This window comes from Nonomuraea fuscirosea (assembly GCF_035917475.1).
In the GTDB taxonomy this organism is placed as follows: Bacteria; Actinomycetota; Actinomycetes; order Streptosporangiales; family Streptosporangiaceae; genus Nonomuraea; species Nonomuraea fuscirosea.
The window spans coordinates 7794670-8717415 of sequence record NZ_CP109074.1 but is presented as its reverse complement, the minus strand read 5'-3'; the positions used below and the strand labels follow the sequence as shown (position 1 = coordinate 8717415).

Sequence of the window (922746 nt, the reverse complement as noted above, 5' to 3'; positions counted from 1 at the left end):
GGCGGGAGCCGGGCTGGGTGCGCTGGCGGTCTCCGGAGCGGGCGCCGGCTGGGTCGGCGTGATCAGGGGCGGGATGTCGGTGCTGCTGGCGTTCGGCCCGGTGCCCTGGTTCCTGGCCGGGCCGCTCAGGCGGCTGACGGCGCGGCGGCGGGTCCTGCCCATGGTGGGCGCGCTGAGCATCACGGCGGTGCTGCTGCTGGTGTTCGGGCTGCTGTTCGCCTCGGCGGACGCGATCTTCGCCTCGTATGTGGAGCGGCTGACCACCACCCCCGAATGGGCGGAGTCGATCCCGGGCCGGATCTTCCTGTTCCTGCTGTTCGCGGTGCTGCTGGTCGCCGTGGTCCTGGTCGCGCTGCGGCCGGTCGTGGACCCGGTGGGGCCGGGGACGAGGTTCCGCGTGAGCCGGAGCATCTGGGCGCTCCCGCTCACGGCGGTGAACATGCTGTTCGCCTCGTTCGTGGCGGTGCAGATCACGGCGCTGTTCGGCGGCGACACGCTGGTGCTGAGGACGGCGGGCCTGACCTACGCCGAGTACGCCAGGCAGGGGTTCTTCCAGCTCGTGGTGGTCAGCGTGTTCGTGCTGGGCATCGTGGCGGTGGCCGCGGGGCTGCTCAGGGTCGAGCGGGCCGAGCGCTGGCTGCTGGCCGCGCTGCTCGGCGTGCTCTGCGGGCTCACCATGGTGGTGCTGGCCTCGGCCCTGCACCGGATGAACCTCTACACCGACGCCTACGGCCTGTCCCGGCTGCGCCTGTCCGTGGAGGCCACCGTGTGGTGGCTGGGCGCGCTGTTCGCCCTGGTGCTGCTGGCGGGCGCGGCCCGGCTCACCGGCCGTCGGTCCGGCTGGCTGCCCAGGACGATCGTGCTGGTCACCGGGCTGGGGCTGGTGGCGTTCTCGATGGTCAACCCCGATCTGCGGGTGGCGGAGTCGCAGGTGCAGGTGCGCGGCGTCACCAAGCTGGACTCCGACTACCTCGGCGATCTCGGCGCGGAGGCCGTGCCGGCCCTGGACCGGCTGCCGGAGCCGCAGCGCAGCTGCGTGCTGGCGGACGTGATCGCGGCCAACCGGCTGGACCGGCCCGACCCGTGGAACGGCTGGAACCTGGCCCGTTCCAGGGCCCGGGACCTGCTGGCCGAGCGGCCCGTGGTGAAGGGGGTGGGATGTACTCCGGCGTACTTGCAGCGCTCTGATTGAATCTTGGGGTGAGCTTCGACGTAGTCATCAGCGGCGGGCGGGTGCTCGACGGCACGGGCGCCCCGCCGTACCGGGCGGACGTGGCGATCGCGGGCGATCGGGTCGCGGCGGTCGGCAGGCTCGACGGCGCGACGGCGGGCAGCGTGATCGACGCGACCGGGCGGTTCGTCGCGCCCGGGTTCGTCGACTGCCATGCCCACGGTGACGCGGTCGTGTTCGACCCCGGCGTGCAACTGGCGGCGTTGCGGCAGGGGGTGACGACGTTCGTGCTGGGCCAGGACGGGCTGTCGTTCGCGCCGGGATCCGCCGCCACCGTCGCCTACGCCTCCCGCTACTTCGCCGCCGTCAACGGCGAGCCGGGGTCCGCCTTCGGGCCGGGGCCGTTGAGCGTGGCCGAGCTGCTCGGCGCCTATGACCGCGCCGTGGCGCTCAACACCGCCTACCTGCTGCCCCACGGCACCATCCGCTACGACGTCATGGGCCCGTCGGCCGAGCCCGCCTCGCCCGGCGACCTGGCCGCGATGCTGCGGCACGTCGAGCGGGGGCTGTCGGAGGGCGCGGCGGGGCTGTCGAGCGGGCTCGAATACCTGCCCGGCGGCTACGCCACCGCCGAGGAGCTGGCCGCCCTGTGCGCCCCGCTCGGCGGGCTCCCGTACGTCACCCACATGCGCGCCTACGGCGAGCGCGCCGGGGTCGGCATGGCCGAGGTGGTGGACATCGCCGGGCGTTCCGGCGCCGCCGTGCACGTCTCGCACCTGCACGGGCCCGCCGACGTGCTGCTGCCGCTGGTCGACGAGGCGCTCGGCAAGGGCGTCGACCTCACCTTCGACACCTACCCCTACCTGCGCGGCAACACGATCCTGGCGATGATCGTGCTGCCGCCGTCCGTGCCGGGGGCCGAGCCCGCCCGGGCCCTGGAGATGATCGGCTCCGGCGCGCTCGACGACTGGTGGCCGACGCTGGCCACGACCTGGTCCCGGCTGACCGTCTCCCACGCGCCCGGCCTGGAGTGGGCCGAGGGGCTGACCATCGTCGCGGCGGCCGGGCGGGCGGGGGTGGAGCCGGCCGAGTTCTGCCGCCGTCTCCTGACGGAGACGAACCTGGAGGCCGGCGTGGTCTCCGCCCGGCCCGACGAGGGCCCGCTGGGCGAGGAGTCCGTACGCCGGGTGTTGCGGCATCCGTCCCAGACCGGCGGCTCCGACGCCATCTACGTGGGCGGGCACCCGCATCCGCGCGGGTTCGGGGCGTTCGCCAGGTTCCTCGGCCGGCACGTCAGGGAGCTGGGCGACTGGACCTGGGAGCAGGCCGCGACGCACCTTTCGTCCCATCCGGCCCGGCGCTTCGGGCTGACCGACCGGGGGCTGCTGCGCCGCGGGTTCGCCGCCGACGTGGTGGTGTTCGACCCGGCCGTGGTGGGCGACCTGGCCACGTACCAGGAGCCGCGCAGGCCGGCGGAAGGCGTGGACGACGTGCTCGTCTCCGGGGTGCGCGTGCTGGCCGGAGGCGAGCTCACCGGGGCCACCCCCGGGCGGGCGCTCCGGCCCTGAACGCCGGAACGGTTGGGATAGGGTCGGACGCGGACGAAGGGGGTGTTGTGCCGGCGAACCTCGGCCAGTCGGTCTTCGACGGCGGGCTCGAATTTCCCGCGATGCTGGTGCACAGGGGCGCGCTGGCGCACAACGTGACCACGATGGCGGCGTTCGTCCGCGACCACGGCATGGAGCTGGCGCCCCACGCCAAGACGCACATGTCGCCCGAGATCGCCGCGATGCAACTCGCCGCGGGAGCCTGGGGGCTCACCGTGGCGACGCCCCGGCAGGCCGAGACGGTCAGGGGGTTCGGGGTTCGGCGGATCATGGTGGCCAACCAGGTGGTCGATCCCGCGGGGCTCACCTGGGCCGCGCACGAGCTGGAGCGCGACCCCTCGTTCGAGTTCCTGAGCTTCGCCGACTCCACGGCCGGGGTCGACATCCTGGCCGGCCACGCCGGGCCGCGGCCGTTCCGGGTGCTGGTCGAGCTGGGCCACGAGGGCGGCAGGGCCGGCTGCAGGTCGGTCAAGGAGCTGCTGGAGCTGGCCTCCTACGTGCAGGTGACCCCCGGCGTGGAGCTGGCCGGGGTGGCCGGATACGAGGGCGGGCTCAAGAGCGCCGACGAGGTCCGCGACTATCTTGGCTCGCTCCAAGAGGCCGTCGAACACCTCCGCGTCCGCAATCCCATCCTCAGCGTGGGCGGCAGCCAGTGGTTCGACGTGATCGGCCGCGAGCTCGTCGCCACCCAGGCCAGGATCCTGCTGCGCAGCGGCGCCTACGTCACCCACGACGACGGCTTCTACCGGGAGCGCACCCCGTTCAACCGGATGGAGGGCGAGCTGCGCCCGGCGCTGGAGGTGTGGGCGCACGTGCTGTCCACGCCCGAGCCGGGGCTGGCCATCGTGGGCATGGGCAAGCGGGACGCGCCCTACGACGAGGGCCTGCCGATCCCGCGCCGCGGCGGCGTCACGATCGTGAAGATGCAGGACCAGCACACCGTGGTCCGCGCCACCGGGCTCAAGCCCGGTGACCTGCTGGCCTTCGGCATCTCCCATCCGTGCACGGCCTTCGACAAGTGGCGGCTGCTGCCGCTGGTGGACCGGGACTACCGTGTCGTAGGCACGATAAGCACCAACTTCTAGGGAGATCTCGTGAAAAAGGAGCTCAGGACCACCGAAGGCGCCGCCCCGGTCGGCGCCTACTCGCAGGGACTCGTGGTGGGCGACTTCGTCTACACCTCCGGCATGGGGCCGCTCGACCCCAAGGCCGGCGAGGTCGTCGGCACCGACGTCGCCACCCAGACGCACCAGGTCATGCGCAACCTCGGCGCCATCCTCGCCGCGCACGGCCTCGGCTTCGACGACGTCGTCAAGTCCACCGTGCACCTGCAGCACCTCAAGCGCGACTTCGCCGCCTACAACGAGGTCTACAAGTCGTACTTCAACCAGCCCTACCCGGTCCGCACGACCGTCGGGTCCGAGCTGATGGACATCCTCGTGGAGATCGACTTCGTCGCGCACAAGAGCGCTTAAGGTCGTGGTGTGGACAGTTCGGTGTACGTCTTCGTCGAGGACCTGCGCGGCGAGGGCGTCGAGCGGGTGCTCGACAGGATCAGCGGGTACGGCGTCCGCGGCGTCACCGTCGGCGCCGTGCACCACGCCTCCCGCGACGTCACCCCGCACGGGCTGTCCAGGCTGACCCTGCGCCACGACGGGGCCCATTTCGTCCCGCCGCCGGAGCTGTTCGACGGGCTGAGGCTGACCCCCGTGCCCGGCCACCTCGACGCGCTCGACGGGCTGCGCGAGGCGTGCGCGAAACGGTCCATGAAGCTGCACGGGTGGACGGTCTTCCTGCGCAACGCCACGCTCGGCGAGCGCCATCCCGACGTGACCGTACGCGACTGCTTCGGCGACCGCGGCTCGCTCACCGACCTGTGCCCCGCCCACCCCGACGTGCGCGAATACGCCGTCGCGCTGGCCAGGGCGGTGGCCAGGCTCGGCGTCGACAGCGTGGTGGCCGAGTCGCTGCACTTCAGGCCGCTCAAGCCGCAGCGCTCGTTCGTGCCGCTGGGGCCGATGGACACCTACCTGTTCGGGCTCTGCTTCTGCGACTACTGCATGCGCCGGGCCACCGACCTGGGCGTCAACGCCGAAGTGGCCCGCGACGAGTGCGCCAGGATCGTCGGCGGCGTCTTCGACGGCGACCCGCCCGCCCAGGGCGAGGTGACCAGGGCGGCGCTGACCGCGTACGCGGGGCCCGACGTCGTCGCCTACGCCCGCGCGCGCTCCGAGACCGTCACCACGCTGGTGTCCGAGGTGGCCTCCGCGGTGGCCGGCGAGGGCTCGAAACTGGTCTTCATCGACTCGACCGGCGCGGTCAAGGGCTACACCGATGGGCTGCCGACGCCGGGTCTGGCCGCCCACGACGCCTGGCAGCTCGGCGTCGACCTGGTGGCGCTCGGCGACCTGGTGCCCGCGTTCGGGGTGCTGGCGTACGCGCGTGACGCGGCGCGGGTGGCCGACGACGTGGGCGCCTACCTGCGCTCGGTGGGCAAGGACCGGGAGGTGCGGGCGGTGCTGCGGCCGGGCTACCCCGACAGCGACTCCGCCGACCGGCTGGTGGCCAAGGCCCGTGGGGCCAAGGCGGCGGGGGCGCTGGCGGTCGACTTCTACGCGTACGGGCTGGCGCCGCACCCGGTGCTCGACCGCATCCCGGCGGCGCTGTCGGAGTCGCTCTGACCGGACGCCGTTCTCCGCGTGACCTGTGCGACCCGTCCTCCGGACCGGTGGGCCGTGGTCAGCGGGTGCGGACGCCGTCCAGGACCGCCGAGACGGCCTCGGTGGCGAAGTCGTCGCCCACGTCCAGGTCCCTGAGGACCGCCCGCATCCACACGGCCCCCGCCAGCAGATCCACGATCAGCATGGGGTCGGCCGACTCCTTCAGCTCACCTCTGACGGCCGCCCGTTCGAAGATCTCCCGTTCCCTGGCGAACCTGTCGGCGAAGAAGCGGTGCCCGTCCAGCTCAGGATGGCGGACGGCGGCGGCCAGCGCGGCCACCGCGATGTCGGCGGCGGGCCGCTCGGTCAGCAGCCGCCTGACGCCCTCCACCAGCGCGACCAGGTCGCCGCGCAGGCTGCCGGTGTCGGGCGCCGCGAAGCCCAGCACGTCGGACTCCACCAGGGCCGCGCCGAGCAGCGCGGCCTTCGACGGCCACCAGCGGTAGATCGTGGTCTTGTTGACGCCGGAGCGCTCGGCGACCCCCTCGACGGTCAGGCCGTCGTAGCCCTTCTCGGCCACCAGCCGCACCGTCGCGTCGAAGATCTCCTGCTGCTTCCTGGGCGCCATGCGGTTCATTTTCTCCCGGCGAAGGCGGTGGCCACGCCCAGGGCCAGGTAGACGACGCCGCTGACGTACCGGAGCGTTCTGGCCGCACGGTCGAGGCGGCGGCCGAGCGCGCCGGCGGCGACGGCGTACACGAGATCGGAGATCAGGCCGAGGAGCAGCAGCGTGAGGCCGAACACGGCCATCTGCAGCGCGGGAGAGCCCGCGCCGGGGTCCACGAAGTGAGGCAGGAACGCCAGGAAGAACAGCGCCACCTTGGGGTTGAGCACGTTGACCAGCATGCCTTCGAGGAACACTCTCCGCAGCGGCTGCGGCTCGGGCCGCCCGGCGCGCGCGTCCTTGCCGGTGAACGCCCGGACGCCCAGGTAGACGAGGTACGCGACGCCGGCCCACTTGATGACCGCGAAGAGCGCGGCGGATCGGGAGATCACGTACGACAGGCCCGCGGCGGCGGCCGCGATGTGCACGAGCGTGCCCGCCTCCACGCCGAACGCGCTGGCCAGGCCCGCCGCCCGGCCCTGGGCGAGCCCTCTGGCGGTGATGTAGAGGTGGTTGGGGCCGGGGATGAGCACCAGGGCGAGGGAGGCCGTCACGAAGAGGGCGAAAGTCGCGGGAGGTATCACGAACGGCAGCGTAGGACGGCATTGGTCCGCCGGTCAGGGCCAATGCCGGACCGGCTGACTGGACCAATCGGCTGTCGGTGCGGCATGGCATAGTTTCAAGGCGTGAACGGTCTTCTCGTCGGGCGCTCCTCTGAGTTGGCCGGGCTCGTGCAGGTGCTCGACTCCGCCGCCGAAGGCGTGGCCGGGGTGGCGCTCGTCGGCGGAGACGCCGGCATCGGCAAGACCCGGCTGGTCACCGAGCTGGCCGCCCGGGCCAAGGAGCGCGGCTTCAACGTGCTGGTCGGCCAGTGCGCCGAGCTCGGCGACTCGCTGCCCTATCTGCCGCTGGCCGACGCGCTGCGCGGCGCGGAGCCCGCCGTGCGCGCCGCCGCCACCGCCCATCCGCTGCTGGGCCAGCTGCTGCCGGGCGCCGAGAGCCAGCCGTCCGCCGGGCTCACCCAGCAGCGGCTGTTCGGCTCGCTGCTCGGGCTGCTGGCCGAGCTCCAGCCCGTGCTGTTCGTGATCGAGGACCTCCACTGGGCCGACCGCTCCACCCGCGACCTGCTGGTCTTCCTCAGCCGCATGGTGCAGAGCGAGCGGGTCTGCGTCGTCGGCACCTACCGCACCGACGACCTGCACCGCCGCCATCCGCTGCGATCCGTGCTGGCCGAGCTGAAGCGCCTGCCCACGGTGATGAACGTGGAGCTCGGCCCGCTGGGCACCGGCGAGATGTCCGACTATGTCACCACCCTGGGCGAGGTGGACGCCCAGGGGCTCGGCCTCATCGTCACCCGCGCCGACGGCAACCCGTTCTACGCCGAGGAGCTGTTCGCGGCCATGGCCGAGGGCGACGCGCTCCCCGACGGGCTGGCGAGCCTGCTGATGTCCAGGGTCGAGGTGCTGTCCGAGGCCGGGCAGCGGGTGCTGCGCGCCGCCGCCGTGGCCGGGCGCCGGGTCGAGGACGACCTGCTGCGCGAGGTGTCGGGGCTGCCGCTGGCCGAGTTCGAGGAGGCGGTCCGCGAGATCGTCTCGCGCGGCCTGCTCAGGGTCAAGGGCCACGGCTACGCCTTCCGCCACGCCCTGCTGCAGGAGGCCGTCTACACCGACCTGCTGCCGGGCGAGCGCACCCGCCTGCACACCGCCTTCGCCCGCCTGCTCACCTCGCCGGCCGAGCTGGCGCACCACTATCTCGCCGGCCACGACCTGGCGGGAGCGCTGCGGGCCTCCATCGAGGCGGGGCGGGCGGCCGAGCGGATCGGCGCGCCCGCCGAGGCGCACAGCCACTACGACCGGGCGCTGGGCCTCTGGGAGCGGGTCGACGACGCCGAGCGGCTGGCCGGGGAGAGCCGGGCCGGGCTGGCCTTCCGCAGCGCGGTCATGGCCTCCGACAGCGGCGACAACCACCGGGCCGTCGTCCAGCTGCGCGCGCTGCCGCCGACGTCCGAGGTGAGCGAGCGGCTGGCGTACTACCTCTATGAGACCAAGGACCAGGAAGGCGCGATCGCCGCGGCCGAGCGGGCCGTCGAGAGCGCCGAGGACCAGGTCGCGCTCGCCCGCGCGCTGGCCACCCACGCCCGCACCCTGCTGTGGTCGTCGCGGCACCAGGAGGTCGAGCCGCTGGCCGAGCGGGCCCTCGCGACCGCCCGCGCGGCCGGGGTCAGAGACGCCGAGGTGGGCGCGCTGGTGTCGCTGGCCAGCTTCGTCGAGCTCCGCGGCGACATCGACCGGGCGCACGCGCTGCTCGACGCGGCCTGCGCGGGGCGCACCGGCGACCTGGCGATGGACCTGCGGGCCCGCTTCAACCACGCCCGCATCCACTACGAGCAGGGCCTGCTGACCCGCGCCGCCGAGGTGGCCGACGACGGCATCGTGATGGCGTTCGAGACCGGGCTCAAGTGGAGCACCTACGGCACCGACCTGCGTTTCCTGCGCTTCCTCATCCACTACGCGGCCGGCGAGTGGGACCAGGCCGAGTCGATGGCAGCCGGCTTCGGCGCGCGGGTCGGCACCGTGCCGGAGGCGATCCTGTCGTCGTTCGCGCTGTTCATCGAGGTCGGCCGCGACCTGCCGGCGGTGGAGGGGCGGCTCGCCCTGTTGCGGCCGTTCTGGTCCGACCCGCTGGCCGTCTACATGTCCAGAGCGCTGGCGGCCGAGCACGCGCTGTGGCACGGCGACCCGGCGACGGCGCTCGACCACGTGCGCGCGGTCCTCGCGATGGTGGACGAGGACGACGTGGGCATGCTGCGGCCGATCGCCATCGGGCTGTGGGCGCTGGCCGAGCTGGGCACCACCGAGGGGGCCGACGACCTGCGCGCCCTCGCCCACGCCACCCTCAAGGCCGGGCCCGCCGGCGAGGGCGGCTACGTGGGGCCCGAGGGCCGGGCCTGGGAGCTGCGGGTCGAGGCCGAGTGGCATCGCGTGCACGGGCGGCTCGACGTGCCGCTGTGGCGGCGGGTGGTGGAAACGTTCGACGTCGCGTCCGTCTACGAGGCGGCGCGGGGCAGGTGGCGGCTGGCCGAGGCGCTGCTGGCGGCCGGCGACCGGGAGGCCGCGCAGGCGGAGTGGGAGCTGGCCAGGGAGACGGCGGGCAAGCTGCGGGCCGTGCCGCTGGAGAACGCGCTGCTGGAGTTCGGGCGACGGGCCCGGTTCGGGGGCGGCGGAGGCGCCGGCACGGGTGACGCCGGGCTGACGGCGCGGGAGGTCGAGGTGCTGCGGCTGGTGGCCGAGGGGCTGACCAACCGGGAGATCGCGCAGCGGCTGTTCATCGCGCAGAAGACGGTGAGCGTCCACGTGTCCAACATCCTGGGCAAACTCACCGTCTCCACCCGCACCCAGGCCGCGGCGGCAGCCCGGCGACGAGGACTGCTGGAGTGACCGCCCTCGGCCTCGGGTGGAGGGGTCGGCGCGTCTGATCCCAGGGCGGTGGGTCCGTGGACGCCCGAGTCTCGGCCCTGTGCGGGCGATTCCGGGTGCCCGGTCGGGTGGGTTGTCGTTGGACGGGTGCAGGAGTCCTGGTCAGGTCGGGGCGGGCCTGACCAGGGGATGAGTCGTGATCATCAAGGGGTGGGGTCAGGAGCCGGGGGCCGCGGCGATGAGCGGGGTGGCGTCGAACTTCTGCTTCAGGTAGCCGAATTCGAGCATGAGGTCCGCCACGCGTTGCACCTTCGCCGGATCGACGGAGGTGGCGAAGCCGCCGAGCTTCATCGTGGCGGCCGTGGCGCGGTCGATCTTGGTGTACTTCTCCAGGGCGGGAGCCACCTCGGCCGGGTTGGACAGGGCCAGCTCGGCGCCCTTGCTCAGGGCCCGCTGGAAGGCCGCGACGGTCTTCGGGTTCTGCGCGGCGAAGGTCTCCGTGGTGAGATAGCCGGCGATCGGGAAGTCGGCCATCGGCCCGGCGAACGGCTCGGCCAGCTCGACCGCCCCCGACTGTGCGGCCGCCGCCTGGCTGAACGGCTCGGGCAGGAACGCCACCTCGACCTGGCCGCTGTCCAGCGCCCCGGCCATCTCGGGGAAGGGCCGCTCGATGAACTTGACGTCCTGCGGCGCCAGCCCGGCGGGCTTGAGCAGGGCGCTCATGGTGAGGGTGGCGATGTTGTTCAGCGTGTTGACGCCGATGGTGTGCCCCTTGAGCTGGGACAACTCGGTGATCGGCGAGCCCTTCTTGGTCATGAGCGTGAAATTGCCGGGCTTGGCATCGTACGCGGCTCCGACGATCTTGAGCTTGACCGTGCCGCTGGCGGCGGCGAGCAGGGCGGAGACGTAGTTGCTGTGCATGATGTCGAGCTTGCCGGAGACCAGGTCGGGCATCGCGGCGGCGCCGCCCGTGATCTGCTCGGTGGTGACCTTGAGCCCTTCGGCGGCGAAATAGCCTTTGTCGATGGCGATCTGGATGGGGGCGACCTCGGGCAACGGCAACATGCCGATCCTGATTTCGGCCTTTTCCAAACCATTGGCATGTTGGCCCGAATCACCTCCGCCGCCGCAGGCGGTGATCAGTAATGCGAGAAGTCCGAGGACGGTGGCGCGCCGGAAACCTGACATGAACGCTCCTGAGAAGAAATGCGTCCGGTAAAGGCGATCATCGAGCTTAACCGCGTTCGCTGGAATATTCATCGGCTTTTCGCCGCGGTATGCCAGGCGAGCAACCGGCTCTCCATGAGCAGAAACCCCTGGTTCAGCAGATAACCGAGGATGCCGAGCAGCGCGATCGCCCCCCACACGCCCGGCAGGTCGAACGCCCGCTGCGCCGCGCGTAACTGGAAGCCGATGCCCTCGGTGCTGAAGAACTCCGCGATGACCATGAGGATCAGCGCCAGCGAGAGGCTCAGCCGCAGCCCGGCGAAGATCTTAGGCGCGGCGGACGGCAGGATGATCCGCAGCAGCCGCTGGCCCTGGCTGAACCCGAACACCCGGGCCGTGTCCAGGTGCGTCGGCTCGACGGAGCGCGCCCCGTCGGCCGCGTTGAACAGCACCGGCCACACGATCCCGAACGTGATCGTGGCGACCTGCATGCGCGTGCCCACCGAGAACAGGGCCAGGAACATGGGCAGCAACGCGGGCGGCGGCAGTGCCCGGCCGAACTGGATGACCGGGTCCAGGAAGCGGTAGAGGAGCGGCGAGCGGCCCAGCGCCACGCCGAGGGCCACCCCGGCGATCCCGGCCAGCGCCCAGCCGGCCAGCAACCGGCCCAGGCTCTGCGGGAAGTTGGCCAGGGCGGTGTCGTTCAGCCAGAGGTGGGACGGGGGGCCGGTGAACCAGAGCTCGCGCATCCGGACGGCGATCGCGGACGGCGGCGGGAAGAAGGGATGCGCCATCGCTCTGGTGGCGAACTCCCACCCCATCAGCACCACCGGCACCACCCAAAGACCGGCCGGCCGTCCCGCTGGAGATCGTCTCCCTCCACGCTGGGGGGCGGTCATCGGCGGGTTCCCGGGTGCCAGTGGAAGAGGCGGCGTTCCGCCCAGACGAAGGCGCCGTTGATGGCGATGCCCAGCAGGCCGGCCCAGACCGTGGCGGCCACGGTGAGCGTGAGGCCGTCGGGGCTGCTGCCGGCCAGGATGATGAAGGCGCCGATCCCGTCGGAGCCGCCCGCGAGCAACTCCGTGCTGATGGCCAGGATGAGCGCGATCGTGGCGGCCACCCGGATCCCGGTCGCGATGAACGGCGCCGTGCTCGGCAGCGAGACCCGCAGCAGCACCGCCAGGCGGCCGAAGCCGAAGGCCCGCAAGGTGTCCTTGGCCAGGGGGTCGACCTCCTTGAGGCCGTACATGGTGTTGATCAGGATCGGCCACGTGGAGGCGTACACGATGATGGCGATCTTCATGTCCAGCCGCTCGGTGAACACGAACGCCGCCAGCGGGATCAGCGCCACCGACGGGATGGGCCGCAGGAACTCGATCAGCGGCCGCAGCGCCCGCTCGATCGCCGGCACGCTGCCGAGCAGCAGCCCGGCCGGTACGGCGAACGCGACCGTGAGCAGCAGCCCCAGCGCCCACCCGGCGAAGGTCAGGCCCACGTCCAGCAGGAACTCGGGATCGGCCGCCAGCCCGGCGGCGGTGCGCAGCACGGTCGAGGCGAGCGGGAACTGCACGGTGGAGACGAACCCGAGCCGGCCCGCCGCCTCGGCGAGACAGAGCAGACCGGCCACGCCGAGAAAGCCGCAGATGAACACGTTGTCGAAGGGACGCGAGAGCCGGGGACGCCGGAGTAAAGGACGCGGGAATGTCAGCCGGGGGATCAACGGATCGCCTCGGTGAGGAGAACAACCATGAAGGTCTCCGAATTCGACCGGGGACGGGCGAATATGAAGACAGGGTAACGATCAGCAATTCATCGCGGCGACTTGATAGTTTTCCTTACCACTCAGCCGTTCTTCACTTACCGTGTCGCGCCAGTGCCCGCACCTGCTCGGGCGTGAGCGGGCGCGTGGGCAGGCCGCGCAGCAGCAGGAAGAGCTTGGCCGTCTCCTCCAGCTCCTCGATCGCGTCGAGCGCCGCGCCCAGGCTCGTCCCGGCGACGATGGGGCCGTGGTTGCTCAGCAGCATGGCCGCGTGCGTGCGCGCCGCCTTCTCGGCGGCCGGCTCCAACGCCTGGTCGCCGGGCGCGAAGTAGGGCAGCAGCGGCAGCCGGCCCACGCGCATCGCGAAGTAGGCGGTCAGCGGGGGCAGCGCGTCGTCCGGATCGAGGCCGTCCAGGCAGGAGACGGCGGCGGCGTACGTGGAGTGGGTGTGCACGACGGCGTTCGCCTCGGGCCTGGCCCGCAGCATGGCGGCGTGCAGGAACGCCTCCTTCGACGGCCGGGGGCCGCTCACGTGGGCTCCGGCCGCCGTGTCGATCAGCGACAGCTCGCCCGCTTCGACGGCGCCGAGGCTTGATCCGGTCGGGGTGACCAGGAGGTGTTCGCCGACGCGTACGGAGAGATTGCCCGTGCTGCCGTGGGTCAGGCCGCGCTGGAACAGCGATCGCGCGGCGGCGATGATCTCCGCGCGCTGCTCGTCCGTTGCCCGGTTCGTCGCTCGGCTCATCGTGTGGCCTCCAGCAGTAGGTCCGGCTCGCCGAAATTGCCGGACTTGAGCAGTAGCGTGAGGCCGGACGGGGTGAAGATCCACGGCACCCCGCGTGCCGCCTCCGCACCGATCTCGCCGCCCGGCACGCCGAGCGCGCTCACGACGGCGCCCGACGTCTCGCCGCCGGCCGACACGACGCGGGTGACACCCCGCTCGACCAGCCCCCGGGCGACCCGGCCGATGGCCTCCTCCAGGATCGCGGCCGAGCGGTCGGTTCCGAGCTGTCGCTGTACGTGGCGCAGGGCGGCCGGCTCCAGGGAGGAGTAGATCAGGGGTGCCTCCGTGTCCTTGCCGAGGGTGTCGTACCAGGCGAGCGCGCCGTTCGCGAGGGAGCCCGGGTCCTGGTCGGCAAGGGCGTCGAGGCGGTAGGCCGGCCGGCCCGCTTCGATCATGGCGGCGATCTGCTGGAGCGTACGGGCCGAGCAGCTTCCGGCCAGCACCGCGGCGGGCTCGCCGGAGGCGGGAACGGGCGCCTCACCGTGGTCGGCGCGTGCCCTGCTCGCTGTCGGACTTTCCGCCTGGCCTACCGCCGGACCTTCGGCCGAATCTCCCGCTCGACCTTCCGCTCGACCTTTTGCCAGTCCGGCTGCCAGGCCGGCCGCGCCTGCGACCAGCGGGGCTCCGGACAGTGCCCGGCCCGCCGTCGTCAGGTCGCTGTCGTCCAGGGCGTCCACGAGGGCGTAACGGACGCCGTCCGCTCGCAACTCGGACAGCCGCGCCTCGATGGCCTGCCCACGGACCTGGGGGAGTGTCACGACGCCCGCCCGGTAGTCGCTCTGGGCTTCCAGTACGCGTGGCAGGTAGGAGTCGGTCATGGGGGTGAGCGGGTGATGGCGCATGGGGGACTCGCCGAGCAGGACGTCGCCGACGAACAGGTAGCCGTTGTACTGCGTGCGGCCGTGCTCGGGGGAGCTCGGGGTCATCGCCACGACCGGCACGTCCATGGCGTCGGCCAGCGCGTCGAGGACCGGGCCGATGTTGCCGTCGGGGGTGGAGTCGAAGGTGGAGCAGTACTTGAAGTAGACCTGGTCCGGGTTGACGTGCGTACGCAGCCAGTCCAGGGCGGCGAGCGAGCGGGCCACCGCGTCGGCCTTGGGGATCGTCCGGGTCTTCAGCCCGATCACGGCGGCGTCGTAATCGGGCGTGTCGGTGCCGCGCGCGGGCCTGTCGGTGTCGTGCTCGGGTGTGTCGGTGTCGCTCTGGGACGGGTCAGCGCCGTGCTTGGACGGGGCGACGTCGTCCGGTGGGAGGCCGAAGTAGAGGACGGTGCGGAGGCCGTGACGGCGCAGGGCCACGGCGACGTCTGTGGCGCCGGTGAAGTCGTCGGCGATGGCGCCGATCATCGATCCCCCTTCGGGTGGTGCTCGCGGCGGGCGGTGACGGGGAGGGCTGCTCGTCGCACAGGCATGGCGCGCCCGGTCGCGGCCGGGGTGGTGTCGACCGGCGTGATTCTCGGCCTGCTCATCGGGGCGGCTCCGTCGGGTTCGTCACGGGAGCGCGTTCGTCGATCCGGGCACGGTGGCGGGCGACCATGTGACCGACGTTATCGGCGTCCCGCCACGAGGCGACCGCGGCCCGTGCTCAGCTGGTGATTGTTTTGTCGCGCAAGAGGAAGTAGCTCGCCTGGTCGGTCTGGAGGTAGGCGTGGAAGTTCGGGGCCAGGGAGCGGGCTGATCTGTCGGCGGTGACGATCGTGACGACCACGTAGTTCTTGGACGACCCCGAGAGGATCTTGCCGTACGAGTACTTGGCGAGGGTCTCGTCCTGACGCCACCTGACCGCGTTCGACGAGAGCTTGGCCAGGCGGGAGGCGGCGGTCTTGGCGGACTGCTCGCTCGGGAAGGACATCAGGAGCTGCACCGCCTTGATGTGGCCGCTGTAGGCGGAGTAGGCGAGCTGGACGGCGCTCTCGCACTTGTTCTTGGCCAGTACGCTGCCCTCGCCGTCCACCGGGGTGCACGACGGGTACGTCCAGCCGCCGACCTTGTCGGCCCGGAACTTGACGCCGCCCAGGGCGAAGTTCCAGTCCTTGAACTCGCTGTGGGTGAGCGGCGAGCCGGGCTGCACCTGCTTCGAGGCGGACGCGGTGCTGGTCGGGGAGCCGCTGGGCGTGGCCGAGGGGGTGGGGGACTCGGAGGTGGGGGCGGGGCTCGTGGTCGCGGGCGGGTCCGACGACTCGGGGCTCTGCGACGGCGGGGACGTGGTGGGGGCCTCGCTGGGCAGGGCGACGGTGGTGGTGGGGCCGGGCGCGTTCAGGTAGAGGTACGCACCCACGGCGCCACCGCCGAGAATGAGCACGGCCAGGCCGACGGCCAGCCCGATGATCAGGGCGCCGTTGCTCTTCCTGGCCGGCCCAGGCGCATAGCCCTGCTGCGGGAACTGCCCACCGCCCGGCTGCCCGGCGTACGGCCCACCGCCCGGTTGCCCGTTGTACGGCGGGCTGCCGTAGCCCTGGTGAGCCGGCGCCGTCTGACCCGGCAACGGGGCGTAGGCCGGCTGGGCGGCGGCGGTCTGAGTCGGCATTTGACCGTAACCGGGTTGGGGCGCGCCGTAACCGTGTTGGTTGGCGGCGGTTCGGCCCGGCTGTGGGTCCCAGCTGGGTTGGGGAGTGGTGGGCCGGCTCGGTGGTGGGCCCCAGCCGTGTTCCGGGGGCGTGGGCTGACTCGGTTGGGGAGCGTGGCCGGGGCCGGTGGGCTGACCTGGCGGTGGGCCGTAGGTGGGCTGGGGCGGGCCGTTGCCGGGTGGAGGAGAGGGTGGCCATCCCTGGCTCGGGTCCTGCTGGGAGGAGTAGGCCGGGTGTTGTGGCGGGCCCCAGGACGGTGGTTGCGGGGTGCCGTAGGGCGGGTGCTGCGCGGCCGGGTTCTGGGGTGGGTCGTACCCTTGCGGCGCAGCCTGGCCCTGTGCGTCGCCCCAGGGTTCTGGCTGGTGCGGCTGGGGTTGGGGTGGCTGCGGAGGGTATGCCATCCCCCCATTGTGGGGCAGGCCATTACCTTCTGCCTCAACTACCCCACCAATTGTCATACTGGGTCAGCGTCCCGACGGGGATGCTTTGGTCGGCTCGGCGGAGACCAAGGTCTGATGTCGCGGCGTGAGCGCCGATCGTAGCTTCGGCCCATGACGGAACTACGCACGCCTCCCGCCACCCGGGTCCACGAGGTGGACGCCGTGCGGGGGTTCGCCCTGGCCGGCATCCTGGTCGCGAACATCGGATTCTTCGCCGACCCCGGCTACGCCATGGCGGACGGCAGCATGCCCATCACGGAAGGCCCCGTCGCCTGGGCCATCACGGCTCTCGTGCTGACGAAGTTCTACATCGTCTTCTCGTTCCTGTTCGGCTACTCGTTCACGCTGCAGATGCGCGCGGCGGAACGGGCGGGCGCGAGCGTGAAGGCCAGGACCCTGCGCAGGTGCCTGGGACTGTTCGTGATCGGGGCGCTGCACGGGATCCTGCTGTGGATCGGCGACATCCTGACCCTGTACGCCGTGCTCGGCCTGGCCCTGCTCGCCTTGCGTAACCTCAGGCCGAAGACCGCCGTCGTCACCGGCTCCGTCATCGTCGGCGTGATCACCCTGCTGCTGGGGGCGCTGGCGTGGCTGTCCACCCTCGACCCGGCGGCCGGTCAGACCCCGGCGGCCGACCCGGCGCAGGCAGCCAGGGCGCTGAGCCTGGCCACCGGCGGGCCGCTCGACTTCCTGACCCTGCAACTGGAGCTCTATCCGCCCATCGCGGTGCTGGTCTGGCTGGGCCAGGGGCCGATGGCGCTGGCCATGTTCCTGTTCGGGCTGGCGGCGGGCAAGCGCAGGTTGCTGGAGGACACCGGGCGGTGGGAGCGGCTGCTGCCCGGGATCCAGTGGATCGGGTTCGGGATCGGCCTGCCCGGCGGGATCCTGCTCGCGTGGACGTCCGGCGAGGCGGGCCCGTGGGAGCTGGCCGGCATGGCGCTCAACACCGTCACCTCGATCCTGCTGGCCGCCGCCTACGTCGCGACGCTGCTGCGGGTGATCAGGCGCTTCCCCGCCGCCGGGCGCGTGCTCGCCCCCGCCGGCCGGGTGGCGGCCTCCAACTACGTGGGCCAGTCGCTGCTGGCGTGCCTGATCTTCACCGGGTACGGGCTCGGCCTGGCGGGCAGCCTGTCGCCGCTCGCCGTGATGGGCGTGGCCGCGCTGATCTACACGCTGCTGCTCTGGCTGAGCGCGATGTGGCTGCGTTCGCACCGGTACGGGCCGATCGAGTACGTGCTCCGCCGTGTCACGAACGGGGCCTGAACAGTGCCCGCCGGAATTCGATGGAAAGTTTGCGGCGAACCGGTATTTCTCCCTATACGCCCGCTCTCTACGAGTGCAGCATCCTTTGGCAGGAGGTCGGACAGGAAGCCGTGCCGGCGGCCTGTGGCGCAGCACGAGGGCCTGCGCGACAGGCCGATCTCCGGCACAGAGCCGACCGACCGCCGAGGACGGATCAGTTGGGCAGGCCCGTGCCGCGGGTCACCACGATCCCCGCCGAGCAGAGCGCGGTCTTGCTGCGGGACGGCGCTTTGCTCGGCGGGCATTTCCGGCCACCGGTCAGCGGTTTGCTCGGCGGGCATTTCCCCGGCCAGCCGGTCAGCGGGTTTCGGCGCGGCGGACGAGACGGGTGATGCGGGCGGCGATGTCGGACCACAGCTGCCTGGGCAGGTTGTGCCCCATGCCGTCGATGATCACGAGCTCCGCCCCGGGGATCGCCGCCGCGGTCGCCTCGCCGCCGCTGACGTCGCACATCGCGTCGTCGGCGCCGTGCAGCACCAGCGTCGATACGCCGACCGTACGGAGCCCGGCGGTGCGATCGCCCGACGCGAGGACCGCCACGGCCTGGCGAAGCGTCCCGACAGGATCGTGGGACCGGTCGTACGCCATCCCGGCGCGCTCGCGCAGCTCGGCCTCGTCGGCGGGGAAGCCGGGCGAGCCGATGACGCGGAAGGCCGCGACCCAGCGCTCGATGACGGCCGCGCGCCCCTCCGGCGCCGGCCCCGCCAGCGCGGCCAGCGCCTCCGGCCTGGGCCCGCCCACTCCGGGCGCGCCCGTGGTGGACATGATCGACGTCAGGGAACGGATGCGGGCGGGATGCTCGACGGCCACCGTCTGGGCGATCATCCCGCCCAGTGAGGCGCCGACGAGATGGGCGCTGTCCAGCCCCAGCGCGTCGAGCAGGCCGACGGTGTCGGCCGCCAGGTCGGACAGCGTGTAGGAGGCCGAGGACAGGTCACCGGCCAGCGCGGCCGGCAGGTCGGGCGGCGGCGCGTCGTGGAAGTGGGTGGACAGGCCGGCGTCGCGGTTGTCGAAGCGGATGACGTGGTGGCCGAGGCCCGCGAGCTCGGCGCAGAAGCCTTCGTGCCAGTGGACGAGCTGGCCCCCGGCGCCCATGATCAGCAGGATCGGCGGCGCTTGGGGGTCGCCGAAGCGTTCGTAGGTCATCTCGATCCGGGACGGACCGACATTCTTCGCCTTTTCCTCGCTCATCATCACGCTGACTCCCGATTTCGACGGGCGGAAGGATGGAAATAACGCTATCGCTCTTCGGTCGGGTTGCCGAACGCATATTCGGCCGGTGGTCAAGGTGGCTTTCTTGTTGTATGTCGCGAGAATGATGGAGATGTGGTGAAGGTCGCAGAGCGGAGACCGTCCCGCTCAGGACGCTGTTCAGGGGGCAGAAGGCGCAAAAGGCGTTGCGGTAAGGAAGCGCGGCTCGCGATTCCGCCGATAGATGAAGAGCGGGCGCTACCCGGTTACCCGGGTTTCTTCGCCGATGTGGAAAATGGTGGTGATATAGGTAGGTCTTCGGTGGTCAACTGGGAGGTACACAGAACATGTCGAACGCGCTGCCGGTCACCCTCGGTGACGTTCACGACGCCGCCGCCCGGATCAAGGGCGTCGCCCACCGGACCCCCGTCCTGCGCTCGCGTACGCTCGACGCCCTGGTGGGAGCCGAGGTCTTTCTCAAGTGCGAGAACCTGCAGCGCATCGGGGCGTTCAAGTTCCGCGGAGCCTACAACGCCGTCTCCCGCCTGACCCCGGCTCAGTTGGAGCGGGGCGTGGCCACGTACTCGTCCGGCAACCACGCCCAGGCCGTCGCCCTGGCCGCGCGTGAGCTGGGGAGCACGGCGGTGATCGTCATGCCCGAGGACGCCCCGCGGTCCAAGAGGGAGGCCGCCGTCGGCTACGGCGCGGAGATCGTCACCTACGACCGCTACAGCGGCGACCGGGTCGCCATCGGCGAGGCGCTGGCCGCCGAGCGCGGGCTGGCCCTGATCCCCCCGTACGAGCACCCGCACGTCATCGCCGGCCAGGGCACCGCGACCCTGGAGCTGATCGAGGAGGTCGGCGACCTGGACGCGCTGCTCGTGCCGATCGGCGGCGGCGGCCTGATCGCGGGCAGCGCCACGGCGGCCAAGGGCCTGCTGCCCCGGATCCGGGTGATCGGCGTGGAGCCTGAGGCCGGCGACGACACCAAGCGGTCGCTCAGCGCGGGCCGGCGGGTGTCCATCCCCATTCCGCGGACGATCGCCGACGGCCAGGCCGCCGAGATCCCCGGCGAGCTGACGTTCTCGATCAACCGGCACCTGGTCGACGACGTCGCCCTCGTGAGCGAGGACGACATCCGCGTGGCCATGCGGATGGCGTTCGAACGCATGAAGATCGTCATGGAGCCCAGCGGCGCCACCCCGCTGGCCGCGCTGCTGGCGGGGCGGGCCGGGAACCTGCCGCGCCGGGTCGGGATCATCGTCTCCGGCGGCAACATCGACACCCGCCGCTTCGCCGAGATCTGCGCCGCCCCAGCCGGCTGATCGTCCCGCCGACGGCTGATCGGCCGATGGCCGACCGGCTGGTGGCCGGTTGAGGTCAGCTGAGGTCGGCTGATCGTCCTGTTTTGGGATTGCGGCAGAATAGGCGGGATGTCCTCCCCCCGCCCGGCGTCCGATCGGGACTTCCGGCGCCTCTGGGCGGGGACGGCGGTCAGCCAGCTCGGGTCGGCGGTCGGCATGGTGGCGCTGCCCGTCGTGGCCGTCACCGTCGTCGGGGCGTCGGCGTTCGAGGTGGCGCTGCTGGCCGCGTTCACCGCCGTCACGACCGCGCTGCTGGCCTTCCCGCTCGGCGCCTACGTCGAGTTCAGGCGCAAGCGGCCGATCATGATCGTGACGGACGTGGTCAGGTTCGCCGCGATCGGGAGCGTTCCGGTCGCGGCGGTTCTGCACGTGCTGACGTTCGCCCAGCTGTGCGTGATCGCGGTCGTGAACGCCTCGTGCCAGATCGCGTTCTCCGCCGCCTCGCAGGCGCATCTCAAGGCGCTGGTGTCGGGGCCGGGCCTGGTCGCGGCCAACAGCCGGCTGGAGTCGACCCGCTGGCTCAGCGTCTCGGCGGGTCCGTCCGCGGGCGGCGCGCTCATCGGGCTGTTCGGCGCGGCCGGGTCGCTGGTGATCGACGCGCTGTCGTTCCTGGTCAGTGCGCAGGCGATCAGGACCCTGCGCACGCCGGAGCCGGCCCCGCCGGTACGGGAGCGGCGCGCGTCGCGGCGGGAGGAGCTGTTCGCGGGATGGCGCTTCGCCTGGCGGCATCCGGCGCTGCGGCCGATGCTGGTCAGCTGGGTGACCTTCGCCGGGGCCAGCTCGATGGGGGCGTCGGTGTCGGCCGTCTTCTACCTGCGCGACCTGGGGTTCGAGCCCTGGCAGTACGGGCTGATCATGGGCGTGCCGTCGCTGGGCGGCTTCGTCGGCGCACGGGCCGCGCCCCGGCTGGTGGCCAGGCTGGGTGACGTGCGGGCTCTGTGGTGGGCGAGCATGGTGCGCGGGCCCTGGTACTTCCTCATCCCGGCCGCCGTGCCCGGCGTTCCCGGGCTGCTGATGTGCGGCTTCGGGTTCGGCCTGGTGCTGCTGTTCGCCGGCGCCGCCAACTCCACCATGACGAGCTACCGGCAGCGGCAGACGCCCGACGAGCTGATGGCGAGGGTGGCGGCGCTGTGGTCGTTCGCGACGACGGTCACGCAGCCGCTGTTCATCCTGCTCGGCGGCCTCGTGGCGACGTGGGCGGACACCAGGTCGGCGCTGTACGCGGCGGCCGCGGTGATGTGCGGGGCGGCGCTGCTGCTGCCGCGGACATCACCACGTGAGCAGCCGGGTTCATGATCGTTCGGTGGCCGTCCACGCGGCCTTCTGTGACGGGATAGACAGTCAAGGCTGTTCAGTTCAGGTTGTGCAGTCCAGGCTGTCATTCTAGCGTGGACGTGTGAACGAGGTGCAGCAGGTCTCCGAGCAGGCCGCGCACGCCGCGGCCGAGGTGTGGGTGGTCTTCAGCCGGCTGCGCCGCAGGCTCCAGGCGCTGGAGGGGGAGGGCGGCAGCTCGCCCGCGCAGGCGTCGGTGCTGGCCCGGCTCAGCAAACAGGGCCCGGCCTCGGCCAGCGAACTGGCCGCCGCCGAGCGGGTCAGGCCGCAGTCGATGGCGAAGATCGTGGCCGCGCTGGAGCAGGCGGGGCTGGTCGAGCGGCATCCCGATCCGGAGGACGGGCGCCGTCTGCTGGTCACGCTGACCGAGGCGGGGCGTACCCGGCGGCAGGGCGACCGTCAGGCGCGCGAGGCGTGGTTGGCCAGGACCTTGCACGAGCGGGGGGACGAGGAGCAGTTGCGCGCGGTGATCACCGCGATGGCGCTGCTCGACGAGGTCGCGCACTCGTGACGGACTGCCGGAGCGCGTCCGGGCCGGACCGCCAGGGCGCTTCCGGCGCGTCCCGTCGGAGCGCGTCCGGGACGCCTCACCGGAGAGCGCTCGGGACGGCCCGTCAGGGCATCGGGCGCGTCGCCGGGCGGATGCGGCGCGGGCGGCCGCCCGATGCGGGCGGGTTCGACCGCAAGCTGGTCGCGCCCATGATCCTCGGCTCCATCCTCAACCCGGTCAACTCCTCCATGCTGGCGGTGGCGCTGATCCCCATCGGGGCCGCGTTCGGGGCGCCGCCGGCCGAGACGGCGTGGCTGGTGACCGCCCTCTACCTGGCCACGGCGGTCGCGCAGCCGGTCATCGGCCGGCTCGTCGACGCGTACGGGCCGCGCCCGCTCTACCTGACCGGCACCGCGCTGGTGGGCCTCGCGGGGCTGATGGCCGTGTTCGCCCCCGGTCTCGGCCTGCTGATCGCCTCCCGGGTGCTGCTCGGCATCGGCACGTCGGCGGCCTATCCGGCGTCGATGTACCTGCTGCGCAGCGAGGCCGAGCGCACCGGCCTGCGCAACCCGAGCGGCATCCTGGCCGCCCTGTCCGTCTCCAACCAGGTCATCGCGGTGATCGGCCCGACGCTCGGCGGCCTGCTGATCGGCCTCGGCGGCTGGCACCTGATCTTCACCATCAACGTCCCGCTGTCGGCCGCCTGCCTGGTCCTGGGCGGGCTGCGGCTGCCGCGACGCGCCGACCTGCGCCTCGCGCCCGGGCAGCGGATCGACGTCGTGGGCATCGGGTTGTTCGCCGGCACGATCGTCGCGTTCATGCTGTTCCTGATGGAGCCGGGCCTCGACCACGCCTACCTGCCCGCCGTCGCCCTCGTGACCGGCGCGGGCTTCGCGTGGTGGGAGCTGCGGCGGACGCAGCCGTTCATCGACCTGCGGGTCCTGCGCGGCAACGCGCCGCTGCTGGCCACGTACGCGCGCCAGCTGCTGGCCTTCACCACCATCTACGCCTTCTTGTACGGCTTCACCCAGTGGCTGGAAGAGAGCCGGTCGCTGAGCCCGTCGCAGGCGGGGCTGATCCTGCTGCCCATGTCGGGAGCGGCCATCGTGGCCACGGTCCTGGTCGGGCGGCGGCCCCAGGTGCGCGGCAAGCTCCTGGTCGGCGCCGTGATCCAGGTCGCGGGCTGCGCGGGCCTGCTGCTGCTCGACGTGTCCATCCCCGTCTGGGTCCCGGTGGCCATCGCCACCGCTGTCGGCATCCCGCAGGGCCTGATCGGCCTGGCCAACCAGAACGCCCTCTACGCCCAGGCGGACCCGGCGCGCATGGGGTCGTCGGCCGGGCTGCTGCGTACCTTCGCCTACCTCGGCGCGCTGCTCGCCTCGGCCGCCAACGCCGCCTTCTACCGGTACGGCGCGACCACCGGCGGGCTGCACGACCTCGCGCTGCTCCTGCTGGTCGTCTCGGCGCTGCTGCTCACGGTCACGGTCGCGGACCGCTCCTTGCGCCGCGTCGGCCGCGACCGCCCCTGACGGACGCCACGTTCACCGACGTCACCCTGATGGACGCTTCCCGCACGGAAGTCACCCGCACGGACGCCGGTTGGAGGCGCGGAATCTTGCCCTGATGCGCGGACGGCCGTGGGGCTCGCTTGGGACGTCACCGGGAACCCTTCACCGCGGCGGAAACCCGGGGGTGGCGTTGGAACAGGCGAGTGAACAGGTCAGGTCCGTGGACGCCGGGCCGGTGCGCGTGCTCGGTGTGGCGTTCCTGCTGGCCATGACGGCCTGCCAGGTGGTGTCGGGGCTGGACGCGAGGCCCGAACGCTTCACCGGGGCGATCGTGGCGCTGCTCGCGGCCGGCGCGCTCGCCTTCGCCGCCGCCGTCTGGGGGCCGGCCAGGGCGGCGGGCGCGTTCGGCGGCGCGGTGCTGACCGGGTACGCGGCCGAGGTCGCCGGGGTGCTGACCGGGTTCCCGTTCGGTGACTACGCCTACGGCGACGTTTTGTGGCCGCAGGCCGGCGGGGTGCCGGTGGCGGTGGCGGTGGCGTGGGGCGGCATGGGGCTGGCCGCGTACGCGGTGGCCGCCGCCGTCGTGCCCGTACCCGGCTGGCGGCGGATCGCGGTGGGCGCGGGCGCGCTGACCGCGTGGGACCTGTTCCTCGATCCGCAGATGGTGCGGATGGGGCTGTGGACGTGGGCGCAGGACGGGCCGTACCGAGGCGTGCCGCTGAGCAACTACGCGGGCTGGCTGCTGGTGTCGGCGCTGGTCATGCTGGTCGTGCAGCGCTTCGCCGGCGACCGGGAGCCCGGATACGGGCTGCCCGCCCTCTACACGGTCATGGCGGTCATGGAGACGGTCGGCTTCCTGGCGGTGTTCCAGCCGCCCGATCCGCTGGTCGCCGCCGCCGGAGGCATCACGATGGGCGCGTTCGCCGCGCCCGCCTGGAGGCGGCTGTGGCAGCGGTGACGGTGATCGGCGGCGGCGTCGGCGGCATGACGAGCGCGCTGCTGCTGGCCAGACAGGGCCACGACGTGCGGCTGTACGAACGCTCGCCGCGGCTGGGCGGGAAGCTGGCCGAGCACCACCGCGACGGCTTCACCTTCTCGCTCGGACCCTCACTGCTGACCATGCCCGAGCTGTTCAGGGAGCTGGGGCTGCGCCGCGAGCTGATCGAACCCGAGCCGCTGTGCCGCTACCGGTTCGCCGACGGCACGGAGCTGGACGCCCGGCGCGACCCGGCCGAGATGGCCGCCGCGGTGGACCGGCTGGCCCCCGGCGAGGGCGCCGCCTGGCACGCCTTCCACGACTGGGCCCGCGGCTGCCTGCGCGCGGCCGGCCGGACCGCCTTCGCCGGCCCCCTGCTCGGCCCGCCCGGTCAGGCCCGGCTCTCGGACCTGCTTGCTGTGGCGCCCGCCCGTACCCTCGACGGGCTGGCCCGCCGCTTCTTCCGCGACCCGCGCCTGCGCCAGTACGTCGGCCGCTACGCCACCTACGCCGGCTCCGACCCGTACCGGGCGCCGGCCGCGCTCGGCTGCGTCCCGGCCCTGGAGCACGGGCAGGGCGTCTGGTACGCGCCGGGCGGCCTGCCGCGGCTGGCCGAGGACCTGACGCTGCTGCTGAGGGCGGCCGGCGTGCGGCTCCATCTGTCCACCCCGATCGCCGCCGTCATCTGCGACGGCTCCCGCGTCACCGGTGTCCGGCCGGCGGGCGGGCGCGCCGTGCCCTGCGACGTCGTGGTGGCCAACACCGACGCCGCCGCTTTGTACGGCCACCTCCTGCCCGACCGGCGGCGGCTGCGCAGGATCGCCCGGCTCGGCCCCTCGTCGTCGGCGTTCCTGCTGATGGCCGGGGTCGAGGGCAGGACGCCCGGCCTGGCGCACCATTCCGTGCTGTTCTCCGGCGACTACGAGCGCGAGTTCGCCGACCTCTTCGAGCACCGGCGGCCGCCCGCCGACCCGACGATCTACCTCGGCTGCTCGGCAGTGGACGACGCCACACAGGCGCCCGAAGGGGCCGAGAACTGGACGATGCTGGTCAACGTGCCGGCCCGCGACCCGGTGCGGTGGCCGATGGGGGTGGCCGCGTACCGGGATCTGGTGCTGGAACGGCTGGCCGAGCGCGGGCACGACCTGTCGGGACGGCTGCGCTTCGTGGACGTCCTCACCCCCGCCGACCTGCGCGACCGCTACGGCGCCTGGGGCGGCGCGATCTACGGCAGCGCCTACCGGGGCAGGCTCTCGTCGTTCCTGCGCCCGGGAAACAGGGGGCCTCGACGCGGGCTGTACGTGGTGGGCGGCTCGGCCCACCCGGGCGGCGGCCTGCCGATGGTGGTCCTGGGCGCCCGCATCGTCGCGCGCCTCATCGCCCACGACTTCCCACCCACCGCTTCTGACCGGACCTCGTCAAGAGGTTCGGGCGACACTGCGCCGCGCCGGCTTTCCGCGCGGAGTTCGGGCGACGCCGCGCCGGATTTGCCGTCTTCGCGTGGTGTTTCCGACGTCGTGGCAGCCTCGCCGCCATCGGACGTCGAGCGGGGTGGCCGGTGAGGGCGCTCAGTGTGGCTCAGGCCGTGGCCGGTGTTGTCGTGGTCGCGCGGCTGGCGCGCGGGCGACGGAGGCTGCCGCCGCTCCGAGCGTGCCCGCCGACCGGCGATGAGGTGTCCGTGGTGATCCCGGCTCGTGACGAGGCCGCCAGGATCGGGCCGTGCCTTCGGGCCGTGCTGGCCGACCCCGGGGTCAGCGAGGTGATCGTGGTCGACGACGGCTCCAGCGACGGTACGGCGGATGTGGCGGCGCGGCTCGGAGCCAAGGTCGTCACGTCGGCACCGCTGCCGCCCGGATGGATCGGCAAGCAGTGGGCCCTGCGCCAGGGCGTGGCGGCCGCGCGTGGCGCGGTGGTGGTCACACTCGACGCCGACACCCGACCCGGGCCCGGCCTGTTCGGGGCGCTGACGCGGGCCCTGGACCAGTACGACCTGGTGAGCGCCGGCCCCCGCTTCCGCTGCGACGGCCGCTTCGAACGAGCGCTGCACGCCTCCATGCTGGCCGGCCTGGTCTACCGGTTCGGTCCGATCGGCCCGCCGACGGCGCCCTCGCCCCACCGCACGATCGCCAACGGCCAGTGCCTCGCCTTCCGGCGGGCGCGGATGGTGGAGGCGGACGGGTTCGCACGGGTGCGCGACCGGATGACCGATGACGTCGCGCTGGCCCGCCACCTGGCCGGGCGAGGCTGGAAGGTGGGCTTCCTGGACGCGGCGGACCTGCTGCAGGTCGACATGCACGACTCGGCGGGCGAACTGTGGCGCGAGTGGGGCCGCTCACTGTCACTGGGCGACGTGACCGGCCCTGGATGTCAGGCGGGCGATCTGGCCGTGATCTGGCTGACGGGCGCCCTGCCGGTGCTGCGGCTGGCGTCCGGGCGGCCGTCGGGGCTGGACCTGGCGCTGCTGGCCGTGCGTCTACTGGTGGCCGGCGCGCTGCGCGGCAGCTATCGGGGGCCGGGGGCCGAACTGCTGCTGTCACCGCTCCTCGACCCCGCGGTCGCCGCCCGCCTGACCCACGCCACCCTCCGCCCCGCACGAACTTGGCGCGGCCGCACGTACCCCCGATCCGGCCCTGTCGGGTCGCTTGGGGATCGTATGGACCCGCGTTCCGGTCTTGTGGGGTCAACCGGAGACCGTACGTACCCGCGATCTGGGCCCGTCCAGTCGCCTGGGGATCGTGCGGACGTAGCGGTCAGTGGCGGCGGGTGGCGAGGACGAAGCGTAGTCCGATGAGGCACATCAGGCCGCCGGTGGCCGCGACCAGTTCCGCTGGGGCGAACGGCCACTGCAGCACGGGGATGGCGAACACCGCCACCCGGGCCCCCACCGCGAACGAGCGCGTCGCCAGCGCCGTCACCACCAGCGCCGCCACCGCCAGGCCGAACGCGGGCGGGCAGATGACCGCGATCCCGCCGGCGAACGTGAGCACCGACCGCCCGCCCCTGAACCCGGCGAACACCGGCCAGGCGTGCCCGGCCATCGCCGCCGCCACCGCCAGGTACACAGGCGCCGCGCTCGCACCCGAGACCGTGCCGGACACGGAGGTGTGCGCGCCGCTGACCAGCAACGCCAGCAGGGCGGCCAGCGTGCCCTTGAGCATGTCGCCGGCGAACACCGGCACCGCCGCCCGCCGGCCGAGCCGCTCCTTGACGTTCCAGTACCCGGGGTTGCGATCTCCGACGTCCCGAGGGTCGACGCCGTGGACGCGGCCCACCAGCACCGCGACCGGCACCGACCCGAGCAGGTAGCCGGCGATGACCGCCACCGCCCACTCAAGCGCCGCCCCGGCTCCCGCCTCAACCATCGCGTCGTTCCACCTCGTCCGGTACGACACCGCGAGCGCGATGCGCCACATGGCCTTCGACCGGCCGCTGCTGCGTGACTGCGGGGGGCTGCTGTTCTGGCGGCTGCTCGGCACGGGGAGAGGACGCTCGATGTCGCTCGGGGCCGACCTGCGCCGCTGGGCGCTGTTCGCGGTCTGGCGCTCGGCCGGCGACCTGGAGGCGTTCCTGCACTCGTCGCCGATCGCGGCCCGCTGGCGCACCGAGGCGTCGGAGATCTGGCAGGTACGACTGGCTCCGCTGTCCTCGCGCGGCACCTGGACAGGCCGAACCCCCTTCGCCGACCCGCCCGGCCCTCCGGCGGGCCCGTCCGGTGACTCGCGTGGTGCCCAGGTGGCCGCGGGCGGCGGTGTGGTGGGTGCACGGGGCGGGCCGGTGGCGGTGCTCACCCGGGCGTCGATTCGGGTGCGGCGGCTGGTCGCGTTCTATCGGTCGGTGCCGCCTGTGGACGAGTCGCTGCGGCGGCAGGACGGGTGTCTGGCCTCGATCGGGATGGGGGAGTGGCCGCTGGCCCGGCAGGCCACGTTCTCGTTGTGGCGCGACCAGGACGCGATGCGCCGCTTCGCCTACCGGGGCGCGGCGCACCAACGGGTCGTCGAGCGCGTACGCTCCCACGACTGGTACGCCGAAGAGCTGTTCGCCCGCTTCGTCCCGTACGCCAGCGAAGGCACCTGGAACGGCACCGACCCTCTGCGCACGCCGCCGCACCACGGCACCGACTCCCCACGTGACCGGCACGGCGGCCCCGGCCCCTCGTGCTGAGCGGGTGGTCATGGGGTCGGTGCCTTGATGTCGGGTGCTGCTCCGGAGAGGGTGTGGGCCACCACGCAGGCCCTGGCGATGGTGGCCGCGCGGGATGAGCCGTGGGCGACGACGACCGTGCCGCGTAGCCCGAGCAGGGCCGCGCCGCCGTGGGTCTCCGGGTCGTAGCGGCGGGCCACTCCGGCGAGTTGCTCGGGTGCGGCGACGCCCTCGCGGGCGACCATCGCGAGCACCGTACGCACGCATCCCTCGACGTTCTTGAGCACCACGTTGCCGGTGAAGCCGTCGGTGACGATCACGTCCACCCGGCCGGACAGCACGTCGTGCCCCTCGACGTTGCCCGCGAAGCGCAGCGGCAGGGCGGCCAGCAGTTCCTCGGCCTGGCAGGTGAGCCGGTTGCCCTTGCCCGGCTCCGACCCGATGGACAGCAGCCCCACGGCCGGGTCGGGCCGGCCGAGCACGGAACGCGCGTACCCGGCCCCCAGCTGTGCGAACTGCGCCATCATGGCGGGGCTGGGATCGGCCGTCGCCCCCGCGTCCACCAGCACCGTGGCGCCGCCCCGCAGCGACGGCAGCGCCACGGCCAGCGCGGGCCGCAGCACGCCGGCGGCCCGGCCGAGGCCGCGTACGGCGCAGGTGACCACCGCCCCGGTGGACCCGGCGGACACGAACGAGCCGCCCACGCCCTGGTGTACCAGGTCACAGCCCACCGCGAGGCTGGAGCCGGCCAGGGCGGCCGCGGCGGCGCCCCGTTCGGACATCGGCACGGTGTGCAGGGCGTGCACCACGGCGATCTCGCTCTCCGCGCCGTGCCGCCACAGCTCCCTGCTCAGCTGCGCCTCCGCGCCGACCAGGATGACCGGCACGCCGTGCGCCCGCCGCGCCTCGACCGCCCCCGCCACCGCCTCGGCCGGCCCGTGGTCGCCGCCCATCGCGTCCAGCACCACAGGCCCGGCAGACCTCCCGGCCGAACCCCAGGCGGCACTCACGGGAGTTCCACCCGGACGCGGCGCTCGGCTCGGCCCGCTGCGGTGGCGGCCAGGAGGTGGCGGGTGAAGACGGCGGCTCTGCGGTGGTGCGGTAGTCGTACCCGGGCGGCCAGGACCTCGAAGTCGCGGCGCTCGATCTCGGTGAGGATGCCGCCGTACAGCTGAAGGGCGGCGCTCACGCACGGCCGCGACGACGCGACGAGCAGCTCGACGCCCTCGGCGGCGGCGCGGTAGTGGGCGTGGGCGCGGTCGGCCTCGAAGGCGAGCAGGTCCCGCAGGGCCCGGCCGGTACGCCGCGCTCCCAGGTGCTCCGGCTCGACGCCGAACTTGGCCAGGTCCTCCAGCGGCAGGTAGATCCGGCCCCTCGCGTAGTCCTCGGCCACGTCGCGCAGGAAGTTGGTGAGCTGGAAGGCCAGGCCGAGCTGCCGGGCGGGCTCGCCGGCCCGTTCCTCGCACCCGGGCACCGGCTCCAGCAGCGGCAGCATCATCGTGCCGATGGCGGCGGCGGAGCCGGCCATGTAGCCGAGCAGGTCGTCGTACGTGGCGTACCGGGTGACCGACAGGTCGGCGCGCATCGAGGTCAGGAACGAGCGCACGTCGTCGCGGTCGACGCCGAACGAGCGCACGGTGTGCAGGAACGCCGGTAGCACCGGATCCCGGACCTCGGCTCCCGACAGCCCGGCCTCGACCCCGGCCCACAGGCGGTCGAGCGCGCGGGTCCGGTCGCCGGTCATGGTGAAGGAGTCGACGATCTCGTCGGCGTAGCGGGCGAAACCGTACAGGGCGTGCACGTGGCGGCGTTTCCAGCCGGGCAGCAGCCGGGTGGCCAGGTAGTAGGAGCGGCCGTATCGGGCGTGCAGCCGCCGGCAGCGCTCGTAGCCGGAGGTCAGCGTCATCGGAGCTCCCCTAGCGCCGGTTCCGTGGTGCGCGGCCTGAGCGCCGGTTCGGTGGTGCGCGTCATGACGACTCTCCGAGGATGCGTTCCGCGGCGAGGCGGCCGGAGATCAGGACCGGTGGCACGCCCACGCCCGGCGCGGTGTACATGCCGGCGAAGTGCAGGCCGGGAACGCGCCGGGCGACCCCGGACGGCCGCAGCCACGCCGTCTGGGTGAAGCGGTGGTCCAGCGCGAACGGCGTCCCGGCGCTGTGGCCGCGGGCCGCCCACGCGGGCGGGTCCAGCACCAGCCTGGGCGCACCCGACAGATCGCCGTAACCGAGGTCGGCGAGACGGGCGAGCAGCCGTTCCTCCAGTTCGGGGCGCAGGCGGCTCCAGTCGGCGGTGCGCAGGTTGGGCGCCGGTTCCAGGACGCTGAGCGTGGCGGGCCCGCCGGAGTCCGTGCAGGTGACCAGCAGGCTCGGGTCGGGCTGCGGCCGGCCCCGGTCCAGCGCGGCGAACGTCTCCCGCCAGGTCCGGCCGAAGTGCACGGTGTGGTGGGCCTGGCCGGGCGGCTCGCGTTCGAGGCCGAGGTGGAGCACCAGGCAGGAGGGGGAGTGGCGGGGACGGCGCAGCCGCCAGTCGTCGGCCCGGCCGGGCAGCAGCCGCCGCGCCGCCATCCGGTCGCAGGCCACCACCACGTGGGCGGCCGGCAGCCGTTCGCCGTCCTCCAGCAGCACGCCGGTGACGCCGTCGCCGTCGGCCTCGACGCGGTGGGCGCGCACGCCGTACCGGATGGCCGCGCCCAGTTTCTCCAGCAGTGCCGCCATCGCGACCGGGACGGCGTGCATGCCGCCGTGCTCGGGGAAGTACACGCCGCCGACGGTGTCCATGTGCGCGACGACGGCGTAGATGCCCAGCGCGCGATGCGGCGACAGCCCCACGTACAGGGACTGGAAGGTGTGCGCCCTGATCAGCCGGGGGTCGGTCAGGTGGCGCGCGGCCAGGCGGTCGAGCCGGCGGAAGCCGCCCAGCGCGGCCAGCCGCAGCAGCGCCGCCGGCCTGGCCAGGGCGCGCAGCCTGGTCATGTCGGCGTCGATGAACGCCGGCCACTCCACCGCGAACAGCTCGTCGAGCAGCCGCCGGTAGTGCTCGTAGCGGGCCGCCTCGGCGGGCCCGCACAGCGCGCGCACCTGCTCGGTCATCTCCGCGCGCCCGGCCCGCACGTCCAGCCGCGAGCCGTCGTGGAAGATCAGCCGGTACGAGGGGTCGAGGCGGCGCAGCGGCACCCAGTCCCGTAGCTCCTCCCCGGCCGCGCCGAAGACGTCGGCGAGCACGCCGGGCATCGTCAGCACGGACGGCCCGACGTCGAACCGGTACGCCCCTGCGCGCCCGGTGCCGCAGCAGCCCCCGGGCTCCTGCCCGGCCTCGACCACGACCACCTCGCGCCCGGCGGCGGCCAGGCGCACGGCCGCGGCCAGCCCGCCCAGGCCGGCCCCGACGACCACCACAGGACCTCGTCGCACGGGGCTCCCCTCCGTCGCTCGGTGACAAGCTGCGGAGGGAGAGTCGGGTCCCGGGCGCGTCAGTCAGTCCGGAACCACACCATCACGGTATCCACCGGACGCGGGCCGGGCAGCGGGGACACGCCCGCGCCCCGCCCATGTCCCCTAGGGAACCTGGAGGCGGGTGGCCCCAGCCGGCGGCGGGGTCGCCCCGAGCCTCAGATGGCCAGTTGCTTGCCGATGGCGGTCAGTTCCTCGGTCTGGTTGGTCACGATCTGGTCGGCCAGTTGCTTCGTCCCCGTGTGCTGACCAGTGCCCTGGATCTCCTTGGCCATGTGCACGCCGTGTTCGAGGTGCCCCTTGAGCAGCGTCAGCCAGCCCCGGTCGAACCCGTCGCCCGCCTTCAGCTCGGCGCCCTCGTCCGTCTTCTCCTCGGCCGGGACCGCCTCCGACCAGGACGTGAGCCAGCCGGACATCTTCTGGATGTCGGCCTGCTCCTTGGGGATGATCTCCTTGGCCAGCTTGCGCACGTAGTCGCCGCCGCCCCGCTCGGACGCCAGCTCGGCCAGCTGGATCGTCTGCCGGTGGTGGGTGATCATCTGCTGGTTGAACTGAACGTCCGCCTGGTTGTACCCGGCCTGGGTGTCCGCCGAGGCGGAGCACGCGCCCGCCGCCACCAGTGCCAGCAGGGCGATCAAGGCCATTCTCCAACGCATGTACGAAGGTACGCGCGCCGCCGGGAAAGGGTTCAGTAGCTCGGCGGGGTCGCGGTGATGAGGAAGTCGACCGGCTCCGCGCCCGGGTTGAGGTAGCGGTGCGGCAGCGCGGAGTCGAAGTAGCAGCTGTCGCCCTCCTCCAGCGCGTGCTCGACCCCCGACACCTCCACGACGAGCCGCCCCCGCAGCACCAGCACGCACTCCTCGGACGGGTGCGACCACGGCTCGGCGGCCGACGACCCGCCGGGCTCCAGCCGGCCCTCCAGGACCTCCAGCCGTCCGTGCCCGGGAGAGACGCGGGTGTAGGTGACCCCGCCGGTGGGGGATCTGACCAGCATGCGCTTGTCCTGCCGGACCACGGCGACGACGGCCGCGTCCGGCTCCTGGAACAGGCTGAACAGCGGCAGGTCCAGCACCTTGGCGATCTTCCTGAGCGTCTCCAGGCTCGGATCGGCCAGATCGCGCTCGACCTGGCTGATCAGCCCGCTCGACACGCCCGCCGCCGCGGCGAGCTGCGCGAGGGTCAGCCCCCGTTCGGTACGGAGCTTCCGGATCCTGGCGCCCATCACGGGGGGATCATATCCGGCGTTAACCTCATCGCCCGTGTTAACACCATTTAACAACCATTGACCTGGTTAAATGCCGCCCGATAGTGTGCCCGAAATGTCGCGCATGTTGAACGCCTCCCAGTTCCGGGCCGAGTTCCCCTCCTTGGCCGACTCCGTGCACCTGGCCAGCTGCAGCCAGGCCGCGCTGTCGTCGCGGCTGACCTACGCGCTCCAGGAGATCGGCCACTCGCTGCGCGCCGAGGGCGCTCCGTGGGAGACCTGGATGGGGCAGGTCGGCCAGGCCAGGGAACGCTTCGCCCGGCTCATCGGCGCGGAACCCGGCGAGGTGGCCGTGCTGTCGTGCGCGTCCGAGGCCGCCTTCCAGGCCGCCGCCTCGCTCGACTGGTCCCGCCGCCCCGGCATCGTCACCAACGACCTGGAGTTCCCCTCGATCGCGCACGTGTGGCTGGCCCAGCGCCAGCGCGGCGCCGAGGTGCGGGTGGCCGCCGACACCGGCGAGAGCGTCGCGGCCGAGGCGTACGAGCAGGTCATCGACGAGCGGGTCAACCTCGTCTCCGTGCCGCTGCACACCTACCGCAACGGCGCCCGCCTGCCCGTCGAGGACGTCGTACGGGTGGCGCACGACCGGGGCGCGCGCGTCTTCGTGGACGCCTACCAGGCCACCGGCGTCGTCGCGATCGACGTCAAGCGGCTGGGCTGCGACTACCTGGCGTCCGGGTCGCTCAAATACCTCCTCGGCCTGCCCGGCATCGCCTTCCTGTACGTCAGGGGCGGCATGGAGCAGCAGCGCGAGCCCGAGCTGACCGGCTGGTTCGGCCGGACGCAGCCGTTCGCCTTCGACCCCCGGCTGCTCGACTTCCCCGCCGACGCCCGCCGCTTCGAGACCGGCACCCCGCCCATCCCGTCCGCGTACGCGGCCAACGCCGGGTTCGACCTGATCGAACGGGTCGACCCGCACGCCGTACAGGAGCACGTGTCGGCCCTGGTCGAGGAGCTGGCACAGCGGCTGACCGCGGACGGCGAGCGGGTGGCCAGCCCGGCGGGGGCGCGCGGCCCGCAGGTCGCCATCGCCGACGCCGACCCGAACGCGCTGGCCGCCAGGCTGGCCGAGCGCCGCATCTGGACCGCGCCGCGCGGCGACCTGCTGCGGCTGTCGTTCCACTACTACAACGACCGCTCCGACGTGGACGCGGCCGTCGAAGCCATCAGGGCCTGCCGCAGGACCTGATCACCCCCCGAGAGGTCTTCCGTGGACAACGAAACCGGGCTGCGCCGCCGGCTGACCGGCCGCCAGCTCACCATGATCGGGCTGGGCGGCGCCATCGGCACCGGGCTGTTCCTCGGCTCCAGCCTGGCCATCTCGCAGGCGGGGTCGGCCACCATCGTCGCCTACGTGATCTGCGCCGGCGTGGCGCTGGTGATCGGCTGGGCGCTGGCCGAGATGGTCGTGGTGCATCCGGAGGCGGGCGCGTTCGGGGTCATCGCGCACCGGTACCTGGGGCCGTGGGCCGGGTTCGTGGTCCGCTGGACGTACTGGACGATCCAGGTCATCGCGATCGGCGGCGAGGTCATCGCGGCCGGGATCTACGTGCAGTTCTGGTGGCCGTCGCTGCCGCTGTGGCTGCCGGTCACCGTCTTCTCCGCCGTCGTGCTGATCACGAACGCCGCCGCGGTCAAGCTGTTCGGCGAGGTCGAGTACTGGTTCGCCATGATCAAGGTGGTGGCCATCGTCGTGTTCATCCTGCTCGGCGTGGTCCTGATCACCGTCGGGCTGCCCGGCGCGCAGGCCACCGGCGTGTCCAACCTGACCGCGCACGACGGCTTCCTGCCCAACGGGATCAACGGCCTGTTCCTGGCCATGGTGTTCGTGCTGTTCAGCTACATCGGCACCGAGGTCGTCTCGGTCACCGCCGCCGAGTCGGAGAACCCCGCCCGCGACATCCCGCGCGCCGCCCGCCGCATGGTCACCCGCCTGGCGCTGTTCTACGTGCTGGCCATCGCGGTCGTGCTGACCGTGGTGCCGTGGACCACCACCGCGCAGGGCGGCGACGTCACCCAGAGCCCGTTCGTCCGCGTCTTCTCGGCGGCCGGCGTCCCGGCGGCGGCCACGATCATGAACTTCGTGGTCCTGACCGCCGCGCTCTCCAGTGCCAACACGAACCTGTACCTGACCACCAGGATGATGCACTCGCTGGCCTCCCACCGGTACGCCCCCGCCTGGACGGGACGCCTCAGCGCCTCCGGCGTGCCGCGCAACGCGCTCGCGCTGTCGGCGCTCGGCCTGGCGCTGGCCGCGATCGTCTCGGCGGCCAGCGAGAGCGAGGCGTACCTGGCGCTGTTCGGGGTGTCGGTGTTCGGGGCGCTGGTCGTGTGGCTGCTCATCCTGGTGACCCACCACGCCTTCCGCCGCACCCGCGCCGCCCAGGGGCTGGCGCCGTCACCGGTCCGGCTCTGGGGCGCGCCCGTCACCTCGGTGGTGGTGATGCTCTTCCTGGCCGCCGTGCTCGTCTCGACGCTGTTCATCGAGCCGCTGCGCCCGGCGTGGTGGGCGGGCGTCCCGTTCTTCGTGATCGTCAGCGTGGTGTACGCCGTCGTCTCCCGCCGGAGCGTCGTACGTGAAGGATCGGGGCCGGGTGAGTGATGATGATCGGGAAGTAGCACGCGCCCGACGGGAGTCCTCGCCATGCGGATCGGTGTCGTCCTGCCCCAGACAGAGCTCGGCGGCGACGCGGGCGCCGTGCGCGCCTACGGGCAGCGGGTCCAGGAGCTCGGCTACCGGCACGTGATGGCCTTCGACCACGTCGTGGGCGCCGACCCGGCGGTGCACGAGGGCTGGGACGGGCCCTACGACGTGCGCACGACGTTCCACGAGCCGATGGTCCTGTTCGGCTACCTCGCCGCGCTGACCTCGCTCGAACTCGTCACCAGCATCGTCATCCTGCCCCAGCGGCAGACCGTGCTCGCGGCCAAGCAGGCGGCCGAGGTCGACCTGCTGACCGGCGGCCGGTTCCGGCTGGGCGTCGGGATCGGCTGGAACCCGGTCGAGTACGAAGCGCTCGGCGAGGACTTCGGCAACCGGGGCCGGCGCGTCGAGGAGCAGATCGAGCTCATGCGCCGGCTGTGGACCGAGCAGTCGGTCACGTTCGAGGGCGAGTTCCACCGGGTGACCGGGGCCGGGATCGCGCCGCTGCCCGTCCGGCGGCCGATCCCCGTGTGGATCGGCGGCCAGTCGCCGGCCGCCTACCGCAGGGCCGGGCGCCTGGCCGACGGCTGGTTCCCGCAGATGTCACCGGGCCAGGAGCTCGACGAGGCCAAGGCCATGGTCGAGCAGGCCGCCGCGCGGGCCGGCCGCGACCCCGCCACGCTCGGCATGGAGGGGCGCGTGAGCTGGCGCGGCGACCCGGACGAGCTGGCCGAGACGGCCCGCCGGTGGGAGGCGTCCGGGGCCACGCACCTGGCCGTCAACACCATGCGGGCGGGGCTGCGCTCGGTGGACGAGCACCTCGCCGCCCTGGAGACCGCCGCCGACGCCCTCGGCCTGCGCCAGCAGCCCTAGGACTGGTCGCCTGCGGCCGCGCGGGGCCGGGACGCGTTCACCGGCCGTCCAGGCTGCCCTCGACGGTGACGAAGGAGCGGGCGGGCAGGTGCACCCGCAGGCCGGACGCCGTGGCCGTGACCTGATCGTGCGGGCGCGGCGCGACCGTGGCCGGGGCCTCGGGGGTGTTGTGGTCCTGGAGCCGGTCCGCGGTGAGGATCCGGGCGCGGACGTCGGTCACGGAGCCGCCGCGCAGGTCCAGTTCCACGTCCGCCGCCTCGTCCGCGTCCAGGTTCGACAGCGACACGAGGATCCGGCCGTCCTTGCGGCTGGCCGACAGCGAGACGGTCGCCAGCCGGTCCTCCCCGACCTCGCGCGAGGGCAGCCCCGAGGGGAGGTCCACCCGCAGCGAGGCCGCGTCCTGGTGCCCCTTGTTCATCTCGAACACGTGGTACGTGGGCGTGAGCACCAGCGCGCCCGACTCAGGATCGGTCAGGATCATGGCCTGGAGCACGTTCACCGTCTGGGCGATGTTGGCCATGACCAGGCGGTCGGCGTGGCGGTGGAAGACGTCGAAGTGCAGCCCGGCCACGAGGGCGTCGCGCAGCGTGTTCTGCTGGTAGAGGAAGCCGGGGTTGGTGCCCGGCTCGACGTTCCACCAGGTGCCCCACTCGTCCAGCACCAGGCCCACGTTCCGGCCCGGGTCGTAGCAGTCCATCACGTTGGAGTGGCCGGTGAGCAGCTCGTCCACCCGGGCCGCCTGCACCATCGTGCGGTAGTGGTCGTCGGTGCCGAAGTCCGTGGCCTGGCCCTTGTCCTGCCAGGTGCCCGTGAGCGTGTAGTAGTGCACCGACAGCGCCTGCATGAACGGCGCCGGGCGGTAGGCGCAGCCCAGCTCGCCGAGCTGCTTCATCAGCGTCTCGGTCCAGGCGTAGTCGAAGGAGTTGGCCCCCGCCGCGATCCGGTACAGCTGGTTGTCGCCGTGGTCGCGGCAGTAGGTGCCGAACTTGCGCGCCTCGGCGGCGTACTGCGCGGCGCTCATGTGGCCGCCGCAGCCCCACGCCTCGTTGCCGAGCCCCCAGAAGCGCACCCGCCACGGCTCCTCGCGCCCGTTCTCCTTGCGCAGCCGCACCATCGGCGAGTCGCCCTCGCGGGTGAGGTATTCGACCCAGTCGCTCATCTCCCTGACCGTGCCCGAGCCGACGTTTCCGCTGATGTACGGCTCCGCCCCCAGCAGCTCGCACAGGGCCATGAACTCGTGCGTGCCGAAGTGGTTGTTCTCCTCGACGTTGCCCCAGTGGGTGTTGACCATGATCGGGCGCCGCTCCTTGGGCCCGACGCCGTCCATCCAGTGGTATTCGTCGGCGAAGCAGCCGCCGGGCCAGCGCAGGTTGGGGATGTTCAGGGCGCGCAGCGCGTCGACCACGTCCAGCCGCAGGCCGCCCTCGTTCGGCAGGTCACTGTCCTCGCCCACGTAGAACCCGCCGTAGACGCACCGGCCCAGGTGCTCGGCGAAGTGCCCGTACAGGTGCCGGTTGATCACGGGACCGGGGACGTCGACGTTGATGACGGCGGGGACGGCGTTCATCCAGGACTACCTCGCGTGCTTCGTGCGTCGATGCGGGCGACGCAAGTTTGTATCGATACATGAACGGCTGTCAAGGCGCCGGCACCCGGCGGGCAAAGAGCAGGACAGGATCGCGCGGGGCGGGCTACGGCCCTCGGCGTCACGGGTAGGTCCCAGCCCGGGACCCGCCGCCGACCAGCGGGAACGTGCCCGCTCGACGGGGGAGTGGCCTTGTGAGAGTCATCGTCGACCTGACGCGCTGCCAGGGATACGGCCAGTGCGCCTACCTCGCGCCCGACGTCTTCACCGTGGGCGACGAGGCGCTCCTCTACGACCTGGATCCCGCCGACGAGCAGCGCGAGCACATCCTGCGGGCGGCCGCCGCCTGCCCCGTCCAGGCCATCCACCTCGACTGGACACAGACGCGCCGGGTCGGCCAGTCGTCGGCGGAGCGGCCGTCGTACGAGGAGGCGCCGGCCGCGAAGATGACCGATGGTCACATCGTGATCGTGGGAGCCTCGCTGGCCGGCGCGCGCGCCGCGGGCGTGCTGCGGCGGGAGGGCTTCGCCGGCACCCTGACGGTGATCGGTGACGAGAGTCACGAGCCCTACGACCGGCCGCCGCTGTCCAAGCAGGTGCTCACCGGGCAGGTGCCGTCCGGCCACACCATGCTGCCCAGGCTGCGTGAGGTCGAGGCCGAGTGGATCGCGGGCACCCCGGCGACGGGGCTGGACGTGGCGAGCAAGCGTGTCCACCTGGCCGACGGCCGCGAGATCGGCTTCGACCGGGTCCTGCTGGCCACCGGCACCCGCGCCCGCCCCTGGCCGAACGAGGCCGAGGCGGCGCTGGAGGGCGTGCACACGCTGCGCACGCTGGAGGACGCCGCCCGCCTGAGACAGGCCCTGGCCGCCCGGCCGCGCCGGGTGCTCGTCCTCGGCGCGGGCTTCACCGGCAGCGAGATCGCCTCCGTCTGCCGCGAGCTGGACCTGCCCGTGACGGTCGTCGAACGCGGCCCCGCCCCGCTCGTCAGTGCGCTCGGCGCGGTCATCGGCGGCGTGGCGGCCCAGATGCACCGCGACCACGGGGTCGACCTGCGCTGCGACACCACCGTCACCGCGCTGGAAGGCGACGCGGGCGGCCGGCTGCGCGGGGCCCGATTGTCCGACGGAAGCACGGTGGAGGCCGACGTGGCGGTCGTCGCGCTCGGCTCGATCCGCAACGTCGAGTGGCTGCACGGCTCGGGGCTGGCCGCCGGCGTGTGGGGTGTGGCCTGCGACGCGGGCTGCCGCGCCGTCGACACCAACGGGCTGGTCACGGACGACATCTTCGTGGCCGGCGACATCGCCCGCTTCCCGCACCCGCTCTACCAGTACCAGTTCATGACGCTGGAGCACTGGGGCAACGCGGTCGCCCAGGCCGAGATCGCCGCGCACAACATGGTCAGCGACCAGGCGCACCGCTGGCCGCACCTGTCGGTGCCGGTCTTCTGGTCCACCCAGTTCGGGGTCAACATCAAGTCGGTCGGCGTGCCCACTCTCGCCGACGAGCTCGTGGTCGCGCAGGGCTCGACTGACGAGCGCCGCTTCGTGGCCGTCTACGGCTACCGGGGCCGGATCACCGCGGCGGTCACCTTCGACCAGGGCATGTGGCTGGAGTACTACCAGGGGCTGATCGAGCGGGCCGCGCCGTTCCCGCCCGTGACCCGCCACGTCGACCGGCGCGAGGCTCCCCGGCCGGTGCCGGCCCAGGTCCCGGACAGGATGGTCGCCACGGCGGGGGCGACCGTCGTGGTGACCGGCCACGACCCGGCCGAACGCCGCGCCACGCTGGTGCACCCGCCACAGCGCTGAACGGATCAGGAGTGCAGAGCATGTCATCGCAGAGCCTCTTCGAGCGGATCCTCGACCCTTCCGGCCGCGCCGACCCCTATCCGCTCTACGAGCGGCTGCGCGAGACGCCGGTGGTGCGCCAGGAGGACGGCACGTACGTCGTGAGCACGTACCGCGAGATCGTCGCGCTGCTGCACGACCCGCGGATCAGCTCCGACCGCCGCAACCTCGCCGTCGCGGCCGAGGCGCTCGATCAGAATCCCTCGTTCATCGGGCTCGACCCGCCCGAGCACGACCGGCTGCGCCGCCTCGCCGTGCGTCACTTCGGGCCGCCGCACTCGCCCCGTGTGGTGGAGGAGCTGCGGCCGGCGATGCTGGAGATCACGACCGGGCTGATCGACGCCATCGCCGACCGAGGCCGGGTCGATCTCGTGGACGAGGTCGCCTATCCGCTGCCGGTCGCGATGATCTGCCGGCTGCTCGGCGTGCCCGAGGAGGACGAGCCGCGCTTCCACGCCTGGACGGAGAAACTCGTCGAGACGCTGATACCAGGCGAGGAGGGCCGCGCCGAGCGGGAGCGGGAACGCCAGGCCGTCGCGAACGAGCTGCGCGGCTACCTCGCCGGTCTGGCCGAGGAGCACGGGCGGCAGCCGGGGCAGGACCTGCTGTCCGGGTTCGTCACCTACCGGGGCCCGGAGGGCGGGATGACGCCGCAGGAGGTGGTGTCCACCGCCGTGCTGCTGCTCATCGCCGGGCACGAGACCACGATCAACCTCATCGCCAACGGCATGCTCACCTTCCTGCGCCGGCCCGACCTGCTCGAACGCCTGCGCGCCGACCCCGGCCTCATCGTCCCCGCCGTCGAGGAGCTGCTGCGTTACGAGCCGCCGGTGCACTTCCTGTCCTCGCGGGTCGCCCTCGACGACATCACGATCGCCGGCGTCACCATCCCGGCCGGCGCGCCCGTCGTGCTCGCGCTGGCGGCGGGCAGCCGCGACCCGGCCCACGTGAGCGACCCCGGCCGCTTCGACCCGTGCCGGCTCCCCAATGAGCACCTGGGCTTCGGCGGCGGCGTCCACTACTGCTTCGGCGCGCCGCTGGCCCGGCTGGAGGGGCAGATCATGCTGGCGGAGCTCGTCCGCAGGCTGCGCGCCCCCAGGCTCGTCACCGACCCGCCGCCCTACCGGCCGAGCCCCGTCCTGCGCGGGCCGCGCCACCTCCTGATCGAGTACGACGGCGTGGAGCCGTACTTGCCAACTTAGTCTCGCATAGAGACAATGTTTCCCCGGCGCTCGCTGAGCAGGGCGCCGTCCGTGGTAGTAGTGGAGATCCGCGAAGGAGGCCGGACAGACGAGCAGGTGCACCCATGACCGAGCGCTACCTCGGCATCCTCGGCCTGGCCGAGGCCCTGGGGGTGACCCGGCACGCGGTGCACAAGTGGCGCACCCGCTTCCCCGGCGACTCCGATCACCCGTTCCCCGCGCCCGACGTCGAGGTGGACGGCGCCCCCGGCTGGCGGGCCGATCGGCTGGCGGAGATCACCCGCTGGCGTGAGGGGCTGCCCGGGCGCGGCGCGGGCGGAGGACGTCCGACGGCCGCCCGGCAGGACTATCTCAAGGCCGCGCTGGCCCGCGGTCTCGACCGGGACGAGGCGATGCGCGCGCTGTCCACGTTCGCGGCGGAATTTCCTGAGATGACCGAGCCGGAGCTGTGCGCCTGGCTGGTCGAGAAGTTCCGCCGCTGACCGCTCCTTCTCCGCGGACCGACGAGAGGAGACGAGGCATGACCGAGATCGGCGGGGACATCGCACCGGGATTCGAGGCGGTGCGCGCGGCGTTCGCCGCGAACCTGGACTCCGGCCAGGACGTCGGCGCGGCGGTGAGCGTCTACGTGCACGGCCGCGAGGTCGTCGACCTGTGGGGCGGGATCGCCGATCCCGAGACCGGGCGCCCGTGGGAGCGCGACACCCTCCAGGTCGTCTACAGCACCACCAAGGCCGTCACCGCGGCCTGCGCCCTGCTGCTGGCCCAGCGGGGCGAGCTCGACCTCGACGCGCCGGTGGCCCGCTACTGGCCCGAGTTCGCGGCCCAGGGCAAGGAGCGGCTGCCGGTGCGGTGGCTGCTCACCCACCAGGCCGGGTTGCCCGCGATCGACCGGCCGATCACCCCGGCCGAGGCCATCGCCTGGGAGCCCATGGTGGACGCGCTCGCCGCGCAGCGGCCGTACTGGGAGCCGGGGACCGAGCACGGCTACCACGGGCAGACGTACGGCTGGCTCGTCGGCGAGGTCGTGCGCCGGGTCAGCGGCAGGAGCGTCGGCACGTTCCTCGCCGAGGAGATCGCGGGGCCGTTCGGCATCGACTTCTGGATCGGCCTGCCCAAGTCGGAGCACCACCGGGTCAGCCGCATCCTCACCGAGGCCGCCGCCTTCGACCCCAGCGCCATCGACCTCGACGCCGTCCCCGGGCCCATGCGCGAGATCCTGGCCGTCTACGCCGATCCCACCTCGCTCACCTCGCGCGCGATGGGCGTCGTCAAGCCGGCCCTGGACCACAACGACCCCGCCGAGCAGGCCGCCGAGCTGCCCGCGACCAACGGCATCTGCACGGCCCGCGGCCTGGCCCGCTTCTACGCGGCGCTCATCGGCGAGGTGGACGGCCACCGCATCCTCACCTCCGGCAGCCTGGCCGCCGCGGTCGAGGAGCGGGCCGCCGGGATCGACCGGATCCTGCGGGTGCCCGTGCGGATCGGCACCGGGTTCGGCCTGCCTACGCCGGACGCGTACTGGTACTCGCCCTCCGCCTTCGGGTTCGGGGGTCTGGGCGGCTCCATCGGGTTCGCCGACCAGGAGAGCGGGATCGCGTTCGGCTACGTGATGAACCGCCTCAGAGAGGGCGTTCCCGACGACCGGGCCGCGAGCCTGTACCGCGCCGTGCGCGCGGCCGTCGCGCCCTGAACGGACGCCGGGCGCGCGGCCGTCGGCGCCCTGACGGGCACGGGCGCGACGCGCCGCCGGTTACCCATCCGGGCCCCAGACTTGGAGGATTCATTATCTTGTACAGTTCGTGTTTGTGGCGGTAGGTTTGACCGCATGACCGCATCCAGCACTCCGACCACCGCCGAGGAGTTGCGCGGCGCGGGCCTGCGGATCACGGCCGCCCGCGTGGCACTGCTCGACACCGTCAGAGAAGGCGATCATCTCGGCGTCGAGGCGATCGCCGACGGAGTGCGCGAACGCGTCGGCCATGTCTCCCTGCAGGCCGTCTACGAGGCCCTGCACGCCCTCACGGCGGCTGGCCTCGTCCGCCGCATCGAACCGGCCGGCAGCCCGGCCCGCTACGAAGGCCGGGTCGGGGACAACCACCACCACATCGTCTGCCGCTCCTGCGGGGCCGTGGCCGACGTCGACTGCGCCGTCGGCCACGCGCCCTGCCTGAGCGCGTCCGACGAGCACGGCTTCGTCATCGACGAGGCCGAGGTCATCTACTGGGGCCTGTGCCCCGCCTGTTCCACCGACATCAGTTCCTGAGCAATCGTGATCTCCACAGTCCGGAAGGATGCCCATGTCCGAGAACCATGACGCGATCGTCACAGACCCGCAGCCGGAGGGCGAAGGCGGCTGCCCGGTCGCGCACGTGCGCGCCCCGCACCCGACGCAGGGTGGTGGCAACCGTCAGTGGTGGCCGGAGCGGCTCAACCTCAAGATCCTGGCCAAGAACCCCGCCGTGGCCAACCCCTTCGGCGAGGACTTCGACTACGCCGCGGCGTTCAAGAGCCTGGACCTCGCGGCCGTGAAGCGGGACATCGCCGAGGTGCTCACCACCTCGCAGGACTGGTGGCCGGCCGACTTCGGCCACTACGGCCCGTTCATCATCCGGATGGCCTGGCACAGCGCGGGCACGTACCGCATCAGCGACGGCCGCGGCGGCGCCGGCGCCGGCCAGCAGCGCTTCGCCCCGCTCAACAGCTGGCCGGACAACGCCAACCTGGACAAGGCCCGCCGCCTGCTGTGGCCGATCAAGAAGAAGTACGGCAAGAAGCTCTCCTGGGCCGACCTGCTCGTGCTGTCCGGCAACGTGGCCCTGGAGACGATGGGCTTCCAGACCTTCGGCTTCGCCGGCGGCCGCGAGGACGTCTGGGAGGCCGAGGAGGACGTCTACTGGGGTCCCGAGACCACCTGGCTCGGCGACGAGCGCTACACCGGTGACCGCGAGCTGGAAAACCCGCTCGGGGCGGTCCAGATGGGCCTCATCTACGTCAACCCCGAGGGCCCCAACGGCAACCCCGACCCGATCGCCGCCGCCCGCGACATCCGCGAGACGTTCCGCCGGATGGCGATGAACGACGAGGAGACGGCCGCCCTGATCGTCGGCGGTCACACCTTCGGCAAGACCCACGGCGCGGGCCCGTCCGACAACGTCGGCGACGACCCCGAGGCCGCCTCCATCGAGCAGCAGGGCCTGGGCTGGAAGAACAGCTTCGGCACCGGCAAGGGCGGCGACACGATCACCAGCGGCCTTGAGGGCATCTGGACCAACACCCCGATCACCTGGGACAACAGCTTCCTCGAGATCCTGTACGGCTACGAGTGGGAGCTTTTCCAGAGCCCCGCGGGCGCCAACCAGTGGCGGCCGAAGGACGGCGCTGGCGCCGGCACCGTGCCCGACGCGCACGACCCGGCGAAGACGCACGCGCCGACGATGCTGACCACCGACCTGTCGATGCGCTACGACCCGATCTACGAGCAGATCACCCGGCGCTGGCTGGAGCACCCCGACGAGCTCGCGGACGCCTTCGCCAAGGCGTGGTACAAGCTGACCCACCGCGACATGGGCCCGATCGAGCGTTACCTCGGCCCCGAGGTCCCGGCCGAGGTGCTGCTGTGGCAGGACCCGCTGCCCAAGGTGACGCACGAGCTCATCGACGCCGCCGACGTCGCCGCGCTCAAGGGCCAGATCCTGGCCTCGGGCCTGACGGTGTCGCAGCTCGTCTCCACGGCGTGGGCGTCGGCCTCCTCCTTCCGCGGCAGCGACAAGCGCGGCGGCGCCAACGGCGCCCGCATCCGCCTGCAGCCGCAGAGCGCGTGGGAGGTCAACGAGCCCGACCGCCTCGCGACGGTGCTCGGCACGCTCGAAGGCGTCCAGAAGTCCTTCAACGGCGCGCAGACCGGCGGCAAGCAGGTCTCGCTGGCCGACGTGATCGTGCTGGCCGGTGTCGCGGGCGTCGAGAAGGCCGCCAAGGACGCCGGTTACCAGATCGAGGTGCCCTTCCGGCCGGGCCGCGTGGACGCCTCGCAGGAGCAGACGGACGTCGAGTCGTTCGCCGCGCTCGAGCCGGTCGCCGACGGCTTCCGCAACTACCTGGGCAAGGGCAACCGGCTGCCGGCCGAGTACCTGCTGCTCGACCGGGCCAACCTGCTGACCCTCAGCGCTCCCGAGCTGACCGTCCTCATCGGCGGCCTGCGCGTCCTGGGCGCCAACTACCAGGGCTCGCAGCACGGCGTCCTCACCGAGACCCCGGGCGTGCTGACGAACGACTTCTTCGTCAACCTGCTCGACCTGGGCACGGAGTGGTCGGGCGTCGGCGGCGACGAGAACATGTTCGAGGGCCGCGACGCCGCCACCGGCCAGGTCAAGTGGACCGGCACCCGGGCCGACCTCGTCTTCGGGTCCAACTCGGAGCTGCGCGCGCTGGCCGAGGTGTACGCGAGCGACGACGCCAAGGAGAAGTTCGTCACGGACTTCGTCGTGGCGTGGGACAAGGTCATGAACCTCGACCGGTTCGACCTCGCCTGATCGTCCCCGCTCCCTGACTCCGGGCCGGCCCTGCATGGGGCCGGCCCGTTGTCACGGACGGGCCCGTTCTGTGTGGCTCGGCGTCACAGGCCGGCTTGTTCGGAACGGCCCGTTGTCACAGACAGGGTCACAGGTCGGCGAGGAAGTCCAGGGCGATGGCCCAGGCGCGCTCGGCGGCCTCGGGGTCGTGGTCCGGCAGGTCGGGGTCGGTGAACAGGTGGCCGGCGCCCGGGTAGCGGAAGACCTCCACGTCGGCCCGCGCCTGACGCATCCGCAGGTACCAGGCGTTCAGCCAGTCGACCGGCTCGTAGGTGTCGGGGTCGGCGACGTGCAGCTGCACGGGCAGGTCGTCGGCGGAGACCCCTTCGGCCATGTCGGACGTGCCGTGCATGAGCAGCAGGCCGCGCGACTGCTCGTCGCCCAGGGCCAGGTTCTGCGCGATCGCCGCGCCGAGCGAGAAGCCCGCGTAGACCAGCCCGCCGGCCGACAGCGGGGCCGCCGCGGCGACCGCCCGCTTGAGCAGCTCGTCCCGGCCGATCTCGTCCTTGATCGCGATGCCCTCCTCGGGCGTGTCGACGACCCGGCCGTCGTACAGGTCGGGGACGTGCACGGTGTGACCGGCCGCCCGCAGCCGGTCGGCCGCTTGGTGGACGGCGGGCCGCAGGCCGTACATCGAGTGCAAGAGGAGAATCCGCGCCATGCGCGCAGCTTAGCCAGCCCGCGCGCCTTCCCGGTCGCCCGCCCCGCGCGAGCCGCCGTAGGCCGCGATGGACGTGAACACCGCGCAGTCGTTCTTCGCCCTGATCCAGTCGTCGGCCACTCTGACGCTGATCTCCCTGATGCAGATCTCGGAGAACGAGCGGGAGAGGCCCTGTTCGTCCCCTTGGTGACGTGCCGGATGATTTTCGTGGTGCTCAGGGGGACAGGTTCATCGCCGTCAGGCGAGTGGCGTCGGTCAGGGCCGTGATGGCGGTGATCCGGTCGCCGGTGACGGTGAAGTACAGGATCGACAGCGGGGTGCCGTCGGCACGCCACGACATGAAGCCCGGCAGGCCGCCCACCAGCACCTCCCGCTCCCGCGCCGCCGCGCCGGAGAACAGCCGCGCCCGACCCGCGATCTCGGTGGCCCCGAGCACCACGACCTCGCCGCCGGGTGTGTCCACGGTCAGCTTCACCTCGGGGTCGAGCACGCGCAGCAGCTCCTCGAAGTCGCCGTCCCGCACGGCCGCGCGGAAGGCCCGTACCACCTGCCGCTGCTCCCGTCCCGAGACCGGCTCCCGCTCGGTCGCCCGCACCTTCCCGCGGGCCCGGCTGGCCAGCATCTTGGCGGCGTCGGCCGACTTGCCGAGGATCCGGCCGATCTCGTCGAACGGCACCGCGAACAGGTCGTGCAACACGAACGCCAGCCGCTCGCCCGGCTTGAGCGACTGCAGGACGACGAGCAGCGCCAGCCCGACCGAGTCCGCCAGCACCGCCTCCTCCTCGGGCTCCGCCTCCTCGTCGAGGACGACGATGCCGGGCAGCCGGTCACCGTACGACGCCTCGGGGCGCCTCTGGCGCGAGCGCAGGACGTCCAGGCTGATCCGGCCGACCACCGTGGTCAGCCAGCCGCCCAGGTTGTGGATGGCCGCCGCGTCCTGCCGGGACAGCCGCAGCCAGGCCTCCTGGACCACGTCCTCGGCGTCGGCGTGCGAGCCCAGCATGCGGAAGGCGACCGCGCGCAGCCGCTCACGCTGCGCCTCGAACGCCTCGGTCACCAGGTCTGCCTGGCCGTGGTCGGACATGTCGTTACCTTTCTCCGTACCGCTCCGTCATGGGTGATGACGGGCCAGGACCGGCCCGGGTAACCGGAACCGAGGAGCGACACCATGCAAGCACGGATGCAGAGCCCGGCCGACGCCGACGTCATGGCGGCCATCAAGGGCCTGTACAAGGCGATGTATTCGGGCGGGGTGGACCCGCGCGTGCTGGAGCTGGTCCACCTGCGGGCCAGCCAGATCAACGGCTGCTCCCCCTGCGTCCACGCCGGGATCGCCGCGGCCAGGAAGCAGGGGGAGAGCGACGAACGGCTGCACAGCGTGGTCGCCTGGCGCGAGACGCCCTTCTTCACCGAGGCGGAACGGGCCGCGCTCGCCCTGGCCGAGGCGGCCACCCGGATCCAGGACGGGGCGCCGGGGGTGACCGACGAGATCTGGGCCGCGGCCGCCGAGCACTTCGACGAGCGGCAGCTGTCGGCTATCGTCCTGGACATCGCGCTGACCAACTTCTTCAACCGGATCAACCACACGCTCCGGGAGCAGGCCGGCAAGACCTGGTAACCCGACCGGGGCCCGCCATCGGTCGGCCTGTGATCGGTCGGGCCGCGCCGTCGGTCGGCGGCGGTCTCGTAGATGCGATGGCTGTTGCCGACGCGGTGCCGCTGTTGCGGGCATGATGGTGATTCCTGGCTGGCATGTGCGGCGGGTACTGTGTGGGGTTGTGACGACGTTCAGGATCAGTGAGGCCGCGGCGTTGCTCGGCGTCAGCTCCGACACGGTCCGCCGCTGGGTCGACGCGGGCCGTCTCGGGGCCGAGCGGGACGAGCACGGTCACCGGCGGGTGAAGGGCGCCGACCTGGCCGCCTTCGCCCGCGCGCAGGTCGGGGCCGACGACGACGGCGGCCGTTCCTCGGCGCGTAACCGCTTCCGCGGGATCGTCACCGAGGTGATCCGCGACGCGGTGATGGCCCAGGTGGAGATCGCCGCGGGGCCGTTCCGGGTGGTGTCGCTGATGAGCCGGCAGGCCGCCGACGAGCTGGGCCTGGAGCCCGGCGTGGTGGCGGTCGCCGTGATCAAGTCCACCAACGTCGTCGTGGAGGTCCCCGGCCGCGACCGCATGGCCGGCCAGCTGTGAGGGGGCGCGGGTTCGTGGGCGGGGAGCCGGCGCGGGGGAGCGCGCCCGCCGAGGTGAGCTGCGAAGCCCGCTGATGAACAGTTCCCCACCGGAACCAGAGGCCGGGCCTCCTGACGATCCCCGTGACGGGCTCCGGGACGGACCTGGTGGTGGAGCCGATGACGGGCGTCGGCCACCCGTCCATGACCGGCCTCGTGGTGGGCTTCGTGGCGGGTCGGGGCGGCGTTCGATCTCCGGGCGGTTGCCGTGGGTGCTGGTGGTGCCTGCCGTGCTGGGGCTGGTCTTTCTGGTGCTGCCGCTGGTGGGGCTGCTGGTCCGGGCGCCGTGGTCCACACTGCCGGCACGGCTGACCGAGCCGCAGGTGCTGGAGGCGTTGCGGCTGTCGCTGATCACCGCGACCGTCGCCACCGTCCTGTGCCTGTTGCTGGGGGTGCCGCTGGCGTGGCTGCTGGCCCGGGTGGAGTTTCCCGGACGGCGGGTGGTGCGGGCTCTGGTGACCGTGCCGCTGGTGCTGCCGCCGGTGGTCGGGGGTGTCGCGTTGCTGCTGGTGCTGGGGCGGCGCGGGCTGGTCGGGGAGTGGCTTGAGGCCGGTTTCGGGGTCACGCTGCCGTTCACCACGGCGGGGGTGGTCGTGGCGGAGGCGTTCGTGGCGATGCCGTTCCTGGTGATCAGCGTGGAGGGTGCGCTGCGTGCCGCCGACCGGCGGTTCGAGGAGGCCGCCGCGACGCTGGGGGCCTCGCGGTGGACGGTGTTCCGGCGGGTGACGCTGCCCATGGTCATGCCGGGGGTCGTCGCGGGGGCGGTGTTGTGCTGGGCGCGGGCGCTGGGCGAGTTCGGGGCGACGATCACGTTCGCCGGCAACTTCCCCGGTACGACCCGGACGATGCCGCTGGCCGTCTACCTGGCCCTGGAGACCGATCCGGAGGCGGCGATCGTGCTCAGCCTCGTGCTGCTGGCCGTCTCCGTCACCATCCTGGCCAGCCTGCGCGACCGATGGGTGAGCGCGCCGTGACCAGCCTGAGCGATCGAGGAGGTGAGCGCGCCGTGAGCCTTGAGGCGCGGCTCGTGGTCGAGCGGGCCGCTTTCACTCTCGACCTGGCGCTCGACGTACGGGCGGGTGAGGTGGTGGCGCTGCTCGGCCCCAACGGGGCGGGCAAGACCACCGCTCTGCGCGCCCTGGCCGGGCTGACCCGGTTGTCCGGTGGGCATGTCACCCTGCGCGGCAGGCCGTTGCACACCCTGCCCGCCGAGAGCCGTCCGATCGGCATGGTCTTCCAGGACTACCTGCTTTTCCCGCACCTGTCCGCGCTGGACAACGTCGCCTTCGGCCTGCGCTGCCAGGGGATGTCCAAGGCCGACGCCCGGGCCGCCGCCACCGGGCTGCTGGAGCGGGTCGGGCTGTCCGAGCGCGCGGCGGCCAGGCCGCGGCAGTTGTCCGGCGGGCAGGCCCAGCGGGTCGCGCTCGCCCGCGCGCTCGCCGTACGGCCAGAACTGCTGTTGCTGGACGAGCCACTGGCGGCCCTCGACGCGCACACCCGGCTGGAGATCCGGTCCCAGTTGCGGCGTCATCTGGCCGACTTCGACGGCGTCACCGTCCTGGTCACCCACGATCCGCTGGACGCGATGGTGCTGGCCGACCGGCTGATCGTCATCGAGCACGGCGCCGTCGTCCAGCAGGGCGCCCCGGCCGAGGTCGCCCGGCGGCCCCGTACCGACTACGTGGCCCGGCTCGTCGGGCTCAATCTGTATCGCGGCGTGGCCGGCGAGGGCCGGGTCGAGGTGGGGGAGTTGCTGCTGCACACCTCCGAACCCGCGACCGACGGGGCGGCGTTCGTCGCCTTCCCGCCCGCCGCCGTGGCGCTGTACCGGACCCGCCCGGACGGCAGCCCGCGCAACCTGTGGCAGGCTCGCATCGGGGGGATCGAACGGCACGGCGACAACGTCCGCGTCCACCTCGACGGCCCCGTCACCGCCTTCGCCGACATCACCCCCGCCGCGCTCGCCGACCTCGACCTGACCGCCGGCCAGCAGATCTGGGCCTCGGTCAAGGCCACGGAAACCCACGCCTACCCCGCCTGAGCCGAGAGCCCCGGGGACCGAGGCGGTGTGACGGATGCGACCCTCTCGGGAGGGCCGGTGCCGGGGCTTCGTGCTGATGGATGCGGTCCTCTTGGAAGAGCCGCCGCTGGAGGATCTGTGCCGACGGATGTGATGCTTGAGGAAGGATCACTACCGGAGGATTCGCGCCTTTCAGGAGGTTTCATGGCCAGCCCCGCTCCCGCCGGTGACTTCGACTACGACCGGCACGGGCACGGCTACGCCCGGCAGCGGCGTACCGATCCGCGCATCGCCGCCCACGTCCAGGCCGCGCTCGGACCGGCCCGTACCGTCGTCAACGTCGGCGCGGGCGCCGGGTCCTACGAGCCGGAGGATCGTCACGTCGTGGCGGTCGAGCCGTCGGCGGCGATGCGCGCCCAGCGCCCGCGTCACCTGGCCCCAGCCGTGAACGCGATCGCCGAACGGCTGCCCTTCGACGACGACGCCTTCGACGCCGCCATGGCGACCGTCACCGTCCACCAGTGGAGCGACACCGAGCGGGGGCTGCGCGAGCTGCGCCGGGTCAGCCGTGGGCCCGTCGTCCTGCTGACCTTCGACGGCGACGCGCTCGACCTGCTCTGGCTGGCCGAGTACGCCCCCGAGCTGATCGCCGCGGAACGCCGCCGCTACCTGCCGATCGATCTGATCGCCTCCCTCGTCGGCGGGCGGGCCGACGTGGTGCCGGTCGCGATCCCGATCGACTGCGTGGACGGGTTCACCGAGGCGTACTACGCCCGCCCCGAGCGCTTCCTCGACCCGGGAGTGCGCGCCTCGCAGTCGGCCTGGGGCTTCGTCGACGACGCGGCCGAGGCCCACGCGGTCGAAGAGCTGCGGCGCGACCTGGAAAGCGGCGCCTGGGACCACCGCCACGGCCGGCTGCGCGACCAGCCCGAGTTCCTCGGCTCGCTCCGCCTGATCATCGGCCACCCCTGACCGGAGGGCGGCGCCGTCGGACGGCCTGGAGGGTGGTCAGGCGGCGACGGCGGCGCGGAAGGTGGCCAGGGCTTCGGGGCCGAAGTAGGCGCCGTAGCTGGTCGTGGTGTTGCGCAGGGCGTGGGCGGAGATCACGTAGCCGGTGCCGGTGGTCCGGTTGAACTCCTGGAACCAGGGCCCGCCGCTGGAGCCGCCGCCCATGTCGCAGAGCATCGCGTACTTCATGCCGTAGGAGGGGTCGACGGACTCGCCGCTGCAGTACTGCAGGGTCTTGCCGCCGTTGCCGTTGCTCGGGTAGCCGAACAGGAAGTTGGACGTCCCCTCGGTGGTCACGTTGAACCTGAGGCCCTGCCCGCCCACGGTCTGCACGGGGGTCTTGCTCTTCACCTTGTTGACGACCAGCATGCCGAAGTCGAGCGGCGGCTGGTGGGCGTTGTCCTTGTAGTAGCCGGACCAGATGTACATGGTGCGCGCGGTGAACTTCCCGTACGGCGCCGCCCCGTCCTTATAGGCGGGCACGAAGACCAGGTTGGTGCTCCAGCGCCCGTCACCGTCGATCATGGCGTGCGCGACGGTCACGATCACGTCCCCGTCGGTGCTGTTCACCACGGTGCCGGAGGCCACGAAGTCCTTGCCGTTGCCGCCCGTGCCGAACACCTTGCCGGCCGTCTTGGCGATGAGGCCGCCGGACTTCCACGTCTGCTGGGCGGCCGCCATGGGGGCGAGGGACGGGCCCTTCGCGCGCTTGGGTCCCGGGCCGGGCGCGGGCGCGATCTCCACGGGGTCGCCGGCCGCCAGTGTCGTCGCGCGGCCGGTCGCCGCCTTGGCCGAGCCGGCGGGGGCGGTCAGCGGCCGGGCGGCGCGCATGCGTTCGGGCGTCCAGTAGCCGTCACCGGCGGCGTAGGTGGCCGCGATCCGGTGCTCGACGGGTCCGTCCTTCTCGGGCGCGGCGACGGCGCCGGACCCGAGCAGCAAGGTGGTCAACCCGGCAACGGCCAGGGTACGCATGGGGCCTCCGTGACAAATGGGGTTACGGAGATTTACCACACATGTCGTCTATGGCGGGAATCGGAGGTTTGGCCGGGTCGACCGCCCAGGTCGGGAGATGCCGGGTCAGGGGCGGTCGGCGCAGAGGGTGAGGGGCGGGTGGCGGTAGACGATGGCGCGTGGCAGCACGTCAGGGGTCTTGGTCCAGTTGGGTACGTCCTTGCCGCAGACCGAGGCGTCGGCGGTGCCGTCCGACACTTTGGTGACCCGATAGGTCGCGGCGGGGCCGCAGCTCACCTTGGACGCGCGGCCGGTGGGGAAGCCGATCTCCTGATAGAAGCAGTCGCCCTCGCTCGCGTTCAGCGTCAGGCACAGGCGGGTGCGCGACCGGCGGGTGCCGACCTCCACGTAACCGTTGGTGACGTCGCCGCAGCGGTCGTCCTTCTCGATCATCTTGTACGCGGCCCGCGGGCTGGTGCACGGAACGAGGCGGAAGTCGTCCCGGACGGTCTTGCCGCCCTTGCCCTGAGCTTCGAGGCAGGAGCCGACCTTGGCCCGGCTCGGATCGTCCTCGGCGGCACAACCCGCCGTCACGGCGATCATCAGCACACAGGCGAGTCCCATGGCGAGGCGGGCGAGGGGGCGGTGGCGGGTGGTGCCGGTCATGGCAAGGCAGCCTAGTGAGCTCCCCGGACACTTCCCCTCATTTACCGAATAGCCGAAATGTCAGCCTTCACTCCGGCCAGGGTGAGTCAAGGATCGTGTCGGCGAAGTTCCCCCGCTGGAAGCCGGGCACATAGCGTTCGAGCACATCGGCCTTCACGTTCCCGAACGTGGTCTCCGGTTTGGGCGCGATGCCCTCCGTGAACGCCCGCAGGATCGCCTGCTTGAAGCCCGGTCGCGGATGCAGGGCGGTGACCTCGGCCCGCTGCTCGTCGGTGAGGTCGTAGTAGCCGAGGCCGAGCACGTCGTACTCGACTCCGGCGGTGACCAGGGCGACCTCGGGCTCCATGTACTCGGGGATGCCGGGGGTCGTGTGCAGTGCGATCGCGGTCCACACCCGCCGGACGCTGTCCTCGGGCACGCCGCGTTCGCGCAGGAAGCCGCGGGCGGCGTCGGCGCCGTCCACCTCGAAGCGCCGCCCGCTGCCGCGGTGCTCCTCGTTCAGCCCCAGGTCGTGGAACATGGCGGCGATGTACAGCAGTTCGGGGTCGAAGCTCAGGTCGCGCTCGCGGCCCTGGAGGACGCCCCAGAAGTAGACCCGGCGCGAATGGTGATAGATCAGGTCACTCGTGGCCTGCCGCACGAAATCGGTGGCCTCGGCCGCCAGTCTGGTGTCCGGAACACTCTTCTTGATCCCCATGCCGACCCCCTCCCGCGCCTTCCCGGCGTCCCACGGAACCCTTCCCGCCGCCGCGACCTCGCCGAATGCACGAGTCGGTGAAGATCTGACAAAGCCCCTTTGTACGCCCGCAGCCACCCCCAGAGCCCCGCCGACTTCTAGGGATATATTCAGATATAGAGGACAAAACGCCCATCGTTGTCTTCGTCCCCTGCCGGGGAGGAGGTGGTCCGCGAGCCTGTGCCGCGAACGCATGCCCCATCACGAGCGCATGCCCCACCACTTCCGACGCGAGGGAGAGAGCACCATGCCTGGTAACAAGGGAGTCATCTACGAAGGCCCAGGCAAGGTCGAGGTTCACGAGATCGACTATCCCGGATTCGAGCTGAAGGACGGCCCCGGCGTGAATCCGGCCAACATCGGCCGCAAACTGCCGCACGCCGCGATACTCAAGGCGGTCGCCACCAACATCTGCGGTAGCGACCAGCACATGGTACGCGGGCGCACCACCGCCCCCCAGGGCCTCGTCCTCGGTCATGAGATCACCGGGGAGGTCGTGGAGACGGGCCCGGGCGTGGAGTTCATCAAGAAGGGCGACCTCGTGTCGGTCCCGTTCAACATCGCCTGCGGACGCTGCCGCAACTGCAAGGAGGGCAACACCGGCATCTGCGAGAACGTCAACCCCGACCGGCCCGGCTCGGCGTACGGCTACGTCGACATGGGCGGCTGGGTCGGCGGGCAGGCCGAGTACGTCCTCGTCCCGTACGCCGACTGGAACCTGCTCAAGTTCCCCGACCGGGACCAGGCGATGGAGAAGATCCTCGATCTGGCCATGCTCGCGGACATCTTCCCGACCGGCTTCCACGGCTGCGTGACGGCGGGAGTGGGCCCCGGATCCACGGTCTACATCGCCGGCGCCGGACCGGTCGGCCTGGCCGCCGCCGCGTCCGCGCACCTGCTCGGGGCCGCCGTCGTCATCGTCGGCGACCTGAACAAGGAACGCCTGGACCAGGCCCGCAGCTTCGGCTGCGAGACCGTCAACGTCGCCACGGGCGAACCGAGGGACCAGATCGAGCAGATCCTCGGCGAGCCGGAGGTGGACTGCGCCGTGGACGCGGTCGGCTTCGAGGCGCGCGGCCACGGCCGCGAGGCGGAGGTGGAGCGTCCCGCCACCGTGCTCAACACGCTCATGGACGTCACCAGGGCGGGCGGCGCGCTCGGCATCCCCGGCCTGTACGTGACGGGCGACCCGGGCGCCTCCGACGAGGCCGCCAAGCACGGCTCGCTGTCCATCCGCATCGGTCTGGGCTGGGCCAAGTCGCACAGCTTCGCCACCGGCCAGTGCCCGGTCATGCGTTACAACCGCCGGCTCATGCAGGCGATCCTGCACGACAAGGTACAGATCGCCAAGGCGGTCAACGCCACGGCGATCGGGCTGGACGAGGCGCCGCGCGGGTATCACGAGTTCGACGAGGGCGCGGCCAAGAAGTACGTCCTCGACCCGAACGGCATGCTGCCCAAGGCGGCCTGACCGGCGCAGCCGCCGGAGGCCGCCGCCATCCCCGCGGCCTCCGGCGGCTCGCCCCTTTCCGCTCCCCTACGGGCTACGCCGTGGCGGCCCTGACGCCGAGGGCGACGAGCACCACGGCGCTCACCCTGCCGACCACCCGCCGGAACCGCGCCTCGCGCACGAGGTGCGCTCCTCGGTGCAGCAGCGCCGTCCAGGTGAGCAACCACACCGCCATCAGCGCGGCGTGGACGGTGGCCAGGCCGAGGATCTGCCCGGCGACGGAAGAGCCGGGCACGACGAACTGCGGCACCAGGGTGAGGTAGATGGAGGCGGCCTTGGGGTTGAGCACATTCGCGAGCACGGCCTGAACGTAGACGGACCGGGCCCGTCCGGGCCGGTCGGCGGACGCGGGAGGCGGAGGGCCGGCGGACTCGGGAGGCGCGGGCCGGCCGGCGGGCTGGTGAGGCCGGGGGCGGGCGGCGGTGTGCCAGGTCCACACGCCGAGCCCCACGAGGTAGGCCGCGCCGGCGAGCTTGACCACGGTGAACGCCTGCGCCGAGTGCATGATCAGCGCCGACAGACCGGCCACGGCCAGGGTCGCGTGGGCGTACAGGCCGGTCGCGGTCCCGAGGATCACGGGCACGGCCTGCCGCCGGCCGCCGGTCGTGACGTGCTGGACGAGCAGGGTCATGCTGGCGCCGGGCGTGGCGATGACGGGCAGGATCGCCAGGAGAAACCCGGCGGCCGCGTACAGACGGATCATGCCTGGAGCACGACGCGGAAGTGCGTGGTGAGACGGCGTTCGTCGTCCAGGACGTGGAAGGCGAGGCCGGGCGGCTGCTCGCGGTCGTCGGGCCGGTCGCCCTCCCACGGCATCCGCAGGGTCCAGGTGACGGCCGGGCCGACGATCAGGGGCCGGCCGGCGAACGTGGAGGCGGCGGCGGTGTGGGCGTGGCCGGTGAGCACGGCGGCGACCTGGGGATGCTCGTCGAGCAGCGCGGCCAGCTCGGCGGCCGACTCCATCCGGCAGCCGTCGGGCAGCGGGTGGTGCAGCACGACGGGCGGTTGGTGGAAGGCGATCAGAGCGGGCGTGCCCGGGGCGAGGCCGTCGAGGGTGGCGCGCATCCAGGCGAGCGTCTCCTGGTCGAGGCGGCCCTCGTCGCGGCCGGGGATCGTGGTGTCGCACATCAGGACGGCGGTCCCGGCCAGGTGGTGCACCTCGTTGACGGGGCCCGTGCCGGGCGGCCGGCCCAGCAGTGCCTTGCGGTAGGCCGGACGGGCGTCGTGGTTGCCGGGGCAGGTCAGCACAGGGAAGGGGGCGGCGAGGAGCTCGGCGGCCTCCTCGTACTCGGACTCCGCGCCGTGATCGGCGATGTCGCCGGTGACCAGCAGGGCGTCCACCGGGCGGGGGAGCGCGCGCAGGTAGTCCATGACCAGGCGGGCGCGCCGGGACGCCCGTTCGGTGCCGTCGAGGTGCAGGTCGCTGATCTGGGCCAGGAGCAACGTCATCGGGCGGGCCTCCTACGAGGGCGTCTAATGGTTAATTCTGTTTTGGCGTTAGTGACGATAAGGTACGGGGAGGATGCGGGCAACAGGAGGAGGCGAGATGGGGAGCTGGCCGGCGCTGGAGCTGGCGAGCACGATCCGCCACGACGGCGACGGCGGTGTCGCCGACGACCTGGACACCCCGGTGGGCGCGACCCGCTGGGTCCGGCAGCAGGGCGAGTCGCTGGGCGACCAGGTGGACGTGGCGCGGTTCGTGGTGGACGACGGGCTCTGGAACGAGATCATCGAGCTGCGCCGGGCGGTACGCGCGTTGTTCGCGCACGCGGTCAGCCCGGCGCCGCCGAGCCGGGCCGACGCCCACCGGCTGATGCCGGTCGAGCAGGCGCTGGCTCGCCTCAACGCGGCCGCCGCCCGCGAGGCCGTGGTCCCGCGCCTCGACTGGCCCAAGGGTGCGCCGCCCAGGACGGTGGTGTTCTCGGCCGAGCCCGACGCCGGCGTCCGCCTGGTCGCGGCCCTGGCCCGGGCCACCATCGACTTCCTCAGCGGTCCTGAACGCGAGCGGCTGCGCGCCTGCAACGCGCCCCGATGCGTGCGTTACTTCGTGAAGAGCCACGGGCGGCAGGAATGGTGCAAACCATCCTGCGGCAACCGGGCCCGGGTCGCCCGCCACTACGAACGCCACACCGCCGCCACCCCCACGGACCCGACCGGCTAGCCCATCTCCGGTCGCGCGGCCCCCACCATCTCCGCACCCGGGCCTGCGGCGCGGAGGGTGAGTAGGGGTTACTCATGCCGGACGCCCCCGCGCGGAGGAGCGTGACTGTCGCAACGTCCCGACAGCACACCTTTCGCGCAGGGGGAACCACATGTGGACAAGAGCGCTGACCGCCTGTCTCTTAGCCGTGGCCGGCCTGTTCGCGCTGCCGGTCACCCCCGCACGGAGCGCACCGGCCACGCAGCCGGTGACCGTGCGGATCATGTCCGTGGAGTGCGAACACTGCACGGATGAAGGACTCGAGGACGCCGGCAAAGGCGCCCCCGACTTCTACGCCAAGATCAGCATCGGCTCCCAGACCTTCACCACGCCCAGGGCGCCCGACGACCGGACGAAGGTCTTCGTCCCCGAGGGATGGACGATGACGCAGCAGGTGTCCACCTCGCTGCCCTCGGTGGACATCTCGGTGCAGATCTGGGACGCGGACGTCTTCCCCGACCTCAACGGCGACGACCTGGCCGACAGCACGCCCCGCCCCGATGACGCCACCAGCCGGTTCAAGCTGGACCTGGTGGACGGCAGCCTGTCCGGCGACCTGACCTCATCCAACCAGTGCCTGCTCGGCAACGGCGAGGAGGACCAGCCGCCGGTGCAGGTCTGTTTCGACGTCCGGCCGTACTCGTTCGAGGACGGCGACGGCGACGGCTTCACCGACTACGCCGAGCACCGCGGCCTCGACTTCAACGGCGACGGCAGCATCGACCTGCACCTTGAGCAGTTCGCCGACCCGACACGGCGTGACCTGTTCGTCGAGATCGACTGGATGAAGGACGAGGGTCCTGGCCGGGCCGACCTGGACGCGGTGGAGGGCGCGTTCGACGCCGCGCGGGTCGAGAACCCGATCACCGAGGCCCGGGGTCTGGCCCTGCACCTGATCCCTGACGAGGAGCTGACCTGGGCGGAGACGCTGCGGTTCGATGGCCGCGACGCGGGCGCGTACGACGACTTCGACGACCTGAAATGGGGTGATCCGGCGAAGTCGTGCACCCATGGCGGAGAGGACGGCCACTTCGGCACCCCCGCCGACCGCGCGAGCCCGTTGTGTGAGCAGATCCTGCTGTTCAAGCGGCTGCACTTCCGGTACGGGATCTTCATCCACGGCCTGAGCCCGGCGACCGTGACAGGACGCGACGGGAAGCAGCACCCCAACACCACGTCAGGCATGGCGGAGCTGGACGACAGGGGCGGCAACGACTTCGTCGTGTCGGTCGGCCGCTTCGCGCGCAACATCGACGTCTCCCGCTACAACGGCATCGGCGCCGTCCGCCAGGCCACACTGCTGCACGAGCTCGGCCACACCTTCGGCCTGGGCCACGGCGGGCGCACCGACGACGGCCGGCCCGACCCGGTCAACTGCAAGCCCAACTACTTCAGCATCATGAACTACTCGCGCCAGTTCGCCACCGCCAAGAGCCTGCCCGCCGACCAGCAGCTCGATCCCGACCGGCCGCTCGACCTCCAGCCCGTCGACGTCAAGCCGGAAACGCTGGCGGAGAGCAACCTGAGCGAGACGAAGGATCCCGGCGTGGACGGCGCGGGCAGCCGCCGGGTCATCTGGGGCGGCGGCACCGACAGCCAGTGGTTCCACGACCCGGCCGACGAGCCGATCAACTGGCTGGTCGACTCCAAGCGGGAAAGCTCGGTGAACGTCAACGTCAACCGCATCCCCGTCTTCGACGGCTGCCATGAGTCGCCCGGCGGGGAAACGCTGCGCAGCAGCCCCGACTGGGACCGGCTGGTCTACGACTTCACCTCCAGCCGCTACTTCTCCGAAGGCTCGCACGGCCCGTACCTGCCCGAGCTGACCGCCCACGACCTGCAACGCCAGCAGGCCGCCGACCTGAACGTGACCAAGACCGTCGACCGGGCCGAGGCCGTGCCCGGCGACCGGCTCACGTACACGGTCGAGGTCGGCAACAGGGGCCCCAGCACCGCGACCGCCGTCTCGCTGACCGACACGCCGCCCGGGGGCGCCGTCGTGACCCGCGACCTGCCCGACCTGCCGGCCGGCCGGACCGACGAGCAGACCTTCACCTACGAGGTGCCCTGCACGGTCACCGACGGCGGCGTGCTCACCAACACCGCCACGGTCACCGGCAAGGACGCCTCCGGCGGGGCCGAGCCCGCGCAACTGCTGGGCGACGACACCGCCACCGCGAAGACGACCGTGCACGTGCCGGTGCTGACGCTGACCAGGACGGCCACGCCCGGCGCGCACGCGGGCGACCCCGTCACCCACACCCTCACGTACCGCAACACCGGCTCGGCGCCGGCCACGGACGTCGTCGTGACCGACACGCTGCCGCGCGAGGTCTACTACAGCGCCGCGCTCGACCAGGGCGCGGGACCCAGACCGGCTGAGGTGGTCAAGGACGGCGACGGCCGTACCACCCTGCGCTGGAAGCCCGGCACGGTCGCGCCCGGCGCGTCCGCGACGGTCACCTACACCGCCCGCACGAGCCTGCTGACCACCGGCGGCACCGTCGTCACCACCCGGGCCACGCTCCGGTACGGCGGCGCCGGCGGCTGCGCGTACCCGGACGTGACCGCCACGGCGGACTCGACGGTCACCGAACGCCCGCCCGGCCGCGACCCCCGCGCGAAGCTCGTCTGGCAGTTGCGCGAGAGCGACTGGACGCCTGACCTGCTGGCCCGCACGCAGGCCACGGACCAGCGTTACGACGGCGCCGACGGCTCGGCCCCCGACGGCGCGCTGTCCAAGGCCGAGGTCAGGGCCGCGCTCCTGCTGCCGCTGCTGCGCGGTGAACTGCTGGCGACCTACCTCAACCTGGCCGACCGGCGGATCAACGCGGCCACCAGGATCGTCTCGGTCCCGGCCGCGCTGCTCGACCTGACGAGCGTGGGCCAGGCCGCCGGGTACGCCCAGTCGGCGCTCCAGGACGGCGACCTGCTACGGCAGACGAAGGCGACCGTGGTGCTGAACGAGATCAACCTCAACCTCAGCGAACGCTACTGAGCGGCACACATCGGGGGGCTGAGCACGTTCCACGGGCTCAGCCCCTGCCGATCAGCCCCTGCCGATCAGTCCCTACCGGTCAGCCCTCTGCCGGTCAGCCCTCTGCCGGTCAGCCCTCTGCCGGTCAGCCCTCTGCCGGTCAGCCCTCTGCCGGTCAGCCCTCTGCCGGTCAGCCCGGCGAGCCACAGTCCGCCTCAGACGCCGGGGCGTCAGGCGAGTGTCACCGTGGCGAGGTGGTCGATGACCTCGCGGGCGTCGGACTCGATGCCGTGGATGAACGTGGACCTGCGCCGCCGCAGCACCGGCAGCCCCAGCGCGTACAGCCCCGGGCTGTCCACCACGCCGCCCTCGTGCCGCAGCCGGCCCTTCTCGTCCACCACGGGCACGTCCAGCCATCCGTAGTCGGGCCGGAACCCGGTCGCCCACACGATCGTGCGGATCTCGCCGCCGCGCAGGTCGAGCTGGAGCCGCGCCCGCTCAGGCGCCCGCGTCGGGGCGAAGCGCTCGGGCGGCCCGACCTCACCGTCCCGGCCGTGCTCCCGCGCCCACGCGTCGAACGTGTCCAGCAGGCGCTCCATCTTCAGGTCCGCGAGGGAGAACACGTTGCGCAGCCCGCCGGAGAACAGCGCGCGGCCGTCCCGCACGGCGGCCAGGCGGCCCACCAGCTCGACCCCCATCGAGGTGAGCGCGTTGAGGTCGAGCGTGGTCCGCTCGTCCGTGCCGATCAGCTGGGGCGAGGGCAGCCGCCTGGCCCTGGTGAGGTCGTCGATCTCGTCGAAGCGCTGGTCCCACACGCCGGAGGCGTCCATCCACCACAGCACGTCGCGCCCCCGGTAGGTGCGCGGCAGCCGTACGTGCTCGCCCACCGAGAGCGTCACCGGACGGCCGGAGCGGCGCAGCTCGGCCGCCAGTTGCACGCCGGTCGCGGACGCCCCGACGACGAGCACGCCGCCGTCGCGGAGCTGCGCGGGACCGCGATAGTCGAACGGCGTCAGCTGCTCGACGGAGCCGGGCACCGCGCCGGCGAACGGCGGCACCACGGGCACGTTGCAGGCGCCGCTGGTGATGACCACCGACCGGCAGCGGAACTCGCCGCCGCCCGTCGTCACCTGGTAGCCGTCGCCGGCCCGCCGCACGGAGGTGACGTCGGCGCCGGTCCTGACGGGCGCGCCCGAGCGGGCGGCGAAGCCCTCGATGAACGCGGTCACCTCCGCCATCGTCATGTACCCGTCGGGGTCAGAGCCTTCGTAGCGGTGGCCGGGCAGGCGGCTCTGCCAGTTGGGCGTGAGCAGCCGGAAGGAGTCCCAGCGCTCACGCCGCCACGAGTTCGCCACCTCGCCGCGTTCGAGCACGACGTGGTCGATCGAGCGCCGGGTGAGGAAGTGGCTCGCGGCCAGTCCCGCGTGCCCGGCGCCGATGACGACGGTGGTGACGGACTCGATGACTCTGCTCCCTCAGGACGACTCGGACAAATCAGCCCGACTCGGACGGTCAGGCGACTCGGACGTTTCAGGCAGCTCAGGCCACTTCGACGGTGACGTCCGTCGGGTTCGTGAGCGCGTCGAACACGGCCGAGCGCTTCTGCGACTGGGCCACCAGCGCCTCGATGTCCTGCCTGGACGCGTCCGCGTCGATGGTGAAGGTCACCTTGATGTCGTTGAAGCCGTTGCGCACGTCGCTGTCGACGCCCAGGATGCCGCGGATGTCGTGTTTGCCTTCGAGCGCCGCCTCGACCGAGCGGAGCTGGATGCCGCGGTTCTGCGCGACGGAGGCCACGCCCGCCGTCAGGCAGCTGGCCAGGCCGATGAGGAGGTACTCGATCGGCGTGATGCCGTTGTCCTGGGCCGCGAAGACCTCGGGGTGGTCGGCGTCGAAGACCGCCTCGCTCTTGTGCTCCTGCTCCTGCCCGAGCCCGAAGAACTCCTTGACCCGCGTCGTGCTGTGGACGCCGTCCTGCCATTTCGAGGAGGCCCGCCAGACGAACTGGGCGGCCTCGGGCGCGCCCTTCAGCGCCTCGCGCGCGTCCAGCAGTGCCTGTACGTTGACTCCGTTGGCGACCGTGGTCATGTCCCGCCCCTTCGCCTGCGTTCCCACTTTCCCGGTAGGTATTTGACCATATACTGCCCGTGGCGGGCTACCATAGCCCCATGTCGCAGCCAGCCACAACGCTCGCGGCCGGCTCCGTCGGCACGGTGGAGACGCGCCATCTCGATCTGCCCGAGCCGGTCCGCCTCGACTGCGGCCGGGAGCTGCATCCGGTCCGCGTCGCGTACGAGACCTACGGCGTTCTCTCCCCGCAGCGCGACAACGTGATCCTGGTGTGCCACGCGCTCAGCGGTGACGCCCACGCGGCCGGCTTCGCGAAGGCGCCGCCCGTGGAGAGCACGCGCGACGGCTTCGGCGCCGAGGAGCGCGACGGCGCGGCCGGCAAGGGGCTCGGCTGGTGGGACGGCATGATCGGTCCCGGCAAGGCGTTCGACACCGACCGCTACTTCGTCGTCTCCACCAACCTGCTCGGCGGCTGCCGCGGCACCACGGGGCCGTCGTCGACCGACCCGGCGACGGGCCGGCCGTACGGCGCGGACTTCCCCGTGATCACGGTCGCGGACATGGTCCGCACCGAGCGCGCGTTCCTGGACGCCCTCGGCATCGACCGGCTCGCGGCGGTGGCCGGCGGCTCGCTCGGCGGGATGCAGGCGCTGGAATGGGCGGTGCGGTACCCCGACCAGGTCGACGCGATCATCCCGATCGCCAGCACCCACGCGCTCCATCCGCAGGGAGTGGCCTGGAACGCGATCGCCCGCGACGCCATCATGCGCGACCCGGCCTGGCAGGGCGGGAGCTACCACGGCACCGGCAGCGCGCCCGACGCCGGCATGGGCCTGGCGCGGATGGTCGGCCACATCACCTATCTGTCCGCGCCCGGGCTGGAGGAGAAGTTCGGCCGGCGGCTGCAGTTCGCCGACGACGTCCGCTACACGATCACCGAGCCGGAGTTCGAGGTGGAGAGCTACCTGCGCCACCAGGCCGACTCGTTCGTCAAGCGCTTCGACGCCAACACCTACCTCTACACCTCGCGCGCGCTGACCTACTTCGACCTGGCCCGGCAGCACGGCGGCGGATCGCTCGTGCGGGCGCTCGAAGGCGTCAAGGCGCGGACGCTGCTGATCGCGTTCAGCTCCGACTGGCTCTATCCGCCGGCCGCGTCGAGCGAGATCGCCGAGGCGCTCGGCGGCCTCGGCAAGCCGGTCGAGTTCCAGGTGATCGAGGCGCCGTACGGGCACGACTGCTTCCTGCTGGAAGAGGCGCGGCAGACGCCCATCATCAAGGAGTTCCTGGCCCAGGGCGGGCCCAGGTGAGATCGAGGAAGAGACGTTCGTGACCGACAAGCCCTCCCGTCAGGAACAGGCCCGCGCGTTCGGGTTCGAGACCCGCCAGCTGCACGCCGGGCAGCGACCCGACCCCAACACCGGCGCCCGCGCGGTGCCGATCTTCCAGACGACCAGCTACGTGTTCGAGGACCCCGAGTCCGCGGCGGCCTACTTCAACCTCCAGGAATACGGCAACACCTACTCGCGGATCATGAACCCGACCGTCGCGGTGTTCGAGGAGCGGGTGGCCAACCTCGAAGGCGGCGCGGGCGCGGTGGCCTTCGCCAGCGGCATCGCCGCGCAGGCGGCCGCGCTCTTCACGCTGCTGGAGCCGGGCGACCACGTCGTCTCCTCCTCGGCCCTGTACGGCGGCACGGTCAACCAGCTCAAGCACCTGCTGCGCAAGATGAACGTGGAGCTGACCTGGGTCGATCCCGACGACCCCGGGGCGTGGCGGCAGGCGGTGCGCCCTAGCACCAAGGCGTTCTTCGGCGAGACGATCGGCAACCCGGGCGGCAACGTGCTCGACATCGAGACGGTGGCGGCCATCGCGCACGAGCACGAGCTGCCGCTGATCGTGGACAACACGTTCGCCACGCCCTACCTGTGCCGCCCGATCGAGTGGGGCGCCGACATCGTGATCCACTCGGCGACCAAGTTCATCGGCGGCCACGGCACCAGCATCGGCGGCGTCGTGGTCGAGGCGGGCACGTTCGACTGGTCCAACGGGCGCTTCCCCGTGGTCGCGGATCCGTCGCCCGCCTACCACGGCCTGCGCTTCCATGAGACGTTCGGCACGTACGGCTACCTGATGAAGCTGCGCGCCGAGACCCTGCGCGACCTGGGCGCGGCGCTCTCGCCGTTCAACGCCTTCCTGTTCCTGCAGGGGCTGGAGACGCTGTCGCTGCGGATGGACCGGCACGTCGCGAACGCGCGCGCGGTGGCGGCGTTCCTGGAGGAGCACGAGCTGGCCGCGAACGTGACCTATCCCGGGCTGCCGGGCAGCAGGCACCGGGCACTGGTGGAGAAGTACCTGCCGCTCGGCGCGGGCGCGGTGTTCTCCTTCGACTGCGCCGGCGGCCGGGCCGGCGGCCAGGGCCTCATCGGCGGACTGACCATCTGGTCGCACCTGGCGAACGTCGGCGACGCCAAGAGCCTGGTCATCCATCCCGCCAGCACCACGCACCGCCAGCTCGGCGACGACGAGCTGCGCGCGGCCGGCGTCGGGCCCGGTACGGTACGGCTGTCGGTGGGCACCGAGTCCGTCGAGGACCTCATCTGGGATCTCGACCAGGGTTTCGCCCGCGTCGCCGCGACGATCGAGGAGAAGGTGGAGACGGTATGACCGATCTCGCTCGCTACCAGGACCCGCTGACGATCCAGCGGGTGCTCCACTCCACCCGGACGATCGCGATCGTCGGCCTGTCGGGCAACGAGCTGCGGGCCAGCTATTTCGTCGGCTACTACCTCAAACGGCACGGCTACCGGGTGATCCCGGTGAACCCCCGCGAGAAGGAGATCCTCGGCGAGACCAGCTATCCGAGCCTGCTCGACGTGCCCGAGCCGGTGGACCTGGTGAACGTCTTCCGCGCGCCGGACGCGCTGCCCGGGATCGCCCGAGACGCCGTGGCGATCAAGGCAGGCGCTCTGTGGTGCCAGTTCGGCGTGATCAACGAGGAGGGCGCGCGGATCGCCGTGGAAGGCGGCGTGACGGTGGTCATGGACCGCTGCATCAAGGTCGAGCACGCCCGTTACGTGGGCCGGATGCACTGGCTCGGCTTCAACACCCAGCGCATCACGTCTGTCCGGGCGGGGCTGCAGTAACCGGCGCGACGGCCAGGGGCAGGCGCAGGACGAACCGGGCGCCGGCGGTGCTGTCCTCGACCTGGAGGGTCCCGCCGTGCGCCTGGGCGATCTTGCGGGCCATCACCAGCCCGAGCCCGGTGCCGCCGGTGTTCCTGTCGCGGGCGGTGTCCAGGCGGGCGAAGCGCTGGAAGACGAGCTCGCGCTTGTCCGGTTCGATGCCGGGACCGTCGTCGATCACCTCCAGCAGCGCCACGCCCAGCGGGAAGTGCGCGGTGTCCCGCCCGGTCGCCGGCTCGTGCGAGACGCGCACGGTGACGATGCCGGCGGCGTGCCGCTCGGCGTTGTCGATCAGGTTGGTGAGCAGCCGGGTCAGGTGCGCCGGATCACCGGTCACCACCACGCCGGGCTCCAGCGCGCAGTCGAACGCCGTGCGCCGGCCGGGTACCTCCCGGCACTTCGCGCTCACCAGCGTGGCCAGGTCGACCGGCTCGCCGTCGACGGACTGCGCCGCCTCCAGCCGGGCGATGGCCAGCAGGTCGCCGACGATCGTCTCGATCCGGTTCACGCTGCCCAGCACGGCCTCGCCCAGATTCCGCACCGTGGTCTCCTCGGGCGCGAGCAGGGCGTCCTCGACCTCGGCGCGGATCGCCGTGATGGGGGTGCGCAGCTCGTGCGAGGCATTGGAGGTGAAGTTGCGCTGCTGGGCCATCGCGGCGTGCAGGCGGACCAGGGTCCGGTTCACGCTCTCGGCCAGGTCGTGGATCTCGTCGTGGGTCGGCGGCAGCGGCACCCGGCGCTGCGGGCAGCTCTCGCTGATCGTGTCGAGCTCCGCGCGGATGGTGTTCACCGGTCTGAGCGCGGCGGTGACGATCCGGTGGCCGAGGCCCGTGATCGCCGCGGCCATCAGCGCGGCGGCGCCGAACACGGTGGTGGCCAGCCACGGGGCGACGTAGACCGGGACCACGTGGCCGGAGCTGTAGACGACCCAGTCCTGTCCCGCGTGGTAGGCCGACTGCGCGACCACGAGCATGCAGTCGCCGTGGGGGAACACGCCGCCGCAGACGACGCGGCTGGCCATGGCCTTGGGCAGGGGGTTGAAGTCGGCCATCGCCGGTTCGCCGCGCAGCCGCGGGGTCGAGGCGACGACCTTGCCCGTGGCGTCGACCACCTGCAGCTCGCGGCCCTCCTCTTCGGTCATCTGCGGGCGGATGCCGTCGTGCTCGATCTCGTGAGCCACCCGGCCGCCGTCCACGGCTATCTCGCCGATGTGGTCCTGCGTCACGTACCTGTGGATGGCGAGCATGACCGAGACGGCCAGCAGTGCCGACAGCAGCGTCGCGACCACGCCCGCGAACGCCGTGATGCGCGTGGTGATCGACCAGTCTCGCCCAGCCCTCATGCGCCCAGTCGAGCACACGGGCCGTAGCGGGAGATGAAGGCCGGGCCCCGGCGACGGCATGAGACGAGTTAATACCTCACCAAAAAGGTTGAACCGATGCCATCTCGGTGCAAATCCGGCTCGCGCGGCCGGGTTTCCGGCCGATCCGGGCGTGCGTCAGCCGGGGCATTCGTCCGCGGGGGCCGGCACCGGCAGGCGCAGGACGAACCGCGTTCCGTCCGGATCGTCCGCCACGATGAGCGACCCGCCGTGGGCGTGGCACGTCTCCCTGCTGATGGCCAGGCCGAGCCCGGTGCCCCCGGGATCCAGGCGCTGCGCCTCCCTCAGCCGGACGAAGGCGTCGAAGACCCGCTCCCGATCCTCGGGGGCGATGCCCGCGCCGTCGTCGCGCACGCTCACCACGGCATGCCCGCCGTCCTGCTCGACGGTGACGTCGATGCGGGACCTGGCGTGCCGCCGCGCGTTCGCCAGCAGGTTGGTCAGTACCCGGCCGAGCTGGACCCGCGAGCCCAGCACGATCGGGCGGTCCACCACCCGCAGCAGGACCTCGGCGCCGTCGCGAGGCAGGGCCGCGATCTCGAACTCCACCAGGTCGGCGAGGTCGAGCGGCTCGTACGCGGCCGGCAGGGCGCCTTTGATCCGGGTGTAGGCGAGCAGGTCGTCGATGATCGCCTCCAGGCGTTCCGTGCTGCGCAACGTGCGCTGCAGGGCCACCCGGGCGTCGGTGTCCTCCGGATACAGCAGCGCCTCCTCCAGCTGGGTGCGCAGGGCGGCGACCGGGGACCTCAGCTCATGAGAGGCCATCGACGCGAACCGGCGCTGCGCCTTCACCGCCTTCTCCAGCCGGTCGAGGTAGATGTTGGAGGTGCGGGCGAATTCGGCGATCTCGTCGTCGCCCGGCGGCTCGGGGACGCGCAGGTGCAGGTCGCCTTCCGCGGCGGCGCGCATCTTCGTGCTGATCGCCTGTACGGGTTGCAGCGTCCGGCCCACCACCACCCAGGTGCTCCACGCGGCCGTCGCGGAGGCGAAGAGGACGGCCGCCACGATGCCGGCCTCCAGGTAACGCATCGCCAGGGCGGGCGGCTCCGTCGTGCCCGCGTAGACGAAGTGCGGCTCGCCGCCGAAGAGGGTGCTGGCCGCGCCGTCGTCCATCCGCAGCACCGTGATCAGCAGGCACCTGCCGGACTCCCACGGTGGGCACGCCTTGCCGTCCAGGAGGCGGTCGCCGGGGGACGGGCGGGCCGTGCTCAGTGGCGGCTTGCCCGCCGCCGCGGCGTTGGAGGCCACCACCCGGCCCTTGGAGTCGACGAGCTGGAGGTACTTCGCGCGGGCTGTCGGCTTGGGCGGCGAGATGTGGCCCGGCCGCATCTCGGTGACCCAGTCGACGATGGTCAGGCGCATGTCCTCGGTGAGGTCGGACGCGACGGTGTTGCGGATGCCGAATGAGATCAGAGCGCCGACCCCCGAAAGGATCACTGTGAACAGCACGCCCACCACGATGGTGTAGCGCACCCGGATGGAGTTCACGAACGGGCGGCGCCGCCGTCGGAGAGGAGAGCGTAGCCCGGCCATACGCTGACGGTATCCAGGACTTCTGCTCCCTATGCGAATGCTTGTCCTAATATGACCAGCTACGCAGGCGGGGATTGACGTTTCCGTACGGCGTCATGGCATGACGTACGGATCCTGCATACCTCCGGCATACCGCCCCTTCCGAGAATGACCGTCACGACCTACGGGAGGGCAACCTTGAAGATCCTGCGCGCCGCGGCCGTCATCGCCGCCATGGGCCTGGCCACGACGATCACCGCGGCGGCCGCCACGGGGCCCGCCATGGCCTCCGCCGACCAGTACCTCATCGCCCGCTGCTCCAAGGGCGACCACGGCATCGAGATCCGCGCCCGCTATATCACCACGAGCACGCGGCACGTCTTCAACCAGGTGTCCTGGCGGACCACCGCCAATACCGGGAGCAACAACACCGTCCGCTTCTACTTCGTCCAGGACGCCCAGCCGGACATCGTCTTCAAGGCCTTCAGCTACCAGGGCGGCAGGACGGGCACCAGGAACATCTCGGTGAACCGGCCTAAGGCACACAAGGTATACGTGCGGTTCAAGGTCCTCTTCGACACGAGCGCCTCCTCCGACCCGACCTGCACCTACCACACCCGCGGCATCTGACGATCAGCGGAAGGGCCGGTCACCGCCGACCGGCCCTTCGTGCTGCCATGCGAGGGTTTCAGCAGCCGAGCGCGTCGGCGAGGCCGTCGAAGCCGGTGACGGACAGGTCGCTGGTGGTGTCGGCGGCGCGGTCGGGGGTCCCGTGCGGCCCCTTCTCCAGCGGTCGCTCCACGAACGCGGTACGCAGCCCCGCCGCGCGCGCCCCGTCGAGGTCCCAGGCGTGGGCCGCGGTCATGAGGACCTGGCCCGGCTGCACGTCGAGCAGGCCGGCGGCGGTCAGATAGGGGGCGGGCAACGGCTTGTACGCGCGGGCGAGCTCGGCCGACACGACGCAGTCGAACGGCAGCCCCGAGTGGTTGACCAGGTGGGTCAGCAGCGCGAATCCACCGTTCGACAGCGCCGCCAGCACGTACCGCCGGCGCAGGCGGGCCAGCCCCGTGGCCGCGTCCGGCCAGGCGGGCAGCCGGTGCCACACGTGCACCAGGCGGCGGCGGGCGGCCTCGTCGAACGCCCCGGCCACGCCGTAGATCTCCAGCAGGTCGTCCAGCGACTCGCGGTGCAGCGTGTCGAGGTAGGCCCAGTCGCGCTCGCCGCGGTTGACGGTCTGCAGGGAGGGGACGTAGCGGCTCCTCCATTCGTCGGCGAACCGGCCGCCGTCAATCGTGACGCCCTGCTCGGCGGCGATCCGGGCGACCTGGTCGGCGACGCCGGTGTACCAGTCGAAGGTGGTGCCGAAGATGTCGAAGGCGATCACGCGGAGGCCGGCGGGGTCGAAATCGCTCATAGAGCCCATCATGCGTCGCCACCCCGGCCGAGTCGATCACCTTCAGGCGCGTCGTCTCCCTCTCGCCCGCCCTGCGCCTCGCCCGCCCTGCGCGCGTCCTCCTGGAGGCCGGGCTAGCGGCGCGCGAGGGCCGGGCTAGCGGGGTCGTGAAATATCCCGATCTGTGTCCGGCGGGTTCGCCGGGTGGTCGATGGACGGATCGGGGAGGGTGAGATGCAGTACCTGGTCGCCGCGGTCGTGCTGGTCGCTCTGCTGTGCGGGCTGAACCTGCTGCTGACCGTCGGCGTGATCCGCCGGCTGCGCCGGCAGGGCGCGGCGCCGGCGATGACGACGGAGAGCCTGCCGCCCGGCACGCGGATCCCGGCGTTCGCCGCCACGACCACGAGCGGTGAGCCGATCTCCGACGAGCTGCTCGGCGCACCCGCGCTGATCGGCTTCTTCTCGCACGGCTGCCGGCCCTGCGAGGACCTGCTCCCGCTCTTCGCGGAGCGGGCGCGCGACACGTCGGACGACGTGCTCGCGGTGGTCGTCGCCGCTCCGGGCGAGGACACCGCCGCCGAGATCGGCCTGCTCGCGGAGGTGGCGCGCGTCGTCACCGAGCTGCCGCAGGGGCCGCTCCAGACGGCGTTCAAGGTCGACGCCTTCCCGACCGTCCTCACGATCGGTGCCGGCGACACGGTCGTCACCAGCGGGCACACCCTGCCCGCCGGGGCGGGGGCATCGTGAGGCGGGCCTGGCTGATGGCCGCGGGCGGGGTCGCGGGGCTGGCCCTCCTGGCCGTACGGCTGCGCAGGACGTACCTGGTGATCAGGGTCCACGGCGACAGCATGGCCCCGACGCTCACCGACGGGGACCGGCTCCTGTCCCGGCGCACGGACCTGGCGGAGCTGCGTAACGGGCAGATCGCGGTCGTCGTGAGCCCGCGCCCGACCGGCAGCCACTACCTGATCAAACGCGTCGCCGCCGTCCCCGGCGATCCGGTGCCCGCGCAGGTGCGGTGGGTGGTCGGCGACGACGTCGTCCCTGACGGCAGGTTCGTGCTGATCGGTGACAACACCGAGGCCAGCTTCGACTCCCGCGAGCACGGCTACTTCCACGCCGCCGACCTGCACGCCGTCACCGTCAGGAAGCTGAAGGAAGCGGCGGCATGACCGCTGACGGGGTACGCCTGACCGCCGCCGCGCGCGAGGCCCTCGCCACCGGCTGGAGCGCCGCCGCCGCTCCCATGATCGGGTACGGGTTCACCCTGCTGGGCACGGCCGTGGCGCCCGTCGCGGTGGCCTGGCTGACCAAGCTGGTCATCGACGGCCTCACCGGCTCGGCCACCATGGCCGGGCTGCTCGGCCTCGCCGCGGGGCTGGCCGGCACCGGCGTCGTCGCCGCGATCCTGCCGCACTGCTCGCGCTACCTCGGCGGCCAGATCGGCCGCGCCATGGCGGCCACCACGACCGACCGGCTGTTCGCGGCCACGGCCCGCTTCCCCGGGCTGCGGCCGTTCGAGGACCCGCGCTTCCTCGACCGGCTGCGCCTGGCGCAGGAGGGCACGGCGCGGGCGGAGGGCATCGTCACCGAGACCTTCGGCCTGATCCGGTCCGCCGTGACCGTGATCGGCTTCGTCGGCTCGCTGCTGGTGATCAGCCCGGTCATGACGATGGTCGTGCTGTGCGCGGCCGGGCCGGCCCTCGTCGCGCAGCTGAAGCTGTCGCGCCGGCGTACGGCGATGATGTGGCAGATCGGCCCGGCCGAGCGGCGGCAGCTCTTCTACAGCACCCTGCTGAGCACGATCGAGGCGGCCAAGGAGATCAGGCTCTTCAACGCGGGCGGATTCCTGCGCGGCCGGCTCATGGCCGAGCTGGCCACGGCACACGCGGGCCGGCGGCGGATGGACCGGAAGGAGCTGTCGGCCGAGGGGGCGCTCGCCCTGCTGTCCGCCGTGGTGGCCGGGGGCGGGCTCGTCTGGGCCATCGCCGCGGCCCGTACCGGCACGCTCACCGTCGGGGACGTCTCGATGTTCACCGTCGCCGTCGTCGCGGTCCAGGGCGGGCTCGACGCGCTGGTGAACGGCATCGCGACGACCGACCACAACCTGCGGCTCTTCGGCCACTACGTGGCGGTGATCAGGGCCGAGCCCGATCTGCCCGCGCCGGCCGACCCCGCGCCGCTGCCGCCGCTGCGCCGGGGGATCGAGCTGCGCGACGTCTGGTTCCGCTACAGCGACGAGCACCCCTGGATCCTGCGCGGCGTCGACCTGTACCTCCCGTACGGCGCCTCCGTCGCGCTCGTCGGCCTCAACGGCGCGGGCAAGAGCACGCTCGTCAAGCTGCTCTGCCGCTTCTACGACCCGACCAGGGGAGCGATCCTCTGGGACGGCACGGACCTGCGCGACGTCCGGCCGGAGGACCTGCGCGAACGGATCAGCGGCGTCTTCCAGGACCACATGGCCTACGACTTCTCCGCCCGCGACAACATCGGCGTCGGCGACGCCGGCGCCCGCGAGGACCTCGGCCGGATCCGCGCCGCCGCGCGCAGGGCGGGGGTGGACGAACTGCTGGCGGGCCTGCCGCGCGGCTACGACACGCTGCTCACCCGGATGTTCACCAGCGAAGAGGATCGAGCGGACTCCGCCACCGGCGTCGTGCTCTCCGGCGGCCAGTGGCAGCGGACCGCCCTGGCCCGGGCCTTCCTGCGCGACGGACGGGACCTGATGATCCTCGACGAGCCGAGCTCCGGCCTCGACCCCGAGGCCGAGGCCGACGTGCACGCCAGGATGCGGCGGCACCGCGCGGGCCAGACCAGCCTGCTTATCTCCCACAGGCTGAACACCGTGCGCGACGCCGGCCTGATCGTCGTGCTGAAGGACGGGGTCGTCGCCGAGCGGGGCGGTCACGACGACCTGATGGCGGTGGACGGTGTCTACGCCCGTCTCTTCCGCCTCCAAGCCCGCGGCTATCACGAGGTGCCTGACCGTGATGCCGCGTCCACCGGACCTGGAACGGGAGAGGAGGTGAAGAAGGAATGCTGGACAAGCTCATCGACCGGTTGATCCCCACGGTCAAGGCCGACGCCGCGTGCACCCCGAGGTGCGTGCAGATCAGCTACGACCCGAACACCGGTTGCTACAAGATGCGGTGCTACAACGCGGACTGCACCTACCGGACGGTCACTCTGTGCGAGTAGATCGTTGGAGAAAGGGGGAAAGGTGAAACTCATCACCGACCTGGCGGACCGGATCGTCGCCTTCGTCGTGCCGTCCGGCGACGCGCAGGCCGCCTGCACCGCGCGGTGCGTCGTGGTCAACACGACCTGTACCGGCAGCATCTGTTGCACCGTCTTCAAGTGCTGGCGAACGGACTGTTCCGTCTACACCAGGAAGCAGTGCGCCTGAGTGAGTAAAGGGAGCTGAGGGGAGTGCCTTCTGGCAGGCGCCGGCCAGAAGCGCTCCCTTCGGAACCTCGGGACTTCGGGACAGACCCCCTAGAACGACGCGCCTTCGAGGATGGCCTGGTGCCGCCGGCGGAGCCGGTCGGCGGGTTCGATGCCGAGCTCCGTGCTGAGGATGTCCCGCACGCGCCGGTAGGCGGCGAGCGCTTCGGCGCGGCGGCCACGCCCGGCCAGGGCGCGCAGCAGCAGCTCCCACAGGGACTCGCGGAACGGGTGGGCCTCGACGAGGCGCTCCAGTTCCGGGATGACGGAGTTGTGCAGGCCGAGCCGTAGTTCGGCCTCCACCCAGAGCTCGGACGCGGTCAGGTGCACCGCGTCCAGGCGGCGGCGTTCGCACAGGACGGTCTCGACCTCGATCCCCGGCGCCAGCGGCCCGCGCCACAGGTCCAGCGCCTCCCGCAGCAGCCCGGCCGCCTCCGCCGCTTCGCCCGCGGCCAGCGCCTGCGACCCGCGGGCGAAGCGCCGCTCGAACGCCCGCACGTCCACCGCCCGGTCGGGGACGGTCAGGGTGTAGCCGTTCCCGAGCGTGGCCAGCTCGACGCCGTGCGCGGCCAGCGGCGCCAGGGTGCGGCGCAGGCGGTAGACGTAGGTCTGCAGGCTCGCCCGCGCCGTGGCGGGCAGCTCGTCCGGCCAGAGCTCGGTCATCAGCCGGTCCACGCTGACCACCCCGCCCGGCCGCAGCAGCAGAACGGCGAGGATCGCCTGCTGCTTCGCGGCCCGTACGTTGATCGCCCGGCCCCCGCCGTCGACGATCGCCATGCGTCCTGAGAGTTGGAACGTCGTGTGGAACATCGTGCACCTCCGATCGGCATTCTGTTCGGGGCGAGTATGTTCCAGGTATGGCGGGCGCCCGGCGCCCGTACCAGCCGGTCCCAAGTGATCCACAAGACGGGCCCGGTTGCATGAGGTCCATGAGAAATCGTGTTCGCCGCGCCGCGGCCCTGGCCCTCGTCGTCGCCTCCGCTGCCCTCACCGTCGGTATCACCAGCGCCCCCGCGCAGGCGATGCCGCCCGAGGGCTGGTACCGCTGCTACGTGCCGGGCTACGGGACCATGTGGTGCCTTGACGTGTAGTCGTGACCGGCAGGCCGCCGCCCTCTCCGCACGGGGAGGGCGGCTCTTTTCGTGTGTGCGGCTTTTGTGTATGGCTCAGCGGGCCACGGCCTGGCGGTAGCCGGCGTCCGTGCCGAGCAGGCCGCGGTGGGTGTCGTCGGCGGTGATGACGCCGCCGTCCAGGACGAGGACGCGGTCGGCGGCGTCGAGGAAGGCGGGACTGCTGGTGATCACGACGGTGGTGCGGTTCGCGCGGAGCCGGGCGAGGTTGCGCGCGATGAGCTGCTCGGTGACCGCGTCGACGGCCGTCGTCGGGTCGTGCAGGACCAGGATGCCGGCGTCGGCGGCCAGGGCGCGGGCCAGCGACAGCCGCTGGCGCTGCCCGCCCGACAGGTTCGCGCCGCGGTCGCGGACGCCGTGGTCGAGCCCCTCGGGGTGGAGGGCGACGACGTCGGTCAGCATGGACGCCTCCACCGCCTCTGGCAGCAGGCGCGCGGTGCCGGACGGGTCGATGTTCGTGCGCAGCGTGCCCGCGAAGATCTCTCCGTCGTACGGGTTGACCAGCAGGTGCTCCCTGATCCCTTCGACCGGGAGGTCGGCGAGCTCCTGCCCGCCGACCCGTACCACGCCCTCGTAGGCACCGGGCGGGACGCGCACGGCCAGGACCGCCGCGAGGTCGGCCGCCGCCTGCGCCTGGTAGGCGGCGATCGCCACGAACTCGCCGGCGGCCACGTGGAACTTCAGCTCGCGCAGGGACCCGTACCGGACGCCGTCCACCTCCAGGTCGCCGCCGGCGGACGGGCGCCCCGTGCCCGGGGTCATCACCGGCCGCGCGGCCAGCACGAGCGCCATCCGCTCGGCCGACGCGCGCGCGATCATCACGTATTTCGGCATCTCCGAGAAGAGCCGGAGCGGCTCCATGATGAACTGCGCCAGCCCGACGGCCATGACCAGCTCGCCGATGCCGATCCGGCCCTCGAACGCGAGCCAGCCGGCCGTCAGGGTCACCGCGGCGGCGAGGGCCGCGTTGAGCGCCAGCGCGACGCCGGCGTACGCGCCGTTCACCCTGGCCACGGTGATCGCCTGGCTCTTCGCCTCCGTGCTGACCCTCCGGTACGACCGGAACGCCGCGTAGTTGCCGCCGAAACCGTGCAACGGGCGCAGGCCGCTGATCAGGTCGGCGACCTTCGCGCCCGCCCGCGCCACCCTGGCCTGCTGCTCGCGGGTGCTCGCGCCGATGCGTTTCGACATCACGCTCAGGATCGACAGGATCGCGATCGTGCCCGCGATCACCAGCAGGCCGAGCCGGACGTCGGCCAGGCCCAGCGCGACCGCCGTGATCAGCACCGCGACCAGGGAGCTGATCAGCAGCGGCACCACCTCGATGATGTCGGCGGTCTGGTCGGCGTCCTCGGTCGCGATGGTCAGCACCTCGCCGGACTTCAGGCCGGTGTCCCTGGCCACCGGCTGGAGCGCGCCGGCCGCTACCCGTACCCGCCAGCGGTGGGCCTCGGTCGTGTTCGCCTTCTGCAGGACGCGCATCCCGAACCGCCACGACAGCGACACCGTGGTGATGATCACGGCCAGCGCCGCGATCGACAGGCCGAGCCGGCCGAGGTCGCGCTCGCGCATCGTGTGCTCGACGATCAGGCCGAGCGCGATCGGGAAGGCGGTCTCGCCGGCCTGGTAGAGGCCCATGAGCAGGGTGCCGCCCGCCATGGCGCCGACGTTGCGCCGCAGCGTGGTCCGCAGGATGCCCGCGCGCGGGGCCGGCGCGTCAGGAGCGGCCGTCCCGTCCGGTGCGGTCGTCTCGTCCGGTGCGGTCGTCTCGTCGGCAGGGGCCATCTCGTCCGGTGCGGTCATCTCGTCGGGAGTGGTCATCTCGTCAGGAGTGGTCATCGAGGTGCCGGGCGATCGCTTCCGGGGTACGCAGGGCGTACAGGTCACGGATGGTGATCCTGGGGCCGTACTCACGGCGGAGCAGCCCGACCAGCCGCACCGCCAGCATGGAGTGTCCCCCGAGGGGCAGGAAGTCGCTCACCGCGCTCACCTCGTCATCATCCAGGTCCAGGGCCTCGGCGAAGAACTCGCACACCAGGATCTCGTTCTCGGTCGCCGGCCGCCGCTCGCCCGCCGTGGTCAGCGCGCCCAGCGGCTTGGCCTCCGGCAGGGCCTTGACGTCGGCCTTGCCGTTCACGGTCAGGGGGATCGCGGCCACCTCGGCGTAGTGGGTGGGCCGCAGGAAGTCCGGCAGCCCCGCCCCCACCTCGGCGGCCACCCGCGCCAGGTCGGCGCCGTCCAGCACGAGGTAGGCGGCCAGCCGGTACGCGCCGTCCACCTGTGGGTCCGGCTGGGCGACCGCGGCGGCGAACCGTACCGCGGGATGCGCGGCGAAGGCGGCCTCGACCTCGCCCGGCTCGACCCGATGGCCGCGGATCTTGACCTGCTGGTCGGTGCGGCCCAGGTAGGCGAGGTTCCCGTCCGGCCGCCGCAGCACGAGGTCGCCGGTGCGGTACATGCGCTCGCCCGGCTCCCCGTACGGGCACGCGACGAACCGGTGCGCCGTCTGACCCGGCTGCCCGAGGTAACCGCGGGCGATGCCGACGCCCGACACGTACAGCTCGCCGGGCACGCCGTCCGGCACGGGGCGCAGCCACGGGTCCAGCACGTACACGTCGGTGTTGTCGATCGGCACGCCCACCACCGGGTCCTGGCACTCGAACGTGCCGACGCCGAGGGTGTTGATCGTGTACTCGGTCGGGCCGTACAGGTTGTAGCCGACCGTGCCCTCCGTCTCGTCGAGACGCCGCCACAGCCCCGGGGTGACCGCCTCGCCGCCCAGCAGCACCAGCGGCGGCCGTCGTCCCGGGTCGTCGAGCAGCCCCTCGGCCACCAGCTGCTGCGCGTAGGTGGGGGTCACGTTGACGACGTCGATCGTGTGCCGCAGGCAGTACTCGACCAGCCGGGGCGCGTCGCGGCGCAGCTCCTCGTCGCAGATGTGCACCTCGTGGCCGTCGGCGAGCCACAGGAGCTCCTCCCACGACATGTCGAACGCGAACGACACGGTGTGCGCGATCCGGAAGATCCGGTGCCCGTGCTCGGCCAGCACCGGCTCGAAGATGCGGCGCTGGTGGTTGATCAGCATGTTCGTCAGCCCGGCGTACTCGGTGACGACGCCCTTGGGCCTGCCGGTCGAGCCCGAGGTGTAGATGACGTACGCCGGGTGGCGCAGCCGGTCGGGGTCGTCCGGCGCGAACGTCGCCACCGGCTCGGCCTCCGGCAGCGGCCGGTCCAGCTCGATAAGTTCGGCCCGCGGCAGCGGCCGGTCCGGCTCGATCAGGTCGGCTCGCGGCTGGGGCCGGTCCGGCTCGATCGGCTCGCCGCCGCCCGCCGCGCCGGTGAGGCGGCGGGAGACGGCGCTCACGGTGAGGATCACGTCCGGGCGGGCGTCGGCGACGATCGCGGCGATCCGTTCGTCCGGATGGTCCAGCTCCAGCGGCACGTACGCGGCCCCGACGCGCAGCACCGCGAACAGCGCCACGATCGAGTCGAGCGAGCGCGGGATCGCCAGGCCCACGGTCCTGTCCGGGCCGAGCCCGCGCGCGGCGAGCACCCCCGCCACGGCCCGGCTGCGCTCCTGGAGCTGCCCGAACGTCATCGTCCTGCCGTCGGCGACGAGTGCGACCCGCCCTGGGCTGCGCTCCGCCGCCCGGTCGAACCGGTCGACCACGGTGTCGGTGCCGACGTCCGTCCGCGGGGCCCGCTCAGGCTCCGGTCCGAACCCGGGCAGACCGCCCACGGGCCCGGTCGCGCGGGCCACCTCGCCGAGCACGCGCAGATAGTCGTCGAGCAGGGCGCGGGCGCGTTCCGTGTCGTCGTCGCGGTACTCCAGCTTGATCGTGAACCGCTCGCCCGGCGTGATCACCCAGGTGAACGGGTAATGCGTGGAGTCGTCCGCCTTGACCGAGGTGATGCCGTGGCGGGCGTTCATCGCGGCCAGCGCGTCCAGGTCCAGGAAGTTCTGCAGCACGAACAGGTTGTCGAACAGGGTGTCGTGCCCGCCGGCCCGCTGGATCTCGCCCAGCCCCAGGTGCTCGTGCTCCATCGCGGCGACCCTGGCCGCCTGCACGCCCGACAGGTATTCGCCCACCGCCTCGTACGGGCGGGGCCGCGTCCACATGGGCACGGTGTTGAGCAGCACGCCGACGATGCCGTCCAGCCCCGCGCCCTCGCGGCCGGAGACGGTCACCCCGAACACGGCGTCACCGCGGCTGGTATGCGCGCCGAGCAGCAGGCCGAACGCGCCGGTCAGCAGCGAGTTCAGGGTGACGGCGTGCGTTCTGGCCGCCTCCCTGAGCAGGTCGGACTGCTCGGCGGACAGCGTGTGCACGAGCGCCCGCGGCAGGGCGTCCGAGAGGACCGGCGCCGGCCCGGCCAGGAGCGTCGGGCCCGGCAGCCCGGCCAGATGCTCGGCCCAGAATCGCCGCGACGGGTCAGGATCCCTGGCGTCGAGCGCGCGGGCATACTCCTCGAAACTCGGCGCGGCCGGCACCGGGCCAAGCGACTCGCCCGCCGACCTCGGAGCCGGCACCGGGGCCGGTGGCTCGCCTGCGATGGCCGCCTCATAGGCGTTGAACAGGTCGCGCAGCACGATCTCCCGCGACCAGCCGTCCCACAGCAGCAGGTGGTAGCTCAGCAGCAGGCCGTCCCGGCCGTCCGGCCGGCGTACCACGGTCAGCCGGATCAGCGGTGGCTCGCCCGGGTCGAAGCCGGTGTCGCGGTCCCTCGCGCACAGGGCCTCGACCTCGGCGTCCGTCGTCAGGGCGATCGTCCGCACGCCGACGCGCCGACCGGCCGCGAGCACCTGGACGGGGTTCCCGGCCGCGTGGGTTACGAAGCCGGCGCCCACGACCGGGTGCCGGGCGATCACGTACGCCATCGCCTCGGCCAGGGCGCCGGGGTCGAGCCGCCGGTCGAAGGTGAAGTAGTTCTGCGCGACGTAGTGACCGGCCGAGCCCGCGAGCTGGGCCTGGAAGAACAGGCCACGCTGCAACGGAGTCACCGGGGCCGTCCGCTCGGCCGTCACGGCGGCCTCGGCGACCTGCTCCAGGGCCTGCCGCCAGTACGCGGTGAACTCGTCGGGGATGGTGTCGGCCAGGGTGAAGGCGGCGCGCAGGGTGCCGGTGCCCGCGTCGATCCAGGCGTTGACCTCGACCGCGTACGGGCTGCCCTGGTCGCCGCCGGCGATGTGCAGCGCCTGGGACTCGGTGGCCCGGCCGAGGTAGTTGAACAGCACCTGCGGGCGGGCGGTCAGCAGCGGGGCGGTCTGCGGGTTGAGGTACCTCAGTCGGCCGTAGGCGACATGATCGGCTTCGTCCGGCTGACGTTCGGCGAGCTCCCGCGCCGCGGCGACGGGGTCGGTGTGCGGCGTGAGCCGTACAGGGGCGATGGAGGTGAACCAGCCGACCGTGCGCGTGTAGTCGTGCTGTTCGAGCACCGGGCCGCGGCCATGCCGTTCCAGCTCGATCGCCAGATCGGTGGGGGCGGGCTGGACCCGCGTCAACGCGGCCCGCAGCGCGCCGCACAGCAACTCGGTGAGCCCAAGACCGAGCGCGGCGGGGGCGGTGCGGGCCACGGCGGTGGTCAGCTCGGGCGGGAGCTCCACGGTGGTCTCACACAGAGTTGTTGGCTCATCTGTCGCCTCGGATAGCAGCGGGGGCGCCTGGAGTGCGGTGATCCAGCGGTCGAGGGTGCCGACCGCCTGGGCCTGGGTGGCTCCCGTGGCCAGGGCGTCGGCGTACTCGGCGTACGAGGTGGCCGGCGGGGTGAGCGGCGTGCCGCGCAGGGCGGTGGCCAGGTCGTCCAGCAGGATCAGCCAGGACACCGCGTCCACGGCCAGGTGGTGCACGACGATCACCAGCGTCCGGCTCTCCACCAGCCACGCGAACGCCACCACCTCCCCTGCCTCAGGATCGAGCCGCCCGGCCAGCTCGTCCGCCAGGGCCGCCGGGTCGGTGACTGCCTCCGGGCGGGTGACGGTGATCGGGTGGGGCGGGTCGGTGCGCAGGGTCCACACGCCGTGCTCGGTGCGCAGCCGCAGCCGCAGCATCGGGTGCGCGGCCACGACGGCGTTCGCGGCGCGCTCGACGTCCTCGAATCGGATGCCCTCGGGCGCCACCAGCGTCCTGGCCTGGGCGAACCTGGCCAGCGAGCCGCCCAGCTCCCGCTGACGCAGGATGATCGGCGTGGGCGTCAGCGGGCCGTCCTCGTGACGGACGGGTGCCGTGACCGGCGGGGCGTGGGTGCGCACGTGGGCGGCGAGCGCACGCGGGGTCCTGAGCAGGAACACGTCGCGCGGCGTGATCGGCAGCCCGAGCGCCCTGGCCCGGTTGACCACGGTGATGGCGATGATGCTGTCCCCACCGGCGACGAAGAAATCGGTGTCGGCATCCGCGTCAACGCCAGAAAGCGCCTCCCCGAAGACCTTGGCCAGCGCGGCGAGTGCGCCGTCCCCGGCGGGCACGGGCCGCTCGTGGGCGGAGGAGGTGCGGCCGGGAGTGGATGCGCGCCGGTCATGTGCGAACGCGCGTTCGGTGAGGGCTGTGCGGTCCAGCTTGCCGTTCACCGTCAGGGGGAGGGCGTCCACGTGCAGCACGCGGCCGGGGACCATGTGCGCGGGGAGCTTCGCCGACAGCGGGCCGGTGAGGTCGCCGGACACCTGCCCCACCACATGCGCCACCAGATGGTCGCCGCCGGCCGCCACGGTGACGGCCACGTCCACGACGCCGTCCAGTTCCCTGATCGCCGACTCCACCTCGCCCAGCTCGATGCGGAAGCCCTTGAGCTGCACCTGGTCGTCGGCCCGTCCGACGAACTCCAGCTCGCCGTCGATCGTCCGCCGGGCCAGGTCACCCGTGTGGTACATCCGGGACCCGTCACCCGCGAACGGGTCGGCCACGAACCGGCTCGCGGTCAGCCCCGGCCGGCCCAGGTAACCAAGCGAAACCTGGTCGCCCGCGACGTAGATGCCGCCCACCCCGCCCGGCGGCACCGGGCGGAGCCGGTCGTCGAGCAGGTAGGTGGTCAGGCCGGGGATCGGGCCGCCGATCGGGCTGACGTCCCCCGCGGTGAAGTCGTCGCCGGTCAGGACCCGGTGGGTGACGTGCACCGTGGTCTCGGTGATGCCGTACATGTTGACCAGCTCGGGCGAGGCGGTGCCGTACCGCTCGACCCAGCCGCGCAGCCGTCCCAGATCGAGCGCCTCGCCGCCGAAGATGATCCGGCGCAGCGACGTGACGGGCCGGCCGGCGTGCCGGTCGGCCTCGGCGAACTGGTAGAAGGCGGACGGGGTCTGGTTCAGCACGGTCACCCCGCGCTCGCGGACCAGGCGGTGGAAGTCGAGCGGGGAGCGGGTCAGCGCGTACTCGGGCAGCAGCAGCTCACCGCCGTACGCCAGCGCGCCCCACAGCTCCCACACCGCGAAGTCGAACGAGAAGGAGTGGAACTGCACCCACACGTCGTCCGGGCCGAACCCCATGTCGCCCTGGGTGCCGGCGAGCAGCGCCACCACACTGGAGTGCGGCACCACGACCCCCTTGGGCTGGCCGGTCGATCCCGAGGTGTAGATGACGTATGCCGGGTCGTTCCAGTCGATTTCGGCTATGGCTGCGGCGGTGTCCGACGGCACCCCGTTGTCCCGTAGGTCCGACAGCGACCGCGCGTCCGACGACTCCCCCCGATCCCGGCCGTCCGGCGGCTGCTCGCCCTCCTGCCCGGGCACCGACAGCACGCCGTCCAGCGTGAGCACCCGGGCCGGCACTCCCGCCCTGGTCGTCAGCTCAGTGAGTCGCTCCCGTGCCGCCCCGTCCACGAGGACGACCTTCGGAGCGGCGTCGGCGAGCACGTACGCCAGCCGTTCGTCCGGATAGGCCAGGTCCAGCGGCACGTACGCGCCGCCCGCGCTGACGACAGCGATCAGCGCGACGACCTGATCCAGCGAGCGCGGAACGGCGACCGCGACCCGCTCGCCCGGCCGCACCCCGGCGGCACGCAGCGCCATGGCCAGCTCGTCCTTGGCCGCGGCCAGCTCGCCGTAGGTCATCGAGCGGGTGCCGCCGTCGAGCGCGCACCGGGTGACGGCGGTGGCGACCGGGTCGCGGCGCGCGGCGGCGTCGAACAGACCCCCCAGGGTCACCGGCGTGATCACCCCGTCCGAGCTCACCGGCGTGATCATCCCGACCGAGGCCACCGGCGCGATCCTCCCGCCCGAGCTCGCCGCCGTGATCGCCCCGCCCGAGCTCGCCGCCGCGGTGACCGGTGAGTCCGGTCGGGTGAGCAGGCCGGTCAGGGTGCGGGTGAAGGTCAGCAGGATCGCCCGTGCCTGCGACTCCCGCAGCAGCTCCCCGTCATAGATCAGGTTGAACCGGGCCCGCCCGCCCCCCTCCCGCTCGACCACCAGCGTCAGCGGATAGTGCGGCGCCCCCTCGTTCACCAGGTCGCTGATGACGAACTCGTCGCCGGGCCGGCGCAGGGACACCACGTCCGTCGGCACGTCGAACACCACCAGCGTGTCGAACAGCGTCCCGCTTCCGGCCAGCCGGCCGATCCGGGTCAGGGAGACGTGCTGGTGCTCCAGCACCGCGCTCTGGTGCTCCCGTACCGAGGCGAGCAGGTCACGCGCCGTCGTGTCGCTCGACCACCGGGCCCGTACGGGGATCGTGTTGATGAGCAGCCCCACCATGTCCTTGATGCCCGGAACATCCGCGTCGCGCCCGGACACCGTGGACCCGAACACCACGTCCCGCCCCTGGAGGATCCCGCCCAGCGTCACCGCCCACGCGCTGTGCACGGCGACGCTCAGCGGTACGCCGGCCGCCCGCGCGGCGGCGTCGATGTCGCCGTCCAGCGCCGCGAGGTCCTCCCCGGAGACGCCGGTCTCCGCGAACCTCCCCGACGGGGTGTGTCCCTCGGCGACCAGCGACGGGCCGGGCAGTCCAGCGAGCTGCTCGCGCCACACCCGGTCGCTCTCGTCCCCGTCGCGTGCCGCGAGCGCGCGCACGTGCCCGGCGAAGCCGTCCCGTACGTGCACGCTCCCCGGCGCGTGGTACTCGGCCAGCAGCGCCCGCAGCATCGGCGGCACCGACCAGCCGTCGGCGACGATGTGGTGCACGGTCTGCACCAGAACGCTCCGCCCCGGCCCGGTACGGACGAGCGTGTAGCGCATCAGCGGCCCCGCGGCCAGGTCGAACCCGGCGCGGCGGTCACGTTCGGCCAGGTCGCGCAGCTCGTCACCGGTGATGCCGGGACGATCGAGGGTGCGGAACGGCGCTGTCACGCCGCTCTCCAGCACCGAGACCACGCGGCCGTCGGTGAGGGCGACGAACCGGGCGGCCAGGTTCGGATGAAGGGCGAGCAGCCGGGTGGCCGCGGCCGCGAGCCGGTCGGCGTCCGCCGCACCGTCGAGCGTCAGGATCTGCTGCTCGACGTAGCTGCCGGCCGAGTCGTCGTCGAAGACCGAATGGAAGTACAGGCCCTCCTGCAGCGGCGTCAGCGGCAGGACGTCGAGCAGCGCCGGGCCGTCGAGGGCGTCCACGTCGGCCTGCGTGAGGGTGACCGCGGCGAAGTCGCTGGGGGAGTGACCGCCGGTGTCGAGCGCGGCCAGCCCGGTCAGGGCCCGCAGGAAGTACCCGCCGATGGTGGCGACGTCCTCGTCGGTGAACAGCCCGTCCGGCCACGAGATGCTGGTGACCAGCTCGTACGCCCCCGTCGCCCCGGGTTCGGCGATGGCGTTGAACTCCAGGGCGCGCGGCAGCCGCATCTTCGGATCGCGCTTCTCGCCCAGTTGCCCGGTGGCGCCGGCGAGTTGCCAGTCCCCGGGCGTGCCCGCGTCGTAGCGGCCCAGGTAGTTAAAGAGCACCTGCGGGGCGGGCGCGTCGAACGCGTCGCCGGCCAGGTACCGCAGGGCCCCGTAGGAGATCCCGTTGTCCGGCACCCGGGCGAGGTCCTCCTTGACCGCCTTGAGCGCGGCCGACAGATAGGCGGGGCCGGTGAGGTCGGCCGCCGCACCGGGGTCCACAAGCACCGGGAACAACGTGGTGAACCAGCCCACCGTCCGCGACAGGTCGGGCTCGAAACCGGCGGCGCCGGCCACGAACCGCGCCTCCCGGCCGTGCCCTTCGAGCTCGATGTGCGCGAACGTCTGCTCCTGCCCGAGGTCGCGCCGCCACCGGGCGAGGGCGACGGCGAGCGCGGTCAGCAGGACGTCGCCGACCCCGGCGTGGAACCTGGCGGGCACCTCGCCGAGCAGCGCCGCCGTGACGCCGGGGCCGGCCGTGACGGTACGCACCCGTTCCCTGGCGACGACGTCGGAGGCGGAGAGGGGACGCCGGCCGAGCGGGCGGTCGGGACCGGGCAGGGGGCGCTGGAAGTGGCCGGGGTCCCCCTCGGACGCCGCCCGTTCCAGCAGCTGCGCCCAGCGCCGGAACGACGTGCCCACCGGCGGCGGCTCGACCGGCGCGCCCGAGGTGAGCTGCCGCCACCCCGTGGCCAGGTCGTCCATCAGCACCCGCCACGAGACGCCGTCGATCACCACGTGGTGGGCGACCAGCACGAGCTGCCGGGACGCGCGCCGCCACACGGCCCGCAGCATCACGCCGTCGTCCGGGCTCAGCCCCGCGGTGGCGAGCTCCACACACCCGTCGAGCGGCCGGTCGCTCTCCTCCCAGCTCGCCACGGCCGTGTCAGGCTCGGGGACGTGGAACCCCCACGGCTCGTCGCGGACCAGCCGGGCGCGCAGCATGTCGTGCCGCCTGACCAGGGCGGTGAGCAGCTCGCCGAGGGCGTCGGCGGTGAGCCCGTCCGGCGTGTTGAGCACCACGGACTGCACGAAACCGTCTATCGCGTCCGTGGTCCCGGCGAGCCAGCGCACGATGGGTGTGCCCGCGAAGGGACCGGTCGGGACGTCCTGAAGGTCCGCCGACGCGGCCTCGGCCGGGACGGCCACCGCCGCCAGCGCGCCCACGGTGCGGCTGGTGAAGATCTGCGTCGCGGTGACGTGCAGGCCCGCGTCGCGCAGCGCGCTCAACAGGGAGATCGCCATGAGACTGTCACCGCCGAGCCGGAAGAAGTTCTGGTCCGGGCCGGCCTCCTCCAGCCGCAGCACGGAGGCGACGGCGGCGCACACGACACGCTCGTTCTCGGTGGCGGGCGCGGCGGCCGAGCCGGTACGAAGCTCCGGCTCGGGCAGCGCGGCGCGGTCCAGCTTGCCGTTCGCGGTGAGGGGGAACTCCTTCAGCACGACGACGTGGGCCGGCACCATGTACTCGACCAGGTGCTCGGCGGCCCACGCCCGGACCTCCTCGGGGCTCAGGTCGCCGTCGCCGGAGACGGGGATGACGTACCCGACCAGATAGGTGCCGCCGGCCGCGTTCTTCCTGGCGACGACGCAGGTGTGCCGGACGCGGGGGTGCTCGGCGAGGCCGATCTCGACGTCCTCGATCTCCAGCCGCATGCCGCGGATCTTGACCTGGTTGTCGGCCCGGCCGAGGAAGTCCAGGGACCCGTCGGGGGCGAAACGGGCCAGGTCGCCGGTGCGGTACAGGCGGGAGCCGTCGCCGGCGAACGGGTTCGCCACGAAGCGGGAGGCGGTCAGGCCGGGCGCGTTGACGTAGCCGCGGCCGAGCAGGAAACCGCCGGCGTACAGCTCGCCGCCGACGCCGAAGGGGACCGGGCGCAGCTCGTCGTCCAGTACGTACAGCTGCGTGTTGGGATTGGCCCGGCCGATCGAGGTGGACAGTCGTTCGGCGGCGCCCCGGTAGATCACGTGCGAGACGCCGATCGTCGTCTCGGCCGGGCCGTAGCCGTGGTACATGGGGATGCCGAGCCGGGTGCGGAAGCGTTCGTACAGGTCGGGGGTGAGCACCTCGCCGCCGCACCACACGTGCCGCAAGCTGTCCAGCCGCCCGGAGCCGCCCTCGATCTCCAGCAGCACGTCCAGCATGGACGACACCAGGTAGGTGAAGGTGACGCGCTGCCCGGCGATCACGCTCAGCAGGTGGTGCGGGTCGCGCTCACCGCCGGGCCGCAGGACCACGAGCCGGCCGCCGCACACCAGCGGCAGGAAGATCTCGTTGATGGAGATGTCGAACGACAGCGGCGCCTTGAACAGCGACGCGTCGTCATGGCCGAAGCCCAGGATCTCGCGGCTCTGCCACAGCAGCCGCTCGCTGATCGCCTCGTGCCGGATCATCGCGCCCTTGGGCCGCCCGGTCGAACCGGAGGTGAAGATCACGTACGCCAGCGCGGGTCCGGGAATGTCCACCCCGGTGTCCCCGGTCGGGTACGCGCCGAACCGCCACGCGTCCAGATCGACGGCCACGGCCTCCGGCTCGCCCGCCGCGCCCGCGCCCGAGTCGTCGAGCTGCAGTACCACGCCGGCGTCCGCGATCACGACCGCCCGGCGCGCGGCCGGCCAGCGCGGGTCCAGCGGCACGAACGCGCCCCCGGCCTGCAGCACGGCCAGCAGGCCGAGCACCATCTCGGCGGAGCGGTCCAGCGAGATGCCGACGATCCGCTCGGCGGTGAGACCGCGTTCGATCAGGTGGTGGGCGAGCTGGTTGGACAGCGCGGCCGCCTCGCGGTAGGTCAGCGACCGCCGCTCGTCCACGATGGCGACGGCGTCCGGCCTGATCCTGGCCTGCTCGCGGAACATCTCCACGATGGTGGGGCGCTCCCGGTCGGCCCTGGTGTCGTTCCACCTGGCCAGGGTCTCCAGCCGGGCCGCCACACTGGAGGGGCCGACGGTGCCGACCGGCCGGTCGGGGAAGTCGGCCAGGTCGTCCAGCGCCAGCTGCGCCTCGGCCGGGTCGACGCCGCCTGGCACGACGATGCTCCGGCCGTCCGCACCGACCTCCCACTCCGCGACACGCTCATGGTCTCCCGCCCAGTCGAGAACGTCGGCGAACGGGGTCGCGGGGGTCAGGTCCAGCCGGTCGGGGCTCTGGCCGGTGGCCCAGTAGGCGAGCCCGGCGGCGCAGGCCAGGGTGATGGTCCTGTCGGAACGGTCACCGGTCCGCCGGCGCACGCCGGCCAGTCGCGCGGGAGAGAGCGATACGAGACGAGGGCTCGCTTCCATCAGCCATCCTTCGATAGTCAGGTTCTAGGAGCCTTCCTGCCAGGCCTGCCAGAGCCGCGCGTACCGGCCGCCCCGGGCGACCAGCTCCGCGTGGGTGCCCTGTTCCACGACGCGCCCGGCGTCGAGGACGGCGATGCGGTCGGCCGCCATCGCCTGGCTCAGCCGGTGCGCCACGTAGAGCGTGGTCCGGCCCGCGCACGCGGCCGTCACGGCCCGTTCCAGCTCGGCGGCGCCCTGGCTGCCCGCCTCCGCGGTCGACTCGTCCAGCACCACCACCGGCGACCGGTGCAGGATCAGCCGGGCCAGCGCGAGCTGGGCGACCTTGGTGCCGTCCAGCCGCTCGCCGCCCTCGCCGACCACCGTGTCCAGCCCGTCCGGCAGCGCCTCGACCCACGGGGCCGCGCCGACGGTGCGCAGCGCGTCCATCAGCTCGGCCTCGCCCGCCTCCGGCGCGGCCAGCCGCAGATCGTCGGCGAGCGGCCCGGAGAACACGTGCGTCTCCTGCGTCAGGATGCTGACCAGGGCCCGCGCCCCCGCCTCGTCCAGCCCGGCCAGGTCGGTCGAGCCGATCCGCACCGAGCCGGCCCGCGGAGTGCCGATGCCCGCGATCAGCGCCGCCAGCGTCGTCTTGCCCGCGCCCGTCGCCCCCACCAGGGCGAGCGAACCGCCCGCCGGGATCGACAGGGTCACGTCCACCAGCACCGGCCGCTCCGTGCCCGGATAGGCGAACGTCAGCCCCTCCACCGTCACCGGGTACGGCCCGCCGTCCGCCGGCGCGGCCGGAGCCAGGCCCACCAGCCGCTCCTCGGCAGGCTCGGCCAGCACGCCGACCAGCCGGGTCAGGCTGGCGCCCGACTTCTGCGCCTCGTCGAACGTGAACATGATGGCGCCCAGCGGATTGAACAGCCGGTGGAACAGCAGCGGGGCCACCGACGCCTGGCCCAGGGTGACGGCGCCGGCCTCCAGCAGCACGTACCCGACCACGATGATCAGGCTCAGCCCGATGAACTCGGCCCGGTTCTCCCTGCCGACGAACCGGCCGAAGAACCGGAACACCTCGATGCCGAGGTCGCGGACCCGCCACGACTCGCGGGTGACCCGCGCGCGGAAGTCCGCTTCGAGGTGGTAGGCGCGGACGGTGTCGATCCCGTTCAGGCCGCTGATCAACGCCTGCGCGCGGTCGGCCTGGGCCTCCCGCTGGCGCTGGTAGAGCGGCGCCGACCGGGGCAGATACCAGCGCAGGGCCAGCCAGTACGCGGGCAGCGCCCCCGCCCCCGCCAGCCCGAGCCGCCAGTCCAGCCCGAACATGCCGGCCGTGGCGATGGCGACCAGCACCCCGGAGGAGAACACCGTGGGAACGGCCGTGCGGATGCCCTTGGACACCACGGCCACGTCGTCGCCGACCCTGGACAGCACGTCGCCCCGGCCGACCTGCTCGATCCGCGCGCTCGGCATGCCCAGCACCGCCCGGACGGCGGCCTCGCGCAGCCTGGCGAGCAGGTCCGCGCCCAGCCGCCCGATCAGGTACGTCGAGCCGGCCGTGGCGGCGGCGCCGAGCAGCACGGCGGCCACCAGCAGCGCCCCGATCGTGACGAGCACCGACGGCGGCTCGCCCGCGACGACCCCGTCCACCACCTGGCCGAGGATGAACACCGGCACCACCTGGAGCGCCGCGCCCGCCACGGTGGTCAGCACGGCGGCGGTCGTCAGCCCCGGCACCTCCCGCAGGTGCGCGGTCACCCAGCGGGTGGCCTCGGGCCCGGTCGCGGTGCGCAGGATGACCGGGTCTGCGGTGCTCACGCCTGGATCACGGCGGCTCGGGGGAAGGACACGTCGAGGGGCATCTGCCATCCCTTGCTCTCATGCGCCCGTACTGGGCAGGCAAACCGTAACATGGGTAGCTTAGGTGAGGCTAACCTTACAGCCGTCTGGGGGATCGCATGGACAGCACCTTGGCCGCGTACGGGATGCCGGGAGAGCCGGGGACCGGCGCGTTCTGGGCGGCGGCGAAGGGCCCCGCCGCGGTGCCGTCGCAGGACGGCTGGACCGTGCTCTTCCTGTGGCGCGGCTCTCCGGCGAGCCTGCACTTCGAGAGCTGGTCGGAGCCGGTCGCGTTACGCAGGTGGGAAGCGACGGACTGCTGGTACGCCGAGGTCGCCATGCCCGCGCGGCTGCGGGTGACCTACTGGCTCGTCAGCGACGGCGCGGCGTACGCGGACCCGTTCAACCCGGTGGGCGCGGGCGGCGACCGGTCGATCGCCGCGACCCCCGACGCCCCGGACCAGCCGCACTGGCCCGCCGTCGGCGCCGACGACGTCCTGCCCCTGCCGCGCGCCCGCCTGCGCTGGATCAGCGAGCGGCTCGGCGGGAGGCTGGATGGGCGGCCCGGCGAGCGGTCGGGTGGGCGGCGGCGCACCGTGCGGGTCCATCCGGCGGGCGGCGGCGGGCCGATCGTGCTGCTGCTCGACGGGGACGACTGGCTCCACCTGCACCCGGCCATGACCGCGTTCGATTCGGCCGTCTCCCGTGGCGACCTGCCTCCCGTCACCCTCGTCTTCCTGCCCGTCCTCGACCGGGACGCCGAGTTCGGCTGCCGGCCCGAACTGTGGGAGGCGGTCAGGGACGAACTGCTGCCCCTGGTGGCGGAGAGCGGGGTGCCCGCCGACGCCGGCCGGCTCGTGGTCGCCGGGCAGAGCCTCGGCGGGCTGAGCGCGGTGTACGGGGCGCTGGAGTTCCCCGAGCTCGTGTCCCGCGTCGCCTGCCAGTCGGGCTCGTTCTGGTGGACGCCCGCGGCCTCCGGACTGGCCGACCCGCTGGGTGGTCCCGTCGGAGGCGCCGTCGCCGAACGGTTGCGGCGGCGTCCCGATCTGTCCGGTCTGCGGGTCGCGTTCGACCTGGGGGAGCACGAGCCGCGCATGCTGCCGCACGGCGAGCTGGTCGAGACGCTGGCCGCGGAGGCCGGGGCGACGGTACGGGTCTCGCGCTCGCCCGCCGGCCACGACCGGGCGAGCTGGCGGCACGCCCTGCTCAGGGACGTCGCCTGGGCTCTCGGAGACTCATGCGAGTGAGACGCGCCATGGTGGCGGACCGGCCCGCGCCGGCCGGCCGCCACCACGGCGCGGGCTTATCGCGAGAACGCGTACGAGCCGCGCCCGCTCCTGCTCAGCCGGGAGGCCACCGCGTCGGCGATCTCCCCGGCCCTGACGGCGGTGTTCGACAGCAGCGTCGAGGTCAGGCCGTGGGTGTGCTCGGCGGCGCCCTGCACGTAGATGCCGCAGCGCACGTTCCCGGAGGTGACGATCCGGTAGTCGCGCTCGATGCGCAGCCCGCCGGAGGGCAGCCGTTCGCAGTGCTCGCCGGTGGCGCCCAGCAGGGTCAGCGGGTCGCCGGGCCGGTAGCCGGTGGCGTAGACGATCACGTCGGCCTCCAGCACCGTCCGCTCACCCGTGGGCAGGAACTCGACGGTGGCGTGCACGCCCGCACCGTCCTGGGCCACGTCCACGAGCCGGGAGGCGTTGAGGATGCGCAGTCGTTCCCGCCCGCGCACCTTCTCCTGGTAGTGCCGGCGATACAGCTCGTCGATGAGGTCGAGATCGACCACGGAGTAGTTGGTGGAGGTGTGGTAGGCGAGCAGCCGCTCCTTGACCGCCTCGGGGGCGCCGAAGTAGTGGTCGACCGCGGCGGGGTCGAAGATCCGGTTGGCGAAGGAGCTGTCGTCGGCGGGGGTGTAGCCGTACTTGGCGAACACCGCGCACACCTCGGCGTCGGGGAAACGCCCGTGCAGGTGCTCGGTCACCTCCGCGGCGCTCTGACCGGCCCCGACCACCAGCACCCTGCGCGGATCGGTGAGCGAGGGGAGCTTGTCCAGCAGCTCCTCGCTGTGCCAGATCCGCTCGTCGCTGACGATCCCGTCGGGCAGCACCGGGGTCAGGCCGACGGCGAGGACCAGGTTGCGGGTACGGCGGGTGCTGAGCTCGCCGTCGGCCTGGCGGACCACCACGTCGAGGCACTCCACGGCCTCCTGGCCGTCCCCGGTGACCGGTGTGACCGCGACGACCTCGGAGCCGTACTCGACCTGGTCGGCGAAGGGCGCCGCGGCCCACTCCAGGTAGTCGTGGAACTCCAGGCGCGAGGGGAACATCGTCTTGTGGTTGATGAAGTCGATCATCCGGTCGTGGGCCTTGAGATAGCTGAGGAAGGTGAACTCGCTGGTGGGGTCGCGCATGGTGACCAGGTCTTTGAGGAACGAGACCTGCATCGTGGTGCCTTCGAGAAGCATGCCGCGGTGCCAGCCGAAGGAGGGTTGTCTCTCCAGGAACACCGCGTCGATCCGCTCGCCGGTGCGCGTCCCGCGGTCGCGCAAGGCGATGGCCAGGGCGAGGTTGGAAGGGCCGAAACCGATACCGACAAGGTCGTGCACGGGCTGCTCGGCAGTGGGCATGGAAGGCCTTTCGAGAGGGGTCTCGGAACGGAGTCCGCGCTGGAATCCTGCTCTAACTTAGGTTAGGCTTCCCTAAATAGCGAGACCACCCCTTCCCCCGAAGTCGCCGCGAGGAGAGCTGATGCGGGTCGTGATGTTCGGCTACCAGACGTGGGGGCACCGCACCCTGCGGGCCCTGCTGGAGTCCGCGCACGACGTGGCGCTGGTGGTCACCCACCCTCAGAGCGACCACGCGTACGAGAAGATCTGGAGCGACTCGGTGGCCGGCCTGGCCGAGGAGCACGGAGTCCCGGTCGTGCTGCGCAACCGTCCCGACGACGACCTGCTGCTCACCCTGAAGGAAGTCCAGCCTGACCTCATCGTCGCCAACAACTGGCGCACCTGGATACCGCCGGAGTTCATCACCCTGCCCCGGCACGGCATCCTCAACGTGCACGACTCGCTGCTGCCCGCCTACGCCGGCTTCTCGCCCCTCATCTGGGCGCTCATCAACGGCGAGAAGGAGGTCGGCGTCACCGCCCACATGATGAACGACGAACTCGACGCCGGGGACGTCGTGGTGCAGCGCGCCGTCCCCGTCGGCCCGGCCGACACCGCCACCGACCTGTTCCACCGCACGGTCGACCTCATCGCGCCCATCGTGGCCGAGTCGCTGGACCTCATCGCCTCCGGCCGTACGGACTGGACGCCCCAGGACCGCTCGAAGGCCAGCTTCTTCCACAAGCGCTCGATCGAGGACAGCAACATCGACTGGACCTGGCCGGCCGAGGACATCGAACGCCTCGTCCGGGCCCAGTCCGACCCGTACCCCAACGCCTTCACCCACTACAGGGGCGAGCGGGTCCGCATCCTCAAGGCGTCCGTCTCCGCGGGCGTCTACGGCGGCACGCCGGGACGGGTGTTCATCCGCGAGGGCGACGGCATCGTCATCGTGGCCGGCGCCGAAGCCCGTAAGGGCCGCAGCCACGGCCTGGTCATCGAACGCGTCCGCACCGAGGACGGCACCGACCTGCCGGCCGGCGACCTGTTCAGGACCATGGGCGGCTACCTGACCGCCCGCCCGTAGCCGATCACCGCCCGGCCGGCGCGACACCAGGCGGACGTGCGGCGGCCGGGCTCACCGGGTGGCGTGCTCGGTGAGGTGGAGGGCGCGCAGGGCGCCGCCGGCGGCTCTGAGCGCGCTGGCGACGGAGATCTCACCGCGCATGCCGGGCGCCGCGACCATGTCGCCCGCCAGGAACACGCCGTCGCCCCGGTCGACGGCCGGGCGGTCGCGCCAGGTCAGGCCGGGCAGGTCGAGCGCGCCGCCACGGTGCCTGGCCGAGCCGGAGCGCCGCCAGGTCGTCCGCTCGCGCCAGCCGGGCACCGCCAGGTCGGCCAGCGCCTCCACCCGCCGGGCCGCCCCGGCCCTGCTCTCGTCCTTCTTGATCGGCATCTGGAGCTGGAACAGCGTCTCCCCGTCCGGGGCGGCGGCCGGATCCTGCATCGAGTAGGTCTCGTGGAAGCCGCCGGCGTCCAGGTCCCAGGCGACGAACCGGTCACCGCGCGCCGAGCGTACGGCCAGGTCGAACAGCACGCAGTCGCCGCTCTCCCAGCGCAGGCCCGGGTCGCCGAGCAGCAGCCGGGCCGAGGACAGCTCGGTGGCCACGATCACGGGCCCGTCCGGCAGCTCGTGCACCCGCGCGCCCAGCTCGACGGCGACGCCGAGGTCACGGGCCCTTGCGGCGAGCCGGTCGATCGCCGCCTGCCAGCCGCCGGTCACCCAGCGGACCGACGGCACGCGCAGCGCGAACACCCGGCGCAGCAGGTTCCACACGAACGCCGCCGACAGCCGTCCCGTGTCGGCGTCGTACGTGACCACGCTGATCGCGTTGGCCGCCGCCCTGGCGGTGCGCTCGCCGTACCGGGCCGAGGCCCAGGTGTGGAAGTCCACGTCCACCGGCGCCGTCGCCGGGCCCGTGGCCATCATCCGGACGAATCCGGCCGGCGGCAGCGCCCGCATCCGGCCGTCGCGGACGAACCCCGTCCTGAAGTCCCGCAACGCCGGCCGGCCCAGTGCGCCGATGAGCCCCCGCTCCCGCAACCAGGCCCAGTTCGGGTCGTCGGCGTAGAAGACGTGACCGCCCGTATGAGCCAGGTACGGCCCGCCGATCGCCCGCCCCCGCCCGCCGAGACTCCGGTGCGCCTCGTACAGCGTCACCCGCGCGCCCGCCTCCGCGCAGGCGACGGCCGCCACCAGCCCGGCCACCCCGCCACCGATCACCACGACCTTCTTCGTCACGTCGCTCTCCTTCCTCGTCTACGAAGGACGACGGGAAGGCGGCGAATGTGACAGGACATCCGCGTCCCAGGGGCGATCGGCAGTCAGCGACGGCGGAAGAGGACGATCGACTCGGAGTCGCCGTTCACGATCGAGGCGGCCAGCCACAGCTGCGACGTGCCCGGGATCCGTTCGATCACCGCCCTGGTCACCTCGCCGGGCGACGGCGAGCGCTCGCGCGTCCACGTCCGGCCGTCCCAGTGCAGCAGTACGACGTGCTTCGGCGGGGTCTCGGTACGCAGGCTCGCGATCCACACGTCGTCCGGGCCGAAGGCCGTCACGCTGGTCAGGTTGCCCCGCCAGTCCGCCGGCAGCGCGACCCGCTGCCAGGACGAGCCGTTCCACCGCATGACGAGGGGTCTCTCCCCGGTGGCTCCCACCGCCCACACGTCGGACGGGCTGTTCTGCCAGACGGCGCCCAGCGTGCCGCTCTCCGGCACCTCGGGCAACTCGGCCTCCCGGTAGCCGCCGGCCGTGCCGTGCCAGATCATCGGCCGGTCCATGCGGGTGCCGGCGATCCAGGTGTGCCCGCCGCCCGCGCTCACCGCGCGCAGTTCGGAGCCCGGCCGGCTGACGCCGAGCTTCCTGGTCCAGCGGGCCCCGTCGCCCTCCATCACCTGGAAGGACGACATGAGCACCACTCGGGCGCCGTCCACCGCGACGTCCCGCGTGCTCATCGGCGAGCGATGGCGGCGCCACGAGCTGCCGTTCCAGTGCAGGGCGACGGGCTTGTCGAACGAGCCGCCGCCCACCGCCCAGACGTTGCCCGGCCCGTCGGCGTCGACCGCCGCGAGGCTGCCGGTGTAATCCGCCGGGAGCTTCCGCCAGCCGGAGCCGTCCCAGTGGCGCAGGGTCATCGCGACCTCGTCCTCCCAGCCCTTGTAGCCGACGGCCCAGGCCAGGTCGGGGGAGGCGGCGCTCACGTCGTACAGGCCCCGCTCCCAGACGCCGTCGTCGGGCAGGCCGGGAACGCGCTCCCATCGCGCCGACACCGGGACGTCCGCGTCGCCCGGCGTCTCCGTCTCCGTCGGTGGCGGTGTCGTCAGGGACGTGGGTTCTGGCGGGGACTCGGACCCGGTCGGTGACCCGGACGCGCTCGCCGAAGTCTGCGGAGGCCCGGCGGCGCAGCCCTGCGCGACCAGACACGCCACGACGACCAGCGACCGTGCCCTCATCGGCGCCTCCGCGACAGCTCATGACGGACAACGACGGATCATACCGTCGAAGCGCCTCAAATCCGCCGGGCCGAGCCGGCCTCAGGTCCGCGGCCGCGCCGGACCATGGCGGCTGCCGTGGCGGACCGCGGGTGCGGCCGTCGTCAGCACCAGGTCAGCGTGGAGTTGATCCTGGTCACGTTGCTGATCGTGTTGTTGCTGCCGGTGCACGGACTCCACCTGATGCCGGTGTTGGAGACCGTCAGGTTCTGGAACCGGATCCCCGACGACGGCGCGAACTCCGTACGGGCCGCGATGCGGACCTCGCCACCGCCGCTGATCGTGCCCGACGAGCCGGCGATGACGACGTTGTGGCAGTTCTCCACCAGGACCGCGTTGTTGCCGGTGTTGGCGAGGTCGACCCGGTCGATGGTGGCGCCGCCGCTCTCGGAGACGCAGAAGATCCCCCGGCCGCCGCCGCGCGCCTTCACCGTGCCGACGCGAATGTTGGTCGGGTAGGAGCTGCCGATCCGGCCGTTGCGGTTGGCCATGCGGAAGGCCGCGTACCCGGTGCCCGCGCCGGCGTTGTCGGCGTCGACGGTGCCGACCGTCGCGTTGACGGTCTGGTTGAGCAGCAGCCCGGACTCGCCGACATTCCGCGCCGTGACGGTGCCGACGGTCAGACCGTCCACGCCGTACGTCTCCATCGCGTGCGAACTGGCCCCCTGCACGTACACGCTGTCGACCCGTACGTTGCGGCTCCACTGGCCGGTGTCGCCCCGGTTGTCGACGCGCACGCCGAGGCCCGCGCCGAGCCGCATGTCGATCTGGCCGAGCCAGACGTTCGTGACGTTGCGCAGGAAGACGCCGTAGACGGGGGTGCCGGTGACGTTCAGATACGGGACCTCGATGTTCGTGGTGCCGCGCGAGTAGATCGGCGCGTAGTCGCCGGAGCCCGAGCCGGTCACGTTGACCGTGCCGCAGACCGACAGGGAGGTGTGGCTCGGCAGCGAGATCCGGCTGCCGGCGCTCATCGTGCCGTTGCCGCGCACCACGACGCGCTGGATCGAGGTACGCCCGGTCGTGAGGCTGCCGATGCCGGCTTGGACCGCCGCGCGGAAGTCGGTGCCGGTGTAGACGCTCGCGCCGGCGCTGTTGCGGGCGGTCCAGGTGTTGCCGCTGACCGTCACCTGCGCCTGGAAGGAGCCGTCTCCGCAGGCGGCGGCGGACGCGGGCGCCGCGCCGAGCACCAGGCCGGCCGCGCCGGTGATCAGTCCGGTGATCGCCGCGATCACCTGGGAAAGTCTTCTCGGTCGGGATGGCGCCCCGAAGGTGGCTGTTAGCGCTAACATCGCAAGATCGTCCTTTCCGCGCGGGATGACGGTGATCGCCCCACAGCAAAGAGGACACCCTGACGCCTGTCAATGCCGCTGTCAGCCTTCCGGCTGCCCGCCGGATCACGTATGACGACGTGACAGTGGTCAGGCCCGCGAAAGCACGCGAGCCGCACGGATCGGGCCCGCTGAAAGTTTCAGGTCCTTGTCAGACCGGCGACCGGCGGCGCGACGGCAGCCGTTCCCGAGCGCCAGAGCAGATACCCCGTCAGCGCCGCGAGCAGCCCCGCCAGACCGGCCGTCGCGAAGCCGCCCGCCGAAGTGGACACGTCGATCGCCATCCCCACCACCGGAGCCCCGAGCGCGAACCCCGCGCCCGCCGCCGACGAGTGCAGCCCGGTCGCCTCGCCGCGCACGCCGGCGGGCGTCAACCGGCTCACCGCGTCGGTGACCGTGACCAGGGTCGGCGCGGTCAGCAGCCCGATCCCAACGACGGCCACGCAGAGCCAGGGCCAGGTGGGGGCGAGCCCGGCCGGAATCGTCACCAGCGCGAGCAGCCCGAGCAGCAGCCAGGTCGGCACCGGCCGGGGCAGCGCGCCGTACACCAGACCGCCCACGACGGAGGCCACCCCGCAGACGGCGACGACCAGCGCCGCCCACGAGACCTGACCGGCCTCGCGAAGCGTGGCCACGATGGCCAGGTCGACGCCGCTGAGCAACATCGCGACGCCGAACCCCATGAGCAGCACGGCGACCACCCGCACTCCCAGCCACTCCCTGCGTCGCGGCCGGCCCGCCGCCGCGCCGGACGTCTCGCCCTCGGCCCGCAACGGCGGGTCGAGCAGCATGATCCCGGCCCCGCCGGCCACGATCGCGGCGCCCACGCCCCACGACACCACGCCGGGGGAGAGCGTCGTGGCGCAGAGGATCACCAAGGCCGGGCCCACCAGGTACGACACCTCGCCCGCCACCGACTCCAGCGCGAACGCGGCCCGCCGCTGCTCCGCCGTGGTCATCGCGGTGATCGCCTGCCTGGTGACCGCCTGGACCGGCACCATCAGCAGCCCGGCCACGAAGGAGGCGCCCACCAGCACCACGTACGGCAGCACGGGCACCGCCGACCAGAACAGGAGCTGCGGCACGATCGTGATCGGCAGCACGGTGCGCAGGCCCCGCCGGTCGATCATCCGCCCCAGCACCGGCCCGCCCAGCGCGACCCCGGCGGTGAGCGCCGCCACCACCGCTCCCGCCGCCGCGTAACTGTGGCCGAGCGTGACGACGACGACCATCGTCAGCGCCATCGCGTCCGCCGTGATCGCGGTACGGGCGAGCAGGGAGATGCCCAGCAGCGGCGTCAGCCCCGGCACCGCGAGCACCTGTCGAAATCGGGTCACTGGTTCGACGGTAGTCATCCGGACGGGCCATAGGAAGACGTCATTTCGTAGGGTCGGACATAATGAATTGTTATGCCCCGTGACCTTGAGACCGTCCTGCTGCGGTCGTTCGTCGCCACCGTCCGGGCGGGCAGCATCAGCCGCGCCGCGGCGGCGCTCGGCCGCACCCAGCCCGCGCTCAGCCAGCAGTTGCGCAAGCTCGAACGCACCGTCGGCAGCCCGCTGCTGCTCCGGGCGCCGTCCGGCGTCACGCTGACCCGGGTGGGGGAGGAGCTGCTGCCGTACGCCGAGCGCATCCTCGCCCTGTCCGCGCAGGCGCTGGCCGAGACCGGGCGGGCGCTCACCGGGCACTGCGGCCTCGGGCTGCACGAGGACCTGGCCGCCTCCCGCCTGCACCAGGCCCTGGCCGACCTCGCCCGGCTGCATCCAGGCGCGACGCTGGAGGTGCTCACCCTCACCGTCGCGGCGACGCGGGAGGCGTACGACTCGGGCCGGGTGCAGCTCGTCCTCGACGAGGTCCCCGACCTGCCCAGGCCGCCGAAGTGGACGGTGCGGCTGCCGCTGGTGTGGGCGGTCGGGCAGGGGGTCGCCGTAGACGCCGACCCGCTGCCGGTGGTGCTGTTCGCCAACTCGTGCGCCTGGCGGACGGCGGTGCTGGACGCGATGGAGGGCTCGGGACGTCCGTGGCGGGTGGCGTTCGAGAGCAACAGCCTGGCCGGGGTGCTCGCCGCCCTACGGGCTGGACTCGGTGTCGGGGCGCTCCTGCCCGCCAACCTCGAACCGTCCATGGCCTGTCACGACGCCTCCGCGCTTCCGCCCCTGCCGGACGTCGAACTCGGCCTCGCCCGCCACCCGGGCACCGAGGGCGACGCGCTCGTCGACGCCGTCGAGACCGCCCTGCGACGCATGCTCTGATCGCGGGTGGACACGGCCGCGCGCCACAGCCGGCATGGACGGCTGTGCGCCCGGACGCGGCTCGGCCGGTCCGGGCGCACACCTCGTTCCTAGGCGCAGTTCCAGCGGATGCCCTGGAACTGCCGGCCGTACCGCTGCCACCACAACGTCCGCGTGACGTACGCGGTCAGGATCTGGCAGTCGGAGTCCGGCCCGCGCCGCTTGACCTGGAAGGAGATCGAGTAGTTGCACTTGTTGGAGACCCGTACGTGGTGCTTGAACCTGCTGGTCCAGTGCGTGACCTGACCGCACCCGCCCTGCGCCGTGGCGGCGGCGGCGGCAGGAGCGGGAACCACGGCCGCCGGGACGGCCAGCGAGATCGCGCCGGCGACGGCGGCCGCGCCCAGTGTGGCGGTGAGTTTCATGTGCGTTCCTCCCCGTTGGTGTGATGAGAGGAACGTACGGCGGCGCGGACTGAGATTCTGTTGAGCCTCGGTTGAGCGGCCCGCGTCACCGGGCCTGATGGTCGAGCGGGCGGTTGCCTGCCCAGCCGTCGGGCGGCGGCCCCTCGCGTTCAGTCGTCGTCGGAGAAGACCAGTTCGTCGTGCGTCGCCACGAGTTCGGCGGGAGGTGGCTTGACGTCGATCGAATCGTGCCAGCCGGAGTAGCGCTCATCGGTGATCACCACATGGCGGTCTTCGACGTTCCACGTGCTGTAGGGCTCGTCATAACGCGTCTGGCACCTGCGTACGAGCTGATCCGAGCCGAGCCACAGCCGCCACTTCACCGGCAACTTGCGATAGCTCGCGTGCTGTCCGGTGGGCTTGTTCACGTTGTCCACCCACACGCTCGGATCCAGCTTGTACAGCGCGCCGATCGTGGTGCTGCCCTCGTAGATGGTGGTGCGGGTGCCGTCGTAGACGCCGGCGGGGCGCTTGGCCGTGGTGGTGGCCAGCACGTGCCGGAGGACCGCGGGATCACTCAGCCTGATCTGCCCGCACGATATGAACAGGTCGTTCTTCTTCTTCTTCTTCGACACGATCCAGGACTTGCCCGCCGGCAGGTAGTCAGGGTGTTTGGGCTCCCAGTCGTAGACGCGGTAGAGGAAGGCGATGCTCCGGGAGTCGCCCAGTGAGGACGAGAAGCGGAGGTCGCTGGCCACGATTCCGCCACCACCGAATTCGAACACGGTCTTGGCCCGGGTGGTGAGGCGAACCTTCTTCGGCCCCGAGACGGAGCGAAACACCGCAGTCTCCCGCACCCCGCCATGACCGTTGAGTTTCCGCTTCAGCGCCGCGACCGGATCGGGACGGGCGGCGGCTTCGGCGGGCACGCCGGTGATCGAGACCGAGACCGAGACCGAGATCGAGGCCGTCAGCACAAGAGCCGGCCCAAGCGTCCATCGACCCATGCCCATGCGCTCCCCGCTCGATTCCGTGCCGCCGGGAACCGAAGGCCGGAGGAGATCTTCGCGGATGAAGATCTCGGCGACGTATCAAAGCCGTGCCCGATCGCGACGCCGTCGGTCGGACGCTCCGCCCCCCTCAGCGGGCGCGGGCCAGGACGTCGTGGATGAGGCCGGCCACCTCGTCGGGGGTGAACTCCATGGCGTTCTCGCCGACGCTGACCTCGAACGCGGACCGGCCCGGCTCGGACGCCGAACGTACCCGGCCCCAGAGCTGGATGCCGTGCTCGGCGAGGATCTCCTGACCGGCTCGCTCGACGGCGTGGCGGCCGGCGGGCAGGTGGACGTGGAACATCGGGGTCTGCGGCGGGTCGGGGTGGGCGCGGGCGGCGCCGTCGGCGTTGATCGCGGCCGCGATGGCGATGGCGTGCTCGCGGTAGGCGGGCATCTTCTCCGCCAGGGTGTCGAGGTGGACCAGCGCGGCCAGGGCGAGCGGCCACGCGTCGCGGATGCCGCCGCCGAGCCGTTGCCGCCACACCCGGGCCACCTCCACGGTGGCCGCGTCGGAGGCGAGCACGGCGCCGCGTACCCCCTGCAGGCTCTTGTAGAGGGAGACGTAGACGGTGTCGAACAGGGCGGCGATCTCGTCGAACGGCCGCCGGTAGTAGGTCTGGGCCTCCCACAGCCGGGCGCCGTCCAGGTGCGCGGCGGCGCCGGTGGCGTGGACGAGCGCGACCTGCTCGCCCAGCTCGTCCCAGGTGGGCAGCAGGCCGCCGAGGTCACGCTGCGGCAGCTCCCAGACGGCTGCGGCGAGCGGCTCGCCGACGGCCGCCGCCAGGTCCGCGGCCGTCATCAGCTCGTGCGGGTCGCCGGTGCGGCGCAACCGCAGCCCGTGCACGGCGTTGTAGCCCTGCTCCTCCCACACGTCCAGATGCGACTGCGGATGGGCGGCGAACGTACGGCGGCCGAGCCGGTCGGCGTGCACCCGCAACGCGGTCTGCTGGGCCATCGTGCCACTGGGGAAGAACAGCGCGCTCTCCTTGCCGAGCAGCTCGGCCAGCCGCCGCTCCAGCACCGCGACCGGACCCCGCGGCCCGTCGGCCGGGGTGTCGTCGTCCACCAGGGCCAGCATCTGCTCCAGCATCCGGCGCGGCCCCCGGCGGATGGGCGCGTGCAGGAACAGGGAACGCCGCACGGGCGGGCTGGATTCGGGCATGAACGCGGTCCTTTCCCAGGTCTGTTGCGGTACGTATCCTGCCAGCCAGAGACGGGGTAGAACGTTCGGTATTGACGAATGGTTCGAATACGGTCAAGATGAGACCGAACGTTCTACCTCGGCGTTGCGCCTGCCGAAGGAACGTCGCAGCCGCTTCGTCCGAAACCAACACATGAACCGAAAGGCCCCATCATGCGCAACCGCGTGCTCCGTCGTGTCGCCCTCGCCGTCGGCGCCCTCGCCCTGATCGGCGCCACCGCGCCGAGCGTGGCGCTGGCGGCCGGTGAGACCTCGGCCCGCAAGCCGACCGTCGTGCTCGTCCACGGCGCATGGGCCGACTCCTCAAGCTGGTCGCCGGTGATGGAACGACTGCGCAAGGACGGCTATCCGGTCCGCGCCATCGCCAACCCGCTGCGGGGGCTCACCAGCGACACGGCCTACGTCAACAGCTACCTGGCCGCGATCGACGGCCCCATGGTGCTGGTCGGCCACTCGTACGGCGGCGCGGTGATCACCAACTCCGGCGTCTCCGACCCCGATGTCAAGGCCCTGGTCTACATCGCCGGGTTCATCCCCGCGAAGGGTGAGACGGTGGGCGAGCTGGCCGCCAAGTCCCCGACGCCCATCCCGCTGGTCTCGACCGAGGTCCCGGACGGCACGGAGGTGTCCATCGACCCCGACCACTTCCGCGACGCCTTCGCCGGTGACGTCGACAAGACCACCGCCGCCGACCTGGCCGCCGCCCAGCGGCCCGCCAACACCAGGGCGGTCACCGACGCCGGCGTGGAGGAGGCGTACCGCACCGTTCCCTCCTGGAGCCTGATCACCCGCCAGGACCACGCGATCGCCCCCGACGTGCAGCGCTTCATGTCCAAGCGGGCCGGCGCGCACATCGAGGAGGTCAGCGCCTCCCACGCGGTGATGGTCAGCCGTCCCGACGCCGTCACGCGGGTGATCGAGGACGCGGCCCGCAACGCCCGGTGAAACGCGTCCCTTCCCGAGACGGGGGTCCCATGCCTACGACGACACATCCACGACTCGGCCGGCTGACCGGCACGCTGCGCCAGGCCGTCCGCACGGGCCGGGTGGTCACCACCGGGCCCGACTACGACGCCGGCCGGGCGATCTGGAACGGCGCCGTGACCGCCCGCCCCGGCGTCATCGTCCGGTGCGCCGACCCGGCCGAGGCGCAGGCCGCCGTGCTGGCCGCGCGGGAGAACGGGGTGCCGCTCTCCGTACGCGGCGGCGGCCACGACTGGGGCGGCAGGTCGCTGAGCGACGGCGGCCTGACCATCGACCTCACCGGCCTGCGCCGGGTGACGGTGGACGCCGGGGCGAAGGTCGCCGAGGTGTCCGGCGGGGCCACTGCGGCCGACGTCGTCCGTGCCGCCCAGCCCTTCGGCCTGACCGCCGCGACCGGCTCAGCCGGCTCCGTGGGCATGGCGGGCCTGACGCTCGGCGGCGGCTACGGGCCGCTCAGCGGCCGCTTCGGGCTCGCCCTGGACAACCTGCTCTCCGCCGACGTGGTGCTCGCCGACGGCTCCGTCGTCACCACCGATCATGAACGTGAGCCGGACCTGTTCTGGGCACTGCGCGGCGGCGGCGGGAACTTCGGCCTCGTCACCTCGATGCGGGTACGGCTGCACGAGGTGCCGACGCTGCTGTCCGGCATGGTGCTGTTCCCGTGGGAGCAGGCCGGAACCGTGCTGGCCGGGCTGCCGGACGTCCTGGACGGGAGTCCGGACGAGCTGACCGTGCAGTTCGGCGTCCTGGCAGGACCGGACGGCAAGCCGCTGGTGTTCCTCTCGCCGACCTGGAGCGGCGACGACGCGGCGGCGGGCGAACGCGCGCTGGCCCGGCTGGACACGCTCGGGACGCCCCTCGTCTCCCAGATCGCCCCGGGCACCATGCCCGAGCTGCTCGCGGGCATCGACGCGCAGTTCCCCTTCGGCCGGCACGTCGAGATCCGCCCCCGCTGGGTGCCGTCGCTGACCTCCGGCGTACGTGACGCGCTGAGCCTCGCGGGCTCCACCCTGACCTCGCCCTACTCGGCCGTGTCCGTGCACAGCCTGCACGGGGCCGCGGCCCGCGTACCCGTGACGGAGACGGCGTTCGGCAACCGCGACCCGCACCTGATGATCGAGGTCATCGCCCTCTGGGAGCCCGGCGACCCCCGTGCGGCGGAGCACCGCGCCTGGGCCGCCGGCCTGACCGGCGCCCTCGATCCCGACACGCTGCCCGGCGGTTACCCCAACCTGCTCGGGGAAGACGAGGTCGCACGGATCGCCCACGCCTACGGCCCGAACACCGAGCGGCTGCTGGCGGCCAAACGCCGGTACGACCCGGACCACGTGTTCCGCGCGATCCCGCTGCCGGACCCGTCCTGAGACCGTTAAGCAGCTCATATATCCAAGGGGTGGACAAATGAAGTTGAGAACGAGGCTGACGCGCTACACGATGATCGCCGGGATGTTCGGCGCGGCGACCATGCCGGCCGCCCCTCAGGCCATGGCCGCGGCGACGCCCACGAGCGCCGTCGGCAGCGCGGCCGAGACGGGCACGTCACGGGGCAGGCTCGGCCCGCTGACGGACGTGGTCATCGAGCGGATCCGGGTGAGCGACGACGTGGCGGCGGCCAAGTTCGGCACGGGCTCGCCCATCGAGGATCCCGTACGCGAGGAGCAGGTCCTGGAGCAGGTGCGGAAGCAGGCCGTCGCGGCCGAACTGGACCCGGACGCGGCGGTGGCGTTCTTCCGTGACCAGATCACCGCCAGCAAGGTCGTGCAGAAGGGGCTGTTCGCCCGCTGGACCGCGCATCCGCAGGAGGCGCCCACGACGCGCCCCGACCTCGGCCAGATCCGCGAGCGGCTCGACCGGCTGACCACGGACCTGCTCGCCGAGCTCAAGAACACCGAGCGGGTGCGGGACCAGCCCGTCGCCTGCGCGGTGCAACTGGGCCTGGCCACCGCGTCGGGGGCGGCCCGGGAACGGCTGGACCCGCTCCACCGCCGGGCGCTCAAGGCGGCCACACAGTCCGTGTGCCGCTCCGATGCGCCGGCCGGGCGCCGCTGACCGCCTCCGCCGGGCCTTACGCCCGCTCCGTAGCGTCGTCATGACTGTTTTCGCTGGTCAGGGGAACGTTCCGGAGGGTCGGATTCGCTGGGAGGGCCGGGGCCATGGAACACCTCCACCCGCGGGCCGCCCGCTTCGCACCGTGGGTGGCCGAGCATCTCAGGTGGTCCCATTGGTCCATCCGGGCACGGATGACGATGCTGGCCGCCGTGGTGGCGACGGTGCTGTGTGTGATCACGTCCGTGCTGATCCTCGATCACCGGCACGAGGAGAGGACGGCGCGCCGGCTCGGCCGCCTGTACGCGGCGAACCTGGAGCTGGCGCACCGCTTCGCACACCGGGACGCGCCGGAGGCCATCGACCTCGAGAACGTGCCCGCGATGCAGCTGGCCGCCGTCGCCGGGCAGGTGGTCTCGGCGAGCCCCCGGATGCGGGGCCAGCCGCGGATGGCCACGTTCTTGCCGCCGCGCCGATCCGCGGCCACCGATCGGCTCCAGTGCGACGTGCCCGGGTTCCCCCACCGGTGCGTGCTCGTCGCGGCGATGTGGGTCCCCGCCGCCGGCGGCGACCTGATCGCCTACAGCGCGCTGCCCGCCCCGCCGTGGTACGTCAGTGAGGCGCTGGTCGCGGAACTGGCGGCCGGGTCGGCGATCCTGCTGATCGTCATGATCGTCGGGACCTACTGGATCGTCGGCCGGACCCTGCGTCCGGTCGAGGTGATGGCCGCCGGGGTCGCCGCCGGCGATCCCGGTCACCGGGTGCCCGTGCCCGCCCACCACGACGAGATCCGCTACCTGGCCACCGTCGTCAACGACACCCTCGAACAGCAGGAGTCGGCCCTGCGCCGGGAGCGGCGCTTCGCCGCCGAGGCCTCCCACGACCTGCGCACCCCGATCGCCGGCGCCCGGCTGCGCCTGGAGGAGGCGCTGATGGACCCGGCCGCGGTCGACTGGCCGTCCCTGGCCAAGGACCTGCTCAACGACGTGGAACGGCAGCAGGCGATCGCCGAGGACATCCTCACCCTGGCCCGCCTGGACGCCGAACGGTCGTCGCAGCGCGAGCGCACCGACCTGGCCGACCTGGTCCGCTCGGAGCTCCGGCGCCGCCTGCCCGGCCGGGTGCCCGTGCACACCGACCTGCGGCCGGGGGTCTTCGTCGAGTGCGAACGGGTGCTGCTCGGCCGGCTGCTGACCAACCTGGTGAACAATGCCCAGCGCCACGCCGCCACCGCCGTCACCGTCGCCGTCAGGGCCGAGGACGGCACCGCCGTGCTGGCGGTCATGGACGACGGCACCGGCATCGCCTCAGAGCACCGCGAGATCGTCTTCGAACGCTTCGCCCGGCTCCCGGAATCCCGCGTCCTCGACCCCAAGGGCACCGGCCTGGGCCTGCCCATCTGCCGCGAGATCGCGCACGCTCACCAGGGCTCCCTGACCATCGAAGACTCCGCCCAGGGCGCCTGCCTGGTCCTGCGCATGCCACGAGCCGGCTGAGGACCTGCCGGAATCCGGCTGCGCCCGCCGGAGGGTCCTCGTTACCTACGGAAGAGGCCGAGGCCGAGTACTTCGTCGAGTGCGCGTGCGGCGAGGACCGGTTCGAGACGGCGGTCGGGTTCACGTTCTACGACGACACGCCGGACTCCGACGTCCGCTGGGTCAGCATCGCGGTCCGGTGCACGGACGACGGACTCATCGGCTGCCGCGCGGACTACAAGATCCGCTACGGGCCCTCCCACCACCTCGTCGACGCCGTCTGAAAGGCGGGCACCCGGGAAATTCCGCTGCAATTCACTTGCCCGCGACCGGGCGAGCCGCTGACACTCGTGCAGAGCGGGAGTCGGCGGGGGCCGGTCGGCGCGGACCGGCCGGGGGCGAGTGGAGGCGGCGACGCGACAGATCAGGTTCGTGGGACGTGAGCAGGAGCTCGCGCGGATCGAGGACCGGCTCGGCGCGGCCTCCGGCGGCGCGGGTCAGGTGCTGCTGCTGGCCGGGGAGCCGGGGGTGGGTAAGAGCCGGCTGGCGGAGCAGGCCGCGGCGGTGGCGGCGCGGCTGGGGATGCGGTGCTGCTGGGGGCGGGCCACCGACGAGGAGGGCAATCCGGCGTACTGGCCGTTCCGGCAGGTCCTGCGGGCGCTCGAACAGTCCGAAGGCGCTCAGGACGGGCCCGGAGGCGGTCAGGACCGGCCCGAGAGCGGTCGGGACCGGGCCGAAGGCGGTCGGGACCGGCCTACGGGGCTCGTCGTCCCGGACTTCGGCGCGATGAACGAGGCCGAGTCACGATTCCGGTTGTTCGAGGACGTGAGCGGATTGCTGGCGGCCGGGGCGGAGAAGGACGGGCTGTTGGTCGTCCTCGACGATCTGCACTGGGCGGACGAGGCGTCACTGCGGCTGCTGGTGTACCTGGCCAGGGGAGCGGCGGCGGCGCGGCTGGCGGTGCTGGCGATCTACCGCGACACCGAGATCGGCGAGCCGCTGCGGCGGACGCTGGCCGCGCTCGCCGGGGAGGCGTCGGTGACGCGGGTGCGGCTGACGGGACTGGCCGAGTCCGAGGTCGGTGACCTGCTGGCCGGCGTCACCGGCTGGCCGTCGCCGGAGCCGGTGGTCGGCGCGGTCAGCCGGCGTACGCGGGGCAATCCGTTCTTCGTCACCGAGCTGGCCCGGCTGCTGGGCGGCGAGCAGGGGGACGAGGCGGAGTTGCCGGCCGGGGTGCGCGACGCCGTACGCGGCCGCCTGGACCGGTTGTCGGCGTGGTGCGGTCAGGTGGTGTCGGCCGCGGCGGTGCTCGGGTCGGCGGTCGACCCGCCCGCTCTGGCCGCGGCGGCCGGGTGGGAGGTCGCGGAGGTGCTGGACGCGCTCGACGAAGCGGCGGCGGCCGGCATCCTCACCACCGCGCGGGACGCACGGGCGGGCGGGACGGGGAGCAGGTTCGGGCACGACCTGATCAGGGAGGCGGCCCGGCTGGAGGTGGGCACGGCACAGCGGCTCATCCTGCACCGGCGGATGGCGGAACACCTGATCGGGCGGGTCGACGCGGCCGACAGGACCAGCGAGGTGGCCTTCCACCTGCTGGAGTCGCTGCCCGCCGGCGATGCCGGCCTGGCCGTGGCGTGGGCCGAGCGGGCCGCGGAGCAGGCGATGGCGCAACTGGCGTGGGAGGAGGCGGCGGTCCTGTACGGGCGCGCGGTGGCCGTGGCGGGCGACGCGGCGCTGAGCGGGCCGGACCGGTGCCGGTTGCTGCTGGCCAGGGCCCGGGCGCAGGTCAGGGCGTACGACATGGTCGAGGCGCGCCGGTCACTGCTCGCGGCGGTCGACCTCGCGCGGGAGGCCGGCGACGCGCGGACCGTCGGCGAGGCGGCCATGATCATGGAGGGGGTCAGCGACTTCGTCTGGGACGACGTCGGCGCCGCGCTGTACGCCGAGGCGCTGGCGGGCATCCCCGAGCAGGACAGCGTGCTGCGGGCGCGGCTGCTGGCCCAGTACGCGGTGAGCCATGCGTGGAGCTCGCCCGGCGAAGCCGAGACCCGTTCCGCCGAAGCGCTGGCCATGGCCGAACGGGTCGGCGACCGGCGGGCCGTCAAGGAGGCGCTGCGGGCCAGGCAGCTCGCTCGCAGCGGCCCCGACGGCGTGACCGACCGGCTCGCCCTCGGGGACCGGATGCTCGCGATGGGAGAGGCCGACCGCGACGACGACGCGGTGCTGTGGGGCCGCCTGTGGCGGTTCGACGCGCTGGCCCAGCTGGGCCGCCTCGATCGGGCCGAGGCGGAGCTGGCCCCGATCGACGTGGTCGCCCGGCGGCTGCGCTCGCCGCTGACGCGCTGGCACGCGCTGCGCTGCAGGGCCGCGATGGCCCTGGCTCGCGGCCGGTTCGATGACGCGGTCGTGCTGGGGGAGCAGGCGCTGGAGTTGTCGCGGCGGGCCGGCCACGAGGGCGCCCTGGTGCCTTCGCACGCCTTTGCGATGATCCTGCGCACCCTGACGGGAAGCTCCGGCGAGCCGATCGACGCGCCGGATCCGGTGAACCCGGGCATCGTCGTGGTTCCCGCCGTCTGGGCGTTGTTCCTGGTGGCGGCGGGACGGCGGGAGGAGGCCGGGCGGATCTACCGGAGCCTGCCGCCGTTCACGTCGTCGGTGCCGCCCTTTCTGCTGGTGAGCGTGCTCGCCATGATCACCGAACTCGCCGCGGAGTTCGGCGACCGGGAGGCCGCCGCGCGGACGTACCCGGCGATGATGCCGTACGCCGATCTGTTCGCCTGCGGCGGAGCCGGGGTGATCACGATTAACGGCTCGATGCGGCTGCCGCTCGGCCGGGCCGCCGCCACGCTGGGGCGCCTCGACGACGCCGTACGCCACCTGCGTGCCGCCGCCGAGGTCAACGAACGGGCGGGCATGCCGCCGATGGCCGCCTTCGCCCGCTACGAACTGGCCCGTGCCCTGGCCAGGCGCCGGCGGCCGGGAGACCGGGACGAAGCGGTCGCGCTGGCCGAGTCGGCGGGCGCCACGGCCGGCGAGCTCGGCATGGCCCCGCTGCGGGCGTCCTGCGCGGAGCTGGCGCGATCGTTGTCCGGGCGGGTGGCCGGCCCGCTGACACGGCGCGAGGACGAGATCGCCGCGCTGGTGTCCCAGGGGCTGACCAGCCGGCAGATCGCCGCCGCCGCCCACATCGCCGAGCGGACGGTGGAGAACCACGTCCAGCACATCCTGGTCAAGCTCGGTTTCACCAACCGCGCCCAGATCGCCGCCTGGGTCGCCGCCGGCCGGCCGAGACGACCGGAGGGCGCCGGCTCGGAGTGAGCGCGGCGGCTCGCCGGAGGTGAGTACCGCACATGAGTAGTTGCCCCGACGTGGGCGACCGCCCGCGAGCCGCACCCTGGCGGCATGAACACCAGCTCCCCCCGGTCCGGCCGGCTCACCGTCCTGCGCGCCGCGTGGCTGTACGACGGTGTCTCCCCGGCCCTGACCCCCGATCCCGTCCTCCTGCTCGTCGGCGGCGTCATCGCGGCCGTCGGCCCGCCCGGCGGTGTGCCCGAGGGCGCCGACGTCGTCGACCTCGGCGCCGCCACGCTGCTGCCCGGCCTCATCGACACGCACGTTCACCTGGCCTTCGACGCGAGCGCGGATCCGGTGGGCAACCTCGCGGGCCGGGACGCCGCGGCCGCGCTCGCCGCCATGGCCGCCGCCGCCAGGCGGGCCGCCCGCGGCGGCGTGACGACGGTGCGCGATCTCGGTGACCGCGACTATCTGACCCTCGCGCTGCGCCGCGCCGCCGCGTCCGACCACTCGCTGCCGACGATCGTCGCGGCCGGCCCGCCGATCACCACGCCACGTGGGCACTGCCACTACCTGGGCGGCACGGCCGCCGGCGTGAGCGGGGTGACCGCGGCCGTACGCGAACGCGCCGAGCGCGGCGTCGACCTCGTCAAGATCATGGCCAGCGGGGGTCACCTGACCCCCGGCAGCCGTCCCGAGCTGCCCCAGTTCACCTCCGAGGAGTTGCGGGCCGCCGTGGTCGAGGCACACCGCCACGGCCTGCCGGTCACCGCCCACGCGCACGGCGTCCAAGCCGTCGCCGACGCGGTCGCGGCCGGCGTGGACGGCCTCGAACACGTCAGCTTCATGACCGCGGGCGGTGTCGATCCGGCGCCGGACGACCTGGTCAAGGCCATCGCGAGAAGCGGCATCGCCCTCGGGATCACGCTCGGCGCCGTCCCGGTGGAGGGAGCCGGGCTGCCACCCGCGATCGCCGCCGCGATGCCGGCGCTGATGGCCAACGCCCGCCGGCTGCACCGGGCGGGCGCCAGGATCGTCGCGGGGACCGACGCGGGCATCGCCCCGATCAAGCCGCCCGACGTCCTGCGCTGGGCCGTCGGCGAGCTTCCCGGCATCGGCCTGACCAGCGCCGAGGCGTTGCACGCCGCCACCCGCCTGGCCGCGGAAGTGTGCGGGCTGGGGGAGCGCAAGGGCCGGCTCGCCCCCGGGTACGACGCCGACATCCTGGCCGTCGACGGTGACCCGCTGCGTGACCTCGCGGCGCTGCACCGCATCCGCGCCGTCTACGTCCGGGGCGAACGCCTCGGCGCCTTCCGCGAGAAGAGGTGAGGAATCATGGACATCGTCCTCGGGATATTCGTGCTGGCCGGGATCGTGGCCGCGGTGATGGCGTTCCTGGACTCGGACGTGCCCTGGCGCGGCGGTCCGCCGCCGGGTGAGGCGGGGATCCGGGCGGCCGTCCCGACCTTCCGGGTGGTGGCGCTGGGTCTGCCGGGCTCGGGCAAGACGCTGCTGCTGGCCAGCATGTACAACGAGCTGCAGACGCCGTCGCGGCAGAGCTACTACCTGTCGGCGGCGGAGGGTGACGTGGCCAGGCTGACCGGCTGGTTCGCGCAGATGGCCGACACCACGCGGGCCGATCAGTGGCCGCGGGGCACGTTCACCAGCGAGACCCGGCACTTCTCCTTCGGGGTCAGGGCCAGGGCCGGGGACACGGTGCACGAGGTGCTCCGCCTGGACCTGCTGGAGTACGCCGGCGAGCTGCTCACCGACGCCGCCGAGACCGACTCCGGCCGGCGTACGGAGCTGTTCGACCAGGTCCGTTCGGCGCACGCGCTGCTCGGCATCATCGACGGCGGCCGTATCCGCCAGCACCTGGACGGCGACCCGCAGGGCTGGACCGAGCTGCACCGCACCCTGAACATCCTCGTCCCGCACCTGATCGGCGCGAGCTGCCCGGTCAGCTTCGTGGTCACCAAATGGGACCTGCTGGCACACCTGCACGAGGACGAGAACACCCGGCTGGCCCTCGTGCGCGACCTGCTGATGTCCAACGAGCACTTCCGCACCCTGGTCCGGCTGCACAGCGACCGGCGCGTGGTCCGGCTCATCCCGGTCAGCGCCGTCGGGCCGGGCTTTGCCTCGGTGGACGCCTCCGGGCACGTGGTGAAGAACCGCAGTGCCCAGGCCAGGCCCGCCTACGTCGACGTCCCGCTCTCGGCCGTGGTCCCGGACCTGTTCGACCAGGCCGAGATGGGCCTGGACGCCACACTGCGCGCGGCACTCCGCGAAGAAGCCCGCCACCACCTCTGGCGAGCCCCGCTGGAACGCCTCCGCACAGCGGCCATGCTGACCCTCCAGACCTCGGGACGCGCCCTGCTGCACGCCCTCGGCTCACCTGCGGCGGCCGTCGCCGGGGACGTGCTCATGGGGATGTTCCTGGACTCCCGCGCCATGATCGCCGGACTGGGGCGGCCGGGCGCCGGAGCGCAGGCGGGCGAGGCGGAGCGGCGGATCGATGAGTTCGTCCGCGTCCGGCGGCAGGTGCTGCAGGACATGCGCGCCAAGCCGGCCATGCTGGAAGGCCGGCTGCCCAGCTCCCGCCTGCCGGAGCGCTGACCATGGACGCCCACGGATGGCCGAAGACGACGGACGCCCACGGATGGCCGTTCCTGATCGCCCGCGGGCACCGCGCCGGCTACCGCACCCTCCTGGCGCCCGCGCCGCTCCTCGCCGTCGGCGACCACACCGTGCTCGCCGACCACGTCGAGCCCGGCGCGGTGCCGGACCGGCCCGGCGTCGTCGAGCTGACCACCCCTTCCGGGCGGCCGATCAGCGTCGTCCACGCCACCCACCAGGTATCCGCGGCCGACCTCCGCCAGGCCGACGCCCCCAGAGACGAGCACGGCCGCCCCCTGCACCTCCTCTACGGATTCGTCTGCCCCCACGCCCGCACCGTCACCCCCGCCGAAGCCGACCTCCGCACAGCGTTGACCACCGCCCTGGCCGTCTACCGGACGTTCCTGGCGAACGAGAACGGCTTCGCCACCGAAGCGGCGAAGCCGTTCCTCTTGCGATCCACGGTCGAAACGACCACCCCCGGGCGGCACAGGACCGTGGCCCGCATCGCGGTGGTGGCGGCCCTGCTCGTCGCGCTGCTCGCGGCCCTGCGCTGGGTGGGGGGCCCGGAGGAGCCCTCGCCGCCCGGGCCCGCCCCCACCGTGCCCGCCGACACCAAGCCCTGCCCTTCCGGGCTGGGGCTAACGGGTGATGTCGAGCCGGTCGAGGTTGAGGAAGTTCGACCCCATCTCCAGCTGGATCGTGTTGTACCCCCGCGACAGGTTCACGCCCAGCACGGACGTGTTCCACGTGCCCCAGCCGCCGGTGGAGGCGAACGGCTGGCCGGCGGCGACCTGGGCGCCGTTCACCAGCACCCGGCGGGTGGCGTCGCCCGCGCCGGCGGCGTAGCGGAAGCGCAGCTGGTGCGCCCCGGCGGAGGCCACGTTGACGTGGAACGTGAGCGTCTGTCCTGAGGTGTTCCAGCCGGCGAGGTAGCCGCGGCCGCTGAAGCCGGGCTGGCCGCTCTCGGCGCCGATGCCGGACGGCCGCGCGTTCTCGGCCTCGTAGACGCCGTTCTCCGGCTGGAGCCCGGCGTTGCCGTCCGGCTGGACGATCTGCAGCGTGCTGACGGCGGCGGCCGCGGTCAGGCTCTGCAGGTACGTGCCGGGCGCCGGGGCCGACCAGTCCGGGCCCACGAGGTTGTCGGACGTGCGGCGGTGCTGCCACGCCTGGGTGGCGTTGCGCTGCAGGAACGGCAGGTACTGGCGCTGGCCGTGCTCGGTGACGAGCGTGTTGAGCCCGCGGATCAGCCGCGCCTTGAAGCCGCCGCCGTCATTGACGCCCTCGTGCAGCACCGTGCCGCCGTTGGTCAGGTTGGCGGTCGCCCAGTCGGCCGCCGCGCGGGCGTCGGCCAGGTAGGAGGCCGTCCCGGTGACCTTGTTCAGCGCGGCGGCGGCGCTGATGTAGGTCCCGAAGTTGTAGGTGAAGTCCCATTTGACCAGGGTGCCGGAGCCCTCCAGGTGGTCGTAGACGTGCCCCGACTCCTGGAGGTTCGCCTTGATCCAGTCGAACAGGCTCCGCGCCCGGGTCAGGTAGCTCGCGTCGCCGGTGGCCGTGTAGAGCTTGGTGGCGGTGAGCACGGCCGGGGCGTTGGTGGCCACGTTCTTCTGGTTCCGCGTGTTGTTCTGCCACCAGATGCCGCCGCCGTACGTGGAGTCCTGCTCGGCCCAGATACGGTCGAACAACGACCGCGCCCGGTCCAGGTACGTGGTGTTCCCGGTGATCTCGTACGCTCGCGCACTGGCCAGCGCCCACCAGCCCAGGTCGTCGTTGAAGTCGTTCTCGAACGTCGGGTAGGAGGCGAGGAAGCCGGCGTACACGTCGTCGATCATCCTGCGGTACGTGGCGCTGCCGGTGCGCTGGTAGGCGTCCATCACCAGCTCCCACAGCTGGGCCTCCCACCAGAAGTCGGTGTAGCGGCCGTTCTCGGGGCCGTGCGCGTGCTCGTGGATCTGCCGGTCGCTGTTGGTGTAGAAGTACTTCTTCGCCGGGTCCCAGAAGGTCGCGACGAAGGCCGACATGGCGGCGTCGGCGTCGGCGGGGACGTGGGCCGGGTTGCGGCCCGCGGCGGGAACGGCGGCGTGGGCCGGCTGGATCGGCTGGAGGAAGGCCGCCGACAACAGAACACCGGCGGCCGCGACGCGTAACTTCATCGAGTGCTTCCTTAGTTGAGGTTGTTGTCCTTCAACACCCGGTCACCCTGCTGCTGCGCCTGGGTGAGGGCCTTCTGCGCGTCGGCCTTGCCCTCCAGGAAGAGCTGCAGGTTCGGGATGACGGCCTCCTCCTCCATCGGCGCGTAGCCGGCGCAGGCGGGGCGGGTCTTGGCGAACTTGAGCGTGTCGAGGATCGGCTTCCAGAACGGGTCGCCGGAGAAGAACGGATCCTCCGAGGCCTGGACGTTGCCGGGGATGTTCAAGCTGGTCTTGGCCCACAACATGGCGTTGTCCTTCTCGGCCGTCCACCACTTGGCGAACTCCCAGGCCGCGTCCTTCTGCTTGGCCGCGCGCGGGATCACCAGGCCGAAGCCGCCCATGAGGCTGGCGTTGCCGCCCTGCGGCCCGCTCGGCGGCGGCACGATGCCGAAGTCGAGGTCCTTGCCGTACTTCTTGTACGTGGTGATGTTCCACGGCCCGGTGAGGATCATGGACACCTTGCCGGTGGCGAACGCGTCGGTGCCCTCGCCGAGGCCCTTCTCGAAGCCGCTCTGGTAGACGCCCGCCTTGATCATGCGGTTCCACAGGTCGAGCGTCTGCAGGCCCTGCGGGCTGTTGAAGGCGGTGCGCGAGCAGTCGTCGGTGACCATCTGGCCGCCGGCCTGGGCCAGGTACATGCTGAACAGGCCGGCGTCGTCCATGGACAGGCCGGCGCGGACGAGCTTGCCGCCCTCGCGCTTGGTCAGCTTCACCGCGGCCTGCTCCAGCTCGGCCCAGGTCTTCGGCGGTTCGACGCCGGCCGCCTTGAGGTGGGCCTTGTTGTAGAACAGGGCGCGGGCGTCGACCGTGAGCGGCAGCCCGTACAGCTTGCCGTCGTGGGTGAGCTCGCGCACGGCCTCGCCGTAGAAGCGGTCGGTCGGGATGTCGTCCTTCTTGAGCCGCTCGTCGAGCGGTTCGAGCACGTTCTTGGGCGCGTAGCTCGCGGTCCGCCAGCGGTCCCAGAACATGACGTCGGGGGCCTGACCGGAGGTGGAGGCGGTGAGGAACTTGGTGAGCATGTCCTCCTGGACGACGTACTCGACCTGGATATTGGGGTGGGTCTTGTTGAAGGCCGCGGTCATCGTCCTGAACTGCTGCTCGCCCTCTCCGGACCAGTCGCCCCAGAACTTCAGCCGCACCACCCCGTCCGCGGACGAGGAGGAGGACGAACCGGAGGAGGCGCAACCAGTGGTGATCACCGTGGCGACGGCGAGGGCGGCGGCTGCCAGCCGCCTGGTCAGGGTCGCGTGCATCGGCGGCTCACTTCCTTTCGTGAAGACATGTCATTGGAGGCCGGAGCCGGTGAAGGCCAGCCCCCGGGTGAGGTAGCGCTGCGCGAAGGCGAACAGCAGCAGGGTGGGCGCCATGGCGACGATCGATCCGGCCATGAGCGGCCCGTAGTCGGTCTGCTTGTTGAAGGAGAAGGCGGCCAGGCTCATCTGGATCGTGTTCATGTCGGGGTCGTTCAGCACGATCAGCGGCCAGAGGAAGCCGTTCCAGCCCGCGACGAACGTGAAGACCGCGAGCGTGGCCAGGGCGGGACGGCACAGGGGCAGGTAGATCTTCCAGAAGATGCGGAACTCGGGGCAGCCGTCCACCCGGGCCGCCTCGCCGAGGTCCTTCGGCAGGGCCAGGAAGAACTGCCGCATCATGAACACGGAGAACGCGCCGACCGCGCCGGGCAGGATGACCGCCCAGTACGTGTTCAGCAGCCCGACGCCGCCCTGGCCGGTGAGGTCGTTGCCGCCGACCAGCGGCATGCTGCGGACGATGATGAACGACGGCACCAGCGTCACCACGGCGGGCACCATCATCGAGCCCAGCAGCAGCCGGAACAGCACCCGGCTGCCCCGGAACGGCAGCCGCGCGAAGGCGTACCCGGCCAGCGACCCGAGCATCAGATTGGTGACCACCCCCGCCACGGCCAGCAGCATCGAGTTGGCGAAGTGCCGCGCGAACGGCACGGTGGTGAACGCCGACCAGTAGTGCTCGAAGGTGATCGAGCTCGGCAGCCACTTGATCGGCAGCGCGATGATCTCGTCGTCGGGCTTGAGCGAGGTGCTGAGCGACCACAGGAACGGCAGCAGCATGAACAGTCCGACGACGGTGAGTACGCCATAGAACAGGGCGATCCTGATCCGCCTGGTCATGTCTCGTCACTCCGGTTGATCCGCATGTTGATCACGGTGACGGCCACGATGATGAGGAACAGCGTGAACGCCTGCGCCGAGGCGTAGCCCATCTGCAGCCGGTTGAAGGCGGTCTCGTAGATCTGGTAGACGGGCGTCAGCGTCGAGTTGCCCGGACCGCCCTTGGTCATCACGTACGCCTGGTCGAAGAGCTGGAAGGCGCCGATCAGCGACAGTGTCGTGACGAACAGCGTGGTCAGCCGCAGCTGCGGCCAGGTGACGTGGGCGAACGTCGCCCAGCGCCCGGCCCCGTCCAGGGCGGCGGCCTCGTACAGGTGCGTGGGGATGTTCTGCAGGCCCGCCAGGTAGATCAGCATGTTGGAGCCGACCCCCTGCCACAGCGTGACCAGCACGATCGACACCATGGCCGTGCTGCTGTCGCCCACCCACGCCGGGCCGGGGATGCCGAAGAAGCCGAGGATCTCGTTGATCGGCCCGTAGTGGCTGTTGAGCATCCAGGTCCACACCGTCGCCGCGGCCACCGGCGAGGTCACCACGGGGATGTAGTAGATGGTGCGGAAGACGCTCATCGCCGGCAACTTGCTGTTGAGCGCCACCGCCAGCAGCAGCGAGGCGGCGATCATCACCGGGACGAACATCGCGCAGTACAGCAGGATGTTCTTCAGCGTGGTGAAGAAGGTGGCGTCCTCCAGCAGCCTGGCGTAGTTCTGCAGGCCGGTCCACTGCGGCGGGGTGAAGACGTCGTACGAGGTGAAGCTCAGGCCGAGCGCGCCGGCCACGGGCAGCACGGTGAAGATGAGGAACAGCACCATCGGCGGCGTGGCGAACAGCACCCCGGCCCGCGCCTGGTGCCGCGACATCCGGGACCGCCGCTGTTTCGCGTGGCCGGGTGAGGCCCGGCCGACCGCGGGCGGGCCGGCCAGCATCTGGGTCATGTCAGCGCCACCTCCATGGCGAACTGCGCGTACAGGCTGTTGGCCCAGCCGAACCAGGGGCGGGTGAAGACGCCGGGGTCGTCGGGGTCCAGGCTCTCGTGCATGTATCCGGTGCCGGCCGTGGTGGCGGCCAGCATGTCCAGCAGTTCGGCCCGCTCGGCCGGGTCGGTGCTGGTGAGGCCCTGCATGGCGAGGGACATCGGCCAGATGTGGCCGGGCTCGGTGTGCGGGCTGCCCACGCCCCGGGCGTGCTTGCCCGAGCTGTAGTGCGGGTTGCCCGGGCTGAGCACGAAGGCCCGGGTGCCGCGGTACGTCGGATCCGTGGCCGGCCGGTATCCCAGGTAGGGGATGGACAGCAGGCTCGGGACGTTCGCGTCGTCCATGAGCAGGTGGTTGCCGAGCCCGTCGGTCTCGTACGCGTACACGGGCCCGTGCTCGGGATGGTCGACGACCGCGTACCGCCTGATGCCCTCCTCGATCTCGGCGCGCAGCGCGGCGGCGTCGCCGGCCAGGGCCGTGTCGGCGTAGAAGTCGCGGGCGAACGCGGCCACGTGGCCGAGCACGACGACCGCGAACATGTTGGCCGGGACGAGGAAGCCGTAGGTGCAGGCGTCGTCGCTGGGCCGGAACGCCGAGCGGACCATGCCGGTGTACCCGCATTCAGGCCCGCGCCCCTCGTTGACCAGCGTGTCCGTGGGCTGCTGGGGGTGCGGGCGGACGAAGCTGTACGGCGAGGACTCGGGGCGCTGCTCGGCCCGCATGGTCGCCACGGCCACGGTGAGCATGCGGTGCACGGCCTCGTCGAACACCTCGGCGTCGCCGGTGACCGTCCAGTAGAGGTGCAGCAGCCGCAGCGGATGGCACAGGGAGTCGAGCTCCCACTTGCGCTCCCAGACCCAGGGGGTGAGCCGGGTCCGGTCGTCCTGGTGACCCATGCCGTCGGGGCCCTCGTTGAACGCGTTGGCGTACGGGTCGAGGGCGACGTACCGTGCGTGGCGGCGGATCACACCGCGGATCATGGCGCGCAGGTCGTCGTCGGCGGCGGCGTGGCGGACGTACGGCTCGATCTGGGCCGCGGAGTCGCGCAGCCACATGGCCGGGATGTCGCCGGTCAGCACGAACGTGGTCCCGTCCGGCAGCCGCCTGACCGTGGTCTCCAGCGTGTTGAGGAAGCACTGCTCGAACATGGCGGCGGCCTCGGGGAACCGGGGCTCCAGGTGTGTTCGTACGCGGTCGGCCACGTCGTGCAGCACAGTTGGGACAGCGTTCACGCGTTTCCCTTCATGAGGTGCGCGAGATGTCATCTGAGGGAAACGTAGGAACCAAGTTGTCATAAGTCAATATGTTTCGATGGTTCAATTCATGAGATGATATATACCTAGACGTGCTGACATACCAAGCTATGAAGGGGAAGAGTGGCAGCGAGAGGCCCGCTCCTGTACGAGCGGATCATTGATTACCTCCTGGACGAGGTCCGGCGGGGCGCACTGACCCCCGGTGACCGCGTCCCCTCGGAGATGGAGCTGGCCGAGCGGTTCGAGGTCAGCCGGATCACCTCGAAGAAGGCGCTGGAGATCCTCCGGCAGGCCGGCGTCGTGCACCGGGTCCGCGGCAAGGGCTCGTTCGTGGCCACGGAGCTGCCCGACCTCGACTCCCTGGCGCTCTCCCCGGTCCGCGCGGCGGCGGAGGGCGAGCGGGTGCCCGGCACGATCGCGATGATCTATCCGGACGCGTCCGAGGCGTACGGGCTCGAACTGCTCTGCGCGGTCGAGGAGCGCTGTGCGGAGCGCGGCATCACCCTGGTGATCAAGCGCACCCGGGGCAGCCAGGAAGAGGAGGAGAAGGCCATCGAGTCGATGGTCGACGCCGGGCTGGCCGAGGGCCTGATCGTCTTCCCCGTGCACGGCGAGTACTACAACGCCGGCCTGCTCCGCACCATCCTCGACGGCTATCCGCTCGTCCTCGTGGACCGCTACCTCGCCGGCATCCAGGTGTGCGCCGTGCACACCGACAACGTCGCCGCCGCGCGCGCCCTGACCGAGCGCCTGTTCGACCAGGGGCACCGGCACATCGCGTTCGTGTCCCCGCCGCCGGAGAACACCTCCAGCATCGAGGAGCGGCTGGAGGGCTTCCGCGCCGCCTTCACGGGGCGCGGCCTGTCCCTCGACTTCGCGCACCAGCTGACCGACCTGTCCAGCACGCTGCCGGGCGCCTTCACCCCCGACAACGTACGGGCCGACGTCGAACGCATCCGCGCCTTCCAGGCCCGCGAGCCCGAGGTGACCGCGTTCGTGGTGTGCGAGTACAACCTGGCGCGCGTCATGGGCCGGGCCATCGCCGGGACGGAGCCGCGGCCGCTCATCGCCTGCTTCGACTCACCCCTCGACCCGGTCGCCGGGCCGCACTTCCTGCACGTCCGGCAGGGGCAGCGGGAGATGGGCCGGCAGGCGGTCGACCTGCTGCTCGCCCAGATGCGCGGCGAGCCCGTACCACCACGCTCCATCATCCCGTTCTCGATCGTCGACCCCGAGAAGACCTGACCCCCGGACAAGAGCCGGCCCACGCCCCCGAGACCACCTGAGCACGGAGGACCCACCCTTGTCGCTGCCCGACCTCTGGAACGACCGCGCCGACCTGGCTCAGCGCAGCCTCGACCACTACTTCGCCGCCCCCGGTGACCAGCTCTTCGACAACTGGCACCCGCTGGAGTCCGGCGACAACGACACCTTCAACTACTGGTGGCTCGCGCACGCCATGGACGTGCGCATCGACGCCCACCGCCGGACCGGCGACCCGGCCCGGCTCGACCAGGCCGCGGCGATCCTCGCGGGCATCCGCCGCCGCAACGGCGGGGCGCTGTTCAACGACTACTTCGACGACATGCTCTGGCTCGCGCTCGCGACCCTGCGCCTGGCCGAGGCCACCGGCTCGGCCGACCTGCGCGACCACGCCGTCGTGATCTGGCAGCATGTGCTCGACAACGGCTGGAACGATCACGAGGGCGGCGGCATCGCCTGGCGCGTCCAGCAGCCGTACTACAAGAACACCCCGGCCAACGCGCCCTTCGTCATCCTGTCCGCCCGCCTGCACCGCGTCACCGGCGACCCCCGCCACCTGGAGTGGGCGACCCGGACGATGGACTGGCTGGAGGGCGCCCTGGTGCGTCCGGACGGCTTCGTCGAGGACGGCGTCAACCGCCAGGAGGACCACGCCATCGACCTGCACTGGCGCTTCACCTACAACCAGGGCCTGTACGTCGGGGCGTGCGTCGAGCTGGCCCGGGCCCTCGGCCGCGAGGACTACCTGTCCCGCGCCACCCGCACGGCCCGCACCGCCATCACCGAGCTGACCTCGGACGGCGTCTTCGCCCACGAGGGCGACGGCGGCGACGAGGGCTTGTTCAAGGGCATCTATTACCGGTACGCCCACCGCCTGCTGGAGGTCCAGGACGTGCCGGAGGTCCGCGACTTCCTGCTGGACAGCACAGAACGGCTCTGGAAGTCGTCCGTGCGCGACGGCCTGCTCCTGGCCGGGTCGAACTGGAACCACCCGCCGGGCCCGAAGGTCTCCCTGTCGGCCCAGCTCAGCGCGGTGATGGCCACCGAAGCCTGCGCCGCCCTCACCACCGGCTGACTCACTGCGGCGCCGGCACCGGGAACGTCACCCGGGTGAGGTCCTCCGACACGGTCCACAGGCGCCGCTGGACGGCCTGGTCGTGGGAGCCGGGGCTGGAGGTGACCAGTTTCGGGTAGCCGGTGATCTCCCCGCGGTTGCCGGGGCCGTAGTACTGGCCGCCGGTGACGGCCGGGTCGGTGGCGGCGCGCAGGGTGGGCAGGGCGCCCATGTCGGCGTTCTGGGTGAGCAGCGGCGCGAGCCAGGTGAGGGGCAGGCGGAACGCGGCGGGCGTGTAACGGGCGAGTTCGGTGTTGGACACGCCGGGATGCGCGGCCACCGCGATCGTGGTGCCGTGCGGGGCGAGCCGCCGCTGCAGTTCGTACGTGAACATCAGGTTGGCGAGCTTGGACTGGCCGTAGGCGGCGGTGCGGCTGTACGAGCGCTCCCACTGCAGGTCGTCGAAGTGGATGGCGGCCCTGATGCGGTGGCCGGTGCTGCTGACCGTCACGACGCGCGAGCCGGGCACCGGCAGCAGCCGGTCCAGCAGCAGGCCGGTGAGGGCGAAGTGGCCGAGGTGGTTGGTGCCGAACTGCAGCTCGAACCCGTCGGCGGTGGTCTGCCGCGGGGTGTACATCACGCCCGCGTTGTTGACGAGCAGGTCGATGCGCGGGTGGGCGGCGCGCAGATCGGCCGCCGCGGTCCGGATCGAGTCCAGTGAGGTCAGGTCGAGGGCCTGGACGGCGACGTCGCCGTCGATGCGGCCGGCCGCCTCCTTGCCCTTCTCGACGTCGCGGACGGCCATGACCACCGTGGCCCCGCGTTCGGCCAGCATCCGGGCGGTCTCGAAGCCCAGCCCGGTGTTGGCGCCGGTCACGATCGCCACCCGGCCGCGCTGGTCGGGGATGTGCTGCTCGGTCCACTTCTCGCTCATGAGGCCCTCCTAAGGAACCGTCGGTCTCTTATGGATGAACATAAGAGACCGCTGGTCTCCTGTCAAGAGACCGGCGGTCTTTAAGCTAGGGTGAGGGTTGTGACATTTCAGCGGGCGCGCAGTGAGGAGCAGCGGGAGATCCGCCGCAAGGCGATCCTGGACACGGCGGCGGCGATGCTCGACGAGATGCCGGTGGCCGAGGTGAGCCTCAACGAGCTCAGCCGGCGGGTGGGCCTGGCCAAGTCGAACGTCCTGCGCTACTTCGAGTCACGCGAGGCCGTGCTGCTCGAACTGCTGGACGTCTTCCTGGGAGACTGGCTGGCCGAGCTGACGGACGACCTGCCGGCGGGCATCGACGCCGGGGCGGCACCGGAAGCGCGCGCGGCTCAACTGGCCGAGATCCTCAGCCGCTCCCTGGCGGAACGAAAGGTGCTCTGCGACCTCTTCGGCGCGCAGGGGGGCGTCCTTGAGCACAACGTCTCGGTCGAGGTGGTCAAACGGCACAAACGCGCCTCCCTCGCCCGGCTCACGACCATGACCGACCTGCTCCGCCGGCACCTGCCGGAGCTGGGCGACGACACGCAACTGTTCTGCCTGATGGCCCTGGTCTCGGCGGGCGCCCTGTCGGCCTACGTGCCACCGCCGCCCAGCCTCGTCGCCGCCTACGCGGAGGAACCCTCCCTCGGCGTCCTCCACCTGGACCTCCGCGACGCCCTCCGAAGCTCCTTCACCGCGGCACTCGTCGGCGTGCTGCCACGCGCCTGAACGGCATCGGCGCCGGTCCAAGGGAGCCCGCCGGGACTCACGTGATGTCCCGCCGCAGCGGGGCCGCGACGGCGATGGCAATGGCGACCAGGGCGTAGCACACCAGCACGGCGGCACCCGCCGGCGCGGACAGCAGCGGGGTCGCGGAGGTGCCGGTCTGGTCGGCGATGGCGTCCGCCAGATAGGTGAAGCCGGTCAGCGCGGCAGTGGCGCCACCCGGGAGATAGGGATAGAGCAGCTTGATCCCCGGGATGAGCATCAGTACGGTCTCGATCATGTAGAAGTAGGCGCCGACGGCGATGAGGGCGGTCACCTGGTTGCGCAGGAGAGCGCCCACGGCGAGGCCCAGCAGGGTGTAGACCGCCATGGTCAGGGCGATGCGGGCCAGCAGGGCCGTGACCGTGACGGCCGGCAGGCCGATCGTGATGCCCTTGAGCACGGCCACGCCCCACAGAGCGCCGCCGGCCACCGCCGCGGCCGTCGCGCCGTAGGCGAGCCCGGCCCCGGTGTAGATCGCCAGCTTGGCCGCCAGCCAGGTCCAGCGCCGGGGAGCGAACAACGTCGTGGTGGTGATGGTCCTGTGCCGGTACTCCGCGGACACGGCGATGGTGCCGAGCAGGGCGGGGACGAAGACGGTGAAGCCGAGCAGGCCCAGCAGCGCGTGGATGCCCTGGGCGGTGTCCAGCCCGGGCATCGGAGGGGTGAAGTTCTCCGGCCCGGCCAGGGCGAGCAGGCCGATGAGCGCTCCGCTGGCCAGCGCGGCCAGCAGACCCCACAGCCGGAGTTTGGTGCTGGTCAGGCGGGTCCATTCCGCGGCGAGGAGCGCGGTCATCGGGAACCTCCGGTGAGGTGCAGGAACGCTTGTTCGAGGGTGGGGTGTTCCGGGGTGATCTCGTGCAGCGTGACGCCGTGGGAGCCGGCCGCGGCGGCGACCTGCTCGGTGCTCAGGCCGTGGATGCGCAGCAGGTCCGGTCGCGGATGTTCCACCCGGACCTCGCTCGTCACCAGCTTGGCCGCGAACAGGTCCGCCTGCGGGGAGCGGACCAGCACGGTGGCTGTGCCGTACAGGCCGGCGATGGGACCGGCGGTGACCAGCCGGCCGTCGCGGATCACCACCACGTGGTCGGCCGTGTGCTCGATCTCGCCGAGCACATGGCTGGAGACGAGGATGGTGCGGCCGTCGGCGGCCAGCTCGCGGAGGAACTCCCGCAGCCAGGCGATGCCTTCGGGGTCCAGGCCGTTGCTCGGTTCGTCCAGCAGCAGCACCTGGGGGTCGCCGAGCAGCGCGGTGGCCAGGCTGAGGCGTTGCCGCATGCCGGTGGACAGGGTACGGGTGAGGCGGCCGGCGAAGGCTGACACCCCGGTCAGGTCCGCGACCTGATCGACCCGGGCCGTGCCGTGCCGGCCCATGCGGGCGTAGACCCGCAGGTGGTCGTGGGCGGTGTGGGCGGGGTGGAAGCCCGCGCTGTCCAGCACGGCTCCGACGGCGGCCGACGGGTGGGGCAGGTCGGCGTAGCGGTGACCGCCGAACGTGGCGGTGCCGGAGGTCGGCGTGACCAGGCCCAGCATCATCTGCATGGTGGTGGTCTTGCCGGCGCCGTTCGGCCCCAGGAATCCCGTCACGACGCCCGCCTCGGCCTCGAAGCTGAGGTCGGTGACGGCACTGATCGGCCCGAACGCCTTGGTCAGGCCCCGTACTTCGATGTTCATGCCATCACCGCGATCGGCCGGCGCCGAAGCGCGGAGCGGACGGTCGGCGTTTCCTGGTGGATCTCTACCTGATGCATGATGTGCCCTCCAGGCGTTAGCTGTTCTATTAGTTGTATATCAGATAGAGTGTCGGTGTGCAGCTGACCCTTGACCTCGACAGCGACGTTCCGATCTACCAGCAGATCCGGGACCGGATCGTGGAGGCGATCGCCGGACGGCAGGCGCGCGAAGGCGACCCGCTACCGTCCACGCGGCAACTCGCCGCGGATTTCGGCATCAACTTCCATACCGTGAACAAGGCCTACGACCTGCTGCGACAGCAGGGCGTGATCCGGATCAACCGTAAGAGCGGCGCGGTCGTACGGCGTGATGCCGACACCGGCCCGCCCGAGGCACCCTTCGTCGACGACTGGGAGGAACGCATGCGTGTGCTGCTGGCGGAAGCCACCGTTCACGGCATGGACCGGCAGGATGTGCTGCGCCGGTGCGAGGCGCGGCTGATCGGTTTCGAGGAGGGCGCGTGATCCTGCTCCTCTGCGCCGGCACGATCATCGTCGCGCTGGTCACGTCCCTGATGCTGGCGCTGCCGGTGCTGGCCAGGCCCACCCTGCCGTTCGGCGTGCGCGTGGGCGTCCAGCGGGTCGGCGATCCCGTCATCGTCGCTGCGCGCCGGTCCTACGCCCACCTGACCGTTCTGGTGGCGGTGATCGCCGCGGTGGTCCTGATCCTGGCGCTGCTGGTCACCGGATCCGCCGTCGTGATCGGCGTCACCGCGACGGTGGTGATGGTCGTGGACCTGCTGCTGTTCTACCGCGCTCATCGCATGGTCCGCGCCGCCAAACTCGCCGGCGGGTGGGCGGCCGAGCGTCGTCAGACCGTCACGGTCGACACCACCTTCCGCACCGACCCGGTCCGGGTGCCGTGGTCGTGGGGCCTTCCCGCCCTGGCCGTGCTGCTGCTCACCGCGGGCGTCGGCTGGGCGCGCTACGGCGGACTGCCCGCCACGCTGCCGCTGTCTCTCGGGTTGGGCGGCACCGCCTCCTCCGTACAGCGTACGCCGACGACGGTGCTGAGCGCCTTCCAGCCGGTGATCTACCAGATCGCCGTCACCCTGGTCGTTCTCGTCGCGGCCCTGGCCGTGCTGCGCGCCCGCCCCGACCTCGATGCCGCCAGACCCCAAGGCTCGGCCCGCCGCTACCGCGTCTACCTGCGCGGCGTCGCGACGCTGCTGCTGCTGTCGGCGGCCTGCCTGAACCTCAGCCTGTTCTTCGCGGGTCTGCGGCTGTGGGAGGTCGTCCCTCCTGCGATCGGCTGGGAGGTGGCCGTCTTCGCCCCGTTCATCGTGCTGCTGGGCGGCTGGCTGACATGGGAGATCAAGGTGGGCCAGGCCGGGCACCGGCTGCCCGCTCTGCCGGGCGAGGAACTGGAGGACTCCGGGGCCGGTCAGCGCGAGGACGACCGTCACTGGTTCCTGGCCGGCGCCGTCTACGCCAACCGCCGCGACCCGGCCCTGCTCGTGCACGCCCGTCTCGGCTCCTCCTCATGGACCCTCAACCTCGGCCACCCGATCGCCTGGCTCCTGCTCGGCGTCCTCACCGTCGCCCTGCTCGTGCTCGCGGGCCTGTCCCTGGCCGGCGTCGTCGACCTGCCCCAGAGACACAGCCTCATCTGATGATCGGCCGGTGCCATATGTCCCGCCACCCTCAACCGCCGAGGTCACGGCCCCCCTACTGGTGCCGGCTACCGTGATCCGGCTCGATTGACGCATGAGCCGGCGGGAAGACACCCGTGCGCACGGCCGCGTTCAGATAGGTGATCGCCGCGGCGACCAAGTGCAACGCCGGCGCGGAGACTTGGCGTACTCTCGGTCGTCGCCGGTCAGCGTCAGCCCGGCCTTGCACCTTCTTACCCGGTCAGAGAGCGGCTTGGAGTCGGGGGCGGTGGGTGAGCAGCCAGTCTTCGAGGGGCTGGAGGCGGGGGTTGAGGGTGCGGATCAGGTCGAGGTCGCGGTTGCCGACGAAGGTGTCGGCCGCCTGGGTGAAGAACTGGAACATGTTGCCGAGTTCCTCGGCGTCCGGGATGTCGGCGGCGCGCAGCTGGTCGTGGGTCATCGGGCGGTAGACGACCGGCTCGCCGAGCACCTTGGCGAAGAGGGCGGCCAGTTGGTCGCCGGTGGCGTGCGTGCCGGCCAGGCCGACGGTGCGGCCGACGAAGCGGGCGCCGGAGTGGAAGATGCCGTACGCGGTGCGGCCGATGTCCTCGGCGGCCACGAGCGCCATCACGCTGTCGCCCATCGGCAGGGTCAGCGTCGCCGTGCCGTCCGGACCCCGGTGCGGGCTCAGCCCCGCGTAGATGAACATCTCGTAGAAGAACGAGGTCTCCAGGAAGGTCGCGCGCAGGCCGGCCTCGTCGTCGAGGTCGGCCCGCACCACCTCGACGCCGCGACCGGTGAGTCCGGGTTCCGGGTGAGGGCCCGTGCGGTGAAGGGGCCGTTCCAGTCGTCCAGGATGGCGCGGGCCAGGCCGCCGCCCTGGGAGCCGGTCGCGCCGACCACAGCGATGATCTTCTTCTCGGTCATGTTCCGTTCGCCCTTCTCGAAAAGGAGTTGTCAGACGAGTCCGCCCGCCGCGCGGATCGCCTGCCCGGTGATCCAGCCGCCGGACGGCGAGGCGAGGAAGCTGACGACGTCGGCGATGTCCTCGGGTTCGCCGACCCGGCCCAGCGGGGGGTCTGGGCGGCGATCAGGCCGGGGTCCACGTTCAGCATCTCGGTCCTGGTGGGCCCCGGCAGGACGCTGTTGACCGTGATCCCGCGCGGGCCCAGTTCGCGGGCCGCCGTCTGGACGAGGACGTCCCCGGCGGCCTTGCTCGCCGCGTACGGACCGACTCCGGGAGGCGCCGCCACCACGGCGCCGCTGGAGACGATGACGATGCGGCCGCCGTCCCGTATCCTGCGCGCGGACTCGCGGATGCCGATCAGGGTCGCGCGGGTGTTCGTCCGCCACATGAGGTCGAAGTGCTCGTCGGAGATGTCCGCCACGGCGGCGTACCGGACGGTCGCCGCGTTGCCGACGAAGACGTCGAGGCCGCCGAAGCGTTCCTCGGGCACCTGGAAGAGCCCGCGCAGTTCGCCGGGATCGGCGACGTCCGCCCGGACGTCGCGGACGAGGGAGGTGATCACGTCGGCCACCGCCTCCGGCGTGGCCGCGCGAGCCAGCAGGTGCGCGGGGAGCACCGCCTGGTTGGCGGCGGTGGCGATGAGCTCGGGCAGGATGACGTTGACGCGGATGCCGTGCTGCGCGCCCGGTCACGTAACTGAGGCGATGGCGCGCTACGGTCGGAGCGGCACCGTGATGCCCGGAAGCAACAATCAACGCCGTTTCTCCTCAGAACCACCGTCCAAAAAGCTGGATCCGGAGCGCCTGGGCTACCTGAACAACCTCGCTTTCGTCCGGCGTTCCTGGGGAAGCTGCAGTGTGGGCGCCCCGTACTTCTCCATGGGGTAATCGCAGCCCTCGTCCTACCAGATTCCGGCGGAAGTCCGTTCGAGCCGACCAAACTAGCCCAGGCAGAGCAAGGCCAGGCCCGCCACGGCCTGCCGACCATGAGGCGTGGCTACTCACAGAACATCCCGCCTGCGCGGGGCCGGCATGTGGCCCGGCGGCTGCGGGTGCCGGCTGCACGGCGTTCCACACCGGCATGGATGGGGGCCGGACATCAAGGGATGCCAGCACTGCCTTATATAAGTGAAAACTGGTATTGTCCATGTTCGTGCACGCGCTCGACATCCCTGGCGAGTCGGTGCGGCGGCGCGTTCTGGAGCTGCTCGCCGACGGTGAGCGGACCTCTGGTCCGATTGCGGACGTGATCCGGGCCGAGCCCGGACTCTCCCGGCCGGGTGTCTCACAGCATCTGCGCGTGTTGCGTGACAGCGGGTTCGCGTCGGTGCGGACTGAGGGCGTTCGCCGGTTCTCCGTCGTCGAGCCCGCGCCGCTGACCGAGGTTGACGCGTGGTTGGACAGGTTTCGCCGGTTCTGGGAGCACACCTCGACGCCCTGGAAGCCGAGCCGGCCCGGGCGGGCTTGCGACTCGGAGTCCGGCTGGTGGGGCGCCTACGCAACCGGCCCACCCGGGTGCCGATGCGGACAAGACCGATCGATCAGCGAAGGGAACATGACATGAAAGACATATTGGACGAACTGGCCACCGCGCGCCGAGCGATGGGCAAGGGCAGCCTGCCCGCAGGCGACGCGTACACCATCGAGGTGCGGCGTCGATACGAAGCGCAGATCGACGACGTCTGGGACGCCCTGACCAGCCCCGAGCGGCTGCACCGCTGGTTGAAGCCGGTCGTCGGGGACCTGCGGCAAGGCGGGAAGTTCGAGTTGGACGGTGGTGAGCACGGTGAGATCCTCCGGTGCGAGCCCCCGCGTCTGCTTAGAGTGTCCTGGCTCTACGGGCCGGACGCCGACGCGTGGCCCGGTACGAGCGAGGTGGAAGTGCGCCTGGTCCCAGGCCCGACCGGCGACACCGAATTCGAACTGATCCACGCAGTGGTCGTCGAGGAGCCCCTCTTCCCGACCTACGGCCCCGGTGCCGGCGGCGTTGGCTGGGACCTGCATCTCCTCGCCCTGGCCCGGCTGCTGACCGGTGACGAGAGCGCCGACCACGAGGCGGTCGAGAAGTCGCCCGAAGGGCGCGAGTTCATCCGGCGCAGCGCCGCAGCCTGGGGCGAGGCTCACCTGGCTGCGGGTGGCGAACCGGAGCACGTCGCTGCCGCAGTCGAGGCCACCACCAAGTTCTACGCACCCGAGCCGACCTGAGATCCCCGCTGGGGGTTGACCAGCATTTCTGGGGCCTGCACCGCCGATGAATGGTCAATCGCGAGACGGATGTCAGACCTCTCCGTCGAGCAGCAAGTCGAGCGGCACGACAACACGTTGTCCCACACCTAGAAAGAATGCGCGATGAAGTACACCAATTCGATCGAGATCGCGCTGCCGCGCGAGCGGGTGGCCCAGCTGCTCGCCGATCCGGCACACCTACCGAAGTGGCTGCGGGGCTTGGTGCTGCACGAGCCGGTGCATGGGAGCCACGGCCGGCTCGGTACCAAGTCGCGGGTCGTGATGCGGTCAGGGCAGCGGAAGATCGAGTGCATCGAAACGATCACACGCCGGGATCCGGCAGACCTGCACGGGATCCCGCAGGAGAGCGTCGTTCACTTCGACCGCGAGATCGTCGGCGCGGGCATGTGGAGCGTCGTACGCGATCGGCTGATCGAAGCCGATCCGGAGACGACGCTCTGGGAAAGCGAGAGCGAATACCGGTTCAGCGGCCTGCTGATGCGGCTGGTGGGGCTACTCATGCCCGGCTCCTTCCGCAAGCAGTCGCAACAGCACATGCAGGATTTCAAGGCGTTCGCCGAGCAGGGGAAGGATGTCCGCGAAAGGAGCAACTGATCAGCCGCAAACAGCAACGAGACCGCCGAAGCCGTCGCCTCTCGTCGGGGTCACACCTGGTCGTGGGCGACCCGCATACCGGATTCCACCCAGGCCAGCAGTGTCGTGCCGGGACAGTCGGTGTCGCCCACCTGGCTGTGGCCGCGCTGGCTGAGCGTATGGCCGGCCTTGGCGCAGGCCTCGTCGTACAGGAAGCGGATCGACGCCTTGGCCGCCTCGGTCGGCGCGTTCATGCCGATGTACGCGCAGCCGAGCCCGGTGACGTTGTGGTCGGTGGCATGAGCCCCGCGTACGAGCCAGCCGCGGCCCTCGTACACGGTGCCGTCGTCGCGAACCAGGAAGTTGTAGCCGATGTCGTTCCATCCCCGTTCATCCATGTGCCCGTCCTGGATGGATCTCGGCGAGCGCGTGGTGGGGGTTTCGGTGTGGTGCACGATGAACTCGGTGCGCGCGGACAGCGCGACGTGCTCCACGTCGTCCAGATCTCTCGGCGGGCGGGCGTTCCAGCCGGCGCGGTCGACGATGACGATCCCCATGATGTTCCTCCCGTTCCCGTACTGCTGTTTCCGCAGGTTAGAGGGCGGATGAGCGCTGAGGGCAGGCGACGCGACGGGGATCGCCGGATTTCGGTCCGGCCGGTGCGCGGGCAGATGCCGGGGTGCTCCTCCCGGCGGGCATCAGCCGGGCGACCTCTCCGGTTCGCGATGGGTCCGCGGGCAGGGTCATGGCTCACCGGCATCATCCCCTCGGGTCCGTCCCGTCGATGACCAAGAAGGAGGATCTGGCCTTCTTATCTGGATCTGCTGTTCGGCGGCAATTTCCATCGCGGTGGCCATAGCGTCGGTGAGATCGTGTTCGCCCAGCGTCAAATCGCGACCAGAACGAGCGAGATCCCCGCGTTCACCCCGCTGCTGTCCAGCCCGCACGGACCGTGGGCGCGTTAGAACCGGAAGCGCACGATGCGGGTGGACCGTTTCATGCCCGGCAGTAGGTTCATGAGGCGGTATATGCGGCGCACGTTCGCGGGTGCCTTGGCCATCAGTATCGGTGAGTCGTTCATCGGTGCCTCGTCGACGTATTCGAGTCGCGGGTGCCCATCGGCCAGCACGGCTGGGTCGTTGAAGCCGCAGCGGAACCGGGCGCCGTATCTGCGCAGCGTGGGGTCCCATTTCGAGGTGCGCCACGCCCAGACCGACACCGTGTCGAACTGTATCTGGCCGGTGGGGAAGGCGTCGACGACGCTGGTCAGCAGCCGCCGGACGTCGGTCTCGGTCAGGTAGGGCACCAGTCCCTCGGCGATCACCAGCACCGGCCGGCCGCGGGGGACGCGTTCCAGCCAGGTCAGGTTGGTGACGCTGGAGTCGATCAGGGTGTAGTGCTCGCGCGGCGGCAGGAACCGCTGCCGCAGTTCGGTGACAGCCGGGTAGTCCAAGTCGTACCAGTCGACAGTGGCGGGCGGGTCGATCCGGTACACCCGGGCGTCGAGGCCGCAGCCCAGGTGCAGCACCACCGCGTCGGAGTGATCGGCCAGGAAGCCTCGGGCCCAGTCGTCGTGGGCCTTGGCACGCACCACGGCCGCGAGGCCCAGCTGGCTGGTGCCGAATCTGCGCTTGTCGTAGTCAGGATCGAGGCGGCGCATCGCCTCCTCGGCGTATTCGTCGCCGAGGATCGGGTCCGGCAGCCGGTTGTCCAGCGCCTTGGCCCTGAGGACGGGGCTGAGGGTCTTCTGCGCTCCGACGAGTTCGGTGTCCTTCACAGCAGCGACGATACTACACATATTTCACGAATTTCGTGAAGTTTGTGGATCATCTTAAACTGGTGAGTCCGCGACGATATAGGGAGCTTGGGTGACGCAAGCGAACGAGGGTGCCATCGCCGATTTCCGGGAACGGTTCGCGCAGATCTTGGTCGAATCCGGCATGCCCCGGATGGCGGCGCGCGTGTACGCCGCGTTGCTGGTTACCGACTCCGGCAAGCTGTCCGCCGCCGAACTCGCCGAGCGACTGGGCGTCGGCGCGTCGGCGATCTCGGGGGCGGTCAAATACCTGGTGCAGGTGCGGCTGGTCGAACGCGGACGCGAGCCCGGTACCCGCCACGACTTCTGCCGGATCCACGAGCACACCTGGAGTCACTTCGTCAGCCAGTCCGACCCGGTACTGGTCCGGGTGCAGGCCGGCGCCGCAGAGGGCGTCCCGCTGCTGGGTCTCGACTCCCTCGCCGGGCAGCGGCTGGACGAGACCCGCCGGTTCTTCGCGTTCCTCCGCGAGGAGATCAAGCAGTCGATGGCGAAGTGGCGGCGGCTCCAGGCGGCCGAACGCGAGGCTGGCCAGAGACAGTCGGCAGGATGAGGAAGTCTTGGTCGAGGCGGGGATCGCGGGCGGCATGGCGGCTACCTTGTCCCTGCGGTGTCTCCGGCGCCCACTGTGCTGCCTGACTGCGTTACTCCAGCGCCGACGCCACCAGCTGGGAAGGATCTCTCTCCAGCCGGCGCCCCGAGTGCACGTAGCCCATGGTGGTGTCCATCGATTCGTGATCAAGCGCTTCCTTGATCTCGAATGGGTCCGCGCCCAGCTCCGCGCCCAGCTCCGCAGCCAGCGACGCCCACGTGTGCCGCAGCACGTGCGCGGTGACCTTCGCGAGGATGCCGGCCTGGCCGCCGATGCGCGTCACCAGGGCCGACGCTGACGACCGGTAGAAGCGGCCTCCGGTGCCGGTCACGAAGATCCGCCCGGTGAGTTGCGACACCTCAACGCCTTCGCGGCGCGCTCGATCCTCCAGATACCGGTCGAGCGCATATCCGGTCTCCACCGGAAGGCGGCGCTTCTTGGGCTTGGTGCCCTTGCCGACGATCCGCAGCGTCCGCAGCCCTCGCTCATGTCCGAGCGCGCTCACGTCGGCGGAGATCGCTTCTTCGATCAGGATTCCGGTGTGCGGCAGGACGCGGATGAACGCCGAGGTGCGCAGCCGGGCAGGCCCGTGGTCATTCTCCCTCTCCGGAAACGAGCGGGTGCGTCTTGCGATGCGCGTCTCAGCCATCTGAGTAGGGGCTACTCATGACGAATCTCTCGCCGAGGCTGACGCTAACTGTGTGGACGTGAGCATTCTCGCATCACGTCGCTGACCCGAAGGGAGACGCGATGGCTGACACGACCAAGCAGGACAATTGGCGGCACTGCCGGAAATGCTTCGGCCTCTGGTGGAATGGGGCGCCTACGAACGGGGTCTGTCCGGCTGGCGGCGCGCACGACGGCGGTGGTAGCTGGAACTTCTACCTGCCAGCCAACCCAGGCCAGAGCCTCTGAACCCTGGCCAAGGAAGGTCCCGGCCGTCCCGTCAGGACGGCCGGGGCCTTCTTCGCGTCGCATGCGTGCATGGCCCGGGGTGACTAACACTCGGGCGATCCGCGGACAACAAGATCATCGCTCTGTGTATGAGCGGCCAGGCGATGGTTGCGCCGTTCGCTTCATCAACACCGAGCGGCTACAGCTTCGAGGCCGCGGGGTGGCAATGTACACGCGGTCCTGCCCAGGGACTTGACGCACCAGCAATAGAAGTCACATGCGCCCGTTACACGCACACTTCGGTCGCCAACTGGATCTCGGGGATGTTGCCGCGCTGGCTCGCGTGCTCGACGGACGACGCACCACCGTGCCCGCGGCCGATCAGCGCCGATTGCTCACGGTGTTCGTGGCGGCCACCCGCTCCGGCGAAATTCCTGGTCGAGGGGGCGGTCCGTGTGGCGAAGTTCATGCGTGCGTTCGCCGGTTATTTCTGGACGCCGTGGAAGTGACCTGGGCGGACGTCAACGGCCAGGCCGCCGCGTTGCTGAGCCGCGACGGCATGGTGGTCACGGTCCTCGCACTCAACACCTCCGATCGTGGTATCGACCAGGTGTTGTGGATGGTGAACCCGGCCAAGCTCAGCGCGGCGTCCATCGGCCAGGACCCGCCACCGGATGATCTGTGACGAAGGCTGCTGTCACAGGGCGTAGAAGTCTGCTGTCCTAGCTGGTTGTTCGCCCGCCCATGACCCGCAGCGGAAGGAGTACGAACTGTGACAGCACATCCTGCGCCTCTGTACGACGACGAGGCCGTACGCCCGTCCGGAGCCGGCTCGGCCCTGCCGGCGTTCCGGACGACCGGCGACACGGTCCGCGAACTGAAACGCGAGCTGCGTAAAAGGCGCAGATTCGCCTCCGACGCCTCCCACGAGCTGCGCACGGCGGTCGCGGGGCTGCGCGTTGAGCTGGAGGAGGCCGGCCTGCACCCCGATGAGACCGACCTCGGCGGCCTGCTGGTCCGCGCGCTGCGCGGCATCGACCGGCTGGACGCGATCCTCACCGATCTGCGCGTCCTCGCCGAGATGGAGGGCGGCGCTCCCGTCCGGCCTGAGCAGGTCGACGTCGCCGGCCTGGTTCGTGAGGAGATCGGCCGCAGGACCGATCGCACCGCCGTACGGCTCCGGCTGGAGCCCGGGGTGCACGTCGAGGCAGTCCCGATCCGGATCATCCGGGTGCTCAACAATCTGCTTGACAACGCGCAGCGGCACTGCCGCCAACTGGTCGAGGTCCGGGTGTGCCGCGAGGACGGCCACGCGGTGCTGACGGTCACCGACGACGGTGAGGGGGTCGCGGAGCCGGACCGGGAGCAGATCTTCCAGCGCTTCACCAGGCTCGAAGCGGCACGCCACCGGGACCGTAGCGGCACCGGGCTGGGGCTGGCGATCGCCCGCGACATCGCCCAGGCTCACGGGGGCAGCCTGCACGCCGCGGTGGCCGAGACCGGCGGCGCCAGCTTCGTCCTCCGCCTGCCCCTCGCCGGCCGCGATGAGGGCCACCGCGCGCCGGAGGCGATGAGCCCATGAACCGCGCCGCCGCCTGCGCGGCCCACGGCGCGGCCGACACGGCCCACGGCGCGAGCGACACCGCCGCTGCCGCCGCTGCCGAGGCCCTGATCGCGGCCGTCGCCCTTCCCTGCCTCGCCATGGTCCCGGAGCTGACGATCGTGGCCGTCAACCAGGCATACCTGACCGCGTCCGGACGGCGGCGCGAGGAATTGCTCGGCTGCCGCGTGGTCGCCGACCCGGTCGCGGAGCCGCTGGCGGACCGGCAACGGCAGTTCACCGCCGACGCCTCCCACGAGTTGCGTACCCCGCTCGCCGCGCTCCGCGTCCGGGTCGAGGAAGCACAATTGCACCCCGGCGACATCGACCTGCCCGACCTGCTGGAGCACGTGTCCGGCGATCTGGACCGGCTGGAGACCGTCGTCGACGACCTGCTTCTGCTGAGGTCTCTCGACGCCGGCCAGGGGCTGGAGCTGCTCGACCTGACGAACCTGGCTGCCGAGACGGTGGCCGGCCGACGTGACGTACGCCTCGACCTTGAACGCGGGGTGGCGGTCAGGGCCGCTCCCAGGCACCTCACGAGGCTGCTGGCGGACCTCCTGGACAACGCCCGGCGGCACGCTGCGCGCGAGGTGACCGTGACCCTGCACCGAACGGCCGGCCACGCCGAGCTGGCCGTCGCCGACGACGGGCTCGCCGTCCCGTCAGGAGAGCGCGAACGTGTCTTCCAGCGCGTCGCCCGCCTGGACACCGTCCGCCGCCGCGACCGCGGAGGCGCCGGTCTCGGCCTGGCCACTGCCCGCGAGATCGCCGCGGCCCACCGCGGCACCCTGGAGGTCGAGGTCCCGCCCGGCGGCGGCGCACGCTTCGTGCTCCGTCTCCCGCTCGCCGGTTGAGTCCAGTTCCCCGGCCACCGGACCGCCACCGGCTCTTGGAAGTCCTAACAAAATGATCTAGGAATATTGGTGATCGCCTTCGAGTTGATCACGGCGTGAAGAAGGGCGAGCAGCCGCCGTAGATCGTGCCGGATGAGTTGTGGGCGCGCATTCAGCCGCTGTTACCGGTGGTGCCGCGCCGGGCCGATCGTCCAGGGCGTAAGCGGCTGGACGACCGTAGGGTGCTGTCGGGCATCTTGTTCGTGCTCTACACCGGGATCGCCTGGGAGTTCCTGCCGCAGGAGCTGGGCTTCGGTTCGGGGATGACCTGCTGGCGCCGGTTGCGGGACTGGCATGCCGCCGGTGTGTGGCGGAAGCTGCACGAACTGCTGCTGACGGAGTTGCATGCGGCCGGTCGGCTGGACTGGTCCAAGGCGGTGATGGACAGCTCCCACATCCGGGCGCTGAAGGGCGGCCCAAAACGGGTCCGAGTCCGGTCGATCGAGCAAAGACGGCTCCAAGCACCACGTCATCGCCGACGGCAACGGCGTCCCCCTCGCCTTCACCCTGACCGGCGGCAACCGCAACGACGTCACCCAGGTCATGCCGCTGCTGCGGTCGATCACACCGGTGCGGGGCCGTCGCGGCCGGCCCCGCCGGCGGCCCAAGGTGTTGTACGCCGATCGGGGATACGACCACGACAAGTACCGGCGGATGGTCTGGGCCACCGGGGTCAAGCCGGTCATCGCCCGCCGGGGTACCGAGGACGGCTCCGGCCTGGGCGTGCACCGGTGGGTGATCGAGCAGACGATCGCGCTGCTGCACTGGTTCCGCCGCCTGCGCATCCGCTGGGAGATCCGCGACGACATCCACGAAGCCTTCATGACCCTCGCCGCCGCGATCATCTGCTGGCGACGCCTAAACCGCTGATCATTCTGTTAGGACTTCTTAGCCGTGTCGTCCGGCGGGCGGCGTGCGTCGCGGATCAATGGCGTCAACTCCAGGTCGGTACCGATATGGCGCTTCAACCCCGCAAGCCCATATTCTGACCCACCGTGAAGCCCCTCAAGATCGCGGCACTCGCCTGCGCTCTCCTCACCCCTTGACCGTCACGGCGGCCGCGCACGCCTCGGCGTATCCCGTGAAGAACCCCGTGCTCGTCAAGAACGCGTTGTACCAGGCCGGGCCGCTGCCCACCACGACCTGTAACGACCTGCCGGACGAGCCCATGACGCCCGCTGAGGCTCGTACCTACATCAACGAGGCCCTGCGCTGCCTGGAGAACACGTGGGGACAGCACCTGAAGAAGGCCGGCCTGCCCTATGAGCCGGTCAAGGTGCGGTACGTGACCCGCCTGCCCAAGAACTACTGCGCGTCCGAGGACGGCGAGACGATCCAGTCGTCCACGGTGTGGTACTGCGACTGGGACCGCACGCTGTCCTTCAAGATCGGCAAGTACTGGCTCCTCGGGCCAATGACCGGCCTCGATCTCTTCAACACGATCGCCGTCACGTACGGTTACCACGTGCAGAAGCAGGCCGGTCTCTACGACGCCGGCGAGGACCTCCGAGCCGGCAGCAAGGCCGAGCACCTCGAGCAGGGGCGGCGCATGTACCAGCAGGTCGAATGCCTGGGCGCGGCCTTCACCAAGAGCGTCTGGCCGCTGCCGGGCAAGACCGCGCGGGACTGGGAGAGGGTCGCGTCGTCCTTTTACCGCGGTTCCGCCGAGTACGGCAAGGCCGCCAACCGCAAGCGATGGGTCAAGGCCGGTTTCCGCACCGCCGACCCCGCCTCCTGCAACACCTGGGCGGCAGCCTCGTCCAAGGTCTCCTGACGCTATCGACCCCGGCCTGGCCGGTCAGAACGTCCTGGTCGCCGAAGGGTGGGCGGCATCGGCACGGCGATCAGCCGGGTGCTCGCCACCCATGGCGCCCGCGTGGCGATCCGCCGCATCGAGCGGGACGCCACACCGCCGTCGGACGCCGGTTATGCCCAGGCCTCCCGCGGGCGGAGCCGCCATGCCCGCCCCTGGGTTAGGGGGCCCCGGTAGCAATCGCGGAAAATCAACGAGCCCATCTCTGACCTGTGCTGATGGTCCACGAGGCGTGAGATGGGCCTCAGCGGTTTGTCGTTCGTCAGTGGGTCGATTGGCCGCGCCGCCGCCGGGCGGCGCGGACCTCGGCGTCGGCGACCTTGTCGTCCAGCAACGCGTGAATCTGGGTGGTCTCGGCAGAAGCGTGGCCGAGGCGGCGGCGGACGGCCTCGATGGACACCCCGGCGTTGATGAGCTCGGTGGCGTAGGCGTGGCGGAGCTGGTGGATGTCGATCTCGACGCGTGCGGCGGCGCAGTAGCTCTGCCGGCGGTGGTGGGCGGCGTCGTAGGACAGCGGCCCACCGCGACCGTTGATGGAGGCACGGAACAGCGGCCCGGCGGCGTAGCCGGCACGGGTCAGGTACAGCTTGAGCAGGGTAACGTAGCCGCGGTCGTCGAGCAGAACGGTGCACACGCTGCCGCCCTTACCGTGGATGCGGACGTGTTCGTCGTCCAGGCGCAGGTCCAGGTCTTCCACGTACAGGCCGCAGACTTCGAAGGCGCGGGTGCCGCACACATAGGCGGTCTCGAACAGCGCCCGATCCTGTAGCCGGTCCAGCGGTAGATCCTTGCGCGGCCACCGCGCGCAGATCACCGCCGACACCTTGGCCACGTCGGCGGCCGCAGCCGGGCGGGGAAGCCTTGACGGTGTCGATGCGGTCCATCGGGTTGACGGCCAGGAGGTCGTGCTGGACGCCCGCTTGGTGAAGGAGGCGACGACGGCGCGCGTGCGGCTGGCCGGCGACAGCTCGGTGAATTCGGGGGCCGCCGTCGACGTAGGGGCGAGGAGCCTGGCCCCGCTACTGCGCATCTTCATCCCGATGGTGCTCACTGACACTGGCGCCAAAACTGTCCACATCGCTCATCCGCGACGGCAAGACAGGGTCGCCGCCCGGCACCCATGACTGGACGCTCGACATCACCACCTGGTCTGACGACGTCGACTCCTTCACTGTCAAGCGGGCGCGTTTCAGCAGGTCCAGATGCCTTCAATCCCACGACACGGGAAATACTCGACTGACCTGATACCTTGCCGCACAAGGTATCAGGTCATACTGTGTCCTCATGACTGAGGACACCGAGGCGACGCCAGAATCGGCAACCATCGCCCGTCTGCGTCGCGAGCTCGCACGTGGCACGACCGAGCTGGCTGTGCTGTCCGTCCTCAGCCTCCGCCGCCGATATGGCTACGAACTGCTGAAAGTGCTGCGGCAGACGGGCGAGGGGGTCCTGGAGGTCAAGGAGGGGACGCTCTATCCGCTGTTGCACCGGCTGGAGGATTCCGGCCACATCCTCGCGACTTGGGAGGCGGCAGGGCGTGCCAGGCCGCGCAAGTACTACGTCATCACCCCAGACGGTCGCGCGTACCTCGCCATGCTGCGTACCGAGTGGAGCGGCCTGGTCGACGGGATGCGACAACTACTCGACACACTTGGTGAGGTGCGGGAATGACCGACGAGCGGCAGATCATCGACGATTACACGGAAAGGGTCAGGCGCCATCTGACGGGCCCGGCCCGGGACAGGGCCAAGGCGGAGCTCGGCGAGCACTTGTCCGACGCCGCGGAGGCGGGAGAGTTAGCCCAGGTCCTGAGCCGCCTCGGCACCCCGGAAGAGGCGGCGGCCACCTTCGCCGACCTGCGGTCCGCAACGCCGGCTCCCATGGATGCGCGGCTCGCCGCGGTCGTCATCGACAACCTGCCGCTCGTCGGGGTCACAATCGCGCTGCTCGTTCAGGGTATCGTCCGGACCTTGGAGGCGGGGAGTGGCTTCGCGCTGGCGTTCCCGCCCTTCGTGCACGTCAAGATCGGTGACGGCTGCGTGTCCTTCGCGCCCCTGCAGTGCGGCACCGGTTACGACTACGCCGGGCTGCTCTACAGCCTGGGTGTCCCGCTCGCTCTGCTCTGGTCGATCGTCGGACTGGGGCTGCTCGAGGCATGGACCGGCACGACTCCGGGCAAGCGCCTCATGAAACTACGCGTCGTGACCGAAGCCGGGCTGCGCATTCACCCGGTCGCCGGTGTCGTGCGGCGGCTCAGCCTGCTGGTGGGACCCTTTGCCTGGCTGGACTGGGCGCCGGTCGTGTGGGGCGACCGGCGGCGGGTACTCGACCGCCTGACCGAGACCAAGGTCGTGAGCGCTCGGGAGGCGAAGTGAAGACCGCCGTCCGCGTTCCGCCTCTCGTGGCGCTGGCCGCCGGCGTGGCACTGTGGTTCGTCCCCACGCTCGTGCAGCACGCGGCCTGGATATTGGGCGATGACGATCGCGCGGTGGACTTCGACCTCGTCCTGGTATCGCGCTGGATCGCCGCCGCGCTGCTGCTGGGCTTCGTCCTGGCCGTGGAGCGGCGGCCGCTGTCATCGGTGGGCCTGCACGCCCCCCGTGGGCGGGACGTCCTGATCACCGTAGGGCTGGCCGTCCTGGCGCTGGTGGTCAGTGTCACCTTGTACGGACTTGTCGTTGGTGGAGTTGGCCCAAGGCCAGGTAGTTAAGGCTTCTGTGGTGCCGTCAAGGGCGTGGGTTCTCAGGACATGAGGACGGAGATCCAGTAGAACGGTGATCTTCCACAACCAGCCGTCGAAGAACTGGATCTCCGTTGATTGCCGAGTATGCCAGCTCTGCTGTTTCCCGCGCTGTCGAGACGGACTCTTCGTCCCGCTCGGCAGCCGGGCGATTGTTCGCTCCCGGGCATTTGGGTGAGCTGACCGGGCTCGTGCCGTTCGAGCTCGTCGATGCGGTCCTTGATGAGACACGCAGCGTGCAGCGTCGTCTGCGCGCGCTGCCCTCGCGTGTCGGGGTCTACTTCCTGCTGGCGATGTGCCTGTTCCCCGAGGTCGGCTACCTGCTGGTCTGGCAGAAACTGACGGCCTCGCTGACCGCCCTGCCTGTCGTGACCCCCACCGCCAAAGCCCTGCGAGACCTGCGCCGCAGAGTCGGCGGCGCACCGATGCAGCGCCTGTTCGAAGTGCTGAGCGGACCATTGGCCCAGCGCACGACGCCCGGAGCACGGTTCGGGGCCTACCGCACCGTCTCCTTCGACGGCTGCAGCTCGCTCAAGGCCCCCGACACCATCCGTAACCGGGCCTGGCTGGGCAGCCCCGGCCACGGCGGCTACCCACTGCTGGAACTGATGACGCTCGCAGAGACCGGAACGCGGGCCCTGATCGGCGCGGTCTTCGGCCCCACCAGCGAAGGCGAGACCGGCTATGCCCGGCGCCTGCTGCACCTGCTGACGCCCGACATGCTCGTGTTATGGGACAAGGGCTTCGACAGCAACGCCTTCCTCGCCCAGGTCAGCGCCACCGGCGCCCAGGTGCTCGGCCGGCTGCGCAGCAACCGGCGCACCCCCGTCCTGGCCACCCTCACCGACGGCTCCTACCTCTCGATGCTCGGTAACCTGAAGATCCGCATCATCGAGGCCCGCGTGACCGTGACCTGCACCGACGGCACCACCTTCACCGGCACCTACCGTCTGGCCACCACCTTGACCGACGCCCGCCGCTACCCGGCCGCCGCCCTGATCAAGCTCTACCACCAGCGATGGGAACACGAGTCGGCCTACTACGCACTCCGCCACACCATCATGCAAGGACGGATCCTGCGCTCAGGCGACCCCGCCGGCCTGGAACAGGAGATGTGGTCGGTGCTCACGCTCTACCAGCTCCTACGCACGACGATGGTCGACGCCGCCGAGTCCCGGCCCGGGACCGACCCCGACCGCTGCGGCTTCTCCACCGCCCTGCACGCGGCCCGCGACCTGGTGATCCGGCCCGGCGACAACCCAGGCACCACCACCGGCCTGGTCGGAACCATCGGACGCCGTGTCCTGGCCGCGCTGCTGCCACCCCGCCGCCCGCGTGTCAGCACCCGCAAGGTCAAATCACCCATCTCCCGCTACAACGAACGCCTCGACGACGGCAGACCCGACCACAGCCGCACCATCACCGACCTCGACATCACCCTCCTGCCACCCCCGCCCACGTTGCCCACCGCGTCCCGAGACGAGCGGCCCATCGCCCCGGCCGACCGCCGCAGACAACAACAAGTCCTGGCCCTCCTCCACCAAGACCCCAACCGCTCCTGGAGGGCCCGCGACATCGCCCATCACCTCGGCGATGTCGCCCTGAACACCATGTATCGGCAGCTGTCGCGCTGGGCCGACAGCCAGCTCATCCGCAAAATCCGGCCGGGTGTCTACACTGCCGGGCCGCTCGCCCCGGCGCTCTTGCCAGCAGCCCAGAAACCTTAACTACCTGGCCTTGGGGGAATGTCCGATGACGTCGGTGTGCCGGCCGGGCAGGCCGAGCAGGGGTGGCGGGTGCCCGGCGGTGGCCGCGCAGAAGGTGCGCAGCCGAAGGTCGATGTGTACGAGCAGGCAGCTGGTGAACAGATCGGTGCCCAGCTCGGCCAACAGCCGGTTGGTGTGCCGCAGGACCTGTCCCGGGCTGGCGCCGGTGACGGTGCAGGCGCGGATGGCGGTGCGTACCTGGCCCATGAGCGCCGCCGCGGTCATGTTGTGGCCTTGCACGTCCCCGATGACGGCCGCGATCACCCCGTCCTCGGCGGTGATGAGGTCGTAGAAGTCGCCGCCGATGCCGACTCCGCGGGTGGCGGGTACATACCGGGCAGCGGTCTGCAGGCTGGCGACCTGCGGCAGTTCAGCGGGGAGCAGGGCGCTCTGCAGGCTGTGGGCCAGCCGGTCCTTGATCTCGTACAGCAGCGCTTGGTCCAGCGCCTGGGCGATCAGGCCGGTGAGCGCATGGAGTGTGAGGCGTTCTTCAGGTGTGAACCGATGGGGGTGGGTGAAGGCGAACATGCAGGTGCCGATCCGCCGCTCGGACACCGTGAGCGGCAGGAACGCCCAGGCGGCCGCGCCGCTGGAAGGCACGAGGTCCGGGTAGGCGCGCCGGAGTTCTTCTCGTGAGCTGAAGAAGGCGGGCCGGCCCGTTCGCATGACCTGTTCGGCGGGGGTGGGCGAGGTGAGGGGAAGGCCGTCGAACCGGTCGAGCGTCTCACGGGGGTATCCGTGCGAGCCGACGATGTGCATCCTGCCGCGCTCGGCCACCAGCAGTGCCATGGCGTGCACGCCGTACACGGGGGTGACATGGTCGGCGACCAGATCGACGACTTCGCGCACGTCCAGCGCCCGCGCCAGGGTGGAGGCCATGTGCAGGAAGTTACGGGAGTCGCTCAATAGCGGTACTTCGGCGCCCGCCGGCGGCGTACTCTTCCTGACGGTGCTCGCCCGCCTGCGCGGGGGTGATGTGCAGGCTGATCCCGGACGGCGCCGGATGCAGCCGGATCTTCAGCAGGCGTCCGCCGGGAGGAGCGGCGAGGCAGGAGGTCGGCTGCTGGCCGATCACCGCGGCGCGGTAACAATGCGCGAACGCCGGATCATGTAGCCACGGCACGCGGTCCCACAGCCGGTATCCCCATGCGGGCGGTCCGTGCAGGCCGAAGAGATGGGCCGCGGCGGGGTTGCAGAAGGTGAGGTGGCCTTGGATGTCGATGGCGGCGATGCCGTCGGTGAATCGGTTGAGACAGTCCAGCGCGGCCGGGCCCCACTGCGCGTCCGGCGTGATGGCTGGGGGCGCGGTCAGGGTGCGCGGCTGTCCGAGCGCGCGCAATGGACGTCCCTCGGCTCCGGCGTTCGCCAGGAGCCGCCCGAACCGCTCACTGGTGCGGTTGATGGCGGCGAGTTCGCCCAGGGAGAGGCCGGCCGGGTGCGATTCGGGCCACATCAAGGCCCACGATCCGTGCACGCGTGCGTCGGCGCGGATGGGTGCGGCGGCCAGGGCGACGGGGTAGGGCGCCGATAGCGCCGTGGCCGGGAAGCGGCGGGCCATGTCGCCCGGGCTGGGCACCCAGATCAGTTCGTCGCGGCGGACGGCGGCGGCCACCGGGACGCCCGCGTCGACTCTGACGCGTGTCCACGGTTTGGTGTCCCAGGCCGGCAGCCCGAGTTCGGCCTCCATCAGCAACACGCGGCACGTCTCGTCCAGCAGGTAGAACATGGCGATGTGCGCGCCGGTCGCGGCTGCCGCCTCGATCAGTGCCTCATCGACGGCCGCCGAGACGGGCCCGGCGGTTCCGGGACGAGAAGCGCCCCGCCGACCAGCTCCGTCCGGTGCCGGCCCCCCAGGTGTCCGCCGCTGCGACATACGTCAACGGTACGCAGCCGCGAAGGCGGCATATCACCCTATTTACCCCGTTTAGGCGGGTGGCAGGCCGGACACTTGCGACCGGAATACCCTCTTGCGACCCGCGGCTCCCACGTTTGGCCGCCGATCTCGCCTTCGCCGACATCCGCATCACGCCATGCCCTGTCCACGCCGGGCAAGGCCTCCGCCGCAAAGTCGTTTCAGCTGGTCAAGAGAAGACGGCACCGATGCCCAGCGAGGCGCCGACGATGACGGCGACCTTGCGATGCGAGGTAGCCCCCTGACGACGCCGGACAGCGTGACCACGTTCAGCCTGAACCCACCCGGCATCTCCCAACCCCGCCCAATACTCCAGCCGTAGATCGTGATCTTGTTGCTGTGGTGCGGTGGAGAGGGGGCAGCGGTCAGTCGCCGACGAGATCGAGCTGAGCAGCCAGGCATCCGCTACTCAAGTCCTTCGAGACGGCGGACCTCTTTGATCTCGCTGATCCTGGCAGCCGTCATCGGGGTCGACTCCCTCCTCTGTCCCGCGGCACGCAGGGCTTCTCCAACCTCGCCGAGCTTCACCGAGGACAACACGCCCGCCCGCTCGATCAGGTCGTCCCGGGCCACGGTGGTCAGCCATGGTGCACGGAATAATGAACGGTTGCATCAGCGCCCAAACGGCGCCGCTGCGCACATCCATCGGGCACCCTGCCCAGCACAACTGCCTTCCCAGGCTGCTGGCAGAAGCGCTTCCCGAGCAGTCGGTACGCGGGAGCCGCCGTTCTAGATGTGGGCAAATTCGTCCAGTAGTTCGCCATAAGCGCTGCGGCGTCCGGCGTGTAGGTCGACGAGCGCCGTGGATGTCCCGCATGCTCGGCAATAGACCGGGCTGTGACTGGCTGTAACAGAGTGCTGGCTCGCTTGATGGGCCTACGTGAAAGGGAGCGCATCATGGCCGAGCAGGGACGCGTGCGATGGAAGCGCTTCGGTCTGCTTCTCGTTCCTGTCGCGGCGATGACGTCGCTGCTGATCGGTGCCACGGCTCAGGGAGTGATCGGTGCCACGTTCGTGGTCTCCGGGAACGGCTTCAAGCTTTTCGCCGGCCAGCTGCGCGGTCAGGGCTTCACCCTGGCCACTGACGTGGACCGGACCAAGAAGGGCCGGCTGATCCCCGTCATCGTGGCCGGCGTCCGGCGGGCCGCGGTCAGCGAGTTGTGTTCGAGCGCGCTGGTGAAGACACCCGTGGGCACGGTGACGCTCCGGCTCACCGGCGGCCAGGGCGGCAACGAGGTCAACATCGACGATCTGGTGATCGATGTGTCGGTGGGCCAGACCGCGGCCTCCATCCGCGACCTTGAGCTGGGCCGGGATGCCAGCACCCTGGACGAGGTTCCCGCCGGTAGGGGGCCGGCCGGCACCTTCGGCGGCCAGGCCAGAGTGGTCACCCTGCGCGAGGTCAGGCTAGGCGCCAGAGCTGTCACGGCCGCCACGTTCAGCCTGCCCGACCTCGGCCTCACGATCACGCGGGGCGCGCACGAGTGCTACTGAGGCGCAGCCCGGCCCTGGGCTTGGCGGAGAACGAGCGGGTCGGTGCGAGATGAAGGGCGCAAGATCATGAAGTCGTGGCGGCGTTCCCGGCCGTTCTGGGGCGGGCTGTTCATCGTGGCGGCGGGGCTGGAGCTGCTGTCCATCCCGCTCGCCCTGCAGGCGCTGCCCGTGGCCGTCATGTTCGGCACTGTGGGGGCCGGCTATCTCATCGCCCTCGTCCTGATCATCGCGGGGGCGCTGGTGTGGCTGCAGCCCGGCCAGCGGGTTTTCCTCGGTCTGATCGCGGTGCTGCTGTCTCTGGCGTCCTTCGTCTGCTCCAACCTGGGCGGCTTCCTGCTCGGCATGATCCTGGGCCTGCTGGGCGGCATGCTGGCCGTCGCCTGGACCCCTATCAGCCGGCCCGCCGGCCGCTTGGACACCGTCACCGTGCGGAGCGTCCTGGCCGCGGCCCGGGCCTTCGCCTCGCGTGTGAGCGTGCCGCGCTGGTCGACGGCCATCGCGGTGGGGCGGCGCTGGCGGCGGCTGGTTGTGCCTATGAGGCGAGCCCGTATCGAGGCCGATCGTGTGCCGGCGGACAGGAGTTCCCTCGCGAAGCTGCGAGAGCCGGCAGAGTAGCGGGGTACGGTGGGTTCCCCGAGGCGAAGCGCGCGGCCGGCCGGGAAGGCGGGCAGCACGGGATGACGCGAGCGCGTACGGATGCGACGGCCGCGATGTCGGAGAAGCGCAGCGATCGGGCCGCTCGCGGGTGGCTACAGCGCGACTACCTTCCGGTCGGTCAGGCGTCGCTGGGGCAGCTGCTCGCGCCGCGGCCGGCATGCCTGTACGCGCTGCTCACCTGCCGGCGCATCAGAGGGGTGGGCACCCGCTGCGTGGAGGTCACGCTGGTGAAGGCCTGATCGAAACACCGGCGCTCACACACATCTGGAGGTATTCGTGGCCGAGCAAGGCCCGCGGAGCCGTCTCGGGGCGGTACCGCCGCGCGTCTGGCTGGCGCTCGTGCTGCTGGTGCTGGCGGTCGCGTTTATCCTGCAGAACCGGCAGGACGCGATGATCCGGCTGTTCACGATCGTGGTGACCGCCCCACTGTGGGTCACGCTGGTGGCGTGCACCGTCGTCGGGATCGGCATCGGCGCGCTGGCCGGCCGCGGGAGCCGAAAGAGGCGGTGACGGCGTGCTGAGCCGCCTCCGAGAGCGAATCCTGCCCGCGGCGCAACGCCGCCCGCTGGAGGAACTGGCCGAGATCCTGGACCTGTCTTCGGGGGATGTGCGCTCGAAACGATCGGCGTTCTGGACGATGCGCGCACTGTCGGCCGGCATCCACACTGACTCCACGGCCACCGTGATCGGTGCGATGATCATCGCACCGCTGGGCACGCCGATCATGGGCGTCGCGCTGGCGATCGTGCGGCGCGGCGGGCAGGGCGCGATCGGGTTCGTGGTCCTCGGCAGCCTGTTCGTGGTCGCCATGGGGATGCTCTTCTCGCTGCTGTTGCCCATCTCGTACGCGCTGCTGGCCAACAGCCAGATCGCCGCCCGCACCTCCCCGAAGCCGATGGATCTGGTGGCTGCGCTCGCCACCGGCCTGGCCGGAGCCGTCGCGCACGCCCGCCGCGACGTCGCCGCCGTGCTGCCGGGCGTGGCGATCGCGATCTCCCTGGTCCCGCCGCTGGCCGTGGCTGGCTCTGCCTCGGTCAGGGGGCGGGCTGGCTGACGCTCGGCGCGCTCATGCTTTTCCTGTCCAACCTGCTGGCGCTGGTGCTGGGCGGCATCGCGGTGTTCACGGCGAGCGGGTACGCGGCCGAGTCCGTCACCCGCTCCAGGGCAACCGCCGCCGCACCCGTCTCACCCTGGTGCTGCTGGCCGCCGTGGTGCTGCTGCCGCTGTCGGCCAGCAGCGTGATCAGCTACCTGCTGACCGCCTGGAGCGCGCGGGCCGAGACGGTCGCCGCCGAGTGGATCTCCGTGGTGCCGGGCTCGTCGATCGCCGGCGCCGACGTCATCTCCCGTGAGATCCACATCCGTGTACGGACCCCGGGCGACCTGCCACCGATCTCCGGCCTCCTCGACGCGTTCCGCGGCCGGATCCCGGACGGGATACGATCGTGCTCGAGACCGCGCAAGGAAGCACGATCCACGCCGGCCGGGTCGGCGCACCCTCCTAAAGACCCGCACGACCTTCCCCTGAGACTTACCCGCGCTTGACGATCCCTGAGGCAGCGCATCCGCGTTCCGCCCCGTCGAGCTGATCGGTGTAGAACCTCGCCCGCTACCCGGTGTGTTGATCATGTTGAGGGATGTGGCCGGCGTGCGGCGTACAGCGGGATGCGGGCGACGAAACGAGCGCCCTGTCCGGAGTCTTCGACGGTGAGCGTTCCGCCGTGGTGTTCGGCGATCTGCCGGGCGATCGGCAGGCCGAGCCCGGTGCCGCCGGCGTCCTTGGCGCGGGCGTCCTCCAGCCGGGCGAAGCGCTCGAATATCCGCTCCCGCTGGTCTGCGGGGACACCGGAGCCGTCGTCACTCACCGCCAGCACGGCCTGGCCACCTTCCGTGCTTAGGGAGACGGTCACGGTGGACGCGGCGTGCCGCTCGGCGTTGTCCACCAGGTTGGTGAGCAGGCGGACGAGCTGAAGGCGGTCACCGTGGACCAGAGCCGGCTGAAGATCGCGTGCAATGGTCACCTTGCGGGGGCGGCGGTGATCCAGTTCGCAGGCCACCAGTTCGTTCAGGTCCACCGCCGCTGCGGGGCCACTCGCGCCTGCGTCCAGGCGGGAGAGCGTCAGCAGATCGGTGACGATGGCCTGCAGGCGGTGCAGGCTGTCCAGCATGGCGGCGGTTGTGGCGGGCCAGTCGGCGTCGGCGGGATGCAGGAGCGCCTCTTCCATCTGGGTGCGCATGGCGGTGATGGGGCTGCGCAAGTCGTGTGAGGCGTCAGCAGTGAAGCGGCGTTCTCGCTGCAACGCGGCCTCCAGCATGGTCAGGGTCTGGTTGACCGTGCAGGCCAGGTCATGGATCTCATCGAGCGGCGCAGGAACCGGAACGCGGTGCCCCAGGTCAGTAGAAGTGATCTTGCAGAGCTGGGCCCAGATGGTGGCGACCGGCTTGAGTGATCTGCCGACGATCCGCCACGCGCCGAAGGCGGTGACCCCGATCAGCAGTGCGGATCCGGCCACCACGCCGGCCAGGAACCGTCCGTTGACGTACCACGGGTAGGCAGGGGCGGCGACATAGATGGCCCAGTCGCCGTCCGGCCGTGGGACACGCTGAGCGGAGACGAGCATGCAGGTGTCGGGGAAGTCGGGCATGTGGCACAAGGTCTCCATCCCTCCTACGAGGAGGCTCGGGACGGATGGGGCCATTGGTGGCCGTCCTTGCAGGTTCGCGCTGGCCGACACGACCCGGCCGGCGGGGTCGATCACCTGAAAGGCGGCGATCTGGTAACCCGTGCTCACCGCAGGCACCTGGCCATGGGCCAGCAGACCGGCGGCGCTCGCGATCGCGTCATGATTACGGCGATTGGTTTCGAGCATGCGGTCGTCATGCACGATCGTTATGATCAACGCGGCGATGCCCGTGCACAGGAGGGTCATCACTGTCGCGGCCAGCAGGCTCAGCCGGCTCCGCACCGACCACTCGCGGCATGGCTTCATCACGCTTCCCCCTCACAACCAGGCTAAATGTGTGCTTCGGAAGCGGCCGAAGACGGATCCCCTCAGAGGCTCGACCACCGTGCACGCAAGTCCGACTACCAAGAGTCACCACGATGATGGCCGCGCCGCCGGCAGGTCCGGGCACGGCCCACGCGCGCCGGTATCCGCGCAACTCCGCCCAGCCGGACACGTCGGATCAGCGGGGAAAGCTCAAAAGCCATTGACACCCACAGTCTCCGCCAGCCGACCGCCCCCTGTTTCGTAGCCACGCCGGGATCAGGGGAAGCCTGCGAGATCGCCCAGCATCATCCCTGCTCAACAGGGGTACGCCAGTTGCAGGTGGGGGAGTGGTATGAGTGGGGTTGTAGGGGAAGTACTGCCTTTCGTCCTGGCCGCGGCGATCAGCCTGATCCCGGTCAGGGCGGTGATGGCTGTGCCACCGTCCGCCGGCATGGTGGCAGAGGGCAAGCAACGGGGCGGGCTGCTGCCGTGACCTGGTTCGCCGCAGGCATCCGCGGCCCGCTCAACCTGCCCAGAGAGGTCACCGCGGGGGTCACGCTGGCGGCGCTGGCCATCCCGCTCAACATCGGCTACGCGCAGATCGCCGGGCTGCCGCCGGTCGTCGGATTGTACGCGGCGATCGTGCCGATGCTGGTGTTCGCGGTGCTGTGCTCCTCTCGCCAGCTGGTGGCCAGCCCGGACGCGCCCATCGCCGCGCTGATCGCCTCGCTGCTGGTCTCGATCGCCCCCAAGCCCGGCAGCCCGCAGTATGTCGAGCTGGCCTACGCCCAGGCGCTCGTCTGCGCGGCGGTGTTCCTGCTGTTCTACGCCTTCAAGCTGGGGTTCCTGGCCAACTTCCTGTCCGAACCGGTCCTGGTCGGGTTCATCGCCGGGCTGGCTGTGGAGATCCTCACCAGTCAGGTCGAGAAGATCCTCGGCATCCACGTCACCGCTGAGCGGTTCTTCCCGCAGCTGTGGGAGATCATCACCAAGGTTCCTCAGGCGCACCTGTGGAGCGTTGTCGTCGGGGTCGCAACCATGGCGGTGATCGTCGCACTGCGGAGGTTCCTACCGGCGTTGCCGGGGCCTCTGGTCGCGCTGGTGGCCGCCACCGTAGCCGTCGCCTGGGCCGGACTCGACAAGCAGGGTGTCTCGGTGCTCGGTCAAGTCCCCTCCGGGCTGCCGGTCCCGCACTGGCCCAGGGTCACGCTCGGCCAGTGGGCCGCGCTCATCCCCGGCGCCATCGCCATCTGCGCCGTCACTCTGGCCGACGGGCTGCTCACCGCCCGCCGCTACGCCGAACAACACCACTACCGGCTCGACGCCAACACCGAGCTGCGCGCCTTCGGCCTGGCCAACATCGCCGCCGGGCTCACCCAGTCGATGACCGTCGGCTCCAGCGCTTCGCGCACCGCTGCCATGGACGCCACCGGCTCCCGCTCGCAACTCCCCAGCATGGTCTGCGCGGTCGTGGTCTCCGTCCTGGTCGCGTTCTTCTCCGGCGTACTCGCCTACCTGCCCAACACCGCCCTGGCCGGCATCGTCGCCGTCGCCGTCGTGCGGCTCATCGATGTACGTAAGCTGGCCGAGCTGTGGCGGCTGCGCCGATCGGAGTTCTGGATCGCCGTGGTGTGCCTGCTCGGCGTGCCCGTTCTCGGCTCGCTCACCGCGGTCATCATCGCCTTTCTGCTGTCGGCGGTGGACGTGGTACGGCGCGCCTCCCGGCCCAGCACCTCCACCCTGCGCCCAGGTGAGCACGGCCGCTACGTCCGCGGCCCGGCCGGCGGGCCGCTCGCCGTCTACCGCTTCGAAAGCCAGCTCTTCTTCGCCAACGCCGCCACCTTCAAAGCCGAGGTCGCCCGCCTGGCCGGCCAGGGCGCCCAATGGATCGTCCTGGACGCCGAGGCCATCACCGACGTCGACACCACCGGCGCTCAAGCCCTCCGCGAAACCACAGACATGTTGCGCGAACGCGGCGTCACCTTCGCCGTCGCCCGCGCCACCACCGGCCTGCGCCACCTGCTGACCCACTACGGCCTGACCGGGCTCACCTACTACGACTCCAACGAGGCCGCAGCCGCCGCCTACCAGGAGAGTGACCATGGGTAAGGCGTTCGCCGACATGCTGCCCTACACCCTGGGCCTGATCGTCTCACCGTTCCCGGTCGTGGCCGTCATCGCCCTGCTGATCAGCGCCAACGGTCGCGCCAAGGCGCTGCTGTTCGAAGTCACCTGGCTGCTCATGAGCTGGGTCGTGCTCGTCGTTCTCATCCTGCTGCTGGGCGCCATCGGCGCCACCGGACATGCCAAGCCCGTCTGGGTCGCCTGGCTCGCCCTGATCATCGGCATACTCCTGCTGGCGATGGTCGTCGCCGGCATCCGCAGGGCCGCCCGCCGCAAGGAGAGCAAGGCACCGGAGGTGCCGCGCTGGATCGCCGCCATGGACACCATGACCATCCCGAAGATCGTCGGTGTGGCGGCGCTGCTCATCGTGGCCAACCCGGTCAACCTGGCCTCGCTGGCCGGCGGCGCCATCGCCGCCGCCCATGAGCCCCTGCCCCTCGGCCGGCAGATCGTCCTGGCGGCCGTGTTCGTCGTCATCGGCAGCATCGGCGTGCTCGCCCCCTACGCCACCGCGCTCACCTCGAGCGGCGGGCAGCGGCTCCAGCGCATGCGCGGCTGGCTGATCCGGCACAACGGCGCCCTCACCCTGCTGTTGATCCTGGTGTTCGCCCTGCTGTTCCTCGCCAAGGGACTGCGCGGCCTGCTCGCCTGAGAGGCTACGGGGTGACGATCGCGAACGCGGGATCCGGGTCTTCCAGGACGGCGGTCAGGCGGCGCAGGGCGTTCATGTCGCCTTCGTGCTCGATGTCGTCGGCTGCTCGGCCGGCGAGCAGGCCGAGCAGTTGCTGCTTGGTAAGTGTGAGCGTCAGGTCTGCCGGTTGCCGTGGTGGGTCGGTCTGGTGGATGAGCGCGCCGTTGGACAGCGTCGTGCGATAGCGCTGGTCCAGGTCCGTCAGGTGCCAGTCGATTGCCAGGCTCTCCTTCCACGCCTTGGGCCCGTCGATGCGGATGGCCAGGGAGTCGAAGATCTGCTCGACGGTCAGGGCGTCGAGCATCTCCGGCGAGGTGGCGGTGTCGAGGTCGGCGGGCACGACGTCACCGGTCAGCTCCTGGGCGCCGGCCAGGTAGAAGTTGCGCCAGGTGCCGTTCTCGCAGCCGTGGCCGAGCCGGGTGTAGACCTCGGCGAGCATCGCGCGCGCCTGACCGTCGTGCTCGTCGGCGAAGACCGCGTGATTGAGCAGCGAGGCGGCGAACCGCAGGTCCCCGTCATCGATGTAGCGGCGGGCGAAGGCGAGGACACCGTCGCGTCCGCCCATGCACTCGACGTAGCGGCGTGCCTGCTCCACCGGCGGGTGCTCCCACAGGTGGGCCGGGTTGCCGTCGAACCAGCCCAGATAGTGCTGGTAGATGGCTTTGACGTTGTGGCTGACCGAGCCGTAGTAGCCGTGGGTGTGCCACGCCTGCTCCAGGGCGGGTGGCATCCGCATCGCCTCGGCGATCTCGACGCCGGTCTTGCCCTGGTTCAACATGCGCAGCGTCTGGTCGTGCAGGTAGGTGTACATGTCGCGCTGCTGCGACAGGAAGCGGACGATGTTCTCCTTGCCCCAGGTCGGCCAGTGGTGCGAGGCGAAGACCACATCGGCCTGACCGGCGAACAGCGTGATCGCCTCGGTGAGGTAGCGCGCCCACACCCGGGTGTCGCGGACCACCGCGCCGCGCAGGGTGAGGATGTTGTGCTGGTTGTGGGTGGCGTTCTCGGCCATGCACAACGCCCGGCGGCCGGGGATGAGGAAGTTCATCTCCGCCGGCGCCTCAGTACCGGGAGTGAGCTGGAAGACGATCCGCACGCCGTCGAGCGTCTCCTCCTGCCCAGTGCGGGTGATGTCCTTACTCGGCGGGATGAGGGAGATGGTGCCGGTCGAGGTGGTCATGCCCAGCCCGCAGCCGATCTGCCCTTCCGGCGAGCGGGGCAGGCCGGGGCCGTACATGTAGGTGGCGCGGCGGTTCATCGCGGTGCCGGCGTAGACGTTCTCCGACACCGCATGCTCCATGAACCCTGCCGGCGCCAGGATTGGCACGCCGCCGTCGGTGACGCCGCGCACCCCGCCGAAGTGGTCGGCGTGAGAGTGGGTGTAGATGACCGCGGTGACCGGGCGGTCGCCTCGCTGCTCGCGGTAGAGCCTCAGCCCGGCCGCCGCGCATTCGACCGACAGCAGCGGGTCGATCACGATGACACCCCGCTCGCCCTCGATCAGGGTCATGTTCGACAGGTCCAGGCCACGTATCTGGTAGATGCCGTCGGTCACCTCGTACAGGCCCTGCTTGACGCACAACTGCCCCTGCCGCCACAGGCTGGGATGCGCGGTGTCCGGGCACTCCTGCTCCAGGAACCCGTAAGAGTCGCTGTCCCACACGACACGGCCGTCGGCCTTGACTATCGCGGGACTCAGCGCGGCCACGAACCCGCGCTCGGCGGCCTCGAAGTCCGCCCGATCACCCAAGGGAAGATCTGCCATAAATCTGGCCTTCCCGCTTCAGGCACCGCCCCGCCGCCGCCAGCCGGTAACCTCACCCGCCCGTGACCATCTCTTTGACAGCACCACGCCGCGCTCCGCATCAAACACGACACCGCCTGGCCTACGGCCAGGCCGACGACCGCCACCCGAAGTTGACGTCGTCCCGCCGCTCACCCCGGCCGACATTGGCAGCCATTACTGATCACCGAGATCGGCACCAGCAAATCCGAGCACCAGGGACTTGGCGCCGCCGCCCCGGCATCGAACACCGGGCCTGGCTGCTCCCCTGCTGACCGCGCTCGGCGTCATCACCGACAGCCCCCGCGACAGCAACTGGCCAGCATCCGCCGCACCTACGGCCCCGAGAAGGAACCCCTCGGCGTGCTCACCATCGAGATCGAACTCCTCCAGCCCGCCATCACCTGAGACACCACCGACCCGCCACCACGACAAAAGGGCCCGCGGAACGCCCACCAATCGTGGCCGTGCGGCATTCCTGGATGGGCTGTGTGATCGCCCTGGTCAGCGGCATGACTAACCCCTTCTCTCGTGCTTGGTCTGCCCCCTCGCCTTCACCACATCGAGACCTGGCACCCGCCGCACCATGATCATTCTGAGCGCCAACCGCTGTTCCTGGGTTCCTCGACCCCGAGATCGAGGTAGCGCTCCATCCACGCGGGGAGGCTGTCGTCGGCCGGATCGAGGCGCTCAGACAGCCCGACCACCTTTCGTGAAGTGATTTCGGCGCGATCCGGGTCCGGGCTGAGTGGAGCCGAGCTGGGGGTGGAGGACGGCATGCCGCCAGGTTACTTCACGGAAGGATCATTTCCTGAAGAGAATCGGACCTTGAACAACCCCCGGAACCGCTCTGCTTCCTTGCCGCCCCTAGAGCGACTTCGGCTCGCCACGATGCCCCTGGGACTGGCGGCGGTATGCCTCTGTCAGAGTGTCATCGATGTCCGCGAGGGCCTCGGGAAAGGGGACTTCGTCCATGTCGGGCAGGCCGAGGTCGCGGCGCGCGGAGTTGAGGAAGTCGCGCTCTGCGGTGAACAGGCTCTCATCCAGATCGCTCGGCACCTTGCCGGGCCCATGGACGGCGCGAGCGACCGCGACACGGCGCGCGATACTGGCGAGGAAATGTGCCTTGTTCACGGTCTCCTGGTCTTGGGCCACCATCTGGACCGCGGTGAAGGATGCCTCCATTTTCGTCTGGTAGTCAGCACCCCCTGGGCCTATCGCGGGGATCAGACGTGTCCCATCAGGGTGCATCCACACCTCCACCGCGGCGTCTGGCCCGGACACGAATAACCGGTACTGCCTGACCGCGGCCACGAAATCCCCATACGTAGAGCGGCGCGCGTCTCGCCAGCGTCGTTGTTCCTCGCGTTTCCAGGCCCGATCTTGCGCCCGAGACGACAGCAGACCACCCAACCCGACTCCGGCAAGAGCCATCAGGCCGCTCAGCCAGACCGCAAAATCCATGGACGCCTCCGGATCGGCCGTGGTCGACGATCACGTTCATCGTCGCACCGCCAGGCAGACCCGTCAGCGGCGTGCAGACCACTTCGAGCATCCGTGCACGCGACTTCGAAAAGTGACAACCAGGGCAATGACGTCCTGGGCTACCTCGTCGATCCGGCCCCGCTGACCTTCCCCGGCGGGTACGCCACCCGCACCGACCGGCCCGGGCTCGGCATCGAGATCGATGAGGCCGAGGTGGAGCGGGCGGCGCAGCGGGGGCACCGCTGGCGCAGCCCGCTGTGGCGGCACCCGGACGGCTCCTTCGCCGAGTGGTGATCGTTCCCTGGCCGCCCCCGGACATACCGGCCGCCGTCAGCCGGCGGAGCCCACGCCGATGAGGCCGCTCTCGCAGGCGACCACGTTTCACTCTGAGGCGGCCTGGTGGACCAGCGGGCAGATGCCTGCCGGGCCTGGCCGCACCTCGCGGGTGAACACCTCGGAGTCGAGCCGGGGCTCAAAGCCGAGTTCGTCGCGGGCATTGGTCAGGTCGAAGAGGCGGCGGGTGTTAGCGGAGACTCCGAAGTAGACGCCGTAACGCACGTCGGCCGCCAGCGCGGCCAGCACGAGGCCTTGCAGGTCGGCGGGGGCGAGCCATTCGGCCAGGTTGCCGGTTGTCGTGGGCTGCGGCAGGCACAGGCCCAGCCGCAGGCAGACGACGGAGGTGTCGCTCGTGGCGGCGATCACATGGCCGTACGCCTCGGCGAAGGCCTTGGTCGCGCCGTAGCGGCAACACGGTCTGACAGGCCACGATGGATCGACGACCATCGAGCCAGAGCGCACGTACCCGCCCATGGCGTGCACCGACGAGGCCAGCACGACCTTGGGCACGCCGGCGGCCGCGGCGGCGTCGAGCACGGTGGCGGTCACGTCGACGTTGGGGACGCTCAGGCCGGACCATGGGGCGCCGGCGAGAGGAGAGGCGGCCAGGTGGACGACCGCGTCTACGCCGCCGACGGCCGCCGCCGCGAACTCCGGGTCGGACAGGTCGCCGGTGACGGTCGCCCGGATGCCCCGCCCCTCGACAGCGCGCCTGTCGGTCGCGCGCAGGTCGAACCCCTCCAACCCGGGACGGAGGAGAGTGGCGACGTTACCGGCGGCGCCGGTGATCAGTACGGTGGTCAAGGACACCTCACCAGTTCGTGAACGATCCGTCGTCGCGTCTGAGGCGCGGTGGCGGCCGCAGGTCCACCTGCGCCGCCAGCCTAGCGGCGCGCAGGTCGATCTCCACGCCAAGTCCTGGCAGGTCGGCCGGGACCACCTGGCCGGCGCCGACACGCGGGCCGGCCAGGATCATGTCCTCGCCGTCCCAGCCGCGAGGGCGAGCCTGCTCCTGCAGGCTGACGTTGGGCAGACTCAGGTTGACGTGAGCGGATGCGGCCGTGCACACGGGGCCCAGCGGATTGTGGGTGGCGACCTGGATGTGGTGCGCCTCGCACATCGCGGCGATCTTGCGGCCCTCGGTGACGCCGGTGTTGGCGAGGTCGACGCGCGCGTGCTCGATGAGCTCGCCCTCGATCAGCGGCCGGAACTCCCACTTGCTCGTGAACTGCTCACCCGCGGCCAGCGGCACGCCGGTGCGCTGCCGAAGCGTCCGGTAGGAGTCCACAGCCTCGGCCCGCAGCGGGTCCTCCACGAAGTACGGCCGCGCCGCCTCGACCTCGCGGCAGAACTGCACCGCCTCGGCGGGGTCGAGTCGGGTGTGCACGTCGACCAGGAACTCGACGTCGTCGCCGAGCGCCTCGCGCAGTCCCCAGACCAGGCCGAGCGTGCGGCGGACCGCGCGCCGGGGCTCGAACGCACCGCTCAGCTGATCGCTCAGGTCGATGCGCAGATGGTGCCAGCCCTGCTCGACCAGCTCGCGCGCGTTGTCCACCAGTTCGGGAAGTTCGCGGCCGAGCAGGTGGACGTAGGCGGGCACATAGTCACGCGACCTGCCGCCGAGCAGGTCGTACAGCGGCACCCCGAGGGCCTTGCCGCGCAGGTCCCACAGCGCGATGTCCACCGCCGCGACGGCGGCTCCGACGTCGGAGCCTGCGGGGAAGAAGCCGCCGCGGCGCATCAGCTGCCACAGGTGGTCGATTCGGGTGGCGTTCTGTCCGGTGAGCAGCGCGCCCAGGTCGCGCAGCGCCCCGTGGATCGTCTCAGGACGCGAGCGCATGCCCACCTCGCCCAGGCCGTGCAGCCCTTCGTCGGTGTGCACGACGACGAGGAAGATGGACGAGTCCCCGGTCCTGACCGGTAGTGGCTCGATCTCGGTGATTCTCACAACGCTCCCGCCCAGGTGGCGGCTGGTGGGCCGCCGACCCCCGCGTCGATCGCGTACAGCCGACCGCTGCCCGCGGGCGCCGGATCCAGTCCCAGCCACGCCGTGGTGATCAAGAGCGTGCTGCCCGCGAAGCAGACGGCGGTCGGGCGTGGGACGGGCAGTTCGACGGTGGCCAGCAGGCGCCCGTCCGGCGCGTAGCGGTGTACGGCCGCCCCGTCCCACACCGCGACCCATACGCAACCCTCGTCGTCGACGGCCAGGCCGTCGGGATTGCCGCCGGCCACCTCGGCGACGGGACGCCGGCCCGACAGCTCCCCGCCGACGACGTCGAACGCCTCCAGTCGCCGGTGCGGGAGCGTGTCGACGTAGTACATCGTGGCCCCGTCGGCGGTGAACCCGATGCCGTTGGAGACCGTGACCGACTCCAGCACCCGTTCGACCGAGCCGTCCGCGGCGAGCCGGAACAACGCCGCACGGGGCTCGCGGGGGATCGCCTGCGAGCCCGCCCAGAACCGGCCGGCCGGATCACACACGCCGTCGTTCATCTGGTCCTGACCCGCGACCAGGCCGGTCACGAGCGGCGTGACAAGGCCGTCCTCGGCAAGATGCGCGAAACCGTCCTGCACGGCCATCACCCACCCGGCGCCCGGCTCGCGTAGCGGCGCGAGCGCCCCGACGCGCGAGCCCACCTCGTAGCGGGCGACCACGCGCAGGATGCCGGACTCCAGCCGGGCCCGGTACACGGTGCCCGCCTTGATGTCGACCCACAGCACCTCGCCGGTGCGTGGGTCGACCCTGGGCGCCTCTCCCTGCTCGTACGCGTCCTCGGAGACGGCGTCAGCTCTTGACCGCACCGGCGATCCCCTCGACGAACGTGCGTTGCAGGAACAGGAACACCACGATGATCGGGATGACGGCGATGCACGCACCGGCCGCCAGGCCGGTCCAGTCGTTCGCGTTCTGGCCGAAGAAGTTGTACATGCCCACGCCGAGCGTGCGCAGGTCGGGACGGCCGAGCGTGAAGACCAGCGGGATGAAGAACGCGTTCCATGCGCTGATGAACTGCATCAGCGCCACCGTGCCGATCACCGGCTTGGCCAGCGGAAGCATGATGCGGAAGAACGTGCGCGGGTAGCCGGCGCCGTCGACCCTGGCCGCCTCCTCCAGCTCTTTCGGGATCCCGCCGAAGAACCCCATGAACAGCAGGACCGGCACCACGAGCGCCGGACCGGCCTGCGCGAGGGTGGCGCCGAGCAGGCCGTTGTTCAGGCCCAGGCCGTTCACCAGCAGGAACGTCGGGATGATCGTGTAGCCGTGCGGGATGAACATCGTCACCACGAGGATGCCGACGAGTACCTTCTTGCCCGGCAGATCCTTGCGGGCCAGGGCGTACCCGGCCAGCGAGGAGACGAGCAGGACGAGCACCACGACCGTGACCGAGTAGGTGATGGTGTTCATCGTGTAATCGCCGAACCGCGCGGTCGTCCAGGCGCGCTCGAAGTTCTCCCACGTCCAGTCGTCGGGGAAGATCGAGAGCCCGCCGAGCAGCATCTCGCGCTGCGACTTGACCGACGCCGAGATCATCCAGACGAATGGGTAGACCCAGACCAGGCAGAATGGGATGAGGAGCAGGTGCCAGGCCTTGAGCCGGTGGCGGTGCCAGAGGTTGCGGTTCACGCGGCGCCTGCCTGGTATCTGTGGCGCAGCAGCGGGGCCTGCACCAGCGTGACGACCAGGGTCAGCACGCCGAACACCACGCCCGCCGCGCACGCGAAGCCGTATCTGGGGGCCTGGAGGAACGGGTCGAAGGCGTAGCGGTAGATGTAGGTGGGCACGACGTCGGTCGCGTAGACCGGGCCGCCCTGAGTGGTGGCCTGGACGAGGTCGAAGGTGTTGAGGCTGCGTTGGAAGACCAGCAGCAGGATGACGATCGCGATCGGCGTGAGCATGGGCAGCGTCACGTATCGCAACGTCTGGCCGCTGGTGGCGCCGTCGATGCGGGCGGCCTCGTGGACGTTCTTGGGGACCGTCTGGAGGGCGGCGAGCCAGTAGATGAGGGTGATGCCGAAGCCTTTCCACAGGTCGATGCCCATGAGGGTGGGCAGCGCAGTGGAGGTCGAGCCGAGGAAGTTGATCGGCCGCTCGACCAGCCCGAGCGTCATGAGGATGTCGTTGACGAAGCCGCCGGCCGGGTCGAACAGCACGGCGAAGACGATGCCGACGACCGCTGTCGTGGCCACGACGGGCAGGAAGAGCGAGAGCCGGTAGAGGTTGCGGCCGCGCAGCCTCGGGTTGTTCAGCAGGATCGCGATCAGCAGCGCGAGCGGCATCTCGACGCAGATGGCGACGACCGAGAACAGGAACGAGTGCCAGAAGGCCTGCCAGAACATCTCGTTGCCGAGCACCTCCGCGAAGTTGTCGACGCCGATCCACTTGGTGGGGGCGCCCACGCCGTCCCAGTCGAAGAAGGCGTACCACCAGCTCGCGATCATCGGCCAGACGGTGAAGCCGCCGAAGAGCAGCACCATGGGGACGAGGAACACGTAGCTCCACAGGTGCTTCCTGAGCCTGCCCGGCGGGCGGCGGGCCGGGGGCGGCGCCGACGGCGCGCGTGCGGCGCCGCCCCGGGTCTGCGTTGTCGTCATGGCGCGGTCACTGCTCCGGCTTGTACGGCTTGAGCGGGTCCCAAGCGGGGAACGTGATGTCCTTGCGCGAAGCCGTGCCGCTGCTCGCGGCGACGGTCTCGTCGATCAGCGCCTCGATCTTCGTGTCGATCTCCTTGGCGACGGGGAGGAACGGCTTGTTCCCGACGATGGCGGCCACGGCGGCGTCGACGTGCCGCAACTCTGGCTTGGCCTCGCGGGCCGTCAGGATCGCCAGCCCGCCCTTGGTCGCGAGTTTGGGGTTGGGCGCCGGACGCAGTGTCTCGGCGGCGACGTCCAGGATGGCCTTCTGGTCGGGGTTCTTCGCGGCTTGATCCTTCCAGGCGCTCTCCAGCGCGGTGAAGGTGCCGAACTTCGTGTAGTACGCCTGGTGAAAGCCCTTGGACGCGAGGAAGTCCATCACCTTCCACGCCTCCTGGGGATGCTTCGACTGGGCGGACATGCCCCACAGCGGGCCGAAGGACTGAGGCAGGGCGGTGTAGGCGCCGCGACCCGCGTCCGGCACCGGGATGGCCGACACGCCCATCTCGATCGACGGGTTGAGCTTGCGGATCTCGGCGACGTTCCACGGCGGGCTGGCATACATCGCCAGCCTGCCCGCGGCGAACTCGGTGAACGCGCGATTGCCGTCCCAGCTCTCCCAGCCGGGCATCATGACGCCGTCCGCATGCATTCTGCGGTGCAACTCGACCGACTCGACCAGGCCTGGGCTGGCGGTGGCCGCCCGCCCGGTGCGGAAGTCGATGCCGTTGGCGGTGACGGAGTAGGGGACGGCGGTGTTGGCCAGCATCTCGACCGCGGGTGCCTTCGCGGCCGCGGGGGAGTAGCCGAAGGTTTTACCGCCGCCCTTCTTCGTGATGGCCGCGGCCATCTTCTCCAGCTCCGACCAGGTTTTGGGCGGGTCCGCGAAACCGTTGTCCCTGAGGGTGGCCTTGTTGTAGATGAAGACGCGCAGCGCCGACCAGTTGCCCCACACCAGTGGCAGGCTCATGAGCTTGCCGTCACGGTGCAGGCCCGAGCTGCTCGGCTGCATTGAGCCTTCGGGGAAGCGGCTGAGGAACTCCGGGGTGACGTACTGGTCCAGCGGCGCGACCCAGCCGCGTTCGAGCAGCCGGTCCATGCCGTTGTCCTGGGCGCGGAACACGTCGGGCGCGTTGCCCTGCTGGAACATCAGCTCGATGGCGCTGAGTTGCTGGTCGGAAGGGTTTTCGACGATCTTCACGGCGATGCCGGGGTTTGCGGCCTGGAACTGGTCGAACTGCTGCCGGTAGAACTCGCTGGCTCCTGGCGGGTCCGGCACGAGCGCGATGGTGATGGTGACCTTCGAGCCTGAGGCGGCTTCCTCGCCTCCTGCGCCGACCAGGCTGCAGGAGGTGGTCAACGCGAGCGCCGCCGCCACCCAGGGCAGGGCGCGTCTTGTGCAGGTCATGAGTCGAGCTCCCTTTGACGTGGGGGGTGGGTACGAGGGACGTGCGGAGGGACGAGGTAGCCGAGCCCGACGCTGATCGAGTCGGCGACCTCGATGACGGTGCCGGCCAGCAGGGCCTCCCGCTCGGCGAGGTCGAGAGTGGACAGTGGACCGGAGATCGAGATGGCGGCCACCACGGATCCCGCGCGGTCGAGGATCGGGGCGGCGATGCAGGCGCGCCCCAGCGCGAGTTCCTCGGTCTCGGTGGCGTAACCGCGTATGGCCACCTCGTTGATGGCGTGGTCGAGCTCGTCATGGGTGGTGATGGTGTAGGGCGTGTACCGATGCAGGTGGGGCACGAGGGTGCGGCGCTGCGCGGGGTTCAGCCCGAGCAGCAGGCACTTGCCCAGGCCGGTGGCATGCAGGGGGTTACGCTGGCCCATCAGCGCGAACGACCTGGGCGCGCGGCGCCCCTCGAAGTTGCAGAGGTAGAACAGCGACTCCTGGCGACGCTCGGCGACGTTGACGCCGAGCCCCAGCGCCGCCGCCAGATCCTGGGCGGGCTGGCGCGCCTGCCGGTGCGCCGGATTCTGGTTGACGGCGATGCCGGCCAGCGTGATGAGCGCGGGCCCGAGCCGGTACAGGGCGCTGACCGGGTCGCGCTCGACGTACTCCAGCGACTCCAGCGTGGCCAGCAGCCGGGAGGCCGTGGACTGGCCGAGACCGGCGTGTTTGGCGACGTCGGAGACCCGCAGCAGCCGGCCGCCCGCGAAGGCGGAGAGGATCAGTGCGGCCTTCTCCACGCTCTGGTTGGTTCCTGGATCAGAAGCCAACATGTCTCCGATAATTGAACGTTTCATGCATTATGTGGGAAGATTACGCACATGTTGCATAAGGTCAATCCATTCGTGGATGCATGATGCCGATTTGTGATGCGGAGAGGTCCCACAACGCATGAGCCATACAGTCCAGGGCTTGGTCCCGATCCTGGCCACGCCCTTCCTGCCCGACGGTTCCCTCGACCGCCGGAGCCTGCGCCGGCTCGTGGAGTTCCAGCTGGCCGCCGATGTCGACGGCGTGGCCGTGTTCGGCATGGCCAGCGAGGGGTTCGCACTGACCGCGGCCGAGCGGCGGACCATCCTGGCCGACGTCAGCGACGTGACGGGCGGCCGGGTTCCGGTGGTCGTGGGGGTCAACGGCACGTCGACCGTCACGGCTCTCGAACAGGCCCGCCAGGCGGCCGACGGGGCGGACGCGCTCATGGTGCTGCCGCCCTTCATGGTGAAACCAGGCGCCGACCAGCTCATCGACTTCTACGGACTGCTGGGCGGCGTGGGGCGCGAGGTGATGGTGCAGGACGCGCCAGGGGTCACCGGCGTTGCCATGTCACCCGCACTCGTCGTCGAGCTGAGCAAGCTGCCCCGCGTCACCTCTGTGAAGATCGAGTCGCCACCCACTGTGCCGAAGGTCGGGGCCGTGGCCGCCGCGCTCGGCGATGAGGAGTTCGCCGTCCTCGGTGGGATGAACGCGCAATTCATGCTCGACGAGTACGCGCGCGGAGCTGTCGGGACGATGCCCGCGTGCGAGTTCCCCGACCTGCTCGCGCCGATCCTGGCCGACTGGAACGCCGGCCGGACGGCCGATGCCCGAGAGTCGTTCGCCCGGTTGCTGCCGCTCATCCTGCACGGGCTGCAGCAGGGCATCGCCTGGGCCGTGCACAAGGAAGTGCTGGTACGACGCGGCATCATCGACCACGCCGTCGTGCGCTCGCCCGCCCGGCCGCTGGACGCCGCGGGCGCGGCCCTGCTGGACGAGATCCTGGCCCCCCTGCCGATCGACGTGAGGAAGTCCTGACCATGGCCACCATCAAGCATGTGGACGTCTATCCCCTGTCCCTGCCCCGCGAGGACGGTGTGGCGCGGTCGTACGGCACCCGGCCGCCCTGGCCGAGCATCTACGGCAGCCGTCGCGAGACCCTGGTCGTGCGCATCACCGCCGACGACGGCGCGGAGGGCTGGGGGGAGGCACTGGCCCCTGTCGCGCCTGAGGTGCCCGCGCGGGTCGTGGCGCAGCTCTTCGCCCCGGTCCTGGTCGGCGCCGATCCCCTCGCCGTGCGGCCCAACGTCGACGGGCTGCGCGATCTCATGCGCGAGCGCGGTCATCTCGGCGGCCACCAGGCCGACGCACTGGCGGCGGTCGACATCGCGCTGTGGGACCTGGCCGGCAAGCTGATGGACCAACCTGTCGCGCGGTTGCTGGGCGGCGCCTACCGCGACGTCGTGCCCACCTATGTGTCCGGCCTGCCGGGCAAGAACGACGCCGACCGCGTGGCACAGGCCCGTGACTGGGTGGCGCAGGGGGTCCGGCAGGTGAAGGTCGGCCTCGGTTACGGCGTACGCGCCGACATCGCCAGCGTGGCTGCCCTGCGCAGCGTGCACGACGATCTCCGGGTGGCCGTCGACGTGCACGGCGTGTACGGCCTCGCCGACGCGATCCGGCTGGGCCGCGCGCTGGTGGAGCTGGACGCCTGGTTCTTCGAGATGCCGCTGGCCTTCGAGGACGTCGCGGGGCACGCCGACCTCGCCGCCCGGCTGGACCTCCCGGTGGCCACCGGTGAGAGCATGCGGCACCGCTTCGAGTTCCGCCCCTTCGTCGAGGCGCGTGCCGTCGGCGTACTCCAGCCGGACATCGGACGCACCGGAATCACCGAGGGGCTGGCCATCGCGCAGTACGCCGAGACGCACCATCTCCCGGTGGCGCCGCACCACTCCGTAGGGCTCGGCATCGCGGTGGCCGCGGGCCTGCACGTGAGCGCCGCAGCGGGGAACCTGCTTGCGTTCGAGTACCATCCGACACTGTTCGGCGAGGTCAACCGCATCCTGTCGGAGCCATTGGAGGCGGCGCCGACGGGCATGGCGCTCCCGTCAGGGCCGGGCCTGGGGATCGAGGTGGACGCGGCGGAGGTGGAGAAGCTGATGGCCGCATGAGCGCGCGCAAAGTGGCGCTGGTCGGTGCGTCCACAGCCATCGGGCGGGCGATCGCCGAGCGCTTCGCCGCCGGCGGAGCGCAGGTGGTGGGCGTCTCGTTGGAGAAGTCTGATCACCACGTGCTGGCGGCCGACCTGGCCGCCGACTGCGCCGATCCAGAAGCGGCGGCGGCGGCCATCGCCACGGCCGCCGAGGTGATGGGCGGCCTCGACGTGCTGGTGCCCGCGGCAGGCTCCATGCCCATCGCCCGCGCCGATCGCACCACCGACGCCCAGTGGCGGGCGGCGCTGGCGGGGTGCCTCGACACGTTCTTCTTCACCGCGCGGGCGGCCCTGCCCTACCTGGGAGAAGGCGCCGCGATCGTCGCCGTGTCCTCGGTGAACGCCTTCCTCGCCGCGCCGTGGGTCGCGGCCTATGCCGCCGCCAAGGGCGGGGTCGACGGCCTGGTCCGGCAGCTCGCTCTGGATTTCGCGGGCAGGGGTGTCAGGGTGAACGCCGTCGCGCCGGGGATGGTCGGCGGAGCCGGCCTGCCCGACGCCGCCGGCGGCTATCCGCTCCGCCGCACCATCACTCCCGCCGAAGTGGCCGAGGCCGTCGCCTTCCTCGCCGGACCGGCCGCTTCGGGGATCACCGGCGTGGTACTGCCGGTCGACGGCGGGCTGTCGATCACCTCGCCGGCGGCCTTCGCCCGCGCCGACCTCAGGGCCCGTCTGGACGACGATGCCTGAAGTGGAGATCGGGGGGCGCTTCGGCCGCCTGTACGTGTGGCTCGACTGGCCGGTCCGGCTGATCGGGCTGAACCTTCTGTGGATACTCGGCGTGCTGGCGGGGCTGGTGGTCGGCGGGCTGGCCCCCAGCACGTACGCCCTGTACGCACTCCAGCGCTCCTACCTGCTCGGCCGATCGCCGCGGATGTGGCGGGACTTCTGGTCGCAGTGGCGAACGCACCTCTTGTCCGCGCAGGCGGCGCTCGGCGTGCCGCTGCTGACCGTGTGGGTGCTCGTCTTCTACCTGCTGGCCGCCCGTGGCACGCCGGTCGCCCCCGGCCTCGCCGTCCTGCTGTTCCTCTATCTCGCCACGCTGCTGCAGTTGCCCGCCGTACTGGTGCACCTGGACCTGGGCACGGTCCAAGTCTGGCGGGTCACGGTGGTGCTGGCGTGGAAGCGCCCGGGTGTGACGCTGGTCGCGGCCCTGCTGGTCGCCGTCCTGGTCGCCGGCGCCTGGTACGCGACGCCCGCCGCGCTCCCGTTCCTCGTCCCGGCGCTGCCGGCCCTGCTCGGCACCCTGGCCGCACGCCGTACGCTGCCCGAGTGACTGCCCGAGTGACTGCCCGAGTGACTGCCCGAGTGACCTGGCGATCAGGTCCGCAGGCTGGTCACGGTCGCGTGGTGGCCGAGGCCGGAGGAGATCTGATCGGCGTATTCGATGACCGTCATGGCCAGCTCGTCCTGGCGCTGGGCGAGGTTCATGGCCGACAGCGGCCCGGACACCGACAGCGCGGCCACGATGCGGCCAGTCCTGTCACGGATCGGCGCGGCCAGGCAGGCACGGCCGAACGCCAGCTCTTCCACCTCGGTCGCGTAGCCCCGTCGGCGCACCTCCTCCAGCGCCGCCGTCAGGGCTTCCAGATCGGTGATCGTGCGCGGGGTGTAGCTGGCGTACGAAGAGCCCAGCAGCTCGTTGATTTCGGCCCGTGACAGCTCGCTGATCAGCGCCTTTCCCATTCCGGTGGCGTGCAGTGGCCCGCCGTGGCCGACCAGCGTCGTGGGACGCGGCGCGCCGTGGCCTTCGAAATGGCACAGGTAGAACAGGCTCGGACCGTGCCGCTCGGCCACGTTGGCGCCCAGGCCGAGGGCCCGCGCGAGATTCTGGGCCGGCTGGCGCGATTGCTGGTGGACCGGGGAGTGGTTGAGGGCGACGCCGGCCAGCGTGATCACTCGCGGGCCGATGGAGTACAGGCCGCTGCGCTCGTCGTGCGCCAGGTAGCCAAGCGTGACCAGCGCGCCGACCAGGCGCGACACTGTCGACTGGCCCAATCCGGTGCTGGCGACCAGCTCGGAGATCCGGCGCGCGGGGTATTCCTCGCTGAAAGCGGAGAGCAGCGACAGCGCGCGCTCCACACTCTGGGTTCCACCTGCGGATTCACGCGCCGGCACGCGGGCCACCATGATCTTCACCTGTCCCCATCGCGGAATTGCCATCCACATCGTAGATGACATGCCTCCGCCATGTGGGCACTTATCCGTGGGATACGCCTCTGTAATATGGGCGACACATCTGTTATACAGGTCACTAATCTGATGAAGTCGAGGAGTGCTGATGCCCCCCCTTCGCCGAACATCCCTCACCGTCATCGCCGCGGCGTTGCTCGTAAGCGCTCTGCCCGCCCCCGCTTCAGCCGTCCCTCCTGGCGGGGCCGCCCTTGAACCGTGGACCCTGGTCAAGACCGTCATGGAGCCGGGGTATCAGGAGTCGGGCACCTGGCTGCCAGGCGCCCTGTCCGGGTTCGCCGGCGGCCAGGCCCGCTACAGCAACAAACCCGGCGACACCGCCTCCTGGTCGCTGACCGCTCCGAAGGCCGGCACGTACGAGGTCGACGTGTGGTACCCGCCGTTCCATACCAGCGCTCGCAACGCCGCGTACACCCTCACGCCCGGGGGCGACACGCGGGTCGTTGACCAACGCGAGGGCGGCGGGTACTGGCGCGCGCTCGGATCGGTGACCGCCACTGCGGGACAGAACGTCACGGTGCAGCTCACCGCCGGACCCGACCTCACGCCCGCCGAGCCTCTCGACGAGTACGCCCGCACCTACGCCGTCCGGCTGCGGCAGGGCGGCCCGCTCAACCCGCCGCCCCGCAACGGTCCCGACCTCGCCGCCTATCGCCTCACATTCGCCGACGAGTTCACCGAGCCCATCGACTGGGCGAACGGCCCATGGGATCCGCGCACCGACGTTCGGGGAAACAGCTCGCAGCGCGCCCAGAACGTCCGCTTCGATCCGGACATGGCAGGCACCGACGGCGCCGCCGTCATCGACCTGAAGGCTGAGACAGACCGCGGCAAGCTCTTCACCGGCGGCGGCCTGGTCTCCAAGCGACTCATGCGCTACGGCTACTACGAGACCCGCGTCCGGATCAACGAGGGGCCTGGCTGGCATCCCGCCTTCTGGTCCATGTGCGGCGGCGCCGACGGTGTCCACACGTGTCAGCTCGCCGAGATCGACGGCTTCGAGATCGACTCCATCCACCCGAACCGGGTGATCCACAATGTCTTCGACCACCGCCTCCCGCGCCGGCAGGTGACCAGCGGCTGGTACGACGTGGGCACCGACCTGTCCCAGGGCTGGCATGTCTTCGGCTACGAGTACGACGAGGCTGGTGTGCGGTTCTTCGTCGACGGCAGTCAGCGTGCCTACCTGGCTTACCCCGCTGGTCCTTTCGTGCACGACTGGATGAAGGTCTGGCTGACGGCGGTCGCCTACAACGACTACCCCGACACCGGGCAACTGCCCGCGACTGTCGCCTTCGACTACTTCCGCTTCTACGAGAAGGACTCCTACGGCGACAATGACGGCCCAGCCGCCGTCGGCTATACCGAGAGTGGTCCCGGCTGGGCCAAGTCGTCTCTGCCCGGCTTCGGTGCGCTGACTTCGCGGCAATCGTGCCAGCAGGGGGCCGCCGCCGAGTGGAAGCTGAAGGTGCCGGCCACGGGCCGCTACGAGGCGTTCGTCTACCGCACGGGGGCCGAGGGAGGCAACACTCAGGCGCTCGCGACGCTGAGCCTTGGCTCGGCCCGGCTGGCGGAACGGAGGATCGACTTCAGCGCCGCCGGCGCCGCCTGGATCTCTCTCGGCCAGGTCGACGCGTCGCCCGGCGGCGAATACACCTTCGAGCTGGCGCGGGACGGAGCGGGATGCATCCGTGCCGACTCAGTGAAACTCACACGTCGTTGAACCCGCTGGCTGCCAAGCTGCCGCGCCCGCTCCAGCCGGCCTTGGCGTGATGCGGCGGGCGGGCCGGGGGAGCCAGCCGTGAGCAATCACGGCAGGGCGCCCCGGTCCGACCCAACACGACAGGCCTATTCCTACGGAACTTCTGGGATCCGTTCACTCACGTTCGCTCACACTTTTGGGAACTGCTCAGAACCCTCAAGGATGGAGGCGCCCTACTCGAAGCGCACGGCGTCGTGCCTGGTGGCGTGGTCGATCAGAGGCAGCGCCAGCATCGTCGTGGCCAGGGCGGCCAGCGTGCCGCCGCCGAGGAACGCGGCGAAGTCCCAGCCCGGCGCGGGGTATGGCATCGCCAAGATGATCGAGTACGCCGCGGCGGGCACGGCGCCGAGCGCAGCCGACAGGAGCACCGTGAACACCAGGGGCACGGCTGTCTCCAGCAGCGCGATGCGGCGCAACTCGCCGAGGCTCACCCCGGTTGCGCGGAGCAGCGCGAAGGGACGGCGTCGTTCGGTCAGCCCGCCGATGAGGGAGATCGTCAGGCTGCAGCCTGCCACCAGCAGAACGAAGAGCGTGACCACGCGCATCACTGCCTCGATATCGAACAGGGCGTCGAACTCGACGGTCTGGCGGAAGACGTCGCGGTCGGTGCTAACGATCGCCCGCGGCAGCAGGGACGCGGCCTGGGTGCGGACGCGCTCTTGCCCGGCGACGGTGCCGTCTGTCGGTAGGTAAAGGGAGTGCACGGGCAGGGTGCCGGAGCCGGGCCGCGGCTCGACCAGCTTGCCGCCCGTGGCCCAGATTCCCATGGCGGCGGTGTCGGGCATCTGGACGTGGTCGCCCAGTCCCGGCGGCAGCGGGCAGGTCACCTGAACCATCTTGGCCAGCTCGGCGCAGGACACGGAAACACCGCCACCGGGCACGGTGCGTGCCACGACCACCTGGCCGGACATGAGCGGGGCGAGTGCTGAGGCGGGCTGGCCGCCGGCGTACACCTCCACCACGCCGGGGCGCAGTGCGGCGTCGAACGGCACCTGACGTGTGGCCTCCATCGCACCGGTGCCGAAGAGGCCGGCCAGGAGCGTGGTGACGAACACAGCCAGCGGGACACCACTGACCGCCCGGTAGGCACCTCGGGGATCGGCGGCGATGCGCCGGGCCGCTATGAGGGTGGTGACGCGCCTGCCGTACCGGATCATGGCCCGGCTGATGAGCAGGCACAACCGCGGCCCGATCACCACGGCGCCGACCAGGCTGCAGAGCAGCAGGACGTTGATGGGCCAGCCGGTGTCTGCCCTGAGGTCCGGCTGGTTGCGCAGCACAACGGCGTCGACGGCGAACCCGGCGACGCCGGCCACCACCGGGAGCGTCCGCCATGCGCTGGGTGGCGGCTGGGGTGCGCGTGCGCCGATGCCCTGTGGGGTGATCCGCACCCGGCGCAGCGACAGGACAGTGGCGGCCGTCGCCACCAGCGGCACGCCCACCAGGACGACGACCAGCTGAGCTGCCGGCACGGTGAAGTCGTCAGCGAAGAAGCGGCCGCCCTGATAACCCCCGTATTCCACGATGCCGGCGAGGATCGGGCGCGCCGCCAGGTAGCCGAGCAATCCGCCCGCGGTCCCCACCACGGCGCCGAACCCGGTCTCGGCTGCCGCCATCGCGGCTGTCTGCATCCTGGTCGCACCGGCCATGCGCATCGCGGTCAGGCGCTGCACCCGGCGGGCGGCGGAGATCCTCGCCACCATGATCATGAAGATCAGGATGGGGAAGAGCATGAGGATCGCCGCCACCACCAGGGTGAACCTGAGGAAATCCGTGAGATCCAGCGACTGGGTCTCGATCCCGTTCACCACCTGCGCTCCGCCAAGCCGGCGCAGCTCCTCGGGCGTATGGCCGATGACCGCCACGAGGTGATCCGGATGGCGCAGCCCCGCGTCACCGATGGTCATGGTGACTCGGCCGGGGATGCGATCCCCGAGTTGATCGGCCGGGGTGGCAGCGAGAAGGTCACGCATCGCCGGTGAGACGGCGACCTCTCCCGCTGCGGGAAGCCTGTCCAGCCCTGGCGGGATGGGCGGACGCGCCCCGAGCGCGGCCACGTGGACGCGGTGCAGCGGCCTGCCCGCGTAGTGGTCGCTGACCGCCAGCCACAGCGCCGGGTCAGGTGCCGTCGCCTCGGTCGAGGCCTCCGTGTCCTGCCACGCCGATCTTTCCACCCGCCCCTGCAGCGCGGACTGACCGGACAGCACCAGCAGCAGTAACACGACTCCGGCACCGACGCCCACGGCCGTCAGCACCAGCCGGAGCAGGCTCCCCCGCCCTGCGGCATAGGTCATCCGCAGCCCGAGCAGCACGCTCATCGCACAACCTCCGAGCCTCTGACCGGGTGGACGACCCGTCCGTCTCGCACAGTGACCGTACGATCGGCATAGGCTGCGACCCTCGGCTCGTGGGTCACCATGAGCAGGCAGGTGCCCTGGGCACGGACCTCGTCGATGAGCACCTCCATGACCTGGTCGGCCGCCACGGAGTCGAGCGCTCCGGTCGGCTCGTCGGCGAACAGCACACGGGGACCCGCGATCAGCGCTCTGGCGATCGCCACCCGTTGCCCCTGCCCGCCCGACAGGTCGATGGGCAGTCGGTCGTGGAGCCCGTCCAGGCCTAGCCGCGGCAGCCAATCCCGGGCGGTGGCGAGCGCGGCCCGGCGGCGATGCCCGGCCAGCAGCAGGGGCAGCGCGATGTTCTCCACCACCGGGAGCTCAGGCACCAGCTGCCCGAACTGGAAGACGAAACCGAAGATCATCCGCCGCAGCCGGGAACGCCGGTCGTCACCCAGAGAGTCGATCCGCATCCCGTCGAGGCTCACCTCTCCGGAGTCCGGGGTGAGGATGCCCGCCATGCACTGGAGCAATGTCGATTTGCCCGATCCGCTGGGTCCCATGACCGCCAGCACCTCCCCCGCGTTCACCGAGAGGTTGGCGCCGCGCAGCGCATGCGTCAGGCCGAAGCTCTTGTGCAGGTCGCGGCACGTCAGCAGGTCCATCATTGCCGCACCTCCGCCGCGAGCGAGGCCAGCCGCACGGCGGCGTGGTCGATCCAGCGCAGGTCAGCCTCGATATGGAAGAGCTGATAGTCGGCGAGCAACTCGGTGTGCGTCTCCGTCGCCTCGCGACGGATCTTGGTCAGCTCGCGCATCCTGCTCATGTGCCGCTCCCGCTGAGCGTCAAGGAACTCCTCGGCTGAGCGGCCGGAGATGAGCGCCAGCACGACCTTGGTGAACAGCACGTTTTGGAGCTGGGGCTGCGGATCTTCCGGCTCGGCCAGCCAGCGGTCCAAATCGGCCACCCCTTCCCGGGTGATCGCATAGCGCTTGCGGTCCGGTCCGGCGCCCGGCTCCACGCCCACGATCTCGGCCTGCCCATCGCGCACCAGCTGGGCCAGGGCACGGTAGATCTGGCTGAAGCGGATCGGCTTGGCATCGCCGAACCGGCGATCGTAGGACTGCTTCAGGTCGTAACCGTGGCGCGCGGTCTCCTCGATCAGCCCCAGCAGTGTGTAGGGAACGCTCATGCGCCACACTATACCCGACGGGTATACTCGTTGGGTATAGTTGTGCGCGCATGAGCGCCAGACAGAACTCTCCGCCCAGCTCAGGCAGGGTCAGGCATGGACAACGACCTCATCCGAGTGCGAAGGCTCTCACCCTGCGGGGGCGCTGTCCTTTACCCGAACTTGACGAAGGTCGGGAACGGAGCGCTGAAAGGTTCGAAGTTGCGGGAGCCGACGAATCCGGCGAAGACCTTGCAGCTGCTGTCGGGATACCAGGGGTTGAGCGGGCCGTCGTCCTGCTCGCGCTCGGCGAGCACCCGGTGCTGGGCGAGCACCTGCTGAACAACCGGCTGGGCATCACCCCCACCGCTGAGAGGCGTCTCACCCTGCGCGTCCTGGCCGCGCTCGACGAAAGCTCACCCGGATGACCACGCCTGCCCCGTCCCGCTGGCACAGCACCCACATCGCCTACCACGACGTACGGGGCCAGGACGACCTGCTCGGCGAGCCGGACGGGGGCATGCCGGCCGTCTGGAGGTCCTCGCTGCATACCCTGCGTGACCGGCTGACCGAGCTGAACGCGGCGCCGGCCGACATCGGCACCCCGGCGGCCGCCCTGGCACGGGTGCTGCGGCCCGAGGCCGCCGCTGTGCCGTACATCCTGCTGCGCTGCGCAGCAGGTGAAATGCTCCTCCACGGCGGCGACGCAAGCCTTCTCGCCGAAGGCGCGGTGCTCGGGCACGTAGGCGATGAACTCCACCGCGTCGTTGGGGGTGGCGCGGTGCAATTCGCGCCGCCTGGCGTCGTAGCGGTAGGCCCCCGCCGGCAGCCCTGTCACGCGCAGGGCGATCAGGTGGAGCGTGACCATGAGGTGGTCACCCAGGTCGCCAGGGCAGTTGGTGGAGGCGGCGGCGAGAACCTGGGCGAGCTCCCGGGGACCGATCGGTTCGGGTCGGTACCCGGTATGGGGTGAGACCCGGCGAGGGATGCCGTCGGAGAGCCGCGGCTTCCGGCAAGAAGAACACTTCTCCCGGCGTGCGGTGGGCGTCGACATGGGTGCGGGCGTCGGCTCGGGTCCTATCGTGCGCAAGCGGCAGCGGCGTCTGTCCGGCGTGGACGAGATGGTCATCTCCCTGGCTGCCAAGGGGCTGACCACCGGCGAGATCTCCGCTCACCTGGCCGAGGTGTACGGGGCCGAGGCGCCTCGGGCACTCTGGCCCAATCGGCCGCTGCCGTCCTTGCCCATTCCCGGCACCTCGTCGGTCGATCATCTGGAGCAGAACGTGGCCGCCGCGGGCCTGCAGGTGACCGATGACGACGTCGCCGAGTTGACCTCGGCGATATACCCCCGGTGAGGGCACCTGCTCCCGTTCCTGGCGGCCGGAACGGCGGGCTCGGCGAGCGACGCCCTCATGGGGCCCACGGCACCGGGTCACCTTGGCCGCCGGTCTCCTCGGCGCAGCCGGCCGAGGCAGGATCGGGGGGCGCCGAGGGCTGAGGGAGCGGATGAGCGGCAGGGTCGCCGGTCACGCAGGCCGGCGGCGTGGCGGAGCCGCGCGTCCAGCGATCCTGCGCGTCTGCGGGGCTGCCGGACACCGATGAGAACAGCAGCGTGCCGGCCGTGGCGACCACAGCCGTGCCGGCGGCCACGATCGCGGCGCCGCGACGCCGGCGATCGGCCCTCGATGACGCGGGGGCGGCCGGCGCCGGCGTCGCCGAAGCCGGCGACGCCGCATGCCTGCCCTCCGCCCGGCCCCGCCCAGAATCGCCGGCGGCACGGTGCTCGGGGCGGTCCACAGGACGGTGCAAATTGCGGTGCTGGTGACGCTGCTGACGGTGCCGATGACGGCTGGCAGGCCGAACGTCGCGCGCGGGAGCGGTGTCGCTGACGGCGGATGACGGTCCGCGGTCGCCGCCGACGAGGTCGCACAGCAGGTCCACGGCCGCCGGACGGGACGCCGGATTTTTGGCCAGGCACGCCGCAACCAGGTGGCGCAGCTCATCGGGCAGGCCGGACAGGTCGGGCTCGGCGTGCAGGACGGCGTTGAGCGTCGCCGGTACGGTACCGCCGGCGAAGGCCGGTCGGCCGGTGGCCGCGAAGACGATCGTGCCCGCCCACGAGAACATGTCGGAGGCGGGAGTGAGAGGCTGGTCGTCCAGCTGCTCCGGCGCCATGTACGCCGGCGTGCCCGCCGGCTCGGTCGAGCCGGCGGTCGCGTCCAGCGCGAAGGCGATCCCGAAGTCGATCACCACCGGCCCTTCCTGGCCCATGATCACGTTGCTCGGCTTGAAGTCGCGGTGCACGATCCCGGCCGCGTGGATCGAGGTCAGAGCGGTCAGCGTGGTGACCGCCAGCCGCTCCAGCCCGCCGCCGCTCCGCGGCCCGCCCTCCTTGACCAGTCTCTCCAGCGACGGCCCCGGAACGTATTCGCTGATGATGTACGGACGCTCCTGGGTGAAGCCGGTTTCCAGCACGCGGGCGGTGGAGAAGGTGGCCAGCCGCTGTGCGATCTCCGCTTCCCGGCGGAACCGTTCCCTGACGTGGGAGTCTGCGGCGAAGCAGGAGTGCAGTATTTTGATCGCCACCTGCCGCCCACCGGGGGACTCGCCGAGGAAGACCGCGCCCTGGCCGCCTTCGCCCAGCCGTCTCACCAGGTGGTAGCCGCTGACGTGTGCCGGGCCTTCGGGGTTCGGCACAGGAAGATCCTGCATGGTGTGTCACCTCTCCTGATCGTGCCGTGCCGCTCGGTCCCGGGCGGTCATGGCGGGCTCCTCCGGGAGTTACTTTTGGTTACTGATGTACTCTTCGACAACCGGTAACAGCAACGTGACCTGGTCACTTTCAGGTGGCGGAGGAGCCGATGCGCCCCACCGGCTTCCGCGACGCCTGCCGACCTTGGGTGACCAGGGCGTTTTCCTCTGATCACCCGGGGGCAGACTGCACCAATCCCGTCGTGCCGGCCGGGTGCGAGCGCAGGAGGCGCAGGTCATGGAGATGAAGCTGGAAGCGGTCGTGGTGCCGGTCTCGGATGCCGGGCGGGCCAAGGAGTTCTATGCGGGGCTGGGCCGGCGACTGGACGCCGGCGTCGCCACCGGTCAGGACTTCCGGGTGGTGCGGGTGACCCCTCCCGGCTCGCCGGCCGCGGTCATCTTCGGCACGTCGGTCACGTCCCAGACGCCGGGCTCGGCGCAGGGCCTGCACTTGATCGTGCTGATCGGATGACCACGACCAGGCTGCCCCGGCAGGAATGTGCGATCACCGTCCTGGGCGGGCCGACGGCTGTCATCGACATCGGCGGCCTGCGCATCGTCAGCGACCCGACCTTCGACGATGCCGGGCCGCACGGATACCTGACGAAAACGGCGGGTCCCGCCGTCCCCGAGGACGCCCTGGGCGCGGTCGACCTGGTGCTGGTCAGCCACGACGGCCACCCGGACAACTTCGACGAGCGCGGACGCGTGTTCGCCAGAACCGCCCCGCTGGTCATCACCGGCCCGCTCTCCGCGGCACGACTCGGTCCTCCCGCGATCGGCCTCGCCGGCTGGAGCGGCTATCAGGTGCTCCGCGGCGACGGCGCGGGCCATCTCACCGTCCAGGCGGTGCCCGCCGTCCACGGCCCCGAAGACGGCGATCGCGATGCCGACGGCAACGTCAACTGTGAGGTCACCGGGTTCGTCCTGTCCGGCCCGGGACTCCCCACGATCTACATCAGCGGCGACAACGCCTCCATCCGTACCGTGGCGGAGATCTCCCGCCGCCTGCCGGACATCGACGTAGCCGTGCTCCACGCCGGAGCGGCCCGCGTACCCGCGAAGTTCGGCGGGCGCCCCCTGACGTTCGACAGCCGGCGGGCCGCGGCAGCCGCGGCCGTCCTGGACCTGGATCTCGTGATTCCGGCCCACTATGACGGCTGGGCCCACTTCTCCGAGGGACTGGCCGACCTGGAGCTGGCCTTCGACGAAGCCGGCCTGACCGCGCTATTGCGGACGGCCCCGCACGGCACCTGGACACCTTTGCACCGCTGACGCCCTGACGCGTCACCCGATCACCCGGCAAGGTCGCTGTTTGTTGCGTAGGTGATACCGCATTGGGATGTACAGCGCCTGGTCAAGATCGCTTTCTCTTCCCTAAGGTTTCCTCCGGTTCTATCCCTTCCGTACCATAGAGGCACATTTGTCACTCTCATCCCGGCACAAGCATGTGCTGGCAGCATCGAGCATCGCCCTGGCCGCGTTCGCGGCCGTTCCACCCGCCGGCGCCGCCTCGACCGCCGCCCCGGCGTTATCCCTCTCCACCGCCGCCGCACCCGCGCGGACGGTCACTCTGATCACCGGTGACAAGGTGACCGTCACGACCGCGCCGGACGGTGGCGTGACCCGCACGGTGCTGAGCCCGGACGGGCGCCCCGCGGACGCTGTCACGCACGCGGAAGGCGGCGAGACGTACGTCTACCCCCGGTCTACCCTGAAGTACCTGGCGGCCGGTCTGCTGGACCGGAACCTGTTCAACGTCACCCGGCTGCTGGCGCACGGATACGACGACGCGCGGCGTGACCGCCTGCCGCTCATCGTCTCCTACACCGACGCCTCCGCCCGTGCCAGGACCGCCGCTGTGCCCCAGGGCGCCCGGCAGGTGCGCGCCCTGTCCAGCATTCAGGGCGCCGCCGTGGACGCTGACCGCTCGGCCGGGTTCTGGGCCTCGCTCACGAAGGACGCCCGCGTCCCCGGCGCCTCCGGTCGCGCGGGTGGCGAGGCGGTGCTCTCGGGCGGCATCGCCAAGGTCTGGCTCGACGGTAAGGTGAAGGCGGAGCTCGCCGAGAGTACCGCCCAGGTCGGCGCGCCCCAGGTGTGGGCGGGCGGCAACACCGGCGATGGGGTGGACGTCGCCGTCCTGGACTCGGGCGTCGACACCGCTCACCCCGACCTGGCCGGTCGCGTGGCGCAAGCCGAGACCTTCGTACCCGACCAGACGGTCGAGGACGGCCAGGGGCACGGCACCCACGTCGCTTCCACCATCGCCGGCACGGGCGCCGCCTCCGGAGGCAAGGAGCGTGGTGTCGCCCCCGGCGCCCGCTTGCATGTCGGCAAGGTCCTGGACAACGCCGGCGAGGGCCAGGAGTCCTGGGTGCTGGCCGGCATGGAGTGGGCCGCCCGCACCGAACGAGCCAAGATCATCAGCATGAGTCTCGGCGCGGACGCCACCGACGGCACGGATCCGCTCAGCGCGGCCGTCAACCAGCTCAGCGCCGAAACAGGCGCGCTGTTCGTGATCGCCGCCGGCAACTCCGGCCCCACCGGCTTCACGGTCGGCACGCCGGCCGCGGCCGACGCGGCCCTCGCCGTCGGCGCGGTGGACGGCGCCGACCGCCTGGCCGACTTCTCCAGCCGGGGCCCGCGCGGGGGTGACCGCGGCCTCAAGCCGGAGATCACCGCTCCCGGCGTCGACATCCTCGCGGCCCGCTCGCAGTACGCCGCCGAGGGCGACGGTCACTACCAGACGATGAGCGGCACCTCCATGGCCACGCCGCACGTCGCGGGCGCGGCGGCGCTGCTGGCCGCGCAGCATCCCGACTGGACCGGTGCCCAGCTGAAGGACGCCCTGGTCAGCACCGCCAAGCCCACCCCCGGCTACACCGCCGCCGAGGCCGGCAGCGGACGCCTGGACATCGCCGCCACCAGCGCGGCCACCGTGTTCGCCACGGCGAGCGCGTTCGCGGGCCACCGCTCGTACCCCGTCGAAGCGGGCGCCACGAGCACGAAGGAGGTGACCTACACCAACCTCGGGGACACTCCGGTCACCTTCGATCTGGCCACCCGCGTGAACGGCGCGCCGCAGGGCGCGTTCACGCTGTCGCGGCCGCAGGTCACCGTCCCGGCTCACGGCACGGCCACCGTACGCGTCACGGCGCACTACGACGAGGTGCCGGCCGACACCACGGTCACCGGCACGGTCGAGGCCACGGACGCCTCCGGCACCCCGCGCGCCCGCACCCTCATCGGCGCCGCGGAGGAGGGAGCCCGGCACGTCCTCACCCTCACCGCCAAGGACCGCGCCGGCAAGGCACTGGGCGGCGACCTCATCCTGACGGGCAAGAAATTCTTCGCCCCGCTCATCCTGGACCCCTCCGGCACCGGCAGCGTGCGCATCCCCGAAGGCACCTACACCACCTGGCTGGACGCCGACCTGGAGGGCGCGCACGGCCCCCACTCACGCGGCTTCGGCCTGCTCGCGGTGACCGACATCGCACTCGACCGGGATCGCACCGTCGTCATCGACGCGCGCAAGGCCCGGCGCCTGACCGCGCTCACCCCCAAGCTCAGCTCCCTGGACGGCATGCGGGTCGACGTCTACCGGGGCGTGGCCGACGACGACTACTCCGCCAGCAGCCGGTGGCCGGACGCGTCGTACGACAGCGTCTGGACGCTGCCGACCGGCGGCAAGGTGGGCGTGGGCGAGTTCGAGCTCGGCGGGCACTGGCGGCTGAACCAGCCGGCCCTGACCGTCTCCACCTCCGGCCACGTCTTCGACGACGCGCTGGTGCACCGCGGCGCGGCTCCGCTGCCCAAGGGCCGCCACACGATCGAGGCGATCTTCGCTGGCGACGGCGGGGCCGCCGCCTACCCGTCCAAGGGTGCCGCGGGCAAGGCCGTGGTCGTCCGGAACAACGACACGGTCAGCCGCGAGGACCAGGCCGCCGCCGCGGCGGCGGCGGGCGCGAAACTCCTGCTCGTCGTCAACGACGGCCCCGGCCGCATCACCCCCTGGAACGACCCGATCTACGGAGCGCCGAACCTGGCGCCGCTGACGGTGGCCTCGCTGGGCCTCGACGAGGGCGAGCAGCTGATCGCGCAGATCCAGCGCGGTCGGCGCACACGGCTCGACGTGACGTCGAACCCGACCACCGAGTACGTCTACGACCTGGTCCACCGCTTCAAGGGCGCCGTGCCCGCGGACCCGACCTACCGGCCAGGGAACAAGGACCTGGCCCGGGTGGACGTCTCGTTCCGTAACTACCGGCAGTCCAGGGCCATCGAGTCGCGCGACGACTACTGGCGGTTCGGGTACAGCACCGCGACGCCCATAGGCGCCTCGGAGGCGCTGGCCATGGGCGAGCGCACCGACTACGTCACGGCCGGGGTGTCCTGGCACGAGGCGGCGACGATCGTCCGCGAGGTCGGTCAGGAGAGCATTCGTCCCGTGACGTACCGGGCGGGCACCAGCACGGACCTGCACTGGTTCGGCCCCATCCACCGGCCGCGCTCGGCGCCCGAGACGTCGCCGCTGCGCCTGGACGACCTGCTGCAGGTGGTCCTGCCCAGCTGGGGCGACTCGGGAGCCGGCCACGTCGGCGACACCTTCCTCAACGGCATGGTGTCCAACTCGCTGAAGCTGTACCAGGGTGACACCCTGCTCGGCGAGGCGCCCTACGACCAGCTGCTCGTCACCGGCCTGCGGCCGGAGGCGCTGCCGTACCGCCTGGTGTCGGAGAACTCCCGCGGCACCTGGGCGAACCCCTACTCCACCACCACCCGCACCGAATGGGGCTTCACCTCCCAGGCAGGCGCCACGGGCGCGATCGAGCGGCTGCCGTTCATCCAGCTCGACTACGCCGTGGACACCGACGTCGCCGGCAAGGCGCGCCGCCGTGCCGACCTCACCGTCACCCCGTCCCACCTCGACGGCGTGGCCGGGGCCGGCGACCTGCGCACCCTCACCCTGGAGATCTCCTACGACGACGGGACGACCTGGGACCAGGCCCGCCTCGACCGGGGCAGGGACGGCTGGCGGACCCGCCTCGACGCCCCCGCCGGGGCCTCGTTCGTCACGCTCCGCACCGCCGCCGGCGACACCCAGGGCAACACCGTCACCCAGACCATCACCCGAGCGTTCGGCCTGAAGTGAGGCACACGGTGGGAGGGCCGCCGTCCGGCCCTCCCACCCGTTGAGTGGGCACCCTTGGCCCGGGGACAACGCCCGCAACACCTTCTACGCGCGGCAGGCAGCCGGCCGCCCCCGAGACGGTCCTGGCGTAAGGGGGCGCGTGGCTGTGTGTCCTCGGGCGAGCCGGGGCTCTTTCAGGTGAGGCGCTCCAGTGTCCGCTGTCCTTGGGCGGTGGTGGGCAGGCCGGCGAGCGCGCGCAGTGCGGTGGCTTTCATCAGGTTCTCGTCGGTGCCGCCCCGGGCCATGACGTCGATGCCGCGGGCGAGTGCGAGCAGCATGGCGGCGATCTCCTGTGGGTTCACGGCGGGGTCCAGATCACCATGCCGCTGCGCCGCGGCGCAGCATTTTTGTAATGCGTCACGCTGAGCGGCGAACGCCTGGCCGATGCGCTGGGCGGCTTCGGTGTCGGAGCGGCCCAGCTCGAGTGCGAATCGTCCGGCCATACAGCCGAGCAGATCTGGGTCGTCGAAAGTGTTGCGCAGGTTGCCGATCAGGTAGTCGTGCAGCCGCTGGAGGGCCGTGTCGTCGGGGCCTTCCAGCGAGGCCGCCACGGCGGCCTCCTGGTGGTCGCAGTAGTCGTGCAGTGTGCGCAGGAACAGCTGGTGTTTGTCGCCGAAGGCGGCGTACAGGCTGCCCCGACCTAGTTGCGACGCCGAGGCGATGTCATCCAGGCTGGTGCCTGCGTAACCGCTCTGGCGGAACTGGCGCTCGATGATCGCGAGCACCTTGCGCTTGTCGAAGCTCAAAGGACGCGCCATGGCGGAAACCGTATCCGATCGAAACTCGTTGCTGACAGTTCGGTCCAGAATGGCCGGCTTAGGCGGCTGAGGCCCGGACGGTGAACTGGCCGGCGTCGCCGAAGGTTTGCCGGTTGTTCGCGACGTACTGCTGGACCGTCATCGGAGCGTGATCGGCGATCACCTCGACGAGGTTGTTGGTGCCGGCGAAGATGCCCTGCTGGTAGTCGAGGGCCACGTTGCCGAAGTGCTGGACCAGGTGCTGCGGCAGCCCGCGTGCGAGCAACTCGCTCTGGTAGGTCTCGACGTCGACCGGCTCGTAGCGGACGGGGATACCCAGGACGCGCGCCATGATCTCGGCGATCTGGTAGTGGTTCATCTCCACCGGTCCGTGCAGCGGGTAGACCTGGCGGTCGTGCGAGGCGGGACGCTCGAGGACCGCCGCGATGACGTAGGCCTGGTCCACCCCGGCGATCGGCGCGTGACGGCCGTTGCCGAACGGCAACGCCAGCACGCCGGAGTCGCCGTCGCGGTGCCAGCCCCAGGTCAGCCACTCGGCGAAGAATGTGGGCCGCAGGTGCGTGGTGCGGAAGGGGCCGCGGTCCAGCAGGCGTTCGGCGAGCCAGTGCTGCCGGGCGGCGTTGCTCTTGGCCTCCCGCCGGGCGGAGATCTGCGACATGTTGACGATCGCGTCGACGCCCGCCTCCGCGGCGGCCTGGGCGACGTTCGCGGTGACCTCCACCAGTCCGGGCTCGATCGGGTAGCAGAGGTAGACGCCTTCGGTGCCGCGCATGGCCGTGCTGACGTCCCGGAAGTCGAGCAGGTCCCCGATGAGGACGTCGGCGCCCAGGTCGGCCAGTGCGCGGGCGCGGGCGTCGTCGCCCCGGACCAGGGCGGTGACGGCATGACCACGTTCGCGCAGCAGACGCACGCTGGCGGCGCCGGTCTTGCCCGTGGCGCCGGTGATCAGGAAGCGGCGATCGGTGGAGTTCATGGCTCGGCCCTTTCTGAAGGGGTGGGTGGCGGAGCCCGCTCCCGCTGGTGAGCGGGTGACGGGTCTCCCCGACCCGGTTCTGGACTGTTCTGCCAACAACTCTAGCGCGTTCTGGAACGATTCGCCAAAAATCGCTGCTCAGGCGACCGGCCGCAACCGGTCGAACCGCGCCGACGCGGCGCCCAGCGCGCTGTCGGCGTACGCCTGGATCGTGGTGCTGGGGTAGCCGAGCGGCGGCGCGCTGACCGCGTCGAGGGCGGCGAAGTGCTCGGGGGAGAGCTCAAGTTCGAGTGCGGCCAGGTGGTCCTCCAGCTGCTCGACCGTGCGCGGGCCGATCACCGGCACCACCGCGGTCGACCAGCGGCGCGCCGACTGCCGCAGCCAGGCCACCGCCACCCGCGCCAGCTTGGCCAGTTCATACGGATCTCCCATTTCATGAACGGACCGGACGGTCCGGACCGATCGGTCCGATCAGGATGGCACCGGGGAGAGGATGGGTCAAATGGGGGTCTCAGCCCGTCCGCCGGTACCCTAGGCAGGTCGGACTGATCGGTCCGAGTGTGGTGCGGACAGGAGAGGCGGGTTCAGGTGGCTCGATCACCGGCCTTCGACGTGCGGGCGCGCATCCTCGAGGTGGCGACCAGGCTCTTCGATCGCCATGGCGTCCGCGCGGTCGGGACGAGCTGCATCATCCGCGAGTCCGGCATCGGCAAGAACCTGCTCTACCAGCACTTCCCGGCGAAGGCGGACCTGGTCGCGGCCTACCTTGATGAGTCCTACCGGGACAAGGTCCGCACGACGCTCCGTCCGGCGGAGCCGGGCGATCCGCGCGCCGAGATACTCGCGTTCATCCGGAGCTTCGTGGCCGAACCCCGGACGGCATGGCTGCGGGGATGTCCCGCCCGCAACTACCTGGTGGAGTTCCCAGACGACGGGTCAGATGTCTTGGGCCCGGTGCGGGCCGCGGCCGACCGGCTACGCGAGGGCCGTGCCGTGCTCGACGAGCTGATCGCCCGGCTCGACGTCGAGCGGCCCGGCGAGCTCGCCGAACAGCTGTGGCTGATGATCGACGGGTTGTGCCTGCAGGCGGCGTATCGGTCGAGATTCGACGGCGCCGCAGCCGCGGGGGTGAGGGCCGCCATCCGGACAGCGGAAACCCTGATCGACGTGGCGTGCGCGCCCTCCTGACCGGGGCTGTCAGGAGAGGCCGGCGACCCAGCGGGCGGTCGGCACGAAGGTGCGCCGGGTGGTGTCGCTCTCGCTGAGGTAGGTGCCGATGAGAACCGCGTCGCGCAACATGACGAGGGCGTCCACTTTCGTGCCGACCTCCTCCCGGCCGGCGGCCGCCAGACATTCAGCGTGATCTGGCGTGGAACCCCGGGCGTTTACGCCTGGGAGGAAACAGCAGCGCGGGAGGGCCTCCAGACGTGTACCGCTTCAAATCTCGTGCACGTGGTTTGATCTGGTGTTTCTTCGGGTTGGTCAGGCGGCGCGGTGGTACTCGTTGATGGCGCCGTTGAGCACCTGCCGGCGCTGAATCCGGCCTTCCAGCGGCACCACGACGTCCTCGTCTTGATCAGGTGGGCGTTGCCGGCGGGACTGGTGCGGGCGGTGCACGTTGTAGTGCTCGGCGTACTCGTTCAGAACCGATCGCAGGTGGCGTTGGTCGTAGATCAGCATGCGGTCGGTGCATTCGGCTCGGACGGTTCGGATCCAGCGTTCGGCGTAGCAGTTGGCTCGGGGTGTTCGTGGCGGTGTCCTTATCACCGTGATGCCCTGGCTGGTGAAGATCTCGTCGAAGGCGGCGGTGAACTTGGCGTCTCGGTCACGGATGAGGAACCGAAATGACCTGGCCCAGTGGCCAAGATCCATGAACAGGTTTCTCGCCTGCTGAGTCGTCCAGGCGCCTGTTGGGTGAGCGGTGACGCCCAGGATGTGCACGCGTCGCGTTTCCACCTCCATCACGAACAACACGTACAGGCGCTTCAGGAAGACCGTGTCGACGTGGAAGAAGTCACAGGCGAGCAGTCCCTTCGCTTGCAGCCGTAGAAACGTCCGCCAAGAGGTGTCGAGGGTTCGTGGCGCCGGACTGTGCCGGCGTGAACGCAGGATCCGCCGCACGGTCGCCGCGCTGACCTGCAAACCGAGCCGAACCAGTTCACCGTGGACCCGCCGGTAGCCCCATCTTGGGTTCTCACGGGCCAGGCGGAGGATCAGATCCCGGACCTCTTTGCTGGTTCCGGGACGGCCGGTGCGGCGGGGGTAGGTCCAGGAGCGTTTGATCAAACGACGATGCCAGGCCAAGAGGGTACCTGGGGTGACCAGCCGAGGCGCGCGCAGCACCGACGGCAGGACACGGGCCAAGGCCGCCAAGAACACTCCATCGGCCCAGTCCGGCTTCGGCCGCACAACCTGACGCTTCAACACCGCAACCTCATGGCGGAGCACCATGATCTCGACATCCTTGAACGCCTGGCCACGCCCCAGCAACACCAGCCAGCCGAACACCCGGATCAAGGTCAGATACAACAGACGAACCGACACAGACCGCGATCCTGCCTGTAGGGCCTCTGAACGTCAAAGCCGCAGATCAAGCACCACGCAACGAGTTTTGAAGCGGTACAGGTCTGGAGGGATGCACGTAGTCAGTGCTTGCGCGGGCGTTGGTTGCACGGGCATGCGTCGGGTGAGTGGCGCGGTTCTAAGCGTCGCTTCAGCGATTACCCGTGGGTGACGTGGGGCCTGGGCTGAGGGCTGTGGAGAGTAGGAGCGGGGTGTCGATGTTGTGCTGGTGGATGGCGTGGGTGAGGAGGGTGGCGAGCCAGGCAATGGCGTCCAGTGACCATTCGGCCAGGGTGGCGTTGAGGGTGATGTGGTGGTTGGCGGGGCCGTGCCACAGCGTGTCGGTGATGGCGGGTTGCAGGGTGATGGGACCGTCGTAAGTCAGAGAAAGATCGGTGAGGACGTCCTGTTTCAGGTCCCGTAGCCATGTGAGCAGGTGGGGTGCTGCTGATCGGATGGCTGGATTCTGGCCGCTGTCCAGTGTTAGGCGGATGGTGGTTTTCGCCCGGGGGCTCAGGTCGGTGAACCAGCCTGCCTCTTGTAGCAGTCGTGCTTCCGTGCGTGGTGCTCCTTGGTGAGTGATTGGGGGCAGCAGTATTTGGGCGGCTTTCAAGTGGAGAGTTCCGAGGCGGGTGACGACATCACGTACGCAGGCGAGGAACGGCTGGACCGGTGATGTGCCGCTGGGAGAGGAGGGGTGCGCCGGTAGTGACGCTTGGAACCAGGCCATCCGAGTAGCGGTGGGTTCGTAGGCGGCGTCGTTCATCCCCCAAAGACCGCACCCGTCGTGTGGCGGGTCGCGGAGCCAGCCCATTGCCGAGGATCGTGCGACGAAGAGGCTGTAGGCGTCGGAGGCGGCGGTGGAGGGGTCGCGCCATGAGTGCGGGGTCAGCTTGCCGTGCAGGGCGACGTACAAGGTGGTGTCGGGTGCGCTGGTCATGGGCGCCTCTCGTAGCTAATGCCTGCAGCGGATGTTGCGGCTGCCCGTGGTGAGGGTGCTCGGCGAGTCGAGCACGTTCAGGACGTCGACATCGATGACGCTACGCCACGCGGTGACCGCATTGGTGTTACATGCCGCTCGGCCGGTCGAGCGGCTGCCTGCACCACCGCCGGACCTGACCGTGGCTTTGCCGGCCGAGCCGGCGTCGGTCCATCCGCCGTTGACGTGCTGCTGCAGCTGGACGGTGACGATCGCCGCCGTGGCGTTGCAGTTGACGTTGATCCACCAGCCGTGCCCGGATGCCTCCCATGCGGAGGTTGAGACGTGGATGTAGTCGCCCTTGGTTTCGAACACACACAAGCCCGCGCCGGCCGGTGCTGGAGGCCGTGAATCTCTGGCGTCACTGAGTTCCGGGGAGGCGATGGCGGGGTCGGGTGCCAGCAATGTGAGCACAAGGGCGAGGACGATGCTCGCTCGGATTGCCGGGCCGGGGGCATCCATAGCGGTCTCCTGGTTATGCGGTGCGTGGAGGGGATATCGATACCAAGATGTTCCGATATTGCTTGCTTGTGGCAAGCTTGGATAACGCTACTCGGCGGCCTTGTCTGAGCCTACGTCCTCGATTTTCCCTTGCCATTCCGTCACGAAGTTCTTGATGAAGAGAGCGAGCCCGAGGGCGATTCCGGCGACCACGGCCGTGATGATCACCCATTCGACAGCTGACGCGCCACGAGTTGGAGCATTTCGCGCATGTTGTATGCGTAGGCACATGTGTGCCCGCAGATAAATAATCCAGGGGTGATTCGCTGGATAGTGAGTGATCTGCGTGAATCGGCGGCGATGTCCGAGTCTCCGATAGATTGCCGCACGGAAGATTGCTGGTCTCACTTATCTCCTTGACGTAATCGAGCTGCTACTTAAAGTTAGCATCCTCGATCTACAAGGAGAGGAAGATCGCCATGGTTACACGCGCGAGCAAAGTCATCGCAAGCCTGGGTGCCGGGCTGCTGCTGAACGCCGCCGTACCGGCAGCGGCGCTGGCGTCAGGCTGGCAGGCCAGCTACCAGGATGGGACCGTCGCCGTACCCGCCGATCGGTCCAACATCAAGGTCTGTGACGGTCGAGCAGACAGCCGCGTCTACCAGGCACGGTGGGCTCACGACAACAACAAGATGCCCGTCGGCGGCGTCTTCGAGGTGCGAGCACCGCAGGCCGGTTGCGCCACCGACGACTCGCTCTGGGGCAAGGTCATGGTCTTCAAGCTGTGCTGGGGTCACCTGGGCGGAGGCAGGCGAGTTGTCTGGGAACGTTGTGGGTCGCCTCAGTGGGTGACGGCGAAGCCGGACTGGTGGAAGGGGAAGTAGACAGCGTGGAACATGTCGCCCATCTTGAGGTGACTGCCTGAATGCACTTCGCCGGTCCCCGGTCGCGCGCAAGAGCCGGGGACCGATTGATGCCTCAAGGTGGGCGTCGACATAGTGGAACGAGGTGTCAGGTCTGTGGACGGCCGCTTTCACAATAGGACGACGCCTCCTGCAGCAGGGCGCTGAGCGCCGCTTTGGCGCGGAGCCACACGTAAGGTCGCAACAGGTCAGCTGCTTCCGCGGGGGTGGCGAGGCGGAAGCCGGCGAGTTCGGAATCTGCGGTGTGCAGGCCGGCGAGCTGCCGGGATTCAAGTATTCCGCCGTCGAAGACGAACATCAGGGAGTCGTCCCAAGGGCCGTGCGATGGCACCCAGTCGACGACGAGCACGCGGCCGAGCTCCAGATCGAGCCCGAGTTCCTCCTTGATCTCTCGCCGCGCGGCAGCTGCTGGGGACTCGTTCGCCTCCGCCATGCCCCCGGGAAGATCCCAGTCGGGCTTGTAGGCCGGGTCCACGATCAGGATGCGACCGTTGTGGTCGCGGAGAAGCACGTCGGCGCCCACGCGCTTGCGGGCCTGCCGGGCGTTGCCCTCGGCGAGGTGGGCGTTCCACGCTTCAGGATCACGCTCGTAGAGCGGGGCGTCTTGGCTCACGAGATCAGCCTCCTTCTCACTGGTACAACCAGCATCGCTCGCGATGCGTGCTGTCCAGTACGTCGAGGCAGTCTGTGGCGCCCTGATGGCCCTGATACGCCCGCAACTGGTCTTGAAGGTCAGTGAGTTGCCGGTTGACGACGAGGGAACTCAAGGAACGAGTGCTCTCCACCGCATCCAGGATGAGAGTGCACGCCTCATCAAGCTGATCTTGTTTCAGTAGTGCGCTGGCCAGCACCAGTTGGCCGAAGGCCCGGCTGCGGGTGCGATGAGCTGAACGGATCGCGAGGAAACGCCTGCCTTGGCGCTGGGCTTCGCTTACCTGGCCGAGGCTGAGCATGCACCGGGCGGTATCAAGGGCCAGGGTCGCTTCGTCGTACGGTGCGGCCCACGGCGAGGGTGATTGCTCAGGCTGCCGCCCGAGCATCGCCTCGGCACGAACGAGAAGACGTGCCGCTTCGGCGGATTCATTCTGTGCGGCCAGTCCGCTCGCGGCTTTCGCCAGCAGCCGGACGCCTACCGCAGGTGCCGGTACGCGGGTTCGGGTGAGCGTGTCCAGGCCTCGCCGGGCGTACGTGACCGCCTCGCCCGGACGTCCGAGGTGCAAGGTGAGGTGGCTCATGCTCCCGAGGACGTGCGCTTCGAGTTGCCGGTCGCCGCCCAGCCCGGCGAAGGCGAGCGCTCGATGGAAGTGCTGGTCGGCAAGGAGATCGTTGCCCGCGTCGTGTGCCATCCAACCGGCCATCTCGGTGAAGGCGGCCGCGGTGGCGAACGAGTGGTCACCTTCGGAGCCGCTGAACAGTCGAGGGGCAACGGTGCTCTGCAGGTAGCCGATCACCGTGGCGTACAAGTGGCCTCCGCCTACTTGTCGATCGGCCTGCCGGAGGGAAGCGATCTTGCCCAGGTCCGTTTCCGATCCCGCGGACTCTTGCGGACTGGCGGGTCGATCCTCTTCCCCGAAGAGGACGTCTTCGCCGAGTTGGAGGATGGCGCAGTACAGCAGCCGGTATCGCTCGCTCATCACGGCGATCTTGCCGGACTCCCACCGGCGGATGGAGCGCACCAGATCGGTGTGTTCAGGCAGGTCATGGCGGTCGTCACCAGCGGCCTTGCGGAGTCTCCGCGCCGTGGAATGCGCGTCCCAGCCACGTGCTTTGCGCTCGGCCCGGATTTTTGCCGACCACAAGGGTGGAGCTGCCATGCCCGCCTCCGCATCCGCCCATGTACTGTGCGTGCCCGCTGGCTCTCAGAGGGCGTTTAGGCATGGTTGGTTGGCGTATGCCCAGCTCTGTAGGTGCAGCCTTTTGGGCTCTTTTCCCTGTACGTGTAGCTTTGTGTAGTCCTCATCGCTCATGCGAGCGACCATTTTGATGATGAAATGGCCTCAAATTCCGTCTGGTCTAGAAATGTGGTAGACGCTCCCGACTAGCCGAAGCCCACTATCGATCATATCTTTCGGGTAGAGGCTCCGCCATGAGCGAACGGAAGCCGTACCCCAGCGACATTTCCGACGCCCGCTGGGCCTTAATCGAGCCCACCTTGACCGCCTGGCGGCAGGCCAGACTCGACCGCCGGCCCACCGGCCAGCCAGCCTCGGTCGAACTACGGGACGTCTTCAATGCGATTCTCTATGTCAACCGCACGGGAATTGCCTGGAAATACCTACCGCACGACTTCCCGTCGTACAACACCGTGTACGCCTACTACGCGGCCTGGCGCGACGAAGGGATACTCGCCCAACTCAACTACGACCTGACCGGACTGGCCCGCGTCAAGGCCGGCCGCGAGCCCGAGCCGACTGCCTCCGTGATCGACACCCAGAGCGTCAAGACCTCCACCAACGTACCCCTGACCAGCCAGGGAACGGACGCCGCCAAGAAGATCATCGGCCGGAAGCGAGGCATCGTCACAGACGCGCTCGGCCTCCTACTCGCCGTCACCGTCACCGCCGCAAGCCTCTCCGAAAACGCCATAGGAATACAACTGCTCAACACCGTCAAGGAGACCCACCCAACCATCACCAAAGCCTGGGTCGACACAGGATTCAAGAACGCCGCAGTCGAACACGGAGCCCGCCTCGGAATCGACGTGGAAGTCGTCAACAGAAACCCCGACGTCCGCGGCTTCCAAGTCGTTAAAAGACGCTGGGTAGTGGAACGCAGCCTCGGCTGGCTTATGTTAAGACGACGCCTGACCCGCGATTACGAAACCCTTCCCACCAGCTCCGAAGCCATGATCTACATCGCCTCGATCGACAACCTCACCAAACGCATAACGGACGAAACCACCCCAACCTGGCGAGGCACCTACTAGAACATAAGCCGCAATCTACTCAAATCAAATGCCCTCTCACACGCGACGGCAAACATGCGGCGGCCGACACGACGGCCCGCCGGCGCCGCGGCCTCAACACCGCTCTTGAGTACGCGATCGACCTCGGCGAGCTTGCCGACAACCCGCTCAAGCGCGTCAAGCAGAAGAAGGTGGCAAGGGACAACACCGTTGACCGGCGATGCGTGGTCAACCCCGTCCAAGCCCGCGAACTCCTCATAAGCCTCTCCTACGTCGGTAGCTGGCACCGTGGGCGAGGACGCCGCCTCGTGGCATTCTTCGCCACGCTCTACTTCGCCGGCCTCCGCCCCGCCGAAGCCATCGGGCTCCGAGAAACAGACTGCTTTCTGCCGAACGAGGGATGGGGGCTGCTCACTCTTGAAGTCACCCGCCCGAGTAGCGGCAAGCAGTGGACCGACAGCGGGGCCGTGCATGACCAGCGCGGGCTCAAACAGCGAGAGGAACGCGAAGTCCGGCCCGTGCCGATCCCGCCGGAGCTAGCTCGCATTCTGCGGGCGCACCTCGCAGAGTTCGGCACAGCCCCGGACGGACGGCTGTTCCGCAACGAACGCGGTGGCGTTCTCGGCGCTTCTACTTACTCGCGGGCCTGGGAAGAGGCCCGCCGCTTCGCCTTGACTCCGCAACAGGTCATCTCGCCCCTCGCCGGAAAGCCTTACGACCTCCGCCACGCCGCCCTGTCCACGTGGCTCAACGCAGGCGTCGACGCGACCGTGGTAGCGGAGCGCGCGGGCAACAGCGTAGAGGTCCTCCTCAAGCGATACGCCAAGTGCCTCGACGGGCGCGATGGCCAGATCAATCGCCGAATCGAGGCAGCCCTCGAAATCTGATCAGAGTCACTCGGTAGTAGCCCGACCACGCCCAAGCGGTAAGAGCGACGGTGAACGGCGGGACCTCCGCACGTCCGGAGGCTCGCCGTGAGGGGGTACCTGCTCTTACGCAGCGGCGTTGCTGCACTCCACTGCGGCACAGCACCACCACCGCAAGTGACCAGACGCTCATCCGGTGGCTAGGGAACCCGTACCGCAGGACTGTCGGGCCTGAAGCCCCACGACGGCCTGATTCTCCGCCTTTCAGACGGAGCACTGTCCTGCTCGGTTGATCAGGGCCATGGTCAGGCGCGTGTGAACGGTGGCGCGGGCGCGTCGGTGTGTTGGGACGTTGCTATCACCTTGCAGAACGATCACTGAAAACTGTCGGGGCTTGCCTGTAGCGTCACATCGCAGACAGTCCGAAAGGTTCGAAGGTGATGGACTGCATTCCGTGCGCGATCCACGAAGTGGAAGTCGTAAGGCTGGAGACTGACTTAATCATTGATCACAGCGCTCAGCAATTTATGCAGGTGATGATGGTGCTGGAGAGCTTGATGTGTCGCTGCTGCTCCGCCCTTGCCTGCAGGGGCTGCTCGGTGATCATGAAGCAGGATACGAAAAGGGAGAGGCAAGCTGCCGCCGCAGGGCGGGACATTCATCGTTATCTGATCTACTATCCGAGAATGCCTCCTCGGTCCGCAAGCGGGAGAGTTGCTCGTGCTCATATCGTCGCGCCTGCTCAACCAAGTCTGTTCGATACACCCGCCGAACGACTGCAGCACGCTATGCAATCGGGGACGCGAACTACCTGGTACAGGCGGATGTGGCGGCTGGGTGGAATCGAGGTGACGGATGGATTCTTGCGTGGTCGCCTCGGGTGTGATACGGAAGTGGGAGCGGATAACTGGAGTGAAGAGGAGTTGGACTTCATTCCAACACGGCTTGCCGGTGGCGTAGCATCACCCTTCGTGATCCGCTTATCTGATTTTGCAATGGTGTTCCAGGTTCGCTCTCCTGTCATCAGGGTAACGTCATTCATCGGAGCTCTCAAGTCGATGCTGCGCGAGCAAATGGATCAAAATTGGGACATCGAAACTATCTCCCGAAACCGGTCTTTTCCTGAATGGCGAAGATCGGTGGCTAGAGTAACTCGGCTGCATATTCGCCTTGAACGCCCAAACCCCAATTATGAGGGACGTCCCGATGTCGAGCGCCTGATAGAGCAGATGCGACTATCCTCTGCGACATTGGAGCTTCGGTCAGAGGATGGGATTGAGACAGATACGGATCTTGCTCAACAGCTGTTGGATCATGTGGCTCGCGGGTATGGTCAGGCGTCTGCAGCGGGCACTCGCGGTGCTGGCGATCTTGCTGTGGAGACCGTATGGGAGAGTCAGTTGCACGGAGAGACCTTGATCACCGGGATCAATATTGATCCTGACACAGGTGAAGCAACCTTTGAGGAGCTGTTCGAGGAGGTTGAATCCGTGGAAGTCGGCGAGGAACCCGTGTGACCTAAGGCTGGAGTTATGATGAGCGACGCCAAGATGCGTGTTTCGCTACCAACGCCCAGGCCGGCGCGCTTCGGAAAAGTTGGAAGCATACTGCTGTCTGCGGATTTCATGATTGCGCTTCCCGCTGGTGTCGCAGGTGGCTTGCTCGTTTCGCTCAGCAAGGTCGTTGCTGCACAGGCTTCGACGTTCCTCTTCGGAGCCGCAGCGCTCTTGGGTACGTTGGCCGGAATCGTCATTGCTGCGCACACTATCCTTATCAGTCTGATGAGCCCAGAGTATGTGCTCGTCCTAGAGCGTGCCCAAGGTGGTGTCCGCGCTGTATCGAGGCCATACAAAATCGTCATATGGGCATGCGCCATCGGTGTTCTGCTTGCGCTGTTCGCGGGTCTCGCATGGCCGGCGATTCCCCAGGTCTCCGAGTTGGGATGGCATCTCGTTCGGGGGGTTGTGTTCGGCGCGCCGACCGCTCTGGGCGTTTACGGCTTGATTGGCGCGGCTCAGCTAGCAGGCCTGAGTGCATTCCACCTTGAGCAACGAGCGAAGCTCCTCCACACTCTCCGGGAAGCCCGGGTTGGGCTCGGTCGGGATCGCAAAGGCGCGTGAAGATCCGTCGTCTCCCGAAGGCGCGCCGCGGTACCTGAGGTGGGATGGGCGGCGCACGCTGAAGGCGATTCTGGAGTTGGGCGAACCGGCGGGCACCGATGCGGGGGAACATGACGATGTGACGGCCACCGCCGACGATTCCGAATGACGGATCTCGCTGCCATTTACCTCCGCCCCGAACCTTGCAGCCGGAACCAATCTTCGCCATTTGATCAAGCCCCCACGGTTGGACGGTCGAAGCTACAGTAGTGAGGAAAAGGCGAGTGGCCGGACACAGTGTTCGTACCTCTAGCTCAACCCCTCCAGAGGCCTGTGCGACCAAGGGAATCGGGCTTACTGTGGCGACATGACCCACACGTCGCCGCCAGATGGTCACGAAGGACCATTAGCCGAGTTTGCTGCTCTCAGGCAGGAGATCGAATCGCGAGAAACACGGCGGCAGAACCTCTTCAACTTGCATATCACTGCGTCAGGAGCAGTATTTGGCTTCGTACTAGCGGGAGGTAGAAGCTCACTGCTTCTGCTCATCCTGCCGATCACCACCTATCTCTTCTGTGCGCGTTTTGCCATGCACTCGTATGGCGTCTTCAAGATCGGCAGATATATACGCGACGATCTGACGCATCGTGTGCCAGGCGGCCTTCAATGGGAAGAGTGGCAGGAAAAGCAAGCTGTTCCTCTCCGCATTCCTCGATTGGTCTACCCCAACTTCATCGCCTTTCCCGCCCTCGCGCTCGCCGCGCTGATTTGGACAGCGCCGACTGTCTTCGTCGGCTGGCCACAAGCACTGATTGCGGCAAGGATCGGCGCCCTCACAGCTTGGACGATCGGCGTGGTCGCAACGTTCTTCTGCGTGCTTCTGATCAACTCGACCGCCAGGCGCTGGTACGAAGAAAACGCTGGTTCCAGCGTGCGGCCGCAAGCTGGACCTACCGACTCTGCACCGTGAACCTAACTATTCTTGAGCAGGCTGAAGCGTGCCGCCCCCGAGCGTCGGACGTCAGCTCATACACCAGCGTCTGGCTGGACGCGCTGACCCAGAAGGCGCGCGAGGGTGGCGCATCATTAACATGCACGTGGTCGTCGCGGCCGCTGTTCATGCCGATGGCCAGCGCGAGTTCCTCGGTCTGAAAGTCGCAAGCGCTGAAGACGGCGCAGGCTGGCTCGACCCGGAGATCCGTGGGGAGGAGGACACGAGAAGCCTCCACGCGCCGATGGGTCGGGCTGCTTCAACCCATCGGGGGATGAGGCATGCACGGCATGATCCGAGGACTTGTCGCGTTGCCTGGTAGTTCGGTGAGCAGGCGTTCGCTAGGAGGCGACGCAAGCAACTTTCTGTGCTCTCCTGGCCCCTGGCTACTGCGATAGGAAGGGGACCTACTCATGAGTCGGAGCGTGAAACCGAAGTGCACGGGGTGCCTGCGGGACGATCAGATGATATGGACGAGGTACATCCCGCCGAGCGTCAGGCGGCGTGAGATTCGCAGCGCTAAGGGGCTGTACCCGGCGGGTATGCATCGGTCCACAATCGAGGCGGGCGTGGAGTTTTTCTGCCGGTGTGGGGTGTCCGCCACCACAGTCGCACCAGAGGGCTGGGGACCTGACGATCAGGGCGCCTAGCCCACGGCGACAAGCCGATCATGGTCCACAACTGGTCCACAACCCGTGAGCGTCAACGAGAACGGGCGGGACTCCGTGAGACTGGAGGCCCGCCCGTACCTGCGATGTCTGCCCTGGTCAGCGGTCGGAACCGCTGATCAAGATCGAGTGCCCCCTGTAGGATTCGAACCTACGCACCCGGCTCCGGAGGCCGGTGCTCTATCCCCTGAGCTAAGGGGGCGCGTCGAGTGAAAGGCTATCAGTATCCCGGCACTGCTCGGCACCAGATAAAGGTCCTTGAACACTTCCGGCGAAACCCGGCGTGACGGGGCCGCTACAGGTTAGCTTTGCGCCCGTGGGCGAGGTTCTTGGGAAAGTACTGGTCGTGGATGACGATGAGGTCATCCGGCAGCTCATCGCGGTCAACCTGAACCTGGAGGGGTTCGAGGTGTCTACCGCCACTGATGGGCAGGATTGTCTGGATCGGGTGCTCGACGTGATGCCGGATGTGATCACGCTCGATGTGATGATGCCGTTCCTGGACGGGTGGACGACGGCGCATCGGTTGCGTACGGAGGAGGCCACCAGTCACATCAAGGTCGTGCTCATCACGGCCAGGGCTCAGGATGATGACCGGACCCGGGGGCTGGGGATCGGGGTGGACGCGTACTTGACCAAGCCGTTCGATCCGGCTGAGTTGATCGAGGTCGTGCGGGATCTGGCCTTGAGGGGTAGTCAGGGGCGTAGCTGACCCCAGCTTGCTGATCCCCTGGTAGTCGGTCTTGGCGGTCAGGTGTCGGCTGCCCGTGGCTGGGGGCTGGTCGGGTGGCGCGTGCCGGGGTTGAGGGCGCGCGTTCTTGGTGGATTGTTCGTACGCTGGCCGCATCGCCTCCTCTCCCCGAAAGGCCGGACAACGTGCGTAGCTCCATCTTCAACAACCTCGACTCCCAGCAGCTCCCCCCGGGCTTCGTCCTGGAGAACCACAAGATGTTGCGCGTCCAGCTTCCGCACGAGGTGCTGGCCAAGCAGGGGTCCATGGTGGCCTTCCAAGGGCAGATGGACTTCGACTACGAGGGGTCGGGCGGGCTCGGGAAGTTGTTCAAGAAGGCCATGACGGGGGAGGGCGCCTCGCTCATGCGGGTACGGGGCGACGGGCTGCTGTATCTGGCGGACAATGCCGATGACATTCATCTGTTCTTTCTGGAGAACGAGGGGCTCACGGTCAACGGGCGTAATCTGCTGGCGTTCCAGCCGCAGCTCGGCTGGGACATCAAGCGGGTTCAGGGAGCTGGGGTGGCGGCCGGGGGGCTGTTCAACACGACGGTTACCGGGACCGGGTGGGTGGCGGTGACGACGCATGGGACGCCCGTATTGCTCGACGTGGCGCGGATGCCGACGTTCGCCGACGGGCAGTCGGCCGTGTGCTGGAGCACCGGGCTGGAGGTCGGGATCAACCGGACGATGAAGGTGGGGGCCTTGATCGGGCGGGGGAGCGGGGAGGCCATGCAGTTGGCGTTCAGGGGGCAGGGGTTCGTGTTGGTGCAGGCCAGTGAAGGGGCTCCTGTGCCGGCTCCGTCCGCTTGAGCGCCAGGCCCGCCGAGCCGGTTGGACAGCTAATTAGCTAATTGCCATAATGGCTTAGTGATGGACGTCGACCTGATCAAGGCGCTGGCCAACGACAAGAGGCTGCTGATCCTGGAGTGGTTGCGCGATCCCGTGCGTCACTTCCCGCCGCAGCGCGACGGCGATCTCGTACGGGACGGCGTCTGTTCGCTGTTCATCGCCGAGAAGCTGGGCGTGAGCCAGCCGACCTGCGGCGAGCACCTCAAGGTGCTGGCCAAGGCGGGGCTGGTTCGCGGCACCAAGATCAGGCAGTGGGTGTTCTACCAGCGCGACGAGGAGCGGATCGCCGCGGCGAAGGAGTTGTTGAGCGGTGAATGGTGAGCCGAACGGCGCCTACGAGCGCCTGATCGCCGACATGGACGCCGGCGGGGCGCGCTACCGGGTGATCGAGCACGCGCCCGAGGGCCGGACCGAGCTGGTCAGCGCCCTGCGCGGGCACGATGTGGCGCAGGCCGCCAAGTGCCTGATCGTGATGGTCAAGGTGGGCAAGAAGCAGACGCGCCACGTGCTGGCCGTCGTTCCCGGTGACGCCCGGCTCGATCTGCAGGCCGTCAAGGCGCTGCACGACGGCACGTACGTCTCCTTCGCCGGCAAGGAGAAGGCTGAGGAGCTGGCGGGGAGCGTGAGCGGGACGGTGCTGCCGTTCAGCTACGACCCGAGGCTCGAACTGGTCGCCGATCCGTCGCTGCTGGACCATCCCGAGTTGTACTTCAACGCGGGGCGGCTCGATCGTTCCGTGGCGTTGGCGACCGATGATTATGTGCGGCTGGCGGCCCCGTGGATGGCTAACATCACCGCCACGTAGTTCGGGGTCAGGCTGTGCAGCTGGGCACGGGGGCGGTGTTGGTGCCGGTCCAGGAGGCGAGGAAGCCGAACGCCGTCGACGCCCCCGGCGCGAGCTGCCCGTTCCACCCCGCGTTCCGTACCGTCACCGAGGACCCGTTCGCGCTCAGCGTCCCGCCCCACAGCTGCGTGATCCGCTGACCGTCGGCGAACGTCCACGCCACCGTCCAGGCGCTGACCGGCGCGGTGCCGGTGTTCCTGACGGTGACCTCGGCCTGGAAGCCGCCCTGCCACTGGCCGGTGCCCTGGTACGTGGCAGCGCACCCTCCAGAGGGCGGCGGCGAGACAGAGGTGCCCAGGGCCTCCACCAGAGCGGGGTACCACTTGTCGGACATCTTCTGGTCGCCCGCCGCGTTCGGATGCACCCCGTCGTACGTGTCGCTGCCGGTGCTGAAGCCCGTCCACTGGTCCACCACCGTGATCGGCGACTGCGGGGTGGTCGTGGCGGCGGCCCAGGCGGGGATGGCGTTGTTGAAGGTCACGGCGCGCTGGGCGCAGTCGGCGCAGCTGGAGGGGTTCATGGGGATGATCTTGGCGACGAGGATCTTCATGGCCGGGTTGCTCGCCCGCATCTGGTTCACCATCGTGGTGAACGCGCCGAGGATCGTCGCGGGGGCGATGTTGCTCCACACGTCGTTGGTGCCGAAGTGCATGAGCACCACGTCCGGCCGGGTGGCGGCGAGCCAGCCGGTCAGCAAGCCCTGGTTCGCCACATTGGTGGCCAGGTAGCCGCCGTGCCCCTCGTTGTCGCCGTCGTGCGCCACCCCGCAGCCCTGGGGCGGCAGGGTGCCGACGAAGTCCACGTTCGTGTGGCCGGTGCTCTGGAGGCGGTTCCACAGCAGGGCGCGCCAGCAGCCGGGGGAGCCGGTGATCGAGTCGCCCAGAGGCATGATCCTGATGGGGGCGGCGCTCGCCGTGGCCGTGGTGGCGAACAACACCGCCGCGGCCAGCGTCACCATCGCGGCCAGCACGGAGCCGATCCTGCGCATCGTCCGCTCTCCCGTCGTCAGCCTGCGCAGATCGTAGGACCGCGGGCCGCGCGCCGGGAAGGACGACGATCAGGACAGAAGCCTGACCTGGGGGTACGGATGTAAGTTTCAGCCGCGGACCACCGCGATGGGGCTGGGCGTGTGGTGCAGGAGGGCCTGGCTGATCGAGCCGAGCAACATCCCCGCGAGCTGCCCATGACCACGCGACCCCACCACCAGCAGGTCGGCGCCGGCGGCCGCCTCGCGGAGCACCTCGACCGGATGGCCGTGGACGACCTCCTCCACCACCTCGACGCCGGGATGCCGCTCCCGGTGCTCGGTCAGCGATTCCTTGAGCCGGTGCAGCGTGTCCTGCTCGCTGCCGCGGTCGGCCGGTGGGAAGCCGCCGGCCTGCGGCCAGGCCCACGCCTGGACGGCACGCAGCCTGGCCCCGCGCAGCTCGGCCTCGGTGAAGGCGAACTCCAGGGCCCGCCCGGCGCTGGGCGAGCCGTCGGTGCCGGCGACGATCTCGCCCCGGGTGAGCGAGGGGCGTTCGTGGACGAGGACGACGTTCGTCCGCGTGTGCGCCGCGACGCCGTACGCGACGGATCCGACGAGCAGGCCGCGCACGCCGCCGATGCCGCTGCTGCCCACGACCAGCAGCTCGGCCTCCTCGGAGGCCTTGATCAACGCGGTACGGGGATCGCCCGGCAGCAGCACGGCCTCCACCGGGACCTGCGGTGACTCCCGCAGGGCCCGGTCGCGGGCCGCCGCGAGCACGGTGTCGGCGCCCTCGCGCATCCACCGGGCGACCTCGGCGTAACGTACGGTGTCCTCCTCGCACACCCACTTGGGCACGGCGTGCGCCACGGTCAGCGGCGATCCGCGCAGCGCGGCCTCGGCGGCGGCCCAGCCGGCGGCCTCCAGGCCGGCGCGTGAGCCGTCCACCCCCACGATGATCACTGGTTCAGCTCCTCAGGACAGCGCGTAGCACTCGACCTCGGCGCGGCGGAACGAGATCCCCTTCGCTTGGGAGTCACGGACGCAGGCGCGCTCGGACTTGCTGAGCCGCAGCGTGCCGCAGACGGTCACGCCGGAGTAGGTGCGGCAGTCGAGTCGCCTGTCGGTGGTGCCGACGCGGTACATCTCCCTGACCGCGGCCCGGCACTTGGCCTTGCCCGTGTCGGCGTAGCGGCACTGGGCGATGAGAGTGTCGTACTGTTCCTGGCCGACTTCGTGCTGGTCCATGCCGTCTCCGGCGGCTGCGGTGGCGCCGGACGCGGCCATCACGACGAGTAGTCCTGCGACAGCAGCGAATCTCTTCATGTTCCCCCTGATGGGGACCGTACCGCTCAGGGCGATCGTCAAACCTCTGCGCCAGGTTTCGGGTGGGGGCGGGCGTGGGTACGATCATCGCCGTCCAACGCGGGAGCCCGGTGTGGACCGGGCTGAGAGGACGGCTGACAGCCGCCGACCGCCAGAACCTGCTCCGGGTAATGCCGGCGAAGGGAGTTTGCGCGATGAGCAGCGCGCGCTTTTCCAAGATCTACTCCGGTGACCTCCGTGTGCCGATGCGGCAGGTCCGGCTCTCCGACGGCTCGGCGGTGACGTTGTACGACACCTCGGGCCCCTACACCGACCCGTCCTTCGAGCCCGACCCGCGGCGTGGGCTGCCGCGCCTGCGCGAGTCGTGGATCGAGGCGCGGCGTGCGGCAGGTGAGCCGGTCACGCAGGTCGGCTGCGCCCGGCGCGGGCTGGTGACCAGGGAGATGGAGTTCGTGGCCGTGCGTGAGGGGGTGAGCGCCGAGTTCGTCCGGCAGGAGGTCGCGGCGGGCCGGGCCATCATCCCGGCGAACGTCAACCATCCCGAGTCCGAGCCGATGATCATCGGCCGGGCGTTCCTGGTCAAGATCAACGCGAATATCGGCAACTCCGCCGTCACCTCCTCCATCGAGGAGGAGGTGGAGAAGATGACCTGGGCCACCCGGTGGGGCGCCGACACGATCATGGATCTGTCGACCGGTGACGACATCCACGAGACCCGCGAGTGGATCCTGCGCAATTCGCCGGTTCCGGTCGGCACCGTGCCGATCTACCAGGCGCTGGAGAAGGTCAAGGGCCGGCCGGAGCTGCTGTCGTGGGAGGTCTACCGCGACACGCTGATCGAGCAGTGCGAGCAGGGCGTCGACTACGTGACCGTGCACGCGGGCGTGCGGCTGTCGTACGTGCCGCTCACCGCCACACGCAAGACGGGGATCGTCTCGCGCGGCGGCTCGATCATGGCGGCCTGGTGCCTCGCGCACCACCGCGAGAGCTTCCTGTACGAGAACTTCGCCGAGATGTGCGAGATCCTGGCCGGCTACGACGTGTCGTTCTCGCTCGGTGACGGGTTGCGGCCGGGATCGATCGCCGACGCCAACGACGAGGCCCAGTTTGCCGAACTGCGCACGCTGGGGGAGCTGACCGGCATCGCGCGCGAGCACGACGTCCAGGTGATGATCGAGGGGCCTGGTCACGTGCCCATGCACAAGATCAAGGAGAACGTCGACCTGCAGCGCGAGCTCTGCGACGACGCGCCCTTCTACACTCTGGGCCCGCTGGTGACCGACGTCGCCCCCGGCTACGACCACATCACCTCGGGCATCGGGGCCGCCATGATCGGCTGGTTCGGCACCGCCATGCTCTGCTACGTCACCCCCAAGGAGCACCTCGGCCTGCCCGACAAGGACGACGTCAAGACCGGCGTGATCACGTACAAGATCGCCGCTCATGCCGCCGACCTGGCCAAGGGGCATCCGCGGGCGCAGGAGTGGGACGACGCGCTGTCCGACGCGCGCTTCGAGTTCCGCTGGGAGGACCAGTTCGACCTCTCGCTCGACCCCGACACCGCCCGCGCCTTCCACGACGAGACGCTGCCGGCGGCGCCGGCCAAGACCGCGCACTTCTGCTCGATGTGCGGGCCCAAGTTCTGCTCGATGCGGATAAGTCATGACATCAGGCAGGCGGGTTTCGAGGAGAAGGCAGCCGAGTTCAGGAGGCTCGGCGGCAACCTCTACGTGGAGTGATGATTTGTCCAATGTCCGAAAACCCGGGCCGGCCTGAGGCCTGGACAAAGATCGGCTGAGGGTCCGCTCTTCTGGTGGCAACGTGGCAGTTGTGCCCGGCGCGACATGCGGCCGGGGTTCCCATGACCACCAGAAGAGGGGATTCTCATGTCCTTCAGTGCTCGTATGGCCGGTCTGCGCAACCGTGCGGCGGTCGTCGCCGCGGCCTCCGTCGTCGCCGCCGGTCTGGGAGCGGGGCTCGGCGCCGCTCCGGCCGCGGCGGACGTCCATCGGGGGGTGGCCGGGTGTTTCGCCTGGTCCTGGGGCGACGGGAACACCTCGGTGACCGTCTACTGGCACAACCGGTGCAAGACCCGGCACAAGCTCACCATCAAGTACAGCCTCAGCTGGACGACCAAGACCTACACCGCGAAGGTCGGCGGCGACGGCAAGGGACACAAGAGGTTCCAGACCGCCTCGATCGTGTCCATCAAGGACTCGGGCCGGGTCTAACCCGGCAGGGTCTCCCCGCCGATGGGGGCCAGGACCTCGCCGGTGTAGTACGACGACAGCCGGTTGGAGGCGAAGAACACGTACGAGGGGGCGATCTCGTCGGGATCGGCGGCTCGCCCCATCGGCACCTGTTCGCCGAACGATTCCACCTTCTCCTCGGGGAAGGTGGCCGGGATCAGCGGCGTCCACACCGGCCCCGGTGCGACGGCGTTGATCCTGATGCCGCGATCGACCAGGTTCTGCGCCATGGCGTAGGTGAAGGCGTTGATCGCGCCCTTGGTGGCGGAGTAGTCGATGAGCGTCTTGTTGCCGCGCAGGCCGTTGATCGACGAGGTGTTGACGATCGCGCCGCCCTTGCCCATGTGGGCGAGCGCGGCCTTCGTGACGCGGAAGTAGCTGTGGATGTTGACCGCGAACGTGTGCTCCCACTGCTCGTCCGACAGCTCTTCGAGGCCGTCCACCGGCTCCTGGTAGGCCACGTTGTTCACCAGGACGTCCAGGCCGCCCAGCTCGGAGACGGCCTGCTCGACGACCGAGGCGCAGTGGGCGCGGTCGCCGAGGTCGCCCGGCAGCAGCACGCAGCGCCGCCCGGCCGCCTCGATCAGCGAGGAGGTGTGGGCGGCGTCCTCGTGCTCGCTCAGGTACGCGATCGCGACGTCGGCCCCCTCCTTGGCGAAGGCCACCGCGACCGCCCGGCCGATGCCCGAGTCACCGCCGGTGACGAGGGCCTTCTTGCCGTCCAGCAGGCCGCGGCCTGCGTAGTCGCGCATCTCGTCACGCGGCTGCGGCGACATCTCGCCGCTCCGGCCCGGGTACGGCTGGCTCTGGGGTGGTGGTGTCTGCGACATGCCCTCCGGCCTGCCCTTGATCGGGTATGGGTAACGCCAGGGGCCGGCTATCTGACGAAACCCTCCGACCGCAGCCAGTCGCGGGCGACCAGCACGGGCACGTCGCCGTCCACGTCCACCTGGGCGTTGAGCTTCCTGATCACGTCGTCGGTGAGCTTGGGGCTGATGGGGGCGAAGACGCGGGCGATCTCCGGATGGGCCTTGGCCACCTGGCTGCGGATGGTCACGGCCGCGTTGTACTGCGGGAAGAAGTGCTTGTCGTCCTCCAGCAGCACCAGGTTGAGCGCGTCGATCCGGCCGTCCGTGGTGGTGATCATGCCGAGCGCGCACTGGCCGGCCGCGATCGCGTTGTAGAGCACGCCGGTCGACATGCGGCGCACGTTGCTGCGGGGGACGTCCTTGCCGTACTCGAGGCCGTAGCCCTTGAGCATGCCGAGGAAGCCGTCGTCGCGGCCGAAGGTCTCGTGGTCGACGCAGAAGGTGCGCTGGGCGACGGGGATCTTCGTCATGTCGGAGATCGTCTTCAGGCCGTACTTCTCGGCCGTGGCGCGGGTGGCGCCCATCGAGTAGCTGTTGTTCAGCGGGGCGGGCGGGAGCCAGACGATGCCGTTCTCGCGCAGGTCGAGGTCGCGTACGGCTTCGTACTGCTTCTCGGCGTCGGGGATCGCCTCCGACTGGCCGAGGTAGGTGATCCAGCCGGTGCCGGTGTACTCCCACATCAGGTCGGCGTCGCCGCGGGTCAGCGAGGTGCGGGCGTTGACGCTGCCCTGCACGTTCGTCTGGTCGATCACGTCCGCACCGGCGGCGGTGAGCGCGACCACCGCGATCTTGCCGAGCACGAGCTGCTCGGTGAACTCCTTGGACGTCACCCGCACCTTGACGCCTTCGAGAGAGGGGATCGGGCGGATGCCGCCCGGCTCGATCGGCGGCACGAACGACGACGCGGGGCGCAGCCCGCACGCCGTGACCGCGACGATCACGACCAGCAGGGCCATCGCGACGGCGCGAGCCCTCATGACAGGCCCTTCGGCGCCAGGTAGCGCTGGGCGAGGCCGCCCAGCCAGTCGATGATGAGCGCCAGCACGGCGATCAGCACGCATCCGGTGACGAGGATCAGGTTGCGCTGCGTGCTCACGCCCGTGGTGATCAGGTCGCCGAGCCCGCCGGAGCCGATGAACGCCGCGATGCCCGCCGTGCCCACGTTCAGCACCAGCGTGGTCCGTACGCCCGACAGGATGACCGGCGCCGCCATCGGCAGCTCCACCTTGAACAGCACCCCCGCCGCCGACATGCCGATGCCCCGCCCCGCGTCGGTCAGCCGCGGATCGACCTGGTCGAGGCCGACCATCGTGTTGCGCAGCGTCGGCAGCAGGCTGTAGGCGAACAACGCCGCCACCGCCGTCCAGAAGCCGATCTGGAACACCACCGCCAGCAGCACCACGAGCCCCACCGCCGGGGTCGCCTGCCCCACGTTGACCAGGGCCAGCACGTACGGCGTCGCCCGGCGCAGGCCGCGCCGGGTGAGCAGCACGCCCAGCGGCAGCGCCACCAGGAGCACCAGCACGGTGGAGAAGAAGACGAGCTGGATGTGCTCCCACGTGCGGCGGAGCAGGAACGGCAGGTTGAGCGAGCCGCGTTCGATGCTGTCGAGCGGCGCCAGCTGCGTGTAGACGACCATCGCGACGCCCACGGCCAGGTAGCCCAGCAGGGGCAGGAAGACGTGCCACGACCGGCCGATCTCCGGCTCTGGAGTCGTGGCCTCCCTGGCGGCGGCGCTGTCGACCGTCACTGCGCCTCGACCCTGCGCAGCCGCCGCTCCCGCTCGCGGGCCTTGATCGCGGCGATCGCGTTCTGCACCGTCGCCAGCGAGAGCGAGCCCGCGTACGCCTGCCGCCGGCCCACCACGGGGACGTTGTCGGTGTCGGCGTTGAGCAGCTCTTCCAGGGCGTCCTGCAAGGTCATGCGGTGGCTGATGGTGCCCGTGATCGCGTCGCCGGTGGCGCCGACCGGGCCCTCGCGTCCTTCGAGATGGTCCCGGCCGATCCATCGGAGCGGGCGGCGCATGCCGTCGGTGATCAGCGCGTAGCCGCGTCCGTCGCGTTCGATGTCGGCCCGCAGCTCCTGGGCGTCGGCGTCCTCGGAGGCGTAGAGGACCTGGTCGAGCTCGATGTCGCCCACCTTGGTCAGGCGCAGCAGCCGCATGGAGGAGCCGGCGCCGAGGAACTGCTCGACGTAGTCGTTCGCCGGGTTGGTGAGGATCTCGGCAGGTCTGGCGTACTGCACGATGTGGCCCGGCCGCTGCATGACCGCGATGTGGTCGCCGATCTTGAGCGCCTCGTCCACGTCGTGGGTGACGAAGACGATCGTCTTGGCCAGGTCGTCCTGGAGACGGAGCAGCTCGTCCTGGAGACGTTCGCGGCTGATGGGGTCGAGGGCGCCGAACGGCTCGTCCATGAGCAGCACGGGCGGGTCGGCCGCCAGCGCCCTGGCCACGCCGACGCGCTGCTGCTGGCCGCCGGACAGGCGGCGCGGGTAGGTGTCGCGGTAGGTGCCGGGCTCCAGGCCGACCAGTTCGAGCAGTTCGTCCACGCGCTCGGCGATGCGCTGCTTGTCCCAGCCGAGCATCTTGGGCACCTGCGCGATGTTGGCCGCCACGGTCATGTGGGGGAACAGCCCGGCCTGCTGGATCACGTAGCCGATGTGGCGGCGCAGCCGGTCGGGGTCGATGCCGCGGGAGTTCTGGCCGCCGATGAGGATGTCGCCCGACGTGGGCTCGATCAGGCGGTTGATCATGCGCATGGTCGTGGTCTTGCCGCAGCCAGAGGGGCCGAGCAGGACGACGATCTCGCCGGCCGGGATGTCGAGGTCGAGCTCGCGCACGGCCGGTTCGCCGCCGCCCGGGAACGCCTTGGTCACCTTCCGCAGCTCGATCGGCACGCCGCTGGTGGGCTGGTCAGCCACGAGCGCCTCCCATCGCGGCCCGGCGTTCGCCGGGGGTGGTGAATCGGCCGAGCAGCACGAACGCGGCGTCGAAGAGCAGCGCCAGGATCGCCACCCCGATCGTCCCCGTCAGCGCGGAGTTGACCGCGTTCGCGCCGCCCAGCCGGGCCAGGCCCGAGAAGATCTGCTCACCCAGCCCCGGGCCCGAGACGTAGGCGGCGACCGCGCCGATGCCCATGGCCAGCTGTGTGGAGACCCTGATGCCGGTGAGGATCACCGGCCAGGCCAGCGGCAGCTCGATCCTGGTCAGCAGCCGGCGGCGGCTCATGCCGATGCCGCGGGCCGCGTCCACCAGCAGCGGGTCGACGCCCTGCAGGCCGACGATGGTGTTGCGGATGATGGGCAGCAGCGCGTACACGACGATCGCCGTCACGCTCGGCGCCACGCCCAGGCCGAGCGGCGGGATCAGCAGGCCCAGCAGGGCCAGCGACGGGATCGTGAACAGCACGCCCGCGATGGTCGTGGCGAGCGCCGAAGGTCTGGGACGGCGGTAGGCCGCCACGCCGATGAGCACGCCCAGGACGGCCGCTATCAGGACGCATTGGGCCACCATGCTGGCGTGCTGGACCGTTTCGAAGAGGATGAGGTCCCACCGATCCCCGACGTATTCCCACAGGCTCATCCCTTAGAACTTAACCCGACTTGTCAACCTCAAACGCCACAGACGTCACTTCTGTCACGTTCGGCGGGGTCGTGTCGTTACGGCCTCACCGGGTCAGATCGGCGGTGAAGTGGGCCATGGTGGCCAGCCAGCGGTCCGGGTCCTCGGCCTTGCGGCGGGCCATGTCGGCGACCTCGGGGTGCGGGAAGATGTGGAAGCGCTCGGCGGCCAGGCCGTCGATGACCGCCGTGGCCACGTCGGCCGGATCGAGGATGGCTCCCGCGGCGTGCACCGCCTTCGCGGTCGGGTGATCGGTCTCGATGCCGTGCTCCAGCATCGCCGTGCGTACGCCCTGGGGGCACAGGACGCTGACCTTGACGCCCTGGGTGGCGTAGTGAACGGCCACCCACTCGGCGAACGCGATAGCCGCCGCCTTCGTCACCGCGTACGGGGCGTCGCCGGGGCAGCCGAGCAGACCCGCGGCCGAGCAGGTGTTGAGCAGGTAGCCGCCGCCGCGGGCGACCATGGAGGGGACGGCGGCGCGGGCGGCGTACACGTGGGACATGAGGTTGACCGAGAAGAGGCTGTTCCAGTCCTGGTCGGTGGCGTCCAGGCCGCGGCCGTCGATGATGCCGGCGTTGGAGCAGAACAGGTCCACCGGGCCGAACGGGGTGTCGACCAGGGCGGCCACGTCGGACTCCGTGGAGACGTCCGCGCGTACCGGGACGGCCCTGTCGCCGATCTCCTTGGCCACCGCGGCGGCGCCCGCCTCGTCCAGGTCGGCGATGACCACGCCGGCCGCGCCCTCCTCGGCGAACCTGAGGGCCAGGCTGCGGCCGATGCCGCTTGCTGCTCCTGTGACGACGACGACCTTGTCCCGTACCAGCATGATCGCTCCTCCGTGCCGGGGCCGGCTGCTGCGCGATTAGAACATGATTCTACTGCGGTGGAGCGCTTTCAGATGAGAGGTTTCTCATCTGTGCCTCAGCGTGGTCTCCTCGAAGGACGACAGGGTCATGCTCATGAAACATCGGGGAGCGGTGATCCTGCTCGGTCTCGGGGTGGCGGCGGCGGGGCTCATGTCCATACAACTGGTGCGGGCCGCCGAGGTGGGGCCGGACCTGGGCGGGCCGGTCGTGGTCTCCCCCTCTCCGTCGGTGTCTCCCTCGTCGGGCCGGCGTACGGGGACGCCGTCGCCGTCGTCCTCGCCCTCGTCCTCGTCCTCGGCGGACGGAAGGAGCGCGCGGCCTTCGGGCGGCGCCAGGGCCACAGCTTCGGCGACGGCTTCGGACGATGCGGGCAGGACCGGGCGGTCCACGGTGCGCAGATCGAGAGCCGAGCCGGTCGAGCCGCCCGCGCCCAGACCCGGAGGCGGCGACGATGACGACGGTGGTGGTGGTGACGACGATGACGGCGATGACTGATGGGGCGGGCGCATGCGGGTGAGCGCCCGGGCCCGGATCGTGGGCTGGATGCTCACCGTCGTCGGCCTCGCCCTGTCGGTGGCGATCTTCGCGACCTGGACGATCCTGCTCACCCGGCTCGACGACCGGATCGCGGCCGAGCTGCGCAACGAGGTCGCCAAGCTGCGCATCTACGCCGGCAGCGCGCTCGCCCCCGGGTCCGGAGCGCGGGTGAGCGACGTCGACGACCTGCTCACCGGCTATCTCCGGCTCAACGCCCCCGACCGGTGGGAGACCTTCTTCACCATCATCGACGGCAAGGCCAGCAAGGCCAGCTTCATCGCGCCGCCCGTCCCCATCGACGGCGACGACGCGCTGGTCGCCCGGATGGCCACCGCGACGAGGGTCGCCCGCGCCGAGCTGGAGACCACGCAGGGAACGGTCCAATACGCCGTCGTCCCGGTCACCGTGGCCGGCGATCCCCGCCGCGGGCATCTCGTGGTGGCGATCTTCTACGACCTGCACCGCGCCGAGATCGTCGACGCCGTACGCGTGCTCGGGCTGTCCGCGCTGGCCGCGATGGGGCTGGCGGGGGCGGCCGGATGGTTCGTGGCGGGGCGGGTGCTGGCGCCCGTCCGGCTCGTGCGGATGACGGCGGAGCAGATCAGCGACTCCACCGACCTCACCCGCCGGCTCGACGTGCCCGGCGACGACGACGTGGCGGCGCTCGCGGGGACGTTCAACCACATGATCGACCGGCTCGAACAGGCCTTCGTCGTGCAGCGGCACTTCATGGACGACGCCGGCCACGAGCTGCGCACCCCGATCACCGTCATCCGCGGCCACCTGGAGCTCATGGGCGACGACCCCGACGAACGCGCCGAGACCCTCGCGCTCGTCACCGACGAGCTCGACCGGATGAACCGCATCGTCGACGACCTGCTCATCCTGGCCAAGGCCGAGCAGCCGGGCTTCCTCACGATCGACAACGTCGAGCTGGCCGATCTCACGGTCAGCGTGGTCGCCAAGGCCCGCGCGCTCGGCGCGCGCCGCTGGCGGGTGGACGAGGTGGCCGAGGCCCGTCTGCCCGCCGACCGTCATCGGCTCACGCAGGCGCTCATGCAACTCGTGGCCAACGCCGTGCGCCACACCGGCGACGACGACCTGATCGCCGTCGGCTCCGCCGTCCGCGACGGCCGGGTCGAGCTGTGGGTACGCGACAGCGGCCCCGGCGTCGCCCCCGCCGAGCGCGAACGGATCTTCGGCCGGTTCGTCCGCGGGGCGAGCAGGACCGGCGTCCCCGACGGCGCTCCCGACGGGGCCGGCCTGGGCCTGGCCATCGTCAGATCCATCGCCCAGGCGCACGGAGGCAACGTCGCGGTGACGGACGCTCCCGGCGGCGGCGCCTGCTTCGTCATGTCCCTTCCCATGTGGGAGTTGTGGAGGCTGCATTGAACCGGATCCTGATCGCCGAGGACGAGGCCAGAATCGCCTCCTTCGTGGAGAAGGGGCTGCGCGCCAACGGCTTCGTCACGGCCGTGGTCGGCGACGGGGTGGCGGCCTACGACCTGGCCGGCGCGGGCGGGTTCGATCTGCTCATCCTCGACATCGGGCTGCCGCTGAGCGACGGGTTCACGGTGCTGCGGCGGCTGCGGGGCGCGATGGTGAACATCCCGGTGATCATCCTGACCGCGCGCGACAGCGTGAGCGACACGGTGGCGGGTCTGGAGGGCGGCGCCGACGACTACATCGCCAAGCCCTTCGCCTTCGAGGAGCTCCTGGCCAGGGTGCGGCTGCGGCTGCGGGCCGACCGTACGCCCGAGGTGACCGTGCTGCGCGTCGCCGACCTGTCCCTCGACCTGCGGACCAGGCGGGTCTACGTCGGGGAGCGCGCCGTGGACCTGTCCACCAGGGAGTTCGCGCTGGCGGAGATCTTCTGCCGCCACCCCGACCAGGTGCTGACCCGCGAGCAGCTGCTCAGCCACGTGTGGGGCTTCGACTTCGACCCCGGCTCCAACGTGGTCGACGTCTACGTGCGCTACCTGCGACGCAAGATCGGCGCGGACCGTATCGAGACCGTGCGCGGCACCGGCTACCGGATGAGAGTCTCCTAATCATCACCTCACCGCCGCCTCACCCCGCCCCGCCAAGCTCTTCACCGAGGGCACCACCACTTCGACCGGCAGCTTGCCCAGGGCACCACCCCTCGGCAAGCGTCCGGCCGGGAGCACTACCGAAGGAGCGGCCTTGCTGACCGGACTCGCGATGGACCTCGTGGCGATCATCGCGCTCGCCTACGGTCTCTACTACCGGCGCCACCACCGGCGTGACCTGCTGTTCGCCTACCTGGCGCTCAACGTGGGCATCTTCGCCGTCGTGTCGCTGCTGCTGGTGCAGCGGGTCGACATCGCCGTCGGCTTCGGGCTGTTCGGCGTGCTGTCCATCATCCGGCTCCGATCGAGCGAGATCACCCAGCAGGAGATCGCCTACTACTTCGTCGCGATCGTCCTCGGCCTGGTCAACGGCATCGCCGCCGCCTGGCCCCTGACCGCACTACTGCTCAACGGAGTGCTCCTGGGCGTGATGTACCTCGCCGACCACCCCGGCCTCCTCGGCCGAACCCGCCACCAGGTGGTGACCCTCGACGTGGTGCACACCGACCCGGACGCGCTCCGAGTGGACCTGGAGAGCCGGTTGCGGGGCCGGGTGCTCCACTGCGTGGTCACCCAGATCGACTACGTCCGCGACGTGACCGTGGTGGACGTCCGCTACGCCGCCTCTAACGCCAGGGCGGGGGTCCGCTGAAGGCGGAGGCCGGACGCGACGGCGGGGAGGCCTGATGACTGAGCAGCGCGGACGGAGCGCGGTGATGGGTGAGCTGTATGCCGATGCCCTGCTGGCCGGGGTCGCGGCCGGTATGCCGCCGATCGGGCTGGAGGAGGTGCCGGAGCTGATGAGCCGGGTCGATCGCAAATACCTCGTGACGGCCTCGACCATGGCCCGGCTCGCGGCCGAAGCGGGGGATCGGCTCTGTGTGCTGCGGATCGCCGGGCGGCGGCAGTTCCGCTACACCTCCACCTACTTCGACACCCCCGACCTGCTCACCTACCGCCAGCACCGCCAGGGCCGGCGCCGCAGGTTCAAGCTCCGCACCCGCACCTACCTCGACGGGGGCGGCCGATGGCTGGAGCTCAAGCTCAGCGGCGCACGAGGCAGCACCGACAAACACCGCATCCCCTACGACGGGACGCCGAGCGGCACGCTCACGGAGGAGGCACTCGACTTCGTCCGCGACACGCTCCTCAGCGAGCTGCGCCTCATCATGCCCGAGACGCTGGAGCCGGTGCTGGCCACCGACTACAGACGGGTGACGCTCATCGACCTGTCCGGCGGGGCCCGCCTCACCTGCGACACCAGCCTGCTGTGCCGAGACGGGTCGCGCAGCGCTCCGGCCCGGGGCGACCTGGTCCTGCTGGAGTCGAAGTCGGCGGACGGAAGAGCGATGATCGACACGCTGCTGCGCCGGTTGGGGGTGCGTCCGGTCAACGTGAGCAAATACTGCCTAGCGGTCGCCGCACTCCGCGACCTACCCGCCAACCGCTGGCACCCTGTCCTGCACCGCTACCTACCCCACCGCCCCGCTCCCCGCCAACCGCTCGTTGTCGGTTGAGGGCTGGATTCGCCGTCGTGTTGTTCGCTGATCGTCCGTTCCGGGTCGAGGGCAGGGTCCACTGTGGTGTTGTATGGCGGCCGTCCGTTGCCGGCTGAGTGCGGGCTCGCCGGCCTGTTGCACTCCGGTCGGCCGCCTTCGCTGGCTGCGGTGCGGCTGGCGTGTTCTCCGCTTTCCGCGACTGGTACGTCCCCATTCGGTGCCGATGGCTGTGTCTGTACTGAGATGCCGTTCGTCACGCTTTTGTCTGCCGCCCTGGTCTCCGCTGGTGGCCCGTCGGACGACTCCTGTCCCTGCCCGCCGTAGCACCAAGAAGGGGAGCTGGATTGCTTGATTTCCTTGCGGGGACGGGTGGATTGGCTGGTTGGGGGATTTTGGCGTGAGTTGTCAGGTTTGGTGGGGTGGTTGCTGGTGCTTTGTTGGGGTTGCTTGATGGTGGGGACAGTGGGGCGCGCCGGGCTGAGCCGGGGAAAGTCCGTAAGGGGGATGGCATGGTGATAGGTAGGGAATGACCAGGGATGATGGGTTGCTGTTGCTGCGTCCTGGTCGATGATTATGGGCGTGGTGGGGTGAATTGTGGACGTGCCGGTTTCGGGGGGAAATTTCTGATGCTTGAGCGGATTCATGAGATACCGGGGGTTTTGCTGGGTGCGGATGAGTATCTTGATGATTTCTGGCCTAATTTCCGGAAAATTGATGACGTTTTTTGGAAGCTTGAACGGGTGCAGAGCTTTCGGGAGCCGAACGAGCCCAGTTGGGTCGCGATGCTGGAGGGCGACTGGGATCGGTCGATGAAGCTGGTCGACGGGCGCAGCGGTGTGGCGGGGGAGGGGGAGGGCCGGGTCGAGCGGTTCTCCCGGCGGCGGATCAGGATCGTCGAGCAGCCCGTCACGCCGTACGTGCAGTGGGAGATGCACGTACTCGCGCTGAGAGAGGCGGCTGCTGAGCAGGTGCGGGTGCTCGACGCCGGCGAGGTGGCCGAGCAGGAGGTCGGCCGCCGGCTGCCGGAGCTGGTCGTGCTGGGGCTGGTGGCCATGTACGAGGTGACGTACGACGCGTCGGGCCGGCACAGCGGGGCGCGGCGGATCGACGATCGGGAAGTGATCGCGGCCTGCCGGGGGGAGCTGGACAAGATGTTCGCGGCAGGGGAGGAGTTTCGGGCCTACTACGAGCGTGAGATCGTGCCGTTGCCCGCCCCGGAGATGAGTGTTTGAGGGGGACGGCGTGCTGGGATGGCGTTGGGTGCACTCTTCGCCTTGTGGGGATCGATCGTCCTGCTGGAGGGCATTGGGCCCACTCTTCGCTTTGAGGGGGCCGGCGGGCTGGGGTGGGGCGTTCTTCGCTCCGCAGGGGCCGGTGGGGTGGGGACGCTCATCGCCCAGCGAGGATCGGTCGGAGGGGGCGCCGTCTGCTTCCGGTGAGGAAGCGCAAGGTTGGTGAGCTGCGCTTGAACACGGTCGCGCGATGGCCGCTTGGTGAGACGCGTTCGCTGCCGGCTTCGAGGCCGTGGTCGCCGTCGTGGCGATCGATGAGTGGCTCGGCGTCGCAGGAAAGTCCGCCTGGTCAGGTTTCTGTGTTGTCGGCGAAGCCGGTGCGGTAGGCGAAGACTACGGCTTGGACGCGGTCGCGTAGGTCGAGTTTGGTGAGGATGCGGGAGACGTAGGTGCGGACGGTTTCGAAGCTGATGACCAGTTCTGCGGCTATCTCGGCGTTGGACAGGCCGCGGGCGATCAGGCGCAGCACCTCGCGTTCGCGGGGGGCCAGGACGGCCAAGGGGTCCTCGGTGGGGGCAGGGGTCGAGGGGCGGAGGCGGTCGGCGAAGCGGCCGATGAGGGTGCGGGTCACGGTGGGGGAGAGCAGGGACTCGCCGCGGGCGACGGTGCGGACGCCGTTCACCAGCTCCAGGAGGGGAGCGTCCTTGAGCAGGAAGCCGCTGGCGCCGGCGCGCAGGGCGTCGTAGACGTACTGGTCGACGTTGAACGTGGTCACGACCAGCACCTTCGGCGGTGCGATGATGCCGGGGCCGGCGATGCGTCTCGTCACCTCGATGCCGTCCATCAGGGGCATGTGGATGTCCATGACCACCACGTCGGGCTCCAGGGCGGTGACCGCCTCGACCGCGGCCGGGCCGTCGGCGGCCACGCCGATCACCGTCATGTCCGGCTGTGCGTCGAACGCCGTCTCGTAGCCGGTGCGGACGATCTCCTGGTCCTCGCAGATCATGACGCGGATGGTCATTCGGCACCGCCTGTGGGGGTCGTGGTCATTCGGCACCGACTGCGGGTTCAGTGGTGATTCGGCGACGGGTGCGGGCGTCCTGGTCATTCGGTGTCGCTTAGGGGGATTGACGCGTGGAGTTGGAAACCGCCGTCGGGTTGGTCGCTCGCGGTCAGCTCGCCGCCCAGGGCGTCTATGCGGCTGCGGAGGCCGGGCAGGCCGCGGCCGCCGGACAGGCCGCTTCTCGCGCCGACCGATACCGCGGCGGCGGCGTTCGTCACCTCGACTTCCACGTGGTCGTTCCGGTAGCCGACCCGCACCGTGGTCGGGCTGCCTTCGGCGTATTTGACGGCGTTCGTCAGGCCCTCCTGGACCACGCGGTACACGGCCAGGCTCACGCCGACCGGGAGTGCGGGCTGGTCGCCGTCCTCCACCAGTTCCACCGGCTGGCCGCCGCTCCGGGTCTGTTCGACCAGGTCTCGTACGCTGCCCATGACGGGGGACGCCGACTCTCCGGTCGCCTCCAGTACGTCCAGCAGGTGACGCAGTTCGGCCAGGGCGCGGCGGCCGGAGCCGCCGATCGTGGACAGTGCCGTGACCACGCGGTCCGGCGACGTGGCCACGAACTGGGTGGCGTCGGCCTGCACGACGATGCCGGTGACGTGGTGGGTCACCACGTCGTGCAGCTCGCGCGCGATGCGCGCCCGCTCGGCGGTGGTCGCGGCCACGGCGGCGAGCCGGCGGCGCTCGGCCTCCTGGAGTCGTTGCCCGCGGACGAAGGCGCCGCCCATCCAGCACGCGGCGAACAGCAGGTAGAACACCAGGAACTCGCTCAGCGTCGCCGGTGAGCCGAGCAGGAGCATGGCGACGCACAGGACGGCGTACGCGGCCGACAACACGACGGCGATGGCGCGGCGGAACCGCTCCTGGTGCGCGCCCGCCGAGTACAGCGCGACGTAGATCGTCACGGTGCCGAACTGCATCGGGTAGGCGAGCGTCTCGTGGACCACGAAGGCCGCGCCGTTGATCGCCAGGCACGCGGCGGGCCACCGGGTGCGTACGGCGAGCGGCAGCGTCTGGGCCAGGATGAGCACGAGCGTGAACGCGTCGGCGGGGCGTTCCGGCAGGTCGCCGAACTGGACGCTCATGATCGACAGCGCCGGTACGAACGCCAGCCCGGTGCAGCCGGCGGCCAGCCAGCGATCCCACACCGTGGCGTCGTAGACGCGCCAGACGTTCAGCAACCTGCGGAAGAGGTCGCCGGCCAAGGTCCCCGGCATGGCTCAGAGCCTAGCGATCTCCGATCGCCGATGTTGCCGCGTTTGTCCCTCATATGAGCCACACGGAAATGTCCGCAGCGCGGTGATTCGGGACAGGGCCCTCGACTCCTACTTTTCCTTACCAGCGGCCGGCAAGCACGGTCGGCCGCGAATCCGGATCACGGCACCACGGGAAGCCGGATCGCACCGTCACGGGAATCGGGATCGCGGCACTACAGGGCTTCGGAAGGGCAGCATCATGGAGAGCAACAGCATTCGGGTACGCATCGTCATCGCCGGCAGCCTGGCCGCGGTCGCGGCGGCAGGGGCGGTCATCGGCGGGCAGCCGGCGAGCGCCGAGGTCGAGGTGGGTGCCGGTGACGTACAGAAGTCGATCAAGTGGGGGGAATGTCCGGAGCCTGCGCCGGGCGCCAAGCGGGATCCCCGGCAGACCTGCGGCACCGTCAAGGTGCCTCTCGACTATCGCCGCCCCGGCGGAGAGAGCATCACCGTCGCGGTCTCCAGAATCGCCACCGCCAAGCCGGGTAAGAAGCGCGGCAACCTGCTGTTCAACCCGGGCGGCCCGGGGCTGCAGGGGCTGGACATGCCCGGTCAGATGGCGCTCACACTGCCGAAGAAGGTGCGGGACTCGTACGATCTGATCGGGTTCGACCCGCGCGGCGTCGGCCACAGCACTCCGATGAGCTGCGGTCTGCCCGGCACCGCCGGCCTGCTCACCGTGTTCCCCTATCCCGGCGCCGGCGGCTCGATCAAGGAGAACGTCGCCACCGCGCGTGCCGTCGCCGCGCAGTGCGCCAAGGTCGGGGCCAAGCTCCAGTACTTCACCAGTGCGAACACGGCTCGTGACATGGATCGCATCCGCCGGGCGCTCGGCGTGCGGAAGATCTCCTACTGGGGCCAGTCCTTCGGCACCTACCTCGGCGCGGTCTACACCTCGCTGTTCCCCCGCAACACCGACCGGATGGTGCTGGAGGGCAACGTCGACCCGGACAAGGTGTGGGCGAAGATGCTGAACACCTGGAACCAGGGCATGAACGACCGGTTCCCCGACGCCGCCCGCGTCGCCGCGGCGAACGACGCCGCCCTCGGGCTGGGCGACACCGTCAAGGAGGTCACCGACTCCTTCCTCGCGCTGGCCGACCGCCTGGACCGGAAGCCGGCCACGGTGCCGGGCGCGTCGGTGACGGTCAACGGCGGGTTGCTGCGCGCTGTCACGTACCAGATGCTGCAGCACAACGAGACGCTCGCTCCGCTCACCCGGTTCTGGAAGGCGGTGGACGGTCTGTCCGCCGGCAAGGCCCCGACGGACGCGGACGTCGCCGTGCTCCGGCAGATCTTCGCCGACACCCCGCCCGTGAAGGGCGTGCCGGCCGACAACCAGGTCACCATGGCGCTGGCCATGATCTGCGGGGACACCACCTGGTCGCGCGACGTGGACTCCTACGCCGCCGCCACCGCGGCCGCCCGCGCGAAGTACCCGCTGAGCGGCGGCATGCCGAACAACATCCTGCCGTGCGCGTTCTGGTCGAAGAAGCCGATCGAGCCGCTGGTCAAGGTGACCTCGCACGGTCCGCGTAACGTGCTGATCCTGCAGAACCGCCGTGACAACGCCACGCCGTGGGCGGCGGGCCGGGGGATGCGTAGGGCGCTGGGTGACCGGGCCGGCTTCGTCGGTGTCCAGCACGGCGGGCACTTCGCCTACGGCACCGGCTCCGTCTGCGCCGACCAGGCCACGGTCGCGTTCCTGACCAGGGGGACCCTGCCGGCCAAGGACCTCTCCTGCGCCGGCCTCAAGTCCTGACCGTCACCTCACGGCCCAGCCCTCAGCGTCCAGCCCCCGGTTCTCGGCCCGGGGGCTGAGCCGTGTCCGCAGCGGGGTTCCGGGAGTGCCGCTCTCCGGAATGGCGGGTGGCTTCGGGGCTCGGTGGTTCCACGCGTCGGTCGGGTCAGCGGCTTCGAGGGCTGGTCGGATCCGCGGGTTTCGAGGGTCGGTCTGATCAGGAGATCCGCAGGGTGGCCGGATCAGGAGTTCTGGGGTCGGTCGGGTCAGGGGGGTCGGCGGGCTAAGAGGACCTCCAAGGTGACCGGTTCGGTGAAGCGGCCGGTCGGGACGGCCGTCAGCAGTGCGGTGGTGAGGTCGCGTTCGAAGGCGGGGCGGCGGTCGCCGAGCAGCCGGCGCAGGGGCAGCGAGGTCGAGTACAGGTAACCGATGATCCGGTCCACGGTCCAGATCCGCTCGAACTCGTGGACCACCGGGGTGACGTCCCGGAAGGCGGACCGGGAGCCGGTGCCGCAGCCGAGGTCGAGGGAGCGGCCGGTGCCGTTCAGGGCGAACCGGGTGATCACGTCGGAGAAGAACGCCTGCGGATAGCCGGGACGGAAACGGGCGTAGTAGGGGGCGGTGCCGGAGAAAAGACCCATCCCAGATCAGAGGGGGAGGTCGCCGGTGGCGGCGCTGGTGGAGCCGGTCGCCTGGTAGGCGGCGATCGTGCGTTCCGCGATGCGCATCTGGTGGATCTCGTCGGCCCCGTCGGCGAAGCGAGCCCAGCGGGCGTGCTGGAACATGGAGGCCAGCGGCGTGTCCGTCGAGTAGCCGAGGGCCCCGTGCACCTGGATCGCGCGGTCGATGATGCGGTTGAGGCTGTTCGCCACGAAATGTTTGGCCATCGACACCTCCGTACGGAAGTCCTCGCCCTTGTCGATCTTGGAGGCGGCGTGCAGGACCATGAGCTTGCACTGGTAGAGCTCCATGGCCGAGTCGGCGATCAGCCACTGGATGCCCTGCTTCTCGGCCAGCAGCGAGCCGTGGCTGTACCGCTTGAGCGCGCGGTCGACCATCATGTCCAGGGCCGTCTCCGCCTGCGAGATCCAGCGCATGCAGTGGGCCAGGCGGGCCGGGCCGAGCCGGTACTGGCCCAGGCGGTGCCCGTTGCCCCGACCCCCGAGAATGGCGCTGCCGGGCAGGCGCAGGTCGGTGATGACGATCTCGCTGTGGCCGGTGGAGCCGTGCATGGTCTCGACCTCGCGCACGTCGTTCCAGCCCGGATTGGGCAGGTCGACGAGGAACGCGGTGTTGGCCCCCCGCGACCCCTCCGGCACGTCCTGCTCCGTCCTGGCGATGAGGATGGCGAAGCTGGCCCGGCGGGCGTTGGAGATGAACCATTTGTGGCCGTTGATCACCCACTCGTCGCCGTCCTGGACCGCCTCCGTACGGATCAGAGTGGGATCGGACCCGGCCACCTCGGGCTCGGTCATGGCGAAGCAGGACATCTGGACGCCGTCGAGCAGCGGGCGCAGGTACTTCTCCTTCTGCTCGTCGTCCGCCCAGTGCAGCAGGGTGTGCATGTTGCCCTCGTCCGGCGCCTGACAGTTCAGCACCCACGGGCCGATGCGAGTCTTGGCCGCCTCAGACTGCACCATGGCCAGCTCCACGTGCCCCAGGCCCATGCCGCCCCACTCCTTCGGCATGTGCGGCAGCCAGAGCCCCTCGGCCTTGGCGAGGGAGCGCAGGTGGAAGATCGCGCGGAGGTACGCGTCGCGCTCGCCCTCCCCCACCTCCGCCATCGCGGGGACGACCGTGCCCTGGATGAAGGCGCGGACCCGCTTGCGGATCTCCTCGTGCTCGGGGGAGAGGGTGAAATCGATGGCCATGCTCACTCCTTGTATCAAGCGGGGGCAGGTGGTGTCTCCGGGTAGTGGCAGGCGAGCCAGTGATCCTCGCCGATCCGCCGGATCCTGGGCTCCTCCTCGGCGCACCGCGCCGCAGCCCGCGGGCAGCGGGTACGGAAGCGGCACCCCGTCGGCGGGCTGACCGGCGACGGCGGCTCGCCGCTGATGAGCTGGTCGGCGGGCGGCAGGTCCAGGCCGCCGCCGGGGATGGAGGCGATCAGGGCCCGCGTGTACGGATGCGCCGGCCGGCTGATCAGATCGGCGCTCGGCGCCAGCTCGCACACCTTGCCCAGGTACATCACCATGATCCGGTCACTGACGTTCTTCACCACGGCCAGGTCGTGGGCGATGAAGACGAGCGTGAGCCGGTAGCGGTCCTTGAGGTCCTCCAGCAGGCCGAGGATCTGGGCCTGCACCGAGACGTCCAGTGCCGATACCGGCTCGTCGCAGATCACCACCTCGGGATCGAGGATCAGCGCCCTGGCGATCGAGATGCGCTGGCACTGCCCGCCGGAGAACTCGTGCGGCCGCCGTACCGCCGCCGTCGCCGGATCGAGCCCGACCGCCTCCAGCACCTCGTCCACCCGGTCGCCCGGCAGGTTCCACACGCGCGGGCCCTCGCCGACGATCTCGCGGACGCGGCGGCGGGGGTTGAGCGAGGAGATGGGGTCCTGGAAGATCATCTGCAGGCGGCGGCGGGTCCTGCGCAGGGCTTCGCCGCGCAGTTCGGTCAGTTCGAGGCCGTCCAGCCGGACGGAGCCCGAGCGGGGCGGCGGGAGCTGCACGAGCGCCCGCGCCGCGCTGGACTTGCCGCAGCCCGACTCGCCGACGATGCCCAGCGTCTCGCCGCGCGCCAGGTCGAAGCTCACCCCTGAGACCGCCCTGACGGTACGGCCCCGGCCGGCGGGGAACTCCACGACCAGATCCTCCACCCGCAGCAGCACCTCGTCACGAGGGCGCAGGTGAGCGCTTCCGCTACCGGCCACCGCCGTCAGCTCCTTCCGTAAGGTGAGCGCTTCCGCCGCCGGCCACGGCCGTCAGCTGAGCGCATCCGCTACCGGCCACCGCTCTCAGCCCCTTCCGCGACATCCGTGACGTCGGAGGACGGCGCCGCCGCCGTCTCGTCCTGAGCCTGCGTGCGCGGATGCCAGCAGGCATAACGGCGACGGTCGTGGCCGTCCTCGAACAGCGGCGGCGTCTCCCGCTCGCACCGTTCGTCCGCGTACGCGCACCGCGCCCGGAACGCGCACCCCTCGGGCAGGTCCACCAGGTCGGGCGGCCGGCCGGGGATGACCCGGAGCCGGTGGTGCACGGGGTCGGTCAGCCGGGGCGCCGCCTGGAGCAGAGCCTCGGTGTACGGCATCCGGGGCCGGGCGAACACCTCGGCCGCCGGCCCCCGTTCGACCACCTTGCCGGCGTACATGACGATCACCTCGTCCGCCCACCTGGCCACCACGGACAGGTCGTGGCTGACCAGGACCACGGCCATGTCCCGCTCCTCGCGCTGCCGGTGCAGCAGCCGCAGCACCTGGTCCTGGATGGTCACGTCGAGCGCGGTGGTGGGCTCGTCCGCGAACAGCACGTCGGGCCGGCACGACAGCGCCATCGCGATCGTCACCCGCTGCCGCATCCCGCCGGAGAGCTGGTGCGGGTAGCGGCGCAAGATCCGGACGGGATCGGGGATGCCGACGGAGGCCAGCAGCTTCGCCGCCTCCGCGCGGGCCTGCCTGCGGGTCAGGTTCATGTGCACCCGCAGCGGCTCCATGACCTGGGTGCCGATGGTGCGCACCGGGTTCAGCGCGGTCATCGGGTCCTGGAACACGGTGCCGAGCCGCGGCCCGAGCACCGAGCGCATCTCGGCGGCGGTGCAGGAGGTCAGGTCGTCGCCCGCCAGGTACACGTTCCCGCCCCGGACCGAGGTGCCGGGCAGCAGGCCCAGGATGGAGCGGATCAGCATGGACTTGCCCGATCCCGACTCGCCGACGATGGCCAGCGTCCGGCCGCGCTCCAGGGTGAAGGAGACCCCGTCCACCGCCTTGACCAGGCCGCGCGGCGTGACGAAGTGGGTGCGCAGGTCCTCGACCTGGAGCAGGACGTCGCGGACGGGGTGCGTGGTGGCGGGCAGCGCGGGGGCGGCCTGGCGCACCGGTTCGAGGCCGCTCTCCCGGACGTCAGTCAGCGAGCGCAGCCGGTCGCCCACCAGGTTGAACGACAGCACGGTCAGGAACATGGCGATCGAGGGCGCCAGCACCACGTGCGGCGCGGTCTCCATCAGCGTGCGGCCCTCGTTGATCAGCCCGCCCCAGGTCGGGGTGGGCGCCTGGACGGACAGGCCGAGGAAGGCCAGGCTGCCCTCGGCGACGACGACCACGGCCATGCCGATGAACGCGTACGACGCCGCCGGCACCGCCACGTTCGGCACGATCTCCCGCCACAGGATGCGCCGGTCACGGGTGCCGAGCACGCGGGCGGCCAGGACGAACTCGCGCTCGGCGAAGGTGAGGGTGGCGCCCCTGATGAGGCGGACCCAGGAGGGGACGCCGAGCACGCCGAGCACGATCAGCACGTTACGCAGGTTGGCGCCGGCGAAGGCGACCACGGCCAGCGCGAACACCAGCGCGGGGAACGCCTGCGCCACGTCGTTGACCGCCATGATGACCGCGTCCGCGGTCTTGCGCCGGTAGCCGGCCAGGATGCCGAGCGGGGCGCCGATGCCCAGGCCGAGCAGGACGGCGCCGATGCCGACGCCGAGGGAGACGCGGGCGCCGTACACGACCCTGCTGAGCATGTCGCGGCCGAGGCCGTCGGTGCCGAACGGGTGCGCGGCGCTGGGTCCTGACTGCGGCGGCCCGGCGAGCGTCTCGTCGTAGCGGGCGAACGGCAGCAGGTCGGCCAGCAGCGCGGCGAGCAGGATCAGCCCGATCCAGCCGAGCGCCAGCCAGAAGCCGAGCCCTTGCCGCCTACGCACGCCTGATCCTGGGGTCGACGGCGGCGTACACCAGGTCCACGGTGAAGTTGACGACCACGTAGCCGACCGAGATCAGCACGACGCCTCCCTGAACCGTCAGGTAGTCGCGGGAAAAGATGGAGTCGACGATGAGCCGCCCGACGCCGGGCAGGCCGAAGAGCGTCTCGATGATCACGGTGCCGCCGATGAGGGCGCCCAGGTTGAGGCCGACGGCGGTGATCAGGGTGATCGCGGAGGGGCGCAGCGCGTGCCGCCACAGGATGCGGCGCGGGGACAGGCCGCGGGCGCGTGCCAGCGTGATGTAGTCCTCCTGGAGGGTGGCGATCAGGTCCGTACGCAGCAGCCGCGCGTACACCGCCAGTTGCCCGGCGCCCAGCGTGACGGCGGGCAGGATCACCGAGGTGAGGTTCCAGCCGAGGTCGAGGGAGATGGGCGTCCACCCGGTCGCGGGCACCACCTGCCAGGTGACCGCGAACACGAGGATCAGCAGCACGCCCAGCACGAACACGGGCGTGGACAGCAGCGCGAAGCTGAGCGCGGTGAGCGCCTGGTCCAGCGCGCGGCCCGCGCGGCGGGCGGCGGCCACGCCCACGGGGATCGCCAGCCCGAGCGCGATGACCTGCGCCGCGACCAGCAGCTCCAGCGTGACGGGCAGCCGCTCGGCCAGCTCGGAGCCAACGGGCATCCGGGTGATGTAGGAGGTGCCGAAGTCGCCGGTGGCCAGGCCGCCGAGCCAGTCGAGGTAGCGCACCAGCAGCGGCTGGTCCAGCCCGAGCTCCTGGCGGAGCTGGGCGCGGGCCTCCTCGGTCGCCGACAGGCCCAGGATCTGCGTGACCGGGTCGCCGGGCAGCAGGTTGAGCAGGACGAAGGAGAGGAAGGTCACCACGACCAGCACCACCAGGAGCCGGATCAGCCGGTGGAGGACGATCACCGTTCGCCGACCCAGAGCTGGCCGAACGGGTGGTACGGGATGGGCGACCCGGTCAGCGGCAGGCCCTTGCCGCCGTCGGGCAGCACGTGCTCGCCGATGCCGCGCACCTTCGTCCTGGCCACGATGGCCCCGGTGTTGAGATGGTCGATGAAGACGTAGGGCACCAGCTCGCGCAGCCGTTCCTGCACGGTCTTGTACGCGGCCTTGCGCGCGGCCTCGTCCGGGTTCATCCGGCCGACGTCGAAGGCCTTGCTCAGCTCGTCGTCCTTGAGCCTGGTCATGTTGAGCGAGATGTCGCCGACGGGCTTGGCGTAGCCCTGGTGCATCCAGATGTACTCGCCGTCGGGGTCCTGGGCGGAGAACTGTGTCCACACGGTGGCCGCGAAGTTGCCGGTGATGGCGCGGTTGATCAGGTCGGCCTGGTCGGCCTGCTTGATCGAGACCTCGATGCCGGCCTTGCGCCACATGTCCTGGGCCAGCTCGACGCCCTGCATGGTGTTGGGGTCGGGGGTGGAGATCAGCTCGAACCGGATCGGGCCCTTCTCCGCCTCGACCTCCTTGACCAGCGCGGACGCCTTGGCCAGGTCGTAGTCGGGGTAGCCGCCCGGGGTGTACCACTTGGAGTCCTTCGACCACGGGCCGTCGGCCTGCTCGGTCAGCCCGCCGCGCAGGGTCGAGATGACGGCTTTTCGGTCGGTGGCGTGGGCCATGGCCTTGCGCACCCGTACGTCGTCGAGCGGGGCCACCTCGGTGTTGAGCAGGAACATGTACTCGGCCACCGCCATGCCCTGCGCCCGGTGGATGGTGTAGGCGTCCTTCAGCGCGCCGAACTTGGTCAGGTCCTCGTCGCGGGAGGTGCCGATGGCGTCCACGCCGCCCGCTTCGAGGGTCTGGGCCCTGGTCTGGCTGTCGGGCAGGATCCTGAACTCGACCTCGTCCAGGTACGGCAGGCCCTGACGCCAGTAGCGCGGGTTGCGGGTGACGACCATGCGGTTGTCCGGCACGTACTCCTTGAAGATGAACGGTCCGGTGCCGACCGGCTTGAGGCTGGCCGCCTTGGGGTCGTTCAGCGAGGCCGGCGGGACGATCATGCCGGTCTGCGTGGACAGGTAGTAGGGGAAGGCCACCCACGGCTGGTTCAGCACGACCTTGACCGTCATGGGGTCGGCCAGCTCGAACGACTTGATCGGCACGAAGACGGCCGCGGTCAGCGGCGACTTCTTCTGCGCCTCCAGGTTGGCCTTGACGATGTCACCGGTCAGGGACATGCCGTCGGAGAAGGAGATGCCCGACCTGACCTTGATGGTCCATTCGTCGTACTTGTCGTTCGGGGTGAGCGACTCGGCCAGGTAGGGCTTCCAGTCGCCCTCGGCGTCCACGCTCACCAGCGCTTCGATGATCGTGCCGGCCATGCTGTAGCTCTGTGCCGCGAACTGGTCGGTGATCGGGTTGAACCCGTTGGCGTCCGCGCTGAGCGCGTACACCAGGCGTCCGCCCTGTACGGGCCCCGTCGCGGGCGCGCCCGACTGCGGCGGCCCCGCGACCGGTCGTTGCCCGCTGCAGGCCAGCATCACCGTCGCGGCCAGTAACAACGTGGCCGCCGTCCTCCAGCGTCCCATGCACGCCCTCCTCCCGGCTGATCCCCCGAGAGCAATTTCACCGATAGTACTATCGGTGAAAATCCGCACAAGTGCCGCGGGAGAATCGTTACGAGGGGAGGGGATCGATGACGGACACACCGCTGACCAGAAGCGAGGCTAAGGATCTGACCAGGCGCCGGCTCATCCGCGCCGCGCTGGCGATCCTGGACGAGGAGGGCGAGGCGGGCCTGTCCACGGTCAAGGTCGCCAAGGCCGCCGGGATCGCGCAGTCCAGCTTCTACGTGCACTTCAAGGACATGCAGGAGCTGCTGCGGGTGCTCGCGGACGAGGGCGGCGAGCGGCTGTTCGAGGCCATGCGCGCGGCCCGCCGCAAGGCCCGCGAGGCCCCCGACGACCTCGAACGGCACCGCGACACGTTCCGCATCCCGCTGGTCGCCATCTGCCGTCACCCCGAGCTGCTGCGCATCCAGCTCAGAGCCAGGTACGACCCCTCGTCCTCGCTGCGCGACTTCGCCGTGGCCACGGCGGCGGCCCACCGCGAGCACCACGCCGCCGACCTGGCCGCGCTCGGCTACACCGCCGACGACGAACGCGACCGGCGGCGGCTGGAGATGATCGCGGAGGGGATCAACGCGGCCACCAACGCGCTGGCCATGGGGCACCTGGAGGGGCGCTACCCCGACCTGGACGAGGCCGCCGACATCCTGACGGCCCTGTCCCGCGGCGCCCTCCGGCTGCTGCGCAGCACGTCGGCGAAGACCACCCCCGCGGAGGCGGACGTGATCAGTGAGCCTCCCGCACGATCCTGACCGCCCCGGCCGGCACCGTCAGTGAGCCGTCCACCGGCGTGCCGTCCAGCGTCGTGCCCTTGACCGCCACGGTCGCCTCGGCCGCCGTGTGGTTGACGGCGAACAGGAAGGAGCGGCCGTCGGGGTGCGAGCGCCGTACCAGCTCCAGCCCCGGGTTGGTGTAGCTGGGGGTGAGCCGGGGCGGAGCGCCGGATGGCCGCCGTAGCGCCGGCCGAGCTGCCCGGCTACAGCCGGCGTCCGTCGGCGTCCACGGGCAGCGCCTCGGGGTGGCGCTGCCCGAACCACGGCGGCGGGGCGGCGGTCGGCGTGGACAGGTAGGCCCGGATGCCGGCGTCGCGCCTCAGAGTCTCACATCGGCGGCGAGTACCGACACCTCCTCCGCGCTCAGCCTGCCGTCCGCGACGACCGTGACCACCCGCCGGGTCAGCGTGCCCTCCACGACCAGCGGCGTGTCCCAGGCCAGCGCCTGGCCCACGCCCGGATACTCCTCGACCCGGACGAACCACGGGTCGTCGTCCGCCTGGACGAAGATCAGCGTCCAGTCGCGGCCTTCCGGCGTGCGGCCCGACAGGGCGATCCACGGCTCCCGGCTGCCGTGCACCGCCCGCTCGTCGCCGGGGAGCGTGGTGCGGGCGTGGGAGGTGCCGGGGGCGCGCCAGAAGAAGCCGCCGTAACCGGCGCCCGCCCGGCCCTTGGTGGCCGAGCTCTGGATCGTCAGCGGGGCATCGGTGAGGTTGGTGAGCGTGAACGCGAAGTCCAGCGCCCAGGCGGCTCCCGCAGGTGGTTCCGCGGCGTCCGGCGTCCAGGCCGTCCCGATCGGGCGGGCCGTGACCGTGCGTTCCTCGCGGGCCATCAGGCCGGTGGGCCCGATCCACTCCACCTGCTCGGCGAAGCCGCCGTCCTCCAGCCTGGTGAACGCCACGTGCCGCTGCCGGCCGTGATCCGCCAGCCAGGCCGGCCCCTGGTCCTTGACGTACGTGCGCCCGCCCCAGAAGTTCGCCCCGCCGAGGTCGGAGATCGCCACGCCGACGCCCAGGTGGTGCACGTGGTCCTCAGGGCGGACCTCGCTCACCTCCACGCCGCCGAGCGTGCGCACCCCGTGCAGGTAGGGGCGGGGCGAGTCGGTGGCGGGCAGGTCCGGACTCCAGTCGTAGGCGGCCACCTCCCGGCCCGACACCAGCAGCTCCACCCGCGTCCACGCCGCGCCCAGCTCCGAGTAGAGCGCCAGCTCCCTGGCGCTGAGGTCGGTCAGCCCGACCACGCCGGGCAGCACCCGGCCGGTCACCTCGCCCGTCTCGTCCCGGTGCACGATCTGGTGCCGCTCGGGGATCGGCACCGGTTCAGGGGCCAGCCGGATCGCGTCCAGCACGCGGGTGAACCGTTCGGTGCCGGCCAGCGGCACCAGCAGCTCCGCGCCCGTGCGCGCGTGGTCGATGAGGTTCTCCAGCAGGCCCGTCCGCTCGTACGTGGTCGTCGTGACCGAGCCGTCCGCCCGTTCCACCGTGAGCCGGTCCTGCGTGTAGTGAAGCGTGGCGTGGCCCTCGTCGCCGTGCACGGTCACGTACGGCTCGTGCCGCGGCTGCTCGTCGGGCGCGCACAACGTCACCGCGATCGTGATCGTCAGCCCGTCCTCCAGCCGGACGCGCAGGCAGGAGGTGTCGTCCGACTCGATCGGGTTCGCGTGGTAGAGCTCGGTCTCGATCTCCGCGATCGGAGCGTCGGAGATGGCCAGCGCGGTCGCGACGGCGTGCGCGAACGGGTTCGTCAGCGCGCCGTCCATCACGTCCACGCCGTTCAGCCGGCGCCGGCCCGCCCAGGGGGAGCGGGTGAAGTAGGAGGCGGGACGCGCCCAGGCGCCCGCGCCGCCGATGCCGCGCACCCGGCCGAGCGCGCCGCTCGCGATCAGCTCGCGCAGCGCCTGGACGGCCGTCGAACCGAGCGACTGGAACCCGACCTGGCAGGCCAGCCCGGTCTCCGCGACCGCCGCGGCGATCCTGCGGTGCTCGTCGGGGCTCGGCGCCGGCGGCTTCTCCAGCAGCACGTGCGAGCCGGCCCGCAGCGCGGTCACCGCGAGGTCGGCGTGCGTGTCGATCGGCGTGCAGACGATGGTGAACTCCGCGCCCGTCTTGGCGATCAGCTCGCCCAGGTCGGACGACTGCGGCGGCGCGGCGAAGTCCACCGCCACGGGCCGCAGGTCGCAGATCCCGGCCAGCGTGATCAGCCCGCGCCCGCTCAGCTCGCGCAGGATGCCCAGATGGTGCTGCCCGTGCCCCTGGGCTCCGGCCAGCACGACCTTCGCCGGCGTCATGACGACCACCTCAGCCCGAGCCCGGCCCCGCCGCTCGCCCGCAGCACACCGCCGGAGATCTCCACCGGGTACGGCTCCGCCAGCAGCCCCAGCCGCCCGAACGAGGCGTCCTCCACGTCCTCCACCATCGACGGCAGCGGCAGGGCCAGGGCGAGCTGCCCCGACACCTCGCTCAGCAGGTGCGGATAGACCGGCACGTCGTAGGTCCTGGCCAGCTCCGCGATCCGCAGGAACGGCGTGATGCCGCCGACCCGCACCACGTTCGGCTGGACCACGTCGCACGCGCCCGCCGCCAGCAGGTCGCGGAAGCCGTACGTGGTGTAGACGTTCTCGCCCACCGCGATCGGCACGTCGACGGAGCGGCGCAGCTCCACGTGCCCGGCGACGTCGTCGGCGGGCAGCGGCTCCTCGATCCAGTGCGGGTCGAACTCCCGCAGCGCGGCCAGCGCCCGCCGCGCCCTGTGCAGGTCCCAGCGCTGGTTCGCGTCGATCATCAGCAGCCGGTCGGGGCCGATCACCGCGCGCACCGCGGCCACCCGGGCCATGTCCTCGGCCAGGTCGGGCCGGCCCACCTTGATCTTGACGCCCCGGTAGCCGGCCGCGACCCAGCGCCCGGCCTGCTCGACCAGCTCCTCCAGCGAGTAGTGCAGGTTGACGCCGCTGCCGTACACGGGCAGCTCGTCGCGCCGGCGGCCGAGCACGTCGGGCAGCGCCTCGCCGCCGCAGCGCAGGTCCCACAGCGCCAGGTCGACGCCGGCCAGCGCGACCGTGGTGATCCCGCCGGGGCCCGCCTCGCGCAGGTGCCGCCACAGGCGGTCCCACACCACCTCGGGGTGGGCGGGCAGCCCGATCAGCGCCTCGCGCAGGTCGTGGTCGAGCAGCGCCCGCACCGCGTGCGCGCCGATCTGCGGCGTCCACGAGAACCCGGTGCCAGTCCGCCCGTCGGCGAGCGTGACGTGGGTGACGATCACGTGGTTGGCCGGCACGTCCGCGCCCCACGGGCGCGGCAGCGCCGCGGTGCGCAGCTCGGTACGCAGGTCCGCGATCGTCATGACGCCACCCGTTCCAGCCCGGTCTTGATCAGCGCCTCCAGCTCCTCCAGGTGCTCGCCGCTCACCTCCACCAGGGGCGGGCGTACGGCGCCCACGTCCAGGCCGCGCAGCCGGACGCCGGCCTTGACCAGCGAGACGGGGTAGCCGGGGACCTTGCCACGCAGGCGGACGAGCGGGGCGTAGAACTCGGTGAGCAGCCGCTCCTCGCCGTTCAGGTAGGCCAGGGCGATCTCGGGCGCGAAGGCGAACACCGCGCTGGAGTACAACTCGACCCCGAGGCCCCGGTAGGCGGGCATGGTCAGCTCGGCCGTCGGCAGCCCGTTGAAGAACAGGAAGTCCGGGTACGACTCGCGTACGGCGAGCACGATGCGCTGCATCCGGTCGATGTCGCCCACGCCGTCCTTGAGCCCGATCACCCCGGGCAGACCCGCCAGCGCGACCGCGGCCTCCGGTTCGAGCACCACCGAGCCGCGCTGGTAGATGATCACCGGCAGCACCTCGGCCACCGCCCGCACGTACGCCTCGAAGCCGTGCCCCGGCCCCTGGGCCAGGTACGGCGGCATCAGCAGCAGCCCGTCCGCGCCGGCCTGCCTGGCGGCCCGCGCCTGGTTCAGCGCGGCGCCGAGCGGCCCGCCCGCGCCCGCGAACACCGGCACCCGGCCCGCCACGACCTCGGTGGCCACCCGTACCGCCCGGGCGTGCTCGGACTCCGACAGCGCGGAGAACTCGCCCGTGCCGCAGGCCGCGAACACGCCGCCCGGACCGTGCTCCATCCCGCGCCGCACGTGCTCGGCCAGCACCTCCTCGGCGAGCGCGCCGCCGGCGTCGAAGGGGGTCACGGGAAAGAACAGCACACCGCTGAGATTCACGGAATCTCCTTGAGAATAGAAACCCCGGCCTTGTGGGCGGGACGGAAAGTCGGACATGTGCCGTTGGAACCCTCGCGGGAGGCCGGACAGGTGCCGCCGAATCCCCTCACGGGTGGCTGTGCGGGTCGGCCGCCCCGAGGAGAGGGGAATCGTCCTTCAGCTCGGTCCGCCAGCTGCGCTTGGGCTGCCAGCCGAGCAGGCGCTCCGCCTTGGCGGTCGAGAAGGCGGGCGCGGTGCCGGTGAGCCCGGCCGCGAACGGCTCGGTGCCGGGCACGACCTGGGGGAGCAGGTCGGCCAGCGGCTTCCTGGCCAGCGCGTCGGCGGCGCCGGCGAAGAAGATCTCGCCGTTCGGCAGCTCGGGCAGCGCCTCGCTGAGCACGCCGATCATCTCGGCGGCGTCGCGCGAGTCGATGTAGTTGAACAGCGACACCCCGCCCAGCTCGGGCCGGTCGAGCCGCTCCCGCACCGTGTGGCCGGCCTGCGTCGGCGCGCCCGCCCACTCCTCGGGCGGGATCACGAAGCACGGCCGCACCGCGGCCAGCTTCGTCTTCCCCGCGCGGGCGAAGGCCCGCATCGTCTGCTCGGCGGTCACCTTCGACAAGTTGTACGCGTTCCACGGCAGAACGGGATGTTCCTCGTCGATCGGCAGGTACTGCGGCGCCCAGCCGCCCGGCGCGCCGTACCCCATGACGGTGGGACTGCTGGCCACCACCACGCCGGGCACGCCCAGGGCCACCGACGCCTCGCACACGTTGAACGCGAGCCGGGTGTTGACCTTGAAGATGACCGATTCGGGGTAACTGAACGGGGTGGCGATCGCGGCGAGGTGGATCACCGACTCCGGCCGGAACCTGGCGATCACCTCGAACGTCTCACCCGTGTCGGTGAGATCGGCCGGTAACGTGACGGCCGCCTCCGCCGGAGTGCCCGGGGCGCGGTCCACGCCGATGACCTCGTGCCCGGCCGCCGCGAGCGTGCTGACCACGCTGCGGCCGAGGCGTCCTGCGCTTCCGGTGACGAGGACTCTGCTCACCGTGAGGGGCTCCTTCAAGACTGCAAACAGTTGCACTAAACCTTCGGGTCAGCAAGGGTGAGGCGTCAAGAGGTGATTTCGTCACCGGCCGTCTAGCTGGGGGTTCCCGGCGAGGTCGGGCGGCAAGCGCTTTCACCGACTTCCCAGTGTCTGCAAGCGGTTGCGTTAGGGTGTGCGACGTGACAGTGACGATTCGTGATGTGGCCAGAGCGTCCGGGGTCCATGTGTCGACCGTGTCCCGGACCTTCTCCGCGCCCCACATGGTGAACGCCGCCACCCGCTCCAGGGTGCTCACGGTGGCCGAGGAACTGGGGTACCGGCCCAACCGGGCGGCCAGGGCGCTCACGACCGGGCGCACCCACAATCTCGGCCTGATCGTGGCCGACATCGCCAACCCGTTCTTCCCGCCGCTGATCAAGGCGGCCCACGCGGCGGCCCGCCAGCGCGACTACCACCTGTTCGTGGCCGACACCGACGAGGAGCCGGCCGCGGAGGAGGAGCTGGTGCAGGCGTTCTCCAAGCAGGTGGACGGCGTGGTGCTGTGCAGCCCGCGCTCGTCCAACAAGGCGCTCGAACGGCTGGCCGAGCGGGTGCCGTTCGTGGTGATCAACCGGCGGCTGCGCGGCGCGGCCACCGTGCTGATGGACGTGGGTCACGGCGCCAGGCTGGCGGTCGAGCACCTGGCCGGGCTCGGCCACACCCGGGTCGCGCTGGTGTCGGGGCCGGCCGGCTCCTGGACGAGCGCCGAGATCAGGACGGCCGCCGAGCAGGTGCCGGGCGTCGATCTCGTCGTCGTCGGCCCCAACGCGCCCACCGAGCGCGGCGGGTACGCCGCGGCGGCCCGCCTGCGGGACTCGGGGGTGACCGGCGTGCTGGCCTACAACGACCTGGTGGCGATCGGCCTCATCGAGGGGCTCGGCGACCTCGGGCTGAGCGTGCCGGGGGACGTCAGCGTGGTGGGCATCGACGATATCGTTCCCGGGCGGCTGAACCGGCCGAAGCTCACCACGGTCGCCATGCCCACGGCCGCCGCCGGGCGGCTGGCGGTCGATCTGCTCATCCAGGAGGTGTCGGCCACCACGTCGCTGGAGACCCGCCTCGTCATCAGGGACTCCACCGCGGCTCCACGATAGCGGGCTCTGCAAACGGTTGTACTAAATCGGATCGTAACTCATCTGACTTATTGGCGGGACAGGCGTGCTAGCAGGGGAAACGCGGTCGCGATATATCGGTAACGGCTATGTAACGTCTGCAAAGGGTTGACGGAACTTTCCTGCCAGCTATAGGAAAGCGCTATCCATTCGCTTATTGCCGGAAGGTCCGTGATGACTGAAGTTTCGGTGGCGAGCGGGCCGGCAGGTGGCGGCCACCGATCCACGCAACGGTCCCGCCGTGAGGCACGGGCCGCCTATCTCTTCCTGGCGCCCTGGTTCGTCGGCCTGCTCGTCATCACGATCGGCCCGATCTTCGCCTCGCTCTACCTGTCGTTCACCGACTACAGCCTCCTGGAGGAGGCCAAGTGGGTCGGGCTCGACAACTACACCAAGATGTTCACCGAGGATCCGCGGTTCCTGAACTCGCTCCAGGTGACCACGATCTACGTGATCGTCTCGGTGCCGCTGCAGCTGGCCTTCGCCCTCGCGCTGGCCCTGGTGCTCGACCGCGGGCTGCGCGGACTGCCCATCTACCGCTCGATCTTCTACCTGCCCTCGCTGCTCGGCGGCAGCGTCGCGATCGCGATCCTGTGGCGCAAGGTCTTCGGCGCCGACGGCCTGGTCAACGCGGTGCTGTCGGTCTTCGGCATCCAGGGGACTGGCTGGGTGGGTCACCCGGACTACGCGCTGGGCACGCTGATCCTCCTGCACGTGTGGACGTTCGGCGCGCCGATGATCATCTTCCTGGCCGGGCTGCGGCAGATCCCCAGCAGCTACTACGAGGCCGCCGCCGTGGACGGGGCCGGCGCGCTGCGCCAGTTCCGCTCCATCACGCTGCCGCTGCTGACACCGATCATCTTCTTCAACCTCGTGCTGGAGCTCATCAAGTCGTTCCAGTCGTTCACCCAGGCGTTCATCGTGAGCGGCGGCAGGGGCGGCCCGGCCGACTCCACCCTGTTCTACACGCTCTACCTCTATCTCCAGGGGTTCAAGAACTACGACATGGGCTACGCCGCCGCGATGGCCTGGGTCCTGCTGCTGATCATCGCCGGGCTGACCGGGGTGAACTTCCTCGCTTCCAAGTATTGGGTCTTCTATGGCGACACGAAGTAGGCCGATCCCGGTGCTGTTCCGCCCGCTCAACGGCGGACCCGTGGTCAAGCACATTCTGCTGATCGGCTTCGGCCTGGTCATGCTCTATCCGCTGCTCTGGATGATCTCCAGTTCGCTCAAGCCGGAAGAGCTCATCTTCCGTGAGCCGGGACTGTGGCCGAGCCAGGTCACGACCGAGAACTACACCGAGGGCTGGTACGCGCTCAAGCACCCCTTCGGCTACTACCTGTGGAACTCCGCGGTGATCACCGTGCTGTCGGTGGTGGCGAACCTGGTGGCCTGCTCGCTGGCGGCCTACGCCTTCGCCCGGCTGAACTTCCCGCTGAAGAAGCTCTGGTTCGCGATCATGCTCGGTACGATCATGCTGCCGTACCACGTGACGATCGTGCCGCAGTACATCATGTTCTCGAAGCTCGACCTGATCAACACGATCTGGCCGCTGGTCATGCCCAAGATCCTGGCCACCGACGCGTTCTTCATCTTCCTCATGGTGCAGTTCATCCGCACGCTGCCGCGGGAGCTGGACGAGGCGGCGGAGATCGACGGCGCCGGCTACTGGCGCATCTTCATCAGGGTCGTCATGCCGCTGTGCATGCCGGCGCTGGCCACCACGGCGATCTTCACGTTCATCTGGACGTGGAACGACTTCCTCAGCCAGCTGCTGTATCTCAACAATCCCGATAATTTCACCGTACCGGTAGCGTTGCGCACGTTCCTGGACGCCAGCAGCGACTCGTCGTGGGGCCCGATGTTCGCCATGTCGATCATCGCGCTCGGCCCCATCTTCGGGTTCTTCCTGGCAGGCCAGAAATACCTGATCCGTGGTGTGGCGACCACGGGCCTGAAGTAGTTCGTCCACCCCCCAACAGAGAACATCCCCCTAGGAGGTAGAGCCGTGAGCTCTGGCAAGAAGATGTGGTCGGCGGCCCTGCTCGCCACCGCTGTGCTGGCGGTCACCGCGGCCTGCGGCAGCGGCGGTGGCGGCGGCGGCGAGACCGCCGACGGCAAGATCAAGCTGCGCTTCTCCTACTGGGGCAGCGACGCGCGGCAGAAGATGACCGAGGAGGCCATCAAGAAGTTCGAGGCGAAGAACCCGACGATCGACGTCGAGGGCGAGTTCTCGGACTGGGCCAGCTACTACGAGACGCTGTCCACGAAGGTCGCCGGCAGTGACGCGCCGGACGTCATGAGCCTGGAGATCCGCGGCCTGCGCGAGTACGCCGAGCGCGGCACCCTGGCCGACCTGGCCAGCAAGGTCAACACCGCCGACGTCGACGCGAAGGTGCTGACCACCGGCGCCATCGACGGCAAGCAGTTCGCCATCCCCACCGGCGTCAACGCCTTCTCGCTGCTGGTCAACAAGTCGCTGGTCGAGCAGGCCAAGGCGGAGCTGCCCGACGACAAGCAGTGGACCTGGGACGACTACATCGCCCTGTCCAACAAGGTCACCTCCGGCAGCGGCGGCAAGATCACCGGCACGCAGCTCAGCTGGAACCCGGCCTACCTGCAGATCTACGCCACGCAGAAGGGCGAGCAGTTCTACGCGGGCAACAAGCTCGGCCTGACGCCGGAGACCATCAAGGAATGGTGGTCGATCATGCAGAACCTGATCAAGGGCAAGGGCGCGCCCGACGCGGCCAAGAGCTCCGAGATCGGCGCCACCAGCATCGACCAGTCGCTGCTCGGCACCAACACCGGCGCGATGGGCATGTGGTGGAGCAACCAGCTCGGCGCGGCGGCCAAGGCCTCGGGCTCGGAGCTCGACCTGCTGCGGATGCCGAAGATCAAGGGTGCCACCTCCGGCGGCATGTTCCTGCAGCCGGCCATGTTCTACAGCGCCTCGTCCAAGTCCGAGCACGCCGCCGAGGCGGCCAAGTTCATCGACTACATGATCAACGACCCCGAGGCGGGCGCGATCATCCTGAGCGACCGCGGCCTGCCCGCCAGCTCCAAGGTGCTCGCGGCGGTCAAGGACAAGCTGCCGGACGCCGACAAGAAGACGCTGGCCTTCCTCGACGAGGCCAAGGGCGAGCTCACCGACCCGCCCGCCGCGCCGCCGAAGGGCGCCAGCGCCATGGAGGACATCCTCACGCGCTACTCCGAGGAGGTCATGTTCGGCCGGATGACCCCCGACGACGCCGCGCAGAAGTTCATCACGGAGGCCAACGCCTCCATCGCCGGTTGATAGGAGAAGCATGAGGTACGCGTTCGTCGGGCTCGGGCACCGCGCGCAGATGTACGTCGACGCGCTGCTCGGGGAGTGGCGCGACGCCGGCACCATCGTCGCCCTGTGCGACGTGAACCGAACCCGCATGGACTACTACGCCGAGCGGATCGGTCATGAGGTGCCGCGCTTCGCGCCCGCGGAGTTCGGCAAGGCGCTCGAGCTCGCCGACGCGGTCATCGTCACCACCGTCGACGCCACGCACGCCACGTACGTGTGCGCGGCGCTCGACGCCGGGCGTGATGTCATCGTGGAGAAGCCGCTCACGATCGACGCCGACGGTTGCGCGGCCATCGCCGCGGCCGCCGAGCGCAGCTCCGGCAGGCTGATCGTGACCTTCAACTACCGTTACTCGCCGCGCAACTCCGCCGTGCGCCGTCTGCTGATGGAGGGCGCGATCGGCGAGGTGACCTCGGTGCACTTCGAGTGGATGCTGGACACCATCCACGGCGCCGACTACTTCCGCCGCTGGCACCGCGGCCGGGCCAACTCCGGCGGGCTGCTGGTGCACAAGTCCACCCACCACTTCGACCTGATGAACTGGTGGCTCGGCTCGGCGCCGGAGATGGTCTTCGCGCAGACCGGGCTGCGTTTCTACGGCGCCGACAACGCCAGGAAGCGCGGTCTGGGCGAGCGTCCGGAGCGGGCCCAGGGCGCGCCGGGGCTGGGCACGGACCCGTACCTGCTGGACATCTCCAAGGACGAGCGGCTGCGGCGCCTCTATCTGGAGGCCGAGCACGAGGACGGCTACGTCCGCGACCAGGACGTCTTCGGCGAGGGCATCGACATCGACGACAACATGTCGGTGATGGTCCGCTACGCCAACCGCGCCGTCATGACCTACTCCCTGCACGCCCACTCCCCGTGGGAGGGCTACCGGGTGGCCTTCAACGGCACGGCCGGGCGGCTGGAGCTGGACGTGGTGGAGCGGGAGTGGACGCCCCAGCACGCCGCCATCGACCCGAGCGCGGCCGCCAAGGAGCACGCGACCGGCTCCTCGGAGCGGCTCATGCTGCGCCGGCACTGGAGCGAGCCGGAGGAGGTGCCCATCGAGACCGGGGCCGGCGGGCACGGCGGCGGCGACCGGCTGCTGCTGAACGACGTCTTCCGCGGCCCCGACGGCGACCCGCTGGCCCGGCAGGCCGGCTACCGCGACGGCATCCGCAGCGTGCTGACCGGCCACGCGGCCAACGTCTCCGCCCGGACCGGGGCTCCCGTGCACCTCACGGACGGCGGTACGCGTGTTCGCTGAGCTGGAAGGGGTCGCGCGCACGCAGCTCGGCCTCTATCCCAGCCTGCCGGGGCCGGAGCTGGCCGCGGCGGCGCGCGAGGCCGCCGGGGTGCTCGACCTCGTGGCGGCCGACGTGCGGGTCGAGCGCACCTGGACCGCGGACGGCCTGGACGGCGAGGAGCTCTCGTGGTCGGTGGGCTTCGGGCCGCGCACCCGCGCGTACCTGCTCAAGCCGGCCGGCGCGAGTGGCCCGCTGCCCGGCGTGGTGGCGCTGCACTGCCACGCGGGGATGAAGTGGGCCGGCAAGGAGAAGATCGCGGACGGGCCCGAGGGGCCGTCGCCCGAGGTGCGGCGGCTGCGGGAGGAGATCTACGGCGGGCGCGCCTTCGCCGGCGAGCTGGCCCGGCGCGGATTCGCGGTGCTGGCCCACGACGTGTTCGTGTGGGGCAGCCGCCGCTTCCCGCTGGACGTCCCGGACGGGCCGCTCAGCGAGGCCGACCGCTACGACCGGGCCGCCAGGGAGCACGAGCACGTCGTGGCCAAGCACTGCGCGGCGCTCGGCACCTCGTTCACCGGCGTCGTCGCGGGCGAGGACCTCGCGGCGGCGGCCTACCTGCGCTCGCGGCCCGACGTGAGCGTGGTCGGCTGCGCGGGCCTGTCGGGCGGCGGGCTGAGGGCCGCGCTGCTCGGCGCGTTCGACCCCGGCATCAGAGCGGTCGTGATCGCCGCGATGATGTCCTGCTTCCGGGACATGCTCGGCGGGCACGTCGAGAAGCACACCTGGATGTTGTGGCCGCCCGGCCTGCCGCGGCTCGGCGACTACCCCGACCTGGCTGCCGCGCGCGCCCCCCGGCCGCTCATGGTCCAGTACGCCATCCGCGACGAGCTCTTCCCCGAGGACGGCATGCGCCGCGCCCACACCATCATCGGCGACCGGTACGCGCAGGCTCCAGACGCCTACGCGGCGGTCTTCGCCGACGTGCCGCACAGCTTCGACGTGCCCATGCAGGAGCGGGCCTTCGACTGGCTGGGCGAGCACCTGAAGGGCTGACCGCCGCCCGTTCCTGCCACGGGCGGCGGTCGTCCGCTCAGTTCCCCTGCTTCCAGGTGGCGATCAGCTTGTCGTAGTCGACCGTCTCCGGCTTGCCGCGCTCGTCGGCCAGCTTCGGCGCGGGCGCGCCCGGCTGGTCGAACCAGTACTGGGCGGGGCGCTCCTGGTTGAGCTTGGGCGCGCACTGGCCGCCGTACCCCTGCCGCTCGCGCGACAGGCGCTCCAGGCGGGCCAGGATGTCGTCCTGCTGCTTGGCCAGGTTGTCCATCGACTGCTGCGGCGTGGTCTCACCGGTCACGGCGGTGGCCACGTTCTGCCACCACAGCTGCGCCAGCTTCGGGTAGTCGGGCACGTTCGTGCCGGTCGGCGTCCACTGCACGCGGGCCGGCGAGCCGTAGAACTCGATCAGGCCGCCGTACTTCTCGGCATTGTCGGCGAAGTAGTCGCTCTTGATGTCCGACTCGCGGATGAAGGTCAGGCCGGTGATCGACTTCTTCAGCGAGACCGTCTTCGACGTGACGAACTGCGCGTACAGCCAGGCCGCGGCCCTGCGGTCCTGCGGGGTGTTCTTCAGCAGCGTCCACGAGCCGGCGTCCTGGTAGCCCAGCTTGTTGCCGTCCTTCCAGTACGCGCCGTGCGGGCTCGGCGCGATGCGCCACTTGGGCGTGCCGTCGCCGTTGACGACCGGCAGCCCCTCCTTGGTCATGTCGGCGGTGAACGAGGTGTACCAGAAGATCTGCTGGGCGACGGCGCCCTGGGCGGGGACGGGGCCCGCCTCGCTGAAGTTCATGCCCGCGGCCTCCCTGGGCGCGTACTTCTTCAGCCAGTCCACGTACTTGGTGAGCGCGTAGACCGCGGCCGGGCCGTTGGTGTCGCCGCCGCGGGTCACCGAGGAGCCGACCGGGCGGCAGTTCTCCACCCTGATGCCCCAGTCGTCCACCGGCAGTCCGTTGGGGATGCCGGGGTCGCCGTTGCCCGCCATGGACAGCCAGGCGTCGGTGAAGCGCCAGCCCAGCGACGGGTCCTTGCGGCCGTAGTCCATGTGGCCGTAGACCTTCTTGCCGTCGATGGTGCCGTCGCCGTTGACCTTGGTGGTGAAGAACTCGGCGATGTCCTCGTAGGCCGCCCAGTTGACCGGGACGCCGAGGTCGTAGCCGTACGCGGCCTTGAACTGCTTCTTGATCTCCGGGTCGGTGAACCAGTCGTAGCGGAACCAGTAGAGGTTCGCGAACTGCTGGTCGGGGAGCTGGTAGATCTTCTTGTCCGGGCCGGTGGTGAAGCTGATCCCGATGAAGTCGTCCAGGTCGAGCGTGGGGGAGGTGACGTTCTTGCCCTCCCCGGCCATGTAGTCCGACAGCGGCACCACGTAGTCGCCGCGCGAGTGGGTGCCGATCAGGTCGGAGTCGTTGACGTAGGCGTCGTAGATGTTCTGGTCGCCCTGGATCTGCGTCTGCAGCTTCTCGACGACGTCGCCCTCCTGGATCAGGTCGTGCTTGATCTTGATCCCGGTGATCTCGGCGAACGCCTTGGCGAGCTGCTGCGACTCGTACTCGTGCGTGGTGATCGTCTCGGAGACGACGTTGATCTGCATGCCCCGGTACGGCGCCGCGGCCTTGATGAACCAGTCCATCTCCGCGAGCTGCTGCTCCTTGGACAGCGTGCTCGGGGTGAACTGCTCCGTCACCCATCTCTGGGCCGCGGCCCTGCCGTCGGCCTCCTTGAAGTCGCTGGTGGGCTTGTCCGCGCCCTGGGTGCAGCCTGCCGCTAACAGGACGAGCACTGTCAGACCTGCGGCCGCGGACCTGCCTGCCCGATGCCTCATCGTTCCGCTCCTCTTCTGTCGGCCTCACATGCCTGTCAGCCCCGAATACCTGTCAGCCCCACCTGCCGATCACGAGCGCCACCAGCAGCGCGCAGCCGAGCGCGAGCCACATGGACAGGTCGGTGACGGCGATCCAGCCGGCCAGGACGACGGCCGCGCTGATCAACCCGATGTAGAGCCGGTCGCCCCGGTCGGTCTCGATCCGAAGGAAGCCCCGCCTGGCCACGGGAGGGGAGATCCGGCCCCAGACCGCCATCGCGGCCAGCAGCACGACCAGCCCGGCGAACACCAGGGCGGTGGGGACGGTCCAGACCATCCAGTCGAGCACGGCTAGACCCTTCCCAGGGCGAAGCCCTTGGCGATGTAGTTGCGCACGAACCAGATCACGATCGCGCCGGGCACGATCGTCAGCACTCCCGCCGCCGCGAGCAGGCCCCAGTCCACGCCCGCCGCGCTCACCGTCCGCGTCATCGTCGCGGCGATCGGCTTCGCGTTCACCGAGGTGATCGTCCTGGCGATCAGCAGCTCGACCCAGCTGAACATGAAGCAGAAGAACGCGGTCACGCCGATCGCGGACCGGATCATCGGCAGGAATATCCTGACGAAGAAACGCGGCAGCGAATAGCCGTCGATCGCCGCGGTCTCGTCTATTTCCCGGGGAATGCCGGACATGAATCCTTCCAGGATCCACACCGCCAGCGGCACGTTGAAGAGCATGTGCGCGATGGCCACGCCGAGATGCGTGTCAAACAGGCCGACGCTCTGATAAATCTGGAAGAACGGCAGCAGGAAAACCGCGGGTGGAGCCATGCGATTGGTCAGCAGCCAGAAGAACAGATGCTTGTCCCCGGCGAACCGGAAACGCGAGAAAGCGTAGGCCGCGGGCAACGCCACGATGAGCGACATCACCGCGTTCAACGAGGTGTAGACGATGGAGTTCAGATAGCTCGAATACCACGAGGAGTCGGTGAAGAAGGTGGCGTAGTTGTCGAACGTCACGCGCTGCGGGACGAGCGAGAAGCTGCCGAGGATGTCCTCGTTCGGGCGGATCGACATGCCGAACATCCACAGCAGCGGCAACATGAGCGTGGCCACGTAGAGCCAGAAGACCGTGCGCGCCCAGGGCAGCCGCCGGCCGGTGGTCCTGGTCATGGTCCTCACCTCCCCGACCTGGTGAGCACGGTGAAGAAGACGTAACAGAGGATCTGCACGAGCAGGAAGTAGAGCAGTGAGAACGCCGCCGCCGGCCCCACGTCGAACTGGCCGACCGCGATCTTCGACAGCAGGATGCTGAGGAACGAGGTCGCGTTGCCCGGCCCACCCCCGGTCACCACGAACGGCTCGGTGTAGATCATGAAGCTGTCCATGAACCGGAGCAGGACCGCGATCGTCAGCACGCCGCGCAGCCTGGGCAGCTGGATGTGCCGGAACGTGGCCCACGCCGAGGCGGCGTCGATCTGCGCGGCCTGGAAGTACGGCTCGGGGATCGAGCGCAGCCCCGCGTACGCCAGCAGCGCCACCAGCGGCGTCCAGTGCCACACGTCCATGAGCAGGACCGTGATCCAGGCGTCCGTGGAGTCCAGCGTGTAGTTGAAGTTGACGCCCAGCACGTTGTTGATCGTCCAGCCGCCGAGCCCGATGTCGCCGCGGGCGAAGATCTGCCAGATCGTGCCCACCACGTTCCACGGGATGAGCAGCGGCAACGCGACCAGCACCAGCGCCACCGACACCCCGAGGCCGCGGCGCGGCATCACCACCGCCAGCGCCACGCCCAGCGGGATCTCCAGCAGCAGCACCTGCGCCGAGAACAGCAGCGTGCGCACCAGCGCCGCGCGCACCTCGGGGTCCCTGGAGATCGAGCGGAACCACTCCAGGCCGACGAAGACCCGGTCGACCGGGCTGAAGACGTCCTGCACCGAGAAGTTGACCACGGTCATCAGCGGGATCACCGCCGTGAACGCCACCGACACGACGACCGGCAGGACCAGCCACCAGGCCCGGTTGTCCTTGCGCTTCAGCGCGGGACGCGGCTCGTCCGCCTGGACGGCGCCCGTGCTCTGCTCGCTCACTCCTCGCCCCTTCCGTTCAGGGGCGCGAGCGAGCCGCACCTGACCTGGTCCCTGAACAGGAACGTGCGCTCGGCGGGGAAGTGCAGGAACGCGAGCGCGCCCGGCTCGTAGGACGAGCCCGCCCCGGTCTTGGCGATCACCTGATGCTCGCCGACTCTGGTGTGGACCAGGTCGTACGCGCCCATCCGGTCGGTCCCCGTCACCCGGGCCGGCACCCCGGGAGAGGTACGCTCGCCGGTGATCCGGACGAACTCCGGGCGCACCCCGATCCGCACCGGGCCAGGAGGCAGGCCGTCCCTGACCGCGCCCGCCGTGCTCCTGCCGACGCGGACGACGTCGCCGGTCACCTCGGCGGGCAGCATGTTCATGCCGGGGGAGCCGATGAAGTGGCCCACGAACTCGTGCGCCGGAGACAGGAACAGCTCCGCCGGCTCGCCCGTCTGCACGATCGCCCCGTCGTTGAGCACCACCACCTCGTCGGCGAACGTCAGCGCCTCCGTCTGGTCGTGCGTGACGTAGACCAGCGTGTGGCCGGTGTCGCGGTGGATCTCCTTCAGCTTGCTGCGCAGCGTCCACTTCAGCGCCGGATCCACCACGGTGAGCGGCTCGTCCAGCAGGACCGCGGCCACCTCGGGACGCACCAGGCCGCGGCCCAGGCTGACGATCTGCTGCCGGCCCGGGTCGAGCCGGCGCGAGCGGCGGCGCAGCACCTCGTCCAGGCCGAGCAGCGCCGACACCTGGCGGACGCGGCGATCGATCTCCTGCCTGGGCACCTTGCGGTTGCGCAGCGGGAAGGCGAGGTTGTCGTAGACCGACATCTCCTCGTACAGGACGGGGAACTGGAAGACCTGCGCGATGTTGCGGCCCGCGGTGGGCACGCCGGTGACCTCGCGGTCGTCGAACCAGATCCGGCCGACCGTGGGGGTGAGCAGGCCGGAGATGATGTTCAGGAGTGTGGTCTTGCCGCAGCCGCTGGGGCCGAGCAGCGCGTACGCCCTGGCGCCGCGCCAGGTCCAGGTCATCGGTTTCAGCGCCCACGTCCGGCCGCCGTCGTAGCTGTGGCCGACGCCCTCCAGCCGGATGTCAGCCATGCAGGTCCACCTCCGCGGCGCTGGTGCCGAGCAGCCGGCCGCCGTCCTGCTCGGCGAAGACGAAGACGTGGGCTGGGTCCACGTACGCGAGCGTGGTCTCGCCGGGGGCGAACAGCTGGGTGCCCGGCAGGTGGGCGACCAGATGGTGGCCGTCCTGGAGGAGCAGGTGCAGGAAGGTCGCGCTGCCGGTCACCTCGGCCAGCCTGATCTCGGCCGGCAGCTCCAGCGCGGCGGGGCCGGCGGTGTCGGGGGCCCGGCCGATCGTGACCTGGTGGGGGCGTACGCCGAGGACGACCCCGTGGCCGGTGGCGCGCGCACGGGGCGCGGGGAAGGAGGCGCCGAGCACCTCGATGCGGCCGTCGCGGACGACGCCCGGCAGCAGGTTGAGCGGGGGATCGCTGAGCGTGGCCGCCACGGCCAGCGTGGGCGGGTGGGCGTACATGTCGGCGACGTCCCCGACGTGCCGGACCCTGCCCTCGCCCAGCACCACGGTCGGCGCGGCGAACGTCAGCGCCTCGTTCGGGTCGGCGGTGGACCAGAGCACGACGCCGCCGGAATCGGCGAACATGGCCTTCAGGTCGGCGCGCAACTGCTCGCGCAGCTTGAAGTCCAGGTTGGCCAGCGGCTCGTCCAGCAGCAGCAGGTCCACGGGGCGGGCCAGGGCGCGGGCGATGGCGGTGCGCTGCTGCTGCCCGCCGGACAACTCCGCCGGCCTGCGCCCCAGCAGCTCGGCGAGGCCCATGAGCTCGGCCACCTCGCGCACCCGGCGTTCGACGCCGTCGCGGCGGAAGCGGGAGTCCAGGCGGAGCGGGGAGGCGATGTTCTCGTAGACGGTCAGCGACGGGTAATTGATGAATTGCTGATAGACGAAGGCGACCGATCTTTTTCGCACCGATATTCCGGTGACGTCTTTTCCGTTGACCGTCACCCGGCCTGTTTCCGGGGCCAGCAAACCTGCTGCGACGCGCATCAGCGTCGTCTTTCCCGCCATCATCGGGCCGATGACGGTGGTCATTCCTGGAGCTAATTCGAGATTGACGTCGTCCAGCCAGGTCTCCCCGTGCCGGCGCACGGAGATGCCGTCGAGAATCACCGTCACGGTGCCCGGTCCTCTCTGCTTCCCTCCCTTCTAACATGACTTCCAGGTGCGTGCAAAGCTTTGTTCTGGTGCATTTGATGGCGGAGTGACAGATGTTTTCCGTCATTGTCAAGGTGGGGGAGGCCGTGAACGGCATCGGCTATCGCCGTGGCGGCCCACGGCCAGGTCATCGCGGTCGGTGGGGGATATTTCGCGACATGACGGCATAGGGCGGGCCTGAGGGCGGCGGTCGAGTCAGCGCCTGTTGGCCAACATGCGTTGACATCTCTGGGCGCCCGCGGTTATCGTCAACATGTGTTGGCCAACAGATGTTGGCCTATCCGAGGAGGAATCATGATCGCCACAGACGTGCTCGTCGTCGGCGCCGGCCCCGTCGGGCTCACCGCCGCCGTCGTCCTCACCCAGCTCGGCCACGACGTCGTCATCGTGGACGGGCAGGCCGAGGGCGCGAACACCTCCAGGGCCGCCGTCGTGCACCCGCGCACGCTGGAGCTGCTGGAGCCGTACGGGGTCAGCCGGGCCCTGGACGCGCGCGGGGTGCACACGCCGCGCTTCACCATCCGCGACCGCGACCGGCTGCTGGTGCCGGTGCCCTTCGAGGGGCTGCCGACGCGGTACCCGTACACGCTGATGATCTCCCAGGCGGACACCGAGGCGTTCCTGCTGGCCCGGCTGGAGGAGCTGGGCGGGAAGGTGCTGCGGCCGGTCCAGGTGACCGCGATCGAGCAGGACGGCTCCGGCGTCACCGCCACCTTCGGCGACGGCCGCACCCTGCGCGCCTCCTACCTGGTGGGGGCCGACGGGATGCACAGCCTCGTGCGCGAGCAGTCCGGCATCGGCTTCGGCGGCGGCACGTACGCCGAGTCGTTCACCCTGGCCGACGTGCGGCTGAGCGGCGGGGTGCCGGACGGCGAGGTCATCCTGTACTTCTCGCCCGACGGCCTGGTGGTCGTCGCCCCGCTGCCCGACGGGCTGCACCGGATCGTGGCCACCGTCGACGAGGCCCCGCGCGAGCCCGACGCGGCGTTCGTGCAGCGCCTGCTCGACACGCGCGGGCCCGAGGCCGAGCCCGCCGTGGTGAAGGAGGTCCTCTGGGGCTCCCGCTTCCGGGTGCACCACCGGATCGCCGACACCTACCGGCACGGGCGGGTCCTGCTCGCCGGGGACGCGGCGCACGTGCACTCGCCGGCCGGCGGGCAGGGCATGAACCTCGGCGTCGAGGACGCGGTGAAGCTGGGCGAGGCGCTGGCCGGGGTGCTGGCGGGCGGCCCCGACTCCCTGCTCGACGCCTACGCGGGCGCGCGCCGGCCGGTGGCGGAGAAGGTCGTCGGGCTGGCGAGCCGGCTGACCTCGCTGGCCACCGCGAACGCCGCCCTGCGTCCGCTGCGCAACGCGGTGCTGCGCTTCGCCGGCCGCCTCCCCGTCGTACGCCGCCGCCTGGCCTGGCAGCTGTCCGGCCTCGACCGCCGCTGACCGCCCGACCCGACGTCACATCCCCAGACGCAATCGCTCCGAGGGAGCTCAGACGCCGGAGCATCCCTTTCCGGGGAGCCCAGTCGCCTTCGCAGGGGAGCGCGACCTACGGCAGGATCGCGTCCACGTAACCGCCGTCCACCCGCACCGCGCCGCCCGTCGTCGCGGAGGCGAGCGCCGAGCTGAGGTAGACCACCATGTTCGCGATCTCCTCGGGCTCGATCAGCCGCTGGATCAGCGACTGCGGCCGATGCAGCCGCATGAACTCCCGCTGCGCCTCCTCCCAGGGCAACTGCTCGTCCACGAGCTGGTAGACGAACTCCTCCACGCCGCCCGTGTGCGTCGGCCCCGCGATCACCGAGTTGACCGTGACCCCGCTGCCCGCCGCCTCCTTGGCGAAGCCCCTGGAGACCGCCAGCAGCGCCGTCTTCGACATGCCGTAGTGGATCATCTCGGCGGGCGTGACGATCGCCGAGTCGCTGGCGATGTATTGGATCCGGCCCCAGCCGCGCTCGCGCATCGCCGGCAGGTACGCGCGGGTCAGGCGGACCGCGGCCAGCACGTTGACCTCGAAGAAACGGCGCCACTCGGCGTCGCTGATCTCCAGCGGCGGCTTGGCCTCGAAGATGCCCAGGTTGTTGACCAGGATGTCCACCTGCGGCAGCGTGCCCAGCACCTGCTCGCAGCCCTCGTCCGAGGAGACGTCGCCGGGAGCGGCGACCAGGTCGGCGCCCGGCCCCTCGCCCTTCAGATCGCCGGTGATCCGCTCGATCGCCGCCGCCACCGACCGCTCGCTGCGGCCGTTGATCCCCACCCGGGCTCCGGCCCCGGCCAGCCCCGTGGCGATGGCCGCCCCGATGCCCTGGGTCGAGCCGGTGACCAGCGCGGTCTTGCCGCTGAGGTCGATACGCATGCTGTCCCACCCCCTCCCGTCATTGTCCGCGATCACCTCGGGGCGGCCCGCACCGGGGGTGCGATGCGTAGGCTGGGTGGGGCGTGGAAGGGGCGTGGGTGCAGCGGATCCTGTGGCTCGTCGTGGCGGTCGCCTTCGTGGCGGGCATGGTCATCCCCCGCGACGTCGAGCCGGAGGAGGAGTGCCCGGCCCGCGACACCCGCGTCATGGCCCCCTACGCGGTGACCGGCTACTGGGTGATGCCGCGCGCCGACCTGTGCGTCACGCGGCGCATGGTCGAGGCCGTCCATGCCATCGGCGGCGACACGCTGATCACCTTCGGCCCCCGGTTCGCCGCCGGTCAGGACCCCGACTTCGACGGCTGCCTCCTCGACGGCCGGCCGTGCGCCGAGGTGCCCGGCAAGCGGATCCGCCAGGTCTACTCGTACGCGAGCAGCGAGGAGTTCGGGCCTGGCCTGCTCCGCTGCCCCGGGATCGACCGGCGGTTCGAGACCGGCGACCGGGTCGTCTACCGGCTCTCGCTGGCCGGGTCCTGCTCCGACGCCGAGCACGACCTCGTCCTGATCTCCACCGACGGCGACGGGCTCGGCCACCTGATGCGTGAGGCGAGCGCGTACGGGATGACGGTCTTCCCCGGGCTGCCCGCCGCGCCGCAGCGGGCGGGCAAGCCGTGGGAGCCCGACCTCGGCCATCTCGCCGCGCTCAACGCCTTCACCGCGCGGGTGCTGGCCGACTACGGGCGGCGGTTCGGCGGGCTGAGCGCCTTCGGCGGGATGTACCAGTCGTTCGAGCTGGCCATGCGGTCGCGGTCCGGCCGCGATCCGATCATCGAGCTGTACGCGGCCCAGCACAAGGTGGTCGCCGCCGCGTTGCCGGGGAAGAAGCTGGTGGTCAGCCCGTACATCGACGCGCGAAAGGGGCGCGGCTTCCCGCCCGCGCAGGCGGGGGAGGGGCTGGCGGACATCGCGGCGACCCGCGCCGGCCTGCCCATGGCGGTCGCGGTGCAGGACGGGCGGGGCACCGGCAAGGTGCCGGTGTACGCGCCGCACGAGGCCGGGGCCGAGGTCGCGCCCCGGCTGGTGCCGGTCGTGGGCGAGGTGAGCAACGCGGAGGCGTACCACGGCTCCACCGGCGACTACGTCGGGGCGGCGGCGCGGCGGGTGCCGGACGGGGTGGAGCTCTGGGTGAACGTGGAGGGCTTCGAACCCACGCCCGCCCCCGGGGAGTGCGGGCGGCTCGACCCGCTGCCGCCGCGCGGGCGGACCACGAAGAGCCGGCTCGACCTCCAGGTCATGGCGGCGGGGCCGCACGCCGCGAAGGTCATCTCGTACGGGTGGGACCCGTTCTTCACCTGCCAGTCCCGCTATGACACGCCGTCGCTGGCCGACGACATCGCGGCCGGGTGGCAGCAGCCGATCATCGTGAACGCGTACCGGAAGGAGCTCGGCGGGCGGCCCGGTGTCCTCGTCGAGGGCCACAACCTGCGCGGGGGGACGCTGAGCTTCGCGGGGGTGGCGGTGCGGCAGGAGTGGTACGGACGGGACCGGCTCGAATCGGCCTGGGCCCCCTACACGCCCGCGGCCCCCTGGACCCCGGTCACGGCCACCAACGCGGCCGGCCACTCCAGCACGAACCCGTACGTGCTGCCTTAGTCACGAACCCGTACGTGCCCGCCTTGGTCGCGAACCGGCACGTGCTGCTTCACTTTCCGGTTCCGGTCAGTGCGGCGACCAGGATGTCGGCCAGCAGCGCGGCCTGACCGCCGTCCTCGTCCAGGTCGGGGTCCAGGATCGTCACCTCCAGCCCGGCGGCTCCGGGCAGCGCCAGCAGCCCGCGCAGCAGCTCGGTGAGCTGGGCGGCGTCGAGCCCGCCCGGGGTGGGGGAGTCGACGGCCGGCAGTATGGACGGGTCGAGCACATCCGCGTCCACGTGGATCCAGAACCCGTCGAGCTCGTCACGGCCGAGCACCTGCGTGGCGCGCTCGATCGCCAGGTCGCCGCCGGGGCTTCCGGGGACGTAGGCCAGCCCGCTGTCCGCGATGTCCCGCAGGTCCTCCTCGTCCCGCACACCCAGCACGATCACGTCCTCGTCCCTGACGTACGGCCGCAGCCCGCCGATGTCGGTCAGGTAGTCCTCGCCCCGGCCGGTGACCAATGCCAGATCCTCGCCGGCCGCCGAGCCGACGTGCGGGGAGTTGCCCAGGTGGCGGAAGTCGGCGTGCGCGTCCAGGTACGCCAGCCCGTACCGGCCGGCTTCACGCAGCGCCAGCGCGGGGCCGAGCAGGATCGAGCAGTCGCCGCCGAGCAGGACGGGGAACCCGCCGTCCCGCCTGATGCCGCTCACCCGGCCGGCCAGGGCGCGGGCGTAGGCGGCGATGGCCGGCCCGTTGCGCACGCCGTCGCCCGGCTTCCAGGTGGCCACGTAGCGGGGCGGGACGAGCGCGCCCGCGTCGTCCGCGCCGAGCCGGCGCACGAGCCCGGCGTCCCGCAGCGCCCACGGGGCCTTGTAGCACCCGGGGACGACGTCGGGGGCCGGCGGGCGCAGACCGAGGTTGGACGGGGCGTCGAGGACGACCGGACGCCTGTCAGTGGTTATAGTGTTCATAGTCCTGACGCTAGCAAGAGGAGAGCGAATGCGCCAGTACGCCGAGACCGGCCTCGTGGCGATCGACCTGGCCAACACATGGGACGAATACCTGGACGATCCAGAACGCCTACCGGACGTCCTCTCCCTACGCCGCTTCTGCATGGAACTAGGCGTGCCGGCGCTCTCCGCCCCCGACGCCGACCCCGCAGCTCTATCGGGCGACTCGGATCCCGACGCCGATCCTGCGGGTGTGCCGGGCGGCTCCGAGCCCGATGCCGAGTCGATGGGCACGGCGAGGGAGCCCGATCCCGGTGCTGGTCCGGTGGGCGCGGTGGATCTGGACGAGGTGCGGGCCGTGCGGTCGCGGTTGCGGGAGGTCCTGGACGGCGATCCGGCGCAGCGGGCGCGCGCCCTGGCGCGATGGGCGGAGGAGGCGCCGATGCGCGCGGTCGTGGCGGAGTCGGCCGGCACGCCGGTCCTGCGGCTCGCCGGCCCCCCGGCCGCCACCCTCGGTCAGCGGTTGACGGTGCGGGCGGTGACGGAAATGCTGGACCTCGCCGCGGCGGGCGACTGGGACCGGCTGCGACTGTGCGCGGCAAGCCCCTGCCAGGACGCCTTCGTCGACAGAAGCCGCCCGGGCCGGCGCCAGTTCTGCTCGACCCGCTGCGCCAACCGCGCCCACGCCGCCGCCTCCCGGGCCCGCCACCGCTGACCGTGCAACCCCGCCCCTGCGCGCACCCGTCCCCTGACCGCCCACGCCGCCGCTTCCCGGACCCGTCACCACTGACCGTGTGACTCCCGCACTCCCGATCACGCCGCCGGGCGGGAATTGTCGGTGCGGGCCGCTAACTTTCGATCATCACTCGATCCGAAGGAGTAGTTGGTCGATGTACCGCCAGGGCGACATCCTGCTCATGCCCATCCCCGAGGAGACCGCGCCCGTCGTGTCGCTCTCCCAGCCCAGGGACGCTCGCGGGCGGCTGGTGCTGTCCTACGGCGAGGGGACAGGCCACGCCCATGCCATCCCCGGCCCCGGCACGCTGTCCCGCGGGTTCCTGCACCTGCCGGTCGGCGGCCGGCTCGTGCACGAGGAGCACGCGGCGATCTCGCTGCCGAAGGGCTGGTACCGCGTGATCCGGCAGCCCAAGGACGTGCCGGGCCCGCACCGCGTGATGGCCGGCTGATGACGGCAACCTCACCCGGCGCCGGGCCCACGGTCACATCGCCCCGGGAGGCCCGGGAAGGGCCAGCTCGAAGACGCTCTGGGCGGTGTACGCGGCCAGCCACCTGGCCTTGCCGCTCCTGACGTTCACCGCGTAGGTGTTCATCGTCCGGTACGGTGCGTCGATCACCGCCGGTTCGTCGTCCGGCACCTCCGAAGCCGGCCTGCACCGGACGGACGTCGTGAGCACCGTCACCTCGTCCTCGCTCAACCACGTGCGCAGATAGACCTGGCTGACGTCGGAGGCCAGACCGCTGATGGCCGTGCTCTTGCGCTTCTTGCCGGTGAGCGTGTCGAGGAGCACGAGACCGCCACGGCGGCAGGGCCTCTCCCCGGTGCTGAGGTTCTCGATCGCCGCCACGGTCTTCCCGTCGGGAGCCAGCGGGCTGAAGTCGTACCGCCTCGGCAGGATGACCGACGTCGAGTTGCCTGGCGAGGTGGCCGGCCACAGGTTCGAGATCGTGTGCAGCTGCGAGTTGGGCGAGTACTCCCCAAGCGTGATCGTGGCGCCGTCCGGCGACAGGCCGATGGGCACCCAGCGGTTCGGCAGCCGGCGGACGACCCGGTCGCGCATGTCGATGAGCAGCGCGGGGTCCTTGAAGTCCGGGACCTTGCTGAAGGCCACGAACCGGCCGTCGTCCGACAACATCAGCCACGAGATGCTGCCCAGCCACTTCACCGGCACCTCCACCGGAGCGGTCGTCTTCGCGCCCGAGGCCAGGTCCCGTACCTGGAAGGTGCGTTCCTTCCGGCTGTAGTAAGCGATCTTGCTCCCGTCCCGGCTGATCGCCAGCGGGCTGTTCCGCAGACCGGTCCGGCCGGGCGCGAGGCTCGGCAGCGCCTCCCGCAGGTAGTAAGCCTTGCCGCTCCTGGTGACCACCCGCCAGCCACCGTCCCGGCAGCCCTTCGGCGCCTTCCCGACGGCCGGCTCACAGAAGGTCTTGTACGCGTGGCTCAACGGTTCCACCCCGCTCGCGGGCAGGTCGTCCTTGGAGGTGGCGGGTTCGGGGGCGTGCGGCGTCAGCCGTACGGCGAGGGTCGCGCCCAGCGCGGTGACCACGACCATGGCCGCCGCGAGCAGCGAGATCGTGGTGCGCCTCCTGCGGTCGCGCCGGGCGATCGTCCGCTCGGCCAGGTCCACCTGTGGCGTGTCGTCGGCCAGATCGACGAGTACGTCCCGCAGCCAGGTCATCGGAATGCCTCCTCGGTCTCCAGCCCGGCGAGCTTCGGCGCGAGCTCGGGCGCCAGGGTGCGCAGGCGGGCCAGGGCCTGGTGCGCCTGGCTCTTCACCGTCCCGATCGAACAGTTCATGAGCTCCGCGGTCTCACGTTCGGTCCGGTCCTCGTAGTACCGCAGCACGATCACCGCCCGCTGCCGGGGCGGCAGCCGCATGAGCGCCTGGCGCATGACGAGCCGGACGACGGTCGAGTCCTCGCTCGAGTACGGCCGTTCCGGCGGGTCGGCGGTCGGGAGCTCCGTCCTGACCCGGCGCCGCCGCCACGAGATGTGCTGGTTGACCAGCGCCTTACGCGCGTACGCCTCAGGATGCTCGACGCGCGAGAGCCTCGCCCAGCGCCCGAGCACCTTGAGCAGGACGTGCTGCAGCAGATCCTCGGCCTGGTGGGCGTCCCCCGTGAGCAGGTACGCGGTACGCATCAGGGCTTGCTGATGGCCGGCGACGAACTCACGGAAGCTGTCATTGCGATCCAAGACGCCTCCTCTCGCCCGTTATGGACGCCCCCGAGAAGCCGAAAGGTTTGGTCCCACCCGAAACCGAAAAGGCGTTATCCCGTCCTGGCCGGCGTCACCTGCGGCGGTAGGGATCGTCGTAGGGCTGCGACGACTGCCTGACCGCCTCCATGACGGGTCGCATGGCGGGCCCCGCGACGTAGTAGCGGCCTCGCGCCTGCCCCTCCGGTGTCAGCCAGCCGAGCCGGCACATCTCGCGAATGTCCCGCACGGCCTGTTGCGGGCTGAGGTCGGCGTCCTGCTGGTACACGGTCCGCCGTACGCGCGACGTCCAGAAGGCGGGAAGGAGGGCGAAGACGGCCCGCTCGTCCAGCCCGTCGGTCACGGCCGCCTCCGACAGGGCGGACCACGCCCGGCTCAGCAGATCGACCCTGCGCCTGGCCTGCTGGGCCATCAGATGGTGAGCGCGCAGGCAGAACCTGATCCACCCGTGCGCCGACCGGTGCGGACTCCACTCCCGGCCGCCCACCTCCTGCAGAACCTGGTAGTAGGAGTAGGTGTTCTGCCCTCTGCCCAGCCACTCCTCGATGGAGGAGAACTCCGGCGGCAGCAGCGCCTCCCTGGCGAACACCAGCGTGGACAGCGCCCTCGACATGCGTCCGTTCCCGTCGGCCCAGGGGTGGATCATGACGAGATTCAGGTGCGCCATCGAGGCCCGGACATGGACCGGCGCGTCCAGGTCGCCTTCGTTGAGCCATCGGACGAGCTCCTCCATCAGCCCGGCCACCACGCTGGGATCGGGCCCCGTGTAGGCGGCGACGGTCGGATCGTCAACGCTCGTAATGTAAACCGGCCTCTGCCGGAGCCGGCCCGGCCGCTTTCTCCTGTGCGGCTCCTGCATCATGAAGTGCAGACCGTTCAGCAGCCCGAGGTCGTAGCGGAACTCGGCGCCGGCATCGGAGAGCGCCTGGATGTAGGTCATCGCCCGTTGGTAGTTCTCCAGCTCCCGCCGCGTCACGTCGCTGGTCTCCAATGGCGCTTCTCCGGCCATCAGCGCTTCCATGTCGTCGACCGAGGCGGCATAACCCTCGATGGTGTTCGAGCCGACGATGGCCCTGGCGGTGAGGCTGCGCCGCAGCTGTTTGGTCCACTGCTCCTCCGGACGGAGGTGTATGCGCAGGTCGTGCCGCATCTCCTCGATGTCCTCGAGAACACGGAGATCGGCGGCGGTCAGCTTCGGCGTTCCGTAGAGCATAACTTGATGATACCAAGATAGTGTCATCTATGCGTGCTGCCCGCTTCGCCGATAAGCGGCAGGCGAAGCGGGTGACGCGCGGGTGGTTCCGTTACTGCTGGAGGTTGGTGGACAGGAGGTCGAGCAAGGGTTCGCGGCGGACGCAGCGTTCCAGGAGGAACGAGTCGGCCAGCGCGAGCAGGTCGTCGTCCCCGAGGTCGCGGAACAGCTCCGCGTACTCCGGCAGCAGCGCCTGGGCCAGGAGGATGTGCCTGATCAGGTCGTCGGACTGGTAGCGGGCGCCCCACGGGTACGGGTCCCAGTGGGGGGACTCCGTCTCGATCAGGGTGTGCAGCGGGGCCAGTTCGTCCGCCGACTCCTCCATGGTCGAGCCCCATCGGTCCACGCCGAGCCGTCGCTTCTTGGCGATGAAGGGGCCGAACCGGTCCAGGTACGCTCCCGCCGCGTGCACCAGGCCCTGCAGTCCCACGTCCTTGTACGTCCAGAGCGACCAGCCCGCCCCGTGCCCGTCGTAGATGTCGAGCTGGTCGCGCAGGATCTGGTAGCGCTGGGCGTCCACGGCCGGGTCGCCGGTGTAGACGGGGCCGAACTCGCCCACCCACAGCGGTGTGCCGGTCTCGCGCTGGAAGCGGGAGCGTTTGGCGAACGTACGCTCCAGTTCGTCCTTGTCGCACCACTCGCCGCGCGTGTATCCCGGGTACGGGCCCCCGTGGGCGAACCCGGCCAGCGCGTAGTCATGGAGGACAAAAACCGTGTTCTCATATACCTCCCGAAATATCGAGAAATCGGTGGAGTAGGTGTTGCCGTCCAGGAACAGGATGTGGCCCGGATCGGCGGCTCTGATCGCCTTCACCAAGCGGTCGTAGAACGGCCCGATCACCTTGCCGGTCAGGTCACCCGGCTCGTTGACCGGGTTGTATCCCGCCACCCACGGATGGTCGCGATAGTGGTCCGCGATGACCTCCCACAGGTGCACCGCCCGGTCCTGGAAGTGCCGGTGCTGCCAGAAGGCGGCCACGTGGGTCGGGTTGTCGGAATGCCAGTGCTGGTTCTGGGAGCCGGGCAGCGCGTGCAGGTCGATCACGCTGTAGACGCCGTGCTCGCCCAGCAGCCCGATCACCCGGTCGAGGTGACGGAAGCCGCGCCCGTCGATCTCCATCGGGCGGTCGTCGGACTCCCAGTGGCGGTAGTTGACCGGGATGCGCACACAGTTGACGCCCAGCCCGGCCAGCAGAGCGGCGTCCCGTTCGGTGAAGAACGAGGTCAGCAGCCGGTCGAAGAACAGCTCCGCCCGGTCGTCCCCGAGGACGGAGCGCACGGCGTGCCGCATGGAGGACTCGTTCGCCGGATAGCCGGTGATGAAGTTCTCCATGTTCATCCATCCCCCGAGACCCACCCCCCGCAGGCGTACCGGTGTGTCGTCGTCCCGGACGAGATGGGTTCCGGACACGTGCAGCATGAAGACTGATCACCCCTTCGTGGCACCGGCGGTGAGCCCGCCGACCAGATGACGTTCCGCTATGGCGTAGAACCCGAGCGCGGGCACCATGGCCAGGATGAGATAGGCCAGGATGCGGGCGGTGTCGGAGGCGTACTGGCCCTGGAACTGCTGGATGCCCAGCGGCAGCGTCCAGCTGCTCTCCTCGCTGAACACGACCAGCGGCAGCATGAAGTTGTTCCAGCTGCCGACCACGGCCAGCACGGAGACGGTGGCGATGGCGGGCCGGGCCATCGGCAGCAGGATCCGCCAGAAGAACCCGAACGGTGTGCACCCGTCGATCGTGGCCGCCTCCTCGATCTCGCCCGGGATGCTGCGGAAGAAGCCGCGCAGGATGATGATCGTCAGCGGCAGCCCGAAGGCGGCCTGGGTGAGGATCACGCCCAGCGGGTTGTCCAGCAGCCCGAACGTGCGCAGCAGCACGAAGATCGGCAGGATCGCCACCGCGAACGGGAACATCAGCCCGGCGGTGAACAGGGTGAAGAACAGCTCCCTGCCGCGGAAGGCGAACCTGGCGAAGACGAACCCGGCCAGCGCCGCCAGCGCGACCGTCAGCACGGTCGTGATGACCGCGATGAACGTGCTGTTCCAGACCTGCAGCCAGAACGAGCCCGAACCGAGCACGTCGGTGTAGTTGGCCGTGATCCACGACTCGGGCAGGCCGAACGGGTTGCCGGACAGCTCGCTGTTGTCCTTGAAGCCGCCGAGCAGCGCGTAGACGACCGGGATGACCATGAACAGGCCCACCACGCTCGCGATCACGTGCAGGGGCAGCGTGTTGCGCCGGGGGGTGGCCGGTTTCGTCCGCTGGCGGCTCATGGCCGGCCTCCCGCACTGGTGGTGGCGCCCTCAAGGTCGCGGCGCATGACGAAGCGCTGGTAGAGCAGGGCGAAGACGAGGCTGAGGCCGAACATGACCACGCTGATCGCGCTGGCGTAACCGACCTGGGAGCGCTTGAACCCCCAGTCCATCATCGTGACGGCCATCGTCTCCGAGGAGTGCGAGGGCCCGCCGCCGGTGAGGATCCAGACCAGGTCGAACAGCTGGATCGTGTAGATGACGGACAGGAAGACGCTGATCCGGATCGTCGGGCCGAGCAGTGGCAGCGTGACGTGCCGGAACGTCTTCCATCCCGTGGCCCCGTCGATCTGGGCGGCCTCGATCAGCTCGTTCGGGATGTTCTGCCGGCCGGCCAGGTAGATCATCATGTGGAAGCCGAAGTACTTCCAGGTCATGACCAGGAACAGCGACGGCATCACGGTGTTCGGGTCGGCCAGCCACTCCGACTCCCAGCCGAACACCGACAGCAGCTGGTTCGCCATGCCCGAGCCGGGCGAGAGGATCAGCGAGAACAGCACGCCGGTGATGACCTCGGACAGCACGTACGGCGCGAAGAACAGCACCCGGTAGAGCGCCCGCCCGCGGATGCGCTGGTTCAGCAGCATCGCGATGGCCAGGGAGAACGGCAGCTGCACGAAGATCGACAGCAGCACCAGGACCGCCAGGTGCCACAGGTCCTGGGCGAAGATCTCGCTGGTGAACAGCCGGGTGAAGTTGTCCAGGCCGATGAAGTCGGTCGGCAGGCCGCCGAAGCCGTTCCACTTGAACACGCTCGAATAGATCGCCACCAGCATGGGGGCCACGACGAGCATGAGGAACAGCACCAGAGCGGGCAGCAGGAACAGGACGATGCTCACCCAGCGTCCCCGGCGCCTGGCGGCGGGGACGGGGGCCGGAAGCTTGACCGCTTCCGGCCCTCTCGTGAGAGTCGTCATCCTTCGCTCTTCGCGACTTCTGAGATGTCCGCGCCGACCTCTTCCGGTGTCTTCGTACCGGCGATCAGCTCGGCCACACTGTCGTTGACCTGCTGGCCGACGGCCGGCGGGTAGGCCTGGTCGAGGTAGAGCTGGTAGCCGCTGGCGCTGGCCAGCATGGTCGCCACCTGCTTGAGGTTGGGGTCCTTGACCGCGCTCTCCTCGCCCTTGAGTACCGGCAGCACACCGCCCGCTTCGACGGCCTTGCTGTGGTTGCCCATCTCGGTCATGAACTTGACGAAGTCGACGGCCTCCTTGGGCGCGTCCGTGCCCACGGTCAGCCCGCCGCCGCCGCCGAAGGCGTCACCGGCCGAGCCCTTGCCGCCCTCGACGGAGGGGAAGGCGAAGAAGCCGAGGTCGTCGCCGAGGCCCTTGCCCGAGTCGGCCTGCACGCTGGGCGCCCACTGGCCCATCAGCTCCATGGCCGCCTTGCCGTTGCTCACGGTCGCGGACTGGCCGTCGGGGGTGGAGTAGGCCGCGCCGAGGAAGCCCTTCTGGAACGGCTGCAGGTCGGCCAGCGCCTTGACCTGCTGTCCCGCGGCCACGAAGTCGGGCTTGGTGAAGTCGTGGTCGGAGGCCGCCTGCTTGAGCGCGTCCAGGCCGGCGATGCGCATCGCGAGGTAGGCCCAGTAGTAGTGGCCGGGCCACTTCTCCTTGCCGGCCAGCGCGATCGGGGTGACGCCCGCGGCCTTCAGCTTCTTGACGTCCTCGAGGAACGCCGACCAGGTGGCCGGGGCCTCGGTGATGCCCGCCTTCTCGAAAAGCTTCTTGTTGTACCAGAAGCCCACCATGCCGATGTCGGTCGGCAGGCCGTAGGTCTTGCCGTCGAGCTGGTACGCGCTCAGCGCCGCGGGCGTGAAGTTCGGCAGCACGTCGGCGACGTCGGCGGAGATGTCCTTGACCAGCCCGGCGTCGATCTGCTGCTTGAGCACACCGCCGCCCCAGCTGGCGAAGACGTCGGGGGCCTTGCCCGACTGCGTGATGGTGGTGAGCTTGGCCTTGTACGCCTCGTTCTCCAGCACCGTCGCCTTGATCGTGACGTGCGGGTTCTTGGCCTCGAATTCCTTGGCCCGCTGGGCCCAGAGCGACTTGAGCGGCTCGGCGGTCGACAGGTGCCACCACTCCAGCGTCACCTTCGCGGGCGCGCCGCCCGAGCTCTGCTGCGGAGCGGCCTCACCGCCTCCGCCACCACCACCACAGCCGGTCAGGAGGACGACGGCGGCGGCTAACACCAGACTGCGTTTCATAGGGGTCCCTTCCTCAGCTGGGCGAAAGTTTCGTGAACCCCCCGATAATTTCGATGCCGCGATCGTAAGTAAACGCTGTGTTAAGCGTCAACACCTCGGCTGGGAGCGATCCCAAACCGAAACTTTCGGATACACTCCCGATTTGTGTCAGCGAAGAGGCGGGTGACGATCGCACTGATCGCGGAGGAGGCCGGAGTCTCCATCCCGACGGTCTCCAAGGTCATCAACGGGCGCCCGGAGGTCGCCCCGGCGACCCGCCACCGGGTCGAACGGCTGCTCCAGGAGCACGGCTACCAGCGCCGGATCAGCCAGGACGACACCCCGGCGGGCCTGGTGGACCTGGTGTTCGCCGAGATCGAGTCGCCCTGGGCCATGGAGATCGTCCGCGGCGCGGAGAGCGCGGCCCACGAGGCCGGCGCCAGCGTCGTCGTCTCCGTCCTGCACACGCACGCCGGCCCCGGCCGCGACTGGCTGGAACGCCTGGCGGCGCGGAGGACCGACGGCGTGGTGATCGTCGCCTCGCGCCTGTCGACCGGCATCCAGGCCCAGCTCAGCGCCCGTTCGCTGCCGTTCGCCGTGGTGGACCCCGAAGGCGAGCCCGCGCCCGGCGTCGTGTCGGTCGGGGCGACCAACTGGAACGGCGGCCTCGCCGCCACCCGCCACCTCCTGGAGCTCGGCCACCGGCGCATCGGCATGATCAGCGGCCCGGCCGACATGCTGTGCAGCCAGGCGCGGATCGACGGCTATCGCGCGGCTCTGGAGACGGCCGGACTTCCGGTCATCCCCGACCTGATCAAACGTGGCACGTTCCTCGTCGACTCCGGCCACGACCAGGGTCACGCCCTGCTCTCCCTGCCGGAGCCGCCCACCGCCATCTTCGCCGGCAGCGACCTCATGGCCTTCGGCGTCTTCGAGGCCGCCCGCCAGCGCGGGCTGCGCGTTCCCGAGGACCTGAGCGTGGTGGGCTTCGACGACCTGCCGCTGGCCAAGTCGGCCTGGCCGCCGCTGACGACCGTACGCCAGCCGCTGCAGGAGATGGCGGCCCTGGCCACGCGGACGGTGCTGGCGATGGGGCACGGGGACGTACCGGAGACGAAACGGGTCGAACTGGCCACTGAGCTGATCGTCAGGGACAGCACGGCCCGCCACGAGCTCTAGCAGTCCTGCCCGGCCTCAGGCCGCAGCAGGTCGCGCAGGCGGGCGGCGTACGCGCGGGGATGGCTGGTGTTGCCGTTGTGGCCGCCGGGGAACTCCACCGGCACGGTGCCGAGCCGCCTGGCCAGCTCGACCGCGCACCGGTGGTCGAAGACGGTGCGCGGCGTGGCGACCCCGGTCGCGGGGACGATGCGGGTGCGGCAGCCGGTGAGGTCGAGCTCGTCCTCGATGACGGCGCGGAAGTCGTGCCGGAGGAAGAAGTCGAAGTTCGCCCGGCGCAGTGGTGTCATGGGCTGCGGGGTCAGCCCCGGCTCGGTGTCGCCGCCGGTGATGCCGAGCACGCGCGCCACCTCCTTGAGCGCGACGGGCAGCCCGGCCCGCAGGTAGAGCTCGCGCAGCTCGGCCAGCTCGGCGCGGTGCCCGGCCCGCTCGGGCGCGGGCAGCAGCCAGGGCGAGACGGGCTCGTGGGCGATGAGCAGGCTGAGCTGCTCGGGGTGGCGGACGGCCAGGTGCAGGCCGATGGAGGCGCCCAGGCTCTGGCCCAGCATGACGACGGGCCGGTCGGTGAGGTGCGCGAGCAGCCGGTGCACGTCGTCGGCGTGCTGCTCGACGGTGACGCCCGGGCCCGCGTCGATGGTGCTGCGGCTCAGGCCGCGCCGGTCGTAGGTGATCACGGTGTGCTCGGCGGCGAGCAGGTCGACCAGGTCGGCGCTGCGGTCCGCGTCGCCCTCGCCGCTCTGGGAGATCAGCAGGTACGGCCCCGAGCCGCGGATCTCGTAGTGGAGGCGGGCGCCCGGCACGCGCAGGAGGTCTGTGCTCATGCCCGTCACTCTAATCCATCATTTCTGATGCATCAAATTTGATGGATTAACCGCGCAGGTCCGGGATGAGCTGGTCCGCCAGTTCCTCCAGCGCCGTCACGGTCCTGCGGACGCGCTGCGGGTCCTCCGTGCCCAGCGCCGCCGCCAGCGCGTCGTCGATCGGCGTGTCCCTGATCTGCGACACCCGCTCCGACACCTCGGGCGTCTCGCGGATGATCGTGCGCCGCCGGTCCCGCGGATCGGTCTCGGCCGTCACCGCGCCCGCCGTGCGCAGCCGCGCGATGGCCGCGGACACCGCGCTCTGCGGCAGCCCCGTACGGGCGGCGATCGCGCCCACCGTGGTGTCCGGATGGGCACGCAGGTCGCTCACCACGATCAGCACGGTGCGCACGCTCGTGGACTGCTCGCCGATCCCCTCGGTCGGCATCGCCTCCTCGCCGATCTTCATCAGCGTCCGGCCCAGCAGGAACAACTCGACCCCATTCACCCGCAGCACCCTACAGGCGGGGGTCGGTAGGGTCGGGTGACGTGACGACGGAGCTGGAGTGTCTTGCCGAACGGCTGCGCGAGTTCGCGCGGGTCAGGGAGTGGGAGGGGTTCCACACGCCGAAGAACCTCGCCATGGCGCTGGCGGGCGAGGTCGGCGAGCTGGTGGCGGAGTTCCAGTGGCTCACCGCCGAGGAGTCGGCGAACCCCGACCCCGACACGCTGGCCAGGATGCGCACCGAGCTGGGCGACGTGACCCTCTATCTCGTACGGCTGGCGGACGTGCTCGGCGTGGACCTGGTGCAGGCGGCGCGGGCCAAACTGGAGGACAACGACCGCCGCTACGACGCCGAGCGCTACCGCGGATCCGCCAGAAAGGCCCCACCCTCCTGATCCGCCGGGCCCCGTCGGCCCTGTCGCCCGCGTGCTTGCCAAAGGCTCAGCCGCGCGGACAAAAGCACATAGGGTGACCACCATGAAATTCGGGGTGCTGGGGCCGCTGGCGGTCTGGACCGACGCGGGGCAGGCCGTGACGGTTCCCGGTCTCAAGGTCAGGGCGCTCCTCGTCGACCTGCTCGTCCACGAGGGCCACCCCGTCTCCGCCGACCGGCTCGTGCACGACCTGTGGGGCGAGGAGCAGCCGGCCAATCCGGCGGGCGCGCTGCAGGTCCGTGTCTCGCAGCTGCGCAAGGCGTTCGAGGACGCCGAGGCCGGCGGCAAGAACCTGGTCGTGTCCCGCGCGCCCGGCTACCTGCTCCGCACCGACGAGGGCGCGCTCGACGCCGTACGCTTCGCGGAGCTGCTGGCCAGGGCCGAGAACACCGAGAGCCCGCGCACCAGGGCCGGGCTGCTGGCCGACGCGCTGGCGCTGTGGCGCGGGCCCGCGTACGCGGACTTCGCCGACGAGGAGTACACGCGCTCGGCCGTGCACCGCCTGGAGGAGCAGCGGCTGTCGGCGCTGGAACAGCACGCCGAGGCGCGCCTGGAGCTGGGCGAGCACGGGTTGCTCGTCGGCGAGCTGGGCGACCTGGTGGGCCGCCATCCGCTCAGGGAACGGCTGCGCGCCGTCCACATGCGCGCCCTGTACCGGGCCGGGCGGCAGAGCGAGGCGCTGGCCGCGTACGGCGAGTTGCGCGACCGGCTGGCCGACGAGCTGGGCCTCGACCCAGGGCCCGAGCTGGTCGCGTTGCACCAGGCGATCCTCGGCCAGGATCCGGCGCTGAGCGTGCCCGCCGGGCGTCCCGTGACCAACCTGCCCGCCCCCGTCAGCAAGCTGATCGGCCGGGAGGAGGCGCTGGCCGAGGTCTGCGCGCTGGTCGAGGAGGAACGGCTGGTGACGCTCACCGGCAGCGGCGGGGTCGGGAAGACCCGGCTGGCGCTGGAGGCGGCGAACCGGCTGGCCGACGGATTCGCCGACGGGGCCTGGCTGGTGGCGCTGGACCAGGGCTCCCGGTCCCCGGCGGAGGCGGTCATGGCGGCCCTGGACATCAGGGAGGAGGCCGGCGGGGAGCTCGCGGTGCTGGGCGGGCGGCTGGCCGCCGCGCTCAGGACCCGGCGCACGCTGCTCCTGCTCGACAACTGCGAGCACGTGGTCGACCAGGTCGCCGAGCTGGCCGAGCTGCTCCTGGGGGCCTGCCCCGACCTGCGCATCCTGACCACGAGCCGGGAGCCGCTGGCCGTCTCCGGCGAGGTGCTGTGGAGCGTGCCGCCGCTCGACGTGCCCACCAGTGCCGACCTGGCCGCCATGGCGCGCTCCAACGCCGTACGGCTGTTCGTCTCCAGGGCCGCCGCCTCCGCCAGGGGCTTCGCGCTGGACGCGGGCAACGCGCAGGCCGTCGCGCAGCTGTGCCGCCGCCTCGACGGCATCCCGCTGGCGCTGGAGCTGGCCGCGACCCGGGTGCGGGCGCTGGGCGTGCACGGGGTGGTGTCCCGGCTGGACGACAGGTTCCGGCTGCTGGCCTCAGGGCAGCGCGGCGCGCCGGCCCGCCAGCAGACGCTCACCGCCGTGATCGACTGGAGCTGGGACCTGCTGTCCGAGGACGAGCGCGTCGTCCTGCGCCGCCTGGCCGTGCACGCCGACGGCTGCACGCTGGAGGCCGCCGAGTCCGTGTGCGCGGCCGGCGGCGAGAGCGGGCTCGACGTGCTGGACCTGCTCGCCCGCCTGGTCGACCGCTCCCTGGTCGTGGTCGTGGACGGCCCCGCCGGGATGCGGTACCGGCTGCTGGAGTCGGTGTCGGAGTACTGCCTGGCCAGGCTGTCGGAGGCCGGCGAGCTCGATCGGGTCCGCCTGGCGCACCTGAACCACTACCTGGACCTGGCCGTACGCGCTGAGCCCGGTCTGTACGGGGCCGAGCAGCGGGATTGGCTGCCGCGCCTGGACGCCGAGGCCGCCAACATGCGCGCGGCGCTCGACACGGCGGTGGCGCGGGGGGACGCCGGCGGGGCGGCGCGGCTGGTCAACGCGCTGGCCTGGTACTGGTTCCTGCGCGGCCGGCTGGCCGAGGGCAGACGCGCTCTCGCGACGGCCCTGGCGATCCCACGCACCCAAGACGCCGGCGCGGCGCTGTCCAGGGCAGCGGGGTGGGAGGTCGGGTTCGCTCTCCTGGCGGGCGAACGAGCCGACTGGAAGCCCGTGATCGAGGCCATCGAGGACCCGGGGGAGCGGGCCAGGGCCGAGCTGTTCGCCGCGCTGCACGTCGACGACATGCCGACCGGGCAACTGCTGGTGGAGCGGGCGCTGGTCACGTTCAGGGAGCTGAACGACCGGTGGGGCATCGCCACCGCGCTCACCCGGCAGGCCATGGACGCCTTCACCGTGCGCGACGTCGAGGCGCTCGAACGGATCGCGGGAGAGAGCGCCCGGCTGTTCACCGAACTGGGGGACCGGTGGGGGCTGCTGCGGGCCACCGAATGGCTCGCCTCGCTGGCCCAGATGTCCAACGACGTCGAACGGGCCGTCCAGCTGTTCGGCGAGGGGCTGCGCATGGCCGAGGAGCTCGGGCTGTGGTCGGAGGTCTGCACGCACATCGCCTGGCTCGGCTGGGTCGCCATGCAGAGCGGCGACCTCGACCGGGCCGTCGAGCTGTCCGGCCGGGCGCTGAAGCTGGCCGAGGCCCAGGGGTACAGCAAGGGCTCCACCATGGCCGAGATGGGCCTGGCCTACGCCGCCCGCCGGTCGGGGCGACTGGAGCTGGCCGAGAAGCACCTGCTCCACCTGCTCGAACCGCTGTCCAGGGACCCCGACGCGGAGCCGGCCCTGCACCTGCCCGACACACTGCTCGAACTCGGCTACCTGAGGGAGCTGCGCGGCGACAGGACCGCCGCCATGGAGCTGCACATCGAGGCGCTGGCCGCCGGCGCGAAGGTCGGGGACCCCCGGACGATGGCGAGCGCCGTCGAGGGCGCGGCCGCGGCCGCTGACTCGGCCGAACTGACCGCGATCCTGCTGGGGCTGGCGGACGCGGCCAGGCGGCAGCACCAGTCGCCCGCCGGGATGCCGGAACAGGTCGACATCTCGCGGGCCGCGGCGCGGGCACGGGAGGAGCTGGGGGAGGAGGCGTTCGCGGCGGCGTACGCGAAGGGGGCGTCGTACAAGCTCGACGACGCCCAGAACCTGCTCACGCCGCTCGGGTGACCGACGGGCCGCTCAGCCACCGTCCGACCCTTCCGTCGTCACGGCTGAGCCGCCGTAGTCCTTCGTGGCCGCCACCGTCGAGTCGAGGCGGGATCGTGGCCGCTCGGCCGGCCGTCGGATCGGCGGCGGTCAGGTCGTGGGACGGGGGGAGACGTCTGAGGCGGCGCGCCAGGCCAGGAGGCCCGCTCCCAGCAGGCCGGCCCGCGGGCCCAGGCGCGAGGCCCGGATCACGGGGGCCGGGCGGAAGGAGAGCCGGGCGGCCAGCCGTTCGCGCAGCGGCACGAGCAGTGCGTCGCCCGCGAGCGACACCCCGCCGCCGATGACGATCTCCGCCGGATCCAGGGTCAGCGTGTACGTCGCCAGCGCCACGGCCAGCGCCTCCACCGCGTCCGCCCACACCTTCGCGGCCCGCGCGTCCCCTGACGCGACCAGCCGGACCACCTCCTCGGCCGAGCCCACCTCGCACCGCGCCGCCACGGCCGAGCCCGACGCGTACGCCGCCAGGCATCCCCTCTGACCGCATCCGCAGGCCGCCCCGTCCGGCCACACCGGGATGTGCCCGATCTGCCCGGCCCATCCTCCCGCGCCTCCGTACAGGGATCCCGACAGCACCACGGCGCCCGCGATCCCCGTGCCGATCGGCAGGTACAGCACGTCGCGCCCGCCGCCCCCGTAGGCGAGCTCCGCCTCCCCGGCCGAGCGCACGTCGTGGCCCAGCGCGACGGGCAGGTCCCCGTCGGCGAGCGGACCGGCGAACGCGGCGGCGGGCACGTCACGCCAGCCGAACGCGGCGGCGAAGACCGCGTGCGTCGGCGTCACCAACCCCGGCACAGCCACCCCCACCCCCACCAGCCGCCCCTCACCCGGGTCCCCGCTCAGGACGCCGTTCCGGGGGCGGGACAGGTCGGTGACGAAGGTGGAGACGGCCTCGATGACCCGGTCGGGGCCTTCGGCGCGAGGGGTCGGGCGGCGTTCGAAGTGGAGGATCGTCCCGTCCCTGGCGATGAATCCGCCTTTCATGGTGGTTCCACCGACATCGACCGCCGCGACATAGTCCATTGGGACATCGTCCCCCACGGGGGGACCACCGTTCAGGAGCGGGCCTCGACGTGCGCGGACAGGCGGTCGAAGAAGGTGATCCAGCCCGCCTTGGCCTGCTCGGCATGCTCCTGGTCGGTGTTGACGCCGTACTGGTGGAAGCGCATCTCGGTCCTGCCGTCCGCCTCGGTCAGGCGGATCGTCACGACGGACGCGGGCGCGTCGCCGGGGTTGTCGGGGTCGCCGGTGGTGAACACCAGCCGCTCCGGCGCCGACACCTCCCGGTACGTCCCGCCCATCGTCACCTCGAACCCCTCCTCGCCCACCAGCGTCGTCTGCCAGGCCCCGCCCGGCCGCGCGTCCAGGGTGATCCGGCCCACCGGCGTGGACAGCGTCTCCGGCCCGAACCAGCGGGAGAACCGCTCGGGCTCGGTCCAGGCGGCCCACACCGTCTCGCGGGGGGCGTCGAAGTCGCGGATGAGGTCGTATTCGGCGGTCTGGCTCATCATCCCGGTCCTCCATGCTCTGTGGCTTGATGACCTCAACGATGCCGTGCGCGGCTTACGATCCCCTTCTCCTCACCTTTAGGCGCGTGGCAGGGTGGAGCGCATGAGGATCGTTCGCGCGGCAAGGGTGCTCACCGGACGCCGGGGAGAGGTGATCGCCGACGGAGAGGTCCTCATCGACGGCGGCCGGATCGTCTCCGTCGGGCCGCGCGGCAGCGCGGGCGAGGCGGGCGAGGGCGGCGAGGTCCTGGAGCTGCCGGAGCACACCGTGCTGCCCGGCCTGATCGACGCGCACGTGCACCTGGGGTTCGACGCCCAGGTCGATCCGGTGACCAGACGCAGCCCCGAGAGCGAGCGCCACCTGCTGCTGCGGATGGCGGAGAACGCCCGCAAGCTCGTCTCCGCGGGCGTCACCACGGCCCGCGACCTCGGCGCGCGCGACTTCCTCGACCTGGCGCTGCGCGACGCGATCGAGGAGGGCCGGGCCGTCGGCCCGCACATCGTCGCCGCCACCAGGCCCATCACCCTCACCGGCGGCCACTGCTGGTACATGGGCGGCGAGGCCGACGACGAGGCCGGCGTGCGCCGGGTGGCCAGGGAGAACCTGCGCGCGGGCGCCGACTGCCTCAAGGTGATGGCCTCGGGCGGCCTGATGACCCCGGGCGCGCCGCCCAGCTGGGTGCCGCAGTACACGACCGAGCAGTTGCGCGCCGTCGTCGAGGAGGCGGCCACGCGCGGCAAGGGTGTCGCCGCCCACGCCCACGCGCACGCGGCGATCCGCAGCTCCCTGGAGGCGGGGGTCGCCACCATCGAGCACTGCACGTTCTTCACCCCGTCGGGCCACCGCTACGACGCCAAGCTCGCCGAGCTGATCGCCGCCGCCGGCACGTACGTCTGCCCCACCGTGCACGGCGCGTTCGAGCGCATCCGCGCGGCGCACGGGCAGGAGATGCTGGACGGCTGGCTGCACGGGATCTCCTCCATGCGGGAGGCGGGGGTGCGCCAGATCGCGGGCACCGACTGCGGGTTCGCGGCCGGCGGCGTGGCGAACCCGGCCGACCTGTACGTGGGCGGCCTGGAGGTGTTCGCGATGGCCGGCTACGGCAACGCGGAGATCATCGAGCTGGCCACCGTGCTGGCCGCCGACGCCTGCGGGGTGGGCGAGGTCACCGGCAGCCTCGATCCCGGCAAGCGGGCCGACCTCATCGCCGTCGCGGGCAATCCGCTCGAACGCCTCGCCGACCTGCGCGACCTCGCGCTCGTCCTGGTCTCGGGGCGCTCCGTCGGCCAGACGGGCGTGGACACCGTGACCTCGTCGGTCGGCTGACCTCATGAAGCGGAGTCGCGTCCGTCCCCGGAGTGACCGAGTCCGTCGTACGAAGGAGATCCCATGCTGCCCTGGTCCGCCGAGCTGGCCGGACGTCTCGATCACCACGTCGTCGACAGCGCGCTGCTGCGGGACAACCCCCTGGGCGACCCGCACGAGCGGCCCCTGGTCGTGTACGTCCCGCCGGGCTACGACGACGACCCCGAGCGCCGCTACCCCTCCATCTACGTGCTGCTCGGCTACACCGGGCACGTCGCCATGTGGTTCAACCGGGCGCCGTTCCGCCAGCCGTACCCCGAGCTGGCCGACGCGTTGTTCGCCGGCGGCGACGTGCCGCCCGCCGTCGTCGTGTACGTCGACGCCTGGACCGCGCTCGGCGGCAGCCAGTACCTCGACTCGCCCGGCACCGGCCGCTACCACTCCTACCTGCGCGACGAGATCGTCCCGTACGTGGACGCGCACTACCGGACGATCGCCGACCGCGACCACCGCGCCGTCACCGGCAAGTCCAGCGGCGGCTACGGGGCCATGGTGAGCGCCATGCTGGCGCCCGACGTGTTCGGCGCGCTGGCCACGCACGCCGGCGACGCGCTGTTCGAGGTGGCCGCCCGGCCCAGCTTCCCCGGGCTGGCGCGCAGGCTGCGCGACATGTACGACGGCTCGTACGACACGTTCCTGACCGACTTCCGCGGCCGCCTGGCCGGCACCAAGGAGGGCGACCTCGAACTGCTGGAGATGTACGCCTACGCGGCCGCCTACTCCGCCGACGACGACGGCACCGTGCGGCTGCCGTTCGACGACACGGGCGCCGTGGTGCCCGAGGTCTGGCAGCGCTGGCTCGACCGCGACCCGGTCGTCATGGCCGGTGAGCCCCGCTACGCCGAGGCGCTGCGTTCGATGCGCGCCATCTGGGTCGACGCCGGCCGCCGCGACGAGTACTTCCTCGACTTCGGCGCCGTGGCGTTCCACCGGGCGGTGCAGGCGGCGGGCGTGCCGGGCGAGCGGATCCACTTCGAGCTCTTCGACGCGGGTCACGGCGGCATCGAGTACCGCTACCCGCTCGCCCTCGCCTGGTTGTCGCGCCGGCTCAGCAAGTGATCCCGCCCGGTCGTGGCGCCCACCGGCGGGCGCCGGTGACCGTTAGGCTGCCGCAGTGACTCCTCCGCCCACTAAAGAGGGCAGCTTCTCGCTAAGCCGCTGCGGCTTCGCGAAGGGCAAGCCCTGCCCGGAGAATGTTGATCGCCGCGTTGACGTCGGCGTGCGCGGTGTGGCCGCACGCCGTACAGGCGAATTCGGCTTGGGTGGCGCGGTTCTCTTTCGCCATGTGCCCGCATGGGGCGCACGTGCGGGAGGTGTTGTGGGGGTCCACGGAGATCAGCTCTCGACCGGCGCTTTCAGCCTTGTGCGCGAGGACGCCCAGGAACACCCCCCAACCCGCGTCCAGGATGCTCTTGTTCAGTCCGGCCTTGGCCGCCGCGCGGTTGGGCAGGTAGCCGCCTTCTCCGTCTGGTTTCGGGGCTGGGCTCTTGGTCATGTTCGCGATCCGCAGGTCCTCGTGCACGATCATGTCGTAGTCGCGGACCAGGGCGTTCGCGGCCTTGTGCGCGCCGTCGAGCCGTTGACGCCGGACCTTGCCGTGCAGGGCTGCGACGCGGGCGACCGCCTTACGGCGGCGCTTGGACCCGCGCTTGTTACGGGCGAGGTCCTGCTGAGCGGCTGCCAGCTTCCCGGCGGACGCCGCGAGGTGTCGCGGGTTGCCGACCTGCTCGCCGTCCGAGGTGGTCAGGAACGACGCCACGCCCATGTCCACGCCGACGACCGCACCCGTGGCGGGCAGGATCTCGGCGGGCACGTCGTCGCACGACAGGACGACGTACCAGCGGGAGCCTTCCCGCTTGACACTGATCGTCTTCACCCGGCCCCGGACCGGGCGGTGCCGGTGCACGCGGACATGCCCGACGCCTTGAAGGCGGACGAACGTGGCGGGACGGGTGCTCGGGCTGGGAGTCCCACCGGCAGCCGTCGCCGTCCTTGGGCCACTCAACCGTGTCGAACCAGCCCCGGCCCTTGAACCGCGGGAAGCCAGGAGTGCGACCGGCCTTGACGCGGTCGAAGAACGCGCGGAACGCCTTGTCCAGGCGGCGTAGGGTGGCCTGCTGGGAGGAGAACGACCAGTGCGCCTGATCGGGGTCGCAGGCGCGGATCTCCTTGAGCTGGGCGGACTGGTCGCCGTACCGGATCGACACCTGGGACCGCTTGTACGCCTCGCGTCGCTCCAAAAGCGCCGCGTTGTACAGGGCGCGGTGGTCGTCCAGGCACGCGGTGAGCGCGGCCTGCTGATGCACGGTCGGACGCATGAGGAATTTGTAAGACCTACGCGTGGCTACCCGCCTGGGGCGCCCGCTCATACTGCGTCTCGATGTAACGCCGCACCGTCTCTGCGGACACGGCTCCGACGGTGGCCACGAAGTAGGACCGCGACCACAGCGTGGGCAACTGGGAACGCAGGTGAGCGAACTCGGCGCGCAGGTGGTGCGAGGTGAACCCTTTGAACTGGTTGGCCACATACGACGGCGAGTTCTTCGGATGCGGCTTGACGAACAGGTGCACGTGGTCGGGCATCACCTCAAGCGCCACGATCTCCCACCCGTGCTCGTCGGCCTTGACACGGATCAGCTCCTCCAAGCGGGCCTTCACCGGGCCGCCCAGAACGGGACCGCCGTACTTCGGGCACCACACGACGTGGTACCCGAGCTCATACGCCGCACCGGGGGAGGCGCGCACCTGACGAGTCACACGATCATTATGAAAACGTCACATATCTAGTGCGCGATGAACGGAGATCTCTGATGGCCGAATCTGGCGGGTCACTGCACGCTCGGGCCTTGGCGGCCCTCCCGCTCCCCATTCCCCCGACGGCTCAAGCCGCCGGTCCCCTCGGGAGGTACTGATGGAACTGAAGGACCAGGTACGCGAGCTGCGCCGGCAGGGCAAGTCGCCCAAGGAGATCGCCCGCGCGCTCAAGGTGTCCCCGTCGGTCGTCGCGCCGCTGGTGCGGGCCGTCGCCGCCGAAGCCGCCGGCGCCGCCGAGAGCGGCGACCCGGCCGAGGCCGAGGTCGTCGGCTGCTGGATCAACGCGGGCTGGAGCGAAGGGCTCGGCTTCGACCGGAGCACCGGCTGGGTGGACGACGCCCCCGACTCCGGCGCCGGCGGCGCGGTCTCCGTGCTCGTCGCCCGCCGCCACACGTGGGACCGGCTGTCGGTCTGCGGCTACCTGGCCGACGTCCACTGCCTGGGCGTGAAGAACGTCATCGGCCCCGACGTGCTCAACGACCGCGACCTCGTCCGTTTCCGCGAATACTTCTTCGGCGAGTACGCGGGCTGGCAGGAGGTGCCGATCGAGCTGGTCAGGCAGCTCGTGTACGGGTCCATCGACTACGCGCGCACGCTCGGTTTCGAGCCGGACGAGGGCTTCACGCTCGGCTCCGAGCTGCTCGGCAAGTGGGAGGGCGGCTCGACGATCACGTTCGGCCGCGACGGCAAGCCCTTCTACCGGGAGGGTCCGCAGGACGACGGGGCCAAGGTCGTCCGCATGCTGCGGCGCCGGCTCGCCGACGACGAGTTCGGCTACGTCCTCGCGGGGCAGTGACGCGCTTCGACCGTCGCAGGACGGTGACGCGCCTCGGCCCGCGTCATCGCAGGCCGGTGACGTGCTTCGGTCACGTCATCGCAGGCCGGTGACGCGCATCGTCAGGTTGAGCCGGCCGGAGGCCAGCCCGGTGGCGGGATCGCCCGTCCCCGGGTAGACCTTCGGGACGCCGTGGTAGGCGAAGCGCGACGGCCCGCCGAACACGAACAGGTCGCCCGAGGCGAGCCGCACGTCGGTGTACGGGCGGCCGCGCGTCTCGGGGTTGCCGAAGCGGAAGAGGCAGGCGTCGCCGATGCTCAGCGACACCACGGGGGCGTCGGACTTCTCGTCCTTGTCCTGGTGCATGCCCATCTTCGCCTCGCCGTCGTAGAAGTTGATCAGCGCGGTGTCGGGCTCGTACGCGTCGGGGTCGTACACGTCGAGCCCGTACGCGCCGGGCTCGTACGGCCGGGACGTGGTCGATCCGCCGTCGGCGCTCTCGGCGCGGGCGGCGGGGCCGTCGGCGTCGGACAGGGCGCGGCGGCCCAGGTCGGCCAGCCAGCCGGGGAAGTCCGCCACCTGCCGGCCGTTCACGTCGTGGGCCAGGCGGGTGTACCGGTACGGCTGCCAGTGCCAGCCCACGCAGACGGTCTGGACCGACATGACGCCGCCCCTCGGCAGCACGGTGTGCCGGATCGGCACGGGGCCCTGGGCCCAGGCGCGGCAGGCGTCCACGAGGTGACGCTGCTCGTCGAGCGTGAGCCAGCCGGGGACGTGGACCGCGCCGGGGGCGATTTCTCTCGGGGGGAGGGAGATCACGATATTTCCCGAAAAATCACGTTTCGGCCGATCTGCCAGGCATTTCCGTCGTGGTCGGCACCGCGCATGCCCTCCAGTGTCCCAGGCGGGGCCAGCGCGACCGCGCGGGCGGTGGCGGCGAAGCCGTACGTACGGGCAGGATCCCACTCCGTGCTGCGCCGCAGCCGCTCACTCATGCCGGCCCACCCGGACGGCGCGCCGGCCACCACCCAGGCGTCCGGCTCGCCCGCCGTGAACCGCCTGGCCTGCCGCAGCCAGGAGGCCGCCCGCTCCGGCCAGCTGACCACCGCCAGCACCGTCCCCTCCCAGGTCCGCGCGAACGCCTCGGCGGCGGGCCCGGCATCCCGCCCATGCCCGACCACGACCGTACGAGCGCCCTGTCTTCGGACAAGCTCGACAACCCGCGCCAACTCCACCGCCCCGAACCCGTCCGCCTCCCTCTCCTTCATCACTTGGCGTCGTGGAAGACGAGGCCCAGCGTGTGGCGCAGGCCGGAGCGTACGGTGCTCACCCCGTGCCGCACCGGCGAGGCCGACCAGCCGCGCGCCGACCGGACCGGCCGGTCCCGCGTGGTGAAGATCAGTCCGTGTCCCTGCGGCAACAGCGTCACCGTCCCCCGCGACTGCGCCCGGGGCCGCTGCTCGACCAGCAGGAACTCCCCGCCGGTGTAGTCCGCGCCGGGCCGGTCCAGCCCGATCACCACCTGCAGCGGGAAGACCAGGTCCCCGTACAGGTCGCGGTGCAGGGCGTTCCAGTCGTCGCTCCGGTAGCGCAGCAGGATCGGCGTCGGCCGCGTCTGGCCGGCCGCGTGACACATGTCCAGCCATTCACCGAAATCGTCCGGCCACGGCGCGGGCTGCCCCAGCCTGGCCGCCCAGTCCCGGGCGATCGGCAGCAGCCGGGGATAGAACGCCGCCCGCAGCCGTTCGACCAGCGGCGGGAGCGGGTGGTCGAAGTACCGGTACTGCCCGGCGCCGAACCGGTAGCGCTCCATGTCGATGGTGGCCCGGAAGAATTCCGCCTCCTCGTACAATCCGGCGATCTGCCGGCATTCCTCCGGGGTGAGCACCTGCGGCGTCAGCGCGCACCCGTACGCGTCCAGCTCTCCGGCCAGCCCGGCCCAGTCGGCCCGCTCGACCTGGTCCAGCGTCTTCGTCATGAGGCGCTCCAGAGCTGGGGCTGCAGCACGCCTTCGAGCGTGAGCAGGGCGTGCTTGCGTTCGAGGCCGCCCGCGTACCCGGTCAGAGCGCCGTTCGCGGCGACGACGCGGTGGCAGGGCAGCACGAGGAGCAGCGGGTTCGCGCCGACGGCGGCTCCGACGGCGCGGACCCGGTCGGCGGGCGCGCCGATGCGCGCGGCCAGCGCGCCGTAGCTGATCGTGGTCCCGTACGGCAGCGCCGCCACCGCCGCCCACACCCGTTCGTGGAAGGTGCTGCCTCGCGTGGAGAACGGCAGGTCGAACGCGGTACGCTCGCCCGCGAAGTACTCGCCGAGCTGCCGCTCCGCCGCGGCGAACGCGCGCGGCTCACGCCGCCACCCGTCCCGCGCCGAGGTCACGTCGAACGACACGCGGGTCAGCACGGAACCGTCCCCGGCGAGCAGGATCTCACCCAGCGGGCTGTCGATCGTGGTGTAGATGTCCATACCCTCTACAACACCGCCGCGCCCGTCCAGGGCGGCGGTTTTCGGACATCGCGGCACCCCTTTTCCCGCCCGGATTGGACGATCATCGAACGGGAAGCGTACGCTCACCGCAGTTGCGAGCTAGGAGTGAGCATGGCCGAGTCGCGCGAGCACACCTTCACCGGCGCCAAGGGCCGCATCACGGTCCGCGCGTGGCCACGTGACCTGCCCCGATACCTCGCCATCCTGGTCCACGGCTACGGCGAGCACATCGGCCGCTACGAGTACGTGGCCGACCGCCTCGTCCGCCACGGTGCCGCCGTCTACGGCCTCGACCACATGGGTCACGGCAAGTCGGAGGGTGACCGGGTGCTGATCGAGGACTTCGAAGACGTGGTCACCGACGTGCACACCGTCGAGGAGCAGGCCAGGGCCGACCATCCCGGCGTCCCCGTCGTCGTGATCGGCCACTCGATGGGCGGCATGATCGCCGCCCGCTACGCCCAGCGCTACGCCTCCGGCCTGACCGCGCTCGTCCTGTCCGGGCCGGTGATCGGGGAGTGGGCGATCGTGCCCGAACTGCTCACGTACGAGGAGCCGCCGGACACCCCCATCGACCCCGCCACGCTCTCCCGCGACCTGTCCGTCGGGGCCGCGTACGCCGAGGACCCGCTGGTGTGGCACGGCCCGTTCAGGCGCACGACGCTGGAGGCGTTCGCGACGGCGCTGGACACGATCGCCAAGGGCGGCACGTTCGGCGCGCTGCCCACGCTGTGGGTGCACGGGGAGGACGACCAGCTCGTCCCGCTGCCGGGCAGCCGCTCGGGCATCGATGCCGTGCGAGGCGGCGACCTCACGGAACGGATCTACCCAGGGGCCAGGCACGAGGTCTTCAACGAGACCAACAAGGACGAGGTCCTGGACGACGTGACCTCCTTCATCGACCGCACCCTCCCCACCTGACCCCTTCGCCCCCCTTCGCCCCCCTTCGACCCCGACGAGAGTGGCGCTCTTCGGCTCGGCGGGAACGCCACCCCTGAGCATCGGCGGGAAAGCCGCCCTTCGCGTCTGACCGAAAACCCTCCGGTACCGCACGTCAGGCCGGTTGCCGGGTCACTTGACGAGCAGCCAGGCATGCCCTGAGCCGCTGGTCCGGGTGAGCTCGACCTTCCAGCATCCCGGCTTCGGGAACACGAACCCGGTGCCCCACTCCTGTCCGGGCCGCCTCCAGTTCGATCCTCCGTGCTGCTCAGGACCCCAGGCCAGCTTGGCGGCGCTCCCGTCCGGCAGCGTGGCGCGTACCCGCAACGGCCCTTCACCGGTCATCCGCCACACGATCTTGATCTCCTTCTTCCGGCTGAGCGGGGGCTGCCCGACGAACAGCAACCCCCACAACTCGGCGCCCTGAGCCGTCCCCCGCACCTCAGGAAACCCCTCACCCAGGAACACCGGCGTGCCGTTGCACCCCTTCCCCTCGCTCACCACGGGAGTCGCCCCACTCGCGGAAGGAACCGCCGCCGGGCTGCCTTCAGGGGTCGCCGTGACGCTCGCACCGGAGGGCCGGGCCGTACCGGAAGCCCTGGCAGCGACCTCACCCGACCCGCCCCCGCCCGCACACCCGCCGACGACCCCCACCACCACCGAACAGACCACCAGCACCCGCAGCGCCCTCACCCGCCGACGGCGGCCACCGAAGAGGCCACCACCACTGAACAGGTCAGCACCGCTGAACAGGCCGGCAGCCCTCACAGCGCGCTCACTCCGGACCCTCCACCGCCGCACCATCAACCTCGTCACCGCAACCGCCCCTTCCTTTCACCTCCCTTACTCGCGCTCAACGGGAAAGGTTCCGAAGGGGACGATTCATCTCTTTTCCCTCTTCGCGCCCAGCGGAAAGGTCCGCCACTGAGGTCGTACCAGCGTCATCCCTCGAACACGGGCAGCATGAGCGACGACGGATGCTCCGCGTCATGAAAGATCTCGAAGCGCGTCGGCCGGGTCCGCACCGCTTCCCCCACCGGCTCCCCGGTCCCGTGGTTGCGCGCGAACCGGGGGAACGCCCCGCCCGCCACCTGCACCCGCAGCCGGTGTCCCGGCTGGAATCGGTATCCGGTCGGCTGCAGCTCGACCTCGGCCCTGACCACGCCTTCGTTCCCGGGCGGCAGTCGCAGGATGCCGTCGGTGACGTTGCGCGACACGCCGTCCCGGTCGACGTCGCACAACCGGACGAACAGGTCGGCGTACCCGGTGTCGGTGCGTACGTGCACGGTGGCCGAGACGGGCCCGATCAGGTCGAGCCGGCGGGGGAGCGGCGCGCCGGTGTAGACGAGCACGTCGGGGCGGGCCTCGACGGCGCGGTTGTCGCGCTGTTTCGACTCCCGCATGTCGAGCAGCGGCCCGCCGGGCGAGCGCGTGGGACGCGCGGGATCGTAGGTGAACCCGTCGGGCCCGCCCGTTCCCGGCCCGTCCCAGCCGAGCGCTCGACGACCCAGCAGGTGCAGCTCGGTCGGTACGGAGCGCGGCGGCGGCCAGCTGTCGAAGTCGAGCCAGGCGCCCGCCCCTTGGAGGTGGAGCCGTACCGGGGAGCGCTGGAGCTGGGCGGTGTCCCCGAGCAGATGCGCCGACAACCAGGACACCTCCTCGGCCAGGAGCGCCCGCATCGCGCCCAGGTCGTGCCCCCAGGGGCCGATCAGGATCCGGCTGTGCCGCCCGGCCGCGCGCAGGGCCGCGAAGTCACGCAGCTGCGCGGGCAGCAGCAGGTCCCACCAGCCGGTCACCATGCTGGTCGGCGTCGTCATCGCGGCGGCGGTGGCGGTGTGGTCGGTGTCGGCCCAGAAGGAGTCGTCCGCCTCGGTGTGGGCGGCGGCGTCGCGCAGGAACGGCACCCGCTTGCCGATGGCGGCCACGTCCGACCGGCCGATCGGCACGTGCGCCATGGCGCGCCGCACCCGGCTCTCGCGGCGCGGGTTCGGCAGCAGCCCGCTCAGCCACGCGTCCTCCTGCGTGCCGAGCAGCGCCGCCCAGGTCAGCAGGTTGTGCAGGGCGAACACGCCGCCCGGATAGAACGTCGTCCTGAACTCGCCGGCCGTCACCCCCAGGCACATGGCCTCCAACGGCGGGTCGAGGTAGGGGCCGATCGCCCACTGCGTGTACCCCAGGTAGCTCGCCCCTGCCGTCGCCAGCCGCCCGTCGCACCAGGGCTGCTCGCGCAGCCAGGCGGCGGTGGCGAGACCGTCCTCCTTCTCCTGGTGGAAGGCCGAGAACCGGCCGCCCGAGCTGAACGTGCCCCTGACGTCCTGCACGACCACCTGCATGCCGCGCCTGGCCAGCACGCGGGCGGTGCCGGTGACGTCGAGCTTGTGCTTGCCGTACGGAGTCCGCAGCAGCACCACCGGCAGCGGCTCGGACCCGCGCGGGCGGTAACGGTCGGCGCGCAGGACGACGCCGTCGGGCATCGGCACGCGCAGCTCACGGACGACCTCGATGTCAGGCGTCGTGGCCTCGGGCAGACCGAGGAGTCGGTCGAACAGCCGGCTGAGCATGCCCATGACAGATCCTTCCGCTCCCGGCCCAGAGTACGACTCACCAGGCAGCAAATGCGGACATACCCGACACCGTCTCGGAAACGCTCGCACGAGGACGATGACTTTTCCGCCCACCCTGGGTCTGCACCTACGAGGAGGCGTTATGGACGAGCATGGACGGGCGCTGGCGGCGGGCGTGGCGCTGCTGGAACGAGCCATCGACTACACCCTCGGCAGCCTGCGCGCTGTCACCCCATCCGCGCTCTGCCGCGCCACACCGTGCGCCGGCTGGAACCTGCAACGATTGCTGGACCACATGACCGACTCCCTGCAAACCCTCAACCAAGCCGCCACCGACCCCATCCCGTTTTTCCCCATCCCCACCGACTCCAGCCACCCCTACCCCCCACAGCAGCCCCTCGGAGGCAGCCTCGCCACCAACCCCCACGGCCGCTTGACCGGTCCGCCACCATCGGGTCCGCCGTCACCGGGTTCGCTATCGCCTGGCCTGCCGTCATCTGGGCCGCTGCCACCTGGGCCGCCGTCACCCGGGCACTTGCCCCCCGGATCATCGTCACCCGGATCGTCTTCGCTCGGACCTTCGTCGTTCGGACCTTCGGCGTACGGGCCGTCGTCGTTCGGGCTGCCGTCAGCCGCCCCGACATGGGTGGGCAACCCAGCCCTCCTGGTGCGGGACGGCGCCACGGAGGTGCTCGGGCGATGGGCCGCCATGGCCCGCGACGACCTCGTCCCCGTAGGAGACCGGCACCTGACCAGCCCGATGGTGGCCGCGATCGGCGCCATCGAGCTCACCGCGCACGGCTGGGACGTGGCCATGGCCTGCGGCGAACACCGCCCGATCCCACCGCTCCTGGCCGAGGAACTGCTCGACCTGGCCCGCCTGTTCGTCACCGCCCAGGACCGCCCAGGCAGATTCGCCCCACCAGTACCCGTCCCCGCCTACTCGCCCCCACAGGACCACCTGCTGGCTCACCTAGGCCGCCACCCGGACTGAGTCGCCCACAACTGACCCCCGCCCGGGCCTGGTCCGCGCACAGCTTGCCCTCGCTCGGGCTGATCCGTACGCAGCCAGGCCGTTACCCGGACTGGTTCGTACACGACAGTGCCGGCAGCACGGACGCCTTCACCCACAACTGAGGCCCCACCCGCCCTCACATCAACCGCTTCCACGCCGTACGATCACCCTGTACGAAAAAGCCAGACGTTTGGTCCCGGCACGGCTATAAGCGAATACGCGACGTCACGACCGATACGGTGAGAAGATCGGAAACGGACGCCCGGCCACCACGGCCGGGGAGCCGTCGCAGGCCACACTGTGCCAAGGGGGACGGAAACCCGTCCGGCCTGGTCCGCGAGGCGACGCGTCGGATCCGCCGCGGACAGGCCGGCCAACGTGGTGGCGACGACCGTTCTTCGTGCGGCCGTCGCCACCACCACGCCGCTCCCCTCGCCTTCATCGGTCATCCACCGACCCATCCCTCAACCAGGCTCAACAAGGCCACCGCTACTCAGCCGAGGATCTCTGCCGCAGCTCGGCCGGCGGCTCAGCCGGAAGTCCAAGGGGCAGTCAGCCGGGGTCCCAGAGCTCATGCAGGCTCAGCGGGGCAAGAGAGAGCCGAGGCCAGTCCGGGGGCAGCGGGGCTCAGTCGGGGGTCCAGCCCGGGCCCAGGGCTCAGGGGCACCAGTCGGAGGTCCCAGCCAGAGGCCCAGGGATCGGTCGGGCGGTGCCGGCCGGAACTCGGTCCGGGTCAGCCGGAGCTCAGCCCGGGGCCGCCGGAGCTCAATCGGGGCAGCCGGAACTCCGCCTGGGGCGCCTGGGGCTTACCTGGGGGCAGTCGGCTTGGCCGGGGGCTCAGATCGGCGGTCATTCCTCCGGATCGTCGCCTTGGAGGACCTCCAGGACCTGGTCTCCGTATTTGGCCAGTTTGTTTTCGCCGACGCCGTTCACCTGGCCCAGCTCGGCCAGTGTGGTGGGCATGCGGGTGGCGATTTCGCGGAGGGTCGCGTCGTGGAAGATGACGTAGGCGGGCACCCCCTGCTCCTTGGCGGTGGCTCCGCGCCAGGAGCGCAGACGTTCGAAGACGGGGGCCGCCGCGGCGGGGAGTTCGGCGGCGGCCTGGGCGGACTTGCCGCCGGAGGAGGCCACCTTGGCGCGGGCCGGGCGGGCGGTTTCGCGGCGTAGCATCACCTCGCGCTGGCCGCGTAGCACGGCGGCGCTCTCGTCGGTCAGGACCAACGCCCCGTAGTCGGACTCCACCGCGAGCAACCCCTGGGCCAGGAGTTGCCGGACCACCCCGTGCCATTCGGCGTTGCCCAGGTCGTCGCCGACGCCGAAGACCTTGAGCGTCTCGTGGCCGTGCTGCAGCACCTTGGCGGTCTTCTTGCCGAGCAGGATGTCCACCACCTGCCCGACCCCGAACTTCTGCCGCCGCTCCCGCGCCAGCCGCAGCACCGTGGAGAGCACCTTCTGCGCCGGGACCGTGCCGTCCCAGGAGGCGGGCGGGGTCTGGCAGGTGTCGCAGTTGCCGCACGGCTGCGAGCCCTTCTGCCCGAAGTAGTCGAGCAGCATGATGCGGCGGCAGGTGACGGTCTCGCACAGCGCCAGCATCGCGTCGAGGTGGAGCACCTGGCGCCGGCGGTGCGCCTCGTCGCCCTCCATCGCCATCCGCCGGTGCTGCACGACGTCGTTGAGCCCGTACGCCATCCACGCCGTGGCGGGCAGGCCGTCGCGACCCGCGCGCCCGGTCTCCTGGTAGTAGCCCTCCAGCGACTTGGGCAGGTCGAGGTGGGCCACGAAGCGCACGTCCGGCTTGTCGATGCCCATGCCGAACGCGATCGTGGCGACCACGATCAGCCCGTCCTCGCGCAGGAAGCGGGACTGGTGCAGGGCACGGGTGCCGGCGTCGAGCCCCGCGTGGTACGGCACCGCCGCGATGCCGTTGTCGACCAGGAACTCGGCCAGCTTGTCGACCGAGGAGCGCGACAGGCAGTAGACGATGCCCGAATCGCCGGGATGCTCCGTGCGGAGGAACTCCAGCAGCTGGCGCTTCGGCTCGTTCTTCGGCGCGATCCGATAGTGGATGTTGGGCCGGTCGAAGCTGGCCACGAAGTGACGGGCCTGGTCGAGGCCGAGCCTGGAGGAGATCTCGGCGTGCGTCGCGGGGGTGGCGGTCGCGGTCAGGGCGATGCGCGGGACGTCGGGCCACAGCTCGTGGAGCCTGGACAGCTCCAGGTAGTCGGGACGGAAGTCGTGCCCCCACTGCGCGACGCAGTGCGCCTCGTCGATGGCGAACACCGAGATGTCGCCCTTGCCGAGCAGCCGCAGCGTGGAGTCGACGCGCAGCCGCTCGGGGGCGAGGTAGAGCAGGTCGAGCTCGCCGGCCAGGAACTCCGACTCCACGAGCTGCCGCTCGTCGATGCTCTGGGTCGAGTTGAGGAACCCCGCCCGCACGCCGAGCGCCCGCAGCGCGTCGACCTGGTCCTGCATGAGCGCGATCAGCGGCGAGATGACCACCCCGACGCCCCGCCGCACCAGGGCGGGGATCTGGTAGCAGAGCGATTTGCCGCCGCCGGTGGGCATCAGGACGAGCGCGTCACCGCCGCCCACGACATGATCGATGATCTCCTGCTGGCCCTCACGGAACGAGTCGTAGCCGAAGACGCGGTGCAGGACGTCGGTGGGGGTATCCATGCGGCTACCTTACGTGTTCGCGGGCGGTCGGCTCGTCGTTTTCCGCCGACGGCGGATCGGCCGCGCAAGGGATTCGATCCTAGGCTGGAGTACGTCTCCCACGCGACCCGAAGTCGTTCAGGGGCGGCTCATGCGCGCGTTGTCGTTCTGGCGTACAGGATCAGGCACAGGGCGCCGAAAGCGCAGGCCGCCGCCACTGCTCCCATCACCGCCGGATACCCCGCGACCTGCGCCAGGCCGGCCGCCAGCAGCGGCGCCACCGCCTTGGCGACGGTGATCGGCAGCGCCAGGGCGCCGCTCAGCGAGCCGTACGCGGTCGTCCCGTACCGGTCCGCCAGCAGTGCGGGACGGGCGATCGTGGACACCCCGAACCCCAGCCCGAACAGCACCACCGACACGACCGCCCCCGCCACGCCGCGCCCGGTCAGCGGCAGCAGCACCGCCGCCAGGCCCTGGAGCGCGAACATGGCGGCGGTGATCGTCGCCACCGGCCAGCGCGTCTGGAGGCCGGTCGTCACCAGCCGCCCGGTCACGGACAGCACGCCGAGCAGCCCGGCCACGCCGGCCGCGAACACGGGCGGATGCCCCAGCGTGATGAGGTACGTCACCAGCAGCACCCCCATGACCCCCAGCGCACCCGTCTGCGTCAGGAAGGCCGCCGCCAGCAGCCAGAACGGCCGCTCGCGCAGGGCCGCCGCGACGATCTCCCGCCGCGCGGCGTGCGGGGGCGCCGGCCGGCCGCGCAACGCCAGCCCGTGCAGGGGCACGGCGGTCAGCGCGTACCCGGCGGCGAGGACGACCAGGGCCTGCCGCCACCCGTACAGCTCCACGAGGAACCCGGTCAGCGGCAGGAAGATGCTGGAGGCGAACCCGGCCACCACCGTCACCGCGAGCAGCGCCCGCGCCCGCCGCTCTGCGTCGAACCAGGCCACGATCACCGCGAACGCCGCCTCGTACAGCACCATCGACGACGCCACGCCGAGCAGGCCGCACGCGAGGTAGAGCTGCGTCACCGTACGGACCTGCGACCAGGCGAGCACGGCCAGCGCGCCCAGCACCGAGCCGAGCGTCATCAGCCCGCGCCCGCCGCGCCGGTCGAGCAGGCGCCCGACGAGCGGCGCCGCCACGGCGGAGACCAGCACCGCGAACGTGAGCGCGCCGGTGAGCTGGGCGACCCCGGCGCCGAGGTCGCGCGACATGGGCGGGATGAGCACCGAGTACGCGTAGTAGAGGACGCCGTAGCCGGCGGTCTGGGTGATCGCGAGAGCGCCGATCATCCGTGCGGACGTGTTCGGGGCGGGGGCGATCACATCTGGTTGGTTCCCCTTCGTACGGCGGCGACTCGGTGATTCGTGTCACTTCGTCCAAAGCTGGCGTCCAGATACGGCCGCTTGGGACGGTCGCGCCTTCGGGGCTCTCTGTGCGCATAGCGTCGGAAGCATGAGCATTTCCTACGTGGTCACAGGCGGCGGGCGCGGGATCGGCAGGGCCGTGGTGGAGCGGCTGCTCGAACGCGACGGGCACACGGTGGTGGCCGTCGAACGCGACAAGGAGGCCCTGTCCTGGGCCGGCCCCAGGGTCCTCCAAGTGATCGGCGACGCGGCCGACGAGGAGGTGGCGGCCTGGGCGGCCGATCTGGCGCAGGAGTCGGGCAGGCTGGCGGGCTGGGTCAACAACGCGGCCGTGTTCCGGGACCTGTCCGTGCACTCGTCGCCGATCGCCGAGGTCAGGGCGCTGATCGCGGCCAATCTGGACCTGGCGGTGGTGGGCTGCGCGACCGCCGTACGCCACTTCATGGCCGCCGGCACCCCCGGCGCCATCGTCAACGTCACCTCGCACCAGGCCACCAGGGCGGTGCCGGGCAGCCTGCCCTACTCCACGGCCAAGGCCGCCACGGAGGGGCTGACCAGGGCGCTGGCGGTCGAGTACGGCAGGCGCGGCATCCGGGTGAACGCCGTGGCCCCCGGATCGGTGGCGACGGAGCGGTACGAGGACTTCCTGGCCGGCCTGACCCCCGAGGAGGCGGCGCGGGTCCAGGCCGACCTGGCCAGGCTGCACCCGCTCGGCCGGGTCGCCGCACCGGCCGAGGTGGCCTCCGTCGTGGCCCATCTGCTCTCCGACGACGCCGCGTTCGTCAACGGCGCGACCATCCCCGTGGACGGCGGCCGCACCGTACTCGGACTCGATCCGGAAGCCAGGGAATGAAAACCGTTGTCATATGGTTGAAGCGGCCATGAGAAAGAACCTGCACCCCGCCTACCGCCCGGTCGTCTTCCGTGACCCGAGCGTCGGCTTCGCCTTCCTCACCCGCTCGACCCTGACCAGCGACAGGAGCATCGAGTGGGAGGACGGCAGGACGTATCCGGTCATCGACGTGGACGTGTCGTCCGCCAGCCACCCCTTCTACACGGGCCGTGGCCGCATCCTCGACACCGCCGGACGGGTCGAGCGGTTCAACCAGAGATACGGCAAGGCCTGAGCGCCGGCCTCGTGCCTGCCCCTCAGGACAGGCACGAGGGCACGCTCATATCCCCATGGTGTCGGCCAGCGCGTCCATCTCCGCCGCCAGCAGCGTGGCCGCCCGATGCCCCATCCCCGCGAACTGCCCCTGAACCTCCAGGCTCAAGATCCCCTGCAGCCGGGCCCACACCATGATGGTCCCGGTCAGCGCCGTGGCCGGATCGCCATCGGGCGCGTACGCCCGCACCCACTCGGCCACGGCGGGACTCTGCTCCACCCAGCCCAGCATCTCCTCCCGCAGCGGTGCGACGGCCGGCCCGCACCGCCCCTGCCCGAACACCGGCAGGAACGGCCCCAGCACCTCCCTGGCCCGGTCGACGCTCTCCGGCGGCGCCTGGTAGCCGGGCGACGGCGTGCCCGCGAGCAGCTGGAAGACGTGCGGGTGGGCCGTGACCCAGGTCAGGAAGGCCCGCGCCAGCCCGTGCAGGCGCTCGCGCGGCCCGCCGTCTTGGATCGCGGCGCGTACGGCGGCCGCCAGGTCCGCGTAGCCGTCGAGGATCAGATCGGTGAGCAGGCTGTCGCGGCCGTCGAAGTACTTGTAGAGCGCGGGCCCCGTCATGCCGAGCTGCTTGGCCACCGCGTTGAGGCTCAGCGCCGCCGCCCCGCCGACGCCGATCTGAGCGAGCGCGGCCTGCTTGATCTCGCTTCTGACCTGCTCCCGGTAGCGCTGTCGCGGTGTTGACATCCCCTCATTATCCGGGTTCGTTCACCCCCGTGACGTCATCCGCCCGTACGACGGGAGCGGCGGCGCCGCAGCACGGCCAGGTCGATCGCGGCGACGACGGCCACCACGGCGGAGATGACGGCCTCCCAGACCCAGACCTCCGCGCCGGTGCTCATCGCGAGGGCGGCGAAGAAGACCGCCGCCGCGACGCCGAGCACGAGCGCGACCAGGGACAGGATCCGGCGGGCGCCGAGCGGGCTGCGCGCGGTGACCGGTTCGGTGCCCGCGCGGTTACGCAGCCACATGGTCGTGCTCCTCTCAGGCCAGGCACCTCAGCGCGGAGGCGACGCGCGGGTCGAGGCCCTGGGAGGCGGGCAGGCGGCCCACGGTGGCCTCGACGAACTCCGGGTACGACAGCGTCGCCGTGATCCCGTCCACGGCCGCCACGACCTGGTCGGCCGACTGCTCCACCCGTACTTTGGCGTCCTGTTCGGCGAGCACGAACCGGCCCACCGCCACCCGCCAGGCCAGCCGGCCCGCGGCCTCCTGAGCGGAGACGGGCGCGCCGACGTCGTCGGCGTGGGTGGCGTACTCGGAGTCGTAGTGGAAGGCCTGCCGGCCCATCGGGTACGGCCCCGCCATCGTGTCGAGCAGGGCGTCGGGGCCGAGGGCGCGCATCTGCTCGCGGGTGGCGCCGTTCTGCGTCCGCCACTCCTCCAGGACCTCCTCGACGGGCAGGTCCGCGCGCTGCCGCACGCACCACTCGTTGAAGTCGTTGTAGCCGCCGATCCCCTCGTCGGACAGGCGGCTCATCAGCTCCTGGACGGAGCCGTGCAGACAGGCCTGGTTGTACAGCTCCTCGCCGGCCAGGTGCGCCAGCACGTCACGGACCGTCCAGCCGTCGCAGCGGGACGGGCGCAGCCATCCGGCCTCGTCGAGCCCCGAGAAGTGCCGGTCGAGCCGGGCCGCCTCGGCGTCGAAGATGTCGAACGGGTTGAGGTCTTTGAGCAGGTCGTCGGGCATACCCGGGACGCTACCCGTCAGCTGCCGACTTTCACGACCTTGTCGCCGATGGCCGACTTGACCTTGGCGTACTCGCCGGAGCAGGAGGGCGCGCGCTCGGGCGGGACCCAGCCGCCCTTGGCGATCGGGCCGTACTTGGCGGGGTCGGTGCCATAGAGCAGGCAGGCGAACGCGGCGGACTCCTCCATGCCCGACAGATGATCTATGCCGGCGTGCCCGGCCAGCAGGTGGCGGGCCTCGGCGGCGGCCACCACGCGCTTGGGGGCGTCGGCGGCCAGCGCGAGCGCGGCGAACTGATCGGCCTGCGCGTCGCTGTCGGGCAGGCCGTTGAGCGTGGTCAGGGCGTGGCCGAGCTGGTGGTGGAAGAGCACGGACAGGGCGCCGTCCATGCGGTGCTCCTCGGCGTGGTCGCCGGTCTCCTCGGTCTCGGAGATGCCCTTGATCGTGTCGCGTACCTTGTCGACCAGCGAGTAGCACAGCGTGATCCGGCGCTTGTCGTGGTTCCAGCGGGCGGCGGGCGTGTCGCAGTCCTGGGCGACGACCTCGACGCGCTCTGGCAGCCGGAGCCGCGTCTTCAGCACGCCGCTGTCCTTCAGCAGCCGCCTGGCCTCCTCGGCGCTCTTGGAGCCGGGCTGCTCGTAGCGTACGGACAGTTCGGGGGCGGGGGCCGTCACCAGCGTGCTCGTCACGCTCAGGACGAGGGCGATCACCGGGTGCGGCATACGGGGGCTCCTTCGGGGGATCGATCAATGCAATGGGACTCACCATGCGGCGATTAAGTGATCGATAAACCTTGGGAAAGGTAAAGAACCCCGGGAATGCCGGAGGCCCGGCCCCCGAAGGGACCGGGCCTCAGCATTGTGGAGACTAGCGACGCCAGGAGTAGACCCGCACGTAGTCGGTGCTGCTCTTGGCGCCCTCGAGCTCACGGTCGCCGTTGTAGACGGCGCGGAACGTGCCGCTCTTGTAGGCGCGCGTCTTGGCGAAGAACTTGCCACTACGCGAGGTCCAGTCGCTGGCGACCCACTTCCAGGCGCTGGAGCCGTTGGCGCGGTAGTAGATGCTCACGCGCTCGCCGCGGACGCCGTCCCAGCGGAAGCGGCCTTCCCGCTCCAGCAGGCTGCCGGAGAAGTAGATCGACCGGCCCTTACGGACCTTGGAGGGGCCGGCGCTGAAGCGGGAGATCCGCGTCTCGGCCCTGCCCTTGGCGATCTCGACCGCGAAGAACGCCGAGTCCTCGGCGAGCTTCTTGCCCTCGCCGTCGAAGGCCACGGCGGTGGCCTTCCACTTGCCGGCCGCGTCGTTCTTGTTGAAGCCGATGGCGTAGCGCCAGCCCTCAAGCTCCTTGAGGCTCTTGCTGCGCATCGTGTGGAAGCCCTCGGCGGGGGCCACGCTGAACTCGACCTTCTTGACGTCCCGGCTCGCGCCGACGTCGAAGTACGCGGTCGTCTCCGCGTCGCCCTTGACGACGACGGGGTTGGGGCTGATGTCCCGGATGACGAGACGCGTGTCGTGCTTGGTGGTGGCGGCGGAAGCGGCGCCCGCGCCAGTGACGAGCATGGATCCGCCCACAAGGGCGGAAAGGATACCTACTGCGATCTTCTGCATGAGGGTGCTGATTCCTCTCCCCGTATTGACAACTTCAGACCCGGCTCGGGGGGCCGGGTCTCTCTACTACTTTGAGTCATCGGTTGGGGAAAAGGTTCGCTAAAGTTGCAGAAAATATTTGATCACAGGTTTAACCTGGGACGATGTCCAAAAAATCCCTTTTGAGACTGCCCGACCTACTACAGTCTGGCGCATGACTGACGTCTACACCCTGGGGGAGGCGCTGGGGGTCGTCTCCAGCGGACGGGTCCGGCACGAGAGCGAGGCCAGACTGGACGTCTGCGGGCCTGAGTTCACGCTGGCCATCGCCCTGGCCAGGCTCGGCCACCGGTCCGCGTACCTGGGCAAACTGGGCGCCGACGAGCTGGGCGCCAGAGCCCTCACCGCGCTCAGAGGCGAAGGCGTGGACGTCGGCGACGTGCGCGTGGCCGAGGGCACGCGCACGGGCCTGGTCCTCAGGGAGACGCGCGTGGGGCGCGATCCCAGGATGATCCACTACCGCGCGGGCTCGGCCGGCTCGCTGCTCACCCCTGGGAACGTGCCGATCGACCGGATCGCCGCCGCCAAGATGCTGCATGTGACCGGACTCACGGCGGGCCTGGGCAGGAACGCGCTGGAGGCCGTGCGCGCCGCTGTGAGCGCGGCCAGGAACGCCGAGGTGGTGATCTCCTTCTCCGTCGAGTACGTCCCCGAGCTGTGGCCCTCCGTCCGCGAGGCCGAGGAGGTGCTCAGCGAGCTGGCCTGCGCCTCGCACCTGCTCTTCCTCCGCCAGGACGAGCTCGACCTGGTCAAGCCCGCCCTCACCCCCGAGCGCGAGGTCGTGGTCGACCGGGGCGGCAAGGGCGCGAGCGTCCGGGCCGACCGGATGCGGTACGACGTGCAGGGCTGGCAGGTCCCCATCGTGGACACGTCGGGGGCGGGCGAGGCGTTCGCGGCCGGCTACATCAGCGCGGCGCTCGACGGCCTCACCCCCCAGGAACGCCTGCACCGCGGGGCGCTGCTGAGCGCCGCCGCGGTGACCAGCGCGAGCGACTGGCAGGGGTTGCCCACCAGGGCCGATCTCTACGGGTAGGGCTAGTTCACGTTGAGCGTGAACGTCGACGTCGTGTTCCTGATGTCGGTGTGGTTGTTCGCGAGCCGCAGGCCGTCGATCGTGGCCGACCCGATCGCCGGGCCCTGACCCGGCTCGGGCAGCTCGTTCACCCAGATGCCGAAGCCGGACTTGGCGTCGAACGCGTCACCGCTCTTGCGCGCCCCGCTGATCGACACGTTCGTGAAGACCGTGTCCCTGATCGGGTTCAGCGGGGTCGACGGGTTCTGGTAGCCGGTCTGGAACATGATCCCGCTGTACGTCGGGTCCACGATGTCCAGATCGCTGACCCGGATGCCCTGGAACACCTTCGAGGAGGAGAACACCCACAGCGCCGGGAACGTCTGCTGTCCCCAGAAGTGCCCGCCCGCCCGGACGAGCGAGATGTTCTCGAACGTCGTGGGCGGGCTCGCGCCGAAGCCGTGCATCGGGTAGCCGAAGTCCAGCGAGCTGATCGTGACGCCCGAGTACACCAGCGTGTCGGCGATGTAGATGTTTCTGAACGTGTTGTCGTAGCCGCCGTACACGGCCAGGCCCGCCGCCCGCCAGGTGAGCAGCGAGGTCAGGTTCTCGAAGACGTTGCCGGTCTGCTCGCCCGAGTTGTGGTCGGTGGCCGAGAACAGCGCGAAGCTGTCGTCGCCCGTGGAGCGGGTCTCGACGTCGGTGACGCGGTTGCCGGTGCTGCCGTTGGTCAGGTTCAGGCCGTCGGCGAACACGTTCCTGATCCGCGCGTTCCTGATCGTCAGGTTGTCGGTGTTCGTCCCCCACAACATGCAGACCTGGTGCTCGATCCAGACGTTCTCGATCGTCAGGTTCGCCACGTTCGTCAGGTCGAACACCTTGCCGGGGCCGTCGATGCGCTCGACGTAGTTGCCGAAGTAGGCGAAGCCCGCGAACGTCGAGCCGTTGGCGGTGGCGTCCGCGCGGAAGCCGATGTCGGTGTTCTGCTGCCCCGAGGGGGCGCGGAACCTGGTGAACCAGGGGCCGGCTCCGACCACCTTGATCGCCTTTCCGTAGACCTGGAACTTGCCGGTCGTCTGGTAGTCGCCGGCGGGCAGGTAGACGCCGGTCAGGCTCGCGTCCATCCGGGCCTTGTCGAGGGCGTTCTGCACGTCCTGGTGCCCGAATCCTGCTGGTACGGCGTACTTCGCCGGGTCCGGGTTGCCGGCCTGGGTGACCTGCTCGAAGTCCACGAAGTCGATGGCGTAGGTGGAGGTGTTGGCCGCGTCCTTCTGCAGCCTGATCCTGCTGCCCGCCGGGACGGTGGTGCCGAGCAGCAGGTTCGCCTCGTCGTAGATGTGTCTCGGTGGCCCTGAGCCGGGGTTGTTGTTCGGGCTCGACTCGGCCCCGTACAGCCAGGCGTAGCGGGAGGTGAGGCTGACGGCCTTGAGGAAACCGCCGTCGACGTAGACGTTCAGGGTGGAGTCGATGCCGCCGCCGCCCGGGGCGTCGGGGATCGAGAAGCGGGTGACCAGGCTGTTCGTCGGCGCCCTGGTGGTGAACTCGACGTAGGCGCCGGTCTGGCCGAGCGTCACCGCGCGTCGCCCGGACGCCTCGCCGGCGATCGTGCCGACGTCCCTGCTGGGGCCGACGCGGGTCGCGCCACCGCCGACGGCGGCGTCCTCGGCCTCGTACGTGTCGTACGGCATGTTCGCGCCCCGCCCGATGAACAGCGGCAGCGTGCTGGTGTTGTTGGCCCGCTTGACCGGCAGCTCGTTGGCGTCGTCGGCGAGCACGGTGCGCACCGTGTACTTGCCGTTCGCCGCCGTCCACGTGCCCAGGGAGACCGGCGCGGTGGTGGCTCCGGCCGCGATGGCGCCACTGGCGGCCCCGGTCAGCGTCCTGACGGCGGTCCCCGCGTCGTTGAGCACGGTGAGCGTGATGCCGTGGGAGCCGCCGGCGGAGGCCACCGTGCCCTGGTTCCTGATCGCGACGGAGAACGTCACCGTGTTGCCCGCGGCCGGGTTGCCCGGCGTCCAGGAGACGGGGGAGGCGATCAGGTCGGCCGTGTCGACCGGCCGCACGGTCAGCGTCCCCGTCGTGGTGTTGTTGCCCTCGTTCTGCTCGGGGACGGCGTTCTGCTCGTCCACCCTGGCTTCGAGCCGGTACGTGCCCGCGTCCCTGGCCCCGATGTTCGCCGAGACGGTCGCGGTGGCCCCGGCGGCCAGCGCGCCCACGCCGGCGGTGCCGACCTTGTTGTCCCCGGCGTAGAAGGCCACCGAGGTGGCGGCGGAGGCGGCGCTGCCGGCGTTGCGCACCGTGGCCGACAGCGTCACCGCGTCGGTCTCGATCGGTGAGGCCGGCGAGGAGGTCAGGCCCGACACGGTCAGATCGGGGTTGGGGGCCGGGGTGCCGGAGATCTGGAACTCGGCGACCTGGCCGCCGGGCGCGCCGGTGTTGGCGGTGAACTGCAGGCGGACGTCGGCTGCGGTGGCGGTGAGCGGGATGGTGACGGTGTTGCCGGTGGCGGGGTCGAAGGTGTAGGTCGTGCTGGGGACGAGGGTGGTGTAGGTGGTGGCGTTCTGGGTGCGGCCGAGGACCTGGAGGGTCTGGGTGCGGCGGGCCCAGGCGGGGTCGGGGTTGAGTTTGAGGGTGATGGCGGTGAGGGTGGCGTCGGCGCCGAGGGGGGCGGTCAGGGTGGCGGGGTAGGCGGCGCTTTCCCAGTAGGTCTGGGCGTTGTCGTCGTTGGCGTTGGCGGCGACGTAGGTGTGGGTGTGGGAGGAGGCGGTGAGGGTCTTGCCGAGGGCGAGGTTGGTGGTGTCGTCGGGGGTGTCGGGGGCGGGGCCCCAGAGTTCGGCTTCGGACAGCTGGGCGGCGGGCCAGCCGGTGTTGGCGGTGATGGTGATGCGGACGTGGCGGGTGGTGGCGGGGCTGGCCAGGGTGAGGGTGGCGGCCGGGTTGAAGGTGTGGGTGGCGGAGGGGAGCAGGGTGGTGAAGGTGGTGCCGTTGGTGCTGCCTTGGACGGTCAGGGTCTGGGTGCGGGTGGGCCAGCCGGTGGGCAGTTTGAGGACCACGCGGTTGATGGTGTGGGTGGCGCCGAGGTCGATCTGGACCCATTGGGGGAAGGCGTTGCCGGTGGATTCCCAGTAGGTGGCCTGGTCGGCGTCGGTGACGTGGGCGGCGCGGTAGACGTCGTGGACGCTGCTGGCGGTGGCGTTCTTGCCGGCGGCCAGGTTGGTGTCGGCCGCCGCATGAGCGGCGGGTGGTGGGGTGATGAGGACTCCGGCGAGTAACGCAAGGGCGGCAAGCAGTGCTCTCATGGGGGTGGCCCTTCGGGTCAGGCGGATGGCCGAACCATAAGATGTCGGGCAGATAGCCGCAATATTTCGATGAGATTGCGCAAACATTCGACTGACTCGCGTCGTGCTCGGCTGTCCGGAAGTGCTGGTCAGGAAGCCGGGAACGGCAGGAAGCCCGCCGTGGGCACGGCGCAAACGACGGCGTCCGATCTACGTAAGCGGTTGCAAGCGCTTGCGCTGATAGCCGTATAGTTTGCGCATGACACGACGACTCGCAGAGGTGGCCAAGAAGGTCGGGGTGAGCGAGGCGACCGTGAGCCGCGTGCTCAACGGCAAGCCCGGGGTGTCCGACGCGACCCGCGAGGCCGTGCTGACCGCGCTCGACGTGCTCGGCTACGAACGCCCCACCCAGCTGCGCGGCGACCGTGCCCGGCTGGTCGGCCTGGTGCTCCCCGAGCTGCAGAACCCGATCTTCCCCGCCTTCGCGGAAGTCGTCGGCGGCGCCCTGGCCCAGCAGGGCTTCACCTCCGTGCTGTGCACCCGCACGGTCGGCGGCGTCTCCGAGGCCGACTACGTGGACCTCCTGCTCCAGCAGCAGGTCAGTGGCGTGGTCTTCGCCGGCGGCCTGTACGCCCAGGCCGACGCCGCGCACGGGCACTACGAACTGCTGCACGAGCGCAAGCTGCCCACGGTCCTGGTCAACGCCGCCGTCCAGCACCTCGACTTCCCCCAGGTGTCCTGTGACGACGTGGTGGCCGCCGAAATGGCCATCGCCCACCTGCGGGCGCTCGGCCACGAGCGGATCGGCATGGTGCTCGGGCCCAAGGACCACATGCCCTCGCGGCGCAAGCTGGAGACGTTCCAGGCCCAGGGCGGGGACGCGGAGCTGGTCGAGCACACGATGTTCTCGCTGGAGGGCGGGCACGCGGCCGCCGCCCGGCTGGTCAGGCGCGGGGTCACCGGCGTGATCTGCGCCAGCGACCTGCTCGCGCTGGGCACCGTGCGCGCCGCCCGCCGGGCCGGCCTCGCCGTTCCCGCGGACATCTCGGTCATCGGCTTCGACGACTCGGCCCTGATGAACTGCACCGAGCCGCCGCTGACCACCGTCCGCCAGCCCATCGACGCCATGGGCCGCGCGGCGGTCGACCTCCTGGTCGCCCAGATCGACAAGGCGGTGGTGCCCGCCGACGAGCTCCTGTTCGAGCCCGAGCTGGTCGTCCGCGCCTCCACCGCCCGCGCCGGCGTCTGACCCCTGCTCCAAGGCCCGCCTTCACTCGGGGGGCGGGCCTCAGCCGCGTGCGGCGTGACGCAGTCGTTATCTTGCAATATGAAGTCGAAATATTGCACACTTCGGTCGCTGAACCTATGGTGTGGGCACCTCGCATCAGAAGGGTCAGACCATGCAGAGATCCACCGGACTCTCGCTAGTAACCGTGCTGGCGCTGGCGACCACGGCGGCTTGCGGCTCGGGCGAGCCCGCCGCCCCCGCGGCCAGTGGCGGCGCCAAGGCCGTCTCGATCACGGTGGCCTGCCAGCCGGCGAAGTCCGCGCCGAAGGAACGGCAGGCCTGGGACGACGACGTGGCGACGTTCATGAAGGACCACCCCGGCGTGACGGTCAAGAGCACGGACCAGCAGCCGTGCTTCGATCCCAAGACGTTCGGGCCCAAGCTGGCGGGCGGCCAGATGGAGACGGCCTTCGTGGTGCCCGTGACCAACTACAACGACGTGATCGCCAAGGGCCAGGCGCTGGACATCACGCCGTACACGAGCGCCGTCAAGAACTGGAACGACCTGCGCGCCGACCACAAGGAACTGCTCACCAAGGACGGCAAGGTCTACGGCGTCCCCAATGTGCACTACAGCGTCGGCCTGGTCTACAACCGCGCCCTGTTCACCAAGGCCGGGCTCGACCCCAACACCCCGCCGAAGACCTGGGCCGAGGTCCGCGAGGCGGCCAAGAAGATCGCCGGGCTCGGCGCCGGGCACGTCGGCTTCGGCGAGTACTCCGGCGGCAACACCGGCGGCTGGCACTTCACCCAGGCCATCTACGGCCGCGGCGGCAGCATCCTGACCCCCGACGACAAGAAGGCCGCGTTCAACTCGCCCGAAGGCAAGGCCGTGCTGCAGACCCTGCACGACATGCGCTGGACGGACAACAGCATGGGCACCAAACTCCTGGTCGGCTGGGAGTCCCTCATGGTCGCCATGGGCGGCGGCAAGGTCGGCATGATGCTCGGCGCGCCCGACGTGGTCACCGACGTGGTGAACAAGTTCAAGGGCAACGTGGCCGACTACGGCATCACCGGCTTCCCCGAGGCCAAGGCGTCGCTCAGCGGCGGCGAAGCGTTCATGATCAACCCGAAGGCGACGCCGGAGGAGGCCAAGGCCGCGCTGGAGTGGATCGACTTCCGCTTCAACACCGTCGGCAAGGGCCGCTTCGACTTCGCCCGCGGCAAGAGCATCGGCAACCCCGTGGGCGTCCCGGACAACGCCGTCTTCGGCGACTCGCCGACCGGTCAGGCCATCCAGGCCGACCGCGTCAAGAACGCCTCGCTGCCGGTCGAGAACTACGACTCCTACGTCCAGGCGGCCGGCACGATCCCGCCGAAGGCCGAGCCGGTGCACGCCCAGGAGCTGTACGCCATCCTCGACGTGCCGATGTCGGGTGTCCTGAGCCGTAAGGAAGCGAACATCGACCAGTTGCTCGCGGACGCCGAGACCAAGGCCAACTCGGTGCTGGCGGCCAAGGGCTGACCCGTATGCAGATCTTGAGGCGCAACCTGACGGCCTACGGGTTCCTGTGCGCGGCGCTGGCCTGCTTCACGGTGTTCGCCTGGTATCCGATGGTCAGGGAGTTCATCCTGAGCTTCCAGAAGACCGACCTGATCAACGAGCCGATCTGGGCAGGCCTGGACAACTTCAAGACGGCCTTCCTGGACCCGGCCTTCGGCGAAGCCTGGCTGAACACCCTGGAGTTCACGCTCCTCGCCCTGCTGTGCGGCTATGCCGTGCCGTTCGTCGTCGCGCTCGTGCTCAACGAGCTGCGCCACGCCCGGGCCTACCTGCGGTTCGTGGTCTACCTGCCGGTCATGCTGCCGCCGATCGTGGCGGTGCTGCTGTTCAGGTGGTTCTACGACCCGGGGCCCGGGCTGTTCAACCAGGTGCTCGACGTCCTCGGCCTGCCGCCGCTGGCCTGGCTGGACAGCTCGTCGACCGCCCTGATCTCTCTGGTCATCGTCTCGACCTGGATGAACATGGGCAGCGCGACGCTGATCTACCTGGCCGCGCTGCAGAACATCCCGCCCGAGCTGTACGAGGCGGCCGAGCTGGACGGCGCCGGCATCTGGAAGCGGATCAGGCACGTCACGATCCCGCAGACCCGGCTGATCCTGCTGCTCATGCTCATGTTGCAGATCGTGGCGACCATGCAGGTGTTCATCGAGCCGTACATGCTCACCGGCGGCGGGCCGGAGAACGCGACGGTCACGGTCGCGTACCTGATGTTCCAGAACGCGTTCACGCTGCAGGACTACGGCTCGGCCGGGGCGCTCGGCATGATGCTGATGATCGTGCTGCTCGTCTTCGCGGCCTTCCAGCTCCGGCTGACCAGGGAGGACAAGGCGTGATCTCCGTCGGAGCCCGGGCGGCCACCGGGCGCAAGCGGGGCAGGAAGAGGTCGCCGAAGCCGATCGAGGTGCAGTTCCGCACGATCGTCTCACCGCACCAGCTCAACAGCAGGTGGGGCCGGCGGATCTACTGGCTCGTGCTCGCCGCGGTGCTGGTGACGTTCACGCTCGCCTTCGTCTTCCCGCTGTACTGGATGGTGACCGGCGCGCTGAAGACGCCGGAGGAGCTGGCGCAGATGCCGCCGACGCTCGTGCCGGCCGAGCCGAGCACGGACGCCTTCTTCGAGGCGTGGGACCTGTTCGACATCGGCACGCTGCTGGCGAACACCGCGTACTACTCGCTCGGCGGCTGGGTCGTCTGCATGGCCGTGGACGTCTCGGCGGCGTACGCGCTGTCGAAGCTGCGGCCGATGTTCGGCAACGTCATCCTCGGCATGATGCTGGCGACGCTGATGATCCCGGCCATGGTGGTGCTGATCCCGCTGTACGTCACGGTCGTCGACCTGGGCCTGCTGAACAACCCGTGGGCGCTGTGGCTGCCCGCGGCGGCCAACGGGTTCAACATCTTCCTGCTCAAGCGCTTCTTCGACTCGATCCCCAGGGAGCTGATCGAGGCCGCGCAGATCGACGGGGCGGGGCCGGTGCGCATCCTGCGCTCGGTGGTCCTGCCGATCTCCAGGCCGATCCTGGGCGTGGTCTCGATCTTCACGATCGTCACCTCGTTCAAGGACTTCGTCTGGCCGCTGCTGGTCATGACCGACAGCGACAGGATGACGATCAGCGTGGGCCTGTCGCAGACGGCCGGCGCCGTCACCCAGAACCAGGTCATGGGCGGTCTGCTGATCACCAGCATCCCCATGATCATTGTTTTCTTCATCTTCCAACGACACATCATGGCGGGCCTGACCGCCGGAAGCATCAAGGGATGAGCGCATGTCGCAAACGTGGTGGCGGGGGGCCGCGATCTACCAGGTCTACCTGCGTAGCTTCGCCGACGGGAACGGCGACGGCGTGGGCGACCTCGCCGGCCTGCGCGCCCGCCTGCCGTACCTGAAGGATCTCGGGATCGACGCCATCTGGCTCAACCCGTGGTATCCGTCGCCGATGGCCGACGGCGGCTACGACGTGGCCGACTACCGGGGCATCGAGCCGGTCTTCGGCACGCTCGGCGAGGCCGAGCGCTTCATCCAGGAGGCGCACGACCTCGACGTCAAGGTCATCATCGACGTGGTCCCGAACCACAGCTCCACCGAGAGCGCCTGGTTCAAGGAGGCCCTGGCGAATCCGGCCGCCCGCGACCGCTTCTGGTTCGCCGACGAGCCGCTCAACGACTGGCAGTCGATCTTCGGCGGCCCGGCGTGGACACAGGTCCCCGACGGCCAGTGGTACCTGCACCTGTTCGCCCCCGAGCAGCCCGACCTGAACTGGACGAACCCCGAGGTGCACCGGGAGTTCGAGGACGTGCTGCGGTTCTGGTTCGACCGTGGGGCGGACGGCTTCCGGATCGACTCGGCGGCGCTGCTGATCAAGTCCGACACCGCGTACGAGGACCTCGACGCGGTCCACGACGTCTACCGCCGGTGGCGCGAGGTGGCCGACGAGTATGGCGAGCGCGTCCTGATCGGGGAGGTATGGCTCCCCGATCAGGAGCGTTTCGCGCTCTACCTCCGCCCCGACGAGCTGCACACGGCCTTCAACTTCGACTTCCTGTCCTGCGCCTGGGACCCGGCCGACCTGCGCCGGTCGATCGATCTCACGCTGGCCACGCACACCCCGATCGGCGCACCGCCGACGTGGGTGCTGTCCAACCACGACGTGACCAGGCCGGTCACCCGGTACGGCCGCGCCGACACCTCGTTCGCGCACGGCGGAGCCCTGCACGGCACCCCGTCGGACCCCGAGCTCGGCCACCGCCGGGCCCGCGCCGCGGCGCTGCTGGCCATGGCCCTGCCCGGCTCGCTCTACGTCTACCAGGGCGAGGAGCTGGGCCTGCCGGAGGTCGAGGACCTGCCGGACGAGCTGCGCCAGGACCCGATGTACGCCCGCTCGGGCGGCGCCAACCCGGGCCGCGACGGCTGCCGCGTCCCGCTGCCGTGGTCGGGCGAGGAGCCCCCGTTCGGGTTCGGCGACGGGACGCCCTGGCTGCCGCAGCCGGAGAGCTGGCGCAAGCTGACGGCCGAGGCGCAGCGGACGGACCTCGGCTCGATGCTCAACCTCTACCGCAAGGGGCTGGAGCTGCGCAGGAGACTGCTCGGGGACGGGACGCTGGCCTGGCTGCCGCTCGGGGAGGAGGTGCTGGCCTTCACCCGCGACTCGGGCCTCACCTGCGTCACGAACCTGGGCCAGGACCCGATCCCGCTGCCCGCGGGCACGGTCGTGCTGGCCAGCGGCCCGATCGAGGACGGCCTGCTGCCCTCGGACACCACCGCCTGGCTGACCTGACCTGTCGGCCCCGGGCGGACCTGCCGCCGCCCGGGGCCGACAGGCGGGGCTGCCGTCGCCCGGGAGCCGCTCAGGACCTTGCGCCGACGGGCCCGTTCAGGCTCGGCCTCGCCCGGGGACAGCCACGCCGTCCCTGGGCTCCGCACGACGGGGTTCGCCTGTACGGGCCGGCCGGCGGCCGCGGCGGGTGGTGAGCAGCGCCGCCAGCGTCAGGGCCACGCACACCCAGCCGAACCAGTCGCCGAAGCGCGCGTACACCGTGGGACCTGACGGCCCGGCGGGCACGTCGGCGACGGCCGTGACGAACGGCTCGCGCGTCCCCTCCGTGTCCGCCGAGCCGAGCACCCGCCCCCACGGGTCGGAGATCATCGGCGTGCCCTGCTGCGCCGCCCAGGCCAGCGAGAACCCGCTCTCCACCCCACGCAGTAGCCCCATCCGGCTGTGCTGCCAGCCGTTGCCGAACTCGTCGGCCGCGGGCACCGCCAGCAGCCGCGCCCCCGCCAGCCCGTAGCTGCGGCCGGGATCGGGGAAGTTGAGGTCCATGCAGTTCGCCAGGCCGACCAGGCCGTCGCCGGAGAACGCGAGCTCCGTGCCGCGCCGGAACGGAGCTCCGGGCGCGAAGTGCCACTTCGCGTAGTACACGGGCTTCGTCCCGTCGGCGGGAAGCAGCACCGAGTAGTTGTACTTGAGCCCGGGCGCCTGGTGCACGACTCCCACCACCACGTCGGCGCCGCGTGCCCGCCCCGCCTCAGCGAGCGGCCCGACCACGGTGGGCAGGCTGGTCTCGTCGGTGCCGAACGCCCCCTCGGGCAGCACCACCGTACGCACGCCGCCGGGCAGGGCCGCGATCCGTTCCGCGTACGAGCGCACCAGGTCACGCCCGCCCGCGCTCGCCGCGTCCGGCGCCCACTGGTACCTGGTCGCCGCCAGCACCGCCACCCGCCGCGATCCGTCTCCGTCCGCACCGGCCAGCCGCCACGCCCCGAACCCCAGCACGAGCCCGCAGACCAGCACGGCCGCCAGCCCGCCGCGCAGCCGGGCCCGCGCGTGCGCCCCCGGCGACAGCAGCGCCGCCACCGCGCACGGCACGAACAGCACCAGGAACTCCACTCCCCAGGCCCCCGTCACGGAGGCGATCTGGGTGACGAGCGGCACCTCGGCCTGGTTGACGGCCAGCGGCCAGATGATCCCCGACGGGTTGACCAGCGTGACCAGGTGCAGGACGGCCACCCAGAGCGCCGGCCCGGCGAACGCCGCCGCCGTCGGACGCCCGCGCCGCACGAGCGCACGGAAGAGCAGCACCACCAGGCCGAACAGCAGTGAACTGCCCACCACGATGAGCAGGCCGATCGGCAGCGGCACCGACGGCGTCCGGAGAAAGAACTCGACCTGCCCGGCCTGCCCCAGCAGATAGGCCAGAAAGGCGACCCCATAGGCCGCCCGCCCGCTCACCCGGGGTGCCAGCCAGAAGATCGGCAGGGGCGCGACCCACGTCAGGGCCGGGATCGGCGCGAAGCCGGTGCCGAGGAAGAACAGCCCGGCCGAGGCGGCGAGCGCCACCAACGTGTACGCCGCCGCGTATTTCCCCCGATTCATGTATACACCGTAAACGTCGATTGTTTACGGTGTCAACGTCGATGCCGTCCCCGTCCGTCGTATCCTCCAGGCGACGAACGCCCCGAGGAGAGGGAACCAAGGTGACGGCACGGCTGCGCAGAGCACTCCCGCACGACCTGGACGCCGAGACGAGGACGCTCTACGACAAGATCACCTCTGGTCCGCGCGGCGGGTTCATGGTCGACGGGGAAGGCGGCCTCACCGGGCCGTTCAACGCGATGCTGCTCAGCCCGCCCGTGGGCGACCCGCTGCAGGAGCTCGGGGCGGCGCTCCGCTACCGCTCCACGCTCACCGGCCGGGCGCGCGAACTGGCGATCCTGGTGGTGGCCGGGCACCAGGACAGCGCGTTCGAGCAGGCGGCCCACGAGCCCATCGCCCGCCGCCTGGGCTTCACCGAGGAGCAGTTGCGGGCATTGCGCGACGGCTCGTCGCTGACCCTGCCCGACCCGGGGGAAGCGGCGGTGCTGGCGGTGGCCCGTGCCCTGGTGACGAAGGGGGACCTGGACGACGGGGAGTACGCGGCGCTGGGGGAGCGGGAGCTGTTCGAGCTGACCACGCTGGTCGGCTACTACACGACGCTGGCGCTCCAGCTCCGGGTCTTCCGCGTCTGACCCTCAGTCCCGAGCGGCCCCGTACGCCCGCACGACCGCCCGCCCGTCGAGCCGCGTCGTCCGCGACAGGCAGGCCAGGTCCCATCCCACGGGCGCGGACATGCACTCCTCGAAGTCGTTCCAGAGCGGCCCGGCGGGCGTGGCCAGCAGGTTGCCCGGATGCGCGTCCCCGTGCACGACCTGCGCCGCCCGCCCCGTCTGCTCGGTGCCGAGGCGTTCCACCAGGGCGGCGTGGGCGGTGCGGAGCCGGTCCAGGGCCTCGGGCTCGATCCCGCACGCCGTGCTCCGCGGCCAGAGCGACGGCGGCCGAGACGGCGGCGGGCCCGGTGACGGACAAACCGGCGGGCCCGTCGGCAGACCCCGTGGCGGGCCCGTCGGCGGGCCCTGGGGCGGACCCGTGACGGGAGCGGGAGGGCTTGCTCAGGCGGACTCTCTGACCACGAGCTCCGTGGGCAGGATGATCGGATCGGTCGGCCCGCCCTCGAACAGGTTGAGCAGCAGCCGCACCATGGCCGCCGCCTGCTCCGTGACCGGATGCCGCAGCGTCGTCAGCGGCGGCTCGGTGTACTTGGCCGCCTCGATGTCGTCGAAGCCCACCACGGCCACGTCGTCGGGCACCCGCCGCCCCGCCTGCCGCAGCGACTGCAGCGCCCCGACGGCCATCAGGTCGTTGGCCACGAAGACGGCGTCGAGCCCGGGGTCGTCGCCGAGGAGCTGGCGCATCGCCACCGCCCCGGATTCGCGGGTGAAGTCGCCGACGGCCACGATCGAGCGGCGGTCGGAGTCGCGCAGGATGTTGCGGTAGCCGGTCAGCCGGTCCTGGCCGGCGATCATGTCCTGCGGCCCGGCGATCGTGGCGATCCTGCGCCGCCCGGCCTCCACCAGGTGCCGCACCCCGGCCTCGGCCCCGCCCACGTTGTCGTTGTCGACGAAGGGGATGTCGACGGGGACGGCGGGCCGCCCGTACGAGACGACGGGGACGCGTAGCCGGGACAGCGCGGACGGCAGCGGGTCGGCGCCGTGCATGGACAGCAGCATCACGCCGTCGACGTGACCGCCGGAGATGTAACGCTCCACCCTGGCGTGGCTCTTGGGTGAGGACGCCAGCATCAGCACGACCTGCTTGTTGATCGCCTCCAGCTCCATCGAGGCGGACCTGATGGCGGTGGAGAACAGCGGGTCCTCGGAGAAGACGCGGGTGCCCGGCTCGCTGACGACCAGGGCGACCGAGTCGGTGCGCTGGGTGACCAGGCTGCGCGCCGCCGAGTTGGGCACGTAACCCAGCTCGTCGATCGCGCGCTGCACCGCGTCGCGGATGTGGGGGGCCACCGTCGTCTGCCCGTTGACCACCCGGGAGGCGGTGGCGCGCGAGACACCCGCCCGGGCGGCGACCGCCTCCAGGGTCGGGCGTCTCATGACTGCTTCAGAAGGGAGAGCACGGAAAAAATCTACAGCCCGTTCCGGCCGATGACGTCCCGGTACCAGAGCGCGCTGTCCTTGGGCACCCGGGTCTGCGTGGCGTAGTCGACGTGCACGATGCCGAACCTGCGCCGGTAGCCCTCGGCCCACTCGAAGTTGTCGAGCAGCGACCACACCAGGTATCCGCGCAGGTCGGCGCCCGCCTCGATGGCCCTGTGCACCTCGCGCAGGTGCCCGTCCAGGTAGGCCACCCGGTCGTCGTCGTGGACGCGCCCGCCCTCCACGACGTCGTCGAAGGCGGCGCCGTTCTCGGTCACCATGAGGCCGACCCGCGGATAGTCCTCGGAGAGCCGGACGAGCAGCCGGGACAGGCCGTCGGGGACGATCGGCCAGCCCATCGCGGTCGTCGGCGCGTCCACGGCGGCGAACTTGACGTCCTCCGAGCCCGGCCACGCGGCGTCGGCGGGCAGCCCGGGGCCCGACTCGACCACGCACGGGTTGTAGTAGTTGATACCGATCAGGTCGATGGGGACGTTGATCAGCTCCAGGTCGCCGTCCTGGATGTGATCGGTCCCGCCGTTGCGTCCGGCGGCCGCCAGCACCTCCTCCGGGTACGTGCCGTACACGGCCGGGTCGAGGAACTGCCGGGTGAGCAGCGCGTGGATGCGTCGGGTGGCCGCCGCGTCGGCCTCACTGGGCACCGCGGCAGGGTCGTTGACCTGGGCCGGGGTGAGCACGGGCGCGGAGTTGACCACCAGCATGATGCTGCGCGCGCCCGCCTCGCGCAGCCGCCGCGCCGCCAGCCCGTGGCCGAGCATCAGGTGATGCGCCGAGCGCATCGCGTCGGCCGGGTCGCGCCGGCCCGGCGCGTGCACGCCGTTGCCGTAGCCGAGGAAGGCGGCCACCCACGGCTCGTTCAGCGTCGTCCAGTCGGAGACCCGATCGCCGAGCTTGTCATGGACGGCCTGGGCGTAGTCGGCGAAGCGGTAGGCGGTGTCACGGTTGGTCCAGCCGCCGCGGTCCTCCTGCGCCTGGGGCAGATCCCAGTGATAAAGGGTGACATATGGCGAAATTTGGGCGGCCAGGAGCTCGTCCACGAGCCGGTCGTAGAACGCCAGACCCCGGGGGTTGATCGGGCCTTCGCCGTCGGGCTGGATGCGCGGCCACGCCACGGAGAACCGGTAGGCCCCCAGCCGCAGCTCCCGCATCAGCCCGATGTCGTCCCGGTAGCGGTGGTAGTGGTCGCAGGCCACGTCGCCGTTGTCGCCGTCGGCCACGTTCCCGGGAGTGTGGCAGAAGGTGTCCCAGATCGACTGGCCCCGCCCGTCCTCCTTGACCGCCCCCTCGATCTGATAGGAGGCCGTCGCGGCTCCCCAGACGAAGTCCTCGGGAAAAATCATCCCTTAACAGCTCCTTGCATGATTCCACCGATGATTTGCTTGCCGAACAGGGCGAACACGGCCACGAGCGGCAAGGTCCCGATCGCGGTGCCCGCCAGGCCGAGCACGTAGTCGTTGACGTACCCGCTGGCCAAGGTCGACAGCGCCACCTGGACGGTCGGATTGTCCGGGGTCAGCACGACCAGCGGCCAGAAGTAGTCGTTCCAGGCCGACATGAACGTCAGCATGCCCAGCACCGCCGCCGCCGGCCGCGCGGTCGGCAGCACGACGTGCCAGAACAGCCCCCACGTGCTGCACCCGTCCACCCGGCCCGCCTCCAGGAGCTCGTTCGGCAGCGCGCGGGTGAGGTATTGGGTCATGAAGAACACGCCGAACGCGTTGACCAGCGCCGGCACGATCAGCGCGTAGTTCGTGCCGGTCCACTCCAGCTTCACCATGAGCATGTAGAGCGGGATGATGCCGAGCTGCGCCGGGACCATCATGGTCGCGACGGTGATCACGAGCATGACGTTCTTGCCCCTGAACCTCAGCTTGGCGAAGGCGAACCCGGCCAGCGTCGAGAAGAACATCACCGCGATCGAGATCGACCCGGCCACGACGACCGAGTTGACCAGCGCGAGCCCGAAGGGGACGGTGTCGAAGACCCGGGCCACGTTGGCGAAGAAGTTCCCGCCCGGGAGCAGCGGCGGCGGCACCTCGGCCAGCGCGGAGTTGTGTCTGGAGGCCACCACGACGCTGTAGTAGAGCGGGAAGGCCGAGAAGAAGGCCACCGCGGTCAGGGTCAGGTAACGCAGCTTCACACCAGACCGCCCTTCACCTTGCGGGTGATCAGGAAGTTGATCCCGGCGACGATCACCACGGCCACGAACATCAGCCACGACGCCGCGGAGGCGTAGCCGAAGTCGAACGTCGAGTTCGCGAAGCCCTGCTCGTAGACGAACAGCGCCAGGGTCTGGAACTGCCGGTCGGGGCCGCCCGTGGCGACGCCGCCACCGCCGCCGCTGCTCTGCCCGAACAGCAGGGGCTCGGCGATGATCTGCATCGCGCCGATCGTGGAGACGATGACCACGAAGATCATCGTCGGCCGGATCATCGGGATCGTGATCCGGCGCAGCTGGGTGAAGTTGCTCGCGCCGTCGAGGGTGGCCGCCTCGTACAGCTCACGCGGTACGGCCTGCATGGCCGCCAGGAAGATCAGCGCGTTGTACCCGGTCCAGCGCCACATGATCATCACCGACAGCGCGATGTGCGAGGTGGCCGTGCCCGCCGCCCAGTCGATGTTCCCGGCCCCGAACCAGGACAGGATCCAGTTGATCATGCCGAAGTCGCGGCCGAAAAGCTGGCTGAAGATCACCACCACCGCCACCACGCTCGTGACGTTGGGCAGCAGCAGCGCGACCCGGAACAGCGTCTGGAAGCGCAGCCGCCGGTTCAGCAGGTGCGCCAGCCAGATGGCCAGCGCGAGCTGCGGCACGGTCGACAACACGCCGATGGACAGGGTGTTGAAGGTGGCGTTCCAGAAGTAGCCGTCGGCGAGCAGCGTCGTGTAGTTGGCCGCCCCGATGAACTCCTGCGTCTCCGACAGCAGGGTCCACTCGTGCAGGCTCACCCAGGCCGTGAAGAGCAGCGGGAACAGGCCGAAGGCGCAGAACAGCAGGAAGAACGGGGCCACGTAGGCGTACGGCGACACCCTCATGTCGAGGGTGTGCCGCACCCCGCGCCTACGCCGTCGCGACACCGCGAGGGGAAGGGTGCTCATTTGATCTTCTTGACGTCCTCGAGCACCTGCGCCCACGCCTCGTCCGGCGACTGCTTGCCCTGCTCGACCCGGCCGAGGCCGTTACCGATGGCCGTGCGGACGTCGGCCTCCTTCGGGCCGAGGTGCTGCGGCTTGAGCGCCTTGGCGGCGTCGGAGTAGATCTTGCCGATGGGGGCGTCGCCGAAGAACGGCTTGGTGAAGTTCTGGATGGACGGGTCGTCGTACAGCGACGGAATCGACGGGAAGGTCCCCTCCTCCTTGAACACCTTGGCCTGGTTGTCCTTGGAGGTGAGGAAGTCGATCAGCTTGGCCGCCTCCTTCGGGTGCTTGCTCTGCTTGGGCACCATCAGGTGCGAGCCGCCGCTGTTGCCCGAGCCGCCGGGCACGGCCGCGATGTCCCACTTGCCGGAGGCGTCCTTGGCCTGCTCCTGGATGAAGCCGGTCATCCAGGCCGGGCAGATGATCGTGGCGAACGAGCCCTTGGCGAAGCCGGTGTTCCACGGGGGCGAGAAGGCCGCCAGCTTGGCGGTCAGGCCCTCCTGGGTGAGCCGGTTCGACAGGTCCCAGGCCTTCTTCACCTCGGGGTTGCTGTCCACGATGATGTTGTCCTGGGCGTCGTACAGGCCGACGGGCGCCTGGTTGACCATGGCGCGCAGGATCTCACCGGGGGAGTCCACGAACTTGGCGCCGGCCACGTTCGCCCCGGCGAACTTCTTGCCGGTCTCGATGTACTGCTCCCACGTCGGCCAGAGCGCCGCGACCTCCGTGCGGTCCTCGGGCAGCCCGGCCTTCTTGAACAGGTCCTTGCGGTAACACATGGCCAGGCCGCCCACGTCCGTGCCGAGGCCGAGGACCTGCGTGCCGTCCTTGCTCAGGCCCTGCTGCCACTTCCAGTCGAGGTAGTCGGCCTGCCGCTTGTCCAGCCCGTACTGCTTGAGGTCGGTGAACTTGCCCGGCTGGGCGGTGAACGTGCTGATGTAGCCGACCTCGACCGCCGCGACGTCCCCCGCGCCGGCGTTCGTGGCCAGCCGCTTGACCAGGTTGCTGTGGTGGTCGTTGAACTGCGTGACGTTCTCGACGATCTCGACGTTCGGGTGCGTCTTCTTGTACTCCTCGTAGAGCGGCTTGAAGCCGAAGTCGCCGAACAGGTCGACGGTCAGTTTGATCTTCTCTCCGGGCTTGGCGCTCGACTCGGCGGCGGTGCTGCCACCGCCGCCGCCGCCGCACGCGGTCGCCAGGGCGAGGACGGACGCGGTGAGCACGGGCAGGCCGAGCCGCCGGATGCGAGGGGTCATGGAAACCCTCCATGGTTGCTGCTTGGGGGATGGTTGAGAGAGCGCTCTCTCACGAGATTGTTGGAGCTCACATGCTTCTGTCAACGGGTGTTAAATAACGATCCGAATTCTTGAGAGAGCGCGTTCTCTGCCGCGATCAGCCGGTGAGCGCGCGCCCGGCCATCCGGGCGTACATGCGGCCGGGACTCGGGGCCTGGTCCAGGAAGCCGGGCAGCATGGGCAGATCGACCGCGAAGGGGTCGAGGCGCTCGTACAGCTCGTTGGCGTCGGCGGGGCGGTCGTCCGGCTTCTTCTCCAGCAACTGCGCCAGCAGCGCGCCCAGCGGCTCCGGCAGCCCTGGTATGGTCGGCGGGCGCTCCTTGACCTGCTGCTCGAAGACCACGTAGTCGGTGGGGCCGGTGAAGAGCTGGCGGCCGGTCAGCATCTCGTGCAGCACGCAGCCGAGCGAGTACAGGTCGCTGCGCGGCTCGGCCACGCCGTGCTGGATCTGCTCGGGCGCCATGTACGCCGGCGTGCCCAGGATCTGCCCGATCCGGGTGAACGTGGTGACGTCCGCGTCCCGCAGCATGGCCAGGCCGAAGTCCAGCACCTTCACGCTGCCGTCCGGGCAGAGCATGAGGTTGGTCGGCTTGAGGTCCCGGTGGCAGATCGCCAGGGCGTGCGCCGCCGACAGCACCGCGCACGCCTGGGCCGCGATGGCCGCCGCCCACGGCACGGGCAGCGGCCCGTGCTCGTGCACCACGTCGGCCACCGTGACGCCCTGGATGAACTGCATCACCTGGAAGAGCCGCTGCTCGTGGGTGCCGAAGTCGTAGAGCACGGGCGCGCCCGGGTGCTCCAGCCTGGCCAGGATGCGCGCCTCGCGGATGAACCTGCGCTCCAGCTCCTGATCGGGCCCGCTGGGCAGCCGCAGCAGCTTCACCGCGACCCGCCGGTCGAGGTGGCGGTCGTGACCCGCGTAGACCGCGCCCATGCCGCCCTGCCCGAGAGGAAGGTCGTCGAGCACATAGCGGTCGCCGATGACCATTACCGTCCCTCCCGCAGCCTTCCGGGAAAAACTACACCGTCGGACGGCTGAGCCCGCCTCATAAAGGAGGGTGAATCCTGTGCTGAGCGGCGGCGTGCGGCGTCCTGAGCCTCTCTCACGGGGCCCCGTGGGCGGGCGGGTGGAGGTGGCCGTCGGCCAGGCCGTCGAGACCGAGTCTGATGAGCGTCTGGCCCAGCGTCGAGGTCTCGCGGATGGCGTCGTCGAGCACCGCCAGTTGCCGGAACGCCTCGCCGTACGCCTTCTGCTCCTTCAGCGACAGCCGGGGCAGCCGGGTGCGGCGCACGTCGAACCGGCTGGAGCCGGTCGTCACCCGCCCGCCGGCCGCCCGCAGGAAGCCGGCCAGGAAGTCGGGGTCGAGCCGGCGGCCGTCGACCCGGTAGAGGGTCAGGTGCGGGCCGAGCACCGCCCCGCCGCCGTCCTCCATCACGCGTACGGCGGAGTAGGAGGCCACCACGTCGCCGGGCCGGATCGCGACCAGCCCCTGCTGCACGGTGGTCGAGCCGGACGGCGCGCCGCCGGTGAAGACGTCGTCGGCGGTCAGCACCGGCACGTCGCCCCCGTCGGCGGCCATCTTGGGCGGGGCCTGCGACGTGCTGACCAGCCCTTCCTTGATCAGGTCACCCAGCGTGGTGGCGGGCTGGTCCAGCGGCTGCTCCAGCACCTTGAGGTCGGGCGGCACGGCGGTGGCGGCGAGGAAACGGTCGCGCGCCTCGGCGAACGCCCGCCCGAGGTCGTCGCGCCGCTGGTGCCGGGCCGGGGTCATGTCGACCTCGTCGGCCAGCAGGTCGATGATGCGCACGGTCTGATCGGACCGTTCCTCCAGGTATGCCTGCCAGGCCGGCTGCACCACCGAAAGGTCGGCCGTGGCGTCGAGGATCAGCACCTCGGACGGCGGCCGGTCGCCCGCCGCCGGGCGGCGCAGCAGCCACAGGTCGGAGCCGGGCAGCGCCACGACCGCGCGCAGCGTGCCCGCGCGCAGCAGGTTGGCCCGGATGCGGCGGCCCGCCTTGCGGCTGGCGGCGGCCGGGGGCATCAGGATGGCGACCAGGCCGCGCGGCTTGACGTGGGTGAGGCAGTGCTGCACCCAGGCCAGCTCGGGCTCGCCGCGGGGTGGCAGGCCGTACTCCCAGCGCGGGTCGCCGGTCAGCTCCTCGTAGCCCCAGGCCCGCTCGTTGAACGGCGGATCGCACACGACCGCGTCGGCCCGCTCGCCGGCGAAGCCGTCGTGCCGCATGGCGTCGCCGGCCACGACTTCGGCCGTGATGCCGCGCAGCCGCAGCCTGGCGGCGGCGATGGCGGCCGAGGTCTCGCTGAGCTCCTGGCCGAGCACCCGCGCCGCGCCGGCGGGGGAGAGCAGCAGCGTGCCGACGCCGCAGGCCGGGTCGAACAGGGTCGCGCCGTCGGCGCTCACGAGCCGGACCATCAGCGCGGCGACATCCTCGCGGGTGATGGACAGCTGCCGGGAGTGGGCTTCGAGATAGCGCTCACACAGGAACTCGTACGCGGCCCGCGCGCCGTGCTGCTCGCCGAGTTCGACCACGAGCCCGGCCAGCTCGGGATCCAGCTCACCGGCCACGCGCGGATCGCGGGCGCCCGGCGCGTCCTCACGTGGCGCAGCGCCGTCGTCGTCGGCGGCGCTCGCGGCGGCATCGGCCCTGGTCAGCAGGGCTCCGGCCTGGGCCACCAGCTCGCCCAGCCGCAAATCGCCCGCGGCTTTCAGGCGTTGCCACACCCGATCTCCCAGGGAGACCTGGTAGGACTTCCCATAGCGCCGCAGCCACGACTCGACCTGCCGCAGGGAGAACAGCGGCTGGTTGGCGGTGCCGCCGATGGGCTGGGGGAAGTCGTCGTGGCGACGGCGCCAGTTGCTCACCGCGGCACGCCCGACACCGGCGAGCCGGGCGATGTCCCCGGCATTGACGGTCGGGTCGTGGCTCATGGAGCCCACAGTAGTTCACAAGAGTCTTCAGCGCATCTGCTTGTGAAGTCTTTCAACCAATGATTTACTGCTGGGTATGAAGCACAACATCCGCTATGCCGCCGGATCAGACGTGGGCCGTCGCAGGGAGCAGAACGAGGATTCTGGCTATGCGAGCGGCCGGTTGCTCGTGGTGGCTGACGGGATGGGTGGACACGCGGCCGGCGAGCTGGCGAGCTCGGCGGCGATCGCCGTCATGCGCGAGCTGGATGCCACGCTTCCCGAGACGGGCTCCGACCTGGAGGCGGCGCTGGAGGGCGCCGTGCACGAGGCGGCCCGCAGGCTGGTCGAGCTGGCCGACATCGACCCCGCGCGCAGGGGGATGGGGACCACGGTGACCGCCATGCTGTGGGACGGCTACCGGTTCGCCCTGGCTCATCTCGGTGACTCCCGCGGATACTTGCTTCGCGATGGTGCGCTCTACCAGATGACCAAGGATCACACACTTGTGCAGTCGATGGTGGACGAAGGACGGATAACGGAGGATCAGGCCGCCGTGCACCCCCGTCGCTCCATGGTGCTGCGCGTGCTGGGCAGCGAGGGCAGGGCGGAGCCGGACATGGCGCTGCGCGAAGCCGAGCCTGATGATCGCTACCTCCTCTGCTCCGACGGGCTCACGACCGTACTCGGGCCCGAGGTCCTGCACGAGGTGCTGACCACGGTGGCAGACCCGGTCGCGGCCGTCCAGCGCCTGATCGATCTGGCCAACGAGGGCGGCTCGCCGGACAACGTGACCGTGGTCGTGGCCGACGTGGTCGCGCCGGGCACGGGGGACGCGGGCATCTTCCGCGTGGGCGCGGGCGCCTGACCATCGTCGTAGCCCGCCACACCAGCCCCAGCCATCACTTAGGCGAAATTTCGTCTCATAGCAAGACAACTTCAGAATGACGCGCGCACTTTCCCGACGGCGCTATTACAGTCCATCGTGATTTGTCGGTTTTCTGGGAGGAGTCACCCTGGACCCGATCGCGGACGAGCTGCTGAAGACGGTGCGGCAGGAACTCGGTTACAAGGAGAAGAGCAGCCAGTTCACCAAGTTCGGCCAGTGGTACGCGGATCGCGTCCAAGACCCCCAGTATCGTGACGCGCCCTGGTGCGACATGTTCCTTGCCTGGGCCGCGAACAAGTCCGGCCTGTCCGACTACGTCGGCGAGTTCGCCTGGACGCCCTCCCACGCGGCCTGGTTCATCCAGCAGGGCGCCTGGTCGCAGAAGCCCGAGCCGGGGGCGCTGGTCTTCTACGACTGGCGCGGCGGCAAGAGCTACAAGGGCATCGACCACGTCGGGGTGGTCGAGCGCGTCAGCGGCAAGAAGATCCACACCATCGAGGCGAACGTCGACCGCGTCTGGCTCAAGCGCAAGACCAGGGAGACGGACAAGGTCGTCGGGTACGGCTTACCACGCGTGGTCAAGGCCAACGCCGAGAAGCTGGGCGACATCCGCTCGACCGAGCGCCCGTTCGCGTCGCCGCCGCCCGCGCAGGTCGGGCAGGGCTCGCCGCTGGACGTCTTAGGCACGCCGCCCGCGCTGCTCGCCGCCATGGTGATCATGACCATCGTGCTCTCCCTGCGCGTCTCGGGCCGCCGCCGCGGCAACCACCGCCGCCTCAGCTGGGCCTGGCCGCTGCGCCGCCTCACCCCGCCCGCGCAGCCGCCGTCCGGCGCGAAGGTTCCGTCCCCCAGAAACCCGCTCACCCCACCCGCCGCCGACACCGCGAAACCACCCCGCGAGAAGGCATCGGCCCGCCAGAAGGCTCCGCCTCGCGAACAGACGCCGGCCCGCCAGAAGGCGGCCGCCCGCGAGAAGGCTCCGGCGCAGGAGAAGGCGGCGGCCTCCGAGAAGCCCGGTCGTCCGGTCAGGAGCCGGGTGCCGGCCGGTTCGGGCGGTTCCGCCACCAAGCACCCCACCACGTCGCGACGCAGACCGTACGAACGGGACTGACCGTCAGGCCGTCAGCTCGATCACCGTCTTGACGTCGTGCTCGGCGGGCTCGAACGCCTCCAGGCCGCGCGTCAGCGGCACCCGCCGCGTGATCAGCCGTTCCAGCCAGGCCAGCTCCGCCTTGGCCAGCGCCGCCGCCGCGTCGCGGAAGTGCCGCAGGTTCCCGTTCACCGTGCCGAGGATGACGTCGTTCTCCAGCACGATGTCCCGGTTGATCACGCCGGCGTCCACCCGGTGCGACCGCCCGCCGGGCGAGAGCCCGCACAGGCAGACGATGCCCACGGCGGCGGTGGTGGTCATGGAGTCGATGACGAGCGGCCCCGCACCCGTGCACTCGATGATGATGTCCGGCTTGGCGTCGGCGAACTCCCGCAGCGACGAGCCGGAGTGGTACGTCCCGCCCATGGCCTCCACCAGGCTCGACTTGAGCCCGGGGCCGGCCCGGTCGAGGACGTGCACCTCCAGCCCGCGCTGGCGCCCGAGCAGCGCCGCCAGCAGCCCGATCGGCCCGGCGCCGGTGACCAGCAGCGTGCGCGGCTCGAACCAGGACCGCGCGCCGATCCGTTCGATCTGCTCCCACGCCTTGGCGACCACCGACGCGGGCTCGACCAGCACGCCGACGCTCTCCAGCGAGCGGTCCACCTTCACGGCGTAGGCGGCCTCGACCGTCCAGCGCTCGCTGCCGAACCCGTCGAGCTCCTTGATGCCGCGCTCGGTGTAGCCGCCGTTGCGGCACATGTCGAACTCGCCCCGCCCGCAGGCTCCGCACGGCACCGGGTCGGGGCGGCGGACGACGCCGACCACGAGATCCCCTGGCGAGAACGCGGACCCGTCAGGGGCTTCGAGCACCCGGCCGAGCGACTCGTGGCCGATGACCATGCGCCCCTCGCCCGGCGGCGGCCAGCCGTAGTCGGCGGCGACCAGCTCCCTGTCGGTCCCGCAGATGCCGAGGGCCAGGCCCTCGACGAGCAGCTCACCCTGACCCGGCCGCGGGTCGGGCACCTCCAGCACGTCGAGCGTGCCTTTACTCCCCGGTACGAACGTCAGCGCGCGCATCGCCGCCACCTCCTCGCCAGGGCCCTACCCACGCTGCCCCCGTCAACCTCGCTCTTGGGAAATAGTAGGACGTCCTAGTATCTTCGTAGGTGAAGCCTCCACGAAGGAGTGATCAGGCGTGCACGTCCCGCGACACCCCGTCCGTTTCGTGACCGCCGCGGCCCTGTTCGACGGGCATGACGCGGCGATCAACATCATGCGGCGCATCCTCCAGTCCCAGGGTGCCGAGGTCATCCACCTCGGGCACAACCGGTCGGTCGACGAGATCGTCACCGCCGCGATCCAGGAGGACGTCCAGGGGGTGGCGATCAGCTCCTACCAGGGTGGGCACGTGGAGTTCTTCACCTACCTGGTGGACCTGCTGCGCGAGCGCGGCGCGGGCCACGTGAAGGTGTACGGCGGCGGCGGGGGCGTGATCGTCCCCGAGGAGATCGAGCTGCTGCACTCGCGCGGCGTCACCCGGATCTTCTCGCCCGAGGACGGCCAGCGCTACGGCCTGCCCGGCATGATCAACAAGCTGATCGAGGAGTGCGACGCCGAGCTGGACGACCCGCCCTCCGTGGAGGCCGTGGTCTCGGGCGACCAGGCGGCGCTGGCCCGCGCGATCACCCTGATCGAGAGCGGCCGCGCCCCCGCCGAGCTGCTGGCCGGCCTGGCCACGGAGCGGCGCGCGCCCGTCCTCGGCATCACCGGCACCGGCGGCTCGGGCAAGTCCTCGCTCACCGACGAGCTGGTCCGCAGGTTCCGGGTGGACAACGACGACAAACTGCGCATCGCGATCATCGCCATCGACCCGACCCGCAGGCGCGGCGGCGGCGCGCTGCTCGGCGACCGCATCAGGATGAACAGCCTGGGCCCCCAGACCTACTTCCGCTCCCTGGCCACCAGGGGCGCGGCCAACGAGGTGCCCGCCTGCCTCGACGACGTGATCAACGCCTGCCGCGCGGCGGGCTACGACCTGGTGATCGTGGAGACGCCCGGCATCGGCCAGGGCGACGCGGGCATCGTGCCGCACGTGGACGTGCCCATCTACGTGATGACGCCCGAGTTCGGGGCGGCCTCCCAGCTGGAGAAGATCGACATGCTCGACTTCGCCGAGGCCGTGGTGATCAACAAGTACGAGCGGCGCGGCGCCGAGGACGCCCTGCGCGACGTGCGCCGCCAGCTCGTCCGCAACCGCGAGGCGTTCGGCGTCTCACCCGACGACATGCCGGTCTTCGGCACCATCGCCGCCCGCTTCAACGACGCCGGGGTCACCGCCCTCTACCACCACCTCAAGCCCCTCCTCCCGACCGGCGCGAGCCCCGGCCTGCTGGCGCCGGTCCAGGGCCGCACCTCGCAGGCGTCGGCCGCCATCGTCCCGCCCGCCAGGGTGCGCTACCTGGCCGACATCGCCGAGACCGTGCGCGGCTACCACGCCGAGACGCTGGCCCAGGCCGAGGTGGCCCGCCGCCGCCAGCAGCTGGCCGCCGTACGCGACCTGCTCAGCGAGGAGGGCGCGCGGGAGGCCGCCCGCGTCGAGGGTGAGCTGTCGGAGGAGAGCCGCGCGCTGCTCGACGGCTGGCCCGCCGTCAAGGAGCGCTACCGCGCGGACGAGCTGGTCGTGAAGGTACGCGACCGCGAGATCCACACCCCGCTCTGGCGCGAGACGCTGTCCGGCAACCGCATCCCCCGGGTGGCCCTGCCCCGCTACACCGACCACGGCGACCTGCTGCGCTTCCTGCGCTCGGAGAACCTGCCGGGGATGTTCCCGTTCACCGCCGGGGTGTTCCCGTTCAAGCGCGACGACGAGGATCCGACCAGGATGTTCGCCGGCGAGGGCGACCCCTTCCGCACCAACAGGCGCTTCAAGCTGCTGTCCGAGGGACAGCCCGCGACCAGGCTGTCCACCGCGTTCGACTCGGTCACGCTGTACGGTAACGACCCCGACCTGCGCCCCGACATCTACGGCAAGGTCGGCACCTCGGGCGTCTCGATCGCCACGCTCGACGACATGAAGGTGCTCTACGACGGGTTCGACCTGGCCGCGCCGAACACGTCGGTGTCGATGACGATCAACGGCCCGGCCCCCACGATCCTGGCCTTCTACCTCAACGCCGCCGTCGACCAGGCCGTCGACCGCTTCCGCGGCGAGCAGGGCCGCGACCCCGACGAGGCCGAGGCACGCGAGCTGCGCGCCCGCACGCTGGCCACGGTCAGGGGCACGGTGCAGGCCGACATCCTCAAGGAGGACCAGGGGCAGAACACCTGCATCTTCTCCACGGAGTTCAGCCTGCGGATGATGGCCGACATCCAGGAGTGGTTCATCGCCAACGGGGTCAGGAACTTCTACTCGGTCTCGATCTCCGGCTACCACATCGCCGAGGCCGGGGCCAATCCGATCAGCCAGCTCGCGTTCACGCTGGCCAACGGCTTCACCTACGTGGAGGCGTACCTGGCCAGAGGCATGAAGATCGACGACTTCGCGCCGAACCTGTCGTTCTTCTTCTCCAACGGCATGGACCCCGAGTACAGCGTGCTCGGACGGGTGGCCCGCCGGATCTGGGCGGTGGCGATGCGCGAGCGCTACGGCGCGGGCGAGCGCTCGCAGAAGCTGAAGTACCACGTCCAGACCTCGGGCCGGTCCCTGCACGCCCAGGAGATGAACTTCAACGACATCCGCACCACCCTCCAGGCCCTGATCGCCGTCTACGACAACTGCAACAGCCTGCACACCAACGCCTTCGACGAGGCCGTGACCACTCCCTCGGCCGACTCGGTGCGCCGCGCCATGGCCATCCAGCTCATCATCAACCGCGAGTGGGGGCTGGCCAGGAACGAGAACCCGCTGCAGGGCGCGTTCATCATCGAGGAGCTCACCGACCTGGTGGAGGAGGCGGTGCTGAGCGAGTTCGAACGGCTGTCGGACCGGGGCGGCGTGCTCGGCGCGATGGAGACGGGCTACCAGCGCGGCAAGATCCAGGACGAGTCCATGCTGTACGAGATGCGCAAGCACGACGGCTCGCTGCCGATCGTCGGCGTCAACACCTTCCGCAACCCGCGCGGCGAGGACGAGGCCGAGCCGCACCAGGTGGAGCTGGCCAGGGGCACCGAGGAGGAGAAGCGCTCGCAGCTCGACCGGCTGCACGCCTTCCACGAGCGCAACCGCTCGGAGGCGCCAGCCGAGCTGGCCCGGCTGCGGGACGTGGCGATGTCGGACGGGAACGCGTTCGAGGTGCTGATGGAGGCGGCCAGGGTCTGCTCGCTCGGCCAGATCACCGACGCCCTCTTCGAGGCGGGCGGCCAGTACCGCCGCAACGTCTGACCGAGCCGGGTGCCGTGACGGGTCCGGACATGGGACGCCGATAGGATCACGGTTCTGGGGAAATTCCGTATTCTGGAGGATTTCATGTCCGACGTCACTCTCAGGGGTAACCCGATCACGGTCGGCGGCACCTTCCCGAAGCCCGGCGACAGCGCGCCGGCCTTCCGTCTCGTGGGCTCCGACCTGTCCGATCGCTCGCTCGACGACTTCGGTCAGAAGACCAAGGTCCTCAACATCTTCCCGAGCGTCGACACCGGCGTCTGCGCCGCCTCGGTGCGCCGCTTCAACCAGGTGGCCGGTGAGCACCCCGACGTGGCCGTGCTCTGCGTCTCGGCGGACCTGCCCTTCGCCCAGGGCCGGTTCTGCGGCGCCGAGGGCCTGGAGAACGTGACCATGCTCTCGCTCATGCGCGGCCGCGAGTTCCTCGCCGACTACGGCGTGGCCCAGGAGTCGGGGCCGATGGTCGGGCTGGCCGCCCGCGCGGTGGTCGTGCTCGACGGCGACAACAAGGTGATCTATTCGGAGCTGGTGCCCGAGATCTCCCAGGAGCCCGACTACGACAGCGCGCTGTCCGCCCTCAAGTGAGCCGCCCTCAAGCGAGCCACTGCTGAGCGAGCCACTGCTGAGCGAGCCACTGCTGAGCGAGCCGCCCGCGTCCGTCGCGGGCGGCGGCTCAGCCCTTGATGCCCACGCCGCACAGGGCGAGCGACGACTGCGGGCCCGCGGCGAAGTCCACCACGTCCGGCAGATCGGGCCGCCACTGCGGTAACCACACCAGACCCGGGTCCACCAGCTCGAACCCCTCGAACAGCTCGCCGATCCGGGCACGGTCGCGCACGGTGAGCGGCAGGCCGGCGCTCCGGTAGACCTCGGTGCACCGCTCGACCGCCGCCGGCCGGGCCTCGCTGGTGCCGTGGGACATGACCAGGAAGCTCCCGGGCGCCATGGCCGCACGCAGCGCCGCGATGATCTCGCCGGGCCGTTCGGAGTCGGTGATGTGGTGCATGACCGCCACCAGCAGCACCCCCACCGGACGGCTGAAGTCGATCGCCCCCAGCACGGCGGGATCGCGCAGGATCGCCTCCGGCCCGCGCAGATCGCCCTCGACGACGGTCGTGCCGCCCTGGCCCTCCAGCAGCGCGCGGGCGTGCACCAGCACCACCGGATCGTGGTCGACGTAGACCACCCTGGCGCCGGGATCGACCCCCTGCGCGACCTCGTGCACGTTGCCCGGCCCCGGCAGGCCGGTGCCGAGGTCGAGGAACTGGGTGATGCCGCTCCCGGCCAGATGGCGCACCGCCCGGCCGAGAAACGCCCGGTTGGCCCGCGCCGCCGCGGGTAACTCGGGAGCCACCTCCAGGATCTTCTCCGCCGCCGCGCGGTCGGCCGCGAAGTTGTCCTTCCCGCCGAGGAAGTAGTCGTAGAGCCTGGCCACGCTGGGCGTGCTGGGATCGAAGCCGAGTGACTCCCGCTCCAACCGTGGTCCCCCGATCAACGAGTTAACGATCTTTGGCCAGGAGTCTACGGACGCCGACCGACATTCGCAGGATCTAGGCTGCTTACGTGGACGACCTCGGCGTGCCCGTGCAGATCCCCGAGACCGTGAGCCGGATCGTGTCCCTGGTGCCGTCGCTGACCGAGTCGGTCGCGGCGACCCTGCCGGGGGCGCTGGTGGGCGCGACCGACTGGTGCTCGCACCCGGCCGATCTCGACGTGGCCAGGGTCAGGGGCACCAAGAACCCCGACCTCGACGCGATCAGGCGGCTGCGGCCCGACGTGGTGCTGGCCAACGCCGAGGAGAACCGCGCGCCCGACATCGAGGCCCTGCGGGAGTCGGGGATCGCGGTGTGGGTGACGAAGATCGAGACGGTGGCGGAGGCGTTCGCGTCGCTGGAGCGCATGTTCGCCCTCGCCTGCCGGGCCGAGCCGCCCGGATGGCTGGCGGCGGCGCGGGAGGCGTGGCGGGCGCCGTACGAGGGGGCGCGGCGGACGGCGATCGTGCCGATCTGGCGGCGGCCGTGGATGGTCGTGGGCCGCGACACGTTCACCGGCGACGTGCTGCGCCGGCTCGGCGTGGACAACCTGTACGCCGGCCATCCCGAGCGCTACCCGAAGGTCCCGCTCGCCGAGCTGACCTCACGCCGCCCCGACCTGGTGGTGCTGCCCGACGAACCCTACGCCTTCAGCGCGACCGACGGCCCCGAGTCGTTCCCCGGCCTGACCTGCGCTCCCGTCAGCGGCCGGCTCCTCACCTGGTACGGCCCCTCCCTCGTGCACGCCCCCGAGAGCCTGCGCCACGCCCTCGCCTGACCGAGACGCGGGGCCAGGCCGACTAGGGTCGCGGCCGGGCGCGTCCAGGCCGCGGTCAGCTCGCCGCGTCGGACCTGGCGGCCAGGGCGGCGTCCACGGAGGCGGGGGACAGGACGTGCTCCATGACGATCACCGCCATCCCCACGATCCCCGCCCGATCCCCGAGCGAGCTGGTGACGATCTCCAGGTTCCTGGTCGTGTACGGCAGGCTGCGCCGGTAGACGACCTCCCTGATGCCCGTCAGGTAGTGCTCCCTGGTCTGCGCCATGTCCCCGGCCAGCACCAGCACGCCCGGGTTGAGCAGGCTGACCGCCGTGGCCAGCACGACCCCCAGCGTGCGCCCGGCCTCCTGGACCCGCGCGATGGCCCCGGGGTCGCCCGCGTGCACGAGCCGGACCACGTCGCGGCTGGAGGTCATGCCGAGATCGGTGGCCAGAGCGTGACCGCTGGCCAGCGAGGCCACGCAGCCGCGCGAGCCGCAGGTGCAGACCCGGTCGTCGGTCTCGCGCAGCCGGACGTGCCCGATGTTGCCGGCCGCCTCCTCGACGCCGCGGTAGATCTGGCCGTCGAGGACGATGCCGGTGCCGATGCCGGTGGAGACCTTGATCAGGATCAGCGAGTCGGTGCCGCGCCAGGACGACCACCACTCGCCCAGCGCCATCGCGTTGGCGTCGTTCTCCACCAGGATCGGCACGTCGAACATGGAGCCGACGGCCTCGCCCACCGGATGGTCGTCCCAGCCGGGCATCAGGAACGACCTGATCACCCGCCCGGTGGCGTGGTCGACGGAGCCGGGCAGGTCGAGGCCGACCCCGCACACGTCGCCTGCCGGCCGCCCGGCCCGGTCGAGCATCCGCTGAAACGCCTCCCGCACCCACGACAGCACGGCGTCAGGGCCGAGTTCGATGCGCATCTCGGCGCGTTCCTCGGCCATCGGCCGGGCGGCCAGGTCGGTGAGCGCCACCCTGGCGTGACTGGCGCCCAGGTCGGCGACCAGCAGCAGGCGCCTGGTGGCGTCCACGTCGAGCACGGACGGCGGCCGCCCGCCCCCGGAGACGCCCACGCCGGACTCGTGGATGTAGCCGGCGTCGATGAGCCGGTCGACCCGGTCGGTGATGGTCGACCGGGACAGACCGGTGTACTCGATCAGTTCCTTGCGGGTACGGCAGGTGCCTTTGCGGATCAGCTGGAGGATCTGCCCTGCCGTCAGCATGGTCTATCCCTTCTCCGCTCCTGCGGTGAGGCCCTCCGTCAGCAGGCGCTCGCCGGCGAAGAACACGATCACGATGGGCAGCGTGAGCACCACCGATCCAGCCATCAGGACCGTCGTCGGGATCTCGATGCTCCCCGCCAGCTGAGAGAGCCCCAGGGACACGGTCCAGCTCTCCCGGCTCTCCACCAGGAAGAGCAGGGCGAACAGGAACTCGTTCCACGCGATCATGAACGCGTAGAGGCCGGTGGCCATCAGCGCGGGCTTGGACAGCGGCAGCACCACGCGCCAGATGGTCGACAACCTCGTGCACCCATCGATCGCGGCCGCTTCCTCCACGCTTCGCGGCACGGTCTCGAAGTAGTTGCGGAGCATGTATACCGTGACGGGCACCGTTTGCGCGATATACACGAGGATCAATCCGATCAGCGAACCGCGCAGCCCGATCATGGTGAAGAGCACGAACAGCGGGATGGCCAGCACGATCGCCGGGAAGAGGTACACCGCCAGGAACAGGAAGTGAACCTGGCGCCGGCCGAAGAACCGCAGCCGCGCGACCGCGTACGCGCCCGGGATCGAGATCAGCAGCGTGACCGCCACCGAGGCGACCGCGACGATCGCGCTGTTGCGCAGGAAGGTCAAGAAGCCCTGCTTGGTCAGCACGTTCACGTACGTGTCCAGGGTGAAGGCGCTCGGCCAGAACGAGCCGGGGTCCAGGATGAGCTCCTGGATGTCGCGTACCGACAGCATCACCATGTAGAGGAACGGGAACGCGGTGATCAGGACGAGGAACGCGATCACCAGCGGCTTGAGCACCTTGAGCAGGGCCCGCTCGAACCTATCCCTGCTCACGTTCGCCTCCCGCGAAGAATCTGAGGTAGACGGCCAGGAAGACCACCAGGAAGATCGCCAGCACGATCGCCTGCGCCGCCGAGGCGCCGATGTCGTCGCGCGAGGTGAGGAAGTTGTAGACCCGCACGCTGACCACCTCGGTGCCGGCGCCGCCGCCGGTCAGCAGGTAGACGTCGTCGAACTTGGTGAAGGTGAACACGAAGCGCAGCACCGACAGCAGCGCGATGATCCGCCAGAGCTGCGGCATGATCACGTACCGGAAGCGCTGGGTGGGCGTGGCGCCGTCGACCACCGCCGCCTCGTCCAGCTCGGCCGGCAGCGCCTGCAGCCTGGCCAGGATGAACAGGAACGCGAACGGGAAATACCGCCACGCCTCGAACGCGATCACCGTGAGCAGCGCCACCGGCACCTCGATGCCCAGGAACTCGCCCCTGGCCTGGGTGAGGAAGGCGATCGGCTCCGCCAGCCAGGTGTTGACGATGCCGTACTGCGGGTTGAGCATCGTCTCCCACAGAAACGTCACCGCCACCACCGGGGCCACGTACGGGATCAGGATCGAGGCCCTGACCAGGGTCCTGCCCCGGAACCTGTCCCGCAGCGCGAGCGCGGTCACCAGCCCGATCACGATCGACAACGCGGTCCCCGCGACGGTGTAGACGAGCGTGTTGACCAGCGACGTCCAGAAGCCCGGCTCGGACATCACGTACGTGAAGTTCTCCAGCGTGTAGTGGCCGAAGATGCCGACCCTTCGGATGTTGATCAGCCGCGCGTCCTGGAACGCCAGCATGATCGCCCACAGCAGCGGCAGCACCACCACGACCAGCGTGATGACCAGCGTCGGCGAGATGAGCACCAGCCCAGCCCGCGCCTCTTGCTGCCGCAAAGTGCGGCTGGTCGGGGCGCCTGACTTCACTGCCGGATCCCGCGCTTGATGGACTCGACGTCGGTCTTGGCCTGGGTGGCGGCGGCCTGGGGGGTCAGGGAGCCGTCGACGACCATGCTGAGCGCCTTGGGCACGGGCAGCTCACCCATCGTGGCGCCGACCAGCTTGCCCTGCCCCTGCGGGATGCCCCACCTGGCGAAGGTGTCGGGGCTCTTGCGCAGGGCTTCGAGCACGTCGGCCGGGTAGACGTCGGCCAGCGGCTTCTTGGTGTCGACCCCGGCGGGCAGTTTGTTCCACTTGTCGTCGAAGCCCTTACGGGTGGGGAACTTGCCCTCGGGGGCCATGCCGATCCAGCGCTCGTAGCCCTCGTTCATCAGGTAGGAGACGAACTTGCTCGCCGGTTCGGTGGCGGCGCCGTTCGTGATCGCCCAGGAGACGATCTCGCCGTATTGTGCGGGCGCGCCGCCGTCGGGCCCCTTGAGCGCGGTGACGACGCCGGTGTTCTCGGCCAGCCACTCGGGGTTCGCGCGGCACTCCTGGCAGCTCGGCAGCGCGTCCTTACGCAGCCCGGCCATCTCGTCGAGGATGAACGACGACCAGATCATCATGGCCGCCTTACCGGAGAAGTAGGTGGCCCTGGTGGTGTCGACGTCCTGCTTGCCCTTGACGGAGTAGTCGCGCGCCAGCTTCGCATAGAACTCGAACGCCTTCGCACACTGTGGCGTCCCAAGGGCGACATTTCCGGAATTGTCGACGAGCTGGCAGCCGTTCGCCAGCGCCACGTGCTCGAAGCTCTGCGCCGTGAACGAGTCCTTCGGCGCGATCGCCAGCGTGATGCCCGCGACCCCGCCGGTGTTGAGCTTGGCGGCGGCCGCCTCCAGCGCCTCGTACGTGTCCGGCGGCTGCAGCCCGGCCTTCTCGAACAGGTCCTTGCGGTAGAGGATGAGCTGCGCCCACCCGTCGCTGGGCACCGCCAGCAGCTTGCCCCCCGAGGTGTCCAGCTCCAGCGCCCGGGGCGAGAACGTGTCACGGCCGAGCTGATCCACGATCCGGCCCGGGGTCTCGGTGTCGAGCAGGTCGTTGGCCTCCAGCTCGCGGATCGAGGCCAGCGGCAGCGCCCCGATCACGTCGGGCAGGTCGTCCGCGGCGGCGGCGGCCGTGATGGTCTGGCTGAACTGGTCCTCGGCCACGCCGACCAGCTTCACCTTGATCCCGGTCTTCTGAGTGAACTCGGAGATGATCGCGTTCTGCACGGCCATCCGGTCCTCGAGGTTCTCCTCGGTCCAGACCGTGATCTCGTTGCTCGCGGACGACTGCTCGCCACCGCCGCCGCCGCAGGCCGCCAGGGCGGCGGCCAGCAGCGTGGCGGAGAGGACGGCGGTTACCTTCGTCGGCATGGCGCGCTCCTCTGGTTGGGGATATGCCGCCCTTACCCCCGGACGAGATGACGCAACGTGCGATAGGCGATACCGAGACCGGTCTGTACCCTCTCCGTGCTGCCGCTCCACACGGCGTCCTCGTGCTCCACGGAGACGACCCCGTCGTAGCCTCCCTCGTGCAGCGCGTCGATCACCCGGGTCCAGTCGACCTGGCCGAGACCGGGCACGCGGAAGCGGTACCAGCCCTTCTCGCCGCTGATCGGGCCGTGGAAGCCGTACCGGTCGATCCTGCCCGGCAGGATCTGCGTGTCCTTGGCCTGCACGTGCGCGATGTTCCCTATGTACGGGGTCAGCGCCGCGACCGGGTCGATGCCCAGCGCCACCAGGTGCGAGGGGTCCCAGTTGAGCTTGAGCCCCAGGGTGAACATCCACTCCCACAGCTCGGGGGAGTAGGCCAGGTTGCCGGGATATCCGTCGGGATGCCAGCTCTTCATCACGCAGTTCTCGATCACGATCTCGACGCCGTGCCGGGTGGCGTACTCGACCAGCGGGCCGAAGACGTCGGCGGCCCGCTTGAGGTTGTCGTGCACGCTCAGCCCCGGGTCGCGGCCGACGAACGTGCCGACCGTGGGGCAGCCGAGCGCGGCGGCGGCGTCGACGCAGCGCCGTACGTGCGCGTTCACCTGCGGCCCTGCCTCAGGGTGCAGATTGTTCTCGTAGTACGCGATCGAGGAAAGCGTGAGTCCGCTCTCTGCGAAGATTCGCCCGACTCGCGAGCATTCGGCGTCGTCGAAACGATCTACTCTGATGTGATTTCGGTCATCCGGAGAGGGCCAGCCGGCGACCTCGAGCGCCTCGAAACCCCGGCTGGCAGCCCAGTGTGCAATGTCGGTAAGGTCGCTTTCCGGAAGACACGCTGTCAGAAACCCCAATTTCATCAGTCACCTCCGACGGAAGTCGTAGACTTCAGAGTGTTATCAGCGCAACTATGGTGTGCAAACAAGTACTAAATCTTCTACTTTTGTTTGATCAAAACGCATAAGTGTGGGGAATGCGCGTCATCACCTTCCAAGAGCCAGGCCAAGTCCGCGTCAGCCTGGAGTCGCCCGCCGAACTGGTGGCGGGCACAGTGCGCGTGCGCACTCTCTATTCAGGAGTCTCAGCGGGCACCGAACTCACCGCCTATCGCGGTACAAATCCCTATCTCAGTCGCAAGTGGGACACCGAGCGACGGCTCTTCGTCGAGGGCCAGACTCATGCCTACCCGCTGGCCGGCTGGGGCTACCAGGAAGTCGGCGAGGTGGTGGAAGCAGCGCCCGATGTGGCCGACCCACCGGTCGGCAGCCTGGTGTGGGGCATCTGGGGCCACCGCGCCGAGGCCGTCGTGCCGGCGGACAAACTCGTCGGCCACGTCCTGCCGCCCGGCGCCGACCCCGTGACCGGCGTCTTCGCCCGGGTCGGCGCCATCGCGCTCAACGCGGTCCACGCCGCCGACATCCACCTGGGCGACCAGGTCGCGATCTTCGGTCAGGGCGTCATCGGGCTGCTGGCCACCCGGCTGGCCGTGCTCAGCGGCGCCCGCGTGGTCGCCGCCGACGGCATCGCCGACCGGCTGGAGCTGGCCAGGAAGTTCGGCGCCGCGGAGACGTTCGACATCGCCTCCGGCTCGGTGGCCGAGTTCATGCGCAAGCGCGTCGAGGGCGCCGACACCGCCATCGAGCTGAGCGGCAGCCACGCCGGGCTGCACGAGGCGATCAGGACCGTGCGCAAGGGCGGCCGGGTCGTCGCCGCCGGCTTCTACCAGGGCGACGGCATCGGGCTGCGGCTCGGCGAGGAGTTCCACCACAACCAGGTCCAGCTCGTCTCCTCCCAGATCGGCGGCGTCGCCTCGTGGCTGGCGCACCGGTGGGACGTCGAGCGCATGCAGCGCACGTTCATGGAGCTCGTGCACCGGGGAGAGGTCGACGCCCGCGAGCTCGTCAGCCACATCATGCCCCTCGACCGGGCCGCCGAGGCGTTCGACCTGATCGACAGGCACCAGTCCGAGGTGCTCCAGCTCGTCTTCGAATTTGAGGAGTCACAGTGAAGCTCGCCGTACAGGAGCAGCTTCTCCCCGGCCGTACCCTGCAGGAGAAGTACGCGTTCGCGCTCGATGCCGGATTCGACGCCATCGAACTGCGCGGCAAGGGAGACTTCCACTTCGCGGGGCGGCTCACCGAGCTGAAGCGGGCGCTGGCCGACGGCGTGGTGATGCCGACGGTGTGCGTGGACATGCCGCACTTCATCGGCGACTTCGACCCGGCCAAGCGCAAGGACGCCATCCAGCAGCTCCGCTCGCAGCTCACGGTGATCGCCGAGCTGGGCGGCATCGGCGTGATGACCCCCGCCTCCTGGGGTCAGTTCTCGCGCAGACTGCCGCCGTTCGAGCCGCCGCGCGGCCCGGAGGAGGACCGCGAGGTGCTGGCCGAGGCGCTGGGCATCCTCGGGGAGCACGCGCAGCGCAACGGCGTGCTGATCATGCTGGAGCCGCTCAACCGCTACGAGAACCACATGGTCAACACCCTGGCCGACGCGGTCTCCTACTGCGCGATGGACTCGATCAGGGTCGTCGGCGACACGTACCACATGAACATCGAGGAGGACGACCCCTGCCGGGCGCTGGTCGACGCGGCCCCCTACCTCGCCCACATGCAGATCAGCGAGTCCAACCGCAACCAGCCGGGCACCGGCCACCTCGACTGGGGCGCCGAGCTGGCCACGCTCGACGCCATCGGCTTCGACGGCTACCTCGCCCTCGAATGCCGCCTGCGGGGCGAACCCGAGATCGTCCTGCCGCAAACTGCCGCCTTCGTCAGGAAATATCTATGATCCTCCGCGACGCCGTGCGCGTCCTCGTGAGCAACTGGGACGGCGCGCACACGGTCCCCTCCCGTCGCCTCTACCCCCACCAGTGGAGCTGGGACTCCGCCTTCATCGCGATCGGCAACGCCCGCTGGTCGCCGCGCAGGGCCAGATCGGAGCTGCTGTCCCTGTTCGGCGCTCAGTGGGCGGACGGCCGGGTGCCGCACATCGTGTTCAACCCGCGGGTGCCGGCCGGCTCCTACTTTCCCGACCAGGGCTTCTGGCAGGCCAAGGCGCCCTCGGGGGCCGAGACCTCCGGCATCGTCCAGCCCCCCGTGCACGCGCTGGCCGCCTGGAAGACGCATCTGGCCGAGCCCGACACCGCGTTCCTGCGCCGGATCTACCCCCGGCTGGTGGCCCAGCAGGAGTTCCTGCGCCGTGACCGGCGCTCGCCGGAAGGGCTGATCTCGGTCGTGCACCCCTGGGAGTCGGGCATGGACAACAGCCCGGCGTGGGACCGGCCGCTGCGCGCTGTGCGGACCGGCGCGTCGGGGTTCACCCGTAGAGACCTCGACAGCGTCAGCGCCGACGAGCGGCCCACCGACCGCGACTACGCGCAGTACATCGAGCTCGCCACGGCCTACCGCGACTCCGGTTACACCGATCCCGGCGCGTTCGAGGTCGAGGATCCCCTGTTCAACGCCGCGTACGGGCTGGCCGAGTCCACCCTGGCCAAGATCGCGAACACGCTGGGCCTGGACGCGGAGCCGCACGAGCGCGAGGCCGAGGCGATCACCCTGGCCATGGTCGAGCACCTCTTCGACGGCGGCCTGTTCCAGGCCCGCGACGTGCGTACCGGCGAGCTGACCGACACGGCCAGCGCGGCCGGGCTGACACCGCTCATCCTGCCGGGGTTGCCCGCCGACGTGGCCGAGGTGCTGATCGCCACCGCGCTCGACCGGTTCCAGATCAAGGATCTGCCGCTGCCGAGCTATGCCCCGGACACTCCCGAGTTCGACCCCGCCCGTTACTGGCGCGGGCCGAGCTGGATCAATGTGAGCTGGCTCGTCTGGCAGGGGCTGAAGGACCGCCGCCCCGATCTGGCGGCGACCCTGGCCGACTCGGTGCTGAGCGCGGTGGTCAAGTCGGGGTTTCGCGAATACTTCGACCCGTACACGCTGCGCGGGCACGGCTGCCGTGATTTCAGCTGGTCAGCCGCCCTCGTCCTCGACATGGTCGCAGAGCACAGCCTGCACGGTCTGAAGCCGTCTGGCCGCGAGGCCGGTCAGAAAGTCTGGAGCATCGGCGAAACCCACCAGATCGGTGATCACGCGCTCACGTAGCAGCCTGCCGCGCTCCCTGAGCAGGCCGATGGTCTCGTGCGAGAGCCGCTCCCTGTCCCAGGCGTGCGCCAGGCCGCGCGGCACCCGGCCGATCTGGGCGCAGCGCACGGTCAGCCCGTTGTGGTGGAACTCCTCGCCGAGCCGCACCTCCTGCGCGCCCTCGGTGTAGAAGGCCAGGTCGACCAGGGTGCCCTGAGGGCGCAGCAGGCGCAGGCCGAGCGCCAGCGCCCTGGTCTGGCCACGGCACTGGAAGACCACGTCGGCGCCGCGGTCTCCCGGGCCGTGGCGCCAGCGGCGCTTGAGGTCCACCGCCGGGTCCTCGTCCGCGGCCATCGTGTCCGCGCCGAGCGCCGCGGCGATCTCCAGCCGCTCCGGGGTCTCGTCCACCACGACGACCTCGGCCGCGCCGCCGGAGAGTGCGAAGCAGGCTGTCAGCAGCCCGACGACGCCCGCGCCCACGACCGCCACCCGCCGCCCGCGCACGCCGTCGCCCAGGTGCCGCACGGCCGGGCCGTGCAGGTCGTGGGCGGCGTGCAGGAGACCGTTGGCGCAGATGGGGCCCATGTGGGCGACGTAGATGCCGAGGATGGGGTCGAGGTCGTCGGGCAGCTCGACGAACCGGTCGCTCATCGGATCGGCCACGTACGCGGTGCGGTGCCCGTAACACATGGCCACCAGCGAGCCCTCCCGCACGGCCCGCGTCCGCGTCTCGACCACCAGGCCGACCTGCATGTAGCCGATGCCGCGCACGGGATAGGACACCGACGGCTCCCCGTCGCGGAACAGCCCGAGCGCCGGGTCCCAGCTCGCGCCCAGGTAGGGGTTGGTGCCCTTGACGTAGGTCAGCTCGGTGCCGGCGGAGACGCCGCTGTGCGTGGTGGCGACCATGAACCCGCCCTCGGGCAGGTCGGGCAGCTTCTCCTCGATCAGGCGCACCTCGCCGGGCGCCTCGATGCTCAGCACTTCAGTCATGCAGGGTCACCGGCCTCCGTTCGGTGGCGGACCGCGCGAGCGCGAGCGCCACACGATGGGTGCGCAGCGCCTCACCGTACGGTACGCGGACATCGGCCGCCCTGCCCTGCACAGCGTTGATGAACTCCCGGTCCACCCTGGTCTTCGCCCGGCCGTCGTCCTCGATCGCGCGCTCGCCGTCCACGAGCAGCCGCGTCTCGCTGAGCTCGAGCGCGATCCCCTCCGCGCACACCTCCAGCCCCACCCGGTGCTTACGCGTCAGCAGGCAGGACGTGGCCAGCAGCCCGGAGGCGCCGCCGGCGAAGCGCATCACGGCGGAGGTGGCCCGGTCGACCTCACCGTCCACGCTGTCGCCCGCCGGCACCGCGTGCACCATCTCCACCTCGCCCACCAGGAGCCGCGCGAGGTCGAGCACGTGGACCGCCTGCTCGACGATCTGGCCGCCGGACATCTCCCGTTTCAGCCACCAGCCGACCGGGGGCACCTTGTCCAGCCAGTGGCCCAGCGCGAGGCGTACGGGACGGCCGGAGAGCAGGTCACGGGCCTGTTCGACGATGTCGAGATAACGCCAGTGGTGGCCGACGGCGGAGGGCAGAGATCTTCGCTCGATTTCGGTCGCGATTTTTTCTGCTGTTTGGAGGTCGAGTGAAAGGGGTTTCTCCACGAAAAGGGGGAGATTGCACGACAGAACATCATGCTCCGGGTTACCGTGCGCGAAAGGAGGCACACAGACGTAAACGGCATCGAGACCACCGGCACTGAGCAGGTCGGCATGGCCGCCATAGGCGGGGGAGCCGTGCTTCGAGGCCAGAGCCTCGGCCCTGTGGGGATCGGTGTCGGCGATTCCAGCGATCGTGACATCGGGGAAGCCGGACAGGACGTCTGCATGGCGAGCGGCGACATTTCCGGCACCTACGATGCCGACACGAGTCATTGGGGACACAACCCGGCATATGCCACGTCCAGGCGTAATCAAACAAACATGTTCGAGAGCCTGACCGGCGGGCAGAAGCCGTGACCTCATGAGATCGGGGCTGATGCATGGAGACAGATATGCGAGCCTTGGCCAGGGTTCAGGAATGGTACGGCCCCCACTCGAGCACGTCAGCCGAGTGGCCGGTGGACGCCTTAATGATGGCCAAAGGAGAGACCACGGTCAGCGTGGTCCTGCCCGCGCGTGACGAAGAGAGCACCGTGGGCGACATCATCACCACAATCCGCAGAGACCTCATCGAACGCACCCCACTCGTCGACGAGATCCTCGTCGTCGACTCCAACTCCACCGACGCCACCGCCGAACGGGCCCGCGAGGCCGGCGCCCGCGTCGTGGCGCAGAACGACGTGCTGCCCCACCTCCCACCTCTCACCGGCAAGGGAGAGGCCCTGTGGAAGGGGCTGGCGGCCTCCAAGGGCGACATCGTCGTCTACATCGACTCCGACCTGCGCAGCTTCGGCGCGCACTATGTGTCGGGCCTGGTCGGGCCGCTGCTGGTGGACCGGGGCATCCACTTCGTCAAAGCCACCTACGAACGGCCCTACGTCGGCGCCGACGGCTCCGTCCAGCGCGGCGGCGGCGGCCGGGTGACCGAGCTGGTGGCCAGACCGCTGCTCAACATGTTCTGGCCGGAACTGGCCGGATTCGCCCAGCCGCTCGGCGGCGAGTACGCCGCCCGCCGCGAGGTGCTCGAACGACTGCCCTTCGTCACCGAGTACGGCGTGGAGTTCGGCCTCCTCGTCGACCTGCTCCAGCTCGTCGGGCTGGACGCCATGGCCCAGGTCGACCTGGGCCACCGCACCCACACCCACCAGCCGATGGCCGCCCTGGGCCGGATGGCCGGGCAGATCATGCAGACCGCGTGGTCCCGCCTGGAACGCCAGGGCCGCGTACTCGCGTCGGAGCCTCCGGCGCACACCCTGCTGCAGTTCGGACTCGAAGGCGAGGCCGGTCTCGTGGACGTGGCCGTGGCGGAGCGACCTCCGCTCGCCTCCCTCGTACTTGAGGAGGACCTGGCGTGAGGATCCTGATGAACGCGGGGCCGTGGCTGGACGTGCCGCCCGCGGGTTACGGCGGTATCGAGAACGTGGTGGCCACGCTCGTGCCCGCGCTGCGGGAGCGTGGCGTGCACGTCGTGCTGGCCTCGGTGGGCTCCAGCGGGCTCGACGTGGACGAGCTGATCAGCGCGTACGACGAAGGCCAGTTCGCCGAGCTGCAGAAGCCGTACAACCAGGTCATGGGCATCGCGCACGCGCACCTGGCCCGGGTGGCGGCCGAGCTGCGGCGGCGCGACGACATCGACCTCGTGCACGATCACGTCGAGGTGGTCGGCCCGGCCGTGCTGTCGGCGCTCGGCGGGCCGCCCGTCCTGCACACCCTGCACTGGGACCTGCGCAAACACGCGGCCTTCTACGGCGCGTTCCCGCCCGGGATCGCGGTCAACGGCGTCTCCGAGTCGCAGATCGCCCGCGCCCCCGACGCGCTGCGCGCCGCCGCGCTCGGCTCCATCCACCTGGCCACCCCGCTGGCCGCCCGTGAGACGCGGGTGGAGCGCGGCGAGCACCTGATGGTCATGGGCCGCGTCTGCGCGCTCAAGGGCCAGCACGTGGCCGCCAGGATCTGCCAGAAGCTCGGCCTGCCCCTCGTCCTGGCCGGCCCGGTCAGCGGCCGCGACACCGCCGCCGAGCTGGACGTCGTCGCTCAGAACCCGTACCACCCGCTGCACAGCCACCCCGACGTGCGCTACCACCTGGACCAGGTGGCCCCCTACCTGGACGGCGAGCTGGTCCGCTGGGTCGGCGCGGTCGGCGGCCAGGAACGGGACGACCTGTACGCCTCGGCCCGCGCCGCCCTGTTCCCCATCCAATGGGACGAACCAGGCGGCACCGCCGTCGTGGAAGCCATGGCGCTCGGGGTGCCCCCGGTGGGCCTGCGCCGCGGCTGCCTGCCCGAGCTCATCGACCACGGCCGTACCGGCTTCCTGGCGGACAGCGAGGAGGAGCTGGCGGAGTGGCTGCTGCGGCTGGACGAACTGGACCCCGAGGAGTGCCGCCGCGAGGCCCGCCGCCGCTTCGCCCCGTCGGTGATGGCCGATCGCTACCTGGAACTGTACGAGCGACTCGCCCGGAACTGACGGCTCGGAACCCGGTCGGGAGGACGCTCGGGAGAACAGGCCGACGCGCGCAGCACCTTCATGGCCAGCTCACCGAGAAACACCCGGTGCGGCTGCGCGTCCTCGCTGGCCGCGCACACCAGCAGCTCGCCCGGCAGCCACTCCAGGTCCGTCAGCGCGGCCACCACGTCGTGCCCCTCGGCCACGTCCGCCTCCGCCTCGATCCCGGTGCTCTCCCAGGCCAGGCGGACGGCCAGGGCGAGATCGTCCCTCAGCCTGCCCTGGTCCTCCGTGCGCAGGTCGAGCGTGATCAGCCGGAGCGGGACGCCCAGCCGCAGCGCCGCGTGCGCCACCTGCTCGACCGCCGCGTCACACTGCGGCCGATGCACGTACGCCAGCGTGAGCCGGGCGGGCTCGACCGGCGGCCGATAGCCGGCGGGCGTCAGCATCACCGCCTCGGACGACCGGTGGAGCAGGTGGTCCGCGGCCGAGCCGATCGTGATGCGGCCGTGCTGCCCGCCGCCCGCCGAGCCGACCACGATCAGGTCGGCCCTGATCCGGCCGGCCAGCACCGACAGCCCCCGGCCCGTGCCCCGGCTCTCGAACGTCAGATATTCGGCCGGGACCTGCCCCAGCTCCTCGGCCGCGTGCGCCAGATTGGCCTGCGCCTCCACCGCCAGCCCCGGGCTGCCCGGCGGGTAGATCGTGGCGATCGTCAGCTCGCCGCCGGTGACCCGGGTGATCGCGGAGCCCAGCGCGAGGGCGTCCCGCCCACCAGGGTCGTTCGCATAGCCGACGATCACGTGCGCACCGATCACGATCCCCCTCTTACCCGACTTGAGCTGGGAATACGCGACCTCAGCGACAACGTTGTAAACGTACGGAGGCGCAAAGAACGTGAAGATCACCCTTGACACCCGTTTCAACGGGTCCCTCGGCCCCATCACCCTCGGTGAAGCGGTTCAGCAGCTCAAGTCTCGCGATCTGGCCTGCACCGTGGCCGCCGACGTGCTGGATCAGAAGATCACCATCTTCTCCGACTGCGTGGAGCGCGGGTTCACGCCGCTCCGCAGTGAGATCATGGCCGCGTACTACGTCGCCGAGCGCGACGCCACCGCCGAGGCGTTCGACCGGGGGCTGATCACCCGCGGCGAGCTGGAGACGAAACAGGCCGCACTGGTGCGTCAGCTCCTGTCCTGACGCCGTTTTAACCACGGTTGACGGCTGGAGTTCGTAAGGTCGTGTCCATCGCATATTCATGGATTGGACACGTGTGTACGAGGACATCGTCGACTTCGCCCGCTCCACGCCCGAGTGGCTGCACATCCTCGCCGAGGTCGGCACCGACGCCGGGTTGTTCGTGTTCGCGGCGCTCTTCGTGCTGGTCGCGGTACGAGCGTGGCGGGCGCCGGCCAGGGACCTGGCGCTCGCGGTCGCGGGGCCGGCCGGGATCGTGCTGGCGTACATCCTGAGCGAAGTGATCAAGACCTTCGTTCAGGAGGACCGGCCGTGCCGGGGCGGCATCGCGACGATCGCCGCCTGCCCGCCGCTCGACGACTGGTCCTTCCCCAGCAACCACTCCGTCATCGCGGCCGGCGCCGCCGCCACCCTCGTCCTGGCCTGGCGTTCCCTGGCCTGGGCGGTGTTCCCGCTGGCCGTGGTGATGGCGTTCTCGCGGGTGTTCGTCGGGGTGCACTATCCGCACGACGTGGCGGCCGGCTTCCTGCTGGGGGCCACGCTGGCGCCGCTGTTCGCGCTGCTGCTGGTCGGGGCCATCACCCCGGCCGTACGCCTGCTCCGTGCCCGCCTCCCCGAACGCCTCGGCCCCACCGCCCCCGACCCGGCCCCGAACTGGCGCCAACGCCCCTCCACCGCCGACCCCCACAACCCCCCGCACCCACAGCCCTTCGAGCACCCCGCCCCCGGAAACTTCGGCGTCCCCCAGCCGTCATACGGAGACCCCCATCCGTCCTTCGACGCAGACCCGCATCAGCCGTTCAGCGGAGATCCGGGCCGGGCCTTCGAAGGGGACCCACGACAGACCTTCGGCGCGGACCCGAGCCAGCCCTTCGGAGCAGCTCCACAGCAGCCCTCGCATGCGGACCCCCGACACGGATACCCCGCCGACCGAGGCGCACAGCCGAGCTACAGGGAGGCGACACCGCAACCCCGGGTCGCGCAGCCGCCGCGACAGTACGGCGAAGCCCCGCATCGGGGTCACGCCGAAGGCCGGCCCCGGCGTCGCACCGAGGGCCCACCGCAGCGTTAGCCGTTGACGCCCCGGAGCCATGCTGAGAAGCCGGCCCCGAGGCGTTGGGCGGCCGGGTGCCCATCAGCCTTACCGGCGGGGCTGCCCCGAACCTGCACCGCGGGACCCGCCTCGCTGGCCCGGCAGAACCGCATCGCTTACCAGGCAAGGCCCTACCGGCGGGATCGTGCCGGATGTGTGAGCTCGGCGGCCCCAGAGCCGCGTCGAAGGCAGCCCCGGGAGTCCGTCCGGGGGCGCGGTCAGGTTGGCGAGGTGGACCAGCGGTCGGTGATGGAGATCAGGCGGTCCAGGGTGCCGGGTTCGGAGTAGGCGTGGCCGGCGTCGTCGATCAGGTGGAGCTCGGCCTCCGGCCAGGCCTGGTGCAGGTCCCAGGCCGTGGCCACCGGGGTGCAGACGTCGTAGCGGCCCTGCACGATCGCCGCGGGGATGTGCCGGATCCGGTCCACGTCCCTGATGAGCTGGTCGGGCTCGAACCAGCCGCCGTGGGTGAAGTAGTGGTTCTCGATCCTGGCGAAGGCGACGGCCATCTTCTCCTCGCCGAACTCCTCGACCAGCGTCGGATCGGGCCGCATCGTGATCGTGCCGCCCTCCCACTGGGCCCACGCCTTGGCCGCCGCCAGCCGGGCGTCGTCGTCCGGCCCCTCCAGCCTCTTCCTGAAGGCCGCGATCAGGTCGTCCCGCTCCTCCTCCGGGATCGGGGCGATGAAGCGTTCCCACAGGTCGGGGAACATCTGGCTGGTCCCGTCCTGATAGAACCAGCGCAGCTCCTGAGGCCGGAGCGTGAAGATCCCGCGCAGCACCAGCTCGGTCGTCCGGTCGGGGTGCGTCTGCGCGTACGCCAGCGCCAGTGAGCTGCCCCACGAACCCCCGAACACCTGCCACCGGTCGATCCCGAGGTGCTCGCGCAGCTTCTCCATGTCGGCCACCAGGTGCCACGTGGTGTTGGCGCCCAGGTCGGTGGCCGGGTCGGAGGCGTGCGGCAGGCTCCGGCCGCAGTTGCGCTGGTCGAACAGGACGATGCGGTAGAGCGCGGGGTTCCACTGGCGGCGGTGCTTGGCGTTGCACCCGCCCCCCGGGCCGCCGTGGAGCATGACGGCGGGCTTGCCATCAGGGTTGCCGCAGACCTCGTAGTAAATCTGGTTGCCGTCGCCGACGTCGAGCAGTCCGGAGTCGTACGGTTCGATGGCGGGGTACAGGGTTTTCATACGTCCTGATCCTGCCGCATCGTCCGGGTTGACTGCGGCAGGGGCTCAGCCGTCCTGGCGCATCGTCCGGGTTGAGTGCTGGCGTGTCGGTCCGGATGGCGTGCGGGCGGGAGCTCAGCCGGCTTACCGGGTCGTCGAGTGCGGGGCCGGGCTCAGCCGGACCAGTCGTATCGGGTCAGGAACGTACGGCTTCCGGTCGCGTAGTCGTGGAACGCCTGCCGCACCTCCGCAAGCTCCGCCACCTCGGCCCGGATGAGCTTGCCCTCCTTGTACTCCAGCTCGTACCCGGGCGAGACCTGGAGGAAGTGCTGCCCGAAGTTGACCACCGCCACGAACGGGTTCTGCGGTGACATCGTGCCGAGCACGTCGTGGATCAGCCCGAGGTCGGGGTCGTTGACCATCATCCCGTCGCCGGTGTGGAGCTGCATGCCCTCGTAGACCCCCAGCGGCGCCACGTTGTGCACGAGGTCGCGCTGCGGGTCGTAGCAGACCAGGCCGTGCGCCCGCGCGGCCGTGAACACCTGCGCGGACATCTCGTCCATCGTGTCCAGGTCCATCGTCACCAGGACGTGCCCGTCCGGGTAGCTCGTGACCTGGCCGGGCAGTTCCTTCGCGACGTCGGGCGCGGCGCCGGTGGCGGGTTCCGTCCGCTTGACCGCCAGGTACGTCGCCCGCGCCTGGTCCCTGCTGATCGGTACGGGCTCGTCCCAGACCATCAACTCAACACTCATCGACTCTCCTTGAGGAGGCTGGAATCCCCGTGCCTCATAGCGGGGAGGGTAGCCGGGCCGCGGCCGTGGGATCGAACCCGGGCGCGGCGATCGGCCGATCGTGTCCGTCCATCTTCGCCGACGCTCGCACCCGGGTCGCGCCTCACTGCCTGGGCTTTTCCGAATCCGGCACCAGCACGACCGTGCAGTTCGCGCAACGGCGGGCCTCGACGGGAATGTCGGACAGGCATTCGGGGCACTGCTTGGTGGTGGCCGCCTTGTTCCGGTCGAACAGAGAGATCAGCCGGGTCATCGGAGCCACGATCAACCAGTACACGACGGCCGCGATGATCAGAAAGCTGAGCAGGTGATTGAGGAAGTCGCCGTACAGGAAACGACTGCCGTTGACCGTGAACGAGTAGTCGGCGAAGTCGGGTTGCCGGCCGCCGGTGATCGCCCCGATCAGCGGGGTGACCAGATCGGTGACCAGCGCCTGCACCAGACCGCTGAACGTGGCGCCGATGATCACCGCGACCGCGAGTTCGACGATGTTGCCTCGGAGTAAGAACTGTTTGAATCCGCCCATGACACCGGATGTTGCCACGAACGGCGACGGCAAACGGACGCAGGCGCATGCTGGGTGCGTGAGCCGTCTTCGACACCGCGCCGTCGGGGGCGGCTCACCCCCCCCGTTGACCTCCTGCGGAGTAAGGACGACGCAAGCGTGGGAAGGAACAGGGTGATCAGTCGGGCCCGGGGTTGTCGGGGGGAGCGGGGGAACAGACCATGGGGAAAGACCGCAAGGGAGCCTCGATGATCGAGATCTGGCCGGGAGACCCCTATCCGCTCGGGGCCACTTACGACGGCGCGGGCACGAACTTCTCGCTCTACACCGAGGTCGCGGACAAGGTGGAGCTGTGCCTGTTCGACGAGTCCAACGTCGAGTCGAGGGTGCCGCTGGCCGAGGTGGACGGGTTCATCTGGCACGGCTACCTGCCGGGGATCGGGCCGGGGCAGCGGTACGGCTACCGCATCCACGGTCCCTACGATCCGGCGCGCGGCCTGCGCTGCAATCCGTCGAAGGTGCTGCTCGACCCGTACGCCATGGCCATCGAGGGCGGCGTCGACTGGAACGAGGCGGTGTACGGCTACCGTTTCGGCCAGCCCGACACCAGGAACGACCTCGACTCCGCCCCTTACGTGCCGCGGTCGATCGTGATCAACCCGTTCTTCGGCTGGGGCCACGACCGCCCGCCCGCGACGCCGTACCACGACACCGTGATCTACGAGGCGCACGTGCGCGGGCTGACGATCAGCCACCCGAAGATCCCGCGGCACCTGCGCGGCACGTACGCGGCGCTCGGCCATCCGGAGATCCTCGATCATCTGACCAAGCTGGGCGTGACGGCGCTGGAACTGATGCCGGTGCACCAGTTCGTCACCGATCACATCCTTGAGCAGCGCGGGCTGTCCAACTACTGGGGTTACAACTCGATCGGCTTCTTCGCCCCGCACAACCGCTATTCCAGTCAGGGGCAGCGGGGCGGTCAGGTGCTGGAGTTCAAGGCGATGGTGCGCTCGCTGCACGAAGCGGGCATCGAGGTCATTCTCGACGTCGTCTACAACCACACCGCCGAGGGCAACCACCTCGGGCCGACGCTGGGGTTCAGGGGGATCGACAACCTCAACTACTACCGGCTGGTCGAGAACGACAAGCGGTACTACGTGGACACCACGGGCACCGGCAACAGCCTGCTCATGCGCTCGCCGCACGTCCTGCAGATGATCATGGACTCGTTGCGCTACTGGGTCATCGAGATGCACGTCGACGGGTTCAGGTTCGACCTGGCCTCGACGCTGGCCAGGGAGCTGCACGAGGTCGACCGCCTGAGCGCCTTCTTCGACCTGGTGCAGCAGGACCCGGTGCTGTCGCAGGTCAAGCTGATCGCCGAGCCGTGGGACGTCGGGCCGGGCGGCTACCAGGTCGGCAACTTCCCCTCGCGGTGGACGGAGTGGAACGGCCGCTACCGCGACACGATCCGCGACCTGTGGCGGGGGCAGGCGGCCACGCTGCCCGAGTTCGGCTCCCGGTTCACCGGGTCGAGCGACCTCTACAAGGACGACAGCCGCCGCCCCGCCGCCTCGATCAACTTCGTGACCTGCCACGACGGCTTCACGCTGCAGGATCTGGTCTCGTACAACAACAAGCACAACGAGGCCAACAAGGAGGGCAACCGCGACGGCACCGACGACAACAGGTCCTGGAACTGCGGCGAGGAGGGCCCCGCCGGCATCGCCATCGAGTCGCTGCGTGAGCAGCAGAAACGTAACTTCCTCACCACGCTGTTCCTGTCGCAGGGCGTGCCGATGCTCTCCCACGGCGACGAGCTCGGGCGCACGCAGCGCGGCAACAACAACGGCTACTGCCAGGACAACGATCTGACCTGGGTGGACTGGTCGGACATCAGGGAGAACTGGCTGCTGCTGGAGTTCACCCAGAGCCTGGCCGAGCTGAGAAAGAAACATCCCGTCTTCCGGCGTAGAAGGTTCTTCTATGGCAAACCGGTGCGCGGGCTGAACGACATCGCGTGGCTCACCCCGTCCGGCGAAGAGATGACCGACAGCGACTGGAACGTGGGCTACGCCAAGTCACTGGCCGTCTTCCTCAACGGCGACGCCATCACCGAACCCGACCGGCGCGGCCGGCCGATCCGGGACGACTCCTTCCTGCTGCTGTTCAACGCCCACTACGACACGATCAAGTTCACGATCCCCAAGGACTACGGCGAGATGTGGCACACCGAGATCGACACGGCCATGCCGATCAAGCTCGACGTGCGGATGATCAAGGCGGGTGAGGGCATCGCGGTGCCGGGCCGCAGCGTACGGGTGCTGCGCCGTGTCTAGACCCGTCTCCACCTACCGGGTCCAGCTCACCCCCGACTTCGGTTTCGCCCAGGTGGCCGAGATCGCCGGCTACCTGCGCGACCTGGGTGTGAGCCACGTCTACCTGTCTCCGATCCTGCAGGCGACGCCCGAGTCGCGGCACGGCTACGACGTCACCGACCACTCCCGGATCAGGGAGGAATTCGGCGGGGCCACCGGGTTCAGGGAGATGGCCCAGCAACTCGCCGCCCACGATCTGGGCATCGTGGTGGACATCGTGCCCAACCACATGAACACGGTGAACGCCCAGTTCTGGTCGGTGCTCAAGGAGGGCCCCGGCTCGCCGTACGCCAAGTGGTTCGACATCGACTGGCAGGACGGGAAGGTCGCACTGCCCGTGCTCGGCGACGACACCGAGCCCGTCGTCGACGGCGACGTGCTGCGTTACCACGAGCACGCCTACCCCCACCCCGGTCACTATCGCCTGGTCGACTGGCGCGAAGGGCCCGGCTATCGGCGCTTCTTCGACGTGTCGTCGCTGATCGGGCTGCGGGTCGAGGACCCGTCGGTGTTCTTCGCCACCCACGAGGTGATCTTCTGGCTGCTCGACGAGGGGCTGGTGGACGGCCTGCGCGTCGATCACCCCGACGGCCTGGCCGATCCGCGCGGCTACCTCCAGCGGCTGCGCGAGCGCACGGGCGGCGCCTGGACGGTCGTCGAGAAGATCCTCATCGGCCCCGAACGGCTGCCCAGCGACTGGGCCTGCGACGGCACCTCCGGCTACGAGGTGCTCAACCGCGTCAACGGCCTCTTCGTCGACCCGGCCGGAAAAGAGCCACTGATCCGCCTTTTTACCGACATGACGGGGCAACCCGCCGAATATCGGCCGGTGATGGAACAGTCGAAGGCGGACGTGCTCGACCTGTTCTTCGGCGCCGAGATCGACCGCCTCGCCCGGGCGACCTCCTGCGACCCCGCCGCCGTGCGCGAACTGCTCGCCGCCATGCCGGTCTACCGGGCGTACGCGGTGCCCGGCGAGCCGCCTCCCCCCGAGTCGGCCGAGATCGTCGAACTGGCCGCCGATTCCTGCTCGCCCGCCGTCCGCCCGCTGGTCCGCGAAGTGCTGCACGGCTCGCCGGAGGCCGTCGTCCGCTTCCAGCAGTCGTGCGGTCCCGTCATGGCCAAGGGTGTGGAGGACACGGCGCTCTACCGGTGGTTCCCGCTGGCCTGCCTGAACGAGGTCGGCGGTGAGCCCGACGTCTTCGGCACCAGCGTGGCCGACTTCCACGCCTTCTGCCAGGAGATGCCTCCGTACTCGATGACCACCCTGTCCACCCACGACACCAAGCGCTCGGAGGACGTGCGGGCCCGGCTGTCGGTGCTGTCGGAGATCCCCGGCGAATGGGCGGCGCAGGTGGAGGAGTGGTCGGCGCAGGTCAGCTTCGACCCGCACCTCGACCATCTGGCCTGGCAGAACCTCATGGCCGCCTGGCCGATCTCGGCCGACCGCTTCACCGACTATCTGCTCAAAGCGGCCCGCGAGGCCAAGACCGCCATTTCCTGGGTACATCCTGATCCTTCCTACGAACGCCGCCTGAGATCCTTCGCCGAGGCCGCCGTACGCCTGCCGATCGGCGGTTTCACCGAACGCATCGACCCGTACGCGATGTCCAACTCACTCGGGGCCAAGCTGGTGCAGCTGATGATGCCGGGGGTGCCGGACGTGTACCAGGGCAACGAGACGACGGACTTCTCCCTGGTCGACCCGGACAACCGCCGGCCGGTGACGTATCCCCGCAAACCGGAGACGTCATGGGACTCGGCCAAACTCCTGGTCACCACACAAGCCCTGCGCCTGCGCCGCAGACTCGGGGGCGCGGCCCCGTACCTCCCGCTACAGGCGGAAGGCGAACGCGCCGCCCACGTCATCGCCTTCGCCCGCACCGACCCCGTCCCCTCCGCCGACCCGGCTGCGGCCGTCCCCGCCGGCACTGGTGCTGATGAGGATGCCGAGGCCGGGCGCGGCGGGATCTCCGGTTCGGGTGGGCCGTGGTCTCGGGGTGATGGGGACACCCACACCCACACCTGGCCGGAAACCAGCTTCAGCGCCCTCGCTCGCAGCCACGCCACGGTGGGGACGGTGGCGGGTCCGGATAGGGAGACTCTGGCCGGTGCAGGCACGGGGAGGCCAGGCAGTCGGAGTGCGGGGGCCTCGGCCGGGCCGGGCCGAGGGACGTTCGCCAGTTCCGGTATGGGAATGTCGGCTGGTCCGGATGGGGAGACACCTGGCGGTTCGGGTGTGGGGGCTCCGGCCGGTGCCGGGATAGGGATGCCGACCAGTCCGAATGAAGGGGGGTCGGCCGAGCCGGACGCGGGGACGTCAGCTGGTTCGGGTGTAGGGAGTTCGGTGGAATTGGGTGTCGGGGGAGTGGTGGGGGGCGGGGCTGGGGTGCGGGCGCGGGCGGTTGTCGTGGCCACCCGGCTTCCCGTACGGCTGGCCGCGACGGGATGGGGAGCCACGACGTTGACGCTGCCGCCGGGCACGTGGCGGGATCTGCTCACCGGCGGCCTCTACACCGGGCGGATTCCGCTCGGGCACCTGCTCGGTCAGTATCCGGTCTCACTGCTGGAGAGACATGATCTTTGAGGTCTGGGCACCGAAGGCGACCGTGGTCGAAGTGGACGTCCTGGGCGGGCGAAGGGCGATGTCGGCCGGGGAAGGGGGTTGGTGGACGGCGGAGGTGGACGGTGCGGGACACGGCACCCGGTACGGGTTCGTGGTGGACGGCGACGGGCCGTACCCGGATCCGCGGTCGCGGCGCCAGCCGGACGGCATCTTCGGATCGAGCGCGGTGTACGACCACGCCCGCTTCACCTGGTCCGACCACGACTGGAAGGGCCGCGACCTGCGCGGGGCGGTGATCTACGAGCTGCATGTCGGCACCTTCACCTCGGAGGGGACGTTCGTCGCGGCCATCGAGAAGCTGCCGCATCTGGTCGAGCTCTGCGTGGACTTCGTGGAGGTCATGCCGGTCGCGCCGGTGCCGGGCGGGCGTAACTGGGGATACGACGGCGTGGACCTCTACGCCGTGAACGAGACGTACGGCGGCCCCGACGGGCTCAAGTCGTTCGTGGACGCCTGTCATCGGGCCGGTATCGGGGTCATCCTGGACGTCGTCTACAACCACCTGGGACCGTCGGGGAACTTCCTCCGGCCCTTCGGCCCGTACTTCGCCGGATATGACGGCAGCTACTGGGGCGAAGCGGTCAACCTGGACGGGCCGGACTCCGACGAGGTGCGGCGCTACTTCATCGGCAACGCGCAGCAGTGGCTGCGCGACTTCCACATCGACGGGCTGCGGCTCGACGCCGTCCACGCGCTGCACGACAGACGCGCCACGCACCTGCTGGCCGAGCTGGCGCAGGAGGTGGACGCGCTGGCCTGCTCGGTGGGCCGGCCACTGTCGCTGATCGCCGAGTCCGACCTCAACGACCCGCGCATGGTGCGCTCGCTCGACGCCGGCGGGCTGGGCATGACGGCGCAGTGGAACGACGATGTGCACCACGCCCTGCACTGCGCGGTCAGCGGCGAGAGCCATGGCTACTACCAGGACTTCACCCAGCTCACGGCACTGGCCAAGGTGCTGACGAGCGGAGTGCTGCACGACGGGACCTATTCCAGCTTCCGGGCTCGTGCGCATGGCGGCTCCTTCGACGGAGTGGCCGGTCACCGGCTGGTGGCCTGCCTGCAGAATCACGACCAGATCGGCAACAGGCCCGTCGGTGACCGGCTGCCCGTCCCCGCGCTCAAGATCGGCGCCGGGCTGCTGCTGACCTCGCCCTTCACGCCGATGCTGTTCATGGGGGAGGAGTGGGGGGCGCGAACGCCCTTCCTGTTCTTCTCCGACCACGTCGAACCGGAGCTACGGGAGAGCGAAGGGACACGGAGGGAACGCGAATTCGACGGCTTCGGGTACGTGTGGGAGGCGCCGAACCCCTCGGACGAGGAGAGCTTCCTGCGCTCCAAGCTGGACTGGACCGAGGTGAAGGAGGAGGAACACTGGTCGCTGCTGTGCTGGTATCGCGACCTGATCGCACTCCGCAAGGCCCTGCCCGAACTGTCGGACCCCAGGCTGGACCGGGTCCGGGTCGAGGTCGATCCGGAGGGTAGGTGGCTGCTGATGTGGAGGGGTGAACTGGCGGTCGCGGTGAACTTCTCCCAGGAGTCGGCGACATTGCCGCTCCCGCCCGGGACGGTCCTCCTGACCTCGGACGAACCGGTGTCGGCGGATGGGAACGGGCTGCGGCTCCCCGCCCAGTCCTTGGTGATCAGCCGACCGGGTGCTTCCTGACCCATTCGTGGTGCGGTGCCGGGCATGGGCGGTCCCGCGCGTGGCACGGGTGATCGGGCGTTCGGCGCGGGTGGTCCCGCGTTGGGCGTGCGTGGTCGGGTGTTGGGCGTGGGTGGCTCGGCGTATGGCAGGCGTGGGCCTGCGTGGCGCGTGCGTGGTCATGCCCTTGACCTGCGTGGTTTCGTCCCTGGTACGTGTGGTCCCATGCCTGGTGCGGGGGTTCCGTGTTCGGCGTGGGTGGTCTCGTGCGTGGCATGGGGAGGTGGGCTTCATGCGGCCAGGAGCTTGGAAGGCTCGGGTGGGTGGCAGTCGATGGAGGTCAGGGTTGTGTGGTGGGTGGCTTGCCGGGCGCAGAGCCAATCGTTCAGGGAGCCGGTGAAGCCCGAAGGTGGGCCGACCTTGAGGCAACTGACCCGGTCTGAGCCTGGGGTGGGGCCGATCTTCAGGCGGCGGATGCTGCCGGTGCGGCCGAGTTCACCTGCGTCCGCGTCGTACGGTGTCAGTCGCACTCCGAAGGGGAGGCCGCCGTCCGGCTGGTCGGAGGGTTGGATGCGGAGGTAGTCGTCGATCTTGCGGTCTCTGGCGTCCGGGTGCGCGGCCAGATGGGACAGGTGATCGGTCAGCAGGCGACCGGCCACCGTGCGCAGGAGGTTGGTGGCGCACAGGCTGTGGGCGCAGGCGGCGCCGTCGATGGTGATCTCCGGAAGGGCGAAGCGGCGCAGGCCCAGGGATGTGACGCGCAGGCAGTCGCAGACACCCAGGTCGTCCGGGTCCCACGGCGGGCATGTGGCGGCGTCGTGGACCTGGGCGTCCCAGGACAGCCAGTCGTCGTCGAGACTGAAGCCGGCCGGCTCGCCCGGACATCTGCCGCACGTGAGAAGGGTGGAGCTGGTCAGCGGGTCGATCAGCAACCCGTCGCACTCGCGGGCCAGCGCCCGCGCCGCGGCACGGGCCACCTGGACGGTGGTGGGGAGTTTGTGCGGGGGCGCGGTCGAGGAGATCACGACGTGATGTCGGGTGCGGCGCAGCCGGTGTCTCTCGTCGTCGGTGAGGGCGGTGCCGATCGGTCTCCACGGGGTCGGGTGGTGGGTCACGGTCAGTGTGCCGTTGTTCGTCGAATTGATGGCAGACCGTCTGAAGGTGCTGCCGATGCGCCAGGGCACGAATGTCTTCACGTCGAAGGGGACGTGCTCCATGGCGACGATGAAGAGGGAGGTGATGATGCTGGGGAGGGGGATGGTGATCTTCATGTGAGCGGTACCTCCGGCGGGTGCTTGGTGGGTGTGGTTGGCGTGTTGGGGCGTGGGTCGGCGTTCCTACCAGAGCTGCGGGGGGACGGGGGGTGGTTCGCTGGGCTGAGGTGGGGTTCGTACCGGGGGGAGTTCGGACCGGGGGAGTTCGGACCGGGGGAGTTCGGACCGGGGTTCGTGTTGGTTGAGGGCGGTTGTTGGGAGGCACCCAGGATCGAGGGTGAGGGCAGGGTTGCGGGGAGCTGAACGCAGTTCTGTGGATGGCGTTGGGTTATCCACAGGCAGCTGGCCGACTCGGGGTTTTTGGGATGGGTTGTCGCGTGTTGGCTTGGCTGGTCTTTGAGTGGCCCGCCGTGCATGTTCTGCAGGTCAAGTCACTGCAGGCGATCGGTGCGCGGGATTGAGGGGGCCTCGACTGCCATGTCCGCCTCTGGGACCTCGACCGGGGTTATCCCTGGATCCGGCTGGGGACACCGCACCGCCGGACGTTCACCGCGGCCGACCTGGCCGCGGGTATTGAGGCGCCTCGGGATTCGCGTGCGCCGCTCGTATGACGCCGCTGAGCCAATGGGCGTAGGTGCTCGGGAGAAAGCGGGCGGATTGGCTCGGTGCCGCATGATCTCGGCTGTGTGTGCGCCTGCCGGTGTCTGCGTGCCGCGGGTTGGTGGTGATCAGATTGGCCGTCAGGGCGCGATTTGGGCACCTCGCCTCTCAGCGGGATCGCATTCGGTCATGGTCGCTCGACCGACGGAATCAGGGTTGAGGGCGGGACGGCGATTTGTGGCGGCACAGCTAAGCCGTGCTGGACGGCGAAGCGGAGTCGGTGTTGGACGGCGGCGTTAAGCGGATGGGAACTGCGGAGTGGTGATGACGTCGTGCGCTGCGGTCTTTTGACGTCAGTTGGTATTTAGCCATGTTCATGGAATGAACGGCTGCATTCTGCGCCCGAAGGTGGGGCACAGAATGCAGCCGTTCGACTGGCGGTGTCAGCTAGCAGAGCCACCTTCGCGCGGACTCTATGGGGCCGACCGGCGTCCTGGCCAGTGTGTAGTAGTTACCGGCGCCGCTGCTGCTGCAGTAGGCGTATGCGGTGACGGGGCTGCTGCCATGGGGGCAGCAGCCCGCAAGGGTGTCGGGCAGAAATGGCACGTCTTTCCAGATCTCCACCGTGACGGCTTGGAAGCCGCAGCCGCCGATTCCGGTGATGATGTCTCCGTTCTGGCCCGGAGGATAGGCGTACGGCTGGTACCCGTTGCAGTCAGCCGCAACCGAGACGGTCGATTCCGTCGGTGCGGCCGATGCCGTCGAGGCCCAGGGCATGAGGAATCCCAGTGCCATGGCGAGAATCGTGAGAGTTCGCCGTAACCGCATTCTTCTTCTCCCGTCGAGAATGTCGCTGCGTTGGCGTTGACGCCCCCCTCGCATGATTCTGGTGAGCTGGTGGATCGGCGGCTATCCGATATCCGCCGGCGTTCGGCCGCTCAAGGGATTGACGGGATCAGAGCGGGCTGTCAGCCCGGCGGAGAGTGAGGGCCGGGTGGGGCTGTGGTTTTCCGCAGGAGGAGTGGGTGGGGTGCCTCATTCTGAGGACCGCCTCGTGCTCCCTAGCGTTGGGCCCCATGATGCAGACGATGATGAGCGTGCTGATGGCCGTGACCGTCGCCACGGGCGGTCAGGCTGTGGCCGGGGCGGAGAAGGCCGTGGTCGGGGTGCGGCCCGAGATGGAGAAGATCGTGGCGGGGAAGGGCGCGACGGCCGTACTGGCGCGGATCTCCGAAGGAGACGGAGACAGGAACGGGGGCGGACGGCGGAGCTGGTCGGGGGCCGTGGGTGTGCGGGACGTCAAGAGCGGTGGCCGGCCGTCGGCTGCCGGATATTTCAGGATCGGTAGCGTGACGAAGACGTTCGTGGCGACCGTGGTGCTGCAGCTCGTGGACGAGGGCAAGGTACGGCTCGACGACCCCATCGAACGGCACCTGCCGGGCCTCGTGCCGGGCGGTGCGGGCATCACGGTTCGCGCGCTGCTCAACCACTCCAGCCACCTGTACGACTACATGAGCGAGCCGGGCTACTCGACCAACCGGTGGCGCGGCGACGCGCGGTTCCGTTCGTACAAGCCGGGCGAACTGCTCAAGGTGGCCTTCGCGAAGGAGCTGCCCGACGACGGAGAATGGCACTACTCCAACACCAACTACGTGGTGCTCGGGCTGCTGGTGGGCAAGCTGACGGGCCGGTCCTACGGCGAAGAGGTCGAACGGCGCATTCTGCGCCCGCTGAAACTGCGGCACACGGTGGTGCCGGGCGACCGGGCCGGGGTGCCGTCGCCGCACGCCAAGGGGTACGAGCCGATGCCCCGGCTGGTGGACGCGACCCGGATGAACCCCTCCCTCGACTGGGCGGCCGGAGAGATGATCTCGACGACGGCGGACCTGGAGCGGTTCATGTCGGCGCTGCTGGGCGGCAGGCTGACCAGCGCCGCGTCGCTGCGCGCCATGAAGACGACCGTCAAGACCAAGGCCGGGTTCGCCTACGGGCTGGGGTTGCAGGCGTACCCGCTGCCGTGCGGGACCGTGTGGGGGCACAGCGGGGAGCTGATCGGGTACATGACGTTCGCCTTCCGCTCCGACGCCGGCAGGTCGATGGTCCTGTCGATCAACCCCTCGACCAGGAACCCGTCCACCGAGGAGGTCATGGGCATCGCGGCCAAGGCCCTCTGCGGGAGGAGCTGAGGGCCGAAGGAAGGCGCCGGTTCCCTGTCCACGACGCGGGTGTGGGTCTCTCCGGTGCGGGGATGCGGGGTGCGGGTCAAGACGCGCCCCGGAAAGGTCAGCGGCTCAGGATGCGGCGCAGAGCCTGCTCCAGCGTGTTCACCGGATCGGCGACGGCGTCCTTGGACCGCCACGCCACATACCCGTCCGGCCGCACCAGTACGGCGCCGCCCCCGCCCACCCCGTACCGCTCCTGGAAGCGCCCGTGCACGTCCATCAGCTCGTCGTCCACCAGCAGCCGCGTGAGCCGCACCCCGAGCCGCTCCTTGACCAGCCGCCCAGCCTCCACCCACCCCTGCCCGGCGGGCGTCGCGGCCATGAGGACGAAGCCGGAGCCGAACAGGTCGACGGTGGAGATGCGCTGCCCGTCCCAGTCGAGCTCCACGTGCGGCGCCCGGCTGCCGGGACGTCCGTCGGGCACGCGTGGGTCCTCAAGGATGGAGCCGTCGTCGCCGGGCTCGTCGAGGATCGCGGTGGAGTGGTAGCGCAGGCCGAGCAGCAGCCCGGCCGGGTCCTCCAGCGGCTCCGGATAGCCCACGCGGGCCGCGGGCGGCATGCGTACGCCGAGGTTGGCGAGCTGCGCGTCGGCGGTCAGCGTGCCGGCGGGACGGCGTTCCGCGTCGTAGGTGTCCAGGAACTCCTCGCCGGCCTGTTCGGTCAGCACCAGCCACAGCCGCCAGGCCAGGTCGCACCCGTCCTGGAGCGCCGTGCTGCCGCCCTGCCCGCCGGTGGGCGGCATCGTGTGGGCGGCGTCGCCGGCCAGGAACACCCGCCCCGCCCGGTACGTCCGCGCGAGCACGTGCCCGATGTCGAACGTGGCCTTGTCCAGCACCCGTACACCCAGCTCCGGCCGGGCGACGGCCAGGCGGACGAGTTCGACGCAGCGTTCGGTGGTGAAGTCGGCCGCGCTCTCGCCCTCGGCGAGGTTGACGCCGAGCACGTGGGCCCCGACTCCCGTGCCGGTCACGATCACGCCGGTGAAGACGTCGTTCTGCAGGTACCAGAGCGTCACCTCCCGCTCGTTGACCAGCCCGGACAGGTCGGCGTCGAACATGATCGAGCACATCTGCCCCAGCGTGCCCTTGCCGGTGGTGGGCACGCCGAGCGACTCGCGCAGCGGGCTGCGCCAGCCGTCGGCGGCGATCACATAGTCGGCGCGGACGAGCCGGTCGCCGTCGCGCGAGCGGATGAGGGCCGTCACCCCGTCGTCGTCCTGCTCCAGCGAGATGAGCTCGGTGGAGAAGCGCAGGTCGGCGCCCAGCTCCTCGGCCTTGACACGGAGCAGGCGCTCGATCTCGGACTGGGGCGCGCCCACCATGGCGACGGGGGTGAGCTCGCGCATGAAGGCCAGCTCCTCCTTCTCGTCGCTCATGATCATGTGCGGTTCCGGGTCGGCCAGGTCGCGGGCGATCGCGATGCGCATGTTCTCGCCGATGCCGGCCCAGACGCCGGTCAGCTCCTCCTCGATCCCCGGTACGGGACGCAGCAGCTCAAGCGCGCGCGGCCCCACACCGAACGCCTTGGGCTGGACGGACGTGCCCGGATGTCGTTCGACCAGCATGACGGGTACGTCGCGCCAGGCCAGCAGGGTCGCGGCGCTCAGGCCGGCGTATCCGGCGCCGACCACCAGGACCGGCACTCGCTCTTGCTCCATGGAAAACACCTCCGGGAACGCGTACTATCGCGTTATCGACCGTTCGACACGATATGTCGCGTCCGCGGAGACAGTCAAGATATATCGCGAAATTGAAGAGTTCCGTACGGCGCGAAAAACCGCCCGGACGGCCCGGCCGTCGGCACAGGCCGCCCGCCGGAGATTTCTAGGAGAGGTGGCGTTCCAGGGACTCGAGCTTGGAGGTCATCCCGTCCGAGACCCCTTGACGCAGATCGGCCTTCAGCACGAGGCTCACCCGCGGCGCGACCTCGCCCACGGCGTCCACGGCGCGCTTGACCACGTCCATGACCTCGTCCCACTCGCCCTCGACGGTGGTGAACATGGCGTCGGTGCGGTTCGGCAGCCCACTGTCACGGACGACCTTGACGGCGCGGGCGACCGGCTCGGCGACCCCTTCGCCGACGCCCAGCGGGGTGATGGAGAATGCGACGATCATCGGAGAACCTCTCGGTTGACGAAGGTTCCGATCTTAGACAACAGGCGAAGAACGACCGGCGAACAGCGAAAAGCCACGACGCCTGACAACGTCGTGGCCACCGCTCAACCTCAAGCGTGCTCGTGCTCGTCTTCCTCTTCGTCGCTCGGCTCCTCGGCCGGCTCGACGCCGAGAACGGCCTCGCGGGGCTCGATCTCGCTGATGTGTTCGACGAGAGCGAGCACGTGATCCGGCTCGATCAGCCACTGCAGCGCGGAGGCCCCGGAGTCGTCGGACGAGACCAGTTCGGCCTGCTCGGTCCGCTCCTCCTCGGTGAGGTCGGAGTCGGGGTGCCGGATCTCGGCCAGCGCCGCGGCCTGCAGCGCGTCCATGTCGAGCACCTCGACGGTCAGTTCGACCGTCAGGCGCAGGAACTTCGATTCATCACTCATGGCGACGATGCTAGGGCAGCTTCCACTCGACAGGCGCCGCGCCTTGCTGGATGAGCAGCTCATTGGCCCGGCTGAACGGCCTCGAGCCGAAGAAGCCGCTGCGCGCCGACAGGGGGGAGGGGTGGGCGGACTCGACCCGCGGCACGTCGCCGAGCATGGGCGCCAGGTTGCGCGCGTCGCGGCCCCACAGGATCGCCACCATCGGCTTGTTGCGCGCCACCAGGGCGTGGATGGCCTGCTCGGTGACCTGTTCCCAGCCCTTGCCGCGGTGGGAGGCGGGCTTGCCGGGCATGACGGTGAGCACCCTGTTGAGCAGCAGCACGCCCTGGTCGGCCCACGGCGTCAGGTCGCCGTTCGCGGGCCTGGGCAGGCCGAGGTCGGTCTCCATCTCCTTGTAGATGTTGACCAGGCTGCCCGGCAGCGGCCGCACGTCGGGGGCCACCGAGAACGACAGCCCGACGGGGTGGCCGGGCGTGGGATAGGGATCCTGGCCCACGATCAGCACCTTGACCTCGTCGAAGGGCTGGTTGAACGCGCGCAGCACGTTCGCGCCCGCGGGAAGGTACTGTCTGCCTTCGGCGATTTCCTTACGCAGGAACTCGCCCATCAGGGAGATCTGCTCGGATACGGGCTCGAGCGCGCGAGCCCATCCGGCTTCGACGACTTCGTTCAGTGGACGACCGGCCATGGCCGTTGAGCTTAGCCAGGTCTGGTACGGCTCGTCCCCCAAACGTCGGGGCGAGCCGTACCAGAATGATCACGAGGCGGCGGGCTACTTCACCGAGCCGGACATCATGCCCTGGACGAAGTACCGCTGGAAGGCGAAGAACAGGACCAGCGGAATGATCAGCGACATGAACGCACCGGACGAGAGAATGTCCACGTTCGACCCGAACTGCCGCATCTGAGACTGCAGATACTTGGTCATCGGCTGGTTGCCGGTGTCGGCGAAGACCAGCGCGATGAGCATGTCGTTCCACACCCACAGGAACTGGAAGATGCCCAGCGAGGCGATGGCCGGCTTGCCCAGCGGGAAGACCACCGAGGCGAAGATCTTCCACTCCGAGGCGCCGTCCATGCGCGCCGCCTCCAGCAGCGACGAGGGGATGCCGACGAAGAAGTTACGCAGCAGGAAGATCGCGAACGGAAGCCCGAACGCCACGTGGAACAGCACCACACCGGGGATCGAGCCGAAGATGCCGGCGCCGCCGTAGAGGGAGGCGACGGGGATCAGCGCGATCTGGATCGGCACGATCAGCAGCCCGACGACGATGAGGAACGAGGTGTCGCGGCCGGGGAAGTCCATCCAGGCGAACGCGTACGCCGCCATGGCCGCGATGCCGATCACCAGGACCGTGGTCGGCACGGTGATCAGCACGGTGTTCCAGAACGAGGTGGTGAAGCCGCTGCCCAGCAGGTTGGCGTAGTTCTGGATGGTCAGCTCGGCCGGCTTGGTGAAGATCGTCCACCAGCCCTCGGCGCTGTTGACCTGGTTGGTCCGCATCGAGACGACCAGCAGGCCGAGCGTGGGCACCAGCCAGAACAGGCCGAGCAGCACCATGATCACCTGGACCGCGCCGCTGCCGATGCGATCGACGATCTTGCTGGCCAGGCTCCTGCGCGGCGCCCCGGCCTCCAGCCCCTTCGGAGCCGTAGCGGTTGCCGTGGTCACGTGTCTTCCCTCCTGAACCTGCGGATGTTCATGATCATGAAGGGAAGGACCAGAATGAGCAGGAAGATGGCCAGCGCACTGCCCAGTCCCTGGTTCCCGCCACCGCCGAACGACACGCGCCACATCTCCAGCGCGACCACGTTCGCCTGTGGCTGCACCGAGGACGGGGCGATGATGAAGACCAGGTCGAACACCTTCAGGGTATTGATGATCATCGTCACGAAGACGACGAGCAGGACCGGTGACAGCAGCGGCACGGTGATCTTGCGGAACACCTGCCACTCCGTGGCGCCGTCGATGCGGGCCGCCTCCAGGGCGTCACGCGGGATCGCCGCCAGGCCGGCCGCGATCAGCACCATGGCGAACCCGGCCCACACCCAGACGAACGCGCCGATGATGGCGGGGGTGATGAGCGCCGGGCCGAGCCAGGTCAGGCCGCCGTACGAGGCCTCGAAGTTCGACTGCGGCAGCCGTACGACGTAGGACCCGGGAGCCAGGCCGTCGAAGCGGAACGAGCCGTTCTCCGCGGTCGTGGCGGTCGCCGCGACCTGGCCGTTCTGCACCGCCTCGACGGTCATGCCGGGCAGGCCCTTCTCGGTGCCGTCGATCGCGCCGCTCTGGCCGCCGCCACCCGGCGTGAAGTCGAACCAGACGGTGCCGGACAGCCCGTCGCCCGCCGGCGCCTGCGCGGCCTGCGCGTTGGACGGCATGACGTCCGGCTTGACGCCGACGATCGGGATCAGCACCGGCTGGCCCGCCTGGGCGGGCTGCTTGGTGACGACGCCGCCGTCCTGGGCGGCCACCTGGGACTGGTCGCCCTCACGCGGGCGCGCCTCGGGGTAGCCCTGCGAGGAGGAGAACGTGTCGTGGACGGTGGTGAGGATGGCGTTGGCCAGGCCCTTGTCCGGGTTCTCCTCGTAGACGAGGCGGAAGATGACGCCGGCGGCCATCAGCGAGACGGCCATCGGCATGAACACGATCAGCTTGAACGCCGTCGCCCACCTGATCCGCTCGGTCAGCACCGCGAAGATCAGGCCCAGCGTGGTGACGATGATCGGCGCGACGACGACCCAGATGAGGTTGTTGCGGATCGTGGTGAGCATGCCCGCATCGCTGAAGATCGTGGCGTAGTTGCCCAGCCCCACGAATCCGGTGCCCACCGAGTCGAACAGGCTCCGGAAGATGGAGAAGACGATCGGATAGATCACCCAGATGCCCAGCAGCAGCGCCGCGGGCAGGAGGAAGAAGATGGCGACCGTCGGCGAGGGGCCTAGGCGTGTTCTCTTGCGGGGGGTATCAGCCGGTCCGGTGGGGGGCTCGCCCGCGGCCTCCGCCGCGGGCGAGTCCTGCCGGCCGTCCAACCGTTCGGTCACGGCCTTACCTCTTTACTTCCAGGCCTTCTTGGCCTCGGCTTCGAGCGCGTCCTGCGTGCCCTTGACGTCGGTGGGGTTGCGCAGGAAGTCCTGCAGCACCTTCCACTCGCCCTTGCCGTCGGTGCCGCCGAAGGCGCTGGGGGCCAGGTCCGACATGTCGTAGCGGACGGCGTCGCCGGCCGAGACGATCGTCTGGCCGAGCTGCTTGGTCAGCTCGTCGGGGTAGTTGTCGGGGGAGACGTTCTTGTTGGGCGACAGGTAGCCGGGCAGCTTGGCCCAGATCTCGCCACCCTCCTTGGAGGCCAGGAACTGCACCAGCGCCATGGCGCCGGGGGAGTCCTTCATGGCCACCGCGACGTCGCCGCCGAGCACGACGGGGGCGGTGTCACCGGCCTTGGGGAACGGGAAGTACTTCGCCTCCTCGCCGAGCTTGGCGCCCGACTGCACGGCCTCGACGGCCACGAAGTCGGCCTCGATCACCATGGCGGCCTTCTTGGTGCTGTAGACGTCGTTCACGCAGGTGGGGAAGTCGGTCTGGAGCGCGCCCGACGAACCGCCCGCGACGAACTCCTTCTTGCCGGCGATCTGCGCGATCTTCTCCAGCGCGGTCTTCACGCTCGGGTCGGTCCACGGGATCTCGTGCTTGGAGAGCTTGTCGTAGTTCTCCGGGCCCGCGGTGGACAGGTAGACGTTCTCGAAGAGGTCGGTCAGCGTCCAGCCGGAGGCGCCGCAGAGCGAGAACGGCGCGGTGCCGGAGTCGGCCAGGGTCTGCGCCGACTTCACCAGCTCGTCCCAGGTGGTGGCCGGCTGCACGCCCGCCTCCTCGAAGGCCGACGAGCGGTACCAGACCAGCGACTTGTGCGCCGCCTTGATCAGCACGCCGTAGACCTGCCCGTCGACGGAGCCGAGCTCCTTCCAGTACGGGGTGTAGTTGGCGTCGATCTCCTTGGTGACGTCGGCGGACAGCGGCTTGAGCGCCTTCTGCTCCGCGTACTGCTGCACCAGGCCCGGCTGCGGCAGGATCGCCACGTCCGGCGGGTTGTTTCCCTGGATGCGCGGGCCCAGGTAGGCGCCCGTGTCCTCGCCGGTGGAGGCGTAGGTGACCTCGGCGCCGGTCTTGTCGGCGAAAGCCTTGAGCACCTGCTCGAAGTTCTTCTGCTCCGCCCCGGTCCACTTGGCGGCGACTTCGAGCTTCACACCCTGGAGCGTCTTGTCGCCTCCGCCGGTGGCGGGCGCCGACGCAGACGCGGTGGGCTCGGTGGTCGTCGGCGCGTTACCGCAGGCGGCGACGGCTACCGCGAGCCCGGCCAGGATCGCTGCTGCTCTGCCTTTTCGCATGGCTTGCCTCACTGGGTTCTGATGATCTCTTCGAGTTCTGACTTCATGGAGGCCGCGACGTCGTCGGCGGACTCCGGAGAGGGGTTGCCCAGCGCCTTGGCGACCGAACTGGCGATCACCAGGCTGAGCTGGTTGTAATTGGCGCTCACCGGCCGCGCCCTGGCGGCGAGGATGCTCTCCTTGAGGACGGGCAGGTAGGGGAAACGCTTGATGAGCTCGGGGTCGTCGTAGAGCTCGGTCCACACGGGCGGGAACGAGCCCTCGGTGAGGACCCGGCGCTCGTTCTCCAGGCTCGTGAAGTAGCGGATGAACTCCTGGGCGGTGTGCTGGTGCTTGGAGTAGGCGCTGATGGCGAGGTTCGCGCCGCCCAGCGTGCTGGAGCCGGGGCCGTTGAGGCCGGGCAGCCGGGTCACGCCCAGCTTGCGGCCCAGCTCGGCCTTGGCCGGTCCGTACGCGTGCGGCCAGTTCCTGGCGAAGGCCAGCCGGCCCTCCTGGAAGGCCAGGCGCGACTCCTCCTCCTTGTAGCTCAGCGACTCCTTGGGGATCCAGCCCTCGCGCAACCCCTGGAGCAGGAAGTCGAGCGCGGTGCCGCCCTTGACGGGGTCGAGGGTGACCTCGGTTCCGTCCTGGCTGACGATCTGCCCGCCGGCCGACTGCACGGCCTCGGAGAAGTTGACCGTGAGCCCCTCGTAGGCAAGAAACTGCCCCGCATAGCCCCCTATGTTGTGCTTTTTCGTGATTTGTCGGGATTGGTGGCGAAGCTCGGCCCACGTTCTGGGCGGCTTGCGCACCAGGTCCGTCCGGTAGTAGAGCAACCCGGCGTTGCTCGTGTACGGGACGGCCCAGAGCTTGTTCTTGTAGATCGCCGTCTCCACGACGGGCGGCAGGAACCTGTCGAGCGGGAACAACCCGCGCTCCAGGGGGATGATCCAGCCGTTCTCCGCGAATTCGGCGGTCCACACGACGTCGAGCCCCAGCACGTCGTAGCGGCTGCTGCGGGCCTGGAGGTTGGCCCCGATCTGGGCGCGCTGCTCGTCGGCGGCCTCGGGCAGCTCCAGCAGCGTCACCTTCTCGGCCGGGTGGGCCTGGTTCCAGCGATCCAGCAGGGGTTGCAGGTACGCCGTGGTGTCGCGTCCGGTGGCGAACGTGATCGGGCCTGTGCCGCCCGTCCCGGTCTCGCCGCCGCCCTCGTCGCCCGTCGCCGCGCATCCGGCCGCCAGGGCGACGGCCAGCAGCACCGGCAGCGAGCGAAGCACTGTTACCTCCGCATTGGGATCGGTTTACATACGTGTTAGGTAGATGCATTCATGTTATGCACACCTGTAATCTGTAGGTCAACGGATAACTCTGTAACGCGTACGTAACATGAGCGGGGAGGTGGAGCGGTGCGGCCGCACCTGCTGGCACTTCTGGCGAAGGAGCCGGCTCATGGCTACGAGCTGAAACAGGCCCTGGAGCAGACCTTCGGCAGCGCCTATCCCTCCCCCAACATCGGTCAGATATACGTCACCCTCGGCCGGCTGGAGAAGGACGGCCTGATCAGGGTGGTCGACGTCGAGCAGTCCAACCGGCCCAACAAGAAGGTCTACTATCTGACCGCCAAGGGTCGTGAGGTGCTCGAAGCCTGGGTCGACGAGCCGACCGAGGGTCCGAGGGTGCGTGACGAGTTCTTCATGAAGCTCGTGCTCGCCCCGCTCACCGGCATCGCCGACCGGATGGCGCTGATCAGCCGGCAGCGCCGCCACTATCTGTCGCTCATGAGCGACCTCAACGACATCCTGGCCCGTACGCCCGACACGGATCGGGTGGCGATGCTGCTCATCGAAGGGGCGATGTTGCACCTGCAGGCCGACCTTGACTGGCTGGAGCGATGCCAGGAGGATCTGGCATGAGCACGGTTGTGAAAACGGTCAATCTGGTCAAAATCTACCAGGATGGCGCGGTGCCCGTGCCTGCCGTGCGCGGAGTGGACCTCCAGGTCGAGCCGGGAGAGTTCGTCGCGATCATGGGCCCGTCCGGGTCGGGGAAGTCCACGCTCGTCCACATGCTGGGCGGGCTCGACACCAGGACCAGCGGCGAGATCTGGCTCGACGGCAAGCGGGTGGACACCCTCTCGGAGAGCGCCTGGGCGCTGCTGCGGCGCAAGCGCATCGGCTTCGTCTTCCAGTTCTTCAACCTGGTCGCCAACATGACGGTCGGCGACAACGTCGAGCTGCCCGCGCTGCTGTCCGGCGCCTCGCCCAAGGTCGCCCGCGAGCGCCGCGAGAGCCTGCTGGCCGCGCTCAACCTGACCGACCGGGCCGAGGCCGCGCCCGCCCAGCTCTCCGGCGGCGAGCAGCAGCGGGTGGCGCTGGCCAGGGCGCTGGCCAACGAGCCCAGCCTGCTGCTGGCCGACGAGCCCACGGGCAACCTCGACAGCCGCAACACCCGCGACGTGCTCCGCCTGCTCGGCGAGGTGCACAAGGAGGGCCAGACGATCGTCATGGTCACCCACGACGCCCGCGTGGCGAGCCTGGCCGACCGGCTGGTGTCGCTGTTCGACGGGGAGATCGTGGACGACGGGCGCATCGCGCGCCGGCGTACGCGCACGGCCGGTGAAGTGATCGACCTCCGGTGAGCGCGTCTCTGGCGGGAAGCCGGTGGATCAAGGCCGACCTGCGGGCCAGGAAGGGCCAGGCGGTGCTGACCGTGCTGACCGTGGCCGGGATCGTGGCCGCGCTGATCACCGCGGCGACCCTGCTCGAAGACGGCACCAACCCGTGGCGCACCCTGTTCGCCCAGACCGACGGGGCCCACGTCTGGCTGCACACCAAGGACAGCCCCCAGGTGGCCCTGGGCGGCATCGACGGCGTCACCCAGACCGTGGGCCCGTACCGGTCGGCGCCCGTCACCGTGGCGCAGGACGGCAAGAAGGAGCCGGCCTCGCTGCGCGCGATGCCGGCCACCCCGCCGCAGGTGGCCCATCCCGTGGTGGCCGAGGGCAGGTGGCTCGACCCCGCCCAGCCCGACGGGGCCGTGGTCGAGCGCTCCTTCGCCGCCTCGCTGGGGCTGCGGATCGGCGCGTCGTTCACCATCATCGCGATCAGCGGCGAGCGCCACACCCTCTACGTACGCGGCATCGCCGACTCTGCCGACCAGGGCTTCTACCCCGAGTGGACGCCCGGCCTGGCCTACGTGCTGCCCATCATGCTGGACCGGATCGAGCCCATGCTCGGCCGCAGCGAGTGGGTGACCGGGCTGCGCCTGGCCGACCCCGAGGCGTCCCAGGTGGTCTCGCAGCGCGTGGTCGTCATGCTGGAGGACCGCCTCCAGCGCGTCTACACCTGGCGCGAGGTCAGAGCCGCCATGGAGCTGGACAACCGGCTGCTGGGCACGCTGCTCGCGCTGTTCGGCGTGGTCGGCCTGGTGGCCGCCGCGCTCGCGCTGGCCAACGCGGCCGGCGGCCGGGTGCTCGGCCAGCTGCGCGACCTGGCCACGCTCAAGTCGATGGGCTTCACCCGGGGCCAGATCGCGCTGCTGCTCCTGGTCGAGCACGGCGCCCTGGGCCTGCTGGGAGTGGCGATCGGCGCGCTGGCGGGCTGGGGCGTGATGGCGGCGATGCTCGGCGCCACCTCCGTGGCGCCCATCCCCGTGCTGGCCATCGTCGCGGGCACGGCGCTGACGGTGCTGGCCGCCGTCGGGGTACCGGCGTTGCGGGGCGGGCGCACGCCGCCCATCCCCGACGTGCCCACCGCGCCGCCCAGGGGCCGCCTGTCCCGGCTGGCCCGGCTGGCCCTGCTCGTCCGCCTGCCTCCCGCCCTCGTGCTCGGCACCAGAGACGCCTTCACCCGGCGGGTGCCGGCCTTCCTGACCGCGTTCGGCCTGGCCGTGCCGATGATGATGATCACCATCGGGCTCGGCGTGTGGGCCACGCTGGACAACTTCCTGGCCCATCCCGAACAGGTGGGCCAGCACGCCGGCCTCTACGCCAGGCCGGGCAAGATCGAGGCGGCCGAGGCCGAGCGGCTCGTCAGGGCCGACAAGGACGTGGCCGCCGTCTACCCGGGCACCGACGTCAACGCGCTGGCCCCGGGCGAGGCCCGGTCGGTCAGGGTGCGGGCGATCGGCAGCTCGACGCAGCCGTACCCGTTCCCCGTGGTCGAGGGCCGCGAGTACGGCCGCCAGGGCGAGGCGGTGGCCGGCCAGGGCCTGCTGGACCTGTTAGGGGTCAAGATCGGTGACCGGGTGCGGCTCACCGTGGGCGGCACCCCACTGATCGTCAGGATCGTCGGCAGGACAGTCGAGCCCGAGCAGGACGGCGAGGTGCTCTCGGTGGGGCTGGACAGCCTGGCGGCCAAGGACTCGGTGCCGCCGGAGTTCTACGCGCTGGCCCTCAAGCCGGGCGCCGACCCGTCGGAGGTGCGCGGCCGGCTGCTGGCGGAGTCGAAGGAGGGCCTGGACGTGCAGGCCGCGGTCAACCCGGCCGACCGGCTGGCGATCATCAGAGTGGTGATCGTGGCGCTGATCGCCGTGCTGACCCTCATCGGCCTGGCCAACCTGCTCACCGCCAGCGCGCTCGGCCTGCGCGACCACGCGTTCGACCTGGCCGTGCTCAAGGCCATGGGGCTGACCCCGCGCCAGGTCATGGCCACGCTCGTGACCGGCACGGGCCTGCTGGTCGTGCTCGGCATCGGCGTGGGCGCCGCGGCCGGTGTCTCCGTCGTCACCGGCCTGATCGACCTTCAGGGCCACACCAGCGGGGTCGGCGCGGGCATCGGCCGCGCGCCGTCGCCGCTGACGGTGACCGTGACGGTGCTGGTGGCCGTGGGCACGGCGCTCGCGGTCGCGCTCATCCCGGCGCGCCGCGCGGCCCGTGCCCAGGTGCCCGTCACTTCTCGGTGAGGTTGTCCTCGGGCTTCTTCAACGCGAACCAGTAGAAGCCGTGCCCCGGCAGCGTCAGCAGGTAGGGCAGCTCCCCGATCGACGGGAAGGGCACCCCGCCCCGCGCCTCGACCGGCGTCATGCCCTCGAACCGGCGCAGGTCCAGCTCCACCGGCTGCGGGAACTTCGACAGGTTGTTGACGCACAACATCACGTCGTCGCGGTCCTCGCGCACGTAGGTGAGCACGCAGGGGTTGGACGACCACATCTCGGTGTACGCCCCGACGCCGAACACCGGGTGCCTGCGCCGGATCTCCAGCATCTTGCGGGTGAAGTGCAGCAGCGACCCCTCATGACGCTGCTGGGCCTCCACGTTGACCGCCTGGAACCCGTAGATCGGGTCCATGACCGCGGGCAGGTAGAGCCGTCCCGGGTCGGCGGAGGAGAACCCGGCGTTGCGGTCGGGGCTCCACTGCATCGGCGTGCGGACCGAGTCGCGGTCCTCCAGCCAGATGTTGTCGCCCATGCCGATCTCGTCGCCGTAGTAGATGATCGGCGAGCCCGGCAGCGACAGCAGCAGCGCGGTGAACAGCTCGATCCGGTCCCTGTCGTTGTCGAGCAGCGGGGCCAGCCGCCGGCGGATGCCCAGGTAGGCCCGCATCCGCGGGTCCTTGGCGTACTCCTTGTGCATGTAGTCGCGCTCTTCCTCGGTCACCGTCTCGAGCGTGAGCTCGTCGTGGTTACGCAGGAAGATGCCCCACTGCGCGTGCTCGGGCAGCTTGGGGGTGAGCGACATGATCTCGGAGATCGGCTCCCTGGTCTCCTTCTTCACCGCCATGTAGATGCGCGGCATCAGCGGGAAGTGGAAGGCCATGTGGCACTCGTCGCCCCCGGTGGTGGGGTCGCCGAAGTACTCGACCACGTCCTCCGGCCAGCCGTTGGCCTCCGCCAGCAGCACCCGGTCGGGGTAGAGGCGGTCGACCTCGGAGCGCACCTTCTTCAGGTACGCGTGCGTCTCCGGCAGCCCGGAGCAGGCCGTGCCCTCCCGCTCGAACAGATAGGGCACCGCGTCCAGCCGGAAGCCGTCGATGCCGAGGTCCAGCCAGAACCGCAGCACCTCCAGCATGGCCTCCTGCACCGCCGGGTTGTCATAGTTCAGATCCGGCTGGTGGTGGAAGAAACGGTGCCAGTAGTACTGCTTGCGCACCGGGTCGTAGGTCCAGTTGGACTCCTCGGCGCCGATGAAGATGATCGGCGCGTCGGGATAGCCACCAGGATGGTCCGACCACACGTAGAAGTCGCCGTACGGCCCTTCGGGGTCGTGCCGGGACGCCTGGAACCAGGGGTGCCGGTCACTGGTGTGGTTCATCACGAGGTCGGTGATGATCCGCAGGCCGCGCTCGTGCGCCGCCTCGATCAGCTGCACGAAGTCCCCCAGGTCCCCGAAGTCCGGGAGGATCTTCATGTAGTCCGAGATGTCGTATCCGCCGTCGCGCAGCGGGGACTCGTACAGCGGCAGCAACCACAGGCAGTCCACGCCGAGCCACTCGAGATAGCCGAGCTTCTCGATGAGACCGCGCAGGTCGCCGGTGCCGTCGCCGTTGGAGTCCTTGAACCCCCGGACGAGAACCTCGTAGAACACCGCCCGCTTGTACCAGGCTGGATCCTCCGAGACGAAGGCCTCGGAGATCGGCTCTGATATTGGGGATGCGTTGATCATTATGTCGCTCACAGGAAGAGATGTGGGCAGGACGAAGTCACCGGTTGCCCCGGCGTTGTTATCTGGTGACCGCGCCGCGTGGAGTCGTCATCCCTGCGAACTCCATGCCCTCGGACGGAACCTGATTTGTGATCTGGTGCCCGTTTGTGCGGCGCTTACGGGCCGAACACTACCAGCCCGTTGGCTTTCCGGAACCCGCTTCTGCTGTGCGACGGTTAATACCCGGGAGATCCGTATGTAATCGCCCTGTTACCGAGAGTTCACTAGAAAGGTGTGGCCAGGTCCGAGAGGTCGCCTTCGAAGTCGTTCAGCCACAGTCCGAACAGCACAAGACCGCGCACCCAGAATCGATCGTTCCAGCCGTTGAACCTGGTCAGGGCGTCCGGCCCGCCGGCGACCACCTCGTGCAGCTCGTCCGACAGCAGCCCCGGCACCCGGCTCACCACGACCTCCAGCATGCGGTGCGCATAATTTCGGGCAGGCGCCGCCGTGGAACGCAGCGGCACCCGCCGCAGCGGCTGCTTGACCACGTTCGTGGAGGGCAGGGCGGCCACCCGAGGGTTGGCCGCGTGCAGCACCTCGCGGTAGAAGCGGCCCTTGTCCTTGCGGGCCACACCGACCGACAGCGCCGCGTCGAAGAACTCCGGATGGATGAACGGCGCCGCGAACGACGCCTCAGGGCCCACCAGGTTGACCGCCGAGCGCGCGATGCCCCGCACGGTTCTGGTGTGCAGCACCGACAGGGGCAGCTCGGCCCGGTGCCCGTGCAGCATGGAGGTGGCGGTGGCGAACTGCTCGCGTACGGTCTCCTCCATCCACTGGGCCGCCGCCTTGGACAGGAACGGCTGCGTCGGCTGCCCGAGCGACAGCGAGCCCAGCACGGCCGCCGAGCGCTCCTCCTGCGTGGTGGCCTCCAGGGCGGCCCCGCTGACCATGAAGTTCTTCAGCAGCGGCCCTCCGGCCAGGCCGTCGACCAGGATCCGGCCCGCGCCGTGCACCTCCTTGGCGAAGGGCGCGTACCAGGCGTGGTGCGGGGTCAGGTATTCGAGTCTGCGCGCCACCTCCATCGCGTCCTCGGGGTAGGCGGCCGCGTCCTGGGTGATCACCCGGTGCGCGATGCCCAGCTCCCTGGTGATCGACCTGGCGAACGCGATGTCGGTGTCGGTGCCGTCGTCGGGACTGGTCGTCCACGACTCCACGTCCATGCCCCTGGCGCTGGCCACGCTCGCCAGCAGCCGCGAGTCGTAGCCGCCGCTGACGGGCACCAGGAGCTTGCGGCCGTCGTAGTCCTCGTAGACCCGGTGCAGCAGCTCGACGATCTCTTCCGGGCTGATCCACCTCTCGAACGGCTCCGTGCGCAGCCAGCGCGGCAGCAGCCGCTCCGTGGACAGCCGGCCGTCCTCGCAGACCAGCGCGCTCGCCCCCGGCAGGCGCTTGATCTCGCTGTACGGCGTCGCCTCGCCCAGCGGGAAGGTGACCTGGAGGATCGAGGCCCACGCCGACCAGTCGATCGCGACGGGCACCAGGTTCAGCAGGGGCTGGATCAGGGAGGAGAAGTAGACCGCCTCGCCCAGGCGCACGTAGTAGAGGTCGACCAGGCCCAGCGCGCCGGTGTGCAGCGTCACCCGCCGCCCGTCGCCGATCAGCCCAGGCGTCTCGTACGTCTCCGCGACCGTGATCCACTCGTCGGCCGCCTTGGGCCTGCGCTCGCCCCAGGCGAACGCGAAGGCGTGGCCCGCGCGGTGGTACGGCGGCAGCGGCATGGAGCTGTACAGCGTCGCCTCGGGCGACTGCAGGGCCGGAAGCACCTTCGGCCCTGAGGCTGTCAGCTTGCCGAGTACGGCGGCGTCGATCCGGCCGAGAGCGCCACAGATATAGGGCCTTACATTGAACTGCACCGGATCTCATCCCTTCGAGACGCTTCCCGCAGAAGAGTATCCTTTGCCGGGCTGAGAGAGCGGAGGTCCAGTGTCCACAGAGCTTGAAAGCACGCGCCGGGCGTTGCGTGAGGCCGTGTCCCAGGCCGAACGGGCGGCCGAGCTGGCCAGGCTGCTGGACGCCGCCCAGGCCAGGCTGGCAGCGGCGGAGCAGCATGCCGAGGAGGCCAGGACGCTGGCCGAGCAGCTGAGCGAGGCCGAGGAGCGGCTCGCCGCCGAGCAGGCGGCGGCCGACAAGCTGCGCAAGGAGCTGGCCGAGCAGCGCTTCCAGGCCGAGGTGGCCAACTGGAAGCTGTCGTCGATCAAGGTCGCCCGCTGGAACCGGCTCGGCGACGCGATCAAGAGCGGCAAGAGCAACCCGGTGCGCCTGGCCAGAGGCCTCAAGGGCGCCGCCAAGCCGGTCAAGCGGCCCAGCGCGCCCAAGCGCAGGCCCGTGGCCGCCGGCAAGCCCAAGGACGAGCGCCCAGGCGCGGGGTTCCAGGCCACCAGCACCACCAGGACGCTCGGCGGCGCCTCCTTCAAGCTCAAGCCGTTCCGGGTGCCGACCGGCCCCAACACGCGCCCGCACCTGACCGCCGCGGTGATCGCCGACCCGCACGCCGAGGCGCTGCTGCGCTACGAGTGGCGGCAGACCACCGGGTTCACGCCCCGCGACTTCGCCAGGGTGCTGCCCCTCGAAGTGCCCCACCTGCTGGTCGTCGAGTCCGTCACGCAGGGCCCGTGGGCCGGGGAGATCACCGGCGAGCCGGGCGAGGGGCTCAAGGCGTTGCTCGCCTGGTGCGCCGAGCGCGGCATCCGCACGGTCTTCTGGCACACCGGCGGCGACGTGGCCGCCTACGCCGCCGCGGCCGACCTGTTCGAGCACCGCTTCACCACCGACCTGACCGTGGCCTGGCCGCGGCTGCAGTTCGGGGTGCAGCCCCGGGTGCACAACCCGCTGCCGCTGGCCGGGGGCCGCATCGACCGCGTGCTCACGCTCGACCAGCTCCTGCCGGGCCACCTGGCCTACCCCGACGTCCTGACCTCCTACCGCTGGCCCGCCGCCGCCGACTGCCCGCCGGGCACCCCGCAGTGGCGGCTGGCCGAGATCGCGGCCTGCGGCACGCCCATCGGCACCGAGGACGACTCGCGGCGGGCGCACGTGGCGCTGCGGCGGGCGTACTCGATGGGCACGATGAGCGAGCGCATCGACGAGCTGCTCGACGCCGTCGGTCTGCCCAGCGCGCGGCCCACGCTCAACACCTCCGTGCTGCTGCCCATCCTCGACCCGTTCCTGATGGAGCACGCGCTCGCCCAGGTCGCCAGGCAGTCGGGCGTCGACCAGCTCATCGTCATCGGGCCGCCGGAGGCCGAGCTGCGGGCCCGCGACGTGCTGCCGGACGTGGAGGTCATCTACCGCCGCCCGCAGCCGGCCATGACCGAGGGCGCGATGCTCGACGCCGGCATCGACCTGTGCGAGGCCGACCTCGTCGCGGTCATGGACCCGCGCGACGTCTACGGCCCCCACTACCTGTCGGACCTGCGCCGGGCCTTCCTGTTCAGCACCGCCGACATCGTCGGCAAGGCGGCCTTCTACGCCCACCTGCGCAAGCCCCAGGCCACACTGCTCAAGCAGCCGGACGCCGAGTACTCCTACCTGCCCGAGATCACCGGCGGCACCCTCCTGGCCAGGCGCAACACCCTGCGCGAGCTGGGCTTCGCCGACCTCACGGAGGGCTGGGACGAGGTCCTGATGCGGCAGTGCCGTACGGACGGGATCAAGGTGTTCTCCGCGGACCGGTTCGGCTACGTGCGGGTGCGCGACGAGGACCGCTGGCTGCTCGGGGCGGCCCACCTGGTCGAATACGGCTCGGCCGAGCCGCACGCGCTCATCTAGAGTCGTCCGCATGACGCCCGAGGAGCTGGCCGCGGTGCTCGGGGAGCCGCCGGCCCCCGAGGGCACGTGGGAGCGCGAGGCCGTCTACGTCTCGGCCGCCGCGCTGCGGCGGGGCCTGGACCCGGGGGAACTGGCCGAACGGGTGCGGGCGCTCGGCGGGGTCGGCTCGGTGGAGGTGCGCGGGAAGGGGTTCCTGCGGATCGTCGTGACCGTGCCGGGCGACCTGCTGCGGTCGGCGCCCGTACGCCCGCCGTTCTCGCCCGCGTGGCCGGACTTTCCCCGTACGTGGGACAACCCCGGATTCGTGGTCCGGTACGGGCACACGCGCGCCTGCGCCGCGCTGAGGTGGGCCGGCGAGCTGGGGGTGCCCGAGTCCGGGTTCGCGGCCGGGCTGCTCGACGACCCCTGGCACCGCCGGGTGCTGCGGGCGCTGGCCGAGCTGCCCGGACGGCTGGTCAGCAGGGAGCCCGGCTGGGAGAGCTACCTGCTGCGGCTGGCGCTGGCCTATCACGACGCTCACGAGCGGGCTCCGGCCGTTCCGGTGGGGGACGAGGAGCCGGGTCCTGTGCACACGGCGCGGGTACGGGTGGCGGCGGCCGTGCGCGAGGTCCTGCCGGGCCCGGACCGCCTGTAAAGGATCACAAAATATCCGGTTAAACGGCGAAAAAGCGTAAAAATATCCCTTCCAGGGCGTGATCGCGTCTCGATACGTGGTCACAGGGTCATGGCTCACTGGCGCTTCCGATAGCCTCGATCGGGTGAGTCGATTCGCCCACCCCGCCGGGGACCGGCACGCCGAGATGCTGCCGCACGAGCGCCCGCCGCTGGCGCCCGCCGACCTCAACCGGATCAACCCCTCGATCTGGCCCCGAACGTCGAGCCGGGCGGAAGGCGCGCTCACCGTCGGCGGCGTGGACGTGCGCGACCTGGCCCGCGACCACGGCACCCCGCTCTACGTCATCGACGAGGACGACGTGCGCTCGCGCATGCGCGACTACGCGACGGCGTTCGCCGGCTCCGAGGTCCACTACGCCGGCAAGGCGTTCCTGTGCAAGGAGATCGTGCGCTGGCTCCAGGACGAGGGCCTCGGCCTCGACGTGGCCAGCAGCGGCGAGCTGGCGGTCGCGCTGAGCGTCGGCTTCCCGGCCGGGCGCATCACCATGCACGGCAACAACAAGTCCAAGGCCGAGCTGGCCAAGGCGCTGGAGGCCGGCGTCGGCCACATCGTGGTCGACTCCTACGACGAGATCGCCAGGCTCGGCTACCTCGCCGAGCAGATGGGCAAGCGGCCCAAGGTGATGGTCAGGGTGACCACCGGGGTCGAGGCCCACACGCACGAGTTCATCGCCACGGCCCACGACGACCAGAAGTTCGGCCTGTCGCTGAACTCGGGGGCGGCGGCCGAGGCCGTGCGCCGCATCCTCGCCATGCCGCAGCTCCAGCTCGTCGGCCTGCACTCCCACATCGGCTCCCAGATCGTCGACACGGCCGGGTTCGAGGTGGCCGCGCGCCGGCTGGCCACGCTGCTCGTCCAGATCAAGGACGAACACGGCGTCGTGCTGCCCGAGCTCGACCTCGGCGGCGGCTACGGCATCGCCTACGTCGACGACGACGAGGCCCCCGACATCAAGGAGCTGGCCGACGGCCTGCGCGAGATCGTGGCCAAGGTCTGCGTGGACGCCGGCCTGCCCGTGCCCCGCCTGACCGTCGAGCCCGGCCGCACCATCGTCGGCCCCGGCGGCATCACCCTCTACGAGGTCGGCACCATCAAGGACGTCGAGGGCCTGCGCACCTACGTGAGCATCGACGGCGGCATGAGCGACAACGTGCGCACCGCGCTCTACGGCGCCGAATACACCGCCGCGCTGGCCAGCCGGGCCAGCGAGGCCGAGCCGATGCTCAGCCGCCTGGTCGGCAAGCACTGCGAGAGCGGCGACATCATCGTGCGCGACTTCCACCTGCCGGCCGACCTCGCCCCCGGTGACCTGATCGCCGTGGCCGCGACCGGCGCCTACTGCCGCTCGCTGGCCAACAATTACAACTACCTGCCCAGGCCCGCCGTGGTCGCCGTCTCAGGCGGCGTCTCCCGCGTGATCGTGCAGGGCGAGACCGAGGACGACTTGTTGAGGGGGCAGCTGTGAAACCGCTGAAAGTGGCTCTGCTGGGCTGCGGCGTCGTCGGGTCTCAGGTCATCAGGCTCATGCACGAACAGGCCGGCGACCTGGCCGCCCGCGTCGGGGCCCCGCTGGAGCTGGCCGGCGTCGCCGTGCGCAGGCTCGGCCGCAAACGCGACGTCGAGGTCGACCCCGCGCTGCTGACCACCGACGCCGAGGCGCTGGTCACCCGCGACGACGTCGACATCGTGATCGAGGTCATCGGCGGCATCGAGCCCGCCCGCTCGCTGATCGTCTCCGCCCTGTCCAGGGGCAAGTCCGTGGTCACCGCCAACAAGGCGCTGCTGGCCGCCGACGGCGCCACGCTGCACGAGGCCGCCAGGACCGGCCGCGGCGACCTCTACTTCGAGGCCAGCGTGGCCGGGGCCATCCCGCTGCTGCGCCCTCTGCGCGAGTCGCTGGCCGGCGACCACGTCAAACGGGTGCTCGGCATCGTCAACGGCACCACCAACTACATTCTCGACAAGATGGACTCCACGGGCGCCTCCTTCACCGACGCCCTGGAGGAGGCCCAGACGCTCGGTTACGCCGAGGCCGACCCGACCGCCGACGTCGAGGGCTTCGACGCCGCCGCCAAGGCCGCCATCCTGGCCGGGCTCGCCTTCCACAGCCGCGTGCGCGCCGAAGAGGTGCACCGCGAGGGCATCACCGACATCACCGCCACCGACGTCGCCTCCGCCAAGGCCATGGGCTACGTCATCAAGCTGCTGGCCATCTGCGCCCGCTCCGACGACGGCCGTTCCTTCGGCGTGCGGGTCCACCCGGCGATGATCCCGCGCTCCCACCCGCTGGCCGGGGTGCGCGAGGCGTACAACGCGGTCTTCGTGGAGGCCGAGTCGGCCGGGCAGCTCATGTTCTACGGCAAGGGCGCCGGCGGGGCGCCGACCGCCTCCGCCGTGCTCGGCGACCTGGTGGCCGTCGGCCGCAACCGGCTGGCCGGCACGCGGGGGCCCGAGGAGTCCACCTACGCCGACCTGGCCGTCCACCCGATGGGCGACACCGTCACGCGCTGCCACGTGGCGCTCGACGTCGCCGACAAGCCGGGCGTGCTGGCGCGGGTGGCGGAGCTGTTCGCCAAGCACGACGTGTCGATCCAGACCGTGCGCCAGGAGGGGCACGGCGATGACGCCCAGCTCGTCATCGTCACCCACCGCGCCACGGACGCCGCGCTGACGGCGACCATGGAGGGGCTGCGCGAGCTCGACATCGTGCGGGCGGTGGCGAGCGTGATGCGGGTCGAGGGCGACGAGTAACGCGCGGGTCCCGCGGCCCGTGTTCGCCGGTCGCGCGGAGAGAAGTGGCGTCCGCACGCACCGGTTCGCGCAGCGAGATGGCGGTCGCGTTCACCGGTCGTGAACGAGGGCGGTGTCCGCGTCCGCCGGGTGGTGGAACGGGCGTAGGGTAGGCGCCGATCGGTTGCCGAGCGGTCAGGAGCGCCTCGTCCATGTCCCCCACCCCCTGCGGTTTCGCGCGTTCGCCGGAGAAGGAGCCGGCCCGCCTGCACTGGGCGGGCGACCTCGGGGCCGGCTGGGCGGTCGAGGGGCAGCCGCCCGACGTGGGCGCCCTGCGTCCGCTGCGCGGACTGGAGATCGAGTGGCCGGACGCGCCGGTGCCGCTCGACGGCCTGCTGAGCCTGGCCGCCGCCGGCGTGCCGCTCACCGCCGAGCGCGCCGCGCCCTGGGTCCCCGCCGGCCTGGCCGACGTGCTCACCGACCGTGAGTGGCTCGCCCACACCGCCGACGGCACCGCCCGCTGCCTGGCCGACCTGCGCCGCGAGGAGCACAGCGTACGCCTGCGCCGCCTCGCCCATCCGCTGGCGGCGGTGCCGCAGGTGAGCATCGTGATGGCCACCAGGCGGCCCGCGTTCGTCGGCGCGGCGCTGGCGCAGATGGAGCGCCAGCGCGACGTCTCCGCGGAGGTGCTGCTGGGCCTGCACGGGGTCGCGTTCGAGCAGGTGCGCGAGGCGGTCGAGTCCTGTTCCCTGCCCGTGCGGTGGGTCGAGGCGGACGCGTCCGTGCCGTTCGGCGAGGTGCTCAACCAGGCCGCCGCGCTCGCGGGCGGCGACCTCGTGGCGAAGTGGGACGACGACGACTGGTACGGGCCGCGCCATCTGGCCGACCTGTTCATGGCGCTCACCTACGCGGGGGCCGACGTGGTGGGCACGACGGCGGAGTTCTTCTACCTGGAGCCGTTGCGGGCGACTATCAGGCGCACGACGTTCGCCAGTGGGGCGAGTTATCCGAGTGAGGTCTATTCCGACCATGTCGCCGGTGGCACGATCATGGTGCCTCGGGCGAAATTTCACGAAATAGGCGGCTTTCCCGCCCTGCCGCAAGCCGTCGACCGCGAGTTCCTGAAGGCGGCCGAGCAGGCCGGAGCCCGCATCTACCGCACCCATGGTCTCGGCTACGTCCTGCGCCGGGGCCTCAGCGGCGACCACACCTGGCAACTGCCCCTGGCCCACTTCCTCAAGGTGGCCGTCAACCAGTGGCGCGGCTTCCGCCCGAGCCTGCTCATGGAAGCCGCATGACCACCGTCCGAGACGGCTCCGCAGAGCACCCGGAGAAGCAGGGCGCCGAGAGCCGGTTACCGGCAGGCCGGTCAGCGTCGGCCGGGCGGGTGCGGGGCAACGACTATCGGGTGCTCGACGTGCCGGGGGAGGACTTCACGCCGGCCATGACGGTCAGCGTGGTCATCCCGGCCTACGGTGGCCAGCGTGAGCTCGATCTGGTGCTGGCCGCGCTGGCCAGGCAGACGTACCCGGCGGAGCTGACCGAGGTCGTCGTCGTGGACAACGGCAGTGAGCCGCCGCTCCGGCTGCCCGCCGAACGCCCCGCCGCCACCCGGCTGATCGGCTGCGAACGCCCCGGCCGGGCCGCCGCGCGGAACGCCGGACTGGCCGCGGCGACCGGTGAGGTGATCCACTGGCTCGACTCCGACGTGGTGCTGACGCCGGGCGCGATCGAGGCGCACATGCGCTGGCACCACGCGGCGCCCTACGCGGTGGTGACCGGCTACCTCAGGTTCACCGAGACCGCGTTGCCCGCCGAGCTGCCCGCCGACCTCGACGCGTACTTCGAGCCGGCCGAGCCGCACGCCTGGATCGTGGACCTGGTCGATCGCACCGACGGCCTCACCGCCAACCCGCAGCGCCCCTTCAGCCTGCACGTCGGCGGCGCGACCTCGGTCAACGCCCGGCTGATCGCGGCGGCGGGACCGATGGACGACGATCTCGTCCTCGGCCAGGACACCGAGATGGGCTACCGGCTGTGGCAGGCGGGCGCGGTCTTCGTACCGGAGCCGGCGGCCCGCGCCTACCATCTCGGCCCGACGATGCGGATGCGCGACAAGCAGCCCATCGATCGGGTCAGTCACGCGTTCGTGGCCGACCGCATCCCGGCCTACCGCTGGCTGAGGGGCCATCCCGGACGGCAGTGGAAGGTGCCGTACGTCACCGCGGTCGTGGACGGAACGGCCGGATACGACCCCGTACGAGCCAGTGTGGACGCGTTGCTGGCCGGCACCGTCCCCGATGTGTCCGTGCTGCTGACAGGCCCCTGGGACACCCTCGACCGCGACCGTCGCGCCCCGCTCAAGGACCCGGCGCTGGAGCTGGTGCTGGTCCACGGGCACTACGAGCACGAGGGCCGGGTACGCCTGGCCGCGACCGGCGACGGCGGGGGACACGCCGGTGGTGACGGGGCCGTGGACCAGGCCGTCCCCTACGTCCTGCGCCTGCCCGCCGGCTGGATCCCCGGCGAGGACACCCTCGCCCGCCTGCTCGACCTGGCCCGCGACGAGGGTCTCGGCCTGGTGAACGTGCTGCTGCGCGAGTCGGCGGAAGGCGTCGTCACGGCCCGCCTGGAACGCGCCGCGGCCTTCGCCAGGGCCCGCCTGGTCGCCGCGCCGGGGGAGGACCTGGACGACGCGGTGGACACGGTGTCGGGCGTCGTCTGGGTGGACGGCGACACCTACGGCTTCACCACCTTCACCACCGAGGCGCGGACGCCGCAGGGCCGGCGGGGGGCGTACCGGGCCGGGATCGAGGCGCGGGCGGAGGTGGAGCGGCTGACCGCGGAGGCCGAGCGGCTGCGCGGGCAGATCGCCAAGTGGAAGGAGGAGGCGGGCCGCTGGCGTAAGTCGGCCGTGGAGCTGCGCCGCGAGGTCGGCACGCTGCGCCGCGGGGTCGCCGCCGCCGAACGCGCCGCCCAGGCTCAGCAGAGCCTGCGCACGGTGGTGTCGGCCACCAGACGCGCCCTCCGCAAACGCCTGCGCGGCTGACGCCTTCGCGCAGGGCGTGCGGAGCGGCGCGTGGTCAGTTCGGGCGTAGGGCGGACTTCAGGCGGCGGAGCAGGGTCTTCTCCGGCGGTTCCACCGTCACCGGCGGTTCCACCGCGACCTTGACCGGTGCGGGGATGGTGACCGGCTCGGGCTGCGCGGGAGCGGGCCAGAAGCGGTCCGGCGGCTCGTGGCGTACCCCGTGCGTGGTGTCGATGACCTCGTCGAGGTCGTCGCCGGGCTCGGTGAGCAGTACGGCGCGGCCGAGCGCCGAGGTGCGCTCCAGGCGGGCCGTGCGCCCATCGGGCAGGTCCACGACGAGCACGCCCGTGAGGTCCTTCTGCACCGACTCGATCATCCGCTCCAGCGTCGCGCGGTGCAGCGGCACGTCCACCGGCCCCCGGTAGCGGAACGGTGTCGGCGCGGGTGTCGGTGCGGCCTCGTCGATGAGGCGGATCCGGTCGTCGTGCGCGAACAGGTCACGCATGAGCCGCAGCTCGAAGCAAGGGTCGGACAGTGCGAACCGGCGCGAGTCGTCCAGCCGCGACCACGGCCCCACCAGCGTCACCACGACGTCCTGGAGCTTGCCGTCCAGCGCCGCCGCGACCGCCTGCCGCACCACGGACTCGGAGGTGTCGGTGACGTCGAGCACGACCTCCACGTACGGCACCAGCCACCGCCGCCCCCGGTCCTTGCGCAGGTCCCTGCGCAGCGGGATGCGGTGCGCCAGGTACGGCTCCACCGCCCGCACCGCCCGCTCCCTGTCGCGGTGCTGGGCCGGCAGCCCCAGGTGTACGGCCTGGGCATCGGAGTCGGGCACGAAGACGACGCCGTGCATGGCGAGGCGGTAGGAGAACTCGGTGTCCTCGCCGCGCGCCACGTTCGGGTCGAGACCGCCCACGGCGTGGAAGACCTCCCTGGGCAGGGCGAAGGTCGGTCCGGTGCACACGTGGTACGGATTGCGGCTCTTGCGCAGCCCGTCGGTCTTGGCGATCGTGGCCTCGGTCGAGCTCGCCCTGGCCCCTTCGAGGTCGAACACCTCGTCCAGCCGCTTGGCCGCGGCGACCTGGGCGGCGGTGACGGGCGGCATCTCGACGAACTTCTTCATCCCGATCGTGACCAGGTAGTCCGTCACGTGGTGCCACCGGGCCAGCGCCTCGAGGTGCTCGCGGCAGGCCACCATGTCGGCGTCGAGCCGCTGGATGATCTCGCCGTCGGCCGCCTTGGCGCCGGTGTTGACCGCGTTGGAGATGCCCCAGCCGTCGCGGACCCGTACGAGACGGGTGTTGACCGGGCGCAGCTCCGGCAGCCGGATCGGCGGCCTGCTGCCGTCGTCGACGACCAGCACCTCCGTGAGGTGCTCCGGATACGTCTGTACGGACAGTGCGGCCAGCGTCAGATCGAGCTTGTCCTGCCCGCCGTGCGCGGGTATCACCACGCTCAAGGAAAGTGCGGGTGACCAGGCGCCGAGCTGCGGTGCCGCCACTGGTGAATAGTCGTTCTGCCTCAGAGCAGGACGCGCGTTCATGGTCGTGACCCCCTGCCGAGACCTTATCGGGAGATGCTGAGAATTTCCTGAATAGTGCCCCTGTCCAATGGACGAGTCCGACCCGTGGACACGGCTCAGCGACGGTCTCCCGCACCCCGTACACTCGGTGCCCAACAGCGCAGGTAGGGAGTCATCATGAGCAGGTCGTGGCGTGGCCTCATCGAGGAGTACCGCGAGCGTCTTCCGGTCACCGCGAAGACGCCGGTCATCACGCTGCTCGAGGGCGGCACGCCGCTGGTGCCCGCGCACCGCGTCTCGGCCCTCACGGGGTGTGACGTCTACCTGAAGGTGGAGGGGGCCAACCCGACGGGCAGTTTCAAGGACCGCGGGATGACGATGGCCATCAGCAAGGCGGTGGAAGAGGGGGCCAAGGCGGTCATCTGCGCCTCCACCGGCAACACCTCGGCCTCGGCGGCGGCCTACGCCGTGCGCGCCGGGCTGACCTGCGCCGTGCTGGTGCCGCGGGGGAAGATCGCCATGGGCAAGCTGGCCCAGGCGCTCGTGCACGGGGCCACGCTGCTGCAGGTCGAGGGGTCGTTCGACGACTGCCTGGAGATGACCCGCAAGCTGTCGTCCAGCTATCCCATCGCGCTGGTCAACTCGGTCAACCCGTTCCGGCTGCAGGGGCAGAAGACGGCGGCGTTCGAGATCGTCGACACGCTCGGGGACGCCCCCGACATCCACTGCATCCCGGTGGGCAACGCGGGCAACATCTCGGCCTACTGGATGGGCTACCAGGAATACTTCGACGACGGGGTCGCCACCAGGCGGCCGCGCATGTTCGGCTTCCAGGCCAGCGGCTCGGCGCCGATCGTCGAGGGCGCGCCCGTCGCCCATCCGCACACGATCGCCACCGCGATCCGCATCGGCAACCCGGCCTCGTGGTCGCTGGCCACCGCGGCCCGCGACGATTCCGGCGGGACCATCCAGGCGGTGACCGATCGGCAGATCGCGGCGGCGTACAAGCTGCTGGCGCAGGAGGAGGGCGTGTTCGTCGAGCTCGCCTCGGCCGCCAGCGTCGCGGGCTTGCTGCAGGCCCACGCGCAGGGCATGGTGGAGCCGGGGCAGCGCATCGTCTGCACGGTCACGGGCAACGGACTGAAGGACCCCGACTGGGCCATCTCGGGGGCTCCGGCGCCGGTGGTCATCCCCATCGACGTCCACGCCGCCGCGGCGGCGCTCAACCTCGCCTGACGGGGGCGCACGGGGGAGTGACGAGAGAAAAGTGAACGCATGAGGACCGTTGACATCCGTGTGCCCGCCACTTCGGCGAACCTGGGCCCCGGATACGACGCGCTGGGGCTGGCGCTGAACCTGCACGACGAGGTCAGGGCCACGCTCAGCGACGAGCGCGGCGTCCACGTCACCGTGGTGGGCGAGGGCGCGGGGGAGGTGGATCTCGGCGAGGGGCACCTGGTCGTCAAGGCGATGCGCGCGGCGTTCGGCCGCATGGGGGTGCCCCAGCCGGAGGGGATACGCCTGCACTGCCACAACCGGATCCCGCACGCGCGCGGGCTCGGATCCTCATCGGCCGCCGTGTGCGCGGGCATTCTCGCCGCGCGCGCCCTGGCCGATGGTGAGCTCTCCGACGACGACGTCTACGCGCTGGCCACCGAGATGGAGGGTCATCCGGACAACGTGGCCCCCTGCCTGGCCGGCGGGCTGACCGTGGCCTGGTTCGACCACGCCGGGGTTGCGCGTATGGTGAAACTGGTTGCCGACCAGCGCGTCCGTCCAGTCGTCGTCGTTCCGTCGACGCGGCTGTCCACGGAGGCCGCACGGGGGCTCCTGCCGAAGGACGTGCCCCACGAGGACGCCTCCTTCAACGCCGGCCGGGCCGCGCTGCTGATCGCCGCGCTGACCCAGCGGCCGGAGCCGGAGCTCCTGCTGGCCGCCACGGAAGACCGCCTTCACCAGCACTACCGCGCGCCTGCCATGCGGCAGAGCGCGGATCTGGTAGAACGTCTCCGTGCAGTGGGCGTGCCCGCGGTCGTTTCGGGAGCGGGTCCCACGGTTCTTGCGTTTTCGACCTCGGATACGCAGGATTTGATCGCGCCAGAAGTGGGTAATGACTGGCACATCCAGCAAATGGACGTCGACCCGGTTGGGGCGGACGTTCAGTTCCCCGAGACACGCTGATACCTCTTTAGACCTTCAGGGAATAGCCGTGTGCGCTGGTGATGTTAGGCTGATAGCCGCACCAGATGCCCCCTTGGTGGGTGCGTGCTTGTCAGCCATACATCGCTGCATCATGCTTCACGTCGCGAGGCGGAAGCAGCGCGGCTGTCTCCCCGGAATCCGTTGCCTCCGGTTGGCCCACACCCGGTTGGCTCAACGTGAGGTGGCGACGACGGGGATCTGCGCGTTCGAATCATCTCGACATCTGGTTGGCGACAGCAATCTGGGGGGTGTCAGCCACGCGCCAAGGGCCATCGGCGGCGTGGACGAACCCCTCCCCAAGAGTGGCGGCTGTCTGAGACGACAGCCGAAGATCGCAGAGTGCACCCCGACCCGGTCTGTCCCGCCGGATCGCAAGCACCTCCGGGACGCCCGGGAGAACGAAACCGGCGCCCGACCCCTGGGAAGGACCTTTTAGTTGAGCGACACCACCGAACTCCTCTCCGACGCATCAGGCGCTGAGCCGGCGTCCGGCGACACCCCCACCCGCGCAGCGGCCAAGCCGCGTGCGCGTCGCTCCGGCACCGGCCTGTCCGCCAAGGTGCTGCCCGAGCTGCAGAAGATGGCCGCGGAGCTGGGCATCAGCGGGACCGGGCGCATGCGGAAGAGCCAGCTGATCGCGGCCATCCAGGAGAAGCAGGGTGGCGGTTCCGGAGACGGCGCAGCGACCGCCGCACCCGCGGCTGAGGCGCCCGCCCCGGCTTCGACGGAGGCGGCCCCCGCGACGGAGCGGCCCACCCGTGCACGCAGGGAACGTTCCCGCTCCAAGCCCGCCGAGGACTCCGCTCCGCAGCCCGCCGCCGCGGCGCCGGCGGCCGCCGCCGAGCCCGTGGCCGTCGCGCCCGAGCCGGTCGCGGCTCCGGTCGAGACCGTGGTGGAGCAGCAGGCGCAGCCGGTCGAGGCCGGTCAGAGCGACACGCGCTCCGAGCGCGGCGAGAGCCGGCGCGAGCGCCGCAGCCGCGGCGAGCGTCGTGAGCGTGGCGACCGCGGCGACCGTTCCGGCGACCGTGACCGTTCCGGCGACCGCGGTGAGGGCGGTCGCTCCGAGAGCCGTGACGGCGGGCGCGACAGCGGCCGTGACAGTCGTGACGGCGGGCGCGACGGCGGTCGTGACGGCCGCGACGGTCGTGACGGTGGCCGTGACCGCGGCGAGCAGCGCGACCGCACCGCCGCCGACGCGGGCAGCCGTGGCGACCAGCGCGGTGACCGCGGTGACCAGCGTGGCGACCTGCGCGGGGGCGACGACGACGACCGCGGCGGGCGCAGCCGCAGGGGCCGCTTCAGGGAGCGCAACCGTGGCCGTGGCCGCGACCGCTTCGACAGCAGCGAGCCCGTCATCGGCGACGACGACGTGCTCATCCCGATCGCCGGCATCCTCGACATCCTCGACAACTACGCGTTCGTCAGGACCAGCGGCTACCTGCCGGGCAGCAACGACGTCTACGTCTCGCTGGCCCAGATCCGCCGCAACGGCCTGCGCAAGGGCGACGTCATCACCGGCGCCGTCCGCCAGCCGCGCGACGGCGAGCGGCGCGAGAAGTTCAACGCCCTGGTCCGCCTCGACACCGTCAACGGCATGGACCCGGAGCAGGCCCGCAGCCGGCCCGACTTCAACAAGCTGACGCCGCTCTACCCGCAGGAGCGCCTGCGCCTCGAGACCGAGCCGAACATCCTCACCACGCGGATCATCGACCTCGTCTCGCCGATCGGCAAGGGCCAGCGCGGTCTCATCGTCTCGCCGCCCAAGGCCGGTAAGACGATGGTGCTGCAGGCCATCGCCAACGCGCTCACCCGCAACAACCCCGAGTGCCACCTGATGGTCGTGCTCGTGGACGAGCGGCCCGAAGAGGTCACCGACATGCAGCGGTCGGTCAAGGGCGAGGTCATCCACTCGACCTTCGACCGTCCGGCCGAAGACCACACCACCGTCGCCGAGCTCGCCATCGAGCGCGCCAAGCGCTTGGTGGAGCTGGGCCACGACGTGGTCGTGCTGCTCGACTCGATCACCCGCCTCGGCCGCGCCTACAACCTCGCGGCCCCGGCCTCCGGGCGCATCCTGTCGGGTGGTGTCGACTCCACGGCGCTCTACCCGCCCAAGCGGTTCTTCGGCGCCGCTCGCAACATCGAGAACGGCGGCTCGCTGACGATCCTCGCCACGGCCCTGGTCGAGACCGGGTCCAAGATGGACGAGGTCATCTTCGAGGAGTTCAAGGGCACCGGCAACATGGAGCTCAAGCTCAACCGCTCCCTCGCCGACAAGCGGATCTTCCCCGCGGTGGACGTCGACGCGTCCAGCACCCGTAAGGAAGAGATCCTCATGGGCAAGGACGAGCTCCAGATCGTCTGGAAGCTGCGTCGCGTGCTGCACGCGCTCGACATGCAGCAGGCGCTCGAACTGCTCCTGGAGAAGATGAAGGAGACCAAGTCCAACGCGGAGTTCCTCCTTCAGGTCCAGAAGACCACGGTGAGCAACGACCGCGACTAGCGTCCGCGTTTCACCGAAGGGGCGGTGGGGGTCTTCCCCGCCGCCCCTTCGCGTGCGGGCCTGGCACTGGGGCTAGCCCTACCCCGGTGACGGGAGTCATCCGTATTCACCGCGAGGGCCCTTCGCGTGCAGTCTGAACTACATGCGTTCTGCGGCGTTGAAGGACCGCGTCCCGCTCGGGCCCAAGGGGCCCCTGGGCGTCCTGGTCGACCCGATGACCTGGCGGGCGGCCCCCTACCTGCTCGTCACCGGCTTCGTCGGGCTGGGCTGGTTCATCGTGCTGAGCATCACGATCCCGGTCTCGCTCACGCTGTCGGTCGTCTGGGTGGGCGTGCCGCTCATCATGGCCACCGTGCTGATGTGGCGCGGCGGGGCCATGCTGGAACGCCGGCTGCTGCACGCGGCGTTCGGCGTCAGGATCGCCGACCCGTACCGGCCGAGGCCCGAGCGCGGCGTCGGCGCGCACCTGCGCTGGCTGCTGTCCGACCCCGCCACCTGGCAGGACCTGGGCTACCTGCTGATGCTGCTCCCGCTCGGCGCGGTCGAGGTGGCGTTGTCGTTCGGGCTGTGGTTCGCCTCGATCACGTTCATCGCGCAACCGCTGCTGTACCTCGTGTACGCGACCGGCGGCGGCTACAGCGACCTGATGGTCGGCGACTGGGCGCCGGGGGCCTGGATCGCCGCGCTGTTCGGCGGCCTGCTCCTCGTGCTGACGGCCTACCTCGTCCGCGGCATGGCCTGGCTGCACGGCACCCTCGCCACGGTGCTGCTCGGCGGCAACGAGGAGGAACGGCTGCGCGCCAGCAGGGCCAGGGGGATCGACGCCGCCGAGGCCGAGCGGCGCAGGATCGAACGCGACCTGCACGACGGCGCCCAGCAGCGGCTGCTGTCGGTCGCGGTGGACCTGGGACGGGCCCAGGCGAAGTTCGACAGCGAGCCCGACGAGGTCAGGATGCTCATCGCCCAGGCGCACGCGGGCACCAAGGCGGCCATCGCAGAGCTGCGCAACCTGGCCAGAGGCATCCACCCGGCCATCCTCAGCGACCGCGGCCTCGACGCCGCCCTGTCGGGGCTGGCCGCGCGGGCGCCCATCCGGGTGGACGTGTCGGTCGAACTGGACGAACGGCCGCCGCCCGCGGTCGAGAGCATCGCGTACTTCATCGTGGCCGAGACGCTGGCCAACATGGCCAAGCACTCCGGCGCCACCGAGGCGTCCGTCACCCTGATCAGGGACTACCGCGGCGTGGTCGTGGACGTCTGGGACAACGGCATCGGCGGCGCGCTCCTCAGCCCGGGCGGGGGCCTGTCCGGGCTGGCCGACAGGGCCGCCACCATCGACGGGGTGATGGTCGTGCACAGCCCGGTGGGCGGCCCGACCCTGATCCGCGCGGAGCTGCCCTGCGAGTGGTAGCCGAGCCCGAGGCGGACGGAGGTGGACAGCCTGCCGTCGTCCCCTGTAGTCATGGGGCCATGCGCGTGGTCATCGCCGAGGACTCCGTACTGCTGCGCGAGGGGCTCGCGCGCCTGCTCGCCGACGGCGGCATCGAGACGGTGGCGAGCGTCTCCGACGGGCCCGCGCTGGTGACGGCGGTGCTGCGACACGAGCCCGACCTGGCGATCGTCGACGTCCGCATGCCGCCGAGCCACACCGACGAGGGACTGCGGGCGGCGCTGCAGGTGCGCGCGGCCAGGCCGGACTTCCCGATCCTCGTGCTGTCGCAGTACGTCGAGGAGCGCTACGCCGGCGAGCTCATCGGCAGGGCCGTCGGTTACCTGCTCAAGGAGCGGGTCGCCGACGTGGCCGAGTTCCTGGAGGCGGTGCGTCAGGTGGCCTCCGGCGGGACCGTCATCGACCCCGAGGTGGTCGTGCAGTTACTGAGCCGGCAGCGGCGCGGCGCTCCGCTCGACTCGCTGTCGCCGCGCGAGCGCGAGGTGCTGGCGCTGATGGCGGAGGGCCGCTCCAACACCGCCATCGCCGCCCGGCTGGTCGTCACGGAGGGCGCGGTGGAGAAGCACATTTCAGGTATTTTCACCAAGCTGACGCTGGGGCCGGCGCCCGAGGACCACCGGCGGGTGCTCGCCGTGCTGACGTACCTGGGTCGCTGAAAGGGCTGGTGTCACCCCGGCGCCGGGCCGCGAGGGAATGCCGGATGGCCTGGGATGGTTGCACGATCTGGCACACTGGTAGCTGACCATTTTGCGGTTCCGGTTCCCGCCACGCGTGAAGGCGACCCGGCGGCCGCACCCCGAAAGGACAGCGATGAAGCGCGACATCCACCCCGACTACAACGTGACGCAGGTGTCCTGCTCCTGCGGCAACACGTTCACCACCCGCAGCACCGCGAAGAACGGCGTGATCCACGCCGACGTGTGCTCCGCCTGCCACCCGTTCTACACGGGCAAGCAGAAGATCCTCGACACCGGCGGCCGGGTGGCCCGCTTCGAGAAGCGCTTCGGCAAGAAGGCCACGGGCAAGTAGCTCCACCCACGCCGGCCCGGACGCACCGCGTGCGCCGGGTCGGCGTTGTTGGTGAAACGGCCACACTCCACGAAAAGGGACCACGGTGAATCTCGACGAGTTGCTCAAGGAGTATTCCGAGCTGGAGTTGAAGCTCGCCGATCCCGCCGTGCACGCCGACCAGAACAAGGCACGCACCCTAGGCCGGCGCTACTCGCAGCTGACGCCGATCGTCGGCACCTACCGTGAGCTCGAATCGTCCCGCGAGGACCTGACGGCCGCCAAGGAGCTGGCCGGCGAGGACGAGGGGTTCGCCGCCGAGGCCGCCGAGATCGAGGAGCGCATCCCGCAGCTGGAGGAGAAGCTCCGGCACCTGCTCATCCCGCGCGATCCCAATGATGACAAGGACATCATCATGGAGATCAAGGCGGGCGAGGGCGGCGAGGAGTCCGCGCTGTTCGCCGGCGACCTGCTGCGCATGTACCTGCGTTACGCCGAACGGCTCGGCTGGAAGACCGAGGTCATCGACAGCCAGCCCTCCGACCTGGGCGGCTACAAAGACGTCACGGTCGGCATCCGGGCCAAGGGCGACGAGGGCGTGTGGTCCAGACTCAAGTACGAAGGCGGGGTCCACCGCGTGCAGCGGGTGCCCGTCACCGAGTCGCAGGGCCGCATCCACACCAGCGCCGCCGGCGTGCTCGTCTACCCGGAGGCGGAGGAGGTCGACGTCCAGGTCGACGCCAACGACCTGCGCATCGACGTCTACCGCTCCAGCGGCCCCGGCGGCCAGAGCGTCAACACCACCGACTCCGCGGTCCGCATCACCCACCTGCCCACCGGCGTGGTCGTCTCCTGCCAGAACGAGAAGAGCCAGCTCCAGAACAAGGAGTCGGCGCTGCGCATCCTGCGCGCCCGGCTGCTGGCCATCGCCCAGGAGCAGGCCGAGGCCGCGGCCCAGGCCGAGCGCAAGTCGCAGGTGCGCACCGTCGACCGCTCCGAGCGCGTCCGCACCTACAACTTCCCGGAAAACCGCATCTCCGACCACCGCGTCGGCTTCAAGGCGTATAACCTCGACCAGGTTCTCGACGGTGAGCTCAACGCCGTCACCCAAGCCCTCATCGACGCCGAGATGGCGGAGAAGCTCGCACAACACTCATGACATTTCTGCTGGACGAGATCGCGCTCGCCACCGCCCGGCTGGCCGAGGCAGGTGTGCCTTCACCGCGCACCGACGCGGAAGAGATCGCGGCATTCGTCCACGGCGTGCGCAGGAGTGAGCTGCACACCGTCAGGGACTCCGAGTTCGACGCGCTGTTCTGGGAGGGCGTCGCCCGGCGCGAGGCCCGCGAGCCGCTGCAGCACATCACCGGCCACGCCTACTTCCGCTATCTGGAGCTCGCGGTCGGGCCCGGCGTGTTCGTGCCCAGGCCGGAGACCGAGGTGATGGCCGGATGGGCCATCGAGACGCTGCGGGAGATGGACGTCACCGCCCCGCTCGTCGTCGATCTCGGCACCGGGTCGGGTGCCATCGCGCTGTCGATCGCCCAGGAGGTGGCGCTGGCCGAGGTCCACGCCGTCGAGGTCGATCCCGGGGCCTACACCTGGGCCAAGCGCAACATCTCCGAGCACGGCCAGGGCCGTACCCACCTGCATCCGGAAGACCTCGCCGAGGCGCTGCCCGAGCTCAACGGCAAGGTCGACCTGGTCATCTCCAACCCGCCCTACATCCCGCCCGGCGCGATCCCGCGTGATCCCGAGGTGCGCGACTACGACCCGTCCCGGGCCCTGTTCGGCTCGGGCGACGACGGGCTCGGCGAGGTCCGCGCCGTCGAGCGCACGGCGCGCCGGCTGCTGCGCCCCGGCGGCTGGGTGGCCGTCGAACACGCCGACGAGCAGGGCCGGGCCGTCTATCTGACCTTCCCCGAGGACAACGGATGGCGTGACGTACGCCTGCGCCAGGACCTCACGAGAAGAGACCGCTTCGTCACGGCCAGGCTGGGCCAGGACTAGGATTCACGCCAGCGGCGCGGCCCCCTCCTGACCAGCAGGAAGCCCGGCGACCGTACCAGGAGGAAGGAGGAGGCCTCGCGAACGCCGCTCCCCACCGAGCGGAGCGAGGCGATGAGATCGTGGGACGACGTTTTGACTGCTCCAACGCCGAGCAACGGACCGAGGGCCTGACGGAGGCGGCGGCCGCCGTCCGCCGCGGCGAGCTCGTGGTGCTGCCGACCGACACCGTCTACGGCATCGGCGCCGACGCCTTCACCCCCGCCGCCGTCAACTCCCTGCTGGACGCCAAGGGCCGGGGCCGCGACATGCCGCCGCCCGTGCTCGTGGGCACCGTCAGAGCCGCCACAGCGCTCGTGGACGACATGGGGGCGTACGGGCAGGACCTGATCGACGCCTTCTGGCCCGGGCCGCTCACGCTCGTCTGCAAGGCCAACAGGGCCCTTTCCTGGGACCTGGGCGACACCAAGGGCACGGTGGCCGTACGCATGCCGCTGCATCCGGTGGCGCTCGACCTGCTCAAGGAGACCGGGCCGATGGCCGTCTCCAGCGCCAACCGCTCCGGCTCGCCCGCCGCGACCACCGCGGAGGAGGCCGAGGAGCAACTCGGCGAGGCGGTCGCGGTCTACCTCGACGCCGGCAAGACCACCGACAACACACCCTCCACCATCCTCGACCTCACCACGGCCGTGCCCCGGCTGCTGCGTCGCGGGGCCATCCCGGTGGAGAAGCTGCGCGGCATCATCGGCTACGTCGCCACCGACGACTGAGGTATACCCGCTGCTTATTCCGGCCGCTATCGCGCTCGGGCCGACATTACGGTGAGGCCCGGAGCGGCGATACGTCGGGGAGTGGCCCATGGGCAAGTACGACGGCATGGATCCCAAGCTGGTCCGCGAACTGCTGGCCGAGGTGAGACAGGCGGCCACGCGGATGCGCGAGGTCGAGGACCGCGTCAGGGGCGCCATGCGCACCGCTGGGCTGCCCACCCAGACCACGCACCGTCCCGTCCAGATCGCCGAACGGATCGACGTGATGGTGAAGGACGTCAACGGGCGGTTGGGGGAACTGGAGAAACGGGTCGACCCCCGCAAGACGGGCACCGGCCCCGACACCCCCCGCCCCGGCGGCCCCGGCACAGGCACCGAAACAAACCCGGACACGAACGGCAAGACCGGTACCGACGGTAAGACGGGCACGGACGGTAAGACGGGCACGGACGGCAGGACCGGCACCGACACGGATGGCAAGACCGGTACCGATGGCAAGACTGGCACCGATACGGACGGCAAGACCGGTAGTGACGGCAAGACCGGCACCGGCACGGACGGGAAGACGGGGACCGGTGCGGACGGCAAGCCTGACGCGGACGGCAAAACCGGCACTGACGGCAGACCTGGCAATGACGGCAAGACGGGCGCCGATGGGAACACGGGTGCCGACGGGAGAGGCGACTCCGACGGGAAGACCTGCGACGACGACGATGGCGCGAGGACCGGCCAGGATCGCGGGACGGGCAAGGACACCGGGACGGGGACGGGCACAGGAGTCGGCCAGGGCACGGGAGTCGGCCAGATCGACGACGCGGGTCAGGGCAGGGGCACCGGGCGGGACGACGGCGCAGGTCAGGGAGTAGGCGGCGGTCAGGGCGCAGGATCCGACCAGGGAACGGGAACCGGAACGGGCACCGGCCAGGACGGCGGGACGGGCCAGGGCACGGGCACCGGCCAGGACTGCGAAACCGGCAAGGGCACGGGAACGGGTCAGGGCACAGGAGTCGGTCAGGGCACAGGAGTCGGTCAGGGCACGGGAGCCGGCCAGGGTGACGGTGCCGGTCAAGGCGAAGGCGCCGGCCGAGGTGACGGCGCCGGCCAAGGTACGGGTGTCGGCCAGGGCACTGGGGTAGGCCGAGGCGATGGCGCTGGCCAGGGCACGGGCGTGGGCCAGGGTGACGGCGCCGGCCAAGGTACGGGTGTCGGCCAGGGCGATGGCATGGGCCAGGGGACCGGGATCGGTCAGGGCGACGGCAGCGGTGGGAACGGCCAGGGCACTGACACCGGTCAGGACACCGGAACCGGGCGAGATGGTGGCATAGGTCAGGACGGCGACACCGGTGCCGGGCGGGATGGTGGGGTCGGCCAGGGCGGCGACACCGGGCAGGGCACCGGTGGTGAGACCGGTGGCGCTGCGACGGGCACTCCCGTCGGGGACGGCCATGAGGCCACCAAGCCGCAGGTCGTGGTGGTCGACGGGGTCAAGGTGCTGCAGGTGCCGCTCGACCCGCCCACGGCCGCGGCGGTCGAGGACATGCTGGAGAACTCCCGGGACGTCCAACCGGCCGACATGCCGAAGGTCACGGCCGACCGTCCCGACGTCACGAACGTCGGCGGGTACGCCAACGACGGCAGCGATGTTGTCTCCGCCGCAGCGAACCCACCGAACCTGGACGCGCTGAGAACGGTGATCGAGAACCACCGGGACATAGCGCCGCAGGACATGCCGAGCGTGGAGATCCCGGCCGGCGAGTACGGCAAGGGCGAGTGGTCGGAACGCACGATCCGCCCGGACGGCCCCGCCGGCTCGATCGACGCAGGCAGACCCAACGCGGGCAGCGAATCAGTGCCCCTCCCACCAAGAGACACCCCGGCAACAGACACCTCCACCACAGCGAACGCGACCGTGAGCGGCACCTCCACCACGGCGAACACGCCTTACGCCGGCGACTCAACAACCACGGCAACGTCCTACGGCGACGGCTCCACATCTGCGACAACGTCCTACGGCGGGGGCTCCGCGACAGCGGACACGACGACCTACGGTGGCGGTTCCGCATCAGTGGACACGACGACCTATGGCGGTGGTTCCGCACCAGGTGACGCCGGCTACGACGGTGGCTCCAGGTCAACGGACGCCTCTTACGGTGGCGGCTCCTCATCGGAGGGAACGGGCTGGCACGATGGCTCGGCCTCGGGTGACGGCACAGCGTCGGGCGCCTCGGGCACCCCCGCGCCGACCGACGACCCACGCGGCACGGGCACCGACGGGGCATGCGAGCCAGGCAAGGACACCACCCCCGACCGTCCAACGGGAGACCGACCAGGCCAGGGCACCGGCGACGCCCAGGGCACCGGCGACCGCGGCACCGGCGAGCGCGGAACGGGTGATCGGGGAACGGGCGATCGAGGCGCAGGCGGTCAAGGCCCCGGCGACCAGGGCACCGGTGACCGTGGTGCGGGAGGTCAGGGGACCGGTGACGGGGGCGCTGGTGGTCAAGGGACCGGTGACCACGGTGCCGGTGATCGGGGAACGGGCGATCGAGGCGCAGGCGGTCAAGGCCCCGGCGACCAGGGCACCGGTGACCGTGGTGCGGGAGGTCAGGGGACCGGTGACGGGGGCGCTGGTGGTCAAGGGACCGGTGACCACGGTGCCGGTGATCGGGGAACGGGCGATCGAGGCGCAGGCGGTCAAGGCCCCGGCGACCAGGGCACCGGTGACCGTGGTGCGGGAGGTCAGGGGACCGGCGATCGGGGTGCTGGTGGTCAGGGCACCAGTGATCGTGGCACGGGCGGTCAGGATCGGCCCGTCACGATCCCACCGACCAACCCGTCCGTCGATCCCCCCGGCGGCGCGCCGACCGGCGGCTCGGGAACGCCGACGGAGACCGACTCCAGGACCGGCGGCGTCCGGGCGGGCGAAGGCGCGCTGGTATACGGCATCGGACCAGGCGAAAGAACCGGTGACGGCACGGCCGTGTACGGCACAGTCGCAGGTGAAAGGGCGGGCGAAGGCGCGGCGGTATACGGCATCGGGCCTGGGGAGACGCCCGGGCAGTCGGCCGGGAGTCCCGTTCGGGTGTTGCCGATCGCCTACGACGTGAACCCCGGTCCCGAGACCGCGGCCACCCAGGGCGGCCCATGGGCGCATGACGGCAGTGATGTCGTGTCGGCAGAGGCGGCGCCGCTTGATCTCGATGCGCTCAGGACCGTGATCGACGACCACCGTGACATCCCGCCCCAGGAGATGCCGTCCGTGCAGATCCCGCCGGGCGAGTACGGCAAGGGCGAGTGGGCCCCCGAGGACATCAGGCCGGACGGTCCGCCGGGTGAGGTCGGTCCGGGCCGGCCGGAGAGGAGTTCGTGATGTACGCCGACCCGCCCGCGCCCCGGGAGAAGGGCCCCGCCGAGGCTCCGCCCGGTGGACCGCTGGCCGCCCCTCAGTACTTCAATCCCGAATACGAGCGCCTGGTCGTGGCGTGGAAGGCCGTGCTGCCCCAGCTTGACGCGCTCAGAGCGGCCCTCGACAAGGCGTACGGCCTGGCCAGCAGCCCTCAGACGTGGGATGCCCCGGTGGGCGAGCGTTACGTCGAGGAGATGCGCGAGTGGCGGACGAGACTGTCTCTCTACCGCCATTCGGTGCTCACGGCGATCAGCGACGAGGCGGCCGGTACGCCCCGATGGGTGCCGTCAAAGGCGGACGCACCACACGCCTTCCCGGCCTAAGACACGTCCTGGCGGCCGGAGGGTGGGCCTTTCTCGCATGGGACGCGCCAGTGCGGCCGGAGGGGTGGGCCTTCCCCGTATGAGACGCGCATGCGCGGTTGGGGGCGGGCTTTCCCTGTATGAGACACGTCCGCCCCGCCTGGGAGGCGTCCGACCCGCCTGGGAGGCGTCCGTCCGGGCCGGGACGTGTCTGCCCCGTCCGAGACGCCGGGACGTGCATGCCCGTCCTGGGGCGTGTCTGGTCGTCGTGAGACGTGCCTTCCCGGTCGGTGGCTGGCATGAGGGGAGATTTCCGGGCATGACCGGTGTATGGGAGAAACGGACATACGGTCGTACAGTGGGGAAATGGGTACGGAGCCCTACTACGGTCCGGACTTCGGGCTGCTGCGGAAGCGGGATCCCGAGATCGCCCGGATCCTGGTCGACGAGCTCGACCGGGTCCGCGGCGGCATCCAGCTGATCGCGAGCGAGAACTTCACCTCGCCCGCCGTCATGGCCGCCCTGGGTTCCACCCTGACCAACAAGTACGCCGAGGGCTACCCGGGACGGCGCTACTACGGCGGCTGCGAGGTCGTCGACCGCGCGGAGGAGCTGGCGATCGAGCGGGCGCGCGAACTGTTCGGGGCCGAGCACGCGAACGTGCAGCCCCATTCCGGCGCCTCGGCGAACCTGGCCGCCTACGCCGCCCTGCTGCAGCCCGGCGACACGATGCTGGCCATGGCGCTCCCGCACGGCGGTCACCTCACCCACGGCTCGAAGGTGAACTTCTCGGGACGATGGTTCGACGTCGTCTCGTACGGCGTGCGCCGCGACACCGAGCTCATCGACTACGACGAGGTGCGCGACCTGGCCCTGCGCCACCAGCCGAAGCTCATCGTGTGCGGCGCGACCGCGTACCCGAGGCTGATCGACTACTCGGCGTTCCGCGGCATCGCGGACGAGGTGGGGGCGTGGTTGCTGGCCGACGTGGCGCATCCGATCGGGCTGATGGCGGGTGGCGCGATCCCGTCGGCGGTCCCGTACGCGGACGTGGTGACGTTCACCACGCACAAGGCGCTGCGCGGGCCGCGCGGCGGCGCGATCCTGTGCACGGAGGAGTTGGCCGGGCGGATCGACCGGGCGGTGTTCCCGTTCGTGCAGGGCGGGCCGCTGATGCACGTGGTGGCGGCCAAGGCGGTGGCGTTCGGCGAGGCGATGCGGCCGGAGTTCGCCGGCTACGCCAGGCAGGTGATCGTGAACGCGCGGGCGCTGACGGAGGCGCTGGCGGTGCGGGGGATGCGGGCGGTGTCCGGCGGGACGGACACCCATCTGGCGCTGATCGACCTGCGCGGGGCCGGGGTGTCGGGGGCCGAGGCGGAGCGCAGGTGCGCGGCGGCGGGCATCACGCTCAACCGCAACGTGATCCCGTACGATCCCGAGCCGGCGGCCGTCACCTCGGGGATCCGGGTCGGCACCCCGTGCGTGACCACGCAGGGGATGGGGCCCCAAGATCTCAAAGAGGTGGGCGCCCTGGTGGCGCGGGCGGTGCTGGACCCGGCCTGCGCAGGGGAGGTGAGGGCAAGGGTGGCGGCGCTTCTCGCCATCCATCAGCCATATCTGAGCGAATTTTAAGCGGGTCTGTGTCGTTTTCCGGTCACAGTCGGCCGGAGCATCCGGGAAACTAGGTACGTGCGCGAATACCTCTTCATGGCGCTCATCTCAGCAGCGGTGACCTATCTCCTGGTCCCGCTGGTGCGTCGCTTCGCCATCCGTATCGGCGCCATGCCCGAGGTTCGCGAGCGCGACGTGCACACCACGCCGACGCCCAGGCTCGGCGGGCTGGCGATGTACGGCGGGCTGGTGGTGGGTCTGCTGACGGCCGGCCAGCTCACCCATACCGGCCAGGCGCTGGCCCAGTCCGAGGCCAACGCGGTCACGGCGCTCATCGTCGCGGGTGGCCTCATCACGGTGACCGGGTTCCTCGACGACTGGTGGGGCATGGACGCCTTCATCAAGCTCGGGGGCCAGATCGCGGCGGCCGGGGTGCTGGTCTCCTTCGACCTGCGCCTGCTCTACATCCCGCTGCCGAAGGACTGGGGCGGCTCGACCAGCCTCGACTACACGCTCAGCACGATCATCACGATCCTGGTCGTGGTGGTGACCATCAACGCGGTCAACTTCGTCGACGGCCTCGACGGGCTCGCGGCCGGGATCGTCTGCATCGCGGCCATGGCCACCTGGGCCTATTCGATCTTCCTGGCGCAGAGCATGAGCGTCGGCAACATCACCACGACCGCCGCCATCGCCGCCGTGCTGATCGGCACCTGCCTGGGCTTCCTGCCGCACAACTTCCATCCGGCGAAGATCTTCATGGGCGACACCGGCGCGATGCTGATCGGCCTCGTGCTGGCCTCCTCGATCGTCACCGTGACCCCGCTCGACCCGGCGGCCATCGAGGACATGAACAAGGTCCCGGTGCTGCTGCCGCTGATGCTGCCGGCCGCGGTGCTGGTGCTGCCGCTGATCGACCTGATCACCGCCGTGGTGCGGCGCACCTCGCAGGGCCTGTCGCCGTTCGCGCCCGACCGCGGCCACCTGCACCACCGGCTGCTCGACATCGGCCACTCGATGCGCCAGTCGGTGCTGATCATGTACGCGTGGGCGTTCCTGTTCGCCTTCGGCGTGGTGCTGATGTCCCGCCAGGGTGTGCCGGTGCTGATGTTCCCGGTGGTCATCATCCTCGCCGTGGCCGTGCTGGTCCTGATGGCGGCTCCGCGCTGGCGGGGCAGGGGCGGCTCCCACTCCGCGCCGAGAGGCAAGCACCCTGAAGACGACGACGGCCCGCCGACCGGGCCGATGCCGCCGATCCTGCCGGAGCCGCAGGTCAGACGGCAGCCGCCGCCCGCGGAGGGCGGCCCGTCCGCACCGCGCGCGACGGCCGACGGCAATCCGGTCATTCCCGTCTTTCCGAGCCGTTCTTGATCGCGAACTAGAAACGGCAGGTAAAAGCGGTCTTCCGTGAGCTTGTGATATCTTTCACGAGCAGGGACTCCAGACGTACCGGTTCTGGGGGTAGCAAACGCTCGCTTGATAACTTGCTGATGGAGCTTTGATGCAGGCCAACGACGTGCGCGTACTCAAGAGCGCCGCGATCCCGACTCTGGCTGTCGGAGTGGTCGCCGTGGTCGTGGCGCTGCTGGCGGCAGGTGGCAAGGGGGCGCTCGGCGCCGGCATCGGCGCTCTGCTCGTCGGGATCTTCTTCAGCATCAGTGTGGTCGCGGTGTCGTACGCCGCCCGCGTCTCCCCGCAGATGATGGCGATCGCCGCGATGCTCAGCTATCTCGTCAAGGTCGTCGTCATCATGCTCGTGCTGAGCGCCTTCGGCGACACCACGGCCTGGAACTCCCGGGCCTTCGCCTGGACAGTCGTCGTCTGCACGCTGGTGTGGACCGGCTTCGAGGTGCGCGCTTTCATCAAGACGAAGATGCTTTACGTCGACCCCGAGGCCCGGGTCCCCGGTAAGGGCGACTCATGAGGCCGACTCCCGGACGGGGTCCGATATGACTAGTCCTCCACTCGCCTGCTATCGTCGGGGCCGCGATGAGCGCACAGGAACGCCGACCGGAAGAAGACGGTCGCGACTTCGCCGACGCCATGTGGTCAGTCCCCAGCTATCTGCTCGCAGGGATGGCTTTCTACGGCGGTCTCGGCTGGTTGCTGGACCGCTGGTTGGACATGTCCGCGTTCTTCCCCATAGGCGTCGTCCTGGGGGTCGTGCTCGGTGGCTATCTGGCCTACCGGAAGTCCGGTCGCTAGCCCGACGCAGCGATCGCTTCGCTGAGGAAACCCTTGTGAATCACTACGACGTTGAAGGGAACGCCGCGTGAACGCGCTGACGGTCCTCGCTCCACCAGCCGACCAGTTCGGGGCGCCTACGCCTGAAGAGCTGTTCAACCTGCCGCCCATCATTCCCGGGGTCGAATGGTTCACCAAGCCGGTCCTGCTCGCGCTGCTCAGCGCGGTATTCGTGATCGGCATCTGCTGGGCCGCCTTCGCCAACCCCAAGGTCGTGCCGAGGGGTGTGCAGAACGTCGTCGAGTACGGCTACATGTTCGTCCGCGACCAGGTCGCCCGCCCCTTCCTGGGGAAGGACGCCGACCGGTGGATGGGCCTGCTGGTGACGCTGTTCTTCATGGTCCTGGTCTGGAACCTCATGGGCGTCGTCCCGATCCTGCAGTTCCCGGTGGCCTCGCACATCGCCTTCCCCGCCGTGCTGGCGCTGTCGATCTACGTGCTCAAGGTCTACCTCGGCATGAAGCACCAGGGCGCCTGGGGCTACTTCAAGAACATGATGTTCCCCCCCGGGCTGCCGAAGCCGATCTACCTGCTGCTGTCGCCGATCGAGTTCCTGTCGAACCTGATCATCGCGCCGTTCACGCACGCGGTCCGACTGTTCGCCAACATGTTCGCCGGCCACATGCTGCTGGCGTTCTTCAGCATGGTCGGCTTCTGGTTCCTGTTCGAAAAGCTCTCGCCGCTGGGCGCCCCGATCGGTGTCGTCGGCGTGGTGATGACCATCATCCTCACGGGTTTCGAGATGTTCATCCAGTTCCTGCAGGCATTCCTGTTCGCGATGCTGGCCGCGATGTACATCGGCGGCTCGCTGCACGCAGAGCACTGAGATCCACATACCGGAATATCCATGACCGGTGACACCGAGTCGCCGGCCGTTCAGTAAAGGAATAACAGCAATGAGCATTCTCGCTGAGGTCTCCGGCAACGTCACCGCCATCGGTTACGGTCTCGCCGCCATCGGCCCCGGCATCGGCGTCGGCATCATCTTCGGTCAGGGCGTGCAGGCCATCGCCCGCCAGCCGGAGGCTTACGGTCTGATCCGCCAGAACATGCTCCTCGGCTTCGTCCTCACCGAGGCCCTCGCCCTGATCGGTCTCGTCGCGCCGTTCATCTTCCAGGGCATCTGATAGACCGCCCTTCTGACGAAAGGCTGCACTCATGACATCCATGGCAGCTAGGCTTCTCGCCGCGCCGGAGGAGCACTCGAGCAACCCGCTCATCCCGCACACGTACGAGCTCGTCGTCGGTATCTTCGCGTTCGCCGTCGTCTTCTTCGTCGTCGGCCGGATGCTCATCCCGCGGATCCAGAAGACGCTGGCCGAGCGCACCGACGCCATCGAAGGCGGCATCAAGCGGGCGGAGGAGGCGCAGGCGGAGGCTCAGGCCCTGCAGAAGCGCTACACCGAGCAGCTCGAAGAGGCCCGTCGCGACGCCGCCAGGCTGCGCGAGGAGGCTCGCGAGCAGGCCGCGCAGATCAAGGCCGAGCTGCGCGAGGAGGCCCAGGCCGAGGCGCGCCGCCTCGTCGAGGCCGCGCACGCGCAGATCGAGGCGGACCGCCAGGCGGCCTTCGCCCAGCTCCGCACGGAGATCGGCCGTCTGTCGACCGACCTCGCCGGGCGCATCGTCGGCGAGTCCCTTGAGGACGAGGCCCGCCAGAGCCGCATCGTCGACAGGTTCCTCGACGAGCTGGAGAGCCCGAACGCGCAGGCGGTGCGCTGATGCGCGGTCTGAGCAGGGCCTCGCTGGCCGAAGTCGAAGAGCGGTTCAACGCGGTCGCCGGCAGTGCCGACCTCGGTGCGCTCTCCGACGAGCTGTTCGCGGTCGCGGATCTGCTCGACCGCGAGCACGGCTTGCGCCGCGCCCTGTCCGACCCGGCCAGGGCGGCCGAGCAGAAGGCGCGCGTCGTCCACAACCTGCTCGACGGCAAGGTCGGCGCGGCGGCCCTGGCCACCACCGAGGCCGCGGTCTCGGCGAAGTGGTCGCGGGCCGGTGACCTGGCCGACGTGCTCGAACGGCTCGGTGTCGTCTCCGCCGCGGCGGAGGCCGAGGGCCAGGGCAGGCTCGACGAGGTGGAGGACGAGCTCTTCCGCTTCGGCCGCATCGTCGCCGGCAACCCCGGACTGCGTCGTGCGCTCGCCGACGCGGCCGCCCCCGAGGAGGGCAAGCGCGAACTGCTGCGCGGCCTGCTCGAGGGCAAGGTGGCCCAGTCCAGCCTGCGTCTCATCGCGCAGCTGGTTGTGCACCCGCGCGGGCGTAGCCTGGAGACAGGCCTGGAAGAGGTCGGCCAGCTCGTGGCCCAGCAGCGCCAGCGCCTCGTGGCGGTGGTGCGCAGTGCGGTCGAGCTGAGCGAGGCGCAGAAGACGCGCCTGGTGACGTGGCTGAGCACCTCTTACGGGCGTGACGTGCACCTGAACGTCGAGGTGGACAAGCGAGTGCTCGGTGGATTCTCGGTCCGCATCGGCGACGAGATCATCGACACCACCATTGTGGGACGAATCGAAGAAGTCCGCCGCCGGTTGGCCGGCTAGGCGAAGAGGGAGACAGAGTAGAGATGGCGGAGCTTACGATCCGGCCGGACGAGATCCGGGACGCGCTTGAGCGCTTCGTCCAGGCGTACGAACCGGAAGGCGCCGCGCGCGAGGAGATCGGGACCGTCGTCGACGCCGGCGACGGTATCGCCCATGTCTCCGGCCTTCCCTCGGCGATGGCGAACGAGCTGTTGGAGTTCGAGAACGGTACGCGCGGCCTGGCACTCAACCTCGACACCCGCGAGATCGGTGTCGTCGTCCTGGGTGAGTTCAGCGGCATCGAGGAGGGCCAGACGGTCCGCAGGACGGGCGAGGTCCTGTCCGTGCCCGTCGGCGACAACTTCCTCGGCCGCGTGGTCGACCCCCTGGGCAACCCGCTCGACGGCAAGGGCGCCATCGAGGCCGAGGCCACTCGTGCCCTCGAGCTTCAGGCCCCCACGGTCGTCCAGCGCCAGCCCGTGAAGGAGTCGCTGGCCACGGGCATCAAGGCGATCGACGCCATGACGGCGATCGGCCGCGGTCAGCGTCAGCTGATCATCGGCGACCGCGGCACCGGCAAGACCGCGATCGCCGTGGACACCATCCTCAACCAGCGCGAGAACTGGGCCTCAGGCGACCCCGCCAAGCAGGTCCGCTGCGTCTACGTCGCGGTCGGCCAGAAGGGCTCGACCGTCGCGCAGGTGCGCGCCCGCCTGGAGGAGGCCGGCGCGATGGAATACACCACCATCGTCGCCGCGCCCGCGTCCGAGGCCGCGGGCTTCAAGTACATCGCCCCCTACGCCGGCTCGGCCATCGGTCAGCACTGGATGTATCAGGGCAAGCACGTCCTGATCGTCTTCGACGACCTGACCAAGCAGGCGGACGCCTACCGCGCCGTCTCGCTGCTGCTGCGCCGCCCGCCGGGCCGTGAGGCCTTCCCCGGCGACGTCTTCTACCTCCACTCCCGGCTGCTGGAGCGCTGCGCCAAGCTCTCCGACGACATGGGCGGTGGCTCGATGACCGGTCTGCCGATCATCGAGACCAAGGGCAACGACGTCTCGGCCTTCATTCCGACCAACGTCATCTCCATCACCGACGGCCAGGTCTTCCTCGAGACCGACCTGTTCAACGCCGGTGTGCGCCCGGCCATCAACGTCGGTGTCTCGGTGTCCCGAGTCGGTGGTTCCGCCCAGGCCAAGGCCATGCGGAAGGTCGCGGGCACGCTGCGTCTGTCGCTGTCGCAGTACCGCGACCTCGAAGCGTTCGCCTCCTTCGCCTCCGACCTGGACGCCGCCTCCAAGGCTCAGCTGGAGCGCGGTCAGCGGCTGGTCGAGCTGCTCAAGCAGGCCCAGTACAGCCCGTTCTCGCTGGAGCGCGAGGTGGCCTCGATCTGGGCCGGCACCACGGGCGAGCTGGACGACGTGCCGATCGAGGACGTCCGCCGTTTCGAGAGCGAGTTCCTGGACTACCTGCAGTCCTCGCACAAGGGCATCTTCGACACCATCCGGGAGACCAGGGAACTGGTCGACGACACGGTGACCGCTCTGAAGGACGCCATCACGGAGTTCAAGAAGGGCTTCACCACCTCCTCGGGCGAGCTGCTGGTCAAGGACGAGCCGGTCGAGCCGCTGGCCGCCAACGAGGTGGGCCAGGAGAAGATCAAGAAGGTCGTCCGGCCGGCGGAGAAGAAGTAGGACATGGGTGCCCAGCTAAGGCTGCTGCGGCGGCGGATCAGCTCGGTCAAGTCGACCGCGAAGATCACGCGCGCCCAGGAGCTCATCGCCTCTTCACGGATCGTGAGGGCGCAGCAGCGGATGCAGGCGGCGTTGCCGTACGAGCGTGAGATCACTCGCGCCGTCACGGGCGTCGTCAGCAACGCCGCGAGCGTCGACCATCCGCTGACCGTGGCGAAGGAGAACCCCGCCAAGGCGGGCGTCCTCATCGTCACCAGCGACAGCGGCTTCTGCGGCGGCTTCAACGCCAACGTGCTGCGCGAGGCCGAGGCCCTGCGCGGGCTGCTGGAGAGCCGCGGTCTCGACGTGGTGCCGTTCGTCACCGGGCGCAAGGGTGTCACCTGGCACTCCTTCCGCAACCGGGAGATGGGCGGCAACTGGGTCGGGTTCTCACGCAAGCCGGCCTACGCCGACGCCAAGGAGATCGCGAACACGCTGATCGACTCGTTCAAGGACGACAACGGCATCGACGAGATCCACATCGTCTCGACCGAGTTCGTCTCGATGCTCACGCAGAACGTCGTGGTCAAGCGGGTCCTGCCGCTGGAGGTCGAGGAGACCGAGGCGTCGGAGTCCACCGCGATCCCGCCGTACTTCGAGTTCGAGCCGACCGCGGGCGACGTGCTGGAGACGCTGCTCCCGCGTTACGTGGAGTCGCGCATCTTCACCGCGCTGCTCCAGTCCGCGGCCTCCGAGGAGGCCGCGCGGCGGCGCGCGATGAAGTCCGCGACCGACAACGCCAACGAGCTGATGCGGGTGCTCACCCAGCAGATGAACCAGGCTCGCCAGGCCGAGATCACCCAGGAAATCAGCGAGATCGTCGGTGGCGCCAACGCGCTGGCTGACGCCGCAGCGGGGAAAGAGTGAAATGACTGCAGAGGCTGTTGAAACTGTAGAAGCCGCCGCGGCCGGCACTGGCCGCGTGGCCCGAGTCACCGGCGCCGTCGTCGACGTGGAGTTCCCCGTCGAGGCGATGCCCGACATCTATAACGCGCTCAAGGTCGAGGTGACCCTCGGCGGCGAGACCAAGGCGCTGACCCTCGAGGTCGCCCAGCACCTGGGTGACAACATCGTCCGCGCCATCTCCATGCAGCCCACCGACGGCCTGGTCCGCGGCCAGGCGGTCGCCGACACCGGTGCGCCGATCTCGGTCCCGGTCGGCGACGTCGTCAAGGGTCACGTGTGGAACGCGCTGGGCGAGACGCTCGACGTGCCGACCTCGTCGCTGAAGATCGAGGAGCGGTGGGGCATCCACCGTCCGTCCCCGCCCTTCGACCAGCTCGAGTCGCGCACCGAACTGCTGGTCACCGGCATCAAGGTCATCGACCTGCTCACCCCGTACGTGCAGGGTGGCAAGATCGGCCTGTTCGGCGGCGCCGGCGTCGGCAAGACCGTCCTCATCCAGGAGATGATCCGCCGGGTCGCCCGTAACTTCGGTGGCACCTCGTGCTTCGCCGGTGTGGGCGAGCGCACCCGTGAGGGCAACGACCTCTGGCTGGAGATGGAGGAGGCGGACGTCCTCAAGGACACCGCGCTCGTCTTCGGCCAGATGGACGAGCCGCCGGGCACCCGTCTGCGGGTCGCCCTGTCGGCGCTGACGATGGCGGAGTACTTCCGCGACGTGCAGAAGCAGGACGTGCTGCTGTTCATCGACAACATCTTCCGCTTCACCCAGGCGGGTTCCGAGGTCTCGACCCTGCTCGGCCGCATGCCCTCCGCCGTGGGTTACCAGCCCACGCTGGCCGACGAGATGGGTGTGCTCCAGGAGCGCATCACCTCGACGCGCGGTCACTCGATCACCTCCATGCAGGCGATCTACGTGCCCGCCGACGACATCACCGACCCGGCCCCGCACAACGCGTTCGCGCACCTCGACGCGCAGACCGTGCTGTCGCGGCCGATCTCGGAGAAGGGCATCTACCCGGCGGTGGACCCGCTCGACTCCTCCTCCCGGATCCTCGACCCGCAGATCGTCGGCGAGGAGCACTACCGGGTGGCCCAGGAGACCAAGCGGATCCTGCAGAAGTACCGCGAGCTCCAGGACATCATCGCGATCCTCGGTATCGACGAGCTGTCCGAAGAGGACAAGGTCACCGTGCAGCGGGCCCGCCGCATCGAGCGCTTCCTGTCGCACCCGATGTACGCGGCCGAGGCCTTCACCGGCCAGCCGGGCGAGACCGTGCCGCTGGACGAGACCATCGCCTCGTTCAAGGGCCTGTGCGCGGGTGAGTACGACCACCTGCCCGAGCAGGCGTTCTTCATGGTCGGTGGCATCGAGCAGGCCATCGCCAAGGCCAAGGAACTCGAGGGCCGCTAATCGCCCATGGTGGCGGCGCGGGCTCCGCGGAGCCCGCGCCGTTACCTGATCGGAAAGGAACCTACAAAGGTGGCGAAGCTACGCGTAGGGGTTGTCTCACCCGAGCGTGAGATCTGGTCGGGCGAGGCCGACATGGTGATTGCCAAGACCGTGGACGGCGAGATCGGTATCATGCCGCAACACGCACCTGTTCTCGGCGTCCTCGTCGAGGGCGGCGTGCTGCGCGTGAAGCGGGAAGGCGAGCAGGAGCTGGTCGCCGCGGTGCACGGGGGTTTCATCTCCGTCGCCGACGACGAGGTCTCCGTGCTGGCCGAGGTGGCCGAGCTAGGTTCCGAGGTGGACGTCGCGGCGGCCCGTGACGCTCTCGACCGGGCCCAGGCCTCGATCGAGGCCGACCAGGAGGACGCCGACGCGGCTGTCGAGGCCAAGCGTGCCAGGGCACGCCTGCGCGCGGCGGGCGAAGAGGTTTAATACAGGTAAGCGGGGCTCAGGGGGGCGGCATGGTAGCGACGGTTGTGATTCTCGTGGTGCTGCTGGCCGCCCTCGTCATGTTGCGCGCGGTCATGCTGACGCGCTCGCGCGGGAGCGTACCCTGTCGCCTGCGCGTAGCGGAGCACGGATGGCAGAGCGGGATAGCCCGCTACGCCGACGGGGAGCTCCACTGGATTCCGCTCCTGGGCGTCCGACTGAGGCCGCGCCACGCTATCGCGAGGCGCGGCCTCGTCGTTTCCGCCCGTCGTGAGATCGACGGCGGCCTCTACGCGGTCGACTGCGGGGGCACCACGCGGGGCATCTCCCTCGCCATGAGCGCCGACGCGCTCACCGGGTTCCTGGCCTGGCTGGAGTCCGCCCCGCCCAGCGCCTACCTCGACGTCGCCTAGCGATCGCCGCATAGGGCGGGAGCGGCCCTGATCAGCGGGTGCCGCCGGGCTTCCAGAGGATCTCGTCGCCGGCGTGGGCCACCCGGCAGGCGATGAAGAGCAGGTCCGACAGGCGGTTGAGGTATTTCGCGGTCAGCGGGTTGACGTCGTCGTGCGCCTGCAGCGCAGCCCAGGCCGTACGCTCGGCCCTGCGGACGGTCACCCGGGCCACGTGCAGCGCGGCCGTGGCGGGATCGCCGCCCGGCAGGATGAAGCTCCGCAGCGGCTTGAGATCCGCGTTGAGGCGGTCGCACTGCTCCTCCAGCCAGTCGATGTACGACGGCTCCACCCGCAGCGGCGGGAACTCGGGATCGGCCACGACCGGCGTGGCCAGGTCGGCCCCGACGTCGAACAGTTCGTTCTGCACCCGGATCAGCATCGCCACGAGGTCGGCCGGGAGCGTGCCGTGCGCGAGTGCCAGGCCGAGGTGGGCGTTGGCCTCCTCCACGTCCGCGTAGGCGGCCAGCCGGGGATCGGTCTTCGCGGTGCGGCTCCCGTCGACCAGCCCCGTGGTGCCGTCGTCACCGGCCCGGGTGTAGATCTTCGAGAGGACGACCGGCTTGTCCTTGTCGGCGCGCGTCATGGCCCCCAGCGTAACGGCCCCCGCCGACGGCACCCGCGGACGGCCTGCGGTCGCGTCCGGCCCTGAGCGAGGTGCGGCCTGGAGAAGGTCAGCGGTGATCGCCGTGGCATGACAAATGTCATCGCGATCGGACGCGGGATCCATATCGGGCGGATGATTTCAGCGACTACCAGGCCGAACGCCCCGAAAGCCACTATGGACCCATGATGAAGGAGATGACCTGATGCTCGAGATCAACGAGCTGCGCAAGCGTTTCGCGGGCGGCCCCGACGCCCCCGGCGGCAAGGTCGCCCTCGACGGGATCGGCTTCGCCGTACGACCGGGCGAGATGTACGGCTTCGTGGGCGCGAACGGCGCGGGCAAGACCACGACGATGCGCATCGTGATGGGCGTGCTCCAGGCGGACTCCGGCTCGGTGAGCTGGCAGGGCAGGCCCCTCGGTTACGACGACCGTCAGCGCTTCGGCTACATGCCGGAGGAGCGCGGCCTGTACCAGAAGATGCGGGTCGCCGAGCAGATCGAGTACTTCGGCCGGCTGCACGGCATGGCCGCCTCGGTCGCCAAGAAGGCCACCGACGACCTGCTGGAGCGGCTCGGGCTCACCGAGCGCAGGGGCGAGACCGTGCAGGCGCTGTCGCTGGGCAACCAGCAGCGCGTGCAGCTCGCCGTGGCGCTGGTGCACGACCCCGAGGTGCTCATCCTGGACGAGCCGTTCTCCGGGCTGGACCCGATCGCGGTGGACGCGCTGGCCACGGTGCTGCAGGAGCGGTGCAGGGGCGGCGTGCCGGTGATCTTCTCCAGCCACCAGCTCGAACTCGTCGAGCGGCTGTGCGACTCCGTCGGCATCGTCTCGGCCGGCCGGATGGTGGCCACCGGCACGGTGGAGGACCTGCGCGCCGCCGAGAGCAACACGCTGCGCGTGGTCGTCCGCGACCCGGCTCCCGGCTGGGCCGACGGACTGCCCGGCACGGTCACCGTGCACGGAGACCGCCACACCCTGCGTACGGCCGGCGGCGACGACCAGGAGATCCTGCGCCGCGCCGTGAAGGCCGGGCGGGTCGAGCACTTCGGCGTCGAGCAGCCGACGCTCACCGAGATCTTCAAGGAGGCCGTGGCGTGAACGGATTGTTGCTGGTGGCCCGCCGCGAGGTGGCCACCCAGATCAGGACGCGGGCGTTCGTGATCGGCCTGATCGTCACTGGCCTGCTGGTGGCGGCGCTCTCCTTCGCCCCCAAGGTGCTGGGCGGGGACGGCGACACGTACAAGATCGGTCTGGTCAACTCCCAGCAGCTGCCGCTGCACACCGCCGCGCCCGACATCGAGTTCGAGTGGCGCAAGTTCGCCGACGAGCCGGCCGCCAAGCGGGCCGTGCTGGACGGCGACGTGGACGCGGTGCTGGTCGACGACGCCAGGGTGCTCACGGACGGTGAGATCGAGACCGAGCTCGGTGTGCTCATGCAGAGCGTGAACCGGGAGTTCAAGCTCGGCGCGGCCGGCGTGGCCATCCCGCCGCTGGAAATGCAGTCCGTCGGGGCCGACACCCGATACGAATCGGCCCGCAGGGGCATCGCCACCGTGCTCGTCCTGGTGCTGTTCATGCTGATCATCGGACAGGTCGTGATGGTCGCCATGGGCGTGGTCGAGGAGAAGGGCAGCCGGATCGTGGAGATCCTGCTCTCCTCCGTACGGCCGTGGCAGCTGCTCGGCGGCAAGATCGTCGGGCTGGGCGTGCTCGGCATGATCAACCTGGTCGTCATCCTGGGGGTCGGGCTCGGCGCGGCGATGGCCTCGGGACTGGCCGCCGAGTTCCCGCCCGGCATCCCCGGGCTGGTGGCGGCGGTGCTGGCCTGGTTCGTGCTCGGCTATGCCTTCTTCGCCACGCTGGCGGCGGCCTTCGCCTCGCTGGTCTCGCGCCAGGAGGAGGTGAACAGCGTCCTGACGCCGCTCACCATGGTCATCATGGGCACGTACTTCGTCAGCTTCTACTCCACCAACGATCCCACGGGTACGCTGGCCACGGTCATGTCGTACATCCCGCCGTTCTCCTCCATGATCATGCCGGTGCGGATGGCGGCGACGGAGGTGCCGATGTGGCAGGTGGGCCTGTCGATGGCCGCGATGGTGCTGGGCGTGCTCGCCGCGCTGGCCTTCGGCGCCAAGGTGTACGAGCGGGCCGTGCTGCGGACGGGGGCCCGGCTGAAACTCGGCGACGTGCTGCGTAGCCGATAGATGGACACGATCGAGCAGGCGCGGCGGACGACCTGGAGGGTTCTGGTCGTCAACGTCGTCGCCATGTGGGTGCTGATCGCCGTCAGCGTCCTGACCCCCCTCTGGGCGGGCCGGTTCGACGGATGGTGGCGGATCGGGCCCGCGCTGGCGGCTGCCGTCTGCTTCACCTGGCTCTGCATCCGCATCATGAGCCTGATCCTGGACCGCCGTCACTACCCCACCAAGCAGGTGGCGGTGGCGGCGGTCCTCGCCGTGTTCGCGACCGGCCTCGGCGGGGCCGATCCGTTCGGCTGGGGCTTCGTGGCGCTGTGCTGGCTGGGCGTCGCCACGCTGGAGATCCCCAAGCGCGCGGTCCGGCTGCTGCAGGCCGGCACGTTCGTGCTCTGCCTGGGGCTGAGCACCCTGCCCTGGCAGACGGGGACGCTGGGCGTGCGGGCCGCGCTGACGGGTGTGGACGTGGATCCGGCCGGTTGGCAGTCGCTGACCTACCACGTGCTCGCCTTCGGCCTCTTCTGCCTGATCGTGCCACCCTCCAACCGGATCTGGGTGTGGATCTGGCGGCTGGCCGTGGAGGCGCACCGGGGCAGGGAGGCGCACACCAGGCTGGCGCTGGCGGAGGAGCGGCTGCGGTTCGCCAGGGACCTGCACGATCTGGTCGGGCACCAGTTGTCGGCCATCGCGGTGAAGACCGAGCTGGCCGTGCGGCTGTCCGACGTGGACGCGGGCCGGGCCAAGGACGAGATGGCCGAGGTCAACCGGCTGACCAGGAAGGCGCTCAAGGAGCTGCGCGAGGCCGTACGGGGCTACCGCGAGCTTGACTTGGCCGCTGAGCTGAATAGCGTGAAAGGTGTGCTCGAAGCGGCGGGGGTCCGCTGTGAGGTGCGCCTGCCCTACCGCGAGCTCCCCGCGGGCGTGGCCCCGGTGTTCGCCTACGCCGTGCGCGAGGCGGTCACCAACGTGCTCAAGCACAGCACGGCGAGCTTCTGCGACATCACGATCCGCTTCACCGAGCAGGAGGCGGAGCTGACGGTGCGCAACGACGGTGTGGCCCGGCGGCAGGCCGACGATCTGGGCAGCGGCCTGACGGGAATGTCCGAGCGACTGGGCGCCGTGGGCGGCACGGTGAAGGCCCGGCTGGTCGAGGACCGGGAGTTCCTGCTCCACGCAGTCGTGTCATTGCCGATAGATGGGTAGGGGAGTCATATGGGGGTTTCAACCCGTGTGAGCGCTTGGCGCAGGCAGATGACTACGCTACGTGCGTGACTGAGGAGGTGGCATGCGCGTCCGGGGCAATCCGAGAGCCCAGGTGGTGCGGATCGGCGCCCGGCTCGACGCCGGCACGTCGGCGGGAGTGCGTGAGCGGCTGCACGAGGCTCTGGACTCTGGCGAGGGTGACCTCATCCTCGATCTCTCCAAGCTGGAGATGATCGACGCGACCGGGCTCGGGGTGCTCGTGGGCGCGCATAGGCGCGCGCTGAGCGTGCAGCGCCGCCTCGTTCTTCGGGGGGTGCCACCGAGGATCATGCGGATACTCGCGGTGACCCGGCTGAATCGGGTGCTGCACGTGGAGGCTCCGGCGGCCGCGGTGGCCTGATGTGACATATCGAGCGGGCGACGATCAGCCGTCGCCCGCTCTTTCTTTGGATAGACAAAATGGCGATTACGGATGTCCGATTGCGCAAAAGCGGAATGGCATTCTTGACCCGGTCACGCGTCGCCGAGACTTCGGTTGAAGATGTGCACGGCCGCGGCCACCAACTCGTCGATCTCCGGTTGCTCTTCCGACAGGAGCCATTCGATCAGCAACTCTTGTAACGCCCCGACGACGCCGAGTGCCAGCAGCCGCGGATTCACCGGGACGGCCTGCGGGAAATCGGCGGTGGCGTCCTGCACCAGACGCGCGAACGCGTCCACCGCGCGCTGCCGCGACACCGCCAGGACATCACCCGATCTCCGCACTTCGACGTGCATGATGCGGGCCCGCCGCCAGTCCGCGGTGGCGAACTCGATATAGGCGCGAATCCCCGCCCTGGCCCGTCCCTCGATCGAGGCAGGCGCCTCGTCCAGTGCCTTGGCGACGACCGCGAGACTTTCCTCGACGCAGCGCTCGTGCAACGCCTGCAGCAGCTCCTCGCGCCCGCCGAAACATTCGTAGAAGGCGCGGTTGGAGATCCGCGCCTCCGAGCACAGCCTTTCGATGGTCGTCGCCGCGAAACCTGGCTTCGCGTATAGCGTGTACGCGGCCGTCATCAGCCGCTCGCGTCTGTCCGCCAGCCTTTGCTCAGCCGACATTCCCCGGTAAGACCGGTTCACATTCCACCCGTCCAACATGATCGTGGCCCCCAGAGCACACAATTATGGACGGATGATCCGTTTTGGGAAAGGGCAAGAAGATTATCTTTTACGTCGGCCGTGCAAGAACGTGACAAGCCTGATCAGCCGCTCAAGCTCGGCGGGGCCCCTGGTGAACGAGGTCAGGTTCATGCCGGGCATGGCGAAGCGCTGCCGCGAGATCGCTTTGGGCCTGGCGAACTCCCGCAGTCCGTCGGCACCGTGGATCCGGCCGAATCCCGAGTCGCCGATTCCGCCGAAGGGCAGGGCGGGCACCCCGGCGAAGGAGATGACCGAGTTGATCGCCGTCATGCCGCTGCGCATCCGGCGGGCCAGCTCCGTCGCGCGGCGGGCGTTGCGGCTGAAGACCGTGCCGCCCAGCCCGTACGCCGAGGCGTTGGCCAGCTCCAGCGCCTCCTGCGCGTCGCGGGTGCGGCGCACGGTGATGGTCGGGCCGAACGTCTCCTCGCGCACCGCGGGCGAGTCCTCGGGGACGTCCTCCACGATCACCGGATCGACGTACGGGGCCCGCACCGACGCGGGGCCGCCCGCGACCGTCCGCCCCGACTTGGTGGCGTCGTCGATGTGCCGCTTGATGATGTCGACCTGGCCGGGCATCGTGATCGGGCCGTAGTCCTCGCCGGCCCTCACCTTTGTCACCCTCTCGGACAGCTCACGCATGAAAGTTTCATAGACGGCGTCGACGACGTAGACCCGCTCGACGCCCACGCACGTCTGCCCGGCGTTGGACAGGGCGCCCCACAGGCAGGCGTCGGCGGCGGCCGCGAGGTCGGCGTCGGCGTCCACGATGAACGCGTCCTTGCCGCCGCACTCGGCCACGATGGGCGTGAGGTTCTCGGCGCAGGCCGCCATGACGCGCTTGGCCGTGGCGGTGGAGCCGGTGAAGGCGACCTTCCGCACCCTGGGGTCGGCGGCCAGCGCCGCGCCGGTCTCGCCGAGACCCGTGACGGTCTGGAACACCTCGTGCTCCGGGACCGACTCCCTGAACAGCTCGGCCAGCCGCACGCCGATGCCCGGCGTCAGCTCGCTGGGCTTGAACACCACGGCGTTGCCCGCGGCGAGCGCGTAGGCGATGGAGCCCATGGGAGTGAAGACCGGATAGTTCCACGGTCCGATGACGCCGACGACGCCGAGCGGGAGGTATTCGAGCGTGGCGGCCAGGTTGAGGCCGATCATGCCGGTGGAGACGCGGCGGCGGCCGAGCACCTTGGCGGCGTTGCGGGCGGCCCAGTCGAGGTGGGTGATCGCCAGCACCACCTCAAGGGTGGCGTCGCCGACCGGTTTGCCGGTCTCCTGGTGCACGAGCCCGGTCAGCTCCCTGATGTGCCGGGTGAGGACCGCCTTGTAGTCGAGCAGCCTGCGCCTGCGCTCGGCGTGCCCCAGACCGCCCCACCACGCGGCCGCCTCCTCCGCCCGCCCGACGGCCTCGTGCACGGTGTCGGGCGAGTGCTTGGGATGACTCCCGACGACCTCGCCGGTCGCCGGATTCAGTGAGTCGAACGTCGTCGTCATGTCGCCACGATAATCCGGTAACTCCCCACTTACTAGGCTGCCGAAGCCCTCAGGAAGCAGGGGATCGGCCGCCACGATGGGCCTGAACGCGCCTGATCGGGCCATGGAACGCCGCACAGGGGCAAGAGGTGCCCCTGGGGCATACCGGGACGACCCGCGCTCTCAGGGGCGCTGAACCACGGAGGGGGCCCGCAGGGCGCTCCGTCGCGGCGGGCCACCACTGAAGGGTCAGAGGGCGTTTCCCTGGAGGGCCCTCAGCCGGAGTGAGATGGAAGGCGGGCCGCCGCGGAGCCGTAGACCATCATCAAAAAAGGGTGGGGTTTTCTGGTTCGATGCCGCGGAGAGCGTCGTAGTCGAGCGTGTGGCAGGAGATGCCGCGGTCGGTGGCGAGCACGCGAGCCTGGGGCTTGATCTCCTGGGCCGCGAAGACCCCGCGCACCGGCGACAGCAGCGGGTCGCGGTTGAGCAGCTCCAGATAGCGGGTCAGCTGCTCCACCCCGTCGATCTCGCCGCGCCGCTTGATCTCCACCGCCACCGTCGCGCCCGAGGCGTCCCGGCACAGGATGTCGACCGGGCCGATCGCCGTCATGTATTCGCGGCGGATGAGCGAGTAGCCGTCGCCCAGCGTCGTGATGTGCTCGGCGAGCAGCTCCTGCAGGTGGGCCTCCACGCCGTCCTTGATCAGCCCCGGGTCCACCCCCAGCTCGTGGCTGGAGTCGTGCAGGACCTCCTCCATGGTCAGGACCAGCTTCTCGCCGGTCTTGCCGTGGGTGACCGTCCAGGTGGCGCCGTCCTCCTTGAGCTTGCACGGCGGATTCATCCAGTTGAGCGGCTTGAAGGCGCGGTCGTCGGCGTGGATGCTCACGCTGCCGTCCGCCTTGATGAGCACGAGCCTGGGCGCCATCGGCAGGTGTGCCGTGAGCCGTCCGATGTAATCCACGCTGCAGCGCGCGATGACCAGCCGCATGACCATCTACCTTAGTGCCTCTGGAAAACTGGACGCATGGCGTTTGAACGGGTGAGACCTACGGCTGGGCTCCTTCCACGATGAGTCCGCGATGAGCCCCCGCCGCGCCCGCCGCAGGGAGTCCTCCCGTCCCTTCGGTTTCCCGACCGGCCTGGACAAGGTGGAGGAGTGGCCCGACGGCGAGTGGAAAGTCCGTATGCTCACCGGCGCCTCCTCCGCCAAGAACTACCGCTGCCCCGGTTGCGACCAGGAGATCCGCAGCGGCCAGCCGCACGTGGTGGCCTGGCCCAACTGGCCGGGCGGCGACGAGGAGCGCCGACATTGGCACCAGACCTGCTGGCGTAAGAGACTCGACCGCGGCCCCGGCCGCAGCCGCTACTGAAGGGATCCATGGTGGAGATTCGCGCGGCGACCGTGCTGCCCGCCCGGCGCGAGCCGATCGAACTGCACACGGGCGACGGATTGACTTTGGTCGGCGAGCTGGCTCAGCCGCTCGACCGCCCCCCGGTCGCCACGCTGGTGACCCTGCACCCGCTGCCCACCCACGGCGGGTTCATGGACAGCCACGTCTACAAGAAGGCCGCCAACCGGCTGCCCGCGCTCGCCGACCTGGCCGTGCTGCGCTTCAACACCCGCGGCACCTCCTCCGACCGGGGCACCTCGCAGGGGGCGTTCGACGGGGGCGAGGGTGAGCGGTTCGACGTGGTCGCGGCGCTGGAATACGCCGAATACCACGACCTGCCGCACGTGTGGGTGGTCGGCTGGTCGTTCGGCACCGAGCTGGCGCTGAAGTGGGCGCACGACCCGCTGGTGGAGGGCGCGATCCTGCTCTCGCCGCCGCTGCACAGGGCCAAGGACGCCGATCTGGACGCCTGGGCCCGTTTCGGGCGGCCGCTGGTGGCGCTGGTGCCGGAGTTCGACGACTACCTGCGGCCGGAGGAGGCGCGCACCCGGTTCGCCCGGGTTCCGCAGGCCGAGGTGATCGGGGTGGAGGGCGCCAAGCACCTCTGGGTGGGTGAGCCGTACGTCCGTATCGCTCTCGACGAGATCGTCAAGCGGGTCAATCCGGCCGCTCATCCGCTCCCGACCGAGGTCTGACGGTTATCTCCCTGCCGGATTCCGGACATGAAAGATATTTTGAGCACAATGCACAAAACTCTGGACCTCCGCCTCCGTCCAGGGTGAGAATCCGATCGTCAACCGAAGATCGTGGAGACGCCGGGTGAGCGCTGCTCGCGCGTAATGCTCCTGCTCAGCTTGGGTGGTCACGTATGCGGGTCGTGCATGGACTGGTCGCGGCGGCGTTATCCCTCACCACCCTGGCGGTGGTGCGGCCGGTGGTGGCGGAGGAACGACCACAGACCACGCAGCCACCTCCCGACCGGGAGGTGGCCGCGGTCGCCCAGGCGCGCGGCGCCGGCCGGCCGGTCGAGATCGAGTCGATGCGCAGCGAGACCCGCACGGTCTTCGCCAAGCCCGACGGCACGCTGTCCATGGAGCTGAACGTCAGGCCCATCCGCGTGCGCAAGGACGACCGCTGGGTGCCCGTGGACACCACGCTGCGCCTGCGCCCCGACGGCGCCGTCGAACCGGTGGCCACGGCGGTCGGCCTGACCTTCTCCGGCGGCGGATCCGCCCCGCTCGCCCGCCTGTCGCGCGGCGCCAAGACGATGCAGCTCGGCTGGACGGGCACGCTGCCCACTCCGACGCTCAAGGGCGACACCGCCACCTACGCCGAGGTCATGCCGGGCGTGGACCTCCAGGTCACCGCCGACGTGGACGGCTTCTCGCACGTCCTCGTGGTCAAGAACAGGGACGCCGCGGCGAAGCTGACCGAGCTGAACTTCCCGCTGTCCGCGACCGGCCTGACGCTGGAGTCGGACAAGGCGGGCAACCTGGAGGCCACCGACAAGAACGAGGGCACGATCTTCATCGCCCCCACCCCCAAGATGTGGGACTCCGAGGGGATCTCCAGCCCGCAGGCCCTCAAGGAGGGCCGCTCGCCCGAGGCCCGCGAGGCCACGATGGGCGTGGAGCTGGCGGGCAGGCAGCTGCGGCTCAAGCCCGACCGCAAGATGATGACGGACCCGAAGACGAAGTTCCCCGTCTACCTCGACCCCTACTTCTCGGCCGCGCGCAACGCCTGGACCGCGGTCTGGAGCAACTGGCCCAACTCCAACTACCTCAACTCCAGCGACGTCGCCCGGGTGGGGCACGTGGAGTCGCAGAAGAACCGCACGTTCTACCAGATGAACACGGGCTCCACGATCCACGGCAAGCAGATCATCAAGGCCACGCTGCGGACGTACGAGACGTGGTCGTACTCGTGCAGTGCCCGCAAGGTCGAGGCGTGGGCGACCAACACGATCAGCAAGAGCACGACCTGGAACAAGCAGCCCGCCTGGGTCACCAAACTCTCCACCGTGAACGTGGCCAAGGGCTGGGGCGCGTCCTGCCTGCCCGGCGGCGTCGAGTTCGACGTCACCCCGCAGGTCGTGAACGCCGCCGCCAAGAACTGGGCGAACGTCACCATCGGCCTGCGGGCCACCAGCGAGACCGACGTCTACGCCTGGAAGAAGTTCAAGAACAACCCGAGCCTGGTCATCGAGTACAACTCGCTGCCGGCCGTCCCCGTGGCCGCCGACGTGTGGTCGGACCCGGGCGGCCCCTGCGTCTCGGGTGACGACCGCCCGGTCATCAGCACGCAGGCTCCCAAACTGTGGGCGAAGCTGAAGGACGCCGACAACTCGGTCAAGGGCCGCTTCGAGTGGTACAACGCCGACGGCACCAAGATCGGCGAGTACGTCACGCCGCTCGGCTCCACCGGCACCGCCTTCTCCGCGTCGATCCCGACCACCCTGTACGCCGACGGCCAGCTGATCCGCTGGCGTGTGCGGGCCGAGGACGGCAAGGCCAGCAGCGAGTGGAGCCCCTGGTGCGAGGCCACCGTGGACGCCACCGCCCCCGGCCGCGAGCCGCTGGTCTCCTCGCCCACCTTCACGGAGAACGGCTGGAGCGACGGCGTCGGCCTGTCCGGCACGTTCGCGTTCGGCCCGAACGGGATCACCGACGTGACCTCCTACGTCTGGGGCCTGGACACCACGCCCAAGACGGAGGTGGCGGCGAGCCAGGACGGCACGGCCACGATCGCGCTGACCCCGCGCCATGACGGCCCGAATGTGCTCGTCGTGCGCAGCAAGGACCGCGCGGGCCAGCTCGGCCCCATCCGCACCTACGTCTTCAACATCAACGCCGGCCGCGGTCCCAGCGGACACTGGCCGATGAACGACGGCCAGGGCAGCGTGGCCGCCGACGCCACCGGCGCCCATCCCGCCACCCTGACCTCGGCCACCTGGACGTCGGGCAGGACCGGCGGCGGGCTGACGCTGACCGGCGGCTACGGCCAGACCGCCCGCCCCGTCATCGACACCAGCCGCAACTTCACCGTCTCCGCCTGGGCCAGGCTGACCGGCAACGGCGCCACCGCCACCGCCGTCACCCAGGAGGGCGGCAGGACGGGCGCGTTCGCGCTGCAGTACTCCAAGGCCGACGACCGGTGGGCGCTGAGCGTGACGGGCTCCGACGCCGACGGCGCGGCCACCGTGCGGGCCAAGTCCACCGCCGCGCCCCGGCTGAACGAATGGACCCACCTCACCGGCGTCTACGACAGCGCGGCCGGCCAGATCTCGCTCTACGTGAACGGGCGGCTGGAGTCCACGGTCGCCGTTCCGCCACCATGGAACGCCACGGGCCCCCTGACGATCGGCCGCGGAAAGGTCGGCGGGGCGGCTGCGGACAACTGGCAGGGAGACGTCGACGAGGTGCGCGCCTACGGCCGCGCCATGTTCGCCGACGAGGTCGCCGACCTGGTCAACAGCGCTGCCACGCTGGTGGGCCACTGGCAGCTGGACGAGGAGTCCGGCACCTCGGCCGCCGACTCCTCGGGCCGCGCGGGCGCGGCGACGTTGTCCGGAGCCGCCTCGTGGACGTCCGGCTGGCTGGACGGAGGGCTGGCGCTCGACGGCGTCAACGGCTTCGCCCAGACGACCGCTCCCGCGGTCAACACCAGGAACGGCTTCACCGTCACCGCGTGGACCCAGCTCGACTACCTGCCCACCCGCGACACCGCGGCCGTGGCCCAGCCGGGCAGCCGGGCGGCCGGGTTCCAGCTCGGCTTCGACAAGGAGCAGGGCAGGTGGACCCTCGGGATGGCCGCCGCCGACACCGACACGGCCGCTCTCGTCCGCACCCGCTCCGACGCCATCCCGAACGCGCTGGAGTGGACGCACGTGGCCGGTGTGTACGACCCGCTGGCGGGCCAGTTGCGCATCTACGTCAACGGCCGCCTGTCCACCAGCACGGTCACGGACCACCTGAGCGCCTGGAACGCCACCGGGCCGCTGCAACTCGGCCGGACCAAGGCCGCGGGGGCCTTCACCGGCTACTGGCCGGGGACCGTGGACGACGTCCGTACCTATGACGGTGTGCTGAGCGCCGAACAGATCGCCCAGCTGGCCGCCCAGTGATCCACCCGGGCGGAGCCCCTCGCGGCTCCGCCCGGGTGATCCATCCCGGCGTGGAGCCTTCCCGGACTCCACTTGGCCGTCCATCCCCGGCGTGGAGTCCTCGCGGCTCCGCGCCGGTGGCGTTCCAGGGCCTGGTGTCATTAGAATCTTGTTCGGTTCTAGGGCGGTCGTCAGAGGAGGCGGCGTGGGCGCGTTCGATCTCAGCGGGAAGCAGGCTCTGGTCACCGGGGCGTCGAAGGGGATCGGGCGGGCCATCGCGCTCGCGTACGCGGGGGCGGGGGCCGACGTGGCGCTTGTGTCCCGCTCGGCCGAGCTCCTGGCCGGGGTCGGTAAGGAGATCGAGGCGCTCGGGCGGCGCGCGGTCGTCATCCCCGCCGACCTCACCGACCGCGAGGCCGCGGCGGGCGCCGTGGCGGCGGCGATCGACGGGCTCGGGCACCTCGACATCGTGGTCAACAACGCCGGCGGGTCGAACTTCCTGGTCGAGTTCAAGGATTTGCGGCTCTCGGGCTGGGACAAGCTGATGCGGCTCAACCTCGACTCCGCCATGGCGGTCTGCCACGCGGTCGCGCCGCACCTGCTCGGGCGGGGCGACGGGGTCGTCATCAACGTGGCGTCCGTGGCGGCGCTCGGCGCGCCCTTCCTGGCCCCGTACGCCGCCGCCAAGGCCGGGCTGGTGGCGCTGACCAAGACACTGGCCGTGGAGTGGGCGGGGGCCGGCGTGCGGGTCAACGCCCTGTGTCCCGGCTGGACGGCCACCGACCTCAACCGCAACCTCTGGGAGAACGAGACCTCCTCCGCCGCCACGGTGGCGAACGTGCCCATGCGGCGCTGGGGGAGCGCGGAGGAGATGGCGCAGCCGGCCGTGTTCCTGGCCAGTCCGGCGTCGGCGTACATGACCGGGCAGGTGCTGTTCGTGGACGGCGGCGCCACCGCCGTCTGATCAGGTAGCCGTCGCTCGGGGGCGGGCGCCCGTCGCGCCGTCCCGCAGGGGTCAGGCGGGCGGCGGGTCGTCGCCCAGGGGTTCGTACACGAAGACGATGTACGTCTCGCACGCCTTCGGCCCCTGGCCGGACGCCCGGGCCGCGCCCATGGCCGTGCAGGCTCGGCGGAGCAGCCGGTCGAGGTCGTCGCGCTCCTCGCGGCCGTCGTACCAGGAGGCCACCGCGTCGGCGGCGCCGCGCATCTCCTCGCCCTCGCTCCAGAACACGCTCTCGCCCGTGCCGGCGCGCAGGCCCTCGTGCCCGGCCCGCAGTCCTTCGTGCCGGGAGAGGCCGGCCGCCCTGGTCTTGGCGTACTCGACCAGCAGCGGGTCCATCACCAGGGGCGGCACGCCGTGCGCGGCGCGGTGGGCGTTCGCCGCGCTCAGCGCCTGAAGCAGGAAGGCGCCGTTGGTGGCGTCGGGGAGGGCGGGATGGGTGCCTGTGGTTGCGGTGCCTGCCATGCTCGTCACCTCGGGGGTGCTCGGTATCCGGGTCTGGATCCGTGTCTGGATTGTGCGCGGAAATGCCAGGTCAGGCAATGTTGTATATGTCCCCGGCATTTTCGGGGCGGGGCTTCGGGGATGCGTTATCGGAGAAGCGGTCAGGACTGTCGGGGGATATCGGCATACGTCATTGAGTGATTGTTCCCGTGAACCGCGTTACCGTGTGGTCCGTGCAGCTCTACACGAGATCTGCCGGGACCGGGCTCCCGGTTGTGCTGCTTCACGCGTTCCCGCTCTCGTCGGCCATGTGGCTGGCCCAGCGGGAAGGGCTGGCCAGGGTCTGCCGGGTCATCACTCCTGACCTGCGCGGCTTCGGCGGGTCGCGGCTGGGCGAGGATGATCCGTCGATCGACCTGATGGCCGACGACGTCGCCAGGCTGCTCGACGAGGAGGGCATCGACAGGGCGGTGGTCGGCGGGCTGTCGATGGGCGGCTACGTGACCATGGCCTTCTGCCGCCGGCACCCCGACCGGGTGCTCGGCGTGATCCTGGCCGACACCAAGGCCACTCCCGACCCGCCGCCGGCCAGGGACAACAGGGAACGCATCGCGCGGGCCGTGCTGTCGGAGGGCAGCGACGTGCTGGTCAGCGAGGTGCTTCCGGCGCTCATCGGCCAGACCACCAAGGAGCGGCGGGCCATGGTGTTCGGCCGGGTCAAGGGGCTGGTGCAGTCGGCCCCGCCGGGCGCGGTGGCCTGGGCGCAACGGGCCATGGCCGCGCGTCCCGACTCGTTCGAGACGCTGAGCGCGCTCAAGGTCCCGCTGCTGATCATCGTGGGCGAGGAGGACGAGCTCTCACCGCCCGCCGACGCCGACGCCATGGTACGGGCGGTGCCCGAGGGCAAGCTGGAGATCATCCCCAAAGCCGGCCACCTCAGCGCGGTCGAGCAGCCGGAGGCGTTCAACGCGGCGGTGACCGAGTTCCTGCGCACCGAGCTGGGCGCCACCGGCCCCGGACGCTGAACGCGAGGCCCGGCGGGGGCGGCGCGGACAGAGCGCAGGTGCGGACAGAGCGCAGGTTCGGGCGCTGAGCGCGGGGGCACACACGTCATCGCGAGGCTCGGGCGCTGAGCGCGGGGGTTCTGGGCGGGGAGAAGCTTCAGGCGTGGTCCTGGCGTGGCAGCACGATCTCGCGGATGATCAGCGAGATCGCCGCCGCCACCGGGATGGCCAGCAGGGCGCCCACGATGCCGAGCAGCGCGCCGCCGAACAGCGCGGCGATCACGGTCACCGCCGGAGTCACGTCCACCGAGCGTTTCATCACCCTGGGATAGATGAAGTAGTTCTCGATCTGCTGGTAGATCACGAAGAAGATCGCGCACGCGATCCCGGCGGGCAGCGACTCCAGCAGCGCCACGCCGGTCACGAGCACCGCGCCGATCGTGGCGCCCACCAGCGGGATCAGGTCCGTCAGCGCGACCACGAGAGCAAGCGCGAGCGCGTACTGGACACCGGCGATCGACAGGAAGATCCAGGTCAGCACGCCCGCGATGACGGAGATCAGCACGTTGCCCGCCACGTAGCCGCCGATGCCGCCGAGGATCTCCTCACTGATCGCCCGGGTACGGGGCCGGCGCGAGGCCGGGACCAGCTTGAGCAGGTAGTCCTTGATCGTGTGCAGCGAGCCGAGGAAGTACAGCATGAGCACCAGCAGCGTCACCGTGGTGAACACGCCGTTGAGCACCACCAGCCCCGCGCCCATGATGCCGGTCGCCAGTGACGGCCCGAGCGTGCTCGTCACGAACGTACGCAGCTGCGGGAGGATCTGGTAGTCGGCGTCGAGCTGGCGCAGCGTCGGATGATTGCTCAGCTCGGTGATGTAGCCGGGCACCGCGTTGACGAACTCCGTGAGCTGCTTGCTCACCGGCGGCACGATGGCCAGCCCGAACAGCACGAACGCGACGATGACCCCGGCGAACACGATCGTGATCGCGCCCCGCCTGGTCACCCCTCTGCGCTGCAGGGACTCGACGGCCGGGTTGAGCCCGACGGCCAGGAACATGGCCACCACGACCAGCACGATCGTGCTCAGCGAGGCGACCACCATCTGCGCGATCGCGATCGCGGTCAGCACGCCCAGCCCGCCGACCAGGCCGAACAGGAACGGGCCGCGGGCGAACGGCTTGCCGGGCAGTCCGTACGGCTGCCCGCCCTCCTCGCCCTTGACCGCCCGCCTGGGCGCCGGTTCCGCGGCCGGCTGTTCCTCCGGCGCCCTGTCCTCCGGCGCGCTGTCCTCGGGCGGCTGGGGGAGCTCGGTCTTTTCCTGCTCGGCCGTGGACTCGACGTCTGCGGACAAGGGGACTCCAAGGGGGTCGACGACAGAGGATGACGGACCGGAATCGGTTCGTACATGCCCGGCGGCAAAGAGAGAGCCTAGCGACCATTCGATCGCCAGGCTCTCTCAGCCGTCTTTCAGCCCCCGTGCGTGTCCGTCGGCGTTACTCCTGCCACCACTCCGAGTCGTCCTCGGACTTGGCGGCCGTCACCTTGGGTGCCGGCGTGGCGGCCTGTGCGGGCGCCGGAGCCGGAGGCTCGGGCGTGGGTGCGGCGAGCGCGGGCTTCGGCGCGGCCGCGGCGACCGCGGGCTCCGGCTCCATGCCCGGCAGGGCGGCGCCGCCGAGGAGCTGGCGGAGCTGAGCCAGGTGGCTGGTGATGCTGTCGCGCTGGCGGGTGAGCTCGTCGACCTGGCGCTGCATCGCCGTACGGGTGCGCTCGGCTTCGTTCTTCGCCTCGGTGACGATGGTCTCCGCGCTCGACTTGGCCTCGGCCACGATCGTCTCGGAGCTCTTGCGGGCGTTGGCGACGAGCTGCTTGGCGTGCAGGTCGGCCTCGCGGCGGGTCTGCTCGGCCTGCTGCGTGGCCTTCGTGGCCCGCGACTCGGCCGTGGCGGCGCGCTGCTCGGCCTCGGCGACCAGCTTCTGCGTGGCGGCCTGCGCGGTGGCGTGGCGCTCGGCCTCCTGGCGCTCGGCCTCCTCGCGGCGGGCGGCGAGCTGGATCTCGAACTCCGCCTCGTCCTGCGCCCGCTTGGCCTCCGACTCCTCCAGCACCCGCTGCGCCTGCGCGCGCATCTCGTCGGCCTGACGCTTGGCCGTCGTCAGCACCTCGTCGCGCTCGCGCTTGGTCGAGGCGCGCAGCTGCGCGACCTCGCGCTCGGTGGTGGTGCGGAGCTTGGCGATCTCGCGCTCGGCGTCGGCGCGCTTCTCGGCCACCTCGTGATCGGCCGTGGCGCGCAGCTTGGCGGCCTCGCGCTCGGTCGTGTTGGTGAGCTCGTCGGCCTCGCGGCGGGCGGTCGAGCGGATGTCCTCGGCGTCCCGCTCGGCGCTCGTGCGCATCTCGTCGCTCTCGCGGGTGGCCTGGGCACGCTTCTCGGCGGCCTCGGCCTCGGCGGCGGCGCGCAGGTCGGCGGCCTCGACCTTGGCCGCGGCCTTGATCTCGTTGGCCTCGGACCTGGCGGCCTGGACGAGCTCGGTCGCCTGTTCCTCGGCCAGCCGGAGCAACTGCTCGATCCGGGCGCCGAGACCGGAGTAGGTGGGGCGCTCCTGCTCCTGCAACTGGCGCTGGGAGTCGGACAGATCACGCTGGAGGCCGACGACCTGCTCGCGGGCCTGCCGCAGCTCCCCGTCGAGCTGCTTGAGATGATCATGGACCTGGTGCCGGTCGTAACCACGGAGCACCACGTCGAACTCGCGGGCTGGGGCGTCCTCGAAGAAGTTGTTGAGCTGGGCGTCGATGTCGGACTGCATGGAGGCTCGATCCTGGGTTGTCGAGACGGCTACACGGGCCGGACGGGGGGTTCGGGGCATCCGTACCAGGAGCCTGTGCCTCTCGGCAGGCCCCATGTCCGGTGGAAGGTCAAGCGTACTCCGCTGGTGCCGCGTGCGAAGCCCCGTCCAACTTTCTGCGTGACTAGTTACATATGAACGCTTTTTGCGTTTTGTGGTGATTTGTCAGGGTTTGGGGGCTTCGACTAGCTCGGTCAGCATTCCGCCTACATCCTTGGGGTGCAGAAACGCGATCCGCGAGCCCATCGACCCGTGCCGGGGGCGCTCGTCCAGCAGCCTCACACCTTTCTCGCCGATCGTGGTCATGGCCTCCGCGACATCGGGCACCCCGAACGCCACATGATGGACGCCCTCGCCCCGCTTAGCCAGAAATTTTCCCACAGGTGAGTCGTCGGAGAGAGGCTCAAGGAGCTGAATGTAGGAGCCCCCACCGTCGCCGTCGGCGATGTGCAGCATGGCCTCCTTGACGCCCTGCTCCTCGTTCACCTCCCGGGCCACGACCGTCAGCTCGAACGTCCTCGAGAAGAGCTCGATCTTCTCCTCGAGATCGCGGCAGGCGATCCCGATGTGGTCGATCCGCATGAACATGTGTGGCCTACCTCCATGGCGAGCGACGGCGTACTCGTGGGTATGGTGTCAAAGACCGGACGCGCGAGCACAGGAGGCCGTTGTCATGTCCAGTTCCGTCATCGTCGCCGGAGCTCGCACCCCCATCGGCAAACTGCTCGGCTCCCTGTCCGGACTGTCGGCCGTCGAGCTCGGCGGCGTCGCCATCAAGGCCGCTCTGGAACGTGCCGGGGTCGCGCCCGAATCGGTCGAATACGTCATCATGGGCCAGGTCCTCCAGGCCGGAGCCGGGCAGATCCCCTCCCGCCAGGCCGCCGTCAACGCCGGCATCCCGATGACGGTCCCGTCCGTCACCATCAACAAGGTGTGCCTGTCGGGCCTCGACGCCATCGCCCTGGCCGACCAGCTCATCAGGGCGGGCGAGTTCGACATCGTGGTGGCCGGCGGCATGGAGTCCATGACCAACGCCCCCCACCTGCTGCCAGGACTGCGCAAGGGAGTCAAGTACGGCGGCTCCCAGGTCGTCGACTCGATGGCCCACGACGGCCTGTTCTGCGCGTTCGACCAGTGCGCGATGGGGGAGTCCACCGAGCGGCACAACACCCGGCTCGGCATCGGCCGCGAGGAGCAGGACTCCCTGTCGGCCCGCTCCCACCAGCTCGCCGCCGCGGCCATGAAGAACGGCGTCTTCGAGGACGAGATCGTCCCGGTGCAGATCCCGCAGCGGCGCGGCGAGCCGGTGATCGTCAAGGAGGACGAGGGCGTACGCGGCGACACGACCGCGCAGACCCTCGCCAAGCTGCGCCCCGCCTTCGCCGCCGACGGCACCATCACGGCCGGCTCGGCCTCCCAGATCTCCGACGGCGCCTGCGCGGTGGTCGTCATGTCCAGGGCCAAGGCCGAGGAGCTGGGCCTGCCCTGGCTGGCCGAGATCGGCCGCCACGGCAACGTGGCCGGGCCCGACGCCTCCCTGCAGTCCCAGCCGGCCAACGCCATCAAGCAGGCCATGGCCAAGCAGGGCGTCACGGCCGGTGACCTCGACCTGGTGGAGATCAACGAGGCCTTCGCCAGCGTGGTCGTCCAGTCGGCCAAGGAGCTCGGCGTGCCGCTGGACATCGTCAACGTCAACGGCGGCGGCATCGCCCTGGGGCACCCCATCGGGGCGTCGGGTGCGCGGATCGTGCTGACGCTGGCGTACGAGCTCAGGCGCCGGGGCGGCGGCCTGGGCGCGGCGGGGCTGTGCGGCGGCGGCGGTCAGGGCGACGCCCTGCTCATCAGCGTCCCCAAGTCCTGACGCGCGGTGGCACTTCCCGGCGTCCTGGGTCGTGACGCGCGCGGCCCTACTTCTCGTTGATCGTCTGGTCGCCGCCCGCCTGGTAGACGCGGCCTTGCCCCGACGCCTCCGCGCGCATCTGCACGTTGGTCGTACCGTCGCCCGTGCTGATGATCCCCGAGTTGTCGCCGCCGACGGCGACCGACCTCGCCCCCGGCGCCGAGACGCCGGGCTCGGGCGCCGACCCGTCCGGCTGCGCCGCCTGCACGTCCGGCTGCGACGTCGCGCCATCCGGTACGGGCGCCGACGCGTCCGATCCCGAGGCCGCGACGTCCGGCGCGGGCGGTGGTGGTGTGGACGGGTCGTCGCCTCGCCGCCCGCCGGTCAGCCCGCGGATCGAGACGCCCAGCCCGGCCAGCGCCACGAACAGCCCGATCACACTGGCCAGCTTGTCGGCGTCGTCCAGCCCCACCCGGGCGAGGTGGACGGCCAGCGCCACGACGGCGGCCACCGCGACCACGGCCCCGCCCCAGACCAGCATCTGCTTGCGCATACGGGCATCATCACCCCGGCGACCAGGCCCCACAAGCGAAATCCCACGACCGGACAGGCCCGACGCCATGGGAGGACGTTCATGCGGCCTGAAGACAGCACGATGCCCCGGCCCAACCAGGAATGGACCGGGGCTTCGTGCATGTGGCACCGCGACCTGACCAGGAATTCGGGTCGCGAGCGCCGACGCCCCTAAGGAGGCGCCTCAGCCCGGCCGCGAGGGAGGTTGCGGCCGGGCTGCTTGTGGGCGGTCATGAGGCGAAGAGCCGGGCGATGACCGAGCGGTGACGGCGCTCGGCCGGGTCGCCCCTGCGCGCCTGACGGGCGCGGCGGTGCTCCGCGGCGGCCTGCCGCAGCTCGGAGGCGTGGTGCTGCATGATGCTGTATTCGAGTTCGGCGTTCACGGTGTTCTCCTTGTTCGTTTTCCCGCACTCTCAAGACTCGGCCTAAGGCCCCTGATGACACATCGGGCGGATGCCTTATCTCTCGGCACGGGCACGCTCAGGAGATACCTAGGACGGCTCACCGCCTCCCTAAGGCATGGGTGAGGCGGCTAAGCCTCGTCGGTGAACTTGACCGTCACCTTCGAGAAGCCGAGCGACTTGAGCATGCCCGTGAGCATCGCCTTGGTGTTGGCGTCCGCCCTGGCCCGCAGGTCGCTCGCCACCGCCGCCTCGGTGATCTTCTTCTCGGCCAGCAGATAGAGCTCCCGCTGGTCACCCGGCGAGCCGGACAGGAAGTCCTGGACCCGGTCGAGCAGGCCGCGCTGCTGCGCGAACACGTACGAGCGGCTGTTGTCGAGGTTGGGCTTCTCCAACTGGGCGCGCGGCAGGCGGATGGTGGCCTCGGTACGGTCCTGCGACACCGTCACGCCGTCGGCCGCGATGGCGGAGAAGTCGACGTAGGCGTCGACCCCGCCCGCGCCGACGAACAGCGTGCGCGTGCCCTTGACCGCGTCGGGCAGGAAGTTGGCGTCCTTCTCCAGGTCCACGACCACCTGGAAGGTGCCGGTCGCGGCCTCGAACCTGCTCATGTCCTTGATGGACTGCAGCAGCACCGGCTGGCTGCGGTCGATGCTCCGCTCGCCGAGCGGGTTGAGCCAGGACCAGGCCAGGCGGCCGCCGACCACCAATAACACGGCGAGGACCAGCAGGCCCGCCACATATCGCCATCGGCGACGCCGCCCGGGGCTCGCCTCGGGCAGCGTCGTTCGCGAAGTCGTCATGCGAGCATGACTACCCGTTCGGCGATCATCAGTGCCAGCTCTTCGGTGACATCTTCGATCCTCAGCCGGCCTGATCCGTGGCCGGCTCCTCCTCGGGGACCCGCGCCGGCGCGGCCGCGGGCCCCTCCACCGGCGCCGACACGGGTTCTGCGACCGGCGCCGACACCGGGGCCGGGGCCGATACCGGCGCGGAACCCGTGCCCGAACCCGTGCCCGAACCTGCGCCCGAACCCGTGCCCGAAACCGGGGCGGTCCGGGGAGAGGTATCCGACACCGGCGACGCCTGACGGTAGGCGCCCGATCCGGGCGCGACGCCCGCGGACGCCTCGGAAGCGTGCACCGGCCAGCCCTCCCCTGACGTGTCGGGCGTCCAGGCTCCCGCCGGCTGCGACGAGGCCCAGCCGGCGGCCGGGGCGTCCGGCGTCCAGCTGACCTGAGGCGCGTCCGGCGTGGTTACGGTCCCGGGAGCGCTCGACGCCGAGCCGACCGTCGCGGTGCCGCTGGGCCCCGGATAGACGGGGTAGGCGTGGCTCGACTCGGGGGTGGGCCGCGCGGACGGCGCGACCTGCGCGTGCCCGGGGCCGCCGCCGAAGTGCGTGCTCGACAGCCGGCAGCCCTGGAAGTCGCTGTAGAACATGCGCAGCCACTCCCTGCGCTGGGGCTCGCTCAGGGAGGAGAACCACGACGTCGCGTACTGGTGCTCGGCCAGCGGCGTGCCGGGCAGCGGCTCACCGCGCAGCCAGGCCACCACGATCTGCCGGTATCCCTCCGCGACCGTGCTCTGGCACCTGGGGGACAGGGCCTCGATGTACTCGTACGCGGCCTCCTCGGCGAACCCCGCCGACAGGTCGGGCACGTGCACGGGCGCCAGCCCGTTCGCCGGCTTCAGCGCGTCGTCCAGCGGACGCTGCTCCACCCGCGTGAACGCGGCGGGAGTCCCGGCCAGCCGGGAGGCGATCTGCGTGAACGCCGCCCCCAGCTCGGTCAGCCCCGCCCGCATCCCCGGATGCACGCACACCGTGATCGGCCACTCCTGGCAGCTGTAGGCGATGTCCACGGCCGCGGCCGGCTTCGGCTGCGCCAGCACCCGCGACACGCCCATGGCGGCGGCCAGCACCGACAGCAGCGCGCACGCCAGCACCAGGGCCTGCCTGGTCACCAGCGCCGCCCAGCCGAGCAGCAGCGCCGCCGTGATGCCGAGCAGCCAGATCGTCTGGTCGAAGAACGGCGCGCCGTTCCAGCCCTGGAACAGGTCGTACGGCTCGCCCGTCCCCGGCGCCAGCCGGTCGGCCCAGCCGCGGTCGTCGGCCAGCCAGGTGAACAGCCCGTAGCAGGCCAGGCCCGCGATCGGCGGCGTGTACGGCCGCGGCAGCACCCACCCGGCCACCCACCCGATCACCGAGTACAGGGCCAGCCCCGCCATGCCCATCCCCAGCCCGGACAGGCTCAGCCGGCCGGCCTGGTCGGTGAGCACCGTCTTGACGGCCAGCACCAGCACCGTGGCCGCGAACGACCCCAGCACCACCATCACGATCGCCAGCGGCGCCTTGAGCGCCCGCCAGGTCGTGAGCGAACGGCCGCGCAGCGCGCGCCGCTTGCGCAGCGCCACCCAGGCGGCGAAGGCCGCCGCCACGGGCCCGGTCAGCCGGAGCGAGCCGATGACCGCGGCCACGATGTTCTCCCACGCGTCTACCCCGGGTATCAGGACGTTCCACGCGGCGACCAGGCCGACAGCCAGCAGCACGGCAACCGTGACGGCCGCGCTCTGCTTCAGCTCCTCTCGTGAAACGCCCGCGTGCTCACGCACCCGTTTCCCCGTTGACGTTCATCAAGCGCACCCCCCGTGCCCCTTGGCGAGGCGGAGGCGCTCGGTCCCGGCCGGTCCCCACAGGCCCATGGACTTGGCTTCCGCGTCACCATACGTAGGAGAACCATAACTGAGCGTGATGATTGATGTCCGGATTCTTGGTCAAGCGAAGGGTCCTGTCGCGGAGGGTGACCCGACGAACCGGGACGAGGGGCGCGCTACCGTAGCGCTGTGTCGCAGCAGAAGCCGCTCAACCTGTCGTTCGACCCCATCGACCGCGCCGCCGAGAGCTGGCGCGCCCACTTCGGGCCGTCGGCCGCCATGGCCGCCGTGACCTCGGTCATGAGAGCGCACCAGATCCTGCTGTCGCAACTTGACTCGCTCCTGAAGCCGTACGACTTGACCTTCGCCAGATACGAGGCACTCGTTCTGTTGACCTTCAGCAAGACGGGCGCGCTGCCGCTGTCCAAGATCGGGGAGCGACTGATGGTTCATCCCACGAGCGTCACGAACACGGTGGACAGGCTGGAGAAGTCAGGGTTCGTCCGCCGGCTGCCCAATCCCCGCGACGGCCGCGGCGTGCTCGCCGAGATCACCGCCGCGGGTGAGGACGTCGTGCGCCGCGCCACCGCCGACCTCATGGCCGCCGAGTTCGGCCTGACGATGTACGCCGAGGACGAACTCCAGCACATGTTCGACCAGTTGCGCACGCTACGGGTGGCGGCTGGTGACTTCCCAGCCTCGGTCATGCGGCAAGATGAAGGGCATGGCGGACTTCTCTAGGCCCGGGTCACTCTACGGAGCAGTGGACCTGGGCGCGCGCAAGCAGGCACTGGAGGCGCAGACCCGGCGGGAGGCGGCAGGTCCCCAGGCGGCCTCGTCGGCTTCTGTCGTCGACGTGACCGAGGAGACGTTCACGACGGACGTGATCGACCGGTCGATGACCGTGCCGGTCGTGCTCGACCTCTGGTCTCCCAGGGCGCCGGGCAGCGCCCAGCTCAGCCCCGTGCTGGAGAAGGTCGTCGGCGACCTCGGCGGCAAGGCGATCCTGGCCAAGGTCAACGTCGACGCCAGCCCGCAGATCGCGCAGGCGCTGCGGGTGCAGGCCGTGCCGACGGTGCTGGCGATCTTCCAGGGCCAGGCGGTCACCGGCTTCCAGCAGGTGCTGCCCGAGCAGGAGGTGCGGCGCTGGCTCGACGAGCTGATGGGCGCCGTCGAGCAGTTCTACCAGGCCAACCCCGGCGCCCGGCCGCCGGCCGAGCCCGGCGACGCGGCCGAGGAGCCGGCGGGGCCGCCCGTCGACCCCGACCTCGTCGCGGCCGAGCAGGCCATCGAGCACGGCGACTTCGACGCGGCGATCGAGGCCTACCAGCGGCTGCTGGCGCGCGCGCCCGGAAACGAGGACGCCAAGATGGGCCTGGCCGGCGTCAACCTGATCAAGCGCACGTCCGAGGTCGACCCCGCCGAGGTGCAGCGTCGTATGGAGGACCCGGCCGACATCGACGCCCAGTTGCTCGCGGCCGACCTGGAGATGTTGTCCGGTTCGGTGGACGAGGCGTTCAACCGGGTCATCGCCGTGGTCAAGCGCACCTCGGGTGACGAGCGCGACCGGGTGCGGCGCCATTTGCTCGGACTTTTCGACGCGTTGCCGGCGGAAGACCCATCTTTGGCGAAAGCACGTAGAGCATTGGCGAGCGCCCTGTTCTAACCTGGGGATATGCGGGTCGTCACCATATCCGCCACTTACGGCACGGCCGGGAACCAGATCGGCCCGGCCGTGGCCGAGCGGCTCGGCGTGCCGTTCGTCGACCGAGCCATCCCCAGCGCCGTGGCGCAAGAGCTGGGCTGCACCATCGAAGAGGCCCTGGCCCACGACGACCGGGCCGATCACGGCCTGAGCCGGCTGTTCTCCGGGGCGATGCGCCTGCCGACCGTCACGTTCGGCGGCGTCGACATGTACGTTCCCGGCGCGATGCCGCTCGCCCCCGAGGAGTTCGTCCGCCGTACCGAGCGCATGCTCAAGGACATGGCCCGCGACCAGGGCGGCGTCTTCCTGGGCCGGGGCGGGGCGATGGTCCTGGCCGGCCATCCCGGCGCGCTGCACGTCCGGCTCGACGCGCCCGCCAGGCGCAGGATCCGGCAGGTGGCCACGATGAGCGAGGTCGGCGAACGCGAGGCCCGCCGCATCGTCGAGGACAACGACCGGGCCAGGACCGCCTACGTGCGCCACTTCTACCGGGCCGACCCCGCCGACCCCTGCCACTACCAGCTCGTGCTCGACAGCACCACGATTCCGGTCGCGACCTGCGCCGAGCTCATCGTCCTCGCCGCCGAGGCACTCGATTGACCCAACTCCCCCTAACATGGGAGGGATTCTTGGTCAGTCCCGAAGGAGCGATTGACGTGGCGACCGTCCCGAGTGTGTCGTACTCCATCACCGTGCGTCTCGAGGTGCCGGCCGGCGGCAAGGCCGTCAGCCAGCTCACCCACGCCGTAGAGTCGGCCGGGGGTGTGGTGACCGCCCTCGACGTCACCAATGCCGGGCATGAGAAGCTCCGCATCGACGTGACGTGCGCCGCGAGGGACACCGACCACGCGCAGGCCATCGTCGACCAGCTGGAGGCGGTCGAGGGCGTCGTCATCCACAAGGTGTCCGACCGCACCTTCCTCATGCACCTCGGCGGCAAGATCGAGATGGTCTCCAAGGTGCCGCTGCGCAACCGCGACGAGCTGTCCATGGCCTACACCCCGGGCGTGGCGCGCGTGTCGATGGCGATCGCGCGCAACAAGGAGGACGCGCGGCGGCTGACCATCAAGCGCAACACCGTGGCGGTCGTCACCGACGGCTCCGCCGTGCTGGGGCTGGGCAACATCGGGCCCGAGGCGGCGCTGCCCGTCATGGAGGGCAAGGCGGCGCTGTTCAAGCGGTTCGCGGGCATCGACGCCTGGCCGATCTGCCTCGACACCCAGGACGTCGACGAGATCGTGCGCACCGTGCAGGTGATCGCGCCCGGCTTCGGCGGCATCAACCTGGAGGACATCGGCGCGCCGCGCTGCTTCGAGGTCGAGCGGCGGCTGCGCGAGCTGCTCGACATCCCGGTCTTCCACGACGACCAGCACGGCACCGCGATCTGCGTGCTGGCCGCGCTCACCAACGCGCTGCGGGTCGTCGACAAGAACATCGAGAACGTCAAGATCACCATGGCGGGCGCGGGCGCGGCCGGCAACGCGGTGCTGCGGCTGCTGCTGGCCGCCGGGGCGCGCAACGTGATCGTGTGCGACTACCTCGGGGCCGTGCACAAGGGCCGCGACGACCTCGACGAGTCGCTGCTGTGGATCGCTGAGCACACCAACGCCGAAGGCTACGCGGGCGACCTGCGCGGAGCCGTCAAGGACGCCGACGTCTTCGTGGGCGTGTCCGCGCCCGGCATCCTCACCGGCGACGACATCGCGGCGATGGCCAAGGACGCGGTGGTGTTCGCGCTGGCCAACCCGGAGCCGGAGGTGTCGCCCGACGACGCCCGCGAGCACGCCGCGGTGGTCGCCACGGGCCGCTCCGACTACCCCAACCAGATCAACAACGTGCTGGCCTTCCCCGGGGTGTTCAGGGGGCTGCTGGACGCGCAGGCGGGCGGGGTGACGCAGGAGATGCTGCTGGCCGCCGCCGGCGCGCTGGCCGCCGTCGTCACGCCGGAGGAGCTGGGTCCCAACTACATCGTCCCCAGCGTCTTCCACCCCGACGTGGCCACCGCCGTCGCCGCAGCCGTTCGCGAATCCGCCGGCGGCCGCGCGCGCGGCTTCACCGAAGCCTGAATTCATCATCTTTTACGGCGGTGCCGGCGGCACTCCAACCGTCGTGCGGGGCTCGCGGCCTCCAGGGGGACGCTTCTAGACCCGCACACGGCGGGCCGCCGCTACGGCGCATCGTGGGCCGGTTACGGGGTCAACCCCCGGCACTGGCTACGGCAATGCCGGCAAGCCCGGCAATGGCGAGGTTCGCGGCACCCGCTACGGCGTTGTGGTTCGTGTGGTGATCGCCGGTATGACGCGGTAGCTCTCCTGGAAGACCAGGTTGTGGGCGTCGGCCGCGGCGATCACGCGCATGGTGTCGAGCTGGCCGGTCGCGTCCGCCTCCGAGAAGACGTTGAGGGGCCAGTCGCCTACCGTGTTGCCCCGTAGGTGTGGGTGGTGGAAGTCGCAGCCGTAGTGGGCGACGACCGCGATCGGCTGCGCGCCGCACTGGCGCTGCTCGTGCCAGGTCAGTGACCACATGGCGTTGAGGCCGCCCTCGTGCGACCTGGTGAGCCCGCTCGCGACCACCTCCCCGGTGCCGAGCAGCAGGTCGGCGTTGGCCTCATCGAGGACCTGGCGGGCCACCGGGTCCAGCAGTTCGACGGTTCTGGCGAACACGCGTTCCTTGTCCTCCCGCGTGACGGCGTCGCCGTGGTCGCCGTCACGCAGGTCGGTGAAGTGGCGGAGCAAAGCCTGGTTGATCGGAGTACCCATGCCCTCCCCCTTCCCCGGGCTCAGGTGAGCAGGCCGGCGATCCTGGTCCGGATTTCGGGGGTGTCCAGGCCACGTACGGTGAGGGTCGTGCGGCGGCGTACGACGTCGTCCACCGTGGCCGCCCACTCGTGGTCGCGGGCGTAGACCACCTGGGCCCAGATGTCCGGCCCGTCCGGGTGGATGCGCTCGCCGAGCGCGGGGTCCTCGCGGATGAGCCGGGCCAGGTCGAACGCGATCGAGCCGTAGTGCGAGGCCAGGTGCCGGGCCACCAGCGGATCCATGCGCGCGCTCGGGTCGCGGTCGGTCCAGAGCCGCATGGCCACCGCGTCGGGGCTGGCCAGGCCGGGCAGCGGCACGGCGGGCAGGATGTCGGCCAGGTCGTCGCCCAGGGGACGTCCGGGCAGGTGGGCGAGGGTGTCGAAGACGTGCCTGCCGATGTGGCGGTACGTCGTCCACTTGCCGCCGGCCACCGACAACATGCCGCCCGCGCCCCGGGTCAGCACCGTCTCCCGCTTGGCCGCCGTGACCTCCCCTGGCCCGCCGGGCAGGACGCGCAGGCCGGCGAAGGAGTAGGTGATGTCCTCGCGGCGGAGCTGGGAGTCGCGGACGGAATGCCCCGCCTCGTCGAGGATCTGGGAGATGTCGGCCTCGGTGGCGCCGACCAGGCCAGGATCGCCCTCGTACGCCTCGTCCGTGGTCCCGAGCAGCAGGTGGTCCTCCCACGGGATCGCGAACGACACCCGGTACTTGTCGATCGGCGTGGTCAGCGCGGCCTTCCACGGCTCGTGCCGGCGCATGACCAGGTGGGCGCCCTTGGACAGCCGGATGCTGGGGGCCGCGTCCGGGTCCTCCATGCGACGCAGGTGGTCGACCCAGGGACCGGTGGCGTTCAGGACGAGGCGGGCGGAGACGCCGAACTCGGCGCCGCCGAGCCGGTCGCGCAGGTCGGCGCCGGTGACGCTGCCGCCGGTCGTCCGCAGCCCGACGACCTCGGCGTGGTTGAGCACGGTGGCGCCCGCGTCCACGGCGGCGCGCACGGTCATGACGGCGACGCGGCTGTCGTTCATCTGGTGGTCGCCGTAGACGGCGGCGGCGCGCAGCCCCTCGGTACGCAGCGCGGGCACCTTGGCCAGCGCCTGATGCGGCGTGATCACCTTGCCCATGCCGTCGCCGAACACGGACAGGGCCGAGTACAGGAACACGCCGGCGCCCAGCTTGGCGGCCCCGTGCGGCCCGCCCTTGTAGATCGGCACCAGGAACGTCAGCGGTTTGACCAGGTGCGGGGCGATGTCGCCGGCCAGGGCGCGGCGCTCGCGATGGTTCTCGGCCACCAGCTTCACGTTGCCGGTCTGCAGGTAACGCAGGCCGCCGTGGACCAGCTTGGAGGAGGCGCTGGAGGTGGCGCCGGCGAAGTCGCCCGAGTCGACCATCGCCACCCGCAGCCCCGCCTGGGCGGCCATCCACGTGACCGACGTGCCCAGGATGCCACCGCCGATGACCAGCAGGTCGTAGCCGGTGGTGGACAGCTCGTGGCGGATCTCGGCCCGGTCGGTGCCGATCGCGGTCGTCATTGCCATACTCCTATTGCTCGACCCAGTCGAGGGTCCGGGCCACGGCCTTCTTCCAGTTGCGGTATTCGCGCTCGCGGGCCGCCTCGTCGATCGCGGGGCGCCACTCGGCGGCCTTGTGCCAGTTGGCGCGCAGGCTGTCGAGGTCGGGCCAGTAGCCGGTGGCCAGGCCCGCGGCGTAGGCGGCGCCGAGCGCGGTGGTCTCGGCCACCATCGGCCGGATCACCGGCACGGCCAGCACGTCGGCCAGCGTCTGCATGAGCAGGTTGTCGGCGGTCATGCCGCCGTCGGCGCGCAGCGTGGTCAGGTCGAGCCCGGAGTCGGCGTTCATCGCGTCGACGACCTCGCGGGTCTGCCACGCGGTGGCCTCCAGCACGGCGCGGGCGATGTGCCCCTTGTTCACGAACCCGGTCAGCCCGGCGATCACGCCGCGCGCGTCCGAGCGCCAGTGCGGCGCGAACAACCCCGAGAACGCCGGTACGAAGTAGCAGCCGCCGTTGTCGTCGACCGTCTTGGCCAGGGTCTCGATCTCGGCCGCGCTGGAGATCAGGCCGAGGTTGTCGCGCAGCCACTGCACGAGGGAGCCGGTGACCGCGATGGCGCCCTCCAGCGCGTACGTGGCCGGGCCGTCGCCGATCCGGTAGCCGACCGTGGTCAGCAGGCCGTGCTTGGACACGACCGGCTCCTGACCGGTGTTCATCAGCAGGAAGCTGCCCGAGCCGTAGGTGCTCTTGGTCTCGCCGGGCGCGAAGCAGGTCTGCCCGAACAGCGCCGCCTGCTGGTCGCCGAGCGCGGAGGCCACGGGGACGCCGTCCCGGGTGTGGCCGTAGACCTCGGCGGAGGGGCGGATCTCGGGCAGCATGGCGCGCGGCACGCCCATCGCGGCCAGGAGGTCGTCGTCCCATTCGAGCGTGTGGATGTTCATCAGCATCGTGCGGCTGGCGTTGGTCACGTCGGTCAGGTGCCGCCCGGTGAGATTCCACAGCAGCCAGCTGTCCATCGTGCCGAACAGCACCTCGCCGCGCTCGGCCCGCTCACGCAGGCCGGGGTCCTGGTCCAGCAGCCAGCGGATCTTGGGCCCGGAGAAGTAGGTGGCCAGAGGCAGCCCGGCCTTCTCCCTGAACAGGCTCGCGTGCTCGGCCAGCGCGTGCGTGAGCGCGTCGGTGCGGGTGTCCTGCCAGACGATCGCCGGGCGGACGGGGCGGCCGGTGGCGCGCTCCCACAACACCGTGGTCTCGCGCTGGTTGGTGATGCCCAGCGCGGCGATCTGGCCGTCCTCCAGGCCGGCGCCGCTCACCGCCTCGGCCAGCACGGCCTCGACGTTCTGCCAGATCTCGGTGGCGTCGTGCTCGACCCAGCCCGGCCTGGGGAAGATCTGGCGGTGCTCGCGCTGGGCGACGCTGATGATGTTGCCGGCCTGGTCGAAGACGATGCACCGGCTGGACGTGGTGCCCTGGTCGATGGCTGCGACGTAGTGCGGTCGAGGCACTGGGTTCCTCGCTAGTGCTCGTGGTTCGACAATGCCGAACGAATCGTATGTGGAAGGAGGTGGCTGTTCAAGTGTCATCGGGCGAGGTCACGGGTGATGGCGCGGGCGGCGTCGCGTACGTAGGAGACGAACTCCATGTGCAGGTCACCGCCGGGGGCGAGCCGTTCGACGGCGCCGCGGATGCCGATGGCGCCCACCGCCAGGCCGCGCGCGTCCCTGATCGGGGCGGCGATGGCCACCTCGCCCTCCGTCAGCTCCTCCATCTCGGCGGCCCAGCCGCGCGCCCTGACCTGGGCGAGCTCCGCCTCCAGCCGCGCGGGGTCGGTGAGCGTGCGCTTGGTGTGGGCCTGCAGCGGCGGGATGATCGACTCGCCGTACGGGTCGTAGGCGAGCAGCACCTTGCCCAGCGCGCTGGCGTGGAGCGGCAGATAGGTGCCCACCTGCAGCGTCTGCATGCTGTCGTCGGGGCGGAACACGTGGTGGATCACCAGGACGTGGCCCTCGTGCGGGGTGCCGATCCAGGCGCTCTCCCTGCTGCGCCCGGCCAGTGCGTCGGCCCAGTTGATGGAGCGGGTGCGTAGCTCGTTGACGTCGAGGTAGCTGCTGCCGAGGTGGAGCAGCGTGGCGCCGAGCCGGTACTTGCCCGTGGTGTCGTCCTGTTCGACGAACCCGACGTGGACCAGCGTGCGCAGGATGCCGTGCAGCGTCCCTTTCGGCAGGCCCAGCGCCCTGGCCAGCTCGGCGACGCCGAGCTGCCGGGGGCCGGAGGCGAGCAGCCGCAGGATGGCGGCGGCCCGTTCCACCGACTGAATCGTGTCTCCCACGCCGACGACACTAGCAGCGAATCGTTCGGTATTGCCGAACACTGGTGCTTGAGTCTGTACGCCGGCCCGGGATCTGCCGTGTGCGCGGGAAACCCGGGGCCGCCACGCGCACCCGCGCACTCCATGTCGCGCGGGAACCGCACCGGCGCCGGGTGCGTCTCTTGATCGAGGACTTCCCGCTAAAGGCACCAATTTCCCATGGATTGCCGGCAAAGAGGGGACTAAATGGAACAACCTTCCCGTATTGCGGGAACCGTGCGGCCTGGGGGCCGCACCGCGAGAGTACGCGCGGCCGTCCTGGAGGCCACCCAGGACGAGCTGGTCGAGCACGGGTTCCATGGGCTGACCATGGACCAGGTGGCGGCCAGGGCCGGCGTCGGCAAGACGACGGTCTACCGGCGCTGGGGGAGCACCCCCGGCCTGGTGGCCGACCTCATGACCGAGCTGGCCAACCAGTCCTCGCCCCACGCCGACACGGGCGGCATCGAAAGTGACCTGCGCGTCAACGCGCTCGCCGTGGTCGAGGCGCTCAACGACGGGCGCCTCGGGGCCACCTTCCAGGCGGTCATCGCCGCCGCCACCTGCGACGAGCAGGCCTCTCTCGCGCTGCGCACCTTCTACCTGCGCCGCATCGAGGAGTGGACCAGCGTCGTGGACCTGGCCGTGGCCCGGGGCGAGCTGCCGGTGGGCACCGACGGTGGCGAGGTGATCCGGGCGATCGCGGCCCCGCTCTACTACCGGCTGATGATCACCAGGGAGCCGGTGACGGCCGAGGCCGCCGAGTGGTCGGTGGCGCGCACGCTGGCCGCCGCCAGGGCGGGCGCCTTCGTGACGGGCGCTCTGGTGACGGGCGGCGCGCCGGGATGAGCGTTTCGGGGGCTCACATGGATGAACGGGGCCAGATCGAGCCGTACCACCACAGGATCCCGCCCATGACCACGAGCCCGCCCGCCGTGGCGAGCTTGCCCATCAGGTCGGCGGGCGGTCCGGTGTAGGGCAGCCGGCCGCCGTGCCGGTGGTGGCCCCAGGGGCAGTCGTTCTCGACGTGGCTGGAGTCGATCAGCGTTTCCGGCTGGTGCTCGCTGACCGAGTAGGCCTCGATCTCGGATCTGCTGCCCTTGTTCACGGGGATCTGCCGGACGACGGTCTTCCTGGCCGGGATGGAGCCGCTGGCCATGCTGACGCCGTCGGCCTTGAGGTCGAAGCGTACGAGCTGGCGGGTCTGGTTGTGCAGCCTGACGGACGCCCGGCCCGAGCGGCAGCCCACGTCGTCGACCGTCATCGTGAACGGGTCGCCGGAGTCCGGCAGCGGCCACGCCTCGGCCGCGGCCGGAAGGAGCAGGACGGCGCCCACCGGCAGGGCGGCCAGGACGAGACGGAAACCGATGCGCATGGTGCTTCCCCCGGACACGATCTTCGCTACATAAAGTGCCCAAGCGGGCACGAAAAGTAACATCGGCCGCCGGGGGGAGCGCGCACCCCCGCAGGTACTTCATGATGGATGTATGGCGGAAGCGATCTACGTCGGCGGGTTGCTGGTGGCGACGCCACTCCTCGACGACCCCAACTTCCGGCGTAGCGTCGTGCTGATCCTCGAACACGACCACGACGGCGGCACCCTCGGCGTCGTCCTCAACAGGCCGAGCGACATATCGGTGACGCAGGTGCTGCCCGTATGGGACCCGCTGATCACCGGGCCGCCGGTGTTGTTCGAGGGCGGTCCCGTGCAGACCGACAGCGCGCTCGCGCTGGCCGCCGTCCCGAGCGGCGAGGAGCCGCTCGGCTGGCGCCGGCTGCACGCGGGCACCGACGCGGTGGCCCGCCTGGGGACGGTCGACCTGGACGCGCCGCCGGAGATCCTGCAAGGGGAGATCGCGCAGATGCGCATCTTCGCGGGGTACGCGGGGTGGACGTCGGGGCAACTGGAGAGCGAGATAGCCGAGGGCGCCTGGTATGTCGTCGACTCCGAGGTCGGCGACACCTTCCACGCCGACCCGTCCGCGCTGTGGCGGCACGTGCTGCGGCGTCAGCGCGGTGAGCTGGCGTTCGTGGCGACCTGCCCGGACGACCCGACCCTCAACTGACCGTCCGCCACTCCGACCGGGTCGTCGGGCTCAGTGCTGCAGGTCCCAGCCGGGCCGCAGGCAGCGCTCGGCCAGCTCGATGCTCTCGGCCATCCGCCGCTGGATCTCCTCCATCGTGCCGTCGCGGCGCGGGCACTCGAAGCCGACGCGCATGGTGGACATGGCGAACGCCACGATCAGGTGCGTGAGCTGGTCCTCGTCGGGATCCACGCCCCGGCGCGCGGCGATCACCTCGGCCAGGCGCCGCTCCGTCCGCGCGCCCCTGGCCACCGACTTGCCGACCAGGTGCGGATTGCCGTCCAGCAACTTCCGCAACTTCAGGAACCTGCTCGCGTCGTCCGGCGTTGAACTCTGCACGTCGGTCAGGACCGCGCGCAGCGCGTGCATCAGGGCCGTGAACGGCGGCTCGTCCGCCGGGCGCTCCGCCAGCGTCTCCAGCATGATCTCCTCGCCGTGGTCGTGGAACCACATCGCCAGGTGATCCTTGTTGGTGAAGTAGCGGAAGAACGTGCGGGGGGAGATCTCGACCGCACCCGCGATCTGCTCCACGGTGGTCGACTCGTATCCTTGTTCGAGGAAGAGCTCGAGCGCGGCGTCCATGATCGCCAGGCGCGTCTTCTCCTTCTTGCGTTCTCGTAGCCCCACCGTCACTCCCTCGAAACCATGTTGTCACAGTGTGCCATAAGTCATGGGGCGACTGTTGAAGGTCGTTTGTCATATGTCATGCTCTGCCATAGATTACCGAGGCTTACGAGACTTATGCCCCGGTGTGGGGCGGCATGTTTGAGGGGGACTCATGGCTCAAGCGAAGGCGGTCGACGCACCGTCATCGCCCGGCCCGGCGAAGACGGGGACCGGGGGCAACCCGTGGCTGGTGCTGCTGGCGGTCAGCCTGGGCGTCATCATGGTGATGCTCGACGGAACCGTGGTGGGCATCGCCAACCCGGTCATCCAGGTGGACCTGAAGGCCACGCTCTCCGATCTGCAGTGGGTGACCAGCGGTTACCTGCTGGCGCTGGCGGTCTTCCTGATCACCGCGGGCAAGCTCGGCGACCTGTTCGGGCACAAGCGCGTGTTTCTCATCGGTGTGGGGGGCTTCGCCATCTCCTCGGTGGGCATCGGCTTCAGCGCCGACCTGGCCGAGATCATTCCCGGTGCGACGCCGGCCGGCGCCCTGATCGGCCTGCGCGTGCTGCAGGGCCTGTTCGGCGCCCTGCTCCAGCCCGCCGCCCTGGCGCTGCTGCGTGGAGCGTTCCCGGGCGAGAAGCTGAACCAGGCGATGGGGGCCTGGGGCGCGATCATCGGCCTGTCCAGCGCCGCCGGCCCGATCGTGGGCGGGCTGCTGGTCGAGAGCAGGGGCTGGGAGTCGGTCTTCTTCATCAACGCGCCCGTCGGCGTGATCGCGCTCGTCCTCGGCATCTTCCTGATCAAGGAGAACCGCTCGCAGACGCTGGCGCGCATCGACTGGCTCGGCGTGCTGCTGCTGTCCGGCGCGATGTTCTCACTGGTCTGGACGATCATCAAGGCTCCCGAGTGGGGCTGGGGCGACAGCACGACCCTGACCTTCATCGGCGCCTTCGTGGTGCTCATGGCCGCGTTCATCTTCTGGCAGAGCCGGGCCAGGCAGCCGCTGGTGCCGCTGTCGCTGTTCGCCAACCCGTCCATCTCCATCGGCACTTTCCTGATGATGATGGTGGCCTTCGCCATGTTCGGCGCGATGTTCTTCCTGGGCTTCTTCTTCCAGGGGGTCCACGGGCTCAGCCCGCTGGACGCCGGCCTGCGCATGCTGCCGATGAGCGCCGGCATGATCGTCGCCTCGCCGCTGGCGGGCATGCTGCTCGGCAAGCTCGGGCCGAAGATCACGATGGCCGCGGGTCTGCTGATCACCGCGTTCTCGATGTTCCTCATGTCGCAGCTCAGCATCGACGCCTCGTTCATGGCCAGCGCCATCCCGTTCGTGCTGCTCGCCTTCGGCCTGTCGCCGGTCTTCGTGGGCGCCACGGAGATCATCGTGGGCAACGCGCCGGTGGAGCTGAGCGGGGTCGCGGGTGGCGTGCAGCAGTCGGCCATGCAGGTCGGCGGCGCGCTCGGCACGGCGATCCTGGGCGCGGTGATGGCCGGTGAGATCTCCAGCAGGCTGCCCGGCTACCTCGGCCCGGCGGCGCAGGCGATCCCGGCCGAGCAGATGACGGCGCTGGAGAAGATCGCCGCGTTCGGCCAGGCGCCTCCCGGGGTGCCGCAGCAGGTCGCCGACGCGCTGCACAACTCGTTCATGGACGGCATGCACCTCGCCTTCCTGGTGAGCACCGGCATCGCGGTGCTGACGGCGCTGCTCACGCTGTTCGTCAAGGCCGGCCGGAAGACCGAGGGCGCCGCGGTCCACGTGGGCTGACCGGTGCCGGAGCCTGTCCGCGGGACCCGTGCGCTGACCGGCGGATCCGTGCTCTGACCAGCGCTCGGAGCCGTCGGTGGCGCTGTGCTCCGGCCTGTGCTCCGGCCTGTGTTCGATGTCGCGGCCCCCGCCCCCGTGGCGGGGGCCGTTTCGTGTTCCGGGGTCGCGGGCGGGCATAAACTCGTGGGGTGAGCACGAAGATCCTCCCAGAGCAGGAGACCACTCCGCGGACGTCGCACGGCGACGGCGATCACGAGCGGTTCGCCCACTACGCGGACAGGAACAAGATCACCGAGAGCATGGTGACCGGCACGCCCATCCGCGCTCTCTGCGGCAAAATCTGGGTGCCCAGCCGCGATCCCAAGAAATATCCGGTCTGCCCGGAATGCAAGGAGATCTACGAGGGCCTGCCGCCGGGTGGCGGCGAGGGCGGCGACGACAAGCAGTGAGTGTTGCTGAGCGGTAATCCCCTTACGGAGAGTTACGGTCTGTAGCCAGACCGGCTCAAATCGTAGGGGGTTCGCATGGCCCGGCGCACGACCGCTGTCGTCTCGGCATGCCTGCTCGTGGCCGGGGCCATCCGGCCGCCGTGGCCGGGCGCCCCTCTGACTGCCGCCGTCGGGACCGTTCCTGCGGCTGGATCCATGACGGCCGACGGGTGTGCCGAACGCGCGCCCGCGTCCCGCACGCCCGGGCCGCGTTCGCCCAAGCCGGAGGACGTGGCCAAGGTTCTCGCCGAGCTCGGCGAGCGGCTCGCGGGGATCACGCCGCCGAGCCAGATCACCGTGCCCACGCGCGTGCACGTCCTCACCAAGGGTCCCGAACGGAAGGTGTCCGACGAGGCGGTCAGGGCCCAGATCGACACGCTCAACTCCGCGTACGCCGGCAAGTTCGGCGGCGTCGACACCGGCGTGCGCTTCCGCCTCGACATCATCTCCGTCGAGGAGAACGCCTCCTGGTTCGCCGACCCCATCGGCCACGAGAAGGCCATGAAGCAGGCCCTGCACGAGGGCGGGGCGGGCACGCTCAACCTCTACGTCGCCCAGCTCAGCGAGCTCATGCTGGGCTTCGCCAGCTACCCGTACTGGTACGCCGGCTCCCCCCGCCTCGACGGCGTCGTGATCGACTGGCGCAGCCTGCCCGGCGGCGCGATGGCCGACTACAACCGGGGCTTCACCGGGGTGCACGAGATCGGCCACTGGCTCGGGCTCTTCCACACCTTCGAGAACGGCTGCAAGGAACCGGGCGACGGCATCGACGACACGCCCCGCGAGGCCCGCCCGACCGAGGCGTGCCCGCTGGACAAGGACACCTGCACCGCCCACGAGGGCAAGGATCCGGCCCACAACTACATGGACTACGCCCACGACCGGTGCATGTGGGAGTTCACCCAGGGACAGGCGAACCGGATGCACGAGATGTGGGCCGCCTACCGGGACACCGCCGACACCTAGTATTTCCGACAAATTACGATGTGCAGGTGACAGCACCAAAGGCACTCGACGCTCCCCACAGATCCACGGGTCTCTTCGGCCCCGAGTACCGCACGGCCAGCCTCGGCATCCTGCTGGTCGTCACGCTGATCGCGTTCGAGGGCATGTCGGTCGGGGTCGTCATGCCGGCCATCGCCGACGAACTGGACGCCCTCGACCTGTACGGGCTCAGCTTCTCCGCCTTCCTCATCGCCAGCCTGTTCATGAACGTGGTGGCCGGCCTGTGGTCGGACCGGCGCGGATATCCGGTGCCGTTCCTGGCCGGGGTGGTGCTGTTCGTCATCGGCATGGCCCTGGCCGGGGCGGCGACCACCGCCGGGATGTTCCTGGCCGCGCGGGCCGTGCAGGGACTCGGCGCCGGCGCCTCCATCGTGGCGCTGTACGTGATGATCGCCCGCGTGTACGCGGTGGACGTGCGGCCGAAGGCGTTCGCCTCCGTCTCCGCCGCCTGGGTGGTGCCCGCCATGGTGGGTCCGTCCGTGGCCGGGTTCGTCGGACAGCACTGGGGCTGGCGTTACGTCTTCTACGGGATCATCCCGCTGGTCATCCCCGCCCTGGTGATGCTCGTACCGGCGCTGCGCAAGGGCTCGGCCGCCGAGGCCGACGCGCCCCAGCCCGGCACCGGGCCCCGGTCCAGGCCGGTGGCGATGACCCTGGCCGCCACCTGTACCGCCGGCGGCGCCGGGCTGCTGCTGCACGGCGTGGACCGGCTGCACCGCGACCTGGTGCCGGGGAGTCTGGAGACGGTTGCCGGGCTGGCGCTGCTGCTCTGGGGCCTGTACCGGCTGCTGCCGCCCAGGGCGCTGCGCTTCGCGCGGGGGCTGCCCACGACGATCGTCATGCGCGGGTTCTTCTCGGCCTCCTTCTTCGGCGTGAACGCCTTCATCCCCCTCGCGCTGCAGGAGGTGAAGTCCTTCGACACCACGTCCGCGGGGGTCGCGCTCACGACCGGAGCCCTGGGCTGGTCGGCGGGGGCCTACATCCAGAGCAAGGGCTCAGGCCACGCGCACCAGCGGATCAGGCTGGGCGCCGCGGGCGTGGCCACGGGGATCGTGCTGTGCCTGCTCTCCGTGCTTCCCGGGGTCACCGGATGGATCGCGGTGCCCGCCTGGATCGTGGCCGGCTTCGGCATGGGCTTCGGCCTGACCACGGTCAGCGTCACGGCGATGAAGCAGTCGCCGGTCCACGAGCAGGGGGCCAACTCGGCCGCGCTGTCGGTGTCCGACCAGCTCGGCTCCGCGCTGTCGATCGGCATCGGCGGAGCGCTGGTGAACGTCATCGGGCACTCCTCGTCCCAGATCGCCACCGGGTTCCTGGTCATCTCCTGCCTCATGGGGGTCATCGCGGTGACCGGCAGCGTGCTGGCCGGTCGCACCCGCTGAATTCCGCACCTCCCGTCACACCCGTCACTGTTCGCCTGAGCGTCGTCGCCAGGAGTGATAGGACAGCGGGCAAGGAGGTGCCATGGAGGATGATCACCGTGTCTGGCCCCCTGAACCGGGGCCCGGACATCGCCGTACTCCTCCAGAGGACTCGGCGTCCGCGCGGGGCGACGCGGATCGGGACGAAGGGGTGCCGCGGGGGCGGGCGGGTCCCAGGCACGCTGCCGGGGCGGCGCCGTACGTACCGGAACAGCCTCGGACGCGGGACGAGGGCGGCCGGGGCCGCCCGCCCGACCCGCCCGACCCGCCACCCGACCCGCCACCGGCCTTCGGCCGGCGCGAGCGGCCGTACCAGCAGCCCGCCCGGCGACCCGAACCCCCGGCGGACCCGGACCCGGGCCGGGAGCGGGATGCTCCCGCCGAGCGAGACTCCCGCTGGGGGCGGGACGATCCCGCAGGTCGTGACGTCCGGTGGGGGCGGGACGATCTCGCCGAACCCGAGCCCCGAGGGGGGCGGGACGACGCGAGCGGCCATGACCCTGGGTTGCAGCGGGACGATGCGAACGGTCATGACCCTGGCTGGGGCCGGGACGATGCGAACGGTCATGACCCTGGCTGGGGGCGGGACGGTGCGAACGGTCATGACCCTCGCTGGGGGCGGATGGACGCCGGGCCGGATCATGATGGCCGGTGGGGGAGCCGGGGGCATCCGCTGGATCTGGACCAGGGGGAGCCTGAGGAGCCCGCATGGGGCCCCAGGATCCGCGGAGCCGTCCCCAGAGAGCCCGACCGCGGGCGAGGAGAGGCATGGGAGGACCTGCCCCCCTCCGCCCGCCTGCACGGCTCTCCCGCCGACCCCGGGCCGCGCAGGGGGAGCCCGGCGGGCGGGCGGATGTGGCGGCGCGTGGCGGTCGTGCTGGCCGCGTTGATCGCGGGAGCGGGCCTGGTGACGGGCGCGGCGGTGGCGGCGCTGCGGCTCACCGCGCCTCCGGAGCGGACGGGGCTGATGCGCGACGCGCAGGCCGGGGTGACGGCGACGTTGCCGCAGGGCTGGAGCACGGGCGCGGTGGCCCCCGTCACGGGTTTCACCTCGGTCGTGCGCGACGGGCGGGGCGCGCTCGTGATGGCCAGGCCGGTGCCGGGCCCGGTGGGCGACGTCAGGAAGGCCACGGCGGAGGCGGCCGAGCTGTACTCCCGGCTGCTGCTCATGGGCGACCGGGTGAGCGTCGTCGACGACCGGCGGACGGCCGACGGTCACACCCGCGCCCTGCGCGCCGAGTACAAGGACGTGGTGAACCGGCCGGCGTTCCTCAGAGTGATGCTGGTCACTCGTACGGACCGCTCCGTCCTGCTGGTCGGACTGCTGCAACCCGAGGACGAGAGCCGCAGACAGGCGTTGGACGAGGTCATGGCGAGCGTCCGATAAGCCGCATAGCACGTGAGGAAGACCTTGGCCAGAATCCCCGGCTCACGGCACGTCTTGTCGGTGGGCCCGATTACTCTTGGGTCACTGTGAGAAAGCGAAGCACACGAACCCCAGAGGTGATGCGGTGAGCACGTTCGCCGCGTCCCACCTTTCGCCTTCCTATCCCGACCGGGCCGCGTGGGGCACCGCCCCGAAGTTGCGCGCCTGGCAGCAGGAGGCGTTCGACCTCTACTCCCGGCGTGAGCCGCGTGACTTCCTCACCGTGGCGACGCCGGGCGCGGGCAAGACGACCTACGCCCTGCGCATCGCCAGCGAGCTGCTCGCCAACGGGGTGATCAAGGCGATCACGATCGTGACCCCCACCGAGCACCTCAAGCGCCAGTGGGCCGACGCCGCCGGGAAGGTCGGCATCGGCATCGACCCCGAGTTCAAGAACAGCCAGGGCGCGACCTCGCGCGACTACATCGGGGTGGCGGTCACCTACGCGCAGGTCGCCATGCATCCGGCCCTGCACCGGGCGCGCACCGAAAACCGCAAGACGCTGGTCATCTTCGACGAGATCCACCACGCGGGCGACGCCAAGTCGTGGGGCGACGGGGTGCGCGAGGCGTTCGAGCCCGCCGCGCGCCGGCTCCAGCTGACCGGCACGCCGTTCCGGTCCGACGACAACCCGATCCCGTTCGTCGGCTACGAGGAGGACGCGGAGGGCTTCAAGCGCAGCATCGCCGACTACTCCTACGGCTACGGTCCCGCCCTCGACGACGGCGTCGTGCGTCCGGTCATCTTCCTGGCGTACTCGGGCGAGATGAAGTGGCGCACCCGCGCCGGCGACGAGATCGCCGCGACGCTGGGCACGCCGCTCACCAAGGACCAGCTCTCCCAGGCGTGGCGGGCCGCGCTCGACCCGAAAGGCGACTGGATCCGCCAGGTCATGCAGGCGGCCGACCGCCGCCTGACCGAGGTGCGCAGGGGAGTGCCCGACGCGGGCGGCCTGGTGATCGCCACCGACCACGAGACCGCCCGGGCCTACGCCCGCCACCTGCGCAACATCACCGGCGAGGGCGCCACGGTCGTCCTGTCCGACGACCCCGGCGCGTCCAAGAAGATCAAGCAGTTCGCGGCCTCGGAGGATCGCTGGCTGGTGGCCGTGCGCATGGTGTCGGAAGGCGTCGACATCCCCCGCCTGTGCGTGGGCGTCTACGCCACCTCCACCTCGACCCCGCTCTTCTTCGCCCAGGCCGTGGGCCGCTTCGTGCGTGCCCGCAAACGCGGCGAGACCGCCTCGGTCTTCCTGCCCTCGGTGCCCACCCTCATGGGGCTGGCCAACGAGATGGAGGTCGAGCGCGACCACGTCCTCAACAAGCGACCGCCGGAGGACGGCCTCGACGACACCCTCCTCGAACAGGCCAACCGCCAGAAGGACAACCCCGACGTCCTCGGCGACGAGCTGCCGTTCGAGACGATGGAGACCACGGCCACCTTCGACCGCGTGCTCTTCGACGGCGGCGAGTTCGGCACCGGCGCGGAGGTCGGCTCGGCCGAGGAAGAGGACTTCATCGGCCTGCCCGGCCTGCTGGAGCCCGACCAGGTGGCGACCCTGCTTCGCAAACGGCAGTCGGACCAGCAGGCCGCCCGCCGCAAGCAGCCGGAGGAGCCCCGGGAGACGCTGGCCCCGCACGAGCAGATCGCCGAGCTGAGGCGCGAGCTCAACGGCCTGGTGGGCGCCTGGAACCACCGCACGGGCCAACCGCACGGGGTGATCCACTCGGAGCTGCGCCGCGCCTGCGGCGGCCCCCCGATCGCCCAGGCGACGGCGGAGCAGATCACGGAACGCATCGCCATGATCCGCCGCTGGGCCACCCAACGCCGCTGAGCCCTGCCCGGCGCTCACAGACCGATTCGCCGGTGCCAGACGCGGCACCGGCGTCGGTGTTCGTTCGGCGACGTGGGCCGGAGCTCAGGGCGGGTCGGGTCCTTGGGGCGGGTCAGCGTGCGGTGCGGCCGGGTCGGGGCCTGACGCGGTCAGGCTGGATGGCGGGCGCAGGGCCGGTCGTGGTGGCGGTCGAGCCGCCTGACCATGATGCGGCACTTCTCTGGCCGCAGCTCGCGTTCGCCGTTGGCGCCGTACTCGGTCCGGGTGGTGTCCACCTTGCCGTGCGGCCATTCCTCGTATCCGCGGCGCCGGTACAGCCGCAGTGCCGCGGGGTTGTCCAGGCCCACGCCGAGGGCCACTTGGTCGTGTCCCATCGCGGACAGTCGTCTCTCCGCGGCCCGCAGCAGTTCCGTGCCGATGCCCTGATTGCGCCGGGCCGGCGTGACCTCCAGGTGGGTGAGCAGGGCGACGCCGGGTAAGTGGGTGCGCAGTTCGGGCTCTTCGGCGGGGGCGAGCCAGACGTAGACGTCTCCCAGGGCGATGCGCAGCTCCCAGGCGATCAGGAGGAACCCGTGCCCGGCATCCTGGAGGATCAGGCGGTCGATGAAGTAGGTCTCCTGTCCGAGCGAGCTGATGACGGCAGGAAGGTCGGCATGGACGGCTTGGCGTATGTCAGGTGCCTCCACGGACGTCAAGATTCCCGGTTGGTGCCGGGGCGAATCAAATGCGTAGTTTGTGGTTCAGCGCCTGCGCGCCATCCTTGACCAGCCATTTCAGCGCGTCACTGACGTTCGCCGTGAGCCGCGAGTGTTTCCGCAGGTGCTGGACCCACTGGTAGCGATCTTCGTTCCAGCCCTTGAGATAACGTACGCAGAACTCCGGCTCGATGCTGTTGAGCCTGCCGAGCGCCGCCAGCAGCGAGTTCTCCATGGCGGTCGCGCCCGGCCCGAGCCGCCTGACCCGGCCCAGCACGTCTGTGATGAACGCCCGCCGCCGGGCCAGGAAATCCCCCCAGTGGCGTACGTCGACGGCGCGTCCCAGACCCTCCCCGCGGTCGAGCAACCAGTAGACGCCTTCGGCCAGTATGTCGCCGAACTCCTGGTCACGTGCCCTGATCGGCTGGTCGAAGGGGTCGTACACGCGCTGCCGCACTTCCCCGGTCAGCGCCAGCGGGCGCAGCGAGGACTCGTCCAGCAGGTAGAACCAGTCCTCGTTGTAGACGTTCGGGAAGAACGAGGGATTGCGGAACGTCTCGACGGCCAGCGCCCCGCCGCCCACGAACGACTCCTGGCGCCCGCCCGTGAGCCGGTGCGCGTGGCACACCACGGAGTTGTCCGGGTAGCCGCCGATGTGCATGCCCACGGCGTCGTAGCGGTCGAGCAGCGCGGTGGCCCGCATCACCTGCTCGTGCCCGCCGACCTCGATGTCGTCGTCGAGGAAGACGACGCGCTCCCAGCCTGCGAGATGGGCCAGCAACAGCCCGATGTTGCGTTTGGCGCTGAGATCGGTCACCCGCCTGAACCTGGTGTCCTTGACGATCGCCGTCGTCTCGAAGTCCGGCAGGTTCAGCTGTTCCACCGGGCCGAGGTCGATGGCGACGTAGCGCACGCCCGGTGGCATCTGGGCGGCCGCGGCGGCTGCCTTGCTCCAGTCCCGGCTGTGCAGGGTCACCAGCGGGCAGCCGAGTGTGGTCGCCAGCCGGATCGCGTGCGTCAGCCACTGCGGATGCCGGATGGTGGGGACGATGATGGCGTCCGGTATGGCGCCTTCCGCATCGGTGACCGGGATGTCGGCGAGGTCCCGGTGGGAGCCGTGATGATGCTCCTCAGTCGCCACGAGGGGGCTCCGACCATTCATGGAGCCGTACGGAGTCCAGTGTCCAGTCGGGGGTGACGACGGCCCGGCCCTCGATCCGGACCCGGGTGAGCATGCTGTAGGAGGTGGCGTCGCCGAAGCGCTCGCGCAGGTAGGCCGCGTTCCTGTCGCGGAAGCGCTCGTCGGTCAGCGCCCGCACCACTCCGTACACGCCTCTGCCGTACATCCCGTTGCAGATGGTCAGGGTGCGTTCCACGTTGTCGGGATTGACTCCTCGGTAGAAGAACGCGACGTCCTCCAGCAGTCGCACATTAGCGCCCGACCCGGTGTGGCGCGGGTGATGTCTGGCCGGCGTGTCGCCGTCTTCGTTGACCTCGAAGTACGGGCCGAGCTCGCCGTTCCAGTCGGGCACCTGCCGCACCGGGAACTCGATCCGGGTCAGCATGGACGCGGTGACCTGGTTGTAGTCGACGCCGCCGAGAAGCGCCAGGTGCGTGGTGAAGTCGTCGGAGCGTAAGTCCTCGGGGGCACGCAGCGTGACCAGGCTGCGCGGGTTCGCCGCCCTGAGGTGGCCGTGCAGCTCGAACAGCGAGTCGAGGTCGGAGTACTTGTAGTGCTCGATGTAGTCGGGGCTGTCCGGCGAGGTGTACGGGATCTTGGTCCGCTGATCCGCGGGGAGCTGCGAGCAGATGATCGTGATGGGCTCCCCGTCGGGGAAGCGCCACGGATTGTCCCGGAAGACGTCCTGGCCGGATGCAGGCTCGGTGCCGTCGCCTGTGGCCAGGGCCTTGAGTGCGAGCTGGCGCAGCCGGGTCAGCTCCGCGAAGAGCTCGCGCTGCTCGTCCTGCTCGCGCGGCGTCAGGTCGGTGAGCGGCAGCACGCGGGCGCGCCCGTTGGCGATCGAGCGTCTGGTCGCGAAGAAGGTGGCGTACTTCTCCAGGCGGTGCAGCGGCGGGACCTTGATCGCGTGGGTGGATTCCCACGAGGAGATCAGCGGCACGCTGACCTCGAGCGCCTGGCGAAGCTGGGCCTGGGTGATTCGCAGGCCGGGCCAGTGGCTCTCGCGGAGCCCGCGCAGGCGGAGCGCCAGCGCGGCCTGCGCCGAATCATCGCCGCTCATGCCGTGATCTCATTCGTTGAACTTCAGTGATTTCTAGTGAACATCGGTCTAACTGCCGAATCGTCGGGTGAAATCGCAGCTAGGCCGCCATGTCGCGAATGACATGGGCAAATCAATGGACCAGGAGCATCAGTCTAACCAGCAGCTCGCTAGTTTCGTGCGCGAATGGGCGGCCAGTGCGCTGGGTACATAAATAAAAGACAACTTCAGTTAATACATCTGAAGTCTACTGAATATGGCGGGGGTGGTTCGCGACGGACATGCGATGAGCCACGTCACCCGGAGCGGCATCCCGGCGGAAAGACCCGCGGGCACCTTCCGAGACGCGCACATCAGCGCAGGTGCCCGGCATGGCAAGGTTCCTGTCAAAAGCGCGCCTGAGCGCGTCTCCGCAACTGGGAAGACCATGTACATACCAGCCCTTCAGCTCTCGGCGGCGACGTCCGCCTCCCTTGAGACCCGGCACCTGTCCCTTCTCATGCTCACCGTACTGATCACGCTGGCGGTGGGGGCCCTGCGTGCCCTCCTCCGGCGTACGCACGTGATCGTCGTGGTGGGCGGCGCGAGCGTCATGCTGACGATCATCGCCGTCCTGGCCGTCGCCTATCTGATCACCCTGGGAACTGCCTGACCCGCCACGGGCCCGGCGACGGGGAATCCCCTGCTCAGGGGGTGCCCGGCTGGCGCCGGGCCGATGGTCACGATGCGTGACTCTGTGCTTTTGGACACAGAGCAGTGGCCTCCTGTTAGAAGCTCGGTGGAAGCGGCAACAACCACCTTGGCCGTTCTGAGAGCCGTTTCGCGACAAAGAGAAGGATTTTTCCCATGTCGTTCGAGGCCACCGGAAGGTCGACCCTCACCGTCGCTTCCGGACTCTCTCGAAACGCCATCATCGTCCGGCTCGAAGGCGAGCTGGACGTCACCGCGCTGCCGATCTTCAGGGAGCATCTGCAGCGCATCTGGGACCTTCCTCCCAAAGCGTTTCTGATCCTGGATCTGAGTGAGGTCTCCTTCTGCGACTCCATGGGGCTGAACGAACTGGTCGACATCATGCAGCGCTGCGAGTTGAGGGGGACCAGGCTGCTGCTCGGCGGGGTGCAGGGGGTCATGGCGCGGGTGTTGTCGATCACCGGGTTGCGGCATGCCTTCGAGGTGTTCGCCCAGTTGGACGACGCGTTGCGGGTTACGGCCACAGTGTTGTGAGCCCGCCGCCCTCGATCAGCCCACGAGGGGGGCGCCGTGCAGGACGGCGCCCGCCGCCTGCAGCTCCGCGACCGCCGCTTCCGTGGTGGCCGGCGCCACCCCGGCCGTCAGGTCGAGCAGGACTCTGACCGCGAGCCCGTGCTGGACGGCGTCGAGCGCGGTGGCGCGGACGCAGTGGTCGGTGGCGATGCCCACCACGTCCACCTCGCGCACCCCGCGCTCGCGCAGCCAGTCGGCCAGCGGCACCCCGTCGCCCGACGTGGCCTCGAAGCCGCTGTAGGCCGCGCTGTAGGCGCCCTTGCTGAAGACCTCCTCGACTTCGGACACGTCGAACGAGGGGTGGAAGTCCGCGCCGGGCGTGCCGGCCACGCAGTGGGCGGGCCAGGTGGAGGCGTAGTCGGGGGTGGAGGAGAAGTGGTCGCCGGGGGAGACGTGGTGGTCGCGGGTCGCCACGACGTGGTCGTAGCCGTGGTCGGTCACGTGGCGGGTGATCGCCGCCGCCACCTCGGAGCCCCCGGCCACGGCCAGGCTCCCGCCTTCGCAGAAGTCGTTCTGCACATCCACGATGATCAGCGCGTTGCCCATGGGGAAAACGATACGTCAGGCGAATTCGGTGGGGATGGCCGCGTAGCCCCGGCCGAGGTGGAGGGCCTCCTGGGGGAGGGCGGCGATGGTGGCGGCGTGGCGTTCGCGGGCGGCGTTCAGGGGCTCGCGGCCGACGACCTCGCCGTCGCGGACCAGCTCGTGCAGGAGGGGGATGCCGCCTTCTGGGACGAGGCCGCCGGTGGTGATCAGCTCGGTCTCGACGTGGCCCGCCTCGTCGAGCAGCCGGTACGCCTCCTTGCGGCCCCCGCGCGACGGCTTGCCCACCGAGCGCTTGGCCACGGCCTCCAGCTTGCCGTTGGCCGTCTCCCTGGCCACCAGCTTGTACACCAGCGCCGCCGTCGGCACGCCCGAGCCGGTCACCAGGGAGGTGCCCACGCCGTAGCCGTCCACGGGGGCGGCGGCGAGGGCGGCGATGGCGTACTCGTCGAGGTCGGAGGTGACCAGGATGCGGGTGTCGAAGGCGCCGAGCGCGTCGAGTTGCTCGCGCACCTCCTGCGCCGCCGCAGCGAGGTCGCCCGAGTCGATGCGGACCGCGCCCAGCTTCGGGCCGGCCAGCGCCACGGCCGTGCGTACCGCCTCCGCCACGTCGTACGTGTCGACCAGCAGCGTCGTCTCGGGCCCGAGCGTGGCGATCTGGGCCTCGAACGCGGCCCGCTCCGAGTCGTGCAGCAGGGTGAACGCGTGCGCCGCCGTGCCGGCCGTGGGCACGCCGTACAGGTGCCCGGCCATCAGGTTGGAGGTGGAGGCGAACCCGGCGATGTACGCGGCCCTGGCGGCGGCCACGGCGGCGGCCTCGTGGGTGCGCCGCGAGCCCATCTCGATCAGCGGCCGTTTGCCGGCCGCGTTCGTCATGCGGGACGCGGCGGAGGCGATCGCGCAGTCGTGGTTGAGGATCGACAGCGTGACCGTCTCCAGCAGCACGGCCTCGGCGAACGTGCCCTCCACCACCATGATCGGGGAGGCGGGGAAGTACACGTCGCCCTCGCGGTAGCCGTAGACGTTCCCGGAAAACCGGTAATCGGCGAGAAACGCCAGAGTGCTGTCGTCAACGACACGATGCTCTCGCAGAAAGGTGAGTTCCTCGTCACCGAAACGGAAGCGTTCGAGCTCGTCGAGGACACGTCCCGTTCCTGCGACGACGCCGTAGCGGCGCCCACCTGGCAGATGGCGCGCGAACACCTCGAAAACCGCGCGCCGGTGCGCCGCGCCGCTGCGCAGGGCGGCCTGCAACATCGTCAGCTCATAGTGATCTGTGAGCAACGCAGTGCTCATGGTCATTGTCACGACTCGAAGACTACGGCCCAGATAGGGCAGACTCGGGGATGTGGGTAGCACCGCTCCAATCACCGTCGAGCGTCCGTCATCGGACGTCCGGCCCGATCTGCCGTGGGTGACCATCGTCTGGAACGACCCGGTCAACCTCATGTCCTACGTGACCTATGTCTTCCAAACGGTCTTCGGCTATCCGAAGGAGAAGGCAGAGAAACTGATGCTGGACGTGCACCACAAGGGCAAGGCGGTCGTGTCCAGCGGCACGCGCGAGGAGATGGAAAGGGATGTGCAGATTCTCCACTCCTACGGCCTGTGGGCGACGGTCCAGCCGGACTCGAACAAATGAGGCGCGCGTCGCGGCCGGCGTCGGGGTCAGTGAGGTGGCACTGGTGACTTCTGGATTCTCACGCGGCAAGGACGGCGCGGTCGTCACCGTGTTCGAGCCGGCGGAGGTCTCGCTGCTGCGCTCGCTCGTCTCCATGATGCTCGGCATCGTTTCGCCGGGGCAGACCTCCGAGGACCCGCTGGAACGGGCGCTCGGCATCGGCGACAGCGCGGTGCCGTCCGATCCGGTGCTGGCCAGGCTGTTCCCGTCGGCGTACCAGGACGAGAAGGAAGCGGCCGAGTTCCGCCGCTACACCGAGGCGACGCTGCGCGACGGCAAGCGGGCCGACGCGCGGACCGTCCACGAGACGGCCAGGGCGGGGCGGGCGGAGCTGACGCCCGAGGAGGCGCAGGCGTGGCTGCGCGCGCTCAACGACCTGCGCCTGACGCTCGGCACCAAGCTCGACGTGACGGAGGAGGTTCACGACGAGGTCGCCGTGATGTCCGAGGACGACCCCCGCTACCCGGCCTACGTCACCTACGACTGGCTGACCTACCTCCAGGACAGCCTGGTCCGGGCCCTCTGGTAGCTTCCGGGCATGCTGTCGATCTCGCAGGAACTGGTGGACAAGATCGTCGCGCATGCGCGGGCCGACCATCCCGACGAGGCGTGCGGCGTCATCGCGGGCCGCAACGGGGTGCCTGAGCGGTTCATCCCCATGGAGAACGCCGAGCGCTCGCCCACCTTCTACCGCTTTGACTCGATGGAGCAGTTCAAGGTCTGGCGCGAGATGGACGACCGGGACGAGGAGCCCGTCGTCATCTACCATTCCCACACCGCCACCGAGGCCTACCCGTCGCGCACCGACGTCTCGTACGCCTCCGAGCCCGGCGCCCACTACGTCCTGGTCTCCACGAGGGACGAGAACGAGGTGGAGTTCCGCTCCTACCGCATCCTAGAAGGTGTGATCACGGAGGAAGAGGTAAGGTTTCTCCCATGATGGCCCGACCTGTGCAGAGCTTCCTGTTCGCACACACTCCGGTTGTCGTCCTCTACGACTGTTCCTGAGCTGGAATCCGCACCCAGCCGTCGGCGTTGCATGCCGATGGGACGACGACCTTTCTGAGGAGACTGACCGCGATGGCCATCGAGGTTCGCATTCCGACCATCCTGCGTGACTACACCGACGGGGCCAAGGCCGTGAACGCCGAGGGCGCCACCCTTGAGGAGCTGATCAGCAACCTCGAGTCGGCCCACCCCGGCATCAAGGACCGCCTGGTCGACCAGGGCGCGCTGCGCCGCTTCGTCAACGTCTACCTGAACGACGAGGACGTGCGCTTCCTCGGCGGCCTCGGCACGCCGGTGTCCGACGGCGACACGGTGACCGTCCTTCCCGCCGTCGCCGGCGGATGACATGCGGTTCGACTCGCTGATCGACTCGGTCGGCCGCACGCCCCTGGTCGGGCTGCCGAGGTTGTCGCCCTCCGCCGACGTGCGGGTCTGGGCCAAGCTCGAAGACCGCAACCCGACCGGGTCGATCAAGGACAGGCCGGCCCTGTGGATGATCCAGGAGGCCGAGAAGGACGGCCGGCTCACGCCGGGCTGCACGATCCTGGAGCCCACCAGCGGCAACACCGGCATCTCGCTGGCCATGTCGGCCAAGCTCAAGGGCTACAAGCTCATCTGCGTGATGCCGGAGAACACCTCGGAGGAGCGCCGCCAGCTGCTGCGGATGTGGGGCGCGGAGATCATCTCCTCGCCCGCGGCGGGCGGCTCCAACGAGGCCGTGCGGGTGGCCAAGGGGCTGGCGGCCGAGAACCCGTCGTGGGTGATGCTCTACCAGTACGGCAATCCGGCCAACTGGCGCTCCCACTACGAGGGCACCGGCCCCGAACTGCTCGAGGACCTGCCCACCATCACCCACTTCGTGGCCGGGCTGGGCACGACGGGGACCCTGATGGGGGTCGGGCGGTTCCTGCGCGAGCGGGTGCCCGGCGTGCGCATCGTCGCGGCCGAGCCGCGCTACGGCGAGCTGGTGTACGGGCTGCGCAACGTGGACGAGGGCTTCATCCCCGAGCTCTACGACGAGTCCGTGCTGACCACCCGCTTCTCGGTGGGCTCGGCCGACGCGCTGCGGCGCACCCGTGAGCTGCTCGCCACCGAGGGCATCTTCGCCGGCGTCTCCACCGGGGCCGCGCTGCACGCGGCGCTGGGCGTGGCCGCGAAGGCGGTCAAGGCGGGCGAACGCGCCGACATCGCGTTCGTGGTGGCCGACGGTGGCTGGAAATACCTGTCCACGGGCGCGTACGAGGGGACGCTGGAGGAGGCGGAAGACCGCCTCGAAGGCCAGCTCTGGGCCTGACCCTCGCGAAGGCGGCCTGATCCTTCGCGAAGGCGGCCTGATCCTCGCGAAGGCGCGCTTCCCCGGACAGACGGCTTCGTCCGGAACGCGAAGAGGCGGCCGGTCCGACAGGACCGGCCGCCTCCTCTCGTCGTCAGGCGGACGAAGAGGTCAGTTGAACAGCAGCCGCAGCGAGAACGTCGCCTCGGTGTCGCTCTGCGTGCCGCTCAGGCCGACCGCCCGCAGCACCTGCGCGTTGGCCTTGTCGTCGCCCTGCATGGACGCGAGGTAGAGCTTCTCGACCTTGTCCAGGTCCACGAAGAGCGCGTAGTTCACGTCGTCCGCGTTCGGGATCGCCGTCTGGAACGTCTCCGAGTCGCCCAGCGTGCCCTCACCGGCCAGCTTCTTGGCGTACTCGTCCGTCGTCGCCACCGCGAGGACGCCGTCACCGGCGACCTTGGCGATCTGGGGAGCGGCCTGGCCGTTCTGGCTCAGCGCGTTCGTGACCTTGTCGAGCACGGCCTGCGCCTTGGCCGGGTCGGTGACGATGCGCACGCCGCCCTTGATCTGGTCGCTGTCGAGGCCCTCGCTGTCGACGGCGACGGTGAGGTTCTGGCCCACGAACGTGGCCAGGTCGTCGGGCAGCTTCAACCCCAGCGAGGTCTCGGCCTGCTGGAGCAACTGCTTGATCTGCGTGCCGCCGGCCGCCGCGGCCTGCTTCTCGATCTCGGCCCACTGCTTCTTGACGACCTGGTCCAGACCGGAGATCGACAGCGCGCCGGCCGTGGTGGCGGGCAGGGTGCCGAGGGCCGCCTTGGGCAGGTCGCCCTCGGGGGTCATGCCCTGGGCGCCCCTGACGAGACCGGCCAGCTCGACGTAGGCGCTGTCGAAGCGCAGCGCGCCGGCGAACCTGGCGTCCTTGATCATGTCGAGCGCCGCCTGCTGGTCGGTGGTGACCTCCTTCTTGGCCAGGTCGAGCAGACCGCCCATGTCGGCCCAGAACGACAGCACGCCCTGCTCGCCGACGGCGCCCATGTCGTCGCTGAACTCGGCGTTGTCGGACAGGCTGCCCTCGCCCTGCGCGTACTTGTCGGCCAGCGCCTGCGTGGTGCTCAGCAGCGCGTAGTCCTCACGGAAGGCGATGCCGTACTTCTCGCCCTTCATCAGCTTGGCGATGCCGCCCTTGGCCAGCTCCTGGTCCTTGACCTGGATGGCCACCGCGAAGTCGGGCTCCTCCTTGCCGGAGGGCACGGCCGCGAAGCCGACCCGGCTGCCCAGCCACGGGTCGACGTCCTTGGCGAAGTCGACCTTGCTGTCGCCGTCGGAGTTGAGCGTGTCGAACAGCGCCTTGCGCGGGTCCTCACCGGAGAAGCTGTCCTTGGTGACGGTGAACTTCCTGGCCAGCTGGAACAGCGCCAGCTTCTGGTTCGCGGCCGGGTCGAGGTCGAGCCGGGCGTAGGCGATGGAGTTGGCGGGCAGGACGTCGTTCGGCTGCGTGCCGCCGCCGCCGAAGGCGCCCACGGCCCACACCGCGCCGCCGCCCAGAACCACCACCGCGAGCGCCGCGGCGATGGCGATCACCCAGTTCTTGCGGCCCTTCTTGGCGGGCTCGGCCGGGCCGAAGCCCTCGGGGCCCTGCTGCTGCCAGCCGCCCTGGGCGTACTGGTCCTGCTGCTGCCAGCCCTGTTCCTGCTGCCAGCCCTGCTGGGGCTGCTGCTGCCAGCCGCCCTGCTGTCCCTGCTGCTGTTGCTGCCAGCCGCTCTGTTCCTGCTGCCAGCCTTGCTGCGGTTGCTGTTGCCAGCCGCCGCCCTGGGCCTGCTGGCCGCCGTACTGGCCCTGCTGGCCGTACTGGGCGTCATTAGAGGGCTGCTGCTGGCCGTACTGGTTACCGGAAGAGGGCTGCTGGCCGTAGGACGCCTGCTGCCCGTAGGCACCCTGCCCCTGCGCCTGCTGCTGGCCGTACTGCTGCTGCTGGTGCGGCTGCTGCGGCGGGTACGGCTGCCCCGGATACTGCGCCGTCGGCGCGCTCTCCGGCTGCTGCCCCTGGTTCCAGTTGTACGCCGTGGTCCGGTCAGGATCCTGGCCATAGGGGGGATTGTTCGCAGACATCACTCAACTCACAATGTGGACTTTTGACCACAGAGAAGGTAGCTGATGTTGCTAGACGGGCGCTTGCAATGTGCTGAAGTCGAAATTAGACCCGGTTGAGTTCTTTCCTCAGCACGTCGATGTGGACCTCTCCGTCCCCGTAATCCAGGACGTTCTCCCACGGGACGAACGTGCATCCCGCGTACACGATGCGGGCCAGCGTCCGGGAGAACCAGGCCGATCGGCCCTGGCGATCGCGGGTGAGGCCGAGCAGCAGCGGCGCCCGCCGCATCGAGACGACCAGCCCGTAGACGGTGTGGCTCTGCTGGAGCTCGCCCCTGTGCCTGACGACCCGGATGTCCACCACGAATCCGACCCACACCCCGTTGGAGTCCCAAACGGACTGACCCAGGAGTTCGGTGACACTTGCCATGATCAAACGTTGTCAGCCGAATCATGTTTTCGCAGGTAGGCGCGCTGATGGGCGAATGCTCTAGAGTCTCTAGAACATGGTTCCAGACTGGAGGCGGGCGGGAATGACCAAGTTCGACGAGGCCACACAGGCGATCAGGGTCGACGGGAACACCTACGACGTGTGCCTCGACCCCGGGTACGCGATCGGCGGCCCGCTCAACGGCGGTTACCTGATGGCCGTGATCCTGCGCGCGGCGGTGGACGCCTCGCCGTTCGAGCATCCTGTGAGCACCACGGCGCAGTTCCTCAAGGCGCCGGTCGCGGGCCCGGCGCAGGTCAGGATCGAGCCGCTCAAAGCGGGCCGGACGGTCGCGTTCGCCAGGGCGACCCTCGTGCAGGACGGCGTCGCGCAGATCGAGGGGTTGATCACGACGGCCACGCTGAACGACGTCGAGCCGATTTATAGCGATAAATCAACTTATGAGATGCCTCACATTGACGAGTGCGCCAAACTGCCCGACCCCAAGCCGGAGTCGGGGATGACGTTGAACGCCCAGATGGAGCTGCGCTTCGACCCGCCCACGATCGGCTGGCTCAAGGGTGAGCCCTCCGGCCGGCCGGAGTCGCGGGCCTACTTCAGGATGACCGAGCCCCAGGACCCCGACCCGTACGTGCTGGCCCTGGCCGTCGACGCGCTCCCACCTGTCGTCTTCTCCGCCGGCGCGCGCGGCTGGGCGCCCACCGTGGACCTCACCTGGCACCTGCGCGCCCTGCCCGCGCCCGGCTGGCTCACCCTGCTCGGCAGCGGCCGGCTGGTCTCCGACGGCTGGTTCGACGAGGAGGTCGAGGTGCGCGACTCCACCGGCCGCCTCGTCGCGCAAGCCCGCCAGCTGGCCCGGGTGGGCAGGGGCTGACCGGCCATGATGTGACCAAGACAACACCGCGTCAGGCTCACGGCTCGTACCTGTGAGCATTCTTACGCAGTGTTGATCGTGCAGGTCGCCTACCCTCTTATGCGTGCCGGACGCGAGTATTGGGATCTTCGACAGCGGGGTCGGCGGCTTGACGGTCGCCCGGGCGATCATCGACCAGTTGCCTCACGAGTCCATCACCTACGTGGCCGACACGGCTCGCCAGCCGTACGGGCCGAAGCCGATCGCCGAGCTTCGCGCGTACGCACTGGAGGTCATGGACCACCTGGTCGAGCAGAACGTCAAGATGCTCGTGATCGCGTGCAACAGCGCCAGCGCCGCCGTGCTGCGCGACGCGCGCGAGCGCTACGACATGCCCGTCGTCGAGGTGATCATGCCGGCCACCCGGCGCGCGGTGCGAGCCACCCGCAACGGCAAGGTCGGCGTGATCGCCACCAGGGCCACCATCGCCTCGATGGCCTATCACGACGCCTTCACCGCGGCGCCCGACGTACAGCTCACCGGCGTGGCCGCCCCACGCCTGGTGGAGTACGTCGAGCGGGGAGAGACGATGAGCGACGAGCTCATCGAGGTCGTCCGCGAGTATCTCGAGCCCGTCAGGGCCGCGGGATGCGACACGATCATCCTCGGCTGCACCCACTACCCGCTGCTCACCGGCGCGATCTCGTACGTCGCCGGTGACGGGGTCACGCTGATCTCCAGCGCCGACGAGACGGCCAAGGACGTCTACCGCATCCTGCACGACCGCGACCTGGCGGCCGGCGGCGGAGCCACCCCCCGGCACCGTTTCCGCGCCACCGGCGACTCCCTGCTCTTCGCCCGGCTCGGGCGACGGTTCCTGGGCCCGGAGATCGACGTGGTCGAAGTCGCACCAGTGGGGGGTACTACCTATAACGGGAGGCCCACATGAAGGTGACCATCGTCGGTTGTTCCGGGAGCTACCCCGGCCCCGACAGCCCAGCGTCCTGCTACCTCCTCGAAACGGACGGGTTCAGGATGCTGCTCGACCTCGGCAGCGGGTCGCTGGGTGCGTTGCAACGGCACGTCGGCATCTACGACGTGGACGCGATCTGCCTGTCCCACCTGCACGCCGACCACTGCCTCGACATCTGCGGCTATCACGTGGCCCGCACCTACGGGCCGGGAGCGCCGTATCCCCTCATCCCCGTCTACGCGCCCGCCGACGCGCCCCGGCGGCTGGGAGCGGCGTACGGCATGCCGGACGAGCCCGGCCTGGAGACCGCCTTCGAGTTCCGGACGCTGACGCCCGGCGCGTTCGAGATCGGGCCGTTCACCCTCACCGCCGGCCTGGTCAACCACCCCGTCGAGGCCTACGGCTTCCGCGTCGCCAACGGCACCACGAGCGTCGCCTACTCCGGCGACACTGGCGAGACCGACGAGCTGGTCAAGCTGGCGGCCGGCGCCGACCTGCTGCTGTGCGAGGCGTCGTTCGTGGAGGGCCCCGACCTGCCCACCGGCCTGCACCTGACCGGCCGCCAGGCGGCCGAGCACGCCGCCAAGGCCGACGTCGGCCAGCTGGTGCTGACCCACCTCGTCCCCTGGAACGACCAGGCCACCGTCCTTGAGGAGGCGTGCGGCGGCGGCTACGGCGGCCCGGTCGAGCTGGCCCGCAGCGGGGTCGTCTACGACCTGAGCTGAGTCGCGAAGCCCCTGAGCTGAGTCGCGAAGCCCCCGAGCCGAGTCGCGAAGCCCCCGAGCTGAGTCGCGAAGCCCCCGAGCCGAGCCGCGGCGAAGCCGAGGCCGGTCGCGGAGCGGCCGTTCAGGACCTGGCCCGGGCCTCGGAGAACTCGCGCATCCGCGGCAGCGGCGAGAACAGCAGCGGCACGAACGCCAGCAGCCGCCCGGCCATGAGCACCCACAGGGTCTGCCGCACCCCCACCTGCTGGGCGACCAGCCCGCTCATCAGCGCGCCCAGCGGCATGATGCCCCAGGTCATGAACCGCACCGAGGCGTTGACCCGGCCGAGCAGCTGTTCGGGGGTGACCAGCTGGCGGTAGGTGATCTGGCCGACGTTCATCAGTGTCGCGCTCCAAGAGATCATGATCGAGGTGAGCGCGAAGAACACCACCCGCCAGTCGGCCTGCGTCATCGGCAGGAGCAGGCCGAACGGCGCGCCGACGGTGACGGCCAGCCAGGTCATCCTGGCGCTGCCGACCCGCTGCGCCACCCAGTTGCTGGTCAGGCCGCCCAGCAGGCCGCCGATGCCGCCGGACATGAGCAGCGCCCCGACGGCGCCGGGGCTCAGCTGGACGGTCTCGGCCAGGAACAGCACCGACAGGGCGAGCACGCCGCTCACGCACATGTTGCCGATCGCCGACGAGGCCACGAACGCCCGTAAGAGGCGGTTGCGCCACACGTACGCGAGCCCCTCGCCGATGCCCCGCAGCAGCGGCGTGCGCTCGATGTCGGCGGGCGGCTTGTCCGGCGCCCTGATCGTGGACAGCAGCAGCACCGAGGCGAGCGCGCCGAGCGCGGTGGCCAGCATCGTCCGCGGAGCGCTCAGCAGCTGCACCAGCGTGCCCCCCACGCCGGGCCCGGCCAGGAACGCCCCCGCGCGGACCACCTCCAGCTTGGCGTTGCCGTCGGTCAGCTGCGCGGCGCTGATCAGATCGGGCAGGTACGTCTGGTCGGCCACGTCGTTGAACACCTGGGCCACGCCGGCCAGCAGCGCGACCACGAACATCATCTCGATCGTCAGCAGCCCGAGCGCCGACGCCACCGGAATGCTGCCGAGCAGCACGAACTTCGCCAGGTCCGACACCATCATCACCCGGCGTTTGCGCATCCGCCCGACCCACACGCCCGCGGGCAGCCCGAGCAGAAGGAACGCCGCCGTCTGTAACGACGACAGCACCCCCACCTCCGCGGGACCGGCATGCAGAGCCAGCACGGCCACCAGCGGAAGTGCCACGCGGGAAATATTGGCTCCGAGTTCGTTCGCGACGTGCGAACTGAGGAATCGGAGGAAGTCAGGGTTTCGCAACACCCCCGTTGTCATTGCGTAAGGATCCATGTGACCGACACATTTGGTCAAGGGTGTCGTGCCGCGGAGATAGGGTGATCTGCATGTCCAGACAGGATGGCCGCAACCCTGACCAGCTCCGCCCCATTACCATCACCAGGCAATGGCTGACCCACGCCGAAGGTTCGGTGCTGGTCGAATTCGGCGGCACCCGGGTGTTGTGCGCGGCGTCGGTCCAGGACAGTGTGCCGCGCTGGCGCAGAGGCAGTGGCCAGGGGTGGGTTACGGCCGAATACGCGATGTTGCCGCGAGCGACCAATACTCGTAACGATCGTGAATCGGTCCGCGGCAAAATCGGCGGCCGGACCCACGAGATTTCCCGGTTGATCGGGCGTTCGCTGCGCGCCTGCGTCGATTACAAGGCGTTGGGAGAAAACTCCATTCTGCTCGACTGCGACGTCCTTCAGGCCGACGGCGGCACGCGGACGGCGGCGATCACCGGCGCCTACGTCGCGCTCGCCGACGCGGTCGCCTGGATGCGCGAGCGCCGCATGTGCCCGGGAGAGCCGCTCATCGGCTCGGTCGCGGCCGTGTCCGTCGGCGTGGTCGGCACGGTGCCGATGCTCGACCTCTGCTACACCGAGGACGTCGCGGCCGAGACCGACATGAACGTGGTGATGACCGGCGAAGGCAGCTTCGTCGAGGTGCAGGGCACCGCCGAGGGCGCGCCCTTCGACCGCGCGGCCCTCGACCGGCTCCTCGACCTGGCCGTGGCCGGCTGCGAGGAGCTGACCCTGATCCAGCAGGAGGCCCTGGGGTCATGAGGATCGTGCTGGCCACCCGCAACGCGGGCAAGATCGCGGAGCTGCGGCGCATCCTGTCCGGGTTCGACGTCGTCGGGCTGGAGGAGTTCCCCGCGATCGGCGAGGTCGCCGAGACCGGGGTCACGTTCGAGGAGAACGCCCTGCTCAAGGCGCACGCCGTGGCCAAAGGGTCCGGCCTGCCCGCGGTGGCCGACGACTCGGGGCTCTGCGTCGACGTGCTCAACGGCATGCCGGGCGTCTTCTCCGCCCGCTGGGCCGGAAGTCACGGCGACGACCGCGCCAACCTCGACCTGCTGCTGGCCCAGATCTCCGACGTGCCGGCCGGCAAGCTGAGCGCCCACTTCGCCTGCGCCGCCGCGCTCGCGCTTCCGTCGGGCGAGCACCGGGTGGTGGAAGGCACGCTGCCGGGCCGCCTCGTCACGACGCCGCGAGGGTCCAACGGGTTCGGCTACGACCCGATCTTCGTGCCCGACGGCGACGAGCGCACGACGGCCGAGATGCCGCCGGAGGAGAAGGACGCGATCAGTCATCGGGGCCGGGCCTTCCGCGGGCTGGCGCCGATCGTGCGCGAGGTGCTCGGCTCGTAACCATCGCGTAAGAAGTCCGTCGCCGCAGGAGACGTACCTTCGGAAGTGTGCAGAGGAATGTAATGGTGCCGGCCTGGGCGGGAGCCCTCGCGGGACTGGTGTCCGGAGGCGTGGCCCTCGGGATCGCGCAGCTCGCGGCCGGGCTCGTCGGGCCTGCGACGTTTCCCGTCGTAGCCGTCGGCGACGCGGCCGTCGACCTGACGCCCGCCCCCCTCAAGGACTTCGCGATCAGGACGTTCGGCGAGAACGACAAGGCCGTGCTCATCGGCGGGGTGCTGGTCGTGCTCGCCGCCGTGGCCGCGCTCATCGGAGTGCTGGCCCGCCGCCGGCTCGCCTACGGCTTCGCGGGGCTGGCCGCGTTCGGGGTGGTCGGGCTCCTCGCGGTGCTGACCCGGCCGGACGCCGGGCCCCTCGACGCCGTCCCGACCGTGATCGGCGTGGCCGTCGGCTGCTGGGCGTTGTCCTGGCTGGTACGCCGCGCGTCCGGCGGCCCCATCCCGGCGAACGTCCCGGACACCGCCTTCGCCCCGGCCGCCACGCTTCCGGCCCCCGCCGCCACGGTGGGAGCTCCGGCGGCCGGGCCCGTGTCCGGTGACGGCCGGCCGGAGGACGAGCCGGTGGTGGAGCGGCCCGCCGTGATGCGGGCGGGTGACGGGCTGCGCGCGTTCGACCGGCGGCGGCTCATCACCGGGGCCGTGGGAGGAGTGGCGGTCGCCGGCGCGGCGGCCCTGCTCGGCCGGCAGTTCGGCGGGCGTCAGGCCGTGGACGCCGCCCGGGTGGGCGTGGCGCTGCCCAAGCCGGCCACCCCCGCCAAGCCGCTGCCCGCGGGCACGGACCTCGGCATCCGGGGCCTGTCGCCGTTCGTCACCCCCAACAGTGACTTCTACCGCGTCGACACCGCCCTCGTCGTGCCCCAGGTCGATCCGAACGACTGGAGTCTGCGCATCCACGGGCTGGTGGACCGCCCGGTCGAGCTCACCTACGCCGACCTGCTGAAGATGCCGCTCACCGAGGCCGACGTCACGCTGACCTGCGTCTCCAACGAGGTCGGCGGCCCCTACGCGGGCAACGCCCGCTGGCTGGGCGTGCGCATGGCCGACGTGCTGCGCCAGGCGGGGCTGCGCTCGAACGCCGACATGCTGCTGTCCACCTCGGCCGACGGCTTCACCTGCGGCACCCCGGCCGACGTGGTGATGGACGGCCGCGACGCGCTGTTCGCGGTCGCGATGAACGGCGAGGTGCTGCCGGTGGACCACGGCTTCCCGGTGCGTCAGGTGGTGCCCGGTCTGTATGGATACGTCTCGGCCACCAAGTGGGTGGTGGACATCAAGGTGACCAGGTTCGACGCCGACGAGGCGTACTGGACGCCCAGAGGCTGGTCCGAGAAGGGCCCCATCAAGACGCAGTCGCGCATCGACGTGCCGGGCTACGGCGACTCGCTGCAGGCCGGCCGCACCACGATCGCCGGCGTGGCCTGGGCGCAGCACACCGGCGTGGACGCCGTCGAGGTGCGGGTGGACCGGGGAGAGTGGCGGCAGGCGAAGCTGGCCGCCGTGCCGGGGCCCGACACGTGGCGGCAGTGGTCGATCGACTGGGATGCGACGACGGGGGAGCACACGCTTGAGGTGCGGGCGACCGACGCCCACGGGCGTACGCAGACCGACCAGCCGGCGCCGCCCGCACCCGACGGGGCGACCGGCTGGCACACCGTCACCGTCCAGGTGCGCTGAGGTTTGCGGCGTTTGCCCAGGTAAGCGGGATGATCGGGGCGGAGGATTTCGCCGACTCCGCCTCCTCGCCTCCGTGTCGCCTCTACGATCGTTCGTCGAGCATGACAGGAGGCAGGCCGTGTTCCGCGAGCGCAAGCCGAGTGTCCCGCGCGCCCTTCCGGGGGTGGCCTACAACCCGATGGTGGCGGACGGGGTGCGGTGGCTCGACTACGAGCGGGCCGCCGAGCCCGCCCCCGACGAACGCCATCCCGCATCCGACGACCACCAGCCCGACGCCGGGCCTGAGATCGGGCCCTATGAGCGTCGCCATGGGTCCCATGAGCGCGTTACCGGGCCGCACGAGTGCCGCTCCGAGGGCGGGGAGGCCCTGTCGGTCCTGGAGCCGCCCGACTGCGACTGGTTCGACCTGCCGCACCGTCCGCCCAGCCTGGCCCGCAGCCGCCCGTACGGGGTGCCGGGAGGGCTCGCCGAGCCCGACCCGCAGGTGGAACGGGACCTGGCCGACGCGCTGCGGCCGGGAGCCCGCTTCCCCGACCCGCGCGGCACATGGGTGCGGCTGGTCAACGGCTCCGGGCCCGCCGACGACCCGTTCCGCGCCTCCAACGCCGCCGACTGCGCGCTGGCCGTGCTGTCCACCTGGCACGGCGAGCCCGCGACGGCCGCGCCGAGGCTGCCCGAGTACGACCGGATCGGGCGGCCCGCGCTCACCGGGGAGCGGGGCAGCGTGGCCAGGATCGAGTGCTGGGCCGGGCAGCGGCTGCAGTACGCGGGCCAGGGGCGGCACGCCTACCCGATGATCGAACGACGTCTGCTGGACGCGGGCCACGGAGCCGCCGCGGTCATCGTGGTGCGCTGGCCCGGGGGCGGCTCGCACGCCTGGAACGCGGTCAACTTCGACGGAGAGGTGATCTGGATCGACGCTCAGCGGGGTCACATGTCGGTCGAGCCGCCGTACCGGACCGTGACCGGGGTGTTCTGCGTGATCCTCGACCGCGCGGGCCGGCCGCGATGACCATGGAAGGGGCCGCGATGACGACAGGGGAGGCGCGATGACCATGGAGGAGGCCAGGGCGCTGGCCGAGGAGTACTTCAACGGGGCCCGTGTGCGGGAGGAGCCGCTGCCGGTCGGCGTGTACGCGTTCGACGGCGGGTACGTGGCCTGGATCCGTGACCTGGAGCCCGACGATCCCGCCAGGCTGCCCGAGACGGCCGGGGGCGGATGCGTGGTCATCGACCGGGCGACGGGCGAGGTGGTGGCCAGGCCGCTGCTCGACCCGGAGACCGTGGCCGAACTCTGGCCGGGCCGCACCCCACGCTGACTCCCACCGTAGGTCAGGGTGAGATCGAGGCCGGGCGCCGCCCCCATGAGACGCCCGACCTCCCTGTGCCTTCTATCCGGATATTTCTGCTTTATTCGACTACGGGGCTTTCGTCCGTCTCACCCCGCCGCGAGGGACGCCACGATCGACGCCCGCGCCGCGCGCCGGGCCGGAAGCACCGCCGCCAGCACGCCCGCCACCCCCGACAGCGCCACGAGCAGCACGATCGACGTCACAGGCACCGCCAGCCGGGCCCCGTCCAGCATCGCCCGCATCGCCGCCCAGCCGAAGACGACGCCGAGCACGACGCCCACCAGCGCCCCCACCAGCCCGAGCACCAGCGCCTCGATGGACAACATGCGGCGCAGCTGGGGCCGGGTCAGCCCCAGGGCCCGCAGCATGGCCGACTCCCTGGTCCGCTCGTGGACCGACAGCGAGAGCGTGTTCGCGATCCCCAGCAGCGAGATCAGCACCGCCAGCCCGAGCAGCCCCGTGATGATCATGAGCAGCATGTCGAGGGCCTCGTCGAACTGCCCGCGTACCTCCGTCGAACTGCTCACCCGCACGGTCGGATAGGCGGCGACGGCGGCGTCCACCACCGCGCGGGCCCGCTCGGCCGCCACCCCGTCCCCGATGCCGATCATCACCAGCGAGTCGGGCACCGCGCCGAAGTAGGCGTCGAAGGAGCGCTCCGCGACCGTGACCGGCGGCAGCGACGACTGGTCGCCGTCGAGCAGCGCGACCACCTCCAGCGACACCGTCCCGGCCCGCTCGGTCCGCAGCGCCACCGTGTCGCCCACCCCGACGCCGAGCCGGGCGGCCGAGGAGTCCTCCAGCGCGGCCCGGCCCGCGCCGAGACCGCTCATGGAGCCGGAGACGACGTACGGCTCGACGGGCCCGCTGAAGGTCCCGACGGTCGTGCTCCGGCCCGACACCGTCGCGTCGGCCTGGCGGATCTGCGTCACGGACGCCAGCTCCGGCCGGCCGCGCAGCCCCTCCGCCACCGAGCGCGGGATGACGGCGTCGCGCTGCTGGCTCGCCAGCAGGTAGTCGATCGGGAACTGCTCGTCCAGCTTGGCCGTCATCGTCAGCCGGGTGGAGGCGGTCACGACCGAGATCAGCGTCATCAGCGTCACCCCGATGGTGAGCGCCACCGTGGTGGTCGCGGCCCGCTTCGGGTTGCGGCCCGAGTTGTCCACCGCCAGCCGGCCCGGCACCCCGAACAGCCGGCGCGGGATCCAGCCCACCAGTGCGCTCAGCGGCCTGACCAGCACCGGGCCCAGCACGAGCACCCCCAGGAACGTCAGCGCGCCACCGGCCATGACGACGAGCATCGAGACCTGCTGCCCCGGCACGAGAACGAACGCGCCCGCCCCGGTCGTGCCGAGCCCCGTCAGCAGCAGGACCGCGGCCAGGACGCAGCGTGCCGGACCGGCGCGGAAGGCCGGCTCCTCGCTCTGACCGCGCAGGGCGGCGATCGGCGGCACCCGCGTGGCCGATCTGGCCGGCAGCAGCGCCGCGCCGACCGTGACCAGCAGGCCGACGGCCAGGCCGCTCGCGATCGTGGCCGGCGTGAGCGCGATGTCCGCGTTCGTGGGCAGCGGGGAGTCGAACGCGCGCAGCACGGCCAGGGTGGCCGCGGCCAGGCCGTACCCGATGAGCAGGCCCAGCGCGGAGGCCAGCGCGCCCACGACGGCCGACTCCAGCACGATCGAGCCGAACACCTGCCCCCGCGTGGCCCCGACGCAGCGCAGCAGCGCCATCTCCCGCGTCCGCTGGGCGACGAGGATGGCGAAGGTGTTGTAGATGACCAGCGCGGCCACCAGCATCGCCACGACGCCGAACAGCAGCAGCCCCGTCGTCAGCATGCCGATCTCCGTCCCGGCCGCCCTGGCCAGGTCGCCGGCCAGCTCCGCGCCCGTCCTGACCTGGTACGCGCCGCCGACGGCCGCCGCCACCGCCGCCTTCAGCCCCGGCCCGCCGCCCGCGACGTCGATCTCGGCGTACCCCTTCGCGCCGGTCATGCGCCGGGCCACGTCCGTGGTGAAGCCGACCGCGCCGGTGTAGCCGAGCGTCTGGTCCACGCCGGTGTCGATCAGGCCGACCAGCCTGAACTGATGCGCGGTCTCCTTGCGGTCCAGCACGGTGATCGTGTCGCCGAGGCGGAAGCCCTGGGCCGCGGCGGTGTTCTCGTCCAGCACGGCGGCCTGGTCGTCGGTGCCTGGGCCGGTGCCGGCGACGACGTTCGTGCGGTCGAGCGGGCCCGTGACGATCGACAGGGCGGTGGTGGGCACGTCGCCCACCGTCTTGCCGTCCTTGCCCAGCACGGGCACGCCGCCGCGGATCAGGCCCTCGGCCCGGGTCACACCGGGCAGCGCCCGGATCCGGTCCAGCACCTTCTCCGGCAGCCTGCCGCCCGCCGATCCGGGCAGCACGGCCACGTCCACCTTGTCCGCGTCCGCCGTCACCTGCTGCGCGAAGCCGGCCTGGGCGGTGTCGTTCAGCACGAACGTGCCCGCGATGAAGCCCACCCCCAGCATGATCGCCAGGGACGTGAGCAGCAGCCTGAGCCGGTGCGCGCGCAGCCCGGCCAGCGCGGCCCTCAGCACCGCACACCTCCGGCCGGACGAGGGTTTCCGACGCGGTGCATCTCATGCCTCCAGACGGACGAGGGTGTCCAGGACGGACTGCGGCGTCGGCGCGGTGACCTCGGTGACGAGCTCGCCGTCCCGCAGGAACACCACCCGGTCGGCGTACGCGGCCGCCACCGGGTCGTGCGTGACCATGACGATGGTCTGGCCCAGCTCGCGCACGGACGCGCGCAGGAACGACAGGACCTCGGCGCCGCTGCGCGAGTCCAGGTTCCCGGTCGGCTCGTCGGCGAAGATCACCGCGGGCTTGCTGATCAGCGCCCTGGCCACCGCCACCCGCTGCTGCTGACCGCCGGACAACTCGCTCGGCCGGTGCCCGAGCCGGTCCTTCAGCCCGACGGTCTCGATGACCCGGTCGAACAGCGCCTGGTCGGCCAGGCGGGCGGCGATGTCCAGCGGCAGCCGGATGTTCTGCTCGGCCGTCAGCGTGGGCAGCAGGTTGAACGCCTGGAAGACGAAGCCGATCCGCTCCCGGCGCAGCATCGTGAGCTGCCGGTCGGTCAGCCCCGTGAGCTCCACGTCGCCGATGCGCACGGTGCCGGACGTGGCGGTGTCGAGGCCGGCCAGGCAGTGCATGAGCGTCGACTTGCCCGAGCCCGACGGCCCCATGATGGCGGTGAACGCCCCCGTGGCGAAGGACACGTCCACGCCGCGCAGGGCGTGCACGCGGGCGTCGCCGGAGCCGTACACCTTGGACAGATCGGTGGCCACGACGGCGGGCGGGGCCTGACGCCGGGTCTCGGTGAGCGTCACGTTCACTCCTCGTACGCGAAATTGCAACGCGCCCCACGCTAGGAGCGGAAATCTCCCGATATATGGGCCCTGAGGAGGGACTTCACCTGCGCCGGCAGATGACCTGGGTCAGACTTTCGGCCGAGGGGAGGGCACGATCAGACCCGCCTCGTACGCGTACACCACCACCTGAGCCCGGTCCCGCAGCCCCAGCTTGGCCAGCACCCGCCCCAGATGCGTCTTCACCGTCGCCTCCGCCACCTCCAGCCGGCCCGCGATCTCCATGTTGGACAGGCCGCGCGCCACCATCAGCAGCACCTCACGCTCGCGCGGCGTCAGCTCGGCCGCCGGCACCACCGTCTCCTCGGCGGGCAACTGCGCGGCGAAGCGGTCGAGCAGCCGCCGCAGTGTGCTGGGCGAGACCACCGACTCGCCCGCGTGCACCGTCCTGATCGCGCTGACCAGGTCGTCCGGCGGCACGTCCTTCAGCAGGAAACCGGCCGCGCCCGCCTTGACCGCCGCGAAGGCGTACTCGTCCAGGTCGAACGTGGTCAGGATGAGCACCTTGGGCCCGTCGATCAGCCTGGTCGCCTCCAGCCCGTCCATGGACGGCATGCGCACGTCCATGAGCACCACGTCCACCTCGGTGCCGCGCAGGACCTCCAGTGCCGTGGCGCCGTCGGCGGCCTCCGCCACCACCTCGATGTCCGGCTGCGCGCCCAGCACCATCCGGAAGCCGGCCCGCAACAGCTCCTGGTCGTCCACCAGCATCACCCTGATCACGCCGCCTCCTTCGTCATGGGCAACCTGGCCAGCACCTCGAACCCGCCACCCGGCCGGGGGCCCGCCGACACGGCGCCGCCGTACATGCCGGCCCGCTCGCGCATCCCGATCAGGCCGTGCCCGTCGGAGCTCACCGGAGCCGCCGCGCCCCGGCCGTCGTCCACCACCCGCACGACCAGCTCGGGGCCGCCGTAGTCGATCTCCACGCTGGCCCGGACGCCGGGGCCGCCGTGCTTGAGCGCGTTCGTCAGGGCCTCCTGGACGATGCGGTAGACCGCCAGCTGCTGGCCCTCGGGCAGCTCGGCCGGCACCCCGCCGACGCTCAGCCGGGCGGGCACGCCCGCGCCGCGTACCAGCTCCTCCAGCTGACCCAGACCCGGCTGCGGGGTGTAGTCGGTGCCCGCGGCCTCGTTCTCCCGCAGCACCCCCACCAGCCTGCGCATCTCGGCCAGAGCCGCGCGGCCGGTCTTGGAGATGGTCTTCACCGCCAGCCTGGCCTGTTCGAGGTCGCGGTCCATGGCGAAACCCGCGCCGTCGGCCTGCACCACGATCACGCTCACGTTGTGGGCCACGACGTCGTGCAGCTCCCTGGCGATCCTGGCCCGCTCGGCCGCGGCGGCCATCCTGGCCTGCTGGTCGCGCTCGCGTTCGGCCCGTTCCGCCCGCTCCTCCAGGCTCTCCAGGTAACGCCTGCGGGTGTTGGCGTACAGGCCGGTCAGCCAGATCGTCACCACGAACACCGAACCGCTGAAGAACATCCCGAACGACGGATCCGACCAGTGGACCAGCGCCAGGAACACCCCCAGCTCCGCCACCAGCCCCGCCGCCAGCGCCCAGCGGAACGAGCACCGGTAGGCCACCGCCCAGAGCGCCACCAGCACCGCGAGGTTGGCGGGCAGCGGGCTCACCCCCGCCAGCCACTGCCCGAAGCTGATCAGCGCGACGGCGGCGAAGCAGATCAGCGGCCGTCTGCGCCACGCCAGCGGCGCCAGCAGCGCCGCCGACAGGGCCAGATAACCGGCCACGCCGGGACCGTTCTGCGCGGCGCCCGGCGGGGGGCCGTTCACCGCGTACGGCACCGCCAGCAGGGCGCACAACAGCACCAGAGGGGCCACGCCGGCGGCGGTGGCCAGCTTCTCGTGGCGCCTGGACCACGCCCGTACGCTCCCGAACACATCATCACGATATGTAGCCCCGGCCCGGCCTTGGTCCGCCTGGAGGGTGAAGTGCGAGTACGACCCAGGTCTTACATGGCTTCGTCCTTACATGCGGCTTACGGTGAGTTTGGCATCCTTCATTATCGGGAGCGCCCTTCGTGGGCGAGTAAAGGGAGATCGTGATGGCGGATCATGATCGAGACGCCGGGTCGCGCGGCGAAGAGGAAGCGCCGCGCGACCCGACCCAGGAGCCACTTGAACCGGCCCAGCTGAGGTACGGAGAACAGGCGGACCGCCCGTACACCGACCTCCCACCCACCCAGTCGAACGCCTCAAGCTGGGAAGAACCGCCTCTCGCCCCTTCGGAGAGCTTCTTCCGACGCAGGCGAACCCAGATCACGGCCGCGGCCATCGGGGGCCTGCTCGCCGGCGGCCTGCTCGGCGGTCTCACCGTCGCCTCGGCCACCGACCACGACCACGACCGGTTCGACGTGTGGCTCCAGCACGAGAACCGCTGGCGCGCCCCTGACGGCCTGCGAATGCCGAGACCCATGGACGGCGGCTGCTACCGCTCGGACGACGAGTTCTTCTGCATCGCCCCACCATCCCGCTTCGGCGACCCCGACTCCTTCACCGAGGACACCGACGAAGCCCCCGAAACCGCCGCCCCGGCCCCCACCAGGACGTCATGAAAGAGAAAATGTAGGGCCGGTGGGATTCGAACCCACACTAACAGCCACCTAAAGACTGCGCCTCTGCCATTGGGCTACGACCCCTTTTCACCTTTCCCTTGCCCGCGAAATTCTCGGTCTGGGAATGGCAATTCAGGCACAGGAAGCGGAGATTCTCCATTCGATTGTCGAGCCAGTCTCCACTGATGTGGTCGACATGGAGCGTCAGCGGCCTTCCCTGCCACGTGCCGCCAATCTTACAGCCTGCGCACGTGTACGGGACCCCTGCTCCGATCAGAGCGCGGCGGAGAATCGGCGCCTTCTCGCGAATGGAACCGGGCGGGCGCGCCACCAGAACTTCCTGGTAGGGACGCGCGGTCGCCGTACGCCGCCCTTTGCCGTGAGCCTGGCCGACGAAGTGAGAAGTGTCTATGCCGAAGTGCTTGAGCCGCCGGCTGATGTGCGCGTGGCTGCCCCCGGTCCACCTGATCCCGAGGTGCCTGAGCACGTCGGCGACGCTGAGCGAGGCCGCGGCGGCCTCGGCGAGCAACTCGCGGGAATACTTGATGTACGCGGCCACGGCCCGAGCCTAGAGAACGGCTCCGACGTTTTTCTGAGGCCGGGAAATCATCGCAGAAATGCGGTGAATGTCGCTTTTGGGGCCCTCCGAAATGGAGGGCCCTTCGGGTCAGAGGAGGCCGAGCTTCTTCTTGAGTGAGGCCACGTGGCCGGTCGCCTTCACGTTGTAGAGGGCCTGTTCCACCTTTCCGTCCCCGTCGATGACGAACGTCGAGCGGATGACGCCCACGACCTCCTTGCCGTACAGCTTCTTCGTGCCGTAGGCGCCGTAGGCCTGGTGGATGGTCAGGTCGGGGTCGGACAGGAGGGGGAAGGTCAGCGCGTCGCGCTCGGCGAACTTGGCCAGCTTGGCCGGCTTGTCCTTCGACACGCCGAGGACGACGAAACCCTCGGCGGTGAGCTGGTCGAGGCTGTCGCGGAAATCGCAGGCCTGCTTGGTGCAGCCGGGGGTCATCGCGGCGGGGTAGAAATAGAGGATCACCCGCTTGCCGCGGTAGGTCTCGAGGGAGACGGTGCCGCCGTCATGGGTGGGTAGCGTGAACTCGGGCGCGGCGTCGCCGGGCGCGAGCTTGGTTTCGGTCAATGGGCCCTCCTGAGTTCTCCCCGCCAACCTACCGGCCTGGCCGCCGTGCCGTACGGCGTGCCGACCTGACAGACTGATCACGACCAGAACGGACGGAGCCCAGCACGGCACGCGGCGCCGGGCACGCGTACGGTCGGAAGGAGAGCCATGGCTGACACCGATCCCGACGAGCTGGAGCGGCGGATCGCGCGGACGCGCGCGGAGTTGGCGCAGACGGTCGACGCCATTGCCGACCGGGTGAGCCCCAAGCGGGTCGCCGAGCGTACGGTGGCGGACGTCAAGAGCAGGGCGGGGAACTTCGTGGCGTCCGTGGGTGACGCGCTGGGGGTCACGCCGCGGCCGGTGCCGTACGACGGTGAGGAGCCGGATCGGCTCTGGGAGGACGAGCGGCCCGACATGGGTCCTGTGCTGATCGGGGTGGGCGCGGTGCTGGTCGTGGGGGCGGCCATCATGCTGTGGCGGCGCAGGCGCAATCGCCGCTGACAGGCGCGTGTGTGCCGGGGGTCAGAGGAAGGTCTGGCCCTCGCCCCGGTAGGTAGGCACCGTTTCGACCAGGGTGTCGCCGTCGACGAGGTGGAGCGCGTCGAAGCGTTCGCACATCTCGCCCGCCTTGGCGTGCCTGAACCACACCCGGTCCCCGATCCGCAGCTCCGCGGCGGCCTGGCCGATGAGCGGGGTCTGCACCTCGCCCGCGCCCTCGTCGGGCGCGTAGCGCAGTCCGGCGGGCAGGTACGGCTGGGGCAGGCGGCTGGGTCCGGCCGAGCCGGAGGCGGGGTAGCCGCCGCCGAGCACGGTCACCGTCTCCATGTCGGGGCGGCGGACCACGGGCAGGGCGAAGAGGGCGGCGGGGCGGCCGGTGAAGCGGCGGTAGAAGTCGAACAGCCTGGGGTGGAAGAGCCCCGAGCCGGCCGCCACCTCGGTGATGGCCTTCTCGCGTACGGTGCGCTCCACGGAGCCGGTGCCGCCGCCGTTGACGAATTCGAGGTCGGTGTACTGGCGTACGGCGTTCACGACGCGGCCGCGCCGCAGGATGAGCTCTCTGGCGGAGCGGGCCTGCATGAGCCGGATGAGGCGGGTGTAGGCGGCGTTGCCGGGCGGGTCGTCGCCGAGGCCGGCGATCTGTGACTCGTAGGCCATGACCCCGGCCAGCCGGAACCCGGGGCGTTTGGCGATGCCGGCGGCCAGGTCGGCGGCCTGGTCGGGCTCGCGGACGGGGGAGCGGAGCGCGCCCGCCCTGAACCGGCCGCCGAGGGCGAGGTAGGCGGCGTCGATGTCGAGGCAGGTTCTGATCTCGGCGCGCTGGTGGACGTGCGACACGGCGGCGTCGATGAAGTCGAGGTGGGCGGCCGAGTCGATGGTGACGGTGATCCGCCGGGCGGTGTCCGGGTCGGCGGCCAGGGCGGCGAGGGCGTGCCGATCGGCGGTGGGGTAGGCGACGAGGATGTCGGTGAAGCCGTGGCCGGCCAGCCAGAGCGCCTCGGGCAGGGTGAAGGCCATGATGCCCTGGAAGCCGTCCATGGCCAGGACGCGTTCGAGGAGGGGCCGGCTGCGGATGGATTTGCTGGCGACCCTGATGGGCTTGCCGGCGGCGCGGCGGACGAGGTCGGCGGCGTTGGCTCGCATGGCCGCCAGGTCGAGGATCGCGAACGGCGCTTCCAGGCCCGCTGTGGCGCGGTCGTAGCGCTGGCGGTCATCCATACCAGCAGCGTAACGACATATCGGGCAAATGAATATGAGGCTTGTTCGTGTTGATCGTCGTCCCCGTAATGATCGGGCAAATGGGCGGCGAGGGCGCGGTTCAGGTCATGCGGGATCCATGTACGTCTGTCGTTGTGATGACCACGCTTCAGCAGATACTGCCCGGTGCCGCCGTCACCCCGCGGCACACCGGGCTGCGCCGGGCGAACAGGGCGTTGCGGCCGGCGCGTACCGTTCCGGGGGCCGCGGTCGCGCTGACGCTGGCCGCCGGGCTGGGGACGACCGCGGCCGAGGTGGTCTCGGGGCTGCTCGGCGCGCCGCTCGGCTGGGTGCCGGTGAACGAGGCGGTCGATCTCGCCACGAAGAGCACGTGGCCGGACCTCGCCACGCCGTCCCTGGTCATGTCGGGGGCGGGCGTGCTGATGCTGCTGCTCGCGGTCGTGCCGGGCCGGTCCAGGACGGTGCCGGTGGAGACGTCCGACCCGCTGATCGTCATCGGGATCACCCGCTCGGGACTGCGCCGTACGCTGCGCGCCGCCGCTCAGCAGGTGGCGGGGGTGGACAAGGCCCGGGTGCGGTTGCGCCGGCGCACCATCGAGGTGACGGTCATGACCGATGCGGAGAGCACGGGCCAGATGTTGCGGCAGGTCGGGACCGCGGTGGGGGACCGCCTGGCGGGCGTGGGCACGCTCGGCACCGGCGAGGTCGTGGTACGCCTGCGCAGGAAGGCCGTGTGATGCGCCGCTACCGCGGGAGGGCCCGTGTGATGCGGGATCGTGCCATCTGCCGGGACAGCGGGAAGGGCGTGTGATGCGGCGGTACACCGGGAATCGGGTCGGTCTGGCCGTCGTCGGGGCGACGCTGCTGGGCCTCGGGATCTACGCGTGGCTGCGCGGCGAGGACCGTTTCCTCGGCCTGCCGCCGGGCGCCAGGGTGCTGCCCGCGCCGGCGTACCGGACGCTGGCGGAGGAGCCGTGGCCGCTGTGGTTCCTGGCCCTGGGCCTGATGCTGCTGGCCCTGGTCTCGCTGCGCTGGCTGCTGCTCTGCCTGGGCTGGGGCCGCAGGGGCACGCCGAACGGCACGGGCACGGCCATGCTGTTCGTGGGGCTCAAGGGCGTGGAGGGGCTGGGCCGGGCGGGGGTCAGGGTGGCCGATGACGGGCTGCGCATCGCGCTGACCTGCCCGGCGGCGGCCGACGTAGGCGCGGTGGTGGGCAAGCTGGACGGCGACATCGTCGGGCGGATCCGGCGGGAGGTCCGCGATGACGAGACCCCCGCCGTCGTCCGGCTGCACGTCCGCCGCCCGGTCAGCACTCGATCACGTTGACGGCCAGGCCGCCGCGTGAGGTCTCCTTGTACTTGTCCAGCATGTCCTGTCCGGTGATGCGCATCGTCTTGATGGCCTTGTCGAGCGCCACGTAGTGCCGTCCGTCGCCGCGCAGGGCGATCCTGGCGGCGGTGATGGCCTTGTTGGAGGCGACCGCGTTGCGCTCGATGCACGGGATCTGGACCAGGCCGCCGATCGGGTCGCAGGTCAGGCCCAGGTTGTGCTCGATGCCGATCTCGGCGGCGTTCTCCACCTGCTCGGGGGTGCCGCCGAGCACCTCGGTGAGGCCGGCGGAGGCCATGGAGCAGGCCGAACCCACCTCGCCCTGGCAGCCCACCTCCGCGCCGGAGATGGAGGCGTTCTCCTTGAACAGCACGCCGATGGCGCCGGCGGTCAGCAGGAAGCGGACCACGCCCTCGTCGTCGGCGTGGGGGACGAAGCGGGTGTAGTAGGTCAGGACGGCGGGGATGATGCCGGCCGCGCCGTTGGTGGGGGCGGTGACGATGCGGCCGCCGGCGGCGTTCTCCTCGTTGACCGCGAGGGCGAAGAGCGTCACCCAGTCCATGGCCTGGAGCGGGTCCTTCTCGGCCGGCTCCGACTGCAGGCGGCGGTGGAGCTGGTTGGCGCGGCGCTTGACCTTCAGGCCGCCGGGCAGGACGCCCTCCTTGGAGATGCCGCGGCGCACGCACTCCGACATCACCCGCCACAGGTTGAGCAGGCCCTCCCTGATCTGCTCCTCGGTCCGGCCGAACGCCTGCTCGTTCTCCAGCATGAGGGCCGAGATCGACAGTCCCGTGTTGGAGCAGTGCTTGAGCAGCTCCTCGCCGGTGGTGAACGGGAACGGCAGCACCGTGTCGTCGGGCTTGATGCGGTCGGCGCCGGTGGCCTGCTCGTCCACCACGAAGCCGCCGCCGACCGAGAAGTAGACCTTCTCCCTGATCGGCTCGCCGGAGGCGGCGTAGGCGGTGAAGCGCATGCCGTTGGGATGTTCGGGCAGCGAGATCTTGCGTTCGAAGACGAGGTGCTCGCCGACGACGAACGGGATCTCGTGCGTGCCGTAGAGCTGGAGCGTGCCCGACTCGCGCATCGCGGCGACGCGGGTCTCGACGCTGTCCACGTCGACCAGTTCGGGCTTCTCGCCGGACAGGCCGAGCAGGACCGCCTTGTCGCTGCCGTGGCCCTTGCCGGTCAGGCCGAGCGAGCCGTACAGGATGGCCTCGACCCGGGCCACCCGGTCGAGCAGGCCGTCCTCGTGCAGGCCGCGGGCGAATTTGTGCGCGGCGGCCATCGGGCCGCCGGTGTGGGAGCTGGACGGTCCGATACCGATCTTGAACAGGTCGAAGACGCTGATCGCCATTGATGTGCGCCCTTCTTAGGGGCCGGGGCCCGTCCGTGCGGGCCCCGGCGGTGGGTCAGGACTCGCTGCCCTTGGTGAGCGCCGTGTACTCCTCGGGCGTGAGCAGGTCCTCGGCGTCGCCTTCCACGCGCACCTTGAACATCCAGCCCTCGCCGTAGGAGTCGCTGTTGACCAGGCTGGGGTCGTCCACGACGGCCTGGTTGACCTCCACGATCTCGCCGCCGACCGGCGCGTAGATCTCGTTGACGGACTTGGTCGACTCCACCTCGCCGACGGAGTCGCCCCGCTCGACGGTCGAGCCGATGTCGGGGAGCTGCACGTAGACGACGTCACCAAGGGCCTCGGCGGCGAAGGCCGTGACGCCGACGGTCACGGTGAGGCCGTCTTCGAGGCCGGCCACCCACTCGTGCTCCTTGGTGTAGCTGAGGTCGTCAGGGATGTTGCTCACTTGTTCCTCCTGTAGAAGGGCAGCTCGACCACGTCCATAGGTTCATGGCTGCCCCGGATGTCCACGGCCAGGCCTGTTTCGGCGCCGGTGTCCACGTAGGCCATCGCGATCGGCTTTCCCAGGGTCTGGGAAGGCGCGCCGCTGGTGACCACGCCGACGACGGCGCCGTCCTTGGTGACCGGGTAACCGTGGCGCGGCACCCGGCGGCCCCGCGCGACCAGGCCGACGAGCCGGCGTCGCGGCGTGTCGTCCTTGACCGCCTCGAGTGCCGACCTGCCGACGAAGTCGCCGGGCTTGTCGAATTTCACCACCCTGCCCAGCCCCGCGTCGAACGGGGTGAGCTCGGCGTGCAGCTCGTTGCCGTACAGGGGCATGCCGGCTTCGAGCCTGAGCGTGTCGCGGCTGGACAGGCCCGCGGGCTTGAGCCCGTACGGCTCGCCTGCCGCCGTGAGGGCGTGCCACAGCGGCACCGCGTCGTCGTTGGCGACGAACAGCTCGAACCCGTCCTCGCCGGTGTATCCGGTACGGGCGATGAGGGCCTGACGGCCGTCCACCACGCCGGGCAGCCCGGCGTAGTACTTGAGCCCGGCGAGGTCGGCGTCGGTGAGCGTGGCCAGGATCTCCTGCGAGCGGGGCCCCTGGACGGCGATCAGCGCGTACTGGTCCGACCGGTCCTCGACGACCACATCGAACGCCTTAGAGCGAATTTTCAGCTCATTTCCGACTTTTTCGTAGTTCGAGGCGTTGGCCACGACCATGAACTCCTCGTCCCCGAGCCGGTAGACGATGAGGTCGTCGAGCACCCCGCCGCGCTCGTCCACGATCATGGTGTAGCGCGCCCGCCCGGGCGTCAGCGCCGACAGATGCCCGACCAGCGCGTGGTCCAGGGCCTGGCCGGCCTGCGGCCCGGTCAGGAAGATCTCCCCCATGTGGGACAGGTCGAACAGCCCGGCCGCCTCGCGCACGGCCTTGTGCTCCGCGGACTCACTGCCGTACCGGAGCGGCATGAGCCAGCCCGCGAAGTCGGTCAGCGTGGCGCCGAGGCTCTCGTGAACGTCTCGTAGCGGTGTCGGTCGGGACATGAGTCGCACCTCAGGACAGGGTTGGATGCCAGGATCCTCCCCCTCTGTCATCGATGCCTGAGAGCTTCGCCCGACTTTTGCCGGACTTTCACCTTCGGCGAGGCCCGCAGGCCTGCTTTCCAGAGGTCACCCTTAGCCGTGCGGTCCTTTGCCTTGAGAGGTTTGCGGGGAGGGCTTGCTCCTTCAGGGACCCTGACCGGCTGTCAGGGTGCTCTCCCGCACGATTGGTCGGTGATGCCCGCCAGCCTAGTGCCGTCCGGGGGTCGTTGTCGCGTCCAGGGGAGTCGTGACCGGTCGCCGGCGGGTGCGTCTCAGCAGGCGGACACCAGTGCGTCGAACAACGCGTGCCCCTCCGCCATCTCCGCGTGCCACTGCACGGCCAGCACGAAGGCCGCGTCGAGTTCCACGGCCTCGATCGTCCCGTCGGCGCTGGTGGCCGTGACCGCCAGGCCGGGAGCGAGGCGGTCGACGGCCTGGTGGTGGTAGTGCGGGACCGCCACCGGCTCCTCGCCCAGCGCCTTGGCCAGCCGGCTGCCGGGCACGACGCTCACCGGCAGGTCGCCGAAGCGACCGGGGGCGGGGCAGTGGCCGGTGTGCCCGACCACGTCGGGCAGGTGCTGGTGCAGGGTGCCGCCCAGGGCCACGTTGAGCACCTGGAGGCCGCGGCAGATGCCCAGGTACGGCAGCCCGGCGTCCAGGGCCGCGGCGAGCAGGGAGAACTCCGCCTCGTCGCGGAACTCCCTGACGTAGCCGAGCCGCTCGTGCGGGGCGGCGCCGTACCTGGCCGGGTCGATGTCGCCGCCCCCGGCCAGGATCAGCCCGTCCAGGCCGCGCACGACGGAGGCGGGCTCGCCGGCCGGAGGCAGCACGACCGGCTGGCCGCCGGCCCGCACGACCTGCTCCACGTACGCGTACGGCAGCAACGCCGCCGTCGTGTCCTGCCACACCGTGAACGAGGCCGGCTCGACGTAACTGGTGATGCCGATGACGGGACGACGCACCATGGGACCCCCTTAGAGCGGTGTGACGTAGGCGCCGGAGATGCCGCCGTCCACCAGGAACTCGCTGCCCGTGATGAACGAGGCGTCGTCGCTGGCCAGGAACGCCACCGCGGCCGCGATCTCCGACGCCTCGGCGAAGCGGCCGACGGGCACGTGCACCAGCCGCCGCCGCGCCCGTTCCGGATCCTTGGCGAACAGCTCCTGCAGCAGCGGCGTGTTCACCGGGCCCGGACACAGGGCGTTGACCCTGATGCCCTCCCTGGCGAACTGCACGCCCAGCTCCCGCGACATCGCCAGCACCCCGCCCTTGGAGGCGGTGTAGGAGATCTGCGAGGTGGCCGAGCCCATCACCGCCACGAAGGACGCGGTGTTGATGATCGAGCCCTTGCCCTGGCGGCGCATGTACGGGATCGCGTGCTTGCAGCACAGGTAGACGCTGGTCAGGTTGACCTCCTGGACGCGACGCCAGGCGTCGATGCCGGTCTCCAGGATCGAGTCGTCGTCGGGCGGCGAGATGCCGGCGTTGTTGAAGGCGATGTCCACGCTGCCGTAGGTGTCGTGCGCCGTGGCGAACATCCGTACGACGTCGTCCTCGCTGGTCACGTCGGCCCGTACGAACAGGCCGCCGACCTCGGCCGCGGCCTTGACCCCCGCCTCCTCGTCGATGTCCGCGCAGACCACCTTGGCGCCCTCGGCGGCGAAGCGGCGGGCCGTGGCCAGCCCGATGCCGCCGCCCGCGCCGGTGATGACCGCCACCCGATCCTGCAACCGCTGCATGTGTGTCACTCCGATGAGATGAAGACGTTCTTGGTCTCGGTGAACGCGGCCAGCGCGTCCGGTCCGAGCTCCCTGCCGAGGCCGGACTGCTTGAAGCCGCCGAACGGGGTCCAGTAGCGGACGGAGGAGTGGGAGTTGACCGACAGCGCGCCCGACTCGACCGCCCTGGCCACGCGCAGCGCCCGGCCGACGTCGCGGGTCCAGATCGAGCCGCTCAGGCCGTAGGGGGTGTCGTTGGCGATCCGCACGGCCTGCGCCTCGTCCTCGAACCTGGCCACCGACACGACCGGGCCGAAGATCTCCTCGGTGAACGCGCGGTCGGTGAGCTCGGGGGTCAGTACCGTCGGCGGGAACCAGTAACCCTTGCCCTGCGGGCAGGAGCCCTGCAGCCAGGGGGTGCCGTCGACGAAGCCGCGGACGCGGTCGAGGTGCTCGGCGCTGATCAGCGGGCCCATCTCGGTGCTCTCGTCGCGCGGGTCGCCGACCTTGACGCCCTGGACGGCCGGGGCGAGCAGGGCCATGAACTCGTCGTACACGGAGGACTGGACGAGGATGCGCGACCGGGCGCAGCAGTCCTGGCCCGCGTTGTCGAAGACGGCGTAGGGAGCGGTGCGCGCGGCCTTGACCAGGTCGGCGTCGGCGAAGACGATGTTGGCCGACTTGCCGCCCAGCTCCAGCGTGACCCGCTTGACCTGGCGCGCCGCCGTGGCCGCGATCTCCTTGCCCACCTCGGTCGAACCCGTGAACACGATCTTCGCCACGTCCGGATGCTCGACCAGGCGGGCCCCCGCGACCTCCCCTGCCCCAGGCAGCACCTGGAGCACCCCCTCGGGGAGGCCCGCCGCCAGGGCCAGCTCGGCCAGCCTCAGCGCGGTCAGCGGAGTCCACTCGGCCGGCTTGACGATCACGGTGTTGCCGGCCGCCAGCGCGGGGGCCATGCCCCACGTCATGATCACCATCGGGAAGTTCCACGGCACGATGATCCCGACGACGCCCAGCGGCTCCTGGAACGTCAGGTTCACCCCGCCGGGCACCGGGATCTGCCTGCCGTGGTCGCGCTCCGGCGCCCCGGCGTAGAAGTGCAGCACGTCGCGGACGTTGCCGGCCTCCCAGCGGGCGTTGGCGGCGGTGTGGCCGGCGTTGGCCAGCTCCAGCTCCGCCAGCTCGGCGCCGTGCGCGTCCACCAGGTCGGCGAAGCGGCGCAGCAGCCGCGCCCGGTCGCCGGGGGCCACCTCGCGCCACGTCGCGTACGCCTTCCTGGCACGCTCCACGGCCCGGTCGACCTCGGCCGCGTCGAAGAGTTCGACGTCGGCCAGGACGTCCTCGGTGGCCGGATTAACGATCTTCATGCGTCCCCCTCACATCCGTTCGAAACCACGGAACAGCTCCCAGTCCGTGACCGCCGCGTCGTACGCGGCCAGCTCCACCCGCGCGTTGTTCGCGTAGTGGTCGACCACGTCCTCCCCGAACGCCTCCTTGGCCAGCTTCGACCCCTCGAACAGGGCCAGCGCGTCGCGCAGCGTGTGCGGCACGGTCTCGGCGCCGCTGGTGTAGGCGTTGCCCGCGCACGGGTCCTCCAGCGGCAGCTCCGCGTCGATGCCGTGCAGGCCGGCCGCGACCAGCGCCGCCACCGCCAGGTACGGGTTCACGTCGCCGCCCGGCACCCGGTTCTCCACCCGCAGGGACGGGCCGTGGCCGACGAGCCTGAGCGAGCAGGTGCGGTTGTCCACACCCCACTTGACCGCCGTGGGGGCGAAGCTGCCGGGGACGAAACGCTTGTAGGAGTTGACGTTGGGGGCGTACAAGAGGGTCAGCTCCCGCATGCACGCCAGTTGCCCGGCGATGAAGCGGGCGCCGAGCGGCGAGAGCCCGTACGGTCCCTCGCCCGCCATGACGAGCTCCCCGTCCTCGCCGCGGAGGGAGATGTGCACGTGGCAGGAGTTGCCCTCACGCTGGTTCGGCTTGGCCATGAAGGTGATCGACCGGCCCTCCTGGGCGGCGATCTCCTTGGCGCCGTTCTTGTATATGGCGTGGTTGTCGCAGGTGGTGAGGGCCTCGGCGTAGCGGAAGGCGATCTCGTGCTGGCCCAGGTTGCACTCGCCCTTGGCGGACTCGACGTACAGGCCCGCGCCCTCCATGTCGCGCCTGATCCGGCGCAGCAGCGGCTCGACGCGGGCCGTGCCGAGCAGCGAGTAGTCCACGTTGTAGAGGTTGGCGGGCGACAGGTCCCGGTAGCCCCGCCGCCAGGCGTCCTCGTAGCTGTCGTCGTAGACGACGAACTCCAGCTCGGTGCCCACGTACGCGGCCAGCCCCCGGTCGGCCAGGCGGGCGAGCTGCCGGCGCAGGATCTGGCGCGGCGAGGCGGTCACCTCGCCGCCGTCCTCCCAGGTCAGGTCGGCCATCAGCATCGCGGTCCCCTCGTGCCACGGCACCCGGCGCAGCGTGGCGAGGTCGGGCTTCATCACGAAGTCGCCGTAGCCCCGGTCCCAGGACGACATCGTGTAGCCCTGGACGGTGTTCATGTCCACGTCGACGGCGAGCAGGTAGTTGCAGCCCTCGGAGCCGTGCTGCAGCACCTCTTCGAGAAAGTACCGCGCCGACAGCCGCTTGCCCTGCAACCTGCCCTGCATGTCGGCGATCGCGAGGAGCACGGTGTCGATCCGCCCGAGCGCCACCTCGTCACGCAGCTCGGCGACGGAAAGGAACCCGGTGCTCGCTCGTCCGCTCACGCTACGTCGCTCCGATCTGGCCTGACGCGCTTACCCGTTGATTGGGCTAGTCTCAGACCATTGATGTGCATGCCACGATCGCTTGTCAAGACCTGAGGACACGTTGGACGAGTCGGCGCGTTTGATGACGGTGTTGCGGCCGGTCAGGGCCGGCAACGCCTTCGAGGAGACCGTGGAACGGCTGCTCCAGGCGATCAAACTCGGCGTGGTCGCGCCGGGCGACAAACTTCCGGCCGAGCGCGAGCTGTCCGCGCGGCTCGGCATCAGCAGGGTGACGCTGCGCGAGGCGATCCGCGCCCTGTCCGACGCGGGTTATCTCGACGTACGGCGGGGCCGCTACGGCGGCGCGTTCGTCACCTACGTCCCGCCCAAGCCCGACGCCGGCGACCTGCGCCAGGCCGTCAGGAGGATGGGCCAGGACGAACTGTCGGACGCGCTCACCTTCCGGCTGGCGGTGGACTGCGGGGCCGCGCAGATCCTGGCCACCTGCGACCTCACCGAGGACAGGAAGGCCGTCCTCGTCCACCGGCTCGCCGAGCTCAACCGGGCCGGGCTGGACGACTACCGCCGCCTCGACACCGCCTTCCACCTGTCCATCGCGGAGCTCACCGGCTCGGCCCTGCTCGCCACCACGTGCGCCGACGCCCGCTCCAGGATCAGCGACCTGCTGAACGCCATCCCGATGCTCCAGGTCAACCTCGACCACGCCGCCGTCCAGCACCAGGCCATCGTGGACGCCATCCTGGCCGCCGACCCCGACGCGGCCAGGCGAGCCGTCACCGAGCACCTGGAGGGGACGGCCGCGCTGCTGCGGGCATTCCTATCCTGACCGGCCATGATCGGGACAATGGGGCCGGGAAGGGGCTCGCGGCTCGTACCATCGAACGCAAGGGCCATGCAGAACTGGTTTCAGCAGAGCATCATCTCCACAGGACGGCTGCCGCTGTTCTGCTACTTCGTCATGCTCATCGTCGCCTTCATCGCCACCCGCATCAACGTGCGCCTGATCAGGGCGAAGATCGGCTGGTTCCGCAACGTCAACGTGGGCGAGATGCACATCCACCACGTGGTCTTCGGCGTGGTGCTGATGCTGATCGGCGGCGTCGCCCTCATCGTCTCGCCCGGCTCGCAGATCGGCACCGCCGCCGCGGCCTCCGTGTTCGGCGTCGGCTCGGCGCTGGTGCTGGACGAGTTCGCGCTGATCCTGCACCTGCACGACGTCTACTGGGAGGAGGAGGGCCGCACCTCGGTGGACGCCGTCTTCATCGCGGTCGCCGTCACCGGCCTGCTCCTCATCGGCCTGCGCCCGCTCACCTGGAACTACGGCACCCCGGTCAACCCGGCCATGCTGATCGTGGCCAACCTGGCGCTCGCCGTCGTCACGCTGCTCAAGGGCAAGATCTGGACCGGCATGGCGGGGCTCTTCGTGCCGCCCATGCTGCTGGTCGGCGCGATCCGGCTGGCGCGGCCCGGCTCGCCGTGGGCCCACTGGTTCTTCGCCAAGGGCTCGCCGCGCAAGGTGGCCAGGGCGGTGCGCCGGGAGGAGCGGTTACGGCGGCCGGTGATCAAGGCGAAGATCGCGTTCCAGGAGTTCCTCTCCGGGCGGCACGACCTGCCGTCCACCCGGCGCGGGCGCCGGCACACCTGACAGCTGTCCCGGCGTGCCTCAGGGCCTCACAGCGACGTGCCGGAGATCGGCTGCACCCACGGGGTGAGGTCCGGGCGTTTGGCCGTGCGGCCGTCGCCCGAGGAGCGGCCGCGCAGGCGGCGGGCCATCCACGGCCCCGCGAACGTGGCGAACCACCGCACCTCACCCGCCGCCACCCGCCACCTCGCCGCCGGAGGCAGGGGCGGGAAGGGCAGCATCCACGAGTCGTCGCTGCCGGCCAGCCCCAGCGCGTGCGCCATGGCGGCGGCGATGCGGGCGTGCCCGGCCGGGCTCGCGTGCAGGCGGTCGACGCTCCACATCCGCGCGTCCGTGACGAACTCCATCGCGAACGTGTCCACCAGCGCGACCCCGTGCCGGGCGGCGGCGGCGCGGATGCGGTCGTTGAGGTCGAGCACCCGGGGCCGCAGCGGCCGGGCCATGGGGGCGATCTTCGCGATGTCGGGGAACGTCACGCTGACCACGTGCGCGCCCGCCCCGGTCAGGGCGGCGAACATCTCCTCCACCACGCCCGCCACCGCGGCGGCGTCGAAGCCGGGGCGGATGATGTCGTTCATCCCCGCCATGACCGTGACCAGGTCGGGCCGCAGCGCCAGCGCGGCGTCCAGCTGCTCGGCGCGGATCTGGGCGGCCACCCGGCCGCGCACGGCCAGGTTGGCGTAACGCAGCCCGGGGTTGGCGCGGGCCAGGTGCTCGGCCAGGCGGTCGGCCCAGCCGCGGTGGCCGTTGACGTCGTCGCCGTCGCCCAGGCCCTCGGTCTGGCTGTCCCCGAGCGCGACGTAACGCGTGTAGGCGGTCATGAGGTCTCCTTCCCGATGCGCTCGCGTGCCCTTTCCGAGCGCTCCTCCAGCGTCCGCGCGGTGCTCAGGCACCAGTCGCGCGTCTCGCGGGCCAGCCGGCAGCCGGCCTGGCCGGACAGGTACGGGCCCACGTGCTCGCCCTCACGCAGGAACGTCTCCTCGTCCAGGTCGCCGCGCAGGCCGGCCAGGATCCGCTCGAAGATCTCCAGCTTGGCGCCGGCCTCCCGCGCGCGGTCGCGTAGCTGCTCGATCACCGGCGCGGGGTCGAGCAGGTCCACGGCGTGCACCTTGACGGCCAGGTCGTCGCGCAGGACCAGCGGTCTGGCCGGAGCGGCGGCGTAGGCGGCCAGCTCGGCGAGCCCTGACTCGGTGACCTTGAACACGCGCTTGTTGGGGCGGCCCCGCTGGACCACCTCCCGGCCCGTGACCAGGCCGCCGGCCTCCAGCTTGGTCAGCTCGGCGTAGAGCTGCTGGGGGGCGGCGTACCAGAAGTTGGAGACGCCGATGTCGAAGATCTTGGTGAGCTGGTAGCCGCTGTACTCGCCGTCGAGCAGCGCCGCCAGCACCGCATGCCTGAGAGCCATCGCGAATCAGTAGTACTCATGGATATGAGTAGTCATGAACGTGACTATAGGCGGTGGGTGCGGGCGCGCGCTAGAGGGCGACCACGGAGCGCAGGGCCAGGCCCGCGCCGAGGAGGACGACCATGGCGGCCGTGCCCATCGGGGCCAGGCCCGACAGCTTCGCGGCCAGGCGGCGGCCGGCCGAGGCGCGTCGTTCCAGCCGGTCCACCAGCTTGACCAGGAGCAGGCCGGTGATCGTGAGGGTGGCGGCCATGCCGACGCCGTACGCGGTGACCAGCGCGACGCCGAACCAGGTACGGCCGAGGGCGATCGCGCCGAGCAGGACGATCAGGGCGGAAGGGCTGGGAACCAGACCGCCCGCCACCCCGAGCCCGATCAGGCCCCGGCGCTTGGAGCGATGCTGGTCGTGGTCGTGGTCGTGGTGGTGGTGGCCGTCCTGGTCGTGGTCGTGCTGATGGGTGCCATGGCCGTCGTGGTCGTGGTCGTGTGCGTGGCCGTGGCCGTGTCCGTGTCCGTGTCCGTACGTGTGGCCGTTTCGGGTGTTCTGGAGGAGGCGCAGGCCGATGACGGCGATCAGCACGCCGCTGGCCACCCCCAGCCAGGCCAGCACCGACTCCCCGGCCAGCGCCGTGAACACGGTCAGCAGCAGCCCCACCACCAGCACTCCGGCCGTGTGCGTGGCCGTCACTGTCGCGCCCACCACCAGCGCGTCGCGCGGGCGTCCGCGCCGGCCCGCCAGGTACGCGGCCATGATCGTCTTGCCGTGCCCGGGGATGAGCGCGTGCCCGGCCCCGAGCACCACGGCCAGCGCGACCGCCAGCAGGCCCAGCGGCACCGTCAGCGTCTCCGAGCCGATCAGGCCGGTGAACGTCCGGTCCAGCGCGGCCAGCGCGTCCCCGATCGGCCCGCCGATCTCGATCCCGCCGGGCACGCCGCCTCCGGGAGCGCCGGACGCGCCGGGAGCGGCGTTGCCGGGGACGCCGGACGCGCCGGGAGCGGCGTTGCCGGGGACGCCGGAGACGGTGCCGGAGACCGTGCCGGAGACCGTGCCGAAGACGGTGAAGGTGGCCGTCCGCTGGTCGAGCGGGTCCGTGAGCAGGTCGTCGGGGTACGAGCGCAGCTCCTGGCTGATGCTGCGGGCGGGCACGGAGGAGCCGGTCAGGCGCACCCTGTCGCCCACGGCGGTGATCTCGCGCCAGCCGATCCTGTCCTGCTCGAATCCGTCGCTGAACGTCACGGCCCCCGAGGCGCGGACGTCGGCGACGAGCCGGCAGGACAGGCGGCTGGTCCGCAGGCCCCCTTCGCCGGGGGCGTAGGTGAAGGAGGAGCCCTCCACCCGCCACGGCACCGTCCGCCCGGCCACCTCCAGCCGCTGGGCGGCGGCCAGGGCGGCGCAGCGGCGGGCCGGGTAGGCGGCGTCCACGTCCGGCTCGGCCTGCACGGTCGGCAACTCGGCCAGGTCCACGACGGCGAGGTTGCGCACGCCCGAGGCCGAGACCCGCAGCCCGTTGTAGTGGTTGACGGTGAACCGGCCGAGCGGATGAGCCAGCGCCCGCGCGCGGGCGGCGGAGCCGGGCAGCGTGGCCGCCGTCCCCGCGTGGGCGATGAAGGCGGGCGTCTGCACGTGGGTGGTGCGGGTGGGCGTCTGCGCGTGGGTGGTGCGGGTGGGCGTCTGCGCGTGGGTGGTGCGGGTGGGCGTCTGCGCGTGGGTGGTGCGGGTGGGCGTCTGCGCGTGGGTGGTGCGGGCGGGCGTCTCTGCGTGGGCGGCGGCCGGCAGCAGGGCTGTGGACAGGGACAGCAGCAGGCCCGTCGCGAGGGACGGCAAAGCGAGCAGGACCGCTCTCATGAGAACCTCGCCAGTGCGGAAAGCGTCGGGTCGAAGGCCGGATCCACCCGCGCCGGGCGGCCGAGTGCCCGCTCGATCGTGGCGCGGTGGTAGGCGAGCAGCGGGTTGCGCCAGCCGGTCGCGGTGGCCCGCTCGGCGTGGCGAAGCGCCTCGGCCGGCTCGCCCGCCTTGAACAGGGCCCAGGCCAGGGCGTCGGCGGCGACGAGGTTCGGGTTGCGGGCGTACTCGGCCCTGGCGTGCCGCACGGCCGTGGCCGGGTCGCCGTGGTCGGCCTCGAACTCGGCCCAGGTCAGGTCGTCGCGCACGCCCGCCGCCGCGAAGAGCTTGCGCTGGGCCCTGAGCAGCGTCCAGTCGGCGCGCTGCCCGGCCTTGATCCGGGTCTCGCCCTGCTCGATGAGGTACTGGGGGAGGGGGAGCCGTTCGACGACGCGCTCGTACAGGGCGAGCGCCTCGGTGAGCCGGCCGCCGAGCGCCGCGGCCCTGGCCTGGCCGGCGAGGGCGGGCGTATAGGCGGGGTAGGCCGTGAGGGCCTTGCCGTACCAGTCGGCCGCGGTCTTCAGGTCGCCCGAGTGGAGGGCCAGCTCGCCCAGGTAGTAGCGGGTGTAGGCGACGTCGGCGGGCGCCCAGGCGTCGTTCTGCGCCATTTCAAGGTATTCGCGGGCCTTGCCGAGGTCGCCGCGCAGCTCGGCCGCGTAGGAGGCGCGGGTGAAGGCGGGGACGCCGGGATGCAGCTCCATCATCCGGTCCACGGCCCGCTTCGCCCCGCGCAGGTCGCCGAGCTGGGTTCTGGCGTCGGCCAGCACGCCGTACGCGGCCACGCCGTACGGGTTGGCCGCGATGGCGCGTTCGGCCAGCCGTACCGCGTCGGTGAACTCGTGCCGGCCGGCGGCCAGCGCCGCCTGGGCGGCGAGGACGGCGTCGTCGCGGCCGTCGAGCCGGGCGGCTGTGGCGAGCGCGCCCTCCGCCTTGCCGTAGTACGCCGGGTCGCCGGTGACCCTGGCCTGGTCCACGTACTGGGAGGCGAGTCGCGCCCAGCCGCGATGGTCGCCGGGCAGCCGCCTGAGCCGCTCCTGCAACGTCTCGCGGCGCTGCGCGTCCGCCACCGGCAGTGGCTCGGGCGTGGCCGTGAAGGTGAGGATCGTGAACAGCATCGCCCCGGCGAGGGCGAGGGCGGCGGATATCGCGAAGGCACGCATGTCCAAGGCTCCAGGGTCGGAGGTGGGGCCGGCCGGCCGTGACGGGGAGCACGGCCGGCCGGCCCTTTCTGCGGGCGGCAGGCGATGGGAGACGGGTGCCTGCCGCCGGGGCGGACCGGCCGGTCTGGAGAGGGACCGGCCGGTCAGGAGGGTCAGCGCTGGTTCACTGCCACGTTGCTCGGCAGCGGGATGTACGGGAACGTCTGCCCGAACGGCTTGTCGTTCCTGTCCACCTTGTCCGTCAGTCCGGGAACGAGCTTGCCGGTCAGCGCGGCGCCGGCCACGGCCTGCAGTTCGATGTCCACGACGTCGTCGGCGAGCCGGCGGCCGTTCGGGAAGCCCGCGAGGTCGCCGCCGAGGACGCCGAGCCGGTTGGGGTTCTTGGCCGGCGGGACCGCCATGTTCAGCCGCAGCATCTCCGAGGGGCGCAGCTTGCCCGCGTCCTTGTTGAGCACCTGCGAGTTCAGGTCGGCCTTGATGGGGCCGTTCTGCTTGGCGATGCCGGTCAGGAAGATCTCGACCAGGTCGTTGCGCGGGGTCGCCGGAGCCTTGATCCCGTAGATCTTCTGCAGCAGCCTGGCCACCTCGGGGTCGGTGACCCGGTCGACCAGGGCCTGCACGCCGGCGTCCTTGGACGGGTCGAGGGCGTTGTAGGCGTCCTTCAGCCCTGCGGGGGCGACGACCTCGTTCACCAGCGGGTTGCACAGGCGGGAGACCTGCACGAAGGAGTCGCCGTTGAACTTGTCGGTGGTCGAGCAGACGCCGATCACGGGGTTGCGCCTGGGGTCGCCCTTGAGCGCGAGGTCCGTGGCGGGGACCTGGAGGGCCACGGTGTTGACGTTGTAGCCCTTGGTGGTGTCCTGGCCGACCTCGGTCAGGTCGCCGCCGTAGAGCAGGTCGAAGACGCGCAGGTCGAGGAAGAACGCCTCGTCCGACTGCCCGGCGAACGTCTTGCCGCCGTTCGGCAGGCTCTTGATCGACTGGTTGCGCAGGGTGGCGTAGTTCGGCATGGAGGCGCGTCCGACGTTGCTCGGCGCGACGATGCCGTCGTCGACCAGCGTCTTGGAGCCGCCGGGGGTGATCCGCTTGAGCGTGTAGCGCTGGCGGAAGAGCAGGTTGGGGTCGTTCAGCGAGGTGACGGGGCCGTCGTTGTAGAGGAACGTGTCGTTGCCGCGCTTGTCCTCGTTGCGGAACGTCCACTCGTAGGTGATGTCGGTCTTGGCGTCACCGTCGTTGTCGATCTTTATGTTGTGCCGTGACTTGACCGCGAACGGGTAGAAGTTCGGGCCGCCGTTGGGCTCCTCGAACGGGATCCAGTTGGCGATCAGGGTCACGGAGTCGGCCTTGTCGGGACTCACGAAGGCGTACACGTCGGTGTTGTCGTGCTGCGGGTCACCCGAGATCATCGGGGCCTCGCGGTGCGAGGAAGCGATGCCGGAGTCGGTGCGGAGCACGGCCAGGGACGACACAGCGACGGCTGCGGCGAGGCCGATTCCGACAAGAGCGCGCCGGTTGGTCCGGAGCTCCATGTTCGGTCCTTTCGGGAAGGGCTGTTCGTGACGTGCGAGGTTCCGGCCGGATTCCTCGACGCCCTATTCGTCCGTGGCCCGCCCGCGGATGTCGGTCTCCTCCCTGAGAATGAGCGTCAACCAAAGTTGACATACTTAAGTCGTCAATTTAGGTTGACTCTGTCCCGGCGGTGCGGATCCCGGCGTTCCGTTCGTTGGACTGAATCGAGAAATGTCGTGAGGGGAGATGTGGTGCTCAGGGAACTGCTGGCTTATGTGCGCCCGCACCGGAAGATCCTGCTCGTGGGCGGATTACTGGGCCTGGTCGGCTCGGCGGCCGGTCTGGCGATGCCGTTGCTGGCCAAGTATGTGGTGGACGCCTTCGGGCAGACCGGGTCGATGGCGGCGCCGTTGCTCGGGCTGACCGTGGCGGTGCTCGTCGGGGCGGTCGTCTCGGCCGGGGGAAGCTACCTGATGGAACGCACGGGCGAGGGCATCGTGCTCGGCGCCCGCCGCAGCCTGGTGGACCGGATGTTGCGGCTCAAGGTCGCGGACGTGGACCGGCTCAAGCCCGGCGACCTGCTGTCGCGGGTGACCGGTGACACGACGCTGCTGCGGGCCGTGCTCACCAACGGCATCGTCGACTCGGTCAGCTCGGCGTTCATGCTGGTGGGGGCCATCGTCCTGATGGCGACCATGGACGGCGTGCTGCTGCTGGTCACGCTGCTCGTGGTGGTGGTGATCGGCGGGATGGTGGCGCTGATCATGCCGCGGATCCAGCGGGCGCAGACCCAGGCCCAGGAGGCCGTGGGCGAGATGGGCGCGGTGCTGGACCGGGCGCTGCAGGCGTACCGGACGGTCAAGGCGAGCGGCGCCGAGGAGCGGGAGATCGCCGTGGTCGGCGACGCGGCCGTGCGGGCCCGCGACCGGGGGCTGCAGGTCGCCGGATGGACGTCGCTGGCGGGAGTGGCGACGTGGATGGCGGTGCAGATCGCGTTCCTGGCCGTGCTGGGGGTCGGCGGCGCGCGGGTCGCCTCCGGCACGCTGGAGGTGTCGTCGCTGATCGCGTTCCTGCTCTACCTGTTCTACCTGGTGCCGCCGATCGGGCAGCTGGTCCAGGGCGGCGTGCAACTGCAGCAGGGGCTCGCCGCGATGAAGCGGATCAAGGAGATCGAGGACCTGCCCGCCGAGCCGGTCGGCGTCGCGGAGCGGCGCGAGGAGCGGCCGTTCGGCGTGCGGTTCGCGGACGTGGTCTTCCGGTACGGCGACGACCGGCCGGTCGTGCACGACGGCGTCAGCTTCGAGGTCTCACCCGGCGGGCTGACGGCGCTGGTCGGGCCGTCGGGGGCGGGCAAGTCGACGGTGTTCGCGCTGCTCGAACGCTTCTACGACCACCAGTCCGGGTCGATCGCCATCGACGGGAGGGACATCCGCGACTGGCCGCTCGGCGAGCTGCGGGCCGCGCTCGGCTACGTCGAGCAGGACGCTCCCGTGCTGGCCGGCACGCTCAGGGAGAACCTGCTCTTCGCCGCCAGGGACGCCACGGAGGAGGAGCTGCACCGGGCGATCGCGCGGACGAGGCTCGACGACCTGGTGGCCCGGCTCCCCGACGGGCTGGACACTCCGGTCGGGCACCGCGGCGTGCTGCTGTCAGGTGGGGAGCGCCAGCGGGTGGCCATCGCCAGGGCGCTGCTGCGCAAGCCCCGCCTGCTGCTGCTCGACGAGGCCACCTCGCAGCTCGACGCGGTCAACGAGCTGCGGCTGCGCGAGGTGATCGCCGAGGTCGCGAGGGAGACCACGGTGCTGGTCATCGCGCACCGCCTGTCCACGGTGACCAACGCCGACCGCATCGTGGTGATGGAGGGCGGCGGCGTGCGCGCGGTCGGCACGCACGACGAGCTGGTGGGCACGGACGAGCTCTACCGGGAGCTGGCCGCCACCCAGTTCCTGGTCGGCTGAACGTCGCCGGCCCGCCGTTCAGGGCGTCGCGCCGGGTTAGTCTCTTCGTGAATGGGTTCATTCACGAAGAGACCGGCCGGGCGGGCTTCCAGCCGTCACCGGTGTGAGGGATGAGAATGCCGGGTCGGCGGTGTTGGAGGTGACGTGGCGGACGGATATCACGGCGGGCTGAGTGTGCTCCTCGACGGCCGGAGGCTGTCACCCGTGCAGCGCAGGATCGCCCACTACCTGAGCGAAAACCTGGACGAGGCCATCTTCCTGTCCAGCGTGGAGCTGGCCGACCGGGCCGGGGTCAGCCAGCCCTCGGTGACCAGGTTCGCCATGGTGCTCGGGTTCGCCGGATATCCCGAGCTGCGCCAGGCGCTGCGGCCGCTGGTGCTGGGCAGCGGGACGGAGGCGCCGCAGGAGAGCCTGCTGCGCGGCGCCATCGACTGCGAGATCCGCAACCTGGCCCTGGTCAGGGAGCGGCTGGCCGCGTTGCCGCTGAAGGAGCTGGGCGAGCACCTGGCCGCGACCGAGCCGCTGCCCGTGCTGGGGCTGCGGGTCTCGTGCGGGCTGGCCACCACCTTCGCCTACTACGCCCGCCGCATCCATCCCGACGTGCGGCTGCTCACCCACGGCGGCTCCGAGCTGAACGAGGGCCTGCACGCGGCCCGGCGGGCCGGAGCCGAGTGGGTGGTGGCCGTGGTCCTGCCCCGCTATCCGGCGGAGGCGGTGCGGGCGCTGGAGTACGCGGGCAAGCTGGGCCTGCGGGTGGCCGCCATCACCGACCGGGCCGACTTCCCGGCCGAGATCGTGCTCGACGCGCCCGTGGGCGACCGGCTCGTGTTCGACTCGCACGCGGCGCCGCTGGCCCTGGCCATGGCCCTGGTGGAGGCCATGGCCGACGCCGCGCCGCTGCGTACGCGGGCCAGGCTGGAGGAGTACGAGCGGATGGCCGACGAGACCGGCACGTTCCTAACTGGCGATCTTGCCTAGCGACCGCATCGACCACATCGTCGTGAGCACCGCCAGCACGACGAAGACCCCGAACGCGATCGGGATCGACGGATCGCCGAGGCGCCCGTCGAACAGCGCCCGCCCCGCCTCGACCGCGTGGTAGAGCGGGTTGACCGGAGCCAGGAACTTCATCCAGTCGGGCGCGAACGAGATCGGCACGAACAGCCCGGCCAGCAGCATGATCGGCAGCAGGAACAGGTTGAGCGTCTGCGACATGCCGTTCTCGTCGCGCACGGTCAGCGCCAGCCCCTGCGACAGGCCCGAGGCGAACAGCCCGGTCGCGGCCATGAGCAGCAGCACCAGCACCAGCTCCACGGCCCCGATGCGCACCCCCATGGCGGTGGCCACGATCAGCACCAGGACGGCCTGGACCACCAGCACGACCATGTCCTTGGCCACCCGCCCGAGCACGATCGCCGGCCGCCAGGCGGGGCTGACGGCGTAGCGTTCGAGCGAGCCGTTGCGCAGCTCCGCGATCAGCCCGAACCCGGAGAAGAGCGAGCCGAACACGGCGATCATCATCATGGACGCCGGGGTGAACATGCGCAGCGCGTCCACCGTGGTGCCGCCCGGTGTCAGCGACTTCAGCAGGGGCGCGAACATGAGCAGGTAGAGCACCGGCTGCATGAGGCCGAACAGCGGCCAGATCGGGTTGCTGAAGGACTTCTTCAGCTCGTAGCCGGTGAACAGCGCGGTGTGGCGGATCATACGGCGGCTCCCGCGTCACGAAGCGATCGGCCGGTCTTGGCCAGGAAGACGTCATCGAGGGTGGAGCGGTCGAGCGCGATCGAGGTCAGGCCGAGGCCCTGCTCCTCCAGCGCCCGCAGCAGGGCGGGCAGCGTGTGCTCGCCGTCGTCCACGTAGACGCGCAGCAGGTCGTCGTCCACGCGGGTCTCGCGGGCCAGCGGCTTGAGCGTCTCCGCCGCCCGTTCCGGCTCGCTCACCCTGAGCGTGATCACGTCGCCGGAGACCTCCCGCTTGAGCGCGGACGGCGTGCCCTCGGCCACGACCGTGCCGTGGTCCACGATCATCAGCCGGTCGCACAGCGCGTCGGCCTCGTCGAGGTAGTGGGTGCTGAGCAGCACGCTGGTGCCCGCCTCGCGTAACTGCCTGATCCGGTCCCAGAGGTTGGCCCGGTTCTGGGGGTCGAGCCCCGTGGTGGGCTCGTCGAGGAAGAGCAGCGGCGGATTGTGCACGAGCCCGATCGCGATGGCCACCCGCCGCTTCTGGCCGCCCGACAGCGTACGGCCGGGGCGGTCGGCCAGCTCGGTCAGCTCGAAGCGGTCGAGCACCTCGGCGGTGGCCCGCGCGGGATCGGCCATGGCGAAGATCCTGGCGGCCATCATGACCTGCGCCCTGGCGCTCGTGGTGTCCTCCACCCCGCCGGCCTGGCTCACGTAGCCGAGGTTGCGCCGGACCTGCGCGGGCTCCTTGCGCAGGTCGTGACCCGCGATCGTGGCGGTGCCCGCGTCGGGGGCGATCAGCGTGGCCAGCATCCTGATCGTGGTGGTCTTGCCCGCGCCGTTGGGCCCGAGCACGCCGAAGATCTCGCCCTTGGCCACGCCGAGGTCCACGCCGCGCACGGCCTCGACGGTCTGGGCGCCCTTCCTGCTCCTGGTGGTGAACGTCTTGCGCAGTCCCTCTGCCTGAATGATCATCGGAGATGTCAGCTCCTTCATGGCAACTCGTCGGCCTCGATCCTCGGGATCGCCTTCTCCACCCAGTCGAGCTGGGCCTGGAGCATGGCCCGCTGCAGGGCGAGGTTCTCGTTGACGTGCTCAGGGGCGCCATGGGCGTGTTTCACGCCGGTCATGTGTCCCAAGGTTTCGACGTACATCCGAAGCTGGGACATCCTGCCACGCAGCGCCGTCAATATCTCCTGCTTTTCCAGCCGGTCCATGAACGTCATGGCCACCTGGAACGGGTCGACGATGGGCTTGAGCTCGTGCCACGCCTTGAGCAGCATCCGGTGGAACTCCTCGCGGCCGAGGTCGGTCAGGGCGTAGACGACCTTGCCGCCCTTGCCCGCCTCGACGACCTCCAGCAGGCCCTCGTCGGCCATCTTGCTCAGGCCGTGGTAGATCGAGCCGAACGCCACGTTGGTCCAGGATTCGATGCCCATGACCTCCAGGCGGCGGCGGACCCCGTAGCCGTTCATGGGGCCGTCCAGCAGGGCGCCGAGGATCAGGATCCGGGTCGATGACATGTGTTCAAGTTTGTATACAAACTTGAATATCCGTCAAGGTCAAATAAGCTGCTTCCATGAGTGAACGACCGACGGCGCTGGTCACCGGCGCCTCCCGGGGCGTCGGCGCGGCCGTCGCCAGGGCGCTGGCCCCGACCCATGACGTCATCCTGGGCGGGCGCGACGAGGGGGCGCTGGCCGCGCTGGCGGCCGACCTGCCGGGAGCGCGCCCCTGGCCGGTGGAGCTGACCCGGGTCACGGCGGCCGACGTGGCCGGCGTCGAGCGGCTCGACGTGCTGGTGCACAGCGCCGGGATGAGCCGGCTCGGCCGGATCGCCGACCAGCCGGCCGACGCCTGGCGGCAGACCATGGAGCTGAACGTGATCGCGGTCGCCGAGCTGACCAGGCTGCTGCTGCCCGCGCTCAGGCGGGCCGGCGGCCACGTCGTCTGCGTCAACTCCGGCTCCGGCCAGCGGGCCAACCCCCACTGGGCGTCCTACGCGGCCAGCAAGTTCGCGCTGAAGGCCTTCGCCGACGCGTTGCGGCTGGAGGAGCCTGAGCTGCGGGTCACGACCGTCTATCCGGGGCGGACGGCCACCGAGATGCAGCGGGAGGTGCGGGCGTACGAGGGCGGCGCGTTCGAGCCGGAGAAGTACCTCGAACCGGAGACCGTGGCGCGGGCCCTGCTCGCGGCGGTCATGGCCGGCCCCGACGCGCACCTCACCGAGCTGACCGTGCGGCCCCGAGGGGGTCCCGTCAACTGAGCTGAATGGATCCATTCACTACAGTGGGGTCCATGCTTGAGCGACTGGCCCCCATTGGAAGAGATCCCGAGACCGGCGGCTACCTGCGGGACGCCTGGTCGGCCGCCGATCTGGAGCTGCGCGAGTGGTTCGCCGGCGAGGCCGCCAAACGGGGGCTCGACCTGCGTGAAGACCGCAACGGCAACCTGTGGGCGTGGTGGGGGAGCCCGTCCCGCGAGCGCCCTGGCGTGGTGACGGGCAGTCACCTCGACTCGGTCCGCCAGGGCGGCGCCTTCGACGGCCCGCTCGGCGTCGTGTCCGCCTTCGCCGCGCTCGACCTGCTGAAGGAGCGGGCCGTGACGCCCTCGGTGCCCGTGGGCGTGGCCTGCTTCACCGACGAGGAGGGCGCCAGGTTCGGCGTGCCGTGCATGGGCTCGCGGCTGCTCACCGGCGTGCTCTCCCCCGACCGGGCGCTCGGGCTCACCGACGACGACGGCGACACGCTGGCCGAGGTGCTGCGGCGGGCCGGGCGCAGACCCCACGAGGCCGGCCGCGACGACGAGACGCTGGCCACCGTCGCCACCTTCGTGGAGCTCCACGTCGAGCAGGGACGCGGGCTCGTGACCGAGGACCGCCCGGTGGGCGTGGCCGGGGCGATCTGGCCGCACGGCCGCTGGCGGTTCGACTTCCGCGGCCGGGCCGACCATGCCGGCACCACCCGGCTGGCCGACCGGGACGACCCGATGCTGCCCTTCGCCCGGATGACGCTGGCGGCCAGGCAGGCGGCTCAGCGGCTCGGCGTGGTGGCCACCGTCGGCAAGATGCGCGTCTCGCCCGGCAGCGCCAACGCCATCCCCGGCCTGGTCACCGCCTGGCTCGACGCGCGCGGGGCCGACGCGGCGGCCGTGCGCGAACTGGTCGCGGAACTGAGCGGCGAGGCGAGCGAGGTGCGCGAGGAGTCCTGGACGCCCGAGGTGGTCTTCGCCGAGGCGCTGCGCGACCGGCTGGCCCGGGTGGCCGGCGGCGACACGCCCGCGCCCATCCTGCCCACCGGCGCGGGACACGACGCCGGGATCCTCGCGGCGGCCGGTGTCCCGAGCGCCATGCTGTTCGTCAGGAACCCCACCGGCGTGTCCCACTCACCCGAGGAGCACGCCGAGCGGGCAGACTGCGAGGCGGGAGTCGTGGCACTCGCGGACGTGCTGGAGGATCTGTGTCGCTGACCTACTGGTGCGAGCGGGCCTGGCTGCCCGAAGGGGTCGCCGGCGACGTGCTCGTGGAGATCGACGGCGCCAGGATCACCCGCGTCGAGCAGGGCCCGCCAGGCGACGCCGAGCGCCTGCCAGGGCTGACCGTCCCCGGGCTGGCCAACGCCCACTCCCACGCCTTCCACCGCGCGCTGCGCGGCCTCACCCAGGAGGGCAAGGGCGACTTCTGGACCTGGCGCGAGCGGATGTACGAGGTGGCCGCCCGGCTCGACCCCGGCTCCTACCAGCGCCTGGCCACCGCGGTCTACGCCGAGATGGCCCTGGCCGGGGTGACGTGCGTGGGCGAGTTCCACTATCTGCACCACGACCGCGACGGGCGGCCGTACCCGGGCGACGACAACGCGATGGGGCACGCCCTCGTCCGCGCCGCCCGCGCCGCCGGGCTGCGCATCGCGCTGCTCGACACCTGCTACGTGTCCGGCGGCATCGGTGCGCCGCTCGCCGGGCCGCAACTGCGCTTCAGCGACGGCGACGCCGAGCGCTGGGCGGTCAGGGCCGAACGGCTGCAGGCCGCCTACGACGGGCAGGCCGACGTCGAGATCGGCGCCGCCATCCACTCCGTGCGGGCGGTGCCGCCCGAGCAGATGCAGGTCGTGGCCGACTTCTCCCACCGCCACGCCGCGCCCCTGCACATGCACGTCTCCGAGCAGCGCGCCGAGAACGCCGCCTGCGTCGAACGCTACGCCGCCACGCCCGTCCAGGTCCTGCACGAACGCGGGGCGCTGGGGCCGCGCTCGACAGCCGTGCACGCCACCCACCTGACCGACGTGGACATCGAGCTGCTCGCGCAGTCGGGCACCTACATCTGCATGTGCCCCACCACCGAACGCGACCTCGCCGACGGCATCGGCCCGGCCAGGACGGCGGCCGACCGGGGCGCTCGGATCACTCTCGGCTCCGACAGCCACGCCGTGATCGACCTGTTCGAGGAGGCCAGGGCGGTCGAGCTGAACGAGCGGCTGGCCAGCGAGAGACGCGGGCACTGGCGCGCCGCCGACCTGCTGCGCGCCGCCACGGCCGAGGGGCACACCTCGCTCGGCTTCCCCGACGCGGGCCTGCTCGTGCCCGGCGCGTGGGCGGACCTGGTGACGCTGCGGCTCGACTCCGTACGCACGGCCGGCGCTCCTGACCTTGAGGCGGTGGTGTACGCGGCGACGGCGGCCGACGTGCACTCGGTGGTCTCCGGCGGGCGGCGCGTGGTGGCCGACGGCCGCCACGTGCTCGGCGACGTCGGCCGCCTGCTGGCCGAGGCGATAGCGGCGGTGACGGGAGCGCCGGAAACGGTGCCGGAAACGGGGACGGAAACGGCGACAGGAACGGCGAGGGGAGAGTGGCGATGACCACGACGCTGATCGACGGGATCGGGCTGCTCTACACCGGCGACCCCGAGCGAGAGGAGCTCCCCGAAGCCGCGCTCGTCATCGAGGACGGCCTGGTCGCCTGGACCGGCCCCGCCGCCGAGGCGCCCGACGCCGACGAGCGGGTGGACGCCGGCGGGCGCGCCGTCATCCCCGGTTTCGTGGACAGCCACGCGCACCTCGTCTTCGCCGGTGACCGGACGGCCGAGTTCCAGGCGCGCATGTCAGGGGAGGCGTACACGGGGGGCGGCATCAGGACCACGGTCGCCGCCACCCGCCGGGCGAGCGAGGCCGAGCTGGCCACCCGCGCGCGGGCCCTGGTCGGCGAGATGCTCGCGCAGGGCACCACCACCGTGGAGATCAAAAGCGGCTACGGGCTGTCCGTCGAGCACGAGCGGCGCTCGCTGGAGATCGCCACCGGGCTGACCGACGAGACCACCTTCCTCGGGGCCCACGTCGTGCCGGCCGGCACGGACGCCGACTCCTACGTGCGGCTCGTGGCCGGGGAGATGCTCGAAGCGTGCGCGCCCTACGCGAAGTGGGTCGACGTGTTCTGCGAGCGCGGGGCCTTCGACGGGGACCAGACGCGCGAGATCCTCACCGCCGGGCGCAAGGCCGGGCTCGGGGTGCGCGTGCACGCCAACCAGCTCACGGAAGGGCCCGGGGTGCGGCTGGCCTGCGAGCTGGGGGCGGCCTCGGCCGACCACTGCACCCACCTGACGGCGGCCGACGTGGACGCGCTGGCCTCCTCGGGGACGGTGGCGACGCTGCTGCCGGGGGCCGAGTTCTCCACCCGCTCGCCGTACCCCGACGCGCGGCGGCTCATCGACGCGGGCGCGACCGTGGCGCTGGCGACCGACTGCAACCCCGGCTCGTCGTTCACCTCGTCGATGGCGTTCTGCGTGGCGCTGGCCGTGCGCGAGATGCGGATGACGCCGCTGGAGGCGATCAGGGCGGCGACGTACGGAGGGGCACGCGCGCTGCGCCGTACGGACGTAGGCTGGCTGAGGCGCGGGGCCCGTGCGGACCTCGTCGTCCTCGACGCCCCTTCCTACGTGCACCTGGCCTACCGGCCCGGCGTTCCCCTCGTTCACCAGGTGTTTCACCGTGGTCTCCTCCTTGAGGAGGACATCCAGAACCATCCCGCAGACGTAGTGCTTTAGGGAATCTTTGCCCCTGCCCGGACGTTGGCCGGGTAAGTATGCAGCTGCGGAACGAGGTGCCTGGGGATGGCAAGGCCTACGGGGAGTCGCACGCAGGAGCAGCACGTCGCTGATCGCGACCTGCTGGGGACATATCTGGCCGAGATCGGCCGGGTCCCGCTGCTCACGGCTGAGGAAGAGGTGGAGCTCGCCAAGCGGATCGAGGCGGGCCTGTTCGCCGAACAGCTGCTCGACAGCGGGGGCACGGAGCCGCGCATCGGGGACGCGGCCGACGAGGAGCTGGAGCGTCTGGCCATCTCCGGCCAGCGGGCCAAGGACGAGTTCATCCAGGCCAACCTGCGCCTGGTCGTGGCGGTGGCCAGGAAATACTCCGGCCGGGGGATGCCGCTGATCGACCTGGTCCAGGAGGGGAACCTGGGGCTGGTCCGGGCGGTGGAGAAGTTCGACTACCGGCGGGGCTACAAGTTCTCCACCTACGCCACGTGGTGGATCAGGCAGTCGGTGGGCCGGGCCATTCACGAGCAGGCCCGTCCGGTCCGTCTGCCGACGCACGCCGGCGAGCAGATGACCCGGCTGATGCGGGTGCGGCGCGACATCCTGGCGGAGTTCGACGCCGAGCCGACCGACGACGATCTCGCCGAGATCCTCGACCTGCCCATCGAGCGGGTCCGTGAGCTGCGGCGCTGGGCCTCCGACCCGGTCTCGCTGCAACTGGGCGTCGGCGACGAGGACGAGACCGAGCTCGGCGACATGATCGCCGACGAGACCTGGGCCGACCCGGAGCAGCAGGCCATCGACATCCTGGAGCGCGAGCGGCTGGACCAGTGGCTCACCGGGCTCGAAGGGGTCACCAGCGAGATGCTGCGCTGGCGTTACGGGCTGGTCGACGGGCGCGAGCACACGCTGACGGAGGTGGGCGAGCGCTACGGCATCGGCCGTGACCGGGCCCGCCGGATCGAACGCGACGCCCTGGCCCGGCTGCGCAAGATGGCCACCGCGGCCGCCTGAGCCGCCGCACGACACCGCCGCGGTTCCGGGGGGAGCCGTAAAGGGTCGGGGGAGCCGTGAGACAGCGAGCCGCGAGGGCTCGGGGATTCGGGGGAATTCGGGGGAGCCGTAAGCTTTCCGGCATGCATGTCGAGACGTTGCGCCGTTATCCGGTCAAGTCGATGCTGGGAGAAGAGCTCGCCGAGAGCGAGGTCGGCGAGCGGGGGCTCGCCGGAGACCGGGCGCGGGCGGTGCTCGACGTCGCGACGGGGAAGATCGCCAGCGCCAAGAACCCCCGCCTCTGGCGCGGGCTGCTGGCGATCGAGGGCGCGCGGACGCCGGGCGACGCGGAGCTGTCGGAGTTGCTCGGACGCGAGGTCAGGCTGATCGACGTGCCCCCGGAGGGCGCCCACCTCGAACGGTCGGTGCCCGAGCGGGTGCTGGCCGACGGCATCGAGGCCGAGGTGCCCTACACCACGACCGTGCTCGGCTCGGGCTCGCCCGAGGGCACGTTCTTCGACTTCGCGCCGCTCCACCTGATCACCACCTCCACCGTCGAGCGGATCGGCGCGCTCGGCCCGCGCGGCTCCGTCGAGGCCCTGCGGTACCGGCCCAACCTGGTGATCGCGACGGAGCCGGACGGCTTCGTGGAGAACGACTGGGCCGGGCGTGAGCTGCACATCGGCGCGGAGGTGGTGCTGCACGTGATCGTGCCCAGCCCGCGTTGCGCCGTGCCGACGCTGGCGCACGGGTCGCTGGAGCGCGACGCCGACGCCCTGCGCACCGTGGCCAGGCACAACCGGGTCACGGTCTTCGACCTGGACAACCAGGCCTGCGCGGGCGTCTACGCGCGCGTGCTCCGCCCCGGCCTCGTGAGAAAGGGCGATCCGGTACGCCTCGCGTGACCGGACGGCCGGCCCGAGGCCCGCCGGCACGCCCCACGTCAGGGCGTGCCCGGGCTCACCCGGTGACGCCTCACTTCGTGAGCGGTGACAGGTACTTGTCCAGGTCGTCGAGGATCTTGCCGGCGGCCGTGACGCCGATCCCGGTCATCCAGATCTCGTCGTCCACGTTGTGCGCGTTGCCCGACTTGACCGCGGCCAGGTTCTTCCACAGCGGCCCCGCGGTGACGGTGGCCTGCGACTTGGCCGCCGCCTCCCCGTAGGCGGTGTAGAAGACGGCGTCGGCGTCGGCCTTGGCGATGTTCTCCTGGCTCAGCTTGCCGAAGCGCTTGTCGTCCTGGTCGGCCAGCTGCTGCGCCTCAGGCCGGGGGATGCCGGCGTCGCCCACCACGATGCCGCTGAACGACTCGGGGCCGTACATGCGGATCTCGGTCGGCATGAACCGCACGATGCTCACCTGGAGCTTCGCGAACTTGGCGCCCACCTCCTTGGCCCGCGTCCCGTACGCGGCCAGCAGCTGCTCGGCCTGCTCCTTCTTGCCCAGCGCCTCGGCGTCGAGCAGGAAGTTGTCCTTCCAGGTGATGCCGACCCGCTCGGTGAACACGGTGGGGGCGATCTTGGCGAGCTTGTCGTAGAAGGCGGCCTGACGGAACTTGCTGCCCAGGATGAGGTCCGGCTTGAGCGCCATGATGGCCTCGATGTTGAGCTGCTGCAGCGTGCCCACGGGCTTGGTGTTCGCCAGCGCCGGGCCGAGGTACTCCGGCCAGGTCTGGTTCTCCTGGGCCTGCGCAGCGCCGACGGGGGTGAGCCCGAGCGAGACCATCGTGTCGAGCTTGTCGGTGTCGAGGACGATCACCCGGGCCGGCGTCATGGGCACCTTGGTCTCGCCCATGGCGTGCTTGACGGTACGGGTGGGGCCCGCTTCCTGGGACGCGGTGGAGCCGCTCCCGCATGCGGTGAGGACTAACACGGGCAGCATGGCAGCGACGGCCAGGCGGAGGCGCATGGGCATTCCTTGATCGTTAGGTTAGGCAATCCTAAGTATGGCATGTCCGATTCAGCCTTGCCCAAATGCGTGCGGTGAGATGCCCGAAACGTAGCCGAAACACCCGTGTGGCGAGATTCACAGATGTGAAACACACCTGGTCGAGCCACGAAACCCCGGCCGAACACGCTGTGGCCACACGTCACATGTAAGGAGGGTCGCGTCGTGAAGATCGATAGCGGCACGACTGCCTGGATGCTCGCGGCCACCGCGTTGGTGCTGTTGATGACTCCGGGCCTCGCGTTCTTCTACGGGGGCATGACCAGGGCCAAGAGTGTCCTGAACATGATGATGATGTCGTTCGGCGCCATCGTCACCGTAACCATCACCTGGATGCTCTTCGGGCACTCCCTGGCCTTCACCGACAACCCCAGCTCAGCACTCAACAACTTCGTCGGCGGCTTCGACGCGCTCGGCCTGCAGAGCCTGGTGGAGACCGCGACCAAGGACGACGGCACCGGCATGCCGAGTCTCGTCTTCTCGGCCTTCCAGATGACGTTCGCCATCATCACGGTCGCCCTGATCAGCGGCGCGATCGCCGACCGGGCGAAGTTCGGCGCGTGGATGCTGTTCACCGTGATCTGGGCCGCGGTCGTCTACTTCCCCGTCGCGCACTGGGTGTGGGGCACCGGCTGGCTCAACACCATGGGCATCGAGGACTTCGCGGGCGGCACGGTCGTCCACATCAACGCCGGTGCGGCGGCGCTCGCGCTGGCTCTGGTGCTGGGCAAGCGGCAGGGCTGGCGCAAGGAGCCGATGCGGCCGCACAACCTGACCCTGGTGCTGCTCGGCGCGGCGCTGCTGTGGTTCGGCTGGTTCGGCTTCAACGCCGGCTCCGAGCTGGCCGTGGACGGCACGGCGGGCCTGGCCTTCCTCAACACGCAGGTCGCCACCGCGGTCGCCGCCGGCGCCTGGCTCGTGGTGGAGAAGCTGCGTGACGGTCACGCCACCAGCCTCGGCGCCGCCTCAGGCGCGGTGGCCGGTCTGGTCGCCATCACCCCCGCCTGTGGTTTCGTCGACCCCTGGGCCGCGATGGTCATCGGCCTGCTGGCCGGCGCGATCTGCGCCTACGCCGTGGGCCTGAAGTACAAGCTGGGCTACGACGACTCCCTCGACGTGGTCGGCGTGCACCTGGTCGGCGGTGTCGTCGGCGCCGTCTCCCTCGGCTTCCTGGCCGCCTACCCCTTCCTCGACCAGCAGAGCGAGGGCCTGTTCTACGGCGGCGGCTTCGGCCAGCTCGGCCTCCAGGTGCTCGGCCCCGTCGCGGTCGGCGGTTACTCCTTCATCCTCACGTGGGTCATCGGCAAGATCATCGACAAGACGATGGGCTTCCGCATCTCCACCGAGGACGAGGTCACCGGCATCGACATCACCTCGCACGCCGAGACCGGCTACGACCTCGGCACCGTCCACGCCTCCGGCGTGAGCTCCCCCAACGGCCCCGTCACCGCTCCCGCCACGAAGAAGGTGGACGCATGAGGCTCATCACCGCCATCATCAAGCCCTTCAAGCTCGACGATGTGAAGGCCGCCCTCGAACAGTTCGGCATCAAGGGCATGACCGTCAGCGAGGCCAGCGGCTACGGCCGCCAGCGCGGCCACACCGAGGTCTACCGCGGCGCCGAGTACCAGGTGGACCTGGTGCCGAAGGTGCGCCTCGAAGTCCTCGCGGAAGAGGACGACACCGAGGACGTGATCGACGTCATCGTCAAGGCGGCTCACACCGGCAAGATCGGCGACGGCAAGGTCTGGTCCGTGCCGGTCGACACCGTCATCCGTGTGCGCACGGGAGAACGGGGTCCGGAAGCCCTGTGACGTCGGAGACGCGAAGCCCTGACAACGGCGTCAGGGCGGAGCACGACAGGGGTTCCACGACGGATCCGCGGCGATGCCCGGACGACGGGGTCCGGGCGGAGCTCGGCAAGGGGGCACAGCAGTGAGGGGAGAGGCCCGTTCGTACGCCGCGGCCCGCAAGGAGCGGGGCGCGGACACCGACCGCTGGCTGAAGGATCTCTTCCGTACGGCGAGCGACGGCGAGCACGTCTCGCTCGTCGCCGTCGGCAGCCTGGGACGGGGTGAGCTGGCGCCCGGCAGCGACCTCGACCTGGTGCTGCTGCACAACGGCCGGCCCGACGTGGCCAGGATCGCCGACCGGATCTGGTATCCGATCTGGGACTCGGCGGTCAACCTCGACCACTCCGTACGCACGGTGGACGAGGCGGTCTCGGTGGCCCGGCAGGACCTCAAGGCCGTGCTCGGCCTGATCCAGGCCAGGCACGTGGCCGGCGACCCCGACCTGACCAGGAAGGCCAGGGAGTCGGTGCTGGCCGAATGGCGCGCCGACTCCAGGCGCAGGCTCGGCGAGCTGCGCGAGGCGGCCGACAAGCGGGCGCAGACCAGCGGAGAGCTGGCCTTCCTCCTGGAGCCCGACATCAAGGACGGCCGCGGCGGGCTGCGCGACGTCCAGGCGATGCAGGCCGTGGCCGCCGCCTGGGTCGCCTCGGCGCCGGGCCCGCGGGCGCGGGAGGCGTACGAGTTCATCCTCGACGTGCGGCACGCGCTGCACGTCGTCACCGCCCGCGGCACCGACCGGCTGGTCCTGCAGGAGCAGGACGCCGTGGCCGGGCTGCTCGGGCTGCTGGACGCCGAGGCGCTGATGCGCCGCCTCGCCGAGGCCGGCCGCACCGTCTCCCACGCCTTCGACGCCACCTGGCGCACCGTTGACCGACTGCTGTCAGGCCCGGCTCCCCGTGGCCGCCGCCCGCTGGCCGACGGCGTGGTCGAGCACGGCGGCGAGGTGGTGCTGGCCAGGGGCGCCGACCCGCGCAAGGACCCCGTCCTGGTGCTGCGCGCCGCCGCCGCGGCGGCCGACTCGGGGCTGCCGATGGCGCCCGCGACGGTGTCCGTCCTCGCAGCTCAGTCGGCTCCGATGCCGGTGCCGTGGCCCGAGGAGGCCCGCGACGCGCTGGTGTCGATCCTCGGCGCCGGCCGCGCCGCCGTGCCCGTGTGGGAGGAGCTCGACCAGGCGGGCATCCTTGTCAAGCTGCTTCCTGACTGGGAGCGGGTACGCCACCGTCCCCAGCGCAACCCGATCCACCGTTTCACGGTCGACCGGCACCTGATCGAGGCCGCCGCGAACGCGGCCGGCCACACCCGCGAGGTCTCCCGCCCCGACCTGCTGCTGATCTCCGCGCTGCTGCACGACATCGGCAAGGGCTGGCCCGGCGACCACTCGGCGACCGGCGAGGTCGTGGTCCGCGACATCGCCACCCGCATCGGCCTGCCCGCGCCGGACATCGACACGCTGGCCGTCGTCGTCCGCCACCACCTGCTGCTGCCCGAGACCGCCACCCGCAGGGACCTCGACGATCCCGTGACGATCGAGAAGGTCGCCGCCACGGTCGGCACCCGCGAGGTGCTCGACCTGCTGGCCGCGCTGGCGGTCGCCGACGGCAACGCGACCGGTCCCGCCGCCTGGAACGCCTGGAAGGCGGGGCTCGTCGCCGACCTCGTCCGCCGGGTCAGGTCGGTGCTGTCGGGCTCACCGCCGCCCAAGCCGCCCACGCTCTCGCCCGAGCAGGCCGGGCTGGCCCGGCACGGCGGCGGCGCCGTCCGGGTCAACGGGGGAGCGGTCACCGTCGTCGCCCCCGACCGGGTGGGCCTGCTGTGGAGCGCCGCCGGCGTGCTGTCGGCCCACCGGCTCGTCGTGCGCTCGGCCTCGTCGGCGTCCGCGGGCTCCACAGCGGTGATCGAGTTCTCCGTCATCCCCGAATACGGCTCTCCGCCCGACCCCGCGACGCTGGAGGCCGATCTCCGTCTCGTCCTTGCCGGCCGTCTTGACATCGAGCAGCGGTTGGCCCGGCGCACCCGCTCGCTCAGGCCGCCCCGCGTACCCGTGGCCCCACCTCGGGTGACGCTGGTCGACGACGCCTCCGCGACCGCTACCGTGGTGGAAGTCAGGGCCCATGACAGGCCGGGACTTCTGTGGCGCATCGGACGTGCGTTCGGTGAGTGTGGTCTTGACGTGAGGGCCGCTCGCGTGGAGACTCTCGGCGCGGAGGCGGTGGACGTCTTCTACGTTGTGGACCGCGCGGGTCGCCCCCTCAGCGACGACGCGCAGAGGGCTCAAGTCCGCGATCAAGTCCTGGCCGCACTGCGATAACCAACAACATCGACTACGGTCACGTTTGTAACGATTGTGTCCGATATGCCTGTTAAGTCAGTTGCTGCGGATACCTTGTGGACGGCTTATGGCCCGTGGCGGACGGGACGATTGAGGGGTAGCGGGAGCGGTGACTACGGGGAGTGCGGGAAGCGACCCAGCCACACGAAGGGATCGCGGGCAGCGGTCTCTGCCACGGCTGGGGCTGCGGAATTGGCGCGTGAGATGGCGGCTGACCGCCCTCATCCTGGTGCCCACCATCGCCGGCGTCGTGCTCGGGGGAGCGCGCGTGGTCGGGTCCGTCCAGAGCATCGGCGTCTACGACCGCACGGCCACCGCGGTCGAGCAGGCCGGGCGCATCCGTGACCTGGTGCAGGCCATCGGGCTGGAGCGTGACACGGGCGGATGGATCGGCGCGAGCCGCTCGGTGCGCAAGGCTCTGGCCAACCCGTACGCCCAGCGCAAGGCGTCCGTCGACACGTTGATCAAGACCGTCAGAGCCGACCTTAACACGATGGACGACTCCTACGGGCCACGTGTGGTCAAGGCCGTCGAACAGGCCAAGTACGACCTGGGCCGGCTCGCCAAGATCAGGACCGAGGGTCAGGTCAACACCATCCGGTACGACTTCCTCACCGACACCCTGCTCAAGCTGCACGACGAGCTGGCCTTGATGTCCGACGACTCCCAGATCGTCGGCCAGTTCCGTGCCCTGAGCGCGCTTGCCTCGGCCAAGGAGGAGATGTCCCGGCAGCGGGTGAAGCTGCTGCAGGCCTCCTACGAGTCGAGGCGGGTCGGCGCCAAGGACGTCGAGGAGTTCATCGCCTCCAACGCCCGCCAGCAGCGCGACATCGGCACCGTCGGCGCCGAGGCCGGCGTCGAGGTCGGCCTTGAGCTGTCCAAGGCGCTCACCTCCAACAACGACTACGTCAACGTCCAGCTCACCAAGTCGCGGGCGGTCACGCTGGTCAGCGGCCGGCAGCCGGGCGCCACGATCACCGACAACCTGATCTCCGCCAACGCCGAGCGCGACCAGTGGTTCAAGCAGAACACCAACGCCATCGAGGTGCTGCACGGCATCGAGAAGCAGATGGCGGACAAGGTGAACCTGCGCAGCCAGGAGCTGCGCCAGTCCGAGATCACCAGCGCGATCCTCGCGGGCGCCCTGATCCTCGGGCTGCTGCTGATCGTCCTGCTGCTCACCGTCGCCATCGCCCGCTCCATGGTCGGCCCGCTGCGCCGGCTGCGCACCGAGGCGCTGGAGGTGGCCGGCTTCCGGCTGCCGGACGTGGTGCACCAGCTGCGCGTCAGCGGTGACGCGGCCGTGCGCGACGTGCAGCCGATCGAGGTCGAGGGCAACGACGAGATCGGTGAGGTGGCCAGGGCCTTCGACCAGGTGCACCGGCAGGCCGTGCGCCTGGCGGGCGAGGAGGCCGAGCTGCGCAGCAACATCAGCTCGATGTTCGTCAACCTCTCGCGCCGCACGCAGACGCTGGTCGAGCGGCAGATCTCGCTGATCGACGGCCTGGAGAAGGGCGAGCAGGACGGCGGCCGGCTCTCCGACCTGTTCAAGCTCGACCACCTGGCCACCCGCATGCGCCGCAACTCCGAGAACCTCCTGGTCCTGGCCGGGCACGAGGCCACCCGCCGGCGCAGCCAGCCGGCCAAGCTGGTCGACGTCGTCCGCGCCGCGCTGTCGGAGGTCGAGGGGTACGAGCGGGTCCAGGTCAAGGTGCACCGGGCCACCTCCGTGCTCGGCAGCTGCGCCAACGACCTGGTCCACCTCGTCGCCGAGCTGGTCGAGAACGCCATCCAGTTCTCCCCGAGCAACTCCCAGGTCACGGTCACCAGCAGCCTGATCGAGGGCGGCGGCGCGCTGCTGTCCGTCACCGACTCCGGCATCAGCATGACCGAGGACGAACTGGCCGAGGCCAACCGCCGCCTGGCCGAGCCGCCCGTCGTGGACGTGTCGGTCTCCCGCCGCATGGGCCTGTTCGTGGTCGGCCGGCTGGCGCTGCGCCACGGCATCAGGGTGCAGCTGCGCAAGGGCGACGGCAGCGGCCTGATCGCCATGGTGCTGCTGCCGCCCACGCTGATCGCCGACGGCACGCAGCAGCAGCCGCTGCCGCAGCGGCCGGCCTTCGGCGGCGGCACCGTGCCCGGCCAGCCCGCCGCTTCCGGCGCTCCCGGAGCCAACGGGCTGGGCACGCCGAACGGGACGTTCCGCTCGTTCGCCAGCTTCGACTCCTTCGAGATCGGGCAGGTGCCGCGGCCGGGCGGCCACGGCAACGGGGAGCAGCAGCCGGGCGGTTTCGAGAACGGGCAGCCCAGGCCGGGCGGCTTCGACAGCGGCCAGCAGCGTCGCGGCGCCTTCGACGCCCCGGCCCCGCCGCGCCCCGGCTCCGCCGACAACGGGCGGCCGCGGCACGCGGCCCCGCCCTCCGGCCAGGGGCCCGGCTCGTTCGACAACGGCTCGTTCGACAACGGTTCCCACGACAGCGGGCCGTACAACAGCGGGCCGTACAACAGCGGGCCCGGCCGGACGGGCCCCGGCACGTTCGACACAGGACCCGAGCGGCGGCCGGGTCCGCGCCGGGGCGACGGCCCGCAGGGGACGCCCGGGCCCGCGTTCGGAGCGTTCAACTCCGACCCGGGACGTCCGGGGCCGGGCGGCTTCACCGCCGACACCGACGGCGGCTCCTACCGCAGGCAGCAGGGCACGTTCGACTCGGGAACCTACCCTTCGTACCCCGGCGCGGGTTCCCCGCGATCTGGTAATGGCGCGTTCCAGACGCCGCCACCGGCGCCGTCGTACTCGACGAACGACGTGCGCGGGCCGGACCGGGCCCCGTCGGTCGACATGTCGCCGATGGAGCAGGAGCAGGAGGAGTTCCTGCCGATCTTCGCCTCGGTGGAGTCGGCCTGGTTCCGCCGGCCGCCCGCGGAGGCACCGCCCCAGCCGGCGACCACCGGTGAGGCCACACCGGCGCAAGCCGTACCCTCTGGGGAGGAAGCGTGGCGTACGGCCGCGGACGCCGGATGGCGTGCGGCGGCCGCGGCCAGCGAACCCAGTCTCGGCGGCGTCACCGCCGCCGGGCTGCCCAAACGGACCCCGAAGGCCAACCTGGTGCCGGGCACGGCGAACCGGCCCGCACAGGAGCAGCAGCCCCAGCGGCAGGCCCCCGTGCCTCCGGTCTCAGCCGACCGGATGCGCGCCAGGATGGCCGGCTACCAGCAAGGTGTACGACGGGGCCGCCAGGAAGTACGTGGACAGGAGGAACAGAGTGAGTAAGCGTCCCGCCGGGGAGGATGCGTGACAACCCTTAGCCATGAGGCGCACAAGTTCGACTGGCTGATCACCGACTTCGTACGCAACACCCCAGGTGTCGCGCACGCCGTCGTCGTCTCGGCCGACGGGCTCTGCCTGGCCGCCTCGGAGGGCTTCCCGCCCGACCGGGCCGACCAGCTCGCCGCGGTCTCCGCGGGTCTGCTGAGCCTGACCGTGGGTGCGTCCAGGGTGTTCGAGGGCGGAGCGGTGACGCAGACCGTCGTCGAGATGCAGCGCGGCCTGCTGCTGGTGATGGCGATCAGCGACGGCTCGGTCCTGACGGTCCTCGCGGGTCCGGATTGTGACATGGGCCTCGTGGCGTACCAGATGACGTTGCTGGTAGACAGAGCGGGACAAGCGCTGACACCGGCCCTTCGCGCGGAGCTTCAGGCCGCCAGGTCCCGGTGATGTGATGGAACTGATGGGAGAGGGCCGTGTACGGCACTGACGGCACCGGGGACGAAGAACCCCTGTTCCGTCCTTACGCCGTGACCGGCGGCCGTAGCGAGCCGCGTTATCACCTCGCCATGGAGACGTTGATCTCGTCCATGTCGATCCCGGACGACGAGATGGCCATGCTCACCCCCGAGCAGGAGGCCATCATGCAGCTGTGCAGGTCGTTCCGGTCGGTCGCCGAGATCTCGGCCCTGCTCCGCGTCCCGCTGGGCGTGGCCAGGGTGCTCGTGGCGGACATGTCCGACGAGGGGCTCGTCCGCCTGCACCAGCCACGCCTCAGCCAGGGACAGCCAGACCTCAACATGCTCGAAAGGGTGCTCAGTGGACTACGCAGGCTCTAGCCCCGGCCTCACGTCGACGAAGATCGTCGTCGCGGGCGGGTTCGGCGTCGGGAAGACGACGTTCGTGGGGGCGGTGTCCGAGATCCTCCCGCTCACCACGGAAGCCGTGATGACCGACGCGTCCGCGGGCATCGACGACCTGGGCATGACGCCGAACAAGCAGACCACGACCGTGGCGATGGACTTCGGCCGCCTTTCGCTCGACCGCGACCTGATCCTCTACCTGTTCGGCACCCCGGGTCAGCACCGGTTCTGGTTCATGTGGGACGACCTCGTCCGCGGCGCGATCGGCGCCGTGGTGCTGCTCGACACGCGCCGCCTGGCCGACAGCTTTCCGGCCATCGACTACTTCGAAGAGGCCAAGCTGCCGTTCGTCATCGGGGTCAACGGGTGGGACGGGCAGTTCCCGCACTCCGACGTCGAGGTCAGGGAGGCGCTCGCGCTCTCGCCGCACGTGCCGATCGTGCGCACCGACGCCCGCAGCCGCGAGTCGGTCAAGGCGACGCTGATCTCGCTGGTCGAGCACGTCGTACGCCTGCGCGCGGCCCCCGTCCGCTAACCGGTCCGCCCGCCGGCCCCCGTTCGCCAGCCCCGTCCGCCGGCCCTCGCGGCGCTTTCGTGGGTCAGGCATCCGGGCGCGGGGCCGGGGCCGCCCAGGGGACCTCGTCGAGCGAGTCGAGCACCGGGACCAGCCGCTCCTCCTCGTAGGCGAAATGCGCCTCCATCGCGTCGGCGACGCGCCCGATGGTGTCCTGATCGCCCGCCTGCCGCAGCTCCCCGATCAGCCCGGCGAGCACGGCGTGCTCCTCGCGCAGCCGGTCGAGGGGCTGCTTCAGCTCGGGGAACAACTGCTCCAGGTGCGGGAACGCGACCCGGTCCTCGCCTCCGTGGTGGAACGTCAGCGCCTCGCAGAAGGCCAGGCAGTGCTCCCGCAGGTCGCCGGCCGGCCTCTCGCCCGCGCGCAGCTGCGCCAGCTCGCCCCTGAGGGCTTCGTGGATCCGTACCAGCTCGGCGCCGAACGCCCGCAGCCGCTCCCGCTCCGGGTAGAGCGCGACGACCGGGATGACCCGATCCGTCCCCTCCTGGTACGCGGCGAACGCCGGGTCGGCGGCGGCCTGGCGAGCGTACAGGCGCTCGCGCTCCTCCCCGAGCAGCGGCACCGCCCTGGCCGTGAACGTCCGGCCGTCCAGCTCGACCGTGACCTTCGGGTCGGCCAGCAGGTTGTGGTACCAGGCCGGATGGGCCGCGGCGCCGGCGTTGGAGGCGAAGACCAGGACGCGTTCGCCGTCGCGCAGGTAGACGGCGGGTGTGGTGTGCCGCCGGCCCGTCCTGGCGCCGGTCGTGGTCAGCAGCACGAGCGGGACGCCCGCGAACCTGCCGCCCACTTCGCCGGCGTTGGCCCGGAACTCCGCGATCACCCGCTGGTTGGCGTCCGTCATCCCAATACCCTTCTTACGAGACCATCGACGTATTTGCTTTGCAAGCAAAGCTAATTTAGACAGCAAGGTGTTGGGCATGTCAACTGGCGGCTTGAGCGTGGACGACGGGATCAGGACGTTGCTGCTGCTGATGCCGCGCCTGGTGGGGCGGGCCAAACGGCTCAAGGTGCCGGAGGAGTTGCAGGCGCTGTCGCTGGCGCCCCGGCATCTGTCGCTGCTGGCGTACCTGCTGTTCGACGGGTCGATGACGGTGAACGAACTCGCGGCCCGGCTGGAGGTGGCGCCCGCGACCGTCAGCCTGATGGTGGGGGAGCTGAGTCGGAAGGGCGTGCTGGACCGGCGCGAGGACGACGCCGATCGGCGCCGGACGATCGTGAGCATCGCCGATCGGCACCAGGACGCGATCAACGAGTGGCTCGGCTACGGCGCCAAGGCGTGGCGGCAGGCCCTCCAGCCGCTCACGCCGGAGCAGCGGCGCCTGTTCGTGGACACCCTGCTCGCCTACGAGCGCGCGGTCTCAGGCTGAGGGACGCGACGATCGGGTCGTCGGCGCGCGGCGGTTGATCAGGGTTTCGATGCCGTCGAGGACGCGTTCCAGGCCGAACTCGAAGGCGTGCTCGGGGCTGTAAGCGGCGTTGAACGCCTCGCCGGCCGACTGCCCGACCCTGGAGGCCACGGGATAGCGGCCGGCGTCGGTGATCCGGCTGAGGAAGGGCGCGTGCGCGGCCCACCACTGCTCGTCGGTCAGCCCGGTCGCGCTCTCCGCCTGCGCGGCTTCCACCGCGCCCCTGGCCGCCCCGTGCACGAAGCCGGTGATCAGGGTGATCACCGAGTCCATCTCCAGGTCCGTCAGGCCGATGCCGTCCACGGCGCGCAGTTCGTAGTCGTACTTGGCCGTCACGTTGGGGCCGAGCGGGGGACGGCTCACCGCCACCTGGAGCAGCCAGGGGTGGCGCAGGTAGAGGGCCCAGTTCTCCCTGGCGATCCGGTCGAGCGCGCCCCGCCAGTCGCCGGGCGCGTGCTCCGGTCTGGCCGTCTCGCCGTACACCGTGTCGAGCATGACGTCGAACAACTCCGGCTTGCCCGGCACGTACGTGTAGAGCGACATCGTCCCCACACCCAGCCGTTCGGCCACGCGGCGCATGGACAGCGCCTGGAGGCCCTCGGCGTCGGCCACCTCGATGGCGGCGCGCACGATGCGGTCGACGTTCAGCTCTGGCTTGCCCTTGCGGCTGGCCCGCTCGCTGGTCCGCCAGAGCAGCGCCAGGCTGCGCGCCGGGTCGCCTTTTCCGGAGTACTCGACTGTCACTCTCGTACGGTACATCGTACGGTTGCCGTTCCTGACCGTATGGCGTACGGTACGGCGTACGCTACGTGGAGGAGGCGGCAATGTCAGCGGTACTCGCGCGCGATCTGCGCAGGACGTACGGCGAGAAGGCGGCGCTGGACGGCATCGATCTCGACGTGGACCAGGGCACGGTGCACGGCCTGCTCGGCCCCAACGGCGCGGGCAAGACCACGGCCGTCCGCGTCCTCACCACGCTCCTGCGTCCCACCGGCGGGCGCGCCGAGGTGGCCGGCTTCGACGTCGTCCGGCAGCCCCGCCAGGTACGCCGCAGCATCGGCCTGGTCGGGCAGCACGCCGCGGTGGACGAGATCCTGACCGGCCGGCAGAACCTGGAGCTGTTCGGCCGCCTCTACCACCTGGGCGCCGCCGCGGCGCGGGCCAGGGCGGGGGAGTTGCTGGAGCGCTTCGGCCTGGAGCACGAGGGGCCGGCCAAGGAGTATTCCGGCGGCATGCGGCGCCGGCTCGACCTCGCGGCGGGCATGATCCTGGCGCCGCCCGTGCTGTTCCTCGACGAGCCCACCACGGGCCTCGACCCGCGCAGCCGCACGGAGATCTGGCGGGCCGTGCGCGACCTGGTCGCCGGCGGCACCACGGTGCTGCTGACCACTCAATACCTGGAGGAGGCCGACCACCTCGCGGACCGGATCTCCGTGATCGACGCGGGCCGGGTGGTGGCCGAGGGCACGCCGGACGAGCTCAAGGCCAGGCTCGGCGGCGACCGGCTCGACGTGGTGATCCGCGACCCGGAACGGCTGGGGGAGGCCGCGGAGATCGTCGGCCGCGCGGCATCCGGAACCGCGGCCGGTGCCAGGGCTGGAGCCGCGTCCGGAGCTGCGGCCGGGACGGTGGAGGCCGATCAGGACACCCGGCACGTGAGCGTGCCGGTGCGTGACCGCGTTCAGGCGCTCACGGAGGTGCTGGTGGCACTGTCGGCGGCCGGGATCGAGGTCGAGGACGTGGCCGTGCGCCGCCCGACCCTCGACGAGGTCTTCCTGAGCCTGACCGCCGGAGGCGACGGCGAATGAACGCGATCACCCGCGGAGGGGAGCGGCAGATGGGCGCGATGCCGGCGGCGGACGGTGACATGAGCACCGGGTCGCTGCGCTGGGCGCTCGTGGACGGCTGGACGGTGGCCCGCCGGGACCTGATCCACTGGGCCAACCAGCCCATGACGGTGGTGTTCGGGGTGGTCTTCCCCGTGGTCATCACGCTGGCCTTCGGCTACCTGTTCGGCGGCGCGGTGGAAGTGCCGGAGGGGGCCGGCTACTTCGCCTTCCTCATGCCCGGCATGTACGGCATGACGATGCTCTTCGGCCTGAGCGCCACCATGATCGCCGTCAGCACCGACGTCTCGAAGGGCGTCACCGACCGCTTCCGCTCCATGCCCATGGCGCCCTCGGCCGTGCTGATCGGCCGGGCCGTCGCCGACCTGCTCAACTCGGTCCTCGTCCTGGCCGGCCTGCTGGCCTGCGGCCTGGCAGTCGGCTGGCGCCCGGCCACGTTCTCCGGCGCGCTCGGAGCGGTGGGCCTGCTGCTGCTCCTGCGCTTCTCGCTGCTCTGGGCGGGGATGTACCTGGGGCTGCTCACCAGGGATCCCGGCGCGGTGGTGGCGGTGCAGACCCTGGAGTTCCCGATCGGCTTCCTGTCCAACGCCTTCGTCGCGCCGGGCACGATGCCGGGCTGGCTGGGGACGATCGCGGAGTGGAACCCGCTGTCGTCCACGGTGGCGGCGGCCAGGCAGCTGTTCGGCAACCCGGGGTGGGGCGGGGACTCCTGGGTGGCGCAGCACGCGGTGGCGATGGCCGTCGTGTGGCCGCTCGTCGTCACGGCGCTGTTCTTCACCCTGTCGGTCCGCCTGTACCAGCGCCTCGACCGCTGAACGCGCCTTACGCCGATCCGTGCCGGTAGAACGCGACGGGCTCGGGCGGCAGGGGCGTGTTGCCGAGGATGAGGTCGGCGGACTTCTCGGCCAGCATCATCACGGGGGCGTAGATGTTGCCGTTCGTCACGTACGGCATGGCCGAGGCGTCCACCACGCGCAGCCCGTCCAGGCCGTGCACCCGCATGGTCTCCGGATCGAGCACGGACATCTCGTCGGTGCCCATCCGGCAGGTGCACGACGGGTGCAGCGCGGTCTCGCCATCCTTGGCCACCCAGGCCAGGATCTCCTCGTCCGTCCGCACGTCAGGCCCAGGGGACAGCTCGCCTCCGTCCAGGTCCGCCCAGGCGGGCTGGGACAGGATGGCCCTGGCGTGCCTGATCGCCTCCACCCACTCGCGCCGGTCCTGCTCGGTGGACAGGTAGTTGAAGCGCAGGGCCGGCTTGCGGCGCGGATCGGCGGAGACGACGCGGACCGAGCCGCGGGCGTCGGAGTACATCGGGCCGATGTGCACCTGGTAGCCGTGGCCGCCGGCCGGTGCCGAGCCGTCGTAGCGGACGGCGATCGGCAGGAAGTGGAACATCAGGTTGGGGTAGGCCACGTCGTCGTTGGAGCGGATGAAGCCGCCGGCCTCGAAGTGGTTGGTGGCTCCCGGGCCGCGCCGGCGGAAGAGCCAGTCGGCGCCGATGAAGGGTCGGCGCCACATGGCCAGCGAGGGCTGCTGCGAGACCGGCTGCGTGCACGCGTGCTGGATGTAGACCTCCAGGTGGTCCTGGAGGTTCTCCCCGACGCCGGGCAGGTCGTGCACCATCTCGATGCCCAGGGGCTCAAGCAGCGCGCGCGGGCCGACGCCGGACACCTGGAGGAGCTGCGGGGTGTTGACGGCCCCGCCGCACAGGACGACCTCCCCGGCCTCGATGCGCTCGCCGCCGCACAGCACGCCGGTGGCGCGGGTGCCGTCGAAGAGCACCTTCTCCACGAAGGCGCGGGTCCTGACGGTCAGGTTGGGGCGGCGGCGCACCGGGTGGAGGTAGGCGCGGGCGGCGCTGAGCCGCCGGCCGCGGTGCACGTTGCGGTCGAAGGCGGCGAAGCCCTCCTGGCGGTAGCCGTTCACGTCGTCGGTCAGGGGGTGCCCGGCCTGCTGGACCGCCGCGAAGAACGCCTCGAACAGCGGCCCGCGCGCCGGGCCGCGCTCCAGCTTGAGCGGGCCCTCACCGCCGCGGAAGTCGGTGCCGGGGTCGGCCAGGCAGTTCTCCATCTTCTTGAAGTACGGCAGGCAGTGGGCGTAGTCCCAGTGCTTCATGCCGGGATCGCCGGCCCAGCGCTCGTAGTCCAGCGGGTTGCCGCGCTGGAAGATCATGCCGTTGATGCTGCTCGAACCGCCCAGCACCTTGCCGCGGGCGTGGTAGACGCGCCGGCCGTTCATGTGCGGCTCGGGTTCTGACTCGTACTTCCAGTCGTAGAAGCGGCTGCCGATGGGGAACATCAGGGCGGCCGGCATGTGGATGAACACGTCCCACAGGTAGTCGGCCCGGCCGGCCTCCAGCACCAGCACCGAGGTCGAAGGGTCGGCGCTGAGCCGGTTGGCCAGGGCGCAGCCGGCCGAGCCGCCGCCCACGATGACGAAGTCGAACCTCAACGCGGAATCCAGTCCTTCCACACGATCTTGTTCTCGTCGACCCACCGCTCGGCGGCCTCTTCGGCGCTCATCTTCTCGTTGATCATGTCACTGGCCACGGCGTTCTGGTCGTCGTTGGTCCAGTTGAAGTTGCGGACGAACTCGTACGCCTTCCCGCCGGTCTCGGCGAACCGCTTGCTGACGATCTTGTCCAGCAGGTACGGCGGGTAGTCGCAGGCCACCTTCGCCGCCGTGCCGTCACAGCCCACCGCGTACGGCGGCAGCGAGACCTTGACCAGCCGGATCTTGGTGAACAGCCATTGCGGCTCGTAGAAATACATGAGCAGCGGCGTCCGATTCTTCGTCGCCTCCTGCGCGGCCTTGATCAGCGCGGCCTCGCTGCCGGAGTAGACGACCTGGTAATTCAGCCCGAGGTTCTTGATGATCGCCTCGTCATTCGTCACGAAGGTCGGATCGCCGTCCAGAACCTGTCCGGCGGTTCCTGTTTTGTCCGTCCGGAAAAGGCTAGAGTACTTATTGAGGTTTCGGTAGTCCGTAATGCCGGGATATCTTTTGGCCATCCACTCGGGGATGTACCAGCCGATGACCCCTTTGTTCCCCGTGAGGCCCGCCGATAGAGCGACCTTCTTCTGCTCGATGTAGGTCTTCTTCAGATCGTTGTGACCCCAGCTCTCCACGATCACGTCGACCTTGCCGGATTCGAAATCCTTCCAGGACTGGTCCTCTTTCGCGGGGCGCTTGTTGACCTTGTAGCCCAGCTCCCGCTCCAGCAGGTGCGCCATCACGGCGGCCTGGGCCTCGTAGCCCGCCCAGGCGTGGATGTCGATGTTGACCGTCCCCTTGGCCTGGGCGGCCGTCTCGGGCTCGGCGCCCGAGCAGGCCGTCAGGAGCAGGAGCCCAGTGAGGGGCACGGCGAGGTGCCTGGCGGCGAGCGTCTTGGTTCGCATCATCAGAGGTCTCCAGGACGCGCGGCCCCAGGGGCGGGGCCGCGCGGTCATGAGGGGGTCACTTGGGAATCCAGGCCTGCCACTTCGCGGTGTTGGCCTCGATCCACTTCTTGGCGGCTTCCTCGCCGGTCATGCCGTTGTTGGTCATGTCGTTGGCCACGGCGTTCTGGTCCTCGTTGGTCCAGCTGAAGTTCTTGACCAGCTCGTACGCCTTCCCGCCGGTCTGCGCGAACTTCGTGCTGACGATCTTGTCGAGGTCCATCTCCGGGTAGTCGCAGGCGACCTTCTTGGGGTCGGCGTCGCAGCCCTCGGTCCAGGCCGGCAGGTTGACGCGGACCAGGTCGACCTTGTCGAAGATCCAGTGCGGCGTCCAGAAGTAGAACAGCAGCGCCTTCTTCTGCTCCTGCGCCTGCGTGGCCGACTTCAGCAGGGCCGCCTCGCTGCCGCCCGTGACCACCTTGAAGTTCAGCTTGAGGTTCTTGACCAGGGCCTCGTCGTTGGTGACGTAGCTCGGGTCGCCGTCGAGGAGCTGGCCCTTGCCGCCCGACTCCGAGGTCTTGAACAGGTCGGCGTACTTGTTCAGGTTCTTGTAGTCGGTGATGTCCGGGTACTTGTCGGCCATCCACTTGGGCACGTACCAGCCGATGATGCCCTTGTTGCCGGTCGAGCCGGCCTCCTGCGCCGTCTTCTTCTCCTCGATGAACTGCTTCTTCAGGTCGGGGTGACCCCAGTTCTCGATGATGACGTCGACGTCGCCGGTCTCGAAGCCCTCCCAGGCCAGCTGCTCCTTGATCTCGGGCAGCTCGACGTTGTACTTGAGCTCGTTCTTCAGCAGGTACGCGACGACGTTCGCGCTGGCCTCGTACCCCACCCAGGGGTTGATCGCGATCTTCACGGTGCCCCCGGCGGCGGCGCTGGAGGCGCCGGCCTGGGGAGCGGCGGTGCTGGTCGAACTGCTGTCCACCGTTGCTCCGCCGCAGCCTGCGGCGGCGAACGCAACGGCCATCAGGCCTGCGAACAGGCGAATCTTCATGTGAACTTCCTCTTTCGGGGGGAAGGGCGCCTGTCGGCGCCCTGCGTGATGCGGTCGAGCATGACTCCGAGCAGGACGGTCGCGACGCCGGCCACGAAGCCCATGCCGAAGTCGCTCCGCTGGGAGAAACCGACGACCACGTCGTAACCGAGTGCTCCCGCCCCGACCAGGCCACCGACGACGACCATGGCGAGCGTCATCACGATGCCCTGGTTGGCCGCGAGCAGGATCGCCCGCCTGGCCATCGGGAGCTGCACCTTCCACAGGAGCTGGGCCGAGGTCGAGCCGGCGGAGGCCGCGGCCTCCACGACGGTCGCGGGCACGGCCTTGATCCCGTCCTCGACCAGGCGTACCACAGGGGGAACGGCGTAGATGATCGAGGCGAAGATGGCGGTGAACCGGGTGGTCTCGAACAGCGCCAGCGCCGGCAGCAGGTACACGAACGCCGGCATGGTCTGGGCGGCGTCCAGCACGGGCCGCTGGATGGCCGAGTAGCGCGGCGAGCGGGCCGCGGCCACCCCGAGCACGAGGCCGATGAGCAGGGTGACCAGCACCGCGACGGCGACCGTGGTCATCGTCTGCATGGCGTGCTCCCAGACGCCGAGCAGCGCGATCGCGAGCAGGCAGGCCAGCGCGGTCAGCGCGGGGCCGGCGCCGCTCACCCGCCAGGCCACGAGCAGCACCGCGAGCGCGATCAGCCACCAGGGGGCCGAGGTGAGCAGCGACTCCAGCGGGTTGAGCAGGACGGCGGAGGTGACGTCCTTGATCCACGTCGTCACGCCGAACCAGTTCGTCTCGGCCCAGCGGACGATGTCGTTGACCTGGGAGACGACGTTGACGGTGAGGTTCTCCGGCCAGGTCGCGGGCAGCACGGGGATGAGCGCGAGCCCGGCGGCGGCCAGCACGCCAGCGCCGGCCAGGCCGGCCCGGCCGATCCTGGCGTGGGGATCGCGGCGGGCCACGGCCATCAGCATCCGGTCCAGCACCACCGCCATGATGACGACGGCGACGCCGGCCGGGAGCATGATGCCGACCTGCGCGCGGGACAGGCCGCGGATGATGTCGCCGCCCAGCCCGGGGGCCGAGATCAGGTTGGCGATGACGACCATGGACAGCGCCATCATGACGGTCTGGTTGACCGCCAGCGCCATCGTGGACCTGGCCAGTGGCAGATAGACCTTGAACAGCGTCTGCCCGCGGGTGGCGCCCAGTGAGGTGGACGCCTCGACGGCGGTGGGGGAGACCCCCGAGATGGCCAGGGCGGTGATGCGGATCGCGGGCGGGATCGAGTAGATCATCGTGGCGATGGCCCCGGCCGGCGCGCCGATGTGGAAGAACAGCGCGAGCGGCGCCAGGTACGCGAACGTCGGCATGATCTGCATGACGTCCAGCACCGGGGTGATCGCCCGCCGCACGCGGGTGGAGAGCCCGGCCCAGACGCCGAGCGGGACGCCGATCGCCAGCGACAGCAACACCGCCACCGCGACCAGGGCCAGCGTGTCGACGCTCGACTCCCACAGCCCCAGCACGCCGAACGCGCTCACGCCGGCGACCGCGAGGAGCGCGATCCGCCAGCCGCCCGCCAGCCACGCCAGCGCGCCCATGACCCCGGTGATGCCGGGCCAGCCGAGCGCGTACAGGGTGGTCTGGAACACGCCGTAGAGCAGGCCGACGAAGAGCCGGATGTAGTTGAGGAAGTACAGGAAGAGCGGGTTGTCGTTGCGGTGGTCGTCGATCCACTCGCGCAGCTCGGTGACGGCCAGGAACTGCGGCGCCTCCTTGTCGTGCGGCAGCGTGCCCGTGCCCTGGAAGACCAGGTACGCCACCACGAACAGCAGCGCCACGCCCGCCGGCGCGGCCCACTTCGGCAGGCCGAGCCTGGAGGGCGTGGGGACGGCCGTCGAGCTCATGACCCCGCCTTCGCGCCCGTGCCGCCGTCGCCGCCCGAGCGCGGAGCGGCGCCGGCGTTCACGCTCGGGCCCGCGTTCGCGCCCGTGTCCTGGCCGGCCAGGAAGCCGAGCAGGTCCACCTGGTCCACCACGCCGACCAGTTCGTCGCCGTCCACCACCCTGATCGGCTGGGCCGAGGACGACGACACGCCGATCGCGTCCTTGATCACCGTGGTCACCGGTAACACGGGCCCGTCCAGGGACTCGCCGGCCTCGGGAGCGCGGCTGATCCAGCGCAGGGTCAGCACGTGACTTCGCGGCACGTCGCGGACGAAGTCGGCTACGTAGTCGTCGGCCGGCGCACCCACCAGTTCCTCGGCCGTGCCGAGCTGCACGATCGAGCCGGCCCGCATGATCGCGATCCGCTCGCCCAGCTTGAGCGCCTCGGACAGGTCGTGCGTGATGAAGACCATCGTCTTGCCGACTTCGCGGTGCAGCCGGATCACCTCGGCCTGCATGTCGCGCCTGATCAGCGGGTCGAGCGCGCTGAACGGCTCGTCGAACAGCATCACCTGCGGTTCCACGGCCAGCGCGCGGGCCAGGCCCACCCGCTGCTGCATGCCGCCGGAGAGCTGGTCGGGATAGGCGTCGGCGTAGCCGTCGAGGCCGACCAGCGAGAGGATCTCCCCGGCCCGCGCGTGCCTGGCGGCCTTGGCGGTGCCCTGGATCTCCAGCCCGTAGGCGACGTTGTCGATCACCTTGCGGTGCGGCAGCAGGCCGAAGTGCTGGAAGACCATGCTGACCTGGTGCCGGCGGATCTCGCGGAGCCGGGCGGGCGAGGCGGCGCGGACGTCCTCCCCGCCGATCGTGATCCGGCCCGCGGTCGGCTCGATGAGCCGGGTCAGGCAGCGCACCAGGGTGGACTTGCCGCTGCCCGACAGGCCCATGACCACGAAGACCTCGCCGGGGCGGACCTCGAAGCCCACGTCCCTGACGGCGGCGGTGCAGCCGGTCTTCTCCCTCAGCGCGGCGGGTTCGAGATGCTTGTCCTCGCTGTCCAGGACTTTCTCCGCCCTGGATCCGAAGATCTTCCAAAGGCCCGCAACGGTGATAGCCGCGTTGTCGGGAGAATCTCCCACACTCGCCTCCTCGTTATGACGTCGCTCAACATATGTCGGGAATAGCGAGATTCTCAACGCTGTGACCTTCTGGAGATCTTCGTGCGCCTCGCACGTTACTCGGTGGAACGGACCAACCGCCCATAAGTGGACATTTATTCTGTTAGAGGTTTATTTCGTGCTGCAGATGCTTCCATCATGGAGTGCCAGGTTCTATCCTCATCAGTCACGCGAGCCAACTTTTGTCGCGTTATGTTGCCTTGGCCACGAGCCTTAGGATGTGTTGCAATAACCGGCAACTTGATTTCTCTCACGGCACACACTCCTCATATACGCCGATTCGGGCGAGGTGCGTTCGGTGACTACAGAGCGGGGCGTCAAGCACGCCGGCGAGGGCGGCTGGCGGCTGGGCAATTGGCGCGTCCGAGCACGTCTCGTGGCCCTCATCCTGGTGCCCACCGCCGCGGCCGTGCTGCTCGGCGGCGTCCAGGTGCTCTCCTCGACCGCCGCGGCCGGCGACTACGCGCGCACGAACCAGTTCGCCAGGCTCTCCGCCGAACTCGGCGGCCTGACCCACCTGGTCTCCGGGGAGCGGGCGCGGACCTCCTGGTACATCGCGCGTAACCGGCCGGCCGACGGCCTGGCCGAGGTGAAGGCACAGATGGACCAGGTGGACCTGGAGGCCAGGCAGGTGCGCGGCATCGCCCAGCAGCTCCTGGCCGACGCGACCGGCCGCACCGCCGACCAGCTGGAGAGCCTGCTCAACCGGCTGAACGACCTGACCTCCCTGCGCGAGCAGGCGCTGGAGGCCAGCCTGCTGCCCGGCCCCGCCGTCGAGCTCTACACCACGGTCGTCAACGACCTGCTCTCCGTGCACAACGAGCTGGTCCAGGGCAGCGTGGACGACGAGCTCTTCCGCCAGACGCGCATGCTCGACGGGCTCGCCCGCGCGAAGGAGAGCCTGTCCTACCAGCAGGCGCTGGTCACCGTCGTCCTCGCCGAGGGCGCCTTCGACCAGGAGCAGCTCAAGCGCTTCCTGGGCGAGCAGTCCAAAGAGCTCAACGAGCGCAGGGGATTCGCCGCCGAGGCCACCGCCGACGAGCGCCGCTTCTTCGACGAGAGCGTCAACGGCCGCTCCGCCGACCGCATGCTCTTCCTGCGCGAGCTGGTGCTGATCAGAGCCACCCGGGGGCTGCCGCTGCGCGGGCTCGACCAGTCCAAGCCCGACGACGCCAAGGAGTGGTTCGACGCGGTGAACATCGTCGTCGACTCCATGCGCCAGGTCGAGGAGCGCCAGGCGGAGGGCATCGTCCAGCGCAGCGAGGCGCTCAGCGCCGACGAGCGGCAGCAGGCCATCGTGACCGCCGTCGCCGTGCTCGCCCTGCTCGTCATCGTGCTGCTCATCACCACCGGAGTGGCCAGATCCCTGGTACGCCCCCTGCGCCGCCTGCGCGGCGAGGCCCTGGAGATCGCCGGCAAGCGCCTGCCCGACTTCGTCCAGCACCTGCGCGAGTCCCGCGACGGCGTGGTCACCGCCGAGGTGCCGCCCATCGGGGTCTTCTCCAAGGACGAGGTCGGCGAGGTCGCACGCGCCTTCGACGAGGTGCACCGCGAGGCCGTGCGGCTGGCGGGCGACGAGGCCAAGCTGCGCTCCAACGTCAACGCCATGTTCGTCAACCTGTCCAGGCGCAGCCAGACACTGGTCGAACGGCAGCTCACACTGATCGAGAAGCTGGAGCGCGGCGAACGCGACGACACCAGGCTCGGCGACCTGTTCAAGCTCGACCACCTGGCAACCCGCATGCGCCGCAACAGCGAGAACCTGCTCGTCCTGGCCGGCCAGGAGGCCGCGCGCAAGTGGAGCGAGCCGGTCGAGCTGATGGACATCGTGCGCGCGGCGCTGGGCGAGGTCGAGAGCTACGACCGGGTCAGCATCCAGGTCGAGTCGGACGTCGCCATCGCCGGGCAGGCCGTCACCGACGTGGTCCACCTGCTCGCCGAGCTGGTCGAGAACGCGGTGTCGTTCTCCTCGCGCGACACCAAGGTCGTCATCTCCAGCAGCCGCATCGACGGCGGCAGCCTGATGTTGTCGGTCACCGACCAGGGCATCGGCATGAGCCAGGAGGAGCTGTCCGAGACCAACTGGCGCCTGGCCAACCCGCCCGTCGTCGACGTGTCGGTCTCGCGCCGGATGGGGCTGTTCGTGGTCGGCCGGCTGGCGCTGCGGCACCAGATCCGGGTGCAGCTGCGCCGCCAGGACATCGGCGGCCTGACCGCCATGGTGCTGGTCCCGCCCCGGCTGCTCACCGCCGTGCCGGGGCCGGTGCCCGGCGCGGGGCAGCGCCTCCAGGCGCCCAGGCAGGTCAACCGGCCGACGCCGTCGTACGCGCCGCCTTACGCCTCCTCGCCGGGCCCCTCGTCCGGCCCGATGACCGGCCCGATGACCGGCCCGATGACCGGCCCGATGACCGGCCCGATGTCCGGCCCGATGTCCGGCTCGATGTCCGGCTCGCTGTCCGGCCCCCCCGTTCCGGCCTCGGGGCCGCCGCCCGGGCATCCGTCGTTCGACAACGGCGCGCCCGAGCCGTCGTCCTGGTTCAGCTCGGCGCGCACGCCGATGAGCGGATCGTTGTCCTTCGACTCGGCGTCGTTCGACGCGGCCTCGTTCGATTCCGCGTCGTTCGACTCCGGCGGGCCCCGGTCGTTCGCCGACCCGGTGCCGCCCGCCGCGTCCTACCCCGACCTGGCCACGCCGGCGGCGTCGTTCCCCCCGCCCCCTGCGCCGTCCAAGGACGAGTTCCTGCCGATCTTCGCCTCCGTCGAGGAGAGCAGCTGGTTCAGCAGGTCGGCGCCGACGGCCGACCGCCGCGAGGAGTCCTGGTCCTCACCCGCCGACCAGGGCTGGCAGGCCGCGGGAGCGGCCGCCGAGCCCGTGCAGAGCGGCACCACGAACTCCGGCTTGCCGAAGCGCACGCCACGAGCGAATCTGGTACCGGGCACCGCGAACCCGCAGCCGCCGCCCGTCCCCGTCGCTCCGGTGTCCCCTGACCGGTTGCGCAGCAGGCTGGCCAGCTACCAGCAGGGCGTGCGCAAGGGACGCGCCGAGCTCGAGGAGGACTCATGAAGGAGCTGAGCCAGGCCGCCAGAGACATCAACTGGCTGGTCAGCCGCTTCGTCGAAGAGGTCCCGGGCGTGGCGCACGCCGTCGTGGTCTCCGCGGACGGCCTGCCGATGGCCTTCTCCCGGGGATTTCCGAAAGACCGCGCCGACCAGCTCGCCGCCATCGCGGCCGGGCTGGTGAGCCTCACCCAGGGGTCGGCCCGCGTGTTCGAAGGCGGAGGGGTCACCCAGACCCTCGTCGAGATGGACCGCGGCCTGCTGCTGGTGATGTCGATCAGCGACGGTTCCTGTCTGGCGGTGCTGGCCGCACCCGACTGCGACATGGGCTTGGTCGCCTACCAGATGACGATCCTGGTCGAGCGTGCGGGGCAGGTGCTGACGCCTGCCGTGAGGGCGGAGCTCTCCGCAGCGCGTCCGTGGTGATGGGAGTGAACCGTGGCATCGTGGCACAACGGGGAGCCGGAGCCCGAGCGAAGTTCGCTCGTCCGGATGTACGCCGTCACCGGCGGCAGGACCGCTCCGCGCACGGCTCTGGCCATGGAGGCACTGGTATCGTCGGCGACCTCGGCGCAGCTCGGCACGACCTACACGCGCGAATATCGCGCGATCAGTGAGCTGTGCCGGCAGGTGCGGTCCGTGGCGGAGATCTCCGCGCTGCTCAGCGTGCCCCTCGGAGTGGCTCGGGTGCTCGTCGCCGATATGGAGGCGGATGGGCTGGTCAAGGTGTACCAGCCGCAGCTAGAGGCAGGTTTGCCCGACAGGGGCCTGCTCGAAAGGGTATTAAGTGGACTTCGCAGGCTCTAGCCGGCTCACTTCCACGAAGATCGTCGTGGCGGGCGGATTCGGCGTGGGCAAGACCACGTTCGTGGGCTCCGTGTCCGAGATCATGCCGCTCACGACCGAGGCGGTCATGACGGACGCGTCGGAGGGCATCGACGACCTCGGGCACACTCCGGGCAAGACCACCACGACCGTGGCCATGGACTTCGGGCGGCTCTCGCTCGACCAGGACCTGATCCTCTATCTCTTCGGCACCCCGGGCCAGCACCGGTTCTGGTTCATGTGGGACGACCTCGTCCGCGGGGCCATCGGGGCCGTGGTGCTGGTGGACTCGCGGCGGCTGGCCGACAGTTTCCCGGCGGTCGACTACTTCGAGAACTCCGGGATCCCGTTCGTCATCGGGCTGAACGGCTGGAACGGGGAGTTCCCGCACATCGAGAGCGAGGTGCGGGAGGCGCTCACGCTCTCGGCCCACGTGCCGATCGTGCGCACGGACGCGCGGGTCCGGCCGGCGGTCAAGAACGCCCTGATCACGCTGGTCGAACACGCGCTGACCGTACGGACCGGCTGAGCGGCCCGGCCGCCGACCGGGTCGCCGTCACCCGCGCGCCGGCTCACTGGGCCGGCTCACTGGGCCGACCACCAGTAGGCGGCCACCAGTTCGGCCACCAGAGTCTCCGTGAGCAGGGCGACGTCCGGGTCGTCGTCGTGGGCGTACCTGATCGCCGCCGCGGCGTCCTTCACCTCGCCGCCGACGGCGATCACCGTGGACCCGCGCTCGCGCACCCAGTCCATGGCCTGCCCGTCGTAGCGGGAGCCGGGGAAGAGCAGGGCGCGGTAGTCGAGCGTCTTGGTGAGATAGACGTCCACGTGCGACCAGTCGCCGCTCTCGCAGGCGTCGGCCTGACGGCGCGGGCCCTCGCGCAGCATCAGCGCCGACTGCTCCGCCGACGACAGCCGCTCGGCCGGGGCGATCGTGTAGACGCCGTGCGGGCCGTCCAGCAGCTCCATGGTCAGGGGCAGCCACTCGTCCCTGCGCTCCAGCAGGTCGGCCGTCGCCGCCGCGGCCCGTTCGAGCAGGGCGGGCAGGTCGCGGTCGCGGCCGGTGAGCCGCGCCTCCAGCGCCAGCAGCAAGGCCAGCGTGTGCTGGAACGTCCGGCAGGCGACGCCGCCGCGCTCCTCCCCGGCGTGCAGGTCGATCACCAGGTCGGCGGCGGCGGCCAGGGGCGAGCCTGGGTCGTTGGTGAACGCGGCCAGGCGGGCCGCGCCGCCCGCGTAGGCGGCGACGGCGTCGAGCGTCTCCCGGCTGGAGCCCGTGGCCGAGATCGGGACGACCAGGGTGCCCTCGGCCGGCGGCAGGCTCGCCGCGGCCGAGGCGTACTCGGCGTGGGCGAACACGCCGGCGGCGCGCAGACGCAGCGCGGCGACGCCGGCGGCGTAGCGGGAGCTGCCCATGCCGAGGAACAGCACCCTGCCGATGCCCGGCGGCAGGCCCGCGAACGGGTCCTCGGAGCGCAGCCGACCGGCCAGCGCCGTCAGCGCCTCCGGCTTGGACTCCAGGTCGGATAGGTAGAGCTCGGCGTTCACGCGGTGTTCTCCTCGGGATACCAGGTGCGCAGGACGCCCATCGGGGCGTAGCGCCAGCGGGGAAGGTGACGGGCGGCGTAGATCAGTTCACGGCACTCCTGCTCCATCTCGAACGGGCGGAGCAGGCTCTCGTCGAGCAGGCCGGCCCGGCCCGCCTCGGCCAGCCGGCGCCGGTAGGCGGTGAGCAGGGTGGCGCGGGCCCGCCGGGCCCAGGCGGCGGCCTCGGCGGGCGGTGTGGACCTGCGCTTGATCGCCACCTGCGCCACATGGTCGAGGCTCGTGGTCAGCTGGGCCACGTCCCTGGCGGCCGGCTGGTACGGCGCGGCGTCGGCGACGGTGGGGTTGCCATCGAAGTCGATGACCGCGTAACCGTCCCGCCAGCGCAGGATCTGGCCCACGTGGAGGTCGCCGTGGATCCTGATCAGCGGGGAAGTGGCGGGGGCCGTCTCCAGCGCGGCCAGCTCCCGCCTCATCGCGTCGGCCCTGGCGGCCAGCCACGCGCCGTCCGCGCCGCCGGTCAGTTCCAGCGCTTCGGCCAGCGCCGCCCGCGCTCTGTCGGCCTCAGCCGCTGCGGTTTCCATCCCGGCGACGACTCCGGGCGGGGCGGGGAGGGTGGACAGGGCGAGGTGCAGGCCGGCGGCGAGCCGGCCGAGGTCGGTCGCGAAGCCGGTCGTGCCGCGCTCCGCCTCGTCCACGCACCACTCCCAGCCGTCCCTGGCCTCGGGCAGGTAACCGGTCACCAGCGCCAGCAGACACTCGCGTCCGTCCACCACACCTGTCAGAGCCGCGTAAGGGGGTGCTGTGTCGTTGAAGCCCGCCTCAACGAGGTGCGCGAGGATCTCCGGAGCCGGGTGGGGCAGCGGCGCCGGAGGGGTCAGCCACTTCACCACGACCCGCTCGTCCACCACCACCGAGTAGTTCGTCTGGTCCACGTGGTCGCCGAAATCACGCTCACCTGGGGCCCCAGTGTGGAGATCTTCATGACCGTACGAGAGGGTTGGAAGCGGGAGGAAGCGCTGTACGGCGAACGGCGGCGGCACCTCCCCCTCCAATCGCAGAAGGAGCGCGGCGGTGAGCCCGCGATCTCGGGCGGTGAGTGGCTTCTCACCGAGAGAGATCATGCGACGATGTATTGAATCCCAGTTCAACTAGTAGACCAAACTTCCAGGTAGCAATGTCATCAAAAGTCTTGCCCATGTTGATTTCTGCTGCAACACTCCTGGTTTGGTCGGCTGTGTCCGGTAAGGTCGCGCGACCCCTCTTCCCCACGAATCAGAAGGAGTAGCGGCCGTGTCCCGTTCCCGGTTCACCCGTCGTCTCCCGGCCGCCGTAGCGGTGGCCGGTCTCGCGCTTGCCGTCGCGGCGTGCGGCGGTGAGTCGTCGTCAAGCTCAGATGGCACGACGGTAGCGGCGGCCGACCAGCTCAAGCCCGACGCGGACCTGTCGAAGCAGTCCTTGCAGATCACGGTATGGGACGGTTACACGCCCAAGGAGCTGCCGCAGCGGGTGAAGGAGAAGCTCAAGGTCCAGGACATGAAGGTCGCGCTGCACGCCACCAACGAAGAGGCGATGAACAAGCTCACCGCCCAGGGCGACAGCGGTGTCGACGTGGCGTTCGTGTCCGGCCAGTACGCCCAGGCGCTCAACGCCCAGGGCCTGCTGGAGCCGATCCACCCCGAGCTGATCCCCAACCTGGCCAACCTCTACCCCGAGGCCACCCAGCTCTCCTACGACAAGGGCAACAAGTACTCGGTCCCCTACACCTGGGGCACCACCGGCATCTGCTACCGCACCGACCTGGTGAAGAGCAAGCCGACCAGTTGGAACGATCTGCTCAAGCCCCCGGCCTGGGCCGAGAAGAAGGTCACCATGATGACCACCGAGCGCTGGCTGGCCCTGCCCGCGCTCAAGTCGCTCGGCTACTCGGTCAACACCGACAAGGACGAGGAGATCGCGAAGGCCCGCGAGCTCCTCATGGCCCAGAAGCCCCACCTGCTCACCTACGACGACACCACGTTCGGTGACAAGCTGGTCAGCGGCGAGGCCGTGATGGTCGAGGCGTGGGACGGCTGGTGCCCGACCACCGACCCGAAGGGCAACATCGCGTTCGCGGTGCCGAAGGAGGGCAGCGACCTCTGGGTGGACACCATGGTGATCATGAAGTCCTCCAAGAACAAGGAGGCCGCGCACGCCCTGATCAACTACATCCTCGACCCCGCGATCCACAGCTGGGCGGCCGAGAACATCAACTACAAGGTCCCCAACAAGGCGGCCATGGACAAGGTGAAGATCGCCAAGGGCTCGCTGCTCGACATCCCGCCGGCCCAGCTGCTGGACGGTGAGTCGATCATCGACCTGGGCGCCGCCTCGACCAAGTTCACCCGCCTGTCGGCCGACGTTCAGGCGAAGTAGTTGTCGTTGTAGTGAAGCCAGAGGTCAAGGCCAGGCCGGTGTCCCGTTCGAGAGGACGCCGGCTGGGCGCGTTCGTGTTCCTGACGCCGGGGCTGACGTACCTGGTCGTGCTGCTGCTGGTGCCGCTGGCGCTGGTGCTGAGCTACACGGTCTTCCAGCGCGGGCGCTTCGGCGGGGTGGTCTACGAGTTCACCGCCGAGAATTTCGAGCGGCTGGTCGACCCGCTCTACCTGGACGTGGTCATCGGCTCGCTGAAGATCGCGGCGGTGACGACCGTGATCGCGCTGCTGGCCGGCTATCCGACGGCGTACCTGATCGCCCAGCTTCCGCGTAAGTGGAAGACGATCGCGCTGGTCGCGATCGTGCTGCCGTTCTGGACGAACTTCATCATCCGCGTCTACGCCTGGATCATCCTGCTGAGCGGGCCCGGGCTGGTCAACAGCGGGCTGAAGGTGTTCGGGATCGAGCCGCTCGAACTGCTCTACAACGAGGGCGCGATCGTGGCGGGGCTGGTGTATTCGTACCTGCCGCTGATGGTGCTGCCGCTGTTCGCCGCGATCGAGAAGCTCGACCCGCAGCTCAGGGAGGCCTCGGCCAACCTGGGAGCCTCGGGGCTGACCACCTTCAGGAAGGTCACGCTGCCGCTCACGGTGCCGGGCGTGCTGACGGGGAGCCTGTTCGTGTTCGTGCCGAGCTTCGGCAACTTCGTCATCCCCGAACTGCTCGGGGGCAGCAAGTCGCTGATGGTGGGCAACCTGATCAGGCAGCAGTTCCTGTCGGCACGCGACTGGCCGTTCGGCTCCACGCTGGCGCTGGCGCTCATCGCGGTGCTGCTCGTGCTGCTCGTCGCGCAGGCCTGGGTGGCGCGCCGTGCGTAGATCCAAGCTCCTGTACGTCCCCTTCTGGGCCACGTACGTCTTCCTCTACGCGCCGATCGCCGTGCTCGTCGTCATGTCGTTCAACGCCGGCGAGTCCGCGTACACCTACGAGGGCTTCAGCCTCAAGTGGTACGGCGAGCTGGCCGGCGACGACCGGATCATGAACGGCGTGGTCAACACGCTGATCGTGGCCGTCGGATCGACCGTGATCGCGACGGTGCTCGGCACGCTGCTGGCCGTCGGCCTGGCCAGGTACACCAGGTCCAAGCTGCTCGACGCGGTCTCGCTGATGCCCGCCGTGCTGCCCGACCTCGTGCTGGCCATCGGGCTGCTGGTCTTCTACGGGATGATCCAGCTCACCCTCGGCCTGTACTCGGTGATCCTGGCCCACGGCGTGTTCGCGATGGCGTTCGTGGCGGCGGTGGTGCGCACGAGGCTGTCCGGCGCGGACACCTCGCTGGAGGAGGCCTCGCGCGACCTGGGGGCCGGGCCGGTGGCGACGTTCATGCGGATCACGCTGCCGCAGCTCGCGCCGGGGATCGTGGCCGGGGCGCTGCTGGCGTTCACGCTGTCGCTGGACGAGTTCGTGATCGCCTTCTTCACGATCGGCAACGCCGAGCCCACGCTGCCGATCGTCATCTACTCAATGATCCGTTTCGGGGTCACCCCGAAGATCAACGCGCTGGCCGCGATCCTGCTGCTCGTGAGCTTCACGGCGGTGATCGCCGGGCAGCGACTGACCAAGATCGGGGAGTCTCGTGCTCAAGATTGACGGGGTCTCCCGCACGTTCGGGGACGTCACCGCGCTCGACGGCGTGTCGCTGGAGATCGGCCAGGGGGAGTTCTTCGCCCTGCTCGGCCCCTCCGGCTGCGGCAAGACCACGCTGCTGCGCATCATCGCGGGCTTCGAGACGCCGGACGCGGGCACGGTGACGCTCGACGGCGACGACCTGCTGTCCCTGCAGCCGAACCGGCGGCCGATCAGCCTCATGTTCCAGTCGTACGCGCTGTTCCCGCACATGACCGTGGCCAAGAACGTGGCCTACGGCCTGGAGCGCGAGCGGCTGCCGCGGCAGGAGGTCAGGCAGCGCGTCGGCGAGGTGCTGGAGACGGTCGGCCTGTCCGCGCACGCCTCCCGCAAGCCCGCCCAGCTCTCCGGCGGCCAGCGCCAGCGTGTCGCGCTGGCCCGCTCCATCGTCAAGCGGCCCCGGCTGCTGCTGCTCGACGAGCCGCTGTCGGCCCTGGACAAGAAGGTCCGCGCGGACATGCAGCTGGAGCTCAAGCGCCTGCAGCACGAGGTGGGCATCACGTTCGTGGTCGTCACGCACGACCAGGAGGAGGCCATGTCGCTGGCCGACCGCATCGCCGTCTTCGACAACGGCCAGGTCCGCCAGGTGGACGAGCCGATCGCCCTGTACGAGCGCCCCCGCTCACCCTTCGTGGCCGACTTCGTCGGCGCCAACAACCTCTTCCCCGGCGTGGCCGGCGGCTCCGGCGGGATCGAGAGCGAGACGTTCGGCGAACTGGCCGGGACGCCGCTGACGGAGCTGGAGCCGGGCACGGAGGCGCTGCTGGCCGTGCGGCCGGAGAAGATCGAGCTGGCCGACGAGAACGCGGCCAGAGGTCTGGCCGGCAGCGTCCTCGACGTCAGCTTCTACGGCGGCGTCTCGCACGTCTCGGTGGACGTCCCCGGCCGGGCCAAGCCGGTCCTCGCCGCCGTCCAGGGCGCCGCCACGCTGAGCGTGGGCGCCAAGGTCAAGGTGCGCTGGGACGCCGGGGACGCGGTCGTCATGGCGGTCGGTCAGTGAGCCAGATCGTTGCCCGTGGCCGCGCGGGCGTAGGACAGGATCAGCTCGCTGGCCTCGTCGGGGCCGATCACCGGATGCCTGGCCGTGATGCGGTAGCCGTAGGCGTCCTCCAGGGCCACGAGGTTACGCGCGATCGTCAGCGAGCCGGCGCTCAGCCGGAACACGCCGAGCGCCGCCCCGGTGTCCAGGATCGCCTGGTACATCGACACCTGCCGGTCGTAGAGGGAGGTGAGCAGCACGCCGTAGACGCGGTTGCGGCCCGCGGCGCCGCCGAGCTCGTTGAGCAGGCGCACGTCGGGGTCGAGCGAGCCGGTCGGCAGCCCCGACCTGATCGTGACCACCAGCTTCTCGACGGGGTCGGTGAGCGTGGCGAGCCGGCGCAGGCGCTGCTCGTAGAAGCGCTCCATGCCCGCGTGCTGCGCCTCGACCAGCAGCTCGCTCAGGTCGGGGTAGTGGTAGAGCACGGCGCCCGAGGTCAGGCCGGCCTCCTCGGCGACGTGCGAGAGCTGTACACCGTCGATGCCGTGGCGGATGATGGCCCTGCGCGCGGCCTCGATCAAGTCGATGCGCCGATCGCTGCGGCTCTTACGCTGCGCCACCCTCACCACCCTCACTCTTCGCATGATGTTCAGTTAGCCGTGACCATAGTGCACGTAACTCGACCCTCACGCCAGATCCATTTTTGAATTCACCTTCAAAATGACGAGTTCTCCCGGAGCCTCGATGTCTCTCACGTTCCTGTTCATGCCGGAAAGCGCGTACGGACCGACCAACAACTGCATCGGCATCGGCGACATCCTTCGCCGGCGCGGTCACCGGGTCGTCTTCGCCGCCGAGGCGTCCTGGAAGGGCAAGCTCGAAGCGCTCGGCTTCGAGGAGGACCTGGTCGACCTGGCCCCGCCGAGCGAGGAGGAGCAGGACCCCGGGCAGTTCTGGAAGGACTTCATCCGCGAGACCGCGCCCGAATACCGCAAGAGCACGCGTGAGCAGCTCGAGACGGTCACCAAGCCGATCTGGGCCGAGCTGATCGACGGCGCGAAATACTGCGAGCCGCAGCTCAAGGCCATCATCGAGCGGGTGAACCCCGACGTGATCGTCGAGGACAACGTGATCACGTTCCCGGCGCTGCTCACGGCGGGCCGCAAGTTCGTCCGCATCGTCTCCTGCAACCCGCTGGAGGTGCGCGGCGAGAACGTCGCGCCGGTCTTCTCCGGCCTGCCCGCCGCCGACCGCTCCGAGTGGGACGCCTTCCGCGCCGAGTACGACCGCACCCACCGCGAGATCTGGACCGCCTTCAACGAGTGGTGCGTCGAGCAGGGCACCGCGCCCCTGCCCGACCTCGACTTCATCCACGAGGGCGACCTGAACCTCTACGTCTACCCGGAGATCGCCGACTACGCCGGTGACCGCCCGCTCGGCCCGTCGTGGCACCGTCTCGACTCCTCCGTCCGCGAGACCGAGGAGGACTTCACGCTGCCGTTCCAGCGCGGCGAGGGCTCCCTGGTCTACTTCTCGCTCGGCTCGCTGGGCTCCTCCGACGTGGAGCTGATGCAGCGCGTGATCGACGTGCTGGCCACCACCCCGCACCAGTTCATCGTCTCCAAAGGTCCGCTGCACGAGGAGATCAAGCTCGCCGACAACATGTGGGGTGCGGAGTTCGTTCCGCAGACTAAGATCATCCCACTGTGCGACCTGGTCATCACCCACGGCGGCAACAACACCACCACCGAGGCGCTGCACTTCGGCAAGCCGATGATCCTGCTGCCGCTCTTCTGGGACCAGTACGACAACGCCCAGCGGATCGACGAGCTCGGCTATGGTGTCAGGCTCTCGACCTACGCCTTCACCGACGAGGAGCTGAAGGGGGCGCTGGAGCGCCTGCTCGGCGACAGTGAGCTGCGGGCGCGGATCGCCGCCGCGGGCGAGGAGATCCGGCGTCGCGACGGCCTGCGCAAGGCCGCCGACCTGATCGAGCAGCTCGGCAAGTAGCACGACCCGGAGAGATGAAGTCTTCCTGATGCGCGTATTGATCAACCCCGCCACTGGGCTCCCTTGTGCCGAAATTCCGGATACGCCGGTGGAGGAGGTGGCGACGGCCGTCCGTACGGCCCGCGCCGCGTTCGAGGAGTGGTCGCAGGCCACTCCCGGCGAGCGGGCGCGGGTGCTGCTGCGGCTGGCCGACCTGGTGGAGGCCGAGACCGAGGAGCTGACCAGGCTGGAGGTGGAGGAGACGGGCAAGCCGGCCGCGGTGTTCAGGGACGGCGAGCTGCCCTTCGCCGTCGACAACCTGCGCTTCTTCGCCGGGGCCGCCCGTTCGCTGGAGGGCACGGGGGCCGGGGTGTTCAGCTCCGGCTACACCTCGGTCATGCTGCGCCGCCCGGTCGGGGTGGTGGGGTCGATCGCGCCGTGGAACTTCCCGTTCGTGATGGCGGTCTGGAAGCTCGGGCCCGCGGTCGCGGCGGGCAACGCCGTGGTGATCAAGCCGGCGCCGCAGACGCCCCGTACGACGCTGCGGCTGGCGGAGCTGTTCGCCGCGGCGGGCGCCCCGGCCGGGCTCGTCCAGGCCGTCACGGGCGACGCGGAGGTGGGCCAGGCGCTGGTCACCGACCCCGGCGTGGACATGGTGAGCGTCACCGGCTCCACCGAGACCGGCAGGGCCGTCATGAGCGGCGCGGCGGCCACGCTCAAGCGGGTCCACCTCGAACTCGGGGGCAAGGCGCCGGCGCTGGTGTTCGAGGACGCCGACCTGGCGGAGACGGCCCACGGCGTGGCCATGGGGGCGACGTACAACACGGGGCAGGACTGCACGGCGGCCACCCGCGTCTACGTCGACAGGCGCGTCTACGGCGACGCCGTGGAGGCGATCAGGGAGCGGCTGGCCGGCATCACCGTGGGCGACCCCTGGGACCCGAAGACGGACATCGGCCCGCTGATCTCCGCGGCGCACCGGGACCGGGTGCACGGCTTCGTCACGCGGGCCGGCGGGCGCGTGGTGCACGGCGGCTCGCCGATCGGGGGCCCCGGCTTTTTCTACCCGCCCACTCTGGTCGCCGACGTCGCGCAGACCAGCGAGATCGTGCAGGGTGAGCTCTTTGGACCGGTCCTGGTGGTTCTGCCGTTCGACGGCGAGGACGAAGCGGTGAGACTGGCCAACGACACTAGATACGGTTTGGCCTCTTCGGTCTGGTCGCGTGACGTGGCCAGGGCGATGCGGGTCGCGCACCGGCTCGACGTGGGCGTGACCTGGGTCAACGACCATCTGCCCATCGCCAGCGAGGCTCCGCACGGTGGGGTGAAGGGCAGCGGGTTCGGCAAGGACATGAGCCAGGAGGCGGTGCAGGAGTATTCGGTGACGCGGCACCTGATGGTGAAGCACGCGGCACCCGCCGAGCGGGATTCGTTCCGGCCAGCCTGAAAACGTGTGAGCGCTATGGTGCCCAAAGTGCCTCTTTGGGCATGTGTGATGGGATATGTTCGGTTGGCCGATCTGGTACGGGTTGTGTTCCAATTACCCAGCCGGACAGAATCCCATGCGCCCCACGCGTGTCTGATTTTCTTCGAGCACGTACCGGCGAGAGGTTGCGAGACTCAGTGAGGACGAAAGACCCCAGGCACACCAGGTCGGGGGAGTACACAGGCGGACGGTTCCGGCTGGCGAACTGGCGTGTGCGGTCGAGGCTGGTCGCGCTCATCCTCATCCCCACGGTCGTGGGCGTGCTGCTCGCCGGTGTCCAGCTGGCCGACTCCATCGGCACCAGCGCCGAGTACCGCCGGCTCAGCCAGGTGGCGGAGCTGGTCCAGCGCATCGGGGCGCTCAACCACGAGCTCGCCAAGGAGCGCACGCTCACCGCGTGGTTCGTCGCCGACCGCCGCAAGGGACAGCGCTTCGTCAAGCTGAAGACGCAGCGGCAGGCCACCGACAAGGCCAAGACGGACGTGCTGTCCGCCTCCAACGCCATCGACGCCGCGCACTCGGTCCGTGTGCGCGAGGGCGTCGTGAACATGCGCCGCTGGCTCGACGGCCTCGACAGCCTCCGCTCCTCCATGGTCGGCAACGTGCCCGCCCGCGCCTCCATCGGCACGTACAGCACGATGATCGACGTGTTCTCCTCCATCCAGGGAGACCTGGGCGACGGCGTCAGCGACGACGCGCTCCAGGGCGACGTGGCCGCGCTCAACTCGCTGCAGCAGGTCAAGGAGGAGGTCTCGCGGCAGCAGATCATCCTCATCGTCACCCTCGTGCAGCGCAGGATCGACGCCGCCGACTGGTCGGACTTCCTCGGCTCGTGGAACAAGCAGCAGGCCGAGCTGGCCGCGTTCGAGCAGGAGGCCCGCCCCGAGGACCTCAAGGCCTACCAGCAGGGGGTCAGGGGCCAGGAGGTCGACCTCGCCGACGCCATGCGTCAGCGCGCGCTGGCGCAGGTGAGCGACGGCAACCGGATCAGGGACCTCGACGTCACCACGCCCACCCTCGTCCGCGACCTCGACACCTGGTACAAGAGCACCGAAACCACGACCGACGCGATGCGCAAGGTCGAGAACGGCCTGGCCACCAAGATCGTGGCCAGCACCCGCGATCTGAGCGACACCGAGCAGCGCAACGCCATCATCTCCGGCGCGCTGATCCTCGTCCTGCTGCTCCTCGTCCTGGTGATCACCACCCGCGTGGCCGGCTCGCTGGTCCGGCCGCTGCGCCGGCTGCGCGCCGAGGCGCTCCAGGTCGCCACGACCCGGCTGCCCGACACCGTCCGCGTGCTGCGCGAGTCCGGTGAGGGTGCGCAGGTGCCCGAGGTGCCGTCGGTCGGCGTCAACACCCGCGACGAGATCGGGGAAGTGGCGCGGGCGTTCGACGAGGTCCACCGTGAGGCGATCCGGCTGGCCGGTGACGAGGCCAAGCTGCGCGCCAACGTCAACGCGATGTTCGTCAACCTCTCCCGCCGCAGCCAGACGCTGGTCGAGCGGCAACTGCAGCTCATCGAGGGCCTGGAGCAGGGTGAGGAGGACGAGAACCGGCTGGCGAACCTGTTCCGCCTCGACCACCTGGCCACCCGCATGCGCCGCAACAGCGAGAACCTCCTGGTCCTCGCCGGCCAGGAGGCCGCGCGCAAGTGGAGCGAGCCGGTGCCGCTGGTCGACATCGCCCGCGCCTCGCTGTCGGAGGTCGAGAACTACGAGCGGGTGCAGATCCAGATCCCGTCCGGCACCCTCATCGTCGGCCCCGCCGTCACCGACGCCGTCCACCTGCTCGCCGAGCTGATCGAGAACGCCATCTCCTTCTCGCCGCGCGAGAGCAAGGTCACCGTCACCAGCACGCCCGTCGAGGGCGGCGTGATGGTCTCCATCAACGACCTCGGCATCGGCATGAGCCAGGAGGAGCTGGCCGAGGCCAACTGGCGCCTGGCCAACCCGCCCGTCGTGGACGTCTCCGTCTCCCGGCGCATGGGCCTGTTCGTGGTCGGCCGCCTGGCCCTGCGCCACGGCGTCCGCGTCCAGCTGAGCATGCGCGAGACCGGCGGCCTGAGCGCGCTCGTGATGATGCCCGACATGCTCATCAGCAACGGGCAGGGCCTGCCGCAGCAGGGCGGCCAGTACGAGGCCTTCACCACGTTCGACCCGAGCCAGTACGGCCCGCAGTCGCCGAACGGCATGCAGGGCCACCCCTCCTTCGACGACGCTCCCGACCAGGTCGTCGACACCCAGTGGCCGGGCTCGCTGCCGGTGCCGGGCACCGGCAACTGGCCCTCGTTCGGCGAGCAGCAGCCCGCCGCCTTCGGCGAGCAGCCGCCGTCCTACGAGCAGCCGTCCTACGAGCAGCCGTCCTACGAGCAGCCGCAGCCGGCCGCCGACGAGCCCCGCTGGCCGCCGTTCGGCGCCGAGGAGCCCCCGGCCGTGCCGCCGCAGCCGCAGCCGTTCGGCGAGCAGCGCTGGCCATCGTTCGCGGAGGAGGCCCCGCCGGCCGCCGACCCGCAGCCGTTCGCCGACAACAGGTGGCCGTCGTTCGCCGAGCAGCCGCCGCCCATGCAGGACGACGAGCCGCGCTGGCCGTCCTTCGCCACCGAGCCGCCGCAGCAGCAGCCCCAGGAGGAGCCGCGCTGGACGTCGTTCTCGGACCCGGCGCCGCGCAGGTCGCTGTTCGAGGCGGAGGAGCGGCCCAAGCCGGTCTTCGGCGACAACTACCACTCGCCGTTCGCCGACGAGCCCAAGCCCGTCGACCAGTTCGAGCAGAACGGCAACGGCCAGTACAGCCGGTTCGGCCCCGGCGACTACTCCTCGCAGGACATGACGGGCCCGCTGCCCGCGGTCCGCAACTCTCCCATGGAGGAGTCGAGCGAGGAGTTCCTGCCGATCTTCTCGTCGGTCGGCTCGGACTGGTTCCGCCGGCCGGACCCCGAGGTGCTGCGCCAGCCCGAGCCGGACGTGTTGCGCCACCCCGAGCCGGAGAGCGAGCCGGAGATCACGGCCGTGCATCCGGCCGTCCCCGCAGACCCGCCGCCGCCCGCGGCCCCGCCGGCGCCCCCCGCGCAGAACCAGAACACGCTGAGCAGGTCCGGGCTGCCGCAGCGCACGCCCGGCGCCTCCGGCGCGGGCGCGACCTGGTCGTCGCCCGCGGACTCCGGCTTCCAGGCCGCCCAGGCCGCGGCCCAACCCCAGCAGGCCGGGACGACGCAGTCGGGCCTGCCCCGCCGCGTTCCCAAGGCCAACCTGGTGCCGGGCACGGCCAGTCTCGCCGAGCCCCAGGCCACGTCGCCGGCACCCCAGATCTCACCGGAGCGGTTGCGCAGCCGGCTCTCCAGCTTCCAGCAGGGTGTCCGGCAAGGCCGGGCGTTCACCCGCGGAGAAGAGAATGAGGAGGACAAATGAGAGAAATGAGCCAGGGAGCGCGCGGTATAAGCTGGCTGATCACGGACTTCGTGAACAACGTGCCAGGCGTCGCTCACACGGTCGTGGTGTCGTCTGACGGGTTGCCGCTGGCCTTCTCCGAGGGTTTTCCCAAGGACCGGGCCGATCAGCTCGCCGCGGTCGCCTCCGGCGTGATCAGTCTCACCCAGGGCGCCGCGCGGGTTTTCGAGGGCGGTATGGTGACCCAGACCGTTATCGAGATGCAGCGCGGGCTCTTGATGATCATGTCGATCAGCGATGGCTCCTGCTTGGCGGTCCTGGCTGCTCCCGACTGTGACATGGGTCTGGTCGCGTACCAGATGACCCTGCTGGTCGAGCGGGCCGGCCAGGTGCTGACCCCGGCCGTACGCGCTGAGCTGCAAGCGGCCCGCCCCCGCTAGTTTGGGCGGTGACAGGAGATATGGTGTCAGGTCAGCAGGGTTGGGCTGGTGATAGCACTCCGCCGCATCCGGCGGCTCCCCGTCCGCAGAAACCGAGCTCTCTGGTACGGCCCTATGCCGTGACCGGAGGGCGCACTGCGCCGCGGATGAAGTTCGCCATGGAGGCACTCGTGTCCTCCGTGACGTCTGAATACCAAGACATTTCCCTACTTAGTCCGGAGTATCAGGCGATCATTCAGCTGACCCGGAACGTCCGGTCGGTTGCCGAGATCTCCGCCCTTTTACGCCAGCCTCTTGGTGTGGTCCGGGTGCTGATCGCCGACATGGCGTCGGAAGGCCTGATCCGCGTGCACCAGCCTGCGCTGGACGCGGGAAAGCCGGACCTCAACTTGCTCGAAAGGGTGCTCAGTGGACTTCGCAGGCTCTAGCCCCGGCCTAACCTCGACGAAGATCGTCGTGGCCGGGGGCTTCGGCGTGGGGAAGACGACGTTCGTGGGGGCGGTCTCGGAGATTCTGCCGCTCACCACGGAAGCGGTCATGACAGACGCTTCCGCGCACGTGGACGACGTCTCTCTCACTCCGAACAAGACCACCACGACCGTCGCCATGGACTTCGGCCGGGTCTCGCTCGACCGTGACCTGATCCTGTATCTGTTCGGCACGCCCGGACAGCACCGGTTCTGGTTCATGTGGGACGACCTCGTACGCGGGGCCATCGGCGCGGTCGTCCTGGTGGACACCCGCCGCCTGGCCGACAGCTTCCCGGCCATCGACTACTTCGAAGAGGCGAAACTGCCCTTCGTCATCGGCATCAACGGCTGGGACGGTCAGTTCGCGCACCAGGAGGACGAGCTCAGGGAGGCGCTGTCGATCGGCGGCCACATCCCGATCGTGCGGCTCGACGCCCGGCAGCGCGAATCGGTGAAATCCACCCTGATCACGCTGGTGGAGCACGCCCTGACCCGCCACATGCACACGCCGGTGTAACCGGCTCGGCGCGGGCGGGCTCATCGGGGCCCGCCCGCGACCGGCCCGGCGGGTCAGAGGCGGGACAGCAGCTCGGTCTTCTTGGCCTGGAACTCCTCCTCCGACAGCACCCCGGCGTGGCCCAGCTCGCCCAGCCTGGCGATCAGTTCGGTCACCTCGTTCCAGCGGGGCGCCGCAGGCGCCTCTGGCGGCCTGGACGCCTTGATCGCCTCAGGAGTCCCGGATCCGCCGGAAGAGCCGAGAGCGGCCAGCACAGCGGCGGCGACGGGCAACGACTGGTGCGTGGCGCCGTAGCCGAGCGAGAAGACGACGGAGGCCGGGTCCTTGTCGGGATCGAGCGGCATCCGCCGGCCGCGCACCTTCAGCCGCATCGACCCGCTGGCCCCCTCGGGCGCGTGCCGCTCGCCGAGTTCGGCGAGCAGTTTCGGAGCCCTGCCCGGCCCCGGTGCGATGGTCAGTGCGTCAGGGCCGAACGTCCAGCCGCATCCCCGGCCGGCTTGAAGATCCTTCACCAGGCTATGTGTTCATGAGCGCATGAGGACGGAACCCGGGACACAGGTGCCCCGCGCCGAAGGCGGAGGGAACCGCCCTAGACCGTGGCGTGGCCGCGGACGAGGCGTCCGACCTCGGCGCGCAGGTGCACGAAGTCGGGGTGCTCGCGGGTGGTGATCTGGTCGCGCGGCCCGGGCAGGTCGACCTTGAGGTCGCCGACCACGTGCGCGGGCGCCTTGGACAGCACCACCACGCGGTCGCCCACGTAGACGCTCTCGTCGATGTCGTGCGTGATGAGCACGATGGTCATCTGGTGGTGGCCGCGGACCTTGAGCACCAGGTCCTCCAGGTCCTCCCTGGTCTGCGCGTCCACCGAGCCGAACGGCTCGTCCATCAGCATCAGCGTCGGCCGGTAGGCCAGCGCCCTGGCGATGGCCACGCGCTGCTGCATGCCGCCCGACAGCTGGAACGGGTATTTGCGTCCCGCGGCCTCCAGGCCCACCGACTCCAGGGCCTCCTGGGCGGCCTCGCGGCGCCGGCTCTTGTCCATGTTCTTGCGGCGCAGCGGCAGGGCCACGTTGTCGGCGACCGACATCCACGGGAACAGCGAGCGGCTGTAGTCCTGGAAGACCACGGCGAGGTTGTCGGGCGTCTGGCGCACCAGGTTGCCCTCGACCTTGACCTGGCCGCCCGTCGGCGTGATCAGACCGGCGATGGAGCGCAGCAGCGTCGACTTCCCGCAGCCCGAGGGACCGACGATGCAGAGCAGTTCGCCCTCGGCGACGCTCAGGTTGAGCCCGTCGATGGCGTGGTGCTCGTTGGGGGTGCCGCCGCCGTACACATGGGAAAGGTTGTCTATCTCGAGCAATGGAGGTCCTAGGGGCGAGACCGCGGACAGCGCGGTGACTCTTGAGGAGTCGCAACGACTCTAGCGGAGGGGGAAAAGCTAGACATGTCAGTCAGGTAAACCTATTCAGGGCGTGATCTTACTCTTGCACGTTCGGCATCGCCATGGGAGTGACAGCCTCATAAGCCCCCTATCCGACCAGCCGCTGGGCGGCGTGGTGCCAGGCGAGCACCCGGCGCTCGACGACCAGGAACAGCTCGTTGAGCAGATAGCCGAGCACCCCGAGCAGCACGATGCCGGCCCACATGGCGGGCAGGTCGAAACTCTGGTAGGCGAAGGTGAGCTGGAAGCCGATCCCGTTCGTGGTGCCGGGCAGCAGCTCGGAGAAGACCATGACGATGAGCGAGAGCGACAGGGCCAGCCGCAGCCCGGCGAACATCTTGGGCAGCGCCGAGGGCAGGATCACCCGGAACAACCGCTCGGCCCGCGACAGCCGGAACGCCTGGCAGGTCTGCAGGTGCAGCGGCTCCACCGAGCGGGCCCCGTCGGCGGTGTTGAGCAGCACCGGCCAGACGATGCTGAACATGATGAACGCCAGTTGCATCCGCAGCCCGAAACCGAACAGCACCAGGAAGACGGTCACCAGCGCGGGGGGCGGGATCGCGCGCAGGAACTGCAGCACGCCGTCGAGATAGTCGTAGACCCGCGCCGACAGCCCCACCGCCAGCCCGAGCACGACTCCGCCCAGCGCGCCCCCGGCGAATCCGAGCGCCATCCGGCCCAGGCTGGGCAGGATGTCCGCCACGGCCCCTTCGGTGAGGAACAACGTGGCGGGCGGCCCGGAGAACCACAGCTCGTGCATCCGCACCACGATCGTGCTCGGCCGGGGGAAGAACGGGTTGTCCGCCGCCCACGTGCCCGCCTCCCAGATCGCGACGAGCCCGACGAGGACCAGCAGCCGGAAGACGGCCGTCCGCATGCCCCTGCCCCTCATTCCCGCTCTCCCCACTGCGCGTGGTGCCAGCGGAAGGCCCGCCGCTCGGCCGCCACCAGCAGCGCGTTGACCGCGACGCCGAACAGCCCGACCCAGAACACCCCGGCCAGGATGTCGGCCATCCGCGCGGGCACCGCGATGCCGGCGAAGTAGATGAACACGCCGACGCCCTCGCCCCGCCCGGCCACGATCTCGGTGCTGACGGTCAGGATGAGCGCCACCCCGGCCGCCAGCCGGACGCCGGTGGCGATGAAGGGCGCCGCCGACGGCAGCGACACGCGTCGCAGCACGGCGAGGGGGCCGAAGCCGTAGGCGCGCAGCGACTCCTTGGCCAGCGGGTCGACGCCGCGCAGGCCGTACATCGTGTTGTAGAGGATGGGCCACAGGGAGGCGTAGACGACCAGCGCCACGCGGTGCTGCAACCCCGTGCCGATGACCAGAGCCACCAGCGGGATCAGCGCCACGGACGGGATCGGCCGCAGGAACTCCACGACCGAGCGGGTGGCCGCGTCGATGATCGGCACGCTGCCGAGCAGCAGGCCGAGCGGCACCGCGACCAGCGCCGCGAGGCCGAGCCCGATGGCCCAGGCCAGCGCGCTGGTCAGGGCGTGCGCGCGGAAATCCGCGTCGAGCAGCAGCGTGGCCGCCCGGCCCACGATCTCCGTGGCGGGCGGCAGGAACTCGGGATCGGCGACCCCGGTCCTGCTGAGCAGCTCGATCAGCGCGGCGAAGCAGACAGCCCCGGTCGCCCGGCGCCGCCACCGGGTGGTGGCGGACGCCGGGACGGCGCGGGACAGGGTCTGAGCGCTCACCCCGACGTGGTGGGCGACATGAGGGACTTGACTTCGATCGGCTTGGTCAGCCACTTGGCTTCCAGCATCCAGTCGGCCACCCGCTGGAGGCGGACCGGGTTGTCGTTGCTGGAGAAGTACGGGAAGGTCACGGTGGCGGCGGTGCCGGCGTCGATCTGGGTGAAGGTGGGCAGCACCTTGGCCACCACCTCACGGTTGTTCTCCATCAGCTTGGCCGCGTTGTGGATGGCCCGCTGGAAGGCGGCCGACACCTTCGGGTTCTCGTCGTACCAGCCCTGGGTGCTGACGTAGCCCGAGATGGGGAACTCGGCGGCAGGCCCGGAGGCGGGGTCGAGGATCTTGCGGGCTCCCATGCTGGCCGTGGCCGCGGTGACCATCGGCTCGCCCAGGTAGGCGGCGTCGATCTGGCCGTCCTTCCACGACGGCATGATGTTCTGGAACGTCACCTGGACGTACTTGATGGTGGCCGGGTCGACGTTGTTGGCCTTGAGCACCTGGGTGAGCGCCAGCTCCTGGAAGTTGTGCAGGACGTTGACGTTGATCGTCTTGCCTTCCAGGTCCTTCGGCGTCTTGATGGGCGAGTTGGGCAGCGCCATGATGCTGAGCGAGTCGGGGGCTGCGCGAGAGCCCTCGGCCAGGATACGCAGCTTCAGCGCGTTCTTGTCATGGGCGGCGAACATCGAGACGTAGTTACCGAACATCGCGTCGATCTCGCCCTTGACCAGCATGGGAATCGCCTCGGGCGCGGCCTGGACGATCTGCGGGGTGACCTCCAGTCCCTCCTTCTCGAAGAGCCCCTGATCGATGGCCACGTAGAGGGCGGCGCTGTCGATGGCGGGCAGGGTTGCGATCTTGAGCTGGGTCTTCTCCAGGCCGCCGTTGGCGGGTGCCGACGGCGGCGCGCTGGCGGTGGATGCGCCGCCGGTGCTGCACGCCACGGCGCCGAGTGTCAAAGCGAACCCGATGATGGCGGCCCTGGCGGAACGGCCAAGCCTCATGTCAGGGACTCCCTTCAGATGGAGCCAGGGGGGGACCGGGTGGCTTCTGCTCCCGGGGGCTGTGTGCCTGACGCACAACAGGGATCGACGGTAGCACCAAATGTGTGGTCATTATCGTGAAGATAACACTTGTGGTTGCAATGTCTGTTTACCGCTATATCGTGAAAATTTGACGACCCGCAAGAATCCTGATGTTTGTCCGGTTTGGGATGGGAGGTAACCAGCGGGACATCGGGTGCTCGTGAGGCCCGTCATTCGATCTTTTCCGCGAGTCAGGCGGCGGCTCGTGGAACGATCTCCCATTGCCTGTTTCACCAGCTAGAACGTGCTGGTATGGTTCTGCCGCTTTTTCCGGACATATAGGGACGAACACCTCATCGGGGCATTAAGAGTGGTTGGCCCTGATCGAGCCCTGTGCTCAAATGGCGCTTATCTCGATGCACATATTGCCCCACGCGCAAGACCTGCAATAACCGGGAATTCCCTCACGGGCGAGAGGTTGCGAAGGCAGTGAGAACGCAGAGCGCTGAAGCTTCCGCTGACCGCGAGTCGCACGGCCATCAGAAGCGCAGGCTGTCCAAACCCTCTTCCTCTTCAAAGAGGTTCGGATTGGGCAACTGGCACGTGCGGTCGCGCCTGATCGCGCTGATCGTCGTACCCACCGCCGTCGCCGTGGGCCTGGGCGGGCTGAACGTCGTCACCTCCCTCAGCGACGCGAACACGTACGAGACCCTCAGAGAGGTCGCCGAGCTCAGCCAGCAGCTCGGCGCGGTCACGCATGACCTCTCCTTCGAACGCGACGAGACCGCTCTCTACATCGCCCAGGGCCGGCCGGACAACCGCGAGGCCCAGCTCCGCACGACCTACAGCGGGGTGAACGGCCTCATCAACGAGGCCAAGCAGCGGGCGATCGCGCTCAGCGACACCCACGGCGAGGCCGTGCGGCCGGTACTGCGCCGCCTGGAGGAGATCCCGACCCTGCGCGAGACCGCCGTCAACGGCAAGATCCAGCCGCTGCCGATGATCCGCAAGTACTCCGAGATCATCGCGGCGCTGCTGCAGTTCCACGACCAGGTCGGCCAGGTGGCGGTGGACGACCAGGTCGCCCACAGCGCCGGCTCGATGGCCGCCATCGCCAGGGCCAAGGAGCAGGCGTCCAAGCAGCGCGGCATCCTGGCCAGCGCGCTGGACAAGAAGGGTTTCGACAGCGGCGAGCTCGACGCGCTCACCGACGCCAAGTCGCGTGAGGAGAGCGAGGAGACGCTGTTCGCCACGCTGTCGAACCTCGACCAGCTGGAGCTCTACCGCAACACCGTCGTCGGCCGGGACGTCGACCAGACCGACCTGTTCAGGCTGCGCGCGATGGCGCAGTCGGCCGAGGGCAAGGAGCTGAGCATCGGCCTGCGGCCCGACCGGGACGTGGCCACCTGGTTCGAGGTCAGCACCGGCAAGATCGACGCGCTGCGCGCCGTGGAGAAGGAGCTGTCCTCCTCCGTCATCCTGCGCGCGCGGGGCCTGGTCGAGGGGGCCAACAGGTCGGCGATGATCTCCGGCGGGCTCATCCTGCTGCTGCTGATCGTGGTCATCGCGATCATCTCGCTCATCGCCCGCTCGCTCATCAGGCCACTGCGCAGGCTGCGCAGGGAGGCGCTCGACATCGCCGGGCAGCGACTGCCGGAGACCGTCCAGGGCCTGCGCGACAGCGGTGACGGCACGGTCGGCCCCGTGCTGCCGATCGGCGTGGACACACACGACGAGATTGGTGAAGTCGCGCGGGCGTTCGACGAGGTGCACCGTGAGGCGGTGCGGCTGGCGGGCGAGGAGGCCCGGCTGCGCAGCAACGTCAACGCGATGTTCGTGAACCTGTCCCGCCGCAGTCAGACGCTGGTGGAGCGGCAGATCACCCTGATCGACGGTCTGGAGCAGGGCGAGCAGGACGAGGCCCGGCTGGGCAACCTGTTCAAGCTGGACCACCTGGCCACCCGCATGCGGCGTAACAGCGAGAACCTGCTGGTGCTCGCCGGCCAGGACCCGCCGCGCCGCTGGAGCCAGCCGGTGAAGCTGGTCGACGTGGCCCGGGCGTCGCTGTCCGAGGTCGAGAACTACGAGCGGGTGGTGCTCCAGGTCCCCGACGGCGTGTCGGTCGCCGGGCAGGCCGTCAACGACGTCATCCACCTGCTGGCCGAGCTGGTGGAGAACGCGCTGTCGTTCTCGCCGCGCGAGACCAGGGTGACGGTGTCGGGCAGCCGGATCGACGGCGGCGGCGTGATGTTGTCGATCACCGACTCCGGCATCGGCATGACCCAGGAGGAGCTGGTCCAGGCCAACGAGCGGCTGACGGACGCGCCGAGCGTGGACGTCTCGGTGTCGCGCCGGATGGGCCTGTTCGTGGTCGCCAGGCTGGCACACCGCCACGGCATCCGGGTGCAGTTACGCCCGCACGCCTCGGGCGGCCTGACCGCGATGGTGCTGATCCCCGAGAACATGCTCGGCTCCCAGGCGCCCAACTTCGCCGGCATGCCGTCCTTCTCCGGCAACCAGCCGCCCCAGTTCTCCGGCAACCAGCCGACGGCCTTCGCCGGCGCGGGGAGCGGGCCGGCCGGACCCGGAGCACCGGGCGGCGAGCCCTACTCGGGGCCGCATCCCGCGCCGCCGGCCACCGACTGGCCGCAGCCGACGTTCCAGATGGGACCGGGACATCCGTCCTTCCCCTCCAACCCGGACGGCGGCGGCGGCAACTGGGGAGCGCCGCCACCCTGGCAGCCCGACCCCACGGCCTGGCCGCCCGAACCGCGCGGCGGCGGTCCCGACGGCGGCGACATCTGGACGCCGCCCCGCGGCGGCTCCAGCTGGAACGGCGACCGGGGGGCCCTGCCCAAACGACCCGTTCCAGAAGCGCCTCCCGGCGGCTGGAACCAGGACACCAACCCGTCGCAGCGGCCGGGGTTCGACTTCCCCCCGTCCGACTCCGGAGTCACAGGCCCCATGCCGGCGGCACCGCCCGCGTCCGCCGGCGACGACTACCTGCCGATCTTCGCCGCCGTCGAGTCCGCCTGGTTCGGGCGCGACACGAACGGCGCGAGCTGGGGCTCCTCGAAGGCGGACGCGGGCTGGAGCGCGGCGGAGGCGGTAGTGGAGCCGGTACGAAACGGATCGACGGCGGCGGGACTGCCCAAGCGGGTGCCCAAGGCCAACCTGGTCCCGGGCTCGGCGGACACGGGAGCCTCACCCAAGGGCGTGACACCGATGCCGTCGGTGTCACCGGATCGGATCCGCAACCGGCTGTCCAGCTTCCAGCAGGGCTTCAGGGCGGCACGCGATGACATCACCGACGGCAAGGCGTTCCCCGCCGGCCCGGAGAACAACGAAAGGGAGGAGGGCCTATGAACGACCTCAGCCACGCGGCGCGCGGTGTCGACTGGCTGATCACGGACTTCGTCAGCACGGTGCCGGGGGTCGCGCACGCGGTGGTGGTGTCGTCTGATGGTTTGCCGTTGGCGGCGTCGTCGGGTTTTCCGGCTGATCGTGCGGATCAGTTGGCGGCGATCGCGTCGGGGTTGGTTTCGCTGACGCAGGGTGCGGCCCGGGTGTTCGAGGGTGGTGCGGTCAATCAGACGATCGTGGAGATGCAGCGTGGGTTGATGCTGATCATGTCGATCAGTGATGGTTCGTGTCTGGCGGTGCTGGCGGCTCCGGACTGTGACATGGGTCTGGTGGCGTATCAGATGACGCTGATGGTGGATCGCGCCGGTCAGGTGCTGACTCCGGCTGTGCGTGCGGAGTTGCGCGCCAGCCAGACCAGGTGATGTAGGTGTCAGACCCCCGATGGAACAGCGGCGGTTGGGCCCCTCCGCCCCAACCCCAGTCCCAGCCGCAGCTGAGTCACGATCCCGCATCGCCCGTCCGTCCCTACGCGGTGACAGGTGGACGGACGGCGCCGCGGGTCAAACTGGCGATGGAGGCCCTGGTGTCCTCGGCGACGGCCGAGCATCGGGAGTTCTCGCACATCACGCCGGAGTACCAGGCGATCAGTCAGCTGTGCCGGCAGGTCCGGTCCGTGGCGGAGGTGTCGGCCCTGCTGCGGATCCCGCTCGGGGTGGTGCGCGTGCTGATCGCTGACATGGCCGCCGAAGGTCTGGTGCGCGTGCATCAGCCACAACTGGACGCCGGCCGGCCGGACGTAAATCTGCTCGAAAGGGTGCTAAGTGGACTTCGCAGGCTCTAGCCCCGGGCTCACCTCGACGAAGATCGTGGTGGCGGGAGGTTTCGGGGTGGGCAAGACGACGTTCGTCGGCGCGGTGTCGGAGATCATGCCGTTGACCACGGAGGCCGTCATGACCGATGCCTCCGCCGGGATCGACGATCTGGGCATGACGCCGCTGAAGTCGACCACGACCGTCGCCATGGACTTCGGCCGGGTCTCCCTGGATCGTGACCTGATCCTCTATCTGTTCGGCACGCCCGGGCAGCACCGGTTCTGGTTCATGTGGGACGACCTGGTACGCGGCGCCATCGGCGCGGTCGTACTGGTCGACACGCGCCGGCTCGCCGACAGCTTTCCCGCGATCGACTATTTCGAAGAGGCGCAACTGCCGTTCGTGGTGGGCGTGAACGGGTGGGACGGCCAATATCCCCACAGTGACAACGAGGTGCGGGACGCCCTGACGCTGGCGCCGCACATCCCCTTGGTCCGGCTCGACGCGCGCTCCAAGGACTCGGTCAAGAGTGCTCTGATCAACCTGGTCGAGCACGCGCTCACGGTCAGGATGGCCGTGCCGGGCTGGGGCGGCTGAGCCCACCGGCCGTGCTGAGCCCCCGGCCGAGCCGAGCCCCCGGCCGTGCCGGGCTGGGCGTTTGAGCGCACGGCCCCTCTCTTCCTGCTGCCCGTCAGGTGGCCTTCCTCGCGATGCCGCGCCTCTCCTCCACGTACGCGTACCGAATCGGCGGGGCGAATGGGGTGCTTGTGGCTATTGTCCGCCTTTCGTGGCAGGCTCAGCTTCGAGCTCATCTGATCATCGGTCCACCCCCTGACGCCCGGCGTCCGCAAGCTGACTGTGGAGGAAATCTGATGAACGCCAAGGAGTACATGGCCGGCCTGTTCGACCGCGCGGCCGGCACGTACGAGCGCGTCGGCGTGCCCTTCTTCGCGCCCGTCGCGGCCGAGCTCGTCCGGCGCGCCGCCCCCGGACCCGGGGACCACGTCCTCGATGCCGGCTGTGGGACCGGAGCCTCCCTCGTGCCGGCCGCGCACGCGGTCGGGCCCACCGGCCGGGTGGTCGGGCTGGACCTCGCGCCCGGGATGGTGGCGGCCGCCGCGGGCGAGGTCGAGCGCCAGGGCCTGCACCAGGCGACCGTGCTGCTCGGCGACGCGGAGCAGGCCGAGGAGCTGCTGCCGGGGGAGCGGTTCGACGTCGTGCTGGCCGGGATGATGCTGTACTTCCTGCCCGACCCGCTCGCCGCCGTGCGGTCCATGGCCGGGCTGCTGAAGCCGGGTGGGCGGCTGGCGGCCAGCCTGCTGGTCCGGTCGAGCCCGGCCGAGGCCGAACTGCTCGCGCTGGTGGCACGGGCGCTCGAGCCGTACACGACTGATGCGGGCAGCGCCCCGTTCACGCACAAGCTGGGCGGCCCCGAGGAGATGATCGAGTTGTTCAAGGCGGGCGGCCTGCGCGACGCCGCCTGCGCCGACGTGGTGTTCGAGGTGCCCATCCAGGCCGGGCAGGTGTGGGACTGGCTCTGGTCGGCCGCCCGCAGGGCCGCGCTGGAGAGCATCCCGCAGGCGCGGCGCGCCGAGGCGAGAGCCGCCCTGGAGGCGTCGCTGCCCCAGGACGGCTTCCTCCTGGAGCGCACCGTGCGCTACACCACGGGACGCCTGTGAAAAGGCGCCTGCTCGAAAGGCGCCCGGTGAAAGGCGCCCGGTGAGAGGCGTCCGGTAAGAGAGACGTCTGTGAGAAGAGACGTCGGTAAGAAGAGACGGAGAATATGAGCACGACCGCGAACACCGACCCCTTGCTCGACGCGGTGCGCGGCGGTGTAAGGATCTACGACCTGGGCAGGCCGCTCTTCGCCGGCATGCCCCAGTCGCCCAACCACCCCGCCTACACCCACACGCTCCCGCGCCGCCACGGCGACAAGGTGCGTCCCGACGGGGGGTCGGCCGCCAACGACCTGATCTTCATGGGCACCCACGTCGGCACCCACATCGACGCGCTGGCGCACGTGTCCCAGGACGGCAGGTTGCACGGCGGGGCCGACGCGGCGCAGGCGTGCGTCGGGGGCCGCTACCCCGAGCACGGCGTGCACACGATCGCGCCGATCGTCCGCCGCGGCGTGCTGCTGGACGTGCCGGCCGCGCTCGGGCTGGAGTCCTGCGCGCCGGGATACGAGATCACCCCGGCCGACCTCGACGCGACCGTACGCCGCCAGGGCGTCGAACCCGCCCCCGGGGACGTCGTCCTGGTCCGCAGCGGATGGGGACGCCACTTCGGCGACCCCGACCGGGAGGTCTACATCGGCGCCGAGTCCGGCGTGCCCGGCGTGGGCGAGGCCGGAGCCCGCTGGCTGGCGGACAGGTCCCCGCACGCAGTGGGCGCCGACACCATCGCGTTCGAGCGCCTGGCCCCAGGCGAGGGGCACAGCGTGCTGCCCGCGCACCGGGTGCTGCTGGTGGAGTCCGGCGTCTACATCGTCGAGGCCATGGACCTGGACGGGCCGGCCGGCGACGGCGTGCACGAGTTCACGTTCGTCCTGTCGCCGCTGGCCTTCTTCGGCGCGACCGGTTCGCCGGTGCGTCCGCTGGCGCTGGTGTCGGGCCGGGAGGCGTCCCGTGGCTGAGCCGACCCTGGGCCGGCGGCTGGCGGAGTTCGCGGCCGGCGCCACCTACGACACGCTGCCCGAGGAGGTCGCCGACAGCGTGCGCAAGCGGGTGCTCGACGTGATCGGGCTCTGCGTGGCCGCGCACCGGCTGCCGACCAGCGCCGCCATCGTCGGCTACGTCCGCGACCAGGGCGGCGCCCCGCAGGCGCACGTCGTGGGCGGCGGCGCTCCGGTGCCGGCCGCGCTGGCCGCGCTGGCCAACGGCGTGCTCGCGCACTCCCTCGACTACGACGACACCCATCTGCCCTCGGTCCTGCACCCCAGCGCCCCGGTCGTCCCGGCCGCGCTGGCCGCCGCCGAACTGGCCGGCGCGTCGGGCCGGGACACGATCCGCGCCATCGCGGTCGGCCTGGAGGTCTGCGTACGCCTGGGCATGGCCGGATACGACCCGGAGGCCGGTAACTCGACCTTCTTCGAGCACGGCCAGCACGCCACATCCATCTGCGGCACCATGGGCGGCGCCGTCGCGGCGGCGCTGCTGTTCGGCCTGCCGGCCGAGGGCGTGCTCGACTCCCTCGGCCTGGCCGCCTCGACCGCCTCGGGCATCATCGAGGGCAACAGGACCGGCGGCACGGTCAAGCGGCTGCACTGCGGATGGGCCGCGCACGCCGCGGTGACCTCGGCCGACCTGGTCCGCCGCGGCTTCACCGGCCCGCCGACCGTCATCGAGGGACGCTTCGGCTTCTTCGAGGCGTTCCTGCACGGCCACTACGAGGCCGGGGAGATCACCAGGGGTCTCGGCTCGGAGTGGGCCGTGCCGGGCATCTTCTTCAAGCCGTACCCGGCCAACCACTTCACCCACGCCGCCATCGACGCGGCGATGGGCCTGCGCGCGCAGGGGCTCGACCCGCACCGGGTGGAGCGCCTGACGCTGGGTGTGCCCGCGCCCGTGATCAGGACCATCGGGCAGCCGATCGAGGCCAAGCGCACCCCGGAGACGGGTTACCAGGCGCAGTTCAGCGGCCCGTACGCGGTCGCGGCCGGCCTGCTCGGCGGCGGCGGGCTGGGCCTCGGCCTGGGCGACTTCACCGACGAGCTGGCCAGGGACCCGCTGCGGCGGGAGCTCATGGCCAAGGTGGACGTGGTGCCGGACGAGCGCGCGACGGAGATCTTCCCGCACCAGTTCCCCGCCGTGCTGCACGCCCGTGACGCCGACGGCCGTGAGTGGCGGCAGGAGGTGCTGGCCAACCGCGGCGGCCCTGACCGGCCGCTGTCGGCGGAGGAGCTGGCGCTGAAGTTCCGCGACAACGCGGCCGGCCGGCTCTCCGCCGCCACCGCCGACGCCGTCGCGGGGCTCGCGGGCCGCCTGGAGGAGGCCGGCGAGGTAGGGGAGCTGCTCCGGCTGGTGGCCGTGTTCGAACCGGAGCCCTGAGCCCTCAACCTCGGCCGGACTGGCGGTGCCAGACCAGGACGTGCCGCTCGGCCAGCACGAACAGCGAGTTCACCAGGTAGCCGAGCGCCCCGAGCAGCGCGATCGCCGCCCACACCCCCGCCCCGTCGAAGCTGCGCTGGGCCTGCAGCAACTGGTAGCCGATGCCGTTGGTGCCGCCGACCAGCTCGGTGATCACCATGAGGATGAGCGCCAGCGACAGGCTCAGCCGCAGCCCGGCGAAGATCTTCGGCGCGGCCGCGGGCAGGACGACCAGGCGCAGCCGCTGCGCCCTGGTCAGGCCGAAGACCGTCGCGGTCTCCGTGTAGCCGCGGTCGACCGACCTGGCGCCGTCCACGGAGTTGAGCAGCACCGGCCAGATCACCCCGAACACGATCGTGGCCAGCTGCGTGGTCAGCTCCACCTGGAACAGCAGCACGAACACCGGCAGCAGCAGCGGCGGCGGGATGGAGCGGCCGAACTCCATCAGCGGGTCCACGTAGTCGGTCGCGGTACGGGAACGCCCGAGCGCCGTCCCCAGCAGCACTCCGATCACCGCGGCCAGGATCCAGCCGCCGAACATGCGGCCGAGGCTCGGCAGCAGGTTGCCGACGGCGTCGTCGGTGAGGAAGAGCCGGCCGGCCGGGCCGGAGAACCACAGCGCGTGCATGCGGGCGATGATCGTCGTGGGCGGCGGGAAGTCCGTGTCCGCCAGGGCGCGAGCGGCGAGCTCCCACAGCACGAGGACGAGCGGGATCACCCAGAGCCTGATGAGGGCCTTCACGACTCCGCCTCTCCCGTCCGCGCCCGGTGCCAGTGGAACAGGCGGCGCTCCCCGGCCAGCAGGGCCAGGTTCGCCGCCACCCCCAGGACTCCGGCCCAGAACGTGGCCGCCATCATGAGGTCCATCCGGTTGCCGCTGCCGGCCACGTTCACGTAGACGCCGATGCCGGCCGCGCCGCCCGCCACCAGTTCGGCGCTGACCGCCAGCACGAGCGCGATCCCGGCCGCGATCCTGACGCCCGTGGCGACGAACGGGGCCGCGCTCGGCAGGCTCACCCTGACGAGTACGGCCAGCGGCCCGAACCCGAAGGCCCGCAGGGTGTCCTTGGCCATCGGGTCCACGTCGCGCATGCCGTACAGGGTGTTGATCAGGATCGGCCAGATGGAGGCGTACACGATGACCGAGACCTTCATCAGCTCGTCCACCGGGATCAGCAGGATCGCCAGCGGGATGATCGCCACGGACGGGATCGGCCGCAGGAATTCCAGCACCGGCCTGATGGCGCGCTCGGCCGGAGGCAGCGTGCCGAGCAGCACGCCGGCGGGCACGGCCACCGCGGTGGCGGCCAGCAGGCCGAGCACCCAGTTCGTCAGCGTCGCGAGCGCCCCCTCCAGGAAGTCGCCGTCCGCGAGCAGTTCCCACGCCCCCAGCAGGACCGCGGACGGCGCGGGGAAGACCAGCCCCTCGCCCAGCCCGAACCGGATGAACAGCTCCGCGGCCACGAGGAACCCCGCGACGCCGGCGGCGCCGCGGAGCAGGCGCGCGGCGATCATCCGCTGGTCGGCACGATCATCGACTTCACGTCGACGGGACTGCTGATGTACTTGTACTCGAGCATGAGGTCGGCGACCTTCTGCAGCCGGGCCGGGTCGAGCGTGGTCGGGAAGGCGCCCAGGGTGATCGCCGCCGCCGTCTTGGCGTCGATCTTCGTGTACGTCGGCAGGATCGCCTCGACCTCCTTCCTGTCGGACGACGCGAGCTGCTGCGCCTTGGCGATGGCCCGCTGGAAGGCGGCCAGCGTCCTGGGGTTCTCCGCGGCCCACTCCTCACTGGCCATCCAGCCCGCGATCGGCAGGTCCGCCGTGGCGCCCGTCATCGTGTCGGCGATCGTGCGGAAGCCGAGCGTGTTCTTGTTGGCGGTGATGAACGGCTCGGTGATCCAGATCGCGTCCCCCTGGCCGGAGTTGATCGCGTTGCCCATCTCGGGGAAGGGCTTCTCGGCGAACTTCACGTCGGTCTCGGTCAGTCCTGCGGCCTTGAGCTGGGACGTGACCGCCAGCGTGGCGATGTTCCTGAGGTTGTTGACCAGCACGGTCTTGCCCTTGAGATTGGCCACCGACTGGATGGGGGAGTCCTTGGCCACCATGATGGCGAAGGTGTTGGGCGCCGCCTGGTACATGTCGGCGACCAGCTTGATCTTCTTGCCCTGGCCCGCCGCCAGGATCGTGGAGACGTAGTTGGTCTGCGAGATGTCCAGGGCGCCGCTCTCGATCTGCGGCAGCGCCGCCGCGCCGCCGGTGATCGTCACCGGTTCCACGGTCAGGCCCTCCGCCTGGAAGAAGCCCTTGGCCTGGGCGATGTAGAGGGCGGCCGGGTCGGGGACGGGCAGGGCGCCGACCTTGATCGTGGTCTTCTCCAGGCCGGTGCCACCGGCCGTGGGTGTGGATGCGGGGGTGTCGCCGCCGCCGCATCCGGCGAGGGCGAGGGCGAGTCCGAGCACGACTGCCGGGATACGTAAGGTGCGGGTCATGCGTTCTCCGATCGGGGGGGCCGAAGCGTCATGGGAGAGCGACTGACGTCACTGGGCCGGAGCGTACCCGACTGATGATCACAATGGGCACCGTGGAGAACGGGCTGTGCGGAGAATCGTTCCTGTGGAGCCACGTGCGGCGGCGGTCCGGTTCCGTGGCGAAGCGGCTCTGCGCAGAATCGTTCCTGTGGAGCGACGCCGCCATGAAAACGCCGCCGCCGTACGAACGAGATGCTCTCGTCCGTACGGCGGCGGCGCGTGCTGCTCGGTGATCAGGCCGGCCGGGACACGTACCTTCCGGCCGGAGCGCCCACGATCTTGCCGGAGTCCAGCACCCGGTGGCCGCGCACGAACGTGTCCGTCACCCTGGCGCTCAGCTCGAAGCCCTCGAACGGCGTGTACTCCTGCGTCGACTCCGAGTCCTGCGCCCGCACCGTCCACGTCTGCGCGGGGTCGACCAGGCAGATGTCGGCGTCGAAACCGGGGGCGATCGTGCCCTTGGTCCGCAGGCCGAACCGCTTGGCCGGGTTCCACGAGGTCAGCGCGGCGATGCGCCCGTACGGCAGGCCCCGGCGGCGGCCCTCGGTGACCAGGCCGGGCAGCAGGTACTCGGCCCCGCCGAACCCGGACTTCGCCAGGAAGACGTTGTCGCGCGGCTCGCCGAACTTGAGCTCGTCACGGCAGCAGGCGTGGTCGCTGACGACCCAGTCCACGGTGCCGTCGAGGACGTACTCCCACAGGGCCTCGACGTCCTCGCGCGGCCTGATCGGCGGGTTCACCTTGGAGCCGATGCCGTTGGCGGTGTCCACGTCGGCGAGCAGGTGGCCGATCGTGACCTCGCGGCGGAAGTCGATGTGCGGGAACGTCGCCGCCATGCGCACGGCGGCGTCCATGGCCTTGCGCGAGGACAGGTGCAGCAGGTTGACGTTGCCCAGCCCCGTCTCGTGGGCGAGGTAGGAGGCGATGAAGACCGCCAGCCCCTCGGAGTGCGGGGGACGGGAGGCGCTGTAGGCGGCCAGCCCGCTCAGCTCCCCGGCCTCCTCCACGAGCTTGGTGTAGGCCGTCATGATCTCGGCTGTCTCACAATGCAGTGACAGCGAGATCTCGCTCGCCAGCTCGGGCAGCCGCTCGCGGGCCGCCTGCACGCCGCGCATCACGAACTCGAAGTGCGCGTAGTCGTAGCGTTCGCCCTCGGGCAGCATGAGGAACGAGCTCTGGTCGTCCGAGCGCCCGTGCAGCCCGTGACCGCCGTAGAACATGAAGATCTTGAACGACGGCACGCCGAACCGCTCGACCAGGTCGGGCAGCTCATCGATGTGCCCGCTCGACATGGGCGCCAGGTGGAACCCGTAGTCGACGTAGGCCCTGCCCTCGGCCTGCCGGAGCACCTCGGGGTAGAACTCGGCGTAGGGCCCGCCCTTGTTCAGGTAGTACTGACCGGTCCGCATGTAGGTGAGCGCGGTGGTGACGCCGCCCTGGGCGCTGGCCCGGCTCTCCGACTCGGCGTCCTCGGGCAACGGGTTGTAGATGCCCCAGTGCTGGTGGGCGTCCACGACTCCGGGGAAGGCCAGCCGGCCGCCCCCGTCGATCACCTCGCCAGTCGTGGACAGCCCCGGCTCGACCCGGACGATCCGGCCGTCCTCGATGGCGACGTCCGCTTCGACCGGGTCGTCGCGGTCGTGGGTGACGACCTTCACGTTCTTCAGCAGCAGCTCGGTCACAGGGGTGAACTTCTTCCTATGCGATGCGGTGGGCGTCGCGGTGCCAGGCGAGCACACGCCGCTCCACCATGAGGAACAGGGTGTTGAGGAGGTAGCCGAGCACGCCGAGCAGCAGGACTCCGGCCCAGATGGCCGGCATGTCGGCGTTGTTGCTGGCCAGGTTGAGCAGGTAGCCGATCCCCTCGGTGCTGCCCTTCAGCTCCGAGATGATCATCAGGATCAGCGCCAGCGACACGCTCAGCCGCAGCCCGGCGAAGATCTTCGGCGCGGCCGACGGCAGGATGATCCGGCTGAACCGCAGATGAGCGGGCACGCCGAAGACCGTCGCGGTCTCGATCTTCAGATGGTCGACGCTGCGCGCGCCGTCGATGGAGTTGAGCAGGATCGGCCAGACGATGCCGAAGACGATGGTCGCCACCTGCACTTGCGTGCCCATGGTGAAGAGCACGAGGAAGACCGGCAGCATCGCCGGCGGCGGCACCGCCCGGCCGAACTCGATCAGCGGCGAGACGTAGTCGGCCAGCCAGGAGCTGCGGCCGATCGCCACGCCCAGCGCCACGCCCACGATCACGGCCAGGCACCAGGACCCGGTCACGCGGACCAGGCTGGGGACGAAGTTGTCGATGGCCTCGTCGGTGAGGATGTAAGGCCCGGAGAACCACATCTCGTACATACGAGACAGGATCAGAGTCGGGCCGGGCAGGTACGGGCTCTCGGCCGAGCGCGCGGTCAGCTCCCACGCGACCAGCACGACGGGAACCAGCCAGAGCCGTCTGACCAGGGTACGGATCATGCCGTCCGCCACTTGAACAGGCGCCGTTCGGCGCGCAGGAGCAGGGTGTTGACGACGAGACCGATCACGCCGGCCCAGATGAGCGCCGCGATCACGTCGATCATGGCGTCCGCGCCGATGCCCGTGCTCGCCTCGATGAGGAAGCTGCCGATGCCGCTCGACCCGCCCACGATGTACTCGAAGCTGACGGCCAGGATGAGCGTGATGCTCGCGGCCAGCCGCACTCCGGTGGCGATGAACGGGGCCGCGCTCGGCAGGGACACCCGCCAGATGATCGCGCCCTTGCCGAAACCGAAGGAGCGCAGCGTCTCCTTGCCCAGCGGGTCCACGTCACGCACGCCGTACAGCGTGTTGATGAGGATCGGCCAGGAGGAGGCGAAGACGATGAGCGCCACCTTGGCGTTGATCTCCGGCTGGAAGAAGAACAGCCCGAGCGGGATCAGCGCCACCGAGGGGATGGGCCGCAGGAACTCCACGAACACCCGGGTCGACTCCTCGACGGCCGGGACCGTTCCCAGCAGCAGCCCGATCGGCACGGCGATGACGACGGCCAGCGGCAGTCCGATGACCGCGGCGACCAGCGTGCCGCGCAGATCGTCCAGGAAGATCGGGTCCACGGCCAGCCCGACGGCTCTGACCAGGGTGTCGGTGGCCGGAGGCAGCCACCTGACCAGCCCGGACATCCCGAGCAACTGCCAGGCGAGCAGAAAACCCGCCACGCCGACGGCGTGGCGGGTGACCTTGATCAGTTTCGCGCGGGCGAGCGGGTTCCGCTCGCGCCGCGTTGCGGTGATCGTGCTCATCATCCCTGAGGTGCGGTGTAAATCATTGACTTGACGTCAATCTGCTTCTTGAGCATGCCCGCGTCGAGCATGAGGTCGGCGACCCGCTGGATGCGGTCGGCGCTCAGCGAGGTCGGGTAGTCGCCCAGGTTGATGGTCGCGGCCGTCTCCGCCGGGATCTTGGTGAAGGTCGGCAGCACCTTGGTCACCGCGCTACGGTCCGTGGCGGCGATGTTCTGCGCCTTGGCCATGGCCCGCTGGAAGGCGGCGAGCGTCTTCGGGTTCTCCGACACCCACTTCTCCGTGGCGGCCCAGCCGGTGATCGGCAGACCGTCGGTCGGGCCGGACATGGTGTCCAGCAGCATGGTGGCGCCGAGCGTCTTCTTGGCCTCGCTGACGTACGGGTCGGTCATCCACACCGCGTCGACGTCGCCCTTGTCGAGCGAGCTGAGCCAGTTGGTGGTGGGAACCTCGACGTACTTGATGTCGGTCTTGGGGTCCAGACCGGCGATCTTGAAGTGCGGGTTCATCGTGAGGGTGCCCAGGCCGGCGAGGGCGTTGACGCCGACCCTCTTGCCCTTGAGGCCGGCCACGTCCTTGATGGTCGAGCCCTTCTTGACCATGATGCCGAACGCACCGGCCGCGCCCTGGTAGGAGTCGGCGATGTACTTGAACTTCTCGGTGCCCGCCTCCTGGATCGTCAGGATGGTGGCGTAGCTGCCGAGGACGACGTCCATGGTGCCGTTGGAGAGCTTGGGCAGGACCGCCTGCGGAGCCTGGATCGGCTCCTGCTTGACGGTGAGGCCCTCTTCCTTGAAGAAGCCGCGTTCCATGGCGATGAACAGAGGGGCGGAGTCCGCGCCGGGATACTGGCCGATCAGCAGGTCGGTCTTCATTTCCGAGGAGGCGCTGGTGGTGCCGCCACCTCCTTCGCCCGAGCTGGAACACCCCGTGATGACGAGGGAGGCGACAAGCCCAACAAGAGCAGTGCGCCCTAATGCACCGAACCGCATTGCGGGTCTCCTTTGAACCGAGGGGGGTGAGTGCGAACGGGAGTGTTCAACGACGGTGGCACCCTAGCGCAGCCAGGGCTTCCTGCCGTATCCACTCCACCGGAAATTAACGAGATATATACACATATAGAGTGATATTGTCCGTTTTGTCCGATTATCTGGAGTGCCCGCCTTGGCCTGGGGGACTGGGCGACAGGTGTTGTCTTATGAGAAGATTGTCGGATTGCGTGGCAACTGAGATCTTTGCGGTATTGGCCGATCTCCTGTTGATGTGCTCCAATTAGCTCTCGCCCCAAGGGTGCGTCGGCGTCACACTGCAAACACCGGCATAACGTGATCTTCGTGCACCAAACCATCCGAGGAGAGGTTGCGGAGGCAAGTGAAGAGTGTTGTCCCCTCTGTGGGCGGGGATCAGGGCTTAACTGATGGAGCCCCCCAAATGGCATCCCATAAACCACAGGCGCAGGCTCCGGGCAAGGCCGCAGGCGGCAGCCGGAAGGCGGGGGCCCGCTTCTCTCTGCGTAACTGGCGCGTGCGCTCCAAGCTGGTGGTTCTGGTCGTCATCCCGACCATCGCCGCACTGACGCTGGGCGGCCTGAGGGCCGCCACCTCGATCGCCACGGCCAACGAGTACGCGCAGGTCAACGAGGTCGCCGTGCTGGCGAGCGAGCTGACCGGCCTCGCCCACGAAGTGGAGAGCGAGCGCGACCTCACCGCGATGCACGTCGCGCAAGGACGCAGAGGCGGCACCCCCTCGAACGTGAAGACCCAGTACGAACGGGTCGACAAGCTCGTCACCGACGTCAGAGGCGGCATCGAAGCCCTGACCACCGGCGACAGCCCGCACGCCGGCGAGGCCCTGAGCATCAAGAACCGGCTCGACGAGCTCCCCACGTCGCGAGAGACCGCCATGGGCTCCCAGCTCGACGTGAACTCGGTCATCGCCCTCTACGACCGCACCATCTCGGACCTCTTGTCGCTGAACGACAAGATCGACCGAGGCGCGGTCGACGAGGAGCTGTCCGCGAGCGTGGCCGGCTTCGGCGCGCTGTCCAGAGCCAAGCAGTACGTCTCGACCCAGCGCGCCCTGCTGGTGGCCGCACTGGCGACCAGGTCCTTCGGCAAGAAGGAGCTCGACGACTTCATCGCCGCGCGCGCCCAGAAGAACAGCGAGCTCAGCACCTTCAGGTCGCAGGTCTCGCTGAAACTTCGCCAGCTGTACGACGACACCGTCAGCGGCAAGGCCGTCGACCGCGCGGAGATCCTCTCGGCGCGCGCCCTGGTCCTCCAGAACGCCGGCCTGCCCCTGACCGACCGTCAGATCGGGCTCACCCGCGACGGCAAGTCCTGGTACGAGGCCATCACCGAGACCGTCGACGGGATGCGCGAGGTCGAGCAGCAGGCCGCCGACAGCATCGTGCTGCGCAGCCGCACCCTGGAGGGCGCGGAGCAGCAGAGCGCCATCATCGCGGCGGGCGCGATCGTCCTCCTGCTGATCCTCGTCCTGCTGGTCACCGTGATCATGGCCCGCTCGCTCAGCGGCCCCCTGCGCAGGCTGCGCAGGGAAGCCCTGTTCATCGCCGGACGCCGTTTGCCCGACATCGTCCGCCAGATGCGCGAGACGGAGACGGCCGTCGACAGTTCGGACGTCGAACCCATCGGAGTCGCCTCCAACGACGAGATCGGTGAAGTCGCGCGGGCGTTCGACGAGGTGCACCGCGAGGCGGTGCGGCTGGCGGGCGAGGAGGCCCGGCTGCGCAGCAACGTCAACGCGATGTTCGTGAACCTCTCCCGCCGCAGTCAGACGCTGGTGGAGCGGCAGATCACCCTGATCGACGGTCTGGAGCAGGGCGAGCAGGACGAGAACCGGCTGGGCAACCTGTTCAAGCTGGACCACCTGGCCACCCGCATGCGCCGTAACAGCGAGAACCTGCTGGTGCTCGCCGGCCAGGAGCCCCCTCGCCGCTGGAGCAAGCCCGTCAAGCTGGTCGACGTGGCCCGCGCCTCCCTGTCCGAGGTCGAGAACTACGAGCGCGTCGTGCTCCAGGTCCCCGACGGCGTGGCCGTCGCCGGACAGGCCGTCAACGACGTCATCCACCTGCTCGCCGAGCTGGTCGAGAACGCGCTGTCGTTCTCGCCCCGCGAGACCAGGGTCACCGTCTCCGGCAGCCGGATCGACGGCGGCGGCGTGATGCTGTCGATCACCGACTCCGGCATCGGCATGACCGCCGACGAACTGACCCAGGCCAACGAACGCCTCATCGACGCGCCCAGCGTGGACGTCTCGGTGTCGCGCCGCATGGGCCTGTTCGTGGTCGCCAGGCTGGCGCACCGCCACGGCATCCGGGTGCAGCTGCGCCCGCACGGCTCCGGCGGCCTGACCGCCATGGTGCTGATCCCCGAGACGCTCCTGGGCTCGCAGTCCCCCGCCTACCCGGCGGGCGGGAACCAGGGCATGCCGTCCATGCCTTCGATGCCGTCGATGCCCTCCATGGACTCGCGCGACGAAGGCTTCAGCGGCTTCGGCTTCGGCGGCCAGCAGCCCACGCCGCCGCCTCCTCCCGTACCCCAGTGGGGCGGCGGAGGCGACTACCGGCCGGGACCCGGACACCCGTCCTTCCCCTCCCAGCCGAGCGTGGACGTGGGCTGGCCGTCAGAACCGCGCGGCAACGGCGGCGGCGGTGGCGGATACGAGAGCAGGGACGTGTGGGTGCCCTCGCGCACCCCGTCCAGCCCGATGGGCAGTTGGGGGAACGGCACCTCGCTGCCCCAGCGCCCGGCCGGCGACGACCGCCCGGACATGAGCTGGGCCGAGTCGGCGCCGTCCGACCTGGGCCAGCGGCGCTCACGCTTCGACATGCCCGAGGCCGAGTCGGCGGCCACCGGACCCATACCCGTCGTCAAGCCCGCCTCCTCGGGGGACGAGTACCTGCCGATCTTCGCCTCCGTCGAGTCCGCCTGGTTCGAGCAGAGCGCGGAGGGCGAGGCCACCTGGGGCTCGGCCAACGCCGACGCCGGCTGGAGCGCGGCGAAGGCGGTCGTGGAGCCGGTACGTGACGGTGCGACCGCGGCGGGACTGCCCAAGCGGGTGCCCAAGGCCAACCTGGTGCCCGGCTCGGCGGACACCGTTTCGGCGCCGAAGGGCGTGGCGCCCATGCCTTCGGTCTCGCCAGAACGGGTACGTAGTCGTCTGTCGAGCTTCCAGCAAGGCTTCAGGGCAGCACGGGACGACATCAGCGAGGGAAGATCGTATCCCTCCGGTCCGAGAAGCGTTGAGAGCAGGGATGAGCGCGCATGAACGACCTGAGCCAGTCAGCACGTGGCGTCGATTGGTTAATCACGGACTTCGTCAGCACGGTGCCGGGGGTCGCGCACGCGGTGGTGGTGTCGTCTGATGGTTTGCCGTTGGCGGCGTCGTCGGGTTTTCCGGCTGATCGTGCGGATCAGTTGGCGGCGATCGCGTCGGGTTTGGTTTCGCTGACGCAGGGTGCGGCCCGGGTGTTCGAGGGTGGTGCGGTCAATCAGACGATCGTGGAGATGCAGCGTGGGTTGATGCTGATCATGTCGATCAGTGATGGTTCGTGTCTGGCGGTGCTGGCGGCTCCGGACTGTGACATGGGTCTGGTGGCGTATCAGATGACGCTGATGGTGGATCGCGCCGGTCAGGTGCTGACTCCGGCTGTGCGTGCGGAGTTGCGCGCCAGCCAGACCAGGTGATGTAGGTGTCGAATCCCACGTGGAACAGCGGCGGCTGGAACAGCGGCGGCTGGGAGCCGCCGCCTCCGCCGCCGTCGAGCTCCGACCCGGCCTCCCCGGTGCGGCCCTACGCCGTGACCGGCGGACGGACGGCGCCGCGGGTCAAACTGGCGATGGAGGCCCTGGTGTCCTCGGCGACGGCCGAGCACCGGGAGTTCTCCCACATCACGCCCGAGTACAAAGCGATCAGCCAGCTCTGCCTCCAGGTGAGATCCGTGGCCGAGGTCTCGGCCCTGCTGCGGATCCCGCTCGGGGTGGTGCGCGTGCTGATCGCCGACATGGCGGCCGAGGGTCTGGTTCGGGTGCATCAACCGCAGCTGGAAGCGGGTAGGCCGGACGTCAACCTGCTGGAAAGGGTGCTAAGTGGACTTCGCAGGCTCTAGCCCCGGGCTGACCTCGACCAAGATCGTGGTCGCCGGCGGTTTCGGAGTGGGCAAGACGACGTTCGTCGGCGCGGTGTCGGAGATCATGCCGTTGACCACGGAGGCCGTCATGACCGATGCCTCCGCCGGGATCGACGATCTGGGCATGACGCCGCTGAAGTCGACCACGACCGTCGCCATGGACTTCGGCCGCGTCTCTCTCGACCGTGACCTGATCCTCTATCTGTTCGGCACGCCCGGGCAGCACCGGTTCTGGTTCATGTGGGACGACCTCGTCCGAGGGGCGATCGGCGCGGTCGTGCTGGTCGACACCCGCCGCCTGGCCGACAGCTTCCCGGCCATCGACTATTTCGAAGAGGCGCAGCTCCCGTTCATCGTGGGGGTGAACGGGTGGGACGGCTCCTACCCGCACAGCGACTCCGAGGTGCGCGACGCCCTGACGCTGGCGCCGCACATCCCGATGGTGCGTCTCGACGCCCGCTCCAAGGACTCGGTCAAGAGCGCTCTGATCAACCTGGTCGAGCACGCGCTCACGGTCAGGATGGCCGTGCCAGGCTGGAGCGGCTAGCGGACCGGATAGGCTGGAGTCTTAGACGTACTTTCGCTTCGAGGACTGGCCAACCACGTGTTCGAGACGCTTTCCGACCGGCTGACATCGGTCTTCTCCTCCCTCCGATCCAAGGGGCGGCTGTCCGACGCCGACATCGACGCCACCACCCGCGAGATCCGCATCGCCCTGCTAGAGGCCGATGTCGCGTTGCCGGTGGTCAAGGCGTTCGTCGCCCAGGTTAAGGAGCGCGCCCGCGGTTCCGAGGTCTCCCAGGCGCTGAATCCGGCGCAGCAGGTCGTCAAGATCGTCAATGACGAGCTGGTCGGGATCCTCGGCGGTGAGACCCGCAGGCTCCGCTTCGCCAAGACCCCGCCCACCGTCGTCATGCTGGCGGGCCTCCAGGGCGCGGGCAAGACGACCCTCGCGGGCAAGCTCGCCCGGTGGCTGCGCGAGCAGGGCCACGCGCCCATGCTGGTCGCCGCCGACCTGCAGCGGCCCAACGCCGTCCAGCAACTCCAGGTCGTGGGCGAGCGCGCCCAGGTCGCCGTCTACGCCCCCGAGCCGGGCAACGGCGTCGGCGACCCGATCGGGGTGGCCCGCCGCTCCATCGACGAGGCCCGCCGCCTGCAGCACGACATCGTCATCATCGACACCGCCGGCCGCCTGGGCATCGACCAGGAGATGATGAAGCAGGCCGCCGACATCCGCGACGCGGTCTCGCCCGACGAGGTCCTGTTCGTGGTCGACGCCATGATCGGCCAGGACGCCGTCACCACGGCGCAGGCGTTCATGGAGGGCGTCGGCTTCGACGGCGTCGTGCTGACCAAGCTCGACGGCGACGCCCGCGGCGGCGCCGCCCTGTCGGTCCGCCACATCACCGGCCGGCCGATCATGTTCGCCTCCACGGGCGAGAAGCTCGAGGACTTCGACGCCTTCCACCCCGACCGGATGGCCTCGCGCATCCTCGACATGGGTGACATCCTCACCCTGATCGAGCAGGCCCAGAAGACGTTCGACGAGGAGCAGGCGGCCAAGATGGCCGGCAAGCTCACCTCGGGCGAGAACTTCACGCTCGAGGACTTCCTCGAGCAGATGATGATGGTCCAGAAGATGGGGCCGATCAAAAACCTGCTCGGCATGATGCCCGGCATGGGGCAGATGCGCGACCAGATCAACTCCATCGACGACCGCGACCTCGACCGCATCGCGGCCATCATCCGCTCGATGACCCCCGGCGAACGCCAGGACCCCAAGATCATCAACGGCTCCCGCCGCGCCCGCATCGCCGCCGGCTCCGGCGTCACCGTCAGCGCCGTGAGCAACCTGATCACCCGCTTCTTCGAAGCCCAGAAGATGATGAAGCGGATGGCGGGCGGCATGGGCATCCCCGGCATGCCGGGGGGCCGCGGCAAGTCCGGCAAGGCCCAGAAGAAAGCCAAGAAGGGCCGTCGCGTCAGCGGCGACCCGCGCAAGGCCGCCCTCGGCAAGGCGCCCGCGGAACGCACGGAGGACGAGACGCCAAAGCAGGGCGGCGTGCTCGGCAACCTGGGCGGCAAGCTGCCCCCGGGGATGGAGCTCCCGCCCGGCTTCGACCCCTCCAAACTCCGCCTCCCCGGCCAGAAGTAACCCTCCCGCCGCCCCGGGCACCTCGCTTGGGGCGGCGGACCTCGGGGCCCGGCGACTCACCATCCCGAGGCAAACCAGACCAAGCGATCACCGCCACTAGACCGCTCTGCGGGCTGCCAATGCGCCACGGGCTGCCACCTCTCTGCGGCCTGCCACCGCTCCACGGGCCGTCACCATTCTGCGGGGCCGCCTCTCCACGGGCCGCCACCACTCTGTGAGCCACCACCTCGCCCGGGGGCGTCTATGCGCGGCGAACTCGTTGCTCCACCACTCAGCCGGCACCCCCACCCGTACCCCCGACCTGGCCCGCCCGCGCGTCCGCCTCGCCCTACCCGCACGCCGCCCGGGTCGTCCGACCCACCGTCTCCACATCCGCCCGACCCGCGCTCCCGTCGGACCAGTCCGGCTCACCCGCCCGCGCACCTGCCTGTGCGCACGCTTGCCCTCGCCATCCGGACCGTCACCTCCACTTGACCCTTCTTCGCCCCGGCCAGCGGTGCGGTCGCTCGCCGGGTGCCGGTTGGCGGTGAAGTGCCGTTTCCGGCCTGTACGGACTGCGGTGGGGGACATGGCCTTGGTAGGTCGTGGCGCGGGGTCGGGGGGTGTGGTGGTTCTTGTCGTAGTTTTGCGGTGTGGTGTCGTCGACGAGTCGTGGGTAGTGCCGTCGATCTGGCACAATGACATGTTGGAACATCGTGACCAGGCGGGTGCCCTCTCACCTCCCGCAGGTCGCGCCTGTCCCTGGAGCGTCATCCCGTCGTGCCCCACTCGGCGAGGTGCCGTTCACCCACGCTCGAATGCAGGAGAGACCACACCCGTGGCAGTCAAGATCAAGCTCAAGCGGCTCGGCATGATCCGCAACGCTCAGTACCGCATCGTCGTCGCCGACAGCCGCACCAAGCGTGACGGCCGGGCGATCGAAGAGATCGGCCTGTACCACCCGAAGAACGACCCTTCGCGCATCGAGATCGACGCCGAGCGTGCCGCTTACTGGCTGGGTGTCGGCGCGCAGCCGACCGAGCCGGTGCTCAAGCTGCTCAAGCTCACCGGTGACTGGCAGAAGTTCAAGGGCGAGCCCGCCCCTGCGCCGCTCAAGGTCGCCGAGCCCGCGCCCGACCGTCACGCCCTCTACGAGGCCGCGGCCAAGGAGGCGCTGTCCGGTGGCGACACCGGCACGGCCGCCACCACGCCGAAGAAGGCCAAGAAGAAGGACGAGGCCGAGGCCCCCGCCGAGACCCCGGCCGAGGGCGAGGCCTGACGTGCTCGAGGAGGCTCTCGAGCACCTCGTCAAGGGCATCGTCGAACATCCTGACGATGTCCGGGTCCGCGCACGCCGCATTCGCAGCGGGCGCGTCCTGGAGGTCCGGGTGCACCCCGAGGACCTGGGTAAGGTCATCGGACGCGGCGGGCGCACCGCCAAGGCGCTGCGCACGGTCGTGAACGCCCTGGCCGACGGGAAGTACGTACGGGTCGACTTGCTCGATCTGCACGAAGCAGTCCGTTAGCGTCAGGTAGGTTTTCGCGCCCTCATCGGTCTCGTTCCGATGGGGGCGCTCCGCGTTGCTACAGAAAGCAGGTTCAGGGTGCAGCTGGTCGTCGGCCGGATAGGCCGCCCGCACGGGATACGCGGTGACGTGACCGTGGAGGTGCGCACCGACGAACCGGAGCTGCGCTTCGCCGCCGGTACGGCGATCCGGACCGATCCGCCGGACCGGGGTCCGCTCGTCGTCACGGCCCGCCGCTGGCACAAAGGCACGCTGCTGCTGTCCCTGGAAGGGGTCACCGATCGCGACACCGCCGAGGCGCTGCGCGGCACCATGCTGGTCATCGACTCGGACGAGGTGACGCCGTCCGACGACCCCGACGAGTTCCACGACCACCAGCTCATCGGGCTCGAGGTGGTGACCGTCGCGGGCGAGCCGGTCGGGCAGGTGGACGACGTCCTGCACCACGGCCAGGACCTGCTCGTGGTACGCCGCAAGGGCCAGGAGGACGCCCTCATCCCCTTCGCCCGGGCGCTGGTGCCCGAGGTCGACCTGGAGGCGGGCAGGCTGGTCGTCGATCCGCCTAAGGGGCTGCTGTGATGCGGCTCGACATCATCTCGATCTTTCCCGAGTACTTCGCGCCGCTCGACGTCTCGCTGATCGGCAAGGCGCGGGAGCGGGGCACGCTCGACGTACGCGTGCACCAGTTGCGCGACTGGGCGTACGACGTGCACAGGACCGTGGACGACACTCCTTACGGTGGGGGTCCGGGCATGGTCATGAAGCCGGAGGTGTGGGGCGAGGCCATCGACGCGGTCATCGGCGCGGTCCCCGGCGGAGCCCGCGGCGGAGGCCACGTTCGGGGCTCGGATGAGGACGAGGGCCGCGACGGGGGAGAGGCCCGCGCCACGCCGCAGGCGAGCGCGCCGGGGCCGGTCGAGTCACAACCGGTCGCCCCTGGAACGGATGCCCCGGCAACAGTCGAGCCCACAATCGTCGCATCACCAACACCCGTCCTGCCGCGGATGATCGTCCCGACGCCGAGCGGCCGGCCGTTCAGCCAAGAGCTCGCGCAGGAGCTGGCGCAGGAGCCGTGGCTGCTGTTCGCCTGCGGCCGCTACGAGGGCATCGACTCGCGGGTCATGGAGGAATACTCCGGGCGGCTGCGCGTGGACGAGGTCAGCATCGGCGACTATGTGCTGGCCGGCGGCGAGGTGGCGGTGCTGGTCATGGTGGAGGCGATCGGCAGGCTGCTGCCCGGCGTGCTCGGCAACGCCCAGTCGGTCGTGGACGACTCGTTCGCGCCCGGGTCCATGGAGAATCTGGTCGAAGGCCCGGTCTACACCAAGCCGCCGGTGTGGCGGGGGCACGAGGTGCCCGCCGTTCTGCTGTCCGGACATCACGGAAATGTCGCCCGGTGGCGACGGGACGAAGCGATCCGGCGTACCGTACGGAATCGGCCTGAACTCGCGGCGGCGCTGGACCCCGCGAAGCTGGACAAGCACGACAGGAAGCTCCTCGACGAGCTGTCGTTTCGCGTCCGCCGGAAAGATGTGGCAAACTGAATCGCTGCCGACCATCCCGCGGTCGGTGTTGCGTGCCCGGGAATGAGCGACCCCGGGCCCCACGAGACAGCAAGCGTGTCCGCTTCCGTCGCCGCGCCCGACTCGGGTGTGGCCGGGTGGACCTCCGCGTGCCCGCGAAACTTTGAGGAATAGACTCTCATGCACACGAAGATCCAGGAGCTCGAGAAGGCGACCCTGCGCGGCGACGTGCCGGCTTTCCGCCCCGGTGACACCCTCGAGGTTCACGTACGCGTCGTCGAAGGCAACCGGTCCCGCGTCCAGGTGTTCAAGGGCTTCGTGCTGCGCAGGCAGGGCAGCGGCGCCCGCGAGACCTTCACGGTCCGCAAGGTCAGCTACGGCGTCGGCGTAGAGCGCACCTTCCCGGTGCACAGCCCGGTCATCGAGAAGATCGTGCTCGTGACCCGTGGCGACGTCCGCCGCGCCAAGCTCTACTACATGCGCGACCTGCGTGGTAAGGCCGCCCGTATCCGCGAGAAGCGTGAGACGACGGCCGCCAAGTAACCATGGCTTTTACCGATGGCCCGCGCATCGCGCGGGCCATTCGGCTTTACAGGGCCGTTTCCTTTATGTGGAGCGACTCGTGCGTGGGTGTAACGTCGGTCGAGGCTTGTCGAGCCTAGTCATCATCTAGGCTCGTCAGCGATGACTAGCGAGAGCCAGGAGCACGGCGCTGTGCGCCGCCCTGTCGAGGACGAGGTGGACGTGGTCGCCGAAGAGACTCAGCAGCCTGCCAAGGGCGAGAAGAATGAGAAGAAGGGGTCGTTCTGGAAAGAACTTCCTGTTCTCGTGGTAGTCGCCCTGGTGCTGGCCCTGATCATCAAGACGTTTGTGGTCCAGGCGTTCTATATTCCGTCGGAATCGATGGAGAACACCCTGCTGACAAATGACAGGGTCCTGGTCAACAAGCTCGTCTACCACACCCGTGACATCGAGCGCGGTGACGTGGTGGTGTTCTCGGGAGTCGATTCCTGGGACGGGGAGTTCGAGCTGGAGGAGCCGTCCAACCCCGTCGCGGCGTTCTTCCGCTGGGTCGGCACCGCGTTCGGCATCGTGCCCGGCGAGAAGGACTACATCAAGCGGGTCATCGGCGTCGGCGGTGACCACGTCAAGTGTTGCGACTCCAAGGGGCGCATCACGGTCAACGGCACACCCATCGAGGAAGAGAGTTATCTCTATCCGGGTGACGTGCCGTCCGACAAGTTCTTCGACATCACCGTGCCGCAGAACCGGCTGTGGGTGATGGGCGACCACCGTTCGGTCTCGCTCGACTCCCGCTCGCACACCGGCGATCCCGGCGGCGGCTCCATTCCCGTGGGGCAGGTCATCGGCAGGGCGTTCGTGATCGTCTGGCCGTTCGACCGGTTCTCCTCGATCGACATCCCCGACACCTTCGCGCAGCCCGCTCTCAACGCCCTCGGCGAACAGGTGCCGCTGGTCGCGGGGTTCGGGCTGGCCGTACCCTTGGTGCTGGTTCGTCGGCGCTTGCGGAAGAGGCGCTGATGGCCGTCACCAAGAAGGCGGAGGGCGTGGGCAAAGAGAAGAAGAAGGGCAGTTTCCGCGAGACTGTCCTGCTGCTCGTCATGGGCGTCGGCATCGCGCTGCTGCTGCAGGCCTTCGTGGTCGGCTCGTTCTACATCCCGTCGGAGTCGATGGAGAAGACGCTGCTGATCAACGATCGCGTCTTCGTCAACAAGCTCGCGGGCGCGCCCGATCGCGGCGACATCATCGTCTTCAAGGGATGGAACGGCGAGGACACGATCAAGAGGGTCATCGGTGTCGGCGGCGACAAGGTGGTGTGCTGCGACAAGCAGAAGCGCATCACGGTCAACGGTACGGCCCTGGACGAGTCCTCCTACCTCTATCCCAACGATTTCGCTTCCGGCGATAAGTTCGACGTCACCGTGCCCGCAGGAAAGCTCTGGCTGATGGGCGACCACCGCAGCGCCTCGGCCGACTCCCGGTCCCACATGGAGGAGCCCGGAGGCGGTTTCATCTCGGTGGACGCGGTGATCGGCACGGCCGTGGTCCGCTACTGGCCGCTGTCGCGGGGCTATCTTTTCTCCCGTCCCGACATCTTCGACAAGGTCAAGTAGGCGCGGCTTCCGGTCGCGGATTGCGGCGAATGGGGCGTACGCTGCCAGTGTCATGACAGTTGCGTTCCGCCCTCGACCGAGCGTCGTCCGGCGAGATTCCGGACTCTACGCCTATGAGCGGGCGCTCGCTCGCCGCGGCCTCAGCCCGATCGCGGGCGTGGACGAGGCCGGCCGCGGCGCGTGCGCCGGGCCGCTGGTGGTCGCGGCCGTCATCCTGCGCAAGCAGGTCGACGGCCTGGCAGACTCCAAACTTCTCACCCCCCAGGTGCGCGAACGACTCTACGAGCAGATCATCCGCGTCTCCCATGTAGGCATAGTGATCATCCCGTCGGGGGAGATCGACGCCAAAGGTCTTCACAAGTGCAACGTTTCAGGAATGCGGCGAGCTGTCGCACAGTTGCCCTGTGACCCGGAGTACATCCTGACGGACGGGTTCCCGGTCCCGGGGCTACCGGCGCCGTCTCTGGCCGTGTGGAAGGGGGACCAGGTGGCCGCATGCGTGGCGGCGGCGTCGATCGTGGCCAAGGTGACCAGGGATCGCCTCATGGTCACGCTCGACGAGCGCTACCCGCTGTACGGCTTCGCCGAGCACAAGGGGTATGTCACACCAGGACACCGGCTGGCGCTGGAAACGCATGGCCCGTGTCCTGATCACCGTTTCTCCTTCGTCACGGTGGCGAGGGGGATGGGTGAAAATGAAATGGGGGCCGGGGTTGCCTGACCAGGCGAACCGGGGGACCGGTACGACAGGAGGACCGCGATGAGCGCAGAGGATCTCGAAAAGTACGAAACCGAGATGGAGCTGCAGCTTTACCGCGAATACCGTGATGTCGTCGGTTTGTTCACGTACGTGGTGGAGACTGAACGGCGCTTCTATCTGACCAACTCGGTGGATCTCGACGTCCGTACCGCAGAGAACGGTGACGTCTTCTTCGACGTGAAGATGCAGGACGCCTGGGTGTGGGACATGTACCGGCCGGCGCGGTTCGTCAAGAACGTGCGGGTCGTGACGTTCAAGGACGTGAACGTGGAGGAGCTCGCCAAGGCGGACCTGGAAATGCCCAAGGAGGGGTTCTCGGGGTAGGGGGCGTGTGGGAAGGCTGGACGGCCTGAGCCGGCGACGGACTCACGGCCTGGTACGCGCACGGCTACAACCGCTGACGAGGCCGTTCACACCCACGGACCTGCCACGCCCGGACCGCAAGGCATGCCCGCCCGTCAGCAGTGCGGCCGCATCCATCTCAGGGCGCGCTCTCGTCTCGGGCACACCGCATCTCATGAGACCGGCCGCATCTCAGGGGATCTGGTCGCTCTCACGGTTCCAGGCGGTCGGGCCGGAAAGCTCTCACCCACGACTGCGTCATCCGAGCCGCGCTCATCCTCACGGAGGTCGCCTCTTCCCCTGGGGTGGGTCCAGCACTTGCCTGGCCGCTCATCCCCTGCACGGCGGCCCCTGCTGCTCCCCCTTCCCACGAGATTACCGAGGATGTCGCTCGCCCTTCCTGCGAGCGGAGCCGGCGCCCTCCCGGAGCCGCTCCATCTTCCTGCGGGCGAACCCTGCGCCCTCCCGGAGTCGCTCCTGCGAGCGGCCCATGCCGCTCTTCGCGGTCGCTCGACCCTCTGGCAGGGAAGGTCCTGCACTTTCTGAGCTGCTTACGCTCCCCGCGAGGCGGGCTCTGTGCTTCCCACGAGGTGGGCTCTGTGCTTCCCGCGAGGTGGGCTTCTTGCTTCCCCGGGGCCGCTCGCCCTCATCGCGGCCTGTGATCTTGAGACGCTGACTCTCGGAGGATCACGGGAAGCACTCACTGCCACGGGAGCGAGAAGCAGCCACTCGGCGGGACGTGGGAGGTGGGGGCCCGCTCCCGCGTTATCCACAGGCTCTCCCCCTCCCTCTGCCCTTATCCCCAGAACCCCGTTCGGCCCCTCATCCACCACCCCGCATCCGCGAAGGTCAGTGCGCAGACCCACCCGCACCACCCACCGGACGGAGCCGGCACATGACACCGGAGAGCAAACAAGAGCTGGGCAAACGCGGCGAGCAGGTAGCGGTGACCTACCTGGAGGCCGAGGGGATGAAGGTGATCGAACGCAACTGGCGCTGCCGCCACGGCGAGATCGACATCATCGCGGAAGACGGCTCCAACCTCGTCGTGGTGGAGGTCAAAACCCGATCGAGCAGATCACACGGCTCCGCTCTGGAGTCGGTCAGCCCCGCCAAACTCGCCCGGCTGCGCATGCTCGCGGCCAAATGGCTGTCCACGCGCACCGAAACGTACAAAGCGGTCAGAGTAGACGTGATCGCCCTCGAACGTTTCGCCGGTGACTTCGCGCTGCGTCACGTACGGGGGGCGATCTAGGTGGCCGTGGCCCGCACGCGCAGTGTGGCCCTGGTGGGCGTCACGGGCCGTACGGTGGAGGTCGAGGCCGACGTGGGCAACGGCCTGGCCGGCATCCACCTCATCGGCCTCCCCGACACCGCACTCAGCGAGGCCCGCGACCGAGTCAGATCAGCGATGGTCAACAGCAACTATCCCTGGCCGGACGCCCGCATCATCGTCAGCCTCTTCCCGGCCAGTCTCCCCAAGCGCGGATCGCAGTTCGACCTGGCCATCGCGATGGCCATCCTCGGCGCGGCCGGAGTGGTTCCCGCGGAACGGATCGCGGAGCCGTTCTTCCTCGGAGAGCTGGGCCTGGATGGCCGGATAAGGGCCGTACGCGGCGTGCTGCCCTCCGTCCTGGGTGCGGCCAAGCACGGAGACGTCACGGTCGTGGTCCCGGCGGCGAATTCCGCGGAGGCCGTCCTGGTGCCTGACGTGAAGGTGGTCCCCGTCGCGCACCTGCGCCAGCTCGTGGAGTGGCTGCGAAAGGGAGACGAACCGCCCAAACCAGAGACGGATGAGTGCCCGGAGCCGCCCAAACCCGCCACCAAGCCCGACAACATCGACCTGGCGGACGTCGTAGGCCAGCCGGTCGCCCGCCGAGCCCTCGAAGTCTGCGCGGCCGGCGGCCACAACCTCTGGATGCTCGGCCCGCCCGGCACCGGCAAGACCATGCTCGCGGAGCGCCTCCCCACCCTCCTGCCGAATCTGGAGCTCGACCATGCCCTGGAGGTCACGGCCATCCACTCGGTCGCCGGAGCCCTGCCGTCCAGCGCCCCCATGATGAGCCGGCCGCCGTTCGTCAGCCCGCACCACACGGCGACCTCCGCCGCGATCATCGGCGGCGGCAGCACGATCGTCCGCCCAGGAGCCGTCTCCCTGGCCCATCGCGGGGTGTTGTTCATGGACGAGGCGCCCGAGTTCCCGCGCCATGTCCTCGACGCGCTGAGACAGCCGCTCGAATCCGGCCGCGTGACCGTCTCCAGATCTGCCGGGTCGGTCACGTTCCCCGCCAGATTCATGCTCATCCTGGCCGCGAACCCCTGCCCCTGCGCCCAGGCCGAAGACCAGGGAGGCACCTGCAGATGCACACCCATGACGCGCCGCCGTTACCTCGGCAGGCTCTCCGGCCCGCTGCTCGACCGCATAGACATGAAGGTCGCGGTCGCGCGCTCGACCAGACGCGAGTTGCTGGCCGACCGCCAGTTCGTGGAGACCAGCGAGACGGTGGCCGAACGCGTCCTGGTGGCTCGTGAACGTGCCGCCAAACGCCTGGCCGGCACTCCGTGGCGCTCGAACGCCGAGATCCCGTCCTCCGTCCTCCACGCCGACTACCGCCCGTCCGCCGAAGCGATGCACCCCATGACGTCCTGCCTCGACTCAGGCACCCTGACCGCCCGCGGCCTGGACCGCGTGGTCCGAGTCGCCTGGACCCTCGCCGACCTGGCCGACAAGGACGTCCCCAGCCAAGACGAAACCAACGCCGCCCTCAGCTTCTGGTTGGGCGTGGAGTCCTAACCTCCAGCACCGGCAACCTGAAGACGCCACCTTCCCGCATGAGCGGGCCCGGAGACGTCGCCATCTCGCACGAACGGAGCTGCGGACGACGCCATCTCGGACACAAGCAGAGTTCCTAAACCCTCGCCATCTCGCACGAGCAGGGCCGAAGACGTCACCGTCGGACGCTGCCCCCTTACGCACTTGCGACCGACGATCGCACCTGCCACTCGTCGGTCTGAGCCAGCTCCACGACGTAGATCAAGTGACGTACCGAGATAGCACGCCGCAAGCAGTATCGACATGAAACGCCAGGTCAAAGGCCGAAACCAGTCCTGGCCGACACAACCGACGCCTGAACTGGGGCGGGCACTTCAGGCCGTCCCGGCGGGGCCAACGCGAGCCGTCATAGCCATACGCACACCCCGCCGCGCCATACACCTCCAGCCAAGCCGAACCACCCACCGCGCAGCAACCATCCGAGCCCACACCCGCACCTTGCACAGCGAACGACCGGACACTCTGCCTGCACTTTGCGCAACGACCGCCCGGAGCTCGTGCCTGCGCCTTGCCCAGCGACGGCCGAAGCCCCTGATCGCACTGTGTGCAGCGACCGGCCGGAGCTCCTGGCCGCATCTTGTACAGCTCACGACCGGGAGCCCCTGGCCGCACCTGGTGCAGCTCACGACCGGGAGCCCCTGGCCGCACCTGGTGCAGCTCACGACCGGGAGCCCCTGATCGGATCTTGCGCAGCGACCGGCCGGTGCTCCTGCCAGCGCCTTACGCAGCTCATGACCGGAGCCCCTGACCGCACCTTGTCCGACGACCGGCCGGAACCCTGACTGCACTTTGCCTAGCGGCAGGCCGGAGCCCCGACCTATGACCCCTGCACGTCCCGTACCGCCCGATCCGCAACCCGGAGCCTTGCCATGATCACCACACGCCCAGCGCCACACCAAGCTGCCACCCCGAACACGCCCCTCTCACTCCTGGCACGCACCGGACCTACGACGCCCCCCGAGCCCTTCCGGCTCGTCGCACGCATCACACCGGTCGCATCCGGTAGGGCGGTCGGATTCGGCAGGCCGGTCACGTCCGATAAGCCAGTCAGACCTGGGGCGCTAATTGCGTCCGGTACGCCGGTCAGACCGGTTGCGCCCCTTCAACACCTCACAAACGTCATGCGCGTCAACCCTGCGACTCCTGCGGCTGCTACATCCACAGGCGCGGCCATCACCGGACCAGTCATATCCACCGAGCGCGACAAAGTCCGGACAGAAGCCCTCTACCGCATGAGGCCTGGAAGGAGACCAGACCTCGCAGCGAAGACGGGACTGACAGGGAGGCCAAGCCTGTGATGGAGATCAGCATCGAGACAGCGTCGGAAAGCCGCGCGACAGCGAACCACGCGCAAGCGCAGGACGGCAGCGGCACGGCCGACAGCCGGACAGTCGACAGCGGGCCCTCGCACTCTCCCGGGCGGATCGAAACCAGGACAGCTCCTACCACTTCGACTGTTCCTCCAGGGGTCTACGGTTCCCTGGAAGCACCTGGCCCTTCCAGCCCTTCCAGCCCTTCCAGCCCTTCCAGCCCTTCCAGCCCTTCCAGCCCTTCCAGCCCTTCCAGCCCTTCCAGCCCTTCCAGCCCTTCCAGGTCCTCTAGCCCGATTAGCTCTTCTAGCCCGTGCAGGCCCTACAGCATCTCCAGGCCCTCCTGCACCTCCAAGACATGGGAGGCGTCGACCGGCACTGGGACGCCTGCTGCAGTCCCTGGCCGCCCAGATGGGACAGCCCTGGCCGCCGAAGAGTCTGGATTGTTCGAAATTGACAGATCTCGTGAGTCCGATGAAACCTCGCCGGAGGACCAGAAAACACCGGGAACTTCCGAACATGCCGGAGCCCCTCAGAACGCCCTCACCCTCACCGTCGCCGCAGAAGCGAGAGCCCCGAGCGCCACAGATGAACATGTCGTCCCCGTCATCATCGCTGCAACAGCCCAAGGCGAGGCCGAAGCCCGAGCCGCCCTCATGCGAGCCGCCGACGTAGGCGACCCCGTGATGGGCCGCCTGGTAGACCAGCACGGTGCCCAGCAGGCCGTGAGGGCGATCCGGGGCATTCCCCCTTGAACGAGGACACCTCGGAGACTGGATCTTGAGATCCAGGGGAAGAGATGTCACTGATGGTGATGAAGAACTACCCGCCCGAGTTCAAGGCCGACGCGGTGGCGTTGGTGTTGTCGAGGCCGGACCGGACGATCACGTCGATCGCGAGGGACCTCGGAGTCAGCCGCGAGACGCTGCGAGTCTGGGTGCGCGCCGCGCAGGCCAGGGGCGAAGGCGGACAACGTGGAGCCGGCGCGGCCCCGGCAGGTAAGGCCGCGTCGGGCGGGCACGTACCCTCGGACGACGTGCTAGAAGAGGAGAACAAGCAGCTCAAGGCGCGGATCCGGGAGCTGGAGCAAGAGCGGGACATCCTGCGCAAGGCGGCCAAGCTTTTCGCGGGCGAGACGAACTGGTGAACCGCTTCCAGTTCGTTGAGGATCACAAGGCGCTCTACGGGGTGAAGCGGTTGTGCCGGGTGCTGCAGGTGTCTCGCTCGGGCTTCTACCGGTGGCTCAAGGGCGCTGTGGCACGGCTGGCCCGCCGCCAGGCCGACGCGCAATTGGCCGAGCGGATGCAGCGAATCCACGCCGAGCACGACGGCACCTACGGCTCGCCCCGGATGACGGCCGAGCTGCGCGCAGCAGGGATGAAGGTCAACCACAAGCGGGTGGAACGGGTGATGCGCGAGCACGGCATCGCCGGGCTACGGCTGCGCAAGAAGATCCGCACCACCATCCCGGAGCCGGACGCGGCCCCGGTGCCGGACGTGATCCAGCGCGACTTCACCGCCGCGCAGCCGAACACCCGCTACGTCGGCGACATCACGTATCTGCCCGTCGGCGGCGGCCGTTTCCTGTACTTGGCCACGGTCGTGGATCTGTATTCGCGCCGGCTGGCAGGCTGGTCGATCGCCGGCCACATGCGCACCGAGCTCGTCATCGACGCGCTGCAGGCAGCCGCGCATACCCGGGGCGGCCGCCTGGACGGCGCGGTTTTTCACAGCGACAACGGGGCGCAGTACTGTTCGCGGGAGTTCGCCCGGGCCTGCCGCCAGCTCGGCGTCACCCGCTCGCGCGGCGCGGTCGGCACCAGCGCCGACAACGCGCTGGCCGAGTCCTTCAATGCCACCCTCAAACGCGAGACGTTGCAGGGTGCGCACCACTGGCCCGACGCCCGGACCGCCCGCCTGGCCGTGTTCCGCTGGATCACCCGCTACAACACGGTCCGACGGCACTCCCGCCTCGGCCAACTCAGCCCGATCGCCTACGAGATGATGGCAGATAGTCTGGGGCCTGCCGCCTGAAATTGGTGTTCGCGTTCATGGGGGAAGCCCCCCGCTCCCGGACCTTGCCACCGGAGTTCACCGCCCGAGAAGCCGAGCAAGCACGCCCACCCGACCTCACAGTACGCCTGAACACCTGGTACGCCCGCCTGGCGGCCTCCAACCCCGCAGCGGATGTCGAGATGGGGAAGAGTTTCGGAGCCAGGCTGATCATCCCGGGCGACTCGGAGTGGCCGACGCAGTTGGACCAGCTCGGAGCGGGCCGTCCCCTGGCGCTCTGGGCTTACGGCACCGCGGACCTCCGCTTCTCGTGCCTCAAATCGGTGGCCGTAGTAGGAGCCAGAGCCGCCACGTCGTACGGTTCTCACGTCGCGGCGGAGTTCGGTGTCGGCTTGAGCGAGTCGGGCTGGACCGTCGTGTCAGGCGGAGCGTTCGGTGTGGACGGAGCCGCGCACAAGGGAGCGCTGGCCGCCGGTGCGCCGACGGTCGTGGTCCTCGCCTGCGGTGTGGACGTCTGCTATCCGAGCAGCCACGAGGCTTTGTTCGCGGCTGTCGGGCAGCAGGGGGTCCTGATCAGCGAGTGCCCCCCCGGCGTCCATCCGACCCGAGCCCGCTTCCTCATCAGGAACCGCCTGATAGCCGCCCTGTCGCGAGGCACGGTGGTCGTCGAAGCGGCTCTCCGCAGCGGCGCCCTCAACACGGCCACCCACGCCCTGACCCTCACCAGGCACCTCGGTGCGGTGCCGGGCCCGATCACGTCGAGCATGTCCGCCGGCTGCCACAGACTCCTCCGCGAACGCAAGGCGGTGTGCGTCACCTCACCGGAGGACATGATCGAACTCGTAGGCGTGCTGGGCGACGACCTGACACCACAGACGAGAGCTCCCGCTGTTCCCAGAGACAAGCTCAACGAGTCGACGAAACGAGTCCTGGACGCGGTACCCACCCGAGGCGGCGCAGGGCCGGCATCGATCGCGGTAGCGGCCGGGGTCGGCCTGGACACGGCGTTGAGCGCCTTGGGCGGCCTGGCCGCCGCAGGCTACGTCGAACGAAGCACCAAGGGCTGGCGCCTCCGCAAACAACAAACCGCGTACCGCAGAGCCCCCGACTCCACCGCCCTCGAACCACCCCCCGCCCCCGAGCCCGACCCCGCGGAAATCCCACCCTTCCCGGAGGACTTCCCGTAACCGCCGCAGGGTCGCCCGATTAACGAGGGCGATCACGTACGCACAACACCAAGTACCAGGTGAGGCCCAGGCAGTCCCGCGAACAGGAGGCTGAAGACCTGCGTCATCAGCGAAGGAAGCCTCGGCCGATGGCGTAGCAAACGGTGCAGGCGATGCAGGGCTGCCAGGACAGGCCAATCCGCCGCGGTGAAGGCGTGCGATCAACTCCATACAGTCCCGACGCGCGACAACAGCATCACACGACGGGTTACGCCGACGGAAGTGGCGCACCACTTTGCCCTGCTCACAAACATGGAGCCGTGAGATGGTGACGGCCACCGTTTGATCCTTGGAGGGCCCTGACGAGACCGGAGAGCACAACGATGGCCGCAACCACAGTGTGGCTTCCGACTGGTCGCGGGTAAGGCAGAACGCACATCGGTGGCTCCTACTTTGTCGACCCTGTCAAGCGAGCGTTACGACGAAGATGGGGAGTGTGAGTGGGTTTGGTCGGGCCGGGGTGGCGAGGCGGACATGACCGGGTTCGTGGGTTGGAGGTGGGAGGTGTGGTGGGTATGGGTGGGCGAGTGGCCGGAAGAGTGAGCGTCTTGAATGGCGGTGGGTGTGGCGTGCGGTGGACGTTCGAGGGGACGGGCGCGGTCAGACCGTGATCGGAGAGTGATGTGGGCGTGGACGAGGTGGGCGTGGACAGGGAAGAAGTGGTGATCGAGTTCGGGCGTTATTTGTGGCTTGAGCGTGATCTTTCGCCGCACACGGTCCGGGCGTACTTGACCGACGTCAACTCCTTGCTCGATCACACGCACGGAGCGCTGGAAGGGCTCGATATCGGGTCGCTGAGGGAGTGGCTGGCCGGGCAGCATGCGGCGGGAAAGGCGCGGGCCACGCTGGCGCGCAAGACGGCTTGTGCTCGTACCTTCACCGCGTACTGCCATCGCCGCGGCTGGTTGTCGACGGATCCTGGGCTGCTGCTGGGGAGCGCCAAGGCGCCCAGGCCGCTGCCCGCCGTACTCGATCAGCGGCAGGCAGAAGCGGCCTTGGACGCCACCTCCAGCGGAGACCCCAAGGATCTGCGGGATCAGGCGCTTCTTGAGTTGTTGTATGCCACGGGCGTGCGGGTGAGTGAACTTTGCGCACTGGACGTTGACGATGTCGACCGTGAGCGGAACGTCGTCAGGGTGATGGGCAAAGGGCGCAAGGAGCGTACGGTGCCGTTCGGGCTTCCTGCTCTACGCGCGTTGGATCGGTGGTGCATCCACGGGCGGCCGTTGTGGATGAAGGCTGGAAGCGGGCCGGCTCTCTTCCTGGGGGTTCGGGGTGGGCGTATCGACGCGGGCACCGTACGGCGAGTGGTGCACGCGCGGCTGGCGCAAGTAGAGGGCGCGCCCGATCTGGGGCCGCATGGGTTGCGGCACAGTGCGGCGACGCATCTTCTTGAGGGCGGTGCCGACCTTCGCAGCGTGCAGGAACTGCTTGGGCACGCGTCCTTGAACACCACCCAGATCTACACGCATGTATCGATCGAACGGCTGCGGGCGGCGTATCGGCAGGCGCATCCTCGGGCTTGACCGATGGATTCGGTAGGGATGAGGGCGGGCGGACGTGTGCCCGTACGACGTGGGTCGACGCCCCGCGGGTCGATGCGCGAGTACGGCTACGGGTCTTACTTGGTCGGTCTGATCAATGCACCTGACGCGATGACGCGAGGCGCTCTCAGTCAGTAGGTGGCCGTTCCAGGCTCACCAGCCCTTAGGTCGGTGGGGACGGGGTTGTAGAGATGGCGAAGGGCCATTGATCGAGCGGGTACGGTACCGGCGGTTGATGTCGAACGGATCGTCGGTCAGCTCGGAGGAAGACGGCGTCGGGGAGCTGCATTTCGGCGGCGACGTCGTCCTTTACGGTGCTGACCTCGCGCTGGGCCGTGCTGAGGCGTTCTGGCTCGACGCTTGTTGCGTCTGCGGTGTGTGCTGCGCGAGGCGGTGGCGAGCAGGAGGAGCACGGCTCCCAGAAGTACGCCGACGCCGATTGTGGAGGCAGAGGTCAGCTGGGTTGAGGCTGCGTGCAGCAGGGATTGGATTGGGGATGTGGGGCGATGGCTGGCGGGTAGCGAGCCTTTGCCTGCGGTGGTAGCACTTTTGTCGCTCTCGCTCTCGCTCTCGCCGTAGCCGTCACTGATGCTGTCGCGGCCAGGGCCAGGGCCAGGGCCAGGGCCAGGGCCAGGGCCAGGGCCAGAGCTAAGGCCAGCGCCGGAGGTGGTGGCGTTCATGGTCGCTGTTGTGGTGGTGCTGACGATCGTGGCGGTGGTCGTATTTGTGCTCGCGGCCGCGCTGGTGCTGGTGATGGTGTCGGCGGTTGCGATGATCTTGTCGGTGTCGGTGTCGGTGTCGGTGTCGGTGTCGGTGTCGGTGTCGGTGTCAGTGCTTGTGGTTGTGGTCAGGCCAGCTTGGGCGGCCGGGTTCTGGAACGTCTCTGTGGTCGTACCGGGGGTGGTGTTCGCTGGGACGGTGGTGCGAATGAACGGGGCGAGTGCCATGGTCAGGAGGCTGATGCCTGGTGTCGCGGGGGACGAGGTCAGGAACAGGGTTGGTGGATCTATCGATGGCGGTTGCGTTGGGGTTCCGCGTGGGAAGGGCGGTGTTCCTATCTGTGGAATTGGGGTTGAGAGGTGTGCTGCGGATTGTGGGAGTGAGGCTGCCGAGGGGTGGAGCGGTGTTTGCGAGTGTGGGGGCGGGGCTGGTTTTGAGTGGGGGAGGGCGTGCGAGGGGGGTGCTGTAAGCGGGGAAAGCATGGTTTGGGCTGAGGGTGGATGCTGGGGGTCGTGTGTCTTGGTCGTGGATCGGGGCCAGAAAGGGAGGAGGCGGATGGGGGCTTGGCCTAGAAGGGCGAGAGGGTTGAGGTAGCGGGTGTCGCGGAGGAGGCCCCAGTGCAGGCATGACTCCGGGCAGTGGGTCTTCGAGTCTTCGAGGGTACCGATCTGGGCGCCTGCTGCGATGGGTTGGCCGCGGTGTACGGATGCTGTGACGGGGAGGTAGGTCGTACGGAGGCCGTCTGGGTGATCTATGGCGATCACGCCCTTTCCGGCGACTGGGCCGGCGAAGCGGATCGTGCCTGAGCCTGAGGCCAGGACGGGGGCGGATACGGGGGCGGCCAGGTCGATGCCTCGGTGACCGGCGAGCCAGGGCTCTGGAGGTGGGGTGAAGCGGCGCACGAGCCTGGGGTGTCCGTCCAGAGGCCAGCGCCAGGGGGTCGGAGAGGCTCTGGCTGGGGGAGTGAGGATGGGGAGGATCAGGGTCGCGGAGATGAGTGTGGCCACGATGGCGGCTCTGAGCAGTGCCGGTCTCGTTCGGGGGTGAGGGTGTGGTCGCGGATCAGCGTGCACCAGCGGGCGAGAGGTGGAAGCTGGAGAGATGGGTGGGACGGGGCAGGTCGTGTTGACGTTCATGCGGGGAGTTTGGCGGGGTTGCCTTGGGTCGCGAGGTGGTGAACGTCGTTCTGTGGATAGAGGGCGCAGCGGACGGGCGCCTGTGGATAACGCGGTTGCGGGATGGTGAGGGTGAGGCATGATGGGGACGCCTGCCGCGGGACGGCGGGTCGACTCGATCAAGTGGTTCGTGGGCTACACGCCTGGTGACACTGCGGTTACGTGGTCCGGGGACGATGGTTGGCGCGGTGCGGACGTAGAGGTGACGTCCAGATCCAGACGGTGCTCAGAGCGATGCCCGCGGCGCAGATGAGGATGACAGGGCGCAAGCCGATGAGTTCGGCGACCAGACCGCCGGCGAGGCCGCCCAGGGCCAGTACGCCTTGAACGGCGAAGGTCATGGTGGCGTTGACCCGGCCACGGAGCTCCGGGGACGTCTCCCGGAGGATGATCGCACCCATGCAAGTGGCGAAGGCGACGACGATGCCGCCGGTGATCGTGCCTGTCAGGACGAGGATCGAGATCTTCCACCAAAGAGAGCCGTTCAGCAGACCCACCGTGAGGATCTCCATGGGGAAGAAGATCACGGCGATGATGAGGACGCGGTCCTCGCCGTAGCGCTTGGACAGGCGGGCCGTTGTCCATGCGCCGAGCAGGCCGCCGGCGCCGCCCAGGGCGATGAGGACACCGATAAGGCTTTTGGGGATGTCAAGCGTGTTCAGCATGTAGAGCATGTAGACGGCCGTGTACGCCATGGCGAAGAAGTTGATCGTGACGCCCGCGCCCAGGAGCGCGCGGAGTATCGGATGGGTGACGCTGGCCTTCAGGCCTTCCATGACGTCCTGCCACATGCCTCGCGAGGTCGTGGCGGTGTTCTTCTCCGGGGTTCGGATGGAGCGGAGCAGTAGGGCCGAGGTCAGGAACGACAGAGCTTCCGCCAGTACGGCCAAGGGTGCCGTGAGGAGCTGCACCAGGAGGCCTGCCAAGCCGGGGCCGCTGACTGATGCGACGGAATACGAGGCGTGGAAGCCGGCCATCGCCTCCGTGCGCTGGGCCGTGGGGACTACGGCCGCGATGTGGGGGAAGTTCGCCGCTTTGAAGAGCACGCCGGCCGTACCGATCACGAGGGCCACGACGATCAGCCAGACGACGTTCAGCACGCCGAGCAGCCAGGCGAGCGGGATCGTGGCTGCGGCAGCACATGAGACGAGTTCGCAAGCGATCATCATCGGGCGATGACGGGTGAGCCGGTCGGCGATGGCGCCCGACTGGAGGCCGAACGCGAGAGCGGGCACCGAGGCGGCGGCGGTCAACATGCCCATCTGGGATGGGGAAGCGGTCAACAGGGTGACAGCGGTCAGCGGGATGGCCAGCTTCGACACTTCTGAGCCGGTGATGGAGATCGTTCGGGCGGTCCAAAGCAGGCGATAGTCGCGTTGCTTCCTCAAGGGGGTTGGCAGGGGAGCATTCTCAGCGGTGGTCGGAGGGTCGGGTCGGCTAATGCCTGCCTCTCCGGTCTCGGTGCATCCGGAGGGCGTGGCCGGGGGTTCGGTGAGGTCAGGGATGCTACTGGCCTCATGATGTCCAGGCTGATGCGAGTGGGGATGGCGGGTGAGGGTGGCGTCGGCCAAACTGTGAAGGGAACGCTTCATGATTATGAAGATATCCCTTCACAGTTATGAAAGCAATGCTTCACGTCCGATGTTGAGTACCGTTGGCACATGACGCGGCACGGTGAAGGGCTCAGTGATCCCAAAGCGATGCGGGCGCTGGCTCATCCGGCGAGATTGATGATCCTCAACAGGCTGAACGTGGAGGGCAGCGCCACCGCCACCGAGGTGGCGGAGATCGCGGGGATCACTCCCAGCGCCGCCAGTTATCACCTGCGGATGCTGGCCAAGTACGGGTTCGTGGAGGACGCACCGCCGAGGGGGGATGGCAGGGAGCGGCTCTGGAAGGCGGTGGGCAAGCCGGTCAGCGTGGGGGTGCAGCCTGATGATCAGCCTGATGTCCGGGAGGCCAAGGTCACGTTGATCACGGCGTTCCGCCGGGAGGCCAACGAGGAGGCTGAACGGGCGCTGGCGAACATCGATCAGGAGCCCGAGGAGTGGCGCGATGCGACCCTGTTCGGTCGTTACCGGATCAGGGTCGATGCCGAGGAGCTCGCCCAGTTGAACCGGGAGATCGGGAAGTTGATCGAACCTTTCGTGGTGCAGCGCCGGCGTGAAGGGGTCGCACCGAAGGGGGCCCGAGTGGCTGAGGCTCAGGTCAATCTGTTCCCGGTGGTGGCTAGGGCGGTGCCGGGGCTGCCCACCGAAGACCACGGTGCGGCTGGAGGTAAGTGAGGTACGCGGCCCCGTGTGGAGTGTGGGGTGTAAGGGGTCGGTGTGGGGTGCGCCTGGCTTCGGCAGAGCGTGGGGAGTCCAGCGGGAATGGGTGAGTGTGGGCTTGATCCGCTTTGACGGGCATCCGAGATCAGGTGTGTTGCGACAAGCGCTAGAACCCGAGCGTCCGCTGGGTCCATTTCAGACGCCGTTGACAAGGGGTTCGTCCGCGGAAGGGCGTCCATGACGGAGAGCATGGGGAAGAAGAAGGCGCGTCCTCGCCGTTCGTTCACGCCGGAGTTCAAAGCTGAGATCGTCGAGTTGTGCCGGCGTGGTGATCGCTCGGTTGGGCAGGTGGTCGAGGAGTTCGATCTGACCGAGACCCTGGTGCGGCAGTGGGTGCGTCAGGCCGAGGTTGATGCCGGGCGGCGTGAGGGGCTGACCAGTAGCGAGCGGGAGGAGCTGGCGGCGCTGCGGCGGGAGAACCGGCGGCTGCGTGAGGATGTCGACGTTCTCAAGCGGGCGACGGTCTTCTTCGATAAGGAGACCCGGTGAGCGTGCACCCGTTCAATCGAGGCGGAGAAGCGTTCTTTGAGGCGGAGAAGCAGGGCGGTCACGGCGTCAAGCGGCCGTGTGAGTTGCTGGGAGGCTCCCGTGCTGTCTTCTACGCACGCCGTAATGCCGCCCCTGGACCGGGGGCGGTGCGCGATGGCGAGCTGGCCGAATAGATCGCCCAGGTCCACGGGTGCTCCTGGGGTAGCTAAGGCGCACCGCGGGTGCATTCCACGGCATCGTCCGGGATCTCGTGACGGCGATGAGCGGAGCACAGTTTGCAGCGGGAGGGTGAGCCGTGCGGCCGGCGGCGGGTGCGGTTGCTCCGCTTTGACGGACGCCATGGCGGTGGTGGGCAGGCAGGTGCGGCGACTTAGTAGTAGCGGCGGGGGGTTGATCGTCCGGGGGTGCTCGGAGAAAAGGGAAGGGCTGAAGGCGGGGGCGCTGACGGTCGGCTACCTGTGGTGATCGACGATCACATGCTGAGCGAGCGGCAAGCTGTCGCTTTCCGGTTGTCCTGGTCGCAGTGACATTTCGTAAGAATTCGCTCTTTGGGCGGTTCGGCGCCGGGGTCCGCGGCAGTTCCGGGACCCCGAGGCGTTCGATCACTGTCGACTGATCGTGAGGCGGTCGGCTGGCCGGGGGCGTGCCATGGCTGCGTGGTTCGCATGTCGGGCAACGGGGTTGGGTCGGTTGTTCGACGAGGGTGAAGGTCTGTGGGTGGGGTCAGGCGTGCAGAGTGGGGCGGTAGATGAGTTCTTGGGTGTGGCCGTCGAGGGTTCTGCTCTCGATCAGTTCTAGGTCGAAGTCGGCCGCGCCTTGGAAGATCGGGTCCAGTCCGGTCTGACCGGTGATCACTGGGAAGATGGTCACCTGGATGCGGTCGACCAGGCCGGCGGCCATCAGCGCCCGGTTCAGCGACAGGCTGCCGTGCGAGCGCAACGGCACCTCGGACTCCTCCTTCATCTGGGCGACGATGTCGACGGCGTCGCCGCTCACCAAGGTCGCGTCGCGCCAGTCGAGGGGGCCTTTCAGCGTGGTCGACACCACGGTCGCCGGCAGATTCGTCATGCGGGTCACCCAAGGGTCACGGACCTCGGACTCCTCGGTGCTCGTGGCCAGCATCTGTGTGAACGCCCGGAACGTGTTGGCCCCGAAGACCATCCGCTGCTCCTCCTCGTACAGGGAGAGGCGGTGGTCAAGCAGTTCGGGACCTTGCTTGCCCCAGTAGCCGGTCCAGTCGCCACTGGCGGCGCCGAAGCCGTCGAGGCTGGTGAAGACGTCGAAGGTGTAGGTGGCGGTCATGATGGCCTCCTGCGGCGTGGGTGATCGGTATATGAAGACAGACCGGCGACCTGGGTGAAACTCATCGATGTTGGAGTCGCGCTGTCGTGAAGTTGTTGGAGTCGTGTAGTTCGGTGGCTTGCCGAGCGGATTGGCCGGCTGCCCGCTGTTGAGTGTGGTCGTCGGAGGTTGGACGTAGCGGGGGCGGTTTCTGCTGGGGAAGTGGGGCGGGTTGTGGGTCGGCGGCAAGACCGTTGGACAAGGGGGGCAGGGCAGGTGAGGAGGCAGGGCTTGAGCACGGACAGGTGGTTGTGAAGGTGCGTGTGGTGGGGTTATGGCGGGCTGGGAAAGGGGCGGAGAACGATGCGCCGGCCGGTGACCCAGCCGAGAATGCGATGGATCACCGTGACCAGGAACTCCGCGGCCAGGTGGTCGGGGTCGTCCAGACTGCGCAGGTCGATCTCGACGGCGACCAGTGGCGGACGCTCCGTCATCCGCAGCCGGGGCGCGCCGAGTTCGGCCTTCGACCGCAGGTGGTGACGATCAAGGGTTTGTTTGGGCCTCTGTAGGTTCTGCCTGGACGTGTTAGGTCGGGTGGAGTGGCTGGTCCGTGGGCAGGGGTGAGGGTCCGTGTGGATGTGTGGAGGCGTAGGTGCCTGGGCGGGCGGTGCTGGCGGTGCTGGCGGTGCTGGCGGTGCGGGCGGTACGGGTCCTGTGGGTGAGGTGAGTCGTGTGCTCTGTGGCAGGTGAGCGTTGTGGATGGGGTGGGTGGAATGGGCGTTGCGGGTCGAGTGGGTGAGGGGGTCCTGGGTGCGGTGGGACTGGGGGAATGGGAGGTGCGGTTCTGTGGGGTGAGGCGGATCGTATGGCCGTGTGGTGGGTGGGCGTTATGGGTGGGGTGGGGTGGGACTGGGGGAATGGGAGGTGCGGTTCTGTTGGGGTGAGGCGGGTCGTATGCCTGTGGTGGGTGGGCGTTATGGGTGGGGTGGGACTGGGGGAATGGGAGGTGCGGTGGGCGTTGTGGGTGGGGTGGGCGATTTGGGGCTGGGGGGTTGGTGAGTGGTGGGTGGCGGAGGAGCGGAATGTCTGGTTGACCGCAGACGGTCAGCCTGGGGTGGTGTGGGAGGTAGACTTTTCGGTGGCCTGTGACCACAGGCCGACTTCGCATGCCCCATTGCGGACCGCGCCATCGGTCCGGGCCATGTGCCCGGCGGGAGCGGGTTCGGGGCATCAGGGCGGCAGACAACGTGCTGCTGCGGCATAACCGAGAACCGCGCCCATCCGCAGGGCGCCCAGACCTGGAGGACCAGAACATGGCCCCCGTCGTCACCATGCGACAGCTGCTTGAGAGTGGCGTTCACTTCGGGCACCAGACCCGGCGCTGGAACCCGAAGATGAAGCGTTTCATCTTCACCGAGCGCAACGGCATTTACATCATCGACCTGCAGAAGTCTCTGTCGTACATCGACCGGGCCTACGACTTCGTGAAGGAGACGGTCGCCCACGGCGGCACGATTCTCTTCATCGGCACGAAGAAGCAGGCTCAGGAGGCCATCTCCGAGCAGGCCGCGCGGGTCGGCATGCCGTACGTCAACCAGCGTTGGCTGGGTGGCATGCTCACCAACTTCTCCACCGTGCACAAGAGGCTGCAGCGTCTGAAGGAGCTCGAGGAGCTCGACTTCGACAACGTCGCGGCCTCGGGGCTCACCAAGAAGGAGCTCCTGATGCGCCGTCGCGAGAAGGACAAGCTCGAGCGTACGCTCGGCGGCATCCGTGACATGGGTCGCGTGCCCAGCGCGGTGTGGGTCGTCGACACCAAGAAGGAGCACATCGCGATCAGTGAGGCCAAGAAGCTTGGCATCCCTGTCGTCGCGATCCTCGACACCAACTGCGACCCCGACGAGGTCGACTATCCGATCCCGGGCAACGACGACGCCATCCGCGCCGTCGGCCTGCTGACCAGGGTCGTCGCCGACGGTGTCGCGGCCGGTCTGATGGCTCGCTCCGGCGCCGCTCGCGGTGACGAGAAGCCGGCCGCCGCCGAGCCGCTGGCCGAGTGGGAGCGCGAGCTCATCGAGCAGGGCACCCCTGAGCGTGCGGCTGACGAGGCCGCGCCGGCTGAGCCGGCTGCTCCTGAGGCCGCCGCCGAGGAGGCTCCCGCTGCTGAGGCCGCTGCTCCCGAGGCCGTTGCCGCCGAGGCTGCTCCGGCCGAGGCTGCTCCGGCCGAGGAGGCTCCGGCTGAGGCCGCCGCCGAGGGCGAGAACGCGCAGCCGCAGGCCTGAGGCTGAGGCCGAAGCTGAGGCCTTGGTAAGGGCGGGGCACGACTTCTGACGTCCCCGCCCTCTTCGGGGCACGCATGCGGGTTGGCAGGCGAGAGCTTCCGGCCTCTTGGACGGACGGTTACCGGTCGGAAGGTCGGCAGGCGCCGGTCCGAGGCTGGGAACGCCGGTCTGAGGTTGAGGCTGGGAGCGCCGGGCTAAGGCTGGATGTCAGCTAAGGCTGGATGTCGGCTGAGGGCCGGGCCAGGCCGGGTGTTGTGTCGGCTTGAGTTGGGCACCGGTCTAGCGCCGGACGCCAGCTCAGGGCGGACACTGGCCCAAGGTCGGGTACTGACTTGGAGCCGGGACATCGACCCAAGGTCAGGTGTCGGCTTGAGGCCGGGACACCGGCTCGAAGGTCCGGTGTCGGCTCAGGGGCGGACACCCGCCTAAGGTCAGGTGTCGGCTTGGGGTTGGGACATCAGCCCAAGGCCGGGTGCTGGCTTAGGGCCGGAACGTCGGCTTAGAGCCGGGTGCTGGCTTGGGGCAGGGAAACCGGCTCGGAGTCGGGTGCTGGCTCGAGGTCGGATGTCGGCTTGGGGCCGGGGCGCTGACTCGAGGTCGGGCACATCGGCTCCGAGTCGGGTGCCGGCTTAGGGCGGGCACTGGCTTTCAGGGTCGGTGTCGGTTCAAGGTCGGTGTCGGTTCAAAGCTGGTGTCGGTACGAGGTCGGTTGGCTCTGGTTCTGCCGCTGGTAGAGCCGGGTTGGCTGAGCTTGGCCGCGGCTGCCGAAGCTGAGGTTGGCTGAAGTACAGGTTGGCCAGGGCTGAGGGTGCTGAAGCTGAGCGACTGATGGTGGTCGGTTCGCGCAGGGTCTGCAGTCGGCCGGAGTAGGTCGGTGCAGGTTGTGCGGTCGGCTGAGGTTCGTTCGCACACGTTCTGTGCGATCAGCCGAAGTCGGTTCTGCACGTTCTGTGCGATCAGCCGCGGTCGGTCCTGCACGTTCTGTGTGATCGGCCGCGGTCGGTTCCGCACGGATGCGTGGTCGGCCGAGGTTGGTCGCGCACGTCTTGTGTGGTCGGCTGAGGTCGGTGGCGCAGGTTCTGTGGCTGATGTGAGGCGGTGCTGAGCTGAGGTGGTAAGCCGAGGCGAGGCTGGGCAGTATGCCGAGCGAAGCAGCAGCGAGGCCGGGCCGACCCGGGCCCCGAGTAAGGCAAGGCTCCCGTACGGCATACGCCTGCCGTACGAACAGAGGGTGGGAGGCCGGATCCCGGCACCTGCCCCATCCACGATGACGACGACGAAATCCCACAAGGAAAAAGAGCAATGGCTTCCGTGAACATGGCCGACGTCAAGCGGCTTCGCGAGATCACCGCTGCCGGCATGATGGACTGCAAGAAGGCGCTGGAGGAGTCCGAGGGCGACTTCGACCGCGCCATCGAGCTGCTGCGCCTGAAGGGCGCCAAGGACGTGGGCAAGCGTGAGGCCCGTACCGCGTCCAACGGCCTGGTGGCGCTCAAGCAGGACGGCGACTCCGCTGCCGCGCTTCTCGAGCTCAACTGCGAGACGGACTTCGTGGCCAAGGGCGAGCGCTTCCAGGAGCTGGCCGCCCAGGTCGTCGCGCACGTCCTGGAGAGCAAGCCGGCCGACGTGGCGACGCTGCTCGAGTCCTCCGTCGACGGCAAGACCGTCAAGGAGCTCCTCGACACCGCCAACGCCGCGCTGGGTGAGAAGATCGAGATCCGGCGCTTCGCGGTGCTGGAGGGCGGCTACATCGGCGCGTACATGCACAAGACCGACCCGGCGCTGCCGCCGGCGGTCGGGGTGCTGGTCCAGCTGGACAAGCCGAACGCCGAGGTCGCCAAGGACGTCGCGCAGCACGCCGCCGCGATGGCTCCGCAGTACCTGAAGGCCGCTTCCGTGCCCGCCGAGGTCGTCGAGAAGGAGCGCAAGCTCTTCGAGGAGATGACCCGTGAGGAGGGCAAGCCCGAGGCCGCCATCGGCAAGATCGTCGAGGGTCGCGTGAACGGCTGGTACAAGGACTTCACGCTGCTGCAGCAGGCCTTCGTCAAGGACAACAAGAAGAGCGTGGGCAAGTACGCCGAAGAGAATGGCGTCGAGGTGCTGGGCTTTGTCCGATTCAAGGTCGGTCAGGCTTAGGCTTAGGCAAGCTGCCAGCTCACAGATCCGCCGAATGAAGGAGGCCGCCGCCGTGCAGGACCACCGGGAGTCAGCCCATGAATCCACACGGACGGCGGCTTCCCCATCTCCGAACCCGCAGGGTCCACTCAGGTGGAAGCGGGTGATGCTGAAGCTGTCAGGGGAGGCGTTCGCCGGCAGCGAGCCCCTCGGCATCGATCCGGTGATCGTCGATCACCTGGCCGATTCGATCGCCGAGGCGGTCAAGGAGGGCGTGCAGGTCGCGGTCGTGGTCGGCGGTGGCAACATGTTCCGCGGCGCCACCCTGTCCCAGGGCGGCATCGACCGCGCCAGGGCCGACTACATGGGGATGCTCGGCACGGTCATCAACTGCCTGGCGCTGCAGGACTTCCTGGAGCGGCGGGGCGTGGAGACGCGCGTGCAGACCGCCATCACCATGCAGCAGGTGGCCGAGCCGTTCCTGCCACGCCGCGCGATCAGGCACCTCGAGAAGGGGCGCGTGGTCATCTTCGGTGCCGGGCTCGGCTCGCCCTACTTCTCCACCGACACCGCGGCGTCCCAGCGGGCCCTGGAGATCGGCGCGGAAGCGCTGCTCAAGGGCACGCAGGTGGACGGGATCTACGACTCCGATCCCCGCAAGAACCCCGACGCGGTCAGGTTCGACCATCTCGACTACGGCGAGGTGCTGCTGCGCGACCTCGCGGTCATGGACGCCACCGCGATCAGCCTGTGCAAGGACAACGACCTGCCGATCGTCGTCTTCGACCTCATGGGCGAAGGCAACATCCTGCGAGCGGTGCGCGGTGAGAAAATCGGCACGCTGGTTAGTCCCGCAGGCAAATGACGGAGCGAGCCCGAGACCGCCAGCTAGAAGACAGGGAGCCGCTGTGATCGACGAAACCCTCCTCGAAGCCGAGGAGAAGATGGACAAGGCCGTTTCGGTCGCGAAGGAGGACTTCGCGAGCATCCGTACGGGCCGGGTCACCCCCTCGATGTTCAACAAGATCAACGCCGAGTACTACGGCACGCCGACGCCGATCCAGCAGTTGGCGTCGTTCCACGTGCCCGAGGCGCGCATGGTCATCATCCAGCCGTACGACAAGGGCTCGATGAGCGCGATCGAGCGGGCCATCCGCGACTCCGACCTCGGCGTCAACCCCACCGACGACGGTCAGGTGATCCGGGTGACGTTCCCCGAGCTGTCCGAGGAGCGTCGCAAGGAGTACATCAAGGTCGCCAGGAACAAGGGCGAGCACGCCAAGGTGTCGGTACGCAACATCCGCCGCTCCGCCAAGGAAGTCCTCGACAAGATGATCAAGGACGGCGAGGCGGGCGAGGACGAGGTCCGGCGGGCTGAGAAGGAGCTCGACGACCTCACCCAGAAGCACGTCGCCCAGATCGACGAGCTGCTCAAGCACAAGGAAACCGAGCTGCTCGAAGTCTGAGCGGCGCGCCGCAGGGCGGACCACGTTCGCGACCGGCCGCCGCGGGGCGGACCGCGCCGGCGACGGGCCGCCGCAGGGCGGACCGTGTCGGACGGGCCGCCGCAGCGTAGCGGGTCTGCACTACGGCCCTCGCTTCGACGGCGGGGGCCGTGGGCTCTTGGAGAACTCAGTGGAAGAACGTACGGCTGGCACCAGCTCGAGCGGCGGCAGCCGTACCGGAAGAAACCTGCCCGCGGCGATCGCCGTCGGTGTGGTGCTGGGCGCGCTGGTCATCGGCACCGTCTACACCATCAAGGAGCTGTTCCTCCTGGTGGTGGCGGGGGCCGTCGGCGTGGGCGTGCTGGAGCTGGTCAAGGCCTTCGCCACCCGTGACATCAAGGTTCCGGCCGCGCCGGTGCTGGCAGGCATGGTCGCGATGCACGCGGGGGCGTACTGGGGCGGGCCGGTCTGGTTGCTGGCCACGTTCGCGCTGTCCGCGCTGGTGCTGCTCATCTGGCGGATGTTCAGCGACGGCACGGACGGTTACGTACGCGACGCGTCGGCGTCGGTGCTCACGCTCCTCTATCCCGCGATGCTGGCCGCGTTCGTGGCGCTGCTGCTGAAGGAGAGCGACGGCGACCACCGCGTGGTGATCTTCATCGCGGTGACCGTGGCGAGCGACATCGGCGGCTACATCGCGGGGGTGCTGTTCGGCAAGCACCAGCTGACGGTGATCAGCCCGAAGAAGACCTGGGAGGGGCTGGCCGGGTCGATCGTCGCGTGCACGGCGGTGGGCGCCTGGCTGGTGACCTGGCTGCTCGGCGGCGACATCTGGCAGGGGGCGCTGATCGGCGCGCTGGCGGCGGTGCTGGCGACCGTGGGCGACCTGATCGAGTCGATGATCAAGCGGGATCTCGGCATCAAGGACCTGGGGACGATCCTGCCGGGGCACGGCGGGCTGATGGATCGGCTGGATTCGCTGGTGACGACGCTGGTGCCGGTCTGGGCGTTGATGACCATCTTCTTCTGACGGCGGCGGGGGTCAGGGGTGCTGGGCTTCTGTGGCTGTGGTGGTGGGGGAGAGCCAGAGCCACCGTACGGCCTCACCGCCGAACGCGAATCCAGACATGTCAGGCATGTGGGGTGGGTTGGCCTGCATCAGAACACCCGAGTACTGCGGCCCCAGGGGGAACGTCGCAGGCTCGTGATACCACTTAGCCGTGTGCCCGTGGCCCAGCCACGTGACCGAGTGCCACGGATACTGCGACAGCCAGACCAGCAGCAGCGCCGCGTCCCGCGGATCCTCACGGGTGGCCACGGCCAGCTCGATCCTGGCGTACGCGTCCGGCTTGTCGATCCACTGCTCCACCGTCGGCATGCGCTGGCAGCTCATCCCGACCGTGGACAGCACGGTGAAGCCGCGATCGTGCGCCGGAGGGCGTTCGGTGATGCCGACGGTGGGCAGCCGGTCACCGCTGGCGTCCCAGTAGCGGCCCGCCGGCCCCAGCACCCGGTCCAGGTGCCCCATCACGAACTCCTGGAACGACGGCCACGACCCCTCGCTGTGCCGCCAGCGCCAGTAGGACCGGGCGTTGGAGATACGGGGACGCAGCCCTTCGAGCGCCTCCGACAGCGCCCACGCGAACGGCGACTCGCCCACCGCGTCGCGGGCGTAGCCCGGCATGCCCCGGTTCATGTCGGCCCAGCCCGGGATGACCGCGAGCAGATCGTCGTCCTCGTAGAGCGCCACGCCGTCGCCCTCCTCGAACCACAGCGGGCTCAGCTGCCCGAGCGGGCGGCGGCCGCCGGGGTGCAGGGTGTTGGGCCTGGGCATCAGCGGCGGCAGGCCGGCGTTGATCCGGGCCAGGTCGACGACGGCCGGGGCGGGGCGGTGGTTGGCCAGCCAGACGGCGCCGTGGACCGCACCGTCGGGTGAGCACAGGTAAGCTACCGAGGAGTCCTCGTCCCGCTCGACCACGAGCGTCCGGCTCCCGTACGGGTTGCCGGCGGCGAGCACGACCTCGGTGCCACCCTCGCCAGATGCCGACCGAAAAATCGCCATACGAGATGACTGTAGATCGGGCGGTGACCAACGCGCGAGCCATGACGTGACCAGGAATGCCACCTCCGATCCGAACGTTCATTACCCTGGTCGACAACCCCTCAAAGCAAAGGCAGTAACGTGTCCCAGCCTCCAGGCCAGCTCACCTTCGTCGCGCCGCGCCGGGCCAAGCCCGCCCGGCACCTGGCCGACCTGTCGATGGCCGACCGGCGGGCCGCGGTCACCGAGCTGGGCGAGAAGGCCTTCCGCGCCGACCAGCTCTCGCGCCACTACTTCGAGCGGCTGACCACCGACGTCGACGCGATGACCGACCTGCCCGCGGCGGCCAGGGAGAGGCTGGCCACGCTGCTGCCTGACCTGCTCACGCCGGTCAGGGAGATGACCACCGACGGGGGCACCACGCGCAAGACGCTGTGGCGGCTGTTCGACGGGGCGCTGGTCGAGTCGGTGCTCATGCGTTATCCCGACCGGGTCACGATGTGCGTGTCGTCGCAGGCCGGATGCGGCATGAACTGTCCGTTCTGCGCCACGGGGCAGGCCGGTCTGACCCGGAACATGTCCACCGCCGAGATCGTCGAGCAGGTCGTCTCCGGGGCGCGGGCGCTGGCCGCCGGCGAGGTGCCCGGCGGGCCAGGGCGGGTCAGCAACGTCGTGTTCATGGGCATGGGCGAGCCGCTGGCCAACTACAAGCAGGTGATCGGCGCGGTCCGCCGCATGGTGGAGCCCTCGCCGCACGGGCTCGGCATCTCGGCGCGCGGGGTCACCGTGTCCACGGTCGGGCTGGTGCCCGCGATCGGCAAACTCGCCGACGAGGGGCTGCCGGTCACGCTGGCGCTGTCGCTGCACGCGCCCGACGACGAGCTGCGCGACACGCTGGTGCCGATCAACACGCGGTGGAAGGTGGCCGAGGTCCTCGACGCCGCCTGGGCGTACGCGGCGCGGACCAAGCGGCGGGTCTCGATCGAGTACGCGCTCATCAAGGACGTCAACGACCAGGAATGGCGGGCCGACCTGCTCGGCAAGCTGGTCAAGAACAAGCTGGTGCACGTCAACCTGATCCCGCTCAACCCGACCCCCGGGTCGAAGTGGACGGCGTCGCGGCCGGAGGACGAGCGGGCGTTCGTGCGGCGGCTGGAGTTCCATGGGGTTCCGGTGACGGTCAGGGACACGCGCGGACGCGAGATCGACGGCGCCTGCGGACAGCTCGCCGCCGCCGAGTAACCGCCGCCGAATGAGCCCCGCCGAGTAACCGCCGCCGAATCATCGCCGCCGAATCACCACCGCCCGGATAGCCGCCGGCCGAGTGAAGATCGGCCGGCGGCCGAGGCGGAGCCGGTGCGGGTGGGTCAGGTTCTGCGGCGGAGCCACACGTATGTGCCGAGGCCGATCAGGCACCAGGCCAGCGAGATCGAGCCGAGCGCGGGCAGCCGGGCGACGAGCTCGCCGGCGTTCGCGGCCTTCATCCAGGAGATGAGCGGGACCGTGAGCCAGTAGAGCGACGTGCCGCTGATCAGCAGCATCGCCAGGAACCCGAGCAGCAGGGCCATGATCGAGAAGGCGGGCGACGGCAGGACGACCCGGCTGGTGAGGGCGCCGAGTGCGGTGCCGGTCAGGGCCGACAGCGCGTACAGCAGGAATGAGGCGGTCAGCAGGCCGGGCGACGGCGCGCCGGTGATGCCGAGCAGCAGCGCCCAGGCCATGGCCAGCGCTGAGAGGACGGCGGTCGCGGCGAACGCCGCGAGCAGCCCGGCGGCCACCTCCTTGCCCCGCCCGCCGACCTGGACGGCCGACATCTCCCGCTGACGGTCCGGCTCGGTGTCGAGCAGGCTCCTGGCGGCCCAGGCCAGGACGGGGAGGACGAGGATGGCGCCGTCTGTGAGCACGGAGGCCTCCTCGCCCCGGGGCGCCCGGTTGCCGTGCACGATCGCGAGCATGGCCACGGTGAGGAGCAGCGCCTGGTGCACCCGGTGCGAGCGGATGTAGGCGGCCAGCCGGAAGACGGCCAGGGCGATCATCGGATCTCCTCGATCTCACGGGCCGGATAACCCTGCTCGCGCAGGCCGGCCAGGAACCGGGGCAGCTCGTCGAGGGGCACGGTGACGGCCACCGTCGCCTGGCCGCGTTCCTCGGGCTCCAGGGGAGCCACCGCGCTCTCCGTGACGTGGCCGTCCAGCACGGACCAGTGACGCAGGCCGGGCAGGCCGCGCAGCCCGCCCTGGTGGTCGCTGGCGATGACGACGCCGCCGCGGGCCGCCACCTCGGTCGCGATCGCGGGCAGGGCCGAGCGGGTGTCGGCGTCCAGGCCGGCGAACGGCTCGTCCAGGATCAGCAGCCCCGGCTCGGCCATCAGCGCCTGGACCAGGCCCACCTTGTGCGCGCTGCCCTTCGACAGCTCGGGCAGCCGGGTGTCGAGCAGCCGGCCCATGTTCAGGCGTTCGGCCCAGGGCTCCCAGCGGGCGCGGCCGCGGACGCGGGACATGTGCCGCAGATAACCGGTGACCGTGAACGGCTGGTCGGTGGGGAAACGGTCGGGGGCGAAGCCGACGACCGCCGGGCGGCCGGAGACGGTGCCGCGCGTGGGCCGTGCCAGGCCCGCCAGCAGGCGGAGCAGGGTGGACTTGCCCGCTCCGTTCACGCCGGTCAGCTCGATCACGTCGCCGGGGGCGAGGTCGGCGTCGACGTCTTCGATGACGAAAGGTTCACGTCTTCGGTAACGGAAAGAGACCCGGGATAGGCGCATGATCCTGTAACGGTATAGGTCGGGTCGCAGGGCCGGGATAAAGGTCCGACAATAGAGGCGGCACCCCAGCTTCACGTCTCAAGAGGAGAGAGGCTTGAACCGCTTTCCACGCGTCATCGGCATGCGTTCAGGCTATGACCCCGTCGAGGTCGACGCCCTGATCGGGCGGATCGAGTCGACCTTGGGCCGAGGCTCGCACGCCTTGGAGCCCGTCACCGCCGACGAGGTACGCGGCGCCACGTTCCGCGCCAAGCGCGGCGGCTACCAGGAGACCGCGGTGGACTTCGCCCTGGAGGCGTTCGTGGTGGCCCTGGAGACCCAGGCCAAGCGGCCCGTACGGCTGGCCATGGCCGAGCCGACCGGCGAGATGCTCCGCGAGGAGTGGTTCGAGACGCAGGCCGCGCGCGTCGAGCGCGTGGCCTTCCGTCCCGGCCGCATGGGCACCGGCTACAACGAGGACGAGATCGACGCCTTCCTCGACCGGATCGTGGCCACGTTGCGCGGCACGACCGACTTTCCGGTGACGGCCAAGGAGGTGCGGGCGGCGAAGTTCTCGACCGTGCTGTTCAGGTCCGGCTACCTCATCGCGGACGTCGACTCCTTCCTCGCGGGCATCGCCGATGTCCTGGAGCAGCGCGCCTGAGCCGTTCAGCCTGCGGGCGCGGAGGCGTTCTCGACGGCTTCGAGCAGGCCGCGCAGGTCCGGCTGGGCGCGCTGGATGATCGTCTCGTCGTCCGGCCGCTGCCCCTGCCGGTTGATCCAGACGCGGGGCAGCCCGAGCCGGTGGGCGGGCACCATGTCGTGGAAGTAGCTCTGGGCCACGTGCACCCAGACCTCCGGCTCGTACGCGCTCCCGAACGCCTCGAAGTGCGCCGTGGCCGGCTTGTAGGCCCCCGCGTCCTCGGCCGTCACCACCGCCTCGACCGGCACCGCCAGCCGCCGCCGCGTCTCGGCGACCAGGTCACGGTCGCAGTTGGTGAGCAGCCCCAGCCGCCACCCGGCCTCGCGCAGCGCCGACAGCTCGGCCCCGACCTCGGGGAACACCGGCCAGTACGGCAGCGTCGCGGCCAGCACGGAGGCGTCGTCGGCGCCCAGTTCGACCTTCTCCTCCGCGCACGCCCTGCGCAGCGCCTCGGCCGTCAGCAGGCGGTAGCGCATCGTGGGCGACTCGCTCTGGACGTCACGCTCATGCCTGACGTACGCCTCCAGCACCTCCGCCCCCTTCCCCGGGGCGACCAGCTCGACGCCGGTGCGGATGCCGTGCCGCCAGTCGACCAGTGTTCCGAAAACGTCGAACGTTACCCATCGCATGAACCCCATCATGACGGTCATCACGGATCCTGTGCTGAGCCGCGCGGGCGTTCGGCGAGGCTACGCGGGCCGGGTGCGGTGGAGGAGGGCGACGACCACCGAGGTCACGGGGGCGGCCAGGAAGGCGCCCGTGATGCCGGCGACCACGCTGCCCACCGCGATCGCCACCAGGATGACCGCGCCGGGCAGGTCGAGGGCCTTGCCGTAGATCTGCGGCGCCAGCACGTGCCCCTCGATCTGCTGCACCGCCACGGTCACGGCCACCACGATCAGCGCCACGAACACGCCCTTGGCCACGAGCGCCACCACGGCGGCCAGCAGCCCGGCCAGGAACGCCCCCACCACCGGCAGGAACGCGCCGATGAACGTCAGCACCGCCAGCGGCAGCGCGAGTGGGACCCCGAGGATCCACAGCGCGATCCCGATGAAGAACCCGTCGACCGCCCCCACGACGGCGATGCCGCGGATGTAGCGGCCGATCACCGAGTAGATCAGGCGGCCGGTCTCGGCCAGGCGCGGCCTGGCGGCGGCGGGGGCGAGCTGGAGCAGCCAGTGGAAGAGCCGGTCGCCGCCGTGCACGAAGTAGATGGACAGGATCACCGCCAGCACGGCCCCGACGACGATCTCGCCCGCCGTCTTGACCCCGGCCAGTGCGCCGCCGGCGACCTGGCGGCCCTGCCCGGCCAGGTAGTCGCGGGCCTGGCCGAGCAGTTGCCGGTCGTCGAGACCGAACCTGAGGGCCAGGTCGTGCAGGCCGTCGAGCACTGTGCCGAGGCTGGCGCCCAGCTCGGACAGGCTGTCGATGGTGGGCGGCCCCAGCAGCGCGCCGAGGCCCCCGGCCAGCAACAGCCCGCAGGCGAAGACGATCGTGGTGGCGAGGGCCGCGCCCAGGCCGCGCGAGCGGAGCCAGCGGGCGGGCGGGCGGAGCAGGGCGGTGAGAAAGACGCCGATGACGATCGACAGGGCCACCGTCCGCACCTGATGGAGGCAGAAGAGGACCACCGCGATGACCGCGATCCAACCGAGCAGCCGCCACGGCCTCATCCCCTGCCCCCCATCGTGCCTGGTCAGAGGAGTTCCCCCAGGTCAGCGGGGGCAACCCTGCTCAGCCGGGCGGGGCCAGGTGCGGACGCTGGGAGCGCTTGCTGGCCTCGTACGTCTCCCGCGCCGCGTAGGTGGCGCTGGTCGTCCCCACCTGCGCCACGGGCACGTCCCACCACGCCTCGGAGGAGGGCACGTCGTCGGCCATCCGGTCTGTGCGTACGTAGACGACCGTGGTCTCCGAGGCCGAACGTGCGTCGTCGAGCGCCTTGCGCAGGTCGGCGACCGTCTCGGGACGCAGCACGGTGGCGCCGAGACTGGCCGCGTTGGCCGCCAGGTCCACCGGCAGCGGGCCGCCGTCGTGCCGCTGGTAGGCGGTGCCGAGCCGCTCGGCGCCCACGCTCTCCGACAGGCGCCCGATGGAGGCGAAGCCGGAGTTGTCGACCAGGACGACGACGAGCTTGACGCCCTCGGAGACGGCGGTGACGAGCTCCTGGGCCATCATCAGGTAGGAGCCGTCGCCGACCAGCACGAACACCTCGCGCTCAGGGCGGGCCATCTTCACGCCGAGGCCGCCGGCGATCTCGTAGCCCATGCAGGAGTAGCCGTACTCGACGTGGTAGGAGCCGGGGCCGCTGGGCCGCCAGAGTTTGTGCAGGTCGCCCGGCATCGAGCCGGCCGCGCACACCACCACGCCGTCGTCGCCCGCCGCAGCGTTGACCGCGCCGATCACGGCGGACTGCGGGATGGGCGTGCCCTCCACCGCGTACGCCCGGTCAACGGCGGTGTCCCAGGCCCGGGTCAGCTCGGCGGCCCGCTCCCGGTAGGCGGCCGGCGTGCCCCAGCCCGCGCACGCCTCGGTCAGGTCGGCCAGCCCTTCGCGGGCGTCGGCGACCAGTTGCAGGCCCGACAGCTTGGCGGCGTCGAAGCCGGTGATGTTGAGGTTCACGAACCGGGCGGAGGGGGCGAAGATCGTCCGGGAGGCGGTGGTGAAGTCGCTGTAGCGGGTGCCGACCCCGATGATCACGTCGGCCTGGCGGGCCAGCGCGTTGGCGGCCGTGGTGCCCGTCGCGCCGATGGCGCCCAGCGCGAGCGGATGACCGTGCGGCAGCGCGCCCTTGCCGGCCTGGGTCTCGGCCACGGGGACGCCGTGCGCCTCGGCGAAGGCACGCAGCGCGTCGGTGGCCTCGCCGTAGATCACGCCGCCGCCGGCCACGATCAGCGGCCGCTCGGCCGCTCTGATCAGCTCGGCGGCCCGCGCCAGAGCCGCGCGTTCCGGGCGCGGCCTGGGGATGTGCCAGACGCGGTCGGCGAACAGCTCGTCCGGCCAGTCGAACGCCTCCGCCTGCACGTCCTGCGGCAGCGCCAGCGTCACCGCGCCGGTCTCGGCCGGGTCGGTGAGCACCCGCATGGCGGCCAGCAGCGCGGACGGCAGCTGCTCGGGGCGGTTGATCCGGTCCCAGAAGCGGGAGACCGGCTTGAAGCAGTCGTTGACCGAGATGTCATAGGAGCGCTGGTCCTCCAGCTCCTGCAGCACCGGGCTGGCGACGCGGGTGGAGAAGATGTCGCCGGGCAGCAGCAGCACGGGCAGGCGGTTGATGGTCGCCCCGGCCGCGCCGGTGATCATGTTGGTGGCGCCGGGGCCGATGGAGGTGGTGCAGGCCAGGGTGGTCAGCCGGTTGCCGGCGCGGGCGTACGCGGCGGCGGTGTGCACCATCGCCTGCTCGTTGCGGCTGAGGTGGTAGGGCAGGTCCTCGGCAGAGGTGGCCAGCGCCTGGCCGAGGCCGGCCACGTTGCCGTGGCCGAAGATGCCGACGCAGCCGCCGAAGAACCTGCGCTCGACGCCGTCGCGTTCGCTCCACTGGTGGGCCAGGAAGCGAACGACGGCCTGCGCGACGGTCAGCCGGATCACGATGTCCTCCCGAAGGGCAGCCTGGGGTCGATGGGCTGGGCCTCCCAGGACGAGCGGATCCAGGCGTGGCGGGGATCGTCGCAGAACGCCATCGAACGCTGCTCCCCTGGGCCCGCCAGGACGTTGAGGTAGTAGAGGTCGTAGCCGGGGGCGGCCATGGAGGGGCCGTGGTAGCCGTAGGGGACGAGCACCACGTCGCCGGAGGAGACCTCGGCGAGGGTGTCGATCTGGCCTCCCTCGGAGGAGTAGACGCGCTGGTAGCCGATGCCCTGGTCGCCGACCTCGAAGTAGTAGATCTCCTCCAGCACGGCCTCGCCCGGGTTGGGGGTGTCGTGTTTGTGCGGCGGATAGGAGGACCAGTTGCCGTCGGGGGTGAGCACCTCCACGGCCATGAGCTTGTCGCAGTCGAAGGCGTCGGGGCTGCAGAAGTTGTTGACCTGGCGGCTGGCCCGGCCCGCGCCCCTGATCTCGACGGAGACCTCGGCGGCGGCGACGTAGCGCGGGGGCAGCGCCCGGGTGGCGCGGGCGGAGGGGAACGCGATGCGTCCCGCGCCCGACACGGTGACTTCCGTAGAAATAGGGATATAGGCGAAATCGGAGGGGCCTTCGAAGACCGAGGCGCGGCCCGTCAGCACGAACGTGTCATCGGGCAGGGTGACCGTGCACGAGCCGGCCAGCGGCAGGACGAGCATCTCCTCCTCGCCGGTGTCGAACGTGACCGGAGCCTCGCTCAGATCCGCGACCCGCAGGCCCGAGTAGGTCCAGCCCGCCAGCGACGGGGTGATCCGCACCGACCAGGGACCGTCGGCGGTCTTGCCGTAGGGCAGATAGGTCATGCTCCAGCCTCTCGCACCAGGGCCGCGGCGCCGTCCACCGCGGTCGCCACGTCGTCGTCCGGGGGGTAGAGCAGGGCGCGCCCCACCACGAGGCCGCGGACGCCGGGCAGGCCCAGCGCCCGGTGCCAGTCGGCGTAGGCGGCGTCGATGTCGGGCGGGTCGCCGCCGAGGAGCAGCGCGGGCAGCGTGGTCGCGGCCATCACCCGCTCCATCTCGGCCACGGCGGGGATCTTCAGCCAGGTGTAGGCGGAGGTGACGCCGAGGGCCTGGGCGATGCTGATGGAGCGGATCACGGCGTCGGGCGACAGGTCGTTGCGGACGACGCCGGACTCCGAGCGCAGCGACCAGAACGGCTCCACCATGGCCACCAGCCGCCTGCGGGCCAGGCCGGTGACCGCCTGGGCGCACGACTCCAGGGTGGCCACGGTGGCGTGGTCGGAGGGGTCGATGCGGCACAACATCTTGCCGCCGTCGAGCCGCATGGCGTCGATCGAGTCGGCGTCGAAGCCGGTGAACCGGTCGTCCATCTCGAACACCGAGCCCTGCAGGCCGCCCCTGTTCATGGAGCCGAAGGCCAGCTTGCCCTCCAGCGCGCCGAGCAGCAGCAGGTCCTCCAGGACGTCGGGGGAGGCCAGGATGCCGTCCACCCCCGGCCTGGACAGCGCCACCCGCAGCCGGTCGAGCAGGTCGACGCGGCTGGCCATGGCCAGCGGCCGGTCGCGTACGCCGAGTGAGCCCCTGGCCGGATGGTCGGCGGCGATGATCAGCAGCCGCTCGCCCTCGGCCGGCAGGCCGCGCCGCTCGCGGCGGGCCGCGGCCGCGGCGATCTCCTCCGGCCGGGTGGCGCGGATGTGGGTGAGCCGCGCGTAATCGGTCGCCCGCGCGTCGGTCACGGACAGTGTCGTGTCGCTCAAGATCCGGCCCCGTTCAGCAGATCCTCCACCTCGGCGGTCGTCGGCATGGCGTCGGCGCAGGCCAGGCGGGCCGCGACGAACGCGCCGGCCGCGTTGGCGAAGCGCAGGGTGCGCTCCAGCGGCCAGCCGCGCAGCAGCCCGAGGCAGATGGCTCCGCCGAACGCGTCTCCCGCGCCGATCCCGTTGACCACCTTCACCTCCATGGGCTCCACCAGTGCGCTCTCCTCAGAGGTACGCGCGAAAACCCCTTCGGGGCCCATTTTCACGATCGCGACGCGTACGCCGGCGTCCAGCAGCGCCTGCGCGGCCGCCTCCGGATCGCGTACGCCGACCGCGACCTCGACCTCCTCCAGGTTGCCCACCGCCACGTTCACCTGCGGCAGGGCCCGGCGCGCGGCCTCGTGGGCGGCCTCGCGCGACTCCCACAGCGTGGCCCGGTAGTCGAGGTCGAACACCGTCCATCCGGACGTGCGCGCCGACAGCGCGGCGGCGTGGGCGGCGGCGCTCGGCTCCTGGCTCAGCCCGGTCAGCGAGAACCAGAACAGCTCGGTCGCGCGGATCGCGTCGAGGTCGAGCAGGTCGGGGGAGATCTGCAGGTCGGGCGGATGCTCGCCGCGATAGAAGTAGATGGGGAAGTGGTCGGGCGGGAAGATCTCGCAGAACGTCACGGGCGTCGGACGGCCTTCGACGGTGTGCACGAAGGCGTCGTCCACGCCGAAGCCGCGGATGGCCCGGCGCACGTAGTCTCCGAACGGATCCGCTCCGACTCCGGTGATCACCGCCGGTCTGAGCCCGTGGCGGGCGGCGGCGACGGCGACGTTGGTGGGACTGCCGCCGAGGAACTTCCCGAAGGTCTCGACGTCGGCGAGGCCGACGCCGGTCTGGAGCGGATAGACGTCGACGCCGCTGCGCCCGAACGTGATCAGGTCGTACAACGCACCTCCAGGGGGCCCGAGCTTTGCGTGGCTACTATGGCATATTGTCATGACATTCGGATGTCCGCTATGTTGCCAGATGTCCTCAGCCTGGGGGCCCTATGGCAAGGTCTTTACGTCATATATATGTCATGACATATTGGACCTTCTGGCTTCCTCCCCAAAAGCACACGTCGGAGGGTTTGCATGGCACTGCGGAAACGGTCGGTAGGTGTGGTCGCGGTCATCGCCGCGGCCGGTCTGGGGCTCGCCGCCTGCGGCCAGTCGTCGTCCGGGGGAGGCGGTGACGCGATCGAGCTGACGATCGCCCAGAACGCCATCCAGGGTGGCAAGAACGAGGCGGCCGCGAAGTTCATCGCCGACTGGGTCATCCCCAAGTTCCAGGAGGCCCAGAAGGCGAAGGGCAAGGACGTCACGGTCAAGTTCGTTCCCAGCGGCGTCGACGACGAGCAGTACAAGACCAAGCTCTCCCTGGACCTCAAGTCCGGCAAGGGCGCGGACGTGATCGACATCGACAGCATCTGGGCCGGCGAGTTCGCCGAGGCCGGCTACATCAAGCCGCTGACGGAGGTGGCCGGGGCCGAGGCCGACAGCTGGGACGGCTGGTCGCAGATCCCCGAGGCGGTCCAGGGCATGACCGAGTTCAACGGCAAGAAGTACGCCCTGCCCGTCGGCACCGACGGCCGCGTCCTCTACTTCAACAAGACCCTGTTCGCCAAGGCCGGGCTGCCCGCCGACTGGCAGCCGAAGAGCTGGCAGGAGGTCCTCGACGCCGGCACCAAGCTCAAGTCCTCCGGCGTGCCCGTGCCGATCCAGATCAACGCCGGCACCGCCATGGGCGAGGCCACCTCGATGCAGGGCGTGCTGCCGCTGCTCGCCGGCGCGGGCGGCGAGGTGCAGCAGGACGGCAAGTGGAGCGGCGCCTCCCAGCCGCTCAAGGACGCGCTCGGCCTCTACCAGAAGATCTACGGCGGCGGCCTCGGCGACCCCAAGCTGCAGCAGGAGGCCAAGGGCCGCGACAAGTCGTTCCAGCAGTTCGCCGACGGCAAGATCGGCATCCTGATGGAGGGCGACTACTTCTGGCGCGGCGTGGTCAACCCCAAGACGGGCGTGGCCAAGATGGCCGACCGTGACCAGGTCGTCGGCTACGCCATGATCCCGGCCATGGAGCCCGGCAAGGGCATCCGCGGCCAGGACTTCGTCAGCATGTCCGGCGGCGCGCTGCGTACGGTCAACCCCAACACCAAGCATCCGAAGGAAGCCTTCGAGCTGCTGACCTTCATGCTCTCCCCGGAGGCGCTGAAGGAGGAGACCAAGGACGGCAACGTGCGCATCACGCCGCGCAGCGACGTCAACAAGGAGATCCTCGCCGGTGAGCCGCTGCTGACGTTCATCTCGGAGAAGGTGCTGCCGCTGACGGCCTACCGGCCGCCGGTCGCCGCCTACCCGCAGGTGTCGGTGGCGCTGCAGGAGGCGACCGCGGCGGTCGTCGGCGGAACCGCGCCCGACCAGGTCGCGGCCGACTACCAGAAGAAGCTCGAAGGAATCGTCGGTGGCGCAGGCAACATCGCCTCCTGAGACGCGGCCCGAGGACGAGGCGCAGGCCCCCCGCTACAGCTCTGACGCGGCGGGCCTGGGCAAGGCGCGGGCCGGGGTCTTCGCGGCGCCGGCCCTGCTGCTCATCGCGGTCTTCCTCGTCTTCCCCGCGCTCTGGGTGCTCTATCTCGGACTCACCAACTACCGCCTGACCGGCACCGCGGCCGCCGAGCCGCAGTTCGTCGGTCTGGACAACCTGCTCGACGCGGTCTCCAACCCCACGTTCTGGAGCTCTACCTGGCTGACCGTGCAGTTCGTGCTCGGCTCGGCCATCATCGGGCAGGTCGGCCTCGGCTTCGCCATCGCCTGGCTGCTGCGCGACCGGCGCGGCCCGATCAAGCGCGTGGTCGAGGGCCTGGTCATCCTGGCCTGGATCCTGCCCAGCGCGATCGTGTCGTTCCTGTGGGTGGCGCTGCTCGACCGCGACGGCGGCACGCTCAACGCGCTGCTCGGCCTGCCCGGCTCCGCCTGGCTGCTCGACCACCCGATGCTCTCGATCATCGTGTTCAACACCTGGCGCGGCACGGCCTTCTCGATGATGTTGTACGGCGCCGCCCTCGGCAACGTGCCCCCCTCCCACCTGGAGAGCGCCCGCCTGGCCGGCGCCTCCGGCTGGCAGCAGCTCAGGGACGTCGTGTTCCCGCACATCAGAGGCCACATCCTGACCAACCTGCTGCTGATCAGCCTGTGGACGTTCAACGACTTCAGCCCGTTCCTGCTCACCGCGGGCGGCCCCGACGGCAAGTCCGAGGTGCTCGCCGTGCACGTGTACAAGGTGGCGCTGCAGAGCGGTGAACTGGGCTACGGCGCCGCCGTCTCCACGATCATCCTGTTGATCAACCTGGTCGTGGCGGTGTTCTACCTGCGGCTGCTGCGGAGCAAGAAATGACGCGTTTCGTCCTGGGCCGGATCGGGTTCTACACGCTGATCGCGGTGCTGCTGGCCTTCTTCACCGTGCCATTGCTGTGGCTGGTGACGGCGCCGTTCACCTCGGACCCCACGTACGAGGTGCGGGTGCCGGACTTCACCTGGGACAACTTCGCCGCGTTGCTGGAGCACCCGTACGCGCTGCCGTCGCTGTGGAACTCGGTCGTGCTGTCGGCCGGCACCGCCGTGCTGGTCGTGATCTTCGCGGCGCTGGCCGCGTACGCGCTCAGCCGGGTGCGGCTGCCGGGCCGCGACGCGCTGCTGTACGCGTTGCTGCTGCTGTCGTCGATCATCACCGGGACGGCGGCGATGGTGCCGCTGTTCCAGCTCGCGGTGGAGCTGAACCTGATCGACTCGCAGTTCGGGCTGATCCTCATCCTCACCGGCGGGCTGCTGCCCGCGGCGATCTTCATGCTGAAGGACTTCATGGACTCCACGCCGAAGTCCTACGAGGAGTCGGCCCGGGTGTTCGGGGCCTCGCCGCTGCAGATCGTGCGTGACGTGGTGGTGCCGCTGGTGCGGCCTGGCCTCGCGACCATCGCCGTCTGGGCCGTGGCGAACGTGTGGGGCAACTTCCTGATGCCGTACCTGTTGCTGAGCGACGTGGAGAAGCAGCCGGCGGCGGTGATCACGTACACGCTGTACACCGAGGGCGGGCAGGCCAACCTCAGCATGTTGTCCACGTTCGGGCTGCTCTACTCGATCCCGGTGGTCCTCATGTACCTGTTCGTCAGCAAGAAGTACGGCTTCCGCTTCCACGGAGGGATCAAGCGTTAATGGCCGCCATCGAACTACGCGGGCTGACCAAGGTCTACCCCGGCGGGGTCAGAGCGCTCGACGCGCTCGACCTGGCCATTCCCGACGGCGAGTTCTTCGCCCTGCTCGGCCCCTCCGGCTGCGGCAAGACCACGCTGCTGCGGACGATCGCCGGGCTGGAGACCGCCACCGGCGGCGCCGTGGTCATCGGCGACCGGGACGTGACGGGCGTGCAGCCGGGCGCCAGGGACGTGGCCATGGTGTTCCAGGACTACGCGCTGTTCCCGCACATGGACGTCACGGACAACATCGCCTACCCGCTGCGGATCAAGAAGGTGTCCAAGAACGACCGCCGCGACAAGGCCGCCGAGGTCGGGGCGCGGCTCGGGCTCGAACACCTCATGGACCGGCGCCCCGGGCAGCTGTCCGGCGGGCAACAGCAGCGGGTCGCGCTGGCCCGGGTGATGGCCACGCAGGCGCAGGCGTTCCTGTTCGACGAGCCGCTGTCCAACCTGGACGCGCGGCTGCGGCTGGAGGCGCGTACGTTCCTCAAGAAGCTGCAGCGCGAACTGGGCGTCACCACCGTCTTCGTCACCCACGACCAGGCCGAGGCCCTGGCCATGGCCGACCGGATGGCGGTCATGGAATCCGGGCACATCCGGCAGATCGGTACGCCGGCCGAGGTGTTCCAGCGGCCGGCCAACACGTTCGTGGCCGGCTTCATCGGCTCCACGCCGATGAACCTCCTGGACGGCGTCGTCCGAGGTGACACGCTGGAAGTGGCGGGCTGCAAGGTCGCGGTCCCGGCCGCGGCGGAGGGCCGGCTGTCCGACGGAGGGAAGATCGTGTACGGCGTGCGTCCTGAGTACATGACGTACTCGGCCGAGCCCGCTGACGGGGCGCTGGGCGGGAAAGTGTCCATCGTGGAGAACCTGGGCGCCTCCCACCTGGTGACCCTCGACGTCAACGAGGTGAACGTGCAGGCCGTCGTGCCCGAGGGCAGCGAGCCCGCCGTGGGCGACGACGGCTACGCGCTGCCCAGGCGCGACCGCGCCCTCGTCTACCTGGACGGAGAACTGGTGTGAGAGGCCACTGGACGCTGGACGACCGGCTGGAGCGGATCCTGCGCGAGGTGCCGTTCGAGGTGCCGGCCGGGACCGCCGCCGTGCACGTGAAGCTGTCGTACGACAGGTCGCAAGGGGTGCTCGACCTCGGCTGCGGCGCGCCGGACGGCTTCCGCGGCTGGTCGGGTGGCGCCCGCGACGAGTACACGATCACCCGCGACTGGGCCACCCCCGGCTACCTGCCGGGCGAGCCGGAGGCGGGCACGTGGCACGTGTGGTTGCGCCTGCACCGCATCCCGCCGCAGGGGCTGGACTACACCCTGGAGATCACGGCCGAGCCCGTCGCCCCGCCCGAGCCGGTGGCTGAGGAGCCGCCCCACGGCGAGCGCCCGCCCCGCCGGGACATCCCCGGCGTGGACGGCCTGACCTGGTACGCCGGCGACTTCCACGCCCACACCCTGCACAGCGACGGCAGCCTGACCATCCCCGAGCTGGCCGAGCTGGCCCACGGGCGCGGCCTCGACTTCCTGGCCGTCACCGACCACAACACGGTCAGCCACCACCCCTGGCTGGCCAAGACCGGCCGCGACATCACGCTCATCCCCGGCCAGGAGGTCACCACCGACCGCGGCCACGCGAACGTGTTCGGCGACGTCGGCTGGGTCGACTTCCGCGAGCGCCCCGACTCCTGGCTCGACCACGCCGAGCGCGCGGGCGGCCTCATGTCGATCAACCATCCGCTCGGCGGCGACTGCGCCTGGCTGCAGCCGATCGAGCGCCGCCCGCCGATCGCCGAGGTGTGGCACTCCGGCTGGTGGGACCGCCGCTGGGGCGCCCCGCTGGCCTGGGCGGACGCCTGGCGCGACGACCTGATCGTGATCGGCGGCAGCGACTTCCACAAGCACGGCAACGACGGCCTGCCCGGCGCGCCCACGACGTGGGTGCTGGCCGAGGACACCGGCGCCGTGCTCGACGGCGTGCGCGCCGGGCGCACCGCCGTCTCCGCCGGCCCCGACGCGCCGCTGCTGCTCAGGCTGGGCGACGAACTGCTCGCCCTCGACGCCGACGGCCTGGTGCTGGTGCGCCCCGACGGCACCCGGCAGGTGGTGCGCGGCGAACGCGCGCTGCTGCCGGCGATCGACGGCCGGCACCGGCTGGAAACCTATGAGAACGAGGTGATCGCCCTATGCGCGTGAGGAAAATCGCCAACGCCCCCGTGAGCTTCGGCGTCTTCGAGCTGAGCGACGCGCCGCCGCCGCTCGGCCCCGACGAGATGGTCCGCGCGCTGGCCGACGCCGGCTACGAGGGCATCGACTCCGGGCCCATCGGCTACCTGGGCACCGGCTCCGAGCTGGCCGACCGGCTGGCCGGCGCCGGGCTGCTGCTGGCCGGCGGCTGGGTGGACCTGCGCTACGAGGACGCGGACGCGTACGCGAGCGGGCTGCCCGCGCTGGAGGCGGCGCTCGACGTGTTCGCCGCCGCCCCCGCCGGTGACCTGCCGCCGCGGCCCACGCTGGCCTGCTCCACCTCGGCCGAGCGCTTCGCCCGGCCCGGCGGGAGCGTTCCAGGGCTGGCCCCCTCCGACTGGCCCGCCTACGCCGCCCGCATCCAGGAGGCCACCGACCGGTGCAGGGAGCGCGGGTTCGAACCCGCCTTCCACCACCACCTCGGCACGAACATCGAGACGCCGCAGGACGTCGAACGCCTGCTGGAGCTCACCGACGTGCACCTCTGCCTCGACACCGGGCATCTCCTGCTGGCCGGGGGCGACCCGGTCGAGTGCCTGCGCGCCTGGGCCGACCGGGTCGACCACGTGCACATCAAGGACGGCGACACGAAGATCCTGGCCCAGGCCCTGGCCGACGGCGTGGACCTGCGCGAGCTCATGGGCCGCGGCGGGTTCGCCCGGCTCGGCGAGGGCGAGCTGGACCTGCCCGCCGTGGTGCGCACGCTGGACGAGATCGACTACGAGGGCTGGATCATCATCGAGCAGGACACCCTGCCCGGCCGGCGCTCGGTCGCCCAGAACATCGCCGACCAGGCGGCCAACCGTCAGATGCTGAAGGACTTGGGACTTTGAGAATCGCGCTTGTGGGTTGCGGGGCCGTCACCCAGGCGGTCTACGTGCCGCTGCTGTCGCGGCGGCGTGACCTGTTCGAGGTGAGCGCCGTCTGCGACCTGTCACGCACGCTCGCCGACGCCGTGGGCGACCGGCTGGGCGCCGCCGGACGATACACGTCGGTGGACGACCTGCTCGCCGCCGGCGGCTTCGAGGCCGTCGTCGTGCTGGCCTCGGGCTCGCACGGCGAGACCGTCAGGAAGGCCCTGGCCGCCGGGTACGCCGTGCTCTGCGAGAAGCCGCTCGCGCTGACCAGGGCCGAGGTGGCCGCGCTGCCGGAAGGGCGGCTGATGGTCGGCTACATGAAGCAGTACGACCCCGCCGTACGCCGGGCCGAGGAGGCGCTGGCCGCGCTCGGCGGCCCCGAGGCGATCCGCGCGGTCGAGGTCACCGTGCTGCACCCGAGCGGGGAGTCGCAGCTCGCCTTCGCCAACCTGACCCAGGCACGCGACGTGGACCAGGACCTGCTCGCCTCCCTGCGGGCGGCCGAGCACGAACTGGTGTCGCGGGCGCTCGGCGAGGCGGCCCCCGAACCGGTCAGGAACCTGTACGGGGTGGCGCTGGGCTCCATCTGCCACGACCTGTCGCTCCTGCGCCGCTTCACCGGCTCACCCCAGGAGATCTCGTACGTCGAGACGTGGGGTTCGGCCCCCGGCTCCATCGAGATCTCGGGGCCGCTGCCGGTCCGGGGCAGGTTCTCCCTGCGCTGGCACTATCTGGAGGACTATCCCGCCTACCGCGAGACCGTGGCGATCCACCACGATCGCGGCTCCCTCGAACTGGTCTTCCCCTCGCCGTACCTGATGAACGCGCCGACCACGCTGACCGTGGTGTCCGACGCGGAGAGCAGGGCACATTGGCGCGAGGTGACTGAGGCGTTCGAAGTACAGCTCGCGGCCTTTCATGCTTACGTGAACGATGGCAAGCCGCCCCTCACCGACGCGGGTGGCGGGCTCGAGGACATCGTCACGGCGCAGCGGATCGCGGCCCGTTACGCCGTGCAGCATGATCTGCCCATTGGAGGGGAGGCAGCGTGAGCAAGGAGATCGTCGTCGTACCGCACACGCACTGGGACAGGGAGTGGTACGAACCCTTCCAGCGTTTCCGGTTGCGCCTGGTGGCGTTGATGGACGAAGTGCTCGACACGATGGAACGCGAGCCCGCCTACCACTTCACCCTCGACGGGCAGCTCGCCTGCGTGGACGACTACCTGGAGGTGCGCCCGGAGAACCGCGACCGCCTGGCCGCCCTGGTGGAGTCCGGGCGGCTGGCCGTGGGCCCGTGGCAGATCCTGCTCGACGAGTTCCTGTGCTCGGGCGAGAACATCATCCGCAACCTGGAGCTCGGCATGGCCAGGGCGGACAAGCTCGGCGGCGCCATGCCGGTCGGCTACCTGCCGGACATGTTCGGCCACACCGCCCAGATGCCGCAGATTCTGCGTAAGGCCGGGCTGCTGCACGCCTGCGTCTACCGCGGCGTACCGTCCTCCGTCACCACCGACGCCTTCGCCTGGGTCGCCCCCGACGGCACCGCGCTGCGCACCCAGTACCTGCCCGCGGGCGGCTACGGCAACGGCGCCCACCTGTTCTCCGACACCGAAGGGCTGAAGGAGCGGGCGGAGTCCTTCGTCACGACCATGCGCGGTTGGCACGGTCCCGAGGGGCCGCTGCTCGCCATGTACGGCACCGACCACTCCGCCCCCGTACGCGGGCTGCCGGACATGGTCGCCGCCATCGACGCCCGGATGGACACCCTGTCCGGCTACATCGGCGCGTACAGCGGCGACGTCGAGGGCCTGCCGGAGGTGCACGGCGAGCTGCGCTCCCACGCCAGGGCCAACATCCTGCCCGGCGTCATCTCCATCCGCGCCCACGTCAAGCAGGCCATGAGCCGGGCCGAGCGGATGGTCGAACGCTACGCCGAGCCGCTGGCCGCCCTCTGGGGCGAGGAGTGGCCCGGCCGCTTCCTCGACATGGCGTGGTGGCGGCTGGTGGACGCCAGCGGGCACGACTCCGTGACCGGCTGCGGCGTCGACGACACCGCCCAGCAGGTCGCCGCCCGCATCGCCGAGGCCGAGCACCTCGGCCAGGCCGTGCGCGACATGGTGACCGCCCGCCTGGCGCGCTCCGTCCCGTCCGACGCGGCGCTCGTCGTCAACCCGACGCCGGCCGCCCGGCAGGGCGTCGTCGTCGTGGACGTGGCGGGCAGCGACCCGCTGATCGACCCGGCCGGCCGGCCCGTGCCCACGCAGCCGCTGGAGTACGCCTCCACGCTGCTGCTCGACGAGACCATGGACCCCGCCACGGCGCTGACCTTCGTCCACGGCACCGAGCTGTACGGGCAGCAGATCACCGCCTGGTCGGTCGAGGACGGGACGCTGACGTTCAAGGTCGCGCGGGAGACGTCGGAGCTCGTCGACATGGACGAACTGCGCCGCTCCATCGACGGCGTGACCCGCGTCCGCATCGAGGCCGAGCCCCGGCGCACCGTCGCGGCCCTGGTGGGGGTCCCCCCGCTCGGCCACACGAGCGTTCGGCCCGCGCCCCGCGACCAGGTCTACGGGCCGCCCAGCGTCCCGGAGGACCACAGCCTGCGCGAGCACCACCCGGCCTGCTGGCTCAGCTCCGACTCCGCGCCCCTGCCGGTGCGCGGCGACGAGGAGGTGCTGGACAACGGGCTGCTCCGGGTCCTGATCGCCCGCGACGGCACGCTCACCCTGGTCGGCGAGGACGGCACCACCGTCACCGGCGCCGGGCGCATCGTCGACCGCGGCGACGTGGGCGACACCTACAACTACGCGCCCCCGCTGGCCGACCAGGAGGTGGTCGAGGCGGAGATGGTCACCATCGAGCCGGTCACCTCGGGGCCGCTGATCGCGGCGGTCGACGTCCGGCGCGTCTACAACTGGCCGGCCTCGGCGGAGATCTCCGCGGGCAGCCCGGAGATCCCCGCCATCACGCGCAGCTCCAGGGTCGAGGAGATCGTCGTCAACACCCGCGTCGAGCTGCGCGCCGGAGAGCCGTTCGTGCGGCTGCGGGTCGAGTTCGACAACCGCTGCGAGGACCACCGCGTACGCCTGCACATACCGCTGCCGCAGACGGCCACCGAGTCGCACGCCGAAGGGCAGTTCGCGGTCGTCACCCGGGGGCTCACCTCCGAGGGCGGCTGCGGCGAGGAACCGCTGCCCACCTTCCCCGCCTCCTCCTGGGTGGCCGCGGGCGGCGTGGCCGCGCTGCTGGAGCACGTGACCGAGTACGAGGTGATCGACGGCGGCACCGAGCTGGCCCTGACACTGCTCCGCTCGGTCGGCTACCTGTCGCGCAACCGCAACGTCCTGCGTCCGGAGCCGGCCGGCCCGCAGCTGCCGACCCCCGCCGCCCAGTCCCGCGGGCTGCGCACGGTGGAGCTGGCGCTGATGCCGTACGGAGGCTCGTGGGAGGAGGTCGTGCCCGCGGCCGAGTCCTTCCGCCACGACCTGCTGGTGGTGCCCGGCCAGGGTGAGCCGTTCCTGCCGCTGCCCGAGGCGGGGGCCGGGATCTCGGTGACGGGTCACGGCGTGACGATGACCTCGCTGCGTGAACGCGACGGCTGGCACGAGCTCCGCGTCGTCGCCCTCACCCCGAACCCCACGGAGGCCGTCATCTCCGGCGACCTCGTGGCCGCCCGCCACGCGGACCTGCGCGGCCGCCCCGGCGACCCCGTGGAGATCACGGAGGGGGAGATGCGGCTGCCGCTGGACGCCTGGGAGATCGCGACCATCCAGTTCCGTAAACTCTGAGTAATGAATCGAACGCACGTAGTAATGTAGCCGCATGATTACGGCGCGTCGCTCCGTGACGCCACAACACGAGGGCATCAACAAGATCCTGACTTTGGATCTGGCCCATACCCGGCAGTTACTGCTGGCTCTGTTCGATCTGCCGATCGCGAAGTCGGGCGCGGCACGCCTCGCCTCGCCCGACTTCTCGGAGGCCGACCCCGGCGTCTGCCGCGCCGACGGCGCCATCCTCTACGGAGAGAAGAAGGACGACAAGCTCGGCGTCATCGTCGAGACCCAGCGCGCGGAGGACGAGACCAAGCGCTATGCGTGGCTGGAATACATCGCGAACATGCGGGCACGAGAGAAGTGCCCGGCCTGCCTGGTCGTCATCTGCCCCAAGGGCAGGGTCGCGAAGTGGGCGAGCGGCGACATCCCCACCGGCCATCCAGGGCTCGTCCTCAAGCCCCTGGTCATCCACGAAGGCAACACGCCGGTGATCACGGACGCCCGCCAGGCGGCCGAGAACATCGGTCTGGCGGTCGTCTCGGTCGTCACGCAGAGCGAGCATCCGCGATTCAACGAAATCACCGCTGCAGTACAAGCGGCACTGGACACCATCGATCGAGAGACCGCTTATCGGTACGCTCGATACATCACCCTGTCACTGGAAGGTGACGCTCAGGAAGAATGGGGCCGAGGTATGGACACGAAGACCTATCCCTACCAGGGCGCATACGCCGAAAGCCTCAAGGCCGAGGGGAAGGCCGAGGGGAAGGCCGAGGGGAAGGCCGAGGGCAAGGTATCGGCGGTGCTCAAGATCCTCGACGCGCGGGGGGTCGCCGTTTCTCAGGAAGCGCGCGAGCGCATCATGGACTGTCGCGACGAGGCTGTCCTGGACGAGTGGCTCGGGCAGGTCGCCAAGGTCGAGGTCGCAGAGGAGCTCTTCCTTTGAGCGAGAGAAAGGTAGATCACGATTTCAGTGCGATGGCCTATGCGTACCAAGGCGAATGGGCCGAATGCCTCCTCGCGCAGGGCAGAGCCGAGGGGATGCTCAAGGTCATAGCCGCAGATATGGCGTCGTCGGTACTCAGGGTCTTGGGCGTGCGAGGGATCGCCGTGCCCGAAGAGGTGTACAAGCGCGTCCAGGCGTGTCGCGATGTGGTGATCCTCAAGGGCTGGTTCGGGCGGGCCATGGAGGCTAAATCGGTGGAGGACGTCTTCGGTTAGCCGAGTCGGCTGACATCACACCCGGATGGAGGACGGAGAAGGGGCCGTCCTCCAGTCGGATCCGTTTCTAGCGGGTGCCCCACGAGTACGTCTGCTTGCGCAGTTTCAGGTACACGAACGACTCGGTGGCCCGTACGGCCGGGATGGCGCGGATCTTGCTGAGGATCTCCAGCAGGTGCCCGTCGCCCTCGCACACCACCTCGACGATCAGGTCGAAGGACCCGGCGGTGAGCACCACGTAGTCGATCTCGTCGATGGCCGACAGTTCGTCCGCCACCGACTCCAGGTCGCCCTCGCAGTTGACGCCGATCATGGCCTGGCGGGGGAAACCCAGGGTGAGCGGGTCGGTGACGGCGACGATCTGCATGACGCCGGCGTCCTGCAGTCGCTGGACGCGCTGGCGGACCGCGGCCTCCGACAGGCCCACCGCCTTCCCGATCGCCGCGTACGGCATCCGCCCGTCGTTCTGCAGTTGCTCGATGATCTGCTTGGACAGGTCGTCGAGCACGACGGTGCCGGTGCTGGCGCTGTTTCTGCGTACGCGCGGCGGCGTCGTCATCGAGAGGATTCCTCCTACTGGTCCGGCGTTACGGGGGCGTTCCCGCTGGGTTGCCGTCCTGGTGCGACATGTTGTCAGTTCTCCGTGGTCTGTCAAGCGAATTCGTAGCAATTTGATATCTTCGCCACGAAATCCCTTGTCCGGATGCTGGCGCTCTGTCAGAGTCGCGGCATCTCAGCCACCTCATCAGGAGGGCGCATGACACCCCGTCTGCAGAACTTCATCAACGGTGAGTTCGTGGACGCCAAGAGCGGCCGGTTCTCCGACATCATCGATCCGTGCACGGGGGAGGCCTATGTCCAGGCTCCCGTCTCCGGGCCCGAGGACATCGACAGCGCCTACGCCGCCGCGGCGGCCGCGTTCGAGGCGTGGGGCGGGACCACCCCGGGTGAGCGGGCCAATCTGCTGCTCAAGGTGGCCGACGCCATCGACGCGCGAGCCGATGAGATCAACGACGCCGAGTGCCGCAACACCGGCAAGCCGCGCGCCCGCATGGCCGAGGACGAGACTCCCATCGCCGCCGACCACTTCCGCTTCTTCGCGGGCGCGGCGCGCACGCTGGAGGGCCCCACGGCGGGCGAGTTCCTGGCCGAGCACACCAGCGTGATCAGGCACGAGCCGATCGGCGTCGTCGGCCAGGTCACGCCGTGGAACTACCCGATGATGATGGCGGTCTGGAAGATCGCCCCCGCGCTGGCGGCGGGCAACACGATCGTGCTCAAGCCGTCCGACACCACGCCCGTCTCCACGCTGAAGCTGGCCGAGATCATCGGTGAGGTGCTGCCGGCGGGCGTGTTCAACGTCGTCACCGGCGACCGTGAGACCGGCGCCCTGGTCGTGAGCCACCCGACGGCCGCGATGGTGGCCATCACGGGCTCGGTCGGCGCGGGCATGTCGGTCGCCAAGAGCGCCGCCGACGACCTCAAGCGGGTGCACCTGGAGCTCGGCGGCAAGGCACCGGTCGTGGTGTTCGAGGACGTCAAGGACCTGGGCAGGGCCGCCGCCGACATCGCCACCGCCGGCCTGTACAACGCCGGCCAGGACTGCACGGCCGCCTGCCGGGTGCTCGTGCAGGAGAGCGTGCACGACGAGTTCGTGGCCGCGCTCACCGAGGCCGCGGCCGGCACGGTCACCGGCGGCCTGGACGACGAGGACGCCCTCTACGGTCCGCTCAACAACGAGAGCCAGCTGGCCAAGGTGCAGGGCTTCGTCGAGCGGGTCCCCGCGCACGCCAAGGTCCTCACCGGCGGTCACCGCGTGGGCGACAAGGGCTACTTCTTCGCCCCGACCATCGTCGACGGCCTGCGCCAGGACGACGAGATGGTGCAGAACGAGGTCTTCGGCCCCGTGATCACCGTCCAGACGTTCACCGACGAGGCCGACGCGCTGGCCAAGGCCAACGACGTGAAGTACGGGCTGAGCGGCTCGGTGTGGACCTCCGACCACGGCCGCGCGATGCGCATGTCGAACCGGCTCGAATTCGGCGTGGTGTGGGTCAACACCCACATCCCGTTCGTCTCGGAGATGCCGCACGGCGGCTTCAAGCACTCCGGGTACGGCAAGGACCTGTCGGTGTTCGGCCTGCACGACTACACCCGGGTGAAGCACGTCATGCACTACATCGGCGAATAAAAAGGAAAAATCCCGGGATGACCGAGCTGAGTGCGATCGAGCTTGAAGACGTCGTCAAGGAGTACCACTCGCATGGCGAGGTCGTCCAGGCGGTCAAGGGTGTGACCCTGGACATCCCCGAGGGGGAGTTCTTCTCCCTCCTCGGGCCGTCCGGTTGCGGCAAGACCACGACCATGCGGATGATCGCCGGCTTCGAGGCGCCCTCGAAGGGCCTGGTCCGCCTGCTCGGCCAGGACGTCACGAACGTGCCGCCGAATAAGCGCGACGTCAACATGGTCTTCCAGTCCTACGCGCTCTTCCCGCACATGAGCGTCTGGGACAACGTCGCCTTCGGCCTCAAGCAGCGCAAGACGCCACAGGAGGAGGTCAAGCGGAGGGTCGGCGAGATGCTGGAGATCGTCGACCTGGCCGGCCGGGAGAAGCGCATGCCGCGCCAGATGTCCGGCGGCCAGCAGCAGCGCGTGGCCCTGGCCAGGGCGCTGGTCAACCGGCCGCGGGCGCTCCTGCTCGACGAGCCGCTCGGGGCGCTCGACCTCAAGCTGCGCCAGGCCATGCAGATCGAGCTCAAGCGCATCCAGCGCGAGGTCGGCATCACCTTCGTCTACGTCACGCACGACCAGAGCGAGGCGCTGACCATGAGCGACCGGATCGCCGTCATGAACGACGGCCTGGTCGAGCAGCTGGGCGGGCCGCACGAGATCTACGAGCGGCCCGCGACCGCCTTCGTGGCCGGCTTCATCGGCACCTCCAACCTGCTCACCGGCGCCGCGACCGGCGGTGAGCTGAAGATCGCGGGCGGCCGGGTGCTGGTGCCCGGTCACGACGGCGAGGTGACGGTGACCGTACGGCCGGAGAAGATCACCATCGGCACCGAGGAACCCGCGCGCGAATCGAGCGCCGTGCGCGGAACCGTGGCCGAAGTCGTCTATCTGGGCACCTACAACAGTTATGCCGTGCGTCTCGCCGACGGGGCCGAGATGACGGTTTTCCAGCAGAACGCGCACGACGCGACGGCGACGGCGGAGCGGGGCGACTCCGTGTGGCTGTCGTGGCGGGCGCAGCACTCGTACGTGATTGGAAGTTGACAACCCCTCATGAACCCCTTCATGCGTGGAATGACGCAGCCCCGCACCCGTCGTGACGTCTTCAGGCTCACCGGCTTGTCCGCCGCCGGTCTCGCCCTGGCCGCCTGTGGCGTGCAGGGGCAGAAGGCGGCGCCGCCCAAGGCCGACGCCGTGGCGGACTACTGGGCCAAGCAGGCCAAGAACGGCAAGGTCGTCTTCGCCAACTGGCCGGAGTACATGCCGGAGGACAAGGGACCGCTGGAGCGGTTCAAGAAGGACACCGGCATCTCCTACGAGTACAAAGAGGTCATCCAGGAGAACGCCGACTTCTTCGGCAAGGCCGACCCCGTGCTGCGGGCCGGGCAGTCCCTGGGCTACGACATCGTGGTCATGACCAACGGCATCCAGCTCCAGCACATGATCGAGCTGGGTTACGTGGTGGCGCTCGATCAGTCGAAGCTGCCGAACTTCCAGGCCAACGCCGGGCAGAAGTACAAGGAGCGGGCCTACGATCCCGGGAACAAGTACACGGTTCCGTACACGTCGGGCGTGACCGGGATCGCGTACAACACCGAGTACGTCAAGGACGACATCACCAGCATCGAGTCGCTGTTCGACGCCAAGTACAAGGGGCGGGTCGGGATGATGTCCGACGCGCAGGAGATCGGCAACTTCGGCATGATCGCGCTGGGCATCGATCCGGAGAAGTCGACCGAGGCCGACTGGAAGAAGGCCGGCGAGAAGCTCAAGGCGCAACGCGACGCCGGAATTGTCCGGAAATATTATGATCAGTCGTATATCGATGCGGTGTCCAAGGGCGACATCTGGCTGACCATGGCCTGGTCGGGCGACGTCTTCCAGCGCCAGCTCGCCGGCGAACCCGTCAAGTTCATCGTGCCCGAAGAGGGCGGCACGATCTGGACCGACAACATGCTCATCCCCAAGGGTGCGGCCAACCCGGTGGACGCCCTCATACTGATGGACTACCTCTACCAGCCGGCCGTGGCCGCCGAGCTCGACGAGTTCATCCAGTTCGTGACGCCCGTCCCGGCCGTGCAGGACCTGCTGCGGGAGAAGGCGGGCACGGCCAAGGGCGCGGCCAAGAAGGCTCTGGAGGAGATGGTGGACAGCCCGCTCATGTTCCCCACCGAGGCCGACTACGCCAAGCTGCGCTCCTACACCCAGCTCACCACCCAGCAGGAGCAGGTGTTCAACCCGATCTTCCAGTCCATCACCCAGGCCTAGCGCGATGCGGCGGCTCACCCCCTACCTGCTCGCGCTGCCGAGCTGGATGTGGCTGGCGATCTTCCTGGTCGTGCCCATGGCCGCGATGGCGTCGGTGTCGCTGCAGACCGGCAACGCCATCGACGGCTTCGCCATGACCTTCAGCTTCTCCAACTATGCCGACGCGATCGGCGCCTACAGCCCCCAGTTGCTGCGCTCGCTGCTCTACGGCGGGCTCGCCACGGTGGCCATGCTGGTCATCGGGTACCCGGTGGCGTACTGGATCGCGTTCAAGGCGGGTCACCGCAAGTCCGTCTACCTCTTCCTGCTCCTGCTGCCGTTCTTCGTCTCGTTCGTGCTGCGCACGATCTCGTGGAACTTCCTGCTGTCCGACAACGGCATCCTGTTCGGCACGCTGAAGGACTGGGGGCTGCTGCCGGCCGACTTCCACGTGCTGGCCACCACGTTCGCCGTGGTCGGCGGACTGACGTACAACTTCCTGCCGTTCATGATCCTGCCGATCTACGTGGCGCTGGAACGGGTGGACCCGAGGGTGGTGGAGGCGGCGCAGGACCTGTACGCGACCCGGGCGGCGGCCTTCCGCCGGGTGGTGCTGCCGCTGTCGCTGCCGGGCGTCTTCGCCGGGGTGCTGATGACGTTCGTGCCCGCGACCGCCGACCCGATCAACGCGGCGATCCTCGGCGGCACCTCCAACACGATGATCGGCAACATCATCCAGACCGAGTACCTGACCAACCTCGACTACCCGACCGCCTCGGCGCTGTCGTTCACGCTCATGGCGGTGCTGCTCGTCGGCATCTTCGTTTACGCGCGGGCGCTCGGCACCGAGAACGTCCTTGAGGCGGCGGCCCGATGAGGGGCGCGCGGTTCGGCGACCGCCTCCTGCACCTCTACACCTGGCTGGTCATCATCTGGCTGTCGTCGCCGATCGCCGTGATGATCCTGTTCGGGTTCAACGACAAGCGGAGCAAGTCCAACACCACCTGGCAGGGCTTCACCCTGCGCTGGTACGGCGAGCTGTTCGACATCCCCGACCTGACCGTGGCGCTGCGCAACACCCTGGTCATCGCCCTGGTCAGCACGGTCATCACGGTCGTGATCGGCACCATGCTGGGCCTGGCGCTCGGCCGGCACCGCTTCCGCGGCAAGGGCGTGACGAACTTCCTCGTCTTCGCCGCCATCTCCACGCCCGAGCTGGTCATGGGCGCCTCGCTGCTGTCGCTGTTCGTCTCCGGCAACGTGCCGCGCGACGCCAACACGATCATCGTCTCCCACGTGCTGTTCTCGCTGTCGTTCGTGGTCGTCACCGTACGGGCCAGGGTGGTCACGCTGGACCCGGCGCTGGAGGAGGCGGCCAGGGACCTGGGGGCGACGGCCTGGGGCACGTTCCGGCAGGTGACGCTGCCGGCGATCATGCCGGGCGTGCTGGCGGGCGCGATGTTGTCGTTCGCGCTGTCCGTCGACGACTACGTGGTGACCAGCTTCGTCAACGGCTCGACCGTGACGTTCCCGCTGTGGATCGTCGGCGCGGTCAAGACGGGCATCCCGGCGCAGGTCAACGTCATGGGTACGCTGATCTTCGGCATCGGCGTGCTGATCGCGATCGCCAACGCGGTCGCCGCCCGCCGCCGCACCTGACAATGAGGGAAGTGGGATTTCGTGGATCCGCTGAAGGCGCTGGCTGACGCGGAGCGCAAGCCGTACTGGCTGGACAGCCCGGCCAGACCCGGGCCCAGACCGCGGCTCACCGGGAGCACCACCGCCGACCTGGTCGTGGTCGGCGGCGGCTTCTCCGGGCTGTGGACCGCCCTGATGGCCAAGGAACGCGACCCCTCGCTCGACGTCGTCCTGCTCGAAGGCCACAGGATCGGCTGGGCCGCCACCGGCCGCAACGGCGGGTTCTGCATGGCGACGCTCACCCACGGCCTGGCCAACGGGCTGGAGCGGTGGCCGGAGGAGATCGACCGGCTCGAACGCATGGGCGTGGAGAACCTCGACGAGATCGAGCGCACCCTCGACCGCTACGGCGTGGACTGCTCGTTCGAGCGCACCGGCGAGCTGCACGTGGCCACCGAGCCGTGGCAGGTCGAGAGCCTGAACGAGCACCTGGACCTGATCTCGGAGCTGGGGCTCGACTACGTGCCGCTGGACCGGGATCAGGTGCGGGCCGAGGTCGGCTCGCCGACCTACCTGGCCGGGCTCTGGGAGCGCAGCGGCTGCGCCATGCTCGACCCGGCCCGGCTGGCCTGGGGCCTGCGCGCCGCCTGCCTGCGCCTCGGCGTCCGCGTCCACGAGCGCACTCCCGTCCGTTCGATGCGCGACGACGGCGGCACGATCAGCCTGCGTACGCCGTACGGGGTGGTGACCGCCCGCCGGGTGGCGCTGGGCACCGGCGTGTTCCCGCCGCTGCTGCGCCGGCTGCGCCACTTCGTGGTCCCGGTGTACGACTACGCGCTGATGACCGAGCCGCTGACCGCCGACCAGCTCGCCTCGGTGGGCTGGCACAACCGGCAGGGCGTCGGCGACTCGGGCAACCGGTTCCACTACTACCGGCTGAGCGACGACAACCGGATCCTGTGGGGCGGCTACGACGCCGTCTACTACAACGGCGGCCTGGTCAAGGCCGAGTACGAGCAGCGCGACGAGACGTTCGTCAAGCTCGCGGGCCACTTCTACGACACCTTCCCGCAGCTCGCCGACGTGCGCTTCACCCACAGGTGGGGCGGCGTGATCGACACCTGCAGTAGGTTCAGCGCCTTCTACGGGCAGGCGCACGGCGGGCGGCTCGTCTACGCCGCCGGCTACACGGGCATGGGCGTCGGTGCCACCCGGTTCGGCGCGAACGTCATGCTCGACCTGCTGTCGGGCGAGCCCACCGAGCGGACGGAGCTGCGGATGGTGCGGGAGAAGCCGATCCCGTTCCCGCCCGAGCCGGTGCGCTCGGGGGTCATCCAGTTCACCCGCTGGTCGATCGCCCAGGCCGACCAGCACGAAGGCAGGCGCAACCTGTGGCTGCGCGCGCTCGACCGGATGGGCCTCGGGTTCGACTCGTAGCACACTTGTGCGCATGAGAGTTGACTTCAACGCCGACGGCCTCACGCTGGCCGGGGACCTACGGGTGCCCGGCGGGCAGGGGCCGTGGCCGGGGCTGGTGTTCACCGGGCCGTTCACCGGGGTGCGCGATCAGGTGACCGGGCTCTACGCGGCCAGGCTGGCCGAGCGCGGCTACGCCACGCTGGCCTTCGACCACCGCAACTGGGGCGACTCGGACGGGCGGCCGCGCCGGCACGAGGACCCCCAGGGCAAGCTGCACGACCTGCGGGCGGCGGTGTCGTTCCTGCGCTCGCGGCCCGAGGTGGACGCGGAGCGGATCGGGGTGGTCGGCATCTGTCTCGGCGGCGGCTACGCGCTGAAGTTCGCCGCCTTCGATCCCCGCGTACGGGTCTTCGCCGGGATCGCCGGGGCCTACAACAACCCGTACGCGATGCGGTCCGGCATGGACTACCAGGAGGCGCTGGCGGCCCTGACCGAGGCGGTCGAGCGGCAGGATCGCGGCGGGCCGGTCGAGTACGTGCCCGCCGTGGCGGAGCGTGGCGAGGCCGCGATGCCGGGCGACGAGCCGTACGCGTACTACGGGAGCGAGCGCGGCGCCACGCCGCTCTGGGCGAACGAGGTGACCAGGGCCAGCGTGCTGGAGCTGCTCACGATGGACAACATGATGGGTGGTGACTTCCTGTCGCCGAAGCCGGCGCTGATCGTGCACGGGGTGGTGGACCGGTTCTGCTCGCCGGAAGGGGCCGAGGAGGCGTTCAAGCGGCTCGACCAGCCGAAGCGGATCGTCTGGCTGGACGCCCAGCGGCACATCGACCTCTACGACCGCGAGCCGTACGTCGGGCAGGCCGTCGAGGCGACCGCCGGCTTCCTGGCCGAGCACCTCTGAGCCGCGCTCGGCAAGGTCGTGCTGAACATCTGACCAGGAAAGCGCCTGGTCAGATGGGGTCGGGCAGCTTGCCGGGCATCATCCGGGTGACCCCCGTCGAGATCACGGGGGTTCGCGCGTGCGTAGAGAGTGGCTGTGGCCGGTCCTTGTGGTGACGCTGGTGACGGCGGGGTGCGGGCAGGAGCGGGCGCCGGTGGTGTCCGTCGCGGTGCAGGCTCCGGTCAAGGTCGCCCGATGTCTACTGAAATTTCCCGACAAAAGGGCCGGGGTTGTCGCGCGCGCCCGGCTCGAACGCGACATCGCCCGCTACGTGCACGGCCGCTCAGGGCGGATCGTCTACGGCGCACTCGACCTGGTGAGCGGGGTCAGGGTGGGCCAGGGCGAGCACGAGCACGACCTGATCACCGCCAGCGGCGCCAAGGTCGACATCCTCGCGGCCCTGCTGTCGCGTAAGGACGGCCGGCTCGGCGAAGGGGAACTCGACCTGGCCACCCGCATGATCACCGAGAGCGACAACAGCGCCGCCGACGCGCTCTGGTCACGGGTGGGCGCGGGCGGCGGGATGAGCGAGTTCTACCGCAGGATCGGGCTCAGGGAGACCACGCCGGGGCCGAGCAAGTACTGGGGCGGCACCACCACCAGCCCCGCCGACCGCATCCGCCTGCTGAGGGCGCTCGTCAAGGGCGGCGGAGGGCTGAGCGCGGCCGACCGGCGGACGGTGCTCGGGCTCATGGAACGGGTGCAGCAGGACCAGGCGTGGGGAGTCAGCGCCGCCGCCAGGGCAGGGGACCGGGTGGCGCTGAAGAACGGGTGGACGCCGCGGCCGTTCATCCACAACACGTGGGCCGTGACGAGCTACGGGCGGGTCTCGGGGCCGGGGCGCGACCTGCTGGTGTCGGTGCAAACGGATCGGCAGCCGGGGGAGGGGACGGGGATCCAGACCATCGAGGGCATCGCCCGCCTCATCGGCGCCCGCCTCGACGACCTCTCCCCGGTGATCACCCGCCCCTGCCCGACCGATCCCATCGCCTGACCCTTCCCGACCCTCACCGGTGTTCACCGGCCGGCACCTCCTCGGGGATCACCTTCGGCACGCCGCGCAGCCCGGCCAGCGCGAGCACCGCCACCACGGCCAGCAGGGCCGCCGTCACGTACGAGGTCAGGTGCATGCCCTCGATGAAGGCCGCCTGAGCCGCCTCGACCAGCCGCTCCGCCTGCTCGGCCGGCAGCGCGGCGGCGGCGCCCACCGCACCGGCGATCGACTCGGCGGCGGCGGCCCCGCCCGGCACCCCGGCGGGCAGGTCGAGGCCGGAGCGGTAGGCGCTGGTCAGCACCGTGCCCAGGATCGCGATGCCGAGGGCCCCGCCCAGCTCGAACGCCGTCTCCGACACCGCCGCCGCGGCCCCCGCCCGCTGCCTCGGCGCGGTGGCGAGGACGTTGTCGTTGTTGACGGTGAAGGCGAACCCGACCCCCATGCCGCCGATGATCGAGACGGGCAGCAGCGTGAGGTAGTTCAGCTCGGCGCCCAGCGTCGTGTAGTAGAGGAACGAGCCCGCGTTCATGGCCAGGCCGAGCGCGACCACGCCGTTCCTGCCGAGCGGCTGGATGAGCCTGGCGGCCAGGACGCCGCCCACCGCGCCGCTCAGGCCGCCGGGCAGCTGGGCCAGCCCCGCCAGCAGTGGCGACCAGCCGAGCACGAGCTGCAGGTACCACGCGAACATCAGCATCATGGCCGACATGGCGAAGATCGCCAGCAGGTTCGTCAGGATCGAGACGCTGAACGCCCTGCGCGCGAACAGCCGTACGTCGATCAGCGGCTCGGCCAGCCGGGTCTGCCGCCACACGAACAGCGCCAGCAGGACGATCCCGGCCACGCCCGCGCCCAGGACGTCGCCGTGCTCCGGCCCCCGGTGCGCGGCCTCCTTGATCGCGTAGACGGCGGTCACCACGCCGGTGAACGACAGGGCCACGCTGACCAGGTCGATCCGGCCCGCGTGCGGGTTGCGCGACTCGGGCAGCACCGCGAGGCCGCCGACCAGCACCAGCGCCATGATCGGCACGTTGATCAGGAAGACCGAGCCCCACCAGAAGTGGTCGAGCAGCAGGCCGCCCACCACGGGTCCGACGGCGAAGCCGGCGGCGCTCATGCCGCTCCAGATGCCGACGGCCGCGGTCCGCTCCCCGGGGTCGGTGAACACGTTGCGCACGATCGACAGGGTCGAGGGCATGATCGTGGCGCCGGCCACGCCCAGCAGCGCCCTGGCGGCGATCAGGAGTTCGGGGGTGGGCGCGTACGCGGTGACCGCCGAGGCGGCCCCGAACGCGGCCGTGCCGATGAGCAGCAGGCGCTTGCGGCCGATGCGGTCGCCCAGGTTGCCCATGGTGACGAGCAGGCCGGCCAGCGCGAAGCCGTACATGTCGCCGATCCACAGCAGTTGGGTGGCGCTCGCGCCGAGATCCGTCACCAGGCGGGGCAGCGCGAGGTGCAGGACCGTGAGGTCGAGGGAGAGCAGCAGCGTGGCCAGGCAGGCGATGGCCAGGCTGGACCATTTGTTCTTCATGCCGTCCACTGTCGGAGCGGCGGCTGACGGAGGGCCTACCGCTCGCTGACCGCCCGGCTGACCGCCGCCAGCCCGGCGGCGATGCGCTCGCGCGTGTCCTCGGTGCTGAACCAGCCGTCCGGGCACACCTCGCGCGCCTGGAGCAGCAGCGCGCGGGCCCGGTCGAGCTCGCCGCGGGCCAGCGCCGCCTCACCCTGCCCCAGGCAGGCCCAGGCCAGGGTCTCCATCGAGCCGTTCCGGCGCGACAGCTCGGCGGCCCGCGCGTAGTCGGCCTGCGCCCTGGCGGGCTCGTCCAGGTGGATCAGCGCGTCGGCGCGGCGGCACAGGCTTTCGGCGATCTCCGTGGTGGCGTCCAATTCGAGCGCCGTGCTGAGCGCCTCGTCGGCCAGCGCGTACGCGGCACGGTAGTCGCCCTGCGCCTGGCGCAGCGCGCCCAGCCCGGACACCACCAGCACCGTGCCCCAGCGCTCGCCGAGCGCCTTGAACGCGGCCAGGCTGCGCTCGAACTTGGCCAGCGACTCCTCCGTTCGGCCCAGCACCTGCAGCACGAACGCCTGGCCGCTGAACGACAGCGCCTCCTGCCAGGGCGGAAGCCGCTCGGTCCCGGTCTCCAGCAGGTGGTACGTGGTCTCGAAATCCTCGGGCGGGCCGGTGAACATCGACAGCAGCATCATCAGGAACTCCACCCGCATCGGCAGGTGGGTGATCGGCAGCAGGCAGTTCGCCTCGTTCAGGCGCGCCCGCAGTGTCTCGTCCGCGCCTCCCGACCAGGCCGTGATGAGGACGCACATGACGTACTCCTCCTCGCGGCCGGGAAAACGCGTCTCGCCCAGCGCGGCCAGCAGCCCAAAGGCCAGGTTCGCGCTGGTGAGGCGGTGGCCGCGCATCCACCAGTAGCAGGCGCTGTGCGCCATGAGCTGCAGCCCCAGCTCCAGCCGCCGGGCCTCGACGGTCCAGCGCACGGCCGCGTCGAGGTCGGTGCTCTCCTCATCGAGCCGGGCCAGCCACTCCATCTGCGCCGAGGTGCGCAGTCGGGGGTCGGCCTCCATCATCAGGTCCAGGTAGTAGCCGGCGTGCGCGTCGCGGACCGCCTCCTGCTCGCCCGACTCCGCCAGCCGTTCGGCGCAGAACGCCCTGATCGTCTCCAGCATCCGGAACCGGCCGTCGGCGAACTCCACCAGCGACTTCTCCGCCAGCGAGAACAGCACCTCCTCCGGCAGCCCGCACACCCGCTCCGCCGCCTCGGGCCGGGCGCCGCCCGCGAACACGCTCAGCCGCTCGGCCATCCGCTGCTCGCTCTCGTCCAGCAGGTCCCAGCTCCACGCGACGACCGCGCGCAGGGTCTGATGGCGGGGCAGCGCCGTACGGCTGCCGCGGGTCAGCAGCCGGAACCGGTCGTCCAGCCGGGCCGCGACGTCGGAGAGCGACAGCGTACGCAGCCGGGCCGCGGCCAGCTCGATGGCCAGCGGCAGCCCGTCGAGCGCCCGGCAGATGTGCGCGACCTGCCCGGCGTTGCCCGCGTCCACGGCGAAGCCCGGCCGCACGGCCGCAGCCCGGTCGGCGAACAGCCGCACGGCCGCGTAGTCGAGCGGGTTGCCCGCCTCAGGCGGCGGCAGGCCCAGCGGCGACACGGGCAGGATCGACTCGCCCGTGATGCCCAGGGCCTCCCGCCCGGTCGCCAGCACGCGCAGGCCGGGGCAGGCGGCCAGCAGCTGATCGGCCAGCTCGGCCGTGGCCGCCACGAGATGCTCGCAGTTGTCCAGCACGATCAGCAGCTCGCGATCGGCCAGCGCGGTGAGCAGCCTGGACAGAGGGTCCAGGGCGGCCCGGTCGGGGTGGTGCAGCAGCGCGTCGCGGATGTCGAGGGCGGCCAGCACGGCGTTCGCCACCCCGCCCGCGTCGGAGACGGGCGCGAGCGGCACGAAGCATACGTCGCCGCTCTCCTGGGCGGCGGCCTCGGTCGCCAGCCGCGTCTTGCCCGCCCCGCCCGGACCGATCAGCGTGACCAACCGGCCGGCCCGCAGCCTGGCGCTGACCTGCCCGAGCTCCTCGGCCCGGCCGACGAAGCTGGTGAGCTGAGCCCGCAACCCCTGCCTGGACCCCTGCTTGGACCGCTGTCGCACCGGCGCCGGCTCCACCTGCGGGGCCGTCCCGTCCGGCACGGCCCCGTCCAGCACGGTTTCGTCCGGCGCGGTCCCGTCCGGTGGAGTCTCGATTCGCGGCGTGGCCAGGCCCAGCGCGGGGTCGGCGCGTAGGACGGCCAGGTGGGCGGCCGCGAGTTCGGCGCCCGGTTCGACGCCCAGCTCCTCGTCCAGCAGTTTCCTGGCGTCCGTGTAGACGGCCAGCGCCTCCGCCTGGCGGCCGCTGCCGTACAGGGCGCGCATGAGCTGGGCGCGCAGCCGTTCGCGCAGCGGGTGGGCGGCGGAGAGCTGGCTCAGCTCGGCCACCAGCTCGCGGTGCCGGCCCAGGTCGAGGTCCGCCTGCAGGCGGTCCTCCGTGGCGGTCAGGCGCAGCTCCTCCAGGGCCGCGGCGGCGGCCCCCGCGTGCGGGGCGTCGGCGAGGGGCGCGCCCCGCCACAGCTCCAGGGCCTCGCGCAGCAGCGCCGCCGCCCGCTCCGCGTCCCCGCCGGCCAGTGCCTTCCTGCCCTGGGACGCCAGGAGCTCGAACCTGCGCGCGTCCACCTCCTGCGGCTCGGCCACCAGCCGGTAGCCGGCGGGGTGGAACTCCACCAGATCCTTGCCCAGCGACCGGCGCAGCCGGGACACCTGCGACTGCAGCGCGTTCGCCACGCCCTCCGGGGGCGTGGGGCCGTACAGGTCGTTCACGAGCTGCTCCGCGCCGACGACGCGGCCGGCGTGCAGGGCGAGCAGCGCCAGCAGCGCGCGGACGCGGGGACCGCCGAGCGCGACCGGCTCGCCGTCCTCGTCCAGCACGGTCGTGGGTCCGAGGATCTGGAAGCGCATTCCTCGATTATCGCGGCAACAGCTCCGCGATCTCCGCATATGTCGGCATGCGCGGTGCCTGCTCCCCGCGTACGTCCAGCGCCGCCGCGAGCCCCGCCCGCAGCGCCGCACGGTAGAGCAGCGACCCGGTGCTCACCCTGGCCACGCCGGCCTCCGCGAGCCGGGCCAGGCCGGGACCGTCCGGCTGGTGGAGCACGTTCAGCGGCAGGGGCGTGCTCGCCGCGATCTCGGCGATCTCCTGGAGATCGCTCAGCCCCGGCACGAAGATCCCGTCGGCGTGTCCGTAGGCGCGGACCCGCTCCAAGGTGTCCCCGGTACGCAGCCAGCACGTGTCCGTCCGGGCGTTGACGAACACGCCGTGCCCCTTGGCCGCCTCGATGATGCTCTGGTGCAGCTCGACGGGCCGTAGCGTGCCGTCGGGGCGGCCGTCCTCCAGGTTGACGCCCGCGACGCCGAGCGCGGCCAGCGACGCGACCAGGCCGGCGACCTCGGCCGGATCGTCGCTGAACCCGCCCTCGATGTCCACGGTCACCAGGACGCCCAGGCCGCTGATCGCCTCGGCCAGCTCGATCGTCTCGGCCTTGGTCCGGCCGGCCGCGTCCGGTTTGCCGTGCACGGCGGCAACGCCGAGACTGGTCGTGCCGATCGCAGGGAAACCCTGCGCGGCCAGGTAGGCGGCGGAGCCGTAGTCCCAGGCGTTGGGCAGCAGCAGCGGGTCGCCGGGACGGTGCAGGTCATGGAAGTTCACCCGAGCACCCCTTCCAGGACGCCCGCCGCCAGGGCGAGCGCGTGCGCGGGCGCGGGGCACGGGCGCACGCCGTGACCGAAGGTCAGGTGGCTGTGGGGCGCCTCGCGGTTGGCGGTCACCAGGTCGATCGTCACCTCGTCGCCGGTGAGCGTGTCCAGCCTGCGGGTGGCCGTGAGCGGCGGGTGCCAGGCCAGCGTCTCGTGCAGGAGTGCGTCGACGTCGTCGCCGGGCCGGGCCCGCTCCAGGGCGTTCTCGATGAGCCCCTCCGTGGCGGCGTACCCCTGCAGCAGCAGCGTGATCGCGGGCAGGCCGGCCTGTGTCAGCAGCTCGGCGACGGCGGCGTCGGCCCGCGGGCTCTCCTCGCCCGACAGGTATCCGGCCGCGGCGGCCGGCACGGCGCTGGTGTCGGCGACCCCGAGCGTGGTTCCCAGCACGTCTGTGGGCACGCCGCGCCAGTCTCCGCGCCGCTGTACGGTCATGGCCCTGGCCTGCTCGCGCAGCTCGGCCGGGTCCACCCCGTCCAGCAGGTCGGTCAGGGCGCGGCGGCGTTCCGCGTGCGGTTCGCCGGTGCTGAACCGCGAGACGTGGGCGCGCAGCCAGGCCAGCGTCCCCTCCGCGCCGTCCTGGCGTACGGGAGGCGGCACGTACCTGGTGTCGGCGAGCACCGCCTCGGCTTCTGCGTGACGTGTGATGAGCATGAACTCACGCTATGACCTGGTCCTTTCGACGGCGGCCGAAGTATGCCCGAGCGGGGACGTCCCGCGGCCGGGGCTGCCGGCTGAAGGCCGAGGGCCGACGCGGGCGGTTCCGTCACCGGCGGCGTGCCGCCGTCAGGCGGCGAGCCGTTCCTGGCCTTCCGGCCGCTCCGGGTTCTCCGGCCGGTCCCGCTCGGCCGCCGTGACGGCCGGCGGCGCGACCGCGTTCCGCGCGGCGCCCCTGCCGCCGCCGATCGCCAGTGCCATGGCCATGAGCAGCGCCATCTCGGCCAGCACCATGCCGCGCTCCAGCAGCCCGTAGTACGCGCCGCCGTTGATCAGCGCCGAGGTGAACGTGGCGGGATGGGCCGCCAGATAGACCGCCAGCGCCACCCCCGAGGCCACGCTCATGGCGCGCACCGCGTTCCACCTCGGGGCGGCGGAGCGGCCCCGGGCCAGGACCCAGCCGGCGACCGGCAGCGAGGTGAACACGATCGCCGCCGACCAGCGGTGGATCTCGCCGGACAGCGAGCCCACCTGCGAGGTGCCGGGATCGGTGGGGAAGATGCCGCTCATCATCAGGCCGAAGGCTCCGGCCAGCAGCAGCACGCGGGTGGCCGCGGTGCGCCCGGGGTCCACGGTCGCCAGCCCGTACGCCAGGCTCAGGCACGCTCCCGCGAGTGCCAGCATCCCGATCAGTACGGGCGCCAGCCCGCCGGAGACCAGCGCGTAGTCACTGAGCAGCGTCTGGCTGGGCAGCGCCACGTGCGCGTACGCCAGCGCGCCCGCCGACACCATCGTGCCGATCAGCGTCACCCAGACGCTCCGATTGAGCGTCATCGCGCCACCTCGTCGTAGATCCGCTCGAAGCGGGCGAGCGAGGACTGGTCGTCGTGGGTCAGCGCCAGCTCCCTGCTGGCCTTGCCGAGCCGGGCGCGCAGGCCGTCGTCGGCGAGGACGGCGGTCAGGTGCCTGGCCAGCCCGACCACGTCACCGGGCTGGAACAGGTAGCCGTTCCCGTCCACCAGGTGCGGCAGCGCCATCGCGTGGGCGGCGACCACGGGCAGCCCCGAGGCCATGGCCTCCAGCGTGGCGATGCTCTGCAGCTCGGCGACGCCCGGCATGGCGAACACGTCGGCGGCTGAGAACGCCTGCGACATGTTCTCGTCGGGCACGAAGCCGAGGAAGAAGACCCGATCGCTCACCCCGATGCTCCTGGCCAGCCGCTCCAGCTCGTCGCGCTGGTTGCCCTTGCCGACCAGCGCCACCTGCGCGTCGGTCTCGTTGAGCACCAGCGGCAGCGCGCGGACCAGCTCGTCCAGCCGCTTCTCCTCGTCCAGCCGGCCGACGAACAGCACCGTGGGCCGGTCGGGCAGGTCGAACATCCGGCGCGCCCAGGACTTCGGCTCGGCGCGCGGGTGGAACCTGGTCAGGTCGATCCCGCAGGACACCGGCTCGACCTCGCGCCCGAAGCCCTGGTCGGACAGGAGCTTGGCGGCCAGCGGGGTGGGCGTGGTGATGTGGTCGGCCCGGTTGAAGACGCGGCTGAAGTCGCGCCAGGCCAGCCGGCCGGCCTTGATCCTGAGCTTCTCGGGGATGTGGGCGAACTGGAAGAGGTTGTCGGGCATGAAGTGGTTCGTCGCCACGACCGGCACGCCGGCCCGGCGGGCGGCGGCGATGGCGGCCCGGCCGACCACGAAGTGGCCCTGGGTGTGCAGCACGTCCGGGTTGATGTCGGCGACGAGCCGGTCGAGCCGGGTCGGCACGGTGACGCGCATGGTCGGGTGGACCAGCAGCGGCGCCGAGCGCAGCCGGTGCACCACGACCCCGTCCACGACGTCGGCGCTGGCCGGGCCCGCCTCCGACTGGCAGACCACGTGCACGTCGTTGCCGCGCGCGGCCAGGCCCGTGGCCAGGCGGTGGGTGAAGTAGGCGGCGCCGTTCACATCAGGGGGATAGGTGTCGGTGGAGATCAGGATCCGGCGGGGGCGCTCGGGAGCCGGGGAGAGCGCGGCGACGTCGGAAACGGTGTGGAGGGGCATGGCCATGGTCGTCTACTCCGGTCTTGCTGTCGCGGCTGCGGGGACAGCCGGGGGATTGATGATCAAGTCGGTCAGGGGGTCAGGCGGGTTCTCGGTGTGCTTCCAGCGGGCTGGTCCTGGCCAGCGCCACGGTGCCCGCGGCGGTGAGCAGGGCGGCCAGGACCGGCAGGATCCCGGTCGGCAGCGGCTCGCCCAGCAGCAGCGCGCCGAACGCCACCGCGGTCAAGGGGTCGGTGATCTGCAGGGAGGCGAAGGAGACACCGAAGTGCCCGACGGCGTAGGCCCGCTGGAGCATGACCAGCGCCAGCAGGGCAGGGACCGGCAGCGCCAGCAGGTACCACCAGTTCCAGCCGCCGTCCACCAGCACGCGGACGAGCGTCGCGGTGGCGCCGTACAGGACGCCTGAGCTGGTCGCCAGCAGCGCCGCCCGGCCCGCGGGCGAGGCGGCCTTCGAGCCCGCCCACAGCAGCACCGCCGCGATGCCGGCCACGGCGAGCAGGGTGAGCACGCCGTTCGGGCTGAGGTGGGTCGGGCCGTCGGACTCCGGCACCAGCAGCACCAGGCCGATCAGCCCGATCGCCACCACGCCGGCCGCGGCCAGCTCGTTGCGCGCCGGCCGGCGGCCGTGCAGCGCGGCGGCCAGGGGCAGCGCGAACAGCAGGCTGGCCACGCCCATCGGCTGGACGACGGTCAGCGGTCCGAGCCCGAGCGCGACGATGTGCAGGCCGCCACCCGCCAGGATGGACGCGCCGCCCAGCAGCCAGCGCGGCCTCCTGAGCAGGGCGAGCAGTCCGGGCTTGGCGGTGCCGGCCGCCTCGAACTGCTGCAGCGCGGCCCCGAGCGCGAAGAACAGCGACCCGACCAGGGCTATTACCGCGGCCAGCACAGTCATGCGCACTCCTTTCAGACGGATGGTTGCCAGGCAGGGTCAAACAGACGTGTCCGCAGGAAGGCGTTCCGGGGAAACCTGGATGGCGGCGCGTCGTTTCCGCACCCAGCGCACGATCTCCACCACGGCGGTGACGGACAGCGCGATGCCGAGGCCGAGCAGCAGCCCCTTGATCGGGTCGTTCTCGAACGCCATCCCGCCGAAGAAGCCGATCAGCCCGGAGTACACCGCCCACGAGCCGGCCGCGATCGCGTCGAAGAAGGTGAACGAGCGCAGTGGATGCCCCACCGCGCCCATGGTGAGCGTGGTGGCGGTGCGTCCGCCGGGGATGTACCTGGCCACGACCAGGACGAGCCCGCCCCGCTCCGCCAGGGCGCCGCGCGCCCAGATGAACGCCTTCTTGTCCCGCAGCCGGCCGGCCGACCTGTTGCCGATCAGGTACGAGATGTGGTCACCGGCGAACGCGCCGAGCGCCGCGACCACGATGACCAGGGCCAGGTTGGTCTCGCCGGTGGCGGCGAACACCCCGGCCGTGATCACCGACGTCTCGGCGGGCACGATGGGGAAGAATCCGTCGAGCAACGCCAGGGCGAACAGCGCGACGTACAACCACGGTGACGACATCACCTGCTCGACCAGGTCGAGGATGGCGTGCGACATGAGTGTGTACTCCGATCGTTTAGGGCACCCACACAGCGTCTCGGTGCGGGCGGTCCGGGGACATCGGGGATGCCCCCGGTCGAACGCGGCCCTTTCCCTTACTCCGGTCAGGGCCGGTACCCCATGAAGGTAGAAACTCCGCAGGTCACGGCACATCGGACGATCGGCACGCGACACCCCCTACTTTCGTCAGGGGCGGGCTCGCGACCTCCGGATGACACCATCGATCAAACCCGTTTCCACAGGCGGAAACAGCAGTGGAGGTAGGCGGTTTCCGGGTGGGGTTAGCCCTACCTCCGCGGTGGCCCGCACCCCACCCTGACTTTCGTCAGGGGTGGCACCCGACTTCCGGCGGCTTCGCGTACCCGGGCTCGCGGATAACGTCGGTTGCGTGAAGCGTCCGCACGTCCCCCGCCGGCAGAACCGCAAGCAGGTGAGCTACGACCTGCTGCTCTTCGTCCTGCTCTGCGTCCTGGTGATCGCGATGGGGCCCGATCCCGTCTACCGCGACGCGGCGGCGTTCGCCAGGGTGACCGTGCCCCGGCTGGGGCTGGCGGCGGTGGCCGTCTACGTCGGCCGGCGCTATCCGCTGGCCGCGCTGGTGCTGCTGCTGCCGATGGGGCCGTGGCGGTTCACCGAGGGGTTCGCGACCGTCGACCTGAGCTGGCTGCTGCCCCGGCGCAACGTCAAGATCTTCCCGCTGCTGCCGTCGTCGATGGTGGTGATCTGGTACGCGTTCCTGACCGGGCGGCGCATGGTCCGGCTCTGGCCCGCCCTCGTGGCGTTCTGCCTCATCTCCCTGGTCGGCGTGGCCGTCGTGCTGACCCAGGGCGGCGACCTGGCGCTGTGGGTGTCCATGGTCACCGCGCTGACCGGCACCTACCTCGTCCCCTACCTGTTCGGCCTGCTGCGCCGCCGGCTGCTGCACCAGCGGCAGCAGGCCAGGCTGTCCGGCGAGGCCCAGGCCAGGCTGCGCGAGCGGGCCAGGATCGCGCGTGACATGCACGACTCACTCGGCCACGACCTGGCCCTCATCGCCGTCAGGGCCGCCGGCCTGGAGCTCGCCCCCGGCCTCGCGCCCGCCCAGGTCAAGGCCGCGGGCGAGCTGCGCGTCGCGGCGGCGGACGCCACGGAGCGGCTGCGCCAGATCATCGGGCTGCTGCGCGACGACGCCGACGCCGCGCCGCTCTCGCCGGTGGGGGAGGACGTCTCCGAGCTGGTACGCCGCGCCGCGGACTCCGGCATGTCGATCACCCTGCACGGGTCCGCGGACCCGTCCGCGTCCGCCCTGGCCCATGCCGTCGTCCAGGAGGGGTTGACCAACGCCGCCAAGCACGCCCCGGGAGCCGCGGTCGAGGTCACGCTCTCCCCGCACCGGGTCCGCGTCCGCAACGGGCCGCCGCGCTCCAGGCCCACGGCGCGCTCCGGCGGGCTGGGGCTGGCGGGGCTGCGCGAGCGCGTACGGCTGTCCGGCGGCACGCTCACCGCCGGCCCGTACGGCGACGGCTTCGAACTGACCGTCACCCTCCCGCACGAGACCGTCACTCTCCCGCACGAGACCGCGACCCATCCGCACGAGACCGTGACCCTCCTGCATGAGCTCCCCCATGAGAGGGAGGAGGATCCCCACCGGTCGTGAGGGAACCGGCCGCCGTTCAGGCGAGGCTCGGAGCATGAACACGCACGGACCGGGCATCGGCCGCCTCACCGCCGCCATCGTGGCGGTCGCCGCCATGCTGCCCTACCTCACGCTCAAGATCCTCTGGCTGACCGGGAGCAGCATCGGCCTGAGCGAGCCGGGTCTGATGAACGACCCGGCCATGGTCGGGATGAACGCGATGACCTTCGGCATGGACGTCGTGGCCCTGCTGCTGGCGCTGTCGTTCACCATGCGCTGGGGCCTGCGGCTGCCCGCCTGGCTGGTCCTGCTGCCGCTCTGGGTGGGCATCGGCCTGCTGTCGGTGGTGGCCGTGGCCGCGCCCGTCATCGCGGTCATCTCCGGCCTGCAGGTCTTCGGGGGCGGGCCCATCGCGCCGTGGATCTACATGATGGTCTACGGCGGGTTCGTGGGGCAGGCCGTCGGCCTCATGATCGCCTTCGTGCTCTACTCGCGCGACCGCTGGCCCGGCGTCTTCACCACGGCCGTGAACCAGCCTTTCCCCAGCCCGACCCGGCCGCTGCAGGAGGTCGTCGCCTGGGGCGCGCTGCCGGTGGCCGTGGCGATCGGCGCGGCGAAGCTCGTGGAGGCGTTCGGCGCGGACGCGGCGGTGCTCGTCCAGGAAGGGCTGAAGGGGCTGCTCGCCATCGCCGGAGCCGTCGCGCTCGTGGCGGTCGTACGGCGGCGCGGCGGCGGCCCGTTCTGGCGGCCGCTCGTGCTCGTCTGGCTCGGCTCGGGCACGCTGTTCGGCTGGGGCCTCTACCTGATGATCGTCAAGTCCGTCGGCGGGCCGCTCTCGGCGGGCGGCGCGGGCGGCCTGGTGGACCTGTTCGGCATGCTGACCGGGCTGGTCATGGGGATGTGCGGGGCGTTCCTGCTGGTGGAACGGTCAGGCGTGCGAGACGTGCAGCCGGTGCAGCAGTCGCTTGAACGCCAGCACGGAGAACGTGATCGCAGCACCGCTGATCACGGCCACCGCTGACGTACGCATGATCATGAAGCCGGCCAGCGAGCCGCCCAGCGACTCGTAGACCGCGAGGAAGATGCTCAGCGTCGAGTTCATCAGCAGCACGAACGCCCACAGCAGCGTGATCCTGGCGAAGAACCTGCGTACCCGCTCGTGCTTGAGCACCGCCGACGGCAGATGGATGTAGTCGAGCGTCAGCTTCTGCACCAGCGGCCGGTTCAGCCGCACGGAGGCGAGGAAGGCCATGCTGATGCAGATCGTGCCCATCTCGGGCTGGATGAAGAACCACATCCAGGTGCCGGTCCAGAACGCCACGACCGCCCTGATGGTGATCGCGAATGCGGCCAGGTACATCGTGGCGGGCACCTTGACCCGCCTGACCAGCCGCCAGGCCACCCCGAGGTAGACCCAGGCGACGGTCAGGGCGAGGGCCCACTTGAAGCCGAGGACGACCATGGCGAGGTAGAACACGGCGAGGGGGGCCACCACGCCCTCCAGCAGCCGGGGAGCGGCCTGCCGGGCGAGCGCGGTGAGGCGTGGAAGAGTGACCTGTGGATGGTTCAAGGTTGCTCCGCAGATAGGCCGACGATCGACGTCTACCCGGGCTTCGGGGGACCAGGCTTTCCAGATGGATGGCTGGATGTCACCGAGGCGTCATCGCCGTTGTCCCGGGAAGCACGCCGGTGGCCTACCGTACCCGAGGCAAGAAGGTGGGACTGCCTCTTTGTACTCGTTCCATCTGTGTCCACGAAAACAGATACGCCTTGAATGCGTCTTTCATCCGAGTGACGTGGTGGCCAGTTTCGCGCCGAATCCCAGGAAGACGACGCCCACGCCGGAGGTCAGCCCGGCGCTCAGCCGGCTGTGGCGGCGGAACTGCCGGGCCAGGTACGTGCCGCCGAAGATGAGGGCCGTCAGGTAGAGGAAGCTGAAGATCTGGATGACCGCGCCCAGGATGAGGAACGACAGCGCCGGGTTGCCGTAGGCCGGGTCCACGAACTGGACGAAGAACGAGACGAAGAACAGGATCGCCTTCGGGTTCAGCAGACTGATGGCCAGCGCCTTACGGAACGGCCGCGCCCTGAGCTCCTCCTCCGTCACCGCGGCCTGCGCCTGATCGGCCGTCGCCGCCTGCGCCCCCGCCTTCGCCTCCGTCCCCGCGGCCGGTAGTGCCCGCCAAGCGCTCCAGGCCCCTCGGATCATCTGGAACCCGATCCAGGCCAGGTATGCCGCGCCCGCGTACTTGACGATCGCGAACAACGGCGGATTGGCCCGCAGGAGGGACGCGGCCCCGGCGGCGGACAGGACCATCAGCACGGTGTCCCCGACGAACACGCCCGCCGCCGCACGGTATCCCTGACGGACGCCGCGCCGGGCGGCGAGGGACAGGACGTACAGGGAGTTCGGGCCGGGCAGCAGGATGATCAGAAAAGCGCCGACCACGTAAGCCCAGAAATCCATGATGCCGAAGAACATGCCGCTTGCTCCCGCAGAAGAACTGGTGACAAATCACGGTAGCGCGTGAGGAGCGATGACTTTCCTGCCGCCCACCGGTCAACATGGGCACACAGGGAAAGGAGCACGCAATGGATCTCGGAATGGGCCTCCCCGTCACCGGCGGCGACGTCGACCCTGAGCACATCGCCCGCGTGGCGCAGACGGCCGAGCAGGCGGGCCTCGGCGCGGTATGGACCTTCGAACGGCTGCTGCGCCCCGCCCAGGCACGCATGCTCGGCATGGACCAGCCGGTGCCGCTGCCCGACTCCTACGGCAGCGTCCTCGATCCGCTGGAGACGCTGGCGTACGTGGCGGCCAGGACCAGCACGATCCGCCTCGGCACGAGCGTCGTCGACGCGCTGTTCCACAACCCCGTCGTCCTGGCCAAGCGGCTGGCCACCCTCGACCGGCTCAGCGGCGGCCGGGCCATGATCGGGCTCGGGCAGGGCTGGATGGAGCAGGAGTTCGAGGCGGCCGGGGTGCCCGTGAAGCGGCGCGGGGCCGGCTTCGCGGAGCACGTCCAGGCCATGCAGGCGTGCTGGGGCCCTGACCCGGTGAGCTTCTCCGGCCGCTTCTACTCGATCCCGGAGGCCGACATCGGCCCGAAGCCCTCACCGTCCGGCCTCACCCTGCTGGCCGGCGTCGGGGCTCCGGCGGCGATCGAGCGCGCGGCGGCACTCGGGATGGGGATCGTGGTGGTGGTGTTCGACTGGGACCAGGCCAGGCAGGCCGTGGAGGCGTACGGCAAGGGTCCGGGCCCGCTGGTCTTCCAGGTCAACGGCCCCGTCACGGACCGCCCCCTGACCGACCGCGCCCCGATGACCGGCTCACCGGAGCAGGTGGCCGGGGACCTGGTGCAGGCCCGGGAGTTGGGCGCCGACCACGTGCTCTGGCACCCGATGGAGACGGGCGCGGACGAACTGGTCGAACGCCTCGCGGAGGTCCTTACTTCGTGACGTCGGGGGAGGGAGTGCCGTCTGGTGCCTCCTCCTCGAAGACCTCTTCGAGGGTGATGGCGTGGACGGTACGCGTGAGCCAGTCTTCGAGGAGGGCGAGGTCGGTGGTTTTCATGATCTTGTCACGGACGGGCTCATCGATGGGGATGCGCCGCTTCTCAAGGGCTCTCAGCACGAATCTCGCATAGCCCCTCGCGTAGCCTTTTGCATAAGCCTTCTCGTAATCCTCCGGAAAATACCTCGTGTAACTCGTCGCATAGCCTGTTGCGAAGGCGCTGGCGACAACATCGGCGAGGTACACCTGTCCGGACTCAGATCTGAAGAGGAAGGCGCCTGGGTGCATGAAGTTCCTCCGGGTCCGTCTTGTGCGTTGGTGCCTGATGGGGCCTGGATCAATGGGAGGGGGCGTGGTGGGGGCCTGGTGGCAGGCACGGTTGGGGCGTTGATCCAGGCCGGTGGTGCTACTCGAAGATGTCTTCGGCGGTGGTGACGTCGAGGGCCCGATCGATCCAGTCTTCGAGCAGGGCGATGTCGGTGGTTTCCATAATTTTGTCACGGAACGCCTGGTCCGTTGGGATGCCCCGCTTGTCGAGGATCCTCAGTATGGATTTCGCCTCGCCCCTTGCCTCGCCCTTGGCCTCGACTTCGGCGAAGTGCTCTCGTGCGGACTCTGACCTGAATCGGTAGGCGCTTGCGTGCATGAACTTCCTCCAGGCGTGTTTGGCTTTGGTCTTTCCGAGGCCTAGTTCCGTTTGGTCGGCGAGTGCTTCGGCTGTCTCCTGGTCGACCTTGTGCAGGGCGTGGTCCAGGGCCTTCAGTATGTCATTCACCTCCGGCGACTCTACGTGGCAGAAGGCTGAGAACATGGTCAGAACCACGTTCTCGGTCGCCTCCTCCGGGTCGGTGATCGCCTTGACGTTGTCGGGGCCGAACACGATCGGACTGACGACCAGGGAAGGGTGGTCCACGAGTCCGATGGGGTGTGCCTTACGAGCCCAGGTCGCCGTTCCGGTGTCCGCGCAGGTCACCATGAGTGTCACTGGACACTTGTACTCGCTGTGCGCGTAGCTGATGTAGTGGGCCCAGGAGGATACCTTTTGCTCGCTTTCGCGGAGCTGTGCCTCGGTGATGATGATGTGCCTTTCCTCCTGTTCGAGGAGGAACATCACCACCGTGTCGGCTTTTCGATCGATGGGGAGAATTTCCGTCATGTCCGTATCTATGACGGCGATCTCCTGCGGAACGGGCAATTTTATATCGATCATCTCGAATGCACGAGTGTATAGCTCCGGATTGTCGCGGAATATGCGGTGGAGCCCTTCGTGTTGTGCGGTTGGCATGCGGGGACGTTATCGCGATTCGGCGCGCCCTTTTGACGAATTCTTGTCGTTCTCATGTTCGTCCACAGGGTCAAGTAGAAGGATTATTCAACCGGGTGTAAGAAAGGTCGCGTGCCAGGTGGTGGAAGTGGCACGGCAGAATGTGACATGTGCGGATATCCATCTTGGGTCCCCTGGAGGTCGATGGCGACGGAGGACCGATCGCCGTCAAAGGGTTGCGGCTGCGGGCGTTGCTGGCCCTGCTGGCGCTCGAAGCCGGGCACACCGTCACCTCCGAGCGGCTGATCGACACCCTGTGGCCGGACGATCCGCCCGTCAACGGGCCCAACGCGTTGCAGACGCTGGTCAAGCGGCTGCGGGCGGCGTTGCGGCCGTACGACGTGGTGGAGAGCAGACCGGGTGGTTACGCGCTGAGCGTGCGGGCCGAGAATGTGGACGCGCTGCTGTTCCGGCGTACGGCGGGGGCCGGGGAGGGGCTGGAGCTGTGGCGGGGGCCCGCACTGGCCGATCTGCTCGCCGTGCCCCGGCTGGCGAACGTGGCCGCCCGGCTGGAGGAGGAGCGGCTGGCCGCCGTCGAGACGCGGGCCGGGCAGCGGCTGGCGGCCGGGCTGCCGGTCGACCTGAGCGCGGAGGTGGCGGCGCACCCGCTGCGCGAGCGGCTGTGCGCGCTGGCCATGAGGGCACTGGCCGCGTCAGGACGGCAGGCCGAAGCGCTGGAGCTGTACGAGCGGACCCGTCGGACGCTGGCCGATGAGCTCGGGGTCGATCCGGGTGATGAGCTGCGTGCCGCTCATCTCGCCGTCGTCTCCGGAGCCGTTGTCGGGCCGTTCGGTGGCGTCGGTTCGGGGAACCTTCAGGCGAGGGCCGTCCGTGCGGGTGGCGTGGTGGGGAGTGCGGGCAACGTTCGGGTTCCGCGTACCAGGCTGATCGGGCGGGAAACGGAGCTGGAGCAGCTGTCCGGCCTGCTCGCCGAGGCCAGGCTGGTGACGCTCGTCGGGCCGGGCGGTGCGGGCAAGACCAGGCTGGCGACCGAGGTCGCGCTGCGAATGGGCGCCGGCGGGCTCGACGGCGTGTGGATGGTGGAGCTGGCCTCGGCCGGTGAGCCGGAAGATGTGGCGGGGGTGCTGCTGGGCGCGCTCGGCCTGCGGGAGGATCGGCCCCGCTACGGGGGATCAGTGGAGGAGGACCCCGTCGCGGCCGTCGCCGCGGCGCTGGCGGGGCGGCGGGCGCTGCTCGTCCTGGACAACTGCGAGCACCTCGTCGAGACCGCCGCCGTGCTGGCCGAGCGGCTGCTCACGGAGTGCCCGGAGCTGCGCGTGCTGGCCACCAGCAGGGAGCCGTTGAGCGTGCCCGGCGAGCACCTGGCCCCGGTGCCGCCGCTCGAAGCGCCGCCGCCCGGCGCCGATGCCGAGGCGGCCGGCGCGTACCCGTCCGTGAGGCTGCTGCTCGACCGGGCCACCGCCGCGAGGCCGGGGTTCGCCCTCGACGCGGCGAACGTGGCCGCCGTGGTGGCGTTGTGCCGCAGGCTGGACGGGATGCCGCTGGCCATCGAGCTGGCGGCGGCGCGGCTGCGGACCATGACCCCCGGGCAGCTGGCCGACCGGATCGACGACCGGTTCCGGCTGCTCACCGGCGGCAGCAGGACCGCGCTGCCGCGCCAGCAGACGCTGAGGGCCGTGGTCGAGTGGAGCTGGGAGCTGCTCGACGACGAGGAACGGGCGCTGGCCGGGCGGCTGGGCGTGTTCGCGGGCGGGGCGACGCTGGAGGCGGTCGAGCAGGTGTGTGCGGGTACGGCCGGCGTGCTGGGCGCGCTGGCGGACAAGTCGCTGGTCCAGGTCTCGTCCGAGGGCCGTTATTCGATGCTGGAGACGATCAGGGCCTACGCGCTCGAACGGCTGGAGGAGTCGGGCGAGGCGAGCGCCTACCGGCGGCGGCATGCCGCGTACCTGCGTGACCTGGTCGAGCGCGCCACCCCCGAGTTGCGGACGGACGCGCAGATCGGCTGGGTCGAGCGGCTGGCCGCCGAGCGCGACGCCTTCGCCGCGGCGCTGCGCTGGGCGCTCGACGTGCGGGACACCGAGCTGGCGCTGCGGCTGTGCGCGGGGCTGAGCTGGTACTGGTGGATGTGCGGCTATCGCGGGGAGAGCGCGGCGTGGGCCGCCCAGGTGCTGGAGCTGGCGGGTGACACGCCGCCGCCCGGCCTGGCCGAGGCGTACGCGGCCTGCGCGTTCGCCTGCGGAGTGGACAGGCTCGGCGAGCTGAGCGACGACGGGGACGGCCTGATCGAGCTGTGGGAGTCGACCGAGCGGCTGATCGAGGCGGCGGAGCGGGAGGGTCCCGTGCATCCGCTGCTGCGGCTGGGCCGGGCCGTCATGGCGGCCATGGCCGGGTTCGACGAGCGCGCCACCGAACTGCTCGACTCGTACGCGGCCGGCGACGATCTCTGGCTGGCCAGTTCGGCGCTCATGGTCGGCGGCCCGGCCCGTTCCGAGGAGAAGCTGGAACGGGCGGTGGCCGGGTTCAGGAAGCTCGGCGACCGCTGGGGCCTGAACGAGGCGCTGCTGGGCCTGGCCGAGCTGCGGGCGGCCCGCGGAGCCCCGACCGATGACCTGATCGCCGGTACGCGGTCGCTGACCGGCGCGTGGGTCAGCGGCGACGAGGCGATCTACTCGCTGGTCAGGCTGGCGGACCTGCGCGCCAGGGGAGGCGACCTGGACGGGGCGGGCGCGGACCTGGCCAGGGCCAGGGCGGGAGTGGACGGCGAGACGGCCGCGTACGCGCGGTTGCTGCTCGGCCAGACCGAGGCCCTGCACGCCTGCCGCCGCGGAGCCGTGGACGAGGCGCTGGCCCGCTACCGGAGCCTGTTCGAGCTGCTGCCCGAGGTCGTGCCGGTCGTGCCGTTCACCGTCATGCTGCACACCTCCTACGGCCGGGCGCTGGCGCTGAGCGGCGACGTGGAGGCGGCCATGGAGCAGCACCGCGCCGCCCTGAAGGCGCTCGGCCGGCGCGACCAGGACCGGCCGCTGCTGTCGGCGGTGCTGGCCGGGTTCGGGCTGGCCGAGCAGGCACGGGGCGACCAGGAGCGGGCGGCGGTGCTGTTCGGGGCCGCGGCGGCGATCGAGCCGCCCGACGACCTGCCCGAGACCGCGGAGGGGACGCGCGCGGCCAGGGCCGCGCTGGGCGAGGCATGTTTCGCCGAGTGCTTCGCCCACGGCGCGGCCATGTCCCAGCGGGAGCTGGCCGCGATGGTGGGCTGATCAGCGGATTCGCGTGTTGCGGCACGAAGGGCTGATCAGCGGATTCGCCTGTTGCAGGTACGGAGAGCTGATCAGCGGATCCGCCTGTTGTAGGCGCGGAGGGCGAGCGGGACGAAGAGGACGAGCAGTGCCGCCGTCCAGCCGAGCGTGATCCACACGTCGGCCGCCCCCAGCCCGCCGCCCAGGAGCCCGCGCAGGGCGCCGGCCAGGTGCGAGACCGGGTTGACGCCCATCCACCAGCTCAGCCAGCCGGGCATGTCGCCGGCGGGCACGAAGGCGCTGCTGCCGAACGTGAGCGGCAGCAGGACGGCGGTGGCCATGCCCTGCATCGAGGTGACCGACTTGGCCACCAGCCCGATCCAGGCCGAGCCCCAGCTCAGCGCCAGGGCCATGACCAGGACGAGGCCGATCCCGGCCAGCGCGCTGAGCGGATCGGTGGTGACGCGGAATCCGACGGCGTACCCGACGGCCAGCGACATCGCGACCGTGATGAGCAACGTGAGGAGGTCGGCCAGGACGCGGCCCGTCAGCGGCGCCGACCGGGCGATCGGCATCGTCCTGAACCGGTCGAACACGCCGTTGCCGATGTCGGTGGCCAGGTTCATTCCGGTGCTGATGGTGGCCATCAGCGACACCTGGACGAGGACGCCGGGCAGCATGTACGCCACCGCGTCCGCCCGATCCCCGCCGGCCGCGCCGCCGAACAGGTAGACGAAGATGACGATCATGAAAACGGGCTGGAAGAGCAGTCCGGCGAACTGCCCGGGGTTGTTCTTCAGCGGGATCAGGCTGCGCCAGGCCAGCGTGAGCCCTTGGGACAGTGCGGTGATCATCGGCCCTCTCCAGTCAGAATCCGGGCCTCTCCAGTCGGAGTTGGGCCCTCCCCAGTCAGAATCCGGGTCTCTCCGGTCGCGGTTCGGCCCTCTCCGGTCGGGGCGGGGGTCTCTTCGCCCGGGGTTCGCGGCTCTCCGGTCAGGGTGAGGAAGACGTCGTCCAGGGACGGCAGCCGCAGCGCGTGCTCGGCGAGCACCACCCCCGCGTCGTCGAGCCGCCGCAGCAGGGCGGGCGGCACGGCCAGGTCGTGCACAGGGACGCTCAGCAGACCGCCGGCGGCCCGCACGCCGAGGACCCGCTCGGCCTTCTCCAGGTCGGCGGCGTGCAGCGGCCTGACGTCGAGCCGGTGCCCGCCCGCCAGCGCCTTGAGCTCGGCGGGCGTGCCCGAGGCGGCCACCCGGCCCCGGTCGATGACGAGCAGGTCGTCGGCGAGCTGGTCGGCCTCCTCCAGGTATTGGGTGGTCAGCAGCACCGTCACCCCGCTCGCGGTCAGCTCCTTGACCACCTCCCACAGCTCGCCGCGGGCGTGCGGGTCCAGGCCGGTGGTGGGCTCGTCGAGGAACAGCACCCGCGGGTCGCCGACGAGGCTCGCGGCCAGGTCGACGCGGCGGCGCATGCCGCCCGAGTAGCCGCCGACCGGCCGGCCGGCCGCCTCCTCCAGGCCGAAGCGGGCCAGCAGTGCCGCGGCTCTGGCTCTGGCCGCCGCTCTGGACAGGCCGAGCAGGCGGCCGATGAGCAGCAGGTTCTGGGTGCCGGTGAGCTGCTCGTCCACGGAGGCGTACTGGCCGGTCAGCCCGATCAGCTCGCGCACCCGGGCAGGCCGGCGGACGACGTCGTGGCCGCCGACCACGGCCCGGCCGGCGTCGGGGACGACGAGGGTGGCCAGGACACGCACGGCGGTGGTCTTGCCCGCGCCGTTGGGCCCGAGGACGCCGAGCACCGTGCCGGTCCTGACCGCCAGGTCGACGCCGTCCAGGGCGGCCTTGCCGCCGTACCTTTTGACCAGGCCTTCGGCTTCGATCGCGTACTTCATGCCGGTTACGGTGCCGGGCCGCGCTGGCATCCGCCTGTTACGCACCTGTCAGCCGCTGTCAGGCCGTAGCCCCGCAGATCAACACATGTCCAGAAATTTGGGCCTTTCCTACGGCAACCAACGTCATCACTCTTCGTTCAGGCGCCGGTTGACACCCGAGCCCGAGCGCCTGGGGAGGACGAGGTGAAACGCCGTTTAGTCATCCTGCTGGCAGCCCTCAGCCTGGTCGGCCTGACCGGCATGACCGGGGCGGGCGCCGCCGCCGAGCCGCCGCCGAACAAGCAGTACCGGGTGGCGGGCCCGGTGAACGCGCAGCAGCGCAGCTCCGTGGCGGCGACCGGCGCCGCCATCGAAGAGGTGGCCAAGGACTCGGTCCTGGTCACGGCCACGGAAGCCGAGGTCTCCGCGATCAGGCGGCTGGGCTACCGGGTGTCGGAGGAGCCGCGCCCGACACCCCCGTCCGTCGACGGGTTTGACTTCCCGCCGGCGGACTCCGCGTACCACAACTACGCCGAGATGAACGCGGAGATCAACGCCATCGTCGCGGCCCATCCGGGCATCGTCAGCCAGAGCAACTACGGCACCTCGTACGAGGGCAGGCAGTTGCGCCTGGTCAAGATCAGCGACAACGTGGGCACCGACGAGAACGAGCCCGAGGTGCTGTTCACCGCGCACCAGCACGCGCGCGAGCACCTCACGGTCGAGATGGCGCTCTACATCATGCGCCTGCTGGCCGACGGCTACGGCACCGACGCGCGGATCACGAACCTGGTGAACACCAGGGAGATCTGGATCATGCCGGACCTCAACCCGGACGGCGGCGAGTACGACATCGCCACCGGCAGCTACCGCTCCTGGCGCAAGAACCGCCAGCCCAACTCCGGCTCCTCGGCGGTCGGCACCGACCTGAACCGCAACTGGGCCTACAACTGGGGCTGCTGCGGCGGCTCGTCCGGATCGACCTCCAGCGAGACCTACCGTGGCGCGAACGCCGAGTCGGCGCCCGAGGTCAAGGCGGCGGCCGACTGGGTCCGCGGCCGGGTGGTCGGCGGCGTCCAGCAGATCAAGGCGCACATCGACTGGCACACCTACAGCGAACTCGTCCTGTGGCCCTACGGCTACACCTTCAACGACACCGCGCCCGGCCTGACCGCGGACGACCGCGACGCCCACGCCACCCTGGGCCAGAACATGGCCTCGACCAACAGCTACACGCCGCAGCAGGCCAGCGATCTCTACATCACCGACGGCACCATCGACGACTGGCTGTGGGGTGTCTACAAGATCTTCAGCTTCACCTTCGAGATGTACCCGACCGGCTCCAGCCCCGGCTTCTACCCGCCGGACGAGCAGATCGTGCCCCAGACGACCCGTAACAGGGAGGCGGTCCTGCGCTTCCTCGAGTACTCGGACTGCGTCTACCGCATCATCGGCAAGGAGGCCCAGTACTGCGGCACCGGCACCCCGCCGGTGACCGTCTACTCCGACACGTTCGAGACGGCGACCGGCTGGACGGTCAACCCGGACGGCGCCGACACGGCCACCACGGGCGTGTGGGAACGCGGCGATCCCGCGGCGACCACCTCCAGCGGCGCCAAGCAGCTCGGCACCACGGTCAGCGGGACGAACGACCTGGTCACCGGCCGCCTGGCAGGCTCGTCCGCGGGCGACTACGACATCGACGGCGGCGTCACCTCGATCCAGTCGCCACCGATCACGCTCCCCTCGACGGGCGCGCTGAACCTGTCGCTGTCCTGGTACCTGGCGCACGGCTCGAATTCGAGCAGCGCCGACTACTTCCGGGTCCGCGTCGTGGGCGGCACCACGGCCACCGTGCTCAACCAGGCCGGCGCGGCCAGTAACCGCAACGGCGCCTGGGCCACGGCCACGGCGAGCCTGAACGCGTTCGCCGGCCAGACCGTCCGCATCGTCATCGACGCCGCCGACGCCTCGGGCGCCTCCCTGGTCGAGGCCGGCGTGGACGACGTCAGGATCACCCAGCAGCCGTAACGGAACGAGCACCCGGAGCACCCGCCATCACCCACTCCGCCGCACGGGATTTCGGTCCCGTGCGGCGGAGTCTTTTTGGGTCTTGTAAGGACGGACTGTCAAAGCTACGATCACGACAACTCTTAGTAAACTTTCCTAAAAGTAATCTTCAATCGGACAAAACCTGACATCCGCAGCAAGGTTACTCGCGCAGACACCCCCCGAAAGGCCCGTGTTCACCTCCACGGGCCGTGCCGTACGGCTTGCGCTCTCACCCCCCGGTGCAAGCCGTACGGCACGCACACCCCCCGAAGGAAGAACCCCGTGAGATTACGCGCGATTCTCCTGTCGCTCACCACCGCCGCACTCTGTCTCCAAGCCCTGCCGGCCCAGGCCGCCACCGCCACGGCCACCTTCACCAAGGTCTCCGACTGGGGCTCGGGCTTCGAGGGCAGAGTCACCGTCACCAACGGCACCACCACCCCCATGAGCGGCTGGAACGTCCAGTTCGACGTCCCCCAGGGCTTCTCGATCCCCTCCGCGTGGGACGCGGTCATGACCCGCGGCGGACAGCACTACACGTTCACCAACCCGAGCTGGGCCTCCCCGCTGGCTCCCGGCGCCAGCGTGAGCTTCGGCTTCAACGGCGCCCCCGGCAACTTCCCCGGTATCACCGGCTGCACGCTGAACGGCGCCGCCTGCGGGGGCGGCGGCTCCACACCGGGCGCACCCGGCGCGCCGGGCACGCCGTCGGCCACCGCGACGGCCGACTCCATCGCGCTCAGCTGGGGCGCCGCGAGCGGCACGGTGACCGGCTACCGCGTCTATGAAGGCACGACAGTCAAGGCCACGGTCACGGGCACCAGCGCCACGATCGGCGGGCTCGGCACCTGCGAGACCCACACCTACACGGTCAAGGCGTACAACGCCCAGGGCGAGTCGCCGGGACGGGACGCCACCGCCACCACCACCGGCTGCACCGGCGGCGGCGGAACCCTGCCCAAGCACTTTCTCACCGGCTACTGGCACAACTTCGTCAACCCGGCCGTCGAGCTCAAGCTCTCCGCCGTGCCCAACGAGTACGACCTCATCGCGGTCGCGTTCGGCGAGGCCACCGCGACGGCGGGAGAGGTCGTCTTCTCCGTCGACCCGGGGCTGGCCTCGGCGGTCGGCGGCTACACCGACGCCCAGTTCAAGGCCGACGTGCAGGCCCTGCACCAGCGCGGCAAGAAGGTCATCCTCTCGGTCGGCGGCGAGGCCGGGCGCGTGCAGGTGGCCGACGCGGCGGCGGCGACCAGGTTCGCCGACACCGTGTACGCGATCATGCGCTCGTACGGCTTCGACGGCGTGGACATCGACCTGGAGAACGGCCTCAACGCCACCTACATGGCCCAGGCCCTGCGGTCGCTGCGCGCCAAGGCAGGCGCCGACCTGATCATCACGATGGCTCCGCAGACCATCGACATGCAGACGACCGGGATGGAGTACTTCAAGCTCGCCCTGTCCATCAAGGACATCCTCACGGTCGTCCACACCCAGTTCTACAACTCCGGCTCCATGCTCGGCTGCGACCAGGCCCAGGCGTACGGGCAGGGCTCGGTCAACTTCATGACCGCGCTGGCCTGCATCCAGCTGGAGAACGGACTGCGCCCCGACCAGGTCTCGCTCGGCCTGCCCGCCGGGCCCGGCGCCGCGGGCGGCGGCATCGTCTCCCCGTCGCTCGTCAACCAGGCGCTCGACTGCCTGGCCAAGCGCACCAGCTGCGGGACCTTCGTGCCACCGCGCGCCTACCCCGGCATCAGGGGCGCGATGACCTGGTCCATCAACTGGGACGCCAGCAACAACTGGAACTTCTCCCGCACCGTCAAGCCCCACCTCCAGGGAATGCCATGAGACTTCGCAGCAGACTGACCGCCCTGGCGACCGGCCTGGCCCTCGCGCTGACCGGCGCCGGGCCGGCCTCCGGCGCACCCGCGGCGTACGGCGACACCGCGCAGGTCCAGCAGCTGGCCGCCGCCTGGGCCCCGTGGACCTCCTACGCCACCGGCGCGGTCGTCACCTACAACGGCGTCGACTACGTGTGCCTCCAGGCGCACACCTCCCAGCCCGGCTGGGAGCCGCCGAACGTGCCCGCCCTGTGGAAGCAGGGCTCGGGCGGCGGTGGCGGCGGCGACACCTCGGCGCCGTCCGTTCCCGGCAACCTGCGCTCGACCGGCGTCACCTCCAGCAGCGTCTCGCTGGCCTGGAACGCCTCCTCCGACAACGTCGGCGTCACCGGCTACAACGTCTACCGCGGCGGCAGCCTGGTCACGACCGTGACCGGCACGTCGTACACCGACACCGGCCGCGCCGCGAGCACCGGCTACACCTACACGGTCCGCGCCCGCGACGCGGCGGGGAACCTGTCCGGCGTCAGCAACTCCGTCACCGCGACCACCTCCGCGGGCGGCGGGGGCGGCGGCGACAACCCCACCAAGATGGCCGGCGCCCCCTACCTCTACATGGGCTGGGGCAACCCGCCCAACCCGGGCGCGGTCATGGACGCGACCGGTGTCAAGTCGTTCACGATGGCGTTCATCCTGTCGAGCGGCGGCTGCAACCCGGCCTGGGACGGCAACCGACCGCTGACCGGCGGCGCCGACCAGCAGGCGATCAACACGATCAAGTCGAAGGGCGGCAGCGTCCAGATCTCCTTCGGCGGCTGGCAGGGCAACAAGCTCGGCCCCAACTGCTCCACGCCGCAGGCGTTCGCGGGCGCGGTGCAGCAGGTCATCAACGCCGTCGGCCCCGCCGTCGTGGACTTCGACATCGAGAACACCGACGAGTTCGAGAACTACACCGTCCAGGACCGCATCCTGAACGGGCTCAAGATCGTCAAGCAGAACAACCCGAACGTCAAGGTCGTCGTCACCTTCGGCACCTCCAGGACGGGCCCCAACAACCACGGCATCAGGCTCATCAACCAGTCCAGGGCGCTCGGCGTGCCGATCGACAATTACACGATCATGCCGTTCGACTTCGGCAGCCCGAACATCTACCAGGACACCGTCAACGCCTCCGAGGGCCTGAAGAACGCACTGAAGAGCGCGTTCGGCTGGAACGACGCGCAGGCGTACGCGCACATGGGCATCTCCGGCATGAACGGCGTGTCCGACCAGCAGGAGATGACCACGCCCGGCACCTGGACCCAGATCCGCGACTGGGCCAGGGCGAGGGGGCTGACCAGGCTCGCCTACTGGGCGGTCAACCGCGACCGGCCCTGCCCCGGCGGGGGAGTCGTCTCCAACTGCAGCGGCATCGCCCAGTCCGACTGGGAGTTCACCCGCACCACCGCCGGTTTCTGACCCGCTGAGCGGCCCGTCCTCCCCGCGGAGGGCGGGCCGCAGTGAGGAACACCCTCCATGAGATTCCGAGCGGTCCTGCTCGCCACGGCTCTGACCGTCCTGCCCGCCACCGTACTGACCGTCCTGCCGGCCGCCCCGGCGGCGGCCGCGAACATCCTGGCCAACCCCGGATTCGAGTCCGGGCTGAACGGCTGGACCTGCCCGTCGGACGCGCAGGCCGTGTCCGCGCCGGTGCACGGCGGCGCGCGGGCGCTCCGCGCGACCCCGCAGGGCAGCGACTTCGCCCGATGCCAGCAGGTCGTCACGGTCAGACCGGGCACGACGTACCAGCTGTCCGCGTGGGTGCAGGGCGACTACGTCTTCCTCGGCGCCACCGGAACGGGCGTCAGCGCCAGCACGTGGGGCGCGCCCGGCGGCCAGTGGGGCCAGCTCAAGACCTCCTTCACCACCGGGGCCGGCGTCACGTCGGTCACCATCCACCTCAACGGCTGGTACGGCCAGGGCCCCTACCTGGCCGACGACGTGGTCCTCGACGGCCCGGGCGGCACCCCCGACACCCAGGCCCCGACGACCCCCGGCAACCTGACGGTCGGCGGCGCCACCTCCTCCTCCCTCTCCCTGAGCTGGAACGCCTCGACGGACGACGTCGGCGTGACCCGCTACGAGCTCTCCCGCGACAACGCCGCCCCCGTCGCCGTCACGGGCACCAGCCACCAGGCGACCGGCCTGGCCGCCGCCACCACGTACCGCTTCAAGGTCCGCGCCTGCGACGCCGCGGGCAACTGCTCGCCCTACGGCTCCGAGGCGAGTGGCACCACGACCGCCGGAGGCGGCGGGGGAGGCGGGCTGCCGAAGCGGGTGCTCGTGGGCTACCTGCACGCGTCGTTCGCCAACGGCTCCGGTTACGTCCGCATGAGCGACGTACCCGACGCATGGGACGTCATCAACCTCGCCTTCGGCGAACCCACCTCCGTCACCTCGGGTGACATCAGATTCCGCCAGTGCCCGGCCGCCGAGTGCCCGAACGTCGAGTCGGAGGCCGACTTCATCGCCGCGATCAGGGCCAAGCAGGCCACGGGCAAGAAGGTGCTGATCTCGATCGGCGGCCAGAACGGCCAGGTCCAGCTCACGACCGCGGCCGCGCGCGACAAGTTCGTCGAGTCCGTCGGCGCGATCATCGACAGGTACGGCCTCGACGGCCTCGACATCGACTTCGAGGGCCACTCCCTCCACCTCGACCCCGGCGACACCAACCTCGCCAGCCCGACCACGCCGGTCGTCGTCAACCTGATCGCCGCGCTCAAGAGGCTCAAGAGCCGCTACGGCGCCCGCTTCACGCTGACCATGGCCCCCGAGACGTTCTTCGTCCAGCTCGGCTACCAGTTCTACGGCCCGGGGCCGAACGGCGCGGCCGACAGCAGGGCCGCCTCCTACCTGCCCGTCATCCACGCCATGCGCGACGACCTGACCCTGCTCCACGTGCAGGACTACAACTCGGGGCCGATCAGGGGCCTCGACGACCAGTACCACACGATGGGCGGGCACGACTTCCACGTGGCGATGACGGACATGCTGCTGGCCGGCTTCCCGATCATGGGCGACGCGGCCAACAGGTTCCCGCCGCTGCGCCAGGACCAGGTCGCCATCGGCCTGCCCGCCTCGGTGAACGCCGGCAACGGGTTCACCACCGTCGCGGAGGTGCAGAAGGCGCTCGACTGCCTGACCAAGGGGAGCAATTGCGGGACGTACCGGCCGCGCGGCGTCTACCCGGACCTGCGCGGCCTGATGGCCTGGTCGATCAACTGGGACCGGTTCAACGGGACCGAGTTCTCCCGCAGCCACCGCGCCTACCTGGACAGACTCGGCTGAGACCCGGACCTGAGCCGGGCTCCCAGCCGGGCTCCCAGCCGGGCTCTCAGCTGGGCTTCAGTCGGGTTTCAGCCGAACCGGACGAGCTGGGTCGGCTTGAGCGGCAGGCCCAGCCCCGGCGGCCGGTAGGTGGGCAGCGCCTCGCCGTACTCGTGCATCCAGGCGTGGTCCACCAGCAGCCGCATCCGCCGCTCCTCCCGTGCCCCGCCCGGTTCGGCCGGGGCGCGGGACCCGGCCAGCCGGGCCACCGCCTCGGCCAGCAGGCCGGGCTCCGGCGGCGACAGGTCGCAGTGCTCGTCCGGCCCGATGAGCAGGTCCACCTCCGGCGGCAGCGGATAGATCGGCCGCGGCAGCGCCAGCACCCGGGGCGGCGGCGCCATCGGCCAGCCGTCCGCCACCGCCTCCAGCAGCACCGAGCGCGCCGTCCTGCGCGCGAACAGCCCCTCCGCCAGCGCCCAGCTCAGCGCCCCCACGTCGGAACGGTCCTCGCCGCACGCGTGCAGGCACAGGTACGGCACCAGCGGGATCCCCGCCCCGCCCGTCTGCGCCCACCCGCCGCCGCACCCGGTGAGCACCAGCAGGGCCAGCATCGCCCGGTAGGCGGTGTCCGCGTGCGGCGTCTCCAGCCGCCCCGGCACGATCACGCACCGCCCGCCGGTCTTCTCCGCCGTCACCCCCAGCTCCCGCGCCGTCTTCAGCGCCCGCGACGCGGCCACCCCCGTGTACGCCTCCTGCCAGGCCGGCGTGTACGGCTCCGCCCGGTCCTCGTATCCGGCCGGCCACACCCCCGGCAGCCCGGGCCGCGCCACCCCGTAGACCGCGAGCAGCAGGTCGAACACCGTCGTCACCAGGTCGTCCCCGTCACGCAGCACCGGCACGCCGCGCCGCAGCACCCCGGGCCCGTCGTCGAAGCGGGGCAGCAGCACCTCGACGGCCTCACCGCCGTACACGCTGAGCCGCCCGCACGCCCCGCCGGTCAGCTCGCCCGGCACGTACGCGTCCTCCCGCCCGCGCAGCCGCACCAGGTACGGCAGATCCGTACGCTCCATGGCGTGCCCGTCGAACGGCGTGCGGTCCAGGAAGAACTCCTTGAGCAGCACGTGCCCCATCGCCATGGCCAGCGCCCCGTCCGTGCCCGGCCGGACCACGAGCGTCTCGTCCGACAGCCGCGTCGGATGCGTGCCGATCGCGACCACCTTCTGCCCCTTGTACCGCCCGGCGATCACCCACGGGGTTCCCGCCGTCCGGACGAGCCGGTTGTTCTCCCCCCAGAGCAGCACGTACGCCGCCCGCGCCCAGTCGTCGGCCCCCGGCCCCGTGTAGCACGGGCCCAGCACCTGCTCGGGCGCGCACGGATGCTCGGTCAGCACCGCGCCGCCGAGCCCGCCCACCACCCCTGCCAGCGGCGACGTCGCCAGCGCCGCCACCCGCTCGGGCCCGTGCCGGGTGGCGGTGCAGACGATCGCCGCCGCCGCCAGCTCCGCCGCCGTGCCGTCGTCCAGCGGCACCCGTCTCTCGCCCCTGGCCCGCTGGTATTGCTGTGAGTTCCCTGTGAGTTTCGCCCAGGCCGCGACCGGGTCGCGCAGCCCATCTCTCACCTCGAAGTAGAGCCTGACCAGTGCCTGGTTGACCTGCGATCCCCCCATGGAAAAAGTTCAACACAGACGGTGATGTCGTATCGGGATACGTGTCGGCATGTCGGGGATAAGAATCGGATAGCCCTGGTGGCGGCAGTGTCCGGGGTACGGCAGGCTAGATGCCGCCATGGATTACGCAGCTCTCACGGGGATCGTCCTCGTAGCCGGTGTCGTGCTCGCCCTCGTCGCCCAGTGGCGTGACTGGCGGCCTCCGCTGATCGTCGCCATCCTCGTGGGCGTCGCCGTACGCGTGCTCATCATGTACACCTCGGCGATCGACACCTGGCAGCCCGTCGACTTCGTGGAGAGCTTCAAGCCCGCGGGCGAGGCCGTGCTGCGCGGCGAGGACCCCGTGCTGGCCAGCGAGGGCGGCTGGCACTTCCTGCCGACCATCCCCTACGTCTACGGCATCCTGCTCTGGCTGGGCATCCCGTGGGAATACGCCGGGCGCCTGGTCACCGTGGTCGCCGACATCGTGCTCATCCCGCTGGTCGCCAAGCTCGCCGGCGGGCCCAAGGCGTCGCTGCGCGCCCTGCAGTACGCGTTCAACCCGATCGCCGTGCTCGTCGCCTCCGTGCACGGCCAGGTGGAGCCCGTGGCGCTCGTGTTCGGCGTGGCCGCGTTCGTCGTCGCCCGCGGTCCCGGCGACCCCGACCGGCCCGGCATGGTCACCGACGTGGTCGCCAAGGTCCGGGCCGGCGTGGCCGCGTACGGCGTGAAGCGCTCCGTCCCGCGCGTGATCGGCCGCGGCGGCATGCTGCACCGGGCCCTGCTGCCCGGCGACGACGACCGCGCCCAGCTGCGGCGCGGCGCGCTGGCCGGCGTGCTGATGGGCCTGGCGCTGTGCGCCAAGAGCTGGCCGATCTGGCTGATCCCCGGCATGCTGCTGCTCCTGCCCAGCCTGCGCGCCCGCGTGGCCGCGCTGTTCACCACCGGCCTGCTGCCGATCTTCTTCCTGGTGACGCTCCCGGTCTTCGCCGGCACCTCGCTCAACCAGATCCCCGCGGTCATCGACACCATCCGCGACATCCGGCCCATCGTCGGCGAATGGGGCTGGACCCCGTGGTTCACCGGCGGCAGCTGGGACCTGCGGCCCGAGCTGGCCTCGTTCGGCACCAACCTCATCTACGCCGCCGTCGTCCTCGTCATCGTCTACTGGCGGCGGGCCGACCCGATCGACATGACCACGGCGATCCTGCTCGTCTTCATGGTCCTGACGCCCCGGCTGGGCGCCCAGTACCTGCTGTGGTTCATGCCGTTCCTGGTCGCCAGGCCGGCCAAGTGGGCCTGGGCGGCCATCCTGGGCTGCTCGATCTGGGCCGGCTACGGCTACCTCGTCATGACGCAGTTCGACAGCGGCGGGTGGTGGCTGCAGCACACGTACTGGTCGCGGGCCTCCATCGTGCTGCTGCCGATCCTCGCGCTGGCCATGCCCTGGGGCCGCCGCGTCGCGACGGTCCCAGGACTGGCCGCCTCAGTGGGCCGGTCGGCCACCACCAAGATCAGCTCACCGGCATAGGCGCCCCCACAGCGTGACCCACTGGTCGGGGTGGACGTGGCCCACGACGGCGTCGCGGGCCACCCCGGCCGCCGCCAGCGCGGCGTCCACGCCGTCGTACCGGAGCCTCAGCGAGGCCCGCACCGAGCCGCCCACCCCGCCGAAGCCCAGCTCGACCAGCTCCCGGTAGGAGTGGCCGCCGGACACCAGCGGCCGCGGCCTGCGCTCCACGCGCAGGATCGCCGAGTCCACCGACGGCACCGGCCTGAAGCTCTCCCTGCCGATCGTGTCGCCGAGCCGCCAGGAGAACCACGGCCACGACTCCACCGTGACCAGGCTCCACCGGCCGTAGTCGCCGGAGCGCTTGCGGGCGTACTCCCGCTGCGTGAGCAGCGTCGCCGAGGTCAGGGCCGGCGCCCGCAGGCACCAGTCCACGATCCGCGACGTGATCGCGTAGGGGATGTTCCCCACCACCGCGAACGGCTCACGCGGCGCCCGCGCGGCCGTGAAGTCGCCCCGCACCACCTCGATCCGGGGATCGCTGCGGGTACGGGAGGCCAGCCGGCCGGCCAGCCGCGGATCGATCTCGTAACCGATCACCCGCGCGCCCGCCCCGGCCAGCGCCAGGGTGAGCACGCCAGGGCCGGAGCCGGGCTCCAGCACCAGCCCCCTGGGCGCGGCGGCCTTGATCATCAGCTCGACGGCGTGATCGTCGGCCAGGAAGTTCTGCGACAGCGTGCGCCGCGCCCGATCCGCGGGCGTACGGCCTCCGCCGCCGTTCCTGACCTGTTTCCGCTGGGTGTGTGAATAGTTTCCGTGCGCGTAGTTCTGCGCCACAGCACTGCCCTTCCGGGTCCTCGAGATTCGTCGGTCTCGGAGGGCCCTGGGCGCGCCTGCGGACGCTCAGCTCAGGTCGTCGCGTCCGCTAGCGGGCCAGAGCCCGGCTGTGGCGGATGCGGGTGAACACCGGGGAGCAGGATGTGCATGACATGCCGGTCACTGTAGGCAGGGCCTCTTCCGGCGGGCAACGCAATAAAGCACGTCCGGTTTCTGCAATCGCCCGGCGTGGGCCCTCGGATAGCTTCGCGGCGTACCCCACCTCAGAAAGAGATGCCGACATGGACGTACTCGACCGCGCCGAGCAGTACCTGCTCCTGCACGGAAGGCTCATCGACCGGCTGCGCTTCGAGGCGATGTTCCGCGGCGGGCCGCGCGAGCGCGTGCTCGACGCGCTGCGCGGCTACCAGAACGCCGACGGCGGGTTCGGCAACGCGCTGGAGCCCGACCTGCGCGGCGCGGGCAGTCAGCCGGAACCCGTCGAGGTGGCGTTCTGGATCCTGGACGAGATCGACGCGTTCGACTCGCCCATGGTCACCGCCGCCTGCGACTACCTCGTCTCCATCACCACCCCCGACGGCGGCGTGCCGTGGGTGCTGCCGTCCGTCATGGACACGCCACGCGCCCCCTGGTGGCAGACGGACGACGAGCCGCCCGGCGATCTCGTCCCCACCGCCGCGCTCGCCGCGCTCCTGCACGAGCACGGCGTCGACCATCCCTGGCTGGCCCCCGCCACCGAGTTCTGCTGGTCGCGGATCGCCGCGCTCAAGGAGCCCGGCGCCTACCAGGCCGGTGCCGTGGTGACGTTCCTTGACCGGGTGCCCGACCGGGAGCGGGCCGAGGCGGAGCTCGCGCGCGTGCGCGACGACCTCCTCGCCGCCGTCTCCCTCGACCTGGCCGCGTCCGGGCACGTGCACTTCCCGCTGGACTTCGCGCCCGCCCCGCTGCGGCTGCCGCTGTTTCCGCAGGACGTCCTGGACACCCACCTCGACGCCCTCCTCGCCGCGCAGACCGAGGAAGGGGGCTGGACGGCGAACTGGGCGATGTGGACGCCTCTCCTGGAGCACGAATGGGGCGGCCACATCACGATGGAGCGGCTCAAGACGCTGCGCGCGTACGGAAGACTCACCGCCTGACCCGGTTTCTGTCAGAGGGCTCACGTACGTTGGTGGCATGTACGCCGAACGGCACCCAGGCCCCGGCCTCGCCGACCGCATCGCCTGCGGCTGGCACCGGATCAGCGAGGCGTCGTTCACCCAGCTCGTGGTCCCCGACGCCTGCGTCGACCTCATCTGGGGCGCCTCCGGCCTCTTCGTGGCCGGTCCCGACACCGGCCCCATGCCCGCGTCGGTCGCGCCGGGCGAGACCCTCGTCGGCATCCGCTTCCGGCCCGGCGCGGTCGGCGGCTTCTTCGGCGTCCCCCTCCACGAGCTGCGCGACCAGCGCGTCGCGCTCACCGACCTGCCAGGGCACGAGGCCCTGCTCACCGACCTGACCGACCCGCCGCCCACCCCTCTGCCGCGATGGCGTCCGCAGAGCCCCGGCTTCGGCCTGCCGGACCGTCCGCCCGCGCCGCCTGTCCTGCGCCGGCCGGCCTCCGCCACCGACCCCCTGGCGGTGCGCGTCGCGGAGGCGGAGGCGCGGCTCGGCGTCATGCGGGCCGCCGTCGGCAGACGCCTGGCGGCGGCTCCCGCCGACCCCGCCGCGCACGCCATGGCCGCGGCCCTCGGCAGCGGGCGCTCGGTCTCCCAGGTGGCCTGGGACCTCGGCTACAGCGAACGCCAGCTGCAACGGCGCAGCGTGACCTCGTTCGGCTACGCGCCCAAGACCCTCCAGCGCGTCGTCCGCTTCCAGCGCGCGCTCCGACTGGCCCGTACGGGCGTCCCGCCGGCGGAGGTGGCGGTCAGAGCCGGCTTCGCCGACCAGGCCCACCTCGCCAACGACGTCAAGCGCCTGAGCGGCGTCCAGCTGAGCCGCCTCATCTGACGGATCGCGGCTCCCTCGGGCCTGAGCTCACCTCATGTCGCGCCGCTCCCGCAGGATCTCGACACCGTCCCCGTCCAATTCGTCGCAGTACGCCGAACGCCCGGTCGTGGCCATCACCAAGGCCAGGGTCCGGCCGGACACCAGCGGTCCGGATCCAGTGGTGAACGGGCCGTCGTCGGCGACGAGCCGCAGACCGGCGATCCGTCTCTTCGCCGCGACGACGAGGTCGGAGCCCTGGTAATACTCGGCCACCCGGGTGAGGGTCCCGATCGGGTAGGCGCGGCGCAGGCCCAGCGGCCGCCGGATGTCCTCGCCGTGCACGATCGTCTCGCCCAGCAGCGCCAGGACGGGAAGCGGCGGCTTGGTCGTGCTCGTGACGACGCGGCGGAACCTCGCGTGCGTCTCCGCCCCGGTCGCGCCCAGCTCCTCGGCCAGCCGCATCGCCACCTGCTTGTCGAAGTCGAACCGGCACCGGATCACGCCGGCCAGCCAGCGCACGCCGTTCAGGCTCGCCGACGAGGTGAGATGCGCCAGCACCTCCCGCACGCTCAACCCGGCGCACAGCGACGGCGTCGCCCACTCCGCCTCGGTCAGATCCGCCAGATCGGCCGCCAGGGCCGCCCGCTCGGCATGCACCAGCGGCCAGACGCCTCCGGGGCCGGTCGTCATATCGGACGGCTTCTCGTCGTGGGTCACAGGGCTCCTCGGGCAGGCTCGGCGGAACGGTCGAAGATTACAGACCTCGGCCACGGCAGGAAATCATCGCTCAGCTGCCTGCCCCTGCGCTGGGGAGTTTGCCCGACACCAGGCCCTGCACCCATTTCGCGTTCGGGTCGCTGTCGATCAGCAGGGCCCGCGTCAGCAGACTCAGCGGAATGGCGAGAATCGCGCCGAGCGGCCCCAGGGCGAAAGTCCAGACGATCAGCGAGATGAACGTCATCGTCGTGGACAGCCCGACGGCGTCCCCCAGGAATTTCGGCAGGATGAACGACTGCGTGACGACGTTGATGACGATGTAGGCCACGATGACGAGCGCCATCGTCCGCACCCCGCCGTCCAGCAGGGCGAGCATCGTCGGCGGCAGGAGCGCGATGACGAATCCGATGTTGGGGATGTAATTGGCGATGAGCGCCAGCACGCCCCACAACAACGGCAGCGGCACGTCCAGCAGGGAAAGCGCGACCATGTCGAGAATCGCATTGATCAATCCGAAAACAGTGGAGACGATCAGATAACGCCTCGTCTTGTGGGCGAACGTGGCCAATGCCGTCACCAGCCGCGGCCGTTCGCCTTCGCCGGTGGCGAGAATGCGCGCGGTCACCGGCGCGTCGAGCGACATCGCCAGCAACAGCACCACGATGAGGAAGAGCGCGGACAACACGCCGATAAGACTGCCGAGCAGATACTGCGCCAGCCCCAGGACCCGCCCGGGATCGAACGCCTCCAGGGCCTTGCTGAGCATGTCGTTGCTGAGCCCGTGGGTGACGGCCCAGTGCTGGGCGTCCGCGAGGAGGCGTGCGAACTGGTCGGTGTAGGACGGGAGCAGCGCGGCGAGCTCGGTGGCCGAGATGGTGAGGATCGCGACCATGGCCAGCAGCACGAGCACCACGATGAGGAACGGCACCGCCACCTGCACCCAGGCGGGGGCGTTCCAGCCGCTGAGCCGGGCCCGCACCGGTGAGACGGCGATGACCAGCACGAGGGCCAGCACGACGGGGCCGGCGATGGAGGCCACCTCACGGACCCCGAAGAGCACGACCACCGCGGCGGCGGCGCCCACCAGGATGGTGAGCGCCCTGGGCACGGATCGATCTGGCACGCCCGGTTCCTACCCGTGGCGGGTGCGCGAACCATCGATTTGACGGTTCCCGGAGGCGTACATAGAGTTCACCAGTCCCACGGGGACGGCGTGATCGCCGGACTCACTCGGGGCCACCTCCAGACACCACCACTTCGGTGCGGCGTGCGCGTCCACTCGAAACGGCTGGTAAGTTTGAGGGGTTGTCTCCGAAAGGGGGCAGAGCTTAATTCCCGCAGGTCGAGCGAGTCCGGTCAATTTGACAGGGGCTTGAACGGCTGAAAGAATTAAGACACAACGGAAGAACGAACGGAGTGAACGCCTCCGAGCGGGGATCACGGAAGTGGTTTCGGTGCGGATGTACGCGTCCGTTTCTTGAGAACTCAACAGTGTGTTAAAAGCCAGTGCATGATTTTCATGCAACACCTCGTCAAGTCATTTGTACTTGATGGATTTTTGTTGGGATTGTTTCCAGACATTGTTTGGAGAGTTTGATCCTGGCTCAGGACGAACGCTGGCGGCGTGCTTAACACATGCAAGTCGAGCGGAAAGGCCCTTCGGGGTACTCGAGCGGCGAACGGGTGAGTAACACGTGAGCAACCTGCCCCTGACTCTGGGATAAGCCCGGGAAACTGGGTCTAATACCGGATATGACCGCCCCTGGCATCGGGTGGTGGTGGAAAGTTTTTCGGTTGGGGATGGGCTCGCGGCCTATCAGCTTGTTGGTGGGGTAGTGGCCTACCAAGGCGACGACGGGTAGCCGGCCTGAGAGGGCGACCGGCCACACTGGGACTGAGACACGGCCCAGACTCCTACGGGAGGCAGCAGTGGGGAATATTGCGCAATGGGCGGAAGCCTGACGCAGCGACGCCGCGTGGGGGATGACGGCCTTCGGGTTGTAAACCTCTTTCAGCAGGGACGAAGTTGACGTGTACCTGCAGAAGAAGCGCCGGCTAACTACGTGCCAGCAGCCGCGGTAATACGTAGGGCGCAAGCGTTGTCCGGAATTATTGGGCGTAAAGAGCTCGTAGGTGGCTGGTCGCGTCTGCCGTGAAAGCCCGCAGCTTAACTGCGGGTCTGCGGTGGATACGGGCCGGCTAGAGGTAGGTAGGGGCAAGTGGAATTCCTGGTGTAGCGGTGAAATGCGCAGATATCAGGAGGAACACCGGTGGCGAAGGCGGCTTGCTGGGCCTTACCTGACGCTGAGGAGCGAAAGCGTGGGGAGCGAACAGGATTAGATACCCTGGTAGTCCACGCTGTAAACGTTGGGCGCTAGGTGTGGGACCCTTCCACGGGTTCCGTGCCGGAGCTAACGCATTAAGCGCCCCGCCTGGGGAGTACGGCCGCAAGGCTAAAACTCAAAGGAATTGACGGGGGCCCGCACAAGCGGCGGAGCATGTTGCTTAATTCGACGCAACGCGAAGAACCTTACCAAGGTTTGACATCACCCGGACAGGTCTAGAGATAGATCCTTCTTCGGACTGGGTGACAGGTGGTGCATGGCTGTCGTCAGCTCGTGTCGTGAGATGTTGGGTTAAGTCCCGCAACGAGCGCAACCCTTGCTCCATGTTGCCAGCAACACCGTTTTGGTGGTTGGGGACTCATGGGGGACTGCCGGGGTCAACTCGGAGGAAGGTGGGGATGACGTCAAGTCATCATGCCCCTTATGTCTTGGGCTGCAAACATGCTACAATGGCCGGTACAGAGGGTTGCGATGCCGTGAGGCGGAGCGAATCCCTAAAAGCCGGTCTCAGTTCGGATTGGGGTCTGCAACTCGACCCCATGAAGTCGGAGTCGCTAGTAATCGCAGATCAGCAACGCTGCGGTGAATACGTTCCCGGGCCTTGTACACACCGCCCGTCACGTCACGAAAGTCGGCAACACCCGAAGCCCGTGGCCCAACCAGCTTGCTGGGGGGAGCGGTCGAAGGTGGGGCTGGCGATTGGGACGAAGTCGTAACAAGGTAGCCGTACCGGAAGGTGCGGCTGGATCACCTCCTTTCTAAGGAGCACTCTCACCCGTCACCACCGACCGTGTGGTGGGGTGACAGCTCACTAGTGGAGCACTGGCTAGTCAGCCGGACCGGGTTGCCGGGCCGCAAGTACCGTCCGCACTCTCCTTCGGGGGATGCGGGAGTGGGAACGGGGTCGCAGGTGGTCGGGTCTGGGTCTGTAACACACTGTTGGGTCCTGAGGAAACGGGCATGCGCTCGTTGTCTCGGTACAGGGCCGGTGAACATCTCGCGGTTTGCGGGGTGGGAGCCGGTTGCTGTTTGTTGTTTGAGATTTGCATAGTGGACGCGAGCATCTTTGTGGCCAAGTTTTTTAGGGCACACGGTGGATGCCTTGGCATCAGGAGCCGATGAAGGACGTGGGAGGCTGCGTTAAGCCTCGGGGAGTCGCCAACCAGACGTTGATCCGGGGATGTCCGAATGGGGAAACCTAGCACCAGTCATGTGGTGTTGCCTCCGCCTGAATGTATAGGGCGGTTGGTGGTAACGCGGGGAAGTGAAACATCTCAGTACCCGTAGGAAGAGAAAACAAGAGTGATTCCGTGAGTAGTGGTGAGCGAAAGCGGATGAGGCTAAACCGGGCGTGTGTGATAGCCGGCGGGCGTTGCATGTCCGGGGTCGTGGGACCTTCTTACAGTCTCTGCCGGGACTGTGAACAGTGATAAATCGGTGGGGTAGTCGAAGCCTCTGGGAAGGGGCGCCGTAGACCGTGAGAGCCGGGTAGGCGAAACCTTGTCGACTGTTTGAGGGGATCCCAAGTAGCACGGGGCCCGAGAAATCCTGTGTGAATCTGCCAGGACCACCTGGTAAGCCTAAATACTCCCTGATGACCGATAGTGCACGAGTACCGTGAGGGAAAGGTGAAAAGTGCCCCGGTGAGGGGTCGTGAAATAGTACCTGAAACCGTGTGCCTACAAGCCGTAGGAGCTTACATCAGCTTGCTGGTGTGTGATGTGACTGCGTGCCTTTTGAAGAATGAGCCTGCGAGTTATGGTGTGTGGCGAGGTTAACCCGTGTGGGGGAGCCGTAGCGAAAGCGAGTCTGAAGAGGGCGTTTGAGTCGCATGCTGTAGACCCGAAGCGGAGTGATCTACGCATGGGCAGGTTGAAGCTCAGGTAAGACTGGGTGGAGGACCGAACCCACCAGGGTTGAAAACCTGGGGGATGATCTGTGTGTAGGGGTGAAAGGCCAATCAAACTCCGTGATAGCTGGTTCTCCCCGAAATGCATTTAGGTGCAGCGTTGCGTGTTTCTTGCCGGAGGTAGAGCACTGGATGGCTAATGGGCCCGACAAGGTTACTGACGTCAGCCAAACTCCGAATGCCGGTAAGTGAGAGCGTGGCAGTGAGACTGCGGGCGATAAGGTTCGTAGTCGAGAGGGAAACAGCCCAGATCACCGACTAAGGCCCCTAAGCGTGTGCTAAGTGGGAAAGGATGTGGAGTCGCAGAGACAACCAGGAGGTTGGCTTAGAAGCAGCCACCCTTGAAAGAGTGCGTAATAGCTCACTGGTCAAGTGATTCCGCGCCGACAATGTAGCGGGGCTCAAGTACACCGCCGAAGTCGTGGCATTGATTCTCCTTTCGAGGGGGGTTGATGGGTAGGGGAGCGTCGTGTATGCGGTGAAGCGGCAGAGTGATCTAGCCGTGGAGCGTACACGAGTGAGAATGCAGGCATGAGTAGCGAATCGAGGGTGAGAAACCCTCGCGCCGGATGACCAAGGGTTCCTGGGCCAGGCTAATCCGCCCAGGGTAAGTCGGGACCTAAGGCGAGGCCGACAGGCGTAGTCGATGGACAACGGGTTGATATTCCCGTACCCGCTTCAATGCGCCCATACTGAACCTCGTGATGCTAAGAGTCCTTAGCTCGGGTTGTCCTTCGGGACGGCCGTCAGAGTGAACGCTCGATCCGATCGGGTAGTAGGTAAGCGATGGGGTGACGCAGGAAGGTAGTCCAGCCCAGGCGATGGTTGTCCTGGGGTAAGCATGTAGGGAGTGAGGTAGGTAAATCCGCCTCACACGTATCCTGAGATGTGATGCCGAGCCGATTGTGGTGAAGTGGATGATCCTATGCTGCCGAGAAAAGCCTCTAGTGAGTGTTGTGGCGGCCCGTACCCTAAACCGACTCAGGTGGTCAGGTAGAGAATACTAAGGCGATCGGGTGAACTGTGGTTAAGGAACTCGGCAAATTGCCCCCGTAACTTCGGGAGAAGGGGGGCCTCTGCTGGTGATGGGTTTTGCATCCTGAGCTGGTGGGGGCCGCAGTGGCCAGGGGGAAGCGACTGTTTACTAAAAACACAGGTCCGTGCGAAGTCGTAAGACGATGTATACGGACTGACGCCTGCCCGGTGCCGGAACGTTAAGGGGACCGCTTAGTTCAGCTTCGGCTGGGCGAAGGTGAGAACTTAAGCGCCGGTAAACGGCGGTGGTAACTATAACCATCCTAAGGTAGCGAAATTCCTTGTCGGGTAAGTTCCGACCTGCACGAATGGCGTAACGACTTCCCCGCTGTCTCAACCGCAGACCCGGCGAAATTGCACTACGAGTAAAGATGCTCGTTACGCGCAGCAGGACGGAAAGACCCCGGGACCTTCACTACAGCTTGACATTGGCGTTTGGAGCGTCTTGTGTAGGATAGGTGGGAGACTGGGAAGCTCGGACGCTAGTTCGGGTGGAGTCATTGGTGAAATACCACTCTGGTCGTTTTGAACGTCTAACTCTGGTCCGTGATCCGGATCGGGGACAGTGTCTGGTGGGTAGTTTAACTGGGGCGGTTGCCTCCTAAAGGGTAACGGAGGCGCCCAAAGGTTCCCTCAGCCTGGTTGGCAATCAGGTGTTGAGTGTAAGTGCACAAGGGAGCTTGACTGTGAGACTGACGGGTCGAGCAGGAGCGAAAGCTGGGACTAGTGATCCGGCATCGGCGTGTGGAAGCGGTGTCGCTCAACGGCTAAAAGGTACCCCGGGGATAACAGGCTGATCTTCCCCAAGAGTCCATATCGACGGGATGGTTTGGCACCTCGATGTCGGCTCGTCGCATCCTGGGGCTGGAGTAGGTCCCAAGGGTTGGGCTGTTCGCCCATTAAAGCGGTACGCGAGCTGGGTTTAGAACGTCGCGAGACAGTTCGGTCCCTATCCGCTGCGCGCGCAGGAGACTTGAAAGGGGCTGTCCCTAGTACGAGAGGACCGGGACGGACGAACCTCTGGTGTGCCAGTTGTACCGCCAGGTGCACGGCTGGTTGGCTACGTTCGGAAGGGATAACCGCTGAAAGCATCTAAGCGGGAAGCTCGCCTTGAGATGAGGTCTCCCACCTGTAACAGGGGTAAGGCTCCCGGTAGACGACCGGGTTGATAGGCCGGAGGTGGAAGCACGGTAACGTGTGGAGCTGACCGGTACTAATAGGCCGAGGACTTGACCACAAAGCAACTCTTCTTTGCTCTGTGGGGTGTGTGCTGCGTTCTGTTCTCTTCGCCGGGTCCAGAGCTGCGCCGCACTCGATGGGGTTTGGAGTGTGTTGCTCGCGTCCACTAAGCAATTCTGAGGCAGCAAACAGCGTGTGTTGTTTGTGTGTTTCAGAGGGTTACGGCGGTTATGGCGGGAAGGAAACACCCGGTTACATTCCGAACCCGGAAGTTAAGCTTCTCTGCGCCGATGGTACTGCACTCGGGAGGGTGTGGGAGAGTAGGTCACCGCCGGACAATCTTTCTCGAGGAGGGTTCCGACGCTTCACAGCGTCGGAGCCCTCTTCTTGCATTTCCGCGTGTATGGGGCGTATTCCGGGCATGACGGCTTTCCGGTGGCGGCCCTCACAGGAGGGCGTCACTCTGGAAGTGTGAAGCGTTCTTCACCTTCGGGGCGAACTTCCAGGTCAGCGCGGCGTCGTCGCCGGCGCTTGATCGCCTGGGCGGTTACGCCGGTGTCGCTCACTCTGGTGGCGGCAGGGGTGGTCGACGTCTTCGCCGATGCCTTCGGGATGCGCGGCTCTTTGCTGGTCTTCTTGGACGAGCAGGACAGCCTGATCAGCATCGTGCTGGGAGTCGCCGGTCTGCTGACGGTGGGTGCACTGGAGGTGGTACGGCCTCGTCACGAGGCGGGTGACCCGGCCGGCGAGGTGGAGACGCCCCCGTCGGAACGACACCTTGGCCACGCAAGCGGCCCCGACCCAGCAACTGCTTCCGACCCACACCTACTCGCGACGGACACGACCGATCCAGCCGTCAAGGAAGGCGTTGGTGCGGGGAGCGACCCGAGTGGTGCCGACCCTCGTTCGGGTGGGCCAGGCGGGTCGGGTGGCGGGGACGCGAGCGGGCCGGGTGGGGTTGTGGAACGTTCCATTGCGGTGGGAGGTGATAATCCGGGGGTGGCGATGACGGGGGATCAGGCCACGGCGGTGACTGTGGGGCATGTGGATGTTGATGTCGCCGGGGATGTGCGGTTGCCGCCTCGGCCGCCGGTGCCTACGCGGCCTGTGCAGTTGCCGCCGCGGCCGCCGCGGTTGCTCGGGCGGGATGAGGTGGTGGCCGAAGTTCGGGCGCGGCTGGGGTCGGGGTGTGCGCAGCCGGGGGTCGTCGCCGTGTACGGGCTGGGTGGGGTTGGGAAGACGAGTCTGACTCTGGAGTACGCGCATCGGCATCAGCAGGAGTATCAGCTCATCTGGCAGCTGCCTGCCGCGGATCCGGCGGTGCTGTCGGCCGCGTTCGCCCGGCTGGCCGCGCTGCTGGGGTTGCGGGAGACAGTAGATGCGGCCGATCCGGTGGATCAGGTGCATGCGGCGCTGGCCGCGCGTACCGAACCCTGGTTGCTGATCTTCGACAACGCGCCCGAGGCGGACGCGCTGCGCCCATTCCTGCCGCCGGCGGGGCCGGGGCATGTGCTGATCACGAGCAGGTCGGGGAACTGGCCCAGGGAGCAGGGGCTGGAGCTGCCGGTGCTGGAGCCGGAGCCGGGGGTTGAGCTGGTGCTGGCGCGGTCGGGGCAGGACGGCGGTGCGGCGGCCGCGGCGGTGGTCGCCGAGCTGGGGGCGTTGCCGCTGGCGCTGGAGCAGGCGGCGGCGTTCATGGCGGAGACGGGGCTCACTCCGGCCGAGTACCTCGACCTGCTCGACGGCCGGCGAACGGAGCTGCTCGCCCAGGGGAAGGCGTGGGGGTATCGGGAGCGGGTCACCACCACGTGGCGGCTGTCGTTCCAGAACCTGAGCCGAACCAGCCCGCAGGCGATCGCGCTGCTGCGGGTGCTGTCGTGCTGCTCGCACGAGGCCATCCCGTACCACCTGCTGCTGTCACCGCTGGAGGAGCGGACGCCGCGTGAGCTCTTCGCGGCCGACATGCGGCGGCAGCGCGCGTACGGGCGGACGCCGCGATCGACGGTGCGCCTGCTGCGGGACTTCCATCCCTGGCTCAGCGCGCTGGCGGTGCTGCGGGAGCTGCCGTGTGACGCGCTGACGATCAACGCGGCCGTCAGCGCGCTGCGCCGGCACAGCCTGATCACCCAGCCGGTGGACGGCATGGTGTCGGTGCACCGGCTGGTGCAGGCGGTCACCCTGGACCAGTTGGCACCTCCTGAGCAGCAGCGCTGGCGTGACGCCGCCGCCGTGCTGCTGGAGTCGGTGCTGCCCGACGATCCCTGGCAGGCCGGCTCCTGGCCCCGGTACGACCACCTGCTGCCGCACATCATGGCGGTGCTCACCCCGGTCTCGCCCGGCATGGACAAGACCGGGCAGTACCTGGGGGCGAGCGGCGACTACCGTACGGCGCGATCGGTGTTCCAGGAGATCTGCGACGCGCTGACCGCGCGGCTGGGGCCCGAGCATCCGTCCACGCTGACCGCCCGCCACGAGCTGGCGCGGTGGACGGGCGAACTGGGAGACGCCGCGTCGGCGCGCAGGCAGTATGCCGGGTTGCTGCCGGTTCGGGTACGACAGGCGGGTCCTGAGCATCCGCTCACGCTGAGCGTCCGGCACGAGCTGGCGCGGTGGGCGGGGGAGCTGGGGGACGCGGCTTCGGCGCGCGGGCAGTACGCGGACCTGCTGCCGGTACGGGAGCGGGTGCAGGGTGCGGAGCATCCCGACACGCTGACGGTCCGACATGAGCTGGCCCGGTGGACGGGCGAGCTGGGCGACGCGGCGGCGGCCAGGGACCTGTACGCGGAGCTGGTGCCCGTCAGGGAACGGGTGCAGGGCCCCGACCACCCCGACACGCTCACCGCCAGGGCGAACCTGGCGCAGTGGACCGGTAACGCGGGCGATCCGGTGGCCGCGCGTGACCAGTACGCGGCACTCCTCCCGGTACGCAGCCGGGTGTCCGGTTCCGAGCATCCCGACACCCTTGTCATTCGGGCGAACCTGGCGCAGTGGACCGGCCAGGCGGGTGACCCGGCGGCGGCCAGGGAGCAATACGCGGCCCTGCTGCCGATCAGGGAACGCGTGCAGGGGCCCGAACACCCGTCCACGCTGATCAACCGGCACGAGCTGGCGCGCTGGACGGGCGAGCTGGGCGACGCGACGGCGGCCCGCGATCAGTACGCGGAGCTCCTCGTCGTCCGCGAGCGGGTGTCGGGCCCCGAACACCCCGACACGCTGACGGTCAGGCATGAGCTGGCGCGGTGGACAGGTGAGCTGGGCGACGCGGCGGCGGCCAGGGACCTGTACGCGGCGCTGGTGCCCGTCAGGGAACGGGTGCAGGGCCCCGACCACCCCGACACGCTCACCGCCAGGGCGAACCTGGCGCAGTGGACCGGCAAGGCGGGGGATCCCGGGTCGGCTCGCGACCAGTGCGCGGCGCTGCTGCCCGTCAGGGAACGTGTTCTCGGCCCCCGGCATCCCTCGACCCTGCTCACCCGGCACGAGCTGGCCCGGTGGACGGGCGAGCTGGGGGACGCCGCCTCGGCCCGCGACCAGTACGCCGACCTGCTCGTCCGCCGCGAGCGCCGGTCCGGTCCTGAGCATCCGGACACCCTGACGACCCGGCACAATCTGGCGTACTGGACCGGCCGGGCGGGCGACGCGGGCGCGGCCAGGGATCAGTGCGTGGCGCTGCTGCCTGTACGGGAACGTGTTCTCGGTCCTGAGCATCCGGACACCCTGATCACCCGGCACAACCTCGCGTACTGGCACGGGCAGGCCGGCGACGCGGCGGCGGCGCGGGCCGAGTACGCGGCGCTGCTGCCGGTCAGGGAGCGCGTGCTCGGCCCCGAGCATCCCGACACGCTGACGGTCAGGCATGAGCTGGCGCGGTGGACGGGTGAGCTGGGGGATCCGGTGGCGGCCAGGGACCTGTACGCGGAGCTGCTGCCGATCAGGGAACGGGTGCAGGGCCGCGAGCATCCCGACACGCTGACCGCCAGGGCGAACCTCGCGTACTGGACCGGCAAGGCGGGAGACGCGAGGTCGGCCCGCGATCAGTACGCGGCGTTGCTGCGGGTCAGGGAACGGCTGCTGGGTCCAGGGCATCCCAGCAGTCGCACGACCCGGGAGCAACTGGCTTACTGGACGGCTCGCGCCTGAGCCGAGCCCCGGGTGAGCGTCGCGTCCGCGAATGGACGGCTCGCGCTTGAGCGGAGCGCCGCGTGGGCGTCGCGTTCGCGCAGGGACGGGCCGCGCTTGGTGGCTCTGCGTGGACGGGCCGCGCTTGATGGCTCTGCGTGGACGTGGTCCTGCTCAGTGGGTGCCGAGGGTGGCCGCCGCGACGACGAGGAGCAGGGTGCCCGACATGGCCGAGACGCGGCGGGCAGCCTTCGGGGTGCCGGTCAGGGCGCGGCCGGCTCGGGCGGTGAGGGTGGCGACCAGGCCGTAGAGCAGGGCGCAGTTCACGATGTGCAGCAGGCCGAGCGCGGTGAGCTGGAAGCCGAGCGGCACCCCCGTTCCGGTCGAGATGAACTGCGGCATCAGCGACAGGTACAGCAGCAGGCCCTTCGGGTTGAGCAGCGCCGTGAGCAGGCTCTGCCGCAGCACCTTGCCGGACGGTTCGGCGGTGGGCGCGGCGAGCGCGTGGCCGCCGCTCTTCCGTAGCGCCATCAGGGTTCTGACGGCGAGGAAGACGAGGTAGGCGGCGCCGGCGTACTTCATCGCGGGCAACGCGGCGGGCACGGCGCGCAGGGCGGCGGCCAGCCCGGCGGCGGCCAGGGCGGTGTGCACGGCGTAACCGCCGCAGATGCCGGCCACCGCGGTCAGCCCGGTCCTGCGGCCCTGGCCGAGCGAGCGCGCCATCACATACAGCATGTCGGGCCCCGGGGTGCAGATCAGCAGGAGGTCCATCCCCAGGAACAGCAGCAGGAGGTGGGTGTCCATAGCAGCGACGCTAGCCGAAAGGGCCTGGCACACGATGGTGGATCCGTGCCCGTGCGGGGACGCTCGTGGCAGGATATTGCGCCATGGACGCCATCGACCGCAGGATCCTCCAGGAGCTGCAGCGGGACGGGCGGCTCAGCAACACCGAGCTGGCCGATCGGGTGGGGCTCACGCCGTCGCCGTGCCTGCGCCGGGTGCGCCATCTGGAGCGGACGGGCGTCATCCGCGGCTACCGGGCGCTGCTCGACGGCGACGCGATCGGGTGTGGATTCCAGGCGTTCGTGACGGTGGTGATGCGGTACGAGGACCATGACACCGTCGCGGAGTTCGAGCGGCGGGTGGCGGAGATGCCGGAGGTGGTCGAGGCCCATCGGCTGTTCGGGGATCCGGACTTCCTGCTGCGGGTGGCGGTGGCGGACGTGCGGGCCTATGAGCGGTTCTACTCGGAGACGCTGTCCGGGCTGCCGGGGGTGGCGCAGGCCACCTCACATCTGGCGATGAAGGCCATCAAAGCGGACGTCGGCCTCCCGGTCACCGACCATCGAGCACGCTGACCCCCACATCGGGGTTCCGTACGACAGGAGAAGGGACCCGCACGTGGCATGCGGGTCCCTGAAGCCGAAAGGGCTACTGGGGCAGGACCAGGAGGGCGTCGCCGACGCCGCGTTCGGCGCCGTCGGAGGGCCGGTTGACCACCTTCTTGTCCACGAACAGGGCGGTCGAGCCGCCGCCGTCCAGGTTGATCGCCTGCGTGGCGCCCAGCCAGCGCATGAACTGGGCCGCCTCGACGAAGTTCGCCCCCACCGTCACCCCGGGCCGGCGCCCGTCGATGGTGGCCAGGATGAGGCTGCCGTTCCTGGTGGTGCCGAGGAGTGTGCGCGGGTGGCGGCGCAGGATCATGTTCATCGAGTCGTGCCCGTCCCGCTTGGCGGTGATCTTCGTCTTGCCGTTGCGGACGAGGCCGACGCCGCCGGCGATGACGTTCAGGTCGGGGGTGAGCTTGAGGGCCTTCTTGGTGCGCAGGTCCACGACCTTGCTCACCACGTCGACCTTCCACTCCTGCCAGGCGTGCTCGTTGAGCCAGTCGGAGCCCACGCCGTTGCCGTGCAGCACCCGCGTGCCCTTGGCCACCGCGGCGCCCGAGGCGCGCAGGCCGATGACGCGGCCGCCGGCGTCGAGGACGGCGTCGGTGCCGCCGGTGGGGGTCTTGGCCCCGTACTCCTCGGTGTAGAGGACCAGCTCATCGGTCGTCGCGGCCCGGTTGATGCCGTTGACCTCGGCCCGCTCGCCGTCCTGGGAGATCGCGGTCACGTCGGTCTTCAGTTCGGTGATCTTGGCGGTACGGCCTCTGAGCACCACGGCAGAGCGGCCGGGCACGGCCTCGCTCAGCAGTCTGCCGCCGACGACGGACGCGCCGACGGGCTCGCCGCGCAGCGCCTTGTCGGTGTGGATGTTGAAGAAGCCGCCGTTGACGGCGACCACGGCCTTGCCGGCCTTGGCCATCGAGGAGACGGTCTCCCGCTTGGCCACGCTGGTGCCGAGCGTGGCGGCGTACGAGCCGCGGAAGGTCCGCGCGTCGATCATGACGACCTTGACGTCCCAGGGGCCGGTGGTCTTGAGCCCGTCGTCGCCGAGGTAGTCGACCTTGACCTTCAGCCCGGCCTCTTTGAGCTTCTTGGCGCTCTTCTCGGCCTTCTTCTTGTCCTTGAGCGACCACAGGCCGACGCGGACCATGTAGACGGTCTGGGAGGGGGCGTCGGCGACGCCGGGGCGGACGACCTTCTGCAGGCTGGCGGTCTCGCCGGCCGCCTCCACCTCGGCGACCCTGGCCTCGGCGGTCGGGAGCATCCCGTAGTCACGGCCGCTCGGCATGAGGACCGTCACCGTGTAGCCGTCGGTGGACGAGCCGGCCTTCACGTCGTACAGGTCGATGCCCTGCGTCACGGTGGTCATCGTCTTGGTCGGCACAGCACGTGCGCCCAGCGGGAACCTGGCCGACGGGAACCTCACCGAGCTCAGCTCCGCGGTCGCGGGCTGCGCGGTGAGGGGGAGCGCCGCGGCCATGGCCAAGCCGGCGGCGAGGGTACGTCGAGACATGAACTCTCCAGAGGGCGGAAAAGGGACCGCACCATAGTGGCGAGATCATGGTCTTCAGGTCAGGAGAACACGCGAAACGAGTAAAGAGGTTACGAGATTGACACCACATGTGGATATGATTCGGATATGACTCGCAACTGCATGTGGTGGCGGCCGACAGACGGCCGCTGACATTCGCATGCAAGGGCCGTCCCTGGGACGGCCCACCGACGCGGGCGGCTTCTCTCCGGGACGGCACGATTCCGGAGGAGAAAAGACCTGATGAACGACCTCGTGCTCACGGGCGACCGCCCGACCGGCCCGCTGCATCTGGGCCATTACTTCGGCTCACTGGCCAATCGGGTGCAGTTGCAGGATCGCTATCCGATGTACGTGCTGATCGCCGACTACCAGGTGATCACCGACCGCGACGTGCCGGGCGAGATCCGCAAGCACACCACCGACCTGCTCCTCGACTATCTCGCGGTGGGGATCGACCCGGCCAAGGTGACCATCTTCCAGCACAGTGCGATCCCCGAGCTGAACCAGCTCCTGCTGCCGTTCCTGAGCCTGGTGTCCGTGGCCGAGCTGCGGCGCAACCCGACGGTCAAGGACGAGATCGCGCACAGCTCGCAGGCGGCCGTGAGCGGCCTGATGTTCACCTATCCGGTGCACCAGGCGGCCGACATCCTGTTCTGCAAGGGCACGCTGGTGCCGGTGGGCCGGGACCAGCTCCCGCACGTGGAGGTGACGCGGCTGGTTGCGCGGCGCTTCAACGAGCGTTACGGCGAGGTGTTCCCGTTGCCGGAGGCGCTGATGGGTGAGCAGCCGCTGCTCAGAGGGTTGGACGGCGGCAAGATGAGCAAGAGCCGGGGCAACGCGATCCCCCTGTCGGCCACCGAGGACGAGACCGCCGCCCTCATCCGCAAGGCCGTCACCGACCCGGACCGGATGATCACCTACGACGAGGAGCGGCGTCCCGGGGTGGCCGGGCTGCTCACCCTGGCGGGCCTGTGCCTGGGCCGGTCGCCGGGCGAGCTCGCCGAGGAGATCGGCGACGGCGGGGCGGCCACGCTCAAGCGGGTGACGACCGAGGCGGTCAACGAGTTCCTGCGGCCCATCAGGAAGCGCCGCGCCGAGCTGGGCGCGGACGACGTCCGGCGGATCCTGGTCGAGGGCAACGAGCGGGCCAGGGAACGGGCGGTCCGCACGCTGGAGGAGGTGCGGGTCGCGATGGGCTTCTGAACGACGCGACGGCAGGACGGTCATTTTCGTAACGGCGCCGGTGGGAAGTCATGCCTTTCCCGGCGGCGCCCTATCGAAGGGGGTCGGGCGGCGTGCGTTTCGGAAACGCGGCCATGCGGGGGAGGACATTTCCCGGACATTTGGCGAGGTCAGAAAACAGAAGAGCGCCGGAGATTATCCTGTAAGTCGTGCGTCGATCCCCGTTCTGGCCACAAAGCCGATTCGCGTTCGCCCCTGACCCCGCCGACCGGAATATGTCATGACCGGCGCCTGGCAACCGCCCGACCAGCATCCGCCCGACCGGTTCGAGCCCGACCAGCGACCGTCTGACCGGTTCGAGCGCGACCAGCGACCGCCCGATCAGCGGCAGCACCGTCAGCCGCCGCCGGAGCCGGGGGACGAGCGGTGGCGGCCCGAGCCGTCGCTGCCTATCACGCCGCCCCCTCCAGCCCTCGGCATCATCTCCCTGCTCATGGGCGGGATCGGCGCGGCGGCGGCGTTCTTCCCGCTGCTGCGGCTGCCGGGGGTGCTGCTCGGTCTGATCGGCGCCGGGCTCGGCGTGGTGACCGTGGCCGTCAAGTCGCTGGGCGGCAAGCTGCTCGCGGCCGGCGGGTTCGCCCTGGGGTTGGCCTCGGTGCCGATCGCGGTGCTGCTCCTCCTCCAGCAGCTCGGGGAGCCGGCCGCGATCGTCCCGCCCCTGTCGGTGAGCTCGGCCGAGCCGTCCAGTAAAGCCACCACACTGACGGGGCCGGCCGAGGTGGAGTTCGAGGTCGACGGTTACGGGGTCGACGTCGCCGCCGTGGCGTACCGGATCGACGGCCCCTCGCGGAAGGCGGGCACGGTGGACGACGGCTACGCGGAGCTTCCCTACCGGCGGAAGGTGGAGCTCGACGAGGCGCCGCTGAGCATGTGGCTGATCGCCGGCCGGAGTCGTGAGCAGGGCAGCCTCGTCTGCCGGATCAGGGTGAACGGGCTCGTGCTGTACGAGGAGCGCGTCTCGGTCGACTCCACGGCGTCGGAGTGCAAGGCGGAGTGGTGGGTGTCTTGACGGCCGGCCGGCTACGGCGTCAGCGGCTGTCTCTGCGGAACGACTCCAGGGCCAGCAGCGCCACGTGCAGGGAGAGGCAGGACTCGACGTCGTCGAGGTCGGTGCCGAGGATGCGCTCCAGGCGGCGCAGCCGGTCGTAGAAGGCGGGCCTGGACAGGTGGGCCTTCTGCGCGGCGACGGCCTTGTTGCGCCCGCAGTCGAGGTAGACGCGCAGGATCCGGGTCAGGTCGCCGCCCCGCTGCGCGTCGTGGGCCAGCAGCGGGCCCAGCTCCCGCTCGGCGAACGTCTGCAGCCTGGCGTCGTCGCGCAGCAGGTGGAGCAGGCCGCGCAGGCGCAGGTCGGGCAGCCTGTAGTAGGCGCGGCCGTCGGGCTGGCGGACCGCGACGTCGGCCACCTGCTCGGCTTCGAGGAAGCTGCGGCGTACATCTCTGATCGACTCCACCACCGAGCCGGCCGCCAGCACGAACGACGAGCCGGGCCGCCACAGCACGCGCAGCCGTTCGGAGAGCGAGGTGAGCGCGGGCTCGGCCTGCGTGCGCGGCGGCAGCGGCATCAGCACGCCCACCCGCTCCTGGTCGAGCGCGCCGACCAGGGCCGGCAGGCGGGCGTCGCGGCAGGCGGCGGCGGTGGCCTCGGCCAGCTCGCCGAGCTGCGCCTGCCCGTCGAGCGCCTGGTCGATGGGCTCGGTCGGCCTGATGACGACGCTGATCAGCTTGCGGCCGGTGAGCGGCACGCCCACCGCGCGGGCGCGGGCGGCGGCCTCGTCGGGGTCGGCGTAGGCGTGGGTGAGGATGCCGGTGATGATGGTGCCGTGCGCCTGACGCTCCAGCGACTCCTGGTGGCGCTCCAGCAGGCGGCCGAGGGCGAGCGTGGTGGCGGCCCGCTCGGCCAGCACCATGTCACGCGGCGACGGCTGCGCGTCGCAGAGCAGGATCAGCCGCCCCCAGTCCTGCCCGCGCGCGCCGACCGTGGTGACCAGCCAGCCGGAGGCCGGATCGTACGCGGTGCGCTCGGCCGGAGCGACAGCTCTTGACCTGGTCTCCCAGCCCGCCAGCAGGGCGCCCGCGTCGCGTCCCGCCGACTCGGCGGCCAGGACCTGGTGGGCGAGGTTCTCCAGCAGCACCGGCCGGCCCGACAGCCGGGCCACCTGGGCCAGCACCTCGGCCGGCGAGGCGCCCTCGACCGACAGCTCGGTGAAGACCTCGTGCAGTTGCTCGGAGGCGCGCAGCTCCTCCAGCTGGATGTCGATGATGCGGGCGTGCACCGATTCGGTGATCTGCACGAACGGCGTCTCGCGGGTGAGCACGACGACCGGCAGCCCGTGCTCCTCCGCCGCCTGGACCACGACCTGCGGCAGCTCACCCACGAACCGGCGGCCCAGCTCCACGATCAGCCCCGAGGCGCCGACCGAGGAGAGCTCGCCGATGTAGTCGGCGAGCTTGTCGGGGTCCTCCGGCAGGGCCACGCCCGTGGTGAGGACCAGCTCGCCGCCGCGGAGCAACTGGGCGATGTCGGCGATCTCGCCGACGTGCACCCACCGCACCTTGGTGTCGAGCCGGTCGGCGCCCGCGACCACGCGCGGGCTGCCCCGGCGCACGGTCTCCAGAGCGAGGACGTCGGCGATGGTGGGGAGCACGGGCCGAGCTTATCCGATCAGCCTGTAAGAACGGTGGGAGGCCGATTGACAGTCTGCCAACCTGGTCACGGCTGAAGATCCTCTTCGCGGTATTCGCGGCGGGGCTCGCGGACCCGCAGCTCGACGCGGCGGATCTTGCCGGAGATCGTCTTCGGCAGCTCGTCGAACTCCAGCCGCCGTACTCGCTTGTACGGTGCCAGCTCCCTGCGGCAGTGCTCGAAGATCGACCGGGCGGTGGCCTCGTCCGGTTCGTGGCCGGGGGCCAGCGTCACGTACGCCTTGGGCACGGCCAGGCGTACCGGATCGGGGGCCGGCACCACGGCGGCCTCGGTCACCGCCGGGTGCTCCAGCAGCACGCTCTCCAGCTCGAACGGCGAGATGCGGTAGTCGGAGGCCTTGAAGACGTCGTCGGTCCTGCCCACGTAGGTGATGTAGCCGTCGGCGTCGCGGGTGGCGACGTCGCCCGTGTGGTAGTAGCCGTCACGCATCGCTTCGCCCGATCCACCGATATATCCGGACATGAGGCCGAGGGGGCGGCGGTCGTCCAGCGGCAGGCAGATCTCACCGTCGTCGCCCTGCTCGCCCGAGACCGGATCGATCAGCACGACCTGGTAACCGGGCAGCGGCCGGCCCATGGACCCGGGCCTGACCGGCTCGTCGGGCGCGTTGCCGATCTGCGCGGTGGTCTCGGTCTGCCCGTAGCCGTCCCTGATGGTCAGGCCCCACGCCTTGGCCACCTGGTCGATGATCTCGGGGTTGAGCGGCTCGCCCGCGGCCACGGCCGTGCGCAGCGGCAGCTTCCACGCCGTCAGGTCCTGCTGGATGAGCATCCGCCACACGGTCGGCGGCGCGCAGAACGTGGTGACCCGCTCGTCGCGCAGCACCTCCAGCAGCGCGGGCGCGGAGAAGCGCTGATAGTCGTGGACGAGCACGGTGGCCCCGGCGTTCCAGGGGGCGAAGACGTTGCTCCACGCGTGCTTGGCCCATCCCGGCGAGGACACGTTGAGGTGCACGTCACCCGGCCTGATCCCGATCCAGAACATCGTGGACAGGTGCCCGGCCGGATAGGAGGCGTGGGTGTGCTCGACCAGCTTCGGCTGCGAGGTCGTGCCGGAGGTGAAGTAGAGCAGCAGCGTGTCGTCCGCGCGGGTCGGCGCGTCGGGGGTGAAGGTCTCGGGCGCCTCGTACGCCTCGCGGTACGGCAGCCAGGTGTAGGCGTCGCCGACCGCGATCCTGGTGTACTCGCCCGGCCCGAACCGGCCGACGTCGGCGGCGTTGGCGATGACGTGGGAGACCCGCCCGCGCTCGATCCGTTCCGCGATGTCCTTGCCGGTCAGCAGCGTGGTGGCCGGGATGACGACCGCGCCCAGCTTCATCGCGGCCAGCAGCGACTCCCACAGCTCGGCCTGGTTGCCGAGCATGAGCAGGATCCGGTCGCCCCGGCGCACGCCCTGCTCGGCGAGCCAGTTGGCGACCTGGTTGGAGCGGGCCGACAGCCCGGCGAAGGTGTACTCGGCGCCGCTCTCTCCGACGATCTTGAGAGCGACGGCGTCGGGGGTCTCGGCGGCCAGGACCCCGTCGAACCAGTCGAGCGCCCAGTTGAACTCGGCCGTCTCCGGCCATCGGAAGTCGCGGCGGGCGGTGTCGGGGTCGGCGCCGAGAAGGAAGTCGCGGGCGGCACGGAAATCGCTCATGTCCCGGATCCTGCTACGTGACCAGCCGCCGCTCAAGGCCGTCGAGCACAGACAGCAGACCGAAGTCGAAGGCGACCGCCCGCATCACCCGTGGATCCTCGTAGGTGTCCATGTCGATGCGTTCCAGCATGTCGGGAAAGTCGGCGGCGGCCTTCATCACCTGCGCGCGCATGGCGTCGGCGTCGTACTCGCCGTCGACCATCGTGGCGTTCCAGGCGATCTCGGGCAGCGTCATGCCGTAGATGTAGGCGGTGAACGTGGCCACGGCGTAGTCGACCTCGTAGCCGGTGAAGCCGGCCAGCTTGAACGTCTGCCGCATCCGGTCGGCGACCCGCATGGCGTTGGGCCCGAGCGCGGGCAGCCGGCCGAGCAGGTGGGCGATCCACGGATGGCGCAGCATCACCTGGCGCACGCTGTGGGCCGTCACAGAGGCCGCCTCGCGCCAGCCCACCTCTTCCGGGTCGGGGGCGGTGATCGCGCCCCATGTCGCGTCGTAGGCCAGTTCGAGGAGCTCGTCCTTGTTGGCGACGTACCAGTAGAGGCTGGTGGCGCCCGCGCTCAGCTTGGCGCCGAGCTTGCGCATGCTCAGCCCGTCGATCCCCTCCTCGTCGAGCAGTTCGAGCGCGGCTCTGACGATCTCCTCCCGGCTGCGGCCGGGGCTGGTGGCCTTACGTGGCTCGCGGAGCCACACGGAGGAGTACGCCTTGCCTGTCATACGTCCAGCCTAAATCCACTCGCACACTGTACGAGGACTGTCGTACAGTGTGCGAGTGAACTCGAACACTGTACGAGATCCCCGTCGCTGGTGGATCCTCGCCGCCTTGTGTCTCGCCCTGCTGGTCCTGGTCATCGACAACATGGTGCTCAACCTGGCCATCCCGTCGCTGAACCAGGAGATGGGCGCGACCCCGTCCGACATCCAGTGGATCATCGACGCCTACGTGCTGGCCTTCGCCGGGCTGCTGCTCACCGCGGGCAGCCTGTCCGACAAGTACGGCCGCCGCCGCTTCCTCATCATCGGCCTGGCCTTCTTCGGCGGCGCGTCCCTGCTCGCCGTGCTCGTCACCGAGCCCTGGCAGCTCATCGCCGCCCGCTTCCTGATGGGCGTCGGCGGCTCGCTGGTCATGCCGTCCACGCTGTCGATCCTGATGACCGTCTTCGACGACGGCGAGCGGCGCAAGGCCATGGCCGCCTGGAGCGCCGTGGCGCTGGTCGGCATGGTGTCGGGCCCGACCCTGGGCGGCTTCCTGCTGGAGCACTACTGGTGGGGCTCGGTCTTCCTGCTGAACGTCCCGATCGCCGCCGTCGCCATCGTGGCCGCGGTGGTGCTGATGCCCGAGAGCCGCAGCGCCGGGCGCACGATCGACCCCGTGGGCGCGTTGCTGTCGATCGCGGGCCTGACCGCGGCCGTCTACGTGATCATCGAGCGCGAGTGGAACATCCCGGTCATCGCGCTCGCGGTCGTCGCCCTGGGCGCCTTCGTGCTCTGGGAGCGAGGCAGGGAGGAGCCCATGCTGCCGCTGCACCTGTTCGCCAACCGCAACTTCAGCGGCGCGTCGTTCTCGATCCTGCTGATGTCGTTCGGCGCCGGCGCGGTCATGCTGATGCTCACCCAGTACCTGCAGTTCGTGCTGGGGTACGGGGAGATGCAGGCGGGGCTGGCTCTGCTGCCCTACGCCGTGGCCGCCGCGATCTTCAACGGGGTGGGCGCCGGGCTCGGGAAGCGGCTCGGCAACCGGGTGCTGGTCGCGGCCGGGCTGCTGCTGATGGCCGGCGGCTTCGCCGTCATGGCGCTGACCACCGGGTATCCGGCGCTGCTCACCGGCCTGGTGATCATGGGCATGGGCGGCGGCCTGGCCGGTCCCTCGGCCTACGCCTCGCTCATGGGCGCCATCCCGATCGAGCACGCCGGCGTCGGCTCCGCGCTGAACGACACCGTCCAGCAGGTCGGCATGGCGCTCAGCATCGCGGTCCTGGGCAGTGTCCTGGCCGGCCGTTACACCGCGGAGATGCCCGCCGGCCTGCCCGCGGTGGCGCGCGAGTCGATCGGCGGCGCGCACGCGGCCGGCCTCGGCGAGGTCGCCGACCAGGCCTTCACCTCGGCCATGCACCTCGGCGCGTGGGTGGGCGGCGGGTTCTGCGTGGCCGCCGCGCTGCTCGCGTTCAGCGTGCTGCGCCCGGCCGCGCCGGCCGCCGCGGCTCCGGAGCCGGCCCAGGTCTGAGCCCGCTCACGGGTTTGCAGGGTGTAAGGCAAGACTTCTCCCCTCCGACATGTTGCAGGAGCAGGTCGGTCCCAGAAAAAGGGATACTCGGTAACATGTCGGAGCTTCTCGCGCGCCACCGGGCAGTGATGCCCAATTGGCTGGCCCTCAACTATCACGACCCCATCGAGATCGTCAGTGGCAAGGGCAACCGCGTCATCGACGCGGACGGCAAGAGCTACCTCGACTTCTTCGCCGGGATCCTGACCAACATGATCGGCTACGACGTGCCCGAGGTGCGCGCGGCCGTCGAGCGCCAGCTCGCCACGGGGGTGGTGCACACCAGCACCGTCTACCTGCTGCGCGGCCAGGTCGAGCTGGCCGAGAAGATCGCCCGGGTGTCCGGCATCCCCGACGCCAAGGTGTTCTTCACCAACTCCGGCACCGAGGCCAACGAGACCGCGCTGCTGCTGGCCACGTACGCGCGCAAGAGCGATCAGGTCCTGGCCATGCGCCAGAGCTACCACGGGCGCAGCTTCGGCGCGATCAGCGTCACCTCGAACCGCTCGTGGAAGAACAACTCGCTCTCCCCGCTCAACGTGCACTTCCTGCACGGCGCCGACCGGCACCTCGTCCAGTTCAAGGGTTTGTCGGACGCGGACTACATCAAGGCGTGTGTGGACGACCTGCGCCACGTGCTGGCCACGAGCGTCTCCGACGACGTGGCCGCGCTGATCGCCGAGCCGGTGCAGGGCGTGGGCGGCTTCACCATGGCCCCCGACGGGCTGTTCGCCGCCTACAAGGAGGTCCTCGACGAGCAGGGCATCCTGTTCATCTCCGACGAGGTGCAGACCGGGTGGGGACGGACCGGCAGCTCGTTCTTCGGCATCGGGAACCACGGCGTGACCCCCGACATGATCACCTTTGCCAAGGGCCTGGGCAACGGCTTCGCGGTCGGCGGCGTGGTGGCGCGCGGCGACCTCATGGACGCCCCGCACGCCGTGGGCCTGTCCACCTTCGGCGGCAACCCGATCTCCATGGCCGCGGCCAACGCCACCCTCGACTACGTGCTCGACCACGACCTCCAGGCCAACGCCGCGCGTACCGGCGAGATCATCATCAGCGGGCTCAAGGCCGCCGCCGGGCGCCTGTCCGTGGTCAAGGGCGTGCGCGGCAAGGGGCTGATGTTCGCGGTCGAGCTGGAGACGCCAGCGCAGGCGGGCCGCTTCATGGAGCTGACCAAGCGGGCGGGCCTGCTGGCGGGCAAGGGCGGCCTGTACGGCACCGCCATCCGGATGGCCCCGCCCCTCACCCTCACGGTGGAAGAGGCCACCGAGGGCCTGGGCATCATCGTCACGGCCCTGGAGACCATCGACGCGGAGGCGGCAGCTCAGTGAAGTCGGTCAAGCACTGGATCAACGGAGCCCTCGCCGACGGCGACCCCGCGCGTACCGCGGAGCTCTACAACCCCGCCACCGGCGAGGTGAGCGGCCACGTCGCGCTGGCCTCCGCCGCCGACGTGGACGCGGCCGTCGCGGCGGCCGTGGCCGCCTTCCCCGCCTGGCGGGACGCCTCCCTGACGAAGCGGGCGCAGGTGCTGTTCCGCTTCCGCGAGCTCATGTACGCCCACCGCGACGAGCTGGCCGCGCTCATCTCCGCCGAGCACGGCAAGGTGCACTCCGACGCGCTCGGCGAGGTGGCCCGCGGCCTGGAGGTGGTGGAGTTCGCCTGCGGGATCCCGCACCTGCTCAAGGGCGGCTACTCCGAGGGCGTCTCGACCCGGGTGGACTCCTACTCGATCCGCCAGCCGCTGGGCGTGGTGGCCGGCATCACGCCGTTCAACTTCCCGGCCATGGTGCCGATGTGGATGTACCCGATCGCCATCGCCTGCGGGAACGCGTTCGTGCTCAAGCCGTCGGAGAAGGACCCGTCGGCCTCGCTGCTCATGGCCCGGCTCTGGCAGGAGTCGGGACTGCCCGACGGCGTCTTCTCCGTGGTGCAGGGCGACAAGGTCAGCGTGGACCGGCTGCTGGAGCACCCGGACGTGCGCGCGGTGTCGTTCGTCGGCTCCACCCCGATCGCCCGGTACGTCTACGAGACCGGCACCGCGCACGGCAAGCGGGTCCAGGCGCTCGGCGGCGCCAAGAACCACATGCTCGTGCTGCCCGACGCCGATCTCGACCTGGTGGCCGACTCGGCGGTGTCGGCGGGCTTCGGCTCGGCGGGGGAGCGCTGCATGGCGATCTCCGTCGTGCTGGCCGTGGACCCGATCGGCGACGAGCTGGTGCAGAAGATCGTCGAGCGGGTGGAGCACCTGGTGGTCGGCCCAGGCGACGACCCCGCGTCCCAGATGGGGCCGCTGGTCACCGGGCCGCACCGCGACAAGGTGGCCTCCTACCTGGACCTGGGCGTCGAGGAGGGCGCCAAGCTGGTCGTGGACGGCCGCGAGACCACGGTCACCGGCGGCGGCAAGGCCTCCGAGACCGCCGGCTTCTGGCTCGGCCCCACGGTGCTCGACCACGTGCCCGCCGGGTCGCGGACGCACACGGACGAGATCTTCGGCCCCGTGCTGTCGATCGTGCGGGTCTCCTCGTACGAGGAGGGCCTGAAGGTCATCAACGACGGCCTGTACGGCAACGGCACCGCGATCTTCACCAACGACGGCGGCGCGGCCAGGCGCTTCCAGAACGAGGTCGAGGTCGGCATGATCGGCATCAACGTGCCGATCCCCGTGCCGATGGCCTTCTACAGCTTCGGCGGCTGGAAGTCCTCGCTGTTCGGTGACACGCACGTGCACGGCACCGAGGGCGTGCACTTCTACACCCGCGGCAAGGTCGTCACCTCCCGGTGGCTGGACCCCTCGCACGGCGGCGTGAACCTGGGCTTTCCCACGAACGGGTGAGCGGCGTTCACGGGCGGGAGCGAGCGACGGCCGCTCCCGCCCGTGCGGGCGCTGCTCCTGTTCAGCCCGGCGCCGGCCCCGCGCAGCACGGCGGCGCTTCAGCGTCGTCCCCGGTAAGCTCATGCAGACAAACCAGGGGGCACCAGGGGGCATCGTGAATCGTCGTCGTACTCACGCCATGACGTGTGCCATGGCGGTCGTCACGACGGCGCTGGTCGCCGGTGTGGGTGCGGCCCGGCCCACCCCGCCGCAGGGCGGCCCCGCCGCCAAGCCCGCTCCCACCCGTACCGCCACACACACGCCCACGCCCACTCCGACGCCCAGTGCCACGCAGCTCGACGGCACCCTGCAGATCCTCACCTACCGCGGCTACGCCGAGTACGGCGGGGTCACCTCCAAGGTCAACTGGGTGGGCTCGTTCGAGAAGGAGACGGGCTGCCGGATCGCCCGGCTCGACACCGCGCAGACCGCCGAGGAGCTGGCCGCCAGGGTCGGCGATCGCCCCTACGACGTGATCACCGCCGGGCCGGCGCTGGCGGGCGACCTGATCCAGCGCAAGCTGGTGCAGGCCGTCGATCCGGCCAAGGTGAGCGGCTACCAGGACCTCGACAAGCGCTTCCGCGACATGACCACGGTGTCGGGCAAGGTCTACGGGGTGCCCTACCTGTGGGCGTACCACGAGCTCGTCTACGACCGGTCCAAGGTCGGGGGCGGCACGCCGGAGCAGGTGTTCTCGTCCGGGCGGACGGCGCTGCGCGACAGCCCGATGACGATCGCGGACGCGGCGCTGGCCGAGGGGTCGGCGAAGGATCCCTACGAGCTGAGCGTGAGCGAGCTCGACCGGGCCATGGCGCTGCTCGAACGCAACAAGGAGCGCACCTACTGGCGCAACCCGCTCGACCTGATCAAGGGCTTCGCCACGGGACGGCTCGACTACGCCCAGGTCACCCCCTACTACCGCCTGCTGCTGCAGCAGGCGGGCAAGCCGATCTCGGTGCTGCCCGAGCGCCGGACGACCGGCTGGGTCGACTCCTGGATGCTGGGCGCCAACCTGCCCGACACCACCTGCGCCTACCGGTGGCTCAACTGGATGACCGCGGCCAACGCCCAGCGCGACGCGGCGGCCTGGGCCGGGATGGCGCCGGCCAACGACAAGGCGTGCAAGGGGCGGGCCAGGCTGATGTGCGAGACGTACGGGGTGGGGGAGGACAAGCGGCTCGACCGGGTGGATTTCGCCGTCCGGCCGCCCGGGGGTTGCGCGGCGGATGACGGGGAATGCACTGATTATGCCGCCTGGGCCAAGCGCTGGCAGGAGCTGCTGGCCAAGTGAGTGAGGGCATCGATCCCCCACGTTGACCGGGCCGCGGACCCGCCCTGTCCCCCGCTGGGCGAGGCCCGTCAAGAGGCGCCCCGGGCCTTCCCCCCGTCCCGGGGCGTCTCGGCGTTCCGCACCGAGACGGTGCTCAGGCCGAGACGGTCAGAAGGGCGGTCAGCGGGAAGGGAAGGCCACGACGGTGGCCATGGGGGCCGGCAGCAGCGCCTCCGCGCAGTCGCCGCAGGCCAGGACGGCCGAGTCGTCGGGCAGGCAGCCCACGCGCACGCGGGGCCGCGGCCACCGCTTGTGACAGACGACGCAGGCGTCGCCGTCGCGCTGGGCCGCGGACAGGCCCTCAGGGTCGAACGTCAACATACCTCGCGCCGTTCTGGTCGGACCCCAGTTCATCACGCTCCCAGCAGCCATCGCCCCTCCGTATGTCGGAACCGTTATAACCCTGACCGAGGCCATGAGCGTCCTGCTGCGCGTCAAGTCAGGGTGAATTCTCTACCCGAGTAGCGGCGGTTACACCACAAAAACGGGCATCCAGCCGCAAGCTGGGTGCCCGTTTCGTTGGGTTTCGTCGGCGCTAGAGCGCGGCGACGGCCTTCTCCAGGATCCCGAGTCCCTCCTCCAGGAGATGCTCGGGGATGACGAGCGGCGGCAGGAAACGCAGCACGTTGCCGTACGTGCCCGCCGTGAGCACCAGCAGTCCCTCCGCGTGGCAGCGCTTGACGATCTCCTGGACGGCGGCCGGGTTCGGTTCCTTGGTGCCGGGCTCGACCAGCTCGATCGCGATCATCGCGCCGCGTCCGCGCACGTCCCCGATCACGTCGAAGCGCTCCTTGAGCGCCTCCAGCCGGGGCAGCATGATCTCGCCGATCCGCCGCGCCCTGGCGACCAGGTCCTCGGCCTCGATGGTCTCCAGGACGCCGAGCGCGGCCTCGCAGGCGAGCGGGTTGCCGCCGTACGTGCCGCCCAGCCCGCTGGCGTGCACCTTGTCCATGATCTCCGCCCGCCCGGTGACCGCGGCCAGCGGCAGGCCGCCCGCGATGCCCTTGGCGGTGGTGATGATGTCCGGTACGACGCCCTCGTCCTCGCAGGCGAACAACGTCCCGGTACGCGCGAAGCCCGTCTGCACCTCGTCGGCCACGAACACGATCCCGTTCGCCCGGCAGAACTCCGCGATCCGCGGCAGGAACCCCCTGGCCGGCACGATGAACCCGCCCTCGCCCGCGATCGGCTCGATCACCACGGCGGCCACGTTGCCCGCGCCGATCTGCTTGGTGATCAGGTCGATGGCCTGCTCGGCGGCCTCCTCGGCGCAGTTCTCCGGCCCGCCGGGCCAGCGGAACGGGTAGGCCAGCGGCACCCGGTACACCTCGGGGGCGAACGGGCCGAAGCCCTGCTTGTACGGCATGTTCTTGGCCGTCAGCGTCATCGTGAGCAGCGTGCGGCCGTGGTAGCCGTGGTCGAACACCACGACGCCGGGCCGGCCCGTGGCGTGCCGGGCGATCTTGACCGCGTTCTCCACGGCCTCGGCGCCCGAGTTCACCAGGAAGGTGCGCTTGTCGTGGTCGCCGGGGGTCAGCTCGTTGAGCTTCTCGCACACCTGCACGTACGACTCGTACGGGGTGACCATGAAGCAGGTGTGGGTGAACTCGGCCACCTGCCGCTGGACGCGCTCGACGACCTTGGGGGCGGCGTTGCCGACGTTCGTCACCGCGATGCCGGAGCCGAAGTCGATCAGCGAGTTCCCGTCGGCGTCCTGCACCACGCCGCCGCCGGCGCGGGTGACGAAGACCGGCAGGGTGGTGCCGATCCCGGGCGGGACGGCGGCCAGCTTGCGGGCCAGCAACTCCTGCGACTTGGGGCCTGGGATCGCGGTCACGACGCGCCGCTCCTGGGGAATGCTCATGGCTTCGACGCTACGGCGGGCTCTCATCTGGGCCGATACGTCGATATGGCACACTGAGGAGTCTCGTCTTAGCCGGAATGGACAAAACTTCTATGCCGCCTACGCTGCGGACCGTCGTGCGCCGCATGAACCTCCGGCCGCTGGCCGGAACCTCGGCGCCCGGGGTGTTGGAGGCCGCGGTGCGCTGGGTGGCGGTCAGCGAGCTCGCGGACCCGACGCCGTACCTGGAGGGCGGGGAACTGCTGCTGACCACCGGCATGCGGATGGAAGGCGACCAGTCCCACTATGTCGCCCGCCTCGTCGCGCGTGGAGTGGCGGGGCTCGGCTTCGGCGTCGGAGTCTCGCACGAGGAGACGCCGCCCGCGCTCGTGACGGCCGCGGAGCGGGCCGGGCTGCCGCTGCTGGAGGTGCCGCGCGAGACACCGTTCATCGCGGTCGGCAAGGCCGTCAGCGAGCTGCTGGCCGCCGAGCAGTACGAGGAGATCAGCCGGGCCTTCGCCGCCCAGGGCCGGCTGACGCGGGCCGCGCTGCGGCCGGAGGGCATGCACGCGGTCATCGACCGGCTGGCCAGGGAGGTCGACGGCTGGGCCGCGCTGCTGGACGAGTCGGGCGAGGTCCGCCACGCCACCCGGGGCGCCCGACCGGAGGCGGTCACCCACGAACTGATCCGGCTCCGGGGCGGCCGGCCCGCCGAGCCGTCCGGCCGCCGCAGGGAGATGCCCGGCCCTCGTGCCGAGCCGTCCGGTCGCCGTGGCGAGACGTTGGCGCGGCCCGTCGAGGCGCGCCGTGGTGAGCCGGGCGGGCGGGGCGGTGCGCGGGTGCCGTCGAGTCTCGCGTTGTCCGCGCCCGGCGAGCACATCGTGGTGCTGCCGCTGGGCGGCGGGGGCCGGCCGCGTGGCTTCTTCGCCGTCGGGGCGCGGCACGCCTTCACGCCGGTCGCGCACACGGTGATCAACGCCGCGGGTTCGCTGCTGACGCTGGCCATGGAGCAGGGCAGGACCCGGCTGACGGCCGAGCGGCGAGTCCGTGCGGCCGTGCTGGAGCTGCTGCTGGCGGGGGATCGCGAGCGGGCCCGCGTGGTGCTGGAGCCGCTCGGCGGACGCCTGCCCGAAGAGCCCTTCGTGGTGCTGGCGGCGCCCCCGGAGGCCGTGGAGGCCCTGGAGCCGCACGGTTTCACGGCCCTGCACGACGGCCCGCCCCCCGTGCCGGAACGCGGCCGAGCGTCGGCCGGGGCATCGGCCCAGACACCGGGCGGAGCGCCGGGGCGGGCATCGGCTGGGGCAGCGGGTCGGACGGCGGGTCGGACGGCGGGTCAGGCGGGGCACGTGGTGGTGGCGTTGGTCGCGCATGAGGTGGCTCATGGGGTGGCGCAGGAGGTGGCGGGCGGTGCGGAGGTGCCGGTCGGGCTGAGCCGGCCGGCCGGATACGCGGTCACCGGCCTGAGCACCGCGCTCGATCAGGCCAGGCGCGCCCTGCAGGCCGCTCGGAGCCGCGACGTCGCGGCCCGTGAGGCGGAGGGGGAGGGGCCCGGAGCGGGCGGGGCGAAAGACAGGGCTCAAGGCGGGGCAGGGCGCGGGGGAAGGGGTGGCGCGGGGCAGGGGTCCGGATCAGTGGTCGGGTTCGATGAGCTGGCGGGTCAGGGGCTGCTGGGACTGCTCGATCCGGCCGCCGCCCAGGCGTTCTCGGCCGCCGTCCTGGCCCCGCTCACCGCGTACGGCTCCAGGGCCGACCTCGTGGCGTCGCTGCGCGCGTACCTGGAAGGCAACGGTCACTGGGAGACGGCGGCGCAGCGGCTGGGCGTGCACCGGCACACCCTGCGCTACCGCATGAGACGGGTGTCGGACCTGCTCGGCCGCGACCTCGACGACCCGGGCGTGCGCGCCGAGCTGTGGCTCGCCCTGGAAGCGGCCGGCCACCCGGCTATTTCGGCTTCTCCACCAGATAGCAGCAGATAGTCGCCATGGTCACGGCCTCGTACGTGCGGCCGTCGCGCAGGTGCCCCGCCCGCTCCAGGCTGATCGCCCCCTGAGCCGCGGCCCACAGCGCGTCGGCGATCTTGCGCGGCTGTGTCGGGATCAGGTGTCCGGCCGAGATGCAGTCGGCGATCACCCGGTCGAGCATGTTGAGCGCGGCCCTGGCCAGAGTCCTGGCGCGCTCGCTCGGCTCGAAACCGGGGATCGCCCGTTCGAACATCAGGCTGTAGTAGCCGGGCTCGGACAGGCACGCCTGCCGGTAGGCGGGCCCGAGCGCGTAGAGCTGCTCCAGCGGGTCGCGCCGCTGCGGCACGGCCTCCATGAAGCGGCGGAACCGCTCGAACCCCTCCAGGTAGAGCGCCTCGGCCAGGCCCTCCCTGTTGCCGAACATCGTGTAGATGACGGTCGTCGTGCAGCCCGCCTCGGCGGCGATCCTGCGCATGGTCAGGCTCTCGGGCCCGTCGGTGTTGAGCAGGTTGACCGCCACGTCGAGGAGGCGGGAGCGAAGCTCGTCGTGAGTGGCGCGCTCACCAAGGAGGTAGGCGCCCTGCAGCCCCAGCGGCACCGAGGTCATGAGACCCCCCTCGTGCCCGAGGACCGGCCCAAGGACCGGCTCTGCGTCCTTGTGACCTCACGTTGTTCGGTCACGGGGCCCACGCCTTTCTGATCGGGGGCCCACCGCGCTGGAGACCCGCACCCGATGACTTAGCCAAGGCGGAGATCGCTCAAACCACTCCGCATGGTAAACATCCCGAATTAGGTCTACTTCTGTTACATCGTGGGTATACAACGGAGCTTGTACTTAACGGTGAGCCCTCGTGAGGCTCTTGTGCAACGTGGTGTAAATCCCCGGCCCACAGCTTGGCATAACGTCGAGGTATGGACGTGCGTACCTTCTGGCTGGCCGGCCGCGCCGCGACCGGGGACACCGAGCTCACTGTCACCAACCCCCATGACGGCCGCGAGGTCGCCCGGCACTCCGTGCCGACCGACGCCCAGGTGGAGGAGGCCGTCGCCGCGGCCCACGCGGTGGCCAGGGAGGCCGCCGCGCTGCCCGTGCACGTACGGGCCGAAGCCCTGGCCCACGTCTCGCGCCGGATCGCCGAACGGGCCGAGGAGATCGCCCAGCTGATCACCGCCGAGAACGGCAAGCCCATCGTCTGGGCCCGCGGCGAGGTCGGCCGGGCCGTGGCCACGTTCCGGTTCGCCGCCGAGGAGACCCGGCGCTGGTCGGGCGGCGTGCAGCGGCTCGACACCGAACCGGCGGCGGCCGGCCGGCTGGCCTACGTCTCGCGCGTGCCCCACGGCCCCGTGCTGGCGATCACCCCGTTCAACTTCCCGCTCAACCTCGTCGCGCACAAGGTCGCCCCGGCCATCGCGGTCGGCGCGCCCGTCATCGTCAAGCCCGCCCCTGCGACGCCGCTGTCCTCGCTCCTGCTCGGCGAGATCCTGGCCGAGACCGATCTGCCCGCCGGCATGTTCTCGGTGCTGCCGATCGAGAACGAGCGCGCCTCCGCCCTCGTCCAGGACCCCAGGCTGCCGGTGGTGTCGTTCACCGGCTCGGCCCCGGTCGGCTACGCCATCGCCGACCAGGTGCCGCGCAAGCACGTGACGCTGGAGCTGGGCGGCAACGCCGCCGCGGTGGTGCTGGCCGACGCCGACCTCGACTGGGCGGCCCAGCGCATCGCGCTCTACTCCAACTACCAGGCAGGCCAGAGCTGCATCGCGGTGCAGCGGGTGATCGTCGAGCGCCCGGTCTACGACGCGTTCGTCGAGCGCCTGGTCCCCGCCGTCGCCGGCCTCGTCACCGGTGACCCCGCCGACGAGAAGACGCAGGTGGGGCCGCTGGTCTCCGAGGCCGCCGCGGCGCGGGTCGAGCAGTGGGTCCAGGAGGCGGTCTCGGCCGGCGCCAAGGTGCTGGCCGGCGGCACCCGCGAGGGCGCCACCGTCGCCCCGACGGTCCTGGCCGACGTGCCGCACGACGCCAAGGTCGCCTGCGAGGAGGTCTTCGGGCCCGTCATGATCCTCCAGCCGGCCGCCTCGATCGACGAGGCGTACGCGATGGTCAACGACTCCAGGTACGGGCTGCAGGCCGGGGTCTTCACCCGGTCGCTGGACGCGGCCTTCCGGGCGAACCGGGAGCTGGAGGTGGGCGGCGTGATCGTCGGGGACGTGCCGTCGTACCGGGCCGACCAGATGCCCTACGGCGGGGTGAAGGACTCGGGAGTCGGGCGCGAGGGGCTGCACTCGGCGATGGAGGACTACACCTACGAGAAGGTCATGGTGCTGACCGGGCTGAGCCTCTGAGGAAGCTCCCGACGTGAGCCGCGGGGGGCCGTCACCCGGCCGGGTGACGGCCCCCGGTCATGCGTTCTGGGCCGTGCCGTAGAGGGCCTTGATCGTCTGGCCGAAGTACGGGCCGTACATCGTGCGCCGGTCGTCGCTGTACTTGAAGCTGCTCAGCGACATGATCGTGCCCTTGCCGGTGGCCGGGTCGAACTTCGTCATCCAGGGGCCGCCGCTGGAGCCCGCGGTCATGTCGCAGCCGAGGCCCTGGTCGCGGCTCTGGCCGTACGGGTCGTTCTTGAGCCGGCCCGCGCAGTAGACGAGGTGACCGCCGTCGTACGGGGGGTCGGCCGGGTAGCCGAAGCCGAACGCCTGGCCGCCGCGCCCCGCGTCGAACGCGATCTCCTGCGTGCCCACGACGTCGGCCACGTGCCTGCCGTGCGAGGTGGCCAGCGCCACCATGCCCACGTCGTAGTCGTCGTCGCCGCCGCGTGACCAGGGGCCGGCGACGAACATGCGACGGGCGGTGTACTGGCCGTACGGGTGCGTCCCGCGCGTCCCGTACCCGGGGACGAACGTCCAGTTCGCCGCCCACGCGCCCGCGCCGTCCTTGACGCAGTGGCCGGCCGTGACCACGACGTCCCTGTTGGCGCTCCTGACGGTGCTGGCCGAGCAGACGAAGTCGGCTCCTGCCACGGTCAGGAACACCCGGCCCGTCGTCCTGGAGACCAGGCCGCCGGTCATCCAGCGGGCGCCGATCGTGCTGGTGTCGGGGCGGGCCGCGGCCATCCGGTGCGTGCCGACGAGCTCGCGCGGGACGGTCAGGTCCGCCTTGCGGCCGGTCAGCTCGGGGGTGGTACGCAGGTCCGCGTCACCGGTGAGCCCGCTCAGCAGGCCGTCGTCGGTCACGATGTCCAGCAGCCCGATCGGCAGGGCCTTGGCCATCCGCTCGGGCGTCCAGTAGTCGAGCACGCGCCGCTGGTCGGCGGCGGTTCTGGCGGCGACGTGCTCGACGATGTCGCCGGGCGCGGCCGCGTTTCGGGCCGCGCGCCCGGTGACGTGCCCGGTCATGCGCCCGCCCGTATGGGCGGGCGCCTGGGCCGGCGCGACGGCCGGCCGGTCGGCCTGCTGGGCGGCGGGGGCCGCGCCGATGAGCGCGGGGCCGATCAGCCCTGCCAGAAGCGGGGCCGCCGCAAGCAGGGGGGTGCTCAAGGTCATGGCCCCCGAGTGTGCACTACGAGATGTGTTCTTGTGACTACTTTCGGTAAATTCCTTAGAGTGCGTTGGTGCTTTGTGCTGCTTGGTAGACGGCTTGGGCCTCGTTCCCGAAATAGGGGCCGAACATCCAGTTGGTGGCGAAGTTGTATTTGAAGCTGTTGACGGAATTCTGGGTGCCGAGACCGGTCGACTCGTTGAAATTCAGCATCCAGGGGCCGCCGCTGGATCCGCCGGTCATGTCGCAGGTCAGGCCCATGTCCTTGGAGGCGAGGAAGTCGTCGAAGGTGCGGCCCGAGCAGTAGACGAGCTTCGAGCCGTCGTACGGGGCCGCCGCGGGGTAGCCGAAGGCGTACATCTGCCGGCGTCTTTGCTGGTTGAAGGCCACGCCCTGGCCGCCCACGGCGTCCACCAGCGTCTTGCCCTCCAGCGGCGCGACCACGGCGGCGGCGACGTCGAAGTTGATGTCCTCGCTCGCGTTCCACTGCTGCGTGGTCAGCAGCCTGGTGGCGGGCCAGGTGCCGAAGGGGCGGTCGCCGGCGGCGTAGCCCGGGACGAAGACCCAGTTGGTGTGGAAGGCGCCGTTCATCTTCACGCAGTGGCCCGCCGTCAGCACCACGCTCTTGTTGGCGCTGGTCACCGCCGTTCCCGAGCAGGAGGCGTTGCGGCCCTGGGTGGTGAAGAAGATCCGGCCGGTGGTGCGGGCGACCGCGCCGCCGCGGGTCCACGCCGCGCCGCCGCTGCGCGCCGCCTGGAGGTCCACGTCTCCGCCTGACCCGCCGCGGGTGGGTGGAGCGGTCCAAGAGCTGCCCTGCTCGGGCGCGTCGGCCGTCAGCCCGGCCTTGGGTTTGGGCGCGTCCAACGGCTTGGCCGCCTCCATCCGCCGCTCCGTCCAGTACGTCATGACCTGCCGCCGCTCGGTGGCCGTGTCGGCGGCGGCCCGCTGAGCGGGCTTCGGCCCCGCCGGCGCCTGCGCCTGCCCATGCACCTGCGCCTGCGCCTGCGCCGGGCTCGCGCTCGCGGGGAGCGGGGCCGTGGCGGTGGCGGCGGTGATGGCGGCGGCGCTGAGCGTGGCGGCGGAAAGCAGGCGGAATTTGCGTTGCATTACGTAACCTCCCTAAACCGGACCTGGGCCTAGGAAGGTAGCGGGCTTAATATCCAGATTTCTCAAGATTTGCTCATACCGATATAGCTATATTCCGGCACAAATGAACTCCCTTATCACGTGTCACATAAGGAGGTCATTTCTGGGGCCTGGGGTCCCGCGTGCCCGAGTACGCCGAACACCGGGGACAATGGACACGTGCATGAAGAGACCCTCCGCTCCGTGGTCGTGCTCGGCTCCACCGGTTCTGTCGGCACCCAGGCCCTCGACGTCATCGCCGCCAACCCCGGCGGCTTCAAGGTCGCCGCGCTGGCGGCCGGTGGCGGAAAGGTCGAGCTGCTGGCGCGCCAGGCGGCGGAGTTCGGGGTCGAGGCCGTGGCGGTGGCCGACCCCGCGGCCGTGCCCGCGCTGAAGGAGGCGCTGGCCGCCCTCGGCGCCCGGCCGGTCGTGCTCGGCGGCCACGAGGGGGTCGCGCAGGCCGCGGGCTGGCCGTGCGACATGGTGCTCAACGGCATCACCGGCGCGCTCGGGCTGACCTCCACCCTCGTCGCGCTCGAAGCCGGCCGCACGCTCGCGCTGGCCAACAAGGAGTCGCTGATCATCGGCGGGCCGCTGGTGAAACGGCTGGCCAAACCCGGTCAGATCCTCCCGGTCGACTCCGAGCACTCGGCCCTGCAGCAGTCCCTGTGGGCCGCGGGGCCTTCAGGCTACGACTCCTCGGCCGTCAAGCAGCTCGTGATCACCGCCAGCGGCGGGCCGTTCAGGGGCATGCGGCGCGAGGAGATGGCCGACGTCACGCCCGAGATGGCGCTGGCGCACCCCACCTGGTCCATGGGGCCGGCCATCACGATCAACTCCGCCACCCTGGTCAACAAGGGGCTGGAGGTGATCGAGGCGCACCTGCTGTTCGACCTCGGCTTCGACCGCATCGAGGTGGTCGTGCACCCGCAGTCGGTCATCCACTCCATGGTCGAATACGTCGACGGCTCGACCATGGCCCAGGCCAGCCCGCCCGACATGCGGCTGCCGATCGCGCTCGCGCTCGGCCACCCCAGGCGCATCCCGGGCGCCGCGCGGGCCATCGACTGGACCAAGGCCCACACCTGGACCTTCGAGCCCCTCGACGACGTGGCCTTCCCCTCGGTCGCGCTCGCCCGGCACGTCGGCGGCGCGGGCGGCACCGCGCCCGCCGTCTACAACGCCGCCAACGAGGCGTGCCTCGACGCGTTCATGCGCGGCGGGCTGCCGTTCCTGGCCATCGTCGACACCGTGGCCAAGGTCGTCGAGGAGCACGAGGTGACCCCCGCCGACTCCGTCGAAGAGGTGCTGGCGGCCGACGCCTGGGCTCGCGCCCGTGCGGCCGAACTCACAACCGGGCAGTCCCGCTAGCTACCTAAACTGGAAAGCGTCGTCACAGTAAGGGTTGAAATGACTTCTGTAGCTCTCGGCATCCCGACGGTGCGCCCCAAGCCGCTCGCCGAACGCCGCCACTCCCGGCAGATCATGGTCGGCAGCGTGCCCGTGGGCGGCGACGCCCCCGTGTCGGTGCAGTCGATGACGACGACGGTGACCGCCGACGTCAACGCCACCCTGCAGCAGATCGCCGAGCTCACCGCGTCCGGCTGCCAGATCGTCCGCGTCGCCGTCCCGTCCCAGGACGACGCCGACGCGCTGCCCATCATCGCCAAGAAGTCGCAGATCCCCGTGATCGCCGACATCCACTTCCAGCCGAAGTACGTCTTCGCCGCCATCGACGCGGGCTGCGCGGCCGTCCGGGTCAACCCGGGCAACATCAAGAAGTTCGACGACAAGGTCGGCGAGATCGCCCGCGCGGCGTCCGACGCCGGCGTCCCGATCCGCATCGGCGTCAACGCCGGCTCCCTCGACCCGCGCCTGCTGCAGAAGTACGGCAAGGCCACGCCCGAGGCGCTGGTGGAGTCGGCGCTGTGGGAGTGCTCGCTGTTCGAGGAGCACGGCTTCCGCGACATCAAGATCTCGGTCAAGCACAACGACCCGGTCGTGATGATCAACGCCTACCGCCTGCTGGCCGCCGAGTGCGACTACCCGCTCCACCTCGGCGTCACCGAGGCCGGCCCGGCCTTCCAGGGCACCATCAAGTCGGCCGTCGCGTTCGGCGCCCTGCTCGCCGAGGGCATCGGCGACACCATCCGGGTCTCCCTCTCGGCCCCTCCGGTGGAGGAGGTCAAGGTCGGCAACCAGATCCTGGAGTCGCTCGGGCTGCGCGAGCGCGGCCTGGAGATCGTCTCCTGCCCGTCGTGCGGGCGGGCGCAGGTCGACGTCTACACCCTCGCCGACCAGGTCCAGGCGGGCCTTGAGGGCCTGAAGGTGCCGCTGCGGGTGGCCGTCATGGGCTGCGTCGTCAACGGCCCGGGCGAGGCCCGTGAGGCCGACCTCGGGGTGGCCTCCGGCAACGGCAAGGGCCAGATCTTCGTCAAGGGCGAGGTCATCAAGACGGTGCCGGAGTCGCAGATCGTCGAGACGCTGATCGAGGAGGCACTGCGCCTGGCCGACGAGATGGGCGTCGAGGTCGACCTCGACGACGACTCCGGCCCCACGGTCACCGTCGGCTGAGCGCAGGTGCCTCGGCTCCGGGTCAGAGGTGGGGGAGGGTGTAGGCGGGGTCGGCGAACGCGCCGCCCTGGGGTGGGTCGCCGGTGAAGTGGGCGGCCACTCCCGGGATGCGGTCGGCGAAGGCTTCGGCGTCGTCACGGGGGTGGTAGCCGAGGCGGTCGTCCAGCTCCCAGTAGCGGCGCGTGTTGGCCGACACCGCGTAGGGGGTGGCGAAGGTGAGGCCCGGCGTGGTCAGCGCGGCCCAGACGAAGCCGGCGCAGTCGCGCGGGCTGAGCCAGGTGGCCAGATGGCGGGGCTCGCCGGGCTCCGGCTCCAGGCTGCCGATGCGCAGGCACACCACCTCCAGACCGAACTTGTCGGCGTAGAGGCGGCCCAGTGCCTCCATCGCGACCTTGCTCACCCCGTAGAGGCCGTCGGGGCGCGGTGGCATGCCGGGGGAGACGGTCACACTCGCCGGGTAGCAGCCGGTCAGGCGGTTGCTGCTGGCCAGCACCACACGCCTGACGCCGGTGCGGCGTGCCGCCTCCAGCACGTGGTGGGTGCCCGTCACGTTGGCGTCGAGCAGGTCGGGCAGCGGGGCCTCGTCGGGCACGCCGGACAGATGGACGATCGCGTCGGCTCCGGGCAGCAGGGCCGCCACGTCGCCGGGTCCGGTCAGCTCGGCCTGATGGACCTCCTCGTTGGCGCCCGCGGCGGACAGCGGCACGCGGTCGACCGAGATCAGCCGGCGCAGGCGGCGGCGTAGCGGCTCGCGTAGCACGGACCCGACCGCGCCGGCGGCCCCGGTGAGAAGGACGGTCTGCATGGTCATGGGGTGAGTCTGGCAGTGGCCACCGACCATCTCCAACGTCGCTCGTTGTCATTGATCGATTACAGATTGGCAAGCTTTTCGCCATACCCGGAACCGTTCCAGGCCGCTCGCGGGAGCATCGCTAGGCCTATGACAAGGGAGGGGGCCGGGTGAAGCGGGTAGCTGGGGTTGTCGCCGGGATGGCGGTGCTCATGGCCGGGATGGCCGGCGCGGACGGTGCGGCGGTGGCCGAGGGGGGAGCGGCGGCGGCCGGCCGGCCGGCGGCGGCGGTGGTCTGGGGGGCCTGTCCCAAGGTGGCCGGCAAGACGGCGTCGGCGGAGCTCGAATGCGGCACCGTACGCGTGCCGCTCGACCACCGCCAGCCCAGGGGCCAGTCGATCAAGATCGCGGTCAACCGGATCAAGGCCAAGGTGGCGCGGGACGCCAACCACCTGGGCACGCTGCTGATCAACCCGGGCGGGCCCGGCTCTCCTGGGCGGGAACTGACCGAGTTCGTGGCGACGTCCCTGCCCGCCGACGTGGCCGAACGGTACGACGTCGTCGGGTTCGACCCGCGCGGCGTCGGCGGCAGCGAGCCGGCCGTGCACTGCGTGGACCCGGACACGTACTACAAGGCCCCGAGGCCCGACGCGGTGCCGCACGGGCAGGCCGAGGAGCGGGCGCTGCTGCGCCGGGCCGCCGAGTACGCCACCGCGTGCGGCAACCGCTGGTCCTGGCTGCTGCCCCACCTGACCACCGAGAACTCCGCCAGGGACATGGACGTCATCAGGGCCGCCCTGGGCGAGGAGAAGATCAGCTACCTCGGCTACTCGTACGGCACCTACCTGGGCGGCGTCTACGCCACCCTCTTCCCGAACCGGGTCAAGCGCCTGGTGATGGACAGCATCGTCGACCCCACGGCCGTCTGGTACGAGTCCAACCTCAGGCAGGACCGCTCCTTCGAGCACCGCCACCGCCAGTTCCTGGCCTGGACCGCCAAGCACCACGGCGTCTACAAGCTGGGCGTCACCGCGAAGCAGACCGCGTTCGCCTACTACGCCATGCGCGACCGGCTCCGCTCCCGGCCCGCCGGCGGGGTCGTGGGGCCGAGCGAGCTCGACGACACGTTCACGGTGGCCGGCTACAGCGACAAGGTGTGGCCCGTGTTCGCCCAGGCCTGGTCCGCGTACGTGCGCAGGGGCGAGGTCAAGGGCCTGACCGAGATCTACGAGCGGCACGGCAGGAACGACGCCTCGGACGAGAACGGCTACGCCGTCTACCTGGGCGTCCAGTGCCGCGACGCGCAGTGGCCGCGCCAGTGGGCGACCTGGCGGACCGACATGGCCGCGCTGCACCAGCAGGCGCCGTTCCTGACCTGGCCGAACGCCTGGTTCAACGCCCCCTGCGCGTTCTGGCCGGTCAGGGGCGGCACGCCGGTGCAGGTGCACGACTCGCCGAAGCTGCCGCCGATCCTGATGCTGCAGTCCAGGCACGACGCGGCCACCCCGTACCGGGGCGCGCAGCGGATGGCGGCGCTCTTCCCGCGCTCGCGCATGGTGCTGGAGGGCGGCGGCAACCACGGCGTCTCGCTGTCGGGCAACGCGTGCGTGGACGGGCACCTGGCGGCGTACCTGAGGGACGGCACCCTGCCGGCGCGGGGCGCGCGGTGCGCCGCGTCGGCCGAGCCCCGTCCGGCCGAGCGCATGACGTCGGAGGAGCCGAGGAGGCACGCGTTGCTCGGCATCCTGGGCGCGCTGGACAAGCTGGGCGGAGCCTGACGTCAAGAAAGGGTTACCGTCGGCAGTTCCAGATGAGCCATTCGGTGACCCTTCGCGTAGTCTGACCGTGTGATGCTGCGTACATCGGCGTCGCGCGTGCTCGACGACAACGACCGGGACGAAGTTCTCGCGCTGCTGGACTCCGACCCGGTCGCCAACGTCTTCGTCTCCTCCCGAGTGCGGGCCGTCGGACTCAACCCGGCGAGACTCGGCGGACAGATGTGGGGATTCGGGCCGCGCGGTGGCCTCGTGTCACTCTGTTACGCCGGGGCCAACATGGTGCCGGTCAACGCCGGTCCCGAAGCCGTGCACGCCTTCGCCGACCGCGCGCGCAAACAGGGCCGGCGGTGCTCGTCGATCGTGGGCCCCGCCGACGCCGTCTCGCTGCTCTGGGAGCGGCTGGAGCCGCACTGGGGGCGGGCGCGGGCGATCCGCTGGGCACAACCGGTCATGGCGATCTCGCACAGGTCGCCGGTGCCGCCCGACCCGCTGGTGCGCAGGGTGCGGCCGGACGAGTTCGACATCCTGCTGCCGGCCTGCGTGGCCATGTTCACGGAGGAAGTCGGGGTCTCGCCCAACCTCGGTGACGGCGGCGCGCTCTACCGCACGCGGGTGGCCGAGCTGATCAGGATCGGGCGCTCCTACGCGCGCGTCGAGGACGGGCGGGTCGTGTTCAAGGCCGAGGTGGGGGCGGTCACGCCGCACGCCTGCCAGATCCAAGGGGTCTGGGTGGCGCCCGAGCTACGGGGCAAGGGCCACGCGGTGGCCGGCATGGCCGCCGTGGTCGACGCCGCGATGAGCTGCTTCGCGCCCATCGTCACGCTCTACGTCAACGACTACAACCACGCGGCGCGCTCGGTCTACCGCAAAGTGGGCTTCCGCGAGGTCGACACCTTCATGTCCGTGCTCTTCTAGACGCCCCCGGAGGTACGCGGTCAGCCGGGGACGCGCAGGACGAGCAGGGCCACGTCGTCGTCGTTGTCGGCCGGGCGGACACTCGCCAGGAACCGGTCGCAGAAGGCGGTCAGCGGCTGCCCGATCAGGTCCGCGGCGTGCGTGCTCAACCGGTCCAGGCCGTCGTCGAGCGCGTGGCTGGGCGACTCGATCAGGCCGTCGGTGTAGAAGAGCACGGTGGAGCCCGGCGCCAGCGGGACCACGGCGTCCTCGCGGGGGAGGCGGTGGCCGGTGCCCAGCAGCAGCCCGCTCGCGGCCTCCAGAAAGAGGGCCCGCCCGTCGCTCTCGACCAGCAGCGGCGGCGGATGGCCGGCGTTCGTCCAGCGCAGCTGCCAGCCTCCGTTCGCGTGCTCCACGCGGGCGAAGACGACGGTGGCCATCGTCGGCTCCGCCATGCGGGCCACCGCCTGGTCGAGCCGGTCGAGGACCATGCTGGGCGGCTCCTCCAGCTCTCCCGCGTACGCGCGCAGCATGTTGCAGACCTGCGCCATGCCGGCGGCGGCGTCGAGGTCGTGGCCGACCACGTCGCCGATCACCAGCCCGGCGGTGCCGTCGGACATGACGAAGGCGTCGTACCAGTCGCCGCCGACCTGCGAGGCGTCAGGGGCGGGCACGTAGCAGGCGCGCATCTCCAGCCCGGGCACGGTGGGCAGCTGGGGCAGCAGGTGGCGCTGCATGGTCTCGGCGACCCGCCGCTGCCGCTCGTACAGGCGCGCGTTGTCCAGCGCCAGCCCGGCCCGGCGGGCGATGTCCTCGGTCAGCAGCATGTCGTCGGTGGTGAACGGCTCGGTCCGCTCGGAGCGGCCGAGGGTGACCGCGCCGACCACTTCGCGCACGCCGCGGATCGGGGCGATGCACGCGGACCGGATGCCGGTCACCTCCATCAGATGCTGCTGGACGGCGGTGACGGCGGAGTCGGGGCGGCCCTCGTAGTCCTCAGGACCCACCAGCGCGGCGGCGACCCCGCGCAGCGCCCGTGCCAGGGGCATCGGCGACTCCCGCACCAGGGGCGGCAGCGGCTCCTCCAGCTCGGCCCGGTGGGTCAGGGTGCCGTTCTCGAAGTGGACCACGACCGCGCGGGAGACCGATCCCTCCTCGGTGAACAGGTCGATCACCACCCAGTCCGCCAGCAGCGGCACCACCAGCCGCACGAGCTGGCGCAGGGTCTCGTCGACGTCGAGGCTGGAGGTCAGCGTCGTGGTCGTCTCGGCGAGCAGGGCCAGCCGGTCGCGCTCCGACATCGGCTCGTGGACGGGGGACGGCTGCCACAGCTCGGTCGTGTCCGAGCCGGCCTCGTGGAAGATCACCAGGGCGGTGGTCGGGGAGTCGGCGTCGCCCCGGCACGGGGTGACCAGCCAGGAGATCCGCATCAGGGTGCCGTCCCCGCGCTCCAGCCACTGCTCCGCGCCCTGCGCGCTGCCGCCCGTGAGAAGGGGGACCCTCATCTCGCAGCGGCTGCGGGGCAGCGGCTGACCGCGCTCGCCGCGGTGCAGCATGTCGTGGGCGTCGCGGCCGAGCAGCTCCTCCGCGCCGCGCCGGAGCAACTGCTCGGCCCGCGGGTTGACCTGCATGATGCGGCCGCGGTCGTCCACCACGTAGGCCCCCGCGTCGACGAGGTCACGCAACTCGAAGGAGCGTTTGCCGCCCATGGTGAGGAACCGCTCGGCGTCTCCGGACGGCACGCTCATGGCCGGTTCTCCCTTCCCTCCTTTGCGCCTTCTACCCAACGATCTCCCATGTCACCGCAGGTGGGTGGTTCGAGCGGTGTCTCCCCAGGGAGCGGCGGTACGGCGTCAGACCCGGACGAGTTTGTCGAACAGGCGGGCCAGCTCGGTGTCCGGGTCGGCGGTCAGCCCCGCGTGCACCGGGCCGGCCTGGACGATCGTGCTGCGCGGGGCGGTCAGCCAGCGGAACCTGCCCCCGGGCGACTCGGCGGCCAGGGCGCCCGCCTCCTCGCCGCAGGCCAGCTCGTACGCGCTGAGCGCCCGGCGCACCCCCTCGACGTCGGCATGGGGGTCGAGGGCCCGCAGCCGCGCCGGGTCCAGCGCCACCCGGGCGCACAGGTAGCCGCGCGGCTGACAGTAGAGCAGCACCCCGGCGTTGATCAGCTCGCCCCGCTCGACCTTGGGCATCACACGGATCACCGCGTACTCGTAGACGTCCCTGCTCACCGGTCGCCGCCTCCCCGCCAGAACTCGCCGACCGATCCAGGGCCCGCCGTGCGGCCCCGCTCCTGCCCGCCGGTGACAAGCCAGCCGCCAGGACCGTGGGCCCGCAGCAGCAGATGGTCGACGTACGCCGCGCGTACCTCGTCCGGGGAGCCGAAACCCGGCTCGCCGGCCAGCCACTCGTCCGGCACCAGCGCCGTCACGTCCGCCAGCAGCTCGCGGGTGATCTTCCCGGCCAGCTCGGCGCCCGCCGCGCCCACGTCGCCCGCGAAGGGGGCGAGCACGTGATCGCCCGCGTCGAACGGCCGCTGGGGGTCGGCGGTGCGCCAGTTGTGGTGGAACCACAGCGCGGCGCCATGGTCGATCAGCCAGGTCTCGTGGTGCCAGACGAGCAGGTTGGGGTTGCGCCAGCTGCGGTCGATGTTGTGGATCAGGCCGTCGAACCAGATCACCCTGGCCGCGAACGCCGGATCGGCCACCCAGCCCAGCGGCTCGAACCCGAGCGCGCCGGGCAGGAAGTCCACCGCCAGGTTGAGCCCGGTGCTGGCCTTGAGCAGGTCCTGGACCTCCTCGTCCGGCTCCCTGGCGCCCAGTTGCGGATCGAGGTCGATGAGCTTGAGCTCGGGCGTGCGCAGCCCCAGCCGGCGGCCCAGCTCGGCCGCGATGATCTCGGCGACGAGCACCCTGCGGCCCTGGCCGGCCTCGCGGAACTTCACCACGTACGTGCCGAGGTCGTCGGCCTCGACGACGCCGGGCAGCGACCCGCCCTCCCGCAGTGGAGTCACGTAACGGGTGGCTGTGATCTTTTCCAGCACGAGACGAGGCTATCGTCCCTTGAGCGGCGCTCCGTCCGGTGGCCAGGGCCGTCCGAAGCGGCCGCCTATTCGTGGGCGGGCTGGTCGTCGAACGCGCGGGCCAGCGCCACGATCCGCTCCAGGGCCGCCGCGTGCCGGCGGAACGCCTCCCGCCCCTCGGGGGTGAGCCGCACGTACGTACGCCGTGCGCGCCTGTCCTGACCTTTGCGCACCACCACGTAACCGGCGCCGGCCAGGGCGGAGACCTGCTTGGACAGGGCCGAGTCGCTGGTGCCGACGGAGTCGCGCAGGAAGCCGAAGTCCACCCAGTCGGCCGGGGCCAGCGCCGCCACGACCGACAGCCGGGCCGGCACGTGCAGGAACTCGTCGAACTGAGGGTCCATCAGCGGCGCCCGCTGTCCTGCCGCACGATCGAGCGCATGACCCACCGGTTCAAGGGGGTGGCGGCGACGTAGGCGACGGCGGTCAGCACCGCGCCCGCCATGGCCTGCGACCACAGGCCGTGCGCCGGCAGGCCGAGGATGGCGAAGCCGAGGATCCGTCCGACGGAGAAGACCACCATCATCACGGCCAGCACCGCCGTGTGGTAGGTCAGCTCACGCGTGGTCGGCCGCCGCTGGACCGAGGCGCGGTACTCGTAGAGCACGCCGACGCCCGCGTACAGGACGAAGCCGAGCGCGAGGCCGGCGAACGTCCACGGCCGGCCGAGGTCGATCACCGCGAGGGTGAGGAAGAGCCCGAGCGCGACGCCGAGCACGCGGGGCGTCGCGTAGGCGCGGCGGACGATCTCGTCTCTGGTGGCGTCCTGGAGCCGGTTGATGTCGGCGAGCGCGGTCCGGGCGTCGTGCGGGTTCAAGGGGCACCCCTCGGGGTCGGCAGTACTACTTTCCTATGAGGAAAGTACCATCTGCTTTCCTCATAGGAAAGTCGTCAGCCCCCGGACCTCACATCTTCGCGATGACCTCCTCGGCGAAGCGCTCCATGGTGGCGATCTTGAGTTCGAGGGTGCCCTCGCCGTACCGCGCCTTCTCCTCCGGGGTGGCCAGCCACCACGGCGCGGCCATCGTCCCCGTCACGCCCTTGTCGGCGAAGCGGCGGTAGGTCTCCGCCTCCGGCAGCACCGCCAGCGGCGCGATGATCTCGAAGCCCTCCATGCTCCTGCCGTTGGCGTCGAGCCGGCCGCGCAGGTCCGCGAGGACGGTGTCGAACTGCTCCTCGGTGTAGATGCGGTTGCCGATCCAGCCGTCGCCGAGCCGGGCCGCGCGCCGCAGCGCCGCCTCGCTGTCGCCGCCCACGTACACGGGGATGGGGGCGGTGGGGGTGGGCGAGATCGACAGCGGCGGCAGGCCGTCCACGGTGACCGTCTCGCCCGACCAGAGCGAGCGCAGGACCGGCAGCATCGCGTCCAGGCGCTTGCCGCGCGTGTGGAAGTCCTGGCCGGTGCCGACGAACTCCTCCTTGCACCAGCCCACGCCGACGCCGAACGTCACCCGGTCGCGCGACAGCACCGCCGCCGTCGAGACCAGCTTGGCCACGGTGAACAGGTCGCGGGCGGGCGCGATGTAGACGTTGGGGGAGAAGCGCAGGGTGCTGGTGACCGCCGCCATGGCGCCGATCGTGACCCAGACGTCCGGCCAGTGCGTACGCGCGTCCCAGCGCGGCCGGCCGGACTTCGAGTAGGGGTACGGCGAGGCGAAGTCGGCGTAGAAGAGGTGGTCGGAGAGCGTCAGCGTGTCGAACCCGCACCGCTCCGCGGCCCGCGCCAGCTCGACGAACTGGTCGCTGTCGGCGAAGGAGGCGCCCAGCCAGAATCTCATCGGAACTCCGGGGCGACCTTGGTGGCGAACAGTTCCAGGTTGCGCTTGACGGTGTCGAGGGGGAGCACGCCCTGCTGGCCCTGCATGTAGAGGCCGAACCACTCCAGGTCCGGCATCCGGTCCAGCATGCGTTGGATGCCGCGTTTGACGTCGTCGGGGGTGCCGAACAGGGCCATCTCGACGTCGTTCATGCGCTTGGCGTCGCCCTTCTCCGGGGAGATGGGCTTGTGCTTCTCGTCCTCCTTCTTGCGCAGCACCTCCAGGTAGCCGAACGGGCCGAAGAAGGCGGCGAAGTCCTTCGGGATGCTGCGGCCGAAGGTGTTGATGGCCTCCTCGGTGGTGTCCGCGATCCCGACGATCTTCAGGATGCCGGTGTGCTCGCCCAGCCGGTAGTGGCGGCCCTGCTTGGCCGACTCCTCCTGGTAGAGCTTGGCCTTGGCGGCGTGGTCGTCGGGGTTGGGGGTGAACATCCACGGCAGGATGTCCTCCTGCGCCGCCCTGATGACCGACCGGTCCGAGATCGTGAACGGCTGCCACAGCTCGGGGTGGGGGTTCTGGTACGGCCGCGGGCAGACCGACACCGCCTGGACCTTGCCGTCCTCGTCGAGCTCGCCCGGGGCGCCGAAGGTCCTGGTCCACTCCTGGGCGGGCCAGCCCTCGATGCCGTCGTACGGATAGGGCACCTGGTAGTCGAGCACGTCCGACTTGTAGCGGAGCGTCTCCTCGGTCCACGCCAGCTTCATGATCTTCAGCACTTCGCCGAAGACGTCGAAGTTGCGGGTGTCGCTGGCCGAGCCGTCGGAACGGGCGGCGGCGGCCTGCCAGCGCTGGCCCAGGACGTTCATCCAGCGGTTCTGGTAGCCACGCGCCACGCCCAGCCGCAGCCGTCCCTTGCTGAACTGGTCCAGCAGGGCCACGTCCTCGGCCGCCCTGATGGGGTCCCAGGCGGGCAGCACGAGTCCGAGCGGCGCGAGCAGGATGCGCTCGGTCCTGGCCGCCAGGTCGGTGAGGAACATCAACGGGTTGACCGAGAACTCCATCCCCTCGGAGTGGAAATGGTGCTCGGTCATCATGAGCGCGTCGAACCCGACCTGGTCGGCGTGGACGGCTATCTCCCGTACCTCGTGCAGCAGCCTCTGGTACGACTCCGTGTCGCGCCCGATCGGGCGCTTGGCCCTGGCGTTCTCCTCGGCTGCGTACCCAGAGCCTGGAATTTGCGGATTCAGGAAGATAGAAAACTTCACCGGGGACCTCTTTCCGCGGGATGGTCTTCTGCAAGGTACTCTGGAAATCTTAACCGAGCAATCGCTTGGTTCGCTTGTCGGGAGGCCGGATGAGGCTCGGGGTCACGATGTTCGCGACGGATCTGGCCATGCCGGTCCAGGACCTGGCCAGGGCGGCGGAGGAGCGCGGCCTCAGCTCGCTCTACCTGCCCGAGCACACCCACATCCCCGTCTCGCGGCGCACGCCGTACCCGGCGGGGGGAGAGCTGCCCGAGGAGTACAGGCGCACGTTCGACCCGCTCGTCGCCCTGTCCTTCGCCGCCGCCGCGACCGAACGGCTGCGCGTCGGCACCGGCATCCTGCTCGCCGCCCAGCGCGACCCCATCGTCACGGCCAAGGCCCTGGCCACGCTGGAGCGGCTGTCGGGCGGGCGGCTGACGGTCGGGATCGGGTTCGGCTGGAACGTGGAGGAGATCGAGGCGCACGGGGTGCCGTACGGCGAGCGCCGGGAGGTCGCGCGGCGCAACATGCTGGCCATGCGGGCGCTGTGGCGCGACGAGGTGGCCTCGTTCGACGGCTTCGAGCCGTCCTGGTCCTGGCCGAAGCCCACTCAGACGCCTCCGGTGTACGTGGGCGGGGCGGCGGGACCCAAGTTGTTCGCGCACGTGGCCGAGTACGCCGACGGGTGGATGCCGATCGGCGGGCGCGGCGTCAAGGCGGCGCTGCCGGCGCTGCGCGAGGCGTGCGAGCGGGCCGGGCGGCCGATGGCCGAAGTGATCCCGTTCGCCGTGCTGCCCACCAAGGAGAAGCTGGACTACTACGCCGGGCTCGGCATCACCGAGACGGTGGCCGGCCTGCCCAGCGGGCCCGCCGACGTGGTGCTGCCGGTGCTGGACGAGTACGCCGCGATGGTGTGAGATCGGCTGCTGGGCGGGTGCGCCGCGACGGCGTGCGAGCGGCACCGCGTGCGGATCGTTATCAAGGTGACGCGCGGGACGCGAAGCGAGGTCGCCCGCGCGGGGAAGGTCTCCGGCGTGGCCTGATTCGAGGCCGCCGCTGTCCGATCAGTACGCCGTCTACCTATGCCAGCGGGCATAATGGAACGATATGTCCGAGCTCCGTGCCGATGATCCCCGACAGCTCGGGGCGTACCGGCTGACACGCAGGCTCGGTCAGGGTGGCCAGGGAGTCGTCTACCTCGGCCAGTCGCCCCAGCGGACTCCGGTCGCGGTCAAGCTGCTGCACGCGAGCCTGTCGGGCGATCCCGACGGGCGGCGCCGCTTCCTCGGGGAGGTCGAGGCCGTCCGCAGGGTGGCGGCGTTCTGCACGGCCCAGCTGCTCGACGCCGACCTCGAAGGCGACCGCCCCTACCTGGTGAGCGAATACGTGGACGGGCCGTCGCTGCGCGAGCACGTGATCGCCGAAGGGCCCCGGCGGGGCGGCTCGCTGGAGCGCCTGGCCATCGGCACCGCCACCGCGCTCGGAGCCATCCACCGGGCCGGGGTGGTGCACCGGGACTTCAAGCCGGGCAACGTGCTGCTCGGCCTCGACGGGCCCCGGGTGATCGACTTCGGCGTGTCGCGGCTGGTCGACGCCGCCGCAACCGCCCACACGCCGATGGGCACGCCCGCCTACATGGCGCCGGAACGGATGAAGGGCGAACCGGCCGGACCGCCCGCCGACATGTGGGCCTGGGCGCTGACCGTCGCCTACACCGCTTCCGGGCGGCCCGCCTACACCGCCGACACCCATCAGGAGATCCTGGCCAGGGTGCTCTACGGCAAGCCGGACCTGGGCCCGCTGGACGGGCAGCTGCGCGAGATCGTCGAGGCGTGCCTGGCCACGGAGCCGGGCGAGCGGCCGGACGCCGAAGAGGTGCTGCGCCGGCTGCTGGGGCAGCAGGCGGGCGAGAGAGACCTGCTGTCCACCGGCGCGATGGCCGCCGTCGGTCCCGCCGCACCCGCCGGCACCGGTCCCGCCGGAGCCGACGCCTCCGGCTCTGGAGGCCACGCCTCTGGAGCCGCCGCTTCCGGCGAGGTCGCCGGGCCGGCCGGTCGTGCGGCGCGTCGTGGCGCAGACCGTCAGGCGGCCGGGCTGGGCTCGCTCGCCATCGTTCCCGCCAAGGTCGTCGGGCTCGGGGCGGCCGAGGCCGAGCCCGGCGTGATCACCGACCCCGACCCCACCACCAGCTTCCCCGCGATCACCGCCCCCCAGGTGGCGGCCGCCCGCGCCGCCTCCACGCGGCGCGCCACCGCTCCCGCCTGGCGGCGGCCGCGGCTCTGGCATCTGGCGCTCGCCACGGCGGTGCTGCTGATGGCCGCGGCCGGCTTCGTGTTCTGGCTGCGCGGCGCGCAGGGCCCCGGCTTCGAGGGAACGTGGACCGGCTCGGCCCGGCACTTCACCGCCGACCGGATCTTCCCCGTGGAGGTGCGCCTCGGCGGCGACGGCGCGGGATCGCTGCGCTGGGGAGCCGACCTGCACTGCTCGGGACGGCTCGGACGGGACGGCAGCGGGATGGTCTTCACCCTCGACGGGGTCGCCGGCGAGGAGTGCTATCCGGGCACGCTCCGGATGTTCCCCACCTCCGATATCAACCAGTTGGACATCAAGGTGACCCGTTCCGGTGAGGATGAAGTGACGTATTCGGGTAAGGTGGCCCGCACCCCCTGACCCCGCCTCTGACCGGGTGTGTCACGGTCAGGCCGCGATTGCCGTGCGCACCGTTGACTGTTCGCGCTCGGTTGCCTTCAGTGGAAGGCAGAAAGGGATCGCGGCGAGGGGAGGCGGCCTCGTGCCCACGGCACAGCCGCTCAGAACGGGGGACCCCCACAGACTCGGGGAGTACGAGCTTTCCGGGCGCCTCGGCGAGGGCGGTCAAGGTGCGGTGTTCCTCGGGTCGAGGAACGGCGAGACGTACGCGGTCAAGCTGCTGCACGGGCCCGTGGGGGACGAGCAGGCGGCGTTCCTGCGAGAGGTGGAGCTGGCCAAGCACGTGGCCAGGTTCTGCACCGCGCAGGTGATCGACGCCGGGTTCGACTACGGGCGGCCGTACATCGTGAGCGAATACGTCGACGGGCCCTCGCTGCACCGGGAGGTCGCGCTCACCGGGCCCCGGCGGGGCGGCGCGCTGGAACGGCTCGCGGTCAGCACGGCCACGGCGCTGACCGCCATCCACCGGGCGGGCATCGTGCACCGGGACTTCAAGCCGCAGAACGTGCTGCTCGGGTCCGACGGGCCGCGCGTCATCGACTTCGGCCTGGCCAGGGCGCTGGACGCGGCGGCCACCGTGAGCGGGCGGGGGGTCGGGACGCCCGCGTACATGGCGCCCGAGCAGATCACGGCCTCGGCCGTCACCGGGGCGGCGGACGTCTTCTCGTGGGGCGCGACGATGTGCTTCGCGGCCAACGCCACGGCGCCGTTCGGGCAGGACTCCGTCGCGCCGGTGCTGCACCGCATCCTGACCGCGCCGCCCGAGCTGGGGCTGCTGGACGGACGCCTGCGCACGCTGGTGGCGGCCTGCCTGGACAAGGACGCGCGCAACCGGCCGAGCAGCCGGGAGCTGCTGTTCGAGCTGCTGGGGGAGGCGACGGGGGACGAGGTGCCGGCCGAGGTGCTGCGGTCACCGCCGCCGCACATCCTGCGGGCGCCGCCGCTGGTGCCGGGACAACGCCCACCGAGCACTCCAGCGGAGGAGCCGGAGCACGCGGAGGACGCCGAGGGCTTCGGGGAGCGGTGGTCGTCCGGCGCGGCGCCGTACCCGATGGCCGAGCCAGAGGCGACGGGGGCGGCGGGCGGTGAGTACCGGCTCGCCGGCTCCTCTCCCGGCGTCGGTGTGCCGCCGTCACCCGTCCGCCATGGCGGCGATCACGGGTTTCCGGCCGGTGGCTCCTTATCCCCGGCCGCCACCGAGCCGACGCCGGCGGCGGGGAGGGCGCGGGGCTGGCCCAGGGCGGCCGTGGCGGTCTGTGCCGCGCTTCTGGTGACCGCCGCCGTGCTGCTCACGATCGTCGTTCCCGCGCTCAGCCGGGGTGGCGACGATCCGATCCCTCCGGGTTCCCAGGCCGCCGCGCCCTCGCCCCCGCCGCGTACACGACCGGCCACCGACCGCTCTTCCTCCGGCGAGCCGGCGCCCACGAGGACGCAGGAGACGCGGGGCCCGCGCGAATCGGCCGCCGATCCGCCGCCGGCCCGCCCGCCCGTGATCGCCGTACCGGCGCTGACCGGCCTGGACAAGGGCGCGGCCGGGAAGGCGCTGAAGAAGGCCGGGCTCGTCCTCGGCGCCGTGACCCAGGTCGACTCGCCGCAGAAGATCGGCCGGGTGCTGAGCAGCAAGCCCGGTCCCGGGGCCATGGTGGACAAGGGTGCGGCGGTGACGCTGCGGGTGTCGAAGGGGGTCGCCGTACCGTCCGTGGCCGGCCTGCGGCGCAAGGCGGCCGAGTCGGCCCTCACCGGCGCGGGTCTTCGTGTCGGCGCGGTGACCTCCTCCTGCTCGCGCGAGCCGACCGGCCAGGTGCTCTCCACCACTCCGCAGGCGGGCCGCCGCCTCGCCGGAGGTTCTCCGGTCGCCCTCACGCTCTCACGCAACGGCGCCACGGTCCCGTCGGTCGTCGGCCAGTCGGCGGAGGCGGGCCGCGCCGCCCTGGCCGCGGCGGGCTTCGCGGTGCGGACGAGGGAGCAGCTGGTGGAGGAGGAGTCGCGGGCCGGGCTGGTGCTCGGGCAGAGCATCTCCGCGAACACCTGCGCCGACGCCGGCAGCCGGATCGTGCTCACGGTCGGCGTGGCCGGCCAGTCGGGCCCGGGCCCCGATCCCGGCGAGACCACCCCCGAACCCTCAGAACCGGGCGAACCGACCGACGGCGAGTGACGGGCGAGCGAGTCACGGGCGGGGGAGCGGCAGCCGGCGACTGACGGGCTGGTTCGTGGGCAGTTGGGGCCGCATGAAGAAGTTCCTCAAGCTGGTGGTGGCCCGCTACCTGTCCAAGACCCCGCTCGGGCTGGTCGTGCTCGGGATCGGCTGGTTTCTGGGCCGGCGGCACAAGCGGCGGCGGGCGGAGCGGGAGAACGCGCCGATGCCACGGCGAGCGACGCCCTCCAGGCGGCCGGTGCGCAGCGGACGCCGTTGACGACGCCGGTGCGTGACAGGTGCCGTTGACGATGCGGGCCGCGAGGCCGGGCAGCGGCTAGGCGGGCCCCGGCGAGTACGTGAGACGCAGAGGCTCGGCGACCAGGTCGCGCAGGTCCTCCATCCCCTCGTCGTCGTGGTGCCCCGACGCCAGCACCGACTCCACGAACCGGTACGCCTCCCGCCCCGCCAGCCCCCGGAGCTGCGCGATCAGCGCCTGCGGGCCGCCGACCTCCAGCATGGTGAGGAAGTTCTCGGCCCCCAGCAGCAGGTGTTCGCGCTGCCCCAGCCCCATCGGCTCGACTTCGCCCACGTCCATGAGCAGCGTCAGCGCCGTCGGGCCGAGGATCAGGTCGTGGCGCAGCTCGCGGAGCAGGACGTCGCCCTGGGGGAGGGCGTCCACCAGGACGCCGAGCATGGCGGTCGCGCGGGAGCGGAAGGGGCAGGCGCTGATGGCCCGCAGCAGGCACTCGACGTCCTGACCCGGCCGGGACAGCCAGCCGTTGAGCTCGGCGGCGGCCTCCCTGGGCGGGTAGTGCTGGGTGAGGACGCCGAGGAGTTCGGCGGGCTCGGCGGTGGCCAGCTCGCCCAGCAGCGGAGCGTCGTGACCGTCCGCCAGAAGCCCCTCGCGTACGGCGCGCAGGGCCAGTGGGGTCAGCCGGGCCAGCGGAGCCGGCTCCGGCGAATCCAGGTAGTCGTCCTCACGGAAAAGGCCGGCATCGGTGTGGAGGGGGAGGATCGGGCCGCGGGTCAGTTCCACCGCGCCCAGATCGGACAGGACCTCCAGGGTGCGGGCCAGGTCGCGGGCCAGGCAGTGGCGGCGGGTCTCGCGGGCGAGGTTCTCGTCGAAGCCCTGCCGGCAGGCCGGCCGGGCGATCTGCTCCAGGCGGGTCAGCGGGACGTCGTCCATGCCGTACAGCGTGTCGAGGACGACCGGGAGGAGCCGGCCGAAGAGCCGGGGGAGCGCGGTGGCGGCCCCCCGACTCAGCTCCGGGAGCACGTCGAAGGCGCGCCGCCACAACGCCTCCGGGTCTTCGATCAGGTCGGCGGCGCGGGGCCCCAGGGCGTCGGCCCAGGCCCGGAGCAGGGGGAGGTCAGGGGCGGCGGAGACGCCCGTTCCGATGGCCAGGGCGGTCAGGTGCTGCACGGTGACGCTGCGGGCGGCGGCGGCCCTCAGGTCGGCGGGCGGGGGCAGGGCGATCGGCGGGCGCGCGGCGGCGCGGGTCTCGTCGAGACTCAGGGCCGGCTCGGTGAAGCGGGCTTCGAGAAGCTCTTCGAGGACGTGGTGGTCGGCGTCGGTCCGGCCCGCGTCGAGGGTCCTGCGGAACGGCACGGCGGCCCGGGCGATCGCCGCGTCGGCCTGCTCGGGGGTGCAGCCGCGCGGGTCACGCAGCCCGGTCGCGGCCAGGTAGCGCACGTACGTACGGAGAACGTCAGGAGCCAGGTCGAGGACCTCGCGCGGAGCGACGACCTGCTTCGGCACCCACGCCAGCAGGAAGCGCCTGATCTGCGCGTCGTCCCAGTAGGCGAGCCGGCCGTCGCGGCTGTGGTGACGGGAGTCCACGGCGGCGGAGATCAGCAGCTCGTCGGCGGGGCGGCCACGCTCGCCGGCCCAGACCAGGCAGCGGCGCAGCAGCACGGCCTTGGCCGCCGCGAACTCCGCGGCCTCGTCGGGCGCGAACCAGGTACGCACAACCGTGACCTTCTGCCGGCCAGTGGGGGGAGTCAGGGGGAGAACCCTGGCTGCCCAGTATTGCCGCTCGGGGTCCGGAGTGTGCGGACTTCTCCTTCCCGTCAGGATCGTATGTGCTTACCTTCCGTTTCCCCGCCGTGTCACAGGGGAATGGTCTCGCCTTCAAGCCTCGACCGCTCGGCCGCCCAGGCGATGAGGTGGCTGTGCAGGCTCTCGGCCGGTGAGGACAGGACCGAGGAGTGGTCGCGGGTGGCCACCGCGTCCAGGAACGCCTCCACCAGGCCCTCGTCACCGCCCCCGTGACCGCCGCGCGCGGTCGCGTCGCCGTCGGCCCGGGTGTCGACGACCTCGGCGCGGCCGGTGACGAAGTCGGTGACGGTCAGGCGGTCGCCGTCGCCGTCGATGGAGCCGCGGGTGCCGAAGATCCGCGTCTGCCGGTGCAGCGAGGGGGTGAAGGCCGTCATCGTGAACGACGCCGTCGTGCCGCCCTCGAACTCCAGGTTCACCACCTGGTGGTCGACGACGTCGTTGTCGCAGGCGTACACGCATCTGCCGTAGGGGCCGGTGCGCAGCGCCTCCAGCAGGCCCTGCTCGGAGACGTCGTCGGTGAGGACCGACACCGGCCAGGTGTCCTGGCCGGCGAGGGGCAGGTAGATGCGCTTGGCGGAGTACGGGCAGGTGTCCTCGACCGCGCAGTCCAGGCAGCGGTCGGCCGCCCCCTCGGGGCGGTTCTCGGGGCGGAAGTGCGCGAGCCCGCCGAACGACGACACGCGCGTGACCCGCTTCCCGGTGAGGTGGACCAGCCAGTCGAGGTCGTGACAGGACTTCGCGAGCAGCATGAACGTGGACTCGTCGGTACGCCGCCAGTTGCCCCGCACGAACGAGTGCGCCTGGTGCCACCAGCCCACCGGCTCCAGGTGCTGGATGCTGACGATCTCGCCGATCCGGCCGGAGTCGAGCAGCGCCTTCAACGCCCGCGTGTACGGGGTGTAGCGCAACACGTGGCACACCGCGAACACCGCGCCGGAACGCTCCGACGCGGCCACGATCGCCCGGCAGTCGTCCTCCGAGACCGCCATCGGCTTCTCCAGCAGGATGTCGTAGCCCAGCTCGGCGAAGCGCACCGCGGGCTCGACGTGGTCGCGGTCCTGGGTGGAGATGATCACCGCGTCCGCGCGGCGGGGCAGGGCCGCCAGCTCGCGCCAGTCCGCGTACTGCTCGGCGCCGGGGAAGCGGTCACGGCGGGAGTCCAGCGGATCGGCCACCGCCACCACCCGCGCCCGGCCGGACTCCGTGGCGTGACGGGCGTAGGCGGTCCCCCGCGAGCCCGCGCCGACGACAGCGAGCGTGACCATGGCAATCCTCCACTTATGACATAAGCTTACTTATGTCGATCGATGCTAGGATCCTGGCTGGTAGCCGTCAATAGGGGACTTACGGGAAAGGGTCTCATAAGTGACTGAGCTCCGTCCGGGTGACGCGTCCCTGCTGCGTAAGGTGAACACCCAGGTCACGCTGCGGGCGCTGCGCCGCGAGGGCGTGACCACGCTGACCCGGCTCGGCCGCGTCACCGGGTTGTCCAGGCAGACCGTGGAGGCCGTCCTCGACGAGCTGGGCGAGCGCGGCTACGTCCGCGAGCTGCCGCCGGACGAGGGTGTGATGGGACGGCCGGCGCGGCGCTTCGCCTTCAGGGCGGACGCCGGTCACGTGGTGGGCGTGGAGGTCGGGGGCGACGCCGTCGTGGCCGCGCTGGCCGATCTCGACGGCGAGGTGATCGCCTGGGAGCGGGCCGCGGTCTCCGGCGACGCGGCGGCCCACGAGCGGCTGGAGGCGGCCGGGCGTACGGCGCTGAAGTGCGTCGACGGGGCGGGCCTGGCCCGCAGGCGGATCTGGGCCGTGGCGGCGGGGACGCCCGGCATCGTCGACCGCACCGGGCGGGTCTCGCTGTCGATCACGCTGCCCGGCTGGACCGGCGTGGACCTGGCAGGGCTGGCGGGGCGCTGGTTCGGTTGCACCGCGCTGGCCGCCAACGACGCCAACCTCGCCGCGCTCGCCGAGCACTGGCGCGGCAGCGCGCGCCACGTCTCCGACCTGGTGTACGTGCTGCTCGGTCACCGGGCGGGCGCGGGCATCCTGATCGGCGGCCGGCTGCACCAGGGACGCCGCGGGGCGGCCGGCGAGATCGGCACGCTGCGGCAGGTCGGCTGGGAGCGGGCCGTCCGCGACCTGGTCGAGGGCGGCTCGGCGGCCGAGGTCTTCGCGGCCGCGCTGGCCGGCGACCGCGCCGCCGTGCGCCGGGTGGACCGCTACGCCGAGCAGCTCGCCGTCGGCGCCTCGGCCCTCGCCCTGGCCGTCGACCCCGACCTGCTGGTGCTCGGCGGGGGGCACGCGCGGGCGGGCGACGTGCTGCTCGGCCCTCTGCGCCGGCACCTGGCCGAACTGTGCGTGAACGCGCCGGAGGTGGTGGCCTCGACGTTCGGGGACGAAGGGGTGGCGATGGGCGCGGTACGGCTGGCGCTCGACCACGTGGAACGGGAGATGCTCGGCCTCTGACTCGCTGAGCCGGTAGGCGTCGTCAGTAGGCGCGGGCCGTCTTCAGCAGGGCCGCGTGGACCTGGTCCTCCGGCAGGTCCATCGTCTTGACCGCACCCCACTGCAGCGCCCCGAGCAGGGCCCAGCTGCGGAGTCTGGCCTCCGGGGTGGGGTCGTCGCCGGCCAGCTTGGCGTAGATCTCGTCCCTGAAGGACTTGATCGTGGCCCGCTCCGAGCCGGGCTCGGCGGTCGAGTCGTCCGCCGCCAGGTCCTCCATGAACAGCCGGATCACCGACCGGTAGCGGACGGCGAAGCCGACCAGGGCCTCGATGAAGTCGGCGCGGCTGTCGTACGTGGTGTCCAGCAGCGCGAGCATGTCGCCCAGCACCGGCGACAGCAGTTCGAGCGCCAGCCGGTCCTTCGGGTGGAAGTGGTAGGCGACCGCGGTCTTGGTCAGGCCGACGGCGGCGGCGATGTCGGCGAGGGAGGTGGCCGCGTAACCGCGCTCGGCGAACAGCTCTCTGGCGGCGGCCAGGATCCGGCCGCGGGTGTCGTCGGGTGTGGTCATCGTCTCATTTCCCTATGGGAGACGGCCTTCCGTATATATCCCGTTTTATCGTATGTCCTGTACGACCGTACAGGACGGTCGTCGAGTGGGAGCTGAGCGATGACGCGGTTGCTGGGACGGCTGGGCGGCTGGTGCGCGCGGCACGGCTGGATCGTGCTGGTGTCATGGGTGATCGCGGCCGCCGTGCTCATGGGCTCCAGCCTGGTGTTCGCCGCCCCGACCACCAGCGACGCCAGCATCCCCGGCACCGACGCGCAGCGCGCGCACGACCTGATGAAGAAGGGCTTCGGCTCCGGCTACGCCACCGGCGGAACGGTGCAACTCCTGCTCTACTCCGCCGACGGCCCCCTCATCGAGGACGCGCGCAAGGAGGCGGTGGAGCAGTCCATCGACCGGCTGCGCGACATGCCGCACGTCAAGGCCGTGGACACCCCCTTCCGCAGGGGCGGCATCTCCTCCAACCTGCAGATCGGCCTCATCACCGTCCGCCTGGAGGGCAACGACCCGCAGAAGATCGGCGAGACCACGCAGGCACTGTCGAAGGCCGCGGAGCCGGCCAGGGAGGCCGGGCTCGAAGTGGTGCCGGCCGACAGCTCGACGCCGGCCGACAAGGAGATCAAGACCGGGCCGAGCGAGATCATCGGCGTGGTCTGCGCGCTGCTGGTGCTGGTGTTCGCGTTCGGGACGCTGGTGGCGGCGATGATCCCGATCTTCGTCGCGCTCGTCAGCGTCGCCTCGGGGCTCGGCGTGATCGGCCTGCTCGGCTGGGTCGTGGACATGCCCAAGCAGGCCGGCATCATGGCCACGATGATCGGGCTCGGCGTCGGCATCGACTACGCGCTGTTCCTGCTGTCGCGCCACCGCCGGTTGCTGGCCGAGGGGGTGCCGGTGGTGGAGTCCGTCCGGCGGACCGTGGCCAGCTCGGGCGGGGCGGTGGTGTTCGCGGGCGGCACCGTGATCATCGCCCTGAGCGCGCTGATGCTGGCCGGGTTCCCGCTGCTGGCCACGCTCGGCTGGGTGACCGGCATCTCGGTCGTGGCCGCCGTGCTCACCTCCGTCACGCTCGTCCCCGCCCTGCTCGGCCTGCTCGGCCACCGCGTCAACGCGCTCAAGGTGCCCCTCCTGCGCGGCGCCGGCTCGGGCGCGCACACCACCGCCGGCACCGGCTGGGCGGGCCTGGGCTCGTGGGTGGCCCGCCGCCCGTGGCGGGTCCTGCTGGCCAGCGCCCTCGTCCTCGGCGCCCTTGCCGCGCCCGCCCTGGCGCTCAAGCTCGGGGCGCTCGACGAGGGGTACGGCACGCGGGGCTCCGAGCCGCGGCGCGCGTACGAGCTCATGGCCACCGGCTTCGGCCCCGGCGCGAACGGCCCGCTGATCGTGGTCGCCGAACTGCCCGCGAAGGTGGCCGACGCCGGCGATCCCGTCGTGGACAACCTCGTCCGCGAGGTGAAGGACGTCGACGGCGTGGCGCACGTGGGCGAGCCCAAGGTCAACACCTCGGGCCGGTCGGTGCTGCTGCAGGCCGTTCCCGAGTACGCCCCCAGCGACGAGCGCTCCGCCCAGGTGGTCAGGGACGTCAGGGACATCTCCGTGCCCGGCGTGCGGATGCACGTGGGCGGCAAGGTCGCCGGGCTGACCGACGCCGGTGACCGGATGGCCGAGCGCACCCCGCTGGTCATCGGGGTCGTGGTGCTGCTCAGCGCGCTGCTGCTGTTGCTGGCCTTCCGCGCGCCGATCGTGGCGATCAAGGCGGCGGTGATGAACCTCGTCTCCCTGGGGGCGGCGTTCGGGGCGCTGGCGATGGTGTTCTCGATCGGGCTCGGCAGCGGGCTGGTGGGCATGGACCCGCCGGTCAACTCCTCGTACGTGCAGCAGATCTTCTTCTCGGTGCCGATCGAGAGTTACGTGCCGCTGATGTTGTTCGCGGTGCTGTTCGGGCTGTCCATGGACTACGAGGTGTTCCTGCTGACCGCGGTGCGGCAGTCGTACCAGCGGCACGGCGGCAACGCGCGGGCGGTGGCCGAGGGGCTGGGGTCCACCGGGCGGGTCATCACCTCGGCCGCGCTGATCATGGTGGCCGTCTTCGTGGCGTTCATCGCCTATCCGGACGCCATGGTGAAGACGTTCGGGGTGGGGCTGGCGGTGGCCATCGCGGTCGACGCCACGATCATCAGAGGGTTCCTGGTGCCGGCCACGATGGTGCTGCTCGGGCGGCTCAACTGGTGGTGCCCGCGGTGGCTGGACCGGATCCTGCCGAACCTGTCGGTGGAGGGGCACGAGGAGGACGACGAGCCCGTGGTGGAGCGGCGCGAGCCGGTCACGGCCGGGGTGTGACGCCACGGTCAGTCCGGGTCGGTGACGTCGCAGGCGGCGACCCAGCCGACGTCGCCGGTGGTCGTGTTGCGGCCGTGGTGCCACAGGGTGCTCGCGAAGTTCTCGTCGCAGCGGTAGAGGTCGTGCTGCTCGGATCGGTCGGCCTCGAACTGCTGCCCCAGCCGGCCGATCCCGGCCTGGCCGGCGCCGGGCTCGGGCAGGCTCCAGATGATCACGTCGTCGTCGCCGAAGTCGTACAACATCCTGGCCCGGCCGCCGGCCAGCGCGAAGGCCGCGAGCAGGGCGAGCGAGACGACCTGTCTGACGTGCACCGTGCCTCCCCGCCGCATGAGCCCTGTTGCTCAGCGTAGGGATCGCGTGACTCAGTGTTCCAGTGGTTTTCCGGCGCGGCGCCAGCCGAGGAAGCCGCCGTCCAGCGGGCGGGCGTCCTGGCCGTGCGCGCGCAGCAGGCGTACCGCCTCGGGGGAGACCACGCAGTACGGCCCCCCGCAGTACGCCACGATCTCCGCCTCCCCGGCCAGGTCGCGCAGCCGGCCGGGCAGCTCCGCCATGGGCACGGAGACCGCCCCCGGCACGTGCCCGGCGGCGTACTCGTCCGCCGATCGCACGTCGATCACCACCGTGCCCGGATCCTCCAGCCGGGCCGCCAGCTCGTCGGCGCTCACGGCCTCCAGGGAGCCCAGCCGGTGCCGTACGGCGTCGCGCAGGTCCGCCAGCCGCCCGTCCGCGAACGACTGGAAGTCGCCGAGGAAGCGCGAGACCTCCTCGCCGGCCAGCCGGTAGCGGACGTGCGCGCCCTCGCGCCTGCCGATCACCAGGTGCGCCGCGCGCAGCTGCTGGAGCTGGGCGGAGGTGTTCTTGAGCGGGATCCCCGCCGCCTGCGCCAGCTCCTCGACCGTGCGCTCGCGCTGGTCGAGCACGTCCAGCAGGCGCAGCCGCACCGGGCTGGCGAGGGCCTTGCCGATGCGGGCGAGCTGGGCGTAGATCGGCTCCTCGGGGAACGTCGCCATCGTCGCCCTCAGACCATGTACTGGTCGTGGCGCAGGTACACGTCGGTCCACTCCTCGGGGGAGAGCTGCCGGCCGGTGTTGGCGATCTCGGCCAGCTCCTCGAAGTACGCCTCGCGCGGCGCACCCGGCGTGAACAGGATCAGCATCGTGGCCGGCTCGCCCGACTCGTTGCGGAAGGCGTGCACGCCGCCCTCCGGCAGGTACAGGAAGTCGCCCGGCTTGCCGTCGGCCCACTTCGCGCCGTTGAAGAGCCGGATCGTGCCGGACAGCACGTAGAACGACTCGGTCATGGTGCGGTGGAAGTGCGGCCCGGGGCCGGACGGGCGCGGGCCCATCTCCCAGCGGTACAGGCCGAACGCGCCGTTCGTGGAGCCGCCCGTGGCGAGGTAGTGCACCTGGGTGCCGCCCTCCCCGATCGACAGGTCGGGCGTCCTGCCGGCCATCGTGAAGGTGCCGCTGTGCTCGCCGTGCTCACCGAAGTAGCGGGCGTCGGGGTAGGACATGTCTCGTCTCCTCCATCATTCTAAGGAATTTTAGAATAGCGAGGAGGGAGCGGCTCCGGAAGGCCCCGAACGTCAGAACGTGATGACCGTACGGGCGACCGTGCCCTGGCGGACGTGGGCGACGGCGTCGTTCACCTGGTCCAGGGGGAGGCGTTCCGAGATCAGGGCGTTGAGGTCGAGGTGGCCCCGCGCGTACTGGGCGGCCAGCATCGGCAGGTCGCGGTGGGGGGCCGCGTCGCCGCCCTGGGTGCCCATGAGGCGGCGGGAGGCGAACAGCAGGCCGGTGTCCAGCTCCAGGGGATGACCCTGGGGCGGGCTGCCGACCATGACGGTGGTGCCGCCCGGCTGGGTGGCGGCGAACGCCTGGGCCAGCACGCCGGGCACGCCGGTCGCGTCGAAGGCGTAGTCCACGCCGCCCCTGACCAGCTCGTTCACCTGGCTCGGGAGGTCGGAGGCGAGCACCGCGCAGGTGGCGCCGAACTGCTCGGCCAGCTTGAGCTTCCGCTCGGCCACGTCGGCGGCGACGATCGTGGTCGCGCCCGCGAGCACGGCGCCCTGGATCACGTTGAGCCCGACGCCGCCGCAGCCGACCACGAGGACCGAGGCGCCCGGCGGGACCCGGGCGACGTTGAGCACCGCGCCCACGCCGGTGACGACGCCGCAGGCCAGGAGGCACATGGCGTCGAAGGGGGCGGATTTCCCGATTTTTACGCACATGGGCTCGGGGACGACGGCGTACTCGGCGAACGAGCCGATGCCGATGAAGCGGCGCGTCTCCGCGCCGTCCAGCGTGACCCTGGGGGCGCCGCCCATGATCGTGGGCAACCGGGACGGGCCCGTGCACAGGTGGAACCGGCCCGCGCCGCAGGATCGGCAGCGGCCGCAGGGGCCGTTCATGGCGATGATGACGTGGTCGCCCGGCTTGACCGAGGTGACGCCCGTACCGACGCTCTCGACCACTCCGGCGCTCTCGTGGCCGAGGATGAACGGCGGCCGGCTCACCACGGGGCTCTTGCCGTCGATGGCCTTGAGGTCGGAGCCGCACACGCCCGACGCCTTGATCTGGACGCGGACCTCGCCGGCGGCCGGGTCCGCGATCTCGACCTCGCGCAGTTCCAGGGGGGCGTGGAAGGCGGTGAGCACGGCCGCGCGCATGAGCATGTGCCACACGCTAGCCGGGCCGCCTATCGCGAGCAAGCGGTTGCTCGGGAGTAGCGTGCGGGGCGGATGGCCGTTGACGGCCCTCGCGGGCGAATTTACGCTCGGACGGAACCAAGCGAGCGCTAGGCCAAATGTGCGGGAGGCCGTCATGGTGCGGGGTATGTCGGTCGCGGCACTGGTGGTCACGCTGGCCGCCGCCGGATGCGCGGCCCAGCGACAGGGGGCGACCGGCCAGGACGCGGCCGGCGTCACCGACACCACGATCAAGGTCGGCGGCGTGCTGACCAAGACCAGCGCCAGCGGCTACTCCACCAAGGACGCCGAGATCGGCGCCAAGGCCAGGTTCGAGCGGGCCAACGCCGCCGGCGGCGTGCACGGCAGGAAGATCGAGTTCCTCGGCGCCGAGGACGACGGCCAGGACGCGGCCAAGGGCGACACCGCGGCCAAGAAGCTCGTGCAGAAGGACGGCGTGTTCGCGCTCCTGCCCGTGCACGCCCCCAACTTCGGCGGCGCCGCCTTCCTCGAACAGCAGGGCGTGCCCTGGTTCGGCTGGGCCACGGGACCGCAGTGGTGCGGCACGAAGACCGGCTTCGGCTACAACGGCTGCCTGGCCCCCAAGCAGGGCGCGGGCTCCCAGACGTGGTGGGGCCGGCAGATGGCCGACCTGCTGGGCGGCGCCGAGGGCAAGAGCGTCTACGTCCAGACCTCCGACTCCAGCGGCAGCAAGTACGGCGGCACCACCATCTCCCAGTCGTTCACCGCCGCCGGTTTCACCCTGGCCGGGGTGAACTCCGGACTGCCCGCCGCCGCGCCGCCACCCGACTGGCTCCCGTACGTCAGCAAGATCATGACCTCGGACGGCGGGCAGCCGCCGGACGTCGTCGTCTCCGTCATCGCCGGCACGAAGTTCAACGTCGGCCTGTACGCGGCGCTCAAGCGAGCCGGCTACCGGGGCGTGCTCACCGACGCCACCAGCTACGACGCCGCCATCCTCAAGGACCGGGCCAGCGCCCAGGCGCTCGAAGGCGTGGTCGCGGCCCCGATGTTCGAGCCGTTCGAGTCCACCGCCCCCGAGATCGCCCAGCTCAGACAGGACGTCGAGCAGGCCGCCCCCGGCACCGCGCTCACCCAGCACCTGGCCATCGGCTACTGGGCCGCCGACATCTTCCTCGACCTGCTGAACCGCACCGGCAAGGACCTGACCAGGGAGAAGTTCCTCCAGACGGCCAACGGCTCCTACGTCTACGAGAACGCCGGCTTCGGCCGGATCGAGTATCCGAAGGACCACACCGAGCCGAACGGCTGCGGCGCCCTGGTCAAGCTGGTCGACGGCGCCTTCCAGGTGGCCAAGAGCATGAAGTGCTTCGACAACGTGCCGCTGAAATGATCCTGGACTACGTGCTCAGCGGCCTGGTCACCGGCGCCGTCTTCGCGGTCATGGGATCGGGCCTGACGCTCTCGTACGCGGCCACCGGGGTGTTCAACTTCGCCCACGGCGCCATCGGCTTCCTCACCGCCCTGCTGTTCCACCAGCTGAACGAGGCCGGCCTGCCCGCCTGGCTGTCGGCGCTCGTCTCCGTCGCCCTGTTCGCGCCCGCCGTCGGCTACGTGCTGCACAAGGTCATGTTCAGGGGGCTCTCCCAGGCGGGCGAGACCGCGCAGATCGTGGCCACCATCGGGCTCACCATCGCGCTGCCCGCGCTCGGCCTGCTGATCGTGGACGTGGCGGGGCTGCCGCCCGCCGACGCGACCGCGCTGCCGCGTGGCGTCGGGCCGCATCCGGCGCGGCCGTTCGACCTGCTCGGCGTGCGGCTGGACAGCGACCAGGTCATCACGTTCGCCGTCTCGGCGGTCGCGGCGGCCGGGCTGTGGGCGTTCATGCGGCACACCCCGTACGGGCTGCGCATGCGTGCCTCCGTCGACCGCCGCCGGCTGGCCACGCTGCGCGGCATCGACGCCGACGCCACCTCCGCCCTGGCCTGGATGCTCGGCTCCGGCCTGGCCGGGCTGGCCGGGGTGCTGGCCGTGTCGGTGCTGGGGCTGGACGCGACCGCGTACACGGTGCTGCTGTTCGCCTCGGCCACGGCGGCGGTGTTCGGGCGGCTGCGCTCGATCCCCTGGACGTTCGCGGCCGGGCTGGCGCTCGGCGTCGTGCAGAACCTGGTCGCCGGATACACCGACTTCCTCGAAGAGGTGACCGGGCTGCGCACGGCCGTCCCGGTGATCCTGCTGTTCGCCGGGCTCGTGCTGCTGAACAGGTCGCGCGAGCGGGTCGCCGGCAGCGCGGCCGAGGACGCGCCGCCGCCCGACCACCTGGCCGGGCTGCCGCCGTGGCGCCGGCGGCTGCCGTGGGCCGTGGGCGTGGCCGCGCTGGTGGCCTTCGCCTTCGCGGGCTCCGACTACTACGTGGGGGTCGCGGCGCAGGGGCTCGTCCTGGCGTTGATCTTCTGCTCGTTCGTCGTGGTGACCGGGATCGGCGGCATGGTGAACCTGGCCCAGGCCGCCTTCGCCTCGATGGCCGCGCTGACCTGCGGGTGGGCGTTCGCGTCCGGGCTGCCGTTCGTCGTGGCGATCCTGCTCGGCGTGCTCGCGGCGGCGGCCGTGGGGATGCTGGTGGCGCTGCCCGCGCTGCGGCTGGGCGGGCGGGTGCTGACGCTGGCCACGCTGGCCATGGCGCTGCTGGCCGACCAGGTGCTGTTCCAGGTGGACGCGTTCAGCAACGGGACCATCGGCTGGCCGCTGCCCGCGCTCGGGTTCGGCTTCGCCGACACCTCAGACCCCCGGGTGCGGGTGATCGTGCTGCTCGTCCTGATCGCCCTCGTGGCGCTGCTGATCCGCAACCTGGAACGCTCGGCCTCCGGCCGGGCGATCCTGGCCGTGCGCTCCGCCCCGGCGGCGGCCACGACGTCCGGGCTGTCCGCGCCCCGGACCAAGATCGTGCTGTTCGCGCTGGCGTCGGCCATCGCCGGTCTCGGCGGGGTGCTGTTCGCCATCTCCAAGGGCTCGATCACCGCGACCGACCTGCCGGCCTTCGCCGGGTTCGTCTGGCTGGCCGTGGTGGTGCTGCAGGGCGTGCGGCGGGTCGGCGGGGCCGTGCTGGGCGGGCTCGTCGCGGTCGCCGTGCCCGAGCTGCTCGCCACGTGGGACGTCTCCGCGCACGTCGGGGCCATCCTGTTCGGAGCCGGCGGGATGATCCTGGCCAGACATCCGGACGGCGTGCTCACCCAGCTCGCCGAACTGCGTCACCGCAAGCCTCCTGAGGACGCGCCGGCCGTCCGGGAGCAGCCGGTACGAGCTCATGGCTTCTTCTCCATGGAAGGCGTCGTCGCCGGATACGACGACACCACCGTCCTGCGCGGGGTGGACCTGACCGTCCACCCCGGCGAGGTCGTCGCCCTGCTCGGAGCGAACGGCGCGGGCAAGTCCACCGCCTGCGCCGTCGCCGCCGGGGACCTGCCGGTCGCCTCCGGCCGGATCCTGCTGGACGGCGTGGACGTCACCGCCTGGCCCGCCCACCGCAGGGCCCGGGCCGGCATCCTGCTGGCGCCCGAGGGCAGAGGCGTCTTCCCCGGCCTCACCGTCGAGGAGAACCTGCGTACCTGGCTGCCCGACCCCGAACCGGTCTTCGAGCGCCTGCCCCAGCTCGCCGAGCGCCGTACCGTCCCGGCCGGCGCCCTGTCGGGCGGCGAGCAGCAACTGCTCACCCTCGCCCCCGCCCTCGTACGCCCGCCACGGGTGCTGATCGCGGACGAGCCGTCGCTCGGGCTCGCGCCGATGGTGGTGCGGCAGGTGTTCGACGTCTTCGACGAGCTGCGCGCCCGCGGCGTCGCGCTGCTGCTGGTCGAGGAGAAGGCCACGGAGGCGCTGGCCATCGCCGACCGGGTGGTGTTCATGCGGCTCGGCCGCGTCACCTGGACGGGGCCGCGCTCCGAGGTGGACGGCGAACGGCTGACCGCCGCCTACCTGGGGGTGAGGTGAACATGCTCGACGTTCAGGGCGTGTCGGTGTCCTTCGGCGGGATCAGGGCGCTGGACCAGGTCTCCTTCGAGGTCGGCGAGGGGCAGGTCTGCGGCGTGATCGGCCCGAACGGCGCCGGCAAGACCACGCTGTTCGACGTGGTGTCCGGGCTGCGCCGGCCGGACGAGGGACGGGTGCTGCTCGCCGAGCGCGACCTGACCGGGGTGTCGCCGGTCAGGCGGGCCAGGGCGGGCCTGCGCCGGACGTTCCAGCGCACCCAGGTCTTCGGCCGGCTCACCGTGGCCGGGAACGTGCTGGCCGCGCTCGACTGGCACGGCGGCGGTGGCGGGCTCGCCGCCGACCTGGTCGGCCTGCCCGCCAGGCGGCGGCTCGAACGCGCGCGCCAGGAGCGGGTGGCCGAGGTGCTGGAGCTGTGCGGGCTCACCCCGCTGCGCGACGCGTACGCCGCCGCGCTGCCCGTCGGCCGGCGCCGCCTGGTCGAGCTGGCCAGAGCCCTGGCCGACCGGCCCAAGCTGCTGCTGCTCGACGAGCCCACCTCGGGGCTGGACGCCGGCCAGAGCGAGCGCCTGGCTGAGGTGGTGAGCGGACTGGACACGACCGTGCTGCTGGTCGAGCACGACATGGGTTTCGTCATGGGCACCTGCGACCGCATCGTCGTGCTGGACCTCGGCAAGGTCATCGCCACCGGCGCCCCCGCCGCGATCCGGGCCGATCCGGTCGTCAGGGCCGCCTACCTGGGGTAGGCGCAGCCGTTCTGCACGGACCTACCATCGGGGGAGCAACTCACGTGGAAGGAATCCCCATGGCGTTCCACCCCAACCTCGACCCTGAGCTCCGTGCCGCGCTCGAGCAGTCGCCGCTGGAATCGTTCGACTGGTCCGCGATGTCCTACCAGGAGCTCGCCGACCAGCGAGCCCAGATCACCGCGATGATGGCCGCGGCGCCCCTGCCGGAGACGCGGGTGACGGTCGAGGACCGCACCGTCCCCGGGCCCGAGGGGCAGCCGGACGTGCGGCTGCGGATCTACCAGCCGCCGGAGCCGGGCGAGGACAGGCCGGCCCTCTACTGGATCCACGGCGGCGGCATGATCATCGGAGCGCCCGAGATGGACGACGCCATGATGATCGGCTACGTCGAACGGCTCGGCGTCGTCGGCGTCTCCGTGGACTACCGCCTGGCCCCCGACCATCCCCATCCCGCCCCCGTCGAGGACTGCTACGCCGGCCTCGCCTGGACCGCCAAGAACGCGGCCGAACTCGGCATCGACCCGGCACGGGTGATCGTCGGCGGCGCCAGCGCCGGCGGCGGGCTCGCGGCCGCCACCGTCCTGCTGGCCAGGGACAGGGGCGGGCCCGAGATCCTCTTCCAGCTGCTCATCTACCCCATGCTGGACGACCGCAACAGCACGCCGTCCAGCCACGAGTTCACCGACGCCGTGATCTGGGACAGGGGCGCCAACCTCTTCGGCTGGACGGCGCTGCTCGGCGACCGCATGGGCACCGACGACGTCCCGCCGTACGCGGCCCCCGCCCGCGCCACCGACCTGTCCGGCCTCCCGCCGGCGTTCGTGGACGTGGGGGAGCTGGAGGTGTTCAGGGACGAGTGCTTCGACTACGCCCTGCGGCTGGTGCGGGCGGGGGTCTCCACCGAGTTCCACCTCAACCCGGGGGCGTTCCACGGCTCGGAGATGATGGTGCCGGACGCGACGATCAGCGTACGGACCCGTGAGGCCCGCGAGGCGGCCCTCAGGAGGGCGCTCGGCCTCTGATCGGAACCGGTCGACGCTGGGTGGGCGACCACCCGGCGTCACCGGGCGCGGTTCGCTCTTGCAGGGCGTCGGCGACTCCTCATACTGAAGGCAGGGGCAGGGGAGCCTCGGCTGGAGGGGCGCATCTTGATCGTGGTGCATTCTGCCGACGGCAGTCGTAGGCTCGCGGTCGCGCAACGGGGCCTCATTCCGCGCGGCAGCCCGGTGTTCTATCTCCACGGCACTCCGGGCAGCAGGGTAGGGCCGCTGCCGAAACACGGCCTGCTGTATCGGCTAGGCATTCGCCTCATCACCTACGACCGTCCAGGCTACGGGGATTCCGACCGGCAGGTCGGGCGTCAGGTGGGTGACGTGGCGTCCGATGTGGCCACCATCGCGGACCGGCTCGGCCTCGACCGCTTCGCCGTCGTCGGCCGCTCGGGCGGCGGGCCGCACGCGCTGGCCTGCGCGGCGCTGCTGGGCGACCGGGTGACCCGGGCGGCCGTGCTGGTGGGCCTGGCCCCGCACGGCGCGGAGGGGCTCGACTGGTTCGACGGCATGGCCGAGAGCAAAGCCGAGGAATACCTCACGGCGATGGAGGGTCTGGCGCAGCTCACGGCGCGGCTCGTCGTGGCCGCGGAGAAGATCAAGAACGACCCCGTGGAACTGGTGAACGCCATCTACGACGACCTGACGGAGGCCGATCGGGAGGTGGTGGCCGACACGGCCATCCGGCTGATGCTGGTGCAGAACTACGCCGAGGCGCTGCGCAGGTCGCCTTACGGCTGGATCGACGACGCCATCGCGTTCTGCTCGCCCTGGGGCTTCGATCCGGCCGACATCACCGTGCCGACACGTCTGTGGCACGGCGCGGAGGACGTGTTCTCGCCCGCCAGCCATTCACGCTGGCTGGCCGAGCGCATCCCGACCGCCAGCGTCGCCATTCAGCGCGGCGTCGCGCACTTCCACGCCTTACAGGTGCTGCCCGACCTGCTCCCGTGGCTGGCGGGCCCGGCACCAGCGGGCGGCTGAGCGCTTGTCACCACGGCAGCGGGTCCAGGTCGCGGCTGACCCGCCGCCAGTCGAGGACGGCGTTGATCAGCGGGTGGGCTTCGCCGAGCACTCGGCGCAGGTGGACCAGCACCGCTTCGCGTAGCTCACGTGCCTCGTCGGCGCGGCGCAGGTCGCGCAGGGTGACCGCCAGGTTCGCCTCGCACACGAGGGTGTCCGGGTGGAGGGGGCCTCGTCCCGGAGCATCGCGCAGCGCGGTCAGCAATTCCCGTTCCATGGTCTCGGCCTGGTCGTACTTGCCGAGGTCGGCCAGGCAGTTGGCCACGTTGATGATGCAGACGAGCCGGAAGGGGTGCTCCTTGCCCAGCGTCTCGGTGAACCGGTTCAGGGTCTGCGTTCCGAGTGAGTAGGCGCTCGCGACGTCGCCGGTCTCGCGCTGGTAGATGAGCAGGTTGTTCGCCGCGATGAGGGTGTACGGCTTCGCCGGCCCAAGCGTGGTCTCGAAGGTGGCCAGGACCTGTTCGGCCAGCCGGCGCGCGGCCTCCCAGTCGCCGGCGTCACCCAGGTCGCCCGCGAGGTTGAGGCGGCAGATCACCGTGTCGGGATAGTCCGGCCCGTAGTGCTGGACGTACCGTTCGAGCGTCGCGTCGGTGAGCTGTCTGGCCTCAGTCAGGGCGCCCGCCTTACGCAGCGCGACCGCCAGGCTGCGGGCGGCGCGCAGCGTGTCGACGAAGTCGTTGCCGAGGACGCGCTGGTACCGGCTCAGAACGTCCCGTAACAGCTTCGCCGCCTTCTGGTACTCGCCCGCCTCACGGATGTCCAGGGCGAGGCTCAGCTGGGACGACAACGTGTACGGGTGATCGATCCCGATGACGGCCCGTCGGCGGTCGAGCGTCTCCTGGTCGAGCCGTCTGGCCTCGTTGATCTGGCCCACGTGCCGCAACGCCACCGCGAGGTTGTTGGCCGCGGTGAGAGTCCGTGGGTGGTCGTCCACGAAGAGTTCTCTGGTCTGGTCGTAGGACTCCCGCTCCATCTGCAGCGACTCCTGCAACTGCCCGAGCGCCCGCAGGTCCGCCGCCAGCCCCGCGGCCGTCATCAGTGTGTGCGGGTGCGGCTTGGGCAGCACGTTGAGCTGGTCCTCCATGATGGCCCGGTCGAGGTCGCAGGCTTCCTGGTACTTGCCCTGGGAACGCAGGACGTTCGCCATCTGAAAGCGCAGGAACAAAGTCTGCCGGTCGACGTTACCCAGTTTGTTGATCCACTGCCTCTCAAGAGACTGTCCCATCTCCAGGGCGCGGTCGAACTCGCCACGCTTCCACCAGTAGCGGACCCGGTCGATGAGGAGCTGGCGTGTTTCCTCTTCTTCGCACCTCTCTGCCTGGGACGGCGCGAGGTGGGGCCAGATCTCGTCGAACCGCCTCCAGTTCTCGGGATCGTCTGTGTCACCCTCGCGCGGCCGGGCCCCGAGCAGGATCCGGTGCACGTCGTGCATGGTTTCCTCCTGCTCGTCTGCCGTCATGCGGTCACGGAGCACGGCCTGGACCAGCCGGTGCACCTGGACGGAGTTGTCCCGCTGGTCGACCTTGGCCAGGGCGAACCGGCTCAGCTCGCGGACCAGGCGGCCGATCATGATCTTGTCGCGTAAGGTGTCGTCGTACTTGAGCAGGCACTGGACCGTCTCGTCGCCGTACAACATGGACAGGGACACGGGCTCGGGCGCGAAGAAGGAGAGCAGTTCGAGCAGGCGGACCGCCGCCGGGGAACGCTCCCTGAGCCGGTCGAACGAGACGTTCCACGTCAGGACCACCGGTCTCGGGTAGTTGAGCGTCTCGCCGAGTGCCAGCGTCGCCGCGGGCTGGCGGTTCAGGGTCTCGACGTACTCGTCGACGTCCATCCCCGTCTCCTGCAGCCACGCGCCGGCCTGCTCGATGGCCAGCGGCAGGTCGCCCAGCGCCTCCGCGACCCGGCCCGCCTCGTCGTCGTTCATGCTGGGGACCCGCCGCCGCAGGTGCTCCAGGCTCTCCTCGCGGGTGAAGACGTCGATCTGGAGCGGTACCGCGGCCTGCTCCCAGGCCCGGTGCCGAGACGTGATCAGCACGTGGCCGGACGTCCCTCCCGGGAGGTAGTCCCGCAACTCTTCCGGGTTGTCGGCGTTGTCGAAGATCAGCAGCCAGCGTTTGTAGGGTTCGCCCCGGCGCAGCGCGTCGCGGGCGGCCTGGGCCGCCTCGGCCACGTTCTCGCCGACGCGCAGGCCCAGCCTGACCGCCAGGTTCGCCATCGCGCCGTTCAGCAGCTCGGACTGCTCCGCGGAGATCCACCACACCACGTCGTAGTCGGCCATGTAGCGGTGGGCGTACTCGATCGCGAGCTGCGTCTTCCCGACGCCGCCGAGGCCGTAGAGGGCGGCCTGCGTCACGACCGTCTGGGCGCCGCCGACGAGTTGCTCACGCAGGCGTTGCAGCACCTCGCCGCGCCCGGTGAACGTCGCGTTCCTGGTCGGCAGGTCGAGCACCGTCGGCTGACGCCCGGGATACCGGGGGCCGGTCACGGCGCCGCCGGCCTCCGTCGGCTGCCCCGGCCGGTCGAGGGTGCGCAGCAGTGCGGCCTTCGCCTGCTCCTCCTCCAGACGGACGAGGTCGAGCGGCGTCGGGTCGGCGTACGGTACAGACAGCCGGACGTCGGCGATGCGGACGGGGATGAGCTGACCGCGCGACTCCGTGAGCTGGGGGCCCGACATGGACTGCCAGATCTCACGGGCCTGCGCCGAACGGAGGTAGGCGGGCGACAGGAGCGCCAGGATGCGCGCGGAGTCATCGATGGGGCCCGAACCCGGGGCCCCCTCATTGTCCTGGTCCGTCGGGTTGTGCGGATGAACCCGCAGGCCGACGCCGCTGAGGACTGCCTTGATCCAGTCGTACCAGAGCCGGTCCTCCGGCACATAGCTGATGTAGACGTCCATGAAGGTCGCCGGGCGCCTGCGGCGGAACAGGTCGCGGTAGCTCATCCGGAGCTCTTCCGGCATGGCGGGCAGACTGGGCACCGCACCGTCGGTGATCACGTCGGCGAGGCGCTCGTAGGCGGCCAGCAATGAGGCGGGCGAACCGGGCGCGTCGCCGAAGGTCGCCAGCGTCTCCTCGTACGCGTAGAACGGCTTGTAGGGGATCTCCACCGCGCCCCAGTAGGTGATCGCCTCGTCGCGGCTCATGCCCGTGGGGAAGCGCGCGAACTTGCTCCTGGCGAACGCCCGTCCCGCGTCCAGTTTCTCCTTCTCCGCGTCGTCCACCCGCATCGGCACCGGCAGGATGCGAATGCCCCTGGCCCGGAACCGGTCGGCGACCTGGGTGGCCACGTCGGACGCGCCCTCGATGCTCTGGTCGGACAGGGTGAAGCAGGTGACGAGGATATGCGGGAAATGCTCCGTGGTGATGTCGGAGATGTCGCTGACGCCGGTCCTGCTGTCGATGAGGACGTAGTCGTACTCGGCGCTCATGTCGTCGCGCATGGCGTCGAGGAACTGCCCGCCGCCGTAACTGTCGTAGAAGGTGTCCCAGTCGAAGCGGGCCACCAGGGAGGAGTAGTCGCGATTCTGCCGCCCGGCCGACAGGAAGTCGATGGAGCCGTCGCCGGGGAAGTCGTCCCAGTCGATCGACACCACGTGCTGCCGGACCCGCGCGTAGTCGCGATGCCAGTCGTCCGGGCGCGAGTCGTTCCTGCGGGCGGCCCAGGCGTACTCGGTGATCAGCTCGATGACCCCGGGCGTGCTGACGATCTTGTCGCTGTCGAGGAACGGACGGAAGAACTTGTGCAACCCCGGCGACTCCAGGTCCCAGTCCACGGTCAGCACTCGATGCCCGTTCGCGGCGAGGATCCAGGCCACGTTCGACAGGGCCATCGTGCGTCCCGTGCCGCCCTTGTAGGAGTAGAAGGTGATGATCCGCCCGTTACGCGCTTCCGTCATCACGTTCCCCCGAATTCTCTGGTGGCTGCCATGTGAGTCGGTCTCTGCGTCTGGGCGGTGCGTCTCCCGGCTCTGATCGCGGCGGAAAGGCCGGGGTGTCACGCAGGTAGGGCCGGGAGACCGTGAAGACCACCTGCCGCAGAGCCGGCGCGAACTGACCGAACGCCAGCGTCCCCTTGGCGGCCTCCCTGGCCAGCAGACGCCCCCGCTCGATCCAGGTGGGAGCCAGGGTATGCAGCCCGGCTCTGATCTGGTCCGTGGCCGCGGCGAGCTGGTCGTCGTCCTCGTGCCACGGGATCACCAGTCCCACCCAGGGGTGGCTGCTGCGGCGCAGGTACGACAGAGCCGCCTGGTACCCGGGCATGAGCACCACCCAGGGATCGAGCAGAACGACGCCCGGGGACGCGGGCCCGTCCTCCTTCAGCAGGTCCTCGCCCTGATCGGCGTACGACCAGAGCTCCGGCTCGAAGCCGAGATCTCGGACGATGTCCGCGGCCAGGGAGGCGATCGGCTGGTCGCACTGCGGGTAGTACGGATTCCAGTCGGTCGCGGTGGCGCCGTACTGCCGCTGACTGCGGTGCGGCGGAAGCGTGTCCCTGGTCGGTGCCAGCACCACGATCTGGAATCGGCGGCCCCGGTCGGGCACGAACGCGCTTTTCAGCGAGGAGAAGTCGCAGGGCTTTCCCCGAGGTAGCCGGACGTTCTCCGCCAGATCCACGATACGCCGGGCCAAAGCATCGACGACGGATTTGTAATGGTCGCGAAATCGATTCAACTTGATCAGACCGTAGACGCCGCGCTCCTGATAATGCGTGCCCAGGGCGGGGTCGTGAAACTGTATCGGATGAGCCATCTCGGGTAACTCGGCGGGCTTGACAGGAACCCAGAAGGCAGGCACCATGACCTCGGGCAGATCTGGGCCCTGGCCCATATGGCGTTTACGGCGCAGGTCGAACGCCGCCCATTCTTTACCGCACGGCTCACTGCCGAAATAACGTGGCGAGTAAAGCGGGACGAAAACGCGACAGCTGGCCAGTTCCTTGGCCAGTCGCTCGTTCCAGGCCGCCCCGACACGCAACTCCTGATCCATGAATCCAGGAGAGACCCCGGCCGGCAGCCGGCTGATCTGCATGATCTCCTGGCACAGCGCCCGGTAGAACTCGGTGACCCACAAGTTGGGGTCGGGGGCCCTTGCCGGAGATCCGCGGCGTGCGCGCATAGCTGAGGAAGAAGTATGGCTGGTGGTGCTCGTCCGAGTCGGAGATATCGGCCACCCGCGCCTCCACGTACATTGCGCCGGCATGCCGGGCTGCACGAATCGAGTTTGCCCCTAGGGTGTGGAGTCTAACTCTTGTTTATCCGCGATGTATTGTCGCGTACCTTGATCAAATGGTCCAACCTGGACGATTTGTCCGATTGTCTGAGTGTCGGCACCCGTTCTGCTGTGTGGCTGCGTTGGCATTTGGTTGGTCTGTCGTAAATGGTCGGGAAATGTCTCTTATGTGACGTCGTGGGCGGCCTGGCCAATTGACCAAGCGTGCGCTAGGTTGGTTCATGTGGATCTCGACTTCTCGTCGGCTGAGCAGGGCTTTCGTGATGAGGTTCGTGGATGGCTGCGGGAGCATGTGCCCGGGTCGCTGCCGTCCATGGACACCCCCGAAGGGTTCGAGGCGCATCGGGGGTGGGAGGCGCGGCTGGCTGAGGCACGGTTGGCTGTTGTGTCCTGGCCTGAGGAGTATGGCGGGCGGGGGGCTTCGCTGGTCGAGTGGCTGATTTTTGAGGAGGAGTACTGGGCTGCCGGTGCTCCCGCGCGTGTTACCCAGAATGGGATCTTTCTGCTGGCGCCCTCTCTGATGAGGTTCGGGACGCCTGAGCAGCGGGCGCGGTGGTTGCCCAGGATGGCCAGGGGGGACGATGTGTGGGCGCAGGCGTGGTCGGAGCCGGAGGCCGGGAGTGATCTGGCGGCGCTGACCTCGCGGGCCGAGCCGGTGCCGGGCGGTGGCTGGCGGTTGTACGGGCACAAGACGTGGAGTTCGCGCGCCGCCTTCGCCGGGCACGGGTTCGGGCTGTTTCGTACTTCCGGGACGCGGCACCGCGGGTTGACGTACTTCCTGTTTCCCATGGACGAGGTGGAGGTGCGGCCGATCGCGCAGCTCGACGGCCTGCCCGGTTTCGCCGAGTTGCGTTTCGACGGGGTGTACGTTCCCGATGCGATGGTGCTGGGGGAGGTGGGTGAGGGGTGGCGGATCGCGATGGCGACCACCTCGTCGGAGCGTGGTCTGACCCTGCGCAGCCCAGGCCGGTTCATGGCCACCGCCGATCGGCTCGTCGCGCTGGCCCGTGACGCCGATCCCGTGCTGGCCGACCGGGCCGCCAGGTGCTGGGTGGAGGCGGAGGCGTACCTGCTGCACACGTTCGGGACGGCGCGGCGGATCATGGCGGGACAGGAGCTGGGGCCCGCGGCCAGCATGGGCAAGATCTTCTGGTCCGAGCTGGACCTGCGCATGCACGCGCTGGCCCTCGACCTGCTGGGGGACCGGGCCGAGGAGTGGCTGGACGGGTTCCTGTTCTCGCTGGCCGGGCCCATCTACGCGGGCACGAATGAGATCCAGCGCAACATCGTCGCCGAGCGGGTTCTGGGGCTGCCACGATGAACTTCGGATTCACCGATGAACAGCTCGCCCTGGGCGCGACCGTACGCGACGTGCTGCGCGCCCACTGCCCGCCCGCCGCGCTGCGCTCCGAGCGGCGGCCCGCCTGGGAGCAGCTCGCCGAGCTGGGGTTCTTCGGATTGATGCTGCCGCCCGAGGCCGACGGGCTGGGACTCGGGCTGGCCGACGTGCTGCCCGCGCTGGAGGAGACCGGGCGGGCCTGCCTGCCGGGGCCGTTCGCCGACACGGCGGTGGTGGCCGGGCCGCTGCTGGCCGGCTTTCCCGGGCTGGCCTCGGGTGAGGTTCGGGTGGCGGTGCTGCCTCCTGGGCAGGCTTACGTCGCCGATGCCGACCTGGCCGATCTGCTGGTGCTGGCCGGGCCGCAGGGGTTGCGGCTGGTGCGGGGGAAGTCGGCCCGGTTGGTACGCAGGGACGGGGTGGATCCGGGCCGGCCGTTGTTCGAGGTGGACGTGGAGGAGTCCGAGGCGCTGGACGGCTCGGCCGAGCACCTCCTGGCCCGGGGTGCGGTGGCGACGGCGGCGCAGCTGGTCGGGGTCGCGAGGCAGTTGCTTGATGTGAGTGTCCGGCATGCTCGTGTGCGTACGCAGTTCGGGGCGGCGATCGGGTCGTTTCAGGCGGTGAAGCATCAGCTGGCCGATGTGGCCGTGGCGGTGGAGTTCGCGGCGCCGTTGGTGTGGCGGGCGGCCCTGGCTCTGGACAAAGGTGGGGGTGTGCCGTCTTCGGGGCGGGATGCGAGTGCGGCCAAGGCCGCTGCGGGCGACGCGGCCACGCTGGCGGCGCGGGTGGCGTTGCAGGTGCATGGTGCGATCGGGTACACGGAGGAGCTGGATCTGCGGTTCTGGCTCGCTCGTGCCTGGTCCCTGTCTGCCGCGTACGGGACCACCGCCTTTCACCGTGAACGTCTGCGTACCGCGATCACCGGCGGCGAGCATCCCCGGAGGTATCCGTGAAGTTCGGTGTCCCGCTCGGCCTGCTGCATCCCGCCGCCTGGAAGGACGTGGCGGTGGCGGCCGATGAGCTGGGGTTCGAGTCGGTGTGGCTGCCCGAGCACCTCGTCTTCGCCACCGACCTGTCCATGGCCGTCTACCCGGGCACGTCCGATCCGGGGATCAAAGCGGAGACGCCGCTGTTCGACGCGCCCGCGTACCTGTGCTGGCTGGCCGCCCACACCTCGCGCGTCCGGCTGGGCACGGCCGTGCAACTGCTCGCGCTGCGGCACCCGTTCGTGTCGGCCCGCGCGTTCGCCACCCTGGACGTGCTCTCCTCCGGGCGGGCCATCTGCGGGGTAGGTGCCGGCTGGTACCGGGGGGAGTGGGACGCGGCCGGAGTGCCGTTCGGCACCAGGGGAGCGCGGCTGGACGAGGCGATCGAGGTGGTCAGGCGGCTCTGGAGCGAGCCCGTCGTGGCCCACAGCGGGCGGTTCTACTCCTTCGCGGAGGTCGCCTTCGAGCCGAAGCCGGTACAGGCGCGGCTGCCGGTGCTCGCGGGCGGCGAGTCGCCCGCCGCGCTGCGCCGGGCCGCGCGGCTGTGCGACGGGTGGATCAGCATGCCGCACACGCTGGAGTCGATCAGGCCGCAGATCGAGCGGCTGGGGGCCGGGGTGCCGGTGACGGCGCACGCGTACGCGCTGGCCGGGCCGGACGAGGCGGACGGCTGGGCGGCGCTCGGGGTGGAGCGGCTGATCGTACGGCCGTGGACGCGCAGCAGGGACGCGGTGTCCCGGTTGTCCGCCTTCGCCGCCGAGTACGGCGTGGGGGAGGGAGACGGCGGCGCCTGATCGGGTCGTCGTCGGACCTGTCGCGGCGGGTCTTCGCTTCTGCTGCCTCGCAGGGCCCGCGCTCGTCTCCGGGGGTGGGTGATGGACGGGGTTGTCGAGACCGCTCGGAGGGTTGCTGAGGCTGCTCAGGCGTTCGGAGGGTGCGCTCCGCCCGGGATCGCACGGCTGATCAGGCGCGGTGGCGGCCTCCGCTGGTCAGTTGGCGGTCGTCGTCGAGGGGGCGGCGGCGGCCTCTCGGCGGCGCGTCGGCGGGACGGTGGTGGTCCGCCGAGCGGCGGTGGCGGCGGCCCCTGGGCGGGAGGTCGGGGGAGAAGGTGAGCGGCTCTTCGGCGGCGTGGCGTCGCCGCCGGCCACGGTACGTCGCGCCGGGCACGTCGGGGGAGTCACTGCCGCGCCTGCCGGTGGGCGGAGAGAAGGCGTCCCTGTGCCTGGTGGCGGGTGGGGTGAAGGCGTCGGGAGTCCGGCCGCGCCTGGTGGTGGGCGGGGTGAACATGTCGCCGCCGCCTCTGCCCGTCGGCGGGGCGAAGGCGTCGAACGCGCTGGTCGCGCCGGGGATGACGACGCGTTCGAACGAGCCGGTGTCGACCACGCGCTGCAGCGGGCCCGTGTCGAGGACGACCTCCAGCGGGCCCGTGTCGTCGGTGAAGGTGTAGCGGTCGCGGTCGAAGTCCGGCTCGTACGGGTCGGCGTCGAAGGCCGGCGTGTACGGGGACGGGCCGGTGCCGTGGTGCTGGGAGCCGTGGAGGTGGGAGCCCGTACCGGAGGAGTGGTGGTGGGCGGCGTGGCGGTGGGAGCCGGAGGCGTGATGGGAGGCGGACGGGTGGTGGGAGGCCGCGTCCGTGGACAGGTCGAACGGCCTGGTCTCCATGGGGAACTTCCGGTGCCTGGCACCCCGTGCGGCGGTGCCCCGGCCGGTGGCTCGGACGACGGCACTGGAGTCGGCCATGCCGGACTCGACGGTGTGGCGGTGGAAGGCGTCGTTCCGGGAGCCCGCCCGGTGGGTGGTGGGCCGGCCGGTGCCGTCTTGGAAGGCGGAGCCGAGGGTGTCGTCGTGGTGGGCCGCGAAGAGGTCGGCGGCGGTGGGCCGGCGGGTGCCGTCCTGGTAGGCGGCGAAGACGTCCGAGGCCGTGGGCTGGAGGGTGTCGTCCTGGAACGCGGCGAAGAGGTCGGAGGCGGCGGGCTGGAAGGTGGCGCCCCGGTAAGCGGCGAAGACGTCTGAAGCGGTGGGCTGGAGGGTGTCGTCCTGGAACGCGGCGAAGAGGTCGGAGGCGGCGGGCTGGAAGGTGGCGCCCCGGTAAGCGGCGAAGACGTCTGAAGCGGTGGGCTGGAGGGTGTCGTCCTGGAACGCGGCGAAGACGTCCGAGGCGGTGGGCTGGAGGGCGTCCGAGGCCTTCAGCGAGGCGAGCGCCGCCGACGTGGCGAGGCGGTCGGCGCTCTCTTGGAGCTCGGCCGCGGCCAGGCTCTCCGCCGTCTCCACGCGCCGCGTCGCGGTCACCGGCAGGAACGTCGTCCTGCGCCGACGACGGCGGCCCTTCACGCGGGACGGGCGCACCGGCTTGTCCGAGTCGGAGGCGGCGGCTCCGGCCTTCGCGGTGACCGGAGCGGTCCCAGCGGCGGTGCCGGAAGCGGAGGCGGTGGCGGCGCTGAGGCGCAGGCGGCGGGTCTTGGCCACGGCCAGCAGCGCCAGCGCGGCCACCAGCGCCGAGCCGATCAGCGTCGGGGAGTCGATCGCGGGCAGCGGCCCGGTGGCCGAGGCGTCGGTGTGGGAGGGGAGCGGGTCCGAGGTCGCCGCCTCCGTGTCCGCCGTGGTGGGTTTGGCGTGCTTGCCCTTCTTGACCGTCGTGGGGGACGGAGCCGCCCCGCTCTGCGGGCTCTTCTTCGCGGCGGCGGAGTCGGAGACGGCGCCGGACGTGGCATCGGCAGAGGAAGAGGAAGAGGAAGAGGAAGAGGAAGAGGAAGAGGAAGAGGAAGAGGAGTCGGAGCCGGGCGAGGCGTCGGCGGAGGGCGAGTCGGCCGTCTTGTGCGTGGGCGCGGGCGAGGCCGCGTCGGAGTTCGGGGTGGCGGGCTGGACGCGGCCCTGAGCCTCCGCCGGTGTCTGGCCCTCGGTCTGGCCCTTGGCCTGCGCCTCGTCGCCGGTGGGAGTCTGGGACTGGAGGCGGTCCAGCGGGATCCGTCCGGCGTGGGCCGCGTCGGAACGGGGGATCATGGCGCTCAGCTCGTCCGGGGGCAGCGTGCCGGCCTCCTCGCCCGGTTCCGACGCCTGCTGCTCGGCCTTCTTCCGCTTCGCCTCGGCCCGGTCGAGGCGGGCCTTGATGCGCTGCGGGTAGCCGTACCCGACCACCTTGCTCGTGTCGCGTTCCTTGCGCTTGGCGACGCCGCCGTCGATGTTGCCCTCGATGGTCGAGATGCGGTCGCCCCTGACCTTCGTCACCACGCCGACGTGGTCGATGTGGTCGATGCTTCTGCTGCCGCTCCAGTCGTAGAAGACGAACGCCCCGACCTGGGGCTTCTTGCCCCACGCGCCCTGCTCCTTGAACCACTCCGCGTGCGCCACCGTCCAGGCGAACTGTCCCATCCAGTCCTCGTAGCCGAGCTTGTGCGCGGCCCAGGAGAGGTACATGTCGCACCACGGCGCTGAGGTGTAGTCGGCGTCGAACTCGACGTTCTTGCCGTACCAGTGGCCGAACTTGGTGTAAGAGCCCGACTTCTCGGAGTATCCGAGCTGACCTTCGAGCAGTTCGATGTACTTCTGGATCTCTGGCGTCATGGAAGTGTGGGGAAACCTTCCGGGCAAGTCCGGCTTCGGCCACGCAGCGCTGGGTAGGGGGAGGGCCCAGTGACTGGTGTGACGAAACCGGAGACCTGTCGTCTTCCGTGCTGTGTGAGGTTATCGTGTGGTAACCCCAGGTCAAGCACGTTCCAAGAGAGACCCATGTCTCTCCCATGGTGGTAACCGCAGGTCAGCGATGCTGCCAGAATTGTCCTCGCCTAAGTGGTTTAACCGTTAAAGATCTACCTTGTGGTGAGATCTTAGTATCCTGCGCCCGTCAGCAGGCCTCCGTCCACCGTGACCTCGGTGCCCGTGCAGTAACTGGCCTTGTCGGAGGCCAGGAACGCCACCACGTGCGACACCTCCACGGGCTTGGCGAAGCGCTTGATCACCATCGACTTGAGGAACGCCTCGGCGTCCACCTCGGCCATGATGTCCGGGTCCAGGGCCATCGGGGTGTTGATCGCGCCGGGATGCACCGAGTTCACCCGGATCTTGAACCTGGCCAGCTCCCGCGCCGCCGACTTGGTCACGCCGCGGATGCCGAACTTCGACGCCGAGTACGCCGACAGCCCCTCGGCCCCGACGTACCCCTCGATCGAGGAGACGTTCACGATGGAGCCGCGCCCGGCCGCCTTCATGGGCTCGATGACGGACTTGACGCCCAGCCAGGTGCCCTTGAGGTTGACGCCGATCACCCGGTCGAAGTCCTCGGGCGACATGTCGGCGATACGCCGAAATTTCAGGATCCCGGCGTTGTTGACCAGCACGTCGAGGCGGCCGTACACCTCCACCGCCGTCCCCACCGCCCGCTCCCACTCCGCGCCGCTCGTCACGTCGTGACGCACGTACGTGGCCCCCGTCTCCTCCGCCAGCGCCTTGCCCTCCTCCTCCAGCACGTCCCCGAACACCACGCGCGCCCCTTCTTCCAGGAACAGCCGCACGTGCGCCGCCCCCATGCCGCGCGCCCCGCCGGTGATCAGCGCCACCTTGCCGTCAAGCAACCCCATGACATCCTCCTGCCGCGACGGCCACGGCGGCCGCCTCCATGGTGCGGTAGACGGGGATCCCCGCCGCCGCCGCGATCCGCCCGACCTCGTCCTCGACGCCCGCGGGCGCGCAGTCGCCGTTCCTGGTGACCAGGCTGATCCTGGTGCCGGGCCGGTCGGCCTGGGCCGCGGCCAGGGCCCGCGTGTAGGCGTACAGGGGCTCGCCCGGATCTCCGTGCGCGCTCGCGTACGCGAAGAAGGCCTGGACGTTCACGTGCGCCACCACGTCCGCGTACGGGATCCCGAGCGCGTCCAGCACGTCGGCCACCAGCCCGGCCCGGCCCATCGGCCCCACGGGGATCTCCAGCGGGTTGCCGGTCGCCACCACGCCGAGCCCGCGCAGCGCGTCCAGGCGCTCGTCCGGCAGCGGGCCGAGCCGGACCCCGGCCCGGTCGAACGCATCCGCGGCCAGCACGCTCGCGCCGCCGCTCGGCCCCACCACCAGCACGCCGTCCCCGTGCGCCGGGCGCGTGCCGTGGGCCTGGAAGTAGGCGAGCACGCCGATCAGGTCGTCCTGGCTCGTCACCAGCGCCGCCCTCGACTGATCGGCCACCGCCTCCCAGATCCGCAGGTCGCTCACCAGCCCGCCCGTGTGCGAGGCCGCCGCCCGCCGCCCCTGTCCGCTGCGCCCGCCGACCAGCAGCACCACGGGCACGGGCGCGTCGCGCAGGGCCGCGTACAGCTCGCGTCCGTTCCTCGGGTCCTCCAGATACAGGCCGACGGCCCGCGTCTCGGGGTCGCGGGCGAGCCAGCGCAGCAGCTCGGCGGGGGTGACGTCGGCCGCGTTCCCGACGGTGGCGACCCGGCTGAACGCCAGCCCGCGCCGCTCGCCGACCTTGATCACCTCGCCGGCCAGCCCGCCGCTCTGCGAGATCAGCGCCACCGTTCCCGAGGGTCCCAGGCCGCCGCCGACGAACGTCTGCCGGCCGCGCGGGCAGTAGACGCCCATGCAGTTCGGCCCGAGCAGGCGCGTGCCCGCCCCCCGTGCCGCCGCGACCAGCTCGGCCTCCAGCTCCGGCCTTCCCGCCTCGCCGAAGCCGCCGCTCATCACCTGGACGAACGGCACTCCGCGCGCCTGCCGCACCACCTCGGCGCAACGCTCGGCGGGTACGGCGACCAGCGCGTAGTCCACCTCGGCCGCGGCCAGGGAGGACACGGCCGGCACCCCGCTCACCTCGTCCGCCGTGGGATGCACGGCCACCAGCGGCACGCCGGCGGCCCGGTAGAAGCCGAGGAACATGTTCCCGAAGTTCGGCCGCGACGTGGACGCGCCGACCACGGCGACCGCGCCGGGCTCGAACAGCGGCAGGAAGTCCATGACCGGCTCGTCCGCCGAGCCGGGGGAGTCGCCTGCCGCGTACGCAGGGGAGTCGCGTATGGGGTGTTCCGGGTCCGGAACGTACCTGGCGTCGACCGCGATCACGCCCGACGGGCCGGCGATGACCGGGTTCAGTTCGAACTCGCCCAGATCCAGCCGTTCCCACAGCCCGCCCGGCCCGCCGACCGTCATGAGCAGCTTGACCACCGCGTCCACGTCCACGGGCGGGCCGCCGCGCCAGCCGCGCAGCAGGTCGGCCCCGCGCAGCGAGGCCAGCATGCGCCGCGCGTCCTCTTCCGCGATCGGGCAGAGCCGCAGCGCCGTGTCGCGCAGCGCCTCCGTCCACACCCCGCCCAGGCCGGCGAGCAGCACCGGGCCGAACGCGGGATCACGTACCAGCCCGACGATCAGCTCGACCCCGGGCTCGGCCTGCTCCTCCACCAGGAAGCCGGCCGGCCGCAGCCGGGCCGCCAGCTCGGCCGCGGCCGGACCGAGCTCGTCGAACCGCAGGCCCAGCCGGACCGCGCCCGCCTCCGACTTGTGCAGCAGCCCAGGCCCGAACGCCTTCAGCACCAGCGGCTCGGCCAGCCCGGCCGCCGCCGCGAAGCCGGCGCCGAAGTCCGCGGGGGAGCCCGCGTCGGCGCCGGCGCCGGACGTGACGGCGGGGCTGAGGGAGACCACGACGCCGCGCGGCACCGGCACCCCCGCCGCGCCGATCAGCGCCTTGACCTCGTGCTCGTACCCGCTCACCCGTGCAGCTCGCGGATCTTCCTGCGCAGCAGCTTGCCCGGCCCGCCCGAGGCGTCCTGGGAGTGCGGCAGCTCGTCGGCGACCACGATGTGATCGGGCCGCTGGTGCGCGGGCAGCGTGTCGGCCAGGGCCAGCGCCAGCTTGGACGGGTCTAAGGTGTGCCCGGCGCGCGGTACGACGGCCAGCAGCACCCGCTGCTCCTGCGCCCCTTCGGGCACCCCGACCGCCCCGGCCTCGGCCACCCCGTCCAGCGCCGAGGCGGCCTCCTCGATCGCGGCCGGCTGGGTCCAGACGCCGCCCTTGAGTATGGCGTCCTCCTTACGGCCGAGCACGCGCAGGACGCCGTCCGCAGAGACGGAGCCGAGGTCGCCGCCCACGTACCACTCGCCGCGCAGCACCTCCGCCGTCCGGTCGGGCAGGCCGTCGTAGCCGGCCATCCGGTGCGGCCCGGCCAGGTTGATCTCGCCGACCTCGTCGATCACCCGGTTGCCCCGGTGGTCGGTGACGCGCACCGCGTTGCCCGTACGGGCCCGTCCCGAGGAGCCGAGCGGCGTCGAGCCGTCGTCCACCCGGCCCATGCACGTATACGGGGCCTCGGTCTGCCCGTAGTAGGAGTACACCCCGGCCCCGGGTAACCGGTCCTTGATCCGGTCCAGCATGGTCGCGGTCAGCGGCTCGCCGCCCAGCATGATCACCTGGATCGAGGACAGGTCCACGTCCTCGTGCTCGGGCGAGGCCAGCAGCGCCGAGTAGAACGAGGGGATCTGCGACACGTGCGTGACCCGTTCGCGCGGGACGACCCGCAGGAAGTTCGCCGGCCCCCAGTCCTGCTCCAGCACCAGCCGCATCCCCGCGTACAGCGCGGGGCCCACGATGGCGGGGAAGCCGATGCCCCAGATGATCGCGCCCGTCCCGAACACCGAGTCGGGGCCGCGCGGCACGTCGAGCCAGATCTGCGCCGTGGCCAGCGACGACGCGTGCGTGTGCACGACCGCCTTGGGCAGCCCGGTCGTGCCCGAGGTGTAGTAGAGCGCGAGCGGGTCGTCGCCGAACCCGGCCGGCGGCGGCTCCTCGTCCGAGCCGTCGGCCAGCTCCCGTACGTCGATCCAGGTGGTCACGTCCGGCAGCGACGGCCTGATCCGGGCCACGACCGCCTCCACGGTGGCGTCGTACACGAAGGCCGTGCACCCCGACGCCGCCACCACGTCACGCAGCGTCTCCTCCGGCCAGAACGGGTTCAGCGCCGCCGTGACCGCGCCGATCTTGGCGTGCGCCAGGTAGCTCTCGGCCACCCGCAGCGTCTCGTTGAGCAGCGCCGCGACCCGCGTGCCCGGCGTGATCCCGGCGGCGAGCAGGGCGTTGGCGCGGCGGTTGACGTCACGGTTGAGCTCGTCGTAGGTGAAGCGCCGCTCGCCGCAGTACGTCAGCGCCACCCGGTCGGGCGTGCGCATCGCTCCGGCGGTCAGGATCGCGTGGCCGTAGTTGCCGTAGGGTGATCGCGCCATGGGGGAGCCTCCACATCAGAGGGGCGAATAGAGCACGAAGACGTTGCCCGAGGGATCGCGCAGCACGGCCCGTGTCTCGTGCGGCCCCGCCTCGGGAGCCCGCACCACCTCGGCTCCGCGCGCCGCCATCTCCTTCAGCGTCGCGGCGACGTCGTCCACCTTGTACGACGGCGCCGCCGAAGCGGTCACGTGCTCCTGGGGGCCGGCCAGTGCTACGGTCACCCCGCCGCCGTCGAGCGCGGCGAACCGGTCGCCGTCGCGGAACTTCACCGGCAGCCCGTAGAAGGCGATCGCCTCGTCCAGGTCGGTCACGGGGATCAGGACGTTGCCGAGCTTCACGCTGGCCTCCAATGGGGCAGGTCGTCGAGGAACGTCACGCGTACCGGAAGCCCGACGCGCACCCGCTCGGGCGGGCACTCCACCACGTGGCCGAACGCCCGCACCCCTTCCGGCAGGTCCACCCAGGCCATGACGTACGGTTCGCGGCCCTGGTAGCCGGGGGCGAACGAGCGGTGCACCACGGTGTAGGTGTGCACCACGCCGTCGCCCGAGGCCGGCTCGAACACCAGGCTGTCCCCGCCGCACCAGGGGCAGGCGGGCTCGGGGAGGTGGATGCGGCGGTCGCAGGCCGTACAGCGCTGGATGACCAGCTCGCCGCGCACGCAGGCGGCCCAGTAGGCAGAGGTGTCACCGCTCATCGTGCTAGCCAAGCTAGCGCACGCTTGGTTGGCCGACAAGACCCGCCCGAAGCGGTCACTCCACCGGGAACGGCTCCTCCGTCACGGACCCGGCGAACGCCTCCGATTCCACCTCGGACGGCTCGTCGTCGTGCGGGGACGTCTCCGGTGGGGTGGGCGCGGGCAGCGCGCCCGGAGCCTCCGAGAGCGACGAGCCGGACGAGCCCGACGAGCCGGACGAGCCCGACGAGCCGGACGAGCCCGACGAGTCCGGCGCGCCCGAGGAGCCGTCCGGGCCGGACGAGTCGGGCACCTCGGTGCTGCGGGTGCCGACGCCCGGCGCATCGGTGCCGCGCGTGCCGGCGTCGGGTGTGCTGCGGCCCGACGTGCGGCCCGACGTGGGGCCCGACGTGGGGCCGGAGGTGGGGTCAGGGGTGGGGACGGGCGGGCGGCTCGCGGACGGGGAGGCGCTCGCGGACGTGCTGGTGCTCGGGACCGGGCAGGCGGGACCGTTCACCGCCACCTCCCTCACCTGCGGCCCGTTCCCCGCCGCCGGCTCCGTCATGACCAGGATGCCCAGGTACGCCCGGCCGCCGCACGCCACCTCGCCGGGCTCGTGCCTGACCGCGCTGGTGTAGGCGGTGCCGCCGCGCAGGGTGCGGGTCTCCTGCCGGACGGTCCGGGCCGCCTCACCGTCCCCGTCGCGCCGCGTGTACGAGATCCGCAGCCGCACCGTCCCCGTCCCGGCCGCCGCGACGGAGATCGAGCCCGTCGTGCCGCTCCAGCTGAGGATGGTCGCGGCGCGCACCGTGGCGGCCGACCCCGAGGCGCCGGTCCCCTGGTCGCGGGTCCGCGGCGCGGGCGGGGAGGTGGCGCCGGTGGGGAGCGGCGGTGGGGTGGTCGTGCGCGTGGGCGCGCGGGTGGGAACGCTCGTGGAGGGGGCGGGGGCGGGGGCGCGGCTGCGGGAGGGGGTGGCGGGGGCGGCCTCGGTCCTGACCTTGGGCGGCGGCATCAGGATCGTCCCCGGCCCCGCGGGCAGCCCGCCGCCGGACAGCATGATCGCGATCACCGTCGTCACCACGGCCGCGCCCGCCACCCACAGCTGCGGCGGCAGCGTGGGCAGGCGCAGCAGCCGGTCGCGCAGGCCGCTCGCGGCGGGGGCGGCGTGATCGGTCCTGGCCAGCGGGAAGCGCAGCGCGAGCAGCGTGGCCAGCTCCGCCAGGTGACGCCGCCCGCGCTTCTCCCAGTCGGGGCCGTAGTTGGCGACCGCGTCCTGTTCGAGCTCCGCCGCGAACTGCCTGGCGGAGGCGTACCTGACCGCCGGGTCCTTGGCCAGCCCCCGCCTGAGCAGGTCGCGCAGCGCGTCCGGCACCACCTCCAGCGGCACCGGCTCCACCAGGTGCTTGTCCCGCAGCGCCGGGACGTCCTGCGCCCCTTCCGCCCCGTCCTTCTCCGCCCGGTAGGGAGGCCGCCCTCTGACCGCCTCGAACAGCACGCACGCCGCCGCGTACACGTCGGCCGGCGGCCCCGCCCGTTCCTGCGTCCACAGCTCGGGCGCCATGTACGCGGGAGTCCCGGCCGGCACGCCCGGCTCCTCGGCGTGCACCACGACGCCGAAGTCGCTCAGCTTGCTGGTGCCGTCGGCCTGGACCAGGACGTTGTCCGGGCTGACGTCCCGGTGCGGCACGCCCCTCTCGTGTGCGGCGGCCAGGGCCAGCAGCGTGCTCTTGAGCACGGCCAGCGCCGCCTCGGGGCTGGTGCGGCCGTGCTCGGCCAGCAGAGTACGCAGTGAGACGCCGTCCACCAGTTCCATGACCACGGCCGCCCTGGTGGCGGTCTCGACGTACTCGTACAGCCGCACCACGTTGGGGTCGTCGATCTCGACGAGCTGGTGGGTGTCCGACCGGAAGCGGTCCATGAACTCGGTGTCCCTGCGCAGGGTGGCGTTCAGGTACTTGATCGCCACGTACGCGCCCGTGGCCTGGTAGGTGGCGAGGAACACGCGGCCGGTGCGGCCGGAGCCGAGCTGGCGTACTTCACGGTAACCAGGAACCAAGTCCTACCCCCAAGGCAGCCGTCTTCGATTCGACGGTCTCACCCGGGGTGCGGGTTGTCACGACCGGAGATATTTCGCCCCACGTGGATGGGAGATGACGCTGAGTGCCGGTGTTATGCTTCCCAAGCAAGCGCTCGGCTAAGAACAGGTGGAGGTCGCCGGTGGGGCGCGTGGCGGTGCTGGTGATGGAGATGCAACGAGGCGTCGTCGGCGATCTGACGAAATTTCCGGATCTGGTGGAGGCGTGCGCGCGCCGCGACGTGATCGCCAACGCGGCCCTCGTCCTCCGGGCGGCCAGGCGGGCCGAGATCCCGGTGATCCACTGCACCGCCGCCTTCCGGCCCGACCGGGCCGGCTCCCACACCGGCAACTGCCCGTTCATCGTCGCCCTGCTCAAGGATCCCGAGCACATGCTGGAGGGTACGAGCGCCGTCGAGGTCCTGCCCGAGCTGCGCGAGACCGGCGACCTGGAGAACCGCCGGCACCACGGCTTCTCCCCGTTCACCGGCACCTCGCTCGACATGACGCTGCGCTCCCTCGGCGTCTCGTCCGTGGTCGCGCTCGGCGTCTCGCTCAACCTGGGCATCCCCGGGCTGGCGCTGGAGGCGGTCAACCTGGGCTACCGGGTGACGGTGGTCACCGACGCGGTCGCGGGCATCCCCGACGACTACGCGCGGGCCGTGCTGAAGCACACGGTCAGCCTGCTCGCCACCCGCGCCACCGCCGCCGGCCTGGTGGAGGCGTGGCGGTGATGGACGGGCTGCGCCTGGACGGGCGCACGGCGGTGGTGACCGGGGCGGCGGGCGCGATCGGCGCGGCCATCGCGACCGACCTGGCCGCGCTCGGGGCGCGGGTCGTCGTGGCGGACGTGGACCTGCCCGGCGCCGCGAAGGTCGCGGCCACCCTGCCCGGGGCCGAGGCGCTGCCGGTGGACCTGGCGTCGGCGGCGGCGGTGACGGAGTTCGCCGGCGCGGTGGGGCGGGCGGACATCCTGGTGCACAACGCCGGGGTGTCGATCGTGCAGCCGTTCGTCGAGAGCGATCCGGCGGGCTGGGACCTCATGTGGCAGGTCAACCTGCGCGGGCCGATGCTGCTGACCAAGCTGCTGCTGCCCGGCATGCTGGAGCGGGGATGGGGGCGGCTGGTGTTCATCTCCTCCGACGGGGCCAGGGCCGGCTCGGGCGGGGAGGGCGCGTACGCGGCGACCAAGGCAGGCCTCTTCGGCCTGGCCAAGACGCTGGCCCGCGAGGCCGCCAGAGCGCACGTCACCGCGAACGTGGTCTGCCCCGGCCCGACCGACACCCCCATGCTGCGCCGGGTGGCGGAGGCCGAGCCGGGGCTGGTCGACAAGATCGCCAGGGGCATCCCGCTGCGCCGCCTCGGCGCTCCCGCCGACGTGGCGGGCCTGGTCGCCTACCTCTGTACGGAACGCGCCGCGTACATCACCGGGCAGACCCTGTCGGTGAGCGGCGGCGTGACCATGCACTGAACGTCCATGCGCTCACAACGAGTCGTAGACCGACTGCACCAGGCGCAGGGCGCGCAGGTTGCCGGAGACCGCGTCGGCCATCCGGTTCATCACGTACCCGATGGCCAGGCCGCGCCCGGGATCGCCCCAGCCGATGGAGCCGCCCATCCCCGAATGCCCGAACGCGGTCGGCGACGGCGTCGGGAACGTGAGCGACGGCCGCATGAAGCCGAGCCCGAACGAGGTGTCCAGCAGCAGCACCCGGTCGGGGCCGTTCACCCGCGGCCGCAGGGCCTCGGTCAGCGTCTCCTGGCGCAGCAGGTCGCCGGAGATCAGCGCGCGGTAGAACCCGGCCAGCCCTCTGGCGGTGGTCACGACGCCGGCCGCGGGCCAGCCGGCGCGCAGGATCACCGGGTTGTTCGCGCCGCCCTTGAGCAGGTGAATGCCGGGGTTGCCGAGCGCCCGGTTCATCAGGCTGTGCGGGTCCAGCGCCGCCTGCACCATCCGCGCCAGCACATCATCCGGCCGCCCGCCGGCCTGGCCTTCCGTGGCGCCGGTTCCCGTGCCCGACGGGGCTCCCGTGGTGCCGGGCCGTTCGCCCGCCGGGGTCTTCGTGGCGTCGGGGCGTTCGCGGGCCTTGAGCCGCGCCGTGCGGGCGATCACCTCCTCCGGCGCCCCCACCCACAGCTCCAGGTCCAGGGGGCCGGCGATCTCGGCGGCGACCAGCTCGCCCACCGACTTGCCCGTCACCCGCCTGATCACCTCGCCCACCAGGAACCCGTACGTCAGCGCGTGGTACCCGTGCGCCGAGCCCGGCTCCCACAGCGGCTCCTGGCCGGCCAGCCGGGCCGCGATGGCCGGCTGGTCCTCGAACTCCTCCACCGGCACCGGCTCCGCCACCACCGGCAGCCCGGCCTGGTGGCTGAGCAGGTGCTCGACGGTGACCGCCGCCTTGCCGCCGGCCGCGAACTCCGGCCAGTACGCGGCCACCGGCGCCCGTACGTCCACCAGCCCCTGCTCCACCAGCCGGAGCAGCACGGCGGCGGTGAGCGCCTTGGTGCAGGAGTAGGCGAAGGCGGGGGTGTCCCGCTCCCAGGCCCGGCCGGTGTGCCGGTCGGCCACGCCGTCCCACAGGTCCACGACCGGCTCGCCGTCCAGATAGACGGCGAAGGCGGCGCCCAGCTCCTCGCCGTCGGCGAAGTTCCGCTCGAAGACCTCGCGTACGCGGGAGAACCGAGGATCGCAGTGCATCAGACCTCCGCCAGGAAGGAAGTGCTTACTTGGCTGCCGAGCCTAACAACTGGGGACGATTCGGCCCAGACGATCAGCGGGGGACCCTCAACCTCCTCACCCCGGCCGTCGTCCTGGACGCCCTGCGCAGCGCCACCACCGGCGAGGTGCTGAGCCTGGCCATGCCGATCAGGGGCGCCACCTCCTCGCCGGCGCCGCAGAGCGTCCCGCACCTGCCGGGCCGCCCCCTGCCGCAGCACTTCATGTCCGTGGACGGCGGCGACTACGCGGCCGGGGCCCGGCCGATCGGCGCGGGCCTGCGGGTGGCCGACGACGCCCTGGTCGTCACCGGGCACGGCACGACGACCCACATGGACGCGCTGTGCCACATGTGGTCCGGCGACGAGCTCTACAACGGCCATCCGGCGGCCAGGGTCCGCTCCTACGGCGCCACCCGGTGCGGCATCGAGCGCGTGGGCGGGATGGTGGCCAGGGGAGTGCTGTACGACCTGCCCGGCAGGCTCGGCCTCGACCACCTGCCCGTGGGATACCGGGTCGAGGCGGACCTGCTGGCGGAGATCGCCACGCCGGCGCCGGGGGACGTGGCGGTCGTCCGTACCGGATGGCCGGTGGTGTGGCAGCGCTCGCGCGAGGAGTACTGGTCGGGCCAGCCGGGACTGTCGGCGGACGCGGGCCGCTGGCTGGCGGCGCACGACGTCGCGGCGGTCGCCTCCGACAACGCCGCCATCGGCGGGCTGAACGCGCGCGGCCTGGCCGACGAGCCGATCGAGGACGACCTGCATCTGATCCTGCTGCACCGGCACGGCATCCATCTGATCGAGATGCTCTGGCTGGAGGAGCTGGCCGCGGCGGGGCGCACCACGTTCGTGTTCGTGGCGGCGCCGCTGCGGATCGAGGGCGGCACGGGCAGCCCGCTCACCCCGCTCGCCATCCTCTGATCGCCGGCGGAAGTGGACGTGCGGGGCCCCGCCCCGGAGAATGCGGGACCATGAGCGACCGACCGGGCCTGCGCGAACGTAAGAAGGCCAAGACCAGGGCGTTGATCCAGAAGGAGGCGCTGCGGCTCTTCCGCGAGCAGGGATACGCGGCCACGACGGTCGAGCAGATCGCGGACGCGGCGGAGGTGGCGCCCAGCACCGTCTTCCGCTATTTCGCGACAAAAGAGGACCTGGTGATGGTCGACCAGTTCCCGCCGCTCATGGAGGCGCTCGACGCGGTGCCGCCCGGCGCCGGTCCCGTCGCGGCCGTGCGGATGGCGATGGCGGCGGTGATCGAGGCGCAGACGCCGCAGGAGCGCGCCGACAGCCTGGAACGGGAGCGGCTGATGTTCTCGGTGCCCGAGCTGTGGGCGTCGAGCATGGAGAACGTCACCGGCGTGATCAACGCGCTGCGGGAACGGCTGGCGGCCCGCGAAGGGCGCGACCCGGACGATCCGGAGCTGCGCAACGTGACCGGCGCGATCATCGGGGTGATGCTCGCCCTCTGGTTCGAGTGGGTGAAGGACCCCGAGACGGACGCGCCGGCCCAGCTCGACCAGGCGCTGCGGCACCTGGAGGCGGGGCTGCCGCTGCCCAGGGGCTGATCAGGCGCCGCCCGGATAGCCACCGCCGCCGTGGGCCGCGTCCAGGGCGTCGTAGTCCGGGGTGAAGCCGCGTTTGGGGATGCTGTCCACGAAGGTCACGTGCCTGGGCTTCTTGTACGACGCCAGCAGCGTGCGTACGTGCTCGATCAGGTCGTCGGCGGTGACCCCGCCCGTGACCCCGCCCGTGACCCCGCCCGTGACCCCGCCCGCGGCGTCCGGGCGCAGGGCGACGACGGCCTTGACCGCCTGCTGCCAGCCGGGGTCGGGGACGCCGATGACGGCGGCGTCGGCGACGGCGGGGTGCGTCTTGAGCGCCCGTTCCACCTCGGCCGGGTAGACGTTCTCGGCGCCCGACTTGATCATGCGCAGTTTGGGGCCGATGAAGGTGAGGGTGCCATCGGGTTCGCGGCGGCCGAGGTCGCCGGTGTGATGCCAGCCGTACGCCGTCTTTTCCGCATTTAAGTCGGGTCGGGCGAAATATCCTGAGAAGAGGGTCTTGCCGCGGGCGCAGATCTCCCCGACCTCCCCCACCGGCACCTCCGTGCCGTCCGGAGCCAGCAGCCGCACCTGCACCAGCGGCGACGGCCGCCCCGCGAACCCGGCCCCGCCCTCCGCCAGCCCCAAAAACGTGAGCATGCCGCCCACCTCGGTCTGCCCGTACCCGCCCATCTTGGAGCGGCACCACGGCGAGTCGTCCACGGTGATCATGTCGTCCCACTCGGCGGAGTGGGAGACGAAGCGCAGCGAGGACAGGTCGTACTTGCCGCCCGCGTTCGCCTTCGCCACCGCGTCGATCATCGGCCCGAACAGGAACGCCTGCGTCACCCGCTCGGCGTCGATCAGCCGGCAGACCTCCTCGGGGTCGAACGCGGGGGTGAAGACGTTCGTGCCGCCGATCTGGAACGTGGCCAGGCAGAACATCATCGTGCCGACGTGGAAGAGCGGCCCGTTGCTCAGGAAGGTGAAGCCGGGCTCCATCCGCCGGACGACCAGCAGCGACGTGGCGTGCGCGACGAGCGCGGCGCTGCTCAGCAGGGCGGCGCTGGGCCGGCCGGCGAAGGCGGCGGTGTAGAGGGCGAGGACGGGCTCGGCGTCGTCCACCGGGCCGAACTCGCGCGCGGACGCCTCCGCGATTGCCCGCTCGTACTCCTCGCCCGCCTGGAGCCACGTCCCCGCGCCGGCGGCGCGCAGGGACGTGGTGGCCTCCGACGGCTCGAACACGACGACGGCGGGGGTCAGGTCGTCGAGCACGAAACGCAGCTCGTCCGGCGACTGCCGCCAGTTGGCCGGGCAGAACACGGCGCCCAGCCGCGAGCAGGCCAGCAGCAGCTCCAGCACGGCGTGCGCGTTCTGTCCCAGCCACAACACCCGGTCGCCGGTCGAGACGCCGGCGCCGGCCAGCGCCGCCGCCAGCCGGATCACCCGCAGGTCCAGCTCGGCGTAGGTGTGGCGGAGCTCGCCGTCCACGGTGGCGGTCACGCCGGGGCGGCTGCGGGCGTGGTCGGCGAGGACGTCGGACAGCGACAGGCTGTGGATCATCGTCGGTCTCCAAAGGCCGGCATGACTTCGGTCGCGAAGAAGCGCATGACCCGCTTCATCTCCTCCAGCGGCATCGGCCTGGTGCTGCCGAAGTCGCACAGGAGGTTGCTGAACCCGGCGTCCCTGAGCAGCGAGATCTGCTCGATCACCCGTGCCGGGTCGCCGATCACCTCCAGTTGCTCCCAGCGGAACTCGGTCGAGACCGAGCCGCCCTTGAGGTAGCGGTCCTGGTAGTACTCGAAACCCTGCGCGGCCCGGCCGGTCCTCGGGTCGATCGGGGCGCTGCGCTCGTTGAAGATGCGCGAGCGGTCGAACGACGCCTCGAACCGCTCCTGGTCGGCGCGGGCCTGTTCGAGGGTGGGGGCGACGTACACGCTGCGGGCCACCACGAGGTCGGCCCGCTCCTCGTGTCCCGCCCGCGCGGCCGTCTCCCGCCAGGTCTCGGCCGCCTTGACGACCTTCCTGAACGGCGCCGCCGGGTCGGCCAGGATGGGCAGGCCGCGTTCGGCGTACATGGTGACGGTCTCGGGCGAGACGGCCGCGACGTGCAGTGGCGGATGCGGGCTCTGCAGCGGCCTGGGCACCAGCGACACCTCGGCCCCGGTCTTGTAGAACTTCCCCTCGTGCTGGTACGAGTCCTGCGTCCAGAGCCCGACGATCACCTCCAGCGCCTCGTTGAACCGGTCCCGCGCCTCGGCCAGGTCGATGCCGAACCCCTCGAACTCGAAGCTCTGGTACCCCCGCCCGATGCCCAGCTCCAGCCGCCCGCCGGACAGCACGTCCACCAGCGCGGCCTCTTCCGCGACGTGGACCGGATCGTGCAGCGGCAGGACCACGATGCCGGTGCCGAGCCGCAGGTCGGTGGTGCGGGCGGCGGCGTGGGCGAGCATGGTGAACAGGTTGGGGACGACGCCGTAGTCGCGGAAGTGGTGCTCGGCCAGCCGTACCCCGTCGAACCCCAGCTCCTCGGCCAGCTCGATGAGCTCCAGGTGGTAGTCGTAGACGTCCTTGAAGCTCTGTCCGTCGAAGCGGTGGAAGAGGTGGAAGGTCGAGAACTTCATGCGGCGGCCTCTCGCTAAACCAAGCGCTCGCTTGGGAGCGTACCACGCGACGGTTCTGATCAGTCCCGCGCGCCCGCGAATTGCCCGTCCCGGACGGGCGCCGGGGCAGTGGCGGAAGAGGAGGGCCGCACGGCCGGGGCCAGCAGCGTCAGCAGCACCACCACGCCGGTGATCACGGCGAAGGCCGCGGGATAGGACAGCCCGCCCGCCACCCACCCCGTCACCGCGGGGGCGACGAGCCCCGAGAGGTACGTGATCGTGGCCACCCCCGCAACCCCCTCGCCGGGCGTCGCGCTCTTGTTGCCCGCCGCCGCGATCGCCAGCGGCACGATCACCGCCACGCCAAGGCCGAGCAGCGCGAAGCCGGTGACGGCGAGGGCGGGCGTGCGGGACAGGACCACGATCAGGCCCCCGAGCGCGGCCACCGACCCGCTGATCCGCACGGTGCGCACCGGGCCGAGCAGGCGGATGACGCGGTCGCCGAGCAGGCGGGTGCCGGCCATGCAGAACATGAAGACCGTGTAGCCGGCGGCGCCCACTCCGGGCCCCGCGTCGGTGACGGCGGTGATGTAGACGGCCGACCAGTTCGCGCTGGCTCCTTCGGCGAAGGTGGCGCAGAAGCCGACGACGCCGATGAGGGCGATCGCGCGGGCGGGCAGCGCGAAGCGGCGCGGCGCGGGGCCGGTGGCCGGGCCGCGGTCGTCGGCGAGCAGGCCGCGGCCGGTACGGGCGCCGATCAGGACCAGGACGGCGGCGATCGCCGTGAGATGTGCGCGGGCGTCGACGCCGGCCTGCGCGGCCAGGGCGCCGAGACCGGCCGCGGCCAGGCTGCCGACGGCCCACATGCCGTGCAGCCCGGACATGATCGGCCGGCCGAGGCGGCGTTCGAGGACGACGGCGTGGGCGTTCATGGTGACATCCGACATGCCCGCCGCGGCGCCGAACAGCAGGAACGCGATGAACAGGCCGGGGGTCGAGGGGGAGAGGGCGGGCAGCGCGAGGGCCGCGCACCACAGGGCGATGAGTAAGCGGGTGGCGGTGCGGGAGCCGATCCGGTACGCCAGGCGACCGGCCATGGGCATGCCGACGAAGGCGCCGATCGGCGTGCACAGGAGCACCAGGCCGAGGACGCGGGGGTCGAGGCCGAAGTGCTCCTGCAGCCAGGGGATGCGGGTGGACAGGCTGCCGGCCACGGCTCCGTGGACGAGGAAGACCGAGGCGATGGCGCGATGAGGGCTCATGCGCCGAAAACTATCAGGCAGGGTTCCTGATGAAAAGAGCTTTCAGGCAGGGTTCCTGATTATTATGGGAAGCATGAAGACCGCGACCCCTTCCACGGCCCGGGCGATCAACGACCGGCTGGCGCTCGACCTGCTGCTGGAGCGGGGCCCGCTGAGCGCTCCCCAGCTCCGCTCACTGACGGGGCTGTCCAGGCCCACCGTGTCCGACCTGATCGAGCGGCTCATCGACAGCGGCCTGGTCGAGGTCGCGGGGGAGTCGGGGGAGGACAGGCGCGGGCCCAACGCGCGGATCTACGGGCTGGTGGCCGGCCGGGCCCACGTCGCGGGGGTGGACCTGCGGCGCGACATCGTCCACGTCACCGTCGCCGACCTCACCGGCCGTACCGTCGGCTCGGCCGGCCGGCCGATCGGCGGTGATCTGGTGGATCTCGTCGAAGGCGTCCTGGCCGAGGCGGCGGGGCGGCGGAGCCTCGACACCGTCGTGGTCGGGGCGCCCGGCCTGGTCGCGCCGCGCGACGGCGAACTGGTGTCGTCCAACGACGTGCCGGGGTGGCGATCAGGGCTGGTGGCGTCCTGGCGGGAGCGGCTCGGCGTCCCGGTGGTGCTGGAGAACGAGGTCAACCTGGCAGCCGTGGCCGAAGCGCGCGGCGGGGTGGCGCAGAACGCCGAGGACTTCGTGCTGCTCTGGCTGGGCGACGGGGTCGGGGCGGCGGTCGTGCTCGGCGGGCGGTTGCGCCGGGGGGCGTCGGGAGGGGCGGGCGAGATCGGGTACCTGGAGGTGGACGGGACCGCGTTCTGCAACCTGGTGACCTCGGCCGTCGCGCGCGGCCTGGCCCGTACGGAGTTCGCGGCCCGCATCGCCAAGGGCGCCGCCGCCTTCGTCTCGCTGCTCGACCCCGGGCTCGTCGTGCTCGGCGGCGAATGCGGGCGTGACGGGGGCGCGGAGCTGGCCGAGGAGGTGGCCGCCCGGCTGCGCGACCTGGCGCCCGCTCCCACCGAGGTGCGCGCCAGCACGGTCAAGGGCGATCCGGTGCTCCAGGGCGCCGTGCTGACGGCCCTCGACCTGACCCGCGACCGCGTCTTCGGCGTCTCGGCCTGACGGCTCCCGCCTGACGGCTCCCGCCTGACGGCTCCCGCTGTCAGGCCCGTGACGGCGCGGCGTCGCGGGAACAGGCGGCGCGGCGACGCGGGAACGGGCGGCGCGGCGGCGGCGCGAACGGCCTGGGCCGGGGATCCTCTACCGGGTCCTGGCGGCGATGGCCCGCGCGCACTCCAGAGCCTCGGTGCGGCTGGTGTCCACCTCCAGGTCGTAGTGCACGCCCTCGTGCACCACCTCGGCCTGCTGCGCGGCCATCCCGCGGACCCGGTCGCCGCGGGCGATCTCCCGGCCCTCCGCGACCGCGACGTCACATCGGACGCCCACCCACAGCACCTCCAGCCCGGTGAGGACGTCCTCCCACCGCTGCTGAGAGGACGGCCCGCCGAGGAAGACGTCGTCGATGACGATCCGGCCGCCGGCGCGGGCCATCGCGGCGATGCCCGCCCGCCAGGCCGCCTCCAGCCGCATGAACTCCGGCCCGACGCTCACCCCGCCGTCAGGGGCGAACTCGATGCCCGCCGCCGAGCCCTCCATGGACGCCGGCATCGACTCGACGAAGGAGTCGACGCCGGCGGCCAGCCACGGCTCCGGCAGGATCGCCTGGAGACAGCGGGTGATGCCCGACTTGCCGGAACTGGAGCCGCCGTTGAGCACGATCACTTGAACAGTCACCGCCCCACCCTAGAAGCCGGGCACATGCCACCGGCAACTCCTTTTCCGCTGGTGAAGGCCCTATCGGGTGATGACGCCGGTCCAGTTCACGGTGGCGCGCCGCCAGACCTGAGCCGCCTCCGTGCCGAAGTACGGTGACACCCCGGTGTCGTACCGGCCGTCGCCGTCGGTGTCGGAGACGCTGATCGTGACGCCGCTCAGCAGACCGAGGCCGCTGTCCGCCGCGTAGCCGCTCAGCCACGCCGACCCGATCGAGCCCGCACCGGTGAACGGGGACTCCGCGCCGACCGGCTGGTCCATCCGCGGAAGGCCCACCGACGCCGCGAACGTGGCCCCCGCCGACCGTTCGAGGGTCGCGCCCGAGTACGGACGGCTGCCGTCCGGATGCGCCCCGGCCGGGAAGCCGAGGACGTCGACCGGCGGCCCGACCGGCTGGTTGTAGGCGAAGCCCTGCCCGCCGACGACGTCGAGCAGCCGGCCGACGTTCGTGAACGCGCCGGGCGAGGAGGAGACGACGCCCTGGTACACGTTGGCGAAGGCGTAGTCGCGGACGTCGTCGAAGGGGTAGGGGGCGGTGCCCAGCTTGCCCACGTACAGGCCGAAGGGGGCCGTGCCGGTGGCGTGGCCGGGGACGAAGACCCACTTGCCGAGGGCGCCCATCGGCGCCTCGACGTCGAACACGCAGTGGCCGGCGGTCGCGACGAGGTTGCGGTACTGGCCCTGCACGGCCGTGCCGGTGCACCAGTGGGGCTCGTTGTCGCTGCCGATGAAGTACACCTTGCCCGAGGGCGTGGGCGCCGTCCCGTCAGGGGCCGCGGGCCCGCCCGCCGCCACCGGAGGGAAGGAGCCCGGCTTCCCGTCGGGGACGATCTCCACGGTCGAGCGCTCCGCGGCCATCTCGGTGTGCACGGTGTAAGGGGTGGCGGCGCGCAGGTTGGCGCCGTCGTCGGCGAGCCAGAACTGCGCGACCTGCCGCGCCGTCTCGGAGGTGTCGGCCAGCTTCACCGTCGCCACCTCCACGGCCGCCCAGGCCGGTGCGGTGACGGCGCCGCTACTTACAGTAACTAGGCCGATGCCTAACGCGATCAGTGCACGCCTCAAGTCGGATCTCCCGTCGAATCGGGGGCCTCGGATCAGGGGCCCCAGGTGGACGGCAAGATCGTAACCCGGGAGGGCGTCATGATCCTAGAGAAATTGGATCACATGTTCGACTCATGCCAGGGCCGAGAGCAGGCCGATGGTCAGGGCCGTACGTTCCGGGATGTGCTCCACCAGGACGTGCTCGTGCCGGGCGTGCGCGCCGTCGCCCACGGCGCCCATGCCGTCGAGGACCGGGCGGCCGAGCGCGGAGACGAAGTTCCCGTCGCTGGCCCCGCCGACGGCGACCTCGTCCACCAGCCAGCCGAAGCCGGCCGCCACCTCCTGGGTCTCCTTGAACAGCCGCTGCGAGGCGGGGTTGGGCGTCATCGGCGGGCGGTTCCACTCGCCGGTGGCCGAGATGGTGACGCGGGGGTCGGAGACCGTCAGGTCGGCGAAGAGGTCGTCGATGCGGCCCATCTCCGCCGGATCGGTCACCCGCACGTCCACGCCGCACGTCGCCCGCCCGGCCGAGACGTTGCGGCCGGTGCCGCCGCTGATCAGGCCGACGTTCACGGTGGTGCCGCGCTCGCGGGAGCCGGCCCGGGCCAGCGTGGTGACGATCTCGGCCAGGGCGTGGATCGCGCTCGCCCCCGCGTACGGGTCGAGCCCGGCGTGCGCCTCGATCCCCGTCACGCTCACGTTGAACAGCCCCACGCCCTTGCGCGCCGTCTTGAGCGCCCCGTCCATGGACGCCTCGAACACCAGCGTGGCCAGGGCGTCCTCGCTGGCCGCCTCGATGTGCTCGCGCGAGGACGGGCTGCCGATCTCCTCGTCGCCGGTGAACAAAAACCGCACGCTCGGATGCGGCAGCCCCAGCTCGCGCAGGCCGCGCAGCGCCCAGACGGACTGCACGAGCCCGGTCTTCATGTCGAACACGCCCGGCCCGGTCGCCTTGCCGTCCACGACCGCGAACGGCCAGCCGCTCAGCGTGCCGATCGGCCAGACGGTGTCGTAGTGGCTGAGCATGAGCACGGTGCCGGGGGCGGTGCCCTGGTAGGTCAGCTCCAGGATGTCGCCGTGCTGGCCGCCCTCGTGCAGGATCTCGTCGTCCGGCGTGCCGAGGTGACCGACCGTCCGGGAACGGATCTCCCGCAGCCCCTTGACCAGCATCGCCTTGTCGTAGCTGTGGGTCTCCAGCTCGACCACGGCCCTGAGGTCGTCGAGCATGGCCGGCAGGGCCTGCCGGGTCCAGTCGGTGATCAGCACGAGATTCCTTTCACGAGGGAACGGGCGCTCCAGGGCCGAGCGGGATGCCGAGCCACCAGAACACGAAGAACAGCAGCGTCCAGACGACGAGCAGGGTGAACGCGAGCGGGATCGTCATCGAGGCCAGCGTGCCGATCCCGGCCGAGCGGCGGTAGCGCTGCAGGAAGCCGAGCGCCATCACGAAGTAGGGGCTCATCGGCGTGATCGCGTTGGTGCACGAGTCGGCGATCCGGTAGAGGGCCTGGGTGTATTCGGGCGGGATGTCGAGCAGCATCAGCATCGGCACGAACACCGGCCCGACCAGCGCCCACTGGGCCGAGCCGCTGGTCACCACCAGGTTGATCACGGTGACCACGAGCAGGATGCCGAGGAAGACGACGGGCCCGCTCACCCCGGCGGTGCGCAGCAGGCCGGCCCCGTTGACGGCGATGATCTCGCCGATGCCGGTCCACTTGAAGTAGGCGAGGAACTGCGAGATCGCGAAGAACAGCACCAGGATGGGCGCCATCTCGCGCAGCCCGTGGGCCATGAAGCCCGGGATGTCCCTGCTGCTGGTGACGGTGCCCGCGGCCCTGCCGTACGCCCAGCCGACGGCCAGGAACGCGAGACCCAGGAAGACGGCGATCGAGGTGAGCAGCGGCGACTGTACGATGCTGCCGCCCTCGCCGCGCAGCGGTGAGCCGGCCGGCAGGACGGCCGCCACCGTCGCGGCCAGGAACACCACGAGCGTGATCAGGGCGTTGCGCAGGCCCCGGCGTTCCCGGGGGCTGAGCGTCAGCGAGCCGAGATCGTCCTCCCCGGCGTCGGGATCGACGGGCAGCGACTCGACCCGGCGGGCCAGGATCCGCTCGGTCACCACGGTGATGGCCGCCGCCAGCAGCAGCGACGAGACGATGGAGAAGTAGTAGTTGGCCAGCGGCGTGACCAGGTAGGCCGGGTCGACGGTGTGGGCGGCGGCCGTGGTCAGCCCCGACAGGATCGCGTCCACCGGCGTGACGAGCGGGCTGGCGTCGTAACCCGCCGAGATCGACACGAACGCCACCACGATGCCCAGGATCGGGCTGCGGCCCACGGCGCGGAAGGCGAGCGCGCCGAGCGGGATGAGCACCACGTACGCGGCGTCGGTGGCCACGTGGGCGATCATCCCGGTGAACGCCAGCGCGAACGTCACCCACTTCGGCGACACCTTCGCCACCCCGCCGCGCAGCACCGCGGCCAGCAGCCCCGACCGCTCGGCGACCGCGACGCCGAGCATGACGACGAGGATGGTGCCGAGCGGCGGGAACGAGGTGTAGTTCTCGATCGCGTCGCCGACCATCATCCGCACGCCCTCGACGGACAGCAGGTTCCTGGCCGCGACGGTCTTGCCCGAGGCCGGGTTGACGGCGGAGACCCCGGCCGCCGCCAGCCCCCAGCTCACCAGGCCGAGCAGCCCGCTCAGGATGACGAACAGCCAGAACGGGTGGGGCAGCTTGTTGCCCAGGCGTTCGATGCCGCCGAGCACTCTGAGGAGCGTGTTCAGTCCACGCGAACCCGCCAACGCCTCCGACGTGCTCACCGGCCCGCCTCCTTCCCGCATTTCGGTCACCCATTACATGCGGTCAGTAAGCGTTCTGACAAGTCAGGGTCGGGAATCAGTCAGTGTTCGCGGGCTCACGCAGCGGCAGGCGTACCTCGAACCAGGTGTCACCCGGCACCGAGCGGACCTTGATCTCACCGCCGTGCCGACCGGCCACGATGCGGTAGGAGATGTCGAGGCCGAGCCCCGTGCCCTCGCCCACGGTCTTGGTGGTGAAGAACGGCTCGAAGATCCGGTCCTTGATCGCCTCCTCCACGCCGTGACCGGTGTCGCCGATCTCGACGATCGCCTCGTCCTCGTCGTGTGCGGTGCGGATGGTGAGCGTGCCCTCCTCGCCCATCGCGTCGAGCGCGTTGTGGACCAGGTTGGTCCAGACCTGGTTGAGCTCGCCCGCGTAGCAGGGGATCTCGGGCAGCGTGCGGTCGTAGTCGGTGACCACGCTGATGCCGGGCGGGATCTTGCCGCGGAAGATCGCGATGGTGCTGTCGAGCAGCTCGTGCACGTCCACCTGCTGGAACGGCGCCCGGTCCATCTGGGAGTACTGCTTGGCCGAGCGGATGAGCGTGGTGATGCGCTCGGTCGCCTCGGTCACCTCGTTGAGCATCTGCGAGATCTCGATGGCCTCGGCCAGCCAGTGCAGCGCCGACGGGGTGTGCTCCTCGCCCACCTTGGCGCGGATCTTCTGCAGGTAGGCGTTGTTGAAGCCGGCGTTGACCAGCGCCGGGGTCAGCTCCCATGCGTCCTCGACGCCCAGCTCCTCCAGCGCCTCGCCCAGCTCGTCCTCGGCGTCGGACATCTCCATCGGCGAGCGCTGGGGCTGGTTGCCCAGGTTGCTCGTGCACGCCTCCTGCGCCTCGATCAGCGCGCGCAGCTTGTCGGGCGCGATGCCGGCCTCGGCCAGGTTGGCCAGCTGCATGCGCGAGTTCTTGATCAGCGTACGCAGTTCGCTCACCGCGCGCACGGCGGCCGCGGCCGGGTTGTTCAGCTCGTGCGTGAGCCCGGCCGTGATCGTGCCGAGCGCGGTCAGCCGCTGCCGCCGGTCGATGATCTCCCGCTGCATCCGCCCGCCGGACATCAGCCCGTCGAGCAGGTGCATCGCCATGGGGAACCACTCGGCCACGATGTAGGCGAACTTTTTGGCCGGCAGCATGAAGAGGCGCGACGGCGCGGTGGCGCGCAGCGTGTGCTGATAGGTCTGCGGCGCCCGGTCGCCCAGGTAGGCCGAGGTGGCGCCGCCGTAGACGCCGGGCTGGGAGGTACGCGGCATCGCGACGGTCCCGGCGCTGACCGTCTCGCTGATCATCTGGATCTCGCCGTCCAGCAGCACCGCGAAGCACTCGGCCGGCTCGCCCTGCCGCAGGACGTCCTCGTCCTGGCCGTAGGTCTGCACCCGGCCGCTCAGCGCGAGCTTGGTGAGCTGCTCGTCGGTGAGCCGCTCGAACAGGAAGAGCTTGCGCAGCTCGTCGATGTCGATGCCGGGCTGGGTGGGGGCGGCGGCGGTCTCGGCGCCGCAGCCGTAATCGGTGTCGCTCATTGCTTCTCCAGGTAACGGTGCACGAGCGCGACGGCCATCGCGCCTTCCCCGACGGCGGAGGCCACCCGCTTGATCGACTCGGCGCGCACGTCGCCGGCGGCCAGCACTCCGGGCACGTTGGTCTCCAGGTAGTACGGCTCACGCCGCAGCGGCCAGTTGCGCGGCCGCCGCCCTCCCTGCACCAGGTCAGGACCCGTCAGCACGAAGCCGCGCGCGTCGCGTTCGACCGTCTCGCCCAGCCAGGACGTGTACGGCTCGGCCCCGATGAAGACGAACAGCCACTGCGCGTCCACCGTGCGTTGCTCACCTCGGGTGGACAGCGTCAGCCGCTCCAGGTGACCGCCGCCGGCGCCGCCGACGACCTGGGTCTCACAGTGCACCTCGATGTTGGGGATCGCGGCGATCTGCTCGATGAGGTAGTGAGACATGGACTTCTCCAATCCATCACTCCTCACCAACAAATGAACCTTGCTCGCGAATCCCGACAGGTAGACGGCGGCCTGGCCGGCCGAGTTGGCCGCCCCCACGATGTACACCTCGGTGTCCTTGCACGCGGGCGCCTCGGTCAGGGCGGCGCCGTAGAAGACGCCCCGGCCGACGAACTCGTCGAGGCCGGGCGCGTCCAGCCGCCGGTAGGTCACGCCGGTGGCCAGGATCACCGCGTGCGCCGCGATCTCCCCGCCGTCCTTGAACCCGACCACGCGCGCCTGCCCGCGCGGCTCCAGGCTGATCACCTTGCGCGCGGTCAGCAGCTCGGCCCCGAACTTCTGCGCCTGCCTGCGCGCCCGGTCGGCCAGCTGCTGACCGGAGACGCCGTCGGGGAAGCCCAGGTAGTTCTCGATCCTGGAGCTCTGGCCGGCCTGCCCGCCGGAGGAGTAGGCCTCCACCAGCACGGTCTTGAGCCCTTCCGAGGCTCCGTAGACGGCGGCGCCGAGCCCGGCCGGGCCGCCGCCCACCACGATCAGGTCGTAGAAGTCGGTGGCCGGCGTCGTGGACAGGCCCACCGCCGTGGCCAGCGTGGCCTGGTCGGGCGACTCCAGCGTCTCGCCGTCGGAGGTCACCACCAGCGGCAGGTGGCAGCCCTCGCCGGCCGCCTTCACCAGCTGCGCGCCCTCCGGGTCCTCGGCCAGCATCCACTGGTACGGGACGTGGTTGCGGGCCAGGAAGTCACGCACCTTGTACGACTGCGCCGACCACCGGTCACCCACCACCCGCAGCTCGGTCCGCTCGATCCGCTCGGTGCGCAACCAGGCGTCGAGCTGGCCGTCGATCACCGGATAGAACTTCTCCTCGGGCGGGTCCCAAGGTTTGAGCAGATAATGGTCCAAATCCACCACATTGATGGCCTGAATCGCCGCGTCGGTGTCTGCATAGGCGGTCAGCAGCACCCGGCGCGCGTACGGGTACAGATCCATGGCGGCCTCAAGGAACTGCACCCCGTTCATCTGCGGCATGCGGTAGTCGGCCAGGATCGCCGCCACCTCGTCACCCCGCAGCCGCATCTCCTTCACCGCGTCAATGCCGTCTCTGGCCGTCTCCGCGCGGACGATGCGGTATTCCTGCCCGTAGCGGCGTCTCAGATCACGGGCGACCGCCCGCGAGACGCCTGGGTCGTCGTCCACCGTCACGATGACCGGCTTGTCCATCTCCCGTACGCCCTTTCCGTGGTCTCCCTCAGTTGAAGGATGTCATGTACGCCGGTGTGGGTGAGCACACGCTCATATCATGGGCGGATGGGCACACGCGATCGCATCATCGACGCCGCCGAGCAGGCGATTCACGAGTTCGGCATCGCGGGCGCCACCACCCGGCGGGTCGCCGGCCAGGCCGGTTGTTCCGAGGCGCTGCTCTACAAGCACTTCGCCAGCAAGGAGGAGCTCTTCCTGGCCGTGCTGCTGGAGCGGATGCCCGCGCTCGGCCCCGCCCTGTCGCGGCTGCGGCTGAGCGTCGGGGAGGGCGACGTGAGCGCCAACCTCACCGCGTTCACGGCGATGGCCCTGGAGTTCTACACCAGGGCGGCGGCCATCGCCGGGGGAGTGCTGGCCGATCCGCCGCTGCTGACCGGGTTCAGGAAGATGCTGGCCGAGGCCGGCTCCGGCCCGCACGCGCCGATCGAGGCGCTGGCCGAGATCCTGCGGGCCGAGCAGCGGGCCGGGCGGATCGACCCGGCCGTCGACGCGGGGGCGGCCGCGGCGATGCTGATGGGAGCCTGCTTCCACCGGGCCAACCTGGCGAACTTCGTGGACCTGCCCGACGACGACGAGACCTGGGCGGCCGCGATCGTCGGCACGCTCGTCAGGTAGCCCCCGTAAGACAATTCCGTCAGGCGATGACGTGGGCCTCGCCGCCGTCCACCAGGAGCGATACCCCGTTCACGAACGAGGCCCTGTCGCTGGCCAGGAACGCCACCACGTCCCCGACCTCCTCAGGCTGCCCGACGCGCCCGACCGGAATCTCCTCGCCGCGCTGACGCAGCGCGTCGGCGTCGCCGGCCAGGGCGCGCAGCCGCTCGGTCTCGATGGGTCCCGGCATCACGTTGTTGACCAGCACGCCGTCGCGGCCCACCTCGCGGGCCAGCGTGCGGACGAGGCCGGCCACGGCCGGGCGCAGCGCGTTCGACAGCGCCAGCCCGTCGAGCGCCTCGCGGGCCGCCCGGCCGGTGATCGTGATGATCCGCCCCCAGCCGCGCGAACGCATCTCCGGCAGCACGGCGTGCGCCAGGCGTACGGTGCCGAGCAGGTTGCGCTGGACGGCCACGTCCCAGCCGTCGAGCCCCACCTCGTCGAAGCGGCCTGCGGGCGGCCCGCCCGCGTTGGCGACGAGGATGTCGATCGGCCCGAGCACCTCGCGCGTCTCCTCGACCACCCGCCTGGCGGCGGCCGGATCCTCCACGTCGGCCAGCACGGCGTGCACGACCTTGCCGAACTCCTGCAGCTCCACGACCGCGTCGGCGAGCTTCTCCGGGTCGCGGGCGCTGACGCAGACGTCGCAGCCCTCGCGGGCGAGGCTCTTGGCCGCGGCGAGTCCGAGACCCGCGCTGCCACCGGTGACGAGGGCGACCTTGCCCGAGATGCCGAGATCCATACGGGCGACTATAGATCGTGTGCCCGGTGGATCCGGCCCAGGCACACGTGTACGCGCTTGTCGGCGCACGGGTGGAAATGCCGCGGTAACCGTGATGAGCTTGGCAAGTGGCGAGAAATCTGATCCTGTCAGGAGGCCTGTTCCACGACTTCGCCGCCACGTCGGCCGCGCTGGCCGAAGTGCTGGCCGAGGTCGGGGTCGAGTCGGAGATCACCGAGGACATCGCGGGCGCGCTGAGCGAGCCGTCCGAGGTCCAGCTCATCACGGTCAACGCGCTGCGCTGGCAGATGGACCAGGACCGCTTCGCCGACCTGCGCGACGAGTGGCGCTTCGCCTTACCCGCGCAGGCGCGCACCACCCTCCTCGACCACCTCGACCGGGGCGGCGGGCTGCTGTGCATGCACGCGGCGGCGATCTGCTTCGACGACTGGCAGGGCTGGCCGCGCGTGCTGGGCGGCTGCTGGACGTGGCCGAAGTCGCACCATCCGCCGCTGGGCTGGACGGGCGTGCGTGTGCACGGCACGCATCCGGTGGTGGAGGGGCTGCGCGACTTCGACGTGGTGGACGAGGTCTACAGCGACCTCGACGTGCTGCCCGACGTCGAGCCGCTGGCCTCGGCCAACGGCCAGCCGCTGGTCTGGGCCCGGCCGGTGCGCAGGGGCCGGGTGTTCTACGACGCTCTGGGGCACGACACGCGGTCGTTCGACAACGAGATCCACCGGACGATGTTGCAGCGGGCCGCCATGTGGCTGCTGAAGCGGCCGGTGACGATCATGGACTAGCCGACCAGCCGCTCCACCTGGTCACCTCGACGAGGATGACGGGCCCCTCGGGGCGGCGTTCGCGGTAGGGGGCGTACCTGGCCGCCAGCGCGTCGAGCGCCCGCTCCCTGGGCCCGCCGTCCGCCATGACCGAGGCCAGGCCGTCGGCGCGCACCCACCACAGGCGCGTCCAGTCGTCCTCGTAGTGGTCGGCGAGCAGGCTGACGGCGGGGTTCGCGGCGATGTCGCGCAGCCGCGCGAGATCCGTGGTCGTCTTCGGCTTGTGGTCGACGGCCGTCACCACCTGCTCGCCCATCAGCGCGAACGTCACGGGCACCACGCGCGGCGTCCCATCGCGCGCGATCCTGGCCAGGCGGGCCACCGGCTGCGCGCCGAACCTGGCCCGCCAGGCCGCCGGCTCGGTCATGATCCCACTGTACGGGGCCCGCTCTCGTCGGGGCGTGCCCGGCATACGGGGCCCGCTTTCGGCCGGGCGTGTCGTACGTACAGGGCCCGCTTTCGCTGGGGTGTGTCCGGAACCTGCAAGACCGAGCGGCGGCAATCTGGGCACGATGACCGCATGAACGTGAACCTTGCCGCGATCCCCGGCTTCATGGCCGGGCACGCGCGCGTCCTCGACCGCCGCCGTTACGACCTGCTCATGGGGGAGGGCAGCGCGCAGGGCGTCCTCGCGGCGCTGGACGGCTACCGCAACCCGGACGGCGGCTACGGCTGGGGCCTGGAGCCCGACCTGCGCACCCCCGAGAGCCAGCCCGGCGCGGCCCTGCACGCCTTCGAGGCGTTCGCCGAGGTCGCCCCGGTCACCTCGCCGCACGCCGCGGCGCTGTGCGACTGGCTGGAGGAGATGACGCTGCCCGACGGCGGGCTGCCGTTCGCGCTGCCGGTCAGGGTGCCTGCCGCCACCGCGACCTGGTGGGCGGGCGGTGACCCCGGAACCTCCTCCCTGCAGATCACCGCCGTGTCGGCGGCGGCCGCGCACCGCGTCGCGGCCCATGACCCCGCCGTGGCCGGGCATCCGTGGCTGGAGCGGGCCACCCGCTACTGCCTCGACACGATCCAGAACCTGGAGGACATGCCGCACGCGTACGTGCTGTCCTTCGCCCTGCACTTCCTCGACTCCGTGTACGACACCCAGCCCCGCGCGGCCGACCTGCTCAAGCGGCTCGGCGCCTACATCCCCGAGGACGGCAGGGTGCCGGTCGAGGGCGGCACCGAGAACGAGTCCCTGCGGCCGCTGGACTTCGCCCCGCTTCCCGGCCGGCCCGTCCGCGAGTTGTTCGAGCCCGACGTGATCGCGGCCGACCTGGTCCGGCTGGCGGGGGAGCAGCAGGACGACGGCGGGTGGACGGTGGACTACGCGCGCTTCTCGCCGGCCGGGTCGCTCGAATGGCGCGGGGCCGTCACGGTCGGCGCCGTGCGGATCCTGCGCGAGAACGGCCTGCTCTGAGCCGCTCACCAGCGTGTTCCGGGCGGCGCGGGGTCTGGGCCGGGCTCGGCGGGCCGGGCTCAGCACGCCGGGTGGCGGGCTTCAGCGGGTCATGCGGCGGGCCGACTCCGACTCCTGGGCCATCCGGCGCAGCGCGTCGAAGGCCCGGCCGTACAGGACCGTGCCGAGCACCAGGGCCTCGACGGCGGCGTCGCGCGGCCCGTCGAACGGGATGGTGCCCATCTCCACCTCGGCGACCAGCTTCCGCGCGGCCTCGGCGTACGGGGCCAGGTCGATCGACACGCCGAGCTGGCGCATCCTGACGATGGTCTGGGCCAGCTCGTCGCGGGTGGGCGCGTCGGAGTGGACGTCCCAGCCCAGCTCCTCGACCAGGGCGTCCACGTCGGCGCGGGCGGCCTGCCACTCCTCGTCGGGCTCGGGCTCGACGGCGGGGCTGAGCGCGTAGTGGGCGGTGCCCAGCATCTCGTGCGTGGGCAGCGACTCGTCCTCGACGGACTCGATGACCTTCTTGATCGAGGCCACCGACAGCCGGCCGACCTCCAGCAGGGCGCGGATCATGCGTAGCCTGCGCAGGTGCGTCCCGTCGTACTCGGCCCTGGTCGCGGCGGTCTGCTCGCCCTGGTGGAGCATGCCCTCGCGCAGGTAGTACTTGATCGTCGGGATGGCCACGCCTGCCCTGGCGCTGAGCTCGGAGATGCGCATCGTTAGATATTAACGCTATCCAGAGCGTGCCAGGTGCCGCGCCGCGCTCACCAGCTCCTGCACCTCGGACTGGCGGTTCCAGAGGAAGACCACTTCGAGGGGCGGAACATCCTCTTTTATAGGGGTAAAGACTAGTGTGTCGGGAATTGTCGTGCCTTCGCGTACGCACAGCGCGTAGCCGGCGCCCTCCCGCACCATGGTGATCACCAGGTCGTGGGTGGCCGCCGACGGGCCCAGGCGGGGGTGGAGGCGGTGGCGGACGAAACCCTCCAGGAACCTGCGCGCCCCGGCCACCGCGTCCGACTCCGGCATGACCAGGGGCTCGCCGGCCAGGTCGGCCAGCGACACCGTCTCGTGCGCGGCCAGATGGTGCTCCCGGTGCAGCAGCGCGTGCACGGGGAAGCGGTGGATGAGCATGCGGGCCACGCCTCTGGGCAGCGAGCCGGGCGCGTACCCGAGTCCCGCCTGCAAGGTGCCGTCGGCGATCGAGACGATCTGCTCGGCCGTCCCCATGGGCGCCACGCGCAGGCGGCCGCCGTGCACCTGTGACAGCAGGCGGGCCACCACGTCGGCCAGCCCGTCGGCGACGCCCAGGCGGGCGGTCTCGCCCTTGCTCCTGGCCGCCGCCACGGCGCGCTCGAAGGCGTCCACCGCCACGGTGGCCTGGGCCAGGAACGCCTCGCCGGCCTCGGTGAGCTGCACCCCGCTCGACGAGCGGCTGAACAGCTCGACGCCGATCTCCTTCTCCAGGGCTCTCAGCTGCTCCGACAGCGTCGGCTGCGCGATGTGCAGCGCGGCGGCGGCCCGGCGCAGGCTGCCCGCGCGCGCGATCGCCATGGCGTACCGGACATAGCGTAGATCCATCGCCCCACCTCGGCCTGATGATGATGGGCTATCGGTAGATCACACCTCCGTATTACAAGAGGCGGTAGCTCCCGTGAAGGTTCCAGTTACCTTCGAATAGTGATATTTCCGGGCAAAATGGTGAAACGTGCTGGTGGGATCGGGTCCGCAGCCTGACCCGAGGTGCGCCGCGGACGGTTGACGACGTGGGAAATCGCGATTGCGGCCGTCCGTAACCCGGGGAACGAAGGGCCTCAGTGTCCTGAGCAAGCGCTTGTGCGGGACAATGCGGGCCGGTTAGCGTGGCGGCAGGACGCCCGTACGGGCCCGGAGGAGGTGGCATGCAGCCTTTCGCGGGCCGTGCGGCCGTGGCGGGGATCGGGATGACGCCCCTGACCAGGAACTCCGGGCGCACCGAGCTGGAGCTGGCGGCCGACGCGGCCCGGGCGGCGTGCGCCGACGCCGGCATCGCCCCGCGCGAGGTCGACTGCGTGCTCAGCTACCACATGAACGACTCCGCCCCCGTCGTCCAGGTCGCCAGGGCCCTCGGGATCGAGCGGCTCGGCTGGCACAACGACATCGCCGGCGGCGGCACGCAGACGGCCTCGATCCTGGGCGACGCGGCCATGCTCATCCACGCGGGGCTGGCCCGCAACGTCCTCGTCTACCGGGCGCTCAACGGGCGCTCCGGCAGGCGCATGAACGTCGTCTCCACCGGGCCGCAGGAACGCTTCACGTACGGGCTCGCCGGGCCCATCCCGATGTTCGCCCTGGCCGCCACCCGTTACCTGCACGACACCGGGCTCACGGCCGAGCACCTGCACGCCGTCGTCGCCCAGTCCAGGGAGAACGCCGCGACCAACCCCCGCGCACTGCGCCGCGAGCCGCTGACCCTGGCCGACTACCTGTCCAGGCCGTACGTGTGCACCCCCTTGCGCACGGCGGACTGCTGCCAGGAGACCGACGGAGCCTGCGCCCTGCTGGTCAGCGGCGTGCTCGACGGGCCGCGCGTGCGGGCGGTGGTGCGCGGCGGCGGGCCCGGCTGCTCCTCGATGGACCGCGCGCCGGACGTCACCGCCGTCTTCTCGGCGTATGTGGCGCCCATGCTGTGGGAGGCGTCCGGGCTGCGGCCCTCCGACGTGGACGTGGCGCTGCTCTACGACGCCTACTCATGGCTGGTCCCCCGGCAGCTGGAGGACTTCGGGCTGGCCGGGCGCGCGGAGCTGGGGACGTACCTGCTGGAGCGCAGGCACGCCTGGGTCAACCCGCACGGCGGGCTGCTCTCGGAGGGTTACGTGCACGGGCTGAACAACGTGGCCCAGGCCGTGCGCGAGCTGCGGGCCGGGCGCGAGGTGGCGCTGGTGACCGGGTTCGGCGGCAGCTACGGAAGCGCGGCCCTGCTCACCCGGTGACGTTTCATCGGAGATGCTGACCCTTGGCGAGACATGTACGGGATGTTCCGATCCCGCAAGCAAGGAGATTGACCATGGGGTTCGCCCGTGGATGACCGGAGAAGCCGGTTCGAAGCCGTCTACAGACAGACGTACGAGCAGATCCTCGGCTACGCCCTGCGCCGCTGCGACTCACCGGAGGACGCGGCCGACGTGGTGGCGGAGACGTTCGCCGTCGCCTGGCGCCGCGCCGACGCGCTGCCGCCCGGCGGCGAGGCCAGGCTCTGGCTGTACGGGGTGGCCGGGAACGTGCTGGCCAACCACAGGCGCGGCGTGGCCAGGCACCGGCTCAGAAGCGTGGAGCTCGACACCGACGTCGCCGACCTGTACTCCTCCTTGCCCGAGGGCAGGCTTCCGCGTCGATGAGAAGACCGTCGGCGAGGTGCGCGCCGAGGTCGACCGGCGCGGGCTGAAGGCCGTTTACGAGGTCATCACGCCCGCCCCCGGCGGCGACGGATGGCGCGTCGACCCGGCCGAGCAGACGGCCGAGGTGCGCGACGACTGGATCGTGTGGGAGGCCCGATCGGAGCAGCCGGGCGTGGTGCGGCTGCAGGCCACCGAGGAACGCCTGCCGAAGAACCCGATCTACGGCGGCCCGAAGCCATCCACCTTCGACAGCTGACCTCCACCGGCGACGAGCCTCAGCCGGAAGGGACCGCGGGCTGGAAGGGGTATCAGCGGCAGGCATCTCGGCCCGGAAGGACACCTCAGCCGGAGGGGCGGACGAAGCGCGGGTGGCGTGCCCGCGACTCCCTCCGGCTGAGGAACGGGTGTGCGGCCAGCCAGGCCGCCGCCCCCGCCACATCACCCGCCACCACCGGCGCCACTCCATCCGGCCCCGCCACGCTCGTCGCCGTCCCGGCGGGCGTCGCTCCGTCCGGCGTTACCATGTCCGGCACCGCCGCGTCCGCCGCAGGCGCATGCGGCGCCGGCGTGGCAGCGGTGGGTTCGGGGAGTGCCCGCAGGGTTTCCCGTATGGCCTGGCGGACCGCCTCGCGGATCGGGCCGTCGGCGGTGAGTACGCTGCCGGCCAGGACGATCGGCAGGCCGGGCTCGTAGACCTCGGCCACGGTTCCGGCCAGCCGGGAGGCCGCCGCCGTGACGATGGAGAGGGCCAGTGGGTCGCCGTCGCCAGCCGCCCGGCTCACCAGCGGGGCCAGTTCGGCCAGTGCGAGTGGCGGGCGTGCGTACACCGCCGCCGCCAACTGCGCCACCGGATCCTCGCCCAGCCCCTCGGGCACCAGGTGCCGCACGACCATGCCCACGAGCCCACCGCCACCCGTACAGCCCTCTGCCCCGGCGTTCGGAGCGCCGTTCGCCGTCGTCCAGGTGCTCGGAGGGCCGCTCGCCGTGGGACCGGTGGGGTTCAGGGCGCGGATCGTGGTGCGGGCGGCGGCGCGGCCGAGCCAGAAGGCGGAGCCCTCGTCGCCCAGCTGCCAGCCGTACCCGTCGGCGGTCGCGGTCGCGCGATGGCCGGTAATTTTTGCCGCGATGGCCCCCGTTCCCGAAATGAGCACGGTCCCCGAGTCCTCCGCCGTGCCGGCCGCGAAGGCGGTCACGATGTCGCCGACGGCCGCGGCGGGGGTGCCGGGCAGCAGGTCGCCGGCGACCCGTTCCACCAGCTTCGCGCACGACTCCGGATGCCCCGCCAGCCCCACCACCACGGCTTCCACCTGCGACGGATCGACTCCCGCCAGGGCCGAGCCGATGGCGGCGGTCAGGTTGGCGGCCGCCTGGTCCAGGCCCAGCGCCCCCGGATTGGCCCCGCCCGCGCGCCCGCGCCGCACCGGCGCGCCCTCCATCGTGAACAGCGCCGCGCGGGAGGACGTGCCTCCGGCGTCGACGCCCAGCACCAGTCGCATGTCAAAAATTATTGCCGATAAGCCTTGACGGCACCACTGGCTGAGCATAATTATCACCGCGTGGAACTCCTCAACCGCATCAGGGCCGAACAGCACGACATGCCGGAGGCCCTGCGCAAGGTCGCCGACGCCATCCTCGGCGCGCCCGCCGATGCGGCCCGGCTGACCATCGTCGACCTGGCCGAGCGGAGCGGGACGTCCACCGCCACCATCACCCGTTTCTGCCGCGCCCTGGGCTTCACGGGCTACGCCGAGCTGCGCGTGGCCCTGGCCACCGACACGGGCCGGGTGGCGCAGCAGACCTGGGAGACCGACATCGGCCAGGAGATCCTGCCCGACGACAGCCTCGAACGCGTGCTGGGCGTCGTGTCCGGCAACGACATCCGCCTGATCCAGGAGACCCGCGACCAGCTCGACCTGGCCGTGGTCGAGAAGGCCGCGCAGGCCGTGGCCAGGGCGGGGCGGGTGCTGCTGTTCGGGGTGTCGAGCAGCGCGGCCGTGGCCAGCGAGATGGAGTACCGGCTGCAACGCATGCGGGTGCCGACGTGGAGCAGGTCGGACGCGCACAGCGCGCTCACCGACGCGGCGCTGCTCGGCCAGGGCGACGTGGCGATCGGGATCTCCCACAGCGGCAGGACCCGCGAGGTCATCGAGGTGCTCGCGGAGGCGGGCAGCCACGGCGCGATCACCGTGGCGGTCACCTCGCAGCCGAGATCGCCGCTCGCGGAGGTGGCCGAGCTGGTGCTGACCACGGCCAGCAGGGCGACGAGCTTCCGCTCCGAGGGGTTCGCCGCGATCCACTCGCAGCTGCTGGTGCTCGACGTCGTGTACGTGTCGGTGGCTCAGCAGACGTACGAGCGGACGAAGCAGGCGTTCGACGTCACCGTCCGCGCCGTGGCGGGACACCGCCTACCAGAAGGGGATATATGACGATAGAGCCGCAAGAGTTCGTCGAGCACATCGCTCGCCTCGTACGGACGATCCCGGAAGATCCGGAGATCACCCGTGCCGCCGACCTCTTCACCAAGTCGCTCACCGCGGGCGGCATCATCCAGGCGTTCGGCTCGGGCCACTCCGAGGCGGTCGCCATGGAGATCGCCGGCCGGGCCGGCGGGCTCGTCCCCACCAACCGGCTCGCCCTGCGCGACATCGTCCGGTACGGCGACGCGCCCCGCTCCGAGCTCGACCGCTACGACCTCGAACGTGACCCCTCGATCGCCCGCACCATCCTCGACCTGGCCCCCGTCCAGCCGCACGACCTGTTCGTGATCATCTCCAACTCCGGCGTGAACGGCGTCGTCGTCGAGCTCGCCACCCTCGTCAAGGAACGCGGTCACGACCTGATCGCGATCACCTCTCGGGCCCACGGCGACGCCTCCACGTCCCGTCACCCGTCGGGGCGCAAGCTCACCGACCTGGCGGACGTCGTCCTGGACAACCACGCCCCGTACGGCGACGCGATCCTGCCCCTGCCCGGCGGCGGCGCGACCGGAGCCGTCTCCACCATCACCTCCGCCCTGCTGGCCCAGCTGGTCGTCACCCGCACGGTACGGAACCTGCTCGAAGCCGGCGAGGTGCCGCCCGTCTACCTGTCGGCCAACGTCCCCGAGGGCGACGCGCACAACCTCGGCCTGGAGGCGCGCTACGCGGGCCGCATCCGCCGCGGCGCCTGACACCTCACACCTGACGCTTTCCAGCCCTGGCCACCCCTCACCCGCCATCACCCCCCCGGCCATCCCCCCGGCCATCCCCCCGGCCATCACCCCCCCGGCCATCACCCCCCCGGCCATCACCCCCCCGGCCATCACCCCCCCGGCCATCACCCCCCCGGCCATCACCCCCCCGGCCATCGCCCCCCGCCATCACCGCCTCTCCGCGTCAGCTCCTCAGCACGTCATCACCTCTGCTCGGCATGCACGAAATTCGGGGGCCGTACAAACCCCAAGGGAGAACCCAGCCCATGTCCCGAAATTTCGGAAAACTTCTGCTGTCCTTAGGACTCTCCTCCGTCCTGGTCGGCGCCACCCTGGTCGCCACGCCGGCCGCCGCCGCCCAGGCGGTCCGCCTGCAGTACCGCACCAGCGCGCCCGGCGCCACCACCGCCCAGGCCGAGCCCTGGCTGCGCCTGCACAACGACGGCACCACCACGATCCCGCTCAACCAGGTCAAGATCCGCTACTACCTCACGGGCGCCGAGACCTACCGGTTCGCCTGCTCCTGGGCCGTGATCGGATGCGCCACGATCAACGGTCAGTTCGTCCGCCAGCAGGGCGACGACCAGTACCTGGAGGTGGGCTTCAGCTCGGGCAGCCTGGCATCGGGCCAGAACACCAGCGACATGCAGCTGCGCTTCTACCGCGCGGACTGGCAGACGTTCACCCAGAGCGACGACTACTCCTACGGCTCCCAGACGTCTTACTCCAATTGGGACAAGATCGCCGTCTACGTGAACGGTCAGCTTGCCTGGGGCAAGCCGACGGGCACCGAGCCCGACCCCGATCCCGATCCGGACCCGACCGACCCTCCCGGCGGCGCGGGTGAGCTGTTCGACGACTTCACCTACACGGGCTCCGGCGACCCGCGGCTGGCCCAGCGCGGCTGGACGGTCCGCTCCAGCTCAGGAGGGCCGGGCGTGCCCGGCGCGACCTGGTCGCCGGCGGGCGTCTCGTTCCCCGGCGGCCTGCTGACGCTCGACTCCTCGACGAACGGCACCGCCGCGGGCACCGTGCAGACCGAGCTGTCCACCGCGAGCCGCAAGTTCCGCGAGGGCACCTACGCCGCCCGCGTGCGCTTCAGCGACGCCCCCACCAGCGGTCCCGACGGCGAGCACGTGGTGCAGACCTTCTTCACCATCACCCCGCTGCGCTACAACCTGGACCCCGACTACGGCGAGCTCGACTTCGAGTACCTCCCGAACGGCGGCTGGGGCGAGCCCGGCAACATCCTCTACACCACCAGCTGGGAGACCTACCAGGCCGAGCCCTGGCAGGCGGTCAACACCCACACCGAGGAGCGCGCGAGCTTCGCCGGCTGGCACGACCTGGTCATCCAGGTGTCGGGCGGGCGGATGAAGTATTACGTGGACGGCCGCCTCTTCGCCGACCACGGTGACATCTACTATCCCGAGACGCCGATGTGGATCATGTTCAACCAGTGGTTCATCGATCTGCAGGGAGCCTCGGGGACCCGTACGTACCGGCAGCAGGTGGACTACCTCTACCACAGCAAGAACGAGGTCGTCGCGCCCTCCGTCGTGACCAGCAGGATCAACGCCCTGCGCGCGGCCGGCACCGCCTTCAAGGACACCGTCCCCAACCCGTGACCCGCCTCCCGGCACCGTCCCGCGCCCGCCTTCCGTACGGGCGCGGGCACCTCCCGTCGGGCACCCCCACCGAAGGATCGCCATGAGAAACCGCATCCTGGCCCTGGCCGCCGTGTTCGCGCTGGCCGCCTGCGGAGCCGCCGAGGAGCCCGGGCAGCAGCAGGCCGCGGGCCCCGTGAAGCTGACCGTCTGGATCATGGACGGCAGCGTCACGCAGGAGCTGCTGAAGAAGTTCGAGACCGAGTACGAGGCCGCCCACCAGGGCGTCGACCTGGACATCCAGATCCAGGCGTGGGACGGCATCGGCGAGCGCGTCACCGCCGCGCTGGCCAGCACCGACGCCCCCGACGTGATCGAGGTGGGCAACACCCAGGTCGCCCAGTACTCCGCCAGCGGCGGCGTCAGCGACCTGAGCGCCAAGGTGGCGGACCTGAAGGGCGAGGACTGGCTGCCGGGACTGGCTCAGCCGGGCAAGATCGACGGCAAGCAGTACGGCATCCCGTGGTACGCCGCGAACCGCGTCGTGGTCTACAACAAGGACCTGTTCAAGGCGGCCGGCATCGCGGAACCACCGAAGACCCGGGACGAATGGCTAGAAGTCACAGAAAAGCTCAATAAAGGTGGTAACCAGGGCATCTATCTGACCGGTCAGACCTGGTACGCCCTGGCCGGCTTCGTCTGGGACGAGGGCGGCGACCTGGCGGTCCAGGAGGGCGGCAAGTGGAAGGGCGCGCTCGACACGCCCCAGGCACTGGCCGGCATGGACTACTACAAGCGCCTCCAGGCCCTCGGCAAGGGCCCCAAGGACGCCGACGAGGCCAACCCGCCGCAACACGAGGTGTTCGCGCAGGGCAAGGTCGGCCAGATCATCGCCGTGCCGGGCATCGCCGCCCGCGTCCTGGAGGTGGACGACAAGCTCAAGGACAAGATGGGCTTCTTCCCCATCCCGGGCAAGACGGCCGACAAGCCGGGCACTGTCTTCACCGGCGGCTCCGACCTGATCATCCCGGTCGCCTCGCAGCGGCAGGAGCAGGCGTACGAGGTGGTCAAGGCGCTGGCCGGCGAGCAGTTCCAGACGGAGCTGGCCAAGGCCATGAGCTTCGTGCCGAACCGTACCTCGCTGGCCGGCGTGCTCGCGGGCGACGAGGGCACCGCCGCCATGGCCGTCGGCGCCGCCAACGGCCGGGCCACCCCGAACACCCCCAACTGGGCCGCGGTCGAGGCCACCTCGGTGATCAAGCAGTACATGACCGCCGTGCTCACCGGAGGAGACCCGGCCGCGGAGGGCAAGAAGGTGTCGGAGTCGATCACGACCACGCTGAACAGCGGATCCTGAATGCCCGCCAGGAACCGCTCACTCTGGCCCTACCTGCTCATCGCGCCCACGGTGGCGGGCGGGGCCTTCCTCCTGCTCTATCCGCTGCTCAAGGCGGCGGTGATCTCGTTCCAGCACTTCCGCATGGGAGAGCTGATCAGAGGCGGGGCGGTGTTCGCCGGCCTGGAGAACTACACGGAGCTGCTGACCGGCGCCGAGTTCTGGCAGGTGCTGCTGCGCACGGTCGTATGGACCGCGATCAACGTGGTGCTCATCGTGGTCCTCGGCACGGGCATCGCCCTCATGCTCCCGCGCCTGCGCCGCGGCCTGCGGCTGGCCCTGATGAGCGCGCTGGCGCTGGCCTGGGCCACGCCGATCATCGCGGCCACCACGGTCTTCCAGTGGCTGTTCCAGTCGGAGCTGGGCGTGGTCAACTGGGTGCTGGTCACGCTCGGCCTGGACCAGTTCCAGGGTTACACCTGGTTCGCCGACGGCACGGCCACGTTCGCCGTGCTCGTCATCCTGGTCGTGTGGCAGTCGGTCCCGTTCGCCGCGCTCACCCTGTACGCCGGGCTCACCACGATCCCGGTGGAGCTGTTCGAGTCGGCCAGGATCGACGGCGGCACCGGCTGGCAGGTGTTCTGGAAGGTCACCTTCCCCATGCTGCGGCAGCTCTTCGCGCTGATCGCCGCGCTCGAGGTGATCTGGGTGGCCAAGTGCTTCCCCCAGATCTGGGTGCTCAGCCAGGGCGGCCCCGACGGCGCCACGACCACCCTGCCCGTCTACGCGTTCAAGGTCGCCCGGGTCCTGCACCGCTACGACCTCGGCTCGGCGGTGGCCATGCTGACGGTGCTCATCCTCGCCGTCGCCCTGATCAGCAACCTGCGTCGGATGGTGCGCTCGTGAAGCGGTTCATGCTCAACGCGGCGGCGGTCGCCGTGCTGGTGACGACGATCTTCCCGGTCTACTGGATGTTCCTGACCGCGTTCAAGCCGACCAGGGACATCCAGTCGGACACCCCGACGTTCTGGCCCACCCATCCCACCCTCGACCACTTCGTCACCGCGATCAACGCGCCGGGCTTCTGGACCTACTGGCGCAACAGCCTGCTCGTCACGGTCGGGGCGGTGCTGATCGCGCTGGTGGTGGCGCTGCTGGCGGCGTTCGCGGTGACCAGGATGTCGTGGCGGGGCAAGGGCGCGTTCGTGGTGGCGGTGTTCGCGGCGCAGATGGCGCCGTGGGAGGCGCTGCTGGTGCCGGTGTTCATCATCGCCCGCGACACCCAGCTGCTGGACTCGCTGGCCATGCTGACCGGCGTGTACTTCATGATCACGCTGCCGTTCACGATCGTGACGCTGCGCGGGTTCCTGGCCGCCATCCCGGTGGAGCTGGAGGAGGCGGCGCAGGTGGACGGCTGCAGCCGGCTGACCGCGTTCCGCCGGGTGGTCTTCCCGCTGCTCGCGCCCGGGCTGATGGCGACCTCCCTGTTCGGGTTCATCACGGCCTGGAACGAGTTCGCGTTCGTCAACGTGCTGATCATCAAGGATCAGGACAGGCGCACGCTGCCGGTGTGGCTGTCGTCGTTCAGGGACGTGTTCGGCACGGACTGGGGCGCCACGATGGCCGCGGCCAGCCTGTTCGCGCTGCCCGCGCTGCTGCTCTTCCTCTTCCTGCAACGCCGGGTCGGCACCGGGATGACGACGGGAGCGGTCAAGGGCTGACCCTGACGGCGGGGGCGGTCACGGGCCGACCCTGACGCCGGGCGCGTCCTTCGGCCATTCGGCCGGGTCCGACACGTACGTGCCGCGCCGGGGCACGGTGAAGACCCAGCGCTGCTCCCGCAGCCGGGAGACGGCCCGCCGTGCCGTGACCCTGGCCACCCCGTACTGCCGCATGAGGATCTGCTGGCTGGGGATCACCCGGTTCGGCCGCAGCTCGCCGCGCCTGATCCGGCCGGCCAGGTCGGCGGCGATGAGCGCGTGCAGGCCGCGCGCGGGCTTGACCCGCGGCACGCCGGGCGGCCCGACGAACGTGCCCTCGCCGGGCACGGTGTGCACGAGCCTGCGCCGGCGCAGCTCCCTGGCCACGTTGCGCGCGGTGGTGCGCCCGATGCCGAACTCCGCCTCCAGGGCCGCCTCGCTCGGGACGGGCTCACCGGTGCGCAGCAGGCCGTGGCTGATCCGCTCGCAGAGCATCTCGGCGACCTGGACGTACAGAGGCGTCGGGCCATCACGGTCGAGCATGCTCATAGCCTAGACGTGTCGATACAGGCAGGTAGGCGAAGTCAGTCTTCCGGCCAGGACTCTTTCGGCGAGACGTAACTGCCGCGCTGCGCGACGGTGTAGATCCAGCCCTGCTCCCGCAGCAGCGCCATGGCCCGGCGGACCGTCTCGCGCGCCACCCCGTGCTCCTTCACCAGAGCGGATTCGCCGGGTATGGGACGTCGCGGCGAGATTTTTCCGGCCTTGATCTGATCGCTGATCCTTGTCGCGATCTGCTGGTAAAGCGGCGTTTTTCGCTTCTGCCGCGGTCCTCCCGTCGGCGGGCCGACGAAGGCGCCCTCCCCTTGCACGGTGTAGAGGACCCCCTCCTCCCGCAACAGGTGGACCGCCCGCCTCGCGGTGGTCCTGGCGACCCCGAACTCCTGCTGGATCTCGGCCTCGCTCGGCGCCGGGCTGCCCGCCGCGAGCGAGGAGAGCCGCTCCCGCAGGATGTCGGCGATCTGGATGTAGACGTGGGTGTCCCCTTCGTAGTCGAGCACGTGAGCAACATAGGCCAAGCCGGGCGAGAGCTCTCATATCGTTCGGTCTTGGTAGGCAAAGCACATTGCTCATACAGACGAGAAGAGACGACCGTACGTGTAAGCTTCAGGAAGCGGCGGTGAAGGCGGCGTGCAGGGGACTGGCGTCGGCGTTCCGCAGCAGGTCGCGGGCCGCTAGCCAGGCCGCCGCCCCCGCCGCGTCACCCGCCGTCGCCACCCGCTCGCCCGCGAGCAGCCCCACCACCGCCCGCCGCACCGGCCCGTCGTTCGTCAGTACGCTGCCCGCGAACACCACCGGGCCTGACACGTGCACCCGGCGCAGGGTCGCCACCAGATGATCGGCGGCCTCCCGCACGATGCCCGCCGCCAGCGGGTCGCCCGCCTCGGCGGCCTGGCTGACCAGCGGCGCCAGGGCGGCCAGCCGCATGTGGTCGGCCTGGGCCAGCCGGACGATGCGGGAGGCGGCGGCGCGCGGCGTGTCCGGCCGTTCCTCGCCCAGGAACCGCTCGCCCACGAGGCGCACCAGCTCGTGGCCCGAGCCCGGCAGCAGGGACGCCACGGGCAGGCCCCGGTCGAGGGCCTCGATCACCGCCTTGGCCGCCTGGCGGCCGATCCAGAAGCCGGAGCCCTCGTCGCCCAGCAGCCAGCCCATCGCGTCGGCGACCGCGTCCAGCTCGAACCCGGACAGCCGGGCCGCCGCCGCGCCCGTGCCGGACAGCAGCAGCGAGCCGTCGGGCTCGGCGGAGCCGGCGGCGTAGGCGATGGCCAGGTCGCCCATGCACCGCGGGCCCTCGGCGATGCCGTGGCGGGCCCAGAGCTTGGCCAGCTCGGGCTCCATCTCCTGGACCAGCCCGGCCACCCCGGCCAGGGAGGCGACCACGCGCGCCCCGCCGCCGGTCGGCAGCACCGACTTCAGCGCGGATTCCAGTGCGTTCCCGATCGCCGCCACCGCCTTGTCCAGGCCGTGGGCGCTCGGATTGCCCGCCCCGGCCCGCGCGTAGCCGACCCGCGTGCCGTCGAGCGTGTGGACGGCGACCCGGCTGGAGGTGGCCCCGGCATCGACACCGACCACTAGCGATTCAGTCACGGTCCGAGTCTGGGGGTTGACGTGACCGGTAAGCAAGAATAATTTTCGCCAGAAGACCGGGTATTCGGAAGGAATATTCGTGACTTCAGGAGCGCTCGGGCGCGTCGAAACAGAACTACCCGGTTTGCCGGAGGCGTTGCGCAGGGTCGGTGAGGTGATTCTCGGCGACCCCGCCGAGGCCGCGCGGTCGACCATCATCGCGCTGGCCGAACGGGCGGGCAGCTCGCCCGCCACCGTGACCAGATTCTGCCGGGCCTTCGGCTTCTCCGGCTACGCGGAGCTGCGCGTGGCGCTGGCGACCGAGACCGGCCGGGCCGCCCAGGCGGGCTGGGGCGCGGGCGTGGGCCACGAGATCGGCCCCGACGACCCGCTCGACGCCGCCATCGAGGTGATGGCCGCCGCCGACACCAGGCTCATCCAGGACACCGCCGCCCAGCTCGGCCTCGACATCGTCGCCCGCGTGGCCGAGGCCATCGTGGCCGCGCCGAGAGTGCTGCTCGTCGGCGTCTCCACCAGCGGGAACGTCGCCAGCATGCTCGAAGGACGGCTGCGCCGCATCGGCATCCCCGGCTGGAGCGCGGGCGACGCCCACGTGGCCCTGTCGGAGGCGGCGCTGATGAAGACCGGCGACGTGGCCATCGGCATCAGCCATCGGGGCCGTACACGGGAGGTCATGGAGGCGCTGGCGGAGGCGGGCAGCCACGGCGCCACCACCGTCGCCGTCACCTCGTTCGCCCGCTCCCCGCTGGCGGAGCTGGCCGACCTGGTGCTGACCACGGCCAGCAGGGAGACCACGTGGCGGCTCGGGGGGCTGGCCGCCGTCCACTCGCAGCTCTTCGTCCTGGACGCCGTGTACGTGGCGGTAGCCCAGCTCACCTACGAACGTACGAACGAGGCGTTCGAACGCACGATCAGCGCCGTGGAGAGCCACCGCGTGGAAAGAGGCCAATGACGTACGCATCCGAGGTCCTCGGCCTGGCCCAGCGGGTCGCCGAGAGCCAGTCCGAGCCGGTGAGGCGCGCGGCGGCGCTGTTCGTGACCTCGATCATGGCCGGCGGTGTGGTCAACGCCTTCGGCTCGGGACATTCCGAGGCCATCGCCATGGAGATCGCCGGGCGGGCCGGCGGCCTGGTGCCGAGCAACCGCCTCACCCCGCGCGACCTGGTGCTCTACGGCGGGGAGCCGCCCAGCGTGCTCACCCCCGAGCTGGAGCGCGACCCGGCCGTCGCCCAGCGGATCTACGACCTGGCGCCGGTCGAGCCCGCGGACGTGTTCGTGCTGGTGTCCAGCTCGGGCGTCAACGGCACGGTCGTGGAGCTGGCCACGATCGTCAAGGACCGCGGTCATCCGCTGATCGCGATCACCTCGGTCCAGCACAGCACCCGCATGACCTCGCGCCACCCGTCGGGCCGCAAGCTGCTCGACCTGGCCGACGTCGTGCTCGACAACGGCGCGCCGTACGGGGACGCCGTTCTCGACCTGCCCGGCGGCGGCAGCTACGGCGCGGTTTCCACGATCACCTCGGCGTTGCTCGCGCAGATGGTGGTCACCGAGGCGGTGGACAAGCTCGTCGCGCTGGGCGAGACGCCTCCCATCTACCTGTCGGCCAACGTGACCGGCGGCGACGAGCACAACCTGGCCCTGGAGAGCCGTTACGCAGGGCGCATCAGACGCGGATCATGAAGATCAGGAGTACAGAAATGCCTAACACCCCCCATATCTCCAGGCGTGAGCTTCTGCGCGGCGCCGCGCTCGTCCCCGTGGCGGGGGCGCTGGCCGCGTGTGCCACGCCCGCGGCGCCTCCCGCGGCCTCCAGCTCGGCGGCTCCGGTGGCGACGAGCGCGGCCAACCCGTTCGGCGTGGCCGACGGCAAGCCGCTGGAGGTCTGGATCTTCGACGGCGGCTTCGGCCAGGACTACGCCAAGAACATCCACCAGCCGCTGTTCGCCTCCAAATACCCCAAGGTCGAGATCAAGCACAACTCGACCAAGGAGATCACCAAGGTGCTGCAGCCGCGCTTCGCCGGCGGCAACCCGCCCGAAGTGATCGACAACTCGGGCGCCAACTTCATCGACTTCGGCGCGCTCTCCCAGGACTCCCAGCTGCAGGACCTCACCGCCCTGCTCGACGCGCCCTCGTGGGACGACCCGAACGTCAAGGTCAGGGACACCATCGACCAGTCCGTGATCGACATCGGCACCTACGACGGCAAGTTCAGCGTCCTCGGTTACGTCAACTACATCCACGGCATCTGGTACTCGCAGAAGGCGTTCAAGGACAACGGCTGGGAGATCCCGAAGACCTGGGACGCGTTCCTGGCGCTCTGCGAGACCATCAAGAAGTCCGGCAAGATGGCGCCGTTCACCTACGCGGGCAAGTTCCCGCAGTACCTCTACGAGCCGCTGCTCACCATGGCCGCCAAGGTCGGCGGCAACGAGGTGCTGGTCAACATCGACAACCTGGAGGACGGCGCCTGGACCTCCGAGGCGATGAAGACCGCGGCCACGGCGTGGGCGGAGGTGGGCGCCAAATACCTCATGCAGGGCACCACCGGCCTCGACCACGTGCAGACGCAGACCGCCCAGAACAAGTACAAGGTGGCCATGCTGCCCTCCGGCTCCTGGCTGGAGAACGAGCAGAAGACGACCACGCCGGAGGACTTCGCGTACGGGATGTTCCCCATCCCCGACGTGACCGGCTCCGACAAGATGCCCTACGGCACCCTGCACACCCAGCCCGGCGAGAACTTCATCGTCTCGGCCAGGAGCCCGCACCCGCAGGCCGGCATGGAGTACCTGCGGGCCATGCTGTCGAAGAAGGCGGCCGGTGACTTCAGCGCGCTCGTCCGGACGATGACCGTGGTCAAGGGCGCCACCGAGGGCCGCGACATCTCGCCCGGCGTCACCAGCGCCTCCGCCGCGGTCGCCGCCGCGGGCGAGAACACCGTCTACTACCGCTGGTTCAACTGGTACGGCCCGCTCAAGGACGAGGCCATCGCCGCCACCGGCGAGCTCATGTCCGGCGGGCTGACCCCGGACAAGTACCTGGAGCGCATCCAGAAGAAGGCCGACGAGATCAAGAACGACTCCTCGATCAAGAAGTACAAGCGCTGATGTTGTTCAACAGGTATCGCCGCGGGCTGTTCATCACCTCGTTCCTGGCAGCCCCGGTGATCCTTTATCTGATCTACGTGATCGCGCCGTACCTCCAGGCGTTCTACATCGCGCTGACGGACTGGCGCGGGGTCACGGCCACGCCGAGGTTCATCGGCCTGGAGAACTTCCAGCGGCTCTTCGGCGACAGCAAGTTCTGGCAGGCCGTCACGCACAACGGCGCCCTGCTGGTGCTGCTGCCGCTGCTCACGATCGTGATCGCGCTGTTCTTCGCGTTCCTGCTGAACGTGGGCGGCGCCTCGGGCGTGAGCGGCATCCGCGGCTCGAAGTTCTACCGGGTGGTGTTCTTCTTCCCGCAGGTGCTGGCCGTGGCCGTGGTCGCGGTGCTGTTCCAGCAGGTGTTCCGGCCGGACGGCAGCGGCATGCTGAACGGCCCGCTGATGGCGCTCGGGGCGGACCCCATCGGGTTCCTGTCCGACCGGGACGTGGCGTTCTGGTCGGTGCTGGCGGTCATGGTCTGGCAGGCGGTCGGCTTCTACGTCGTGCTGTTCTCGGCCGGCCTGGCCAGCATTCCGAAGGACATGTTCGAGGCCGCGCAGATCGACGGAGCGGGCCGGCTGAGCCTGTTCTTCCGCATCACGCTGCCGCTGCTCTGGGACACCGTCCAGGTGGCCTGGGTCTACCTGGGCATCCTGGCCCTCGACGTGTTCGCGATCGTCTGGGTGATGACCCTGCAGCAGGGCGGCCCCGACAGCGCGACCACGGTCATGGCCGCCGAGATCTACCGCAGCGCTTTCGGCCACTTCCGCTTCGGCTACGCCTCGGCGATGGGTGTGGTGATGTTCTTCTTCACCGTCGGCTTCGCGATCCTCTCGCTTCGCCTGTCCCGGCGCGAACGAATCGAGTACTGATGACAACGATGATCTCGTGGACGGTGGCGAACTCGCGCAAGATCGCCCGTTCCGAGCGCAAGCGCCGGCTCGGCCCCCTGGGCATCTTGACCCACCTGGCGCTGCTGATCTGGACCCTGCTCGTGATGATCCCGATCCTGTGGACGTTCCTGGCCTCGGTCAAGAGCGAGGACGAGATCTTCAGCGACGCCTGGTCGCTGCCGGCCGCGCTGCGCTGGGACAACTTCGCCAGGGCCTGGGACCAGGTGCACATCGGCCAGTACATGCTCAACAGCATCGTCGTGGTGGCCTTCAGCACGTTCGGGACGATGCTCGTCGGGTCGATGGCGGCGTACGTGCTGGCCCGCTATCCCTTCAAGGGCAACCGGGCGATCTACTTCCTGTTCGTCTCCGGCCTGGCCTTCCCCGTCTACCTGGCGCTGACGCCGCTGTTCTTTGTCGTGCAGAACATGGGCAACCTGCCGCTGATCGGGCCGTTCATCGGCCTGAACACGCACGCGGGGCTGGTGCTGGTCTACATCGCGTACTCGATGCCGTTCACCGTCTTCTTCCTGTCGGCCTTCTTCCGCACGCTCCCGACGGCGGTGGGGGAGGCCGCGATGGTGGACGGCGCCTCGCACACGAGGGTCTTCTTCCAGATCATGCTGCCGATGGCCAGGCCCGGCATCATCAGCATCACGATCTTCAACATCCTGGGCCAGTGGAACCAGTACCAGTTGCCGCTGATCCTGCTCCAGGACCGGGAGAAGTGGGTGCTCACCATGGGCATCGCCGACATCTCCACGGCCGCCGGCTACGACCAGGACTGGTCGGCCATGTTCGCCGCGCTCACCCTGGCCATCCTGCCGATGCTGATCGTGTACACGGTGTTCCAGCGCCAGATCCAGTCCGGCCTGACCTCCGGTGCCCTGAAATAACGCGCACGCCGGATATATCCGGCTTAGGGTGCGGGTGTGACCGGCGACATTCACGCGCTGCTGGCTCGGCACCTGCCCGGCTACCGGGTGCGTTCCGTCCGGCGGCTCGGCACCGGCCTCGACAACTACGTGTCCGAGGTCAACGACGAGCTGCTGGTACGGCGGAGCAGGGTGAGCGAGCCGCGCAAGACCCGGCAGGAGGTCGCCCGCCTGGCGGCCGTCAGGGAGTTGTCCCCGCTGCCCGTGCCCGAGGTCGTCTTCTCCGACGAGGAGTCCGGCACGATCGCCTACCGCAAGCTCGCCGGCACCCCGCTCAACCTCCTGGAGGGCGACCCCGGCCTGCGGCCCCGGGAGCTGGCCGGGCCGCTGGGCGGCTTCCTCAGCGCGATCCACGGTGCCGAGCCCGCCCGGATGGAGGAGCTGGCGCCGCCGGACGCCTATCCGCTCCCGACGCTGCTCCAGGACGCCGAGCTCGACTACCGGGACGTGGAGCGGCACGTCCCCGAACACCAGCGCCCGCTGGTCGAGCGTTTCCTGCGGCAGCATCCGCCGGCCGAGCCGGGCCCGCCGCGCTTCTGCCACAACGACCTGGGCGCGGAGCACCTGCTGGTGGACGCGGACGGCGTCACGATCACGGGCGTCATCGACTGGACGGACGCCGCGATCACCGACCCGGCCCACGACTTCGCGCTCATCTACCGGGACCTGGGGCCGGAGGTCTTCGAGCTGACGGTGGCGCACTACGAGTTCGAGGTGACGGAGGAGGACCGGGCGCGGATCCTGTTCCACGCCAGGTGCGCGCTGATCGAGGACCTGGCGTACGGGGTGAGCATCGGCCCCCGCCACTACGCCGAGGCCGCCCTGGCCCACCTGCCCAGGACGTTCGCGTCGCCCTGAACCGCTTCTCGAAAACCGTTCGCCGGACCGTGACCTGATCTGCTTGGCTTCTGGCATGACATCGTCGGCCTGGGTGGGCGAGCGGGTCCGGCTGCGTGCCAAGGAGCCCGAGGACTGGGAGGCCTTCCACGCCTTCGACGAGGACTCCGACGCCGTACGCAGCGGCTGGCGGCTCACCCCGCCCGCCTCCGTCGCACGGGCGAAGAAGGCGGCGATCGAGCACGCCGAGGAGGAGCTCGACCTCGACGAGTTCTCCCTGGTCATCGCCACCAGAACGGACAACGCGCCGGTCGGGTCGATCAACACCCACGCGATCGACCGCGTCCACGGCACCTTCTCCTACGGCATCGCCGTCGGCACCCCGCACCACCGCAAGGGTTACGCGAGCGAGGCCATCGTGCTGACCCTGCGCTACATGTTCTTCGAGCGCCGCTTCCAGAAGGCGGAGGCCTGGGTCTACGGCTACAACGACGCCTCGCTCGCCCTCCACCGCCGGCTGGGCTTCGTCGAGGAGGGCCGCCGGCGCAGGAGTCACTACGCCGACGGCCGGTATCACGACGAGGTCCTGTTCGGCATGACGATCGAGGAGTACACCCAGCGTTACGCCTGAGCATGGCCGCCCGTCGCCCGTCGCCCGCCGCCCGGGGCTCAGGCGTTCAGCTCGGCCCTGATTCGGCGGGTGGCGCTCACCACGTTGGCCAGCGCGGCCTCGACCTGCTCGTACGTACGGGTCTTCAGCCCACAGTCCGGATTGACCCAGACCCGCTCCGCCGGCAGCGCCGCCACGGCCCCGCGCAGCAGCTCCTCGACCTCCTCGACGCCGGGCACCCGGGGCGAGTGGATGTCGTAGACCCCAGGGCCGAGCCCGCGCCCGAACGCCTGCACCGCCCCCAGGATCCGCGCCCCCGACCGGGCGGACTCGATCGTCGTGACGTCGGCGTCCAGGCCGTCGATGGCGGCCAGGATCTGATCGGCGTCCGAATAGCACAGGTGCGTATGGATCTGCGTGCGGTCGCTCGCCCCCGACGTGGCCCGCCGGTAGGCCGCCACCGCCCACTCCAGGTAGTCGTCCTGCGCCGCCCGCCGCAGCGGCAGCAGCTCGCGCAGCGCCGGCTCGTCCACCTGGACGACCGACAGCCCGGCCGCCTCCAGGTCGCGGACCTCCTCCCTGACGGCGTCGGCCACCTGGAACACCACGTCGCGCAGCGGCAGGTCGTCGCGGACGAAGGACCAGGCCACGATCGTGACCGGCCCGGTGAGCATGCCCTTGACCGGCCGTTCCGTGAGCGACTGGGCGTAGGTGGACCAGCGCACGGTGATCGGCCCGGGACGGCTCACGTCGCCGTGCAGGATCGGCGGGCGGGTGCAGCGCGAGCCGTACGACTGGACCCAGCCGTTCCTGGTGACCGCGAACCCGTCGAGGTGCTCGGCGAAGTACTGGACCATGTCGTTGCGCTCGGGCTCCCCGTGCACGAGGACGTCGAGGCCGAGCCGCTCCTGGAGCCGGATCGCCCGCTCGATCTCCGCCTCGACCCGGCGCTCGTACTCCTCCCGGGTCAGCGTGCCCGCCGTCACCGCCGCGCGGGCCGCGCGCAGCTCGCCGGTCTGCGGGAACGAGCCGATCGTGGTGGTCGGCAGCGTGGGCAGCCGCAGGTGCGCGGCCTGGGCGGCGGCACGCACCGCGTACGGGGCGCGCTCCTCGGCCATCACCGGCGCCGACAGAGCCACGGACGGCCCGGCCGGCACCGAGCCGCGGAAGTCGGCCCGCGCCAGCGCGACGACCTCGGCCACCTTCTCCTCCGCGAACGCCAGCCGCTCCCTCAGCTCAGGCGCCAGGTCCGGCTCGTCCGCGACCGAGTAGGGCACGTGCTGGAGCGAGCACGAGGTGGACACCACGACCTGCCCGGCGCGTACGGCGCCCAGGGCGGCCAGCGCGCGCTCCGGCGAGGTGCGCCACACGTCCCGCCCGGACACCACGCCCGCGACCACGGTCTTGCCACTCAGATCGACCCCGGGCACCCCGCCCCTGACCAGGTCGATCCCGACTGCCTCGACCGGCGTGGCGGCCAGCGCCGGCAGCGACTCCCCGAGGTCGCCGAAGTACGACGCCACGAACAGGGCGGGCCGCGGACCCAGGGCGCCCAGCCGTTCGTAGGCGGTCCTGACGGCGGCCAGCTCCTCCGGCGTCCTGTCGCCCACCAGCGCGGGCTCGTCGAGCTGCACCCACGCGACCCCCTCGGCCGCCAGCGCGGACAGTAGCTCCTCGTAGCAGGCCAGCGCCTCGTCCAGCCGGTCCAGGGCCGAGCCGAGCAGCAGGAACGTCACCGGGCCCACCACCACGGGCCGGGTCTCGTACCCGAGCGCCCGCGCCTGCCGCACCTCGGTCAGCGGCTTGGCGGCGTCCAGCTTGAACACGGTCTCCGGACCGATCTCCGGCACGATGTAGTGGTAGTTCGTGTCGAACCACTTCGTCATCCGCAGCGGCGCCAGCCCGTCGGTGCCCCTGGCCATCGCGAAGTAGGGGTCGGCCGCGTCGCGGTAGCGGGCCGGCACCGCGCCGAGCAGCACCGCCGTGTCCAGCACCTGGTCGTACAGCGAGAACGTGTTCGACGGGAGCCCTTCCAGGCCGAGCTCGGCCAGCCGGCGCCACGTGTGCTCCCTGATCTCGGCGCCTGCCTGGTCGAGCTCCGCCCGGGTCGCCCGCCCGTCCCAGTACGCCTCCAGCGCCCGCTTCAGCTCCCGTCGCGGGCCGATCCGCGGGTAGCCGAGCACCGTGGACGCAGGAAATTGCTGGATAAATGCGGACATGTTCGCTTGCTCCTTCGAGATCGTTCAGGTCGCTGGAATGCTGCCGACTGCCGGAACGTCGTGCACCATGGATAGGTGCTGCTTATGCTCAGGGAGATCCAGTGCTTCGCGCGTGTCGCGGAGCGGCTCAGCTTCTCGGCCGCCGCCGCCGACGTGGGGATGTCCCAGCCCGCCATGAGCCAGGCCATCACCCGGCTCGAACGTGCCACCGGGGTCAGGCTTTTCGAGCGGAGCGCCCGCGAGGTGCGGCTCACCGCCGAAGGCAAGGCACTGCTGGCGTACGCGGAGCAGGTGATCGACTCGGTCCAGGCGTTCGGCGCGGAGGCGGCCCGGCTGGCCCGGCCGACCATTCACCTGGCTTATCCACCTCTCGTCGGCACGCTGGCCGCCCGGATCGTCAGGCGGCTGGCGACGCGCACTCCCGCGGTCGGGGTCGAGCTGCGCGCCGCCGGGCGCGACGAGGCGGCGCGGGCGCTGGCGGACGGCGAGGTCTCGGCGGCCATCCTGGCCACCCCGGCGCCCGCCCGGTTCGTCACGGCGGCCCGATTCCACGTCACCGTCGACCATCTGGCCGTCCCCGCCGGCCACCGCCTGGCCTCCGCCCTGAAGGTGGGCCCGGCCGAACTGGCCGGCCAGGTGCTCATGACTCCCGGCAGCCGCCCGTGGCAGGGGCTGCCGGGTCGTTCCCGCCTGGTGCCCGACGACTTCACCGCCGCCCTCGACCTGGTGGCCGCGGGGGCGGGCCTGCTGCCCATCCCGCAGCTCATGGTCAGAACGATCAGGCGGGACGACGTCCGCTTCGTCCCGCTGGAGGCGGGCGACCTGCGGATCACGTACGCCCTGGCCTGGTCGAAGGAACGGGTCACCCCAGAACTGATGGCCCTGGTTCAGGCCGTCCAGGACGCCCTCTGGACGAGGTGAGCGCTACTTGACGCCACTGGGCAAGTACTTGCTATCTTGTGTCAAGTGACGACCACGGAAGACCACGTCGAGCTGGTGGCCGAGCTGGTGCGGCTGCTGGAGACGCGCATTCTCGACCCGCTGGAGATCCTGCTGACCTCCGACGAGCTGCTGAGCCCGATCAGGGCGCGGCTGCGCGTGGAGGCCGAGGTGTGGGCCGCGCAGCTGCTGGGCCCCGACCGGGGGCGGGCCACCGCGACCGCGGCCAGGCTCATCGGCGTGCTCTTCCCCGGCGACGGGCCCTTCGATCCACCCGAGTCGTGGTGGCGCAGCGCGCTGGGCCGGGCCGTGGCCCGCACGGCCGGGCACCCCACGGCGGCGGCGGTGCCGTACGCCACGGCGGGCGCGATGCTCGGCATCACCCGGCAGGGCGTGCACGACCTGGTCAAACGAGGCAAGCTCGACCGGCACCCCGACGGCGGCGTCACCACCTCCTCCATCCGCGACCGGCTCAACCGACCTCAGGAGAGCATCCCGTGGCACCGCAAGACCTGATCATCGACGATCGCCCCGTCCACCTGGCCGTCCGCGACCACGGCGGCGACGGGCCTCCCGTGCTGCTGCTGCACGGCCTCGGCGGCACCCTGCTGCACTGGGACGCCGTCGCGCCGCTGCTCACCGGCTCCTGCCGCGTCGTCGCGATGGACCTGCGCGGCCACGGCCGCTCGGGCGACGGCCCGTGGGACTGGGAGGCCGCCCTCGACGACGTACAGGCGGTCGTCGACCACCTCGGCCTGGACACGCCCCTGGTGGCCGGACACTCACTCGGCGGCATGATCGCGATCCGCTGGGGCCTGCGCCGTCCGGACGGCCCGGGGATCGTGAACCTCGACGGCCTGCGCTCGGCAGAGACCGCGCCGCGCCACTACGCCGGCCTGGCGGAGGACGAGCTGACCGCGTTGCTGGGGGAGATGAAGGCCGTCTTCGACGCCCAGGCGGCGGCGATGGCCCAGCCGCTGCCCGAGGCGCACGTCGCGATGTTCCCCGAGCGGGCGCTGCGTCACACGGCCGACGGCGTCTACGCGCGCCCCGACGCCGAGCTGGCCGCGCGGATCAGGTACGACCCGCACTTCCAGGACAGCGTCCCCGCCGTGGCGGACCTGCGCTGCCCGGCCCTGTTCGTGCTGGCCACCAGGAACCTGCCGGGGCTGCCCGGCCGGGTCGGCGACCTCATGCCGGCGCTGCGCGCGGGCATCCGCCGCGACCTGACGGCGCTCACCGCCGACCGGCCGCACCTGCGTGTGCTCGAACTGGACGCCAGTCACAACATGGTCGCCGAGCAGCCCGAGCGCGTCGCCGAAGCGGTGCTCTCCCTGCGGACACAGCCCACCGGGGCCTGAGCTAGTGGGCCGGCAGGTTCTTGAGCGCCTCGCGGCGGCTGAGCCCCGAGATGCCCTTGGCCTTCACGTAGCGGATCACCTCGCCGGGATTGGTCTTGGCGAACTCGCGTAAGGCCCAGCCGATCGCCTTGCGGGCGAAGAAGTCGTTGTCCGACAGACTCGGCTCGATGCACGCGTAGAGCAAGGCCGTGTCCGTACGGGACCTGAACCGGTTCTGGCACAGGATGGCCGTGCGCCGCTTCCACAGGTCGTCGTCGTGCGCCCACTCCAGCATGAGCGGCCGCATCGAGTCGGGATAGACGGTCAGCAGCCCGCCGACGCGGTGGGTGGCCAGCTCGTCGACCAGGTCCCACCACGCCCCGGAGACGATCATCTCCTCGTACATCGGCACGGTATAGAGGGTCTGGTACTCCCGGTAGAGGTGGTAGCCGGACAGCTCGACGGCGGCGTAGCGCTCCTCGCGGTATTCGGCCTCGCGCCACAGCGACAGCACCGCGCGCCGCCACTCGGGCGCGCTGTCCAGCCGGTGCTCGGCGAACACCCTCCGCAGCACCGCCCGCCGGGGGACCGCCTGGACGCCGAGGAAGGGCATGGTGGACCTCATGTAGGCGCGCATGGTCTCGGCCTTGGCGGGCTCGGCCGCCTCCTCCAGCGCCAGGCGCACCGCCTTGCCGAGGCTCATCCCTTTTGGGTGGTGCGCTCGCCCGTGGCGAGCCCGTCGAAGAGCACGGTGATGTAGTGCTCCGCCAGGCCGGTCGTGTTGAGCCGGCCGCCGGGTCGGAACCAGCGCACCGCCACCCAGATCGTGTCCCTGATCATCCGGTAGGTCAGCTTGGGGTCGACGTCGGCCCGGAACAGCCCCGCCGCCTGACCCGCCTTGATCTGCGACACCCAGATCTGCTCGACCTCGTCCTCGGCCTTGACCAGGTAGTTGAAGCGCTCGAACTGACGCAGGTAGTTCCAGTCGTTCTGCATCACCGTGATGGCGGCGCGGTGGGGCTCCAGCGTGCCGAAGCCGATGCGGACCATCTCCGACAGCACGGTGCGGGGGTCGGCCTTGGTGTCGAGGGCGGCGCGGTAGCGGGCGATCAGGTCGTCGAGGAAGGTGGAGAGCACCTCGTCGACGATCGTCTCCTTGGAGTCGAAGTGGTGGTAGAGACTTCCCGACAGGATGCCCGCCTCGTCGGCGATCTCGCGTACGGTCGTGGCCTGGAAGCCCTTGCGCGCGAAGAGCTCCGCAGCGAGCTTGACGAGGTGGTCGCGACGCTCGGACGCGGGCCCCGATGAGGTCGCGCGCTGGCGCTTGGCCGGGGCGGCGGTGGTGCCGGAGTTCTTTCGCGTGGTCACGAGACCATTATGAGCCATCGGACAATCGCTTGTTCACCTTACCGGCCCAGCTCATGCGGCATTCCCGTACATACCAAGCGCTTGCTACGATACCGGGATGAGTGAGGCGTACATCGTCGGCGCCGTCCGCACGCCCGTCGGGCGCAGGAACGGCGGGCTGGCCGGAGCTCACCCCGCCGACCTCGGCGCGCACGTGCTCAGGGAGCTGATGTACCGCGCCGACGCCGACCCGTCCGCCGTGGAAGACGTGATCTTCGGCTGCGTGGACACGATCGGCCCCCAGGCCGGCGACGTCGCCCGCACCTGCTGGCTCGCGGCGGGCCTGCCGGAGGAGGTGCCGGGCGTCACGATCGACCGCCAGTGCGGCTCCTCCCAGCAGGCGCTGCACTTCGCCGCCCAGGCCGTGCTGTCCGGCACGAACGACCTGGTGGTGGCCGGCGGCGTGCAGAACATGAGCATGATCCCCATCTCCTCCGCGATGCTCGCCGGCCGGCCGCTCGGGCATGAGACGCCGTTCTCCGGTTCCAAGGGCTGGACGGAGCGGTACGGCACCCAGGAGGTCTCCCAGTTCACCGGCGCCGAGATGATCGCCGCGCGCTGGGGCATCTCACGCGAGGAGATGGAACGGTACGCGTACGAGTCGCACCGCAGGGCCCTGCACGCCATCGACGCGGGGCACTTCGGCCGCGAGATCACCCCCTTCGAGGGCGTCGCCGTGGACGAGGGCCCGCGCAGGGACACCACCCGCGAGCGGATGGCCGCGCTCAAGCCCTTGACAGACGGCGGCCGCCTGACCGCCGCCCTCGCCTCCCAGATCTCCGACGGCGCCGCCGCCCTGCTCGTCGCCTCGCCGCGCGCGGTGCGCGAGCACGGCCTGACGCCGCGCGCCCGCGTGCACCACCTGTCGGCGCGCGGCGACGACCCGATCATGATGCTCTCCGCCCCCATCCCCGCCACCGTGCACGCGCTCGGGATGACCGGCCTGTCCATCGGGGACTTCGACGCGATCGAGATCAACGAGGCGTTCGCCTCCGTCGTGCTGGCCTGGATCCAGGAGACCGGCGCCGACCCCGCCAAGGTCAACCCGAACGGCGGCTCCATCGCGCTCGGCCACCCGCTCGGCGCGACCGGCGCCGTGCTGGCGGTCAAGCTGCTGCACGAGCTGGAGCGGACCGGCGGCAGGTACGGCCTGCTCACCATGTGCGAGGGCGGCGGCCAGGCGAACGTCACGGTCATCGAGCGTCTCTCCACCCCCGGCCCCGAATCGCCCTGACAGGCCGGGGCGCGAAAGCGGAGGATCGCCGAGTCCCGCCTGAGCCGGGCGGATGCCGAGCCGGGCGAATCAGTAGTGCGGTGACCGGAAAGGTTCACCGGGTTGGGGGACGGCGAATCTCCACGCTTGGGTGTTCGCTTCGGTGAGCGTTCAGGGGGACCACGTTGGCGGCCTGCGCGTTCCAGAAGCGATCGCGCTACGCGTCCTGCTGTGGTGAGTCGGCCGGAGCGTTCGCGGTGAGAGGCGTCAACCAGTGGATCTCCAGGTCCTCGCGCAGGTAGTTCATGCGAGTTTTCTGGAACTGGACGAGGTTGGGCTGGGCGAGGTGATTGCGCAGGTCGTCCCCCGAACGCCACAGCTCGTAGAAGACCAGCGTGGTGGGGTCGGAGGCATCGCGATGGACCTGGTACTGCCAGGCGCCCGGCTCGGCACGAGTCGGCTCGACGAACGAAAGGAGCAGGCTTTCCAGCTCCTGGGCGCGTTCCGGGCGGGGGCGGGCGTATCCGTAGATGCCGATGGGGCCGCTTCCCACAGGTATGACGATATTCATACCTGTGGAGGCTAGCCACGCCCGAGGTATGATGCAAGTCGTACCTGAAGGAGGAGATATGGAGCTCGGCAAAGTGCTCGCCGCGCTCGCCGACGACTCCCGGCGGCGCATGGTGGCCGAGCTCGCGGCCGATCCCAAGGATCAGGAGCGGGCATGCGGGTCCTTCGACCTGCCGGTGAAAAAGGCCACACGAACCCATCACTTCCGGGTTCTGCGGGAGGCCGGCCTGGTCGCGCAGCGCGATCATGGCAACGGGAGCACGTTGAGGCTGCTCAGGAAGGACATCGAGCAGCACTATCCCGGCCTGCTACAGCTACTCGTCGCCGAACTCGGCGCGGTGAACCCTTCCGGTCACAGCACTAGCCGGGCGGGTCATGAGCCGGGCTCGCCATGAGCCGGGTCTGTCATCATTAGGAAACGGGCTGACGTCAGAAAATGCCTCTAGCAAATAGGAAACTTTCCTATTAGATTGCAGACCATGCCCCTGAGCGGTGACCTGCTTCGCCTCGCCGACGCCGTCCTCTTCCCCGGTTTCACCGGACACGCCCCTCCCGACTGGATCCGCCGCCGGCTCGGCGCGGGGCTGGCCGGAGTGGCGCTGTTCTCGCGCAACATCGCCGACCCCGCCCAGGTGGCCCGGCTCACCGCCGCCCTGCGCGCGGAGAACCCCGAGGTGCTCGTCGGCACCGACGAGGAGTCCGGCGAGGTCACCAGGCTGGAGGCGGACACCGGCAGCAGCCGCCCCGGCGGCTACGCGCTCGGCGTCGTGGACGACGTGGACCTCACCGAGTCGCTGGCCGCCGGCCTCGGCGCGGACCTGTCCAGGGCGGGGATCTCGCTCGACTTCGCCCCCTCCGCCGACGTCAACTCCAACCCGGACAACCCGGTCATCGGGCTCAGGGCCTTCGGCGCGGACCCGGCGCTGGTCGCCCGGCACACCAGGGCGTTCGTCCGCGGGCTGCAGTCGGCCGGGGTGGCCGCCTGCGCCAAGCACTTCCCCGGGCACGGGGACACCTCCGTGGACTCGCACCACGGGATGCCGGTCGTCGCCGAGAGCGGGATCGAGGAGGCGCTGTTCCCTTTTCGCGAGGCCATCGCCGAAGGGGTCAAGGCGGTCATGACCGGCCACCTCCTGGTGCCGTCGTACGACGCGGAACTGCCCGCCACGCTCAGCCCCAAGGTGCTCACCGGGCTGCTGCGGGAGGAGCTCGGCTTCGACGGGATGATCATCACTGACGGCATCGAGATGGCCGCCGTGGCGGGCACGTACGGGATCGGGGGCGCCTCCGCCCGCGCCCTGGCCGCCGGCGCCGATGCCGTCTGCGTCGGCGGCGAGCACGCCGACGAGGCCACCGCGGCCGGGATCCGCGACGCGATCGCGGCGGCGGTGACCACCGGGCTGCTGCCCGAGGAGCGACTGGCGCAGGCCGCTCGTAGGGTCCGCGAGCTGGCCACGTGGGCCGCCTCCTCGGGCAGTCAGGACCCCGCCGACGGCCAGGTCGGCCTGGCCGCGGCCCGCCGGGCGATCCGCGTCACCCGCCGCTCCACCGCGGCCGTGCTCCCGCTCGGTCCAGAGCCCTGCGTGGTGGAGCTGGCGCCGGAGATGAACCTGGCCATCGACAGGAAGACCCCGTGGGGCGTCGGCGAGCCGCTGAGCCGCCTGCGTCCCGGCACCTCCACCGTCCGCCTGACGGCGGGCCGAAGCACCGGCCCCGAGCTGGAACGGGTGCTCGGCCAGGCCGCGGGCCGCCCCCTGGTCGTGGTGGTCAGGGACGTGCACCGTCACCGCTGGCAGTCCGAGGCCCTGAGACACCTGCTCAGCGCCCGCCCCGACACCGTGGTCGTGGAGATGGGCCTGCCCGCCAGGTCCGACCTGGGCGCCGTGCACATCGCCACGTACGGTTCGGCTCGGGTCTGCGGCCAGGCCGCGGCGGAGGCGCTGACCGGTAGTCTCTGAGATCGTGAACTTCGACGGCGAGGACCTCTCGCACAAGGCGCTGGGCGACCGGCTGCCCCAGGGGGAGACCCACGTCTTCCGCGAGTGCGACCTGACGGAGACCGACCTGTGGGGCGCCTCGCTGGCCGGGGCGCGGTTCGAGTCGTGCGTGCTGGAGCAGACCGACTTCCGCAAGGCCGACCTCGACGGGGCGGTGTTCAAGGGCGGCGGCGGGATGCGGATCAGGTTCAGCGACGCCGACCTCATCGACGCGACCTTCACCGACGTGGACCTGTCGTCGGCCCAGTTCGGCGGCGCGCTGCTGACCGACGTCTCCTTCACCGGCTGCCGCATGATCGGCGCCTCGCTGACCGGCTCCAGGGGCACCGGCTTCAAGGTCGCGCGCTCCAACCTGACCCTGGCCAACCTCGGCGGCTGCTCGCTGCGCGGCGAGGTGATCGAGGGCGTGCGCTTCGACGACGCCGACCTGTCCGGCTGCGACTTCACCCAGGCCACGTTGAGCGACTGCCGGCTCATCGGCGCGCGGCTGCTGCTGACCAAGTTCCAGCAGGCCGACCTGCGCGGGGCCGACCTGGGGCAGCCGGACGACGACAGGCTGCGCGCGTTCGCCGGAGCCGTCATCAACCAGACGCAGGCCAACGCCATCCTCGCCGCCCGCGGCATCACGGTCCTGTAGCCGCCGCGTCGTACGGCATCACCGTCCTGCAGCCGCCTCGTCCGGCCGTGCCGCACGGTGCGGCGTCTCGTCCTGCCGGGGCGCGTGCGCGGGCAGGCGGGACAGGGTCGCCTCCGCCTCCGTCATGACGCGTTCGATCAGCTCGCGGCAGGACGGCAGGTCGTCGATCACCGTGACCACCTGCCCCGAGGCCATCACCCCCAGGTCCACCCGGCCCTCCACCATGGCCGCCCGCAGCAGCACCGGCGTGTTCGCCGCCTGCAGCACCTGCGCCCACGTCAGCTCGCGGCCCCGCCGCATCCGCCGTCCCTCGCGCAGCATCGACCGCCAGGACAGCCCCGACAGCCGCTTGAACCTGGCCCCGTTCACCACCGCCCTGACCAGGCGGGAACGTTCGAGCGAGGCCACGAACGGCGTGTTCAGCACCCGGTGCGGCACCCCGTCCACGTCGCGGGTCACCACGGTCTCCCGCGCCGCCAGGTAGAACCGCTTCACCTCGTCGGGCACGGGCGAGTCGGCGGTCAGCAGGAACCGGGTGCCCATGGCGATCCCGCAGGCGCCGTACGCCAGCGCCGCCACCAGCCCCCGCCCGTCGAAGAAGCCGCCCGCCGCGATCACCGGGATGTCCACCGCGTCCACGACCTGCGGCAGCAGCAGGGTGGTCGCCACCGGCCCGGTGTGCCCTCCGCCCTCTCCGCCCTGCACGATCACCGCGTCGGCCCCCCACTCCGCCACCTTCGCCGCGTGCCGGCGCGCCCCCACCGACGGGATCGTCACCACGCCCGCGTCCTTGAGCCGGGCGATCAGCTCACGGCGCGGCGCCAGGGCGAACGACGCCACCCGCACGCCCTCCCTGATCAGCACCTCGATCCTGGCGGCCGCGTCGTCGGCGTCGGCGCGCAGGTTCACTCCGAAGGGGGCGTCCGTCCGCTCCTTGACCCGCCTGATCGCCGCGGTCATCTCCGGCACCGACATAGTGGCCGACCCGATGATGCCCAGGCCGCCCGCCGCCGACGTGGCCGCGGCCAGCCGGGCCCCGGCGACGTACCCCATGCCGGTCTGCACGATCGGATGCCGGCAGCCGACCAGCGACGTCAGCGCGGTCCTCAACCGGCCACCTCCCGCTCGCGCAGGCGGCCGGGGTCGAGGCGGTCGAGCACGCGCAGCTCCTCCTCGGTCGGCTCCCGCGTACGGGGGACGTCGTCGCCTGCGCCGGCCAGCTCGAACCCGGTCGCGGCCACCACGTCGGCCACGCTGACCCCCGGATGCACCGACACCAGCCGCATCGCCCCGCCGGGCCCGCCGAGGTCGAGCACGGCCAGGTTCGTCACCACCCGGCGCAGCTCGTACGCGCCCCTGTCGGTGCCGAGCCCGCTGACCATGTCCACCTCGGGCACGAACACCCTGGCCGAGTGCTTGGGGATCCAGTAACTCGTCGGGTCGCAGCGCGTGTTCCCCGGGGCGCCGCGCACGCCGAGCAACTGCGCCTTCGGCCTGGCCCAGTCGCCGACGCAGGAGATGTTCGTGTTGCCGTGCCGGTCGATCTGGCTGGCCCCGAGCATGACGTGCCGCCGCCCGTTCAGCACCAGCCACAGGTGCTCACGGAAGGGCAGCCACCCCTCCACCACCTGCGGCGTCTCGCCGAGCGCGGGCACGTCGCCGGTGAGCAGGCAGACGCCGTCGTGGGTGAGCAGGTCCGGCTCGAACGTCAGCCGGGCCAGCCGCGCGGCCAGCACCGTGACCGCCCCGCCGATCCCGGCCGCGAGGATCTCCCCGTCACCTCTGAACGCCTCCGCGCAGGCCACCACGCACACGTCAGCCCTGCTCACGGAAGTCCTCCCACGGGGTCTCCACGTACCGTCGCTGCTCGGCCTCGTCGCGGCCGTAGTCGGGCTCGCACGAGGTGAACCCGGCGCCGCCCGGCGCCTCCACCACGCCCGCCACCATCGAGCGGCTGATCAGCAACGACTGCACCGGCCCCTCCTTCAGCAGATCGGCCGGGTCCACCAGCCGCTCGCACGAGACGTAGCAGCGCCCGGCGGCCTTGGCGTAGAGGTCGTCGAAGTACGGGTCGGGACCCAGGTACTGGGCGTTGCCCCGTGCGTCGGCCCGGTTCACGTGCACGAGCGCCACGTCGGGCGTCAGCGCCGGCACCGCGACCAGCTCCTCCCCGTCCCCGTACGGCGAGCGCACGGTCCGCAGCTCCGGATTGACCCGCATCACGTCTGAGCCCAGCCCCGCCCGCGTCGGCAGGAACGGCAGCCGGTGCGCCCCGGCCAGCAGGCCGAACATGAACATGCCCTCGTCGTACTCGGTGAACTCGATCGCCCCCGTCTGGCGGGCCCTTCTGAAGTGCGGTTCGAGGGGGATGGAGTCGAGCGTCACGAACGGGGCCACGACCCTGCGCACCTTTCCGGCCGCGCACAACATGCCGACGTCGGGGCCGCCGTACGAGATGATCGTGAGGTCGCGGACGGGGGAGCGGAGCAGGGCGCGGACCAGGGCCATGGGCTTGCGGCGCGAGCCCCAGCCGCCGATCCCGACCGCCATCCCGCTCTCCACGGACGCGGCCACCTGCTCGGCCGTCATCACCTTGCTCCCCCTACGGGCCCCCGGACTGGCCCCCGGACTGGCCCCCGGGTCGCTCGCCGACGCGCTCACTCGAACCGCTCCCTGTGCCGCTCGCCGATGCCCAGCAGGTTGAGCTCGAAGGTGAAGCCCTGCTCGAAGCGGTAGCTGCGGTTGACGTCCATCGGGTCGATGCCGTTGAGCGACTCCTTCGCGCGCCGGATCACGTACGGGTCCTTGGCCGCGATCTGCCCCGCCACCTCCATCGCCGCCTCACGCAGCTTGTCGCGCGGCACCACCTCCAGGACCGACCCGAAGGCGTGCAGCTCGGCGGCGGTGACGTTTCTGCACGTGTAGACCATGGCCCGGACGAGATGCTGCGGCACCAGCCTGGACAGGTGCGTGGCGGCGCCCAGCGCGCCCCGGTCCACCTCGGGCAGGCCGAAGTAGGCGTCATCCCCGGCCACCACCACGTCCGCGTTCCCGGCCAGCCCGACGCCGCCGCCCAGGCAGTGCCCGTGCACGGCCGCGATCACCGGCACGGCGCACTCGTACACGGCGGCGAACGCCTCGTAGCACGCCCGGTTGGCCCCGACCAGCGCCGCGTGCCCCTCGCTGTCGCGCATCTCCTTGATGTCCACTCCCGCGTTGAACCCGCGTCCCTCGGCCCGCAGCACGACAACCCGGGTCGCGGGGTCCTCGCCGGCCGCCCGCACGAGGCGGGCCAGCTTCTCCCAGTCCCGCACGGCCAGCGCGTTCACCGGCGGCAGGTCCACGACCACCTCGGCGACCGCTCCGCCCAGCAACGTGATGTCCATCTCCCCCCTTACCTAACGCTTGCTTGGTACGGTAGCACTCGTGACCGTGACTTACGACTACGCGGGCAAGCACGTCCTGGTGACCGGCGGCACCAAGGGCATCGGCGCCGGCATCGCCGCCGCCTTCGCCGCGGCCGGCGCCGAGGTCACCGTCTGCGCCAGAACCCCACCCTCCCCCCACGACCGCGGCTCCGGCGGGACCGGGGCCGGCGCGGGCGGGTCGGGTTTCGTCCCGGCCGGGGGGATCCGTCTCGTCCAGGCCGACGTGCGCGATCCCGCGGACGTCGAGCGGCTGATCTCGGGGTTCGACCGGCTCGACGTCGTGGTCAACAACGCGGGCGGGTCGCCTCCCGCGCCCCTGGAGGGCACGTCGCCCCGCCTGCACGCCCGCGTCATCGAGCTCAACCTGACGGCCCCGCTGCTGGTTTCGCAGCGCGCGTACCCGCTGCTCGCCGCCGTGGGCGGTGCCGTGGTGATGATCGGCAGCGCGAGCGGCGCCCGCCCTTCACCCGGCACCTCCGCGTACGGCGCCGCCAAGGCCGGCCTGCACCACCTGGCCCGCTGCCTGGCCGCCGAGTGGGCCCCCCGGGTCCGCGTCAACACGGTCGTCGTGGGCCTGGCCAGCACCCAGGACGCGGCGGACCACTACGGCGGCCGAACGGACCTCGACGGCCGGGCCATCCCGGCCGGTCGGATGGCCACGCCCGCCGACGTGGCCCAGGTCTGCCTGTGGCTGGCCGCCCCCGGCTACGTGACCGGCGCGGAGGTACGGGTGGACGGCGGCGGCGAGATCCCCGCCTGGCGCCACCTCGTCTCGGACTGACCGGCGACCGGCCCGGAACCGACGCGGGCCCTCGCGTGGAAAGCCGGCCCGCCGACCGGGCGGGGGCGGCCGGAGCCAGCGTGGAGACGGCCGGAGGTGGCGCGGGGGCGGCCGGGGGCGGCGCGGGATCAGCGTGGGGACGGCCGGTGACGGCGCGGGATCAGCGCGGCGGCGGCCGGTGACGGCGCGGGATCAGCGCAGGGACGACCGGGCGGTGGGGCGCAGGCGCAGCCGTTCCGTGGGCGCGGTCAGGTACGGCTTCAGCATCGGCAGGTCCACTTCCCGCTCCTCCTCCGCCGTCTCGAACCGGGCGAACCACACGAACACGTTCACCCCCGTCCTGACGGGCAGTCGCGGATAGGTGTTCTCCGCGTGCTCGCTCTCCAGGCAGGCCACCGGCCGCACCCCCGCCCCGGCCAGCGCCGGCACCGCCTCCCGGGCGAAGACGCCGGCGAAGCCGTCCCCGGCCACGTGATGGATGGTGACTACGTAGAGTGACGACGGCAGGTCCGTCGCCCCGGCCGGAGGTCGTTCCCCGAACGGCAGCTCGGGTCCGGCCGGGCGCAGCAGCAGCACGTCGTCGGAGTCGATCAGGGTGGCGTTGGCCGCGTCGCGGTTGGCCAGCCACACGGGGCCGCTGTAGAAGTCGGTCAGCGCCGCCCGCCGCGTCTCCATGTCGGGAAAGGCGCGCAACCAGGGGAAGGTGTCGGGCTCGCCGTCCTCGCGGAAGGACGCGGCCACGCGCATACCGGCGGCCTCCTGCGTCTCGATGAACTTTCGTTCGAACAAGTCGATGAGATCGTCGCGCCGCCCCGGGCGCATCTGGTAGCGGCGTAGTTCGTAGATCATGCGCCGGACGGTAAGGCCGGGTCACTGACATCCCGTGTCAGCGTATGGTTCGAACAATATTCTGATCACTCACAGCTACTAATCGACCACGTAACGCTATATGCTCGCACTGACCTTGATCCCCTGAGGTCCAAGGAAGGTCAAGGAGATGGTGTGCGTCCCAGGGCCCTGGCGAGCGCCGTCTCCGAGCTCTTCTCCAACTGGCGAAGGAGCAGAAGTGATCAGAAGGGTGTGCGCCGCCGCGGCCGTGCTGGCAGCGGTCGCCGGCGGCACACTACTGGCAGTCCCCGCTCACGCTGACGACGACTGGATCGGCCCGTGGACCGGTGCCAACTGGTCCGCGAACCGGAGCGGCAACAGCGATTCGTCCCAGTCGGGCAACAACTTCGGGGACGTCCTGGCCGGCAACCAAGGCTCGGGACGCTCGACCAACGTCAACAACGTCAACGGCATCGCGCCGACCGCCAGCAACGGCGGCATCACGGTGACGTACATCTTCTACTGATCCCGCTGACGTCCCAGAACAGCACTACGAAAGGGCAAGCACCATGATGAAGAAGCTCTGCGTGACCGGTCTCATCGCCGCCGCGGCCGGCGTGACCCTGCTGTCGGCCCCCGCCCAGGCCGACACGAACGCCGGCAACACCAGCTCCAACCGCGGCTCCTCGCAGTCGGGCAACAACTTCGGCAACGTCGTCAACTCCAACGTGAACGGCCTCGGCGCCACCGCGATCAACAACGTCAACGGCAACGCCGTGACGGGGACCAACGGCAGTGACGTGGTCGTCGACGACGTGGTCGACTAGTCCGGCCCCCCGCGTCGCGGACCTGACGGAACGCGGCGCGCCCGTGCGGGAGGGGCGGGCCGGGTCGGAAAAGGCCCGGCTCGCGCCGTATTAGCATCTTTGCGTGACTCTCTGTGCCTATGCCACGTTTGAGAATTTCTCTGAGGACGACGAGCTCGACCTGGTCCTGACCGCCTGGAAGGAGGCCGGGATCGACGGGTGCGCCGAGCGCTGGGACGATCCGGCCGTCGACTGGAGCGCCTACGACGCGGTCGTCGTCCGTTCCGTCTGGGACTACATCCTGCGGCGGGAGGAGTTCCTGGCGTGGGCGCGCGGCGTGGAGTCCGTCACGCGGCTGCTGAACCCGTACGCGGTGCTGGAGTCCAACACCGACAAGACCTACCTGCGCGACCTGGGTGTGCCGATCGTGCCCACGCACTGGTCGTCGCGGGGGCTGCCCGACTGGCCGGAATACGTGGTCAAGCCGACCGTCTCCGGCGGGGCCCGCGACACCGTCAGGACCGCCGACCGCGCCGAGGCCGAGGCGCTGGCCGCGGCGCTGGAGGCCGCGGGGCGCGCGCCGATGGTGCAGCCGTACCTCGACATGGTGGAGTCGGAGGGCGAGACCTCGCTGCTGTTCTTCAACGGCCGCCTCAGTCACGCCGTCCGCAGGAAGCCGATGCTCGCCCGCGGAGCGGGTCCCGGCGACATCTCCGGGGCCGGGCTCCGCACTCCTGCTCCGGACCAGGTCGACCTCGCCGAGAAGGTGCTCACCGCCGTACCCCATGTCCTTCTCTATGCCAGGGTCGATCTGGTCCGGCTACCCGGCGGTGCGCCCGCCGTCATCGAGCTCGAGCTGACCGAGCCCTCCCTCTACCTGCACCACGAGCCGTCGGCGGCGGCGAGCTTCGCCAGGGCGCTGCGCGAGCTGCTCTGATCAGCAGGAGATCCCGCCGTCCACCGGGATGACCGCGCCGGTGAGGTACGCCCCCGCCCGCGAGGCCAGGAAGATGGCCGCGCCCGCCATGTCCTCCGGCCGCCCGATGCGCCCCAGCGGGACGTTCGCGGCGATGCTCGCGCGGGTGGCGGGGTCGTCGAGCGCGAACGCCATCATCTTCGAGTCGAACGGCCCCGGCGCGATGGCGTTGACCGTGATGTGCTCGCCGGCCAGGCGCTTGGCCAGGTGGCGGGTGAGCATGTGGACGGCCGACTTCGTCGAGGAGTAGGCGTAACTCTCCAGGGCCGGCACCCTGAGCCCGTCGATCGAGCCGACGTTGATCACCCGGGCCGGGTCGTCGGCGCCGGCCGCCTGGCGCAACTGCGGCAGGAACCGCTGGGTCAGCTGGAACACCCCCTTGACGTTGATGTTCCAGAGCTTGTCGAAGGCGCTCTCGGGATACTCCTCCAGCGGCGCGCCCCAGGTCGCCCCCGCGTTGTTCACCAGCACGTGCAGCGGCCCGTCCACCGCCGACACCAGCCGTTCCAGCCCCTCGGGCGTGGACAGGTCGGCCGGCACGGCGGAGCAGCCGAGCTCGGCGGCCGTCTTCTCCACCTCGGCCGTCTTACGGGCGGAGATGTGCACGGTCGCGCCCGCCTCGACGAACCCGGCGGCGATCATGCGCCCGATGCCGCGCGAACCGCCGGTGACGACGACGTTCTTGCCTTCCACTGAGAACAGAGTCATGTTCTGGGAGCATGCCATACCGACCGGTCGGCTGTCAGGGCTGGGACGCTCACACCCCGGGCAGGCGGCCGTTGCGGAACAGGTCGACGAACCGCTGGTGATCGTCCCTGGCCCGCGCCCCGTACCGGTGGGCGAAGTCCACCAACGCCGCGACGAACCCGGACCTGTCGTCGCCGATCACCGCCACGATCGCCTCCTCCGTCGAGAAGTCCACCAGGTCGTGACTGGACTCGTCGTCGGCCACCGAGTGCATGCGCGCCACCGCCCGCCCCAGGTCCTGCACGATCGAGCGCAGCTCCGCCGGCTCGTTGACGTCGTCCCAGTCGAGGTCGGCCGAGTACGGGGACACCTCGGCCACCAGCTGCCCCACCCCGCCGAGCGCGGTGAACCCCAGCCACGGATCGGCGTAGGCCTGCAGCGCGCGCTGCGATTCGGCCGTGCGGTGCCCCTGGTGCAGGAAGTAGGAGCTGACCTTCTCGTCGGAGATGTACCGCGCCACGGCGGGGGCCGCCGCCTGCTTCATGTAGAGGATCACGTCGTTCTCCAGCGCCTGCGAGCGCCCTTCGAGCAGCAGGTTGTACGACGGCAGCCCCGCCGACCCGATGCCCACGCCCTTGCGCAGCGCCACGTCCTTGACCACCTGCTCGTGCGGCGCGAGGGGCGCCGGCAGCGTGGCCAGGTAGTCCTCGAAGGCCGCCACCACCGCCAGCCGGGTCGCCGCGTCCACCGGCTCACGCCCCTCCATGAGCGCGAAGCGCCGGTCGTAGTCGTCGATCACGGTCTCGACGTCGAGCAGCGCCACCCTGGTGCTCAGCCGGGCCCGCTGCAGGACCCGGTGCAGCACGCCGGTGGTGCTGTCGAGCGTGAGCGAGCCGATCGCGTCGTCGCCACCGGCCGCTATGGCGCCCAGTTCGACCAGGTACGCCCCGGCGAAGTCGGTCACCAGCACGCTGATCGAGTCGTCGGACAGCGCCTTGGCGTACCCGAGCAGGGCCAGGCTGGCCGCGAACCGCTTGAGGTCCCAGACGTAGGGGCCCACGTACGCCTCGTCGAAGTCGTTGACGTTGAAGACGAGGACGCCGGAGGCGTTCATGTACGTGCCGAAGTTCTCCGCGTGCAGGTCGCCGTGGATCCACACCCGGCTGGTCGGCCCGTCGAGGTAGGACTCGTCGGCGAAGGATCCGGTCATGTCCGCGTAGAACAGGCAGGCGCTGCCCCGGTAGAACGCGAAGGGGGAGGCCGCCATCTTCCTGAACTTCCGCCTGAAAGCGGCGGGGTCTCGCTTGATCGACTCGCCGAACTCCGTCATGAGGACATCGAGCAGGAACGAAGAGCGTGTGCCCATGGTCCGGACACTAGATCCGGATCGCCCGTCCGGCCACCCTGGTCTTTCCCTGACAGGGACGATCCGGGCCGGTCAGGGGTGCTGGGAGGAGACCGAGACGACCTCGCCCGTCATGTACGAGGAGTAGTCGCTGGCCAGGAAGACGATCACGTTCGCCACCTCCCACGGCTCCGCCGACCGCCCGAACGCCTCCTTGGCCGCCAGCTCCGCCAGCAGCTCCTCGCTGGTCACCTTCGCCAGGAACGGATGCACCGCCAGCGACGGCGCCACGGCGTTGACCCGCACGCCGTGCTCGGCCGCCTCCATCGCGACGCACCTGGTCAGCGCCATCACACCCGCCTTGGCCGCGGCGTAGTGCGCCTGCCCCTGCTGGGCCCGCCAGCCGACCACGGAGGCGTTGTTCACGATGACCCCGGAGCCCTGGGCGATCATCTGCCGCAGGGCCGCCCTGGTGCAGCGCATGGTGCCGTGCAGCGTGACGTCGATGACCGCGTGCCACTGCTCGTCGGTCATCTCGGCCAGCGGCGCGGTCCCGCCGAGCCCGGCGTTGTTGACCACCACGTCCAGCCGCCCGTGCGCCTCCACGACCGCGTCGAACAGCGCCAGCACCTGCGCCTCCGAGGTCACGTCGCACGGGACGGCCAGCGGCTTGACCCCGGTCAGCTCGGTCAGCGCGTCGGCGGCGGCCGACAGGCGGCGCTCGTGCCGGTCGGAGACGACGATCGTGGCGCCCTCCTCGGCGCAGCGCCGGGCGGTGGCGTAGCCGATGCCGGCGCCCGCGGCGGCCGTGACGAGCGTGACCTTGCCGTCCAGCAGGCCGTGCGCCTTCGGCTGGGGCGGTGGTTTCGGCGGGGCCGGTGGTTTCGGCGGGGCCGGTGGTTTCGGCGGGGACGGTGACATCGGCGGCTCCGATCAGCGGGTCGATCAGCGGGGAAGTCCCAGGGTGCGCTCGGCGATGATGTTGCGCTGGATCTCGCTGGAACCGGCATAGATGGTGTCGGCCCGGCTGAACAGGTAGAGCCGCTGCAGCTCGTTCAGCCCATCGGGGTCGCAGGCGAGCCCCGCCCGGCCCTGGACGGCCTGGGCCAGCTCGCCCAGCCTGCGGTGCCACTCCGACCAGTACAGCTTGGCGATCGACACCTCGGGTCCCGGGTCGGGGCGCATCGTCCTGAGCGCGTTCAGCCGCATGATCCGCAGCTCCAGCCAGGCGCGGACGAGCCGGTCGCGCAGCACGGGGTCCGTGGCGGCGCCCGTGCGCCGGGCCGTGGCGATCACCGCGTCCAGCTCCCGCGCGAACCCGAGCTGCTGGCCGAGCGTGGACGCCCCGCGCTCGTGGCCGAGCGTGGCCATGGCCACCCGCCAGCCGTCGCCCGGCGTGCCGAGGATGTTGCCCGCCGCCGTCCGCGCGCCGTCGAAGAACACCTCGTTGAACTCGGAGGTGCCGGTGAGCTGCACGATCGGGCGGACCTCGACGCCGGGGCGGTTCATCGGCACCAGCAGGTACGACAGCCCGTGGTGACGCCGGGAGCCCTCCTCCGTACGGCAGAGGACGAAGCACCAGTCGGCCACGTGCGCCAGCGACGTCCACACCTTCTGCCCGGTGATCACCCACTCGCCCGCTTCGAGCCGGGCCCGCGTCTGGACGTTGGCCAGGTCGGAGCCGGCCTCCGGCTCGGAGTAGCCCTGGCACCACAGCTCCTCGCCGCGCCGGATCGGGGGCAGGAAGCGGTCCTTCTGCTCGTCGGTGCCGAACTCCAGGATGGTGGGGCCGACCAGTCCCTCGCCGATGAGGCCCACCCGGGCGGGGGCGCCGGCTCTGGCGTACTCCTCGTGGAAGGCGACCTGGTCGGCGAGGGAGGCGGCGCGGCCGCCGTACCGCTCGGGCCAGCCGAGGCAGGTCCAGCCGTGCCGGCCGAGGTGACGTTCCCAGGCCTGGCGTAGTTCGTGGCCCTCGTGCTCGCGCCCGGGGCCGCCGAGTCCTCTGGCGCCGGCGAACTCGCCGCGCAGGTTCTCCTCCAGCCAGGCCCTGGCCTGCTCGCGAAGGCTCACGGCCGCTGCCGTCCGCTCAGGACGAACATGGAGCCCGCCGTCCGCTCAGGACGACTCATGGAGCTCGCCGTCCGCTCAGGACGGCTCAAGGAACCCGCCGTTGAACGAGCCGTACCCGCCGCGGAAGAACAGCAGCGGGCCGCACTCCGCGAGCGTGTCGAGCTGCAGCACCCGTGCCACCACGATCATGTGGTCGCCCGCCACGTGCTCGGCCTCGACCACGCAGTCGAGCCAGGCGAGCGCGCCGTCGAGCACCGGGTTGCCGCCGGGGGAGCCGGTCCAGTCGAGGCCGGCGAACTTGTCGCCGCCCTTGCTCGCCATCTGCTTGCACACGTCCTGCTGAGTCTCGGCCAGCACGTTGACCGTGACGGTCTTGGCGGCGCGTACCTTGGGCCAGCTCGTGCTGGTGTGCGCGACGCAGAAGGCCACCAGGGGCGGGTCCAGCGAGACCGAGGTGAAGGAGTTGGCGGCCAGGCCGCACGGCCGGCCGCTCAGCGGGTCGACGGCCGTGATCGCCACCACACCGGTCGCGAACCTGCCCAGCACCTGCCGGAAACGGCGGCTGTCGAGGTGGCCGTTCGGGCTGTGCTCGGATGGGCCCGTCGGCATGGCGGCTCCGTTGCGAGTCCTGCGCTGGTGGGGCGTCGGAAGGCCGCGACAGCCGTCCGGCGCGATGAGCCGGGCAGCGTGTGTGCTCATGGTCCGCCTCCTCGTACGCCGACTGCGCTCATCTTACCAAGCGCTTGCTTGGACGCTAGGGGGAAGCGGAGAAAGGTGTCAAGTCGTACCGGCTCACCTGCGTTGACACGGGCGAAAACGGGTGCATAACGTGACGTATGTGCCCAAGCGCTTGCTTGAATTCAGGAACGTGACCGCCATCGCGGGGGTCGGCTACACACCCTTCACCAAGGACTCCGGCGTCAGCACGCTGACCCTGGCCTGCCGCGCCGTGCTGGCCGCGCTGGAGGATGCCGGCCTGACCGCGGACGAGGTGGACGGCCTGGCCACGCACCGCGTGGGCGACTCCGCGCCGCCCACCCTGGTCGGCCCCGCCCTAGGACTGAGCGACCTGGCCTGGCACCTGGACCAGTTCGGCGGGGGCAGCGTCTCCCACGCCGTCGTCGGCCAGGCGGCGCTGGCGGTGGCCGCGGGCCTGGCCGAGACCGTCGTCTGCTACCGGGCCATCAACGCCCGCTCGGAGTTCCGCATGGGCGGCACCGGCCGGGGCGTCCCGGTGAGCCCGGAGGTGCAGTACCAGGCTCCGTACGGGTACGTGGCCCCGCCGCAGCAGTTCGCCATGTACGCCCGCGCCCACATGCTCCGCTACGGCACCAGGGCCGAGCACTTCGGCCGCCTGGCCGTCACCCAGCGCGCCAACGCCGTCAAGAACCCGCGCGCTCTCATGCGCACGCCCATCACCCTCGACGACTACCTGTCCAGCCGGTGGATCGCCGAGCCGTTCCGGCTGCTGGACTGCTGCCTGGAGACCGACGGGGCCTGCGCCGTGGTCGTCACCACGGCCGAGCGCGCCCGCTCGCTGCGCCGCCCGCCCGTCCTCATCTCCGGCGCGGCCTGGGGCGGCGGCACCTCGCACCTGTCGGGAGGCGGCGCCGACCCCACGGTCACCGCGGCCGCCGCCCTGGCCCCCCGCCTGTACGCGCAGGCCGGGCTCGGCCCAGGAGAGGTGGACGTGGCCGAGCTGTACGACTGCTTCACCTACTCGGTGATCGTCCAGCTGGAGGACTACGGGTTCTGCGCCAAGGGCGAGGGCGGCCCTTATGTGGAGTCGGGCGCGACCGCCCTGGACGGCCCGCTTCCGGTCAACACGCACGGCGGCTTCCTGTCCGAGGGGTACGTCCACGGCCTCAACCACGTCGCCGAGGCGGTCTCCCAGCTCAGAGGGGACGCCGGGGACCGGCAGGTGCCGGGTGCGGAGGTGGCGCTCTCGACGTCCCAGCCCGGCTACATCCTGCCCGCCACCTCCGCCCTGATCCTGAGGAGGGCGTGATGGCCTACCGTCCGGAACCCGACCGGGACTCCCGCCCGTGGTGGGAGCGGATCGCGAGGAAGGAGTTCGCGGTACAGGAATGTGCCTCCTGCGGCACGCCGCGCTTCCCGCCGCGGGCCTTCTGCCCGCTCTGCCGCACGGAAGGGTGTCGCTGGCGTGAGGTCGCCCCCGTGGGGACGGTGGAGAGCTGGATCGTCAACCACCAGCCGTTCGTGCCGGGACGGCTCGATCCATACCTAGTGGTAATGGTCCGGCTGGAGGCGGTTTCCGGCTGTCTGGTGTACGGAAATTGGCGATCGGAGCGTCCGCCGGAGCGCGGGGAGCGGGTCGTGGGGGCGTTCACCGAGGTCACAGAGGATCTGACGGTGCTCGACTGGGCGCCGGCCGCCGCCGGAGGCGTGCATGGTCATCCATCCGGGCGCACGTCCTTCCAGTAGATGACCTTGCCTCGGAAATTGCATTGGTACCGCTGAATCCCACCAGTCCCACCATCACGAAAGGTGCCCCCACGTTCGGCCTCCAGGGTTGATGATGTGGCTGTAGGCGTCGTCGATGCGGACGGCCCGGGACTTGGCGGCAGATGTGATTCGTGCGTGCTGGGTGACGAGCGTGGCCACGAGGTCACGTGAGGCGATCCTGCCCGCCTGCCGCCGCGACACCCGGCCCTCCCGCTCCGGAACCCGGGCCAGCCGCCCCGGGTTCCGGAGCGGGGCGGCCCGTGCGCCCCCGGAACCGAAAAGGCCCCCATCGGGAGATGGAGGCGGCTGTCGTGCGGTTCCCTGGAGGAGAACGCGTCCTGGCGGGCGTGGGGGACCCGCCAGGACGCGCTTCCTTCCCCGTGTGCGACGGCCCAGGACTCCGGCGAGGGATGGAGTCCTAGACCGTTGAGCCGCACACGGAGTCGATGGGGGAACGTGAAGGTCCCTGTCGTCGGCAACGTGCGGCGATGCTTCGAGCTGGACCGACCGGGTCATCGATGTGGTACGTGACGGGGGCGCCACCCTCCTTGTCTCCGACAAAGGATCCGTCTTCGCACCACGCGGTCAGCTCAGTCAGCACCGATGGCGATGGCACGGATGTGCCACTGCACTGGCAGGTGTGGGTGATCACCTGGCGGGGCAACGCGTAACGCAGTAAACGAGTTGCTTCGCGAGGGTCATGCCAGGGCAGGTATGGCGTACCCGTGCGGACCGGCGACACTGGCCTTCACCCCCTCACCGGCCTTTAGATGGATTTGTACCAACGAATGGATGATGGGCCGGTGGACCGGGTTTGGTCAAGGGGTTGTGGCCTGCTAGAACCAGATCGTCTAAATTGTTGGAACAAAAGGGGTGAAAGTGGCAAGGTCGGTGCTGTATCAGCAGGTGGCTTCGGAACTGCGACGAGCCATCTACTCGGGTGTCCTCGGCCCCGGGTCGCAGCTGCCGACCGAGGCTCAGCTCATGGAAGACCATGGCGTGAGCAGGAACACTGTGAGGCTGGCCCTTGGGGAGCTGGTCAATGAGGGACTCGTCACTCGCACGCCACGGCGTGGAACAGTGGTCAGAGACCGCAGACCGCTGCTGATCTATCCGCAGCGGGAGCTGGAGCCACAGCCCAGTGGGGAACTGCGGGAGGCCTTCGCCTATGCCGTCGCGCAGGAAGGCCGCGCGCCAAGCCAGTACATCGAGGTCCTGACGGTGTCTCCGGTAGAGGAGATCGCCAGCAGGCTGGAGTTGGCCGACGGGGAGTTGGCCGTGGTGAGACGCCGTCTGCGGTTCGTGGACGGGCAGCCGTACAACACCAACGATTCCTACTTCCCCCGTGACATGGTCGCCGATTCCGAGATCGCCAGGCCCGGGGACATCGCGCGAGGGGCGAACCGGGTGCTGGAAGAGTTGGGTCATGCGCAGGTGCGCGTCGTCGACGACATCTGGGCCCGCATGCCCAACCAAGAGGAGGCCGAACGCCTCCAGCTTGAGCTCGGCACGCCAGTGATGGTCTATGTCCGAGTGGGTTACGACGGGGCGGACATGCCTGTGCGTGTCGCCGTGTCGGTGTTGCCAGCCGACAAACATCTGATCAGATACGAGCTCGATCGCCGCTGACGAGCTCGTGGGTGAAGGGGTGATCCCGCCGGCCGGGCGCAGCGAGAAATAGCCGCCTCGCTGGCCTAGGGGAGTCGTGCATACTCCCCTAAATCGCCATTTATCCATATATATCGGGATAAGGCCCTATTTCGCCCTAACGCACCGTTGCGTCATCACGCTGTGCGCTGGGGCGGACACCCAACGCAGTGAAGGATTCACTATGCACACGCACACCCTGCTTCACCCTCTCTCCCTCCGCAGAGCGGAACCTGCGGACCTTTCCGGCATCCTCACCCTCCTCGCCGACACCTCCGAGTGGCTGTGGCGGCGAGGACTGCGGCAATGGCCCCGAGGGGGGTTCGGTCCGGAAAGGATCGAGCCGCTCATCGAGGAGCGGGTGCTGTTCCTGCTGGACGACGAGCTCAGATACCTCGATCCCGACGAATCCGCCCCGCCGGTGGCGACCATCGCCCTCGACGAGCACGCCGACCCCGAGTTCTGGCGGCCGGGGGACGACCCGGGGGCCGCGCTCTACGTCCACAAACTGGCCGTCGCCCGCCCCTGGTCGGGCTCCGGCCTCGGCGACGCCCTGCTCGACTGGGCGGGCGCCACGGCCTACGGGGCCGGCCTGCCGTGGCTGCGCCTCGACTGCGCCAAGAACAACCCCGGGCTGCAGAGCTACTACCGCAGGCGCGGCTTCCGTCACGTCCGCACCGTGGACCTGCCGCACCGCTCCTCGGGGGCGCTCTTCCAGCGCTCGTCGGAGGACGTGCCGATCACGGTCTTCCGTGACCTGACCATCGCCGAACTCATCAGCGCCTGACCCGGCCTCCCCACGCGGCCCGGCCCCGACCTCCCGGGACCGGGCCCCCTGGGGCGGCTTGCTCAGACGTGCGGTGCCGTCTGTGCCGGGGAGCACAGGGAGACGCCGATCTCCTGGGCCACCTCGGCGTGGGCGAGGTACTCGTCGATGTCATGAGCCCGGCCCGTCGCGTTGACGACGGGGGCCTCGTCCGGCCCGTCCTGCCAGCGGTCGCCCAGCGGGCAGCCGATGGCGACCGGGTCGATCGGGCACCAGGCGTTGAACCAGCGGGCCACCCGGTCGGGACGGTACGGCCCGCCGCTGATCAGCCGCTCGAACACGCTGTCCAGGCCGAGCGGGCTGCCCGCGGTCACCAGCAGGTCCACCTCCACCGCCGGGTCGAGCCGGGTGAGCAGATCCATCGCGACCACCGTGCCCAGACTGTGGCTGACCAGCACCAGGCGGCCGGATTGCGGCATCTCCTGAAGCACGCAGTCCAGCACCGCCTCCCGCACCCGCCGGTCGTCGAGATAGGCGGCCACGTCCCCGAAGACGGCGGCGATGGTCAGGCGGTCCAGGTCGGTGGTGTCGGCGAGCCAGCTCAGACCGTGGTGAACGGCGTCACCGATCCCTTCCAGGCTCGCGGCCCGCGCCGGGGGCAGCCCGGCCTTGGCCGCCGCCTCGACGATCAACTGCTCGTACAGCCGCCGTGTCGACCCGGCCGCCGGCGCCGCCGCCTCGACGGGATCCCCGACGGCCACTCTCGGCGAACGGTGCAGCGCCTCCAGCGGCCGCATGGCGTCGACGAGCCGCCGCCCGTAGAACGGGAAGCAGGCGTCGGAGGGCACGATGGTGGGCAGGCCCGCCCGGGTGAGCCCGCAGTTCAGCCCGGCGGCCCAGTTGCGGCGCACCTCCTCGGGATCGCACTCCTCGTGGCCGCGGCCGTGCAGGAACACCAGATGTCTAGTCCCACCGAACGCGCCCGGCGCTGCGGGCAGCCCGGCGCCGGTCCGCAGGGGAGCGGGACGTACGCCCGCCTCGACGGGCGGCCCGGCCTGGGCGGGCACGACCGATCGCCATGATTCCGGCGGCGGGCCGGATTGCGCATCCTCCGACGGCGGGACCGATCGCCGAGCCTCGGATGGCGGGACGGAGCGCGAATCCTCCGTGGGCGGCACGGTTCGCGTGTCGTCCGATGACGCCTCCGACCGCGTGCTCTGCGACAGCGGGACCGTTAGCGGGTCCTGCGTCGGTGGTTGCAACGGCGTGGCGTGTGACGGTGGGACCGTTCGTGCGTTCTGTGGGGGGACCGCCCGGGTGTCTTCCGACGGCGGGATCGCTCGTCCGTCCGCCATGGGCGGGATCGTTCCCTCGTCTGCCGGAAGCGGGAAGGGTCGCCCGTCTGTCGAGGGCGAGGGGACGGCGGCGCTTCGTACCGTGGTGCGGTCCTGGAGGCCGGACTCCAGGCCCATCTCGGTCAGGAACGCCAGCCGGGCATCGTCGAGCGGCAGCGCGGCCAGGTGCTTGAGGATGACGCTGACGCGCACGCCCTCGTTGGAGATCCAGTCGACGGCGTCGTCGCCGTCGCCCTCCCGCCACACTTGCCCGTCGCGCCGCAGGATCCGGCCGCGGTCGTCCGTCCTGGGCACGCCGCTGTGGTGGAGCGCCGTCACCTCCCACTGGTCGTTGAAGACGGGAGAGCCGGAACTGCCGGGCTCGGTGTCGGTCTGGTACTGCAGGAAGTCGTCCAGCCGCGCCTCCAGCCGGTTCTCGCGGATCGAGATCTCCTTCAGCCTGCCGCTGGGATGACCGATGATGTTCACCGGCTCCCCGATGACGAGTTTGCCGGTCTGGACGCTGAGCCTGTTCCAGCCGAACGTCTCTCCGACCGGCAGGCCGGTGGCGTCGGGGACGACCGGGACGAGGGCGAAGTCGAGAGCCTCGTCGGCGACGAAGAAGGCGTCGGGAGCCAGCACGAACCGCTGCGACACCTCAGGGGTGTTGTCCACGGTGACCTGTGCGTCGAACTCCACGACCGCCGAGCGGGCCACGCCGGCGTCGGGGAACACGTGATGGTTGGTGAGCAGCAGCCTGGGAGAGACCAGGAAGCCGGTGCCGATGGGAATCTCGCGGCCGTTCTCGCGGACCGAGATCCGGGCGACCGTACGCGCGGCCCGTACGCCACGGGGCAGGAAACTCCAGGCTTGGAGGTCTTTCGCCACCCCCAGGATGCGCTCGTACATCTTGGGCCGGTCGAGCGCCTCGGTCCTGGTGGCCTCCAGCGCCGCCTCGACCGGAAGCCCGTTGCGCTGGATGAGGCGGGCGGTGCGGGCGGCGAGCATCTCCGGCGTGTCGGGAAACGCCTCTCCCCGCCGCTGCCGGTGGGCGGTGGCGTCGCGGTCGGTGCCGCTCCAGCGATACCGCTTCGCGGCGGCCTTGCTGTGTCCTACCCGGTTTTCACGGACTTCGGTCGCGATATCCATGGCAGCCCGCCACTTCACTCAAAAGGCGTCTCCCTTCGAACGTGCGGGTCGTGGCGGCGCGGCGTCCAGAGAGCGGTACGGTAATTGGCCGCACGTTGACCGACATTTCTGCGTACGCTGCCCGCCCGTTCTTTGTCATCGTGAGTCAAGTCAACTCATTAAACTTGTCATCAAAATGCTTTTCGGTTTCCGGGGTGACGACGCGACTATGATGAAGCGAGGTGAGAAAGGGGGCGGTCCCATGGGAAACGTCGTCGACTTCGTGAAAGTGGAATCGCTGGACCGGCGGGCCCAGCAGCTCACCCAGCCGGAGCTCGACCTGCTGGAGGAGCTGCCGTCGCAGGATGACGAGCAGTAGCCGAGGTCGTCACCCGCCGCCGCGCTGCCCGGCTGAGCGCGAAGTGGCGCTGCCCGTCGCCACCCGGCGGGTGCGCGCCACGCTGTCCGCGCTCGGCCTGCGCGCTCGGCTCGCGGACGCGGGCCCTGGCCATGACCCTTCTGCCTGGTGGTGCGACCTGCTGGGCGACGCGGATGCGGCGCCGGTGGCCTGCGGAATGGGCAAGGGGAGCCGGGAGGAGGCCCGCACGGGCGCCCTCTTCGAGGCCGTCGAGCATTATTTGACCGGCCCGGCGGGTTTCGACCCCGGCACCGTCGCACTGGCCGCCCCGGCCGCGCTCGCCGCCGGGCCGCTGTGCGAAGACGTCTGTGCGGCCCTGCTGACCCGTATGAGCGGCCGCGGGATGGCCTGCGCACACTACCGGGCCATCGGCGGCGGAAAGCTTCCCAGGAACGGCCTCAGCGGGCGCTCCCTCGCTGAAGGCCGTCTCAGCGGGGACGGTCTCAGTGGAGATGGCTTTGGTGGGGACGGTCTCGGTGGGGACGGCCTCAACTGGGACGGTTTCAGCGGTGGCGACCTCGCCGACGACAGCCTGGGCGGGGACGTGCTCGACGCGGAGAGCGGCGCCGACGGGGAAGGCGGGGTGCTGGTGCCTCTCTTCCTGTCGGCCCCCTGGTACCTCGAGGCGGGCTCCGCGCCGCTGCGCGAGCTGCTGGACGACCGCTGCGACTACGCCGACCTCATGCGCTACAGCTGCAACAGCGGCTCCGCCGTCGGCGTCACGGTGGCCGAGGCGCTGCTGCACGCGCTCAACGAGGCGATCGAGCGGGACGCGCTGTCCCTGCTCCTGGTACGGGCCTTCCTGGGCGGGCCCGGGTTCCGGCCCCGGCTGATCGATCCGGGGACGCTGCCGGACGGTCCGGCGCGGGCATACGCGGTGGCCAGGGAGCTGACCGGATCACCGGTGCACCTGCTGGACATCACCAGCGACCTCGGGGTGCCGACCATGCTGGCGTACACGCTGCCCACCTCCCGCCACCCGCACCGGCGCGGCAGCGGCACCTCGCTGAGCCCGTCCCACGCCGCTTGGCGCGCCCTCACCGAGCTCGTCCAGACCACGCTCGGCGAACGGCTGCCGGCCGGCACTCACCGGGGCCCCGCCGCGCCGGCGGCGCATCCCGGGCTGCGCGCGTGCTCGCGGTTCGACCTCGGCCGAGCCCTGCGCGAGGCCCGCATGGTGCCCCTCTCATCCGACGCACCTGCTGGGACGCCTGGTGATCAGGTGCGGACGCTCGTCGCGGCGCTGGCGGCGCGGGGCTTCACCGCTTATGGCCGAACGGTGCACACCCTTCCTTCCGGCGTCGCCGCCGTGCACGTGTTCGTTCCTGGGCTGGAGCGCTTCATGCTGGTGACCGACGGGAACCTCGTGATTCCCGGCCGCCGCGGCAGGGCGGCCGCGCTTTCTGCCTCCGAGAACGTATCGCTGCCACGTCTTTGACGGATTTTTGGAAGTCGCCGTCCGGTTTTCCGATAATCAACCTTGTGCGGAGAATTCCGAGCGCTGATTTCGAGTGGAAGCTGCGCATACTGAGTTTATGACTGCTCGATATTGGCGACGGCAGAATCGTCTGGCCAGGATGTCGTTCGGTTTCTTCCTGCTGTTCGGGTTCTTGTCCCTGGTGTTCTACATGGCCGCCACGAATCTCAAGGACCAGCCCCTGGGGCAGGTTTTCGGGTCCGCCCAGATCTATGCCTTCGCGAGCACCGTGATCGCGCTGGGCACCCACGTGTTGCAGTCCGTGTCCTGGTGGCGGCGCAGCGGCGCGCCCCTGCCCGCCCCGACCTCTGCCCAGATCACCACCGCGAAGGACGTGCTCGCGGGCCTGGTGGCCCAGCAGTGGCGGGACGAGACCGCCCTGCGTTCGCTCGCCGACCCCGAGCCGATGCCGCTGGCCTGGCGCTCGACCGAGCGCCGCGAACTCGCCGACCGCTCCGAGATCATCGCTGAAGGCACCGTCGCCTTCTCCGGCCTGGACGTGCACATCGAGGCCATGGTGCGCAACTTCCGCGCCCTGCGTTGCAGGCGACTGGTCATCCTCGGCGGCCCCGGCACCGGTAAGACGACGCTGGCGGTGCAACTCGTGCTCGAACTCCTGCGCACGCGCGAGCCGGACGAGCCCGTGCCGGTGCTGCTGTCGGCCGCCCGCTGGGACGACCGCGCGCATCCCCGGCTGCAGGACTGGCTGGCCGCGAGCCTGGCCATGGACTATCCCGCGCTGCGCGCGGCGGAGCTCGGCACCGACATCCCGGAGACGCTGGTGGCGAGGGGAGACATCCTGCCCGTCGTCGACGGCCTGGACGAGCTGCCCGACAACACTCGCGCGGACCTGCTGGCCGCGCTCAACCGGTCGATGTGCGGGAACGACCAGCTCATCCTCACCTGCCGGACGGAGCAGTTCGCCGAGTCGGTCGAGGAGATCGGCGACGTTCTGACAGCGGCCGCGGTCATCGAGCCGCAGCCCATGGGGCCCGAGGTGGCCGCCGACTATCTGCAGGCCTGCCTTCCGCCGGTGCCGCATCCGGCGTGGCCTGCGGTCACCCAGGCGCTGCGCACGGGCGCGGCACCAGCCCTGGCAGAGGTCGCCTCGACCTCGCTGGGCCTGTGGCTGGTCCGCGCCACGTACATCGCCCCGCGCGTCGATCCATCACCGCTGCTGCGGTACGCGCACGGCAGCGCGGCCGAGCTGCAGGACCACCTCTGCGACCAGCTCATCCCCGCCCTGGTGAGCACCAGGACGCCCGCCGACGGCCCGGTGCAGCCCTTCAGGCCCCGGCACGCGTGGACCCCCGAGCAGGTCGGCCGCTGGCTGACGTACGTGTGCCGGCAGCTCACCGCGAGCGAGGACGACACCCGCGACATGGCCTGGTGGCACCTGGCAGGCCGGATACCCAACCTCACGGTGCGCCTCTGGTGCGGCGTCGGCATCGGCGTCGTGACCGGGCTGGTCTTCTTTCAGCTGACCGATGGGATGGTGCTCGTGGGGGTGGTGACCGGCTTGCTGGCGGCCTTCGTGGTCATCGTCATGACCGGATCCTGGTTCACCGAGGTCCCCGGTCACGCCGAGCTCCAGTGGCGCGGCCGGCTCGCCGAACTGGGCCGCGTGCTCATGGCCGGGCTGATCATCGGACTTGTCGGGGCGATCCTCGGCTGGCTGGTGGGCTGGCACTTCGGTAACTACGCCGCCGCCTGGCATACCGCGCGGAACATCGGGCTGCTGTCGGGCATCGGCTTCGTCATCGTCTTCGGACTGATCCGCTGGGTCGAGCACCCGACCGTCACCGCGACCGCGCGATCACCTCGCTCGACCTGGCGGGCGGACCGGACCCTGACCGTCATCCGGATGCTCAGCGGGATCGTGGTCGGCCTCATGGCCGGGCTCATCGCCCGGGAGGCCCGGCTTCCCACGCCCGTGGCGATCGTCGGCGGGCTGGTGCTGGGTCTGCTGTTCGGGCTCGTCGTGGGCCGGCACCACGCCTGGCTGGCCTACAACCTGACGGTGCCCCGCCTGGCCGCCAAGGGCAGCCTGCCCATGCGGGCGATGGACTTCCTGGACGACGCCCACCGGCTGGGCCTGCTGCGTACAGAAGGGCCGTACTACCAGTTCCGGCACATCGAGCTGCAGCAGCACCTCACCCGTGAACTCCAGGAGAAGGGCGCGGACAAGGCGTTCGAGCCGGTACCACCCTTGTGAATCCTGTGCTCGCCTTTGGCGGTATTCCGGACGTGCCTTGAGCGCGAGCCGAACCGGTGCTGGGAACTGATCCGGGTGGAGCCGGGCAGTTCCGGCCCCCGTCCGGGAGGACGGGTGCGAGGGGGAGAAGTTCCGTGGGTGAGAGATACAGCGTGCTGCGCGACATGAGCGGCGTCAGCACGGCGAGTCCCTTCGAGTCGGCCCGGCTGCCGGGGCCGGAGTCCGCCCGCGTCCTCGCCGGCGGCGAGCCGCACGTTGAGGTGCTCGAACTGGCCAAGCACGAGCTGCGCGAGATCTCCCGCGACCCGGAGGTACGGGCGGTGGCGCCGGTCATGCCGACCACGCTCATCCAGCCGTTCGAGGACGGCTCCGACGAACGGGCCACGGCCGAGGCGGCGGCCGCCGCGGCCACCTGGGGCGTCAAGGCGGTGGGCGCCGACGTCTCGACGCGGACGGGGGCGGACGTGATCGTGGCCGTCCTCGACACCGGCATCGACGGCAACCATCCCGCGTTCACCGGCGTCACCCTCATCCAGGAGGACTTCAGCGGCTCCGGCGTGGGTGACAAGCAGGGGCACGGCACCCACTGCGCCGGCACGATCTTCGGCCGGGCCGTGGACGGCACCAGGATCGGGGTCGCGCCCGGAGTGACCCGCGCCGTGATCGGCAAGGTGCTCGCCGACGACGGGAGCGGCGACACCGAAGGGCTGCTGCGGGGGATGGAGTGGGCGCTGCGCCAGGGGGCGCAGGTGATCTCCATGTCCCTGGGGTTCGACTTCCCCGGCATGGTGCAGCGCCTGGTCGACCGCGGCCGGCAGCCCAAGTTCGCCACCTCGATGGCGCTGGAGGCGTACCGGGCCAACCTGCGGCTCTTCGACGCGCTCATGCGGATGGTCGCCGCTCGCGCGGCCGTGAGCCCCGGCGCCCTGGTCGTGGCCGCGGCGGGGAACGAGAGCGAGCGCCAGAGCGGGCCTGACTTCGAGATCGCCGTGTCGCTGCCCGCCGCCGCCGAGGGCGTCATCGCGGTGGGCGCGCTGGCGCAGTCGCCCACGGGCAACGGCCTGGTCGTCGCGCCCTTCTCCAACACCTTCCCGCAGATCAGCGCGCCCGGGGTCGGGGTGGTCTCCGCCCGGGTCGGCGGCGGCCTGCGCTCGCTGAGCGGCACCAGCATGGCGACGCCGCACGTCGCGGGCGTGGCGGCGTTGTGGTGGGAGGAAGTGATGAAGTCACCGCTGCCGGCCACGTCGTCCGCGGTGCTGGCCCGCCTCCTCTCCAACGCCGCCGTCAGCCCGCTGGCCTCCGGCGTCGACATCGCCGACCGTGGCGTCGGCCTGGTCCGCTCCCCGTAGACCTGCTCTCCGCCGGTGCCACGCGGCAGTGGTCGCGCCACGTCAGGCGCGACCCTTGCGCAGGGCGGCCGTGACGGAAAGCAGAACGGTGCGGTCGCCACAGGTGTCGACCGCACGACTCCGGCCGGAGAAAGGCCGGATGTCTTCTCTCAACCATGACCGTGAAGGTCTCTTCCGGAGGTGTCACAAGCATGAGTTCCACCGTCGACGTCGACAAGCGTGAGCAGGCGTCCAGCGCGAAGCGGGCGCAAGGAGTGGAGGCGTCCACCAAGATCTGGCACACCCTGAACTTCCCCGATGCGACCCAGGCGGCCGCCTGGGTCAACCGCGCACCGGCACAAGGCGCAGGTGAGGCCGCCTTCTCCACCCGCGGCAACGGCTCCGTGGACGTCTACTACTTCATGTGAGCACAGTGGGCTTCCCATGAGCACAGTGTGCTTTTCGTGAGCACGGTGTGTTTCGTGTGAGCAGGGCGGACGCCGGTTCGCCACGGTGAGTCCGCGCACGCGGCAGCGACCAGGTGAGCGCGCTCCGCACGCGGGGGCTGGCGTCCTGTCCAGGACGCCAGCCTCTCTGCACCGAGACGCATGCTTCACCGGCGGGACCTGCGCGGGCCCGCGCGGCGGCCGGACGCGGGCCCGTGCCGTTGCACAGCGCCGCCGACCGGGTCCTGGGATCGTGAACGGATTGTCGAGTGGATCCCCCAGCCGCATACCGGCTGGTAGAGCCCTTGGCCGCAGACCGGGTGGGTCAGCCCTTGATCTGTCTCAGGATGCTCTCGTCGGTGATCTCGGTGTCCCTGGCCAGCAGCAGCGCCTTGCTGAGGATCAGCGCCAACCGGCTGTCGTCCTCGAACGGCAGGAACAGCCGTGCGTCGGTCTTCCGCTCGGGCACGACGCACAGGTAGGCGTCGCCCGGATCCATGAGGACGTTGCCGCTGCCCAGATGGATCTTGTACGTGCGCAGGTCGCCGCGGACGACCAGGAACCGCCCGTCGAGGGTGCAGCGATCGGCGACGGCCAGGCGCGGCAGGATGCGGGCCAGCGCGTCGCGGCGCACCTCGCCCGAGGCCGCGAGCGTGCCGAAAGAGGTCTCGCGCCAGTAGTCGAGATGGCGGCCCTGCCCCCGCTCGGCCCACTCGGGGTCGGTGGCGATCGAGGTCACCGCCACGAACAGGTCCACGTCCCGCATCGCCTCGCTGAACACCAGCGGCGGCACCTCCGCCGGCGGCGCCTCCCGCCAGCCGCCGCCGTCGCGCCGGTCGAAGCGGATCCGGCCGGTGAGGGCGTATTCGCCCGGCTCGTCGTGCAGGTAGTCATGGTGCAACGCCACCCGCCACCGATCAGCCGCCGCCCGCGTGCCCTCACCACCGTCCCCTGAGCTGGGCGTCCCGGTGGTCTCGCCGGCGTCGCCCACCTTCCGGGTGGAGAGTGGCCGCGTGGGTTCGCGGGCGTCGCCGCCGCTTCGGGTGCTGATCGTGCGGGTGGCCTCGCCCTCGCCGCCGCCGTCCCAGGGGCCGAGCATCGGGGTCTGCCAGGCGCGGGTCCTGAACAGGGCGTAGAGGCGGCGGTAGTCGACGACGTGGCCGGCGAAGCGCTCGGAGCGGGTCGCGCCCTCCTCGGCCGGGGTCAGCAGGTAGACCTCGCGGAAGGCCTGCTTGAACGGCTGCCTGATCCGTTCCCCGGTGATCCGCTCGCGCCAGCGGAACACCTCGTCCGTCGTCGCGCGGGCCGGGTGCCACAACCGGACCGGCGCGTCCTCCGGCAGGCCGGGCTCCTCCGGCGCGCCCAGTGTGGCCCGCCACTCGCCGGGGGCGTGTTCGATCTCCCAGATCAGCCGGGCCGCGACCGAGGCGGCGACGGGATGCCGGGCCACCTGCGCGAGCCACGTCGCGTACGGCAGCGTGCTGTCCGCCGCGAACCCGGCCTCCAGCGCCCTGGTCATCGTGCTCACCTGCCGGTTGACCTGCTTGACCAGCTCGCGCAGCCGCTTGACCTCCTCGGGATGCTCCTTGCGCACCGCCGCGGGAACGCTCTTGACCGGCCGCTCGCCCTGACGCCAGGTCAGCGCGAACTCACCGCTTGAGCCCGGTGCGATCACGGCCTGGTGCGCGCCCAGCGTCACCTCCATCCGCCCGCCGGGGCCGAATCCCAGGGACGGCATGCGGAGGGCGACCTCGACGCGGTCGGCCAGCCCCGGCTCGGCCCGCTTGATCATGCGGTCGAGCTGCTTGACCACCCCCGCGTGCCGCGTCGCCGCCCGGGCCGCGCGCAGCGCCGCGATCACCTCGGGGGTCGGGAACCGCTCGGCGGCCCTGGCGACCTCGAAGAGCAGCGCCTGCGACGGCGGCGTCTTCGCCTGCGTGGGGGCGACCGCGACCAGGGACAGCAGCTTGCCGAGCGAGTCGGGCAGCCATGGCTCGTCGCGGAACAGGGCCAGCCGCGCGGCCCGGCCGAGCGTCGCCACCTCGGCTCGGGTGAACGCCTTGTCGGCATGGAAGGGCAGCTCGCCGGCGTGGATCGCGGTCAGTCTCTCCCCGGCGCTGTGCAGGGCGGTCCGGGCGAAGGCCATGTAGGCGGGAAGCTCCGCCAGCCGTTCCCAGGTTTCGGGCGACTCGGGCGGCGCGCCGTACGAGCCGGGGCCGGTCTCGGCCAGCAGCGCCCGGCCCGCCGGGCCGAAGCTCAGCACCAGGTCGCGCTCGGCCGCCGCCAGCGACGTCGTCGGCTCCTCCGGCATGATCGTCACCTCTTCCATCCCGGCCACCGCCGCCACGGCCAGCAGGGCCCACGGCGCCTCCAGCCGCCCTTTGGCGATCATGAACTCGATCAGGACCCGCGCGGGCCCGGCCAGCTCGGCCACGGGCGCACCGTCGGGACACCGCAGCAACGCGCCCGCCGCGAGACTCAGATCGGCCCACTTGCGCTTCTCCAGGCCGTCCACCAGCGCTTCGTACAGCGCCAGGCAGGACGCGGGGGTGAACTCCGGCTGCCGCTGCCGCACCTCGTCCTCCACGAGGCAGCGCATCGAGAACGCCGCGCTCCCCCTGCCCGGCGTCCGGTAGGCGAGGGGCAGCAGGTGGCCCAGATCGCGAGCGGTCAGGCGGGAGCCGTCGGGCCACGGAGCGGGGTAGGCGAGGTCTCGCCCGGTCAGGTGGGGCAGCACCCGCTGGGCCTCGGGGGAGAGCGTGAGGGACGCGGTCATGGGACAGCACGTTGCCGTACGCCACCGACAAAAGCGAGGCGAGGGCGGAGCCGCGGGCCCGCCGGAACGTCGCCGCCGACGGCTCCCGCACGCTCTCCGCGTCAGCGGCCTGTGCCCTCCGAGTCAGGCCCGTGCCCTCCGAGTCAGCGGTCCCTGAGCCGGTGGTCGCTCGCCCTCCGCGTCAGCGGTTCCCCGCGCGTTCCGTAACGGCTTCGGTACGCGTTCCGATTCTCTTTCCGGCGGACTCCCCGTACGCGCTCCATCCGAGGTCAGACGGCAATCAGTGGCACAAGTGCGCAAAGCACCCTATAACCTCTCCTCCATGACCGGATCCCTGCTCGAGGTGATCGCGCTCAACGTGCGCGACGCCGTGGCCGCCGAACAGGGCGGAGCCGACCGGCTGGAGGTCGTCGCCGACATGGCGGCCGACGGGTTGACCCCCTCCCCTGAGACGGTCGCCGCGATCGCCGCGGAATGCCCCCTGCCCCAGATGGTGATGCTCCGCTGCGACGCCGGCTTCGCCGCCGACCCCGACGTGCTGGCCAGGCTCAGCCGCGACGCCAAGGCTCTGGCGCAGGCCGGTGCGGCGGGATTCGTGTTCGGGTTCCTCGACGGCGGGGGCGCGGTCGACCTGGCGGCCACCGAGGCGCTCATCCACGCGGTCTCCCCGCTGCCGTGGACGTTCCACCGCGCCGTGGACCACGCCGCCGACGTCCAGGCCGCCTGGCGGGCCGTGCGGCTGCTGCCGAACCTGGCCACCGTGCTCACCTCGGGCTCGCCCAGCGGCGTGGGGGACGGGCTGAGGATACTGAAGACGCGCGCCGACGCCGGTGACGCCTCCATCGTGCTGGCCGGCGGCGGCCTGAAGCCGGTCCACGTGCCGGCCCTGCTCGACTACGGCGTCCGCGCCTTCCACGTCGGATCGGCGGTACGGGCGAGCTGGTCGGACCCCGTCGAATGGCGCCTGGTACGCCAGTGGCGGGCCCTGGTGGAACGCGACTGAACCAGCAGGACCGGCCCGCCAAAGGTAACGGGGCTCAGGGGCGCGCTGGGACCGTGCGGCACAGGGCACGGCGGTGGCTCGGGGCGCTCACGGGAGTGCCGCGTCCGCGCGGCGCAGGGCCGCGGTCAGCGTGCGGATCGTGGCGGGCTCGTCCATCACGCCGCCCCCTGCCGAGCGCCGCTCCTCCCAGGCCCGCACCCGCTCCTGGTAGGCGTCGTACCGGGCCAGATGGAAGGCGTAGACGGTGGCGAAGCGGCTCACCAGATGCGACGGGTGCATGTCCCAGCCCTGGTAGAACCCGTACCGCAGGGAATGCCTGACCAGCTCGGCGTGCCGCCGCCACAGGGCGTGCACGTCGCGCGTCAGCTCCGAGGCGGGCGAGGCCGCCAGCGACCCGTCCGACAGCTCCACCCCCGTCCCCGCGAACGCCGTCTGCATCACGTGGCGCGCGTGGTCGCAGGCCGGATGGTCGAGCCGCTGCTCGTGCGGCGGCAGCCCGATCGCGGCGGTGTAGTCGAAGACGCCGAAGTGCGCCGCCGCCAGCCGCCCGCCCAGCGTCTCGTTCAGGTCGCCGCGCAGGAACGGCAGCGTCTGCGGCGCCTCCACCTGCATCTCGAACCGCAGCCGCACCCCGAACTCGCCCTCCAGCTCGGCCAGCACGGCCGCGAACTGTCCGAGATAGGCCTCCATCAGGACCTTGGGGAAGGTCACGGTGAAGCCGCCCGGAAGCTCTCCGGCCCGCGTGATCACACCGGCGAGCAGCGCGCGCAACGTGCGCACCGACCGTTCCGGATCGCCGTCGGCGAAGGACTTCACCCGGGGACCCCAGCGCCGCGGCAGCGTCCCGGCCGCGTACATCGAGGCGACGGCCTCGGCGGCCCGCTGCGCGTGCTCGTCCTCGACGGGTCCGGGACGCACGCCGTAGCCGTCCTCGAAGTCGACGCGCAGGTCCTCCACCGGCTCGGTGGACAGCTTGCGCACCACCCGCTCGTGTACGGCGGCCCCCAGCGCGCCCGGCACGCCGAAGACCTCGGTCAGCTCATCGGGGCCGGAGAGATGCGCCTTGACCAGGCCGAGCGCGTGATCGCCCCACTCCTGGACCGTGCTCGCGGAGAACCGATCGGCGGGCACGTAGACGGTGTGGACCGGCTGCCAGCCGGGCGCGGCCATGGGATATCGGGCCTGCTGCAGCCGGTAGGTCCCGGCGAAACCCTCAGGGACGGCAGGCACGGAGCATGGCCTCCAGGCCGACGAGCTTGACGCGCTCGCCCCGGTTGAGCGACAGGGCGAGCGCGGCCTCGGCGGCCTCGATCGCCTGCCATTCCTCGTACGTCACCGGCCGCACCCCCCGCTCGGCCAGCACCGCGTCGATGCCGGGCCCGCCGGCCCGCGCCCCGCCCGCGGAGTCGGCCAGCAGCGTGCGGACCGTCTCGGCCGCGTCCGACTTGTTGGTGCCGATCACCCCGGTGGGCCCGCGTTTCAGCCAGCCCGCCACGTATTCGCGCTCGCGCACGCGCCCGGCCTCGTTCGGGACGGTCATGGTCGCCTCGGAGAACGGCACCCCGGGCAGCGGCACGCTCTGGTAGCCGACCGAGCGCAGCACCATGCCGACCGGCAGCGTCTCGTACACGCCGGTCCCGACCACGCGTCCCTCCTCCGACAGCCGGGTGCGCTCCAGCTTGATGCCCTCGACCCGCTCGGCGCCGAGGATCTCGACCGGCCGCATCCAGAAACGCACGTCGAGCCGGCGCGGCCGGCCCACGGGCTCGCGGCCGGCCCACTCCTGCAGGATCTTGATGTTGCCCTGCACCTGGCGCGGGAAGTCGGCGCCCAGGACGACGGCCTCCTCGGGCCGCACGCAGACGTCGGCGTTGGCCAGCTCGCCCAGCTCGCGCAACTCCTTCAGGGTGAACTTGGCGTGCTCGGGGCCGCGGCGGCCGATCATGTGGATGGCCTTGACCTGGCTCGCCTCCAGACGTTCGAGCACCTCGTGCGGCACGTCGGTGGCGCGCAGCTCCTCCGACGTCTTGGCCAGCACGCGGACGACGTCGACCGCCACGTTGCCGACCCCGATCACCGCGACCTCGGAGGTGTCGAGCGTGAACCGGTCAGGATCGACGTCGGGGTGCCCGCAGTACCAGTTGACGAAGTCGGTCGCCGCCACGCTGCCCGGCAGGTCCTCGCCGGGGATGCCGAGCCTCCTGTCGACCATCGCGCCCGTGCAGTAGACCACCGCGTCATAGGCGCCGAGCAGGTCCTCCACCGACAGGTGCGCGCCGAGCGTGACGCCGCCGAGGAAGCGCACCTGGGGCAGCTCCAGCACCCTGCGCAGGTAGTTGGCGATCGACTTGATCGAGGTGTGGTCGGGCGCCACGCCGTATCTGACCAGCCCGTACGGGGTCGGCAGCCGCTCCAGGACATCCACCTCGACCGGTTCCGCCGACTGCTTGACCAGCGCCTCGGCCGTGTAGATGCCGGCTGGGCCCGATCCGATGACCGCCACGCGCAACGCCACGTCGCCTCCCTATGCCGGTGATCGTGCACCACGGGACGTGCGTCCCACCAGATACAACCGGCCAGTGTGATCGATGTATCCCCGGTCGCCGGTGCGGATGAACCCGTCCCCGGCGATTACCGCATGATCGGGGCTTCTGCCAACGTAGCCGCTCATCACCGCGCCGGAAGGGAGAAGCACCTCACCTCGCCGCCGGAGCGTGTCCACAGGCGGGTCTCATAGGGGTTTATCGGCGGCGTAACGCCAGCTTGTCCACCTTTCCGTTCGGGTTCGTGGGCAGGGCGTCCAGCACGGTGATCGTCTTGGGCACCTTGTAGCCGGCCATGTTGGCCTTCGCCCACGCGAGCAGCGCGTCGGGATCGGGGTCCGCGCCGGGCCGGGGAACGACGTAGGCCAGCCCGGCCTCGCCCGAGACCGGGTCGGGCACACCGACGACCGCGGCCTGCGCGAGCGAGCCCTCCCGCAGCAGCAGCGACTCGACCTCGGCGGGGGAGACGTTGAACCCGTTGACGATGTAGAGCTCCTTCTTGCGGTCCACGATCGCGAGGTTGCCCGCCTCGTCCAGGACGCCGACGTCACCGGTGTGCAGCCAGCCGCCGGCGTCGACGACCTCGGCCGTCCTTTCCGGTTCGTCCCAGTAGCCGCGCATCACGCCGTAGCCGCGCTGGAGGATCTCGCCGCGCTCGCCGGCCGCGACCTCCTTGCCGTCGTCATCGACGATCTTCACCTCGATGCCCGGCACGGGCCTGCCGGTCGTCGCGGCGACCACCTCGATGGGGTCGCCGGCCCTGGTCATGGAGACGACCGTGCCCTCCATCAGCCCGTACGCGTTGATCATGCGTTCCAGCCCGACCCGCTCGACCAGCCGCGTGATCAGGCCGGCCGGCACGGCGGCGGCCCCGCAGATGGCCACCCGCAGCGACGACACGTCCCAGGAGCCCCGGTCCAGCTCGTCCAGCACCCGGTGGAACAGCGTGGGCGGCCCGGCCAGCACCGTGACCCGCTGGGAGGAGACGAGCGACATCAGCGACTCCGGGGCGAACACCGGGATCGGCACCATCGTGGCCCGGCGCAGCACACAGGCCACGAGCCCGGCGTTGAGCCCGAATCCATGGCTGAACGGGGCGATCACCGGATAGCGGTCGTTCTCGTCCAGGGTGACGATCTCCGACCAGTCCCAGTAGCCGCGCAGGACCTGGGAGTGGTCGATCATGACGCCCTTGGGGGTGCCGGTGGTGCCGGAGGTCGACATGATCTCGCACAGGTCGCCGGGCCGGACGGCCAGCGCCCGCTCCTCGGCCGCCGCGAAGGAAACCGGCTCCGCTCCGGAGGCAACCGGCTCCGCTCCGGAGGCAACCGGCTCCGTTCCGGCGGGAACCCGCTCCGCGAGCGGATCGCCGGAGGTGATGACGTGCCGCAGGCCCGGCAACGGAGGCAGCAGCTCCGCCGGCCGCGGATCCGCCGGCCCCGCTCCCGCGATCAGCACCTCCGCGCCCGTCTTCGCGATCAGCTGGGCGGCCTCGATCCCCTTGTAACGCGCCGACAGCGGCACGATCACCGCGCCCGCGTCCCAGATCCCGAACGCGTGCGTCACCCAGGACGCCGAGTTCACCCCCCACATCGCCACCCGGTCACCGGGGGCCACGCCGAGCGCCATCAGGCGGCGGGCGACGCCGGACGCCCGCTCCCTCAGCTCGGCCAGCGTCAGCCGGGGGCCGTCCCGCTCGGCGACCACGACGTCGCCTGGATGCCGTTCGGCCTGGTCACGGAGCATGCGGGGGAGCGTCCCCCAGTCCGGCATCGATCCCATCGGCTGCCCCTTCTCAGGCGAGCGCGGTCCGGTCCCTTCCGAGGTGGTGGCCGCGTGCGTCGGCGACGGTGCCGGGCGTGGCGGCCTCGGAGATCTCGGGGGCGACCTCCACGGCGATCGAGACGGGCGTCAGCGCGCGTACGGACTGCTCGATCCGCGTCTTCCACATGGGGTTGCCGACCAGGCTCTCCCGGCCGAACGTCACCGTCAGCACGGCCGTGTCCAGCGTTCCCCGCCGGTTGACGGCCAGCTCCCACCCGGTCACTCCGTCGATCTTCGACAGCGCCCTGTCGATGCGTGGCAGCGCCAGCCACACGCCTCTGACCAGCACGTGCTCGCCCACGGTGTGCGCCGGCGCGGGGATGGCCGAGCCGGACGTCCCGGCCACCAGGCCGGTCCGCAGCACGGCGTCGCCGAGCGTGGAGTGCGCGTGCGGGGTGACGACCAGCTCCGCCAGACCGGCGGCGGGGTCGGCCGCGTCGTCCCGATCGAGGGCCGCGGTCCCGAGCAGGCCGTCCACGAGCGGTTTGAGCGGATCCTCCTCGGCCGTCCGCCACGCCAGCGCGCCGCCGCCGAACGGGCTGGCCAGCACCTCCGTGACCGTGGCCCCGAACTCGCCCGCCAGATGCCCGAGCGTGCGCTTGGAGGCGATCTCCCCGGTCAGGACGATGGTGCCGAGACCGAGGTCCAGCGGATCCAGCAGGAACTCCAGATGCAGGCGGGCCAGCAGGTCCATCGCACCCGTCGGGGTGGCGACCAGCGTGGTCGCCTTCAGCGCCGACAGGGCGTGGTGCAGCCGCATCCGCCCGCGCGGGCCCACGGACGCGGCCGCCGCGGCCACGTCCGCCGCCGCGGCCGTCCACAGCGCCCCGGCCGGCTCGGCCAGCGCCACCACCACCCGGTCGCGGGCACCCACCCCCGCCTCCCGCAGCGCCGCCCCGGTCAGCTCGGCCGCGGCCGCCCGGTCGCCGGGACCGAGGGGGAGCACGCTCGACACGTCGGGGGAGACCAGCAGCAGGCCGGTGGCGGATCCCGCGGCGGCCCCGAGGTCGTCGCGGGTCAGCCAGCGCGCCATCAGCGCATCACGTCCTTCATGAACAGGGTGATCGAGTCGCACACCCGCTCGTGCGCCAGCCCGCCCACCTGCGCCTGGATGATCAGATCGGTCGCGCCCGCCTCGGCGATCCTGGCCAGCGCCTTTCGCGATCCCGCCACGTCGTCCACCACCACCATCAGGTGCTCGCGCAGGGTGGCCATGGACTCCTCCGGCGGCATCCCGGCCGCCAGTTGCCCGAGCACGCGGTGCGTGGCGTGGCGGGCGTCGTAGTAGTCGGGCGGGGTGACGAGGTTGACCTGGCGCCGGATGTACCACAGGACGGCGTCGGCGGCCGTGGCGGTGGCCTCGTCCCTGGTGGGGGCCACGAACCAGGGGATCATCAGCGCGACCCGGCGCTCGGCGGGATCGAAGCCGTGCTCCGCCAGACACTCCCGATATCTCGCGATGTCGGCGGCGACGTCGTCGATGCCCTTGAGCATCGTCATGCCGAGCAGGTTGTACCCGCGCCGGGCGGCGGCCAGGTAGCCCTCCAGGGAGGTCGAGGCCACCCAGACCGGCGGATGAGGCCGCTGCGCCGGACGGGGATAGACGGCCACGTCCGGGATCTCGAAGAACTCGTTCGACCGGCTGACCGGCTCGCCGTCGGCCTCCCAGATGGCGAGCGTGGCCTCCAGGGAGTCCTCCCAGATCTGCCGCGACTTCTCGAACGGCCGCTGGAACGCCTGGTACTCCAGCGGGGAGGCCCCGCGGCCGGTGCCGAAGTCCACCCGCCCGCCGCTCAGCACGTCCAGCGTGGCGACGCGCTCGGCCGTGCGGATCGGGGACTGGAACGGCAGCAGCACCACCCCGAGCCCGAGCCTGATCCGCTCGGTGCGCTGGGAGATGGCGGCCAGGACCAGGTCGGGGGCGGAGGAGTGGGAGAAGCCCCTGGTGAAGTGGTGTTCCACGAACCAGGCCGCCTCGAAGCCCAGCCTGTCGCCCAGGACGACCTGGTCGATCACGTTCTGGAACGCCCGCTGCTCGACCTCGCGGGTGCGGCCGCGGACCTCCAGTTCGTACCCCAGGCTGATCCGTAGGGACGTCATCGCGCCTCCGGCGTTTTAGGAAACCAAGCGCTCGCTTGGTAGAGCGTATCAGCGGCAAAGACTTGCGGGAAGGGCGCGGCGGCGATCAGAGTGATGCTCGTGAAGCGAAAGCACGCGTTGCGGCGGCCGAAGAGCGGCACGCCTTCCGAGCACGGCGACGGGCTCTCGCTCACCGGCGCCCGCCGGTACTACGAGGCCTTCGGCAGGGTGATGGCCGCGCTGGCGGCCGAGGCCGAGTTCATCGAGTCGTGCCGCGATCTGACCTGGTGGCGCGGCGCCGACCACAGCTGGCACATCGAGTGGCGCGACGGCCCCTTCGCGTCCGAGGTGGCGGATCTGCTCGCCGAGCAGATCCGCGACCCCGCCCACGACGGCTCGCTGGTCGCGGGGGCGGGTCCGGCCGGCGCCGGCTCGGCCGTGCTCGACGTGATGGGCGTGCGGTTCGAGCTGCGCGCGATCGACCCGATGGGGCGAGCCGGCGTGCGCGCCCGTCCCGGCTTCTGGCGCCTGACCGAGGCCCTCGACACCACCCGCCGCACCAACACCCGCCACCCCTGGGAAGAACTCCTCGGCGGCTGACCCGGCCCGAGCCGCTGTCGGGACTTCCGGCTCAGACGCCGCCGTCGAAGACGTGCGCGGCGAGCCGGGCGCGATGCGCCTGCGGCGGGCCGAACAGCTGCGCGTCCGACGTGGCCCGCTTGAAGTAGCGATGCGCGGGATGCTCCCAGGTGATCCCGATCCCGCCGTGCACCTGGATGTTCTCTCCCGCCGCCGTCAGATACGCCTCCGTGCAGTACGACCCCGCCACCGCCGCCGACACCTCGTCCTCGGCCGCCGCCCCCGCCGCCGACCTGGCCGACTCCACCAGGAGCAGCAGGTCGGCCAGCTTGTGCTTGATCGCCTGGAACGACCCGATCGGCCGCCCGAACTGGTGCCGGCGCAGGGCGTGCTCGGCCGCCATGTCCAGGCACCGCTGCGCCCCGCCCACCTGCTCGGCCGCCAGGGCGGCGATCCCGAGGTCGCGCACGCGGGCCCAGGCGGTGTCGTCGCCCAGCCGGCGTACCGGGGTGTCGCGGAAGGACAGCCGCTGCAGCGGCCGGCTCTCGTCCATCGTCCGGTACGTCTCCCGCTCCGCGGGCACGGCCTCGACCAGCGACCCCGCGGCGTACAGGAGCACCAGCTCGCCCTCCAGCGCGTACGGCACCACCCCGGTGAGCAGGTCGCCCTCCAGCCGCAGCTCGCCGTCGCCCGGCAGCACCACGGTCGCCGTCGTCTCCCCACCGGCCAGCGCCGTCAGCACCCGCTCGTCCCCGCACGCCCTGGCCGCCTCGACGGCCATGACCGCCGACTGCAGGAAGGGATGCGGGGACAGCGCGCGTCCCAGCTCCTCGGCCACCGCGGCCGTCTCCGCCGGGCCGCAGCCCGCGCCGCCGTACCGCTCGGGGACGAGCAGCCCGGCGATCCCCACGTCGTTCGCGAACGTCCGCCACGAGGCGGCGGGACGGGCGTCGAGATAGTCGCGGACCACGGCGCGGAGATCGTCGGCGAGCGTCACGCGATCCACCATAACCAAGCGATTGCTTGTTTTGGAATGCGGATGACCGAAATTTGCCTTTTCTGTAGGGATACATAGTCTGAATGCGGTTGTCCCCAGATTTACCAGGTGAGGGGTTGACCAGGGAATCGGAGATGAACGACACGACCATCGACTACGCCGACTTCGCCGAGTACGACCGGCGTCAACGTGCCATCGAACGTCATCTGCTGGCGGCCTTCCTCGGCGGACTGGCCGTCGGACTGCTGGGCATGCTGCTTTCCGGGATCGGTCCCCGCTGGTTCGGGCAGCTCTACGACCCTTACGCCTACCTCGCCCTCTCCCTCGCCGTGGGCGTGAGCGCCTCCGGATTCGGCTGGGCGCTGGTGACCACGTTCCTCGCGGCGGTCTCCACGCTGGTCGCCGCGATCGGCGCGACCGCCCTGCGCGGCGGCGAGGCCTTCGACGTCATCGGCGGCAGCGCCGTCGGGCTCAACTGGACGCTCGGCCTGCTCGTGCTGCTGGGCCTGCTGGCGTACGTCACCCGCAGGGACGACGGCTGGGGCGACGTGGCCGCGGGCGTGGTCGGCGCCGCGCTGATCACCGACGTGGTGGACCGGGCCACCCCCGGCTTCATCGACAGCGACCAGTCGTTCTGGCCCGGCCCCGCGGTGGCCGCCGGGGTGCTCGCCGTGGGCCTGGTGCTCTTCCTGCGCAGGAACGCGGGCGGACGGCTGCGCGCGCTGGCGATGTCGGCGGTGTTCGCGGCCCTGTTCACGTTCTGCCTGGCCGCCTTCGTGGCGGGCTGGTTCCCCCTGGCCGCCTGATCTCCCGGCGTCGCGGCCTGCCGCGTGGTCTGACGCCGCACTCGATAAGCCCGAGCGCGGCGCTCCTCCGACTCGATAGCCTGTAGTCCTTCACATCCAGGTTCGAGCAAGGAGTAGCCGTGTTGCTGCGCATGTCGTCGTTGTTTCTTCGCACCCTGCGGGACGACCCGGCAGACGCGGAAGTCCCGAGCCACAAGCTCCTGGTCCGCGCCGGCTATGTCCGCCGCGTGGCCCCCGGCATCTACTCCTGGCTCCCTCTCGGCAAGATGGTGCTGGAGAACGTCGCGAGGATCGTCCGCGAGGAAATGAACCGCATGGGCGGCCAGGAAGTGCTCTTCCCCGCGCTGCTGCCCCGCGAATACTACGAGGCGACCGGCCGCTGGACCGAATACGGCGACACGCTCTTCCGCCTCAAGGACCGTAAGGGCGCCGACTATCTTCTCGGTCCCACGCACGAGGAGCTCTTCGCCGACATGGTCAAGAGCGAATACTCCTCCTACAAGGACTATCCGGTCACCCTTTACCAGATTCAGACCAAATATCGGGACGAAGCGCGGCCCAGGGCGGGCATCCTGCGCGGCCGCGAGTTCCTGATGAAGGACTCCTACTCCTTCGACCTCGACGACGACGGGCTCAAGCGCTCCTACGAGCAGCACCGCGAGACCTACATCCGCACGTTCGACCGCCTCGGCATCACCTACAAGATCGTCTTCGCCACGTCGGGCGCCATGGGCGGCTCGGCCTCCGAGGAGTTCCTGGCGCCCACGCCCACCGGTGAGGACACGTTCGTGGCCTGCCACTCCTGCGGCTACGCGGCCAACGCCGAGGCCGTCGTCACCACCGCGCCCGCCGCCCGTCCCGTCGAGGACGCCGCGCCGCTGCGGGTCCTCGACACCCCCGGCACCCCGACCATCGAGACGCTGGTCGACTACGTCAACGAGCACCACGGCCTGTCCGTCACCGCCGCCGACACGCTCAAGAACGTCGTCGTCAAGGTCGTCACGCCCGGCTCCGACAAGTTCGAGACGCTGGTCATCGGCGTTCCCGGCGACCGCGAGGTGGACTTCAAGCGCCTTGAGGCCGCGCTGGCGCCCGGCGAGCCGGCCATCTTCGAGGCCGCCGACTTCGCCAGGCACCCCGGCCTCGTCCGCGGCTACATCGGCCCGCAGGTCCTGCGCGAGCTCGGCATCCGCTACCTCGTCGACCCCCGCGTCGTCACCGGCACGTCCTGGGTGACCGGCGCCAACGAGCCCGGCAAGCACGCCGTCGACGTGGTCGCCGGCCGTGACTTCACCCCTGACGGCACCATCGAGGCCGCCGAGGTGCGCGCCGGCGACCCGTGCCCCCGCTGCGGCGCCGAGCTGTCCATCGACCGGGGCATCGAGATCGGCCACATCTTCCAGCTCGGCCGCAAATACGCCGACGCCGCCGGCCTCGACGCGCTCGGCCCCGACGGCAAGCCCATCCGCGTCACCATGGGCTCTTACGGCATCGGCGTCTCCCGCGCGGTGGCGGTCATCGCCGAGCAGGCCCACGACCGGCTCGGGCTGGTGTGGCCGCGCGAGGTCGCGCCCGCCGACGTGCACATCGTCGGCACCGGCAAGGAGAACCAGGTGGAGGCCGCCCTGGAGCTGGGGGCCGAGCTGGAGTCGCGCGGCCTGCGGGTCCTGGTCGACGACCGGGCGCAGGTCTCGCCCGGCGTGAAGTTCAAGGACGCCGAGCTGCTCGGCCTGCCCACGATCGTGGTCGTCGGGCGCGGGCTCTCGCAAGGCGTGGTGGAGCTGCGCGACCGGGTGACCGGCGAGAAGTCGGAGATCCCGCTCGCCGAGGCCGCCGACCGCGTCATGGCCGCCACCACCGCCTGAGCCACCACCGCCTGAGCCATCACCGCCTGAGCGAGCCACCACCGCCTCGGCCGGGGCCGGCAGTCACGCCGGCCCCGGCCTTCGGCGCGCCTGCTCGCGGAACGCGGCTCGCTGGGACGGGCCGGGGCAGGTCAGGCGACGGGCAGGGCGGGCTTCGTCCGCCGCCGTACGATAACCGGCCCGACCAGGCACGCCACCGCGATGAGCAGGATCACCAGCGACACCGGCCTGGTCACGAACACCGTCGGATCCCCTTCGCTGAAGGCCAGCGCCCGCCGGAACTGCACCTCCATCAACGGCCCCAGCACCGCCCCCAGGATCAGCGGCGCCACCGGATACCCGGCCCGGTGCAACACCCACCCGAGCAGCCCGAACCCGTACGCGATCAGCACCTCGAACACGCTCTGCGAGATCGAGTAGACGCCCAGCGTGGCGAACGTCAGGATCGCCGCCGTCAGCAGTGCCGGCGGGACGCTCAGCAGCTTCACCCAGACCCGGATCAGCGGCAGGTTCAGCAGCAGCAGCATCACGTTGCCGATGTAGAGGCTGGCGATCAGCGTCCACACCAGCACCGGCTGCTGGTCGAAGAGCTGCGGCCCCGGCTGCACGTTGTAGATCTGGAACGCGATCAGCAGCATGCTGGCCGTCGCCGAGGTCGGGATGCCCAGCGTGAGCAGCGGCACCAGCACCCCGGAGAACGCCGCGTTGTTGGCCGCCTCGGGCCCGGCCACGCCCTCGATGGCCCCCTGCCCGAACTCCTCCTTGTGCTTCGACAGCCGCTTCTCCACGTTGTAGCTCAGGAACGTGGGCAGCTCGGCCCCGCCCGCCGGCAGCGAGCCGATGGGCAGCCCGAACAGCGTCCCGCGCAGCCACGGCCGCCACGACCGCCGCCAATCCTCCCGCGTCATGCCGACCCTCCCGTCCACGGTGACGGGCGGTTGCGCGGGCCGGTGCCGCGCGGCGGCCGTGGAGACGGCCTCGGCCACCGCGAACAGCCCCACCGCGACCGCCACCACCGACAGGCCCTCGTACAGCTCGGGCACCCCGAAGGCGAAGCGCGGCTGGCCGGTCATCTGGTCGATGCCGACCATGCCGATCGTCAGCCCGATGAACAGGCTCGACAGCCCCCGTACGATCGAGTCCCCCATCAGCGAGGTGACCGTCACGAACGCGAGCACCATGATCGAGAAGTACTCGGCCGGCTGGATCAGCTTGGCGATGTTCGACATGCCGGGGGCCAGGAACGTGATGACGACCGTGGAGATCGTGCCGGCCACGAACGAGCCGATGGCCGCCGTCGCCAGCGCCGCCCCCGCCCGGCCGCGCCGGGCCATCGGATAGCCCTCCAGCGTGGTCGGGATCGAGGCCGTCTCGCCCGGGATGTTGAGCAGGATCGCGGTGGTCGAGCCGCCGTACATGCCGCCGTAGTAGATCCCGGCGAACATCACGAACGCCCCGACGGGGTCGAACACGAACGTCAGTGGCAGCAGCAACGCGATCGTGGTGGCCGGCCCGAGCCCCGGCAGCACGCCCACGAGCGTGCCGACGGTGACGCCGAGCATGGCCAGCAGCAGGTTCTGCAGGCTCAGCGCGTGGCCGAACCCGTCGAGCAGGTTGCCCAGCACGTCCATCTCAGAACGCCAATCTGATCAGGCCCGGCGGCAGCGTGATGCCGAGGAGCCGGTCGAACAGGAAGTACGTGGCCAGCGCCAGCACCAGCCCGGCGAGCATGTCGCGCACCAGCCGCCTGCTGCCGAGGACTCTGGCCACGGCCACGAAGAACACGGTCGTGGCCTGCCAGTAGCCCGCCGGGACGAGCAGCAGCGCGTACGCGGCCAGCGCTCCCAGCAACATCAGCACCGACGGCCAGTGCGTCTCCCCGTCCTCGCCCGGCGCGCCCCCGCCGGACGCGCCTTCTCCCGACGTGTCCTCGCCCGGCGCGCCCGCCCCGGACACGACCGCCGGCGCCGTGCCCGGGGCGGCGCCGGGCCGGAACGCCTGGACCACCCCGATCACCGACACCACGGCCAGCCCCACCCCCACCAGCAGCGGGAACGCCCGCGGCCCGACCGCCTGGTAACCGTTGCCCTGCGGGATGGAGAAGGCCTGAGCCAGCACGACCACGGCCGCCACCAGGAAGCCGAGTGAGACGATCCGCTGCGTCACTTGCCGAGCCCCAGCTCGCCCAGGATGGCGGTGACCTGCGTACGCTGCTCGGCCAGCACCTTGCCGAACTCGTCGCCCGGCTTCCAGTCCTCGGTCCAGTTGTTGCGCTCGAGCACCTGCTTCCAGCACGACGACCGGCGGACCTTGTCGATCAGCCCGATCACGTCCTGCTGCTGCTCCTTCGACAGCCCGGCCGGAGCCAGCACGCCGGCCAGCGTGGAGACCGCCTCGCCGCCCAGGCCCAGCTCCTTCATGGTGGGCGCGTCGATGCCGGGGACCCGCTGCTCGGAGTCGACCGAGAGCACCCGCAGCTCGCCCGCCTCGATCTGCGGCCGCAGCTCGGCAACGGTGTCGATGCCGACCGTGGCGGCTCCGCTGAGCAGCAGGTTCATCGACTCGCCGCCACCGGCGGTGGGCACGAAGTTGATCTCCTTGGCGGCGATGTCGCGGCCCTTGGCCAGCCCGGCCACCGTCATCTGGCCCGGCCCGCCGAGCGAGCCGCCGGTCCACTTGACGCTGTGCGGCTTGGCCTCCATCGCGTCCAGCAGCGCCTTCAGGTCCTCGTACGGGGACTTCTTGGCCACCACGATGGCGCTCGGCCCCCGGCTCAGCCCGGCCACCGGCGTCAGCGTGGACAGGTCGACCGGCGACTTGTTGTTCACGATGCCGCCCAGCATGGTGACGCTGTCCATGACCATGAGCTGGTAGGGGTCGCCGGTCCGCTTGGCGAACTGGGCCAGCCCGATGGTCCCGCCCGCGCCCGGCACGTTCGTGACGGTCGCGTCCACGTCGGCCACCTTGCACTCGCCGAGCGCGCCGGCGATGCCGCGCGCCCGGGTGTCCCAGCCGCCGCCGGGACTGCCCGGCGCCATGATGGACAGGGCCTTGCTCGGGTAGGCGCCGCCCGCGTCGGTGCTCTCGCCCACGGCGCAGCCGCCGGTGAGCGTCACGGCCACCGCGACGGCGGCGGCCAGTCTGATCTTCATGATGACTCCCGGGGGGTGAGGATCGATGCGAAGAAGTCCTTGACGGGGCCGAGCACCTGCATCGGCTCGTGCCCCACACCCGGCACGACGTCGAACCGCACGCCGATGCCGTGGGCCTCGAAGTTGTCGCGCAACGCCGTCAGCCGTTCGAGACGTGTCACGCCGTGGGCGTCGGCGCCGTCCATCCAGTTGGAGTCGCCCTGGTTGTTGATCTCCCAGGTCTCCACGTCGGCGCTGCCCACGACCATCTGGACCGGCACGTCACGCAGCTCCCCGATCCTCGGGGCGCGGCCGAACTCCTCCTCGAACCCCTTCAGCCCGATCCACCACGGACTGCTGGGATCGATGTACGTTATCCGCCCCGGCGCCCCGATGGACAATCCGGCCAGGCGGTCGGGGTGCAGGTAGGCGAACCGGTGCACGAACTGCCCGCCGCCGGAGAAGCCGTGCAGCAGGAACCGCCCGGTCCGTACGTTGAAGCGCTCGCCCACCTCCTCGACCATGGCGAGCAGGGCCAGGTCGAAGCGGATGCCGTCGTACCGGAGGAACTTGAAGTTGTGCAGGTCCTGGGGGTCCTCGCCGATGCCGGCGGGGAAGAGCGGCGCCAGCACCAGGCAGTCGTGCTCCTCGGCCCACTCGGCGAAGTTGTCGCGGTACTGCGGTCCGCGCCGCCCCGTCCCGTGCTGCAGGACGGCCATCGGCAGGGGAGCGCCGTCCGGGTCGTGGGCGGACGGCACGTACAGGCAGTAGGAGAATCTCTGGTCGTATCTGGACGCGAAGACGGTCGTCGCGCCCGCCGAATAGAAGCCCGTCGGATGCTTGACCACATGCAGTGCCTCAGCCATGAGGCGACAGCCTGCGCAAACGCGGACGCGATCACAAGGAGATTGCCTCCAACGCGGTAATCTGCAGGGTGGCCGTCACGCTCCTCCTCGACCCGCCCGCCGCCGGATCCGTCGTCGTGCGCCAGTCGCCCCTGGCCGAGCTGTGCGCCTGTCTCCACGCCTTCGACGAGCCCGGCCACCACCCCGCCAGCGCGGGCTGGGTGGCCAGGGCCCACGCCGAGCTCGACACCGCGCTGCTCGCCACGGCAGCCGTCTGGGCGCCGCTCTGGGGCGCCTTCCGCGCCCGCTACCTGCTGCCGCTGTCGGCCGACGCGCGGCGCACGCTGCACGACGAGCTGGAGGAGGTGGCGGAGCTGCCCATCGGCGACTTCACGGCCATGACCGTGCAAGCGCTGATCGGCAAGAACGACACCGGGCTGACGCCCGAGCTCAGCGAGGAGGTGCTGCACCGGCTGCGGCTGATCTCCTCCAGCCGCATGGAGATCGGCGCCCGGCTGCTGGCCGACCCCGAGGGGGTGCGCGCCGAGCTGCTCGACTTCCTGGCCGCCTTCGCCGCCGCCGCGTTCGACGCCGAATGGCCCGCCCTGCGCCGCGTCCTCGACCGCGACGGCGCGCTGCGCGAGCGCGACCTGCGCAAGAAGGGCGCACTGTCGCTGGCCGACTTCCCGACCGCGTCAGCCGCCCAGCCCTCGGGCCGGCGGCTGAGCGTCGTGTTCGACAAGCTCTACAACGCCACCGCCCGGGTGGACGACGACCGCCCCTGCCTGCTCGTCCCGACCGTGCACGGCCGCCCCCACTTCGTGATCAAGCACTATCCGGGCTATCCGGTCGTCATCCAGTACAGCGCCGACGGGGCCGGCACGCCCACGCTGGAGACCGCCAGGCGCCGGCTCGCCGCGCTCCAGGACCCCACCCGGCTGCGCCTGTGCTACGCGATCCTGCGCAACCCGGTCGCCACCGCCGAGCTGGCCACCCAGCTCGGCATGACCGCGCCCCAGGTCTCCAGGCACCTGCGCCGGCTCAGGGAGGCCCAGCTCGTCCACACGCACCGGCGCGGCTCGGTCGTCTACTACCAGCTCGACGCCGACGCCGTCGAACGCCTCGGCCCCGACCTGCTCTCCGTCCTGTACCGCTGACGGACGGTGCTACTCCCCGGCCGAGGTCGTGGGGGTGGCGGCGGGCGCCGCCTTCGCGGGCATGCCGGGAAAGGCCGCGGGCTGGGCCGGGCGGAAGGCGTAGGAGCGGGCCACCGCCTCCTGCATGGCCAGCGCGGCGTGGCGGCGCAGCGGCTCCTCGGAGGCCGCGGCCAGCTCCAGGTAGGCGGCCGTGACCCCGCCCTCCAGGTGCACCGCGAGGTTCGCGGCCAGCGTGGCGTTGGAGGGGAAGAACGGCAGCGCGTACGACGCGTCGGGCTCGACCGGCCGGCCGCCCCGCGCCGTGATCAGCGCGCGCAACTGGTCGCGCCTGGACCGGTGGGCCTCGTAGGCCGCGCTCATCCTGGACCGCAGCGAGCCCGAGGTGCGCGCCCCGAGCAGCCCGTAGGCGAACAGCACCGCGTGCTCCGCCGCCAGCGCCTTGCGCAACTTGTCGATGTCGGCCGCGTCGCCGCTCACAGCGACCTCCGTGCCGGGCACGGCGACCCCGGGGCTCTCACTCTGGCCCGCGCGCCGCTCACAGCGACCTCGGCAGGGCGACGACGTGGGCGGCCTCGCAGGCCCCGATGCTGGCGACGAGCTGGGCCACCCCGGGCGACAGCCCGCCGAGCGCCCGCGCCCGCCCGGCCGCGGCCTTGCGCTCCAGCTCGCGCAGCCGCGCCAGCGACGGCTTACGGGCCTTCGCGGTGGCAGTGGGGGTGGCGGTGGGGGACGGCGCGGCCGACCCCGGCGCGGCGACCGGCGGAGACGGGACGGTCACGTGTCTGCGCAGCTCGTCGAGATGCGCCTGGTGCCGGTCACGGAACGGCACCAGCTTGTCGGCCCCGCCCGAGATCAGGGACGAGTAGAGCGCGATCGTGCGCTCCTTCTCCGCGATGAGGCCCTTCAGCATGACCGTCTCGGGCGAGTCGGGAGCCGGCGCGGCCGGCCGATCGGGGCCGGAGGCGCTGCATGCGGTGAGGGCGGCCGCCCCGCCCGCCAGCAAGGCTCGCCTGGAGAGCTGAACCGGGCGCACGGACTCGAACCTCCACTTGTCTCTGACCCCTGTCGCGGACCTCGCTAGCATCGTACGGCCAGTGCCCGGGATCGCCGTCCGGCGACGCTCCGTCGTTCGACCCGCCATTCGACCGTGACGAGTGGCGCTCTTTCTGTGCCCTCATACGGATAGGGTGTCAACTGTCGTCGCTGGCTGAGCGGCCAGACGGCGGAGAGCCAGTGGCGAGGTCCGCCCGGCTGAGACATGACAATAGGGGAGGTCGATATGGGCAGCGCATCACCCCGCGACCACCTGATGAAGCTCCTGGAGCCCGTGGTCAGCGCGGAGGGCCTCGATCTGGAGGACATCACGGTCACCCAGGCAGGCAAGAGACGGCTGCTGCGGGTGATCGTCGATCGCGACGGCGGTGTCAGCCTCGACGACGTGGCCGACGTCAGCCAGGCCGTCTCCACGGCCCTCGACGACACCGACGCGATGGGCCAGGCCGCTTACACACTCGAGGTCTCCTCGCCCGGCGTCGACCGCCCGCTCACCGAGCCGCGCCACTGGCGCCGCGCGGCGAAACGGCTGGTGAAGGCCGAGCTGCGAGACGGCACCGTGGTGGAGGGCCGCATCATGACCGCCGACGACGCCGGCGTCGACCTCGACGTCGAGGGCGCGGCGCGCAGGATTGACTACGAGGACCTGACCCGCGGACGGGTGCAGGTGGAGTTCCGCCGCTTCGACGACGTCGACGGCGACGAAGGCTAAGGGGGAGCCGTCGTGGACATCGACATGAGCGTCCTGCGCAGCCTGGAGCGGGAGAAGGACATCTCCTTCGACCTGGTCGTCAAGGCGATCGAGGACGCGCTGCTGATCGCGTACTTCCGGACCGAGGGCGCGGCCCCCAAGGCGCGGGCCGAGCTCGACCGCAGCAGCGGTCACGTCACGATCTGGGCGGCGGAGCTGGACGACGAGGGCGAGGTCGTCAGGGAGTTCGACGACACACCGGGCAACTTCAGCCGGATCGCCGCGACCACCGCCAAGCAGGTCATCCTGCAGCAGCTGCGCGACGCCGAGGACGAGATCAACTTCGGCGAGTTCGCCAGCCGCGAGGGCGAGCTGGTCTCCGGCGTGATCCAGCAGGGCAAGGACCCGCGGGTGGTGCTGGTCGACCTCGGCAAGATCGAGGCCGTGCTGCCGCACGCCGAGCAGGTCCCGGGTGAGGAATACACGCACGGCGAGCGCATCCGCGCCTACGTGGTGCAGGTGAAGAAGGGCCACAAGGGCCCGTCGGTCACCCTGTCGCGCACCCACCCCGGGCTGGTGAAGAAGCTGTTCGCGCTGGAGGTGCCGGAGATCGCCGACGGCACCGTGGAGATCGCCGCGGTCGCCCGCGAGGCCGGCCACCGGACGAAGATCGCGGTCAGGTCGCGCAAGCCCGGCGTCAACGCCAAGGGCGCCTGCATCGGGCCGATGGGCTCGCGGGTCCGCAACGTGATGACCGAGTTGCACGGCGAGAAGATCGACATCATCGACTGGTCGGAGGATCCCGGCGAGTTCGTGGGGAATGCCCTGTCGCCCGCACGTGTTTCGCATGTCGAGGTTCTCGATCTCGACGGACGCGTCGCGCGGGTGACCGTGCCCGACTACCAGCTCTCGCTGGCCATCGGCAAAGAGGGGCAGAACGCCCGGCTCGCCGCGCGACTGACGGGATGGCGGATCGACATCCGGCCCGACACCCAAGCCGAGGACGCCGCCGGTTCCGTAGATGCGTCAACACGGTAAGCTGGAATATGGTGGCCACGCGGTCCCACAGCGCACCTGTGTGGGCTGCAGGGTTCGCACGGCTAAGTCCGAGCTGCTCCGACTGGTGCGGGTCGAGGATCAAGTGGTCCCCGACCTGCGAGGACGGCTTCCAGGTCGCGGTGCATCGCTGCATCCGTCCTTGAGTTGTCTGGAGCTCGCCGAGCGGCGTCGAGCGTTTCCGCGCGCGTTCCGCGTGCCGGGGCCGCTTGACGTGTCGCCCGTACGGGCGCAACTAGAAGGAGAACCACGAAATGTCATGTAGGACGCCGAGTTGATGGGCGGAGTCAGATTGCTATGAGCGCCTGATGAGCACGCGGCGATGAAGACGTCAAGGTAGCGACGGTCCGGACGGCATAGCCAGCCTCCCGGGCCGAGTAAGGGAGTGCAGTGGCGAAGGTCCGGGTATACGAGCTCGCTAAGGAGTTCGGCGTAGAGAGCAAGGTCGTCATGGCCAAGCTCCAGGAGATGGGGGAGTTCGTCCGTTCGGCGTCCTCCACCATCGAGGCGCCGGTGGTCCGCAGGCTCACCGAAGCGTTGGGGGCGTCCAAGGGCGGCCCCTCCAGAGGCGGCGGTCAGCCGTCCAACAAGCCGCAGCCGCCAAGGGCTGCGCCGCGGCCGGCCGATGGCCAGGCCGCCAACGGCGCCGGTCAGGCGCCGGTTCCCGCCCCCCCGCGTCCGGGCCCGAAGCCCGGTCCGCGTCCCGCCCCCGCAGGGGGCCCCGCCGGTGGCGGCGCGCAGCCGCGCCCGCCGGTGGCGATGCCGCACCAGCCCGAGCAGCAGCCTGAGGCCGCCCGCGGCGAGACGTCGGGGGCTCCGCAGGCGCGTTTCGAGAGCGGCGCGCCCGCTCGTCAGGAGGGCGGCCAGTCCGCTCGTCCCGCTCCGGGCCCGCGGCCCGGTCCCGCTCCTCGTCCGGGCCCCAGGCCCGGCCCCGCGCCCCGTTCCGGGGCCCAGGGCGGCGGCGGTGGCCAGCAGCAGGCCCCGCGTCCCGGCGGCGGCGGTGGACCGCGTCCAGGACCGGGTCCCAAGCCCGGCCCGCGTGGTCCGCGTCCCGGCAACAACCCGTTCTCGTCCAACGCCAGTGGCATGGGCCAGTCCCGGCCGCCGCGTCCTGGCGGCAACCGCGAGGGCGGTGGCGGCCCCGGCCAGCGTGAGCGTCGTGACGGTCCGCCGCGCGACGGCGCGATGCCGCGTCCGCCGCAGGGTCGTGGCGGCGGCGAGGGCAGGCCCGGCGGCGCCGGTCCGCGTCCTGGACCGCCCACCGGCGGCCCGCGTCCCGGTCCTGGTGCCGGTGGTCCCCGTCCTGGTGGCCCGCGGCCCAACCCGATGATGATGCCGCAGGGTCGTCCCTCCGGTCCCGGAGGTGGCGGCGGCGGTGGCGGTCGTCCCGGCGGCGGTGGCGGCGGTGGCCGTCCCGGCGGCGGTGGCGGCGGTGGCCGTCCCGGCGGTGGCGGTGGCGGCCGTCCCGGTGGTGGCGGTGGCGGTTTCGCCGGTCGCCCGGGTGGCGGCGGCACCGGCCAGCGCACCGGCACCGGTGGTCCCGGTGGTGGCGGCGGCTTCGGCGGTCGTCCCGGCGGCGGTGGCCGCGGCCGTGGCGGCGGCACCGCGGGAGCCTTCGGGCGTCCCGGCGGCCGTCCCGCGCGTGGCCGTAAGTCCAAGCGGCAGAGGCGCCAGGAGTTCGACAACATGTCGGCGCCGGCGATCGGTGGCGTCCAGGTCGCTCGTGGCAACGGCGCGACGATCCGGCTGCCGCGCGGCGCGTCGCTGTCCGACTTCGCCGACCGCATCGGCGCCAACCCCGCCTCGCTGGTGCAGATCATGCTGCACCTGGGCGAGATGGTGACCGCCACGCAGTCGGTCAACGAGGAGACGCTGCAGCTCCTCGGCCAGGAGCTCGACTACAACATCCAGGTCGTCAGCCCGGAGGAGGAGGACCGCGAGCTTCTCGAGGCCTTCGACATCGAGTTCGGCGAGGACGAGGGCGACGAGGCCGACCTGGCCGCGCGTCCGCCGGTCGTGACCGTCATGGGTCACGTCGACCACGGTAAGACCAAGCTGCTCGACGCCATCCGCAAGACCAACGTGGTGGCGCGCGAGGCGGGTGGCATCACCCAGCACATCGGCGCTTACCAGGTCTCGGCCGAGCACGAGGGCGAAGACCGCAGGATCACCTTCATCGACACCCCGGGTCACGAGGCGTTCACCGCCATGCGTGCCCGAGGCGCCAAGTCCACCGACATCGCGGTGCTGGTGGTCGCGGCCGACGACGGTGTGAAGCCGCAGACCATCGAGGCACTCAACCACGCCCAGGCGGCGGAGGTGCCGGTCGTGGTCGCGGTCAACAAGGTCGACAAGGAGGGCGCCGACCCCAACAAGGTCAGGGCCCAGCTCACCGAGTACGGCCTGGTGGCGGAGGAATACGGCGGCTCGACGCTGTTCGTCGACATCTCGGCGAAGAACGGCACGGGCATCGACCAGCTCCTCGAGGCCATCCTGCTGACCGCGGACGCCGAGCTCGACCTGCGCGCCAACCCGACGATGGACGCCCAGGGCATCGCGATCGAGGCACACCTCGACAAGGGCCGCGGCCCCGTCGCGACCGTCCTGGTCCAGCGCGGCACGCTGCGCGTCGGCGACTCGATCGTCTGTGGCGAGGCCTTCGGCCGCGTCCGGGCGATGCTCGACGACAACGGCGACGCGGTCGAGGAGGCCACGCCGTCGCGTCCGGTCCTGGTGATGGGTCTGACGGCCGTGCCGAGCGCCGGTGACAACTTCATCGTGGTCACCGACGACCGGATGGCCCGGCAGATCGCCCAGCAGCGCGCGGCGCGCAAGCGCAGCGCCGACATGGCGAAGTCGAGCCGTCGCCGCACCCTCGAAGAGCTGTTCAGCGACCTTGAGAAGGGCCGCGTCGACGAGCTCAAGCTCATCATCAAGGGTGACGTGTCCGGTTCGGTGGAGGCCCTGGAAGACGCCCTGCTCAAGATCGACGTCGGCGACGAGGTCAGGCTCCGAGTCCTGCACCGCGCGGTCGGCGCGATCACCGAGTACGACGTCAACCTGGCCGTCGCCGACGACAACGCGGTCATCATCGGCTTCAACGTCCGGCCCGAGCCCCGGGCGCGCGACCTGGCCGAGCGCGAGGGCGTCGACATCCGCTACTACTCGGTCATCTACCAGGCGATCGAGGAGATCGAAGCGGCGCTCAAGGGCATGCTCAAGCCCGAGTTCGAAGAGGTCCAGATGGGCACCGCCGAAGTCCGCGAGGTCTTCAAGGTGCCGAAGATCGGCAACGTCGCCGGTTCGCTGGTCCGCTCCGGCGTGATCGTCCGCAACAGCAAGGCCAGGGTGATCCGCGACGGCGTCGTCATCGCGGACAACCTGACCGTCTCGTCCCTGCGTCGCTTCAAGGATGACGCCACCGAGGTCCGCGAGGGCTTCGAGTGCGGTATCGGTGTCGGCTACAACGACATCAGGATCGACGACACGATCGAGACGTTCGAAATGCGGGAGAAGCCGCGCGTGTGATACGCGGCCGGGCGCCCGGCGGGACATCCGCCGGGCGCCTCTCGCACGCCCTGGCCTGGTCCCCACCGCAGCAGGCCGGGCGTGCGTCCACCTCACCAGGTCAAGCGGTGGTCAGCAACGATGTATGTGGGTTCTCTCACCCTGGACATCCTGCTCGGCGACGTCAGATCGCTGAAGCAGAAGCGCTCTGTCATCCGGCCTCTGATCGCCGAGCTGCAGCGCCGTTATCCCAGCATCGCGGTGGCTGAAACCGGCCATCTCGACCTCCACCGCAGAGCGGAGGTCGGCGTCGCGGTGGTCTCCGCTTCCGCGGGTAACTGCAAAGAGGTGCTGGACGCCTGCGAGCGGATGGTGGCTTTCCGCCCCGAGATCGAGCTGCTGTCGGCCCGGCACCGGCTCTACAACGACGAAGATTGAACGACTGCACGGCCAGGTCGTGCGTGAGGGGGAGCGAACATGGTGGATGCCGCACGAGCGCGCAAGCTCGCGGACCGCATCCAGCAGATCGTCGCCGAGATGCTGGAGCGCCGGATCAAGGATCCGCGCCTGGGTTTCGTGACCGTGACCGACACGCGCGTCACCGCCGACCTGCGCGACGCGACGGTGTTCTACACGGTGTTCGGCTCCGACGCCGAGCGGGCCGACAGCGCCGCCGCCCTCGAAAGCGCCAAGGGGATCATCCGTTCCGAGGTGGGCCGCCAGACCGGGGTGCGCTTCGCCCCGACGCTGACGTTCAAGCACGACCCGCTGCCCGACAGCGCGCGGCACCTGGACGACCTGATCAACGCGGCCAGGGCCCGTGACGCCGAGGTGGCGCGGCAGGCCGAGACCGCTTCCTACGCCGGCGAGCCCGACCCCTACCGGAAGCCGGACGAGGAAGAGGAAGCGGAGGAGCGCGCCGACGTCGCCAGGGAAGAGCAGGCGTGACGCCCGACGTTCGCGACCGGGCCGGCCGACCGGCCCGGGTGGAGGCGGGGCAGGGCGACGACTGCCCCATCCCCGCCACGTCGTGGGACCGGGCGCTGCACCTGATCGGGCAGGCCGACGAGGTCGCGCTGGCCTGCCACGTCACCCCCGACGGCGACGCGCTCGGCTCGATGCTGGCCGTCGCGTTCGTGCTGCGCTCGATGGGCAAGCGCGTGGTGGCCTCCTTCGGCGACCGGCAGTTCGCGGTGCCGCGGCTGCTGCGCTTCCTGCCGGGCCAGGACATGCTGGTGCCGCCGGAGGCCTACCCCGCCGCGCCCGAGTTGATGATCGTCTTCGACTCCTCGACGTTCGAGCGGCTCGGCCTGCTCGGCACCAACGCCGCCATGGCGCGCGAGCTCGTCGTGGTGGACCACCATCCGTCCAACGCCGGCTTCGGCACGCTCAGCCTCATCGACGCCCAGGCGGCGGCCACGGCCATGCTGGCCGAGCAGCTCGTCTACCGGCTCGGCGGCCGCCTCGACCGTGACATCGCCACCTGCCTGTACGCGGGCCTGGTGACCGACACCGGCTCCTTCCGCTACTCCTCGACCACGCCCGCCGTGCACCAGATGGCGGCCAGGCTCGTGGCGACCGGGCTGCGTACCGACGAGATCGCCCGCGAGCTGTGGGACCGCTCGCCGTTCGGCTATCTCAAGGTGCTGGCCGGGGCGCTGGAGCGGGTCACGCTGGAGCACGGGCCGGCGGGTGGCCTGGTGTGGACGTACGTGACCCGGGTCGACCGGGCCGCGCACGGGCTGCCGTACTCCGAACTGGAGGGGCTCATCGACATCGTCCGCCGCACCGACGAGGCCGAGGTCGCGGTCGTGCTCAAAGAGGACGACCAGGGCGACTGGCAGGTGTCCACCCGATCCAAGGGCACCGTCGACGTGGCGGCCGTGTGCGCGGCGCTCGGCGGCGGCGGCCACCACCAGGCCGCCGGCTACACCTCCCACGACACCGTGGAGGAGACCATGGCCAAGTTCCGGCATGAGCTGAGGAAGGTCTCCTGATGGCCGAGAGCGGTCTGATCATCGTCGACAAGCCCGGCGAGTGGACCTCCCACGACGTGGTCGCCAAGATGCGGCGCCTGGCCGGCACCCGCAAGGTGGGGCACGCCGGCACGCTCGACCCCATGGCGACCGGCGTGCTGGTCGTCGGCGTGGAGAAGGCGACCAGGCTGCTCGGGCACCTGACGCTGACCGAGAAGGTCTACGAGGCCACGATCCGGCTCGGCGTCGGCACCAACACCGACGACGCCGAGGGCGAGGTCACCGCCACGGCCTCGGCGGCGGGGGTCACCCCCGGCGAGATCCACAAGGGCGTCGCCGCGCTGACCGGGGAGATCATGCAGATCCCGCCGCAGGTCAGCGCGATCAAGGTGAACGGCCAGCGGGCCTACAAGAAGGCGCGGGCGGGCGAGGAGGTCGAGCTGGCCGCCAGGCCCGTCACCGTGCGCGAGTTCGGCGTGCTCGACATCAGGGCCGAGGGCGACGTGGTGGACGTGGACGCGGTCGTGACCTGCTCCAGCGGCACCTACATCCGCGCCCTGGCCCGCGACCTGGGCGCCGGGCTCGGGGTCGGCGGTCACCTGACGCGGCTGCGCCGCACCCGGGTCGGCCCGTACGACCTGTCCCTGGCCAGGAGCATCGACCAGCTGACCGAGGAGTGCGTGATCCTGCCGATCGGCGAGGCCGTGACGGCGGCGTTCCCGCGCAGGGACGTCACGGCCGAGGAGGCCCGCGTCATCGGGCACGGCGGCCGGCTGCCCGCCGCCGGGCTGGGCGCGGGGCCGATCGGGGTGTTCGGGCCCGAGGGTGAGCTGCTGGCGCTGGTGGAGGAGCAGGGCAGGACGGCCAGGCCGCTCGCCGTCTTCGTCGGCTGACGCCCGCTGACGGACGTTCCGCCGCCCGGCGGTCAGCGGGGCTTGCGGGCCACGATGATGTCGCGGACGATCGCCTGGTCCACCCAGTGCTCGAAGTCGGGGTAGTCCATCACGTCGAGGCCCGCGTCGGTGAGGATCCTGGCCAGCTCGGAGCTCTTGCCGCCGTAGGTGTTCCAGGCGATGCCCATCGCGCCGCCGGGGCGCAGCAGTTCGGCCCAGACCGGCACGGCCCGGCCGAGCAGCTCCAGCGGGCTGCGTGACAGCCCGCCGCCGCCCTTGCTGCCGTGCTGGACGCCGTACGGCGCGTCGGTCGCCACGATGTCGAACGAGCGCGGCCGGAAGAAGTCGCGGCTCTTCAGGGTGTCGGCGTTGACCACGGTCAGGCGCTGCGTGTCGCCGGCCTTGACCGCCTCCTTCGACAGCCCGAAGGTGACGTTGAACCGGCGGCCGACCAGGGCCCGCTCGCGCCGCACCGGCACGGTCTCCGCGGTGTGCTTGAGCCGCTTGTTGCGCAGCCAGGTCTTGACGAAGCCGGTGTAGGCCTCGAAGTCCTTGCCGTCCACGTCGATGCCGTAGGCGTCGTAGCCGTACGTGAGGGCCTGGTTGAGGGTGGTGCCGCGCCCGCACATCGGGTCGAACACCGACAACCTCCCGCCCATCCCCTCGTCGCGGGCCAGCGCCGTGACGTTGAGCAGCAGCTTGGTGAAGTGCTCGTTGGTCTTGCCGGCGTATTTCTGGATCGTGATCAGGTCGCTGCTGAGCCGGTCGCGCGGACGCATGGCCAGCGGCCTGAGCAGCTCGCCCTCCAGCCCGAAGACGGCGTAGACGGAGGACAGGTCGGACAGCAGCGCCACGTCCGCGTCGCTCAGCGGGCTCGCCGTCTCGAAGGTCACATAGGGGACGCCGCCGATCCGCGTCTCCTCGCTGCTCAGCACCTCGGCGGCGAGGGCCCGCGCGCTGAAGACGGCCAGCTCGTTACGGGTCAGCCGGACGGAGCTCTCTCCGTAGACCCGGTTGAAGGCAGGCAGGATCAGTAGCGCGTAACGAGGCATGATGCCCGATGATAGTCCCCTCGGTTGGAGGGAATGCCGACGCGCATGGCAGGCTTGTACGCGTTGATGCGGGAACGAGCGAATGGGGCCGGGGCGTGCAGGGTTCGGAGAGGTCTGTCGTCACCATCGGCGTGTTCGACGGGGTTCACCGCGGGCACCGTCGGGTGGCCGAGCGGGCCGTCGCCGTCGCCCGTGAGCGCGGGCTGCGCGCCGTGGCCGTCGTCTTCGAGCGCCCCGACGAGGCCGTACGGCCCGGGGCGCGGCCGCAGGTGCTGACCGGCCCGCGGCGCAGGGCGGAGCTGCTCACCGGGCTCGGTTTCGACGAGGTCGACGTGGTGCCGTTCGGGGCCGGTCCGCCGGGCGGGGGTCCTGGCGAGTTCGCGCAGAGCGTTCTGGCCGAGCGGCTGCGGGCGGCGGTGGTCGTGGTGGGGGAGCGGTTCACGTTCGGCGGCCAGGACGCGAGCAGCGATGTCGAGATATTGAGGACGCTGGGCGACAAATACGACTTCGAGGTCGAGACCGTGCCCCACCTCGACGACGTCTCCGCCACCTCGATCCGCGAGCGGCTCGTCACCGGAGACGTGGAGGCCGCCGCGCGGCAGCTCGGCCGGCCGCACCGGGTGGAGGGCGTCGTCGTCCGCGGCTACCAGCGCGGGCGCCAGCTCGGCTTCCCCACCGCCAACGTCGAGACTCCGCAGCACACCGCGATCCCGGCCGACGGGGTCTACGCGGGCTGGCTGGAGTGTGTCCCGGTGGCCAACCTGCCCGCCCTCTACGAGGGGGAGCGCTGGCCGGCGGCGATCTCGGTCGGCACCAACCCGACGTTCGAGGGCGTGCCGCGCACGGTGGAGGCGTACGCGCTCGACCGCGACGACCTGGAGCTCTACGGCGTGCACGTGGCCGTCGAGTTCGCCGCGCGGCTGCGCGGCAACACCCGCTTCGACTCGATCGAGGCGCTGATCGACCAGATCCACGCCGACGTGGAGGCCACCCGCCGCCTGACGAGCTGACCCGCGCCCGCACCCGAGCCCTGACCTGGGTCCTGACCCGCGCCGGCCCCCCTACGCGGGGCCGCGCCACGACCTGCCCCGAGCACCGGACGCTTGGTGGTAGCCTTGCATGTCGGCTCTGTAGCGGCGGTGCTGCGCGCTGCCCATGACGGCCTTCACGCGGCGACTGTAGGCACGCACGGTCGTTCGCGCTTCCATCACATTCGCGCGTGTCCGTAGATCGAAGGAGAGCCGTGTCCCTCGACACCGCTGCCAAGAAGACCATCATCGAGGAGTACGCGACGGCCGACGGCGACACCGGGTCGCCCGAGGTGCAGATCGCGCTGCTCAGCAAGCGCATCAGCGAGCTGACCGAGCACCTGAAGACGCACAAGCACGACCACCACAGCCGTCGTGGTCTGCTGCTGCTCGTCGGGCGCCGGCGCCGCCTGCTGAAGTACCTGCAGAAGGTCGACATCCAGCGCTACCGTACGCTCATCGAGCGGCTCGGCCTGCGCCGATAGTCTGAAAGGGAGCGGCGTCCGCGCCGCTCCCTTCTCATATGGGGTAGGACCCCATACGGTCAGGACGCGTGGCGAGATGAAAACCGCCCCGCGCTTGACGTACAACTGAAGATCCGAGACACACAGCCCCCGCGTCCGCTCAGCACCATGCGACCCGCGACGCCTGCGGGCCGGTCCTCGGTAGTGGCTTCCGGTAACAAACACACTTGACCGGGCGCTTCGATCGAAGACCGGCGCTGCACCTAACGAGGGTGCCGGTGAGAAAAGGGCGCGGGAGACCGACCACAAGGAGGTCCCCCGTGGAGGGTGTCCACACCGCTGAAGCCGTCATAGACAACGGCTCATTCGGCACGCGCACGATCCGGTTCGAGACCGGTCGCCTCGCGCGCCAGGCGGCCGGCTCCGCCGTCGCCTATCTCGACAGCGACACGATGGTGCTGTCCGCCACCACCGCGTCGAAGTCCCCGAAGGAACAGTTCGACTTCTTCCCGCTCACGGTCGACGTCGAAGAGCGAATGTACGCTGCGGGCCGCATCCCCGGCTCGTTCTTCCGCCGTGAGGGCCGTCCCTCCGAGGACGCCATCCTCACCTGCCGGCTGATCGACCGGCCGCTGCGCCCGTCGTTCGTCAAGGGCCTGCGCAACGAGATCCAGGTCGTCGCCACGGTCATGGCGCTCAACCCCGACCACCTCTACGACGTGGTCGCGATCAACGCCGCGTCCCTGTCGACGCAGCTGGCCGGCCTGCCCTTCTCCGGCCCGATCGGCGGCGTGCGCGTCGCGCTGATCGACGGCCAGTGGGTGGCCTTCCCGACGCACCACGAGCTGGAGCGGGCCACGTTCGACATGGTCGTGGCGGGCCGCGTGCTCGACGACGGCGACGTCGCGATCATGATGGTCGAGGCCGAGTCCACCAAGGACACGCTCAAGCTGGTCGCCGAGGGCGCGGTCGCGCCCACCGAGGAGACCGTCGCGCAGGGCCTCGACGCCGCCAAGCCCTTCATCAAGGTGCTCTGCGAGGCGCAGTCGCGCATCGCGCAGGTCGCGGCCAAGGAGACGGCCGAATACCCGGTGTTCCTGGAATACCAGGACGACGTGCTCAACGCCGTCGAAGCCGCGATCAAGACCGAGCTGGCCGCCGCGCTGACCATCGCCGGCAAGCAGGAGCGCGAGAACGAGCTCGACAAGGTCAAGGCGCTGGCCGCCGAGAAGCTCCTGCCCGAGTTCGAGGGCCGCGAGAAGGAGATCTCCGGCGCGTTCCGCTCGGTGATGAAGAAGCTCATGCGCGAGCGGGTCGTCAAGGAGGGCATCCGCATCGACGGCCGCGGCACCAAGGACATCCGCGCCCTGTCGGCCGAGGTCCACGTGGTGCCCCGGGTGCACGGCTCGGCCCTGTTCGAGCGCGGTGAGACCCAGATCATGGGCATCACCACCCTCAACATGCTGCGCATGGAGCAGGTCATCGACACGCTCAACCCCGAGCGGACCAAGCGCTACATGCACAACTACAACTTCCCGCCCTACTCCACCGGTGAGACCGGCCGGGTGGGCTCGCCCAAGCGCCGCGAGATCGGTCACGGCGCGCTGGCCGAGCGGGCGCTGATCCCGGTGCTGCCCACGCGCGAGGAGTTCCCCTACGCCATCCGGCAGGTCTCCGAGGCGCTCGGCTCCAACGGCTCCACCTCGATGGGGTCGGTCTGCGCCTCCACCATGGCGCTGCTCGACGCCGGTGTGCCGCTCAGGGAGATGGTCGCGGGCATCGCGATGGGCCTGATCGGCGAGGGTGACGAGTACGTCACGCTGACCGACATCCTCGGCGCCGAGGACGCCATGGGCGACATGGACTTCAAGGTCGCCGGCACCAAGGACGTCATCACCGCCCTGCAGCTCGACACCAAGCTCGACGGCATCCCCGCCAGCGTGCTGGCCGGCGCGCTCAAGCAGGCCAAGGGCGCCCGCCTGGCGATCCTCGACGTGATGCAGGAGGCGATCGACTCCCCGGCGGAGATGAACCCGACCGCGCCGCGCATCATCACCATCAAGGTCCCGGTCGACAAGATCGGCGAGGTCATCGGCCCGAAGGGCAAGATGATCAACCAGATCCAGGACGACACGGGCGCCGAGATCACCATCGAGGACGACGGCACGATCTACATCGGCGCCACCGACGGGCCCGCCGCCGAGGCCGCCCGTTCGGCGATCAACGCGATCGCCAACCCGCACATGCCGGAGGTCGGCGAGCGCTACCTGGGCACGGTCGTGAAGATCGCCGCGTTCGGCGCGTTCATCTCGCTCATGCCCGGCAAGGACGGCCTGCTGCACGTCTCGCAGATCCGCAAGCTGCACGGCGGCAAGCGGATCGAGAACGTCGAGGACGTCATGGGCGTCGGCGAGAAGATCCAGGTCGAGATCGCCGAGATCGACGGCCGGGGCAAGCTCTCCCTGGTGCCGGTCGAGGTCATCGAGAAGGAGGCCGCCGAGAAGGAGGCCAGGGGCGCCGACGGCGACACCTCCGACGCTCCGGCCCCGTCCGACGCGGCCCCGGCCGCCGAGGAGCGGTCCGAGCGGCCCCGGCGCACCCGCACCCGCGTGCGCAACACCCGCTCCGATGGAGACGACCGGAACTCGTGACGACGACCACGCTCCACCCCGGCAAGGACGGAGCCGGGGTGGTGAGGCGCACCGTCCTCCCGGGTGGGCTGCGCGTGGTGACCGAGACCATGCCGACCGTGCGCAGCGTCGCGGTCGGCATGTGGGTCGGCATCGGCTCGCGTGACGAGGCCCCCGAGCACATGGGGGCCACGCACTTCCTCGAACACCTGCTGTTCAAGGGCACGCCGACGCGTGACGCGATGGAGATCTCGGCCAGCATCGAGGGCATCGGCGGTGAGATCAACGCCTTCACCGCGAAGGAGTACACCTGCTACTACGCGCGGGTCCTCGACGAGGACCTGCCGGTCGCGGTCGACGTGCTCGCCGACGTGGTGACCAGCTCGCTGGTGACCGCCGAGGACGTCGAGTCCGAGCGGGGCGTGATCCTCGAAGAGATCGCCATGCACGACGACGATCCCTCCGACGTGGTGCACGAGCAGTTCGCCGCCGCGCTCTACGGCGACTCGCCGATCGGCCGGCCCATCCTGGGCACGGTCGACTCGATCAACACCCTCGGCCGCGAGCGGATCTCCGAGTACTACCACCGCTACTACCGGCCCCGTTGCACCGTGGTGTCCGTCGCGGGCAACATCCGGCACGAAGAGGTCGTCGAGCTGGTGGCCAGGGCCTACGAGCGGGCGGGGGCGCTGACCGGCCCCGCCGAGTTCGCGCCGCCGCGTACCAGCGGGCCCGGCGCCGCGTCGGGCTCCGGCCTCGCGGTGCTCGACCGGCCCACCGAGCAGGCCAACCTGGTGCTCGGCACGACCGGCCTGTCCCGCACCGACGACCGCCGCTTCGCGCTGGGCGTGCTCAACGCGGCGCTCGGCGGCGGCATGTCGTCCCGGCTCTTCCAGGAGATCAGGGAGAAGCGCGGCCTGGCCTACTCGGCCTACAGCTACACCTCGGCCTACGCCGACACCGGCCAGTTCGGCATCTACGTGGGCTGCCTGCCGTCGAAGATCGACGACGTGCTCAAGATCTGCCGGGACGAGGTGTCCAGGGTGGTCACCGAGGGCATCACCGCCGACGAGATCATGCGCGGCAAGGGGCAGATGCGCGGCGGGCTCGTGCTCGGCCTCGAGGACACCGGCTCGCGCATGTCGCGCATCGGCAAGAACGAGCTGGTCTACGACGAGCTGATGTCGGTCGACGAGGTGCTGGCCCGCATCGAGTCCGTCACCCCTGAGGAGATCTCCGAGGTCGCCCGCGACGTGCTCAACCGGCCGCTCACGCTGGCCGTGATCGGCCCGTACGGCGACAAGGACTTCTCCGACGCCATCGCCTGAACGGGCGTTCGCGCCGATTGGGATAGGCTCGCCCTGTGATCAGGGTAGGTGTGCTCGGCGCCCAGGGGCGTGTGGGCGTCGAGGTGTGCAAGGCGGTCGAGGCGGCCACCGACATGGAGTTGGTGGCCGCGCTCGACAAGGACGACTCCATCGAGGGGCTCCAGGGCGCCGAGGTGGTGGTCGACTTCACCCATCCCGACGTGGTCATGGGCAACCTCGAATGGGCGATCGGGCACGGCGTCCACCCCGTGGTGGGCACGACCGGGTTCGACGAGGGCCGGCTGGAGACCGTGCGCGGCTGGCTGGCCGCGAGCTCCGGCACCAACTGCCTCATCGCCCCCAACTTCGGCATCGCCGCCGTGCTCATGATGCACTTCGCCGCGCAGGCGGCCCGCTACTTCGAGTCGGCCGAGATCGTCGAGCTGCACCACCCCAACAAGGCCGACGCGCCCTCCGGCACGGCCCGGCGTACGGCCGAGCTGATCTCCGAGGCCCGGGCCAAGGCCGGGACCGGCGCGATGCCCGACGCGACCAGCACCGCCCTCGACGGTGCGCGCGGGGCGGACGTCGGCGGCGTGCACGTGCACGCGGTGCGGCTGTCCGGGCTGATCGCGCACCAGGAGGTGCTGCTCGGCGGCGACGGCGAGATCCTCACCATCAGGCACGACACGATGAGCCGGTCGGCGTTCACGCCGGGGGTGCTGCTCGGGGTGCGCCGGGTGCGCGAGCTGCCCGGCCTGACCATCGGCCTTGAGCCGCTGCTCGACCTCTGACGGGTTCTATGGATGTACACACGACGTGCCCACGACCGTACTCGGCCGTGGGCACGTCGTGAGGAGAGGGTCCCGGCTCCGCACAGCCAGGCCTACGATCTTCAACCCTAATATGAGCGGCGAGCTCGGCCAGAAAAATGAGATCGTGTCGCCATGGTGCGATGGGCGCGAGCGGACGAACTTCCCGGGCTGGTCTCCATAGAGCTGGCCGCCGACCGGCTGTTCGAGCAGGTGGGCATCGTCTTCCCGCCCGGCACCACCATGATCGAGGAGGCCGCCGACCCCGGCGCCGTCCTGGTCGAGGGTGAGCCGCCCGACGGGTTCGCGCTGGTCGGATGGGTCGACGGGAGTCTCCATCTCGATCAGCTCGCCGTGCGTCCCGAGCGCATGCGTCAGGGCATCGGCGGGCGGCTGGTGACGGCCGTCGTCGACCACGCGCGGGCGGCCGGCGCGCCGGGCGTCACGCTGACGACGTACCGCGACGTGCCGTGGAACGCGCCCTGGTACGCGCGGCACGGCTTCACCCCGGTGCCCGAGGCCGAGTGGGGGCCGCAACTGCGGGCGCTGGTCGAGCACGAACGGGAGCTCGGCATCGAGATCGCGCCGCGCGTGGTGATGCGCCGCCGGCCTTAGCGGGTCGGGCGGTTGGACGGCGCGTGGACGCTCGCGTGATGCCGGTGCCCGGCGGCCGGCCTCAGCGGCCGCGGACGGGGCGGCCGGTGACGTGCTGGGGCGGCTCCTCGAAGCGGGAACGCCGGGCCGGCTCGCCGCTCACCTGCTCCACGATGGAGGCGGCGAGCTGGTGCAGCTTGACGTTCCTGTCCTGCGAGACGTGACGCAGCAGCTCGAACGCGTGCTGCGCGGTGCACCGGCGCTGCGCCATGACGATGCCGAGGGCCTGGTCGATGATCGCGCGGGTGGTGAGCGCCTCCTTGAGCTGGTCCGCCACGTCGCGCATCCTGGCCGTGTCCAGCGCCGTACGGTGAAGGACGCCGACGTGGGCGGCGCTGACCCGCATGGCGAGCCTCGTGGCGCCGAACCCGGCGGCGTCCGGTTCGGCGGCGGGCCCTCGGGCGTTCAGCTGGGTGACGGCATCGGGCGGGCCGTCCTCTCCTGAGTAGAGCGTGAACGCGCCGAGCAGCGCTCCCTCCGACTCCAGCGGCTCACAGTGCACCGTGCGGATCTCCGGCGCCTGCTGCGCGAACTTCGGCCAGCGGGAGTCGGCGGCCAGGTCGCGGGTCGTCACGGACCGCCCGCTGTCGATCGTGTCGAGGACGGGCCCCTGCCCGACGGCCGTCTGCAGGTCGTCGAACAGCCTGGCCCGCGCGTGGGAGGTGGCCGCGGTCCGCGGCCCGTCACCGGAGCACAGCACGACGCTCAGCATCGGTGCTCCGGGCACCGACCGTCCGGCGATGGCGACGCACTCAGCGAGTGCCCGCTCGAACTCCTCGATGTCCGTGGACACCCTGGGCCGATCTGCCACGATCCCTCGCGATCGCTGCGTCGGAAGTCACTGGGGCCTTGCCTTCGAGACCTCCAGGCTAGCGGTTCGGCGGGACGCTCACGAGAGGTAGGCGTCGATCTCTGTCAGGTAGGCGTCCTTGACGTGGCGCGGCAGCCAGGTGATCTCGAAGGCGTTGCGCTGCAGTCGCGCCAGCTCCTCGCGGCTGAGCTGGAGGGCGTCGTGCAGGGCCTCGATGTTCTCCTGTACGTACGCGGCGAAGTAGGCCGGATCGTCGGAGTTGACCGTCACCCGCACGCCCAGGTCCATCAGCTTGCGGATGCCCTCGGCCTTCATCGAGTCGGTGACGTAGCCGTTGGACACCGGGCAGCAGGTCAGCCCCGTGCCGCGGGCCAGCACCACCTCCACCAGCCGCTGATCCTCGAGGATGTTGACGCCGTGGTCGATCCGGTCGACGCCGATCTCCTCGACGGCCTGGCGGATGTGCTCGATCGCGTCGTCCTGGTCCACGTCGCAGTGCATGGTCAGCAGGTAACCCTCCTGCCTGGCCCGCTCGTAGACCGCCGCGAACTTGGCCGGCGGGTTGCCCTTCTCGTCGGAGTCGAGCCCGACGCCGACGATCCACTCCTTGTACGGCAGCGACTCCAGCAGCGTCGCCATCGCGTACTCGGCCTGGAAGTCCCGCAGGAAGCACATGATGAGCTGGGCCCGCACGCCGAGCTGGGCGTGCGCGTCCAGCAGCGCCCGCCGCAGCCCTCTGATCACCACGTCGAACGGCACGCCGCGCGAGGTGTGCGCCTGAGGGTCGAAGAAGATCTCCGCATAGCGGACGTTCTGCTCGGCGGCCCTGCGCAGGTAGGCCATCGCCAGGTCGTAGAAGTCGGGCTCGGTGCGCAGCACCCGCATGCCCTCGTAGTAGATCGTCAGGAAGGAGGACAGGCTGTCGAAGGTGTAGGCGGCCCGCATCTCCTCGACGGTCGCGTACGGCAGCTCCAGCCCGTTGCGGGCGGCCAGTTCGAACTTGAGCTCGGGCTCCAGCGTGCCCTCGATGTGCAGGTGCAGCTCGCACTTGGGCAGACCGGCGATGAAATCCTTCACCGTCCCACTGTAGAAGACGGCTAGAAGACGATCGCCAGGCCCACGGCGAAGAGGAGCCCGTACGCCATCTGCAGTTTGCCCGTCTGCTGCAGCACCGCGATCAGGGCGGGACCCACCGCCTTGCTCAGCACCGCCCTGATGGGGGAGACCGCCAGCGGCGCCGCGAGCAGCACCAGGGCCGCCCAGGGCGTGATGGGGATCATCGCCAGCGCCACGACGAACGGCACGACCTGGCAGGCCACGTAGAGCGTACGGGTGCGTTCGGCGCCCAGCAGCACCGCCAGCGTACGCTTGCCCGCCTGCCCGTCGGTGCCGACGTCGCGCAGGTTGTTGACCACCAGCATCGAGCACGACAGCAGCCCCACCGGGATCGAGGCGATCAGCGCCGCCCAGCTCAGGTGCTCCGTCTGCACGTAGGCCGTGCCCATCACGGGGACGATGCCGAAGAAGACGAACACGGCCACCTCGCCGAGCCCGCGGTAGCCGTACGGGTGCTTGCCGCCGGTGTAGAACCAGGCGGCGGCGATCGCCGCGGCGCCCACCAGCAGCACCCACCAAGCCTGCGTGGCGACGACCAGGACGAGCCCCAGCACCGCCGCGAGCGCGAAACAGGCCAGAGCTGCCGTCAGCACCTCGCGCGGGGTGGCCGCCCGCGAGCCCACCAGCCGCATCGGCCCGACCCGCTGGTCGTCGGTGCCGCGCACGCCGTCGCTGTAGTCGTTGGCGTAGTTGACGCCGATCTGCAGCGACAGCGCCACGAACAGGGCCAGCACCGCCCGCCACCACACGAAGCCGCCTTCGCCGATCGCGACGCCGGTGCCGACCATCACGGGCACGACGGCGTTGGGAAGGGTGCGTGGGCGGGCGCCGGCGATCCATTGGGAGGGCGTTGCCATGTGCTGCTTCTACCTCTAGCTGATGTCGGTGGTGAGCCTGACCATCCGGATCGGACGGCCCATGTCGAGGACGCGCTCGGCCATGTCCTCACCCCAGCCGGCCGACTCCAGGAAGCCGAGCACCGCGTAGTTGTCGGCGAACACCCAGGTGACGATCTGCCGGAACCCGTCGTCACGAAGATAGTCGACCGTGGCGTTGAGCAGCCGGCTGCCATGGCCCCTGCGGACGAAGTCCGGGTCGACCAGCAACGTCAGCATCTCGGCCGCCACCCCGGGGTCGAGGTCGGGGTCCTCCGCGGGGGCGTGGGAGGCCAGGCCCACCACGCGCTCACCGCCGCGCGGGGTGACCAGGGCGGCTCCCGCGCCGCCCGCGCCCAGCGCGGGAAAGCCCTCGGTGTCGAGGATCGTCTCCACCGCCACCAGCACCCGATGCATGGGGGAGGGCGGGGCGGCGATCGCCTCGTCCCACTGGCGCAGCCACATCTTCTCCGCCGCCGCGCCGGTCATCTGCTCGAGTGGGCCCTCCGGGAGGAAGTCCCGATAGCCGTAGCGCCAGGCGCGGATCTGAGTGTTCGCAACCTGGAGAACATCCTCGCGCCGGGCCGCCCGGACGCCTACGTCTGCCATCTCGGCCCGCTCCTTCGCCTGCCGTCCATGCCACAAGGCACGAGTTACACCGTATCGGTGTTTGAGCCTTGGAGACGACGCGAACCCCGCTTCCTCGCCCGGTAAGCCCGCGTCTTGGTGCGGTTGCCGCATACCCGCATCGAACACCACGAGCGGGAACGGTTCTTCGACGAGTCGATGAACGCCCACTGACAGGTCTCCTCGGCGCACACCTTGAGCCGGTCCCACGACGCGGCCACCACCGCCGCGGCGATGCGTGCCAGCCCGCCTGCCACGCCGCCGTCCGCTGGGATCAGCCGCGGTCCTCCGTCAGGTCCGAGGGTGACGAGGAGGGGCAGCGGGGGCAGTTCGGCCAGTCGCTGTCGTTCGGCCGCTCGCCTTTGCTCGGCCGGGCGCTCGTGCTGGGCCGGGCCTCGTCCGAGCGCCGCTCTGAGGGCGTCACGCAGGGCGTGGGCGGTGTGCAGGTCGTCGTCGGAGGCGCGGTCACGCGGGCCCGTCAGGCCGCGCTCGCGCAGCCACAGGGCCAGGTCGGCGGGGGAGGACAGCTCGTCCGCCTGGGCTTCGACGTCGAAGGTGTTCACGAAGTCTCGTACGAGCTCCGTGGGCAACGGCATGCCGTCACTCTACTGGGCTGATCCACTGAGCCCGGACCCGTACCTGGACCCGTTCCTGAACCTGTACCTTGGCCTGGGCCTGCGCCCGCACTCGAACCCCGCACCCGGATCCTGGATCCCGGACCTCGGATCCCCGCCCGCACCTGGACCTGACCTGGACCTATGGGGCGGCTCGCTCGCCGGTGAACGTCAGGGCCTCGGCCAGCCGCCTGACCCCTTCGCGCAGCTCCGCGAGGTGGGCGGCGGCCATGTGCGTGACCCGGATGCGCGGCCCCGGCGGCTCCGACGGGTAGTACATCCTGCCGGGGCTCACCAGCACGCCGTTCTGCCTGGCCGTCTCCACCAGGGCGCCCTCGTCGACGTCGGCCGGCAGCCGTACCCACAGATGCATGCCGCCGATCGGCAGCAGATGCGGCTCGGCGGCGGGCATGTGCTCGGCGAGCGCCGCCGCGAGCGCGTCCCGGCGGATCATGATCTCGGCGTACACGGCCGCGAGGTGCCGCCGCCAGGCCGGCGACCCCACGAACTCCAGCGCCGTCTCCTGCAACGGCCGCGCCACGAAGAACGACTCCACGAGCTGAGCGGCGCGCAGCCGGTGCGCGGCGGGCCCACGGGCGATCACGGCCGCCACCCGCAGGCTCGGCGCGAGGATCTTGGTCAGCGAGCCGATGTGCACCACGGTGCCGTCGCGGTCCATCGACGCCAGCGACGGGGGCGCCTGCCCGGTCAGGTAGCGGGCGTAGTCGTCCTCCACCACGAACGCGCCCGCCGCCCGCGCCACCTGCAGCACCTGCTCGCGGCGTTCGACGGGCAGGGTGGCGCCGGTCGGATTGTGCAGGGTGGGCTGGCAGAAGAACACCCGTGCCCCCGTCATGGCGAACGCCTCGGCCAGCAGTTCGGGCCGCACGCCGTCCCGGTCCATCGGCACCGCCGTGGCCCGCAGCCCCGCCGCCTTGGCCGCGGCCAGCGCCCCCGGATAGGTGGGCGTCTCGACGAGGATGGGCGTACCGGGAGCGGCCAGCGCCCTGAACGCGTTCGTGAGTGCCGCCTGCCCGCCGCTCACGATCAAGGCGTCGGCCGCCGTCACGTCCCCGCCGGCCTGCGTGGCGAACCAGCGCCGCAGCTCCGGCAGCCCCGTCAGCGGCGGCCTGGCCCAGGCGCCCGGCCTGCGCACGGCCCGCGCCGCCGCGGCGGCCAGCTGCTCGTCCGGCCTCAGCCCAGGGCGCAGGTAGCCGCCCGTCAGCGGCACCACCCCCTCGGGGGCCGTCCCCAGCAGGGCTGTGATCGGCCCGTCGTCCACCACCCGATCGCCCAGCGCGACGGTCTGCCAGGACAGGTCGGCCGCGTCCCGTGTCGGATAGACAGGCTGAGCCACGAAAGCGCCGCTGCCCGGCCGCGTCACCACCCGCCCTTCGGCGGCGAGCTGCCCGATCGCCCTGGAGACGGTGACGGGGCTGACGTTGTGCCGGCGCATGATCTCCCGGCTGGACGGCAGCCGTGCCCCCGGCCCGAGCCGCTCGGCCTCTTCACGCAGTATCGCGGCGATCTGGGCGATACTGCTATCGTTGTTCATGAGATCGGATGATAGCGCTATCGACGCTGGCGCAGTAGCGCTCCCCGGACCCGACTCCCACCACCAGCCCGATTCCCCGCCCGCCTCCCATCGGGACGTCGAGTCCGAGCCCCAGCTCAAGCCGCACACCCGGCGCGAACCGCAGCCGGAGCCCCGTTCCCAACCGCAGGCCCAGCACGGACCTCAGCCGGAGCCCCGTCCCCAGTCCCAGTCCCAGTCCCAACGCGAGCTCCGGCCGGAACCCCGTCCCCAGCCGGGACCCCGTTCCCAGTCGGGACCCCGTTCCCAGCCCCAGCCTCAACGCGAGCCCCAGCGGAAGCCTCGTTCCCGGCGCCACTCCCGTGACCGGGATCGTGACCATGAGCAGGACCAGGCCCATGAGCGGGACCAGGACCAGGGGCGGGACCGGGACCATGGGCGAAACCTGGACCGAGACCATGGGCGGGACCTGGACCCGAACCATGGGCGGGACCACCGGGGCCATGACCGTGGCCGTGATCGTCGCCGGGGGACGGCCCTGGCCTTCCTGGGCGTGCTGGCGTTCTCCGGTTCCTTCCCCGCCACCGTCTACGCGATGCGAGGCTTCGACCCCTGGCTCGTCGCGGTGGGCCGGGCCGCCCTGGCAGGCGTGCTGGCCCTGGTCTGCCTGCGGGCCGGCGGCCGTCCACTCCTGCCACGCAGAGCCGACTGGCCCTCGTACGCGCTGATCTCCTGCGGCGTCGTCTTCGGCTTCCCCGTCTTCAGCGGCCTGGCTCTGGCTCTCGGCGCCGGCACCGCCCACTCCGCCGTCGTCATCGGCCTGCTCCCGGCCGCCACGGCCGCCTGCGCCGTACTGAGAGCCTCGGAACGTCCCCGCCCGCTGTTCTGGGCCGCCTGCGCGGCCGGCGCGGTCGCCATCACGGCCTTCACCCTCATCCAGGGCCAGGGCAGCGCGTCCTGGCCCGACCTGCTCCTGGTCGCGGCCCTGCTGTCAGCGGCCGTCGGCTACACCGAAGGTGCGCGCCTGACCAGGCAGACCCCTGGCTGGCAGGTCATCTCCCACGTCCTCGTGCTCTCCCTTCCCGTGACGGCTCCCGTGACGGCGGTCCTGGCCCTCACCACCCCGATCACGATCACCCCCGAGGCCGTCGCCGGGCTCGCGTACGTGGCGGCGATCTCGATGTTCCTCGGCTTCATCCCCTGGTACGCGGGCCTGGCCAGAGGCGGCATCGCCAGAGCGGGCCAGACCCAGCTCACCCAGCCGCTCCTGACCCTTTTGTGGGCCTGGTTCCTGATGGGTGAGCGCTTCGGCCCGGCGACCGTGATCGCGGCCGTGGCCGTGCTGGTCTGCGTGGCCGTCACCCAGCGCGCCCGTACTTGAAAGCCGTGACGCCGCGCCGCAGGATGGGAGAGGAGGTGTCACACTCATGGCTGACCTCACGATCCCGGAAGGCGGATTCTGGCCGGCGCCGGAAATCCCGCAGCCGAATATCTATCCCATGGAATGGCGCGTGGAGACCGAGAAGCTCGCCGCCATATACGAGAAGTCCAAGCGCGTGGTCTGGAACCCGGCCGACCTGCCCTGGGACGGCCTCAATGCAGACGACTTCACGCGGGAGCAGCGCCTGGGCATCATGTACTGGTTCGCGGTCCTGGCGAACTTCGACGCCTCGGGGCCCGCGGTGTTCGCCCGCGCCACCATCCAGGCCTTCGAGAAACACGAAGAGGATCCGGTCAGGAAGTGCTTCTTCTCGATCACCCGCGACGAGATGAACCACGAGGAATGCTGCCAGCGTACGATCGCCAAACTCTGGCCGGGCGGCCCGCTCGACTGGACACCGGCGGACGACCTCGAAGCAGCCGCGCACAACAACATCGGCTGGCTCTACCACAACGGCGGCCGCTACTGGACCGGCTACACCTCGGCCGTGGGCAGGTATTCGCTGCCCGTTCTCTTCACCAGTTTCATGATGGGAGAGATGGCCGCCTCCACCCTGTTCAGAGGCATGGCCTCGGGCACGGGGCACCCCGTGTTCGGGGAGATGTTCCAGCGGATCGGCCGCGACGAGTCACGCCATCTGCAGATCTGCATGACCATTCTCGAAACCGAATGGCCCGGCCTCACCGACGCGACCCGCACGTTGATCACCCGGCAACTGCGGGCCGGTTTCGTCTTTCTCAGCATGATCCTCTGGGAACCGCCGGAGGGCTTCTGGGAGCTTCCCCCTTACTTCCTGCCCAACCATCGCGTCCTCATGAACCATGCGCGGGAGGCGGGGCTGGGGGTGCTGTCGTACGAGGAGCAGGCGGAGAACTGGCGAGTGGCGATGGCCCGCGTCCGAGCCATCGTCGAACGGTGGGGAATCGCCTTTCCTGCCATTCCCGAACTGGACCTGGAAGGAGTCCCCGTGGACTTCATCGACCCGGAGGACATCATCCCCGTCTTCTAGCGACCCTGTCGCCCGACGACCACGGGAATCACCTCAAGCGAGCCCACCGTCATCACGTGTCCGAGCACATCAAGGTCCGGCACGGCGACGTGACGACTGGCACGAATGCGATCAGAGCGGCCGGATGCTGTTGAAATCCCACCGGGACCCCCGACCTGATCGCCACCGGAACCCTCCGACCTGACCGATGCGCGGCGAGAGCCGATCGAGCCCAGGAGAGCAGCCCTTCGCGGCGTCCAGAAGTGACCACCTCCGTGAGCTCAGCCGGCCCGCGGAAGTCCACTCGCGGCAGAGATCTGTGCTGGCTTCGGCGGCGGGAGTTGGGACGACATCGAGCGGCGTTCCACGGACTGTCGGATGGCGCTCACACCATGACATGCCATCATGTGGCGACTTCTAGGATGACCTCATGTGGCCGCGCATAGACGGACTCAGGGTCCTCGAACTGGGCACTCCAGGCAAACTCCGCACCTGGCTCACCGACCTGACCATGTCGGGCACCAAGACGGCCACAGCCGGCCTGCTGCCACTCGACTACGAGGCCGAGGGCGAGGACCTGGAGCAGGTCGGGGAAAGACTCGTCCTGGTGGACTCCTCCGGAAAACGCGCCGGGGAGATTGAGATCACACGAGTCGAACCGACGCCGTTCGCCGAAGTGACCTGGGAGTTCGCCCAGGCGGAGGGCGAGGGGTACAGCTCAACAGAGGACTGGCGAGAAACGCATCGCCGCTACTGGGCGGAGCAGGGGTACGAAGTAAGCCACGGCACCACGGTTGTATGCCTCTGGTACCGGGTCGTGTCGCGCGCAGACGAATCGCCGAACAGTGATCCAGCCCCACCTGCATAACCCCGCTCTCGCTTCCCGACCCGCGACGCCGCACGCTCGTCGGAGAGGTCGATCACCGAGCAAACGTGACGCCGCTCCGCTCACGGGCCCGAGACACCGCCCCGCCGGGATGGCAGTGTGAACCCAGCCCCCGGCCACCGTTCCTGAGAGACGCCCCGCCATGGAACAAGCTTGAGACCGTTCCCTCTACCCGTCTGCGGCCCCAGCCTCAGGGCTGCTGCGACGCCGTCTCGGCGATTCGAGAGAGACGTCCCACCATGGATCAGCCAGGCACACGGTGCCCGACCGATACCCCTGTCACCTGCCGCGTTGACGCCCCAGCCGCCCTGAGTGTTCCTCCTCGGCGTGCACCCGTTGCCTCCTCCGCCTCCCTTCGGTGAGCCGCTCGCCCGCCCTTTGATCACCCGTTCGCGCGCTCTTAGGCCAGCCGCTCACGCGCTCTTCGGTCACCCGCTCGCGCGCCCGAATGTTCGCCTACCCGCCCGGAACGCCTGCTTGTCCGCTTGTCCATCCGCCGTGCTGATGGTGAGCCTTCCCGCCTGGAGGCAGGTGCGCCCACTCGGACATATACCCGGCCGTCCGCCCGCTCCGCCGTCCGCCCGCTCCGCCGTCCGCCCGCTCCGCCGTCCGCCCGCTCCGCCGTCCGCCCGCTCCGCCGTCCGCCCGCTCCACCACCCGAGCGATCAACCGTCCGGTCGGACAACGGGCAAGCGGACGAACAGGCAGGCGGACCGACGGACGCACGCGCAGGCGGACAGACGGACCGACGGATCGACGCGCAGGCGGGGAGATGTACCCACGCATAAGCACCAACAGGCCGACGGACGGGTCAGCCTGCAGATGAACGAACGGGCCGGGCCAACCGCATAAAAGGGATGGGCAGGCAGAAGAGCGCCTCACTCATGACGCCGTTACCGCGTCACTCCGACACCGGCCACTGCTCCACTGGGGCGACGAAACTGCCACGATGCGGAATCCTGTACACCCACCCCTCCTCCCGGAGCAACGTAAGAGCCCGCCGTACGGTCTCACGCGCCGCACGGAATTCGCGCACCAGATCGACCTCGCTCGGAAACGGCTTACTCGGCACCAGGTCGCCGCTTCTGATCCGCTTTCTCAGCTCATCGGCGATGTACCGATAGAACGGCGTCTGCCTGCCTGATGGTCCGGTCTGGCCGGGAGCGTTGACAAATGTCCCCTCTCCTTGCCGCGTGTGCACCAGCCCTTGGTTGCGCAGAACACGAATCGCCCTGCGCGCGGTCGTACGAGCGACCTTGAACTCCTGCTGGATCCCCGCCTCGCTGATCACAAGATCTCCAGGCGCAAGATCGGCAACGATGCGTGCCTTGATGACCTCGCTGATCTGGAGATATAGGTACGTTTCGCCCTCGCGATTCGGCACGCTACAAGGTTATCCAACGCCCCCGTCAAAGACAGGGCAATCAAGAGCCCTGATTCCCGGGCCACTTTTCCGGTTCGGCCACAAATGTACCTTTATACGGCACGGTGAAGACCCACCCCTGCTCCCGCAGATGCGCGACGGCCTGCCGCACCGTCACCTTCGCGACGCCATGTTGCCGTATCATCACTTTCTCGCCGGGAATAGCACAGTTGGGCGGGATCTCACCTCGCCGGATCCGTTCGACAACTTCTCCAGCGATACGCCGATATATAGGCACCTTCCTTGGTATGCGAGGAATGCCCGGCTGACCGACGTACGTACCCTCCCCCGGAACCGTGTACGCCAGCCCCCGCTCCCGCAACTCCCTGGCGACCCGACGGGCAGTCGTCCGAGCAATGCCATAGTGCTCCTCGAGCGCGGCCTCACTCGGAAGGGCATCACCCGGTCGAAGCACCCCATGTTCGATCTGACCACGGATCAGGCCGGCGACCTGCTGATAGAGCGGCACGGGACCCATACGATCGAGCACGCCCGGATTATAAACATTTCAACTGTCCATTTCACCGCCTCACCGCCGCCCTCGGCCCAGCCACGCCAGCCGAGCTACATCGGCAAGAAGGAATGAGATCAAGCCCGATGCCAGCCACAGCCAACACGACTGAGACCCAAGCCGAGGGCGGGGCTGCCTGGGGCCGTCCCGTGCGTCCACCCCAGACCAGCCCTAGCCAGCGATCCACACGCGCCCAAGGTCCTCATGGGTCTCGCCGAACGACGGACCGGCGCACATCGCCGATCTGAGCAAGGGAGGCCGAGCGGAAAGAAGCCACACCCCTCTACGGAAGATCGTTAGATGCTGTCCTCCCAGACACCTCACCGCCTGCAGCACATCCTGCTGAGACAGGACGTTTCCGGGCAGAGATGAGCAGGTTCTGCGGCGCGTGGGTGCCGTGCACCAGGACGAGGGGCGGGCCAGCGGGGAGCTGCTTCGCAGGCGGCCGGTCCAGAGGGTCAGTCAGCAGGCGGCCTCGGTGGCGGGCCGGTCGGCCGCGTCAAGGTCCTCGGTGAGGACCTGCCCGTCTACGGCGCTGTCCTGCGCGGGGACGGCCGTCAGCTCCGGCTCGGCGGTCCCGCGTGCGCGGTGCAGCCGGACCAGTTCTCGTCGCATATGGTGCAGGACTCCGACGGCGCGGTCGACGGACAGGTCGAGGCGTGCGAGATCCTCGTCGTGCTCCTGGTCCAGCACCCATGTACAGCACGTCTCCGTACGGCAGGTCTCCGTACGGCAGGTCCCCGTACGGCAGGTCCCCGTACGGCACGTCCACCACCGAGCACGTGTGGTCGAAGGCGACGAACGCGGCGTCCGCACCCGCGCTCACAGCCACCGGGATGACCTCGGCCTCCTGGACAAGGTCCGCGAGGAAGCGCTCGGCCCGCGGGATGCGGACGACCAGATCCTCGCCCAGCAGAAAGGCGTGGTCAGTCACCCTGGTGGAAGGGCCTGCACCCGTTGTGAAAGCGCCAACAGCACCGAGCATCCGCAGAGCACCTGGCAGCACTCACCTGCAGCACCCACGGTAGTGCCGGCAGCACCCGGAGCATTTCGCACAACGCCTGGGCATCTACAGCAGCTGCGGTGGCTGATTCTGGTGGGTGCCGGTGCGACGTGGCACGGCATGTGGCATGCACGCGCGGGCGCCGGCCCATCAACCGCCGGACGCCAGCCCATGAACGGCCGGACGCCAGCTCGTGAACCATCGACATCAGCCCAGCAGCGTCGGGACCCCAGCCCATAGACCGCCGGACGCCGGCTCACGAACCGCCGGGGCCTCGGCCCGTAGACCACCGGGCGCCAGTCCATGAACAGCAGGACGCCGGCCAATAGACCACCGGACGCTGGCCCGTGAATCGCGGCCCGTGAGCGATCCGATCACCCATCCACCGCCGAGACGCAGCGCTGGAGCAGGGGGTGGAAATGGTGACGGCCATCGCGGTCCCTTGAAGACGCAGTTCAAGGGACATCATCGCGATGGCCGCAGACAACAGTGTGCCGCCTGAGGCACCGTTTAGTGAAGGGGCCCCTAACCGGTGACTCCGACTTTCTGTTGCGACCCCTGGTGAAGGCCACGGGTGCAACCTGACGAACACAACCTGCTGCCCCCACGCGCCACCGGACGGGAAACACGTCCCCGGCCGGTGGCGCAGGTACGGGCGAGCGCCCCGTTCGCGTCATTGCCATCGCATAAAGCGAACCGGACACCGTTGGAAATGACCCGTTTCGGGACGTCATCGCTGACGTACCGTGCGTCTTGCCTGATCCAGCCAAATGTGTCCACCCATACCCTCCATATCCTCCAATATGGCGAGAATGGGCTTCAACGGATCGTGCAAGACCATGGACGTGGCCCCGTGCTTACCAGGAGCATGGTGCCACGCCATGGCGAGTTGTGGCCGGCTGACGTCCATAACGGCCTTCCCGCGCCATTAGATTCTCATGGGCATCCCTTGGAAAACCACGGTTCGACGCTATATCCAGGATCATTCCCTTTGCAGCGCGCCGACCTCCTGATGTGCGCTGCCATTGATTTAGGTGGGAATCCGCCGCCAGGCTCCATCCGTGATGATGAGGTGGTCGAGAAACCGCAGCCCGACGGTCTGTGCGGCTTCGATGATCCTCGCCGTCGCCTCCAGGTCATCCAAGCTCGGCTCCAGCGACCCGCCGGGATGATTATGGGCAAGCCCGAACATCGCCCCGCCGGTCGTGAGCACCTCTGTGATGACCTCACGTACGGGCATCACGGTGTGATCACTCGAGCCCTCCGTCATCACCGCCCGCTTCAACACCCGCCCGCCGGTGTCGCACACGACCAGGACCAGCCTCTCCTGGGTGCAGTCACGCACCAGCGGCTCACACGCGTATGCCAGATCGGACGTGCTGGTGATCCGCGTACGCTCAGGACATGCTTCGGCCCGGCGCGCCAGCTGGAAGGCCGCCGTCACCCGCGCGGCCTTGGCCGGCCCGATGCCGTGCAGGGCCAGTAACCGGTGCGGGTCGGAACGGCCGAGCCCATCGAGATCTCCACAGTGCTCGATCACTTGGCTGGCCAGGTCGAGGGCGCTCGCCCCGCGGAACCCCGAGCCGAGCAGGACGGCCAGCAGCTCTCGGTCCGCCAGTGCGGCGGCACCAGAAGCCATCAGCCGTTCGCGCGGTCGGTCGCGCTCGGACAGGTCTTTGACTCGCATCGGCAACCTCCGCAACCGTTGTATCAACCCGCACCGACAATCTCTGACCTGCGCATTCGCCGGGATCGATCGCACGATATGCGTGCAACGTCCCACCCGTTAGGAGGGAGCGGGCGCGTGGGTTGCGGCCCTCATGCACGTGCGGAATCAGGCAGGCGCATGGCGCGTTCGGCGGGCGGCTTGGTGCTGCCGCCCGTCGCCGACGCGGCCCGGCTTGCGGCGAGCCATGGCCGCTGCGAGCGGCGGCCGACCCTCCCTCTGGTGAAGGGGGCGGCCCGTGGCGGCTGTGTCTCGCCGCACGTCGTCCCCCTGGGGGAACGAGGCTGAGCCGGGTCACTGCATGGCCTCGCCGAGTGGCGGCCAATGATCTCGTTCTGCGTCGTCTACCTGGGGGAACGAGGCTCAGCCGGGATGCTGCACGGCTTCGAGCTACGTCACTCGCCAGGAGGACGGCACTCGATTCGTGAATTCCGGAAATATCCGGACCGGCTCACGGGGAGGGGGCTGAGCCGCTGCTCACAAAAGCGCCGATACATTTCGTGTTCGGATAGCCGTTCCGGATAGCCAGGGACTGCGGCGAATTCGGGATGCGCGAACACATGGAGGCAGGAGCGGCCAATTGAAGGGGGTGGATCTCTGCATGGCGCCCCTGCCCGACAGAAGCGTAATCCGTAACTCACAGCGGGGTACTGCTTTTCGCTTCTCCGCCTGCTCCGTGAACGGGACTGCGGTCGCATGTCCCGCTGATTAGCGCAATGTACGGGAAATCCCGACGTGATGACGTACCACCGAGTGACGGACCAAGGATCTCGGCGCGTGTTCCTGGCCGAACAGAATCGAACTAGGGTGAGAAACTATCCCATTCGCGAGAAGTTGCCTGCCGACTTCCGCGTCCGGCGGCCGACGGAGAAGACGCAGAGGCAAAGCGTCCTCAGAGGGAAGGCCGTTCTGTGTGACGTGGTGGCCATCGGTCGACGCTCATGCCGGCGGCGGCGCCGGCGCCGCTCCGGAGATCAGGTCAGCCGAATCGTCGAGAAGACACCCGGCACGGGCCCGGCTCAAGGACGAAGCAGCCGCGCCGATCTTCGTAGTGAGCGCGTACAGCACGTTTCGGGTGACACGTCCCGGCCTGCCCCAACGCCCTGTCGCGATCGTGTTCCGGGAGGTCGTAGCCAGCCCTGCTTCTCGGTCGCGGTCGGGCCACACAGCTTCGCACGCGTACCTGTATGGCGATGTCGAGAGGCGGTGCGAGTCCCGCCGAATCGGCCCAACGTTCAGCGTACGGGCCGTCGGCGGCTCAAACACCTCGTCAAAACGGACGCTCCGGGCGAGAAGGGGCCACCCGCCCGGAGCTTCCCGCCCTAAACGGGCATGCTGTACATCACCCGGAACCGATCTCCCGGGATGACGATGTCGCTCGTCTCCACCGGACGGTCGCCCGCCCAGTGCGTACGTTCGACATGCAAGACGTGCACCCCCGCCGCCAGATCGAGCGCGTCGCTCTCCACGGGGCGAGGAATGCGGGTATGCACGCTTTCGACGATCTCGGTGATCTTTATCCCGTGCCCGTACATCCGCGCGACCAGGCTCCGCCGCTCCTCGTCCGAATGAGCGGCGAACTCCCGCAGCTCGTAGGACGTGGCCAGTTGGAGCGGTTTGCCGTCCCCGCGGAAGACGTAGTGCGTTTTGGTCAGCGTGGCCGACTCGGGCAGGCGGAGCCGCCTGGCGATGTCGGGGCCCGCTTCGGCCGGCTCGCTGTGCCAGTCCCAGGTCACGCGCCGGCCCTGGGACTGCAGGTCGGCGGCGAACGGGGCGGGATGATCGAGAAAGCGCCATCGGTAGAGCGGGGTGAGATCGGGGCGTTCCCTGACGTAATGCCCCGAGCCCACTCGGCCGATGATGAGGCCTTCGCCCGCGAGCACACGTAGCGCGTGACGGGCGGCGGTCTCGCCGACCTGGTATTTGCGGGTCAGCTGCGCCCGCGAAGGAATGGGCGCGCCGGGGAGAAGGGTGCCGTCGGTGATCTGTCGCCGGATGTCTTCGACGACGCGCAGGTAGACCGGATCTGAGGTGGCCACTAGTGCATCCCTGGGGGTTCGTGTGAGGCGTTGCCCCATGTTGCCGTATTCGGCAGGTAACCGACCGTCATCGATGACCGCTGGAGCCCCAACTTTGCGATGCCGGAAAATTATCCGAGAAACCCTGTAACGCCGATGTAAGGGGTGCCGATTCTCCGATAGAGGTCGTCGATGTGTGTACCCCCGAGCACATATCGGCGACCTCTTCCATGTACGTCTCCGGGGCCTGTGTCACCCGGCGAGCGCAGAACTCCTGGTCGACCCTGGTTTTGGGGCTTGGGAAGACGTGCTCGAACGCCGGTTCGGCGGCCTCTCCGCTTCCGCCGGCCCAGAGCTCCGCCGGCTGCTTCGCTCCTCGTCCGCGAAGTCGGCTTGCTGGGACACGCTGCTTCTCTCTTCGGCCGTGGCCCTCACGCTTCGTGAACGCAGGGCGCTTGTCCGCGCCTCTTGAGCTCCGTCGGGCGGTAGGTCCCCTGCCTTCTTGGACGGAACGCCGAGCGAGGGAGTACAAGTGGTCCTCAGGTACCGCCGTTGAGTGGCCGTACGTGAAAGGCGGCCTTTCTTCTAAGTTGCGACCTCGAAGGCGTTCCTAGCCTCCGTGCGAGGCTCGCCCCGTCGCACAGGGTTTTGACGGGGTTACGCGCGCTCCAACGCCCCCGGAAGGTGCATCATGATCGATATCGGCAGGCTGCTCCCGTCTGACCGGGATGTGTGGGAAGGCTTGTTCCGTTCGTACATCGACTTCTACGAGCGGGTCGAGCCAGATGAGATGTACGACCGTGCCTGGAGTGCGTTCCAGGCCGATGCCACGCTGCACGCGCTCGGGGCGAGGATCGACGGGCGGTTGGTCGGCATCACACACTTCCTCACCCATGGAAACACCTCGGCGCCCGGTACGGACGTCTGCTACCTGCAAGACCTGTTCACGGCTCCAGATGTCCGTGGCAAGGGGGTGGGCCGCGCACTGATTGAAGCCGTGGCGGATTGGGCTCGGAGCCGCGGCTGCTCGCGGGTGTACTGGAACACGCATGAGTCGAACAGTGTGGCACGGCACTTGTACGACAATGTCGCCGAGAACCGGGGTTTCATCCGCTACCAGATCGAACTGTCGTCGTAGGTGGCGAAAGGGTCGCTGTCGGAGGATGTCGCTCAGGTCCCGAATAGGCCGAAGCTGTCGTGGCCCTTCAGCTTGTAGCTCCAGTGCGTTCACCCGGTGACACTTTCGTAGCTGAGCGTCGCGTCGGTTGGGAGATTCGAGGCAGGCACAGCCGTATGCCACATCGGCGGCCGTGACCTGGCGAACTGCTCCTGACCGCAGGTCGGAGCAATCTTCGGCCGGGGCGCCCTGGATCTTTCGGGCTGCGCAGGTGAGGTGGGTCATGGTGTCCGGTTCTAGGGTGTGATCGGTCCTGGACTGCTTGAGGTTCGGTGGCAGTGAGCTCAAGGGCTGCGACGCCTGATGTCTCGTGGGGTGCAATGCCATGGCGTATCGGGTTGTGGTGTCGGTGTTCCAGTCGCGTAGTCGGCTCCGGTCGGTGCGCCGGTTCGTGCCGCCGAGACTCCGGGGGATAGGGCACATCGGCTGGTGGCGAACAGGTCGTGAGCTGCATCGCCGACGCGACTCGGTCCGCTGCCGGCTCGACAACTCCCACGTGTTTCATCGCCAGGGCGCCCTGCCCATGAGCAGCGGAGAATGCGTCTCCGGCTGGGATGGCTGACGCGGGCGAATGATCCATAGGACCTGGTGCTTGAACGCGTACCTCTCCTGACGCGCCCTCGCCTCGAATACGCCGCCGATCCACATCGCCTGCCTCAACGGCGATGGTCGGGGGAGTCGGTTTCATCGCTTACCGTTGAGGTGCTGGGCGGAGACGTCCGGCGAAAGGGGGCAAAAGGCGGCTCCAGGCAGGCAAAGCGGGGTGGCGACGTCCAATGGTTTTCTGAATCCAGGTAGCGTTCGCACTATGGCATCGCCAACTGGAACCACCGACGCGCCCTTCGGCCGTATGCTGACCGCGATGGTCACGCCGTTCACCTCCGACGGCGAGGTCGATTATGTGGCTGTGCGACGTCTCGCCGCTTATCTGGTGGATGAGCAGCGCAACGACGGTTTGATCGTCAACGGGACGACCGGTGAGTCGCCCACCACCTCGGATGAGGAAAAGCAGCGCATCGTCAGCGCCGTCCGCGAGGCGGTAGGTGATCGTGCGACCGTGGTGGCGGGGGCCGGCACCAACGACACGCGCCACAGCGTCGAGCTCGCGAAGCAGGCAGCCCGCGCCGGTGCGCACGGTCTGCTGGTGGTGACGCCTTACTACAACAAGCCTCCGCAAGAGGGGCTGTACCGGCATTTCACCGCCGTCGCCGACGCGACCGACCTGCCGGTGATGCTGTACGACATTCCCGGTCGGAGTGGCGTACCGATCAAAACCGAGACTTTGATCCGGTTGGCGCAGCACGACCGTATCGTGGCAGTGAAGGACGCCAAGGGCGACCTCTTCGCCGCGAGCCAGGTGATGACCTCGACCGATCTCGCCTTCTACTCCGGCGACGACCTGCTCAACCTGGCCTGGCTGTCCCTCGGCGCGGCCGGGTTCGTCAGCGTCGTCGGGCATGTGGTGGGAGCGGAACTGGCGCGCATGATCCACCTGCACAAGAACGGTGACGTCGAGCAGGCGATGGCCATACACGGCCAGGTGGCGCCCGTGGTGGACGGGATCATGCTGCGCGCCGGCGGCGCGATCATGGCAAAGGCGGCACTGGGCATGGTGGGGGTGCCGGCCGGTCCGGTACGACTGCCACTCGTGGACGCGACAGAGAAGCAAATCGCCGAGCTGCGTGCTTGCCTGGTAGCCGGCGGGGTGAAGTTGACAGACGCATAGGAACGGGGAGGAACCGGGAGTTTTGAGAACAAGATCTGACCGTGGGGGCCAGGCATGAGCCATCCGCATCCTGAGCTTGGCCCCCCGCCGATGCTGCCAGAAGGCGGCTTGCGCATCGTTGCGCTCGGTGGGTTGGGGGAAATCGGCAGAAACATGGCCGTCTTCGAATATGACGGTCGTCTGCTGGTCGTTGACTGCGGGGTGCTGTTCCCCGAGCCCGACCAGCCGGGTGTCGATCTGATCCTGCCCGACTTCGAGTACATCAGGGACCGGCTCGACGACGTCGAAGCCGTGGTGCTGACGCACGCCCACGAGGACCATATCGGGGCGGTGCCGTACCTCCTGCGCGAGCGACGCAATATCCCGCTCATCGGCTCCAGACTCACGCTTGCCCTGATCGAGGCCAAGCTGACCGAACACAGGATCCAGCCGACCAAGGTCGAGGTCGTCGAGGGCGAGCGGCACACGTTCGGGCCGTTCGACTGCGAGTTCCTCGCGGTCAACCATTCGATCCCCGACGCGCTGGCCGTCGCCATCAGGACCCCCGCAGGCATCGTCCTGCACACCGGCGACTTCCGCATGGACCAGTTGCCCAGCGACGGCCGCCTCACCGACCTCGGCGGTTTCGCCAGGCTCGGCACCGAGGGCGTCGACCTGCTGATGTCCGACTCCACCAACGCCGAGGTGCCGGGATTCGTCACCAGCGAACGGGAGATCGGGCCGGTCATCGACGAGGTGATCCGGACGTCCGAGCAGCGGGTCATCGTGGCCAGCTTCGCCTCGCACGTCCACCGCATCCAGCAGGTGATGGACGCCGCCGCCAAGCACCGCCGCAAGGTGGCCCTGGTCGGCCGGTCGATGGTGCGCAACATGGGCGTGGCCCGCGACCTCGGGTACCTCAAGGTGCCGCCGGAGCTGATCGTCGACTCGCGCGACATCGAGGAGTGGCCGCCCAAGGACGTGGTGCTCATCTGCACCGGGTCCCAGGGCGAGCCGATGGCAGCGCTGTCTCGGATGGCCAACCGCGACCATCCGATCCGGATCGCCGAAGGCGACACCGTGCTGCTGGCGTCCTCGCTGGTGCCGGGGAACGAGACGGCCGTCAACAAGGTCATCAACGGGCTGACCCGATGGGGAGCCCGGGTGGTGCACAAGGGCAACGCCAAGGTGCACGTCTCCGGCCACGCGGCCGCGGGCGAGCTCCTGTACGTGCTCAACCTGACGCGTCCTTCGAACTTCATGCCGGTGCACGGTGAGTGGCGTCATCTGCGCGCTCACGCCAAGCTGGCCGCTCTCACCGGCGTGCCCGACGATCACATCGTCATCGCCGAGGACGGCGTCGTGGTCGACCTGGTCGACGGCCGCGCCAAGATCGTGGGCGCGGTTCTCGCCGGATACGTCTACGTGGACGGCTCGTCGGTGGGTGAGATCACCGACACCTCGCTGAAGGACCGCCGGATCCTCGGTGACGAAGGGTTCATCTCCGTCGTCGTGGTCGTGGACTCCAACACGGGCAAGCTCACCGCCGGCCCGGAGATCCACGCGCGAGGGTCGGGCATCGATCCGCTGCAGTTCGACGGGTTCATTCCGCAGATACAAAGGGCCCTCGAGGAGAAGGCCGCCGATGGCGTGGTCGACATGCAGGAGATCCGCCGGGTCGTACGTCGAACGGTGGGACGCTGGGTCAGCGACACCTATCGCCGCAGGCCCATGATCATCCCCGTGGTGCTCGAAGTCTGAGCTTGGTGAGGGTACGGCAGGTGTCACTGCCTGCCGTACCCCCGGACGTACGCGTACGAGGTCGTCCTCCGGCTGCGGCGTACCACTCGCAGTCGTGCGCAGCTGCGCCGCGGCGGCTGGCTCGCACTGTGGCAGCGCGCCGCACGCTGAGCCCACCGGAGCTGGAGATGCGGCATGATCCGCACGGTGACGTCCCTCGGCCTGGCGTACTTTCTCCACCTGCTCAGCCTGGTTCGCCCAGGTTGGCGATGTTCGACCAGATCGTTGCCCCACCACTTGGCAGGCACCACTTCTGGATGAAAGCGAGCTTTCCAGGCTTCTTGCGTGTAGGGCTCGCCCTGCCATCTGCGCGGCTCGGTGAAGATGGTCGTTCCCAGACAACGTGGCCTTCTTGGATCGGTGGGGATTTCGGTCCCCCAGCGGGCGGTTGATTGGGTGGAGGCCAGAGGTCGTCTCCGACGTGCAGTCGCTTGGAGACGGCGGATTCGTTTTCGACCTGTGATCACCTTGGAGACGGCGGGGTCGTCCTTTGCGGGAGTAATGCTGTGGGCGGGGCCCTGTCCGGTGTTGGTGGGTGCGGCCGTCTCCTGCGGAGGTCTTTCTGCCGAGTAGACGCGTAGGTTGCCTGTTGGGAGCAACGTTGCCGAGTTGCTGTGTGGGTTGTCTGCTGGGAGCGATGTTGTCGGGTGTGGCGTGGATTGTCTGCTGAGGAGGCGACGCTGCCGGAGTGGGTGCGGCTGTCTACAACGGAGGCGACCCTGTCGGGGCCGATGGACATGGTCGTCTTCGCGGAAGCAACAGCTTCTTCACCTGTCGACGACGCGTGAATACTGGCTCAGGCACACATTCCGTGAGCCGTCGGTCGGGTAGATCACGGCTCGCCGTCGCTCTACGGTGGATCGTCGCGGCCGGCCGCCCACTCTGGCACAAATCATGGTCGAGTCGGATCCGCCGGAAATGTGGTCGGAAAATCCTTACGGCTCGCACTACGGTGGGATCTTGTGCCAGACGACTACTCCGAGGTGTTCCGGCGATTCGGGATCGAGCCGCAGGCGTCGATTTACCCCTACGCCCCCGTGTTCCGCGGGGTGATCGGTGGCCGGGCCGTCGCCGTCAAGCGTACGAACTCCGCCGAGGCCATGGGCCGGTGGGTGCGATACCTGGCAGCGGCGGAACTGCCGGTGGTGACGCCGCTGGCCGACCCGCACCACATCGCCGGGCACGACTGGGTCGCCTACCCGTGGATCGAGGGACGCCCGTACGACGGCTCACTCGCCGACATCCGCGCCGCTGGCAACCTGCTGGGGCGCCTGCACGCAGTCGGTGACGCCGAAGGCTCGACCGGCCTGCCGGGCTTCGAGTGGCCCGATCACGACGAGGAGTCGGTCCAGGACGACGTCACGGGGCTCGGCAAGGTGCTCGCGACGTACCGGCCGGACCTGCGCCGGGAGGTGCTCGAGCGGTTCGAGCCGCTGCTGCGCGCGTTCATGGCGACCACGCTCCCCGCCATCCGCGACGCCGACCTGCCCGTGGCCGATGTGAGCATGGACTTCAAAGCCGTCAACCTCGTATACGGCCAAGCCGGACCTGTGCTCGTCGACCCCGACAACGGGGAACGGGCTCCACGGCTGCTCGACCTGGCCCTGGCCGTGCTGCTGTTCCACAACGATCTGCCCGGTGGCCCGGCGAGGCTGTTCCACGAGCGGGAGTGGGCCGTCTTCCGCGACGCCTACCTCGTTCATGTGCGGCCGACGGCGCGCGAACGGGAGCTGTGGCCGACTGCTCTGCTGTACATGCTGCTGGAGTGGGGCGTGTGGAGTGCCATCAATGGAGGTGAGACCGGCGATTGGGACGATTCACGGCAGGCGGCCTTCCTCGCGGATCTCCTCACCGTGGACATCACGCACTACCCGTTGGAGTCCGCCCAGGTGTCCTGAGCGCTACTTTGCCTCTGGTGGCATGGTCCCGGGCGGTGGGCCCGGATCGGGGCCTACCGCGTCTCGACCTCCGAAGTCGAACGCCACACCACCAGAAACGGCATACTGGCGTTCGATCAAGAGGCAAATGTACGGCCGCGCCAAACACGATCTCCTGCGTCTGCGCGTCTTGCTGGCGGGCTGATGGGGCCCCTTCACGAAGTGTGTGCCTGAGCCAGAATTCGGCCGTCGTTGACACTTCGCTGAGGGCGCTGTTCCTTCGAGCGGCGGATCAACGATTTGCTGCGCATCACCGGCCTGGACGGATGTGGCCGAGTGAGGAGGACCGCACCTTGTGCGGGACGCCATCCTCCACTCTCCGAGATGTCACCCTCGGCTCTCTGGGACGTCACCGGCCACTTCCCCGAGATGTCATGCTCCGCTCTCCCGGGACGTCATCGGCCCCCCTGCGGGACGTCGGTCACCTTCTTCGTAACCGCATGCCCTTGCCCGAACATCGCCTGATGGGCGGCAAATGATTGAAGGCGGATCCCCTGTAGGAGCGCTGATGCGCCATCCCAGCGGAGAGGTCAGGTCTCAGGCCAGTGGCGATGCCGAGGAAATCGGAACGGGGCCAGATCTCGGGAAGGTTCATGGTCAGGCGTCCCTTCGGCGGACCAGCCATGTGGCGGCGATCAAGGGAAGGATCGCGTACGCGACCATGACCATGGCGGCAGCGGCAGGGGACAGGAGAGAGCCGTACACCGAGGTGGTGATGGTGTCTCCGGTGATCTCTCGGGGCAACGCGCCGATCATCAGTGATCCGAGGCGTTCACTCCACGGCTCAGGGATCTTGCCGATGATCATAGGGATCACGTAGACGAGCCCCACGATGACGGCTATCGCGCCCGCGGCGGAGCGGAGCAGGGCCCCGAATGCCGTCCCGAGTAGCGCGAAAACCGGCACCGTGAGACTGAGCGCGAGCAGAAGCGGCAGACGGTCCTGGAAGGGAGTGGTGTACGCGCCCGCGAAACGGTCACCCAGCACCTCCCGGGACAGAAAGTAGGTGCCGAAGACCGTCAGAGCGCCGACGATCAGGCCCAGCGCGCCGACGATGAGGGACTTGGCGGCGAGGACCGGCCATCGACGCGGAACGAGGGTCAGGCTGGTTCTGATCAAGCCGGTCGTGTACTCGGAGGTGATGGTGAGTGTGCCCAGAATTCCCATGCAGAGCTGGGGAACCATGACGAGCACCTCCTCCAGGTCGGCGATCCTGGCGCGCGACCGTTGAGCGAGAGATGCCGTGTCGTACATGCCGGCGGCCATCACAGCGAGTGCGAGGCCCATGAGAATGGCGCTGAGTGCGAGCCCCAACACTAGATAAGTCGAGCGCAGCGAGCGGACCTTCAGCAACTCGGAAGTGAGGACACTCATGCGCCCCTCCGTCGGCGGTCGTGACAGTTCTTCGCGTTGTCGTTGGTGTTCTTGGGCCTGTTGGAGTTAGGTCTGCCGCTGCCGCTGCTATTGCTGTTGCCGATGTCGGTTCGGGTTCCGGAACTATCGTTGGTGCTGTCGTCGGTGCCGTTGTTGTGGGTGTTTGTGCTGCTGCCGATGGTGTCCAGGCCCTCTGGCGAGAGCAGTTGGGCGTCGGCGGTCGTTCGGGGTGTGAAAGGGCGTGCGGCGGCTTTCGTACTCGAGGCCGTGTCGTTGGTCGAGCTGGCGCCATGCATATCGGTTGAGCGGCTTAGAAGCGCGCGTCCGGGTTGCGTACAGGCCGCGAGGAGGATTGTTCTGGTCAGGTGAGGGCTGATGGTCGGTGCGGAGGGACTGACGAGGCGGGGGAACGACGGCCCCTGGCGGTCGCGGCCGTGTTCGGTGACAGAAGTGCGGGTGGTCATGCGTCTTTCCGCTTGAGTGCGTAATAGCCGATGGTGAGGGTGATGAGCGGATAGGCGAAGAGCACGGCCAGTGCGGCCCAAGGCGGCAGGTAACCGTCGCCGAGACGGGACGACATGCGCTCGCTTGCTATCTGCGGAACGAGATTCGGTAGGAGGAGTGCGGCGATACGTGTGTTCCACGGAGGTGGTAGGTAGTTGATCACGCCGGGCAGCACGAACAGCAAGGAGACGACCGACACGAGCGCTCCCGCTGTCGATCGCATGGCGGCGCCCAGGCCGAGTCCTACGAGCGCCAGTGCGGTCACCGACAGACCAGAGGCGAGGAGCATGGGCAGGTCGTCGGTGAAGGCGGACTCGTTGAAGCCGAGGTGGCGTTCGCCGGCGATGAGGCGGCTCGTCACGTAGGTCAGCAGGAGAACCGACATGGCCGTCACCAACGTGGCCAGCGCGACGATGCCGGCCTTGGCCAGGAACAAGGTGCTGCGTCGGGGGACGGTGACGAGACTGGTGCGGATCATGCCGGTGGCGTGCTCGGAGGTGATCGTGAGCACGCCGAGCACCGCGAGGCTCATCTGGACGAGCGGCAGAAAGCCTTCCTCCGGAGCCGCGGCACGGAGCATGCCCCTTTCGTCGGCGAGGGCGGCCACGTAGACGGTCCAGGCGATGCCGAGGACCACCATCGCGGCGGCGGCGCCGATCGTGTGGAAGGTCGAGGTCACCGAGCGCAGCTTGACCCATTCGGAGGAGAGGACCGCCTTCATCGGGCCGCCCCGAATTGAACGCTGCCGGAGGTCAAGGCCATGTAGGCGTCTTCGAGCGAAGGGTAGCGCGCTGTCAGCTCGGCGACCGTGGCCTCGATGATGAGCTTGCCGCGGCCGACGATGACGATGCGCTCCGCGGTGAGCGCCATTTCGCTCATGAGATGGCTGGAGAGCAGGATCGTCCTGCCCTCGGCGGCCAGCGAGCGCATCAGGTCGCGGATCCAGCGCACCCCGTCGGGGTCGAGACCGTTGACCGGTTCGTCGAACATCAATATCCCTGGGTCGCCGAGTAACGCGACCGCGATGCCGAGGCGCTGCTTCATTCCCAGGGAGAACCCGCCGACCCGTTTGCGGGCCACGCCCGCGAGCCCCACCTGCTCCAGCACCTCCACCACCCGCTTCGGGCCGATGTCGTTGGTGCGTGCCAGGCACAGCAGATGGTTGTAGGCGCTGCGCCCGCCATGGACGGCGCCGGCGTCGAGGAGAGCGCCGACCTCGCGCATCGGCTTGCGGAGGGAGGTGTAGCCGCGTCCGTTGACCAGGGCCTGGCCGGAGGTCGGCGCGTCCAGCCCGAGGATCAGACGCATCGTGGTCGATTTTCCCGCGCCGTTGGGACCGAGGAACCCGGTCACATGGCCGGGCTCGACGGTGAAGGACAGATCGTCCACGGCGAGGGTGCCGCCGTAGCGCTTGGTGAGGTGTTGGAGTTCGATCACGCCGTAAAGGATGCGGGACGGCGGGCCGTCGGCGCGTCGGACCACGGTTCGAACTTCAAGGTCAAACCCTGGGTTGACGTGCGCGCACCGCTTCACCGGCTACGTTTCAACGCGTGGACGACACGCACCCCTTCTTCGCCCGACGCAGGAGCCGTCGCGAGCTGATCGTGCTCGACGCGGTGGCGGCGCTGTGCTTCGCGTTCGTTGCCCTGACGGTGACGGTTCATGCCACGGCGATACCCCCGTGGATGCGGATCGCCCTTCCTCTCGGCCTAGGGCTGCCACTGGCCCTGCGCAGACTGTGGCCGCTGACGGTCTTCTGCCTCACGCTCGCTCTCGCGGTCTTCGCCGCGCTCGCCGACGCCATGAGTTTCGCGTACCTGGCGCCGGCGTTTGCTCTCTACGTCGTCGCCCTGTCCGACAGACGTGGGACGGTGGTTCCGACGACGGCCATCGGGGTGATCAGCCTGGTCACGGTGCTGGGCTTGGTGATGGCCGGCGCGCCGCGCGACCAGGCACCCGACTGGCTGTTGCACCTCGACCAGCCGCTTCTCGGTATCGGCGCCCTCGGGGCGGCGTGGACCGTCGGCCGGGCCGTGCAGGAGCGCAGGTCCTTCGCCACCCGCGATGCGGAGCGGCTGGCGGCGCAGGCGGTGGCAGAGGAACGGTTAAGGATCGCGCGTGAGCTGCACGACGTGGTCACGCACAGCGTGGGACTGATCGCGGTCAAGGCGGGGGTCGCCAACCATGTCATGGCGACCAAGCCGGAGGAGGCGCACGACGCGCTGCGTGTGATCGAGACGGCCAGCAGGAGCGCGCTGGTCGAGATGCGTCACCTGCTCGGCGTGCTGAGATCGACGGAGGTGCCCGAGCGGGTGCCCGCGCCTGGTCCGGCAGGCATTCGGGGGTTGGTGGGGCAGGCTCGGCTGGCCGGAGTCGAGGTTGATCTCGAGCTCGGCCCGTCGGAGGGCGATGACGTGCATGAGCGAGCAGCGGAGTGGGAGCGGTTGCCTGACGGTGTGGGGCTGTCGGTCTACCGCATCGTGCAGGAGGCACTCACCAACGTCGTCAAGCACGCCGCGCCCACGCGTTGCCGTGTGTCGGTGGTCGCGGACGGCGAGGATGTCCGGATCGAGGTTGTGGACGACGGCCCGGGAAGGCATGCCTTGCCGTCTGACGGTGCTGGCCACGGTCTGATCGGGATGCGGGAGCGGGTCACACTGTACGGTGGCGCGTTCGAGGCCGGAAACGTAGCCGGACGGGGATTTCGGGTGTTCGCGAGACTGCCCTACCGGGAGGTCGCATGATTCGCGTAGTCGTGGCTGATGATCAGGCACTGCTCAGGGGGAGTTTCAGGGTGCTGGTCGACTCTGAGCCTGATCTGGAGGTCGTGGGAGAGGCGGCGACGGGAAGCGAGGCCGTCGCCCTCGCGATGAAGGCGCGTCCGGACGTGGTCCTCATGGACGTACGCATGCCGGAGATGGATGGGATCGAGGCCACTCGTCAAATTAGAGATGTCTGCCGAGTGCTGGTGGTGACGATGTTCGACCTGGACTCTTATGTTTATGATGCACTGCGGGCGGGCGCGAGCGGATTTTTGTTGAAGGATACGCCGCCGGTGGATCTGCTTGCTGCTATCCGGGTGGTGGCGAGTGGAGAGGCGTTGCTGGCTCCGAAGGTGACAAGGCGGCTGATCGAGGAGTTCACGCGTACTCCCGCGGTGCCTCGGGTCAAGGGCCTGGACGGGGTCACCGAGCGAGAGCGTGAAGTGCTGACCCTGATCGCGCGGGGGCTGTCGAACAATGAGATCGCTGCGCATCTGCAGGTGAGCCTGGCTACGGTGAAGACACACATCACTCGGCTGCTGGCCAAGGTGGAGGCCCGCGATCGGGCACAACTCGTTATCGCAGCCTACGAAAGCGGTTTGGTCTCGACCGCAGGGTGACCGAGAACAAGGACGCTCTTCCGCTGAATATCACGTCTATGGGGATGGCCCTGAGCATTTGTGATTTCTTGAGTTCATTCAGCTTTTGACAGCCAGTCCAGATGGGCGCCGCCGAAGGGGCCTTTTCGCTCACCTACGGCATCGAGCAGCCAGCGTGCAGTTTGTTCAGCCTGTGCGATCAGATCGGTTGGGTAGTTCAGCAAGAGCTGATGTTCGGCGAATTCGTCTTCGTCGTCGAGGATCAGCCGGCCGTCTCGCAGACGGATCACGTCCAGGTCCAGGTCGAGCATGGTGACTTCGTCGTCCCTCCACTCGGGGACGGTGGTGACGTCGACGTAGACCTCGGACTTGTGGGGCGGGGTGTTGAAGGAGGCCGTCCACCAGGCGTCTCGGGGGAACAGCATGATCGCGGTTGTCTCCCAGGTGACAGGTGGTCCGTCGCCCTTGCGAGCGACCGTTCCGCCTGGGACTGTCACCCAGATGCCGTACTCATCCTCGCCGAGCACACGACCGGGGTGGTTCCAGTGCAATGCGCCGCCGTACTTTCGATAGACGATTCGCACATCAGTCATAGGGAGAATTTATCCGGGCTGCGTAGGGCTCACACGAGGCGTCCTCTGCGAGATCAGGGTGGGTGCCGCGCTTGAGGAGCCCTCTCCGGGCTGCATGTCACGATCGCCGATCTCCACGTCAGAAGGTGTGCTCCCTACAAGCTGTGCTCCCTACAAGCTGCGCTCCCTGCGCCGGCCGTTCCCTACGCCGGCCGCTCCCTACAAACTGCGCTCCGTGTGCGGGCCGCTCCTTGCGTGGGCCGCTCCGTGTGCTGGTCGCTCCCTGCACTGACTGCCCCCTGGCAGGTGCTGTTCCGCCGAGTGGGAGATGAACGATGGCGGTGCCGGGCGTGTCCAGTAAACGGCTCTGGCCCACTTTCGGTGATGACGGAACGTGACAACTCGTGTCGGTCCATGATTCTCCCGCCGTGCTGTGACGACGTCACGCCGGTGTGACATTGAGGATCTTGTCGGACTGGTGTTTGATCACGGTGTTCGCGGTGGCGCGGCGGAGGATCATTTCCGGCATCACCGGCGGGGCGGTCAAGCGATCTCGGCCCGGTGGGCTGGACAGCGGTGTCCAGCCCACCGGGATCGCGTGCGTCAGCCGATGGCCTTGACGGTCCAGTTGGTGCCGATCTGGTAGCGGGCTCCGAAGCGGCCGTTGCCGGTGCCGGGATAGACCCACAGCTCGCCACCGGAGTCGAGGGCGACCAGGTCGGTCTTTCCGTCACCGCTCAGGTCCGTGGCCGCGACCTTGAACGTGCTCCAGCCGCTGCCGGATTGGGTACGGCTGGCGAGGGTGACGCCGTTCTGGTTCGTGTTGGCGTAGAACCAGAGGTCGCCCGCGGGGTTGATGGCCATGACGTCGGCGCGGTTGTCGCCGTTGAAGTCGGCCGGGAAGATGCGGTAGCTGGTCCAGCCGCTGCTGCCGATCTGAGTCCTGTTGCGCCCGTCAGGGTAGTAGTGCAGAGTCCCATCGCGCTTGTTGATGCCGAACAGATCGGCGTGCGGGGTGTCGTTGGCGTTGCCGGAGGCGTGGGTGAGGTTCGCCCAGCCGGAGCCGACCAGCTTCCTGCCGCCGGAGGACGGGAACCCGTTCACGTTGGGATACATCCACAGATCGCCGGCGGAGTCTGCCATGACGATGTCGCCCATGCCGTCGGCGTCCCAGTCGGTGACGATCCATCGCAGGGAACCCCACCCGCTGCCGATCTTGACCCGGTTGGCGCCGCTGACGGTGTTCATTCCCGAGCCGCCCTGGCTCGGATACAACCACAGGTCACCGGCTGCGTCGGTGATGACGACGTCGTTGCGGCCGTCACCGTCGATGTCATGATTCTTCGGCGTGGGCGTGACCGCGAGCCGGTTCCACGTCTGGGCGGTGGACAGGACGCCGCTGAAGTAGCCGCCGAGCCTCGAGACGCCGGTTTTGTGCGCGCCGGCGCGCAACGCGCCGATGGCCTTCCATTTCGCCGTGTGGCGGACGCTGGCGACGTTCTTTCCGTTGACCCAGAGGATCGCGATGCCGGTGGCGGCCTTGTAGGTCACGGTGAGCTGCGACCAGGCATTCGCCGGAGCGCTGCCCGCGGGGGCGACGGCGGTGTCCCAGACGGGACTGGCCACGTCGGACCGGCTCATGGCGAAGCGCCAGGTTCCGCCTTCTGCCCAGAGTTTGAAGGCGGCGGCGTTGACGCCGTCCTGGGACAGGACGGTGCCACCGGCGGAGGCGGGCTTGGCCCGGACACCGATGCTGAAGTCGGCGTCGGTGACGACCGCGGGGCCGCCGGCCGCCAGTGTCCCGCTGGTGCCGTTGAGCGCGATGGCCGGGCTGTAGGTGTCGCCGGTCCTCCAGGTCGCGCCGGCGGTGGCGGTCAGGGGGAGGCCGGTGCCGGTGAAGGCGCTGTCGGCGCTGGTGCTGGCGGTGGTGCCCGACGTGGCCGTGGCGGGCAGGTCGGCCAGGGTCCAGGTGTGGTCAGCCGTGGTGGTGGTGATGGCGTTGACCCAGGTCGCGAGGTCGTCGGTGCGGGCGGCGGTGATGGCGCTGCCGTTTCCGGTGGTGTCGGGGCATCCGGCCTGACCGGCCTGGCTGAGGACGGCGGCGATCTTGCCGCCGGTCAGGACGGGCGCGCCGGCCATCCCACTGCAGATCAGCGGTCCGGATGCGGCGGTCAGCGTGGTGGGGGTGGCGGCGGTGAAGGTGATCTGCGCGCTCTGCTGCCGGTCGGTGGTCCAGTCGGTGTCCGTCGGGGCGGCGCGGCTGTGGCCGACAGTGGTCAGTTCGACGCCGGTGGGGGCGGCGGTGGCCGGCGTGAGCGGGGTGATCCCGTCGACCGGGGTGGACAGCCGAGCCAGGACCACGTCGCGGCCCTGGCGCGGGCTCAGCCAGTCGACCTTGACGGCGGACTTTCCGGGGAAGGTGACGTGGGTGGCGGCGGCGGGTGCGCCCTCGGCGAGCTGGGGTTGGTTCGGGTCGGTGGCCAGGCAGCTCGCGGCGCTGAGCGCCCAGCGGGGTGCGACCAGCGTGGTGGTGCACTCGCGGTCGGCGGTGCCGAGCTTGCCGACCGCCGGTTGTGTGCCGGTGCCCGGTGCGGGGCCGGCGCCGGCCCGTAGCTGCAGGAGCATGGTGGGGGAGGCGTTCGGGTCGGTGCCCAGGCCCACGGGAGTGCTGCCGTCGGGGTCGACGTCGACGGTGAGGTCTTCACCTTCGTCGGTGCGCAGTTTGGCGGTGACCTGGTGGCCGGTGCCCTCGCTCTGGCCGTCGCCGCGGATCTCGTAGACGCCGGGGACTTCGAGGTTCAGTACGCCGGAGGGTGCGGTCACCTTGAAGCAGACGCGGCCGAATCCGTCGGCGCCGATGGCCTCGTCGGTGGTCCAGATCTTCAGCAGACCGATGTCACCCTGCGGAGGGGTGGTGCAGTCGGCCAGCAGGATGTGACCGTCGCCGGAGATCAGCCTGACGTTCTGGGCGGCCAGGATCTCTGCCGCGCCGGGGTAGGGGTGGACGCCGTTGTCCACCAGCGAGGGAGGTGAGATCGCGGACGCGCCGGCCGGCGCGGGCCCGACAGCTACCGATAAGGACGTTGCCATCGCCGCGGCGACGCCCAGCGTCACCCAGCGTGGTGGTGAGGCCATGATCAAAAACCTCCGGTATTGCCTGGAGCGGAAGCTCTCGATCGGCCGGGGAGGCCGACCGTGACAGGTGAAGTCCACGCCTCTGCGGGTTCGGAACGAGGCTAGATAAGCCCGGTATGCCGGCGGTATGTCCGCGGTTACCTGGTGTTGCCCGGCAATCGCGCATCGTGTGACACTCGGCGAGGCTGTGTGGCCGATGATCAAACTTCGAGCGGTGACGGAGGCTCCGGTGCGGCTGAATGCGCGTGCATGGTTACCGAGACGGTGGCAGGCGGTGATCGCGACCTCCACAGTCCTGGCTGTGCTGGCCAACCCGCTGGGGGTGGCGCCGGCCTATGGCGAGGCCGCGGCCCCCGCCGATCGGTCCCTCGTGGTGTCGGCCTGGCAGGAGGGCGGAGTGCAGGTCCGATTAGCCGCTGAAGCGGCGCTGCTCGGCTCGGACGCCCAGGTCAGCACGTTCCTGGCCGAAGGATGGGAGCGTGCCCAGCGTCTCGACCAGCGGGACAACCTCACGAGAATCATCGGCAACGGCGGTCCCGCGTTGCGGGTGAAGGCCCAGGCTGCACTGGACGCGGACGCCGCGGGCGACCAGAACGCGATTCCCGCATTCCTGACCAGCGGATGGCAGAGTGCGTCGGACATCGATGCGCGGGTGTCGGTGAACCAGGTGATGGCCGCCGGCGGCGAGCAGGTCAAGCAGGCGGCCCAGGCTGTCCTGGACTCCGGAGACGCTCAGAAGCTGCGGGAGTTCCTGGAGACCGGCTGGCAGGTGCAGTGGCGCACCGACCAGCGGCTGCGGATCAACCAAGCGATGGCCATCGGTGGCCCGCAGGTCCGCGCCGCAGGCCAGAAGGCGCTCGACGCGGGCACGCCGGAAGCGATGGATCAGTTCCTCGCCTACGGCTGGGCGGTGGCTTCGGCGCGGGACGACGAGGTCGCTACGCTGCAGGACCTGCTCGGCCAGGCGCGGGCGGCCGGTGCGCTGGCGGCGCAGGAGACCGCCAACGCCGTGGCCGAGGCTGAGCGCGCCAAGGAATCGGCAGCCGCGGCACGCCGGTCCGCGGAGCAGGCCGCCGCCGCGACCGAGGCTGCGCGCGACGACATGGCTGAGGCCAAGGCGCAGGCCCAGCGGGCGGCGACGGCGGCGCAGCAGGCGGCCGACGCCGCTCAGGTGGCCGTCGAGGCTGCGGCGGGTGCGATCCGAGCGGCGCGGGCAGCCGCCCATGCGGCGGCAATGGCCGCGCGGATGGCGTCCAAGGCCAACAAGTACGCCACCGCGGCCTATCTCAGGGCCAACGAGGCGACCCTGGACGCCTCGAAGGCGGCCGACGCACGACGTGCGGCGGCGGCGGCCAGCGCGATCGCGAAGGAGACGCGGGGCTTCGTAGCCGTAGCGGAGGAGGCAGCCAAAGCGTTCGAGGCCATGAACGGTGCTGTCGCACACGCCAGGAACGCGGCCCAGAATGCCCTGGCGGCAGCGATGGCCAACGATCAGGCGGTCCGGTACGCCAACGTGGCAGGCGTGGCCGCCCGGGAAGCCGTCGAGGCGGCGGCCAGGGCGCGAGCCAATGCCGAGCGGGCCGTCCGGGCAGCACGGGCGGCTGAGAACTACCTCGCGGTGGCCATCGATGCCGCGACCAAGGCGCGAAACGCTGCCAACCGGGCGGCAGCCAATGCCGAGGCAGCGGCGGCAGCGGCTCTGGAGGCCGCGGAGCACGCCGGCGAGGCGGCGGAGGCGGCGCAACGGGCTACCGCCTATGCCAACGCCGCCACGGCGGCCGCGGAGGAAGCACTGGCCACCGCGGCCGAGGCGGCCGACCTGTTCGAGGCGGCGCGCACCGCCGACGCCGAGCGCTTGGCGCTGGCCAGGGACGAGGCCCTGGAGAAGGCCCGCGCGGCCAATGCCGCGGATGAGGCGCAGCAGCGCGTCGCCGACTGGGACGTCGACCAGGCCGCCAAACGCGACGCCGAGACCAACCGGCTCATCGTGGTGGTTCTCGACCCCGCCATCAAGCGGGCCGCCGCGGTTGCGGCGGCCCGCAAGGTCGCGCTCAACCTGGCCCAAGGCCAGGGCGCCTGGACGAAGCAGGCGGCGCTCGCCGCCCTGAAGGGCGCTGACGATCTCGCGCTGGAGTTCGTCCGTACCGGCCTGGCCGAAGCCGTGGCACACGACAACCGCCTGGCGGTGACGAACCTGTCGGTGACCGAGAACGCCGCGTTGAGAACAGCGGCCAACACCGCGCTGGCCGGCAGCGACCAGACGGTCGCGACCTTCCTGCGCACGCAGAACTACCCCGGCCGCTACAGCGCGGACCGGGCAAAGGTCAACCAGATCCTGACCGCGGCCAAGACCGCCGGCGACGTCGTGCTGGCGGAGCGGGCCCAGCAAGCCCTCAACACCGACACGCTGCAGGCACTGCGTGACTTCCTGGACACCGGCCAGTACACCGCGGCGACCATCGGGGAACGCGTGCTGGTCAACCAGGTCCTGGCCAGCCCGGACAGCCGGCCGGAGGTGAAGGCAGCCGCGCAGATCGCCCTGGAGGGACCCGCGCCGGGCCTGCGTCAGTTCCTCAGCACCGGCCGGTTCATCGCGGCCGAGCGGGACCACGAGAGCGCGGTCCACCTCGCGGTGGTCGCAGGTCTGCACCAAAAGATCAGTCAGATCGCCGAGACGGCGGTGGAGGACGCGCTGAAGGCGCAGAGCGTGGCCGCCCAAGCGCGCCACGACGCCGCTCAGGCCGCGTCTTACGCTGAGCAGGCCCGCGCTTCGGCGAACCGGGCCGCCGGCTTCGCTCAGCGGGCCAGCACCTACGCCGACAATGCCGCTGCCTCGGTGGACAAGGCCGCAGCCGCGGTCAGGACCGCCCGTGCGGCGGCCACCCGGGCCACAAGCTCAGCTCGCAGCGCCATCCGATCGGCCACCTGGGCGATCCACTCTCACCAGCTCGCCGTCAACGCCGCCAACATGGCCTACAAGGCGGCCAGTGCCGCCTACGATGCGGCCCGTCGCGCGGGCAAGGAGGCCTCGGCCGCTCTCGATGCGGGCAAGGTGGCCTTCGACGCCTATGACGAGGCCTACGGCGCTGCCATCTACCAATGCGGCATCGATTACGGTGGCGAGGACCTCGCTGAATGGGAGGACTTGCTCGACCCCGGAGGCGAGTGGCACGAAACCTGTATCCGCAACATCGTCGCCGATCCGGATGAGCTGATTCCGCGGGCATACATGAACTCCGGTTTCTGCACCCTGCTGTACGCGCCGACCACCCAGCTCTACCAGAACTGCGTTCAGTCCACCTTGGATCCCGCGTTCCGGGGGGTGCAGAATCTCGCTTACGCCGCCGAGCTGGGCGGGGCGCTGATGACCTCCTGGGCATTCATTCAGAGCCAGGCTCTCGGCATCTACGCCCTCGGGCTTCCCAGCCACAAGGCCATCTCCTGGCTGATGAACATTTACACCCTCGGTTCCTCGATCTACAACCTGATCCAGGATGACAAACCGCTCTCCGAGATCCTGGCGGACGGTCTCCCGCCTGGTCTCGGTGGGTTCGTGGAGCAGTTCGCCAGGCACCTCAGCGTCGGCGCCCAGGCGCTGAACACGGCCAACGCGGCTGCTGGAAGGGGCCAAGGAGCGCTCTACCAAGTCCAACTGACGCTGAGCCGGGTCCAGGCGGTTTCCGCCCTCCCGACTGCTCAGGCGATGCTCGCCGGTGACTACACCACCATCATGAACACCGCCTTCTTCTGGTCAGGTCGCAGCGCGACGTCGTCTGGCCAGTACCTGGCGGCCGGACCTGAGGCGGCCGCCGCGATCGCGAGAGAAATGGGCGGCATCACGCTCGAAACCCTCATGGGCATCCGCGGAATTCCGCACGGTGAAAGGAACTCCACCCACCCCTTGATGGTCGAGGTGTGGCAGAAAGTGGCCGCCGCCTACGCACGAGGTGTCTCCGGCGAGGTCAGAGCGGTTCTCGGGCAAGACCTGGGTCCGCACAGCATCTGGAAGAACGTCGAGTGTCCCGCGCTCATGGCCAATCCCAACGTCACCAAGGTGGTCGTGATCGACCTGACCACGCGGGCAACGAAGGTGATCTCGACCTGTGATTGATCCGTAGGTCGCGACGGCAGCCTGCGTGGTCGGTTCTTCGCTGACCACGCAGCGGTGCCAAACTGGAACACGGCAGAAACGGGCCGCGGGCTGAGTCGGCGGCAGGTCAGCGGTGGTCGGCGCTCTACATCCAGTCCAAGCCGGGCAGTCCAGAGGTCGCGTAGGTCCTTGCCGGCGCGGTGCCAGGCGGTCTCGAAGTCGTCTCTACTGATCTCCAGGTCCTCCAGCCCCGGGGTCCAAGACGTCGACTACCGAGAGGAACATGTGCCACTCCCAGGATGGATGGACCAAAACCTTCACCGAGCCACGCCTCTGCGCCGCCATCGTCGACCGGCTCACAACGCCACCATCATCGAGACCGGAACGAGCTCCTACCGCATGGCTCAAATCGGCGCCCGAGCACAGGCCGGGAAACCTGCTTGACCACGCAATTCACTGCTCTCATCGGTCATTGGGCGGTGTCTGGCGTTACCTGAGGTTCTGCGTCGCGCGGCGATAGATCAGGTGAGTCACGCCGATCCCCTCGATGATCTCCGCCAGGTCGAAGCCGATCGGCGCTGTGTCGCCAAGCCCGGTCAGCATGGGTGTACCGGCGCCGAGAACCACCGGCACGATGTCCATCCGCAACTCGTCGAGCAGGCCGGCACTCAGCGCGGCGGCCACGGTGCCGCCGGGGCCGACACCGACGTCGCGATGCCCTGCCACCTCACGGGCCCGCGCGATCGCGTTCTCCACGCCGTCACTGACGAACGTGAACGACGTCGTAGTGGCCTCCCAGCCGGCCGGCGGTGGACGGTGGGTGACGACGAACACCGGCACGCCGCTCGGGTGCCGCCCATTCCAACCCGCGGTGAGGTCGAACAGGTTGCGGCCGACGACACAGGCCCCGACCTGCTCTTGGAGTGCACGCAGGTACCGGGCGGTCGCCTCGGAGGTGAGGTAGGTCAGCCGGTCCGGATCGGCCGTGGGGGTAGCGACGGTGCCGGCCGTGCACCATGCGAACAGCCGGTCGAACCCTGTCTGGCCAGGCCCGGAGATGTACCCGTCCAGCGAGACCGACGCCTGTGTGAAGACCTTTCCCATGGTGCCCCCAGAGCGTTCGCGATTGACAAACCCGGACTCTAACACATATAAAACCAACAGGTTATTGAACCGGAGGGTTATCGATATGGTTGCAAGCGGCACGCTGGACGCGACGTTCGCGGCGCTGGCGGACCCCACCCGGCGGGCCATCCTGGCCCGGCTCGCGAAAGGTGATGCCACGGTCACCGAGCTGGCCGCGCCATTCGCGATGAGCCAGCCAGCCGTCTCCAAACACCTGCGGGTGCTTGAACGAGCCGGCCTGGTCAGTCGCGGCCGGGACGCGCAACGCCGGCCGTGCCGGCTGGTGGCCGAACCGCTCAGGACGGCCACGGACTGGCTGGCCGACTACCGCGACTACTGGGAAACGAGCTACCAGCGACTGGATGCCCTGCTGGGCGACCTGCAGGACGACAAAACGTGACATCTCCACACCCCGGCCTCGGGCTGCGGGTCGTCGCGTCCGGGACCACCGACCTCGTCCTCACCCGCACATTCGCCGCTCCCGCGCCGCTGGTCTTCGCCGCGCTCACCCAACCGGAACTGCTCCGCCGCTGGCACGGCGCCCGCGGCTGGCGGCTGACCGTCTGTGAGGTCGACCCGCGTCCCGGCGGTGCCTGGCGGTTCGTCTCCACCGGCCCGGCCGGCGCCGAGATGGAACTCCATGGGCTGTTCCGCGAGGTCGTGCCGCCGGTGCGCCTCGTACAGACCGAGATCCACCGTGACTGGGCCGACGGTGAGGCACTGGTCATCACCGTTCTGGACGAGATAGACGGACGCACCGCCATGACCGTCACCGCGCGATATTCCTCGTCCGAGATCCGCGACGCGGTCGTGCGCAGCCCGATGGAACGCGGCGCCGGCGAAGGATACGACTGTCTTGCCGCCCTACTCGCCACCCTCATCCACGAAAGGCGCCATCCATGACCGACACGCCCACCCCCGCCGACGAGATCCCCAAGGATTCCGGCAACCCACCCGTGCCGCCTGGCATGCTGTTGCTGGAGCTAGTGCCGGTGCCGGTCACCGATATCGAACGGGCCAAAGCCTTCTACCAGGACCAGCTCGGGTTCCGCCTCGACGTCGACGTCGACCCGAAGCCCGGTATCCGCATTGTCCAACTCACCCCACCCGGTTCGGCATGCTCGATCACCCTCGCCGAAGGTCTCCCCACCCTCGACATGCCTCCGGGAACACTGCGCGGTCTGCACCTCGTGGTCGCCGACATCGAGGCGTCCCGCGCTGAACTCGTCGAACGCGGCGTCGAGATCAGCGAGGTCGAGGACCTCGGCGGAGTGTTCTACGCGTACTTCGCCGACCCCGACGGCAATACCTGGTGCCTGCAGCACATGCCCTGGCGTTGACCCCCGGGGACGCGGCGTAGCCGTCGTCGGATTTCGCACCTGCTCATCGGCATGTGCGTCGATGAACAGGACCGGGTAGACGGGATCGAGCGACCGCTTCTGTCACTCGGCCATGCCGTCCAGCACCTTGTCGGTGATGGTGGAGATGGTCAGCCGGCCCAGCAGCCCGTTCTCCCCGACCAGTTCCACGCCCTCGGCGCGAGCCTGGTCGACCAGCCGGGCCACCAGCTCCCGATCCGACGCCTTGTTCTTGGTCTCCCTGGGGTGCTCGCGCGCCACGCCGGCGTCGTCCAGGTCGATCTCCGTCGATGCCTGGATCACCGTACTCATCAGGTGCGTTCTCCTTGATCAGGAGTTACACCAGAGGCCGGGCTCTGGCCCGTAATCGGTGGTGGCGTTGAGTGATCCTTGCCAAGCTGGGCCGTGCTCAAGATCGACGGTCTTGTAGGTGTGGTGTTTGCGGGGCTGTCTGCCCTGGTCATTGAGGGAGTGCAGGACGAGGACGACCTCATTCGGGTCATGGCCCGTACACGGGGCGAGCCGGTGCCGTGCCCGCTGTGTGGCGCGCTGACCGGCCGGGTGCACGGCTACGCGAGCCGGACGGTCACGGATGTCCCGGTCGACGGGCGGCGGGTAGTGGTGTCGCTTCAGGTACGGCGTCTACTCTGCCCGGCGTCTACTCTGCCTGGCGTGGGGATGCCCTCGCCGGACGTTCCGTGAGCAGGTTCCCGGGCTGCTCGAGCGCTACCAGCGTCGGACCAGCAGGCTCACCGGCCAGCTGGGCGCGATGGTGAAGGAGCTGGCCGGCCCGGCGGGTGCTCGATTGTCAGCGGTCTTGGCCATCGCGATTTCGAGGTCTGCAGCGCTGCGTCTGCTGGTGCGGTTGCCGCTGCCGGCGCTGCGGATTCCGCGCGTGCTGGGGGTCGATGACTTCGCGCTCAAGCGGCGGCACCGGTATGCCACCCTTCTGATCGACGCCGAGACCGGCGAGCGAGTCGACGTTCTGCCCGGCCGTGGTGCCGATCTGCTGGAGGCGTGGCTGCGCTCCCACCCGGGGGTTGAGATCGTCTGCCGCGACGGGTCGGGCGCATATGGTGAGGCGGTTCGGCGTGCTCTGCCGGATGCGGTGCAGGTCGGGGACAGGTGGCAGTGCGCCATGCGGCGCCTGGCAGCCCGGCCGGCGTCTCTTGATGGCTGCGCGGGCGTGGCTCGTGGTTGCTGGAACTGGCCCTCGCCCCCGGCGAGGGTGTCCTGTCATAGGTGTCACGGTTGCGGGAGCGTCAACTCGTCGCGAGAGGTTGTCGGCGCAGAGACCCAGATGTTCCGGGTGGGGGTGGGGAGGGATGTTTCGGCACGTGGTGGGGTGGGGGTTTGTTCGTGAGAGTTGGTTGCGGTTGTTCGTGGTGGTGTCGCATTCGATGTCGTAGGTGCCGTAGGAGTGGACCTGCCGGAGTTGGGCGGCTGCTTGTCCGGGTTGCCGGTCGCCGCGTGCCCTTTCCCGGCGGGTCAGTTCCTGTTCCGAGCAGTGGATGCCGATGAAGACGACGTCCAGGCCGTTGAGGACGGTGAGGCAGTCCAGCAGCCGCCACTGCTCGCTGAGGACGTAGTCGACGACGAGGTCGTTGCCTGCCTGGGCCATGCCCGCGACTGCGCGGTGGAAGCCGGCGCGGGTCCGGGCCAGTGTGGCGGCCAGGTCGTCGGGGGCCAGCTCCAGAGTGCGCTGGCGGGCGCGCATCGCGTTGATGGCATCGACGGGCATGTGGAAGAAGGGGCGATCCAGGATGAGCAGGAGTCGCTCGGCGATGCTCGATTTGCCTGAGCTGGACGCCCCGTTGAGGAGGAGGACCTGCCCGGTCCCGGGTGTCGTGAAGCTCATGGGCTTCATTCTGGCCTGGGCTTGAAGGAGTACTCGCGTCCCCTGCCTCGTCTCCGGCTTCGACTTTGTCTCCGTCTCCGGCTTCGTGTCCGGTTCCGGCTTCGTGTCCGGCTTCGTGTCCGGCTTGGGCTTCGTCCTCGTGTCCGGCTTCGGCTGATGTTTGAGCCAAGGCGAATGAGGGGGCGGATGTCGCTGGGGGCGGGCTGGTTGCCGTGAGCGACGGTGCGGTGCTGGTGGCAGCGGTTGGGATGTTCACTGCCGGACCTGTTAGGTGTGGAGCTGCAGGGCTTGGGTGAGGGTGGTCAGGCGTTGGGGGGAGGCCAGGCCTGCGTGGTAGAGGTGGAACTCTGAGGCTCCTGCTTTGGCGTACGTTCTGAGGTGGTCGAGCAGGACGCTCGGGTCGGCGGGGCGGGGTGGGAGGGCCAGGACGTAGGCGCCCACTCGCTGGCCTGGTGTGGTGAGTTCCTTCAGGCGGGCCAGGCGGATGGCGTCTGTGGCCGGGTCGCCCCAGCAATTGGCCACCAGGACGTCGGCGTTCGGTTCGCCTGCGGGGAGGGGGGCGAAGGCGCCGGTGGCCCAGGGGTCTGGGTTGGCGTGCAGGGTTATGGGGGTGTTCGGGGCGATGGTGCGGGTGAGGGCTACCAGGCGTTGGCGGAGAGTGGTGGAGAGGCCGACGCGGATGGCGCGTACTTCGTCGGTCAGGCTGCCGAGGGCCGACTCGATGGTGTTCGGGGTGGATGAAGTGGTGGTGGTGCTCGCTCCGGCTGTGGTGTTTGCGGCGGTGGTTTCTGTGGCGGGGTTCTCCGGGGTGGTGCGGTCTATGGCGGCGCGTACGGCTGCTGCGGTTGCTTCGGGGTAGCGGGGGGCGCAATTGGTGCAGAAGCAGAGTGACAGGAGATCCACGTCTGCTGGGGTCCAGTCTGCGCCGGACGTCTTCTCGTGGACGCTCTGGTGGCCGAAACCCATCGGGCCGCAGGCCTCCAGGATCAGGCCGTCGGGCTCGCCTACTTCGAGGATTTCCCGGACCATCCGTTCGCAGTACTCGATGACGTCCTCGTGGGCCGGGCACAGGGCATAGGGGTACGGGTCGCCGAAGGCGTTGCGTACGACCAGGTCAGGGTTGGCCGTGCCGAGGTGTGAGTTGTGGGTGAGGACGGTCCAGGCGTGAACTTGGAGACCGGCGGCCTTCAAGGCGTCTCTTGCCTGGAGGTAGGCGTCGGCGGGGGTCCACGTCGGGACGGCGGGGACGAGGCGGGCCCAGGACGAGCGGCGGATCGGGAGGTAGAAGGCGGGGTGCGGTACGTCGAGCACCCGGTGGGCGGGGTGGTACGGCGTGGCCGCCCTCGTCGAGTGATAGCTGGCTGCCAGGGCGACCGCTTGGACGCCGAGGTCGGCCAGGCGGCCTGGAGCCGACGGGTCCCCGACCACGTCCCATGGGTAGAGGTAGGCGAGGTTCATCAGGGCATCTCCTTGCCGCCGTTGATCGGCGGGTCTTCTTTGTCGGTGGTCTTGGGTGTGGGTGGCCGTTGGCTCAGTCTTGCTGGAAGCCGTCCGGGTGGTCGGCAGCCTGGGCTGGATGTGGTGATTGTGGCTGGTCCACAGGTGGGGGTGGTTCTCGGTTGGGTGGGTTGGTGGTTGGAAGGGGTCATGGGGTGGTGGTGTCTGTGGAGTCCAGCCGGTGTTCCTGCCGTTGGGTTTCTAGCGAAGGTGGGTGGTGTCGGGGCTGGGGTTCTGTCGACGGCGCGGTGAGTTGGCAGCAGGGCGATGGTGGGGCTCGGTGGGTGCGGGAGTTGTGAGTTGGTAGGGCTCCGGTGGCAGCGATTGGACGGTGGCTGGGTGGAACTGAGGGTTGTCGGGGTGGGGCTGGGGTGGTGGTTACCAGCGGGGTCTTCCTGCGGTGAAGGTGGGGGTGAAGCGTTGCATGTATGAGGTGTCGTTGCGGGCGACGATGCCGCACTTCTCGTACTGCTCGTTCATCACTGCCAGCGCGTCACGGTCGAGGTCTACGCCCAGGCCTGGGGCGGTGGGGACGGGGACGGCGCCGTTCGTGAACTCGAGTGCGCCGGGCTGGATCACATCCTGGCCGTTCTGCCAGGGGGTGTGGGTGTCGCTGGCGAAGGTGAGGTTCGGCGTGGCGGCGGCCAGATGGGTCATGGCGGCCAGGCTGATGCCGAGGTGGGAGTTGGAGTGCATGGACATGGCCAGGCCGAAGGCGTCGCACATGGCGGCGATGTGCGAGGAGCGGACGAGTCCGCCCCAATAGTGGTGGTCCAGGAGGAGGACGCCGATGGCGCGGGTGGCCATCGCGGGTGGGAAGTGATCGGGGGTGACCACGCACATGTTGGTAGCCAGGGGCATCGGGACGGCGGCGGCTACTTCGGACATGCCGGGGATGCCGGGCGTGGGGTCCTCCAGGTATTGGAGGACGCCGTCGAGTTCGCGGCCGACGCGGATCGAGGTCTCCACCGTCCAGGCGGCGTTCGGGTCGAGGCGGAGCGGTAGGCCGGGGAACGCCTCGTGCAGGGCGCGGATCGCGGCGATCTCCTCATCGGGGCGGTAGACGCCGCCCTTGAGCTTGATGGACTCGAAGCCGTACTCGTCGATGAGCAGCCCCGCCTGCTCGACGATGCCGGCCGGGTCCAGCGCGGCGCCGAACCTGTCGGGCTCGTCGTCCGGGTGGCCGGCCCACTTGTAGAAGAGGTACGCGCTGTACGGCACGGCGTCCCTGACCCTGCCCCCGAGCAGGTCCGAGACCGGTACGCCGGCGGCTTTGCCGCGAATGTCCAGGCAGGCGACGTCGAAGGGGGAGAAGACTCGGTCGACTGTCCTCTCCTTGGGGTTGGTGGTGAGAGGCACGGGTGTGGTGGCGCCGGTCCCGGTTGCCTTGGTGACAGGCCCAGGGGTGGGGGCGCCGGTCCCGGTGGCCTTAGTGAGGGTCCCGGTCGGAGTGGTGCCGGTCCCGATTGCCTCGGTGCTGGTTCCGGTCGGGGTGGTGGCAGTCCCGGTTGCGCTGGCGCAGGTGCCTGGTGCGCCGAGGAGCGCGGAGATGCGGGCGTACATGGTGTTCGTGGCGTGGACGTCGAGGCCGATCAGGGCCTGCGCGCATTCGCGTACTTTGCGGAGATGGTCGAGGTCTCCGTAGGTCTCGCCCAACCCGGTCAGACCTTGATCGGTGACGACCTCGACAATGGTACGGAGGGCCCACGGCTCGTGGACTCCGGCGGCGTTGAGAAGAGGCGGATCCCGGAAAGCGACGGGGGTGACATGGATCTGCCTAATGATCATTTCGTACGCCGTCCATATATGTGAACAATAGCCAGATTTGTGGACAAGTTGCCGCAACTGTAAGAATTGGGCTGAAGAAGTGTCAAGACTCCGAAGGGCCATTCGATGATCTACGGACACGACCCCAGGACCGGCGAGACCGTGGGCGCCGCGCTGCCCGAGACCGACAGCGCCGGGGTCGACTTGATCGTCTCTGCCGCTGCGGCGGCCGGCGCGGCCTGGCGCGCGACTCCGGCGGCCGAGCGGGCCGTCGCGCTGGAGGCCGTCGCCGACGCGCTCACCGCCCACGTGGACGAACTGTGGCAGCTCGCCGACCAGGAGACCGCGCTCGGCGAGGTACGGCTGCGCGGCGAGGTGGCGCGGACGGCGGGGCAGTTCAGGCTCTTCGCCGAGGTGATCAGGGATGGCGGCTACCTGGAGGCCATCATCGATCACGCCGACTCGTCGCTCGCGCCGCCCAGGCCGGACGTGCGGCGGATGAAGAACGCGCTGCAGGGCGTCGTGGCCGTGTTCGCGGCCAGCAACTTCCCGTTCGCGTTCTCGGTGGCGGGCGGCGACACCGCCTCCGCCCTGGCCGCCGGATGCCCCGTCGTCGTCAAGGCGCATCCCGGGCACCCCAACACCTCCGAGCGGGTGGCCAAGATCGTCGGCGAGGCGCTGCCGAACCCGGACCTGCTGGGGCTGGTCCAGGGCATGCAGGCCGGCGCCGACCTCGTCCAGCACCCCAGTGTGGTCGCGGCCGGGTTCACCGGGTCGGTGGCCGGGGGCAAGGCCATCCAGAAGCTGATCGACGAGCGCGAGACGCCGATCCCGTTCTTCGGCGAGCTCGGCAGCGTCAACCCGGTGGTCGTGCTTCCTTCCGCGCCCGTCAAGGAGGTGGCCACGGGGTTCGCCGGGTCGCTGACGCTGGGGGTGGGGCAGTTCTGCACGAATCCCGGGCTGCTGTTCGTGCCCGAGAACGACGAGCTGCGCCAGGCGATCGTCGAGGCCGTCGAGGGGACCAGCGGCGGGCCGATGCTGGCCGAGCGGATCAGGGACGGCTACCTCGGCGGCGTCGAACGCCTGGGTGAGCTGCGGCTGCTGGCCGAGGGCAAGCCGGGGGAGGGCAGCCTGGCCGTCACGCCCAAGGTCTTCACGGCCGATCTCGACACGTTCGCCGGCAAGCTGCCGAACATCGGCGAGGAGTGCTTCGGGCCGGCGTCGATCGTGGTGACGTACCGGGACGTCTCCGACCTCCCGGCGGTGCTGGAGCGGCTCGAAGGCTCGCTGACCGCGACCGTGCACGGCACCGAGGCCGAGGAGGCCGCGGAGGTCGCCGGCGTGCTGGGCCGCAAGGCCGGGCGGCTCATCTGGAACGGCTGGCCGACCGGGGTCGCCGTGTGCTGGGCCATGCACCACGGTGGGCCCTGGCCGGCCGCGACGACCACGTCCACGTCCGTGGGGGCCACGGCGATCGAGCGGTGGCTCGCGCCCACCGCCTACCAGGACTGGCCGGAGGCGCTGCTGCCGGACGAGCTCAAGGAGGCCAACCCGCTGTCCATCCCGCGCAGGGTGGATGGACGCATGCAGGGTTAGGAGTACCCCTCGTCTGGAGCGAGTCAAGGCTGAGTCGTCCCTGAGCGGCGGATGGCGGCAGGCCTCGCGACCTCTGGCGACAGGGCCCGTGATTTGTGGCGACGGGTCTGTGGCGAGGGGTCCGTGATCCGTGGTGACGGGCCTGCGACTGGTGACGATGGGCCACGGGGCCTGCGCCTCGTGGCTCGTGGTGGCGGGGGCCCGTGGTCCGTGGTGGTAGGTCGAGTGATCTGTGGTGACGGGTCCCGTAACTTGTGGTGACGGGGCCTGCGACCCCGCCCCCCGTGGTCATGGGCCCCCGTCCCCCACGGTCGGTGCCGTCGTCTGATTGGGCGGAACGAGGGGTGCCCAGCGCAGTACGACCCCGGCTCAGCCGCCCACGAGCCCCATCCCAGCGTCGATGAGCCGTTCCAGGACACGCAGATGCTCGGGAGCCGGGTCCGCCAACGGCGCCCGTACCCCGCCGACCTTCAGCCCCCGCATCCGCACCCCCGCCTTGACCAGCGACACCGCGTACCCGGGGACGAGATCGCGCAACTCCACCAGCGGCAGATAGAAGTCGGTGAGCAGCCGCCGGGCCATGACCTCGTCGCCCCCGGTCACGGCCTTGTGGAAGGCGACGGCGATCTCGGGGGCGAAGGCGAAGACGGCGCTGGAGTAGAGGTTGACGCCGATCCCCCGGTAGGCGGGCACGGTCAGCTCGGCCGTCGGCAGGCCGTTGAAGAAGGTGAAGTCCTCGCCGCCGCTGGCGCGGACGGTCAGGATGATGCGTTGCAGCAGGTCGAAGTCGCCCAGGCCGTCCTTGAAGCCGATCACGTGCGGGTGGCGGGCCAGTTCGGCCACGGCGGCGGGGGTGAAGCGGGCGTTGCCGCGCTGGTAGATGACGCACGGCAGGCCGCCGGCCTCGGCCACGTCGCGGACGTAACGGGTCAGGCCGGCGGTGGGGCCGGTGACCAGGTACGGGGGCATGAGCAGCAGGCCGTCGGCGCCCTGGGCGGCGGCCGCGCGGGCGAGGGCGCGGGCGGAGGGGAGGGGGCCGCCGGCACCGGCGAACACGGGTGCGCGGCCGGCGGTGGCGGTGACCGCGGTGGCCACGACGCGGGTGTACTCGTCGAGGTCGAGGGCGTTGAACTCGCCGGTGCCGCACGCCGTGAACACGCCGCCGGCCCCGGCCACGACCCCGTCGGACACGTGCCGGGCGAGGACGGGTTCGACGAGGCGGCCGTCGGGGCCGAACGGGGTGACCGGGAAGAACAGAACGCCGTCGAGCCGCATAGAACATCTCCTGTCTAGCGGATGCCCTCCCTGCGGAGAGTGGCAGCCAGCTTCCGGGTGTGTTTGATCACCGCTTCGATGATCTGCTCGACGTCGGTGGGCGGGAGCCCGGCGGGCATCGAGCAGCTGATCGCGTCCGTGGCCGGGATGCGGTAGTCGACGGCCACGGCCACGCAGGCCACGCCGGGCGTGCCCTGCTCGCGTTCGTAGGACCAGCCGCGGGTGCGGACCTGGTCGAGTTCGCCGGTGAGCTTGGTCAGATCGGTGATCGTGTGGTCGGTCAGCCCGGTCAGCGGCTGGGGCAGCAGCGCCTCGACCTCGTCATCGGTGAGCTGGGCGAGCAGCACCTGGCCGAGCGCGGTGACGTGGGCGGGCAGCCGCCGGCCGACGCGGGGGATGATGTGGTCGGCCTCGCGGGAGTCGCGGGTCGCGAGATAGAGCACGTGGGCTCCGTCGCGGCGGGCGAAGTGCACGGTATGCCCGATCTCGTCGCGCAAGTCCTCCAGACTCTCCTGGGCGAACGGGAGCGCGAGGTCCTTGTCGAGGTAGGCGGTGCCGGTGAGCAGCGCGTGGGGCCCGATCCCGAACGCCGACCTGGCCGCGTCGGTCTCGACCCAGTTGAGCTCGACCAGGGTGCGCATGAGGGCGTGCAGGCTGCTGCGCGGGAATCCGGTCCGCTGCTGGAGCTCCGACAGCGTCAGGTGGTCGTGTGAATCTGCGAGAGTTTCCAGGATGCGGACGGTCCGCTCGGCGGACTTGACCAGCTGGGGCTCCATGCTCATCCCATCTCGTATCCATCGGCGGGCTCGGGCATCCAGGATATGGGATGCCGTCCAGATACATGGACACTCAGCCCTTGACCGCGCCGCTCGTCAGCCCGCGCATGAACTGCCGCTGGAACGCCAGGAACGCGATGATCGACGGCAGCAGCGCCAGCAGCGAGGCCGCCAGCAGCACGCCGATCCCGACCTCCTCATCCGAGCGCAACGAGCGCAGCGCGACGGGCAGCGTCCACATGTCCGACTGGGGCGCGACGATCAGGGGGAGCAGGTACTGGTCCCAGATCATCGTGAAGCCGAAGACGCCGATCACGCCGAGCGCGGGGCGGCACAGCGGCAGGATGATCGTGGCGAAGATGCGCAGCTCCCCCGCGCCGTCGATGCGCGCCGCCTCCTCCAGTTCGACCGGCACCTCCTTCATGAACTCGGTCATGACGAGGATGGAGAACCCCCAGGCTCCGACGGGCAGGATCATGCCGGCGTACGTGCCGATGAGGTTGACGTGCAGCAGCGGCATGTCGGCCAGGACGAGGGAGAGGGGGATCGCGATGATCTCCTCGGGGAGCATCATCGTGGCGAGCATGAGCAGCATCACGAACGTCATGCCGCGGAACTTCTTGCGGGCCAGCGAGTACGCCGCGAAGACGCTCACCAGCACCTGCAGCAGCAGCCCGAAGCCCACGACGATGAAGGAGTTGAGCAGGTACAGGTAGACGTTCTTGTCCTGGGCCTTGATGAAGTTCTCCAGGGTGAACTCGTCCGGCCACAGGGAGAAGGAGGTGGGGTCCAGGGTCTTGTTGAAGGCGCTCATGAGCAGCCCGATCAGCGGCCCGGTGAAAACAACCACCATAGCCCCATAAATCAGGACCTTTCCGGTGGTGGCCAACGGGCCACGCCGCGACTCCAGGCCCAGCGCGCTGTCGAACCTCATGCCGCCTGCCTCCTGCGCAACATCTGCACGATCACGGTGAGCGCCAGCGTGGCCAGGAACAGCACGATCCCGCCCGCCGAGGCGACCCCCAGCTCGTTCTTCTGGAACCCGAGCTTGTAGATCAAGGTCATCAGCACTTCGGACGAGCCGTTCGGACCGCCGTTCGTCAGGACGTAGACCTCGACGAAGACGCGCAGGCCGCGGATGGCCGCCAGCGTGAACAGGATCCAGAACACCGGCCGCAGCGCGGGCAGCGTGATGTGCCGCAGCCGCCGCCAGGTGGAGGCGCCGTCCACGGCCGCGGCCTCGTACAGGCTGCGGTTCACGCCGACCAGACCGGCCAGGAAGATCATCATGTCGTACGGGGTGCCGCGCCAGATGCTCATCAGCATGATCGACATCAGCGAGGAGTCCTCGCTGGCCAGCCACGGCTGCGGATCGACGCCTGCCCAGCCGATCACGATGTTGAGCATCCCGCTGTCGGCCGGGTGGAACATGATCCGCCACACCTCGGCCACGGCCGCCATCGTGGTCACGACCGGCAGGAAGGCCGCGGTCCTGACGAACCACAGGTACCGCGCCGGCCCCTCGATGAGCAGCGCCAGCCCGAGGCCCAGCACGAGCGAGCCGAGCGTGGTGCCGAAGGCCAGCACGACGCTGTGCCAGATCGCCGCGCCGAACTCGTCGTCGGTGATGATCGTCTGGTAGTTCTGAAACCCGACCCACTCGTCACCGAGGAACGTCTGGACCTTGAACAGGCTCTTCCACAGGCCCACGAACATCGGGATGAACTTGAAGTACAGGAAGAGCAGCAGCGCGGGCGCCAGGAACAGCCAGGCGATCAGCGGCCCCCGCCACCGCGCCGATTTCGGCGGGTGGCCGGGAGCCGCCGTCCGGCCGGACGCCGGGGCGAGTGTGGAGGTCATGACGCTTTCTGGCTCTGCAGTTCCTGGGTGAGCTTCGTGTTGAGCTCATCCATCGCCGTCTTGACGTTGGCGGAGCAGTCGGCCCAGACCGCGTTGATGGTGTCGGCGGAGGTCTGGCGGATCGGCGCCCAGTTGGGCACCGGCGGGGCGTAGACGGCGTTCGCGTACGACTCCTGGAACACCTTCCAGCGCGGGTCCTGCCGCTCGGCGGCCATGTCGACCGTGGTGTTGACCGGCAGGCGGACGATGGCGCCGTTGGCGTCCTTGTTCATGCCGATCTTCTGGCCCTCGGGCGAGATGGCGAACTCGGCGAACTTCTTCTGGTTGTCCGGGTTCGGGGACCCGGCCATCATGTAGACGTTCTCGCCCTCGCCGAGCGTGCCGGGACCGCCGGACGGGCCCTTGGGCACCGGCAGGACCTCGATCTTGTCGGTGCCGATGCTGTTGACGAACCTGGCCAGCACGTAAGGACCGACCAGGTAGATGCCGCCCTGGCCCTTCTCGAACACCTCGTGCGTGACGGTGGTGTCGTTGCTGACGGCGCCCGGGTTGACGGTCTTGGTCTTGCAGAACTGGTCCTGGAGGAACTGCACGGCCTCCACGGTCTTGGGATCGTTCACCGTGGCGGCGTACTTGCCCCCGCCGGTGGCCTTGATGAAGTCGCCGCCGTTGGCGTAGATGAGCGAGGAGGCGTACCAGGAGGCGTAGCCGCGCTTGGTGCCCGCGGGGGCCACGAGACCGGCGGTGTCCTTCTGGCCGTTGCCGTCGGGGTCCTTCTCGGTGAACGCGACGGCCAGCTTGGCCAGGTCCTCCCAGGTCGCGGGAGGCTCCATGTCCACCTTCTCGCGCCAGTCCTTGCGTACGATCAGCGCGAACGACTGGGCCGAGAACGGGGCCGCGTAGAACTTGCCGTCGGCCCCGGTGGCGGCCGTCCAGGCGGTCTCCGCGAGCTGGTCGCCGCCCTTGAGCGCGGCTTTGTCGACCGGCTGCAGCCACCCCTGTGACACCATGTTGCCGAGCTGGGCGGTGTCGTTGATGACGATGTCGGGCAGGTCCTTCTGCGCCGCCTGCTGGTTCAGTTTGGTCTCGAAGTCGTCGAAAAGGGCGACGACTTTCGTCTTCACGCCACTGGCCTTGGTAAAGGCGTCGGCCAGCTTCACGGCGGTCTTGGCGGACTCGGAATCGGGCGGCTGCCTGATCCAGATCTCCAAGGCGTTGTCGGAACTAGATGATGATGAGCCCCCGGAACCGCAGGCTGTCACTCCTAAGGCCAGAGCCGCGGTCATCGCGGCTCCCAGCAGACGATGTGACATCAGACCGCCTCCTGTTCACATATGTGGACATGAGTCGTGGACTTGGATGTGTGCCTGTGAACGTAACTAGTGGCACGGCTCACGGTCAATATTCAAGGATGTGAATTTCAGTCAGATTCGTGTACATCATTGAGGCATGCGCATTCTCATGACAGGGGCCTCGGGAAAGGTCGGGACGCTGCTCCGGCCACGGCTCGCGCGTGCGGGCCGCACGCTGCGGCTTTCCGACATCCAGCCGGTCGAGCCCGGGCCCGGCGAGGAATGGGTGACGGCCGACCTGACCGACCCGGCCGCTGTGGCCGAGGCGATGAAGGGCGTGGACGCCGTGCTGCACCTCGGCGGCCAGAGCAGGGAACACCCCTGGGCCGACATCGTGCAGGCCAACATCAACGGCACCCAGGTGCTGCTGGAGGCGGCGCGGAAGGAGGGGGTCGAGCACCTCCTGCTCATGGGCAGCCACCACGCGGCCGGCTACCAGACCCGTTCCGCGTCCGGCGAGGACCTGCCCGACTACGCCTTCCCCAGGCCGGACACCTTCTACGGCGTGAGCAAGGTCGTCATGGAGGCCCTCGGCAGCCTCTACCACGACCGCTTCGGCATGAACGTCACCGTCGTCCGCCTCGGCACCTGCAACGAGGCCCCCGCCGACACGCGCGGGCTGGCCACCTGGATCTCGCCCGACGACCTGACCCGCCTGGTCGAAGCCGGGCTGAGCGCGACCGGCTACCACGTGGTCTGGGGCGTCTCCGACAGCCCGCGCCGCTGGTGGTCGCTGGAGGAGGCCGAGGCCATCGGGTTCGAGTCCAAGGACAGCTCCGAGCCGTTCGCCGCCGCCCTCATCGAGACGCAGGGCGAGCCCGACCTGTCCGAGCCGCTGCACCACCGCGCGGGCGGCGTCTTCACGCTGAACGAGCTCGGCGGGAAGTGGTGAGCTGACCAGCCTGTCGTGGCAACCGGTTGCAAGAACCTTGACGGCGTCAGCCGCGAACGCAAAGGTTTGATCTGGCAACCGTTTGCATGGGAGGACGGCGATGGCGGCGACGATCAAGGACGTGGCCCGCGCCTGCGGCGTCCACGTCTCCACCGTGTCCCGGACGTTCTCCGCGCCGCACCTGGTCAACCCGGCCACCAGGACCCGGGTGCTGGCCGCCGCCGAAGACCTCGGCTACCGGCCCAACCGCGCCGCCAGGGCGCTCACCACGGGGCGCACGTTCAACATGGGCCTGATCGTGGCCGACATCGCCAACCCGTTCTTCCCGCCGCTCATCAAGGCGGCCCAGTCGCAGGCCAGAGGCCGTGACTACCACGTCTTCGTGGCCGACACCGACGAGGACCCCCGGGTCGAGGAAGAGCTGATCAGGACCTTCGCCAAGCAGGTGGACGGCGTCCTGCTGTGCAGCCCCCGGCTGTCGAACAAGATGATCGAGCGGCTGGCGGAGGACGTGCCGTTCGTGGTGGTCAACCGGCGGATCAAGGGCATGGCCGCCGTGCTCATGAACGTCGCCCAGGGCGCCAAGCTCGCCCTCGACCACCTGGCCGCGCTCGGCCACCACAGGATCGCGCTCGTTTCCGGCCCGATCGGCTCGTGGACCAGCAACGAGATGCAGGGCGCGGCCGCCGAGGCGGTCGGGCTCGACCTGGTCTTCTTCGGCCCCAACCAGCCCACGGAGGGCGGCGGCCTGGCCGTGGCCCCCGAGGTGGCCGCCTGCGGGGCGACCGCGGTGCTGGCCTACAACGACCTCCTCGCACTCGGACTCATCGAGGGGCTGTCGGCGATGGAGATAGGGGTACCAGACCAGATAAGTGTGATCGGGTTCGACGACATCCTTCCGGGACGGCTCAACCGCCCCAAGCTGACCACGGTGGCCATGCCGGCCGCCGCGGCGGGAAGGATGGCCGTCGACCTGCTCCTGCAGTCGGGGGGAGAGGGCGCGACCGTGACCCTCGACACCGACCTCATAGTCCGCGAGTCCACGGGAAGGGCCCCATAAATGAGCGCCGTCATGAACTTCGGAACGCTGCCTTCGGGCGAGCAGGTCGAACAGGTGGAGCTGGTGTCGGGACGGCTGCGCGCCGACGTGCTGACCTACGGCGCCGTCGTGCGCAGGCTGGAGGTCGACGGAGTCAACGTCGCGCTCGGGCTCGACACGATCGAGGACTACCTGACGCGCAGCCGCTACTTCGGCGCCGTCGTCGGCCGCTACGGCAACCGCATCGCCCACGCCCGCTTCACCCTCGACGGCACCGAGCACCTGCTGCCCGCCAACAACGGCCCCAACTGCCTGCACGGCGGCACCGAGGGCTTCGACAGCAGGGTGTGGACGATCGCCGCGCAGAGCGAGTCGTCGGTGACCCTGACGCTGACCAGCCCAGACGGCGACCAGGGCTTCCCCGGCACGCTGACGGCCTCGGTCACGTACACGCTGGACGGCGACGCGCTGCGGATCGACTACGCGGCCGAGAGCGACGCGCCCACCGTGGTCAACCTGACCAACCACTCCTACTTCAACCTCAAGGGCGAGGGCGACGTCCTCGACCACGTCATCAGGATGGACGCCGCCCACTACCTGCCGGTGGACGACGACAAGATCCCCACGGGCGAGCCGGCGCCGGTCAAGGGCACGCCGTTCGACTTCACCGAGCCGCACGCTGTGGGCGAGCGCTACGACGGCGGCTACGACCACTGCTTCGTGCTCGACGGCGGCATCGAGGTCAAGGGCGGCGGCCTCACCATGGAGGTCACCACCACCGAGCCGGGCGTGCAGTTCTACGCCGGCGGCATGCTCGACGGGGTGCAGACGCCGTACGGGCCGTTCGCGGGGCTGTGCCTGGAGACGCAGCACTTCCCCGACTCGCCCAACCAGCCCCAGTTCCCCTCCACCGTGCTGCGCCCGGGCGAGCGGCGCACCTCGACCACGACGTACCGGTTCATCTGACCTGCCGCAGGGCGCCGGAGGCCTTGATCACCAGCAGCGCCATGTCGTCCTGCGACGGCTCGGCGGCGAACGTCTCGACGGCGTGCCGCACCCGCTCGGCCACGGCGTGGGCGCTGAGGCCCGTGCAGCCCGACAGCAGCTCGGACAGCCCGTCGCCGTCGTCGAGCAGCCGGCCGCCGGCGCGGCGCTCGGTCACGCCGTCGGTGACGCACAGCAGCACCTCCTCCGGCGCCAGCTCGAACGTCTCCACGTAGAACCTGGCGCCGGACTCGATGCCGAGCAGCAGTTGCGGGGTCGCCATGGTCTCGACCTCGCCGCTGGTGCGCAGCAGGAGAGGCGGAGGGTGGCCGGCTGAGGCGATCGTGCACAGTGCGCCGCCCTGCGGCAGCGGGGTCAGCTCGCCGCACAGCAGGCTGAGGAACCTGCCCTCGTCGCCCTCGTCGAGCAGCGCCTGGTTGAGCCGGTCGAAGATGTCGGCCACCGTGTAGTGCTCCTTGGCCAGCAGGCGTACGGCGTGCCTGGCCAGGCCGGTGACCGCGGCCGCCTCAGGGCCGCTGCCGCACACGTCGCCGAGCGCGAAGCACCAGTGGTCGGCCACCGTGAACAGGTCGTAGAAGTCGCCCCCGACGTCGGCGCCCTCCTCGGCCGGCTCATAGACCACCGCGGACTCCAGGCCCGGCATGGGGGCCACCCGCATCGGCAGCAGGCTGCGCTGCAGCACGCGGGAGGTGGTCGCCTGCCTGGCGTACAGCATGGCCGTGTGCAGGTTGAGCGCCACCAGGCGGCACAGGTCCGCCAGCAGGTCGGCCAGCTCCAGCGGCAGCGTCGGGTCGGTGCGGCCGATCACCAGCGCGCCGTGCGACCGGCCCTGGGTCAGCAGCGGGAAGGCCAGCACCGTCTCGGGGCCCACCGGCCAGGCCACCTCGTGCAGCGCCGTGCGGGGGATGGCGGGCAGCGACTTGCGCAGCGCGGAGTTGTGGCTCTCCTTGCTGTGCCAGACGTGGGCGAGCCTGGTCATGCCGGCCAGATCGGTCAGGTAGACCGCCGCCCACGTGGCGATCTTCGGCACCACGAGCTGCGCCGTCAGCGCCGCGATCAGCTCCTCGTCGTGCACGCCGGCCAGCAGCTCGCCCGCCTCGGCCAGGAACGACAGCCGCCCCCGGTGCGCCCGGTCGCGCTCGGCCAGCCGCTCCCGCTGCACCGGCACCGCCACCTGGTCGGCGATGTGCTGCAGGCTGACCGTCAGCTCCTGGTCGAAGCGCGACGGCTGCGCGGCCGTGACCACGAGATAGCCGATCACCTCGCCGGACACCAGCAGCGGCGCGCACGCCAGCGACCTGGCGCGCAGCTGCTCGGCCAGCTCCACGTCCGAGCCGAGCAGATCGTCGATCAGCGTGGGCGCCTTGCGGTCGGCGCAGAACACGCCCGTGGCCAGCACCCCGACCAGCCCCGCCGTGGCGCCCGCGCCCGCGGCCACGCCGAACTGGCCGCCGGTGTCGGCGGCCAGCAGCACGTAGGAGGCGTCGCCCGCGCTGGACACCTGCACGATCTGGGCGATCGTGCTGAGCAGCTCGGCGAGCGGCATGTCGTGGTCGATCAGGTCCTTGATCCGCCGGCCCGCCTCCCTGCGCAGCGGCTGGGGCGGCGGCGTCAGGACGTGGCGGTGGTCGCAGGCCACGATCATCCAGATCGTCCTGCGCTCTCCGGCGTGCCCGCGGGTGCGCAGGTGGGAGACGTAGACGGGGACGAGCCTGCCGTCGCGGTGCCGCATCCGCGTCTCGCCCCGCCAGCGGCCGAGGCCGAGCGTGTCGGCCAGCGACAGCGCGTACGGGCCCGAGCCGCGCCAGGCCACCAGCTCCTTCAGCGACCGGCCGACCACCAGCTCCGCCGGCCAGCCGAGCAACTCGGCCGCCTCGGAGTTCCACGACTCCACCACCCCGTCGAGGTCGCAGACCACCACGCCGACGTGCAGGGTCTCCAGCGGCGCCACGACGGGGGTGGCGACCAGGCCCGTCGGGCCCGGCAGGATCTCCTGCTGCTCGCAGCCCTCGCCGATCTCCAGGCGCACCCAGACCCGCTTGGCCGTCCTCGTGTACGTCACCCCCCAGGCGTCGGCGAGCATCTGGGCCAGGGCCAGGCCGCGACCGGAGGTGGCCGGCTGCCCGTCGTCGTCTTCGGCGGGGGCCGCGACGCCGGAGATGGTCCGGCTGGGGTGGTGGTCGTCGACCTCGATCTCCAGCCTGGCCGGGCTCGCGTCGACGTCGAGCCGGCAGGTCAGCTCCACGCCGGTGCCGGCGTGCACCACCGCGTTCGTGACGAGCTCGCTGGTCAGCAGGACGGCGTCCTCGGCGAGGTGGCTCAGGCGCCACTCGCCGAGCACCTGGCGGACGAACTTGCGGGCGTGCGCCGGTGCGTGGGGAGTGCCGTCGAAGGCCGTGCTCGACACCTTGGTCGTGTCCACTCTGCGTCCTAGAACATCACTCGATGTGGCAGTTCGGTCACTCTCAGGGTGGCAGACTGATGCCGTTGACGCCTCCAGTTGTGAAGAAGGCCGCGATGGTCGCGCAGTTGGAATCCCCTTACGCGCATGGACCGCTCCATCCCGCGGATCTCCGCCCGCTGCTCGTCGCGCTGCGCGGGCTGCGTGACGGCAACTTCAGGGCCAGGCTCGAACTGCCCGGCGATCCCTTCCTGGCCGAGCTGGCGACGACGCTCAACCAGGTCCTCGACCGCAACGAGCATCTCTCCGGCGAGCTGTCCCGCCTGCGTACGGAGGTGGCCAGGCGCCAACGGCGACCTGTCCAAGAAGATCACCGTGGACGCCCGGGGCGAGATCCTCCAGCTCAAGGACACCATGGACGTGCGGCCTGAGCGGCTGCCGCTGAGCAAGCTGCTCGACTACGTGGACGCCACGTTCCGCCCGCCGACCGTGGACCGGGGGCTCAAGCTGGAGATCGAGGTCACCCCCGGCACCCCCGTCCAGCTCTACAACGACGAGCGCCGGCTGCAGCAGATCCTGCGCAACCTGCTGTCGAACGCGGTCAAGTTCACCTCCGCCGGCGAGGTGCGCCTGGTCGTCTCGGTCGCCGGGGACCGGCCCGACCCCGAGGGCCGCCCGATGATCGCGTTCGCCGTCAGCGATCCCGGCCTGGGCAGCACGTTCACCCTGTTCGTGCCGGCCGGCCGGGCCGTGGCCACGCTCGCGGACGAGCTGGAGTGGGCGGAGGAGCCGATGCCGGAGACCCTCACCACCCCGGCCGGGTGGCCGGCCGCCGACGGCGACGACCCGTGGCGCTCCACGCTCATCCGGCTGAAGGACAGCCCGGCCGGAGAGATCTTCGCGGGCCGGCGGGTGCTCATCGTGGACGACGACATCCGCAACGTCTACGCCCGACGCACGTGCTCGGCCGCCTCGGCATGGAGATCGTCTACGCGGAGAACGGCAGGGAGGGGCTGGAGGCCCTCGAACGCGAGAAGGACATCGCCCTCGTCCCCATGGACGTGATGATGCCCGAGATGGACGGCTACGAGACGCTCACCGCCGTACGCCAGACGCCCGCCTTCGCCGGCCTGCCCATCATCGCGCTCACCGCCAAGGCCATGCCGGGCGACAGGGAGAAGACGATCGCCTGCGGAGCCTCGGACTACGTGCCCAAACCGGTGGACGTGGACCGGCTCCTGGAGGTGATGCGGGGGCGGCTCGCGGGTGAACGGGAGACCGGCGGATGAACCGGCAGGTCGAGATCCTGGTCGTGGACGACAACGAGGAGAGCCTGGTCGCGCTGGAGGCCGTGCTCAGGCCGTTGCAGCAGGTCCTGTTCAAGGCCAGGTCGGGGCCGAGGCGATGAAGCTGATGCTGCGCCACGACTTCGCCGTCGTGCTGCTCGACGTGCTCATGCCGGGCATGGACGGGTTCGAGACCGCCACCCACATCAAGCGCCTCGACCAGACCCGCGACGTGCCCATCATCTTCCTGACCGGCACCGAGCCGGGCGCGGGCTCGGCCTTCCGGGGATACGCGGTGGGCGCGGTCGACTACCTCACCAAGCCCTTCGACCCCTGGGTGCTGCGCTCCAAGGTGACGGTGTTCATGGAGCTGTTCCGCAAGACCTCGGTGCTGAGGGAGCAGGCGGCGCTGCTCGCCCAGCTCGTCCGCGACCACGAGGCGCTGGCGGGTTTCGCGCGCCGGCTCGGGGCGGTGGAGTCGCGGCTCGCGGGGCTGTCGGAGGTGGAGGGGGAGGACGAGGGGCTGCGGGAGGCGATCAAGGATCTGGCGGACCGGGTGGGGGCCATGCAGGCCGCGTTCGAGGCGGTGTCGTCCGTACGGGGGCGGGAATGAGCAGGGCGGACGAGCCCGCCGGGTGAGGTTCGTGTCAGGACATCGGCGTGGCTGCGCGCGTTCTGCGGTGTCTCCGTCGTACCTTTGGCATCATGGCCACCCGTACGCCGAAAAGCGCATCGAAGGGGCCGGCGAAGCGGTCGGCCTCGTCTCGCTCGACCACCGCCAAGCGCGGGAGCACGCCGGCGGGGCGGCCCAGGGCCAAGACGGCCGCGTCCGGCCGCAAGTCCCCGGTGACCCATCAGGACCCGATCAGCTGGGTCTTCACCATGATCGGCAAGCTGATCGTCGGGCTGTGGATGCTGCTCGCCAACGGCATCGGCAGCACGGCCAGGGCGCTGGGCAAGAACGCCAGGGAGCTCGATCCGGCGCACCGCCGCGACGGGGTGGGCCTGACCGTGCTCGCGGGTGCGATCGTGCTCGCGGCCATGACCTGGCGCACCTCGGACGGCGCGGTGGCCGGAGTGGTCAACGCGACCGTGCACGGCGTGTTCGGCTCGCTGGCCTGGGCGCTGCCGCTGCTGCTCGGCCTGCTGGCCTGGCGCTATCTGCGCCACCCCGACCAGAACGCCGACACCGGCCGCATGGTGATCGGCTGGGCCGCGCTGATGGTCGGCGTGCTCGGCGTCATCCACGTGGCCAACGACACCCCCTACCCGGCCGGCGAGGGCCAGGGCATGGACAAGGTGGCGCAGGCCGGCGGCATGGTCGGCTTCATCGTGTCGGCGCCGCCGATGAGCATCCTGCCCCCGTGGGTGACGATCCCGCTGCTGCTGCTCCTGTCCGGGTTCGGCGTGCTGGTGATCACCGCCACGCCGGTGCACCGCATCCCCGAGCGGCTGGCCGAGCTCAGGCACCTGCTGTTCGAGCGGCACGCCGAGCAGGAGACGCCGAAGCAGCCGGCCAGGAAGCGGACCAGGACCAAGAAGGGCGAAGGCGGCGAGGACGGCGAGGGCGGCGACATCGTCAAGCCGTACGACACGCCGGTGCTGGCCGAGAAGGACAAGCGGCCAGACCACTCGCCCGAGATCGTGCCGGGGCTGACGGACGAGGAGGAGCCGCCCGCTCCCGAGGCCGAGCGCAAGCCCGAGCCGCCGCAGCCGACGCCCGCGCCGCGCAAGGTCGAGCAGCTCGTGCTGTCGCCGCAGGCGGGCCCGTACGGGCTGCCCGATCTGCAGCACCTCAAGCAGGGCACGGCGCCCAAGCCGCAGACCAAGGCCAACACGACCGTGGTCAACGCGCTCACCAGCGTGCTGGAGCAGTTCGCCATCGACGCGCAGGTGATCGGCTTCACGCGGGGGCCGACCGTGACCCGCTACGAGATCGAGCTCGGGCCCGCGGTCAAGGTCGAGAAGGTCACCGCGCTCACCAAGAACATCGCCTACGCCGTCAAGTCGGCGGACGTGCGCATCCTGTCGCCGATCCCGGGCAAGTCGGCGATCGGCGTCGAGATCCCCAACGCCGACAAGGACCTGGTCTCGCTCGGTGACGTGCTGCGCTCCCAGGTGGCGCAGGCCGACCACCATCCGATGATCGTCGGCCTGGGCAAGGACGTCGAGGGCCGCACCATCGTGGCCAACCTGGCCAAGATGCCCCACCTGCTCATCGCGGGCGCCACCGGCGCGGGCAAGTCGGTCTGCGTCAACGGGCTGATCACCAGCATCCTCATGCGGTCCACCCCCGACGAGGTGCGCATGGTGCTGGTGGACCCCAAGCGGGTCGAGCTCAGCGTGTACGAGGGCATCCCCCACCTCATCACCCCCATCATCACGAACCCGAAGAAGGCCGCCGAGGCCCTGGAATGGGTCGTGGGCGAGATGGACCGGCGCTACGACGACCTGGCCGCGTCGGGGTTCCGGCACGTCGACGAGTTCAACAAGGCCGTGCGGGCGGGCAAGCTGCAGCCGCCGCCCGGCAGTGAGCGGGTCTACCAGCCTTATCCGTACCTGCTGGTGATCGTGGACGAGCTGGCCGACCTGATGATGGTGGCCCCGCGTGACGTCGAGGACTCGATCGTGCGCATCACGCAGCTCGCCCGCGCGGCCGGCATCCACCTGGTGATCGCCACCCAGCGGCCGAGCGTGGACGTCGTCACCGGCCTGATCAAGGCCAACGTGCCGTCCAGGCTGGCGTTCGCGGTGTCCTCGCTCACCGACTCGCGGGTCATCCTCGACCAGCCCGGCGCCGACAAGCTGGTCGGCCAGGGTGACGCGCTGTTCCTGCCGATGGGCGCGAGCAAGCCGATCCGGATCCAGAACGCGTTCGTCTCGGAGAAGGAGATCGCCGGGATCGTCTCGCACTGCAAGGAGCAGATGCAGGTCGAATACCGCGACGACGTCGCGGCGGCGCCGGTCAAGCGGGAGATCGACGAGGAGATCGGCGACGACCTCGACGTGCTGATCCAGGCGGCGGAGCTGATCGTGACCACGCAGTTCGGCTCGACCTCGATGTTGCAGCGCAAGCTGCGGGTCGGGTTCGCCAAGGCGGGGCGGCTGATGGACCTGCTGGAGAGCCGCAACGTGGTCGGCCCGAGCGAGGGTTCCAAGGCCCGCGAAGTGCTGGTCAAGCCCGACGATCTGCCTGGTTTGCTGGCCGATCTGCGTGGCGAATGACCCCAATGCGTGCTTGCCTGGCGATAACTGATTGAATATGTACCACCACGAAGAGTAGTCGGTGTGGTGGGGGGCGTTCGCTGTGCAGGAGCAGAGCATCGGGGCCATGCTGGCAGCGGCCAGGCAGTCGGCCGGGCTAACGGTCGCGCAGGTCAGCGCGGCTACCAGGATTCGCGAGGCGATCATCCATGGCATGGAACAGGATGAGTACGGCCAGTGCGGGGGTGACTTCTACGCCAGAGGGCATGTCAGGGCCGTGGCCGCCGCCGTGGGGCTCGACCCCGAGGCCACGGTCCATCTCTACGACCAGAACCACGGAGGGGTGCCGCAACCGGTGCGGGCCTCGGCCGTGTTCCAGGCGGACCGAAAGATCAACGTGCCCGAGCGCCGGGGGCCCAACTGGACGATGGCGCTGGGCGTGGCCCTGGCCATCGTCGTGGTCTTCGGCACCATGCGGGTGCTGGGCGGTGCGAGTGACCAGGTGCGGACGGGAGACGTGCGGGCGGCCTCGGCCCGGCCCAGCGTCCCGCCGAACACGCCGATCACCGAGGCGCCCAGGCCGGCGCCGTCCAAGGTGAGCGCCAAGAGCCTGGTGACGGTGCGTATCAAGGCGAAGCGGTCGTCGTACGTGAACGTGCACGACGCCGAAGGGCAGAAGTTGTTCTCGGGCACGCTGAAGGCGGGCAAGACGTCCACCTGGAAGGCGCCGGAGAAGGTCAACGTGCTGCTTTCCGACGCCGGAGCCGTAACGCTGCACGTCAACGGCAAGAAGGTCAAGGGTCTCGGCGGCAGCGGGGACATGGTGCGGCGCTCGTTCGGGCCGCCGAAACCGCAGTCACGGTAGCAGCGGGCGGGTCGCGCGGGGGAGCCCGTGCAACAGGTGGTGGCCAACTCCCGATACCGTAGTGTTCACCATGTCATCCCGCCGAACCGCATCGCTGATCACTCTGGGCTGCGCACGCAACGAGGTCGACTCCGAGGAGCTGGCCGCGCGACTCGAGGCTGCCGGTTGGCAGCTGGGCGACGACGACCCCGATGTCGTCGTCGTCAACACGTGTGGCTTCATCGACTCGGCCAAGAAGGACTCCATCGACACGCTGCTGGCCGCCGCCGACTCGGGCGTCAAGGTCGTCGCTGCGGGCTGCATGGCCGAGCGCTACGGCAACGAGCTGGCCGAGGCACTGCCCGAGGCCAGCGCGGTCATCTCCTTCGACGACTACGCCGAGATCGGCGGCCGCCTCGACGACGTGCTCGAAGGCCGGCCGCTGAAGCCGCACAGCCCACGCGACCGCCGCACCCTGCTACCCATCTCGCCGGTGGACCGTGCCAGCGCGGCCAAGGCGAGCATCCCCGGTCACGGTGACCTGCCGGCGGGCCTGGCGCCCGCCAGCGGGCCGCGCGTGCTGCGCAAACGGCTCGACGAGAGCCCGGTGGCCTCGCTCAAGCTGGCCTCGGGCTGCGACCGGCGCTGCACCTTCTGCGCCATTCCCGCCTTCCGCGGCTCCTACGTCTCCCGTAAGCCCGACGAGCTGCTGGCCGAGGCCGACTGGCTGGCTCACAGGGGGGTGCGCGAGCTGGTCCTGGTGAGCGAGAACTCCACCTCCTACGGCAAGGACCTGGGCGACCTGCGGGCGCTGGAGAAGCTGCTGCCCGAGCTGGCCGCGGTCGAGGGCATCGAACGGGTGCGGGTCAGCTACCTCCAGCCGGCCGAGCTGCGTCCCGGCCTGATCGAGGTGCTCACCGCCACCGAGGGCGTCGTCCCCTACTTCGACCTGTCCTTCCAGCACGCCAGCGGCACGGTGCTGCGCCGGATGCGCCGCTTCGGCGACCCCGGGCGCTTTCTCGGGCTGCTGGAGTCGGTCCGCGAGCGCGCCCCCGAGGCGGGCGTGCGCTCCAACTTCATCGTGGGCTTCCCCGGCGAGACGGAGGAGGAGTTCGGCGAGCTGGTCGGCTTCCTGGAGCAGGCCAGGCTCGACGTGATCGGCGTGTTCGGCTACTCCGACGAGGACGGCACGGAGGCCGCGGGGCTGCCGGGCAAGCTGGAGCAGGAGGTCGTCGACGAGCGCGTGCGCGTGCTCACCGAACTGGCCGAGGAACTGACCGCCCAGCGCGCGGAGGAGCGCATCGGCACCGAGGTCGACGTCCTGATCGACGACGACCTCGGCGACGGCGGCTACGAGGGCAGGGCGGCGCACCAGGGCCCGGAGGTGGACGGCTCGGTCACGGTGCAGGGCATCGGCCTGGTCAAGGGGCAGATCGTACGCGCGGTGGTGGTCGACGCCGAGGGGGTTGACCTGATCGCGCGCATCAAGGCCGGCCCATGAAAAGGGACGAGCGCCGCGTGGTAAGCCCGTGGAACATCGCCAACGTCCTCACGGTCCTCCGGTTGGTGCTCGTCCCCTTCTTCGTCGTCTGTCTCTTCCTGCCGGGCACGGGCTGGCGCCTGGGCGCGCTGGCGCTGTTCGGGGTGGCCTCGCTGACCGATCACCTCGACGGCGAGCTGGCCCGGCGCTACGGCCTCATCACCGACTTCGGCAAGATCGCCGACCCGATCGCCGACAAGGCGCTCACCGGGGCGGCGCTGGTGAGCCTGTCGATCCTCGGCGAGCTGCCCTGGTGGGTCACGATCGTCATCGTCGGCCGGGAGGTGGCCATCACCGGGCTGCGCCTCGTGCTGCTGCGGCACGCGGTCATCCCGGCCAGCTACGGCGGCAAGGTCAAGACCGTGCTGCAGATCGCCGCCATCGTGCTCTACCTCCTGCCCGGCATTCCCGACCCCGTCAAGTGGGTGGTGATGGGCGGAGCGGTCGTCGTGACCGTGGCCACGGGCGTCGACTACATCTTCAGGGCCGTGCGACTGCGTCAAGTGGCCAAACGGGCACGCGGGGAGTGATCGATGGCGGATGTGGCCGAGATGCTGGCGATGCTGGTGGAGCGGCGGGCCACGGTGGCCGTGGCGGAGTCGCTGACCGGAGGGCTCATCGGGGCCGCGATCACCGCGGTGTCCGGCTCCTCCAAGGCGTTCAGGGGCGGGGTGATCTCCTACGCCACCGATCTCAAGCACGAGCTGCTGGGGGTGCCGGGTGAGCTGCTGGAGCGCGAGGGGGCCGTGCATCCGCAGGTGGCGGCCGGCATGGCGGCGGGGGCCGCGCGGGTGTGCGGGGCGACGTACGGGCTGGCGGTGACGGGGGTCGCGGGGCCCGAGCCGCAGGACGGCAAGGCGGTCGGCACCGTCTTCGTGGCCGTGGCGGGGCCCGGCGGGCAGATTTGGGCCCGGGAATTGAGACTTGAAGGGTCGCGTGAACGTATCAGGGTAGAGACGGTGGACGAGGCAGTCGATCTACTGTCAGGTGTGCTGAAGGCGAACATAGGGGAACATTCCGGGTGATTACCGTGTTACGTCCCGAGCGAACATCCGAGGCACGGTCTGACGCGGTGTCGGTGGATACGGGTACGGTGGAGCTGTGAGTGAGGTCCGTGAGCCAACTGCAAGCACCGAGCGCCCGGCAGGCGGGCCTGATGAGTCGCGCAACGAGGCACGAGCGGCGATCCAGGGGCGGAGTCGCCCAGTGATGACGGCGAGGAGTATGTACGAAGCGAAGAAGCAAAATGTGCGGCACGAACCGATCGCGCGGGGCGTGGTGAAGACATCCGCGCCGGGGAGGGAGCGACAGATGATTCTGCTGCGTCAGCTGCTCGGCGACGTGCTGAGGCGGTTGCGGGTGCGGCAAGGGCGCACGCTGCGCGAGGTGTCGACACTGGCACGCGTCTCGCTCGGCTACCTGTCCGAGGTGGAGCGTGGCCAGAAGGAGGCCTCGTCCGAGCTGCTCGCGTCCATTTGCGGCGCGCTCGGGGTGCCGCTTTCGCAGGTGCTGCGTGAGGTTTCCGACCAGTTCGCGCTGGCGGAGCTCCAGGCTGCCCCTGTGCTCGCCGACGTGCCCGAGCACGAGCGCCTTGCCCTCTCCGAGACGGTTCCGCCCGGGTCGATCTCCGACTCCGTGTTCCCCGAAGTCAAGGACATGGTGGCCGCCTAACGCGGCTGGCAGCCCGCACACCACAGGATCAGCCGTTCCTGTGGCCGCATCCCCATCTCCCCGCGGCTGATGCGGGTGCCGCATCGGCGACAGGGCCTCCCCGCCCTGCCGTAGACCCACGTCGCGTTCGCCGGGCGGCGATCGCCTGTGGTGACCGTGCCCGCGTGTCCCTTGTTGGCGTCCAGCAGCCGCTGGGCCAGTGCCACCAGCCCGTCGAGATCCTCGATCTCCCCGACCTTCTTCCACGGCCAGACCCCGCGCAGGAACAGGGTCTCGGCGCGAAAGATCGTGCCGATCCCCGCCAGGTTGCGCTGATCGAGCAGCGCCTCCCCGATGGTCCTGCCGGGCGCCGCTCGCAGCCTCCGCACGGCCTCGTCCGGGTCCCAGTCGGCCCCCAGCAGATCCGGCCCCAGGTGGCCCACCAGGCGTGCCTCGTCGCCGGTCCTGACCAGGTCCACCATTCCCAGCCTGACGCCGACCGCCTGCCACTCCGCGTTCGCCAGGATCAGCCGTACCCGGTCGCCGGGGGCGGTGCGCCGGCCGACGGGCGTGACCAGCCAGCTTCCGTCCATGCGCAGGTGGGTGTGCACGGTCAGGCCGCCCTCGACGCGGGTGAGCAGATGCTTGCCGCGTGAGAGGGTGGTGAGGACCGCGCGGCCGGTGAGGTCGGCGGTGGCGTGCTGCGGGACCCGGAAGTCCGACCGGGTGAGCGTGCGCCCGTCGAGCGCGCCTCTGAGGCGGGCGGCGGTGCGGTAGACGGCATCTCCCTCAGGCACCTCTCCAGTCTAAGAAGCCTGAGAAGCCGGTGTCGTGGCCGCGTCCGCTTGACCGGCCCAGGGGGGTTCCCGGCAGGGCTTCGCGTCAATGATTCGCTGCTTTTGCGGGGGTTCGTGGCCATAATGGCGATCAGGAGACGGCCTTGACGGAAGGCTTGAGCACGGCATGCCGGAGATCACTGATTTACGTGCGGGAGATCCCGCGGAGGTCGCGGGTTATCGGCTGAACAGGCGGCTGGCGCCCGGGGTGTTCGCCGGGCGGTCGAGGACCGGAGAGCCGGTCCTGGTGCGATTATTACCGGCCGAGGTCGACCCGGAGACGTTCCTGCGCGAGATGGAGCCGCTGCGGGCGGTCTCGGCGGTCGGCACGGCCCAGGTCCTGGACGCGGGCGTGCAGGGCGAGCAGGCGTATCTGGTGGCCGAATGGGTGGACGGCCCCTCGCTGGCGGAGGTCGGCGGTTCGGTCGACGGGGTGGGGCTGCACCGGCTGGCGGCCGGGACGATCACGGCGCTGGTCGCGCTGCATCAGGCGGGGCTGGTGCACGGCGACATCAGGCCGGGCAACGTGCTGCTGGGTCCCGACGGGCCACGGGTGGCCGACGCGGGGCTGGAACACGCGATGGCGCAGGCGTCGGTGTCGACCCGGAAGGTCGCGGTGCCGGCCTACACCGCCCCTGAGCGGCTGGAAGGCGGCACGGCGGGGCCGGCGGCGGACGTGTTCTCGTGGGCGGCGACGATGGTGTTCGCAGTCAGCGGAGCTTCGCCCTTCGAGGGCGGGTCGATGGCGCAGACCGTGGCTCGGATCACCGGCGGTCAGGAGGACCTGCCGGAGCTGGGGGAGTTGCACGGACTGATCGTGGCCTGCCTGGACCACGATCCCGAGGCGCGGCCGGCGGCCAGCGAGGTGCTGCTGCGGCTGGTCGGGCAGACCTCGTTGCTGACCGGGCGGGTGGACGGCGGCCCCGCCGAGGCTCCGGCCCCGCCGCCCCGGCGCGGCCGGAGCGTGCTCGCGCTGACCGCCGCGTTCGTGGCCGGGGCGCTGGTGTCGGCGGTGGGGTTCCAGGTGCTGACCGGCGACCGCCCCGCGACCAGGGGTACGGCCGCCACCGCCAAGCCGACGAGCGCCGTCACGCCCGCGCCCGGCGCCGCCCCCACGCCCACGGTCACCTCGGTCCAGACCGAGGCGCCTTCGGACGACGTGAAGAAGAAGGGCCTGACCGACACGAAACTGAAGGATGTCGCCGTGACTCTGCACGAGCATCCTGACGACTCGATGCGGCTGGTCTCCTACCTGGGCTCCGGCGGTAAGTTCTCCAGCTTCGCCAGGCCGCCCGCCGGGGAGTTCAAGGAGGTGGGCAGCTACGAGCAGCCCGTCCTCTCACCCGGCGGCGACTGGGTGGCGCTCAACCCCATGCTGAAGTTCCAGACCTCCGAGCTGGACCAGATCAAGTTCGTCCGGATGTCCACCGGAGAGTCCTTCGTCGTCAGCACCGTCAAGAAGCCCCTGCAGGGCCTGACGCCCGTCTGGTCCAGGGACGGCGGCCGGCTGCTGGTCTCGGTCTACAACCAGGACAAGGAGCGGCGGCTGGTCGGGTTCGTGGTGATCGAGCTGGCCACCAGGAAGGCCGTGCACGTCGAGACCGAATACACCGACAACCCCTCCCTGTACTACAACTTCGCCCCCGACGGCACGATCGTGCGTGGGTTCTGGGACGGCAAGAACTCCGGGATCGAGTTCTACGACACGTCCGGCGAGGTCACCAAGACCATGCACTGGGTGGGCCTGCCGCGCGGCGGCGAGTGGTTCTCCCCGTCCGGCAAGCGGCTGGCCACCGTCTGCCCGAACGGCAAGGAACTGTGCGTGTGGGATCTCGCGACCGGCGCGCGGCAGGCGACGGTCGACTTCGGCGACGCCAAGGGCTCCTTCCTCGGCTGGTTCAACGAGAAACACCTGATGGTGCAGGATCCGGGCAAGAAGAAGACCCAGCAAATCAAGATCATCGACTTCATCGGCGATGTCAAGCGGGTGCTGGCCGACCTGGCGACGGACGGCCCGGTGCTGCTCCAGTTCGCCCGCGTGCCGCGGTCATGAGGCCGCTGCTCGCGCACGATCCCGTCCAGGTGGGGGAGCACCGCGTGGTCGGGCGGCTCGGCGTGGGCGGGCAGGGCGTCGTCTACCTGGGCGAGTCGCCCGGTGGCGGGCGGGTGGCGATCAAGATGCTGGGGGCGGAGCTGGACGACGCCGAGGCGCGCTCGCGCTTCCGGCAGGAGGTCGGGTACGCGCGGCGGGTCAAGGCGTTCTGCACCGCGCAGGTGCTGGCCAGCGGCGAGCTCGACGGCATGCCGTACGTGGTGAGCGAGTACGTCGACGGCCCCTCCCTGGCGACTGTGATCATGGACAGGGGGCCGCTGCGCGGGGCCGAGCTGCGCCGGCTGGCGATCGGGACGCTGACCGCGCTGGCCGCGATCCACCAGGCCGGGGTGGTGCACCGGGACTTCAAGCCGGGCAACGTGCTGCTCAGCAGGGACGGGCCGCGGGTGATCGACTTCGGCATCTCGCGGGCCCTGGAGGAGACCGAGGCCGGCGGGGAGCTCGTCGGGACGCCGCCGTACATGGCGCCTGAGCAGTTCGCCGACCGGCCGGTGGGCCGGGCCGCGGACCTGTTCGCCTGGGCCTCGACCATGGTGGCCGCCGCCACCGGCCGGCCGCCGTTCGGCACCGGCGACGTGGCCGCGCTGATCATCCGGATCCTGCACCAGGAGCCCGACCTCGGTGAGCTCGACGGCGACCTGCGCGAGCTGGCCGCCCGCTGCCTGGCCAAGGACCCCGCGGCCAGGCCCACGGCCGCGCAGGCGCTGCTCACCCTGCTCGGGCACCCCGTTCCCGAACGGACGCCGCGCCACCCGGGCGAACTGCTGGCCGAGGGCCAGGAGTCGGCGGCCCTGCCGAGCGGCGCTCCGCGATCGGCCGGCGGGTCGCGGTCGGATGAGGGACGCGAGGCGGAGGCCGGGGAGCAGGATTCCACGGCTTCCGCGTGGCGCAGGAGGTGGCCGGTGGTGGCGGGGGCGGTGGTCACGGCCCTGGTCGTCGCCGCGGCGGTGCTGCTGCTGTTCCCGCGTTCTCAGCCGGAGCCGCGACCGCCCGCCGCCACCGCGCCGGCGTCGGTGCCGCTGCCGACGCCGCGCCCGGGGGACATGGCGCGTACGTCCACCACCGAGGTGAAGATCCCCGGCACCGGGATCACGCTGCACGAGAACCCCGCAGACCCCCTCTGGGTCTCCTCCTACCGCGACGAGCGCGACGGGGTCGGCTACACGACCTACACGCGCGACCCCGCCACCGGGGCCTTCGGCTTCTTCGGTGCCTGGGAGGAGCCGATCGTGGCGCCGGGCGGCCGCTACGTGGCCTCACTGTCGGTGACCCGCTTCCGGCGCAGCGGCTTCGAGTTCATCCGGATCCGCGACCGGGCCACCGGCCAGGACCGGGAGCTGCGTACGGTGGACAAGCCCGCCACGCTGTTCGAGCCGGTCTGGTCCGCCGACGGGCGGCGGCTGCTCGCGACGGTCGCCGACGAGAAGGCCAAGGCCCAGGGTTTCGCGGTGATCGACGTGGGCGCGGGGGAGGTCAGGACCGTCGAGGTGGCGGACGCGGCCGAGACCAGGTTCGCGTGGGGCTCCGGCGACAGCGTCCTCTACCAGGCGACCGGCGAGGTGATCAGGGCGCTGGACCTTCAGGGCAGGAGGCTGCGCGAGTTCCCCGGCAAGCTCTCACCGGGCGGAGCCGTGCGTACGCCGATCGGCACGGTCTTCGGCACCGAGTGCCCCGGGAACGCGCGCGACGTCTGCTTCCTCGACGAGATGAGTGGCGCCGAGAAGGGCGAGGCCCGGCTGGGGAAGGGGGCCGCCTTCCGCGGCTGGCTGGACGAGCGCCATCTGCTGGTCACCATCCGCTCCGGCGACGACTTCCACGTGGTCATCGCGGACGAGACCGGCCGGACCGTGCGGACCCTGGCCACCGGCCCCGCGTCCGTGGTCGACAAGGTCCGCTTCTGGTACACGCGGAAGTGACCACGGGCCGCCGGGGAAGGGGCCGGTCTCGGGCGGGGGGCCGGGAGAGGCGTCGGTTACGGGTGCCGGGGGAGGGGTCAGTCCCAGGCGGCGGGGTCGGAGGCGAGCAGGCGGATGCGCTCGGGCAGCGCTCCCGAGGACACCTGCTCCAGCGTGACCTCCTCCAGGATCGAGCGCTCGGTCGCCCGCAACGCGATCCACACCTGCTGCAGCGACTCGGCGGGCCCCCGGTAGCCGACGTGCTCGGGCCGCTCGCCGCGGACGTTGGCCAGCGGGCCGTCCACCGCCCTGATGACGTCGGCCAGGGAGATCTCGGCGGCGGGCCGGGCCAGCACGTAGCCGCCCTCGGGGCCGCGCTGGCCGCGGACGAGCCCGGCGCGGCGCATCTGGAGCAGGATGTTCTCCAGATATTTGGGCGGCATGTCCTGCTCTTTGGCGAGCTCACCCACAGTGGTCGGACCCGCACCGGCTGCGGCGAGTTCGGCTGCGGCGCGAAGGGCGTAGTCGACACGAGCGGATAGGCGCATGTTCTCGATTATCCCTCCTGGTCAACACTGGTTAGGCGCAAGGTCGTCAGAACGGGCAGGTGATCTGAATACGGCAACCGCGGTACCTGGGCCGAAACCGCCGTCAAACCGGCGCTGATCAGCACGTGGTCGATCCGTTTCACCGGCCGGTCCGCGGGTGAGGTGGGCGGATCGCCCAGGGCTTTCAGGGGGTCGGAGAGCCCGGCCGCCAGCAGCACGCCCATCTCGGGGTCGGCGGGCGTGGTGTTGAGATCGCCGGCCAGGATCACCGGCCGGCTCGCGGCCAGGTCCCGCACGATGGCGGCCACCTCGGGGGCCTGACCGGTGGGCGCCTGGAGGTGGGTGTTGACCACGCCGAGCTCCCTGCCGTTCACCTCGACGACGACGGCCTGGGCCTGCGCCCCCGTGGGGTGGTCGTGCCGCCCCAGCTCGTACGACCGCACGCTCTTGACCGGCAGGTTGGTGAGCAGCGCGTCGCCCCAGACGTTGTCGGCCGCCGGCGCGAAGTAGTGGCGCATGCCCAGGCCGCGGGCGATCCGGTCCAGGTCGTCGTGCCCGCCGTTGAGCAGCCAGCCCCGGTCCACCTCGCTGAGCAGGACGATGTCGGGCCGCTGCGCGGCGGCCCACGAGGCGATCCGGTCCAGCGACAGCCGCCCGTCCAGCCCGAACCCCATTCGGATGTTGTACGCGATCAGCGTCACGTCGTCCGAGCGCTTGGCCGCCACGGCGGGCACGGGCTGCCAGGCGACGGCCACCACCATCGGCACCAGCACGAGCGCGACGGCCGCGGCGGCGGGCACCGTGCGGCGGCGGGCGGACAGCTGCACGGGCGGGTCGCGGACCAGCCGCGGCACCACCGCCACCGCGGCGACCAGCACGGAGACCGCCACGGGCACCACGGCGTTGGGCACGCCGAGGTCGAGGTCGTAGGCCGCGTAGTAGGCGAACACCCCGACGAGGAAGACGAGGCCGCCGCCGAGCAGGGCCGGGCCCTGGCGCCGGCCCGCGGGTCCTGAGCCCGCCGCGGCGAGCATGCTGCCGAGGAACCCGATCGACAGCCCGGGGACGCCGGAGCCCGGCAGGTAGCTGACCACCGTGATCGCGATGAGCGCGATGCCGAGCCCCAGCTCGATCAGCGGGGCGGTGGCCGGGCCCAGAGCCGCCGCGGTCGCCGCGACCAGCGTCAGCGCCAGCAGACCCCAGGAGAGCGCGAGCGTCCCGAGCGGCTCGGGGCCCTGCTCCGGCTTGGCCCACGACGTGGCCGCCATCCCGGCCAGCAGCAGCGTCGGCCCGAAGAGGAACCAGATCCGCGCGGGAGCGGGCGCGCCCTCCTCCGTGCGCGGCGCGGAGAGCAGCGCCAGGAACAGGGCCAGGCACAGCGCGAGCGTGGCCGCCCAGGGCAGCGGGCCCTCCTGCCAGGCCAGGTCCATCCCGTCCAGCAGCAGGTGGACGAGGGACGACAGCGCGATGCCGCCCATGATGCCGACCGGCACGGCCCTGCGGGGGACCGTGCAGGCGCAGCCGTACAGGAGGATCAGGCCGGCCGTGACGCCGGCGGAGGAGACGTAGAGCTGGCTCACGCCCGCCTGGAGCAGCAGCCGCGCCGCGACCAGCCCGGCCGCGCCGGCGACCAGCGCGTGACGCGGTTTTGACAGCAGGGCCAGGAAGGGGAGGATGAACCAGGCGGCGGCGTACAGGCCCATCAGCTCCGCGGGCGTCTCGCCCGCGCGGCCGAAGAGCGTGATCAGCGAGGGCAGGAAGACCCGCAGGACGTCGAACAGGACTACGATGCCGAGCGCCAGCATGACGGCATGGCCACGCGGGATGGTCATGAGGCATCCTCGTGTTCGCCTGACGCGGCGCGCAAGAGCCGGAGCGCTAAACTTCCAACAACCTTTTCGATATCAACGGTGGGATGCACGGTGGGATTCAGCGCGGAGCGACGTCCTGGTGTGCCCGGACTGCTCAGGGAGATCAACGACCGGGCCGCGCTCGACCTGCTGCTGGCCACCGGCCCCATGACGCGCGGGCAGATCGGCGAGCTGACCGGCCTGTCCAAGGTGACGGCCTCGCAGACGCTGGCCAGGCTGGAGGAGCGCGGCCTGGTCGAGGTGGTGGGCGCTCAGGCCGGCGGGCGCGGGCCCAACGCCGCCCTCTACTCGGTGATCGCCTCCAGCGCCTACGTGGCCGGCCTGGAGGTCGGTCCCGAACGGCTCTCCGCGGCCGTCGCCGACATCCACGGCCGCACGATCGCCGAGGTCACCGTCGATCCCAACGGGCATGACGACCCGGTCTCCGTGGTGCACGGCGCGATCGCCAAGGCCTGCCGCGGCGCCAGGATCAGCATCTCCAGGCTGCGCGGCGTGGTGATCGGCACCCCCGGGGTGGTCGATCCGCGCAGCGGCGACATCCGTTTCTCCTTCGACCTGCCCGGCTGGCACGAGGGCATCCACGAGGCGCTGGCCGGTGACCTGCGGCGCGAGGTGACGATCGAGAACGACGTCAACCTCGCCGCGATCGCCGAGCGCGCCGACGGGGCCGCCCAGGGCGCCGACGACTTCGTGCTGCTGTGGGCGAGCCGCGGGCTCGGCCTGGCCATCATGCTCGGCGGCAGGTTGCACCGCGGGCGGTCCGGCAGCGCGGGGGAGATCGGCTACCTGCCGGTGCCCGGCGTGCCGCTGCCCGAGGACATCCGCACCCAGCCGGGGCGGCTCCCGTCGCTGGCGGGCGGCCTGCAGTCGCTGGTCAGCGCCGAGGCGGTGACCGAGCTGGCTCAGGGTTACGGCTTCGCGGCCGGCAGCGCGACCGAGTGCGTCCGGGTCGCCGTGGCCGCCGGGGCCGACGGTGAGCCGCTGCTCGATGAGATCGCCCACCGGCTGGCCCTCGGGGTGGCGGCGGTGTGCGTGGTCCTCGATCCCGGCCTGGTGGTGCTGGCCGGGGAGGTGGGGCTCGCCGGCGGGTCCGCGCTGACGTCCCGGGTGGAGGAGGCCGTGGCCCGGATCTGCCCCGTACGGCCTCAGGTGGTGACGACGACGGTGACGGAGGGCAACCCGGTGCTGCGCGGCGCCGTCCTCGCGGCCCTGGACCAGGCCCGCGAGGAGCTCCTGGCCCCCTGACCGGCCTGCTGGCGAGCACCCCGCTGACCGGAGGCCCCGGGCGCGCCCCAGGACCTCCACAGGGCGCGCTGGGCGGATGGGATGCCCCCTTATGCCCGGTTCAGGCGGTGAGGAGCTCCACGGCGGCCTGGGCGTTGGCCCGGGCGGCGCCGTACGTCGCGATGTAGGCCGCGCTCTCGGGCCGCCACACGGGCAGGCCCATCTCGATCACGGTCGTGTCGGGCCTGGCCGCCACCAGCGCGGACAGCAGGTTCCGGCTCTCGTGGTGCCGGTGCGCGTCCTTGACCACGACGACCAGCGACCGGTTCGCCGCCTTGGCCAGCAGCCCGGCGACGTCGGCCGCGGCCGGCTTGACCCGGACGATCTCCGCGTCGGGCAGCCACGGGCCCACCCCCCACGGCACGTCGCCCACGGCGATCGTCGGCGGGGTGTCCACCTCGATCACCAGGGGTTCGACCAGCGGCTCGGCGGAGCCGCTGAGGCGGACGGCGCGGCGGGCGGCGTGCAGGCCGACGACGTTCTGCTCGGCCGCGACCCGCTCGGGCGCCCCGGCGGCCCAGGCACGCAGCCCGGCCACCCGCTCCGCCGCCTGCTCCAGCCGGTCGAGGGGCAGCCGTCCGTCGCGCACGGCGGCCTCGATCTCGGCGATGATCGCCCGCACGTCGTCGTACGTCGGCAGCGGCCCCAGGCAGAGCAGGTCGGCGCCGGCCGCGAGGGTCAGCACGGCGCCGCCGGCCAGGCCCACGCTCTCGGTGATCGCGCGCATGTCCAGCGCGTCGGTGACGATCACGCCGTCGTAGCCGAGCTCGCCCCTGAGCAGCCCGGTCAGCGCGGCGCCCGACAGCGTGGCGGGCGTGTCGCCCGTCAGCACCGGCACCGCCACGTGCGCGGTCATCACGGACCTGGCCCCCGCGCCGACGGCCGCGCGGAACGGCGCCAGCTCGCGCTCGCGCAGCACGTCCAGGCTGACGTCCACGACCGGCACGTCCAGGTGGGAGTCCACCCGGGTGGCGCCGTGGCCGGGGAAGTGCTTGACGCAGGCGGCGACCCGTACCGACTGCAGGCCCTCGACGGCCGCCACCGTGTGCCGGGAGACCAGCTCGGGCCCGGTGCCGAACGACCTGGTGCCGATGACCGGGTTGTCGGCCTCGGTGTTGACGTCGGCGCTGGGCGCCATGTCCAGGTTGATGCCGCAGGCGGCCAGTTCCGAGCCGATGGCCCGGTAGACCCGGCGGGTCAGCTCGACGTCGTCCACGGCCCCCAGGGCCGCGTTGCCGGGGTACGGGCTGCCCACGTGGTACGCCAGCCGCGTCACGTCCCCGCCCTCCTCGTCGAGCGAGATGACGGGATCACCGGCTCCCCTCAGCGCGGTGGTCAGGTCGAGCACCTGGCCGGGGTCGGCCACGTTGAAGCCGAAGAGCGTGACGCCGCCCAGGCCCCGCTCCAGCTCGCGCAGCACCCACGCGGGCGCGGTGGTGCCCTGGAAGGCGACGAGCAGCGTGCCGGCCGCGAGGCGGCGCAGCCCCCGATCACTCTGACTCATGGCTCCTCATCAGTTCGGCGCACGGCGTCCGCGACGTCGTACGGTGTCAGCCCTTAACGGCCCCGGCGACCAGGCCGGAGACCATGCGGCGTTGGACGAGCAGGAAGAAGATGACGACCGGGATCGTCATCAGGGTCGATCCGGCCATGATCGCGCCCCAGTCGACGCCCTTCTGGCCGAAGAAGTACTGCAGGGCGACCGGCATCGTGTAACCCTCGGACCCCGACATCAGATAGAGGGCGAAGATCAGGTCGTTCCACGCGGTGATGAACGAGAAGATGCTGGTGGCCACCAGGCCGGGCGCGACCAGCGGGAAGAGCACCCTCCAGAAGGTCGTCATGCGCCCCGCGCCGTCGATCCAGGCCGCCTCCTCCAGCGACTTCG

At 70.5% G+C, this 922746-nt stretch carries 837 protein-coding genes, 2 tRNA genes, 3 rRNA genes, 13 pseudogenes and 2 riboswitches (2 of these 857 cut by a window edge); of the genes and pseudogenes, 456 read left to right on the top strand and 399 right to left on the bottom strand.

Annotated elements, in window-relative coordinates:
* The 5 genes in view from OIE67_RS39635 to OIE67_RS39615 are tightly spaced (at most 47 nt apart) and all read left to right on the top strand, a layout consistent with a single transcriptional unit that may run on beyond the window.
* On the top strand, positions 1-1192 hold the 3' portion of the coding sequence (locus OIE67_RS39635) for a DUF4153 domain-containing protein (protein ID WP_326630162.1). It extends 1961 nt beyond the left edge of the window; the window shows 1192 of its 3153 coding nt (coding positions 1962-3153); its start codon lies off the left edge, out of view; the stop codon is at positions 1190-1192.
* A gap of 8 nt (positions 1193-1200) precedes the next feature.
* Entirely contained in the window at positions 1201-2739 is a 1539-nt protein-coding gene (locus OIE67_RS39630; protein WP_326630160.1) for an N-acyl-D-amino-acid deacylase family protein, read from the top strand.
* Positions 2740-2786: 47 nt separating this feature from the next.
* Complete coding sequence (locus tag OIE67_RS39625) at positions 2787-3863, top strand: alanine racemase (RefSeq protein ID WP_326630158.1); 1077 nt, start codon at positions 2787-2789, stop codon at positions 3861-3863.
* 9 nt (positions 3864-3872) lie between these two features.
* Positions 3873-4253: a RidA family protein gene (locus OIE67_RS39620; protein WP_326630156.1), complete on the top strand. Its 381-nt coding sequence runs from the start codon at positions 3873-3875 to the stop codon at positions 4251-4253.
* A 9-nt stretch (positions 4254-4262) separates the two neighbouring features.
* Positions 4263-5459, top strand: a complete 1197-nt coding sequence (locus tag OIE67_RS39615; protein ID WP_326630154.1) for a hypothetical protein — start codon at positions 4263-4265, stop codon at positions 5457-5459.
* A gap of 58 nt (positions 5460-5517) precedes the next feature.
* Here the strand turns inward: OIE67_RS39615 and OIE67_RS39610 are convergent, their stop codons facing one another.
* Both OIE67_RS39610 and OIE67_RS39605 read right to left on the bottom strand, forming a co-directional pair.
* Positions 5518-6066: a TetR/AcrR family transcriptional regulator gene (locus OIE67_RS39610; RefSeq protein WP_326630152.1), complete on the bottom strand. Its 549-nt coding sequence runs from the start codon at positions 6064-6066 to the stop codon at positions 5518-5520.
* 5 nt (positions 6067-6071) lie between these two features.
* Positions 6072-6686: a LysE family translocator gene (locus tag OIE67_RS39605; RefSeq protein ID WP_326630150.1), complete on the bottom strand. Its 615-nt coding sequence runs from the start codon at positions 6684-6686 to the stop codon at positions 6072-6074.
* Positions 6687-6788: 102 nt separating this feature from the next.
* On the opposite strand from OIE67_RS39605, the gene OIE67_RS39600 reads away from it, so the two are divergent.
* Positions 6789-9539, top strand: a complete 2751-nt coding sequence (locus OIE67_RS39600) for a helix-turn-helix transcriptional regulator (protein ID WP_326630149.1) — start codon at positions 6789-6791, stop codon at positions 9537-9539.
* Between the two features lie 195 nt (positions 9540-9734).
* Here the strand turns inward: OIE67_RS39600 and OIE67_RS39595 are convergent, their stop codons facing one another.
* From OIE67_RS39595 to OIE67_RS39570, 6 genes are all read right to left on the bottom strand, one after another.
* Positions 9735-10610, bottom strand: a complete 876-nt coding sequence (locus tag OIE67_RS39595) for an ABC transporter substrate-binding protein (protein ID WP_326630147.1) — start codon at positions 10608-10610, stop codon at positions 9735-9737.
* Positions 10611-10774: 164 nt separating this feature from the next.
* Entirely contained in the window at positions 10775-11506 is a 732-nt protein-coding gene (locus tag OIE67_RS39590; protein WP_326645617.1) for an ABC transporter permease, read from the bottom strand.
* A 74-nt stretch (positions 11507-11580) separates the two neighbouring features.
* The gene (locus OIE67_RS39585; protein WP_326630145.1) at positions 11581-12336 is read right to left on the bottom strand and encodes an ABC transporter permease; all 756 of its coding nucleotides are present in this window, start codon (positions 12334-12336) and stop codon (positions 11581-11583) included.
* Between the two features lie 202 nt (positions 12337-12538).
* Entirely contained in the window at positions 12539-13189 is a 651-nt protein-coding gene (gene otnC, locus OIE67_RS39580; protein WP_326630143.1) for a 3-oxo-tetronate 4-phosphate decarboxylase, read from the bottom strand.
* On the bottom strand, positions 13186-14574 hold the full coding sequence (gene otnK, locus OIE67_RS39575; protein WP_326630141.1) for a 3-oxo-tetronate kinase: 1389 nt from the start codon (positions 14572-14574) through the stop codon (positions 13186-13188). The genes otnC and otnK overlap by 4 nt, the downstream gene beginning before the upstream one ends.
* Positions 14575-14812: 238 nt before the next feature.
* Positions 14813-15754 (bottom strand): hypothetical protein, encoded by a 942-nt coding sequence (locus OIE67_RS39570; RefSeq protein WP_326630139.1) that lies wholly within the window; start codon positions 15752-15754, stop codon positions 14813-14815.
* A 591-nt stretch (positions 15755-16345) separates the two neighbouring features.
* Between OIE67_RS39570 and OIE67_RS39565 the strand changes: the two genes are divergently transcribed.
* On the top strand, positions 16346-17497 hold the full coding sequence (locus OIE67_RS39565; RefSeq protein ID WP_326630137.1) for a DUF418 domain-containing protein: 1152 nt from the start codon (positions 16346-16348) through the stop codon (positions 17495-17497).
* Between the two features lie 336 nt (positions 17498-17833).
* Here OIE67_RS39565 and OIE67_RS39560 read toward each other — a convergent pair whose 3' ends face one another.
* Entirely contained in the window at positions 17834-18730 is an 897-nt protein-coding gene (locus tag OIE67_RS39560) for an alpha/beta fold hydrolase (protein WP_326630135.1), read from the bottom strand.
* A 344-nt stretch (positions 18731-19074) separates the two neighbouring features.
* On the opposite strand from OIE67_RS39560, the gene OIE67_RS39555 reads away from it, so the two are divergent.
* From OIE67_RS39555 to OIE67_RS39525, 7 genes are all read left to right on the top strand, one after another.
* Positions 19075-20052: a threo-3-hydroxy-L-aspartate ammonia-lyase gene (locus OIE67_RS39555; RefSeq protein ID WP_326630133.1), complete on the top strand. Its 978-nt coding sequence runs from the start codon at positions 19075-19077 to the stop codon at positions 20050-20052.
* Between the two features lie 108 nt (positions 20053-20160).
* Positions 20161-21387, top strand: a complete 1227-nt coding sequence (locus tag OIE67_RS39550; protein WP_326630131.1) for an MFS transporter — start codon at positions 20161-20163, stop codon at positions 21385-21387.
* Between the two features lie 100 nt (positions 21388-21487).
* Entirely contained in the window at positions 21488-21934 is a 447-nt protein-coding gene (locus OIE67_RS39545) for a MarR family winged helix-turn-helix transcriptional regulator (protein ID WP_219911702.1), read from the top strand.
* Between the two features lie 131 nt (positions 21935-22065).
* Positions 22066-23442 carry an MFS transporter gene (locus OIE67_RS39540; protein WP_326630127.1) on the top strand — a complete coding sequence of 459 codons (1377 nt, stop codon included), beginning with the start codon at positions 22066-22068 and terminating at the stop codon, positions 23440-23442.
* 199 nt (positions 23443-23641) lie between these two features.
* On the top strand, positions 23642-24379 hold the full coding sequence (locus OIE67_RS39535) for a carotenoid biosynthesis protein (protein ID WP_326630125.1): 738 nt from the start codon (positions 23642-23644) through the stop codon (positions 24377-24379).
* On the top strand, positions 24367-25959 hold the full coding sequence (locus OIE67_RS39530) for a phytoene desaturase family protein (protein WP_326630123.1): 1593 nt from the start codon (positions 24367-24369) through the stop codon (positions 25957-25959). Before OIE67_RS39535 ends, OIE67_RS39530 begins: the two co-directional genes overlap by 13 nt.
* A 119-nt stretch (positions 25960-26078) precedes the next feature.
* Positions 26079-27188, top strand: coding sequence for a glycosyltransferase (locus OIE67_RS39525; protein ID WP_326630121.1), 1110 nt, complete (start codon positions 26079-26081; stop codon positions 27186-27188).
* On the opposite strand, the gene OIE67_RS39520 is transcribed toward OIE67_RS39525, so the two are convergent.
* Positions 27148-27720 carry a glycerol-3-phosphate acyltransferase gene (locus OIE67_RS39520; protein WP_326630119.1) on the bottom strand — a complete coding sequence of 191 codons (573 nt, stop codon included), beginning with the start codon at positions 27718-27720 and terminating at the stop codon, positions 27148-27150. The genes OIE67_RS39525 and OIE67_RS39520 overlap by 41 nt on opposite strands.
* On the opposite strand from OIE67_RS39520, the gene OIE67_RS39515 reads away from it, so the two are divergent.
* Positions 27710-28558, top strand: a complete 849-nt coding sequence (locus OIE67_RS39515; RefSeq protein ID WP_326630117.1) for a spheroidene monooxygenase — start codon at positions 27710-27712, stop codon at positions 28556-28558. The genes OIE67_RS39520 and OIE67_RS39515 overlap by 11 nt on opposite strands.
* 8 nt (positions 28559-28566) lie before the next feature.
* Here the strand turns inward: OIE67_RS39515 and OIE67_RS39510 are convergent, their stop codons facing one another.
* From OIE67_RS39510 to OIE67_RS39490, 5 genes are all read right to left on the bottom strand, one after another.
* Positions 28567-29547: a phosphate acyltransferase gene (locus OIE67_RS39510; protein ID WP_326630115.1), complete on the bottom strand. Its 981-nt coding sequence runs from the start codon at positions 29545-29547 to the stop codon at positions 28567-28569.
* The gene (locus OIE67_RS39505) at positions 29544-30443 is read right to left on the bottom strand and encodes a phytoene/squalene synthase family protein (protein ID WP_326630113.1); all 900 of its coding nucleotides are present in this window, start codon (positions 30441-30443) and stop codon (positions 29544-29546) included. The genes OIE67_RS39510 and OIE67_RS39505 overlap by 4 nt, the downstream gene beginning before the upstream one ends.
* Before the next feature lie 61 nt (positions 30444-30504).
* Positions 30505-31947 carry a phytoene desaturase family protein gene (locus OIE67_RS39500; RefSeq protein ID WP_326630111.1) on the bottom strand — a complete coding sequence of 481 codons (1443 nt, stop codon included), beginning with the start codon at positions 31945-31947 and terminating at the stop codon, positions 30505-30507.
* Positions 31948-32144: 197 nt separating this feature from the next.
* Positions 32145-32624 (bottom strand): DUF305 domain-containing protein, encoded by a 480-nt coding sequence (locus OIE67_RS39495; protein WP_326630109.1) that lies wholly within the window; start codon positions 32622-32624, stop codon positions 32145-32147.
* A gap of 50 nt (positions 32625-32674) precedes the next feature.
* A complete protein-coding gene (locus OIE67_RS39490; protein ID WP_326645616.1) occupies positions 32675-33208 on the bottom strand; it encodes a helix-turn-helix domain-containing protein in 534 nt (177 codons plus the stop codon).
* A gap of 97 nt (positions 33209-33305) precedes the next feature.
* Here OIE67_RS39490 and OIE67_RS39485 point away from each other — a divergent pair, with 97 nt between their 5' ends.
* Genes OIE67_RS39485 through OIE67_RS39475 form a run of 3 tightly spaced genes read left to right on the top strand, consistent with a single transcriptional unit; the run spans position 33306 to position 36767 of the window.
* Positions 33306-34439: an aminotransferase class V-fold PLP-dependent enzyme gene (locus OIE67_RS39485; RefSeq protein WP_326630107.1), complete on the top strand. Its 1134-nt coding sequence runs from the start codon at positions 33306-33308 to the stop codon at positions 34437-34439.
* A 21-nt stretch (positions 34440-34460) separates the two neighbouring features.
* A complete protein-coding gene (locus tag OIE67_RS39480) occupies positions 34461-35852 on the top strand; it encodes an amino acid permease (RefSeq protein ID WP_326630106.1) in 1392 nt (463 codons plus the stop codon).
* 42 nt (positions 35853-35894) lie between these two features.
* Complete coding sequence (locus OIE67_RS39475; protein ID WP_326630104.1) at positions 35895-36767, top strand: LLM class F420-dependent oxidoreductase; 873 nt, start codon at positions 35895-35897, stop codon at positions 36765-36767.
* Positions 36768-36804: 37 nt separating this feature from the next.
* On the opposite strand, the gene OIE67_RS39470 is transcribed toward OIE67_RS39475, so the two are convergent.
* Entirely contained in the window at positions 36805-38334 is a 1530-nt protein-coding gene (locus tag OIE67_RS39470) for an alpha-N-arabinofuranosidase (RefSeq protein WP_326630102.1), read from the bottom strand.
* Between the two features lie 212 nt (positions 38335-38546).
* Here OIE67_RS39470 and OIE67_RS39465 point away from each other — a divergent pair, with 212 nt between their 5' ends.
* From OIE67_RS39465 to katG, 6 genes are all read left to right on the top strand, one after another.
* Complete coding sequence (locus OIE67_RS39465) at positions 38547-40163, top strand: FAD-dependent oxidoreductase (RefSeq protein WP_326630100.1); 1617 nt, start codon at positions 38547-38549, stop codon at positions 40161-40163.
* 20 nt (positions 40164-40183) lie between these two features.
* Positions 40184-41404, top strand: a complete 1221-nt coding sequence (locus tag OIE67_RS39460; RefSeq protein WP_326630098.1) for a cytochrome P450 — start codon at positions 40184-40186, stop codon at positions 41402-41404.
* Positions 41405-41508: 104 nt separating this feature from the next.
* Complete coding sequence (locus tag OIE67_RS39455) at positions 41509-41886, top strand: hypothetical protein (RefSeq protein ID WP_326630096.1); 378 nt, start codon at positions 41509-41511, stop codon at positions 41884-41886.
* 38 nt (positions 41887-41924) lie between these two features.
* Positions 41925-43097 (top strand): serine hydrolase domain-containing protein, encoded by a 1173-nt coding sequence (locus OIE67_RS39450; RefSeq protein ID WP_326630094.1) that lies wholly within the window; start codon positions 41925-41927, stop codon positions 43095-43097.
* 135 nt (positions 43098-43232) lie between these two features.
* Positions 43233-43670, top strand: a complete 438-nt coding sequence (locus OIE67_RS39445) for a Fur family transcriptional regulator (RefSeq protein WP_326630092.1) — start codon at positions 43233-43235, stop codon at positions 43668-43670.
* 34 nt (positions 43671-43704) lie between these two features.
* Positions 43705-45936, top strand: a complete 2232-nt coding sequence (gene katG, locus OIE67_RS39440) for a catalase/peroxidase HPI (RefSeq protein WP_326630090.1) — start codon at positions 43705-43707, stop codon at positions 45934-45936.
* A 127-nt stretch (positions 45937-46063) separates the two neighbouring features.
* Here katG and OIE67_RS39435 read toward each other — a convergent pair whose 3' ends face one another.
* Positions 46064-46636: a dienelactone hydrolase family protein gene (locus OIE67_RS39435; protein ID WP_326630087.1), complete on the bottom strand. Its 573-nt coding sequence runs from the start codon at positions 46634-46636 to the stop codon at positions 46064-46066.
* Positions 46637-46703: 67 nt separating this feature from the next.
* Between OIE67_RS39435 and OIE67_RS39430 the strand changes: the two genes are divergently transcribed.
* The gene (locus tag OIE67_RS39430; protein ID WP_326630085.1) at positions 46704-46826 is read left to right on the top strand and encodes a hypothetical protein; all 123 of its coding nucleotides are present in this window, start codon (positions 46704-46706) and stop codon (positions 46824-46826) included.
* 24 nt (positions 46827-46850) lie between these two features.
* Here the strand turns inward: OIE67_RS39430 and OIE67_RS39425 are convergent, their stop codons facing one another.
* Complete coding sequence (locus tag OIE67_RS39425; protein ID WP_326630083.1) at positions 46851-47720, bottom strand: sigma-70 family RNA polymerase sigma factor; 870 nt, start codon at positions 47718-47720, stop codon at positions 46851-46853.
* Positions 47721-47804: 84 nt separating this feature from the next.
* Between OIE67_RS39425 and OIE67_RS39420 the strand changes: the two genes are divergently transcribed.
* The 5 genes from OIE67_RS39420 to OIE67_RS39400 all read left to right on the top strand — a co-directional run bounded on the left by OIE67_RS39420 (position 47805) and on the right by OIE67_RS39400 (position 51858).
* On the top strand, positions 47805-48254 hold the full coding sequence (locus OIE67_RS39420; RefSeq protein WP_326630081.1) for a carboxymuconolactone decarboxylase family protein: 450 nt from the start codon (positions 47805-47807) through the stop codon (positions 48252-48254).
* Positions 48255-48414: 160 nt separating this feature from the next.
* Positions 48415-48828, top strand: a complete 414-nt coding sequence (locus OIE67_RS39415) for a TOBE domain-containing protein (RefSeq protein WP_326630080.1) — start codon at positions 48415-48417, stop codon at positions 48826-48828.
* Between the two features lie 73 nt (positions 48829-48901).
* Positions 48902-49840, top strand: a complete 939-nt coding sequence (locus OIE67_RS39410) for an ABC transporter permease (RefSeq protein ID WP_407674773.1) — start codon at positions 48902-48904, stop codon at positions 49838-49840.
* 32 nt (positions 49841-49872) lie between these two features.
* Complete coding sequence (locus OIE67_RS39405) at positions 49873-50907, top strand: ABC transporter ATP-binding protein (protein WP_326630078.1); 1035 nt, start codon at positions 49873-49875, stop codon at positions 50905-50907.
* 183 nt (positions 50908-51090) lie between these two features.
* Positions 51091-51858, top strand: a complete 768-nt coding sequence (locus OIE67_RS39400; RefSeq protein WP_326630076.1) for a methyltransferase domain-containing protein — start codon at positions 51091-51093, stop codon at positions 51856-51858.
* Between the two features lie 36 nt (positions 51859-51894).
* Here the strand turns inward: OIE67_RS39400 and OIE67_RS39395 are convergent, their stop codons facing one another.
* The 3 genes from OIE67_RS39395 to OIE67_RS39385 form a co-directional block, all read right to left on the bottom strand.
* Positions 51895-52866, bottom strand: coding sequence for a trypsin-like serine peptidase (locus OIE67_RS39395; protein WP_326630074.1), 972 nt, complete (start codon positions 52864-52866; stop codon positions 51895-51897).
* 105 nt (positions 52867-52971) lie between these two features.
* Positions 52972-53511, bottom strand: a complete 540-nt coding sequence (locus tag OIE67_RS39390) for an LppU/SCO3897 family protein (RefSeq protein ID WP_326630073.1) — start codon at positions 53509-53511, stop codon at positions 52972-52974.
* Between the two features lie 67 nt (positions 53512-53578).
* A complete protein-coding gene (locus OIE67_RS39385; protein ID WP_326630071.1) occupies positions 53579-54208 on the bottom strand; it encodes an HD domain-containing protein in 630 nt (209 codons plus the stop codon).
* A gap of 286 nt (positions 54209-54494) precedes the next feature.
* Here OIE67_RS39385 and fdhA point away from each other — a divergent pair, with 286 nt between their 5' ends.
* Positions 54495-55718: a formaldehyde dehydrogenase, glutathione-independent gene (gene fdhA / locus OIE67_RS39380; RefSeq protein WP_326630069.1), complete on the top strand. Its 1224-nt coding sequence runs from the start codon at positions 54495-54497 to the stop codon at positions 55716-55718.
* Between the two features lie 73 nt (positions 55719-55791).
* Here fdhA and OIE67_RS39375 read toward each other — a convergent pair whose 3' ends face one another.
* Together OIE67_RS39375 and OIE67_RS39370 are read right to left on the bottom strand one after the other, a co-directional pair.
* Positions 55792-56460, bottom strand: coding sequence for a LysE family translocator (locus tag OIE67_RS39375; RefSeq protein WP_326630067.1), 669 nt, complete (start codon positions 56458-56460; stop codon positions 55792-55794).
* Positions 56457-57206, bottom strand: coding sequence for a metallophosphoesterase (locus OIE67_RS39370; protein WP_326630065.1), 750 nt, complete (start codon positions 57204-57206; stop codon positions 56457-56459). The genes OIE67_RS39375 and OIE67_RS39370 overlap by 4 nt, the downstream gene beginning before the upstream one ends.
* 97 nt (positions 57207-57303) lie before the next feature.
* On the opposite strand from OIE67_RS39370, the gene OIE67_RS39365 reads away from it, so the two are divergent.
* Positions 57304-57918 carry a CGNR zinc finger domain-containing protein gene (locus tag OIE67_RS39365; RefSeq protein ID WP_326630063.1) on the top strand — a complete coding sequence of 205 codons (615 nt, stop codon included), beginning with the start codon at positions 57304-57306 and terminating at the stop codon, positions 57916-57918.
* Between the two features lie 151 nt (positions 57919-58069).
* Entirely contained in the window at positions 58070-60955 is a 2886-nt protein-coding gene (locus OIE67_RS39360) for a DUF7507 domain-containing protein (RefSeq protein ID WP_326630061.1), read from the top strand.
* Positions 60956-61164: 209 nt separating this feature from the next.
* On the opposite strand, the gene OIE67_RS39355 is transcribed toward OIE67_RS39360, so the two are convergent.
* Together OIE67_RS39355 and OIE67_RS39350 are read right to left on the bottom strand one after the other, a co-directional pair.
* Complete coding sequence (locus OIE67_RS39355) at positions 61165-62373, bottom strand: NAD(P)-binding domain-containing protein (protein ID WP_326645612.1); 1209 nt, start codon at positions 62371-62373, stop codon at positions 61165-61167.
* 100 nt (positions 62374-62473) lie between these two features.
* Positions 62474-63022 (bottom strand): OsmC family protein, encoded by a 549-nt coding sequence (locus OIE67_RS39350; RefSeq protein WP_106236907.1) that lies wholly within the window; start codon positions 63020-63022, stop codon positions 62474-62476.
* Between the two features lie 80 nt (positions 63023-63102).
* Here OIE67_RS39350 and metX point away from each other — a divergent pair, with 80 nt between their 5' ends.
* Genes metX through OIE67_RS39335 form a run of 3 tightly spaced genes read left to right on the top strand, consistent with a single transcriptional unit; the run spans position 63103 to position 66150 of the window.
* Positions 63103-64314 (top strand): homoserine O-acetyltransferase MetX, encoded by a 1212-nt coding sequence (metX, locus tag OIE67_RS39345; RefSeq protein WP_326630058.1) that lies wholly within the window; start codon positions 63103-63105, stop codon positions 64312-64314.
* Between the two features lie 19 nt (positions 64315-64333).
* The gene (locus OIE67_RS39340; RefSeq protein ID WP_326630056.1) at positions 64334-65671 is read left to right on the top strand and encodes an O-acetylhomoserine aminocarboxypropyltransferase/cysteine synthase family protein; all 1338 of its coding nucleotides are present in this window, start codon (positions 64334-64336) and stop codon (positions 65669-65671) included.
* The gene (locus OIE67_RS39335; RefSeq protein ID WP_326630054.1) at positions 65668-66150 is read left to right on the top strand and encodes a CoA-binding protein; all 483 of its coding nucleotides are present in this window, start codon (positions 65668-65670) and stop codon (positions 66148-66150) included. Before OIE67_RS39340 ends, OIE67_RS39335 begins: the two co-directional genes overlap by 4 nt.
* Here OIE67_RS39335 and OIE67_RS39330 read toward each other — a convergent pair.
* Positions 66122-67531, bottom strand: a complete 1410-nt coding sequence (locus OIE67_RS39330) for a sensor histidine kinase (RefSeq protein ID WP_326630052.1) — start codon at positions 67529-67531, stop codon at positions 66122-66124. The genes OIE67_RS39335 and OIE67_RS39330 overlap by 29 nt on opposite strands.
* Before the next feature lie 156 nt (positions 67532-67687).
* Positions 67688-69103 carry a sensor histidine kinase gene (locus OIE67_RS39325; protein ID WP_326630050.1) on the bottom strand — a complete coding sequence of 472 codons (1416 nt, stop codon included), beginning with the start codon at positions 69101-69103 and terminating at the stop codon, positions 67688-67690.
* Positions 69104-69280: 177 nt separating this feature from the next.
* On the opposite strand from OIE67_RS39325, the gene OIE67_RS39320 reads away from it, so the two are divergent.
* Positions 69281-69712: a hypothetical protein gene (locus tag OIE67_RS39320; protein WP_326630048.1), complete on the top strand. Its 432-nt coding sequence runs from the start codon at positions 69281-69283 to the stop codon at positions 69710-69712.
* A 58-nt stretch (positions 69713-69770) separates the two neighbouring features.
* Here OIE67_RS39320 and OIE67_RS39315 read toward each other — a convergent pair whose 3' ends face one another.
* On the bottom strand, positions 69771-70496 hold the full coding sequence (locus OIE67_RS39315) for a haloacid dehalogenase type II (RefSeq protein WP_326630046.1): 726 nt from the start codon (positions 70494-70496) through the stop codon (positions 69771-69773).
* A gap of 213 nt (positions 70497-70709) precedes the next feature.
* Between OIE67_RS39315 and OIE67_RS39310 the strand changes: the two genes are divergently transcribed.
* From OIE67_RS39310 to OIE67_RS39290, 5 genes are read left to right on the top strand one after another with little or no spacing between them, the layout of a single operon-like run.
* Positions 70710-71222 carry a TlpA family protein disulfide reductase gene (locus OIE67_RS39310; RefSeq protein ID WP_326630044.1) on the top strand — a complete coding sequence of 171 codons (513 nt, stop codon included), beginning with the start codon at positions 70710-70712 and terminating at the stop codon, positions 71220-71222.
* The gene (locus tag OIE67_RS39305) at positions 71219-71647 is read left to right on the top strand and encodes a S26 family signal peptidase (RefSeq protein ID WP_326630042.1); all 429 of its coding nucleotides are present in this window, start codon (positions 71219-71221) and stop codon (positions 71645-71647) included. The genes OIE67_RS39310 and OIE67_RS39305 overlap by 4 nt, the downstream gene beginning before the upstream one ends.
* Positions 71644-73539 carry an ABC transporter ATP-binding protein gene (locus tag OIE67_RS39300; protein ID WP_326630039.1) on the top strand — a complete coding sequence of 632 codons (1896 nt, stop codon included), beginning with the start codon at positions 71644-71646 and terminating at the stop codon, positions 73537-73539. Before OIE67_RS39305 ends, OIE67_RS39300 begins: the two co-directional genes overlap by 4 nt.
* Positions 73512-73673: a hypothetical protein gene (locus OIE67_RS39295; RefSeq protein ID WP_326630037.1), complete on the top strand. Its 162-nt coding sequence runs from the start codon at positions 73512-73514 to the stop codon at positions 73671-73673. Before OIE67_RS39300 ends, OIE67_RS39295 begins: the two co-directional genes overlap by 28 nt.
* 22 nt (positions 73674-73695) lie before the next feature.
* Entirely contained in the window at positions 73696-73881 is a 186-nt protein-coding gene (locus OIE67_RS39290) for a hypothetical protein (protein ID WP_326630035.1), read from the top strand.
* 89 nt (positions 73882-73970) lie between these two features.
* Here OIE67_RS39290 and OIE67_RS39285 read toward each other — a convergent pair whose 3' ends face one another.
* On the bottom strand, positions 73971-74696 hold the full coding sequence (locus OIE67_RS39285; RefSeq protein WP_326630033.1) for an AfsR/SARP family transcriptional regulator: 726 nt from the start codon (positions 74694-74696) through the stop codon (positions 73971-73973).
* A 152-nt stretch (positions 74697-74848) separates the two neighbouring features.
* Here OIE67_RS39285 and OIE67_RS39280 point away from each other — a divergent pair, with 152 nt between their 5' ends.
* Positions 74849-75010: a hypothetical protein gene (locus tag OIE67_RS39280; protein ID WP_181307206.1), complete on the top strand. Its 162-nt coding sequence runs from the start codon at positions 74849-74851 to the stop codon at positions 75008-75010.
* A gap of 75 nt (positions 75011-75085) precedes the next feature.
* Here OIE67_RS39280 and OIE67_RS39275 read toward each other — a convergent pair whose 3' ends face one another.
* Genes OIE67_RS39275 through OIE67_RS39265 form a run of 3 tightly spaced genes read right to left on the bottom strand, consistent with a single transcriptional unit; the run spans position 75086 to position 89921 of the window.
* Positions 75086-76870: an ABC transporter ATP-binding protein gene (locus OIE67_RS39275; RefSeq protein ID WP_326630029.1), complete on the bottom strand. Its 1785-nt coding sequence runs from the start codon at positions 76868-76870 to the stop codon at positions 75086-75088.
* A gap of 4 nt (positions 76871-76874) precedes the next feature.
* On the bottom strand, positions 76875-88121 hold the full coding sequence (locus OIE67_RS39270; protein WP_326630027.1) for a non-ribosomal peptide synthetase: 11247 nt from the start codon (positions 88119-88121) through the stop codon (positions 76875-76877).
* A gap of 24 nt (positions 88122-88145) precedes the next feature.
* The gene (locus OIE67_RS39265; protein WP_326630025.1) at positions 88146-89921 is read right to left on the bottom strand and encodes an ABC transporter ATP-binding protein; all 1776 of its coding nucleotides are present in this window, start codon (positions 89919-89921) and stop codon (positions 88146-88148) included.
* Between the two features lie 140 nt (positions 89922-90061).
* On the opposite strand from OIE67_RS39265, the gene OIE67_RS39260 reads away from it, so the two are divergent.
* On the top strand, positions 90062-91189 hold the full coding sequence (locus OIE67_RS39260) for an alpha/beta hydrolase-fold protein (protein ID WP_326630022.1): 1128 nt from the start codon (positions 90062-90064) through the stop codon (positions 91187-91189).
* Positions 91190-91245: 56 nt separating this feature from the next.
* On the opposite strand, the gene OIE67_RS39255 is transcribed toward OIE67_RS39260, so the two are convergent.
* Positions 91246-92562, bottom strand: a complete 1317-nt coding sequence (locus OIE67_RS39255; protein WP_326630020.1) for a lysine N(6)-hydroxylase/L-ornithine N(5)-oxygenase family protein — start codon at positions 92560-92562, stop codon at positions 91246-91248.
* A gap of 121 nt (positions 92563-92683) precedes the next feature.
* Here OIE67_RS39255 and OIE67_RS39250 point away from each other — a divergent pair, with 121 nt between their 5' ends.
* Positions 92684-93628: a methionyl-tRNA formyltransferase gene (locus OIE67_RS39250; protein WP_326630018.1), complete on the top strand. Its 945-nt coding sequence runs from the start codon at positions 92684-92686 to the stop codon at positions 93626-93628.
* 51 nt (positions 93629-93679) lie between these two features.
* Here the strand turns inward: OIE67_RS39250 and OIE67_RS39245 are convergent, their stop codons facing one another.
* From OIE67_RS39245 to OIE67_RS39230, 4 genes are all read right to left on the bottom strand, one after another.
* Positions 93680-94843, bottom strand: a complete 1164-nt coding sequence (locus tag OIE67_RS39245; RefSeq protein ID WP_326630016.1) for an NAD(P)-binding protein — start codon at positions 94841-94843, stop codon at positions 93680-93682.
* 83 nt (positions 94844-94926) lie between these two features.
* Positions 94927-96057, bottom strand: a complete 1131-nt coding sequence (locus OIE67_RS39240; protein WP_326630014.1) for a hypothetical protein — start codon at positions 96055-96057, stop codon at positions 94927-94929.
* A gap of 143 nt (positions 96058-96200) precedes the next feature.
* Positions 96201-97331 (bottom strand): hypothetical protein, encoded by a 1131-nt coding sequence (locus tag OIE67_RS39235; RefSeq protein ID WP_326630011.1) that lies wholly within the window; start codon positions 97329-97331, stop codon positions 96201-96203.
* Between the two features lie 236 nt (positions 97332-97567).
* Positions 97568-98764: an MFS transporter gene (locus tag OIE67_RS39230; RefSeq protein ID WP_326630009.1), complete on the bottom strand. Its 1197-nt coding sequence runs from the start codon at positions 98762-98764 to the stop codon at positions 97568-97570.
* 72 nt (positions 98765-98836) lie between these two features.
* Between OIE67_RS39230 and OIE67_RS39225 the strand changes: the two genes are divergently transcribed.
* Positions 98837-99679, top strand: a complete 843-nt coding sequence (locus OIE67_RS39225; RefSeq protein ID WP_326630007.1) for a LysR family transcriptional regulator — start codon at positions 98837-98839, stop codon at positions 99677-99679.
* 89 nt (positions 99680-99768) lie between these two features.
* Here OIE67_RS39225 and OIE67_RS39220 read toward each other — a convergent pair whose 3' ends face one another.
* The 3 genes from OIE67_RS39220 to OIE67_RS39210 form a co-directional block, all read right to left on the bottom strand.
* Entirely contained in the window at positions 99769-100083 is a 315-nt protein-coding gene (locus tag OIE67_RS39220) for a hypothetical protein (RefSeq protein WP_326630005.1), read from the bottom strand.
* Positions 100084-100232: 149 nt separating this feature from the next.
* On the bottom strand, positions 100233-101069 hold the full coding sequence (locus OIE67_RS39215; RefSeq protein ID WP_326630003.1) for a hypothetical protein: 837 nt from the start codon (positions 101067-101069) through the stop codon (positions 100233-100235).
* 133 nt (positions 101070-101202) lie between these two features.
* Positions 101203-102279: a threonine aldolase family protein gene (locus tag OIE67_RS39210; protein ID WP_326630001.1), complete on the bottom strand. Its 1077-nt coding sequence runs from the start codon at positions 102277-102279 to the stop codon at positions 101203-101205.
* A gap of 204 nt (positions 102280-102483) precedes the next feature.
* Here OIE67_RS39210 and OIE67_RS39205 point away from each other — a divergent pair, with 204 nt between their 5' ends.
* The 7 genes from OIE67_RS39205 (at position 102484) to OIE67_RS39175 (ending at position 112736) form a co-directional block, all read left to right on the top strand.
* On the top strand, positions 102484-103263 hold the full coding sequence (locus OIE67_RS39205) for an alpha/beta fold hydrolase (protein ID WP_326629999.1): 780 nt from the start codon (positions 102484-102486) through the stop codon (positions 103261-103263).
* Between the two features lie 29 nt (positions 103264-103292).
* On the top strand, positions 103293-104666 hold the full coding sequence (locus tag OIE67_RS39200) for an FAD-binding oxidoreductase (protein ID WP_326629997.1): 1374 nt from the start codon (positions 103293-103295) through the stop codon (positions 104664-104666).
* Between the two features lie 37 nt (positions 104667-104703).
* A complete protein-coding gene (locus tag OIE67_RS39195; protein WP_326629995.1) occupies positions 104704-105351 on the top strand; it encodes a chorismate mutase in 648 nt (215 codons plus the stop codon).
* 191 nt (positions 105352-105542) lie between these two features.
* Positions 105543-106844 (top strand): sensor histidine kinase, encoded by a 1302-nt coding sequence (locus tag OIE67_RS39190; RefSeq protein ID WP_326629994.1) that lies wholly within the window; start codon positions 105543-105545, stop codon positions 106842-106844.
* Between the two features lie 411 nt (positions 106845-107255).
* Positions 107256-110141: an ATP-binding protein gene (locus tag OIE67_RS39185; RefSeq protein ID WP_326629993.1), complete on the top strand. Its 2886-nt coding sequence runs from the start codon at positions 107256-107258 to the stop codon at positions 110139-110141.
* An 84-nt stretch (positions 110142-110225) separates the two neighbouring features.
* Complete coding sequence (locus tag OIE67_RS39180; RefSeq protein ID WP_326629992.1) at positions 110226-111446, top strand: amidohydrolase family protein; 1221 nt, start codon at positions 110226-110228, stop codon at positions 111444-111446.
* A gap of 6 nt (positions 111447-111452) precedes the next feature.
* Positions 111453-112736, top strand: coding sequence for a TRAFAC clade GTPase domain-containing protein (locus OIE67_RS39175; RefSeq protein ID WP_326629991.1), 1284 nt, complete (start codon positions 111453-111455; stop codon positions 112734-112736).
* A 391-nt stretch (positions 112737-113127) separates the two neighbouring features.
* Here the strand turns inward: OIE67_RS39175 and OIE67_RS39170 are convergent, their stop codons facing one another.
* The 6 genes from OIE67_RS39170 to OIE67_RS39145 are packed head-to-tail and all read right to left on the bottom strand — an operon-like array spanning position 113128 to position 119284.
* Positions 113128-113352 (bottom strand): hypothetical protein, encoded by a 225-nt coding sequence (locus OIE67_RS39170; RefSeq protein ID WP_326629989.1) that lies wholly within the window; start codon positions 113350-113352, stop codon positions 113128-113130.
* Between the two features lie 25 nt (positions 113353-113377).
* Positions 113378-114889 (bottom strand): glycoside hydrolase family 76 protein, encoded by a 1512-nt coding sequence (locus OIE67_RS39165; protein ID WP_326629987.1) that lies wholly within the window; start codon positions 114887-114889, stop codon positions 113378-113380.
* Positions 114890-114900: 11 nt separating this feature from the next.
* On the bottom strand, positions 114901-116181 hold the full coding sequence (locus OIE67_RS39160) for an ABC transporter substrate-binding protein (protein ID WP_326629984.1): 1281 nt from the start codon (positions 116179-116181) through the stop codon (positions 114901-114903).
* Positions 116182-116211: 30 nt separating this feature from the next.
* Positions 116212-117078 carry a carbohydrate ABC transporter permease gene (locus OIE67_RS39155; RefSeq protein ID WP_106236963.1) on the bottom strand — a complete coding sequence of 289 codons (867 nt, stop codon included), beginning with the start codon at positions 117076-117078 and terminating at the stop codon, positions 116212-116214.
* Positions 117075-118013: a carbohydrate ABC transporter permease gene (locus tag OIE67_RS39150; RefSeq protein WP_326629980.1), complete on the bottom strand. Its 939-nt coding sequence runs from the start codon at positions 118011-118013 to the stop codon at positions 117075-117077. The genes OIE67_RS39155 and OIE67_RS39150 overlap by 4 nt, the downstream gene beginning before the upstream one ends.
* Positions 118010-119284, bottom strand: a complete 1275-nt coding sequence (locus tag OIE67_RS39145) for a glycoside hydrolase family 125 protein (protein WP_326629978.1) — start codon at positions 119282-119284, stop codon at positions 118010-118012. The genes OIE67_RS39150 and OIE67_RS39145 overlap by 4 nt, the downstream gene beginning before the upstream one ends.
* 144 nt (positions 119285-119428) lie before the next feature.
* On the opposite strand from OIE67_RS39145, the gene OIE67_RS39140 reads away from it, so the two are divergent.
* Together OIE67_RS39140 and OIE67_RS39135 are read left to right on the top strand one after the other, a co-directional pair.
* Positions 119429-120553 (top strand): GntR family transcriptional regulator, encoded by a 1125-nt coding sequence (locus tag OIE67_RS39140; protein ID WP_326629976.1) that lies wholly within the window; start codon positions 119429-119431, stop codon positions 120551-120553.
* Positions 120554-120611: 58 nt separating this feature from the next.
* Complete coding sequence (locus OIE67_RS39135; protein WP_326629972.1) at positions 120612-121646, top strand: glycoside hydrolase family 76 protein; 1035 nt, start codon at positions 120612-120614, stop codon at positions 121644-121646.
* 1 nt (position 121647) lies between these two features.
* Here OIE67_RS39135 and OIE67_RS39130 read toward each other — a convergent pair whose 3' ends face one another.
* Positions 121648-122559: an SDR family NAD(P)-dependent oxidoreductase gene (locus tag OIE67_RS39130; RefSeq protein WP_326629970.1), complete on the bottom strand. Its 912-nt coding sequence runs from the start codon at positions 122557-122559 to the stop codon at positions 121648-121650.
* Positions 122560-122658: 99 nt separating this feature from the next.
* Here OIE67_RS39130 and OIE67_RS39125 point away from each other — a divergent pair, with 99 nt between their 5' ends.
* Positions 122659-123324 (top strand): TetR/AcrR family transcriptional regulator, encoded by a 666-nt coding sequence (locus OIE67_RS39125; RefSeq protein ID WP_326629968.1) that lies wholly within the window; start codon positions 122659-122661, stop codon positions 123322-123324.
* A gap of 37 nt (positions 123325-123361) precedes the next feature.
* On the opposite strand, the gene OIE67_RS39120 is transcribed toward OIE67_RS39125, so the two are convergent.
* Together OIE67_RS39120 and OIE67_RS39115 are read right to left on the bottom strand one after the other, a co-directional pair.
* Entirely contained in the window at positions 123362-124156 is a 795-nt protein-coding gene (locus tag OIE67_RS39120) for an ABC transporter permease (protein WP_326629966.1), read from the bottom strand.
* The gene (locus OIE67_RS39115; protein WP_326629963.1) at positions 124153-125034 is read right to left on the bottom strand and encodes an ABC transporter ATP-binding protein; all 882 of its coding nucleotides are present in this window, start codon (positions 125032-125034) and stop codon (positions 124153-124155) included. Before OIE67_RS39115 ends, OIE67_RS39120 begins: the two co-directional genes overlap by 4 nt.
* 134 nt (positions 125035-125168) lie before the next feature.
* Here OIE67_RS39115 and OIE67_RS39110 point away from each other — a divergent pair, with 134 nt between their 5' ends.
* Both OIE67_RS39110 and OIE67_RS39105 read left to right on the top strand, forming a co-directional pair.
* Complete coding sequence (locus OIE67_RS39110; protein WP_326629961.1) at positions 125169-125558, top strand: GntR family transcriptional regulator; 390 nt, start codon at positions 125169-125171, stop codon at positions 125556-125558.
* Positions 125555-126706 carry a DUF1648 domain-containing protein gene (locus OIE67_RS39105; RefSeq protein WP_326629959.1) on the top strand — a complete coding sequence of 384 codons (1152 nt, stop codon included), beginning with the start codon at positions 125555-125557 and terminating at the stop codon, positions 126704-126706. Before OIE67_RS39110 ends, OIE67_RS39105 begins: the two co-directional genes overlap by 4 nt.
* A gap of 241 nt (positions 126707-126947) precedes the next feature.
* Here the strand turns inward: OIE67_RS39105 and OIE67_RS39100 are convergent, their stop codons facing one another.
* From OIE67_RS39100 to OIE67_RS55640, 4 genes and pseudogenes are all read right to left on the bottom strand, one after another.
* Positions 126948-127463 carry an NmrA family NAD(P)-binding protein gene (locus OIE67_RS39100; RefSeq protein ID WP_326629956.1) on the bottom strand — a complete coding sequence of 172 codons (516 nt, stop codon included), beginning with the start codon at positions 127461-127463 and terminating at the stop codon, positions 126948-126950.
* Entirely contained in the window at positions 127373-127612 is a 240-nt protein-coding gene (locus tag OIE67_RS55650) for an NmrA family NAD(P)-binding protein (protein ID WP_364662513.1), read from the bottom strand. Before OIE67_RS55650 ends, OIE67_RS39100 begins: the two co-directional genes overlap by 91 nt.
* A gap of 30 nt (positions 127613-127642) precedes the next feature.
* Positions 127643-127729, bottom strand: a complete 87-nt coding sequence (locus tag OIE67_RS55645; protein ID WP_407674924.1) for a hypothetical protein — start codon at positions 127727-127729, stop codon at positions 127643-127645.
* 74 nt (positions 127730-127803) lie between these two features.
* A pseudogene (locus OIE67_RS55640) lies at positions 127804-128223 on the bottom strand (SDR family oxidoreductase); the annotation flags it as partial.
* Positions 128224-128798: 575 nt separating this feature from the next.
* On the opposite strand from OIE67_RS55640, the gene OIE67_RS39090 reads away from it, so the two are divergent.
* From OIE67_RS39090 to OIE67_RS39080, 3 genes are all read left to right on the top strand, one after another.
* Complete coding sequence (locus OIE67_RS39090) at positions 128799-129215, top strand: ArsR/SmtB family transcription factor (RefSeq protein WP_326629952.1); 417 nt, start codon at positions 128799-128801, stop codon at positions 129213-129215.
* Positions 129212-129856 (top strand): SRPBCC domain-containing protein, encoded by a 645-nt coding sequence (locus OIE67_RS39085; RefSeq protein ID WP_326629950.1) that lies wholly within the window; start codon positions 129212-129214, stop codon positions 129854-129856. The genes OIE67_RS39090 and OIE67_RS39085 overlap by 4 nt, the downstream gene beginning before the upstream one ends.
* Before the next feature lie 144 nt (positions 129857-130000).
* A complete protein-coding gene (locus tag OIE67_RS39080; RefSeq protein WP_326629947.1) occupies positions 130001-130492 on the top strand; it encodes an SRPBCC family protein in 492 nt (163 codons plus the stop codon).
* A 50-nt stretch (positions 130493-130542) separates the two neighbouring features.
* On the opposite strand, the gene OIE67_RS39075 is transcribed toward OIE67_RS39080, so the two are convergent.
* Positions 130543-131028, bottom strand: a complete 486-nt coding sequence (locus tag OIE67_RS39075; protein ID WP_326629946.1) for an N-acetylmuramoyl-L-alanine amidase — start codon at positions 131026-131028, stop codon at positions 130543-130545.
* Between the two features lie 404 nt (positions 131029-131432).
* Complete coding sequence (locus tag OIE67_RS39070) at positions 131433-132248, bottom strand: class I SAM-dependent methyltransferase (RefSeq protein ID WP_326629944.1); 816 nt, start codon at positions 132246-132248, stop codon at positions 131433-131435.
* A 91-nt stretch (positions 132249-132339) separates the two neighbouring features.
* Between OIE67_RS39070 and OIE67_RS39065 the strand changes: the two genes are divergently transcribed.
* On the top strand, positions 132340-132840 hold the full coding sequence (locus OIE67_RS39065; RefSeq protein ID WP_326629942.1) for a GbsR/MarR family transcriptional regulator: 501 nt from the start codon (positions 132340-132342) through the stop codon (positions 132838-132840).
* Positions 132841-132931: 91 nt separating this feature from the next.
* On the opposite strand, the gene OIE67_RS39060 is transcribed toward OIE67_RS39065, so the two are convergent.
* Positions 132932-133528, bottom strand: a complete 597-nt coding sequence (locus tag OIE67_RS39060) for a tyrosine-type recombinase/integrase (protein WP_326629940.1) — start codon at positions 133526-133528, stop codon at positions 132932-132934.
* Positions 133529-134050: 522 nt separating this feature from the next.
* On the opposite strand from OIE67_RS39060, the gene OIE67_RS39055 reads away from it, so the two are divergent.
* The 5 genes and pseudogenes from OIE67_RS39055 (at position 134051) to OIE67_RS39035 (ending at position 138043) form a co-directional block, all read left to right on the top strand.
* The gene (locus tag OIE67_RS39055) at positions 134051-134458 is read left to right on the top strand and encodes a hypothetical protein (RefSeq protein WP_326629938.1); all 408 of its coding nucleotides are present in this window, start codon (positions 134051-134053) and stop codon (positions 134456-134458) included.
* Between the two features lie 87 nt (positions 134459-134545).
* Complete coding sequence (locus OIE67_RS39050) at positions 134546-135355, top strand: sensor histidine kinase (RefSeq protein ID WP_326629936.1); 810 nt, start codon at positions 134546-134548, stop codon at positions 135353-135355.
* The gene (locus OIE67_RS39045) at positions 135352-136230 is read left to right on the top strand and encodes a sensor histidine kinase (RefSeq protein WP_326629934.1); all 879 of its coding nucleotides are present in this window, start codon (positions 135352-135354) and stop codon (positions 136228-136230) included. Before OIE67_RS39050 ends, OIE67_RS39045 begins: the two co-directional genes overlap by 4 nt.
* 122 nt (positions 136231-136352) lie before the next feature.
* Positions 136353-137139: pseudogene (locus OIE67_RS39040) on the top strand (IS5 family transposase).
* Between the two features lie 172 nt (positions 137140-137311).
* Positions 137312-138043, top strand: coding sequence for a neutral zinc metallopeptidase (locus OIE67_RS39035; RefSeq protein ID WP_326629932.1), 732 nt, complete (start codon positions 137312-137314; stop codon positions 138041-138043).
* Between the two features lie 301 nt (positions 138044-138344).
* Here the strand turns inward: OIE67_RS39035 and OIE67_RS39030 are convergent, their stop codons facing one another.
* Complete coding sequence (locus tag OIE67_RS39030; RefSeq protein ID WP_326629930.1) at positions 138345-139118, bottom strand: tyrosine-type recombinase/integrase; 774 nt, start codon at positions 139116-139118, stop codon at positions 138345-138347.
* Between the two features lie 248 nt (positions 139119-139366).
* Here OIE67_RS39030 and OIE67_RS39025 point away from each other — a divergent pair, with 248 nt between their 5' ends.
* The 4 genes from OIE67_RS39025 (at position 139367) to OIE67_RS39010 (ending at position 142549) form a co-directional block, all read left to right on the top strand.
* A complete protein-coding gene (locus tag OIE67_RS39025) occupies positions 139367-139753 on the top strand; it encodes a PadR family transcriptional regulator (RefSeq protein ID WP_326629928.1) in 387 nt (128 codons plus the stop codon).
* Complete coding sequence (locus tag OIE67_RS39020) at positions 139750-140457, top strand: RDD family protein (protein ID WP_326629927.1); 708 nt, start codon at positions 139750-139752, stop codon at positions 140455-140457. Before OIE67_RS39025 ends, OIE67_RS39020 begins: the two co-directional genes overlap by 4 nt.
* Positions 140454-140792 (top strand): hypothetical protein, encoded by a 339-nt coding sequence (locus tag OIE67_RS39015; protein ID WP_326629925.1) that lies wholly within the window; start codon positions 140454-140456, stop codon positions 140790-140792. Before OIE67_RS39020 ends, OIE67_RS39015 begins: the two co-directional genes overlap by 4 nt.
* A 104-nt stretch (positions 140793-140896) precedes the next feature.
* Positions 140897-142549: an IS4 family transposase gene (locus OIE67_RS39010; protein WP_326628174.1), complete on the top strand. Its 1653-nt coding sequence runs from the start codon at positions 140897-140899 to the stop codon at positions 142547-142549.
* Here OIE67_RS39010 and OIE67_RS39005 read toward each other — a convergent pair whose 3' ends face one another.
* Positions 142550-143467 (bottom strand): PP2C family protein-serine/threonine phosphatase, encoded by a 918-nt coding sequence (locus OIE67_RS39005; protein WP_326629923.1) that lies wholly within the window; start codon positions 143465-143467, stop codon positions 142550-142552. It lies immediately after the preceding gene.
* Between the two features lie 10 nt (positions 143468-143477).
* A complete protein-coding gene (locus OIE67_RS39000; RefSeq protein WP_326629921.1) occupies positions 143478-144314 on the bottom strand; it encodes a PAS domain-containing protein in 837 nt (278 codons plus the stop codon).
* Between the two features lie 1083 nt (positions 144315-145397).
* On the opposite strand from OIE67_RS39000, the gene OIE67_RS38995 reads away from it, so the two are divergent.
* The 6 genes from OIE67_RS38995 to OIE67_RS38970 all read left to right on the top strand — a co-directional run bounded on the left by OIE67_RS38995 (position 145398) and on the right by OIE67_RS38970 (position 148195).
* The gene (locus tag OIE67_RS38995; protein WP_326629919.1) at positions 145398-145994 is read left to right on the top strand and encodes a DUF6230 family protein; all 597 of its coding nucleotides are present in this window, start codon (positions 145398-145400) and stop codon (positions 145992-145994) included.
* A gap of 42 nt (positions 145995-146036) precedes the next feature.
* A complete protein-coding gene (locus OIE67_RS38990; protein ID WP_326629917.1) occupies positions 146037-146609 on the top strand; it encodes a DUF6114 domain-containing protein in 573 nt (190 codons plus the stop codon).
* Positions 146610-146671: 62 nt separating this feature from the next.
* A complete protein-coding gene (locus OIE67_RS38985; protein ID WP_326629915.1) occupies positions 146672-146890 on the top strand; it encodes a hypothetical protein in 219 nt (72 codons plus the stop codon).
* Positions 146891-146927: 37 nt separating this feature from the next.
* A complete protein-coding gene (locus OIE67_RS38980; protein ID WP_326629913.1) occupies positions 146928-147161 on the top strand; it encodes a LapA family protein in 234 nt (77 codons plus the stop codon).
* Positions 147162-147165: 4 nt separating this feature from the next.
* Positions 147166-147705 carry a DUF389 domain-containing protein gene (locus OIE67_RS38975; RefSeq protein WP_326629911.1) on the top strand — a complete coding sequence of 180 codons (540 nt, stop codon included), beginning with the start codon at positions 147166-147168 and terminating at the stop codon, positions 147703-147705.
* Positions 147706-147844: 139 nt separating this feature from the next.
* Positions 147845-148195 (top strand): hypothetical protein, encoded by a 351-nt coding sequence (locus tag OIE67_RS38970; RefSeq protein WP_326629909.1) that lies wholly within the window; start codon positions 147845-147847, stop codon positions 148193-148195.
* Positions 148196-148275: 80 nt separating this feature from the next.
* On the opposite strand, the gene OIE67_RS38965 is transcribed toward OIE67_RS38970, so the two are convergent.
* Positions 148276-149640: a sensor histidine kinase gene (locus tag OIE67_RS38965; RefSeq protein ID WP_326645610.1), complete on the bottom strand. Its 1365-nt coding sequence runs from the start codon at positions 149638-149640 to the stop codon at positions 148276-148278.
* A gap of 352 nt (positions 149641-149992) precedes the next feature.
* Between OIE67_RS38965 and OIE67_RS38960 the strand changes: the two genes are divergently transcribed.
* The 3 genes from OIE67_RS38960 to OIE67_RS38950 are packed head-to-tail and all read left to right on the top strand — an operon-like array spanning position 149993 to position 152416.
* Complete coding sequence (locus OIE67_RS38960; protein ID WP_326629907.1) at positions 149993-150133, top strand: hypothetical protein; 141 nt, start codon at positions 149993-149995, stop codon at positions 150131-150133.
* Entirely contained in the window at positions 150130-151749 is a 1620-nt protein-coding gene (locus tag OIE67_RS38955) for a SulP family inorganic anion transporter (protein WP_326629905.1), read from the top strand. The genes OIE67_RS38960 and OIE67_RS38955 overlap by 4 nt, the downstream gene beginning before the upstream one ends.
* Positions 151742-152416, top strand: a complete 675-nt coding sequence (locus OIE67_RS38950) for a GAP family protein (RefSeq protein WP_326629904.1) — start codon at positions 151742-151744, stop codon at positions 152414-152416. The genes OIE67_RS38955 and OIE67_RS38950 overlap by 8 nt, the downstream gene beginning before the upstream one ends.
* 4 nt (positions 152417-152420) lie before the next feature.
* Here OIE67_RS38950 and OIE67_RS38945 read toward each other — a convergent pair whose 3' ends face one another.
* The 3 genes from OIE67_RS38945 to OIE67_RS38935 form a co-directional block, all read right to left on the bottom strand.
* Positions 152421-154220 carry an alkyl/aryl-sulfatase gene (locus tag OIE67_RS38945; protein ID WP_326629902.1) on the bottom strand — a complete coding sequence of 600 codons (1800 nt, stop codon included), beginning with the start codon at positions 154218-154220 and terminating at the stop codon, positions 152421-152423.
* A gap of 608 nt (positions 154221-154828) precedes the next feature.
* Complete coding sequence (locus OIE67_RS38940) at positions 154829-155017, bottom strand: hypothetical protein (RefSeq protein ID WP_326629900.1); 189 nt, start codon at positions 155015-155017, stop codon at positions 154829-154831.
* An 88-nt stretch (positions 155018-155105) separates the two neighbouring features.
* A complete protein-coding gene (locus OIE67_RS38935) occupies positions 155106-155702 on the bottom strand; it encodes a hypothetical protein (protein WP_326629898.1) in 597 nt (198 codons plus the stop codon).
* A 93-nt stretch (positions 155703-155795) separates the two neighbouring features.
* On the opposite strand from OIE67_RS38935, the gene OIE67_RS38930 reads away from it, so the two are divergent.
* Complete coding sequence (locus OIE67_RS38930; RefSeq protein WP_326629896.1) at positions 155796-156017, top strand: hypothetical protein; 222 nt, start codon at positions 155796-155798, stop codon at positions 156015-156017.
* An 87-nt stretch (positions 156018-156104) separates the two neighbouring features.
* Here the strand turns inward: OIE67_RS38930 and OIE67_RS38925 are convergent, their stop codons facing one another.
* From OIE67_RS38925 to OIE67_RS38895, 7 genes are read right to left on the bottom strand one after another with little or no spacing between them, the layout of a single operon-like run.
* Positions 156105-156863 (bottom strand): NAD-dependent epimerase/dehydratase family protein, encoded by a 759-nt coding sequence (locus tag OIE67_RS38925; protein ID WP_326629894.1) that lies wholly within the window; start codon positions 156861-156863, stop codon positions 156105-156107.
* 7 nt (positions 156864-156870) lie between these two features.
* Positions 156871-158007 (bottom strand): mandelate racemase/muconate lactonizing enzyme family protein, encoded by a 1137-nt coding sequence (locus OIE67_RS38920; protein ID WP_326629892.1) that lies wholly within the window; start codon positions 158005-158007, stop codon positions 156871-156873.
* Entirely contained in the window at positions 158004-158861 is an 858-nt protein-coding gene (locus OIE67_RS38915; RefSeq protein WP_326629890.1) for an SMP-30/gluconolactonase/LRE family protein, read from the bottom strand. Before OIE67_RS38915 ends, OIE67_RS38920 begins: the two co-directional genes overlap by 4 nt.
* Entirely contained in the window at positions 158845-159684 is an 840-nt protein-coding gene (locus OIE67_RS38910; protein ID WP_326629888.1) for a carbohydrate ABC transporter permease, read from the bottom strand. Before OIE67_RS38910 ends, OIE67_RS38915 begins: the two co-directional genes overlap by 17 nt.
* Positions 159681-160652: a carbohydrate ABC transporter permease gene (locus OIE67_RS38905; protein WP_326629886.1), complete on the bottom strand. Its 972-nt coding sequence runs from the start codon at positions 160650-160652 to the stop codon at positions 159681-159683. Before OIE67_RS38905 ends, OIE67_RS38910 begins: the two co-directional genes overlap by 4 nt.
* Before the next feature lie 7 nt (positions 160653-160659).
* Positions 160660-162099, bottom strand: a complete 1440-nt coding sequence (locus tag OIE67_RS38900) for an ABC transporter substrate-binding protein (protein WP_326629884.1) — start codon at positions 162097-162099, stop codon at positions 160660-160662.
* Positions 162096-162914: an IclR family transcriptional regulator gene (locus tag OIE67_RS38895; protein ID WP_326629883.1), complete on the bottom strand. Its 819-nt coding sequence runs from the start codon at positions 162912-162914 to the stop codon at positions 162096-162098. Before OIE67_RS38895 ends, OIE67_RS38900 begins: the two co-directional genes overlap by 4 nt.
* Positions 162915-163053: 139 nt before the next feature.
* Between OIE67_RS38895 and OIE67_RS38890 the strand changes: the two genes are divergently transcribed.
* The 4 genes from OIE67_RS38890 to OIE67_RS38875 are packed head-to-tail and all read left to right on the top strand — an operon-like array spanning position 163054 to position 166379.
* On the top strand, positions 163054-163932 hold the full coding sequence (locus tag OIE67_RS38890; RefSeq protein WP_326629881.1) for a dihydrodipicolinate synthase family protein: 879 nt from the start codon (positions 163054-163056) through the stop codon (positions 163930-163932).
* A gap of 2 nt (positions 163933-163934) precedes the next feature.
* A complete protein-coding gene (locus OIE67_RS38885; RefSeq protein WP_326629879.1) occupies positions 163935-165065 on the top strand; it encodes a mandelate racemase/muconate lactonizing enzyme family protein in 1131 nt (376 codons plus the stop codon).
* Positions 165062-165793 carry an SDR family NAD(P)-dependent oxidoreductase gene (locus tag OIE67_RS38880; RefSeq protein ID WP_326629877.1) on the top strand — a complete coding sequence of 244 codons (732 nt, stop codon included), beginning with the start codon at positions 165062-165064 and terminating at the stop codon, positions 165791-165793. The genes OIE67_RS38885 and OIE67_RS38880 overlap by 4 nt, the downstream gene beginning before the upstream one ends.
* A 1-nt stretch (position 165794) precedes the next feature.
* Positions 165795-166379 (top strand): YesL family protein, encoded by a 585-nt coding sequence (locus tag OIE67_RS38875; RefSeq protein ID WP_326629875.1) that lies wholly within the window; start codon positions 165795-165797, stop codon positions 166377-166379.
* Positions 166380-166423: 44 nt separating this feature from the next.
* Here OIE67_RS38875 and OIE67_RS38870 read toward each other — a convergent pair whose 3' ends face one another.
* Positions 166424-167233 (bottom strand): IclR family transcriptional regulator, encoded by an 810-nt coding sequence (locus OIE67_RS38870; protein WP_326645608.1) that lies wholly within the window; start codon positions 167231-167233, stop codon positions 166424-166426.
* A 151-nt stretch (positions 167234-167384) separates the two neighbouring features.
* Between OIE67_RS38870 and OIE67_RS38865 the strand changes: the two genes are divergently transcribed.
* Complete coding sequence (locus tag OIE67_RS38865) at positions 167385-169019, top strand: golvesin C-terminal-like domain-containing protein (RefSeq protein WP_326629873.1); 1635 nt, start codon at positions 167385-167387, stop codon at positions 169017-169019.
* A gap of 212 nt (positions 169020-169231) precedes the next feature.
* On the opposite strand, the gene OIE67_RS38860 is transcribed toward OIE67_RS38865, so the two are convergent.
* The 4 genes from OIE67_RS38860 to OIE67_RS38845 all read right to left on the bottom strand — a co-directional run bounded on the left by OIE67_RS38860 (position 169232) and on the right by OIE67_RS38845 (position 172900).
* On the bottom strand, positions 169232-171376 hold the full coding sequence (locus OIE67_RS38860) for an FtsX-like permease family protein (RefSeq protein ID WP_326629872.1): 2145 nt from the start codon (positions 171374-171376) through the stop codon (positions 169232-169234).
* Positions 171373-172062 carry an ABC transporter ATP-binding protein gene (locus tag OIE67_RS38855; protein ID WP_326629870.1) on the bottom strand — a complete coding sequence of 230 codons (690 nt, stop codon included), beginning with the start codon at positions 172060-172062 and terminating at the stop codon, positions 171373-171375. The genes OIE67_RS38860 and OIE67_RS38855 overlap by 4 nt, the downstream gene beginning before the upstream one ends.
* On the bottom strand, positions 172059-172586 hold the full coding sequence (locus OIE67_RS38850; RefSeq protein ID WP_326629868.1) for a PadR family transcriptional regulator: 528 nt from the start codon (positions 172584-172586) through the stop codon (positions 172059-172061). The genes OIE67_RS38855 and OIE67_RS38850 overlap by 4 nt, the downstream gene beginning before the upstream one ends.
* A gap of 152 nt (positions 172587-172738) precedes the next feature.
* Positions 172739-172900: a hypothetical protein gene (locus OIE67_RS38845; protein WP_326629866.1), complete on the bottom strand. Its 162-nt coding sequence runs from the start codon at positions 172898-172900 to the stop codon at positions 172739-172741.
* A gap of 89 nt (positions 172901-172989) precedes the next feature.
* On the opposite strand from OIE67_RS38845, the gene OIE67_RS38840 reads away from it, so the two are divergent.
* Positions 172990-173538, top strand: a complete 549-nt coding sequence (locus tag OIE67_RS38840; protein ID WP_326629864.1) for a hypothetical protein — start codon at positions 172990-172992, stop codon at positions 173536-173538.
* Between the two features lie 106 nt (positions 173539-173644).
* Positions 173645-173797 (top strand): annotated as a pseudogene (locus tag OIE67_RS38835) (transposase); the annotation flags it as partial.
* A gap of 178 nt (positions 173798-173975) precedes the next feature.
* Here OIE67_RS38835 and OIE67_RS38830 read toward each other — a convergent pair.
* On the bottom strand, positions 173976-175277 hold the full coding sequence (locus OIE67_RS38830) for a serine/threonine-protein kinase (protein WP_326629862.1): 1302 nt from the start codon (positions 175275-175277) through the stop codon (positions 173976-173978).
* A 277-nt stretch (positions 175278-175554) separates the two neighbouring features.
* Between OIE67_RS38830 and OIE67_RS38825 the strand changes: the two genes are divergently transcribed.
* From OIE67_RS38825 to OIE67_RS38815, 3 genes are all read left to right on the top strand, one after another.
* On the top strand, positions 175555-175788 hold the full coding sequence (locus tag OIE67_RS38825) for a VOC family protein (RefSeq protein WP_326629860.1): 234 nt from the start codon (positions 175555-175557) through the stop codon (positions 175786-175788).
* Positions 175785-176591 (top strand): MBL fold metallo-hydrolase, encoded by an 807-nt coding sequence (locus OIE67_RS38820; RefSeq protein ID WP_326629859.1) that lies wholly within the window; start codon positions 175785-175787, stop codon positions 176589-176591. The genes OIE67_RS38825 and OIE67_RS38820 overlap by 4 nt, the downstream gene beginning before the upstream one ends.
* A gap of 148 nt (positions 176592-176739) precedes the next feature.
* Entirely contained in the window at positions 176740-180468 is a 3729-nt protein-coding gene (locus OIE67_RS38815) for a S8 family serine peptidase (protein WP_326629857.1), read from the top strand.
* Positions 180469-180641: 173 nt separating this feature from the next.
* On the opposite strand, the gene OIE67_RS38810 is transcribed toward OIE67_RS38815, so the two are convergent.
* From OIE67_RS38810 to OIE67_RS38800, 3 genes and pseudogenes are all read right to left on the bottom strand, one after another.
* On the bottom strand, positions 180642-181265 hold the full coding sequence (locus OIE67_RS38810) for a TetR/AcrR family transcriptional regulator (RefSeq protein ID WP_326629854.1): 624 nt from the start codon (positions 181263-181265) through the stop codon (positions 180642-180644).
* A gap of 58 nt (positions 181266-181323) precedes the next feature.
* Complete coding sequence (locus OIE67_RS38805; protein ID WP_326629852.1) at positions 181324-182238, bottom strand: NmrA family NAD(P)-binding protein; 915 nt, start codon at positions 182236-182238, stop codon at positions 181324-181326.
* A gap of 138 nt (positions 182239-182376) precedes the next feature.
* A pseudogene (locus OIE67_RS38800) lies at positions 182377-182676 on the bottom strand (aldo/keto reductase); the annotation flags it as partial.
* Between the two features lie 174 nt (positions 182677-182850).
* Between OIE67_RS38800 and OIE67_RS38795 the strand changes: the two are divergent.
* Positions 182851-183426: a TetR/AcrR family transcriptional regulator gene (locus tag OIE67_RS38795; protein WP_326629850.1), complete on the top strand. Its 576-nt coding sequence runs from the start codon at positions 182851-182853 to the stop codon at positions 183424-183426.
* Between the two features lie 294 nt (positions 183427-183720).
* On the opposite strand, the gene OIE67_RS38790 is transcribed toward OIE67_RS38795, so the two are convergent.
* The 3 genes from OIE67_RS38790 to OIE67_RS38780 form a co-directional block, all read right to left on the bottom strand.
* Positions 183721-184782, bottom strand: coding sequence for an integrase core domain-containing protein (locus tag OIE67_RS38790; protein ID WP_326629848.1), 1062 nt, complete (start codon positions 184780-184782; stop codon positions 183721-183723).
* 169 nt (positions 184783-184951) lie between these two features.
* On the bottom strand, positions 184952-185740 hold the full coding sequence (locus tag OIE67_RS38785) for a hypothetical protein (protein ID WP_326629846.1): 789 nt from the start codon (positions 185738-185740) through the stop codon (positions 184952-184954).
* Positions 185741-185755: 15 nt separating this feature from the next.
* Positions 185756-186241, bottom strand: coding sequence for a hypothetical protein (locus OIE67_RS38780; protein ID WP_326629844.1), 486 nt, complete (start codon positions 186239-186241; stop codon positions 185756-185758).
* A 458-nt stretch (positions 186242-186699) separates the two neighbouring features.
* On the opposite strand from OIE67_RS38780, the gene OIE67_RS38775 reads away from it, so the two are divergent.
* Positions 186700-187104: a hypothetical protein gene (locus OIE67_RS38775; protein WP_326629842.1), complete on the top strand. Its 405-nt coding sequence runs from the start codon at positions 186700-186702 to the stop codon at positions 187102-187104.
* Positions 187105-187231: 127 nt separating this feature from the next.
* On the opposite strand, the gene OIE67_RS38770 is transcribed toward OIE67_RS38775, so the two are convergent.
* Positions 187232-187756 (bottom strand): NUDIX hydrolase, encoded by a 525-nt coding sequence (locus tag OIE67_RS38770; RefSeq protein ID WP_326629840.1) that lies wholly within the window; start codon positions 187754-187756, stop codon positions 187232-187234.
* A 16-nt stretch (positions 187757-187772) separates the two neighbouring features.
* Positions 187773-188957, bottom strand: a complete 1185-nt coding sequence (locus OIE67_RS38765; RefSeq protein ID WP_326629838.1) for a hypothetical protein — start codon at positions 188955-188957, stop codon at positions 187773-187775.
* Between the two features lie 272 nt (positions 188958-189229).
* Between OIE67_RS38765 and OIE67_RS38760 the strand changes: the two genes are divergently transcribed.
* Positions 189230-190069, top strand: coding sequence for an IS5 family transposase (locus OIE67_RS38760; RefSeq protein WP_326628177.1), 840 nt, complete (start codon positions 189230-189232; stop codon positions 190067-190069).
* On the opposite strand, the gene OIE67_RS38755 is transcribed toward OIE67_RS38760, so the two are convergent.
* Entirely contained in the window at positions 190066-190290 is a 225-nt protein-coding gene (locus tag OIE67_RS38755; RefSeq protein ID WP_326629836.1) for a hypothetical protein, read from the bottom strand. The genes OIE67_RS38760 and OIE67_RS38755 overlap by 4 nt on opposite strands.
* 66 nt (positions 190291-190356) lie before the next feature.
* Here OIE67_RS38755 and OIE67_RS38750 point away from each other — a divergent pair, with 66 nt between their 5' ends.
* From OIE67_RS38750 to OIE67_RS55805, 5 genes and pseudogenes are all read left to right on the top strand, one after another.
* Positions 190357-190935: a tyrosine-type recombinase/integrase gene (locus OIE67_RS38750; protein WP_326629834.1), complete on the top strand. Its 579-nt coding sequence runs from the start codon at positions 190357-190359 to the stop codon at positions 190933-190935.
* A gap of 416 nt (positions 190936-191351) precedes the next feature.
* Entirely contained in the window at positions 191352-192431 is a 1080-nt protein-coding gene (locus OIE67_RS38745; RefSeq protein WP_326629832.1) for a hypothetical protein, read from the top strand.
* Between the two features lie 15 nt (positions 192432-192446).
* Positions 192447-193034 carry a hypothetical protein gene (locus tag OIE67_RS38740; protein ID WP_326629830.1) on the top strand — a complete coding sequence of 196 codons (588 nt, stop codon included), beginning with the start codon at positions 192447-192449 and terminating at the stop codon, positions 193032-193034.
* 346 nt (positions 193035-193380) lie between these two features.
* Positions 193381-193983, top strand: a complete 603-nt coding sequence (locus OIE67_RS38735) for a hypothetical protein (protein ID WP_326629829.1) — start codon at positions 193381-193383, stop codon at positions 193981-193983.
* A gap of 17 nt (positions 193984-194000) precedes the next feature.
* Positions 194001-194200 (top strand): annotated as a pseudogene (locus OIE67_RS55805) (transposase); the annotation flags it as partial.
* Positions 194201-194802: 602 nt separating this feature from the next.
* Here the strand turns inward: OIE67_RS55805 and OIE67_RS38725 are convergent.
* Positions 194803-194874: transfer RNA gene (locus OIE67_RS38725), tRNA-Arg, on the bottom strand.
* Between the two features lie 114 nt (positions 194875-194988).
* Between OIE67_RS38725 and OIE67_RS38720 the strand changes: the two genes are divergently transcribed.
* From OIE67_RS38720 to OIE67_RS38705, 4 genes are all read left to right on the top strand, one after another.
* Positions 194989-195384, top strand: a complete 396-nt coding sequence (locus OIE67_RS38720; protein WP_326629827.1) for a response regulator transcription factor — start codon at positions 194989-194991, stop codon at positions 195382-195384.
* A 164-nt stretch (positions 195385-195548) separates the two neighbouring features.
* Positions 195549-196217, top strand: coding sequence for an AIM24 family protein (locus tag OIE67_RS38715; protein WP_326629825.1), 669 nt, complete (start codon positions 195549-195551; stop codon positions 196215-196217).
* Positions 196218-196277: 60 nt separating this feature from the next.
* Positions 196278-196577, top strand: coding sequence for an ArsR/SmtB family transcription factor (locus OIE67_RS38710; protein WP_181308722.1), 300 nt, complete (start codon positions 196278-196280; stop codon positions 196575-196577).
* On the top strand, positions 196567-197061 hold the full coding sequence (locus OIE67_RS38705; RefSeq protein ID WP_326629823.1) for a YbaK/prolyl-tRNA synthetase associated domain-containing protein: 495 nt from the start codon (positions 196567-196569) through the stop codon (positions 197059-197061). The genes OIE67_RS38710 and OIE67_RS38705 overlap by 11 nt, the downstream gene beginning before the upstream one ends.
* A gap of 7 nt (positions 197062-197068) precedes the next feature.
* On the opposite strand, the gene OIE67_RS38700 is transcribed toward OIE67_RS38705, so the two are convergent.
* The 3 genes from OIE67_RS38700 to OIE67_RS38690 all read right to left on the bottom strand — a co-directional run bounded on the left by OIE67_RS38700 (position 197069) and on the right by OIE67_RS38690 (position 199393).
* Positions 197069-198088, bottom strand: coding sequence for a cellulose binding domain-containing protein (locus OIE67_RS38700; RefSeq protein WP_326629821.1), 1020 nt, complete (start codon positions 198086-198088; stop codon positions 197069-197071).
* A 108-nt stretch (positions 198089-198196) separates the two neighbouring features.
* Positions 198197-199030, bottom strand: coding sequence for a universal stress protein (locus tag OIE67_RS38695; protein ID WP_326629819.1), 834 nt, complete (start codon positions 199028-199030; stop codon positions 198197-198199).
* Between the two features lie 12 nt (positions 199031-199042).
* Entirely contained in the window at positions 199043-199393 is a 351-nt protein-coding gene (locus OIE67_RS38690) for a hypothetical protein (RefSeq protein WP_106252280.1), read from the bottom strand.
* 89 nt (positions 199394-199482) lie between these two features.
* Positions 199483-199595: riboswitch (TPP riboswitch) on the top strand.
* On the opposite strand from OIE67_RS38690, the gene thiC reads away from it, so the two are divergent.
* Both thiC and OIE67_RS38680 read left to right on the top strand, forming a co-directional pair.
* Positions 199588-201132 (top strand): phosphomethylpyrimidine synthase ThiC, encoded by a 1545-nt coding sequence (gene thiC / locus OIE67_RS38685; protein ID WP_326629816.1) that lies wholly within the window; start codon positions 199588-199590, stop codon positions 201130-201132. It overlaps the preceding riboswitch by 8 nt.
* A 147-nt stretch (positions 201133-201279) precedes the next feature.
* Entirely contained in the window at positions 201280-201624 is a 345-nt protein-coding gene (locus OIE67_RS38680; protein WP_146178626.1) for a hypothetical protein, read from the top strand.
* Here OIE67_RS38680 and OIE67_RS38675 read toward each other — a convergent pair.
* The 6 genes from OIE67_RS38675 to OIE67_RS38650 all read right to left on the bottom strand — a co-directional run bounded on the left by OIE67_RS38675 (position 201621) and on the right by OIE67_RS38650 (position 206962).
* Entirely contained in the window at positions 201621-202472 is an 852-nt protein-coding gene (locus OIE67_RS38675) for an SDR family oxidoreductase (RefSeq protein ID WP_106252286.1), read from the bottom strand. The two genes, OIE67_RS38680 and OIE67_RS38675, sit on opposite strands and share 4 nt — an antisense overlap.
* Before the next feature lie 47 nt (positions 202473-202519).
* The gene (locus OIE67_RS38670; protein WP_326629811.1) at positions 202520-203488 is read right to left on the bottom strand and encodes a glycine betaine ABC transporter substrate-binding protein; all 969 of its coding nucleotides are present in this window, start codon (positions 203486-203488) and stop codon (positions 202520-202522) included.
* A complete protein-coding gene (locus OIE67_RS38665; protein ID WP_245956665.1) occupies positions 203485-204261 on the bottom strand; it encodes an ABC transporter permease in 777 nt (258 codons plus the stop codon). Before OIE67_RS38665 ends, OIE67_RS38670 begins: the two co-directional genes overlap by 4 nt.
* Positions 204258-205433, bottom strand: a complete 1176-nt coding sequence (locus OIE67_RS38660; RefSeq protein WP_106252290.1) for an ABC transporter ATP-binding protein — start codon at positions 205431-205433, stop codon at positions 204258-204260. Before OIE67_RS38660 ends, OIE67_RS38665 begins: the two co-directional genes overlap by 4 nt.
* Positions 205426-206094 carry an ABC transporter permease gene (locus tag OIE67_RS38655; RefSeq protein ID WP_326629806.1) on the bottom strand — a complete coding sequence of 223 codons (669 nt, stop codon included), beginning with the start codon at positions 206092-206094 and terminating at the stop codon, positions 205426-205428. Before OIE67_RS38655 ends, OIE67_RS38660 begins: the two co-directional genes overlap by 8 nt.
* Before the next feature lie 85 nt (positions 206095-206179).
* Positions 206180-206962, bottom strand: a complete 783-nt coding sequence (locus tag OIE67_RS38650) for an SDR family oxidoreductase (protein ID WP_326629804.1) — start codon at positions 206960-206962, stop codon at positions 206180-206182.
* A gap of 133 nt (positions 206963-207095) precedes the next feature.
* On the opposite strand from OIE67_RS38650, the gene OIE67_RS38645 reads away from it, so the two are divergent.
* The 6 genes from OIE67_RS38645 to OIE67_RS38620 all read left to right on the top strand — a co-directional run bounded on the left by OIE67_RS38645 (position 207096) and on the right by OIE67_RS38620 (position 212360).
* Positions 207096-207497 carry a hypothetical protein gene (locus OIE67_RS38645; RefSeq protein WP_326629802.1) on the top strand — a complete coding sequence of 134 codons (402 nt, stop codon included), beginning with the start codon at positions 207096-207098 and terminating at the stop codon, positions 207495-207497.
* A gap of 12 nt (positions 207498-207509) precedes the next feature.
* Positions 207510-208931: a sensor histidine kinase gene (locus tag OIE67_RS38640; protein WP_326629800.1), complete on the top strand. Its 1422-nt coding sequence runs from the start codon at positions 207510-207512 to the stop codon at positions 208929-208931.
* On the top strand, positions 208928-209590 hold the full coding sequence (locus tag OIE67_RS38635; RefSeq protein WP_106252297.1) for a response regulator transcription factor: 663 nt from the start codon (positions 208928-208930) through the stop codon (positions 209588-209590). The genes OIE67_RS38640 and OIE67_RS38635 overlap by 4 nt, the downstream gene beginning before the upstream one ends.
* Before the next feature lie 151 nt (positions 209591-209741).
* On the top strand, positions 209742-210281 hold the full coding sequence (locus OIE67_RS38630) for a DUF4956 domain-containing protein (RefSeq protein ID WP_326645606.1): 540 nt from the start codon (positions 209742-209744) through the stop codon (positions 210279-210281).
* Positions 210282-210315: 34 nt separating this feature from the next.
* Positions 210316-211146, top strand: coding sequence for a polyphosphate polymerase domain-containing protein (locus OIE67_RS38625; protein ID WP_326629798.1), 831 nt, complete (start codon positions 210316-210318; stop codon positions 211144-211146).
* Between the two features lie 518 nt (positions 211147-211664).
* Entirely contained in the window at positions 211665-212360 is a 696-nt protein-coding gene (locus OIE67_RS38620) for a DUF6879 family protein (protein WP_326629796.1), read from the top strand.
* Positions 212361-212709: 349 nt separating this feature from the next.
* Here the strand turns inward: OIE67_RS38620 and OIE67_RS38615 are convergent, their stop codons facing one another.
* The gene (locus tag OIE67_RS38615) at positions 212710-213384 is read right to left on the bottom strand and encodes a response regulator transcription factor (RefSeq protein ID WP_326629794.1); all 675 of its coding nucleotides are present in this window, start codon (positions 213382-213384) and stop codon (positions 212710-212712) included.
* Positions 213385-213467: 83 nt separating this feature from the next.
* Positions 213468-214643, bottom strand: a complete 1176-nt coding sequence (locus OIE67_RS38610; RefSeq protein ID WP_326629792.1) for a histidine kinase — start codon at positions 214641-214643, stop codon at positions 213468-213470.
* A gap of 238 nt (positions 214644-214881) precedes the next feature.
* Here OIE67_RS38610 and OIE67_RS38605 point away from each other — a divergent pair, with 238 nt between their 5' ends.
* Entirely contained in the window at positions 214882-216444 is a 1563-nt protein-coding gene (locus OIE67_RS38605) for an alpha/beta hydrolase (protein ID WP_326629790.1), read from the top strand.
* Positions 216445-216689: 245 nt separating this feature from the next.
* Here OIE67_RS38605 and OIE67_RS38600 read toward each other — a convergent pair whose 3' ends face one another.
* The 6 genes from OIE67_RS38600 to OIE67_RS38575 all read right to left on the bottom strand — a co-directional run bounded on the left by OIE67_RS38600 (position 216690) and on the right by OIE67_RS38575 (position 223830).
* Entirely contained in the window at positions 216690-217064 is a 375-nt protein-coding gene (locus OIE67_RS38600) for a class I SAM-dependent methyltransferase (protein WP_326629788.1), read from the bottom strand.
* A gap of 6 nt (positions 217065-217070) precedes the next feature.
* Complete coding sequence (locus OIE67_RS38595) at positions 217071-218294, bottom strand: acyl-CoA dehydrogenase family protein (protein ID WP_326629786.1); 1224 nt, start codon at positions 218292-218294, stop codon at positions 217071-217073.
* Between the two features lie 14 nt (positions 218295-218308).
* Positions 218309-219298 carry an ABC transporter ATP-binding protein gene (locus tag OIE67_RS38590; protein WP_326629784.1) on the bottom strand — a complete coding sequence of 330 codons (990 nt, stop codon included), beginning with the start codon at positions 219296-219298 and terminating at the stop codon, positions 218309-218311.
* 68 nt (positions 219299-219366) lie between these two features.
* The gene (locus tag OIE67_RS38585; RefSeq protein WP_326629782.1) at positions 219367-221280 is read right to left on the bottom strand and encodes a dipeptide/oligopeptide/nickel ABC transporter permease/ATP-binding protein; all 1914 of its coding nucleotides are present in this window, start codon (positions 221278-221280) and stop codon (positions 219367-219369) included.
* Positions 221273-222211 (bottom strand): ABC transporter permease, encoded by a 939-nt coding sequence (locus tag OIE67_RS38580; RefSeq protein ID WP_106252313.1) that lies wholly within the window; start codon positions 222209-222211, stop codon positions 221273-221275. The genes OIE67_RS38585 and OIE67_RS38580 overlap by 8 nt, the downstream gene beginning before the upstream one ends.
* Positions 222208-223830 (bottom strand): ABC transporter substrate-binding protein, encoded by a 1623-nt coding sequence (locus tag OIE67_RS38575; protein WP_326629778.1) that lies wholly within the window; start codon positions 223828-223830, stop codon positions 222208-222210. Before OIE67_RS38575 ends, OIE67_RS38580 begins: the two co-directional genes overlap by 4 nt.
* Before the next feature lie 107 nt (positions 223831-223937).
* On the opposite strand from OIE67_RS38575, the gene OIE67_RS38570 reads away from it, so the two are divergent.
* Complete coding sequence (locus OIE67_RS38570) at positions 223938-224621, top strand: TetR/AcrR family transcriptional regulator (protein ID WP_326629776.1); 684 nt, start codon at positions 223938-223940, stop codon at positions 224619-224621.
* On the opposite strand, the gene OIE67_RS55630 is transcribed toward OIE67_RS38570, so the two are convergent.
* From OIE67_RS55630 to OIE67_RS38545, 6 genes are all read right to left on the bottom strand, one after another.
* Positions 224596-224727, bottom strand: a complete 132-nt coding sequence (locus tag OIE67_RS55630; protein ID WP_364662578.1) for a Beta-galactosidase C-terminal domain — start codon at positions 224725-224727, stop codon at positions 224596-224598. The two genes, OIE67_RS38570 and OIE67_RS55630, sit on opposite strands and share 26 nt — an antisense overlap.
* Before the next feature lie 118 nt (positions 224728-224845).
* Entirely contained in the window at positions 224846-224935 is a 90-nt protein-coding gene (locus OIE67_RS38565) for a beta-galactosidase (RefSeq protein WP_326645604.1), read from the bottom strand.
* Between the two features lie 26 nt (positions 224936-224961).
* Entirely contained in the window at positions 224962-226929 is a 1968-nt protein-coding gene (locus tag OIE67_RS38560; protein ID WP_326629774.1) for a DUF6807 family protein, read from the bottom strand.
* Positions 226926-227981 carry a mandelate racemase/muconate lactonizing enzyme family protein gene (locus tag OIE67_RS38555; RefSeq protein ID WP_326629772.1) on the bottom strand — a complete coding sequence of 352 codons (1056 nt, stop codon included), beginning with the start codon at positions 227979-227981 and terminating at the stop codon, positions 226926-226928. Before OIE67_RS38555 ends, OIE67_RS38560 begins: the two co-directional genes overlap by 4 nt.
* Positions 227978-228850 (bottom strand): 5-dehydro-4-deoxyglucarate dehydratase, encoded by an 873-nt coding sequence (locus OIE67_RS38550; RefSeq protein WP_326629771.1) that lies wholly within the window; start codon positions 228848-228850, stop codon positions 227978-227980. Before OIE67_RS38550 ends, OIE67_RS38555 begins: the two co-directional genes overlap by 4 nt.
* Before the next feature lie 106 nt (positions 228851-228956).
* Complete coding sequence (locus tag OIE67_RS38545) at positions 228957-229883, bottom strand: NAD-dependent epimerase/dehydratase family protein (RefSeq protein ID WP_326629769.1); 927 nt, start codon at positions 229881-229883, stop codon at positions 228957-228959.
* Positions 229884-230062: 179 nt separating this feature from the next.
* On the opposite strand from OIE67_RS38545, the gene OIE67_RS38540 reads away from it, so the two are divergent.
* The 6 genes from OIE67_RS38540 to OIE67_RS38515 all read left to right on the top strand — a co-directional run bounded on the left by OIE67_RS38540 (position 230063) and on the right by OIE67_RS38515 (position 236656).
* The gene (locus OIE67_RS38540) at positions 230063-231016 is read left to right on the top strand and encodes a LacI family DNA-binding transcriptional regulator (RefSeq protein ID WP_326629767.1); all 954 of its coding nucleotides are present in this window, start codon (positions 230063-230065) and stop codon (positions 231014-231016) included.
* Positions 231017-231208: 192 nt separating this feature from the next.
* Entirely contained in the window at positions 231209-232150 is a 942-nt protein-coding gene (locus OIE67_RS38535; protein WP_106252322.1) for a carbohydrate ABC transporter permease, read from the top strand.
* Positions 232134-233000 carry a carbohydrate ABC transporter permease gene (locus OIE67_RS38530; protein ID WP_106252324.1) on the top strand — a complete coding sequence of 289 codons (867 nt, stop codon included), beginning with the start codon at positions 232134-232136 and terminating at the stop codon, positions 232998-233000. The genes OIE67_RS38535 and OIE67_RS38530 overlap by 17 nt, the downstream gene beginning before the upstream one ends.
* A 45-nt stretch (positions 233001-233045) precedes the next feature.
* Positions 233046-234335 (top strand): extracellular solute-binding protein, encoded by a 1290-nt coding sequence (locus tag OIE67_RS38525; RefSeq protein WP_326629763.1) that lies wholly within the window; start codon positions 233046-233048, stop codon positions 234333-234335.
* Between the two features lie 10 nt (positions 234336-234345).
* Positions 234346-235626, top strand: a complete 1281-nt coding sequence (locus OIE67_RS38520; RefSeq protein ID WP_326629761.1) for a Gfo/Idh/MocA family protein — start codon at positions 234346-234348, stop codon at positions 235624-235626.
* Positions 235616-236656 (top strand): dienelactone hydrolase family protein, encoded by a 1041-nt coding sequence (locus OIE67_RS38515; protein WP_326629759.1) that lies wholly within the window; start codon positions 235616-235618, stop codon positions 236654-236656. The genes OIE67_RS38520 and OIE67_RS38515 overlap by 11 nt, the downstream gene beginning before the upstream one ends.
* Positions 236657-236693: 37 nt before the next feature.
* On the opposite strand, the gene OIE67_RS38510 is transcribed toward OIE67_RS38515, so the two are convergent.
* The 6 genes from OIE67_RS38510 to OIE67_RS38485 all read right to left on the bottom strand — a co-directional run bounded on the left by OIE67_RS38510 (position 236694) and on the right by OIE67_RS38485 (position 242710).
* Positions 236694-238478, bottom strand: a complete 1785-nt coding sequence (locus OIE67_RS38510; protein ID WP_326629757.1) for an ABC transporter substrate-binding protein — start codon at positions 238476-238478, stop codon at positions 236694-236696.
* 52 nt (positions 238479-238530) lie between these two features.
* Complete coding sequence (locus OIE67_RS38505) at positions 238531-238806, bottom strand: DUF2160 domain-containing protein (RefSeq protein WP_219912446.1); 276 nt, start codon at positions 238804-238806, stop codon at positions 238531-238533.
* Between the two features lie 2 nt (positions 238807-238808).
* Complete coding sequence (locus tag OIE67_RS38500; RefSeq protein WP_326629754.1) at positions 238809-239573, bottom strand: carbohydrate ABC transporter permease; 765 nt, start codon at positions 239571-239573, stop codon at positions 238809-238811.
* A 62-nt stretch (positions 239574-239635) separates the two neighbouring features.
* The gene (locus OIE67_RS38495) at positions 239636-240547 is read right to left on the bottom strand and encodes a carbohydrate ABC transporter permease (protein WP_219912448.1); all 912 of its coding nucleotides are present in this window, start codon (positions 240545-240547) and stop codon (positions 239636-239638) included.
* Positions 240544-241638 (bottom strand): ABC transporter ATP-binding protein, encoded by a 1095-nt coding sequence (locus OIE67_RS38490; protein ID WP_326629751.1) that lies wholly within the window; start codon positions 241636-241638, stop codon positions 240544-240546. Before OIE67_RS38490 ends, OIE67_RS38495 begins: the two co-directional genes overlap by 4 nt.
* Positions 241631-242710: an ABC transporter ATP-binding protein gene (locus tag OIE67_RS38485; RefSeq protein WP_326645602.1), complete on the bottom strand. Its 1080-nt coding sequence runs from the start codon at positions 242708-242710 to the stop codon at positions 241631-241633. Before OIE67_RS38485 ends, OIE67_RS38490 begins: the two co-directional genes overlap by 8 nt.
* A 360-nt stretch (positions 242711-243070) precedes the next feature.
* Between OIE67_RS38485 and OIE67_RS38480 the strand changes: the two genes are divergently transcribed.
* Positions 243071-244210, top strand: a complete 1140-nt coding sequence (locus tag OIE67_RS38480; RefSeq protein WP_326629750.1) for an FAD-dependent oxidoreductase — start codon at positions 243071-243073, stop codon at positions 244208-244210.
* Positions 244211-244316: 106 nt separating this feature from the next.
* On the opposite strand, the gene OIE67_RS38475 is transcribed toward OIE67_RS38480, so the two are convergent.
* Positions 244317-245123: an SDR family NAD(P)-dependent oxidoreductase gene (locus tag OIE67_RS38475; protein ID WP_326629748.1), complete on the bottom strand. Its 807-nt coding sequence runs from the start codon at positions 245121-245123 to the stop codon at positions 244317-244319.
* A 98-nt stretch (positions 245124-245221) separates the two neighbouring features.
* Between OIE67_RS38475 and OIE67_RS38470 the strand changes: the two genes are divergently transcribed.
* Positions 245222-246775: a DUF4434 domain-containing protein gene (locus OIE67_RS38470; RefSeq protein ID WP_326629746.1), complete on the top strand. Its 1554-nt coding sequence runs from the start codon at positions 245222-245224 to the stop codon at positions 246773-246775.
* Positions 246776-246824: 49 nt separating this feature from the next.
* On the opposite strand, the gene OIE67_RS38465 is transcribed toward OIE67_RS38470, so the two are convergent.
* Complete coding sequence (locus tag OIE67_RS38465) at positions 246825-247727, bottom strand: arginase family protein (protein ID WP_326629744.1); 903 nt, start codon at positions 247725-247727, stop codon at positions 246825-246827.
* A 28-nt stretch (positions 247728-247755) separates the two neighbouring features.
* Between OIE67_RS38465 and OIE67_RS38460 the strand changes: the two genes are divergently transcribed.
* Both OIE67_RS38460 and OIE67_RS38455 read left to right on the top strand, forming a co-directional pair.
* The gene (locus OIE67_RS38460; RefSeq protein ID WP_326629742.1) at positions 247756-248421 is read left to right on the top strand and encodes a CGNR zinc finger domain-containing protein; all 666 of its coding nucleotides are present in this window, start codon (positions 247756-247758) and stop codon (positions 248419-248421) included.
* Between the two features lie 175 nt (positions 248422-248596).
* The gene (locus OIE67_RS38455) at positions 248597-248893 is read left to right on the top strand and encodes a hypothetical protein (RefSeq protein ID WP_106252340.1); all 297 of its coding nucleotides are present in this window, start codon (positions 248597-248599) and stop codon (positions 248891-248893) included.
* A 33-nt stretch (positions 248894-248926) separates the two neighbouring features.
* Here OIE67_RS38455 and OIE67_RS38450 read toward each other — a convergent pair whose 3' ends face one another.
* The 7 genes from OIE67_RS38450 to OIE67_RS38420 all read right to left on the bottom strand — a co-directional run bounded on the left by OIE67_RS38450 (position 248927) and on the right by OIE67_RS38420 (position 256434).
* Positions 248927-250123, bottom strand: coding sequence for a hypothetical protein (locus OIE67_RS38450; RefSeq protein WP_326629739.1), 1197 nt, complete (start codon positions 250121-250123; stop codon positions 248927-248929).
* Positions 250120-250641: a SigE family RNA polymerase sigma factor gene (locus OIE67_RS38445; RefSeq protein WP_326629737.1), complete on the bottom strand. Its 522-nt coding sequence runs from the start codon at positions 250639-250641 to the stop codon at positions 250120-250122. The genes OIE67_RS38450 and OIE67_RS38445 overlap by 4 nt, the downstream gene beginning before the upstream one ends.
* A 94-nt stretch (positions 250642-250735) precedes the next feature.
* A complete protein-coding gene (locus OIE67_RS38440) occupies positions 250736-251875 on the bottom strand; it encodes a Fic family protein (protein ID WP_326629735.1) in 1140 nt (379 codons plus the stop codon).
* Positions 251876-251966: 91 nt separating this feature from the next.
* Positions 251967-253334, bottom strand: coding sequence for a glycoside hydrolase family 5 protein (locus OIE67_RS38435; protein WP_326629733.1), 1368 nt, complete (start codon positions 253332-253334; stop codon positions 251967-251969).
* A 9-nt stretch (positions 253335-253343) separates the two neighbouring features.
* Positions 253344-254192 (bottom strand): carbohydrate ABC transporter permease, encoded by an 849-nt coding sequence (locus tag OIE67_RS38430; protein ID WP_106252349.1) that lies wholly within the window; start codon positions 254190-254192, stop codon positions 253344-253346.
* A complete protein-coding gene (locus OIE67_RS38425) occupies positions 254189-255148 on the bottom strand; it encodes a carbohydrate ABC transporter permease (protein ID WP_326629731.1) in 960 nt (319 codons plus the stop codon). Before OIE67_RS38425 ends, OIE67_RS38430 begins: the two co-directional genes overlap by 4 nt.
* Positions 255145-256434: an extracellular solute-binding protein gene (locus tag OIE67_RS38420; RefSeq protein ID WP_326629728.1), complete on the bottom strand. Its 1290-nt coding sequence runs from the start codon at positions 256432-256434 to the stop codon at positions 255145-255147. The genes OIE67_RS38425 and OIE67_RS38420 overlap by 4 nt, the downstream gene beginning before the upstream one ends.
* Before the next feature lie 144 nt (positions 256435-256578).
* Here OIE67_RS38420 and OIE67_RS38415 point away from each other — a divergent pair, with 144 nt between their 5' ends.
* Complete coding sequence (locus OIE67_RS38415) at positions 256579-257592, top strand: LacI family DNA-binding transcriptional regulator (RefSeq protein ID WP_106252354.1); 1014 nt, start codon at positions 256579-256581, stop codon at positions 257590-257592.
* Here the strand turns inward: OIE67_RS38415 and OIE67_RS38410 are convergent.
* Entirely contained in the window at positions 257589-258410 is an 822-nt protein-coding gene (locus tag OIE67_RS38410; protein ID WP_326629725.1) for an alpha/beta fold hydrolase, read from the bottom strand. The genes OIE67_RS38415 and OIE67_RS38410 overlap by 4 nt on opposite strands.
* Positions 258411-258456: 46 nt before the next feature.
* Positions 258457-258897 carry a MarR family winged helix-turn-helix transcriptional regulator gene (locus OIE67_RS38405; RefSeq protein ID WP_326629723.1) on the bottom strand — a complete coding sequence of 147 codons (441 nt, stop codon included), beginning with the start codon at positions 258895-258897 and terminating at the stop codon, positions 258457-258459.
* A gap of 41 nt (positions 258898-258938) precedes the next feature.
* Here OIE67_RS38405 and OIE67_RS38400 point away from each other — a divergent pair, with 41 nt between their 5' ends.
* Complete coding sequence (locus OIE67_RS38400) at positions 258939-259289, top strand: nucleotide pyrophosphohydrolase (protein ID WP_106252357.1); 351 nt, start codon at positions 258939-258941, stop codon at positions 259287-259289.
* 82 nt (positions 259290-259371) lie between these two features.
* Positions 259372-262530, top strand: coding sequence for a BTAD domain-containing putative transcriptional regulator (locus tag OIE67_RS38395; RefSeq protein ID WP_326629720.1), 3159 nt, complete (start codon positions 259372-259374; stop codon positions 262528-262530).
* A gap of 129 nt (positions 262531-262659) precedes the next feature.
* Here OIE67_RS38395 and OIE67_RS38390 read toward each other — a convergent pair whose 3' ends face one another.
* Both OIE67_RS38390 and OIE67_RS38385 read right to left on the bottom strand, forming a co-directional pair.
* Complete coding sequence (locus tag OIE67_RS38390) at positions 262660-263589, bottom strand: ROK family protein (protein WP_326629718.1); 930 nt, start codon at positions 263587-263589, stop codon at positions 262660-262662.
* A 32-nt stretch (positions 263590-263621) separates the two neighbouring features.
* Positions 263622-264077, bottom strand: a complete 456-nt coding sequence (locus OIE67_RS38385) for an SRPBCC family protein (RefSeq protein WP_326629716.1) — start codon at positions 264075-264077, stop codon at positions 263622-263624.
* Positions 264078-264177: 100 nt separating this feature from the next.
* Here OIE67_RS38385 and OIE67_RS38380 point away from each other — a divergent pair, with 100 nt between their 5' ends.
* Positions 264178-265401, top strand: coding sequence for an amidohydrolase family protein (locus OIE67_RS38380; RefSeq protein WP_326629714.1), 1224 nt, complete (start codon positions 264178-264180; stop codon positions 265399-265401).
* Between the two features lie 63 nt (positions 265402-265464).
* Positions 265465-266499: an alpha/beta hydrolase gene (locus tag OIE67_RS38375; protein ID WP_326629712.1), complete on the top strand. Its 1035-nt coding sequence runs from the start codon at positions 265465-265467 to the stop codon at positions 266497-266499.
* A gap of 91 nt (positions 266500-266590) precedes the next feature.
* Here OIE67_RS38375 and OIE67_RS38370 read toward each other — a convergent pair whose 3' ends face one another.
* The 3 genes and pseudogenes from OIE67_RS38370 to tnpA all read right to left on the bottom strand — a co-directional run bounded on the left by OIE67_RS38370 (position 266591) and on the right by tnpA (position 268185).
* A complete protein-coding gene (locus tag OIE67_RS38370) occupies positions 266591-267316 on the bottom strand; it encodes an RNA-guided endonuclease InsQ/TnpB family protein (RefSeq protein ID WP_326629710.1) in 726 nt (241 codons plus the stop codon).
* Positions 267317-267710: 394 nt separating this feature from the next.
* A pseudogene (locus OIE67_RS38365) lies at positions 267711-267758 on the bottom strand (hypothetical protein); the annotation flags it as partial.
* 16 nt (positions 267759-267774) lie between these two features.
* Positions 267775-268185: an IS200/IS605 family transposase gene (tnpA, locus tag OIE67_RS38360; protein WP_456094171.1), complete on the bottom strand. Its 411-nt coding sequence runs from the start codon at positions 268183-268185 to the stop codon at positions 267775-267777.
* 166 nt (positions 268186-268351) lie between these two features.
* On the opposite strand from tnpA, the gene OIE67_RS38355 reads away from it, so the two are divergent.
* Positions 268352-269050: a helix-turn-helix domain-containing protein gene (locus OIE67_RS38355; RefSeq protein ID WP_245956667.1), complete on the top strand. Its 699-nt coding sequence runs from the start codon at positions 268352-268354 to the stop codon at positions 269048-269050.
* A 75-nt stretch (positions 269051-269125) separates the two neighbouring features.
* Here the strand turns inward: OIE67_RS38355 and OIE67_RS38350 are convergent, their stop codons facing one another.
* From OIE67_RS38350 to OIE67_RS38335, 4 genes are read right to left on the bottom strand one after another with little or no spacing between them, the layout of a single operon-like run.
* Positions 269126-269851 carry an alpha-ketoglutarate-dependent dioxygenase AlkB family protein gene (locus tag OIE67_RS38350; protein ID WP_326645600.1) on the bottom strand — a complete coding sequence of 242 codons (726 nt, stop codon included), beginning with the start codon at positions 269849-269851 and terminating at the stop codon, positions 269126-269128.
* Positions 269845-270297 carry a type 1 periplasmic-binding domain-containing protein gene (locus OIE67_RS38345; protein WP_326629706.1) on the bottom strand — a complete coding sequence of 151 codons (453 nt, stop codon included), beginning with the start codon at positions 270295-270297 and terminating at the stop codon, positions 269845-269847. The genes OIE67_RS38350 and OIE67_RS38345 overlap by 7 nt, the downstream gene beginning before the upstream one ends.
* Entirely contained in the window at positions 270297-271007 is a 711-nt protein-coding gene (locus OIE67_RS38340; protein ID WP_326629704.1) for a 2OG-Fe(II) oxygenase, read from the bottom strand. The genes OIE67_RS38345 and OIE67_RS38340 overlap by 1 nt, the downstream gene beginning before the upstream one ends.
* Positions 271004-271492, bottom strand: coding sequence for a methylated-DNA--[protein]-cysteine S-methyltransferase (locus tag OIE67_RS38335; protein WP_326629702.1), 489 nt, complete (start codon positions 271490-271492; stop codon positions 271004-271006). The genes OIE67_RS38340 and OIE67_RS38335 overlap by 4 nt, the downstream gene beginning before the upstream one ends.
* Before the next feature lie 132 nt (positions 271493-271624).
* Between OIE67_RS38335 and OIE67_RS38330 the strand changes: the two genes are divergently transcribed.
* Entirely contained in the window at positions 271625-272434 is an 810-nt protein-coding gene (locus OIE67_RS38330; RefSeq protein WP_326629700.1) for an alpha/beta hydrolase, read from the top strand.
* Between the two features lie 150 nt (positions 272435-272584).
* Here the strand turns inward: OIE67_RS38330 and OIE67_RS38325 are convergent, their stop codons facing one another.
* Both OIE67_RS38325 and OIE67_RS38320 read right to left on the bottom strand, forming a co-directional pair.
* Positions 272585-272953 (bottom strand): hypothetical protein, encoded by a 369-nt coding sequence (locus OIE67_RS38325; RefSeq protein ID WP_326629699.1) that lies wholly within the window; start codon positions 272951-272953, stop codon positions 272585-272587.
* Between the two features lie 440 nt (positions 272954-273393).
* Positions 273394-275019 (bottom strand): CocE/NonD family hydrolase, encoded by a 1626-nt coding sequence (locus OIE67_RS38320; protein WP_326629697.1) that lies wholly within the window; start codon positions 275017-275019, stop codon positions 273394-273396.
* Between the two features lie 643 nt (positions 275020-275662).
* On the opposite strand from OIE67_RS38320, the gene OIE67_RS38315 reads away from it, so the two are divergent.
* The gene (locus OIE67_RS38315) at positions 275663-276010 is read left to right on the top strand and encodes a DinB family protein (protein WP_326629695.1); all 348 of its coding nucleotides are present in this window, start codon (positions 275663-275665) and stop codon (positions 276008-276010) included.
* A gap of 870 nt (positions 276011-276880) precedes the next feature.
* Here the strand turns inward: OIE67_RS38315 and recQ are convergent.
* Together recQ and OIE67_RS38305 are read right to left on the bottom strand one after the other, a co-directional pair.
* Positions 276881-278707, bottom strand: a complete 1827-nt coding sequence (gene recQ, locus OIE67_RS38310; RefSeq protein WP_326629693.1) for a DNA helicase RecQ — start codon at positions 278705-278707, stop codon at positions 276881-276883.
* A gap of 128 nt (positions 278708-278835) precedes the next feature.
* On the bottom strand, positions 278836-279984 hold the full coding sequence (locus OIE67_RS38305) for an MFS transporter (protein ID WP_106252426.1): 1149 nt from the start codon (positions 279982-279984) through the stop codon (positions 278836-278838).
* 163 nt (positions 279985-280147) lie between these two features.
* Between OIE67_RS38305 and OIE67_RS38300 the strand changes: the two genes are divergently transcribed.
* A complete protein-coding gene (locus OIE67_RS38300; protein WP_326629690.1) occupies positions 280148-280912 on the top strand; it encodes an SDR family NAD(P)-dependent oxidoreductase in 765 nt (254 codons plus the stop codon).
* A gap of 28 nt (positions 280913-280940) precedes the next feature.
* On the top strand, positions 280941-281186 hold the full coding sequence (locus OIE67_RS38295; RefSeq protein WP_326629687.1) for a type B 50S ribosomal protein L31: 246 nt from the start codon (positions 280941-280943) through the stop codon (positions 281184-281186).
* Positions 281187-281231: 45 nt separating this feature from the next.
* On the opposite strand, the gene OIE67_RS38290 is transcribed toward OIE67_RS38295, so the two are convergent.
* From OIE67_RS38290 to OIE67_RS38270, 5 genes are all read right to left on the bottom strand, one after another.
* The gene (locus tag OIE67_RS38290) at positions 281232-281912 is read right to left on the bottom strand and encodes a TetR/AcrR family transcriptional regulator (RefSeq protein WP_326629685.1); all 681 of its coding nucleotides are present in this window, start codon (positions 281910-281912) and stop codon (positions 281232-281234) included.
* A 35-nt stretch (positions 281913-281947) separates the two neighbouring features.
* Positions 281948-282196, bottom strand: coding sequence for a DUF6343 family protein (locus OIE67_RS38285; protein ID WP_326629682.1), 249 nt, complete (start codon positions 282194-282196; stop codon positions 281948-281950).
* Between the two features lie 13 nt (positions 282197-282209).
* Positions 282210-282914: a maleylpyruvate isomerase family mycothiol-dependent enzyme gene (locus OIE67_RS38280; protein ID WP_326629681.1), complete on the bottom strand. Its 705-nt coding sequence runs from the start codon at positions 282912-282914 to the stop codon at positions 282210-282212.
* A 17-nt stretch (positions 282915-282931) separates the two neighbouring features.
* The gene (locus OIE67_RS38275) at positions 282932-283636 is read right to left on the bottom strand and encodes a DUF4344 domain-containing metallopeptidase (RefSeq protein WP_326629679.1); all 705 of its coding nucleotides are present in this window, start codon (positions 283634-283636) and stop codon (positions 282932-282934) included.
* A 145-nt stretch (positions 283637-283781) separates the two neighbouring features.
* A complete protein-coding gene (locus OIE67_RS38270) occupies positions 283782-284474 on the bottom strand; it encodes a hypothetical protein (protein WP_326629677.1) in 693 nt (230 codons plus the stop codon).
* A gap of 241 nt (positions 284475-284715) precedes the next feature.
* Between OIE67_RS38270 and OIE67_RS38265 the strand changes: the two genes are divergently transcribed.
* On the top strand, positions 284716-285594 hold the full coding sequence (locus OIE67_RS38265) for a sugar kinase (protein WP_106252389.1): 879 nt from the start codon (positions 284716-284718) through the stop codon (positions 285592-285594).
* Between the two features lie 2 nt (positions 285595-285596).
* On the opposite strand, the gene OIE67_RS38260 is transcribed toward OIE67_RS38265, so the two are convergent.
* Positions 285597-288872 (bottom strand): discoidin domain-containing protein, encoded by a 3276-nt coding sequence (locus tag OIE67_RS38260; protein WP_326629672.1) that lies wholly within the window; start codon positions 288870-288872, stop codon positions 285597-285599.
* A 238-nt stretch (positions 288873-289110) separates the two neighbouring features.
* Between OIE67_RS38260 and OIE67_RS38255 the strand changes: the two genes are divergently transcribed.
* The 5 genes from OIE67_RS38255 to OIE67_RS38235 all read left to right on the top strand — a co-directional run bounded on the left by OIE67_RS38255 (position 289111) and on the right by OIE67_RS38235 (position 294921).
* Positions 289111-290100 (top strand): LacI family DNA-binding transcriptional regulator, encoded by a 990-nt coding sequence (locus OIE67_RS38255; protein ID WP_106248059.1) that lies wholly within the window; start codon positions 289111-289113, stop codon positions 290098-290100.
* Positions 290101-290251: 151 nt separating this feature from the next.
* Positions 290252-291607: an ABC transporter substrate-binding protein gene (locus tag OIE67_RS38250; RefSeq protein WP_326629669.1), complete on the top strand. Its 1356-nt coding sequence runs from the start codon at positions 290252-290254 to the stop codon at positions 291605-291607.
* Positions 291608-291612: 5 nt separating this feature from the next.
* Positions 291613-292479 (top strand): carbohydrate ABC transporter permease, encoded by an 867-nt coding sequence (locus OIE67_RS38245; RefSeq protein WP_106248062.1) that lies wholly within the window; start codon positions 291613-291615, stop codon positions 292477-292479.
* Positions 292476-293408 (top strand): carbohydrate ABC transporter permease, encoded by a 933-nt coding sequence (locus OIE67_RS38240; RefSeq protein ID WP_326629667.1) that lies wholly within the window; start codon positions 292476-292478, stop codon positions 293406-293408. The genes OIE67_RS38245 and OIE67_RS38240 overlap by 4 nt, the downstream gene beginning before the upstream one ends.
* Before the next feature lie 4 nt (positions 293409-293412).
* Positions 293413-294921: a glycoside hydrolase family 13 protein gene (locus tag OIE67_RS38235; protein WP_326629665.1), complete on the top strand. Its 1509-nt coding sequence runs from the start codon at positions 293413-293415 to the stop codon at positions 294919-294921.
* A gap of 96 nt (positions 294922-295017) precedes the next feature.
* Here OIE67_RS38235 and OIE67_RS38230 read toward each other — a convergent pair whose 3' ends face one another.
* A complete protein-coding gene (locus OIE67_RS38230; RefSeq protein ID WP_326629663.1) occupies positions 295018-296517 on the bottom strand; it encodes a nitrilase-related carbon-nitrogen hydrolase in 1500 nt (499 codons plus the stop codon).
* Positions 296518-296618: 101 nt separating this feature from the next.
* On the opposite strand from OIE67_RS38230, the gene OIE67_RS38225 reads away from it, so the two are divergent.
* Positions 296619-297149 (top strand): carboxymuconolactone decarboxylase family protein, encoded by a 531-nt coding sequence (locus OIE67_RS38225; protein ID WP_326629661.1) that lies wholly within the window; start codon positions 296619-296621, stop codon positions 297147-297149.
* A 3-nt stretch (positions 297150-297152) separates the two neighbouring features.
* On the opposite strand, the gene OIE67_RS38220 is transcribed toward OIE67_RS38225, so the two are convergent.
* From OIE67_RS38220 to OIE67_RS38185, 8 genes are all read right to left on the bottom strand, one after another.
* Positions 297153-297506, bottom strand: a complete 354-nt coding sequence (locus tag OIE67_RS38220; RefSeq protein WP_326645598.1) for a phosphotransferase family protein — start codon at positions 297504-297506, stop codon at positions 297153-297155.
* 63 nt (positions 297507-297569) lie between these two features.
* Complete coding sequence (locus OIE67_RS38215; protein WP_106248070.1) at positions 297570-298565, bottom strand: LacI family DNA-binding transcriptional regulator; 996 nt, start codon at positions 298563-298565, stop codon at positions 297570-297572.
* Positions 298566-298597: 32 nt separating this feature from the next.
* A complete protein-coding gene (locus OIE67_RS38210) occupies positions 298598-299968 on the bottom strand; it encodes a GH1 family beta-glucosidase (RefSeq protein WP_326629658.1) in 1371 nt (456 codons plus the stop codon).
* Positions 299965-300768: a carbohydrate ABC transporter permease gene (locus OIE67_RS38205; protein ID WP_106248073.1), complete on the bottom strand. Its 804-nt coding sequence runs from the start codon at positions 300766-300768 to the stop codon at positions 299965-299967. Before OIE67_RS38205 ends, OIE67_RS38210 begins: the two co-directional genes overlap by 4 nt.
* Entirely contained in the window at positions 300765-301727 is a 963-nt protein-coding gene (locus OIE67_RS38200; RefSeq protein WP_106248075.1) for a carbohydrate ABC transporter permease, read from the bottom strand. The genes OIE67_RS38205 and OIE67_RS38200 overlap by 4 nt, the downstream gene beginning before the upstream one ends.
* Positions 301724-303022 (bottom strand): ABC transporter substrate-binding protein, encoded by a 1299-nt coding sequence (locus OIE67_RS38195; protein ID WP_326629655.1) that lies wholly within the window; start codon positions 303020-303022, stop codon positions 301724-301726. The genes OIE67_RS38200 and OIE67_RS38195 overlap by 4 nt, the downstream gene beginning before the upstream one ends.
* A 136-nt stretch (positions 303023-303158) precedes the next feature.
* Complete coding sequence (locus OIE67_RS38190) at positions 303159-304049, bottom strand: serine/threonine-protein kinase (RefSeq protein WP_326629653.1); 891 nt, start codon at positions 304047-304049, stop codon at positions 303159-303161.
* 115 nt (positions 304050-304164) lie between these two features.
* Positions 304165-306009 carry an N-6 DNA methylase gene (locus tag OIE67_RS38185; protein ID WP_326629651.1) on the bottom strand — a complete coding sequence of 615 codons (1845 nt, stop codon included), beginning with the start codon at positions 306007-306009 and terminating at the stop codon, positions 304165-304167.
* A 76-nt stretch (positions 306010-306085) separates the two neighbouring features.
* On the opposite strand from OIE67_RS38185, the gene OIE67_RS38180 reads away from it, so the two are divergent.
* Both OIE67_RS38180 and OIE67_RS38175 read left to right on the top strand, forming a co-directional pair.
* Positions 306086-306856 (top strand): PP2C family protein-serine/threonine phosphatase, encoded by a 771-nt coding sequence (locus OIE67_RS38180; RefSeq protein WP_326629649.1) that lies wholly within the window; start codon positions 306086-306088, stop codon positions 306854-306856.
* Between the two features lie 181 nt (positions 306857-307037).
* Positions 307038-307988: a CHAP domain-containing protein gene (locus OIE67_RS38175; RefSeq protein ID WP_326629647.1), complete on the top strand. Its 951-nt coding sequence runs from the start codon at positions 307038-307040 to the stop codon at positions 307986-307988.
* 3 nt (positions 307989-307991) lie between these two features.
* On the opposite strand, the gene OIE67_RS38170 is transcribed toward OIE67_RS38175, so the two are convergent.
* A complete protein-coding gene (locus OIE67_RS38170; protein ID WP_326629646.1) occupies positions 307992-309044 on the bottom strand; it encodes a glucose 1-dehydrogenase in 1053 nt (350 codons plus the stop codon).
* Between the two features lie 118 nt (positions 309045-309162).
* Between OIE67_RS38170 and icmF the strand changes: the two genes are divergently transcribed.
* On the top strand, positions 309163-312348 hold the full coding sequence (gene icmF, locus OIE67_RS38165) for a fused isobutyryl-CoA mutase/GTPase IcmF (RefSeq protein ID WP_326629644.1): 3186 nt from the start codon (positions 309163-309165) through the stop codon (positions 312346-312348).
* Between the two features lie 84 nt (positions 312349-312432).
* Positions 312433-312933, top strand: a complete 501-nt coding sequence (gene tpx, locus OIE67_RS38160; protein ID WP_106248088.1) for a thiol peroxidase — start codon at positions 312433-312435, stop codon at positions 312931-312933.
* An 88-nt stretch (positions 312934-313021) separates the two neighbouring features.
* On the opposite strand, the gene OIE67_RS38155 is transcribed toward tpx, so the two are convergent.
* Entirely contained in the window at positions 313022-313843 is an 822-nt protein-coding gene (locus OIE67_RS38155) for an SAM-dependent methyltransferase (protein ID WP_326629640.1), read from the bottom strand.
* A gap of 68 nt (positions 313844-313911) precedes the next feature.
* On the opposite strand from OIE67_RS38155, the gene OIE67_RS38150 reads away from it, so the two are divergent.
* The gene (locus tag OIE67_RS38150; protein WP_326629638.1) at positions 313912-314658 is read left to right on the top strand and encodes a helical backbone metal receptor; all 747 of its coding nucleotides are present in this window, start codon (positions 313912-313914) and stop codon (positions 314656-314658) included.
* A gap of 55 nt (positions 314659-314713) precedes the next feature.
* Here the strand turns inward: OIE67_RS38150 and OIE67_RS38145 are convergent, their stop codons facing one another.
* The 5 genes from OIE67_RS38145 to OIE67_RS38125 are packed head-to-tail and all read right to left on the bottom strand — an operon-like array spanning position 314714 to position 319920.
* Complete coding sequence (locus OIE67_RS38145) at positions 314714-315871, bottom strand: ROK family transcriptional regulator (RefSeq protein ID WP_326629636.1); 1158 nt, start codon at positions 315869-315871, stop codon at positions 314714-314716.
* Between the two features lie 3 nt (positions 315872-315874).
* The gene (locus tag OIE67_RS38140; RefSeq protein WP_326629634.1) at positions 315875-316720 is read right to left on the bottom strand and encodes a carbohydrate ABC transporter permease; all 846 of its coding nucleotides are present in this window, start codon (positions 316718-316720) and stop codon (positions 315875-315877) included.
* The gene (locus tag OIE67_RS38135; protein WP_326629632.1) at positions 316707-317633 is read right to left on the bottom strand and encodes a carbohydrate ABC transporter permease; all 927 of its coding nucleotides are present in this window, start codon (positions 317631-317633) and stop codon (positions 316707-316709) included. Before OIE67_RS38135 ends, OIE67_RS38140 begins: the two co-directional genes overlap by 14 nt.
* Positions 317630-319000 (bottom strand): ABC transporter substrate-binding protein, encoded by a 1371-nt coding sequence (locus tag OIE67_RS38130; protein WP_326629630.1) that lies wholly within the window; start codon positions 318998-319000, stop codon positions 317630-317632. Before OIE67_RS38130 ends, OIE67_RS38135 begins: the two co-directional genes overlap by 4 nt.
* Positions 319001-319032: 32 nt before the next feature.
* Positions 319033-319920 (bottom strand): sugar phosphate isomerase/epimerase family protein, encoded by an 888-nt coding sequence (locus OIE67_RS38125; protein WP_106248098.1) that lies wholly within the window; start codon positions 319918-319920, stop codon positions 319033-319035.
* Between the two features lie 113 nt (positions 319921-320033).
* On the opposite strand from OIE67_RS38125, the gene OIE67_RS38120 reads away from it, so the two are divergent.
* The 3 genes and pseudogenes from OIE67_RS38120 to OIE67_RS55625 all read left to right on the top strand — a co-directional run.
* Entirely contained in the window at positions 320034-321068 is a 1035-nt protein-coding gene (locus OIE67_RS38120; RefSeq protein WP_326629628.1) for a zinc-binding dehydrogenase, read from the top strand.
* Positions 321065-321850, top strand: coding sequence for a sugar phosphate isomerase/epimerase family protein (locus OIE67_RS38115; protein WP_326629626.1), 786 nt, complete (start codon positions 321065-321067; stop codon positions 321848-321850). The genes OIE67_RS38120 and OIE67_RS38115 overlap by 4 nt, the downstream gene beginning before the upstream one ends.
* Positions 321781-323025 (top strand): annotated as a pseudogene (locus OIE67_RS55625) (MGH1-like glycoside hydrolase domain-containing protein); the annotation flags it as partial. The gene OIE67_RS38115 and the pseudogene OIE67_RS55625, both read left to right, overlap by 70 nt.
* Positions 323026-323034: 9 nt before the next feature.
* Here OIE67_RS55625 and OIE67_RS38110 read toward each other — a convergent pair.
* Together OIE67_RS38110 and OIE67_RS38105 are read right to left on the bottom strand one after the other, a co-directional pair.
* A complete protein-coding gene (locus tag OIE67_RS38110) occupies positions 323035-324138 on the bottom strand; it encodes a zinc-binding dehydrogenase (protein WP_326629624.1) in 1104 nt (367 codons plus the stop codon).
* Positions 324131-325072, bottom strand: a complete 942-nt coding sequence (locus tag OIE67_RS38105) for a Gfo/Idh/MocA family protein (protein WP_106248105.1) — start codon at positions 325070-325072, stop codon at positions 324131-324133. Before OIE67_RS38105 ends, OIE67_RS38110 begins: the two co-directional genes overlap by 8 nt.
* A gap of 119 nt (positions 325073-325191) precedes the next feature.
* On the opposite strand from OIE67_RS38105, the gene OIE67_RS38100 reads away from it, so the two are divergent.
* Positions 325192-326154, top strand: a complete 963-nt coding sequence (locus OIE67_RS38100; RefSeq protein WP_326629623.1) for a glucosyl-3-phosphoglycerate synthase — start codon at positions 325192-325194, stop codon at positions 326152-326154.
* Complete coding sequence (locus tag OIE67_RS38095; protein WP_326629622.1) at positions 326151-327266, top strand: glycosyltransferase; 1116 nt, start codon at positions 326151-326153, stop codon at positions 327264-327266. The genes OIE67_RS38100 and OIE67_RS38095 overlap by 4 nt, the downstream gene beginning before the upstream one ends.
* Here OIE67_RS38095 and OIE67_RS38090 read toward each other — a convergent pair.
* On the bottom strand, positions 327230-328063 hold the full coding sequence (locus OIE67_RS38090) for a universal stress protein (RefSeq protein WP_326629620.1): 834 nt from the start codon (positions 328061-328063) through the stop codon (positions 327230-327232). The two genes, OIE67_RS38095 and OIE67_RS38090, sit on opposite strands and share 37 nt — an antisense overlap.
* Before the next feature lie 79 nt (positions 328064-328142).
* On the opposite strand from OIE67_RS38090, the gene OIE67_RS38085 reads away from it, so the two are divergent.
* Positions 328143-328445 (top strand): hypothetical protein, encoded by a 303-nt coding sequence (locus OIE67_RS38085; protein ID WP_326629618.1) that lies wholly within the window; start codon positions 328143-328145, stop codon positions 328443-328445.
* 58 nt (positions 328446-328503) lie between these two features.
* Positions 328504-329514 (top strand): phosphatase PAP2 family protein, encoded by a 1011-nt coding sequence (locus OIE67_RS38080; protein ID WP_326629616.1) that lies wholly within the window; start codon positions 328504-328506, stop codon positions 329512-329514.
* A gap of 239 nt (positions 329515-329753) precedes the next feature.
* Here the strand turns inward: OIE67_RS38080 and pip are convergent, their stop codons facing one another.
* The 3 genes from pip to mscL form a co-directional block, all read right to left on the bottom strand.
* The gene (pip, locus tag OIE67_RS38075; RefSeq protein ID WP_326629614.1) at positions 329754-330719 is read right to left on the bottom strand and encodes a prolyl aminopeptidase; all 966 of its coding nucleotides are present in this window, start codon (positions 330717-330719) and stop codon (positions 329754-329756) included.
* A gap of 152 nt (positions 330720-330871) precedes the next feature.
* Positions 330872-331450, bottom strand: a complete 579-nt coding sequence (locus tag OIE67_RS38070; RefSeq protein WP_245956289.1) for a hypothetical protein — start codon at positions 331448-331450, stop codon at positions 330872-330874.
* Positions 331451-331592: 142 nt separating this feature from the next.
* Entirely contained in the window at positions 331593-332015 is a 423-nt protein-coding gene (gene mscL / locus OIE67_RS38065) for a large conductance mechanosensitive channel protein MscL (protein ID WP_326645596.1), read from the bottom strand.
* Between the two features lie 227 nt (positions 332016-332242).
* Between mscL and glgX the strand changes: the two genes are divergently transcribed.
* The 3 genes from glgX to treZ are packed head-to-tail and all read left to right on the top strand — an operon-like array spanning position 332243 to position 338667.
* Positions 332243-334336: a glycogen debranching protein GlgX gene (glgX, locus tag OIE67_RS38060; RefSeq protein WP_106248381.1), complete on the top strand. Its 2094-nt coding sequence runs from the start codon at positions 332243-332245 to the stop codon at positions 334334-334336.
* The gene (gene treY, locus OIE67_RS38055; RefSeq protein ID WP_326629610.1) at positions 334329-336962 is read left to right on the top strand and encodes a malto-oligosyltrehalose synthase; all 2634 of its coding nucleotides are present in this window, start codon (positions 334329-334331) and stop codon (positions 336960-336962) included. Before glgX ends, treY begins: the two co-directional genes overlap by 8 nt.
* Complete coding sequence (gene treZ / locus OIE67_RS38050; RefSeq protein WP_326629609.1) at positions 336952-338667, top strand: malto-oligosyltrehalose trehalohydrolase; 1716 nt, start codon at positions 336952-336954, stop codon at positions 338665-338667. The genes treY and treZ overlap by 11 nt, the downstream gene beginning before the upstream one ends.
* A 269-nt stretch (positions 338668-338936) precedes the next feature.
* Here treZ and OIE67_RS38045 read toward each other — a convergent pair whose 3' ends face one another.
* Complete coding sequence (locus OIE67_RS38045; protein WP_326629607.1) at positions 338937-339917, bottom strand: hypothetical protein; 981 nt, start codon at positions 339915-339917, stop codon at positions 338937-338939.
* Positions 339918-340907: 990 nt separating this feature from the next.
* Complete coding sequence (locus OIE67_RS38040) at positions 340908-341255, bottom strand: hypothetical protein (protein WP_146178474.1); 348 nt, start codon at positions 341253-341255, stop codon at positions 340908-340910.
* 281 nt (positions 341256-341536) lie between these two features.
* Here OIE67_RS38040 and OIE67_RS38035 point away from each other — a divergent pair, with 281 nt between their 5' ends.
* A complete protein-coding gene (locus OIE67_RS38035) occupies positions 341537-342646 on the top strand; it encodes a serine hydrolase domain-containing protein (protein WP_326629604.1) in 1110 nt (369 codons plus the stop codon).
* 97 nt (positions 342647-342743) lie between these two features.
* Here the strand turns inward: OIE67_RS38035 and OIE67_RS38030 are convergent, their stop codons facing one another.
* The 8 genes from OIE67_RS38030 to OIE67_RS37995 form a co-directional block, all read right to left on the bottom strand.
* Complete coding sequence (locus OIE67_RS38030) at positions 342744-344339, bottom strand: FAD-dependent monooxygenase (protein ID WP_326629603.1); 1596 nt, start codon at positions 344337-344339, stop codon at positions 342744-342746.
* A gap of 166 nt (positions 344340-344505) precedes the next feature.
* Positions 344506-344796, bottom strand: a complete 291-nt coding sequence (locus OIE67_RS38025) for an MTH1187 family thiamine-binding protein (protein ID WP_106248119.1) — start codon at positions 344794-344796, stop codon at positions 344506-344508.
* A 110-nt stretch (positions 344797-344906) separates the two neighbouring features.
* A complete protein-coding gene (locus OIE67_RS38020) occupies positions 344907-345227 on the bottom strand; it encodes a hypothetical protein (protein WP_326629599.1) in 321 nt (106 codons plus the stop codon).
* A 10-nt stretch (positions 345228-345237) separates the two neighbouring features.
* Positions 345238-345915 carry a uracil-DNA glycosylase gene (locus tag OIE67_RS38015; RefSeq protein ID WP_106248123.1) on the bottom strand — a complete coding sequence of 226 codons (678 nt, stop codon included), beginning with the start codon at positions 345913-345915 and terminating at the stop codon, positions 345238-345240.
* An 84-nt stretch (positions 345916-345999) separates the two neighbouring features.
* Positions 346000-346899, bottom strand: a complete 900-nt coding sequence (locus tag OIE67_RS38010; RefSeq protein WP_326629597.1) for a carbohydrate ABC transporter permease — start codon at positions 346897-346899, stop codon at positions 346000-346002.
* Positions 346896-348272, bottom strand: coding sequence for an ABC transporter permease (locus OIE67_RS38005; RefSeq protein ID WP_326629594.1), 1377 nt, complete (start codon positions 348270-348272; stop codon positions 346896-346898). Before OIE67_RS38005 ends, OIE67_RS38010 begins: the two co-directional genes overlap by 4 nt.
* A gap of 12 nt (positions 348273-348284) precedes the next feature.
* On the bottom strand, positions 348285-349610 hold the full coding sequence (locus OIE67_RS38000) for an ABC transporter substrate-binding protein (RefSeq protein WP_106248128.1): 1326 nt from the start codon (positions 349608-349610) through the stop codon (positions 348285-348287).
* 8 nt (positions 349611-349618) lie between these two features.
* Complete coding sequence (locus OIE67_RS37995) at positions 349619-350866, bottom strand: ABC transporter substrate-binding protein (RefSeq protein WP_245956292.1); 1248 nt, start codon at positions 350864-350866, stop codon at positions 349619-349621.
* A gap of 129 nt (positions 350867-350995) precedes the next feature.
* Here OIE67_RS37995 and OIE67_RS37990 point away from each other — a divergent pair, with 129 nt between their 5' ends.
* Genes OIE67_RS37990 through OIE67_RS37980 form a run of 3 tightly spaced genes read left to right on the top strand, consistent with a single transcriptional unit; the run spans position 350996 to position 354491 of the window.
* Positions 350996-351502, top strand: a complete 507-nt coding sequence (locus OIE67_RS37990; protein ID WP_106248129.1) for a PadR family transcriptional regulator — start codon at positions 350996-350998, stop codon at positions 351500-351502.
* Positions 351499-352227 carry an ABC transporter ATP-binding protein gene (locus OIE67_RS37985; protein WP_106248131.1) on the top strand — a complete coding sequence of 243 codons (729 nt, stop codon included), beginning with the start codon at positions 351499-351501 and terminating at the stop codon, positions 352225-352227. The genes OIE67_RS37990 and OIE67_RS37985 overlap by 4 nt, the downstream gene beginning before the upstream one ends.
* The gene (locus tag OIE67_RS37980) at positions 352224-354491 is read left to right on the top strand and encodes an FtsX-like permease family protein (RefSeq protein ID WP_326629588.1); all 2268 of its coding nucleotides are present in this window, start codon (positions 352224-352226) and stop codon (positions 354489-354491) included. Before OIE67_RS37985 ends, OIE67_RS37980 begins: the two co-directional genes overlap by 4 nt.
* Here OIE67_RS37980 and treS read toward each other — a convergent pair.
* Both treS and OIE67_RS37970 read right to left on the bottom strand, forming a co-directional pair.
* On the bottom strand, positions 354478-356190 hold the full coding sequence (treS, locus tag OIE67_RS37975) for a maltose alpha-D-glucosyltransferase (protein WP_106248134.1): 1713 nt from the start codon (positions 356188-356190) through the stop codon (positions 354478-354480). The genes OIE67_RS37980 and treS overlap by 14 nt on opposite strands.
* 263 nt (positions 356191-356453) lie before the next feature.
* Entirely contained in the window at positions 356454-358088 is a 1635-nt protein-coding gene (locus tag OIE67_RS37970) for an asparagine synthetase B family protein (protein WP_326629585.1), read from the bottom strand.
* A 70-nt stretch (positions 358089-358158) separates the two neighbouring features.
* Between OIE67_RS37970 and OIE67_RS37965 the strand changes: the two genes are divergently transcribed.
* The 6 genes from OIE67_RS37965 (at position 358159) to OIE67_RS37940 (ending at position 366458) form a co-directional block, all read left to right on the top strand.
* Positions 358159-360003: a hypothetical protein gene (locus OIE67_RS37965; protein ID WP_326629583.1), complete on the top strand. Its 1845-nt coding sequence runs from the start codon at positions 358159-358161 to the stop codon at positions 360001-360003.
* 10 nt (positions 360004-360013) lie between these two features.
* Positions 360014-360637: an anticodon-binding protein gene (locus OIE67_RS37960; RefSeq protein WP_326629582.1), complete on the top strand. Its 624-nt coding sequence runs from the start codon at positions 360014-360016 to the stop codon at positions 360635-360637.
* A gap of 124 nt (positions 360638-360761) precedes the next feature.
* Positions 360762-362144 (top strand): diaminopimelate decarboxylase, encoded by a 1383-nt coding sequence (gene lysA / locus OIE67_RS37955; RefSeq protein ID WP_326629581.1) that lies wholly within the window; start codon positions 360762-360764, stop codon positions 362142-362144.
* Positions 362141-363430 carry a homoserine dehydrogenase gene (locus tag OIE67_RS37950; protein ID WP_326629579.1) on the top strand — a complete coding sequence of 430 codons (1290 nt, stop codon included), beginning with the start codon at positions 362141-362143 and terminating at the stop codon, positions 363428-363430. Before lysA ends, OIE67_RS37950 begins: the two co-directional genes overlap by 4 nt.
* A gap of 191 nt (positions 363431-363621) precedes the next feature.
* Positions 363622-364707, top strand: a complete 1086-nt coding sequence (locus OIE67_RS37945) for a glycosyltransferase family 2 protein (RefSeq protein ID WP_326629577.1) — start codon at positions 363622-363624, stop codon at positions 364705-364707.
* The gene (locus OIE67_RS37940; RefSeq protein WP_326629575.1) at positions 364704-366458 is read left to right on the top strand and encodes a glycosyltransferase; all 1755 of its coding nucleotides are present in this window, start codon (positions 364704-364706) and stop codon (positions 366456-366458) included. The genes OIE67_RS37945 and OIE67_RS37940 overlap by 4 nt, the downstream gene beginning before the upstream one ends.
* Positions 366459-366492: 34 nt before the next feature.
* Here the strand turns inward: OIE67_RS37940 and OIE67_RS37935 are convergent, their stop codons facing one another.
* Positions 366493-367893, bottom strand: a complete 1401-nt coding sequence (locus OIE67_RS37935; RefSeq protein ID WP_326629573.1) for a glycosyltransferase family 2 protein — start codon at positions 367891-367893, stop codon at positions 366493-366495.
* A 246-nt stretch (positions 367894-368139) separates the two neighbouring features.
* Here OIE67_RS37935 and thrC point away from each other — a divergent pair, with 246 nt between their 5' ends.
* The 24 genes from thrC to OIE67_RS37815 all read left to right on the top strand — a co-directional run bounded on the left by thrC (position 368140) and on the right by OIE67_RS37815 (position 392903).
* Complete coding sequence (gene thrC, locus OIE67_RS37930) at positions 368140-369198, top strand: threonine synthase (protein ID WP_106248146.1); 1059 nt, start codon at positions 368140-368142, stop codon at positions 369196-369198.
* A 39-nt stretch (positions 369199-369237) separates the two neighbouring features.
* Entirely contained in the window at positions 369238-370143 is a 906-nt protein-coding gene (thrB, locus tag OIE67_RS37925; protein WP_326629570.1) for a homoserine kinase, read from the top strand.
* Positions 370144-370600: 457 nt separating this feature from the next.
* A complete protein-coding gene (gene rho, locus OIE67_RS37920) occupies positions 370601-372667 on the top strand; it encodes a transcription termination factor Rho (RefSeq protein WP_326629568.1) in 2067 nt (688 codons plus the stop codon).
* Between the two features lie 142 nt (positions 372668-372809).
* Positions 372810-374078 (top strand): sensor histidine kinase, encoded by a 1269-nt coding sequence (locus OIE67_RS37915; RefSeq protein ID WP_326629566.1) that lies wholly within the window; start codon positions 372810-372812, stop codon positions 374076-374078.
* 59 nt (positions 374079-374137) lie between these two features.
* Positions 374138-374773: a response regulator transcription factor gene (locus OIE67_RS37910; RefSeq protein ID WP_326629563.1), complete on the top strand. Its 636-nt coding sequence runs from the start codon at positions 374138-374140 to the stop codon at positions 374771-374773.
* A 154-nt stretch (positions 374774-374927) separates the two neighbouring features.
* On the top strand, positions 374928-375146 hold the full coding sequence (gene rpmE / locus OIE67_RS37905; protein WP_106248153.1) for a 50S ribosomal protein L31: 219 nt from the start codon (positions 374928-374930) through the stop codon (positions 375144-375146).
* Positions 375147-375231: 85 nt separating this feature from the next.
* Positions 375232-376284, top strand: a complete 1053-nt coding sequence (prfA, locus tag OIE67_RS37900) for a peptide chain release factor 1 (protein WP_326629559.1) — start codon at positions 375232-375234, stop codon at positions 376282-376284.
* Positions 376281-377135 carry a peptide chain release factor N(5)-glutamine methyltransferase gene (prmC, locus tag OIE67_RS37895; RefSeq protein WP_106248156.1) on the top strand — a complete coding sequence of 285 codons (855 nt, stop codon included), beginning with the start codon at positions 376281-376283 and terminating at the stop codon, positions 377133-377135. The genes prfA and prmC overlap by 4 nt, the downstream gene beginning before the upstream one ends.
* Positions 377136-377254: 119 nt before the next feature.
* Entirely contained in the window at positions 377255-377902 is a 648-nt protein-coding gene (locus OIE67_RS37890; RefSeq protein ID WP_106248158.1) for an L-threonylcarbamoyladenylate synthase, read from the top strand.
* 265 nt (positions 377903-378167) lie between these two features.
* Positions 378168-381272: a hypothetical protein gene (locus OIE67_RS37885; RefSeq protein ID WP_326629554.1), complete on the top strand. Its 3105-nt coding sequence runs from the start codon at positions 378168-378170 to the stop codon at positions 381270-381272.
* Entirely contained in the window at positions 381272-381631 is a 360-nt protein-coding gene (locus OIE67_RS37880; protein WP_326629553.1) for a hypothetical protein, read from the top strand. The genes OIE67_RS37885 and OIE67_RS37880 overlap by 1 nt, the downstream gene beginning before the upstream one ends.
* A 345-nt stretch (positions 381632-381976) precedes the next feature.
* Positions 381977-383242, top strand: coding sequence for a serine hydroxymethyltransferase (locus tag OIE67_RS37875; RefSeq protein ID WP_326629552.1), 1266 nt, complete (start codon positions 381977-381979; stop codon positions 383240-383242).
* 57 nt (positions 383243-383299) lie between these two features.
* Entirely contained in the window at positions 383300-384592 is a 1293-nt protein-coding gene (locus OIE67_RS37870; RefSeq protein ID WP_326629550.1) for a glycosyltransferase family 4 protein, read from the top strand.
* A gap of 130 nt (positions 384593-384722) precedes the next feature.
* Entirely contained in the window at positions 384723-385145 is a 423-nt protein-coding gene (locus OIE67_RS37865) for a hypothetical protein (RefSeq protein WP_326629548.1), read from the top strand.
* Positions 385146-385210: 65 nt separating this feature from the next.
* The gene (locus tag OIE67_RS37860) at positions 385211-385426 is read left to right on the top strand and encodes an AtpZ/AtpI family protein (protein WP_245956295.1); all 216 of its coding nucleotides are present in this window, start codon (positions 385211-385213) and stop codon (positions 385424-385426) included.
* Between the two features lie 67 nt (positions 385427-385493).
* Entirely contained in the window at positions 385494-386291 is a 798-nt protein-coding gene (gene atpB / locus OIE67_RS37855) for a F0F1 ATP synthase subunit A (protein WP_106248173.1), read from the top strand.
* 70 nt (positions 386292-386361) lie between these two features.
* Positions 386362-386592 carry an ATP synthase F0 subunit C gene (atpE, locus tag OIE67_RS37850; protein WP_106248174.1) on the top strand — a complete coding sequence of 77 codons (231 nt, stop codon included), beginning with the start codon at positions 386362-386364 and terminating at the stop codon, positions 386590-386592.
* 31 nt (positions 386593-386623) lie between these two features.
* Positions 386624-387184 carry a F0F1 ATP synthase subunit B gene (locus tag OIE67_RS37845; protein WP_219912223.1) on the top strand — a complete coding sequence of 187 codons (561 nt, stop codon included), beginning with the start codon at positions 386624-386626 and terminating at the stop codon, positions 387182-387184.
* Positions 387184-387993, top strand: coding sequence for a F0F1 ATP synthase subunit delta (locus OIE67_RS37840; RefSeq protein ID WP_326629542.1), 810 nt, complete (start codon positions 387184-387186; stop codon positions 387991-387993). The genes OIE67_RS37845 and OIE67_RS37840 overlap by 1 nt, the downstream gene beginning before the upstream one ends.
* A 23-nt stretch (positions 387994-388016) precedes the next feature.
* Positions 388017-389666 (top strand): F0F1 ATP synthase subunit alpha, encoded by a 1650-nt coding sequence (atpA, locus tag OIE67_RS37835; protein WP_326629540.1) that lies wholly within the window; start codon positions 388017-388019, stop codon positions 389664-389666.
* Between the two features lie 3 nt (positions 389667-389669).
* Positions 389670-390572 (top strand): F0F1 ATP synthase subunit gamma, encoded by a 903-nt coding sequence (locus OIE67_RS37830; RefSeq protein WP_326629538.1) that lies wholly within the window; start codon positions 389670-389672, stop codon positions 390570-390572.
* A 1-nt stretch (position 390573) separates the two neighbouring features.
* Complete coding sequence (gene atpD, locus OIE67_RS37825; protein WP_326629536.1) at positions 390574-392022, top strand: F0F1 ATP synthase subunit beta; 1449 nt, start codon at positions 390574-390576, stop codon at positions 392020-392022.
* Between the two features lie 69 nt (positions 392023-392091).
* Positions 392092-392493, top strand: coding sequence for a F0F1 ATP synthase subunit epsilon (locus tag OIE67_RS37820; RefSeq protein WP_106248183.1), 402 nt, complete (start codon positions 392092-392094; stop codon positions 392491-392493).
* A gap of 29 nt (positions 392494-392522) precedes the next feature.
* Positions 392523-392903 carry a DUF2550 domain-containing protein gene (locus tag OIE67_RS37815; RefSeq protein ID WP_106248184.1) on the top strand — a complete coding sequence of 127 codons (381 nt, stop codon included), beginning with the start codon at positions 392523-392525 and terminating at the stop codon, positions 392901-392903.
* A gap of 31 nt (positions 392904-392934) precedes the next feature.
* Here OIE67_RS37815 and OIE67_RS37810 read toward each other — a convergent pair whose 3' ends face one another.
* A complete protein-coding gene (locus tag OIE67_RS37810; RefSeq protein WP_106248186.1) occupies positions 392935-393525 on the bottom strand; it encodes a cob(I)yrinic acid a,c-diamide adenosyltransferase in 591 nt (196 codons plus the stop codon).
* A gap of 223 nt (positions 393526-393748) precedes the next feature.
* Between OIE67_RS37810 and OIE67_RS37805 the strand changes: the two genes are divergently transcribed.
* The 4 genes from OIE67_RS37805 to OIE67_RS37790 all read left to right on the top strand — a co-directional run bounded on the left by OIE67_RS37805 (position 393749) and on the right by OIE67_RS37790 (position 397348).
* Positions 393749-394645: an ABC transporter ATP-binding protein gene (locus tag OIE67_RS37805; RefSeq protein ID WP_326629530.1), complete on the top strand. Its 897-nt coding sequence runs from the start codon at positions 393749-393751 to the stop codon at positions 394643-394645.
* Positions 394642-395754: an ABC transporter permease gene (locus OIE67_RS37800; RefSeq protein ID WP_326629528.1), complete on the top strand. Its 1113-nt coding sequence runs from the start codon at positions 394642-394644 to the stop codon at positions 395752-395754. The genes OIE67_RS37805 and OIE67_RS37800 overlap by 4 nt, the downstream gene beginning before the upstream one ends.
* The gene (locus OIE67_RS37795; RefSeq protein ID WP_326629526.1) at positions 395755-396948 is read left to right on the top strand and encodes a sensor histidine kinase; all 1194 of its coding nucleotides are present in this window, start codon (positions 395755-395757) and stop codon (positions 396946-396948) included. It begins immediately after the preceding gene.
* Positions 396949-397030: 82 nt separating this feature from the next.
* Positions 397031-397348, top strand: a complete 318-nt coding sequence (locus tag OIE67_RS37790; RefSeq protein ID WP_106248193.1) for an STAS domain-containing protein — start codon at positions 397031-397033, stop codon at positions 397346-397348.
* 113 nt (positions 397349-397461) lie between these two features.
* On the opposite strand, the gene OIE67_RS37785 is transcribed toward OIE67_RS37790, so the two are convergent.
* From OIE67_RS37785 to nucS, 3 genes are all read right to left on the bottom strand, one after another.
* On the bottom strand, positions 397462-398004 hold the full coding sequence (locus OIE67_RS37785; RefSeq protein ID WP_326629523.1) for a TetR/AcrR family transcriptional regulator: 543 nt from the start codon (positions 398002-398004) through the stop codon (positions 397462-397464).
* 144 nt (positions 398005-398148) lie between these two features.
* Positions 398149-399618: an aldehyde dehydrogenase family protein gene (locus OIE67_RS37780; RefSeq protein ID WP_106248196.1), complete on the bottom strand. Its 1470-nt coding sequence runs from the start codon at positions 399616-399618 to the stop codon at positions 398149-398151.
* A gap of 304 nt (positions 399619-399922) precedes the next feature.
* Complete coding sequence (gene nucS / locus OIE67_RS37775) at positions 399923-400585, bottom strand: endonuclease NucS (RefSeq protein WP_106248198.1); 663 nt, start codon at positions 400583-400585, stop codon at positions 399923-399925.
* Positions 400586-400676: 91 nt separating this feature from the next.
* Here nucS and OIE67_RS37770 point away from each other — a divergent pair, with 91 nt between their 5' ends.
* From OIE67_RS37770 to OIE67_RS37755, 4 genes are all read left to right on the top strand, one after another.
* Positions 400677-400967 (top strand): ATP/GTP-binding protein, encoded by a 291-nt coding sequence (locus OIE67_RS37770; protein WP_106248199.1) that lies wholly within the window; start codon positions 400677-400679, stop codon positions 400965-400967.
* Positions 400968-400978: 11 nt separating this feature from the next.
* Positions 400979-401683 (top strand): alpha/beta hydrolase, encoded by a 705-nt coding sequence (locus OIE67_RS37765; RefSeq protein ID WP_326645594.1) that lies wholly within the window; start codon positions 400979-400981, stop codon positions 401681-401683.
* Positions 401684-401856: 173 nt separating this feature from the next.
* Positions 401857-405111, top strand: coding sequence for a LamG-like jellyroll fold domain-containing protein (locus OIE67_RS37760; protein ID WP_326629518.1), 3255 nt, complete (start codon positions 401857-401859; stop codon positions 405109-405111).
* 184 nt (positions 405112-405295) lie between these two features.
* Entirely contained in the window at positions 405296-406054 is a 759-nt protein-coding gene (locus OIE67_RS37755; protein WP_326629517.1) for an SDR family NAD(P)-dependent oxidoreductase, read from the top strand.
* 51 nt (positions 406055-406105) lie between these two features.
* Here OIE67_RS37755 and OIE67_RS37750 read toward each other — a convergent pair whose 3' ends face one another.
* Positions 406106-406555 (bottom strand): CAP domain-containing protein, encoded by a 450-nt coding sequence (locus tag OIE67_RS37750; protein ID WP_326629516.1) that lies wholly within the window; start codon positions 406553-406555, stop codon positions 406106-406108.
* A 254-nt stretch (positions 406556-406809) separates the two neighbouring features.
* On the opposite strand from OIE67_RS37750, the gene OIE67_RS37745 reads away from it, so the two are divergent.
* A complete protein-coding gene (locus OIE67_RS37745) occupies positions 406810-407559 on the top strand; it encodes an alpha/beta fold hydrolase (protein ID WP_281262651.1) in 750 nt (249 codons plus the stop codon).
* Positions 407560-407695: 136 nt separating this feature from the next.
* Here the strand turns inward: OIE67_RS37745 and OIE67_RS37740 are convergent, their stop codons facing one another.
* From OIE67_RS37740 to mce, 3 genes are all read right to left on the bottom strand, one after another.
* The gene (locus OIE67_RS37740; RefSeq protein ID WP_326629514.1) at positions 407696-408892 is read right to left on the bottom strand and encodes an AI-2E family transporter; all 1197 of its coding nucleotides are present in this window, start codon (positions 408890-408892) and stop codon (positions 407696-407698) included.
* Positions 408893-409034: 142 nt separating this feature from the next.
* Positions 409035-410339 (bottom strand): DivIVA domain-containing protein, encoded by a 1305-nt coding sequence (locus tag OIE67_RS37735; RefSeq protein WP_326629513.1) that lies wholly within the window; start codon positions 410337-410339, stop codon positions 409035-409037.
* Between the two features lie 204 nt (positions 410340-410543).
* Complete coding sequence (gene mce / locus OIE67_RS37730) at positions 410544-410966, bottom strand: methylmalonyl-CoA epimerase (protein ID WP_106248208.1); 423 nt, start codon at positions 410964-410966, stop codon at positions 410544-410546.
* Positions 410967-411051: 85 nt separating this feature from the next.
* On the opposite strand from mce, the gene OIE67_RS37725 reads away from it, so the two are divergent.
* Positions 411052-412239 (top strand): acetyl-CoA C-acetyltransferase, encoded by a 1188-nt coding sequence (locus OIE67_RS37725; protein ID WP_326629510.1) that lies wholly within the window; start codon positions 411052-411054, stop codon positions 412237-412239.
* A gap of 46 nt (positions 412240-412285) precedes the next feature.
* On the opposite strand, the gene OIE67_RS37720 is transcribed toward OIE67_RS37725, so the two are convergent.
* From OIE67_RS37720 to OIE67_RS37705, 4 genes are all read right to left on the bottom strand, one after another.
* Positions 412286-412771 carry a hypothetical protein gene (locus tag OIE67_RS37720; protein WP_326629508.1) on the bottom strand — a complete coding sequence of 162 codons (486 nt, stop codon included), beginning with the start codon at positions 412769-412771 and terminating at the stop codon, positions 412286-412288.
* Between the two features lie 250 nt (positions 412772-413021).
* Positions 413022-413174: a hypothetical protein gene (locus OIE67_RS37715; RefSeq protein ID WP_326629506.1), complete on the bottom strand. Its 153-nt coding sequence runs from the start codon at positions 413172-413174 to the stop codon at positions 413022-413024.
* 149 nt (positions 413175-413323) lie between these two features.
* Complete coding sequence (locus OIE67_RS37710) at positions 413324-413995, bottom strand: DUF4230 domain-containing protein (protein ID WP_106248213.1); 672 nt, start codon at positions 413993-413995, stop codon at positions 413324-413326.
* Between the two features lie 61 nt (positions 413996-414056).
* A complete protein-coding gene (locus tag OIE67_RS37705; protein WP_326629502.1) occupies positions 414057-415802 on the bottom strand; it encodes a hypothetical protein in 1746 nt (581 codons plus the stop codon).
* A 231-nt stretch (positions 415803-416033) separates the two neighbouring features.
* On the opposite strand from OIE67_RS37705, the gene OIE67_RS37700 reads away from it, so the two are divergent.
* The 4 genes from OIE67_RS37700 to OIE67_RS37685 are packed head-to-tail and all read left to right on the top strand — an operon-like array spanning position 416034 to position 419615.
* Entirely contained in the window at positions 416034-416585 is a 552-nt protein-coding gene (locus OIE67_RS37700) for a MarR family winged helix-turn-helix transcriptional regulator (protein WP_106248216.1), read from the top strand.
* On the top strand, positions 416569-417510 hold the full coding sequence (locus tag OIE67_RS37695; RefSeq protein ID WP_106248218.1) for a tetratricopeptide repeat protein: 942 nt from the start codon (positions 416569-416571) through the stop codon (positions 417508-417510). Before OIE67_RS37700 ends, OIE67_RS37695 begins: the two co-directional genes overlap by 17 nt.
* 9 nt (positions 417511-417519) lie before the next feature.
* Positions 417520-418149 (top strand): cytidylate kinase-like family protein, encoded by a 630-nt coding sequence (locus OIE67_RS37690; RefSeq protein WP_326629498.1) that lies wholly within the window; start codon positions 417520-417522, stop codon positions 418147-418149.
* 56 nt (positions 418150-418205) lie between these two features.
* Positions 418206-419615, top strand: coding sequence for an NAD-dependent malic enzyme (locus OIE67_RS37685; RefSeq protein WP_326629497.1), 1410 nt, complete (start codon positions 418206-418208; stop codon positions 419613-419615).
* 195 nt (positions 419616-419810) lie between these two features.
* Here the strand turns inward: OIE67_RS37685 and OIE67_RS37680 are convergent, their stop codons facing one another.
* The 4 genes from OIE67_RS37680 to OIE67_RS37665 all read right to left on the bottom strand — a co-directional run bounded on the left by OIE67_RS37680 (position 419811) and on the right by OIE67_RS37665 (position 424189).
* Positions 419811-420308, bottom strand: coding sequence for a hypothetical protein (locus OIE67_RS37680; RefSeq protein WP_326629495.1), 498 nt, complete (start codon positions 420306-420308; stop codon positions 419811-419813).
* Between the two features lie 20 nt (positions 420309-420328).
* Positions 420329-421879, bottom strand: a complete 1551-nt coding sequence (locus OIE67_RS37675; protein ID WP_326629493.1) for a glycerol-3-phosphate dehydrogenase/oxidase — start codon at positions 421877-421879, stop codon at positions 420329-420331.
* 10 nt (positions 421880-421889) lie between these two features.
* Positions 421890-423365, bottom strand: a complete 1476-nt coding sequence (glpK, locus tag OIE67_RS37670) for a glycerol kinase GlpK (RefSeq protein ID WP_326629491.1) — start codon at positions 423363-423365, stop codon at positions 421890-421892.
* A 74-nt stretch (positions 423366-423439) separates the two neighbouring features.
* On the bottom strand, positions 423440-424189 hold the full coding sequence (locus OIE67_RS37665) for an IclR family transcriptional regulator (protein WP_326629489.1): 750 nt from the start codon (positions 424187-424189) through the stop codon (positions 423440-423442).
* Positions 424190-424444: 255 nt separating this feature from the next.
* Between OIE67_RS37665 and OIE67_RS37660 the strand changes: the two genes are divergently transcribed.
* Complete coding sequence (locus tag OIE67_RS37660; protein WP_326629487.1) at positions 424445-425056, top strand: TetR/AcrR family transcriptional regulator; 612 nt, start codon at positions 424445-424447, stop codon at positions 425054-425056.
* A gap of 13 nt (positions 425057-425069) precedes the next feature.
* On the opposite strand, the gene OIE67_RS37655 is transcribed toward OIE67_RS37660, so the two are convergent.
* Complete coding sequence (locus tag OIE67_RS37655) at positions 425070-425582, bottom strand: hypothetical protein (RefSeq protein WP_106248231.1); 513 nt, start codon at positions 425580-425582, stop codon at positions 425070-425072.
* Positions 425583-425694: 112 nt separating this feature from the next.
* Here OIE67_RS37655 and OIE67_RS37650 point away from each other — a divergent pair, with 112 nt between their 5' ends.
* Positions 425695-426273, top strand: a complete 579-nt coding sequence (locus OIE67_RS37650) for a YqgE/AlgH family protein (protein WP_106248232.1) — start codon at positions 425695-425697, stop codon at positions 426271-426273.
* A gap of 30 nt (positions 426274-426303) precedes the next feature.
* On the opposite strand, the gene OIE67_RS37645 is transcribed toward OIE67_RS37650, so the two are convergent.
* Positions 426304-426918 (bottom strand): TetR family transcriptional regulator, encoded by a 615-nt coding sequence (locus tag OIE67_RS37645; RefSeq protein ID WP_326629485.1) that lies wholly within the window; start codon positions 426916-426918, stop codon positions 426304-426306.
* Between the two features lie 151 nt (positions 426919-427069).
* On the opposite strand from OIE67_RS37645, the gene OIE67_RS37640 reads away from it, so the two are divergent.
* From OIE67_RS37640 to OIE67_RS37615, 6 genes are all read left to right on the top strand, one after another.
* Positions 427070-428665, top strand: coding sequence for an MFS transporter (locus tag OIE67_RS37640; protein WP_326629483.1), 1596 nt, complete (start codon positions 427070-427072; stop codon positions 428663-428665).
* A 188-nt stretch (positions 428666-428853) separates the two neighbouring features.
* On the top strand, positions 428854-429114 hold the full coding sequence (locus OIE67_RS37635; RefSeq protein WP_106248236.1) for a DUF3039 domain-containing protein: 261 nt from the start codon (positions 428854-428856) through the stop codon (positions 429112-429114).
* Positions 429115-429309: 195 nt separating this feature from the next.
* Entirely contained in the window at positions 429310-430119 is an 810-nt protein-coding gene (locus tag OIE67_RS37630) for a zinc metalloprotease (RefSeq protein WP_326629481.1), read from the top strand.
* Between the two features lie 26 nt (positions 430120-430145).
* On the top strand, positions 430146-431540 hold the full coding sequence (locus OIE67_RS37625; protein WP_326629479.1) for an MFS transporter: 1395 nt from the start codon (positions 430146-430148) through the stop codon (positions 431538-431540).
* Positions 431541-432444: 904 nt separating this feature from the next.
* Positions 432445-432966: a hypothetical protein gene (locus tag OIE67_RS37620; RefSeq protein ID WP_146178478.1), complete on the top strand. Its 522-nt coding sequence runs from the start codon at positions 432445-432447 to the stop codon at positions 432964-432966.
* 124 nt (positions 432967-433090) lie between these two features.
* Positions 433091-434839, top strand: a complete 1749-nt coding sequence (locus OIE67_RS37615; RefSeq protein ID WP_326629477.1) for a DEAD/DEAH box helicase — start codon at positions 433091-433093, stop codon at positions 434837-434839.
* A gap of 149 nt (positions 434840-434988) precedes the next feature.
* On the opposite strand, the gene OIE67_RS37610 is transcribed toward OIE67_RS37615, so the two are convergent.
* From OIE67_RS37610 to OIE67_RS37600, 3 genes are read right to left on the bottom strand one after another with little or no spacing between them, the layout of a single operon-like run.
* Entirely contained in the window at positions 434989-435525 is a 537-nt protein-coding gene (locus tag OIE67_RS37610; RefSeq protein ID WP_326629476.1) for a GNAT family N-acetyltransferase, read from the bottom strand.
* Positions 435526-435559: 34 nt separating this feature from the next.
* Positions 435560-436675, bottom strand: a complete 1116-nt coding sequence (locus tag OIE67_RS37605) for a hypothetical protein (RefSeq protein ID WP_326629474.1) — start codon at positions 436673-436675, stop codon at positions 435560-435562.
* Positions 436665-437774 (bottom strand): helix-turn-helix transcriptional regulator, encoded by a 1110-nt coding sequence (locus OIE67_RS37600; RefSeq protein ID WP_326629472.1) that lies wholly within the window; start codon positions 437772-437774, stop codon positions 436665-436667. Before OIE67_RS37600 ends, OIE67_RS37605 begins: the two co-directional genes overlap by 11 nt.
* Positions 437775-438180: 406 nt before the next feature.
* Here OIE67_RS37600 and OIE67_RS37595 point away from each other — a divergent pair, with 406 nt between their 5' ends.
* Positions 438181-438405, top strand: a complete 225-nt coding sequence (locus OIE67_RS37595; RefSeq protein WP_326629470.1) for a hypothetical protein — start codon at positions 438181-438183, stop codon at positions 438403-438405.
* 194 nt (positions 438406-438599) lie between these two features.
* Positions 438600-438977, top strand: a complete 378-nt coding sequence (locus OIE67_RS37590; protein WP_326629468.1) for an STAS domain-containing protein — start codon at positions 438600-438602, stop codon at positions 438975-438977.
* 15 nt (positions 438978-438992) lie between these two features.
* On the opposite strand, the gene OIE67_RS37585 is transcribed toward OIE67_RS37590, so the two are convergent.
* Positions 438993-439562, bottom strand: coding sequence for a nicotinamidase (locus tag OIE67_RS37585; RefSeq protein ID WP_326629466.1), 570 nt, complete (start codon positions 439560-439562; stop codon positions 438993-438995).
* Positions 439563-439577: 15 nt separating this feature from the next.
* Positions 439578-440861: a nicotinate phosphoribosyltransferase gene (locus OIE67_RS37580; protein ID WP_407674770.1), complete on the bottom strand. Its 1284-nt coding sequence runs from the start codon at positions 440859-440861 to the stop codon at positions 439578-439580.
* 46 nt (positions 440862-440907) lie between these two features.
* On the opposite strand from OIE67_RS37580, the gene clpS reads away from it, so the two are divergent.
* The 5 genes from clpS (at position 440908) to OIE67_RS37555 (ending at position 443542) form a co-directional block, all read left to right on the top strand.
* Entirely contained in the window at positions 440908-441201 is a 294-nt protein-coding gene (gene clpS, locus OIE67_RS37575; protein ID WP_106248250.1) for an ATP-dependent Clp protease adapter ClpS, read from the top strand.
* A 43-nt stretch (positions 441202-441244) separates the two neighbouring features.
* Positions 441245-441769 (top strand): DUF2017 domain-containing protein, encoded by a 525-nt coding sequence (locus tag OIE67_RS37570; protein ID WP_106248398.1) that lies wholly within the window; start codon positions 441245-441247, stop codon positions 441767-441769.
* 9 nt (positions 441770-441778) lie between these two features.
* Complete coding sequence (locus OIE67_RS37565; RefSeq protein WP_326629460.1) at positions 441779-442180, top strand: M67 family metallopeptidase; 402 nt, start codon at positions 441779-441781, stop codon at positions 442178-442180.
* Between the two features lie 140 nt (positions 442181-442320).
* Positions 442321-442593: a MoaD/ThiS family protein gene (locus tag OIE67_RS37560; protein ID WP_326629458.1), complete on the top strand. Its 273-nt coding sequence runs from the start codon at positions 442321-442323 to the stop codon at positions 442591-442593.
* A 1-nt stretch (position 442594) separates the two neighbouring features.
* Positions 442595-443542 carry a PLP-dependent cysteine synthase family protein gene (locus OIE67_RS37555; protein WP_106248255.1) on the top strand — a complete coding sequence of 316 codons (948 nt, stop codon included), beginning with the start codon at positions 442595-442597 and terminating at the stop codon, positions 443540-443542.
* A gap of 150 nt (positions 443543-443692) precedes the next feature.
* Here the strand turns inward: OIE67_RS37555 and OIE67_RS37550 are convergent, their stop codons facing one another.
* Positions 443693-445630, bottom strand: a complete 1938-nt coding sequence (locus OIE67_RS37550) for a hypothetical protein (RefSeq protein ID WP_326645592.1) — start codon at positions 445628-445630, stop codon at positions 443693-443695.
* A gap of 85 nt (positions 445631-445715) precedes the next feature.
* Positions 445716-446042 carry a hypothetical protein gene (locus tag OIE67_RS37545; protein ID WP_326629454.1) on the bottom strand — a complete coding sequence of 109 codons (327 nt, stop codon included), beginning with the start codon at positions 446040-446042 and terminating at the stop codon, positions 445716-445718.
* A gap of 103 nt (positions 446043-446145) precedes the next feature.
* Here OIE67_RS37545 and OIE67_RS37540 point away from each other — a divergent pair, with 103 nt between their 5' ends.
* The 3 genes from OIE67_RS37540 (at position 446146) to OIE67_RS37530 (ending at position 448614) form a co-directional block, all read left to right on the top strand.
* Positions 446146-446937: a thioesterase family protein gene (locus tag OIE67_RS37540; RefSeq protein WP_326629452.1), complete on the top strand. Its 792-nt coding sequence runs from the start codon at positions 446146-446148 to the stop codon at positions 446935-446937.
* A 103-nt stretch (positions 446938-447040) separates the two neighbouring features.
* Entirely contained in the window at positions 447041-447865 is an 825-nt protein-coding gene (gene murI, locus OIE67_RS37535) for a glutamate racemase (protein WP_326629450.1), read from the top strand.
* The gene (locus tag OIE67_RS37530; protein WP_106248262.1) at positions 447862-448614 is read left to right on the top strand and encodes an MBL fold metallo-hydrolase; all 753 of its coding nucleotides are present in this window, start codon (positions 447862-447864) and stop codon (positions 448612-448614) included. Before murI ends, OIE67_RS37530 begins: the two co-directional genes overlap by 4 nt.
* A gap of 22 nt (positions 448615-448636) precedes the next feature.
* Here the strand turns inward: OIE67_RS37530 and OIE67_RS55620 are convergent.
* Positions 448637-448693, bottom strand: a pseudogene (locus OIE67_RS55620) (hypothetical protein); the annotation flags it as partial.
* 42 nt (positions 448694-448735) lie between these two features.
* A complete protein-coding gene (locus OIE67_RS37525) occupies positions 448736-449974 on the bottom strand; it encodes an MFS transporter (RefSeq protein ID WP_326645590.1) in 1239 nt (412 codons plus the stop codon).
* 68 nt (positions 449975-450042) lie between these two features.
* Here OIE67_RS37525 and rph point away from each other — a divergent pair, with 68 nt between their 5' ends.
* From rph to OIE67_RS37500, 5 genes are all read left to right on the top strand, one after another.
* Positions 450043-450762, top strand: coding sequence for a ribonuclease PH (gene rph, locus OIE67_RS37520; RefSeq protein WP_106248266.1), 720 nt, complete (start codon positions 450043-450045; stop codon positions 450760-450762).
* On the top strand, positions 450759-451349 hold the full coding sequence (gene rdgB / locus OIE67_RS37515; RefSeq protein WP_106248267.1) for an RdgB/HAM1 family non-canonical purine NTP pyrophosphatase: 591 nt from the start codon (positions 450759-450761) through the stop codon (positions 451347-451349). The genes rph and rdgB overlap by 4 nt, the downstream gene beginning before the upstream one ends.
* Positions 451350-451411: 62 nt before the next feature.
* Positions 451412-453079 carry a molybdopterin-dependent oxidoreductase gene (locus tag OIE67_RS37510; protein ID WP_326645587.1) on the top strand — a complete coding sequence of 556 codons (1668 nt, stop codon included), beginning with the start codon at positions 451412-451414 and terminating at the stop codon, positions 453077-453079.
* Between the two features lie 73 nt (positions 453080-453152).
* Positions 453153-454091: a toxin glutamine deamidase domain-containing protein gene (locus OIE67_RS37505; RefSeq protein WP_326629446.1), complete on the top strand. Its 939-nt coding sequence runs from the start codon at positions 453153-453155 to the stop codon at positions 454089-454091.
* A 37-nt stretch (positions 454092-454128) separates the two neighbouring features.
* On the top strand, positions 454129-454398 hold the full coding sequence (locus OIE67_RS37500) for a hypothetical protein (protein WP_106248272.1): 270 nt from the start codon (positions 454129-454131) through the stop codon (positions 454396-454398).
* A gap of 119 nt (positions 454399-454517) precedes the next feature.
* On the opposite strand, the gene OIE67_RS37495 is transcribed toward OIE67_RS37500, so the two are convergent.
* From OIE67_RS37495 to OIE67_RS37480, 4 genes are all read right to left on the bottom strand, one after another.
* A complete protein-coding gene (locus OIE67_RS37495) occupies positions 454518-457007 on the bottom strand; it encodes an ABC transporter permease (protein ID WP_326629442.1) in 2490 nt (829 codons plus the stop codon).
* A 42-nt stretch (positions 457008-457049) separates the two neighbouring features.
* A complete protein-coding gene (locus OIE67_RS37490) occupies positions 457050-457802 on the bottom strand; it encodes an ABC transporter ATP-binding protein (protein WP_326629440.1) in 753 nt (250 codons plus the stop codon).
* A 108-nt stretch (positions 457803-457910) separates the two neighbouring features.
* Entirely contained in the window at positions 457911-458564 is a 654-nt protein-coding gene (locus OIE67_RS37485) for a response regulator transcription factor (RefSeq protein WP_326629438.1), read from the bottom strand.
* Positions 458561-459739 (bottom strand): sensor histidine kinase, encoded by a 1179-nt coding sequence (locus OIE67_RS37480; RefSeq protein WP_326629436.1) that lies wholly within the window; start codon positions 459737-459739, stop codon positions 458561-458563. The genes OIE67_RS37485 and OIE67_RS37480 overlap by 4 nt, the downstream gene beginning before the upstream one ends.
* Before the next feature lie 164 nt (positions 459740-459903).
* Between OIE67_RS37480 and OIE67_RS37475 the strand changes: the two genes are divergently transcribed.
* A complete protein-coding gene (locus tag OIE67_RS37475) occupies positions 459904-460413 on the top strand; it encodes a hypothetical protein (RefSeq protein WP_326629434.1) in 510 nt (169 codons plus the stop codon).
* 11 nt (positions 460414-460424) lie between these two features.
* Here the strand turns inward: OIE67_RS37475 and OIE67_RS37470 are convergent.
* A tRNA-Leu gene (locus tag OIE67_RS37470) sits at positions 460425-460497 on the bottom strand.
* A gap of 326 nt (positions 460498-460823) precedes the next feature.
* On the opposite strand from OIE67_RS37470, the gene OIE67_RS37465 reads away from it, so the two are divergent.
* The gene (locus tag OIE67_RS37465; RefSeq protein WP_326629432.1) at positions 460824-460985 is read left to right on the top strand and encodes a hypothetical protein; all 162 of its coding nucleotides are present in this window, start codon (positions 460824-460826) and stop codon (positions 460983-460985) included.
* A gap of 95 nt (positions 460986-461080) precedes the next feature.
* On the opposite strand, the gene bcp is transcribed toward OIE67_RS37465, so the two are convergent.
* A complete protein-coding gene (gene bcp / locus OIE67_RS37460; protein ID WP_106248279.1) occupies positions 461081-461554 on the bottom strand; it encodes a thioredoxin-dependent thiol peroxidase in 474 nt (157 codons plus the stop codon).
* Positions 461555-461701: 147 nt separating this feature from the next.
* Between bcp and OIE67_RS37455 the strand changes: the two genes are divergently transcribed.
* Positions 461702-462037, top strand: a complete 336-nt coding sequence (locus OIE67_RS37455; protein ID WP_106248281.1) for a DUF3618 domain-containing protein — start codon at positions 461702-461704, stop codon at positions 462035-462037.
* Positions 462038-462058: 21 nt separating this feature from the next.
* On the opposite strand, the gene OIE67_RS37450 is transcribed toward OIE67_RS37455, so the two are convergent.
* Positions 462059-463252, bottom strand: coding sequence for an amino acid deaminase/aldolase (locus tag OIE67_RS37450; RefSeq protein WP_326629430.1), 1194 nt, complete (start codon positions 463250-463252; stop codon positions 462059-462061).
* 137 nt (positions 463253-463389) lie between these two features.
* Here OIE67_RS37450 and OIE67_RS37445 point away from each other — a divergent pair, with 137 nt between their 5' ends.
* On the top strand, positions 463390-463989 hold the full coding sequence (locus tag OIE67_RS37445) for a DUF6286 domain-containing protein (protein ID WP_326629428.1): 600 nt from the start codon (positions 463390-463392) through the stop codon (positions 463987-463989).
* A 73-nt stretch (positions 463990-464062) separates the two neighbouring features.
* Positions 464063-464578 carry a hypothetical protein gene (locus OIE67_RS37440; protein WP_106248285.1) on the top strand — a complete coding sequence of 172 codons (516 nt, stop codon included), beginning with the start codon at positions 464063-464065 and terminating at the stop codon, positions 464576-464578.
* On the opposite strand, the gene OIE67_RS37435 is transcribed toward OIE67_RS37440, so the two are convergent.
* From OIE67_RS37435 to OIE67_RS37405, 7 genes are all read right to left on the bottom strand, one after another.
* The gene (locus OIE67_RS37435; RefSeq protein ID WP_106248287.1) at positions 464559-465935 is read right to left on the bottom strand and encodes an L-serine ammonia-lyase; all 1377 of its coding nucleotides are present in this window, start codon (positions 465933-465935) and stop codon (positions 464559-464561) included. The genes OIE67_RS37440 and OIE67_RS37435 overlap by 20 nt on opposite strands.
* 55 nt (positions 465936-465990) lie before the next feature.
* Entirely contained in the window at positions 465991-466383 is a 393-nt protein-coding gene (gene gcvH, locus OIE67_RS37430; protein ID WP_326629423.1) for a glycine cleavage system protein GcvH, read from the bottom strand.
* Positions 466380-467465 (bottom strand): glycine cleavage system aminomethyltransferase GcvT, encoded by a 1086-nt coding sequence (gene gcvT, locus OIE67_RS37425; protein WP_106248290.1) that lies wholly within the window; start codon positions 467463-467465, stop codon positions 466380-466382. The genes gcvH and gcvT overlap by 4 nt, the downstream gene beginning before the upstream one ends.
* A 131-nt stretch (positions 467466-467596) precedes the next feature.
* Positions 467597-467694: riboswitch (glycine riboswitch) on the bottom strand.
* A gap of 82 nt (positions 467695-467776) precedes the next feature.
* A complete protein-coding gene (locus tag OIE67_RS37420) occupies positions 467777-468469 on the bottom strand; it encodes a gamma-glutamyl-gamma-aminobutyrate hydrolase family protein (RefSeq protein ID WP_326629420.1) in 693 nt (230 codons plus the stop codon).
* A 9-nt stretch (positions 468470-468478) separates the two neighbouring features.
* Positions 468479-469243, bottom strand: a complete 765-nt coding sequence (locus OIE67_RS37415) for a 3-oxoacyl-ACP reductase (protein ID WP_326629418.1) — start codon at positions 469241-469243, stop codon at positions 468479-468481.
* Positions 469244-469248: 5 nt separating this feature from the next.
* Entirely contained in the window at positions 469249-470592 is a 1344-nt protein-coding gene (locus tag OIE67_RS37410) for an aldehyde dehydrogenase family protein (RefSeq protein ID WP_326629415.1), read from the bottom strand.
* Between the two features lie 9 nt (positions 470593-470601).
* On the bottom strand, positions 470602-471972 hold the full coding sequence (locus OIE67_RS37405; protein ID WP_326629414.1) for a glutamine synthetase family protein: 1371 nt from the start codon (positions 471970-471972) through the stop codon (positions 470602-470604).
* A 124-nt stretch (positions 471973-472096) separates the two neighbouring features.
* Between OIE67_RS37405 and OIE67_RS37400 the strand changes: the two genes are divergently transcribed.
* Both OIE67_RS37400 and OIE67_RS37395 read left to right on the top strand, forming a co-directional pair.
* Positions 472097-472801 (top strand): FadR/GntR family transcriptional regulator, encoded by a 705-nt coding sequence (locus OIE67_RS37400; RefSeq protein ID WP_326629411.1) that lies wholly within the window; start codon positions 472097-472099, stop codon positions 472799-472801.
* A 66-nt stretch (positions 472802-472867) separates the two neighbouring features.
* On the top strand, positions 472868-473620 hold the full coding sequence (locus OIE67_RS37395; RefSeq protein ID WP_106248299.1) for a hypothetical protein: 753 nt from the start codon (positions 472868-472870) through the stop codon (positions 473618-473620).
* 26 nt (positions 473621-473646) lie between these two features.
* Here the strand turns inward: OIE67_RS37395 and OIE67_RS37390 are convergent, their stop codons facing one another.
* The 5 genes from OIE67_RS37390 to OIE67_RS37370 form a co-directional block, all read right to left on the bottom strand.
* Positions 473647-474438 (bottom strand): SGNH/GDSL hydrolase family protein, encoded by a 792-nt coding sequence (locus OIE67_RS37390; RefSeq protein WP_326629408.1) that lies wholly within the window; start codon positions 474436-474438, stop codon positions 473647-473649.
* On the bottom strand, positions 474435-475022 hold the full coding sequence (locus OIE67_RS37385; protein ID WP_326629406.1) for a PadR family transcriptional regulator: 588 nt from the start codon (positions 475020-475022) through the stop codon (positions 474435-474437). Before OIE67_RS37385 ends, OIE67_RS37390 begins: the two co-directional genes overlap by 4 nt.
* A gap of 70 nt (positions 475023-475092) precedes the next feature.
* The gene (locus OIE67_RS37380; RefSeq protein WP_326629404.1) at positions 475093-476868 is read right to left on the bottom strand and encodes a High-affinity nickel-transporter; all 1776 of its coding nucleotides are present in this window, start codon (positions 476866-476868) and stop codon (positions 475093-475095) included.
* A complete protein-coding gene (locus OIE67_RS37375; RefSeq protein ID WP_326629402.1) occupies positions 476865-478064 on the bottom strand; it encodes a tetratricopeptide repeat protein in 1200 nt (399 codons plus the stop codon). Before OIE67_RS37375 ends, OIE67_RS37380 begins: the two co-directional genes overlap by 4 nt.
* A gap of 152 nt (positions 478065-478216) precedes the next feature.
* Positions 478217-479593: a DUF4331 domain-containing protein gene (locus OIE67_RS37370; RefSeq protein WP_106248305.1), complete on the bottom strand. Its 1377-nt coding sequence runs from the start codon at positions 479591-479593 to the stop codon at positions 478217-478219.
* A 216-nt stretch (positions 479594-479809) separates the two neighbouring features.
* Here OIE67_RS37370 and OIE67_RS37365 point away from each other — a divergent pair, with 216 nt between their 5' ends.
* Positions 479810-481531 (top strand): ABC transporter ATP-binding protein, encoded by a 1722-nt coding sequence (locus OIE67_RS37365; RefSeq protein WP_326629399.1) that lies wholly within the window; start codon positions 479810-479812, stop codon positions 481529-481531.
* Between the two features lie 144 nt (positions 481532-481675).
* Positions 481676-482509, top strand: a complete 834-nt coding sequence (locus OIE67_RS37360) for a MurR/RpiR family transcriptional regulator (RefSeq protein WP_106248307.1) — start codon at positions 481676-481678, stop codon at positions 482507-482509.
* On the opposite strand, the gene OIE67_RS37355 is transcribed toward OIE67_RS37360, so the two are convergent.
* From OIE67_RS37355 to OIE67_RS37345, 3 genes are read right to left on the bottom strand one after another with little or no spacing between them, the layout of a single operon-like run.
* Positions 482489-483238 carry an ABC transporter permease gene (locus OIE67_RS37355; protein ID WP_326629396.1) on the bottom strand — a complete coding sequence of 250 codons (750 nt, stop codon included), beginning with the start codon at positions 483236-483238 and terminating at the stop codon, positions 482489-482491. The two genes, OIE67_RS37360 and OIE67_RS37355, sit on opposite strands and share 21 nt — an antisense overlap.
* Entirely contained in the window at positions 483235-484188 is a 954-nt protein-coding gene (locus OIE67_RS37350; RefSeq protein WP_326629394.1) for an ATP-binding cassette domain-containing protein, read from the bottom strand. Before OIE67_RS37350 ends, OIE67_RS37355 begins: the two co-directional genes overlap by 4 nt.
* Positions 484189-484205: 17 nt before the next feature.
* On the bottom strand, positions 484206-484736 hold the full coding sequence (locus OIE67_RS37345; protein ID WP_106248311.1) for a PadR family transcriptional regulator: 531 nt from the start codon (positions 484734-484736) through the stop codon (positions 484206-484208).
* A gap of 56 nt (positions 484737-484792) precedes the next feature.
* On the opposite strand from OIE67_RS37345, the gene OIE67_RS37340 reads away from it, so the two are divergent.
* The 6 genes from OIE67_RS37340 to OIE67_RS37315 all read left to right on the top strand — a co-directional run bounded on the left by OIE67_RS37340 (position 484793) and on the right by OIE67_RS37315 (position 491139).
* Complete coding sequence (locus tag OIE67_RS37340) at positions 484793-485479, top strand: SDR family oxidoreductase (RefSeq protein WP_326629392.1); 687 nt, start codon at positions 484793-484795, stop codon at positions 485477-485479.
* 32 nt (positions 485480-485511) lie between these two features.
* Positions 485512-486681 (top strand): allantoate amidohydrolase, encoded by a 1170-nt coding sequence (locus OIE67_RS37335; RefSeq protein WP_326629390.1) that lies wholly within the window; start codon positions 485512-485514, stop codon positions 486679-486681.
* Positions 486672-488066, top strand: coding sequence for a formimidoylglutamate deiminase (locus OIE67_RS37330; RefSeq protein ID WP_326629388.1), 1395 nt, complete (start codon positions 486672-486674; stop codon positions 488064-488066). Before OIE67_RS37335 ends, OIE67_RS37330 begins: the two co-directional genes overlap by 10 nt.
* The gene (gene hutI, locus OIE67_RS37325; protein ID WP_326629386.1) at positions 488063-489247 is read left to right on the top strand and encodes an imidazolonepropionase; all 1185 of its coding nucleotides are present in this window, start codon (positions 488063-488065) and stop codon (positions 489245-489247) included. Before OIE67_RS37330 ends, hutI begins: the two co-directional genes overlap by 4 nt.
* Before the next feature lie 66 nt (positions 489248-489313).
* A complete protein-coding gene (locus OIE67_RS37320) occupies positions 489314-490255 on the top strand; it encodes a sigma-70 family RNA polymerase sigma factor (RefSeq protein ID WP_106248319.1) in 942 nt (313 codons plus the stop codon).
* Positions 490256-490377: 122 nt separating this feature from the next.
* Entirely contained in the window at positions 490378-491139 is a 762-nt protein-coding gene (locus OIE67_RS37315) for an MOSC domain-containing protein (RefSeq protein ID WP_326629381.1), read from the top strand.
* Between the two features lie 70 nt (positions 491140-491209).
* Here OIE67_RS37315 and OIE67_RS37310 read toward each other — a convergent pair whose 3' ends face one another.
* Positions 491210-492142, bottom strand: a complete 933-nt coding sequence (locus OIE67_RS37310; RefSeq protein ID WP_326629379.1) for an ABC transporter substrate-binding protein — start codon at positions 492140-492142, stop codon at positions 491210-491212.
* A gap of 204 nt (positions 492143-492346) precedes the next feature.
* On the opposite strand from OIE67_RS37310, the gene OIE67_RS37305 reads away from it, so the two are divergent.
* From OIE67_RS37305 to OIE67_RS37275, 7 genes are all read left to right on the top strand, one after another.
* A complete protein-coding gene (locus tag OIE67_RS37305; protein WP_326629377.1) occupies positions 492347-493660 on the top strand; it encodes an ammonium transporter in 1314 nt (437 codons plus the stop codon).
* Complete coding sequence (locus OIE67_RS37300) at positions 493657-493995, top strand: P-II family nitrogen regulator (RefSeq protein WP_020546578.1); 339 nt, start codon at positions 493657-493659, stop codon at positions 493993-493995. The genes OIE67_RS37305 and OIE67_RS37300 overlap by 4 nt, the downstream gene beginning before the upstream one ends.
* Before the next feature lie 121 nt (positions 493996-494116).
* On the top strand, positions 494117-496342 hold the full coding sequence (locus OIE67_RS37295) for a [protein-PII] uridylyltransferase (protein WP_326629374.1): 2226 nt from the start codon (positions 494117-494119) through the stop codon (positions 496340-496342).
* 220 nt (positions 496343-496562) lie between these two features.
* Entirely contained in the window at positions 496563-499634 is a 3072-nt protein-coding gene (locus OIE67_RS37290; RefSeq protein WP_326629372.1) for a sensor histidine kinase, read from the top strand.
* Between the two features lie 21 nt (positions 499635-499655).
* Positions 499656-500078: a roadblock/LC7 domain-containing protein gene (locus OIE67_RS37285; protein WP_106248327.1), complete on the top strand. Its 423-nt coding sequence runs from the start codon at positions 499656-499658 to the stop codon at positions 500076-500078.
* Between the two features lie 26 nt (positions 500079-500104).
* The gene (locus OIE67_RS37280; RefSeq protein ID WP_106248329.1) at positions 500105-500467 is read left to right on the top strand and encodes a DUF742 domain-containing protein; all 363 of its coding nucleotides are present in this window, start codon (positions 500105-500107) and stop codon (positions 500465-500467) included.
* The gene (locus OIE67_RS37275) at positions 500448-501026 is read left to right on the top strand and encodes a GTP-binding protein (RefSeq protein WP_106248330.1); all 579 of its coding nucleotides are present in this window, start codon (positions 500448-500450) and stop codon (positions 501024-501026) included. Before OIE67_RS37280 ends, OIE67_RS37275 begins: the two co-directional genes overlap by 20 nt.
* Before the next feature lie 64 nt (positions 501027-501090).
* On the opposite strand, the gene OIE67_RS37270 is transcribed toward OIE67_RS37275, so the two are convergent.
* Positions 501091-501906: a nitroreductase/quinone reductase family protein gene (locus tag OIE67_RS37270; RefSeq protein ID WP_326629367.1), complete on the bottom strand. Its 816-nt coding sequence runs from the start codon at positions 501904-501906 to the stop codon at positions 501091-501093.
* Between the two features lie 76 nt (positions 501907-501982).
* Between OIE67_RS37270 and OIE67_RS37265 the strand changes: the two genes are divergently transcribed.
* Positions 501983-502432, top strand: coding sequence for a MarR family winged helix-turn-helix transcriptional regulator (locus OIE67_RS37265; RefSeq protein ID WP_106248334.1), 450 nt, complete (start codon positions 501983-501985; stop codon positions 502430-502432).
* Here OIE67_RS37265 and OIE67_RS37260 read toward each other — a convergent pair.
* Positions 502424-503215 carry a TetR/AcrR family transcriptional regulator gene (locus OIE67_RS37260; protein WP_326629363.1) on the bottom strand — a complete coding sequence of 264 codons (792 nt, stop codon included), beginning with the start codon at positions 503213-503215 and terminating at the stop codon, positions 502424-502426. The genes OIE67_RS37265 and OIE67_RS37260 overlap by 9 nt on opposite strands.
* Before the next feature lie 80 nt (positions 503216-503295).
* On the opposite strand from OIE67_RS37260, the gene OIE67_RS37255 reads away from it, so the two are divergent.
* Both OIE67_RS37255 and OIE67_RS37250 read left to right on the top strand, forming a co-directional pair.
* The gene (locus tag OIE67_RS37255) at positions 503296-504279 is read left to right on the top strand and encodes an ATP-binding cassette domain-containing protein (protein ID WP_326629361.1); all 984 of its coding nucleotides are present in this window, start codon (positions 503296-503298) and stop codon (positions 504277-504279) included.
* Between the two features lie 29 nt (positions 504280-504308).
* A complete protein-coding gene (locus tag OIE67_RS37250) occupies positions 504309-505133 on the top strand; it encodes an ABC transporter permease (RefSeq protein WP_407674922.1) in 825 nt (274 codons plus the stop codon).
* A 7-nt stretch (positions 505134-505140) separates the two neighbouring features.
* Here the strand turns inward: OIE67_RS37250 and betA are convergent, their stop codons facing one another.
* Genes betA through OIE67_RS37225 form a run of 5 tightly spaced genes read right to left on the bottom strand, consistent with a single transcriptional unit; the run spans position 505141 to position 511780 of the window.
* The gene (gene betA / locus OIE67_RS37245) at positions 505141-506772 is read right to left on the bottom strand and encodes a choline dehydrogenase (protein WP_326629359.1); all 1632 of its coding nucleotides are present in this window, start codon (positions 506770-506772) and stop codon (positions 505141-505143) included.
* Positions 506769-507722, bottom strand: coding sequence for an ABC transporter substrate-binding protein (locus OIE67_RS37240; protein ID WP_326629357.1), 954 nt, complete (start codon positions 507720-507722; stop codon positions 506769-506771). The genes betA and OIE67_RS37240 overlap by 4 nt, the downstream gene beginning before the upstream one ends.
* 55 nt (positions 507723-507777) lie before the next feature.
* Positions 507778-508752, bottom strand: coding sequence for an ABC transporter substrate-binding protein (locus OIE67_RS37235; protein ID WP_219912229.1), 975 nt, complete (start codon positions 508750-508752; stop codon positions 507778-507780).
* Positions 508749-510662 carry an ABC transporter permease gene (locus tag OIE67_RS37230; RefSeq protein WP_326629354.1) on the bottom strand — a complete coding sequence of 638 codons (1914 nt, stop codon included), beginning with the start codon at positions 510660-510662 and terminating at the stop codon, positions 508749-508751. Before OIE67_RS37230 ends, OIE67_RS37235 begins: the two co-directional genes overlap by 4 nt.
* A complete protein-coding gene (locus OIE67_RS37225) occupies positions 510659-511780 on the bottom strand; it encodes a quaternary amine ABC transporter ATP-binding protein (RefSeq protein WP_326629352.1) in 1122 nt (373 codons plus the stop codon). The genes OIE67_RS37230 and OIE67_RS37225 overlap by 4 nt, the downstream gene beginning before the upstream one ends.
* Before the next feature lie 337 nt (positions 511781-512117).
* Here OIE67_RS37225 and OIE67_RS37220 point away from each other — a divergent pair, with 337 nt between their 5' ends.
* From OIE67_RS37220 to OIE67_RS37205, 4 genes are all read left to right on the top strand, one after another.
* On the top strand, positions 512118-514883 hold the full coding sequence (locus tag OIE67_RS37220; RefSeq protein WP_326629350.1) for a sensor histidine kinase: 2766 nt from the start codon (positions 512118-512120) through the stop codon (positions 514881-514883).
* Positions 514880-515302, top strand: a complete 423-nt coding sequence (locus OIE67_RS37215; RefSeq protein WP_106248342.1) for a roadblock/LC7 domain-containing protein — start codon at positions 514880-514882, stop codon at positions 515300-515302. The genes OIE67_RS37220 and OIE67_RS37215 overlap by 4 nt, the downstream gene beginning before the upstream one ends.
* A gap of 66 nt (positions 515303-515368) precedes the next feature.
* The gene (locus tag OIE67_RS37210; RefSeq protein WP_245956310.1) at positions 515369-515683 is read left to right on the top strand and encodes a DUF742 domain-containing protein; all 315 of its coding nucleotides are present in this window, start codon (positions 515369-515371) and stop codon (positions 515681-515683) included.
* Positions 515664-516230, top strand: coding sequence for a GTP-binding protein (locus OIE67_RS37205; RefSeq protein WP_326629347.1), 567 nt, complete (start codon positions 515664-515666; stop codon positions 516228-516230). Before OIE67_RS37210 ends, OIE67_RS37205 begins: the two co-directional genes overlap by 20 nt.
* Positions 516231-516286: 56 nt before the next feature.
* Here the strand turns inward: OIE67_RS37205 and OIE67_RS37200 are convergent, their stop codons facing one another.
* Together OIE67_RS37200 and OIE67_RS37195 are read right to left on the bottom strand one after the other, a co-directional pair.
* Positions 516287-517246, bottom strand: coding sequence for an SIS domain-containing protein (locus tag OIE67_RS37200; protein ID WP_326629345.1), 960 nt, complete (start codon positions 517244-517246; stop codon positions 516287-516289).
* On the bottom strand, positions 517243-518178 hold the full coding sequence (locus tag OIE67_RS37195) for a phosphotransferase (RefSeq protein WP_326629343.1): 936 nt from the start codon (positions 518176-518178) through the stop codon (positions 517243-517245). The genes OIE67_RS37200 and OIE67_RS37195 overlap by 4 nt, the downstream gene beginning before the upstream one ends.
* Between OIE67_RS37195 and OIE67_RS37190 the strand changes: the two genes are divergently transcribed.
* The 5 genes from OIE67_RS37190 (at position 518179) to OIE67_RS37170 (ending at position 522344) form a co-directional block, all read left to right on the top strand.
* Positions 518179-518382: a hypothetical protein gene (locus OIE67_RS37190; protein WP_326629341.1), complete on the top strand. Its 204-nt coding sequence runs from the start codon at positions 518179-518181 to the stop codon at positions 518380-518382.
* Positions 518383-518536: 154 nt separating this feature from the next.
* The gene (locus OIE67_RS37185) at positions 518537-519658 is read left to right on the top strand and encodes a polyamine ABC transporter substrate-binding protein (RefSeq protein WP_326629339.1); all 1122 of its coding nucleotides are present in this window, start codon (positions 518537-518539) and stop codon (positions 519656-519658) included.
* 11 nt (positions 519659-519669) lie between these two features.
* Positions 519670-520536 carry an ABC transporter permease gene (locus OIE67_RS37180; RefSeq protein ID WP_245956305.1) on the top strand — a complete coding sequence of 289 codons (867 nt, stop codon included), beginning with the start codon at positions 519670-519672 and terminating at the stop codon, positions 520534-520536.
* Positions 520529-521308 (top strand): ABC transporter permease, encoded by a 780-nt coding sequence (locus OIE67_RS37175; protein WP_106248354.1) that lies wholly within the window; start codon positions 520529-520531, stop codon positions 521306-521308. The genes OIE67_RS37180 and OIE67_RS37175 overlap by 8 nt, the downstream gene beginning before the upstream one ends.
* Positions 521295-522344, top strand: a complete 1050-nt coding sequence (locus tag OIE67_RS37170; protein ID WP_326629336.1) for an ABC transporter ATP-binding protein — start codon at positions 521295-521297, stop codon at positions 522342-522344. The genes OIE67_RS37175 and OIE67_RS37170 overlap by 14 nt, the downstream gene beginning before the upstream one ends.
* Here the strand turns inward: OIE67_RS37170 and OIE67_RS37165 are convergent.
* Complete coding sequence (locus OIE67_RS37165; protein ID WP_326629334.1) at positions 522338-522943, bottom strand: TetR/AcrR family transcriptional regulator; 606 nt, start codon at positions 522941-522943, stop codon at positions 522338-522340. The two genes, OIE67_RS37170 and OIE67_RS37165, sit on opposite strands and share 7 nt — an antisense overlap.
* A 124-nt stretch (positions 522944-523067) precedes the next feature.
* On the opposite strand from OIE67_RS37165, the gene OIE67_RS37160 reads away from it, so the two are divergent.
* From OIE67_RS37160 to OIE67_RS37135, 6 genes are all read left to right on the top strand, one after another.
* Positions 523068-524333: a glycosyltransferase gene (locus tag OIE67_RS37160; RefSeq protein ID WP_326629333.1), complete on the top strand. Its 1266-nt coding sequence runs from the start codon at positions 523068-523070 to the stop codon at positions 524331-524333.
* A 28-nt stretch (positions 524334-524361) separates the two neighbouring features.
* Positions 524362-525759 carry an aminobutyraldehyde dehydrogenase gene (locus OIE67_RS37155; protein ID WP_106248359.1) on the top strand — a complete coding sequence of 466 codons (1398 nt, stop codon included), beginning with the start codon at positions 524362-524364 and terminating at the stop codon, positions 525757-525759.
* A 176-nt stretch (positions 525760-525935) separates the two neighbouring features.
* Positions 525936-529205 carry a sensor histidine kinase gene (locus tag OIE67_RS37150; protein ID WP_326629330.1) on the top strand — a complete coding sequence of 1090 codons (3270 nt, stop codon included), beginning with the start codon at positions 525936-525938 and terminating at the stop codon, positions 529203-529205.
* Entirely contained in the window at positions 529202-529624 is a 423-nt protein-coding gene (locus OIE67_RS37145; protein ID WP_090935862.1) for a roadblock/LC7 domain-containing protein, read from the top strand. Before OIE67_RS37150 ends, OIE67_RS37145 begins: the two co-directional genes overlap by 4 nt.
* Before the next feature lie 20 nt (positions 529625-529644).
* Positions 529645-530052: a DUF742 domain-containing protein gene (locus OIE67_RS37140; protein WP_245956307.1), complete on the top strand. Its 408-nt coding sequence runs from the start codon at positions 529645-529647 to the stop codon at positions 530050-530052.
* Positions 530033-530611 (top strand): GTP-binding protein, encoded by a 579-nt coding sequence (locus OIE67_RS37135; protein WP_106248363.1) that lies wholly within the window; start codon positions 530033-530035, stop codon positions 530609-530611. The genes OIE67_RS37140 and OIE67_RS37135 overlap by 20 nt, the downstream gene beginning before the upstream one ends.
* Before the next feature lie 53 nt (positions 530612-530664).
* On the opposite strand, the gene OIE67_RS37130 is transcribed toward OIE67_RS37135, so the two are convergent.
* From OIE67_RS37130 to OIE67_RS37110, 5 genes are all read right to left on the bottom strand, one after another.
* Positions 530665-531123: a hypothetical protein gene (locus tag OIE67_RS37130; RefSeq protein ID WP_326629323.1), complete on the bottom strand. Its 459-nt coding sequence runs from the start codon at positions 531121-531123 to the stop codon at positions 530665-530667.
* A 77-nt stretch (positions 531124-531200) separates the two neighbouring features.
* Complete coding sequence (locus tag OIE67_RS37125; protein WP_219912230.1) at positions 531201-531971, bottom strand: ABC transporter ATP-binding protein; 771 nt, start codon at positions 531969-531971, stop codon at positions 531201-531203.
* Positions 531972-532140: 169 nt separating this feature from the next.
* Entirely contained in the window at positions 532141-532929 is a 789-nt protein-coding gene (locus tag OIE67_RS37120; protein ID WP_326629319.1) for an ABC transporter permease, read from the bottom strand.
* 11 nt (positions 532930-532940) lie between these two features.
* Positions 532941-533756, bottom strand: coding sequence for an ABC transporter permease (locus OIE67_RS37115; protein WP_326629317.1), 816 nt, complete (start codon positions 533754-533756; stop codon positions 532941-532943).
* A complete protein-coding gene (locus OIE67_RS37110) occupies positions 533753-534754 on the bottom strand; it encodes an ABC transporter substrate-binding protein (RefSeq protein WP_326629315.1) in 1002 nt (333 codons plus the stop codon). Before OIE67_RS37110 ends, OIE67_RS37115 begins: the two co-directional genes overlap by 4 nt.
* A gap of 609 nt (positions 534755-535363) precedes the next feature.
* Between OIE67_RS37110 and OIE67_RS37105 the strand changes: the two genes are divergently transcribed.
* From OIE67_RS37105 to OIE67_RS37075, 7 genes are all read left to right on the top strand, one after another.
* Positions 535364-538141, top strand: coding sequence for a sensor histidine kinase (locus tag OIE67_RS37105; RefSeq protein WP_326629314.1), 2778 nt, complete (start codon positions 535364-535366; stop codon positions 538139-538141).
* Positions 538138-538560, top strand: a complete 423-nt coding sequence (locus OIE67_RS37100; RefSeq protein WP_020546542.1) for a roadblock/LC7 domain-containing protein — start codon at positions 538138-538140, stop codon at positions 538558-538560. The genes OIE67_RS37105 and OIE67_RS37100 overlap by 4 nt, the downstream gene beginning before the upstream one ends.
* Positions 538561-538631: 71 nt before the next feature.
* Positions 538632-538979: a DUF742 domain-containing protein gene (locus OIE67_RS37095; protein ID WP_106253483.1), complete on the top strand. Its 348-nt coding sequence runs from the start codon at positions 538632-538634 to the stop codon at positions 538977-538979.
* Complete coding sequence (locus OIE67_RS37090; protein ID WP_106253478.1) at positions 538960-539547, top strand: GTP-binding protein; 588 nt, start codon at positions 538960-538962, stop codon at positions 539545-539547. The genes OIE67_RS37095 and OIE67_RS37090 overlap by 20 nt, the downstream gene beginning before the upstream one ends.
* A gap of 275 nt (positions 539548-539822) precedes the next feature.
* Positions 539823-540629, top strand: coding sequence for a class I SAM-dependent methyltransferase (locus OIE67_RS37085; RefSeq protein WP_326629308.1), 807 nt, complete (start codon positions 539823-539825; stop codon positions 540627-540629).
* Positions 540630-540733: 104 nt separating this feature from the next.
* Positions 540734-541585 carry a cyclase family protein gene (locus tag OIE67_RS37080; protein WP_326629306.1) on the top strand — a complete coding sequence of 284 codons (852 nt, stop codon included), beginning with the start codon at positions 540734-540736 and terminating at the stop codon, positions 541583-541585.
* Positions 541578-542999, top strand: coding sequence for an MmgE/PrpD family protein (locus OIE67_RS37075; RefSeq protein ID WP_326629304.1), 1422 nt, complete (start codon positions 541578-541580; stop codon positions 542997-542999). Before OIE67_RS37080 ends, OIE67_RS37075 begins: the two co-directional genes overlap by 8 nt.
* 4 nt (positions 543000-543003) lie before the next feature.
* Here the strand turns inward: OIE67_RS37075 and OIE67_RS37070 are convergent, their stop codons facing one another.
* The 7 genes from OIE67_RS37070 to OIE67_RS37040 form a co-directional block, all read right to left on the bottom strand.
* On the bottom strand, positions 543004-543780 hold the full coding sequence (locus OIE67_RS37070) for an ABC transporter permease (protein ID WP_326629302.1): 777 nt from the start codon (positions 543778-543780) through the stop codon (positions 543004-543006).
* Positions 543777-544553, bottom strand: coding sequence for an ABC transporter permease (locus OIE67_RS37065; RefSeq protein ID WP_326629300.1), 777 nt, complete (start codon positions 544551-544553; stop codon positions 543777-543779). The genes OIE67_RS37070 and OIE67_RS37065 overlap by 4 nt, the downstream gene beginning before the upstream one ends.
* The gene (locus tag OIE67_RS37060; RefSeq protein WP_326629298.1) at positions 544550-545530 is read right to left on the bottom strand and encodes an ABC transporter substrate-binding protein; all 981 of its coding nucleotides are present in this window, start codon (positions 545528-545530) and stop codon (positions 544550-544552) included. The genes OIE67_RS37065 and OIE67_RS37060 overlap by 4 nt, the downstream gene beginning before the upstream one ends.
* Positions 545531-545802: 272 nt before the next feature.
* Positions 545803-547251, bottom strand: coding sequence for a dihydroorotase (locus tag OIE67_RS37055; protein WP_326629296.1), 1449 nt, complete (start codon positions 547249-547251; stop codon positions 545803-545805).
* 16 nt (positions 547252-547267) lie between these two features.
* Positions 547268-548044 (bottom strand): ABC transporter permease, encoded by a 777-nt coding sequence (locus OIE67_RS37050; RefSeq protein WP_106253480.1) that lies wholly within the window; start codon positions 548042-548044, stop codon positions 547268-547270.
* A complete protein-coding gene (locus OIE67_RS37045) occupies positions 548041-548850 on the bottom strand; it encodes an ABC transporter permease (RefSeq protein WP_326629292.1) in 810 nt (269 codons plus the stop codon). Before OIE67_RS37045 ends, OIE67_RS37050 begins: the two co-directional genes overlap by 4 nt.
* On the bottom strand, positions 548847-549722 hold the full coding sequence (locus OIE67_RS37040) for an ABC transporter substrate-binding protein (protein ID WP_181308919.1): 876 nt from the start codon (positions 549720-549722) through the stop codon (positions 548847-548849). Before OIE67_RS37040 ends, OIE67_RS37045 begins: the two co-directional genes overlap by 4 nt.
* Positions 549723-550278: 556 nt before the next feature.
* Here OIE67_RS37040 and OIE67_RS37035 point away from each other — a divergent pair.
* The 20 genes from OIE67_RS37035 to OIE67_RS36940 all read left to right on the top strand — a co-directional run bounded on the left by OIE67_RS37035 (position 550279) and on the right by OIE67_RS36940 (position 572659).
* Positions 550279-553137 (top strand): sensor histidine kinase, encoded by a 2859-nt coding sequence (locus OIE67_RS37035; protein WP_326629288.1) that lies wholly within the window; start codon positions 550279-550281, stop codon positions 553135-553137.
* Entirely contained in the window at positions 553134-553556 is a 423-nt protein-coding gene (locus OIE67_RS37030) for a roadblock/LC7 domain-containing protein (protein WP_103955821.1), read from the top strand. The genes OIE67_RS37035 and OIE67_RS37030 overlap by 4 nt, the downstream gene beginning before the upstream one ends.
* Positions 553557-553561: 5 nt before the next feature.
* Complete coding sequence (locus OIE67_RS37025; RefSeq protein ID WP_393271781.1) at positions 553562-553978, top strand: DUF742 domain-containing protein; 417 nt, start codon at positions 553562-553564, stop codon at positions 553976-553978.
* Between the two features lie 7 nt (positions 553979-553985).
* Positions 553986-554546, top strand: coding sequence for a GTP-binding protein (locus tag OIE67_RS37020; protein WP_106252091.1), 561 nt, complete (start codon positions 553986-553988; stop codon positions 554544-554546).
* A 57-nt stretch (positions 554547-554603) separates the two neighbouring features.
* Positions 554604-556154: a signal recognition particle protein gene (gene ffh / locus OIE67_RS37015; protein WP_326629283.1), complete on the top strand. Its 1551-nt coding sequence runs from the start codon at positions 554604-554606 to the stop codon at positions 556152-556154.
* Between the two features lie 817 nt (positions 556155-556971).
* Positions 556972-557412 (top strand): 30S ribosomal protein S16, encoded by a 441-nt coding sequence (gene rpsP / locus OIE67_RS37010; RefSeq protein ID WP_106251965.1) that lies wholly within the window; start codon positions 556972-556974, stop codon positions 557410-557412.
* Position 557413: 1 nt separating this feature from the next.
* Complete coding sequence (locus OIE67_RS37005) at positions 557414-557659, top strand: RNA-binding protein (protein WP_043634919.1); 246 nt, start codon at positions 557414-557416, stop codon at positions 557657-557659.
* Between the two features lie 78 nt (positions 557660-557737).
* Entirely contained in the window at positions 557738-558238 is a 501-nt protein-coding gene (gene rimM, locus OIE67_RS37000; protein ID WP_326629276.1) for a ribosome maturation factor RimM, read from the top strand.
* On the top strand, positions 558238-559203 hold the full coding sequence (gene trmD / locus OIE67_RS36995; RefSeq protein WP_326629274.1) for a tRNA (guanosine(37)-N1)-methyltransferase TrmD: 966 nt from the start codon (positions 558238-558240) through the stop codon (positions 559201-559203). Before rimM ends, trmD begins: the two co-directional genes overlap by 1 nt.
* A 159-nt stretch (positions 559204-559362) precedes the next feature.
* Positions 559363-559725 (top strand): 50S ribosomal protein L19, encoded by a 363-nt coding sequence (rplS, locus tag OIE67_RS36990; protein ID WP_106251970.1) that lies wholly within the window; start codon positions 559363-559365, stop codon positions 559723-559725.
* Between the two features lie 141 nt (positions 559726-559866).
* Positions 559867-560724 carry a signal peptidase I gene (gene lepB / locus OIE67_RS36985; RefSeq protein WP_106251972.1) on the top strand — a complete coding sequence of 286 codons (858 nt, stop codon included), beginning with the start codon at positions 559867-559869 and terminating at the stop codon, positions 560722-560724.
* Positions 560724-561317 carry a signal peptidase I gene (lepB, locus tag OIE67_RS36980; RefSeq protein WP_106251973.1) on the top strand — a complete coding sequence of 198 codons (594 nt, stop codon included), beginning with the start codon at positions 560724-560726 and terminating at the stop codon, positions 561315-561317. Before lepB (OIE67_RS36985) ends, lepB (OIE67_RS36980) begins: the two co-directional genes overlap by 1 nt.
* Positions 561318-561369: 52 nt before the next feature.
* Entirely contained in the window at positions 561370-562038 is a 669-nt protein-coding gene (locus tag OIE67_RS36975) for a ribonuclease HII (RefSeq protein ID WP_106251975.1), read from the top strand.
* A 39-nt stretch (positions 562039-562077) separates the two neighbouring features.
* Positions 562078-562401: a DUF2469 domain-containing protein gene (locus tag OIE67_RS36970; protein WP_026215037.1), complete on the top strand. Its 324-nt coding sequence runs from the start codon at positions 562078-562080 to the stop codon at positions 562399-562401.
* 913 nt (positions 562402-563314) lie between these two features.
* Entirely contained in the window at positions 563315-563674 is a 360-nt protein-coding gene (locus tag OIE67_RS36965; protein WP_326629250.1) for a YraN family protein, read from the top strand.
* On the top strand, positions 563675-565213 hold the full coding sequence (locus tag OIE67_RS36960) for a YifB family Mg chelatase-like AAA ATPase (RefSeq protein WP_326629248.1): 1539 nt from the start codon (positions 563675-563677) through the stop codon (positions 565211-565213).
* A gap of 2157 nt (positions 565214-567370) precedes the next feature.
* A protein-coding gene (locus OIE67_RS36955) for an IS3 family transposase (protein WP_326645367.1) occupies positions 567371-568596 on the top strand; the annotation gives its coding sequence in 2 pieces (ribosomal slippage) (positions 567371-567683 and positions 567683-568596; 1227 coding nt in all).
* A gap of 161 nt (positions 568597-568757) precedes the next feature.
* A complete protein-coding gene (dprA, locus tag OIE67_RS36950; RefSeq protein ID WP_326629246.1) occupies positions 568758-569762 on the top strand; it encodes a DNA-processing protein DprA in 1005 nt (334 codons plus the stop codon).
* Positions 569763-570430: 668 nt separating this feature from the next.
* Positions 570431-571327 (top strand): tyrosine recombinase XerC, encoded by an 897-nt coding sequence (locus OIE67_RS36945; protein ID WP_326629244.1) that lies wholly within the window; start codon positions 570431-570433, stop codon positions 571325-571327.
* Between the two features lie 696 nt (positions 571328-572023).
* Positions 572024-572659, top strand: a complete 636-nt coding sequence (locus OIE67_RS36940) for a hypothetical protein (protein WP_326629242.1) — start codon at positions 572024-572026, stop codon at positions 572657-572659.
* A 47-nt stretch (positions 572660-572706) separates the two neighbouring features.
* Here OIE67_RS36940 and OIE67_RS55615 read toward each other — a convergent pair.
* Both OIE67_RS55615 and OIE67_RS36935 read right to left on the bottom strand, forming a co-directional pair.
* Positions 572707-573201, bottom strand: a pseudogene (locus tag OIE67_RS55615) (M23 family metallopeptidase); the annotation flags it as partial.
* Between the two features lie 197 nt (positions 573202-573398).
* Positions 573399-574628, bottom strand: a complete 1230-nt coding sequence (locus OIE67_RS36935) for an MFS transporter (protein WP_326629239.1) — start codon at positions 574626-574628, stop codon at positions 573399-573401.
* 273 nt (positions 574629-574901) lie between these two features.
* Between OIE67_RS36935 and OIE67_RS36930 the strand changes: the two genes are divergently transcribed.
* Positions 574902-575525, top strand: coding sequence for a metalloregulator ArsR/SmtB family transcription factor (locus OIE67_RS36930; RefSeq protein ID WP_326629237.1), 624 nt, complete (start codon positions 574902-574904; stop codon positions 575523-575525).
* 234 nt (positions 575526-575759) lie between these two features.
* A complete protein-coding gene (locus tag OIE67_RS36925; RefSeq protein ID WP_326629235.1) occupies positions 575760-576059 on the top strand; it encodes a transposase in 300 nt (99 codons plus the stop codon).
* 723 nt (positions 576060-576782) lie between these two features.
* On the opposite strand, the gene OIE67_RS36920 is transcribed toward OIE67_RS36925, so the two are convergent.
* Positions 576783-577361 carry a dihydrofolate reductase family protein gene (locus OIE67_RS36920; protein ID WP_326629232.1) on the bottom strand — a complete coding sequence of 193 codons (579 nt, stop codon included), beginning with the start codon at positions 577359-577361 and terminating at the stop codon, positions 576783-576785.
* Positions 577362-577672: 311 nt separating this feature from the next.
* Complete coding sequence (locus OIE67_RS36915) at positions 577673-577834, bottom strand: hypothetical protein (RefSeq protein WP_326629230.1); 162 nt, start codon at positions 577832-577834, stop codon at positions 577673-577675.
* An 819-nt stretch (positions 577835-578653) separates the two neighbouring features.
* On the opposite strand from OIE67_RS36915, the gene rpsB reads away from it, so the two are divergent.
* From rpsB to OIE67_RS36890, 5 genes are all read left to right on the top strand, one after another.
* Positions 578654-579622, top strand: a complete 969-nt coding sequence (rpsB, locus tag OIE67_RS36910) for a 30S ribosomal protein S2 (RefSeq protein WP_326629227.1) — start codon at positions 578654-578656, stop codon at positions 579620-579622.
* A gap of 1302 nt (positions 579623-580924) precedes the next feature.
* The gene (gene tsf, locus OIE67_RS36905) at positions 580925-581758 is read left to right on the top strand and encodes a translation elongation factor Ts (RefSeq protein ID WP_106251991.1); all 834 of its coding nucleotides are present in this window, start codon (positions 580925-580927) and stop codon (positions 581756-581758) included.
* A 145-nt stretch (positions 581759-581903) separates the two neighbouring features.
* The gene (gene pyrH, locus OIE67_RS36900) at positions 581904-582602 is read left to right on the top strand and encodes a UMP kinase (protein WP_219912434.1); all 699 of its coding nucleotides are present in this window, start codon (positions 581904-581906) and stop codon (positions 582600-582602) included.
* A 43-nt stretch (positions 582603-582645) separates the two neighbouring features.
* Positions 582646-583203, top strand: coding sequence for a ribosome recycling factor (frr, locus tag OIE67_RS36895; RefSeq protein WP_106251995.1), 558 nt, complete (start codon positions 582646-582648; stop codon positions 583201-583203).
* A 169-nt stretch (positions 583204-583372) separates the two neighbouring features.
* Positions 583373-584212, top strand: coding sequence for a phosphatidate cytidylyltransferase (locus OIE67_RS36890; RefSeq protein WP_181308687.1), 840 nt, complete (start codon positions 583373-583375; stop codon positions 584210-584212).
* Positions 584213-584224: 12 nt separating this feature from the next.
* Here the strand turns inward: OIE67_RS36890 and OIE67_RS36885 are convergent, their stop codons facing one another.
* Positions 584225-585244 (bottom strand): suppressor of fused domain protein, encoded by a 1020-nt coding sequence (locus OIE67_RS36885; RefSeq protein WP_106251996.1) that lies wholly within the window; start codon positions 585242-585244, stop codon positions 584225-584227.
* Between the two features lie 120 nt (positions 585245-585364).
* Here OIE67_RS36885 and rlmN point away from each other — a divergent pair, with 120 nt between their 5' ends.
* A complete protein-coding gene (gene rlmN / locus OIE67_RS36880; RefSeq protein WP_326629216.1) occupies positions 585365-586465 on the top strand; it encodes a 23S rRNA (adenine(2503)-C(2))-methyltransferase RlmN in 1101 nt (366 codons plus the stop codon).
* A 125-nt stretch (positions 586466-586590) separates the two neighbouring features.
* On the opposite strand, the gene OIE67_RS36875 is transcribed toward rlmN, so the two are convergent.
* Both OIE67_RS36875 and OIE67_RS36870 read right to left on the bottom strand, forming a co-directional pair.
* Positions 586591-587259, bottom strand: a complete 669-nt coding sequence (locus tag OIE67_RS36875; RefSeq protein WP_326629214.1) for a hypothetical protein — start codon at positions 587257-587259, stop codon at positions 586591-586593.
* Positions 587256-587984, bottom strand: coding sequence for an ATP-binding cassette domain-containing protein (locus OIE67_RS36870; RefSeq protein WP_326629212.1), 729 nt, complete (start codon positions 587982-587984; stop codon positions 587256-587258). Before OIE67_RS36870 ends, OIE67_RS36875 begins: the two co-directional genes overlap by 4 nt.
* Positions 587985-588078: 94 nt before the next feature.
* Here OIE67_RS36870 and OIE67_RS36865 point away from each other — a divergent pair, with 94 nt between their 5' ends.
* Complete coding sequence (locus tag OIE67_RS36865; protein ID WP_106252002.1) at positions 588079-588627, top strand: DivIVA domain-containing protein; 549 nt, start codon at positions 588079-588081, stop codon at positions 588625-588627.
* A gap of 5 nt (positions 588628-588632) precedes the next feature.
* Here OIE67_RS36865 and OIE67_RS36860 read toward each other — a convergent pair whose 3' ends face one another.
* From OIE67_RS36860 to iolC, 6 genes are all read right to left on the bottom strand, one after another.
* Complete coding sequence (locus OIE67_RS36860) at positions 588633-589295, bottom strand: HAD family hydrolase (protein ID WP_326629209.1); 663 nt, start codon at positions 589293-589295, stop codon at positions 588633-588635.
* A gap of 60 nt (positions 589296-589355) precedes the next feature.
* Positions 589356-590339 carry an AI-2E family transporter gene (locus tag OIE67_RS36855; RefSeq protein WP_326629207.1) on the bottom strand — a complete coding sequence of 328 codons (984 nt, stop codon included), beginning with the start codon at positions 590337-590339 and terminating at the stop codon, positions 589356-589358.
* A gap of 61 nt (positions 590340-590400) precedes the next feature.
* On the bottom strand, positions 590401-592245 hold the full coding sequence (gene iolD, locus OIE67_RS36850; protein WP_326645577.1) for a 3D-(3,5/4)-trihydroxycyclohexane-1,2-dione acylhydrolase (decyclizing): 1845 nt from the start codon (positions 592243-592245) through the stop codon (positions 590401-590403).
* Complete coding sequence (gene iolB / locus OIE67_RS36845) at positions 592245-593084, bottom strand: 5-deoxy-glucuronate isomerase (RefSeq protein ID WP_326629205.1); 840 nt, start codon at positions 593082-593084, stop codon at positions 592245-592247. The genes iolD and iolB overlap by 1 nt, the downstream gene beginning before the upstream one ends.
* Positions 593081-593998 (bottom strand): Cgl0159 family (beta/alpha)8-fold protein, encoded by a 918-nt coding sequence (locus tag OIE67_RS36840; protein WP_393271769.1) that lies wholly within the window; start codon positions 593996-593998, stop codon positions 593081-593083. Before OIE67_RS36840 ends, iolB begins: the two co-directional genes overlap by 4 nt.
* Positions 593995-594933, bottom strand: coding sequence for a 5-dehydro-2-deoxygluconokinase (iolC, locus tag OIE67_RS36835; protein WP_326629203.1), 939 nt, complete (start codon positions 594931-594933; stop codon positions 593995-593997). Before iolC ends, OIE67_RS36840 begins: the two co-directional genes overlap by 4 nt.
* A gap of 186 nt (positions 594934-595119) precedes the next feature.
* Between iolC and OIE67_RS36830 the strand changes: the two genes are divergently transcribed.
* From OIE67_RS36830 to OIE67_RS36785, 10 genes are read left to right on the top strand one after another with little or no spacing between them, the layout of a single operon-like run.
* Complete coding sequence (locus OIE67_RS36830) at positions 595120-596511, top strand: extracellular solute-binding protein (RefSeq protein WP_245956653.1); 1392 nt, start codon at positions 595120-595122, stop codon at positions 596509-596511.
* The gene (locus OIE67_RS36825) at positions 596486-597418 is read left to right on the top strand and encodes a carbohydrate ABC transporter permease (protein ID WP_326629198.1); all 933 of its coding nucleotides are present in this window, start codon (positions 596486-596488) and stop codon (positions 597416-597418) included. The genes OIE67_RS36830 and OIE67_RS36825 overlap by 26 nt, the downstream gene beginning before the upstream one ends.
* On the top strand, positions 597415-598233 hold the full coding sequence (locus OIE67_RS36820; protein ID WP_106252008.1) for a carbohydrate ABC transporter permease: 819 nt from the start codon (positions 597415-597417) through the stop codon (positions 598231-598233). The genes OIE67_RS36825 and OIE67_RS36820 overlap by 4 nt, the downstream gene beginning before the upstream one ends.
* Positions 598233-599297, top strand: a complete 1065-nt coding sequence (locus tag OIE67_RS36815; RefSeq protein WP_326629197.1) for an ABC transporter ATP-binding protein — start codon at positions 598233-598235, stop codon at positions 599295-599297. The genes OIE67_RS36820 and OIE67_RS36815 overlap by 1 nt, the downstream gene beginning before the upstream one ends.
* Entirely contained in the window at positions 599294-600472 is a 1179-nt protein-coding gene (locus tag OIE67_RS36810) for a CehA/McbA family metallohydrolase (RefSeq protein WP_326629195.1), read from the top strand. Before OIE67_RS36815 ends, OIE67_RS36810 begins: the two co-directional genes overlap by 4 nt.
* On the top strand, positions 600463-601356 hold the full coding sequence (locus OIE67_RS36805; protein ID WP_326629193.1) for a TIM barrel protein: 894 nt from the start codon (positions 600463-600465) through the stop codon (positions 601354-601356). Before OIE67_RS36810 ends, OIE67_RS36805 begins: the two co-directional genes overlap by 10 nt.
* On the top strand, positions 601353-602432 hold the full coding sequence (locus OIE67_RS36800) for a Gfo/Idh/MocA family protein (protein WP_106252014.1): 1080 nt from the start codon (positions 601353-601355) through the stop codon (positions 602430-602432). Before OIE67_RS36805 ends, OIE67_RS36800 begins: the two co-directional genes overlap by 4 nt.
* Positions 602429-605173 (top strand): glycoside hydrolase family 38 N-terminal domain-containing protein, encoded by a 2745-nt coding sequence (locus OIE67_RS36795; protein WP_326629189.1) that lies wholly within the window; start codon positions 602429-602431, stop codon positions 605171-605173. The genes OIE67_RS36800 and OIE67_RS36795 overlap by 4 nt, the downstream gene beginning before the upstream one ends.
* A 34-nt stretch (positions 605174-605207) precedes the next feature.
* Positions 605208-606107 carry an RpnC/YadD family protein gene (locus OIE67_RS36790; RefSeq protein WP_326629187.1) on the top strand — a complete coding sequence of 300 codons (900 nt, stop codon included), beginning with the start codon at positions 605208-605210 and terminating at the stop codon, positions 606105-606107.
* The gene (locus tag OIE67_RS36785) at positions 606104-606382 is read left to right on the top strand and encodes a hypothetical protein (protein WP_326629184.1); all 279 of its coding nucleotides are present in this window, start codon (positions 606104-606106) and stop codon (positions 606380-606382) included. The genes OIE67_RS36790 and OIE67_RS36785 overlap by 4 nt, the downstream gene beginning before the upstream one ends.
* Positions 606383-606449: 67 nt before the next feature.
* Here OIE67_RS36785 and OIE67_RS36780 read toward each other — a convergent pair whose 3' ends face one another.
* Positions 606450-606941, bottom strand: coding sequence for an Lrp/AsnC family transcriptional regulator (locus OIE67_RS36780; RefSeq protein WP_326629183.1), 492 nt, complete (start codon positions 606939-606941; stop codon positions 606450-606452).
* Between the two features lie 198 nt (positions 606942-607139).
* Between OIE67_RS36780 and OIE67_RS36775 the strand changes: the two genes are divergently transcribed.
* From OIE67_RS36775 to OIE67_RS36740, 8 genes are all read left to right on the top strand, one after another.
* A complete protein-coding gene (locus OIE67_RS36775; protein ID WP_326629181.1) occupies positions 607140-608573 on the top strand; it encodes a gamma-aminobutyraldehyde dehydrogenase in 1434 nt (477 codons plus the stop codon).
* A 17-nt stretch (positions 608574-608590) separates the two neighbouring features.
* A complete protein-coding gene (locus tag OIE67_RS36770; protein WP_106252025.1) occupies positions 608591-609658 on the top strand; it encodes an ABC transporter ATP-binding protein in 1068 nt (355 codons plus the stop codon).
* A 30-nt stretch (positions 609659-609688) separates the two neighbouring features.
* Positions 609689-610882 carry a polyamine ABC transporter substrate-binding protein gene (locus tag OIE67_RS36765; protein WP_326629178.1) on the top strand — a complete coding sequence of 398 codons (1194 nt, stop codon included), beginning with the start codon at positions 609689-609691 and terminating at the stop codon, positions 610880-610882.
* Between the two features lie 4 nt (positions 610883-610886).
* On the top strand, positions 610887-611738 hold the full coding sequence (locus tag OIE67_RS36760; protein ID WP_106252028.1) for an ABC transporter permease: 852 nt from the start codon (positions 610887-610889) through the stop codon (positions 611736-611738).
* A complete protein-coding gene (locus tag OIE67_RS36755) occupies positions 611735-612520 on the top strand; it encodes an ABC transporter permease (protein ID WP_326629173.1) in 786 nt (261 codons plus the stop codon). The genes OIE67_RS36760 and OIE67_RS36755 overlap by 4 nt, the downstream gene beginning before the upstream one ends.
* Positions 612521-612541: 21 nt before the next feature.
* Positions 612542-613936 carry an NAD(P)/FAD-dependent oxidoreductase gene (locus tag OIE67_RS36750; RefSeq protein WP_326629171.1) on the top strand — a complete coding sequence of 465 codons (1395 nt, stop codon included), beginning with the start codon at positions 612542-612544 and terminating at the stop codon, positions 613934-613936.
* Between the two features lie 13 nt (positions 613937-613949).
* Positions 613950-614822, top strand: coding sequence for an alpha/beta hydrolase (locus OIE67_RS36745; RefSeq protein WP_326629169.1), 873 nt, complete (start codon positions 613950-613952; stop codon positions 614820-614822).
* 118 nt (positions 614823-614940) lie between these two features.
* Positions 614941-615855 carry a serine hydrolase gene (locus OIE67_RS36740; protein WP_326629167.1) on the top strand — a complete coding sequence of 305 codons (915 nt, stop codon included), beginning with the start codon at positions 614941-614943 and terminating at the stop codon, positions 615853-615855.
* A gap of 13 nt (positions 615856-615868) precedes the next feature.
* Here OIE67_RS36740 and OIE67_RS36735 read toward each other — a convergent pair whose 3' ends face one another.
* The 8 genes from OIE67_RS36735 to OIE67_RS36700 form a co-directional block, all read right to left on the bottom strand.
* Positions 615869-617383, bottom strand: a complete 1515-nt coding sequence (locus tag OIE67_RS36735; protein WP_326629165.1) for an MFS transporter — start codon at positions 617381-617383, stop codon at positions 615869-615871.
* A gap of 35 nt (positions 617384-617418) precedes the next feature.
* Positions 617419-620346, bottom strand: coding sequence for an AfsR/SARP family transcriptional regulator (locus tag OIE67_RS36730; RefSeq protein WP_326629163.1), 2928 nt, complete (start codon positions 620344-620346; stop codon positions 617419-617421).
* A 7-nt stretch (positions 620347-620353) separates the two neighbouring features.
* Positions 620354-621094: an isocitrate lyase/PEP mutase family protein gene (locus tag OIE67_RS36725; RefSeq protein ID WP_106252038.1), complete on the bottom strand. Its 741-nt coding sequence runs from the start codon at positions 621092-621094 to the stop codon at positions 620354-620356.
* Positions 621091-621792, bottom strand: a complete 702-nt coding sequence (locus OIE67_RS36720; protein ID WP_326629160.1) for a cytochrome P450 family protein — start codon at positions 621790-621792, stop codon at positions 621091-621093. Before OIE67_RS36720 ends, OIE67_RS36725 begins: the two co-directional genes overlap by 4 nt.
* A gap of 132 nt (positions 621793-621924) precedes the next feature.
* Positions 621925-622629 (bottom strand): DUF998 domain-containing protein, encoded by a 705-nt coding sequence (locus tag OIE67_RS36715; protein ID WP_326629159.1) that lies wholly within the window; start codon positions 622627-622629, stop codon positions 621925-621927.
* Positions 622626-623831: a glycosyltransferase gene (locus tag OIE67_RS36710; RefSeq protein ID WP_326645573.1), complete on the bottom strand. Its 1206-nt coding sequence runs from the start codon at positions 623829-623831 to the stop codon at positions 622626-622628. Before OIE67_RS36710 ends, OIE67_RS36715 begins: the two co-directional genes overlap by 4 nt.
* 79 nt (positions 623832-623910) lie before the next feature.
* Positions 623911-624723 carry a DMT family transporter gene (locus OIE67_RS36705; protein ID WP_181308691.1) on the bottom strand — a complete coding sequence of 271 codons (813 nt, stop codon included), beginning with the start codon at positions 624721-624723 and terminating at the stop codon, positions 623911-623913.
* A 36-nt stretch (positions 624724-624759) separates the two neighbouring features.
* On the bottom strand, positions 624760-625380 hold the full coding sequence (locus tag OIE67_RS36700; protein WP_326629154.1) for a DedA family protein: 621 nt from the start codon (positions 625378-625380) through the stop codon (positions 624760-624762).
* Between the two features lie 391 nt (positions 625381-625771).
* Between OIE67_RS36700 and OIE67_RS36695 the strand changes: the two genes are divergently transcribed.
* Complete coding sequence (locus OIE67_RS36695; RefSeq protein WP_326629152.1) at positions 625772-627019, top strand: sensor histidine kinase; 1248 nt, start codon at positions 625772-625774, stop codon at positions 627017-627019.
* 34 nt (positions 627020-627053) lie between these two features.
* Positions 627054-628019: a hypothetical protein gene (locus OIE67_RS36690; protein WP_326629150.1), complete on the top strand. Its 966-nt coding sequence runs from the start codon at positions 627054-627056 to the stop codon at positions 628017-628019.
* Here the strand turns inward: OIE67_RS36690 and OIE67_RS36685 are convergent.
* Positions 627927-628568, bottom strand: coding sequence for a VC0807 family protein (locus OIE67_RS36685; RefSeq protein ID WP_326629148.1), 642 nt, complete (start codon positions 628566-628568; stop codon positions 627927-627929). The two genes, OIE67_RS36690 and OIE67_RS36685, sit on opposite strands and share 93 nt — an antisense overlap.
* Before the next feature lie 213 nt (positions 628569-628781).
* Entirely contained in the window at positions 628782-629480 is a 699-nt protein-coding gene (gene leuE, locus OIE67_RS36680; protein WP_326629146.1) for a leucine efflux protein LeuE, read from the bottom strand.
* A gap of 110 nt (positions 629481-629590) precedes the next feature.
* Between leuE and OIE67_RS36675 the strand changes: the two genes are divergently transcribed.
* Positions 629591-630457 carry a TIGR03619 family F420-dependent LLM class oxidoreductase gene (locus tag OIE67_RS36675; RefSeq protein WP_326629144.1) on the top strand — a complete coding sequence of 289 codons (867 nt, stop codon included), beginning with the start codon at positions 629591-629593 and terminating at the stop codon, positions 630455-630457.
* Here OIE67_RS36675 and OIE67_RS36670 read toward each other — a convergent pair.
* Together OIE67_RS36670 and OIE67_RS36665 are read right to left on the bottom strand one after the other, a co-directional pair.
* Entirely contained in the window at positions 630447-630800 is a 354-nt protein-coding gene (locus OIE67_RS36670; RefSeq protein ID WP_326629142.1) for a hypothetical protein, read from the bottom strand. The two genes, OIE67_RS36675 and OIE67_RS36670, sit on opposite strands and share 11 nt — an antisense overlap.
* A gap of 118 nt (positions 630801-630918) precedes the next feature.
* Entirely contained in the window at positions 630919-631797 is an 879-nt protein-coding gene (locus OIE67_RS36665; RefSeq protein ID WP_326629140.1) for a hypothetical protein, read from the bottom strand.
* A gap of 149 nt (positions 631798-631946) precedes the next feature.
* Here OIE67_RS36665 and OIE67_RS36660 point away from each other — a divergent pair, with 149 nt between their 5' ends.
* Positions 631947-635054, top strand: coding sequence for a BTAD domain-containing putative transcriptional regulator (locus tag OIE67_RS36660; RefSeq protein WP_326629139.1), 3108 nt, complete (start codon positions 631947-631949; stop codon positions 635052-635054).
* Positions 635055-635125: 71 nt separating this feature from the next.
* Here the strand turns inward: OIE67_RS36660 and OIE67_RS36655 are convergent, their stop codons facing one another.
* Both OIE67_RS36655 and OIE67_RS36650 read right to left on the bottom strand, forming a co-directional pair.
* The gene (locus OIE67_RS36655; protein WP_326629138.1) at positions 635126-635887 is read right to left on the bottom strand and encodes an ABC transporter permease; all 762 of its coding nucleotides are present in this window, start codon (positions 635885-635887) and stop codon (positions 635126-635128) included.
* Positions 635884-636921 (bottom strand): ATP-binding cassette domain-containing protein, encoded by a 1038-nt coding sequence (locus OIE67_RS36650; RefSeq protein WP_326629137.1) that lies wholly within the window; start codon positions 636919-636921, stop codon positions 635884-635886. The genes OIE67_RS36655 and OIE67_RS36650 overlap by 4 nt, the downstream gene beginning before the upstream one ends.
* Before the next feature lie 183 nt (positions 636922-637104).
* On the opposite strand from OIE67_RS36650, the gene OIE67_RS36645 reads away from it, so the two are divergent.
* The 4 genes from OIE67_RS36645 (at position 637105) to OIE67_RS36630 (ending at position 644123) form a co-directional block, all read left to right on the top strand.
* Positions 637105-638931, top strand: coding sequence for a M14 family zinc carboxypeptidase (locus OIE67_RS36645; RefSeq protein WP_326629136.1), 1827 nt, complete (start codon positions 637105-637107; stop codon positions 638929-638931).
* A gap of 303 nt (positions 638932-639234) precedes the next feature.
* Positions 639235-640803: a chitinase gene (locus OIE67_RS36640; protein ID WP_326629135.1), complete on the top strand. Its 1569-nt coding sequence runs from the start codon at positions 639235-639237 to the stop codon at positions 640801-640803.
* Complete coding sequence (locus OIE67_RS36635) at positions 640800-642254, top strand: carbohydrate-binding protein (RefSeq protein ID WP_326629134.1); 1455 nt, start codon at positions 640800-640802, stop codon at positions 642252-642254. The genes OIE67_RS36640 and OIE67_RS36635 overlap by 4 nt, the downstream gene beginning before the upstream one ends.
* A gap of 57 nt (positions 642255-642311) precedes the next feature.
* Positions 642312-644123, top strand: coding sequence for a chitinase (locus OIE67_RS36630; protein WP_326629132.1), 1812 nt, complete (start codon positions 642312-642314; stop codon positions 644121-644123).
* A gap of 68 nt (positions 644124-644191) precedes the next feature.
* Here OIE67_RS36630 and OIE67_RS36625 read toward each other — a convergent pair whose 3' ends face one another.
* A complete protein-coding gene (locus OIE67_RS36625; RefSeq protein WP_106252081.1) occupies positions 644192-645769 on the bottom strand; it encodes a molybdopterin-dependent oxidoreductase in 1578 nt (525 codons plus the stop codon).
* A 118-nt stretch (positions 645770-645887) separates the two neighbouring features.
* On the opposite strand from OIE67_RS36625, the gene OIE67_RS36620 reads away from it, so the two are divergent.
* A complete protein-coding gene (locus OIE67_RS36620; RefSeq protein ID WP_326629126.1) occupies positions 645888-647279 on the top strand; it encodes a hypothetical protein in 1392 nt (463 codons plus the stop codon).
* Here the strand turns inward: OIE67_RS36620 and erm are convergent.
* Positions 647268-648095 (bottom strand): ErmE/ErmH/ErmO/ErmR family 23S rRNA (adenine(2058)-N(6))-methyltransferase, encoded by an 828-nt coding sequence (gene erm / locus OIE67_RS36615; RefSeq protein WP_326629124.1) that lies wholly within the window; start codon positions 648093-648095, stop codon positions 647268-647270. The genes OIE67_RS36620 and erm overlap by 12 nt on opposite strands.
* Positions 648096-648376: 281 nt before the next feature.
* Between erm and OIE67_RS36610 the strand changes: the two genes are divergently transcribed.
* On the top strand, positions 648377-649231 hold the full coding sequence (locus OIE67_RS36610) for a hypothetical protein (protein ID WP_326629121.1): 855 nt from the start codon (positions 648377-648379) through the stop codon (positions 649229-649231).
* 37 nt (positions 649232-649268) lie between these two features.
* Positions 649269-650081 carry a helix-turn-helix transcriptional regulator gene (locus tag OIE67_RS36605; RefSeq protein ID WP_326629119.1) on the top strand — a complete coding sequence of 271 codons (813 nt, stop codon included), beginning with the start codon at positions 649269-649271 and terminating at the stop codon, positions 650079-650081.
* A gap of 27 nt (positions 650082-650108) precedes the next feature.
* On the opposite strand, the gene OIE67_RS36600 is transcribed toward OIE67_RS36605, so the two are convergent.
* Together OIE67_RS36600 and OIE67_RS36595 are read right to left on the bottom strand one after the other, a co-directional pair.
* Positions 650109-650750: a maleylpyruvate isomerase family mycothiol-dependent enzyme gene (locus OIE67_RS36600; RefSeq protein ID WP_326645571.1), complete on the bottom strand. Its 642-nt coding sequence runs from the start codon at positions 650748-650750 to the stop codon at positions 650109-650111.
* A 97-nt stretch (positions 650751-650847) separates the two neighbouring features.
* Positions 650848-651900, bottom strand: a complete 1053-nt coding sequence (locus tag OIE67_RS36595) for an AI-2E family transporter (RefSeq protein ID WP_326629117.1) — start codon at positions 651898-651900, stop codon at positions 650848-650850.
* A gap of 458 nt (positions 651901-652358) precedes the next feature.
* Here OIE67_RS36595 and OIE67_RS36590 point away from each other — a divergent pair.
* The 3 genes from OIE67_RS36590 (at position 652359) to rrf (ending at position 657582) form a co-directional block, all read left to right on the top strand.
* Positions 652359-653880: ribosomal RNA gene (locus tag OIE67_RS36590) — 16S ribosomal RNA — on the top strand.
* 312 nt (positions 653881-654192) lie between these two features.
* A 23S ribosomal RNA gene (locus tag OIE67_RS36585) occupies positions 654193-657303 on the top strand.
* A 162-nt stretch (positions 657304-657465) separates the two neighbouring features.
* Positions 657466-657582, top strand: a 5S ribosomal RNA gene (gene rrf / locus OIE67_RS36580).
* The 16S, 23S and 5S rRNA genes sit together here, the layout of an rRNA operon.
* A gap of 121 nt (positions 657583-657703) precedes the next feature.
* Here the strand turns inward: rrf and OIE67_RS36575 are convergent.
* Complete coding sequence (locus OIE67_RS36575; RefSeq protein ID WP_326629114.1) at positions 657704-657910, bottom strand: hypothetical protein; 207 nt, start codon at positions 657908-657910, stop codon at positions 657704-657706.
* Between the two features lie 490 nt (positions 657911-658400).
* Between OIE67_RS36575 and OIE67_RS36570 the strand changes: the two genes are divergently transcribed.
* Entirely contained in the window at positions 658401-661385 is a 2985-nt protein-coding gene (locus OIE67_RS36570) for a tetratricopeptide repeat protein (protein WP_326629113.1), read from the top strand.
* A gap of 153 nt (positions 661386-661538) precedes the next feature.
* Here OIE67_RS36570 and OIE67_RS36565 read toward each other — a convergent pair whose 3' ends face one another.
* The gene (locus tag OIE67_RS36565; RefSeq protein ID WP_326629111.1) at positions 661539-662168 is read right to left on the bottom strand and encodes a LysE family translocator; all 630 of its coding nucleotides are present in this window, start codon (positions 662166-662168) and stop codon (positions 661539-661541) included.
* A gap of 83 nt (positions 662169-662251) precedes the next feature.
* On the opposite strand from OIE67_RS36565, the gene OIE67_RS36560 reads away from it, so the two are divergent.
* Positions 662252-662722: an Lrp/AsnC family transcriptional regulator gene (locus tag OIE67_RS36560; protein WP_326629109.1), complete on the top strand. Its 471-nt coding sequence runs from the start codon at positions 662252-662254 to the stop codon at positions 662720-662722.
* 73 nt (positions 662723-662795) lie between these two features.
* Here the strand turns inward: OIE67_RS36560 and OIE67_RS36555 are convergent, their stop codons facing one another.
* Entirely contained in the window at positions 662796-664265 is a 1470-nt protein-coding gene (locus OIE67_RS36555) for a phosphodiester glycosidase family protein (protein WP_326629107.1), read from the bottom strand.
* A 261-nt stretch (positions 664266-664526) separates the two neighbouring features.
* On the opposite strand from OIE67_RS36555, the gene trpS reads away from it, so the two are divergent.
* Together trpS and OIE67_RS36545 are read left to right on the top strand one after the other, a co-directional pair.
* Positions 664527-665489 carry a tryptophan--tRNA ligase gene (trpS, locus tag OIE67_RS36550; RefSeq protein ID WP_326629106.1) on the top strand — a complete coding sequence of 321 codons (963 nt, stop codon included), beginning with the start codon at positions 664527-664529 and terminating at the stop codon, positions 665487-665489.
* Positions 665490-665748: 259 nt separating this feature from the next.
* Positions 665749-666537 (top strand): hypothetical protein, encoded by a 789-nt coding sequence (locus OIE67_RS36545; protein WP_326629104.1) that lies wholly within the window; start codon positions 665749-665751, stop codon positions 666535-666537.
* Between the two features lie 19 nt (positions 666538-666556).
* Here OIE67_RS36545 and OIE67_RS36540 read toward each other — a convergent pair whose 3' ends face one another.
* From OIE67_RS36540 to OIE67_RS36530, 3 genes are all read right to left on the bottom strand, one after another.
* Positions 666557-668173, bottom strand: coding sequence for a PucR family transcriptional regulator (locus tag OIE67_RS36540; protein WP_326629102.1), 1617 nt, complete (start codon positions 668171-668173; stop codon positions 666557-666559).
* 65 nt (positions 668174-668238) lie between these two features.
* On the bottom strand, positions 668239-669867 hold the full coding sequence (locus OIE67_RS36535; RefSeq protein ID WP_326629101.1) for an AMP-binding protein: 1629 nt from the start codon (positions 669865-669867) through the stop codon (positions 668239-668241).
* Between the two features lie 13 nt (positions 669868-669880).
* Entirely contained in the window at positions 669881-670582 is a 702-nt protein-coding gene (locus tag OIE67_RS36530; RefSeq protein WP_326629100.1) for a TetR/AcrR family transcriptional regulator, read from the bottom strand.
* A gap of 55 nt (positions 670583-670637) precedes the next feature.
* Between OIE67_RS36530 and OIE67_RS36525 the strand changes: the two genes are divergently transcribed.
* The 4 genes from OIE67_RS36525 (at position 670638) to OIE67_RS36510 (ending at position 676300) form a co-directional block, all read left to right on the top strand.
* Entirely contained in the window at positions 670638-672089 is a 1452-nt protein-coding gene (locus tag OIE67_RS36525; RefSeq protein WP_326629099.1) for an MFS transporter, read from the top strand.
* Between the two features lie 95 nt (positions 672090-672184).
* Positions 672185-673465 (top strand): aspartate aminotransferase family protein, encoded by a 1281-nt coding sequence (locus OIE67_RS36520; protein WP_326629097.1) that lies wholly within the window; start codon positions 672185-672187, stop codon positions 673463-673465.
* Positions 673462-674970: a CoA-acylating methylmalonate-semialdehyde dehydrogenase gene (locus OIE67_RS36515; protein WP_326629094.1), complete on the top strand. Its 1509-nt coding sequence runs from the start codon at positions 673462-673464 to the stop codon at positions 674968-674970. Before OIE67_RS36520 ends, OIE67_RS36515 begins: the two co-directional genes overlap by 4 nt.
* A 190-nt stretch (positions 674971-675160) precedes the next feature.
* Complete coding sequence (locus tag OIE67_RS36510) at positions 675161-676300, top strand: extracellular solute-binding protein (RefSeq protein WP_326629093.1); 1140 nt, start codon at positions 675161-675163, stop codon at positions 676298-676300.
* Between the two features lie 159 nt (positions 676301-676459).
* On the opposite strand, the gene OIE67_RS36505 is transcribed toward OIE67_RS36510, so the two are convergent.
* Positions 676460-676660 carry a hypothetical protein gene (locus OIE67_RS36505; protein ID WP_106234948.1) on the bottom strand — a complete coding sequence of 67 codons (201 nt, stop codon included), beginning with the start codon at positions 676658-676660 and terminating at the stop codon, positions 676460-676462.
* 214 nt (positions 676661-676874) lie between these two features.
* Positions 676875-678203 carry a 4-aminobutyrate--2-oxoglutarate transaminase gene (gabT, locus tag OIE67_RS36500; protein WP_326629091.1) on the bottom strand — a complete coding sequence of 443 codons (1329 nt, stop codon included), beginning with the start codon at positions 678201-678203 and terminating at the stop codon, positions 676875-676877.
* A gap of 92 nt (positions 678204-678295) precedes the next feature.
* Between gabT and OIE67_RS36495 the strand changes: the two genes are divergently transcribed.
* The gene (locus OIE67_RS36495; RefSeq protein WP_326629089.1) at positions 678296-680158 is read left to right on the top strand and encodes a PucR family transcriptional regulator; all 1863 of its coding nucleotides are present in this window, start codon (positions 678296-678298) and stop codon (positions 680156-680158) included.
* Here OIE67_RS36495 and OIE67_RS36490 read toward each other — a convergent pair.
* Entirely contained in the window at positions 680124-680750 is a 627-nt protein-coding gene (locus tag OIE67_RS36490) for a TetR/AcrR family transcriptional regulator (RefSeq protein ID WP_106234953.1), read from the bottom strand. The genes OIE67_RS36495 and OIE67_RS36490 overlap by 35 nt on opposite strands.
* Before the next feature lie 305 nt (positions 680751-681055).
* On the opposite strand from OIE67_RS36490, the gene OIE67_RS36485 reads away from it, so the two are divergent.
* Entirely contained in the window at positions 681056-682483 is a 1428-nt protein-coding gene (locus tag OIE67_RS36485) for an aldehyde dehydrogenase family protein (RefSeq protein WP_326629087.1), read from the top strand.
* 57 nt (positions 682484-682540) lie between these two features.
* On the opposite strand, the gene OIE67_RS36480 is transcribed toward OIE67_RS36485, so the two are convergent.
* Both OIE67_RS36480 and OIE67_RS36475 read right to left on the bottom strand, forming a co-directional pair.
* The gene (locus OIE67_RS36480) at positions 682541-683680 is read right to left on the bottom strand and encodes a trypsin-like serine peptidase (RefSeq protein ID WP_326629085.1); all 1140 of its coding nucleotides are present in this window, start codon (positions 683678-683680) and stop codon (positions 682541-682543) included.
* A 55-nt stretch (positions 683681-683735) separates the two neighbouring features.
* Positions 683736-684782: a trypsin-like serine peptidase gene (locus OIE67_RS36475; protein ID WP_326629083.1), complete on the bottom strand. Its 1047-nt coding sequence runs from the start codon at positions 684780-684782 to the stop codon at positions 683736-683738.
* A 198-nt stretch (positions 684783-684980) separates the two neighbouring features.
* Here OIE67_RS36475 and dxr point away from each other — a divergent pair, with 198 nt between their 5' ends.
* Both dxr and ispG read left to right on the top strand, forming a co-directional pair.
* Complete coding sequence (gene dxr, locus OIE67_RS36470) at positions 684981-686171, top strand: 1-deoxy-D-xylulose-5-phosphate reductoisomerase (RefSeq protein ID WP_326629081.1); 1191 nt, start codon at positions 684981-684983, stop codon at positions 686169-686171.
* Between the two features lie 39 nt (positions 686172-686210).
* Positions 686211-687374 (top strand): flavodoxin-dependent (E)-4-hydroxy-3-methylbut-2-enyl-diphosphate synthase, encoded by a 1164-nt coding sequence (gene ispG / locus OIE67_RS36465; protein WP_106234960.1) that lies wholly within the window; start codon positions 686211-686213, stop codon positions 687372-687374.
* Between the two features lie 22 nt (positions 687375-687396).
* On the opposite strand, the gene OIE67_RS36460 is transcribed toward ispG, so the two are convergent.
* Positions 687397-688185 (bottom strand): NAD-dependent epimerase/dehydratase family protein, encoded by a 789-nt coding sequence (locus OIE67_RS36460; RefSeq protein ID WP_326629077.1) that lies wholly within the window; start codon positions 688183-688185, stop codon positions 687397-687399.
* A gap of 149 nt (positions 688186-688334) precedes the next feature.
* Between OIE67_RS36460 and OIE67_RS36455 the strand changes: the two genes are divergently transcribed.
* Both OIE67_RS36455 and OIE67_RS36450 read left to right on the top strand, forming a co-directional pair.
* Complete coding sequence (locus OIE67_RS36455; RefSeq protein ID WP_326629075.1) at positions 688335-689942, top strand: alpha/beta hydrolase; 1608 nt, start codon at positions 688335-688337, stop codon at positions 689940-689942.
* Between the two features lie 72 nt (positions 689943-690014).
* Positions 690015-690857: a GNAT family N-acetyltransferase gene (locus OIE67_RS36450; RefSeq protein ID WP_326645569.1), complete on the top strand. Its 843-nt coding sequence runs from the start codon at positions 690015-690017 to the stop codon at positions 690855-690857.
* A gap of 20 nt (positions 690858-690877) precedes the next feature.
* Here OIE67_RS36450 and OIE67_RS36445 read toward each other — a convergent pair whose 3' ends face one another.
* The 7 genes from OIE67_RS36445 to OIE67_RS36415 all read right to left on the bottom strand — a co-directional run bounded on the left by OIE67_RS36445 (position 690878) and on the right by OIE67_RS36415 (position 696940).
* Positions 690878-692584 (bottom strand): SpoIIE family protein phosphatase, encoded by a 1707-nt coding sequence (locus OIE67_RS36445; RefSeq protein ID WP_326629073.1) that lies wholly within the window; start codon positions 692582-692584, stop codon positions 690878-690880.
* Positions 692585-692689: 105 nt separating this feature from the next.
* Positions 692690-693067 carry a DUF3037 domain-containing protein gene (locus tag OIE67_RS36440; protein ID WP_106234966.1) on the bottom strand — a complete coding sequence of 126 codons (378 nt, stop codon included), beginning with the start codon at positions 693065-693067 and terminating at the stop codon, positions 692690-692692.
* Positions 693064-693879 (bottom strand): HipA family kinase, encoded by an 816-nt coding sequence (locus OIE67_RS36435; protein WP_326629070.1) that lies wholly within the window; start codon positions 693877-693879, stop codon positions 693064-693066. The genes OIE67_RS36440 and OIE67_RS36435 overlap by 4 nt, the downstream gene beginning before the upstream one ends.
* A gap of 65 nt (positions 693880-693944) precedes the next feature.
* Positions 693945-694262 carry a winged helix-turn-helix domain-containing protein gene (locus tag OIE67_RS36430; RefSeq protein WP_326629069.1) on the bottom strand — a complete coding sequence of 106 codons (318 nt, stop codon included), beginning with the start codon at positions 694260-694262 and terminating at the stop codon, positions 693945-693947.
* Positions 694262-694735, bottom strand: a complete 474-nt coding sequence (locus tag OIE67_RS36425; RefSeq protein WP_326629067.1) for a hypothetical protein — start codon at positions 694733-694735, stop codon at positions 694262-694264. Before OIE67_RS36425 ends, OIE67_RS36430 begins: the two co-directional genes overlap by 1 nt.
* A gap of 88 nt (positions 694736-694823) precedes the next feature.
* Positions 694824-695696, bottom strand: coding sequence for a TIGR03619 family F420-dependent LLM class oxidoreductase (locus tag OIE67_RS36420; RefSeq protein ID WP_326629065.1), 873 nt, complete (start codon positions 695694-695696; stop codon positions 694824-694826).
* Positions 695693-696940, bottom strand: a complete 1248-nt coding sequence (locus tag OIE67_RS36415) for an LLM class flavin-dependent oxidoreductase (RefSeq protein ID WP_326629064.1) — start codon at positions 696938-696940, stop codon at positions 695693-695695. The genes OIE67_RS36420 and OIE67_RS36415 overlap by 4 nt, the downstream gene beginning before the upstream one ends.
* An 89-nt stretch (positions 696941-697029) precedes the next feature.
* Here OIE67_RS36415 and OIE67_RS36410 point away from each other — a divergent pair, with 89 nt between their 5' ends.
* The 4 genes from OIE67_RS36410 (at position 697030) to OIE67_RS36395 (ending at position 702042) form a co-directional block, all read left to right on the top strand.
* Positions 697030-697836 (top strand): LLM class F420-dependent oxidoreductase, encoded by an 807-nt coding sequence (locus OIE67_RS36410; RefSeq protein ID WP_326629062.1) that lies wholly within the window; start codon positions 697030-697032, stop codon positions 697834-697836.
* Positions 697837-698026: 190 nt separating this feature from the next.
* Positions 698027-699589 carry a serine/threonine-protein kinase gene (locus OIE67_RS36405; protein WP_326629058.1) on the top strand — a complete coding sequence of 521 codons (1563 nt, stop codon included), beginning with the start codon at positions 698027-698029 and terminating at the stop codon, positions 699587-699589.
* Positions 699590-699605: 16 nt separating this feature from the next.
* Positions 699606-701783, top strand: a complete 2178-nt coding sequence (locus OIE67_RS36400) for a serine/threonine-protein kinase (RefSeq protein ID WP_326629056.1) — start codon at positions 699606-699608, stop codon at positions 701781-701783.
* Positions 701784-701856: 73 nt separating this feature from the next.
* A complete protein-coding gene (locus OIE67_RS36395) occupies positions 701857-702042 on the top strand; it encodes a DUF6203 family protein (protein WP_326629054.1) in 186 nt (61 codons plus the stop codon).
* Positions 702043-702099: 57 nt separating this feature from the next.
* Here the strand turns inward: OIE67_RS36395 and OIE67_RS36390 are convergent, their stop codons facing one another.
* Both OIE67_RS36390 and OIE67_RS36385 read right to left on the bottom strand, forming a co-directional pair.
* Positions 702100-703734, bottom strand: a complete 1635-nt coding sequence (locus tag OIE67_RS36390) for a hypothetical protein (protein ID WP_326629052.1) — start codon at positions 703732-703734, stop codon at positions 702100-702102.
* Between the two features lie 140 nt (positions 703735-703874).
* Entirely contained in the window at positions 703875-705089 is a 1215-nt protein-coding gene (locus OIE67_RS36385) for a Gfo/Idh/MocA family protein (protein WP_326629050.1), read from the bottom strand.
* 100 nt (positions 705090-705189) lie between these two features.
* Between OIE67_RS36385 and OIE67_RS36380 the strand changes: the two genes are divergently transcribed.
* The gene (locus OIE67_RS36380; RefSeq protein WP_326629048.1) at positions 705190-706287 is read left to right on the top strand and encodes an ROK family transcriptional regulator; all 1098 of its coding nucleotides are present in this window, start codon (positions 705190-705192) and stop codon (positions 706285-706287) included.
* Between the two features lie 22 nt (positions 706288-706309).
* Here OIE67_RS36380 and OIE67_RS36375 read toward each other — a convergent pair whose 3' ends face one another.
* Positions 706310-706834: a TetR/AcrR family transcriptional regulator gene (locus OIE67_RS36375; protein WP_326629046.1), complete on the bottom strand. Its 525-nt coding sequence runs from the start codon at positions 706832-706834 to the stop codon at positions 706310-706312.
* Between the two features lie 99 nt (positions 706835-706933).
* Between OIE67_RS36375 and OIE67_RS36370 the strand changes: the two genes are divergently transcribed.
* Positions 706934-709165 (top strand): MMPL family transporter, encoded by a 2232-nt coding sequence (locus OIE67_RS36370; protein WP_326629044.1) that lies wholly within the window; start codon positions 706934-706936, stop codon positions 709163-709165.
* Positions 709166-709173: 8 nt separating this feature from the next.
* Here OIE67_RS36370 and OIE67_RS36365 read toward each other — a convergent pair whose 3' ends face one another.
* The 4 genes from OIE67_RS36365 to OIE67_RS36350 all read right to left on the bottom strand — a co-directional run bounded on the left by OIE67_RS36365 (position 709174) and on the right by OIE67_RS36350 (position 711839).
* Positions 709174-709476, bottom strand: a complete 303-nt coding sequence (locus tag OIE67_RS36365; protein WP_326629042.1) for a hypothetical protein — start codon at positions 709474-709476, stop codon at positions 709174-709176.
* 51 nt (positions 709477-709527) lie between these two features.
* Positions 709528-710175, bottom strand: coding sequence for an ArsR/SmtB family transcription factor (locus tag OIE67_RS36360; RefSeq protein ID WP_326629041.1), 648 nt, complete (start codon positions 710173-710175; stop codon positions 709528-709530).
* Between the two features lie 8 nt (positions 710176-710183).
* The gene (locus OIE67_RS36355; RefSeq protein ID WP_326629040.1) at positions 710184-710678 is read right to left on the bottom strand and encodes a cupin domain-containing protein; all 495 of its coding nucleotides are present in this window, start codon (positions 710676-710678) and stop codon (positions 710184-710186) included.
* A 72-nt stretch (positions 710679-710750) separates the two neighbouring features.
* The gene (locus tag OIE67_RS36350; RefSeq protein WP_326629039.1) at positions 710751-711839 is read right to left on the bottom strand and encodes an alcohol dehydrogenase catalytic domain-containing protein; all 1089 of its coding nucleotides are present in this window, start codon (positions 711837-711839) and stop codon (positions 710751-710753) included.
* A 160-nt stretch (positions 711840-711999) separates the two neighbouring features.
* On the opposite strand from OIE67_RS36350, the gene OIE67_RS36345 reads away from it, so the two are divergent.
* The 5 genes from OIE67_RS36345 to OIE67_RS36325 all read left to right on the top strand — a co-directional run bounded on the left by OIE67_RS36345 (position 712000) and on the right by OIE67_RS36325 (position 718596).
* The gene (locus tag OIE67_RS36345) at positions 712000-713226 is read left to right on the top strand and encodes an ABC transporter substrate-binding protein (protein WP_326629037.1); all 1227 of its coding nucleotides are present in this window, start codon (positions 712000-712002) and stop codon (positions 713224-713226) included.
* On the top strand, positions 713223-715817 hold the full coding sequence (locus tag OIE67_RS36340) for an ABC transporter permease subunit (RefSeq protein ID WP_326629035.1): 2595 nt from the start codon (positions 713223-713225) through the stop codon (positions 715815-715817). Before OIE67_RS36345 ends, OIE67_RS36340 begins: the two co-directional genes overlap by 4 nt.
* 2 nt (positions 715818-715819) lie before the next feature.
* Positions 715820-716560: an ABC transporter ATP-binding protein gene (locus OIE67_RS36335; RefSeq protein ID WP_326629033.1), complete on the top strand. Its 741-nt coding sequence runs from the start codon at positions 715820-715822 to the stop codon at positions 716558-716560.
* Positions 716561-716619: 59 nt separating this feature from the next.
* Complete coding sequence (locus tag OIE67_RS36330; protein ID WP_326629031.1) at positions 716620-717585, top strand: alpha/beta hydrolase; 966 nt, start codon at positions 716620-716622, stop codon at positions 717583-717585.
* Between the two features lie 132 nt (positions 717586-717717).
* Positions 717718-718596: an alpha/beta fold hydrolase gene (locus OIE67_RS36325; protein ID WP_326645568.1), complete on the top strand. Its 879-nt coding sequence runs from the start codon at positions 717718-717720 to the stop codon at positions 718594-718596.
* Between the two features lie 7 nt (positions 718597-718603).
* On the opposite strand, the gene fxsT is transcribed toward OIE67_RS36325, so the two are convergent.
* Complete coding sequence (gene fxsT, locus OIE67_RS36320; RefSeq protein WP_326629029.1) at positions 718604-722533, bottom strand: FxSxx-COOH system tetratricopeptide repeat protein; 3930 nt, start codon at positions 722531-722533, stop codon at positions 718604-718606.
* Complete coding sequence (locus OIE67_RS36315; RefSeq protein WP_326629027.1) at positions 722517-723752, bottom strand: TIR-like protein FxsC; 1236 nt, start codon at positions 723750-723752, stop codon at positions 722517-722519. The genes fxsT and OIE67_RS36315 overlap by 17 nt, the downstream gene beginning before the upstream one ends.
* Before the next feature lie 337 nt (positions 723753-724089).
* On the opposite strand from OIE67_RS36315, the gene OIE67_RS36310 reads away from it, so the two are divergent.
* The 3 genes from OIE67_RS36310 to OIE67_RS36300 are packed head-to-tail and all read left to right on the top strand — an operon-like array spanning position 724090 to position 726982.
* Positions 724090-725187, top strand: coding sequence for an acyl-CoA dehydrogenase family protein (locus OIE67_RS36310; protein WP_326629025.1), 1098 nt, complete (start codon positions 724090-724092; stop codon positions 725185-725187).
* Positions 725184-726155 (top strand): acyl-CoA dehydrogenase family protein, encoded by a 972-nt coding sequence (locus tag OIE67_RS36305; protein ID WP_326629023.1) that lies wholly within the window; start codon positions 725184-725186, stop codon positions 726153-726155. The genes OIE67_RS36310 and OIE67_RS36305 overlap by 4 nt, the downstream gene beginning before the upstream one ends.
* Positions 726152-726982, top strand: a complete 831-nt coding sequence (locus OIE67_RS36300) for a TIGR03619 family F420-dependent LLM class oxidoreductase (protein WP_326629021.1) — start codon at positions 726152-726154, stop codon at positions 726980-726982. The genes OIE67_RS36305 and OIE67_RS36300 overlap by 4 nt, the downstream gene beginning before the upstream one ends.
* A gap of 169 nt (positions 726983-727151) precedes the next feature.
* Here OIE67_RS36300 and OIE67_RS36295 read toward each other — a convergent pair whose 3' ends face one another.
* From OIE67_RS36295 to OIE67_RS36265, 7 genes are all read right to left on the bottom strand, one after another.
* Positions 727152-729749 carry a CHAP domain-containing protein gene (locus tag OIE67_RS36295; protein ID WP_326629018.1) on the bottom strand — a complete coding sequence of 866 codons (2598 nt, stop codon included), beginning with the start codon at positions 729747-729749 and terminating at the stop codon, positions 727152-727154.
* Positions 729750-730012: 263 nt separating this feature from the next.
* On the bottom strand, positions 730013-730762 hold the full coding sequence (locus OIE67_RS36290) for a glucose 1-dehydrogenase (protein WP_326629016.1): 750 nt from the start codon (positions 730760-730762) through the stop codon (positions 730013-730015).
* The gene (locus OIE67_RS36285) at positions 730749-732869 is read right to left on the bottom strand and encodes an acetate--CoA ligase family protein (protein WP_326629014.1); all 2121 of its coding nucleotides are present in this window, start codon (positions 732867-732869) and stop codon (positions 730749-730751) included. The genes OIE67_RS36290 and OIE67_RS36285 overlap by 14 nt, the downstream gene beginning before the upstream one ends.
* The gene (locus OIE67_RS36280; RefSeq protein WP_326629012.1) at positions 732866-734374 is read right to left on the bottom strand and encodes a class I adenylate-forming enzyme family protein; all 1509 of its coding nucleotides are present in this window, start codon (positions 734372-734374) and stop codon (positions 732866-732868) included. Before OIE67_RS36280 ends, OIE67_RS36285 begins: the two co-directional genes overlap by 4 nt.
* Before the next feature lie 15 nt (positions 734375-734389).
* Entirely contained in the window at positions 734390-734713 is a 324-nt protein-coding gene (locus tag OIE67_RS36275; RefSeq protein ID WP_326629010.1) for a VOC family protein, read from the bottom strand.
* Positions 734710-735072, bottom strand: coding sequence for a Zn-ribbon domain-containing OB-fold protein (locus OIE67_RS36270; protein WP_106235027.1), 363 nt, complete (start codon positions 735070-735072; stop codon positions 734710-734712). Before OIE67_RS36270 ends, OIE67_RS36275 begins: the two co-directional genes overlap by 4 nt.
* Before the next feature lie 55 nt (positions 735073-735127).
* Positions 735128-737107, bottom strand: coding sequence for a protein kinase domain-containing protein (locus OIE67_RS36265; protein ID WP_326629005.1), 1980 nt, complete (start codon positions 737105-737107; stop codon positions 735128-735130).
* Positions 737108-737268: 161 nt separating this feature from the next.
* Between OIE67_RS36265 and OIE67_RS36260 the strand changes: the two genes are divergently transcribed.
* Both OIE67_RS36260 and OIE67_RS36255 read left to right on the top strand, forming a co-directional pair.
* The gene (locus tag OIE67_RS36260; RefSeq protein WP_326629001.1) at positions 737269-737859 is read left to right on the top strand and encodes an isochorismatase family cysteine hydrolase; all 591 of its coding nucleotides are present in this window, start codon (positions 737269-737271) and stop codon (positions 737857-737859) included.
* Positions 737859-738596: an SDR family NAD(P)-dependent oxidoreductase gene (locus tag OIE67_RS36255; protein ID WP_326645566.1), complete on the top strand. Its 738-nt coding sequence runs from the start codon at positions 737859-737861 to the stop codon at positions 738594-738596. Before OIE67_RS36260 ends, OIE67_RS36255 begins: the two co-directional genes overlap by 1 nt.
* Before the next feature lie 12 nt (positions 738597-738608).
* Here the strand turns inward: OIE67_RS36255 and OIE67_RS36250 are convergent, their stop codons facing one another.
* Complete coding sequence (locus OIE67_RS36250; RefSeq protein ID WP_326628999.1) at positions 738609-739826, bottom strand: serine hydrolase domain-containing protein; 1218 nt, start codon at positions 739824-739826, stop codon at positions 738609-738611.
* Positions 739827-739855: 29 nt separating this feature from the next.
* Between OIE67_RS36250 and OIE67_RS36245 the strand changes: the two genes are divergently transcribed.
* Entirely contained in the window at positions 739856-740764 is a 909-nt protein-coding gene (locus OIE67_RS36245) for a cyclase family protein (protein ID WP_326628996.1), read from the top strand.
* Between the two features lie 50 nt (positions 740765-740814).
* On the top strand, positions 740815-741408 hold the full coding sequence (locus OIE67_RS36240; RefSeq protein WP_326628993.1) for a TetR/AcrR family transcriptional regulator: 594 nt from the start codon (positions 740815-740817) through the stop codon (positions 741406-741408).
* Here the strand turns inward: OIE67_RS36240 and OIE67_RS36235 are convergent, their stop codons facing one another.
* The 3 genes from OIE67_RS36235 to OIE67_RS36225 are packed head-to-tail and all read right to left on the bottom strand — an operon-like array spanning position 741409 to position 745249.
* Positions 741409-742947, bottom strand: coding sequence for an AMP-binding protein (locus OIE67_RS36235; protein WP_326628991.1), 1539 nt, complete (start codon positions 742945-742947; stop codon positions 741409-741411).
* Positions 742944-744008, bottom strand: a complete 1065-nt coding sequence (locus tag OIE67_RS36230; protein WP_326628989.1) for an LLM class flavin-dependent oxidoreductase — start codon at positions 744006-744008, stop codon at positions 742944-742946. The genes OIE67_RS36235 and OIE67_RS36230 overlap by 4 nt, the downstream gene beginning before the upstream one ends.
* A 59-nt stretch (positions 744009-744067) precedes the next feature.
* Complete coding sequence (locus tag OIE67_RS36225; RefSeq protein WP_326628987.1) at positions 744068-745249, bottom strand: MFS transporter; 1182 nt, start codon at positions 745247-745249, stop codon at positions 744068-744070.
* Between the two features lie 73 nt (positions 745250-745322).
* Between OIE67_RS36225 and OIE67_RS36220 the strand changes: the two genes are divergently transcribed.
* A complete protein-coding gene (locus OIE67_RS36220) occupies positions 745323-746348 on the top strand; it encodes an ROK family transcriptional regulator (RefSeq protein WP_326628985.1) in 1026 nt (341 codons plus the stop codon).
* Between the two features lie 138 nt (positions 746349-746486).
* On the opposite strand, the gene cpt is transcribed toward OIE67_RS36220, so the two are convergent.
* From cpt to OIE67_RS36190, 6 genes are all read right to left on the bottom strand, one after another.
* Positions 746487-747020, bottom strand: coding sequence for a chloramphenicol phosphotransferase CPT (gene cpt / locus OIE67_RS36215; RefSeq protein ID WP_326628983.1), 534 nt, complete (start codon positions 747018-747020; stop codon positions 746487-746489).
* A gap of 60 nt (positions 747021-747080) precedes the next feature.
* The gene (locus OIE67_RS36210) at positions 747081-748121 is read right to left on the bottom strand and encodes a trypsin-like serine peptidase (RefSeq protein WP_326628981.1); all 1041 of its coding nucleotides are present in this window, start codon (positions 748119-748121) and stop codon (positions 747081-747083) included.
* A gap of 111 nt (positions 748122-748232) precedes the next feature.
* Complete coding sequence (locus OIE67_RS36205; protein WP_326628979.1) at positions 748233-749366, bottom strand: M20 family metallopeptidase; 1134 nt, start codon at positions 749364-749366, stop codon at positions 748233-748235.
* Positions 749367-749376: 10 nt separating this feature from the next.
* Positions 749377-750924, bottom strand: coding sequence for an AbgT family transporter (locus OIE67_RS36200; RefSeq protein WP_326628977.1), 1548 nt, complete (start codon positions 750922-750924; stop codon positions 749377-749379).
* A gap of 76 nt (positions 750925-751000) precedes the next feature.
* Positions 751001-752479, bottom strand: coding sequence for an ATP-binding protein (locus OIE67_RS36195; protein ID WP_326628975.1), 1479 nt, complete (start codon positions 752477-752479; stop codon positions 751001-751003).
* Positions 752476-754125 (bottom strand): FAD-dependent oxidoreductase, encoded by a 1650-nt coding sequence (locus tag OIE67_RS36190; RefSeq protein ID WP_106235047.1) that lies wholly within the window; start codon positions 754123-754125, stop codon positions 752476-752478. The genes OIE67_RS36195 and OIE67_RS36190 overlap by 4 nt, the downstream gene beginning before the upstream one ends.
* Positions 754126-754212: 87 nt before the next feature.
* On the opposite strand from OIE67_RS36190, the gene OIE67_RS36185 reads away from it, so the two are divergent.
* Positions 754213-754782, top strand: coding sequence for a TetR/AcrR family transcriptional regulator (locus OIE67_RS36185; RefSeq protein ID WP_326628972.1), 570 nt, complete (start codon positions 754213-754215; stop codon positions 754780-754782).
* Between the two features lie 19 nt (positions 754783-754801).
* Here the strand turns inward: OIE67_RS36185 and OIE67_RS36180 are convergent, their stop codons facing one another.
* Positions 754802-755563, bottom strand: a complete 762-nt coding sequence (locus OIE67_RS36180; RefSeq protein WP_326628969.1) for an SDR family NAD(P)-dependent oxidoreductase — start codon at positions 755561-755563, stop codon at positions 754802-754804.
* Positions 755564-755670: 107 nt separating this feature from the next.
* On the opposite strand from OIE67_RS36180, the gene OIE67_RS36175 reads away from it, so the two are divergent.
* Positions 755671-756345 carry a ThuA domain-containing protein gene (locus OIE67_RS36175; RefSeq protein WP_326628967.1) on the top strand — a complete coding sequence of 225 codons (675 nt, stop codon included), beginning with the start codon at positions 755671-755673 and terminating at the stop codon, positions 756343-756345.
* Here OIE67_RS36175 and OIE67_RS36170 read toward each other — a convergent pair.
* Positions 756335-756751, bottom strand: a complete 417-nt coding sequence (locus OIE67_RS36170; protein WP_326628966.1) for a TIGR03668 family PPOX class F420-dependent oxidoreductase — start codon at positions 756749-756751, stop codon at positions 756335-756337. The two genes, OIE67_RS36175 and OIE67_RS36170, sit on opposite strands and share 11 nt — an antisense overlap.
* A 153-nt stretch (positions 756752-756904) precedes the next feature.
* Between OIE67_RS36170 and OIE67_RS36165 the strand changes: the two genes are divergently transcribed.
* Positions 756905-757792 (top strand): hypothetical protein, encoded by an 888-nt coding sequence (locus tag OIE67_RS36165; protein WP_326628964.1) that lies wholly within the window; start codon positions 756905-756907, stop codon positions 757790-757792.
* An 81-nt stretch (positions 757793-757873) separates the two neighbouring features.
* Here the strand turns inward: OIE67_RS36165 and OIE67_RS36160 are convergent, their stop codons facing one another.
* Positions 757874-758494, bottom strand: coding sequence for a MerR family transcriptional regulator (locus tag OIE67_RS36160; RefSeq protein ID WP_326628963.1), 621 nt, complete (start codon positions 758492-758494; stop codon positions 757874-757876).
* Positions 758495-758509: 15 nt separating this feature from the next.
* Entirely contained in the window at positions 758510-759358 is an 849-nt protein-coding gene (locus OIE67_RS36155) for a LysR family transcriptional regulator (protein ID WP_326628961.1), read from the bottom strand.
* Between the two features lie 320 nt (positions 759359-759678).
* Between OIE67_RS36155 and OIE67_RS36150 the strand changes: the two genes are divergently transcribed.
* From OIE67_RS36150 to OIE67_RS36140, 3 genes are all read left to right on the top strand, one after another.
* The gene (locus OIE67_RS36150; protein ID WP_326628959.1) at positions 759679-760749 is read left to right on the top strand and encodes a thiolase C-terminal domain-containing protein; all 1071 of its coding nucleotides are present in this window, start codon (positions 759679-759681) and stop codon (positions 760747-760749) included.
* A gap of 87 nt (positions 760750-760836) precedes the next feature.
* A complete protein-coding gene (locus tag OIE67_RS36145; protein ID WP_326628957.1) occupies positions 760837-761154 on the top strand; it encodes an RNA polymerase sigma factor in 318 nt (105 codons plus the stop codon).
* Positions 761155-761170: 16 nt separating this feature from the next.
* Positions 761171-761410, top strand: coding sequence for a hypothetical protein (locus tag OIE67_RS36140; RefSeq protein ID WP_326628955.1), 240 nt, complete (start codon positions 761171-761173; stop codon positions 761408-761410).
* Between the two features lie 85 nt (positions 761411-761495).
* On the opposite strand, the gene OIE67_RS36135 is transcribed toward OIE67_RS36140, so the two are convergent.
* On the bottom strand, positions 761496-762650 hold the full coding sequence (locus tag OIE67_RS36135) for an N-acetylglucosamine kinase (protein WP_326628953.1): 1155 nt from the start codon (positions 762648-762650) through the stop codon (positions 761496-761498).
* Between the two features lie 60 nt (positions 762651-762710).
* On the opposite strand from OIE67_RS36135, the gene OIE67_RS36130 reads away from it, so the two are divergent.
* The 6 genes from OIE67_RS36130 (at position 762711) to OIE67_RS36105 (ending at position 769008) form a co-directional block, all read left to right on the top strand.
* A complete protein-coding gene (locus tag OIE67_RS36130; protein WP_245955569.1) occupies positions 762711-763580 on the top strand; it encodes a MurR/RpiR family transcriptional regulator in 870 nt (289 codons plus the stop codon).
* Positions 763577-764323 carry a sugar isomerase domain-containing protein gene (locus tag OIE67_RS36125; protein ID WP_106235068.1) on the top strand — a complete coding sequence of 249 codons (747 nt, stop codon included), beginning with the start codon at positions 763577-763579 and terminating at the stop codon, positions 764321-764323. The genes OIE67_RS36130 and OIE67_RS36125 overlap by 4 nt, the downstream gene beginning before the upstream one ends.
* 287 nt (positions 764324-764610) lie before the next feature.
* Positions 764611-765972: a cellulose binding domain-containing protein gene (locus tag OIE67_RS36120; protein ID WP_326628949.1), complete on the top strand. Its 1362-nt coding sequence runs from the start codon at positions 764611-764613 to the stop codon at positions 765970-765972.
* Positions 765973-766054: 82 nt separating this feature from the next.
* Entirely contained in the window at positions 766055-767308 is a 1254-nt protein-coding gene (locus tag OIE67_RS36115; protein WP_326628947.1) for an extracellular solute-binding protein, read from the top strand.
* Complete coding sequence (locus OIE67_RS36110) at positions 767309-768193, top strand: carbohydrate ABC transporter permease (RefSeq protein WP_106235073.1); 885 nt, start codon at positions 767309-767311, stop codon at positions 768191-768193.
* Positions 768190-769008 (top strand): carbohydrate ABC transporter permease, encoded by an 819-nt coding sequence (locus tag OIE67_RS36105; RefSeq protein ID WP_326628942.1) that lies wholly within the window; start codon positions 768190-768192, stop codon positions 769006-769008. Before OIE67_RS36110 ends, OIE67_RS36105 begins: the two co-directional genes overlap by 4 nt.
* Before the next feature lie 18 nt (positions 769009-769026).
* On the opposite strand, the gene OIE67_RS36100 is transcribed toward OIE67_RS36105, so the two are convergent.
* The 3 genes from OIE67_RS36100 to OIE67_RS36090 form a co-directional block, all read right to left on the bottom strand.
* Positions 769027-769530, bottom strand: coding sequence for a winged helix-turn-helix domain-containing protein (locus OIE67_RS36100; protein WP_326628938.1), 504 nt, complete (start codon positions 769528-769530; stop codon positions 769027-769029).
* 41 nt (positions 769531-769571) lie between these two features.
* Positions 769572-770048, bottom strand: coding sequence for a GntR family transcriptional regulator (locus tag OIE67_RS36095; RefSeq protein ID WP_106235077.1), 477 nt, complete (start codon positions 770046-770048; stop codon positions 769572-769574).
* A 106-nt stretch (positions 770049-770154) separates the two neighbouring features.
* Complete coding sequence (locus OIE67_RS36090) at positions 770155-771135, bottom strand: N-acetylglucosamine kinase (RefSeq protein WP_326628932.1); 981 nt, start codon at positions 771133-771135, stop codon at positions 770155-770157.
* A gap of 79 nt (positions 771136-771214) precedes the next feature.
* Here OIE67_RS36090 and OIE67_RS36085 point away from each other — a divergent pair, with 79 nt between their 5' ends.
* The 7 genes from OIE67_RS36085 to OIE67_RS36055 are packed head-to-tail and all read left to right on the top strand — an operon-like array spanning position 771215 to position 777583.
* Positions 771215-772087, top strand: a complete 873-nt coding sequence (locus OIE67_RS36085; protein ID WP_106235080.1) for a MurR/RpiR family transcriptional regulator — start codon at positions 771215-771217, stop codon at positions 772085-772087.
* Entirely contained in the window at positions 772084-772818 is a 735-nt protein-coding gene (locus OIE67_RS36080) for an SIS domain-containing protein (RefSeq protein ID WP_326628929.1), read from the top strand. The genes OIE67_RS36085 and OIE67_RS36080 overlap by 4 nt, the downstream gene beginning before the upstream one ends.
* A gap of 17 nt (positions 772819-772835) precedes the next feature.
* Entirely contained in the window at positions 772836-774248 is a 1413-nt protein-coding gene (gene ngcE, locus OIE67_RS36075; protein WP_326628927.1) for an N-acetylglucosamine/diacetylchitobiose ABC transporter substrate-binding protein, read from the top strand.
* Positions 774248-775159, top strand: a complete 912-nt coding sequence (locus OIE67_RS36070; protein WP_326628925.1) for a carbohydrate ABC transporter permease — start codon at positions 774248-774250, stop codon at positions 775157-775159. Before ngcE ends, OIE67_RS36070 begins: the two co-directional genes overlap by 1 nt.
* Positions 775159-776076 (top strand): carbohydrate ABC transporter permease, encoded by a 918-nt coding sequence (locus OIE67_RS36065; RefSeq protein ID WP_326628923.1) that lies wholly within the window; start codon positions 775159-775161, stop codon positions 776074-776076. Before OIE67_RS36070 ends, OIE67_RS36065 begins: the two co-directional genes overlap by 1 nt.
* A 36-nt stretch (positions 776077-776112) precedes the next feature.
* On the top strand, positions 776113-776973 hold the full coding sequence (locus OIE67_RS36060) for a phosphotransferase family protein (RefSeq protein ID WP_326628921.1): 861 nt from the start codon (positions 776113-776115) through the stop codon (positions 776971-776973).
* Between the two features lie 55 nt (positions 776974-777028).
* Complete coding sequence (locus OIE67_RS36055) at positions 777029-777583, top strand: GNAT family N-acetyltransferase (RefSeq protein ID WP_326628919.1); 555 nt, start codon at positions 777029-777031, stop codon at positions 777581-777583.
* A gap of 38 nt (positions 777584-777621) precedes the next feature.
* Here the strand turns inward: OIE67_RS36055 and metE are convergent, their stop codons facing one another.
* Complete coding sequence (metE, locus tag OIE67_RS36050; RefSeq protein WP_326628917.1) at positions 777622-779781, bottom strand: 5-methyltetrahydropteroyltriglutamate--homocysteine S-methyltransferase; 2160 nt, start codon at positions 779779-779781, stop codon at positions 777622-777624.
* Between the two features lie 84 nt (positions 779782-779865).
* On the opposite strand from metE, the gene OIE67_RS36045 reads away from it, so the two are divergent.
* From OIE67_RS36045 to OIE67_RS36035, 3 genes are read left to right on the top strand one after another with little or no spacing between them, the layout of a single operon-like run.
* A complete protein-coding gene (locus tag OIE67_RS36045; RefSeq protein ID WP_326645564.1) occupies positions 779866-780702 on the top strand; it encodes a LysR family transcriptional regulator in 837 nt (278 codons plus the stop codon).
* Positions 780703-780747: 45 nt separating this feature from the next.
* Positions 780748-781236, top strand: a complete 489-nt coding sequence (locus OIE67_RS36040) for a hypothetical protein (RefSeq protein WP_326628915.1) — start codon at positions 780748-780750, stop codon at positions 781234-781236.
* Complete coding sequence (locus OIE67_RS36035; RefSeq protein WP_326628914.1) at positions 781218-782081, top strand: alpha/beta fold hydrolase; 864 nt, start codon at positions 781218-781220, stop codon at positions 782079-782081. Before OIE67_RS36040 ends, OIE67_RS36035 begins: the two co-directional genes overlap by 19 nt.
* A gap of 1 nt (position 782082) precedes the next feature.
* On the opposite strand, the gene OIE67_RS36030 is transcribed toward OIE67_RS36035, so the two are convergent.
* Positions 782083-782763, bottom strand: coding sequence for a DNA alkylation repair protein (locus tag OIE67_RS36030; RefSeq protein WP_326628912.1), 681 nt, complete (start codon positions 782761-782763; stop codon positions 782083-782085).
* Positions 782760-783428, bottom strand: a complete 669-nt coding sequence (locus tag OIE67_RS36025; protein ID WP_106235100.1) for a TetR/AcrR family transcriptional regulator — start codon at positions 783426-783428, stop codon at positions 782760-782762. The genes OIE67_RS36030 and OIE67_RS36025 overlap by 4 nt, the downstream gene beginning before the upstream one ends.
* A gap of 97 nt (positions 783429-783525) precedes the next feature.
* Here OIE67_RS36025 and OIE67_RS36020 point away from each other — a divergent pair, with 97 nt between their 5' ends.
* A complete protein-coding gene (locus tag OIE67_RS36020) occupies positions 783526-784701 on the top strand; it encodes an acetyl-CoA C-acetyltransferase (RefSeq protein ID WP_326628909.1) in 1176 nt (391 codons plus the stop codon).
* Positions 784702-784897: 196 nt separating this feature from the next.
* Here the strand turns inward: OIE67_RS36020 and OIE67_RS36015 are convergent, their stop codons facing one another.
* On the bottom strand, positions 784898-785233 hold the full coding sequence (locus OIE67_RS36015) for a putative quinol monooxygenase (protein WP_326628907.1): 336 nt from the start codon (positions 785231-785233) through the stop codon (positions 784898-784900).
* Positions 785234-785309: 76 nt separating this feature from the next.
* Here OIE67_RS36015 and OIE67_RS36010 point away from each other — a divergent pair, with 76 nt between their 5' ends.
* From OIE67_RS36010 to OIE67_RS36000, 3 genes are all read left to right on the top strand, one after another.
* Entirely contained in the window at positions 785310-785645 is a 336-nt protein-coding gene (locus tag OIE67_RS36010; RefSeq protein ID WP_326628904.1) for an ArsR/SmtB family transcription factor, read from the top strand.
* Between the two features lie 84 nt (positions 785646-785729).
* Positions 785730-787208 carry a glycoside hydrolase family 3 protein gene (locus OIE67_RS36005; protein ID WP_326628902.1) on the top strand — a complete coding sequence of 493 codons (1479 nt, stop codon included), beginning with the start codon at positions 785730-785732 and terminating at the stop codon, positions 787206-787208.
* A 4-nt stretch (positions 787209-787212) separates the two neighbouring features.
* Positions 787213-787884 (top strand): pentapeptide repeat-containing protein, encoded by a 672-nt coding sequence (locus tag OIE67_RS36000; RefSeq protein WP_326628900.1) that lies wholly within the window; start codon positions 787213-787215, stop codon positions 787882-787884.
* Between the two features lie 18 nt (positions 787885-787902).
* Here OIE67_RS36000 and OIE67_RS35995 read toward each other — a convergent pair whose 3' ends face one another.
* From OIE67_RS35995 to OIE67_RS35980, 4 genes are all read right to left on the bottom strand, one after another.
* Complete coding sequence (locus OIE67_RS35995; protein ID WP_326628898.1) at positions 787903-788994, bottom strand: NAD(P)H-dependent flavin oxidoreductase; 1092 nt, start codon at positions 788992-788994, stop codon at positions 787903-787905.
* On the bottom strand, positions 788991-789713 hold the full coding sequence (locus OIE67_RS35990; RefSeq protein WP_326628896.1) for a CoA-transferase subunit beta: 723 nt from the start codon (positions 789711-789713) through the stop codon (positions 788991-788993). Before OIE67_RS35990 ends, OIE67_RS35995 begins: the two co-directional genes overlap by 4 nt.
* The gene (locus tag OIE67_RS35985) at positions 789700-790473 is read right to left on the bottom strand and encodes a CoA transferase subunit A (RefSeq protein ID WP_326628895.1); all 774 of its coding nucleotides are present in this window, start codon (positions 790471-790473) and stop codon (positions 789700-789702) included. Before OIE67_RS35985 ends, OIE67_RS35990 begins: the two co-directional genes overlap by 14 nt.
* A 68-nt stretch (positions 790474-790541) precedes the next feature.
* A complete protein-coding gene (locus OIE67_RS35980; protein WP_326628893.1) occupies positions 790542-791270 on the bottom strand; it encodes an enoyl-CoA hydratase family protein in 729 nt (242 codons plus the stop codon).
* A 40-nt stretch (positions 791271-791310) separates the two neighbouring features.
* Between OIE67_RS35980 and OIE67_RS35975 the strand changes: the two genes are divergently transcribed.
* Entirely contained in the window at positions 791311-792093 is a 783-nt protein-coding gene (locus OIE67_RS35975) for an SDR family oxidoreductase (protein ID WP_326628892.1), read from the top strand.
* Positions 792094-792285: 192 nt separating this feature from the next.
* On the opposite strand, the gene OIE67_RS35970 is transcribed toward OIE67_RS35975, so the two are convergent.
* Positions 792286-792942, bottom strand: a complete 657-nt coding sequence (locus OIE67_RS35970; protein ID WP_326628890.1) for an NIPSNAP family protein — start codon at positions 792940-792942, stop codon at positions 792286-792288.
* 217 nt (positions 792943-793159) lie between these two features.
* Between OIE67_RS35970 and OIE67_RS35965 the strand changes: the two genes are divergently transcribed.
* The 3 genes from OIE67_RS35965 to OIE67_RS35955 all read left to right on the top strand — a co-directional run bounded on the left by OIE67_RS35965 (position 793160) and on the right by OIE67_RS35955 (position 794664).
* Positions 793160-793447 carry a hypothetical protein gene (locus tag OIE67_RS35965; RefSeq protein WP_326628888.1) on the top strand — a complete coding sequence of 96 codons (288 nt, stop codon included), beginning with the start codon at positions 793160-793162 and terminating at the stop codon, positions 793445-793447.
* A 43-nt stretch (positions 793448-793490) separates the two neighbouring features.
* A complete protein-coding gene (locus tag OIE67_RS35960) occupies positions 793491-793748 on the top strand; it encodes a hypothetical protein (protein WP_106235117.1) in 258 nt (85 codons plus the stop codon).
* 103 nt (positions 793749-793851) lie between these two features.
* Positions 793852-794664, top strand: coding sequence for an ATP-grasp domain-containing protein (locus OIE67_RS35955; protein ID WP_326628885.1), 813 nt, complete (start codon positions 793852-793854; stop codon positions 794662-794664).
* Here OIE67_RS35955 and OIE67_RS35950 read toward each other — a convergent pair whose 3' ends face one another.
* From OIE67_RS35950 to OIE67_RS35930, 5 genes are all read right to left on the bottom strand, one after another.
* Positions 794665-795411, bottom strand: a complete 747-nt coding sequence (locus OIE67_RS35950) for an SDR family oxidoreductase (protein WP_326628882.1) — start codon at positions 795409-795411, stop codon at positions 794665-794667.
* 49 nt (positions 795412-795460) lie between these two features.
* Positions 795461-796756, bottom strand: coding sequence for a DUF2252 domain-containing protein (locus OIE67_RS35945; protein WP_326628880.1), 1296 nt, complete (start codon positions 796754-796756; stop codon positions 795461-795463).
* A 72-nt stretch (positions 796757-796828) separates the two neighbouring features.
* Positions 796829-797656 carry an SDR family oxidoreductase gene (locus OIE67_RS35940; RefSeq protein ID WP_326628878.1) on the bottom strand — a complete coding sequence of 276 codons (828 nt, stop codon included), beginning with the start codon at positions 797654-797656 and terminating at the stop codon, positions 796829-796831.
* Positions 797657-797680: 24 nt separating this feature from the next.
* Positions 797681-798805 carry an acyl-CoA dehydrogenase family protein gene (locus OIE67_RS35935; protein ID WP_326628877.1) on the bottom strand — a complete coding sequence of 375 codons (1125 nt, stop codon included), beginning with the start codon at positions 798803-798805 and terminating at the stop codon, positions 797681-797683.
* A 75-nt stretch (positions 798806-798880) separates the two neighbouring features.
* On the bottom strand, positions 798881-799504 hold the full coding sequence (locus OIE67_RS35930; RefSeq protein ID WP_456094140.1) for a flavin reductase family protein: 624 nt from the start codon (positions 799502-799504) through the stop codon (positions 798881-798883).
* 169 nt (positions 799505-799673) lie between these two features.
* Here OIE67_RS35930 and OIE67_RS35925 point away from each other — a divergent pair, with 169 nt between their 5' ends.
* The 4 genes from OIE67_RS35925 to OIE67_RS35910 all read left to right on the top strand — a co-directional run bounded on the left by OIE67_RS35925 (position 799674) and on the right by OIE67_RS35910 (position 803705).
* Positions 799674-800813, top strand: coding sequence for a thiolase C-terminal domain-containing protein (locus tag OIE67_RS35925; protein WP_407674768.1), 1140 nt, complete (start codon positions 799674-799676; stop codon positions 800811-800813).
* Positions 800813-801250 (top strand): Zn-ribbon domain-containing OB-fold protein, encoded by a 438-nt coding sequence (locus OIE67_RS35920; protein ID WP_326628875.1) that lies wholly within the window; start codon positions 800813-800815, stop codon positions 801248-801250. Before OIE67_RS35925 ends, OIE67_RS35920 begins: the two co-directional genes overlap by 1 nt.
* A gap of 912 nt (positions 801251-802162) precedes the next feature.
* The gene (locus tag OIE67_RS35915) at positions 802163-802900 is read left to right on the top strand and encodes a GntR family transcriptional regulator (protein ID WP_106235132.1); all 738 of its coding nucleotides are present in this window, start codon (positions 802163-802165) and stop codon (positions 802898-802900) included.
* Between the two features lie 202 nt (positions 802901-803102).
* On the top strand, positions 803103-803705 hold the full coding sequence (locus tag OIE67_RS35910) for a GNAT family N-acetyltransferase (RefSeq protein WP_106235133.1): 603 nt from the start codon (positions 803103-803105) through the stop codon (positions 803703-803705).
* 62 nt (positions 803706-803767) lie between these two features.
* Here the strand turns inward: OIE67_RS35910 and OIE67_RS35905 are convergent, their stop codons facing one another.
* Positions 803768-806167, bottom strand: coding sequence for a trypsin-like serine peptidase (locus OIE67_RS35905; RefSeq protein WP_326628872.1), 2400 nt, complete (start codon positions 806165-806167; stop codon positions 803768-803770).
* A gap of 344 nt (positions 806168-806511) precedes the next feature.
* Here OIE67_RS35905 and OIE67_RS35900 point away from each other — a divergent pair, with 344 nt between their 5' ends.
* The 4 genes from OIE67_RS35900 to OIE67_RS35885 all read left to right on the top strand — a co-directional run bounded on the left by OIE67_RS35900 (position 806512) and on the right by OIE67_RS35885 (position 812012).
* Positions 806512-808002: a YcaO-like family protein gene (locus OIE67_RS35900; RefSeq protein WP_326628870.1), complete on the top strand. Its 1491-nt coding sequence runs from the start codon at positions 806512-806514 to the stop codon at positions 808000-808002.
* Positions 808003-808099: 97 nt separating this feature from the next.
* The gene (locus OIE67_RS35895) at positions 808100-810256 is read left to right on the top strand and encodes an NACHT domain-containing protein (protein WP_326628869.1); all 2157 of its coding nucleotides are present in this window, start codon (positions 808100-808102) and stop codon (positions 810254-810256) included.
* A 134-nt stretch (positions 810257-810390) separates the two neighbouring features.
* Positions 810391-811605: a S8 family peptidase gene (locus tag OIE67_RS35890; RefSeq protein ID WP_326628867.1), complete on the top strand. Its 1215-nt coding sequence runs from the start codon at positions 810391-810393 to the stop codon at positions 811603-811605.
* 191 nt (positions 811606-811796) lie between these two features.
* A complete protein-coding gene (locus OIE67_RS35885) occupies positions 811797-812012 on the top strand; it encodes a hypothetical protein (RefSeq protein ID WP_326628865.1) in 216 nt (71 codons plus the stop codon).
* 343 nt (positions 812013-812355) lie between these two features.
* Here the strand turns inward: OIE67_RS35885 and OIE67_RS35880 are convergent, their stop codons facing one another.
* Positions 812356-814806, bottom strand: a complete 2451-nt coding sequence (locus tag OIE67_RS35880; protein WP_326628863.1) for a DUF4132 domain-containing protein — start codon at positions 814804-814806, stop codon at positions 812356-812358.
* Positions 814807-815128: 322 nt separating this feature from the next.
* Here OIE67_RS35880 and OIE67_RS35875 point away from each other — a divergent pair, with 322 nt between their 5' ends.
* Positions 815129-815809, top strand: a complete 681-nt coding sequence (locus tag OIE67_RS35875; RefSeq protein ID WP_326628862.1) for a copper homeostasis protein CutC — start codon at positions 815129-815131, stop codon at positions 815807-815809.
* 87 nt (positions 815810-815896) lie between these two features.
* Here the strand turns inward: OIE67_RS35875 and OIE67_RS35870 are convergent, their stop codons facing one another.
* The 5 genes from OIE67_RS35870 to OIE67_RS35850 all read right to left on the bottom strand — a co-directional run bounded on the left by OIE67_RS35870 (position 815897) and on the right by OIE67_RS35850 (position 822276).
* Positions 815897-817039 (bottom strand): DUF6986 family protein, encoded by a 1143-nt coding sequence (locus OIE67_RS35870; RefSeq protein ID WP_326628860.1) that lies wholly within the window; start codon positions 817037-817039, stop codon positions 815897-815899.
* Complete coding sequence (locus OIE67_RS35865) at positions 817023-818324, bottom strand: FAD-dependent oxidoreductase (RefSeq protein WP_326628858.1); 1302 nt, start codon at positions 818322-818324, stop codon at positions 817023-817025. The genes OIE67_RS35870 and OIE67_RS35865 overlap by 17 nt, the downstream gene beginning before the upstream one ends.
* Positions 818325-818550: 226 nt before the next feature.
* Positions 818551-820098, bottom strand: coding sequence for an AMP-binding protein (locus tag OIE67_RS35860; protein WP_326628856.1), 1548 nt, complete (start codon positions 820096-820098; stop codon positions 818551-818553).
* A 49-nt stretch (positions 820099-820147) separates the two neighbouring features.
* A complete protein-coding gene (locus OIE67_RS35855) occupies positions 820148-821209 on the bottom strand; it encodes a hypothetical protein (RefSeq protein WP_326628854.1) in 1062 nt (353 codons plus the stop codon).
* Positions 821209-822276, bottom strand: coding sequence for an LLM class flavin-dependent oxidoreductase (locus OIE67_RS35850; RefSeq protein WP_326628852.1), 1068 nt, complete (start codon positions 822274-822276; stop codon positions 821209-821211). Before OIE67_RS35850 ends, OIE67_RS35855 begins: the two co-directional genes overlap by 1 nt.
* Positions 822277-822369: 93 nt before the next feature.
* Here OIE67_RS35850 and OIE67_RS35845 point away from each other — a divergent pair, with 93 nt between their 5' ends.
* On the top strand, positions 822370-822855 hold the full coding sequence (locus OIE67_RS35845; RefSeq protein WP_106235149.1) for a hypothetical protein: 486 nt from the start codon (positions 822370-822372) through the stop codon (positions 822853-822855).
* 31 nt (positions 822856-822886) lie between these two features.
* Here OIE67_RS35845 and OIE67_RS35840 read toward each other — a convergent pair whose 3' ends face one another.
* Positions 822887-823831, bottom strand: a complete 945-nt coding sequence (locus tag OIE67_RS35840; protein ID WP_326628849.1) for an acyl-CoA dehydrogenase family protein — start codon at positions 823829-823831, stop codon at positions 822887-822889.
* A gap of 134 nt (positions 823832-823965) precedes the next feature.
* Between OIE67_RS35840 and OIE67_RS35835 the strand changes: the two genes are divergently transcribed.
* Positions 823966-824637, top strand: coding sequence for a hypothetical protein (locus tag OIE67_RS35835; RefSeq protein WP_326628847.1), 672 nt, complete (start codon positions 823966-823968; stop codon positions 824635-824637).
* A 119-nt stretch (positions 824638-824756) separates the two neighbouring features.
* Entirely contained in the window at positions 824757-826502 is a 1746-nt protein-coding gene (locus tag OIE67_RS35830; RefSeq protein ID WP_326628845.1) for a proline--tRNA ligase, read from the top strand.
* Between the two features lie 131 nt (positions 826503-826633).
* Here the strand turns inward: OIE67_RS35830 and OIE67_RS35825 are convergent, their stop codons facing one another.
* From OIE67_RS35825 to OIE67_RS35810, 4 genes are read right to left on the bottom strand one after another with little or no spacing between them, the layout of a single operon-like run.
* On the bottom strand, positions 826634-828133 hold the full coding sequence (locus tag OIE67_RS35825) for a tripartite tricarboxylate transporter permease (RefSeq protein WP_326628842.1): 1500 nt from the start codon (positions 828131-828133) through the stop codon (positions 826634-826636).
* A 1-nt stretch (position 828134) separates the two neighbouring features.
* Entirely contained in the window at positions 828135-828668 is a 534-nt protein-coding gene (locus OIE67_RS35820) for a tripartite tricarboxylate transporter TctB family protein (RefSeq protein ID WP_326628840.1), read from the bottom strand.
* Positions 828665-829654, bottom strand: coding sequence for a Bug family tripartite tricarboxylate transporter substrate binding protein (locus tag OIE67_RS35815; protein WP_326628838.1), 990 nt, complete (start codon positions 829652-829654; stop codon positions 828665-828667). Before OIE67_RS35815 ends, OIE67_RS35820 begins: the two co-directional genes overlap by 4 nt.
* Positions 829651-830499: a hydrolase gene (locus OIE67_RS35810; RefSeq protein WP_106235160.1), complete on the bottom strand. Its 849-nt coding sequence runs from the start codon at positions 830497-830499 to the stop codon at positions 829651-829653. Before OIE67_RS35810 ends, OIE67_RS35815 begins: the two co-directional genes overlap by 4 nt.
* 68 nt (positions 830500-830567) lie before the next feature.
* Between OIE67_RS35810 and OIE67_RS35805 the strand changes: the two genes are divergently transcribed.
* The gene (locus tag OIE67_RS35805; RefSeq protein WP_326628834.1) at positions 830568-831635 is read left to right on the top strand and encodes an ArsR/SmtB family transcription factor; all 1068 of its coding nucleotides are present in this window, start codon (positions 830568-830570) and stop codon (positions 831633-831635) included.
* 9 nt (positions 831636-831644) lie between these two features.
* On the opposite strand, the gene OIE67_RS35800 is transcribed toward OIE67_RS35805, so the two are convergent.
* Positions 831645-832112: a ferritin-like domain-containing protein gene (locus tag OIE67_RS35800; RefSeq protein WP_326628832.1), complete on the bottom strand. Its 468-nt coding sequence runs from the start codon at positions 832110-832112 to the stop codon at positions 831645-831647.
* Between the two features lie 58 nt (positions 832113-832170).
* Positions 832171-832668 (bottom strand): hypothetical protein, encoded by a 498-nt coding sequence (locus tag OIE67_RS35795; protein WP_326628829.1) that lies wholly within the window; start codon positions 832666-832668, stop codon positions 832171-832173.
* Positions 832669-832914: 246 nt separating this feature from the next.
* Between OIE67_RS35795 and rimP the strand changes: the two genes are divergently transcribed.
* The 8 genes from rimP (at position 832915) to truB (ending at position 840811) form a co-directional block, all read left to right on the top strand.
* Positions 832915-833400, top strand: a complete 486-nt coding sequence (gene rimP / locus OIE67_RS35790; RefSeq protein ID WP_106235166.1) for a ribosome maturation factor RimP — start codon at positions 832915-832917, stop codon at positions 833398-833400.
* 12 nt (positions 833401-833412) lie between these two features.
* Positions 833413-834417 carry a transcription termination factor NusA gene (nusA, locus tag OIE67_RS35785; protein WP_326628824.1) on the top strand — a complete coding sequence of 335 codons (1005 nt, stop codon included), beginning with the start codon at positions 833413-833415 and terminating at the stop codon, positions 834415-834417.
* A complete protein-coding gene (locus OIE67_RS35780; RefSeq protein WP_106235168.1) occupies positions 834401-834700 on the top strand; it encodes a YlxR family protein in 300 nt (99 codons plus the stop codon). The genes nusA and OIE67_RS35780 overlap by 17 nt, the downstream gene beginning before the upstream one ends.
* 125 nt (positions 834701-834825) lie before the next feature.
* A complete protein-coding gene (gene infB, locus OIE67_RS35775) occupies positions 834826-837963 on the top strand; it encodes a translation initiation factor IF-2 (RefSeq protein ID WP_326628818.1) in 3138 nt (1045 codons plus the stop codon).
* A gap of 120 nt (positions 837964-838083) precedes the next feature.
* Complete coding sequence (locus tag OIE67_RS35770) at positions 838084-838380, top strand: DUF503 domain-containing protein (protein ID WP_106235171.1); 297 nt, start codon at positions 838084-838086, stop codon at positions 838378-838380.
* A 39-nt stretch (positions 838381-838419) separates the two neighbouring features.
* Positions 838420-838890 (top strand): 30S ribosome-binding factor RbfA, encoded by a 471-nt coding sequence (rbfA, locus tag OIE67_RS35765; protein WP_326628816.1) that lies wholly within the window; start codon positions 838420-838422, stop codon positions 838888-838890.
* Entirely contained in the window at positions 838887-839939 is a 1053-nt protein-coding gene (locus OIE67_RS35760; protein ID WP_326628814.1) for a DHH family phosphoesterase, read from the top strand. Before rbfA ends, OIE67_RS35760 begins: the two co-directional genes overlap by 4 nt.
* Positions 839939-840811, top strand: coding sequence for a tRNA pseudouridine(55) synthase TruB (gene truB, locus OIE67_RS35755; RefSeq protein WP_326628812.1), 873 nt, complete (start codon positions 839939-839941; stop codon positions 840809-840811). The genes OIE67_RS35760 and truB overlap by 1 nt, the downstream gene beginning before the upstream one ends.
* A 32-nt stretch (positions 840812-840843) precedes the next feature.
* Here the strand turns inward: truB and OIE67_RS35750 are convergent, their stop codons facing one another.
* Positions 840844-841863: a TRM11 family SAM-dependent methyltransferase gene (locus tag OIE67_RS35750; protein WP_326628810.1), complete on the bottom strand. Its 1020-nt coding sequence runs from the start codon at positions 841861-841863 to the stop codon at positions 840844-840846.
* Positions 841864-841958: 95 nt separating this feature from the next.
* Between OIE67_RS35750 and OIE67_RS35745 the strand changes: the two genes are divergently transcribed.
* From OIE67_RS35745 to OIE67_RS35720, 6 genes are all read left to right on the top strand, one after another.
* Complete coding sequence (locus OIE67_RS35745) at positions 841959-842873, top strand: bifunctional riboflavin kinase/FAD synthetase (RefSeq protein WP_326628808.1); 915 nt, start codon at positions 841959-841961, stop codon at positions 842871-842873.
* A gap of 233 nt (positions 842874-843106) precedes the next feature.
* The gene (gene rpsO / locus OIE67_RS35740; RefSeq protein WP_106235181.1) at positions 843107-843376 is read left to right on the top strand and encodes a 30S ribosomal protein S15; all 270 of its coding nucleotides are present in this window, start codon (positions 843107-843109) and stop codon (positions 843374-843376) included.
* Positions 843377-843675: 299 nt separating this feature from the next.
* Positions 843676-846006 (top strand): polyribonucleotide nucleotidyltransferase, encoded by a 2331-nt coding sequence (locus OIE67_RS35735; protein ID WP_326628805.1) that lies wholly within the window; start codon positions 843676-843678, stop codon positions 846004-846006.
* On the top strand, positions 846003-847313 hold the full coding sequence (locus OIE67_RS35730) for a M16 family metallopeptidase (protein ID WP_326628803.1): 1311 nt from the start codon (positions 846003-846005) through the stop codon (positions 847311-847313). The genes OIE67_RS35735 and OIE67_RS35730 overlap by 4 nt, the downstream gene beginning before the upstream one ends.
* A gap of 35 nt (positions 847314-847348) precedes the next feature.
* On the top strand, positions 847349-848086 hold the full coding sequence (gene dapB, locus OIE67_RS35725) for a 4-hydroxy-tetrahydrodipicolinate reductase (RefSeq protein WP_106235187.1): 738 nt from the start codon (positions 847349-847351) through the stop codon (positions 848084-848086).
* Between the two features lie 153 nt (positions 848087-848239).
* Complete coding sequence (locus tag OIE67_RS35720; RefSeq protein WP_326628801.1) at positions 848240-848719, top strand: GNAT family N-acetyltransferase; 480 nt, start codon at positions 848240-848242, stop codon at positions 848717-848719.
* A gap of 61 nt (positions 848720-848780) precedes the next feature.
* Here the strand turns inward: OIE67_RS35720 and OIE67_RS35715 are convergent, their stop codons facing one another.
* The 6 genes from OIE67_RS35715 to OIE67_RS35690 all read right to left on the bottom strand — a co-directional run bounded on the left by OIE67_RS35715 (position 848781) and on the right by OIE67_RS35690 (position 854356).
* On the bottom strand, positions 848781-849551 hold the full coding sequence (locus OIE67_RS35715; protein WP_326628800.1) for a GAF and ANTAR domain-containing protein: 771 nt from the start codon (positions 849549-849551) through the stop codon (positions 848781-848783).
* A gap of 96 nt (positions 849552-849647) precedes the next feature.
* Positions 849648-850646, bottom strand: a complete 999-nt coding sequence (locus OIE67_RS35710) for an adenosine deaminase (RefSeq protein WP_106235194.1) — start codon at positions 850644-850646, stop codon at positions 849648-849650.
* Between the two features lie 20 nt (positions 850647-850666).
* Complete coding sequence (locus OIE67_RS35705; RefSeq protein ID WP_326628798.1) at positions 850667-851542, bottom strand: 1,4-dihydroxy-2-naphthoate polyprenyltransferase; 876 nt, start codon at positions 851540-851542, stop codon at positions 850667-850669.
* A gap of 15 nt (positions 851543-851557) precedes the next feature.
* Positions 851558-852169 carry a GNAT family N-acetyltransferase gene (locus tag OIE67_RS35700; protein ID WP_181307001.1) on the bottom strand — a complete coding sequence of 204 codons (612 nt, stop codon included), beginning with the start codon at positions 852167-852169 and terminating at the stop codon, positions 851558-851560.
* A gap of 44 nt (positions 852170-852213) precedes the next feature.
* Positions 852214-852783: a CGNR zinc finger domain-containing protein gene (locus tag OIE67_RS35695; protein WP_326628796.1), complete on the bottom strand. Its 570-nt coding sequence runs from the start codon at positions 852781-852783 to the stop codon at positions 852214-852216.
* 160 nt (positions 852784-852943) lie between these two features.
* A complete protein-coding gene (locus OIE67_RS35690; protein ID WP_326628794.1) occupies positions 852944-854356 on the bottom strand; it encodes an aminotransferase-like domain-containing protein in 1413 nt (470 codons plus the stop codon).
* Between the two features lie 532 nt (positions 854357-854888).
* Between OIE67_RS35690 and OIE67_RS35685 the strand changes: the two genes are divergently transcribed.
* The 3 genes from OIE67_RS35685 (at position 854889) to OIE67_RS35675 (ending at position 857632) form a co-directional block, all read left to right on the top strand.
* Positions 854889-855716: a DMT family transporter gene (locus OIE67_RS35685; protein WP_456094139.1), complete on the top strand. Its 828-nt coding sequence runs from the start codon at positions 854889-854891 to the stop codon at positions 855714-855716.
* Between the two features lie 46 nt (positions 855717-855762).
* A complete protein-coding gene (locus tag OIE67_RS35680; RefSeq protein WP_326628793.1) occupies positions 855763-856785 on the top strand; it encodes a hypothetical protein in 1023 nt (340 codons plus the stop codon).
* 409 nt (positions 856786-857194) lie between these two features.
* The gene (locus tag OIE67_RS35675; protein ID WP_326628791.1) at positions 857195-857632 is read left to right on the top strand and encodes an ASCH domain-containing protein; all 438 of its coding nucleotides are present in this window, start codon (positions 857195-857197) and stop codon (positions 857630-857632) included.
* A 919-nt stretch (positions 857633-858551) separates the two neighbouring features.
* Here OIE67_RS35675 and OIE67_RS35670 read toward each other — a convergent pair.
* From OIE67_RS35670 to OIE67_RS35650, 5 genes are all read right to left on the bottom strand, one after another.
* The gene (locus OIE67_RS35670; RefSeq protein WP_326628789.1) at positions 858552-859034 is read right to left on the bottom strand and encodes a GntR family transcriptional regulator; all 483 of its coding nucleotides are present in this window, start codon (positions 859032-859034) and stop codon (positions 858552-858554) included.
* 40 nt (positions 859035-859074) lie between these two features.
* Positions 859075-859563: a GntR family transcriptional regulator gene (locus OIE67_RS35665; RefSeq protein ID WP_326628787.1), complete on the bottom strand. Its 489-nt coding sequence runs from the start codon at positions 859561-859563 to the stop codon at positions 859075-859077.
* A 483-nt stretch (positions 859564-860046) separates the two neighbouring features.
* Positions 860047-860277 carry a hypothetical protein gene (locus tag OIE67_RS35660; RefSeq protein WP_326628785.1) on the bottom strand — a complete coding sequence of 77 codons (231 nt, stop codon included), beginning with the start codon at positions 860275-860277 and terminating at the stop codon, positions 860047-860049.
* Positions 860278-861617: 1340 nt separating this feature from the next.
* Positions 861618-862274, bottom strand: a complete 657-nt coding sequence (locus OIE67_RS35655; RefSeq protein WP_326628783.1) for a JAB domain-containing protein — start codon at positions 862272-862274, stop codon at positions 861618-861620.
* A gap of 1361 nt (positions 862275-863635) precedes the next feature.
* On the bottom strand, positions 863636-864391 hold the full coding sequence (locus OIE67_RS35650; RefSeq protein ID WP_326628781.1) for a GntR family transcriptional regulator: 756 nt from the start codon (positions 864389-864391) through the stop codon (positions 863636-863638).
* Between the two features lie 631 nt (positions 864392-865022).
* On the opposite strand from OIE67_RS35650, the gene OIE67_RS35645 reads away from it, so the two are divergent.
* The 4 genes from OIE67_RS35645 (at position 865023) to OIE67_RS35630 (ending at position 870911) form a co-directional block, all read left to right on the top strand.
* The gene (locus OIE67_RS35645; RefSeq protein WP_326628779.1) at positions 865023-865469 is read left to right on the top strand and encodes a GNAT family N-acetyltransferase; all 447 of its coding nucleotides are present in this window, start codon (positions 865023-865025) and stop codon (positions 865467-865469) included.
* A gap of 847 nt (positions 865470-866316) precedes the next feature.
* Positions 866317-867234 (top strand): 4-hydroxy-tetrahydrodipicolinate synthase, encoded by a 918-nt coding sequence (gene dapA, locus OIE67_RS35640; protein WP_106235220.1) that lies wholly within the window; start codon positions 866317-866319, stop codon positions 867232-867234.
* Between the two features lie 54 nt (positions 867235-867288).
* Positions 867289-868974 carry a ribonuclease J gene (locus tag OIE67_RS35635; protein WP_326628777.1) on the top strand — a complete coding sequence of 562 codons (1686 nt, stop codon included), beginning with the start codon at positions 867289-867291 and terminating at the stop codon, positions 868972-868974.
* A gap of 1001 nt (positions 868975-869975) precedes the next feature.
* Positions 869976-870911, top strand: coding sequence for a phosphotransferase (locus tag OIE67_RS35630; RefSeq protein ID WP_326628775.1), 936 nt, complete (start codon positions 869976-869978; stop codon positions 870909-870911).
* A 636-nt stretch (positions 870912-871547) separates the two neighbouring features.
* Here the strand turns inward: OIE67_RS35630 and OIE67_RS35625 are convergent.
* From OIE67_RS35625 to OIE67_RS35610, 4 genes and pseudogenes are all read right to left on the bottom strand, one after another.
* Positions 871548-872324: an ABC transporter permease gene (locus OIE67_RS35625; RefSeq protein ID WP_326628773.1), complete on the bottom strand. Its 777-nt coding sequence runs from the start codon at positions 872322-872324 to the stop codon at positions 871548-871550.
* Positions 872321-872788: a hypothetical protein gene (locus tag OIE67_RS35620; protein ID WP_326628770.1), complete on the bottom strand. Its 468-nt coding sequence runs from the start codon at positions 872786-872788 to the stop codon at positions 872321-872323. The genes OIE67_RS35625 and OIE67_RS35620 overlap by 4 nt, the downstream gene beginning before the upstream one ends.
* Positions 872785-873549, bottom strand: coding sequence for an ABC transporter permease (locus tag OIE67_RS35615; protein ID WP_326628768.1), 765 nt, complete (start codon positions 873547-873549; stop codon positions 872785-872787). Before OIE67_RS35615 ends, OIE67_RS35620 begins: the two co-directional genes overlap by 4 nt.
* 62 nt (positions 873550-873611) lie before the next feature.
* A pseudogene (locus tag OIE67_RS35610) lies at positions 873612-874265 on the bottom strand (ABC transporter ATP-binding protein); the annotation flags it as partial.
* A 113-nt stretch (positions 874266-874378) separates the two neighbouring features.
* Between OIE67_RS35610 and OIE67_RS35605 the strand changes: the two are divergent.
* Entirely contained in the window at positions 874379-875572 is a 1194-nt protein-coding gene (locus OIE67_RS35605; protein WP_326628766.1) for a sensor histidine kinase, read from the top strand.
* On the top strand, positions 875569-876210 hold the full coding sequence (locus OIE67_RS35600) for a response regulator transcription factor (protein WP_326628764.1): 642 nt from the start codon (positions 875569-875571) through the stop codon (positions 876208-876210). The genes OIE67_RS35605 and OIE67_RS35600 overlap by 4 nt, the downstream gene beginning before the upstream one ends.
* A 74-nt stretch (positions 876211-876284) precedes the next feature.
* Here OIE67_RS35600 and OIE67_RS35595 read toward each other — a convergent pair whose 3' ends face one another.
* Together OIE67_RS35595 and OIE67_RS35590 are read right to left on the bottom strand one after the other, a co-directional pair.
* On the bottom strand, positions 876285-876782 hold the full coding sequence (locus OIE67_RS35595) for a DUF402 domain-containing protein (RefSeq protein ID WP_326628761.1): 498 nt from the start codon (positions 876780-876782) through the stop codon (positions 876285-876287).
* Positions 876783-877364: 582 nt separating this feature from the next.
* Positions 877365-879896, bottom strand: coding sequence for an FG-GAP-like repeat-containing protein (locus OIE67_RS35590; protein WP_326628759.1), 2532 nt, complete (start codon positions 879894-879896; stop codon positions 877365-877367).
* A gap of 274 nt (positions 879897-880170) precedes the next feature.
* Between OIE67_RS35590 and OIE67_RS35585 the strand changes: the two genes are divergently transcribed.
* Entirely contained in the window at positions 880171-884007 is a 3837-nt protein-coding gene (locus OIE67_RS35585; protein ID WP_326628757.1) for a hypothetical protein, read from the top strand.
* Positions 884008-884475: 468 nt separating this feature from the next.
* Here OIE67_RS35585 and OIE67_RS35575 read toward each other — a convergent pair whose 3' ends face one another.
* Positions 884476-885090, bottom strand: coding sequence for a dihydrofolate reductase family protein (locus OIE67_RS35575; RefSeq protein WP_326628755.1), 615 nt, complete (start codon positions 885088-885090; stop codon positions 884476-884478).
* A gap of 85 nt (positions 885091-885175) precedes the next feature.
* Between OIE67_RS35575 and OIE67_RS35570 the strand changes: the two genes are divergently transcribed.
* The 3 genes from OIE67_RS35570 to OIE67_RS35560 are packed head-to-tail and all read left to right on the top strand — an operon-like array spanning position 885176 to position 886451.
* The gene (locus OIE67_RS35570; protein ID WP_326628753.1) at positions 885176-885511 is read left to right on the top strand and encodes an ArsR/SmtB family transcription factor; all 336 of its coding nucleotides are present in this window, start codon (positions 885176-885178) and stop codon (positions 885509-885511) included.
* On the top strand, positions 885508-886014 hold the full coding sequence (locus OIE67_RS35565) for an SRPBCC family protein (RefSeq protein ID WP_326628751.1): 507 nt from the start codon (positions 885508-885510) through the stop codon (positions 886012-886014). Before OIE67_RS35570 ends, OIE67_RS35565 begins: the two co-directional genes overlap by 4 nt.
* Positions 886011-886451 (top strand): VOC family protein, encoded by a 441-nt coding sequence (locus tag OIE67_RS35560; RefSeq protein WP_326628747.1) that lies wholly within the window; start codon positions 886011-886013, stop codon positions 886449-886451. Before OIE67_RS35565 ends, OIE67_RS35560 begins: the two co-directional genes overlap by 4 nt.
* Positions 886452-886565: 114 nt before the next feature.
* Here OIE67_RS35560 and OIE67_RS35555 read toward each other — a convergent pair.
* A pseudogene (locus OIE67_RS35555) lies at positions 886566-886781 on the bottom strand (IS256 family transposase); the annotation flags it as partial.
* Positions 886782-886874: 93 nt separating this feature from the next.
* On the opposite strand from OIE67_RS35555, the pseudogene OIE67_RS35550 reads away from it, so the two are divergent.
* Positions 886875-887598 (top strand): annotated as a pseudogene (locus OIE67_RS35550) (ISL3 family transposase); the annotation flags it as partial.
* Between the two features lie 246 nt (positions 887599-887844).
* Here OIE67_RS35550 and OIE67_RS35545 read toward each other — a convergent pair.
* From OIE67_RS35545 to OIE67_RS35535, 3 genes and pseudogenes are all read right to left on the bottom strand, one after another.
* Positions 887845-888327, bottom strand: a pseudogene (locus OIE67_RS35545) (chloramphenicol phosphotransferase CPT family protein); the annotation flags it as partial.
* 267 nt (positions 888328-888594) lie between these two features.
* Positions 888595-889785, bottom strand: a complete 1191-nt coding sequence (locus OIE67_RS35540; RefSeq protein WP_326628743.1) for a hypothetical protein — start codon at positions 889783-889785, stop codon at positions 888595-888597.
* Positions 889786-890202: 417 nt separating this feature from the next.
* Entirely contained in the window at positions 890203-891480 is a 1278-nt protein-coding gene (locus tag OIE67_RS35535; RefSeq protein ID WP_326628741.1) for an enolase C-terminal domain-like protein, read from the bottom strand.
* A gap of 237 nt (positions 891481-891717) precedes the next feature.
* Here OIE67_RS35535 and OIE67_RS35530 point away from each other — a divergent pair, with 237 nt between their 5' ends.
* Positions 891718-893187 (top strand): aldehyde dehydrogenase (NADP(+)), encoded by a 1470-nt coding sequence (locus OIE67_RS35530; RefSeq protein WP_326628740.1) that lies wholly within the window; start codon positions 891718-891720, stop codon positions 893185-893187.
* A 369-nt stretch (positions 893188-893556) separates the two neighbouring features.
* Here the strand turns inward: OIE67_RS35530 and OIE67_RS35525 are convergent, their stop codons facing one another.
* The 5 genes from OIE67_RS35525 to OIE67_RS35505 all read right to left on the bottom strand — a co-directional run bounded on the left by OIE67_RS35525 (position 893557) and on the right by OIE67_RS35505 (position 898309).
* Entirely contained in the window at positions 893557-894462 is a 906-nt protein-coding gene (locus OIE67_RS35525; RefSeq protein WP_326628738.1) for a 5-dehydro-4-deoxyglucarate dehydratase, read from the bottom strand.
* Between the two features lie 14 nt (positions 894463-894476).
* Positions 894477-895244 carry an IclR family transcriptional regulator gene (locus OIE67_RS35520; protein ID WP_326628737.1) on the bottom strand — a complete coding sequence of 256 codons (768 nt, stop codon included), beginning with the start codon at positions 895242-895244 and terminating at the stop codon, positions 894477-894479.
* Between the two features lie 67 nt (positions 895245-895311).
* Positions 895312-896172 (bottom strand): carbohydrate ABC transporter permease, encoded by an 861-nt coding sequence (locus tag OIE67_RS35515; RefSeq protein WP_326628736.1) that lies wholly within the window; start codon positions 896170-896172, stop codon positions 895312-895314.
* A complete protein-coding gene (locus tag OIE67_RS35510; RefSeq protein WP_245955584.1) occupies positions 896169-897098 on the bottom strand; it encodes a carbohydrate ABC transporter permease in 930 nt (309 codons plus the stop codon). Before OIE67_RS35510 ends, OIE67_RS35515 begins: the two co-directional genes overlap by 4 nt.
* Positions 897095-898309, bottom strand: coding sequence for an ABC transporter substrate-binding protein (locus tag OIE67_RS35505; protein ID WP_326628732.1), 1215 nt, complete (start codon positions 898307-898309; stop codon positions 897095-897097). The genes OIE67_RS35510 and OIE67_RS35505 overlap by 4 nt, the downstream gene beginning before the upstream one ends.
* Positions 898310-898547: 238 nt before the next feature.
* Between OIE67_RS35505 and OIE67_RS35500 the strand changes: the two genes are divergently transcribed.
* The 3 genes from OIE67_RS35500 to OIE67_RS35490 all read left to right on the top strand — a co-directional run bounded on the left by OIE67_RS35500 (position 898548) and on the right by OIE67_RS35490 (position 901347).
* A complete protein-coding gene (locus tag OIE67_RS35500) occupies positions 898548-899342 on the top strand; it encodes an NAD-dependent epimerase/dehydratase family protein (RefSeq protein ID WP_326628730.1) in 795 nt (264 codons plus the stop codon).
* 100 nt (positions 899343-899442) lie between these two features.
* On the top strand, positions 899443-900402 hold the full coding sequence (locus OIE67_RS35495) for a LacI family DNA-binding transcriptional regulator (RefSeq protein ID WP_326628728.1): 960 nt from the start codon (positions 899443-899445) through the stop codon (positions 900400-900402).
* A 12-nt stretch (positions 900403-900414) separates the two neighbouring features.
* A complete protein-coding gene (locus OIE67_RS35490; protein WP_326628725.1) occupies positions 900415-901347 on the top strand; it encodes an aldose epimerase family protein in 933 nt (310 codons plus the stop codon).
* Here OIE67_RS35490 and OIE67_RS35485 read toward each other — a convergent pair.
* Entirely contained in the window at positions 901340-903808 is a 2469-nt protein-coding gene (locus OIE67_RS35485; protein ID WP_326628723.1) for a SpoIIE family protein phosphatase, read from the bottom strand. The genes OIE67_RS35490 and OIE67_RS35485 overlap by 8 nt on opposite strands.
* A 65-nt stretch (positions 903809-903873) precedes the next feature.
* Between OIE67_RS35485 and OIE67_RS35480 the strand changes: the two genes are divergently transcribed.
* From OIE67_RS35480 to OIE67_RS35430, 11 genes are all read left to right on the top strand, one after another.
* On the top strand, positions 903874-904218 hold the full coding sequence (locus OIE67_RS35480; protein WP_326628721.1) for a hypothetical protein: 345 nt from the start codon (positions 903874-903876) through the stop codon (positions 904216-904218).
* Complete coding sequence (locus OIE67_RS35475; protein WP_326628718.1) at positions 904163-904852, top strand: ATP-binding protein; 690 nt, start codon at positions 904163-904165, stop codon at positions 904850-904852. Before OIE67_RS35480 ends, OIE67_RS35475 begins: the two co-directional genes overlap by 56 nt.
* The gene (locus tag OIE67_RS35470; RefSeq protein ID WP_456094137.1) at positions 904747-905076 is read left to right on the top strand and encodes a response regulator; all 330 of its coding nucleotides are present in this window, start codon (positions 904747-904749) and stop codon (positions 905074-905076) included. The genes OIE67_RS35475 and OIE67_RS35470 overlap by 106 nt, the downstream gene beginning before the upstream one ends.
* Positions 905073-905195, top strand: a complete 123-nt coding sequence (locus OIE67_RS35465) for a response regulator (RefSeq protein ID WP_326628713.1) — start codon at positions 905073-905075, stop codon at positions 905193-905195. Before OIE67_RS35470 ends, OIE67_RS35465 begins: the two co-directional genes overlap by 4 nt.
* Complete coding sequence (locus OIE67_RS35460) at positions 905192-905686, top strand: response regulator (protein WP_326628711.1); 495 nt, start codon at positions 905192-905194, stop codon at positions 905684-905686. The genes OIE67_RS35465 and OIE67_RS35460 overlap by 4 nt, the downstream gene beginning before the upstream one ends.
* A 92-nt stretch (positions 905687-905778) precedes the next feature.
* Positions 905779-908298, top strand: a complete 2520-nt coding sequence (locus OIE67_RS35455; protein WP_326628709.1) for a DNA translocase FtsK — start codon at positions 905779-905781, stop codon at positions 908296-908298.
* A gap of 106 nt (positions 908299-908404) precedes the next feature.
* Entirely contained in the window at positions 908405-909142 is a 738-nt protein-coding gene (locus OIE67_RS35450) for a helix-turn-helix domain-containing protein (RefSeq protein ID WP_326645555.1), read from the top strand.
* A 70-nt stretch (positions 909143-909212) separates the two neighbouring features.
* On the top strand, positions 909213-910622 hold the full coding sequence (rimO, locus tag OIE67_RS35445; RefSeq protein WP_326628707.1) for a 30S ribosomal protein S12 methylthiotransferase RimO: 1410 nt from the start codon (positions 909213-909215) through the stop codon (positions 910620-910622).
* The gene (gene pgsA / locus OIE67_RS35440) at positions 910619-911191 is read left to right on the top strand and encodes a CDP-diacylglycerol--glycerol-3-phosphate 3-phosphatidyltransferase (protein ID WP_326628705.1); all 573 of its coding nucleotides are present in this window, start codon (positions 910619-910621) and stop codon (positions 911189-911191) included. The genes rimO and pgsA overlap by 4 nt, the downstream gene beginning before the upstream one ends.
* Before the next feature lie 3 nt (positions 911192-911194).
* Positions 911195-911686, top strand: a complete 492-nt coding sequence (locus tag OIE67_RS35435) for a CinA family protein (RefSeq protein ID WP_326628702.1) — start codon at positions 911195-911197, stop codon at positions 911684-911686.
* A 286-nt stretch (positions 911687-911972) separates the two neighbouring features.
* Positions 911973-912332, top strand: coding sequence for a helix-turn-helix domain-containing protein (locus tag OIE67_RS35430; RefSeq protein ID WP_106236030.1), 360 nt, complete (start codon positions 911973-911975; stop codon positions 912330-912332).
* Here OIE67_RS35430 and OIE67_RS35425 read toward each other — a convergent pair.
* The gene (locus tag OIE67_RS35425) at positions 912329-913108 is read right to left on the bottom strand and encodes a DNA-formamidopyrimidine glycosylase family protein (RefSeq protein WP_326628701.1); all 780 of its coding nucleotides are present in this window, start codon (positions 913106-913108) and stop codon (positions 912329-912331) included. The two genes, OIE67_RS35430 and OIE67_RS35425, sit on opposite strands and share 4 nt — an antisense overlap.
* A gap of 166 nt (positions 913109-913274) precedes the next feature.
* Between OIE67_RS35425 and OIE67_RS35420 the strand changes: the two genes are divergently transcribed.
* Together OIE67_RS35420 and OIE67_RS35415 are read left to right on the top strand one after the other, a co-directional pair.
* The gene (locus OIE67_RS35420) at positions 913275-915200 is read left to right on the top strand and encodes a serine/threonine-protein kinase (protein ID WP_326628699.1); all 1926 of its coding nucleotides are present in this window, start codon (positions 913275-913277) and stop codon (positions 915198-915200) included.
* Positions 915197-917176: a serine/threonine-protein kinase gene (locus tag OIE67_RS35415; RefSeq protein ID WP_326628697.1), complete on the top strand. Its 1980-nt coding sequence runs from the start codon at positions 915197-915199 to the stop codon at positions 917174-917176. The genes OIE67_RS35420 and OIE67_RS35415 overlap by 4 nt, the downstream gene beginning before the upstream one ends.
* Before the next feature lie 77 nt (positions 917177-917253).
* On the opposite strand, the gene OIE67_RS35410 is transcribed toward OIE67_RS35415, so the two are convergent.
* Both OIE67_RS35410 and OIE67_RS35405 read right to left on the bottom strand, forming a co-directional pair.
* Positions 917254-917703 (bottom strand): RrF2 family transcriptional regulator, encoded by a 450-nt coding sequence (locus tag OIE67_RS35410; protein WP_326628695.1) that lies wholly within the window; start codon positions 917701-917703, stop codon positions 917254-917256.
* Positions 917704-917711: 8 nt separating this feature from the next.
* Positions 917712-919535, bottom strand: coding sequence for an endonuclease/exonuclease/phosphatase family protein (locus OIE67_RS35405; protein WP_326628693.1), 1824 nt, complete (start codon positions 919533-919535; stop codon positions 917712-917714).
* A gap of 90 nt (positions 919536-919625) precedes the next feature.
* On the opposite strand from OIE67_RS35405, the gene OIE67_RS35400 reads away from it, so the two are divergent.
* Positions 919626-920819 (top strand): ROK family transcriptional regulator, encoded by a 1194-nt coding sequence (locus OIE67_RS35400; protein WP_326628691.1) that lies wholly within the window; start codon positions 919626-919628, stop codon positions 920817-920819.
* A gap of 100 nt (positions 920820-920919) precedes the next feature.
* Here the strand turns inward: OIE67_RS35400 and OIE67_RS35395 are convergent, their stop codons facing one another.
* Positions 920920-922362, bottom strand: a complete 1443-nt coding sequence (locus OIE67_RS35395; RefSeq protein ID WP_326628689.1) for a glycoside hydrolase family 3 protein — start codon at positions 922360-922362, stop codon at positions 920920-920922.
* 46 nt (positions 922363-922408) lie between these two features.
* On the bottom strand, positions 922409-922746 hold the 3' portion of the coding sequence (locus OIE67_RS35390) for a carbohydrate ABC transporter permease (RefSeq protein ID WP_326628687.1). The gene runs 514 nt beyond the window's last position; 338 of the gene's 852 nt are visible here — the last part of the coding sequence; its start codon lies beyond the right edge, outside the window; the stop codon is at positions 922409-922411.

Coding starts and splice junctions, on each gene's coding strand:
- OIE67_RS39610 (WP_326630152.1), bottom strand. CDS start 6,066: ATGGCGCCCAGGAAGCAGCAGGAGATCTTCGACGCGACGGTGCGGCTG.
- OIE67_RS39590 (WP_326645617.1), bottom strand. CDS start 11,506: ATGGGGTGGGAGTTCGCCACCAGAGCGATGGCGCATCCCTTCTTCCCG.
- otnC (WP_326630143.1), bottom strand. CDS start 13,189: ATGAGCCGAGCGACGAACCGGGCAACGGACGAGCAGCGCGCGGAGATC.
- otnK (WP_326630141.1), bottom strand. CDS start 14,574: ATGATCGGCGCCATCGCCGACGACTTCACCGGCGCCACAGACGTCGCC.
- OIE67_RS39570 (WP_326630139.1), bottom strand. CDS start 15,754: ATGCCGACTCAGACCGCCGCCGCCCAGCCGGCCTACGCCCCGTTGCCG.
- OIE67_RS39565 (WP_326630137.1), top strand. CDS start 16,346: ATGACGGAACTACGCACGCCTCCCGCCACCCGGGTCCACGAGGTGGAC.
- OIE67_RS39560 (WP_326630135.1), bottom strand. CDS start 18,730: ATGATGAGCGAGGAAAAGGCGAAGAATGTCGGTCCGTCCCGGATCGAG.
- OIE67_RS39555 (WP_326630133.1), top strand. CDS start 19,075: ATGTCGAACGCGCTGCCGGTCACCCTCGGTGACGTTCACGACGCCGCC.
- OIE67_RS39550 (WP_326630131.1), top strand. CDS start 20,161: ATGTCCTCCCCCCGCCCGGCGTCCGATCGGGACTTCCGGCGCCTCTGG.
- OIE67_RS39540 (WP_326630127.1), top strand. CDS start 22,066: ATGCGGCGCGGGCGGCCGCCCGATGCGGGCGGGTTCGACCGCAAGCTG.
- OIE67_RS39515 (WP_326630117.1), top strand. CDS start 27,710: ATGACCGCCACCGCCCACTCAAGCGCCGCCCCGGCTCCCGCCTCAACC.
- OIE67_RS39505 (WP_326630113.1), bottom strand. CDS start 30,443: ATGACGCTGACCTCCGGCTACGAGCGCTGCCGGCGGCTGCACGCCCGA.
- OIE67_RS39490 (WP_326645616.1), bottom strand. CDS start 33,208: ATGGGCGCCAGGATCCGGAAGCTCCGTACCGAACGGGGGCTGACCCTC.
- OIE67_RS39485 (WP_326630107.1), top strand. CDS start 33,306: ATGTCGCGCATGTTGAACGCCTCCCAGTTCCGGGCCGAGTTCCCCTCC.
- OIE67_RS39475 (WP_326630104.1), top strand. CDS start 35,895: ATGCGGATCGGTGTCGTCCTGCCCCAGACAGAGCTCGGCGGCGACGCG.
- OIE67_RS39470 (WP_326630102.1), bottom strand. CDS start 38,334: ATGAACGCCGTCCCCGCCGTCATCAACGTCGACGTCCCCGGTCCCGTG.
- OIE67_RS39460 (WP_326630098.1), top strand. CDS start 40,184: ATGTCATCGCAGAGCCTCTTCGAGCGGATCCTCGACCCTTCCGGCCGC.
- OIE67_RS39455 (WP_326630096.1), top strand. CDS start 41,509: ATGACCGAGCGCTACCTCGGCATCCTCGGCCTGGCCGAGGCCCTGGGG.
- OIE67_RS39450 (WP_326630094.1), top strand. CDS start 41,925: ATGACCGAGATCGGCGGGGACATCGCACCGGGATTCGAGGCGGTGCGC.
- OIE67_RS39445 (WP_326630092.1), top strand. CDS start 43,233: ATGACCGCATCCAGCACTCCGACCACCGCCGAGGAGTTGCGCGGCGCG.
- katG (WP_326630090.1), top strand. CDS start 43,705: ATGTCCGAGAACCATGACGCGATCGTCACAGACCCGCAGCCGGAGGGC.
- OIE67_RS39435 (WP_326630087.1), bottom strand. CDS start 46,636: ATGGCGCGGATTCTCCTCTTGCACTCGATGTACGGCCTGCGGCCCGCC.
- OIE67_RS39430 (WP_326630085.1), top strand. CDS start 46,704: ATGGACGTGAACACCGCGCAGTCGTTCTTCGCCCTGATCCAGTCGTCG.
- OIE67_RS39425 (WP_326630083.1), bottom strand. CDS start 47,720: ATGTCCGACCACGGCCAGGCAGACCTGGTGACCGAGGCGTTCGAGGCG.
- OIE67_RS39420 (WP_326630081.1), top strand. CDS start 47,805: ATGCAAGCACGGATGCAGAGCCCGGCCGACGCCGACGTCATGGCGGCC.
- OIE67_RS39410 (WP_407674773.1), top strand. CDS start 48,902: ATGAACAGTTCCCCACCGGAACCAGAGGCCGGGCCTCCTGACGATCCC.
- OIE67_RS39400 (WP_326630076.1), top strand. CDS start 51,091: ATGGCCAGCCCCGCTCCCGCCGGTGACTTCGACTACGACCGGCACGGG.
- OIE67_RS39395 (WP_326630074.1), bottom strand. CDS start 52,866: ATGCGTACCCTGGCCGTTGCCGGGTTGACCACCTTGCTGCTCGGGTCC.
- OIE67_RS39390 (WP_326630073.1), bottom strand. CDS start 53,511: ATGACCGGCACCACCCGCCACCGCCCCCTCGCCCGCCTCGCCATGGGA.
- OIE67_RS39385 (WP_326630071.1), bottom strand. CDS start 54,208: ATGGGGATCAAGAAGAGTGTTCCGGACACCAGACTGGCGGCCGAGGCC.
- fdhA (WP_326630069.1), top strand. CDS start 54,495: ATGCCTGGTAACAAGGGAGTCATCTACGAAGGCCCAGGCAAGGTCGAG.
- OIE67_RS39375 (WP_326630067.1), bottom strand. CDS start 56,460: ATGATCCGTCTGTACGCGGCCGCCGGGTTTCTCCTGGCGATCCTGCCC.
- OIE67_RS39370 (WP_326630065.1), bottom strand. CDS start 57,206: ATGACGTTGCTCCTGGCCCAGATCAGCGACCTGCACCTCGACGGCACC.
- OIE67_RS39365 (WP_326630063.1), top strand. CDS start 57,304: ATGGGGAGCTGGCCGGCGCTGGAGCTGGCGAGCACGATCCGCCACGAC.
- OIE67_RS39360 (WP_326630061.1), top strand. CDS start 58,070: ATGTGGACAAGAGCGCTGACCGCCTGTCTCTTAGCCGTGGCCGGCCTG.
- OIE67_RS39350 (WP_106236907.1), bottom strand. CDS start 63,022: ATGACCACGGTCGCCAACGGAGTCAACGTACAGGCACTGCTGGACGCG.
- metX (WP_326630058.1), top strand. CDS start 63,103: ATGTCGCAGCCAGCCACAACGCTCGCGGCCGGCTCCGTCGGCACGGTG.
- OIE67_RS39335 (WP_326630054.1), top strand. CDS start 65,668: ATGACCGATCTCGCTCGCTACCAGGACCCGCTGACGATCCAGCGGGTG.
- OIE67_RS39330 (WP_326630052.1), bottom strand. CDS start 67,531: ATGAGGGCTGGGCGAGACTGGTCGATCACCACGCGCATCACGGCGTTC.
- OIE67_RS39325 (WP_326630050.1), bottom strand. CDS start 69,103: ATGGCCGGGCTACGCTCTCCTCTCCGACGGCGGCGCCGCCCGTTCGTG.
- OIE67_RS39315 (WP_326630046.1), bottom strand. CDS start 70,496: ATGAGCGATTTCGACCCCGCCGGCCTCCGCGTGATCGCCTTCGACATC.
- OIE67_RS39310 (WP_326630044.1), top strand. CDS start 70,710: ATGCAGTACCTGGTCGCCGCGGTCGTGCTGGTCGCTCTGCTGTGCGGG.
- OIE67_RS39300 (WP_326630039.1), top strand. CDS start 71,644: ATGACCGCTGACGGGGTACGCCTGACCGCCGCCGCGCGCGAGGCCCTC.
- OIE67_RS39295 (WP_326630037.1), top strand. CDS start 73,512: ATGCTGGACAAGCTCATCGACCGGTTGATCCCCACGGTCAAGGCCGAC.
- OIE67_RS39285 (WP_326630033.1), bottom strand. CDS start 74,696: ATGGCGATCGTCGACGGCGGGGGCCGGGCGATCAACGTACGGGCCGCG.
- OIE67_RS39280 (WP_181307206.1), top strand. CDS start 74,849: ATGAGAAATCGTGTTCGCCGCGCCGCGGCCCTGGCCCTCGTCGTCGCC.
- OIE67_RS39275 (WP_326630029.1), bottom strand. CDS start 76,870: ATGACCACTCCCGACGAGATGACCGCACCGGACGAGATGGCCCCTGCC.
- OIE67_RS39270 (WP_326630027.1), bottom strand. CDS start 88,121: ATGGAAGCGAGCCCTCGTCTCGTATCGCTCTCTCCCGCGCGACTGGCC.
- OIE67_RS39260 (WP_326630022.1), top strand. CDS start 90,062: ATGGACAGCACCTTGGCCGCGTACGGGATGCCGGGAGAGCCGGGGACC.
- OIE67_RS39255 (WP_326630020.1), bottom strand. CDS start 92,562: ATGCCCACTGCCGAGCAGCCCGTGCACGACCTTGTCGGTATCGGTTTC.
- OIE67_RS39250 (WP_326630018.1), top strand. CDS start 92,684: ATGCGGGTCGTGATGTTCGGCTACCAGACGTGGGGGCACCGCACCCTG.
- OIE67_RS39240 (WP_326630014.1), bottom strand. CDS start 96,057: ATGAGGGCACGGTCGCTGGTCGTCGTGGCGTGTCTGGTCGCGCAGGGC.
- OIE67_RS39225 (WP_326630007.1), top strand. CDS start 98,837: ATGCCCCGTGACCTTGAGACCGTCCTGCTGCGGTCGTTCGTCGCCACC.
- OIE67_RS39220 (WP_326630005.1), bottom strand. CDS start 100,083: ATGAAACTCACCGCCACACTGGGCGCGGCCGCCGTCGCCGGCGCGATC.
- OIE67_RS39215 (WP_326630003.1), bottom strand. CDS start 101,069: ATGGGTCGATGGACGCTTGGGCCGGCTCTTGTGCTGACGGCCTCGATC.
- OIE67_RS39210 (WP_326630001.1), bottom strand. CDS start 102,279: ATGCCCGAATCCAGCCCGCCCGTGCGGCGTTCCCTGTTCCTGCACGCG.
- OIE67_RS39200 (WP_326629997.1), top strand. CDS start 103,293: ATGCCTACGACGACACATCCACGACTCGGCCGGCTGACCGGCACGCTG.
- OIE67_RS39195 (WP_326629995.1), top strand. CDS start 104,704: ATGAAGTTGAGAACGAGGCTGACGCGCTACACGATGATCGCCGGGATG.
- OIE67_RS39190 (WP_326629994.1), top strand. CDS start 105,543: ATGACGATGCTGGCCGCCGTGGTGGCGACGGTGCTGTGTGTGATCACG.
- OIE67_RS39180 (WP_326629992.1), top strand. CDS start 110,226: ATGAACACCAGCTCCCCCCGGTCCGGCCGGCTCACCGTCCTGCGCGCC.
- OIE67_RS39175 (WP_326629991.1), top strand. CDS start 111,453: ATGGACATCGTCCTCGGGATATTCGTGCTGGCCGGGATCGTGGCCGCG.
- OIE67_RS39165 (WP_326629987.1), bottom strand. CDS start 114,889: ATGAAGTTACGCGTCGCGGCCGCCGGTGTTCTGTTGTCGGCGGCCTTC.
- OIE67_RS39160 (WP_326629984.1), bottom strand. CDS start 116,181: ATGCACGCGACCCTGACCAGGCGGCTGGCAGCCGCCGCCCTCGCCGTC.
- OIE67_RS39155 (WP_106236963.1), bottom strand. CDS start 117,078: ATGACCAGGCGGATCAGGATCGCCCTGTTCTATGGCGTACTCACCGTC.
- OIE67_RS39150 (WP_326629980.1), bottom strand. CDS start 118,013: ATGACCCAGATGCTGGCCGGCCCGCCCGCGGTCGGCCGGGCCTCACCC.
- OIE67_RS39130 (WP_326629970.1), bottom strand. CDS start 122,559: ATGAGCGAGAAGTGGACCGAGCAGCACATCCCCGACCAGCGCGGCCGG.
- OIE67_RS39120 (WP_326629966.1), bottom strand. CDS start 124,156: ATGACCGCGCTCCTCGCCGCGGAATGGACCCGCCTGACCAGCACCAAA.
- OIE67_RS39115 (WP_326629963.1), bottom strand. CDS start 125,034: ATGAACATCGAAGTACGGGGCCTGACCAAGGCGTTCGGGCCGATCAGT.
- OIE67_RS55650 (WP_364662513.1), bottom strand. CDS start 127,612: ATGACCGAGAAGAAGATCATCGCTGTGGTCGGCGCGACCGGCTCCCAG.
- OIE67_RS39090 (WP_326629952.1), top strand. CDS start 128,799: ATGTTCGTGCACGCGCTCGACATCCCTGGCGAGTCGGTGCGGCGGCGC.
- OIE67_RS39085 (WP_326629950.1), top strand. CDS start 129,212: ATGAAAGACATATTGGACGAACTGGCCACCGCGCGCCGAGCGATGGGC.
- OIE67_RS39080 (WP_326629947.1), top strand. CDS start 130,001: ATGAAGTACACCAATTCGATCGAGATCGCGCTGCCGCGCGAGCGGGTG.
- OIE67_RS39075 (WP_326629946.1), bottom strand. CDS start 131,028: ATGGGGATCGTCATCGTCGACCGCGCCGGCTGGAACGCCCGCCCGCCG.
- OIE67_RS39060 (WP_326629940.1), bottom strand. CDS start 133,528: ATGGCTGAGACGCGCATCGCAAGACGCACCCGCTCGTTTCCGGAGAGG.
- OIE67_RS39055 (WP_326629938.1), top strand. CDS start 134,051: ATGCGCCCGTTACACGCACACTTCGGTCGCCAACTGGATCTCGGGGAT.
- OIE67_RS39045 (WP_326629934.1), top strand. CDS start 135,352: ATGAACCGCGCCGCCGCCTGCGCGGCCCACGGCGCGGCCGACACGGCC.
- OIE67_RS39030 (WP_326629930.1), bottom strand. CDS start 139,118: ATGAAGATGCGCAGTAGCGGGGCCAGGCTCCTCGCCCCTACGTCGACG.
- OIE67_RS39025 (WP_326629928.1), top strand. CDS start 139,367: ATGACTGAGGACACCGAGGCGACGCCAGAATCGGCAACCATCGCCCGT.
- OIE67_RS39020 (WP_326629927.1), top strand. CDS start 139,750: ATGACCGACGAGCGGCAGATCATCGACGATTACACGGAAAGGGTCAGG.
- OIE67_RS39005 (WP_326629923.1), bottom strand. CDS start 143,467: ATGGCCTCCACCCTGGCGCGGGCGCTGGACGTGCGCGAAGTCGTCGAT.
- OIE67_RS39000 (WP_326629921.1), bottom strand. CDS start 144,314: ATGTTCTACCTGCTGGACGAGACGTGCCGCGTGTTGCTGATGGAGGCC.
- OIE67_RS38995 (WP_326629919.1), top strand. CDS start 145,398: ATGGCCGAGCAGGGACGCGTGCGATGGAAGCGCTTCGGTCTGCTTCTC.
- OIE67_RS38985 (WP_326629915.1), top strand. CDS start 146,672: ATGACGCGAGCGCGTACGGATGCGACGGCCGCGATGTCGGAGAAGCGC.
- OIE67_RS38965 (WP_326645610.1), bottom strand. CDS start 149,640: ATGAAGCCATGCCGCGAGTGGTCGGTGCGGAGCCGGCTGAGCCTGCTG.
- OIE67_RS38960 (WP_326629907.1), top strand. CDS start 149,993: ATGAGTGGGGTTGTAGGGGAAGTACTGCCTTTCGTCCTGGCCGCGGCG.
- OIE67_RS38950 (WP_326629904.1), top strand. CDS start 151,742: ATGGGTAAGGCGTTCGCCGACATGCTGCCCTACACCCTGGGCCTGATC.
- OIE67_RS38945 (WP_326629902.1), bottom strand. CDS start 154,220: ATGGCAGATCTTCCCTTGGGTGATCGGGCGGACTTCGAGGCCGCCGAG.
- OIE67_RS38940 (WP_326629900.1), bottom strand. CDS start 155,017: ATGCCGTCCTCCACCCCCAGCTCGGCTCCACTCAGCCCGGACCCGGAT.
- OIE67_RS38935 (WP_326629898.1), bottom strand. CDS start 155,702: ATGGATTTTGCGGTCTGGCTGAGCGGCCTGATGGCTCTTGCCGGAGTC.
- OIE67_RS38905 (WP_326629886.1), bottom strand. CDS start 160,652: ATGACGACAACGCAGACCCGGGGCGGCGCCGCACGCGCGCCGTCGGCG.
- OIE67_RS38900 (WP_326629884.1), bottom strand. CDS start 162,099: ATGACCTGCACAAGACGCGCCCTGCCCTGGGTGGCGGCGGCGCTCGCG.
- OIE67_RS38895 (WP_326629883.1), bottom strand. CDS start 162,914: ATGTTGGCTTCTGATCCAGGAACCAACCAGAGCGTGGAGAAGGCCGCA.
- OIE67_RS38885 (WP_326629879.1), top strand. CDS start 163,935: ATGGCCACCATCAAGCATGTGGACGTCTATCCCCTGTCCCTGCCCCGC.
- OIE67_RS38880 (WP_326629877.1), top strand. CDS start 165,062: ATGAGCGCGCGCAAAGTGGCGCTGGTCGGTGCGTCCACAGCCATCGGG.
- OIE67_RS38870 (WP_326645608.1), bottom strand. CDS start 167,233: ATGGTGGCCCGCGTGCCGGCGCGTGAATCCGCAGGTGGAACCCAGAGT.
- OIE67_RS38865 (WP_326629873.1), top strand. CDS start 167,385: ATGCCCCCCCTTCGCCGAACATCCCTCACCGTCATCGCCGCGGCGTTG.
- OIE67_RS38860 (WP_326629872.1), bottom strand. CDS start 171,376: ATGAGCGTGCTGCTCGGGCTGCGGATGACCTATGCCGCAGGGCGGGGG.
- OIE67_RS38855 (WP_326629870.1), bottom strand. CDS start 172,062: ATGATGGACCTGCTGACGTGCCGCGACCTGCACAAGAGCTTCGGCCTG.
- OIE67_RS38850 (WP_326629868.1), bottom strand. CDS start 172,586: ATGAGCGTTCCCTACACACTGCTGGGGCTGATCGAGGAGACCGCGCGC.
- OIE67_RS38840 (WP_326629864.1), top strand. CDS start 172,990: ATGACCACGCCTGCCCCGTCCCGCTGGCACAGCACCCACATCGCCTAC.
- OIE67_RS38830 (WP_326629862.1), bottom strand. CDS start 175,277: ATGCAGGATCTTCCTGTGCCGAACCCCGAAGGCCCGGCACACGTCAGC.
- OIE67_RS38825 (WP_326629860.1), top strand. CDS start 175,555: ATGGAGATGAAGCTGGAAGCGGTCGTGGTGCCGGTCTCGGATGCCGGG.
- OIE67_RS38820 (WP_326629859.1), top strand. CDS start 175,785: ATGACCACGACCAGGCTGCCCCGGCAGGAATGTGCGATCACCGTCCTG.
- OIE67_RS38810 (WP_326629854.1), bottom strand. CDS start 181,265: ATGGCGCGTCCTTTGAGCTTCGACAAGCGCAAGGTGCTCGCGATCATC.
- OIE67_RS38805 (WP_326629852.1), bottom strand. CDS start 182,238: ATGAACTCCACCGATCGCCGCTTCCTGATCACCGGCGCCACGGGCAAG.
- OIE67_RS38785 (WP_326629846.1), bottom strand. CDS start 185,740: ATGACCAGCGCACCCGACACCACCTTGTACGTCGCCCTGCACGGCAAG.
- OIE67_RS38780 (WP_326629844.1), bottom strand. CDS start 186,241: ATGGATGCCCCCGGCCCGGCAATCCGAGCGAGCATCGTCCTCGCCCTT.
- OIE67_RS38775 (WP_326629842.1), top strand. CDS start 186,700: ATGGTTACACGCGCGAGCAAAGTCATCGCAAGCCTGGGTGCCGGGCTG.
- OIE67_RS38765 (WP_326629838.1), bottom strand. CDS start 188,957: ATGGCAGCTCCACCCTTGTGGTCGGCAAAAATCCGGGCCGAGCGCAAA.
- OIE67_RS38760 (WP_326628177.1), top strand. CDS start 189,230: ATGAGCGAACGGAAGCCGTACCCCAGCGACATTTCCGACGCCCGCTGG.
- OIE67_RS38740 (WP_326629830.1), top strand. CDS start 192,447: ATGATGAGCGACGCCAAGATGCGTGTTTCGCTACCAACGCCCAGGCCG.
- OIE67_RS38735 (WP_326629829.1), top strand. CDS start 193,381: ATGACCCACACGTCGCCGCCAGATGGTCACGAAGGACCATTAGCCGAG.
- OIE67_RS38710 (WP_181308722.1), top strand. CDS start 196,278: ATGGACGTCGACCTGATCAAGGCGCTGGCCAACGACAAGAGGCTGCTG.
- OIE67_RS38700 (WP_326629821.1), bottom strand. CDS start 198,088: ATGCGCAGGATCGGCTCCGTGCTGGCCGCGATGGTGACGCTGGCCGCG.
- OIE67_RS38690 (WP_106252280.1), bottom strand. CDS start 199,393: ATGAAGAGATTCGCTGCTGTCGCAGGACTACTCGTCGTGATGGCCGCG.
- thiC (WP_326629816.1), top strand. CDS start 199,588: ATGAGCAGCGCGCGCTTTTCCAAGATCTACTCCGGTGACCTCCGTGTG.
- OIE67_RS38680 (WP_146178626.1), top strand. CDS start 201,280: ATGTCCTTCAGTGCTCGTATGGCCGGTCTGCGCAACCGTGCGGCGGTC.
- OIE67_RS38675 (WP_106252286.1), bottom strand. CDS start 202,472: ATGTCGCAGACACCACCACCCCAGAGCCAGCCGTACCCGGGCCGGAGC.
- OIE67_RS38670 (WP_326629811.1), bottom strand. CDS start 203,488: ATGAGGGCTCGCGCCGTCGCGATGGCCCTGCTGGTCGTGATCGTCGCG.
- OIE67_RS38655 (WP_326629806.1), bottom strand. CDS start 206,094: ATGAGCCTGTGGGAATACGTCGGGGATCGGTGGGACCTCATCCTCTTC.
- OIE67_RS38650 (WP_326629804.1), bottom strand. CDS start 206,962: ATGCTGGTACGGGACAAGGTCGTCGTCGTCACAGGAGCAGCAAGCGGC.
- OIE67_RS38645 (WP_326629802.1), top strand. CDS start 207,096: ATGAAACATCGGGGAGCGGTGATCCTGCTCGGTCTCGGGGTGGCGGCG.
- OIE67_RS38640 (WP_326629800.1), top strand. CDS start 207,510: ATGCGGGTGAGCGCCCGGGCCCGGATCGTGGGCTGGATGCTCACCGTC.
- OIE67_RS38630 (WP_326645606.1), top strand. CDS start 209,742: ATGGACCTCGTGGCGATCATCGCGCTCGCCTACGGTCTCTACTACCGG.
- OIE67_RS38625 (WP_326629798.1), top strand. CDS start 210,316: ATGACTGAGCAGCGCGGACGGAGCGCGGTGATGGGTGAGCTGTATGCC.
- OIE67_RS38620 (WP_326629796.1), top strand. CDS start 211,665: ATGATGGGTTGCTGTTGCTGCGTCCTGGTCGATGATTATGGGCGTGGT.
- OIE67_RS38615 (WP_326629794.1), bottom strand. CDS start 213,384: ATGACCATCCGCGTCATGATCTGCGAGGACCAGGAGATCGTCCGCACC.
- OIE67_RS38610 (WP_326629792.1), bottom strand. CDS start 214,643: ATGCCGGGGACCTTGGCCGGCGACCTCTTCCGCAGGTTGCTGAACGTC.
- OIE67_RS38605 (WP_326629790.1), top strand. CDS start 214,882: ATGGAGAGCAACAGCATTCGGGTACGCATCGTCATCGCCGGCAGCCTG.
- OIE67_RS38600 (WP_326629788.1), bottom strand. CDS start 217,064: ATGGGTCTTTTCTCCGGCACCGCCCCCTACTACGCCCGTTTCCGTCCC.
- OIE67_RS38595 (WP_326629786.1), bottom strand. CDS start 218,294: ATGGCCATCGATTTCACCCTCTCCCCCGAGCACGAGGAGATCCGCAAG.
- OIE67_RS38575 (WP_326629778.1), bottom strand. CDS start 223,830: ATGGGACGCTGGAGGACGGCGGCCACGTTGTTACTGGCCGCGACGGTG.
- OIE67_RS38570 (WP_326629776.1), top strand. CDS start 223,938: ATGACGGACACACCGCTGACCAGAAGCGAGGCTAAGGATCTGACCAGG.
- OIE67_RS38560 (WP_326629774.1), bottom strand. CDS start 226,929: ATGACGCCGGCGAAGGTCGTGCTGGCCGGAGCCCAGGGGCACGGGCAG.
- OIE67_RS38555 (WP_326629772.1), bottom strand. CDS start 227,981: ATGACGATCGCGGACCTGCGTACCGAGCTGCGCACCGCGGCGCTGCCG.
- OIE67_RS38535 (WP_106252322.1), top strand. CDS start 231,209: ATGACTGAAGTTTCGGTGGCGAGCGGGCCGGCAGGTGGCGGCCACCGA.
- OIE67_RS38530 (WP_106252324.1), top strand. CDS start 232,134: ATGGCGACACGAAGTAGGCCGATCCCGGTGCTGTTCCGCCCGCTCAAC.
- OIE67_RS38520 (WP_326629761.1), top strand. CDS start 234,346: ATGAGGTACGCGTTCGTCGGGCTCGGGCACCGCGCGCAGATGTACGTC.
- OIE67_RS38510 (WP_326629757.1), bottom strand. CDS start 238,478: ATGAGGCATCGGGCAGGCAGGTCCGCGGCCGCAGGTCTGACAGTGCTC.
- OIE67_RS38490 (WP_326629751.1), bottom strand. CDS start 241,638: ATGGCTGACATCCGGCTGGAGGGCGTCGGCCACAGCTACGACGGCGGC.
- OIE67_RS38480 (WP_326629750.1), top strand. CDS start 243,071: ATGATCGCCACAGACGTGCTCGTCGTCGGCGCCGGCCCCGTCGGGCTC.
- OIE67_RS38475 (WP_326629748.1), bottom strand. CDS start 245,123: ATGCGTATCGACCTCAGCGGCAAGACCGCGCTGGTCACCGGCTCGACC.
- OIE67_RS38465 (WP_326629744.1), bottom strand. CDS start 247,727: ATGAACACTATAACCACTGACAGGCGTCCGGTCGTCCTCGACGCCCCG.
- OIE67_RS38460 (WP_326629742.1), top strand. CDS start 247,756: ATGCGCCAGTACGCCGAGACCGGCCTCGTGGCGATCGACCTGGCCAAC.
- OIE67_RS38455 (WP_106252340.1), top strand. CDS start 248,597: ATGTACCGCCAGGGCGACATCCTGCTCATGCCCATCCCCGAGGAGACC.
- OIE67_RS38450 (WP_326629739.1), bottom strand. CDS start 250,123: ATGACCTGGCTGCGGGACGTACTCGTCGATCTGGCCGACGACACGCCA.
- OIE67_RS38440 (WP_326629735.1), bottom strand. CDS start 251,875: ATGCTCTACGGAACGCCGAAGCTGACCGCCGCCGATCTCCGTGTTCTC.
- OIE67_RS38435 (WP_326629733.1), bottom strand. CDS start 253,334: ATGCTGCACGTGTCCGGAACCCATCTCGTCCGGGACGACGACACACCG.
- OIE67_RS38430 (WP_106252349.1), bottom strand. CDS start 254,192: ATGAGCCGCCAGCGGACGAAACCGGCCACCCCCCGGCGCAACACGCTG.
- OIE67_RS38425 (WP_326629731.1), bottom strand. CDS start 255,148: ATGACGACTCTCACGAGAGGGCCGGAAGCGGTCAAGCTTCCGGCCCCC.
- OIE67_RS38420 (WP_326629728.1), bottom strand. CDS start 256,434: ATGAAACGCAGTCTGGTGTTAGCCGCCGCCGTCGTCCTCCTGACCGGC.
- OIE67_RS38410 (WP_326629725.1), bottom strand. CDS start 258,410: ATGAGCACAGACCTCCTGCGCGTGCCGGGCGCCCGCCTCCACTACGAG.
- OIE67_RS38395 (WP_326629720.1), top strand. CDS start 259,372: ATGAAATTCGGGGTGCTGGGGCCGCTGGCGGTCTGGACCGACGCGGGG.
- OIE67_RS38390 (WP_326629718.1), bottom strand. CDS start 263,589: ATGGACTATGTCGCGGCGGTCGATGTCGGTGGAACCACCATGAAAGGC.
- OIE67_RS38385 (WP_326629716.1), bottom strand. CDS start 264,077: ATGATGAGCCAGACCGCCGAATACGACCTCATCCGCGACTTCGACGCC.
- OIE67_RS38380 (WP_326629714.1), top strand. CDS start 264,178: ATGAGGATCGTTCGCGCGGCAAGGGTGCTCACCGGACGCCGGGGAGAG.
- OIE67_RS38375 (WP_326629712.1), top strand. CDS start 265,465: ATGCTGCCCTGGTCCGCCGAGCTGGCCGGACGTCTCGATCACCACGTC.
- OIE67_RS38355 (WP_245956667.1), top strand. CDS start 268,352: ATGGAACTGAAGGACCAGGTACGCGAGCTGCGCCGGCAGGGCAAGTCG.
- OIE67_RS38345 (WP_326629706.1), bottom strand. CDS start 270,297: ATGAAGGAGAGGGAGGCGGACGGGTTCGGGGCGGTGGAGTTGGCGCGG.
- OIE67_RS38340 (WP_326629704.1), bottom strand. CDS start 271,007: ATGACGAAGACGCTGGACCAGGTCGAGCGGGCCGACTGGGCCGGGCTG.
- OIE67_RS38335 (WP_326629702.1), bottom strand. CDS start 271,492: ATGGACATCTACACCACGATCGACAGCCCGCTGGGTGAGATCCTGCTC.
- OIE67_RS38330 (WP_326629700.1), top strand. CDS start 271,625: ATGGCCGAGTCGCGCGAGCACACCTTCACCGGCGCCAAGGGCCGCATC.
- OIE67_RS38320 (WP_326629697.1), bottom strand. CDS start 275,019: ATGGGCATGCTCAGCCGGCTGTTCGACCGACTCCTCGGTCTGCCCGAG.
- recQ (WP_326629693.1), bottom strand. CDS start 278,707: ATGGATACCCCCACCGACGTCCTGCACCGCGTCTTCGGCTACGACTCG.
- OIE67_RS38305 (WP_106252426.1), bottom strand. CDS start 279,984: ATGATCGGCGCTCTCGCGATCACCCAGACCGCCGGCTACGGCGTCCTC.
- OIE67_RS38300 (WP_326629690.1), top strand. CDS start 280,148: ATGAGCATTTCCTACGTGGTCACAGGCGGCGGGCGCGGGATCGGCAGG.
- OIE67_RS38295 (WP_326629687.1), top strand. CDS start 280,941: ATGAGAAAGAACCTGCACCCCGCCTACCGCCCGGTCGTCTTCCGTGAC.
- OIE67_RS38290 (WP_326629685.1), bottom strand. CDS start 281,912: ATGTCAACACCGCGACAGCGCTACCGGGAGCAGGTCAGAAGCGAGATC.
- OIE67_RS38285 (WP_326629682.1), bottom strand. CDS start 282,196: ATGTGGCTGCGTAACCGCGCGGGCACCGAACCGGTCACCGCGCGCAGC.
- OIE67_RS38280 (WP_326629681.1), bottom strand. CDS start 282,914: ATGCCCGACGACCTGCTCAAAGACCTCAACCCGTTCGACATCTTCGAC.
- OIE67_RS38275 (WP_326629679.1), bottom strand. CDS start 283,636: ATGCCGCACCCGGTGATCGCCCTCGTCCTGAGCGTGACGAGCACGCTG.
- OIE67_RS38270 (WP_326629677.1), bottom strand. CDS start 284,474: ATGCTCGTCACTGGCGCGGGCGCCGCTTCCGCCGCCACCACCAAGCAC.
- OIE67_RS38265 (WP_106252389.1), top strand. CDS start 284,716: ATGACTGACGTCTACACCCTGGGGGAGGCGCTGGGGGTCGTCTCCAGC.
- OIE67_RS38260 (WP_326629672.1), bottom strand. CDS start 288,872: ATGAGAGCACTGCTTGCCGCCCTTGCGTTACTCGCCGGAGTCCTCATC.
- OIE67_RS38255 (WP_106248059.1), top strand. CDS start 289,111: ATGACACGACGACTCGCAGAGGTGGCCAAGAAGGTCGGGGTGAGCGAG.
- OIE67_RS38250 (WP_326629669.1), top strand. CDS start 290,252: ATGCAGAGATCCACCGGACTCTCGCTAGTAACCGTGCTGGCGCTGGCG.
- OIE67_RS38245 (WP_106248062.1), top strand. CDS start 291,613: ATGCAGATCTTGAGGCGCAACCTGACGGCCTACGGGTTCCTGTGCGCG.
- OIE67_RS38235 (WP_326629665.1), top strand. CDS start 293,413: ATGTCGCAAACGTGGTGGCGGGGGGCCGCGATCTACCAGGTCTACCTG.
- OIE67_RS38230 (WP_326629663.1), bottom strand. CDS start 296,517: ATGAATCGGGGGAAATACGCGGCGGCGTACACGTTGGTGGCGCTCGCC.
- OIE67_RS38215 (WP_106248070.1), bottom strand. CDS start 298,565: ATGAGACGCCCGACCCTGGAGGCGGTCGCCGCCCGGGCGGGTGTCTCG.
- OIE67_RS38210 (WP_326629658.1), bottom strand. CDS start 299,968: ATGATTTTTCCCGAGGACTTCGTCTGGGGAGCCGCGACGGCCTCCTAT.
- OIE67_RS38200 (WP_106248075.1), bottom strand. CDS start 301,727: ATGAGCACCCTTCCCCTCGCGGTGTCGCGACGGCGTAGGCGCGGGGTG.
- OIE67_RS38195 (WP_326629655.1), bottom strand. CDS start 303,022: ATGACCCCTCGCATCCGGCGGCTCGGCCTGCCCGTGCTCACCGCGTCC.
- OIE67_RS38190 (WP_326629653.1), bottom strand. CDS start 304,049: ATGGTCATCGGCGACCGCTATGTGCTCGACGACCTTCCTCTCGGGCAG.
- OIE67_RS38185 (WP_326629651.1), bottom strand. CDS start 306,009: ATGAGCCACGACCCGACCGTCAATGCCGGGGACATCGCCCGGCTCGCC.
- OIE67_RS38180 (WP_326629649.1), top strand. CDS start 306,086: ATGAAGCACAACATCCGCTATGCCGCCGGATCAGACGTGGGCCGTCGC.
- OIE67_RS38170 (WP_326629646.1), bottom strand. CDS start 309,044: ATGCGCGCGCTGACGTTCGTACCGGGGAGTAAAGGCACGCTCGACGTG.
- tpx (WP_106248088.1), top strand. CDS start 312,433: ATGTCCGACGTCACTCTCAGGGGTAACCCGATCACGGTCGGCGGCACC.
- OIE67_RS38145 (WP_326629636.1), bottom strand. CDS start 315,871: ATGCTGACGGCAGGGCAGATCCTCCAGCTGATCCGCAAAGGCACCTGC.
- OIE67_RS38130 (WP_326629630.1), bottom strand. CDS start 319,000: ATGCCGACGAAGGTAACCGCCGTCCTCTCCGCCACGCTGCTGGCCGCC.
- OIE67_RS38125 (WP_106248098.1), bottom strand. CDS start 319,920: ATGAAATTGGGGTTTCTGACAGCGTGTCTTCCGGAAAGCGACCTTACC.
- OIE67_RS38120 (WP_326629628.1), top strand. CDS start 320,034: ATGCGCGTCATCACCTTCCAAGAGCCAGGCCAAGTCCGCGTCAGCCTG.
- OIE67_RS38110 (WP_326629624.1), bottom strand. CDS start 324,138: ATGACTGAAGTGCTGAGCATCGAGGCGCCCGGCGAGGTGCGCCTGATC.
- OIE67_RS38105 (WP_106248105.1), bottom strand. CDS start 325,072: ATGACTCGTGTCGGCATCGTAGGTGCCGGAAATGTCGCCGCTCGCCAT.
- OIE67_RS38100 (WP_326629623.1), top strand. CDS start 325,192: ATGCGAGCCTTGGCCAGGGTTCAGGAATGGTACGGCCCCCACTCGAGC.
- OIE67_RS38080 (WP_326629616.1), top strand. CDS start 328,504: ATGGATTGGACACGTGTGTACGAGGACATCGTCGACTTCGCCCGCTCC.
- pip (WP_326629614.1), bottom strand. CDS start 330,719: ATGAAAACCCTGTACCCCGCCATCGAACCGTACGACTCCGGACTGCTC.
- OIE67_RS38070 (WP_245956289.1), bottom strand. CDS start 331,450: ATGAGTGTTGAGTTGATGGTCTGGGACGAGCCCGTACCGATCAGCAGG.
- mscL (WP_326645596.1), bottom strand. CDS start 332,015: ATGGGCGGATTCAAACAGTTCTTACTCCGAGGCAACATCGTCGAACTC.
- glgX (WP_106248381.1), top strand. CDS start 332,243: ATGATCGAGATCTGGCCGGGAGACCCCTATCCGCTCGGGGCCACTTAC.
- treZ (WP_326629609.1), top strand. CDS start 336,952: ATGATCTTTGAGGTCTGGGCACCGAAGGCGACCGTGGTCGAAGTGGAC.
- OIE67_RS38045 (WP_326629607.1), bottom strand. CDS start 339,917: ATGAAGATCACCATCCCCCTCCCCAGCATCATCACCTCCCTCTTCATC.
- OIE67_RS38040 (WP_146178474.1), bottom strand. CDS start 341,255: ATGGCACTGGGATTCCTCATGCCCTGGGCCTCGACGGCATCGGCCGCA.
- OIE67_RS38035 (WP_326629604.1), top strand. CDS start 341,537: ATGATGCAGACGATGATGAGCGTGCTGATGGCCGTGACCGTCGCCACG.
- OIE67_RS38030 (WP_326629603.1), bottom strand. CDS start 344,339: ATGGAGCAAGAGCGAGTGCCGGTCCTGGTGGTCGGCGCCGGATACGCC.
- OIE67_RS38025 (WP_106248119.1), bottom strand. CDS start 344,796: ATGATCGTCGCATTCTCCATCACCCCGCTGGGCGTCGGCGAAGGGGTC.
- OIE67_RS38020 (WP_326629599.1), bottom strand. CDS start 345,227: ATGAGTGATGAATCGAAGTTCCTGCGCCTGACGGTCGAACTGACCGTC.
- OIE67_RS38015 (WP_106248123.1), bottom strand. CDS start 345,915: ATGGCCGGTCGTCCACTGAACGAAGTCGTCGAAGCCGGATGGGCTCGC.
- OIE67_RS38000 (WP_106248128.1), bottom strand. CDS start 349,610: ATGCGAAAAGGCAGAGCAGCAGCGATCCTGGCCGGGCTCGCGGTAGCC.
- OIE67_RS37985 (WP_106248131.1), top strand. CDS start 351,499: ATGAGCACGGTTGTGAAAACGGTCAATCTGGTCAAAATCTACCAGGAT.
- treS (WP_106248134.1), bottom strand. CDS start 356,190: ATGATCAACGCATCCCCAATATCAGAGCCGATCTCCGAGGCCTTCGTC.
- OIE67_RS37960 (WP_326629582.1), top strand. CDS start 360,014: ATGACGCCCGAGGAGCTGGCCGCGGTGCTCGGGGAGCCGCCGGCCCCC.
- OIE67_RS37945 (WP_326629577.1), top strand. CDS start 363,622: ATGTCCCCCACCCCCTGCGGTTTCGCGCGTTCGCCGGAGAAGGAGCCG.
- OIE67_RS37940 (WP_326629575.1), top strand. CDS start 364,704: ATGACCACCGTCCGAGACGGCTCCGCAGAGCACCCGGAGAAGCAGGGC.
- thrC (WP_106248146.1), top strand. CDS start 368,140: ATGAGCAGGTCGTGGCGTGGCCTCATCGAGGAGTACCGCGAGCGTCTT.
- thrB (WP_326629570.1), top strand. CDS start 369,238: ATGAGGACCGTTGACATCCGTGTGCCCGCCACTTCGGCGAACCTGGGC.
- OIE67_RS37915 (WP_326629566.1), top strand. CDS start 372,810: ATGCGTTCTGCGGCGTTGAAGGACCGCGTCCCGCTCGGGCCCAAGGGG.
- OIE67_RS37910 (WP_326629563.1), top strand. CDS start 374,138: ATGCGCGTGGTCATCGCCGAGGACTCCGTACTGCTGCGCGAGGGGCTC.
- rpmE (WP_106248153.1), top strand. CDS start 374,928: ATGAAGCGCGACATCCACCCCGACTACAACGTGACGCAGGTGTCCTGC.
- prmC (WP_106248156.1), top strand. CDS start 376,281: ATGACATTTCTGCTGGACGAGATCGCGCTCGCCACCGCCCGGCTGGCC.
- OIE67_RS37885 (WP_326629554.1), top strand. CDS start 378,168: ATGGTGAAGGACGTCAACGGGCGGTTGGGGGAACTGGAGAAACGGGTC.
- OIE67_RS37880 (WP_326629553.1), top strand. CDS start 381,272: ATGTACGCCGACCCGCCCGCGCCCCGGGAGAAGGGCCCCGCCGAGGCT.
- OIE67_RS37875 (WP_326629552.1), top strand. CDS start 381,977: ATGGGTACGGAGCCCTACTACGGTCCGGACTTCGGGCTGCTGCGGAAG.
- OIE67_RS37865 (WP_326629548.1), top strand. CDS start 384,723: ATGCAGGCCAACGACGTGCGCGTACTCAAGAGCGCCGCGATCCCGACT.
- OIE67_RS37860 (WP_245956295.1), top strand. CDS start 385,211: ATGAGCGCACAGGAACGCCGACCGGAAGAAGACGGTCGCGACTTCGCC.
- atpE (WP_106248174.1), top strand. CDS start 386,362: ATGAGCATTCTCGCTGAGGTCTCCGGCAACGTCACCGCCATCGGTTAC.
- OIE67_RS37845 (WP_219912223.1), top strand. CDS start 386,624: ATGACATCCATGGCAGCTAGGCTTCTCGCCGCGCCGGAGGAGCACTCG.
- OIE67_RS37840 (WP_326629542.1), top strand. CDS start 387,184: ATGCGCGGTCTGAGCAGGGCCTCGCTGGCCGAAGTCGAAGAGCGGTTC.
- atpA (WP_326629540.1), top strand. CDS start 388,017: ATGGCGGAGCTTACGATCCGGCCGGACGAGATCCGGGACGCGCTTGAG.
- OIE67_RS37830 (WP_326629538.1), top strand. CDS start 389,670: ATGGGTGCCCAGCTAAGGCTGCTGCGGCGGCGGATCAGCTCGGTCAAG.
- atpD (WP_326629536.1), top strand. CDS start 390,574: ATGACTGCAGAGGCTGTTGAAACTGTAGAAGCCGCCGCGGCCGGCACT.
- OIE67_RS37815 (WP_106248184.1), top strand. CDS start 392,523: ATGGTAGCGACGGTTGTGATTCTCGTGGTGCTGCTGGCCGCCCTCGTC.
- OIE67_RS37810 (WP_106248186.1), bottom strand. CDS start 393,525: ATGACGCGCGCCGACAAGGACAAGCCGGTCGTCCTCTCGAAGATCTAC.
- OIE67_RS37805 (WP_326629530.1), top strand. CDS start 393,749: ATGCTCGAGATCAACGAGCTGCGCAAGCGTTTCGCGGGCGGCCCCGAC.
- OIE67_RS37795 (WP_326629526.1), top strand. CDS start 395,755: ATGGACACGATCGAGCAGGCGCGGCGGACGACCTGGAGGGTTCTGGTC.
- OIE67_RS37790 (WP_106248193.1), top strand. CDS start 397,031: ATGCGCGTCCGGGGCAATCCGAGAGCCCAGGTGGTGCGGATCGGCGCC.
- OIE67_RS37785 (WP_326629523.1), bottom strand. CDS start 398,004: ATGACGGCCGCGTACACGCTATACGCGAAGCCAGGTTTCGCGGCGACG.
- OIE67_RS37780 (WP_106248196.1), bottom strand. CDS start 399,618: ATGACGACGACGTTCGACTCACTGAATCCGGCGACCGGCGAGGTCGTC.
- nucS (WP_106248198.1), bottom strand. CDS start 400,585: ATGCGGCTGGTCATCGCGCGCTGCAGCGTGGATTACATCGGACGGCTC.
- OIE67_RS37770 (WP_106248199.1), top strand. CDS start 400,677: ATGAGCCCCCGCCGCGCCCGCCGCAGGGAGTCCTCCCGTCCCTTCGGT.
- OIE67_RS37760 (WP_326629518.1), top strand. CDS start 401,857: ATGCGGGTCGTGCATGGACTGGTCGCGGCGGCGTTATCCCTCACCACC.
- OIE67_RS37750 (WP_326629516.1), bottom strand. CDS start 406,555: ATGGCAGGCACCGCAACCACAGGCACCCATCCCGCCCTCCCCGACGCC.
- OIE67_RS37735 (WP_326629513.1), bottom strand. CDS start 410,339: ATGCAGTCCGACATCGACGCCCAGCTCAACAACTTCTTCGAGGACGCC.
- mce (WP_106248208.1), bottom strand. CDS start 410,966: ATGTTCATGCGGATCGACCACATCGGGATCGCCTGCCGCGATCTCGAG.
- OIE67_RS37725 (WP_326629510.1), top strand. CDS start 411,052: ATGTCCAGTTCCGTCATCGTCGCCGGAGCTCGCACCCCCATCGGCAAA.
- OIE67_RS37720 (WP_326629508.1), bottom strand. CDS start 412,771: ATGCGCAAGCAGATGCTGGTCTGGGGCGGGGCCGTGGTCGCGGTGGCC.
- OIE67_RS37710 (WP_106248213.1), bottom strand. CDS start 413,995: ATGACGACTTCGCGAACGACGCTGCCCGAGGCGAGCCCCGGGCGGCGT.
- OIE67_RS37695 (WP_106248218.1), top strand. CDS start 416,569: ATGGCGGACTTCTCTAGGCCCGGGTCACTCTACGGAGCAGTGGACCTG.
- OIE67_RS37690 (WP_326629498.1), top strand. CDS start 417,520: ATGCGGGTCGTCACCATATCCGCCACTTACGGCACGGCCGGGAACCAG.
- OIE67_RS37680 (WP_326629495.1), bottom strand. CDS start 420,308: ATGGGTACTCCGATCAACCAGGCTTTGCTCCGCCACTTCACCGACCTG.
- OIE67_RS37675 (WP_326629493.1), bottom strand. CDS start 421,879: ATGACGACCGCGATCGGCACCGACCGGGCCGAGATCCGCCACGAGCTG.
- OIE67_RS37655 (WP_106248231.1), bottom strand. CDS start 425,582: ATGCGCATCGGTTTCCGTCTCGTCCTGGCCGCCCTGCCGGTGGGCGCC.
- OIE67_RS37650 (WP_106248232.1), top strand. CDS start 425,695: ATGGCGGAAGCGATCTACGTCGGCGGGTTGCTGGTGGCGACGCCACTC.
- OIE67_RS37640 (WP_326629483.1), top strand. CDS start 427,070: ATGGCTCAAGCGAAGGCGGTCGACGCACCGTCATCGCCCGGCCCGGCG.
- OIE67_RS37630 (WP_326629481.1), top strand. CDS start 429,310: ATGACGGCCGACGGGTGTGCCGAACGCGCGCCCGCGTCCCGCACGCCC.
- OIE67_RS37600 (WP_326629472.1), bottom strand. CDS start 437,774: ATGAGCGGCGATGATTCGGCGCAGGCCGCGCTGGCGCTCCGCCTGCGC.
- OIE67_RS37595 (WP_326629470.1), top strand. CDS start 438,181: ATGTACATACCAGCCCTTCAGCTCTCGGCGGCGACGTCCGCCTCCCTT.
- OIE67_RS37590 (WP_326629468.1), top strand. CDS start 438,600: ATGTCGTTCGAGGCCACCGGAAGGTCGACCCTCACCGTCGCTTCCGGA.
- OIE67_RS37585 (WP_326629466.1), bottom strand. CDS start 439,562: ATGGGCAACGCGCTGATCATCGTGGATGTGCAGAACGACTTCTGCGAA.
- OIE67_RS37580 (WP_407674770.1), bottom strand. CDS start 440,861: ATGACCATGAGCACTGCGTTGCTCACAGATCACTATGAGCTGACGATG.
- OIE67_RS37565 (WP_326629460.1), top strand. CDS start 441,779: ATGCTGTCGATCTCGCAGGAACTGGTGGACAAGATCGTCGCGCATGCG.
- OIE67_RS37560 (WP_326629458.1), top strand. CDS start 442,321: ATGGCCATCGAGGTTCGCATTCCGACCATCCTGCGTGACTACACCGAC.
- OIE67_RS37555 (WP_106248255.1), top strand. CDS start 442,595: ATGCGGTTCGACTCGCTGATCGACTCGGTCGGCCGCACGCCCCTGGTC.
- OIE67_RS37550 (WP_326645592.1), bottom strand. CDS start 445,630: ATGTCTGCGAACAATCCCCCCTATGGCCAGGATCCTGACCGGACCACG.
- OIE67_RS37545 (WP_326629454.1), bottom strand. CDS start 446,042: ATGGCAAGTGTCACCGAACTCCTGGGTCAGTCCGTTTGGGACTCCAAC.
- OIE67_RS37540 (WP_326629452.1), top strand. CDS start 446,146: ATGACCAAGTTCGACGAGGCCACACAGGCGATCAGGGTCGACGGGAAC.
- OIE67_RS37530 (WP_106248262.1), top strand. CDS start 447,862: ATGAAGGTGACCATCGTCGGTTGTTCCGGGAGCTACCCCGGCCCCGAC.
- OIE67_RS37525 (WP_326645590.1), bottom strand. CDS start 449,974: ATGACAACGGGGGTGTTGCGAAACCCTGACTTCCTCCGATTCCTCAGT.
- rph (WP_106248266.1), top strand. CDS start 450,043: ATGTCCAGACAGGATGGCCGCAACCCTGACCAGCTCCGCCCCATTACC.
- rdgB (WP_106248267.1), top strand. CDS start 450,759: ATGAGGATCGTGCTGGCCACCCGCAACGCGGGCAAGATCGCGGAGCTG.
- OIE67_RS37510 (WP_326645587.1), top strand. CDS start 451,412: ATGGTGCCGGCCTGGGCGGGAGCCCTCGCGGGACTGGTGTCCGGAGGC.
- OIE67_RS37500 (WP_106248272.1), top strand. CDS start 454,129: ATGACCATGGAGGAGGCCAGGGCGCTGGCCGAGGAGTACTTCAACGGG.
- OIE67_RS37475 (WP_326629434.1), top strand. CDS start 459,904: ATGGCGGATCATGATCGAGACGCCGGGTCGCGCGGCGAAGAGGAAGCG.
- OIE67_RS37465 (WP_326629432.1), top strand. CDS start 460,824: ATGCCGAAGTGCTTGAGCCGCCGGCTGATGTGCGCGTGGCTGCCCCCG.
- OIE67_RS37455 (WP_106248281.1), top strand. CDS start 461,702: ATGGCTGACACCGATCCCGACGAGCTGGAGCGGCGGATCGCGCGGACG.
- OIE67_RS37450 (WP_326629430.1), bottom strand. CDS start 463,252: ATGGATGACCGCCAGCGCTACGACCGCGCCACAGCGGGCCTGGAAGCG.
- OIE67_RS37445 (WP_326629428.1), top strand. CDS start 463,390: ATGACCACGCTTCAGCAGATACTGCCCGGTGCCGCCGTCACCCCGCGG.
- OIE67_RS37440 (WP_106248285.1), top strand. CDS start 464,063: ATGCGGCGGTACACCGGGAATCGGGTCGGTCTGGCCGTCGTCGGGGCG.
- OIE67_RS37435 (WP_106248287.1), bottom strand. CDS start 465,935: ATGGCGATCAGCGTCTTCGACCTGTTCAAGATCGGTATCGGACCGTCC.
- gcvT (WP_106248290.1), bottom strand. CDS start 467,465: ATGTCCCGACCGACACCGCTACGAGACGTTCACGAGAGCCTCGGCGCC.
- OIE67_RS37420 (WP_326629420.1), bottom strand. CDS start 468,469: ATGGTGCGTCGTCCCGTCATCGGCATCACCAGTTACGTCGAGCCGGCC.
- OIE67_RS37415 (WP_326629418.1), bottom strand. CDS start 469,243: ATGCAGCGGTTGCAGGATCGGGTGGCGGTCATCACCGGCGCGGGCGGC.
- OIE67_RS37410 (WP_326629415.1), bottom strand. CDS start 470,592: ATGAAGATCGTTAATCCGGCCACCGAGGACGTCCTGGCCGACGTCGAA.
- OIE67_RS37400 (WP_326629411.1), top strand. CDS start 472,097: ATGACGGTGTTGCGGCCGGTCAGGGCCGGCAACGCCTTCGAGGAGACC.
- OIE67_RS37395 (WP_106248299.1), top strand. CDS start 472,868: ATGCAGAACTGGTTTCAGCAGAGCATCATCTCCACAGGACGGCTGCCG.
- OIE67_RS37390 (WP_326629408.1), bottom strand. CDS start 474,438: ATGACCGCCTACACGCGTTACGTCGCGCTCGGGGACAGCCAGACCGAG.
- OIE67_RS37385 (WP_326629406.1), bottom strand. CDS start 475,022: ATGGCTCTCAGGCATGCGGTGCTGGCGGCGCTGCTCGACGGCGAGTAC.
- OIE67_RS37380 (WP_326629404.1), bottom strand. CDS start 476,868: ATGAGAGCGGTCCTGCTCGCTTTGCCGTCCCTCGCGACGGGCCTGCTG.
- OIE67_RS37375 (WP_326629402.1), bottom strand. CDS start 478,064: ATGCGTGCCTTCGCGATATCCGCCGCCCTCGCCCTCGCCGGGGCGATG.
- OIE67_RS37370 (WP_106248305.1), bottom strand. CDS start 479,593: ATGGAGCTCCGGACCAACCGGCGCGCTCTTGTCGGAATCGGCCTCGCC.
- OIE67_RS37355 (WP_326629396.1), bottom strand. CDS start 483,238: ATGATCCGCCACACCGCGCTGTTCACCGGCTACGAGCTGAAGAAGTCC.
- OIE67_RS37350 (WP_326629394.1), bottom strand. CDS start 484,188: ATGATCATTCAGGCAGAGGGACTGCGCAAGACGTTCACCACCAGGAGC.
- OIE67_RS37345 (WP_106248311.1), bottom strand. CDS start 484,736: ATGTCATCGACCCGGATCCTGATCCTCGGCGCCCTGCTGGACGGCCCC.
- OIE67_RS37340 (WP_326629392.1), top strand. CDS start 484,793: ATGAGTGAACGACCGACGGCGCTGGTCACCGGCGCCTCCCGGGGCGTC.
- OIE67_RS37335 (WP_326629390.1), top strand. CDS start 485,512: ATGCTTGAGCGACTGGCCCCCATTGGAAGAGATCCCGAGACCGGCGGC.
- hutI (WP_326629386.1), top strand. CDS start 488,063: ATGACCACGACGCTGATCGACGGGATCGGGCTGCTCTACACCGGCGAC.
- OIE67_RS37320 (WP_106248319.1), top strand. CDS start 489,314: ATGGCAAGGCCTACGGGGAGTCGCACGCAGGAGCAGCACGTCGCTGAT.
- OIE67_RS37315 (WP_326629381.1), top strand. CDS start 490,378: ATGCATGTCGAGACGTTGCGCCGTTATCCGGTCAAGTCGATGCTGGGA.
- OIE67_RS37310 (WP_326629379.1), bottom strand. CDS start 492,142: ATGCGCCTCCGCCTGGCCGTCGCTGCCATGCTGCCCGTGTTAGTCCTC.
- OIE67_RS37300 (WP_020546578.1), top strand. CDS start 493,657: ATGAGGCTCATCACCGCCATCATCAAGCCCTTCAAGCTCGACGATGTG.
- OIE67_RS37270 (WP_326629367.1), bottom strand. CDS start 501,906: ATGACGGACGCCAACCAGCGGGTGATCGCGGAGTTCCGGGCCAACGCC.
- OIE67_RS37265 (WP_106248334.1), top strand. CDS start 501,983: ATGTCAACTGGCGGCTTGAGCGTGGACGACGGGATCAGGACGTTGCTG.
- OIE67_RS37255 (WP_326629361.1), top strand. CDS start 503,296: ATGTCAGCGGTACTCGCGCGCGATCTGCGCAGGACGTACGGCGAGAAG.
- OIE67_RS37250 (WP_407674922.1), top strand. CDS start 504,309: ATGGGCGCGATGCCGGCGGCGGACGGTGACATGAGCACCGGGTCGCTG.
- OIE67_RS37240 (WP_326629357.1), bottom strand. CDS start 507,722: ATGATGCGAACCAAGACGCTCGCCGCCAGGCACCTCGCCGTGCCCCTC.
- OIE67_RS37235 (WP_219912229.1), bottom strand. CDS start 508,752: ATGAAGATTCGCCTGTTCGCAGGCCTGATGGCCGTTGCGTTCGCCGCC.
- OIE67_RS37230 (WP_326629354.1), bottom strand. CDS start 510,662: ATGAGCTCGACGGCCGTCCCCACGCCCTCCAGGCTCGGCCTGCCGAAG.
- OIE67_RS37215 (WP_106248342.1), top strand. CDS start 514,880: ATGAAGGAGCTGAGCCAGGCCGCCAGAGACATCAACTGGCTGGTCAGC.
- OIE67_RS37210 (WP_245956310.1), top strand. CDS start 515,369: ATGTACGCCGTCACCGGCGGCAGGACCGCTCCGCGCACGGCTCTGGCC.
- OIE67_RS37160 (WP_326629333.1), top strand. CDS start 523,068: ATGTCTCTCACGTTCCTGTTCATGCCGGAAAGCGCGTACGGACCGACC.
- OIE67_RS37155 (WP_106248359.1), top strand. CDS start 524,362: ATGCGCGTATTGATCAACCCCGCCACTGGGCTCCCTTGTGCCGAAATT.
- OIE67_RS37145 (WP_090935862.1), top strand. CDS start 529,202: ATGAGAGAAATGAGCCAGGGAGCGCGCGGTATAAGCTGGCTGATCACG.
- OIE67_RS37140 (WP_245956307.1), top strand. CDS start 529,645: ATGGTGTCAGGTCAGCAGGGTTGGGCTGGTGATAGCACTCCGCCGCAT.
- OIE67_RS37120 (WP_326629319.1), bottom strand. CDS start 532,929: ATGCGGACGGCCGTCTTCCGGCTGCTGGTCCTCGTCGGGCTCGTCGCG.
- OIE67_RS37110 (WP_326629315.1), bottom strand. CDS start 534,754: ATGAGGCTTGGCCGTTCCGCCAGGGCCGCCATCATCGGGTTCGCTTTG.
- OIE67_RS37100 (WP_020546542.1), top strand. CDS start 538,138: ATGAACGACCTCAGCCACGCGGCGCGCGGTGTCGACTGGCTGATCACG.
- OIE67_RS37085 (WP_326629308.1), top strand. CDS start 539,823: ATGAACGCCAAGGAGTACATGGCCGGCCTGTTCGACCGCGCGGCCGGC.
- OIE67_RS37080 (WP_326629306.1), top strand. CDS start 540,734: ATGAGCACGACCGCGAACACCGACCCCTTGCTCGACGCGGTGCGCGGC.
- OIE67_RS37065 (WP_326629300.1), bottom strand. CDS start 544,553: ATGATCGCCGCGCGCCTGCTCCGCGGCGCCGCCGGCGTCGCGGGGTTC.
- OIE67_RS37060 (WP_326629298.1), bottom strand. CDS start 545,530: ATGACCCGCACCTTACGTATCCCGGCAGTCGTGCTCGGACTCGCCCTC.
- OIE67_RS37050 (WP_106253480.1), bottom strand. CDS start 548,044: ATGATCCGTACCCTGGTCAGACGGCTCTGGCTGGTTCCCGTCGTGCTG.
- OIE67_RS37045 (WP_326629292.1), bottom strand. CDS start 548,850: ATGATGAGCACGATCACCGCAACGCGGCGCGAGCGGAACCCGCTCGCC.
- OIE67_RS37040 (WP_181308919.1), bottom strand. CDS start 549,722: ATGAAGACCGACCTGCTGATCGGCCAGTATCCCGGCGCGGACTCCGCC.
- OIE67_RS37035 (WP_326629288.1), top strand. CDS start 550,279: ATGGCATCCCATAAACCACAGGCGCAGGCTCCGGGCAAGGCCGCAGGC.
- OIE67_RS37030 (WP_103955821.1), top strand. CDS start 553,134: ATGAACGACCTGAGCCAGTCAGCACGTGGCGTCGATTGGTTAATCACG.
- trmD (WP_326629274.1), top strand. CDS start 558,238: ATGCGGCTCGACATCATCTCGATCTTTCCCGAGTACTTCGCGCCGCTC.
- rplS (WP_106251970.1), top strand. CDS start 559,363: ATGCACACGAAGATCCAGGAGCTCGAGAAGGCGACCCTGCGCGGCGAC.
- lepB (WP_106251972.1), top strand. CDS start 559,867: ATGACTAGCGAGAGCCAGGAGCACGGCGCTGTGCGCCGCCCTGTCGAG.
- lepB (WP_106251973.1), top strand. CDS start 560,724: ATGGCCGTCACCAAGAAGGCGGAGGGCGTGGGCAAAGAGAAGAAGAAG.
- OIE67_RS36975 (WP_106251975.1), top strand. CDS start 561,370: ATGACAGTTGCGTTCCGCCCTCGACCGAGCGTCGTCCGGCGAGATTCC.
- OIE67_RS36970 (WP_026215037.1), top strand. CDS start 562,078: ATGAGCGCAGAGGATCTCGAAAAGTACGAAACCGAGATGGAGCTGCAG.
- OIE67_RS36965 (WP_326629250.1), top strand. CDS start 563,315: ATGACACCGGAGAGCAAACAAGAGCTGGGCAAACGCGGCGAGCAGGTA.
- dprA (WP_326629246.1), top strand. CDS start 568,758: ATGGGGAAGAGTTTCGGAGCCAGGCTGATCATCCCGGGCGACTCGGAG.
- OIE67_RS36940 (WP_326629242.1), top strand. CDS start 572,024: ATGGTCGCTGTTGTGGTGGTGCTGACGATCGTGGCGGTGGTCGTATTT.
- OIE67_RS36930 (WP_326629237.1), top strand. CDS start 574,902: ATGACGCGGCACGGTGAAGGGCTCAGTGATCCCAAAGCGATGCGGGCG.
- OIE67_RS36925 (WP_326629235.1), top strand. CDS start 575,760: ATGGGGAAGAAGAAGGCGCGTCCTCGCCGTTCGTTCACGCCGGAGTTC.
- OIE67_RS36920 (WP_326629232.1), bottom strand. CDS start 577,361: ATGACCGCCACCTACACCTTCGACGTCTTCACCAGCCTCGACGGCTTC.
- OIE67_RS36915 (WP_326629230.1), bottom strand. CDS start 577,834: ATGACGGAGCGTCCGCCACTGGTCGCCGTCGAGATCGACCTGCGCAGT.
- rpsB (WP_326629227.1), top strand. CDS start 578,654: ATGGCCCCCGTCGTCACCATGCGACAGCTGCTTGAGAGTGGCGTTCAC.
- tsf (WP_106251991.1), top strand. CDS start 580,925: ATGGCTTCCGTGAACATGGCCGACGTCAAGCGGCTTCGCGAGATCACC.
- pyrH (WP_219912434.1), top strand. CDS start 581,904: ATGCTGAAGCTGTCAGGGGAGGCGTTCGCCGGCAGCGAGCCCCTCGGC.
- OIE67_RS36885 (WP_106251996.1), bottom strand. CDS start 585,244: ATGGCGATTTTTCGGTCGGCATCTGGCGAGGGTGGCACCGAGGTCGTG.
- OIE67_RS36875 (WP_326629214.1), bottom strand. CDS start 587,259: ATGATCGCCCTGGCCGTCTTCCGGCTGGCCGCCTACATCCGCTCGCAC.
- OIE67_RS36870 (WP_326629212.1), bottom strand. CDS start 587,984: ATGCGCCTATCCCGGGTCTCTTTCCGTTACCGAAGACGTGAACCTTTC.
- OIE67_RS36860 (WP_326629209.1), bottom strand. CDS start 589,295: ATGCGATGGGTAACGTTCGACGTTTTCGGAACACTGGTCGACTGGCGG.
- OIE67_RS36855 (WP_326629207.1), bottom strand. CDS start 590,339: ATGAGGCCGTGGCGGCTGCTCGGTTGGATCGCGGTCATCGCGGTGGTC.
- iolB (WP_326629205.1), bottom strand. CDS start 593,084: ATGACCTATCTGCCCTACGGCAAGACCGCCGACGGTCCCTGGTCGGTG.
- OIE67_RS36830 (WP_245956653.1), top strand. CDS start 595,120: ATGGCACTGCGGAAACGGTCGGTAGGTGTGGTCGCGGTCATCGCCGCG.
- OIE67_RS36820 (WP_106252008.1), top strand. CDS start 597,415: ATGACGCGTTTCGTCCTGGGCCGGATCGGGTTCTACACGCTGATCGCG.
- OIE67_RS36815 (WP_326629197.1), top strand. CDS start 598,233: ATGGCCGCCATCGAACTACGCGGGCTGACCAAGGTCTACCCCGGCGGG.
- OIE67_RS36805 (WP_326629193.1), top strand. CDS start 600,463: ATGCGCGTGAGGAAAATCGCCAACGCCCCCGTGAGCTTCGGCGTCTTC.
- OIE67_RS36790 (WP_326629187.1), top strand. CDS start 605,208: ATGATTACGGCGCGTCGCTCCGTGACGCCACAACACGAGGGCATCAAC.
- OIE67_RS36780 (WP_326629183.1), bottom strand. CDS start 606,941: ATGACGACGCCGCCGCGCGTACGCAGAAACAGCGCCAGCACCGGCACC.
- OIE67_RS36775 (WP_326629181.1), top strand. CDS start 607,140: ATGACACCCCGTCTGCAGAACTTCATCAACGGTGAGTTCGTGGACGCC.
- OIE67_RS36770 (WP_106252025.1), top strand. CDS start 608,591: ATGACCGAGCTGAGTGCGATCGAGCTTGAAGACGTCGTCAAGGAGTAC.
- OIE67_RS36765 (WP_326629178.1), top strand. CDS start 609,689: ATGACGCAGCCCCGCACCCGTCGTGACGTCTTCAGGCTCACCGGCTTG.
- OIE67_RS36760 (WP_106252028.1), top strand. CDS start 610,887: ATGCGGCGGCTCACCCCCTACCTGCTCGCGCTGCCGAGCTGGATGTGG.
- OIE67_RS36755 (WP_326629173.1), top strand. CDS start 611,735: ATGAGGGGCGCGCGGTTCGGCGACCGCCTCCTGCACCTCTACACCTGG.
- OIE67_RS36745 (WP_326629169.1), top strand. CDS start 613,950: ATGAGAGTTGACTTCAACGCCGACGGCCTCACGCTGGCCGGGGACCTA.
- OIE67_RS36735 (WP_326629165.1), bottom strand. CDS start 617,383: ATGAAGAACAAATGGTCCAGCCTGGCCATCGCCTGCCTGGCCACGCTG.
- OIE67_RS36730 (WP_326629163.1), bottom strand. CDS start 620,346: ATGCGCTTCCAGATCCTCGGACCCACGACCGTGCTGGACGAGGACGGC.
- OIE67_RS36720 (WP_326629160.1), bottom strand. CDS start 621,792: ATGCTCATCACACGTCACGCAGAAGCCGAGGCGGTGCTCGCCGACACC.
- OIE67_RS36715 (WP_326629159.1), bottom strand. CDS start 622,629: ATGACGCTCAATCGGAGCGTCTGGGTGACGCTGATCGGCACGATGGTG.
- OIE67_RS36710 (WP_326645573.1), bottom strand. CDS start 623,831: ATGCCCCTCCACACCGTTTCCGACGTCGCCGCGCTCTCCCCGGCTCCC.
- OIE67_RS36705 (WP_181308691.1), bottom strand. CDS start 624,723: ATGACTGTGCTGGCCGCGGTAATAGCCCTGGTCGGGTCGCTGTTCTTC.
- OIE67_RS36700 (WP_326629154.1), bottom strand. CDS start 625,380: ATGTCGCACGCCATCCTCGACCTGGTCGAGCAGGTGATGTCGTCACCG.
- OIE67_RS36690 (WP_326629150.1), top strand. CDS start 627,054: ATGAACACGCACGGACCGGGCATCGGCCGCCTCACCGCCGCCATCGTG.
- leuE (WP_326629146.1), bottom strand. CDS start 629,480: ATGTTCTTCGGCATCATGGATTTCTGGGCTTACGTGGTCGGCGCTTTT.
- OIE67_RS36675 (WP_326629144.1), top strand. CDS start 629,591: ATGGATCTCGGAATGGGCCTCCCCGTCACCGGCGGCGACGTCGACCCT.
- OIE67_RS36670 (WP_326629142.1), bottom strand. CDS start 630,800: ATGCACCCAGGCGCCTTCCTCTTCAGATCTGAGTCCGGACAGGTGTAC.
- OIE67_RS36665 (WP_326629140.1), bottom strand. CDS start 631,797: ATGCCAACCGCACAACACGAAGGGCTCCACCGCATATTCCGCGACAAT.
- OIE67_RS36655 (WP_326629138.1), bottom strand. CDS start 635,887: ATGATCACCGCACTGTCCCAAGGGCTCACGCTGGCCTGGCGCAGCCTG.
- OIE67_RS36650 (WP_326629137.1), bottom strand. CDS start 636,921: ATGAAGTACGCGATCGAAGCCGAAGGCCTGGTCAAAAGGTACGGCGGC.
- OIE67_RS36635 (WP_326629134.1), top strand. CDS start 640,800: ATGAGACTTCGCAGCAGACTGACCGCCCTGGCGACCGGCCTGGCCCTC.
- OIE67_RS36630 (WP_326629132.1), top strand. CDS start 642,312: ATGAGATTCCGAGCGGTCCTGCTCGCCACGGCTCTGACCGTCCTGCCC.
- OIE67_RS36625 (WP_106252081.1), bottom strand. CDS start 645,769: ATGGGGGGATCGCAGGTCAACCAGGCACTGGTCAGGCTCTACTTCGAG.
- OIE67_RS36620 (WP_326629126.1), top strand. CDS start 645,888: ATGGATTACGCAGCTCTCACGGGGATCGTCCTCGTAGCCGGTGTCGTG.
- OIE67_RS36610 (WP_326629121.1), top strand. CDS start 648,377: ATGGACGTACTCGACCGCGCCGAGCAGTACCTGCTCCTGCACGGAAGG.
- OIE67_RS36605 (WP_326629119.1), top strand. CDS start 649,269: ATGTACGCCGAACGGCACCCAGGCCCCGGCCTCGCCGACCGCATCGCC.
- OIE67_RS36600 (WP_326645571.1), bottom strand. CDS start 650,750: ATGACGACCGGCCCCGGAGGCGTCTGGCCGCTGGTGCATGCCGAGCGG.
- OIE67_RS36575 (WP_326629114.1), bottom strand. CDS start 657,910: ATGCTGATCAGGCTGTCCTGCTCGTCCAAGAAGACCAGCAAAGAGCCG.
- OIE67_RS36565 (WP_326629111.1), bottom strand. CDS start 662,168: ATGGACACCCACCTCCTGCTGCTGTTCCTGGGGATGGACCTCCTGCTG.
- OIE67_RS36560 (WP_326629109.1), top strand. CDS start 662,252: ATGGACGCCATCGACCGCAGGATCCTCCAGGAGCTGCAGCGGGACGGG.
- OIE67_RS36555 (WP_326629107.1), bottom strand. CDS start 664,265: ATGTCTCGACGTACCCTCGCCGCCGGCTTGGCCATGGCCGCGGCGCTC.
- trpS (WP_326629106.1), top strand. CDS start 664,527: ATGAACGACCTCGTGCTCACGGGCGACCGCCCGACCGGCCCGCTGCAT.
- OIE67_RS36545 (WP_326629104.1), top strand. CDS start 665,749: ATGACCGGCGCCTGGCAACCGCCCGACCAGCATCCGCCCGACCGGTTC.
- OIE67_RS36535 (WP_326629101.1), bottom strand. CDS start 669,867: ATGAGCGATTTCCGTGCCGCCCGCGACTTCCTTCTCGGCGCCGACCCC.
- OIE67_RS36530 (WP_326629100.1), bottom strand. CDS start 670,582: ATGACAGGCAAGGCGTACTCCTCCGTGTGGCTCCGCGAGCCACGTAAG.
- OIE67_RS36520 (WP_326629097.1), top strand. CDS start 672,185: ATGTCGGAGCTTCTCGCGCGCCACCGGGCAGTGATGCCCAATTGGCTG.
- OIE67_RS36510 (WP_326629093.1), top strand. CDS start 675,161: ATGGCGGTCGTCACGACGGCGCTGGTCGCCGGTGTGGGTGCGGCCCGG.
- OIE67_RS36505 (WP_106234948.1), bottom strand. CDS start 676,660: ATGTTGACGTTCGACCCTGAGGGCCTGTCCGCGGCCCAGCGCGACGGC.
- gabT (WP_326629091.1), bottom strand. CDS start 678,203: ATGAGCATTCCCCAGGAGCGGCGCGTCGTGACCGCGATCCCAGGCCCC.
- OIE67_RS36495 (WP_326629089.1), top strand. CDS start 678,296: ATGCCGCCTACGCTGCGGACCGTCGTGCGCCGCATGAACCTCCGGCCG.
- OIE67_RS36490 (WP_106234953.1), bottom strand. CDS start 680,750: ATGACCTCGGTGCCGCTGGGGCTGCAGGGCGCCTACCTCCTTGGTGAG.
- OIE67_RS36485 (WP_326629087.1), top strand. CDS start 681,056: ATGGACGTGCGTACCTTCTGGCTGGCCGGCCGCGCCGCGACCGGGGAC.
- OIE67_RS36480 (WP_326629085.1), bottom strand. CDS start 683,680: ATGACCTTGAGCACCCCCCTGCTTGCGGCGGCCCCGCTTCTGGCAGGG.
- OIE67_RS36475 (WP_326629083.1), bottom strand. CDS start 684,782: ATGCAACGCAAATTCCGCCTGCTTTCCGCCGCCACGCTCAGCGCCGCC.
- ispG (WP_106234960.1), top strand. CDS start 686,211: ATGACTTCTGTAGCTCTCGGCATCCCGACGGTGCGCCCCAAGCCGCTC.
- OIE67_RS36460 (WP_326629077.1), bottom strand. CDS start 688,185: ATGACCATGCAGACCGTCCTTCTCACCGGGGCCGCCGGCGCGGTCGGG.
- OIE67_RS36450 (WP_326645569.1), top strand. CDS start 690,015: ATGCTGCGTACATCGGCGTCGCGCGTGCTCGACGACAACGACCGGGAC.
- OIE67_RS36445 (WP_326629073.1), bottom strand. CDS start 692,584: ATGAGCGTGCCGTCCGGAGACGCCGAGCGGTTCCTCACCATGGGCGGC.
- OIE67_RS36430 (WP_326629069.1), bottom strand. CDS start 694,262: ATGGACCCTCAGTTCGACGAGTTCCTGCACGTGCCGGCCCGGCTGTCG.
- OIE67_RS36420 (WP_326629065.1), bottom strand. CDS start 695,696: ATGAGATTCTGGCTGGGCGCCTCCTTCGCCGACAGCGACCAGTTCGTC.
- OIE67_RS36410 (WP_326629062.1), top strand. CDS start 697,030: ATGAGGCTCGGGGTCACGATGTTCGCGACGGATCTGGCCATGCCGGTC.
- OIE67_RS36405 (WP_326629058.1), top strand. CDS start 698,027: ATGTCCGAGCTCCGTGCCGATGATCCCCGACAGCTCGGGGCGTACCGG.
- OIE67_RS36395 (WP_326629054.1), top strand. CDS start 701,857: ATGAAGAAGTTCCTCAAGCTGGTGGTGGCCCGCTACCTGTCCAAGACC.
- OIE67_RS36385 (WP_326629050.1), bottom strand. CDS start 705,089: ATGGTCACGCTCGCTGTCGTCGGCGCGGGCTCGCGGGGGACCGCCTAC.
- OIE67_RS36375 (WP_326629046.1), bottom strand. CDS start 706,834: ATGACCACACCCGACGACACCCGCGGCCGGATCCTGGCCGCCGCCAGA.
- OIE67_RS36370 (WP_326629044.1), top strand. CDS start 706,934: ATGACGCGGTTGCTGGGACGGCTGGGCGGCTGGTGCGCGCGGCACGGC.
- OIE67_RS36360 (WP_326629041.1), bottom strand. CDS start 710,175: ATGGCGACGTTCCCCGAGGAGCCGATCTACGCCCAGCTCGCCCGCATC.
- OIE67_RS36355 (WP_326629040.1), bottom strand. CDS start 710,678: ATGTCCTACCCCGACGCCCGCTACTTCGGTGAGCACGGCGAGCACAGC.
- OIE67_RS36350 (WP_326629039.1), bottom strand. CDS start 711,839: ATGCTCATGCGCGCGGCCGTGCTCACCGCCTTCCACGCCCCCCTGGAA.
- OIE67_RS36345 (WP_326629037.1), top strand. CDS start 712,000: ATGTCGGTCGCGGCACTGGTGGTCACGCTGGCCGCCGCCGGATGCGCG.
- OIE67_RS36340 (WP_326629035.1), top strand. CDS start 713,223: ATGATCCTGGACTACGTGCTCAGCGGCCTGGTCACCGGCGCCGTCTTC.
- OIE67_RS36335 (WP_326629033.1), top strand. CDS start 715,820: ATGCTCGACGTTCAGGGCGTGTCGGTGTCCTTCGGCGGGATCAGGGCG.
- OIE67_RS36330 (WP_326629031.1), top strand. CDS start 716,620: ATGGCGTTCCACCCCAACCTCGACCCTGAGCTCCGTGCCGCGCTCGAG.
- fxsT (WP_326629029.1), bottom strand. CDS start 722,533: ATGACGGAAGCGCGTAACGGGCGGATCATCACCTTCTACTCCTACAAG.
- OIE67_RS36315 (WP_326629027.1), bottom strand. CDS start 723,752: ATGCGCGCACGCCGCGGATCTCCGGCAAGGGCCCCCGACCCCAACTTG.
- OIE67_RS36305 (WP_326629023.1), top strand. CDS start 725,184: ATGAACTTCGGATTCACCGATGAACAGCTCGCCCTGGGCGCGACCGTA.
- OIE67_RS36295 (WP_326629018.1), bottom strand. CDS start 729,749: ATGACGCCAGAGATCCAGAAGTACATCGAACTGCTCGAAGGTCAGCTC.
- OIE67_RS36290 (WP_326629016.1), bottom strand. CDS start 730,762: ATGGGGTTGCTTGACGGCAAGGTGGCGCTGATCACCGGCGGGGCGCGC.
- OIE67_RS36280 (WP_326629012.1), bottom strand. CDS start 734,374: ATGGCGCGATCACCCTACGGCAACTACGGCCACGCGATCCTGACCGCC.
- OIE67_RS36270 (WP_106235027.1), bottom strand. CDS start 735,072: ATGAGCGGTGACACCTCTGCCTACTGGGCCGCCTGCGTGCGCGGCGAG.
- OIE67_RS36255 (WP_326645566.1), top strand. CDS start 737,859: ATGGACGGGCTGCGCCTGGACGGGCGCACGGCGGTGGTGACCGGGGCG.
- OIE67_RS36250 (WP_326628999.1), bottom strand. CDS start 739,826: ATGCACTGCGATCCTCGGTTCTCCCGCGTACGCGAGGTCTTCGAGCGG.
- OIE67_RS36240 (WP_326628993.1), top strand. CDS start 740,815: ATGAGCGACCGACCGGGCCTGCGCGAACGTAAGAAGGCCAAGACCAGG.
- OIE67_RS36235 (WP_326628991.1), bottom strand. CDS start 742,947: ATGATCCACAGCCTGTCGCTGTCCGACGTCCTCGCCGACCACGCCCGC.
- OIE67_RS36230 (WP_326628989.1), bottom strand. CDS start 744,008: ATGAAGTTCTCGACCTTCCACCTCTTCCACCGCTTCGACGGACAGAGC.
- OIE67_RS36225 (WP_326628987.1), bottom strand. CDS start 745,249: ATGAGCCCTCATCGCGCCATCGCCTCGGTCTTCCTCGTCCACGGAGCC.
- OIE67_RS36220 (WP_326628985.1), top strand. CDS start 745,323: ATGAAGACCGCGACCCCTTCCACGGCCCGGGCGATCAACGACCGGCTG.
- OIE67_RS36195 (WP_326628975.1), bottom strand. CDS start 752,479: ATGAGCGACACCGATTACGGCTGCGGCGCCGAGACCGCCGCCGCCCCC.
- OIE67_RS36190 (WP_106235047.1), bottom strand. CDS start 754,125: ATGGACAAGCCGGTCATCGTGACGGTGGACGACGACCCAGGCGTCTCG.
- OIE67_RS36185 (WP_326628972.1), top strand. CDS start 754,213: ATGGGCACACGCGATCGCATCATCGACGCCGCCGAGCAGGCGATTCAC.
- OIE67_RS36180 (WP_326628969.1), bottom strand. CDS start 755,563: ATGGATCTCGGCATCTCGGGCAAGGTCGCCCTCGTCACCGGTGGCAGC.
- OIE67_RS36170 (WP_326628966.1), bottom strand. CDS start 756,751: ATGACCGAGCCGGCGGCCTGGCGGGCCAGGTTCGGCGCGCAGCCGGTG.
- OIE67_RS36165 (WP_326628964.1), top strand. CDS start 756,905: ATGAACGTGAACCTTGCCGCGATCCCCGGCTTCATGGCCGGGCACGCG.
- OIE67_RS36160 (WP_326628963.1), bottom strand. CDS start 758,494: ATGCGCATCTCCGAGCTCAGCGCCAGGGCAGGCGTGGCCATCCCGACG.
- OIE67_RS36155 (WP_326628961.1), bottom strand. CDS start 759,358: ATGGATCTACGCTATGTCCGGTACGCCATGGCGATCGCGCGCGCGGGC.
- OIE67_RS36150 (WP_326628959.1), top strand. CDS start 759,679: ATGCAGCCTTTCGCGGGCCGTGCGGCCGTGGCGGGGATCGGGATGACG.
- OIE67_RS36135 (WP_326628953.1), bottom strand. CDS start 762,650: ATGCGACTGGTGCTGGGCGTCGACGCCGGAGGCACGTCCTCCCGCGCG.
- OIE67_RS36125 (WP_106235068.1), top strand. CDS start 763,577: ATGACGATAGAGCCGCAAGAGTTCGTCGAGCACATCGCTCGCCTCGTA.
- OIE67_RS36120 (WP_326628949.1), top strand. CDS start 764,611: ATGTCCCGAAATTTCGGAAAACTTCTGCTGTCCTTAGGACTCTCCTCC.
- OIE67_RS36115 (WP_326628947.1), top strand. CDS start 766,055: ATGAGAAACCGCATCCTGGCCCTGGCCGCCGTGTTCGCGCTGGCCGCC.
- OIE67_RS36110 (WP_106235073.1), top strand. CDS start 767,309: ATGCCCGCCAGGAACCGCTCACTCTGGCCCTACCTGCTCATCGCGCCC.
- OIE67_RS36100 (WP_326628938.1), bottom strand. CDS start 769,530: ATGCTCGACCGTGATGGCCCGACGCCTCTGTACGTCCAGGTCGCCGAG.
- OIE67_RS36080 (WP_326628929.1), top strand. CDS start 772,084: ATGACGTACGCATCCGAGGTCCTCGGCCTGGCCCAGCGGGTCGCCGAG.
- ngcE (WP_326628927.1), top strand. CDS start 772,836: ATGCCTAACACCCCCCATATCTCCAGGCGTGAGCTTCTGCGCGGCGCC.
- OIE67_RS36070 (WP_326628925.1), top strand. CDS start 774,248: ATGTTGTTCAACAGGTATCGCCGCGGGCTGTTCATCACCTCGTTCCTG.
- OIE67_RS36065 (WP_326628923.1), top strand. CDS start 775,159: ATGACAACGATGATCTCGTGGACGGTGGCGAACTCGCGCAAGATCGCC.
- OIE67_RS36055 (WP_326628919.1), top strand. CDS start 777,029: ATGACATCGTCGGCCTGGGTGGGCGAGCGGGTCCGGCTGCGTGCCAAG.
- metE (WP_326628917.1), bottom strand. CDS start 779,781: ATGTCCGCATTTATCCAGCAATTTCCTGCGTCCACGGTGCTCGGCTAC.
- OIE67_RS36045 (WP_326645564.1), top strand. CDS start 779,866: ATGCTCAGGGAGATCCAGTGCTTCGCGCGTGTCGCGGAGCGGCTCAGC.
- OIE67_RS36030 (WP_326628912.1), bottom strand. CDS start 782,763: ATGAGCCTCGGCAAGGCGGTGCGCCTGGCGCTGGAGGAGGCGGCCGAG.
- OIE67_RS36020 (WP_326628909.1), top strand. CDS start 783,526: ATGAGTGAGGCGTACATCGTCGGCGCCGTCCGCACGCCCGTCGGGCGC.
- OIE67_RS36010 (WP_326628904.1), top strand. CDS start 785,310: ATGGAGCTCGGCAAAGTGCTCGCCGCGCTCGCCGACGACTCCCGGCGG.
- OIE67_RS36005 (WP_326628902.1), top strand. CDS start 785,730: ATGCCCCTGAGCGGTGACCTGCTTCGCCTCGCCGACGCCGTCCTCTTC.
- OIE67_RS35985 (WP_326628895.1), bottom strand. CDS start 790,473: ATGACGGCCGAGCAGGTGGCCGCGTCCGTGGAGAGCGGGATGGCGGTC.
- OIE67_RS35980 (WP_326628893.1), bottom strand. CDS start 791,270: ATGGACATCACGTTGCTGGGCGGAGCGGTCGCCGAGGTGGTCGTGGAC.
- OIE67_RS35970 (WP_326628890.1), bottom strand. CDS start 792,942: ATGATCTACGAACTACGCCGCTACCAGATGCGCCCGGGGCGGCGCGAC.
- OIE67_RS35960 (WP_106235117.1), top strand. CDS start 793,491: ATGATGAAGAAGCTCTGCGTGACCGGTCTCATCGCCGCCGCGGCCGGC.
- OIE67_RS35950 (WP_326628882.1), bottom strand. CDS start 795,411: ATGACTCTGTTCTCAGTGGAAGGCAAGAACGTCGTCGTCACCGGCGGT.
- OIE67_RS35945 (WP_326628880.1), bottom strand. CDS start 796,756: ATGGGCACACGCTCTTCGTTCCTGCTCGATGTCCTCATGACGGAGTTC.
- OIE67_RS35940 (WP_326628878.1), bottom strand. CDS start 797,656: ATGTCACCGTCCCCGCCGAAACCACCGGCCCCGCCGAAACCACCGGCC.
- OIE67_RS35930 (WP_456094140.1), bottom strand. CDS start 799,504: ATGAGCACACACGCTGCCCGGCTCATCGCGCCGGACGGCTGTCGCGGC.
- OIE67_RS35920 (WP_326628875.1), top strand. CDS start 800,813: ATGGCCTACCGTCCGGAACCCGACCGGGACTCCCGCCCGTGGTGGGAG.
- OIE67_RS35910 (WP_106235133.1), top strand. CDS start 803,103: ATGCACACGCACACCCTGCTTCACCCTCTCTCCCTCCGCAGAGCGGAA.
- OIE67_RS35905 (WP_326628872.1), bottom strand. CDS start 806,167: ATGGATATCGCGACCGAAGTCCGTGAAAACCGGGTAGGACACAGCAAG.
- OIE67_RS35900 (WP_326628870.1), top strand. CDS start 806,512: ATGACGAGCAGTAGCCGAGGTCGTCACCCGCCGCCGCGCTGCCCGGCT.
- OIE67_RS35895 (WP_326628869.1), top strand. CDS start 808,100: ATGACTGCTCGATATTGGCGACGGCAGAATCGTCTGGCCAGGATGTCG.
- OIE67_RS35885 (WP_326628865.1), top strand. CDS start 811,797: ATGAGTTCCACCGTCGACGTCGACAAGCGTGAGCAGGCGTCCAGCGCG.
- OIE67_RS35880 (WP_326628863.1), bottom strand. CDS start 814,806: ATGACCGCGTCCCTCACGCTCTCCCCCGAGGCCCAGCGGGTGCTGCCC.
- OIE67_RS35875 (WP_326628862.1), top strand. CDS start 815,129: ATGACCGGATCCCTGCTCGAGGTGATCGCGCTCAACGTGCGCGACGCC.
- OIE67_RS35860 (WP_326628856.1), bottom strand. CDS start 820,098: ATGCTCCGTGACCAGGCCGAACGGCATCCAGGCGACGTCGTGGTCGCC.
- OIE67_RS35855 (WP_326628854.1), bottom strand. CDS start 821,209: ATGGCGCGCTGGCTGACCCGCGACGACCTCGGGGCCGCCGCGGGATCC.
- OIE67_RS35850 (WP_326628852.1), bottom strand. CDS start 822,276: ATGACGTCCCTACGGATCAGCCTGGGGTACGAACTGGAGGTCCGCGGC.
- OIE67_RS35845 (WP_106235149.1), top strand. CDS start 822,370: ATGCTCGTGAAGCGAAAGCACGCGTTGCGGCGGCCGAAGAGCGGCACG.
- OIE67_RS35835 (WP_326628847.1), top strand. CDS start 823,966: ATGAACGACACGACCATCGACTACGCCGACTTCGCCGAGTACGACCGG.
- OIE67_RS35825 (WP_326628842.1), bottom strand. CDS start 828,133: ATGGACGTGCTGGGCAACCTGCTCGACGGGTTCGGCCACGCGCTGAGC.
- OIE67_RS35815 (WP_326628838.1), bottom strand. CDS start 829,654: ATGAAGATCAGACTGGCCGCCGCCGTCGCGGTGGCCGTGACGCTCACC.
- OIE67_RS35810 (WP_106235160.1), bottom strand. CDS start 830,499: ATGGCTGAGGCACTGCATGTGGTCAAGCATCCGACGGGCTTCTATTCG.
- rimP (WP_106235166.1), top strand. CDS start 832,915: ATGGGCAGCGCATCACCCCGCGACCACCTGATGAAGCTCCTGGAGCCC.
- OIE67_RS35780 (WP_106235168.1), top strand. CDS start 834,401: ATGCGTCAACACGGTAAGCTGGAATATGGTGGCCACGCGGTCCCACAG.
- OIE67_RS35770 (WP_106235171.1), top strand. CDS start 838,084: ATGTATGTGGGTTCTCTCACCCTGGACATCCTGCTCGGCGACGTCAGA.
- rbfA (WP_326628816.1), top strand. CDS start 838,420: ATGGTGGATGCCGCACGAGCGCGCAAGCTCGCGGACCGCATCCAGCAG.
- truB (WP_326628812.1), top strand. CDS start 839,939: ATGGCCGAGAGCGGTCTGATCATCGTCGACAAGCCCGGCGAGTGGACC.
- OIE67_RS35750 (WP_326628810.1), bottom strand. CDS start 841,863: ATGCCTCGTTACGCGCTACTGATCCTGCCTGCCTTCAACCGGGTCTAC.
- OIE67_RS35720 (WP_326628801.1), top strand. CDS start 848,240: ATGGTGCGATGGGCGCGAGCGGACGAACTTCCCGGGCTGGTCTCCATA.
- OIE67_RS35705 (WP_326628798.1), bottom strand. CDS start 851,542: ATGGCAACGCCCTCCCAATGGATCGCCGGCGCCCGCCCACGCACCCTT.
- OIE67_RS35700 (WP_181307001.1), bottom strand. CDS start 852,169: ATGGCAGACGTAGGCGTCCGGGCGGCCCGGCGCGAGGATGTTCTCCAG.
- OIE67_RS35695 (WP_326628796.1), bottom strand. CDS start 852,783: ATGCCGTTGCCCACGGAGCTCGTACGAGACTTCGTGAACACCTTCGAC.
- OIE67_RS35690 (WP_326628794.1), bottom strand. CDS start 854,356: ATGAACAACGATAGCAGTATCGCCCAGATCGCCGCGATACTGCGTGAA.
- OIE67_RS35680 (WP_326628793.1), top strand. CDS start 855,763: ATGGCTGACCTCACGATCCCGGAAGGCGGATTCTGGCCGGCGCCGGAA.
- OIE67_RS35675 (WP_326628791.1), top strand. CDS start 857,195: ATGTGGCCGCGCATAGACGGACTCAGGGTCCTCGAACTGGGCACTCCA.
- OIE67_RS35655 (WP_326628783.1), bottom strand. CDS start 862,274: ATGCGAGTCAAAGACCTGTCCGAGCGCGACCGACCGCGCGAACGGCTG.
- OIE67_RS35650 (WP_326628781.1), bottom strand. CDS start 864,391: ATGGGGCAACGCCTCACACGAACCCCCAGGGATGCACTAGTGGCCACC.
- OIE67_RS35645 (WP_326628779.1), top strand. CDS start 865,023: ATGATCGATATCGGCAGGCTGCTCCCGTCTGACCGGGATGTGTGGGAA.
- dapA (WP_106235220.1), top strand. CDS start 866,317: ATGGCATCGCCAACTGGAACCACCGACGCGCCCTTCGGCCGTATGCTG.
- OIE67_RS35635 (WP_326628777.1), top strand. CDS start 867,289: ATGAGCCATCCGCATCCTGAGCTTGGCCCCCCGCCGATGCTGCCAGAA.
- OIE67_RS35625 (WP_326628773.1), bottom strand. CDS start 872,324: ATGAGTGTCCTCACTTCCGAGTTGCTGAAGGTCCGCTCGCTGCGCTCG.
- OIE67_RS35620 (WP_326628770.1), bottom strand. CDS start 872,788: ATGACCACCCGCACTTCTGTCACCGAACACGGCCGCGACCGCCAGGGG.
- OIE67_RS35615 (WP_326628768.1), bottom strand. CDS start 873,549: ATGAAGGCGGTCCTCTCCTCCGAATGGGTCAAGCTGCGCTCGGTGACC.
- OIE67_RS35600 (WP_326628764.1), top strand. CDS start 875,569: ATGATTCGCGTAGTCGTGGCTGATGATCAGGCACTGCTCAGGGGGAGT.
- OIE67_RS35595 (WP_326628761.1), bottom strand. CDS start 876,782: ATGACTGATGTGCGAATCGTCTATCGAAAGTACGGCGGCGCATTGCAC.
- OIE67_RS35590 (WP_326628759.1), bottom strand. CDS start 879,896: ATGGCCTCACCACCACGCTGGGTGACGCTGGGCGTCGCCGCGGCGATG.
- OIE67_RS35575 (WP_326628755.1), bottom strand. CDS start 885,090: ATGGGAAAGGTCTTCACACAGGCGTCGGTCTCGCTGGACGGGTACATC.
- OIE67_RS35570 (WP_326628753.1), top strand. CDS start 885,176: ATGGTTGCAAGCGGCACGCTGGACGCGACGTTCGCGGCGCTGGCGGAC.
- OIE67_RS35560 (WP_326628747.1), top strand. CDS start 886,011: ATGACCGACACGCCCACCCCCGCCGACGAGATCCCCAAGGATTCCGGC.
- OIE67_RS35540 (WP_326628743.1), bottom strand. CDS start 889,785: ATGAACCTCGCCTACCTCTACCCATGGGACGTGGTCGGGGACCCGTCG.
- OIE67_RS35530 (WP_326628740.1), top strand. CDS start 891,718: ATGATCTACGGACACGACCCCAGGACCGGCGAGACCGTGGGCGCCGCG.
- OIE67_RS35525 (WP_326628738.1), bottom strand. CDS start 894,462: ATGCGGCTCGACGGCGTTCTGTTCTTCCCGGTCACCCCGTTCGGCCCC.
- OIE67_RS35520 (WP_326628737.1), bottom strand. CDS start 895,244: ATGAGCATGGAGCCCCAGCTGGTCAAGTCCGCCGAGCGGACCGTCCGC.
- OIE67_RS35515 (WP_326628736.1), bottom strand. CDS start 896,172: ATGAGGTTCGACAGCGCGCTGGGCCTGGAGTCGCGGCGTGGCCCGTTG.
- OIE67_RS35510 (WP_245955584.1), bottom strand. CDS start 897,098: ATGACCTCCACACTCGCCCCGGCGTCCGGCCGGACGGCGGCTCCCGGC.
- OIE67_RS35500 (WP_326628730.1), top strand. CDS start 898,548: ATGCGCATTCTCATGACAGGGGCCTCGGGAAAGGTCGGGACGCTGCTC.
- OIE67_RS35495 (WP_326628728.1), top strand. CDS start 899,443: ATGGCGGCGACGATCAAGGACGTGGCCCGCGCCTGCGGCGTCCACGTC.
- OIE67_RS35490 (WP_326628725.1), top strand. CDS start 900,415: ATGAACTTCGGAACGCTGCCTTCGGGCGAGCAGGTCGAACAGGTGGAG.
- OIE67_RS35465 (WP_326628713.1), top strand. CDS start 905,073: ATGAACCGGCAGGTCGAGATCCTGGTCGTGGACGACAACGAGGAGAGC.
- OIE67_RS35460 (WP_326628711.1), top strand. CDS start 905,192: ATGAAGCTGATGCTGCGCCACGACTTCGCCGTCGTGCTGCTCGACGTG.
- OIE67_RS35455 (WP_326628709.1), top strand. CDS start 905,779: ATGGCCACCCGTACGCCGAAAAGCGCATCGAAGGGGCCGGCGAAGCGG.
- OIE67_RS35450 (WP_326645555.1), top strand. CDS start 908,405: ATGCTGGCAGCGGCCAGGCAGTCGGCCGGGCTAACGGTCGCGCAGGTC.
- rimO (WP_326628707.1), top strand. CDS start 909,213: ATGTCATCCCGCCGAACCGCATCGCTGATCACTCTGGGCTGCGCACGC.
- pgsA (WP_326628705.1), top strand. CDS start 910,619: ATGAAAAGGGACGAGCGCCGCGTGGTAAGCCCGTGGAACATCGCCAAC.
- OIE67_RS35435 (WP_326628702.1), top strand. CDS start 911,195: ATGGCGGATGTGGCCGAGATGCTGGCGATGCTGGTGGAGCGGCGGGCC.
- OIE67_RS35430 (WP_106236030.1), top strand. CDS start 911,973: ATGATTCTGCTGCGTCAGCTGCTCGGCGACGTGCTGAGGCGGTTGCGG.
- OIE67_RS35420 (WP_326628699.1), top strand. CDS start 913,275: ATGCCGGAGATCACTGATTTACGTGCGGGAGATCCCGCGGAGGTCGCG.
- OIE67_RS35415 (WP_326628697.1), top strand. CDS start 915,197: ATGAGGCCGCTGCTCGCGCACGATCCCGTCCAGGTGGGGGAGCACCGC.
- OIE67_RS35410 (WP_326628695.1), bottom strand. CDS start 917,703: ATGCGCCTATCCGCTCGTGTCGACTACGCCCTTCGCGCCGCAGCCGAA.
- OIE67_RS35405 (WP_326628693.1), bottom strand. CDS start 919,535: ATGACCATCCCGCGTGGCCATGCCGTCATGCTGGCGCTCGGCATCGTA.
- OIE67_RS35395 (WP_326628689.1), bottom strand. CDS start 922,362: ATGAGTCAGAGTGATCGGGGGCTGCGCCGCCTCGCGGCCGGCACGCTG.